The sequence below is a fragment of the Rubinisphaera italica genome, assembly GCF_007859715.1.
In the GTDB taxonomy this organism is placed as follows: Bacteria; Planctomycetota; Planctomycetia; order Planctomycetales; family Planctomycetaceae; genus Rubinisphaera; species Rubinisphaera italica.
In genome coordinates this window covers 2,375,470-3,298,215 of sequence record NZ_SJPG01000001.1, presented here as the reverse complement: position 1 = coordinate 3,298,215, position 922,746 = coordinate 2,375,470, and the positions used below count along the sequence as shown (strand labels likewise).

At 48.4% G+C, this 922,746-nt stretch carries 649 protein-coding genes, 2 tRNA genes and 12 pseudogenes (2 of these 663 cut by a window edge); 334 read left to right on the top strand and 329 right to left on the bottom strand.

Annotated features, from left to right (window positions below; translation table 11 throughout):
* The 3 genes from Pan54_RS12245 to Pan54_RS12235 form a co-directional block, all read left to right on the top strand.
* A protein-coding gene (locus tag Pan54_RS12245) for a hypothetical protein (protein WP_146503757.1) crosses the window boundary here: on the top strand, positions 1-3,798 show its 3' portion. Its footprint begins 1,623 nt before the window's first position; the window shows 3,798 of its 5,421 coding nt (coding positions 1,624-5,421); the start codon falls outside the window, past its left edge; it ends in the stop codon at positions 3,796-3,798.
* Positions 3,799-4,168: 370 nt separating this feature from the next.
* Positions 4,169-5,320 (top strand): DUF1559 family PulG-like putative transporter, encoded by a 1,152-nt coding sequence (locus tag Pan54_RS12240; RefSeq protein ID WP_146503756.1) that lies wholly within the window; start codon positions 4,169-4,171, stop codon positions 5,318-5,320.
* Between the two features lie 203 nt (positions 5,321-5,523).
* Positions 5,524-6,432, top strand: a complete 909-nt coding sequence (locus tag Pan54_RS12235) for a DUF58 domain-containing protein (protein ID WP_146503755.1) — start codon at positions 5,524-5,526, stop codon at positions 6,430-6,432.
* Between the two features lie 18 nt (positions 6,433-6,450).
* Here the strand turns inward: Pan54_RS12235 and Pan54_RS12230 are convergent, their stop codons facing one another.
* The 5 genes from Pan54_RS12230 to Pan54_RS12210 form a co-directional block, all read right to left on the bottom strand.
* The gene (locus tag Pan54_RS12230) at positions 6,451-7,374 is read right to left on the bottom strand and encodes a D-alanine--D-alanine ligase family protein (RefSeq protein ID WP_146503754.1); all 924 of its coding nucleotides are present in this window, start codon (positions 7,372-7,374) and stop codon (positions 6,451-6,453) included.
* Between the two features lie 52 nt (positions 7,375-7,426).
* Entirely contained in the window at positions 7,427-8,950 is a 1,524-nt protein-coding gene (locus Pan54_RS12225) for a serine/threonine protein kinase (protein ID WP_146503753.1), read from the bottom strand.
* 229 nt (positions 8,951-9,179) lie between these two features.
* Positions 9,180-11,255, bottom strand: a complete 2,076-nt coding sequence (locus Pan54_RS12220) for an FAD-dependent oxidoreductase (protein WP_165441750.1) — start codon at positions 11,253-11,255, stop codon at positions 9,180-9,182.
* A gap of 282 nt (positions 11,256-11,537) precedes the next feature.
* Complete coding sequence (locus tag Pan54_RS12215; protein ID WP_146503751.1) at positions 11,538-13,226, bottom strand: hypothetical protein; 1,689 nt, start codon at positions 13,224-13,226, stop codon at positions 11,538-11,540.
* A 272-nt stretch (positions 13,227-13,498) separates the two neighbouring features.
* Entirely contained in the window at positions 13,499-15,925 is a 2,427-nt protein-coding gene (locus Pan54_RS12210; protein ID WP_165441749.1) for a tetratricopeptide repeat protein, read from the bottom strand.
* A gap of 690 nt (positions 15,926-16,615) precedes the next feature.
* On the opposite strand from Pan54_RS12210, the gene Pan54_RS12205 reads away from it, so the two are divergent.
* Entirely contained in the window at positions 16,616-17,728 is a 1,113-nt protein-coding gene (locus Pan54_RS12205) for a methyltransferase domain-containing protein (protein ID WP_146503749.1), read from the top strand.
* Between the two features lie 7 nt (positions 17,729-17,735).
* Here the strand turns inward: Pan54_RS12205 and Pan54_RS12200 are convergent, their stop codons facing one another.
* The 4 genes from Pan54_RS12200 to Pan54_RS12185 all read right to left on the bottom strand — a co-directional run bounded on the left by Pan54_RS12200 (position 17,736) and on the right by Pan54_RS12185 (position 22,340).
* On the bottom strand, positions 17,736-18,326 hold the full coding sequence (locus Pan54_RS12200) for an NYN domain-containing protein (protein ID WP_146503748.1): 591 nt from the start codon (positions 18,324-18,326) through the stop codon (positions 17,736-17,738).
* A 72-nt stretch (positions 18,327-18,398) separates the two neighbouring features.
* A complete protein-coding gene (locus Pan54_RS12195) occupies positions 18,399-19,271 on the bottom strand; it encodes a carbon-nitrogen hydrolase family protein (RefSeq protein ID WP_146503747.1) in 873 nt (290 codons plus the stop codon).
* 63 nt (positions 19,272-19,334) lie between these two features.
* Complete coding sequence (gene dxs, locus Pan54_RS12190) at positions 19,335-21,263, bottom strand: 1-deoxy-D-xylulose-5-phosphate synthase (RefSeq protein ID WP_146503746.1); 1,929 nt, start codon at positions 21,261-21,263, stop codon at positions 19,335-19,337.
* 186 nt (positions 21,264-21,449) lie between these two features.
* Positions 21,450-22,340 carry a polyprenyl synthetase family protein gene (locus Pan54_RS12185; RefSeq protein ID WP_207310125.1) on the bottom strand — a complete coding sequence of 297 codons (891 nt, stop codon included), beginning with the start codon at positions 22,338-22,340 and terminating at the stop codon, positions 21,450-21,452.
* Positions 22,341-22,633: 293 nt separating this feature from the next.
* Here Pan54_RS12185 and argJ point away from each other — a divergent pair, with 293 nt between their 5' ends.
* The gene (argJ, locus tag Pan54_RS12180; RefSeq protein ID WP_146503744.1) at positions 22,634-23,836 is read left to right on the top strand and encodes a bifunctional glutamate N-acetyltransferase/amino-acid acetyltransferase ArgJ; all 1,203 of its coding nucleotides are present in this window, start codon (positions 22,634-22,636) and stop codon (positions 23,834-23,836) included.
* Positions 23,837-23,978: 142 nt separating this feature from the next.
* Here the strand turns inward: argJ and Pan54_RS12175 are convergent, their stop codons facing one another.
* The 6 genes from Pan54_RS12175 to Pan54_RS12150 all read right to left on the bottom strand — a co-directional run bounded on the left by Pan54_RS12175 (position 23,979) and on the right by Pan54_RS12150 (position 31,907).
* The gene (locus Pan54_RS12175) at positions 23,979-25,379 is read right to left on the bottom strand and encodes a hypothetical protein (protein ID WP_146503743.1); all 1,401 of its coding nucleotides are present in this window, start codon (positions 25,377-25,379) and stop codon (positions 23,979-23,981) included.
* Positions 25,379-26,800, bottom strand: coding sequence for a hypothetical protein (locus Pan54_RS12170; RefSeq protein WP_146503742.1), 1,422 nt, complete (start codon positions 26,798-26,800; stop codon positions 25,379-25,381). The genes Pan54_RS12175 and Pan54_RS12170 overlap by 1 nt, the downstream gene beginning before the upstream one ends.
* Positions 26,801-26,891: 91 nt before the next feature.
* Positions 26,892-28,331 carry a hypothetical protein gene (locus Pan54_RS12165; RefSeq protein WP_146503741.1) on the bottom strand — a complete coding sequence of 480 codons (1,440 nt, stop codon included), beginning with the start codon at positions 28,329-28,331 and terminating at the stop codon, positions 26,892-26,894.
* A gap of 49 nt (positions 28,332-28,380) precedes the next feature.
* Complete coding sequence (locus Pan54_RS12160; RefSeq protein WP_146503740.1) at positions 28,381-29,676, bottom strand: cytochrome-c peroxidase; 1,296 nt, start codon at positions 29,674-29,676, stop codon at positions 28,381-28,383.
* Between the two features lie 253 nt (positions 29,677-29,929).
* On the bottom strand, positions 29,930-30,268 hold the full coding sequence (locus tag Pan54_RS12155) for a P-II family nitrogen regulator (RefSeq protein ID WP_146503739.1): 339 nt from the start codon (positions 30,266-30,268) through the stop codon (positions 29,930-29,932).
* Between the two features lie 136 nt (positions 30,269-30,404).
* On the bottom strand, positions 30,405-31,907 hold the full coding sequence (locus tag Pan54_RS12150; protein ID WP_146503738.1) for an ammonium transporter: 1,503 nt from the start codon (positions 31,905-31,907) through the stop codon (positions 30,405-30,407).
* Positions 31,908-32,473: 566 nt separating this feature from the next.
* On the opposite strand from Pan54_RS12150, the gene Pan54_RS12145 reads away from it, so the two are divergent.
* Positions 32,474-33,121, top strand: coding sequence for a class I SAM-dependent methyltransferase (locus Pan54_RS12145; protein ID WP_146503737.1), 648 nt, complete (start codon positions 32,474-32,476; stop codon positions 33,119-33,121).
* Positions 33,122-33,279: 158 nt separating this feature from the next.
* On the opposite strand, the gene Pan54_RS12140 is transcribed toward Pan54_RS12145, so the two are convergent.
* Both Pan54_RS12140 and Pan54_RS12135 read right to left on the bottom strand, forming a co-directional pair.
* Positions 33,280-33,792, bottom strand: a complete 513-nt coding sequence (locus Pan54_RS12140; RefSeq protein ID WP_146503736.1) for a GAF domain-containing protein — start codon at positions 33,790-33,792, stop codon at positions 33,280-33,282.
* Positions 33,793-33,838: 46 nt separating this feature from the next.
* Positions 33,839-35,113, bottom strand: coding sequence for a PP2C family protein-serine/threonine phosphatase (locus Pan54_RS12135; protein WP_146503735.1), 1,275 nt, complete (start codon positions 35,111-35,113; stop codon positions 33,839-33,841).
* Between the two features lie 361 nt (positions 35,114-35,474).
* Here Pan54_RS12135 and Pan54_RS12130 point away from each other — a divergent pair, with 361 nt between their 5' ends.
* The gene (locus Pan54_RS12130) at positions 35,475-36,230 is read left to right on the top strand and encodes a hypothetical protein (protein WP_146503734.1); all 756 of its coding nucleotides are present in this window, start codon (positions 35,475-35,477) and stop codon (positions 36,228-36,230) included.
* Between the two features lie 153 nt (positions 36,231-36,383).
* On the opposite strand, the gene Pan54_RS25850 is transcribed toward Pan54_RS12130, so the two are convergent.
* Positions 36,384-36,554, bottom strand: a complete 171-nt coding sequence (locus Pan54_RS25850; protein ID WP_165441748.1) for a DUF6800 family protein — start codon at positions 36,552-36,554, stop codon at positions 36,384-36,386.
* A gap of 291 nt (positions 36,555-36,845) precedes the next feature.
* On the opposite strand from Pan54_RS25850, the gene Pan54_RS12125 reads away from it, so the two are divergent.
* The 3 genes from Pan54_RS12125 (at position 36,846) to Pan54_RS12115 (ending at position 39,876) form a co-directional block, all read left to right on the top strand.
* Positions 36,846-37,664 (top strand): MlaE family ABC transporter permease, encoded by an 819-nt coding sequence (locus Pan54_RS12125; RefSeq protein WP_146503733.1) that lies wholly within the window; start codon positions 36,846-36,848, stop codon positions 37,662-37,664.
* Positions 37,665-37,827: 163 nt separating this feature from the next.
* Positions 37,828-38,634, top strand: a complete 807-nt coding sequence (locus Pan54_RS12120) for an ABC transporter ATP-binding protein (RefSeq protein WP_146503732.1) — start codon at positions 37,828-37,830, stop codon at positions 38,632-38,634.
* Positions 38,635-38,691: 57 nt separating this feature from the next.
* Positions 38,692-39,876 carry an MlaD family protein gene (locus Pan54_RS12115; RefSeq protein ID WP_146503731.1) on the top strand — a complete coding sequence of 395 codons (1,185 nt, stop codon included), beginning with the start codon at positions 38,692-38,694 and terminating at the stop codon, positions 39,874-39,876.
* A gap of 434 nt (positions 39,877-40,310) precedes the next feature.
* On the opposite strand, the gene Pan54_RS12110 is transcribed toward Pan54_RS12115, so the two are convergent.
* From Pan54_RS12110 to Pan54_RS12095, 4 genes are all read right to left on the bottom strand, one after another.
* A complete protein-coding gene (locus tag Pan54_RS12110) occupies positions 40,311-42,521 on the bottom strand; it encodes a DUF1549 domain-containing protein (RefSeq protein ID WP_146503730.1) in 2,211 nt (736 codons plus the stop codon).
* On the bottom strand, positions 42,522-43,103 hold the full coding sequence (locus Pan54_RS12105) for a sigma-70 family RNA polymerase sigma factor (protein ID WP_242631295.1): 582 nt from the start codon (positions 43,101-43,103) through the stop codon (positions 42,522-42,524). It abuts the gene before it with no gap.
* A gap of 111 nt (positions 43,104-43,214) precedes the next feature.
* Complete coding sequence (locus Pan54_RS12100) at positions 43,215-44,486, bottom strand: DUF1501 domain-containing protein (RefSeq protein ID WP_146503728.1); 1,272 nt, start codon at positions 44,484-44,486, stop codon at positions 43,215-43,217.
* 73 nt (positions 44,487-44,559) lie between these two features.
* On the bottom strand, positions 44,560-46,092 hold the full coding sequence (locus Pan54_RS12095) for a DUF1549 and DUF1553 domain-containing protein (RefSeq protein ID WP_242631294.1): 1,533 nt from the start codon (positions 46,090-46,092) through the stop codon (positions 44,560-44,562).
* Positions 46,093-47,137: 1,045 nt separating this feature from the next.
* Here Pan54_RS12095 and Pan54_RS12090 point away from each other — a divergent pair.
* The 6 genes from Pan54_RS12090 to rpoN all read left to right on the top strand — a co-directional run bounded on the left by Pan54_RS12090 (position 47,138) and on the right by rpoN (position 54,184).
* Positions 47,138-47,698, top strand: a complete 561-nt coding sequence (locus tag Pan54_RS12090) for a DUF309 domain-containing protein (RefSeq protein ID WP_146503726.1) — start codon at positions 47,138-47,140, stop codon at positions 47,696-47,698.
* Positions 47,699-48,180: 482 nt separating this feature from the next.
* Positions 48,181-49,266, top strand: coding sequence for a 3-oxoacyl-ACP synthase III (locus Pan54_RS12085; RefSeq protein WP_146503725.1), 1,086 nt, complete (start codon positions 48,181-48,183; stop codon positions 49,264-49,266).
* A 188-nt stretch (positions 49,267-49,454) separates the two neighbouring features.
* The gene (gene dnaX, locus Pan54_RS12080) at positions 49,455-51,182 is read left to right on the top strand and encodes a DNA polymerase III subunit gamma/tau (protein ID WP_146503724.1); all 1,728 of its coding nucleotides are present in this window, start codon (positions 49,455-49,457) and stop codon (positions 51,180-51,182) included.
* 161 nt (positions 51,183-51,343) lie between these two features.
* Entirely contained in the window at positions 51,344-51,694 is a 351-nt protein-coding gene (locus Pan54_RS12075) for a YbaB/EbfC family nucleoid-associated protein (protein WP_146503723.1), read from the top strand.
* 128 nt (positions 51,695-51,822) lie between these two features.
* Complete coding sequence (gene recR / locus Pan54_RS12070) at positions 51,823-52,434, top strand: recombination mediator RecR (RefSeq protein WP_146503722.1); 612 nt, start codon at positions 51,823-51,825, stop codon at positions 52,432-52,434.
* Between the two features lie 319 nt (positions 52,435-52,753).
* Positions 52,754-54,184 (top strand): RNA polymerase factor sigma-54, encoded by a 1,431-nt coding sequence (gene rpoN, locus Pan54_RS12065; RefSeq protein ID WP_242631293.1) that lies wholly within the window; start codon positions 52,754-52,756, stop codon positions 54,182-54,184.
* Positions 54,185-54,231: 47 nt separating this feature from the next.
* On the opposite strand, the gene Pan54_RS12060 is transcribed toward rpoN, so the two are convergent.
* The 3 genes from Pan54_RS12060 to Pan54_RS12050 form a co-directional block, all read right to left on the bottom strand.
* Positions 54,232-55,593: a helix-turn-helix domain-containing protein gene (locus tag Pan54_RS12060; RefSeq protein WP_165441747.1), complete on the bottom strand. Its 1,362-nt coding sequence runs from the start codon at positions 55,591-55,593 to the stop codon at positions 54,232-54,234.
* A 113-nt stretch (positions 55,594-55,706) separates the two neighbouring features.
* On the bottom strand, positions 55,707-56,084 hold the full coding sequence (locus Pan54_RS12055; protein WP_146503719.1) for a hypothetical protein: 378 nt from the start codon (positions 56,082-56,084) through the stop codon (positions 55,707-55,709).
* A 164-nt stretch (positions 56,085-56,248) separates the two neighbouring features.
* Positions 56,249-57,091 (bottom strand): transglutaminase-like domain-containing protein, encoded by an 843-nt coding sequence (locus tag Pan54_RS12050; RefSeq protein WP_146503718.1) that lies wholly within the window; start codon positions 57,089-57,091, stop codon positions 56,249-56,251.
* 596 nt (positions 57,092-57,687) lie between these two features.
* Between Pan54_RS12050 and Pan54_RS12045 the strand changes: the two genes are divergently transcribed.
* From Pan54_RS12045 to Pan54_RS12030, 4 genes are all read left to right on the top strand, one after another.
* Complete coding sequence (locus Pan54_RS12045; protein ID WP_146503717.1) at positions 57,688-58,560, top strand: SHOCT domain-containing protein; 873 nt, start codon at positions 57,688-57,690, stop codon at positions 58,558-58,560.
* A gap of 70 nt (positions 58,561-58,630) precedes the next feature.
* Positions 58,631-59,362 (top strand): sulfotransferase family 2 domain-containing protein, encoded by a 732-nt coding sequence (locus Pan54_RS12040; protein ID WP_146503716.1) that lies wholly within the window; start codon positions 58,631-58,633, stop codon positions 59,360-59,362.
* 93 nt (positions 59,363-59,455) lie between these two features.
* The gene (locus Pan54_RS12035; protein WP_146503715.1) at positions 59,456-59,770 is read left to right on the top strand and encodes a hypothetical protein; all 315 of its coding nucleotides are present in this window, start codon (positions 59,456-59,458) and stop codon (positions 59,768-59,770) included.
* 66 nt (positions 59,771-59,836) lie between these two features.
* Positions 59,837-60,109: a hypothetical protein gene (locus tag Pan54_RS12030; RefSeq protein ID WP_146503714.1), complete on the top strand. Its 273-nt coding sequence runs from the start codon at positions 59,837-59,839 to the stop codon at positions 60,107-60,109.
* 14 nt (positions 60,110-60,123) lie between these two features.
* Here Pan54_RS12030 and Pan54_RS12025 read toward each other — a convergent pair whose 3' ends face one another.
* On the bottom strand, positions 60,124-60,810 hold the full coding sequence (locus Pan54_RS12025) for a rhamnogalacturonan acetylesterase (protein WP_207310124.1): 687 nt from the start codon (positions 60,808-60,810) through the stop codon (positions 60,124-60,126).
* Between the two features lie 218 nt (positions 60,811-61,028).
* On the opposite strand from Pan54_RS12025, the gene Pan54_RS12020 reads away from it, so the two are divergent.
* The 7 genes from Pan54_RS12020 to Pan54_RS11990 all read left to right on the top strand — a co-directional run bounded on the left by Pan54_RS12020 (position 61,029) and on the right by Pan54_RS11990 (position 70,184).
* Positions 61,029-62,024, top strand: a complete 996-nt coding sequence (locus Pan54_RS12020; RefSeq protein ID WP_146503713.1) for a DUF6807 domain-containing protein — start codon at positions 61,029-61,031, stop codon at positions 62,022-62,024.
* Positions 62,025-62,085: 61 nt separating this feature from the next.
* Positions 62,086-63,267 (top strand): MalY/PatB family protein, encoded by a 1,182-nt coding sequence (locus Pan54_RS12015; protein ID WP_146503712.1) that lies wholly within the window; start codon positions 62,086-62,088, stop codon positions 63,265-63,267.
* 170 nt (positions 63,268-63,437) lie between these two features.
* Positions 63,438-64,829 carry a serine/threonine-protein kinase gene (locus Pan54_RS12010; RefSeq protein ID WP_146503711.1) on the top strand — a complete coding sequence of 464 codons (1,392 nt, stop codon included), beginning with the start codon at positions 63,438-63,440 and terminating at the stop codon, positions 64,827-64,829.
* A 280-nt stretch (positions 64,830-65,109) separates the two neighbouring features.
* Positions 65,110-66,378: an alkaline phosphatase D family protein gene (locus tag Pan54_RS12005; RefSeq protein ID WP_449314305.1), complete on the top strand. Its 1,269-nt coding sequence runs from the start codon at positions 65,110-65,112 to the stop codon at positions 66,376-66,378.
* Positions 66,379-67,611: a phosphonoacetaldehyde reductase gene (locus tag Pan54_RS12000; RefSeq protein ID WP_146503709.1), complete on the top strand. Its 1,233-nt coding sequence runs from the start codon at positions 66,379-66,381 to the stop codon at positions 67,609-67,611.
* A gap of 228 nt (positions 67,612-67,839) precedes the next feature.
* Positions 67,840-68,694, top strand: coding sequence for a phosphonoacetaldehyde hydrolase (gene phnX, locus Pan54_RS11995; protein ID WP_146503708.1), 855 nt, complete (start codon positions 67,840-67,842; stop codon positions 68,692-68,694).
* A gap of 188 nt (positions 68,695-68,882) precedes the next feature.
* Positions 68,883-70,184, top strand: coding sequence for a DUF5690 family protein (locus Pan54_RS11990; RefSeq protein WP_146503707.1), 1,302 nt, complete (start codon positions 68,883-68,885; stop codon positions 70,182-70,184).
* Positions 70,185-70,229: 45 nt separating this feature from the next.
* On the opposite strand, the gene Pan54_RS11985 is transcribed toward Pan54_RS11990, so the two are convergent.
* From Pan54_RS11985 to Pan54_RS11955, 7 genes are all read right to left on the bottom strand, one after another.
* Positions 70,230-71,633 carry a sulfatase family protein gene (locus tag Pan54_RS11985; protein ID WP_146503706.1) on the bottom strand — a complete coding sequence of 468 codons (1,404 nt, stop codon included), beginning with the start codon at positions 71,631-71,633 and terminating at the stop codon, positions 70,230-70,232.
* A 13-nt stretch (positions 71,634-71,646) separates the two neighbouring features.
* Positions 71,647-73,155: a tripartite tricarboxylate transporter permease gene (locus Pan54_RS11980; protein ID WP_146503705.1), complete on the bottom strand. Its 1,509-nt coding sequence runs from the start codon at positions 73,153-73,155 to the stop codon at positions 71,647-71,649.
* 24 nt (positions 73,156-73,179) lie between these two features.
* Positions 73,180-74,511 (bottom strand): tripartite tricarboxylate transporter substrate binding protein, encoded by a 1,332-nt coding sequence (locus Pan54_RS11975; RefSeq protein WP_165441745.1) that lies wholly within the window; start codon positions 74,509-74,511, stop codon positions 73,180-73,182.
* Between the two features lie 8 nt (positions 74,512-74,519).
* Positions 74,520-76,091 carry an outer membrane protein assembly factor BamB family protein gene (locus tag Pan54_RS11970; protein ID WP_146503703.1) on the bottom strand — a complete coding sequence of 524 codons (1,572 nt, stop codon included), beginning with the start codon at positions 76,089-76,091 and terminating at the stop codon, positions 74,520-74,522.
* Positions 76,091-76,300 (bottom strand): hypothetical protein, encoded by a 210-nt coding sequence (locus Pan54_RS11965; protein ID WP_146503702.1) that lies wholly within the window; start codon positions 76,298-76,300, stop codon positions 76,091-76,093. Before Pan54_RS11965 ends, Pan54_RS11970 begins: the two co-directional genes overlap by 1 nt.
* A gap of 844 nt (positions 76,301-77,144) precedes the next feature.
* Entirely contained in the window at positions 77,145-77,534 is a 390-nt protein-coding gene (locus tag Pan54_RS11960) for a hypothetical protein (RefSeq protein WP_146503701.1), read from the bottom strand.
* Between the two features lie 178 nt (positions 77,535-77,712).
* Positions 77,713-78,669, bottom strand: a complete 957-nt coding sequence (locus tag Pan54_RS11955; protein WP_146503700.1) for a DUF1559 domain-containing protein — start codon at positions 78,667-78,669, stop codon at positions 77,713-77,715.
* A gap of 866 nt (positions 78,670-79,535) precedes the next feature.
* Here Pan54_RS11955 and Pan54_RS11950 point away from each other — a divergent pair.
* The 8 genes from Pan54_RS11950 to Pan54_RS11915 all read left to right on the top strand — a co-directional run bounded on the left by Pan54_RS11950 (position 79,536) and on the right by Pan54_RS11915 (position 94,116).
* Positions 79,536-80,408: a hypothetical protein gene (locus Pan54_RS11950; protein WP_146503699.1), complete on the top strand. Its 873-nt coding sequence runs from the start codon at positions 79,536-79,538 to the stop codon at positions 80,406-80,408.
* Between the two features lie 472 nt (positions 80,409-80,880).
* Positions 80,881-82,278: a glutamate decarboxylase gene (locus tag Pan54_RS11945; RefSeq protein WP_146503698.1), complete on the top strand. Its 1,398-nt coding sequence runs from the start codon at positions 80,881-80,883 to the stop codon at positions 82,276-82,278.
* 326 nt (positions 82,279-82,604) lie between these two features.
* A complete protein-coding gene (locus Pan54_RS11940) occupies positions 82,605-83,357 on the top strand; it encodes a hypothetical protein (protein WP_207310123.1) in 753 nt (250 codons plus the stop codon).
* A 647-nt stretch (positions 83,358-84,004) separates the two neighbouring features.
* Positions 84,005-87,283 (top strand): PSD1 and planctomycete cytochrome C domain-containing protein, encoded by a 3,279-nt coding sequence (locus Pan54_RS11935; RefSeq protein ID WP_146503696.1) that lies wholly within the window; start codon positions 84,005-84,007, stop codon positions 87,281-87,283.
* A gap of 52 nt (positions 87,284-87,335) precedes the next feature.
* On the top strand, positions 87,336-88,745 hold the full coding sequence (locus Pan54_RS11930) for a DUF1501 domain-containing protein (protein WP_146503695.1): 1,410 nt from the start codon (positions 87,336-87,338) through the stop codon (positions 88,743-88,745).
* Between the two features lie 51 nt (positions 88,746-88,796).
* Positions 88,797-89,807: a WD40 repeat domain-containing protein gene (locus tag Pan54_RS11925; RefSeq protein ID WP_146503694.1), complete on the top strand. Its 1,011-nt coding sequence runs from the start codon at positions 88,797-88,799 to the stop codon at positions 89,805-89,807.
* A gap of 129 nt (positions 89,808-89,936) precedes the next feature.
* Positions 89,937-92,798 (top strand): DUF1549 domain-containing protein, encoded by a 2,862-nt coding sequence (locus Pan54_RS11920; RefSeq protein ID WP_146503693.1) that lies wholly within the window; start codon positions 89,937-89,939, stop codon positions 92,796-92,798.
* Between the two features lie 55 nt (positions 92,799-92,853).
* Positions 92,854-94,116, top strand: coding sequence for a DUF1501 domain-containing protein (locus Pan54_RS11915; RefSeq protein WP_146503692.1), 1,263 nt, complete (start codon positions 92,854-92,856; stop codon positions 94,114-94,116).
* A gap of 157 nt (positions 94,117-94,273) precedes the next feature.
* Here Pan54_RS11915 and Pan54_RS11910 read toward each other — a convergent pair whose 3' ends face one another.
* The 3 genes from Pan54_RS11910 to Pan54_RS11900 form a co-directional block, all read right to left on the bottom strand.
* Positions 94,274-94,753 (bottom strand): carboxypeptidase regulatory-like domain-containing protein, encoded by a 480-nt coding sequence (locus Pan54_RS11910; RefSeq protein ID WP_146503691.1) that lies wholly within the window; start codon positions 94,751-94,753, stop codon positions 94,274-94,276.
* Positions 94,754-94,851: 98 nt separating this feature from the next.
* Positions 94,852-95,850 carry a DUF1559 domain-containing protein gene (locus Pan54_RS11905; RefSeq protein WP_242631292.1) on the bottom strand — a complete coding sequence of 333 codons (999 nt, stop codon included), beginning with the start codon at positions 95,848-95,850 and terminating at the stop codon, positions 94,852-94,854.
* Between the two features lie 448 nt (positions 95,851-96,298).
* Positions 96,299-96,676 (bottom strand): hypothetical protein, encoded by a 378-nt coding sequence (locus Pan54_RS11900; RefSeq protein WP_146503690.1) that lies wholly within the window; start codon positions 96,674-96,676, stop codon positions 96,299-96,301.
* Between the two features lie 290 nt (positions 96,677-96,966).
* Between Pan54_RS11900 and Pan54_RS11895 the strand changes: the two genes are divergently transcribed.
* From Pan54_RS11895 to Pan54_RS11885, 3 genes are all read left to right on the top strand, one after another.
* Entirely contained in the window at positions 96,967-100,500 is a 3,534-nt protein-coding gene (locus Pan54_RS11895) for a heparinase II/III family protein (RefSeq protein WP_165441744.1), read from the top strand.
* 74 nt (positions 100,501-100,574) lie between these two features.
* Positions 100,575-101,039, top strand: a complete 465-nt coding sequence (locus Pan54_RS11890) for a hypothetical protein (protein WP_146503688.1) — start codon at positions 100,575-100,577, stop codon at positions 101,037-101,039.
* A 409-nt stretch (positions 101,040-101,448) separates the two neighbouring features.
* Complete coding sequence (locus tag Pan54_RS11885; protein ID WP_146503687.1) at positions 101,449-101,877, top strand: FKBP-type peptidyl-prolyl cis-trans isomerase; 429 nt, start codon at positions 101,449-101,451, stop codon at positions 101,875-101,877.
* 1,392 nt (positions 101,878-103,269) lie between these two features.
* Here Pan54_RS11885 and Pan54_RS11880 read toward each other — a convergent pair.
* From Pan54_RS11880 to Pan54_RS25845, 8 genes and pseudogenes are all read right to left on the bottom strand, one after another.
* A complete protein-coding gene (locus Pan54_RS11880) occupies positions 103,270-103,755 on the bottom strand; it encodes a hypothetical protein (protein ID WP_146503686.1) in 486 nt (161 codons plus the stop codon).
* A gap of 16 nt (positions 103,756-103,771) precedes the next feature.
* Positions 103,772-105,082 carry a hypothetical protein gene (locus tag Pan54_RS11875; RefSeq protein ID WP_146503685.1) on the bottom strand — a complete coding sequence of 437 codons (1,311 nt, stop codon included), beginning with the start codon at positions 105,080-105,082 and terminating at the stop codon, positions 103,772-103,774.
* Positions 105,083-105,484: 402 nt separating this feature from the next.
* Complete coding sequence (locus tag Pan54_RS11870) at positions 105,485-107,359, bottom strand: hypothetical protein (protein ID WP_146503684.1); 1,875 nt, start codon at positions 107,357-107,359, stop codon at positions 105,485-105,487.
* 559 nt (positions 107,360-107,918) lie between these two features.
* On the bottom strand, positions 107,919-110,333 hold the full coding sequence (locus Pan54_RS11865) for a hypothetical protein (RefSeq protein WP_146503683.1): 2,415 nt from the start codon (positions 110,331-110,333) through the stop codon (positions 107,919-107,921).
* A gap of 543 nt (positions 110,334-110,876) precedes the next feature.
* Positions 110,877-111,140: a hypothetical protein gene (locus Pan54_RS11860; RefSeq protein ID WP_146503682.1), complete on the bottom strand. Its 264-nt coding sequence runs from the start codon at positions 111,138-111,140 to the stop codon at positions 110,877-110,879.
* Complete coding sequence (locus Pan54_RS11855) at positions 111,140-125,959, bottom strand: Ig-like domain-containing protein (protein ID WP_146503681.1); 14,820 nt, start codon at positions 125,957-125,959, stop codon at positions 111,140-111,142. The genes Pan54_RS11860 and Pan54_RS11855 overlap by 1 nt, the downstream gene beginning before the upstream one ends.
* A 241-nt stretch (positions 125,960-126,200) precedes the next feature.
* Positions 126,201-127,103, bottom strand: a pseudogene (locus Pan54_RS11850) (terminase gpA endonuclease subunit); the annotation flags it as partial.
* Between the two features lie 18 nt (positions 127,104-127,121).
* Entirely contained in the window at positions 127,122-127,280 is a 159-nt protein-coding gene (locus tag Pan54_RS25845) for a hypothetical protein (protein WP_165441743.1), read from the bottom strand.
* A gap of 223 nt (positions 127,281-127,503) precedes the next feature.
* Between Pan54_RS25845 and Pan54_RS11845 the strand changes: the two genes are divergently transcribed.
* From Pan54_RS11845 to Pan54_RS11835, 3 genes are all read left to right on the top strand, one after another.
* On the top strand, positions 127,504-130,395 hold the full coding sequence (locus Pan54_RS11845; protein ID WP_207310122.1) for an AAA family ATPase: 2,892 nt from the start codon (positions 127,504-127,506) through the stop codon (positions 130,393-130,395).
* A 61-nt stretch (positions 130,396-130,456) separates the two neighbouring features.
* Positions 130,457-131,443, top strand: coding sequence for an IS30 family transposase (locus Pan54_RS11840; RefSeq protein ID WP_165441826.1), 987 nt, complete (start codon positions 130,457-130,459; stop codon positions 131,441-131,443).
* Between the two features lie 103 nt (positions 131,444-131,546).
* Positions 131,547-132,464: a S24 family peptidase gene (locus Pan54_RS11835; protein WP_146503678.1), complete on the top strand. Its 918-nt coding sequence runs from the start codon at positions 131,547-131,549 to the stop codon at positions 132,462-132,464.
* A gap of 196 nt (positions 132,465-132,660) precedes the next feature.
* Here the strand turns inward: Pan54_RS11835 and Pan54_RS26105 are convergent, their stop codons facing one another.
* The 4 genes from Pan54_RS26105 to Pan54_RS11820 all read right to left on the bottom strand — a co-directional run bounded on the left by Pan54_RS26105 (position 132,661) and on the right by Pan54_RS11820 (position 137,523).
* Positions 132,661-132,810, bottom strand: a complete 150-nt coding sequence (locus Pan54_RS26105; protein ID WP_207310121.1) for a hypothetical protein — start codon at positions 132,808-132,810, stop codon at positions 132,661-132,663.
* 84 nt (positions 132,811-132,894) lie between these two features.
* A complete protein-coding gene (locus tag Pan54_RS26100) occupies positions 132,895-133,143 on the bottom strand; it encodes a ParB N-terminal domain-containing protein (protein WP_207310120.1) in 249 nt (82 codons plus the stop codon).
* Between the two features lie 58 nt (positions 133,144-133,201).
* Positions 133,202-134,425 carry a hypothetical protein gene (locus tag Pan54_RS11825; RefSeq protein ID WP_146503677.1) on the bottom strand — a complete coding sequence of 408 codons (1,224 nt, stop codon included), beginning with the start codon at positions 134,423-134,425 and terminating at the stop codon, positions 133,202-133,204.
* Between the two features lie 68 nt (positions 134,426-134,493).
* Entirely contained in the window at positions 134,494-137,523 is a 3,030-nt protein-coding gene (locus Pan54_RS11820; protein WP_146503676.1) for a tetratricopeptide repeat protein, read from the bottom strand.
* Positions 137,524-137,615: 92 nt separating this feature from the next.
* On the opposite strand from Pan54_RS11820, the gene Pan54_RS11815 reads away from it, so the two are divergent.
* The 3 genes from Pan54_RS11815 (at position 137,616) to Pan54_RS11810 (ending at position 138,523) form a co-directional block, all read left to right on the top strand.
* Complete coding sequence (locus Pan54_RS11815) at positions 137,616-137,840, top strand: hypothetical protein (protein WP_146503675.1); 225 nt, start codon at positions 137,616-137,618, stop codon at positions 137,838-137,840.
* Positions 137,841-138,059: 219 nt separating this feature from the next.
* Positions 138,060-138,209, top strand: a complete 150-nt coding sequence (locus Pan54_RS25840) for a hypothetical protein (protein ID WP_165441741.1) — start codon at positions 138,060-138,062, stop codon at positions 138,207-138,209.
* Complete coding sequence (locus tag Pan54_RS11810; RefSeq protein WP_146503674.1) at positions 138,206-138,523, top strand: hypothetical protein; 318 nt, start codon at positions 138,206-138,208, stop codon at positions 138,521-138,523. Before Pan54_RS25840 ends, Pan54_RS11810 begins: the two co-directional genes overlap by 4 nt.
* Positions 138,524-138,525: 2 nt before the next feature.
* Here Pan54_RS11810 and Pan54_RS11805 read toward each other — a convergent pair whose 3' ends face one another.
* A complete protein-coding gene (locus Pan54_RS11805) occupies positions 138,526-139,656 on the bottom strand; it encodes an ISAs1 family transposase (RefSeq protein ID WP_146501987.1) in 1,131 nt (376 codons plus the stop codon).
* A 633-nt stretch (positions 139,657-140,289) separates the two neighbouring features.
* Here Pan54_RS11805 and Pan54_RS11800 point away from each other — a divergent pair.
* On the top strand, positions 140,290-140,550 hold the full coding sequence (locus tag Pan54_RS11800) for a hypothetical protein (RefSeq protein WP_146503673.1): 261 nt from the start codon (positions 140,290-140,292) through the stop codon (positions 140,548-140,550).
* Positions 140,551-140,558: 8 nt separating this feature from the next.
* Here the strand turns inward: Pan54_RS11800 and Pan54_RS11795 are convergent, their stop codons facing one another.
* The 5 genes from Pan54_RS11795 to Pan54_RS11775 form a co-directional block, all read right to left on the bottom strand.
* Positions 140,559-141,812 (bottom strand): hypothetical protein, encoded by a 1,254-nt coding sequence (locus tag Pan54_RS11795; RefSeq protein ID WP_146503672.1) that lies wholly within the window; start codon positions 141,810-141,812, stop codon positions 140,559-140,561.
* A 41-nt stretch (positions 141,813-141,853) separates the two neighbouring features.
* The gene (locus Pan54_RS11790) at positions 141,854-143,560 is read right to left on the bottom strand and encodes a hypothetical protein (protein ID WP_146503671.1); all 1,707 of its coding nucleotides are present in this window, start codon (positions 143,558-143,560) and stop codon (positions 141,854-141,856) included.
* A 68-nt stretch (positions 143,561-143,628) separates the two neighbouring features.
* Positions 143,629-146,424 carry a site-specific DNA-methyltransferase gene (locus tag Pan54_RS11785; protein ID WP_146503670.1) on the bottom strand — a complete coding sequence of 932 codons (2,796 nt, stop codon included), beginning with the start codon at positions 146,422-146,424 and terminating at the stop codon, positions 143,629-143,631.
* Positions 146,425-146,654: 230 nt separating this feature from the next.
* A complete protein-coding gene (locus Pan54_RS11780) occupies positions 146,655-148,154 on the bottom strand; it encodes an ATP-binding protein (protein ID WP_146503669.1) in 1,500 nt (499 codons plus the stop codon).
* The gene (locus Pan54_RS11775; protein ID WP_146503668.1) at positions 148,141-151,224 is read right to left on the bottom strand and encodes a BPTD_3080 family restriction endonuclease; all 3,084 of its coding nucleotides are present in this window, start codon (positions 151,222-151,224) and stop codon (positions 148,141-148,143) included. Before Pan54_RS11775 ends, Pan54_RS11780 begins: the two co-directional genes overlap by 14 nt.
* A 205-nt stretch (positions 151,225-151,429) precedes the next feature.
* Here Pan54_RS11775 and Pan54_RS11770 point away from each other — a divergent pair, with 205 nt between their 5' ends.
* Positions 151,430-152,128, top strand: coding sequence for a phospholipase D family protein (locus tag Pan54_RS11770; protein ID WP_146503667.1), 699 nt, complete (start codon positions 151,430-151,432; stop codon positions 152,126-152,128).
* A gap of 761 nt (positions 152,129-152,889) precedes the next feature.
* A complete protein-coding gene (locus Pan54_RS11765; RefSeq protein WP_261343178.1) occupies positions 152,890-153,069 on the top strand; it encodes a helix-turn-helix domain-containing protein in 180 nt (59 codons plus the stop codon).
* Positions 153,070-153,307: 238 nt separating this feature from the next.
* Here Pan54_RS11765 and Pan54_RS11760 read toward each other — a convergent pair whose 3' ends face one another.
* The 7 genes from Pan54_RS11760 to Pan54_RS11730 all read right to left on the bottom strand — a co-directional run bounded on the left by Pan54_RS11760 (position 153,308) and on the right by Pan54_RS11730 (position 161,346).
* On the bottom strand, positions 153,308-154,099 hold the full coding sequence (locus Pan54_RS11760) for a polysaccharide pyruvyl transferase family protein (RefSeq protein WP_146503665.1): 792 nt from the start codon (positions 154,097-154,099) through the stop codon (positions 153,308-153,310).
* A gap of 11 nt (positions 154,100-154,110) precedes the next feature.
* On the bottom strand, positions 154,111-154,737 hold the full coding sequence (locus tag Pan54_RS11755; RefSeq protein WP_146503664.1) for a glycosyltransferase family 2 protein: 627 nt from the start codon (positions 154,735-154,737) through the stop codon (positions 154,111-154,113).
* Positions 154,738-154,895: 158 nt separating this feature from the next.
* Positions 154,896-156,353, bottom strand: coding sequence for a hypothetical protein (locus Pan54_RS11750; protein WP_146503663.1), 1,458 nt, complete (start codon positions 156,351-156,353; stop codon positions 154,896-154,898).
* Between the two features lie 67 nt (positions 156,354-156,420).
* A complete protein-coding gene (locus tag Pan54_RS11745) occupies positions 156,421-158,718 on the bottom strand; it encodes a glycosyltransferase (RefSeq protein ID WP_146503662.1) in 2,298 nt (765 codons plus the stop codon).
* A 79-nt stretch (positions 158,719-158,797) separates the two neighbouring features.
* Positions 158,798-159,862, bottom strand: coding sequence for a glycosyltransferase (locus Pan54_RS11740; RefSeq protein ID WP_146503661.1), 1,065 nt, complete (start codon positions 159,860-159,862; stop codon positions 158,798-158,800).
* A gap of 42 nt (positions 159,863-159,904) precedes the next feature.
* The gene (locus Pan54_RS11735) at positions 159,905-160,264 is read right to left on the bottom strand and encodes an iron-sulfur cluster assembly scaffold protein (RefSeq protein WP_146503660.1); all 360 of its coding nucleotides are present in this window, start codon (positions 160,262-160,264) and stop codon (positions 159,905-159,907) included.
* A 95-nt stretch (positions 160,265-160,359) separates the two neighbouring features.
* Entirely contained in the window at positions 160,360-161,346 is a 987-nt protein-coding gene (locus Pan54_RS11730) for an IS30 family transposase (protein WP_165441826.1), read from the bottom strand.
* 228 nt (positions 161,347-161,574) lie between these two features.
* Here Pan54_RS11730 and Pan54_RS11725 point away from each other — a divergent pair, with 228 nt between their 5' ends.
* The 3 genes from Pan54_RS11725 (at position 161,575) to Pan54_RS11715 (ending at position 170,210) form a co-directional block, all read left to right on the top strand.
* A complete protein-coding gene (locus Pan54_RS11725) occupies positions 161,575-162,414 on the top strand; it encodes a hypothetical protein (protein WP_146503659.1) in 840 nt (279 codons plus the stop codon).
* A gap of 1,029 nt (positions 162,415-163,443) precedes the next feature.
* Entirely contained in the window at positions 163,444-169,134 is a 5,691-nt protein-coding gene (locus tag Pan54_RS11720; protein WP_146503658.1) for an RHS repeat domain-containing protein, read from the top strand.
* Between the two features lie 89 nt (positions 169,135-169,223).
* Positions 169,224-170,210, top strand: a complete 987-nt coding sequence (locus tag Pan54_RS11715) for an IS30 family transposase (protein WP_165441826.1) — start codon at positions 169,224-169,226, stop codon at positions 170,208-170,210.
* Here Pan54_RS11715 and Pan54_RS11710 read toward each other — a convergent pair.
* The 21 genes from Pan54_RS11710 to Pan54_RS11615 all read right to left on the bottom strand — a co-directional run bounded on the left by Pan54_RS11710 (position 170,201) and on the right by Pan54_RS11615 (position 192,972).
* A complete protein-coding gene (locus Pan54_RS11710) occupies positions 170,201-170,644 on the bottom strand; it encodes a hypothetical protein (RefSeq protein ID WP_146503657.1) in 444 nt (147 codons plus the stop codon). The two genes, Pan54_RS11715 and Pan54_RS11710, sit on opposite strands and share 10 nt — an antisense overlap.
* 321 nt (positions 170,645-170,965) lie before the next feature.
* Positions 170,966-172,126, bottom strand: a complete 1,161-nt coding sequence (locus Pan54_RS11705) for a phage terminase large subunit family protein (protein WP_146503656.1) — start codon at positions 172,124-172,126, stop codon at positions 170,966-170,968.
* Positions 172,123-172,794: a hypothetical protein gene (locus Pan54_RS11700; RefSeq protein WP_146503655.1), complete on the bottom strand. Its 672-nt coding sequence runs from the start codon at positions 172,792-172,794 to the stop codon at positions 172,123-172,125. The genes Pan54_RS11705 and Pan54_RS11700 overlap by 4 nt, the downstream gene beginning before the upstream one ends.
* A 1,122-nt stretch (positions 172,795-173,916) precedes the next feature.
* Positions 173,917-174,312: a hypothetical protein gene (locus Pan54_RS26655; protein WP_165441740.1), complete on the bottom strand. Its 396-nt coding sequence runs from the start codon at positions 174,310-174,312 to the stop codon at positions 173,917-173,919.
* A 19-nt stretch (positions 174,313-174,331) separates the two neighbouring features.
* Positions 174,332-175,030 (bottom strand): hypothetical protein, encoded by a 699-nt coding sequence (locus Pan54_RS26650; RefSeq protein WP_165441739.1) that lies wholly within the window; start codon positions 175,028-175,030, stop codon positions 174,332-174,334.
* A 740-nt stretch (positions 175,031-175,770) separates the two neighbouring features.
* Positions 175,771-176,877, bottom strand: coding sequence for an ABC transporter permease (locus Pan54_RS11690; protein WP_146503654.1), 1,107 nt, complete (start codon positions 176,875-176,877; stop codon positions 175,771-175,773).
* A gap of 115 nt (positions 176,878-176,992) precedes the next feature.
* Positions 176,993-178,126, bottom strand: a complete 1,134-nt coding sequence (locus Pan54_RS11685) for an ABC transporter permease (RefSeq protein WP_146503653.1) — start codon at positions 178,124-178,126, stop codon at positions 176,993-176,995.
* Complete coding sequence (locus Pan54_RS11680) at positions 178,123-179,901, bottom strand: ATP-binding cassette domain-containing protein (protein WP_146503652.1); 1,779 nt, start codon at positions 179,899-179,901, stop codon at positions 178,123-178,125. The genes Pan54_RS11685 and Pan54_RS11680 overlap by 4 nt, the downstream gene beginning before the upstream one ends.
* Positions 179,902-179,992: 91 nt before the next feature.
* Entirely contained in the window at positions 179,993-181,015 is a 1,023-nt protein-coding gene (locus Pan54_RS11675) for an efflux RND transporter periplasmic adaptor subunit (protein ID WP_146503651.1), read from the bottom strand.
* Between the two features lie 224 nt (positions 181,016-181,239).
* A complete protein-coding gene (locus Pan54_RS11670; RefSeq protein WP_146503650.1) occupies positions 181,240-182,559 on the bottom strand; it encodes an APC family permease in 1,320 nt (439 codons plus the stop codon).
* A 14-nt stretch (positions 182,560-182,573) separates the two neighbouring features.
* A complete protein-coding gene (locus Pan54_RS11665) occupies positions 182,574-183,299 on the bottom strand; it encodes a VIT1/CCC1 transporter family protein (protein WP_146503649.1) in 726 nt (241 codons plus the stop codon).
* A gap of 76 nt (positions 183,300-183,375) precedes the next feature.
* The gene (locus Pan54_RS11660) at positions 183,376-184,059 is read right to left on the bottom strand and encodes a class I SAM-dependent methyltransferase (RefSeq protein ID WP_146503648.1); all 684 of its coding nucleotides are present in this window, start codon (positions 184,057-184,059) and stop codon (positions 183,376-183,378) included.
* A gap of 42 nt (positions 184,060-184,101) precedes the next feature.
* Positions 184,102-184,692, bottom strand: coding sequence for a DsrE family protein (locus tag Pan54_RS11655; protein ID WP_146503647.1), 591 nt, complete (start codon positions 184,690-184,692; stop codon positions 184,102-184,104).
* A gap of 61 nt (positions 184,693-184,753) precedes the next feature.
* Positions 184,754-185,236 (bottom strand): bacterioferritin, encoded by a 483-nt coding sequence (locus tag Pan54_RS11650; protein WP_146503646.1) that lies wholly within the window; start codon positions 185,234-185,236, stop codon positions 184,754-184,756.
* Between the two features lie 53 nt (positions 185,237-185,289).
* Entirely contained in the window at positions 185,290-187,530 is a 2,241-nt protein-coding gene (locus Pan54_RS11645) for a cytochrome c peroxidase (protein ID WP_146503645.1), read from the bottom strand.
* Positions 187,527-188,714, bottom strand: coding sequence for an NAD(P)/FAD-dependent oxidoreductase (locus Pan54_RS11640; protein WP_146503644.1), 1,188 nt, complete (start codon positions 188,712-188,714; stop codon positions 187,527-187,529). The genes Pan54_RS11645 and Pan54_RS11640 overlap by 4 nt, the downstream gene beginning before the upstream one ends.
* A 30-nt stretch (positions 188,715-188,744) precedes the next feature.
* Entirely contained in the window at positions 188,745-189,494 is a 750-nt protein-coding gene (locus tag Pan54_RS11635; protein WP_146503643.1) for a DUF1641 domain-containing protein, read from the bottom strand.
* Positions 189,495-189,727: 233 nt separating this feature from the next.
* The gene (locus Pan54_RS11630) at positions 189,728-191,170 is read right to left on the bottom strand and encodes a rhodanese-like domain-containing protein (protein ID WP_146503642.1); all 1,443 of its coding nucleotides are present in this window, start codon (positions 191,168-191,170) and stop codon (positions 189,728-189,730) included.
* Between the two features lie 15 nt (positions 191,171-191,185).
* Positions 191,186-192,010: a sulfite exporter TauE/SafE family protein gene (locus Pan54_RS11625; protein WP_146503641.1), complete on the bottom strand. Its 825-nt coding sequence runs from the start codon at positions 192,008-192,010 to the stop codon at positions 191,186-191,188.
* Positions 191,998-192,552, bottom strand: coding sequence for a rhodanese-like domain-containing protein (locus Pan54_RS11620; protein WP_146506405.1), 555 nt, complete (start codon positions 192,550-192,552; stop codon positions 191,998-192,000). The genes Pan54_RS11625 and Pan54_RS11620 overlap by 13 nt, the downstream gene beginning before the upstream one ends.
* Positions 192,553-192,633: 81 nt before the next feature.
* Entirely contained in the window at positions 192,634-192,972 is a 339-nt protein-coding gene (locus Pan54_RS11615) for an ArsR/SmtB family transcription factor (protein WP_207310254.1), read from the bottom strand.
* Between the two features lie 821 nt (positions 192,973-193,793).
* Between Pan54_RS11615 and Pan54_RS11610 the strand changes: the two genes are divergently transcribed.
* On the top strand, positions 193,794-194,039 hold the full coding sequence (locus tag Pan54_RS11610) for a hypothetical protein (RefSeq protein WP_146503639.1): 246 nt from the start codon (positions 193,794-193,796) through the stop codon (positions 194,037-194,039).
* A gap of 102 nt (positions 194,040-194,141) precedes the next feature.
* Positions 194,142-196,544: an arylsulfatase gene (locus Pan54_RS11605; protein WP_146503638.1), complete on the top strand. Its 2,403-nt coding sequence runs from the start codon at positions 194,142-194,144 to the stop codon at positions 196,542-196,544.
* Positions 196,545-196,600: 56 nt separating this feature from the next.
* On the opposite strand, the gene Pan54_RS11600 is transcribed toward Pan54_RS11605, so the two are convergent.
* The gene (locus Pan54_RS11600) at positions 196,601-197,821 is read right to left on the bottom strand and encodes a carbohydrate porin (RefSeq protein ID WP_146503637.1); all 1,221 of its coding nucleotides are present in this window, start codon (positions 197,819-197,821) and stop codon (positions 196,601-196,603) included.
* Between the two features lie 617 nt (positions 197,822-198,438).
* Here Pan54_RS11600 and Pan54_RS11595 point away from each other — a divergent pair.
* Genes Pan54_RS11595 through Pan54_RS25825 form a run of 3 tightly spaced genes read left to right on the top strand, consistent with a single transcriptional unit; the run spans position 198,439 to position 200,889 of the window.
* Entirely contained in the window at positions 198,439-199,020 is a 582-nt protein-coding gene (locus Pan54_RS11595; protein WP_146503636.1) for a hypothetical protein, read from the top strand.
* Between the two features lie 48 nt (positions 199,021-199,068).
* Complete coding sequence (locus Pan54_RS11590) at positions 199,069-200,520, top strand: hypothetical protein (protein ID WP_207310119.1); 1,452 nt, start codon at positions 199,069-199,071, stop codon at positions 200,518-200,520.
* 48 nt (positions 200,521-200,568) lie between these two features.
* On the top strand, positions 200,569-200,889 hold the full coding sequence (locus Pan54_RS25825; RefSeq protein ID WP_165441738.1) for a hypothetical protein: 321 nt from the start codon (positions 200,569-200,571) through the stop codon (positions 200,887-200,889).
* Positions 200,890-201,002: 113 nt separating this feature from the next.
* Here the strand turns inward: Pan54_RS25825 and Pan54_RS11585 are convergent, their stop codons facing one another.
* The gene (locus tag Pan54_RS11585; RefSeq protein WP_207310118.1) at positions 201,003-202,136 is read right to left on the bottom strand and encodes a toprim domain-containing protein; all 1,134 of its coding nucleotides are present in this window, start codon (positions 202,134-202,136) and stop codon (positions 201,003-201,005) included.
* Positions 202,137-202,233: 97 nt separating this feature from the next.
* Here Pan54_RS11585 and Pan54_RS11580 point away from each other — a divergent pair, with 97 nt between their 5' ends.
* The 7 genes from Pan54_RS11580 (at position 202,234) to Pan54_RS11550 (ending at position 208,118) form a co-directional block, all read left to right on the top strand.
* Entirely contained in the window at positions 202,234-203,118 is an 885-nt protein-coding gene (locus tag Pan54_RS11580; protein ID WP_146503633.1) for a replication-relaxation family protein, read from the top strand.
* A 248-nt stretch (positions 203,119-203,366) separates the two neighbouring features.
* Positions 203,367-205,580, top strand: coding sequence for a type IV secretory system conjugative DNA transfer family protein (locus Pan54_RS11575; protein WP_146503632.1), 2,214 nt, complete (start codon positions 203,367-203,369; stop codon positions 205,578-205,580).
* A gap of 111 nt (positions 205,581-205,691) precedes the next feature.
* Entirely contained in the window at positions 205,692-206,027 is a 336-nt protein-coding gene (locus tag Pan54_RS11570; RefSeq protein WP_146503631.1) for a hypothetical protein, read from the top strand.
* 18 nt (positions 206,028-206,045) lie between these two features.
* Positions 206,046-206,825 (top strand): N-6 DNA methylase, encoded by a 780-nt coding sequence (locus Pan54_RS11565; protein ID WP_146503630.1) that lies wholly within the window; start codon positions 206,046-206,048, stop codon positions 206,823-206,825.
* Between the two features lie 458 nt (positions 206,826-207,283).
* Positions 207,284-207,484 carry a hypothetical protein gene (locus Pan54_RS11560; RefSeq protein ID WP_146503629.1) on the top strand — a complete coding sequence of 67 codons (201 nt, stop codon included), beginning with the start codon at positions 207,284-207,286 and terminating at the stop codon, positions 207,482-207,484.
* Positions 207,485-207,486: 2 nt separating this feature from the next.
* On the top strand, positions 207,487-207,747 hold the full coding sequence (locus tag Pan54_RS11555) for a hypothetical protein (RefSeq protein ID WP_146503628.1): 261 nt from the start codon (positions 207,487-207,489) through the stop codon (positions 207,745-207,747).
* A complete protein-coding gene (locus Pan54_RS11550; protein WP_146503627.1) occupies positions 207,747-208,118 on the top strand; it encodes a hypothetical protein in 372 nt (123 codons plus the stop codon). The genes Pan54_RS11555 and Pan54_RS11550 overlap by 1 nt, the downstream gene beginning before the upstream one ends.
* 52 nt (positions 208,119-208,170) lie before the next feature.
* Here Pan54_RS11550 and Pan54_RS11545 read toward each other — a convergent pair whose 3' ends face one another.
* Both Pan54_RS11545 and Pan54_RS11540 read right to left on the bottom strand, forming a co-directional pair.
* The gene (locus Pan54_RS11545) at positions 208,171-210,816 is read right to left on the bottom strand and encodes an AAA family ATPase (protein WP_146503626.1); all 2,646 of its coding nucleotides are present in this window, start codon (positions 210,814-210,816) and stop codon (positions 208,171-208,173) included.
* Between the two features lie 153 nt (positions 210,817-210,969).
* Positions 210,970-211,203: a DUF2188 domain-containing protein gene (locus tag Pan54_RS11540; RefSeq protein ID WP_146503625.1), complete on the bottom strand. Its 234-nt coding sequence runs from the start codon at positions 211,201-211,203 to the stop codon at positions 210,970-210,972.
* A 218-nt stretch (positions 211,204-211,421) separates the two neighbouring features.
* On the opposite strand from Pan54_RS11540, the gene Pan54_RS11535 reads away from it, so the two are divergent.
* The 3 genes and pseudogenes from Pan54_RS11535 to Pan54_RS26810 form a co-directional block, all read left to right on the top strand.
* Positions 211,422-211,826 (top strand): helix-turn-helix domain-containing protein, encoded by a 405-nt coding sequence (locus tag Pan54_RS11535; RefSeq protein ID WP_165441737.1) that lies wholly within the window; start codon positions 211,422-211,424, stop codon positions 211,824-211,826.
* A 116-nt stretch (positions 211,827-211,942) separates the two neighbouring features.
* Complete coding sequence (locus Pan54_RS11530; protein ID WP_146503623.1) at positions 211,943-213,163, top strand: 3'-5' exonuclease; 1,221 nt, start codon at positions 211,943-211,945, stop codon at positions 213,161-213,163.
* A gap of 149 nt (positions 213,164-213,312) precedes the next feature.
* Positions 213,313-213,585, top strand: a pseudogene (locus Pan54_RS26810) (tyrosine-type recombinase/integrase); the annotation flags it as partial.
* Positions 213,586-214,084: 499 nt separating this feature from the next.
* On the opposite strand, the gene Pan54_RS26355 reads toward Pan54_RS26810, so the two are convergent.
* The 5 genes from Pan54_RS26355 to Pan54_RS11500 are packed head-to-tail and all read right to left on the bottom strand — an operon-like array spanning position 214,085 to position 221,373.
* Positions 214,085-214,945: a replication-relaxation family protein gene (locus tag Pan54_RS26355; RefSeq protein WP_261343177.1), complete on the bottom strand. Its 861-nt coding sequence runs from the start codon at positions 214,943-214,945 to the stop codon at positions 214,085-214,087.
* 17 nt (positions 214,946-214,962) lie between these two features.
* Entirely contained in the window at positions 214,963-217,518 is a 2,556-nt protein-coding gene (locus tag Pan54_RS11515; protein ID WP_146503621.1) for a helicase HerA domain-containing protein, read from the bottom strand.
* On the bottom strand, positions 217,515-219,059 hold the full coding sequence (locus Pan54_RS11510) for a tetratricopeptide repeat protein (RefSeq protein WP_146503620.1): 1,545 nt from the start codon (positions 219,057-219,059) through the stop codon (positions 217,515-217,517). Before Pan54_RS11510 ends, Pan54_RS11515 begins: the two co-directional genes overlap by 4 nt.
* Positions 219,056-219,760 (bottom strand): hypothetical protein, encoded by a 705-nt coding sequence (locus Pan54_RS11505; protein WP_146503619.1) that lies wholly within the window; start codon positions 219,758-219,760, stop codon positions 219,056-219,058. The genes Pan54_RS11510 and Pan54_RS11505 overlap by 4 nt, the downstream gene beginning before the upstream one ends.
* Positions 219,757-221,373 carry a hypothetical protein gene (locus Pan54_RS11500; RefSeq protein ID WP_146503618.1) on the bottom strand — a complete coding sequence of 539 codons (1,617 nt, stop codon included), beginning with the start codon at positions 221,371-221,373 and terminating at the stop codon, positions 219,757-219,759. The genes Pan54_RS11505 and Pan54_RS11500 overlap by 4 nt, the downstream gene beginning before the upstream one ends.
* Positions 221,374-221,582: 209 nt before the next feature.
* On the opposite strand from Pan54_RS11500, the gene Pan54_RS11495 reads away from it, so the two are divergent.
* Both Pan54_RS11495 and Pan54_RS11490 read left to right on the top strand, forming a co-directional pair.
* Positions 221,583-222,167 (top strand): RNA polymerase sigma factor, encoded by a 585-nt coding sequence (locus tag Pan54_RS11495; RefSeq protein WP_146503617.1) that lies wholly within the window; start codon positions 221,583-221,585, stop codon positions 222,165-222,167.
* Positions 222,091-224,397, top strand: a complete 2,307-nt coding sequence (locus Pan54_RS11490; protein WP_146503616.1) for a bifunctional serine/threonine-protein kinase/formylglycine-generating enzyme family protein — start codon at positions 222,091-222,093, stop codon at positions 224,395-224,397. Before Pan54_RS11495 ends, Pan54_RS11490 begins: the two co-directional genes overlap by 77 nt.
* A 6-nt stretch (positions 224,398-224,403) precedes the next feature.
* Here the strand turns inward: Pan54_RS11490 and Pan54_RS11485 are convergent, their stop codons facing one another.
* Positions 224,404-224,844, bottom strand: a complete 441-nt coding sequence (locus Pan54_RS11485) for a tyrosine-type recombinase/integrase (protein WP_146503615.1) — start codon at positions 224,842-224,844, stop codon at positions 224,404-224,406.
* A gap of 296 nt (positions 224,845-225,140) precedes the next feature.
* Here Pan54_RS11485 and Pan54_RS11480 point away from each other — a divergent pair, with 296 nt between their 5' ends.
* From Pan54_RS11480 to Pan54_RS11465, 4 genes are all read left to right on the top strand, one after another.
* A complete protein-coding gene (locus Pan54_RS11480; protein ID WP_146503614.1) occupies positions 225,141-225,533 on the top strand; it encodes a hypothetical protein in 393 nt (130 codons plus the stop codon).
* 503 nt (positions 225,534-226,036) lie between these two features.
* A complete protein-coding gene (locus Pan54_RS11475) occupies positions 226,037-226,285 on the top strand; it encodes a hypothetical protein (protein WP_146503613.1) in 249 nt (82 codons plus the stop codon).
* A 475-nt stretch (positions 226,286-226,760) separates the two neighbouring features.
* On the top strand, positions 226,761-226,985 hold the full coding sequence (locus Pan54_RS11470; RefSeq protein ID WP_146503612.1) for a hypothetical protein: 225 nt from the start codon (positions 226,761-226,763) through the stop codon (positions 226,983-226,985).
* A 263-nt stretch (positions 226,986-227,248) separates the two neighbouring features.
* Positions 227,249-227,443, top strand: a complete 195-nt coding sequence (locus tag Pan54_RS11465; RefSeq protein WP_146503611.1) for a hypothetical protein — start codon at positions 227,249-227,251, stop codon at positions 227,441-227,443.
* 104 nt (positions 227,444-227,547) lie between these two features.
* On the opposite strand, the gene Pan54_RS11460 is transcribed toward Pan54_RS11465, so the two are convergent.
* Entirely contained in the window at positions 227,548-227,727 is a 180-nt protein-coding gene (locus Pan54_RS11460; RefSeq protein WP_146503610.1) for a hypothetical protein, read from the bottom strand.
* 3 nt (positions 227,728-227,730) lie between these two features.
* On the opposite strand from Pan54_RS11460, the gene Pan54_RS11455 reads away from it, so the two are divergent.
* Both Pan54_RS11455 and Pan54_RS26805 read left to right on the top strand, forming a co-directional pair.
* The gene (locus Pan54_RS11455) at positions 227,731-227,988 is read left to right on the top strand and encodes a hypothetical protein (protein WP_146503609.1); all 258 of its coding nucleotides are present in this window, start codon (positions 227,731-227,733) and stop codon (positions 227,986-227,988) included.
* Positions 227,989-227,991: 3 nt separating this feature from the next.
* Positions 227,992-229,071 (top strand): annotated as a pseudogene (locus Pan54_RS26805) (recombinase family protein); the annotation flags it as partial.
* A 111-nt stretch (positions 229,072-229,182) separates the two neighbouring features.
* Here the strand turns inward: Pan54_RS26805 and Pan54_RS11440 are convergent.
* The 5 genes from Pan54_RS11440 to Pan54_RS11420 all read right to left on the bottom strand — a co-directional run bounded on the left by Pan54_RS11440 (position 229,183) and on the right by Pan54_RS11420 (position 233,614).
* Complete coding sequence (locus Pan54_RS11440; RefSeq protein ID WP_146503608.1) at positions 229,183-229,488, bottom strand: hypothetical protein; 306 nt, start codon at positions 229,486-229,488, stop codon at positions 229,183-229,185.
* Positions 229,489-229,688: 200 nt separating this feature from the next.
* A tRNA-Asn gene (locus Pan54_RS11435) sits at positions 229,689-229,761 on the bottom strand.
* A gap of 436 nt (positions 229,762-230,197) precedes the next feature.
* A complete protein-coding gene (locus Pan54_RS11430) occupies positions 230,198-230,749 on the bottom strand; it encodes a TlpA family protein disulfide reductase (RefSeq protein ID WP_242631288.1) in 552 nt (183 codons plus the stop codon).
* Positions 230,742-231,503, bottom strand: coding sequence for a class I SAM-dependent methyltransferase (locus Pan54_RS11425; RefSeq protein WP_146503607.1), 762 nt, complete (start codon positions 231,501-231,503; stop codon positions 230,742-230,744). The genes Pan54_RS11430 and Pan54_RS11425 overlap by 8 nt, the downstream gene beginning before the upstream one ends.
* Before the next feature lie 296 nt (positions 231,504-231,799).
* On the bottom strand, positions 231,800-233,614 hold the full coding sequence (locus Pan54_RS11420; protein WP_146503606.1) for an APC family permease: 1,815 nt from the start codon (positions 233,612-233,614) through the stop codon (positions 231,800-231,802).
* Positions 233,615-233,916: 302 nt separating this feature from the next.
* Between Pan54_RS11420 and Pan54_RS11415 the strand changes: the two genes are divergently transcribed.
* A complete protein-coding gene (locus Pan54_RS11415; protein ID WP_146503605.1) occupies positions 233,917-234,897 on the top strand; it encodes a DUF1559 domain-containing protein in 981 nt (326 codons plus the stop codon).
* Positions 234,898-235,117: 220 nt separating this feature from the next.
* Here the strand turns inward: Pan54_RS11415 and mnmG are convergent, their stop codons facing one another.
* From mnmG to Pan54_RS11390, 5 genes are all read right to left on the bottom strand, one after another.
* A complete protein-coding gene (mnmG, locus tag Pan54_RS11410; RefSeq protein WP_146503604.1) occupies positions 235,118-236,959 on the bottom strand; it encodes a tRNA uridine-5-carboxymethylaminomethyl(34) synthesis enzyme MnmG in 1,842 nt (613 codons plus the stop codon).
* Between the two features lie 57 nt (positions 236,960-237,016).
* Positions 237,017-237,322 (bottom strand): type II toxin-antitoxin system RelE/ParE family toxin, encoded by a 306-nt coding sequence (locus Pan54_RS26800; protein ID WP_146503603.1) that lies wholly within the window; start codon positions 237,320-237,322, stop codon positions 237,017-237,019.
* Positions 237,323-237,366: 44 nt separating this feature from the next.
* Complete coding sequence (locus tag Pan54_RS11400) at positions 237,367-237,588, bottom strand: addiction module protein (protein WP_146503602.1); 222 nt, start codon at positions 237,586-237,588, stop codon at positions 237,367-237,369.
* 39 nt (positions 237,589-237,627) lie between these two features.
* Positions 237,628-238,644, bottom strand: a complete 1,017-nt coding sequence (locus tag Pan54_RS11395; protein WP_165441734.1) for a ThuA domain-containing protein — start codon at positions 238,642-238,644, stop codon at positions 237,628-237,630.
* A gap of 107 nt (positions 238,645-238,751) precedes the next feature.
* A complete protein-coding gene (locus Pan54_RS11390; RefSeq protein ID WP_146503601.1) occupies positions 238,752-239,042 on the bottom strand; it encodes a hypothetical protein in 291 nt (96 codons plus the stop codon).
* Between the two features lie 191 nt (positions 239,043-239,233).
* On the opposite strand from Pan54_RS11390, the gene Pan54_RS11385 reads away from it, so the two are divergent.
* The 4 genes from Pan54_RS11385 (at position 239,234) to Pan54_RS11370 (ending at position 244,629) form a co-directional block, all read left to right on the top strand.
* Positions 239,234-240,418: an LLM class flavin-dependent oxidoreductase gene (locus Pan54_RS11385; protein ID WP_146503600.1), complete on the top strand. Its 1,185-nt coding sequence runs from the start codon at positions 239,234-239,236 to the stop codon at positions 240,416-240,418.
* Positions 240,419-240,462: 44 nt separating this feature from the next.
* Positions 240,463-241,248 (top strand): alpha/beta fold hydrolase, encoded by a 786-nt coding sequence (locus Pan54_RS11380; RefSeq protein ID WP_146503599.1) that lies wholly within the window; start codon positions 240,463-240,465, stop codon positions 241,246-241,248.
* Positions 241,249-241,670: 422 nt separating this feature from the next.
* Positions 241,671-243,191 carry a UDP-N-acetylmuramoyl-L-alanyl-D-glutamate--2,6-diaminopimelate ligase gene (locus Pan54_RS11375; RefSeq protein ID WP_146503598.1) on the top strand — a complete coding sequence of 507 codons (1,521 nt, stop codon included), beginning with the start codon at positions 241,671-241,673 and terminating at the stop codon, positions 243,189-243,191.
* A 94-nt stretch (positions 243,192-243,285) separates the two neighbouring features.
* The gene (locus tag Pan54_RS11370) at positions 243,286-244,629 is read left to right on the top strand and encodes a UDP-N-acetylmuramoyl-tripeptide--D-alanyl-D-alanine ligase (protein WP_165441733.1); all 1,344 of its coding nucleotides are present in this window, start codon (positions 243,286-243,288) and stop codon (positions 244,627-244,629) included.
* Between the two features lie 12 nt (positions 244,630-244,641).
* Here Pan54_RS11370 and Pan54_RS11365 read toward each other — a convergent pair whose 3' ends face one another.
* Entirely contained in the window at positions 244,642-244,968 is a 327-nt protein-coding gene (locus tag Pan54_RS11365; RefSeq protein WP_146503596.1) for a hypothetical protein, read from the bottom strand.
* A gap of 179 nt (positions 244,969-245,147) precedes the next feature.
* Positions 245,148-246,098, bottom strand: a complete 951-nt coding sequence (locus Pan54_RS11360; protein WP_146503595.1) for a glucosamine-6-phosphate isomerase — start codon at positions 246,096-246,098, stop codon at positions 245,148-245,150.
* A 420-nt stretch (positions 246,099-246,518) separates the two neighbouring features.
* Between Pan54_RS11360 and Pan54_RS11355 the strand changes: the two genes are divergently transcribed.
* Positions 246,519-247,586: a hypothetical protein gene (locus tag Pan54_RS11355; protein WP_146503594.1), complete on the top strand. Its 1,068-nt coding sequence runs from the start codon at positions 246,519-246,521 to the stop codon at positions 247,584-247,586.
* 41 nt (positions 247,587-247,627) lie between these two features.
* Here Pan54_RS11355 and Pan54_RS11350 read toward each other — a convergent pair whose 3' ends face one another.
* Positions 247,628-250,183 (bottom strand): ATP-dependent Clp protease ATP-binding subunit, encoded by a 2,556-nt coding sequence (locus Pan54_RS11350; RefSeq protein ID WP_146503593.1) that lies wholly within the window; start codon positions 250,181-250,183, stop codon positions 247,628-247,630.
* 405 nt (positions 250,184-250,588) lie between these two features.
* Here Pan54_RS11350 and Pan54_RS11345 point away from each other — a divergent pair, with 405 nt between their 5' ends.
* A complete protein-coding gene (locus Pan54_RS11345) occupies positions 250,589-251,404 on the top strand; it encodes a sulfite exporter TauE/SafE family protein (protein WP_146503592.1) in 816 nt (271 codons plus the stop codon).
* Positions 251,405-251,552: 148 nt separating this feature from the next.
* Here Pan54_RS11345 and Pan54_RS11340 read toward each other — a convergent pair whose 3' ends face one another.
* Positions 251,553-253,022 carry a trypsin-like serine peptidase gene (locus tag Pan54_RS11340; RefSeq protein WP_165441732.1) on the bottom strand — a complete coding sequence of 490 codons (1,470 nt, stop codon included), beginning with the start codon at positions 253,020-253,022 and terminating at the stop codon, positions 251,553-251,555.
* 481 nt (positions 253,023-253,503) lie between these two features.
* Between Pan54_RS11340 and Pan54_RS11335 the strand changes: the two genes are divergently transcribed.
* From Pan54_RS11335 to Pan54_RS11315, 5 genes are all read left to right on the top strand, one after another.
* Positions 253,504-254,256 (top strand): PDZ domain-containing protein, encoded by a 753-nt coding sequence (locus tag Pan54_RS11335; RefSeq protein ID WP_146503590.1) that lies wholly within the window; start codon positions 253,504-253,506, stop codon positions 254,254-254,256.
* A 224-nt stretch (positions 254,257-254,480) separates the two neighbouring features.
* Positions 254,481-254,969 carry a ribose 5-phosphate isomerase B gene (gene rpiB / locus Pan54_RS11330; RefSeq protein ID WP_146503589.1) on the top strand — a complete coding sequence of 163 codons (489 nt, stop codon included), beginning with the start codon at positions 254,481-254,483 and terminating at the stop codon, positions 254,967-254,969.
* A 156-nt stretch (positions 254,970-255,125) separates the two neighbouring features.
* Positions 255,126-256,118 carry an aldo/keto reductase gene (locus Pan54_RS11325; RefSeq protein WP_146503588.1) on the top strand — a complete coding sequence of 331 codons (993 nt, stop codon included), beginning with the start codon at positions 255,126-255,128 and terminating at the stop codon, positions 256,116-256,118.
* Positions 256,119-256,303: 185 nt separating this feature from the next.
* The gene (locus Pan54_RS11320) at positions 256,304-258,226 is read left to right on the top strand and encodes an efflux RND transporter periplasmic adaptor subunit (protein WP_146503587.1); all 1,923 of its coding nucleotides are present in this window, start codon (positions 256,304-256,306) and stop codon (positions 258,224-258,226) included.
* A 539-nt stretch (positions 258,227-258,765) separates the two neighbouring features.
* Positions 258,766-260,625 carry a HEAT repeat domain-containing protein gene (locus Pan54_RS11315; protein WP_146503586.1) on the top strand — a complete coding sequence of 620 codons (1,860 nt, stop codon included), beginning with the start codon at positions 258,766-258,768 and terminating at the stop codon, positions 260,623-260,625.
* Positions 260,626-260,800: 175 nt separating this feature from the next.
* On the opposite strand, the gene Pan54_RS11310 is transcribed toward Pan54_RS11315, so the two are convergent.
* The 6 genes from Pan54_RS11310 to purD all read right to left on the bottom strand — a co-directional run bounded on the left by Pan54_RS11310 (position 260,801) and on the right by purD (position 270,960).
* The gene (locus tag Pan54_RS11310; RefSeq protein ID WP_146503585.1) at positions 260,801-261,595 is read right to left on the bottom strand and encodes a ferritin-like domain-containing protein; all 795 of its coding nucleotides are present in this window, start codon (positions 261,593-261,595) and stop codon (positions 260,801-260,803) included.
* A 65-nt stretch (positions 261,596-261,660) separates the two neighbouring features.
* Positions 261,661-262,830: an ABC transporter permease gene (locus Pan54_RS11305; RefSeq protein WP_146503584.1), complete on the bottom strand. Its 1,170-nt coding sequence runs from the start codon at positions 262,828-262,830 to the stop codon at positions 261,661-261,663.
* 103 nt (positions 262,831-262,933) lie between these two features.
* Complete coding sequence (locus Pan54_RS11300) at positions 262,934-264,292, bottom strand: DUF1552 domain-containing protein (protein WP_207310115.1); 1,359 nt, start codon at positions 264,290-264,292, stop codon at positions 262,934-262,936.
* A 205-nt stretch (positions 264,293-264,497) separates the two neighbouring features.
* Positions 264,498-267,140: a DUF1592 domain-containing protein gene (locus Pan54_RS11295; protein ID WP_165441731.1), complete on the bottom strand. Its 2,643-nt coding sequence runs from the start codon at positions 267,138-267,140 to the stop codon at positions 264,498-264,500.
* Between the two features lie 374 nt (positions 267,141-267,514).
* The gene (locus Pan54_RS11290) at positions 267,515-269,368 is read right to left on the bottom strand and encodes a hypothetical protein (RefSeq protein ID WP_146503582.1); all 1,854 of its coding nucleotides are present in this window, start codon (positions 269,366-269,368) and stop codon (positions 267,515-267,517) included.
* Between the two features lie 182 nt (positions 269,369-269,550).
* Positions 269,551-270,960, bottom strand: coding sequence for a phosphoribosylamine--glycine ligase (purD, locus tag Pan54_RS11285; protein WP_146503581.1), 1,410 nt, complete (start codon positions 270,958-270,960; stop codon positions 269,551-269,553).
* 429 nt (positions 270,961-271,389) lie between these two features.
* Between purD and Pan54_RS11280 the strand changes: the two genes are divergently transcribed.
* Entirely contained in the window at positions 271,390-272,439 is a 1,050-nt protein-coding gene (locus tag Pan54_RS11280; protein ID WP_146503580.1) for a sigma-54 interaction domain-containing protein, read from the top strand.
* 171 nt (positions 272,440-272,610) lie between these two features.
* Here the strand turns inward: Pan54_RS11280 and Pan54_RS11275 are convergent, their stop codons facing one another.
* From Pan54_RS11275 to Pan54_RS11260, 4 genes are all read right to left on the bottom strand, one after another.
* Complete coding sequence (locus Pan54_RS11275; RefSeq protein WP_146503579.1) at positions 272,611-273,867, bottom strand: sulfate adenylyltransferase; 1,257 nt, start codon at positions 273,865-273,867, stop codon at positions 272,611-272,613.
* Positions 273,868-274,046: 179 nt separating this feature from the next.
* Positions 274,047-275,084 (bottom strand): Ldh family oxidoreductase, encoded by a 1,038-nt coding sequence (locus Pan54_RS11270; protein WP_146503578.1) that lies wholly within the window; start codon positions 275,082-275,084, stop codon positions 274,047-274,049.
* A gap of 122 nt (positions 275,085-275,206) precedes the next feature.
* A complete protein-coding gene (locus Pan54_RS11265; protein WP_146503577.1) occupies positions 275,207-276,412 on the bottom strand; it encodes a sialidase family protein in 1,206 nt (401 codons plus the stop codon).
* A 115-nt stretch (positions 276,413-276,527) separates the two neighbouring features.
* The gene (locus Pan54_RS11260; protein WP_146503576.1) at positions 276,528-277,838 is read right to left on the bottom strand and encodes an alpha/beta hydrolase; all 1,311 of its coding nucleotides are present in this window, start codon (positions 277,836-277,838) and stop codon (positions 276,528-276,530) included.
* A 296-nt stretch (positions 277,839-278,134) separates the two neighbouring features.
* Here Pan54_RS11260 and Pan54_RS11255 point away from each other — a divergent pair, with 296 nt between their 5' ends.
* The 3 genes from Pan54_RS11255 to Pan54_RS11245 all read left to right on the top strand — a co-directional run bounded on the left by Pan54_RS11255 (position 278,135) and on the right by Pan54_RS11245 (position 285,169).
* Positions 278,135-279,511 carry a DUF1501 domain-containing protein gene (locus tag Pan54_RS11255; protein ID WP_146503575.1) on the top strand — a complete coding sequence of 459 codons (1,377 nt, stop codon included), beginning with the start codon at positions 278,135-278,137 and terminating at the stop codon, positions 279,509-279,511.
* 204 nt (positions 279,512-279,715) lie between these two features.
* Complete coding sequence (locus Pan54_RS11250; protein ID WP_146503574.1) at positions 279,716-282,223, top strand: DUF1553 domain-containing protein; 2,508 nt, start codon at positions 279,716-279,718, stop codon at positions 282,221-282,223.
* Between the two features lie 99 nt (positions 282,224-282,322).
* Positions 282,323-285,169, top strand: coding sequence for a c-type cytochrome domain-containing protein (locus Pan54_RS11245; RefSeq protein WP_146503573.1), 2,847 nt, complete (start codon positions 282,323-282,325; stop codon positions 285,167-285,169).
* Between the two features lie 220 nt (positions 285,170-285,389).
* Here Pan54_RS11245 and Pan54_RS11240 read toward each other — a convergent pair whose 3' ends face one another.
* From Pan54_RS11240 to Pan54_RS11210, 7 genes are all read right to left on the bottom strand, one after another.
* The gene (locus tag Pan54_RS11240; RefSeq protein WP_146503572.1) at positions 285,390-286,679 is read right to left on the bottom strand and encodes a glycosyltransferase family 4 protein; all 1,290 of its coding nucleotides are present in this window, start codon (positions 286,677-286,679) and stop codon (positions 285,390-285,392) included.
* 139 nt (positions 286,680-286,818) lie between these two features.
* Positions 286,819-287,826 (bottom strand): ribose-phosphate diphosphokinase, encoded by a 1,008-nt coding sequence (locus tag Pan54_RS11235; protein ID WP_242631458.1) that lies wholly within the window; start codon positions 287,824-287,826, stop codon positions 286,819-286,821.
* 161 nt (positions 287,827-287,987) lie between these two features.
* A complete protein-coding gene (locus tag Pan54_RS11230) occupies positions 287,988-289,790 on the bottom strand; it encodes an ArnT family glycosyltransferase (RefSeq protein ID WP_146503571.1) in 1,803 nt (600 codons plus the stop codon).
* Positions 289,791-289,886: 96 nt separating this feature from the next.
* Positions 289,887-291,377 carry a signal peptidase II gene (gene lspA / locus Pan54_RS11225; RefSeq protein ID WP_146503570.1) on the bottom strand — a complete coding sequence of 497 codons (1,491 nt, stop codon included), beginning with the start codon at positions 291,375-291,377 and terminating at the stop codon, positions 289,887-289,889.
* Positions 291,378-291,420: 43 nt separating this feature from the next.
* On the bottom strand, positions 291,421-292,389 hold the full coding sequence (locus Pan54_RS11220) for a vWA domain-containing protein (protein ID WP_165441730.1): 969 nt from the start codon (positions 292,387-292,389) through the stop codon (positions 291,421-291,423).
* A 702-nt stretch (positions 292,390-293,091) separates the two neighbouring features.
* The gene (locus Pan54_RS11215) at positions 293,092-293,706 is read right to left on the bottom strand and encodes a peptidylprolyl isomerase (RefSeq protein ID WP_146503568.1); all 615 of its coding nucleotides are present in this window, start codon (positions 293,704-293,706) and stop codon (positions 293,092-293,094) included.
* Positions 293,707-293,867: 161 nt separating this feature from the next.
* On the bottom strand, positions 293,868-295,088 hold the full coding sequence (locus Pan54_RS11210; RefSeq protein WP_146503567.1) for a hypothetical protein: 1,221 nt from the start codon (positions 295,086-295,088) through the stop codon (positions 293,868-293,870).
* A gap of 371 nt (positions 295,089-295,459) precedes the next feature.
* Here Pan54_RS11210 and Pan54_RS11205 point away from each other — a divergent pair, with 371 nt between their 5' ends.
* The 6 genes from Pan54_RS11205 (at position 295,460) to Pan54_RS11185 (ending at position 301,868) form a co-directional block, all read left to right on the top strand.
* Positions 295,460-296,284 carry a formylmethanofuran dehydrogenase subunit C gene (locus Pan54_RS11205; protein ID WP_146503566.1) on the top strand — a complete coding sequence of 275 codons (825 nt, stop codon included), beginning with the start codon at positions 295,460-295,462 and terminating at the stop codon, positions 296,282-296,284.
* A 185-nt stretch (positions 296,285-296,469) separates the two neighbouring features.
* Entirely contained in the window at positions 296,470-298,119 is a 1,650-nt protein-coding gene (locus Pan54_RS11200; protein ID WP_242631287.1) for a fatty acid CoA ligase family protein, read from the top strand.
* Positions 298,120-298,158: 39 nt separating this feature from the next.
* Positions 298,159-299,154 carry an NAD-dependent epimerase/dehydratase family protein gene (locus Pan54_RS11195; protein ID WP_146503564.1) on the top strand — a complete coding sequence of 332 codons (996 nt, stop codon included), beginning with the start codon at positions 298,159-298,161 and terminating at the stop codon, positions 299,152-299,154.
* Between the two features lie 103 nt (positions 299,155-299,257).
* Positions 299,258-300,361 carry a phospho-N-acetylmuramoyl-pentapeptide-transferase gene (gene mraY / locus Pan54_RS11190; RefSeq protein WP_146503563.1) on the top strand — a complete coding sequence of 368 codons (1,104 nt, stop codon included), beginning with the start codon at positions 299,258-299,260 and terminating at the stop codon, positions 300,359-300,361.
* Between the two features lie 243 nt (positions 300,362-300,604).
* Complete coding sequence (locus tag Pan54_RS25820) at positions 300,605-300,823, top strand: hypothetical protein (protein ID WP_165441729.1); 219 nt, start codon at positions 300,605-300,607, stop codon at positions 300,821-300,823.
* 19 nt (positions 300,824-300,842) lie between these two features.
* Positions 300,843-301,868 (top strand): acyltransferase family protein, encoded by a 1,026-nt coding sequence (locus tag Pan54_RS11185; RefSeq protein ID WP_242631286.1) that lies wholly within the window; start codon positions 300,843-300,845, stop codon positions 301,866-301,868.
* Here the strand turns inward: Pan54_RS11185 and Pan54_RS11180 are convergent.
* Together Pan54_RS11180 and Pan54_RS11175 are read right to left on the bottom strand one after the other, a co-directional pair.
* Positions 301,863-302,324 (bottom strand): hypothetical protein, encoded by a 462-nt coding sequence (locus tag Pan54_RS11180; protein ID WP_146503561.1) that lies wholly within the window; start codon positions 302,322-302,324, stop codon positions 301,863-301,865. The genes Pan54_RS11185 and Pan54_RS11180 overlap by 6 nt on opposite strands.
* A gap of 48 nt (positions 302,325-302,372) precedes the next feature.
* Positions 302,373-304,235: a polyprenyl synthetase family protein gene (locus Pan54_RS11175; RefSeq protein WP_146503560.1), complete on the bottom strand. Its 1,863-nt coding sequence runs from the start codon at positions 304,233-304,235 to the stop codon at positions 302,373-302,375.
* 673 nt (positions 304,236-304,908) lie between these two features.
* Here Pan54_RS11175 and Pan54_RS11170 point away from each other — a divergent pair.
* Both Pan54_RS11170 and Pan54_RS11165 read left to right on the top strand, forming a co-directional pair.
* Positions 304,909-305,457: a response regulator transcription factor gene (locus Pan54_RS11170; RefSeq protein WP_242631285.1), complete on the top strand. Its 549-nt coding sequence runs from the start codon at positions 304,909-304,911 to the stop codon at positions 305,455-305,457.
* Positions 305,458-305,555: 98 nt separating this feature from the next.
* Positions 305,556-306,917, top strand: coding sequence for a c-type cytochrome (locus Pan54_RS11165; RefSeq protein ID WP_242631284.1), 1,362 nt, complete (start codon positions 305,556-305,558; stop codon positions 306,915-306,917).
* Between the two features lie 38 nt (positions 306,918-306,955).
* Here Pan54_RS11165 and Pan54_RS11160 read toward each other — a convergent pair whose 3' ends face one another.
* The 6 genes from Pan54_RS11160 to Pan54_RS11135 form a co-directional block, all read right to left on the bottom strand.
* Entirely contained in the window at positions 306,956-307,366 is a 411-nt protein-coding gene (locus Pan54_RS11160) for a hypothetical protein (RefSeq protein WP_146503559.1), read from the bottom strand.
* 130 nt (positions 307,367-307,496) lie between these two features.
* Positions 307,497-308,531 (bottom strand): potassium channel family protein, encoded by a 1,035-nt coding sequence (locus Pan54_RS11155; protein WP_146503558.1) that lies wholly within the window; start codon positions 308,529-308,531, stop codon positions 307,497-307,499.
* Between the two features lie 191 nt (positions 308,532-308,722).
* Positions 308,723-309,892, bottom strand: coding sequence for an AraC family transcriptional regulator (locus Pan54_RS11150; protein WP_146503557.1), 1,170 nt, complete (start codon positions 309,890-309,892; stop codon positions 308,723-308,725).
* 161 nt (positions 309,893-310,053) lie between these two features.
* Positions 310,054-310,542: a CBS domain-containing protein gene (locus Pan54_RS11145; RefSeq protein ID WP_165441727.1), complete on the bottom strand. Its 489-nt coding sequence runs from the start codon at positions 310,540-310,542 to the stop codon at positions 310,054-310,056.
* Between the two features lie 278 nt (positions 310,543-310,820).
* The gene (locus Pan54_RS11140; protein ID WP_165441726.1) at positions 310,821-312,032 is read right to left on the bottom strand and encodes a lactate racemase domain-containing protein; all 1,212 of its coding nucleotides are present in this window, start codon (positions 312,030-312,032) and stop codon (positions 310,821-310,823) included.
* A 73-nt stretch (positions 312,033-312,105) separates the two neighbouring features.
* Positions 312,106-313,176, bottom strand: coding sequence for a GTPase (locus Pan54_RS11135; RefSeq protein ID WP_146503554.1), 1,071 nt, complete (start codon positions 313,174-313,176; stop codon positions 312,106-312,108).
* A gap of 363 nt (positions 313,177-313,539) precedes the next feature.
* On the opposite strand from Pan54_RS11135, the gene Pan54_RS11130 reads away from it, so the two are divergent.
* The gene (locus Pan54_RS11130; protein WP_146503553.1) at positions 313,540-314,427 is read left to right on the top strand and encodes a hypothetical protein; all 888 of its coding nucleotides are present in this window, start codon (positions 313,540-313,542) and stop codon (positions 314,425-314,427) included.
* Positions 314,428-315,046: 619 nt separating this feature from the next.
* Here the strand turns inward: Pan54_RS11130 and Pan54_RS11125 are convergent.
* Positions 315,047-318,691: an FG-GAP-like repeat-containing protein gene (locus tag Pan54_RS11125; protein ID WP_165441725.1), complete on the bottom strand. Its 3,645-nt coding sequence runs from the start codon at positions 318,689-318,691 to the stop codon at positions 315,047-315,049.
* 384 nt (positions 318,692-319,075) lie between these two features.
* On the opposite strand from Pan54_RS11125, the gene Pan54_RS11120 reads away from it, so the two are divergent.
* The 3 genes from Pan54_RS11120 to Pan54_RS11110 all read left to right on the top strand — a co-directional run bounded on the left by Pan54_RS11120 (position 319,076) and on the right by Pan54_RS11110 (position 323,540).
* Positions 319,076-320,803 carry a redoxin domain-containing protein gene (locus tag Pan54_RS11120; RefSeq protein ID WP_146503551.1) on the top strand — a complete coding sequence of 576 codons (1,728 nt, stop codon included), beginning with the start codon at positions 319,076-319,078 and terminating at the stop codon, positions 320,801-320,803.
* Positions 320,804-321,019: 216 nt separating this feature from the next.
* Complete coding sequence (locus tag Pan54_RS11115; RefSeq protein WP_165441724.1) at positions 321,020-322,273, top strand: efflux RND transporter periplasmic adaptor subunit; 1,254 nt, start codon at positions 321,020-321,022, stop codon at positions 322,271-322,273.
* Between the two features lie 34 nt (positions 322,274-322,307).
* The gene (locus Pan54_RS11110) at positions 322,308-323,540 is read left to right on the top strand and encodes an ABC transporter permease (protein WP_146503549.1); all 1,233 of its coding nucleotides are present in this window, start codon (positions 322,308-322,310) and stop codon (positions 323,538-323,540) included.
* Here Pan54_RS11110 and Pan54_RS11105 read toward each other — a convergent pair.
* The gene (locus tag Pan54_RS11105; protein WP_165441723.1) at positions 323,448-325,490 is read right to left on the bottom strand and encodes a TolC family protein; all 2,043 of its coding nucleotides are present in this window, start codon (positions 325,488-325,490) and stop codon (positions 323,448-323,450) included. The genes Pan54_RS11110 and Pan54_RS11105 overlap by 93 nt on opposite strands.
* Positions 325,491-325,577: 87 nt before the next feature.
* Positions 325,578-326,315, bottom strand: a complete 738-nt coding sequence (locus Pan54_RS11100) for an ABC transporter ATP-binding protein (RefSeq protein ID WP_146503547.1) — start codon at positions 326,313-326,315, stop codon at positions 325,578-325,580.
* Between the two features lie 338 nt (positions 326,316-326,653).
* Between Pan54_RS11100 and Pan54_RS26095 the strand changes: the two genes are divergently transcribed.
* The 10 genes and pseudogenes from Pan54_RS26095 to Pan54_RS11060 all read left to right on the top strand — a co-directional run bounded on the left by Pan54_RS26095 (position 326,654) and on the right by Pan54_RS11060 (position 334,494).
* Positions 326,654-327,148, top strand: coding sequence for a hypothetical protein (locus Pan54_RS26095; RefSeq protein ID WP_207310114.1), 495 nt, complete (start codon positions 326,654-326,656; stop codon positions 327,146-327,148).
* A pseudogene (locus tag Pan54_RS26795) lies at positions 327,057-327,299 on the top strand (DUF1214 domain-containing protein); the annotation flags it as partial. The gene Pan54_RS26095 and the pseudogene Pan54_RS26795, both read left to right, overlap by 92 nt.
* Before the next feature lie 44 nt (positions 327,300-327,343).
* Entirely contained in the window at positions 327,344-327,490 is a 147-nt protein-coding gene (locus Pan54_RS26335) for a hypothetical protein (protein WP_242631282.1), read from the top strand.
* A 79-nt stretch (positions 327,491-327,569) separates the two neighbouring features.
* Positions 327,570-328,915 (top strand): annotated as a pseudogene (locus Pan54_RS26790) (DUF1254 domain-containing protein).
* Between the two features lie 639 nt (positions 328,916-329,554).
* Complete coding sequence (locus Pan54_RS11085; RefSeq protein WP_146503546.1) at positions 329,555-330,553, top strand: DUF1559 domain-containing protein; 999 nt, start codon at positions 329,555-329,557, stop codon at positions 330,551-330,553.
* A gap of 130 nt (positions 330,554-330,683) precedes the next feature.
* Positions 330,684-331,181 carry a hydroxyisourate hydrolase gene (locus Pan54_RS11080; protein ID WP_146503545.1) on the top strand — a complete coding sequence of 166 codons (498 nt, stop codon included), beginning with the start codon at positions 330,684-330,686 and terminating at the stop codon, positions 331,179-331,181.
* Between the two features lie 697 nt (positions 331,182-331,878).
* The gene (locus tag Pan54_RS11075) at positions 331,879-332,448 is read left to right on the top strand and encodes a DUF3885 domain-containing protein (protein WP_146503544.1); all 570 of its coding nucleotides are present in this window, start codon (positions 331,879-331,881) and stop codon (positions 332,446-332,448) included.
* Positions 332,449-332,512: 64 nt separating this feature from the next.
* Positions 332,513-333,064: a hypothetical protein gene (locus Pan54_RS11070; RefSeq protein WP_146503543.1), complete on the top strand. Its 552-nt coding sequence runs from the start codon at positions 332,513-332,515 to the stop codon at positions 333,062-333,064.
* 212 nt (positions 333,065-333,276) lie between these two features.
* Positions 333,277-333,822 carry a hypothetical protein gene (locus Pan54_RS11065; RefSeq protein WP_146503542.1) on the top strand — a complete coding sequence of 182 codons (546 nt, stop codon included), beginning with the start codon at positions 333,277-333,279 and terminating at the stop codon, positions 333,820-333,822.
* Positions 333,823-333,951: 129 nt separating this feature from the next.
* Positions 333,952-334,494, top strand: a complete 543-nt coding sequence (locus Pan54_RS11060; protein WP_146503541.1) for a TIGR03067 domain-containing protein — start codon at positions 333,952-333,954, stop codon at positions 334,492-334,494.
* 16 nt (positions 334,495-334,510) lie between these two features.
* Here the strand turns inward: Pan54_RS11060 and Pan54_RS26785 are convergent.
* The 3 genes and pseudogenes from Pan54_RS26785 to Pan54_RS11045 all read right to left on the bottom strand — a co-directional run.
* Positions 334,511-334,651: pseudogene (locus Pan54_RS26785) on the bottom strand (c-type cytochrome domain-containing protein); the annotation flags it as partial.
* A gap of 162 nt (positions 334,652-334,813) precedes the next feature.
* Positions 334,814-336,958 (bottom strand): HEAT repeat domain-containing protein, encoded by a 2,145-nt coding sequence (locus tag Pan54_RS11050; RefSeq protein ID WP_146503540.1) that lies wholly within the window; start codon positions 336,956-336,958, stop codon positions 334,814-334,816.
* Between the two features lie 62 nt (positions 336,959-337,020).
* The gene (locus Pan54_RS11045) at positions 337,021-338,316 is read right to left on the bottom strand and encodes a Gfo/Idh/MocA family protein (protein WP_146503539.1); all 1,296 of its coding nucleotides are present in this window, start codon (positions 338,314-338,316) and stop codon (positions 337,021-337,023) included.
* A gap of 341 nt (positions 338,317-338,657) precedes the next feature.
* Here Pan54_RS11045 and Pan54_RS11040 point away from each other — a divergent pair, with 341 nt between their 5' ends.
* Both Pan54_RS11040 and Pan54_RS11035 read left to right on the top strand, forming a co-directional pair.
* Complete coding sequence (locus Pan54_RS11040) at positions 338,658-341,492, top strand: multiheme c-type cytochrome (protein WP_146503538.1); 2,835 nt, start codon at positions 338,658-338,660, stop codon at positions 341,490-341,492.
* Between the two features lie 165 nt (positions 341,493-341,657).
* Positions 341,658-343,577 carry a CRTAC1 family protein gene (locus Pan54_RS11035; protein ID WP_146503537.1) on the top strand — a complete coding sequence of 640 codons (1,920 nt, stop codon included), beginning with the start codon at positions 341,658-341,660 and terminating at the stop codon, positions 343,575-343,577.
* Positions 343,578-343,776: 199 nt separating this feature from the next.
* Here Pan54_RS11035 and Pan54_RS11030 read toward each other — a convergent pair whose 3' ends face one another.
* From Pan54_RS11030 to Pan54_RS11000, 7 genes are all read right to left on the bottom strand, one after another.
* On the bottom strand, positions 343,777-346,161 hold the full coding sequence (locus tag Pan54_RS11030; protein WP_146503536.1) for a serine/threonine-protein kinase: 2,385 nt from the start codon (positions 346,159-346,161) through the stop codon (positions 343,777-343,779).
* Positions 346,162-346,614: 453 nt separating this feature from the next.
* Positions 346,615-347,685, bottom strand: coding sequence for a GNAT family N-acetyltransferase (locus tag Pan54_RS11025; protein ID WP_146503535.1), 1,071 nt, complete (start codon positions 347,683-347,685; stop codon positions 346,615-346,617).
* Positions 347,682-348,755, bottom strand: coding sequence for a GNAT family N-acetyltransferase (locus Pan54_RS11020; protein ID WP_146503534.1), 1,074 nt, complete (start codon positions 348,753-348,755; stop codon positions 347,682-347,684). Before Pan54_RS11020 ends, Pan54_RS11025 begins: the two co-directional genes overlap by 4 nt.
* Positions 348,755-350,242 carry an O-antigen ligase family protein gene (locus Pan54_RS11015; RefSeq protein ID WP_146503533.1) on the bottom strand — a complete coding sequence of 496 codons (1,488 nt, stop codon included), beginning with the start codon at positions 350,240-350,242 and terminating at the stop codon, positions 348,755-348,757. Before Pan54_RS11015 ends, Pan54_RS11020 begins: the two co-directional genes overlap by 1 nt.
* 49 nt (positions 350,243-350,291) lie before the next feature.
* On the bottom strand, positions 350,292-351,464 hold the full coding sequence (locus Pan54_RS11010) for a glycosyltransferase family 2 protein (RefSeq protein ID WP_146503532.1): 1,173 nt from the start codon (positions 351,462-351,464) through the stop codon (positions 350,292-350,294).
* Positions 351,461-354,355 carry a glycosyltransferase gene (locus tag Pan54_RS11005; RefSeq protein ID WP_146503531.1) on the bottom strand — a complete coding sequence of 965 codons (2,895 nt, stop codon included), beginning with the start codon at positions 354,353-354,355 and terminating at the stop codon, positions 351,461-351,463. Before Pan54_RS11005 ends, Pan54_RS11010 begins: the two co-directional genes overlap by 4 nt.
* The gene (locus tag Pan54_RS11000; protein WP_146503530.1) at positions 354,352-355,803 is read right to left on the bottom strand and encodes a GumC family protein; all 1,452 of its coding nucleotides are present in this window, start codon (positions 355,801-355,803) and stop codon (positions 354,352-354,354) included. Before Pan54_RS11000 ends, Pan54_RS11005 begins: the two co-directional genes overlap by 4 nt.
* Before the next feature lie 92 nt (positions 355,804-355,895).
* Between Pan54_RS11000 and Pan54_RS10995 the strand changes: the two genes are divergently transcribed.
* The 5 genes from Pan54_RS10995 (at position 355,896) to Pan54_RS10975 (ending at position 362,112) form a co-directional block, all read left to right on the top strand.
* Positions 355,896-356,789, top strand: coding sequence for a sugar transferase (locus Pan54_RS10995; protein WP_207310109.1), 894 nt, complete (start codon positions 355,896-355,898; stop codon positions 356,787-356,789).
* A 39-nt stretch (positions 356,790-356,828) separates the two neighbouring features.
* Positions 356,829-357,719, top strand: a complete 891-nt coding sequence (locus tag Pan54_RS10990) for a hypothetical protein (RefSeq protein WP_146503529.1) — start codon at positions 356,829-356,831, stop codon at positions 357,717-357,719.
* Positions 357,720-357,773: 54 nt separating this feature from the next.
* Positions 357,774-358,760 (top strand): polysaccharide deacetylase family protein, encoded by a 987-nt coding sequence (locus Pan54_RS10985; RefSeq protein WP_146503528.1) that lies wholly within the window; start codon positions 357,774-357,776, stop codon positions 358,758-358,760.
* Positions 358,761-359,284: 524 nt separating this feature from the next.
* Positions 359,285-360,631: a polysaccharide biosynthesis/export family protein gene (locus Pan54_RS10980; protein ID WP_165441722.1), complete on the top strand. Its 1,347-nt coding sequence runs from the start codon at positions 359,285-359,287 to the stop codon at positions 360,629-360,631.
* Positions 360,632-360,804: 173 nt separating this feature from the next.
* On the top strand, positions 360,805-362,112 hold the full coding sequence (locus Pan54_RS10975) for a carboxylate--amine ligase (protein WP_146503526.1): 1,308 nt from the start codon (positions 360,805-360,807) through the stop codon (positions 362,110-362,112).
* An 80-nt stretch (positions 362,113-362,192) separates the two neighbouring features.
* Here Pan54_RS10975 and Pan54_RS10970 read toward each other — a convergent pair whose 3' ends face one another.
* The 3 genes from Pan54_RS10970 to Pan54_RS10960 all read right to left on the bottom strand — a co-directional run bounded on the left by Pan54_RS10970 (position 362,193) and on the right by Pan54_RS10960 (position 366,517).
* The gene (locus Pan54_RS10970; protein ID WP_146503525.1) at positions 362,193-362,951 is read right to left on the bottom strand and encodes a polyphosphate polymerase domain-containing protein; all 759 of its coding nucleotides are present in this window, start codon (positions 362,949-362,951) and stop codon (positions 362,193-362,195) included.
* Complete coding sequence (locus Pan54_RS10965) at positions 362,948-365,635, bottom strand: CotH kinase family protein (protein ID WP_146503524.1); 2,688 nt, start codon at positions 365,633-365,635, stop codon at positions 362,948-362,950. Before Pan54_RS10965 ends, Pan54_RS10970 begins: the two co-directional genes overlap by 4 nt.
* Before the next feature lie 171 nt (positions 365,636-365,806).
* The gene (locus tag Pan54_RS10960; RefSeq protein ID WP_146503523.1) at positions 365,807-366,517 is read right to left on the bottom strand and encodes a DUF4956 domain-containing protein; all 711 of its coding nucleotides are present in this window, start codon (positions 366,515-366,517) and stop codon (positions 365,807-365,809) included.
* A 645-nt stretch (positions 366,518-367,162) separates the two neighbouring features.
* Here Pan54_RS10960 and Pan54_RS10955 point away from each other — a divergent pair.
* A complete protein-coding gene (locus tag Pan54_RS10955) occupies positions 367,163-368,563 on the top strand; it encodes an alkaline phosphatase family protein (protein WP_165441721.1) in 1,401 nt (466 codons plus the stop codon).
* A gap of 87 nt (positions 368,564-368,650) precedes the next feature.
* Here Pan54_RS10955 and Pan54_RS10950 read toward each other — a convergent pair whose 3' ends face one another.
* Complete coding sequence (locus Pan54_RS10950; RefSeq protein ID WP_146503521.1) at positions 368,651-369,271, bottom strand: hypothetical protein; 621 nt, start codon at positions 369,269-369,271, stop codon at positions 368,651-368,653.
* Positions 369,272-369,333: 62 nt separating this feature from the next.
* Between Pan54_RS10950 and Pan54_RS10945 the strand changes: the two genes are divergently transcribed.
* A protein-coding gene (locus Pan54_RS10945; protein WP_146501926.1) for an IS3 family transposase occupies positions 369,334-370,514 on the top strand; the annotation gives its coding sequence in 2 pieces (ribosomal slippage) (positions 369,334-369,619 and positions 369,619-370,514; 1,182 coding nt in all).
* Between the two features lie 1,732 nt (positions 370,515-372,246).
* Here the strand turns inward: Pan54_RS10945 and Pan54_RS26325 are convergent.
* The 4 genes and pseudogenes from Pan54_RS26325 to Pan54_RS10925 all read right to left on the bottom strand — a co-directional run.
* A pseudogene (locus Pan54_RS26325) lies at positions 372,247-373,218 on the bottom strand (serine/threonine protein kinase); the annotation flags it as partial.
* 247 nt (positions 373,219-373,465) lie between these two features.
* Positions 373,466-374,077 carry an RNA polymerase sigma factor gene (locus Pan54_RS10935; protein ID WP_146503519.1) on the bottom strand — a complete coding sequence of 204 codons (612 nt, stop codon included), beginning with the start codon at positions 374,075-374,077 and terminating at the stop codon, positions 373,466-373,468.
* Between the two features lie 400 nt (positions 374,078-374,477).
* On the bottom strand, positions 374,478-375,755 hold the full coding sequence (locus Pan54_RS10930; protein ID WP_146503518.1) for a CAP domain-containing protein: 1,278 nt from the start codon (positions 375,753-375,755) through the stop codon (positions 374,478-374,480).
* A 159-nt stretch (positions 375,756-375,914) separates the two neighbouring features.
* Positions 375,915-376,313, bottom strand: coding sequence for a hypothetical protein (locus tag Pan54_RS10925; protein WP_146503517.1), 399 nt, complete (start codon positions 376,311-376,313; stop codon positions 375,915-375,917).
* 324 nt (positions 376,314-376,637) lie between these two features.
* Between Pan54_RS10925 and Pan54_RS10920 the strand changes: the two genes are divergently transcribed.
* Positions 376,638-377,018, top strand: a complete 381-nt coding sequence (locus Pan54_RS10920) for a hypothetical protein (protein WP_146503516.1) — start codon at positions 376,638-376,640, stop codon at positions 377,016-377,018.
* Positions 377,019-377,640: 622 nt separating this feature from the next.
* On the opposite strand, the gene Pan54_RS10915 is transcribed toward Pan54_RS10920, so the two are convergent.
* The 3 genes from Pan54_RS10915 to Pan54_RS10905 form a co-directional block, all read right to left on the bottom strand.
* Positions 377,641-379,005, bottom strand: a complete 1,365-nt coding sequence (locus tag Pan54_RS10915; protein ID WP_146503515.1) for an NPCBM/NEW2 domain-containing protein — start codon at positions 379,003-379,005, stop codon at positions 377,641-377,643.
* Between the two features lie 172 nt (positions 379,006-379,177).
* The gene (locus Pan54_RS10910) at positions 379,178-380,026 is read right to left on the bottom strand and encodes a DUF1853 family protein (RefSeq protein WP_146503514.1); all 849 of its coding nucleotides are present in this window, start codon (positions 380,024-380,026) and stop codon (positions 379,178-379,180) included.
* A 565-nt stretch (positions 380,027-380,591) separates the two neighbouring features.
* Positions 380,592-381,335: a phytanoyl-CoA dioxygenase family protein gene (locus tag Pan54_RS10905; protein ID WP_146503513.1), complete on the bottom strand. Its 744-nt coding sequence runs from the start codon at positions 381,333-381,335 to the stop codon at positions 380,592-380,594.
* A gap of 622 nt (positions 381,336-381,957) precedes the next feature.
* Between Pan54_RS10905 and Pan54_RS10900 the strand changes: the two genes are divergently transcribed.
* Positions 381,958-383,214 (top strand): sialidase family protein, encoded by a 1,257-nt coding sequence (locus Pan54_RS10900; RefSeq protein WP_146503512.1) that lies wholly within the window; start codon positions 381,958-381,960, stop codon positions 383,212-383,214.
* 256 nt (positions 383,215-383,470) lie between these two features.
* Here the strand turns inward: Pan54_RS10900 and Pan54_RS10895 are convergent, their stop codons facing one another.
* A complete protein-coding gene (locus Pan54_RS10895) occupies positions 383,471-384,457 on the bottom strand; it encodes an IS30 family transposase (protein WP_165441826.1) in 987 nt (328 codons plus the stop codon).
* Positions 384,458-384,804: 347 nt separating this feature from the next.
* On the opposite strand from Pan54_RS10895, the gene Pan54_RS10890 reads away from it, so the two are divergent.
* Complete coding sequence (locus Pan54_RS10890) at positions 384,805-386,124, top strand: right-handed parallel beta-helix repeat-containing protein (protein WP_165441719.1); 1,320 nt, start codon at positions 384,805-384,807, stop codon at positions 386,122-386,124.
* A 15-nt stretch (positions 386,125-386,139) separates the two neighbouring features.
* Here the strand turns inward: Pan54_RS10890 and Pan54_RS10885 are convergent, their stop codons facing one another.
* The 6 genes from Pan54_RS10885 to Pan54_RS10860 form a co-directional block, all read right to left on the bottom strand.
* Positions 386,140-387,513 (bottom strand): SGNH/GDSL hydrolase family protein, encoded by a 1,374-nt coding sequence (locus Pan54_RS10885; protein WP_146503510.1) that lies wholly within the window; start codon positions 387,511-387,513, stop codon positions 386,140-386,142.
* A 422-nt stretch (positions 387,514-387,935) separates the two neighbouring features.
* Positions 387,936-390,650, bottom strand: a complete 2,715-nt coding sequence (ppc, locus tag Pan54_RS10880) for a phosphoenolpyruvate carboxylase (protein ID WP_146503509.1) — start codon at positions 390,648-390,650, stop codon at positions 387,936-387,938.
* Between the two features lie 377 nt (positions 390,651-391,027).
* Complete coding sequence (locus Pan54_RS10875) at positions 391,028-393,040, bottom strand: serine/threonine protein kinase (protein WP_146503508.1); 2,013 nt, start codon at positions 393,038-393,040, stop codon at positions 391,028-391,030.
* Between the two features lie 25 nt (positions 393,041-393,065).
* Entirely contained in the window at positions 393,066-393,647 is a 582-nt protein-coding gene (locus tag Pan54_RS10870) for an RNA polymerase sigma factor (protein WP_146503507.1), read from the bottom strand.
* A gap of 149 nt (positions 393,648-393,796) precedes the next feature.
* Positions 393,797-394,741 (bottom strand): hypothetical protein, encoded by a 945-nt coding sequence (locus Pan54_RS10865; RefSeq protein WP_146503506.1) that lies wholly within the window; start codon positions 394,739-394,741, stop codon positions 393,797-393,799.
* Positions 394,738-399,570, bottom strand: coding sequence for a Calx-beta domain-containing protein (locus Pan54_RS10860; RefSeq protein ID WP_165441718.1), 4,833 nt, complete (start codon positions 399,568-399,570; stop codon positions 394,738-394,740). The genes Pan54_RS10865 and Pan54_RS10860 overlap by 4 nt, the downstream gene beginning before the upstream one ends.
* A 739-nt stretch (positions 399,571-400,309) precedes the next feature.
* Here Pan54_RS10860 and Pan54_RS10855 point away from each other — a divergent pair.
* Together Pan54_RS10855 and Pan54_RS10850 are read left to right on the top strand one after the other, a co-directional pair.
* The gene (locus Pan54_RS10855) at positions 400,310-400,900 is read left to right on the top strand and encodes a hypothetical protein (RefSeq protein WP_146503504.1); all 591 of its coding nucleotides are present in this window, start codon (positions 400,310-400,312) and stop codon (positions 400,898-400,900) included.
* A gap of 99 nt (positions 400,901-400,999) precedes the next feature.
* Entirely contained in the window at positions 401,000-401,536 is a 537-nt protein-coding gene (locus tag Pan54_RS10850; protein WP_207310108.1) for a GNAT family N-acetyltransferase, read from the top strand.
* 253 nt (positions 401,537-401,789) lie between these two features.
* Here Pan54_RS10850 and Pan54_RS25815 read toward each other — a convergent pair whose 3' ends face one another.
* Positions 401,790-401,966, bottom strand: coding sequence for a hypothetical protein (locus tag Pan54_RS25815; RefSeq protein ID WP_165441717.1), 177 nt, complete (start codon positions 401,964-401,966; stop codon positions 401,790-401,792).
* Between the two features lie 237 nt (positions 401,967-402,203).
* Here Pan54_RS25815 and Pan54_RS10840 point away from each other — a divergent pair, with 237 nt between their 5' ends.
* Complete coding sequence (locus Pan54_RS10840; RefSeq protein ID WP_146503502.1) at positions 402,204-402,692, top strand: hypothetical protein; 489 nt, start codon at positions 402,204-402,206, stop codon at positions 402,690-402,692.
* Between the two features lie 261 nt (positions 402,693-402,953).
* On the opposite strand, the gene Pan54_RS10835 is transcribed toward Pan54_RS10840, so the two are convergent.
* The 3 genes from Pan54_RS10835 to Pan54_RS10825 form a co-directional block, all read right to left on the bottom strand.
* Positions 402,954-404,120: a serine hydrolase domain-containing protein gene (locus Pan54_RS10835; protein ID WP_146503501.1), complete on the bottom strand. Its 1,167-nt coding sequence runs from the start codon at positions 404,118-404,120 to the stop codon at positions 402,954-402,956.
* Between the two features lie 281 nt (positions 404,121-404,401).
* Positions 404,402-405,013: a chemotaxis protein CheB gene (locus Pan54_RS10830; RefSeq protein ID WP_146503500.1), complete on the bottom strand. Its 612-nt coding sequence runs from the start codon at positions 405,011-405,013 to the stop codon at positions 404,402-404,404.
* Positions 405,014-405,020: 7 nt separating this feature from the next.
* Positions 405,021-409,166 (bottom strand): chemotaxis protein CheB, encoded by a 4,146-nt coding sequence (locus Pan54_RS10825; RefSeq protein WP_146503499.1) that lies wholly within the window; start codon positions 409,164-409,166, stop codon positions 405,021-405,023.
* A gap of 849 nt (positions 409,167-410,015) precedes the next feature.
* On the opposite strand from Pan54_RS10825, the gene Pan54_RS10820 reads away from it, so the two are divergent.
* From Pan54_RS10820 to Pan54_RS10800, 5 genes are all read left to right on the top strand, one after another.
* A complete protein-coding gene (locus tag Pan54_RS10820; protein ID WP_146503498.1) occupies positions 410,016-412,898 on the top strand; it encodes a PSD1 and planctomycete cytochrome C domain-containing protein in 2,883 nt (960 codons plus the stop codon).
* Positions 412,899-412,907: 9 nt separating this feature from the next.
* On the top strand, positions 412,908-414,365 hold the full coding sequence (locus Pan54_RS10815) for a DUF1501 domain-containing protein (protein ID WP_146503497.1): 1,458 nt from the start codon (positions 412,908-412,910) through the stop codon (positions 414,363-414,365).
* On the top strand, positions 414,362-415,270 hold the full coding sequence (locus tag Pan54_RS10810) for an amidohydrolase family protein (RefSeq protein WP_146503496.1): 909 nt from the start codon (positions 414,362-414,364) through the stop codon (positions 415,268-415,270). Before Pan54_RS10815 ends, Pan54_RS10810 begins: the two co-directional genes overlap by 4 nt.
* Positions 415,267-416,151 carry an amidohydrolase family protein gene (locus Pan54_RS10805; RefSeq protein ID WP_146503495.1) on the top strand — a complete coding sequence of 295 codons (885 nt, stop codon included), beginning with the start codon at positions 415,267-415,269 and terminating at the stop codon, positions 416,149-416,151. The genes Pan54_RS10810 and Pan54_RS10805 overlap by 4 nt, the downstream gene beginning before the upstream one ends.
* A gap of 445 nt (positions 416,152-416,596) precedes the next feature.
* A complete protein-coding gene (locus tag Pan54_RS10800; protein ID WP_146503494.1) occupies positions 416,597-417,586 on the top strand; it encodes a DUF1559 domain-containing protein in 990 nt (329 codons plus the stop codon).
* A 169-nt stretch (positions 417,587-417,755) separates the two neighbouring features.
* On the opposite strand, the gene Pan54_RS10795 is transcribed toward Pan54_RS10800, so the two are convergent.
* Positions 417,756-419,681 carry a glycosyltransferase family 39 protein gene (locus Pan54_RS10795; RefSeq protein WP_165441716.1) on the bottom strand — a complete coding sequence of 642 codons (1,926 nt, stop codon included), beginning with the start codon at positions 419,679-419,681 and terminating at the stop codon, positions 417,756-417,758.
* Between the two features lie 406 nt (positions 419,682-420,087).
* Here Pan54_RS10795 and Pan54_RS10790 point away from each other — a divergent pair, with 406 nt between their 5' ends.
* Entirely contained in the window at positions 420,088-422,445 is a 2,358-nt protein-coding gene (locus Pan54_RS10790) for a peroxiredoxin family protein (RefSeq protein ID WP_146503492.1), read from the top strand.
* 89 nt (positions 422,446-422,534) lie between these two features.
* Here Pan54_RS10790 and Pan54_RS10785 read toward each other — a convergent pair whose 3' ends face one another.
* Positions 422,535-424,415, bottom strand: coding sequence for a B12-binding domain-containing radical SAM protein (locus tag Pan54_RS10785; RefSeq protein ID WP_390621948.1), 1,881 nt, complete (start codon positions 424,413-424,415; stop codon positions 422,535-422,537).
* A gap of 301 nt (positions 424,416-424,716) precedes the next feature.
* Positions 424,717-427,371, bottom strand: a complete 2,655-nt coding sequence (locus Pan54_RS10780) for a PVC-type heme-binding CxxCH protein (RefSeq protein ID WP_146503491.1) — start codon at positions 427,369-427,371, stop codon at positions 424,717-424,719.
* 465 nt (positions 427,372-427,836) lie between these two features.
* Here Pan54_RS10780 and Pan54_RS10775 point away from each other — a divergent pair, with 465 nt between their 5' ends.
* Complete coding sequence (locus tag Pan54_RS10775) at positions 427,837-429,894, top strand: S9 family peptidase (protein WP_146503490.1); 2,058 nt, start codon at positions 427,837-427,839, stop codon at positions 429,892-429,894.
* Positions 429,895-430,069: 175 nt separating this feature from the next.
* Here the strand turns inward: Pan54_RS10775 and Pan54_RS10770 are convergent, their stop codons facing one another.
* Positions 430,070-431,005, bottom strand: coding sequence for a glycosylase (locus tag Pan54_RS10770; protein WP_146503489.1), 936 nt, complete (start codon positions 431,003-431,005; stop codon positions 430,070-430,072).
* 488 nt (positions 431,006-431,493) lie between these two features.
* Between Pan54_RS10770 and Pan54_RS10765 the strand changes: the two genes are divergently transcribed.
* Positions 431,494-432,612, top strand: coding sequence for an SGNH/GDSL hydrolase family protein (locus Pan54_RS10765; protein ID WP_146506395.1), 1,119 nt, complete (start codon positions 431,494-431,496; stop codon positions 432,610-432,612).
* Between the two features lie 509 nt (positions 432,613-433,121).
* Here Pan54_RS10765 and Pan54_RS25810 read toward each other — a convergent pair.
* Positions 433,122-433,289, bottom strand: a complete 168-nt coding sequence (locus Pan54_RS25810; RefSeq protein ID WP_165441715.1) for a hypothetical protein — start codon at positions 433,287-433,289, stop codon at positions 433,122-433,124.
* A 479-nt stretch (positions 433,290-433,768) separates the two neighbouring features.
* On the opposite strand from Pan54_RS25810, the gene Pan54_RS10760 reads away from it, so the two are divergent.
* The gene (locus Pan54_RS10760; protein ID WP_146503488.1) at positions 433,769-434,788 is read left to right on the top strand and encodes a DUF1559 domain-containing protein; all 1,020 of its coding nucleotides are present in this window, start codon (positions 433,769-433,771) and stop codon (positions 434,786-434,788) included.
* A 95-nt stretch (positions 434,789-434,883) separates the two neighbouring features.
* Positions 434,884-435,324, top strand: a complete 441-nt coding sequence (locus Pan54_RS10755) for a hypothetical protein (protein ID WP_146503487.1) — start codon at positions 434,884-434,886, stop codon at positions 435,322-435,324.
* 585 nt (positions 435,325-435,909) lie between these two features.
* Here the strand turns inward: Pan54_RS10755 and Pan54_RS10750 are convergent.
* From Pan54_RS10750 to Pan54_RS10720, 7 genes are all read right to left on the bottom strand, one after another.
* Complete coding sequence (locus Pan54_RS10750; RefSeq protein WP_165441714.1) at positions 435,910-437,322, bottom strand: serine/threonine protein kinase; 1,413 nt, start codon at positions 437,320-437,322, stop codon at positions 435,910-435,912.
* A 386-nt stretch (positions 437,323-437,708) separates the two neighbouring features.
* On the bottom strand, positions 437,709-439,232 hold the full coding sequence (locus tag Pan54_RS10745; protein ID WP_165441713.1) for a multiheme c-type cytochrome: 1,524 nt from the start codon (positions 439,230-439,232) through the stop codon (positions 437,709-437,711).
* Positions 439,233-439,483: 251 nt separating this feature from the next.
* Positions 439,484-441,460 (bottom strand): hypothetical protein, encoded by a 1,977-nt coding sequence (locus Pan54_RS10740; RefSeq protein ID WP_146503484.1) that lies wholly within the window; start codon positions 441,458-441,460, stop codon positions 439,484-439,486.
* A gap of 23 nt (positions 441,461-441,483) precedes the next feature.
* Entirely contained in the window at positions 441,484-443,142 is a 1,659-nt protein-coding gene (locus Pan54_RS10735) for a multiheme c-type cytochrome (RefSeq protein ID WP_146503483.1), read from the bottom strand.
* Positions 443,143-443,519: 377 nt separating this feature from the next.
* A complete protein-coding gene (locus Pan54_RS10730) occupies positions 443,520-445,439 on the bottom strand; it encodes a preprotein translocase subunit SecA (RefSeq protein ID WP_242631456.1) in 1,920 nt (639 codons plus the stop codon).
* A 19-nt stretch (positions 445,440-445,458) separates the two neighbouring features.
* Positions 445,459-447,681 (bottom strand): HlyD family efflux transporter periplasmic adaptor subunit, encoded by a 2,223-nt coding sequence (locus Pan54_RS10725; protein WP_146503481.1) that lies wholly within the window; start codon positions 447,679-447,681, stop codon positions 445,459-445,461.
* Positions 447,682-447,940: 259 nt separating this feature from the next.
* The gene (locus Pan54_RS10720; RefSeq protein WP_146503480.1) at positions 447,941-448,363 is read right to left on the bottom strand and encodes a hypothetical protein; all 423 of its coding nucleotides are present in this window, start codon (positions 448,361-448,363) and stop codon (positions 447,941-447,943) included.
* On the opposite strand from Pan54_RS10720, the gene Pan54_RS26565 reads away from it, so the two are divergent.
* Entirely contained in the window at positions 448,362-448,487 is a 126-nt protein-coding gene (locus Pan54_RS26565) for a hypothetical protein (RefSeq protein WP_261343176.1), read from the top strand. The genes Pan54_RS10720 and Pan54_RS26565 overlap by 2 nt on opposite strands.
* 126 nt (positions 448,488-448,613) lie before the next feature.
* On the opposite strand, the gene Pan54_RS10715 is transcribed toward Pan54_RS26565, so the two are convergent.
* On the bottom strand, positions 448,614-451,832 hold the full coding sequence (locus Pan54_RS10715) for a heme-binding protein (protein ID WP_165441712.1): 3,219 nt from the start codon (positions 451,830-451,832) through the stop codon (positions 448,614-448,616).
* A 624-nt stretch (positions 451,833-452,456) separates the two neighbouring features.
* Between Pan54_RS10715 and Pan54_RS10710 the strand changes: the two genes are divergently transcribed.
* The 6 genes from Pan54_RS10710 (at position 452,457) to Pan54_RS10685 (ending at position 464,235) form a co-directional block, all read left to right on the top strand.
* Positions 452,457-454,718: a hypothetical protein gene (locus Pan54_RS10710; protein ID WP_146503478.1), complete on the top strand. Its 2,262-nt coding sequence runs from the start codon at positions 452,457-452,459 to the stop codon at positions 454,716-454,718.
* A gap of 168 nt (positions 454,719-454,886) precedes the next feature.
* Positions 454,887-456,560: a TolC family protein gene (locus tag Pan54_RS10705; protein WP_165441711.1), complete on the top strand. Its 1,674-nt coding sequence runs from the start codon at positions 454,887-454,889 to the stop codon at positions 456,558-456,560.
* Positions 456,561-456,881: 321 nt separating this feature from the next.
* The gene (locus tag Pan54_RS10700) at positions 456,882-457,841 is read left to right on the top strand and encodes a hypothetical protein (RefSeq protein ID WP_146503476.1); all 960 of its coding nucleotides are present in this window, start codon (positions 456,882-456,884) and stop codon (positions 457,839-457,841) included.
* A 101-nt stretch (positions 457,842-457,942) separates the two neighbouring features.
* Positions 457,943-459,730 carry a hypothetical protein gene (locus tag Pan54_RS10695; RefSeq protein ID WP_146503475.1) on the top strand — a complete coding sequence of 596 codons (1,788 nt, stop codon included), beginning with the start codon at positions 457,943-457,945 and terminating at the stop codon, positions 459,728-459,730.
* A 106-nt stretch (positions 459,731-459,836) separates the two neighbouring features.
* Positions 459,837-461,573, top strand: a complete 1,737-nt coding sequence (locus Pan54_RS10690) for an NADH-ubiquinone oxidoreductase-F iron-sulfur binding region domain-containing protein (protein ID WP_146503474.1) — start codon at positions 459,837-459,839, stop codon at positions 461,571-461,573.
* Positions 461,574-461,634: 61 nt separating this feature from the next.
* A complete protein-coding gene (locus tag Pan54_RS10685) occupies positions 461,635-464,235 on the top strand; it encodes a cyclic nucleotide-binding domain-containing protein (protein WP_146503473.1) in 2,601 nt (866 codons plus the stop codon).
* Positions 464,236-464,293: 58 nt separating this feature from the next.
* Here Pan54_RS10685 and Pan54_RS10680 read toward each other — a convergent pair whose 3' ends face one another.
* Together Pan54_RS10680 and Pan54_RS10675 are read right to left on the bottom strand one after the other, a co-directional pair.
* Positions 464,294-468,421 (bottom strand): hypothetical protein, encoded by a 4,128-nt coding sequence (locus tag Pan54_RS10680; protein WP_207310105.1) that lies wholly within the window; start codon positions 468,419-468,421, stop codon positions 464,294-464,296.
* Positions 468,422-468,595: 174 nt separating this feature from the next.
* Positions 468,596-470,605 (bottom strand): efflux RND transporter periplasmic adaptor subunit, encoded by a 2,010-nt coding sequence (locus tag Pan54_RS10675; RefSeq protein WP_146503472.1) that lies wholly within the window; start codon positions 470,603-470,605, stop codon positions 468,596-468,598.
* A gap of 353 nt (positions 470,606-470,958) precedes the next feature.
* Here Pan54_RS10675 and Pan54_RS10670 point away from each other — a divergent pair, with 353 nt between their 5' ends.
* Positions 470,959-471,822, top strand: coding sequence for an efflux RND transporter periplasmic adaptor subunit (locus Pan54_RS10670; RefSeq protein WP_165441710.1), 864 nt, complete (start codon positions 470,959-470,961; stop codon positions 471,820-471,822).
* Positions 471,823-471,990: 168 nt separating this feature from the next.
* Positions 471,991-472,428, top strand: a complete 438-nt coding sequence (locus Pan54_RS26780) for a tail fiber domain-containing protein (RefSeq protein ID WP_390621928.1) — start codon at positions 471,991-471,993, stop codon at positions 472,426-472,428.
* Between the two features lie 106 nt (positions 472,429-472,534).
* Here the strand turns inward: Pan54_RS26780 and Pan54_RS10665 are convergent, their stop codons facing one another.
* Positions 472,535-473,230 (bottom strand): hypothetical protein, encoded by a 696-nt coding sequence (locus Pan54_RS10665; RefSeq protein ID WP_146503470.1) that lies wholly within the window; start codon positions 473,228-473,230, stop codon positions 472,535-472,537.
* A gap of 79 nt (positions 473,231-473,309) precedes the next feature.
* Complete coding sequence (locus Pan54_RS10660; protein WP_146503469.1) at positions 473,310-473,963, bottom strand: hypothetical protein; 654 nt, start codon at positions 473,961-473,963, stop codon at positions 473,310-473,312.
* A 615-nt stretch (positions 473,964-474,578) separates the two neighbouring features.
* Between Pan54_RS10660 and Pan54_RS10655 the strand changes: the two genes are divergently transcribed.
* The 3 genes from Pan54_RS10655 (at position 474,579) to Pan54_RS10645 (ending at position 478,889) form a co-directional block, all read left to right on the top strand.
* Positions 474,579-476,648, top strand: coding sequence for a hypothetical protein (locus Pan54_RS10655; RefSeq protein WP_146503468.1), 2,070 nt, complete (start codon positions 474,579-474,581; stop codon positions 476,646-476,648).
* Complete coding sequence (locus Pan54_RS10650) at positions 476,645-477,736, top strand: multiheme c-type cytochrome (RefSeq protein WP_146503467.1); 1,092 nt, start codon at positions 476,645-476,647, stop codon at positions 477,734-477,736. Before Pan54_RS10655 ends, Pan54_RS10650 begins: the two co-directional genes overlap by 4 nt.
* Before the next feature lie 136 nt (positions 477,737-477,872).
* A complete protein-coding gene (locus Pan54_RS10645) occupies positions 477,873-478,889 on the top strand; it encodes a DUF1559 domain-containing protein (protein WP_146503466.1) in 1,017 nt (338 codons plus the stop codon).
* A gap of 755 nt (positions 478,890-479,644) precedes the next feature.
* Here the strand turns inward: Pan54_RS10645 and Pan54_RS10640 are convergent.
* From Pan54_RS10640 to Pan54_RS26560, 3 genes are all read right to left on the bottom strand, one after another.
* Complete coding sequence (locus tag Pan54_RS10640) at positions 479,645-480,658, bottom strand: threonine ammonia-lyase (RefSeq protein WP_146503465.1); 1,014 nt, start codon at positions 480,656-480,658, stop codon at positions 479,645-479,647.
* 118 nt (positions 480,659-480,776) lie between these two features.
* Positions 480,777-482,201, bottom strand: coding sequence for a DUF1501 domain-containing protein (locus tag Pan54_RS10635; protein ID WP_146503464.1), 1,425 nt, complete (start codon positions 482,199-482,201; stop codon positions 480,777-480,779).
* 61 nt (positions 482,202-482,262) lie between these two features.
* Positions 482,263-482,388, bottom strand: coding sequence for a hypothetical protein (locus tag Pan54_RS26560; RefSeq protein ID WP_261343175.1), 126 nt, complete (start codon positions 482,386-482,388; stop codon positions 482,263-482,265).
* A gap of 266 nt (positions 482,389-482,654) precedes the next feature.
* Between Pan54_RS26560 and Pan54_RS10630 the strand changes: the two genes are divergently transcribed.
* The 3 genes from Pan54_RS10630 (at position 482,655) to Pan54_RS10620 (ending at position 486,981) form a co-directional block, all read left to right on the top strand.
* Positions 482,655-482,933 (top strand): hypothetical protein, encoded by a 279-nt coding sequence (locus tag Pan54_RS10630; RefSeq protein WP_146503463.1) that lies wholly within the window; start codon positions 482,655-482,657, stop codon positions 482,931-482,933.
* Positions 482,934-483,871: 938 nt separating this feature from the next.
* Positions 483,872-485,035: a TIGR03364 family FAD-dependent oxidoreductase gene (locus Pan54_RS10625; protein WP_146503462.1), complete on the top strand. Its 1,164-nt coding sequence runs from the start codon at positions 483,872-483,874 to the stop codon at positions 485,033-485,035.
* A gap of 83 nt (positions 485,036-485,118) precedes the next feature.
* A complete protein-coding gene (locus Pan54_RS10620; RefSeq protein WP_146503461.1) occupies positions 485,119-486,981 on the top strand; it encodes a metallophosphoesterase in 1,863 nt (620 codons plus the stop codon).
* 690 nt (positions 486,982-487,671) lie between these two features.
* Here Pan54_RS10620 and Pan54_RS10615 read toward each other — a convergent pair.
* Positions 487,672-489,534, bottom strand: a complete 1,863-nt coding sequence (locus Pan54_RS10615) for an alkaline phosphatase D family protein (protein ID WP_207310104.1) — start codon at positions 489,532-489,534, stop codon at positions 487,672-487,674.
* A 201-nt stretch (positions 489,535-489,735) separates the two neighbouring features.
* On the opposite strand from Pan54_RS10615, the gene Pan54_RS10610 reads away from it, so the two are divergent.
* A complete protein-coding gene (locus Pan54_RS10610; RefSeq protein ID WP_146503460.1) occupies positions 489,736-493,761 on the top strand; it encodes a serine/threonine-protein kinase in 4,026 nt (1,341 codons plus the stop codon).
* A 101-nt stretch (positions 493,762-493,862) separates the two neighbouring features.
* Here Pan54_RS10610 and Pan54_RS10605 read toward each other — a convergent pair whose 3' ends face one another.
* The 3 genes from Pan54_RS10605 to Pan54_RS10595 form a co-directional block, all read right to left on the bottom strand.
* Positions 493,863-494,546: an ECF-type sigma factor gene (locus Pan54_RS10605; RefSeq protein WP_146503459.1), complete on the bottom strand. Its 684-nt coding sequence runs from the start codon at positions 494,544-494,546 to the stop codon at positions 493,863-493,865.
* Positions 494,547-494,694: 148 nt separating this feature from the next.
* Positions 494,695-495,036 (bottom strand): hypothetical protein, encoded by a 342-nt coding sequence (locus tag Pan54_RS10600; protein WP_146503458.1) that lies wholly within the window; start codon positions 495,034-495,036, stop codon positions 494,695-494,697.
* 519 nt (positions 495,037-495,555) lie between these two features.
* Positions 495,556-495,894: a hypothetical protein gene (locus Pan54_RS10595; RefSeq protein ID WP_146503457.1), complete on the bottom strand. Its 339-nt coding sequence runs from the start codon at positions 495,892-495,894 to the stop codon at positions 495,556-495,558.
* A gap of 318 nt (positions 495,895-496,212) precedes the next feature.
* On the opposite strand from Pan54_RS10595, the gene sppA reads away from it, so the two are divergent.
* The 6 genes from sppA (at position 496,213) to Pan54_RS10565 (ending at position 507,312) form a co-directional block, all read left to right on the top strand.
* Positions 496,213-497,262 carry a signal peptide peptidase SppA gene (gene sppA, locus Pan54_RS10590; RefSeq protein ID WP_146503456.1) on the top strand — a complete coding sequence of 350 codons (1,050 nt, stop codon included), beginning with the start codon at positions 496,213-496,215 and terminating at the stop codon, positions 497,260-497,262.
* Positions 497,263-497,348: 86 nt separating this feature from the next.
* The gene (gene purM, locus Pan54_RS10585; protein WP_146503455.1) at positions 497,349-498,398 is read left to right on the top strand and encodes a phosphoribosylformylglycinamidine cyclo-ligase; all 1,050 of its coding nucleotides are present in this window, start codon (positions 497,349-497,351) and stop codon (positions 498,396-498,398) included.
* A gap of 61 nt (positions 498,399-498,459) precedes the next feature.
* Positions 498,460-499,302 carry an ABC transporter permease gene (locus Pan54_RS10580; RefSeq protein WP_146503454.1) on the top strand — a complete coding sequence of 281 codons (843 nt, stop codon included), beginning with the start codon at positions 498,460-498,462 and terminating at the stop codon, positions 499,300-499,302.
* Positions 499,303-499,733: 431 nt separating this feature from the next.
* The gene (locus tag Pan54_RS10575; RefSeq protein ID WP_146506392.1) at positions 499,734-502,745 is read left to right on the top strand and encodes a PSD1 and planctomycete cytochrome C domain-containing protein; all 3,012 of its coding nucleotides are present in this window, start codon (positions 499,734-499,736) and stop codon (positions 502,743-502,745) included.
* Between the two features lie 59 nt (positions 502,746-502,804).
* Complete coding sequence (locus Pan54_RS10570) at positions 502,805-504,196, top strand: DUF1501 domain-containing protein (protein WP_146506391.1); 1,392 nt, start codon at positions 502,805-502,807, stop codon at positions 504,194-504,196.
* Positions 504,197-504,237: 41 nt separating this feature from the next.
* Positions 504,238-507,312: a PVC-type heme-binding CxxCH protein gene (locus tag Pan54_RS10565; protein ID WP_146503453.1), complete on the top strand. Its 3,075-nt coding sequence runs from the start codon at positions 504,238-504,240 to the stop codon at positions 507,310-507,312.
* Positions 507,313-507,608: 296 nt separating this feature from the next.
* On the opposite strand, the gene Pan54_RS10560 is transcribed toward Pan54_RS10565, so the two are convergent.
* The gene (locus tag Pan54_RS10560; protein WP_165441708.1) at positions 507,609-512,555 is read right to left on the bottom strand and encodes a DUF7133 domain-containing protein; all 4,947 of its coding nucleotides are present in this window, start codon (positions 512,553-512,555) and stop codon (positions 507,609-507,611) included.
* A gap of 154 nt (positions 512,556-512,709) precedes the next feature.
* On the opposite strand from Pan54_RS10560, the gene Pan54_RS10555 reads away from it, so the two are divergent.
* The 8 genes from Pan54_RS10555 (at position 512,710) to pgi (ending at position 521,847) form a co-directional block, all read left to right on the top strand.
* Entirely contained in the window at positions 512,710-513,615 is a 906-nt protein-coding gene (locus Pan54_RS10555; protein WP_242631280.1) for an aldo/keto reductase, read from the top strand.
* A gap of 201 nt (positions 513,616-513,816) precedes the next feature.
* The gene (locus tag Pan54_RS10550; protein WP_146503450.1) at positions 513,817-514,740 is read left to right on the top strand and encodes a hypothetical protein; all 924 of its coding nucleotides are present in this window, start codon (positions 513,817-513,819) and stop codon (positions 514,738-514,740) included.
* An 86-nt stretch (positions 514,741-514,826) separates the two neighbouring features.
* Positions 514,827-516,509, top strand: coding sequence for an L-lactate permease (locus Pan54_RS10545; RefSeq protein WP_146503449.1), 1,683 nt, complete (start codon positions 514,827-514,829; stop codon positions 516,507-516,509).
* 262 nt (positions 516,510-516,771) lie between these two features.
* Positions 516,772-517,989, top strand: a complete 1,218-nt coding sequence (locus Pan54_RS10540) for a 3-dehydroquinate synthase (RefSeq protein ID WP_146503448.1) — start codon at positions 516,772-516,774, stop codon at positions 517,987-517,989.
* A 40-nt stretch (positions 517,990-518,029) separates the two neighbouring features.
* Positions 518,030-518,443 (top strand): acyl-CoA thioesterase, encoded by a 414-nt coding sequence (locus Pan54_RS10535; protein WP_146503447.1) that lies wholly within the window; start codon positions 518,030-518,032, stop codon positions 518,441-518,443.
* A 199-nt stretch (positions 518,444-518,642) separates the two neighbouring features.
* Positions 518,643-519,125 (top strand): MarR family winged helix-turn-helix transcriptional regulator, encoded by a 483-nt coding sequence (locus Pan54_RS10530; RefSeq protein WP_146503446.1) that lies wholly within the window; start codon positions 518,643-518,645, stop codon positions 519,123-519,125.
* Positions 519,126-519,316: 191 nt separating this feature from the next.
* Positions 519,317-520,015, top strand: coding sequence for a pirin family protein (locus Pan54_RS10525; protein WP_146503445.1), 699 nt, complete (start codon positions 519,317-519,319; stop codon positions 520,013-520,015).
* 182 nt (positions 520,016-520,197) lie between these two features.
* Positions 520,198-521,847, top strand: a complete 1,650-nt coding sequence (pgi, locus tag Pan54_RS10520; protein WP_146503444.1) for a glucose-6-phosphate isomerase — start codon at positions 520,198-520,200, stop codon at positions 521,845-521,847.
* A 51-nt stretch (positions 521,848-521,898) separates the two neighbouring features.
* On the opposite strand, the gene Pan54_RS10515 is transcribed toward pgi, so the two are convergent.
* The gene (locus tag Pan54_RS10515) at positions 521,899-523,077 is read right to left on the bottom strand and encodes an aldose 1-epimerase family protein (RefSeq protein ID WP_146503443.1); all 1,179 of its coding nucleotides are present in this window, start codon (positions 523,075-523,077) and stop codon (positions 521,899-521,901) included.
* Positions 523,078-523,189: 112 nt separating this feature from the next.
* Positions 523,190-524,719 (bottom strand): efflux RND transporter periplasmic adaptor subunit, encoded by a 1,530-nt coding sequence (locus tag Pan54_RS10510; RefSeq protein WP_146503442.1) that lies wholly within the window; start codon positions 524,717-524,719, stop codon positions 523,190-523,192.
* 409 nt (positions 524,720-525,128) lie between these two features.
* On the opposite strand from Pan54_RS10510, the gene mutS reads away from it, so the two are divergent.
* Positions 525,129-527,765 carry a DNA mismatch repair protein MutS gene (gene mutS / locus Pan54_RS10505; protein ID WP_390621947.1) on the top strand — a complete coding sequence of 879 codons (2,637 nt, stop codon included), beginning with the start codon at positions 525,129-525,131 and terminating at the stop codon, positions 527,763-527,765.
* 7 nt (positions 527,766-527,772) lie between these two features.
* The gene (locus Pan54_RS10500; RefSeq protein ID WP_165441707.1) at positions 527,773-528,300 is read left to right on the top strand and encodes a CinA family protein; all 528 of its coding nucleotides are present in this window, start codon (positions 527,773-527,775) and stop codon (positions 528,298-528,300) included.
* On the opposite strand, the gene Pan54_RS10495 is transcribed toward Pan54_RS10500, so the two are convergent.
* On the bottom strand, positions 528,263-529,297 hold the full coding sequence (locus Pan54_RS10495) for a threonine aldolase family protein (RefSeq protein WP_242631279.1): 1,035 nt from the start codon (positions 529,295-529,297) through the stop codon (positions 528,263-528,265). The genes Pan54_RS10500 and Pan54_RS10495 overlap by 38 nt on opposite strands.
* A gap of 339 nt (positions 529,298-529,636) precedes the next feature.
* Between Pan54_RS10495 and hisD the strand changes: the two genes are divergently transcribed.
* Entirely contained in the window at positions 529,637-530,983 is a 1,347-nt protein-coding gene (hisD, locus tag Pan54_RS10490; RefSeq protein WP_146506390.1) for a histidinol dehydrogenase, read from the top strand.
* A gap of 43 nt (positions 530,984-531,026) precedes the next feature.
* Here hisD and Pan54_RS10485 read toward each other — a convergent pair whose 3' ends face one another.
* The 4 genes from Pan54_RS10485 to Pan54_RS10470 form a co-directional block, all read right to left on the bottom strand.
* Positions 531,027-531,728: an ABC transporter ATP-binding protein gene (locus tag Pan54_RS10485; RefSeq protein ID WP_146503438.1), complete on the bottom strand. Its 702-nt coding sequence runs from the start codon at positions 531,726-531,728 to the stop codon at positions 531,027-531,029.
* 117 nt (positions 531,729-531,845) lie between these two features.
* Positions 531,846-533,582 carry an efflux RND transporter periplasmic adaptor subunit gene (locus Pan54_RS10480; protein ID WP_165441706.1) on the bottom strand — a complete coding sequence of 579 codons (1,737 nt, stop codon included), beginning with the start codon at positions 533,580-533,582 and terminating at the stop codon, positions 531,846-531,848.
* A complete protein-coding gene (locus Pan54_RS10475) occupies positions 533,557-536,538 on the bottom strand; it encodes a TolC family protein (RefSeq protein ID WP_146503436.1) in 2,982 nt (993 codons plus the stop codon). Before Pan54_RS10475 ends, Pan54_RS10480 begins: the two co-directional genes overlap by 26 nt.
* Positions 536,539-536,813: 275 nt before the next feature.
* Positions 536,814-538,025, bottom strand: coding sequence for a Gfo/Idh/MocA family protein (locus tag Pan54_RS10470; protein ID WP_146503435.1), 1,212 nt, complete (start codon positions 538,023-538,025; stop codon positions 536,814-536,816).
* A gap of 497 nt (positions 538,026-538,522) precedes the next feature.
* Between Pan54_RS10470 and Pan54_RS10465 the strand changes: the two genes are divergently transcribed.
* Entirely contained in the window at positions 538,523-539,533 is a 1,011-nt protein-coding gene (locus Pan54_RS10465; protein ID WP_207310102.1) for a hypothetical protein, read from the top strand.
* 186 nt (positions 539,534-539,719) lie between these two features.
* Here Pan54_RS10465 and Pan54_RS10460 read toward each other — a convergent pair whose 3' ends face one another.
* Positions 539,720-540,814, bottom strand: a complete 1,095-nt coding sequence (locus Pan54_RS10460; protein ID WP_315852381.1) for a DUF1559 domain-containing protein — start codon at positions 540,812-540,814, stop codon at positions 539,720-539,722.
* 929 nt (positions 540,815-541,743) lie between these two features.
* Between Pan54_RS10460 and Pan54_RS10455 the strand changes: the two genes are divergently transcribed.
* Positions 541,744-543,084, top strand: a complete 1,341-nt coding sequence (locus Pan54_RS10455; RefSeq protein WP_146503434.1) for an MFS transporter — start codon at positions 541,744-541,746, stop codon at positions 543,082-543,084.
* A gap of 302 nt (positions 543,085-543,386) precedes the next feature.
* Complete coding sequence (locus Pan54_RS10450; protein ID WP_146503433.1) at positions 543,387-545,714, top strand: alkaline phosphatase D family protein; 2,328 nt, start codon at positions 543,387-543,389, stop codon at positions 545,712-545,714.
* A gap of 13 nt (positions 545,715-545,727) precedes the next feature.
* On the opposite strand, the gene Pan54_RS10445 is transcribed toward Pan54_RS10450, so the two are convergent.
* The gene (locus Pan54_RS10445) at positions 545,728-545,967 is read right to left on the bottom strand and encodes a hypothetical protein (RefSeq protein ID WP_146503432.1); all 240 of its coding nucleotides are present in this window, start codon (positions 545,965-545,967) and stop codon (positions 545,728-545,730) included.
* A gap of 214 nt (positions 545,968-546,181) precedes the next feature.
* On the opposite strand from Pan54_RS10445, the pseudogene Pan54_RS10440 reads away from it, so the two are divergent.
* From Pan54_RS10440 to Pan54_RS10425, 4 genes and pseudogenes are all read left to right on the top strand, one after another.
* A pseudogene (locus tag Pan54_RS10440) lies at positions 546,182-547,172 on the top strand (IS30 family transposase).
* A 192-nt stretch (positions 547,173-547,364) separates the two neighbouring features.
* Positions 547,365-548,255: an endonuclease/exonuclease/phosphatase family protein gene (locus Pan54_RS10435; protein ID WP_146503430.1), complete on the top strand. Its 891-nt coding sequence runs from the start codon at positions 547,365-547,367 to the stop codon at positions 548,253-548,255.
* Between the two features lie 48 nt (positions 548,256-548,303).
* Positions 548,304-549,959: an alkaline phosphatase gene (locus Pan54_RS10430; RefSeq protein WP_146503429.1), complete on the top strand. Its 1,656-nt coding sequence runs from the start codon at positions 548,304-548,306 to the stop codon at positions 549,957-549,959.
* 57 nt (positions 549,960-550,016) lie between these two features.
* Positions 550,017-551,114, top strand: a complete 1,098-nt coding sequence (locus Pan54_RS10425; RefSeq protein ID WP_146503428.1) for a cellulase family glycosylhydrolase — start codon at positions 550,017-550,019, stop codon at positions 551,112-551,114.
* Here Pan54_RS10425 and Pan54_RS10420 read toward each other — a convergent pair.
* Genes Pan54_RS10420 through Pan54_RS10405 form a run of 4 tightly spaced genes read right to left on the bottom strand, consistent with a single transcriptional unit; the run spans position 551,111 to position 552,777 of the window.
* Positions 551,111-551,665 (bottom strand): hypothetical protein, encoded by a 555-nt coding sequence (locus tag Pan54_RS10420; RefSeq protein ID WP_146503427.1) that lies wholly within the window; start codon positions 551,663-551,665, stop codon positions 551,111-551,113. The two genes, Pan54_RS10425 and Pan54_RS10420, sit on opposite strands and share 4 nt — an antisense overlap.
* Positions 551,662-551,997, bottom strand: coding sequence for a cupin domain-containing protein (locus tag Pan54_RS10415; RefSeq protein WP_146503426.1), 336 nt, complete (start codon positions 551,995-551,997; stop codon positions 551,662-551,664). The genes Pan54_RS10420 and Pan54_RS10415 overlap by 4 nt, the downstream gene beginning before the upstream one ends.
* Positions 551,990-552,559 carry a sugar O-acetyltransferase gene (locus tag Pan54_RS10410; protein ID WP_146503425.1) on the bottom strand — a complete coding sequence of 190 codons (570 nt, stop codon included), beginning with the start codon at positions 552,557-552,559 and terminating at the stop codon, positions 551,990-551,992. Before Pan54_RS10410 ends, Pan54_RS10415 begins: the two co-directional genes overlap by 8 nt.
* Entirely contained in the window at positions 552,556-552,777 is a 222-nt protein-coding gene (locus Pan54_RS10405) for a DUF1653 domain-containing protein (RefSeq protein ID WP_146503424.1), read from the bottom strand. The genes Pan54_RS10410 and Pan54_RS10405 overlap by 4 nt, the downstream gene beginning before the upstream one ends.
* 515 nt (positions 552,778-553,292) lie before the next feature.
* Here Pan54_RS10405 and Pan54_RS10400 point away from each other — a divergent pair.
* Genes Pan54_RS10400 through Pan54_RS10385 form a run of 4 tightly spaced genes read left to right on the top strand, consistent with a single transcriptional unit; the run spans position 553,293 to position 560,928 of the window.
* Complete coding sequence (locus Pan54_RS10400; RefSeq protein WP_242631277.1) at positions 553,293-555,536, top strand: DUF1549 and DUF1553 domain-containing protein; 2,244 nt, start codon at positions 553,293-553,295, stop codon at positions 555,534-555,536.
* Between the two features lie 45 nt (positions 555,537-555,581).
* On the top strand, positions 555,582-557,864 hold the full coding sequence (locus Pan54_RS10395) for a serine protease (RefSeq protein WP_146503423.1): 2,283 nt from the start codon (positions 555,582-555,584) through the stop codon (positions 557,862-557,864).
* Positions 557,861-559,294, top strand: a complete 1,434-nt coding sequence (locus Pan54_RS10390) for a DUF1501 domain-containing protein (RefSeq protein ID WP_146503422.1) — start codon at positions 557,861-557,863, stop codon at positions 559,292-559,294. The genes Pan54_RS10395 and Pan54_RS10390 overlap by 4 nt, the downstream gene beginning before the upstream one ends.
* Before the next feature lie 59 nt (positions 559,295-559,353).
* Entirely contained in the window at positions 559,354-560,928 is a 1,575-nt protein-coding gene (locus tag Pan54_RS10385; RefSeq protein ID WP_207310101.1) for an alkaline phosphatase D family protein, read from the top strand.
* Positions 560,929-560,979: 51 nt separating this feature from the next.
* Here the strand turns inward: Pan54_RS10385 and Pan54_RS10380 are convergent, their stop codons facing one another.
* Complete coding sequence (locus Pan54_RS10380; RefSeq protein WP_165441705.1) at positions 560,980-562,176, bottom strand: GNAT family N-acetyltransferase; 1,197 nt, start codon at positions 562,174-562,176, stop codon at positions 560,980-560,982.
* A 196-nt stretch (positions 562,177-562,372) separates the two neighbouring features.
* Between Pan54_RS10380 and Pan54_RS10375 the strand changes: the two genes are divergently transcribed.
* Positions 562,373-563,266, top strand: coding sequence for an alpha/beta hydrolase family protein (locus tag Pan54_RS10375; protein ID WP_146503419.1), 894 nt, complete (start codon positions 562,373-562,375; stop codon positions 563,264-563,266).
* Positions 563,267-563,280: 14 nt separating this feature from the next.
* Positions 563,281-563,475 carry a hypothetical protein gene (locus tag Pan54_RS10370; RefSeq protein ID WP_146503418.1) on the top strand — a complete coding sequence of 65 codons (195 nt, stop codon included), beginning with the start codon at positions 563,281-563,283 and terminating at the stop codon, positions 563,473-563,475.
* 121 nt (positions 563,476-563,596) lie between these two features.
* Here Pan54_RS10370 and Pan54_RS10365 read toward each other — a convergent pair whose 3' ends face one another.
* Together Pan54_RS10365 and Pan54_RS10360 are read right to left on the bottom strand one after the other, a co-directional pair.
* On the bottom strand, positions 563,597-565,081 hold the full coding sequence (locus tag Pan54_RS10365) for a serine/threonine protein kinase (protein WP_146503417.1): 1,485 nt from the start codon (positions 565,079-565,081) through the stop codon (positions 563,597-563,599).
* Between the two features lie 3 nt (positions 565,082-565,084).
* Entirely contained in the window at positions 565,085-565,690 is a 606-nt protein-coding gene (locus Pan54_RS10360; RefSeq protein WP_146503416.1) for an RNA polymerase sigma factor, read from the bottom strand.
* Positions 565,691-566,156: 466 nt separating this feature from the next.
* On the opposite strand from Pan54_RS10360, the gene Pan54_RS10355 reads away from it, so the two are divergent.
* From Pan54_RS10355 to Pan54_RS10345, 3 genes are all read left to right on the top strand, one after another.
* Entirely contained in the window at positions 566,157-567,143 is a 987-nt protein-coding gene (locus Pan54_RS10355; protein ID WP_165441826.1) for an IS30 family transposase, read from the top strand.
* A 71-nt stretch (positions 567,144-567,214) separates the two neighbouring features.
* Positions 567,215-567,634: a hypothetical protein gene (locus tag Pan54_RS10350; protein WP_146503415.1), complete on the top strand. Its 420-nt coding sequence runs from the start codon at positions 567,215-567,217 to the stop codon at positions 567,632-567,634.
* A 166-nt stretch (positions 567,635-567,800) separates the two neighbouring features.
* Complete coding sequence (locus tag Pan54_RS10345) at positions 567,801-568,754, top strand: amidohydrolase family protein (RefSeq protein WP_146503414.1); 954 nt, start codon at positions 567,801-567,803, stop codon at positions 568,752-568,754.
* 502 nt (positions 568,755-569,256) lie between these two features.
* Here the strand turns inward: Pan54_RS10345 and Pan54_RS10340 are convergent.
* Positions 569,257-570,834 (bottom strand): RNA-binding protein, encoded by a 1,578-nt coding sequence (locus Pan54_RS10340; protein ID WP_146503413.1) that lies wholly within the window; start codon positions 570,832-570,834, stop codon positions 569,257-569,259.
* A 99-nt stretch (positions 570,835-570,933) separates the two neighbouring features.
* Entirely contained in the window at positions 570,934-573,627 is a 2,694-nt protein-coding gene (locus Pan54_RS10335) for an MGH1-like glycoside hydrolase domain-containing protein (RefSeq protein WP_146503412.1), read from the bottom strand.
* A gap of 242 nt (positions 573,628-573,869) precedes the next feature.
* On the opposite strand from Pan54_RS10335, the gene Pan54_RS10330 reads away from it, so the two are divergent.
* The 7 genes and pseudogenes from Pan54_RS10330 to Pan54_RS10300 form a co-directional block, all read left to right on the top strand.
* The gene (locus tag Pan54_RS10330; protein WP_165441704.1) at positions 573,870-574,760 is read left to right on the top strand and encodes an alpha/beta hydrolase; all 891 of its coding nucleotides are present in this window, start codon (positions 573,870-573,872) and stop codon (positions 574,758-574,760) included.
* A 469-nt stretch (positions 574,761-575,229) separates the two neighbouring features.
* Positions 575,230-575,727, top strand: coding sequence for a TadE/TadG family type IV pilus assembly protein (locus Pan54_RS10325; protein ID WP_146503410.1), 498 nt, complete (start codon positions 575,230-575,232; stop codon positions 575,725-575,727).
* A gap of 41 nt (positions 575,728-575,768) precedes the next feature.
* Positions 575,769-576,269: a TadE/TadG family type IV pilus assembly protein gene (locus Pan54_RS10320; RefSeq protein WP_146503409.1), complete on the top strand. Its 501-nt coding sequence runs from the start codon at positions 575,769-575,771 to the stop codon at positions 576,267-576,269.
* A 116-nt stretch (positions 576,270-576,385) separates the two neighbouring features.
* Complete coding sequence (locus Pan54_RS10315) at positions 576,386-578,608, top strand: pilus assembly protein TadG-related protein (RefSeq protein ID WP_165441703.1); 2,223 nt, start codon at positions 576,386-576,388, stop codon at positions 578,606-578,608.
* Positions 578,609-578,726: 118 nt separating this feature from the next.
* Complete coding sequence (locus Pan54_RS10310; RefSeq protein ID WP_146503407.1) at positions 578,727-579,101, top strand: rhodanese-like domain-containing protein; 375 nt, start codon at positions 578,727-578,729, stop codon at positions 579,099-579,101.
* 140 nt (positions 579,102-579,241) lie between these two features.
* Entirely contained in the window at positions 579,242-579,787 is a 546-nt protein-coding gene (locus Pan54_RS10305; RefSeq protein ID WP_146503406.1) for a DinB family protein, read from the top strand.
* Between the two features lie 86 nt (positions 579,788-579,873).
* Positions 579,874-581,175, top strand: a pseudogene (locus tag Pan54_RS10300) (IS5 family transposase); the annotation flags it as partial.
* A gap of 224 nt (positions 581,176-581,399) precedes the next feature.
* On the opposite strand, the gene Pan54_RS10295 reads toward Pan54_RS10300, so the two are convergent.
* The gene (locus Pan54_RS10295) at positions 581,400-583,127 is read right to left on the bottom strand and encodes a SulP family inorganic anion transporter (protein ID WP_146503405.1); all 1,728 of its coding nucleotides are present in this window, start codon (positions 583,125-583,127) and stop codon (positions 581,400-581,402) included.
* Between the two features lie 573 nt (positions 583,128-583,700).
* Here Pan54_RS10295 and Pan54_RS10290 point away from each other — a divergent pair.
* A complete protein-coding gene (locus Pan54_RS10290) occupies positions 583,701-584,282 on the top strand; it encodes a hypothetical protein (protein ID WP_146503404.1) in 582 nt (193 codons plus the stop codon).
* A 14-nt stretch (positions 584,283-584,296) separates the two neighbouring features.
* On the opposite strand, the gene Pan54_RS10285 is transcribed toward Pan54_RS10290, so the two are convergent.
* Positions 584,297-585,937: a SpoIIE family protein phosphatase gene (locus tag Pan54_RS10285; RefSeq protein ID WP_146503403.1), complete on the bottom strand. Its 1,641-nt coding sequence runs from the start codon at positions 585,935-585,937 to the stop codon at positions 584,297-584,299.
* 913 nt (positions 585,938-586,850) lie between these two features.
* Here Pan54_RS10285 and Pan54_RS10280 point away from each other — a divergent pair.
* From Pan54_RS10280 to Pan54_RS10230, 11 genes are all read left to right on the top strand, one after another.
* On the top strand, positions 586,851-588,203 hold the full coding sequence (locus Pan54_RS10280; RefSeq protein WP_146503402.1) for a hypothetical protein: 1,353 nt from the start codon (positions 586,851-586,853) through the stop codon (positions 588,201-588,203).
* Positions 588,204-588,264: 61 nt separating this feature from the next.
* Positions 588,265-588,714 (top strand): YaiI/YqxD family protein, encoded by a 450-nt coding sequence (locus Pan54_RS10275; RefSeq protein WP_146503401.1) that lies wholly within the window; start codon positions 588,265-588,267, stop codon positions 588,712-588,714.
* 112 nt (positions 588,715-588,826) lie between these two features.
* Positions 588,827-590,218, top strand: a complete 1,392-nt coding sequence (locus tag Pan54_RS10270) for a hypothetical protein (RefSeq protein WP_207310100.1) — start codon at positions 588,827-588,829, stop codon at positions 590,216-590,218.
* Between the two features lie 50 nt (positions 590,219-590,268).
* Entirely contained in the window at positions 590,269-591,411 is a 1,143-nt protein-coding gene (locus Pan54_RS10265; RefSeq protein ID WP_146503399.1) for a M20 family metallopeptidase, read from the top strand.
* 72 nt (positions 591,412-591,483) lie between these two features.
* Positions 591,484-592,602, top strand: a complete 1,119-nt coding sequence (locus Pan54_RS10260; RefSeq protein ID WP_146503398.1) for an AI-2E family transporter — start codon at positions 591,484-591,486, stop codon at positions 592,600-592,602.
* Between the two features lie 185 nt (positions 592,603-592,787).
* Positions 592,788-593,243 (top strand): CsbD family protein, encoded by a 456-nt coding sequence (locus Pan54_RS10255; RefSeq protein ID WP_146503397.1) that lies wholly within the window; start codon positions 592,788-592,790, stop codon positions 593,241-593,243.
* A 66-nt stretch (positions 593,244-593,309) separates the two neighbouring features.
* Positions 593,310-593,573, top strand: a complete 264-nt coding sequence (locus tag Pan54_RS10250) for a hypothetical protein (RefSeq protein WP_146503396.1) — start codon at positions 593,310-593,312, stop codon at positions 593,571-593,573.
* Positions 593,574-593,633: 60 nt separating this feature from the next.
* Positions 593,634-594,080, top strand: coding sequence for a hypothetical protein (locus Pan54_RS10245; RefSeq protein ID WP_146503395.1), 447 nt, complete (start codon positions 593,634-593,636; stop codon positions 594,078-594,080).
* A 193-nt stretch (positions 594,081-594,273) separates the two neighbouring features.
* The gene (locus Pan54_RS10240; protein ID WP_165441702.1) at positions 594,274-594,765 is read left to right on the top strand and encodes a phage holin family protein; all 492 of its coding nucleotides are present in this window, start codon (positions 594,274-594,276) and stop codon (positions 594,763-594,765) included.
* Between the two features lie 41 nt (positions 594,766-594,806).
* Positions 594,807-595,010 (top strand): hypothetical protein, encoded by a 204-nt coding sequence (locus tag Pan54_RS10235; protein WP_146503393.1) that lies wholly within the window; start codon positions 594,807-594,809, stop codon positions 595,008-595,010.
* Between the two features lie 122 nt (positions 595,011-595,132).
* Positions 595,133-596,323, top strand: coding sequence for an AI-2E family transporter (locus tag Pan54_RS10230; protein WP_242631455.1), 1,191 nt, complete (start codon positions 595,133-595,135; stop codon positions 596,321-596,323).
* A gap of 11 nt (positions 596,324-596,334) precedes the next feature.
* On the opposite strand, the gene Pan54_RS10225 is transcribed toward Pan54_RS10230, so the two are convergent.
* Together Pan54_RS10225 and Pan54_RS10220 are read right to left on the bottom strand one after the other, a co-directional pair.
* Positions 596,335-599,568 carry a c-type cytochrome gene (locus Pan54_RS10225; RefSeq protein ID WP_146503391.1) on the bottom strand — a complete coding sequence of 1,078 codons (3,234 nt, stop codon included), beginning with the start codon at positions 599,566-599,568 and terminating at the stop codon, positions 596,335-596,337.
* Between the two features lie 314 nt (positions 599,569-599,882).
* The gene (locus tag Pan54_RS10220) at positions 599,883-601,022 is read right to left on the bottom strand and encodes an alpha/beta hydrolase fold domain-containing protein (RefSeq protein ID WP_146503390.1); all 1,140 of its coding nucleotides are present in this window, start codon (positions 601,020-601,022) and stop codon (positions 599,883-599,885) included.
* 301 nt (positions 601,023-601,323) lie between these two features.
* Here Pan54_RS10220 and Pan54_RS10215 point away from each other — a divergent pair, with 301 nt between their 5' ends.
* Complete coding sequence (locus tag Pan54_RS10215; protein WP_146503389.1) at positions 601,324-603,159, top strand: glycerophosphodiester phosphodiesterase; 1,836 nt, start codon at positions 601,324-601,326, stop codon at positions 603,157-603,159.
* 5 nt (positions 603,160-603,164) lie between these two features.
* On the opposite strand, the gene Pan54_RS10210 is transcribed toward Pan54_RS10215, so the two are convergent.
* Positions 603,165-603,635: an MgtC/SapB family protein gene (locus tag Pan54_RS10210; RefSeq protein WP_165441700.1), complete on the bottom strand. Its 471-nt coding sequence runs from the start codon at positions 603,633-603,635 to the stop codon at positions 603,165-603,167.
* A 191-nt stretch (positions 603,636-603,826) separates the two neighbouring features.
* Between Pan54_RS10210 and Pan54_RS10205 the strand changes: the two genes are divergently transcribed.
* The 6 genes from Pan54_RS10205 (at position 603,827) to Pan54_RS10180 (ending at position 611,227) form a co-directional block, all read left to right on the top strand.
* Positions 603,827-604,402: a hypothetical protein gene (locus tag Pan54_RS10205; protein ID WP_146503387.1), complete on the top strand. Its 576-nt coding sequence runs from the start codon at positions 603,827-603,829 to the stop codon at positions 604,400-604,402.
* Complete coding sequence (locus Pan54_RS10200) at positions 604,399-605,871, top strand: sodium:solute symporter family protein (protein ID WP_146503386.1); 1,473 nt, start codon at positions 604,399-604,401, stop codon at positions 605,869-605,871. The genes Pan54_RS10205 and Pan54_RS10200 overlap by 4 nt, the downstream gene beginning before the upstream one ends.
* A 126-nt stretch (positions 605,872-605,997) precedes the next feature.
* Positions 605,998-607,080, top strand: coding sequence for an aspartate/ornithine carbamoyltransferase family protein (locus tag Pan54_RS10195; protein WP_146503385.1), 1,083 nt, complete (start codon positions 605,998-606,000; stop codon positions 607,078-607,080).
* 86 nt (positions 607,081-607,166) lie between these two features.
* Complete coding sequence (gene asnB, locus Pan54_RS10190; protein WP_146503384.1) at positions 607,167-609,086, top strand: asparagine synthase (glutamine-hydrolyzing); 1,920 nt, start codon at positions 607,167-607,169, stop codon at positions 609,084-609,086.
* Between the two features lie 36 nt (positions 609,087-609,122).
* Positions 609,123-610,388, top strand: coding sequence for a Zn-dependent hydrolase (locus Pan54_RS10185; protein ID WP_146503383.1), 1,266 nt, complete (start codon positions 609,123-609,125; stop codon positions 610,386-610,388).
* A 47-nt stretch (positions 610,389-610,435) separates the two neighbouring features.
* A complete protein-coding gene (locus Pan54_RS10180) occupies positions 610,436-611,227 on the top strand; it encodes a cysteine hydrolase family protein (protein ID WP_146503382.1) in 792 nt (263 codons plus the stop codon).
* A 10-nt stretch (positions 611,228-611,237) separates the two neighbouring features.
* Here Pan54_RS10180 and Pan54_RS10175 read toward each other — a convergent pair whose 3' ends face one another.
* Both Pan54_RS10175 and Pan54_RS10170 read right to left on the bottom strand, forming a co-directional pair.
* A complete protein-coding gene (locus Pan54_RS10175) occupies positions 611,238-612,356 on the bottom strand; it encodes a sialidase family protein (protein WP_242631276.1) in 1,119 nt (372 codons plus the stop codon).
* Positions 612,357-612,577: 221 nt separating this feature from the next.
* Complete coding sequence (locus Pan54_RS10170) at positions 612,578-612,931, bottom strand: hypothetical protein (protein ID WP_146503381.1); 354 nt, start codon at positions 612,929-612,931, stop codon at positions 612,578-612,580.
* A 334-nt stretch (positions 612,932-613,265) separates the two neighbouring features.
* Between Pan54_RS10170 and Pan54_RS10165 the strand changes: the two genes are divergently transcribed.
* Positions 613,266-613,943, top strand: a complete 678-nt coding sequence (locus Pan54_RS10165; RefSeq protein ID WP_165441699.1) for a DUF3124 domain-containing protein — start codon at positions 613,266-613,268, stop codon at positions 613,941-613,943.
* A 74-nt stretch (positions 613,944-614,017) separates the two neighbouring features.
* On the opposite strand, the gene Pan54_RS10160 is transcribed toward Pan54_RS10165, so the two are convergent.
* The 4 genes from Pan54_RS10160 to Pan54_RS10145 form a co-directional block, all read right to left on the bottom strand.
* Positions 614,018-615,325 carry a Gfo/Idh/MocA family protein gene (locus Pan54_RS10160; protein WP_146503380.1) on the bottom strand — a complete coding sequence of 436 codons (1,308 nt, stop codon included), beginning with the start codon at positions 615,323-615,325 and terminating at the stop codon, positions 614,018-614,020.
* A gap of 181 nt (positions 615,326-615,506) precedes the next feature.
* The gene (locus Pan54_RS10155; RefSeq protein ID WP_146503379.1) at positions 615,507-616,739 is read right to left on the bottom strand and encodes a hypothetical protein; all 1,233 of its coding nucleotides are present in this window, start codon (positions 616,737-616,739) and stop codon (positions 615,507-615,509) included.
* Entirely contained in the window at positions 616,736-617,518 is a 783-nt protein-coding gene (locus Pan54_RS10150; protein ID WP_146503378.1) for an ABC transporter ATP-binding protein, read from the bottom strand. Before Pan54_RS10150 ends, Pan54_RS10155 begins: the two co-directional genes overlap by 4 nt.
* Positions 617,519-618,009: 491 nt before the next feature.
* Positions 618,010-619,488: a hypothetical protein gene (locus Pan54_RS10145; protein ID WP_146503377.1), complete on the bottom strand. Its 1,479-nt coding sequence runs from the start codon at positions 619,486-619,488 to the stop codon at positions 618,010-618,012.
* A gap of 206 nt (positions 619,489-619,694) precedes the next feature.
* On the opposite strand from Pan54_RS10145, the gene gatA reads away from it, so the two are divergent.
* Together gatA and Pan54_RS10135 are read left to right on the top strand one after the other, a co-directional pair.
* On the top strand, positions 619,695-621,137 hold the full coding sequence (gatA, locus tag Pan54_RS10140) for an Asp-tRNA(Asn)/Glu-tRNA(Gln) amidotransferase subunit GatA (protein WP_146503376.1): 1,443 nt from the start codon (positions 619,695-619,697) through the stop codon (positions 621,135-621,137).
* A 28-nt stretch (positions 621,138-621,165) separates the two neighbouring features.
* Positions 621,166-621,804 carry a class I SAM-dependent methyltransferase gene (locus Pan54_RS10135; protein ID WP_146503375.1) on the top strand — a complete coding sequence of 213 codons (639 nt, stop codon included), beginning with the start codon at positions 621,166-621,168 and terminating at the stop codon, positions 621,802-621,804.
* Between the two features lie 58 nt (positions 621,805-621,862).
* Here the strand turns inward: Pan54_RS10135 and Pan54_RS10130 are convergent, their stop codons facing one another.
* The 4 genes from Pan54_RS10130 to Pan54_RS10115 form a co-directional block, all read right to left on the bottom strand.
* Entirely contained in the window at positions 621,863-622,150 is a 288-nt protein-coding gene (locus tag Pan54_RS10130) for a SelT/SelW/SelH family protein (RefSeq protein WP_242631275.1), read from the bottom strand.
* A gap of 39 nt (positions 622,151-622,189) precedes the next feature.
* Positions 622,190-623,224: a CAP domain-containing protein gene (locus Pan54_RS10125; protein WP_146503374.1), complete on the bottom strand. Its 1,035-nt coding sequence runs from the start codon at positions 623,222-623,224 to the stop codon at positions 622,190-622,192.
* Between the two features lie 183 nt (positions 623,225-623,407).
* Entirely contained in the window at positions 623,408-623,875 is a 468-nt protein-coding gene (locus tag Pan54_RS10120) for a PA2169 family four-helix-bundle protein (protein WP_146503373.1), read from the bottom strand.
* Between the two features lie 121 nt (positions 623,876-623,996).
* Positions 623,997-624,269: a hypothetical protein gene (locus Pan54_RS10115; RefSeq protein WP_146503372.1), complete on the bottom strand. Its 273-nt coding sequence runs from the start codon at positions 624,267-624,269 to the stop codon at positions 623,997-623,999.
* 291 nt (positions 624,270-624,560) lie between these two features.
* Here Pan54_RS10115 and Pan54_RS10110 point away from each other — a divergent pair, with 291 nt between their 5' ends.
* From Pan54_RS10110 to Pan54_RS10085, 6 genes are all read left to right on the top strand, one after another.
* On the top strand, positions 624,561-625,142 hold the full coding sequence (locus Pan54_RS10110) for an exopolysaccharide biosynthesis protein (protein WP_165441698.1): 582 nt from the start codon (positions 624,561-624,563) through the stop codon (positions 625,140-625,142).
* 261 nt (positions 625,143-625,403) lie between these two features.
* On the top strand, positions 625,404-626,897 hold the full coding sequence (locus Pan54_RS10105) for a sigma-54-dependent transcriptional regulator (protein ID WP_146503370.1): 1,494 nt from the start codon (positions 625,404-625,406) through the stop codon (positions 626,895-626,897).
* 309 nt (positions 626,898-627,206) lie between these two features.
* Positions 627,207-630,041, top strand: a complete 2,835-nt coding sequence (locus tag Pan54_RS10100; protein WP_146503369.1) for a hybrid sensor histidine kinase/response regulator — start codon at positions 627,207-627,209, stop codon at positions 630,039-630,041.
* 295 nt (positions 630,042-630,336) lie between these two features.
* A complete protein-coding gene (locus tag Pan54_RS10095) occupies positions 630,337-630,501 on the top strand; it encodes a DUF1328 domain-containing protein (protein WP_146503368.1) in 165 nt (54 codons plus the stop codon).
* Positions 630,502-630,559: 58 nt separating this feature from the next.
* Complete coding sequence (locus tag Pan54_RS10090) at positions 630,560-630,751, top strand: YqaE/Pmp3 family membrane protein (protein WP_146503367.1); 192 nt, start codon at positions 630,560-630,562, stop codon at positions 630,749-630,751.
* An 84-nt stretch (positions 630,752-630,835) separates the two neighbouring features.
* Positions 630,836-631,096, top strand: a complete 261-nt coding sequence (locus Pan54_RS10085) for a hypothetical protein (protein WP_146503366.1) — start codon at positions 630,836-630,838, stop codon at positions 631,094-631,096.
* A 96-nt stretch (positions 631,097-631,192) separates the two neighbouring features.
* Here the strand turns inward: Pan54_RS10085 and Pan54_RS10080 are convergent, their stop codons facing one another.
* Both Pan54_RS10080 and Pan54_RS10075 read right to left on the bottom strand, forming a co-directional pair.
* Positions 631,193-631,624 carry a VOC family protein gene (locus Pan54_RS10080; protein WP_146503365.1) on the bottom strand — a complete coding sequence of 144 codons (432 nt, stop codon included), beginning with the start codon at positions 631,622-631,624 and terminating at the stop codon, positions 631,193-631,195.
* Positions 631,625-631,647: 23 nt separating this feature from the next.
* The gene (locus Pan54_RS10075; RefSeq protein WP_146503364.1) at positions 631,648-632,496 is read right to left on the bottom strand and encodes an alpha/beta hydrolase; all 849 of its coding nucleotides are present in this window, start codon (positions 632,494-632,496) and stop codon (positions 631,648-631,650) included.
* A gap of 232 nt (positions 632,497-632,728) precedes the next feature.
* Between Pan54_RS10075 and Pan54_RS10070 the strand changes: the two genes are divergently transcribed.
* Both Pan54_RS10070 and Pan54_RS10065 read left to right on the top strand, forming a co-directional pair.
* Positions 632,729-636,400 carry a family 16 glycoside hydrolase gene (locus tag Pan54_RS10070; RefSeq protein ID WP_146503363.1) on the top strand — a complete coding sequence of 1,224 codons (3,672 nt, stop codon included), beginning with the start codon at positions 632,729-632,731 and terminating at the stop codon, positions 636,398-636,400.
* Positions 636,401-636,466: 66 nt separating this feature from the next.
* A complete protein-coding gene (locus Pan54_RS10065; RefSeq protein ID WP_146503362.1) occupies positions 636,467-637,942 on the top strand; it encodes a DUF7133 domain-containing protein in 1,476 nt (491 codons plus the stop codon).
* Between the two features lie 65 nt (positions 637,943-638,007).
* On the opposite strand, the gene Pan54_RS10060 is transcribed toward Pan54_RS10065, so the two are convergent.
* A complete protein-coding gene (locus Pan54_RS10060) occupies positions 638,008-639,366 on the bottom strand; it encodes a sigma-54-dependent transcriptional regulator (protein WP_146506383.1) in 1,359 nt (452 codons plus the stop codon).
* A 169-nt stretch (positions 639,367-639,535) separates the two neighbouring features.
* Positions 639,536-640,201, bottom strand: coding sequence for a carbonic anhydrase (locus tag Pan54_RS10055; protein ID WP_146503361.1), 666 nt, complete (start codon positions 640,199-640,201; stop codon positions 639,536-639,538).
* A gap of 329 nt (positions 640,202-640,530) precedes the next feature.
* On the opposite strand from Pan54_RS10055, the gene Pan54_RS10050 reads away from it, so the two are divergent.
* The 6 genes from Pan54_RS10050 to Pan54_RS10025 all read left to right on the top strand — a co-directional run bounded on the left by Pan54_RS10050 (position 640,531) and on the right by Pan54_RS10025 (position 652,148).
* Entirely contained in the window at positions 640,531-640,944 is a 414-nt protein-coding gene (locus tag Pan54_RS10050) for a hypothetical protein (RefSeq protein ID WP_146503360.1), read from the top strand.
* A gap of 164 nt (positions 640,945-641,108) precedes the next feature.
* Entirely contained in the window at positions 641,109-642,593 is a 1,485-nt protein-coding gene (locus Pan54_RS10045; RefSeq protein WP_207310099.1) for an efflux RND transporter periplasmic adaptor subunit, read from the top strand.
* A 59-nt stretch (positions 642,594-642,652) separates the two neighbouring features.
* Entirely contained in the window at positions 642,653-645,877 is a 3,225-nt protein-coding gene (locus tag Pan54_RS10040; RefSeq protein WP_146503359.1) for an efflux RND transporter permease subunit, read from the top strand.
* 211 nt (positions 645,878-646,088) lie between these two features.
* Positions 646,089-646,634, top strand: a complete 546-nt coding sequence (locus tag Pan54_RS10035) for a hypothetical protein (protein ID WP_207310098.1) — start codon at positions 646,089-646,091, stop codon at positions 646,632-646,634.
* A 219-nt stretch (positions 646,635-646,853) separates the two neighbouring features.
* Positions 646,854-650,600 carry a PVC-type heme-binding CxxCH protein gene (locus tag Pan54_RS10030; RefSeq protein WP_146503358.1) on the top strand — a complete coding sequence of 1,249 codons (3,747 nt, stop codon included), beginning with the start codon at positions 646,854-646,856 and terminating at the stop codon, positions 650,598-650,600.
* A gap of 63 nt (positions 650,601-650,663) precedes the next feature.
* A complete protein-coding gene (locus Pan54_RS10025; RefSeq protein WP_165441697.1) occupies positions 650,664-652,148 on the top strand; it encodes a sulfatase in 1,485 nt (494 codons plus the stop codon).
* A gap of 4 nt (positions 652,149-652,152) precedes the next feature.
* Here the strand turns inward: Pan54_RS10025 and Pan54_RS10020 are convergent, their stop codons facing one another.
* The 6 genes from Pan54_RS10020 to Pan54_RS09995 form a co-directional block, all read right to left on the bottom strand.
* Positions 652,153-653,409: a PQQ-binding-like beta-propeller repeat protein gene (locus Pan54_RS10020; RefSeq protein ID WP_146503356.1), complete on the bottom strand. Its 1,257-nt coding sequence runs from the start codon at positions 653,407-653,409 to the stop codon at positions 652,153-652,155.
* 108 nt (positions 653,410-653,517) lie between these two features.
* On the bottom strand, positions 653,518-654,996 hold the full coding sequence (locus Pan54_RS10015) for a sulfatase (RefSeq protein ID WP_146503355.1): 1,479 nt from the start codon (positions 654,994-654,996) through the stop codon (positions 653,518-653,520).
* A gap of 59 nt (positions 654,997-655,055) precedes the next feature.
* Positions 655,056-656,408 (bottom strand): DUF1501 domain-containing protein, encoded by a 1,353-nt coding sequence (locus Pan54_RS10010; RefSeq protein WP_146503354.1) that lies wholly within the window; start codon positions 656,406-656,408, stop codon positions 655,056-655,058.
* A 52-nt stretch (positions 656,409-656,460) separates the two neighbouring features.
* Positions 656,461-658,758: a PSD1 and planctomycete cytochrome C domain-containing protein gene (locus Pan54_RS10005; RefSeq protein ID WP_146503353.1), complete on the bottom strand. Its 2,298-nt coding sequence runs from the start codon at positions 658,756-658,758 to the stop codon at positions 656,461-656,463.
* A 166-nt stretch (positions 658,759-658,924) separates the two neighbouring features.
* Positions 658,925-660,502, bottom strand: a complete 1,578-nt coding sequence (locus tag Pan54_RS10000; RefSeq protein ID WP_146503352.1) for a hypothetical protein — start codon at positions 660,500-660,502, stop codon at positions 658,925-658,927.
* Between the two features lie 146 nt (positions 660,503-660,648).
* Positions 660,649-662,586, bottom strand: a complete 1,938-nt coding sequence (locus Pan54_RS09995) for a multiheme c-type cytochrome (RefSeq protein ID WP_146503351.1) — start codon at positions 662,584-662,586, stop codon at positions 660,649-660,651.
* Between the two features lie 535 nt (positions 662,587-663,121).
* Between Pan54_RS09995 and Pan54_RS09990 the strand changes: the two genes are divergently transcribed.
* The 9 genes from Pan54_RS09990 to Pan54_RS09950 all read left to right on the top strand — a co-directional run bounded on the left by Pan54_RS09990 (position 663,122) and on the right by Pan54_RS09950 (position 677,815).
* Positions 663,122-664,396 (top strand): 2Fe-2S iron-sulfur cluster-binding protein, encoded by a 1,275-nt coding sequence (locus Pan54_RS09990; protein ID WP_146503350.1) that lies wholly within the window; start codon positions 663,122-663,124, stop codon positions 664,394-664,396.
* Positions 664,397-664,532: 136 nt separating this feature from the next.
* Positions 664,533-665,594: a multiheme c-type cytochrome gene (locus Pan54_RS09985; protein WP_165441696.1), complete on the top strand. Its 1,062-nt coding sequence runs from the start codon at positions 664,533-664,535 to the stop codon at positions 665,592-665,594.
* A 119-nt stretch (positions 665,595-665,713) separates the two neighbouring features.
* Positions 665,714-666,850, top strand: a complete 1,137-nt coding sequence (locus Pan54_RS09980; protein ID WP_165441695.1) for a multiheme c-type cytochrome — start codon at positions 665,714-665,716, stop codon at positions 666,848-666,850.
* 48 nt (positions 666,851-666,898) lie between these two features.
* The gene (locus tag Pan54_RS09975; RefSeq protein ID WP_146503347.1) at positions 666,899-668,710 is read left to right on the top strand and encodes a cyclic nucleotide-binding domain-containing protein; all 1,812 of its coding nucleotides are present in this window, start codon (positions 666,899-666,901) and stop codon (positions 668,708-668,710) included.
* The gene (locus Pan54_RS09970) at positions 668,707-669,531 is read left to right on the top strand and encodes a hypothetical protein (RefSeq protein WP_165441694.1); all 825 of its coding nucleotides are present in this window, start codon (positions 668,707-668,709) and stop codon (positions 669,529-669,531) included. Before Pan54_RS09975 ends, Pan54_RS09970 begins: the two co-directional genes overlap by 4 nt.
* 398 nt (positions 669,532-669,929) lie before the next feature.
* Positions 669,930-671,645: a hypothetical protein gene (locus tag Pan54_RS09965; protein ID WP_146503345.1), complete on the top strand. Its 1,716-nt coding sequence runs from the start codon at positions 669,930-669,932 to the stop codon at positions 671,643-671,645.
* A gap of 172 nt (positions 671,646-671,817) precedes the next feature.
* A complete protein-coding gene (locus tag Pan54_RS09960) occupies positions 671,818-674,790 on the top strand; it encodes a PSD1 and planctomycete cytochrome C domain-containing protein (RefSeq protein WP_207310097.1) in 2,973 nt (990 codons plus the stop codon).
* A gap of 5 nt (positions 674,791-674,795) precedes the next feature.
* Positions 674,796-676,241 (top strand): DUF1501 domain-containing protein, encoded by a 1,446-nt coding sequence (locus Pan54_RS09955; RefSeq protein WP_146503344.1) that lies wholly within the window; start codon positions 674,796-674,798, stop codon positions 676,239-676,241.
* A gap of 206 nt (positions 676,242-676,447) precedes the next feature.
* Positions 676,448-677,815 (top strand): Gfo/Idh/MocA family protein, encoded by a 1,368-nt coding sequence (locus Pan54_RS09950; RefSeq protein WP_146503343.1) that lies wholly within the window; start codon positions 676,448-676,450, stop codon positions 677,813-677,815.
* A gap of 130 nt (positions 677,816-677,945) precedes the next feature.
* Here Pan54_RS09950 and Pan54_RS09945 read toward each other — a convergent pair whose 3' ends face one another.
* Complete coding sequence (locus tag Pan54_RS09945; protein ID WP_146503342.1) at positions 677,946-679,409, bottom strand: sulfatase family protein; 1,464 nt, start codon at positions 679,407-679,409, stop codon at positions 677,946-677,948.
* Between the two features lie 254 nt (positions 679,410-679,663).
* Here Pan54_RS09945 and katG point away from each other — a divergent pair, with 254 nt between their 5' ends.
* Positions 679,664-682,027 (top strand): catalase/peroxidase HPI, encoded by a 2,364-nt coding sequence (gene katG / locus Pan54_RS09940; RefSeq protein WP_146503341.1) that lies wholly within the window; start codon positions 679,664-679,666, stop codon positions 682,025-682,027.
* Positions 682,028-682,147: 120 nt separating this feature from the next.
* On the opposite strand, the gene Pan54_RS26555 is transcribed toward katG, so the two are convergent.
* On the bottom strand, positions 682,148-682,282 hold the full coding sequence (locus Pan54_RS26555; protein WP_261343174.1) for a hypothetical protein: 135 nt from the start codon (positions 682,280-682,282) through the stop codon (positions 682,148-682,150).
* Between the two features lie 174 nt (positions 682,283-682,456).
* The gene (locus Pan54_RS09935; protein WP_207310096.1) at positions 682,457-683,254 is read right to left on the bottom strand and encodes an SGNH/GDSL hydrolase family protein; all 798 of its coding nucleotides are present in this window, start codon (positions 683,252-683,254) and stop codon (positions 682,457-682,459) included.
* A 277-nt stretch (positions 683,255-683,531) separates the two neighbouring features.
* Between Pan54_RS09935 and Pan54_RS09930 the strand changes: the two genes are divergently transcribed.
* Together Pan54_RS09930 and Pan54_RS09925 are read left to right on the top strand one after the other, a co-directional pair.
* Positions 683,532-684,344 carry a hypothetical protein gene (locus Pan54_RS09930; RefSeq protein ID WP_207310095.1) on the top strand — a complete coding sequence of 271 codons (813 nt, stop codon included), beginning with the start codon at positions 683,532-683,534 and terminating at the stop codon, positions 684,342-684,344.
* Between the two features lie 14 nt (positions 684,345-684,358).
* Complete coding sequence (locus tag Pan54_RS09925; protein ID WP_146503340.1) at positions 684,359-685,261, top strand: metallophosphoesterase family protein; 903 nt, start codon at positions 684,359-684,361, stop codon at positions 685,259-685,261.
* A gap of 87 nt (positions 685,262-685,348) precedes the next feature.
* Here the strand turns inward: Pan54_RS09925 and Pan54_RS09920 are convergent, their stop codons facing one another.
* The gene (locus Pan54_RS09920) at positions 685,349-686,461 is read right to left on the bottom strand and encodes an alpha/beta hydrolase family protein (protein WP_146503339.1); all 1,113 of its coding nucleotides are present in this window, start codon (positions 686,459-686,461) and stop codon (positions 685,349-685,351) included.
* A 231-nt stretch (positions 686,462-686,692) separates the two neighbouring features.
* On the bottom strand, positions 686,693-687,124 hold the full coding sequence (locus tag Pan54_RS09915; protein WP_146503338.1) for a hypothetical protein: 432 nt from the start codon (positions 687,122-687,124) through the stop codon (positions 686,693-686,695).
* Between the two features lie 254 nt (positions 687,125-687,378).
* On the opposite strand from Pan54_RS09915, the gene Pan54_RS09910 reads away from it, so the two are divergent.
* Complete coding sequence (locus Pan54_RS09910; RefSeq protein ID WP_146503337.1) at positions 687,379-688,287, top strand: sterol desaturase family protein; 909 nt, start codon at positions 687,379-687,381, stop codon at positions 688,285-688,287.
* On the opposite strand, the gene Pan54_RS09905 is transcribed toward Pan54_RS09910, so the two are convergent.
* On the bottom strand, positions 688,278-690,638 hold the full coding sequence (locus Pan54_RS09905) for a parallel beta-helix domain-containing protein (RefSeq protein ID WP_146503336.1): 2,361 nt from the start codon (positions 690,636-690,638) through the stop codon (positions 688,278-688,280). The genes Pan54_RS09910 and Pan54_RS09905 overlap by 10 nt on opposite strands.
* A 40-nt stretch (positions 690,639-690,678) precedes the next feature.
* On the bottom strand, positions 690,679-692,358 hold the full coding sequence (locus Pan54_RS09900) for an aldehyde dehydrogenase family protein (RefSeq protein WP_146503335.1): 1,680 nt from the start codon (positions 692,356-692,358) through the stop codon (positions 690,679-690,681).
* 168 nt (positions 692,359-692,526) lie between these two features.
* On the opposite strand from Pan54_RS09900, the gene Pan54_RS09895 reads away from it, so the two are divergent.
* Positions 692,527-693,531 carry a DUF1559 family PulG-like putative transporter gene (locus Pan54_RS09895; protein ID WP_146503334.1) on the top strand — a complete coding sequence of 335 codons (1,005 nt, stop codon included), beginning with the start codon at positions 692,527-692,529 and terminating at the stop codon, positions 693,529-693,531.
* Positions 693,532-693,851: 320 nt separating this feature from the next.
* Here the strand turns inward: Pan54_RS09895 and Pan54_RS09890 are convergent.
* The 8 genes and pseudogenes from Pan54_RS09890 to Pan54_RS09855 all read right to left on the bottom strand — a co-directional run.
* Positions 693,852-694,268 (bottom strand): annotated as a pseudogene (locus tag Pan54_RS09890) (TolC family protein); the annotation flags it as partial.
* 154 nt (positions 694,269-694,422) lie between these two features.
* On the bottom strand, positions 694,423-694,710 hold the full coding sequence (locus Pan54_RS09885) for a TolC family protein (RefSeq protein ID WP_146503332.1): 288 nt from the start codon (positions 694,708-694,710) through the stop codon (positions 694,423-694,425).
* Positions 694,707-694,928 (bottom strand): hypothetical protein, encoded by a 222-nt coding sequence (locus tag Pan54_RS09880; protein ID WP_146503331.1) that lies wholly within the window; start codon positions 694,926-694,928, stop codon positions 694,707-694,709. Before Pan54_RS09880 ends, Pan54_RS09885 begins: the two co-directional genes overlap by 4 nt.
* 291 nt (positions 694,929-695,219) lie before the next feature.
* Positions 695,220-695,546, bottom strand: coding sequence for a transposase (locus Pan54_RS09875; protein ID WP_146503330.1), 327 nt, complete (start codon positions 695,544-695,546; stop codon positions 695,220-695,222).
* A 354-nt stretch (positions 695,547-695,900) separates the two neighbouring features.
* Positions 695,901-698,357: an arylsulfatase gene (locus Pan54_RS09870; RefSeq protein WP_390621946.1), complete on the bottom strand. Its 2,457-nt coding sequence runs from the start codon at positions 698,355-698,357 to the stop codon at positions 695,901-695,903.
* Between the two features lie 117 nt (positions 698,358-698,474).
* Positions 698,475-699,797, bottom strand: a complete 1,323-nt coding sequence (locus tag Pan54_RS09865; protein WP_146503328.1) for a protocadherin — start codon at positions 699,795-699,797, stop codon at positions 698,475-698,477.
* Between the two features lie 49 nt (positions 699,798-699,846).
* Positions 699,847-700,773 carry a YybH family protein gene (locus Pan54_RS09860; protein WP_146503327.1) on the bottom strand — a complete coding sequence of 309 codons (927 nt, stop codon included), beginning with the start codon at positions 700,771-700,773 and terminating at the stop codon, positions 699,847-699,849.
* A gap of 906 nt (positions 700,774-701,679) precedes the next feature.
* Positions 701,680-703,065, bottom strand: coding sequence for a DUF1501 domain-containing protein (locus Pan54_RS09855; protein ID WP_146503326.1), 1,386 nt, complete (start codon positions 703,063-703,065; stop codon positions 701,680-701,682).
* 314 nt (positions 703,066-703,379) lie between these two features.
* On the opposite strand from Pan54_RS09855, the gene Pan54_RS09850 reads away from it, so the two are divergent.
* From Pan54_RS09850 to Pan54_RS09815, 8 genes are all read left to right on the top strand, one after another.
* A complete protein-coding gene (locus tag Pan54_RS09850; protein WP_146503325.1) occupies positions 703,380-703,784 on the top strand; it encodes a hypothetical protein in 405 nt (134 codons plus the stop codon).
* A gap of 212 nt (positions 703,785-703,996) precedes the next feature.
* Positions 703,997-705,166, top strand: coding sequence for an ABC transporter permease (locus Pan54_RS09845; protein ID WP_146503324.1), 1,170 nt, complete (start codon positions 703,997-703,999; stop codon positions 705,164-705,166).
* A gap of 61 nt (positions 705,167-705,227) precedes the next feature.
* Entirely contained in the window at positions 705,228-705,746 is a 519-nt protein-coding gene (locus Pan54_RS09840) for a hypothetical protein (protein WP_146503323.1), read from the top strand.
* Between the two features lie 72 nt (positions 705,747-705,818).
* Positions 705,819-707,381, top strand: coding sequence for an HlyD family efflux transporter periplasmic adaptor subunit (locus Pan54_RS09835; protein WP_146503322.1), 1,563 nt, complete (start codon positions 705,819-705,821; stop codon positions 707,379-707,381).
* A 42-nt stretch (positions 707,382-707,423) separates the two neighbouring features.
* Complete coding sequence (locus tag Pan54_RS09830; RefSeq protein WP_146503321.1) at positions 707,424-708,158, top strand: ABC transporter ATP-binding protein; 735 nt, start codon at positions 707,424-707,426, stop codon at positions 708,156-708,158.
* Complete coding sequence (locus tag Pan54_RS09825; protein ID WP_146503320.1) at positions 708,158-709,300, top strand: ABC transporter permease; 1,143 nt, start codon at positions 708,158-708,160, stop codon at positions 709,298-709,300. The genes Pan54_RS09830 and Pan54_RS09825 overlap by 1 nt, the downstream gene beginning before the upstream one ends.
* A gap of 253 nt (positions 709,301-709,553) precedes the next feature.
* Positions 709,554-711,026 (top strand): PP2C family protein-serine/threonine phosphatase, encoded by a 1,473-nt coding sequence (locus Pan54_RS09820; protein WP_146503319.1) that lies wholly within the window; start codon positions 709,554-709,556, stop codon positions 711,024-711,026.
* A 414-nt stretch (positions 711,027-711,440) separates the two neighbouring features.
* Positions 711,441-712,139, top strand: a complete 699-nt coding sequence (locus Pan54_RS09815) for a hypothetical protein (RefSeq protein WP_146503318.1) — start codon at positions 711,441-711,443, stop codon at positions 712,137-712,139.
* Between the two features lie 219 nt (positions 712,140-712,358).
* On the opposite strand, the gene Pan54_RS09810 is transcribed toward Pan54_RS09815, so the two are convergent.
* Positions 712,359-712,901 (bottom strand): peroxiredoxin, encoded by a 543-nt coding sequence (locus tag Pan54_RS09810; protein ID WP_146503317.1) that lies wholly within the window; start codon positions 712,899-712,901, stop codon positions 712,359-712,361.
* A 279-nt stretch (positions 712,902-713,180) separates the two neighbouring features.
* On the opposite strand from Pan54_RS09810, the gene Pan54_RS09805 reads away from it, so the two are divergent.
* Positions 713,181-714,065, top strand: a complete 885-nt coding sequence (locus Pan54_RS09805; protein WP_165441693.1) for a patatin-like phospholipase family protein — start codon at positions 713,181-713,183, stop codon at positions 714,063-714,065.
* Between the two features lie 70 nt (positions 714,066-714,135).
* Positions 714,136-715,512 carry a sulfatase-like hydrolase/transferase gene (locus Pan54_RS09800; protein WP_146503315.1) on the top strand — a complete coding sequence of 459 codons (1,377 nt, stop codon included), beginning with the start codon at positions 714,136-714,138 and terminating at the stop codon, positions 715,510-715,512.
* A 99-nt stretch (positions 715,513-715,611) separates the two neighbouring features.
* Here Pan54_RS09800 and Pan54_RS09795 read toward each other — a convergent pair whose 3' ends face one another.
* The 5 genes from Pan54_RS09795 to Pan54_RS09775 form a co-directional block, all read right to left on the bottom strand.
* Entirely contained in the window at positions 715,612-716,790 is a 1,179-nt protein-coding gene (locus tag Pan54_RS09795) for a sulfur carrier protein ThiS (RefSeq protein WP_146503314.1), read from the bottom strand.
* Positions 716,791-716,808: 18 nt separating this feature from the next.
* Entirely contained in the window at positions 716,809-718,800 is a 1,992-nt protein-coding gene (locus Pan54_RS09790) for a hypothetical protein (protein ID WP_146503313.1), read from the bottom strand.
* 100 nt (positions 718,801-718,900) lie between these two features.
* Positions 718,901-719,821 (bottom strand): formylmethanofuran--tetrahydromethanopterin N-formyltransferase, encoded by a 921-nt coding sequence (fhcD, locus tag Pan54_RS09785; RefSeq protein WP_146503312.1) that lies wholly within the window; start codon positions 719,819-719,821, stop codon positions 718,901-718,903.
* Between the two features lie 726 nt (positions 719,822-720,547).
* The gene (locus tag Pan54_RS09780) at positions 720,548-721,213 is read right to left on the bottom strand and encodes a response regulator transcription factor (RefSeq protein WP_146503311.1); all 666 of its coding nucleotides are present in this window, start codon (positions 721,211-721,213) and stop codon (positions 720,548-720,550) included.
* 538 nt (positions 721,214-721,751) lie between these two features.
* Positions 721,752-722,213, bottom strand: a complete 462-nt coding sequence (locus Pan54_RS09775) for a RidA family protein (protein ID WP_146503310.1) — start codon at positions 722,211-722,213, stop codon at positions 721,752-721,754.
* 186 nt (positions 722,214-722,399) lie between these two features.
* Between Pan54_RS09775 and Pan54_RS09770 the strand changes: the two genes are divergently transcribed.
* Entirely contained in the window at positions 722,400-723,938 is a 1,539-nt protein-coding gene (locus Pan54_RS09770) for a PQQ-binding-like beta-propeller repeat protein (protein ID WP_146503309.1), read from the top strand.
* A gap of 30 nt (positions 723,939-723,968) precedes the next feature.
* On the opposite strand, the gene rnr is transcribed toward Pan54_RS09770, so the two are convergent.
* On the bottom strand, positions 723,969-726,194 hold the full coding sequence (gene rnr / locus Pan54_RS09765) for a ribonuclease R (protein WP_146503308.1): 2,226 nt from the start codon (positions 726,192-726,194) through the stop codon (positions 723,969-723,971).
* 30 nt (positions 726,195-726,224) lie between these two features.
* A complete protein-coding gene (locus Pan54_RS09760) occupies positions 726,225-727,199 on the bottom strand; it encodes a 3'-5' exoribonuclease YhaM family protein (protein WP_146503307.1) in 975 nt (324 codons plus the stop codon).
* Positions 727,200-727,470: 271 nt separating this feature from the next.
* Here Pan54_RS09760 and Pan54_RS09755 point away from each other — a divergent pair, with 271 nt between their 5' ends.
* The 7 genes from Pan54_RS09755 (at position 727,471) to Pan54_RS09725 (ending at position 735,326) form a co-directional block, all read left to right on the top strand.
* A complete protein-coding gene (locus Pan54_RS09755) occupies positions 727,471-729,219 on the top strand; it encodes a proline--tRNA ligase (RefSeq protein ID WP_146503306.1) in 1,749 nt (582 codons plus the stop codon).
* Between the two features lie 10 nt (positions 729,220-729,229).
* Positions 729,230-730,045: a hypothetical protein gene (locus tag Pan54_RS09750; protein ID WP_146503305.1), complete on the top strand. Its 816-nt coding sequence runs from the start codon at positions 729,230-729,232 to the stop codon at positions 730,043-730,045.
* 326 nt (positions 730,046-730,371) lie between these two features.
* Positions 730,372-731,703 (top strand): hypothetical protein, encoded by a 1,332-nt coding sequence (locus Pan54_RS09745; RefSeq protein ID WP_146503304.1) that lies wholly within the window; start codon positions 730,372-730,374, stop codon positions 731,701-731,703.
* A 183-nt stretch (positions 731,704-731,886) separates the two neighbouring features.
* Positions 731,887-732,912, top strand: a complete 1,026-nt coding sequence (locus Pan54_RS09740) for a sugar phosphate isomerase/epimerase family protein (RefSeq protein ID WP_146503303.1) — start codon at positions 731,887-731,889, stop codon at positions 732,910-732,912.
* Positions 732,913-732,957: 45 nt separating this feature from the next.
* Entirely contained in the window at positions 732,958-733,368 is a 411-nt protein-coding gene (locus Pan54_RS09735) for a GxxExxY protein (protein WP_146503302.1), read from the top strand.
* Between the two features lie 49 nt (positions 733,369-733,417).
* Complete coding sequence (locus Pan54_RS09730; RefSeq protein WP_146503301.1) at positions 733,418-734,554, top strand: Gfo/Idh/MocA family protein; 1,137 nt, start codon at positions 733,418-733,420, stop codon at positions 734,552-734,554.
* Positions 734,555-734,843: 289 nt separating this feature from the next.
* Positions 734,844-735,326 (top strand): GreA/GreB family elongation factor, encoded by a 483-nt coding sequence (locus tag Pan54_RS09725; protein ID WP_146503300.1) that lies wholly within the window; start codon positions 734,844-734,846, stop codon positions 735,324-735,326.
* Between the two features lie 96 nt (positions 735,327-735,422).
* Here Pan54_RS09725 and Pan54_RS09720 read toward each other — a convergent pair whose 3' ends face one another.
* The 6 genes from Pan54_RS09720 to Pan54_RS09695 all read right to left on the bottom strand — a co-directional run bounded on the left by Pan54_RS09720 (position 735,423) and on the right by Pan54_RS09695 (position 743,420).
* Complete coding sequence (locus tag Pan54_RS09720) at positions 735,423-735,734, bottom strand: hypothetical protein (RefSeq protein ID WP_146503299.1); 312 nt, start codon at positions 735,732-735,734, stop codon at positions 735,423-735,425.
* A 453-nt stretch (positions 735,735-736,187) separates the two neighbouring features.
* A complete protein-coding gene (locus Pan54_RS09715) occupies positions 736,188-738,212 on the bottom strand; it encodes a sigma 54-interacting transcriptional regulator (protein WP_146503298.1) in 2,025 nt (674 codons plus the stop codon).
* Between the two features lie 524 nt (positions 738,213-738,736).
* The gene (locus Pan54_RS09710) at positions 738,737-739,303 is read right to left on the bottom strand and encodes a cyclic nucleotide-binding domain-containing protein (RefSeq protein ID WP_146503297.1); all 567 of its coding nucleotides are present in this window, start codon (positions 739,301-739,303) and stop codon (positions 738,737-738,739) included.
* 1 nt (position 739,304) lies between these two features.
* Complete coding sequence (locus tag Pan54_RS09705; RefSeq protein WP_146503296.1) at positions 739,305-740,534, bottom strand: Glu/Leu/Phe/Val family dehydrogenase; 1,230 nt, start codon at positions 740,532-740,534, stop codon at positions 739,305-739,307.
* A 113-nt stretch (positions 740,535-740,647) separates the two neighbouring features.
* Positions 740,648-741,775, bottom strand: a complete 1,128-nt coding sequence (locus tag Pan54_RS09700) for a hypothetical protein (protein WP_146503295.1) — start codon at positions 741,773-741,775, stop codon at positions 740,648-740,650.
* A 478-nt stretch (positions 741,776-742,253) separates the two neighbouring features.
* On the bottom strand, positions 742,254-743,420 hold the full coding sequence (locus tag Pan54_RS09695) for a XylR family transcriptional regulator (protein WP_146503294.1): 1,167 nt from the start codon (positions 743,418-743,420) through the stop codon (positions 742,254-742,256).
* A gap of 232 nt (positions 743,421-743,652) precedes the next feature.
* Here Pan54_RS09695 and Pan54_RS09690 point away from each other — a divergent pair, with 232 nt between their 5' ends.
* The 19 genes and pseudogenes from Pan54_RS09690 (at position 743,653) to Pan54_RS09600 (ending at position 761,965) form a co-directional block, all read left to right on the top strand.
* Positions 743,653-744,234: a TIGR03546 family protein gene (locus Pan54_RS09690; protein ID WP_146503293.1), complete on the top strand. Its 582-nt coding sequence runs from the start codon at positions 743,653-743,655 to the stop codon at positions 744,232-744,234.
* Positions 744,235-744,294: 60 nt separating this feature from the next.
* Positions 744,295-746,241 carry a TIGR03545 family protein gene (locus Pan54_RS09685; RefSeq protein ID WP_146503292.1) on the top strand — a complete coding sequence of 649 codons (1,947 nt, stop codon included), beginning with the start codon at positions 744,295-744,297 and terminating at the stop codon, positions 746,239-746,241.
* Positions 746,242-746,459: 218 nt separating this feature from the next.
* Positions 746,460-747,161 (top strand): hypothetical protein, encoded by a 702-nt coding sequence (locus tag Pan54_RS09680; protein ID WP_146503291.1) that lies wholly within the window; start codon positions 746,460-746,462, stop codon positions 747,159-747,161.
* An 89-nt stretch (positions 747,162-747,250) separates the two neighbouring features.
* Complete coding sequence (gene rfbB / locus Pan54_RS09675) at positions 747,251-748,300, top strand: dTDP-glucose 4,6-dehydratase (RefSeq protein WP_146503290.1); 1,050 nt, start codon at positions 747,251-747,253, stop codon at positions 748,298-748,300.
* A 187-nt stretch (positions 748,301-748,487) separates the two neighbouring features.
* Positions 748,488-749,810: a UDP-glucose dehydrogenase family protein gene (locus Pan54_RS09670; protein WP_146503289.1), complete on the top strand. Its 1,323-nt coding sequence runs from the start codon at positions 748,488-748,490 to the stop codon at positions 749,808-749,810.
* 121 nt (positions 749,811-749,931) lie between these two features.
* A protein-coding gene (gene prfB / locus Pan54_RS09665; RefSeq protein ID WP_207310093.1) for a peptide chain release factor 2 occupies positions 749,932-751,048 on the top strand; the annotation gives its coding sequence in 2 pieces (ribosomal slippage) (positions 749,932-750,000 and positions 750,002-751,048; 1,116 coding nt in all).
* 407 nt (positions 751,049-751,455) lie between these two features.
* A complete protein-coding gene (locus tag Pan54_RS09660) occupies positions 751,456-754,011 on the top strand; it encodes an MMPL family transporter (protein WP_146503287.1) in 2,556 nt (851 codons plus the stop codon).
* 3 nt (positions 754,012-754,014) lie between these two features.
* On the top strand, positions 754,015-754,779 hold the full coding sequence (locus tag Pan54_RS09655) for an NIPSNAP family protein (protein ID WP_146503286.1): 765 nt from the start codon (positions 754,015-754,017) through the stop codon (positions 754,777-754,779).
* Positions 754,780-754,843: 64 nt separating this feature from the next.
* Entirely contained in the window at positions 754,844-754,984 is a 141-nt protein-coding gene (locus tag Pan54_RS26775; protein ID WP_390621926.1) for a hypothetical protein, read from the top strand.
* 116 nt (positions 754,985-755,100) lie between these two features.
* Positions 755,101-756,438 carry a carbohydrate porin gene (locus Pan54_RS09645; protein ID WP_165441692.1) on the top strand — a complete coding sequence of 446 codons (1,338 nt, stop codon included), beginning with the start codon at positions 755,101-755,103 and terminating at the stop codon, positions 756,436-756,438.
* 112 nt (positions 756,439-756,550) lie between these two features.
* Positions 756,551-757,957: a sulfatase gene (locus Pan54_RS09640; RefSeq protein ID WP_146503284.1), complete on the top strand. Its 1,407-nt coding sequence runs from the start codon at positions 756,551-756,553 to the stop codon at positions 757,955-757,957.
* A 40-nt stretch (positions 757,958-757,997) separates the two neighbouring features.
* Entirely contained in the window at positions 757,998-758,852 is an 855-nt protein-coding gene (locus Pan54_RS09635; protein WP_146503283.1) for a GNAT family N-acetyltransferase, read from the top strand.
* A gap of 81 nt (positions 758,853-758,933) precedes the next feature.
* Positions 758,934-759,368, top strand: a complete 435-nt coding sequence (locus tag Pan54_RS09630) for a secondary thiamine-phosphate synthase enzyme YjbQ (protein ID WP_146503282.1) — start codon at positions 758,934-758,936, stop codon at positions 759,366-759,368.
* Between the two features lie 5 nt (positions 759,369-759,373).
* Complete coding sequence (locus Pan54_RS09625; protein WP_146503281.1) at positions 759,374-759,880, top strand: DUF4240 domain-containing protein; 507 nt, start codon at positions 759,374-759,376, stop codon at positions 759,878-759,880.
* A gap of 56 nt (positions 759,881-759,936) precedes the next feature.
* Positions 759,937-760,260: pseudogene (locus Pan54_RS09620) on the top strand (secondary thiamine-phosphate synthase enzyme YjbQ); the annotation flags it as partial.
* A 2-nt stretch (positions 760,261-760,262) separates the two neighbouring features.
* Entirely contained in the window at positions 760,263-760,655 is a 393-nt protein-coding gene (locus tag Pan54_RS09615) for a hypothetical protein (RefSeq protein ID WP_146503279.1), read from the top strand.
* Positions 760,652-761,015 (top strand): annotated as a pseudogene (locus tag Pan54_RS09610) (YjbQ family protein). Before Pan54_RS09615 ends, Pan54_RS09610 begins: the two are co-directional and overlap by 4 nt.
* Before the next feature lie 6 nt (positions 761,016-761,021).
* Entirely contained in the window at positions 761,022-761,666 is a 645-nt protein-coding gene (locus Pan54_RS09605) for a hypothetical protein (protein ID WP_146503278.1), read from the top strand.
* Between the two features lie 215 nt (positions 761,667-761,881).
* A tRNA-Leu gene (locus tag Pan54_RS09600) sits at positions 761,882-761,965 on the top strand.
* 120 nt (positions 761,966-762,085) lie between these two features.
* On the opposite strand, the gene Pan54_RS09595 is transcribed toward Pan54_RS09600, so the two are convergent.
* Positions 762,086-764,008, bottom strand: coding sequence for a PQQ-dependent sugar dehydrogenase (locus Pan54_RS09595; protein ID WP_146503277.1), 1,923 nt, complete (start codon positions 764,006-764,008; stop codon positions 762,086-762,088).
* A gap of 173 nt (positions 764,009-764,181) precedes the next feature.
* On the opposite strand from Pan54_RS09595, the gene kdsB reads away from it, so the two are divergent.
* The 4 genes from kdsB to Pan54_RS09575 all read left to right on the top strand — a co-directional run bounded on the left by kdsB (position 764,182) and on the right by Pan54_RS09575 (position 770,683).
* A complete protein-coding gene (kdsB, locus tag Pan54_RS09590; RefSeq protein ID WP_146503276.1) occupies positions 764,182-764,952 on the top strand; it encodes a 3-deoxy-manno-octulosonate cytidylyltransferase in 771 nt (256 codons plus the stop codon).
* A gap of 273 nt (positions 764,953-765,225) precedes the next feature.
* On the top strand, positions 765,226-766,848 hold the full coding sequence (locus Pan54_RS09585; RefSeq protein ID WP_146503275.1) for a CTP synthase: 1,623 nt from the start codon (positions 765,226-765,228) through the stop codon (positions 766,846-766,848).
* Between the two features lie 145 nt (positions 766,849-766,993).
* Positions 766,994-769,348, top strand: a complete 2,355-nt coding sequence (locus tag Pan54_RS09580; RefSeq protein ID WP_242631271.1) for a DEAD/DEAH box helicase — start codon at positions 766,994-766,996, stop codon at positions 769,346-769,348.
* Positions 769,349-769,351: 3 nt separating this feature from the next.
* Positions 769,352-770,683 carry an HD domain-containing protein gene (locus Pan54_RS09575; RefSeq protein ID WP_146503273.1) on the top strand — a complete coding sequence of 444 codons (1,332 nt, stop codon included), beginning with the start codon at positions 769,352-769,354 and terminating at the stop codon, positions 770,681-770,683.
* A 146-nt stretch (positions 770,684-770,829) separates the two neighbouring features.
* On the opposite strand, the gene Pan54_RS09570 is transcribed toward Pan54_RS09575, so the two are convergent.
* Positions 770,830-771,951, bottom strand: coding sequence for an aminotransferase class V-fold PLP-dependent enzyme (locus Pan54_RS09570; RefSeq protein WP_146503272.1), 1,122 nt, complete (start codon positions 771,949-771,951; stop codon positions 770,830-770,832).
* 30 nt (positions 771,952-771,981) lie between these two features.
* Positions 771,982-772,692, bottom strand: a complete 711-nt coding sequence (locus tag Pan54_RS09565) for a lysophospholipid acyltransferase family protein (protein WP_146503271.1) — start codon at positions 772,690-772,692, stop codon at positions 771,982-771,984.
* 284 nt (positions 772,693-772,976) lie between these two features.
* Here Pan54_RS09565 and Pan54_RS09560 point away from each other — a divergent pair, with 284 nt between their 5' ends.
* From Pan54_RS09560 to Pan54_RS09510, 11 genes are all read left to right on the top strand, one after another.
* Positions 772,977-773,582, top strand: a complete 606-nt coding sequence (locus Pan54_RS09560; RefSeq protein ID WP_165441691.1) for an RNA polymerase sigma factor — start codon at positions 772,977-772,979, stop codon at positions 773,580-773,582.
* 59 nt (positions 773,583-773,641) lie between these two features.
* A complete protein-coding gene (locus Pan54_RS09555) occupies positions 773,642-774,001 on the top strand; it encodes a hypothetical protein (RefSeq protein WP_146503269.1) in 360 nt (119 codons plus the stop codon).
* A gap of 105 nt (positions 774,002-774,106) precedes the next feature.
* Positions 774,107-775,318, top strand: a complete 1,212-nt coding sequence (locus Pan54_RS09550) for a GspE/PulE family protein (RefSeq protein ID WP_146503268.1) — start codon at positions 774,107-774,109, stop codon at positions 775,316-775,318.
* 120 nt (positions 775,319-775,438) lie between these two features.
* Positions 775,439-776,467, top strand: a complete 1,029-nt coding sequence (locus Pan54_RS09545) for a type II secretion system F family protein (RefSeq protein WP_146503267.1) — start codon at positions 775,439-775,441, stop codon at positions 776,465-776,467.
* A 143-nt stretch (positions 776,468-776,610) separates the two neighbouring features.
* Entirely contained in the window at positions 776,611-777,822 is a 1,212-nt protein-coding gene (locus Pan54_RS09540; protein ID WP_146503266.1) for a type II secretion system F family protein, read from the top strand.
* Between the two features lie 30 nt (positions 777,823-777,852).
* Positions 777,853-779,073, top strand: coding sequence for a type II secretion system F family protein (locus Pan54_RS09535; protein ID WP_146503265.1), 1,221 nt, complete (start codon positions 777,853-777,855; stop codon positions 779,071-779,073).
* A gap of 5 nt (positions 779,074-779,078) precedes the next feature.
* Positions 779,079-779,525 (top strand): hypothetical protein, encoded by a 447-nt coding sequence (locus Pan54_RS09530; RefSeq protein ID WP_146503264.1) that lies wholly within the window; start codon positions 779,079-779,081, stop codon positions 779,523-779,525.
* Complete coding sequence (locus Pan54_RS09525) at positions 779,518-780,129, top strand: pilus assembly FimT family protein (protein ID WP_146503263.1); 612 nt, start codon at positions 779,518-779,520, stop codon at positions 780,127-780,129. Before Pan54_RS09530 ends, Pan54_RS09525 begins: the two co-directional genes overlap by 8 nt.
* Complete coding sequence (locus tag Pan54_RS09520) at positions 780,126-780,533, top strand: hypothetical protein (protein ID WP_146503262.1); 408 nt, start codon at positions 780,126-780,128, stop codon at positions 780,531-780,533. Before Pan54_RS09525 ends, Pan54_RS09520 begins: the two co-directional genes overlap by 4 nt.
* A gap of 122 nt (positions 780,534-780,655) precedes the next feature.
* On the top strand, positions 780,656-781,621 hold the full coding sequence (locus Pan54_RS09515) for a DUF1559 family PulG-like putative transporter (protein WP_146503261.1): 966 nt from the start codon (positions 780,656-780,658) through the stop codon (positions 781,619-781,621).
* Positions 781,622-781,651: 30 nt separating this feature from the next.
* A complete protein-coding gene (locus Pan54_RS09510) occupies positions 781,652-782,146 on the top strand; it encodes a HEAT repeat domain-containing protein (RefSeq protein ID WP_146503260.1) in 495 nt (164 codons plus the stop codon).
* 107 nt (positions 782,147-782,253) lie between these two features.
* Here the strand turns inward: Pan54_RS09510 and Pan54_RS09505 are convergent, their stop codons facing one another.
* Together Pan54_RS09505 and Pan54_RS09500 are read right to left on the bottom strand one after the other, a co-directional pair.
* Positions 782,254-783,282, bottom strand: coding sequence for a 2-oxoacid:ferredoxin oxidoreductase subunit beta (locus Pan54_RS09505; protein WP_207310091.1), 1,029 nt, complete (start codon positions 783,280-783,282; stop codon positions 782,254-782,256).
* 67 nt (positions 783,283-783,349) lie between these two features.
* On the bottom strand, positions 783,350-785,233 hold the full coding sequence (locus tag Pan54_RS09500; RefSeq protein ID WP_146503259.1) for a 2-oxoacid:acceptor oxidoreductase subunit alpha: 1,884 nt from the start codon (positions 785,231-785,233) through the stop codon (positions 783,350-783,352).
* 598 nt (positions 785,234-785,831) lie between these two features.
* On the opposite strand from Pan54_RS09500, the gene Pan54_RS09495 reads away from it, so the two are divergent.
* On the top strand, positions 785,832-788,804 hold the full coding sequence (locus Pan54_RS09495; RefSeq protein ID WP_146503258.1) for an inverse autotransporter beta domain-containing protein: 2,973 nt from the start codon (positions 785,832-785,834) through the stop codon (positions 788,802-788,804).
* Between the two features lie 548 nt (positions 788,805-789,352).
* Here the strand turns inward: Pan54_RS09495 and Pan54_RS09490 are convergent.
* The gene (locus Pan54_RS09490; RefSeq protein ID WP_146503257.1) at positions 789,353-789,820 is read right to left on the bottom strand and encodes a hypothetical protein; all 468 of its coding nucleotides are present in this window, start codon (positions 789,818-789,820) and stop codon (positions 789,353-789,355) included.
* A gap of 552 nt (positions 789,821-790,372) precedes the next feature.
* On the opposite strand from Pan54_RS09490, the gene Pan54_RS09485 reads away from it, so the two are divergent.
* Both Pan54_RS09485 and Pan54_RS09480 read left to right on the top strand, forming a co-directional pair.
* Positions 790,373-792,172, top strand: coding sequence for a c-type cytochrome domain-containing protein (locus Pan54_RS09485; protein WP_146503256.1), 1,800 nt, complete (start codon positions 790,373-790,375; stop codon positions 792,170-792,172).
* A 227-nt stretch (positions 792,173-792,399) separates the two neighbouring features.
* Positions 792,400-793,608 (top strand): hypothetical protein, encoded by a 1,209-nt coding sequence (locus tag Pan54_RS09480; protein WP_165441690.1) that lies wholly within the window; start codon positions 792,400-792,402, stop codon positions 793,606-793,608.
* 181 nt (positions 793,609-793,789) lie between these two features.
* Here the strand turns inward: Pan54_RS09480 and Pan54_RS09475 are convergent, their stop codons facing one another.
* Both Pan54_RS09475 and Pan54_RS09470 read right to left on the bottom strand, forming a co-directional pair.
* Positions 793,790-797,215: a caspase family protein gene (locus tag Pan54_RS09475; RefSeq protein WP_165441689.1), complete on the bottom strand. Its 3,426-nt coding sequence runs from the start codon at positions 797,213-797,215 to the stop codon at positions 793,790-793,792.
* A 199-nt stretch (positions 797,216-797,414) separates the two neighbouring features.
* Positions 797,415-798,743: a hypothetical protein gene (locus Pan54_RS09470; RefSeq protein ID WP_146503253.1), complete on the bottom strand. Its 1,329-nt coding sequence runs from the start codon at positions 798,741-798,743 to the stop codon at positions 797,415-797,417.
* Positions 798,744-799,146: 403 nt separating this feature from the next.
* Here Pan54_RS09470 and Pan54_RS09465 point away from each other — a divergent pair, with 403 nt between their 5' ends.
* Positions 799,147-801,912: an AAA family ATPase gene (locus Pan54_RS09465; protein WP_146503252.1), complete on the top strand. Its 2,766-nt coding sequence runs from the start codon at positions 799,147-799,149 to the stop codon at positions 801,910-801,912.
* 337 nt (positions 801,913-802,249) lie between these two features.
* On the opposite strand, the gene Pan54_RS09460 is transcribed toward Pan54_RS09465, so the two are convergent.
* From Pan54_RS09460 to sucC, 11 genes are all read right to left on the bottom strand, one after another.
* Positions 802,250-803,233, bottom strand: coding sequence for an acetyl-CoA carboxylase carboxyltransferase subunit alpha (locus Pan54_RS09460; RefSeq protein ID WP_146503251.1), 984 nt, complete (start codon positions 803,231-803,233; stop codon positions 802,250-802,252).
* Positions 803,234-803,348: 115 nt separating this feature from the next.
* On the bottom strand, positions 803,349-804,710 hold the full coding sequence (locus Pan54_RS09455; RefSeq protein ID WP_165441688.1) for a serine/threonine protein kinase: 1,362 nt from the start codon (positions 804,708-804,710) through the stop codon (positions 803,349-803,351).
* A 332-nt stretch (positions 804,711-805,042) separates the two neighbouring features.
* Complete coding sequence (locus Pan54_RS09450) at positions 805,043-805,864, bottom strand: SDR family NAD(P)-dependent oxidoreductase (RefSeq protein ID WP_146503249.1); 822 nt, start codon at positions 805,862-805,864, stop codon at positions 805,043-805,045.
* Between the two features lie 120 nt (positions 805,865-805,984).
* On the bottom strand, positions 805,985-807,076 hold the full coding sequence (gene gcvT, locus Pan54_RS09445) for a glycine cleavage system aminomethyltransferase GcvT (protein WP_146503248.1): 1,092 nt from the start codon (positions 807,074-807,076) through the stop codon (positions 805,985-805,987).
* Between the two features lie 113 nt (positions 807,077-807,189).
* Positions 807,190-807,942, bottom strand: a complete 753-nt coding sequence (locus Pan54_RS09440; RefSeq protein WP_146503247.1) for a succinate dehydrogenase/fumarate reductase iron-sulfur subunit — start codon at positions 807,940-807,942, stop codon at positions 807,190-807,192.
* 146 nt (positions 807,943-808,088) lie between these two features.
* Positions 808,089-810,005, bottom strand: a complete 1,917-nt coding sequence (locus Pan54_RS09435) for a fumarate reductase/succinate dehydrogenase flavoprotein subunit (protein ID WP_146503246.1) — start codon at positions 810,003-810,005, stop codon at positions 808,089-808,091.
* 62 nt (positions 810,006-810,067) lie between these two features.
* Positions 810,068-810,889, bottom strand: a complete 822-nt coding sequence (locus tag Pan54_RS09430) for a succinate dehydrogenase cytochrome b subunit (protein ID WP_146503245.1) — start codon at positions 810,887-810,889, stop codon at positions 810,068-810,070.
* Positions 810,890-811,061: 172 nt separating this feature from the next.
* Complete coding sequence (locus Pan54_RS09425; RefSeq protein ID WP_146503244.1) at positions 811,062-811,817, bottom strand: 3-keto-disaccharide hydrolase; 756 nt, start codon at positions 811,815-811,817, stop codon at positions 811,062-811,064.
* A 134-nt stretch (positions 811,818-811,951) separates the two neighbouring features.
* Positions 811,952-812,845: a succinate--CoA ligase subunit alpha gene (gene sucD / locus Pan54_RS09420; RefSeq protein WP_146503243.1), complete on the bottom strand. Its 894-nt coding sequence runs from the start codon at positions 812,843-812,845 to the stop codon at positions 811,952-811,954.
* A 53-nt stretch (positions 812,846-812,898) separates the two neighbouring features.
* Positions 812,899-814,491 carry a sulfatase family protein gene (locus Pan54_RS09415; RefSeq protein WP_146503242.1) on the bottom strand — a complete coding sequence of 531 codons (1,593 nt, stop codon included), beginning with the start codon at positions 814,489-814,491 and terminating at the stop codon, positions 812,899-812,901.
* A 178-nt stretch (positions 814,492-814,669) separates the two neighbouring features.
* Entirely contained in the window at positions 814,670-815,854 is a 1,185-nt protein-coding gene (gene sucC, locus Pan54_RS09410) for an ADP-forming succinate--CoA ligase subunit beta (RefSeq protein WP_146503241.1), read from the bottom strand.
* A 537-nt stretch (positions 815,855-816,391) separates the two neighbouring features.
* On the opposite strand from sucC, the gene Pan54_RS09405 reads away from it, so the two are divergent.
* Positions 816,392-817,354 carry a DUF1559 domain-containing protein gene (locus tag Pan54_RS09405; RefSeq protein ID WP_146503240.1) on the top strand — a complete coding sequence of 321 codons (963 nt, stop codon included), beginning with the start codon at positions 816,392-816,394 and terminating at the stop codon, positions 817,352-817,354.
* Positions 817,355-817,858: 504 nt separating this feature from the next.
* Here the strand turns inward: Pan54_RS09405 and Pan54_RS09400 are convergent.
* Positions 817,859-819,856: a hypothetical protein gene (locus tag Pan54_RS09400; RefSeq protein ID WP_146503239.1), complete on the bottom strand. Its 1,998-nt coding sequence runs from the start codon at positions 819,854-819,856 to the stop codon at positions 817,859-817,861.
* Between the two features lie 512 nt (positions 819,857-820,368).
* Between Pan54_RS09400 and Pan54_RS09395 the strand changes: the two genes are divergently transcribed.
* Together Pan54_RS09395 and Pan54_RS09390 are read left to right on the top strand one after the other, a co-directional pair.
* Positions 820,369-821,010 carry an RNA polymerase sigma factor gene (locus Pan54_RS09395; protein ID WP_146503238.1) on the top strand — a complete coding sequence of 214 codons (642 nt, stop codon included), beginning with the start codon at positions 820,369-820,371 and terminating at the stop codon, positions 821,008-821,010.
* The gene (locus tag Pan54_RS09390) at positions 821,010-821,975 is read left to right on the top strand and encodes a hypothetical protein (protein WP_146503237.1); all 966 of its coding nucleotides are present in this window, start codon (positions 821,010-821,012) and stop codon (positions 821,973-821,975) included. Before Pan54_RS09395 ends, Pan54_RS09390 begins: the two co-directional genes overlap by 1 nt.
* Positions 821,976-822,081: 106 nt before the next feature.
* Here Pan54_RS09390 and Pan54_RS09385 read toward each other — a convergent pair whose 3' ends face one another.
* Positions 822,082-822,801, bottom strand: coding sequence for an RraA family protein (locus Pan54_RS09385; protein WP_146503236.1), 720 nt, complete (start codon positions 822,799-822,801; stop codon positions 822,082-822,084).
* Positions 822,802-822,983: 182 nt separating this feature from the next.
* Between Pan54_RS09385 and Pan54_RS09380 the strand changes: the two genes are divergently transcribed.
* Positions 822,984-823,580 (top strand): LutC/YkgG family protein, encoded by a 597-nt coding sequence (locus Pan54_RS09380; protein WP_146503235.1) that lies wholly within the window; start codon positions 822,984-822,986, stop codon positions 823,578-823,580.
* Positions 823,581-823,613: 33 nt separating this feature from the next.
* Here Pan54_RS09380 and Pan54_RS09375 read toward each other — a convergent pair whose 3' ends face one another.
* On the bottom strand, positions 823,614-824,360 hold the full coding sequence (locus Pan54_RS09375; protein ID WP_146503234.1) for a hypothetical protein: 747 nt from the start codon (positions 824,358-824,360) through the stop codon (positions 823,614-823,616).
* 206 nt (positions 824,361-824,566) lie between these two features.
* On the opposite strand from Pan54_RS09375, the gene Pan54_RS09370 reads away from it, so the two are divergent.
* The 3 genes from Pan54_RS09370 to Pan54_RS09360 all read left to right on the top strand — a co-directional run bounded on the left by Pan54_RS09370 (position 824,567) and on the right by Pan54_RS09360 (position 827,807).
* The gene (locus Pan54_RS09370; RefSeq protein ID WP_165441687.1) at positions 824,567-825,100 is read left to right on the top strand and encodes a methylated-DNA--[protein]-cysteine S-methyltransferase; all 534 of its coding nucleotides are present in this window, start codon (positions 824,567-824,569) and stop codon (positions 825,098-825,100) included.
* A gap of 95 nt (positions 825,101-825,195) precedes the next feature.
* On the top strand, positions 825,196-826,401 hold the full coding sequence (locus Pan54_RS09365) for a cofactor-independent phosphoglycerate mutase (protein WP_146503232.1): 1,206 nt from the start codon (positions 825,196-825,198) through the stop codon (positions 826,399-826,401).
* Between the two features lie 80 nt (positions 826,402-826,481).
* Complete coding sequence (locus Pan54_RS09360) at positions 826,482-827,807, top strand: ArnT family glycosyltransferase (RefSeq protein WP_165441686.1); 1,326 nt, start codon at positions 826,482-826,484, stop codon at positions 827,805-827,807.
* On the opposite strand, the gene Pan54_RS09355 is transcribed toward Pan54_RS09360, so the two are convergent.
* Complete coding sequence (locus Pan54_RS09355; RefSeq protein WP_242631270.1) at positions 827,785-828,711, bottom strand: TIGR01777 family oxidoreductase; 927 nt, start codon at positions 828,709-828,711, stop codon at positions 827,785-827,787. The two genes, Pan54_RS09360 and Pan54_RS09355, sit on opposite strands and share 23 nt — an antisense overlap.
* Positions 828,695-829,261 (bottom strand): hypothetical protein, encoded by a 567-nt coding sequence (locus Pan54_RS09350; protein WP_146503230.1) that lies wholly within the window; start codon positions 829,259-829,261, stop codon positions 828,695-828,697. Before Pan54_RS09350 ends, Pan54_RS09355 begins: the two co-directional genes overlap by 17 nt.
* 355 nt (positions 829,262-829,616) lie before the next feature.
* Between Pan54_RS09350 and Pan54_RS09345 the strand changes: the two genes are divergently transcribed.
* Positions 829,617-829,913, top strand: coding sequence for a hypothetical protein (locus tag Pan54_RS09345; RefSeq protein ID WP_146503229.1), 297 nt, complete (start codon positions 829,617-829,619; stop codon positions 829,911-829,913).
* Positions 829,914-830,101: 188 nt separating this feature from the next.
* On the opposite strand, the gene Pan54_RS09340 is transcribed toward Pan54_RS09345, so the two are convergent.
* On the bottom strand, positions 830,102-831,400 hold the full coding sequence (locus tag Pan54_RS09340; RefSeq protein ID WP_146503228.1) for a hypothetical protein: 1,299 nt from the start codon (positions 831,398-831,400) through the stop codon (positions 830,102-830,104).
* 226 nt (positions 831,401-831,626) lie between these two features.
* Positions 831,627-834,419: a serine/threonine protein kinase gene (locus Pan54_RS09335; RefSeq protein WP_146503227.1), complete on the bottom strand. Its 2,793-nt coding sequence runs from the start codon at positions 834,417-834,419 to the stop codon at positions 831,627-831,629.
* Between the two features lie 644 nt (positions 834,420-835,063).
* Here Pan54_RS09335 and Pan54_RS09330 point away from each other — a divergent pair.
* On the top strand, positions 835,064-835,441 hold the full coding sequence (locus Pan54_RS09330; RefSeq protein ID WP_146503226.1) for a heavy-metal-associated domain-containing protein: 378 nt from the start codon (positions 835,064-835,066) through the stop codon (positions 835,439-835,441).
* 174 nt (positions 835,442-835,615) lie between these two features.
* Here Pan54_RS09330 and Pan54_RS09325 read toward each other — a convergent pair whose 3' ends face one another.
* The gene (locus tag Pan54_RS09325) at positions 835,616-836,932 is read right to left on the bottom strand and encodes an outer membrane protein assembly factor BamB family protein (RefSeq protein WP_146503225.1); all 1,317 of its coding nucleotides are present in this window, start codon (positions 836,930-836,932) and stop codon (positions 835,616-835,618) included.
* Between the two features lie 235 nt (positions 836,933-837,167).
* On the opposite strand from Pan54_RS09325, the gene Pan54_RS09320 reads away from it, so the two are divergent.
* Both Pan54_RS09320 and Pan54_RS09315 read left to right on the top strand, forming a co-directional pair.
* On the top strand, positions 837,168-838,268 hold the full coding sequence (locus Pan54_RS09320) for a twin-arginine translocation signal domain-containing protein (RefSeq protein WP_146503224.1): 1,101 nt from the start codon (positions 837,168-837,170) through the stop codon (positions 838,266-838,268).
* 173 nt (positions 838,269-838,441) lie between these two features.
* Positions 838,442-839,622 (top strand): IS3 family transposase gene (locus Pan54_RS09315; RefSeq protein ID WP_146501926.1). Its coding sequence is split into 2 segments (ribosomal slippage): positions 838,442-838,727 and positions 838,727-839,622, totalling 1,182 coding nucleotides; the frame shifts between segments, so codons are not numbered across the junction.
* Positions 839,623-839,680: 58 nt separating this feature from the next.
* On the opposite strand, the gene Pan54_RS09310 is transcribed toward Pan54_RS09315, so the two are convergent.
* Entirely contained in the window at positions 839,681-841,174 is a 1,494-nt protein-coding gene (locus Pan54_RS09310) for a hypothetical protein (protein WP_146503223.1), read from the bottom strand.
* A 292-nt stretch (positions 841,175-841,466) separates the two neighbouring features.
* Here Pan54_RS09310 and Pan54_RS09305 point away from each other — a divergent pair, with 292 nt between their 5' ends.
* Positions 841,467-842,957, top strand: coding sequence for a Gfo/Idh/MocA family protein (locus tag Pan54_RS09305; RefSeq protein ID WP_146503222.1), 1,491 nt, complete (start codon positions 841,467-841,469; stop codon positions 842,955-842,957).
* 270 nt (positions 842,958-843,227) lie between these two features.
* Positions 843,228-844,193: an ATP-binding response regulator gene (locus tag Pan54_RS09300; protein WP_146503221.1), complete on the top strand. Its 966-nt coding sequence runs from the start codon at positions 843,228-843,230 to the stop codon at positions 844,191-844,193.
* A 124-nt stretch (positions 844,194-844,317) separates the two neighbouring features.
* On the opposite strand, the gene carB is transcribed toward Pan54_RS09300, so the two are convergent.
* Positions 844,318-847,587 carry a carbamoyl-phosphate synthase large subunit gene (gene carB, locus Pan54_RS09295; RefSeq protein WP_146503220.1) on the bottom strand — a complete coding sequence of 1,090 codons (3,270 nt, stop codon included), beginning with the start codon at positions 847,585-847,587 and terminating at the stop codon, positions 844,318-844,320.
* 705 nt (positions 847,588-848,292) lie between these two features.
* Between carB and Pan54_RS09290 the strand changes: the two genes are divergently transcribed.
* Positions 848,293-848,658 (top strand): 4a-hydroxytetrahydrobiopterin dehydratase, encoded by a 366-nt coding sequence (locus tag Pan54_RS09290; protein WP_146503219.1) that lies wholly within the window; start codon positions 848,293-848,295, stop codon positions 848,656-848,658.
* 15 nt (positions 848,659-848,673) lie between these two features.
* On the opposite strand, the gene Pan54_RS09285 is transcribed toward Pan54_RS09290, so the two are convergent.
* From Pan54_RS09285 to Pan54_RS09255, 7 genes are all read right to left on the bottom strand, one after another.
* Positions 848,674-849,423 carry an FHA domain-containing protein gene (locus Pan54_RS09285; RefSeq protein ID WP_146503218.1) on the bottom strand — a complete coding sequence of 250 codons (750 nt, stop codon included), beginning with the start codon at positions 849,421-849,423 and terminating at the stop codon, positions 848,674-848,676.
* Between the two features lie 165 nt (positions 849,424-849,588).
* Positions 849,589-850,605 carry an alpha/beta hydrolase gene (locus Pan54_RS09280; protein WP_146503217.1) on the bottom strand — a complete coding sequence of 339 codons (1,017 nt, stop codon included), beginning with the start codon at positions 850,603-850,605 and terminating at the stop codon, positions 849,589-849,591.
* Between the two features lie 228 nt (positions 850,606-850,833).
* Positions 850,834-852,123, bottom strand: coding sequence for a beta-ketoacyl-ACP synthase II (gene fabF, locus Pan54_RS09275; protein ID WP_146503216.1), 1,290 nt, complete (start codon positions 852,121-852,123; stop codon positions 850,834-850,836).
* 241 nt (positions 852,124-852,364) lie between these two features.
* Positions 852,365-852,880 (bottom strand): 3-hydroxyacyl-ACP dehydratase FabZ family protein, encoded by a 516-nt coding sequence (locus Pan54_RS09270; protein WP_146503215.1) that lies wholly within the window; start codon positions 852,878-852,880, stop codon positions 852,365-852,367.
* 152 nt (positions 852,881-853,032) lie between these two features.
* On the bottom strand, positions 853,033-853,422 hold the full coding sequence (locus tag Pan54_RS09265) for an acyl carrier protein (RefSeq protein WP_146503214.1): 390 nt from the start codon (positions 853,420-853,422) through the stop codon (positions 853,033-853,035).
* A gap of 335 nt (positions 853,423-853,757) precedes the next feature.
* A complete protein-coding gene (gene fabG / locus Pan54_RS09260) occupies positions 853,758-854,513 on the bottom strand; it encodes a 3-oxoacyl-[acyl-carrier-protein] reductase (protein WP_146503213.1) in 756 nt (251 codons plus the stop codon).
* 137 nt (positions 854,514-854,650) lie between these two features.
* Positions 854,651-855,142, bottom strand: coding sequence for a 3-hydroxyacyl-ACP dehydratase FabZ family protein (locus Pan54_RS09255; protein ID WP_146503212.1), 492 nt, complete (start codon positions 855,140-855,142; stop codon positions 854,651-854,653).
* Positions 855,143-855,415: 273 nt separating this feature from the next.
* On the opposite strand from Pan54_RS09255, the gene Pan54_RS09250 reads away from it, so the two are divergent.
* Together Pan54_RS09250 and Pan54_RS09245 are read left to right on the top strand one after the other, a co-directional pair.
* The gene (locus Pan54_RS09250; protein WP_165441685.1) at positions 855,416-856,588 is read left to right on the top strand and encodes a formylglycine-generating enzyme family protein; all 1,173 of its coding nucleotides are present in this window, start codon (positions 855,416-855,418) and stop codon (positions 856,586-856,588) included.
* Between the two features lie 180 nt (positions 856,589-856,768).
* Positions 856,769-858,025 carry a CCA tRNA nucleotidyltransferase gene (locus Pan54_RS09245; RefSeq protein ID WP_146503210.1) on the top strand — a complete coding sequence of 419 codons (1,257 nt, stop codon included), beginning with the start codon at positions 856,769-856,771 and terminating at the stop codon, positions 858,023-858,025.
* Positions 858,026-858,263: 238 nt separating this feature from the next.
* Here the strand turns inward: Pan54_RS09245 and Pan54_RS09240 are convergent, their stop codons facing one another.
* The 5 genes from Pan54_RS09240 to tsaE form a co-directional block, all read right to left on the bottom strand.
* Positions 858,264-858,761: a SixA phosphatase family protein gene (locus Pan54_RS09240; RefSeq protein ID WP_146503209.1), complete on the bottom strand. Its 498-nt coding sequence runs from the start codon at positions 858,759-858,761 to the stop codon at positions 858,264-858,266.
* Between the two features lie 69 nt (positions 858,762-858,830).
* Positions 858,831-859,808: an aldo/keto reductase gene (locus Pan54_RS09235; RefSeq protein ID WP_146503208.1), complete on the bottom strand. Its 978-nt coding sequence runs from the start codon at positions 859,806-859,808 to the stop codon at positions 858,831-858,833.
* A 149-nt stretch (positions 859,809-859,957) separates the two neighbouring features.
* Positions 859,958-861,889 carry an asparagine synthase (glutamine-hydrolyzing) gene (gene asnB, locus Pan54_RS09230; protein ID WP_146503207.1) on the bottom strand — a complete coding sequence of 644 codons (1,932 nt, stop codon included), beginning with the start codon at positions 861,887-861,889 and terminating at the stop codon, positions 859,958-859,960.
* A gap of 102 nt (positions 861,890-861,991) precedes the next feature.
* Positions 861,992-863,281, bottom strand: coding sequence for a beta-ketoacyl-[acyl-carrier-protein] synthase family protein (locus Pan54_RS09225; protein ID WP_146503206.1), 1,290 nt, complete (start codon positions 863,279-863,281; stop codon positions 861,992-861,994).
* 623 nt (positions 863,282-863,904) lie between these two features.
* Positions 863,905-864,393 carry a tRNA (adenosine(37)-N6)-threonylcarbamoyltransferase complex ATPase subunit type 1 TsaE gene (gene tsaE / locus Pan54_RS09220; RefSeq protein ID WP_146503205.1) on the bottom strand — a complete coding sequence of 163 codons (489 nt, stop codon included), beginning with the start codon at positions 864,391-864,393 and terminating at the stop codon, positions 863,905-863,907.
* A gap of 240 nt (positions 864,394-864,633) precedes the next feature.
* On the opposite strand from tsaE, the gene Pan54_RS09215 reads away from it, so the two are divergent.
* A complete protein-coding gene (locus Pan54_RS09215; protein ID WP_146503204.1) occupies positions 864,634-864,888 on the top strand; it encodes a DUF485 domain-containing protein in 255 nt (84 codons plus the stop codon).
* Entirely contained in the window at positions 864,885-866,825 is a 1,941-nt protein-coding gene (locus tag Pan54_RS09210; RefSeq protein ID WP_146503203.1) for a sodium/solute symporter, read from the top strand. Before Pan54_RS09215 ends, Pan54_RS09210 begins: the two co-directional genes overlap by 4 nt.
* A 131-nt stretch (positions 866,826-866,956) precedes the next feature.
* Here Pan54_RS09210 and Pan54_RS09205 read toward each other — a convergent pair whose 3' ends face one another.
* Entirely contained in the window at positions 866,957-867,307 is a 351-nt protein-coding gene (locus tag Pan54_RS09205) for a hypothetical protein (RefSeq protein ID WP_146503202.1), read from the bottom strand.
* Between the two features lie 388 nt (positions 867,308-867,695).
* Here Pan54_RS09205 and Pan54_RS09200 point away from each other — a divergent pair, with 388 nt between their 5' ends.
* The gene (locus Pan54_RS09200; RefSeq protein WP_146503201.1) at positions 867,696-868,199 is read left to right on the top strand and encodes a hypothetical protein; all 504 of its coding nucleotides are present in this window, start codon (positions 867,696-867,698) and stop codon (positions 868,197-868,199) included.
* A gap of 18 nt (positions 868,200-868,217) precedes the next feature.
* On the opposite strand, the gene Pan54_RS09195 is transcribed toward Pan54_RS09200, so the two are convergent.
* The 3 genes from Pan54_RS09195 to Pan54_RS09185 form a co-directional block, all read right to left on the bottom strand.
* Positions 868,218-869,609, bottom strand: coding sequence for a DUF4185 domain-containing protein (locus Pan54_RS09195; protein WP_146503200.1), 1,392 nt, complete (start codon positions 869,607-869,609; stop codon positions 868,218-868,220).
* Positions 869,610-869,772: 163 nt separating this feature from the next.
* Complete coding sequence (locus Pan54_RS09190; RefSeq protein WP_146503199.1) at positions 869,773-871,404, bottom strand: formylmethanofuran dehydrogenase subunit A; 1,632 nt, start codon at positions 871,402-871,404, stop codon at positions 869,773-869,775.
* Between the two features lie 83 nt (positions 871,405-871,487).
* On the bottom strand, positions 871,488-872,267 hold the full coding sequence (locus Pan54_RS09185; RefSeq protein ID WP_146503198.1) for a hypothetical protein: 780 nt from the start codon (positions 872,265-872,267) through the stop codon (positions 871,488-871,490).
* Positions 872,268-872,390: 123 nt separating this feature from the next.
* Between Pan54_RS09185 and Pan54_RS09180 the strand changes: the two genes are divergently transcribed.
* The 5 genes from Pan54_RS09180 (at position 872,391) to Pan54_RS09160 (ending at position 878,687) form a co-directional block, all read left to right on the top strand.
* Positions 872,391-873,617: a protein-L-isoaspartate(D-aspartate) O-methyltransferase gene (locus tag Pan54_RS09180; RefSeq protein ID WP_242631269.1), complete on the top strand. Its 1,227-nt coding sequence runs from the start codon at positions 872,391-872,393 to the stop codon at positions 873,615-873,617.
* 150 nt (positions 873,618-873,767) lie between these two features.
* On the top strand, positions 873,768-876,167 hold the full coding sequence (locus Pan54_RS09175; RefSeq protein ID WP_146503197.1) for an excinuclease ABC subunit UvrA: 2,400 nt from the start codon (positions 873,768-873,770) through the stop codon (positions 876,165-876,167).
* Between the two features lie 97 nt (positions 876,168-876,264).
* Complete coding sequence (gene ygfZ / locus Pan54_RS09170; protein WP_146503196.1) at positions 876,265-877,248, top strand: CAF17-like 4Fe-4S cluster assembly/insertion protein YgfZ; 984 nt, start codon at positions 876,265-876,267, stop codon at positions 877,246-877,248.
* 200 nt (positions 877,249-877,448) lie between these two features.
* Positions 877,449-877,952 (top strand): FxsA family protein, encoded by a 504-nt coding sequence (locus Pan54_RS09165; RefSeq protein ID WP_165441684.1) that lies wholly within the window; start codon positions 877,449-877,451, stop codon positions 877,950-877,952.
* A gap of 105 nt (positions 877,953-878,057) precedes the next feature.
* Complete coding sequence (locus Pan54_RS09160) at positions 878,058-878,687, top strand: phosphopantothenoylcysteine decarboxylase domain-containing protein (protein ID WP_146503194.1); 630 nt, start codon at positions 878,058-878,060, stop codon at positions 878,685-878,687.
* Between the two features lie 236 nt (positions 878,688-878,923).
* On the opposite strand, the gene Pan54_RS09155 is transcribed toward Pan54_RS09160, so the two are convergent.
* Complete coding sequence (locus Pan54_RS09155; protein ID WP_242631268.1) at positions 878,924-880,432, bottom strand: sulfatase; 1,509 nt, start codon at positions 880,430-880,432, stop codon at positions 878,924-878,926.
* Between the two features lie 115 nt (positions 880,433-880,547).
* On the opposite strand from Pan54_RS09155, the gene Pan54_RS09150 reads away from it, so the two are divergent.
* From Pan54_RS09150 to Pan54_RS09120, 7 genes are all read left to right on the top strand, one after another.
* Positions 880,548-881,282, top strand: a complete 735-nt coding sequence (locus tag Pan54_RS09150) for a metallophosphoesterase family protein (RefSeq protein WP_146503193.1) — start codon at positions 880,548-880,550, stop codon at positions 881,280-881,282.
* Between the two features lie 309 nt (positions 881,283-881,591).
* Positions 881,592-882,290 (top strand): DUF3299 domain-containing protein, encoded by a 699-nt coding sequence (locus tag Pan54_RS09145; protein WP_165441683.1) that lies wholly within the window; start codon positions 881,592-881,594, stop codon positions 882,288-882,290.
* Positions 882,263-883,120 carry a hypothetical protein gene (locus tag Pan54_RS09140; protein WP_146503191.1) on the top strand — a complete coding sequence of 286 codons (858 nt, stop codon included), beginning with the start codon at positions 882,263-882,265 and terminating at the stop codon, positions 883,118-883,120. The genes Pan54_RS09145 and Pan54_RS09140 overlap by 28 nt, the downstream gene beginning before the upstream one ends.
* Positions 883,121-883,601: 481 nt before the next feature.
* On the top strand, positions 883,602-885,740 hold the full coding sequence (locus tag Pan54_RS09135) for a tetratricopeptide repeat protein (RefSeq protein ID WP_146503190.1): 2,139 nt from the start codon (positions 883,602-883,604) through the stop codon (positions 885,738-885,740).
* A gap of 78 nt (positions 885,741-885,818) precedes the next feature.
* Entirely contained in the window at positions 885,819-886,949 is a 1,131-nt protein-coding gene (ribD, locus tag Pan54_RS09130; RefSeq protein ID WP_146503189.1) for a bifunctional diaminohydroxyphosphoribosylaminopyrimidine deaminase/5-amino-6-(5-phosphoribosylamino)uracil reductase RibD, read from the top strand.
* Positions 886,946-887,329: a DUF1294 domain-containing protein gene (locus tag Pan54_RS09125; RefSeq protein WP_146503188.1), complete on the top strand. Its 384-nt coding sequence runs from the start codon at positions 886,946-886,948 to the stop codon at positions 887,327-887,329. Before ribD ends, Pan54_RS09125 begins: the two co-directional genes overlap by 4 nt.
* Positions 887,330-887,432: 103 nt before the next feature.
* Entirely contained in the window at positions 887,433-888,965 is a 1,533-nt protein-coding gene (locus Pan54_RS09120) for a sulfatase family protein (RefSeq protein ID WP_242631267.1), read from the top strand.
* A gap of 106 nt (positions 888,966-889,071) precedes the next feature.
* Here Pan54_RS09120 and Pan54_RS09115 read toward each other — a convergent pair whose 3' ends face one another.
* The 4 genes from Pan54_RS09115 to Pan54_RS09100 form a co-directional block, all read right to left on the bottom strand.
* Positions 889,072-889,338, bottom strand: a complete 267-nt coding sequence (locus tag Pan54_RS09115; RefSeq protein ID WP_146503186.1) for a hypothetical protein — start codon at positions 889,336-889,338, stop codon at positions 889,072-889,074.
* Positions 889,339-889,414: 76 nt separating this feature from the next.
* On the bottom strand, positions 889,415-890,854 hold the full coding sequence (locus tag Pan54_RS09110) for a YeiH family protein (protein WP_146503185.1): 1,440 nt from the start codon (positions 890,852-890,854) through the stop codon (positions 889,415-889,417).
* A 94-nt stretch (positions 890,855-890,948) separates the two neighbouring features.
* On the bottom strand, positions 890,949-891,848 hold the full coding sequence (locus Pan54_RS09105; protein WP_146506374.1) for an RAD55 family ATPase: 900 nt from the start codon (positions 891,846-891,848) through the stop codon (positions 890,949-890,951).
* Positions 891,849-892,102: 254 nt separating this feature from the next.
* A complete protein-coding gene (locus Pan54_RS09100) occupies positions 892,103-893,560 on the bottom strand; it encodes an FHA domain-containing serine/threonine-protein kinase (protein WP_165441682.1) in 1,458 nt (485 codons plus the stop codon).
* 657 nt (positions 893,561-894,217) lie between these two features.
* On the opposite strand from Pan54_RS09100, the gene Pan54_RS09095 reads away from it, so the two are divergent.
* Complete coding sequence (locus tag Pan54_RS09095; RefSeq protein ID WP_146503183.1) at positions 894,218-895,747, top strand: hypothetical protein; 1,530 nt, start codon at positions 894,218-894,220, stop codon at positions 895,745-895,747.
* 93 nt (positions 895,748-895,840) lie between these two features.
* On the opposite strand, the gene Pan54_RS09090 is transcribed toward Pan54_RS09095, so the two are convergent.
* Positions 895,841-896,128 (bottom strand): DUF493 domain-containing protein, encoded by a 288-nt coding sequence (locus Pan54_RS09090; RefSeq protein ID WP_146503182.1) that lies wholly within the window; start codon positions 896,126-896,128, stop codon positions 895,841-895,843.
* A gap of 293 nt (positions 896,129-896,421) precedes the next feature.
* Positions 896,422-897,150, bottom strand: coding sequence for a YiiX/YebB-like N1pC/P60 family cysteine hydrolase (locus Pan54_RS09085; protein WP_146503181.1), 729 nt, complete (start codon positions 897,148-897,150; stop codon positions 896,422-896,424).
* A gap of 292 nt (positions 897,151-897,442) precedes the next feature.
* Here Pan54_RS09085 and Pan54_RS09080 point away from each other — a divergent pair, with 292 nt between their 5' ends.
* Entirely contained in the window at positions 897,443-897,862 is a 420-nt protein-coding gene (locus Pan54_RS09080) for a bifunctional nuclease family protein (RefSeq protein ID WP_146503180.1), read from the top strand.
* A 28-nt stretch (positions 897,863-897,890) separates the two neighbouring features.
* On the opposite strand, the gene Pan54_RS09075 is transcribed toward Pan54_RS09080, so the two are convergent.
* The gene (locus Pan54_RS09075; RefSeq protein ID WP_146503179.1) at positions 897,891-898,508 is read right to left on the bottom strand and encodes a UbiX family flavin prenyltransferase; all 618 of its coding nucleotides are present in this window, start codon (positions 898,506-898,508) and stop codon (positions 897,891-897,893) included.
* A 14-nt stretch (positions 898,509-898,522) separates the two neighbouring features.
* A complete protein-coding gene (ubiE, locus tag Pan54_RS09070; RefSeq protein ID WP_242631265.1) occupies positions 898,523-899,305 on the bottom strand; it encodes a bifunctional demethylmenaquinone methyltransferase/2-methoxy-6-polyprenyl-1,4-benzoquinol methylase UbiE in 783 nt (260 codons plus the stop codon).
* A 71-nt stretch (positions 899,306-899,376) separates the two neighbouring features.
* Here ubiE and Pan54_RS09065 point away from each other — a divergent pair, with 71 nt between their 5' ends.
* On the top strand, positions 899,377-900,369 hold the full coding sequence (locus tag Pan54_RS09065) for a bile acid:sodium symporter family protein (RefSeq protein ID WP_146503178.1): 993 nt from the start codon (positions 899,377-899,379) through the stop codon (positions 900,367-900,369).
* Here Pan54_RS09065 and cmk read toward each other — a convergent pair.
* Together cmk and Pan54_RS09055 are read right to left on the bottom strand one after the other, a co-directional pair.
* Positions 900,320-900,985 carry a (d)CMP kinase gene (gene cmk / locus Pan54_RS09060; protein WP_146503177.1) on the bottom strand — a complete coding sequence of 222 codons (666 nt, stop codon included), beginning with the start codon at positions 900,983-900,985 and terminating at the stop codon, positions 900,320-900,322. The genes Pan54_RS09065 and cmk overlap by 50 nt on opposite strands.
* A 130-nt stretch (positions 900,986-901,115) precedes the next feature.
* Positions 901,116-904,004 (bottom strand): glycoside hydrolase family 38 N-terminal domain-containing protein, encoded by a 2,889-nt coding sequence (locus Pan54_RS09055; RefSeq protein WP_146503176.1) that lies wholly within the window; start codon positions 904,002-904,004, stop codon positions 901,116-901,118.
* A 561-nt stretch (positions 904,005-904,565) separates the two neighbouring features.
* Between Pan54_RS09055 and Pan54_RS09050 the strand changes: the two genes are divergently transcribed.
* A complete protein-coding gene (locus tag Pan54_RS09050; RefSeq protein WP_146503175.1) occupies positions 904,566-905,381 on the top strand; it encodes a uroporphyrinogen-III synthase in 816 nt (271 codons plus the stop codon).
* Between the two features lie 112 nt (positions 905,382-905,493).
* Here Pan54_RS09050 and Pan54_RS09045 read toward each other — a convergent pair whose 3' ends face one another.
* From Pan54_RS09045 to Pan54_RS09005, 9 genes are all read right to left on the bottom strand, one after another.
* The gene (locus tag Pan54_RS09045; RefSeq protein WP_146503174.1) at positions 905,494-906,729 is read right to left on the bottom strand and encodes a DUF6268 family outer membrane beta-barrel protein; all 1,236 of its coding nucleotides are present in this window, start codon (positions 906,727-906,729) and stop codon (positions 905,494-905,496) included.
* A 150-nt stretch (positions 906,730-906,879) separates the two neighbouring features.
* On the bottom strand, positions 906,880-910,710 hold the full coding sequence (locus Pan54_RS09040; RefSeq protein WP_146503173.1) for a hypothetical protein: 3,831 nt from the start codon (positions 910,708-910,710) through the stop codon (positions 906,880-906,882).
* A 270-nt stretch (positions 910,711-910,980) separates the two neighbouring features.
* Entirely contained in the window at positions 910,981-913,272 is a 2,292-nt protein-coding gene (locus tag Pan54_RS09035; RefSeq protein WP_146503172.1) for a glutamine amidotransferase, read from the bottom strand.
* A 146-nt stretch (positions 913,273-913,418) separates the two neighbouring features.
* The gene (locus Pan54_RS09030; protein WP_146503171.1) at positions 913,419-915,917 is read right to left on the bottom strand and encodes a BatA domain-containing protein; all 2,499 of its coding nucleotides are present in this window, start codon (positions 915,915-915,917) and stop codon (positions 913,419-913,421) included.
* A 295-nt stretch (positions 915,918-916,212) separates the two neighbouring features.
* Positions 916,213-916,968, bottom strand: coding sequence for an iron-sulfur cluster assembly protein (locus Pan54_RS26645; RefSeq protein ID WP_146503170.1), 756 nt, complete (start codon positions 916,966-916,968; stop codon positions 916,213-916,215).
* A gap of 115 nt (positions 916,969-917,083) precedes the next feature.
* A complete protein-coding gene (sufD, locus tag Pan54_RS09020; protein ID WP_242631264.1) occupies positions 917,084-918,409 on the bottom strand; it encodes a Fe-S cluster assembly protein SufD in 1,326 nt (441 codons plus the stop codon).
* A gap of 193 nt (positions 918,410-918,602) precedes the next feature.
* Positions 918,603-920,018, bottom strand: a complete 1,416-nt coding sequence (gene sufB / locus Pan54_RS09015) for a Fe-S cluster assembly protein SufB (protein ID WP_146503168.1) — start codon at positions 920,016-920,018, stop codon at positions 918,603-918,605.
* A 92-nt stretch (positions 920,019-920,110) separates the two neighbouring features.
* Positions 920,111-920,920 carry a Fe-S cluster assembly ATPase SufC gene (gene sufC, locus Pan54_RS09010; protein WP_146503167.1) on the bottom strand — a complete coding sequence of 270 codons (810 nt, stop codon included), beginning with the start codon at positions 920,918-920,920 and terminating at the stop codon, positions 920,111-920,113.
* A gap of 47 nt (positions 920,921-920,967) precedes the next feature.
* Positions 920,968-921,609, bottom strand: a complete 642-nt coding sequence (locus Pan54_RS09005; RefSeq protein ID WP_146503166.1) for a helix-turn-helix transcriptional regulator — start codon at positions 921,607-921,609, stop codon at positions 920,968-920,970.
* Positions 921,610-921,846: 237 nt separating this feature from the next.
* Between Pan54_RS09005 and Pan54_RS09000 the strand changes: the two genes are divergently transcribed.
* Positions 921,847-922,746, top strand: the 5' portion of a protein-coding gene (locus Pan54_RS09000; RefSeq protein WP_146503165.1) for a sodium-dependent transporter. Its footprint extends 675 nt past the window's final position; 900 of the gene's 1,575 nt are visible here — the first part of the coding sequence; the start codon lies at positions 921,847-921,849; its stop codon lies off the right edge, out of view.

The window sequence follows — 922,746 nt, the reverse complement described above, 5'->3', positions numbered from 1 at the left end:
GTTGCTGCCGCGACCACGCTGAATCCTGCGAGTCCACTGGCGCCAACTCCGCCCGTCCCACGCACAACCTGGGGATCACCTCGCTTACCGGGAGCCGGGGCGACTGCTCAGGATGATGATGAAGATTACCTGACGGGCGGCGGAAAAGTTCGTTTTGCGAATTCTTCATATCGCGATCCTGTGTTCGGTACACTCGGGTTGACGATACCACCGGTTGTTCATCCGATTGATGAGATCGCCGTTGGTATTGATTATGTCAGCGGTACGAATCTTTCGATTTCCAGCAACACTCGAGATGCAAATAACTCGTTTGTTCTCAATAACACGATCTATACAAATATCACAGGTGGCTCACCGGTTGAATATGGAAAGTTCCGCGCATCGGCTAAGCCGGAAGCGAACAATCCTTCGCGGTGGTCGTCTTACAGTAAACGCTGGGAACGACAGTTGGTTGCAGGGTCGTTGTCGGGAACGACGGAAGCCAATCAACTCGATGATTTGAAATTAAAGACGGGAGTTCTCCCTTATACTGAAGCGGAGAAGAGCGATGGCAGCCGGGCTTTGCTGCAGCCGAGGACATCGAACTCAGCAGACAATCTGTTCCTGGCCGATGAGCCGGATGAGATTATTGTGGAGCCAAGCTTCCGTAATCCGGATGATGATGCGTTGTTGTCTGTCGGAGAAATGCAGTTCCTGCATATGAACGATACCGATTGGGGAATTGCAGCCAGCACAGCCTCTTCTCGACTGGAAAAGCTGGTGAAGTTCAACTTTGAACGGACGGACTTCCTTTCCACCACTACGAACGATATTGAGGACAGCTGGTGGCTGCGAAGTCAGTTCACGACCGACAGCTGGGACCGCTGGGAGTTTGCGTTTTCACCAGCGGTGGGGGCGATTATGGATATTAATGATCCAAATTACGATATCACGCAAAATCGTGCCTGGGAATTCAGTCCGGTCAACAACGACAATACCCGGCTCGCCTTCCCTCCGGAATTTGGAAACGCGACTCGCTTTTCAGCGAACGATCCTTTCCGGGACGAACTGCGACAATGGATTTCAATTGAGCTGGAACGCGATCAGGTCTTCGCCAACTTTCCGCTGCCTCAACGCCGGTTGATTATCAATCGATTGCTGGATAAGGATCGCGATGGGGATTTTCGGTATCGTCATTTGACGCCGCATCCGGTGTTTGGAACGGGGGATCCAGACCCTAAAGGTCTCATGGATTTGATGTATGATCCGAGTAACTCCGTGGTCAAGTCGTATGATCCGGGCAGTGAGCCGGTTGCGTTTGAGAGTATCGCGAATGATAAATTTGCCCAGGAATGGTGGGCGAAATATGATCGCCAGAGACTGGCCCGGGATATTTATGTGCTGCTTTATACCCTGGGAGCCGGTGATGATACGATCGATGTGACACAGGATCCCGATGCTTACGATCCTTCTGTCCTCGATGAGGATGCGGTCGATTCTTCAGGAAGTCGCGTGGGGAATGATGTCAATGATCATTTGCAGGCGATGGCACAGTTTGCTGTGAATTATGTCGATGCGTTGGATCGTGACAATGTCATCACGGAATTCGTTTTCGATACTGATTTATCTGATGGATGGGATATCACGGGTGAAAAAGATGCGAATGGACAACTGACCGAACTTCCAGAAGCGGCCCGTGTATTTGGTGTCGAGTCGCAGCAGTTGACCTTCAGCGAAACATACTTTGTGCAAATTGAACGCGGAGAAATGAATGACAGCCCAAAAACTCCCTGGGTTGATACTGCCGGAACTCCTCTCCAGTTTCTGATTATGGAATTGCGGAATGCCTCTCCATTTCTGGTGGATTACAAGACGGATTCCTGGAGGATTCGCAGAATTGTTGGTGAAGATGATTTTCGCGTGAATACCAACGGAAATTCGGGAGACGATGAAACTGATGATGAGTGGGTCGAATTCAAGACGGTTGGTGCGATACCGGGAATTCCAGCCGGAGCTAACTTCTGGATAGGTGCACATGATGAGGCAGACACATCATTGCCTGCTGCGGTTATGCTTGATGAAGATGACAATGGAACAATCGAGCGAGATGAAGTACTCTGCCCGAGTCGCGAGCAAGAGACCGATGGTGACACTAAGCCTGTCTGTCATCTCGATATCAATCATGACGACCATGCTTCTTTCAGAACGAACAAAGGAGGCTCACCCAATTTCCTGATGGGTGAAATTCGGGACAAGTTTGAAATTGTGCTCGAACGTCGCTGCCATATTCAAGGCGATGGTGAATATAGCAGTGAAGTTTCTAATCCCTGGGTGCCGGTCGATTACATGTTCGTTCAACGAGACGGGACAGTTCAACCACTTGATCAATCTTCACCTCCAGCCAGTCGGACTATTGATTTATCTGATTTCGATAATCAGAAAAGCATTGAACGACCTCAGCCACTTCATCGTCTGCCTCGTGTAGATGGATATGCTTCGATCCCGGGAAACCGCGAAAATAATGAGGGTTCCGGGCCACGTCGGCATTCGATTGGACCTCAAACACCACTGTCCTACGACAATCAGGATATTTCGAATTATCCCAGTGCACCTTACGTTCCGTATGTTGCTGAGAATTCGAATTGTCCAACTGTAAATAGTGTCAAAACATACACATTATGGCAGCCGCACTTTGATCGTGATTTCACTTCGGTCTACGAATTAATGAGTGTGCCGATTGTGGGGCCGGGTCAGTTGACGGAGTCAATTACTGACGGTGCGAATGGAATGAGTGGATTGCACACGGCCTTTACGAAATTTGCTGTGACTGATCCGGGGACGCCAGCAGATACCTCGGACGACAATCGCTGGTATCGTCTTCTCGAATTTCTTGAGGTGCCGGATGGGTCTCAAAAGGCGATTCGCGACAATCTGCCGATGCCGAGGTCTCCTGGGAAAATCAATCTGAATACGATTCGACATCCGTCTGTGTTTGCGGGTCTGGTCGATGATGATTATCACCTTGATACATTCCCGACACCGGCTCAAATCATCGCCTTCAACGATGATGCCAAGCAATTGTTTCCGTACGCAGTCGCACAGGATCCAAACGAAGCGGCTCGTAACTGGTATTCACAGTACATTTACAGCCGCGATCGAATTGACCCTTACACGGATGCTCCGTTACCGGGGATTCCGGGTTCACGCCCCTTCCGACCAATGGGATATTTGCCGGAAAGTAATCTTGGTGCAAATTATGACAAGGTTTCGCCAGTCGAGCATACGTTCTTGAGGTCGCTGCCGTTGACAGATGATGGAGGGCTTTCGTCCACAGGACCATCATTTACGGGAGTTGGACCAATGTCAGAAAACAACAATAGAATTGGTGTTAATGGTCTATGGGATGACATGTTGGATAATGGAACAGGTATGCTTGAATCAGAAGAAAATAGAAAGAAATATGCTATTGGTCGTCGTCGATTGTTTGAAGCCCGCACCAATAATGATGCGAATTTTCCCTCGATAACTGATGTAAACGCCGTCGATTTCCATACCCGAAATCGTCTGTTGAACAAGATTGCCAATAATGCGACGGTTCGCAGTAATGTTTACTATTGCTGGATTCACGTGCAGTTTCATGAAGCTGCTGAGGATGAGTTTGGGAATGTCCAGGTGGGTGGGGAGTTGAGCGGAGGCGAAAATGCTTCTCAAAGAGCATTTTTTGTGATCGACCGTTCGAAACTCGAAGAAGCCTGGGATCCTCGTTCGCAATCATTTGACTGGCGGAAATTCGTGTTGTTACGAAAAGTTTTGAACTAAAGCGGAATATTTACGGATCGATTTTCGATGTTTTGGGATCACTTTTAGTAACGTCTTAGGATTTCAGCGTTTGCGTTGCACTAATTTTCGATGAAGAGCGGTTTTGCACTGGATTTTTGGGGGCGGGATCACGCATAATAAAGAAAGGATACGAAAACTTAGAATCTGCATCATTTTTAGATGATCAGATTTAGACTCTTAAACAGCTGCCATAGAGGTTCAACCGATTCTCGGAAGAGCCGGGTAGTTTCTCTCAATTTAATTTTTACTGTCTTTGCGGGCATTTTGCATTTGGGAAAGCGGTGTTCCGGGCCTTAGCCACTTTCCGAGGCAGAACAACTACATCTTACGAGTTTTAAGGAGCACTGTAATGAACATTCGCCACACGGTACGTGTCGCGCAATCACGCCGACGCGGATTCACCCTGATTGAACTGCTGGTCGTGATTTCCATCATCGCGACTCTGGCCGCATTGATTCTGCCTGGTATTCAAGGCGCCCGAGCTGCAGCCCGTAACCTGCAATGCATCAATAACATCCGCAACATCGGCACTGCTGTGATGAACTTTTCCTCACAGAGTGGTGGACGATTGCCGAAGCTGGCTGGACAGGATACTTATTTAAATGCTGCTGGTACTGGCGAGGTTGCTTACGGTTGGCCTGTCTCTCTGTTGCCGATGTTGGACAATGCTGCCTTGGCACGTCTGTTGCTCCTGCAGCAAAATACAGGATCCCAATCTCACCAGACTTTATGGGATACACAGATTGCTGTATTTTCCTGTCCGGATGATGACACGGCTTTTCAAATTGATGGCCAATTGAGTTATGTAGCTAACGCTGGCTACGCCCCATATACAGGTACTTCACCTGTACCAGCTGGTGAGTGGGGTTCGATCAATGATCAATCACACAATTTTAACAACATTGATTGGAGAGACGGGATTACCGATGCGACTTCATCAACCGGGCTCGCTCAAACCGCCCCTTTAGCGACTCGAATCAGTCAGTCAACGGGAGTGTTCTGGCGAGACACTGGTGGAGATCGGTCAATTGTTACTTTGGATTTTATCTCAAATAACGATGGTCAAACTCAGACCATGATGCTTTCAGAAAATCTTGATGCAGGATTGTGGAGTTCGAACAGAACTGGTCAGATTGCATTTGCACTCCAAGTACCAACTTCAGGACTTATCCCGACACAGGCAGCCATCGCGACTCCTAATGGTGTTGGACGCTACGATGACAGCACTGCAGGTGCACAAAATTCTGCACTGGCTGTTATCGAAGATTTCTCTTCAACAGGTTACAGTGCCGGAGATTCTCAAATCAGTGCTGCTAACCCTGGTGGGGTACGTCCCTGGCGACCATCTTCAAACCACGTTGGTGGAAACGTCAATGTCTTCTACTGTGATGGTCATGCAGGTAGCTTGAACGCCACGATGAATCAGGCCGTCTATGCACGCTTGATGACTCCAGCCGGTACCAAGTACGGTCAGAATGTTATTAAAGATAGCAACTTCTAGAATTACGCGTTTCGCCTGAGATTGTAGACCGCTGGGGAGTTATACTTCCCGGCGGTTTTTCTTTTGAGACAGGGCGTGGTATGATTTTCAGAGATCCGTGAGTACTCACATTGCCTTGTTGCAGACGAATGTCGAATTCGTCAGGCGGTGCCTGACCTACAGGTTTACTCTTTCTATGTCGCTGTCTTGAGATATTGGACGCCATGTCGACAACCAATCCTGAACTCTCTGCTTTTGGTGATCCGAGCACGTTGATGCAGTTCGGGCGGCTCGATGTGATTGCCCGGCTGGTTGTCGAAGGGTACATGATGGGGCAGCATAAAAGCCCCTTCAAAGGGAGCAGTGTCGAGTTTGTCGAGCATCGGCAATACTATCCCGGCGATGAAATTCGACATATCGACTGGCGGGCTTATGGTAAAACGGGGCGGTATTTCGTTAAAGAGTATGAAGATGAAACCAACCTGCGTTGCTACCTGATGCTCGATGCTTCCGGCAGCATGGGCTACGGACAGTCGACCGATACGAAGTTCAATTACGCCCGACAGATGACAGCCGTGCTGGCGTATCTATTATTGAAACAGCGGGATGCGGTTGGCTTGTGTCTGTTCGATCATAAGTTACGGGAACTGATCGAACCTTCCATGAATGCGACTCAGTTTCCACGATTGATCAAAACTCTGGAGCAGGCAAAAACGGGGCGAGAGACAAGTCTTGGGAAAGTCTTTGAGGATGTCATTCCCCGGCTCAAAAGGCGGAGTCTGATTGTTTTGCTGAGTGATCTGTTTGATGAGATCGAGCCTTTACAGACGGCCATCAAACGCTTTCGTCATTATCGGCACGATGTGGTTGTCGTACAGATCGTCGCACCGGAAGAAGAGGAGTTTCCATTCAGCAGGCCAACACAGTTTCATAATCTGGAAAAGACAAACGAACGCCTGCTGGTCGATCCCCATCGCTTGCGTCGTCATTACCTCGAACAGTATCAGAAATTTATGAATCGAGTTTCCCAAATGTGCACGAAATCGGGAGTCGATTTGTTGAAAGTGAAAACGGACGAATCGTTCGCTAAAACATTGGGGAGTTATCTGGCGTATCGCTCTCGGGGGAAATAATGTTTATGATTGATCATTTCAGGAGTTGAGTCCTTTGGATTTGAGAGCCGAATCGCAGATGTTTTCACAGAGTGTTTCATAGGTCCACCCATGTTGACTGGCGGCTTTGGGGGCCAGGCTTGTTGAGGTCATACCGGGGATGGTATTAAGTTCCAGGCACCAGGGTTGACCTGTATTATCGACAATGAAATCGACTCGAATTAAGCCTGAAGTCTCGATGGCCTGCGCGGCTTTTTGGGCAGCGGCGATTAGGCGTTCGATGAGTGTTTCATCCTGATTCTGATCGATGAAATATTGCGTACTCGTTTCCTGGTATTTCGCCGAGAAATCGTAAAACGTGCGTGGGGTTTGAATTTGAATGGGTGGGAAGATGATGTCCTCAAAGATTGCAACGGTCCATTCCTGACCCGATATGAACTCTTCGATGATGACTGTTTCTCCGTAATCTAAAGCGTGATCAATCGCCTGATTAAGTTGTTCGGAGATATCGACACGGGAAACGCCAATACTGGATCCCTGGGCATTCGGTTTGACGAAGACGGGACAGGAAATCGATGAACACAGTTTTTCTCTTTGAATCAGTGAATCTTTTCGACTGATGATCGAATGACGAGGCGTGGCGATTGCGTAGTTTAGAAATATTTGCTTGGCCTGAGATTTGTCAAAGGCAATAGCAGAGGCAGAAGCTGAACTCCCTGTAAAACAGAGGTTGCGATTTTCGAGAATCTGCTGGATCTGTCCATCTTCGCCGAAGGTGCCATGCAGGGCGATGAAGACAATTTGGTCGGCCCGAACAGGTAAATTCTGAATCTCAACGTTTACTGGATCGATCATTGAAACCGTGTGGCCACGAGCTAAGAGGGCATTGCGCACTCCGATCCCTGATTTTAAACTGATTTCCCGTTCGGCTGAGTGGCCACCAGCCAGTATGATCACATCCATGTGGTTATCAATCGCGAAGTTTCTTTTGTGTCGCGTCGGTATTTGCTGAGAACTACAAGCCGAAGTTTTTGGCGATCATGTCGTAGACCATTGGTACACCCAGATAGAGGCCGTAGCCTGCTGCTCCAACAACACACAGCCAAATGACCAGACTGATCCAACCCAAGGTTCCATCACGCAGATTTTCGATGATCCGCCACCATTTGCGGCGACTGTGTTGTCGGTCCAGTTTTGCGTAGATGGACTTCATGTCCTCCTTTTTTTTACCATCCTGTTTTTTCATCAGGTTTTCGCCAACCTGATTTTTGAATTCCTGCACGGAGCCGACGGCAACCATGGGGACTTTGGGGTTCTTAGTGATTCGAGCCTTCTCATCGAGTAGATCGGTCGCCAGACCACGGTGGATCTGGTCGGTTGTCATTTTTTTGATTTGCTCTTTACCGGTACGATCTTTGAAGCAGACTCGCCAGGTATTTCCATCGAGTTTTGCAGCCGCCAGACGTTGTTCACGGGCTTCTTCCCTCGAAGTTTTTGGAATGTTGATTTCGCGTTCAATGTTTTTCGCATTGGCCATTGAAGGTGAACTTTGTAGTCCTGAAGGGGAGTTCATTCCGAGAATGACTTTTTCGTCTGAGTCAATAAAACTGAGGGAAGGGTTTTCGAGGCCGAGAGGCATTAAGTCGGTTAAAAGTTCATCACAGTTCTGATACCGATGCTTGGGGTCTTTGGCCATCATTTTATCGATGATCAGATCGAGCCGTTCAGGAATGTCTTTATTGAGCCTGGCCGCGGGTGTGTATTTCGAATTTTCTTTGGCGAGAATTAATTCCATCGTGGAATCGGCTTTGTAGGGTGGGACACCTGTCAGGAAGCGATATAAAGTTGCTCCGAGGGCGTAAATGTCGCTGCGCTGGTCAACATATTTCGCGTTACGAGCCTGTTCGGGAGGCATATATAAGGGAGTGCCGAGACCGGTTCCGGATTGTGTCATCGAATGGTCTTCGTCAATCGCTTTAGCCAGCCCGAGGTCTGCAACTTTGACAGCTCCATTTTTAGTGACCAGGATATTGTCCGGTTTGATGTCACGATGAATGACATTCATTTTATGAGCGAAACCGAGAGCCTGAGCACAAACAATGATGACGTGTACGGCATCACCCACGCTCAGTTTTTCGAGCGTGTTGATCCAGTCCTGCATGCTCGAACCATCGATAAATTCCAGCGCGGCATAGTACATGCCTTTATAATCGCCCACGGCATAACAGCGGACGATGTTAGGGTGTTCTATTTTTGCTCCGACGCGAGCTTCGCGAATGAAGCGGTCGACAAAGTCTTTCCGCTTCGACAATTCACTCGACATCACTTTGAGAGCACAGCGGCGGTCCAGACTGATCTGATGAGCCAGGTAGACAGAGCCCATCCCCCCCTGGCCGACTTTCTTCACTAAACGAAAGTCACCAATTTTCTGAACCTTCTGTTTTGCAGGTTTCACTGGTTTACCTGAGGCGGTTTGACTTTGCTGACCTTCGGCAACAGTTTCCTGCTGAGAATTCTTAGTCGGCTTGTTCTGAGCCATAGTCGCAACCTTGCTGGGGAATTCTGAAAGAGCCTAAATCAACCGTCTGCAATAAATTAAATTGATGAAGATTCGATCAGGAAAATACTAAGTTTAATGAAACTGATCATGCAGTGGATTTCTATTGCATATTCAAATATGAACTGCAGCGTCCGGCAGGAGCAAACACCGCGTTTTCCGGGAATTGGCGTCCAAGCGAATGCAGAAACCATTTGAAAATGGTCTAAAATTAGGGTTGTTTCTTAATGGGAACAACCCAGACAGCATCGGCAATGACATAGCCGTTTGCATTGTTGTTGCGAATGATAACGCGTCCCGGTGTGCCCGGTGAAAATTCGTAGGCTCCTAAAGAGACAAATGTCTTAGAAATTGAAGGAGCAAGTCGCTGGTTGATGTTCGTTGTTGCCAGTCCTGCTTCGCTGATAACCTCAACAGTCACGTTGGTCGCCCGGTTGGAATTGGGGGGATAGGCCAGACGAACATCGTACTCTCCTGAGGAAGTGACCAGGAATTCAAACGTAGCAGACTTTTCTCCCTGATCGCTGTTTTCATCATGAAGATAATCTGTTCCGACAAAAACGGGGGCTGAACTGCTGTGTGTCCAGCTTCCTTCGAGTTTGGCGTGCGAATTATCGATAACGATTCCGGGTAATGACTTCGGATCAATTCCGACGCGAGGTTCGCGATACGGGCCTGAGTATTCAAGAACCTGACCATCTTCGAGGAGCTTTTCTTCGAGTTTTTTGTAGTCGATATCCTGGACGGCACAGTTATCGTCAATCGAATGACAGGCGGCAGTGGCAGCCGAGTGAGCCAGAATCATAAAGACCGGTTCCATACGAATCGAACCATAGGCCATGTGGGAAGAGGAAAGGCAGACAGGCACGAGCAGGTTTGAGCATTCCGACTTCATCGGCACAATTGCACGATAACTGACCGGATATGGTCCACCTGGGTTGACCTGGATGTCGCCTTCGTTTCGAGCGAATCCTTCAGGAGTGACATAGCGTTGGACATTGTGCGAATCCATATTGTAGGAACCCATGCCGATTGGGTCTGGAGTTGGTTTTTTACGACGGAGATGAAGTTCAGTCATGACAAAGTCAGAGACCATTCGTCGAGCTTCCCGGACATAAATCTGGTGAGGCCAATTCTCATTATCGAGGAATTCATCGGCTGCAAGTCCCCATTTCCGCGTTTGTGTTTGAATGTCAGCCGGGACTCGGGGATCATTGGCCAGAAACCACATCAGACCCTGCTGGTAATCACGATGTTCGGCGATGATTTTGTCCCGCGTCTGGTAATCGCCATCAGGATAATCGTAATTCATGCCGATATTATCGGTCGAAAATGCGCCGTGGTTGTTGGTGTCCGTTTTTCGATTCGGAATAACATCAAATTTTTTGAACACACCTTTCCAGCCTGTATTCAGATAGCGGGCAAGTAGTTCGTAGCGTTCCGGGTTGTAGTTTTCCGGTTTTGGAAAGGGAACCAGATTGTCGGGATGATTCGAGAGGCACATCCGGAAGCAGTAGGCTTGAACGCGATGGTCGCCGGTACCATCTTCGCCGGGGTCTTCTCCATGCACACCTGGTAATAGTCCACTGCTGGCATCTCCTGGGATACGATATGGACTCACCTTCGATTCAAACTGATGGGAGATGGTGCGGGCTTTCTGTACACCGTTGAGTGACTCGCCATAGACATCGTTTCCTTCACGACCGACTGTGTATTTGACACCAGCCTTAGCCATCAAGTCTCCTTCGTAAGTGGCATCGATAAATCGTTTGCCGCGAATAATTTTTCCCGATTCGAGTTTGAACTCGACAATTTGACCAGCCTTGGTGGTGACTCCGTCAATTAATTCGAGCCGTTCATTCATGTAGACCGGAATTTCATATTCGGTAATTAAGTCATTGAAAACTTTCTCTGCGATGTGCGGCTCAAAAACCCAGATGACTTTGGCTTCGGGGTTATAGCGGGAATATTGATCGCTCTTCTGCCATTTCCAGGTTTCTTTGAGGTCGTACTCATTTTTGACTCGTTCGTAGAATTCCTCAGAGATGCCGCCGATGACCGATTTATTTCCGGAATCGGTCCACCCGAGACCTCCAGCAGTTAACCCGCCCAAGTGAGCAGAGGGTTCGATGATGAGAGTGGTTTTTCCCATGCGTTTGCATTGTACGGCAGCAGCGACACCAGCGGAGGTCCCGCCATAGATTACGACATCTGCTTCGAGGATCTCTGCGGCGATGACGGTCTGAGTCAATGAGCCAGTTGTGCTCAGAAAGATGATTGTCAGCATGCACGCGATGCATGCTTGAATTGAGGAGAACGAAAATCTGGTCATGTGTGTCAATCTCTTAAATTGTTTGTCAACTGATCGATATTAGTCGATTGTTTCATCGAGATTCGTTGATGTCCAGTCTACAGCATTTCCAATAGGAATTTCCCACGTTTTGCTTGAGTCAGTGAAAAAACTATTGTTGTATTTGTGGATCACTAAACTGCAATTTAAGTTGCCGTAAATACAAAAACGCACCTGAGAGTCGTCTCAAGTGCGTGATCAAACTGGATCTCGAATGATTTACAGATTTTCATCTGCAAAATTGGCAACGAGAATACCGAGTAATCTTAACAGGCCCGGCTCGACAGTGAGTGTCCCCTGAATTTCTCCATCGGCTTGTTTATCGTAGATCTCGATGAAATCGTCCGTGTATTTTTCAGAGAAGGCTTCGATAATCGCTTTGCGAAGCTCAACGAAATTTTCACCAGGATTACGGGCACTTAATGCTTTAGCGAAGGGGCCAAAATGGCCTTTAAAGGTAAAGAAGTTTTCAGGAGCTTTCTGCTCTTTGGTTTTAGAAACCAGATCGACCATTTCTTCGAGCCAGGGTTTCGAATTCTCGCCGATGCTGAAGAGCACCATTTTTTCACTGGTGGCGATATGGAAATGACAGGGGGAGCCGAATAGCGATTTGAACATCGGTGGCACGTTGTCTTCGAGTACAAATTCGTGGAAATGAAAATCACCGACAGTAGCCGTGTCCATTTTGGTTTTGTAGGTGTCGCGAATTTCTGGCAGCATTTTGATGACTTCTTCGATGTCTCGTCCAGACTTGGCATTCATGCCGGCGACCATATCATGCAGAGAATCACTTTTTTCTTGATCGATTCGACGAAACTCAACGAAACCATCAATTGAGCCAAGCGTTAAACCATCTTCGAGAATTGGGATGAGTTTGGCGATGGCGTCTTTGGCGGCTTTTTTCTGTTTGTCGTTTAAGTCTTCTTTACGATCGATGCGGATGCTCGCAACAGGTTGGTAAGCTTGAATTGTGGCTTTGATTTGCTCCTGATTCGCGGCTGAAATCGGAAACAGCATTCGTCCTGTTGCGACAAAATCTTTGGTTTCCGGAATGGTATGATAGGAAGTTTTCAGATCTGGAATTGCAGCAATTGTTCCAGCCAGATCAGTCCCTTCAATTCCGGAAATGTTTAAGGTTCCGAGTCCATTTTTCTTGGAAGCATCAGTGATCCAGCCTGCTTCCAGATGTTTGACTTCTGAAAACAGCCGTTCAAAATTATCGATCCGATTGACGGCCAGAAGCTTACGGAAGTCAAATTCCTCAACGGACTCCGTCGATTTTTTCTTGATACCTGAGATGATGTTCTTGCGAACAGCCGCCATGCTTTTTCGGCGATCTTCCAGACCGGCTTTGTCGTGATTGATGATTATGCCAGCATCGTAGTCGGCCTTTTTGAGAGGTTCGATTGGGGCATGAATTTCTGGCACATTCGGATCAATACTGGCCCGTTGATCTTCGGGGGCAAACAGCGCGTAATCATTGGCGATTTTCATGAAGCCAACAAATGCACCTGCAAGAGAATAAACATCGCGAGAGATCGGTTTGTTCGTTACGCCAAAAGCATCGACATTATTCCGAAAATCTTTGACGTCTGTAATCGGGAAAAATGGACGATAGAATTCGCCGTTTTTTTCGTCAAAGAAAACATCAATACGCACAGGCTGTTTTCGATCAATTCCTTCGAGAAACAGTTCGATATTCTCTTCGACTTTCTCTTTCCAGATCTTATTTCGACTGGCGAGATCATTGACCATATACTCGATGTCTTCGAGCAACCGGTCAGCCCCGATGATCACCATCGTAACTTTATTTTCGGTTTCTTTTTCTTCCGCAGCAAAAGTGCATGCGGGCAAAGACAAATAAATTACGGCAATTGCCACTATCATTTGGAGTCGAGAAAGGTTCATTTTTTGAATGCATTCCTGCAACATTATCCTCATGGCCATCTTAATCTCACGCTGGAAGGATCGTAATATTGTTGTTTTTGGCAAAACAGACATCCTCAGACTATTTAATCTGAATCAGCCTATCTTTACTCAGTGTATGGGATATCCCAGACTGGGGAAAGACCGGTCGTCGACATTTCGTGCCCTAACTTCCCTATACTGTACAGATTAGGAAAGAAACGCGGGTTTGGAGATTTGAGATTACTGCGTCGATCACTTCGTAAGAGAGTACCTTACGGTTTCTTTTTCCCGGACTGTGGTTCTTCGACCTTCTGCTTGTAGACATCAGTAGAGTTTAGTCCCTCGATGAGCCCCAGATTGCGAGAGCATTTATCGGTTGCAGACAGATTGCGTTTCAAAGTCGCATTCCAGAACGGGTCGATTTCGCCACGCCGTGTCATTTTCACACCTGAAAATCGATAGGCGACTTCCTGGTCGGCAATCGAATTCATACCTGCAATCCAGTCAAGCGTGACTTCTGAATTTTGCTGCTCTGCAATCCGGCAGGCATATCGCAATTCGATGAGAGGGTCATGGAGGCTCAAATCGATCCGTTTCATCAGGTCTCTCACTTGTGCGATATTCCCGGCATCGACCAGTCGATTGATTTCCATGCGGCTTTCCAAGCGAGATTTCCCATCGGCCGCTGACGGCCAGGCAGCCAGGAATTCCTTGACAGCTGTTTCATTCGCCGACTGACGCAGTGAATACAAAAGATCGGTCGATAATGTGTTTTCAACAATCATTTGGAAGTTATCAGTACGAGGAGACTTGAGATCGGCTTGAAAGGCTTGGAAATATTGATCGGAAAGTCCCCAGTCGAGCGTTACGTCGTAAATTTGTGACTCAAGATCGATTCTATTCTGGGCTTCTGTCGCGATCGAGTTGGCGTTGGTGCGGTAACGGTTAAATGCCGTTCGTTTGCGGATGTCTTCCTCAATGTTCAATTCATTGGCTAATCGAGATTGAATCGTTGCTCGATTCTGATCGACTTCTTTGACGAGGGCATCCGCTGCTGCTTGAGTAGGTCCCATTGTTGCCGTGTAGTTCAGACTCTTTTCGATATGTTCCCAGGCTTTGGCTTTCTCTCCTGCCAGTGCGTAATAACGTGCCAGCAACAGTTGAGCGTGTGCAGCAGCACGATGTTTGATGGAACCGTATTGATAGTCGCCATCGTAAATGGAACGAAACGGTGGAATAACCGCTGCCGGTGGAATTTCCCAGCTTGCCATGGCAGTTGCTATTTGAGTGGAAAGTTTTTCTGATGCTGCGTCTTTTTTCAGGCTCTGCAGTACTTGAGCCAAGGCGCGGTTCTGGTCTTCAGTCGTAATGCCTTCAATTTCAGGGAGTTGATCGGTTTGAAAAGCGACGCCGGATTGAATCGCGAGATTCGCTTGAGCGGCTGCGTAGGCAGCCAGGCATTCACTTTTACGCATTGGGTCTTTAACGGCTTTAATAAAGGCAGCCGTTTGAGTGGAATAACCGCGAATAGCAGCAGAGTAGGCTGTTGCGAATGAGAGTGGTGAAGTCCAGCGGACTTTAGGAAGCCAGTCGTAACTTTCATCGAGTGCGAAAGTTCCTGATTCGATCACGATAGCAATACGAGCCGCCGATTGAGCAACATCCTGAACATCTTCCCGAGTTTCGAGTAGTGTCCGGGCATCTTCATAACGTTCGAGCGCGACCAGCAATGAACCGAGTGCGACGGCATGACGGACCGCCTCAGCTCCTTTTTGGGGCAGTTTACTCGAAAACGTGAGAGCTTCATCGGCTGATTTATTGGCAGCGGCCGTATCTCCTTTTTTCAAATGAGCCCAGCCGATATTGGAGAGTGGTGTAATTTTAAAATAGTTTAATCCCATTTCCAGGGCATCAAAAGCTTCGAGTTGTTCTAACGCATTGGCAAGATCGCCATTGGCAATATAAGCCTCTGCATTGAGTTGACGACAATAGGGTTTGCTGCGGTTATCTGAACGTTGAAGGGCAGAATCGATACTCGATTGAAAGATTGTCTGCTCGAAGGCTTTGACATCAATCGGTGGTTTTGTCGGAGGAACATCGGGATTAACGGGATCGTTCTTCTCGGGATCGACCTGATCGATATTGTTATTGCCATTATTGACAATGGGGCCTGGACCAGGATCGGGGGTTGGTGCAGGGGGCAGGTTGATGTAGAAAAAGATGCCGATTCCAGCCATCACAAGCACGGCTACTAAACTGAAGATCCGGACAGGAGTAATCAGTGGCTTCTTCGGTTCTTCCGGTTCGACAACCTCAAGTTCCGGAGCGGTAAAAATCGGCATCAGACATTTAGGATTTGGGCATTTGACTTCTTTACCGGCAACAGCTTCTGTGCCAAATCCATTGGTGTCACACATCGGACAGACGACACGATGATTGACCTTTGCAGTCGGCTTTCGCTGAAGTTTGATGACTTTCCTGGGGGCTTTCGGCTTGACGGCAAACGGATCGTCATCTTTCTTCTGAACTGGTTCCTCAGCCTTAGCTGTTGGCTTCGTCTTCGCTGCAATAGCTTCCGTTTTTCGGGCTGCTGGCTTAACCGGAGTTGTCGGCCCCGAGGAACCATCCATGGCGGCTCCACAAAACGGACACTCTTTGACATCATCATCCAGCACAGACTGCTGGCAGGATGGACACATTCTTAATTCCATGGTGTTATCCTCTATAATGGTGACACTCATTCACTTTCCCAATTGGGAAAGCGGTCGGAGCGAGGCCATTACTGTTTTATATTGTTATAATTCCTGAGAAGTCCAAAGTGTCGTCAAATCGAAAACCCTTGAACTCAAATTCAATTGTATTACAGATTACGGAAACCGTATTGGTGACAGACGATATTGCTCAGAATAGCAGATGCGAACGCATTTGCGACTGATTCAGAAGGACAAGCAATCGAATGATCCGTTTGCCTTTCCACTCGTCCCTTTTATTATTCGTTATAGGTCAGTCGATGTACAGTCGATTGCATCAATTCAAAGTCAGTACAGGAAATTTGAAAAACTCCAGTGAAATCATAACCCGATGCGTCAGGGAGGGGCCAGTGTGGAATTCATGATTAGCTGCTTGTTGTTGATGCAGACAATACTGTATGAAGCGGGAATTTAAACATTTTGTCCGCCTTACAGACCAGCTATTGCAGGAAATGGAATACACGATTTGAATATCAAAGTTTAACCGAATTGCGAATCGGAAGCCGTCCCTTCGCTGGCGCATCGGGTTAAGATGCTACAGCGATGTCGTACTCTTTCATCGCTATCTTTATTAATTCTGGAGTTTTGCAAAACTCCAATCAGTATTCAGAACGATCAACATAGAGAAGCATAATTAATATGTCTGAAACAAACGGAAACCTGATCCAGATTCAGTCTGGGAATTTGAATGTCGATCAAGCTGTCCGCAATCGCTATTCCGGAGCGGCACAGGAACGGGAGGCCGCATTGTGCTGCCCAGTCAATTACGATCAGCAATATCTGGATAAGGTTCCTGAAGAAATTATCGAACGCGACTATGGCTGTGGTGATCCCTCAAAGTATGTCTCGGCTGGTGAAACGGTGCTCGATCTGGGATCTGGTGGAGGCAAAATTTGTTATATCTCTGCTCAAATTGTCGGAGAAGCTGGCCATGTGATTGGTGTCGACTGTAATCTTGAAATGCTGGGACTGGCTCGGAAATATCAGGCCGAGATGGCGGAAAAACTTGGTTACGATGTGGTCTCGTTTCGTCGTGGAAAAATAGAAGACCTCAAGCTCGATCTCGATTTGCTGGAGGAGCGACTGCAATCCAAACCCGTTTCGAGCAGTTCTGACTGGCTCGAAACCCAGGAATTGATTGAGAGCCTCCGCAAGGAACATCCTCTGGTGGTTGAGAATTCTGTCGACGTGGTTGTTTCCAATTGTGTGCTGAATCTGGTGAGCAAAGAGAAACGGCGAGAGTTGTTTGAGGAAATTTTCAGGGTCCTCAAACCGGGGGGCAGGGCGGTCATCAGCGATATTACCAGCGATGTCGATGTGCCTCTAGAATTACAGAACGATGCAACTCTCTGGAGTGGATGTATCAGCGGAGCGTTTCGGGAAGATGAATTCCTGCAGGTCTTTGAGGAAGCCGGTTTCTACGGATGCGAAATCCTGGAACGACAATCAGCCCCCTGGATGACAGTGCAGGGAATTGAGTTTCGCAGTATGACAGTTTGTGCCTACAAACCAGAAATTGAGTCAGGGCTGGATCCTTCTGAGACGGTGATTTACAAAGGTCCCTGGAAAGAAGTTGTCGATGACAACGGAAATCGCTTGATCCGCGGGCAGCGCACAACTATCAGCGAGAATGCCTTAGACCGCTACACAAAAGCCCCTTATGAGGGCGATTTGATTTCCGTCGATCCCAGTGATCTGCAGAGCAAGAATTCTGATAATGCTTGCTGTAGTTCGGGGGGAAGCTGTTGTTGAGGCTCGTTTATTCCTCGTCAAGTTCGCGAATTCTCTCTTCCCAGTACTTTAATTCCTCGTCAGTAGATGTCACCGGTAAGTCTGCAGATTCTGAGAGTATTTCGTTCAATCGCTTGAGATCATCCTCTGAAAATGGGTTCCCAAGTGTTGGATTTGAATTTGGACTTGGCTTTGACCGCGTTCGTTTTCGCGACTTTCGTGTCAGTTCCTCATAAAAATCTTCACTGTCGACGGGCTTCGCTTTCCGCGCACGAGCCGCTTTGTGAAGTCGATGATCGCTCGATATAACAACGACCTGTTTCGGTGCAGAATGTTCGCGAATCAATTTTTCAATGAGCGTATCGGCATCAGGATAGGAAATTGCATTCAAGACCGTCATGCCATGAGCTGTTTCCCGCTCATTAACCTCAGCCATCGTGCGATTGACATCAAACACAATGGTTGTTCGTTCCCGTTCTGAAGTCGTTATTCGACCTTCCAGAAATCGAAGCAGGCGGGCTCGAGCTCTAGCCAGCATCTCACCATCAATACGCCCCGGCATCATCCCTGCCGCATGTAGCAGGTTGTATCCATCGATGATCAGGAAACGTTTAGGCATGAGGTTTCAAATAATCGATCGAATATCATAGTCCTGTGCATTCCCTGTGTATTGCGAATTTCCGGGAGAATACTATTCAGGTTCCGATGCCCCGTATCGATCCCGCGGGGTTTCTAAGACGTGAGGATTGATTAGAGGCTGATAAAACTCAGGACGACGATCAGCCATACGATCCAGCTCAAAACTTCCTGCTTTGCGAATGACTCGTTTTTGTCGAGGAATTTCCACATCGATATCGACTTCCAGATACTCCTCCTGATCGGCTGATCCCATCGCCAGAATTTCGCCCCCCGGCCCACAAATACAACTTTGACCGATGTAACTCGTCCCGGCTTCATTTCCGATACGATTGATGGCCGCGTAGTAAACTTTGTTTTCCATCGATCGAGTAATGACGGGGCCCGGTGTCATACATTCTGCTCCGCGGGGCCAGTTTGTGGGCAGTGCAATCAAGTCTGCGCCACCGACTGCTAAAACACGCGAAGCTTCCGGAAACGCCAGGTCATAGCAGATATTCATGCCGAGACGCAGACTGGTCGATTCGTGAACTTCGAAAGGACGATCACCATAATCGACAAAACGATCGACGCCGACAAAGGGGAGATGGATTTTGCGATAGGAACTCAGAATTCCTTCGGGACCCACCATCGCTGCACAATTGAAAATGCTTTCACCAGCTTTTTCGAGAAAGCCATAGACGCAATTCAAATTGAACTTTTGACAGGCCTCGATCATCTGTGCACTGGCTGGGCCATCCAGTGGTTCTGCACATTCCATAGCAGTTTCTCGGGATTCAAATCCATACCCGGTTAAAGCACATTCAGGAAAAATGACCAGATTCGCTCCACGATCGGCAGCCGTTTTCAAAGAGGAAAGCATCTTCTGCAGATTTTGCTCGCAATTTCCCAATGAGATGTCACATTGGACTCCAATCAGTTTAATCATTTTGCAGTCCTCTGTAGATCTCTGCATTTATCCTGGCAGCGATTTCTCTGCTGGACAGCATTTTTATTCAACAGCTCCAACACCAGATTCTTTAACTTGTCGATTGGAGAGACGATCACGAATCGTGCGGATGAAGCCTACGGCATTGAGGCCTAACTCCGCTAATAATTCGTTGCGATCACCATGCTCGACAAAACGATCAGGGATACCAAGTCGGCAAACGTTTTGAGTCGAAAGCCCGGCTTCGTTCGCTGCTTCTAATACGACGGAACCAAAACCTCCGCAGAGTGTGTTTTCTTCGACCGTCACGACCAGCTCACAATTTTTGACCGCTTCGAGAATCACTTCGGTATCGAGTGGACGCAGGAATCGAGCGTTGATAACACCGATATCGATACCATCCTTCTGAAGTTTCTCGACCGCTTTCAGGCATTCTGGCAGCAACGCACCGAAACTGACAATCATCACTTCGCTGCCCCAGCGAATGACTTCACTTTTCCCAAGCTCAATGGGCGAGAATTCTTCTTCGCGGATTACGGATTCGGCATTTGCTTTCGGGAATCGGAGCGAGATTGGTCCATCGTGGTTCGTCGCAAAAGGAATCATCGCTTCCAGATCCTGCGAATCTCCCGGAGCCATCACTGTGATGTTTGGAAAAGCTCGCATGTAAGTATTGTCGAACACACCATGATGCGTCGGCCCATCAGGGCCGCACAATCCTGCTCGATCCATACAGAATACGACCGGCAAATTCTGCAACGCGACTTCCTGGAAAATATGATCGAAACTACGTTGCAGGAACGTGCTGTAAATATCGACAATTGGCTTCATTCCCGACTTTGCCATTCCTGCAGCAAACGCGACCGCATGCGCTTCGCAGATGCCGGTATCGAAGAATCGTTCCGGGAATTCATCACGAATTTTGCCGAGATTATTTCCCGCACACATTGCAGCGGTCAAAACGACGACTTTATCATCCTTGGCCATCTGTTGATAAATTGTCTCGCTGGCGACATCGGTATAAGCCGCGTTTTTGCCACCCTTACTTCGGGGAATTGCAAAACCTTCTTCACTGCGATCGAACGGTGACGGCGAATGGAATTTAACGGGATCCTCACAGGCTGGCTGAAACCCTTTCCCTTTATCGGTAAAGACATGCAGTAGAGTCGGTCCTTTGATGTCTTTAACCATTTCGAGATGCTTGCGGAGCGACTTTAAGTCGTGACCATCAACCGGGCCGACATACCGAAAGCCCATCTGCTCAAAGAGCATCCCGCCATGCAGCAATGTTTTGAGTGCATCTTTCACATTGGAAAGACCTTTTTTGGTCGAGCCACCAACCATCGGAACTTTATTCAACACCCAGGCGACATCCCGTTTCAATCCATTATAAAACGGAGCGGCTCGGGCTTTGTCAAGATATTCAGCCAGTCCTCCTACACGTGGGCAGATCCCCATTTTGTTGTCGTTCAGAATCACCAGCAAATCTTTATTGAGACCAGCGGCATTATTGAACGCTTCAAAGACTACCCCTGAAGGCAAGGCTCCATCCCCGAGAACGGCGACCGCTTTGCGATCATCGTCAAAGAGCAGGTCATCAGCAGTCTTCATTCCCAAAACCGTCGAGACAGAAGCTCCCGCATGACCGGTCATAAACAGATCGTAGGGGCTTTCATTCGGGTTCGGAAATCCCATCAGGCCGTTGCGGTCGCGAATGGTACGAAACTGAGGGAAGCGTCCCGTCACCATTTTATGTGGATAGATTTGATGCCCAGTGTCCCAGATCAGGCGATCTTTGGAGAAATCGAACACCAGATGCAACGCAATACACAACTCCACAACACCCAGATTACTGGCAAAGTGGGCAGGTTTCGTTTCAACAATCTGACAAAGAGCCTCTCGAATTTCAGCAGCCAGCTTTTCGTGCTGAGCTTCAGTAAGCGTTTTCAGATCCTGAGGAGAGGAGATCATCGGCAGGAGTTCGTATTCCATCACTTGGGATTTCGCTTTATTAAAAAATAGCGCAGTGGACAGACTTCAGGAAGTCGATCTTCTCCGCGTAATCATGATGTCGTATCGTCGAAAAACTTTGAGAAGTCTGTCTTAACTTCATCAAATTCACAGTTAAGGAAGTAGAGGCAAAAAACGATAATGCCAATCAAATAATATCATACTCAATCAGTGGTCCCTGAATACACTATACATAGCAATTGCCTCTAATGCAGCGGTGTTCCCCGGAAAAATCTTCAAAGCCGAAATTGCCTCTTTGACCAATTGTTCCGCTTGACTTTGACTCTCATCCAGCCCGAGCTGAGACGGAAATGTCAATTTTTTGTGCTGAGTATCTTTCGCGACCTGTTTTCCCATCTTCTCAGCAGATCCCGTCACATCCAGCAGATCGTCGGCTATCTGGAATGCGAGGCCGATGCACTCTCCATAATATGTCAACGCATCAAGCTGAACCGATGTTGCATTGGCAATTAATGCCCCCATTCGCATCGCACAACGAATCAGACACCCGGTTTTTCGTCGATGGATCTCTTGGAGGACTTCCAGATTCAATGTTTCAGGATCGGCGGTTTCTGCTTCCAAATCCGCCTGCTGGCCTCCGACCATGCCGGTTATTCCCGAGGCAATCGCCAATTCGTGCGTGCAGGCGACGGCATGTTTCGGGTCATTCACTCGTGTCGATAACCAGAAAAAGGCATGCGTCAGCAGACCATCGCCCGCAAGAATCGCGGTCGCTTCTCCAAATTGGACATGATTCGTGGGCCGACCTCGACGCAAATCATCATCATCCATCGCAGGCAAATCATCATGAATCAGGGAATAAGTATGAATCATTTCCAAAGCACACGCAGCCGGCATCGCCCGGGAGATATCTCCCCCACAAATTTCGCAGCTCAGTAATGCCAGTAAAGGACGCAATCGCTTGCCACCTGCCAGTAAACTGTAACGAATCGATTCCTGCAATCGGGGCGGACAGTCAGCCGAAAATTTTGAAGCATGATCCAGCGCCTGCTCAATCTGACTTCGCCATTCTGGAATTGGGGCAGGGAACACGTGCACGGAGTTCTCGTTTTCAGTACGATGCCGATGGAAAATACAAACAGGTTTTACCTGCATTCGATCAGTTTATCAATTCGCGACGTCTGTTGTTAACTGATCACGGCTCGATTATTTGACAGTCATCTGTCTGTGAGAAAACTTCAACTGAGTCATGGGACGTGCCACCCAATTTCAAAGGCTTAATTGCTATCGTTACCAGTAAAGATGATCTAAAATATTGTTGGCATCACTTTGGAATTCTCAGTTAAATTGTCAATCTTTTATTTGCCTGTAATACCGCTTGAGGAATAATAATGCCCAACTCATCAACATACTTCCTGCCTCAGGGCTTTCGCACCGCTGGTATTCATTGCGGGATCAAATCGAATCAATCCGCTCGTGATTTAGCTGTGTTTCTCTCAGAAAGCGATTGCATCGCCGCTGGTGTGTTCACGACGAATAAAGTCTGTGGGGCTCCCGTGCAAATTTCCCGTGAACGTGTCCCCGGCGAGAATGTTCGAGCCATCGTCATTAATTCCGGCAATTCAAATGCCTGTACCGGCGAGCAGGGCTTAGCCGACGCACGCACAATGACGGCTCGAATTGCTGAAGAAATCAATAGCCCGGCCGAGTCGGTTCTGGTTTGCTCGACTGGCGTGATTGGAGTGCCCCTTCCAGTCGAGCGCATTTGCGATCATGTGCCTGAGTTGTTCGAGAATCTCGGCGAAACTCCCGAGCATCTTCAACATGCTGCCCAAGCGATGATGACGACCGATACTTTCCCAAAAATCATCTCCCGTTACGTCAATCTCGATGGCGGAACGATCACACTCACCGGTGTCGCCAAAGGAGCCGCCATGATCGCTCCCAACATGGCGACGATGCTCGGCGTGGTCATGTCCGATGTGAAATTGACTCCAGCACAGGCCGAAGACCTGCTGCCGATCGCCGTGAACCAATCGTTCAATTGCATCAGTGTCGAAGGCCATACCAGTACGAGTGACACCGTTTTGCTGATGGCCAATGGTCAATCGAATGTGGGCTTGGATGACAAAGGCGATCTCGCACAATTCCAGGCAGCAGTCACAACATTGTGCACTGATCTCGCACATATGATCATCCGCGATGCCGAAGGGGCCGAGCATTTTATCACGGTCGATGTCGAAGGCGCCCGAACATTTGAAGACGCAGAAAAAATCGCACACGAAGTTGCCAACGATGTGCTCGTGAAAACAGCCGTCACCGGCAACGACCCCAACTGGGGCCGCATCGTCTCCGCCTGCGGACGCACCGGCTGCATCGAATCCGAAGCAGAAGTTTCGCTGGCAATCAATAATCACGCCGTCTTCAAAAAAGGCAAACCGGTCAATTTCGACGAGAACGTCGTTTCCAAAGCCATGAAAACCGGCGAAGTCATCCTCGACATAACCCTCAACCAGGGTAACGGCCGCTGGCGCATCTGGACCTGCGATTTGACGTCAGAATACGTGCGGCTCAACTCAGAATATACGACGTAGAGTTGAAGGTTGAGAATTAAGTAGGACAGGCTTCCAGCCTGTCAATTCGCAACATGCGAACCCGTTAGACAATCAGCCGTAGGTCAGGCACTGCCTGACATGAATAACAATCGACGCCGAATCTGGTCAGTCACAGCCCGACCTACGGCTTGCGAATCATCTCGATGCCAAAATCTAAAGCATCCGGATTGAGACTTAGTTCTTCTCCTCCAGAGTCAATTTCATCCACTCCAACGCTCCATAGCCGGTAATGTTGGGGACTGTCTTTCTCATATTTTAAAGTATCTCCTGATGGATTGATTTCATCAACAGGTAGTTCTTTGGTTGTTGAGAACGCCAAGTTAAGTGTCTCTGGGAATTCACCTTTTATTTTGCGATAAATTTCCAGCATAATCGCCGTTTCAGTAATCCTTTGTCGTATGTTTTCCAAATCAATAACATTGATTACTTTTCCTAAATCATAGTAAGTTACCTTGAAGAGGTCTGACGTTTCACTGGCTTCTTCAATTTGATTGGGAGAATTTTGTTCTGGAGGAAGTGTTTCCCCGATTGGGGTTTCATACAAATAACAGAGATTTCTGCCATGTGACGAAAGTGCAGGTCTTTGATATTTCGGAATGTCAACATACAGTAGATTGTTTGTAACACACTGTTTATTGATTCGATAAAATAACTCCGGTTCACCTTGAAAAAATAATGTCCAAGCTAAAACGGAATTGGATGATATCTGTTTTGATTTGGGAATTACTTCCTGGAGCAAAATATTCTCAGAATGTAATAACATCAAATATTCCATTTTGATGAAGTCAGAAATCGGCGGCGTCATTTGATAAATTTTTTGTATCTCATTTAGTAACTGTTTGAGCTCAGTAAGTGTAAGTTGCTGATGAGCCAGCCATTTAACTATCATTTCGGTTGTCATGTTGTGGATCGCAATTCCATATGTGCGATTGAACATACAGCTATTGAGAGTAATCAGTCGTGAGGTTCGTAAATTACAAAGTAACCATTTAGTGGCTTCAGTGTCATCTCCGTTTTGAGAGGCAATCCAGGCTTGAATAGCGATCATCTGTGAAAGTTGTCGCGTTGGCTTTAAAATCTCCAATGGCGACGTATAGCTGATCTGATCAGGCTGCACTTCAAAAAAATTGGGCATGCAACTCGCTTTTTCCCAGATCAGTAACGCTTGTTCGTTATACTTCACGTAATCCAATGCGGTTTGCATTCTTTCATCCGGCGGAGTCTCTTCCCAGAAGATATCATAGATGTCACTCAATTCATCTTTCGGAATTGTCCCTTTAAGAGAACCAATCGCCTCATGAAACAGGCTCAACGCATTGTCGCTATCCGGAACGGTGTGCTCAACAATGAATGCTTCAACATCGAACGGTTCCCCGGGATCGGATATCAAAGAGAGTCGATAGCTACGATAAAGATACGGTGCGGCGATCAGGACAAGCAAAAGGACAACCGGCACCGCAAACTTTGGATGCAGCAATCGGTGCCAGCCTGATTTTCGTTTGGATTTGATTTCTTCAGACATCACTTCTCCTCGGGAGATTCGAGGGAATCATTCCGATTCATCTCAATCCCCAGATCCGCGGCATCCCGATCAAAAGAAGGATCAACTCCTCCGTTATCAATTCCATCAAAGCCGACGCTCCAGAGTCGATAGTGCAGCGGGCCGTCTTTGACATAGTTCAATACGGCTCCGGATGGTTTGAGATCATCAATAGGAAGATCTTCACTCAAAGGAAAAGCCTGAGTAAGTGTGTCCGGGAATTCACCATTATTTTTACGATAGATTTCCAGGTGAATGACTGATTCTATAACCCGCTGCAATAGAATTTGTTTGTCTGATGCAATTATAACATTGTGGAAAAGATTAGGAATTTCCAAATAGAGTGTTGAAGATTCTGCGGCCTGCTCCAGGCGTTCTAAAGTTACCTGAGTTGGAGGGATTGATTCTCCGCTGGAAGTCTCATACAGATAACAAACATTTTCGCCGCACGAGGAAAGTGGGGGTCTTTGATACTTGGGTAAATCTGCGTATCGCAAATGATTAGCAAGAGAGTGGCTATTTATTCGATAGAATAAGTCAGGCTCGCCCTGAAAATAAAATATCCATGGCAATAAGACTGGGGGATAATCCGGTAAAAGATATTCATAAAAATCGCTTGATATCAGTTCTTTCGAATTCAATATTTCCAGATAATCCATTTTAAAGTGATCAGAAATGGGAGGAGTCAAATGATGAATCGTTTTAACATCTTTGAGGAGCTGCTTGAGGTCTACTGTTGAAAGTTTCTGTTGAGCTAACCATTTGAGTATTGACTCACTCGTCGAACGGTACCGCGCATATCCCTTAAGAAAGCTCATGATACCTCCATTACGGGCAATGAGCCTGGACGATCGTAAGTTGCAAAGCAGCCACCTCATGGCTTCGACATCGTCTCCATTTTCGGAGGCGATCCAGGCTTGAATTTCACCCATCATTGCAATTCCACCTGTGCCTTTGGTGGTTTCTAAACTTTCGTAATAGTTTAATATAGATGCCGAAATTTCTGAGAAATTGGGCATCTGACTCGCTTTTTCCCAAGCCAGTAATGCAGGTTCGATTTGCTGCATGTACTCCAGAAGGATTTTAGTTTTCTCCTCATTGGGTCTTACATTCCAAAGATCATCATATTCCTCATCCCATTGTATACCCGGAGCCGCCTCATACTGCTTGATCGCATTCCGAAACGGAACCAATGCATTCTCCTCATCCGGAACTGTGTGCTCAACAATAAATGCTTCAACATCGAACGGTTCCCCGGGATCGGATATCAAAGAGAGTCGATAGCTGCGATACAGAAACGGTGCGGCGATCAGGACAAGCAAAAGGACAACCGGCACCGCAAACTTTGGATGCAGTAAACGGTGCCAGCCTGATTTTCGTTTGGATGCGACTTCGTCAGACATCACTTCTCCTGCATAGTTTCCAGTGCCGTAGGTCAGGCTGTGCCTGACACGATTAACAATCGACGCCAAATCTCGTCAGGCACAGCCTGACCTACGGCTGGCGTTTCATCTCAATCCCCAGATCCGCGGCATCTTTATCCAACGTCAAATTGACTCCACCAGAATCTATTCCATCCGCGCCAACGCTCCATAATCGATAGTGCAGGGGGCCTTCTTTGACATAGTTTAAAATGGCTCCCTTCGCTTCGAGATCATCAATGGGGAGTGTTTCTGTTGAGGTGAAGACCTGAGCGAGCGTATCTGGAAATTCGCCATTTGATTTTCGGTAGAGTTCCAGTTGAATCGCCGTTTCGAGAAGACGTTGCCGCATGGTTTCCAAGTCGACCGCTTCCAACATACTGCCGGTTTGATAGTAGGCAAGCTGAAAGAGAACGGAGGAGTCAGCCGCCAGTTCGATTTTTTCAGGAGACAAATTCGACGGATGAGTTGATTCTGTAATTGGTTTCACAAATAAATAACAGATATTGCTGCCGTGTGAAGAACGCGATGGTCTTTTGTATTTTGGTAAGTCGACATATCTCAGATTATTAGTGACACAATGTCCGTACACACGAAACAGTAATTCTGGTTCACCCTGGAAATAGAATGCCCAGGGCAAAACGGCTTTGGCTGCTCCGGGAGTAGAACTTGGAAAGACCTCTCCCTGCAAGATCTCCTCTGAATGCAACACCATTAAATATTCCATTTTGATTTGATCTGAAATGGGTGGTGTCATTTGCTGAATCGTTTGCATCTCTTTCAGAAACTTTTCCAGTTCCGTTTGAGATAATTGCTGCCGGGCTAACCATTTGATAATTGTCTCACTCGTCAAATTGTGAAGTGCAATACCTACGAATCGATTCATAATACATCCATGAAGTTCGACGAGCCGTGAGGTTCGCAAATTGCATAGCAGCCATTTTGTAGCTTCGGCATCTTTTCCATTTTCAGAAGCAATCCAGGCTCGGATAACGCAAAGTTCAGCATAAGAGCGAATATTGCAAGTAGTTACAAATGAGGATGTGTAATTGATAAATGCTGGTTGAACTTCGCAGTAGTCAGGCATTTGACTCGCTTTTTCAAACTCGATCAAAGCGACTTCGTTATCTTTGACATGGTCGAGAGTATTTTGCATATACTCATTGATAGAGACTCTGTTCCAGAGGGCTGTTCCACATTCAGGATACGTCTTATCGTTTGATGGCTTCATCAGGGTAAGTATATTCCGAAACGGAACCAAAGCATTCTCCGAATCCGGCACAGTATGCGCAGAAATAAACGCTTCAACATCAAACGGTTCCCCGGGATCGGAAATGATTGAGAGTTTGTAGCTGCGATACATAAACGGAGCGGCGATCAGCATGACCACTATCATCACCGGTACTGCAAACCAGGGGTGCAGAAATCGCTGCCAGTAAGAACTTTGTTTGGGCGTGTGTTCGTCTACCATTATTTTCTTACCCAGTTTCTTCCCACCCATGAAAAAAGCCACGGTGCTACCGTGGCTCAGCATAGAAGTGTTTGACAGTAACGTAATCAGATTACTCGGGAAGTCGCCCCTGTTCAACAACAGGCAGTTCTCCAGTGCAGGCTTCCATGAATGCAACAAGATCCTTCTTCTCCTGATTATTCAAATCAATCTTCTTGATTTTGTCGCTCAGGTAAGGATTCGGGATTCCTCCCTTGGCGTAATGCTCAACGACGTCCAGCAACGTTTTCTGACTCCCGTCGTGCATGTAAGGGCCAGTCAAAGCGACGTTGCGAATGGTTGGAGTTTTAAAGGCGCCTTTGTCTTTCTCGTCGCCGGTAACTTCGTAACGTCCCAGATCAGGTTTCTCCTGATCCATGCCGACACCCAGATTGTGATATTTCTCATCGGCCAGATTCGCTCCAACATGACATGCGGCGCAGTTGACTCGCTCACTGAAAAACAGATTCCGTCCACGAATTGCCGACTCCGACATCGGATGGACTTCAAGTTCAGCCATGATGGCATCGTATTCGTCCTTCAAATCGGGATCGTCTTCAAAATCTTCCGATTCAAATTTCAGATATGGCTTGAGCTTCTCGTAGTAGTCGAACGGAGCAGGCCCTGTAACGAGCACACGTTCAAAAGCAGCAATTGCCTTGCCGACATTGTCGATGTTGACTTCGTGATCGTCGAAAATCTGTTCAAACTGCAATTTGTATCCAGGGACTTTTGCGATTGCCTTCACGGCTGCATCATGTGTATTTCCCATTTCAATTGGATTGGCAATCGGCCCAATCGCCTGCTCTTCCAGAGATGCGGCTCGGCCATCCCAGAATTGAGATGTGCTCAAAATGCGATTGTAAGCTGTCGGAGAATTTCGATTCCCGGTCAGTCCTTCAATTCCAACACCAAATTGAGTTGGAGCAGCATAACCGGCTTTGGGGTCGTGGCAGCTGGCACAACTGATCGTGTTGTCTTTGGAAAGCCGGGTATCGAAATAGAGCTGTCGGCCCAGTTCAATTTTCGCACGTGTGAGTGGATTCGATTCCAGCACGCCTTCCGGAATTTTGCCCACATTGAGTCCCATGGGAAGTTTAACAGTCAGTGGATTATGAACATCTTCTCGATCAAGCCAGGCTTGAATTTCTGATAGTGACAAGGGGCCCTCACCAGGAATTCCCTGTGTCAGATCAGCGGCACCGAGAGTGACGTTATCAGAAAGCCTGGCCGCAATTTCCTTGACCTGCTTTGGTGACAATTTCCCATCAGATTTCTGTGTTTTGTCTGCATTCACGATACAAGTCGTAATAAGTAACCCTGCTATGGAAAGCTGTAGGATCACAAATCGAGCCCTGAAAATACGCATGAATTCTCCTGTCGGTTAATAAGTGTGAGTCAAAGTAGAATTCGAATTGCTGTCAACGGTTTACAAACAGACACAATATTCTAATCGTGAAGCAGGCTGGTCTCAAGTTGGTAATGTTGTCACATAAACATGCGTATCCACAAAAAAAGAAGGGACCAACCTAAAACAGGTGGTCCCTTCTTGCTGTGCATCATCCAGACGCTTACATCGTCGTCATGACGAAGATTTCAAGTTTCGATCCTCGAAACTGCGATCAAATGGCTTCGTCGCCGGTTTCGCCGGTTCGGATGCGGATGACCTGTTCGACGTCTGAGACGAAGATTTTTCCGTCGCCGATATTTCCGGTGCGGGCGGCATCGGAAATGACCTGGATTGCTTTGTCGGTCACGTCATCGGAAACAACGATTTCCAGTTTGACTTTCGGCATGAAGTCGACAACGTATTCGGCTCCACGGTAAGTTTCTTTGTGACCTTTCTGACGACCAAAGCCGCGAACTTCGGCAACGGTCATTCCTTCGATCTGGGCTGAGACCAGCGCAGATTTGACATCTTCAAGTTTGAAGTGCCGGATAATGGCTTCAATTTTTTTCATTGTGAATTCCCAGTAGTTTGAGCGGTTTATTCAGACTTGGACAAACAAGTTTGGTGGTAGTTGAACTCTTATAATAATCATAAAACCGTTGGGATCAAACCAAAGGGACTTGATCCCAACGGCACTCAAAAGAGCATTAAGCGGATTCCAGGCTTTGCAGGTAAGGATAGGCCGCCATGCCATGCTCGGTAATGTCCAGTCCACGCAATTCTTCTTCTTCGGAAACTCGAAGTCCGACAGTCACTTTGATAACCAGGAAGATGATCAAGGAGGCACCGAAGGACCAGGCGAAGAAGGCTCCAATACCGATCAACTGTGTGATCAACTGAGAAACTCCACCACCGAAGAACAATCCGTTTGTTCCATTGATGATTTCTTCAGCAAACAGGCCTGCGGACAAGGTTCCCCATGCTCCACAAACACCGTGTACGGAGATTGCCCCGACGGGATCGTCGATTTTCAGTTTGTCGAAGAACAACACTGAAAGAACACAGACGACACCACCAACCAATCCAATGATCAGGGCAGAGATCAGGCCAACATCGTAGCAAGGAGCGGTGATGGAAACCAATCCAGCCAATGCACCGTTCAGTGCAAAACTCACATCTGGTTTGCCGAACATGATCCAGGAAAGAACCATTGCGGAAACACATCCACCGACAGCAGACAGGTTGGTCGTGACTGCAACTCTTGCAAAGTTACCACCATCCAAAGATGTTGTTGAACCAGGGTTAAATCCGAACCAGCCCAACCACAAGATGAACACACCAAGAGCAGCCAGCGGAATCGAGTGACCCATGATTGGTGTCACTGATCCGTCTGCTGCGTACTTGCCTTTACGAGCACCAATGACGATGGCACCAGCCAGGGCTGCCCATCCACCGCAAGAGTGTACCACAGTAGAACCAGCGAAGTCGATAAAGCCTTTGTCTTCCAACCAGCCACTACCGTTGTAAAGACTTCCCCATGCCCAGCCACCGCTGATCGGGTAAACAATGACAGTGATTCCAATTGTGTACAGCAGGTAAGATGTGAACTTGGTTCGTTCAGCCATGGCACCCGAAACGATGGTAGCAGCAGTTGCGGCAAAGACTGTCTGGAAGATCAGGAAAGCAAATTCCCAGTTGTCCAGAACTCCATCGACCATACCGTCGACGAAAAAGTCGGTTGTACCAATCCAGCCTGTTGGTGAAGCACCAAACATGAGTCCGAAACCGACTGCCCAGAAAGAGATTGAACCAATACTGAAGTCCATCAGGTTCTTCATGATGATGTTCACACAGTTTTTAGAGCGTGTGAAACCTGCTTCAACCAGGGCGAAACCTGCTTGCATGAAGAAGACCAGGAAGGCTGCGATGCAAGTCCAGAGCAGGTCCGTTTCTGTTCTGACGGCTCCAACGGCCTCATCCACAGATTCCAGCGTTACCGGTTCTTCAGCTTCTTCTTCGACAACTTCTTCTGCTTCTTCAACAACGACTTCCTCTTCTACGGGCTCGGTTGTCGTCCCTTCGGGAGCCGGCTGGAAGGCGTAGGTGGTTGAGGTGTAGGTCAAACATCCAATCAACAGCAGCATTAGCAGCGATGATTTCATTAATAAAGGGATGTTATCGAACGCGGGTAACATTCTCGGAAAATTCATTCGTTCTCTTTCTCACTAACTAAGCTGATAAACTACAAATAGCGACTGTCGCTATACTTATTCCCGGTGGCAAAACTCAATGGATTCATAGAAATCAGGAGTGCTTGCCGTGTGGTTTGAGATTTCCCAATGAAATCTCTAGATGGAGCGTACATCAACACGGTGTCGATATTTGTAACTTATGCAATTGCTGCGCCAATTAGCAAAACCGAGAGGCTTGAGTCCGTTAAACCCCTACGTACGTAGTGTTTCAACAAAATTAAAACATGTTTTTCGATGGTTTGCATCAACGATGAGCATGATTTGTCAGCAGGTTGCACATCTTTGATGCACTTTGTGCGAATGTATCTGCTAAACATTGGAATTTTTGAAATGGCTTGGACACTTGGCATAAGTGAATACTTATGTGGTGTCCGCGAGTGAAATCGGACTAGCTCTGTTTTGAATCTTTCAATAGGCTTCGCCTGAAAGTCAATCTGCAATGCCTCCCAAAGTTGATTGGGGTATTGGTGACGAACCAATTTACTGTCTGAAGTCCCTTCGCATATCAATAAATGAGAACAGCCATGTCCGAAAAGCATCCGACCAGCCTTGGCGAGGTTTATACCCAGCACCACGAACGCGGCGAGCGACTTGGGAAGTCATTTATCGAAGACATTCGAGCGGAATGGTTCTGCAAATGGATTGGAACCGGCAAAACGATTCTGGATCTTGGCGGACGAGATGGCACATTAACTCGCCATTTTGCACCGGGAAATCAGGTCGTTATTGGCGATATTGACACCTCCGCGATGGCGATTGCCGAGCGGGAGTTGGGAGTCGATACGATTGAGGTCAATCTTAATGAAGCACTTCCCTTTGAAGATTCGAGCTTTGATGTGATCGTTCTGGCGGAAGTTCTTGAACATCTGCCCTATCCGAAAATCACATTCGGCGAGATTCAGCGAATTCTCAAACCGGGTGGAATGCTCGTTGGAAGTATTCCGTTGGCTTATCACCTGAAAGATCGCTGGCAGGTTGTCCGTGGTCGAAAATTATGGATGAACGGCGATCCGACTCACGTGCAATTCTTCAAATACGATGATCTACTTGCGTTCTTTAAAGAGTATCTGGACATCGAACAGGTCGTTTCCGTCAAAGGGGGCAAGAAAGCCGAGTGGTTCCCAAAACTATTCGCCCGCGACGTTGCTTTCTGCTGCAGAAAAGCTGCTTGATCCGGATTGTTTGCAAAAGTATTCCCACGCCGGGTAAATACACACTCGCTTGCGTTTCTTGCTTGTAATGATCGGCACGAAGATGTTTCACATGGATTGAATCGGCGAGCCGAGCCAGTGATGGCTCGGGTTTTGTCATGATGATTGTGGTCGAATAATTACAAGTTTTTTGAAATCTTGTCGGCCAATTTCAATAAATTTTGTGGCACCTCATCCTCCAGTTGCCAGGCTTCTGCCCAGGAAACGGCCAGTACTCCTACGATTTGATCATTTTGATTGGAAATCGGACAGGACAAAGAACAGCGGGCACCGAATCGCTCTAACCAACCTGCAGATTTTCTAAGATCCCCAGATTGCTCTTCGACACGGGCTAAGGCCGGGCGTTGATTGACAACCGCATTGACGATGCCAAGTTGAGTCTGCTCGAGAGGAACCTTGAGTGTTGCTGCTTGAAACTCATCTGCGACCTGAGCGTCAAATCCGTTTGCGCAGCCAAAGCACATCAGATGTAAATCGGTTTCGGTCTTTTTCCATAGACCAACTGCCCAGGCAGCGGTCTGGTCAACCAGATCATTTGCATCTTTGCTGGATCTCAATTCTCTGGTTTCCGGGGTGCTCAATAACTGTGCAAGCTTTCGAGCCAGGGCGTCGATATTCGATGAGTCGGTCATAGAGGATGGAAATTGCTTTCGTTTTCACCAGTGATTTCGGAAATGACTATCTTGACATACCATTAAACAGGATTTCAATCGCTTTGGACCAATCCAGTAAGGCTTGTCGGTATTTTTTGGCATTCATGGCCGTTTCGGCTTGCTGGACGGTCGCCTCGTATGTGGACCAGTTGCATTTCCACTCGCCAGCTTTGGCGGTCGCGGCAAGCTTTGTCGCTGATTCGCGAAGTTTGTCGGCTGTGGAAAGAGACAGACGAATGGCGGCAGTGCGATAAGGTCGAAAGAAAACGGTTGCGGAAGCCTCATCTTGAGAATCAAGATCATTATCAGCCTCGGCGAGTCGTTGTCGCTGTCGGCCAATTAAAAATCCCCACAGGAGTAGACCAGTCGCCAGAAATCCAAGCATCGCAGCCGGGATAGCCATTTGAAAATACGAGAGTACACCTGCACCTATTCCACAAATGAATGTAGCCAGGAACAATAAGGGTTGAGCCCACTTTGAATAAGCGGAGATCTGTTGATACTCCGCAGTGGCAGGTAAATTCACAACACCATCCTGCTTGCTGATACGCACGATGATCACTGTGCAGTTATCTCCACCTCCACGCATGTTTGCCAGATTTACGAGTAGTTTGGCGGCTTCACTTGGTGGCATATTCTTGGCATAAACACCGATTTCAATATCACTCAGGTATTTGGTCAGACCATCAGAACAGAGCACGAAGACATCGCCAGGAAGATATTGAAACGGTCCCTCGATATCGACACGCACCGTCGGGTCGGGGCCCAGGCAGCGGGTCAAGACATGGCCATATTTTTCCGCATCGACATTCTCGAGCTGAGCATTTCTTCTTTGCCTCAGTTTCTGTTCCCAGGCAACGGTGTGGTCAAATGAGAGTTGATCAATTCGTTCATCGCGAACTCGGTAAACGCGACTGTCACCAACATGGCCAACCAGATACCCATCGGCGCAGATGACCAATGACGAACAGGTTGTGCCCATACGTTTGAAGTCGCGATTGTGATTTCCAATTTCGTAAATCGCGCTGTTGGCTTCCCGCATTGCTTCATGCAATGCATCGGCTGGTTGTTCGTGAGCCGACTTGAAGTACACGTGAGGAAGTGTATCAATGGCAGTTTTGCTGGCCAGTTCCCCGACTTCATGCCCACCCATCCCATCGGCCACTGCAAACAAATGGCCGCGTGAATACCATTGGCTATCGTCAGGACAAAGAGTCAGTGAGTAGCAGTCCTCATTGTTAAGTCGCTTCATCCCGGTATCGGAACGTGAGGCATACTGAAATTTCGGGGTCCATTGCATAACGATAATCAACTCAAAAGACGGGAATCGTCTGAAGTATTATAGTGTTGGTCCTTGTACTCACCAAGAAATGAAGAGCACATGCCGAGAGAAATGCCGTTTGATGATTCCATCATAAAGTCTATGAAGATTCTATGAGCAAGAGCCAGTCTGAAAGGGGGGCCTTGTAATTGTTTTTCTGTTACCCGTGGTTCAAGGGGGTTACTTACTTTAGTCGTTCGGGGTTTCAGGCTACGATAATGGGGTCACAGGTGCAATTCATCTGCTCTTACATAAGCCGCTCTTACTTCCGGTTGAGTATTGTCCAATTATTATTATGAGTCATGACGGAACAACGACTCCGATTTTGCAGGCAGCAACTATGAATTCGAAAATCACATCTTCTTTCAGAACAAGCTGTAATCGAATCGCGTTTTTTCTAGCCCTGTTCGCCCTGAATTCGCAGGCGGCGGCTCAAGGCGATGAAGAAAAACTGGACCAGTTTTTAAACGCAGTTCAATTGGGGGAGACGGAAGGTCTGCTCAATCTGATGCATCCCAAACTGGCTGAGCAGATCGACCCTCCGATTCTCGAAGCGTGGTTACAATCTGTTGCCTACAAACTGGGAAGCGTGGAAGTCGTTTTGCCTGCGACGTCCATTATAGCCGGGGATCGTGAGGAATTTACATCCAATGTGAGTTTTACGAAGGGGACGGCTCGAGTCGCGATTACGGTATTGAATGAGTCGATTGTTGCTTTTGAAGTGCAGTCGGATGAACTGGCAAACTGGTTCCAGAGGCCAACCAGCCTAAAAATCTATCGTGATCGAGTCGAGCAATTCATGACTGCTCTCGATAGTCAGGATTATGAGCTTTGTTTGTCACTGATGCATTCGCAAATTGCAGAAAAATTGAGTTCTGAGGTCCTAAGCGAGTACCTCGAAAAAGTCGAGCAAGTCGTTGGTGCTTCCAGGACCCGTAAATTCCAGTTTGCCAAATTGACTGTCTTACCTGACGAACGGCTTGAACAGATCGACTTGTACTACGAAATCGAAGGCAGCCTGGGAAGCGTCACCGCAGAATTTGCGATCCGTTTCCAGGGAATGCGGGGTCAGCTCGTCGGATTTCGTTTCCGGTAAAGGCAGAGGCCTACTCTTAAAAGTAACGATTGGCGGAGCAATTGCACGAATAGGTAGTTCGTAATAAGAAATCCGTGGGTGTGCATAAAAGAAAACGATCCCCATTTTGCGGCATGAGGATCGATTCAAATATTCAGCATGCTCGATTGAGCTTTATTCAGCAGTTTCGAACTCGATAAACGGGCTGATTTTTCGGGCTTTTTCCAAGATTTCCTGCTTTTCAGTATCATTCTTGGCAGCTTGATACTTGGCACGGAACTTAGCGATTTTCACTTTGCGGGTTCGCTTACGCGCCATTTCCCGATCACGTTCAATACGAGGCATGGTAGTCTAAAAACTTTCTGAGATCGACTTGAATTATAAAGAGACAACTATTCAAGAATAGTCGTGATTTCACTATGCAGAAAAGTGTAGCTAACTCAATTACAGAGGTCAAACCGGAACGACATCTCATCAGGAGCAGTCGGGAAATTCCTCTCGCTCTGTATTGCTCAAATCGATAAGCTTCGCCTCTATGAAGTGAACCGACTGTGTTGTTCACATGTTTGTCCACTTGTGGGTACTGGTTCTCAACGCAGATGAAATAGATCGCAAGAGAAAAAGAGTCCGAGACAGATGTCGATAGTTCAGCAAGAGCGTTGGAATCCTGTGGTCTGGCTGGGGGAATTGGTTATTGCCCCCGTGTCAGTCATTGGGGATTTTGCGCTGTTTGCCTTATTGACACTTCGTTGGACGTTTTCTCGCTGGCCGAAAGGCAACGTCCTCTGGGCGAATCTCTATCAGATTGGTGTCTTGAGCCTGCCAGTCGTCATGGTGACCGGTGGATTTATCGGCATGGTCCTGGCTGTACAATCTTACGATCAGCTTCGTGTGATGCACATGGAATCCCGTTTGGGTTCAGTCGTTAATATGACTCTCGTCAAGGAACTCGGTCCCGTACTGGCAGCCACAATGCTGGCTGGTCGTGTCGGAAGCGCAATTGCTGCCGAACTCGGCACAATGCGTGTCACCGAACAGATCGATGCCCTGGAAGCATTGGGCGCAGATCCGATTCAGTACCTGGTTGTGCCTCGTTTTCTGGGTTGCGTTCTATTGATTCCGATGCTGACGATCATCGCCGATACCGTTGGCATGTTGTGTGGCTGGATTTTCTCCACAACTGTTCTCGGCATCAACAGTTACTACTACTGGTATCACACCTACGCCTACATTTCCCTATTAGATGTCTATTCGGGGATTCTGAAAAGTATTTCATTCGGAGCGGCGATCGCACTGGTTTCCTGTCACCGCGGATTTCATGCCAAAGCCGGTGCTCAGGGAGTCGGAACAGCTGCGACTCAGACATTTGTTTTCTCCTTTGTCCTGATCCTCTTCCTCGATTTCCTGGCAGGCGTTGTCCTGTCGCAGGTTTATATCTGGCTGGATCCGGCATAGGAAGGCGGAAAGTAGAGTGGATAAAGGTTTCATTCACAGGTTGGTTTGGCGAAACGCAACCCAGCAAAAAGAAGTGTAGGTCGGGCAATGCCTGGCGAATTCAGACGTTAATAATTAATCCTGTCAGGCACAGCCTGACCTACGGAATTTCATCCATCGAACTATGAATTCAGACCACCAAACTCCACTTCTGGAATTGAATCACGTCTCCCGTTCATTCGGGGGACAAGGGGTTCTCAGTGATATCAGTCTGCAGGTACAGCCAGGAGAAACGCTGGTCTTAATTGGTGAGAGTGGTTGTGGGAAGAGTGTCACCACAAAATTGCTGGCGGGCATGTTGGAGCCAACCGCTGGAGATGTCATGTGGCGGGGTGTCGATGTCAAGAGGTTAAAACCAGCTGAAAAACTCAAGCAACGTTTGCGTATCGGATACCTGTTTCAATCGGCGGCTTTGTTCGACAGTTTAAATGTGTTCGAAAACATTGCGTTTGGATTAAGGCAAAATACACGTAAAAAAAACGAGGAAATCCAAGATATTGTTTACAGCCGGCTGGTTGATGTCGGCTTGAATAGCGAGGTCGGTTCGAAAATGCCAGCTGAGTTATCGGGCGGAATGAGAAAGCGTGTTGGACTGGCGAGAGCTTTGGCGATATCGCCGGATATCATTATTTACGATGAACCGACCACCGGACTCGATCCTGTGATGAGCGATGTGATCAATGAATTGATTCTCTCTGTTCGTGAGCAACGTCCCGTAACCAGTATCGTCGTGACACATGATATGCACACCGTTCAGAAAGTGGCGGACCGCATTTTGATGTTATATCCCCTTTCACGACTGCCAGCGGGAGAAAATCAGGTCATTTTTTCGGGAACGGCTGATGATGCTTTTCACGCGGACGATGTTCGCGTCTATTCCTTTGTGCATGGGGATGCAAGTCAACGTTTACACGAATTGAGTGCCGCGTAACAATACCGCCGTTTCAAGCAGCTCGAATTTTGTTATTCCAACCGTATAGTTTTTACCATGTCGGAACGTCAGCTCCAATTTCGTGTCGGATTATTCGTTATCGCAGCCGTGCTTACCGGTGTCGTGTTGACGATTCAGTTCGGTAAGCTGGACCGCTACACCGAGCCGCGGTATGTCGTGGGGATTCAATTTGATGAACTTTCAGGTGTTAACCCAGGCACTCCCGTTAAACAGTCCGGTATTCCGATTGGAAGCGTTCGAGAAGTTTCTATCAATCAAAAGACTCGTAAAGTGGTGGTCGTCGTCGAAATTCGTGAGCGTTTTAAGCTCGCTGAGGATTCGAAACCGCAAATCATTTCCTCGCTTCTGGGAGATGCCCACATCGAATTTTCCATCGGCACAAGTAACCAGATCGTCTCCACTGGATTTCTCTTCCGAGGGATTACGCAACAGGATCCTCTGGCAGCGGTCCAACAGCTCGAAAGTCGAATGAATGAAACGATGAAGTCGTTTGCGGCGACCAGTGAAGAATGGCAGCAGGTGGCACGGAATGTCAATTCCCTGATCGAAACCAATCAGGGATCGATTGATGAAATGGTCGAACATGCTGCCGTCTCGTTGCGACAATTGACACTCGCCATGCAGAAGGCGTCGGTTACACTTGATGAAGCGAATAAATTTATTGCCGATCCCCAACTTCAGCAATCGGTTAAGCAGGCGATGGTTGCCTTGCCGCATTTGATGCAACAGACAGATATTCTCATTCAGCAAACCCAGCAGACGATCGCCACGACAAACAAAGCAGTCACTTCGTTGGGAAATACAATGGATAATTTGGAGACGGTCACAAATCCGATTGCCGCCAATTCCGACCAATTAGTCAGTGGTGTGACGACGAGTCTAGCCTCGCTCAATCAGACATTGGTGCAGCTTTCATCCTTCAGTAAGCAACTCAATGAAGGGGATGGCTCAATTCAGCGAATGGCAAAGGATCCTCAGCTTTATCAAAATATGCAGACATCCTCAGCTTCTCTGGCGGCATTGCTTCGTAACCTCGAACCCATTATGCGGGATATGCAAATCTTTAGCGATAAGATCGCCCGGCACCCTGAAGTCCTTGGCGTAAGCGGATATTTGAAGGGGTCTTCAGGAGTGAAGGAAGCCACAATTCAGCCCGCATCTTCAACGGCTCCGACAAATCTTCGAGGCTCTTCCAACGGGACAAATCGATTCATTCCCTGAATATTTCTGCTCAGGAAACGATTCTCACATCGCAGAAATCATATGCTGATTTATGCAAATTTAATGCTGTGCAAATACCTTGGGTTGTTCTATCTGGTCATTATTACAATCAGAGTGATAACGACTGCAGCGATGACAAAATAAGTCGAGTAGGTGATAAGAAAAGCAAGCGAATTCTCACCTTCATTGGAATTTGATTCAGGCTGACGTCCAAAATTTTGATCCCTTTGGGGCATTTGTTCAGTGCTCATGTCGTTCTCCTTTATTAAGTAATCTTAGGGAACAATACGCAAAGGCTATGCCAGCCAGCGTTGAGAGCGACATAACATCCGAAGAATGGTCATGGTTGATGCCTGAGTAACCAAGCAGGTTGCTCGTAGGTCGGAAAAAAGCGGCTCTGCAAAATGAATTCATTCGTCTACTGGGGCGAACGATCAGTGATTGACGATGAATTCACTGGAGTTCAGGTAGGCCCAGAGCAGGTCGGAAAGTCGACTGGCGAGCAATTCCTGGCGGACGACCGGAGATTTGACATCCCTCAAAGATGCTTGAATCTGACGGAATAAAGCCACTTCCTGAGGGCGCGGTTTGCGGGAAAGAACAGTCAGGCAAATGCGTTCGAATTTCTTCTGATCGGAAATCGATTTGCTCACTAAATTTTTAAGCAAGATATTTTTCTCAGTATGGATGGTTTGATCGACCAAGTCTCCATTCATTAGTACCAGTGCCTGAGAAATCGTGCCATCGAAGTGGTCTTCTTCATCGTTCTCGTCATTTTCATAAGAACTGACAAACTGCGAAACCCACTGATCACGCTCAGTCACATGCTGTGGCCATTGTTGATTTCGCTCGTCTAACTCCCCGGCTACTGCCTGGAGGGAATCATAAAGCTGTTCCGGAGAAAGTGATTTGAAGTACATCCGTGAGAAAGCAGGGGGAGTTCCTTGAGATGGATTATCCTCGCGGTTTTCTGCAATCATCTGGCTGGAAAGTCGATACGGTTCTGACAAACAGATCCAGCGATAGAGGCGTTTGATGTCATAATCACAGGCAACAAATGAACGACTCAAAGTCGAAAATAGCTCGGGATGCGTCGCTGGGTTATGAGGACCCAGATCATCAACCGGTTGCGTGAATCCGTATCCAAACAGCATCGACCAGGTCCGATTGACAAAAGCCTGGGCAATGAGCGGATCCTCTCCAGCTGTAAGGAGATCAGCCAATTGCTCGCGACGCGAGGTCTTTTCATCATCGATCACTTCCTGACCGTTGTATTTTGGAAAAGCAGCGTGCATGACTCCAAAACGTGTTTCATAATATGTGGGGCCAGCGGTTGGACGATCTTGCAGGAGATAGCTGGGAGCAGCTTCCTGGGGCTGGTCCACTTGAGTGACAACAGCTTGCTTAAAGAAACTGTTCAACTCCCAGAACTCTTTTTGAGACAGAGCATAAAACGGATGATGATGGCATTGAGCACATTGGATCTGATAACCCATCAATGTTTTGGCGACAAAGGCAGTGGCCGGGACGGCTTGATTGTTCAAATGTGCGACCAGGAAATTTGCGGCTCCATTTTGATGTGGATTTCCCTTAGCCGCAATCATTTCTTCAACAACATTGCTCCAGGAGCGATTCGACTCAGCTACACCATGCAAATATTTTTGCAGTGCGAGACGGTCTACCCTTTCATTTGGAGCACGTCCGACCAGCAGCCTGGACCATGTCGTCGACCATTGCAGCGCAAAAGCAGGGGAATCGATCAGTTGATCGACTAATTCCTGATCCCGCTGTTCCGAAGAATTATTCAAATAGGCATTGAGCTCGGTTTCTGTCGGGATTCGTCCCGCTAAATCGAGATAGACACGACGGACCCACTCGTAATCATCGGCCTTAGCAGAAGGTTGAACCTGCCAGTCCTTCCAGCCCAAACTAATACGTTCGTTGATCGAGTTGATCACATCCTGGTCATTCGAATAAGCCACTCCAAGTACTTCCACAGGTGCTTGCGTTGGACTTCCTTCAACGACGTTGACCGTAATTGGTTGCGACTTTAATGGTGGATGATCCCAGTCAATTTTCGGTAACTCGGGCGGGAGTTCATTCTCCACAAGTGCAGGAGTCTCTTCGGAATTTGCTGGATTGAGCGGAGAGACAACCTGGGGGGCATCGGCTAGCGAATCAACCGCGGAATTGTTCTCAACAATGTTGGAGCCCGGAGCAGGGGAACTATTATTCCACCAGAGTAGACCTGTGCCGAGAGTCAGAAAGATGGCTAAGCATACAGTCAGCATTTTCGTTGACTGAAACAATGTTCGCCGGGTTTGTTTCTCGTGAGTTCGACGAGGAGTCACATCCTGATTCAAAGCTGCTTCTGTAAGCAGATCGTCCATCAACTCCTTCAGGGGAGCAGTGGAATCCTCATGCGAGTTTGTATTTTGTGTCGTTAAAGGAGTTGAAGGAAGGATCCCCAAATCCCAAAACAGATTGGAATGCAATTCAAGATACTGAGCAAAAATCTCGGCTGCGGCATCATCGTTTTTGATTAACTGTTGCAATTCTGCAGCGGTGGCTTCATCGAGCCGGCCGTCGCATACGCAATCGGCCAGTTCGCAAAGTCTTCGGTGATGATTATGCAGATCGTTCATTTATTTGATCGCAGCGGAGAGCTGCTTCTCGATACAATTGAGTAATGTGCGGCGGACACGTCCTAGAGACTGGTAAACTGAGTTCAGCGGACGGTTGAGTTGATCAGAAAGTGTCTGCCCATCTCGACCTTGTTGATACCGAAGTCTAATTAATTCTCGATCCCGTGGTTTTAATTTTCGAATACAAACTGCCAGAGCCGCCTGACGTTCATCGGCTCCATCACTGATTTCTTCAACAGTTTGGGCGATCGTCGTTAAATAATCATCGTCAAAAATGAGTCGATTTCGACTGGATTTCTGACGAAATTTCATCACTTCTAAACTAGCGATACGATAAACCCACGCCAAAAAGTTGGTTCCCGGTTTAAAGGTGTTCCACTTTGCCAGAATGACAACATTGGCGTTCTGGAGGATTTCCTCGGCTGAGTTTGGGTTTCCAGTTTGTGCCAGCAGATACAGATAAAGTCGCCTTTGAGCCTTAACAAATGATTTGATAAACCCGGCATCTGGTCCTGATTCATGCGTCTCCTCTCCCTGCGGAAAGGCTTCCTCGTGTGGAGGAGTTGTCCGGATATTACCCACGCGAAAATTCCAAATTCAGTTTTCGTAATGAATCTGAGGCTCTTCAAAAATGGGAACCCTGTATGGGTTCCCATGATTGAATCGATTCTTAAATTGACCAATAAGAGCGGATTAACCGACGAGCTCTTCGATTGGAGTTCCGCCGTTGGCGATTTTCATTGGCCGACCACGTTTTGAAGTGTGGACGATGTTCAATGGAATGCCCATGGCTTTACTGACGGTCGCCCAGATATCGCCTGGGAGATAGCTTTGGCTTTCGATGCCGACACCATCTTTGTCGGTCTGACCAACTGCGACTCCACCATTGAGTCCACCGCCACCAATCATGAGTGACCAGCTGGAAGCCCAGTGATCGCGTCCCACATTCTGGTTGATGCGTGGTGTACGACCAAACTCGCCCATACAGACGATGACAACATCATCCAGCATACCACGGCTCTTTAGATCCTGTGTCAGAGCGGCAATCCCCTGATCCAGAGTTGGGAGACGCTGGTTGCTCAATGTGTTGAACACATCGTTATGCAGGTCCCATCCACCCAGGTTGACTTCGATGAACGGAACGCCCTCTTCGATCAGACGGCGAGCCATCAGCATGCCGCGACCGAAGTTATTATTACCGTAGGCTTCCTGAATTTTTGGATCTTCCTGGGCCACTTTGAAAGCGTCCATCTGAGGAGATGTCATCAGGTTGACTGCCTTACGGTAAACATCTTTATGAGCCTGTGGCAAATCGCCCCGGTCAGAGTTGATGAATCCGCTCTCAACGACATCCCACATGGCAAGACGCTGTTCCAGACGACGTTTGTCGGTGCCGCCAGAATCGACATTGCGAATCCGGCCGTTACTGTCGACGACGAATGGAGCGTGAGTCATGCCCAGGAAACCGGCACTTCCAGCACCGCCACCGACGGAGACGAATGAAGGAATTTCCAGTGACTTGCGTTGTGGTGCCAGGGAGTGACTGACGACGGAACCGAAAGAGGGGTGAATGACAGTCGGGTTAGGCACATAGGCGGTATGCATGTAATAGCGACCACGTGTGTGATCGGCTTCACGCGTACTCATGGATCGCACAACAGACAGGCTGTCCATTTGCTTGGCGATTTTAGGCATGTGCTCAGAAATCTGCAGATCACCAGCGGTGCTGATCGGCTTGAATTCTCCGCCGTTCTTTGAACCGGGTTTCAGGTCCCACATATCGATGGTTGGTGGACCGCCGCCCAGCCAGACCAGCACGCAAGCCTTCTGGTTTTTACGAACTTCAGCAGCATTGGCTGACAGATGGTTCAAGAAGTGAAAAGCAGGAATTGTCATAGCACTACTGGCAGCGACGTGCCGCATGAAGTGACGACGATCCATGTTTTCAGGTTGAATAATACTCATTGAAGTTCTCCAAAAGGTAAGCGGTGATTTCGATTAAGTTTTTTCGATGTGAATTGTAGTAACAGTGAAACAACTAGCGGACAAAAATGAATTCGTTGCTGTTCAAGAGTGCCCAGTAAAGATCCTGATAAGCGCTAATCGGGTTGCCACTGATTTGCATCAGTTTCTTCACCGCAGCTAAATCTCGACCACTGGGGTTTCGTCCCAGAGCAGCCAGATACAGCAGTTGGACTTTCTTGGAATCTTTTTCTTCAGCAGAGACGACCTGGTGAAGCAGTGTGCCCGGATCACATTTGACTGCCGTATCAACAAGTTCTCCATTCATCATCATGAGAGCCTGAGGAATACTGCCGTTGAACGTGGTGGACTCATCATTTTCATCTGTACCGAATGTGGTCACGAACTGCTGAAGCCATTCGTTACGCTGACGCATCGCCTGAGCATAATTGGCTCGGTTCATTCCAGAAGCGTTTGAGGCGACCATGAGTGAATCGAACAACTGTTCCGCTTCCATGGACTTAATATACATATGGCTGAAGAGTGGCATTTCGCCTGCAGCCGGGTTATCGATTTCATTCTTAGTATTGAATTCACTGCTTAGACGGTAAGCCTCTGAAGAAGTGATCCAGCGAACCAGCATTTTCATGTCGTAATCGGAAGCAACAAAGCTTTCCGTGAGATATTCGAGCAGAATCGGGTGAGAAGCAGGATTATGTGGTCCCATGTCGTCGACAGGACGGGTAAAGCCGTAGCCAAAGAAGTGACCCCACATGCGATTGACCATCGCCCGAGCCATTTGATGATCGCCATCAGCGACGATTGCATCTGCCAGAATTTTCTGACGTGATTTACCGTTATCAAACTCAACGTCGTTTCCAAAATATTTGGGATAAGCGACCTGCATCAGGCCACTTCGCTTTTCGAAAAAGACAGGTCCGCTGAAGTCGTTAGTCGTCAACTCGGAATAGTCATCGACTTCCTGACCTGTATTGGGGTCGATTTTGTCATGATCGACACGCCGGGCATTCCGGAAGAAACTGTTGAATTCCCAGAACTGACTTTGCTTCCAGTCGTTGAAAGGGTGATTGTGACACTGAGTACATTGCACCTGCGTGCCCAGAAAGAGACGGGTTGTTTTGGCAGTTGCCTGAACACCCTCATCCCGCATCGTCATTTGACTCAGCAGATAGTTAACGGCTCCATTTTCCTCAAAGTGACCTTCAGCGGTCAAAATATCGTAGACCACATCATCCCAGGGACGATTTTTGGCGAAAGCTTCCCGCAGGAATTTTTGCATGCCATCTCGACTGGTGCGGTCGGGAGTTTGACGACCAATCAGCAGGTTCGTCCAGATCGTGGTCCAGTTATTAACGTAACTGTCACCATCGAGCATTTCATCAACAGCTTGCTGGTATTTATTGGAGTCCTTATTTTTAATAAATTCCTCAACCACACTCAGAGGAGGGATGTGACCAACGGTATCCAAGTAGACCCGACGCAACCATGCAATGTCGTCTGCAGCTTCTGATGGGGAAACTTCATTGTCTTCCCAACTTTGTCGAATCAGCAAATCGATTTGATCGACAACAGCAGTATCGTATTTCAAGCGATAATCCGAAGTTTCAGCTGCACACACGCTTAGCGTGGTAATTTGCAAGACTGCAAGGCCAAATATTAAGGAGAGTGCCCTCATTGGTGAAAAATCCTGTTTCTCAAAAAATTATTGTGAGAGGAGATTGGAATATCGCGAGATGAATCGACTGAAACCAGATCCGCCTACTAATAAACCTCAAAAAGCAATCCAATGTTCGTCGCAAAAAGCATTAGTTCACAGAGAATTATCCAAATTTTCACTTCTGACGAATTCATCCACGGCTTCTGATCTGCGATTCATACTCAAGATCAAATTTATTTTATGGGTTTTTTCTTAGAGACTCAATGAAATTACGCTTGATTTCGGGTAAATCAGCAGATATTGGGATTGGTTGTCATAATTAATAGATCATATGCACTACGTGAAATTTCCAGTGCAAGATGCACTTAAAAAGTGTACGGAAGTATACATTCGGGCAGGATTGATAGTTTTTTTACGAATTTTTCACTCAGATTGCAAAACAGGTCTCTGATTACTGCTGCGAAATCGGTATGAATAATATTACTGAGATGTTTTCGACATTGATGCGACTGTGAAAATTTGTTCCGGGCACGATGCCGAACCGCTGGTGCATGATGGCTAAGTTATCAGCCTTTTACTCAGGGATCTCTTGTTCAGTACTGTTATGCTGTCTCTAAGATTGTCACTTCTGATAAGAGATTTCGAATGCAAGGCGTGATAGTACACCAGACTATTTTCGCGAACATCTCCCCCAGGTTACACGACTCGTATTTTCCGATGCATCTTTCGTGAATTTTGGAAGAGCAGACGAAAAATTAAAGGCTTTCGTGGGAACAGCGTTACAATTCGCATCGCTAATCGTACGGACCAAACAATGATTACGAATCGTGTCCACAATGACTGTAAATGGTAACAGTTCTCAGGTTTCTGCCAGAGGCTGTTACTAAACAATAAATATTGGGCCGGTCGGGTCATTTCAATAGACTTTTGGCTAACCTCAATCTCGCCTCATAAAATCCGTCAAGGAGTTCATATCGTGCTACAAGCTGTTGTTACTGCCAAACGCCTAATTCCCTCCATCGAATTACCGGCTTATGCGTTTATTCCCGCTACAGGATTGCCTCATCCCATTCGCGACCCACGGGGGCATAGTCATGGACGAAAACGCGTTTCACCACCAGCATTATCGATTGATAACTGGTCGACACACCGAAATTATCTGCTGGGATTGGATTTGTTTAACTACGGATATTACTGGGAAGCCCATGAAGAATGGGATCGTTTGCTTAAATCCTCTGGACCAGACAGCCTGATGGGAAAATTTCTCAAAGGGCTCGTCAAACTGGCAGCAGCCGGCGTGAAAGTTCGCGAAGGCAGTATTCATGGCGTTCGCCGTCATGCCGCTTCAGCCGGCGAAGTTTTTGCCGATGTGGCTGCAGAAGCCGATCAGGACCATTTCTGTGGTTTAGAGTTCACCATCCTGCAATTTGCGGCTGATCGAGCGGCTCAGTTGAACTATAAACAGAAGTTTGAATCGGGTAAGCCCGTTCGCGTATTCCCGTTTGTGCTGCATCCGGAATCAGAATCGATGTCATAATCGATCGGTGATTATAGATATTCTATGCAAACCTCCCGCGAGATTTCACGGGAGGTTTTTTTATTCAATAGGGAAGTTGTGACCCTGAGTATCGCGATGGGAGTGGTCTTGGGGCATCACCACGCCCATTACTTCGTTCTGGGGCGTGCCACCCAACGTGAGATTATTTATGATCATTGAGCAACTGCTGGCTTTCGGGTGGTTCTCGTTAATTCAGTGGTGATGACTGCAAAGCTGTTTGCAAAATGCTCTAATAGGCTTAGAACTCCTGACAATACACCAAATTGGATTCATTCTGGTCATTACTAAAACCGGGTGGCGGGGGCGCTCTCGAAGAGAAGCCCCCGAATGATAGAACTTCCGGGGGCTTCTGCTAACGCGGAGCGCCCCCGCCACCCCGATTATTTTGAATCGATCAGACATTGTTAACGGTTCCTGGATAGTTCCCAAACCTTTGATTTGAAATAGAACGAAATCTGTAGATGCGATTTGATAATGTTTGTCTGGAGTCGATTGGCTATGTGCTGCCTAAGGAAATTGTGTCTTCCGAGCAGGTAGAGCAGCAGCTGGCGAATGTCTACGAACGTCTCGGCTTGCCGGAAGGTCGTCTGGAATTGATGACCGGCATTCGGGAACGACGATTTTTTCCTCCGCGTAGTCAACCGGGACCGATCAGTGCAGTCGCCGCAAGGATGGCGATTGAGGCTTCAGAACTTCCCGTTGAGAAACTGGGAGCCCTGCTGCATGGCTCCGTCTGTCGCGATCAAATGGAGCCGGCGACTGCAAATCTCGTGCATTATCGAGCGGGATTACCCAATTCCGCTCTCGTGCTTGATCTGAGTAATGCCTGTCTGGGTTTGCTGAACGGAGCCGTCATGCTGGCTCAGATGATTGAATTGAGGCAGATTCAGGCTGGTGTTATTGTCGGAGCAGAAATCGGGCGTCCATTGGTCGAAGGGACAATTGATTCGTTAATTCGAGATGAAACGCTGACCCGAAAATCGATCAAGCCTGCTTTTGCTTCATTAACCATTGGCTCAGCTTCTGCAGCGTTTGTGTTGTGTCACAAGGATCTGAGTCAAAAAGGTACGAGATTGCTGGGCGGCGAGTGGATGTGCGACACGGAGGCTCATTTGTTGTGCGCAGGTGGTGTCGAATCGGAAGAACATGGAGATTCCCGACCGCGGATGGAAACCGATTCCGAAGCGCTGCTGCACGCCGGCATCAAACTGGCAAAAGCGACCTGGGAGCGGACGAAGAGAACATTAGAATGGACAGATGAGGATGTCGATCGAGCATTCACGCATCAGGTCGGGAAGGCTCATCGCAATTTGCTGATGGAAGGGTTAGGGTTATCGACGGATTGTGATTATCCGATCTACGATCGCTTTGGGAATACGGGATCCGCAGCCTTGCCACTTTCCCTGGCATTGGGAGCAGAGCAGGGCTTTGTTCAACCCGATTCCCGAGCCGCACTGCTGGGAATTGGCAGCGGCTTGAATTCATTGATGTTGGGATTGGATTGGAAGACGGTCGGAGTGAAAGGGACGGTATGGGAAGGGGAATAGGCTAGTGTCGAGTGCCCAGTGGTCAGAGGTGGTTGAAAATTAAGTATGATTTCTCATCACTAGCCACTAGCCACTAGCCTCTGGTCATAAAAACGGCTTTCCGCTTTCCGCTTTCGATTTAACTGGAATCAAAATAAGATATTTAGTAATTCAAGTACTAAGGCATAGTCAACAAGGTTTCACGAAACATGGCGAATACAAAAGGGACGTATACGGTCTTGGCTCGCCGGTATCGTCCGCAGACATTTCAGGATGTTGTCGGTCAGCAGCATGTGGCGCAAGCGTTAAAGAATGCGATTCTGGCGGATCGGGTTGCTCATGCGTATTTGTTTACCGGGGCTCGCGGAGTCGGCAAGACTTCGATGGCTCGAATTCTGGCCAAAGCGTTGAACTGTTTGCAGGCCGAGAATGGGGAGCCTTGTAATCAGTGCGAAATGTGCCATGCGATTTCCACGGGCAGCGATGTCGATGTGATGGAAATCGATGGGGCGTCCAATCGCGGGATTGATGATATCCGGGCTCTGCGGGCGAACGTCGGCATCCGTTCGATGCGAACCCGCATCAAGATGTACATCATCGATGAAGTTCACATGCTGACGAAAGAAGCCTTCAATGCGTTGCTGAAAACACTGGAAGAACCACCTGCCAATGTGAAGTTCGTCTTTTGTACGACGGAACCGCAAAAAGTTCCGGATACAATTTTGTCACGCTGTCAGCGATTCGATTTTTCGAGTATCGAAACGCAGGCGATTTCAGAGAGACTGGCCGAGATTGCGACGCAGGAAGGTGTTGAAGTCACGAACGAGGCGATTGATCTGGTGGCTCGACGAGCCGGGGGATCGATGCGGGACAGTCAGTCGCTGTTCGATCAGCTCCTGGCTTTTGGCGGCGAAAAGATTGAAGCCAAAGATGTGAATCAACTGCTGGGCACAGCCGATGACGACCGTCTCATCTCTTTGATTGAAGCGATCAAACGTCAGGATCGCGGGAAAGTTCTCAGCGAAATCGATGATGCGATTCATGCGGGGGTGCAGCTGGGAAATTTGCTCGATCAGCTCGTGAATGTGTATCGCGATTTGATGATCGTGCAGTGCGGAGCGGAGTCGGTGGAGTTGCTGGGTGTTGGTGGCGATCAGCGTCCGCGTTTGACGGAACTGGCTCACTCGATTGGGTTGCAGACGATTACATCAGCCATGCAAATTCTCTCGGAAACGAAATCTCGCTTGATGCGCGTGCCTCATGCTCGAGCTTTGATTGATCTGGCCGTCATTCGGCTAGCCAGTCTGGAAGATCTGCAGAGCGTTTCTCAATTGATTACCGAGCTGAAAAGTCGACCACCCGGCGCAGTGACTATTGGCACACCAACGCAAAGTTCCCGACCAACACAGCAAGCCCCGCAAAAAAAAACTCCTGAAATAACATCAGACGAGACTCAACCCCACTACGTGGAAGCGAGTCAATCTCAGCCCGTTGTTTCGCAGGAAGTCATTCCACAGAGTGAGTCTCCCAACCGACCAACCATCGAGTTTTCCGAAGCGACTCGCGAAGAGATCTGGAAAGAATTATTGACTCGCATTGAAGGCTCTTTGGGAAGTTATTTGAGGCAGGCCATCAGAACAGAAGTCTCGTCTGCGGATCGATTGACGGTCATTTTCAGCGAGAAGCATAAGTTTTCTTTCGATTCGTTGCTCCAGAAACCAGAAAATCAGCGACTGGTCGAAGACTGTCTGTCGGGAATCGCCGGGCAGAGGATTCATGTCAAATTCAATCTGGAAGCTTCGAAACCACAAGTTTCCGGTTCTTCTGGCCAAGCTCCCATGCATCCGACGGCAGCCGCGAAGCACGAGTTCGTCAAACAGGCAGAGTCCATTTTTAGTGCAACCATTGGTCGGACAGATCGGATTCGTAAAAATTAGCCATCTCGCAATTCTGACTCTCCTTTTGAATTCAATTATCAAACGGTCTATAATTTGTCATTCAAATGAACGCGATGACTCAAGTTGGCTGATCCTGTTATGATTGATCAGTCATAAGTTCATAAAATCCATACACAAGCCGCAACGGAAAAGGAATCCTCATGTTTAAAGGACTGGGCAATCTGGCCTCGATGATGAAAAACGCTCAGGAGATTCAATCCAAAATGAGCGATATGCAGAACAGCCTGAAGGATGTTATTGTAGAGGGCGAAGCGGGCGGAGGGATGGTAAAAGTGACTGCGAATGGTCATCAGGAGATTGTTAGTTGTACCATCGAACCATCACTGATGGAAACTGGTGATAAAGAGTTGATTGAAGAACTTTTTGTCTCTGCCGGAAATGCCGCGATGCTCAAAGCCAAGGAAGCAGCAGCTGAAAAAATGTCAGAACTGACCAGCGGAATGAATATCCCTGGCCTCTCGGACGCGATGGCTAACTTTGGAAAACAGTAAGGAATGGCCAGTGGCTAGAGGCCAGTGACCAGTGTTTTTTACTAGAGACGACTATCAAACAGATTCTGGCCACTCGACACTGGCCTCTCCCCCCTTGGACCCAAGACTCTAGACTCTAGACCAAGTTTATGGACGAACAAACACATCCTTACGGGCCGAGTGTGGCTCGGTTGATTGAAGAATTCGCACTGATGCCGGGCATTGGTCGGAAGTCGGCTGAGCGGTTGGCTCAGTATGTCGTGAACATGAAGAAAAGTTCGGCTGCTTCTTTGATTCAAGCGATCGATTCTGTTAAACGCAGCATTCGCCGTTGTGAGGTTTGCCACGCACTCACCGAAAAAGAGCTCTGTGACATTTGCAGTGATCCCCGCAGAGATCGTACGCTCGTTTGCGTGGTTGAGCAGCCTAAGGATGTCATTTCTCTGGAAGCCTCAGGAGCTTTTCCGGGGACTTTTCATGTGCTCCATGGCAGCCTGTCTCCACTGAATGGGATTGGTCCTGAAAAACTGACGATTAATTCTCTGCTCAAGCGGATTGAAGCTGATGGAGTGACTGAACTGGTGATGGCGACCAATCCGACCCTCGAAGGAGATGGTACGGCTCTGTATATATCGAATTTGCTGGATAATCGTGGTGTACGGATTACCCGTCTTGCCAGAGGCATCGCATCAGGTAGTGTGCTAGAATTTGCGAATAAGGAAATGCTTGCGGATGCTCTGCGTGGACGTCAGGCCTTTTGACGCAGGCTGTTTCGTGACATAAGTTTGTAATTATTTCCATGTCATTAAAATTGTGAAATGGGTATAATCGCAAAGTTCGATCTGAGAGTTCTCCCAGATTGTTGCAGCGGAATAAATGCCTATTAAAATTAATTGATCACTAATGACTGAGTCCAGAGTCATCGTTGGAAGCTCAGTCAGGTCGATGAATGAATAGTCAGTACATACCGCAGAAGCTGGTCTTATCTGAGGAACCAGAAAACCTCCTCAGCAGAAATATACGAGTAAACGCTCACCCATGCACCTGAACTTTTCCCAACAAATGAAGATGAGCCAGCAAATGAAGCTGGCTCCGCGGATGATCCAGTCGATGGAAATTCTGCAGATGTCCGTCATGGCGCTGCAGGAAAAAATCGATCAAGAACTTGAGGAAAATGTTGTTCTGGAAGTGACTGATCCCAAGCAAAAAGATGTCCATGAAAGTGATGGCGAAGAATCGTCGTCAGGAGCGGAAATCGAGCAGCGGGAAATTACGGTCGATAACGATCATAACAACGAAGCCGACTTCGAACGTCTGCTCGAAATGTCGGATGACTGGCCGGAAGATAACATCACCTCGGGTGGGAAACCTTCTGCCAACCGCATCGATGAATTTTCAGATCGTCAACACGATCTGATGGGAAATCTGCAGGCAAGTCCGCAATCGCTGCACGATTATCTGCTGGAACAATTTCACTACTTTGAAGTCGATTCGGAAGTTCGGGATTTCGGAGAATTCCTGATTCAAAACCTCGACGAAAACGGCCGTCTGCAGGGAACGTTGCCAGAGATCATGCAGGTTTACGGCAAGGCGATTGATCTTGGCACGGCCGACCATGTTCTCGGGTTGATTCAAAAACTCGATCCCCCCGGTGTCGGAGCCCGCGATCTGCAGGAATGCCTGCTGCTTCAAGTGACCGATGAAATGCCGATGCGGGATATTGTGATTACTCTCATTTCGGATCACCTGGATAATATCAGTCATAATCGCCTTCCACTGATTGAGCGAACAACCGGCTATTCTCTGGAAACGATTAAATCAGGCCTCGAACAGATTCGTACCTTCGAGCCTTTTCCGGGGCGTTGTTTTCAATCGCATGTCTCTCAAAATGTGACGCCTGATGTTCGCGTTCAACAGGATGATGACGACAAATGGACGGTGCAGTTACTCAACGAGTACACGCCAGAGTTGAAAATCTCGCGTAAATATTTGCGGATGCTGGCCGATAACCCGGATGCAAAAACGAAAGAGTATATTCGCAAGAAAATTGAATCGGCCAAATGGCTGATTGATTCGATCGAACAACGTCATACAACATTAAGAAAAGTTTCTCAGGCCATTGTCGACCATCAAACCGATTTTCTGGAAAACGGACCTGAGGCCATTGTTCCCCTCAAAATGCAGCAGATAGCCGATGATGTCGGCGTACATGTGACAACAATCTCCCGAGCAGTCGACGGCAAATGGATGGAAACTCCTCGTGGACTCTACCCGTTACGACGCTTCTTCGGCGGCGGGACGACAACATCAGAAGGAGATGAAGTCGCCTGGCAGAAAATTCGCCTTAAGCTTCAGGAAGTGATTGACGAGGAAGATAAACACAATCCGCTCAGTGATGATGCTCTCGTCAAAGAAATGGCCACTCACGGCTACACGCTGGCACGACGGACAATCACCAAATATCGTAAGGCGATGAATATTCCGTCTTCACGACAGCGTAAAGAATACTAAACGCAAGGTGGAAAAGAACTCCCTTGCTTACGTTTCGTGCTTGTATTTTAAGGGCTTTCGATGCCAAGAGCTTCGAGGCGTCGGTAGAATTTCGCTCGGGTCATTCCCAGTAATTCAGCGGCTTTGGCTTTATTATTTTTTGCGATGCGTAGTGCTTTTTCAATTTCTTGACGTTCAAGCTTTTCGAGTGTTTCTTCGAGTGGCTGAACCGTTTCCAATTCGACGGGCAGGATTTCATCGGCCAGTTGTCCGCTGAGAAATCGGAACGGAAGGTGTTCCATTTTGATGATCGATTCCTGGCATTTTTGGCAGGCTTCTTCGATTGTCATTCGGAGTTCCTGAACATTTCCCGGCCAGGAATATTCCCGAAACGCTTTTCGGACCTGTTTCTCGAATCCGGAAAACTGGGGAGTACGATCGCGATTATTATTCTCCAGAAATGCCTGACAAAGCAGATCGAAATCTTCGCGTCGTTCATCCAGCGACGGAACGTGTATCGAAATTGCAGAGGTGAGATAATAAAATCGATCCAGCAACGTTTCATCCGCCACCAGAGGTTCGAGTGGGGTGCAGGAGGATGTTATCAATCGGCAGCGATCAGGCCATTCGGGCGTGAGATAAGTTTTGCAGACGAGTTCCTGTAAATCGCGAGGGAGTCTGTCGGCATGGCGGAAATAGATATTACTCGGGGTTTCCGTCTCACGGGCAAAGCCCAGAAAGTCCTCGAGCAAACGCTTTTGATCGATCCGCTGCAGTTTTTCGCAATCAATGATCCCTAATGGAATTCGTTCGCTTTTCGGGAGCCTGGTGATCGATCTGGCGATCATTGTTTTTCCGGTGCCGGGTTTTCCAGTCAGTAATACGGGAGCCTGTGATTGCCGGGCCACTTCGATTTGTTTCACGACCCGCTGCATAACTGCGCTCTGATTTACAATAGATTCATGACTCAGCTCTTTGAGTTGAGCGTTGAGAAGTTTGCTCAATTCTGCATGAAGGATTTGCGATTCCGAAGCCGGTAGATGACGCACACTTTCTGGTTGATTCAAAGCAATCGCCAGCACTGTCGCTACTTCTTCCTCTTCGTTACGAAAGGGGAGAAACAGCAGGTGAACGTTTCGGGTTTGTCCGCGGTTATCGATAAAGTGTGACGTTGCAAAACGTTCCTGCCCGGCAAAGACTTCCGGGGGAGGGGAAAATGCGGTCAGCACTCGTTCGCTCAGTGAGCCTGAAGGAGCTGTTCGATATTCACAGGCTTTCCCCAGTAAATCTTCAGGATGACACCCGGTGAGCAACTCGGCACCATTGTTGAAAAAACGGACCCGTCCCCGGGCATCCAGTGCTAACACCGCCCGTGTCGTTTGATTCAGCCAGGCCACCAATCCGCTATTTGAGCGGTAACGCTTCGTCATACAAAAACCCTGTTCACGGTTCATTTCACAATGAGAATGGAAGACATTGAACAGAGTTTAACAGGCTGAGGTGGAAATTGACGAATGACTCTCGTCCCCACAATCGCGATGAGCTACTTTTTCAGGCCAAAAAGCATGAAAAGTGAAAGCAGGAAGATCACCCATTCTCCAATCGCCAATGAACGCGTTTCCGCAAAGGCTGATGGTTCGAGGACAATGCTGAGTGTGCGAAATGCGACGAGACTGGCATGAATAATCAGGCAACTGAGCAGCCCGGCACGCAGGTACTGAGGGGCAGCCAACGGCAGCAAAAACAAGAGAGCGATCGCGAACTCGAGTCCACCGTAGACGGTCAAAAATTCCGAACGACCTCCTGCGCCATCCATCGTCAAATGAACCGTTCGGGACGCTTTTTCAGAACTTACGGAACAGTAAATCGCCAGAAATGCGTAGAGCAGTCCAACGAGAGCCAGAAATATTTTGGGGATCATGTGAATTCTCGATCTGCAATGTCTTGAAGAAGAACGTTTCGTCCTTTCATCATAGAACTGCAAATACGAATTCCTAGAGTGGATCGAGGGTCAGAGTTCATCTTCGCTCTGGATTTCCGGATTTGATTACAGATGCAGCAGTTGAGTAATTCCAAAGAATATTTTCAAGCAGTCGAAACGGCACTGGATCCAGTACCATCATCCGGGGGATCATTATTTTTGCTGGCGAGTGTCGCCCACACGGATTGTTGTGTGAGCAGGGAATTGCCGGTGATGGTCGCAACCGAGACATCTGCTGCGTCACGTCCAGTACCAATTCGAACAAGTCCAAGAGTTGACGTCAGCCGTGTGGGGTCGAACAGATACCATTGTCCGTCCAGAAAAGCTTCCATGAATCCATGAAAGTCGGGTGGTTGCAAGTTCAATGCATAGCCAGCGACATATCGTGCGGGGATTCCGAGTCCACGACACAATGCGATTGCTAAATGAGCATAATCACGACAAACACCTGTCCTTTGCAGCAAAACATCTGCGGCTGTGGTTGTTGAGATCGTGCTGCCGGGGGTGTAGTCGAGCTGCTCAAAAACCCAGTTGCAAATCGCCTGGACACGACTGTATCCGGGGTACAACTGGCCGAACTCCTCAAATGCAAATCGGGAGAGCAGGTCACTTTCGCAGTAGCGACTTGGATTGAGATAGGTCAGCACTTCGGCAGGTGTCTGAGAAATTGGCGATTCCCCAATGCTGTTTGAATTCTGTGTCTGCGGAGTCAACTCCACAGTCCCTCGATAGGAGACCTGAAAATCGCAGGGATCGACGACTACGCGCTGGAGTTGATTGCCCGCCATCCCAATCTGGAATCGTTCCACATTCAATTGGGGATTCAGTTTGAGTTCTTCCAGAATCACTTTTTGGTAGCTGTTACTTGCAGCAACAATCTGAAATAGAAAAACAGTAGGACTGCGAACCTCATAGGCCAGATCGCAACCAACATTAATACGCACCATCTGTAAACCTTCTTATGCACATATAATTGCAGGATGACATCGTCACATTGAAAACTAAACTGGCCTGACGATTTCAGAAGGCCAATAAATTACTGCTGGAAACGGGGGATACCGTATCTTAATGAAGAGAAAATGACTCTACCTGAGCTTACCGTTAAGTTTGAACATTAACAGGGCGACTATTTTCTTTTTTCACTCTCCAGGAGCATAAGACAGGATAAGTCGGCTACATCTTATTTAGGAATGCATGTTGAAGCGATCAGTTTTCAATGTAATTGTTTCTTTTCACAATATGAAAATCTGGTTATACGAAATGAGTTAGCGAATAAATGAGGGGTGGTCTGCGGTGTCTTTGGGACAAATTGTGCGGAATCCGAAAATGCCCCATTCTCGGGCTGGCCTGAAGGCTTGTCGGCTCCATATCCCAGAGGATCTCTGACCAGTAAGCCGAAAACTCATCAAATCTGAGTCATACAGCACCTTCCCCTGTCATCGTTCTATGGTTAGAATGGGGAGTTGAGAGAGACTGGTTCAATAATACCGCAGTTAATTTCAATTACAAATGCTCGATAATACCTCTACACGAAGATCAATCAATGCCCACTCTTTCGGATGCTGGAACTCAACTTGTTAACACATTGTCTCAACGACATGGTGTTTCTACTGACGCTGTCACTCACATGTTGATAGCCGTACAGAATGGTAATGGGTCAATGGCGCAGTTTAATCACCCGGAATTCGGTGGATGCGGGCAGTGGATGCGTGGTGGGATGACAATGGTCAGCGACCTGTTCAACAACCATTTGAAATACCGTGTCGACAGTATCTGTAACGATATTTCCAACGAACTCGCCAACAATCAGTTAACACCTTTTGCTGGATCCTTTCAGTCGCAAAGCCAGAACGGATCGAATTCTCAAATGCAGGCTGGTGGGGCGATGGGATCGGCCAACAGTCTGTTTGTTCCCGATCCTGAAGCCAACTGGTGGCCGCAGGATTTGGGGGCTCCCAATGCGGTTGGCTCTCAAAACAATGTTCGTTATGCCTACTTTGCCAACTCGCGACGACTGGCTGTAAAAACGGGTAGTGACATCTGGGTTTACGATACCGGCGACCATCAAATCGGCGGCTTCTCCCAGCAGCAGGGAGCAGGAGGTTCGATTACGTTCACAAGCCAATATGGAGTTGTGAATCTTTCAACATTGCCCGTGATCTCTCAAAATGGCGTCACTCCACCAGCTCCTGTAGTTCCTCAACCTGTTGCCGAACAAAACTCCTGTTCGACACCTATTCAAAATGAAGAATCTGTTTCGATACCCCTCAATGCAACCAACGATTCGATACCTGCATCATCGAGTGGAGACGATATTCTTGCAATGCTGGAACGACTCGGTGGGCTTTGTGATAAAAACTACATAACGAAAGAAGAATTTGCTGCCAAGAAAGCAGAATTGTTGAAGCGTCTTTAATCATTATTTATTCTCTTCTGCAGGATTGGAGAAATTTAAGAACTCTCTAGACAGGGATCGTGAGCATTCTATGGCTGGTTCCATTCAAGCCGGTGTCAGGTTATCCAATATACAGCAGGTCACTCCTAAAATTGTGCACATGCATATTCCCAAGACGGCTGGGACGTCAATAAAATCAGCTTTTGTGGCTCACTATGACCTTTCGAGAGTTTGCCGGGCGGTTTTAGAACCCGAGTTTGCTGAAATCAATCCGGATGACTATGACTTTTTCACCGGCCATATTGGGTTTGACCTGGCCAGTCAATTTGGACATCCGATTGTCAGTGTGCTGCGGGACCCGATCGATCGTTTCATTTCGGTCTATTATTATTGGCGTCAGTTGTATGAAACAGAGAATCGTCGGGACCCGGGCATCGTTGCCGCTCACTCGCTGAGCCTGGATGAATTTGCCGAACGATTCGACGAATCGAAATTGATCCAACAATTCTACAATCAGATGACTTGGCAATTCGCAGGAAGTTTTAACCTGAATGATCGCCGCAAAAGAATTGAACTCACTCAGGCTGAAGTACTGGAACTGGCGCAGGCGAACATGCAAAAGTGTGCCGTCGTTGGGCGTAAGGAAGACCTTCCAGGCTTTGTCTCCGATTGTCGCAAAACGCTGGGCATCGAATTGGATATCGACAAGTTGAATGTCACTGCGAAGCGTCCACTTATTGATGAAGTACCCTTGTCGACTCGCCGTCGAATCGCCCAGTGGGTTCCGCTCGATCTGGAACTCTACTGGAGTCGGTTAAAGTAATTCAACAAATTCTCCGGATCAATTTCCTCGACTCGATCACATTGGGGGATACTTTTATTCGGTTTTCCATCCAGTGAATAAATTTTTGACTTGATGGAAAATGGAGTCCGATTTTTGGGGATGGGAGTTCCCAAGGAGACTTTTGAACAAGCTGGTCGACAACAGTTTATTGAATTGCTCGCTGCAGGTTTGCTGCCAGAGTCGCGGGTTCTGGAATTCGGTTGCGGATGTCTGCGAATCGGCTACTGGTTGATACGGTTCCTGGATCCTGAATGTTTTTACGGAATCGAACCAGCAAAGAATCGCGTGGATCATGGCCAGGAATATCTTTTCTCACCGGCGATGCTTGCGGAGAAAAAACCGCAGTTTGATTACAACGCTGTGTTCGACAGCTCTATGTTTCAATAGCAATTTGATTTTTTTCTAGCACGATCAATCTGGACTCATGCCAGCAAACCTCAAATTGAAGCGACGTTGGATTCTTTCGTGCGGGATGCCAGCGAGTCGGCTGTTTTTCTCGCTTCTTATCTTCCGTCTGAATCTCCCGCGGATGACTACATGGGAGATCAGTGGGTGGGTACCAGCCATGAAAGTGACGAGCCTGGGATTGTTCGTCACTCACTCGTATGGATTCAATCGCAATGTCTGGCCAGAGGTCTTGTCATTGAAGAACGGGAGGGGCTGGATTGCGATAGCCAATGCTGGTTGCACATCCGCAGAGAGTCGCCCCCAACCCAAGCGGAGTAATTGTCCTCGCCGAATCATTTCAGATTGGCAGTGATTTCTGGAGCAACGGTTTTCAATTCTTTAAGGATCAAGTCAGTAGTGGCCTCGGCTCCTTTGGGGCTAAAATGAGTCGTGTCGGTTTCACTGAAGTTATATTCTGCGGTCGCTTCAGGTCCGATTTTGTTGTGATGAGCAATACTGATCGCATGCAGGTTGATGAATTTGACATCTTGTTCTTCAGCAACGGCTTGAGCCGCCTTCTCGAAATCGGTCAAATTGCCTTTGAGCCCAGATTCCCGAAGTTGAATTTTCCCATGTTCATCAAAATTGCGACGAGTCACCGAGCTGAGAACAATTGCCTGGCCTCCAGCCTCAGTCACACGTTGCACATAAGAAGTCAATTTGGTTCGGTAGGCGTCTGTGCCATATCTCTTTTGGTCGTTATGTCCGAATTGAATGAGAACGTAATCTGGCTTCAGTTTCAGAAGCTCGTCCAGCTTATGAGAAATCGATTCCAGAGTCGCCCCGTTCTTCGCATAATTCAGGACCTGTGTTTTATCGTTGAACCGTTTCGCAAAAGCAGGTCCCCAGCCGGAAGACGTTGCGACAGTCGAATCCCCAATCAAGCCAATTTTTAAGACATCCTCTTGAGCAGAAGCAGCCTGAATGTTCGTGACAAGTAAAGTCAGAAGCATCAGTGCATTCAATTGATTCATTTTCATATTGTTTTTCTTCGATGGCTTTTGCTTAAGATATTTTTACGAACATTAGATTTCGTAATGAAGTCGTCAGAATCGATCGGCCCTATTTTAAGTCACTGAATCCATTTCAGGCAAACCGATCCGCTTTAAAACCCAAATTGTCGGCCTGCCTTCAGTTGTTCCCAGCGACTGATTTACTCATGATGTAGATAACACTTTACTCGAAATCAGGAATAAAAATGTCAACATTACTACGAGTTCTACTCTGCCTTGTTCTGTTTGCCAGTTCTGCCTATGCAGATTTCAAAATTGAGAAAACCGACAATAATGGATTGCGGATCTCTCATGATGGGAAACCATTTGCAGAATATGTGGTTGACCAGGGGAACAAGCCCTATCTCTGGAGGGTTTATGGCCCGACAGAGAAATTGATGACGCGAGCTTACCCCATGGAAGACGTCGAAGGGGAGCGAAAAGACCATCCTCATCATCGTGGAATTACATTTGGACATGAGGGGATTAATGGAGTCGATACCTGGGCGGAAGAAAAAACGTTTGAGAATTATCTGGAGAATCCAAAACGAGCAGAGTGGGCACAAGGTCGGTTGGATGCTCTAGGGAAAATTGTTCATCGTTCCTACGAAGATGTGACCGCCAATAAGGATTATTGCCGATTCATTGAGATCTGCGATTATGTCGACAGCCAGGGGAAAAAGATACTGGAAGAAAAACGGACTGTCACCTTTCGAGCCAATGCTGAGCAGCGGATCATTGATTTCGATCAGGAATTGATCGCCAGTGAAGGTCAGCTGCATTTTGAGGATAAGAAGGACTCCGGTCTTTCCATTCGGATCCCAACCTCGATGGATGTGGATTCCAAATTAGGAGGGACCATCATCAACAGTGAAGGGCAAACCGACAAAGAAGCTTGGAGCCAGCCCGGGAAATGGTGCGACTACAATGGCCCTGTTGATGGTGAGACTGTCGGTGTGGCCATTTTGGATCATCCCAATAGTTTTCGTCACCCGACCCGTTGGCATGTTCGGTCCTATGGATTATTTACAGCTAACCCATTTGCATCCAAACAGTTCAACAGCGCAAATCCCGATGTCGCTTTTGATCTCGAAAAGGGAGAAAACATCAAACTTCTGCACCGCTTTGTCCTTCATAAAGGAGACGAAAAAGCAGGCAAGATCGCCGAAGCGTATGAAGCATATGCCAGCGAACCTCGGTAAGTCTTAATCGCTTCGTATTGCAGTTTAATCCTATCAAATTCCAGAAACCCCAAAAAGTTTTATGTCCGAAACCGACTTCGATTTTAATAAACTCCCTGAGCGACGTGGCACCGGCTCCGTCAAATGGGAACGTTATCCTGACTATATTCCATACTGGGTAGCGGATATGGACTTCGCCTCACCGGATTGTGTCGTTGAGGCGATGCAGCACAGAGTTGAGCATGGTGTGTTTGGCTATGCTCATCCGCACAAAGGCTTAATAGAAGCGGTATTGGATTATTTGTCTCGTGTGGATGGAGTGAAGATTAGTGAGAAATCTTTGGTCCATTTGCCTGGTATGGTTCCGGCTTTATCGCAGGCTTGCAGAGCGTTTTGTCAACCTGGCGATAAGGTCATGATCAATTCGCCGGTGTACTATCCATTCTTCAAAGTGGCAGCTGATGCCGGTGCGAGTGTGATCGATGTTCCACACATCCGCGATGAAGTGACCTGGCGATTCGACTGGGACGCCATGGAGAATGCAGTCACTTCGCGAACGAAAGTGCTCATCCTCTGCAATCCTCAAAATCCACTCGGGCGAGTTTTTAGCAAGGAAGAAATTCTCAAGCTTGCGGAGTTCTGTCAGCGTCATCAACTGGTTCTCGTCGCAGATGAAATTCATTGCGATCTCATCCTTGAGCCGGATCAGGTCCACTTCAGTGCCCTCAAGTTGCCAGAAGAGTTGCGGAAGAGACTTATCACGCTGAAAGCACCTAGTAAAACATATAACATTGCCGGGTTGGGATACTCTTTTGCCGTAATCGAGGATGATCAACTTCGTAGCGATTTCAACCGGGCACGTGGTTGTACAATGCCCGAGATCAATGTGCTGGCAATGGTAGCTGCCGAGGCTGCCTATCGAGACGGAGAACCATGGCGCCGGGATCTTATTGAATATCTACGAGAGAATCGTGACGTTCTGGCAAGTTTCATTCGTCAGGAAATGCCAATCTTGAAAATTCATGAGCACGCAGCCACATATCTTTACTGGATTGACTGCTCAGAACTAAACCTCTCCAACCCTTGTCAATTTTTTGCTAAAGAAGCCGGTGTGTTTCTGACTGATGGGGAACCTTTTGGCAGCCGGCAGCACGTTCGATTTAATTTTGGCTGCCCTCGCGACCACATGCTCGCAGGGCTTCAGAAAATGAAGGGTGCGATTGACCAAAAACTCGCCAGTTCAAGTGGACTCCAGTCAACTTAATCCTTTGTTTTTTGGAAGTCCACTAATTTCAGGTTGGATTGAGCACGAAATCACATGTATTCTAATTGGTGTATATTAATGTGTGCATTTGAACTGTTGAGTAACTGCCACCTTCCTCCGTGATTTCAAGATTTGCTCAATCCTGTTCGGAAGGATTTCGAAAGCAAGTAATGTCGATTGGCCCCGCTGAACATACTGTAATCGGACCTGGAGAAGACAACTCTGAAACTCCGGCTCCGATGTCTGTCCTTTCACCCGGCGAGAAGCTCGACAAATTTGAAATCGTCCGAGAACTCGGACGCGGAGGCATGGGGGTCATTTATCTGGCTAGAGATTTGACTCTCGACCGACAAGTCGCGATTAAGGTGCTCTCGCCACAATTTTCGCGTGATAAATCTTCGCTGGGACGATTCCTGACCGAAGCTCGATCAGCCGGACAGTTGAATCATCCGAATGTTGTCAGTGTGTATGAGGTTGTTCAGCGTCCTGAGTTCGGGACGTATATTGTGATGGAATATTTGCCGAACGGCTCTGTGGCAGAACGGCTGCAAAACCGGGTTCCCAGTGATACAAAATGGGCGACTGCGGTCGTTCTGGATGCAGCGAAAGGGCTGGCAGCTGCTCATGAAATTGGGCTGACGCATCGGGATATCAAACCTGCCAATCTGCTCGTTGCCGATCATGAAGTGGTTAAAGTGGGAGACTTTGGACTTGCCAGAGCCCAGCGAGTTGAGGATGCACGCTTAACTCAAAATGGTCAGATCCTGGGCACTCCTTATTTTATGAGTCCCGAGCAATGTGTTGGCAAGGAAGTGGATGCCAGGAGCGATCTCTACTCCCTTGGTGCCACTTATTTCACACTGCTTGCAGGCGTCAGTCCATTCGAGGAATCGGGATCGACGATGGAAATAATTGTCGCCCATGTGAATCGTCCTGCTCCGAATTTAGCGTCGCTTCATCCAAAAATTCCAGGCGTCTGTTCACGAATTGTAGAGCGGGCTCTTTCGAAAAATCCTGATGATCGTTACCAGACCGCTGAGGAAATGATTGCGGATCTTGAAGTGATTCTACCCATACTGGAAGAAGGCACCGCGAGTGTGACTTTCAGTTATCGCGGCGGAAAGACAAATAAGCTGGACTCACTTGTTCTGCCCAGCGAGAGAAAAGATCCCCCTTCGAGCGGCTCAAGGTCATCGATTCTTTCACGGATGACAAGACGAACCTCTAAGAATTCTGACTCGCAGATTTCTCGAGATTCTGCATCTCGTCACTCAGCAATTCAACTTCATTCCTCGCCCTCTTCAGCTTCAAAAAGTATTGCAGAAAAGAACTCGTCTTCCGATGCAATTGCTAGTCATGAATTGCAAAAATCAGGCTCTCCACTAAACCGAGTCGTTGAATCGCCTGATCACGATCGCGTTCGGGAAGATGTCTTTACCGTTGAAGCTGGCAATGTGATTCTCGCCTGGCCAACTGGGATGACTTCTCAGGAAGTCGATGGAATAGAGCGATGGTTCGAATTAATGATCGAAAAGTTACGGCACAATTCCAAACCTCAATAGATTACAGAGGATGGAGACGAATAGGCGCTTGGTTAGGACTGTTTGACGTAATGGATGTTTTCATCAGGCTTACAGTCAATCTGCATGTTGATCTTAACTGAATCTTAATGGAAACAAAGTTGATTTATAGTCAACTTTCAGCAAGAATGGTGCAAGATCAGCAAAGCTAAAAAGAGTTCAATCGATTCAGGTCCAGTTTGATCGTTGGTCAACAAGTGCAAGTTCAATGTGCCAAGCTTAAGAGGTCAGTTCGTTGTCACAAAAACTCAATCGGCGTTCAATGTTGGCGGTATCAGCGGCTTCTTTCTTGCCGCACTCGCTCCGAGCGGCTGAGTCGGAAGTTTTGTCTGGCGTTGGGCCGATGGTTGGGCACGTGTCGGAAACTTCTGCGAAGATTTGGTTTCGGCCGGATCAGCCAGGGCAATACAAGCTGTTGGTTTCAACAGAGGACGGAGAGTCTTACGAGCGAGCTTTTCAAGCAGAGGCGAGTGAAACTCAGGATCTTTGCATCACTTGGGTTGTGACCGATCTGAAACCGGAGACTCACTATCAGTATTCGATCATTGGCAAAGGTACGAAGAGCACTGAAGTCAATACTTTTGTCACTGCTCCGAATGCCAATTCGAAGAAGAAAATCTGTCTGGCATTCGGTTCCTGTGCCGATATGGCTTCCATTCCACTCTGGACTCAAATGGAAGAGCGGGGATCAGAAGGTTTAGTCCTGTTGGGAGATACTCCTTATATCGATACGACCGACCTGAAGACTGCTCGCGAGAAACATCGTCAGTTTCTTACGGTTCCCGAGTTGGCCAAACTGATTCGTCATATTCCTACCTGGGGAACGTGGGACGATCACGACTTCGGTCGTAATGATTCCGATGGACGACTGCCGGGCAAGGAAAACACGCGTCAGGCTTTTGTTGAGTATCGAGCGAATGACCAGTTCGGACAAGACAGCCAGGGTATCTACACAAAATTCCGTTATGGACCAACTGAGGTTTTTCTGTTGGATACTCGCTGGTTTTCCCGCACGGAACCATCGCCCGTTGCACCTGATAAACCAACTCTGCTTGGAAAAATCCAATGGGAATGGCTCAAGGAGTCGTTACGTTCATCGGATGCAGAATTCAAAATTATCGCATGTGGCATGATTTGGGACGACAAAGAAAATACAGAATCAGACGACTGGGGCACGTATTCTCATGAACGAGAGGCTCTATTTGAGTTTATCGGAGATCAGAAAATTTCCGGAGTTGTGCTGATTGGTGGTGACATTCACTGCTCGCGCCTGTTGAAATATAAGACAGAGGCACAAGTCGGATATCCCATTCACCAATTCATTGTTTCGCCCATTCATCATCGGACCATTCCGAAATTGAATGTGCCTCATCCTGATTTGATCAAAGGGGCAGCTATTCCGCATGTCTGGTTGCGACTGGAAGTCGATTCCACCAGAGAGCCTGCTCAGCTCCATGCCGAGTGGGTGCAGATGGATGGACAACCGATGTGGGATATCACGCTGGATGAAACAGAATTGAGGAGAGACTGAATGAATCAGACAACAACTGAAAGCAACGACTCCAGCCTGGACTGTTTCTTATTTGAAGAGTTCATTGCCCAGCCTGATTCGAAGAATCACTCTCAACAGGTTTACTTGTTTGAAAACGCGTTGAGACAACTGGATTCTATTCTGAAGAAGCGGAGTGTTCGCCGCATATTCCTGGTTCTGGATGAAATGGCTTGGAGGTCGTCTGGGGCAGACGAAATTCTCGATCCTGTTTTCGCAACCCGGCAGGTCACACGCTTCACGAAATTTGAGCCCAATCCGAAAATAGAAGATGTCGAACGCGGGATTGCCGAATTCCGTCGTCAGGAACACGATTTGATAATTGCACTGGGAGGAGGAACCGCGATCGATCTGGCCAAGATGATCGGCGCGTTCTCCTGTCAGCAGGAACCGGCACGGGAACTGGCAACGGGTGCTGCCTCGTTAAGAGGCCTTGGCCCCGCACTCGTTGCCATTCCGACCACTTCCGGCACCGGCAGCGAAGCGACACATTTCGCTGTCGTGTATGTCGATGGTCAGAAATATTCTGTTGCCGAACCGTCTCTACTTCCCGATATCGCTATGATCGATCCTTTCCTCACTTGGTCTCTACCTCCCGCAATTACTTCGACAACGGGACTGGATGCCTTTTGCCAGGCGATGGAATCAATTTGGGCGGTGGGGGCAACTGAGGAATCGATTGGGTATGCCACTGAGGCGGTCGTACTGGCTTACAAAAACTTGCCGCAGGCAATTCACGATTCCACTCCAGAATCTCGACTGGCAATGTGCCGGGCTTCACATCTGGCGGGGAAGGCGATCAATATTGGCAAAACGACACTCCCACATGCCATCTCGTATGCCATCACTTCCGAGTATGGAATTCCCCACGGCGCAGCCGTTGCGATGACTCTGAGCGGAGCATTAGCCTTCAACATGGGCGTGACGGAAAAAGACTGTCTCCATCCTCGCGGCTCCACTCATGTCAAAAAACAATTGAAAAAAATTCTGGATCTGTTGGGAGTTGCGGATGTTCAATCTGCTTGCCTGGCGATCCGGGAATTTATGAATCGCGTCGGCTCTCCTGGCACTCTCGAGGAAGCGGGAATTGAAACGGAAGAGGAACTCAAACATCTAGCCGCTTGTGTGAATCTCGAACGGATGTCGAATAATCCCCGAACCGCCAGTCCGGAAAATCTGCTGGAAATTCTGAATGGCGAGATTTTTCGGAACTAGGACAAAATTGCCTCCACGCAATTCCTGAATTCTGAATTCAGTTTCTAGCATATTTTGGGGACCACAGAGTCACAGAGAGCACGGAGTGATCTGTGCGTGTAGTCTGATACGATTTTGATTGGGGCATCCCAAAAGAATGTAATGTGATTCTCTGTGACCTCTGTGTCACTGTGGTTTTCAATTCTTTTCATGAATTTAACCATCAACTAAAAATGAAAGTCATAACGAATGAATTCTGAACGATCCCAAGTCCGCCTCGTTGTTTTCGATTGGGCGGGAACGACTGTCGACTTTGGTTCTCGTGCACCGGCTACTGCTTTTCGAAAAGTGTTTGAAGCTCATAGCGTGATGGTCACTGATGATGAAGCCAGGAAGCCGATGGGGCTGAACAAGCGGGAGCATCTCAAGTCGATGCTGAGTGAAGCTGACATTGCCAAACGCTGGGAAGAGCAACATGGGAACTGCTGGACAGAAGCTGATGTCGATCAGATGTATGCTGATTTCGTGCCGTTCCAACTACAGGCGATCAAAGAAACGACGAAGCTTGTTCCTGGTCTAACGGAAACGGTCGATCAACTGCGTTCACAGGGAATTGTGATTGGTGGTACAACAGGATATTTCCGAGAAGCCGCTGAAGCAGTCGCAACTACTGCCGAAGCAGCAGGATTTGTTCCCGAAGCAAACGTCTGTGCCGACGATGTTTTGCAGGGACGTCCTGCACCGTGGATGATTTATGAAATTATGCATCAGGCCCGCGTTTACCCGGCCACTTGTGTGGTCAAAGTTGGAGACACAATTGCTGATATCGAAGCTGGACTTAATGCCGGTTGTTGGTCGATTGGCGTTTGTGACAGTAGCAGCATGACGGGTTTGTCTCATGAAGAATATTCGCAACTCTCTGCAGAGGAACGAACTACCAGACTGCAACAAACCGCTGAGCAGTTTTTAGATGCGGGAGCACATGCCGTTATTGAAACACTCTCCGATCTTCCTGAGTTGATTGCATCGATCAATCAGCAGTTAATCCAGAATTCACAACCTTGTGTTATTTCTCAAACTGCCATTGAAATGACATCGAATTAAATTCAATGAACAGGAAACAGGGTGGCGGGGGCGCTCTCGAAGAGAAGCCCCCGTGTCGTAGAACGTCCGAGGTCTTCCGCTAAAACGGAGCGCCCCCGCCACCCTTGTTTATTTTGATTTCATCAAAATTCATAAAGCGTTCTTCACTCCTGTCCAACCTTCAGAAAAGCACGAAACCAGAATAACTCATGAGTGATTCGACACTCTCTTCAACTCATGCCGATCACAATCGTTCCTTCTGGGCAATCTGGTCAGTGATTGCGGCTTTCGGAACTTACTTTTGCATGTATGGTTTTCGCAAACCGTTTACAGCTGCAGGGTATGCCGAGACCGAACTTTGGGGCATCGGCTTTAAGACAATTGCCGTGGCCACTCAGGTCATTGGATATATGCTCTCGAAGTTTATTGGGATTAAAGTGATCGCCGAGATGGCTCCTCAAAAACGAGCGATCGCGATTCTAATGCTGATAGGAGCAGCTGAATTCTCCCTCGCTTTATTCGGACTTTGCCCGCGCCCTTGGAATGCGATCTTTCTATTTGGTAATGGACTGTCGCTGGGGATGGTGTTTGGTTTAGTGCTCGGTTTTCTGGAAGGCCGTCAATTAACCGAAGCCCTCGTGGCGGGGTTATGTGCCAGTTTTATTCTGGCTGATGGTGTGACAAAAACTGTTGGAACCTGGTTGCTGAATTCCGGTGTGACAGAAGACTGGATGCCTTTCATGGCAGGGCTGGTTTTTCTGGCTCCCTTGTGCATTTTCGTCGGTATGCTGACACGAATTCCGCCGCCGAACTTCGATGATTTAACGGATCGTTCGGAACGTCACATCATGACGCGAAAAGAACGCTGGGATCTGTTTCGTCGATACTCCGTCGGTCTGACTTTACTTGTCGCTGTCTATGTTCTGGTCACTGTGCTCCGCAGTATTCGAGCCGATTTTGCTCCCGAGTTGTGGCGACTTCTCGGCGAACCAGCCGCTGCGGAAACCTTTACGAATTCGGAAATTCTTGTCGCAATGGGAGTTCTCGTTGTGAATGGATTAGCCGTTATTATTCGAAACAATCGGCTCGCATTTTTTGTTTCTCTGGGAACCTGTTGCCTGGGTTTTCTGATTATTTCAGGAGTCTTACTGGTTCATCAAACCGGCCAAATTTCTGCGTTTCCATTCATGGTTATGATCGGCTTTGGACTTTACCTGCCGTATGTCGCTTTGCATACAACCGTTTTTGAACGCTTGCTGGCCATGACTCGCGAACGTGGAAATCTCGGCTATCTGATGTACCTGGCCGACGCGTTCGGATATCTCGGCTATGTCATCGTCATGATCAGCAGAAACTTCTATCCGGACCCGGATACGTTTTTGCATTTCTTCATCATCCTATGCTGGATCGCTATCGCACTCTCGCTGCTCTGCCTGATTGGCACCTGGTATTACTTCACCGACCGGCGTGTGAAACCTGCAACTCGCATCGCGATGCAACATGCAGACTGACGCCCGATCTTTACTGAAACCATTTTGAAATAGTTCAGTGTCTTTCTACATCGGAGCGATTCGAGTCGATCCCATGTCGGTTGTGAGTGTGACGTGAGCATTGAAACTCTCGTAGATCAATTGATGTTTGATCTGTTCGTGTTCTGTTGAATTCCAGAGGTCGCAGAATTCCCAGGGGTCCGTCTGTAAGTCATACAGTTCTCCCAGATCTTTGTCGTGATAGACACAAAGTTTGTAACGCCTGTTGCGGTACATGGTTCCGAAGGTGCCGGTTCCACCAGTGAAATGGGGGTCGAGAGCATCGAAGTATTCAGAGCGTACGAAATCCCGATGATGCTGCGCATCTGACTGCCCGGTGACTATTGGGATTAAAGACTTGCCTTGCATGTATTCAGGTTGTTCAATGCCTGAAATATCGAGCAGGGTTGCTGTGAGATCGAGGAGTTCGACGAGGGCATCACTCTGGATGTTTTCCTCATAATGACCGGCCCATTGAAAGATCAATGGCACTCTGACCAATCCTTCATAGAAACGACATCCCTTGTACATCAAACCATGATCCCCGAGCGATTCTCCGTGGTCGCTCGTAAAAATAATCACAGTATTCTCTCTCTGACCTGTCTCATCGAGATATTGCAGGATGCGGGCAAACTGGTCATCAATCTGTGCGATCATCGCATAATAATCCGCTTGCTTTTGCCTGGCATCGTGCTCTTCGGGAGTGCGGATTTCATCCTGAAAGTCGAGGGCTGATAATCGTTTCTGCTGAGCAAGATCGCTCTCTTGAAAGTATGGACCGGGCATTGCGGAAGGATCGAAGCGGTCTGCGTACTCCTTGGGAGGAATGAACGGGGGGTGAGGATCATAGATGCTGATATTCAGAAACCAGGGAGTATTCTCGTCCCGTTTATTTTTCAGGAATTCGATGGCACATTCACTGGCCCATGTGGTTTGATGAAATTCGGGGGGAACACGCTCCGGGCGATTTCTTAACTCATTGAGATTTCCTCCCAAAGAACGGACCCACTCTGCATAATGATGTCCTTCTTTCCAGTCATCTCGCGGTGCATGGCTGAACCGCCAGTAAGAGAAGCCATCATCCAGTCGCGGTTCGGTGCGATAGCCGGAACTTTGTAAATGGAACTTACCGATCATTCCACAGTCGTACCCAGACTCTGCGATTAATTTGCTGATCACCGGAGGAAAGCCAGGAAAGCTCTCATTACCATTGCGGGTATTGTGCAGGCGAGAGGGATAGAGTCCCGTCATGAAACTGGATCGAGAGGGAGTGCAAATGGGGCTTTGACAATATGTGTGTGTAAAGCTCACACCGGCTTCAACCAGTTTGTCGAGCGTTGGTGTCTGCACATAAGGATTTCCCAGTGCGCCAATCGTATCGAAGCGTTGCTGATCGGTGCAGTACCAGAGGATATTCGGTCGGTTTGCCATGAGTTTCCTGAAATTACGCGGACTCTGAATTCTGAATTATCGATGCTGGGCTCTCAATATTGCGTCTGCGACTGTGTTTCCAGAGTGACCAGCAGAGCAGGGTGAGGGCACAACTTGTAAATAACAACGAGATCGGACGAGTGAACAGTGGCCAATAACTGCCTGCTGTCTGCATGAGGCCTTCGCAGAGATGTTCTTCCCCAATGGGAGCGAGCACAAATCCGATGACAAACGGAGCTAGCGGAAGTTTGGCTTTTTCCATCAGGAATCCGACGATTCCAAAACCAAGCATAACCCAGACATCAAACATTCGATTTGCTAAGGCATATGAACCGACCACACAAAAGGTGAGTATCACAGGGACGAGAAAAGCCGGGGGAACTTCCGCAAGTTTCGATAACCATTTGAGAGTACAGAGCATGAACGCGAACATAAATATGTTGGCGAATAACATTGTCCCCATGATGGTATAAACGACTTCCGGATTTTGTTCAAACAAGAGGGGCCCCGGTTGTAATCCATGAATCACGAAGGCTCCCAGCAAGATTGCATCGATGACACTCCCCGGAATGCCTAACGCGATGAGGGGAATCAACGCGCCGCCAACTGTCGCATTATTGGCGGCTTCCGAGGCGATGATGCCCGCTTCTGCTCCCTGTCCAAACTCCTGCGGATTCTTGGAACTGTTCTTCGCCGCCGAATAGGCAATGACAGAACCGATATTGGCTCCGATTCCTGGCAGTATTCCAATAAACGTTCCGATCACGGATGAGCGTAACATGTTCAGAAAATGCTTTCGCCAATCATTCAAGGTCAGAAAAATACCCTCTGTAGAAACGACCAGCTTTTGAGTGGGTTGATGAATCTTCAAAATTTCGGAGAAGATTTGATTGACTGCAAACAGTCCAATCAAAACTGGCAACAACTTGAAACCATCATTGAGTTCATGAAATCCGAAAGTCAGTCGCGTGTGTCCTGTCGCGGGTGATGCACCGGGCATCGCTGTTAAAATTCCCAGGAACCCTGCCAGCAGACCTTTCGATAACGACTCTCCACTGATCGAGGCAATCAAAACCATCGCCATCAAAACCAGAGAAAAGAATTCAAACGGGCCAAGCTGTAACGAGAATTCAGCCAGCGGACCCGAGAGGAGAATCAGGAAGCACCAGGAAATGATTCCTCCCATTAAGGACGCGGCAACTCCCAGTCCGAGTGCTCTCCCGGGGCGCCCTGCCTGAGCCATCGGGTAGCCGTCCAGTGTCGTCATCATCGAGGCCGGAGTCCCCGGAATTCGTAACAGCGTCGCGGTGATCAGTCCGCCACTCACCGAACCGACATACATCGAAACCAGTAAAACGAGGGCGTCACTACCCGACATAGAAAACGTCAATGGCAATGAAAGTGCAATCAGCATCGCGCCAGTCAAGCCGGGGATGGCCCCGACCATAACTCCGAGAGACGTTCCCAGCATCATCAGCCCAATGGCTTGCAGAGACAGCAGATTGCCTGCGAATTCAAACATGAAAGGAGCAGATCTCCGTGAGCGCTAGGGGAGGTCGATAATAAAAATCTGAGTGAAAATGTAGTGTAAGCCAATGCTCAACATCAAAGCCAGTCCTACCATACTCGTAACAGATTTGAGATTGAGGTGTGTCAGCAGCAGACCAGTCACAATCACATACCCCATCGTCGCCAGTTGATATCCAACCCATTCGAATTGCATGAACAGGACATACAGACAGGTCAATAAAGCAATTGTGATCGCCAACTTCCATGGAGGTGCAACAGATGCAGGCTCACTGTCACTTTCGATTTTTGCAACTCGCCGGGACAGGAAAGATTGAGAGAGAACATAGAGAGTGAGAGCAGCGACGGCAGCGAAGATCATCAATGGAACGTTTGGTAAGGCAATGGTCGGTCTCTGCGAAACTCTTTGGATGCGAACGGTGCGATCTGCCAGATTTGCCTGAAGTGCATTGCCAGTGAGGACGATTGGCTCGATTTGCAGCTGACTCAATCTTGATTTCACTTCAGGCGTTTGCATCGCCTGCTGAATCACATTCGTCATGGATTCCATTTTGTCTATTGATGTGCCTTTGGGAGCCCACCAGAATTGCATATTACTGGAAATCACGTCGAAACCCTGTTCGGTTGCAGTCATCAAATCTGGAGCGGTTGCATCACGTTCCTCTCCCAATAATGCCAGAGCTTTCAAACCCGAATCTCTGAACTGAATGTATTCGGCCATCGATAAGGCAGTGACATCCGCATGGCCACCCTGCAGACCAGCAAACCGTTTCGCACCCCCACCAGATTGAACATAGCGAAACTGGCTTCCCGGAGCGGCGTTTTCAATCATCAATCCTGCAAAGTGGCTGGGGGAGCCAAGACTGCACGAGAACAACAGCGTTTCCGGCTCGCTTGCCGCTTTCTCGACGAGGTCCTGCAATGTGTGAAATGGAGAATCGCCAGCCACGCAGATCACCATGCCAGTACGGCCGGTTCCACAGAGGGGCTCAAAGGCATCGGGACCGAAATTGGCAAGTCCAGCACTTTGAGAGGTGAGAATTCCCTCATGCAGTAACAACAGAGTGTACCCATCAGGACGTGCATTCTTCACACGTCTGCTTCCCACGGTTCCACCCGCACCCGGCACGTTAATAATCACAAGTGGTTCAGGAAGCAGATTGTAGTCTTCAATCGCTTTCTGAAGGATGCGGGCGAATGTATCACTACCTCCCCCTGCTGCGAAAGGAACAATCAGTTTGATGGGACGCTGTGGATAGGCGGCCTTATCAGTTTGAGCACTCTGATCGCACCCTGAAAACAACATCAGGAAAATCGCAAGTAGCGATATCGTTCGGACTGGAAAGGGCATCGAATTTCTCATTCTCCAAGCTCTATGCAAATCACTTCTTTCATAGTGCGGGTGTACAGACAGCCGTTTGCGAATGTCGGTTGCGTCAGTGACCAGGTCTGGCCTGCTGGTCCGAGATCGTTGATGGAGAGGAGTGCGTTCTGATCGAGTCTCTTGGCGTTTCTGTCGAGCACATACGTTATCCCGAGCATTGTCGTGAAGTAAATGCAATCACCAATGGCAATGGGGGTGGCTGCTGAAACATGTCCCCAGCCCGTTCCTTTGGAGCGTGCATCGACTTTTCCGATATCGACGCCGCGCGAGTTCAGCGAATCGTTGAGCAAGGCTTTGTCCCAGAGATATTCTTCTGAACCATGAACATTTCGAACCACTTGCAAGGGGACTTCGAGATATTCCACATGACCAGTTTCGACATCGATACGTCCGATGCAATGCGACTCGTGAGTCAAAAAATAATGGTACGATCCTACAAGCAAATTCGCCATTTTTGTTGTGGGAGTTTCGGCAGGTCTGCGATTGATTTTCAGGGAGGTGTCTGATTCCGTTATGTATTCGCCGACCTCGCGGTCGAAGCGGCAAAGACTGACATTCTGATCAAGCGTTTGCGATCGGAGGAGTTGGCCTGTCTGGGTGTCGAGAACCAGATGTTGATTTCCGTGAAACCAGCAGCAATAGGTTTCATTCCATGGTGACGTGTAGTGAGCACTTCCTTTAGGGATTTCATAATTCCAGATTTCTTCACCAGTTCGTGGTCCATCCAGAGCGGTAAGACTCATGCCGTATGGCATTTCCAGCGGAGCATGTCCCCCTCCACGACCATGTAAAATGGCTTTTCGCCCATCTCGTAGTATTCCCATGGTCGGCGTATTGTGGATCGAAGTCCCAGACTGATCAGTCCATTTCAGTTGACCAGTGAGTTTGTCGTAAGCATGCAGACAGGTCCAGTACTGTTTGAGATCAGTTCCAGGAGGAAACTTCCCGTGCATGCCGACATCGGCTCCCTCCTTATTTAGGACTTCCACGTAGAGTAGCGTGTCTTCATAGAGGATTGGTTCGAATTGGCGGCTGTGATGTCTTGTCCTTGGTGCCCATTTTCTGGACCAGACTTCCCGACCATCGAAGTCCCAGCACCCCATCATGCCACTGGCGTTAAAGAACCAGACATGCCTGCCGTCTGTCACAGGTGATGGGGAAGTGGAATCACTGAAAATTCCTGCATATTTGAGGGGATTCGTGCCGGGAAGATTGATTGACCAGAGTATTTCACCGGTCTTTGAATTCAGGCAATACCCGACGGCATTGGCCCCTTGAGCGGGTTGAGGTGAGTCAACTGGCCAAGGTTCGTTGATTGTTATGAAGAGGTAATTTCCCCACACAATTGGAGAACTTTGCCCTCCTTCAGGGAGGGTTGTCTTCCAACGAATATTCTCGTTGCGAGTGACACTCCAGCTTATGGCCGCTTTGCCCTGTGAGTGTTGATAGTTTCCTTCCGGTCCACTTGCTTGAGGCCAGTTTGAGGATTGCGCAAAACAGACCGAACAGAAGAGAGACTGCACAATAATAATGACAGCAAACTTCATCAGGGAGTCAATTCTGAAATCGTGCCGACGCTGTTGCTGTTGTGGTCAACACCCTCAACATCGAAGACTTGAGAGATTGAAAACAACAGAATTGCAAGCGGTATCGGAGAGTTGATATGTAATTGAGGTTCAGGAGTGATCACTCCTGAACCAGCACCAGCCATTACAATTGGCAGGTTATCTTTCTTGTGGCCGTTTCCGTCTATCATGTCGGATTCGTACAGCACAAGAGTCTTATCCAGTCGTGTGTCATATTTTTCTGATCGCTTATGCGAAGGTGTGCCTCAGTCGGAACGGCAGTACTTCTTAATCGTCTGGTGAATTCATCAATGCCATCAAATGGGGATCGTACTGAATCCTAGAGCGTCATTTGACCAAGATAGAATGCGTAACTGACGAAGCCGTTATTGAAATCTTTCGGCTGTTCTTTCGTCCCGACCAGAAACATGTTTTCCGATTCGAATTGCACTTCCATTGGTGCGAAATGGATCACTCAATCAGACATTGATTAATGAGTGAGAATAACAGATCTCTGATGTGAATAAAAATGTTAAGGCTTCAACCTTCTCATTTCTCAAAGATTGCAAACGATACAGACGGGATGATTGTTATCGTTGAGTTGATTACAGGTAATAAGCGACGAACCCTGAAGCAATGGAATTGCTTAAAAATCAATAATATTCATTCCGAGCCACCAGGCAGAGGATGGATCGGTGCAGATAATGCTTAGTTGCTTAACCTGGTGCAGAACCGGGGAAGAATTGTCGGTGAACAGGAGTGGAAAAGAGAGGTAAGGTAAAACCAAACGACGAGTCCGCAGGTCAGTCCTGCAATTGCCGCCTGCCCAGTTCCTTGTCGGCGTGCCGAATCATGGTGAGATTCCAAAATCGATTCCGCTACAGGTTCTCCAAGGGAACCGTCAGGTTATTTCTCAAAAGAAAAATGAGGCCGATCAACGTATTTAAAAGTTGGTACGGTTTCAACCTAAAGTGCGTCGTACGCCAAGCCGTCAGATGCCTGAGAAAATAACTGTCAGCAGTTGAAAAAAACGAATTATTTTTTCAACTGAAAAAAGAAATCATTCGTACCATCGGCAGAAACGGTTTCTGTGAGTGTTGACTGAGCGTTGTATTTTGAGGGCAGCATTTCGCCACCCGGCTCTTCATCGGTTCCTTCCAGTTTGCTGATCCGGACGATATGCGAACCGATGATCGCCCCTTCGTAGTCGGCATTGTACATCAGCGTAAAAACGCCATTTTCGTCTGTCCTGCCGAGCGAAGTGCGTTGGCTTCCAGTTTCCGCTGCTTGCTGCGGTGAAAAAGAAACAGCCGCTCCTGCGAGTGGTTTACCCAGATATTCGACCATGCCGGTGACGGGAACCAGCATCGGAATCGGGTCGCCACTTCCTCCACATCCGGTGAAAGCAACTAATCCACAAATCATGCTGATTCGGGCAAATAAGCTAAGAGATGTCTGACGCACGCTATTCATTGGTTACCTGTAACTGTTCCAGTTTAAGTATACGGTAGCATGATAACACGAGATATCATGTGAATGAAAAATCAAAGTAACAGACGAAATTGACTGTTACCCTGACTGATTTTGTGAAAATCTTAATGCGTTACAGTTCGCCAATTACTTCGCCACCATTGACAGAGATCAGCGCCTGAACGGTAGCCAGATTCGCGTTTTCACTTAAAAAGCGAACAGAGCCATCGCCCATCACCATTTGTCCGCCACCGGTATGAAAACTTCCTGATCCCCAAGCGTAAGAGAGAGGACTGGAAGAGTTATAAGGGACATTCAACGCATAACTTGCATTACCTGGCTGTATAAAAAACGTCCAACTCGCATTGTTCCAGAAAGGACCGTAGCTCGTGGAAGTTTTGATGAGTGGTGTTTCGATAAAGATCATCGTATTGCTGGTGCCATCTACCAGATCCCGCATTTTCGCAGAACCGTTGGGGCCGAGTGCACCTTTCGAGGAACTTGTAGCCGATCTCCATGTTCCACTCCAGCCTGCTCCATTTGTATGGGCAACGACGCCATAACTTGTACGGTAAGCACCCAGGGAATCATATGTGCCACCGGCGCTGCCTGTGCCTACATCAGCACCCGGATCGGAAGGGCAGCGAAAGACCGGAATTTGAGAATTCACAATATTAAATTGACGGGTAGTTGCCGAAGTGATCGTGTAAGAACCGATTGTCGCGTCACACCCGCTGTGCCTACCCGTACCGCTTGGCAAGCTAAAGTTGTACAAATCGTAAAGTGAACCCTGCTCGAGAAAAGGAAGCAACATCTGGTAGCAAGTGTGATTGAGAATCTGACCGCCCTGTTGCATGAACTCTTGACAATCGTCCAGGCCTGCATGAATGACGGCAGGGGGGAAAACGCTGTGTACATCGTGGTAGTTGTGTAATGCCAAGCCAATCTGTTTCAAATTGTTTTTACAGGACGACCGTCGGGCGGCTTCGCGGGCTTGTTGCACTGCTGGCAGCAACAGGGCCACCAGAATGGCAATGATTGCGATCACGACCAAAAGTTCGATCAGGGTGAATCCACGTCGTTTCAGCATCTAAGTACTCCATACGCCAAAGCTGTAGCCAAGGCAAAAGATAAAGAAGGAAGAAATCAAAAAGAAAACCGTCTCTGATTCGAACAACATGGTATTGTCTCGAATGAGACGAAAAGACTTTAATTGGAATTATTAATGAAGCAAATCCCGTACCATCAAAGTTATGGCCAAAAATTGCTGATTTTGGCTGAGATTTATGGCACTTATGATATCAGGAGATAACAATATTTTGCGAGTTGCTCTTATATTGAGCATTTCCGCTCAACAGTTCATCGTTTTTGTCTTATGTCAATGTGTTGTTAAGTGCAAATGCTTGCTATTGTTTATCCATCATCATTGCGATCAATTCTTAGACAGGAGTGCGTCAGGCAGTGTCTGATCTGCATGGAACAACTCAAATATGGGGACAGAATGATACGAATTCTGTGAGCGACATCGTGGGTAACACGCCCCAAAACGAAGCGAAGGGCGCGGTCGTTCCGGGGCGTGCTAACCGATGACTATTCATTTTCTGTTTCAATCGTTAGCCAACTGTCCAATAATCTCTTACTGTCATTTAGAATATGTACTCTGGAAAACTCTCCCACCGGAGCAATGGAAGACTACTTCATTAAGCTTCAGGGGATCTCACTGTCCTTGACGATGAATCGGGACTGCTCAATGCAGCCCGATAAGTAATCATGCTGGCAGCTAAACCCTGTTCCAATTGGAAACCGGATTTCCTGTAACATCTTGAACAGAACCTCCGGGGTGGCGGGGGCGCTCCGCTTCAGCGGAAGCCCCCGGAAGTTCAACGATTCGGGGGCTTCTCTTCGAGAGCGCCCCGCCACCCGCCGATAATTATCTTGCAATAGATCGCTATTAAAATGATGAAAACCATATTTGCATTCATCCTGTTCTCAACTGCTGCGAGTGCATCGGCTGAGGACTTTCGACCAAACATTGGACCAGACTTGCCGTCGATCACAGTGGAATGTGGAGAGGTGACAATCCTCCTGCGACAATCGACACAATGGACTCCTGGTCGAATTGATTTTCGCGGAACACCGATGACAACTGAACGAAGTGCGTATGGGACTGTCTTCCGTTATCCTGAAATTGGCTTCATTGGAACGGCACATCTTGAAAATGAGCCGGAAGACTTGCAGTCGCTCTCCTTCTTCTTGGACGGCAAAGAACTCACCACTCCGGAGGCGAAACTCAAAGGAGAATCATTTCGCTTCGTGCGAGAATCAAAGATTCGTGGCTTCTTACTCACAAACATCATCGAGATCAAAGGCAATTGTCTTTATGAAACGACGACGATCAAGACGAACGTTGAAACTCCCCTCAGTCTCGTTTATCACTTTATGCATGCGTGGACGCCAACGGTTTCCGAACTTATCGCAGGGAACGATGACCAACCTGACGACGACATTTATCAGCCACTTCTGGATGATGATAACGTTTCTCGTCTTTTCTATATCAACAGAGCCGTTGACTGGCTCTCAGTTTATGAGCCAAACAGCGGTCAATTTGCAGTTTCACGGATTCTTGAAGTCCCTGAGGAAACAGAAAGCATCTCAACAATATGGAACGTTCCTAACACATACCGAAAATATTATTTGAGAGTATTCCAGAACCAAACAGTCCCAAAGGATTTCAACGGCACCTGGAAGATGGTGACTGCTTTCGGGTGTGAAACGTCAGACAAATGGCAACCCGCTGCGAAGGTGCTGGTGAAGAAGCTCATAGAATAAGTATGAGTATAACGTCTGCAATCGACGGACCCTCAAGCGAACAGAGGTCAACCTGATATCTGTCAGTTTTTATCCTTATCGAATCGCACTGTGATCGCTTTAATGAGATGCTGAAAGTGGGGAATTGCTTCGTAAAGAGATAATATCTCAGTATTTATAGATCTGAATGAAGAAGATGAGATCCTGCGCTCTGCTGGTTCGATCCTCGTGCCAGGTCAGCATCGTATTTATGGTGATGGACGAGAAGTTGTCGGGCAACGACACGTTTTTGGCCTTCGATAATTGCACCATTGCCATGGGTATTATTACACATGGATAGTTCGCAGTCTTTCTGTCGCAACCGATGCCAGGAGAGCCAAATCGCGTGAAGGGGGCGTGAGAAAACTCTTGCGTTAATGTATAGTGCAAAAGAAGCAAGAGTGTTTGACGTTACCTGCTCATTGCTATTCTCTCGTTACTCAAAGGACAATTCATGCCGTTACATGACAAAGACTCCGTACGCGATAGTATCGAAGATGATGTGTACGCGTCTGTCGATCTTTCTGTCAGCATGCCAAAATACAAGTTTCCCACCTCGGAACAAAACCCACGCCATGCCTATGCTGTCGTGCACGACGAACTGATGCTGGACGGTAATTCTCGCCAAAATCTGGCCACATTCTGCCAAACCTGGGCCGAGCCGGAAGTCCAACAGTTGATGAATGATTGCTTAGACAAGAACATGGTCGATAAGGACGAATATCCGCAGACCGCGGAACTCGAGGCCCGCTGCGTCCATATGCTTGCCGATCTGTGGAACTCGCCAGCCGGCGCCAACACGATCGGTTGTTCGACGACCGGTTCCAGCGAAGCCGCGATGCTGGGCGGTATGGCGATGAAGCGTGCCTGGGAAGCCAAGCGAAAGGCAGCCGGTAAGCCAATCGACAAGCCGAATCTGGTTACCGGTCCCGTCCAAATATGCTGGCACAAATTCACGCGATATTGGGACATTGAACATCGCGAGATCCCCATGGAGCACGATCGGCTCATTATGACTCCCGAAGAAGTTCTCAGCCGGGTCGACGAAAATACAATTGGTGTTGTGCCCACTTTAGGTGTCACCTTCACGTGCCAGTACGAGCCGGTGAAGGCGGTCGCAGACGCTTTAGACCAGTTGGAAGAGGAGACAGGGCTGGACATTCGGATGCACGTTGATGCGGCGAGTGGCGGTTTTCTGGCGCCCTTCTGCTCTCCAGATCTCGTCTGGGATTTTCGCATTCCACGTGTCAAATCGATCAACGCATCGGGTCACAAATTCGGTCTCTCGCCATTGGGCGTCGGCTGGGTGATTTGGCGTGAGTCCACAGATCTGCCGGAGGAATTGATCTTTTGGGTGAACTACCTGGGCGGCAATATGCGCGACATCGCGCTGAATTTCTCGCGACCGGGCGGACAGGTTGTCTGTCAATATTACAATTTCCTCCGACTGGGTAAGGAAGGCTATCGCAAGATTCACAGCGCTTGCTATGAGACGGCGCAGTACATCGCGAGTGAAATCGAAAAGCTCGGGCCATTTGAGGTGATCTACAACGGAGAAATGGACGCAGGTATTCCGGCAGTTTGCTGGAAAATGAAGGAAGATGCCAACGCAGGATTCAGCCTGTACGACATGGCCGATCGCCTGCGAAGTCGCGGTTGGCAGGTTCCCGCCTATTCTTTGCCCGCCAATATGCAAGAGTTATCGATTCAGCGGATTTTGGTGCGACAGGGTGTCAGTCGGGATTTGGGAGCACTGTTGGTCGAGGACATGAAACGAACGCTGGAACACTTTCAGCAACATCCCGTTCTCACTCCGATGACGCCTGCGGAGGCTTCCGGTTTTCATCATTAACGGAAAATTTCCAAGAATGTGAGCGGATACTCTTTGCGCAACTGTCGCTATTTTGTCCGCGAAGAGTTCTCGACCGATATTGGCATTGCCAGGAGCCTCACGTTGTCTGTCAAACGTTTTGGTGAAGCAACAGACTGACCTGAAATCCGCCCGAGAAAAATATGGATGAGCAGTCCGAACAAAGCAACAACATTCAATCATCCAGTTTGGAGTGCGTGGAAACTAAAGGGCCTTGGCCGTTTGTTACCTGGAGAGCATACAGGGCTGCCGATCAATCGAGATATAACTGGAGCTCTCGTCACCACCGTAAGGGACTGGTTCGACCAGTGGCGCTCAAGACAATTGCGAATGGCAATTCGTTACTTTGCTGCTTGTGGAAGCCTCAAGAACTGAATTGGTGGATTGGCGTTATCTTCGCGATTGGTTCGCTTTTGTTTATAATCGGGAGTGTGTTGTGCTTATCACCAAAACTGGCAACTGTCTGGTCCCTTGATTCGTTGCAGATCAACACGATCTTTTTTGCTGGTTCGATACCTTTTACTACTGCCGCATATCTCCAGTTATTTCAAGCCGCCAATGCAGGTGAATCGACTGATGAAAATTCTGGTTCCTCCAGGCGGCTTAACATTTTGGGTTGGCGACCGGGTGATATCGGATGGCTGAGCAGTGCATTGCAATTTATCGGAACGATTCTATTCAACTTTAACACATTCGACGCGACTCTACCTTCGCTTGACTGGTTTGAATCAAACCTCCTGATCTGGGTGCCGAATATATTTGGTTCAATTCTGTTTCTTGCGTCAGGATATCTGGCCTTCATCGAAATCTGTCACGCATATTGGGCCTGGAATCCAAAAGATGTTTCCTGGTGGGTTGTCTTCACGAACCTGTTGGGTTGCGTGGGCTTTATGATCTCGGCTGTTTTCGGTATCTTTTTGCCGGGGCCAGCGAATATCGATGCCGCAACTCTGTCCACAACGTTTACGCTACTGGGTGCAATTGGATTTTTTATCGGATCGTTGCTGATGCTGCCTGAGATGAGTACCTCCACAAAGTCCATGACAATAGTGGCCCAGTAGGTGATGTCCGTAAGGAATCCAAAGAGCAGGGCATCTTCAATTCGCCCAGGCGATCGTAATCGCCCTGTTCTGCTTGTGGACTTCTTGGCGAAAGCCGTGTTCAGTGGGCTCCACTGGCTCAGTTGATCCTCCTTAGCGAGCGGAGCTTTTCAATGTGGAGCAGTTGAAGAGACATGCGAAGTCTCTTGCGAAGTTGCATCAACTCACCAATCTCCCGGAGCATGACAAGCTTCTTCCACGACTTGCAGAAAACGGTAGTCTTTTAATTGAGACTTATGATATTCTGACCGTAGCGGATGCCTTGGATAGTAGGGTTGAGTCTGCTTGCGAATGGCTCTTGGACAATTTCTATCTGATTGATGAACAGATTCTTGCAATCCGTCGCCTTTTACCTCCCTCGTACTCTCGTGAACTTCCGAGTCTGGGATACTGCAGGGTTTTCACGAAATGCTGTCGAGATCGTGACAAGCAATATTGTGAGTACAGAACGAGTTTGGAACATCATATTTACGAGTGATAGTTGCAAGATTGATTCCCGTCATCCACGATACTGTTAGTATGAAGTATTGCAGACAGGACAAGTTTGGAATTCACCTCTGGCGACAGGGATTAAGAAATGACTTCCAGGTGAGGGGATTGGAGCAGATATGAAGCGATACCCATCTGACGTAGCAGTGATCCTTTTGAGTTTGCTTTATGTCATTCCTGTCTGGGCTGATGAACAGGGCGAAACTTTCTTTGAAAGTGAGATTCGCCCGATTCTGTTTGAGAAATGCAGCGCGTGCCATACCGGGGCCAAACATTCGGGTGGCTTGAGTCTTGAATCTCGGCAGGCCTTGTTGGACGGTGGTGATTCCGGGGCTGCGTTGAATCTTGATCATCCGCAGGCAAGTTTACTGTTGCAAGCCGTAATTCGATCAGATGAAGTGGCGATGCCTCCAGATGATCCCCTGACGAAGAAGGAAATCGATTCCATTTCCACTTGGGTAGAATTGGGCGCTCCATGGCCCGAACAGGCTCCCTTGCTTTCTGCGGATGCGATGCGTGCAAAGAGTCATTGGGCCTTTCAACCTGTAAGCCATCCGAAGATTCCTCATATGAGCTCAGAAAACGGGAGAGCAAATCCCATTGACGCCTTTGTCCTGAAACGGCTGGAGGATTCGCAACTTATGCCGTCCGCTCAGGCAGATCAACGGACTCTTGCTCGAAGAGTCGCATACACACTAACCGGCTTGCCACCTACGTTAGAGCAGGTGATGAAGCTAGAAAACAGTAACCAACCCGAAGCCTTAGATCGATTCGTTAACGAGTTGCTTGCCTCTTCACACTACGGAGAGCATTGGGCTCGGCACTGGTTGGATGTTGCCAGATATTCAGACACAAAAGGCTATGTTTACGCCCGTGAAGAACGTTTCTGGGTTCATGCCTGGAGCTATCGTGACTGGGTAGTCGACGCGTTGAATCGTGATCTACCATATGACCAGTTCTTAAAACTCCAGATTGCCGGGGATCAAGTTGAGGAACGTAGCAGACAGGATTTAGCAGCCATGGGGTTCCTTACCCTTGGCCGACGTTTTCTGGGAGTGCCCTGGGACATAATCGACGACCGTATCGACACATTGTGTCGAGGGACCATGGGATTAACCGTTGCCTGTGCTCGTTGTCATGATCACAAATACGATCCTATTCCCACTGCCGATTACTATTCACTGTATGGAGTTTTTGCCAGTAGTGAGGAAAAGCTGGTTCGGCTGGAAGTCGAAAAACAATCAGTGGAATATGAAACCGAGTTGAACAAACGCCAGCAGGCTTTAGCAGAGAAGTTGCAGGCAAGTCGAGAAGAGTCTTTCCAGCGGTCTCGTAATCGCCTGGGGGATTACCTTCAAGCACAATTGGAACTCGAAAAGTATCCTGCACAAGGTTTCGACCAGGTCTTTGAAAAGAGCGACCTGCTACCTGCATTCGTACGCCGCTGGCAGGCCTGGCTGCATCAGTCGCAGCGTTCTCAGGAGCCCGTTTTTGTGGCCTGGCATCTTTATCGTCAGATTCCTGTCGAACAGTTTGCCGAACAATCGGACGTCATCACCAGGCAAATCAACACTCTGACCGATACGCAGCTGAACCCGCTCATCCGAGATGCATTTCAAACACCACCCGTTTCATTCTCAGAGGTGATAGATCGGTACGCTGCAGTCCTGAAGACGATCGACGACAAATATCTATCACAGGAACAGCCAAATACTGGCGTGGATAATGAAGCTGAAGAACAGCTCCTTGCAATACTGTATGGACCGAATGCCCCCTGCGAAATTCCTGATCAACCGCTGGTCCACATCGAAACCTTTTTCGATTCGGGAACCATCAATGCACTCTGGAAACTACAAGGCGAAGTCGATCGCTGGATCATTAACTCGAAAGAGCAGGTTGCCCACTCGCTGATTCTGCAAGACTCCCAAGTTGAATTTCCCCCTCGAATCCTGCGACGCGGGAATCCTGTCAATTATGGAGATGATGTTCCTCGGCAATTTTTGGCCTTACTGAGTGGACCGGATCGTCAGCCTTTTTCTACGGGAAGCGGTCGCTACGAATTGGCCGAAATGATTACTTCGCCACAGAACCCGCTTACCGCACGGGTTATTGTGAATCGAGTCTGGACGCATCATTTTGGCCAGGGACTGGTGACAACTCCTAGCGATTTTGGACTGAGAGCCGAGCGGCCTTCACACCCTGAATTACTTGATTGGCTGAGCAACTGGTTTATGAAGGAAGGCTGGAGTCTGAAGAAACTGCATCGACTCATTTTGACTTCAAATACTTATCGACAATCATCATTTGTGAACCCTGAATCAGTGTCTCATCAAAAGGCACAATTACTGGATCCTGAGAATCGTCTGTTGTGGAGAATGAACCGACATCGTTTGAACTTCGAAGAATTTCGAGACTCCCTGCTCTCTACCTCGGGGCAACTCGATCCTACGTTGAAAGGAAAACCTGCCAACCTCTTTTCAGCACCATATCCTAATCGACGCACGCTCTATGGTCAGATTGATCGACAATATCTCCCGAGCACGCTGCGCATCTTTGATTTCGCTAATCCAGACTTACACATTCCCAAACGCAGCGAAACCACAGTTCCGCAACAATCATTATTTCTACTCAATCATCCACTAGTTCTGGAGCAAGTCCAGTTATTGGTTAAAGATATTGATACAGACCAACCTGAAGCATTCGTGAACCAATTGTTCCAACGTGCCTTTCAGCGAAATCCTGATTCTCGTGAACTTGCCGAAGCAATTCGTTTTATGGAATCAGCTGACTTCCCTGCTACGCCGATAACGCGACCAACCACAGCCAACTGGCAGTATGGGTATGGTCAATATGATGAAGAGCAAGGACGAACAACTGGCTTCACACCCTTACCGCATTTTACTGGAAACGCCTGGCAAGGTGGAGTCGCATGGCCGGATGCAACGTTAGGCTGGGTTCAGTTAACAGCTGTTGGAGGACATCCTGGAAATAATCGTGAACATGCTGCAGTCCGTCGTTGGACGGCACCTCGCAAAATGACAATTGATGTCAGCTCAGCTCTTATCAATGAACCTGCAGCTGGCGATGGTATCCGTGCGTTTGTTGTCAGTTCGCAATCAGGCACTTTGCAAAATGTAAAAAGTCATCAGAAGCAGATGGATCTCAACGTGAGAGAATTGCAGGTTGAGGAGAACGAAACCATCGACTTCATTGTTGATATTGATGAAGTTCTCAACAGCGATCAGTTTCTATGGGAAATCACAATTCAGGAGATTGGACATGATACAATCTGGAATTCGAAACTCGATTTCCCTACTGATACAATCAATCACCTTAGTCCTGAAGAACAATTGGCTCATATCCTGTTTTGCACAAATGAATTCATCTTTGTGGACTGATATAGATAACAATGCTTGAAAACCACTTCATAATGGCTTTAGGAAAAGTGAAATGAAAATGGATTCATTAATCTCTCGTCGAAACATGCTTGGTTCTTCGGCATTGGGAATGGGAGCATTGAGCCTTCAGTCATTGTTTAGTCACGATGGACTGCTTGCTGCTGACTCTTCGAGTAACTCAAAACATAATCAGCTTCCACACTTTCCCGGAACGGCCAAACGTGTGATCCATTTCTTTTTAAATGGAGGACCATCTCATGTTGACACCTTTGATCATAAGCCCGAACTGGCAAGACATGCAGGAAAGTTACTGACAAACACATTGACAACCGAACGCAAAACAGGAGCTGCTTTTCCATCGCCTTTCAAATTCCGGAAATATGGGGAATCGGGCCTCGAAGTCAGCGAACTTTTCTCTCGTACTGCTGAGCATATCGATGACATTGCTGTCATTCGTTCAATGTATGCTCAAGTCCCTAATCATGAACCATCGCTCATGCTCATGAATTGCGGAGACTCGATTCAGGCACGGCCAAGTGTTGGATCTTGGGTGATGTATGGCCTGGGAAGTGAGAACCAGAATCTGCCTGGCTTTGTCGCTATGTGTCCGGGAGGTTTGCCAATCAAAGACAATGAAAACTGGCAAGCTGGATTTTTGCCGGGAGCGTATCAGGGTACTTATATTGACTCACAACATCGAGAACTGGCGAAACTGATTGAAAACATTGAGCATCCCCATATCTCTTCGGCGAATCAGCGGCAGCAGTTAAAGCTTCTGCAAAGCTGGAATCTTAAACACGCAGAGATTCGCAATGATGATCGACTGGAAGCGCGCATCCACGCATATGAACTTGCGTTTCGAATGCAGATCGGGGCAGCCGAAGTCTTTGATTTGAATCAGGAACCGAAGCATATTCAAGAGATGTATGGAAGCGGAGTTCATGGACGGCAAACATTGATCGCACGTCGTCTACTGGAACGGGGAGTTCGCTATGTGCAGCTTTGGCATGGAGCAGGGCAACCTTGGGATAATCATGACAACATAGCAGATAATCATCGAAAATTGGCGGATCAACTTGATCCTGCAATTGCTGCCTTATTGACCGATCTCAAACTGCGGGGAATGCTAGAAGATACCTTGGTCATCTGGGGGGGAGAATTCGGCCGTACTCCCACGGTTGAGCTCACCGGCGGTGGCGAATCGAAATTAGGGCGTGATCACAATCACTGGGGATTCAGCGTCTGGATGGCCGGCGGGGGAATTAAAGGTGGTACCGTTTACGGAGCGACTGATGAGTTCGGTTTTAAAGCAGTCGAAAACCCAACGAGTGTCCATGATTTGCACGCAACAATCTTGCACACCCTGGGATTCGATCATGAACGTCTGACGTACCGATATGCCGGTCGTGACTTTCGACTGACCGATGTGCATGGACGCGTAATTCGGGAAATACTGACGTAACTCTCTTAAAACTTTGTTGAATGTACTGACGACACTGAGGAAAATACCCCCATGGATTTTACAAAGACACATATCGAATTTGATCATAAACACACCAGCCCTCTGGTGTCATGCCGGTTTTCTCCGAAAGGCGAAAACGTGTTCTTCGGTGCCGAGGACTACAAGGTCTGGCGCTGGAATTGGAAGGAAGACACGAAGACAGAATTCAAAACCGATGCCTGGGTCATGAGCCTTGCGTTTTCGAATGATGGAGAAACGCTGATCACCGGTGGGTATGATGGTCGCCTGATGTGGTGGTCATCGACAGCCGAGTCCTCTGAACCGATTCGAATCATTGAGGGACACGAGGGATGGATTCGCGCGTTGGCTGTCTCACCAGATGGCAAGCTTCTGGCTTCGGTAGGGAATGACCGTGTTATCCGACTCTGGAATCTTGCTGATGGTACGAGCTTTAAGGAATTTCATGGGCAACCCGAAGGAAGCGAAGGCTCAATTCGACATGCCTCCTACATTTACAACGTCGCCTTTCATCCCGAAGGCAAGTCTCTTGTCACGGGCGATTTGATGGGGCAACTCATCGAATGGTCTCTCGAAACTGGCGTGCCACAACGTGCCTGGACCGCTGAATCACTCAGTAAGTATGACAAAGGCTTCCGAGCTCAAATCGGTGGCTTCCGTTCGCTGCTATTTAATGCCGATGGTTCAAAATTGTACGCTAGTGGCATTACGAATGTCAGCAATGCATTCGCAGGAGTCGGTAATCCTTCCGTTGTCGAATTTGATTGGAAAGAAGGAAAGCAACTGATTGAGTATTTATCAAAACCAAAACTTCAAGGCGTCGCATGGGGGGCTGCGGTTCATTCAGATGGAACAATCATTGGAGCCCACGGTGGAAGTAACGGAAATTTGATGTTCTGGAAACCGGGTGAAGCTGAGGCAGCGTTTCAATTGAAACTTCCACAGAACGCTCGGGCACTCGACCTGCACCCAGAGGAGGAACGCGTGGCTGTTGCTTGTTCTGATGGTCATCTACGTATCTACCGATTGGGACCAAAAGCTTGAAATCCTTAATTATAATTGACGACCATCGCTTTAGAAGTTAGTGTTTAAGGCATCAACCTTAGTTGATGTCTCGTTAGATCAACCGCGACGAGAGCCTCCTGATACTGCTTCCTCAAAGTGAACTTGCCCATGATGAGTCGAGTCGTCCCCTTACTCCTGTTTGTCTGCTCGTTGGCTATTTCTCCAGTTGACGCGCAAGAATCTGTCGAGAATACGCCGCTACACAAGCAAGTTGACGACCTCATCAGTCAAGATAAGATTGGTCCAATAGCAGATCAATCTGACGATTTTACATTCATCAGACGAGTGTACCTGGACCTCATCGGACGCATCCCTAACAGGACTGAAGTTGAAGTGTTCCTGGCTGACAGCAAACCCGATCGTCGAACTGCTGTTGTTGACCAGCTCCTATCTTCCGACGAATATCCGCGTCACATGGCCATAGTATTCGATGTGATGTTGATGGAGCGACGTGGTGGGAAGCATGTCAAAAGCGAAGAATTCCGGTCCTATCTCGAATCTGCGTTTCGCGAGAATCAATCTTATCTGGAGATCGTACGCGAAGTCCTCTCAGCGGATGGGACCAGTGAACAGAATCGGTCTGCTTCTGCATTCTATCTGGAACGGGATGTTGAACCACATTTATTAACCCGTGATGTCGGTCGTATTTTTTATGGTGTCGATCTTCAATGTGCTCAGTGTCACAATCATCCGCTCATTGATGACTATCATCAAGAAGACTACTACGGTCTGCAAGCGTTTTTTGTGCGGTCGAATCTCTTTCAACCCGACAAGAAAAAACCTGCATTGATTGCCGAACAGGCAACCGGAGAAGCGAGTTTCAAGTCGGTCTTCACCGAGCGAGAGGGAGTGATTGGTCCGCGTGCTCCACAGGCAGACGAACTGGTGGAGGTGACACTGAAGCCTGCAGAACAGTATGCGGTAGCTCCGGCGAAAAACGTTCGTTCGGTCCCTGCAATAAGTCGACGCGAGCAACTTGCAAAAATTGTCCTGGAGGCACCGGCTCCAGCCTTTAATCGAAACATTGTCAACCGACTCTGGGCACATCTGTTTGGACGAGGAATTGTCCATCCCGTCGATCTTCATCATTCGGACAACCCTCCGTTACAGCCCGAAGTCCTTGATTTATTATCGCGAGAATTTGTCTCTGCCAATTACGACATCAAATGGCTTCTACGGGAACTCGTTCTGACCGAAGCGTATCAGCGGTCGTTCCAGTTGCCAGAAATGCAGCCATCGATTGCAAATGCAAAACAACAAATTAACGCAGCCAAGGCTACTGCCAATAAAGCCTCCGAACAGGCTGCTCAAGCAGACTCACGCGTCCAGACCGCTTTGGAAGAACTTGATAAAGCTGTTGCCGTAGCCAAGCCTTTCAGTGGTGCCGAAGCTGCTGCATTGAAGCAAGTGGTCGAAGCACAAAAAGTTCGCGATGCAGCTGAGTCCAAAGTCAAGACTCGTCAGCAGGATATCGAGAATCGTCAGATAAAATATGCGGTACTCTTGAAATCACAGGAATCGACAATTGCTGCCGTCGAGAGCTTGAAGGACGACAAAGAATTAGCAACGGCTCTGGAAATTATTCAGAAACGCGTTACAGAGCATTCCGTGGAGCTCCAGAAACAGCAAGAAGCAATCAAGGGGGAGAGTCAGGCGCTCGTTGACTCAGAGAATGTTTTGAAGGAAAAAACGACCGCAGCTGATGTGGCAATTTCATCCAGGGTACCCTATGAAGATGAAGTAAGAGTGAAGCGGGACGAGTTATTTTCGATGCGAGAACAAGCCAAATCGCTTCGTCATCAAGCGAACCAGGCACTCAGTGACGTTCAGTTCCTCGAGATCATCATCGCTTATGGTGAATCCTCACAGCAGATCGCTATGCTAAAACAAGCGATTGCAAATGGAGAACAGGATCTCGCTACAAATGTCGCTGCTATTACCAAGGCAAAGCAAAACCTCGCTGAACTTGAGCCCCAGAAAAAGCAAGCAATGACGGCAGTTGTGTCCCAACAGAAAGTGTTTGATGACGCATCCAGGGAAATGGTTGCGATTCAAAAACTTCATTCGACCCTGGCGGAATCCATCAGCAAGGCCAAAGAAACCAGCCTGACGATCCCGGAAGACACCAAAGTCAAAGAAGCTGTGGAATTGCTCTCACAAAGCCTCACGCGAATCACTGCTGATGTCACGAAGTCGCAAGTCACTGTCAAAGAACAGAAAACACAACTGGACCTGCTCCAGGCCACTTTGGTTGAATCGACGAAGCAGGTGGAACAGGCCAAACAATCACTAGCAACATTGCAGGAGCAGGGAAAGCAACTCACGCAGAAACAGGTGGCTAATCAGGAAAGCCTGCTCAAGGCGCACTCTGCACACGATACAATTTGGGGCGAAGTCGTTGATGGTGCAACTGCCAGAGCCCATGTGGCCAGCTTGGATTCGCTTTCACCCGAGCAATTCGCAATGAGCATGCTGATCGCCACCGGACAGTACAAACGATTGCAATCAGCAGCCATCGCCAAAGTCGATAAAGAAATGCCTGTCAAGGAAGATTCTTCTCAAACGGCAAAGGATCAAGAGGCACGCCAAACGGCAATCAATGCTGCTCTGAAGACCTCTCTGCAGGGAACTATCGATAAGTTCGTTACTCTTTACGGAGCCGCTGCAGGTCAGCCTCAGTGGGATTTTTTCGCGACTCCCGATCAGTCCCTGTTTGCTGCTAACGGTAATGAACTACGCACCTGGCTTATCCCAGGGGGTGGTAATCTGACCGAACATCTCATTGCCATAGAGAGCATCGATGCATTGGCTCGCGAAATGTACCTCAGCGTATTGACCCGTATTCCCACGAATGAAGAGATCGCCGATGTGAGGTCGTACATTGAGACTCGCCCAGATGCCAAAGCTCAGGCCGTCCAGGAACTTTGTTGGGGGTTGATGACTTCCGCTGAGTTTCGGTTCCAACATTAAAAGAAGCGATTTCAATACCGCTGAGGTTTAGAATTCACTAATAGGGAAATGCACGATGAAGTCCTTCACAATGTGTGGTAGTGTCGAACACCAAATGGCCCGAAGAGGGTTTCTAGGCATCATGGGAGGAGCGTTCGGTCTCGGTGCTACGCTTCCTCAGAGTTTGACAGCGGGGCTCTCCCAGCAGAATAAGCAGATGCTCGTTGTGTTTCTGTCGGGAGGAGTGAGTCAGCTTGAGTCATGGGATCCCAAGCCAATGACAAACACTGGCGGCCCATTTCGTGCGATACCGACAGCTGTACCGGGGATTCACATTTCCGAACTGCTGCCAAAGACAGCCCAGCACATGGACAAACTCTCCCTGATTCGCAGCATCAATACACGCAACGGCGATCACGGCAAAGGGGCGTATCAGATGCAATACGGTCGTAACCAAATGCCTGGTCTTGAGTTCCCACATTTAGGCGCCGTCACTGCTCGATCTCTTGAACGATCCGACAGTCCTTTGCCTGGAAACATCCGTATCCCCGGCGGCGGACGTAGTCGTGATGCTGCTTACCTCGGCCCGCGTTTTGCCAGTGTGGGAGCTGATGGGAAGCCCCCCGCCAACTCCACACGTCACGAATCTCTGCTATCAGAGGCAGATCAAATGAGGCACGCCTTTCAACGGCGGGCCAATGAACGATTCCTCTCGATGCGCAGGACTGCAGAGACGGATCTTTACACTCAAAGCTACGAACAAGCAATGCAGTTGATGGATCGTCGTGAAGTCTTCGACCTCGCCAAGGAACCAGAAGCGGATCACGTCCGCTACGGAAAACATGATTTCGGACAGCATTGTCTGATGGCTCGACGGATGCTTGAAAACGATGTCCCTTATGTGCAGGTCTCTCACAAGAACTACGATACGCACAATGAAAATTTCAATTTTCACCTCGAACAGTTGGCCGAATTCGATACACCCTTTTCCTGTCTCATCAACGACTTGCACGAGAGAGGACAACTCTCCTCAACACTGGTCGTAGTCATGTCTGAGTTCGGACGAACACCAAAAATCAATGTCCGCTATGGTCGCGACCACTGGGGTACTGCGTGGTCAATTTGCCTTGGGGGAGCGGGGATTCAGCCAGGAGCCGTGATTGGCAAAACCAACGAGAACGGGACGCAGGTGATTGATCGGGAGGTGAATCATGGAGACCTGTTTCACACATACCTCTCTGCGGTTGGCCTCGATTCGTCCTCCTCCTTTAATATCAACGGTCGCGAACTCCCTCTTGCTGATCCTGCCCACAGCCCGATCCACGAGCTCATTATGTAGTGTTTGCCCTCAACGTATTACAGCTCGGACGAACTCACTAAGCCTTGTTAGCACAATCTCTTTCACCCTAACTCCATCGGCTCCGCATCATATCCCAGCGACCATGATTCACTAACGCAACACTCTTCGCTGAGGGCTTGTCGTGTCAAACCTGGGATCAACGTTTTGAACTCAGTTCATAATCGATACTGATCGGTTCGGATTCGACTGTCAGCATGTATTTCATGTTATCGGGGTTGATACTCGTCAGATGCGTGGGCAAAATTTCCAACGCCCCGACATCTGCTGCCGACTGTCCCTCGGGAATCGGGCTGCCATCGGGCTGCGCAATTTTTGAAAATGTCACATTATAAACGCCTGGCTCAATGCCTTCAGCCATCGAATAATCCTGTGCATTGAATTTGCCCGCTGCATCGGTAATCGCAAACCCGCCTTTTCCTTTAGTTTCGCCATAGGGTAGAAACTTCACAGCCGTTCCCCCCAGCGGTTCTCCATCCAGCAGCACCGTTCCGGTCACCGGTATCAAAAGTTCGGGCGTGTTACTTGAGTTTTCACCACCGCATCCAGCGGCAGTCAACACCATCAGGCATATCAGAGCGGCAATACAGTTCATCTCTCGTGAAGCAAAGTACAACATGGGTCACTTTTTGTGGAAAAAGATTTGAAGCGGAAAAAACTGTCTACGTTGACCAGAAGACAACGCAGACAGTTTGTGGCAGGAATCACGGAGCCGTTTTATAATTCGCCGAGTGGTTGACCATCGCTGATCCAGGCCAGTCGGTTGCGGAGGGTAGCGTCGATGTTTTCGGAGATGAAACGCACCGCTCCATCACCCATCACGACCTGAATACCGCCCTGATGCAATGAACCGGGTTCCCCCCATTCACCGTTGCGACCGTACTGGTATTGTGCATTTGGTGGTGTCCGCCAGCCACAGCAGCGGAAGTTGTTGATCCCCCGAGAGGCTGTCAGGTTCACACCCTGTCCAACGTGTGATGAACAGCCCCACGACTGCGTTTCGCCATCATCGACGTCGAGAGTCGTTTCGACCATCGCAACCGTGTTGGAGGTCCCATCGACCAGATCACGCATTTTGCTGCGGGAGTTAACTCCGAACATGGCTCGCGTTGTGATGCCAAGGGCTGTCCATAAAGTACCGCCATTGCCCTGAGTGACGCTGAAACCATAGGTGGTACGAACCGAATCAGTCACGCCGCATCCGTAGTAGTCACTCGCAGAGGCGTAAACCTGTGGGCCTGCATCCGACGGACACAGATAAACTTTGATGATATTTTTTGAAAGATTCAGATTCGTGTTGATGGCCGGATCTGTTCCCCCGGCTACAACACCCCCACTCACGTTGCGTATTCCATACGCCCAGCTGTGATTGTACTGATCGTACAAAGCTGATTGTTCAACGTAGGGTAACAGCTGAACGTGGCCGGATTGATTGAGGACATTCGTACCGGTCGGCGTTCCACCATTTGACGACGAGTTGGCCGTTGAATACGGAAACACATTGTGCACATCATGATAATTGTGCAGTGCCAGACCAAGTTGCTTCAGATTGTTTTTGCAGGAACTACGGCGGGCCGCTTCTCGGGCCTGTTGCACAGCTGGCAGCAATAAAGCGACCAAAATAGCGATGATTGCAATGACTACCAGTAGTTCAATGAGCGTGAATCCACGTGTACGAGTTCTCAGCGATGGACGGTTCAGTTCAGTCAACATCATTTGCAGTACTCCTGAAAAGATTGGTAAAAAATGAAATACAGCTCAATCGAGACACTCCATGGCAATCTCGGTCGCAACGCCTCGATGCGAGAATGCTTAATCTACAAGCAGATTGCACATTTGAATTTGGCTTCAACGGATCCACAACATTGGAAACCATTACGCTTTCGTGAAAAACCAGTCTGTTAATCAACGATATGGACAATTACCGATGTGATATCACGGTAAATCAAAGTTATTAAATTGATAACAGCATTTAATATGCCATTCAGTTCCAACTCATGGCTTTTCCTTGAGCAGCAAATGACAATCGCAACCTCCGGGCTACTCTGTATACCATGTGGCTATTTGGCTAGAATGCTCACCCAATCACCTGGTTGGAAAACGTATCGTATTGGAGAAACTGCGGTCTGGAGGCCTGATGCACCACCAAACGCCGTTAACCCTGTTATGATTTTGATATTCTCAGTCGTTTTGCGGTCATTTTCCGGGAATCGCTGGCGGGGATGAGGGAGGGGATTCCTGGAGGTATCCTCGTTCGTTTTCGCGGTGTGCCACGGTTCGTTTTACTGCTGCGAGCATACGTGTCGATTACTGCACTTGGCAGACGAACTTTCAAGGTCGCCTGCTCCTCAAGCGGGTGCAACCAGTCCCGGATGATTCGTCGAAATGATCGCAACACACTAGCACAACTCAACCTCGCCGGTTCATTGCTACCCGCTAAAATCTGCGGCAACGCGTACAGCGACATCGCCCACAGGCCAGCCAGCGACCACTCCATCTCCACGAGTTCGGTCACCGGAAGACCTTTGATAACAGATCTCAAGGTGATTCCATGCCTGGGACATTGCATCCATTATTCGTCATGCTGGCTTCACTGACTCAGCAGGAACTTGCTCGCCAGATTGAGTATTATAGGTAGACTTCGATACAATAGCTTGGCACCGAGGCGACAACCTCCCCACTGAATTCAACCTCGATGACACACCGGTAGCACGAGATGTGTGCTCTTTACTTTTAATGACACGCGTCTCAAACAAGATAAAATTCAGAGCAAACGGCAGAGTCCATTACATTCTGGATTATCTCAATGAATGTGAAGCACCAGGATTAGACATGAATCAACACTGTCTTCAAACAATAGGGCTGATATTCATTTGGCTTCAAGTGACATTCCTCTGGGGTAATGATTTGAAGTCCAATGAAGCCACCTCTCCGCACTTACTCCAAAGCGAGCCATCAGAGCGAGTCACGGTTGAGGGAAATTCCATCACCGTGACATCTCAACAGGGCGGAACATTCAGCACACAATTACGGCATAACCACTCTCTATCCATGGAAAAGGCACTGGAATTCTCAGTACAGTTAGACCCTGTCAAGAACGATGACGGTGCAACTGCTGATATCGATGCGGGCATCGTGTTGGGGATGTCATCTCCAGAATCCAATCCCGACCGTTACGACTCTACAGACAACAAGGTCCTTCTTGAACTGAAGGAATTTGCCGACAGATACCGTTTCACCATCATCCTGGACGGTCAAACGATTTCTTTCTGGGGACGTCAACGTTCTGAACACGGAATCCCGAACATTGGCACTCGCCAAGCCAGTCAATCGTACTTTCTTAAAATCGTCGCGATCCCGAGGGGGGATCAGACAGGACTTCGGTTCTTTGTCGAACATGGTGACCGTCCGCTTCGACTCTTCAAATATGCAGACCCTGAAGCCAAAACGGAATATGGTGAATTCGTGACAGAGTGGCGACTGAAACGCCCTCTCACCGAGAATAACTATCTTGGTCTCTACACTCGCGAAAACGGACGAGCACAACGACCAGTCGAGACCACTTTTTCAGACATCAAAGTACGCACCATCTCTATCGACGATGCCGAAGCATGGATGTCTGCCGAAGAGTTCGTTATGGCGAACCTCAACTATGATCACCCGACAATGACCGACGTGAAAGCGGCACGAGATGCTGGTGATATGGAACAGGCAAAGGCCCGACTTATCGACTATTTCCGCACACGCCAAAGTCCGACCGGTCCCGACTACGACCGCGAAATGGCTCGAGCGACCTCACATGGGAAAGAGGCTAACTGGCGGGAGGTTTCCGATAATGCCATCGATGGTATCTATGCAAAGCTAAGTTGGTTCCACGGTTTCAGCAATCCAGGGGAACTCTGTCGCAATAACGGACTCCCTCGGTGGGATCGTGATCCTGGCTTTCTCACGCGCCACTACCACTGGGTTGTTATGACTCATGCCTGGAACCGTACTGGGGAAGAGAAATATGCAAAGCGACTGGCAGAAGAAGTGATAGACTATGTCCAACAGGAACCAACAGTATTTTACAACAATCCCAACCTTGGTGGGCAACTCGATGTCATCGATGGTTCGGTTATCAATGAGCACATGCTCTGGACGGGCAATATCGGGAGACGACTGGAACTGACATGGTGGCAGATGTTCGAAGTGATGAGGAAATCTGAGGCCTTCTCCGACGAAGCGATTTTCCATTACCTCGATGGTGTTATCCGTCAGTGCCGACTGCTGACAAATCCGACGATCTTTCAGGAGTGGGACGATTCTGGATTCCACGGAGCAATGGCTCTCACCAAAAGCAGTATGCTGTTCGAAATGTGTGACGAAGCCCCGTTGTGGAGCCGCATTGGCTGGGAGCGCATCAACAAGGTGATGGATGTTCAATTTCATCCCGATGGGAGCCATGTGAGTCTCTCCTCCGGCTACGCCTGGGCCACCATCAAGGGACTGGAAGACTTCTATCTCTATGTCAAGAAGTCGGGAGGCACAGTTCCCAAGAAAATGGAGCAACTTATTTCGGAGATGTATTACCATCCATTGGCTCTCACTCGTCCAGACTTCGGGAATGTCGATCTGAACGATGGTGGCTGGAGTCCGATCACACATCTGGCAAACGAAGCCTACGAGATTTTTCCAGAGCGTCTGGACTATCAGTTCTTCGCGACTGGTGGAAAGGAAGGGGAATCACCAAAGTCACCTTCGATGTACTTTCCGAATGCGGGGCATTATGTGTTCCGGACAGGCTGGGGATCTGACGAAAAGTACCTTTTCTTTGGAGCGGGACCGTGGGGGGCAAGTCATGGCAAAATGGATGCATTGAATATCTACGCAGCTTACGGTCCTCACCTGCTTCTCCAGAACGCGGGGCGTGGTGCCTACAGCGGTGTGGGTAACACAATTCACGCGGGCAAGTCTCTCTCCTTTAACGTGCTTTCACCCGACTGGGCACAGGAGAACAGCATCCCGCACTGGAAGCAGGAAAAAGCGATTGGATTTAATCCACCTGAACGGCGTTTCAAGAACGATGAGTATTTTGGGTACGGGGAAGGCTCTTTCACCTATGGCTGGCACAAACCAGGAATGCACTACCAGGGGAAGTGGGTCCGGCAGGTCATTTTTATGAAAGGAACCGATCCAAAACTCACCGGATACTACGTTGTGATCGATACTGTTGAACCCGCCGATAATCGTCCCACAACTTGGCGACACCCGTGGCAACTTGCAGCAGCAAATCCGGTATTCAGTCAGATAGACAACAGTTTCAGAGCAGTCGGTGGGGGGGTAGCGATGCAGGTCCTGCCTGTCGACCCCGACAACAATATGTCGGTCCGCGTGATTCGTGGACAGGAGAAGCCAGAATTGCTGGGATGGCGAGTTTATGGTGAAACTGCGGACCCGTGGAATGTCCCAACCTACGAGTGGCAGGCTGAAAACACTTTTACGAAAGCTTGGATCATCCAGATGCAATCTGACAAAAACGACTGGCCCGTCCAGTCTGTCCATGTGAGTTCCTCAGTCAATCCGGGAGAAATCAAGTTTGAAGTGAGACGTAGTGATGGTGGTATGGACTCTATTCTTCGTCGAACGCCTGGCAGTAAGCAAACACCTTTCAGGGGAGAAGAGATCTCAGGGGATGTCGCCGTAGTTTCGCAAGATCGAGAAGGGCACGAATATGCCCGATTGGAAATGACAGGCGGAGACAACTCGGTTGCCGCTTCCCGAGGTATACCAGTCACGCAGTATCAGCCCAATATCTCCGAACGCTTTGCCAAAGTACGCACCTCTCGTCTCGGTGACTCGCCAATCGGACTCGACAATGCGAGTTTCGAGCAGCCTATGATTGAAAAGCCGTCTGGCACCATCGAAGGCTGGGACTCAAACTCTCTCAATGGGACGGGGACCTGGCCTGCTGATCAGGTTGGAGTAAAGGGAGAACCAAACGGGAATCAAGTCGTTGCGATTCACCAAGGAGGATTCATTGGACAAATACTTAAAGATGAACGTGGGCAGCCTATTGCCATCGCTCCCGGCAAAACAATCCGCATCCACTTTCATAATTTCCCGCACCAGGATCACCGCCCGATCAACATGGGAGTCTACCTGCATGCCGGTGAGGGAACCGCCCCACAGGTTGCGAAAGCCTACTCGTTTTCAGACGACGAAAACAATCTAGGGGATCAGTCAGCTGAGTTAACCATCAGTTCAGCTGAGACACTCTCCAGTTACCTGCCGAAGGGTTGGGAAAATATCCCCTTGTATCTCAAATTCCACAACTACTCGGGTCGAATTGTGATTGACGACGTTCAGGTCAAAGTCGTGAAGTAGCTGGGATCGAATGTGGATATGAACAATAGAAATTTCAGACCAATTGCTGGGGCTACACGTTACTCGAAGGTCGCTTGAAGAGACTCGGCTACAACATTTCCCGCTCCACGATCAGCAATATCCTAAAGGTCGCTGGCCATGATCCCCAACCGCGAAGAGATGCCGATTCCTGGGATGCGTATCTTCAGTGGCATGCCGATGTGATGTGGCAGTGCGATTTTCTGGTCAAACCCCAATGGGCGATCACTGGGATGAAAGACCTGTTCCAATTGCTGTTTATCCACATCGGAACGAGGCGCATCTGGATCTCACCGGCGACCAATAATCCGGATGCAGCCTGGATGAGCCAGCAGGCGAAGTGCTTTCTGCAGAACTGCGATGATGTCGAACTCAAACATACGATCATCATGCGAGGCAAAGATGGCAAGTTTCAGAAAGGTTTCGATGAGGTGCTCGAAGCGAGGAATTGTTACGTCAAAAAACACCCCGAAGTCTCCGAATCTGATCGGCCGGGATTTTCAGGCATGGTACAATTATGAGCGACCACACACTTCAGTGAATCATATGCCGCCGGGAGACCAGACAGTTCCGATTGTGCGCATCTCAGATACTATCAGAAATATCGTTTGCACAACCCGTCTGGCAGGATTGCTCAGCCTGCCAATACTACACGACCTCGAGTTTGCGATTACTCTGGCTGAGATTGATGCAACCGACGCACAATCGATACGCCAGTTGAAGGCCCACGTTGTATTTGCTACAACTAGTTTACGTTTATAAATCGGGCTAATATGATGAGGCTCCGCAGCGGGATTAAGTGTTATCAGACCTTTCTTGCTGCCACATAACCATCAAGTTTCATATCTGGGCGTACGATCTCTTGGATCTGCCAATGTTGTTGTTGGCACTTTCGACGAGTATGCTACGACACTATTTAGGAAGCACCACATGAACGCAGCAAAATCAGGCGATACAGTTCGGATTCACTATACGGGAAAACTCGAAGACGGAACGCAGTTCGACAGTTCTGAGGGTCGGGATCCACTGGAGTTTTCACTGGGGAGTGGCAAGGTGATTCCCGGTTTCGACAATGCCGTTGAAGGGATGGCTGTAGGCGACAAGAAATCAGTCACAATACCACCGGAAGAAGCGTACGGCCCTCGGCACGAACAACTGATTCAGGTCGTGCCGCGGAACCGTCTCCCCGATGGCATGACACCCACAGTCGGCATGGATCTGCAGTCGCAAAACGAGAACGGCCAAGTCATGCAGTTCTCTGTCACTGCGGTGGACGAAGAGTCGATCACAGTTGACGGAAATCACCCGCTCGCAGGAAAAGCACTCAGCTTCGATGTTGAACTTGTCGAAATCGTTTGAGTGACCTGATACTATGACACGCCGTGTCGCGACTCCTTGCACGGAAAAACCTGGCTCGTTTCTAAGACTCCGCTGGTGATTTTGGACTTGGGGCATTCGGCTGATCAACATGGACAGAGTTGTCCTCCGCGAACAGGGTGCAAGCAGAAAATAGAACGGCAAGTCAAAGCAGCGTTTTCAAGCGACTCATTGGTTGTTCTCGCGCAGGCTATCGTATCGATTTGGAATATCGAATGTAAGACGGGACTGCGGCTTGTCCACGCATCGCATTCTGAGGCGTGAGTTGATCACAGCTGATACCCCGTACCAGACGGGAGAGCCATCAAAGCTTGAAGCCTCATTTGTTTTTTGCGTTTATGGGTTGCGGAATGCGTTCATTTCCTTGAGTAACCAAGCAACGATCTCCGGGTGTTTCTCGGAAAACGGTTCTGTTCGGCGATGTCTTTCGGCAAATCAAAAAGAAGCGGTGGATCGTCTTTCTTGACAGGTTCTCGTTGATGTGTGCCGGGGCTGGACGAGGATTTTAGGGAACTCAAAATGATTTTGTAGTTCCCCGACCTCTTTAAATGTGACTAAGTCAGCCCGTGTCATACCGGCATAAGAATCTAATTCCACTCAAGGGAGTCCCATACGCCGTTAGCGTTGTTGTCTGGTGGGGAGTAATAATAGTCTCCAGCACCATTATACACAGGAGCAGTCCGATTCCGATTGAACAAGCCCTCCCCGTTTTACACGCCGTTCGAACCACTTTGCGCGCGTTTAAAACCATAACTCGTTGATTGGTAGGGTATTGCAATAGTTCGAGTCCATAATGGTGCCCCCGTCACCTATTGACACTCTTTCGAACCTGGAACCCAATGGTTAACAGAAATCAATCCAAGCGCGTATTTGGAGAGATTTTTGGCGATTTTTGAGCGCGCTCAGAGTCATTTCGGGGTGCAAAAATGTGCCTGGGAACTTTTCGATGGGAAACAGAGTATGGAAGGAGTACTCTGAAAATACTCCCCACTTCACAGCGGGGTGCAAAAATTATGTCTGGTCACCGGAGGACCCTTGATTACAGATCCAAAGGTGATTCCATGCGTCGGACCGATTTAGTCGGTTGGGTCGCGAAGCGATGAGAGGAAACCACCCTGCGGATTCTGATTTTGATAGTTGTCCATCAATCCCCAAAGTCAACCAATGGTCAAACACAGAGTCAACGACGAGAAGCAGAATGACTTCGTCACGTTCTCAAGCGACAAAACGTCAGAACGGGCCTCTCGGTTTGGAGATTGAAGATCAATTGCCGTTCAATAAGCATGGAGAGCTAACGGTGAGACATCTTGTGCTTTCAGCACCCAACCGACAAGGTCGGATGGGCCAACCAGTTATAGACAGAGTACTTTTAGACTACGTTTGATCGGTGTTAAAACCAGATAGCCAATAATCAAAATCTTGTTCGCTTGGTTCCAATGAGAAGGGTAATTCCCGTAATTCACCATTGTTGTCAAATACCAACGCAATGATTTCTGTAGCGTAAGTAACATCGAAATCGCTGCCCTCAGGAACAGAATCCGATCTAACGATTTCTATAAAACCTTCCACCATACAATTTCTCCCAGATTCATTTGACGGCCAAATACAACCGCAAATGGATTCACATGGATATGGATAGTTCGTCTGACCCAATTCAATAGTAGTGTGCTGGGAGAACCAGAGTCTAATAACAACTTGAAAGAAATAAAGGATATTGAAACTACCAATGGGCGACAGATTTTTTTCTTGATTATTGGTCAACATACACTGGTACAAACTCTCAGCAATGCGAGATACATGCGGGTTTGCGTCATTGCAGAGCTTTACTGCTTCCTCGAAAAAAGTTGAATCATTTTGCATTCAGCGTCTCCCTTGACTATCTGAGGTCTTTTAAATCAATCACATAATAAGGTTTGCCGAACGGGTGCGGTTTGTCGAAACCTCTTACAATTCTCCCATCCTCTAAAACAGCTAAAACTGGGGAGCGTCCCTTCATTGGTCCACTACCTATGGGTGACCCTTTGAAAATACCTTTTGCTCCTGTGGCGTCAGTCAGGCGTGTGAACGTGATGCCGTCAATTTTTCCAGCCCCCTCAGTCAGTAACCTTACTTTCTCTGAGGCACTAACTGCCATTCCATCAACATCACGGATCAATTTTCCCAACTGTGGATTGCCATTCATGATATTTGACGCAATCGGCTTTAAGCAATTTTTAATTTTCTCCACATTTTCTTTAATTGCTTTTACACTGCGTTTTAACTCATCTCCAGCCAGTTCAATATATTTGTCTCCAACTTTCTTGAGTAGCTTACCTCCTTTGTATAAGTATTGCACTCCTTTGAAGACAAAATAACCTTCATCAAAGGGAAGGAAAAGCATAACTGCATATACCGCAGCACCGCCAGTTTTTTCGAGACCATCGGCAACCCCTGTTGATGCAATCTGCAGCATATCGGCTGCTGTCATCGCTTCTACTTCTGCCAATGTTCGGTCTCTGATGACTCTTGAACTTACGATTGAACCGTTCTTCTTCTTGGTGACGATGTACACATCCGTGTCGAGTCTGTGAACGATAATAATTTCAGCAATACCAACTTTCTCTTCCTTGATCTTATTGTATTTTATACCTGCCTCTGCCAGAGGAACGGTTCCTGTTAAGAGAACTTGAGCCACTGTGCCTGCAAAAGTTGTGACTGCAGACGCAACTTGACTGATCTGATAATCCGGTTTCTTTTGCTCTTTCGACAAAGCGTTACCGATTGCTTGTGCTCCGCCGATTGTGCCAAAATTCTCTGCGTTGATCAATCTCCAGTCGCTATTTTGGGCGTTATACTGCGGTGGATATTCACCGTTTTCATCTGGCTCGACTTCGTTTCCATCCATGTCATAGATGGTCGTGTTTCCCCAAGGCTCCCCATAGAATTCAGTGACGGCGTAGCCGATGAGGACATCGTCATCCGGGAATTCGGGCGTGCCGCCATCGTCCCAGATTTCGTAGGTGTGAATCGCAGTGAGTGTAGGCGATAGTCCATCCCCACACGCACAATCACACTCCTCACCCTCGGTGCCTTCGCCTTCGGTTGGTTCGCTGGATGTGTCGGCTTCTTGATGCGGTTGCTTGGCTGCGGCCGGGAGGTTGGCATTGGTGGGGAGGCAGTCGAAGTCGGGATTTTCTCGGTTGATCAAACCGCCATCAGCGGCTGCGCCGACGTGATTGGGATCGTAGACCGGTTCGGACAAAATGCTGTCCAGAGATACGGGGGTGGAGCCACTTGCTTGAACTGCGGTCGTATTGATCGTCAGTTGATACGGATTGACCGTGCCCCCCGAAGGCTGCAGCGTAGCATTGAGTTGGGCGAGTAGGGGGCCGAGGGTTAGAGATTGAAGATCAATTGCCGTTCAATAAGCATGGAGAGCGAACGGTGAGACATCTTGTGCTTTCAGCACCCAACCGACAAAGTCGGTCGGGCTAGCCTGCTTTGAATCAAACGTTTTTCGTACTCACAAGTAGTTCATTCAATCGCAACTCCAATTCCTCTGTGGGCAGCTCATATTTTTTGCCAGCATGGATCAATGATTTCAATGTCGCTATTGACAGCAGCCGTTTGAACTCTTCCCTATTCCTCCAACGTCAGGCTGGCGTCCCAGTCGCTGTTGCCGGGAGTGACATTCCCGAGCGAACCAACGAGGATAAGAACCATCCGGTAATGCTGTAGTAATTGAGTCACCGAGGCGAAAGGTCGGAAACTCGATTCCTTTTGGGCCCAATTTAATCCGAATATTACCACCACTCATCCCAACAGTCGAGGGATCGACTTCCAGTTGAATTCGTTTTAAACAGTCAAAGATTTCATCAGCTTTGTTTGCAAATTGTTTAACAGCAACTTTCCCGATGGGAATTAATTTGCTTCCGACTCGAATGACAAGTCCAACCGCAATTTCACCAGTGGCTGTTTCGATTAATGCATATCCCCAGAATTCAATCGCATCATTTCGCCATGCTTCATCTTCCGATTCAGGGATTTGTGTCCACTCTGGTGGAGGATCTTTGGGTGCTGTTACGGTGCTTGGATAGGTGCCTGGGAATGCCTGTATTGTTGTGGTAATAAAATCAGCTTCGGTTAGCGTTGACTTCCAGTGATCAAATAATTCTTTTCGTAGTTGTTTATGAGATGATGCCTGAGAGAACAATTCGACTGCTAATTTTCGTTGCAGTTCTGACCGCTCCAGTATCAACGCCCGATTTTCTGGTTTCCTTCTTTCACCTCTTGAATTAGGTAACTTTTCATTAATTGCACTGATCTTCGCGCGAATACTTTGAATCACATTTACATGATCTTCCAATACTTTTGCCGCTTCAACCACTCTCTTTCCTGTTTCTGACAATTCTAAATCGAATGGTGAACCACTTGTTCCAATATTCTCCTCATTGATCAATCTCCAGTCGCTATTTTGGGCGTTATACTGGGGTGGATATTCGCCGTTTTCATCTGGCTCGACTTCGTTTCCATCCATGTCATAGATGGTCGTGTTTCCCCATGGCTCCCCATAGAATTCAGTGACGGCGTAGCCGATGAGGACATCGTCATCCGGGAATTCGGGCGTGCCGCCATCGTCCCAGATTTCGTAGGTGTGAATCGCAGTGAGTGTAGGCGATAGTCCATCCCCACACGCACAATCACACTCCTCACCCTCGGTGCCTTCGCCTTCGGTTGGTTCTTCAACGGGTTCGCTACTTGAAGATTCTTCCGTATTCTTCAAACCCGAAAGCAATCCCCAGGGAGTTTCGAAGTCGATGGTCGTGTTGGGGTCGAGGTTTTGGTATGCCCCATTGAGTTGATAATTGGTGTTGTGGTTGCCGTTGGATTGTTCGCTCACGAACTGCGTATCGTTGCTGCGGCCGCCGGCGTATTCGGGGCTGTGCAGGCCGACAGTTTGCATTCCCGCAAGAACGCCGCCGACTCCCTCATCCCAGGGAACGTATACTTCATGAGAAACCGGGCCGAGGTAAGATTGCAACTGGTTAAACCCGTCGCCGTAGTAACCTTCGATTGCTGTCTGTGGATTCCAGTTGGTGTCTCCCGGTGTTGTCGTTTGATTCCACCGGGACTCGCTGGTGAGAGTGTTCCAGACGAGATTTCCACTGGCATCAATCGTTCCGCTTGCGTCAAAATCTCCACCGCTGGACTCATCAGAATGCATGGTCTGAGCCGGTAAATTCGTCGAGACAAGAGTTGGATTCATGTCATCATCATACTCTTCCTGTTTCTGGACGAATTGAGTAGTCGAGTTGGATTGGCTGTCGAGTTGAAATCCATCTTTGTGTTGAATCAGGACCTGAACCTGTGCCCCATGGTCATTCGAAAGAACAAACTCCCTATCTGTGTAAGCAGTCAACGTGCGTGTCGTGCTGCCGGAAGCCGATTTTTTCGGTTGGGTTGCGAAGCGACAAGATGAAACCACCCTGTGGGTTCTGATTTTGAGGGATGTCCATCAATCCCCCAAGTCAACCAATAGTCAAACACTGAGTCGACGACTAGAAGCAGATGGACTTCGTCACGTTCTCAAGCAACAAAACATCAGAACGGGCCTCTCGGTTTAGAGATTGAAGATCAATTGCCGCTCCATAAGCAAGGAGAGCGAACGGTGAGACATCTTGTGCTTTCAGCACCCAACCGACAAACTCGGTTTGGCCACCCTGCGATTAAAATTTTGGCATAGACGCCAAGTACTTCTCGTGTTCCTTAGCGAGATTCGAGTAGAAGTCTCGGTGCTCGACTACTAATTTTTCCAGCAATCGGCCACAAGTCGGGCAGTACCTCATACCCACTTCAGCCGAGATGTTTATTACCACATCCATTTCTGCTGGTTTCAATTTCGATTCATCCTCAAACGCTACACCCCGCGATTGATGAAGGAAACGCAACTCACCGCCTGAATCGACCCAGACAACAACTGCATTTCCCCGCTCGCCAGCACACGCGAGCATGTTCCTGAATCCAGTGCAACAATATTCCATACCTTATCTCCCGGTTCTCGGAACGAGAAACTCATTCATACGGCCAGACGCTGGCGGCATGATCCTGATTTCTGGTCGTATTTGGCCTGATGGCAGATGCAAATCATTGAATGGCTGTATGGAACGTTCAAGAATCCACTGATCGTATACGTCAGCCGGAATATCGAATCGGTACAAATCCCCGTCTGGATGGTAATGTCCCAAGTCTGTATCCGGACTCGTTGAAAGCGGGCGACGGGGAGACACCCCATCTGCTAAATCGCCTTGATGATAGACCGTTTTCGGCGGACGATTCGGCACTCCACTCCTTGGGGTTGCACATTCATTAATATTCTCAGTTTTGTTTACTATCTTTGATAACTTAGAAAGCTTAGGTCCGACTGTTCCGGTGACTACTGCAAGGCCAGTTTGAATTCCTGTATCCAATTTTTCATAAGCAGGAACATCTTCCCAACCGTTTGCAAACTCTGTGGCCTGATCCAGTCCCCCAAATCCTGTCGAATAATAAAACGCAGTGAGTGGATCAGTAGCCCATAATTCGAGTCTGTCGCCAACATGTGTTACACCGTCTGCTATGCCTTTGAAACCTAATCTCCAGTAAATACCTCCAGCAATATAATGATATTGCGTTGGTTCGGCCATGAAATTCGGATCATTATGTGGATCAAAATAAATCGGGTACAACCATGGGTTAATCGGGTTCAGATTAACCTCAAGGGATCCGTTCTTGTTGCTATTGGAATCTATTTTATCTTTTATTGGAATGATTTGATAATTTTTATTCCGTTCTTTCCTTGCTAAGTAATCTGCTTTAAGTTGAGCGACAACTTGCTCAAATTGAGGTTTGGTAATGCCGTAGACTTCTCCGAAGGTCGTGAAGTCGTGTAAGTCGGTTTCTGAATAGTCGAGGTCGTCTTTTTGATTACCTTCCATGTCGGTTATTTGCAGGATTTCATCCGGTAAATAATCCTGGTCATCATCCAAGTTTGGATTCCCATCCTCGTCTGTAAGAATTGTTGCCAAAATCCAGCCAACCTGATTCCCTTCATCGTCTAAGGCTATGAAAATCCCAAGCGTCAAATCTTCGACTGAACCTGCAGTTCCCTCACTCCCTTCGCACGCACAATCACACCCATCACCCTCGGTACCTTCTCCTTCGGCTGGTTCTGAAGCAGGTTCGCTGCTTGAGGTTTCTTCCGTATTCTTCAAACCCGAAAGCAATCCCCAGGGGGTTTCGAAGTCGATGGTCGTGTTGGGGTCGAGGTTTTGGTATGCCCCATTGAGTTGGTAGTTGGTGTTGTGGTTGCCGTTGGATTGTTCGGTCACGAACTGCGTATCGTTGCTGTGGCCGCCGGCGTGTGCCGGGGTGTGCGGATCGACTTGCTGGAGTCCGTCCAGAATGGGAGCCTGGAAATCGTTTTGCCACAGTTGAATGAGATCCTGAGAAGCATCAACCGGGATGTAGGCAAAAGTGCCACCAAATCCACTGCCCAGATAATCCTCCAACGTCAGACTGGCATCCCAGTCGCTGTTGCCGGGGGTGACGTTCCCGTTGCTGCGCGATTCGGAAGTCACACTGGTCCAGTTGACCGTTCCCCCGGCATCGATGCTGCCGCTCCCATCAAAATCTCCGCCGAAGGAATATTCGGTATCGACCGTTGTTGTCGGCAGCAGCGTGACAATATTCGGCCCCCCGGCAGAACCAGGATCATCGACCTGCTTCATCTGGTAGATAACGTCATCTTTGGAACCGACCTGATAACCATCTTTGAGATGAATCTGATTCTGGCCGCCCGTGTAGTTGGAAAGATAAGCGTCTTTGTCGAGATAGCTGGTCAGTGTCCGGGTTTTTGTGCCTGAGACGGAATTGACATAGGTGCCGGGAGAACTTGAGAGCAGTTGGGTAAACTTATGGATATAATTCCGGGATGTCTGATTGAAAGACGAGTCTTCTTTGGAGTGGTGATCGACTCGACCATTGTTATTCCGGGTTTCCTCCTTAATAAGCCAGAATGCGGAAGACTGATTGTAAGAGCCAAACGCAATATCCAACCCGACCTGATCATCGGTGTTCATGAAGACGATTTCAAACGCACGATTCCGCCCCGTGCCTTCCTTCGTGATCGAGTAGCCGCTGGATGTGGTTCGTTCATTCTGAGACTGCGAATTTCGGACGCCATTTGTCAGGCTGAAACGGTTTGTCGTAATCGCATTCGATTTGTAATCAATCGATTCAAACGTTTCGGTATCGTAAAACGTAGGGAGTTCGTGGCTGCCTTGCGTGTCGATCAGATGTCCATAATCGATGACCAGTTCGGTTGTGTTCCGATCAAATTGCTCGTAAGTCCCGGAATCTGCAAACGGGCGACCCTGGTCATCTTTGCCGCTGCGGGAACGGGATGAGCTTTCGGAGGTCATCGATTCGGTCGTGACAGAAATCAAGCCAAGCGCATATTTGGAGAGGTTTTTTGGAGGAATTTGAGCGAGCTTAGAGTCGATTCGGGGTGCAAAAACGTGCCTGAGAACATTTGATTTGGAATGAGTGCCTCAAGGCAGTACTCTGAAATACTCTCCGCGGGGTGCAAAAATGATATTGGGTCACTGGAAGACCTTCGATAACAGATCCAAAGGTGATTCCATGCGTCGACCGATTTAGTCGGTTGGGTCGCAGAGCGATGAGATGAAACCACCCTGCGGGTTCTGATTTTGAGGGATGTCCATCAATCCCCCAAGTCAACCAATAGTCAAACACAGAGTCGACGACGAGAAGCGGATTGACTTCGTCACGTTCTCAAGCGACAAAACGTCAGAACGGACCTCTCGGTTTGGAGATTGAAGATCAATTGCCGTTCAATAAGCATGGAGAGCGAACGGTGAAACATCATGTGCTTTCAGCACCCAACCGACAAACTCGGTCGGGCCACCCTGCGAAGTCCGCCAGGTCAGCCTGCGGCACCCGTGTTATGGCTTATTCAAAAGAATATCTGTGATATCATATAAATATTCGTTTGGTGAGTTTTTCATGTCACACCCAAGGAGGAACAGATAAGCATCTCTAATCACTTCTACTTCTTTGTGCTTACCATTTTCTGTCAATATAGTTAATGTTTCTTTCTCATCATTATCGTATAAAATCTGAGCCCATTCTGATGCATCTTCTCTAGATGCAGTTCCATTGATTAATTCGTCAAATTTATTTCTTACATCACGAATGTTAATTTCCATTAGAAACTTTCTAATAAATTTCCATCACGGTCAAATATATAGTGTATTTTAGGGCCTTCTGTTTGTGGTCGTACTATTATTACTCTCCCATTATGATCAAGCGTTTCATTCCAAACACGAGTACGACCAGTTACTGGATCCCACTCTTTTACTACTCTCCTTCCTGACATAATACCCGGTTTAGTGGCAGGACTGATTGGTCCGTAATATCGGATTCGCCCGTTTTGTAAAGTTTTGGAACCAGCTTTACCATATATTTCTTGATTTCTGAGATGAATGCTTAATTTATTTGCGTTGGCTGCATTGTGTGCCGGATTTGGTAATGAAGCATTATTACATTTGTTTACATTTCTTAACTTATTTGCACGTTTTAGAATATTGGGCAACGCCCAAAATACCGCATCAAATGTTCCTCTTAATGCCTCATCCGTAGCAGTTGCCTCATTGCCAGATGCGTCTCGGTTTAATGGTACACCTAATAGGAAATTATCAAATGGGCCGTATACAGAATCATAATAAAACGTTCCCCGTCCGCCAGTTACATTTCTATCATAAAGTGAAGGATCTGGCGGAGAAATTCGATTGTAAATTGGCCCCGTAAATCCACCAATTACTCCATCACGCCCGAAACCGTCTGGTGTACCATCTCCGTCATTTTCAGAGTAAGTTTCATGACCAAAAAAGTATGATGATATTATGCTGTAGATTTCTAATTCGGATTGAAAAGGATTGTAAGGATTTACTGAGAAGTCCTTGACAGATGTCAGAGGAATTTGCCCAGTAACGTAAAATTGTGCAGCTTGACCAGCAAAATTTGTAATTGCAGATACTATTTGGCTGATCTGATACTCCGGCTCCTTCGGTTCGGCCAGATGTTTCTCGTTGGCCAGTGCATTAACGACTGTGCTGAAATTCTCCGCGTTGATCAATCTCCAGTCGCTATTTTGGGCGTTATACTGGGGTGGATATTCGCCGTTTTCATCTGGCTCGACTTCGTTTCCATCCATGTCATAGATGGTCGTGTTTCCCCATGGCTCCCCATAGAATTCAGTGACGGCGTAGCCGATGAGGACATCGTCATCCGGGAAATCGGGTGTGCCGGCATCGTCCCAGATTTCGTAGGTGTGAATTGCAGTGAGTGTAGGCGATAGTCCTTCTCCACACGCACAATCACATTCCTCGCCCTCGGTGCCTTCGCCTGCGGTTGGTTCTGAATCGGGTTCGCTGCTAGATGTTTCTTCCGTATTCTTCAGACCCGAAAGCAATCCCCAGGGGGTTTCGAAGTCGATGGTCGTGTTGGGGTCGAGGTTCTGGTATGCCCCATTGAGTTGGTAGTTGGTGTTGTGGTTGCCGTTGGATTGTTCGGTCACGAACTGCGTATCGTTAGTCCGGCCTCCGGCGTGTTCGGGGGTGTGTGGATCGACTTGCTGGAGGCCGTCCAGAATGGGAGCCTGGAAATCGTTTTGCCACAGTTGAATGAGATCCTGAGAAGCATCGACCGGTATGTAAGCATACACGCCACCAAACCCACTGCCCAGATAATCCTCCAACGTCAGACTGGCGTCCCAGTCGCTGTTGCCTGGGGTGACGTTTCCGTTGCTGCGCGCTTCACTGGTCACACTGGTCCAGTTGACCGTTCCCCCGGCGTCGATGGAGCCGGTGCCGTCAAAATCACCGCCGAAGGAATATTCGGTATCGACCGTTGTTGTCGGCAGCAGCGTGACTATATTCGGCCCCCCGGCAGAACCAGGATCATCGACCTGCTTCATCTGGTAGATAACGTCATCTTTGGAACCGACCTGATAACCATCTTTGATGTGAATCTGATTCTGGCCGCCCGTGTAGTTGGAAAGATAAACTTCTTTGTCGAGATAGCTGGTCAGTGTCCGGGTTTTTGTGCCTGAGACGGAATTCACATAGGTGCCGGGAGAACTTGAGAGCAGTTGGGTAAACTTATGTATATTATTCCGAGATGTCTGATTGAAAGACGAGTCTTCTTTGGAGTGGTGATCGACTCGACCATTGTTATTCCGGGTTTCCTCCTTAATAAGCCAGAATGCGGAAGACTGATTGTAAGAGCCAAACGCAATATCCAACCCGACCTGACCATCGGTGTTCATGAAGACGATTTCAAACGCACGATTCCGCCCCGTGCCTTCCTTCGTCATCGAGTAGCCGCTGGATGTGGTTCGTTCATTCTGAGACTGCGAATTTCGGACGCCATTTGTCAGGCTGAAACGGTTTGTCGAAATCGCATTCGATTTGTAATCAATCGATTCAAACGTTTCGTTATCGTAAAACGTGGGAAGTTCGTGGCTGCCTTGCGTGTCGATCAGATGTCCATAATCGATGACCAGTTCGGTTGTGTTCCGATCAAATTGCTCGTAAGTCCCGGAATCTGCAAACGGGCGACCCTGGTCATCCTTGCCGCTGCGGGATTGGGATGAGCTTTCGGAGGTCATCGTCTCGGTCGTGGTGGTTTCGACATGGCTGACGCTGGTGGTCGAGTCGTTTCCACTGCTTGAAGTCGAGTTGCTGTCGTGGGTGCTGAAATCGGTCGAGAAGGGGATGTCGTTTCGGGAATAGCTCGAAGAGGTGACGAGGTCATCGACGGCTGTTGTGGCAGATCCTGCGGCAAAATAATACCCCTCGGTGCCATTGGACCAGGCATTTTGTGTCTGGTGGGATTCTTCGACAATCGGGAGGATGACGCTGCTTTCATTAACATCGTAGCCGCCGCTGCTGACCAGGGCATGGTGGTCTTTTCGATAATTCTCCCGAGACTGATAGTTCGTCGTGCCCGATTCCAGGACGCTGGCGGAAGCTCCGGTGGTGGTTTCGTAGATGTAGCCGTCGGCATCGGCTGCGGGATCCGCTTCGAGTTCGCCGGTCTGCTGGTTGACCACCTTGGGGGGCTTGCTGGCGACGGTGTGAGCGGATGAGAACTGATTTTCGAGTGATGAGAAGCCGGTCGAGGCTTTGAAACTGGAACTCATCACTTCACGATCACCCGACTGGTAGTTGAACGTGATCGCGGTATCGGGGATGATCAGCGATTCCTGCGTTATGGAGTCTTCCACAGAACGGAGCGACTCGCTGGAATTGCGGATGCCGATTGTCGTATCGGTCACTCCACTCTCGGTATAGGCATCGATGGTTTCGTCTTCATCGACCGAGAGCGTTTCCAGGTACCAGCTGTGCGATTGACTGTTCAGTCCGGCTTCTCCTTGACCGGTCGCGTAATGCACCCGGTTCTGATTGCCGACACCTCGTTCAGTATAGCTGCTGCCGGTGACGGATTCGTAGCTGTAGTTGTAGATGTCATCAAAGCGGTAATAGTCGTCAGAAATCAGCGTGACGACGGCTGTGTCGGCTGGTTCAGGTTCAGGGGCTTCGGGTTCCGGTTCCGGTTCGGGGAGTGTTCGCAGAGCCTGCGGCTCAAGCAATTCAGCCAGTTCGTCTTCCCAGTCGGTTTCAGTGGTCTGGACATCGGTAATTTCCAGATCGACAAAGCCGTGGGCATCTTCGATGGACTGCAGGATTCCCGATTCCCAGTATGATTCGAAGTTTGAAGTATTGATATCGAGTTCTGGATCGGTGTTGTCTTCATCTGTAGCGGTGATATTGAGCAGATAGGAAGTGAAAACACCAGCTCCGGTGATGGGATCGCCGTTGACATCGCGGGGATTGCCGGAGGCGTATTCATCGTAAGATTCGATGCGGGTCGTCGCTTGCTGCTCTCCCTCTTCGATGGTGCCATCGTCATCGACATCGAAGGTCTGTGTGATGACCTCAAAGAGTCCATTACCGGAAGCCGAGCTGGACCAGCTGACCGGGCCGGTCGTGACGGGATTACCATCCAGATCGACCGCAGATGTCGTCCCGGAAGCCAGGCTGGCGGGATCGGTCAGATCGAGCGTTCCTTCAATAAACTTCTCGTGCTGAGTCACACTCGCGATATCGTGCTCCAGCGGATCGCCCGGGTCGGCTCCTTCCGGCAGATAGTGAGTGAAGGTCGAGTTGGAGATGTCGGATTCAAAGCCGGTCGCATAATCGTAGGAACCTGAGCTTTGATCGTCGTAGGTGGATTCGGTCGTGATCCGGCTGTAGCCGGTGTCGGCATTGATTTCAAAATCGCCATCAGAGGTCGAGATCGATGACCAGCTGTCGGTGCCGCTGCTGTAATCGTAAACGGTTTCAGTCGCGGTCGTTATTGACAGAGGATCGCCGTTCCCGTCGACTTCATTCAACTCCTGTGGTGTAAATTTCTCATAATAATAAGTGAGTGTTTCGGTATGACCGGAGGCATCGAAATAGGTGTCGAAGGAACCGGTATCGGTTGCCCCATCCCGAGAAGCCGTGCGGAAGTCGGTCAGGAGATAGGTGTCGGCCTGACCATCTGGTGTGGCCGTTCGTAACCGATCGTGCGAAGTCAACACGAGATGACTGCTGATGATGGCGTCATTCTCATCGCGAAGTACATCTTCATAGACATTGATGTCAGTGGTGAGATCGTACTCGAACGTACTGCTGCCGCTCTCAGCGTAGTATGAAGAGGCTGAACCACTCGATGCTCCCTGCGTGGTCAATTCACTGCTGCCGGTTGCTGCATCGATTCCGTTGGCACTTCCGACAAAGTAATTCAGAGATCCCGTTTCCCGGATCAGATCGGTAAGCGTCATTTCGGTGATGTCGCCCGTGACCACATCCACACTGGAGATGAAGGTCGTGGTTTGATCGTCAATTTCAAAGCTGGAAGTCCCATCCCCCATGTAGGTGACATCAATCAATTCACTCTCGACTCCCTGGGCATCGCGATGCTGCTCGGCTTCCAGTTCAAACTCAAAGTGAGCGGTGCCGCTATCGGAGAAGAATGTCGTTCCGATAAGGTGGGTGGTCACATCGTAATCGACATCCTCGGTTTCTTCGGTCTCTTCATCGATAATGAGAGTGAGGGTTTCTGGCTTTGTCTCCAGTTCATCGAAGGTTCCATCGGATACGAGTTCGTAGGTATCGTCACCGGATCCCGTGTAGGAATAACTTTCATCGAAGCTGGTCAGGTCGGTGCCATCGCCGGTTTCCGTGCGACTTCCCACAAAAGACCACTCGGCTTGCCCGGAGGCACTGTCGGTGGAAACTATCAGGGAACTGGGCTCTGTTCCCCCCTCAAGTGGCGAATGGGTTGAGATCGTGGTGACGTACTCGTAATCGCCACTGACGCTCATTTCCAGATCGTAAGAGTCGACTACAACGGGAGTGGAGCCTGTTTCATCCCGAGAGCCTGTTGCATCGAGAGTAAAGCTTTGTGTTCCAGTCGCGTGGTAGGTACTGGGCAGATTGGGATCGGTCGAGTTTCCAACCAGCAATGTGCTGACCCAGCCGTCTTCATCCGTTGTGGACGTTTGACCGGAGAGGTTATACACAAAGGTGTCTTCCCGCATGGCCTCAGTAGAACGAATGCGTTCGAGTGTGTAAGAGAAGACACCGGCAATCATTTCAATGGTCCAGCTGAACTGGTCGGCACGTGTGCGAGTAGCTGTCAGTTCGAGGTCATCGGGGTCATTTTCGTCTTCGTCGTAGGACAAGGTCCAGGTGATCAGCCGATCGACAGTTTCCGTATAGGTCCAGTTATCGGCATCGGTATAACTACCGGTCGAGGTCCGATCTCCATCAATCACCTGATCGATACTGAGTGTCCCGATCGTGAATGTTATCAGTTCGGGAGCCAGAGTTTCGTCCAGGGACGTGGTTGTCAGCCCAACCGAGGATGTCCCCGGATACGTTTCGGCGAGCGTCCATTCGCTGATGAAATCGGGCAGATAATCTCCAAGTTCTGCCGATTCAAACTCGGGAATCAGTCCCAGTCCTGGCAAGGTGACAGGGGTCTCCAGAACATCCTCGGCAAAAGTCGCATAGCCGAGCAGTTCTTCGAGTGTTTTCTGGGCAGCGGTTTTGGTCTGCTCAACAACCTCGATCATCACAGTTTTCGTGGTTGAATTTGTCCCATCGCTGACCTGAATTTCCAGGGTATATTCGGGTGTTGTTTCGGCATCGAAGCCTGGCGTGGCGGAGGCCACAGTCACCTCGCCGGTATTCGCATCAATCGCAAATACCCCACCAGAGCTGTCTGACACAATCGCGTAAGTGAGTGTCGTTGTGGCATCAACATCCGTAGCGAGAATCTTGCCTACGGCATCGTTCTGCTCCAGATCATCCAGCATCGTGAGTGTCTCAGTGAGAATGATGGGGGCTTCATTGACATCATCTAAAGTGATGGTAATGGTCGCCGTGTCGGTCAGGGCAGGGAGGCCGTTATCTCGGACTTCAATGACGAGCGTATAAGTTGAGATGGTCTCAAAATCGAGGGGAGCATGGGGGGTGACTGTCAGGGCACCGGTCGCCGCGTCCAGCTGAAAATCTCCATATTCATTGCCGGAAACAATGTGGTACGACAAGGTGTCCCCCGTATCGGCATCACTGGCTGAGAGTGTGGTGACGAGCGATCCTCCTGCGGTATCTTCATCAATGGTGAAGGAGTCATCGTTCAGCACAGGAGCCGAGTTGGCATTTCCGCCAACGCCCGCCACCAGAATGGTGATCGTTCCTGTACCTGAGAGAGGAGTGATGGCGTCGTCATCAGTCGCCTGAACTGTCAGAGAGTAATTCGTGCCATACTGCAGTTGAGTCGCATCTGTGAGAGTAATCTCTCCTGTTGTGGTATCAATCGCAAAGGTGTTATTCGTATTGCCAGCCGTGATGCTGTAAGCGAGAGACTGCCCCGCATCGGCTTCTGTACCAGAAACTGTTCCTGCGATAGTTCCATTGATCGCATCTTCCGAGAGGATGAACGTCTCAGTTGTCACAATCGGTGCGTCGTTCGCATCAAGAATCGTAATCAGATACTCAGCAGAGGTCGTAACATTCGGGAACCCATCATCAGTCACTTCGACCATCAGCGTATAACTATCGGTCGTTTCCCAGTCGAGGCTATCCGTGCTGGCTAACGTGATTTCTCCGGTTGTGGAATCAATCGCAAACAATCCCGCACTGTTCCCGGAAGCGATTCGATAGGTCAGCGTATCCAGATCGGCATCGCTGGCCAGATTTCCGACAACAACCGTCGTCCCCAGCGTTGCGTCTTCACTGAGGTTGACCGCTTGATCTGCCAGGACGGGAGCATTGTTTGTGGTAATGCCATGCCGGACGGTGATCGTGATCGTACCCGTATCACTCAGAACTCCATCGCTGACCTCATAAGTCAGTGTCTCGATCCCCTCGTATCCCAGGTCGGGACGATAAACCAGGCTTCCATCAATCTGTTCCGTCAACGTGCCGTGTTGCGGTTCATCCAGAATGGTGAAAACAAGAGTGTCTCCATCGGCATCCGTGTCCAGGTCACGCGGATCAAAGCGGAGGAAGCCATCGCGTTCCACAATGAGATCATCATCACCTGCAACCGGAGCCGAGTTACTGCTTGCGACTCCGGTCACCGTCAACGTTCCAAACAGAAGATGTCCCTGTGCGTCTCTCAAGACGTAAGTCAAGTCTTCGGTTTGACCGGCTGCCAGTGAGTTGTTGGTATAAGAAATCCCGAGCGCCAGAGCATCGTCACTGGATCCGTAGCTGCGAATGTAGTCTTCGAGGGTTCCATAGTGAGTGCTGATAAACGTCTCCAGCGATCCATGTCGCTGATCTCCTCCGGAACTTTCATATTGCGTCTGCAGCGAGATCGGCACGGCATAAGCCACAACCGCCGTTCCCGAGACGCCTCCTGAAACATCGATCAACTGCAAGGAACCAGGAGTGTCAAATTCCAATTCCAGATCGGCCAGAGGATCAATCCAGGCCGTCGTCCCCACATTCACATTGATGGCCAGTGGATCTGGGATCAACAATTCCTCTGAGACCAACAGCTGAACGGTCTGCGGAGCGGTGTCGGAATTCGTGCCATCGTTAACCGTGTACTGAAAACTGTCGAACCCGCTGAAACCAGCATCTGGTGTGTAACTAAATGTCCCATCACTCTGAAGGGTCAGTTGACCATTGAGCGGTCCGCTGACCAATGTCACCTGCAGGGAATCTCCGTCCCGATCCACATCATTCTTCAGAAGACCATATTCTGCAAATGCGACTTCCAGCACCTGATCTGTGGCGACGGTATAGGCATCCGCAACGGGTACTGGAGGGGCATTGGTAACGGGAGCTCCATCGACAATCTCAATGGTCACGCAGGCCGTGGCGGTGCGTCCGTCAGCATCCGTCACAGAATAATCGAAAGTTTCCTGACCCGTGGTATTGGGATCATGGCTGACGTAATACAGGACATATTTTCCGCGATCCTGCGGATTTCCGAGCTGGCGATAATAGGAATCAAAACCATTGTCCTGCTTGTCAAATTCGACTTCGGCCAGCGGGTCTTCTTCCCCGGTCCAGTCGAGTGACTCGTCAAACCAATCGATCGAGTTGAGATCATCATCTCCAAAACGATCATTCACATAGTTCCGCAGGGATCCCCAGGTCGCCAGTCCTCCGGCGACCGTAAATTCATTGAGCAGTGCCTCCGAGACTTTCGGCTGCAAGACCACTGTGCCGTAGGTCAGTGCAACGGATACCTCAGGTGTCAGTTCGCCAGCCAGTTCACTGATCGATAATTCGATCCCCTCCCAGCCCAGATCATTGGCGAGCAGATCGATTGTGATCCAGGTCCCGGCCTGCATAACCTCATAATCATCCTGAACCAGTGGCTGGGCTTCACTGAACTGAATCGTAACGGTTGCAATGCTTGATAAGCCCGGTGATCCAGCTTCGGTCGCCATCACTTCCAATGTCAGACTTGGCGTGATCGTCGCATCAAAACTGCTGTTGTCGGAAACCTGAATTTCTCCAGTCGCTGAATTAATCGTGAAGGCACTCTGTCCCGTCCCACCCGTGATGGCGTAACTGATTCCAACCTGAGCCGCATCTGGATCAATCGCGGTGACCTGACCGATGACTGTCCCGTTTTCAGTTTGATCAGAAATGACAATCGAAGCTATGAAATTCTCGAAAACAGGATTTTCATCCACGTCCGTAATATTGACTGTCACTGTGGCAGTGTCAGTCAATGCGGGGGAGCCCCCATCAGTGACGTGAACTGTAACCGTGTAAGAGGTGATTCCGGATTCAAAATCAAGCACCATTCCGGAAGCAAAAGTCAGCTCTCCTGTATTCGCATCGATCTCAAACAGTTCCGCATCTTCGCCCGGGGTTAGCGAGTAACTCAGTAAAGAACCACCACTTGAACCAGAAGCATTTACAAAACCAATTGCCTGATCGGTAGATGTGTTTTCCAGGAATTCAAATACATAACCTGGCTCACTGAACGTGAGTGTCTCTATAATATCAGTGATCTGAAGAGTGATCGTAGTCGTATCAATCAGACCTGGCGTGCCCGCATCCGTGACCTGAACTGTTGCCGTGTAACTGGTTATGCCAGATTCATAATCGAGATTTGCGCCAGCAGCCAGGCTGATCTCCCCGGTATTCGCATTGATCTCGAATAGTGCCGCATCATCATCAGACACGAGTGAATACGTCAGCTGATCTCCGGCATCGACATCACTTGCTGTCACCTGACCGATCAACGTACCTGCTGACGAATGTTCGGGGAGGGAGAAACTGTAACTGCTCTGATCAAATCCAGGGGATTCATTAACATCTATTAAATTAACCGTTGCCGTGGATGTTACGGTTTCAGTTTCAGAAGACGTTACTGTGATGGCCAATTCATGAGACGGTGAGGTTTCATAATCAAGCGTCGCTGTGGAACTGACTGTAACCACTCCCGTTGCTGCATCGATATCGAAATTCCCAGCTTCATTCCCGGAAGTAATGGCATACGTGTAACTTACACCAGCATTTGGTTGAGCTACCGTGATCGTTCCGACAATATCTCCTGAGTTGGCCAGCTCGGATATGCTCCAGGTAACATCGAGAACATGCAGCGGATCGTCTTCATCCGTTAGAGAGATGGCGACGGTTGCCGTTGCTGAGATTCCATAAGTATTCGTAGCGGAAACCAACAGTTCAAAACTGGGAGTGACTTCAAAGTCGAGCAGGCTGAAATCAGCGACCGTCAATTCACCTGTCACACTGTCAATGACAAAGGCTCCTGCGTCATTGCCAGTTGTAATGGTATAGCTGAGAGTTTGAGCGGGATCGGGATCGGTGGCTGATACAAAGCCAACACTTGTGCCGTCTGCGGAATTTTCCGCGAGCGTAAATTGATAACCTGGATCGTCAAAGCTGGGAGGAGTATCCCCCAGCAACGTGACATTAATCGTGCCGGTTGATTGATTTCCGACCGCGTCAGCCACAACGTAGGTCAGGGTATCGTTCCCGGCTACGGTTGGATTGGTGCGGACATATTCGACCACCATGCGGTCATCAGCCGGGTTCCCGTAGTTCTGGAAGTAGTAATCCCAGCCCATGTACCAGGAATCGACAAAATCATCGATCGTGGCATATCCGGAGCCATTCATGTCGTAATCAGACTGGAGTGATGGTGGGATATAGCGGATCAGAGTTGCCGTTCCGGCACTGCCTGCCGAGATGGAAATCAACGTGAGTGGAGTTCCTTCGGGATCACTGTCATTAGCCAGCGGGTCAAAGGTGACCGATTCATTGGCGTTCACGATCACATCATCAGGAGTGGCGACTGGAGCCTGGTTCGGCTGAACGGTCACCGTAATTGTGCCTGTCGACTGGGCTGTCTGACTGTCCTTCACCACATAGGTCAACGTTTCCGTGCCGCTGAACCCGAGATTCGTACTGGAGTACTGAACAATCATGCGATTGTCGGCAGGATTCCCATAGGTGTGGAAATAAGAATCCCAGCTCCCGAAATACGAATTGACGTAATCGTCGATCGTCGCGTATTCGTGGATGTAATTCTGATACTCGCTGGCTAGAGCAGGGGGAATGTATCTGACCAGGGTCGCCGTCCCTGCAGTTGCTCCTGAAACGGAAATCAGAGTGAGGGCACCACTTTCAGGATCGCTGTCGTTGCTTATGGGGTCAATCGTGACCGACTCTCCGGCGACAACTGTGGCCGTATCATCGACCGTCACGGGAGCCTGATTAGCAGCGACATTAACCGATACACTTCCCGTCGAAGTCGCTCCCTGGGAGTCAACCACAGTGTAGTTGAAGGTGTCAGCTCCTCCGAATCCAATATTGGGAGTATAAACATACTGATACGTCAAAGGTTGCTGGCCTTCGTAATTGTAATAGCTGTTGTACCAGTCTTCGAAACTGCCGTAGCCGTCGTATTGCCCATAATCACTCCAGTTGTCCCAGATGAACTGCGATACATCCGGAGCCAGGGAGACCGTTCCCCCTGTGGGAGAGTCGATGCTTTGGATTGCCAGGGCATGACCTTCTGGATCACTGTCATTGGCGAGCAAATCCAGCGTCACACTTTCACCGGACGAGATATTATAACTGTCATCAACTACAGTCGGAGCCTGATTGCCAGCGACATTAACCGTCACACTTCCCGTCGAAGTCGCTCCCTGGGAGTCAACCACAGTGTAGTTGAAGGTGTCAGCACCCCCAAATCCCGTGTTCGGTGTGTAAACATACTGATACAACAAAGGCTGCTGGCCTTCGTAATTGTAATAGCTGTTGTACCAGTCTTCGAAACTGCTGTAGCCGTAGTATTGTCCATTGTTGATCCAGTCATCCCAGATCGACTGCGACACATCGGGAGCCAGAGAGACCGTTCCGCCTGCGGGAGAGTCGATACTTTGGATGGTCAGGGCATGACCTTCAGGATCACTGTCATTGGCGAGCAGGTCCAGCGTCACGCTTTCACCAGGCAAGACGTTGTAACTGTCGTTGACGGCAATCGGTGCCTGATTGGCCTGTACTGAAACAGTGACTGATCCTGTGCTTTGCACGCCAAATGCATCGGCTACGACATACGTAAAGAGATCATCTCCGCTAAATCCAGCATTCGGCGTGTAGACAGATTTGTACTGCAGCGGCTGATTGCCATCATAGTTATAGTAACTGTTGTAGTAATCCTCGAATGATCCATAGCCGTAATACTGCCCATTGTTAATCCAGTCATCCCAGATCGATTGGGACACATCCGGCTGCTGAGAGATCACACCTCCGTTGGGTGTGCTGATGCTGATCAGACTAAGTGCGGAGCCTTCCGGATCACTGTCATTGTCGAGCAGGTTCAGTATCACGCTTTCACCGGGTAAGACCGAATAGATATCGTCAATCACCGTCGGTGCCTGATTCCCGATGACGGTAATCGTAATACTGCCTGTGTTCTGAATACCGTCCGCATCGGCAACGGTGTAGGCCAACACCTCCTGGCCACTAAATGCTGAATTCGTGCTGGTGTATTTGACAATCATCCGATTGTCGGCGGAATTGCCATCGTTCTGGAAATAATAATCCCAGCCGCCGTAATACGAATTGACGTAATCGTCGATCGTCGCGTATTCGTAGGTGTAACTCTCATACTCACTGGCAAGAGCAGGAGGAATGTAGCGGGTGACAACGGATGTCCCCTCCAGGGCTCCCGTGACGGACAATAACGTCAGGGAAGTTCCTTCGGGGTCGTTGTCATTGGCCAGTGGATCAATGCTGACGGAATCCCCTGCCACGACACTCGCAGAGTCCGCAGACGTCAGCGGAGCCTGATTCGGCTGCACTTGCACGGTCACCGTGCCTATACTCTGCAGACCGACAGCATCTTCCACCACGTAAGTGAAAGTGTCATCGCCGCTGAACAAGGGATCGGTGCTCACATAACGCAGTTCAAACCGATTGATGTCTGCCGGATCACCATAAAAATAATACTGATAATAGTTGTCCCAGCCGCCGTAGTAGGAACTGACATAATCATCAATAGTCGTGTAGTAACCGTACTGGGCTTCGTAGTCGAATTCGCTCTGCAGAGAAGCGGAAACGACTCGGGCAAGGGCGACGGTGCCATAAGTGGCTCCTGCAGCCGATATTAATTTCAGGACACTCCCTTCCGGGTCACTGTCGTTGACCAGAGGATCAAATTTAACTGTTCCACCAGCGATAACCTGGACTGTATCCGCAATTGCAGTGGGTGCCTGATTTCCCAGCACAGTGACCGTGACCGTCCCTGTACTTTGAAGCCCAGCGGCATCTTCGACCGTGTAAGTGAAGAGATCGTCCCCGGTAAATGAGGGATTAGTGCTCGTATACTGGACAATAAAACGATCATCGGCGGGATTGCCATAATATTGGAAGTACGATTCCCAACTCCCATAGCTGTACTGGACGTAATCATCCAGGCTGCCATATTCTCCCCCGGAGGATTGATACTCATTTTGCAGACTTGGTGGAACGTACCGGACAATCGCCACGGTTCCCTCTGCGGCTCCTGTCACAGAGAGTAGTGTCAATGACGTTCCTTCCGGATCACTGTCATTGGTAAGAGGATCAAGCGTGACAACCTCACCAGCATTCACCGTCACGGTATCATTGACGGTGCTCGGCGTCTGATTCGCCGTGACAGTGATTGTCACTGTTCCAGTGCTCTGAATACCGGCTGCATCCTCAACGACATAGGTGAATGTATCAGTGCCACTATAATTCGGATCGGTACTGGAATATTCGACAACCATCCGATTGTCAGCTGGGTTGCCATAGTTTTGGAAGTAGTAATCCCAGCCCATATACCAGGAATCGACAAAATCATCGATGGTGGCATACTCAGAGCCATTCATCTCATATTCGGCAGCCAGAGCTGGCGGAATATAACGGGTCACAGCAACTGTCCCCGCCGTGGCAGAAGAGACTGAGATCAGAGTCAACTGAGTCCCCTCCGGATCGCTGTCGTTGGCCAACGGATCGACATAGACAGACTCTCCAGCGACGACAGAAGCCGTATCATTCGCTGTCAACGGAGCCTGATTTGCAAGCACGGTTACTATAATCGTTCCCGTGCTCTGCCAGCCAGCGGCATCTTCGACGACATAGCTGAGAATTTCATCCCCCTGAAACGTGGTATCAGTGCTTACATACTCAACTACCATCCGGTCATCAGTCGGGTTTCCATAGTACTGGAAGTAATCGCTCCAGCTGCCATAGTATGAATTCACATAATCGTCGATTGTTGAATATTCGTACTGATACCCCTGATACTCACTGGCCAGTGATGGAGGAATGAAGCGAGTCAGCGAAGCAGTCCCGGCAGTACCACCAGAGACGGATATCAACGTGAGTGGAGTTCCCTCGGGATCAGCATCGTTACTGAGTGGATCGATCGAAACAGCATCACCGGCCACAACAGTCACGGCATCGGCGATGGCTAATGGGGCCAGTTCTCCATCCACCGCTAATTCAACTGAAGCCGTTGTTGTATTCGTTCCGTCAGAGAGCTGATAATCAAACGAGAACGTCGCCTCATAACCATCTGTCGGATCATACAGAATGGCCAGTGGATCAACCCCATTATCCCGAACTTCCAACTCCCCCCAAGCTCCAGTTAGTACACTGACTGCTGCTCCTGTACCATCAATCAGAGAAACCGTTTCAGTAGTGACCCCAAGATCATTCGCAAGGATTGCTAATTCTAGAGCCGTGGTGTCAGGGTCATACTGGACAGAAAATTGATCATCGACCGCCGTCGCCGAAAGCAACTGCCGCGTTTCCAGCACATCTGCCGCAACATGAAAGGGAGCAGGGCGACGCATCCGTCGCAATCGCCGACGCGGCAATTTGCCAAAGCGAGAAACCCACGAAAGTTTAACCGGCAACAGATCCAACCAGTGACGTAATAACATCCGTGAGCACCTTCGGAATTACGAAATCGAATGACAATAGTTTGAATTGCCTGATGAACGGTCTTATGAAGTAACTGTACAAGCAGGCACCAGGGCAAGGTTTTTAGGTGACGGCCAATCAGACGTCAATCTTCACGGAAAACTAAATTTGAAAAATCAATCAAATTTATTGATATGTTAATAATCATGCAGTGATTTACCTGCACTTACCCAGAGTAAGTTTGTTGCGCAGGTATAGAGTTCACCCCCACCTCCTCCGCATCTCATCCCAACGCTCATGGTCAATGGTCCCGCGCTGACGTCGCTTGTCCTCAGCCACTTCGCTCATCTTGCGTCTCGGCTCCGGTTTGACGCGATACTCTTCCAGCAATCGCACACCAGACGCGTGCCCAGCCGCACACGCGTTGTATAGCGCATCGAACCAGTAGTTGTTCTTGCGGATCCGTTCCCAGCGGGTGACGACGCCACGTCCCGGCATAAACTCCTCGACCTTACGTTCAGAGGTCAGGTGCTTGGCCAGCGATAAGTGCTCGTGCGAGAGAGCCTGGAAGAGCGTCATTGCACCGGGCTGATCAAGGGGTGTTTCGAGTCGCTGATGCACCCAGCTTTTCCAATGATCGGCGTTCACTTCGGCAAGCGTGATGTGCTGTTCCTGCAGATAGTTAAGCGAGTAGTCTTCGCCGATCCGGCGATGGCGCGTGTGGTGGTTGACTGGTTTGTCCTGCTGTTGGCGTCCGACCTGCAGTACACTGCGACCAACGGCGGGGAGGCATCCCTGACTCACGCGACAGAATTTATAAACCAGTTCGGTCATATAGCCCGCATCGATCCAGGCCTGATTGGGGATGAATGGATTTTGCTCAACGCGGGTCGGGTCCTGCTTATCAATGCCCAGTGGATAACCAGCCAGCAGCAGATTCTGATATTCAGTAAGTGCCAGCATCAATGCCCGTTCGACACCGAGATCCACTGAGGCGACTTCGATTCGTCCGTAATCAACGATGTGACAGGAGGCGTCCTGTAGCCAGGCAACCGTGATCAAGTGACACAGATATTTGCCGAGGTCCATCGCAGTCGAGACATACTCGGTTCCCGGAGGCAGTACGCCCTGGGGACAGCCCGATAATCGCTGCGTAATCTGTTCAGCCTGTAACGCTGTTTCTTACCAGCAATTCGGGAGCACCGGCAGGCACCACACAAATTGTCGCATCTCGCGTTCAGCGATTTCTTCATCCGGGGAGCGGGAGGCCCGCCATTCATCGGCAGCCAGTTCACCCGCACTCAGGAATAGATTGTGAGCTGCTGACGCAGTTTGTCCCATTGGGTATTACTATGAATAGAGAGCAGATCCGGATTAACAGATATCAGCAAGTCTCACATGAGTTCACAACTTATTCTTCTACATAGATTCAGATGACCTGGTTCCAAAAGTAAATTGTTGAGCATGCCTGGCTGTGAACTGGGAATGTGTTTGGATATTCTGACTTATCAAACAAAATCGATATCCAAATATCATGACAAGATGATGGGCAGTTGAAATGAATGTGAGTCCACAGAGCCAATCGGTTTTCAACACGTTACTTGACGGTCGAACTGTATCGTCGGGAAAGATTACGACGAGTGCTCTCGATATTGCAGGAATGCGATTATTACAGACGATGATCAAGAATCGAGACGCTCTCGAAAGTTGCCGTGGTGATTCTCGCATAGAAACGTTGCTGTCCATGTTCAATGATCAAAAAGCGGACGAGACGGAGTCCCTTTCCCATGTTGACACTGAAAGTGAGAATCAAGATTCACGCAGCATTCAACATATGGATTCCGATGTCGAGATCACTTCGTTGCCACCAAAAAAGTATAGGCTGCATCAAATTGAGTGCACATCTTTTCGTGGTCTTGCCCCTGCAGGTAACAAAATTGAATTTGACTTTGCGGGCATATCCAATCTGATCTACGGTCCGAATGGAAGCGGTAAATCAAGTCTGCTGGGGGCAGTTTGTTGGGTTTTGAACGGGGAATTCGTGCCTGATGGTCAAACTCAGAATTCTCAAACCAAGGTCTTCAAGAAGAGCAAACCAGGCGAAGGATTGGTAGCAATCAGGGAGTGGAGTCCTGAGATCACACTTCCTGATTCACAAATTACCAAGCAGACCGTCCATGATTGTCTGGTTCAAATCACACTCATTGACGACGACGGAAAAAGGCTGCACCTCAAACGAAGCTTCATTGGTGGCTTGGAGACGAGTCGAGATGGCACGAGCTGGACTTCGAAGCAAACGCTTGCGGAATTGGGGATTAATGCATTGGACCTCGAATTGTCTTTGAATGCTCCAGTCGAGCTAAGCAGGCTAACCGTGGAGCAGGCTCAGTCTGTTCCTGACATTCTGGCAAAATTGCTGGGGCTCAGTGATGTTCAGAGAATCGGCAAGCTCGCCACTGACATCGGAAGAAATCGTACCACTCGAAGAAATTGGCTAAAAGACGAAATTGAAACAACATGGGAAGAAATCAGAACGAAGCTGGAAGCTTCGACTGCCTATTTCGAGGATCAGGAAAAAGTTCCTGCTGCGCTGACAAAAACGCTCTCTCTCCAGCACCCTAGCACGGATGAATTGAAAGTGGCTGGGGAAACATTAGCCAAGGAACATCAAGCGGCTGAATCAGAACTCGCGACACTTGTTGGTGTGCAATCCAATGTGAAAACGCCTTCTCAGGGGAACCTGTCTGATGATCTTCTCAAGGCGATCAGTGAACTGCAGAAAAATGACTCCGATATCTTTCCGAAATTCAACGCGATTCAACTTGATAATGCACTGGCCGCGACCGAAGAACAAACCAGTTCTGTAATCCTTGAATCCATAAGGAAATATTTTTCAGATTTTCTGTCTACTGCACGCGCTCGGATCAAGGCAAGATATGAGTGGTGGCAAAGAGAAAATGAAAACAGCGGCCGATCAAGCCTGCTATTACATGCAGCCGAATACTTTCTTGCCGAAGAAAATTCCTGCCCTGTTTGCTATGAGGAAATCAAAGATGACAAGTTGAGAAAGGAATTGATTGAGCTCAAGAAAAGTGATCAGGAACTGCGTGAAAATCTTGAGAGTTTCTTTCGCAGCTTGAAAGCAGAACTCGACAAACTTGTGCCTGCTTCACTTCGCTCCGTCTGCTCACAGTCTCCAGCCGCTCGACTTTCTGCTGATTGGCAGAAGTTGAAGAAAGTTACTCTGCCAGCGGCCTTAAAACCTGTATATGAAAAATATGACGCAGATGTCACGGCAATCATTTCAGAAATCACCATTGCCCCTGTAGACAGTCCCATAATATTACCTGCCGATTGCGAAGAGAGATTCCAACAAACCGCTGAGGATTTCCATTCAGTTGTTGATGCGGCAAATGAATCACTGCGTCTTCTGGACTGGAGTTCCCGCGAGTACGAATCAATTCTGTCCCGATTGAATCGATCGATTAAAGCGGAAAATTCGCAGGAAGGAAAATCGCTTTATGAGACACTGGCAGCCGGGCGGGAAAAGGCAGATGCAATCAAACCCCTTAAACAAACGCTGGCAGTACTTCGCACCGCTTATAAAGATAGAGACAAGTTGCAAAAGTTGCTCGATGAACTGAATCAGCTGAGTCAGCTTGAAAAACCACTCGCTCAACTCAAAGTCCTGACGAAATACTCCGACAATGAGATCAACACAACATTCAGCAGGATCAGCGAACAAACAATGGCGTACTGGAAACTGCTCTATCCAGAGACCGGGACAGGCCTTGAACCGCATTCACTGGCTATCGGCAAGAAAAAGAACGAGAGAATTCAGGCCTATCTGGCAAACGAGCATTGCATTGCATTGGAAGCTTTCTTTGCAAACACCGGATTGCAAAGAGCGGTAGCATTATCGCTCTTTTTTGCGTTGCTTGAAGAACATCCAGCCGGCTTGGGGTTTGTCATCATGGATGACCCGATGACCTCGCTTGATGATGACCATCGTGAAGGCTGGTCAAGTAAGATTCTCAAAGAGAAGATGCTAAAAAAGCAGTATATCGTTTCGACGCACCAACTTCATTATTTCGCAAACTGTCAAGATGACTTTTCGGGAAATGCGGTCGTCGAATTGAATAGCCGCCCATGGCCCAGAGCCATTAGCTTCAGACCAGGCAGCAGAATCGCAGACGCTAGCAATAAGATGCTTGACGACTGGCGGGTTGTTCCAAACATACTGAGGAAGTATTGTGAATACGCATTGCACACGCTGGAAACGTATAGCAATAAGCCATTTTATGATCACAGCAATCTTTCCGCGACAATTGCCCGCTATAAGTCAACTGGAGAAGATAATCCTCTCTACAGTGATCTAATAAATGAGATGTCAGACATTCTAACAGATAATGGTGGATTCAATTTTGAAATGCACGGGTTGATGGAAAAAGAGTGACATTCGTGAGATGGTTTGTTTTGACCAAACGACCATCAATCCTACTAAGAAGAAATCACGAATGTCACACACGCATCTTACTGCTGAGGAACGTGATTCCATAGCGCACATGCACGCCCTGGGACACTCTCGAATAGAAATTGCGCGCGAGTTATCCCGAGACCCCAGCACGATCTCCCGAGAACTGCGGCGGAATTCGGATGCGACCGGGAAGTATTTCGCCGGGAAAGCCGACCGCAAAGCGCGACGGCGTCGACAACTCTGCAAACTCCCCTGGAAACTCAACCACGCTCCGCTCAAAGAATTCCTGCTCGATAAGTTGTCTCTCAAGTGGTCGCCGGAACAGATTGCAGGTCAACTCTTGCGACTGCATCCTCGGGAGGCCAGAATGCGAATATCCATTGAGACGATTTACGCCTGGATCAAAGCAAACAAAAAGCAGGGCGGCAACATCTACAGGCAGCTGCGTCAATCGAGAAAGAAACGCCGCAAACGCTACGGCACAGGGATCTCCAGACGATGCGACCCGACCAAAAAGCCAATGGATCAGCGACCGGTTTCTGCACGCAATCGTTCGCGGATCGGGCACTGGGAATCGGATACCATCGAGGGTCAAAAGGGGACCGGCTACATTGTCACGCATGTCGAACGCAAGACCGGCTATCTTGTGGCGAGCTATCTGCCGGACAAGAAAGCATCGACGTTGAACGCGGCTTCGGTGTTTGCGTTTGAGGGGTTGCCATCGTCATTGATTCGAACTTTGACGACGGACAACGGGAGTGAGTTTTCGGGTCATCGAGAGTTGGAGCAAGCCCTGCATTGTGCGATCTATTTTGCTCCGGCTCGCCAGCCGTGGCAACGCGGCCAGAATGAGAACACCAACGGGCTTCTGCGGCAATACTTCCTGAAGGGGAGCGATTTCCGTAAACTGAAAGCCGAGGATATTCAAGCGGCTGTGATGGAGTTGAACAACCGGCCTCGCAAAAAGTACCAATTCAAATCACCACACGAACTGTTCGAACCCAAAACCCGTGCATTTCAAAATTGAATCCACCAATGAGGTAAAGCGAGTACTCAATCGCGGCTCTCATGGTTTATCAGAAGCTGCCTTGACAAAGCCAGTAGTGCTAACATGCCTGGATCGACTTCGCATGTTTCACGAGATGTATAAGAAAGAACTGCAGCGACTGGAAAAAGATTTCCTGCACACTTTGAGGCAAAAAAAGATAATCAACCCTGGTGCTGGGATTCCAATGGGACTTAACAAAGAGGCCAATTGGGATAACCAACTTAGTATCTTTAAATATGGAACCGCTGCTGCAAAGCCGGACAGTTGGGAAGTCGATTTCGCGGAAGTTCCAACATTGATGGCCGTTCTTCCGGGTAATGCGGTGCTGGTCGTCGGAAATGGAATGGAACCAGTCGCTCGAGACGGACAATGGGCATTGTTAGCAGATGAGCAAACGGAGGTGGAAGAGGGGGATTTAGTCGCGGTGAAATGCGTGGACAATAGCAAGTTGTTGAGACGCATCTCATCGCATGGAGAAGAATGGATCCTGAAAGCAATCAATCCGAACGATCCTAAACCTGATTTCTGTGTTCCCAAAACAGAGTCATCACTGCGAAAAGTGTTGGGAGTCTTATTCGATCCTCAAAGATCAGGACGTAATAACAACTCTGACAAACCTGTTGAGTGGTGCCCCAGAGGAGACTTTGATATCAAGTGGCTGAAAAAACTGGCGGGAGTGCAAGTTCTTGAAGACAGTCTTGATCCCATTGCACGGGACGGTCAGCATGTTTTGATCGATCAGACGGAAGGGCACAGCTATTCTGAAGTCAAGAATGGAGACCTCGCTGTAATTGATTCATCTACGGAAGGGATTGGACGGGTCATAAAACGTGTATACCATCATGATTTGGGGTGCATTCTCACTAGCCCCAATCAGGTCGACCCTCACCCACCACTTTTGATCCCTCGTGACGAACTCGATAAGGCTAAGTTCTGGGTTTTAAAGGGTGTGCTGTTCGAATCAATCGATTTATCAGATGAATATACGCAAGTAGATTGATGACTTCGATAGCCAAGTCGACTGGCTTTGGCGTGCACTGTTGCACGTTGAGATCGCGTTGATGGAAAGGGTTCGACCTTCACATTGTAGGGCGGATCCATATTCACGAGGTGGATTGGCTGGCCATCGAGTAACCGATCAAGGTCTTCCGGTTTGGAACTGTAACCACACAGCAGGCGATGCTCTCCGAGAATCCTTAGGTCAACCGGTTTGGTAATCGCCTCGTCAGGGGGCCCGGGAAATCTTCGGGATCGGTCTGCGGCTCGGGTTGTTCAGGCTGCATCAGCTCAGCCAGTTCATCGCTCGTGAAACCCAGCACATCAATGCCGTAATCGAGGTCACCCAATGCCGTCAGTTCGAGGGGTAATAAATCCAGATCCCATTCGGCCAGTTCGTTTGTCTTGTTGTCGGCGATGCGATAGGCCTTGATCTAGGCTTCAGTCAGGTCCTTGGCAACGTGGACCGGTACCTCTTTCAACTTGAGCTTGTTGGCTGCCTTCCAGCGCGTGTGGTCGTCGACAATCACGCCGTGTTCATCGACGACGATCGGCTGCCGGAAGCCATACTCTGTTATCGAGCGAGCCACCTGTTCAACAGCATGATCATTCTTTCGAGGATTGTTCGCATAAGGGGTGACCTTCTTTATGGGCCATTGTTCGAACTTCAGTTCCGTCTGCAAGGGAGACTCCTTCTCGGGGGGATAAGTCTTTGGTAAATGAAATTGTTGGGATAGAGGGTTAAGACAATTCTTGAGCCAGCAACTTCTGCATCTCACGTCGCTTTTCATTGAGTATCTGTTGATCGGATTGCTCACGCAGAACCTCGGTTTCAAAGGCATCCAGGTCGAGCACTTCACGGATGACTGATTCGGTGATTTCACGCAGTTGTTCAACGGTCAGAGATTCCAGTTCCCAGCATCGTTCTCCATAAGCTTCAACAAATCGTTTGAAGCGAGACGATGTCGTCTTGGAGAACTGGCCAGCATCGCCGGGTCGATCGAGGGATAGTAATCGTCTCTTGAGCATTTCCTGACGATAACTGCCCAGGCTGATCGGTTCCTGAAACGGCACGAACGAGCGAATCACGGGTGGCGGAGTAACAACATGCAGCTGCAGACCCTCCAGAAAGCAGTCCCGCATTGATGTGGGGTTATCACCCCCATTCTCATTGAGCCAGGCACGGGCGTCCTTCATCCCATCGGGTGGCAGTGTCCAGTAAACCGTTCGTTCGAGTCGTTTGGAGACCTCTGTGGCCGTCTGAATCGCACCATATTTACCGGTCCAGAATCCGTCCACTTTGCGATCGTTATCGCCCAAAACGATGATGTTGCGATCATCGGGAAAGTCACTGAGTAAATCGGCCAGATGAGCATAACCACCACGGTTACTGGGGCGTCCGATTGCATTGAGGCCAAACGACATTAACGCCGTCGTATCGGACGGACCTTCGACCAGCAGAACTGGGACAGAACCGTTGTGCCATGCATCCGCATAACTCAAGCCAGACTTGGAGCCCTTGATCCGCTTCTTGGGACCAGAGGGATACCGCAGCAGAATGCCGATAATGTTCCCTTGGCCATCCCGCTCGGGAAACGTGTAGGTCTTATCAAAATCGTTATAGCCGACTTTGAGACGCCGCAGGGCATCAACGCTGACACCCAGCTTGCGAGCCAGATCGTGCAGCCGGGGCTTGGCTCGTTCGCGACGAATATCGGACAAATGTTTGAAATCGACTTTGACAGTATTATTGGGTTCATAATGCGGAGCAGGGTGGGGCGTGACATAATCAGGATGGACCTCATGCAGATAACCCGCTTCGCTCAAGTCCTTGACGGCACCTTCAGCTGTCCGAGGGCAAATTGCCATCGTTCCATCTGGAGAAACCAGACACCAGTCGCCACGTCCACAAATCGGACAAACCTCCAACCGACTCACCCGCCGCATATTCGACAATAATTCCACGGTATATTCCCCGATATGATGATGAATAGCATTCATCTACAAGGGGGAATGTTGCGCGGAGAATTTAATTAAACCTGCATTTCTTTTTGTACTTTTTGTAGAAGTTCGATTGCTTCCTGTTTTTGCTGGACATCGAGTGTATTGAATGTTAATGCTATTTCAATGTCCTTTATTGCAGAGTCGGGATTGCCAGATAAATAGTACGCTTCCCCTCTATTATAGTAGGCTACAGACTTAATCGCATCAGGTATTTCAATATTTATAATAACTGCTGTGTATTCAGCTATTGACTTAGGTATATCTCTGGTTTTACCGAAAACATTTCCACGATTTACTTTTGCCATTGCTTGAAACTCTAACGGAGCATTGGGATAAATAATTGCTTGGTCAAAGTCTTTCAATGCTTGCTCATAATTCAATAGTCGCATGTGAGCGAGTCCTCGACCAATAATTGATTGAACTCGAATAACAGATGAAGCATTGGGGAAATTAAATAATTTAGAAAAATCATTAATAGCTTTTTCGTATTCTTTGTTTAGAAGGTATACATGCCCCCTGTTGTAAAAAGCCCTAACTTTAAATTCACTAGGAGAGTCATTTGATTCAACGATTGTGCTGTAATCGGCTATCGAGTTATTTAAATCATCAACTGTTGTGTAAATTACTGCACGATTGAAGAGTGCCTGCGACACAAGGCCTGCTGAGATTTTATCATTTTCAATAACTTGACTGTATCGGGAAATAACTTCCAGATCAGTTATGAGTCCATTTTTATGCAGAGTTAATGCATGATTAATTAGAGCAGAAATCCGATTATTCAGTGGTGCAACTGGAATTCCAATAATACGTTCGTAATCAGAAATTGCTTCAGCATTCATGTTTAAGTCAATGTAAGAGTTGGCTCTGTTAAACAAAGACTTTGTTAGAATGTCGTTATTCACGTTGTGTATTTTTATTATTTGAGTGTATTCAGAAATAGCACATAGAATATTACCAAGTGAATAATATGATACACCACGGAAGAATATTGACAATATGTGGATTCTATCATCTGAGGTATTTGTTTTCAGTAAATACGAGAATTCCTTGATTGCATTACCATGTAGATTGGACTGACCGTATTGCAATCCACGCTTGAATATCGCATCGCAGAATCTTGTGATTTCACAATTGTCACATAACTTGCTATTAAGTCCCACGAACAAATCAACTGCCGGATGCTCAGGAAAATCCCGAATGCAATTCACCATCACCTCACCCGTTTGTTTTGGGTTTTGGCACCAGGCGAATTTCATCAGCTCGAATGTTTCTCGTTTTACTTTTGGTTTGGTCTCACCATTCAATACAATTCGCCCGGCGAGCCGCTGCAGAATCCATAATTCTCCCAACAGGTCGGGTTCGAGGGGGGTAAAAGTCTCTTCACTGAAACTACCCGTGTAGCCGGTCATGGCTTTGACCGCTTCGATTTGCACCTCCTCAAAAGGTGGAATGCTGCAACCCTTGTTCAAGGCCGAATCGCAGAGTTGCAGGTCTTCTCCACCGAGGAAGGTGGCGAGTGTCAGCAAATTCAAATGCGCGGCATCGAGTTGGTTGGGATTTCCGTTGTAACAGGAATCTTTCCAGCGATTGATTTCCCGGTCGAGACAGTGCTCTGCCAGGTCAATCGAATTCCAGTGTCGGACTTCCTCGATTCCGTGCCGTGCAATTGCCTCGGCTGCAAAAGCCGCGAACAGCGGTCGCCCGTGGGAATCGAGTGAGCCCAGGTTATCGAGAATCGTTTTCTGGTCGGCTGCCTCCAGAAGTTTGATTTCAGCTGCATACTCCAACAGTTCGGCATGGACAAATTGAATCGTCTTGATCAAATCGTCATTAGATAGTGAGCCGAGCCTGCGGTGGGATTCTTCAGCAGTATCACAATAGGCCATATCATTGAGGGATGATTTTAAGGTGTGGGAGGCGGACGATAGAAAATCTTCCCACCAGCGATCCTTTTGCTGAAAGCCAATCAGTTTTGACATCGGATCGTCTGTCGTCTCCGCTTTTAATTCCTGCTCTGCTGATCGAGCCAGCAGGAGGAAGCGAACTGGATGCGACGTGCTGTTTCCGTTCGCAAAGGCTTCCAGAGCCTTGCGGATGAGATCACTTTTCTGTTCTACATAGTCGACAATAATGAGTGTCGGCTGCTCCGGTTGCCATTGTTCCCAGTTCAGGTCCGAATCTTTCCAGAACCCGGCATGCCAGCCCAGGGCTTCGGCCTGTAATGCCAGTTCCAGTGCCAGCCGACTTTTACCAATGCCACCCGGACCCGTCCATAACCACCAGCGAACATCAATACTGAAATTCTCACCCGGCTGCAGAAACTGATGCAGTTCTTCCAGCTCCTGTTCCCGCCCAAACAGAGGCACACGCTGACGGTCATAAATGAATCGATCTACGGACTGCAGCTGCTCCTTCTGAGTGGGATCGTAAACTCGCACCGTCAAATCCAGGCGGGGAGCAACCTTTGCTTGCCTTGTGATCAGATCCCGCAGGCGATCAAACTCCTTAACGATGTTGGGCAGGATTTCCTGCTTGACAGCTACTGGCAACTGGGATTCCAAGGAAATCAATCGGGCATTGAGCCGTTGTTCGAGTTTGCGATCGTTTTCAAGAAGTTGATTGATCGCTTTGAGGGTCTGGTCCTGAGTCGCCTGAAGTTCTTTCGTTAAGTCTTCAAGGGAATCGATCTCCCCCTGAACAAACCGTAAAAGAATATCGTAGGGGCGTCGCAGGTCATCGATGCCGAGTAATTCCGCTTCCGGCAAACCGAGTTCACTGGCGATGAAATCCGTACCAAGTGCAAGCCCCGCCTGCTGTCTTTGCTGTGCATTCAAAGTCGCTTTGACATGCTCGCGGATTTCATCAATCGTGTGTCCCTGAACGATTCCGTTCCACAGATCGTAAGCAAAAATCCCAGCCGCGCCCAAACCCATCACAGATAAACTCAAAGGTCCATAACCAGTTGCAGCGAGTGCAGTTCCCACGCCAATAGCAGTCGTTGCCTGACTGGGAGCAGATGACAGGAGTTTCGAAATGGCCTGGATAAATTTTGTTGTCATTGGAAACCGTTATTCAGGAAGTGTGTGGATGCATTAGTACATCATATTGAGGATAAGTTTTCAAATGGAACTGGAATGTAATAACGAATGAATTGTGTAAAAGGTTCATCACATTTCTGGCCACTGACTTTCTTCCGGCTCGCAGCCCACGATCAACTCGAATCCGAAAACTCTCCGAACGAACCCGGGACAAGATGGCGGCTGCCCGTCGCAAAGGCCGTAACATCGGCGGCGCGCCCGTCCTGGGCTACGATGTCGATCGCGAGAAATCCAGATTGACAGTCATCGAGCCCGAAGCCGAGCAGGACCGTCTCTAAAACCGTCGCTCACAACCGCGAACCGGGAACTAACTCGCCAACTGCAGCGCTCCCAAGGCCCGGACTTCGATCGACTGGCCGAACTGCAGGATATCAGATCCAGAAGGCCAAGAAACGCTTGCGAACCAACCTCAACGAACAGACCCGCCATCAGAAACTGGAAATCCTAACGAACAGATCATCGAATCCCTGAGCCAGTTTGACAGACAATGGTCAAGCATGAGTCTCAGAGAACAATCCCACTACCTGAACCTGCTGATCGAACGGGTCGGCTACAACGGCGAGGATGGAACGGTGGCGATCACATTGCGACCAACGGGACTGGAAGAATTTCTGCAACAGACAATTAACGAGGAGATGAGCTTATGAGCCAATTGACGATCAAAGGAAAAGTCCACTTCCAGAAAGGGAAGAAGGGACGCAAACGTCTGGCTGAAGGGAAGGATCGAGAGAAACCCAAAGGACGCCTGCCACGCGTCACCAAGTTGATGGCACTGGCGATCCGATTCGACCGATTGATTAGAGATGGCCATGTCAACGACTACGCCGAACTCGCCCGACTGGGGCAGGTTAGCCGGGCGAGGATGACGCAGATAATGAACTTGCTAAACCTGGCACCGGAGATTCAAGAGACGATTTTGTTCCTTCCACGTGTGGAGCAGGGGGGCAGGGCAATCGCATGAGATTATGCCTGATTTCCTGTTAAATATCGCAATAAATTCTCTGAATTCCAGCTCGCGGTGAGTCGTTTCGAGCGGATGCTCATTTTTTCGTCGGTGTATCTCTTCAAAATTGTCAGTGCTAATCGGCGGAAGATCGCTGCGTTCGCAGCACCCTCGCCTTTACGGATTCGGCTTGTATCTTCTGCAAAAGTGACGTCCAATGACCAATGCATCTGGTTCTCAATCTTCCAGTGGTCCCGAACGTGCTTAGCCAGGGTTCGCACTTTGGGCGGCAGGCTGGAGATGAAGTAGATCAACTCCTGCGACGTCTTCCCGTTGACCGTTCGTTCGCGGTACACCATCCCAATTGATTTCACATCGACCCACCCGAGTTGTTTCACTTCGGCAGGGGCAGGAAAGACAGTATAGCGTCGATATTCGTCCCGACCTCCGTTTGATTCCCGTGTCGTATGACGCCGAACTTTGGGATGCTGAAAGTCGTTCTCAGAAAGCTCCTCAAACTTCTGATTGATGATCTCATACAACTTCGGTTGATTCCCCTTGACGGTCATCACGTAGTCCGCGTTTTTGCCACGCAACTGCCGGGCTACCGACTTGTTTGTATGAGCCGCATCGACAGTCACAACGGCTCCCGATAGCTCCAGTAGTTCAATCAACTTCGGCATCGCAGTCTTCTCGTTCGTGCCTTCCTCGACCGGTAACTGTCCCAGGCACAAATGCAAATCACCCGCCCAGGCCGTCACAACATTTAAAGCTCCCTTGCCAGCAGCTTTGTCGAAACTCCGCCTGAGAACTTTACCATCCAGATGCACGCCCTGGCTGGCGAGATCACTTTGCAGGGAATCCACCCACTTGATCAAGCATTCCGAGAATGCGACCGGATCGAGTCGTGAAAAGACTCGACTGAACGTATCATGTGAGGGAACTCCGTTTTTGAGCGAAACATATTTCTTGAGGAATTTGAGATGATTGCGTGCATAGATTTCAATCTCCGTCCAATGATCGCAATTGGCAACCGCCCCGCAGAGAGCCAGGAAAATCATATCGCTGAGCGAATGGGTAACTTTGTAGTCCTCTCGTGGATCAGCCAGGTCTTCAAAGAAAAGTAAAAATGACAACGGATTGGAAAACATTGCAAATACCTCGGTCGAAGTTGCAAAAGTCCCTGCGCATAACGAGACCCTCGTGGCCTCAAACACTGAAACTGGTAAGATGCATTTCCAGTGCCATTCTCATGCGATTGCCCTGAGCAGGGGGGTGACCCGGTGACGGAGCGAGAGCTAAGGGAGGTTGTTGGGGTGGAGGATTGGGAAGAGCAGCAACAGTTACAAAATTGGTATTCCATCAGTAGGACAGATTAAGCCCAAATGATTTGCACGTAGACAAAGGCAATCTAAATTACAGATATTTGAGGTATTGCATATCATTGCTGAAGCATTAGCTTAAAGATAGCAATTTCATTAATATCAGCCAGTAATTCAAATTTCGCATTGGTAAGTAAAATGAAAAGGATCACTGCACGAGAGTTGACCTTGGAGAGATGTTGCAAATATATGAATTATTACTTGTATATTTTTCAATTTAATGCTGACTGAGAACAAGGGAAACATGGCAGGCAAAGCATTTTGCCGAACTTAGAACTTAAGAAATACTTTGTTTTAAGATTCTGTTGCTTGACATTGACTCTCCGGCTTGTTCTGCTACATTGCACGTTTTTCAAATTTCAAATTGGCAAGAATCACATGACTTCTAACGGGATTAATTCCGTGACTGACTCTGAAATTTTGCTCCGTGTGTGTCGCGTCATGAAGTCCGACTTTGACATCGTTGATTACTTTGAGGAAATAAGTAAAGAGGCAACGTCTGTTCTTTCAGAAGAAGGTTATTCTCCCAATGAGATGACTGACTTCGAAGTGGGAAATGCTATTATTGAAGCTATCGATCGCATTAATCACAGTGAGGTGATTGAAACGATTACCGTCTCTGATCCTGTTCAGGCTCATGGGCGTTTCAAAATTATTCGCTAAGACTTTTCCTATGGACCAGAAGCGGGTCCCCCCTCATTCCACGCTTGGCATGATCGGCACAAGTCTCGGTAAGACTTTTCCACAGTTCCAATTGCTCGAGCCGCTTCTAATTCTAACGAAACCACCATGCTATTTTGACCGTTGTCACTTGGTAATTTCTTAGCCAGATTATTTAATATTGCAGTGAAGTATTCTGCCCGATGAATGGTGTCAAAAGGTAAGTCTCCCCAGTGTGCTTTCTCATCAAAATCGGATACATGGACGTGACCAATCATAGTGTAAAAATCAAGTGTGGAGTCCGTTTCATTTCCATTCATTCCAAACAGGTCCATGCCTGTTAACGCTAACTGTGCATGCCTGTTTACAATTGAGCTTTCCTTTGGTGCTTTCATAATATTTGCCAAGTGATAATGTCCCACATCAACATTCAATTTGATATTTTGCTTAAGTAGATTGTCTTTGGAAATTTGCTCTACGCATTCTCTTAATGTATTGAGCGAATTGGCGAGGAACAGCTCACCCGGTTCCATTTCCAAGCTGAATGGAGTAGTGACATCGTTTGTCTGTTCTATGGCTTCTCGAAGGGCATTCAATAGACAGGGGATAGAACCCTCTTCATTTTCAACAATCATGACACATTCAGAATCGGTTTCTTTATTTTTGTCTGAGGACTGTATTAATCCTTCAACACGACTTCCGCAGACAATTTCTATATTGCGAATACCTTCTCCGTAATGACTATTGGACATTTTTTTGTTAAGAGATTGGGCCAGCTTTCTAAGACCAACAAGAGCTGAAATCGATTCAAAACGTCGATCGGTAAGAGTCCTTTTTAAGATCCTATTCTTGTCATCTTCCTCCGAATGGTTGCGGCAGATTCCTGGTATAAAAGTAGCAAATCCAATGGGCATAATGTTGTACAATTGACATTGTTGCCAAATAAATTCTGCAAACTGTTCGCAGACGGATGAATACTTACAGTAGCCAAGTAGTTCAATAACTGAGATGTCTCCTTCAGGAAGTTCTCGCGCCGTTATCTCACTTCTTAAAAAGGCACCATCCTTCTGCATTAACACATACAGTTCTACAGGCATCGGTCTGGAAGGATTGTTCTCACCAAAGCATTCTTGGTGATATACTTCATTCAGCTGATTCAACCATCGCTTGATCTTTTGCTGGCGTTCGCTGTCATTGGTAAAGATCCCTCTGGCAAAGCAGGAGGTGATGATACCTGGAATCAGTTTTACGTTCGAATGGCTCATGGAAATACCAAGTCTGCGGGAAAGATGAAATTCCGAAAGTGTTACGCGTTACAATAATCTATGTAACCAACAAGACCGTCATCACCCTTGGTGTACTGGGCTCTCTTGTCGTATGCTCCGTATTTCATAAAGGCAACTGCAACTTTCTGACCTTCAATTCTCGGATTGCAAAACAGCCAGTACCATCGCTTATTAACTTTCAATTCCATATCATTTGGTTCATGCATATTCAAAATGTTTTGCCATTGGGTGTTCATAATCTCGTGAATTTGGCCATGAAATTTCGCAGGAAGTTTTGAGCATAGCGATAACTCAATAATTTTATTTGTATCAGTTGAACGATCAGTTCGTAAATCGTCTGGGCCAACTGCAATCACAACCAAGTTTTCTGCAACTTGTTTCGGTGAGGCTTGGTATTTAAATCTTTTGTCAGGGTCACGGAAATTCATGATACCGTAGTAAAGTAAGCTTGAGGGTTTTAAGTCTTTGTCCGTTGGTTGCGTCAACAATCCTACTTTCATCTTGCTTGGAAGCACTACGATTTCTTTGAATTGCTGGGCTTCCTTATTATCATCAGGAATTTGTGCGCTTTGAATAAGCAAATTAGAACTGCACCAGCGTAGTGGACCTAATGCAGGATCGTTGAATACGATTGATTCTGTAACTTCACTAGCCTTTAGAGAGTACCTAGTACCGATGACAGCCAGTCCATGGTTATTGTTTTCCTGATCATCAAGTTCTAATGCATCGATTTCAGGATTAACTTTCTCATGCTGATCGCACCACAGTTTTTTCATATCGATACATGCGATTTGAGGAATACGAGATCTGGAGTACGCTTCAAGAGCAATTCTCTGCAGATTAGGGACCTGGATCGTCCCTGCATATTTTGGATATCTAATCTTATCAATGACATCCGAAACAATTTCATGTTTTCCTTTGAATGAGCGATACATATACCCAAGAATTTGTCTTCGCTTCATTCCCTTTATTGGAAACTTCACCTTCCCATCAGGAACTTCTTGTGTTTCTTGTGGAGAGTCTGACAATGCTCGAAAGGTAATTTCTGCAAGTCCTCTTACTGCGTCCGTAGTTTTATAATTCAATGATTGAATCATAAACAAGCATGCCTGAGCACAGAGTCCGCCAGTCGCGTGAGAATGACTGACAAAGGGGATGCCCCGCAGATCGTTGCCTTCGGCGTCTGTGACAGAATCCAGACCATAGATTTTCCCAAGGTTTGTCGTTGCGAGATTCCAGATGAGATCTTGACGATTCTCCGGTGTTAGAATTAGTGAGTCGGCCAGCATTCCTGAGCCGTCCGTGCCTTCGGGAAGGAGTTCATAAACAAACTGATCCGTATAGAGTCTCTTTAGCGAATTTCTTAATGTTTCTATTCTGCGTACCGTTAGACAGCCAATTCCTTGAATGTATATTCGAATGCCAAAGCGAGGAGTTTCGATGTCATACATGGCCAGTTCACTGCGGCAGATCATTGATGGACCAAGGCAGTAATCGGCATCCATTTTACTCAATAAATTTTCCCATTCCCTGAGCCAGCTTTTCAAGCCAGATTCATCTGTGGTATGAGGAGTAGGTTTCTTTCGTAGTATTTGAAAAGGCTTTTGCCAGTTTGAATGATTTGAGCCTGATTCAGCCATATAAGACGACAAAGTGTCTCCTATGGCGTGAACTACACCTATTCCCGTTTCTTCAATGACTTCATCAAAACTTAACCCTGATGGCATCCTGTAAATCCTGGCGCGTAAAATTTAGTGAATTAAAGTAGTTTTAACGAATAGGATTACTTCCCACTCTAAACCCGAAACACCTTCATCACTTCATCCCCGAGATGATTAATCACCTTCACAGCAATTCTCCCTGACTCCGGTTTCTCGAAGGGGCGGGAGGTGTCGCTTTTGAGGGCTTCCCAGGCGTCTTCGTTGATTTCGGCTTTGAGGGTTGTTTTCAGCGATTTGTACGGGTCGTTAGCGCCTAGGAAGTAGGCGTGGCGGACGAAGAAGCTTTCTTCGTTGTAGTCGGTGTCGAGGAACCAGCAGGCGATGCCTTCGGGGCCGTCGCTGCGGACTTCGCCTGTGTTGGGGTGGAAGACATCCACTCCGTTCACTTTGACTCGGATCTGGTTGTCCTGCTCTTCCAGAATTTCGATATCCGGCTCGCCGAAGATGACGAACAGGTTTCCCTTGCCGGTGTTCTTGAGGTCTTCGGCCATGTGCAGGTCGGCATTCATGCGGGCCTTTAAAACCGGAATGCGGCCGAGTTTATTGAATTCGTTGGAGAGGGCATCGTAGTTGAAAGCGCAGGCGATCAGCACGTCGAACTGGGCATCGGCGGCTTCTCGGGCGGCTGACACAAGGTCCTGTCGCTGGACAGTGCCGAATTCCGGGCCGATGAAAATGGCGGCTCGTCGATCCGTTTCGCCTTCCTGGTAATGTCCCTCGGCACAAACCATGTCGCCGGGCCAGGGGAGGAGCGAGGTGAAGGTGATGCGGTCATCTTTATGGGCCTGCTGGACGCCAGCCGTGCGGAGGTTTTCCAGAATCATTTCGGCAAAGCCGTCGGCATCGCCGGAGTTGTCCTGATCGAGCGGGTCGATCAAATCGTCGTTTTCATCGACGCCGAGAATTCGATGCGGCGAAAGACTTTCAACCGTAAACGGACCAGCCACACGAACTTTGCTTTTGTCTTCATACGGCTTGTCGTACAGATATTCGAAATCGGCTTTGGCGGCGATGGAGGCATCAATCTCTTTCTGCCGGGCGATACGAAGTTTCCAGAATTTGGTGTGCAGCTTGCCGGCAGCCGCGGGCCAGTCTTCGGGAAGCTCGCGGGGAACTTCCCATTCTTCGAGCGTAGTCTTCTGTTTGGAGGCTTTAGAAAGTTCCTCACGTAACGGAGCGAGCTGTTCTTCGAACTTTTCCCAGATGACATCGATCTCGGCATTGTTGGCAATCGATTTGAGCGTGATGTGCGGCACCCGCTCGTAAACAAACCCGTGACGAATATTCCCATAAGTCGCAGCAGTGGAGGGTTCCGTCCGCGTAACCTCCGCTTCTTTCTTCTGGCCGTCTTTGGAATCACTCAATAGATAGTAGGGATAACGGGCTCCCATGATACGGGCACGGGCCAGTGCGAGAGAAACTCGTGAAGTATCTATTGTGATCCAGCGACGGCCCCATTGCTCGGCGACATATGCTGTTGTTCCTGAACCGCATGTGGGATCGAGGACGAGATCACCAGGATCAGAAACCATTTGAATACAACGCTCTATTACCTTTGGATTAGTTTGTACGACGTAAAGCTTTCCTTCGGGTGTACCTGCAATTGCAGTATCATTCCACATATTATTCAGTTGAAAGACAGGATAGTCGTCCAGAAAACGTATGTAAGCCATACTATTAGTTCTAAAATGAATTCTACTTGACCAATCAAGCCGACGCATACCATGGGGATAACTAGCAGTCCAGTGTCTGCCCTGACGCGGATTGAATACTTTACCCTGGGACTTGAAAGGCGTTGGCTCTGGAGGCGAATCTTGACTAGTAATATTGTCTAGTCGGAATACACGAGCAAAATCTGGAATAATCTCAGCTCTCTCTCGCTCCTCTTTGGACATGATACGTGTTTGACCATCATTGAACTTCAAATATCTGTAGTCACCACTCTTAAGAGTTGAAGAAGATTTTTCTTGGAATAATTGTCGATATTTAAGTTTGTTCTTATCTTTTGCAAACCAGAGAATGTAATCACCAATTCGACTCAAGGATCCTGTTTCAAAACCTCCAGTTGTAGTGTAACTAATTAGTGATACGGAATTATCATCCCCAAACACTTCATCCATCAGCGCCCGCACACGATGCACGTTCTCATCACCGATCTGCACAAAGATCGATCCCGAATCTGTCAACAAATCCCGGGCAACGGTCAGCCGGTCACGTAAATAAGTCAGATAGGAATGAATGCCGTCGCGCCAGGTGTCGCGGAAGGCTTTGACCTGTTCGGGTTCGCGGGTGATGTGGTCGGCTTTGCCATCTTTGACATCGCGGCTGGTGGTTGACCACTGGAAGTTTGAGTTGAATTTGATGCCGTAGGGGGGATCGAAATAGATGCACTGCACCTTGCCGCGAAGACCTTCCCGCTCGGCCAACGAGGCCATCACCTGCAGGCTGTCGCCGAGAATCATGCGGTTGGTCCAGTGGGCATCGTGCTGATAGAATTCGGTCTTGGCATCTCCTTCGGGTACGCCGTTGAAGTCGGAAAACAGATCGAGTTGCTGCTGTTTCGGGGCCGGCTCCTTTTGTTTACTCTGCCGCAGTAAATCGTCAATAAGGACCTTGGGATGGACTTTCTCCTGAATGTAAAGCGGCGAAGCCTGCACGACCAGATCGGACCAGTCCTGCTCATCCTTCCCCCGCCAGACGAGCTGCGGATCGAGATCGCGATTCCGCCGCGCATACTCCACCCGCACCGGCCCCTGATGCTCGGTCTCAACAACCGACTGCAACTCAGCCGTGGGAATGTTCTTACGGGTTTCGTCATCGTGCGTGAGCGTTTCGATGGATTTCTTCGCGGCTTTTTTCTTCTTGGGCATTTGACTAAATCAGTCTATTTTTTTCAGATGCATTTTGTATTAGTGTCAATTGATTCGGGTGTCTTAAAACTTATTATTTTGATAATGTCCTTAATCTGACTTATTCTTTCACTCTTTTCAGCTATCCGGACAAACAGTTCACATTCATGTCCGCATGGGCAAGATAATTGGAATTCAAGTGCTAAATCCGGACATAATGTCCGGCAGGATGTCCCAATTTAAAGACATAATTAGTTCACCTCATAACGTGTTGCCCGACCTGAACCGTTAACACTCGCCAATCCAAGTTCGACGAAATGTTGTAAGTGTCGCCGTCCAGTGCGATTTTCGACACCCATGGCTTTAGAATATTCAGGTGTATTTGCAACGCCCTGAGTAGACAGCCATTTCCATCCCTCTCGTTCAGAAGAGCTCAATTGCTCCAGTATTGTTGACGGTAAAGTAGAAACTGTCCCCTCTTGAGAGGGGAAGAGTGTCAGTTTCAGATAAGGATCGGTCCATGTGTATTTGGGTAAGGGGAGGCCAAGTTCATTAGAACGATTTTTCATTGACCTCAAGCCAAATCCCCGTTCTTCTGCCAGTTTCATTTTTGCAAAGACGTAGTGCAGAACGGGATTCCGACTGAGCATTGGAGCGTCAAATGACTGCAACTGCTCAATGGTAATTGGCGTTACGGGCTTGCCAGGGCTGAGGATTTCAAACTTCTCAGGAAATACTCTGAGTTGGCATTTAGCTCCTTCAATACTGTAATCACGATGCACTAAAGCGTTGACGATGCCTTCTCTAACGAGTTCAAAGAACAAATCATTTTTTTCTAATCGAGAAGCATTTGAGCGACTAATTACGTTAGGCAACTTGTCTTTGAGCCATTGCATAGCTTGATTTGGGACAAGTACTTGAGGACCCTCAAAGTCAAAGATTTCCTCGGTCCCATTCGAATAGTGAATGGTGGCTAAAAGTCCAGATTGAGGCATTGATATCCGTGGTTGTTTTCCAAACAGAATCAGTCCGAAACCAGTCGGCTTATATTTTCCTTCCTCGTATTGAAGTAGTCCTTGCAGCATTAAACGTCGATTTAATTCAGACGAACCGGGCGATTCATCGATTTGCGAATGTTTTAAATACGACTCCATCGCTTTGTCTGAGAAATCACTAACTAGTCCAGATGGGGAAGCAGACTCTAAAGGAGACAAAATAACTGCAGTTGGAGGTTCCTCCTCAGCAGCAGCGGCACGTTCGAGAGCTTGATCGAAAAACTCTTTATTCTCTTCCAAAATTATTTTCTGTAAGTCCTGATCAAACATGTGGACGTTTACACCGTTGTCCTGCAGGTATTTAATACCTTTTCGATCGACTTTAGGGTCTGGGTCAGCAACTCCTACCCAAACCTCTTTAATACGAGCTAATACTATACGCTCCGCACAGCCTAGCTTTGGATGATTTCGTGAATTTGGTGCGCAGGGTTCAAGTGTCGCAAACAGTACACAGTCATCTAATTTCTTATCTCGATTTTTTCGCTCTAGTAAAGTAAATTCAGCATGATCACCTTCGCGAAGCTCCCCTCTATAGGCTGTTGAAATTCTCGGACTTGAGGGAACTTCTTCGCCGACATTGACAAGAACAGCTCCAACTTTGGGTGAAGCTTTTCCGTCTTCTCGCGTTTCCGCAATTGATAACCTCATGTAATCAATTGCCAATTCCATCATTGTTCTTGGATTAAACTTTGGCATTGTCACTTCCAAACATATCAATCATATTCTTGAATTCCGCTTCAACCTTGTCTTTAAAATCAGTCTGGATTTCATAAACGTCGCAGAATTCTGCAAACGCCCAGCGGCCATAAGTTCCGAGATGATTGACCCCGGGGATCCAGTAGGTGTCCATGGTCGACTTTTTCTCTTTGGCATCCTCACTTCGATAGCCTTTAATTTCGACAATGAGGTTCAGCAGATCAGGAGTGCCATCGGGCAGAGGAGGATGACCGTCGTCGATGCGGACGATGAAGTCGGGGCGATACTTGCGATTCACGCTGCCGTATCGATAAGGGACTTCGAACCCGAGGTTGTGATTCTTGACATACGACTTGACGAGCGGATGATTTTCTGCGACTCGACAGAATTCGCCTTCCCAGTCGCTGTCCAGAATGACCCAGTTAAGATGACAGTGCAGGTGGCTGGTTTCCCAGCGATCTGTTTTGCTGGTATTGAAGCGGACATTCAATGTGGAACCAGTGGGGTTGTAAGGATCGAGCAGCGCTTTGATGGGACGTTCGCCGAGAAAATTTTGAGTGATGCCAGCGGTGATTCGATTGCAGGCGATATCGGCAAGTTCCTGATACATGAGCAGGGCCGGATAGGTATTGCCCTTACATTCGAGACAGGTTTCAAACCATTCTTTGGTGATTTGCTTGAGTTGACCAAACAGGTGCAGCTTCGGCTCCTCGCCAGGATCGCGCCATTTGGTGTAGAGCAGTCTCTGCGTGAGATTGTAAATAATCGAGAAGGGACGCATTTCACCCAGATGTTCGAGGCTCATGTTGGCGGTTTCGCCAATGATGCCGGAGTTCTGGGTGATCGATGGACCGACCAGGTCGGGGGTCAGGACCAGAATCGAATCGTCGTTGAATTTGGCAGAGAGCCGTTCTTCGGGGAGTTCAATCCGATAACCCTCAACTCGAGGGAATTGGATTTCAAGAGCATCGCGTTCTGGACGTATCGCCTTAACCTGAATGGTTTCCCGAGGCTTCTGTGGGGAGGCGATAGAGGGTTTGGCAGTGAAGTCAAAGGGGATGCCGAAGACGTCAGCGTATTCGACGTTGAATAATCCTTCTTCGTTGAGTTCATACGACTGCCGTCGCAGGGCTCGACCGATGACCTGTTCGCAAAGCAATTGAGTTCCAAAGGCACGCACACCCAGCACGTGTGTCACGGTATTGGCATCCCACCCTTCAGTCAGCATGGAGACGGAGACCACACAACGGATATTGCCACCGAGTTGACCGGATTTACCGACCGTGTTCATGACTTCGCGGAGCAGTTCCTGATCGGTGATCTTATCCCCCGCTTGTGAATCGCCACTTCGTTCAACAATTTCGCGACGAAAGCGTTCGATTTCATCGGCTGCCATGTTGCGGAAGTTGGTATCCAGGGCATCGCCAGCTTCAAGCTGCTGACTGTCGATGAGCAAGGTATTGGGGCGAGAGAGTGGTTCGCCTGTGGATTGATTAAAGTTGCTGAAAAGTGGGAGTCGACCGTGTTCGAGAGTTTCTGTGCCATTATCATTGTGGCGATGAAAACCGGAGATGTAATCGTAAATTAGTTTCGAGATGGCAGTGTTCTGGCAAACGATGATAAAACAGGGAGGAATGCTGATTCCCTCCTCTTGCCAGAGTTGGAATGTCTTCTCGTAATGACCGTACAAGGCCAGCAAAGCGGTCTGGAGTTGCGTGGGCAATTTTAACGGGTCGAGTTCTGCTCCTTTGCCTCGACCTTTTTTTGGCATGTCTTTGCGAATATGTTCCCATAAGTTTCGGAACATCGGCATTTCGTTACCGGGAATATTCTCGGCGACCGGAACACGAGGGAGTTTGACAATGCCACATTCAATCGCATCCATCAGAGAGAAATCGCTGACGGTCCAGTGAAACAAAGTTCCCTCAGCATATCCGGACCCATTGAGGAAGAAGGGTGTAGCCGAGAGATCGATCACTCGTGAGAGGCCCAGTTTTCGATTTACGGCTTCGAGTCCTGAAATCCAGAGACGAGCAGCATCGTTATTACTCTCAGCTTCTTTGCGTTCATCCCCTTTAAGATCGACGTCATCAATCTCTTTGGGCTTCTCCCGATAGCAGTGATGAGCTTCATCGTTAAGAGCGAGAATATTCTTGATACCCATCAATTCTGGCATGACGCGTTGAAGCATCTGGCCTTCGGTTTCAAGGGTGTTTAACTCTTCCCCTAGACGTCCCTGTAGAAGTTGACGTCCCCCTTTGGAAAGTTCGACTCGTTCTCTGAGTTTAAAAGCATGATAGTTGGTAATGACGATTTTTGCTCGAACCAGATCCTCCATCATATCGCTGGGAACAAGTTCGCGGTTCTTGTAATAACTGTCGGGATCGTTCGGCTGAAGCACACGGAGTCGATCTTTGATCGTCAATCCCGGAGCGGTTATCAGGAAGCCTCGAGTGAACTTTTTGCTATTGGGGCGACGAACCGCATTAACTGTTTGCCAGGCGATCAGCATTGCCATGACGGTCGTCTTACCGGCACCGGTGGCCAGCTTCAAGGCTAAGCGTGAAATTTCAGGATTCGCATCCTGATTGGCATCTTCCAGGTATTGCAGAATTGCTCTGCCTTCTTTGGAATGAGATGCAACTTCCGTCAACCAGATCGCGGTCTCTACAGCTTCCACCTGACAGAAAAACGGGCGTAATCCGGAAAAATCATGATGCCGCCAATATTGGAGGAGACGAGCCGTTTCGGGAGTCACCTGCCATTGATTTGGATTCGTAATTTCTCGCCAGCGATCGACTTCTCCACGGACTCGATTGATGATTGAAGCGGGATCGTATTTCTGATCCGCAGTCGAGATATCCTTTGTTTCATCAAAACTCAGATCCAGCTTTTTCTGCTTCGTCTTTTTCGTTTTCTTCGGCTTAGGTATTGGGGAGATGAAATCCGCCTTCCGCCGATACTCAATGATCTGTTGAGTTGGCTGGCCAGAACTGTCTAACTCCCAATGACGCTTAGGATATTCGTAAGGGGAATTCAGGATAGGATGGGAGGTAAATTGGTCAGACATTCAGAGGGCATTCGCTAATTATGAGTACGTCTTGAGTGGATTATTACCGTACCAAAGTACACCGTCAGAAACAATCTGGTTGAAGGGGGCATTTTTCAATTTATGAAGCAAGTCAAAGGAAATGCCTGCATTGATGTTGGCTCCTATGTTCACTATAAGCAATTGCATCAATTAACCCGGCATCTACTACATTGGATAATGCAGCGTGGCCAAATTCTTAAATACTTCTGCGATCAATTACTTCCTCGAAGAAATTATCAAATCGGCTTCCGATCGTCTGGTTCTGATCAGTCCGTTCCTCAAGTTGAATGATCGGATCAAAGAACTTCTGGAGGACAAGAATCGTCTCAAAATCGATGTTCGTATCGTATACGGAAAGAACGAATTGCAGCCGGAGGAAATCAACTGGCTGAAGGAACTGTCATTCATCCGGACGAGTTTTTGTAAGAATCTTCACGCGAAATGCTATCTCAATGAAAGTAACTGCATTATCACGAGTTTGAACCTGTATGAATTCAGTCAGGTCAACAACAACGAGATGGGCATTCTGATTTCCCGTGATAAAGATAGCGAAGTTTATCGGGAAACCTACGAAGAAGCTCAACGAATCATCAGGATCAGTGACGAAGTAAGAATGTCTCTCGAGCGAGTTCCGCAGGAATCCGTCAGCGATATTGCTGATCCATCAAATGAGCAACAGCAAAAAATCTCGACATCCAAGTTGGCAAAAAAGCTCGGTCTATCCACGAAGCAATTTCTAAGCCAGGCAACAGAGAAGGGCTTGCTGCTTGATAAAGACGAGACCCACGTATTAACTGATTCGGGAATATCTAAAGGTGGTGAATTGCGTGAAAGTAAACGCTTCGGTCAGTATTTTGTCTGGCCAGTGGACTTTGAGATTTAGTGGTTAACAACCGAGGCTTAAAAATACAGCAGGCATTCAAAAGTAGACCAGTTAACCAACGGGTATGACCACCCCAGAGAGTTCGAGAGTCTCTCGATCAGAAGCGTCAGCGGTGCGAAAATGGATACGCACTGGGTTGCCAGAGGACAGCTCTCTCAATTTCAACTAACGTCGTAACCCGTTGCAATAACACGCTATACAACGCAAAAACGCCAGACGATCTCTCGTCCGGCGTTTCGTTAACCAGCGGGTATTTCTATTTCGTACCCGTGTGCATAAGCTCCCCGTTCTACACGCCGTTCGAACTACTTTGCGCGCGTATAAATCCATAAGTCGTTAACTGGCATGGAATTGCAATAGTTCGAGTCCATAATGGTGCCCCCGTCACCTATTGACACTCTTTCGAACCTGGAACCCAATGGTTAACAGAAATCAAGCCAAGCGCGTATTTGGAGAGATTTTTGGAGGATTTTGAGCGCGCTCTGAGTTGTTTCGAAGTGCATAAACCTCCCTGGAGACATTTCGTTGGGAATGTGAGCCGCGAGGGAGTACTCTGAAATACTCCTCCCCAGCTCCCAGCGGGGTGCCAAAATGATATTCGGTCACTGGAAGACCCTTGAGATAAAGAGCAAAAGGTGATTCCATGCGTCGAACCTTACACCCGTTGTTCGTCATGCTGATGTCGCTCACACAACAGGAACTGGCTCGTCAGATTGCGTATCTGAAAAAAAGAGAATCCCATTTTCTAATCCAACAGAGAAGTGGCCGAACAACTCAAAATCAGCCTCAGCATGACCTACGCACTGATCAGCCGCGGCGAACTGATCTGCTACGAAATCGGCTCCTGCAAACGGGTCAAGCAGTCCGATTTAGAAATGTTTCTGGAGAGCAAACGGAAAGAAGTTCAACAGCTTCCACGAAATGTGGGTAGACATTTTTAAAACTGGGAATTCTGAAAGGGAAGTCCATGAGAAAAGTTAAATTCTCTTCGGTTGCCTGATAGAAAACGAAGATCCATAAATTGATCGATTCACAGATCGTTCGATCCGCTTAAAAGTAGATCAAAATTCATTTGAATAAATTGCTTCGAAAACAGCCTTACAACTGCACCAGCATATAAATTGAACCCCAAATTATGAATTGACTGTAATACCGAGCTAATTCAACCACGGTTTTTAATTACTCAGGGTTTACAAGCTGACAGTTTCTGAATTTTGATAACGTCGAGCGATATAATTCGAGATTCTTGTGGTAACGATCCCCATTGGGATAGATGTAAGTATCGCAGCCCGAGATTGTCGCAGCGATGGCGACATGCAGGCGGTCGGTGTGGACACAATCGTATTGACAAACTTTTGTTAACAGCCTGTCACGGGAGTTGTGATCTCCTTTTCGACTCAAATCCACCCAAGTATCAGCCTGTAATGTCTTGACAGAGGGGGCATGGGTTGTACCAATCACATCTTTGCGAAAAGCAGCCAGAGTTCCTTTGCCTCCGCATTGGGGGATAACAGGTAATGGGCAGAAAAATGCCAAGTCAGGTGCATAGCTGCATTCCAGATTTAATTGAGTAGCGATCTTGACTGAGTGGTGATCTCGTCCATAGAGATAGAGGTGAGGAAGGTGAGCGATCTGTTGCAAACGCTCTGCTTCAAAGGTTGAGGGCAGGACTATGACACTTCCAGCCTTATTTGCAACTTCAGAAACGATGACAGCGCCGATGTCAAAAGCTTTGCACCAGCCTCCACCTCCCCCGTAGACGATCGGAATCCCCGGTTCGACACAGAATCGAGATGTCTGGTGGTAATCCAATCCAGACTGCTCAAATAACATTCGAGTTCCAGCAGTGATTAATCCATCACCAGCATTGCCGGGATTGGGGATCCATTGAAAATGGCCTAATGCTTTCAGGTGCTCAAGCAGTGGTAAGCATTCCAGACGCAGTTCAGCGATCATGCGTCGTATCTGCATGTGGTTTATGATCACAAATGAACTCCAATTATGGTCTGATCAAAGACGAGTGTATCATACCCACCAGCAGCCTGGATGACGCGTTTGAAATATCGATGGTCGCTCCCTGGCCCTTGCTGATCATACCAGAACCCTTGTCTGGCCAGTTCTGTTTCAATGATGAAGCAGCCGGTATCGATGTTTTTAAAACTGAATGTCCTGTTAGCCTGTTCCCAGATCTCCGCATTGGGGATCGGCTCATAACGGAAAGCGTGATGCCTTAACTGGCAGACACCAATTCGTTTTTCGATTCCCACAATTTCAATCAGATGCATTAACGCATGAGGATAAAACCAATTGTCATCATCCCAGAAAACCACATACTTTCCCCGTGCTGTTATTAAGCCGAAATCTTTACAAAATGCCCCGAATTGCCCATGATGTTTTTCCAGACAAAGATACTTGCGGTCAATTCCTGGATGTTGTGGAAATGCTTTAGTAATTGCCTGCAATCGCTTTTCGTTGGGGCCATCATGAATGACGAGATGCTCAACAGCCATTTCTGTTAGATCAACAAGCTGCAAGCACTCAAACAGGCGCCACAAATCCTTGGGGCGTCGATAGGTTGCAGTGATGACGGTAATGAGCGGTGAAGTCATGATTGGGAAAGTATGAAGGAAAGCTTGCGTTATAGTACAAAAATCAAATTATTTTACTTTGTGAAATCAGCATCCAGACATCGATGTTTCGGTGATTGAGTTGTCCTCTTTGCATTTGCTCCAAGGCAGAGAGGCGGATTCAAATTTCAAGAGAAGAATTAACTGGCCAAGAAATCCCAGTATTCAGGCCAATCAAGAATACCTAATAGTTCTTCTCTATGGAGCCAGTATGTGTCCCATGTTAGAGGAGGATTTATTTCGAGCGGATTTGGATTTGGGCGGAGCTTTATGGCGCCCATTCCCCATAAACTGTTGAGAACTGCGATCTCTAAATTACATCGTCTTCTTAGTTGAACAATTGCTTTCCAGACATCGCCAGTCCACGGTCCAGTGACTTTGGTCCGTCGTTGTTGGACTTCTTTTGCAGGAAGGCAATCGTGAATTAATATAAGACCTTTGGAACTTAAGCAATTCAGAGAGCATTCAACTGTGTGTAATATTTGCTCCTGCAATTGAATGTCATCAATAAAAATGAGATCAAATTTTCGGTTATTTTCTTTGAAAAATGCATCTGACATTACGTGATGACTCCCTCCTGAATGAGAATTAACTCCCATTTTGTCAGCAAGCTTTATCTGATTGAATGTCTTGTTCGTTCCACAGCTAATTTCCAGGTAGGACTCATATCCGAATTGATCGATAATGCCATTGATTAAACCTCTTGCGCGAGGATATTGTTTAACTTTTGGAGGGTGGTGGTATTGTTGCTTTGATTTTTCGAGTAACGCTTCCTCTTCTTGGGACAACACTGCCGTAGCTATCAAATCATCATTCAATTGTTTGACTTGTGATGCGTATGACATTGCCCATTCCAGCATAGGCTGAACAATATCTGTCGAATGCTGAATGCAGGGTATTCTTTGAATGAGTTGCTTTCTTGATAGCAGATCCCAGATATTCGTAATTGAAGCCGGTGACTTATAGGTAGAACTCATCGTTTTGTTGAGGTGTTCTATTCTGGGCGTTTTCAAGTACTGATTCAAAATCCTGGGCACTTTCATATGACGATCGAGTAAGAACATACGCATTCCCTGCGGGCAAGCGTTCAATGCACGGCTCGATATTCCATAACTGTTCGTTCCGAATCGATGAATACCATTGCACCTTAATGTCACAAACTCATCTGGTTGTTCACGTTTAACAGAATTAATTCTCGCATCATTCCAGCAGACCAAGTCTGGGGTCTGCTTCATGATGAGTTGAATATCATCAATCAACCCAGAGTCAAACCAATCATCATCATCGCAAGGTATGAACAGAAAATCCTCTTTTGCGGAATTGATGAGAGGGAATTTGTGTCGGTTTCTGATGACGAAATCTACTCCTCTAATCCGAGAACGATTGAGTTCAGCGATGGATTTGAGTTGATGTCGGTATTCGAAGTAGGACATCTTAAAAAGACTGTTCCACCACTTGATTTTTGCGAGGAGCTTATCAAATGGATACAGCGGATGGGCAATGACAGATGGATTCAGTTTCCCCTGGTCTAGGAATGTCTCTTCCGTCATTTGGTCCCAGGAAATATCAGTTCGCATATAAAGTGCAAAGGCCGTCATTAAGTGGCCCCCCAGGCACATAATCGCCACTCAAAATTATAAGCAAAAGTATTTTGAACTGTTGAGGTCATAATTCAATCTCCTCATTCACGTTCGCAGATTTTTTTGTCCAAGAGCCAGCGTATGTATGAACTGCAAATGAATTCGGGAAATGACCTGAACGAGCATGCTGCTTTCTTTTAGACATAACTGGCGCAAAGACTTCACGTTCAAACAGACGAACATCTCCTCGCCCCTTCTTGAACACGGCATCAAACAGGAGGGGGCCAGTATTCATTGGCTTCTCAGGATGAAATCGATTGGGCATCTCATTAATGATGTCACGCAGGAAGGGATGATTGGGAATCGCTCCGAATAAGCTCCCCGTTAAACGACCATTGGGACGCTCAGTCATCGCAAATGCATGACAGCCCTGGAGAATCGAATTGATGCAACGTAATGGCCGATAGTCGGTGTCTCGATAAACGCCTCCATATTTATGAACTAATGCCACACGAGCGATATCCGACTTGCCTGACCATGAATTGGCCTGCTCAAACATCACTCTCAGTTCGACCGAAAGTTCATCAACAACTTCATTACCCCAATGGCGAGTTTCCCATTCGGGATGTAGCTCTTGCCATTGATCTATCCACGCACGTTGGTCATCTGGAATTTTGTTGTCTCCCAACCAGATGAGGTGAAAGACCTTGGGAATCGGGAATATGTCTGAAACAGAATTGCCGGGAGGATATTTGGCTATTGGATTAGTAACGATATCTGGTTTAGAACCAGCTTTTTCCATGAGGTAATTGCCGTAACTTTGTTGAATAGTCAGTGGAAATAAATCAGTGGAATTCGCGAAATGAAGAAGTCGCTCCTTCCAGTCATCCAGGCTGCAATCCATACTAAAGCAATATCGCCACACTAAAAAATTCAGGAGTTGTTCAGCGCAATGTTTGGTGTCGATGAGTGGTTTCCTGGGATCTAATTCGCAGTAGGAAACAGCACTGGTTCCTGAAAAGTAACCGGGAGCACCTTGTTTCACTGGCGTTTCATTTAACATACAATCTACCGAGAACGTGCTGTTGAATAAGACCACATGCTCACATTTACTTAAGATACTGTGACCGACTCGTCCTACCTGACAGCCATAAGTCGTTCCAATTTCCCTGATACGGGCTTCAATTTCGTTTCTGTTCCATGGGTGCAATTTGATAAACAGTTTTGAACCGTAGTAACGACAAGAATCTTCCAGAAACCTCCACCAGTCTCCCGTCGATGCGACAGAGTGAATCGACCGATCTGCTGGGTTTTGGCAAGCAAACACTACGCCATCCCATTCCATCTCATCCTGGGCTTGTCGATATTTGCTACGTGGAAGCGAAGAACGATTGATAAGTTGTCGAGCAGATTCTGGAGGTGAGAAATCTAAGATTTCTCGTAAGCCTTCTGCAGTATTAAGGCTGCTAAACTGGTACAACCCTCGGGTATCGATATGCATACCATCCCAGAAGAATCCGGTTTCTGCGATTCCAAATCGACGCTTGTTAGCTGGATATCCCCACGCGAGTGTCCAGGACCGATCTTCACTTGGAGAATTTTCCGAAGGGAAAAATACCTTTCCGTCACAGATCGACCGCGTAATACTGCTGACCTGTGGCATATCCAGAAGATAAGGTGCGATGAATATTTTCTGCGGTGTTTGTTCATCTGTTGGTTTTTGGATCTTGATCTGTTTCCGTGGCCGGTCATCAACCGAAACAGGGTCAATTTTGAAGTCATCGGAGAGATACCGATCCCCATAACCATATTTCTGCGCGAGTTGTCGAATTCTTTTAACTAACCCAGCATCAATTGATGATAGCTTTTCCCAGGAGACTGGTTCTTCTTGAAAGCGGGCAAATCGCTTAATTCTTCTGGAATTGAGATTGGGGTCAACCAGAGGAAGTTCGCCCTCAACTCGGGGGTGATCAATCAAGTCACAAATCCGATCGATCGATTCCGTAAATGATTCCGTCTGATACGTCCACTTGGAATAGTTCTCTGCTAACAGATTCCATTCATACCAGAATTCCATGCAGCGATGAAGTTTGCCAGTAGCGGACTTCAGCGATGAGTTCGTCGAGAAGTGTCGACTCACATCACCCAGAAGCCCATGAGAGTGCGTACGCATGGACGAAATTGTTTCCAGTGGATTTCTCACCTGATGCAGCACGATATGGCTGCTTGGATCAATCTCTCCATCCAGGATTTTCAACAATCCTTTCCAACCCACTTCTCCATCTGGACCAGGTTCCTCGTGTTTGACCTGAATCCCAATCTTATTCAAAAATGTGGCTGTATATTTTGTGCCACTTCGACCACACCCGACAATATATAGCATTCTATCAGCCCTGTTGTATCACGCGTGTAACGCAGTCACTCATCTTTACGTCGACCATCAACTTTAAGAGATCACCACCTCAGTTGTTTGCTCCAACAGGCTGGTTGTTAACATGGCTCTTTTTCTGATCCAGATCCTCCCACGCTTCAAAAACCTGTGCCCAGGAATCCATTGCAGCCTGCAGCCCCCAGGTCGCTTCCAGTTTTTGCCGAGCCGCGAGCCTCATCTGGTCTCGTTCTTCTTCTTCAAAGGCACAGCGAGAAGCTTTGTAGACGAATTCTCGATGATCATCGCAGAGCCAGCCAGTGACGCCATCCTCAATTTCTAATTTCCAGCCTCCGCGATTATCGACAATCAGAATCGATCCCGAGGCCATTGCTTCAAACCCGACGCGGGGGAGGTTTTCGAAGGTATTTGTGGTCATGATGATGGCTTCACACTGTGCATAAAATGCTCTCTGGCTCAACCCTCCCGGCTTGATCGGTTGGATGTAATCCGGTGGCCTGTGCCCAAACTTTTTCTCCGCATTTTGTCCCCAGCCAAGTATCAAACCTTCTTTAAGTACGGGGGCGGTCATGGTTTCATAAATCCAGAGTTGTTGATCGCCGTACTTATCGGCATCGTCACGGGAAATTCTTCCAAAACGGAATTTCTCCTGAGACCGATCCCTCACAAAAGGAAACTCTTCGGCATCAAAATACGGGTTAAAGAACATCGGTCGGTAGTTATCGCTCTCTTTGAGCTTGATGCTGACGCGTTCAAAAGAATGTTGGGACTGATACAGATGGAAATCGATCAAGCCTCTCTTTTGATGCTCGACTTCCAGGTCAAAATTCCAGGACATGCAATTTACGAATGTTGTTGATCGTGCGTATTGCTTGATCTCGGGGAGGTACTTCAGAAATTCACCATTGCAGAAAGAAATGCAGTGCAATCCTTCCAGGGAAGCCCAGTCTCGGGGTTCATGATAGACACACCCCATCGCCTCAAGTCCCATTCCGCGAATATTTTGATCGAGCGGATAGGTATGGCAAAGATGAACTTCAATCCCCATGGCTAACCAGCAACGAATCTGGTGGTCCAATTCCGTGTCGGCTCCACCCAGACGACTGGGATGCCCAATAACGCATAACTCATTCAACATAAAGTCATATCCGGCTAAATAAATGATTAGAACTCAATAGGTTTAATTGTCTGATTGATTTAATTGATAGTCTCTCAACATTTGACTTAGCAACTCCGTGGCCAAAGTTGCACAGCGGCGACGGCGTGGAGTTAACTGCTCGAAATTAAAGTTCAACAATTCACGAGGGGATTGCTGCTTCAGAACAGAAATCGACTTGCCCATGATGTTTTCACACAAAACAGCAGCACAGGCGCTGCTGATTAGGCAGCCTTTGTGCTCAAAACTGATATGTAAAATTACTCCGTCAGAAATCTGAAGAGATAAACCTAATTGATCTCCACATGATGGATTTCGAATAGTAGAGACCAAATCAGGATATGGTAATTTGCAGAGGTACTCTGTTGCTCTGGAATATTCCATTAACTCATTAATGTCCAATTCGTATATCAAAGCTGCAGCCCTGTTAGGCTCACTTTCAGAATTGTTAAATATTCAAACAAGAGAACCTGGTGGATTCAATTTTGAAATGCACGGGTTTTGGGTTCGAACAGTTCGTGTGGTGATTTGAATTGGTACTTTTTGCGAGGCCGGTTGTTCAACTCCATCACAGCCGCTTGAATATCCTCGGCTTTCAGTTTACGGAAATCGCTCCCCTTCAGGAAGTATTGCCGCAGAAGCCCGTTGGTGTTCTCATTCTGGCCGCGTTGCCACGGCTGGCGAGCCGGAGCAAAATAGATCGCACAATGCAGGGCTTGCTCCAACTCTCGATGACCCGAAAACTCACTCCCGTTGTCCGTCGTCAAAGTTCGAATCAATGACGATGGCAACCCCTCAAACGCAAACACCGAAGCCGCGTTCAACGTCGATGCTTTCTTGTCCGGCAGATAGCTCGCCACAAGATAGCCGGTCTTGCGTTCGACATGCGTGACAATGTAGCCGGTCCCCTTTTGACCCTCGATGGTATCCGATTCCCAGTGCCCGATCCGCGAACGATTGCGTGCAGAAACCGGTCGCTGATCCATTGGCTTTTTGGTCGGGTCGCATCGTCTGGAGATCCCTGTGCCGTAGCGTTTGCGGCGTTTCTTTCTCGATTGACGCAGCTGCCTGTAGATGTTGCCGCCCTGCTTTTTGTTTGCTTTGATCCAGGCGTAAATCGTCTCAATGGATATTCGCATTCTGGCCTCCCGAGGATGCAGTCGCAAGAGTTGACCTGCAATCTGTTCCGGCGACCACTTGAGAGACAACTTATCGAGCAGGAATTCTTTGAGCGGAGCGTGGTTGAGTTTCCAGGGGAGTTTGCAGAGTTGTCGACGCCGTCGCGCTTTGCGGTCGGCTTTCCCGGCGAAATACTTCCCGGTCGCATCCGAATTCCGCCGCAGTTCTCGGGAGATCGTGCTGGGGTCTCGGGATAACTCGCGCGCAATTTCTATTCGAGAGTGTCCCAGGGCGTGCATGTGCGCTATGGAATCACGTTCCTCAGCAGTAAGATGCGTGTGTGACATTCGTGATTTCTTCTTAGTAGGATTGATGGTCGTTTGGTCAAAACAAACCATCTCACGAATGTCACTCTTTTTCCATCAACCCGTGCATTTCAAAATTGAATCCACCGCTTTTCGTTCGATTATCAAGACGATTTTGCTTTAATTAATCTCAAGGGGGCAACTGTTTCAATATCGCCTTCTCCCAATTATGGATCAGTTAATAATTTATTCGTTGATAACAACTCTTATGTGCAATATACATCTGGCACATCTCCCGGAAATGTTGTCTTTGAGGTAGATGCAAGTGACTCACCGATTGCTCCACAGGGAAACGGTTACTATTCAATTGGCATTACAAATCGCAGTTCCTCAGAATCTGCAAACCCTACTCATATTAAAATTGAGTTCTGGGACTCAAGTACTTCTTCGTATACCACACTCTATGACCAGGATGTGGAAATCGCGTCGGGATATGGTGCGTGGGTGTCTCCCAGGTTACTAGCTCCTCTCCCAGGTTACTTTGTTTACAAGGCACGGGTAACTCTGACTATTCCAGGACCATTGCCTGCTAATTATCGGCTTCAGCGGTTGATGCTTTACCATGCTACGGGAACTTATGACCCGTGGCACCTCCATTTACTTGGAGGAACTTTGTATGGACCTCTGGCATTGGAAGATAACTTCTCACTCAAGGGGATCTCGGCCCCCTCTTCCCCATCCAGTGGTATATGCAGTCTCTACCAGGATGAAAGCGATGATTGCTTGCGCGCAAAATTCTCTAATGGAACTATCGCACAGCTGGCAACATTGGATCCAGTGATCTCAAAATCCTCGACTTACACAATTCAAGCTGGTGATGAAGTCATCCTCTGCGATGCGTCCGGTGGTGCATTCACGATTACTCTGCCCTCAGCCGTTGACCTTTTCGGGAGGCAGTACACAATCAAGCGAACGAATTCTGGAGTGAATGACGTCACACTTGGAACGACCTCGAGCCAGACGATTGATGGTCAAACAACTCAGGTTTTGGGTAGCCAATACGATAAGTTGACCGTAGTATCTGATGGATCCAATTGGATGATTGTTTAATCGTGCTTCTGCAATTATCAATTGTATTCCAGCTTTTATTCGAATACTTAATCCGACCTCCCAAGGTCAAAACCTATAGCGCCCATTGACTAAATATGTTTGATCACATCGCATAAAATCTGTCAAGATGTGAAATATTTATGGAGTTAGAAAACTATGCCTTCTGGTTACCAAGGTTGTAACGAGTTTAATACCAGTGCAGTCTACAAACTGAGTTGGTCGGGTGGATATGCATTATTAAGTGGTACCACAACCGAGCTAACTTCGTTTGAAGTCGTTGGAACATTTCGTTCGGAGTCAGTTAAGAATGCTAACGTGGGATCTGCCACCTTACACTTGCATGCCAATGTTAGCACAGTTGGGGATAGTTACTACGGAGACACTGACAACGGAGATGTGTGTTGGCCTTTTTCGCTTTATATTAAATCTGACATAAATCCTGAAAACGGAGACGATGTCTACTTTGAACAGATTGTGGGCTCGAGCTCAAGCCATTCTGGGGCAAGTTCGAGTGAACCATCATCACCGTCAACCTCGACGGGGCCCAGCAGCGAATCATCATCTCCCTCAACCTCGATGGGATCCAGCAGTGCACCATCAACACCGTCGACATCGATGGGGTCAAGCAGTGCTCCATCGACCTCGTCGAGTTCCAGCAGTTCACCATCATCTCCGTCAACTTCGATGGGACCCAGCAGTTCGCCATCAACACCCTCGACCTCGACGGAGTCCAGCAGTGCTCCATCAACACCCTCGACCTCGACGGGATCCAGCAGTTCTCCATCATCCAGTTCCTCTTCGAGTTCGTCCTCCTCAAGTTCATCGAGTAGTTCTAGCTCCTATGGCCCCTCTTCTCCTTCGGTTTCAACATCGGGGAGTACTTCTACCTCGACCTCTACATCAACCTCCACTTCAACTTCTAGTTCCCCCTCCACGTCTAGTTCTGGAGAAGATCGACAACATGACAATGGTCCCTGCACTTGCAATGGACAATCTAGTAGGCCTATTCGGTATTTTAATGGTCAGGTTGTGTTTGGCAGGACAGATATTGGAGCATCAGGTTACGGAATTCCCTGGCAGCACCGTCGGACCTACAACAATCAGCAGACTCCCACAAATGGCTTAAACATTGCAGTGGACGGGTTGGATATCGATCGAGGGAATGGCTGGAACTGGGTCGCCAGTGACTGGCCTCAACTTGAGCAATCTGATTTGGGTGGAACAGCATTACAATTTGTAGCCAATGCCAATTCTCAGATATTCTTCTCTCAAAATCCCACAACAGGAAATTATACATCTCAGTTCGGAAGCCTAACGACTCTTAAGGCTTCTGGAAGCGACTTGATTATGAAGCAGGCCGATGGGACTCTCTATAAATTTCATAATCTGACACATGGGAGTCGTCCAGGAGGGTTTGTCAGCTTAACTACCCCTGGCGGAAACAGCTTGGTTGTGACCCAGGAAAGTGGAGCCTTAATACAAGAGGTGCAGAGGAGCACCGTTGTTGGCGGAGAGACCATAACGGACGCTTTTGTTTACGAATATGGTAATACTGGCGGAGAGGAAGATCGACTCGTTATCTGCGAGTTGCGACGAAAAATTGGCAGCAATCCCTGGCAATCCATCGAGCGTGCACTCTACACCTACTATGGCGACAGCAGTGCTCATGGGAGTCTGGGGGATCTTGAAACCGTAATCCGTCAAACACCTGCTGAATCTGCAGGATCTTCGTCGTCTTCAGGAACTCTCTGGCAAGACGAAGGGACAGAGTATTATCGTTACCACAAGGCAGACAGCCTGACTGGCAATGCTCATGACCTCAAGTTTATCTGTCTTCCGGCCGCTTATGATCAGATGCTGGCAGATGGCCAATCTCCACTGACGGCTACTGATGCCACTCTTTTACTGTATGCGAATAATTATTTTGAATACGACTTCCATGATCGAGTGACTTTAGAAATCGCCGATGCTGGCGCAATCTCAATGTCGTTCGAATATGCCAGAAATCCCAACTATTTCGTCCCCAGTTCGTCTTCATCGTCCAGCACTCCTGTCGGAATTTATAACCCAAATATCTGGCTCTTCAAGACGACGGAAACTCTTCCCAATAGCACCCAGAAGATCAACTATGCAAACTATGCTGGCCAGACGATGCTCTCGGTCACCCGTTCTCCAATTGCGGGAACTTCTTCTTCCTCTTCCCAAGAGGCTTCGTATCGCGAATGGTGTGAGTTCAGTCGTTATGATGACCAGGGGCGGGGCATTCTCGCCGCTTCCCCTTCGGCGATCAGTGGCTACGATGAAGCTCACGATGATCTCTTGAATTACAATCCCATCACCGGGGAATACCAGTATCTCAAAGACAACACAGGATTAATTCGACTGACGGAGCATTACACAGAAGATCCGCCGCCGACCACTCCTTATCCCTACGGTTACACCAAGAATCAAAAAATCCAACAGGGACAACTCGGGACCAAAATCCTGCAACAGACTTGGGAATATGACTCCCATACAGCTAACGGGGAAACCATCTTCCCGGCCTCCAAAATGATCCAGTACCCGGATGACTCCAACAGCAGTGTCACGATTGAAACGACGTATGCCCACACCTACTACAGTGGCACCACACAAACCCAGCAGAAAACTACAACATTACCGGTGATTTCCACCAGCCAGAATGGGTCTGGAACCGCCAATACCTCCAAAGAGTATTACGACGAATTCGGCTACATGACCTGGTCGATGGATGAGCGGGGCTACCTCACGAAGTATGTGTACGATGTTGTCACGGGAGCCGTGGTTCAGCGAATTGACGATGTCGATACGTCGGTCACCAGCGGAGCCCCTTCAGGCTGGAGCACGCCTGCAGGTGGAGGACTGAATCTGATCACGGATTATGAGAACGATGACCGAGGTCGACAGATTCAGGAACTGGGGCCTGTGCACACGGTCGACTTGAATGGCACCGCAACTGCGGTCCGAACTGCCCAGTGGACCGTCTACGATGACGCGGCTTTCACCGTCCGAACCGCTCAAGGATATGCCACTGGGACGGCTCCGAGTTACACTTTCACACTGGTCAATCCAGTAAACATCACCATCAATGATGCCAATGGAAAAACCTTACAGCAAATCCAGGCGGTTCGCGCCTCGACCACTGGGAAGTTACTGGCGAGTGATACCTTTGCTCAGTCAGCCTACACGCGCTGGCAGACTAATCAGTACACAGATTGCTGCCTGCTCGCATCAATTCGAGTCTACCACAATATTCCAACTAGTGGAGAAGGCACTTCCGGGACTAACTACAACCAGACAGACTATGGTTACGATTCCCTCAAGCGTCGCAATCGGACAGTCTCTCCCGGAGGGACGATTAACTTTGCCGTTCTGGGTCCTCGGGGCTTGAGCTTGGCAAACTATGTCGGCACAAATGATGCAGGAGCCACCGAAGAGGATCCGACCGGCGGAGGAGCCTCCGGAAATAATATGGTGCTGGTCACAGCCAACCAGTATGACGAGGGGCTGCCCGGCGGAGACGGCAACCTGACTCGTCTGACTCAGTCTGTCGATGCCAGTATCTCGCGTGTGACCGACTACACCTACGACTTCCGTAATCGCCGGGTGACCACGACCGGAGAAGTCGATTACTTCGAGAAGGTCTATTACGACAACCTCGACCGTCAGACGAAGACCGAACGCTACGACACCTCCATTAGCGGCAACCTGATCGCCCGGCAGGAAATGAAATACGACGATCTGAGCCGGGTTTACGAATCGATCAATTACGGAGTCGATCCGGCGACCGGAACCGTCGGCAATGGCCTGACCGACCGAACCTGGTACGATCCGACTGGCAATGTCGTCAAGTCCTTCCCGTCGGGGTCCTCCCAGTGGACCAAAACTACTTACGACGGTTTGGGGCGAAGCGTGGTCACTTATGTGGGCTACGGCACCGACAGCAACTATGCGGCTGTGTTCAACGTGATAGGCGATGTCATTCTTGAGCAGTCGGAAATGGAATACGATGACGCGGGCAACACGCTGGAAATTGTCAACCGGCAACGCTATCACAATGCGCCCGATACTCAGACGGGAGCTTTGGGGACGCCTTCGACAACTCCCAAGGCGCGGGTGACGTATGTAGCTAGCTATTCTGATCCGATTGGACGCACGACCGACACTGCCAACTACGGCACCAATGGAGGAACTGCGCTGAGTCGATCGAGTACCGTTCCGGCTCGCTCGGATACGATCCTGATCACGTCCCAGCAATACAATGATGCAGGAGAGATCCTGCAGACGACCGACCCGGCTTCAATGATCACCCGGATGGAATATGACGATCAGGGACGACGGACTAGTGTAATTGAAAACTACGTCCAGATGGGAGCCTCATCTTCTTCACTGGGGTCGAGCAGTTCTGGAGGAGATTGCCCAGCGTCCGATGACATCAATCGCACGACCAACATGACATACGCGCCCGATGGAGAAATCGCCACGTTGACGGCGATCAACCCGAGTACCGGAAACCAGGTGACGACCTACACCTACGGCACAACGTTATCCGACTCCGAAATCGCTACCAGCCATTTGCTGCGGGAAGTCGAATATCCCGATGCGGCGACCAGCGACGATGTGGTTCGTTATGCCTACAATCGTCAGAGTCAGCAGATTTTAATGGTCGATCAGAACGGCAGCGTGCACCAGTTTGACTACGATTTACTCGGTCGACGGACACAGGATCGGGTAACGACCCTGGCTGGTGGTGTTGATGCAAGTGTAAGGCGGATTGAGACCGCTTATGATGTGCGAGGGTTGACGCAGCGGATTTCGAGTTACGATAACGCGGCGGTCGGCTCAGGGAGTGTGGTCAACGAGGTGAAGTTTGCGTACAATGATTTTGGGCAATCGATCACCGCCTGGCAGGCGCATGCAGGAGCTGTCGATACGATGAGTACGCCAAAGGTTCAATACGGCTATGCCGATGGCTCGGCTAATACCATCCGGGCAACTTCACTCACCTATCCGAACGGTCGTCAGCTCGATTATGACTATGGCTCTGCCAGTGGCATTGATGACTCGATCAGCCGGGTTGCGGAAATCATTGATCACACCCCCGATCAGATATTGGCCGCCTACAGTTACCTCGGAACTGGTACGGTCGTGGAGCAGGCTAGTCCGCAGCCGAATCTGCTCAATACACTGGTCAGCCTGACCGGCAGTGATGATCCCGACACGGGCGATATTTACGCAGGGTTGGATCGATTCGGGCGTGTGAAAGATTCCCGTTGGCGAAACTCGTCGACGAATACTGATCTCTCCCGCATCGAGTATGGCTACGACCGGGCTTCGAGCCGGATCTGGCGAAAGAATTTGAGTGATCCGAACCGCCATTACGACTGGCTCTACCGCTACGACGGCCTGCACCGCCTTAAAGATGGCCAGCGGGGGACTCTCAATGGGACTGAAACGGCCATCACCAGCCCGCAGTTTGCCCAATGCTGGACACTCGATGCCACCGGTAACTGGCAGCAATTCCGACAGGATGACAACGGCGATGCGAGTTGGAACCTCGTGCAGCAACGTGCCGCGAACACAGTTAATGAAATCACCGGCATTACGGCCACCACGGGATCAAACTGGGCAACACCTGTGTATAACCCCAACGGCAATATGACCACCATCCCCCGCCCCGACCTGTCCCAACCGGACTGGGCGAACTTCACCGCCGACCAGTGGGACACCTTCACGGCTGACGAATGGGATCAATTCCAGGTCGTCAATCAGATGACAGCCACTTACGACGCCTGGAACCGCCTGACGAAACTGACAGGCCCCAGCGGCACTCTGCAGGAGAACCAGTACGAAGGCCGCAACTTCCGGATTGTCAAAAAGAGTTACACCGATGGCATCCTAGCAGAAACCCGACACGCCTACTTCACCGACGGCTGGCAAAATATCGAGGAACGAGTCGATACGGACGGTTCACCTGATCGCCACTTCGTCTGGGGAATACTCTACATCGACGATCTGATCCTCAGAGATCGCAGCACTATCGGCACACTTAACGAACAACTTTACGCCATGCAGGATGCCAACTGGAACGTTACGGGAACAGTGGACACCAGTGGAGCAGTTAGTAAACGAATCGAATACGATCCGTGTGGTAGCCTGACCTGGCTTGATGCCAGCTTTTTGGAGCAGACCGCATCAGCCAGTGATTGGGAGACGACGTACTGCGGATATGGCTGGGACTCTGGTGTGGCTTTATATTGCGTGAGACATCGTTGGTATCATTCAAGCATGGGAGAGTGGGTGACAAGAGATCCAATTGGATATTCAAACACTTTTAATTTATACGGCTACGTTTCGAATAGACCCCTACGCTTCTCCGATCCTTTTGGCTTACAAGAAAATCCCTTTGATCCACCCGATGGTACTGAAGAATGTACTTCCCATGTAAAAAGAGAAAATGGAACCGTAAGCTACTCCATGATTGTAACCTGCACTGAAACATGTGAATGTCCTAATGGTTGGCAAACTGTAGTAGATCAAGAAAGAAAGTCGTTGAACATTAAATACCCTTTAGAAAATGCTATGGGCGTATCTGACTTTTTACGGCAAGTAAACAGTATGGCTAATATGTATTGTGCAAATATACGACCAGCACTTCAAAACAGAGCACTTGATCAATGTGACAGGTGGATTCAATTTTGAAATGCACGGGTTGATGGAAAAAGAGTGACATTCGTGAGATGGTTTGTTTTGACCAAACGACCATCAATCCTACTAAGAAGAAATCACGAATGTCACACACGCATCTTACTGCTGAGGAACGTGATTCCATAGCGCACATGCACGCCCTGGGACACTCTCGAATAGAAATTGCGCGCGAGTTATCCCGAGACCCCAGCACGATCTCCCGAGAACTGCGGCGGAATTCGGATGCGACCGGGAAGTATTTCGCCGGGAAAGCCGACCGCAAAGCGCGACGGCGTCGACAACTCTGCAAACTCCCCTGGAAACTCAACCACGCTCCGCTCAAAGAATTCCTGCTCGATAAGTTGTCTCTCAAGTGGTCGCCGGAACAGATTGCAGGTCAACTCTTGCGACTGCATCCTCGGGAGGCCAGAATGCGAATATCCATTGAGACGATTTACGCCTGGATCAAAGCAAACAAAAAGCAGGGCGGCAACATCTACAGGCAGCTGCGTCAATCGAGAAAGAAACGCCGCAAACGCTACGGCACAGGGATCTCCAGACGATGCGACCCGACCAAAAAGCCAATGGATCAGCGACCGGTTTCTGCACGCAATCGTTCGCGGATCGGGCACTGGGAATCGGATACCATCGAGGGTCAAAAGGGGACCGGCTACATTGTCACGCATGTCGAACGCAAGACCGGCTATCTTGTGGCGAGCTATCTGCCGGACAAGAAAGCATCGACGTTGAACGCGGCTTCGGTGTTTGCGTTTGAGGGGTTGCCATCGTCATTGATTCGAACTTTGACGACGGACAACGGGAGTGAGTTTTCGGGTCATCGAGAGTTGGAGCAAGCCCTGCATTGTGCGATCTATTTTGCTCCGGCTCGCCAGCCGTGGCAACGCGGCCAGAATGAGAACACCAACGGGCTTCTGCGGCAATACTTCCTGAAGGGGAGCGATTTCCGTAAACTGAAAGCCGAGGATATTCAAGCGGCTGTGATGGAGTTGAACAACCGGCCTCGCAAAAAGTACCAATTCAAATCACCACACGAACTGTTCGAACCCAAAACCCGTGCATTTCAAAATTGAATCCACCAGCCTCCTTTAAGATCGCCATTCCGTGGAAACCAGAAATTTTTGATCTGTGCTGACTGGTCAGGATTAGAAACTGAAAACCCCGCATCCAACCCGATTGAAGACAATCCACCGGAAATAGAAACTGATCCATCTGTTTCATCGGGTATAAGCTCAAGATTCGTGGTAGTCCGACGATAAACTGATTTCCAGACAGCTGCGGTCACTGTTGCATCGACGCACATCCAAAGTGTCTGGCTAGTTTTGTTGAGCCACATGGAACCAGCAAAGTAACCCTTGCTATCATCATCCGTTGAACCTGGATCTGAGTCAGAGACATTGGGGGCACGATCTCCAAGGGTCATAAAATCATCAGTTAATGCCTGCCCTCCGTCTCCGCTTGGAGATTCAACAACCTGCAGGCCTTTGTAATTTACAAGTGACGCCATTAGTGCTCCTTTATTCAACTCGAAGTCGATTTTACTGGAAAATGATTAATTCTTTTAACTTAAGCAATTCAGTTGCGCTAAAATTAGATTCCTAGGGAGACAGGATAATTCACGAGAAGGATTAAGCCCTAACGCTAAAACCCCAGAGACAGATAGCCCCAGCAAAAGTTAAGCAATGGAAATTTTGCACAGTTACAACTAACCCATAATAAGTGGACCCACACCCACCTTAATCTCGCGAGAGAAGGGCGACGCATCCTTCTCGATTGTCGTCGCAGCTTTCTACGCGGCAATTTGCCAAAGCGAGAAACCCAGGAAAGCTTAACTGGCAACAGATCCAACCAGGGACGTAATACCATCCGTGAATACCTTCGAAATTTCTTCACAGCGGTTGGGCAGTACGGACAGGCACCACACAAACTGCCGCATCTCCCGTTCAGCGATTTCTTCATCCGGGGAGCGTGAGGCCCGCCATTCATCGGCAGCCAGTTCACCAGCACTCAAAAACAGATTGTGAGCAGCCGACCAGCGGAAGCCGAGTGTGTCGGTGGCAGGAGAGTCTCCGGTTACATGGGCATTCTCATCAATATTCTGTCCGGAATGCAATAGCACGGACTTTTGATTGGCAACACTTCGATCACTTTCCGACCACGGAGCACCACATTCTCCACAGATAAACTGTCCCTGCATGCGGGCCTCAGCTTGAGACTTGGCCTGTTTCCAGCCACGGAGTTGTTCGCGTTCCATGACCACATGCTGATTGCAATGAGGGCAGGGGAGTAGGATCCGGCTCTGCGTGCCCTGCTGATATTCCTGCCAGGTGCGGCCTTCCTGCGTGCTCACCGTACACTCGAGATAGATGCGTTTGCGGGAACCGTATGCCCGGGTACGGGCTTCGAGTTGGGTGATCTTGTCCGCTTCACGACTCCTGGTTCCCGCCTGATCCATGCCATCCGTTTCGGTGATGACAACCACGCGTGAGGTAAAACCCGCACGAGATTTATCCCCTCCGCCTCCCGACATAAATTTGAGAGTGGCTCCATTCAAAAACTGGATTGCCTCCGTCTTACCGCCACGCGAACCACCACCTTTAGTCGGCATCAAGTCTCGATACTTCGAACGCTCAATTACTGGCAGCAAATCCTCTCGCCATTTGTCGGAGGCCATGTCCATATCGGGCAACCCGCAGATAACCGTCTCGCCAACCTCAAACAGGTGATAGAGCAGGGGGATTAAAAAACAACTCAATGTCTTGCCGGACTGTGTGGGACCAGTCGCCACGAACCGGTTCCAGTTCCCAGTATCAATGGCTTCGAACCACAAGCGAGTGTAAGGCTGACGCTGACAGTCAAACCGTCGTCCCTGATACGGACCATCCGGAATGATAATCTCCTGCTCGGCGAAGTCCCGCATCGAACGCACCTTGGAGGTCTTCGATTGCCTGAGCAGCCAGCGGAGTTCGGAGCGGGTGACCGTCTTCATGAGGATTGGTCCTCGTCGCAGGAGGGAGCATCACGATCACAGATTTTCGAGATACACCGTTCGGCTTCTTCCAGTCCGTCGTTGAGGATTTCCACGGCGTCGTTGCCGAACTGACGCTGCAGCATCTCGCCAGCCGTTCTGAGAATAGCAGCGATCTGGCCCAGTCCGAGTCTGATCTCATCGCGTGGAATCAATTGTCCTTCACGCTCCAGACGATCGAGTTTGGCCAGGATGGCTCGCTCTTCCCGATAGCGTTCCAGAGCCGGGCTCGATATCGCGGCATCAAGGAGATCATCGTCTTCCGATAATCGTCGGGCATTGGCGGCAAGAAAATCATGCAACGATCGCACCACGCGTGACAGATTGATAGTCTTCTCACCGAACGGGATCCCATACTTCTCAGCCTGCTCATGCAGCACCTTGGTCTGGCGACCCGACATCTCGCGCCAGTGTTTCTGCGGGATCGATTCATAGTATTGCCAGCGTCGCTCTTCTTCCTGTTGCTTCTCATAACGCTTCAAGGCTGAGCGTTCTTCAGCGGTGACCGATTCGCCAGCCATGACCTTGCGATAGGCCCGCGTGGCGGTCTCTTTTTCCAGGCGCTCGGCCACACCCAGTCGTGGTTTAGCAGTCGCTTTTGTGGCATTATTTTTAGAGGCACGTGACATGAATTGAAGTCCACTCCAGTGGTTTTCGAAACAGGCGAATAAAAAACGGCTTCAAAGAATCGACGTAAGTTGTTTTAAAGCACCCTCAAAATCGGTCTATTTTGCTCCTGTTTTGACACCCGGAATGGCCCCATTTGAGCCTCAATTCACCCGAAATCTCGCTTACCGTCAAAATGGCCAAAAGTAAGCGAAAAATCGAATCCGGGATGGACCAGATTGACGAAAATGCCTATAATTACGGGACCTGCCAGGTGGCGTTCTGAGCCACATCAATTCTTACTTACCGCCGATAAATCACCCATAACGCACAAAAAAGCCGCCGTGGGGAGAACCGCGCGCAAAACCTCCCCGAGTCGTACTCTATGCGAACACGGGCTAGTTGAGCTGGGAGCCTTTCGTATCAATAAGTTACGTCGATCGGCCATCGTCGAGTTTTACCCTTGGAACCCTTTTCCTACCACGCCCAAGCCGAAATCCAAGCCGAAGGAGCCGCGATATGATCGAATGAAATTGGCTCACCACTACCAGTCGTTGCTTGACTCAGGGAAGGTCAAAACACGGGCGGAACTCGCTCGCCATCTAGGAGTCAGCAGAGCGAGAGTGACTCAGGTCCTAAAGCGATTGGGTGAGGAAGTTCGTTAGTTCAAATCTGGTTGCCCCCGGGGCGACAAGACACGGTTAGAACTTTTTCGCCGTGGCATCGTCGACCTGCAAACATCGCAACCACTGGTTTGCAGACATGTTGCGGCAGTACTTGCGTAATCCGTTTGCAGGATCAACGAACTCAATTGGTTCTTGCGATTTCGCGCATCGGTCGGAACACCGATGCGAGTTTGAGACTTTTCTAGGCCGCTGAAGTTTGTCCAACTTCGGCACCTTGGCTTCTAAGCGAATGTGCAGCGGTCGTTTCGACCTCAGTAGAACGGCGAGGTATTCAGGAAATGTCCTGACGCGAGGGCAGGGCTTCTGGCTTCTGCCCACCCCACCAGGACTGTCCGAACCAGTTCCCAACTCATATACCCCGCAGTCGCAGGTTCGGATTCTGCCAACTCCCAACTCCATTACCCGGAGTACGGTCTGGGTGCAGCCCCAAGGTGCCGACCAGCAGTCCGCGTAAGCCATCTATTTTGACCTGCTCACGAATGGGAGTGATCCCGTTTCGCTGCCGGCGGGATTCGTCGGCTCAGTTGCCGGCGTCAGTTCGCCGGTGTTGAGGAATGCGTCGAGGCAGTTTCGGCATGTCTCAACGTCAAGTTGTTCGGTCGCGATCCAGTCTGGAATGTAGTACGTGTCGAGATATCGTTCGCCGCCGTCACAGATAACGGTCACGATGCTGCCGGTTTTGCCCGCCGTAACCATTTCTGACATGAGTTGACATGCGGCATACAGATTCGTTCCAGTTGAACCGCCGCATTCGCGGTCCAAGAGTTGTTCGAGTGTGTGGATGGCCGCGATCGATGCCGCGTCAGGGACTTCGATGATTCGGTCGACGACTGATCGAATGAACGAAGGCTCCACGCGCGGGCGACCAATGCCTTCAATGCGGGGCGGAATGTCGGAGGTGAGCGTTGTGTCCCCGTGCGCCAGAATTCGGCGAACACGGAGTTGTCTGGGTCGGCCACGCACAGTCGGGTCGAAAGCTTCTGGTATCGGATGTAGCGTCCGACGTTCCGCCAGTCCCGGCACTCATCACGACCCACGTTGGTTCTGAATGGCGTTCGCAGCTCATCTGGCGGAACGGCGAGTCGGCGATGTTGTTGTTTCCACGCCAGTCGTTTGCTCGTTCCGCGTATGTGAATTGGTCCATGTAGTGGCCGTTCAACTCGCGCGTAAGCTGACCTGCAGCCGTTTCAATTTCGGTGTCGTCAACCAAGTGACATGTGCCACCTAGAAACTCGATCTTGTGAATCTTTTCCTTCGAGTTTCTGGCCGGAATGACCGTGTGAAACGGACTCGACGATCTTAACTGGCTTTCCAGTGTTTTGGGGGCTGACGTCACAGCACCCCCCAAATTTACTCGCAAGTGCTCCAACATTTCTGTTGGCAGGGGGACGTAGTCCGTGCCATCTGACCGACCAATGTCATCGGGATCGAGCCAAAATGACTCGCTGTCGCGGTCAGCGGTTGCGTCACCGCCGGTCAGGATTTCAAATGTCTGGGGACGACTGCGCAGCGCGACAATCGACCAGGACAAGTGCCTGATCGTGCAGAATTCAACTAATTCGTGTGCCGCCATTTTCATGGGCCGTAAGCGGCTTATTCATCTTAAGGAGTTCGGGAGCTTGCTCCTCGATGACTTCGTACGCCTTGATGACAGCCATTGCTAAATGGCATTTGACCCGGGTCGCGATGTGGAACTTAATGCGGAAACTGCGTTGCTGCAATGGTCGGAATACGCCCTTCAACGTAAGCCGAATTTGGTTCAGCGGGTGGCTTAGTATTTTGAAGGGAGGCGGGAAGATGAGTGACGCTGGATGGCTTTGGGTGTGACAACAAGATCGTTTTATAATCAGCAACCACCGGCAGAGCCGGTGGTATGAGGAAGCCCCCTAAAAGGGGGCGTGTGTAAACGCCTGACTTCGAGCACGCGGATTCATTTTCAACGTAGTCTTCAGTTTTCGCACACCTGTTTGGGAGAACCGATCACAGTTCGTCAGCAATTGCAGATTGGGCAGCCTTCGCCCTTCCTGAACCCGGGACGACGTTCAACCGCCACTCGGCTGCACGGACTCACACCGACTGCTGGGTGGGCATGCGAAATCTGGATCGATACCGTTCGTCTTTTATGCTCATTCAGATGAACCAAACCTTACACAACAATCACGCAGGAAACGGCAGATCCTGTTCAATTCTCACCAGCAGAGCTGGTGGATTAGCTTGGATTTAGAGTGCTGTGTTGGTTTTATCACTCAACACAAATTCTAGGGAAAGGTAACTATAGGTGACTCGCTTCACTTAGGCTGCAATCCCTCTCGTTCAGTACATCCGCCGGCGGAAGAGCCACGCCGCCGAATTGAGCGTGACGGTGGCAATCAGTGCCATCGGCCAGAACTGGTCGACGAGCAATCGGAATGACGCCCCTTCCAGAAACGTTCCGCGCAGGACGATCAGAAAATAACGCAGGGGATTAACGTATGTAATCGTCTGGACCGCGGGAGGCATATTGGCGATGGGGGTCGAGAATCCGGAGAGAATGATCGCTGGCACTAGAAAGAGAAAGGCGCCGAGCAACGCTTGCTGCTGGGTCACAGCTAACGACGAAATCATCAGTCCCACGCCAATGGCGGCGAGCACAAACAACACAACTCCGACATAGAGCGTGAGCAGGGACCCGACGAACGGGACGCGAAACCAGAAGACGGCGGCTGCAATGATGATCGTTGCTTCGGCAACGCCGATGATGAAGCCGGGGGTTGCCTTGCCGACCAGAATCTCCCAGGGACGATACGGCGTCACCAGCAACTGGTCGAAGGTGCCTTGTTCGCGTTCACGAGCGACCGAGAGCGCCGTGACCAGCATCGTCACCACCAGCGTCAAAATGCCGACGATACCCGGCACGATGAACCAGCGGCTCTGTTGGTTCGGGTTGAACCACGAGCGGACTTCCAAGCGCGCGGGCGCCGCCGTAAGCCCGCGATCAGACGCCCACTCGGTGTTAAAGTCATTGACGATGCGACGGGCGTAACCGAGTGTGATCAGCGCCGTGTTGGAATCGCGGCCGTCCAAAATGACTTGCACGTCAGTTCGCCCGTCGCGATGCAGATCGCGAGTGAACGTCGGGCCGATGTGCAGGACGACCAGCGCCTTGCGGCTGTCAACCAACGGCGCAATTTCGTCGAGGTGAGTAATCGTAGCGACTCGGTGGAAGTTGCGCGAGCCGTCGAACCGTGCTACCAGGTCGCGCGAGGCCTCGCCGGGGCTCTCGTTGTACACTGCCAGCGGAACATCCGTCACGTCGAACGTCGCCGCATAACCGAACACCAGCAACTGTACAATTGGCGGGCCAATAATCACGAACCGGCTCTTCGGGTCCTTCAACAGGGCCAGAAATTCCTTGTGGATCAATGCGAGTAGTCGTGACACCGTCGATCTCCTAGTGCGGCATGGCCGCAACCAAATGCGAGCTAACGTTCGGCAACGCTCCGTTGTCGCTCCGGAAAGATGCACGTAAGGTTGAAGGCAGTTTTTTCAAAAGACTCTAATCCAGCCGCTTGCGTGAAAGTCGCCGCGTGAGGCCCAGGAAGATCGTTGCCATCACGGCCAGGGCGGCGCAGTTGGGCAGGATGACCGACCAGACGTCGCCGGCCAGGAAATTCGTTTTCAAGATCGACACGTAATACCGAGCCGGGATGATGTGCGTGATCCACTGGATTGGCCGGGGCATGCTGCCAATGTCGAAGATGAAACCGGACAGGATGAACGCTGGCAAAAACGTTGTGATGATGGCGACCTGAGCCGCGACGAACTGCACGCGCGTGACCGTCGAGATAAACAGACCCATGCCCAGCGCCGTCAACAGAAACAGCGACGAACCAACAAGCAGCACCCAGATCGAGCCGCGCAGAGGCACTTCAAACAACCACACGCCCATCACGACCGATAACGCCAGCCCGCCCATCCCCAGGATGAAATAGGGTAGAATTTTCCCCAGTAGCACTTCCAACATCGAAACCGGCGTGACCATCAATGCTTCCATGGTCCCGCGTTCCCATTCGCGGGCCATCAACAGAGCAGTCAACAGCGCCCCGATGAGCGTCATGACGACAGCTACGACACCCGGCACCAGATAGTTGCGGCTGCGGACGTTGGCGTTGAACCAGATGCGGTGTTCGACGTTGACCGGTGCGGCGAAAGTCTGGCCGAATTCGATGGCCCGATGTTCCAGCCATTTCGCATAGACTCCCTCGACATAACCATTCACGATTCTCGCTGTGTTCGCGTCGACGCCGTTAACGATTAATTGGACCGACGCGCCGCCTGGCCGACGGAGCTTCTCGGAGAAATCCTGCCGTAAGTGCAGGATTGCGTCGACTCGCCGCTGCATCAGCAATTCTTTGGCCGCCGGCATGCCGTGTATGTACTTCGGCTCGAAATAGAGCGAGTGTTCCAGTTCGCCGCAGAAGCTGGTTGTGTCCGACGTCGGCTGCTCGACCACGATTGCAATCGGCACATGCTCGGCATCGAGCGATACGCCGTACCCAAACAACAGCAGCAACACGACCGGCAGCACAAATGCGATCGCCAGCGCGCTGGGATCGCGCAGCACCTGCAAGAACTCTTTGCGGACGAGCCCGCGCATTCGCATCAATGCTCCGCCGCGTTGGCTGCTCATTCGTTTGGCCTCGATGGTGCTAGGGACTCTTCCTGCGTTTCGATCAAGTGAATAAAAGCGTCTTCCATGGTTGGTTCGGGATTTTCCTCGGAGCTGGCGCTCTGTTTGATTTCCTGTGGTGTGCCGAAGGCGAGCACTTCGCCGGCCATCATGATGGCCATGTGGTCGCAGTATTCGGCTTCTTCCATGAAGTGCGTTGTGACCAGTACCGTGACTCCGGCCGAGGCCAGTGTGTTGATGCGGTGCCAAAACTCGCGGCGGGCCAGCGGATCGACTCCCGAAGTGGGTTCGTCGAGGAAGATGATCTCCGGTTCGTGCATCAACGAGCAGGCCAGGGCCAACCGCTGTTTGTAACCCAACGGCAAGGCACCGCTGTTATCGTCCAGCACCGGTTTGAGTTCGAACTCGTCGGTGGCCCAGTCGACGCGGTCACGACGTCGGCGACCGGAAAGACCATAGGCGCTGCTGAAGAACTGTAAGTTATCGGCGACGCTAAGCGTTCCGTACAGGGAGAACTTCTGTGACATATAACCGATGCGAGCCCGCGCTTTGGCGGCCGTCTTGCGGACGTCGATACCGGCCACCTGCAGCTTGCCGTCGCTGGCCGGCAGTAATCCGCAGAGCATGCGGAACATAGTCGTCTTGCCCGCCCCGTTGGCTCCCAGCAACCCAAACACTTCGCCGCGCGTGACGTCGAACGAGATGCCTTTGACCGCGTAAAAGTCGCCGAACCGACGCTTGACGTCGCGCACGATGATGACGGTGCCATCGGCATCGCTCGGCTTGCCGTTTGAATCCGTCGCCGTCCGTTCCGGCGGCTTCATGCCTTCGCCGTGGCGCTCGCGCAGCATGGTGATAAAGCCGTCTTCAAAGCGGGGCGGCACGGCATCAACCGTGGCGGACTTCTCGTCGGGCAGCAGTGTCTCGACGGACGGTTCTGCATCGCGGGCCAACACCAAACGGACCGCGTCACCTTGAATCACCGCATCCACCACGCCCGGCTGACCGGCCAACATCTCCTGCACATCGCGGTTCTTGCGGTTGGGAATGCGGACTTTGAACGTATGGCCGGCCAGCGGATCGCTGAACTGGCTGGGCGGGCCTTGACCGATCAACTGGCCTTCGTCCAGCATGATGACTTCGTCACACCGTTCCGCTTCGTCAAGATACGCCGTGCTCAGCAGCACCGTCGTTCCTTCCTCTTTGACAAAGCGCGCGACGATCGCCCACAACTCGCGGCGCGAGACCGGATCGACACCCACGGTCGGTTCATCGAGCAGCAGCAATCGCGGCGGATGGACCAGCGTGCAAGCCAGGCCGAGCTTCTGTTTCATCCCGCCCGACAACTTGCCGGCCAAACGCTTCGTGAAAGGAGCCAGTCCGGTCATATGCATCAATTCGTCGTACCGCGTTTTCCTCGCACTGACCGGAACGCCTTGCAAATCAGCATACAAATCAAGGTTCTCCTGCACGCTCAGGTCTTCATAGAGCCCGAACCGCTGCGGCATGTAACCGACGCTGGCTTGCACCGTCAGCGTTTGGCGAGCCGCATCAAGGCCCAGCACGTTGACCGTTCCGCTGTCTGCTCGCAGGAGCCCGGCCGCCAGTCGCATCAATGTCGTCTTGCCCGCTCCGTCGGGACCGATCAAACCGGTAATCTTGCCGACATGGACCTCGACATCCAGATTCTTGACGGCCGTCACGATCCGACTGCCGGCACGAAACGACTTCGTGACGTTTTGGCAGGTCAGCGCGATCTGATCGTCGGTGGTCATACGGGCTGTCATCTGTTGAGGATTGGGAGACGGATTGAGTGGATGGCTATTGATTCGATCAGCGTTGATCGGGTTCGTGTTTCTCCGCGTTCTACTTCTTCTCGGAAGACGGCCGCCGGGATTGATCGAGGGGAATCTTCACGGTGGCCGGCATCCCCAGCCGGAGTTCGTTGTTCGGATTTTTGACGAATACTCGAATCTGATACACCAACTTGGTGCGCAGCTCGCGCGTTTCGACCGGCTTGGGCGTGAACTCGGCGGTTGGCGAGATGAATCCGATCCGGCCTTCATACTCTTTGTCCGGAAAGCTGTCGGTGATGACCGTCGCTTTCATGCCTTCGTGAATTTTTCCCAGATCCGGCTCGGAGACATAAGCCCGCACCCACACCGGATCGGTCAGCGCCATGGTAAACACCGTTTTCTGTGGCGAAGCCATGTCGCCAACCTCCAGAATACGGTCTTGGATGATGCCATCCGACGGTGCGTAGAGAGAGGCATCCTTCAGGTCGTGCTCCACTTGGGCCAGTTCGGCTTCGTATCGTTTGAGCAAGGCTTTCGCTTCATCCTTGTCCTCCTTTCTCGGCCCGGCCACCGCCAGATCCAGCTCTGCCTGGCGAGCCTTCACTTGCGCCTCAGCCGAATCATAAGCTGCTCGGGCGTCGTCCAATTCCTGTTGAGTCACCGCGTCCCGTTCGCGCAGTCTGGTAATTCGTTCGTACGTTCGTTTCGTATCTGTGGCGAGTGCTTTCGCTGCGGCGACATCCGCGCGAGCCTTTGCGATCTCCTCAGGACGGGAGCCCGCTTCGAGACGTGCGACAACCTGACGCTGCGATTCCACGATCGCCTTCGCACGCTCAACGGCATACTCCAACCGCTCGGAATCCAGTTTCGCCAGCAAGTCGCCTTTCGTAATGCGATCTCCTTCTTCGACGAGCAGTTCGCCGATTCGTTCGTTGCCATTGATCGCCAATTCGACCTGTCGTACGTCAACGTTGCCGAACACCGTGAGTTCATCGGCATCGCTGTCGTTGTGCTGATTCTGCCAATACCAAATCCCGAAGCCCGCGCCGCCAAGGAGACAGACCACAAGAAGGACTCGCATAATTTGTTTCATTTCGTCAATCTAATTATTCAAGAGTTATTGTGGTCTCTTGCCAGGACGGCGACCGTTCGGGCCGCAACGTCATAAAAGTGATCTTCCAATGATCCACCAGACGCCTCGCGAATATTGTAGTGTGACTCGCGCGACGTGTCGATAACACATTGCCACTGGTACGGCCGGCCTTCATGCAACTGAATTGTACCACCTCCGAACTCGCGTTGAACATAGGCCGTTTTTCAATCGTCAGGATGTTCCACGAATTCGTCACCGTTGTACAGCGGGCACTGGCGAGCACAGAAAGCGACTTCGACGATGACGATGGCCGCGAAAAAGCCGCCGACCCACAGGAATGTTTCGCGGCTTTCGTTCCAGAGATGAATGAGCAGTAGGGTGACCGTTGTCAGCATCAGGGCGATGCCCAGCAGGACCAGACCCACATTGCTGTGTGTGATGTGTCGCAGTTTCAGGTTGGCCACGGATACGGCGATCGACACCGCCAGAAACGTGAGACTGGAAAAGGTTGCGATGGTTTCTAGTCCGCCCAGAACCGTGAAGGCTCCGGCCAGCACGGTCAGCGTGACGACAGCCAGCCACGGGACATCCGTCCGACTGCGAAACGAAAACACTTCGGGCATGCGTTGTCTGGTCGCCATCTCGGCCATCATACGAGACGCTCCGAATGCGGTGGCATTGATTGCCGAAGATGTGGCCAGCAGCGCGGCAAGGTCAACAAGGATTTCGCCGGCATTCCCGAGAGCCGGTTTGGCCGCCACCGCCAGCGCGTACTCTTCTGAGGCGGTGAGTTCGTCGGGTGTCAGGTTGCCCACGGCAACCACCGCCACACCGACGTAGATCAACGATGTGATGATGATCGATCCGTAGATTCCGCGCGGGACGTTGCGGTCGGGGTTCTCCGTTTCCAGCACGGCATTGGTGATCAGTTGAAAGCCCTCAAACGCGACGAAGATCATTGCGCCCGCAATGAATACTGAAGAACCACCTCGGTCGAACACCGGTAACAGATGGTCCTGTTTAATCGACGTGATACCGGCCACCGCAAAGAGACCCAGCAGAATCACTTTGGTGAACACGATCAGGTCTTCTGACTTTCCGCTCGCCTGAACCCCCCGCAGGTTCACGCCCATGAAGAACAACAGAACTGCGGCGGACAGAACCATTCGCAGGACGTGAGAATCGGAACCGCCCAGCAGGTGGGCTCCGTAAGCCCCGAACGTAAACGCGTACAGCGCCTGCGTGCCGATGTAGCCGACGACCACCGTCCAGCCGAAAATGCCCGCGATGTTGGGGTGGTTCGGAAACGCTCGGTCGAGATACGTGAAACTGGCTCCGTCGCTGTGAAAACCGAGAGCCAACTTGACGTACGAATAGCCTGCTGCCAACGCAACCAAACTACCCACGAGAAACGCCAGCGGCGCGGCGTGACCGGCGATACCAACCGCCATTCCGAGGACGGAAAAAATGCCGCCACCAATCATTCCGCCAATACCCATCGCGAGTAATTCGGGCAGCCGAAGTTTTTCGCTTTCAGAGTTCATATTGCAGTGGTCTTTCAGCTGATTGTCGTTCCGAAGAGATGGCCGACCAGAGCAGTTGCACCCATGGCCAGCGCGCCCCACATTGTTACTCGCACGGCGGCAGTGAGAACGCGCGCTCCGCCGGCACGAGCGGAAACAGAGCCGAGGATTGCGAGACTGAGCAGTGAAGTGGCGACAGTCGCTGGAATGAACGCTGTACGCGGCACAAACATAATGGACAAAATCGGCAGCGCTGCTCCGACTGCGAACGTCGCGGCCGATGCGATCGCCGCCTGAACCGGGCGCGCCTGCGATAATTCTGAAATTCCTAATTCGTCCCGGGCGTGAGTGGCCAGCGCATCCTTTTGCATCATTTGAGTCGCCACCTGATCGGCGAGCTCCCTGTCCAGTCCACGCTCGACGTAAATATCTGTTAGCTCTGCATGTTCAAAATCAGGGTCGGTTGCAAGTTCCTGCCGTTCCCTTACGAGGTCGGCCTGTTCGCTGTCCGCCTGAGAACTCACGGAAACGTATTCCCCAGCCGCCATCGACATCGCTCCAGCAACAAGCCCAGCGACCCCGGCCAGCATCACTTCCCCGCGTCCCGTTTCAGCGGCCGCGACCCCGACCACCAGACTTGCCGTCGAGACAATGCCGTCGTTGGCACCGAGAACGGCAGCTCGAAGCCAGCCGATACGGTCAATGAAGTGGTTTTCCCGTGTTTTGTCATTTGCGGTCGCTACGTCAGGCTGTTCGTAGATTGCGTGGAGTTGTTCGTTCGTCAGTATCTTGTCTCGGTGATCGTTGTGCTTCGGTACGGGTAGGTCAGGTATTTTTTTATTTGAACGCTAACACGATCTCGACAGCGACCCACATGTGCTCGATGTCTGTCTCCTTGACGTCAAAGCCGGCCGCTTCGATTGCGCGTCGCGCGTAGACGGGCCGGCAGTCCATCAGGTTGGGAAAGTGCTTGTGCGTCCATTCGTAGGCCTTCATGATGACGCCCTGCTTTCCTTCTTTGGAAAGTGCGACCACCACCAGCCGCCCTCCCGGTTTGAGCACTCGCTTCCATTCGGCCAGCACCTTGGGGATTTCAGGTGTGTCGAACAGCTCGAACGTGAAGCTCGTGAAGACTCCATTGAGCGAGTCGTCTTCGTAGGGAAGCGATTCGGCATCGCCGCAGGTCAACTCAACCCGCTCGGATAGACCCGCGCGCTGTAGTAACTCATTGGTCAGGGCCACCATCTCGTCAGAGATGTCGACGCCGAGCACTCTGCCGGTCGGTCCGACGGCCTGAGCCAGTTCGACGACGCTGTGTCCTGTGCCGAAGCCGACTTCCAGAATTCGCTCACCGGGCTGGGCAGCCAACTTCTGCAAGCCCTTCTCGCGCATCGGCTGCTCGGAATGTTCCGCCAGCAAGTCGTACACTTTGGCGATCTTGTTGTAATACGCCTTCGTCTCGTCCTTGGTCTGAAAGATCCGCAAGACGCCTGGTTCGTATTCGTTGACGTCGGTTGCCATCGGGACATCGCTCCTAAGTGACTTTTTCATTGGGTTCAGTTCCTATTTCAGCATCGGCAGGTAGGCGTATCCGTCGGCCTGAAGGTTGACCAGTGCGGTGAGCGCCGAAACGGCTACATCCACCTGTTCGGTGACTTCCGAAGGCTTCGCACCTTTGCCGATGAGCGACTGTCCGCAGACGTAAACTTTCACACCTGCCTTCTGTAGTTCCGACAGACATTTGAGATTCGGATTCGCTTTGCTGCTGAAGCGAGTTGAGTACGCATCGTTCCTCAAAATGGCCAGAGTCGCGTCACCGTGGAGCACGACGGCGATGTCAACCTTCGCGGACTCCTTTCCGGCTCCGGCATAGATGTTGACGAAGCGGCACACCTTTTCGATGGCCGGGTTCAGCTTGTCGGAATCGCCGCCTTTGGTGATATCGACGACGATCCTGCTGCCGTCTCGCGGTTGGTGAGCCGCGTTCGGCAGTTGCACGACCTTGCCATAGTCCTTAATTGCCGGATTGACGTACTGCGACTCGTCGGGATGAGTTGACTCGTCGGTCAATGGCGAAGTTTGGCCAGACGCCACGCCGAAACCAATTGCTCCACCGATCGCGATGAGAGCGAATACTGTTGCTTGATACTTCATTCTTGCCTTGCCTTGGGATGCGGTGCCGTGACTAACGTCAATTGCGTCCAGCCGGTTGCTCCTATGACCCCGAACCGGGTGACGGAATGTGCTTTGAGATGTACGCCGACTCGCCCATGCGTTCAAGCAGATCGAGCTGCAGTTCCAGCCAACTCATGTGTTGCTCTTCGTCCAAAGCGATTCGCTCGAAGATCGCACGTGATCCGAGGTCGCCATCTTCCACAGCCTGCAACGATGCCTTCGTGTAGAAGGTGATCGCTTCCTTTTCGTCGGCGAGATCGGACTCGAACATTTCTTTCAACGTGGAAGCTCGCACCGGAGGCTTCGCCATCTTCATTTCGGGATCACCTTTAAGAAACAGAATGCGAGTCATGAACTGTTGGGAGTGGCCCAGCTCTTCCTGCATTTCCTCACGCATCTGCGAAGCCAGCAGGGTCATGCCCCAATCATCCAACACTCCGGCGTGAAGCTGGTATTGGTGAGCCGCGGTCAACTCCATTGAAAGGGCGGTTTGCAGGCTCTCGATTGATTTTTTTTTGGTCATCGTCATTTCTCCTTGGGTTAGTTGATGTTGAGCGAAGCTTCATTGTAGTCTTTTCAGTGTTGCATTGCAGCCGGTTGCTGGTCTTCAAGTACGGATTCGCCTGAACGCGACGGTAGCCGTGGCAACGTGATTTCAGGGAACTCGCCGTCCAGTGACGTGAGGAATTCCACGATGTCAGCAACGTCCTTTTCGGATAGTTCGCTATCGAGTTCGGTCTCGGCCATGACGCGAACCGCGTCGGAAAGTGATTCAACGGCACCATTGTGGAAGTATGGGGCGGTGATCGTGATGTTCCGTAGCGTGGGCACCTTGAAGTAGTGCTTGTCGGCTTCCCGTTTCGTTGCTTCGTATCGTCCATGGTCGCTATCGAGACGAAACTGCTTGAGGAATTCGCTCGTTGCGAATCGCGGAAACTCTTCAAACGATGGCTCCGTGTCTCCAACCTCCCAGCCATTGAATGCCGGACCGGAATGGCACTCCGTGCAACCAATGCTGTCGAACAGCTTCATCCCTCGAATTTGTTGGTCGCTCAGTGCGTACTTGTCGCCTTTGACGTAGCGGTCGTATGGACTGTTCGGTGTAACCAGTGTTCGCTCAAACGCGGCGATCGCCTTCACAGCGTTGTCGATTGTGACTGGCTTGTCGTCGCCAAACACACGAGAGAATTCCGCTTGATAACCGGGAATGGCCGCGATCCGTTCAATCGCTTTGTCGTGATTCGGCATCCCCATTTCGGGCGATGCAATGACTGGTCCTTTGGCTTGATCTTCCAGACTCGGCGAACGGCCATCCCAGAACTGTGAGGCTTGAAAGACGGAGTTCCAGACGGTCGGAGCATTGCGACGCCCGAGACGTCCGTGAACGCCCATCGACGAAGGCCGACCATCGTCACCGCCTTCCATGATGTTGTGGCAACTGTTACACGATACGGTGCCGGTCAATGACAGTCGTGGATCGAAGAACAGTTTTTTGCCCAATTCGACCTTTGCCGGAGTTGTCGGGTTGTCAGTTGGTGCTTTGGCCCGCGAAGGAAGCGGCGGTGTAATGCCAAGTGATGCTGGTTCCGTTGCTTCTTTCGAGACGCCTTTGGCTTCAGATTGCTCCTGTTCAACCTTCGGCAGATTATACGGCTTATGGATTTCCTCCATACCGTTCTTGATGAAGCGACTGACCAGTTTCGCGTGTTCCTGCACCAACATAATGACGAAGGGATCGTCGGCTTCATAAGTCACCTTCAGTCCCTTGTCGGTTTCTTCATACGTCAGCGTGTAGTCGTCGCCGTGCTTGATTAGTTCAACAAAGATGGGATGGAACGTCATCGGCGGAAGCGGCTCGTTTTCATGCACGCGGCTTTCCATTGCCGGAACGTGTTTCTGAATCAACGCAGCGATCTTCTCATCGTCCGACTCCGTAACCGCTTCTGCGCCTTTGGGCATCATCTTCACGGTTCTGTTGATCTTGTCGCGGTCGTCGAACATGGCGTGCAATGTCGTCATGTCCTCGCGATTCCCACCCATCATTCCGGGACCACGTCCCATACCTCTGCCGAAGCCACGCCCTTGACCGTGACCAGGGCCAGGGCCATGCCCGGCCTCGGATGAATCACTGTCTGAAATTGCCGCCGCTTCCTTGTCGTCACCCGATTCCGCATCGTTGTCGCCCACGGCCGACGGAACTTCGACCCAGAACCAGCCGCGAAGGTCTCCTTCGTTAAAGCCGGTCGCGCGATCGTCAGGATAGAGTTCCGATAGTTTCGATCGGACGTCAGCCGCAATGCTTTCCGTCGGTCCGTGACACGCCAGGCATTTTTGTTTGAGTCGAATCGGCAGCAATGCGCCGGTGCCTCCATTCGGCAAGGCGACGAACTGTGGATCTTCCACGCGTTCTTCGACGAACGAGTGAGCCCAATCTGGCGGTGTATTCTTCGCGTTGCGAAGTTTGAATGAAGTCCGACCGATGACGACGCCTTGTTCTTCACCCACTTCAGTTGCGATCGCCGGAGCTTCGCGGCTGCAAACGCTAATTGCCGCCGGTCCGTCGGCGCTCATGACCTCGGTCAAACGACCTGACAGTCGCGTAAACAACGCGTCCTTGGCAGCAATCGCCTTCTGTTTGGCGGTGTCATCGACTTGTTCCGCATCTGGCTGCTCTTCGCTCGTCGCTGTCTGAGGCGGTTGAGAATGCTGGCAACCGATCAGCCCAACGAACAGCAAGATCGCGGACCACTGGACCAGAGACTTCATGGTCGCATGGACGCGGTCGTCGGCTGAGGTTTTGTGTGTGGCCGTCATCATGCTCGTCCTTTCAGCATGCCGTGCCAATACAAGTTTGGTAGTCCGTACTTCTTCAGCATCAGCATGCTGAAACGTTCCTTCGATTGATCGAATGGAAACGTCTCGTCAGGTTCTTTGTCGTAGTTAAATTCCGCCAGGACCAGACTATCGTAGCCGGTAACGACAGGACATGACGTGTAGCCGTCGTAACAGGCTGCCATCGGCCGATCATAACTTGCGGCCAGCAGGTTCTCCACAAGCACGGGAGCCTGTTTCCGAATTGCGGCCCCGGTCTTTGAGGTGGGCAGGTTTGACGCGTCGCCGAGGCTCCACACATTGCGAAAACGACTGTGCTGCAGAGTATGCTTGTCGACATCGACCCAACCGTCGTCGTTCGCCAACGGGCTTTGAGCGACAAAATCGGGAGCACCCATCGGCGGAGTGACATGCAGCATGTCGTACTTCAGGATGACTTCCTCGCCGGTGTCCAATTGCTCGAAGACAGCTTCTTTGGAATCAGGACGAATCGCCTTTAGATTGTGCCGGAACTTAGTGATCGTGCCCTTTCGCTGAACGACGCTTTCCAGCGTCTTCGCGTATTTTGCCACCGCAAAGATCCGCGGGCTGGCCGACGCGAAGACGACGTCGCATTTGTCGCGTATCCCTTCACGACGAAAATAGTCTTCGGCCAGGTGACAAATCTTCTGCGGGGCTCCCCCACACTTCACGGCTCCGGCAGGCTGCGTGAAGATCGCTGTCCCGCCCTTGAAGTTGCGGATGTTTTCCCACGTCGACCCGACGGTGGCGAATGAATAGTTGCTGCAGACTCCATCTTTACCCACAGCATCCTTCAATCCTTCAATCGCGTCCCAGTTGATCTGAATGCCGGGAGCGACCACGAGGTGATCGTATGTGATCGTCTGGCCGCTGCGCGTTATCAATGAGTTGTTGTCGGGATCAAACGTGTCGACGAAATCCTTGATCCACTCAGCCCCGTAAGGAATCAGATCCGCTTCGGCACGTTCCGACTCCTCCGGTTTGCACATTCCACCGCCGACAAGTGTCCACAACGGCTGGTAGTAGTGCTTCTCAGACGGCTCGATGATTGCGACATCGAGTGTTGCATCTTCATTCAGCAGGCGGGCAGCCACAGTAATGCCGGCCGTTCCGCCGCCGACGATGACAATGTGATGATGAACGCTCATGGCGATTCCTTGTTGAAGATTATTGTTGGGTTAGTGGCTGGAAGGTGATTCGCTAGACGTCTGGCCGTTTGGGTTACCAAAGCATTTCGCGAACCGAATGCCAAATCCAAGCGTCCGTTGCATGTTGGGATCTCTGAGAGATTTCAGGAGACCAAGCACGCCGATTCGCTCGGCTGTCTTCTGTTCGCAGGTCTCTCGCTGGCAATTGGCCAGAGAAGTCGCCGCATGTCCGACGACGTCCAGTGCGTGGGGATCGAGAACGTCAGACCGCAGCAGAAAGCCGAGCCGTTCGAGTTCTTCTTCGCTGACGCGGCAACCAAGCCACAGCAAAGCGTGCAGGCCCTGTGAAATACTCTTTTCCAGCTCGACTCCATGCGATTTGAGATTCGCTGCGTACTCGTCGATGACATCGGTAGCGATCGCCAGGAGATTGGGAACTTCGTCCAGCAAGCGGCTCGCTTCTTCAAGTTGCGGAAGCCGATCGACCAGTCTGCTGAGTGCCGACACGGTTTCAGGTTCTGTGACTTTCAGAAGGAGACTAGCCAGTGAACCGATGCGTTCCTCGACGGATGTACCAGACTGATTGATTTTCTCGCACTGTTCGTCGATGACATCGGCAACTGTTGCAAGGAGTCCGTCCGCCGCATTGTTGGCTTGCATGGCTCGCTCGACAAGATGCTCAACGTCTTTGGCACGGCCCACTAACCGGGAGAGCGATTCCGCTGTCTCTGGATCATCCATTTGTTCGCGAATGGGCATTTCTGCGAAATTTGTTTCCATGTCTTACTTCCTCGTTGTTGCTGTCCGGTGAACGTTGCTGGGTTTATCTTCATCCGCGTCCCCTGAATGAGACGTTGTGGTTTGTTCTGTGGTTGGCTGGTCCGACCGGACTTTGCATGATCCGCTCAGTCACGTCTTGACGCCGAAGCGAGGCAGTACCCACGCGTTGAGCACGAACCAAATGACCAGGACACCGACCGGAAACAGCAGTTCTTTCATGACTTTCCCTCTTCTTATGTGCACGACTGTGAGCCCGCTTCACAGAGTACGGCGTTGGGCTGGTCAACCGGCAGGCCCGTGTCGGCCCATGCACTGAAGCCTCCTGTCATGTTGATGACTTCCAGCCCGCTTGCCTGCAAAATGCTGGCGGCGATCGCGGAGCGTGCGCCGCTTTGACACTGAGTTACAATCGTCTTGCCGTTGTCAATGTCAGCAATATTGTCGGGCAGACGACCGAGGAACTGATGGTCGGCTGCGGCGATGCGACTTGAATTCCATTCTGCATCTGAACGCACGTCGATCAGCTTCACCTCACCCGACTCTATTCCTGGAGCCAGCTCTTTGGGCGTCCCGGTTGCATAACTTTCCGCGGCCAGTCCAGCCTCACGCACTTTGGATGCGTCGAAGTAACCGCGAACGTCGTCCAGCCCGATCTTGCGAAGCACACGAATTGCTTCGGGGAGCTGACTTGGATCAGCGATCAGGTACGCAGGCTTGGAGTAGTCCACGATCCAGCCTGCCCAACCGGCGAGCATCGCGGTCGGAATGTTGATCGTTCGCGGCACATGGCCGTCAGCAAACTGAGCGGACAGTGACAGATCAATCACCGTCGCCGAGTCTAACACGGAACTCAGATCGTCGATCGGTTGAGACTCAGGCAAGCCCTTGTCGCCGATCACGTCCGGGCCTTCCTTGTTGACTCGCTTCATCACGGCAAAGTATTTCGGTGCTTCCGGCTGGTCGGACAGGATGTACTGCACGAACTTTTCTTCGTCCGTGAACTGCAAAGCCGGGTTGAACAGCTTTTCATAGCCAACGGTTGATGAAGGAATCGCACCGAGTCCCTTGCCGCAGGCACTGCCCGCTCCGTGAGCCGGCCAGACCTGCAAGTAGTCAGGAAGCTGCTTGAACTTCGCTGCGGAGTGGAACAGGTCGCGAGCACCCGGTTCCGCCGTGTTCGCCAGCCCCGCTGCTTCTTCCAGCAAGTCAGGACGTCCGATCGAACCGACGAACACAAAGTCGCCAGTGAAAATGCCCATCGGTTTGTCGGCGTGTCCACCTTCGTCAGTCAACAGAAACGAAATACTTTCGGGCGTGTGACCCGGCGTGTGCAAGACATCGAACCTGATGTTACCGATCATGAACGAGTCGCCATCCTTCAGCAGTTGATGCTCGTACTGGTCGGCGAATTGATACTTCCAGTCGGCCGGACCTTCGTCGGACACGTAGAGCTTCGCCCCGATGCGATCCGCCAGTTCGCGGGCGCCCGATACGTAGTCGGCGTGGATGTGAGTCTCCGCGACGGCGATTAGTTTGACGCCTTCGCGATCGGCCATTTCGAGGTATTGCTCAATGTCGCGACCGGGATCAACGACCACGGCGACCTTCGCCTTCTGGCAGCCGACCATGTAGGAAGCGTGAGCAAGAGCCTTGTCATAGAAGTATTTCAGTAACATGAGACTGTCTCCAATTTAAAGAACAACTGACTTCACGATGACGAATACCGCGACGAGCACCACGGCTGTCGCGAAAACTTTTTGTAGCGATGGCCCTTTGAGCCTCTTGGCAAAAATGCCGCCCAGGAAGATGCCGACCATGCCTCCCATGAGAAACTGCAATGTCGTATCCCATGCCAGTTCACGGCCTGCGACCAAATACGATGTCACGCCACTGATGCTGATCAGGAAAATCACGAGCAAGGATGTCCCCACAGCTCGGTGAATTTCCATACCGCTGAACAACACAAGTGCCGGCACAATCACGAATCCGCCACCGACACCAAACATCCCTGACAAGACCCCGGTCAACAAACCGATGAGAACCAGGAGACGAGCACACTTTGAGGTGAGTCGCAGTGTCCCATCCTTGTCACGCTGACAGGCTGAGCGATCCGCTTTCTCCTGGGACTCGGTCGCGCAAACACCGGTTGCTAAATTCGGATTGCGAGTCTTCGCCCACATACGCCATGCGACAACCAACATAAGGAAGCCGAATAACACCAACAGCACTGTTTCTGGCACGAGCGTTGAAAGGTACGAACCGAAGGGAGCACCAATCATGCCCGCGACGGCAAACAACAATCCTGTCCGCAGTTCCACTTCTCCACGAATCAGACGAGGCACGACGCCCGAAAGTGCTGTTCCGCCCACTGATGCCAATGAAATCCCAACGGCTTCTCGCGGAGCCACGGCGAGTCCGTACACCAACAGCGGTACGGCGAACACACCGCCACCGCCGCCGGTCAAACCCAGTGCGAATCCAACGCAGCAGCCAAAGAGAAGTGCTAGGCCGAACATGTTCCATCCTTACACTGATTCCAGGGCATCCTGGCTATCAGCATTCCCATGGCGCAACTATCAGTGATGCCCGCGAACATCAGGCCGGCTCCCACGAAGGCCGGAATGCCAGCGAGATACACATTGCCAGTCACCATTGCCGCGACGGCTCCGGCCAGCACAATGAAGCCCGCAGCGATTCGCACCTGCCGCTCAAGTGAAACCGCTTTCTTGCCGCGAACGACCGGCAATCCCGCAGCAACCCACGCTTCGGTGCCACCCTCGACGTTGACGACGTTCTCGTAGCCGGCGTCAACGAATTTCTGCTGAGCCTTCGCGCCTCGGGTGCCACCTTTGCAGATGACGTACAGTGGCTCGCTGGCCGAACCATTCCGGTCCTTCATCACGTTGTGCGGGTCGATTGCATCCAGCGGAATATTGCGGGCGACGACCGCACGCACCTCGCGAAATTCAAGCGGCGTGCGAACATCGATGATGTCGACATTCCCCTGTCCGTCTCGCTCCGCCAGTTGTTCGACTGAAATTGTCAGTAATTGAGTCATTTTCATTCACCTCAGTAGTGCCGACTGTTCGTAAAATCGAAACCTTACGATATATTTGATCAAAAAAAGAGAACGGGACGTTTACCCGGATTGGCGTCGTGCACAGGGCAGAAACCGCCCTTCAATGCAGTCCATGATGTTCTGCAGGTGCGGTTCGGCAACTTGGTAGTAAACCCGCCGACCTTCCCGCTCGCTCGTGAAGAACCCACACCGCTGCATCAACCGCAGGTGTTCCGAAGCCACGTTGTCCGGCACCCCACAGTCTTCGGCCAATTCGCCAACCGTGTACCGACCATGCAGCAACAGCTGCACCATCCTTAGCCGCACCGGATGCGCTAGCGTCCTCAGGCACTCAGCCGCCTGAGCAAACGCCGCCGGATCACCGGCAGGCTTCGTTTTCGATTCGGTTTTCGCAGGCATTTCCAATCTCCTTAATCTCATTATATCGTCACCTCACGAGATGTCAATGAGTGTTTCCGATTTTGATTCTTGGAGAGAGCGGTAGGCCGAATCGGCCTTTCGTCAGAGCACACATTTTTCTCGTTCCATTTGTCCTCTGATGAATCCTGGCAGGCCGTTGTGACACTCCTTTGTCTCCAGATCCGGCTTCGGAATCCTGGGAGACAAGTTCGGCTCGGATTTGGCGCGCTGCCAGCAAGTGCGCCAGCCGGCACCTATGCTTCGTCGGGATTCTTCGACACCTAATTTCTGGGGTGGAACCCAAGCAAGGAATTCGGAATGTTCCGATGCAGCGGGTGTACCATCCGCACGGAGATAGATCGATTATTTGGAGGGAATTCAGAAAAGGCGTCTACAACGCTCGACGCCATTAGGCTTGGACAACGATGTTGTCGCGCGCCTCCACAGCATCTGGCTTCCGCGCGTCGGTGGTCGCGGCGTGTGGTGACCGATGCGAGATGCGCAGACTTCTTCCTGATGGCGGTTGCATCTTCCTCAGCAGACTGCGTTCGACCGCGTCGCATCGGTGAATCCGACCTCTGTTGATACGACGGGGTAACGCGACGGTATTTATGGGCAACGATGCCGGATTTGGAGTCGTCAAACGTCACTGACTGAGCCACTCGAATGGGGCGAAGGGATTTGAACTCGCTAAATGGTTTTGGAGCAAGACGTTAGAGAGGACGAAGATCGAAGACGGGGGCCGACCTCACTTCGTTTACAACTATTTCGGTTCCAAGTACTCCACTATCGCAGGAAAGGATCTCCTTCCAAAAGGTAACGTGATTATCCGCTATGCGTTCGACTACGATGGCGGTGGTGCAGGAAAAGGAGGCACTTCACGTCTGTTTGTGAACGGCAAGCAGGTCGCCAGTGGCAGAATTCCGGCCACGGTACCTCTCGGATTCTCCGGCGACGAAACGCTCGATGTCGGAGAAGATACCGGCACTCCAACTGGCGATTACCAGTTGCCGTTCCGATTTGCTGGAGATCTGAAGAAAGTCACTGTGACCATCGCAAATGAATAGGTGAAAACAACGAGACCTGCATCACCAGTAACTACTACCAAAAGCGTCTGTGGTTTCGAAAAGCGAATCACCAGCTATCAGCTACCCGAGAGGAAATAATCGATGAAGGCATCAATCCGTTACAGTTGGCGATTAATTAACCGTGTGACGTTGGCAGTAGCTGGGTTTTTACTAATCGCCTCATTCACCGGATACGCCGCCAACGCTCAGGAATCGCCTCCAAAGAGGCACGACAGCGGTACGGCGATCCCCTTGGCAGATCCGGCGTTCAAAGGAGTGGTTCGCCAGACCTTTAACGACTCCACTGCGGATTATCCTCAACCAATTAGGGCTCCAGAAGGAGCTCCCAATGTGCTGCTTGTCATTCTCGATGATGTCGGATTCGGTATGTGTAGTACGTTTGGTGGACCTGTCCCGACTCCCAACCTTGATAAGCTGGCTGGCAACAGCCTGATCTACAATCGTTTCCATACAACAGCCCAGTGCTCACAGACGCGGGCTGCTTTGCTCACAGGGAGGAATCATCATAGTGCCGGCACCGGAGCTGTGATCGAAATGAGCACCGGGTTTCCTGGTTATTCTGGAATCATCCCTCGAAGTACTGCCTTGATCGCTCAAATCCTACGTGACAATGGTTATGCCACTTCCATGTTTGGCAAATGGCACAATACTCCTGAAAGAGAAATCAGTCCTGCGGGGCCTTTCAATCGTTGGCCAACCGGTTTGGGGTTCGATTACTTTTACGGATTCAACCAAGGGGAAACCGACCAATACTACCCCACGCTGTATCGGGGAACGAGTCCAGTTCCCCAGCCAAAATCACCCGAAGAAGGTTATCACTTCACGGAAGATATCGCTGACGAAGCGATCAGCTGGATTCAAAACGTCCGAGTTGCTGAACGTGATAAACCCTGGTTCTGCTACTTCAGCACGGGAGCTGTTCACGCGCCTCATCATGCTCCCAAAGAGTGGATAGAGAAATTCAAGGGCAAGTTTGATTACGGATGGGACGAGCAGCGGAAAAAAACTCATAAGCGCCAGCTTGCACTCGGAGTTATCCCAGAGGGAACTGAACTGACCCCTCGCCATCAAGAGATCCCATCCTGGAAGAGTCGATCAGCAGACGAGAAAATCGCATACGCGAGGCTCATGGAAAACTACGCAGCCTTCATGGCTCACACGGATCACCACGTTGGTAGGGTGATCGACAGCATTGAGAAAGCCGGAGAACTTGACAACACGCTTGTGCTCTACATTGTGGGTGACAATGGAGCGAGTTCCGAAGGCAATCTTGAAGGCACCTTTATCGACCTTGCAAGTATGGTAGGAATCGATCTTGGTCTGAATAGCTTGCTCAGCCGTCTTGATGATATTGGTGGTCCCGAGAGCCATCCACACGTGCCAGTTGGATGGGCTTGGGCGATGTCTGCTCCGTTCCAATGGACCAAAGCCGTCCCCAGTCACTTTGGCGGGACGCGCAACCCACTACTTGTCCATTGGCCAAATCGAATCAAAGGGAAAGGGAAAATCCGTTCCCAGTTTCATCATGTGATCGACGTCGTACCGACCATTCTTGAATCTTGCAATCTTCCGGCACCAAAGGAAGTGAATGGGATCAAACAGAAACCAATTGCTGGCGTCTCGATGGTTTATTCGTTTGATGCCGCTGAAGCTCCAGGGCAGCGAACGACTCAGTACTTTGAGATACTGGGTAGCCGTGGAATCTATCACGAAGGCTGGTTTGCCAGTGCGCGATGCGGCATTCCCTGGGAAACCGGGAATCGCTCGTTGGATGATCTCAAGAATGCGACATGGGAGTTGTACAACATCGAGGAAGACTTTAGTCAGGCGAATGACATAGGCTCCAAGAACCCAGCCAAGCTCTCGGAACTCAAAGCACTATTCCAGGCAGAGGCTGAGAAGTACGACGTTCTGCCACTCGATCCACGTTTTGCCGAGCGTATGAACCCTGCACTACGAATGTCTGGCAAGCCGCCAACTTCATGGACCTACCGTGGCAACAACGTTTGGCTTCCCGAACCAATTGGTCCTCAAATCTTCCCGCGCCCCCACTCAATCACTGCAACGGTTGAAATCCCAGAGAGTGGAGCAAAAGGCGTGATTGCGTGTGCTGGCGCCTCGTTGGCCGGTTGGTCGCTGTGCGTCCAAGATGGAAAGCTGAAATTCCACTATCAATGCTTGGGGATTGCCAACATTAATATTCCCGGCACTGTCGAACTTCCGAAAGGCAGTGTGACGTTGAAGTCCGAATTCAGACCGGATGGTTCCAAAGAAGGTGGCGGATCGCTGAGACTGTTCGTGAACGACAAGTCAGCCGGAGAAGGCAAGCTGAAGAGAACGCTATTCCGTCACAGTCTGGAACCCTTTGAAATCGGTCGAGATTCAATGACACCAGTCAATCCAGAATACAAAGCCGAAGGGGCGTTTGAGTTCACTGGTAAGATCGACAGCGTAAAGTTTGAACTTCTACCGCCCAAAGACTAAGCCCGCCGTATCAATGTGTTTTCTGTCTGACACGGCCGCTGGTCTGTTTTTTGACTTTAGAATAGCACCTGAAGCCTGGCACCTGGGATGATGGCAGTATCGAATGCAACGGTGCTCGGTTGGGCAATCTGAAGATCGACAGTTAACCAGCAGTTCGGTGAAAAAGCAAAGTTGTAGAATATCTCGAGGCCATGCTCATCTTGTTGGGGACGAATGCGTCGGCTTAGAATTTTGAATTCCTCGCTTAGCCGTAAGTAGAAGTATCCAACCCCAAAGCGATCTAAGGGTCGCCCTCCCAGCATACTCCGTCCACCAAGACCACAGATTGCCGTATATTCGATTGGATTCGGATTGCCATCGGACACACCAAATTGCCCGAAAAGGCCCCACTGCCGTGACTCGTCCATCGAATCAACCCAGAGAGCTTGAAAGAAATTCGTGTAAAGGCTCCAAGATCCCGTTTCCAAAGGAAACTCGCCGGTTACAGGGACCGTCAACCACGCTGACGGGTCAATCGCTCTATAATCTGCGTTGCTGTACGTTCCACCAATGACGTAAGTGCCAGGAAGTCCAAAAATCTCCGGGCGAAGAATCAGTTCAGGAACAAACGTCGCACCGCGAGCAAAGAGGTCTTCCAATCCCTTCGTTGCACGCTCCTCGGGATCGAAGACGGCAAATGTTAACCAGGGCTTGCCTTCGTCCAGGAACGCGCATGCGACCCCTGCTGCTGAGTATGGTACGGTGCGAGAAGCGATCGGATTGAACACGAGGGAGGTGTTCATAAACCCTCCCAGTCCAGGTCCACCGTTGTATTTCAATGCATACTCATCAAGGGTGTTGATTTTACCGACTGAGATTGCGAAGGATTCACTCAACGCTTGTGTGAACTTGAGACCTGTAATCGAAGTAACGTGGCTGCTGGAGTTGGGGAAATTCATTGCGATATTTGCGGGAGCAAGGAGTCCATCGTCATCATTGATGCTTTCCCCGAAACGAGTTTCGGCATGCAAGTCAATAAAGAATCCTTCATTCAGTCCTGCTTTTCCGCCCTCGAACCCAACCAAGTAGTCTAGCTTGCCGCCGTAGTCCCACTTTTCGTCGCGCCCTCCGCCAGCGACACCCTGAAAGAATTGTGTTGCTGACAGGTCGATTGTCAGTCCATGCTCAGCCAGCAGGTCGCGTGTGCCAGCCCAGTCTCCACTCACACCATATTGTGCCTGGGCGACAGAGGGTGCGAAAACAACGCAACACAATAGGATCGGAACAAATAAACGCATCAAATTGCAATCCTTAACTGGGCCGGTATCCTCGCAATATGTACTTCGGCCAGAGGTGCCGGTTTCGTCCAGATTGACGATTGAAAATCATTAGATTTGCCGAAACTACGTGCCCTGTTGGGGCACTAGGTAGCTGATAGCTCCATCCGATACTCGGTCATGCACCGTTCACGAGATGTCGGTGGGGAGCAAATGACCCGTCTTGACTCCCCTACTCTCAGACAGCTCCAAGTTAGCTTCATCCCTTGTTCAAAAGATGTATGCGGGCATGAACACAATTTGCGTTCGACACTTGTTGAACGGGTTCGATCAAGTCGGTGACCTGACACCGTTCTTGAATGGTATTCACTCCATCGGTACGGCAATGTTGCAAGCGGGAATCCTCGACGCTGTGCCCGGTCATGGTCGGTTCAGGTGACGGTCACACGACTCCCCTTGAACTCGCTTTGGACCTTGGTTGAACGCAACTTGCGCCGTGCATGGTCTGCGTCATGCACGGTGTAATGGACGGTTCATGAACGAGGGGATTCAACTGCGGGGGTCACTGGGGTGTCATATTGTCTTGGATGCCAGCCGCACCTGCGTTAGGCTGACTTCGTACTGATTCTCCCGCTGCCATGGACCAACACCTCACCGTAAAGGAAGCTACCAAACTGACCGGCAAGTCCGAGTCAACCATCAAAAGACTCATCCACGTCATCACAGCAGATGCCGCGCATGAAGACCGCAATTCGATCCATCCCACACATGACGAATTGGAGCGACTCCGCGACGCAGGCGAGCCATATGTCTGGAAGATCGACCGGATGCTGTTACTCAAACGCTACCCGCAAGAACCGCAGGCCGAAGAGGGGATTGATCGCACGGACGAGACCAATGCGGCGGCGATTTCGGAGAGTCAACTTGTTGATTTTCTGCGCGAGCGACTCGTGTCTCAAGAGGACCAAATTCAAACCTTCAAAACGCAGCTTGACCGGAAAGATGGCCAGATCGATAACCTCAACGAGCGAATGCGGGAAACCAACATTCTCATGAAAGAACTGCAACAGAAGTTGGCGATTGCTGCTCCAGCCGAACCGTCAACGCCTATCGATTCAGAACCTGCAACGAATTCCTCGTCAAATACCTCAGAGATGCAACCGTCCACGATCGGTAAACACCTGCCGACGTTCGCTGGTTTGTTTCGATCGAAAAAGTAGGGGACTCGTTGCCTACCCGCCACACTGCCAACTCACAACGCCTTTCCAGTGACTGACGTACCATCCCACCCCCAACGGCACTTTCGCGGATTCGAGCCGCTGACGGCAAACTATATCTACTGTCCGAATCAGTTTCTCGACATCTGTGTGCCGAACTGTTCTCGTGGAACCGTTCGGATCGTCGCATACCTGCTTCGTGAGACTCTTGGCTGGCTCGACGAGAACGGGCAACCGATCAACGAACAGGTGACAGTCACCTATCGTGACTTGATTGGGAAAGCAGGCGTCAGCAGGGGAGCAATCGGACCAGCCATCGATGAAGCGATCCGTTTAGGGTTCATTTCGGTTTGTTCTGCGGGTCAATCGAAAGCAGCCGGACGATCTGGCAGGTCGGCAAAATACGAATTGCGTTGGAGTCATGGTTCAGCGTTTACCAAGGTGGTTGATGCGTTCGATGGTTTTTATGTCGGTGAAGGACACCGTACCCCGATTCCGAATGCCTTCTTTGAGCAGATCATTCCGACTGAAACACGCGCTGTCATCAAAGTTGTCGGTACGGTTCTCCGACATACGATAGGCTATCAAAACCAATTCGGAGGACGACGCACATCAGCCCCACTTTCTTACAACTACGTGCAGCGATACGCGAGACTCAACAGCCGGTCGGTTGTCAGTGAAGCCATCGCTGTTGCTCAAAAACGTGGTTACATCACCTGCACGCAAGCCGGACAGTTCGATGCGGATCGGTCCCAACAATCGGCTGCGTGTTACTCTGTTCGATGGCTTGCGGCCAATCAGATTGTTCCAATCAGTTCAAAAAACGAACCAGAGGATCGGTTCAATAAACGAACCAGTTACGGTTCAAAATCCAGACCAGTGGATCGGTTCAAAAAACGAACCACTTCAAAGACAGTTTCCAAAGACATCCACAAACAACAGCATGTTGCCAGTCAGGAAACAGAAGCTGCGATTCAATTATTGCTTGAGGCTGGTGTTGATCGAGCAATAGCCTTTCGACTTGTCGAAAAGAGCGGGCCGGAGCGAGTGCAGCGACAGTTGCAGTGGCTTGATGCTCGCAACCCCCGCGAAAATCGCATCGGCCTGCTTTGTAAGTCCATCGCTGAAGACTGGTCGCCACCACCATCCGTTGCCGTGAAAAATCGTCAAAAATCAATACGCGAGCGGGAACAGATCGAAGCGACCAAAGAATCACAAGAATCGAAACGAGTCGCACGAGAAAAGGCGGCTCGCGCCAAACGTCGAGAGCGACTTTTGTCTGAATGGGACACGGCGACACCCGAACAACGCAAGGCATGGATTCAGACTGCCGTGAACGCGGAAGCCAGTCGTGTCATTGCCGACATCATTCGGCGGCAGGGGACGAAAGCGGAGTCACCTCATTGCCATGTGCTTGATGCCATCGCGGCAGCTCGGAAGCTGCCGCCAATCAGTGCTGCAAGTGGACTTCCAAGCAGTTTGATTGGCGACAAAGTCGCCTGAATTCACCACAAGAAAAAGGGGACTCAATCATGTACAGGAGTCTGATGATTGAGACGTCACCCTTTGCGATCAGACAGCCGAGCAGTGGAACTGACTCGGTTCTACGCTTGGCAGAGCCAAGAAAGTGTCGCCTCGATGAGGGCACCACGTCACGAGCTATCGCCCGCGACCGCAGGGCTTCCGACGACGCGGCCGGACTCGTACCTCACCGATCTCGCTGCTACACCCCTGCGGTCTCGGCCTCATGCTTCGGCTCGCGACGTCGGTGCCACACTCCACTCCCACGCCGGAGGCGTCACCTTTGACGACCGACTGGTCGTCCCTCATTTCTCCACTACCCCTCTCGGCTCCTCCAAGGCGCCTCAATAAGGCGCGAATGCGCTGGGCGTTCTCCACCACGAGTCACGTTTGAAACGCCCCTTAAAACGCCGCAAAATGCGTCGTCATCTTCTGACCTCTCAAAAGGAGGAGCAGCCACGCGATCAACCTTGACGCAGGCGGTCGCCGATGGTTTGCCATTCCGGCTCCGTCACCGACTCGGGCTGACGCCCGTCGAAGACTCGGCCGAACATTTCTCGCGACCAGACCAGTCGTGGCTGAATGCCGTCCTGCTGGTGCAGTTTCCAGAGCGTTTCTTTCGCCCCGTCGATGCCCTGTTCGTCGTTGTCGAACATCAATGCGATTCTTCCACCGGCCAAACGTCTCGCCCAGTGGACAACTTTCTCGACTTGGGCATCGGTCATGCGGTTGGACATCACACCGACGGCAGGTTGTTTCAAGGCGTCGAGTCGGATGACGTCGTTCATCCCTTCCACGACCAGAATGCCGATTTCGGCGATACGGTCGCGATACTCGCCTTCGGCGAGTCGATTCGCCTGCTGGCCGTACAATTCGAGACCCTTGCGGAACATCTTCTGTGTTGGGAACCGATGCTTCATCGGCTCCGTACCCGACTTGTTGGCCTTCAGCCATTTCTGACGTTTGGCATCGTAGTCGGGATCGCGGCCAGCCCATGCCAACACGTCGCCCGCCTCAGAGTCGATGGAATAGATCACGCGGCCACGCAACGTTCCTTTGGTGGAAGAGGGGAGCGAGGCGACTTTCCATTTCTCGCACATTTCCTCCGTGAGGTAGGGACGCGACCGAAAATAACGACCGGCGGCAGGTGCCATTTCGGCGGGATCGGTAACACCGCTTTGGTGCAGATTGACCAGTTGGCGGGCACGTTCGTTCTCCGCATCCTTGAGCGGAACGTTCGGCTCCAATGCCGGGGACTTGGTCGGCAGTGATGTCTGTTTGGCAGGTAGTCCGCCGCCATGGATCGTCTGAAGCGTTTGCACGGCCTGTTTGAACTCGTCGCCACGCAATCTCCCACCGCTGGGCGAGCGACCGGTTTGCAGACCGTGGATCAGTGTCAACAGATTGCCCCGCGTACCGCAGGTATGGCAGTAAATGCGTTTGGCTGTTTCGCTCAAATTGACCGTCAGCGTGCCGTAGGAACTGTCGTCGCACGAATCGCCGAAGACGCACGGCATCCTAAACTCGCCAGATGATTTGTTCGGCGGAGTCTGACCGAAGTGCATCAGCACGTCACTGACGTCGGTCTGTTCGATCAAGTCATCGACGTCTGATAGGTAGGCTGGTTTTGTGGAAGACATGCAATAGAAAGTAACGGATATTTTCGGGGTTGGATGCTACGCTGCCGCAGACATTATGGCAACGCGTTCAACAGGCTTTCAAATCACGGCTCGCGACCTTGAAGTTCTCACGGCCTTCGATGCCGTTCCGCTGACTGCCGACCAGCTTCTGACATTCAGCTACACGTTCGACCAGCCGTTTTCGCAACTCCGTTTGGTACAACGACGATTACAAATTCTATCGCGGGCTAGTCTCGTGCAGAATTTTCCGTACGCGGTCGCCAGCAATGGTCGTTCCCCGCACTACTACAAACTGACGCGAAGTGGATACCGGATGCTGCACGGCTTTGATGCAGTGCTACCCAAACGACGGTACTTTGAACGCATTGCCGACAATCATCATTTCCATACTCGCAAGCTGGCGGAATTTCTGGTGACACTCGCCGCACGTTGTCAGCGAGAGGGGATTCGACTTGAACATCTCGCCCGCGAAAACACAGTTGCCATCCAAACGGAATCGATGACGCTGTATCCCGACGCCGTGTTTCGGCTGCGACTACCCAACGGCCGGAGCTTCAACTTTGTTGTGGAACTCGACAACGGCACTGAGCGTGTTCGCAGCAAGAAGGATGCCGAGAGTATCGAACGGAAGATTCGCGGTTACGACGCTCATCAGTCGACGTTCGACGTCTTCAATCCCAATCGCTATGTCGTGCTGTTTGTCACGACTCGATCCCGTCAGCGGCTCACGCACATGCTCACGACGGCTCGCATGCTGATGCAAAATCCGCAGCGGCGGGTTTTTCTCGGTGTTTGTCTCGACGAGTTTCTTGCCGACAGACGTCCCATCACGAAGTCGCTGTTTCACGATGTCGCCGGAAGAGCCTGCCCGCTTGTTGCTTTTGAATCCGATAAACAATCCGTGCCGACTTTTGTGACGCCTACGGTCGTTCCGTGTTAGCCTGTTTTCCGCTGTCGGAAGGCTCACTCGTTCTTCTTGACATCGATCGTGAAAGTGCGGTCCACTCCTTCCTCACCAACGTACGAACGTGTTGACGGATGAGGTGGTGTCTTGCCGATCAGGGCGTACGATTTCCGAGTACAACTCGGGACGTTACGGAAGGCGTTCGTCAACAACGTGCCAGAGCCACGGCGGTCCGCCCCGGATCGCATCGCAGAACGTGAAGGGGCGGTTAACTCAGAAACTGCATGAGGATCATCATCAAATCACTTCCCGGCAACGATCGCGGACCGCGACACATGGAAGCCGTATTGCGGGCAATACACGCCGCAAACATCCGAGGACTGCCGGTCAGTCTGGAGTATCGCTGGGAAAAGGGTGTGATTGGATTCTTTGCCGAGTTCCCCGATGCACTGCGTTCGACAGTGTTGGAACATTTTCAGGATGCGTTTCCCGATTGTGCCGTGGCCGTTGTTCGCGAGTCGTCTGAACAGCCGATCGTACAAGAATGGTTTCAGAATGTTCGCCTGCAGCCTGATGTGCTGCCGTTGCGGGCGTATGGAGAATTCGAGAGTACGTTTGAGCGCGAGGCGGTTGATCCGGCCACCGGGCTGCTGGCGGCAGTCCGGTTTGGTTCTGATGACGGTCTTGATTCGTCGATCAGTATCCGGATTCGTCCTGCTTCCCGTTCGAGAATTCTGGAAGCGGAACGAATCCTTGCCGTGGCGACCAACGGCTTTCGCTCGGAGACCGCACGCCGTTTCTATCTGAATTGGAGAACGGACGCTTCGCGTCTACGCCGCATGGCAGCCATCGTCTTTGGCCTCAGAGCCAGACGAGCCACTACGACGGCCAATACTTCAGCAGAGACGGAGAAACTTCTACAGCCGCTGTTTGTCTCTGACATCGCAGTTCGCGTCAGCGGCTGCAAACTCAAGCAAGCACAGCGACAACTGCAACGCATGAGCGGGGCGTTTGGTCCGTTTGTCATTTCGCCAAATCTGTTCGTCGCGGGAGCGATCCGTCGCAGGAAGCGACGGCGGAATAGGGGAGTGCTGCTGTCGGCCAGTGAACTGGCGGTGTTGATGCACCCGGCACGATCTTCGGTCGGCGTCTCGAAGCTCTCGACGGAATCGTTTCGCGAAATGGAGCCGCCCAGCCTGCTCCCCTCAAAGGAAAACGACTCGGAAGTGACTCGCGTAGGCCGTGTTCGATTTCGCGGACAGAGGCGACAATTCGGCGTGCGGTGCGATGATTTGCGTCGGCACCTGTTCGTCTGCGGGCGAACAGGGACAGGGAAAAGCACGCTCATTCGTTCGATGGCCCTTGATGCCATTGAATCGGGCAGGAACGTCTTTGTTGTCGATCCGCATGGTGATTTGGTCGAATCGATCATCGACTCGATTCCGCGAAGCCGCACGAATGACGTGATCTACTTCAATGCCGCCGATCGAGCTTACCCGGTCGCGTTTAACCCGCTTGATTGTCCCGATGAATCGCAGCGACCGCTGGTTGCCGACGGACTGGTTCTCTCACTCAAGAAGTTGTACGGCGATAGTTGGGGACCGCGATTGGAACAGATACTCCGGAACAGCGTGTTGGCCCTGCTGGAAAGCGAAGACGCGACGCTACTTTCCATTCGTCAGATTCTGACGAGCAAGTCGTTCCGTACACGGATCGTCACATCCGTCGACGATCCGGTTGTCCGCAGTTTCTGGATTGATACGTTCGACAAATGGAATGATCGGTTTCAGACCGAAGCGGTCAGCCCTGTGCTCAACAAGTTGGATGCGTTTCTTGCCAATCGCATTGCTCGCAACATTACCTGCCAGTCACAATCGACAATCCGGCTACGAACGATCATCGACAACCCGCGTTCGATTTTTCTCTGCAATCTCAGCAAGGGACTCGTTGGCGAACAGACCAGCACGCTACTTGGAGCGTTTCTGGTTTCATCGCTTCAGAATGCCGCATTGAGCCGGGCTGACATCCCCGAGGATGATCGCAATGACGTTCAAGTCTACATCGACGAATTCCAGTCATTCGTCAGCGACGGCAACAGCAGCTTCGCCACGCTGCTCTCGGAGAGTCGCAAATATCGTGTCGCGTTTGCGGCACTGGCGACTCAGTTTCTGGATCAAATCGATGAAGCAACCCTGTCTGCTGTGCTTGGCAACTGCGGTTCGGCGATCGTTTTTCGATCCGGTGTGCGTGACGGCGAGACGTTAGCCGAGCATCTTGGCGGCGTCACCGCCGATGATATCGTGAACCTACCGAACTTCACCGCTTACGCCAAGTTGCTCCTGAATGGCGAACCAACGCACAAACCATTCTCGATGACCGTGAATCCATATCAGTCAAAATATCGAGAAAGGGGAGCCGTGGTTCGCGAAGTCTCGCGAAAGAAATACGGATGCCCGATCGCAAAAGCCGAAGCCAGCTTGAATGCTCGGCTACGGTAGATCCCAAATGGCGGCGTTCAGCTTCCATGAACCGCCATCGAAAAAGGATCTCTTCCACCACCCGTCTATTTCGTTGACGCACTGCAAATACTCTGGCATTGTCTGCATCTGATGACCACAGGACGAGAATCAGCGGCCGGAAGTGAATGCGAAGAACTGCGACATGAAGTCGCTGAACTCAAAGATGTGATCCACGTTTTGATCGATTCTATCGACGAAGTTCGAAATGAGCTTCAATGGCTCGCTCGAAATGGCCTGCCGACCGGCGAACCGGTGCCTGCCAGTCCCGTCCTGAAGCAAATGGCCGCCGATCCGTGTGCGGATGACTGGGGAGAGCGACTGGTAGTTGAACGTGGCGACACAGACGTACCGCCGGAACGCGAGACTGAACTGACCAACTCAACGCCGAGATTACCCGAACTTCCGGAACCCGGAAAACTGTTTTGATTCCTTCCCACCTCCCACTTGTCCAAAGAGTCGTTTCTCCATCACGATACCAAATCTCTGTTCGATCAGCTTGAGACGGTCTCTCAGCGAGCAGGGATCAGTCGCGGTCAGGCATTCGAGGATTTCTTGAACGTTTCAGTCTGTGCTCTCGGTAACCCGCTGATGGAAGAGGAGTATTTTCAGACGATCGAACGGCACAAGAAGGGAGACAAAGGCAAACGCAGTGTCGACACGCTCGCGCAGATGTTTGGCAATCTCGTGAAGATTATGGATAAAACGCGAGACGACGTTCTGGGCGACTTGTTTCAGGGAGCCATCACTTACGGAGAACGGGGCCAATTCCTGACGCCTGATCCCATTTGCCGAATGATGGCCGCGATGAATCTTCCTGAAGAAAAGACCGACTTGGATGGCCGTCGTAGCGTGAATGATCCTTGCTGCGGATCGGGCCGTATGTTACTTGCCGCCGCCGAGATTCAACCGAACTGGCATTTCGTTGGACAGGATGTTGACCTGCGATGCGTCCGCATGACAGCGATCAACTTGGCGTTGCGAAATCACTACGGCCACGTTGTTCACGGAAACACGCTTACCAACACCACCGAACTGATCTACGAAACCGGTCGCGTGCAAGTTTGGGGCAACGCAATCCGGAAAGTAGGCCGTGTGCCGTTACCAGACCGGAAACCGGAACAAATCGACGTTACACCACCGCAGCAAACACCTGCACCAAATCAGCCGCAACCCAATGATGATAGAGCCGATGCTTCCAAGGGGAACCAACTTGAACTGTTCTAACCGACGATGACGCTCGATGACAAACTAGACGACTGGCCCTTTGAAACTCTGAAACTCGGTGAGTACTTCTCATTCGCCAGACAAGCCGCTCGGCGGGTTCGAGAAACACGTATGAACTTCGTTGACGCCGTGAATGATGTTCTCAGCGGTCGAGTTGTCACGGATCGCGAACGGGAGATGCTTGCCCAGAAAGCTCGGTCAATCGTATATCTCGGTCTTGAAGACGAATAAGCCTGTAGACGCAACCGTCAATTCTATCAGTGCCTCTCATCTATGATCACGAACAACAATTGATCGTTTCCCTTGAGGCGAATCGCCTTCAGGCCGTTCCGACGGCCTTTTGCTTGCGCGTTGCCGGCTTCGCGGGCAATCTTGCTCCCGCTCTGCCGATGGTCGGCAGGGATTAAATGTCTGAGCCGCTTTGGTCGGTTTGATCTTTTCAGAGACGGGAGACAACGATGCTGGTTGATTTGGAAGATGGTGCTTGCCAACGGTGCGGTGGGCAATTGGAAATTACAGACGCAGACGATGTTTCGCTAGATGCGGAATGTACTGACTGCGGTGAGTCGATTCACGTTGAGATTGACTACTTCAATGACGGCGGAATCAAGTATTGGCCGGAAGTCATGGCCGAACTTGAGTCAGAAGAGGAGCTATGAACATGGACTCTCAACAAACATGGATCGACATGCTCGATGCCCTGCGTCACAAGAAGTGGGACGAGGCGAAGGAACTGGCCGATGCGTTGTACGAATGGATTCGCAAAGGTGGATTTCCGCCAGTCACGATCGGTGACGAGTCACTCGGCAAGAATTGGCACAAGACGATCGCAACATTCACGTGCCTTGCCGTGGCGAACAAAGTGGACGACATCCGCAAGCGTCGCGAAAGACGCCAGTCAGCGACGAAAGGAGGTGACTGATGTTGCACTCCGATCGAGTCTGGTGTGTCGCGGAAATTGCTTCGGCGGAAGAACTCGCCCGCAAGCTGACCGAAGTGACATGGTGTTGCTGCACGGCGTTCACTGTCGCCGGTCATCCGCGCTACGTTTGGTTGAACGACTCAACTTCGCCCGATGGTGCTCAGGAATTCGCTGTTTGCTGCTTCGGTCAAACGAAAGCTGAATTTCGTCAATTGGAGTCCATCACGTTCGGCTGGTCCGACTACGACAAAGCGTTGCAATTCATCCTCGCCACCCTCAATGGCGAAGACGACAACAACGAATGGTCTTGCCCCGTAACTGCCGTGATCCAAACCACTGAAGAACATGGCCGCTGTGGCCACTGTGCCTGAAGCTCAGGCATCGCTCTGCATCCACGGATGCAGGGCTTTTTTGTTTGACAAGTTATGCGATTGCCTTTTGCTTGTCTTTCATGTCGTTGACAATCTCTTGCAATTCCTTGATATCGTCCAGTGCATCGTCAGGCGAAGGCACGCCGAAGCCTCGAAGTGAAGAACGATCATGAGCCAGGGTGATGTCGCAGCAACGCTTGAATAACTTCTGAAGTCGTTCACAGTGTCCAATAGTCACAGCCGTGACCTTTTTTAGATTGCTCAGACTGATGTAATCTTGATGTCGAGTAATAATGCCACAAAAGAAATGCTGCTCAACCGCACGTTCCACCGTTGCTCTCAGGTCGCTGTAGACCTCACAAATTGCTCTATCGTAGACGTCGTCGTTGTGGTCATCGAAATCGTTTCGCGTTGCCCTTGCTCGCTTCTCAAGTTCGACGATTCGAGCGGACGTCTTTTGAGCAATCCACGGTAATCCAGCGCCGACAAAACCACACTCGTCACGTTTCGCCACGACACGTCGAAGTGCGATCGGCACGCCTTCCTGATTTGCCCCAGAAAGCAAATCGTGCAGGAAGACGATATCGTGTGTGAAGACGATCACCTGTCGGGCGGTGGCCTCTTCGACAAGGCGCCGAGCGAAGCATTCGCGCCAATGATGGTCGAGTGATGTAACAGGATCGTCAAACACGATTCCAGACTGGCTATGCTCAGTTGCCAACTCGGACAAGAACCCAGCTAATGCAATACAGCGATGCTCACCCTCCGAAACGACCGAGGCAATATCCGCATCGTGGGCTCGTACAAGCTGCACTCGGTAGTACGAAGAACCGAATTCACCAGCCGCCGCTGCCAACTCGACGTTGAGTCTACGGACACCCTGTTGCATCTTCTTAATTTCAGTCGCGAAGGCATCTCTCAACTGGTCAGTGACGTGTTCCTTTGCCAGTTCCTTACTCTTTGCCGTGATCTTGTTGGTACGCGTCTGATTGACGCAGTTCTTGAGTTTCTTGACTTCGGCAAGCCGGGCGACATGCTCTTTAACGTCTCCGAAAACCGTGGCCATCCATTCCCTTGCTTTCAACTCAGCGAATTCTGCTTCGAGTTTCTTGCGTTCTTCGACATCAGCGGACTTCTCAATTTCAGTGGCTTGTACTGCGAGTGACTGGATGAGCGTCTGGAGGTCATCGCCGACTTCATCAATTTCTGAAGGAAGGGCGAAACTCCAGTCGCCGGACTCTCTCGCACGTTTAATCGTCCGGTGATGGGTGAGCAGCGCCGCTAACGTGCATCTTACACGCTTCAACATGTCGGCATTGGCCACTCCAAGATCAACCAATAGTTCCCGCAACTCTTCCTCCTGCAGGCCGAGGGCATCGAGTTTTGCGAGAGATTCGTTCAAGACCTTTTTCGCATTTGCTGCTCTTTTTGCCGTGTCGTCAGATACGAAATCTTCAAACCGACGCAAGCGGTCTTTTGCATCGTCGCCCAGTGTCTGTTGGCACAATAAACAAACAGAATCGTCTTCATCGACGTCCGGAAAGTCGCGATCGACATAGGCGATCGCGGAATAGCGACGGGCTGCTTCCCAAAGTTCTCGCCAAACCGGCTCGCCGATTTCAGGTAGTGGATCACTTCCAAAACTCACTCTGGCGGCGGCTTCGGCAGCTTTGGACTTTTGTTCGGCGTCACTGACCAATCCCTTTAAGTTTTGAATCGCTTGCGGTTTCGATAGTGCGATCGCCACGTTTAGCTTCTCGCGGAGAGTCGAGATTCGACGTGCCCGTGACCGAAGTTCCAATGCGTTCTTTTTTGGATCGTTCGCAAGGTGACTTGGAATATCCTTCAGGCGCTGCATTTCCTCGTCGTTCAATGATACTGTCGATTCGAGTGCATCAATGTCAGAGTCATGTCGCAGCGAACTGAGCAGTTTACCAACCGTAGTTTGCCCGGTCGCAAACGTAGATTTCAGGAACTTTGGCTGAATCGCATCGAGTTTCTTTTTCTCAGCATCAAGTCGCTTCTGAACCTCTTTGCAGGCAGCACCCAGCTTTGGCAGTACGTCAAGTCCGAACGGTGTGAACGCGATGTCGTTTCGTTCTCGAACGTGTACGGCAGCACATTCGGAATCGAAAAAACTGACGGAGCCGAGACACTCAATTGAATGCTGGCCGTCAACCCATTGCTCCGGCGGCTGCTCGACATCTTCAAGGGCGTATGTAATTACCGCACTGGCCGGTGTGCCCGAGTTGGTTGACATTACGTTGGGAAGAATCGACTTGCCTTTACTCCGGGCGCGACAGGCTCGACGCAGGATGCGTCCGTATCCGCTCTTACCTGAGCCGTTGTATCCGAAGACCACAGTCAGCCCTGTAGGCGCAAAACTCAATTCCTGCTTCTCGCCAATCGCGTTGACATTTTCAGCGTCGGCAACCGAGCATAACGCCAGCTTTTCCCCGATTGCGGCACCAGCGGGAACGTGTTCTGTCGTGAGTGGTTGTAATGTTGGAACGTCTCCTTCTTCCAAATCGTTGGCGCTTCGACAAAGAGCAGTCAATTCGTCTACATCCGTCGCCGTGATTTCCCCACATTCGACGATCCTTCGCAATGCGTCTCGCTGCCAGCCCGGCAGTTCCTCACACCAACCTACGATGGTTGAGAGCACGTTCGAGCCACTGGTTGATGTCGTACCGGTCATGTTGTTCTCCTGTTAGGTCTTCATAATAGCGGAGTGAGGCTGTTGGCAAAACGACTGCGTCTTCTCCGGGCTGTTCTGTGTCAAGGAAAGTCCATCCCACTGGGCAAGCAATGAGACCGCTGCCAACAACGATGCTCCACCAGAACGGGACCATCAGTGTTTTGTATCTTTCGGAGGAACAGGATCGTTTCCATAGCTGTCGGAGTCGCGAATCTGGCCGTTGGGGCGGTGGATGACGAGTTCAGTTTTCTTGGTCTGGGCCAGACGCTTGCCGTCCTGAATCGCATCGCGTTGCGTTTCGTGTAGTGACGAAGCCCGATCGGCTCCTTCGCGTTTGACAGCCCAGCCCTCGCCTTGTGGCACGACGTGATAATCCTTTTTTGCCATCGTTCTTTCCTCTTTCACCGTGCTGGTTGGTCGTCAGGGACCGGCAATCACAAGATTCGCCGATGACGACCGAGTAGTTCGTTGTAACGAATATAACGACTAGGCAAGGAAGTTCAACCCTAGCGAACGGGAATCTTGTCAAGACGAATCGGGATTGGTAGACTGAGGTGATGGCGAAACCCGAAAACCAAGGCGATTACCACGACGAGGAGTCTGTCATGTCACTTGCTGAGCGACTTCAGCAGGCTCGAAAAGAAGCTGGTCTGACGTTGGAGCAGCTTTCCGACGAGTCGGGGCTTTCAAAAACGTATCTCTGGGAATTGGAACACGATGATGAAGGAGTGAAGAAACCGTCGGCGGATACGCTGATGAAACTGGTGAATCCGTTGCGAACCACGCTGGCCGACCTTCTCAATCTGCCGTCCGTGCAGGTCAACGATCAGAAAGTCGAGGTGAGCAAGTCACTGAAGGAATTCTGCGACTGGATGAAGAAGGCTGGTCGGCCACTCAGAAAGGACGAGATCGGCGATCTGGCCACGATGCGATTCCGAGGTGGACAGCCGAAAACGATGGATGACTGGGATGACCTGTACCGGACACTAAAACGCACAACCAAAAGGTAGCACGATGCCGCCGAGGCACCGAAGATCGGAACTTCACGAACACGTTGTCGCCATTATGGACGAGACGGGCGCGGACGATCCGTTTGAAGCCGTGCGCATCAAGGCATGCGGCAACGTTGAGCGGGTTGATTCTTCACCTTGAGCAACTCGCCAGCGAAGAACTCGATATCCGATACCCGCCCCAAGGTCACGATGCCGTGACCTTGATGACGTACCATTCGGCCAAAGGGCTTGAATGGCCGGTCGTTGTCCTCAGCGGATTGAATTCCGATCGCTCAGCCGATATGTGGTCGCCCGTCGTAACGGGTGGCGGACAGAGCGACGCTGGACCATTGGATGGACGTATCTTGCGATCATGGACATGGCCATTTGGGAAGACGGATGGTCCGTTTGGCGGATTACGCAAGGGAAGCGGTCTTGAAGATGACGCTCTCGTTTCTCGTGAAGGACAAGAACGCACCGTACGGGAAACGGATGAGAACCTGCGACTTCTTTATGTTGGTTGCACGCGGGCCAAGCACAAACTTGTATTTGCACATCGTGCGGGAAAGTCAGCGTGGCTTGATCGACTTCCGGAAGTCAATTCCCTGCTCGATAGCAACCTTGAAGAAGGGGAGCATGGACTGGATGGAATCGACACCACGCTTGTACTGCGCCGTTTGAATGCCGACATGATTGACGATTGCCGAATTCCGGCATTACAACAAGAGCGATGGCTCTCACTGATAGGGGATCTTCAACCGTCAGATTTGTCGCCACGTTTCCATTCTCCCAGTCAAGCATCTACCGAATCAGAGACCGCCACATTTCAGACCGAGGAACTCGCTGGTTCATCGCACTTTCCATCAGGAGCCGATGAGAGTCAGTACGCAGCCATTGGAGATGCCGTACACAGCTATCTCGCCGCACTTCCGTCGATTCGGTCGTTGGACGATGCCGCCAAAGAACGAGTGGCAGAGCGTTGCCTTGCGGCCTTTTCAGTGACCGGCGTTCTTTCACCATCCGTTCTTGTTTCGTCAGGGGAACGATTCCGCCAGTGGGTAGACGCTCAATATCCAAACGCCCTATGGCACGTCGAAATGACAGCCAGCGGAAGTCGAGCCGCTGGTGGTGACTGGAGCGGTGCTATTGACCTCGTGCTTCAACTCCCGACTGGAGAAGTCGTCGTCATCGACCACAAGAGTGCTCCCATACGCCGTGAACACTGCGAAGCAAAGGCCGGACAGTTTGCAGGGCAGCTAACTGCTTACAGCGAATTGCTGACATCAGCCGGGGAGACTGTTCAATCAAAGTGGATTCACTTTCCACTCTCTGGAGTTGTCGCCAAGTACAATTGATCGGAATTGATCTTCAGCCGCGAAGTTGTTTCGAGTCCTGATTGTGTCGCCGTGTTTTCGCACTTCCACGACAAACCGTTTCGGAACGACGTCAATGTATATCATAATGTCCTTTATGATATGGTTATAGTCGTCAACCAAGTCCACGCGTGCCAGACAACAATCCCGCCATCATCGGCACCGATCGTCAACTGTTGTTGTCAAATCGGTCTATTCCTTTTGTGGTGATTCAGGCTGGAGACAATGCCGCGAGGCGGTTTGTCGAATTCTTTACGGCAACCATTCGTAATCGCAACACACGCGAAGCGTATGCTCGTGCCGTTTGGCGGTTCTTTGAATGGTGCGAACACCGCGAGATTGCGTTATCAGCGATCGAGCCGATTCTTGTGGCGTGCTACATTGAGGAGCTTTGTACCGAGGCGTCGGCTCCAACCGTGAAGCTGCACTTGGCTGCAATACGAATGCTGTTTGATTGGTTGGTGACAGGCCACATCGTTGCGATGAATCCAGCCGCCGCAGTCAAAGGGCCGAAGCACGTCATCAGAATGGGAAAGACGCCTGTTCTGCTTCCCGATGAGGCGGCGCTGCTGTTGGATTCCATTCCAACTGACAGAATCAGCGGGCTACGTGACCGAGCGTTGATCGGTTTGATGGTGTTTTCCTTCGCTCGCATTAGCGAAGGCCGTCAGGCCGGAGCGTCTGGCCTCTGCGAGCGAATGCGAGCAGTGAAGGCCGGAATGCGGGTGGGGCAAGGGGTTGCACGGCAAGCCCCTTGCACCCGTAAGCTGGGAGGGGGAAACAACATACAAAGAAAACACACAATCGACAGAGTGTCCGGGGGTGGACACCCGCCGGACACTGTCCGGATATACGACCCCGGACATGCTATCCATGTTTGCAATCAGAGACCTCATTTCATTCCTATTTCAACAGAGATACGGGCTCCGCACCTTCGTCACACGGATACCAAACTGGTCCGCGAAGAAAGCTGGCTGGTTCATCTACAAAGTCAGCGTAGTTCGCAAATCGCCAGCGTTCTTTTCCTTCCATTCCGCGAAACGCTTCACGCAGTGCATCCCGTCGTTTGTTCGATGGTGTCACGCACAACACAGTAAAGCGATCAATGGTCGTCTCCGGAAAATGCTTGCGATGACCATTCACTTCTGCGAGTTTCACGTAGCCTGGAGTTTTTCGTTTGGCGACTTGGCCGTGCCAGTAACTGTCGCGATCCTGTTCCAAATAAAACACACCTCGATGCTGTTGATACTCCAATTGAAACGCAGCGTCCGGTCGGCAGAGCGTTCTTCTTGGCGACTCGGCGACCAACGTTTCCAACTTAAATTGCTTCGATCGGTCAGGCTCATCGTAATTGACGATTTCGTCTTCGTTGAACCAGCCATCAAGTCGCACGTCGTCGCATACTTGAATCGCTTGATCCAACAGAATGTGAGTATCAGTGACGGACAAATAGTGAAACAAGTGTTGCGGCTGCGGCACTTCCAACGGTTTCAGCATCACACGCAGTTCTTTCAAATGTTCCGCAACAAAAGTTCGGCCGCGACTTGCCAATTGGTAAACCGGAGCAAGCGAGCCGTCACGGGGATTGACGACTTGCATTGTCAATTTCTTGACGTACTTGTCGCGGCACATCGCTGACAGGCGGCGGCGCGTAATGCGACCGTCGTGATCTTTGGGGTAACAGAGCGCCTGAATCTGGCGACGATTCATCAAGAAGTAGCTCGCCAAGCATTCAAGCACGGATATATCGCGTGCAGTTATCATTTCGGTGTCTGTTGTCATTACATCGTACTGAAACCGGTGTCTTGATCCGTTTGCTCCTGTGGAGTCTGTGATTGCTCGATGAATCTCAGTAACGAATCGGAATCACTTCCTTCATCCAGAGACGGAGCGAGGTTGTAAGCATGGGTCGCGATGATCTTTGCAATCATCCATTCTGTTATCTCTTCCTGCTCAAGCAAGTTCTCCGCTGGTGCCATGACGTGATTGACTTGAATGATCTCACTACGTCCGTTGGGTAACCGCACCATGGCCTGTCCGACATTGGCGATTGCCAGAAGATGAGCGAACAATGCAAACTGATCGTTGATCGAGCGTGCTAAATTGGGCGTCTTCTGAAGTTCGACGCGGTACTTGGGAAGGGGGTGCGGGGAAAGAGAGATGCCTGACGAGTATGATTCACCTATTTGATGTGCCAGTGATTCGGTGCGCGTCTTCGACCATTGCCTTGCCATCCCCGTTGTTCGTGAGCGAGCAAAGCTTGTTGTCTTACCATGTGTTTGTGAGGTTGATTCACCGGAACTTTTCGTATGCCCCGTCTGATCAGATTCTGAGTCAGATAATGATGTTGACTGACCCGACAATTGACTGCGATTGGTTCCAGTCGTCTGACCACGGCTTCTCGACAAAGAGCGAGAATGAGACTTTGTTCTACTGCGTCCAAACGCTTTCGATTCACTTTGAACGGAAGATTCGCCTGTCGATTCGCTACTGCCGGTCGTCCGTGAACTTCCTTTGGCCGATGTCTCCCCATCAGAAATACTGCTTCCCCTCGAATTCGTCTCTGTTTGTCCCATCGCTTCGTTATTGCTGATCGTTGACTGAATGGACATCACCGGTCCCAGCGGTGAAACGTAACTGTACCCTTCCGAATTCGTCCCCGTCCGTCCGGCTGAGTGGTTGTCAGAGAACCCCTTCGTTCGAGATTGTGAGACTTGTTGAGAGTTAGAAATCGACTCTTGAGTTGACCGACTCCGATTTTGGCTGTCGCTGTGGCCAATAGTCACGGTGTGTGAATTGCCGGTTGAGAGGCTCTCGCTTTCACTTTCTCCAATGGTTTCCGATTGTGCGGACGAATCACCCACGGTTGCGCTGACCGAGGAGCCAGTTCCCGTCGACTTCGATGTTCCGCGAGTGTGAGAGACAGCGACACCACGATTGATCGTCGTGCCTTTGTTTTCTGAAATTGAATCGGAACGTTGTTCCGTCATCGAAGATGACTCGGTAGACGCCTCCGCATTAGCGAAGCTCGAACCGTGTGTTTCGCTTGACTGCTTGCTCTGACTGAAGTTTTCCGATTCGACGATCACCCAATCAAAACCGTCAGGTGCGTAGACTTTCTGATAGTGTTCCGTGAAGTCCAGATTGCTGTAGCCGAAGACTTTGGCGAGATACTCCAAATCGTCGGGGTTCTCTTGCTGGAAGCAGATTTTGGCTTTACAGCAGTTGAGAATATCCGGGATCAGGTCCAGCGTTTCCGTCTTGAAGCTCGATAGCTGTTGTGCGGAGAGACAAACGGACAGTTTGAATTTTCGATGCCCGGTCAATGCGCGCTGAACGTCCCGTCCAATAAACTCACTGGCTTCGTCGATGATGAGAGAATAGGGGACGCGTTGCGATCGTTTTCGCACGGCACGTGTCTTGGCCAGAATCTCGTGAATGATGAGACCACCAATTGCCTTCGCTTGATCGGAAGAGAAGTAGTTTGTCTCACAGAGATTGACGATCACGGTTTCCTGATTGCGAATGATTTGGCTGAAATCAATTGTGTGCAAGTGATCTTGAAAAACCGCCGTGACGATCGGTGAAAGAAATGACCGCAATCGATTGATGGTCGAGTCGGTCATTTCAGCTTGTCGATTCGGGCTGAGCGCAGCCAAACGCTCAAAGTCCGCTGTAACATGTCGTGGAAGATGCGGTGCAACTAGTCGATAAACATCCGCTTGCCGTTTGTGACCGAAATCTAATAGCGTCAGCGCATTTCCGAGTGGCAAGTGGGAACCTTCGTCATCAACGGCGGTGCCGACGGCAAGCAGCACATCCTTGAGGAAACGTTCTAGTCGCGGCATTCCTTCGAACGACGATTCTCCTTGTTTTCTCAGCAGTACCTCGGCTACGCGATCAACGGTCGCTTCAAGCCAGGCACGGTACGCAATCTCTCGCTGTTCTTCAGTAATGTCATCCGCTTCTTCATATCGGAACGGATCAAACCCGAAGACATTCGCAAAACTGGGCTGGATGTAATGAATCCACTCCGGTGAAAAGGGGTGATTCCGGTCGAGTGCCAGCTTGCCCGCGTGGGCCACGACATCTTCAGCCAAATCACCATGCGGATCGATCAAGCAGAAACCGGCATAGTCGTCGATCATCTCTCTGCAAAGCAATTCGAGAAACTTGCTCTTTCCACAGCCGGTGCCGCCGAGTAGGAGCATGTGCTGTGCCATCAAATCGCGGTTCAACACGAACGGTGCATCCTCACCGTCGATTCGCTGGCCGAGTTGGTAATCTACCAGATCATTGTTCGTTGCGATGTTGTAATTTGGCTCGCTGTTGTTCATGTCGCTTCTCCCTTGTAATTGGTTGAAGCGTCGTCTTTTCCTTCGACGAACTGCACGTCGGGAATTCGCGACTGGATGCGATTGACAATCGTTTTCTCGATTTCTTTAGACTCGTCCTCAGTGGCCAGTTTCATAGCATCCTGACAATCGGAGAGAGCATGCTCATCTTGGCTAAGGGACTCATAGAGCCGTGCGCGTTGCAGCAAATGTTTTCGACGTTCGGCATCGTCATCAGAAAGGCGTACGAGTTGTGTAACAACAGGAATGGCCACATCGAACCGTTCGACCTTCTCGTAGAGTTGAGCCAAGAGGTTGTGGCCGGACTTGCAATTGGGATCGATTTCGATAGCCAGCTTCGCATCGTCAATCGCCTCATCGATCTGATTGTTCTTGAGGTGGAGTCGACTGCGCCAAACAAGCAGCTTGGCGTCTTGCGGATCAAGCCAGATGCCGTGATAGATGTCGGCAATCGCGTTGTCGTATTCTTCGAGTGACTCAAGCAACGTTGCTCTTCCCTGAAAAGCAGGCAAGCAGAATCGATCGAGTTTGATGGCCGTGTCAAAGTCGACCCGTGCCTCGTCTGGTTTTTCGAGGTGCATGTGTGCCCATGCCCGACGACAAAAGGCAAGGGCACTTTGCGGAGCGATCTCAATCGCTTTCGTCGCATCGACGACCGCTTTATCAAGTTGCCCGTCGAGCCGATACGCCTCACTACGCCCTTGATAAGCATGTGTATCCTGTGGAGCAAACCCAATGACGCGCGTGTAGTCGGTAATGGCCTCAGAGAATCGATTGCCTGTGATCAAAGCAGAACCTCGATCCAGCAGGAAAAGACGACTTCGCGGTTGAATCTCGATCGCACGATTCAAATAGTTGGCTACTCGCGTGAAACGCATTGCTCGTTGGTTTCGAGCGATACGCCATGTAAGCCAGCAGAGTTCCAGTCGTGAGTAAAGCAATCCAATCACGGGAATTCGGTAAGGATATCTTGCCCATAAAGCCCGATTGGCTGCCGGAACAGAGCGGTTCACCGAAGTCATTGTTGATTGATGTATCGGTTGTGGATCGTGTAGATCGCCTGATTGGGCGAGGACGGATTGCAGGTCTTTTTGCAGCAGGTTCAGTTTTTCCTTGGAACGAGTGACTACGGGACCGGTCTCAGGAAGGCCAGCCGCAAGATGATGTTCAACTTCAGCGTCAACGTCGCGAATCTGTGATTCCAGATTGCTACGTTGTGAGACTTGGTTCTCTCGTGCTGAGTTTGATTGAACTCGAACCTGTCGCCGCTGATTGAGAAGGTTAGTCAGTGGCCGTACCACAGCCAGCAGTAGAACTCCGCCAGCGACAATGTAGAGTTTCCAGTCCAATGGTAAGAGAACCGCACCGGCGATGAGACCGATTGCAGCTCCCATAACGGGCCACGTCTCTTGCCCCTCCCTCCTCGCCTGATTCTTGACGAACCAGTGAAATAGAAAGCAGCCGACTTGCCAGCCGACAACACCGCCCAACAGGGCTCCGATAAACGTGGCTGTATCGATCACTGCTCTCCTCCCATTTTTTGTTCTTGTGGTCCGATCGCAATAATCTCGTTGCGTATTGGTCTGCTCAGAAAGTCGTCAAACTCGTTCCAGAGGCGATTTTTCGTCTCTTCATCAACTTGAGCAGGACGTGGCAGGATGCCATCAATGAACACTGCGACTGCCTCAGCGTTTTTCCGCACGGAATTGTCCTGATTGCCGTTCGTGTCTCCCAGTTTCCGTAAGAATTCGTTTGTTTGCTCGCGTGACGGAACGTAGAAGCCACGCAAGTAGGCACGCGTCAGCCAAGCAATCGAGGCACCGCTTTGACAGACATTGGCCAGCAGGGCACAGTCAAAGGCGAACGAATCTCGTAGCGTTTGATTGGGGTTAAGAGTAACTGAAGAGGCCGCGTCCGCGAGTTCTTTGGCGAACACCGCATACGGAAGCCCGATCGATTGCGAAAGCTGCTGCAAATGTCTGGCTTCCGCTTCATGCAGTCGATCCTCTCCCAACGACTTTGCGATCAGATCACGAAACCAGTTCGGAATGTTCTGAAGCAAATCCGACGAGTCAGCTCCGAGAATCGGACGCTTTGGTTGTTCTGGATAGCTGCCGTCGCTGGAAGGAATCTCCTTCATATCGTGAAGGACTATGCCACAATTCTTCTGACTGCGCAAGTAAAAACGAATTGACGGAGATGTGATGTATGATGTTTGGTTCATCGTCGTTCTGCCTTCTGGCTTTCGACGAAACGAACAAGCACTTCATACTCGCCGAGCAATTCAGGACAATCTTGAAGGACAGTCGGCCTCATGGTTTTCAAGTCACTGAGATGGCTGTCGGAATAGTACCCTTCGTTGTAAAATGTCTTGGGAGATTGATTGACTAGAGACTTGTAGGCTCGCAATCGTAGCCACGTCGGCAACCATTTTCCTGTGGCATACCGACCAAGTGCCCAGTCACCGTAGACACGTGAATTTCGAGATTCTGATAGCAGCACTACATAGAGTGGGTGCGTGTAGGAATCTACGGCTCCGATGGTTCTCACCGCAGCGTCCCGGAACGTGCTGTCGGTTGACTCAGCATCTGCAAGTAATTTTCTTGCTCTTTCGATCACTGCTTGTGATGGGTTTCGCTGCTCATTCAGGAATTTGCGAATTGTCAGTTCTTGCTTGCCCAGAATGTAAAACAATCCTTCTCGGTCATGGTGACTGACACGTTCCATTAGTCGCAATAACTCTGCTTGAGACGGGTTCCATGAAGGATCAGCGTCAATCAGTATCCTTGCGGCAGCGATTCTGATTCGATCATTCTTAGATTCGTCAAATACGACTCTAATTCGAGCAGCGAGTTCCTGGTCGAGGCCGGGGCAGAATGGACTGGAGACCACAGTCAAGAATTTTGTTTGAAAGTCTGGGGCAGCGGACCAAGACGTGATCTTATCCTTCAGCACGGTGCGTGTTGGAGCATCACCGGTTGCCCACAATGCTATCACGGCTTCGGCGCAAATCGTGGTGTCGTTTAGAAATCGGCTGAGTACGGCGGCGTGTGGTAAAAGCTTTTCACGAAATGGCGGCAGAGCGATTAGTGTATAGCGGCGAACAGTTGCGTCGGCGTGCCCCAGCAACGCGATGTACTTCTGGAGCAACTCCTCTGTCGGAGCGATTCGCGGCAGCATCCAGAAGTCTTGAGACTGGGCGACTGAACTCGACATGTTCTCCCAGTCAACATCATACTCACCGGCAAGAAACGACAAATCGCCTTCCATTCGTCCTATCGCCGTATTGGCTGCAACATAATAGTAGTGACTCTCCGAATCGACTTCTTGAAGTGCTTTTAGTGATGGGACTGACGCCGGGCCAATTTCTCCCAACGCACTAAATGCGACGTGTCTCTGTAAGTCTTCGAGCTTCTTGCCATTGAGTAAGTCATGTTCGATGACCGTAGCAAGCAACGGAATGGCTTCTTCGCCTAACTGGGCGATTGCAAACGCGGTTTGCTCCTGCTCAAACCTGTAGAACATTGGGTGCACTTCGCTCAAATATCCGGTAACCCTATCTTCAACTGAGAGGTGTTCCGTTCTAACTGATATGCCCGGTGTTTTGGTGACTCCCTTCTTGTGTTCAGTTTGAATCGTGGAAGCATCGTTTGTGGCCCGAATGGAAGTGGTTCTCTCCATGCCCGTCTCGCTGACCCAGCGCGGCGCCTTGCCCCACTTGACGATTCCGACTGCTGCGGCGAGTGCCACGAGTAATAGAGTCGGCTTCAAAATCAGCCAGACACGCCGACGGCAGAGACTTGGCAGGGGAACGCGTTGATCAAGTTGTGTTGTCATTGGATCGAATCCGATGTGTCGTTTCGTCTTTCACGCTCATAACAGTGAACGGGGCGGAAGATTTGGTTAACATGAACCAAAACTGCGCAGCCCTCCGACTGACTCGGTGACTACTTGGGTACAAACCGGGAAGTAGTAGCTGCGGGACACGATTTTTCAACTTTTTCGGAAAAGGCTTTTCCCTATCGACTATCGGGGACGTGGTATCCATGAATGTAGCGAACGAGAACGAACGAAAGCTCACCGACGACAAGCTGTTTGTGCTGCTTCAAGACGCGCAACGAGGCGACTCATCGGCACAGGATGCGTTCTTCGACGCTTATGAAACAGAATTGCTGATCGCGATCAGGGTTCGGCGGACGCCACTGCACCGCAAGATCGAAGAGACCATGGATGTCTGCAATTCGGTCGTTCGCCGGTTAATCAGCAACTGGGAGAAATGGTCCTTTCCTGAGTTCGGTGCGTTTCGCGGAACGGTTCGGACAATTGTTGAGCGCCGAATCAAGCGTGCTATCCAGCGATTCATGGCCGAGAAAGAAGCGAGTGAAGCAGCCGCATTGCTGCACGGTGACTCCGATAATCCACAGCCGAAGATTGAAAGCTACGAGTTCGTCCAGTTCATCCGCTCGAAGATGACCGCCTCCGAGCAGGCGATCTTTGATGCGATTCACTCGAAAGGCATGACCTACGTTGAGTTAAGCAAGCAATACCCGGTAAGTGCTAGCGCCTTGCGTAAACAACTCAGCCGGGCAATGGAACGAGTCACGGAAGAGTTGGACCTCGATGAAGAATGACTCGCCAGATTCGTCGCCTCTCGAAGCTGTCATCGCTGAACTCGTTTCACGACGACAGCGAGGGGAGTCCTTCGACGTTGGCGATACAATCACCCCCGATGACTGGACGGTGGACGAACTGCTGGCAATTTGCAGTTCTGACTTGCTGGCCAGACCAAGCGAACCCGGTCGCGTCGAAGAGTATCTCGCTGCCTTCCCGCAATTCGCAGCGGATTCTGAACGACACATTGTGGATTTGATATTTCACGAGATATGCCTCCGGGAGGATTCGGCGACACCTCCGACCTTACCGGAGTATCTGCACCGGTTTCCGAATCTAAGCGAGCAGATTCGAAAGTTGTTTTCGATGGCGTCGGGCCTATGCCTGAGACCCGAGATTCCGGGCTACGAGATACTCGAAGAGATTGGTCGTGGCGCTAATGGCATCGTCTACAAGGCCCACCAGCTTGGTCCCGACCGGCTTGTTGCCATCAAAGTGTTACAGGATGAGAAGTGGGCTGATGAGGATGCATTGCGTCGATTTCGCAAGGAAGCTCAAGTCGTCGGCAAGCTGCGGCATCCCAATATCGTCATCGTTCATGATTCAGGCACGGTATCGGAAACGCCATACATCGTAATGGAGTACGTCGAAGGTGATTCACTGACCCAGCTTTTTAATTCCAAACAGCTTTCAATCGAACAGGCAGTCAATCTGACGATCCAGTTATGTGCCGCCCTCACGTGCGCGCATGACGCCCGCGTTCTCCATCGTGACGTGAAACCGGCCAATATTCTTGTTGATGGCGATTTTAACGTCCGTCTGACCGACTTCGGCATGGTCCGTGATCTTGACCTCGCATCAGCAAAGCATTCGAGTCATTACATTGCCGGAACGCCCGCTTACATTTCACCGGAACAGGCAGAAGGCGACGGCCATCCGATCGGGCCAGCCAGTGATCTCTACTCCGTGGGGGCAATCCTTTATGAGTTACTCACTGGCCAGCGAGTCGTTCAGGGAACAACGGTCTCAAGCGTTCTCTGTGAAGTACAGGAACGGCATGCGATCCCGCTCACTGAGTTGAACAACGCCATTCCGCCAGAGTTGAGTTCCATTTGTCTGAAGTGCCTTGAGAAGGCCCCGAAAGATCGATTTGCGTCAGTTAGCGAGCTTGCCGAGGCGCTGCAAGGCTGGCAAAAAAAGTCAACAACCGTACGCGCCTCTCGGCGATTGCTACCGGTACTGTTTGTGTTAGCAGCCATTGTGATCGCTGGCGCAGGATGGGCAGTGTTCTTCCGATCCGAAACTCCACCGACGGAAAACAAGAACGGAATCGAAGAAACCGCAACCGCCGCTGGTCAAATAGAACGACCAAGACGCTTGCAGTCTCCGTTCACCGAGCAACAAGTACGCACCGCGCGGGACGCATGGACATCTTTTCTTGGCATTCCCAAGCAGGCAACGAACGGACTGAAGATGAGCATGGTGGTGATTCCGCCGGGTGAGTTCCGCATGGGAACAGCGCGTGGTGCACTTGGTTTCCAGTCCGACGAACCCGAGCATCCCGTCATACTAACGCGCCCCTTTTTGCTTGCGGTGTCAGAAGTAACGCAATCGCAGTATGAAGCGGTCATGGGACAGAATCCAAGTCGCTTCAGGAGCGGCGACTCGCGAAACCGCCCGGTAGAATCCTTGACTTGGTATGACGCGGTTGCCTTCTGCAACGCCCTGAGCCGTCGTGAAGGGCTTTCACCTTACTACGCGATGACTGACGCCGAACACAAAGAAATGCGTGTAACCGGCGCGACGGTCTCGATCCTTGGTGGAAGCGGGTATCGGCTGCCGACGGAAGCCGAATGGGAATATGCGTGCCGAGCGGGCACACAGGCGACGTGGTATTCGGGCGAGGACGAACAATCGCTTCAGGATTTCGGTTGGCTGGCATCTCAGAGCTTGACCAGTCCGCAGCCGGTGGAAACGAAGCTTCCCAATGCGTTCGGTCTGTACGACATGCACGGCAATGTCTGGGAATGGGTCTTTGATTGGTACGACAAAAGCTACTATCCGGTGTCACCGACCTTTGATCCGAATGGCCCCGACGAAGGCCAGTTACGTGGGTTCCGGGGTAGCAGTTGGGACACACGATTTCGGGCCATCAACGGGACTTGTGCCAACCGTGGCAAAGACCGGCCCCACACATTCGATCTCGATCGAGGCTTTCGGGTAGCCCGATCCATCCGAGAAAAACAGTAGGATGAGTCAAATGACGATCCGTTCGATTTCGTCAAGCGACACTTCATCTGACGTTCTGTCGTAGAGGCTAGTTGTCCTTGGCGACTCGTGTGCTGCGATTCGCTGGGCATTTTCAAGCGTTCCGCCATTCGAGAGAAATGCAGTGATGCCCGTTGCTCGGAACGAATGGTTGCAGAGGGAATAGGGGAGTCCCGCTCTGCGTGCCCGCCGTTTAATCATGAGCAACGCTTCTGTTCGATGTAAACGGCGTTCGGTTAAATTTCGATGGCGATCAAGCGAACGGAAGAGGGGAGCACCTGTCTGCCCTGTAAATTCTGCCGCCGCGACGTAATCGTCCATGAACTGCTCGGCCTTGTGGTGGGCCGGAACCTCGTGATGCTTCGAGCCTTTCTCACAAAGTCGGAACCACATTCTTCGCCCCTTCGGGAAGTAGTCCTCACAGTCCATACCAAGGGCCGCGCCAAGCGGCTGGGGCAAGGGCTACGCTATGCCGCGCTTCGCTTGGCTGCTGCGCCCCTGCACCCATCGAACTCGTTGGGCATTCAGCCCTCCGGTTCGAGCCGTCGTTCCGTTGGTCACTCCGGTAAGCTGCCCCCTCCAAAAACTTCGTTGCAACGGGCCTTGGGACGGCATTTCCAATATGGACTTTTCGTCAAAAGTTGTTCTAATTGTGGTATCGGAAAAGTGTCGATCACTTGGACGTGTCGCCTCACGGCGGCTTTTAGTTCTTTCCCAATTTTCGTATGGAACATCACGTTCCCCCATCGATCCGACAACGCAATGTCGCGTCGAAGATGGCGATGCCCGTCGTCATCAATTCGCCAAGCCGATGGCACTTTTGGCGCAAGCCAGTTGTCATCAGCATGGAGTTGCTGGCCCGGCAAATCGACTTGGCCGACGAGAGACGCAGTCTTGAACAGCGCGAGACTGAACTCGTCACAGAGGTCATCGATTTTGGCCAGCGACAACGGCAAACGCGGAAGCAGGAGAAGAAGTGGAGAAAGTTGTTCCGCAAGATTGAATGGGCGTCACAGCCTGCTCAACGAAACAAGCCCCGGCTGATACCGGGACTTGGATTGGAAGCCGCTCTGATCAGTGGCTTCTTTGTGATCGGAATCGCAAACTTACTTGTGTGATCTCGATCGGGAATGAACACAAAGAGAATGCCATTCGGTGTTTGATTCGTCAAGCATTGTTTGGAGACTAGGCGGACTTGCTAGTGTCGTCTGTTACTTGATTGGCTTCGGCTGATGAAGGGACTGACCCAGCATTTTCACTGGTCGGTACTCGGTTCACGTTTTGTGAACTGACGCATTTGAGAGCGGGTTACCCCGCTCTCAACTCTTAAAACAACTCGGCCACGCTGGACTTCCTTCTGGCGTGTCGTACCGAGATTGTGCTGGGCGAACTGGAGCCTGTGTTTTCAGCCTTCCTTTTCACCGGCAGATAACGCGCCCTGTTTGGGACGCCATGACTCCGAGAGTTGCTGAGCTTCTCTCACTTGCCGCCGACAGAAACGCATTTCCGGTGATCGCGACTCAACTGTGTTGCAAACTCGCTGCGGCGTTTTCTGGCGGCCACTCCTTTGGCACTCGCCACAGGAGAACGAATCGTGGTCACTCACTGAAAGGGAAAGAACATGGCGAACAAGACCCCCGAGAAGACATTTCGTATCGGACTGGTTTCAGCATCAGTCTTTATCAACGAAGTCGACAGAGATGGTGGAACGCGGCAGATTCGCAACGTAAATCTGCAACGCCGGTATCGTGATGGCGACAACTGGAAATCGTCTTCCAGCTTCGGACTGGCTGACTTGCCCAACGCACTGCGCGCGTTGCAACTTGCCATGCAGCACGTTGAATCGATTGAAGCGGAAAGCCATTCGTAACGCCGCGATCGTTCGGCTGTAAAGCTGATCGACAATTGTGTTGTTGAACCACCGTCGCAGTAGTTTTCATCACGAAACTACTGCGACATTTTCATGAATGAACCGTTGAAAATTGTCACAGATTCTGTTGTAATATCCACATCTGATGAACGGCGTTTATCGCGTGATTTTCATCAGCAACTAGGCGGATTTGCCTGAGCCGTTTTCGAACGAGCCCCGCTTCTTCACTGGTTGACCAGAGTCGTCTCGACTCCCAAGAGTGCATTGCTTTTTGTGCTCGTCATTTGGTCGTCAACCGTCCATTTCATTCGTTGAATGCAGCCACACCACCTGAGCGACTGTTGTGCATCAGGGTTGTATTTCGGTCGTTTCGGTGTGGGCTTTTTTTGTTTGTTACCCCTTCACTGCTATGGAAAGCAAAAGATCTACTACCAAGCCTGAAAAGGTTTTCAGTCGCCGAGGAATCGTGGTCAGCGTGTTCCGTTACAAGAATGAAATTGAAGATCACACGATCAGCAATTTCAAAACGACGATTCGTCGTCTCTACAAAGATGATGAAGAGAAGACGCAGAGCACTTATTTCCTTGCTCCTGATGACTGGCCAATGGCTGAGTTTCTCAGTCGGCAGGCGTGGCAGTACATGATGGAACAGTCTCAGTCCGATGCTAGCTCTGAGACGAAAACGAAGGACAAGAGTTGAGACGCTCGCCCCGTGCGATGCGTAAAAGGATATTCGAGAGACGCCCTGACGTCTCTCGATTCCCTTCCCGTGCGGAAGGAAGCTGGGCGAATTCGATAGCGTCGTCGTTTGACGAACTCATTGTCTTCATCGGCTGAATAACGGTCTCACAGGCCGACTCTCCTGAAATGCTGAGCCGCTCTCGGCATTTCACCCCCTGTGTTTCCCCGCGTGGCAATCCCGCTGCGCGTTATCCGTTTCTTGACTACACAAGGAGAGTCAGCATGCACGTCACATTGTCCACGTTTCACGAACAGGTTGATTGCACGTGGTGCGAACGCACCCGTGATTGCGTTTCAACCACATTTTCCGACGGCTTCCTCAAAGAGAGTCCGCTCTGCTGGAAGTGCCTTCAGACGGCCTACAAAGTCCGCATGAAACAGCACGAAAGCAAAGCAGACGACAAGGCCAACAGCTAACCGGCGCGTCGTACGACCCGCTTATTTCCCTTTGAGGAGCAAACAAATGGACGCGACCGCTGCGGTTGGTTTCTGCACGTTGAACAGCACGTACTGCGATGTCCTTACGGACTTCGCACGCCGTGCGTCAGGCGTGCTGCTGCCCGTGGTCGCGTCCTCATTTCACGGGCGTCAGCCCAGCTGTCCTCAGCCACTCCCGTCATCCAATGATCACGAATGCCGTCGAGCTGCCTCGCCAGAGGTCGTTCGGCGGCATTTTTCATACATACATAGCGGATATCCATCTCATGAATAAACCAGCAATTTCCAAGAGGCGTAAGAGAAAGCCCGTCATTCTTCAGTTCCGAGCCGACATTCCTTCTAACGAACAACATCCTTTGGCAAACGTCGAACCGAGTACGCGATCAACGCAACGCCAGGCCGTGATCGCTTCTGTTCTGGCTCGCCTCGCTGAAGGTCAGTCCGATGAAGAACGGAATGTTGCTACAATCCAATTGAACGAAGATGTCGCATCGAAAGAAACTAGCGACCAAATCGAGGAATAAACCATGTCGAGATCAAAGAATCGAAAAAAGGCTCCGGCAACACGCAGGATCGCCGGGTACGTCCGCGTTTCCTCCCAGCGTCAGGCCACGGAGGGCGATAGCCTTGTCGCTCAGCAGAACGAAATTCAACAGGAAGTCGACTTCCGCATCCGTCGTGAAGGCTGGGATGTCGATGCTGTCGAGTTTTATGTTGACGCCGGTAAGTCCGCGAAAGATCAGAACCGTCCTCAGCTGAAACGACTCAAGCGGGATATTATCGCCGGAAACGTCGACGTTGTGATTTGTTTCAAACTTGACCGGATCACGCGAAGCCTCAAGGACTTCGTCGATCTCTGGGAAATGTTCGCTGATCACGATGTTGATGTCATTTCGCTTCGAGAGAAGTTCGACACGTCGATGCCAACTGGCGAAGCCATGATTCAACTCATCATGGTCTTCGCTCAACTCGAACGAAAGATGACCGCTGAACGTACGGTTTCGATCATGCGAGACCGTGCCGAACGTGGTTTATGGAACGGCGGTCATGTTCTTGGCTATCGCAGCGACGATGGCAAACTCATCATCGACGAACCTGGAGCGGCCATCGTCCGTTCAATCTTCGGCAGTTTCGAGGAATTGGGTTCTGCCGGTGCAGTCACACGGAAGCTCAGCGATTCGGGAATCCGCTTTCCGACCTACGAAACCCGCAACGGGAAAGTGTGCGGTGGGAATCTCTTTTCGAAACAGCAGGTCATACGCATTCTGCGAAACGCTGTGTACACCGGTCGCGTTTCGTGGCAAGACATCAAAGTCGATGATTGCCACTCCCCTATCATCGCGACCGAACAGTTCGAGCGAGTTCAACTGGTACTTGGCGAGACCACGAAACGACGCACAAACCGCAAAAAGCAGGAGAACACCCGCCAGTATCTCTTGTCCGGTCTACTTCGTTGTCCTTGTGGTGCACACCTTGTCGGTCACTCTGCCCACAACAAGCATCGAGCGTACCACTATTATTGCTGCACTCGCCAAAGCCACGAAGCTGGCAAATATTCCTGTAACTCGCCACGAATACCGGCTGAAGCACTTGAAGAAGCAGTCATTGCCCGCGTACGTGAGATTGGGCAGGTCATCGAAACGAGAGAAAAGATTGTCGATCGAGCAATCGAGTGTCTGGCTACCGAATCTGACAAGCTGAAACAACAAGAAGACGTGCTACGCCGCCAACAACAGAAGACCAGAGCCGACATCACTCGCTTGCTTGAAGTGCTCAAGAGTCTTGGAGCCGCTGGTCTGAAGAGCGTGGAAAGCGAACTGAGACAGCTTGAGGGCGAAGACAGCAGGATCGAAAAGCAGCTGGTCCAGATCGAAAAGAATCAACAGCCCGCCAAGCGGATCAGTCAGGATGCAAAGACGTTCATCGAGTCTTGGCAGGATGTGGGAACCATTCTCGACGCCGCAACTCCAGAAGAACAAACAGAAATCCTTCATCACTACATCGAAGTTTTGGAGTTGCAACATTCCGAAGATGGAAAAACCGGCACTTATGTGCTGAAACTTTTCCCGGAAGTCCGTCCAGATAGGGGTTTTGACTGGGATTCAGACCTTCCCGAAGACGACGATCCCCCACCCCAAACACAAAACGGGATCGTCACCAATTCTGGTAACGATCCCGAAAGTGTTAACCCGGAACGGAAATGTTCGCACAACCGTCCGGAGAGCTCCCCCGGTAGGACTCGAACCTACGACCCAGCGGTTAACAGCCGCTTGCTCTACCAGCTGAGCTACAGGGGATTGTGTTTGGTCATGTTATGTCTTTTGGAGACACGTTCACTTCCATTTGGTTCGCGAATACTAATGGGATTGGAAATTGAAATCAAGTATGAATGTCAGGAAAATAATTACTGATTTTGAGAAGATAACATTAGGCCGGGTAAGGTGTTGCGTTTATCGATTTAAAAAATTCTTTTTTTGTGAAGAGGCAATTTTTTTTTGTAAGATTTGCTACCAACGTAGGTGAATGATGACTGATTAATCGGGTATAATTTGCGATGTTTTCATCAAAATTTTAAGGATAGGAATCATTGGAAATCAAACGGTTGGGTTGAATTTGGTGAGTTGATCAAATGAATTTGAGAGCCGTTGGATATGCAAGGTGATAACTCACCTAATCGAACTTTATTTGTGAAATGAGTTCGAGTGAACGGGTTTTCATTAAAAGCTTGTCTCTTTAAAGTTCTTTACGGATAGCAGATTCCAGATCTCCTGAGGAGTCATAATTCCAGGCAATTTTTCCAGATTTTGAGATGACCCAGGCTGAGGGGATGTATTCTGCTTCAAATTTCTCCAAGCAGGAAGAAGCCCCGTACCCATTCGGCCAGGTGATGCCTGGCTCTTCCAGAAATTTTTCAATGGCTGGCATGACTGAAATCTCGTCACTGGTCAATCCAATGAAGACGACATCATCTCGATCCGCGAACTTCTGATAAATCTCAACCAGTTCAGGTGCCGCTAGACGGCAAGGATGACACCAAGTGGCCCAAGCATCAACCACGATGACTTTACTAGTGAGATCAGTGGGCGGTTCACCATTCACCCAGCCGGCTGCTGAGATTTCCGGAGCGACTTCTCCAACCGCCAACCCTCCACGATCAGTACTTGTTCCTCCTTGACTGATTGTCCAAATGAGATAGAAGGCTGCAAAGATACAGATTGTGACAGCGAAAAATGATCCCGCAAGATCCATCACAAAGCGATTTTTTTTCTGCTGTTCGTTATTCATCTTTAGGAGTGTTCTTGGTGAAAATCATCAGATGTTGCCGAGGGAGTTCGTCGATTGTTTCGGTGTGAGTCAGATTCCACTCGGGCAACGTCATTTCTTTGATGGACTGAGCTTCTGACATCTTGTGGACGAGTTTGATTGGGACTTCAGGATCTTCCAGACGATATTCGACCAATGCAATTCGTCCGCCCGGCTTGAGAGCTGCGGCCATGTTCTGGACCATATCGTAGGGGAATTCAAATTCGTGATAGACATCGACCATCAGAATCAGATCGACCGATTCGGCTTTGAGTTCTGGACTTTTGGGAGCTCCCAGGTGTAAATCGACATTTTCGATTTTCGTTTGATGCATTCGATTTTTGAGGCGGACGAGCATTTCCCGTTGGATATCGACCGCAATGATTTTACCTTCAGGTGCGACCAGCGGAGCCATTTTCAAAGTGAGTACGCCGCTGCCAGCTCCAATATCTGCAACAATCTGGCCAGGCTTGAGCTTGAGCAATTCAATGAGCCGAGAGAGATTCTCTTCGGCTTCCCGCTCCGGTCGTTCCAGCCACATCGCCGCAGGATGCCCCATTACATGTGCGATTTCACGCCCCATATAGAATTTCCCAATACCATTGGGATCATGTTCGGCTTTCCATTCGTAGCGGTCATCGGCTTGTTCTTTGGCAGGTTCATCAGATTGAACAGATGTTACTGCGATCAATACCAGTATTTGAAAGAAGAAAAGCCGTTTTATTAGAGATGTCATTTTGAATTTTCCGTCATTCGTGTTGATTATTTTTTATAGCTGAGTTCTAAAGCGTTAAGCACAGCAGATGACTCATTCTCCCCTCCGTATTCAGGATGAAAAGAGTCGCATCAAGTTTAACATGATGTTTGGTGGCGTCTGGATCTGTTTGTGATCTATTATACGGAAAATTAAGATATAAGATATTTTATAATAGTAAAATTTGTGAACGTCGGATGTTAGCTGGAATAGAAACAATCTTTGTTGCGACCAAAAGCTGTTGAATACTCTGACCGATAATGATGTACGATGTCCCGTCAGATAATCAAGCGGACTCCGCCAAGATCCGCCAAGTGGTACTTGAGCTTTCCAGAGGGAGCACCAATAAACATCAGATTGGCTGGAATCTTCCACTCTTCAGAAAGAGATTGAATCAGCTCTGGTGAAAATTCTCCTTGAATTTCGACAAATTCAATATCGATCTCAGGATAGGTTTCATCCAGGAACTGCAGATGAGCTTTAAACTTGGGTGGGAGTTCGGATTCCTTGTGGATGACCGATACGATTTTGACATGATTTGTGTGTTCGTTATCTCGAATGTACAGCATGACCAGATTTAAGTTTGGCAGGTTATCCCCACGAGTGAAGAACACTATCTGCTGATTGCGAATTTTTGAGAGCCAGTTATGAAGATTCGTATCGAGGTGATTGACTTGCCTGCCCAGCCGCGTCCACCAGGCAGCAGAGATGCGATCATCCTGCTTGAAAGCATCTTTTCGTTCTCGTCGAATTTTACGACGAATTTCGTCAACAAAAAATACGATCAGTTCAAGGATCTGAGTGCGTGTCAACATGACGGTCACAATCAAAATGGTTGGCACAAGATACTCAAAAAAAACCAGCAGGTACTGGTGATTGAGTCTCGCATTTCCATAGATGGCAATCCCGACCGCCAGCAAAGCCACCGATACCGTTAAATAGGATGCTTTCGAAGGACGGGGTATCCTGGCTCGCTTGATTTTCAGCAGTAAATTCCCAACTGCAAATAATCCCATTACCGATAAAAATGAGAGGGTATAAACAGCAGCAATCGATTTGAGGTCGCCACGAGTAATCATCAGCACTGAAACCGAAAGCAGGAAGAACATGATGATAATTCGATGCGGAGTTCCTCGTCGATTTTCTTTCAGGAGAAACCGCGGCAGGCAGCGATCGAGTGTCATACGTTTGATGAGTCCCGTCACGCCGACATAGCTGGTCAATGTTGCCCCACTGAGTACTAGAACCGCATCGACACTGATCAACCACGACAACCAGTTTCCTCCGGCGATCACTCCCATGTGCGAAAGCAACGCATTCTGATAAGTATCGCGAATTTCTGGAGTTGTTACCAAAGCAAGAGCTAGAATTGCCATTACCGGATTGAGAAATGTAATCGCCAGCCACATGTTCCGCAGGGTTTTTGGGAAGACGCCCTCAGCTTGTTCTTCGACGAAATTCGCAGAAGACTCAAAACCAGAAATTCCCAGCATCGAAGCGGCAAAGCCGAAGAATAACGCCATCCAGATGCCCCCCGGAGCTGGCTCTCCGAGATTCGCCCACAGGATTTCTGTTCCCGAATTGAAGACGGTAATAGCGGATAGAATCATCAGCAGCAGCATTGAGGAAAGATGAAAAAGAAATATTCCAATCGCGACGACGGCAGATTCCGTAATTCCAATAATGGACAGCACCATAAAAAATGCCAATAACCCGATGGTTGCTGGGATGACAGGCAAACCGTGCCAGAGCTCATGCAGATAATGCATAGCTTCATTCGAAGAGATCACCGCAGTCGCCATGTAGGAAAGAATTGTGAGGCAGGCGGCTACCGAGGCTCGAAATTTACTCGTCGTATTCAGCAGGGCGTTATAGGCTCCTCCATTGAGAGGAAGCGCCCCGACAACTTCTGCATAAATCGATCGAAACAGATACAGCGTACCCGCCACCATCAGCAAACAAACAGGTGCCCAGCGCCCCGCATAACCAATTGCCAACGCAGAAACATACAAACAGGATGAGGTAATGTCATTTCCGCAAATGGCAGTCGATGCCAGTTGCCCCAGTTTTGTGTGTTGCTTTTCTTCTTCCATTTCTCAATTTCTAATCCGTGGAATGTCGAAACGCTAAACAATTTTCAGTATGGCTGCAGGCATGAGGGATGCAATAAGAATTCAATCGGGAGAATACTCAAAATGAGATACGAACACCAGAAGTGTGAATAAATGTTTATTTTCATTGCGTTTTGTTATTAACATTTGAGCATCAATATATTCAAACTTGCAGTTTAGTCGATAAAACCATCTAATATACCGAAAATCAGGAACATATATTTATTCGCATCATTCCGACCGCGAATTTCATCGATTATCTTTAATCTAAGGAGAAAAAGTTCATGTTAAGTATCTTGAGGCGTCTAAATCGACAGAAAGATGGTTTTACACTCATCGAACTCTTGGTTGTCATTGCAATCATTGCGATTCTGGTTGCTTTGTTGCTTCCAGCGGTTCAGCAGGCCCGCGAGGCTGCTCGTCGTTCGAGTTGTAAAAACAATTTGAAACAACTTGGTCTGGCATTACATAACTACCACGATACACACCGCGTGTTTCCTCCAGGTTGGGTTATCCCCGATTGTCCAGGGCTTTCCGATGGGGACCACCGATTTGTCCAGTATAATGCGGGATGGGGAATTCATATTTTGCCAATGTTGGAAGAGGGGGCCATTTATGATGCTCAGGATTTTGTAATGAATGGACCTTGTCCCGGTAGTGGGCAACCTTCAAATATTGGTGTCTTGGATGCTCCATCGAACACCAATTTTCTGAATGAAACTCTTGATTCATTCTCCTGTCCAAGCGATACGAAACCATCACGTGGAGTGAATAATTGTGGCACGTCGAGCTATGTTGCCTGTCGTGGAAATGATGCAAATGGCGGGCAGTCTACGACGTACAGCAAATTGAATGGAATGTTCTATACGAATTCAAAGGTACTAATGAGAGATGTTGTCGATGGGACATCGAACACCATTATGCTTGGGGAAGTTAGTTGGAATCAGTATTACGCTTTTAATACTGGCTCAGGAATTACCAGAGGGGGATTATGGGGAGCGTTTGGACAGCACAAGTACGATGATATGGTCAGTCGCACAACAAATGAAATTTTCGGCATCAATCAAAGCCGACCAGATCCCGGCAACACCAATGATGGCTTTGGCAGCTTTCACAAGGGAGGTGCTCAGTTCGTTCTTGCTGATGGATCTGTCCGATTTATCAGTGAGAATGTGGACTCTCGCAACGCTGCCGGGACAACGCCGATGGGAACCTTCCAGCGACTTGGCGTGAAGGATGACGGACTGGTTGTTGGCGAATTCTAATTAGGATTACTGCAATCTAGGTGAAATCCACTATGGGAGGGTCGATTGAATCGATCCTCCTTTTTTATTTCCGATTCCATTAAACCGCTGCAGTAAACTAATAAATTGTCGTGGTTTGATACGATTTCCACAGATGTACAATAAATCGTGATTCCTCACTAATCCTTCGGAAAGGTGAAAGGTCTTAAAAATCACCAGTTAATTCCGAGGAACTCATGGATCACGTCGCACTTTCAGGACTTGGTTTACCCGCTTTATCCAAGTACATCAGCAGGACTGTTAAATCAGCCGGAGTGATGCCGCTCACTCGTTCTGCTTGTCCAACTGTAACCGGGCGAATGCGGCTCAGTTTGTCCTTGGCTTCATTTCTTAACTGGGGCAGGGCATGATAGTCGAAGGTACTCGGGATTTTGACGGCATGAATTTTCGAGTAACGTGCAATTTCTTTTTCCTGCTTCTTCAGATAGCCGGAGTACATGGCATCGATTTCAATCTGCTCGATGACTCGTACCGATAAGCCCAGCGTGGCAAGATCAGGAACCATTTCGCAAAGTTTGGCCCAGTCGTAATCAGGACGTCGCAGCCAGTCTTCCAGAGTTTGACCGTGGTAGCGAGTCTTTTTGATATAACCCTGCCCCCGTTCGATCTGAGCGATACTCTCTTCAAACCGCTGGATCCGTTCTGCAGAGGCAATTCCCAACTGAATCGCCAGCGGTGTTAACCGACGATCGGCATTGTCCTGACGCAGAATCAAACGATATTCCGCACGCGAAGTAAACATGCGATATGGTTCATCAACGCCCTTGGTGACAAGATCATCAATCAGCACGCCGAGATAACCCTGATTGCGATCCAAAATAAATTCCGGTCGATTGGCGACTTTCAAAGCTGCATTGATCCCGGCGATCAAACCCTGACCGGCTGCCTCTTCGTAACCCGTTGTGCCATTGATTTGACCTGCAAAGTACAGACCGGCAACTTTCTTGGTTTGCAGAGTTGGACTCAACTGTGTTGGCGGTGCGAAATCGTATTCCACAGCATAGCCGTATCGCATGATTTCGGCTTTTTCCAGGCCGGCAATGGAATGAATCATCTCATCCTGCACATCGCGGGGCAGGGAGGTAGAGATTCCATTGCAGTAGATCTCATGCGTCCGTCGTCCTTCCGGCTCCAGAAAAATCTGATGCGATGCTTTATCGCTGAATCGGACAACCTTATCTTCAATTGAAGGGCAGTAACGTGGTCCAGTCGAATTGATCTGACCGGAATACATGGGAGCCCGATGTAGATTGGCGCGAATCAAATCGTGAACGTGTTGATTGGTATCAGTCAGGAAGCACTCCATCTGCTCCTGCTCGATACGATCCGTCATAAAAGAAAATGGCTGCGGATCGGCATCGCCCGGTTGTCGCTGGAGTTGATTGAAATCGATCGTGCGTCCATTCAGCCGGGCAGGCGTTCCCGTTTTGAAGCGTGCCAATTCAAAGCCCAGACGATTCAGGGCATCGGAAACGGTTCCCGTCGTTCCTTCTCCGGCACGTCCACCCTGCGTCTTTGCTTCGCCAGTGTGCATAATCGCCTGGAGAAATGTGCCTGTGGTAAGGATGAGGGCGGCACAACGATAAATGGCATCACCCCGTACGCGAATTCCTGTCACGCGGCCATCTTCGACGAGAATATCTTCGACCATTTCCTGACAGAGCGTTAGATTCTCCTGCGATTCCACCCGCCACTTCATCGAAAACTGATAGGCCTTTTTATCTGCCTGAGCACGCGGGGAGTGCATAGCCGGACCTTTAGATCGATTGAGCATGCGAAACTGAATCGCCGTTTCGTCAATCACGCGTCCCATCTCACCGCCCAGGGCATCGATTTCACGAACAATCTGTCCCTTGGCAACTCCACCAATAGCTGGGTTGCAACTCATCTGCCCGACAGTATCGGCATTCATCGTCAGCAGAGCCGTTTTCGCCCCCAGACGTGCAGCAGCCAGCGCCGCCTCCGTCCCGGCATGCCCGGCTCCGACAACAATGACATCAAAATCGTAAGTGGAAGAACCCATTGAGTTGCTCGTTTAGTTTTCAGTTCGAACCGGACCAGAAATGGTACGTGATAATTCCTAAGATCGTTTCGAATCCTTAATGATTCGATCAAGATCACGCGACGTATGAAAAACTCCCAGAAAGTAAATCGTTGAATCATAAACTCTGTAGATAACAATGTAAGGAAAATTTTTTACTGATAAATATCGAAGCTCTTGCCTTGTTACAGTGTAGCGAGTCGGATCCTGGCAAATTAATTGAACTGCTGCTCTCACATTCGCAATAAACTTTGCGCTTATTCCATATTGGTGAGATTCATACCATTCCATTGTTGATGAAATATCACGTTCAAACTCGCGATGAAATACTCGGGAATATTCCATGAATGCAATTTCATTTCATGACAACAGAACTTGATCCTAAAATTTCAAATATCCTTCTGTAACTTTTTATCGAGTCTGTCCCACATTGTCGATTCTTCAACAGATCTACCACTCTCTGATAATTCTTCATACCGTCGAGTGGCTTCGTTTATTGTCGATTCCGAAATCGGAATACTTTGCGGATCAAGGTCATCCCAGAGAATTCCAATCAGTTCAATCTTTTCTACAGAAGATAACGATTTCAGTTCTTCAACATCGATTGACATATTTCACCTTCTCATGAAAAAACTTAGTAAATCAGATTGCTACCACGCATAATCCTCAGGTTTCATGCCTTTCTTGAACGCACCGAATCCATAAAACGAGGGATCGTATTCCCCGACAATCTCTACATTCGCTTTCTCGGGTGTTTTGTCTTCCATCTTGAGACACCAGAAACAGGCATTGACGATCATTCGTCGTAAATCTTCATTCAGCAAATCGATTGACGAACAGAAAGTCGTGCAGAATACTCGCGACTTTTTTCCGTTTGAGTGTTCATAATCCCGCGTCCAGGCAATCGGCATCATCGGGTCGTTTTTGTCACCTTCGACAGCTGGATCATCTGGTTTCATCCCTGATAGCACTTCTCCCCATACAAGCACATCGGCTTCTTCGGGGAGTTTGCGAATTCCGTAAACATCGGTTGGACCCCACAAATCTTCGACACCATTCAAGATCGTGTGGTTCAGCTTGTCTTTCTCAAGAACTCCACGCGTACTTTCACTTTTGTGTTTGCCATGATGCGTGTACCAGGTTTCACCAAAGACCTCTTTGCCGAATCCTTGCTTCCATTCAGAGCCGGAGTGGTTAAAGCCATATTTTGCGTAAGGGCTGTTGGGATTACGCGAATAGTTGAATCCGTGAGTCGATGTTCGTAATCCGATGATTGGTTTGCCGGAACGTAAGTAATCATCGAGATACTTCATGTCCTGATCGGGCAATTCGCGGAAACGAAGAAACAGTACGACCAGATCAGCTGTTGCCACCTGCTCCATCCCCGGGATATTCGTTTGATTCGTTGGATCGATAGTGCCATCTTCAGGATTGACCGGAAACAGAACCGTGCATTTGAAGCCATAATTTTTCGCGAGAATCTGACCGAGCATCGGTAAGGCTTCTTCAGAACGATATTCTTCATCGCCGGCGATCATCACGATATGTCGACCGAACCCGGGGCCGTTCGTGCCATTGTAAACGACGTATTGTTTGGCCGCTTCCACTGGACTGGCGGAAGGCAACAGAACACAACTCAGAAACGCGATGAGCAGACAACGTATCATAATGGATAATCCTACAATAAAGGTAAGTTGATTTTGACGTGATGTCAGTCTTCAGGGACAGTCTTCAAGCCTGTCCTATCAGTCAATTATTAGTTCCCGAACGATTTTCACTTCTCGGTCTTCTTCATTTTGATGATCCCTTTGTTGAGTTCATCGACAACAGCGGCCAGAATCGCGGGATCCTTCTTTTTCAGGATGTGATCCAATCGAGACTGAGGAATGTCGATTCGCTCAAGAATTTTTTCAGCGGTCTCCCATCTTTTGACAGCCTGTTTGGGGGTCGCCAAATAGAGACTCGTCACCAGTTCGCTCAGTTTCTGCTGGTCAATCTGATCACGATTATCATAATATCGCTTAATCACCTTCTGCTGGTAGCGGCTGTAATCCTGTCCGGCCATATCAGGAAGTCCCTTTTACTATACGTGTTTGTATCAAATTTTCGATCTATGCAGTTCAGGAAAATCAATTTCCGTGACAATAAAAAGGTTTGTGTACTCTCACATTGCTTTTGCTGCCAATTGCATAATTATAAATGAAATCGTGCCAAAGCCTTCATTAATAAATTTCACATCACATCCAGGTTTAAACGATGAGATTCTTCACTTTTCACCTCATGCCGTACAATAAGCTTCCCGATGATTTCGAGGAGAAATACGATACTGCCTGGACGACAGTCCCAAATTCCTTGTACGACCCGGTTTACGGCCATGAACTTTACAACCGTTTTCTGGACGAGCTGATTTATGCGGAAGAAATCGGTTTCGATGGTGTCTGTATCAACGAGTACCATCAGAGTGTTTATGGGCATCTGCCAAGCCCTAATTTAATGGGTTCGATCCTCGCTCGCCAGACAAAGCGAGTCAAAATCGCCATCATTGGCAACGCCTTGCCATTTTACGATCCCCCAACTCGCGTAGCCGAAGAATTCGCGATGATTGACGTCATTTCCGGTGGTCGACTGATTGCTGGGATGCATCTGGGTGGAGGGCCGGAGTATGACTCGTTCAGCATGAATCCGACCTACGCTCGCAATAAATTTCAGGAAGCTCTCGATCTGACTGTCCGTGCGTGGACCGAGGCGGGCCCCTTCGAGCATTATGGAGAGCACTGGAAACTCAGGCACGTGAATCCCTGGCCAACGCCTTATCAGAAACCGCATCCACCGATCTGGATTTCCGGTGAAGACAGCAAGGAAACGACCGAACTGGCGGCCAAGCGTCGTTACAGTTATCTGGGCAGTCCCTACTTTCATAAGTCGTTTCTAAAGAAGAATTTGGACATGTTCCGTAAAGCCTGTAAAAAAAATGGCTATACAGCACATGAAGAACAAACTGGCTGGCTCGTGCCAATTTACGTCGCCGAAACCGATGAGCAGGCCTGGGCGGAATACGAAAAACATCTCTTCTATTTTATCAGGAAATTACTGAAAGGACTCATGGTTTTTCCACCCGGTTATTCCTCACCTAAATCAATCGCCCGCATCGGTATAGCATTGAAGCAATTCCTGGGGAATATAATCACGCGAGAGGAAATCGAAGAAGGGGGGTATGCGATGGTCGGCAGCCCGGAAACCGTTCGTGAAAAGATGAAGGATTATGTGCAGGATTTCGGAGTCGGCAATGTCCTGGGACTCTTCCAAATCGGAACCTTGCCGGCTGACCTGACCAAAAAGAATATGACTTTGTTTGCTGAGCAGGTTTTGCCCTACCTTCGAAAAGAACTCGGCGAGCCCGCTACGGACGAAGAAATTTCAAATGCTTTAGCCGTGAATTAACAGCCAGACCGACGAGTTTAATTTTGATACTTCACGAGAGAACTATGAATTCAGTTACAGAATCAAAATTTATTGATGTTCGTGGAAAACGAACGCAAATCACCATTGGGGGAGCAGGCCCGGTGTTGCTCTATTTGCATAGTGCAGGCGGAGAAGTGGAGTGGACCCGATTTCATGAAATGCTGGCTCAGTACTTCACCGTTTATCTCCCCGCACACCCCGGTTTTGGAGATTCCCGAGGGCTCGAAAATATCCATTCCATCACCGACTACGCCTGGCATTATGTCGATCTGCTCGATGTATTAGGGCTGGAAACGGTGCCGATTGTTGGCTTCTCGTTAGGTGGCTGGACCGGAATGGAACTTGCCATATTACGACCGGAGCGAATCTCCAAAATGCTGCTGGTAAATACAGCTGGAATCCGCATTCCCGAGGCTCCGATGGGGGAACTGTTCAGCGATGATATCGAAAAACTGAAATCACTTTTATTCTATGATCCCAACTCGCCTGTCATCGAAGAAGCGATGCCCCTTTCCTTCGAAGATAATCGCATATTAATGTGGCTCAAGGCCCGCGAAGCCACTGCCCGTGTCGGCTGGAATCCTTATCTGCATAATCCCCGCCTGCCCGATCACCTCTTCCGCATTCCGTGCCCAGTGCGAATCCTCTGGGGAAACGACGATCAACTATTGCCCGTCGCAACTGGAAAGTTTCTGGTCGATGCCCTTCCAAATGCTACGCTGGAAATCTTTGAAAAGACTGGTCACATGCTCCCTTACGAACAAGCTGAACGATTCGTTGAAGAAGTTCGTAAATTTCTGAGTGATTGAACCGCCAGGAAGCCAGAAGAATTCCGTTACAATTTATCACGATAGACGATTTTATGAATGTATAGTGGTGTGCGGCACGCCCCAGAATGAAGTGATGGGCGTGGACATCGAGCCCAACCACCGCGATCATCTCGATGCTCAGGGGCGTGCCACCCAAGTTTGGTATTTCTTTCTTTTTTCTCCTGGCGTCTTGGCGATTAATACAAATCCGGACTGATCTTGACGAATCTGCCAGAAACTGGAAAATCAGTGGGCTACGCAGGAAGTCGGCAATGATGCTGACTGGAACACGGTCGCTCGATCTCTGATTTTGAAGTTGAACATGATTTTCTCTTCAACCCTCAGTATTGGGTGGACATAACGAATATGTACAAGAGTAGAATTCTCGAAATCGGGAATTCGGTCAGGGATGACGTTTCAAGATGAACACGGTTTCCTATTCGCGCCCAGTGACGCTGCACAGCATTCGGCAGCTCCTTCCCTCAGCCAGTTTTGTTGGTTGTGGCGACATCTATTTTCGGGATCTCACCCCGCATTCCGATGACTGCCAGCATGGCGATTTGTTCGTTGCAGTCCCTGGAACAAACTGTCATGGAAATAAGTATGGGACAGAAGCGGTCTTACGCGGGGCCAGCGGGATATTGACAGATACTCCATGCCCTGATTTGAACGCCTCGCAGTGCGTCGTCAGCGATGTGCGTCGCAGTTACGCCTGGCTTTGTCAGTACCTGCGTGGCAGACCTTCGGAAGCACTTAAAACAATTGGCGTCACTGGCACGAACGGAAAAACGACCATCACCTGGCTGCTGCGATCGATTTTGAACGCCTCTCAAAAACCAGCAGGATTATTGGGAACAATACAGTACGACGACTCCCGAAACAGACCAGTCACTTCGTCTATGACGACCCCCGATGCCAAAGTGCTGGCGGAATGGTTACAACGTATGGCTGTCGCTGGAGCTTCGCATGCGGTGATGGAAGTTTCGAGCCATGCTTTGGATCAGAAACGGATCGCGGGAATCACTCTGGATACATCCATTATTACCAACATCACTCAAGATCATCTCGACTATCATCCCGATTTTGAGAACTATAGCTCAACTAAAGCTTTGATTGCAGACTACACCCATCATGAAGGGCAACTCATCATCAATGGGGATGATCTGAATATCCGCCGTGCGTTGGAGCGAAATCGTTGTGTTCAGAAACCGATTACCGTTGGCTTTGATGATCAGTCCGACCACTGGATTCAAATCGAATCGATGGATCAATCCAGCAGCCAATTTAGAATCAATCTGCCAAGTCATGTTGTCAACATTTCTATTGCTCGACCGGGAAAATACAACGTAATGAATGCGGCTCTGGCAGCGGTTACGGCCAGTTATCATGGATGCAGTGACGAGCAAATCATCAACGGTATTGAGAATGCGGCTCTGCCTCCAGGACGACTGCAGCAAGTCTGCTCCGATCATCCCATCCATTGTTTTGTCGACTACGCACACACCCCCGATGCCATCGAAAATGTGATTTCCACGATGAAACATCTCATCGATGGGAAACTGATCTGTCTGTTCGGGGCAGGGGGGAACCGGGATCGCAGCAAGCGAAGCCTGATGACTCAAGCGGCTCTTGGGGCCGATCGCATAATTCTGACAGCCGACAATTCCCGTCAGGAATCGACTCAACAAATTCTAGATGATCTCATTTCCGGTTTTCCCGCAGGATGTTGTGCTGATCGCGTCGAGCCAGATCGTCGTACTGCGATTCGCTGGGCGATTGAACAAGCCGAACCCGGCGATTGTGTTCTGATTCTTGGTCGGGGCCATGAAACCAGCCAGCTGATCGGTGATCAATCGATCCCCTTCGATGATGCTCGCGAAGCCAAACAGGTACTCAACGATCTCTCTGCAATCTCCTCACCAATTCTTCTCAAGTCTGCATAATTAACAGAAATATCAGTCGCTGATGACTCCCATCGCGCTCCAACAATTGGCGCAGCTTCTGAATGGCCAACTATTCAACACAGATCCACATTCATTGGATCTGCGTAAAGTTGTCAATGGAATCAGTATCGATTCGCGAACGATTACTCGTGGAGATCTCTTTGTTGCGATTCAAGGCCAGCATTTTGATGGCCATGATTATATTGCAGAGGCTAAACGGAAGGGGGCGTTGGCAGCAATTGTCGAACGGCAAACCGGGGAATACAAGTTCCCAGGCATCCTCGTTGAGGATACCAAACGGGCATTGCAGATCATTGCAAACTGGCACCGGAGTAATTGCGAGGCTCTGGTCATTGGAATTACCGGTTCTGTCGGCAAAACGACCACACGGCACATGCTCTATCAAATGCTTAGCGGAAAATACACCGGTTGCGAGAGCCCTCAGAATTACAACAATGGAATCGGTGTGCCTCTGAGTCTACTGCAGATGACCCCAGAGCATGAATTCGCATTAATCGAAATGGGCTCTTCTGCATCTGGAGAAATCGATTGCCTGGCCAAGATTGCTGAACCTGAAATTGGAATTCTCACCGAAATCGGACCTGCTCATCTGGATGGGCTGGGTACGTTGGATCAGGTTGTCCAGGAAAAAGGAGCACTGCTCAAGAGTATCTCCAGACAAGGACATGTCTTTCTGCCATGGCATTTGTATCAACTCCCTGAAATAAGGAGTGAAATTCAAGCAAAAGTTCTGACAGTTGGCGTTACGGAAAGCTGTGATATCGCTGCAAGTGATATTACATACGAGCAGGGCATTCTAAGATTTCAAGTCGATAATTATCCGTATGAGTTTCCCGCATCGGGTCGACACTGGCTCAATTCTGCTCTAATTTGCATAGGGCTGGCATACGAGTTGGATATTACACCGACAGAAATTCTGGAAGGATTGAATCGATTTGAATCGATACCGGGGCGGTGCCATCACATTCAGACAAAGTGGGGCCTCATTCTTGATGACACCTACAATGCCAGTCCGCTTTCCGTTCGTGCCGGGCTATGCTCATTGACTGAGGTTCCGAATGTTTCTCAACGTGTTGCGGTTTTGGGAGACATGCTTGGATTGGCAGAATCGTCTGAGGCACACCATCGTCAACTCGGCAAATTGGTCGCTCGGTCACGAATTGATTTCTTAATCACCTACGGCCCTCAAGCCCGCGATTTCGCGCGGGGTGCTTACCAGGGGGGCATGTCGGGAAGCCGGATTGCGAGTTTCGAATCCATGAAGGATCTTTTACCGATCCTCAACCTGTGGGCAACATCGAGTTCAGCAGTGCTTGTCAAAGGATCGCACGCCATGCAAATGGGGAGAATCGTACAAGAGTTGCAAAATCGTGAGCAAACTTCCGAATTTGTGCTGCCCTTAAAGAGAGCCGCCTGAATATTCAGCACTCTACTCCAGTGGATATTCCGTAATCGGAATTCCCATGTGGACCACTTCACGCAGTCTGACCCAGCCTTGTGTTACACGTTCGCATTTATCATTCGGAAGAGTCGCGGTTCCGCTTGCAGCGACCAGTTCGGGGTTATGCTCAAACTTCTCGTGACGAATAAACTGAGCGAGATCGTGATCGCACTTGAGGTGGCGCTCCGGCTTGCCAAACAGTTCATGCAGCTGCACTTCACCCAGAACGTATCGCAGATAAAGTGAACTTTCGACGATATTCTTTACAGGCTCACCACAAATCTCACAGAGATACCCCTGGTCACACTTAGCCAAAACCAATCTCCCGAGTACTTCATTTTCAAAAAAGTAAAATAAACGGGGCCTGTCCTGCAGACCCCGCTAGCCCATTTTCAAATGGTATCTGCAGTCGCATGGACATAAAATGTCCTAAAAAAGCTGTGTTTGCTCCTGCTGAACGCTGCAGGTAATTTTTGAATATGTTCTAGTCATACTTAGTTGCAATCAGCAACTAATGGGCCTGCCAATTCTTCCAGGTAGAACAATCGTCCTTTTTGTTTCGGCATGTACGTTGAAGGAATCCATGTGGACGGCTGGTGGTGCAATGTCATCCACATACTCAAGCCCTGCCATTGCATGCCACGATTGAATACACCGTCTGCCCCGCCAATGCCTTTATCGGCTTTAGCGAACAATGCAGGACCGATTGTATTGGCTCGTGCAGGAACCAGTGTCGTTCGACTTTTGAAACTTGTGATCGCATTCTGTTCGATTGTCAAAGGGTGCAACTTCGCGGCGATGCGATGCGATTGCGCCAGCCATTCGGCTTCTGTTTCGTACTCGCCGGCAAACTGGGGTTCCCAGAAGGCAATGTGACAAACGCGTCCAATGCCATAAACAACCACGAGATCTGCACCTTTGGAACGCAATTCTCCAATCCGATCTTCATAAGTTGGGAGAACATCTTTGGTGGCAAAGTTTCGTTGAGATTCCGGAACGGTTAATTTTCCGAGCGGTCCGTAAAAGGCCTTTTCCATGGCATATTGAAAAGCACCTGGATTACTTGACGGAAGAGTGTCTCCGTTGGCATCACTCCACTCATCCATGTTGAATCCGTGTACGTGCTGACAATCGACATTCCATTCCTGGAGAAAGTAAACTGCCCAGCGATACATTCCCATGGGACCAACTGGCAAAATGAAAGCAATATCTCGTCCTTCATCTTTCGCCTGCTTGATTGTCATGGCGATTTCGTGTCCCATGAAAGTTTCAAAATCTCCCAGTGACTTGCAGGGCAAAGCGAAAAATTCGTCATGCCACCACTCTTCACGATTATCAAGAGTCGCCGGGTCACTGTGGACGCAAGCATCGATTGCGCTCAAATCCCAGCCAGCAGGAAAAAAGTTCTCCAGTAACGAGCCTTGAATTGTATCCGTCAGGTCCATGTTCTCAGTTCCCTTATTGATTGCGGGCAGTGCAAATGTTTTAAGTTGTCGAGCGATGTGGTAGTTCTCAGACGATTATCTTAAATGATCCTCAGTAGCATTCCAACACAGCGAGATTTTTCAAATGGAAAATGTCAGACCCATCAGGAACATCAAATGATTTAATCTGAACAATTTTGATCATCTGAAATAACTTTCCGGCGGATTTCACCATCCCGCGATTCGATGAATCGAACTTTATTGTGGTCCTCTTAACTCGCATTACAAAAAACGCTACATTAGCAAACTCAAGAGCATCAATTATTCAGGTCCTGTCACATGTACAGAAACAACCTGTACGGTCGGCTTGCTTCAGTCAGAATACTGCCAAAATATAGTGCGTTGCTCAACTCTTATTCTTAGAATTATCTCAGGCCTGTCATGATGGATGCACCTCAGCAGTTTCAAGAACCCGGTTTTTTAGGCTGGAGAAGAATGTTTCCCTGGTTGCACCTGATGCGGGTACCGGGAATTGCAGCGCGGGTTCCAATTCTGCTGGTCGGATTTGTTGCCAGTTATTTACTGATCACCATTGATGTCTTCACGTTGCATATCACTGGAGGGGAACATCTTCCCTCATTTCGTGAACTCTATCACCAATGGGATCAGGTCTTTTTTGAAGCCGTCTCACCCAATGTGACTTTTTTCTTCTGGTTACAGATTCTTGCCGGTTTTTCTTATTCGGCTTACTTCTGGAATTTAACGCTGACTCTACTTGTGCATATGATTTCAGGACTCATCATCTGCCGGATGGCTGGGGCATTGTTCACCACGGGTGAGAGTACCTGTCTTGAAAATTCGGTGCTCCTGAGCTTTAAAAAGTTTCCCTCCGTTGGGCTCAGTTTTCTTTTCCCAAGCCTGCTGATCTTCTTCCTGGGAGGACTCGGCTATTGCTGTGTAGCCACGGAAAACATTATTTCGATTGGGCCATGGATCGGCGGAATTTTATATGGTCCGGCTATGCTTTTGTTTTTCATGATGATTGTCTTCACGCTTGGAGTGATGCTCGGCTGGCCCTTAATTATCGCTTCTTTAATGATCGAAGATGGTGATGGGTTTGATGCCTGGAGCAGAAGTTTCGATTACATTCGCTCTCGGCTGATTTCCATTTTCTTCTTTTTTACCATCTGTATGATATTTGGAATTCTGATTCAGACGGTCATCGGAGAACTCTCCATGATCACATGGAGTTGGCTCGATCGGCTCGTCTCTCAAATTTCAGGAGAGAGTTTGGCTGACGTCACCAATCGCGATCACGCCACGTTCTCCGAGGGAGCTGGAGGGTTTCAGAATCTCTGGAAAACTCTCTGGGTTTGTGCCGTTGACGGTTTCTTACGCAGTTATTACTGGGTCAGTGTTGTCGGGGTTTATATCTTGGCCCGATACAGTGTCGACCGAATTCCAACAACGGAGTTTCTCATCGACGAGAAAAAACGCCCGACAACTTGAAGTCATCGGGCGTTTGGATACATCTTAATTGAAACCGTCGTTTACGAATCAGTCTTATCTGCGGAATCGTCTCCCGAAGAACCGACAGCTGCCAGTTCTTCGGTATCGGCTTCTTCCTGCATGTAAGATTCGAAGTCGAGTTGCTTGGTTTCGCCAACTTCCTTAATGGCGACCTTAACCCGGTTTTTACCTTCAAAGGCATTCCGTAACAACTCTTCAGCCAGCGGATCCTCAACATACATTTCGACAGAACGTCGTAATGGTCGAGCACCGTATTCGAGATTGTCGCCTTCGCGGCCTTTTTCGATGAGGAAGTCGCGAGCTTCGTCGGAAAGTTCGAGAGTCAAGCCTCGTTCTTTGAGACGTTCGCGGACTTTCTTGAGTTCGATATCGACAATCAGACGCAGATTCTCTTTGGTCAACTTACGGAAGATGACCACTTCATCAAGACGTCCGAGGAATTCCGGTTTGAAGACTTTCTGCAGAACCTGCTGAACTTCTTTCTTCATCGTATCATAAGACGTTTCTTCATCCTTATTGTTGAAGAAGCCGAACGGTGTTGCATTGGAAATGACCTGAGCACCGGCGTTTGTGGTCATGATGAGGATCACATTTTTGAAATCGACCTTACGACCGAAACTGTCGGTCAAATGGCCTTCTTCCATGATCTGCAGCAACATGTTGTAAACGTCGGGATGAGCTTTTTCGATTTCATCGAGTAACACAACAGCATAAGGACGACGGCGAATCTGCTCGGTCAACTGACCACCTTCTTCGTAGCCGACGTAGCCGGGAGGGGCACCGATCAGACGACTGATGTTGTGCTTCTCTTGATATTCACTCATGTCGATTTGAATCAATGCATCCTGATCCCCAAACATAAACTCGGCCAGTGTTTTGGCGAGCAATGTTTTACCGACACCGGTTGGACCAGCAAACAGGAATACGCCAGTTGGTCGTTTCGGATCTTTCAATCCGCTGCGAGAACGACGGACCGCTTTGGAAACCTGCTTGATCGCCTCATCCTGACTGATTACGCGACGATGCAAATCTTCTTCCATCTGGAGCAGACGAACGGCATCTTCACTGGAAAGTCGCGTCAGCGGAACGCCCGTCATTTTTGCAACGACTGTCGCAGCGATTTCCGCATCAACCAGCCCACCCTGTTCTTTGGACTTTTCTTTCCATTCCTGAGTGATGTTCTCTTTCTTCTTTTTGACTTTATCAGCCTGATCTCTCAAGCTGGCAGCCTTTTCGAAGTCCTGATTGGCAACCGCATCTTCTTTCTGTTGATTGAGTCGCTCAATCTCTTCTTCGATTTCTTTCAAATCGGGCGGACGAACCATTGTCTTCAGACGAACGTAAGCACCAGCTTCATCGATGACATCAATCGCTTTATCAGGAAGACAGCGACCAGTGATGTAGCGTGATGAAAGCTCGACTGCCTTTTGAATTGCATCGTCGGTAATCTGCACTTTGTGATGAGTTTCGTAACGGTCCCGCAAGCCGTACAGAATTTGCACGGTTTGTTCCTGGCTCGGTGGATCGACCATCACACTCTGGAAGCGACGTTCCAGTGCAGAATCTTTTTCAATGTATTTGCGATATTCATCAAGCGTCGTCGCACCGATGCACTGCAACTCGCCACGGCTCAATGCAGGTTTGAGAACATTGGACGCATCAATCGCGCCTTCTGCTCCACCGGCTCCAACCAGGGTGTGTAATTCGTCGATGAACAGAATCGTATTTTTCGCACGACGAACTTCATTCATCACGGCTTTGATACGTTCTTCGAATTGACCGCGATATTTCGTACCGGCAACCATCATCGCCAGATCGAGTACGACGATTCGTTTTTCGGCCAGAATCTCAGGGACACTTCCTTCAACACACATCTGGGCGAAACCTTCGACGATGGCGGTTTTTCCGACACCGGCTTCTCCCAGAAGAACAGGATTGTTTTTCTGGCGTCGGCAGAGAATCTGAATGACGCGTTCGATTTCAGATTCGCGACCGATAACAGGATCGAGTTTGTTCTGACGGGCCAGCTCAGTCAAATCGCGACCGAAGCTGTCCAAGGCAGGGGTTTTGCTGCTCTTGGCGGCTTTGGCGCCACTGCCGGCGGCTCCGGCTCGTTCGCCAGACTCTGCTCCTTCAAGTCCGTGGCCAAGCAGGTTGAGGACTTCTTCCCGGACATCTTCGAGTTTCATACCCAGGTTCATTAAAACCTGAGCGGCAACGCCTTCTTGCTCGCGTAGTAATCCGAGCAGCAAGTGCTCTGTGCCAACATAGTTATGATTCAGGTTCCGCGCTTCTTCCATCGCATATTCGATGACCTTTTTCGCACGCGGAGTTTGCGGTAACTTGCCCATCGTGACCATGTCGGGCCCAGTCTGAACGATCTTTTCGACTTCCAGGCGAATTTTTCGCAGGTCGACTTCGAGGTTTTTCAGAACGTTTGCGGCAACTCCGGAACCTTCTTTAACCAGTCCCAGCAAAATATGCTCGGTGCCGATGTATTCGTGATTGAAACGCTGGGCCTCCTGGTTGGCCAGCTGCATCACTTTTCTTGCTCGGTCAGTGAAACGTTCATACATAAAAACTTTACTCCTTAAGTGGGTGTGTCTGAGAAATGATTCTTTCTCGCAAACCCGAATTCAGCAACTTAATTTTTGGATTTGGGTTGCCTGTGGGTATTCCGTTATATTGAATTCACTTTAATCAGGTACTCGTGACTCTACAATAGTACGCGACTGAACACCGTGAGCCAAATGGTTGGACTAAAAAGAGGGTCAAGGAAATTAAAATCGTTATAATCCTCCTGACCCAGTATATTGAAATGTCTTGATGGGTTGGGAACTGGTTTCCCCACTGCAGATCCCGCCACCCAGTTATTTTAGTTGTCCACACCCCACACGACAAGATAAGTGTTCCCGATCCGGCAAAGGATTCTTTCCGGAATCGAGAATTCTTTCCAAATCCCACACAGAAGTTAAGTTCTAATGGAATTGAGCGTTTTAGAAATGACGGCGATAGCCGTTATTATTTTATTCTCTGGAGTCGTTCAAAGTGCAATCGGGTTTGGATATGCACTTGTGGCGATGGCGTTGTTGCCCTTTTTTCTGGGAGTCAAGCCAGCCAATCTCATTGTTTCCTATTCTGCATTTGCCCCGATTGCCTTGGCAGCCTGGGCTTATCGCAAAGAGATGGTTCGAGAATCAATCCTGCTGGCAGTGACATCCGCATTGCTTGCATTGCCTCTGGGGATCGCAGTTCTGGTCTATGTAGACGATGATTTGCTCGTTCGCTTTACAGGGCTCATCATTCTGGCGATGGCAATTGATGGACTCGTGAGAAAGGCAACCGTTTCGACAGAAACAACGACATCGAACCTGTGGACAATTCTTGCAGGAGCAGCCAGCGGATTTCTGGCAGGAGCCGTCACGATTGGTGGACCACCTATCGCAATTTATGCTGCTCGTCAGCCGTGGTCCCCCAGAAAGACGAAAGCCTTTTTGACGACATTTCTGCTCGTTGTTACCACCATCAAGTTATTTGGTTTGATGGCGACTGATCTGGTTGGTCGCGAAATCTTGTTTTTATCTGCTTTTGTGATCCCGTTTGGATTTCTCGGTGGACAAATCGGTGTCCGGGTCGGCGAAAAAATCAATCCTCGACTCTTTCGCTATCTGATTCTCAGCATGCTCGCAGTCACATCATCACTGATGATCATCCGCGGAGCTCCGGATGGAGAGAAATCTGCTCCCGAAAAAACGACAACGACACTGCAAAAAACAGGGATTAGGGGCGTAGCGTAGCTGCCAGATTGGCCATATCTCAGGATATAAAGATCGCCTCTTCGAGAACGAAACTCAAGGAGTGTGTCAGAGTAACGTGTACCAAACAGACTCGCTGCGCTTCGTGCTTGTCTCGTTTATCATTGAGGAATTGGGAGCGAGTAAGTCTCTATCGACTCGCGGTCGAATCGAGGACTTCTTCGCTATGAAAGCGGACGTCACTCCAAAGGTCCACGACGTATTTTTCAAATTCGTCGGCACTTCGATCTTTGCCACCATCCTGCTTCACGATGGTCTCAGCCGCTTCCTTCAATTCGAGATAGCCTTCTCGCGCTTTCACCAGTGATTTCTTCACAACTTCATTCACGGATTCATCAGCCATGACAAGTTCGTGATCTTTATCGACATTGGTACCTCTGAGTTTGGGAGAAACGCGTTCACGCACCTTTTCTGCAATTTCGGGAGCGACATCTTTGATGTATTCCTTGTGAGCATTTCTCATCACAAGGTTACGTTGAGACAGCGTTAAGGGGGGCAGACTGGCAATTTTTTTGATCATGTACATTCGGTAATCATTCGTCAACGACATGCAAATGAGGGTGTAAACTGCTGAATCTCCGTAATAAGCTGCGGCTGTGCTGTTGGCGAGGTGGCGTCCAAATTCTCGGGAGTAGCGTTCTTCAACACGTTCGATGCTACGTTCCTGCAGATCTGAGGTCGCCAAGCTGTTCCATTGCTCGTAGGCGTCTGCGGCAATATCGCCGGAACGGGCAAAGGAATAACCTAGCTGCTGATAGTCGGTCGATCGGATAATTTTGTAACTGACAATCCCAATCACCTCACTGGTCCCTTCGAGGACCACCGGACCACCGCTGTATCCGGGATAAATTTCGACGTCGAGACGAAATTCATCCGGCCGAACATCGGCGACTTTGCAGGTGCGAGCATACATCGGATCGTATTCCCCATTGCGACCGGGATTTCCCATGACCATCACATCGGCACCATTGGTCGCGGTACCCGCCGACCACAACCAGTAATGATCAGCCGGGACAGGTTCGGGAAGTCTTAGAACTGCGACATCCTGCTTTTGATCGTAGAACATCAGTCGCGCATCTTTGAAAGTCACTTCCCGATCTTCGTCAGGAAAAAACGTGTAGGTAAGATCGCCTACATTTTTAGCCGCAACACAATGAGCAGCTGTAACGATGGTTTGGCGATCTCCATACAAAAAGCCTGAACCAAATCCTCCATCTGGCATTTGCACGAGGCACGTGGCCGATTTCAACAGTTCCCGAAAATCAGAGCCGAAGAGTAAGTCGAGTTTGAGTTCGACAGTCTGATCGTCTTCCATTTTTTGGGAATCAATCTGTTGCAAGTTACCATAACCTTCGACTTCGACAATATAATCGGTATTCGTCGGAATCGTGAATTTTGCTTCCAGGTCGCCCCTGGTCAACTCTTTGGAGTCAATCACTTCTTCTTTGACCGCGTCTTTGACGCGAATAGTTGTGCCGTAAATATCCGTAGTGACAGTGAGTTCATAGTCTTTTGCTGGCGGTTTGGGCGCTTGGATTGGCAGGCCAGTTTGAGGGTCGATATACGGATTATAGGCTGGGGGTGAAACAGTATTTTCCACCGTGGGGGGAGCTTCTTGCGAGCCTATTTTGTCACAGCCCGACAGAATGCCCAAAAACAATATCAGAATTATAATCGTCTCAATTTTCATTGCCTGGTCCCGCAATTACTTGCAAAAATTGAACTTAAAATTAGTCAACACGACTATACAGTTAGTGAACGAAACCGCAATATTGAAAGTCGAGAACTCATGCGAAATTTATCAGATTAGATTTTTGTGCAGGGATATGACTGACACCTTTTCAGATTTACGGAATTCAACATATAGGAAACATTGCATTTACTTTGAATTTTGCAGTTGGCTCTCTGCGATGAAATCCATTCAGACGGATTGAAAAATCAGGTGTCACTCAGGCTGAATGAATCGAAATCAGAAAACAATCAAATATTTATGAATTCCATGTCCCTCGAAATTGCTGGTTTTCGCTTTATGGAATGAGACGAGCAACATTCGAGTCAATAAAATTTCAGGAGTTCATACAATGAGAACATCACTTTTCAATACAGTCGCTTTAGTAACCATCATCGTATCTGTGGCAAGCAGTGTGAATGCTCAGGATTACAGCCGTCAGTCACGAATGAAATATGACTACAATCCTCGTTCATTCCAGCCACAACAGCCACCGTTTGTACAACCACAGTTTTCACCAATTCGACAGGAAACTGGCTTGGTTGACTGTAATGCCATCCTTGGATTCACAGGCCAGATTACTAGGGACGGAATGTTAATTCGTAGCGTCATTCCAGGGTCTGAAGCCTGCCGCATCGGATTGAGTGAAGGTGATATTATTCTGCGTGTCGAAGGCTACCGAATCGGCTGCCTGCATGACTGGGAATCAGCACTGGCTGCTGGTCGTGGTGTTCCAACTTTCCATGTCCAGCAATGTGGACGACGACGCGTCGAACGTATCGTGGCGACTTTGCAGACTGGCAGAGGAAACCACTGCGGGCGTAATCATTATGATGATTTCAATCGCAACCCGGTATTTCCCAATCAGAATCAATACAATCAACGAGGCCCTTCAGGACCAGTTTTTGAGAACCACCATGACGACGACCATCGCGGAAACAATCCACAGTGGGGGAATCAGCCGCGAGGAAATCAACAGTGGACTCCAAGAAATGATCAGCAGAACAGTTTTCGATCCAACAATCACTCTTACGGAAACAGAACAGCCTCGACTGATTTGTGGAGCTCCAATGGAATCCGTTTTGGAATTTCCTTTGGGAACTAATGTGTAAATATAAGTGAAATTGATAGTCACTCAGCCTTCCGGCTTTTCCGGGAGGCTTTTTTTGTGGGTTTGTCCCTCATTACATCGTTGCTCATTCATCCAACTTGGATTCGGAATTCCAAGCCGGTACACTGCTGGTCATGCTTTCAAATTTGTTTCCGCTCAACTTCTATTTTATTTGATCGATCACAGATGTGATCATTTCGACGAAAGTTATTCATTCCATGGATGCGTTAGCGTGCCAGAGTCTTGCGATCGGTGGAGATCATGCCGGTTTTCTGATGAAGTCGGAACTGGCAGAGTATCTCTCCAAGCTTTCCGTCCAATTCGTCGATTGTGGAACTCACGATGAAGCTCCTGCCGATTTCCCGGTCTTTGCGGAAAAAGTTTCAGAACTGATTCTCACTGGAAAAGCAGAACGAGGCATCCTGGTTTGTGGCAGTGGAGTCGGTGTGAGTGTTGCGGCCAACAAGATTCCCGGCATCCGCGCAAGCTTATGTCACGATACCTATTCCGCTCATCAGGGTGTGGAGCATGACGACATGAACGTGCTCTGCCTGGGGGCTCGCGTTATCGGTCCTGCTCTCGCATTTGAGGTGGTCAAAGCATTCCTGCATGCCCAATATACCCCTCAACCACGTCATCAAAAACGTGTCGATTTGATCAATGCAATCGAACAGAAAGCTCTGGATGGTGGCTATTCTGCGACTTGATACACAGAGGTCTCGAATGTTTTATCAGTAGGTTGGGTTTGCGAAGCGTAACCCAGCAAATGTTTACAGTAAGCATATCGATTTATCACTTCGAGACTTTGGATTATGCATTCTGCTTAACCCAACCTGCGATCTCTGCTGAAAAGATGTTATCAAATGGAACTGCGAGAGTTAGGTCAAAGTGGTTTGAAAGTTTCTCCGGTCGGTTTGGGGTTGGCCGCATTGGGACGTCCAGGATATATCAATCTGGGACATGCTGATGATCTCGATGAGGAATACGATTCCACGCTCATGCAACACCGTGCTGCAGAAGTTCTGCAAACTGCCTATGAAGCGGGAGTACGTTATTTTGATGCCGCTCGATCCTACGGAAAAGCCGAGCAGTTTTTGAGTCACTGGATCGCTGCTCACCCCGATCAGCAGGAGATGACCGTCGGCTCAAAATGGGGTTACGAATACACTGCTGACTGGAAAATCGATGCAGAGGTCCACGAACAAAAACAGCATTCACTGGAACGATTGAATCAGCAGTGGGGAGAATCGCAAGCGTTATTATCCAGTCACCTGAATCTGTATCAAATCCATTCCGCGACGCTCGAAAGTGGAGTGCTACGCAATGACGCTGTGCTCAATCGGTTGAAAGAACTCAAAGAATTTGGATTTGCTATTGGTTTGAGTGTGAGCGGGCCAGAGCAATCCAAAGTGATTGAGCAAGCCCTGACCATACGAAATGGCAAGCGACTGTTATTCGATACGGTGCAGGCGACCTGGAATTTACTCGAACGCTCTGCTGGCCCCGCATTAGAGGAGGCCTATCGACAGGGAATGGGAATTATTATCAAAGAATCTCTAGCAAACGGACGTTTGACAGAGAGGAATCGATCTCCCGAATTTGCTGCCCAACTCAATTTACTACAGTCTCACGCTCAACGGCTGGAAACAACGATCGATGCCTTATGCATGGCGTATGTGATTCAGCAACCCTGGGTTGATGTCGTCCTGAGTGGAGCCGCAACTTCAGAGCACTTATTATCGAATCTTGCTGCGTCAAAAGTGATAATCGACGAGGATTTCGAAATCGCATTCCGTTCATTACATGAGGATGCTGCCAGTTACTGGAAAACAAGAAGCCAACTCAACTGGAATTAAGAGCTTTCGACTATTCTGGTGAGAAGGGAAAGCTCGCGGCGGCTCAGAATTTCACCTGATCTTAATAATGATGCGTAATATCGGTTTTGATCGATGATGTTCTTCCAGTATTTTATAAAGTTAAAGAGAAGGATGTTTTTGATCCTAAATCTGAAACCAAGTCTCAATCATTCTGTTGTGTTCTCATGAAATCACTCCTGTGCATTCTACTGGTTATTGTTTCCTGCCACTTAACACTTTCGGCAGACGAAAAGCTTCCACGAGTTGATACATCGATTGAAGCTCCGCTGTTTCAGTTGCGGCCTGCCATTATTGAAACGATTCGCACCACAGGCAGCGGAAGAGTCGCGGATATGTCTGTTCGTCTGGGAGATAAAGTTCAATCAGGCGAGATGTTACTGCGACTCCAGGTCGATCGCCTTGATACCGAACTTCGTCGTGCGTTAACGAATTACAACAACATTCGTTCTCAGTTTACCGCAGCAGAGCAGGGAGCTGATGCGGAAAAAATCGCCTCAGTCACACAGTTGAGTCTGGCAGCGGAATCAGAATTGAGAGAAATTGCCGAACGGTTTCGAAATCTGGCAATCACAAGTCCTTTTACCGGCATTGCTGACCGCATCCATATTCTTGAAAAAGAACTCGTCAAGGCAGGGCAACCTGCTTTGCGGATCATCCAAACCTCTTACATGCAATTGCGTGTTCCAGTCGACAGCACCACCATTTCCCCAGGGCAGCAAGTTCCCGTTCTGCTAGGTAAAGGGCGTATCGCTGGCACTGTGGTTGAGTTATTACCTCCTGGAAAAGATGCGGCTCAATTTCGTTCTCTACTCGATCATCTGGCCATTGCCGTTATCGCCATCGACAATCGTGATGAACTCCTTGTAGATGGAGAACTGGCATTTCTCCCCATTTCTCCCATGGCGATTGTTCCCGAAGAATTTGCACTGGCATTAAATCGATTCGATCCTCAGGTCATTCTTCAAGCCGCAGAGGGTGAAGTGACTTCGATTCCAATCTCGATTCTTGGCGATGTCGGTCAGCAAAAAACACTGGTTGTCGGTGCATTTCGAGAAGGTGATAAAATTGTCGAACGATCAGAAGAGAATCTGGAAGATGGCTCTCCAAACTGGCTACCGATTGGTGGTACGATTTTGTTCTCAAAAGGAGATACGATTTTCACTCCCAAACAATTCGTGTCAGCAATGCCCGCGCTGGCAGAATCGCGCGTAGATATCACTCCAACGTCGATGTCGAATACTACGGAGCAGTTTTCGACATCGATAACATTCCAACGTCCTGCATTGCTCGATTCCCTCTTGCTCCCGAATGAGTATCCACTGTGCCTGACCGACACTTCTTTGCTCTCGCAAATATTTGGAATTGAAAAAGTCGACTTGGCATTCTTCCGCCAAGTGAATTCGTACTACGTTCAGGAAGCGATCCAGAAACGACTGGCATTAAAACGCATCGACGATTTAAAACTTGCTACGCCTGCTGGAAAACTCAGTGATTATTTACGTGCCGTTGAAAGTTTGAATCAGGACTATTTACTGGCGATATCCCCCATTCGGACCACTCGCTCTCCAAAAGCTCAACTAATGGCTCTTTTCTCAGGATTTGGATATCAGTTAATTTTCACGCCTCAAGGTCAAAATGTTTTGGCTGTCACTCCCGAACAGGCTCATCAATTAAAGCAGACGCGAAACCTGTTGATTGATCAGCGCGAAGAAGTGATCCAGAAATATTTCCAGTCGAGTGGCTCTTCAGATCAACTGCTCGAACGAACAACGCAAATTCTTTCCGCATGGAAAGAAGATCTCTCCATTATGCTGACCGAATCGCAACGGGATCAAATTGCAAAGTTGAAATTAAATTCTGGTTCTTCATCTGAAAACATGGTTACCAAAAACGAGACCACAAAAGCAAATTCAGGTGTGGCGACTGAAGAATCGGAAGAGCAACCCCGAATAAAAATGCCAGAGGCGTTACAGGGAAAGTCAGAATCGACAATGCTGCCATTTCTCATTCTTGGGGCAGGTGTCGCAATTGTTCTGGCGGCAATGATTGTGGGATACATTCTCTACAGGCGAAAGCGCACTCCATAGAGAATTATCGCTTATTTCTAGAGTTTAGCGAAACTCCAGATACAAAATAGCGATTACTAGAGTTCGCCATCGCTTACGTATCTTAACCCGAAGCGTCAGCGAGGGGACGGCTTTCGATTAGCAATTCGGTCAATCTCTGGTAGTCATATCGTCGATGTCATTTTCTGCAATGTGCGGCAAGGACAAATCCAGCTTCTTGCTGAAGTTTGATGCCCATCTGACTGCAGAACCCCCTTTATATTGGTGAAGCAATGAAATTCGCTTTTCTTGCAACCGCCCAAGTCTGTCAAATTTCACAGAAATTTGAGTGCAGTTCCCTGAATGTTAAACAGGGAGGAATAGGCTGAGATGTTCGGTTCTCCCCGAAATGCTAAAAGTCGGGGCCATTCTGGTTCGATAAGAATGATGATGCTTACGGGTCGGGCTGATTTCGAAGAGTTCGAAATGCAATTCGTAAGCTTTCATTATGAGTCGGAGTCAAAAACACGGAAGTAAGACTCGGCTCGACCTTTGCGAGACATCACGGAAGGATTCATACGATGTCGAAGATTCGAACCTATCTGACATGTGGCTTAATGACAGCATCCCTGACGGGCTGTCAAATGGGACCATCATTTAAAGAAAGCATTCTGGGCCAGAAGCCTGTTGTGCCAGCTGAGAATCTCACCGAATCGGCTGAAGAAACGAAACTCTCGGAAGGCTTGGAAAGCGTTGTCACGAACGAGGAAGAAATCGTTGTTCGTGAAGCCACTCTCAGTCGTACGATTGAAGAGCCCCTGGTCACGACAGCACCAGAACCTGAGCCTGAGAAGGAAACTGCAACCGAAGCCGAAGCCGAAAAGCCAGGGCGTTTCACCCGCTTTGTAAATTGGGTCAAACGCACAGACAGTAAAAAGGCGAAATTAGAAGAGAAATCTCGAGAGCAGAATCTTCTCGACGAAGCCACTTCTGCAGCCAAACAAACAGCTGAGTTGGATATTCCAACAGCGGCTGATGGTCAACTCGGAGAGTCTGTCTCCGATGCAGATGCCTTGTCAAAGCAAATTGCAGAGCTAATCGAATCTAAGCCCGAATCTGCTCCTGTAGCCGAAAGTGAAGAATTTATTGCAGAAATGCTGGAAAATTCAGCGAAAATTGAACAGGCAGAAGTTGAGGACAGTTCCGAAATCGATGTGGCGTTCGATCTGGCCTCATATGCAGACGCGTCGGTCAAGAAGCAGGAACTTGCAGAAAAAGTTTCTGAAAAAGTTAGCGAATCGACCAAGGTCTCTGAAGAAATTCTGGCTGATGCTGGTTCAATGCCTGAATGGGCCAATACCGAAGTGGCTGCTGCAGTGGCAAAAGCTGCAGAAAAATCAAATGAAGAATTTGCCTGGACCAATGAGCCAGTGACAAGTGATGTCGCCGAATCCAAAGATGAGACGACTCCAGAAGAAGCGTTCGCTGTCGAGGATACTGCAGAGGTGAGTGAGTCCACAGCCAAGCTCGTCATTGATGACTCCGTTGACTCTGAAGCAATCGAAGTTGAAGTTGAAGTTGCAAAAGCAGAATCTACTAAACCAGAGAAGAAAACTGCGGTTGCGACAACTCCTGCAATATCCAACGACATTCTGCACCTGCTTGATGAAGCACTCGGGGATACCAGTTGGAGAAATGCCGGAGCACTTTCAGCAGTCAAACGTAAACCGGAAACGGCCTCCAGTTCTGCAGAAATTAAGCAAATCGCAGAATTGCTGACCAGCGATGAGACCAACCTGCGAATTCAAGGGTTGCGTCGGGCTTACGAACGGGGGGGGGATTCCGTCCTGTTATCCGATGTCATTGCCGAGATGATGAATGATTCCGATCCGAATGTCCGGGCTCATGCCGCCTGCACTTTGTATCATTGGAATCAGTCCATCGATGAAGTGACGAAAACTCTGGGAGAAGTCGTCACTTGCGATGATCAGAAAGCGGTTCAGTTATCAGCGATGTATCTGGGAGATATGTCGAGACAATCTGAGACGATTGTTCCAATCCTCGAAACGGCTCTTGTGAGTGCCGATGGGCTTTCCAGTCTCTATATCTCTGAAGCACTGCTCAAGCATAATCCTGAGCATGTCGATGCGATGTTTCGTCTCACAGCGATGATGCGAAACAAAGATGTTCAGGTTCGCTGGTTGACTGCCCATACTTTGGGATCAGTCACTGGAAAACTTAAACCATATGCCATCGAAGCCTTGCGATGTGGCTTGCGGGATATCGATGATCAGGTGCGATGTGCCTCGGCTCTTTCACTCGGTGGCTTGGGAGAAACTCCTGACATCGTTGTGGCAGAACTGCAGTTCATCTCGGCTCATGCCGCTCCGGAAGTTCGCGATGCTGCTAACATCGCTCTGGAATGTCTGTACGAAAAATAGTAGTTGCGGATAACCATCAATTCAAAAACGGCGTGCCAACAAGCACGCCGTTTTTTTATTTCTGTTTCTTAACTCGAAGCGTCAGCGAGGGGACGACGTCCATACAATAATATACGAACTCTGAAAATCCGTGATCATCCGTGTCCATCCGTGGTTTCAAAACGTATCCTAGTTATCACTCATCCTCACTCCTGAAATTTTCCAGCTGATCCACAAACTCTTCACTCATCCCTGCTGCAAGTCTCGCCTCCCGCTGGAACTGTTCCCCCTTGGCTTTGAGTGGTCTGAGCGGCCAGTGCAAATGTTTCATCCAGACATCCCAAATCTGTTCATTCTCTTCGGCCAGACGATTCATCCATGCCCACCCAAATCGAACATGCTCAATTTCATCACGATGAATCACTCGCATCAATGCCGCACTGCGTTCGTCTCCGACATCGGAAAATGCCTGAGCAAATTCTAAAGTGTGATCCAGATTGGCTCCTTCAAAAACAAGAGGTAACCCGGCGACATAATCAAGAACCGATTGAAACTCCTGCACCTTCTTCCAGATGTAGCAATTGACCGGTAGCGATCCAAACTCAACTCCCAGCTTCGCAGCCCGTTCGGCATGCATCCGAGTGTGCCGCTGTTCATCCCTCATTATGTCTGCCATACCAATGCGAAATTCCTGAGGGGCATCAGGAAAAGCGAGTAACGTCCAGGCCATCGCTTCCAATGCCTGCAATTCATGATTAGCCATGATGTGATGAGCAATCGCCCGTCGTTCCGGTTCGTGTAATCCCCCAAACTTGGGCATCGCCGGTGCAGCGCGAGGAAGAGCGAACTGCAGAGAAGCACTTCGCATTGGTTCTGGAACGCGAAGAGCTACTCCTGGGCTTTCATCCGTCCAATCACCATCACCGACCGATATTTTCAGGTCGAGATCGGGCTGCAGTAAAACCGTCTCAGCAAATTCTCTCAGCTCCATTTTTAAATTCACCGTTAAATAACATTGTCAAAATCATCGCAAAAGTAAGAATGCAGGATTTGCTATCATAGCAGAATCTGCTCAATCCAAGGTCGAAAAATTGCAATCATGCCATAAGATAGAAACGCCGAGATCGGTAATGTGAGCAATACAATGAGGAACAAATCGTAACAGATTAACTGCACACGCAGGAATCGACTGGCTCCCAATGCATCGAGAGTTTGCATTTCTGCCTGGCGTAACTGGAGTGAGAAAGCCACGATGACCGCAAACAGCACGGAAACAATGATTCCCAGTATCAACGCGATTGTATTGACGAGTTGCTGAATATTGACGAGCACTCCCAGCAAATCCCGAATGACATCGACTGGACGGACCGTCAATAACGACTGGTCTTCCGCGAGCCGACCTTCCCAGATAATTCCACTTCGTTCACTTTCTGGATAGACAAGCAGGGAAGTGATTGGGAATTCATCCTGATTTCCGTGAAAATGAAAGCTCTGATAGTTCTCATCTGTCACTTCCAGATAACTGACGCCGCCTGCAGTCAGATCACCATGAGCAGCACTGATTTGAGTCTCCTCATTTTCAGAGGAATGCAGAGCAGCCGCATGACCATGACCAATTCCATCGAGCAACCAACCCGTTTTCAAATCGACAAACACAGCCCGGTCATCGGGACTGTGAGAAGCTTTCAGGATTCCAACAATCCGCATCCGTAGCGGTAGGGCTCCCGTCGGATTCAGGTAGGAATCACTATCGCTCAATAGTGAATCACCGATTGATAAACCGAGTTGGCGAGCTACTTCAGCACCGAGCACACAATCGCCAATTCGCTCAAAGAGCTTCCCCTGAACCGCATGGTTGTGCTTTAGAAAATAATCGCGTGAAGTTCCTACGATTGGAAAATGATGAGAAGTGTGCCTTAAATGAATCGGAATGGCAGAGACGAGATGATCCTGTTCGACCTTCTCCAGGACATCATAATCGAGCAGGCCATTCTCGCGCGGCCTGAAATACAACGTATTCACAACCAGTTCATCGGCACTGCCGGGAGGCCCGACCACAAAGGGCACCTGCTCAGCCCGACTCAGCAAACTCGATTCAATCGAGCCAGTCATTAGCGAAGTGGCCAGCGGTATCGAAATCGCCAGACTCAAACCTGAGATCAACAGGCAAGTCCGTACCCAGCGAAAACGAGCATGTTTCCAGGCCAGCAATAATAAACGTCCCATACGAAACTCTTTGAGATGAGACGATCAGCATAGAGAAAAATGAAAGCAGGGTGGTGACTGGGGTCGCAGAGAAGCGGAGCCCCAGTTTTCCCGCATATTAGGTTTACAAATTCGTCAGTCGTCCCGTGCTGTCACCGAAGGCATCGATGGGAGTCCCCATTCGATCGAGCATCGACAAGTACAGATTCGCCATCGGGGTTTCTTTTTCATAAACCAGATGCCGTCCGGTTTGCAATTTTCCAGAGGCTTTACCTGCGATCACAATTGGCAAGTCTTCATGACGATGACGATTGGCATCGCTGATTCCACTGCCGTAGAGGATCATGCTGTGATCGAGCAGTGTGCCTTCACCTTCGGGAATCGTTTTGAGTTTCTGAACAAATCGAGCGAATTCTTTGGCCAGATATTGATCGATCTTCTGCAAGTCAGCAACTTTATCGGCTTCGTCGCGATGGTGAGACAACTGGTGATGCGCTCCCTTCACATTCAAATGAGAGTACGTACGATTCGAGCCCCCATTAGCCAGCATGAATGTCGCGACGCGGGTTGAATCTGTCTGGAAAGCGAGTGTCAGGATGTCGTACATCAAAGGAATATGAGCATCCACATCGGCTGGAACACCTTGAGGAATTTCAAACTCAGGCGGCAATTGTCGCTTCTGAGGAGCGGCTCGTCCAATTCGCTGTTCAATTTCTCGCACACTGGTGAAGTACTCATCCAGTTTCTGCCGATCCGTTTTTCCTAAACGACCGGAGAGTTTACTGGCATCTTCTGAAACCGCATCGAGAATACTGGTCCGATAAAAATCACGATCCTGACTTTTCTTGACATCTGTCAACGACATCCCGAACAGTCGCTCGAAAGCCAGCTTGGGATTGATTTCTTTAGCTACGGGCTGATTGGGAGATCTCCAGGCGATATTCGATTGATAAGCACAGCTGTATCCCGAATCGCAAACCCCTGCTTGACGTCCCCCTTCGATGCCAATTTCCAGAGAAGGCAGGTGAGTTTGTGTTCCAATTTTCTGAGCTGCAACCTGATCGACGGAAATACCAACCTGAATATCTGCTCCCCCCGTTTTGCGAGGTTGAGAAGCCGTCAGGAAGGAAGCGGAGTTTCGGGCATGATCGCCACCACCATCGCCATTGGCGCGGGCTTTATCGTGAGTTAAACCGGACAGAAAAAGACAGTCATCTTTCACTGGGGCGAGTGAGCTTAACGTTTTGGAGAGTTCGAAATCTTTGCCTTCCCCCTTAACGGTCCAGTCTTTCATGATGGCACCGTTGGCAAAAAACACAAACGCCATACGGGTCGGCACGGCAGCAGTTGGTGCCGCAGCAAACGATGTTGATGACATCATCGCTTCAAGCCATGGCAATCCCATGACGACACCAGCACCACGCATGAAATTGCGGCGATCAAGTTGAAAATTGGTCACATTTCGTCGTGTTGTTGAACTCATTGTATTTCCAATTCTGTAGAGAAGCCGAGTTTAATTTATCTGTTTTACTGACTCAAATAACCTTGGGCGGCGGGGGCGCTCTCGAAGAGAAGCCCCCGGAATTTCTATAAGTCGGGGGCTTCTCTTCGAGAGCGCCCCCGCCACCCGTGTTCTAAAATCTTTCGCAAGCAATTTGAGTATTGTTAGACATTGATACTAAATGACATTAGTGGCTTACCTGCTGCTTGCGGAAGGCGGGACTCTTTACGATTTCCACAATCAAACGGGAGATGCGGTATTCATCGTTCCGGGTTGCCATAATAATGTCGTCAATTGTGCAACGGTCATACCATTGTAGACCACGCCCCAGGGCATAGGTCAACATTTTTTCTGAAAGACAACGGGTAAACTCATCAGGGCGTTGTCCCAAAATTTTTATCAATTCCAGTGGACCATTAAACGATTTCCCATCAGGCAGGTCGCCGCGAGAGTCAATCGGATGCCCTCCCTCTTCCTCACGCCATCGTCCAATCGCATCGTAATTCTGCAGACCAAAACCGATCCCATCCATCAATTTGTGGCACGAACTGCAAATTGGGTCCTTCTGGTGAAGAACTAACTGCTCGCGGAAAGAAAGATTTGGATTCGAGGCCTGAGTCTCTTCCAACGATGGAACTGAGGGGGGAGCAGGGGGAGGATCTTGAGCCAGGATATTTTCCAGTACCCATTCCCCACGTTTTACAGGAGAGGTTCGGTTTGGAAAAGATGTCAGTGTCAAAATACCAGCATGGGAAATCAATCCTCGTCGTGGTTTTTCTTTTAGGCTGACCTGCTGAAATTTGGATCCTTTGACCGAATCAATTCCGTATAACTTTGCCAGTTTTTCGTTAACGAATGTGTAATCTGCGGTTAGAAGTTCTGTAAGGCTTAAATCCCGTTCGAGGATGTTAGCAAAAAGAAGTTCGGTTTCCTGCTGCATATCTCGAACGAGTTCTTTGTTGAACTCTGGAAACATATCCGGGTCGGGAGAGAGCTCGTTCAATTGTCGCAGTCCCAGCCATTGACCCACGAAATTCTCGGTGAGAGCCTTGGCCTTTGGATCGAGCAGCATTCGTTTAACTTGTTTGGTCAGAACCTCATCCTGATTCAATTTTCCAGACTTTGCCAGCTCAAACAATTCTTCATCCGGCATGCTGCTCCACAGGAAATAAGAGATTCGTGAGGCGAGCGCGAAATTCTCAACAGCCACAGCATTCTTGCTATCTGGTTTGTTTTCAATACGGAACAGAAACTCGGGCGAAACCAGCACGGCTTGAATCGCAATCTGCAACGATCGTTCGTACGTTTCATTACGAGACTGAGCCAGCTCAAAGATTTTCAAATAACGAGTCAATTCCTGATCGGTGACGGGCCGACGGAATGCTCGGTCAGTGAACTTTTTCATAACCTGCAATGCCGCTTGCTCAGGGGCCAGTTTGTCGGAAGGCGTGGCGGTCACAATCATGCGATGTGAAGCAGGATAAGCCGAGTCAGGCACTTTTTCCGGGCCAATGATTTCAACGTATTTCAAATACATATTTCGATCGCGACGCTTCGGGTCTTCCGCATCTGGATCGTAGAAATCGTTTTCAAACGCGACATCCAGTTCGTGATCCCCTTTTTTCACATCCTGCGACCAGGCAATCGTTTTGTATTTTCGATGTTCAGGGATTTCGTGGGATTCAATTTTAGAATTGTCAAGTGAGATCTTACATTTGGCGAGTTCATCGCCCGCCTGAGTCGCAGCGACAACCACACTGAATTCGTATTTTCCTGCGGCAGTGGCCTTGAAGCGAGCCTTGGCCGAGCCTCGCGAAGGGAAGCCGACTTCGTTGGAATTGGCTGAGCCAGAACCACTGATCACAAAATCGTTTCCAGTCCACTTGCGATCGACAATGAAAGATTCCGGCAACGCAATCGCAGCTGAGGTCGCCGTTTCTGCAGCTGAAAGATATCGCTCCATCAGAATCGGAGAGATCGTTAACACATCGCCGATGTTATCGAATCCGTAGCCGACATCGTCAGTTGGAAAGTTTTTCGAGAGTTCAAGATTGACGCCCAGTAAATCGCGGATTGTGTTGTCGTACTCCGAACGATTCAATCGATGCACGGTCACATGCCCGGGATTACTGATCCCCTGACAATCGAAGTGATTGACTGCACCATCCAGCCATTTTGCGACAGCTTCCCGCTCAGCTTGAGGAGGAGCCTCGGCATCGGAGGGTGGCATTGCTCCCAGTGAAATCTGCAGATAGGCATGATGCCAGAATTCATGGTTCTCCAGCAGATTGGTATCGGGATCTAGTTGATCGAATTTGACACCCCCCTCAGAAAAATCTGAACTGTGGCAGTCGATACAATATTTTTCCAGAAACGGGATGACTTTAGTCGAAAACTCATTTTGCTGTTCGGCAAAAATGCGAGTAGAACCAGGAGAAACATCTCCAGTTGACCCGGAAGGCAGAAAACTACTGACGGCAAACGCCAGCACGACAACTCCGGCAATACCGACCGCAATCGGCCAGAGTCTTCTGGCAGATTTTTTTTGACCTTTGGTTTTGGTTGCAGATTGCTTGCCGGAGCGAAGTTCCCGTCTCGTTTTTGGTAACGGTGCAAACTCAGGTGCAGGCCTTTTGGTTCGAACAGGCTTTGTATATTGTTTTTTTGCGACAGGCGTCTGCTTCGATGGTTTCACCGGAGGTTGTGAAGATGACTCTTTGTTAAGAGCCTTCATTTTGAGCTTGGCTTCAATCTGTTCCAGAGTTGGCAGTTTCAATTTGGCGCCGCAGTCTGAATTCGGACACTGCGCAGTCTGACCGGCACGATCCATGCGGATTCGCAATGACTTTTTACAATTCGGGCAGCGAAACTGAAATACTTGCATGTTCAATTATAGAGGCAGTCCATGGCTCTGGAGCAACAATTTCGCTTGAGTCGCGGCAAAATTGATGCAAATTACAGTTGTGGAAACTGAAATCACTTGAAAATCAATAGTTTTGCGGAAGCCATGAGGAAGGAAAGTTGGCGTGCATATTGTGCGGGAAACGTTGGCTTGATGGCCCCTATGCAATCAGTCATTGATTGACATAATGATATCAGCGCATCTTTATTTTACTAAATCTCGTCAAACCTTATAGGGTAAATTACCCATTCCAGCCAAATTTCTGGGAATTTTGGGGGAATAATCAGGATGTAGGCAAGCGATTAAAATTTACGAACCGACGTTGAAATTGGTTTTTGATCTACATTTTGTAACTCAAGCTCTGTAATTTTCCAGAGATATTGTCCTTGATCATCCGGATCAGCAGAGATCTGCATTTCCGCCAGATAGCTGTTCGTCCGTTCGTGAATATGCCCCCAGTGTTCCACGCGCCCCGGCACATTCCAACGGCACAGATAACGAAATTCAGGACCTGCTGAATTGTCGAAATTGTTGGAGAGTAATTCGCAGGTTTCAACTTCAACTGCACCCGCCTGCCCAACCGCTCCGTTCTGTGTTTCCATCGTCAGCGATTGCCGAATCTCCAGATACATCTCCCGCAGCAGAGGACCGGAAACAACATTTTCCAACGCTTCGAAAGTCGCAGTTTCGTCCCGTTCATTCACGGCCTGATAAACCTGGGTTAAGAGTTGTTCGGTAATTTCCTCGGCATTCACCCTGGACTCAAATTCAACGATCATTGATTGTTGGATAGTCCAGCTGGTAGTAATAGTAGGTGCAATTAACAGAGCACTTAATAAAATAACTACACTCAGGAAGTAGGATTTTATTCGATTATCCCTCGATAATAACATTGAGACTGTTACGGTTAGAATCAAACAGGCAACCAGCCCGATGAATGTCCGCTTCAGGAGGGGGATTCTTGACTGCATTTCATGGAGCTGATCCAACTGCATCTGCAATTCCGGGCCAATTAAAACCGAAGCGGGTAGTTGACGGTCTTCATTATTTTGAACTAGTGAATACGTCAAAACATTCTGATCATCCACCTGCCGCAAAGTTTTCTGCTCGGTGCTTTCTCCCTGCACGAGAATCAAACTGACCTGATACAGAAACTCATTGAAAAGCTCCCATTTCAGTTCCACATTATTATCTGACGGTGTTCTTGAGATCGAAAGAATCACACCCACCCGAGCATTCGCCATACTGACGACTTGGGGCGGGCGGTTCTTGGAAAAATCGCGAATGGCGACTCCGAAAAATTCAATGCGATCGAATTCCACCGGAGTGGGCTCGCCATCGGTTTTCAGCTGAATCGACTTGCGGAACAACTCTTCGATTTTCGGTTTCAATTCTTCCTGCTGTTTCAGATCGAGTTTGCCGGTTGGGTCAGAGGCAATATCGAGGGAGCCTGAGAGCGTCGCCAGCGGAACCAAAGTTTCCAGGCGAATTTCATTCGGCTCCACATACAGAAACGCGTAAGTTTCTCCATAAGATCGCATCCCCAGAGAATTCTGACGATCCTGTTCCATCTGTTCTTGAGGAGAGAGTTCCGCTTCTTTTGTTGCTGATTCCTTCGTCGGAATCTCCGTCGTCCAAGGCTGATTGGGCAACAGCAGGCTTTGCAGACGACTGCCGTAAGGAGGTTTTACTTTGACCTGCACTTCCGCAGGAAAGGCGGATTTCTCATTCACGAACTTATGCAGGAACGTCAAAAACTGAGGCGGTTCCGAGATCGGATACTCAAAATGATAATTCAGCTTAAAGAACATCAACTGCCCAAACGGAATCGCAACGCCGGGAAGATCCTGATCATCAACGGAAAGAAATTTTGGCATTAACGGAGTGCCATCCTGATCGAGAATGAAAAAATTCTTCTCCAGAAAACTGCGATGCAATTCTGTCCCCCGTTTGATCTCCTCAACGGAAAGTTTATTGTCAGCATCAAGCGGCAGATTGTGGAACAGATAGAGATCTTCAACGTACACTTCGATACGGGTCACAAGCCGGTCCGGTTCGATTTCGACAAACGCATCAGAAACAGAAATCGGATGAGCAGAGCAGGGGACACTGCAAAGCGTCATCCCTGCAATGATGAGAATCAAACTGGCAAACATCCGACTCAAAATCGTCCCACCATTTCAAAAAGCCGTAGGTCAGGCTGTGCCTGACGAGTAGCGATGTCAGTTTCTCTAAGAATTGAACCGCAGATGGACGCAGATAAACGCGGATAAAAAATCTGTGTTCATCCGCGTCCATCTGCGGTTCCATTTTGATGAATCAGCTGATGGGTTACAAGTTAGACCTCATCGGTCTCAACTTTTGTCTCCTCAACATTTGCCTCAGTTTTTGGCCGGGCTTTATCAGAGATATCCTTACGGCACCAGGCACCTTCCCAGCGGATCCCCTTAACACGTTCGTAGGCATTCAGTTTCGCCTGGTCGAGATTATCTCCCAGAGCCGTCACGCCGAGAACGCGGCCGCCTGAGTTGACGATCTTGCCGTCTTTTATGCTCGTGCCCGCATGAAAAACTCGCGAGGTTTCCGAGTCAGATTTAGGATCGAGACCACGAATTGCAAACCCTTTTTCATAGTCTCCAGGATACCCTTTGGAAGCCATGACTACACAGACGGCTGGTCGCGGATCCCACTCCGGTTCCGGCACGTCCCGCAATTTCCCCTGCGCTGCTGCATACAGCATTTCGAACAGATCGGATTTCAACCGCATTAATACCGGCTGCGTTTCTGGATCTCCAAATCGCACATTGAACTCCAGAACTTTGGGGCCTTGCCGCGTCATCATGATGCCGGCGTAAAGCACACCACCAAACGGACAGCCTTTTCGCTTCATCTCGTGAACCAGTGGAATGAGGATCGTCTGTGTGATCTGATCCATCATAGCCGCATCAATTACGGGCGTTGGGCAGTAAGCCCCCATGCCGCCGGTATTGGGTCCCTGATCATCATCGTAAGCGGCTTTGTGATCCTGGCTGGCATCGAGCGTGACAATTGTTTTGCCATCAACAATCGCCAGAATACTCGCTTCTTCACCCATCAGGCATTCTTCAATAATCACTCGGCTGCCTGCTTCTCCGAAACGGTTTCCCGCCAGGCAATCCCTTACAAATTCGAGGGCTTCGTCAGCGTCATGACAAACTCGCACACCTTTACCGGCTGCCAACCCATCGGCTTTCACGACAATTGGCTGTTCCCAAAGAGGGTTCGTTCGCTGAAAGAGTTCTCCCTCTTCATTAGTCACATTCATAGGACGTTCGTTGGAGGCAAATCGTCCCCCGCCACAGCGTTCGTGAATATAATTCACTGCTCGATTCAGATTATCAAACGTGATGTAATCCGCAGTTGGAACTTTTGCCCCACGCATGATTTGCTTAGCGAAAGTCTTGCTGCCTTCCAGCTCGGCTGCTGCTTTTGTCGGGCCGAAGATCGTCAGGCCTGCTTTGCGAAATTGATCGACGACGCCTAGAACCAGCGGGACTTCCGGTCCGGGCACTGTCAGGTCAATTTTTTCCCGCTTGGCAAAAGCCAGGAGTTGATCGATGTCCGCATCGGAGATATCCACATTCTCGGCATGCTGCGAAGTCCCCGCATTACCTGGAGCACAATAAATTTTTGTGACCTGAGGGGATTGCGACAACTTCCACACCAATGCGTGCTCACGTCCACCCTGGCCAATCACAAGAACTTTCATAGGAATCTCAACGGTCTCAAAAGCATTTCAATACAGAGAAATACCCAATTACGGGTTATTTGGCATTTCGTTATACCGATCCAATCAGGAATCGCAATCCCGTGAGCAAGATCCAGTTTGTCTTATCAGTCTAAGATCGGCTTGAGAATATGCACCACTATTCAAAAATGCTCATTAAATATACATGGAATGCTTAATAAGCAGGCGACGTGCATTCTGGTTAGGCACTTATTTATTTGGGGATAAACAATTATTCCGATATGTGTACGTATGATTTCGTAAAAAGGTCATCAAAATTTGCCTAGAAGCCTATAATAATTGCAATCAAGTGCGATATTATATCACAGTGCACCGCGCGATTGTCCATTGGAGAAATCCGACAGGCAAATCACGAACTTTGAAATACACCATTTGAGTTGAAATAGAGAAATGAACATCGCTTCTGATCGCCCCAGTGCTCTGGCAGGAATCATAGGGAATTGCCCTGCCATGCAGGAAGTGTATCGCACGACCGAACGGGTCGCGCGATCCTCGGCGACAGTTTTGCTGTTGGGAGAGACTGGAACCGGTAAAGAGTTGATTGCCCGGGCGATTCATGAACTGAGCCCTCGTCGTTCGGGACCCTATATTCGGGTTAACTGTGGAGCCCTGAGTGAAAGTCTGCTCGAAAGCGAACTGTTTGGCCATGTGAAGGGCGCATTTACGAGTGCTTTTGAGAACCGAACCGGACGATTCGAAGCGGCTCACGGCGGAACATTGTTTCTCGATGAAATCAACTCCATGGGATTCCCACTGCAGGTGAAGTTGCTGCGCGTGCTCCAGGAACATGAGTTTGAACGCGTCGGAGATACAAAGACCATCACGGTCGATACCCGAATTGTCGCTGCGACCAACCGCGAATTACTGGAAGAAGTCGAAGAAGAACGATTTCGAGAGGATTTGTATTATCGACTGAATGTGCTGCCGATCTTTTTGCCACCATTACGGGATCGCACGGAAGATCTTCCCGAACTCATTGAATATTTTATCGATAAATATGCAGCCGAAAATGACTGTGCACCACTGAAGTTGACCAAAGATGCTCTGGAAGTAATGACGACCTACACCTGGCCTGGTAATGTTCGTGAACTGGAAAACTATGTTGAACGAGCGGTCGTTATGGCCGATGGCCCAGACTTTTCCGTCGATTTACTGCCGCCCCATGTTCGAGGACTTTCGCCAATTCGCCTGGGGATCAGTAAGTCTCGCAATGTCGAAACGATCTGCGAAGAGTTAATTAATTTCGGCATGGCCGAACAATCCGGTGACGAGACCGACCTCTACCAGCAGATTGTTTCCATGGTCGAAAAGCAACTGATTAGCCAGACCCTAAAAGTCTGCCACGGCGTTCAGACCAAAACCGCCACCCGACTCGGGATCAATCGCAACACGTTGCATAAGAAAATTGAAGAGTATGGGTTAGCGGATGATGCGACTTGAGAAGGTTGAAGGCGAATTTTTTTACAAGCACGAAGCGCAAGCGAGTGTGTTCTCTCTGGATCAACAGACTCGCTTGCGCTTCGTGCTTGTATTCATGGTTGATTGAATCATTAAAAAAGCCGATCGAAAATTCGATCGGCTTTTTATTATTTGCATCTCATCCGAAGATGATTATTGTTTCATAGCCGCTGCCAGAATCTGCGAAGTGCTTTCTCGCATAATTCGTGAATCGACCAATTCACCCTTTTGAAGTGTCGCACGGACGTCTTTACCAGAGATGAACACAGGCTTTTCGTCTTTATGATTTTCCATCAAATCGACGCGGCCCATTGATTCATAATACGCTGCAAAGCCGACGTTGATCGGCTTGATCTGCAGTTCTCCGTTCAGGTTATTGAAGATTTCCTGAGCATCGAAATCACCCCAGATGGCGGATCCATCTTTGAAGGGAGCGTCGGCATGTTTACGGCCAATCACGATGTTGGTGTAGCCGTAGTTCTGGCGATAAATCGCGTGCATGACCGCTTCTTTTGGTCCGCCGTAGAACATTTTGAGGTCGAGACCGAGCAGGACAACGCGATCCGGCACAGCTTCATTGCGAGGTCCCCACAGTTCGGGATCGCTGTCGCCATCACCCATTGCACGATCGGAAATCAACTTCTCGTAGGTTTCCATGCGGATTTCTGCACTGACGTCATCCCCTTTGGTTTCACCAACCAGAGGATTCAGAATCGCACCTGCGTTTTTGCCATCGCGGATCAGGGTTTCGAGTGCGTACACGAGAGCATATTCGTGTGCACGGTGCAGAGGATTACGTGTCTGGAAAGCGACAACGGCATCCCAGCCTTTATCAGCAACCAGTTTGCGAGTTTCACGTGGGCTGAGAACATACTGACCGAATGAAGGATTCTTTGGCTGTGGCAATGCCATCAGGGTTCCGCCGAGCAGGTGTGTTTTGTCGGCATCGTTCACAAGAACCATGTCGGCTCCCGGATGATCGGTTCGTTCGGTGCCGTAAACAGATTTCAGATAACGAGGTTTGTCCCATTCGAAGACATCACTGATATCCAGCGTGCCGACGACATTACCTTCCGGGCAGGTCAAAGCAACTTTTTGACCGCTAGACAGTTTGCCAGCCAGTTCGGAAGTGACCGGGAAAGAAATCGGAATGGTCCAGGCATATTTTTTGCCATCGTTTTCGATGACCGACTCATCGAGTACAAGATTGTAGGTCGCACTGTCCATCGGACCTTCGAGCGGAGAAAGTGTTCCGTCTGCAATACGGTAGACACTGGAGAGGTCAGCAGCAGTCATCGGCACTTTTGTCAAAGAAGCCGCTTCGCTTTTGAAGGTCTCGACATCTGCTGCCGGAACAGTGCGGCAGACAGGTTCAGATAGACCACCATGCACAGGAATTAGATCGCTCATAGTTTAATTGGTTCTACGTGGGAAAGAGGAAACAGTTTGCGTAAAAAGAGCGGACGCATGCTGTCCACCCGTGCCGGAAGATAGAACATCTGACAAGCCAGCGTCAACCGGGAGTTTCAGAAAAGCGAATTTCCTGTCAGATCAATGACTGTATATATCAAATGTCTGAAGGAGTTGAATCAGACTGAAACATTCAAAGTCCCTGCCAATTCACTGATCTGACGCCAGGTTTCATCTGGAATGGAAACGCCATCCTGAATTCGCTTGGTATAGGTTTGTCGTTCCATTTCGCCTGGAAACATGATTTTTTCCACGCCCGGGCATTTTTTCGCTGATTTGATGTGCTCTTCGTAGGACTTCATCCAGCCATCGTATTCTTCTCGCCCGACTATTTGCTCGATGTCGATCAGCTGCATCCAGACTCCGTTGGCTCCGCGAGGCAAGTCGTTTCGACCGACTCCGCTGCCAGAGAGGATTCCGCAAAAAACATCGACCATCACGGAAAGGCCAAAACCTTTATGAGCCAACGGGCCGCCCAATGGTAAAATGCAGCCGTTAGGTTCTGCATAAAAGTCGCCGGGAGTTGTACTCGGGTTGCCGGCTCCGTCAATCATCCAGCCTTCCGGGACCTGCAGACCCGATTGATGAGCAACTCGCAATTTCCCTTCGGCTGTTGCACTGGTCGTCATGTCGAGCACGATGGGAGCCTCGTTTCCGGGAGCCGCCATCGAAATCGGATTCGTTCCCATGCGACGCTCCATCGCTCCGAATGGCGCTACTTGGCCTGGGCCGGGAGCATTTACGGACATCAAAGCGGCAAAGCCTTTCTCGGCTGCCATTTCCGTATAAGAGCCGAGTCGGCCGACGTGATTACAATTGCGAATGAAAGCATCGGCTGTTCCGCAATCGCGGGCTTTTGTAGCCAGCTGATCGAATGCAAAAGTGGAAGCGACCTGACCGAACCCGAAATGGGCATCGACAACCAGAAAAGCCGCTCCTTCCCGAATCACTTCCGGGCTGACTCCCGGTTTGATGTGACCATCTCGAATGAAACTCACATATTGCATCAATCTCATCACACCGTGGCTGTCGTGCCCGACCAGATTCGCCCCGGAAAGTTCCGCAGCCACAACACTTGCTTCTTCAGGAGTTGCTCCCGCAGCAGTTAAGATCTTTGTTCCCATTTCCAAAAGTTCATTCGCAGATAATACCGGCATCGATGCATCCGTTGGCAGAAGTTGTATTAAAAATCATTATTTGTCCGAGTGTGGCAATTTATGGATGACATCGCAAGCTATTGAAATGCCATGCTGATTGAACCTGATCAAAATGGAAAAAGTCACTCAGCGTCTAATGCATCTTCCAGGTCGTCGAGTTTCACTTTCGCGACTTCCATAGTCTGTTTTGCTCCCGAGAATGCAATCAGAATGTGGTTATCTTTTTCGATGATGTGCGGATAATCGATGTGGCGCTCACCAATCAGATAGAGCAGAGATGTGAAGATCAGTCCGTCTCGACTGATTGCAATGGTGAGAGGATCCCGTCTTTTAGGATTTGAATTGGATACCAGTACGTAAAAGTCACGGGATGTCCGAAGCACAAAAAATTTGCTAGTCGCATCTGGAAAATTCGTTGTTTGAATTTCACTCCAGGTTTTTCCCTGATCGGTCGAGAAGCAACGTAGTAAGCGTTTTGAGCCACCATTGTCGCGAATTAAACCGACCAGCGTTTTCCCATCCGGCAAAGTGTACCAATAAGGCTCTTCTGGCTTCTGTACTTTTCCATATTTCGCCAGCGGTCGGTTGTGCCAATCGTCGAACGAATTAACACCACCGATAATAACGCTGACTTGCTGGCGATGATCGCGTCTTGTCATCAGCCACTGACCATCAGGGAGTTTCTTTGGTGGAAAATTATTCAGAGTGTCATCATTGACCGTGCCGTGGCTCTCCCATGAGTTCTTCATTTCGTCCCAACGAAAGGCTTCCAGGCTCAAACCAGGTCCCGGATATCCAGGAGCATTAAAGTGACTTGCCAGTGCAAGGAGTTGGCCATCACGAATCCAGAATCCACGGGCAATCCAACCGAATCCCTCTCGTCGGGGCGGACCGCTCAAATCTTTGGGCTCACTCCAATTTAAACCATCTGAGCTGGTCGCGTAGGAAACTCTCGTTCCCGGGCGGTCATGCCCGGGCACAATATTTCGATGCTTTTCTGGAGCCACGCCAGAACGAGGTAGGCCTGGTCCATCACTCCACATGGCCCAATACTGATTTGCAAAGTCGCAGACATAGGCATGCTGATGAACCCAATGTCCGCCCTGGTCACGCACATCGCTGATCACAGCATGTTCAAATGGAATTTTCGGAAGCTTACGGAAATCGATTTTTTCAGACTGTGTCCCAATTTTGGGCAAGTCGAGCATCACGCGGTCTTCAATTGGAATGGCCCGAGTGTGAATCAAGTCATTTTCCTGTGCAAGAGAAGACTTCACAGAAAAGAACAGGGAGATCATCAGAATAAGATGCAATGAAAATTTCGACATGGTCTATCCAATTCGATACTCGAAAATACTGGAATCAGCTGAACCATGTATAGTTCATTGCTGATGCATTATGCCAGCGTTCTTTCGAATTGAATGGGTCTATCAGGAAGTTGATTTAAAACGGCCAGAAGATTTTCCACCATGTCCAACGACTGTTGGTTGCAGTTTCCTGAGGCACTTCCTGTACGGCGACTTCTGGAGAAAGCGTCTCCAGAGAAGCCGTCTGGATTCCTGATGGTTGTTCTTCCACCGGTTGTATTGGTCCGGGAACCAGCCACGCATAGTGGGATTCGTGAGCGGTCAGACCTCTGGAAACCACAGGTGCACCCGACAGTGTTCGCTTAACATCGACCAGTAGTCCATCGGCGTAACTGGCGTGGCCCAGTTCGAAGAGTCCGAAATCGACCTGAGATGCATCGATCATGTCGATGAATTTTTGTTCCGGGAAGACGGTCAACTCAACTCCACCCTGTCCAAGTCGCCGTCCCTGATGCACCAACTGCGATGCTTTCAGAGCTTTGTCGTTCGAAGAAGCGTAAATCGTCACACGCTCGGCCTGCGTAATTTTTGGAGCGATTTCGTATTTGAAGGTCCGGGCATCGATATCGGGAGCTGCCAGAATCACCTGATTAAATTTTGGAACATCACGATACAACGACTGTTCGGAAAGATTCTTAAGAACATCGGTCACAATTCGATTCCCCATACTGTGAGCAATCAAATGGACTTTTTTAGCACCGGAATCACGAGCAATCTTTTCGACAAATTCAAGAACGTGTTCTTTCGCAAAATCTGCGGAGGTCATATCGGCTACATAGCCGGGCAGTTTTCCCTGAGAAGGCCAGCTGAACATGATTGGTGGCCCCTGAAATTTCAAATCGTGAGCCATCTGAGCCGTCCGACGAGCCGCGTGAGCGAAACTGACGTTGTAGCCATGCACAAAGACAAACGCTTCGTCACTCTCAGAATACTTGACCTCATCCTGCAAATCTTTGAGGAATTGCTCTTCCTGGACCGCTTCGACACTTTGCAGCATCACATGACGATCAGGGTTTTCATTGAACTCCAACTTCCAGATCGAGGGCCGTTCGATTTCGCCATAATCGTGTGAGCCGGGAATACTGACTTCGCAAATACCATACTGAAGTACAGAAGGTTCTGCCCCATAAAAGTCGTTTGGTTTCGGATCGCCTGTCGGCTTTCGATCGGTCCCATAATAAACGCGGACAACATCCCATGCTTTTTCGGGATCCGGGCTGCAAGGCTCTCCGCAAGGTTCCCCTGGCCAGGCTTCAGCTTCTCTGGCCTGATTGTTTTTGGCAATCCGATCACTTGCCGATCTCGGATTCCCACCCAGACTGCAACCGTAGATGAAAGAAACTGTGCAGACAATTCCCAACGTGAAGATGCGAAGTCCATTTCGCATAATTTGGCGCCCTCGTTTTGATTCAAAATTGACGTGTCGAGCATAAATTCAGTGATCACGTGTGGAGCAATAGATGATTTCCTGTTCTGAGGTCAATATTTCACTTATTTAAGAGTAATTTGTGTATTTTCTTCAATGATCTGCATCTTGAAATATTGAGTCAAAATATAGCTGGCCACATTGATATGTGTTGAAGTGTCGATGCCTGATCGGTAACAATAAACAGTAGCAAACAATCATCCCTACCTGCACACCCCTGAGTTTCCCCAGCTTTAACAGAACACAGAGGACATTCGATGCTGAATTTTGAAGGGAAAGGTGTTTCCCACAATTGCAACGGCACCACCCGTCGCGACTTCCTGCAAGTCGGCACCTTGGGAGCGATGGGGCTGACGCTGGCCGATGTGATGGCAGCCGAGGCGGCGATGAAGCCGGGTGAGAAAAAGGATAATCGCTCCTGCATCATGATTTTCAATCTCGGTGCTCCCAGTCATATCGATTTGTGGGACATGAAGCCCGATGCTCCCTCAGAAATTCGCGGCCCCTTCAAGCCGATTTCGACCAGCTCACCGGAAATTCAAATTTCCGAATTGTTGCCGCGTCACGCTCAAGTCGCCGACAAATTCTCGCTGGTACGCTCTGCTCACCACGGCGGAGCCGCCGTTCACGATTCCGGCTGGCAAATTGTGCAGACCGGCCGTCAGTTTTCTGGCGGGGTCAATACTCCCCATGCCGGTGCGGTCGTGAATTATCTGAAAGGTCGTCGAACAGATTTGCCCCCCTTTGTCGTGCTTCCCGAATTAATGGGTCGGGGTGGGGGCAATTTACCGAATGGTCAAGCCGGCGGATTTCTGGGCAAGGCTTACGATCCTTTTGCCTTGAATGCAAATCCGGCCGAAAAGAATTTTCAGGTTCCCGATTTACTACCGCCCAAAGAAATCGGCACGGTCCGATTAAATCGCCGCCAGAAACTCCGTGAGCTTGTTGACGAAACGGCAAACGTCTTCGAAGCCACAGAAAACGCGGCTTTACTGAATGACAATTTTGAATCCGCATTTCGCCTGATGACCAGTCCGCAGGCTCGCGATGCTTTTGATCTCTCAAAAGAGCCAGCCAGCGTTCGAGAAAAATATGGGATGAATCGATTCGGTCAATGCTGCCTACTCGCTCGACGACTGGTCGAAGCCGGCGTTCGATTTGTAACCATCAACACATTCTTGACTGTGTTCAATGAAGTGACCTGGGACATCCACGGTTCCAAACCGTTCACGTCCATCGAAGGCATGCGGACGAAAATCTGTCCGATGTACGATCAGGCTTACGCAGCTTTGCTCGAAGATCTGGAAGAGCGAGGCTTACTGGGAGATACGATGGTCTGCAATCTGTCTGAGTTTGGCCGCACACCGCGCGTCAACCCGGCTGGAGGTCGCGACCACTGGCCTCAATGCTTCACCGTTTATTTTGCCGGTGGAGGAGTGAAGGGGGGACAGGTTGTCGGTGCGAGCGATCCAATCGGTGGAGTTCCTGCAGATCGTCCCGTTGAACCAGCCGATATCGTCGCCACAATTTTCAAGAGTCTGGGGCTGGACCCCGAAACGACATTGCCGGGCCCAGGAAACCGCCCATTCCCTCTCGTCGACTTCGGCCATCATCCAATTCACGAATTATTTTGATGTCTTTCCACAGGTCGTCCGTGTAGGTTTGGTTCGCGAAGTGAAACCCAACACTAATACTAATCGACGGGTGGCGGGGCGCTCTCGAAGAGAAGCCCCCGAATCGGTGAACTTTCGGGGGCTTCCGCTAACGCGGAGCGCCACCCCAGGTCAATTGATAATGATCAATTATTTTTTTGTGTTCCACTTAAACTGGTTAATACCATGAAAAGCTGTGTTCCCATTATTTTGATCCTCATTGGTTCGTTATTCACGAATCAATCCTCTATTTATGCGCAATCGGTAATTCTCCCCGCCGAAGTCGTCATCAGTAATCCGACAGCCACTCAACAGTTGCTGTTACAGAAATCAGAAGGTCAGGAAGTCGGCTCTCAAGTCATTAAAGGCATCGAGTGGAAATCATCTGATGAATCGATCGCACAAGTATCAGCCGAGGGCATTATCACACCTATCGCCAATGGCAAAGTGACAATCAGTGCTATTTATCAAAACGAAACGAGTGAGGCTACGGTCACTGTTCAAAATGTAGAGCAGAAAAATTCTCCCTCATTCCGGCACGATATTTTGCCTGTGCTTTCCAAAGCCGGGTGTAATTCCGGTGCCTGTCATGGAGCCCTCGCCGGGAAGGGGGGCTTTCGTCTGTCTTTACGAGCGTATGACCCGCCAACAGATTTCTTCAACATCGTGAAACAGGATCAGGGAAGACGAGTCGAATTTGCCGATCCCGGTCGCAGTCTGATACTTGCCAAACCTTCTGGCGGAATGCCCCACAAAGGAGGCATTCGATTTGAAACCGACTCGGAAGAATATCAGATTATCGCTCACTGGATATCCTCAGGAGCTCCCGGACCGACGCCTGAAGATCTTGAAGTGCAAGCACTCACTGTGTTGCCGGGACGTTCGCTGCATCAGGTGGAAGAGCATCAAAAACTTGTTGTCCAGGCTACTTTTTCAAATGGAGAACAACGTGATGTAACGTCCCGTGTGATCTGGTCTTCGACGAATGAAGCTGTCTGCTCGGTCGACGAGCATGGAAATGTCACCATTAACGGCCCGGGTGAAGGTGCGATTGTTGCCTGGTATTCGAGTCTTGTTGCGATTGCCCGCATTACCGTTCCCTTTCCGGAAGTTTCCGATCCACTGGCCGATCAGGATCAAGTCGATCAGCGGAAGCCGAAGAATGTTCTGGATGAATTGATCGACAAACAACTGGTGCGACTCAACCTCCCAGCCTCTGCAGGGTGTACTGATCAAACCTTTGTTCGCCGTGCTTATGTCGATACTATTGGTCGACTTCCGACCGTTCAGGAAACGCAAAAGTTTCTAACTAATAATGCTCCTGAGAAACGCGATCAACTGATCGAAACGCTGCTCAACTCCGAAGACTTCGTCGATTTCTGGGCCTATCAATGGTCGGACGTGATGATGATCAACGGCACGTTACTCAGGCCGCAAGCGGTGAAGACTTATTACGAATGGCTGCATTCGCATGTCGAAAAGAACACGCCCTGGAATGAGGTCGTGCAGGAAGTCGTCACTGCGACCGGCAGCAGTGTCGAAAATGGGGCGACGAATTTCTATGCCCTGCATCAATCGCCTGAGGATATGACCGAAAATGTTTCGCAGGCTTTTCTCGGATTATCGATCGGCTGTGCCAAGTGCCATAATCACCCTCTCGAAAAATGGACCAACGACCAATACTACGGCATGGCCAACCTGTTCGCCCGCGTGAAGGCCAAAGGTTGGGGAGGCGAGAGTCGCAATGGCGATGGCATCCGCACCCTCTATGTCACCGAATTCGGAGATCTCGTTCAACCAAGAACAGGCAAGCCTCAACCGCCGACGCCGCTCGATGCCGTTTCTCTGGAAATGGATGATCCGTCCGACCGCCGCATTGAACTGGCCGAGTGGTTGACTGCTCCAGAGAATCCCTATTTTGCCCGCTCGATCACCAATCGCATCTGGGCTCGATACTTCGGTGTTGGCCTTGTGGAAATGGTCGATGACATGCGTGCCACCAACCCCGCTTCCAATGACGAATTGTTGCAAGCCGCTGCGGATTATCTTGTCGAACAAAAGTTCGATTTGAAATCACTCATGCGACTGATCCTGCAGTCCAATGCCTATCAGAGATCCAGTGAACCTCTCCCCGGAAATCGGGATGAGCAGCGTTTTTATTCACGATATTATCCCCGTCGAATGATGGCCGAAGTCCTGCATGATGCCATCGTGCAGGTCACTGGAGTTCCGACAAAATTCGACTTCATTGGCTTTCCAGGAGCAGATCGGCAGAAGACGGATTTCTATCCCGAAGGAACACGTGCGGTCGAACTGTTTGATTCGGCCGTCGAAAACTATTTCCTGTCGACATTTGGTCGTAATCCTCGAAATATCGTCTGTGAATGCGAACGCTCTGCGGAACCAAGCACGGTTCAGGTGCTGCATCTTTCCAACGGAGAGACGATCAATAAGAAACTCAAAGACGATAAGGGACGTGTCGCCGAAATGCTGCGACTCCGCTCACTCGGAATGTCGGACTCTACTCTGGTGGACGAACTCTATCTGAGCAGTCTGGGACGATACACTACGACTCACGAGCGAGATGAAATCACATCGATGCTGCCTGGGGCTGGCTCTCCGGAAGAACGCGATGTTGTTGAAGATATTTTCTGGGCCATCCTGAGTACCCGCGAGTTCTTGTTTAATCATTGATTCGTAGGTCAGGCTGTGCCTGACGAGATCAGAGGTAGAACGCACAATTCGTCAGGCACAGCCTGACCTACAGATTAAATACTGTCAAAGTGATCAATCATGACATCAAAATATTTCGCACACTACTTGGTATTCAACACATTGCTGTTAATTTTCACGTCGGGACAACTTCTTCAGGCAGCCGACGAAACTCACCCCGACTATCTGCGCGATGTCCAGCCACTGCTCAACAAATACTGCTCAGGCTGTCACAGCGAAGCGGATCGGGAAGCCGACTTTTCCACGGAAACTTATCAGTCTCTACATGCAGGTTTGAAAGAGAAACCTGTGCTGTTAGCTGGTGATTCCGAAAACAGTCTGCTGATTCGACTCATCGAAAAGCGAGCCGAACCTTCCATGCCTCCAGAAGATGAACCACAGCCGACTGCTGAAGAAATTGCAGTGTTGAGGAGTTGGATTGAATCGGGAGCAGCAGGACCAGAAGGCAAACAACCCGATCGTTTGATGCTGAATGTTCCGGAGATCCCCGCTTATCAGAACATGCAGCCCATCACGGCTCTGGCAACATCTCCCGCTGGAGAGTTAGCTGTTGGTCGGTTCGGCGAAGTGCTGATCCTGCCGGCCCCTGCAACAGTTTCTGAGACCAAGAGACAAATTTCACTGGAATCACCTCGTCTCACGCTGAAAGAGGTCCCCGGCAAAATTAATTCTCTATCGTTCTCACAGGATGGAACTCAGCTGGTTGTCGCTTCGGGAGTGACTGGCCGGGGAGGGTGGGTTGCGATCTATGAAACAGGTTCAGGAAATCAACTGCATTTGTATGAAGGACATTACGACACGGTTTTCGATGCTCAGCTTTCTCCCGATGGATCAACTCTTGCAACCAGTAGTTACGACAAGTCAATCATCCTGTGGGAGACCGCAACCGGAAAGCAGCTTCATGTCCTCTCAGGCCATAATGGTTCCGTGTATGATGTCGCGTTCAACCCGGATGGTCAGCTGCTGATCTCCGGCAGTGCAGATGATACCTGCAAAGTCTGGCGCGTAGCCGACGGAATGCGGCTCGATACGCTTGGGCAACCGCTCAAGGAAGTTTACGCCTGTCAGTTTTCTCCAACTGGAGATCGCATGGCGGCTGTCGGAGCCGATAAGAAATTAAGGATCTGGAAAACGGTTTCCCACAATCAACCGAAAATCAATCCTCAACTGTTTGCCCGTTTTGCCCATGAAGCAACCGTCTCCAATTTATTGTGGACGGCTGATGGTCAGCATCTGTTGACGTTCTCGGAAGATGGAGTCATCAAACTTTGGGACGCAAATTCCTTCCAGGAAATTTATGTCTGGGAAAAAGACAGTCGAGAAACCGGAGCAACGGCATGCCTCTCAGCGGATCAGAAATCGTTCTTTACCGGCAGGCTCGATGGCACAATCATGACTTATCGAATTCCAGAAATCGAATTGACTTCTCTGCCGGGCAATCAGATCGATCACGCGGCTGACCCCATCATTCCTGAAACTAAGGAACAGACCAAGCTGACGGAAACCGAACCGAACCAGACACCCGATCAAGCCATTTCTGTGCAGATTCCAGCCAGCATCAGTGGCACGATCTCAGGTCGCAATGAATTGCAGACGGATTTTGATCTCTACCGAATTCATTGTCAGGCAGGCGAAGACTGGGTGATCGAAACGAACACGGCTCGCTCAAAATCACCGCTCGACTCCTTTGTTGAAGTTCTGGATGCAAAAGGTGATAAACTGCTACATGTGAACCTTCAGGCAGTGAGGGAATCTTACTTTACTTTCCGAGGCAAAAATTCCGATCAGTTCAACGATTTCCGTATCTTCAACTGGACGGAAATGAAGCTCAACGAGTATCTCTATTCCAATGGAGAAGTTGCAAAACTGTATCATTATCCACGTGGGGCGGATTCTGGATTTAATATGTATCCTGGAGGCGGCAATCGCTGGGGTTACTTCGATACAACCCCGCTTTCTCACGCCTTAAATGAACCCTGCTATATCGTCGAACCAATCGCTCCTGATGAAAAAGTCATTCCCAATGGATTGCCTGTCTTCCCCGTTTATTATGAGAATGATGATTCAAGTCAGCGGGACCTCGGCAGCGATTCCCGCTTATTCTTCACTGCTCCTGCTGAGGGCGATTATCTGGTGAAAATCTCAGATGTCCGCAACTACGAAGGGCCAGATTTCAAATATCAACTGGAGATCCGCCCGCGACAGCCAGATTTTCAACCGCGTCTGCAGTCCGATACATTAACTCTTCATCCCGGCAGCAGACAGGAATTTCAGGTGCGGGTGAATCGCAAAGACAATTACATGGGGCCTGTGACCTTCAAGTTTGAAAATCTGCCAGAGGGAATCGCAGTCACGACACCATTGATTGTTGAAGAAGGACAGATTGAAGCGTTGGGAGTGATCTCAGTTGCCGAGAATACGGAAATTGATCCTGATTGGGCGGCAGCCGTCAAGATTACAGCTGAAGCGGACATCCTTGGAGAAGTTCGCACTCACGAAGTCAACGGCTTCAAAGAGTGGAAAAATGGAGGTGCACCCAAACTAACTTTGGAGATTGTTCCTTCACCACGCAGCCCGCAACCCATATCTAAACCGGATGATGAAACCCTGGAATTCGAAGTTTCTCCGGGAGAAACCATCCAACTCAAAGTCATCGCCAATCGCAACGGACACAAAGGACCGATTTCCTTCGGCAATGAAGATTCCGGCCGGAATTTACCTTACGGAGTTTACGTTGATAACATCGGCTTGAACGGGTTACTGATTACCGATGAAAACACCGAACGCGAATTCTTTATCACCTGCGATCCAGCTGCGAAACCGCAGTCGCGGCTATTCCATCTAAGAACGACTGCAGCTGGAGGCCAGGCGACTCAACCTGTGCGGATTCATGTGCTTGAGAAATAGTTATTGAAATCTGTCGAGCCGAGCCAGTGATAGCTCGGATTCGTTCAAACCTTTGAGAGGGGTGGCGGGGGCGATCTCAAAGAGAAGCCCCCGAATCGTAGCTTTCACGGGGGCTTCCGCTGAAGCGGAGCGCCCCCGCCACCCCGTTTGTTGATCAAGTTTTCCAGTGATTAAAGCCAGTTAAACCAAGCAAGGCGATGCAATTAGGAAAACGGTTGGCTCATACTTTTTCGGCAGCATCTCGACAAATCTTCAACATTGCTTTAGCCGCCTCTTTTGATGTGTGGCGGGCATTCACACCTTCCAATCCAGAATTACGATGGTGCAAATGCAGTTCTGGATTTTCAAGCAACTGTCGTAGAGAGTTCGCATGGTCACGGGAGTTGCAGGGCTCATACATCAATCCTCCGCCAGTCGATTCAATCAATTCCGGGAAACTTCCCCGTCGTGGCTGGACGACAGGAATCCCAGCCGCCATCGCTTCCAGCAAATATAGTCCCTTTGGCTCCTCGTAATTCGCAGGGACACTCAACAGATGGAGCTGTCTCAGGAAATCCATCTTCTCAGAATGCTGAGCAGGACTTCCGATATATTGAAATCGATCTCCCAGAAATTTTGCTTCTGACTGAATCCTTTTGAAGTACGAGCGATGTTGTGGACCGAGATAGCCGCCGACATGCAATTCAAAATCGATGCCATCTTCATGCAAATGGTGAGTTGCCTGAACGAGTTCGAGCAATCCTTTTTCGGGAGCAATTCTGGCAAAGTAACCGATTCGTGGAAGCGTGTTGGCGGAAGTGGCAAGATCCTGCACTTCATGAGCATCGACATCAACAGAGAGAGGGATTTGCAGAAAACGCCCTCGATCGATTCCCAGAAATTCAGACATCAAATCGGCATACACACGAGTATGCGTGATAAAACCTGCAAATTGTTCACTGTTTCTGCGAATTGAATCGATGGCGGTTTGCCGGTACTGATCAGGCAATTGATTCAGAAACAGATCATCCCCCTGCAGCAGACAGAAAATTGGTTTGGAATATCGCTTAGTCAGCAATGGCATCACACCACTCAATAAAGCATTTGTAAACAGGATCACATCCGGCTTAAGGTCATCTATAAGATGATCCACAAAAACCTGATACTCCCGCTGCATCGGACCAGTATCTCCATTGAGCATGGAAATGGTCATCGGGCCCAAATCAGCTCCGTCGTTTTTAATTCCAAACGAAGTGGCCCATTTGATGACGCGAGGATGATCGAGCCACGAGACAAGAGGTCGCGGCAAATGCTTCCAGAAACCGATACTGTTATCGAGATATAAATTGATCCCCCCCAGATAGACAGGCGTATGCGACATATTTTCCTGATCGACGCGGATGGGGGTATAAGTCGGAATCAGCGAGACTTCACAATCGAGTTGCATCAGCGCACGAGCAATTGCGTTATCCTGCATGCAGGATCCGCAAAACATTCCCGCTCCCCCCGCTGTCACAAACGCAATGTGCATCCCAGACCCTGCTCCCGAAAAATTTTTTCTAATGCGATTACTTTCATCGCATGAATTCTATCTTATCAGAGTGTCGGGGCCACCTGAAGAAATGGCAGTCTGTCCTGAATTGAATGCAAGTCGTTGAGTATCGGTGGGATTACTTCTGCTTAGGATTCTCTGGGAACAGCATACTCACACTGGTTCGATCGTGCACCGAACGAATTGCAGCTGCGAAGACTTCGGCGACACTCACAATTTGAAGTTTCTCGCACGACTTTTTAGGTAACGGCTCAATCGTATCGGTTGTGAAAAGCTTGGTAATTGGACTGGCTGTAATTTTCGGGCCTGCACTTTCGGTGAGAGCCGCGTGTGAAACAGCTGCATAAATATCATTGGCTCCTCGAGCTTTCAGCAACTCCGCCATCGAAATTAGAGTTCCACCGGAAATCGTGAAGTCATCTACAATGACAACATTCTTACCTTTCACATCTCCGATAATTTCAAGAACTTCTGCCTGCTCTGTATGATCAGTCCGCTCTTTATTTCCGATGACTACGGGGACGCCCAGTAATTTGGCAAAAGCTGAGGCTCCTTTGGCGAAGCCAACATCCGGACTGCAGATCACAAGGTTATCAATCCCCATGGAACTGATGTGTTCAGCCAACACATAACGTCCATACAGATGATCGACCGGAATCTGAAAGAAGCCTTGAATCTGCGGACTGTGCAGATCCATCATCAAGCATCGATCTGCACCAGCTTCCTCGATGGCATCAGCACAAACACGAGCGCGGATGGAAACACGAGGCTCGTCCTTTTTATCCCCCTTCGCATAGCTGAAGTAGGGGATGACAGCCGTCACACTTTGTGCACTGGCACGCTTGAGAGCGTCGATCCAGAACAGCAACTCCATGAAATTATCATTAACAGGATGATGCACACCCTGAATGATGAAGCAATCCCGACCGCGGACGTTTTCAAGCACTCGCACAAACACATTGCCATCACTGAACGTATGTGTTTCTGCGGGCGTCAATCGCAATCCGAGTGAACGGGCGATCGCCTTGGACAATTCCTGATTCGCCGATCCTGCCAGGACTGCAAGATCGCCCTGAGGAGCCTGAAATGGCATGGGGCGAGGCCCCGAATGCTCGTGATGAATCATCACGACAACTTTCTGCTAATGATTGACCACTGTGATATCTATGCAATTTCATGCACAACAAGCGGTCATAATACTCGGCTCACCGGGAACCACAAGCGGCGGGCTAAAATCCAATTAAGGAAATGCGATTTCAGTTAGATATGCGAACTGAAAGGCATATTTTATCGGATCAAAGTTTCAGAAGTGGGTTGAGCAGCTGTTCGAGGAAGAGCGGTCTGGCGTTTGAGTAGCAGGATCTGATGGGGACGCAAAAACCGATCGATTTTTTCCACGACCACAACATCTTTAGGCATCACATCATCCAGCTGACTCAATTCCTGATCCCGCACACAGAGAACGCCTTCAGGATGCTCTTTCCAGAACTGAGCGACTTCTTCACTGGAATGATGTCTCAGGACCGGCCTTTCGGCATAAAATGGGAGATTCGGTGCGAAATATTGATAAGTCGCAAACGGAACTGAAGATTCACTCAATCGGCTCGCACTCAACCCAAGTTGACTGCTTTCCTGAGCCTGGCTGATCCATGGGGTGACGCCTGCAAAGACAGCCGAGACAAAGGCAATCGAACAAACTCCGATTCCTTTCAGAATCTGCTTGCGATTCATCAGCTGATTTTGTGTCAGCATCCAGCAACCGGCTGCAATCGGCAGGCAACCGACCAAACCAACGGCCCAGTAACCCGGCAATAACAATTGAGAAACGATCGGAAAAGCAACGATTAATGCCACGCCGCTGACGATTAACGACCGAGCCCCCCAGGTAAAGGACCAGTTCGGCAAGGTGAGACGACCTTCCTGCCAGCGGACGAGCGTCCAGCCCATCATCAAAGCGAGTGGGGGATAGCAGGGGAGGACATAATTCGGGAGTTTCGTTTGAGCAATCGAGAAGAAGCCGACATACACTCCAGCCCAGCAGAGCAGAAATAAAAGTCCCTGATTGTCCTTTTCAAATCGATGCCTCTGTGAAGCAGCCAGGTAGAGCGTAACTGGTAAAAAGACCGACCACGGGAAAAAACCCATCAGAATAGCGATCACATAATAGAAGATTGGGCCACTGTGACCTTCCATCGCAGATGAAAATCGTCCGATATTGTGACCACCTAAAAAACCTTCGAGCCAGGCTCCATTGGTCATCCAACCGACGGTAACGTACCACGGCAAGGCGACCAGACCGACGACCAGTAAAATGGTGAAGGGACGCATTGCCCACAATGCTGGAAAGAATCGGGAAGGAGCGATGAAGGCCGCAAGATAGTTCACGAGTTCATTCGCAGACTGGAGCGGCCTATTCCAGGATAAATCCTGTGGAGTGTGAGGAGCCGGGCCACGGCACATCAAAAATAACCCAATCACAGAGCAGGGGAGCAGAAAGCCGACTGGCCCTTTGGTCAGAACAGCTAATCCCATCAACGCATACAACAATACATAACCTGAAAAGTTCGCTGGCAGATAGCCTTTTGGCCAAGCTGCATTCTCAGGATGAGACCAGCCTTTTTCTCCGACCGGTTGCAAACGAATATAAGCAAAGATGGAAAGCGTAATGAATGCAATCAACGTGGCATCGGGTGTGGAGATACGCCCGCTCACGACATACATCATCGTTGAGGACAGGATGATACTCGACCAGAATGCAACCGCCTGACCAAAGAATCGCCAGCCAATTTGATAGACCGTCAACACAGTAATCGTCGCCATGATGGCCGATGGAAGTCGTGCGGATAACTCGCTGACTCCAAGTAGATTGAACGAGGAAAGCATCAGCCAGTACAGCATAATGGGCTTATCGGTACGCAGCTCATAATTGAACGTGGGCACCACCCAGTCCGACCGTTCGTACATTTCCCGGCCGCATTCGGCATTTTTGGGTTCATCTTCATCGAACAGGCGAGCCGCTCCCAGATTCAGGAAGAAGACGCAGCCGCAAGTCAATAACAGGATCAGGTGATGGCGAAGAGTCGTCGTCATGGCACATCCATTTGCCGGAAAGTACTATAGAAACACAGCATCTTGCTGTAGGTCGTAAGAGTCTATACGAGATCGGGGAATGACATCCAGATCAGATTATTTGTCTTGTCGGGTGAAGCGTGCCTCTGTTTCAGCCCGCAACTGAACGGCCTGCGATATTTGCCCGACTTCTTCCAGCAAATCGGCTGCTCTTAGTGTGGCCAGACGAGCCAGAGGGACATTTGTGACATCCATCATTGTTAACCAGAGATAGTGAGCGGCTGCAAGCTCTTTCTGCACAATTCGCTCGTAACCCATTCCCAACACAAACATCGGACCACATCGATATTCCTCCTTCAAATCCAGCAATTGGCGTTCCCAGCGTTCCAGGTCGCCATCGGTGATATCATCGGTGATCAATTCTCGACGCCACAATTGTGTTTTGGTGAGATACCGAATCAGTGGAACGGGATTTGTCATCATTTCACGCAGGACAGACTCTGCTCTGGCTCCATATTCGGGACTATCGACCAGCCAACTGGCACCAATGAGGCGTTCGATCGATTTGTCAGACTGCAAAACGCTGACCGCCCAGACCTTTTCCTCACTTGTCAACTCCTCATCATTCCAGTGCAGAGGAATCAACTCCTGATGCCGAGATAAAGGATCGCTATTGAGCAAAGTCAGATACTTCTGAGTCGCCCGAAGCCAGTTCTGCTGATTGATCAGCACCTCGATTTGACCAGCTAGAATTTCCCGCTGGAGCCAGGCACGTTTTTCCTGAGATTGAGCGGATTCAAATTGGCTGAATGCCTCGGCATATCGCAGTTCATTCAGTGATCGAATCGCTTCCTGGTGAGCCTGATTCCGTTCTGGAGCATAGGCGACAATGTCATTAGCGGATAACGTCTTGACGGTATCTGGGAATTGCACCCGAAAAACAAGCTCTTTGTGATTGTATTCAATGATCTGCCCATTCAATACAACCTGTCCATTTGTGCGACGGGTTTTATAGACGACCGTTTCTATCGCACAGCATTGACTGGCTGTCAACGGGATTGTCATCGCGATTATGAGCCCTGGAATTAATTTCGATGTCGCGGACTTTTCGTTTTTATCAACATGAGTTGAATCTAATTTTTCCTCAGATTCAACTCGGCACCACGCCCATCCCAACATCAATATTCCTAGAGTAATCATCACATCGGCCAGATTGAAAATCCCTGTTCGCATGGAGCCGATCCCTATATTCAGGAAATCAATGACGACTCCCTGGCGAAACACTCGATCCAGTAAATTCCCCAGACCACCGGCCAGGACAAGTGCAAATGAAGCTTGTTCCCACGTAGAAATTGATCGGGCCCGGTAAAGATAAATACAGATCCCGACAAGCAGAATTGTATTGAGACCAACCATCATGGCAAATCGCAAAGCAATAGGGGCCTCGGCTCCTATGCTCAGGAATGCTCCTGTATTTTCAGCATAAACCAATCGAATCGTATCCACCAGGTAGAACCGCGGTGGGCTATCGAGCAATGCGTATCTGGCCCACACTTTGGAAGCCTGATCCATAATCACCAGCAGTATCACACCGATCAGCAATCGCATTCACTTCTATCTTTCTGCGATGTATAAAAATCGCCACTGGCGATCATCGAAACTCGTTCGTATCTCGATAACGATAAGTTCCGCCATTCTCGCTGGAGAGTTTCTGTAAAAAGTTGGGCAGTTTCAAATCTGTTGGTTGAATTCCAAATTCAATGCAATGAATCGCGGCCTGGCCCTTGTTGACTCGCCGAACTTCATCGAGTTGTTTCGCCGTCATGGCAGGCTCGGCTGCATCGGTCAGGAAAAAGATGACCTCCGGCGAATAGGAAAGTGCTTTGATCAGGGCAGGCAGGTGAGCCGTTCCTTCGCTGTTATCCATTTCAGAAATGAAACTGCGTCCCCGAGCCAGATTTCCGGCAGTCGCCCATTGAACGTCTGGCTTTCCATTCCTGTCAAGGAATTCAAAGACATGATCGTTATAAAAAATAATGTGAAACTTGTGCGAACCATCCAGTCGCTCAAGACTGGCTGACAGTTCGGCTTTGGCATGGCGGAATGAATTATTCCGATTCATGCTTCCTGAACAATCAATCACGTAAATGAGTACACGGCCGCGAGTTGCGATATCGAAGAATTTCGTCGTACTCGGAATGCCTGACTTGGTATCTGTTGGCGGTGGAAGTTGCTGCGAAATTGCTGCCATCTCACTCGATGACGGCAGCAATGATTCCGCTGGTCCTGGTCCAATTAACGCATTCGCCGGGATTTCAGGCAGAGGTGTCATTTCCGCTTGAGGGACATCTGACAAGCTTTGAGGCAACACCGGCAATTCTGTTTTCTCAGGTTTTTGTTCAGTGACTTCAGTGCTCTCTTCTGAAGTTTCCTCGGCTGGAGAATCATAAGTAATCCCAACCTCACGATAGACTTCGGTCGTTCCAAAATCTCCCGTCTGACCGCAGCTGTTTAGATTGCTCACAATCAATAAAGCCAGCAATGCATGCACGCACAGCGATCCCACAAACGCCACCGGCGACGTCCAGAACCGATCATGATGCATCTCACGCGACAGCATTAATTACCTGATACCACTTTATGATATTGAGTCGATTATTTTTTGACCTACGGATGGACACGGATCACCACTGAGATCACTAATCAAATATTTGCAACTTTAATGATTGGTGCCATGCTTGCATCGCGAAGCAGGGCAAGCATGAATGCGTGTTTATTCCGGTCAATTATTTGAATTGCAGCAGATGATCTCTCTTAAATATCCGTGTTAATCCGTGTCCATCCGTAGTTCAAAAAATTCATATCTCACAGACATTGATTATAAGTTAAAGACCATTACTCACTTATATAAGTTTATGCGCGGTACTTAGGGTGCGTCAACGTGGAAGTTTTTGGCCACTTAGCTCTGCGCATAAAAAAAGCCTCGAACACCGAAGTGTTGACGAGGCGAAAATCCGTAATCTCCGGGTTGCGACGGTGGAGTCGTTGCGAAACGGATGCGAATCAGGTAGTGCAAGCACTCACCTTTGAGTGATTCGGACCCTCGCGGTAGGGTTGGCACCTCCGACGGAATCTATAATGAGAAGTACGGGAAATTCCAAAGTTTGATCTGATAGTTTGATCGGCTATCAGGCTCCTCTAAGATCGCAAAATCTCAGAATTTTCTAATCTCCGCAAGAGGAATTTCCCGTTTTCATTCTCGATTTGACTCATTGGAATACCGAAGTCGTTATCCCGAAAGCTGTTGAGCAATTATCGATCTTTATTTTTCGACAATTGTGGCATTCTTGATGTAATCGAGTTTCGGGAAGTATTCGTTCAGGTAACGATTGCCCAATTGCTCGATGTAAGGTTGTTTTGGACTTTCACCATACTCAGAATTGATATTGTCCACGTTCTCCATACCGGAAACAACTTTTCCAATCGGAGCAAATCCCTGACCGTCCAGGAACGTGTTGTCTCCGTAATTGATAAACAACTGAGTCGTGCGGGTATTTGGACCAGCGGTCGCATACGTCAAAGTTCCACGAACGTTCTTTTGAGTCACGGGGTCGTCTTTCAGCACATCAGCATCCCATTTTTTTGTGACATTGGGATCGCCACTAATTCCAAACTGGACCATGAAATCGGGAACCACACGGAAAAATCGAGCGTCATTGTAATAACCACCCTTGACCGCTTTGTAAAAATGATCAACTCCGATGGGTGCCCAGGACCGATTGCACTCGATTAAGACTTCACCTGCTGAGGTCTCAAACTTCACATAAAACTGTTCAGGAGCCTGAGGGTCGGCTGCTTGAGAAACGCTGGAAAGGCTGAAAAACACAGCTGCACAGACACAAAATGCTGTTGTGGTCGCGACGATTGATTTGATCATACTTGAATACTCCTAACCTGATTTTTCCTGATCGGGCACAATTCCCCTGGTGGGCAACCTCCGAGTGCCCACTCTTCAAATCGAAGCATAGCAATCCTGATGCCGGACGTCAGGTGAAATCAATTATTTTTCAGGATTCAAGATGGAATACGTATTTAATGTCAATCCATGAATTCTCTGGCAATTCGCAATTGAGGCACTGACGATTGCTTTTCAATGGTCACAGGTGAGCGTTGGGCCACGGGAGAGCGTTGGCTTGAACTATTCTTGAAAGATCGATTCGTCGTCTGAACAATTGGTTTTTGATAGACCAGTTTTGGACTGCGAAAAGCGTGGTAATTCAATAACAACGAACCTTTCACATGCGTAAGCGGACAACTTGAATAGCGATAACTTCTCAATTCCCGATTCGACCATAAACGTGCCGCTGTTACTAATTCACTTTGCGTCGGAGAAATTTCTACTTCTTTAGTTTTCGAATGGCAAGCAGACTCCAGGACATGCCCTATTAGCCCTGAAAAAAGCTGGAACGTTTCGACGCCTGGCTCCTCATTATGCAGAACATGCGCCACTTCTAAGCCGGATTCATTCCCGTAACTGATCGCAGCTGCGACGGGCTTCCCATTGATAAACATCATGTCCAATTCCAGCATCTGCTGATGATCCGCTGAGAGGCACTGTCGACGCAAGGTCTTCAACTCGGCTCCGTCCACACACAACACTTCCAGTTGCCCCAGCAATTCTTCAAGAGAATCTCCACAATAAGCAGTGGCATTCACTGAACGATACTGCTTGAATGAGACCGTTCCACGACTTCGGCAAGCGGCTTCGGCCTGTTCGATTTCATTCCGTACGTCCTTGCGTTTTCTTCCCATGAATTCCTGCCAGCTTCCTGAAAACGCGACCGCTGGGATGAGTTTCCAGATTCTCTCGACAGGCTTCCAGCCGATATTTCTCAATGCGGTACAAGAACGCCCCAGGTCAATGCGATCTCGATCCGTATAAGTCAAATCCAGCAAATCCCATCCATTGCGGTTCGATGACAGATATCGCAAGCCGGCTGCCAGTGTTGCTGCAGAATTGGGGCCGATGGGACCGTACCAGTTTCCGCCACCATCCAGAGGATAGGTCAGCACACGAACCGCTCCTAATCGGGTTTCCACGGTTTTAATAACCAGGGGAAGAATTCCAATCACTTTTCCTCCCAGAGCGGCAATCAGAACTTTAAGTTCTCGATCAGCAGGTGCCGACTGCCAGTAGGCTTCCAGCCACTCATAGGTCATTTGAAAACGCCGCTGCCGACCTCGTCCCCATAACTCCTGCCAACTCAATCGATACGTTTCGAGCTCTTTGAGTGAATTGATTTCGAAGACTTGAAACATGAGAACCTCTTCTTTTCACTGGTCACACTCATTCTGAATTCTACCGATTCCAATTGAGGGCGAAAGACGCTCCCTTGAAGAAAAGTAAAAATCTGAACTCGTGCGGTAGGAACTTTGATTTGATCTTGTCAGAATCAAACGCAGGTTTCACGCCGCAAAGCATCAAAATGCAGCAGATTATCCCATTTCTATTGTGACTAGCCGTAATGCTTTACCTAAGCAGGACTTGTGGTAAGTTATCTCAACACCTTGTAGGATTTCTGGACGAATACTTGAAGTTGGATTCCGGCAACATTTCGATCGAGATGAGGCATTTCCGAAACATGGTCGCTTAAATCTGTAAACATTTTTTTACATACTCCTCACTGACAATGATTACAATCACCCCCAAAAAGAATTTGGAATCATTCGTTGAATTACCGAGTCAACTGAGTGAATTGCTGATCAATGCAGAAATTGATCAAATTCTGAAGATCAAAATTCGCAATGGTCGATCAGAACGAACTTTTCAGGAATTATTCGATCTGCACGAGAACACGCATCCCACCATCGAGGCAGAAGTTCTGTTTGAAGGGGACTTTTCAAAAGTCCACGGCATCGGTCGAAACTGGAATGAGGGAAAATTTCATGTTCTCGGAAATACAGGAGATTGCCTCGGGGAACAGATGACCGGTGGAACGCTCGTCGTCGAAGGCAATACGGGAGACTGCACTGCACGAGGCATGAGCGGAGGCCGATTGATTATTCAAGCAAACGCCGGAGATCATCTGGGCAGCTTTTGTCCGGGTTCCATGAAAGGCATGACCGGTGGGGAAGTGTTCGTGCAGGGTTCCGTCGGTCAATTTTGCGGACATCGGATGCGACGGGGGACGATTATTATTGGCGAGAGTTCCGGTTCTCGCCTCGGTTATGAAATGTTAGCGGGTACAATTGTCTGTTGTGGTCCTATACCAGATACCGTTGGTCTCAACATGGTTCGAGGAACTATTCTCATTTTGAATCCTGCCAACCTCAGCGCAATGTCGCACCTTGAAGAAGCTGTTCAATATGAACCGGCCGTCTTTCGTCTGCTACTGAAATATTTGAACTTGAACAAAATGTTGCCCACCAGTATCGATCCGACCACTTCTCATTTCACTCGCTATTTGGGTGATATGACGATGGATAAACGTGGTGAAGTATTGATTGCTTCATGAAATTTGCGATTGCAAAGCACATCCCATCCAGGCACGACGCGCAAGCGAGTGAGTGAGTCGCACACTCCAACAAGAGACTCACTCACTCGCTTGCGCGTCGTGCTTGTATTATTCTTGACATGTATCGTTGAATATTAACGCTTTTCTAATACTGCCAGTTCTATTTATTCTCCATGACCGACCCCGTGAAATTAAATATCGCAGATCGTTTGCGAGCATCTGCCAGCCGCTGGCCTCATCAGAGATGTGTCGTCTATCCAGAAGGACGTGATCGAAATGGGCGTGTCGCTTACACGCACAGCACTTTCACACAATTGAATCAGGAAACGGACGATCTGGCAGCGGGGCTGCAGAAACTTGGCACGACTCCCAAACACAAACTCGTCTTGATGGTGAAACCGAGTATTGAGTTCATTGCATTAACTTTTGCAATTTTCAAAACGGGCGCAACCGTTGTTCTGATTGATCCCGGGATGGGGCGGAAAAGAATCTTCGATTGCCTCGATGAAATTGAACCGGATGGTTTTGTTGCCATACCGATTGTCCAGGCAATTCGGCAGGCACGGGGCAAACGTTATCGGAAAGCCAATATCAATATTTCGGTCGGACGTTCTTTCAGCTATGGCGGACTACCGTATCGAAAATTGCTGGAACTGGGACACAATCGCTTCCAACCTGTGGAAACGCTCTCCACAGATCGAGCGGCTATCATTTTTACGAGTGGCAGCACCGGGCCTCCGAAAGGGGTCGTTTACGAACATGGCATGTTCAATGCTCAGGTTGACCTGCTCCAGCAACAGTATCAAATCCAGCCCGGTGAAATTGATCTGCCAGGTTTTCCACTGTTTGCCCTATTCAATCTGGCAATGGGAGTAACGACCGTCATTCCCGATATGGATCCGACAAAACCAGCCGATGTAAATCCTCTGCGGATCATCGAGGCCATCGAAAATCAGGGAATCACTCAGGCCTTTGGTTCGCCCGCTCTCTGGAATCGCGTTGGGAGATATTGTGTCGAAAAATCGATCAAGCTTCCGAGTTTGAGACGGATCCTTTCTGCTGGGGCTCCCGTTCCGGTTCCTGTCCTCGAAAAGATGAAGCAGTGTTGCAGCGAAATTGAGGCGGAAATGTTTACGCCTTATGGAGCAACCGAAGCGTTACCCGTCTGTTCCATTTCCGCCAGCGAAGTGCTCAACGAAACTGCTGCAAAAACCGCCATCGGGCAGGGGACTTGTGTTGGTAAGCCATTTTCCCAAGTGGATGTTCGTGTGATTCATGAAGTCAGCGGGGCGATATCGAGTTTTGAAAAAGCTGAGATCTGTCCAAAAAACAAGATTGGCGAAATCATCGTTCGTAGTCCCAGTGCAACTCGCGAATACTTCAATCGACCAGATGCCACTGCACTCGCAAAAATTCCGGATGGAAATCAATTCTGGCACCGGATGGGAGACATGGGCTATTTTGATGACGAAAATCGACTCTGGTTTTGCGGACGGAAAGCTCACATTGTGAGGACCGCTCAGGGCTTGATGTATCCGGTTTGTTGTGAACCGATTTTTAATCAGCATCCGCGCGTCTATCGGTCCGCATTGGTGGGGGTCGGTGAGGCGGGTAAGCAACAACCCGTGTTAATTGTTGAACCGGAAGCCAACTGTTACCCCAAATCGCAGAATGCCAGGAATACCTTTCTCGATGAACTGAAAGTAATCGCAAGTCAGCAGGAGTTGACTGATTCGATTTTCGACTTCCGATTTCATCGTAAACTACCGGTTGATCGCAGACACAATGTGAAAATCCATCGAGAAGATTTAGCGATCTGGGCTGCTAAAAACTGATCCTTCCGAGAAAAAATCGTTCGGTATAGAAAATTCGTAATGTCAAATTTAGTCACCGGGGGCGGTGGGTTCCTCGGGCAGTATCTCGTGGAAAAACTGCGTGAACGGGGAGAACCTGTTCGCGTACTTTGCCGCGGGGAATATCCCGAATTGCAAAAACTTGGTGTTGAGATCATTCGTGGTGATATTCGCGAATCAAAAATTGTCGAACAGGCCTGCCAGAATATTTCTACCGTCTACCATGTTGCAGCCATACCGGGAGTGTGGGGTAGTTGGGAGAAGTATTATTCGATCAATACCGAAGGCAGCAGAAATGTTTTGCATGCCTGTCAAAATCAGGGTGTAAAAAAACTGATCTATACGAGTTCTCCGAGTGTTATTTTCGATGGACAGGCCCACCTTGAGGCCAACGAATCGCTGCCATATCCAACGAACTATCTGTGTCATTATCCTCATACAAAAGCGATCGCCGAGCGTGAGATCCTCGAGGCAAACGGCGATCACGGAGTTGCCACCTGTGCGTTGCGGCCTCATCTGGTTTGGGGGCCTCGTGACCAACATCTGATACCACGTTTGCTTCAACGAGCAGACTCCGGTCGTTTACGCATTGTCGGTGATGGCTCGAACGAGATCTCGATGACCTACGTAGAAAATGCGGCTGCAGCCCATTGGCAGGCCGCAGAGAAATTATCTCTCGATTCCACCGTCGCAGGACAGGCCTATTTCATTAACGATCCCAAACCTGTCAATCTCTGGTCCTGGATTAACGAGCTCCTAGTCAACGTCTGCAAGTCACCAGTTCACAAAAAAATCTCGGCTCAAGCAGCCTATCGAATCGGGGGAGTGCTGGAGTCGGTTTATACCATGTTGGGAAGAAAATCCGAACCACCGATGACACGATTCGTCGCTCTGCAATTAAGCCAGTCCCACACTTACTCGATCAATAAAGCTCGTCAGGATTTCGATTTCAAGCCAATTGTTGACTATGAAACGTCTTATCAAAGGCTGATGGACGAACTGAAGTCGGTTAAATGAACAAGTCGGTCTTGGCTGGATTTCCGGCTTTCGGCTATCCTTACCGGCTGGAGGGGGTGCAAGCCAGGAGAGCTTTGCAGTCATTGCATTCAGGGATGAAGTCATGGTTTACTGGTTGTTAATTCACGTCTTGCCTTTTTTTCAGCAAGTGGAAAGTCATACGACCGGTTCTTCACGTGTCTATATAACTTTTCGAATCGCCCTGGCCAGTTTAACTTCCTTTCTGCTGGCCGTTTGCCTGGGACCGATGGCGATTCGCTGGTTGAAAACCCGTTTTCGGGAACGAGTCTCAAGTGCCTCTACCGAACTCGATCGCCTGCATGAGGGAAAGAATAATACCCCGACGATGGGGGGATTATTCCTGGTCATGGCGACACTCTTTTCCGTAATGATCTGGGGAAACCTTGAAAATCATTATGTGCAGTTGAGCATATTCGTGATTATCAGTTTTGCGATGCTGGGGGCGTGCGACGACTGGACAAAACTCAGTACGAGCACGCATGGTCTTTCCGCTCGGACAAAATTTCTGTTGCAGTGGATCCTGTCGATGATGGCAGGAGCTTCTTTGTATCAACATCAATTTCAAATCCCACTGGGAACGGAACTCGTTTCACCCGTTGGACAGTTTGCCATTCCAATGGGATACGGATTCATCGTCTGGACCGGTCTGGTTCTGGTCAGCACATCGAATGGAGTCAATTTAACTGATGGACTGGATGGGCTGGCGGGAGGTTGTACGATTTTTGCTGGCGGAGCAATGATTGCGTTTTGTTATTTGGCTGGTCACAAAACATTCGCACAGTATTTTGTCATTCCCTATATTCCGCAGGCAGGGGAAGTCTCAGTCGTTGTTGGAGCGATGGTCGGAGCCATGCTCGGCTTCTTATGGTACAACTGCCATCCGGCGGAAGTCTTCATGGGTGATACAGGCTCTCTGCCAACTGGAGCCATGCTGGGACTGTCCGCTGTAATTGCCCGACAGGAATTTCTTTTTTTGCTGGTCGGTGGGATTTTTGTGATTGAAGTTCTCTCCGTTATTATTCAGATTTCAATCTATCGCACCTGGGGCTGGCGACCACTTCGTTGCAGCCCATTGCACAATCACTTTGTTCTGAACGGACAAAGTGAAGTGAAAGTGGTCACTCGCTTCTGGATTTGCGGGGCTTTGCTGGCTATTGCAGCGTTGGCCGGGTTGAAGATTTTATAGAATAATCGGAATATTCGAACCGAAACATTCTCTTGATCGATGAATCCAGATTTTCGCTCTGGCTTACCCCTAAACCTATTTTTGCTTTAGTCTTGTCATCATCCTCACTGATGAATTCCCCGCTCTGAGTAAAGCACACAAACGTTTTCTTCCACATACTTCAAGCATCATCACTCAGCTGTGTGGTCGCATGTTTAATGTTTGTTGTCGCAATAATGATCCCGCCCAAGGCAAGTTCACCGAATGTCCAGAATTCATTATATCGATGCGATGCGTGGTGTAATGATGGCACTCGGAATCGTGCTGCATAGTGCCAATGTATTTTGCGTGAATAATACCTGGGAAGTTCATGCTCCGACGACCCACTGGGTATTCGATGTGCTCTCGAAATGCATTCATCTCTTTCGCATGCCGGTTTTCTTTATTACGGCTGTTTTTTGCGCAGATGACATTGTCCCGTAAAAGTATGCATAATTTTCTGATGCATCGTAGTCGACGATTAATCATTCCCTTCATCACGACCGCACTTACGCTCAATGTCATTCAACTGGAGATTCAAGCCCATTATCAATATTCGGCACTCTCGGAACATCCCAATTTTGCGACAGACCTGTCGTGGTATGCCAGTGGGCAGTGGATGGAACATCTCTGGTTTCTCAATATCCTGTTTCAGATGTGCCTCATCGCAACTTCAATCACGATTGTCATGGATAAAATTCCCTATCTGTTTTCCCATAAATTCTGGAGCACGAAACAAATCACCAAGATTCTCATGTTCGGAGCTTTGAGTTATGTATTTGTCGTCGCTCTGAACGGTAAACTGCCGGATACTTTACGAAACCCTCAGGCATTAGGAATGGTCGATATTCCTGTGTTGATGTTTTATCTTCCATTCTTTGGCTTTGGAATGTGGTTGCATCGCTCGGAGTCGGCGTTGGAATCGTTCGGACGACTCCAACTGGCCAGTGCAGGGGTCGGTTTATTGCTGGTCGTGATGATGCTGATTCCAGAGAGTTCGAGCCACATTGCCAATATGTGCGTCAGAGTATTTCGCAGTGGTTTGACATGCTGGTGGATGTGTCACCTGTGCTTTTGTTCGTTCCGGTTGTTAACCAACGCTCCTTCGAGATATTTTCGCTACTTTTCAGATGCGTCTTATACGATTTTTCTCTTCCATCATCTTTTTATCGTCGTGTTTGCAATCGTGTTGATCCCCATCTCGATTTCGATTTTTGCGAAATTTGTCATTATGAGTGTTGCCTCATTGTCTCTCTCGCTGCTGATCTATGAGTATGGAATTCGCCGAAATTCACTGTTGAGCTTTCTCTATAACGGAAATGATTATCCTGTCGTCCTGCCTGTTGCTCAGACAGCGGGGAAAGCACCGATTTCGTTCCTGAAAGTCGAATGTAACAAGATGCGGAATGACCAAATCATAACGTCTGCTAAAGACTCAAAGTCAGTCTCTTCGGAAACACAATCCACAATGGCCTCTCATTCCTTATGAATGTCCGTTTCTGCGGATTTCATTTTTTAGCATATCGGCTTTGAGTTGCTGATGTTTCTCCAACTCCGATTCCAGCACGCGTCGCTTCAATTCCGTCTCTGCACGTTTCAGGTCAATATCCTGTCGGAAGTAGCGATTAGAGAGCATATCACTGATTGCAAATATGCAAATGACGACAATCAAAATCAGCAAAGTCAGCAACAACAGGGACGCCAGAAACGCATTCTTGAGAGGTTCAATTGCGTAGTAAGAAGCGGGAATCAGTATCCCGGTCACAATGACCAGACAAGATGTAAACAGTCGCCGTTTCTGCTGCGAGACGAGGAATGACTTTTGCTTTTCCGTCAGCTCAGAATCGAGTTGGAATTTGTTGATTGCGATGAAATGCCTCTGGACAAACCAGACACCAAATCCAATCAGGAAAAATCCTACTGCGAGCGTCGCATACCATTCCACAGGTTAAACGTTACCTTCTATGTTTCAGAAGCCAGGACGTATTCGCAATCAGGAACTGGCAGAAATCGAGAGATCGACAAGACCGTTTTGCTGCACTTGCAGAGGCGTTATTTCTTCTTCAGGAGCCATTACGGTATCGACCAGGAAGTAAAGGAATCGTCTCAAGGATTCCGGTTCGACTTCATCAGCGATCGCTTCAGCTCGTTCGCGCGACTTATCGACCAGGGCTTCGGCTTTGGAGAAGACATCCGTCTGTTCAAAGATCCGCTTCAATTTTTCGAGTCGATTCAACGGATTATCTTCTTCGTCCAGAACCGACTGCAGAATTTGTCTTTGTTCTGCATTGGCAACTTTAATAGCTAATGCCAGGAGCAATGTCGGCCTTAAAGCCATCGCATCCTGTCCGACAATCACCTTGTTGCGAACATCGCCACGCCAGTCTTTAAGATCGTTGAGAATTTGGAAGCCTACTCCGACGTGGCGACAAAACGTAGCCACCATCGATTCATAATCTTCCATTGGCCCAGCCAGACGCAACCCGGAATACAGAGCAGCCTCGAAGGCTGGAGACGTTTTGAGTGCGTAAATCTGCATGGCATCCAACGGAGAAAGCTCCAGTGAAGGTGCAGCAGTCCAACTCATCTCGGCTCCCTGTCCTTCACAAAGCTTAATGTGGGCCAGAGACATTTTCTGCACGATATCCCCAACCGCAGTGGGGTCATCCTTTACCTGACATTGAGCCAGCAAGCGGTAACCTTCGCCAATTAAGTAATCGCCAAAGTTGATCGCCTGGCCAATTCCGTGCTGCAAATGTAAGGTCTCTTCACCATATCGATACTGGTCATCATCCTGAATATCATCGTGAACTAATGAGGCCTTGTGAAAGGCTTCAATCGCAATGGCAGCTTTCTTAACAGAAACCGGCACTTCAAGAGGTTGAGATGAACCGGCGTCAGCCATCGTCAAGTCGCCACCTTTTCGTGCATCCCAGGCCGCCAGGGTGATGAATGGCCGAAACCGTTTACCGCCGGTCGCCAGCCAGTCTCGAGAGACCAGTTCCGTTTTGGCTAGAAAACTCTGCTCAGACTGGGATTCTTTCCCACGCGAGAGTGGAACCAATTCGTCAAATTGAGGGGCATCAAACAGCTGCCTGGCTTCGCGCATTAACGGCACGTAGCTAGCAGTCTTTTCTTCTGGGAGAGGTTCGTATTTGTCGAGGACATCCCAAACCCAGGCTTCATCCAGCGAAGTGTTCTTACAATCCCCAGAATGCAAAGGGACTGCATAAGAAGGGACACCAGCCAGCAGGATTTTATCGATGGCTTTTTCGAGGACATTCAGACAGGCAACACCCAGAATGCCATCAACATATCCGTCAACGATAATCTTGAGAACGATCGGCGAGCCTTCGGCGACAAGCACTTTGTATCCAAGCTGCTCGGCTTTGACTTTGTAGTCGGCAATGGAGCAGGCTCCGCAGGTTTCGCAATCGAGGCCAAATTCATCGTAATCAGCCGGGCATCCTTCAGCATGCTTCAGACAATGCGGCAGGAGTAGCAGTCGGCGTTCGAACGGGATCGCCATCAACTGCTGTTTCCAGAAGAAGTTGCCAAGTAAAACCATGGCAAAACCGAGATACTTTTCTGGCCAGTCGTGATGAGTCAGAAAATCACGTGTCAGTTTTTCCAATTCGTCCTTGCTGTAAGGACGATTTTTGGAAATGTTTTTGACATGAATTTCTGCAGCCGATTTAATCTCTTCACGTAAACTAAGTGTCTCAGGCACCATCTTTAAATGGCTGGTACTACGTCGCTTACGTTTACGGGGACGTCCATTGGCATTCTCAGTCGTCGCCTCTTGAGAGTCAGACGGCTGGTTCTCCAGGTTGACGTTTTGAGGAACAGTACTCAACGGAAACTCCTCCGAGTTTATTTATTGCCGATCAAGGCAACCAAACTACAATTTATCTAATCATCACAATCTGTCAGGAGTACCGGCGCAGGCCATTTATACCTGAGAGGTGATCTAATTTTAAATACATCGGCAACTTTTGAACATCATGCCAATAGGCTCGAACTGTTTTTGAAATCGTTCACAGTTTCAAATCGATTATTCACGGTCTTCTCATCATATCGGCAGTAGTGGGTAAAAACGACCGTTCTTCAAGATTACCTTTTTCAAATCTGGAAAATCGTATCAATCATTCTGGAAATGACTTACCGAACAGAACCCATTCTGTCTCGGAATCTGTCGATTCGACCCGAATCAGTGTCTCAATCAATTCAGAAATATCAGAGAATGTGCCGCTGATGAGATAATAACTAAGTCAGACACTATTATTATTGAAACATGAGTAGAACCAGAGCAGAAAATTGTCAATCTGTGACAATAATGCGTTAAGGCTGTATTGGAAATGTGTCGATGCGGAATACGATTGTTTAAGAATCAATGCGAGAAAATAAGATGATTTCCTTATCATCAATCCTGTAAATAGCCTAAACTTGGGTTGGGTCAGCATGATACGCAATTTTTTATTCTGCGAATGATTGCAGAGGACAGAGCAGTTTTCTCTTTGGTGGAGGTAATGATGATACAAGACGGCCTGAGAGAACTTTTCTTAATTGTCGATGATGACGAAATGCTCCGCTCTCGACTCGCCCGGGCGATTCAGTCGCGCGGTTTTCGAGCCGTCGTGGCGGCTGACTATGACGAAGCTGTCCAGTTCATCCATCACGAAAAGCCGCAATACGCTTTGGTCGATTTGAATATGACGGGACGTTCTGGCTTAGAATTACTGGAAACTATTACACAAATCTCCCCAAATACCAGATGTGTGATGCTCACTGGTTATGGCAGCATCACGACAGCCGTCGAGGCAATGCGGGCCGGGGCTTGGAATTATGTCACGAAACCGGCCGATACCGATAAAATCCTCTCAGCCTTCACAACACTACCAGATCGTGGAAATCGGTCCGTGGAAATTCAATACAAACCGCAAACTCTTGCCGAAACGGAATGGGAGCACATTCAGCGAGTTCTGGCAGACTGTGGAGAAAATATTTCCGAAGCCGCCCGACAGTTGGGTATTCCACGACGGACTTTGCAGCGAAAATTAAAAAAACGGGCTCCATAAGTTACGCTAATACGACTTCATTGGGGTCTGAATGCACTGTCTACCAAGACTATGATGTCTATAATATCCTGGATCATTCTTTCAGGAGATTTTTTGACATGCAATGGAGTCTGGCTACTCTAATTTTGCTTTCCTGCCTGACCTCACGAATTGATGCACAGGAACCACCTGCACATTTTTCCCCGGCAGAGCGCGGCTACTGGTTTATTCTCAACAAACCTTATCTGATTCCCGATTTCGACAACGATACCTTCGAAAATCTCTGGCAAAGCTGGCCTGAGGCAGAACGAAACCGGTTGGAAATGCTTCCATTAGATTTGCGACGAGAAGAAATATTCTCCTACTATGGTTTAACCAATCGTCCCAGTGAGCGTTCGGAAAAACCGTTGCAATATGTGGTCAACAATAATGGTCAGTATTTCATGAACTGCTTTTCCTGCCATGGCGGAGAAGTCGCAGGATGGGTGATCCCCGGTTTGCCGAATTCCAATTACGCACTGCAAACGCTAACAGACGATGTTCGCACAACGAAACTTCGCATCGGAAAACCTCTTTCTTCACGCGATTTGAGCTCCATTTTCTTCCCAATGGGAGGCACAAACGGAACAACAAACGCCGTCATGTTTGGTGTGGCTCTCGAATCTTATCGCGATCACGATATGAATATTCTTTCCTTTCGCTCACCGCCCAGAATGATTCACCATGATATGGAGCCTCCCCCCTGGTGGCATTTCAAGAAAAGGAAATACCTGTATATCGATGGCTTTGTTGAAAAAGACTATCGGGCATTGATTCCCTTCGTTCTCATTCGCGAAAACGATCGCGCGCAACTTGATGAATGGGAAAGTGACTTCAAAGATATCTACGCTTATCTGGAATCGATCGAGGCTCCCAAATATCCCTTCGAAATTAATGCAGATTTAGCCAGAGCAGGGGAGTTGGTCTTTCACAAGAATTGTGTCGAGTGCCATGGGACTTACGGAGATTCTCCGACTTATCCCCAGCGAACGATTCCCATCGAAGTGATCGGGACCGATCCTGTTCGGCTACAAGCGTTAAGCAGAGAGCATCGAGCCAACTATGGAAAAAGCTGGCTGTCTCATTACGGTGCTCGTAAAATCATCGAGAATCCTGAAGGCTATGTTGCACCACCTCTTGATGGAATATGGGCTTCTGCCCCTTATTTCCACAACGGAAGTGTACCGACTCTCGAAGGAGTGCTTTCGCTGGAAAAACGTCCTGAAGTCTGGAAGAAAGAGTCTCAGAAGTATGACACCGAGGCCGTTGGAGTTACGTTTTCAGCTTATGATCGAACCCCGGTCGAAGTCACTGCTCCTGCTGAGAGGAGAAGATATTTTGACACTTCCAAACCTGGCAAAAGCAATTCGGGACACGATTATCCAAACACGCTTTCATCAGCCGATAAAAAAGCTTTGCTTGAATATCTGAAAACTCTTTAAACGGGATTGGCCTTATCCTGTAAAGAACACGATTGCTATCAGTTACTCCGGGCTTCATTTAGAACGAATTCTCCGTTGTAGCCATTCGTTCCGAGATATTTGCCGTACAGCCGTGTGCCTTTCAGGGAACCGGTCCAGTCATAGATATGACCGCTGACGGTCGCTTTGCCGATGAGATCCGTCTGTCCGTTGCCCGGTTTTGCACTGAATTCGACATCATATGAGAATGGATCGCCCATGAATGTCCCCGAGAAAGTCGCTTTCACCTTCCCGTCCTCTCCCGGCCGGGCTTCGCATCGGAGAGGGCCGGAAGAATTGTACTTGCGATTATTCCAGGTCCCTTCAAACGTTTTCTTTTGCTCAGGTTTCTCCTCATCCGCCATTCCAAATGCGGGAATTAGCAGAACTACAATCAGCAACGTCCATAATCCGCGAATGCAATCTTTCATGAACTTCCTCCGAAAAAGCCTGCGTTTTTCTACTCTCTCATCACAAGTAACGGAATTTTTGGAGATTGCCTACCTGAAAATCACGAATATTAACACGAAGTGAGAATATACAGTTTACGACTCAATGAGCTCACTCCTCACAATTACTAATCACCATCGCCACCTTATTCGCATGCCCAAAGGCAAACAGGTTATCCCCCGCGTGCAGGATTGAAGCTCCGGGTGGGGGTAGAAGTTGTTCGCCGTTGGCGCGGCGGATGGCGAGGATCATCACGCCTTGCTCGGCCAGTTTTGTTTCAGAGAGCTTTTTGCCGACGAGAGAACTCGTTTCCTTGATTTGTATATCGACCAGTTCGAGATCGGAGTCGTGTTTGTCGGCAACTTCGACGAAGCTTTCGACGGAGGGATTAATCATGAAGCGAGCCATTTTCATGCCCCCGCTGCTGAAGGGGCTGATAACGCGGGTCGCCCCGGCTCGTTCGATTTTCTGAATCGCTTTCTCATCGCTGGCCCGAGCAACGATCTGCAAACCGTTGTTCAGCATACGGGCGGAGAGAACGACATACGTGTTATCAGAATCGGAAGGCAGGACCGAAGCCAGAGACGATGCCCGGCTGATCCCCGCGTTCTGCAAATGCACATCGTCCGTTGCATCTCCTACAATGTAGAGCCAGTTGTGAGCGGTGCAGTGAGCTTCCAGGACATCGCCATCGAGGTCAATGACAACAAATGGACGATTTCGTCGATCCAGATACTCGCAGATTGTCCGGCCCATTCGTCCGAAGCCGCAGACAATGTGATGATCTTTCAGAGAGTCGATTTTGTTGATCATGCGTCGTTGTTTCCAGAATTGACGAAATTGGGGATCGAGCAGGCTTTGGCCGAGAGAAAACAGACTGTAACTGAACAGCCCCAGTCCAAAGCCAAGATAGATGACAACAAAGGCCATCGTTGCATTTGAAGTTGCGGGATCACGACATCCAAGAGTTGTTAACGTAATCACCGCCAGATACAACGATTCCAGCCAGCTGGTTTCATTCACAATGCGAAACCCAAGTGTGCCACCAACGATCAACAACGTCAGCAGCGCCAGAATGATGACCGGCCGCTTGATGACCGCAAAGCGATCAGCTTCTAAGTGAGTCAAACTGGACCAGGAATTCATACAGTTGTTACTTCTCGGGAGTCATTTAGGCAGATTAGTTTCCTAACAATAACGTACTTGTAAAAACTGTGAAACTGACTTCATTTTTAAAGTCTGCGTAGCTGGTGTCGAAGCGTAGCGCAGCTCCCAGATAGTCACTATTCTCGGGGGTTTACTTCGTTAGACCACAGCCACTCATCGTTATGCACAAATTAACTCCAAATATGATTCGTCCCGGTTTGATTCCGGTATTCCCGAGGTGTCTGACCGGTTTCACGTTTGAAGACAACCGAAAGATATTCGGCATGTTCAAAGCCTGTGTTGCGGGCAATTTCTGCCAACGTGAGATTCGTACTGCACAAAAAATCTTTGACTTTCAGAATCCGCTGACGTTGAATTTCCTGATGGGGTGTCCGTCCCAGATATTTTAAAAAGCGATGTTCCAGCATTCGGCGAGAGAGTGGGATGTGCCGAAGTAGATCACTCACACGGATGTTTGCGGTGGCATGTTCGCGAATGTAACGAAAAGCTTTCGCGATATCAGCGTCATCAATTGCCAGTAAGTCTGTTGATTGCCGTGTCTGAATACCTAGTGGCTCGATGAATATCGCTTCGGTGGAAACTTCTTCCCCATTCATCATTCGATCCAGCATTGCCGCTGCCTGAAAGCCAGCTTGATGAGCATTCGGGATCACACTCGAAAGGGGGGGACTGCACAATTCGCACAGCAGCTCATCGTTATCGACTCCCAGAACGGCAACCTGTTCGGGAACGGAGATGCCGAGTTCGCGACAGACATCGAGAAGTTGCTGAGCTTTGATATCGTAACAGGCAAAGATCGCCACCGGCTTCGGCAGTTTTTCAATCCAATTGGCAAGCCTGCGTTTTTCGCGTTTCCAGGAATACTTTTCGTCGTAACGGGGAATCGATTCATGCAGATGGAAACTGCGACCAGGCTGCAGAATCTGCTTTTCAAATTCCTGATGTCGCAATATGGACCATTGGAATCCAGGGTCGCCGCAATAAGCCAGATGCTGAAATCCCCGCTCCATCAAATGTTCTGCGGCCAGTATTGCAATTGCTGAATCATCGGTTTCGACCCAGGGGACGTCACTCAAATAGCGGGCGGCACTCAAGTCGACTAAAGGCAATTTGGATTTTCGAACAACGCGTGCGATTTCATCCGTTTCAATCCGAACCAGCAAGCCATCTCCATTCCAACTCGAAAGCCATTTAGGCGGAGTGGCTCCCCGTTCCTGCTCCGGCAGAAAAATCGACCAGTTCGCATGCTGTCGGACATATGTCACCACACCAGCCAGCAAGCCTCGCGCATACGCATTTGACGATTCAATCAACAGGGCAACACTGCGGCGAGAATTCATGAGCAACCACAGAACAGTGAAATCGGGACGTGAATTCCATCATGATAATTGAGTCATTCAGCAATCACAATCTTGAGCAACTTTCTTTGACATCAACGAAAACAGGGCACCCGGTTGGGCACCCTGCTGGCTTGTCAATCAAAGTCATGGACTCACTTCACTCAGGAGATAATTGTGGAATCTTCGCGCAGTGTCACACTGCTGAAATACAGAATACCGGAATCGCCAGTTGCCTTCTGTCGTTTTCGCATGCCATCGTTAAATGCACGCAACACATCCCTGCGGCACACAAGTCCTACCAACTCGTCCTGATCTCTTAATACAGGGAGACGTCGGTAGGGTTCATTCAGGAAAATATCGACAATACTCAACATATCTGTATCTTCGTGAACGAATCGAGCAGTGGTGTCGACATACGAGCGAATTTCGGTTGTCGGATCACTATCGTATTCCATGCCCAGTAAAACACTCAGTGAGCTTTTCTCGGAGAAGACTCCCAAATATCGTCCATGATCGTTGACGACCGGAGCTCCGGCGATCTTATGTTTCATCATCACCCGAATCGCATCCATCACTTCCATCTGAGGTCGCAGAGTTATCACTTTGCGAACCATAATGTCGCGAGCGGTCAGATTTCTGTAAGAACTCATAATCGTTTCTCCTGTAATTTGACGAGATGCCGTTGAGGTGAACATGTTCAACAGGTCACGACACATGCGTGCTTCCCGCAATTTCAGCCAGGAATTCGACCGAAGAAACCGTCGAAGATAGGACACGATTTCTTAGCGAGTCTTTTTGGATTCCAGAATTGGATTTCTGCTGAACTAGTCAAGTGTAAACGATAATTAATGAAATCGCTAAGATATTATTCCAGAAATTATTTGCTGCAAAAAATTGCAGATTTTATGCTTGACACGATTTTCAGAAATCAAAATCCATGCAAATATTCGCCGCAATAGTTATCGCAACTTGAGCTAATGCAACTCGGTTCGAGCTGTTGGAGTTCCTCCAGTCCACTCTGGCTGACATATACTTCGTTCAATTGAGCGGTGTTGCGGATATGCAAAATTTGCAGATTCTCTCCCGCAATTTGCATAGCCGCTTCGATGACCGCTTTGTCATCATCGAGAATAACCGGACACATGGCAGCAGTGGGATGGCCGGCTGTGATGGAATTGATACGTGTCTTCACCCAGTCCACTTGAGCGACTGCTTCTGGATTCGTGAATTCCGCCATACCGATTCCCGTTGCATTTCCCGCGGTCGCACAGGTGAGCCCGCGAATATAAATGAGAGAAGTTTGGCACCAGTCTTGAGGATGAGAAACATGATCGTTGAATTTTCTGCCGACAACATTTGTGTCCATACCTGTCCCGCTGACTTCTTTTCCGATTTCATCGACAATCAGTAAATCGATTTTTTGCAGTGGAAGACGAGGAACAAGTTCCGAAGCTCGTTTGAGCAAGGCTGGTTCACGATCGATCATTTCATGTGCAGGAACGGAAATTAATTCTGCAATCTGTTTCGATTGATTTTCAATGAGTGCGATACCGCCAATGATTGGAGTTTTTTCGATAATGATTCCAGCAGCCTCACGAATCAGATTGTCGAACTCCAGTTCCCGTTCCGCTCGATGATAAGTGGCCGCTCCATTTTCTTTGCCGAGTCCGACCGTCATCATTTTCAGTAATCCGGATTGGACGTTGCCTGTAAAACGAGTATGCGGTTTGATGCGATTACAAATCAGCAGACCATCCATCCCCATAGCTGTTTGTGCAAAATGCACCGGCACATCATCAGAGGTTGTGCCGATCACACTTGTTGACATTTCAGCCAGGCATTCCATATTGAGTTCCGAGAAATTGATTCCCAGATTCTGCAAAATCTGCCTTTGACCTGCTGGAGTCGCTCCGCCATGGCTTCCCATGGCTGGGATCAGAAAAGGCTTGAAACCAGAATTCCTGACTTCCAGCACAATCGCTTTGATGCTTGTTGCCAGCGACGCAATCCCACGACTACCAACCGCAATTCCAATTTTCGCACCTGGAACAAATTTGTGATTAGCCAGCAAAGCGTTAATGGATGTCTTCACTTCCGTTTGAAGATCATCAACAACCGGTCCATCGAACTGACGTTTCACTCGGTACATCGTCGGAAAGTTCACCATAATATTTTAAACATTCTCAGTAATCGGTTCTTAAGCGAAAGTCATTTCAGATTTGCTTTTCCAGCAATTTACGCTGGCTCTTGGAAACTGGATAGACCGCACCTTCGGGAGGCAGCGCCGGGACTAGTCTGTCCGATATTTTAGAGATGACTGCTTCAATTCCTTCACCGGTTTTACTGGAAACGGGAAGGGGGGATATAGGAAATTCGATTTGTTCCCACGAGGAATTCATCGGTAAATCGGACTTATGAAAGATCAGAATCGCCTCTGGGAATTCTGCGCTTAGAGAAAGAGTGAACTCATCCGTTTCTTGGCTCTGGTCAAAAACGAGAATTTGCAAATCTGCCTGTTGAAGTTTGGCTATCGCATAAGTGATCCCCTGAGTTTCTAATGCGTCTCTGGTTTGTCGTTGTCCTGCGGTATCCGAAAAGCGAACGGGCCAGCCATCAATTGCCGTGTCTGCACTGACGACATCGCGCGTCGTCCCCGGCTGGTCGAAAACAATTGCCCGCTCATAACCAAGCATGCGATTAATTAATGACGATTTCCCGACATTTGCAGGCCCACCGATCACAACTTCCCAGGGGGTCACGAGATGCTGTCCAAACAAAGTCCATTTCCGAGCACTGGAAATTTCATTTATGGAAGCCGCCCCCTGCTGCAGTCGATCCCAGAAAGAGCCTCCTTGATGCATTTGCTGAAGCAGAAACTCAGCCGTTCTTTCCGTCGTACAACGAGAGAGAGCGACATGATAATCTGCAAGCCATGTTTCAGAGTGCAGATTGAATGCAGACTCCCAGCAGATACGCTTAGCTCCTGCTTCGACCAGACTCTCCAAAATTCGAGCGACAGCCAATTTCCCTCCATGAGAGTGAATTTCCAGACACTCTTCTGCCGTGCGGCAAATCACCAGATCCTCATCGCCCCAGCTTCCAAACACGATCCGATGGAGTGTTTGTTTTTCTGCAGGTGTTCCATTCCTTGCGATAAAAAATGGAACTTCCGCCTCCTCTGCTTTTTGCCTGAGTGCTTTCAGCTGGCCACAGACACGAATCGTCGCCACCGCTCCCCGACCAGTGGGAGTGAGAACACAGACGGTAGTGTTGGCTAAAGGCATAATGTCTGACTAAGGAATTGGGCAGAGATCAAGAAAAAAGACAATGCAAGTCGATGTTGAATTTTAGCAAATCATTGTCATTATCGATAACGCACAATCACTACAATCGATGAAAACTGCGACTGCAGATAGAGTAAACAGCACTGACAAACCCTTGTAAAACAGAGATGGCTTTTTTTAAGAAATACTTCCCAAATGGGAGAGGCTTCAGTAAGTTCAATCAGTCAAGCCGTGAGCTATCTCAACCATTAACTGCGGATGAAGTACATACACAATTTATTACACAAGTGATATATGCCAAAAATCTATGCATCTCAAAAAGAATCCACCTCACTTCTTCTGACGAGCGGTGGATGTGTCTCTATGAAACAAGTTTCTATGTCAAATAACGCTTATCGACTTGAAGGGTGGGGCGGAATTACGACCACGATTATAGTAGCGATTTGTACAACTGCTCTGGTTGTCAATTCTGCTATCGCTGCCGACAAGTTTGTTTATCCAATTGACATTGCCGTTGGTTCCGAAGGACAATTATTTGTAGCTGATTTAAAACTGCCAGGGCTTTGGCATGTCCAAAATGATTCGATTCAAGTTGTATTGCGTGGAGAAAAAACGTATGGAACGCCGCTCAACGCGATCCGATGCGTGACTGTTGATCAGCATGGAACCGTATTTGTTGGCGATTCGGCTACGCGAGAAATCTATCGTTGTGATGAGCAATGGCAGCTAAAACCACTCACGGATGGATCCATCGGTATCCCACTCGATATCATCGCTGCAGGCGAAGACTTATTCGCAGTTGATGCAGAGAGCCAAACGATCTGGCGTGTGTTTAAAGACGGAAATCCACCTCAACGCATCGCGAAAGTTGATGGGATTCGCGGATTAGCCGAAGGTCTGGAGGAGAATTTAATCTGCCTGACTTCTCGAGGAAAACCAATTCGAAGTCTCAAATTCTCAGGAGAACTGAAAGAAATTGACTGTGGAGTCGAATTTGAATTTCCAATTCAGATCGTTAAGAAGTTAAAGAAATATTTTGTTCTCGACACTTATGCTGCAAAGATTTGGGAACTCGATCTGAAATTGCAGAATCCGCAGACGCCTCGTGAATTGTTTTCTGGAGCTCCATTGAAGAAGCCCGTTTCGCTGGCGGTGTCTGGAAACGACATATTGATAATTGATGCTGAACTCAAGGCGATCTTCCGACTATCCCAGTCGGGAGAAATGCAAAAATTAGCCAATTCGTTTTGATGCATTTTTCCAGTGTAGCGATCATTGCCCAGGCTTTGAAATTTGCAGACCTCTGTGCTACTGACGATTCAAAGTTTTGTGGCTTGCGCAAAATTAGAAAACAACCATCTGGATTCCGGCGAGCTGATCAAGCCAGCTGGGCCGGGAACTCTTGTGTGGTAGTCCTAAATTCTGATTGTCCAAAGTCGAAAAGAAATCTGTCGTTTTTATTAACATTCTGCATCAGATCAATTTTTCTCAGATGAAAATGAACGGCCAAGACGCCAAGTGGAACAAGTCGAGATTTTAATAAATGTGATTGGAATCACAAAGGCATTAAGGGCTCTGTAACAACATGGCCTCAAATACATTAGCACTTTAAGTGATTGATTTTCATGATTTCTAAAATTTTTTATCTTCGTGCCTTCGTGGTAAAAACAACCTGATCAGCTCAAATCAAATCAATTTTCATTTCTATTGATTTCTTGTTTTGCTTTTCGCTTGGCGGTTCAATAATCAAAAACGTAAATAGATTGAGAAGAGATCCTCTCTGTATTCTCGATTAAATTCAGGCGGCTAAATTTTTTTAAGTATCAAAATTAAGAGTTCTCGGATTTGAGAATTGTATTCCCGTTTTCAATTAATTTGCAAGATCGCGAATAGCGGTCCAGAATAAGCGATGTCTCTGTTCTCTGGACTGCGGTGACATTCCGGCAGGGGCTGGAGGAGTGTCGCTTGCCCGCATGGCTGGGTACTGGGCGGTTGTTCGCGTTGGAAACGGTTCGCTCGACTGACCATAAACGGTATTTAAGTCAAAATCCTTGTCATAGCCGACGTTGTGCAGAATGAAGTCGCGCGTCCATCCGGGAGGAACTTCGTTTGTTGGGACTTGAAAACGCATTACGATTTCATCTCCCGGTTGCATGACAACCAGCTGATCGTCCTCTGCTCTGAGCAAATGGTCAACATCTCCGTACGACGTGAAAAAACCATGAACGGGAGGCCATGTTGGCATGGTATTTACTAAATTGTAGTCGTACGATTCGGGACCCAATCCCGGATGAGGCTTCACCTGAGAGACCCCTCGATGGTGGAGATGACTTGCTTCCATTTCGAGGACTTGAGGAGTCATCCCTGGTGGATTGTCGTCCGTCGAATAGAATAACTGGTCCCAATAGATTTCCATGCTGGACACAATGCGGACTCGATAATCATCGGTGAGAAATCGATCCGTAAGGTCAATGACAATTGTTTTAGACTTGCCTCCAGGAAATCCACAACTGGGATCGATCGTTTCCCATGCTCCAGACGCGTTGGGAACCTGCAAATACGGAGGGCGTGGTGCAGGCATATCTTGACTTTGACTCAGTGCAACGTTTAAGGAGGTATCGGACGGGAAGACCCAGCCATGCAGAAAGAGTTTAATCGTTTTCGTATTCGATAGTTCGCCCAGGTCAATTTCCATAAACCAGGGTTCCGTCACGCCCTGGAAATGTTTCTGGGAAAAGGGCTTCGCATACCTGTCGTCACGCAGTTTCAACAGCGGCAGCAAATCGTTTCCTTGATCGTCAATAATGGACTCAGGAACTCTGGGATTCTCGACAACGTGGATTTTGAATTCCGGAGTGGTCGAAGATGCGACTTTTTCGTTTGAATAAATATCGAGATTCGCCGGATGATCTACCGCTAACAAACGCACTTGATCAAAATAAGCAGCTTCCCATAATTCTTCGGTCAACCGAAGTTCATATTTGTCAGCACGCGGTTTGAGTTGATCAGATTCAATGAGCAGATATTCCCAGGGTCGTGTTGGAGCAATGACACCTTCGGCGAATTGCAGTCCAATCGGGGCTGCCCAAAGCAAATCAGTAACGAATTCAAAACGGTTGCCGTTCCAGGCATAGAGATAGGGACAAGATCCCTTCAGTCGTTGCTCTTCACAGATAAAGAGATTGTTCTTCGGTTCGATGACATTCTGTGGAATTCCGTTCGGCCAGACGACGCGTACAACATCAGCCTGTTTAGTCGCCCCCAAACCGAAGTGGAGCACTTGGCTATCCACAACGCGAGGCTGGTAATTATCGCCAGCCTTTAATTCCATTAAACTTCCCCAACCATAATGGTTAACACGACCACTCGCTGAAGTTTGTTCGCCCTTAACCTGCTGTCCGTGAAGAGCAATTTTTAGAAAAGGATTTTGATTCCCTCCCTCATTTCTCTGCCACCAAATTCCAGTTTGGTTCCAGATTAAACCATCCAAATCACCATCACCATCCAGATCTTCAACGGCTACTGTGGACCTGGTTTCCGGACCAAGGTTGTTAGAAGTCCACTCCAGTGACGGTTTGGTTTGTTCAAATTGCAGTTCGCCTTTGCGTCGAAGTACCTCAATCTTTTCAGAGTGATTCTCTTTTAAGGCAATGTCCTGAAATCCGTCATTGTCGTAATCCAATAAATACATCTCTTCACCAGATAGTCCGATATTGATTATGGTCTCAGACCATCGAATTGAGCCAGGACTGGAAATCTTACTTGGGAGATAGGAAATTTCCTCGTCCCGGCAGAACAGCAAATCCCAGGAAGCGTTGGCATCAAAATCAACAATTTTGAGATCTGTAATACTCTTGCCCTCACCACTGGAGTCGATTTCTTTCCAGCGTAGCGATCCATGGCGCAGATTTTCCAAATAGCCGATCGTTTTTCGGCCTCTGAGCACGATGTCGAGATCAACATCTCTGTCCAGGTCGATGGCGATTGCCTCGACACAAAAAAACTCATCGGGAGGCAATGCCGAGCGAGCCGTAACGTCGGAGAATTGGAACGCTCGATAATTGGCCCATAATGAAACGGATCCTTCAGAATCGATGATGATTAAGTCGAGATCGCCGTCGAGATCAAAATCAGCTGCCGTGACTGCAGAGACATTCGATAGATTAATCAAGGAATCGGAATCGATTTTTCGAAACATCGAATGATCAACAGAATCTACCGAAGGATTTCCCATGAGATTCTCATAAATTGCAATCCCGGCTGAACCAAAGCAGATGAGATCGAGGTCAGCAAGTGCGCAGGGGGCCCCCTCGATATTCGAAGACCTGTTTGGGTCAGAATCTTGATCAAGATCAGCAAGTATGAAATTTGAATATCCAGCATCGATTTTTGTACTGGCAATCACGTTCCCTATCTTTCCGCCAATTTCTGGTTCCATGACCGTCAGCTGATTATCAGTAAGCATGACAATCTCGTAACTTCCATTCAGATCCATATCTGCGATTTCCACTCTTTTGAGCTCGCCCAAATTCTTCGGCAATTCGATCTGCTCTGTAGAAAAACGAACATCGATTGCCTTTGGAATGTTTAAAGGTTGAGACAAAATCATTGCTTCCGTGGTCTCGGAATAGCGAGTGCGAATAAATTCAAGCGTATTCGGCATTAAAATCATCCGATCACTTTGAGCAATCTCTTCAGGGCGGAGGATATTTCCTAACAATCGGCATTGTCGGATCACAACGTCCCAATTCTCGGAAGTGACTGCTGCCAGAATATCAGGAATCAGTTTCAATGGATTTAACCGCGTGCGTTGTTCAATACCATTGGCAAATGGTGCAATCATATCTTCAATACGAGAAAGACTGACGATAATTTCACGATGGTGAAGCTGACTTTGATAATTAAGCACTTGTAGTAATGCCCATACATTGTCGGGAGCGAATGCGATGACTTGTTCGAGGGCTTCCAGGCTTTTTACCAGTTCATCCGACTGTGTATTAGATTCTGAACGTGCTCGAAACAGTTCAAACCAAACGGACGGATTATTCTTGCTGCGTTTCGTCGCATTGATTGCAGCTGCGATCTGCTCTGGAACATTGCCTTTAATCTTATAAACTCGGCTGAGAAGCAAATACGGTATCGCATTTTCAGGATCAGTAGAGATTACTGACTCAATTTGCCGTTCAGTCGCTGAAATTTGAGCAGCGAATTTGCTCGGATTTGCTTCAGCGTTTTCTAATTCAAGTTGGAGAGTCAGCCCCACTGCTCGATTATGCTGGGCAAATGCTTCCTCTGCTGGAAATCGTGATGCGATTTCATCCAGCAGCGGAATCGCGTCTTCGGGCAGTTGGTTTTCCAGATAAGCAATCGATCTCTGCCTCAGCTTCAGCAACTCGGGAAGCTGGGAGGAATTAATCCGTAGAGTATCCAAAGGGCCTAACCAGTTGATAATCAGGAGCGTTAACACGAATATCGCGAAAACGACGACAATAATGGCAAAGTTGCGAATGTGCATAAGGAGTAATTTAAAGTGCCAATTCACAATGAGGATTAATAAACAAGATAAGACACAATACATTTAGAAATGCAAGAATCAACCATATTAAGTGGCTAGATGGGCTGATCGACTGTTCCATGCCCAAATGCCAGCGCTGGTTGATCCGACAGACGATAAGCTTCGGGTAGCCATCGGTGAATTTGTCAGGCGTACGGGAATTTCTTAATATCAATATTTGCTTGTCGTTTCCTTTCTCGATTTGTTCAAGTTCCAATGGACCAATTATTTCCAAATCATACTGATATTGTGAATTGGCAATAATTTTGCAGCCAAATTCGGTTACGTCGGGTAAGCAGCATTGATTAGCCCCATTATCACAGATTGTTTTCACAGGCTTGAAGTATGAATGTTCGCTTATGTCGAAATTTTTTCCATATTCTTACTCTTCTAACCATCACAGCAATTTTGCATGGCTCCGATGTGCAGGCTGATTCTATACAGGACTTTTCTTTACCGACACATCGTGGTGTCAACTGGTCACTGCGTGAAGTTCCTGCAGATCATCTGGTTGTGGTGGCGTTTCTGGGAACGGAATGTCCATTAGCTCGTTTGTATGGGCAGAGACTTGAGGAGCTGCAAACCGAATTTCGGGATCATGGTGTGACCGTTATCGGTATCGATTCCAATGTTCAGGACAGTCTGACGGAAATTACCGCATTCGTTGCCAGGCATCATTTGACGATTCCCATTCTCAAAGATACGGGAAATCGAGTTGCAGATCAGTTTGAAGCCGAGAGAACTCCTGAAGTCTTTTTGCTCGATCAGAATCGCGAGATTCGTTATCGCGGACGGATTGACGATCAGTATCTGGTCGGGCTTTCGCGCGAATCTGAACAGCGACGAGACCTTGCCATCGCCATTGAAGAAGTTCTTAAGGGGGAGGATGTTACTGTTCCGAAAACTAAAGCGATTGGCTGTCTCATTGGACGAATCAGTCGCGTTGAACCTCAGGGAGATGTGACTTACTGCAATCAGATTGCCATGATTTTTAATCAACACTGTGTGGAATGCCATCGAGCCGGTGAAGTCGCTCCCTTTGTCTTGACCAGCTACGAAGACATTCTGGGTTGGGAAGAAACGATTCTTGAAGTTATCGCCGAGAATCGTATGCCACCCTGGTTTGCCAATCCTGAACATGGCAAATTTGCAAACGACTGCCGGCTGAGTGATCAGGAAAAATCACTGCTCGAAATCTGGGTTCAAAATGGTATGCCCGAAGGTGACCCTGCTGAATTGCCAGAGCCACCGGAGTTCGTAAAAGGCTGGAGAATTCCAGAACCGGATCAGGTGATTGCCATGGGCGATGCGGAGTTCACTGTTCCAGCTCAGGGAGTTGTTGATTATCAGTACTTCACAGTCGACCCGGGTTGGACCGAAGACAAGTTTGTCTGTGCGACCGAAGCTCGTCCCGATAATATCCCGGTTGTCCATCACATTGCCGTGTATGTTTTACCGCCGGGAAGCGATGAGAAGAACGCACAGGGACGATACATGCTCGTTGGGTATGTTCCTGGTTCTCTGCCTCAAATCCTGGATGAGGGGGTGGCAATTCCTATTCTGGCAGGCAGCAAACTCCTCTTTGAAATGCACTACACGCCCAATGGTCGCGAACAGTTGGACTGCAGTTACATCGGTCTGAATTTCATGAAGAAACAGGACGTCAAGAAAATCCTCGGCGGCGGAATTGCTATCAATACGAAATTTGAAATCCCTCCGGGGGCAGATCATCATACCGTCACTGCCGAATATCAATCACCTCGCGATCAACTTCTACTGCAGTTAACTCCTCACATGCACCTGCGCGGAAAAGCCTTCCGATTTGAAGCATTCTATCCCAATGGATCTCAGGAAATCCTGCTTGATGTTCCTCGCTACGACTTCAACTGGCAGCTGAATTACAACCTCGCAAAACCAAAACTGCTTCCGAAAGGAACGCGAATTCTCTGCACGGCTGCCTACGACAACTCGAAGAACAATCTGGTCAATCCAGATCCTACCGTCACAGTCCGCTGGGGCGATCAAAGCTGGAATGAAATGATGATCGGCTACATGAGCTTTATCGAACCTTAGTTTCGGGAGGAATATAAACGGCATCGGGAATCTCTGAATCAGTGTGCGTAATTATTTGACACTCAAGTTTTCTCTTTGTGTAAGCGTTGCTGGGCGTGGAGATTGCAAACGACCATGCCCTTCGCTTTGCTCAGGGGCGTGCTAGCCTTTAGTCTACTAGATTGCTGTATCAAACGTTTGCCAACGGTTCAATTATCACGCTCGGTCATAGAGTTCATGAAGTTAATTTTCAAGTTGTTTTTGATTGCCCTTGTCATCGGGGGCGCCGGGTATTTTGCCTACAAGCCTGCGATGGAGTATTACAAAAAACGAAATCAGCCTGAATTTCGTACTGAGAAAACGGAGTTGGGAACAATTTCGAGTATTGTCAATGCGACGGGCAATATCGAGCCGGTTCTGTCCGTGCATGTTGGCTCGTTTGTTTCCGGTCCCATCACGCATTTGCATGTCGACTTTAACGATGAGGTCGAGAAGGATCAGTTGCTGGCAGAAATTGATCCGCGAATTTACGAAGCGAGTGTCGCGAGGGATCAAGCCATTCTGGCCACTCGAAAAGCTGAAGTCACACGCATTCTTGCGAGACTGCAAAATGCAGTCAACGACGAGCGGCGGGCGATGGGGTTGAGTCAGGACAATGAAGATTTCATTTCACAAACGGAACTGGATCAGTATAAATTTTCTCGAATGGCGCTCGATGCCGAGTTGATTGTCGCCAAGGCGAATATCGATCAGGCCGAGGCGAATTTGAAGAACTCGCTGGCAAATCTGGAGTATACGAAAATTCGTTCTCCAGTCGATGGAGTCGTGATTGACCGGAAAATCGATCCCGGACAAACACTTGCTGCTCAATTTCAAACGCCCGAACTGTTTATCATTGCACCCGATATGCGGAAAGAAATGCACGTGTTTGCTTCGGTCGATGAAGCCGACATCGGTCTGATTCGTCAGGCTCAGGAAGCGGGTCAAACGGTGAAATTCACAGTTGATGCCTATCCGGGAGAACTGTTTTCGGGAACGATCTCACAGATTCGCTTGAGTTCTGCAATCACTCAGAATGTTGTCACTTATCCCGTGGTTGTCACTGCTTCCAATGAGGATCTCAAACTCCTGCCAGGCATGACCGCAGAAATTTCCTTTAAGATTCAGGAAAAATTCGATGTCACTAAAATCCCCAATGCCGCTTTGAGGTACTATCCGAAACGGGAACATGTCCGGCCGGAAGATCACAAAATTCTCGACGGGACCGACACCGCTTTTGAGGCAGGAGAATCCGTCACAAAAGCAAAACCCGCCGATCTCATTGCCGAGGCTCATCTGGAAAGTCAGAAAAGGCACGTCTGGGTGAGAGAAGGAGATTTGTTACGGGCAATTGAAGTGGTGATGGGGATCAGTGATTATAAATTCACGGAAATGGTCTCGGGAGATTTGAAAGCCGACCAGGAACTGGTCATCGGTGTGAAATCGAAGTGATTCCAATATTTTTAGATTCAATTGAACGGCAAATATGATCACGCTGCGAATTGCCATACGAGCCTTGATGAAAAACAAGATGCGAGCTGCGCTGACAGTTCTGGGCGTCGTCATTGGCATTGCAGCCGTCACGACGATGGTCTCGGTGGGTGAAAGTGCAGGTCAGTTGATTCAAAGTCAGTTTCAGGCTCTGGGCACAAATGTGATTGTCGTTTTGCCGGGGACTGGCAAGCGGGGTGGCGTACGGCAGGGAAGTCTACCCTCGTTGACTGCAGAAGATGCGATTGCGATTTCTGACGAATGTCCTTCCGTCCTGGCGTCTTCCTCACTAGTGGGAGCCGGTGGTCAGGTGATTTACGGGAACGTGAACTGGAGTCCGAAAGAGATGTTTGGCGTCGGGCCGGATTATCTACTGGTGAGAAACTGGGACTTGCGACTGGGAGGATTCTTTGCCGAACAGGATGTGAATGCCGCGAGTAAAGTCTGTGTGATTGGACAAACCGTTGCCGTCAAATTGTTTCAGACGATGAACCCCATCGGTGAGACGATTCGGATTCGTAATATCCCTTTTCGTGTGATTGGCGTGCTGGCCGAGAAGGGGGCCAACATTGTTGGCGACGATCAGGACAATGTCCTCCTCATGCCCTACACGACTGTTCGCAAACGTTTGTACGGCTCCAGTTTCAATGAAGTAAATGCAGTGATGGTCTCTGCACGATCTGTCGATTTGATGTCGGCTGCCGAGAATGAAATCAAAAACCTGCTGGCGAACCGGCATCGGATCGCTCCCGGTCAGGCGAACGATTTTCAGGTTCAGAATACGACCGAAATTGCGAACATCTTCGGCGTGGTGACCGGAACCATCACCGCCATGCTCGCTGCCATTGCCGGGATTTCGCTGCTGGTCGGTGGCGTTGGTATCATGAATATCATGCTGGTTTCGGTGACCGAACGGACCCGGGAAATTGGAATCCGAATGGCTGTCGGCGCAACCGGCAGAGATATTCTGATGCAATTCCTGGTCGAGTCGGTCCTGCTTTCCAGTCTTGGAGGAGTGATTGGCTTTCTGCTCGGGATAGCCGGTTCGACAGGGATCACGATGCTGATCAATTCCTTCTCGCCGAGCGTGGAATGGCCGATTGTGGTCTCGCTACCGGCAGCAGTGACTGCAATATTATTTGCTGCCGCGGTGGGGATCTTCTTCGGTTTTTATCCCGCCCGGCGGGCTAGTCAACTCGATCCGATCGATGCCCTGCGGTACGAATAATGAACGTGTTGTTTCTTCAGGCAGTGTTGTCTCTTCCGGTAACGGAAAGACAGGAGGCGATTGATCTGGGAACAGCGGCTGCGTTCTTTCCATCCCTACCTCATCCTCAAGAAACGGCATCGGCAGAATTGGCTCGGGCAAATCGAATGGTTTTCTTTTTGGAGACTTGTTTTTGTCGAGAGGATCGTCCAGATCAAACGCTTCTTCAGCCGGTTCGTTACCCACTTCATAATGGGGATTGTTTTCCGTCGGAGTGATTGCAGAAGGATAGAAAACCTTCTCATCACACAACGAGCAGGGCCCGGCAAATTTCTGCCGTTCTTCCATGAATCGTACGCCATGAACTTCGAGAATGGTACCTGTCTGCACTTCCAGGTTCGCTAACTCTGTATTGTATTGAGTGAGTGACTGAGCCTCGGCACTGACGGTATTTCCCCAGTCGACGATTGCCTGGAGAACATTCAGGAAGATGGTTCTCCCGTTAGCAAACTCCGCTTTCTGAACCCGTAAATTATCCTGAGCAGCATCGCGGGCATCGAGTTGTGCCTCGTATTGTTCGTAGAGCTGATCCTGCGTTCGTACACTCAAAGCCACCAGATGGAGAGCATTGTGGACGCCCTGATCCAGATTGGCAAAGTCTCTTTGCACAATCAGTTCCTGTTGTCGGACATTCGCGCGGGCCTGACGAAGTCCCAGAGGGACTGAGAAATTCACACCTAACGTCCAGTCTGTCACGCCATTGCTGCCCACCCCGGCTCCGGAGGGGGCACGACCTTCCAGTCCATCCCAACGGTACAGTGCGACGGCATCCAGACGAGGCTGGGCATTATTCTGGGCAAGAAGAATTCGCTGCTGGTCAGCTTCGATGATCAATTTTAATTCGATCAGATCAGGTCGATACCGTTCCGCCAGTGCAATTAGTTCGTCCCAATTGAATTCGAGGCGTTGTTTATGGGGAGGCGTGAGTGGAATCACTTCACCGACTTCAGTCGGAGACAAACCCATAATGTTCAACAGAGCAGACTCACGCTGCAGCACATTCGACTTGGCTGCGACCAGAGTGGCCCGAAAATTGGTGAGAGCAACCCGGGTTTGTGCGACATCGCCCAGATCGCCCAGGCCGCGGGCCTTTCTGCTGAGTTCACGTTCATAGGCAAACTCGGCCTGCTCCACCTGTTGCTGCCTGGCCCAGCGATCGGTGCGGGCAAACACGAGAGACCAGTACCCTTCAATCACTCCGCGAACCAGTTGCTGCACGCTCGACTTATACTGAAAGAAAGAACGTTCCGTATCGATATTGGCAATCAGAATCGGTGCGAGATTCGCCTTGGCTCCTCCGCCTTGAAGCAAGGGCTGGACATAGCTGAGTTCCGCAAAATGATTCGCCTGAGGATTGAGCGGTGGACCAATTGGTTCGGTATCGGAATAAGTCACCCCGACACGCACTGAAGATGTGCCCCCCACCGCATTCAAATCTGTCAAACTGCTGTCGAGAGTGTAACCGTCCGTCTGACTTTCAATAATAGCCGCTCCGGGTGGTCCGGGAGTGAAGATCGATTGAGCGGTTTCGTTCTGGTTGAACGTGTTGTTGATCGAAAGATTCGGATCAAATCGACCGCGTGCCTGATCGATGGTTGTATTGACAATACCCGGATCGTAAATCGTTCGTCCCGATGAAGAAGCCGTGAAACCTCCCAGGACGCGTACAACTTCCGAGTTTTTCAGGGCAATGCGTATTGCTTCGTCTAAGGATAACTGCAGCGGAGCCAATCCATTTAAGGGATTAGAGACAGTTCGAGGCTTGGCATACGAAGGCAGCGGGGTAATGGGCAGTGATTCCGGGTTTCGATATTCAATTGTCCGTTGTTCGGGAATCACAACGGCACGTGCTTTTCTGAATCGACTGCAACCGGTCATTCCGATTATTGCAATCAATACAAGCAGTCCCATTCTGTCGATTCTACGGATTGACATACCTCAAAATATCGGCAGATCTTTGCACATATCCCCAACGTCGTCACCGTTTGAATATCATTTTTATTCCGACAGTAACGATTCTGAGGCCTGTAACGATTCCATCGCCTCTTCGAAGTTGCAGGTGTCGGCGATAATTTCACCGTCGTGCATAGCAATAATTCGATCAGCATTTTTCGCGACATTCTGGTCATGAGTCACGATGATGACAGTCAGTTGTCGGGATTGATTCAGCTCTCGAAACAGTCGAATGACATCCCTGCTGGTTTTGGAATCGAGATTTCCGGTCGGCTCATCCCCCATCAGGATGGACGGACGATTCACGAGAGCCCGGGCAATTGCGACTCGTTGCTGTTGACCTCCGGATAATTGGCTGGGGTGGTGATCGAATCGATCTCCCAACCCCACGCTTTTCAGGGAATCGACCGCACGCTGATATCGTTCTCGCGCACTGATTCCCTTCGTGTAAAGCAGTGGAAGTTCGACATTTTCGAGAGCCGATGTGCGAGCCAGCAAGTTGAAATTCTGAAAAACAAAACCGAGTTGTCGATTCCGCAACGAAGCCCGCTGATTTTTCGTCATCGTGACAACCTCTTCGCCATCAAGCAGATAGCTTCCGGCAGTCGGACGATCCAGGCAACCCAAGGTGTTCATCAGCGTCGACTTCCCCGAACCGGATGGACCAATCAACGCCACATACTCACCCCGTTCGATGGAAAACGTCGCATTTTTGAGAGCCTCGACCTTGATCTCCCCCAGATCATAGGTCTTCGTGACATTGTTCAAATCAATCAAAGGCATAAGACAGTTCGAGTCTTCAGTAAATTGCGGGCATTAATTATTTTTTGGAGGATGAACTGGTTCACAGATTATGAAAATCACACTTCTTTATTACAGAGTAATAGACAACAGTGTGGCGTTCCAGCCAAACCCGGGCAAAGTTCAGATCGCAGAATTGCTGCTTTCCATTATTCTCGGTCACGATTTGGACCATACATTCGGGGAGGATTTCCCATACCTCGTTTCAGTTGCTTCATGTTCGATCGTGCTTGAGCATCGTCAAGTTGGATTCATCGACGGCTCGTTTTTGAGTAGAAGAATCAAATTTATAAAAAGGATTAAAAGGCCATCTGGTCGACATGACTGAACAACTATCGCTAAGATTGCACAAGGCTTGCAATACCATCGGCGGCAACGACTTCAGCTTTTTCGAGGACATCAACGAGATCGTCCAGGCGGAGCCGAACGAGGCCTATAGCCCGGAAATCCTCGGCATGCTCGCGGCGATCGTCATCGAGAAAGGTAAAACCTTTAATCCAGTCGAAAAACTCAAGAAGTCGCTCACCGAAGCCGTAGCCGTGGACAATGCCACAGCACGTACCATCGATTTAAGCCTCGGATTAAGTAGGCATACCACAATCCGGGCAGCACATGGTTCTTCCCTTTTGTCGGTGGCGGCTATCATTTCCTCTCGCAACCGGGCGTACGCCACCTGGCAGCACGTGTCCTGTATCAATACAACTCACCGGCGTCACCCCGGCGATGGCATTCAATATGGTGGGCGTCGGCTCGCAATACGTAATGGCGACTACCGACTCCAAGGGCAGTCCGCTAGACGGTGCCAATACCTATAAGATTCAGTTGTCACCGAACATCCCGGCCAAGGACTTCTGGTCCTTCGTTGTGTATGACAACCAGACCTGCTCGGAACTGCAGTCCGACCAGCAGTTCCCAAGCATAGGCAGTAAAAACAAAGAAATCGACATCAATGCCGACGGTTCGGTGGATGTCTGGTTCGGCCCAACGGCCCCCAAGGGGCATGAAAATAATTGGATTCAGAGACCGTTCCCGGCAAAGGCTGGAGTGTGCTGCTGCGTCTGTATGGCCCCGAGAAGAGCTGGTTCGACAAGACCTGGAAGCCAGGCGAATTCGAACTGATTGAATATTTAAAATTTCGACTTAACCACAACCGCTAGATCATCCACAACCTAAAGGAAAACTCAAGTGAATCCAAGAACTATCATAACAATTATAGCGATCACTGCAGTGAACACCATGCCTGTATTGGCACAGGCGGAGGCCGTGACACCAGCTGAGGCCCGCGCCATCGGCAAAGAAGCCTACACTTATGGTTACCCACTGGTAGATAACTACCGCATTCAGTGTGCCTATTACGTGGACGAGAACGATCCTGGTTTCAAGGCAACTTGGAATCACATTAAGAGTGTTGGCCGAGTCTACACGCCTGCCGATACCGCGATACAGACACCGAATTCGGATACACCGTATTCTATGGCGGGCTGGATTTGCGTACCGAGCCAATCGTGATTGCTGTGTCGGCGATCGAGAAGGAACGCTATTCCAGCATTCAGAGGTGGGATGCTTACACGTACATTGCTGGCTACGCCAGATCGAGAACAACTGGCAATGAAGCCGGCAATTTCTTGCTGGTCGGGCCGGACTGGAAAGGCGAAACACCTGAAGGCATCAAGAAGGTATACACGTTCGATACGCACTTCGGCATGGTCGCGTTCCGCACACAGTTGTTCAATCCGGCCGATATCGACAATGTTTAGAAGATCCAGGCCCAATACAACATGCAGCCTTTGTCTACGTTCCTGGGAACCACGCCACCACAGGCCGCGCCAGTCGTGGACTTCATCAAGCCGCTGACCAAAGAAGATGAGAAGACGTCGCTGGATTTCTTCAACATCATGAATTTCGTGCTGGGTTACTGCCTGACGTTGCCGAATGAGAAGGCACTTCGGGAAAGCTTTGCCACGATTGGTATCGAGGGTGGCAAGACCTTCGACCCCGCCAAACTCTCGCCCGAAATGAGGACAGCTATTGAGCAGGGCCGTGCCGACGCCTGGGAGGCCTTTGCCGGTGGCGTCAAAGAGCTAAATGAAGGAAAACTCACCTCTGGAGATATCTTCGGCTCCCGCGAAACCTTGAGTGACAATTACTTATACCGCTGGCTCGGCACAATCGGCATCTACGGCAATGCCCAGGCGGAGGCAATGTATCCGATCTATCGCGTGGACAGTGAAGGCCAGCCACTCACCGGCAGCGACAATTACACACTACACTTTGCGCCAGGGGAATATCCTACGGTCAATGCATTCTGGTCGCTGACGATGTACGAGCTTCCTCAAAGCCTGCTGGTGGCCAATCCCATCAACCGCTACCTCATCAAGTCGCCAATGCTACCGGAGTTGAAGAAAGACGCCGACGGCGGACTGACGATTTACATCCAGAACGAATCTCCGGGCAAAGAGTTGGAAGCGAACTGGCTACCTGCCCCCAAGGGACCATTTGCGACGTATATGCGCCTCTATTGGCCAAAAGAAGTCGCACTCGATGGCACTTGGAAGGCTCCAAAACTTGAGAAAGTGAAGTAGCAACGACCCGATAAGCGTTTAGTTAAAAGGGGGGGACTGTGATAACAGCCCTCTGCCACTGGCAAAGGGCCAGGGAAGCCGCTCCACAGCTTGTCGCAACATTCCTCTATTTTCTGACCGAGTCCTTTGGTCTCGATGAATGTGTTGTCAATGAATGGGAATTGCGATTCCCCGATTGCTGGGGAATCACACTCACTCTTTCTCGGTATCGATCACATACACGACAACTGACCCCTCTTTTTGTATCCACGCGTTAAGTCAAAGTTTTGCAATTCTTTGACCAACTCACGCAACGCTGTGCTGAGCTCAACGAATCGTTCAAAGCTGTGGTTGAAGTCTGCGGTTTTAACGACGGGCTGATTTCGTCGCGGAATTGATCAAGCCGTTTGGCGGAATGAACTCCGTCGTTATGAATGAATGCGATGGCATGGCCTGTAGCGTTGCCTTTTATGTGTGCATCGGTGTTGGAAAAAGATTCACGCTTCGAGCACATGAAATCAATTTGTCCATTTGCGGACTGCGATTTCCGGGAATATTGAATTAAAAACGATTGTGGCTCAAGTTTTGCTGAGAATGAATGATGTAACGAGATATCGTCACTATGGCAAATTTTATCTGTTTTAAATATAGGGGATTCCAATGAAGAACAAAAAGGGATTTACACTCATCGAGCTTTTGGTCGTGATCGCGATCATTGCCATACTGGTTGCACTCCTGCTTCCTGCAGTGCAACAGGCCCGAGAAGCGGCTCGGAGAACCAGCTGTAAAAACAACTTCAAGCAACTCGGTCTCGCTTTGCATAATTATCACGATACCCATGGGGTGTTTCCAGCCTCTGTGTACAACAAGGGAGTTTGCTCGACTGTCTATACGGGCACGGGCAAAGCCAATTGTCAGGTTATGAACACAAACGGTCTGTTGATGCTGTTGCCGTTTCTGGAACAAGCCAATCTTTATGACGCATACGATTTCAACGTTGCGATGTCGGACAATGCAGGAGGTGTTTATGGAACCCAGCAGACATGTATCGGGGGTGGGTCTACGGCAACTGTTATGGGTGACCCCTTAGCATCCGGAAATGCCTCCCGGCATCAAACGGTAATCGATGTCTTCACCTGTCCGTCACAGCCGAGTGGCAATGATTTGACAGCCACCACCGCAGCATATCGTGCAGCGCCTGGCATCGGTGGACGTAAAACGAGCTACGACTTTATCGTGTACGCTAATTACAGGCATTCAGACTGTAATAACTGGTCAACCGATACAGGATCGGTCCGCCGTATCTTCGGCGACAACAGCAAAGCGCGGATGCGGGATATTACCGATGGAACCAGCAACACATTCGCGATGGGCGAGCAGAAGTTTGAAATTCATAATGGTTCCGCGAATCCATACGGCTACCGTGGGTGGTTACAACCGGGAATTGACCCCACGTTTGGAATCAACAATCACACCTACGCTGGAATCGATCGTTCTCCCAAGCTGGGCAGCTGGGGGTACGGAGGCAGCTACCATGTTGGCGGCATGCAGATTCTGATGGCTGATGGTTCTGTCCGATTCATCAGCGAAAACGCAAGTTCGGTAACGATTAGCAACTTGTGTCGTATGGCTGACGGTCAGGTCCTGGGCGAAATATAGTCGCTATTCCTCTCCAGCGGTTTACGCTGGAAAGAAGAGGTTTCAAGCCGCCGACGCTTCGCGTGAATGAGTCGTCGGCTTTTTTATTGACATCAAGAAAATCTGAATCCGAGAATGCCTGATGATAAGTATGCAATTTCAGACGCGAATCCTGGCCAGTTTGTTTGTTATATGCCAGCTTGGTTGTGGCGGCACCAGTTCAAAACCGGACTATTTGTCCGAATTGACAAAACTCCAGGGAACAGTCACGGTTGATGGCAGTCCGGCAGCAGGAGTCGATGTAACGTTCACCCCGACGGAGGGCTCGACCAAAATTACTCGGATTGCAATGGGACGCACCGATGAGAACGGAGTTTATACTCTTTATTCGCCTCCAGGAGGTGCCGGAGTAGAGATGTCTGATTACCCCGGCGTGTTACCGGGTGTTTACAAAGTGACGTTCAGCAGATTTATGCTGCAGGATGGTACATTCTGGAACTCGCGGACGGCTACGGAAGGTCCAATGAACGTAGGTGCCGAAGAAACTGTTCCTGCAGCTTTGGTGAGTCCAATGACTACGCCGCACGAAGCCACGGTCGAATTCGACGACTCCCAGGTTTATGACTTTGAATTGACGACTAAAAAATAATTCAGCATCGCGAACAATTTACGATTACAGGCAATTCTTTGATATCGATGTAAGTGCAGTTCCCAAACAGCGAGGTGGTTCTCCGTATGGAGAAGGCCTCACTTCCTCTTTTCACAGGAGGACCCGCAATGCTCTTTCTCGGTATCGATCAACTAGCTCGTGGACTCATCGTCTGCCTTCGTTTCGGCTGTCGTATTGTCTGCATCTTCTGCTTGGAACTGGCTCATAAGTGCTTGAAATCGGACCGCTTTTTACTCAATGGGCTATTAGAAGTGAAGAGCGGAGTAAGCCCGATTTCATGTTGAAGGAGCGACATCTCTCTCCACCGCCAGCTAGGTCAGATATTGCTCGACTTCTGCCTTTCTCCTACCACGGAGATGCCGCCAGGCTCGATGATGACAGTCTCGATGATAACCTGGAAAACGCTCCATCCAGTAGACTTAGCCTGTACAGTCCGATAAGTGTAATGGTTGGCTCTGAGCTATTAGCATAACTGATCATGCAATCTGGGTGAAGTGGTTGAAAGTGGCTTTCTCATTGGAATCGCAGTCAATGAGAATCTCAATATACTTCCGCTGGTTGACAGTCATCGATCCATCGATGAATAATGATGAGAAGTGATATCCAGAAGATCAAAATTGATAGACAGAAGTTAAATCTGTCTATCAATTAGTTATTTTGCAAAGGCAGCTGACACTTGAAGTTCGAGGCGTTCTGGCGGTCCGAGTTTCCGACGTGCGCCGCGATACCTTACCTGCTTCGTGACGCATATCCGGAACGATGGGTACGTTTCCATTCGTTGCCGGAGTCCAAGCGGTACGCGGAAAACGAAACCGAATACCAGATCATTCTGCATCGACACAACGCCGTACTTGATCAGCTCGCAACACAGGACGTGCCGCTACTGCTGGCCTCCACGGAATTTGGAGAAACCACAACCCCGACTCGAGCAGATTCGCCGCTAGTTGCACTTGATCCTTCCGCGCGGTGCGATTGGACTTTCAAGGCTGATCCTGCTGATAGCGAAAACTACTATCGCTATCTGTTCATAAGCGAATGGAAATGGAAACCCGGGATCTTCGATCCAATACTCAGATTGGTGGCCGACTGGAAGATCGTCGATACAATGATCGTCTGCCCTACTGCAAATTGGATCTGTCATCCGTATAATGGTGGCGCAGATTTCATACTTCCAAACAGACAAAGTCGCGATCAACTCAAAGCTCGTTTTGCCGACTGGCTTTCAAGCCATCCACGCGGGTTCTGAAAAGCAAAATAACAAATCGGTCAACCCGAGCGGCGGATGACGCGGGTTTTGAAATCAAAGTCACTTGGCCGCCGCCGGGTTACCTCAAGCGTTATTTGGCAACATCCCCTTCAATTGGACCACTATGGACTTCCAGGTTATTATCTATGTCGTAATCGGTCTGGGCTGTGCCATCCTCGTGGCACTCTTATTTTTCATTGACAGCGCGTTTGACTCGCTAACCGATTGGTTCTTCACCAAGATTGGTTGGTCATCCGGCCGTGGACCATTGGTCGTAGTCGCCGAAAGGAACGGGGACGAACTCACACTCAAAATGCAAAATCAAGGTCAGGAAAAACTCAAGCTCGTTGCCGTGGAGGGGCGTGACGGCAACAATCAGAGACACTTCCCCAAGCCGCGTCTCGCCGAGGACGATCAAAATGGTATCCCGACAGAAAAACAGGCCCTCACAAGCTTTTCTAAAATTGTCCTTAATCCCCAAGAGTCACAGGTTGTAAACCTTAAACTGTCTGATTTATTGGCCCTCGGTTGCTCCTCACTCGCGATTATTGACTCGAATGGCAAGGTATGGCCGGTCCAGCGATTCAACGCAAACGAGCTGAACCACGCACTTTGATCCCATCAAAACCCTTCACAGTCAATAGCCTAACACTGCGAAATCTTACAATAGCGAGCTAACAATTGTGTGAACCGGAGCGACGAATCCAGAGGAAACTGAAACAAACGAGTAACGTCGCCGTCCGGTTACGCTGGACGTTATGCCATTATTACCACGTGGTGAGGTTCAGAATGAGATGCCCTAGTTTCGTTTGTCTACTGATCGTCAACATGGTAGCAATCATTGCTGCCGAGTTACCCGCTCAGGAGCCTACGCCGGAGTCGATCATGCGTCTCCAGTTCAACCAGGTGTTCGTTAAAGTCATCGTGCCCGTCACCTCACACACTCCTAAGCAGGACGGCCCTGTCGTTGAGGCTTGGGTTGCAGAGCAGCTCAAAGAGCTGGGCGAAACCGAGTATTTTGCTGTCACAGACTGGGTGCCTGTTTGTGATGGGCTGCTTGCGGACGATGCCATAGACAATCGCGTATGGGGTGGCAGTCTTGACGGGAAGCACTCCTATTGCCCTGTCGGCGGAGACATTCCTGAACGGAAGAACGGTCGCCTGTTGGTTCGCGTTGCAGGCTGGACGCCAGGCGGTAGCGGGGCGAACATTACGCTGTTGGATGAACCAGGTAGTCGGGCAGTTGGCCCCATGCGGTTGCGTGCTGGTCAAGAAGGAAAGCGGTTTAAGATCGAAGAGGGGCTCCCGTATGTGGCAGTCATCATTGCGCCGCCACCTCAGGAGGGTGTCACGTCACACAGCGATGCCGAATAGGCAGAACAAAGCGGTGAACAGGAAACGCCGATCACACGGATTTTGAAATCAGAGTTTTTGGGCATCCGCCCGGTTACGCTCCCCGTTAGCCAACGAAGAAATGCTGAACTCCACGTCACAGGTGATACCATGAAGCTTATACTGAACATTCTGATCCTATGCCTTTCGGTGTGTGACTGTCATGCTGAGGATGCGAATACAAAAGGCCCCTCAGACGCTGCAAGTACGCCTAAGGTGGTGGACTTTCAGTTTGACAGAATCTGGAAACCTAAAGCAGCGATGCTTCAGGGAGTCCTATTGCCGAAGCCCTCAGTTGATGCCATTACACTCAAAATTGCAGGTGATAAATATGAGGTGACCATCACTGGCGAGGAACAGCCAGACAAGGGCATGTTTATTCTCGACGAAACCGTCACGCCGATGCGTATGGCCATCAAGAGTGTGTCCGGCCCCAACAAGGGGAAAATCATCCTTGCGATTTATGAAATTAAGGGTGAAAACGCGATGCGAGTCTGCTACGACCTCTCTGGCAATGCGTTTCCTACGGAATTCAAGGCATCGAAGAGCTCCGAGTTCTATCTTGTGGGCTATAGGCGACAGAAAGCGGAAGGGCCTGAGAAGGCAGCTTCCCCTTGGGGGGCATCTGAAAGTCAACATGTTGAAGTGCACTGATCAGCAGGCTTTCATCCGGCTTACCGGGAACGATGGCTTGTCCGCTTTCTCCTTCCTGTTGACTCGCCCCGCGTGAGCCGAGCAGCAATCCTCCTTTCAGCTTGTTTTTCGCAACGGCTTCCGCAGAATGACACTCGTAACAATGGGTGACCAGCATCGGGCGAATTTTGCCTCAAAAAAGTCAATCCCCTGACGGTTCGGCTCGGCAGCCTGAACGCCATCGCCGCAAGAAATAGCGAGCATCGTTATGAAAAATATTCGCATAGTGCCTCTCGTAAAGGGATCTGTTCTACCTGAGTTGACTGAGGTCGATGCGGATTTACTTAGGAAGCGGAAGAAGAATCAAGGCATTTTCTGCGAAGGTGGCTTCGCTGGCTTTGTCGTTGATGCGGTATTGGATTTTCAGTTGTTTGACGACACCGGGAGCGGGGTCGCCGCCGAAGCTGGCATTGTAACCAGAAGCCGCAAGTCGGATCAGGAGTGAGTCGCTTGCCTGTTTTCTCAGGATGTCGGTGACATCTTTTTGTTGAGATCCCGCACCATACTCTGCTTTCACAATTTCCAGCTTCACCTTCTCGAACCCGGCGCTGGACATGAGTTGGTTGACTTTGATTCCCTTCTTGCCAAGCTTTTGGGCGATCACCATCGCTGTGGCGGTGGCGTCGGTTTTCAGATTGGGCATATCCATTGCATCAATTGCCTGTTTCAATCCGGATGGACTGGGGTGTAATTGAAGGACATCGAGTGCCAAGCGGTGTTCAGAAATACGATTCGTTGCAGTGAACGCATTTTGGCACATTTCGGTTCGCTGATCATCGGGCATGGAAAATTTCCGGGCCAGTCCAAGGTAGCCGCGCAGTGCTCGAACTCGGTACTTTTCCGCCGGCGCTGTCTTTGCCAGATCCAACAACACAGGAGCCGCTGCGACTGAGTTCCATGTGCCGAGTAAACGGCTCGCAGTATCCTGAAGTTCCGGCTCATCACTTTTGGCAGCCGAGGCAAGCGTTTGGAGTGCATTGCTGCCACCGACATCAGTTAGAATTTCCAGCAAGGTCGTTTGGGCAGAGACAGGTGCATCTTTCATAGCTGCTGCTAATTCTGCAGCACAGGCTTCACGATCGGGCATGCGAACACTGGCGGTTTTCAATGCCAGTTTCGCGACTGGCAAATCTTCTGCGTGGCCAGGTTGAACAACTTGTGACAAAAGTACAGAGAGTTTTTTCAGGGAAACGATTTCACCTAAAGCAATGAATGCAGCGCTGCGAACATTCGCGTTGGGATTGTTCAGGGCCTGTTCGACATCTTCGACATTGCTGTCGATACGTCGTTGGCCGATCAACTGAAGTAAAATCAGATACTGTTCGCCTGTGGCTTGCGGCAATTGCTCAGCAATTCTCTGGTTGACATTTTGTCCCGGCAAAGCAGCGAGAGTGGCTTGCGCAGCTGCGGCAAGTTCCTCATCGGAATCGGTTGCAATGGCCAGTAATGCTGAAAGACAGGTATCATCTCCAACTCTTTGCAGGGCATGAAGAGCAGACAGGCGAACCTGTTTGTCCCCTTGTTTCGCAGCGTCCAGAACGACAGGCAAAGAAACAGTTTCGGGGCGGTCTGCCATGGCTTGAATCAGTAACGCAGCCCGTTCAGGAGAAGTTTTCGACAATTCTTCAGCTAAGGCCTGATCGACTTCGCCACCTGGAAACTCACGAGCGGTTCCCAATGCCAGTTGAAACATCTTCTTGTCCTGCGAACGGAAGGTTTCGATTAACAATGGGATGCCTTCCTGTTTCCGGGTCAGGATCGCTCCGCGAGTCGCTTCAATGATGCGTTGCAGGGGGACATCTGCATGACGGACTTCATCATAGATTTCCATGGCCTCTACAGAATTGCCCTCGTTATGTAATCGCTCTGCACTCAACACACAGCCTTCAGCAATCGCCGATCGCTGTTCTACGGGTGCCGAGGCTAAGGCCTCTCGAAGTGCCTGGGTTGCGTCTGTATTGCCGATATGTCCAAGTGCAACTGCGGCAGCAGCTGCGACTTCGTTGTCGGAGTCGTTGAGTTTCGCGATCAGTAACTCAACGGCTTTCTCGTCTTGCCGGAAACTAATTGAGTTGATGACACCAACGAGCAGTCGACCTTTCAATGAATCAGCTGCGTTCCTGAGAGCTTCGTTTGAGGCTTCGCCGGGGATAGCTTCCAGGGCAATTCTCGCCCACGAGGAAAGCTGAGGGTTTGGAAGGAGTTTGGCCAGTTCGGGAACAGCCGCGTCAGATCCATAGATCGCCAGGCTCTTGCACACGAGAGCCTTTTCCGCAGCTGGTGCATCGGATTGAAGCACAGCCAGCAGCTGTTGTTCCTGTCCAGACGATGAACCTGGCGTTTGAAATGCCCATAACGAATTCGCACATAGTGCTACGAACAGGGCAGTGAAACAAATGACATTGCGCTGGAGAGAATTCAGCATGATGATGGTCCTGGAATGAGAGAATCGTTAACTGGTCAGCTGTCAGAAAAAGAGCTACAGGGTTACAGCCTCCACGGTTCTCGAAGTGCTTCGGATCTCAATCGATTCGCTTCGACGTCGTCGATAAAAGTATTGGTTGCGTTATCGAACTTCACCTGACGATTCAATAACAAGGCGATGTTTGCCGCATGGCAGGCGATATGAGCGTTGCACGCCGCCTGAGCATTCCCTTTCGGTTGGCTGCGAGTTTTCACACAGTCCAGGAAGTCGCGCACGTGGAACGTCGCCGGGTAGCCACCGATCTCTTCTACGGATCTGCCTGCGAGTAGTTCTGGCGAACTCAAAACCAATTTGCCACTATCGCCCGCTTCCACCCAGCCGGTTTCGCCTTCAAATCGAACCGGACAGGATCCCAACGGAATCCAGCCTTTCTCCCGAAAAATCAATTGCGTACCATTTTCGTAACGAGCCATCAGCTCGCCATTTTTGGGAGCATTGTATTCCACCGGTGGCAAACTATCGTCGACGGCCCATTGACACAGATCGACGCAGTGTGATCCCCATTCCAACACGCCGCCACCATTGAAGGCTCCGACGAATCCACCTCCTTTTTCAAAGTTGAACCCATCCAGCAACTTCTTGTTATAAGGACGCCAGGCCGCTGGCCCAAGATACATATCCCAGTCGACCACATCCTGGTCAGGAACTTCTTCAGGAACGAGCCAGCCACTCATCATTGCCTGCATCCCGGCCGGATGCGCGTAAACTTTCTGGAGCTTGCCAAGCTTTCCGGTGCGAGCCAACTCGCAGGCAAACGAAAAGTGAGGCAGATTGCGTCGCTGCGTTCCTGCCTGAAAGACTCGTCCGGTTCTGCGCATTGTGTCTGCCAGAATCAGACTTTGAATGATGTTCTTCGTGACTGGCTTTTCGCAGTACATGTCCTTGCCAGCTTTGGCTGCTGTCATCGCTGCCGTGGCGTGCCAGTTCGGTCCGGTTGCGATCAGCACGGCATCGATATCATCCCGGTCGAGGACGTCGCGAAAGTCCCGATACGTTTTGCAGTTTTCGTTACCATGATGGGTGTCAACTATCTTCTTCACTTCACCCTGGCGTTGTGCTTTGATATCAGCCACGGCTACAAACTGCACATCTTTCTGTTGAAGAAAGCAGCCAAGATCGTATCCACCCCGGCGTCCAATACCGATGCCTCCTACGACAATCCGTTCGCTGGGAGCAACAGCCCCGTCTCGCCCAAGTGCAGAAGAGGGAACAATCATCGGAGCAAGTACCGCCGCACTGCCTGCGGTAACTGTTCCCAGAAACTGACGCCGAGAGTGTGAAATTCTATTCTTTTCCATGTCCGCTCCATTTATTGAGTTCTGTGGTCATCAGTATAAGCATTCGCTGATGTATTCAGCATAACGTTTGAAGGGGAGTTAACATAGCTTGTGTGACTGTTGGAGCTGCGAGTGCCGACCAGAGGGGCTCCGACCTGACTGATGTTTGGTAGACCACGGTATGTCGCAAATTGCCTCGGATGTAATTTACTCTATTTTCTTTCTATTGAATTATGGACCACATATCGTATTCATTGTGCCGGAGGGAACCGAGGCTTGTTTCCAACTGTTTGCATTTGATATAAGTGATTATCCATGCATCTGCTTGCAATATTTCATTTTCCACTCGATTCATTACTCTTATGCCTGATCAGAATACTACTAATCCCAGGAATCGTCCTGCAATTGGTAAACCATTGCGGAAGCTTTACCATTTTGTCCTGGCCCTATGTGTTCTGATTGTCGCAAATTCGATTTATCTGGCGGGTGTGACATTTCTGGAATGGTTTCAAAATGAAATCCTTCAGAACTACTTTTATCAGGTAATGTTTCTTTGCCATATTCTGCTTGGGCTCATTCTGCTGGTTCCAGTCGGTTTGTTTGTTGGTTATCACTGGAGCAATACCAGGAATCGCAAAAACCGACGAGCCGTTCGTGTCGGATATGCATTAACTGGTATCGTGCTTTTACTATTCGTGAGTGGTCTGCTACTTGTCCGTGTCTCAGGCGTCTTTGAGTTGAAGCATCCGCTGTCTCGCTTAGCGATCTATTGGCTTCACGTTGGGACTCCACTGATGATATTGTGGCTGTACTGGATGCACCGACTGGTTGGTCCGAAATTTCGCTGGAATTCTGGGGCGCGCTTCGGTATCGCAACACTGGCGCTGATTGCCGGGATGATCGCCCTGCATTTTCAGGACCCGCGTACCTGGCAGGTTGCCAGACCGGAAAGTGGGACTCAGTATTTCGAACCCTCGTTAGCTCGAACATCTTCCGGGAATTTCATTCCTGCCAAGACATTGATGAATGATGAATACTGCAAAGAATGCCATGCCGATGCCCACAAAGGCTGGGAAAAGAGCGCTCATCATTTCAGTTCATTTAATAATCCTGCTTATCTGGTCAGTATCCGAGAAACCCGCCGAGTCGCTTTTGAACGGGATCAATCAGTACAGGCTTCTCGCTGGTGCGCAGGATGTCACGATCCTGTCCCATTTTTCAGTGGCGCATTTGACGATCCCCAATTTGATGATGTGAATCATGCGACTTCGCAGGCAGGAATCACTTGTACCACCTGCCATGCGATTACAGAGATCCCCAGTGTTCGCGGTAATGCTGATTTTGTGATTGATGAACCCGTTCATTATCCGTTCGCATTCAGTGAGAACGAACTATTACAGTGGGTCAATAAGCAACTCGTCAAAGCCAAGCCTGAGTTTCATAAGAAAACGTTCCTCAAGCCACTGCACCAATCGACGGAATTCTGTTCAACCTGTCATAAAGTCAGCCTGCCTATTGAACTGACCAAATATAAAGAATTTTTGCGGGGACAGAATCATTACGACTCATTCTTTCAAAGTGGTATTTCCGGGCACAATATCCGCAGCTTTTATTATCCTCCGATTGCGGATCAGAATTGCAATCGTTGCCACATGCCATTGAAAGCTTCAAATGATTTTGGAGCGGCTCTCTTTGATGAGAGCAATCTGTTGAAAATTCATGATCATCTGTTTGTGGGAGCAAATACTGGCCTCGCTTGGCTTAAGGATAATCCGGAAATCATTCGTGCTCATCAAGAGTTTATGAAAAAGGATGTCATTCGTCTGGATCTGTTTGGCATTCGTGAAGGAACTTCAGTCGATGCCAATTTGATTGCACCACTGCGTCCTACTGTTCCTGAACTTGAGCCGGGAAACAGTTATCTGATCGAAATGGTTATTCGAACGCTACGGGAATTGGGACACCATTTCACCCAGGGCACGACGGACTCCAATGAAATCTGGATCGAAATCGTTGTGAAAAGTGGCGATCGAATTATCGGTCACAGTGGTGGGTTGGATGAAAAACGTCGTGTCGATCCGTGGTCACATTTTGTGAATACATTTATGCTCGATCGGGAAGGTAACCGAATTGATCGGCGAAATGCTCAGGATATTTTCACGCCACTTTACAGTCATCAAATTGGTCCCGGGACGGCTCAGTCTGTTCATTATCGCATTGATGTTCCCGAAGATGTCGAACAACCGATCGAAGTCATCGCCAGATTGCATTATCGCAAATTCGATTCAACTTATATGGACATTATTTCCAAGAGCCTGAAACCGGAAGATGCACCGCTGCGAGGCAAAGAGCCCGGCGAGGAGTATTTGAATCCGCTACCGATCATTACTTTGGCCGAAGATCGAATCGTAATCCCTGTTGCAGGTCTGGAGAGTCCGATACCTGAACAGGAATCTTCCATTCCCACCTGGCAACGTTGGAATGATTACGGAATTGGGATGTTACTCAAAGGCAAGGTAGAATTACGGCAGGCGGCTCAAGCCTTTGAGAATGTGGAAGCCAGCGGACGTTACGATGGCCCGCTTAACCTGGCACGTGTCTATTTTAATGAGGGGCGACTCGATGAAGCCGTCGCAGCTGTGGCTAGAGCGTCAACAGCTGCCAATCCGAAAGCTCCCAACTGGACATTGGCCTGGATGAGCGGAATCGTAAACCGCCAGCAAGGTTATTTGGAGGAAGCTATAACAAATCTGGAAAGTGCACTCTACGATAGAACGCCAGAAATGATTGAACGTGGCTTTGATTTCAGTCAGGACTACACGGTGATCAATGAACTGGCACAAACGTATTTTGACATGGCAAAGCGAAACCGCGGTGAGGAGCGTCGATCTATTCGCGAAGAGTATCTCAGGAAGAGCCGAGATGAATTCCAAAAAGCATTATTGCTCGATCCGGAAAACGTGACCTCTCACTACGGTTTGCAACTGGTGTATGCACAACTTGGAGATATTAAACGTTCAGAAGAACATATGATCTTACATACGAAGTATAAACCGGACGATAATGCTAAAGACCGTGCGATTGCAGCAGCCCGTGCAAAATATCCGGCCGCAAATCATGCCTCGGAACCTGTTGTGATTTACGATCTGCAACGTGAGGAAACAAAATCCTATACTGAATCTCCGAAGACTGACTGACGTGTTCACTGTTCTGAAATTAAATATTTAATTGTCAATATTAGTATCAATACAATGCGAGTAATTCATTGGTGAAATCAAGCATTGAAAAGAGTACAAGCTTGAATGACTTCTGGTTGATTGTGAATAATTCGGTTTAGTGTTGATAGAAATTCCTGTTCTAAAATGACAAATCCAAACGAAATAGTTCCTGACACTGAAGTTGATGAAGCCGATGATGCTATCATCGGTCAGGCCTTTACCTATTCTGTCGTTTCCATGTTCGTCTTGATGGTGATCGCCGGGATCGTTGCTTATTTTGTCTGGCCGGAGATTCCAGAGGAAGTTACTCGAACTTCAATCATTGAGATGCCGGAATTGCGAGATCGCCAGGAATCGGAAATTCCGAAGATACCGTTTCAGGATATTACAGAAGAAGCCGGAATTCATTTTCGACATGAAAACGGAGCAAACGGAGAGAAACTCCTTCCTGAAACAATGGGAGGAGGTTGCGCATTTTTTGATTGCGACAACGATGGCGACCAGGATATTCTCCTCATCAATTCCAAAGCATGGAAGAATTCCCCGGAGGAAATGCCAGCTCGAACAGAGTTATACCTGAATGATGGGACTGGCCGTTTCACGGAAGCAGCCGAGGAGTGGAATATCAATCTGGAACTTTATGGAATGGGTGTTGCCTGTGGTGATTATGACAACGATGGCAATACCGATGTTTACATCACAGCGGTTGGCTCCAATAAATTGCTGAGAAACACCGGAGCTGCATTTGAAGATGTTACCGAATTCAGTGGAGTCAATGGTGGGGATGAAGACTGGAGCACATCGGCAGGCTGGTTTGATTACGATCATGATGGACGACTCGATTTATTCGTCTGTAATTATTTGCAATGGTCACGTGAGTCCGATGCGAATCAGAATTTTCAACTGATTGGTAATGAGCGGGCTTATGGACGTCCTCAGTATTTTCCGGGTTCTTTTTCCGTTCTATATCACAATGAAGGCAAGGGGCAATTTCGGGATGTCAGTCGGGAAGCAGGAATTCAGATTACGAATTCCACGACAGGGAAACCGCTTGGGAAGTCCCTGGGTGTGACATTTGATGATTTCGATGGCGATGGCTTTCTGGACATTTTTGTTTCTAACGATACCGTGCAGAATTTCTTATTTCACAATCAACAGGATGGAACATTTTCTGAGATTTCCATCGTCTCTGGTGTCGCTTACGATTCCAATGGGAATGCCAGGGGAGCGATGGGCATCGATAGTAGTCGATTTCGGAATAATGAGGAGATCGGAATCGCGATCGGAAATTTTGCCAATGAAATGACGGCTCTGTATGTTTCTCCAGAAAAGAGTTTGCAATTTAATGATGAGGCGATTTCTAATGGACTGGGGCCTATGACTCGACTGGAGCTGACCTTTGGTATCTTCTTTTTCGACGCCGATCTCGATGGAAGGCTCGATTTGATGACCGCGAATGGTCATCTTGAAGAGGACATCAATAAAGTTCAATCGAGTCAGTTTTATGAACAGCCTCCACAGTTGTTCTGGAACTGTGGACCTGATGCGATTTCTGAATTTGTGCCTTTAAGATCAGAGAAGACGGGGAAAGAATTTTCGAAAAGATTGGTTGGGCGAGGAGCAAGTTATGCGGATATCGATCTCGATGGTGATCTCGATATTTTAGTCACGACAACCGGGAATTCTCCCCGCTTGCTACGCAATAATCAGGAATTGGCTAACAACTGGATTCGATTCGAACTGACTGGAACCGATTCCAACCGAAATGCAATTGGAGCCGTCGTGAAAATTAAGACGGAAATGGAGACTCAAGTACGGCGCGTAATGCCAACAAGAAGTTATCTCTCTCAGGTTGAATTGCCGGTGACTTTTGGACTGGGGACATCAGAGCAAATCCTCGAAGCAGAAATTCTCTGGCCGAGTGGAGTTTCAGAAAAATTAAATGATCTGCAAATCAATCTTATCTATCAAATCACCGAAGGCGATTCAAAACTGAATTCACCTCAAGCCTCTACCCCAGCTTCAAATAAGGGAAAGAATCGGAGCCTAAGCCTTCTCCCGTGATCTGGTATTTCTCATCAACTATGCTATTTACTTTCTATCGTATTCTGGATCACAGTTCACATTCATTGTACCGGATGAGCCTCGTAAGTTAGTCTGAATCTGCCTGCTCATTTCGTACGAACCTCAAACAACTCAGTGAAACACTTTCTCCCAGACTTTAAGTTTTATGGCATGAGTTTATACCTATTATTAGTGATTCTCATTCTGAGATGAGAAGAAAACAGAGCCATTTGCTATTGGGAGTATCGTTTAATCGAATTTTCTGAGCCACAACAAGGTTCCCATCGGTAAACATGTCAGGGGCATTGTCATTCTGCAGGTATTTCTGAATATCCGCAGGCAGGACTTCACTACTCATTCCTCGGGTTGCCACCTGAAATTGTCCTTGCGGATCAAGGTACAATAAGATGCGTTGGCTACTGTTGATCACATATGCATGCTGCCCCTGCTGAACGAATCCTTCCAGTAAAGCGCGTAGTCCTGTTTCAAGGTCGATTTCAATAGTAACGATCCCAAAGAGAGTTCCCGTTTTTTGATCATAAACTGGAGTTCCACTAATGATCACGCTGCTAGAGGTGGACGGGACCCCATTGATTTCCTGTTGGGTGATTTCTTCCTGATAAACGTCTTCAGGTTGCATGCTCCGAATCGTTCTGAGAACAGGCGTCTCTGTGACGGGTTGCAATCTTGCAGTTGGAACAATGTGTACCCGACTTCCGAGAGCCCGTCTACGTTCTACTCGGACAAGCGGTATTGTGCTCTGCTCGCTATTTTCCGGATCGATGACCCAAAAAGAAACAGAGAGGTATTGTGGGTTGGCTTCTAATAAACCCATATAAATACTCTGCAGTCGTTTGACCCAGATTTCCTCTGATTCTGCCTCTTCCGGTTTGTCTTCTGAACGTGCCTGAATAATACCTTCAATCGGAGGTAGGGTCGACATGAATCTGACATTCTTGACCAACTCTTCACTTCGAGATTCAACTTTCGACACCAATTGATGTGACTGTGACTTTAAAGCTTCGAATCGAGCATGACGCTCGACTTCCATTGTGTTTCGTGTCGCGATCCCAAAGGTGACACCACTCACTACAAGGATCGTCAGCAAGGCTGCGCAGATTTGTGAAAGCAGGCGATGATTGCCGATCCAACGGGCGGTACGAGTTTTCCAGGGTTCGATATACGCACTCACCGGCTCCCCCGCCATCCAACGTTGAATTTCCTCAGCCAGCTCAGCAGCGGACTGATATCTATTATAGGATTTAACAGAGAGAGCTTTGGAACAAATCGCTTCGAGTTCCGGTGGTGTATCCGGATTGAGACTGCTCGCAGCAGGTGGTTCCTGACTTACGATTGAACGCAGCAGTTCAGACATCGTACTTCTCGAACTGACGTTTCCCTGAATTCGATCGTGCGGGGCAAAACCGGTCAAAATGGAGAATAATATTGCGCCCAGACCGTACACATCCGTCGTCTCGTTAATGTCGTCCAATCGACCTGTCGCCTGTTCCGGGGACATGTACATTGGCGTACCGAGAATCTGTCCGTCCTGCGTCTGCTCACTTAAGTTATATCCTGAATTTAGAAAGTTTTCACAACTCTCGATAAGGTCGAGTTCTCCAGTAAGTTTTGCCAGTCCCCAATCGAGTACGATGACCTGTCCGTAGCTGTCGAGTACGACGTTTTCCGGCTTCAGATCACGATGGATCACATTTTTTGAATGTGCATACGCGATGGCCTGACAGATTGAAACAAACGATGTCAGCAGGTAGTGCAGTTGCAGGTGATCTTTCTGTCCGGCAAGTCGTCTTTCGTGAAATTCATCGATCGCATTTTCAAGAGTTCGCTTACCAATGTAACGCATTACATAAAATGGTTGTTCGCTTTGCTGATCGGTACCGAATTGATGAATGGGAACGATGCTGGGATGTTCGAGTCGTCCTGTGATTTCTGCCTCCCGACGAAATCTTCGAACCTCTGGGGAGTTCTCATGACTGCTACGCAGGATTTCCTTGATCGCCACAAGACGCTTCAGATTTTCGTCGCGAGCAAGCCAGACAATCCCAAGACCTCCCTGGCCCAACTTTTTCAATAGTCGAAATTCGGAGTTGGTTACTCTCGTTGGCGAATCGAGATCGTCAACCGCACTGAAGCTCAATCCAAGACACTCCGCAATCTTTCCATTTTGATCAAGATGCTTGATCAACAATTCTTTCGGCGAAAGAGAAGAAGAGTTTTGGTCGCTCCTTGCACGCGATTGGCTGCGTTGAAGTTTCTGTTCGGCCAACTCTTCCAGTGCCAGGCACTCTTCAGGAGTGAGTGCTGCTTTAGCGGTGAGATGTTCAGAAAGTGACAAATCACCATGAATCGTCCAGTCTTTTACTAATCCGGCGATTTGCTTTTGAGTGAGATGCCCAGTCTCAATAGCCGACAAAGCAAAAGCTAAATCTCGTTCATGCTGACGTGTTAAATGTTTGGCAGTTGAGTTCGATTCTATGCGAGTGGCTTCATTATGCGGATCCAGAGGAGTCAAAACGGTTTTGAAGTCAGCCGATTGAGTTGCAGGTGTGACATCGGAACTCATTATGAATTATTTCACTTAAATTTGTTGAGTACATAGTAATCGACCACTGCTATAAGTGGTGGCTTTGGCCTGCCCCGTAAACGGGGTGATGATTCCGGGCCTATTTGATTTCAATATCATATTTCAACGACTGATTAGCAATACCAACGACATTTTACTCACTCCGCAACGACCTTTTCTAATCAGACATTTAGAATGTTGATGATCAATCGATAGTGCAGTCAACATCAACTTAACCATCTACTTTTCGAAAATAATCTCGCTGGACCGGCAGAGACTTTCAGAGACGCACGGTCTTAAAAAATGGGTTAGTACGTACTGAAATTCGAGACCGATTTCCTGAACACTGCAGACGATTGAGTGATCAGCCAAGTTCCAATTGTTAAACTCTCTGATCACTGGGAACTCAGGCAGAAAATATCAGACCGTTGTGACAAACAACAAGGCTGCCATTTATCGAAACGCCAGCCATTGTCGGAATTGCTTTGTCATATCCAGTGGCTTTTCCAGAACGGTACTGTATTGTGAATTTCGTAGGGATTTTTTCGTTTGATACCATAATCCACGTGACCTGGATACTAGTCCGTTCCGATTCACCATCCCTTCTGCAATGGTTGCATCGTTTGATTTGAGATCCTGCTTGTATCTCTCGGAACCTGGGCCAAAATCGACTCGCGTGATTCCTCTCTCGCAACCAGCCTCGAACAGTTTGAGCATGTGAGAGATACCGGGAGAGTATTTCTGGAATTCCATATCGTATGCAGGAAACCAGAGATGCAAGTTTGTCGGAGACATCAATCCAAGATGAACCGCAACAAGCTGATCGCCTGCATACATGGCACTAAGAGGAGCAGAAAACTTCTCAAAGTGAGATTCAGCAAATGTTCTCAATAAATCCTGAACCCACTGGTGCTGAAAGATCTCGAGCACGTTTGTTCGACGGTGCTGAGCCCATTTCCATTCGATCAGTTTTTGCAGCACATGGGGATCTGTACTGTGCCACTCAAATCGAAGTTCACCCTGCTCGCGTTCCAGCTTGCGAAGTTTTCTTTCTGACTGGGACAGGAAAGATCCCTTGGCTCGCTGTTCAATGCGATACTGTTCGTAACCCTGGGAGAGGTTGACATAGGGACTTAACTTCGTTCCCCATTGATAGCGGGAAAAGGTAGTCTGGCTTACAGGAAGATGATCGAAATGCCAGGATTGAATCCCGCAGGCTTTAAACATCTCAATGGGATTCCACTCGATTTGGGGATCGATGATGGCTCCGTGAGATTCAGAGAGTCGTCCAACTGGTGAATTTGCAACGTGGTTGTGCCGCTGATACGGAAAGAATCCAACGGGGATTCCATCCTCATCAATGACTGCGATCTCGACATCATCGCGTGCCAATGCAACGAGTTGAGTGAATTCTGGACGCAGGAAAGGTGTGTTTAATTCAGGATGTTCATCCAGAATATCGCTCCAGCGTTCCCAGTAGCCATGGGGGAATTCTTGAATTGGATAATTGAAATAAGTAATCATGAGGCCCCCATTGTGGATTTATTTTGCCACTGGCGTATCAGTTTTTTCGGTTTCTGCAAAGTCGATTTGAAACGTGATTGTTTCACCCACTGTTTTGCGTGAAGTAAAGAACGACGGATAAACCTTCTGGTTGAACTGCGGTCATAACACGCCTCTGCTACTGAAACCGCACCACTCGCGAGACTGTCTTTATAGGAATCGTTTCCTTTGCCCAGATCGAGTCGCGAAATCCCCAACTCGGCACATTGCTCTGCCATTCGGAGCAGGAGAATCAAGCCGGGTGAGTATTTGTGAAATTCGTAATCGTATGTAGGGAACCAATAATGCAGGCAATTATTCGTGAACATCCCGAAATGAACCGCCACAACACGATCATGGATTCGCAGTGTCGAGAGTGCCCCATTCATTCCTGATTGTTCAGTTTGATGGAGATGTTTCAGAAAGTTCTTCACCCACTCAAATTCCAGAATATCTGCTGTGTTTGTGGCTTGCCGTTGGGCCGACTTCCATTCGAATAGTGAATGCATCGCATGTTCGTCCATGTCCTGCCATTGAAACGTGATCGGCCCAACTTCACGTTCCATTTTGCGTTCTTTACGAAGGACCTGGGACAAGGATCGATTCCCCGATTCACGTCGTGCGGTCAGATATTCCTGATAACCGTGACTCAGATCCATGTAGGGGGAATCGCTTTGACTGAGAATGGATTCTGTTGGAATTTCTGCATGGACAAGATGATCAAAATGAATCTGTGAGAGATTCAATCGCTTGAGCAATCCCGGTTGATCGAATTGAATCGGTTCTTGTGAAATACAACCCTGAAAATCTGCGAGTTTGATGCCCAGGGGTCTTCCAACTTTTCCGTCATGTCTTTCAAAGGGCAAATATCCAGTAGGCTGGCTATCTTCTGTAAAGACTGCCACCTCGATCTGGCGTCGAAATTTCGCAATGGACTGAGTGTAAGCAGGGTGTAAGAATGGTGAAGAGAATTGTGGTTGATGCGTGAGTGATCGCCACAGGGAGAGTTCCTGCTCTGATAAATTGTCGGGATGTTTTAGTTGAACTTCCATCAAATACCCTCATGCTCAAACTTAGGCGAATCGGAAATGGGCATTTTTATCATCGAGGGATTGAGCGATTTAATTCTCAGACTCGCTTCGGCTATTCCGACCATCAACCAGAAGTAACGAATGTAGGCAAAGTGCAGAAACAATCCAGTAATGCCATAAACCAGCAACATGTAGAATACTGCCATTTTCAGACCAGAGAGTTCGCCAACGTCTTCTTCTGTTTGACGATACAACCCGACTCCAAGTGTTACGAAAAGCCCCAGCAGTCCTGTCAACCCGAGTAGACCATTCTCGGCAGCAACATCCAATGGTAAACAATGGGCCTGTCGTTCTGGATCAAGCGCACGGATGCCGATTCGTTCTCCATATTCCCGCGAATAGTATTTGAACTGACCAGGTCCAACTCCAATCAGAGGATGATCCCGAAACACAAGTAAAGCTGCTCCCATTTCCGTGGCTCGTCCCTTGAGAGCGCCATCCGCTTCGGAATGTTTTCCTGACATCAATAAAGATTTCAGATCCAACAGACTCGAAAGACGTGTGCGATACTGGGGGGTCGCCATTAAACCCGCAAAGAGAAGGGCACCAACCACTGCAACTTTGAATCGATTGACGTGCCTTAAGATGGCTGCCAGAACAATAATAAACCCTGCACACAAAATTGTGCTTCTTGAAAATGCCAGAAAGACGCCAGAGACTGCACAAAGGAGGGCTATCGTGGCTAGCAATCGTAAAAGACCTCGTTCGTCACGGATACGGAATAACGCGAGTGGAACCAGCATGAGCATAATCTGCGCGTAACGGTTTTTTTCGCCAATGGGACCGGAAAGTCTCATTTGTTCGACTTCATCATCGTCTGTGGTGAAGCCAGGTTCATCACCGGTTTGAGCCAGTCCACCGTAATTGTTTTCAAACGTCCCACTCAACTGCTGGAACAGTGGAATCCCCCCCGAGATTAATCCCGCAACCAGTAACGACCATGTAACATTTCTTAACGTTGATTTATCTCGAATGACATTGACGACGAGAAGATAGAGCAGCAGGCCTTCCAGTAGAAAGGAATTGAATTCAACCCACGCCAATTGAGGCTGCTTAGCAAATAATGCCCCCAGAAACTGAGAGAGCGTGAGGAGGGCGATCCATATAAACGAGCGTCCGAGAATAATCGGCTGACGACGCAGTACGATAAAATACAACAGGGGAATAATCAGTAACCCCACAACAGCATGGGCAGCTATTGCTGGAACACCATGGAATCTCACTGCGACTGCTGCGAGGTTGGAATATACACAAAAAAAGACTAGATAGGTTGCGACGTTCACGGACCGCCAGATCAAAGCGGCAGCAATGACCGCAATAAATAATCCAGCCGCCAATTTCGGGGAGATTAAGAGCAACCCACCCATTCCGATGGAGACAATTGCGACTAAGCCGACGATGAAGCCGGTTTTCGTGTCGAATGGTGTTGTCTGTTGGAATGTACTCATTGGAAATTCTAAATAGAGCGAAAAGTGAAATCTCAATGTGGCCTGAAAATTAACTCGTGGGAGTTGTCAATCCGCCACGATGCGGGTTCCAGAGAGTGACCTGATGGCCGCGTAATAAATTCATGATTGCCATTAATACGGCGACATTGATCATGCAGAAATAGAATGGAAGCGACATCAACCTAGGAGGCTTTCTCCTGGTCATCGAAGCGACACAACCGGCTACAGCCAGACCAATAAATAAAATTTCCAATATCGTCGCCGCTTGATATATCCACCCCTGATTCCACAGAAGTGGAGTGATTATGCCGAGCGCCAGGATTGGAAGTACAACCAGCCTGCGTAGTAATTTGTGCGAGAACAGTTGGAATGAATAAAATCCATACTTGAAGGGATTTAGTAACGTTCTCATGCACCAGACTGCTCGCAATCCGCGAGTTGTAACTCTGGTTTTGCGCCCCAATTCCGCTTTGACCGCCCCAGCTGCGGGCTCTCTGCAGATGGCTTGAGGGTTGAAAATCAGGCGATATCCCTGAGCAATGACGCGAGTAGAAGTAACAAAATCATCTGTCACGCCTTCGGGAACCGGTTGAAACAGGAACCGTCGAATCGCATAGATGGCACCTGTTGCTGAAATCACATGCCCGGAACGAGATTGCCAGATTTTCATCCAACGATCGAAGTTCCAGTAACTTTGTTCGCCGGAAGCCGCGGCTCCGTCGTCATAATTCTTACTATAAACCTGATTGCCTGCGACGCCACCAATCGACAAATCTGCAAAAGGCTTGACCAACTCTCGAATGGAGTCAGCAGCGTACATGCTGTTTGCATCGGAAAAGACTAGAATGTCTCCGTTGGCCTGGTGCACGGCTGCATTCAAAGAGCGTGCCTTACCTGCCCGTGGAAGTTTCAGCAGTTTGATTTGATTATTCTGATAACCCGCGACAATTTCATTCGTTCGGTCAGTCGAACCATCCGAGGCCACCAGCACCTGAAGTTTCTCGGCTGGATAATCCAACTCAAGAACGTTCTTCATCTTCTCTTCAATACCTGCCTCTTCATTATAACAGCAGATAATCAGGCTCACCGCAGGGGTGATCTCTTCGCATTGAAATGTTTTCCGTACGACGAGACTTCGTAGGAATGTCAGTAGAGGAAATCCCAGGTAGGCATAACCAATTACGAATAAGCAGACGAGAAAGGTCATTTCCAGAGGTGTCATACAGGCATCTCCTGAGATTGATATCGAGAGGGTTGATGTGTGTCTTCTTCGGTCGATTGTTCGATGAACTCATTTGCCAATTTATGGTCTGGAAGAATGACATGCAGAAGTTTCCCGGAGTTGATGGCGACATCAAATTCTTCACGAACAAATTGATACCCCTGCGCTGTCAAGCGATTACGAAGGGTATGATCGGAAGCCAGTGTCAGGATGGCTTCGGCGAGTCCTGTTGTATCGTGAGGTGGAACCAGTAGACCGGTTTGATTGTGCTTAACCAGTTCTGGTATTCCTGAAAGATCACTGGCGATGGCAGGAATATGAGAGGCCATCCCTTCCATTAACACGACAGGAATTCCTTCACGGCGTCCATCTGCAGTGGGAACACTCGGAGCAATGATCACATCGATCTGTTTTAGCAGCTGTTGAATTTCATGAGACGTCTTTCGTCCATGGAAAACAACACGATTTTGCAAACCCAACTGCCTCACAAATTCTTCAAGTGATTTTCGATCCGGCCCATCTCCTATTAAATGGCAGGTGAATTCGAAGGCATCGTCATGCAGACGCTTACAGGCTTCGATCAGTTGGAATTGACCTTTCACCTCATGCAGCGTTCCGATACAGATCATTTGAAAGGGGCCAAGGCCCTGCTCGTAATCTGTCGGTTCCAATTGAGGTGTAAAAATATCAGGATCTATTCCGCAGTGAATCACATGGATTCGTTCGGCAAATTGCTCGCCGCAATGATTGATAATCAGTTTTCTATTGTAATCGGAAATCGTAATCGTTGCCGCAGCGGCTTCGACTTTTTTCTGAAGCATGCTTTGATCCCGATGGAGATCTGAACCATGAGCGGTGAAACTGAATGGGATTCCGCTCAGTCGATGAATAACCCAGGCGACCATCGCAGGATGAGATGCAAAGTGGGCGTGCAGATGATCGATCTTCTCGCGTTCCATGCGTTGTGCCAGGTAGATCGATTTCGGAAAGAACAGAATCGCTCCCATCAGAAATCTTCTACTCTTCCTGTTTTCTTTGATCAGGGCAAAAAACGTGCTGAATAATAGGAATGGCTTTGTGCAGAATGCTTTGAGGCAGCTGAATAAAATCGAAATGCTCAACCAGGGAGTGAAGATGGCTCGATCGACATATTTTTTCGCTTCCGGATGTACAAATTTTGTTTTTTCGCGTTGGAGCGGATAAACCGAAACATCAATTCCCAGCTTCTCCATTTCAATCATTTCGCGGAGCACGAATGTTTCCGTTAACTTTGGAAAGCGAGACATCATATAAGCAAGTCGGTACGAACTTTGATGAGGCTCGGGTTTCTTTTCTGCATCGATTCCTAATAAGCGATTCAAAATCCTGACTTTCTTCAATTCCGGGAAGTTACGATCGAACTGGAGATGCTTACGATTGACACAGAGGACGATCCAGGAGCTGAGCAGTACGACCATCGTTCCTGTCACCCAACCCAGATTAAACAGGTAAGACAGACATAAAACACACAATGCGATACAGGTCGTGATGAACTTGGGTACGAATGAACCAAACCCATTCATCTCGTGAACATGACGCCTGACCGCCAACGCTTTCAACGAGCATTGAAAACAGACTCCAACCGCAGCTGCACCAGCTGCGCCGACTGCTCCCCAATGTGAAATCATAAAGCAGGCCAGGATCAAAGTGACTGCAGCTGTCGTCAATTCGATTATGAGAATGGCGTTCATGTGCCCGAGGACTCTGAGCAACAGGCCATTAAATCCATATGATGCTTGAACAAAGTAGGCAGCGGAAAGAATCACGATGAGGAGAGTAACATCGAGATACGCATCTCCGTACAGCAACTGAATTCCAGGTCGGGAGAGTGCCACACTTGCCGCAAAAACAGGAAAGCTCAACGTCATAATCCATAAGCTGGTACTGCGGTGCATTTCCAGCAGCTTCTTTGTTTCACCGGCTGAAAACAGTCGGGAGGCCAGAGGCACAAACATTACCATGAAGTTCAGGATCACCAGTTCGTTGACACGAACCAGCGAGAGCGATGCCCGATACGAAGCCGCTGAATCGGCCGTGGCCAGCCATCCCAGCAGGACAACAAGAATGACACCCCGCATTTGAAATGCGACATCGGAAATCAAAGTTGGAAAGCCATAACGAATGAGCTCCCGAACCGGGAATTTCAGTTCGCGTTTGACGCGATTTGATAACAAACCTTCCTCGGCTACCATTTTCCCAACCAACCACAAATCGATCAGTAAAATGACTCCACCAGAGATGACCATCGCCCATGCAATTTCAATAGGGCCAGCTTGCCAGAGGCAAACGGCACCCACCAGAATTAATTTCAGCAGCGGCCCCACGAAATGCTTTCTGAAGAAAACTGCCCGGGCACCTTTAAGAATTGTCAGCAATGAAAGTGAAACACTGGCAATACCGTTGCCAGGAGTTAGAAATACCACAAGTAACATTAATGGCCAGGTTGTTGCATCCAGCGGGATGGAGCCTGGGAAGAAAAGAGCAAGTATCCATACAAGAGCAATGAGGACAATGCCCAGTGAAATCGGTGCACAGATCGCCAGAATTAAAGATCCTGCAAATCGACCTTGATCGTTTTGCTCGTGATAGATGGCTCCGTATCGCGAAAACGTTTTATCCATACAGAGTACAGCTGCGATCGATAGCAGCTCGACGATTGAAATGACGTATGCCAATTCACCATAAGATGTTTTTGAGAGCGCGCGAATAATGACAACCTGCGTCAACAGATTGAGCAGCAACGAGCAGCCCCGTCCAGCCAGCAGAACCGTTGAACCGCGAATTTGTTTACGAGACGAAGAGTCCGTATTGCAAGTTGAGGAATCGTCGGACGATATCTGAGGATTATTCATCCCTGTTCCTCTCCGGCATACGTTTTCTGGCGAGTCGACTGCTCTGCAGGATTCTTCATATCCTGAATTTCGCGACGCAAAGCATGGATCTGCCCTAGAAGATCCGCCTGAACGGAATCATCCGCTTGAGCTCGATTGTCAATGGATGTCTTGGGAGAATTTTGAGAGTAAGCCGCCAGACAAAGTAAACACGCAACTCCCGCCATGATTCCCATCACAATACTGATAACAAGTACAGGGACAGGCTTCGGCCAGATTGATTCCTGAGGAACGACAAATTCATCCAGCAAGCTGACGACGATCGATCCGTCCCCATTAGCCAACGATTGATTGGCCAGCTTCATCGACTGCAGCGTTTCAGCAATGGAGGCATGCAGTTCACTTACCTGAGCAAGTTTCGCCTGAATCTGCACTTCGTCTCCCTGAATATTGTGAGCAGTTTTTAAACGTTGATTTTCCGCACGGATCAGTTCTCGCAGGGCTTCTTCTTCTTTCTGGAATTGCTTCAGTGAAGCCTGTAATTCAACTTGCAGAACAGCCGATTCGTTCGTATGAGCAGACTCCAGCATGCGTACGCGTTCTTCAATCGATAAACGTTGAGGATGCGAGGGCCCATAAATTTGAGATGCTTCTGCGAGGTCGGTTCGACCTGCATTGAGATTTCGTTCGACTTCTTTGAGAACGATGGAATTCGTCGAATGAACCTGTGATCTGCCGGAATTACGGGATTCCTGCAATAGATCCAATTGCACGGTGAGGGAAGCAATTTCCGATTGGATTTCGATTAACCGTCGAGTTAAAACTTCCATCATGGAATTGGATTGAGTATCCACTTCTGGACTCTCGGAACTGGTGTTTGTACTGATCAACTTCAAATCTTGCTGGAGTTGTGCGATGTCCTGTTCGAGTTCGGCTTTGCGTTGCTCCAGCAAGACGACCGAACGAGACGCCGACGATTTTTCCAGTTCACGCAAATGATTTTGATAACACTTAATAATCGATTCGAGCCGCGCAGTGGCCTGTTGAGGGTCGGAGTGCTGATAGGTCAATTTGATGATGTCGGTTTTGGCGAGCGGATTGACTCGAAGGGCCTCTGCAATCGAGCCGACTTGTTCGCTTTGAGTCTTCGGCTTGGCCGGATCTGTAAGTTCAGGCAGTTCTTCGAGAGAGCGTGTCAATGTTGCAGGACTACGAATCACTTCGGATTGAGTGGCCAGAAATTCTTTGTCATAAGTTTTGGCGAGATTGGTGCTTTCCAAACCCAATCCTAAATTCTGAACGACAATTCTCACCTGAGCTTCATAAATCGGCTTTGTCACAGCCAGATATGCAACGGCCAGGCTGACTGCAAACAATGTTGACAGGCCTACCAGATACCAATATTTGCGGAACAGTTTCCAGTCGAGAAATTCACTCAATGATGAATTTGATGACAATTTGTCAGCCATGATCTAGCCTGCAGATTATAAGGGATTTGCCGTAAGGTTCGATTGTGCGGTTCTGTGTCGTCTGGGATTCAATCAAGTCGAATGAAAACAACATGTCTGTTCAGAAAGTAACGGTTGTTCTGAAGGAATGGCCTTCTGTTCCCAACTTCACTAACGGCATATCGTTTGCACTTAAAAGTGTTTGCTCTTTGAATCGCAGTATCGCACGTTTCTTTCGTACGGATTCACAAAAAGTGTATGTCACAAAATCTACTGAGGATGATGAGTTCCTCTGTCATCTCTCCAAAGGTCGTCAACTGATGTCAGTCACTATGAAACCAGTCGATTACCCTCGCGTAACCAAAAATATGCAGTCTCTGAAATCGTCGAGAAAGGCTTTGAGGAATCCTGTTTACGAAATTACGAAACGGATCTTTGATGTCACAATCTGTCTTTTACTGCTCCCATTTGTTCTGCCCGTCATTATGATTTCTGGGCTGGCCATATTTATTGAAGACCCAGGGCAGATTTTCTTTTTTCAACAGCGGACTGGCCAATTCGGTCGCCGATTCAAGATGTTCAAACTGAGAACCATGTCGAAGAATGCTGAGGAGATGAAAAAGTCTTTGATGCACCTGAACGAATTGACCTGGCCCGATTTCAAAATGAGCAACGATCCCAGAGTTCTACGTGTGGGTAGATTTCTGCGAAAAACGAGCCTGGATGAGCTGCCTCAGATCTTCAATGTTCTCTGCGGAGACATGAGCCTGGTCGGGCCGCGGCCAACTTCATTTGCTGCCACGACGTACACGCTCTGGCATACTGAACGACTGGAAGTGAAGCCGGGCATAACCGGACTCTGGCAGGTGAGTGGGAGAAGTGATGTCGATTTTGATGATCGCCTCAGACTCGATATCGAGTACATCAGAAAACGTAACCTATACTTTGATCTCCAACTGATTTTTCGCACCGTTGCAGCCGTCTTTCGGTCAAAAGGTGCATACTAAGGTCACATTGACCGGTCTTGATATTTTCAGGTGAATCGAATGCAGGCACATCGCTTCTGGATTATCAGCACAATTTGCTGGCTGTTTATCCTGTTCAATATCGAACGACTCTTTCCTACCATCAATATTGCTTCGTTCGTCTATGGGTTGGCAACTCTGAGCGGAGTATGCATGTTAATTTCGAAGTTTGCCAGAAACTCGGCGTTCGGACTCGTCAGTGCAAGTTTTATTCTGGCGTTGGTCATTGTGAAAAGTATTCTCGGATACGAGATACAACTGGAATCCTTATACCTGACATTGGCGGAAGTCGCAGCAGTCGTGCTCACAATGTTTCTGTGTCGTCAAATTGGACAGGGAATTGATGAATTCGCACTTTCCACGGATCAACTTCTGATGACCTACAGTTCTAATTCGGTTCCAGGGATCAAAGAAGCAGAGCCGAAGTTGCTTGAAGAAATTCGCCGGGCACGAAGACATGAGCGTCCCCTCACTTTTCTGGCCCTTTCAGCTGCCTCGCCTTCGCAACAGCCTTTGGAAAAGATGCTGCGTCAGTTAATTCAGAATATCGAAGAGGAATATGTCACTTCGTGTCTGAGCCAGTTTCTGAGCATGGAAACGAAGTCGCACGATTTAATCGTCCGTATGGATAATAAGTTCCTGCTGCTCCTTCCCGAGACGAATCGTTCTGAAGCCGGGCAACTCTCTGACCGACTCAAAGCAGCCTCGAAGTCGAAACTGGGGATTGAACTGACTGCGCAAGAGTATGCGTTCGGGGTCGACGAACTCACTCTCAATGGTGTGCTGAACCGTGTTTCCAGCTTTGGGGTCAAGGGACGTAAGCAGTCTGTGAATGAGAAGTACAATATGGAAACTGCGACCGACAATTCCCGACCTGTCGATGAGGGAACGCTCGTTGAACAAAACTGCTAAACGAGATCAAGTCCAGCTTAAATTTATTGATGATGCCAGGTGAGGCGGAAGAACATGACGCTTAAACGTATTGCTGGGATCGCTTCACAAACAAAGTTATGTGGACATGTACTCAGCCAGCTCGAAAAACTGAATTTTCGATCAACCTCCTTACGAGTGTTGGCCTTTCATCGAATTGGAAATCCTTCCTCCAGTTCCGATTACTATCCTGGCTTGATCAGTACAACGCCAGATCGTTTTTGTGAACAACTCGATTATCTTGCCAATCAAAAGAATGTGGTTTCGATGGATCAGGCGATCGAGTCGATACATGGAAAAGTCAAACTACCCGAACGAGCGGTCTTGCTGACATTCGATGATGCAACGCTGGATTTTGCAGAATTCGCCTGGCCAGAATTGCAGAAAAGAAAGTTGCCTGCAACGGTTTTTGTCCCGACCTCTTATCCAGACAATTCCAACATTCATTTCTGGTGGGATCGACTTTACCGGGCCATTTACAGAGCCCCCGAAGGAACGGTCATTTCTCTGGAAGCTGATCAGCATGTGCTCGGAGCGTTCAATCAAAGGACGAGCGTATTCCGTTACCTGAAAGAGCACTTGAAAACCTTATCGCATGCAGAGTTTCAGCAGGCGATGGAATCGATAGTCTCAGCTTGTCATATTCCTGACCCGGATCACAATAATGTGTTGAGCTGGAGTAAACTTCTCGAACTTCACAAAGCCGGGGTAACTTTGGCACCTCATACTCAGTCCCACCCGATGCTTAATCAGATGGGAGCCGAAGAGGTCGCTGCTGAGGTCACCGGCTCGTGGCAGGATTTGAAATCGTATCTACAATACGATGTTCCCAAAGTGCTCGCCTATCCAGCAGGGGGTGTGACTGCGGAGACAGAACAGGTTCTGATCAACTGTGGTTATGAACTCGCCTTTACGACACGACGTGGCGTTAACTCCTTGCCAGTCATGAATTACTTGCGACTCAACCGTATCAATGTTGGTCAGCGAACCACGTTGGGGCTACTGCGGATGCAATTGTTGTAAAAGTCGTATCGTAGAATGTTTCGCTCAGAATTCGCTCAGCCTCAAACGACTCTGTACATTCGAGCTGATTGGGTATGAATTTCGATGGTTCGATTGTAACGATTATTCCAGTTTTAGTGATTATCCGAGCCTGTTTCAGCCGATCTTCATACAGGGACGTGCTTTGGGAGAGCGCTAATCTGATGGTATGGAATTTGTTTGCTGGAATTTCTCAAGCGAATTGTGAACCGATCGCAATTGACTGATTCACAGATCAAGTTGATTTCATGCCGTACTCTTGAAGATTGCCCCGCCAAGAACCAGACAAACGTGAAAATCGTATTGTGTCTGCTTGGCTTTGTAATTGTTTCAATCCAAACGTTATGGGCTGGTCGATGAACAATGTTGTAAAATCTGATGCTGTGATATGCATCAATCGAACAACAATATCGCTGGTCATGTTGACAGTGCTTTTGATAACGGGTTGTTATGCTCCTTTAAGATCGCCCGGCATTCCAGCGGCTACACTTTCTGATGAATATCGAATGCCCATTCGAACGGCAGGTGAGCCACTCAACTTTTCTTCTCTCTCTGCTGCTCCGCCACAAGTTTATTTGCTTGGTAATGGAGACATCATTGAGATCACGATTCCCGACCTGATCCATCAAGGCGAGGCGCGTCCCTTCCAGGTTCAATTACTGGAAACTGGTGAAGTTCTATTGCCTCACGTTGGCCCGGTCATGATTGGTGGCCTTTCGCTCATTCAGGCTCAGCAGAGAATTAATCACGCACTAGGGCAGGGATATCTGCAAAAACCAGGAGCGTCGATCAGCCTTGTCAAAAAAGGAGTGATCAATGTTGTTGTGCTGGGTGCAGTCGAACGACCGGGTGTCTATGAACTTCCTCGCTACGAGAACGATATCGCGCATGCCCTGGCGGCAGCAGGGGGACTCTCTGAAGATGCAGGCGAAGTGATCGAGATCCATCGTCAATATGAACATCAATGGCTGGGATCGCCTGAAACTATGAATCCTCAGCAACCACCTCAGTATCAGTCCCATCCAATGCCGGCTCCGCAGATGACAGTTCCGCAGCATCAATTCCAGAAGATGTCGTCAGCGAGTTCTGCTCCGATACAGCAATCCAGTTATCAGCAGCCAAACACAGAAAATACACTACGCTCTAATCCATCCAATCAGTTGCTGAATATCAATCCGCCAAACGGCAGTTACCGTCGTCCGTCTGCAGTGTCTCCACAAAGATTGAATCCGACGGGGACTTATCGTTCCGGAACGGGGCTACAGTCGTCAACACAAGAGCCAGTGATTCGTGGTCAGTCACCCGAGCAATGGTCACCGATGTCTGCTCCATTCATTCCAACTGAGGGCATCATGATGGCGAATCCACCAGCGAATACGATTGTTCGTATTCCGTTGAAAGGTTGTGCCACTCCCGTTTCACCTCAAGATATTATTCTGAATCCGGGAGATGTCGTAGTCGTCCCGAAAAAGACGGATCAGGTTTTCTACGTGGTTGGGCCACTCAGTGAATCAAACCGGCTGCGGTTTACCGTCAATGACCGCGATCGCGAAATTGGGAATGGCCTGCTGTTGCCGAGAGATCGTGAAGTCGATGTTGTGACAGCTGTCGCCATGGCTGGTTATATCGATCCCATCAACTCGCCTGTCACGGTAACTGTTCACCGGACTCAGCCTGATGGAATGCCACTCTTAATCAAAGTGAACCTGATTAAAGCTCGCTACAATCCGCAGGAAACGGTCTTTGTTCAACCGGGTGACATCATTTACCTCAATCCCGATGCCTCCTGGTATAGCCGCAGGCTGTTTGATCGCCTGATCGATAACACCGTAGGAAGAGTTTTCGGTAACTGATATTGAGGATTACTCTGTTAATGACAGTGTTGAGGGTCGAATCGGAATTATCGTGCATTGCTTTTAAAATAGCAGACTCGGAACCTAGTCTCAGCTCAAAAGTTCCTTGCCGTAAATCAAGAACTACAATTAACTTAGTAAGTTCTGATTGATGAATCTGTGAAAGTCTGGTCATGACCGCTCTAATTCCGAAATTGACTGAGGATATTGGCCCCTCAGCAAATCTGAGTCGGTCGACTAACAATCCGGGCTCATCTATCGCAAAGCGGTCAGGACAAATCCTCATTCTAGGAAATGATGCTCGAACCGTACTCCCAGTCGCTCGTTCATTGGGGCGGCAAGGTTTAAAGGTACAACTGAACTGGTTCGACAATAATCCTCTGCTGAAGTGTTCTCGATTCATTTCCATTTGTCATACGGATGTCCTTGATGCTCAGCATCCTGCCGAAACTTTGGCAAGATTGCTCGCGTGCGTCGAACAGAATTCAATCGAGACAATCCTGCCCACTTCAGATGCGGCTTGCATTTTTCTCCATCAATCCCGATCGAAAATTCCGCTTCATATCCATCTCGGCATGTCCGATTCTGCAGCGTGCGAGACTGTTTTTAACAAAAACCTCACTGCTGAATTAGCCCGAGCATTGAGCATCGCGATCCCTGCTCAGGAGATTGTCAATAACCCGCAGGAATTGGATTTACTCGCAAATCAATTTTCAGGTCAAGTCGCATTAAAGCCTCTTTGCTCCAGCGACGGTAATAGCAGTAAGCAATTTGCCACACTTTATCCAGACTTGAAATCCTGCCAGAAGAACTGGCCTGAGAAACTAGCTGGACCTCTTCAACTGCAGGAATACTTCGAAGGAGAAGCTCAGGGTATTGTTTTTCTGGCATCTTCAGGAAATCTGATGGTGGCGATGCAACATCGTCGTTTGCACGAAACATCCGGGCATGGCAGCACCTACCGGGAATCAATCCCACTGAATCAGGAGTTGCTGAGTGCGACTAAGAAAATTCTGAAGGAATTAAACTATACCGGTGTCGGCATGTGTGAATTTCGTGTCAATCCAGAGAACGGCAAGTGGGTCTTACTGGAAATCAATGGCCGATTCTGGGGCTCTCTGCCGTTAGCAATTAATGCAGGGCTTGATTTCCCTTATTACTATTGGCAGCTGCTAGTTGGCGAAACTCCAGATGTTCCTGAGTGTTATCAGCATGGCGTTCGCTGTCGAAATCTCAGACAGGATCTCCGCTGGATGTGGCGTCAGGGCATCGGCAAGCATTCCGATCCCTATGGCACAAACGGCTGGAAAATGAATTCTGTTTCCAGATTTGAACTATTCTCTCATGCTCTCCGCCTGCTCACGTTACAGGATCATCTCGACTATTACTCTCGGGATGACCTGCGACCGTTTCTGCAGGAAATCAAAGCGGTTCTGAGTGCTCCTTGCCGCAGGTTGAAAAAGAAGTTCTCAAATTGGTAGGCAGACTTCAAACTCAAACAGGTGAGATCATTTTCAAATGATTTCACCTGTTTCAATATAGGGTTATCCATCTCAGTGGCTTACACAGATGTCTGCAAACTCTCTAGTGGTTTCCAAAGCCGATCAATTCCGCTGGCGTATTTGGAATAGCGTCGGGGGGTCAGACCCTGTTCGGCGACGATGTCTCTTAACCAGCGTGGTATCGATTGATTGAACTTGATTTCCATGATTGACTCCTCTTCGGGAATCAATGCAAAGCCGGGTTCGTGTCCGACTTTCGAATAGGAATCGGGGGAATATGTGCAGGCCGCATGATCGAAAGTAATGCGAACGCGATCGTCCACTTTTCCCATCCAGGCTTCCCGAAGATAGGAAATCGTATTGGCGGCTTTGCATTTTAAGGAAGCCTGCATCCACTCCATTAGGGAGACCGTTGAATGAAATTTCAGATCTTCTTCCAGAACATACTCCCGCAAATTCGCTAATTCGTCACTGTTTTGAAGAATCGCCAATCCTCCTTCAGGAGTTAAGCGAACTCGTTCCTTGCAGACCGAATCTTTGATCCGATGCTTGATTTCCAGAAAGAAGACTTGATCCTGCAACTGGTCGGGTGACTTTAACTCATCATAGAATCGCAGACGCAATTTTCGACGTAATGCAATGCCATCAATTTTTTCCCAGTACAAATCGAATTTGGGGGAGTCGTAATAGACACTGCTGACGCGATAGCAGGCATTTTTTCCATGCGGGTCTTCAATGAGCCCCGGCTTGGCTGCTGCTAAAAATCGTTCTCGCTGCTCGTGGGTGACACGGAATTTGATTTCGTAACGACTGATCATTTCTGTTCCACTTTCTTCATCAACTCCACCCACTCTTCAGGCAGACTTTCCACCACATGAATTCGTTCTTCAGTAGACTGTGAATCTGCAGCATTTGTTCCAAGCAGATACAACCGGCACTGCTTTTCGACATCCAGGTTCTTGTAAACAGAATCTCGAATCTGACAATCCCATAGAAGGCCCTGACCACCCCGAGGGTAGAGCCATTTCTTTCGGTAGGAATGGTAGGCCGTCTGATTGCCTGCGAACGTAGTCGACTTGAATAATGCCTGAGAATTGTCTTTCGATTCCACGCCGCGTACGCATCGTTCAATTTCGCAATCACGTACGACAACTTTCGTTCCTTCACCCACGCTGATTCCCTTATCCCCGCATCCGGATAAGCGACAGTGGTCGACAGAGAGTTCACACCCCATCATGTCCAACCCATCGTTCCCTGAATTGATCCACTGGCAGTTGCTGACCCGTCCACTGCACATATCAAGATCAAGACCATCCGAAAGTGCATTCTCGAATATGCAATCATCGACTTGGATAAACGACTCTGCCAGATTCACACAGTCATCACCAATAAAATTCTCCCCAAACCAGCAATTCTGAATGACGACATGAGGACAGTCGTAGACATTAAACATCCCTTTAAACAGGATCCCCTTGCATTCGGCAGTTGACCCACCATCGACGAAGAGATGTTTCAAGGTTGTGTTTCGAGTCTTTTGCCCGCTGATTCCGACACAGCCCCAGAGTTCTGAAGTAGCGGCACGAATACGAATTGGCTCCAAGGCAGTCCCCTCGGCTAATACGAGTCCTTTTGAAAATAAACTCACTCCAGGTCCCATTAGCAGTGTGGTGCCCGGATGGATCACTAACTGCTGACCGGTTTCGATCATCAACGTTTGTTCAAGGGTAATTTCTCCCGGTCCCAGTTCGATAATTCCCTGTGTTTCGGTACGCAACCCAGACGGAGGCAGTGTACGACAAGCCTGACTTACATGGGGTCTGTTCGCTTTCGGCTCAATCTGCTCTCCTGTGATCGAATTGTAAAAGTGTAGATTCTGAAGGGGAGCATCAATCCGGTAGGTCAAAGGTGTGGACTTAAGGTAAGGCAGCGTTTTGGAGAAATGCTCTGGCTGAAACTCAAACTCACTGAGTTCTTGAGACAGGCCAGGATAAAGCAGGTCTGTCACCCCTTCTTCCCAGTCCTTAACACGACAAGGCCTTCCCTGATCGTTGAGAACTTTGATTGCAACAGAGCCAAAAACATGAACCAGGGTCTCGGAGTGATCCGCATTTGCGGGCTCTACAGAGAACTGGCAATCATTCAGATAATCTCCGATAAATGCTGGTTTTGCCTTGGCCCAATTTTGAATGATCTCTAATTCACTGGCCATTTTTCTAATGGCTACGGGAAAACGATCCGTTCCAATTGTTTTCTTACTCAGATGAAAGTCCGCCTCCAGATCTCTTTCCATTAAGTCGTATTTATTTTGGACATACTCCTGCATTTCCTCTGTTGAGCCTGCCTGATGGATCAGTTCCCACAGAATCTGATTTCTGCGATGCACCCAAAGTGGATTAGAAGTTAAGTGTTCGAGTACTGGGTGATTTACAACATCGACTGGTGTGAATTCGCGTCCAACAATCTCATAACAGGTGGGGTCCCACGGGACTGGTTCGAGTAATCCCTGGTTACTGCAGATATAGAACATCTGATTGTGTTTATGATCGGTATGCACACAACCAGAGAGAATCATCGCTGCGGAGTATTTCGCATAGCGTTCTGTATTGAGCAAACTCTGTAGATGAAGTGCCGTTGATATACTGGGAGTTTCCCGGAGCGTCAGAAGAAACTTTTCGAACTGGGACTGATTCAGTGGCAACTCTTCGCCGTAAATATCCCAACTGGAAGGCGATGCCCATAAATCGAGGTGATCTTTTTCCAGGATGGCATCTCCTTTGAAAAAGGTGCCCGGCATCCGTCCTTCAGCCAACGCCAGCGATTCCCCCGGACGATAGGAACGCAAGTAGACTCCGTAATATTTTCGATTCACAAACAGGCGGACAGGCTCGTTCAGCGTCGAAACGAGTTGCAATTCACGAGCCAGGTATTCCGGGATCTGGTGGCGAATTCCTAAGGCATCTTTGGGGCGTGTCAATTCAACATAACGTTGCCCCAACGCGATATCATCCTTCTTAATTTTAACTCGTAACGAAGGTTTTTCCGGCCAGTGATGATAGTGCATTGCTCCACGATAGGAGATTTTTGATTTCTGAAGCCTCTGGCTTTCATCGCGATAATAGGCAGAAAAATAAGGACTGTCCCCGCCAGGATCATGCCCCAGTTTGGGGTCACCAGTCACATTGGCTCGATGCATCTCCGAGAGCGTATTTCGCGGCACAAAAAGCTCAAGAGTCGCCAGCGGGCTGCCAGTTGCAGGGAACTCTCCATAAAGAAGATTGCTGGCAGATGAGATTGCAGTGTCCGCATACAGACGAACTCCTTCTTCAGGATGATGATGTAACATCCACTTGAAGTTTGTGCTGCGATTCAATGCGATAACAAAAGTCGCAGCCATAACGAGCAGGAAAACCGCCACAAAGATGAAAACCTTTCTGGGAATGATCCGAGTGCGCAGATTCCGATCCGTCAACCAGATTTGAGAATTTACGATGCGGATATTCATGGACGTGTGCTCTGCTGCTTGTCAAAACTGAAAAGATTCAGGATTTCGAAATTGACTCATCTTATTATCGATGAGCCTTCCGGATAAATAACTGCAGCGTATGTGAAGAGCAAACAGAGTGGTTTACTCTTATTTAAGCCCATGCGACTGCAAAAACCATTTCGGAATGGTTTAAATGTCTTCGCTATGCATCGCAAAGTTGTAACTGACTTTTAGATTCGCGTTCACTTTCGAGATTTCGTCAATGACCTGGACGGGTGAGAGATCGGGAGACGGGCGTACGGAATAGAGTACTTCGGTGAACATCCCCTGACGAACACTTTCCACAAGCACAATGCTGTAAGCTTCAAACAGCTTTTGCATAACAGCTTCCAGAGCCGTGTGAGGATCGAGTCCGGGAGGAAGCTGAACACGCAGCAACCGTTCCCGATTCTGCTGATTCGCCCCATAATTCATGAAGTGAAGCAGCAACATTGCAACAGAAATAAATCCAGTTGCGACCAGTGCGACACTATGAAATCTTGTCCCGTTAGCCATTGCAATGCCCATTGCAAAGAAGATGAAGCCAACATCTCGGGTTTCTTTAATCGCATTACGGAATCGGATGATTGACAACGCCCCCACCAGCGAGAACGCTCTAGCGATGTTGGAACCAATCACAATCATGATTAATGTTGTCACCAGTGAGGTCAACACAAGTGACTGCACATAGGACTGCGAGTAGCCAATACCTTTGTGCGTAAATCGATAAACCCAACCAATAATCAGACTGCACGCCAAAGAGGACGACAGCGCAAAGACCAGTTCCATCAGAGTTAACGTTTGAGTCTGTTCAGCTCCCGCTTTTAGAAACTCAAGGGAATCTTTAATCAGTTGATCCATGGGAAGTCTACTATAATTCTAAGATCTAAGAATTGGTCCGGAATCATGAGATCGATTGAACTCTTGATGTCTGTGCTAAAGGCGTTCCAATTCAAGCCTATGTCATATCTGAGAATTCGTACTGATTAATGTTTGCGAATTTTGAGACCTCACTTCGAATAAACTGAATGTACCGATTATTTCGACACACGACATTATTATATGAGGATGGCGATAATCCCTCATGAACGACTCGCTGGATCATTTCAGATTCAGTCCTAATCTGCGTAAATTCTCGCCCCCAAGGCGCTGTCCAGCGAATGTGTTCTACAGTGCAAAATACGAGTTAAGGACAATACCGAAATGGCCAAGACTTTCCACCCACTGCTCGCATTGATCGCTTCTGCGACGGATCGGGAGTTAGCCAAATATGTGGAGTATATTATGGCCGAGAACAAGTTTTAGTGGGCTCGAATCCTCTGGCAGATTCACGCGAACGAGCGGTATGCGACATCTGAACCTCATTTTTTGAAGGGCTTGTATAGTTACAACGGTCCTGTAAACTGACGGGTTGATTAAACACTCGTCGATCGATTCACTTTCGTTATCAACTTAATGATTTGTGACTTAGATGAAGACGAATCCGGTAGACTGTGGAGATTCAGGATGAAGAAGGCGTATCGTCGTGCTTGCTATGTCGTGTTTGTTCTTTCAATCTGTTTGAACAATTTAACCCTGGTTCAGTCAGCTGAAAAACAACGGCATGTGGTTGTTGTCAGTATCGATGGGTTCGCAGCCTATCTGGTCGACGATCCCAAAGTTCCATTGCCTACAATCCGTAAATTGGCGAGTGAAGGATGTCTCATCGAAGGCGGAATGACCGTTTCCGATCCTTCGGTCACCTGGCCTAATCACACGACACTTGTGACAGGGATGTCCCCCGGCCGGCATGGAGTCCTCGCCAATGGTGTTCTTGTTCGGGCAGGAATTGGCATCCCCGTAACAATCGACTCTCATCGTGACCAATCAGATCTCGTCAGAGTTCCCACGATTGTCGATGTGGCACACGCTGCAGGCTTGACCACTGCCGAAGTCAATTGGCCCTGCACCCGTGGCTCGAAGTCATTTGATGATCAATTTCCCGATGTTCCGAACGCATTGGATTACACTACGCCTCGCTTACGAACAGAACTGATCGATCTGGGTCTGCTTAGTGATGAGACCCACGCTTCCTTTAGAAAAGCCAGCATCGTCGGTTTGGACTATGTTTGGACTGAAGCCGCTTGTCATTTAATCCGAGAACGTAAACCGAATTTAATGCTCGTGCATCTCTTGAATAACGATGCGACGCACCACAGCCTCGGAGCTCGCACACAAGCAGGCTACACCGCCAACGCCTATGCGGACATGTGCCTGTCTCGCATCATCTCAGCGATTGATGATGCCGGCATTCGTGAACAAACAACTTTGATTGTGGTTGCCGATCATGGTTTTACGTCGACACCACAGGCAATTCAACCGAATGTCTTACTTCGGCAAGCGAATCTTTTAACTGTAGAAAGAGGGAAACTGACTCAAGCTCAAGTCCATGTCGTCCCCGAAGGAGGCATTGGTCTTGTATACTGCACCCATCCTTTGAATGCACCACAGCTTGCCGCTGATTTCAAAAAGATGTTCATTGGGCAAGAGGGAGTTGCTGATGTTTTATTGCCAGACCGTTATGAAGAAGTCAGCCTCCCACACCCTCGTGCGTACAACCAGTCTCCCGATGCGATCCTGGTTGCGAAAGAAGGTTTTGCTGTTTCGGGATCGGTGACCGGAGAGACTTTTGTTGTTTCCAACAAAGAGGCTGGAACGTCAATTGGTTCACACGGTTTTCTCGCGAAACTCCCCAGTATGAAAGCGATGTGCATCCTCTCAGGTGCGGGAATCAAGTCGGGATTGAAACTGCCGACTATCAAAAACACTGTGATCGCCCCAACAGTGGCCAAATTACTTGAACTCGATTACCCATACGCAGACGGCAAACCACTCGCCGAGGCACTCAACATTTCTGTAGCTAACTGAATCCACCAGTTGCGACAAACAGCAGGCCACTTGACCTCTGGAGAGAGTGTTCCATGGCATCAAATCCTTGATCGGCAATCCGTCCATTCACTCTGCAGCGGCTTTATGGAAGTCGAAATTCTGTGGAGATGAAATCGGCTGACCATTAATCGATTTCAGCGTACTCATTTTTCGAATGACTGGAACATTATATTCAACCGATCCACCGCAGTGGAGTTCTTCAATTGGTAAGTCAATCAATGGGGAGAGATCGATTCGATTGAACCTCTCTGAGTTGGATAGCGTCAGCTTTTTAAGATTGAGGAATGCACGTAGAGGCCACAGAGACAGACTTTCGTTGTAATAGGGATCATAAGAAACTTCAGTGACGGCTCCTTTGTTAACGACGTAATTATACCCTGCTGGTTTGCCGAGTTTTTCTTCGACGGCACTGGCTCGTTCGTTGACGGGCAACTTTTCGAGCGATGCAATGAAAGCCGCTTCCGCCCGACGTTCGTCGTTAAACTCTTGCCAGAACTGATCAATAGAGATATTGAAATCAATTGGATGTCTTTCCAAAGGCAGACTCTTAAGCAGTTGCAATTCTGGTTCAAAATAAGGTCGTACGTGTACCCCCAAATGCGTCAGGGGCATTCCGGCCAGAACGGAAATATCAGCGACATTACGAGGATATCTCCAGCCAGAGATAACTAAATGTTTCAGTGGCATGGACTTCCCCAAGAATAGTGGGCGCCCAAAAGAGAGTGTAAGCTCTCCGAGAGGAGTCGACTATGTCGGGATCATCACAGGCTGGAAAACGGACGCGGCGGCGTTATTCTGAAGAGTTTAAGCGGGATGCCGTGGGACTGGTGACCGAGCAGCATTATCCGCTGGCCGAGGCGGCTCGACGCCTGGATATTCATGTCAGTGTTTTACGCAACTGGAAAGAGAAGTTCATGAGCGGCAAAGAATCGAAGTCCAACGAGAAGTTGTTTGAATCCGAACGTGAAGAGTTGCGACAGCTGCGCGAGGAGAATCGTAAGCTGAGAATGGATCGAGAGATTTTAAAAAAAGCAGCAGCCTTTTTCGCGAAGGAAAATCAGTGAGATTTACCTTTATTGATGACCATGAAGAAGACTTTGAAGTAGCTCGGATGTGTGAAATCTTCGAGGTTTCCCGGAGTGGATATTACACCTGGAAGAATCGTCCGATGAGTATACGCCAGGAGAATCAACAGGAGTTGACACAGGCCATGAAGGAGATTCATCAGGAGACACGAGAAGTGTATGGCTCTCCTCGGATGCATAGAGAATTGCTGGAACGCGGCTATGAGGTCTCAGAGAATACGGTGGCCAAATTGATGAATCAGGCTGGAATTCAGGCAAAAACCAGGAAGAAGTTCAAAAACACCACGGACTCGAATCATTCCCGGCCCGTGGCTGAGAACCATCTGGATCGTCAGTTTGATGCCGTGACAAAAAGCAATGAAGTTTGGCTGAGTGACATCACCTGCATCTGGACTGAGGAGGGCTGGTTGTACCTGGCAGCAGTGCTGGATATGTATACGCGCAAAGTTGTAGGCTGGTCGATGGCCGAACGCATGACCTCAGACCTGGTGGTCAATGCCTTGAGGATGGCAGTGGATCAGGAGGCCGTGTCGAATGCAGACCTCAAAGAATTAACGCTTCACTCAGACCGCGGGAGTCAGTACGCTAGCGAGGATTATCAACAGGTGTTGACCTCGATGGGAATCACCTGTTCGATGAGCCGGAAAGGGAACTGTTGGGACAACGCTCCCATGGAGTCATTTTTTGCGACGTTGAAGAAAGAGCTCGTTCATCATGAGCGATACAAGAAGCGTTCAGAGGCTCGATCGAGCCTGTTTGAATACATCGAAGTGTTTTATAATCGAGTACGGAAACATTCTGCACTGGGCTATCTGAGCCCTGCGCAGTTTGTACAAGTGACTTAACCATTACCCCGCGCCCACTATTCTTGGGGAAGTCCAGCATTCCTTTAAGTAAAGAAATGTCTGTGATGGGAGTGCCATAGATTGATAGATAGGTTAAGTCCTTATCTGCTAATAAGCTCAGATCTGAAATTAGAGTTCGATGAAAGTCCACTTTACGAAGTGGGGCATTGCGGAGCGGTGAGAGATCTGTGAGTGGAATATCATGAAAATCAAAACTGATCGATTCGAGCGGCATCCCATTCAACGGAGTCAGATCTGTTACTGGTCCATAAATTGATAAATTCTTAAGTGGCATTCCACGTAATGCTTGAAGATCCCGAACTCGCCCGACAAAAGATAATGTTTCCAGTGGCAAACCTTTCAAAGGAGACAGGTCATAGCGATGGGTTGTCAATTGATCTCCTCCTGTCTTGCTGCCGAGGGTGAATGAATCGCATGGAAGTGCCCGCACTGGCGAGATATCTGTAATATTACTGATCCAATAGAAATCCAGGCACTGGAGATCACCTTCCTGCCAATAGCCGATGTGGTTTTCTCTATTGTGAGGGTTACCGAGCATGACGTGACCGGTAAACTCAGGGTTGAGCTTTTTCAACTGGGACTCTAACCAGCCAGCAACAACTTCCGGGCTGAATTGATTCACCCTGGCTGACATTACATCGATTTCTCGCCGGGCTTTCTCGCGATTTTCGAAATACTTCTCAGCAGTTTGATCGTTAATCCTCTTCAACCCTTGTATTGACCGCAATATGTCATCTGTATCCGGATTATATACTGCAAGTTCGATTTTAAGTTCTGTGAGATTTGGCAAGTGTGTCAGAGGAGTCAAATTTGAAACGGCAGCCTCGCTCAGATCAAGTGATCTCAGTGAAGGAAAGGCCTGTAGGGGCCACAGGAGAGACATTCGCCAGTCAGCGATTTTGACGAAGACGGGATCTCCATTCTCCAGTTCGAATTCTGGAAGTCTGAGCCCTTTGGGGTCATCGTAGATTGGTTCCGTAATCCCATTGATCTGTTTTAGCTTGGCGACGACTTCCTGACGTTGAAGATCCGTTGGGAGCAGTCTAAGATTCTCCAGAAATTTCTGTTGTTGCCCAGTTAGTGATTGAGGCTTAGTATTGTTCTGAGCAATAGCTGGTTTGATGAGCGGTATATCGTTCTTAATGATCCGTAGTGTTTCATCGACAATGGTGACATGAATCACATTGCGACCATTGCGTTTTACAAGAAATTCGTCTGTTTCTGTCGATAGACCATCGTGTTCGACTTTTATTGCATGGGGCCCTGCAGTGAGTCGTATGGGCGAATTTCCTTCATCGATAACGACTGTTTCTCCATCAATACTCAATGAAATTTCGGGGTCATCCAGTGTAATCTGAACCTCATGTTTTCCCAGCTTTAGGTAGACAACAGCTGCACAAATCAGGACAACACTAAAGAGTCCCATAGCCGCCAATAATTGACGAGCATAGCCTGGAAATCCTGAGTCTTTTGTTTTCAACTCAGCGACTAAACTCACCGGCTGCGGTTCAAACGCTGGCGATAGTAGTACTGAGAGATCTTGTGATGTCGAAGACGGAATGACGGTCGCTTGTAGGGAAATGTCATGGGCATTTTCCTCATTGACTTTGTGCAGGTGATTCAGTCTCTCCACAACCGCCAGCAGGTTTGGTTGGCCAATTGATTGTTCGTTTGCCATAGCCTGCTGTAACTCATCGATGACTTCGGTCATCGATTGCTGTCTTTCTTCTGGCGTTTTGGCCACCATCTTTCGAAAGACATTCTCTAAAGATAATGGAATATCAGACCGTTTCAATTTAAGTGATGGGATATCCTGCTCGCGGTGAGCCATAATCCGTTTCATTAACGTATCACCCGCGAACAGGCTTTCCCGCGTCAAGATTCGGTAAAGGGTACAGCCGAGGCTATAAATGTCTGATCGATTATCTGCTAAACGAGCATCCATGACCTGTTCAGGAGCCATATAGTCAACAGACCCCATGAATTGTCCCGCATGGGTTAATTGCCCAGTTGCGAGTGTTGTAAAGTCGTTAAGAAGAATTTGTGTGAATCGAGCCAATCCGAGATCGAGAACTTTGATATTCCCGAATCGATCCAGAATCAGATTTGATGGTTTAATATCGCGGTGAGTCATATTGCAAAGGTGAGCGTGATGCAAACCGCGTGCAGCTTGAATGATACATTCAACTGCATCCGCCACATTGAGGTTATCATACAGATTGGCGACTTCGGCTAGATCCCATCCGTCGATGTATTCCATTACCAGATAATGGAGGTCATCCTGCACTCCTGCATCAAATGCAGTCACAATGTTAGGGTGCGATAGTGCGGCGATTGCCTGAGCTTCCAGGGAGAAACGATTGACCGCTGTTTCATCTTCCAATGCTGTGGCTGGAAGTATTTTGATGGCAACATCTCGCTGCATCCTCAGGTGGCGGGCCTTGAGTACAATCCCCATTCCGCCCTGACCGATCACCTTCTGTACGTCGTAGCCGGGAATTTCCGGTAACGCAAATTCTTCTATCGAATATGGATTCGTCGAATGGTGATCATTGTTAATAGAAGTTGATTGTGCATCGAGCAATTTACTGGCAAACCGCTTGATTCGATCAGCTGTCCAACCATCATCTGCCTGAGCCGTTTGATTCACATCAACGTTGATTCCGGGAATGACACATTGCATAGCCGTTTGATTGTCTAATACGGCTTGGCAATGATTACATTCCTCAATGTGACTGGCCAACTTTTGAGAGTCGTTGTCAGGCAAGTTTCCCGCAAGAAGTTGATCAAGTATCTCAATGGGAGGGCAGACAACCATAGCATTGTCACTTTTTATTCCAAAGTTCACGGCTCGAAGTCATCGGTATCCTCCGAGAGGAATTCATATGCCGTTTCCGTGGATTACGATTGTGTTGAGAAGACATGTTGGTTCAGTCCTCCCTCGGCAATGATTTTTCTAACTTTTCAATTTCTTCTCGAATCTGCTTCTGTATCTGATTACGAGCCGTGTAGACACTGACAACTTTCATGTTCAGTTCAGTAGCAACAACAGCTCCGGAAAGCCCTTCGCGTGCCGTCAAATGCCAGGCCATCCACCGATCCGTAGATACTCGGGTCTGGACGCGTGACATCGCTTCTTCAGCCAGTTCCAGATCGAAGGTCTCGTTCAACCGCTGGCTCAAATCTTCCGTCGCTTCTACCTGAGCAAGTCTTAACAGAATTTCCGAACCTCCTTCACCACGTTTCTCGTTTTTTAGTCCTTTGCAATAATCTTTGACTGCGTTTTCGGTAATGACCCTCAACCAACCACGAAAACTTTGCGCCGGGTCATATTCGAAGCTGTGAAGTTTCTCAGCCATTTTGACCAGGACATTCTGAGTCACTTCTTCTGCATCAGCTTCCTGGAGCCTTCGATTTAAGCACCAGCCGTAAACCTTCGGACCATATCGCTCCACAAACATCGTCCACCCGGCTTCATCTCTTTTGGAGAGACGAAGCTGAGATAACAATGTTATACTGGTTACAGAATTTGATACCGTCATTTGCTTTACGACATTCGTTGGGGAGATCTACGTGGAGAATTTTCATTCTCATCAAAAATCTCCATAATAGCAACGGTCGAGAGCAGATAGACGATATCCTGAATTTCGTCCAATTTACTTTTTTAGTAAATCATTTGATAGGTTCTAGGAACGCGATCGATAAAGACTTGTGAAAGTGGAAATCCAGCTGTGCTAAATTCAAAATCACTTTACTCGTCATTTTTACTCAAGCATGAGCACGAATCAATTGAATCATAAACGATCAGATTGGTAACTCGGTATCATAAAATGTGGCACACTCTTTGTGATATTGAATGCCAATTCCCAAGTTGATTATCGCCCAGCAATTAAGGCACTCATTATCCCACGTCCCCGTTCTTTGGGAAGTGTCCAGGCAATGCTATTTAACTATTACCGTAGGCGGGTTATTTGCTTCGGGACTTGCCCCCAGATTGATATTCCAGACACTTGCGTCAGGATTGGTCGCGTGCCCGATACCAATTTCTGTGAATTTCTGATTGAGGATTTTAGTCATTAAAGCAGGTTTAGCTTTCCAGGTTTCAATGACGATGTCTATGCCCGGCCCACCGCCAAAATACACTTCCTCTACAGTTGCGGGGTAGTCGAGAGCCTTGACTCGATCGTTGGGGGTTTTACCATCAAGTTCATGGGACATTCGCTCTACCCGTGCCATATGCGACGCATGGGCTCGGGACGCGTCAAACAGCTTGGAATTTGCTTTCAAGGCTGGAATGTTGAACAAGGCACGGAGTTGGTTGAGGGCATCAAGCATCTGTTTTTCCTCCACCGAAATGACCAGATTCGTATCAGGTGGAGTCGGGTTGGGCTTGCTGCTGCCTGAAGTTTTATCGAATCGATAAGTTTTGCCTGCGTCCGCCTGGGTGATTCTCTTATCACTCACCACCTGATCCAGATTGATATACACGGTCGAGCGATCACCAATGGCGTATTCAAATTTCCTGGATTTGCCCTGCTTGATACTCGTGATACTTTTCACTACCGTGCCTTTTGAATTGTACGTAAAAACGTTTAGCCGACTTCCAGTGTCATTGACATACTCGACATTGATTGCCCCGGAAGGTGTAGAAGGTTGTGTTGCTTCCACAACCAGCCGAGGCGGATTGTTACTCTCAGGACTATTGCCGAAAACAAAGCACCAGACATTTGTCGTGTCAGCACTTTGAGCATTTCCGATTCCAGCTTCCTTGTCTTTGGCTGATAGAAGACCGCTACGGTGCGGCGGAGAATTCATCCAGGATAGCACCGCTGCGGCGGGATCGACTTGGCCACCTGCAACGCACTCACCGACGAAATTCGGATATCCGACGGCTTTAGCCCGGTTGATAGGATTCTTGCCGTCCAATACATGGTCGACTTTGTTTTGCTGGGCCATATTTTCCGCGTGATTGCGAGCAATCGTGAAGAGTTTCGCATTCGGGAGATAAGGCTTCAGACGAGACGGGTCATTGGGGCCCTTTCCGAGGCGGACATTTTCTTTCTCACGCTCCTGATTGACCAGATCGAGAACCTGCTTTTCAATGCTGGTCACTTTGAGCTCGCCTCCTTGAGCCAGCACAGGCCTGGTTTCAACCACGGTCAGCAAGGCCGTACTCAGCATTACTAACGGTACGAAGAGGCCTGAGGAAGTGAATCGCATAATGTTATCTCCCGGAATTGATTGATTTGTGAATACAGAAAAGTTCACTTTTGTTATCAAAATGATGAGGCTACGTTATCGTAGACTTCTGAAAAGTACGACAAAGACAGCCCCCTCATTAAATCATTTCTATAAACACCTGAAAAGCGACATGAAAAATTATCGAGTCACTTGAGCGTCGACAGTCAGTTTATATCGAGTGATCGCCGTTTTTTTGTCATCCGGGGTGATCTTTAAGGTCCAAGTGCCCCCTTCGCCAGTTTCTGGCATGAATCTTATTTTGGAACCCATTTTTGTGATTCCCTCGTTGAGTAGCCCCGCTTCATAGGGGACTCCAAAATGACCCTTAATCGAACCATCAGCCAGAATTGGCGAGGAAAGAACAATAGAAGGCTTGGTTTCAGTACTGCTGACTTCAATATCATAAATCCAAAGAGGTTCGAGTTCGATTGTCACCACAATCGGAGCAGGTTCTGGCGGTTCGTTGGCAAACATGGGTGTCAAATTGATCAAACAGGCAACAACAAAACAGACACTGCTAATTAAGACGCGATTCATGGAAAATTCTCTCATTCTGGAAATTTATGGTTGTAGAGCCAAGGGGAGTCATAAGCTATTACGAAATGCACAGGGAAGACCTACGCCGGAAATTTTATTTTTCCAAATATTCTCAAGAAAGATACGACACGCATTTCAAAATTGAATCCACCAAATTCTTATTTCTTTTAAAATCAAGTCGCAGGTTCCGTGAACTTTCAGACTAAACAACTATGTGTTACGCCAAAACAAAGATTCCTCTAATACAAGTAGGCGACCAAATAAAGTCACTGGCCCTGTCCCCGAACAGCAAACGATCGCGGCCCAGAACTCAGCGAAAAACCCGTGCAGCTACTGTTTTCTACCCCAGTGAATCATGCTGGTGCCTGGAATGACAACTGGGATGGCGGCATCATCAGAAGCACAGCAATCGGCGATCAGATTCTCTATGTTCTGGAGAATGAAAATAGACCCCATAGTTGGAAGAGTGCTGAGTACGAAGTGAAAGATGGTGCCTTTTCTATCACATTCTTCACCGATGAACTCGGTAAAACGAAAGATCTCAAAGCCGGCACGATCACGGCAATGCCAGAAAATGTTGGAACCGTTTTGAGGTTCTCCAACAACTTTACGTGGACCCGACGGTTCGAAATTAGTGGGGCACGGCAGCGAAGTTTGCGATCGTCCGTTTTGCAAGACCATTTCTTTTTTAAACTCTCAACTTAGTCATGATCGGATTTGCCTCGACCCGGATTGGATCCTACTCATCGATACAGAACCGAGAAATGACAACCGAAAGCAATGTTAGCTCTAAGAACTCGTGTTCGAAACCGCTAAAACTATAGGATTCGGATACACCCACTGTTAGCCAGAGACTTCTTTTCGGTCAAATTGATGTCAGCTCGAGGTGTCCGGGATCTTCATGTGATGGTGCTTTGAATCTTCAAGCACGCGAAGCGATTGTGACCGAATCGACACTCCGACTGAATTCGGCGTGGGTGTTCCGGCAACCGAAGAAGTTTTCTGAGGAAACCAGTGATCGCGATAGAGGTCCCACGATCGAGACACGAAATACACAATAAAGTTTCGCTAAACCGTGGAAGCCGCCAACATGAAAACGAATTCGTTACCGAAAGCTTTGTCGAATATGAAAGGCCACTGCGAGGGGTTATTGAGACGATCAAGCTGGAATGCCTCAATCAGTTCATTGAGTTCTGGAAGAAGCATCTTGATAATCTGAAAACGAGTTCACGCATTAATACAACACGAAGCGATCGCATATGGAACGTGACTACCTGCCACCGATTCGAGAAGGCGGTCGTTCGTTCATGATCGGAATTGGAATACACTACGGCTTTGAAGGATGGTCCAGGCGAAAGGGAACGTGTTCGGAACGAATCAAATTGGGATCGCCCCAAACTGCGAGATTATGTAGCGGATTTGATGCAGCATGAGGAATTGTTTGCAATCCGACAGTGACAATGTCGTTTTGGGGCAGGGAAACTTCTATCACTTCAGGTTTATCGGTAGGCATCATGAATTTCGTTCTCGCTGTTTCGACTCCGTTTACGATGATCGCAAAAGCGACTTTCCCAGCTTCGCCAGCGGTCGGGTGTAAACCGACACGGCAAGTGAAGCGATCAAACACGATTCCAGGGCCAATTTTATAATTTAGTGTGTATGGAGTCCCCATCCCGAAACCGTACGTGATGACCGATTCGGATTCCGGTTCACCGGCGAAGGCGAGGGGATGCAAATTGCGGCGAGCATCCAAAGCCTGATTGACCAAAAAGGGAGTCACATAATACGGATGAGAAATCATCTGCATTTTTGTATCCGGTTCCCAAGCGGTGAGGGGTTGCGTGCTCAACGCTTCTGCTTCGTCGGTGGCAAAACGATTTACGTGCAAACAAAGCAAAGTGTATAAAATGTCGGCTACATGCTTTGCGTTATAAAGGGCTGCGATTTGTCGTTGTAGATCTGCCTGATCGGCGTTTCCTGCAACCTCCGCTTGTACGAGCGGAATAATTAAGGCCGCCGCATGCGCCCGCAGCAATCGTTGATGCTGATAAATACGGGCCGCAGTTTCGGGTATTGTGGTCCCAAGCAACTGAGGACGATATTGTTCATCGGGGATAATGTAGTTACCAATATCTGCGATCCCGCCATAGCCGAACAGGTAGTTTTTGTTGGCCAAATCAGCACTCGGAGGCAATAAACGGCGCAAAGTCGCCTCGTCAACTGGACTGCTATGAGCACAAGGGCAACCGGGATCCTCATTCCAGTGACACAATACACCCAGGAATTTCATCGCTTCATCGGGTTCGTTCCGGGCGAGATGGTCGAGCGTTTGTTGAATGTACCACTGAATATCTGGCAGACTCGCTTCAATACTCCCAACATCATGCAGGCTCAATCGAGCCGGTGGTAAGCAGTATTTGTCTAAGTGAGGCGATTTCCCACCAGCGTGAGCATCCTGCAGTGAGGTATAATCGGACTGCAGGTGTTGCCAATCTTCTGGACGTAGCAATTCTTTTTGCCAAGTAGGCAATCTCGACACAGCCCATGTCCGTATCAGCTTATGACCCCGCCCCCAACCCCAGCTTTCCTGCAACGAAATATCCGAAAGCAGGACTGAGAAAAACAGCAGTATGCTTCCCACACTGTGGAATAAATACTGGCGAGCTAACGAATGGTTGATAATATTAAACATGAATCGACTCCCTGGTTTTACTGCTATTCACTGTAGAAAGCGAACTTTCTTGGTCGCTTGCATTTATTTTCCAGACGAAGGGTCTAAAACCCTCCAGGACAAGTTTAACTTCTAGTGTGATGGCCGAACACTAGGAGAAAACAAGCGAACATTGATTGCTCCGAACCCAACTTCACGATTGCATCATGGTAGGCCAGTGATTTGGGACAATAAAAAGCTTGTCAACTTCATGCCAACCTGATTCCGATTCCTTTAACAATGTAAGGTGCAATGGACGATCGGATTCCCAGAAATGGTTTTTAAACTTCTTGTGGATTTCTGAGAAATCCAAAAGATCGGGTATGGCTGTTCTTTTGCAGTATTCAATATTGGAGAGCCAGTATGGTTTTTCCAAGAGTTGAAATCTCCACATTTTATTTTCCAGCCATTCAACTTGATGGTGGTAAAGCCAAAGTCCTTTCAAATGATGTGGATTCATCTCTTGCGGGAGGACTGAAGGCCTTTTTTCCAAAGGGTGGTAATAGATTCGTCCTTTGACAAAAGGAATTCGCTGATCGATCGGATCCGGCCAGTAGCGACTCATCTCAAGTTGATGTTGATAAATCCTGTTGATTTTCTTTTCGAAAGTATCTCGTGAATCTGGGCCAATCCAATTGCTGCCATTCACATTCATGTGTGGCATATACAGATAGAATTTGACAGCAACTTCCCAGTGCGCTGTCAGACGATCAGGTTTTCGAAAGATAAAATCAAGCTCTCCAAGAGTCCTGGACTCCTGGAGAATTTTCCACCGATGGGCCAGGAGTTCGCATTCGTTTAGATTGACCTGCCAGTATTGAACCAGATTTTCAAAATACCCACCCACTCTATGGGTAAATCTTTGATTCAAAAAATGATCAAGATTATCGATATCTGTATTCGAGATTTTTTGAAGTGACAGGGAATCATCCACTGAATTTCGAATTAAGGATGGACTATTGGCAACCCAGAGTAGATCACTGATTTTTGAATGCTTATCCATTCTTAGTTTATCCAGCCGCTAAATGACTGTGTGCAATTATTGTACGGTTGGAATAAGATTGAAGTTGAAATGATTGGATCATAGGCGTGGTCGTCCGCATGACCCAGGTCCATCACTTCTTTCTGGGACGTGCCACCCAGAAAATCACAGATCATAAAAGTAATTGATGCAGGATATCGTGCGAATCTCTCATTTCAAGAGTGTCCAAAATTGCGCACGGTCATGTAGTGCGATACTTTCAGGTAATCATTTCGACGGCTCGTGGCTGCGTATCTGGTAATGGTAGTCCTTGGATATCGATGAAAGAGTTACTTGGAATGTGCATTATAATTTTCCCATTGCTGGAGAAACATACTCACTCTTTCTCAAAGGAGGACCACGATATCCTTCTCGGTATCGATCAACATACACGACAAACTGACAGTCTCGTCAGATCTCGACAGCCAGGCAAGCTTTTACAATTCGTCGACCAACTCACCCAGCGCTGTACTGAGCTCAATGGATCGTTCATTGCTATGGTTGAAGTCTGCGGGGTTAAACGACTTGCTGATTCGCATCGTCATAATCACTGTTGAAGGAACGGAACACCCAGGTGCATCAGCTCCTGAGTTCCTGGTTTGTAAATCGGTTCCGGTGAATACTGTGTCACATAAGCGCGACGCATCCGGTCGGTGGTATTCGCTCCACTGCGGTGGAAAGTGAGTGAGCTGAACACGACCAGGCTGCCGGCGGGCACAATGGCAGGAATGCCGGGTTCTTTCCCGAAGTATCCAACCTTGTCACCCGTTTCCGGGTCACGAATATGTTCGACGAGAGACCGGATACCGATGGTCGAATATGGCATGACGTATGCCGTGCCATTCTCCAGCGTCATGTCGTCGACCGCTGCCCAGACCGTAACATAGGGCGTGTGTGGAAATCCGAGGTAGCCGCCATCCTGGTGCCATGAAAAGCTGATCCCCTGTTCGGCACACTTTGCAACATACTGGTCATAAAAAAGGTACGCGGTTTCACCAATCGTCGCTCGGCAAACATCGGCCATCAGCGGGCTAAAAACGTACTCAGACAGCCGAGGTGTCTTGTCGTATTGTTTGGCAATGTGGTATCGCTTGCCGCGATGACTGATATGAATGTGATCGGTCCCCTGTCGATCCATCTCCTGATGCATCAGGTCAATCAGCTGATCACACGAGTCCCGCAGTATCTGCAGATGCTCGTCCGAAATCACATTTTCCAGAATGAAGTAACCTTCACGCTGGTATAGTTCGCGATGCTGGTCAGTGATAAGAGATGAAGGTGAAGTTTGCATGGCTGGTGTATTTTCTTGTTAAAAAGCGAGCGGGAAGTCATTGACTCGTAAGTTCAGTACAGAAAACTGGGAGTCGTGTGACCTCATCTCGTTTCGTCGAATAGAGGCTCCATCACGGTCCAGGAGTTATTATGACAAGCAGTCCGGGGAGTAGAAATCGAATCTGTTTGACTTAAAGCATGAACAATCCGCGTTAGTTGGTAAAGTCAAACAAAATGATTGACTGGCACCGCGGCATTCGTGTTGGGGATTGGATTCCAATTGCGTGATCTTATTCGTTATGAGCAGCTGATCCGAGATGGACACATCAACGACTATGTCGAACTCGTGATTAGCGCCATATAAGTCGGGCACGAATATCACAGATCATGAACCTATTGCATTTGGCACCAGACATTCAAGAGGCGATTTTTTTACCCCGAGTAGAGCAGGGGGGCTCCGGTTACGAAATGGAGATTGTAGGCGTGAAGTATTGGGGTATACAGAAAATGCATTTGGATACAATTTGAATCACTCGCATTTTCAGTGTGCTTCTTGAATAGCTGCAGCAAACTGGGCAATATTAGTGATCCGCTCATCGTCAGATTAATAAATATTTGGTATCCCAATTTCGGAGGGTTTAATGCAATTGGAGCAAACACTCAATCGTCGTCATTTTCTTGCTGCTGGAGGATTGGCGATTACATCCCCATTGTGGGCTGAGTCCACAGACAAGACATCCCGATTAATTAAATCCATTCAACAAAGTACACTTTGGGATAACTCCGACGGCAAGAGTACCACATGGTTTCATCCACGAGCCTGCATGGTTCCACAGGATAGTGCTGCTCCAATGGCATTAATGACCATGCAGAGTATCACGGGATCTGATTATTTCGGTCCGGTCCATTGGACTTCCTCCGATAATCTTGGTCAGACCTGGACGGAACCCAAATTGGTTTCTCGTTTGGGGCAGCGTCCCGTGCCTGAATACAAAGGCTTGCGTCAGGGCGTATGTGATGTTGTTCCAGAGTATCATCCCCAAACAAAATCCGTGCTTGCTTTGGGGCATGTTGTTTTTTACCGGGGCGAAAAATTTTCAAAACAGGACCAGCTCTCCCGGTATCCAATTTATAGTATCCGTGATGCCAGTGGAAACTGGTCGGAAGCCCGTAAACTTGAATGGGATGATCCACGTGGCAGCTTTATTTACACCAATAATTGTGGACAGCGTATCGTATTGCCTAATGGTGATATTCTGCTGGCCTTCACTTTTGGAGCCGAGTCAAAGAATAGATCCGTTGCAGGTGTGCGCTGTGAGTACGATGGAGAACGATTGCAGATTCTTGATGTCGGCCCGCCACTCGAACTTAATCATGGTCGCGGTTTGCTCGAACCCTCAGTGACACAGTTTCAAAAGCAATTCTACATAACGATTCGTGCGGAAGACGATCGGGGGTATGTCAGTACCAGCGAGGATGGCCTGAACTGGATGCCCAAAAAGGCATGGATGTGGGACAACGGTGAACCTCTCAGTATGTCGACAACTCAACAACACTGGCTGACTCACTCCGAGGGGTTGTTCCTGGTCTACACTCGCAAAATGGAAGTGAATCGAAATGTCATACGCTGGCGTGCTCCATTGTTGATGGCACGAGTCGATCCCCAGCGCATGGTTCTCATACGTGAAACGGAACAGGTTGTGCATCCATTGATTGGCGATGGAGTGAAACGACCTGATGAAGTTCCTCTGATGGGCAACTTTCACGTCACTAACGCCAGCCCGCACGAATCATGGGTCACAGTTGGCTCCTGGATGCCGCGACGCAAAGCAGTTGGAACAGTTCATCTGGCTCGCATTCAGTGGTCGCAACCTAATCAACTCGTACAGAATCAATAAGACTTACAGATCATGAAGATATTGAACATGGCTCCAAAGATTCAAAAAGCAATCATGAATATGCCACATGTGGAGCAGGGAACTGATCCGGTCACATCGTGGAAATTAGTGTGTTGTAGACTGGAGGCAGCAACTGTCGGAGCGACTTAGGAATCAATTGAATCATCACTTGATGAGTAGTGGATCGTTCCAATTTTAGAAAATAGGGTAGCACTGGTTTTGCCAGTCTATCGAAACTTCATTGTTACTGGTGGATTCAATTTTGAAATGCACGGGTTTTGGGTTCGAACAGTTCGTGTGGTGATTTGAATTGGTACTTTTTGCGAGGCCGGTTGTTCAACTCCATCACAGCCGCTTGAATATCCTCGGCTTTCAGTTTACGGAAATCGCTCCCCTTCAGGAAGTATTGCCGCAGAAGCCCGTTGGTGTTCTCATTCTGGCCGCGTTGCCACGGCTGGCGAGCCGGAGCAAAATAGATCGCACAATGCAGGGCTTGCTCCAACTCTCGATGACCCGAAAACTCACTCCCGTTGTCCGTCGTCAAAGTTCGAATCAATGACGATGGCAACCCCTCAAACGCAAACACCGAAGCCGCGTTCAACGTCGATGCTTTCTTGTCCGGCAGATAGCTCGCCACAAGATAGCCGGTCTTGCGTTCGACATGCGTGACAATGTAGCCGGTCCCCTTTTGACCCTCGATGGTATCCGATTCCCAGTGCCCGATCCGCGAACGATTGCGTGCAGAAACCGGTCGCTGATCCATTGGCTTTTTGGTCGGGTCGCATCGTCTGGAGATCCCTGTGCCGTAGCGTTTGCGGCGTTTCTTTCTCGATTGACGCAGCTGCCTGTAGATGTTGCCGCCCTGCTTTTTGTTTGCTTTGATCCAGGCGTAAATCGTCTCAATGGATATTCGCATTCTGGCCTCCCGAGGATGCAGTCGCAAGAGTTGACCTGCAATCTGTTCCGGCGACCACTTGAGAGACAACTTATCGAGCAGGAATTCTTTGAGCGGAGCGTGGTTGAGTTTCCAGGGGAGTTTGCAGAGTTGTCGACGCCGTCGCGCTTTGCGGTCGGCTTTCCCGGCGAAATACTTCCCGGTCGCATCCGAATTCCGCCGCAGTTCTCGGGAGATCGTGCTGGGGTCTCGGGATAACTCGCGCGCAATTTCTATTCGAGAGTGTCCCAGGGCGTGCATGTGCGCTATGGAATCACGTTCCTCAGCAGTAAGATGCGTGTGTGACATTCGTGATTTCTTCTTAGTAGGATTGATGGTCGTTTGGTCAAAACAAACCATCTCACGAATGTCACTCTTTTTCCATCAACCCGTGCATTTCAAAATTGAATCCACCACTCTCGATTTGCACTGGCGAAGCCAGTGGCACACACCCCGAAGCTTTAATTGGAATCATTCACTTAATGAGTAGGCTTGTTGAAGATCTGCAGCGAACTCAACGGCGTCGGCGATAGATTTCAACTCATGAACCTGTGTCCGAAAAGGTCGGTCTCTTGTTGGATTTCTACCAGTATACTCCCCTGTTATCATTCAATGATCTGATGTTTGCCACTAAGAATTTCCTCATTGGAGTATCAATGCCAACATTAAACGACGCTCGTTTTTTTGTGATAACATTAATTGTCTGCTACTTTCCATTGTCAATACTTTATGGACAAACAGAAAATATCACTCATACCTATGTTCCTGTGGATGCTTCGAATTTCCTGCCCGAGGGCTATGTGAGTGATGGATCCGTCTGTTATCAGTCCGAACTTCAACAGGCGCTCAACTCATGCTCAACCACTGGTGGAGTGGTCTTCTTTCCGGCTATCACTTTTCGGATTGACGATCCTCATGGGTTACGCCTCTCTTCCAATCTGACTCTACAGATGGACGGGACCCGTTTTGTATTCAGCAAAGACTGTACTGAGGATGGTCAACTCTTTCATGGTACAGACATCAACGATTTGAAAATTCAGGGTGGGACAATTGTTGGGCAAAATGAGTCATGGCCTGAGGGAGTGAATATCCGAGGAATTCATCTTTCAGGACAATGCAAAAATATCCGGATCCGTGAAATGGAGATGCGTGATCTTTCCAGTAATGGAATTGGATTGTTTGCCAAGGATGCCGAACATCCTGCATCGGATATCTGGGTAATCGATACGATCATCGATAACTGCTCTAATTATTATGGAGACTATCAGGCACCTCCTCCGGTCAAGCGTGGTCCTGAAGCGGGTTCGAGTCGTGAAGATCAGGGACTGATCGCATTTTATCATGTCCAGAATTTTGTTGTCCGCGGTTGTCGCTTTGAAGATTCTCGATCCGATGGAACCCATTTCTACTTTTGTAATCACGGCCAGATCTCAGACAACCGTATTTACCGGGCTCAAATGGGAGGTTACTTTCTGGAGACCTGCCAGCATGTGTTAGCCACAAATAACATCATTCAAGATAATGGATCCCGCGGCGTTACCATTGAACGGGGGAGTCAATTTTGTACGTTGACTGGAAACACGATTGAGGGAAGTGGCCGGGAAGGGCTGTGGATTCCTGATTCGCTTCGCTGCGTAGTGACAGGAAATGTTTTCTCGCTCAATGGCCGGAAATTCAATGGCGATGAACGTCACATGCTGTGGAATGCCAATATCACGATCAACGAAGCCAAGGGAGATAAACTCAACACTCCCACGGCACACTATTTAATTGCTGACAACATCATTGAAACGGATCAGCATCAAATCGCAGCAATTCGCGTCGATTCACGACCAGAGACACTCAATATTGTCATCAAAGACAATCTCATGATTGGTGACAACACCAGGATTCTCGTCGAAGGACCTAATCAGCAACAAGTGATGGCTGGTGGAAATCAGGGCAGTAAAATTGAGCGAATCCTAGATCAGGAATAGAAAGACAGCTTGAGATTATTGGTCATTAATGACTTCGCGAATCTCTATTGTATGCGTGACTGGTTTCATCGCTTTAGTAATCGCATCGGCCAGTGGCTGACGGATGGCTTCGGTTCGTTTGACGGCAGCGTCGAAATCAGTTTTTCCTTCAGAACCATGAAAAATCTTCTTGACTTGCACCGTCTCAAAAGCCTGCTTTTCCGCCACGGCTCGATCCACTCGATCAAAAGCCTCGCAGAATGGATTTTCGGGAAACTCCCAGGCCAGATTGATTCCCTTCTGCAAATCTTTTGCCGTGTAAACCTTTGATTGAGTCCCCCAAGTGATCTGCCACCTCGTGCTATCAGGGACTTTGACTATTAATAGAAAACGATTCAGCTCTTCAGAAAACGGAACCAGTGTCATGCCTGATCGGATCGAATTATGATCATTCAGATCTCCACGGGCACACAAGGGATAGCGTGAACTTGTTACTGTTAATTTTCCAGCGTCGAAGGCGTCGACATTATGACCCGTTGAGGCAAACGCTTTGCTGAGTTCAGGATCAATCGTGATTGTTCCAATCTCTCCATCTAGTCCCAACGATCGCAAAAATGCCCAAGCCATAATAACCTGCCCGGCCCATCCGGGATGAATGCCATCCTGACCTGCGACTAGATACGGCTTTTCATCAGTCGTCTCATGCTGACCGGGTGCAAAGACCTGAGCCTGATACATCGGCCAGAAAATATCAGCGAAGCGAACGTTTTCCCTTTCAGCAACGTCGATGGCAATATCCCGCAGCGCACATAAATTCAAGTTGTGTTGTTCCAGTGTGCCTGAGCGACTTTTGACCCAACTGGCAATTTTTCCCGCACATCCCGGCGAGCCGACAACCACGCGCACATCGTTCTGCTTGAAGTTACGTACGATCGCACTGTAATGATCGCTGTACCATTGACCGTTCGTCACATCAAACGGACGATAACGCGAATCGTTCATCCCATAAGCGAGGGTGGCAATCGTCGGCTGGAAGGTGAGACAGTCTTTAGCCATCCGTCGCAGAAATCCATCCGTTTTTTCACCACTCCAGCCATACTGTCTGACCGTGACGTTCAGTTGAGGAACGCAAACCGTCAGATACGTTTCAATTAGCCGGGAGTACATCTTCTGTTCGGTAATCGAATCCCCACAGATGGCCAGTCGATCTCCTACACGAAACAGCAGATCGCCAATCGGCGGAGCCTTCTTCGGATTGAACGATTGAAACGCTTCCGCATCCGGCTTCACCTCATACAGATAGGGGCCGAATGTTTGAGCTTGAACACTCTCACCCGGTTGCTGAGCCTGAATTGAGCCTGCCAATACAAATAGCCAGACAAGAGAGAACGTGAATCGACGAATCGTCATAATTAAACTTCATGGCAGTGGGGAATGGAATCGGACATCATTTGTGTTCTCAATCGTAACAGTCCCTGGAATTGAAAAAAACTCTTTGGCGATGTTTCAGTGTTATGGGTTATTGTGAAATTGGAAAGCCATCATTACCTAGAGTAGGACGATTATTTTGTTTGAACAGGAAGTGCAAGGATTGTGCTTATGCGCTGTTGGAATTGGAGTCTGTATTAGCAGAGAACTTCTCGGGCATGGTAATAACCCGATGGCCGAAAATAATTTCTCAATCGGTTGACTCACTTTCGTTCTGCGACCATGTGTGAGAATGTTACTACGGTCCTCCGGCAACCGGTTCGTCGAATGGCAGTGCACCGTTTGCAACACTTGAGCCAGAAACGTTCGAATCCTCATTTAGGTTTAGTAGATGTTGGATTTGCTCATCCGCTGGTTCGCATTCCAGCCACGACACCGTTTATCGAGAGTCGTGTCAGGTGGCGAAGTTCTTCTGACTCTTCCTCCGACAAATTTGATCGACGTCCGCGACGGAGCAGTTCGATTTGAATTAGATTTAAGGGATCGATAAAGCGATTGCGGACGCGGATCGATTCTTTTAACCAGGGGGTACCATCGAGAAGTCCGTTATTCCCAGTCAGTTGAAGTACGGCCTGTTTCGACATTGCAAATTCTTTGTCGATCATGGTTGCAATTTGTTCGAGCGAAGGTTTGCCGGTTGCAAGATCAGCATAACGAGCGGCGATAGACATATCGGACTTCGCAAGGGCCAGTTCCGCGTTCTCGACGAGTGCTCGAAAGAACGGCCAATCACGGAACATCGCGATCAGTTTGGATCGGGTTGATTCTTCGTCCAATAATGGTTGCAGTGCAGCCCCCATTCCATACCAGGCAGGCAGTAAGCACCGCGTTTGCGTCCATGAGAAAACCCAGGGAATTGCTCGCAGATCGCTCAGTCCACCGCCCGGTATGCGACGTGAGGGACGCGATCCAATCGGCAATTGTTCGATTTCTGATACAGGGGTTGCCAGGCGGAAGAACTCCACGAAATCCTGTTGTTCCAGGAGTTCGCGATAAAATGAGAATGATGTTTGCGAAATCTGGTCCATCAACTCATGCCAGTCGTTGGCATCATGCGAGGCCGGCTCGCTGGCTGCCAGCAACGAAGACCAGACCACTTGCTCCAAATGTCGCCTTGCGATGGCTGGATCATCGTAACGATCTGCCAGAACTTCGCCTTGTTCGGTCAGTCTCAATGAGCCATGAAAAGTCCCCCGAGGCAGTGACAGAATACTGCGAGCGGCAGGCCCCCCACCGCGTCCAAGCGATCCACCCCGGCCGTGGAAAAACGTCAGTTCGACACCGAATTTCGAAGCCACTTCAACCAGATTGCGTTGTGCCTGGAACAACGACCAGCAGGCGGTCAGATAGCCTCCATCTTTTGTGCTGTCAGAATAGCCGAGCATTATCACCTGCTGATTTCCCTGCTTCCGCACGGTTTCTCGATAAGCGGGAATTTCCAACATTCCCGACAAAATCGCAGGACCATGTTCCAAGTCGCCAATTGTCTCCAGCAGGGGAACAATCGGTGGAACACAAGAGTCTGCATCGATGGAGGTTTGCTTCCAAAGCCATAACACCGAAAGGACATCGCTGGGGACGGCAGTCATGCTGATGACAAGCATTCCGAGCGCTGCCTCAGAGAATTGTTGTGAAGCTTCATGCAAAACCTGAAAAGTATTTAAACATTCGCGAACAGTGTCAGACACTGTGATGGAAGATTTCAGGAGTTGAGTTTCCAAAGTGTCCGCGAGTAAATTGAGACGAGCCGTTTCATCCAGAGTTTCAGGATCTTCACACAGTCCCAACTCTTTCAGCAGTTCGTTGATGACTTCGCGGTGGACTTTTGCATTCTGTCGAACATCAAGTTTCGCTAAATTCAAACCGAATGTTTTGATCTGTGACTGCCACGATGTCAGGTCCTCTAAAGCGAATTTCATTCCGGGGTGGCCATTCATCTCAGATGTCATCAGTTCAACATCATTGAGGAACTCGTCTGCCGATTGGTAACCTGCTTCAGCAACGGTAGGCTGATTGGTCTGTTCAAGTCTCCAACGAATGATCGCCAGCCAGCGGCGATAAACTTCTCCAGGCGGAATTCTGGATGTTCTCAATTCCAAATCCGGAAAGCGTTGCACTCTTTCTGCAACAGAGGATTCGAGTGGGGAAACAGTTGAGTGGTTGGACAGGGAAAGGCTCAACGCCCCCATTAACCCATCGCAGCGTTTCAACTGCAGTGCGATCGCTTCTTCCCGTAACCAGGTCAGCGTTTGTCTGGTGATCTCAGAGGTGACGCCGGGGTGGCCATCCCGGTCACCACCAATCCATGAACCGAAGGTCACGCAAGGGCGAGTTAATTGAATCTCCTCGCCATAGTTTTCCCTTAAGCCGCGACTCAATTCTCGTGAAATCTTTGGAACTTCTTTCCACAATACGGGTTTGAAGGATAGACCGCGTCCGACTTCTTGCATCACTGTTGGACGCCAAGGACGAATGAAGTCGGTTTGCCATAACATTTCGATCTCACCTCGAATCGCGACTTCGGCGTCGTCGCGTTCCTCCGAAGTTAAAGCACTGTCCAATTGCCCCATGATCGAGCGGATCCTGGTCAGTTTACTCCGGACGGATTTTCGTTTTGCATCGGTAGGATGTGCTGTGAAAACAAGTTCGATATGGAGGTGATCAACGATAGATTGTATTTCCCCCGCAGACTTTCCAGCCTCTTTGAGATCTGCAATTGCAGCGCGAATCGACTCGCTGTGCGGATGGGGATAGGCATGTCGCGCCCGATCCCTCAAGACTCGCACGCGACGACGGTCTTCAACCAGATTCAACAAGTCGAGGAATAGACTGAAGGCGCGTAACACAATCTGAATTTGTGCGTTATTAAGATTCGTGATCCGCTCGGACATTCTTTGCCCGGCATCTTGCACTCCGACACGTCGATCCCATGCCATCCGGCGCAGGTCCTCAACAATTGCCAGGGCTTCATCCCCGGCAATATCACGAATGGTGTCGCCCAGAATATTCCCGAGGTAATTAATCTCGTCGCGAAGTTCTGCGTCTTTAATATGTTCCATAATTCTTAATATTTTCAATACGAGCTCGAAGTGGTAGAGCGAATGCTTCGAGGTGACCAGCGCTTTTTATTATTTCAATTAAAGGACCAGGGAGGACTCTTTTTATTATTCCCTTAACAAATATTTTATATCACAGTTTCTGACCAGGAGACATTAAACTGTTGTGCAGGTCCGCATGTATTTTAGCAACGCGCATCTTCAGATTCGATAGAGTTTAAGTGGAGCCAGGTTCGGAACATTATAATTCTTCACGAGATAAGCCCAATTGCCCTGGGTTCGCATGTGAGTGGGCAATTGTTCACAAGAAACATGCGAAACAAAAGGAATAACCAAAGGATCGCAGAAAACATTCTCGCATAAAACCGAAACTCAAAACGCTAAGGCAATATCGGCCTGAGCCTGATCGCGTGAAATATTGTCTCACTTTGAAAGGCACCTACTCCGAGCGTGTCGGCATGCGGCAATAACCAGAATTCCTCTGGAAGGCTCAGATTTGATCCCTCTCCTTCATAGCGGGAAATGAGTTGACCATCGAGCATTGCTTCGATTGAACGCTGTCGCACTTTTAGTACTGCGGTATATTTTCGACCGTTGACCAGTTGCACATTCTGGGCGACTTGATCGGCAGGTTGCCTGGTCAGGTTTAGACCGTCGCGGAGTTGAATGCCAGCCAAATGTCGGTCCCAGGCATCGATATCAAACACTGCCTGATGATTGCCGACGACAAAAACGACTGCGACCGATTGTATGCCAGTGTGGCGAGTGAACGTCACTTCCAGATCGTACTCAGCAGGTACTACGTAGGGGATTTCCAATCGACTGCTATCACCAGCAGCAACTTCCAGTTCACCATCCACCTGCTGCCAGTTTCCTGCGACGACATTATCAGGAAGCTGAACAGTCTCGATGAGATTGAACCACTCGTCCGATTTCAATGATGAAGCTGCACCATCATTGGGATTTACCGACATGTTGCCAGCAGACGCCGTTTCTGTTTCGGAGACAGATGAGTTTGCAGCAGGCCACCACCATGTCGCCGCAGTAAAGATTATCAAGACCCCAATGACTAAGGCTGTCGCAGTTTGTATGAATAGAATGCGACTTCGTGGGCGGCTTGGTTTCCGAGATTGCAACAATGGTCGTGTGGCTGCGAGTTGTGCGTCATTATCGGCTTCAATGAACGAGAATAGATTTGCTAATGAAGCCTGATTGTTTTTTGTATCCGCAGATGAAACAGTCTTTGTCTGTAGGTTTTCATCGGCAGATGTCAGGAAAGGCTTAAGTGCGTCGGCGACTTCGATTGGGGTTTGGAATCGGTCTGCCGGTTGTTTGGCCATCATTCGGGCAATGACAAGAGGCAGTTCCGCAGGCAGGTCGCTACGAAGTTCAGTCAGCGACTGAGGTTCTCGCTGCAGATGCCCCAGGACTTTTTCCAGCGAGCTGTCAGCAGGAAATGGAACACGTCCGGCGAGCAGGTAATAAGCGGTGCATCCGAGGGCATAGATGTCCGACCGGATGTCAGCATCGCGAGAATTTCGGGCCTGTTCGGGGGCGATGTAATCGGGCGTGCCGACAGTGCTGCCGTCTCCGGTGAGAGAGGATTCACTCGGGTCGTTTTGATGGGTCGCGAATCGCGCGAGACCGAAATCGAGGATTTTCACAACACCTTTGGGAGTACGCATCAGGTTTTGAGGTTTGATGTCCCGATGGATCATGCCTACTGCAAACGCGTGCTGTAATCCAATCGCGACTTGACGAATGTAATGGCAGGCGTGAGCCACGGGGAGCGATCCATGCTGGATGACAATTTCAGCCAGCGTCTTACCTTCCACATATTCCATCACCAGAAAATGGATATCGTCGGCTTGCTCGGCATCGAATGCCGTCACGATATTGCGATGCGTGAGTCGTGCAGCGGCTTTCACTTCTCGATGAAAACGATCGAGTGCCGACTGGCAAGTCAAGAATTGAGCGTTAACCACCTTCAGGGCAACCAACCGGGCCATCATTCGATGTTCAGCCAGATAGACAACCCCCATCCCGCCTGCCCCCAGTTTTTTGATGATGCGATATCGGGGATGTTCCTGTAGCGGGAAGGGGATTGCGATGTCCTCAGGATTTACATATTCCGATGCCAGATGAAACTCGCCAGAATCGGTTTCTAACTCGGACTGCTGAACGAGGGCGAGAGTTTCACCAGCTTTTGAAGAATGATAATGCCGCAGTTGTGTCAGGAGTTGATCTGCGGGGACTGCACGCATCTGCTGGCAACAGTATTCACAAGATTCGACATGACTTTCGATCTGTTGCTGCTGCACATCGGTCAGTTCGCCGTTCAGAAACGCGGCGAGCGTCTCGGGATCTGGATGGTGTGCTTGCAAAAATTCCACAAAGCTAAACCTTTTGAAAGCCGATTCAATCAATCAGGCCGGCACCCTGTTTGCGGAGTTCGGCCATCACACGTGATTTGGCAATGAAAACCGCATTTTCACTGATCCCCAACCTATCGGCCACCTGAGTAGCCGGATTGCCTTCGATAGCAAATTGCAGGAACGCCTGCCATGTCTTTGGCTGAAACTGAGATTCCACTTTATCGAGCAAATATCGAGTGACATGGGTATTATGTTCCAGATCCCAGAGTTTGCTAATCTGGCTGTGCGGATCTTCCAGTTCGTTGATCATGGATAGAAAATCCGAACCTCCAGTCGCAGTGGGATGTTTGTTTTGTTTCCTCCAGTGATTGCGAATCGTATTGACCGTGATCGTCCTCAACCAACCCCGAAACGCGCCGCTATGCGGTTGTTTTTCAAATTCTGGAAGCCGCCGCAATACTACGCTTAAAACATCCTGAACAATATCATCAATATCATGCGCTGCCGCGCCTTTGACACGCAACCATTGACGGATAAACGGGGCGTATAACTCGACCATCTTCGACCAGGCTTGCTGGTCTGTTCCGACACGCAATGCATCGAGTAAACTGACCGAGGTTTCCATTAAACTCACGTGATGATAGGGGTTGAAGATCGACTCATTGCCAACAATAAAAAGAGCCTGAAAACGCTTGCGATCACTAAAAATCGTATCTCGCAGTCAGGCTCGGCACAAGAGTGAAATATGACCCTCACCACACATTCGATTTCCGTTTACTTTATTGCGTTTCCCAAAAAACTGAGCAACTCTGCATCAGAAATAGAACGGGCATCTGTAAACAGATGGTCTGCGAACTCGGCAGGAACAATCGGCTCACGTATTCGAAAATATTCGAATGATGCTATCAAATCCGGTCGCCCGCTCCGGATTACGGTGCTGTTTTGCTGAGCTGGCGAAAATTTCGATGCGCTCGGGTAGTCGGTGTATACGGTGAACCCGACCTGTAAGCTCTCTGGCATATCCGGACGATGATACCGACGATGAACCATCCATTGACTGTTCGGCAAACGACGCAGCAGTAGAAAATGTGATCCCAATCGAGCAATACGAATTTCTGCCACTCCAGTAGACAGTGGTTCAATTTTAAGTTGAGAATCACTGTTGCGGGTCGTCTTCACTTCAAATGCAAATTCTCCTGGCTTATTGGCTGTTCCCAGGGAGAGAAACAGATAGTTCTCCCCACCGGGCCGCCAGGTACGAGAATTGATATGACGAGGTGATCGCACCATCAAACCTCCCAGGGAAAATTGTGAGCGTGGTGCGCCGGAACGGTCTCGATTCGTAATTTCCGCTCGGGTGGTCACAACGAAGTTCCCCGTGATCTCTTTGAAGACGAGCACGCCCCGATAATCCTGATACCAGGTACTTGTGTGCGGAATCAGGGTCATCCAACCCGGTTTGGTTTTGCCGACATTAATACTTTGTAGTTGATCGGCTTCGGTCTGTTCCGTCTGGAAAATTCGTTGCCAGTCTGCGAGTGTTTCGGGATCGTTAAATTCGTCGCTGGCATGGTTCAGTCTGTCTGCCTCGATAATCTCTACTGCAGTGGATTGAGCAAGGGAAATCGAAACACATTGAAACAACTGTATCGCGAGCGCGGCGTTTAGAACCATTACAATACGAGTTGCTTTTCCAGGATTGCCTGTTTCAAACATCATTCCGCCTGTTCTATTTCAATAGTAATTAATTGCTCGGTGGTTGCGATCCCGTCGGAGATCAAGACTCGCAGACTGAACGCGGTTGTCTGCAGCAAACTGCGATTGATAACCAGCTGACCATCAATGAATTCCGCTGTCACCTGAATCGGTTCTACTTGAATAAGCATATCGGGATTCTCGTAATAGCTTGTATCAAGCGTCTCAATCAGCACACTCGATTCGAAACTTCCGCTCCAGTAATACAGATCTCCATTTTCGAGTATGTAGTACCAGTGATTGTTCTGGCCGCGGATCCATTTTTCCTGCATCCCGTGATAATTCTGATAGTAATCTCCAGTCGACCAGAATCCGTACTGTTGATCGAGTTGATAAGCGGTATCAAGCACTTCGACGGTCACTTGCAGCGGGGTTCCGTCTGCATCACTGAAGTTCATCGGAAGGGTCGTTTCGGTCTGTTCGGCGAGCAGCAACTGATCGGGGATCAAATCCATCATCGGGGGTTGATTGATCACCGATACCGAAAACTGGACTGAGGTTGTGTTTCGTCCATCGGTCGCCAGAATTTCAATCATGAATTCACCAGCAAATGTTTCAGCGGGGTCGATATGCAATTCGTTCCCGATCATCTGCAGCGTTACCGGAATTGATTCGACATCAATCAGCAACGTCGGATCTTCGTAAACCGCGGCCCCCAAGGCTGCAATCAGCGGACTTGTTTCGAGACTGCCATTCCATTGATGCAGATCCCCATTTTCCAGCAGATAGAACCACTGATTGGCTTGACTCCGAAGCCAGCGTTCTCCGCCTCCCTGGTGGTTCTCGAAATAGTTTCCCTCACTCCAGAAATCGAACTGCTGATCGAGTTCATATCTTTCGGCACCGACAATTTGTGCGATCAGTTGCACTGGCTCGCTGTCGCTGTCGCCATACTCAAGCGGAACAATCAGCAAGTTATCGGTAACAGACATCTGCTGGTTGGCAATGGGGGAGATTATGGGGGTAGAATTTATGACTGAAACCATCACCCGCTGCGTATCTTCCCGGCTGCCATCGCCAATCGTGACATCGATTTCATAACTGCCGAGAAAATTCTCTGACGGTGTAATGATCAACTGGTTGTCCACCACCGAAACGACCGCTGGAATTTCCACATCGATCAATCGCTGGGGATCGTCATAAACATCTGCAGTTAATGAGGCAATCAACTCGCTCTTAGCAAAACTTTCCTGCCAGCGAAACAGTTCGCCGTTGTTGAGCAGATAAAACCAGTCGTATCCGTCGCCTTGAATCCAGCGTTCGTTCTGCCCGTGATAATTTTGGTGATAATTGCCGGTACTGTGAAAGTTGTACTGCTGGTCGAGCAGGTACTCCGGGGTGATGACCAGTTCTGCAGAGTACGACAATGCGACTCCATCAGGTAGAGTGGCCGGCAAAACATGCTCGTAAACGTCCAGCGTATGACTGATCTGCAGAGACGGGATGACTTCAAAATCATTATCAGTAATCACGATTTCTGCGGCTGCAAGTTCTCCCACTGAATAGGCAGCATCGGCGAGCAGTTCCACAAGAACGTTTTCGTCCCCTTCTGCAAGTTCGTCATCGACAGGCTGCAGCACTAGCGTGTTGGAAGTCTCTCCCGCCAGAATCACAATCGAATATCCGGGATCGGTATAATCTGCACCGACCATCGCAGAGCCAGCCAGCGAATAATAGACGGTCAAATCTTCGCTCTGCGCCTCAGACAGGCTGAACAACACCGTTGCAGCCGTTCCGGATTCACTTCCTGTGGAATTATCGACATGCACTGTAACAACGGGAACAGGCGTCTGCGCTTCCGCCTGAGCAGCAATAAAGTCCTGCAGCGAGTTGTACTGATGAGCCGTCTCTAGCGGCTGATCCATCGCATAAAGCAAACCGTAACTGCCGTACGGACTGGCACCATAATGGCTGGTAAACGTGAACTCGTTATACAGATCCAGCCCGATATCCCGCACCACATTCAGTAGCGTTTGATAAACATCGTACATCCGGGGACTGTACATCGCCTCCACGGCAGCCGCTTCAGCTGGGCCTTGCCAGAATGGCGAGTTGAAACCGAAAATATGCGATCCACTTTCGTAACTCACATACTGAATTTCACGTCCTAGAATTTCCGAATAGTTGTCCGCAATATTCCGGTGCTGCTGCAGCAGATTGGATACATAAGGAATACTGACGTCATAGATCGTATCGATGATTTCATCAGATGTCAGCGTTTCATCAGCCACCGCCGCGAACGTATCTGGATAGCCAAAATAGGCGGTCGAAGAAACTGCATCAAACTGACCATTCATATTCATCAGCAGTTGTTCGAGTACGAACGGATTATTCTGCTGACCTGCCACCACACGCACAATACGATCTTCGATGCCTGAAAAAACATTACTCCAGATACTGAAATCGTTACTGATTTCAGCTGCAGCCAACTGGTAGATGTTTTGGCCGGCATTTTCTGGCAAACCAGCTTGCTCAAACAGCCAATCGTTTACGGGAAAAAATCCGTTCCATAATTCATTCGACCATTCCACATAGACTGTCAATTCCGGGTCGAGATTGTCGCGGACTAAGGTGGCAAAATTGGTCACAAATTCATCGTTGGCATTATACGGCATATTGAACCAGGGATTGGCTTCCAGTTCGTTGGCCAGTTCAATCATGTATTCGATCGCAATCCCATTGGTAATCCATTCATAATAACCTGCCGACCCGGGTGCATCACCCTGAGAGGCATCCGAAAGTTGACTCCGTTCCAGCCATTCGTCCACTTCGGCGTTGTAGTTGGTCATCTGCCAATCCATAAAGCGGATCGTATCGAAACCCTGCAGACGCTCGACGAATAGCGGATGAAACGGTGAAGTAGCGGCTCCTGGTTGCCAGTCCGGAACTACCAGACTTTCGCCGTTGTAGTCGGGCATCCAAAAATTGATGTTGCGGATCGGATCGTCGGGATTGGTACTGGAAATGGTCATTGCAAAATGGACTGCGGCCGGCATATCAACCAGTGCATAATTTCTGCCGGAATCGGTCACTCCGGATCCAATCACGTACGGCATTTCCAGCACGCCGGTTCCATCCCACTCAGCTCGATAGATTCCCGCCGGCTGATCCCCAGCCCCGGTAAAGATGACAGTTTGTGCCAGTTGCTGAAATTCGACTCCGTCTGCGTTCATCCAGATGGGCAATTCCGAAATCCAACCCTGCTCATCAACCTGAAGCCCAGGACCTTCACCGGCAATGTACTGCCAGCTTCTCTCACCCGTATTTAAATTATCAGCCCACGCTCCCCACGGACGAGATCTTAAAAACGCATCTTTGAATACCCATGCAGACCCCCAGTCGACATGACGCTCCAGATTCAAACCAATATCAAGTACCGTGTCATCATCCCGCAAATTGATACTGGACGATGTTGCTCCCTGAACCAGATAATCGCTTCCGTTGAGCAGTTGCAACTGGATCGACTCGGCTCGTTCATCAAGTTCATCATTAATCGTGCTGAGGTAAACAGTCGTCGATTCTGCACCGGCAGGGATGACCACCACGGTTGAGGAACTGACGGCATAATCCTGATCGACGACGGCCGAACCTGACAGGCTGATGTTGACCGACAAATCCTGATCGGTTGTGTAACCAGCCCGGCTAACCACAAATGCTGCTGTCTCGGCATCCCCTTCCACGATCAAATCTGTCAATGACGAGACACTTACTTCGGGAAGTTCGGTAAGCCCTGAAGGACCAATGTTGGCATTATTTCCCAGGAACGACAACAGCATCTCATCGGTAACGGCAGGACTCGTCAAATCCATTCCCAGCAATTCCGGAGGGACATCCGGATGGACAAAACGAGCATATTCGAATCCAACCGTCAAATCGGGATTAAAAGCCTGCCATGGAGACGGGTCGGCAATCGTTGTTGCTGTCAGCACGCTGCTGTTATGCAGAAACGGATCAAAATCGTTGGCCTTCTCCCAGTCGGAATAAGTGACCAGTCCAACCTGCAATGTTTCGGGCATATCATCCCGATTGTATCGCTGGTGGACCTGCCAGTTTTCACCAGGAAAACGATACAGTGTAATAACGGAATTGCCGATACGGGCGGTTTGAATAGTGACCGTGTTATGTGTCTGCCCGAACGGCGTGACTTGCAGTTGCGAACTGCTGTTACGAGTTGTTTTCACTTCCATGCCAAACTGATTGGCACCGTTGTTGTAAGCATATCCGTAGGAAAGAAACACATAATTTTCGCCGTTGTTGGTCCCGTCATCAGCTCGACTACCCGGTGCCCACTCGGTTGCAGGATCGGTGATATCACGCGGGGTACGAATCATAACACCCCCCAGCGAAAAGGCCCCATCACCTGGAATATCGTCCGCATCGCTGCCGCCGATATCATCACGGTCAGTAATATGAATCTGACTGGTTACCACGAAATCACCAGTCACTTCTTTGAAAGCCATTGGCCCCCGCCAATCATCAAACCAAACCACCGTATTCGGTTGCATCACCAACCGGCCTGCCTGCGTTTGATCGATGTCATAGACGTTGAGTTGATCTGCATTCCAACCCTCGACTTCGTTCACCCGCTGCCAGTTCTCCTGAGTGGTGGAATCGTCAAATTCATCACTCAGACCGTCAATCAGCGTCGCTGACAACAACTGCCGCACTTCCAGAAACTCTGCAGCGACCTCCATCGTGCACTTACGCCGCCTCATGCGTTTTGAGTGTGAATTGAAATATGCTGCATTTGCTGAATTTATTAGCTGCTTTTGTAAGCGTGAAATGATTGACATCAGGTTGTTCCTTACCATCGAAGCGATTGAGACGAATGGCCCGTCCTGCTTATAAATGGCGTGAAACCGTTCAACCTTTCACAGTTTTTAGGAATTTCCAAATAATTTGATCATGTTGCATCGCTTCGATTAATTAATACTTCTACAACTTCACCTAGATTTCCCTCCCTTCGAACGTTCCTGAAATGTGAGACTTGTTGTTGCGTTGGGGATACTTTCAGAATGCTTTCTGAGTTTCCCAATTATGCGTTTTTGTGAGGGGAGCGATTGAGGGAGATTAGATTTCTCAATCCTTCGGTTTATTTGCGGTACTGCTGACTGTTAACAGGTCTCTACTCACGCAAGACTTCGAGCGGACATTACAGTATCCGTCCCACTTCCAACTGTAAAATTGCGACTGGCAATCTTTCCTGGACTTGGCCCGCCCAACTCTAATCTCGGGCCGTTATAGATCCAAAATGCTCTTCCCAGTGGACATAAGCCTGTTCATTCCGATAAGACTAATCGTTGGCTTTGAGTTTTAAACCGAACTGATCAAGCAACTTAGGTGAAGTGGTTGCGAGAGGCTTCCTCATTGGACTCGCAGTTAAAGAGGATCTCACAAGCAGTCTACTGGTTGACAGGCGTCGATCCATAAGTGAATAATGATGAGATGTGATATACAGAATTTCAAACATTATTAGACAGAAGCCAATTCTGTCCAACAATTAGTTAGCCAACAGCCAAGAGGTTCTACCCGATGAAGATGGTTTCTTCGGCAATCGCAGTGATCACTCTGATTTCGCTGTCTGGTTGTGGCAGCGAAACGGCAGTCTGGACAGAAAGCGCTGCCGCCATTGACTGCGCAATCGAAGTTCAGATCGCAGTCCGCTCACAGCCATACCGGCAGGGTGACGGCATTAATGACGGCGACTTTCTCGTCGTGTCCTCAAATGTGTTTCCCATTCAATCAACCGGCGGTCCCAGCCATGTTGTCTGCAATAACGACGGCGTAATCATCGAAATGCAGTGGGATGATGTGCGATTACTTCAGACTCGGATCGACCAGCATCAAAGCCCCGAGACGCGACTTTCGTTCGACAACTTCCGGTGTGTCATCATGAACAAATTGGTCGTAGGTAGCACTTCGCACGGTATGGTCTCTGGACCAAATTCACGGAACTTGAACACTGAGTTTGACTGGCTGTTTTCACCGTTAACATTTTCGTCGGGCGTTGAAAAGAACGAGCGTACTCTCGTCATTCGCGCTCGCTTGTTGCCACAAATCGAGTCCGCAAAGCCCCTGACTATTCCCCAGATGCCAGATACTGCAACGGAAAACGCTGGCTAACAAAACCATGCAGCCGAGTTGCGGTCGGCCCGTAATCAAATGGACCATCAAACGCCGCAACCAGCTGATGGTAAGCGTTATGTGCAAGAAGGCAATCGCGTGAATCTCAGACACCACAATGCGGAAGACGCAAACGCCATCGTGCATCTGTTTACGTCCGTGTTTGCCACCTCCGAAGGCGAAGCCGAGGGGGCGTTGATTGGCAAACTCGCAGCAGACCTTCTTGAAACTCCGGACGATCGTGACTTATTCAACTACGTTGCCGTCGATTCTGATTGCGTCGTTGCGTCAATCTTTTTCACGCGGCTCGAATTCGACAACAAATGCGATGCATTCATCCTTGCTCCCGTAGCCGTGCGTAGTGACCGACAGCGTGAGGGCATTGGGCAGGCTTTGATCGGTCACGGATTGAATGACCTGAGAGAACGAGGCGTCGATTTCGTGCTTACATATGGAGACCCAGACTTTTATCAGAAGGTCGGTTTTCAGCAAATATCCCCAACGACAATTAGAGCTCCCTTCCGGCTTTCACAACCAGAAGGCTGGCTTGGTCAATCTCTCGGTATAAAGTCCATTGAAACACTGACAGGGACTTGCGCTTGTGTCAATGCATTCAACGATCCTGTGTATTGGTAACTCATCTCGTGAACGGGACCCCACATTACCAAGCGGTCAACCGGAGCCGTCGTTGACGCGTTTATTTGAAGTCATAGTTTTTTTGACGGCGGCCCGGTTATCGCCGTCGTTCGTACGCTCAGTCACACACATAGGAGCTCACTTCATTGCCTTACGTCATGGTTGACATCGAATCCGATGGGCCGATTCCCGGCGACTACTCAATGGTTTGTTTCGGCGCGGTCATTGTCGAGCCCGAATTGAAACGTACTTTTTACGGAAAGCTCAAGCCGATATCTGAGCAATTCAATCCGGACGCTCTTGCCGTCAGTGGATTCACACGCGAAGAATGTCTCGGATCGACCAGCATCACAGCCCCGAGACGCGACTTTCGTTCGACAACTTCCGGTGTGTCATCAAGAACAAATTGGTCGTAGGTAGCACTTCGCACGGTATGGGCTCTGGACCTAATTCACGGAACTTGAACACTGAGTTTGACTGGCTGTTTTCACCGTTAACATTTTCGTCGGGCGTTGAAAAGAACGAGCGTACTCTCGTCATTCGCGCTCGCTTGTTGCCACAAATCGAGCCCGCAAAGCCCCTGACTATTCCCCAGATGCCAGATACTGCAACGGAAAACGCTGGCTAACAAAACCATGCAGCCGAGTTGCGGTCGGCCCGTAATCAAATGGAACATCAAACGCCGCAACCAGCTGATGGTAAGCGTTATCTGGCAGATAGAATCGCGATTGATCAAATGACGACCTCCGCTCAACGAACCGTCGAATCATACCCGTACACGATGGCGGTGATTCGACTTGTCATCGCCGTTTGTCTCGTCCCAATGCTGGTGTACCTATGCTTGCAGACGGATCACGCAAGACTGAAAGGGATGCCGATGGAAAATTGGCGACTTATTCCACTGATCTTGACCGCAACGACATTCGCCTTCCTTGGAAAACGATTCCTAAATTCAATCGCTGGGTTATTCCTCGGCGGCATTGGTGGTGCGTTTGGAACATTGGATAATTTCGCTGGTCCGTACGGTGGCGTCGTCGGTTTACTCGTCGGTGCAATCGTCATTGCGATTCCCATCATGCACAAACCACGACCGAACAGTGCGACGACCAAAGCGCAAGACAGAAAAAATGGTGACACCGTTCACGATGGAGCGTAAAGCCAAATAACCATCGCAGAGTGGTCCGACCGACTTTGTCGGTCGTGTGCTGAAAGCACAAGATGCTTCACCGTTCGCATGCTAAGTTTATTGAACTGCGAATTCATACTACCCGGATGGCCCTAAAGATTCTTTCAGGGCGGCGCAGTCGTAAGATGTAATTTGCAGAACAGATCATCAAACTGAAAGCTTCTTATGGACTTCGTCCACTCAGATAGCGAAGCAATCTGGGCCACTCGTCTTTATGCAACGACATTGATTTTATTGATCTGGACAGCAATAAATCGCCGCGGCTGCGATTGTGCCAATGCGACCAGCCAGTTGATTGACAGAACCTTTTCCATCGGGATGGACTCGATTACTCAGGAAAATGACATACAGATCGAGTTCGGGGTCGATCCAGAATGAGGTTCCTGTAAATCCCCCATGCCCGAATGCTTGAGAACTGAATAAGTCGCCACGGTTAGAAGAATAAGCCGATTGAGAATCCCATCCCAGGGTTCGATGGCCGCCGGGAACCTGTTGAGGCGTCGACATCATGTTGACCATCGGCTGATGAAACGGAGCAGTCGATTCTTTCTGTGAAGTGCGCAGGATTGCGGTTGCGTATTTGGCCAGGTCGGTTGCAGTGGAAAAGAGACCGGCATGTCCCGCGACACCCTCCAGGAGCCAGGCTCGCGGATCGTGCACTTGACCTTGAATCCATTTCCCATCCCGCTGCTGGGTGACGGCGGCTTTTCGCTGTAATGTCTCAGGCGGATTGTAACCTGTTTCATTCATCTGCAAAGGTTGAAAGATTTCTTTCGAAGTGAATTCAGCCAGGCTACTTCCCGAGATCTGTTCGACAATTCTACCAAGCACAATAAAGCCGACATCAGAATATATGAATTTTTCATCGGGATTTGCTCTCAAGCCAAGTTCATCGATCCGCTGGAAAGCGATGAGTTTACCGTCTTGGTAGTCTTTCAAATTGTTGTCTGGCAGCAGGCCGGAAGTGTGCGTGAGCAACTGACGAATGGTAATGTTGGCTTTGCCGTGAGATTGAAATTCTGGTAGATATTGACTGGCCGGATCGTCAAACTGCAGATGTCCTCTTGTTTGTAGCAGATGGATGCTGGTGGCGGTGGCGAGGGGTTTGGTGAGTGAGGCGAGATCGAAAAGCGTCTCTGGCAACATGGGTTGTTTTTCAGGCAGCAGTTGGCGGTAGCCGAATGCTCGATGATAGACAATTCCAGCTCGACGACCGATCAATACAACACACCCTGGCATTTTATGATCAGCCAGAGCTGCGTTCACTATGGGGGCAATCGCATCGAGTCGCTGAGAGGCCATCCCCGCCGAACTGGGAGGGATACTTGGCGGATTCGCATGGACTATCGCGGGGCAAACGAGCAGCAGGAAGAAGATCGGCAACGATCGATAGAACATGTATTGATCCAGACAGTTTGGGTTGTGTAGAAAGCTAGTCGGTGATTCGGGCAGAGAATGATGAAGCTCCACTCGGGTAGAACAGGAGCGATTCGTGGCCACCCACGATGTTATAATTCTCCATGCGAATAACGGTTCAAAGTTATGTGGATTGCGAAAGTTATGAAAACAACCATATGGTTCCTGCGAGCTGATTTAGCCAGTCGGGCCGGGTCTCTCTTCAAGGGGATAAAAATCGGGTGAGCATCAGGGAAACAGAACTGTTGTTCCTGACTGCAGGATTAGTGGCAATTCCTGCCTGCGCCTAATTCTACCAGTCGACTGGCAATTTCAATTGTCGTTCCGACGAAATCACATTCGACCGATTTCAATGCATTTTTTGGCATACTGTCGAATGCTGCGTCTTCAGGTGTTTGGACAATGCAGGTTCCGCCAGATTCCTTGATTGCTTTTAATCCATCGACACCATCCCATAACATTCCGGAGAGAATGATCCCCACTGCATTTTTGCCAGCTGTATTGGCAATGGAGGTAAACAGGTCATCTATTCGAAGCAGATTTCGAACATGTCCCGGGTCTAAGCCAATGTGAACCTCTCCCCCTTCTACTGTCAGTACTTCGTCAGGACGACCAATATAAATGTGAGTACAGCTGAGTTTATCGCCATCGATCGTATCACTGACCCGTAGTCGTGTGTGGTTTTGCAGTAATGATGGCAAGACGTTTGGAGCAGTTGAGGAACGATGTGTGGCGATCATCAACGCCCCCTGGAAATGAGTCGGCAATAGATCGATAATTTCTACAATCGCTTTTAATCCACCAGCTGAGGCACCCACACCGATCAGCAGGTTGGAATAGCTGTTTTCACTGGAAGGTTCAAAATTGGAATTCATGTCGTGATCATTCGGATTTCGAGATCAAATTTAAAATTCTGTCTAACTCGACAGGATCCAGTGGTTTCACTAAATGCGTGTTGAAACCTGCTTCTTTCGTAGCCTCGCGGTCTTCAGTACATCCGTATCCTGTTAAGGCAATTAAGTAGACGTCATTGCCAAGTTCTGCCCGAACTCTCTTAGCAACTTCATATCCACTGATTCCAGGCAAGCCAATATCAACGATAGCGACATCCGGGTGCTGATGCAAAATGACATCCAATCCCTGGCTTCCGTTCGAAGCCGTCAGGACGAGATGGCCTTTTAGTCGGAGCAATGTTTTGAGCATTGCGCGGTTATCTTCATTGTCCTCGACGAGAACGATATTCTTTTGATCGGAAGCTTCGGGATCTTTGAGACTCGGCTGGGATGCCATGGGCATTTGTGAGACTTGAGATAATGGAAGTCGCACAACAAACTCACTTCCCTTTCCGGTACCATTGCTAAAGGCACTGACACGTCCTCCATGCAATTCGGTAATGTCTTTTACAAGTGTCAAACCAAGCCCCATACCCCCTTGAGAGCGGTCCAGAGTATCGTCTGATTGCACAAATAATTCAAAAATCTTTTCCAGCATGTGGGACGGAATTCCGTTCCCATTGTCACTCACGCGGAGGATTGCTTCCCCATCTTCTTTTGCGAGGGAAAGTCGTATCTGGCCTCCTTCGGGTGTGTATTTGGCAGCGTTGGCCAACAAGTTTTCCTGGATTTGCAGAAGCCGCGAGGGGTCCCCTTCAACAATCACTGGTTCAGACGATATATCCACCGTTAACTGATGATTTAATGCGTCGATATGAGGACGAATGGCCTGGAGCGTATCTTCAATGAGTAGCGTCATGTCGACGACTTGTTTTCTAATCTCGATTTTCCCTTGCGTGACGCGTGAGACATCCAGCAGATCGTCCAGAAGTCGGGCGACCTGTAGTGTCTGTCGTTGAATGACCTTGCAGGCTTCAAAGAGTGGTTTAGTAAGGGCCTTTTCATCTGCACCATCCAATAAGTAGGTGGCATTGAGAGCCGCCCCTAATGGATTTCTGAGTTCGTGCGAAAGCATTGCCAGAAACTGATCTCGTCTTTTGACCGCATCGCGGGCTTTGTCCTCAGCTAATTTACGATCGGTAATGTCCTTGGCAATCGAAGCGATCACGACAGGCTTTCCTTTCTGATCCGTCAATAAAGAAAGCGTAAGTAATACTGGAAATGGATTACCGTTGATATCTTGCTTGATTGTTTCAATGCTACGTAAGCCCGATTTTTCGATACAACGCTCACGTAATTCCTTCGCACGAATCTGTTCGTCCGTAGGGACCAGCTTTTCAAAACTCTGTCCCAATAATTCATTACGGTTCCATCCATAGACTTTTTCTGCTTCCGCATTCACATCGATAATTCGGCCATCGAGATCTTCCAGAATGATAGGATCCGCACCATCTTGAAAGACTTTGGACATGAGTTTTAATTCTTCCTCAGCCTGCTTCAATCGACTGATTTCTATGAGGGTAAGAACGACTCCATCGACTTTGTTTTTGGAACGATAAGGTAAGATTCGCATCAGGAAAGTCTGGGAATCTCCACCGTGAACTTCCATCTCCAGCGGAGACTCTTCAGTGAGCACCCGTTTCAAATCGTTGACGAGATGCGGATGATCGATATTGTGAGCGAAACTGTCGACCCGTCGCCCAATATCTAATGGTAACAAGTGAAACGTTTCGCCAATTTTTGGAGTAAACTTTCGGATGCATAACTCACGATCAAGAAAAATCACACCAACTTCAGTGCTGTGCAGCAGATTGTCCATATCTGCGGTCAACTCCATCAACTCTGCAATCTTTTTCTGATACTCAGCATTAACCGTATAAAGCTCTTCATTAACGCTATGCAGTTCTTCGTTCGTGCTTTGCAACTCTTCATTGGAGGCAACAAGTTCCTCATTCGTGGCCTGTAACTCTTCATTGCTGGTCTCCATCTCTTCAACGGTCGACTGCAGATTTTCTTTCGTGTACAGCAACTCAGATTCCAGCGCCATCATCTGTTCTTTAGAGGCCTCGTCGAGATCCATATTCAAAGCAACTTCGTTATCGTCATCTTTAACTAATGCTTTCGGCTTTTCCATTGGTTCCAGAGTGACGAGGAATTGCTGTTCGTCTCCATTTCGCATCTGGAGTGGTCGCACTGTCAATCGCAGCTGTTCCTCAGATGTATCGTGTCTGACTCGAACACCTTTAAAATTGACCGACTTTTGATTTTTTGTCACTTGATGAACAGCTGTTGTTAATGGAATTTTCAGATCAGGCAGCATCAATTCAAAAATATCTGTGGAAGGTCGCCCATCAGTCAGCTTGAGGTATTTTGCAGCACCACTGAAAGACTGCACGAGCTCTCTTGAATTGTTGATCAGCAAAGTCGGCGGGGCATATTCTTTGAGTAATTCATCATAAGCTCTTAAGAGGGCTCCATTGGCAGGGGCATGCGGCTGGCTCAAACCCATACGAGGGATACGCGAATTGGCATATCCAGCAGAGAGTGGCAAACGCATTTCGACCGGCAGACGTTTATCTCGCCGTTTACGATAGATCTTCCAACGTTCATTAATCGCTTCGAACTCATCGGTCAGTTCTCCGGGGCTTTCGCTCGGACCCATAAACATGACACCTCGAGTGTTTAATGCGAAGTGAAACAACGAAATCGCTTTTTTCTGAGCGGGTTGCTCCAGATAAATCAGCATGTTCCGGCAGGTAATCAGATCGATTTTCGTGAAGGGTGCATCTTTGATAATGTTGTGTGGTGCGAACACAATCATTTGTCTCAGATCCTGGGAAACCTGAAAGCCCGTTTTCACTCGCTTGAAGTATTTTTCGAGCCGTTCCGAGGAAACCTCGGATAAACTTTCCTCGCTGTAAATCCCCACGCTAGCGGTTTCGAGTGAGGTTGGGTGAACATCGGTGGCAAATATCTTGACATTGAGCGGCTTGGCCATTTCTTGCATGTGCTCTTGAATGAGAATCGCCAATGAATAAGCCTCTTCGCCCGTGGCACAGCCAGCCACCCACACGCGTAGTTCTTCATGCTGCCGATGATTCTGCAGAATCTCTGGCAAAATATTCTGGTCAATCAGATCAAAGGCTTCTGGATCCCGGAAAAACTTCGTGACCCCAATCAGTAAATCTTTGTAGAGCAAATTTAACTCGCTTGAGTCATCTCGAAGACGGGTGACGTATTCATCCAAATCCGTAATTTGATGCATGAGCAAGCGACGTTGAACACGTCGGGTAACGGTGGACTGTTTGTAATACGAAAAATCAATATCGTAATGTTTTCGCAATAACTGAAAAATCGCATCAAAACCTTTCAGCATGGCTGGTTCGACAGGCATGAAATCAGTCAGATTCCTGGAACCTGGTTGTTGAATGTATGAAGAGAGAGCCGCTCCCATTCTTTCTGGAGGCAAGACCAGGTCAACAACTCCCGTTGCCTTGGCACTCTTGGGCATGCCGTCAAATTTTGCAGATTGCAGATCTTGAGCAATTACAAATCCACCGTTCGCGTGAACATCCTGAATTCCCTGCGAGCCATCGCTGCCTGTTCCTGAGAGAATCACAGCAATCGCCCGAGCCCCGGCATCTTGTGCCAGCGAACGAAAGAAAATGTCGATCGGTAATGTGAGTCCGGATTGGGGATCTTTATCACTGAGCAGCAACTTTCCATCCGAGATGATCATTTCCTTCTTGGGTGGTATTAAATAAATGGCGTTCGGCTCGACTTGCATCTCATCGGTCACTCGATGGATACGGATTTTGGTGTGACGAGCCAGCAATTCATCCATCACACTTTTAAAATCCGGTGATAAATGTTGAACCACCACAAATGCTAAGCCGGAATCGAGGCTCATGTTGTCAAAAAATGATTCCAAAGCTTCCAGTCCGCCCGCTGATGCACCAATGCCAACAATTGGGAATTCCTGTCTGAGAGATCGATGAGGGAGGGAGTCCAAGATTTCAGGGTTTTCAGCTGGTGTTTGATCTGTTTTACTTGTATTCACCATTTCAGGCGAATTTTCAAGATCAGTCTTATCAATTTCTCCTGATGGCCTGACCGGACACATAATCTCACTCATTTCTGTTTATTATATTTTATAATGTTTTGTTATGTTTATAGGCGTCTTTCGATTGAAAAACAGCTCAAGCAGATTTCAAAATATTAAGTCAGCAAAATTTATACCAACCTGGATGTCCTCTTGCCGGTTCATGGCTGGAATTCATTCTCTGTCAATTTTGTACAGTAACGGTTGAATTCCAGTACCGTCTGGTAAGATATTGGGGGGCATTGATTTTGAAAGCTTCGCTGAGCAACTCGGGCTGCTTCAGCTCATTGTTTTCGTCAAAAGAATACAGTGTGCGATCTGGAGGGCCACTCGTCGAAAAGCGGCTTTGGAGAATTGTTCAAATGCCATAGACAAATCATCGTTAGACGGCATCTCCGATTGATCATCGTGGGAAAGATGACGGATTGCTGCCATAGCTGCCGACATCTGTTCGTCCTGGTCATCGTTCATGGGATTTCGACGATCTGAAGGGCTTCGAATGTGCCTGTGATTTCATGAACACTCAACGCCCGTAAAAACCTCGGAGCGATTCCAAATTCGATTAACTGTTGGTCGGGGGTGGCGCGCTATGCCTCAGCGGAAGTCCCCGGAAGTTCTTCGATTCGTATGGACTCTGTTTAAGTGTCAACCTTTTCTATCGATCAGAATGAGGACAGAAAAATACGTTGGGCATAATACAAGTGGTTTGAAAGGAAGTCTGCTTGATCTGAAAAGGGCAGGGGATCAACATCTGCCATTACACAAAAGGACAATTCTCCTTGTCTCAGAATGCATCTCGATGTAGTCTAAGTGAATAGAAGAAATTGATTAGTGACCGCAGCCTGCTCAGCGCGCTATTCCCACCCTCTTCGAAATTGCCCCATGAGCCTACCCATCATTAATCGAATACTTTCCGCGTGGTTCTGTTGTTGCCTGTTTCTGATGAGCAGCTTGCACACGCTCTCCGCAGAGGAATCCCCAGTACAGTCTGCATCTCTGCTGTTTGAAACGGATATCCGTCCGCTCTTTGAACGCAAATGCGCTAACTGCCATAGTGAAACCGTACGGAAGGGCGACTTGGATGTTTCCTCAATGACCGGCCTGCACAAGGGAGGCGAATCGGGTGAGTCTGCATTGGCTGAAAGTTGGGACGAAGGGATGCTGTGGATGATGCTCGACTCCGAGAGCATGCCCCCTGAAGGCGAAGAAGCGTTGACCGCAGAGGAATTGACAAAAATCCAAAACTGGTTGAAAGCCGGCGCCCCCGCGAAGGAACAGGTGCAGTTGACGGAAGCCATCACTCAGCATGATGTACTGCCCATTCTGTTGCTCCGTTGCACCGCCTGTCACGGAGCTCAACTCCAGGAAGCGAAACTCGATTTGCGATCCATCGACCGCCTTAAAGCCGGAAGCAAGAATGGTCCAGTAATTGTGCGGGGGGATCCGGAAGCGAGCCTGATGATTCAACGGATCGAATCGGAAGCCTGTCCGCCTCAGGAAAAGCTGTTGAAATTCTTCGTCCGCCGTATGCCGGAATCGGAACTCGATATATTGAAAACCTGGCTAGCCGAAGGGGCACAGGAATATCCGATAGAGCCCGACATCGCTACAAAACAGCCGGACCCGCTGGTCACCGAAGATGACCGCAAGCACTGGGCCTATCAGTCACCGCAACGACCGACTGTGGGCAATTCCGTCGATGATTTCATTCTGGCGAAGTTGCAGGAACGCGGCTTAAACTTCTCGCCGGAAGCGGAGCGGGATACGCTGGTTCGTCGGGCATATTTGGATTTGATCGGCATGCCACCTCAGTATAAAGATTGGCAACACTGGCGAATGACGACCAACCCAAACTGGTACGCCGAGATGATCGATGAACTCCTTGCCTCTCCCCATTACGGCGAGCGCTGGGGCCGATACTGGCTCGATCTGTCGGGCTATGCCGACTCGGAAGGAGGCGTCAGTTCCGACCCGCTGCGCGAAGTCGCCTGGAAATACCGTGATTATGTCATCGAGTCATTCAATGAAGATAAACCTTACGATCAATTTCTAACCGAGCAACTGGCGGGCGATGAACTGGTCGATTATAAACATGCCGAGACGATCACCCAGGAGATGGTCGACAATCTGGTCGCAACCGGCTTTCTGCGAATGGGAATCGATCAGACCGGTTCTCGGACGATGAATTTTGTGCCGGAACGATTGGGAGTTATCAACGATGCCATCACGATTGTCGGCTCCGGTCTGATGGGCATGACCGTCGAATGTGCTCGCTGTCATTCTCACAAGTACGATCCTATTCCTCAACGGGATTATTATCGTCTGAAAGCGGTCTTCCAAGGGGCTCTCGACGAATATGACTGGCTCAGCTTCAAAACCCGCAAGGTCAATCTGGGCACGCCCGAACAACGCGAACTAGTGAATGAGGTTAACCCGCCAATTCTCAAAGAAGTTCGGTCGCTGGAACAGCAACTTCGAACTGCTCAAAGGGATGTCATTCTCACCACGCTGAGGGAATATTATCCCGAACAATCCGAAGACGATCGCCAGGCAACTTTGTCCGCCTTGAAAGTGGCGGATAACAATCGCACTCTGAAACAGAGACAACTGGTCGAACTATTCCTGATCGCCGAGATCAAACCTTATGACCTGCAGCCACAATCAGTGATCTCCGCACGGGAGCATGTCGAATCTCTCGAACTGCAGATCCTTGGCGTCAAAGAGAAATTGGCGGCCCCTCTGACGGTTCGAGCCTTATGGGATCGCGGGGAACCCTCTCCGACATATTTACTCAGACGTGGGGAATACAACAAACCAGGTCCGCTGGTCGGACCGGGGGTTCCTGCAGTCTTGACGGATGGACGCACTCCGTTTGCATACGATTCACCTTTCGATGATACCACGAAACAAACTGGCCGCCGCCTGGCCTTCGCCCGCTGGTTGACAAGTCCCGAACATCCCCTCACTGGCCGCGTGATGGTGAATCGAATCTGGTATCATCATTTCGGGACTGGCCTCGTCAATACACTGGAAAATTTCGGCCTGCAGGGAGAACGCCCCTCCCATCCGGAATTGCTCGACTGGCTGGCGGTGGAATTCATCGACCGCGACTGGAGCATCAAAGAGTTGCATCGGCTCATCATGAATTCGCAAACCTATCGTCAAAGCAGCCTCGTTTCACAAGAACGGTATGAGGCCGATCCTACGAATCGCCTGCTCTCGCGGATGCCGCTACGTCGGATGAATGCCGAAGCTTTGCGGGATTCACTGCTTCAGGTTTCTGAAAAACTGGACACAACATCGGGAGGACCACCAGATCCAATCTCTGTCGATCGGGACGGGTTGGTCAGCATCATTCCCGAAGAAAATGGCAAGTATCGCCGCAGTGTTTACCTGCAGTATCGACGGACTCAGATTCCTTCGCTGATGGAGACATTCGATTATCCCATCATGGGGCCGAACTGCACCACGCGTACTGTCTCGACCGTTGCACCCCAATCGCTGATGCTGATGAACAACGCCCATGTTCGTGAACTGGCGGCATCGCTGGCAAAGCGTGTCTCGAATGAAACCTTAGTCCCTAATGAGCAAATTGCCTTAATTTATAAATTGGCCCTATCTCGTGAACCGACCGACCAGGAAGAAAAGTTGGGACTGGTTGCCCTGAAAACATTAAATGAACAATGGCCAGAACGGCCGGAAGCAGCGCTCGAAAGTTACTCTCACATCCTGCTGAATTCCGCAGCATTCATTTATATCGATTAGAGCTCTTTCATGACTGTTGAGAACTCCACCTTCCACACTCGCCGTGATTTCTTTGCCCGTACTAGTGATGGTTTACTGGGAGCTGCGTTGACTTATCTGCTCAGCCACGATTACTTCGGCGGCACCAGTGCCATGGCCAGCACTCCCGAAGACGGGCGGTACACCCTCAAACCGAAGCAGACCCATCACCCCGCCAAGGCGACTTCGGTCATCCAACTGTTTATGAATGGCGGGCCGAGCCAGATGGATCTATTCGATCCGAAGCCAGTGTTAAACAAGATGGACGGGAAGCCCTATCCCGGCAATGTCGAAGATCTCGGCAACCAGAGCACCGCTAACATTGGCGTGATGATGGGCGGTCAGTACGGAATCCGGCAACATGGTGAATGCGGCATGTGGATGGCCGACGTCTTGCCGGAAACTTCAAAGTTGGTGGACGACATCTGTCTGATCAACTCCATGTGGACCGATCATCCGAATCACGATAATGCCCTCTACAAAATTCATAGCGGGCGCCTGTTTATGGGATATCCGACACTCGGTGCGTGGTCGGTTTATGGCCTCGGCAGCGAGAATCAGAATCTGCCCGCTTATGTTGTGCTGAATGATCCCCTCGGCCCGCCTAAAAACGGTTCACGCAATTGGACAAACGGATTCTTGCCCCCCTTATATCAGGGAACCCCGTTCCGCCCGACCGGCGCTCCCATTCTCAATCTGAAGCGTCAGTATGAACAGCCTTCCCCAGTCACCGAAACAACTCAGCAACTGCTCTCTCAACTCGATACGATTCATCTCAATCAACGGCCTTACAACCCGCAGTTGGATGCCCGCATGGAATCGTATCAGCTCGCCGCGAGAATGCAGTTGACCGCTCATGAAGCTCTCGACCTGTCGAAAGAATCCCGACATACACAGCAGAGGTACGGTCTCGAAAATCAACAAACAGAGTCGTACGGCAAACGCTGCCTGCTCGCCCGACGACTCGTTGAACGGGGAGTTCGCTTCGTTCAACTGTTCCTTGAGGAACAACCCTGGGACAGCCATGTCGATTTACAAGACAATCATCGCGCGGTTTGTGGAAGGACCGACCAACCGGTCGCGGCATTGCTGCAAGATCTCAAAGAGCGAGGTCTGCTCGATACGACGCTGGTGATCTGGGGCGGTGAATTCGGAAGGACACCAACTTCGCAAAAATCGGGGAACATCTACACCGGACGCGATCACAACATGCAGGCTTTTTCCTCGTGGATGGCAGGTGGCGGAGTCCGCGGCGGTACAACGTTCGGACAGACCGACGACTTCGGTCACGCGGTGGTGGACAACCCGGTCAGTGTTCACGATTTCCACGCCACAATCCTGCATTTGCTCGGTTTACATCACGAGCACCTTTTCTTCGAACGCAGCGGTTTGAAAGAACGTCTCACCGGTTTCGAACCTCCTCAGGTCATCGAGGGGATTCTGGCATGATTCGACTCGGATCAAAATTTGAATCGATACTGAATCGCCGGCAGGCCTTGGAACTTGCGGGAGCAGTCTCGCTTGGTCTCACTTCCGTCAGCCTGGCTGAAGGGAACTCGCCAGCGACCACTGAGAAGCCGCTTGATATTATCGACACGAATGTCCATCTTTTCCGTTGGCCGTTTCGTCGTCTGCCGCTGGATGAGACGGTTCGACTGGTTAAAAAACTTCGTCAGTACAACATCACACAAGCCTGGGCTGGAAGTTATGAGGGGCTACTGCACCGGGATATTTCCAGCGTCAATCGACGGCTTTACCAACAGTGTGCGGAATTTTCGGAGTTGATACCGATCGGCACGATCAATCCGACTCTCCCCGGCTGGCAGCGCGATCTTGAAGACTGCAAAACAAAACTAGCCATGTCGGGCATTCGCCTCTATCCGAACTACCATCATTACACCCTAAACGATTCGTTCGTCTCCGAGTTGCTACAGCGAGCCGAGTCTCACGGATTATTCGTGCAGATCGCCATCAGCCTGGAAGATGGACGCACTCAACACCGCTCCCTTCAGGTTCAAGATGTGAACGTCTCCCCGTTGCCCGAATTGCTGAGGCAATTTCCCAATCTCCCCGTGCAACTTTTGAATGCAAAACTCCCCGCAGCGCTCACTGCTCAACTATCAAAGTTGCCTAACCTCTTTCTCGATATCAGCCGCGTTGACGGCTCGACGGGCATCCCCCAACTGGCGGAGGTGTTTCCCTTGAACCGAATTCTGTTTGGCAGTCATGCTCCATTTCTAATTCCCGAGGCTGCTCTGATTCGGGTCCATGAATCGGGACAGTTCGACAAGGCTGAGCTACAGGCGATCTACGCCGCAAACGCAGTCGCTTTGCTGAAAGCGAGTCGATCATGACCACTGAGTCTACTCGCCTGGGACTACCTTCAGTTGAGATCTTGGAGTCCTATCACATCTGGGATTCCTACTTCACTCCGGCTCACAGTTATCCAGGACGCGATGGAACCCAGCGTTTGTATGCCGATATCAAAACAGCGTTACCCGCCATCCGCAAGGGACGATTCGAGAAGCTCTGTTACTTTGCTCATGTCGGACTCGGCACCACGACCGATCAGGAATTGGAAGCATTACTGAAAAAACAGCCGGAAGTCATCACTCAACCGCTCCGTCGCTGGCCAGACATGTTGTTCGGGATGATTCAATTGAATCCGCACGATGTGCCCGCCTCAATGGATGCGTTGAATCGCTGGGTCGGCGAGGGACCAATGCTTGGTGTCTACTTCTCCGGCGGCGGACCAGCGGCGCTTACCTGTACGCATCCGAATTTCGAGCCTCTGCTGGAACGCATCGGTGAATTAAACGCCGTCGTCATGCAACATACCTGGTTCAAAACTGGTGGAAAACAGGGCAGGGGGGAATCGACTCCATCGGAACTGGCCCAGGTCGCGGCTCGTTTTCCTCAGCAGAAATTTATTTGCGCTCATGCTGGCGGAGAGTGGGAAAAAAGCATTCGGGCTGTCCGCGATCAGCCGAACATTCTCGTGGAAACCTCCGGCTTCGATGCCACGGCTGGCTTCATCGAAATGGCAGTCCGGGAACTCGGAGCCGAGCGAATCGTCTTCGGGAGTCATTTACCCTCTCGTTCTCTGGGAACCGAGTTGAGCAAAGTAATCGCCTGCGAAATCACCGAAGCTGAAAAACGTTTGATCCTGGGAGAAAACTATCGCCTGTTATTGCAATCGATTCTGCAGAGCAAAGTCGAGAAGTCGCAAAGGTAAAACTGCTGGCTCGTCCTGAAGAGAAAAATATGGATATCATTTCTTAGGGGCCGTAGACGGGATTCAGATTTTTGCGAATACAGCGAGGAGCCTGAAGAAGTGTCATAACGATACATGCTCTCATCGACTGAGAGGACTGCTACCAACGGCAGGGAACGCCCAACTCGCAGTTGCCACATTATCCCGAGATCCACTGCCTGCGGTTGGCTAAAGTCTTCCAATAAGCAGGTTGTGTGACTGCATATTCACACTTCGGATGTGACTGAACTTCAGCGAGTAGTCGTACCGCTATATCCCTCTGTGTAGATGACGTTTTGGGTACTTATATGTTAATTCTTTATTGACATCCAGCTGTTGTCTTAATTATAAAAGTTCATTAATTATTAATTTAACCATGCCGATATTGAATATCTTATGTTTTCTTTAAGGGGGGAGTCTCAGCAAAATGAGAAAGTTCATTCACTCACATCAAGGATTTACACTGATTGAGCTATTGGTTGTAATTGCAATCATCGCGATACTGGTAGCTTTGTTGCTCCCAGCTGTGCAGCAGGCACGGGAAGCGGCACGTCGTTCCAGTTGCAAAAACAATCTGAAGCAGATTGGACTGGCGATGCACAATTATCATGACACCCACCGAGTTTTCCCTCCGGGACTCGTAATGGTCGATTGTCGCCCTGGTGTCAATGAAGGCAATCATCGCCATACAGGTCGTCATCCCTCATGGGGTTTTTATCTGCTTCCGTTTCTTGAAGAAGCGGCGATTTATGACATCCAGGACTTTCGCATGTCCGGCAGTTGTCCCAGCGGCGGGGCTCCGGGTGGCCTGGGTATTCTGGACGCTCCCAGCAATGCGAATGCAACTAACAATACTCTGGACTCGTTCTCCTGTCCCAGCGACACAAAACCCTCTCGTGGAAAAGGGGGGTTCGGGACGAGCAGCTATGCTGCCAATCGGGGAAACACAAATCGTGGTGGTCAAACCACCGGCCTGCAAATGGATGAAACCACCGGGATGTTCTGGGTCAATTCTAATACCAGAATGAGGGACATTACTGATGGTACCTCAAGTACAATTATGGTGGGAGAAGTCAGCTGGAAACAGTATTACAACTGGACCAACGCCAACAATTCCAATCTCGCACAGGGAGCGCTGTGGCCCGGAGTTCCCACTATGAAATTTGATCCTCTGGCCTTGAGGGATGTCAACGCACCTCGCCCGATTAATCTCTCGCGTCCTTATACAGGAGCAGGCACCGGTCCTAGTAATGACAACGACGGATTCGGAAGTTTTCATCAAGGAGGAGCTCAATTCGTATTTGCAGATGGCTCCGTTCACTTCCTGAGCGAAAATATCAACTCTCAGGCCTCCCCTTTGGGAACTTATCAAAAACTGGGAATCAAGAATGACGGCTTAGTTGTTGGTGAGTTTTAAAGCATTTTGCCACTGCATATCCGCGTATGGATGAGAATGGTCATAATATTTATGACAGAAAATACACGTTGATGTGATCTGACATTCTCTCAGTGGATGTCAACTGTCATCAGAATTCGAAAGAGATCGACTGGCAACAGTCGTTCTCTTTTTTATTGATCTGACCGTATCAATCGTCTTCTTGCAACGCCCATTGAATCATCCTGATCCCCTGAAGACAGGTGATGTTCTTGGCCTCAACGTCCAGCCCGGAACGATAGGCGTCTTTTGCTCTTAGCAAATAATTTTGTCTTTGCTGCAAGGTGAGATTTCCCTGAAGCGCCTGATGAAAATATGCACTTCCCAGATTTGCCCAGACATCAGCATTTGCGGAATCGATTTTTGCACACTGCTGAAAAGTGGAGACCGCTTTGCCAAACTGTCCCCGCTTTGCCTGCAACACGCCCAGATAGAACCAGCACTGAGAGTGAGACGCATTCTGTTCCAGTCCATGACGAAACCACTTTTCTGCACGAAATGGTTGTAGTGCATTCATCCAGGCAATGCCCAGCTCATATGCGGAGTCTGCATTGATTTTCTGGGATGATCTCTGTTCTGTCAGTTCTCCAGCCTCTCTGTAATAAGATTCCCGATCCTGTAATCTTTTGAGAAAGTTCTCCTCCATGACTGCAAATTCCAACTGCTGATAATCGGGAGGTGGCATCCAGGTCCACAACGAGATGACAAATGCCGCCACGAGCATCATTAATCGTGCGGGAAAAGAGGCTACAATTCTGGGGCCTTTTTCTGATCCTCGAAGAATCCAGACAATTGCTATTGCGGCAAACAGACACAGGAATGGTGTCATTCCCAACCGAAAGCGAGAGAAGTTATAGGTGAGTAAAATCGTCAACACATGGACGAGGAGAAACCCTGCCACGATCAGGAACCGACGATCGTTTCCTATTCCCAGAAACAGACCAATGACCGCCAACCCTATGAGCCAACTCCAAGTGGGCAAGTATTGGAGTAGCGGATGGATTTGCTTCGCCACGGCATAAAAATCGCTATCGGGAATCTCGTAATCATTGAGCAGAATGACCGATTTTCGGATCAATAACTGCAGGGACCGCGGAAGGTTCGTGACCATATCCTGAATAGCTGTACGGCTCCAAAAGGAAGATGACTCGGCATAACTGACAGGCTTCCCCAATCTTCGCGAAGCTTCGAGCCGAAAATCTTCATGCTCCAGAAATGGATCTGGCCGGACAAAGGAAGGATTTTGATAGTATCCCGTTGCTTCCGGCCCCCAGCCCATGAACAGGACTTCTCCACCACCAGAAGTGATCCACACCAGTTGTCTCCCAACGATCGTATTGTGCAATGTCGCTGGCAAGGTAACGCACAAACAGGTTACCAGAGCAATACTCATTAACCCTGCTCGTTGGAAACGTGAGAGGGGCTTCATTCCCAACCAGATCGTCAGTGCAACAGGAACCAGCATCAGAAGATGATTTTCTCGCACCAGGCAGAGCAATCCTGTCAATCCTCCTGCCAGTGAGCAATAGAAGACCCGCTCCCAATTCCCATAACGGGAAGAGTTGTTATTCGTCTCGTCCAGTACTTTGAGCATCAGGAGACAGACGCAAGCCGTGAGCCAGGGAGATAACCAGGACTTCATGACCAGCCCCTCAAAATAAAGAAGCGGGCCGTAAGTGACTGCCAGTAAACCCGCTAAAACTGCGGCTTGTTCATTCCAGAGGCGACGTCCGATCCAGAAGATTACGCACCCCAAATGAATTCCTGCAAGCATCTGTAGGCTTACAATCATTGCGTCAGAATCGCCAACTGCATAATACAGGCCCCCCAGCCAGTAGGCATAAAGCGGTCCCTGTTCAAACAAATGGCCCTGTGAAAGTTGTTCCTGTGCAATTGACAACCCCCAGACTTTATAAAATGCATGATCCGCATGATAGTATTCCCAAAGCGGAGTTCTTGTCAGCATGGACAGATAGCACACACGGACAATCAATCCGGCAAGAATCACGATCCATTCCGTACGCCATCGGAATAGCCTGCGAATTCGGGGATAGAATGAGAGTTTAGATTGCGACATCAGTAAAACCATTTGCAGGACAAAGCGCTTCGATCTCGCATTTACGATTCATCCCCTGAGATGTAAGACAGGCGGACAAGAATTCCCTCAGTTTCCATACTGTAATTATTTAACGAAGAAAAGTCAGCATTGCCGGAAAGTAATGACTCAATTGCACCAATGATTGTCGAACTCTCTGATCGAAGAAGTGCATCGTCAGGCCAATCCCGCAGCGTTTGATATGGAAATATCCGGTTGGAATTGTTGAGAACGCGTTAGCCCAGACGCCTGGCTGGATAGCCGGGCAGTTGAACGGTTGGGTTTATTCAGATAGCATGAGAAATCTACCTATTGGCTCACGTCTCTAAATTCCTGTTGCCTCACTTCGGAGTACGTGCGAGCCGATTCTCACCGATGGGAACCACCTATGTTGTCCAATGCGATACGCTTTCTCCGATCCCTCGTATGTTTGCTCGCTTTCGGTATTTTCGTTTCGAATCTCGCCGGCGAGGAAACGACCGCAGCGAAATCAAGCCAGACGGAACTTCAGGAGGGACAATCCGATGAGGTCGACAAGATCTTGGAGGGGCATTCTTTTCATGGCGACGTGTTTAACGAGGGGCCTCGTCAGCAGGCCTATCTCATGGGAGGAACCGGTCGTGTCCGCTTCCCAGTTAGCACAGAAAATCCTGTGGTTCAAAGTTTCTTCGACCAGGGGCTTGGCCAGTTGTTCGGGTTCTGGTATTTCGAAGCGGAACGATCTTTCCGACATGCTGCATCACTCGATCCGGATTGCGCGATGACGTACTGGGGGGCGGCGATGGCGAATCGAAAAAACGCCGAGCGTGCGAAAGGGTTCATGGAAGAGGCGATTAAGCGAAAGGGCAAAGCCAATGAACGCGAAATTATGTACATCAACGCGTTGGATGCCTACGTCAAAGCGGACAGCAAAGAGAAAGAAAAAAGAAACGATGCCTTCACGAAGGCACTTGAGGATATTCTACTGAAGCATCCCGAGGATTTGGAGGCAAAGGCCTTGCTGGCTTTGCATTTGTGGGAGTCAAAATCTTCGAGTACGAGTTATCTGGCAGCAGAGGCTCTGCTACAGGAAATTTTCGAAGTCGAGCCGATGCATTCCGCTCATCACTTTCGAATTCACCTGTGGGACAAGCGACATCCTGAGAGGGCTTTGAGTTCAGCGGCACTGTGTGGACAGACATCGCCCAGCATCGCTCACATGTGGCACATGCCAGGCCACATCTACTCCAAACTGCATCGATACGAAGATGCGGTCTGGCAACAGGAAGCTTCGGCGCGAGTCGATCATGCTCACATGATGCGCGATCGAGTGATGCCGGATGAGATTCACAATTTCGCTCACAACAACGAGTGGCTCATCCGCAATCTGATTCATATTGGACGCGTTCACGATGCCATCGATCTGGCCAGGAATATGATCGAGCTACCTCGTCATCCTCGGTATAACACACTTGCCAAAAAAGGCAGCACAAATTTCGGACGGCAGAGGCTCTTTCAAGTCCTGCGTACCTACGAGTTGTGGGATGACATGATTACTCTGGCAAACTCTACCTACCTTGAGCCGACCGATAAAGAGGACGAACAGATCAAGCGATTAAGGTATCTGGGGCTGGCGTACTTTCAGACTGGTGACATACAGAATGGTCAGGCTCAGATTGCGGAATTAGATCGCCGGAAGCAGGCGCTGGTATCTCAAGTAACGACTGAAGCAGAAAAGCAAACAGTCCAAACTGAAGCTGCAGACGAAGATAAGGCAAAGACTCAAGAAGCGGATCAGGACAAAGCCGAGAAATTGGCTGTCAAAGCTCAAGACGAAATCAAGGCGAAGATTAAAAAACTGGACGCGACAATCAAAGTTCTCAAAGGGCATGAAGCCGTCGGCAACGGCGACTATCGGTCTGGATATGAACTCCTGAAGGGTGCTGATGATGTTGATGCTGTGTATCTGGCGAAAGTTCAATGGCTGGCTGGCGATCAGGAAGATGCACTCAAGGCAATGCGTAAAAATATAAGTTCCCACAAAAACGAAGTGTATCCGCTGGCCATCCTTGTTGAGACCTTATGGCTATCCAACAGGAAGAAGGATTCTCGAACAGCGTTCGAAGAACTTCGAAAACTCTCACCCCAGATCGATCTGGATGTTCCCGTCTTCGCGCGTCTGGGACCAATCGCCACGGAATTCGGCTACGACAGCGATTGGCGTGTGAAGTCGCTACCTGCAGGCGATGTAGGGGAACGGCCGGATCTCAACTCTCTCGGACCATTCCGCTGGCGTCCCTCCGCTGCTCCCAGTTGGGTGCTGTCGGACTCAGAGAGAAACCCACGCTCGTCTGCCGAGTTTTCAGGGCAGCCGCACATCGTGATCTTCTATCTGGGGTTTGGTTGCCTGCATTGTGCCGAACAATTGCAGGCCTTCGCACCGAAAGTCAAAGAGTTCGAAGACGCAGGACTTTCGATGATCGCCATCAGCACTGATAGCCATCCCAAGCTCAAGCAATCGATCGACAATTACAACGAAGAGCAACTCCCGATTCCGCTCGTTTCAGATGAATCACTCAATGTGTTCAAGGCGTTTCGTGTCTATGACGATTTCGAGAATCAGCCGCTCCACGGGACGTTTCTCATTGATGGCAACGGCATGGTTCGTTGGCAGGACATCGGCTACGAACCGTTCATGGATACCACGTTCCTGTTGAATGAAGCAAACAGACTGTTCTCGCAGGAAGATGTTGCAGACGAGAGCTGAATGACTATCGTTTTGGCTGGAGTCATGACTTCGCATGTCACTTCATGAAGCAGCATGCTCTTATCCGTGATTTTTCAAAGTCATTGTGTTCATTTTTTACAGAGAGCTTGAGCAATAAAGTCTCGCTTCACTATTGATCGCGGAACTCTGTCCTCGAACCAACTGCGAATATCGTCGTCCAGACCGACTCCGTGCATGAAATTGTACAACGCTTTGTTAAGTCCCACGCCGAGGGAATCGTGATTGACGCCAGTCGGGTCGATAAAATCAATGTCATTCTTTGCGAAGGAAACTGCAGGCAATGGGGCCAGTTCAATGCTGTACTCTTCCGGTTTTTTCCCCACGGGTGAGTGAACGGTGCAGGTGAAGCGATGGAAGAAGCCTGACTGGATGCAGCCTTCCTCAAACAACTGCCTGACATACTCCAAAGCATCGACGGTGTCTTGCACCGTTTGTGTCGGAAATCCATACATCAGATAGGCATGTACAAGAATGCCGACATCCGTGAAGGCTCGGGTCACCCGTGCAACCTGATCAACCGAAACGCCTTTTTTCATCAGCTTTAACAGTCGGTCCGAGGCAACTTCCAGACCACCGGAAATGGCGATGCAGCCACTGTCGGCCAGCAGTTCGCACAGTTCTGGGGTGAATGATTTTTCGAAGCGAATGTTCCCCCACCAGGAGACTGTCACATTACGTCGGAGCAGTTCTTTCGCCATCGCTTTGAGTGCTTTTGGCGGTGCAGCTTCATCTACAAAGTGAAACCCCGTCTGTCCTGTTTCCTGAATGATCGATTCGATTCGATCCACCAATGTGCTCGCTGCAACTCCGTCGTAACGACCGATGTAGTCCAGTGTCACATCGCAAAAACTGCACTTCTTCCAATAGCAACCGTGAGCGACGGTCAGCTTATTCCAGCGACCATCGGACCACAATCGGTGCATGGGATTGAGCATGTCCAGTGTCGATAAATACTGATCGATCGGTAGACCGTCCCATGTCGGAGTGCCGACTTCAGCGAATGGCACATCAGGTTCCTGATGATTGATATATTGAACTGCACCAGAATAGCTGGTCGTCGAGTTTTCCTCTCGAACAAAAGTTCGCACCAATTGATGCCGTGGTCGCTCGCCACGAAAATGTTCCAGCAACGCCACGAGAGGACGCTCGCCATCATCCAACGTGATGTAATCGAAATAGTCGAATACGCGGGGTTCAGTCATCTCCCTTAATTCGGTATTCACGAACCCGCCACCCAAAATCGTGATGATACCGGCGTCTTTGGATTTAATGGCCTGAGCAATTCGGAATGCTGCGTACACGTTCCCGGGAAACGGAACCGACACGAGCACGACATTCGGTTGATGTCGAGAAATGGCAGCCAGAGTCAAATCTCGCAGGGTCGTGTCAACGAGATTCATGGGGGCGATCAAGGCCTCAGCCAGCGGATCGAAAGTCGGCTGACTGGCGGCAAGTGATTCTGCATATCGAACAAATTCGAATCGTGGATCAACGGCTTCACGCAGGACGTCGGCGAGGTCGCTGAGGTAAAGAGTCGCATAATGCCTGGCCCGATCCTGAACCCCTAACGCTCCAAATGCCCATCCGAGAGGATCGCCGCCATCGTCCTCGTCTTCATAGGCATCGAGTGTGTCAAATCGAGCCCCTTCAGGAAGAAACATACGACTAATAATTCGATGCGCCAGTGTGGGATCGCCCCCTTGAAGGAAGGCGATGACACGATCAATCGTAGCAACATATTTGTCATACTGTTCGCAGAAATTGCTGACGACAGGAGATGGATTTGAGATGGTCTCGATCTGCCCGAAGACACTTTGCAAACCGGTCGATGACAACAGTTTCAACACCAATGCCAGTGCCAGATCTTCCTGAACGGCATCGACTCCCCGGGACCGCAAAAACCCGGTCAGATATGCAGTCGAAGGATACGGAGTATTTAACTGAGTCATCGGCGGGATGACAGAGAGAACTCGCGGCGGGTTTTCAAGGATTCGGTTCAAAAAATGTTGGTCCCCAAAATGAGGTGATTCTAGAGCATGTTCAAAAAATACCTGCAGCGTTCAGCAGGAGCATACACATGCTTTTGGGACATTTGGTGTTCTTGCGCTGCAGTTACCATTAGAAAATGGTCTAAACTGCAAATGTAATATGTGTTGGAAAGACCCACCCGTAAGTTCGTCTGCGGAATCGAAAGACAGGCTATTTTCAGACAACAAAATGGAACTGGCTGAGACTTCGGTTTACCAGTTTTCAATAGTTTTTCGAGGTCTTAATCGAATTGACATCCCGTTTGTTCAAATGAGCATCGGAGTCGTCGTTGTTCAATAAAAATTCAAGCAAATCTCGAATCTCGCGATTCGTCAAGGTATTGACCAGACCAGCTGGCATGAACGAAACGTTTGAATCTCTGATCAATTCAACATCTCCCTTGTCGAAGGTCCGAGTTTGACCGTGTGCATCACGGATCTGTTCCTTGGTGTAGGAACGGAGGCGAATCCCCGTGAAGATTCGACCATCCTTCAACAAGAGAGTACGTGGTTGGAATTCGGGAGCGATCTCGCGATTCGGTTCGAGGATCGACATCAACAAAGCTTCGCGAGAGGCACGCTGGCTCTGTAATGTCAGATCAGGGCCAACCGTATTCCCTCGTCCGTTATGTCGATGGCAATGGGAGCAAGTCCCCAACTGTGTATGATGAAAAACCCGGCTTCCATTTTCAATGTCCGCTGGACTTTGCACTTGTTCAAGAAGTTGCAACCAGGCCTTGGTGTCGGTGAAAGCAGGACGATCGGATTTCAGGGATTCAGGTTCCAACACCACTACGATCTGGTCATACGACTCAGGATATCGTTTCGTCAGTTCTAGTAACTCCTCTTTCTGTTCTGCTGAAAGTGGGATTGATCGTAAGGAACGAAGTGCTTCCTCGCGCACGACACGTTGTTCGTCTTTTGTCAGTTTGAGTAACGTTTTCAAATGAGATGCTGCGATGGCCGCTAACCCTGCGATGGCCTCGGCTCGTAATTTGGCGGAATGATCCTGATTGTTCGCGATCTCCAATAATAACTCTTGGGCGACTTGCGGATTTCCTGCTGCCGCACGCGTCACTTCCAGCGAAAGTTCTTCGTGATTCACGGCGTGGAGTTCACTTAGTAATTGGAGTGTGAGGCCATTGGGAAACTTTTTGGCTGGCAAGCTGTCGGCTTCACCTGCGGCAGATGATTGCGCAGGCAACAACCGCAACGCATATGCACGCAGTCGTGGTGTTTTGCTTTTGTCCTGAACACGTGCCAGCAACACATCAACATCTCGTATTCCAGCTTCTGGTTTTCCTTGGAGTGTGTTCCATGTCGCCATCGCCGCTTCGAAAGAGGTGAAGCTGATCTCACTCCCGTTCAACAGCGTTTCGACATTTGGAAGAAACGCCTTGAGGTCTGAATTGGCAATCCACCGCAGTGCCTGAAAACGGACTGCTTGATTCTTGTCTTTTAAGAAAAGTGGTAGCCATTTATTCGAGTCTGCCTGGCAAAATTCGAGTGCCATCGTGGCCTGCACTCGATCCTCGGCAGACCATTCAAGAACATCCTTGATCTCCCACTGGTTGGCAGTCCGCGACAATGCCACGAGCGCCGAGCGTGCCAAAAATGAATCCTTGTCGCCTGCAAGCTGAAGCAGTTCTTCTCTGGCTAATAAGGTCTTGCCGCTGCGCAAATTGGCTGCTCGTTGTGCTGCCTTCGTTGGTGGCTCGATACTGAGCGGACCGACCCAGTCGGCTTGATTCAAGTCGATCTCCAGCTTCCACAAGCGTCCGAAGCCATGAGCGTTGTATCGCCCATCGACCCAGTCCGCCAGATACCAAGTCCGTTTACTTCCGCCCACGTTGGGATCTTGCGCGATACAGGTTGGGCGAAAGTAACGTCCTCCCTTGGCAATCGTTGTCAGTTCAGCTGTGAAGCTGGCCCCTTTTGGGTGAAGCTGTAAAAAATCAATACGATGATCACCCCATGAAGGAACCAGCAAGCCTCGGCCCAGTGGGACGACACCACAAGGAGCCTCGCCTGTCGGGTGAACCATGGGCAAGGTTCCCGGCAATTCTCCATTCCAGCAAACGAAAGGGTGATGGGATTCGGGGCCATACTGCCGCCGGTACCCATATTCTCCGCCTTCAATGATATGCAGTAAGCGGCACGGTGGTCGCTCACCCGGATCATTGTCCGCAGCGAAGATCTCACCATCCTCACGCACGCAAGTCCCAAACGGATTCCATAGTCCTTGGGCGATCCAGCGAAGGTTTTTTCCATCTGCCGAACAACGAAAGATTCCTCCTTGAGCTGCACCATGAATCGCAGGACCATCCGTGCCAGCGAGTGTCCACGGTGTGGCAAAATTCTCACCGAGTCCAAACACAAGATCGCCATCGGGATGCCAGGACAGCCCCGACAACCCGTTGTGCGGATAGTCGGCTTCGGTCGTCAACACAACAAGCTCTTCTTCGACGTCAGCGGTCCCATTTCCATCCAGATCTTTTATTCGTAGAATGCGATCACGTTCTGCCAGATACACCCAGCCATCGGCTCCAAGTTCTAAATCCATTGTGGCAGTCGTTGAGTTGTAGAAGACCTGCCGTTGTGATGTTTGAACTTGCGATGTGTCAAATACCAGAATTTCATCATGCGATGGTCCCTCATAGTCATCTGGCCGCATATGGGTGTGCGTTGCGACCACCCATACCCGACCTTTGTCATCGACATCGATGCCGGTCGGTGTTGCCAAATCGGGATGTTCAGCGACGAGCGTCAGGCGAACACCCGGTTGTGTTGCTGAGACCTGCGGGGCGGGTTCAGCTGCTCCCAGCCGAACATTCAAATAAATGATGCAAATCAAAAATGGGACTGATTGTCTGACCATGCGTTGTTCTTAATCAAAAATACGTCAAAGGAATGGCAATTTCTGGTGTTATTAGGATTACCGGAAGCTCGTTTAAAAGCAACGAACAGACGTCCGAGTTTTCAGGGGCTTTGGTTGCATTCCGCACTTTGTAATACGAAAGCCAGGTGGACGTAGCGGAGTCATCCATCTGTTTTCAACAATTGACGTCGTTTTTGACCGGGTACGGATTGAGTTGCGAGGGGCAATCAATTTTGAGGCAAAGTACGGAATACACACGCTGTCGCTTGTATCACAATGGGAGAGTTTACAAAAACGAGCGATTCACCGTAAAATGCCTATTAGTAACCAACCTTGAGTTTTACATCTCTCTGATTTGTAATTGCCCGAGAACTGTAGGGGCCACCGGCGCCTTGACATTTTGTTGGATGGACCCGCCAGGGCCGCACTTTTAACTTACTTCCTCTCATTCCTATAAGGTTTTCGATGATAAACGCATTTACCATCAAGCTGATGACGATCCCATTGGCTATCGGCATGTTCTCAAACCTGGCCTATTCTCAAGGAACTAAAATCAAAACCCAAGCCGGTTCGCCGTTGTTGGATCGGGAGCTCTTTTTTGGAAATCCGGAGATTTCCAGCGGTAAGCTAAGTCCAGACGGCAAGTTCATTTCGTTCATGAAACCGTATCAGGGCATCATGAATGTGTGGGTAAAAGAGTTTGCGGAGCCTTTTGATCAAGCGCGACCGCTGACCGATAGCAAACGGCCTTTGCGTGGATATGCCTGGACGGAAGACGGTAAGTATATTCTGTTCGTCAAAGATTCGAATGGCGACGAAAATATCAATCTGTTTGCGGTCGATCCCAATGCGAAACCTGCGGAGAGCAAGGAAACGCCAGACTCGCGAAATTTGACGCCGCTCAAGGATGTCTCCGCTCGGATCGTTCACGCCAGTGAGAACAATCCCGATTTGCTCTGGGTGGGGCTGAATGATCGTGACAAGGCATGGCACGATCTTTACAAGCTCAAGATTTCTACAGGCGAATTGACAATGGTCTATCAGAATGAAGATCGCATTACCGGCTATGAATTTGACTGGGACGACAATCTTCGTTTACTCAGCCGAACCGACCCTGCAGGTAATACGACATTACTGCGTAAGGACAACGACAAACTGGTTCCCATCTACGAGACTTCCGTCACTGAGAATGCTGGAGTGAGTGGTTGGGATGCGAAAAACGAGAACATCTATCTGGTGACCAATAAGGGAGACCTGGATCTTCAGACTTTGTATAAGTTGAACCCAGAGACCAAAGAGTTGGAATTTTTGGAAAGCGATCCAGAGGAACGAGTCGATTTCGGCGGTTTGCAAATGGATCATAACACACGCAAGATTATCTCGACGTCCTACACCGATGATAAGACGCGATACTACTGGCGGGACAAAACCTGGGAAGCAAACTACAAGTTTTTACAGGAGAAATTTCCCGGGAGAGAAATCGCCTTTCAAAGCGCGACCGAAGACTACAGCAAGTTCTTAATTGCTGTACACGGCGACAAGTACGCAGCCGAAGCCTGGTACTTCGATGCTCAAAAGCATGAACTAATTTTTCAATACACGCCCCGGCCAGAACTTAAAGAAGTCGAAGATTATTTGGCTCCGATGAAGTCGATTCGCTACACGAGCAGCGATGGCCTGGAAATTCCTGGTTACTTGACTATTCCCGTTGGCATGGAAGCGAAGAATCTTCCAGTTGTGATTCTCGTGCATGGCGGCCCCAAGGGGCCTCGTGATTCGTGGGGCTACAACCCTCTGGTTCAATTTCTGGCCAACCGAGGCTACGCGGTTCTACAGCCCAATTTTCGTGCGAGCGGTGGATACGGCAAAAAGTTTCTCAACGCCGGCGACCTGCAGTGGGGCAAGTTGATGCAGGATGACATTACCTGGGGAGTGAAGTACCTGATTGATGAAGGCATTGCCGATAAAGATCGAGTCGCGATTATGGGGGGAAGCTATGGAGGCTATGCGACTCTGGCCGGACTCGCATTCACTCCCGACCTTTACGCCTGTGGTGTCGATATCGTTGGCCCCAGCAATATCTCGACGTTGCTTGATTCGATTCCTCCTTACTGGGAAGCAGGACGCGCCTTCCTGCATGGAATGGTTGGCGACCCAAACACGGAAGAAGGCAAGAAGCGAATCCGGGAAGCGAGTCCACTCTTCAGTGCCGATAAAATTACGAAACCTCTGTTAATCGTGCAAGGAGCCAATGACCCGAGAGTGAAACAAGCTGAGGCCGATCAGATCGCGATTGCATTGCGGGATCGGGGACACGAAGTCAGCTACCTGTTGGCAGACGACGAAGGACACGGCTTTGCCAAACCGGTCAATCGGATGGCCATGTATGCTGAAATCGAAGCCTTCCTGGCGGATCAGATTGGCGGTCGCTACCAGGCTGAGATCCCCGAAGAAGTTGCCAAACGACTCGAAGAACTCCGAGTCGACGTGAACAAAGTGACCTACCAAGCGGATAAAGAATAAGGTGTAAGGAGTGGTTATTCAACATGTTCCCAAGGTCCTCCCTGGGAACAAGTTTGGGGTTGAAGCTCTGCTTCAAGTGATTGTGGGATCGAAAGCCCGTGAAAACGAAGCAGAGCTTCGAGAGCTCGCGTTCAGATGGAGGACCTTGGGAACGAGGAAGTTACGTGCGTGCTAACTACTCATCTGAAATCGCGTCCTGCGGGAGATAGACTCGAACGTCGGGGTGCATAGTATAGAGCCGATACTGCTCGCCATCGTGAACCATTTGACCGCTTGAGTTGTTGGTTCCGATGATCGGGTTGCCGGGGTATATTTTCCAGTTCACAAGATCATCCGACACGGCAAGACAGGTCGTCCAGGGCCCTTTCCAATTCGGATCTCCATTGCCGTGATAAACACCGTAGTAACGACCACGGTAGCGAATGACTTGATTCAAAGCGACAGCATGACGATCGTACTCGTCAGGGCCTCGGTCGATGACAGGGGAATCCTGGACGTTCTTCCAAGTTTTACGATCCGTCGATTTTGCCAGCCAGACGCCGCGGTCTCCGCGCTCGTAAAACAGATACCAAGTGTCCCCTTCGATCCACAATGTCGGCGTGCCATAAGGGCCCGGTGTCAATGGGGAACCGTCGGTATTTCTAACATCAAGCTTGCCACGCTCAGTCCAGTGGATCCCGTCTGGAGAAGTCAACATGTGTGGAATGTCGCCTAAGCCTTCAGCAACCATGTAAAACGTGTCGTCGTGATGCACGACCTGGACATCTTCGGTCCACACTTTGTCAAAGATCGGATTTTCTGCATGCCGCTTCCATGTCAGGCCATCCGGTGAGGTTGCATAGCCGAGCATCTTCGTATCGGCTCGCTCGTCGTTATAGCCGGTGTACCATAAATGCCACATTCCACCATGCCGCAGGATGCAGCCACGCTCGCGGATTTTATTGTCCCATGTATCAGCTGCGGTTCCCGCAAAAACTGGATTCTTCTGATACGGATTGAAATGCACCAATTCATCGGGAAACAACTCGTCGGCCGCTAAGTTCGACGAATCCAAGACAAACAGGAGGGCCGCCAGGACAAGTAAATTAGTTACTGTGAATCGGTATTTCATAGGGTCAAATTTCTATTCAGAGATGCCATCCACCACACTTGAAACTCTCGCTCAATGTCGGTCATCATGAACGAATCTTTTATGATGACGCTTCAATGAAGTCGATATGCAAAGACTCGATACGCTCGAAACCAGGCAAATAATAATGAAGATAGTCCCATAAGCCATGTTATGCGATCATAAGCACGAAAGTTTAGACAGAGCAAGAACATTGCAGAGACTAACAGGACACATTCCAAAACGAATACAGCATTGCCTCCTCGCTAAAAATGCGAAATTCCTGGCGTCTAAGCCTCTAACACCAAGCTGGAAATTCTCATCAACTTTGCGATTTTCTTTCTATCGTAATTTGGATACCAGGTCGCATTCGTTGTACTGGAGGGGGAGGGCGGTGTTAGGATAGGAATCGGACTATGCCTGGAGAGGTTTCAGGCTCAACACGAATGGGAAATCCCGGCTAATACCAGAGTGAGTGTTCCGTGCAAAAAATGAACTCCCCCCGATTGCTGACCCTTTTAACACTCCTCTTGATGCTGTCAGCGTTCCCCGCAGCCGCAGCAGACAATACAAGTTCTCTACAGCTGACGTTACCGCCCACGTTTTACGCGGTGCCCGGCGTGGAGATGAATATCTACTATGACAACATTGTGCTGACTGAAACACCAGAAAAATATCGGTTTGAAGTCCGTTGTGAAATCGGTACTGCCGAGCAGACTCGCTGGACCATCACGCCGACACCGTCTGATGTTGGCCAGCATCCTTTATCGGTCAAAGTGACTGACGCCAACGGGACGATCCTGGGAACAGCGAAAACAATCCTACATGTTTCAGCGGCTAATTCCGGTTCCAATCGCGACACCTTTCGGTTGTTAATTATCGGTGACAGCTTAACACACGCAACCGCATACTCCAACGAAATCGCCCGGCTCCTCTCAACACCCGGAAATCCGGAATGGCAAATGCTGGGCACGCACAAACCGAAATCAGCCGCCGCGGGCGTCGCTCATGAAGGTTACGGTGGCTGGACTTGGCAACGGTTCGTCTCGCAGTACGAGCCAAATCCAGATGGTACCCATAGTAAACGCAGCAGCCCATTCGTGTATCTAGACAAGGACGGCAAGCCGGGCCTCGATTTCAAACGCTACTTCAAAGAAGAATTCAACGGCAACACGCCAGACACGGTCGTCATTATGCTGGGTATCAACGATTGTTTTTCTGCGAATCAGGACGCCATAGATGAAAAAATCGATGGCATGTTCACCCAGGCTGATCTCTTCATCAAAGAGCTGCAAGCTGCCGTGCCACAGGCAGAGGTGGGAATTTGTTTGACCACACCCGGGAATTCTCGTCAGAAAGCATTTTTTGCCAACTACAAGGATCGCTATAGTCGTTGGGGTTGGAAGAAAATTCAGCACCGGTTAGTACAAAGGCAAATCGAAAAATACGCAGGCTGTGAAAAAGAAAACCTGTTCCTCGTCCCCACCGAATTAAACCTGGATATTGTCAATGGCTACCCCGTGAACAATGGCGTCCATCCCAACAATATCGGTTACCAGCAAATCGGGGTGAGTATTTATTCGTGGTTGAAGTCTCGGTTAGAAGAGTGATCGCGAACCTTCTTGAACAATCTCGAATAAAACTTAGCATCCATACCGCGCTCCCAATGAAAACCGGAAAACACTCAAACCGGGTGGCGTGGCACTCCGCTTCTGCGGAAGCCTCCGGAAGTTCAACGATTCGAAGGCTTCACTTCGAGATCGCTCCCGCCACCCCGGAGGCTGACACTCAGTGCATTGTCAGCTAAGTGTATTGGCCTTCTGTATAAGCTGGCTTTTTAAAAATGAAGTGTGTCAAGATCGTCAGCTACGTGTCACCTTCGGTTATCCGTACATACTTCCTGCAGCCCCCCGAATTATTTTGATTCAAGAGAAAAATCGTGGGTATTACTGCCCTCAGTTACAGATGCGGACAATTCAGACTGAGCATTATACTTTTCTGGAATTGCATTTTGTTTGTCATTGTCCAATCTTGGTTCAATCCACTTGCACCTTTAGCCTTCTGAAGGTTGAAAATCGACAGCAAGTGTGTCATCTGCACCAGAGGCAGTAGTATCAATTCAATCTCCTGCTGTGATAACGACTTTGTGATTACCGACAATAGCCCCTTTTCCCAGATAGAGATAAATCAGTACGTACTTACCGCTCGCATCCGAGCGACCAGTAGATGGATTCCGATTTTTCAATAGGTGAAAAAACCACAATGGCATCGGGTAACGGCTTGCCATCGATTGTCACAATCCCGGTTACAGTTCCAAGCTCGACTTGAGCACCTGAATTCCCTGGCAACCCCTAATATCGGTGGATAGAACAATCATCTTTCAATAGCTGATGTTTGTTCCAGCTTGCGTATTCAATACGTTTTTCGAGAATCTCCCGTTTATAATTTCAGATGTCATTTATTGACAACAACGTACGCCACTGGTTGAGAAGTAGATTATTTTGGGACACACAATGAATTAGAGTCTGTATTTTTAGAGTCTGTATTTGTAGAGTATTACTCACGCATGGTTATTGACACCTGACGGGCTACGTCAAAAACTGAGTGCAATTCCCGCACATAGACTCGGTCATTTTATAACAATAAACACAATTATGTTGACATGTACGGCTGTGCTGTTAAGATCAAATAAATTCTATCTTCGAATTCTCTGAAGGTAATCCAAAATCTAGCTTCTGTTCCAATTCATTTTCTTGAGGAGTAACAATGAAAGTTCGCAAATTTTCAAAGTCACTGCAACGATGCGGTTTTACGTTAATCGAGCTTCTTGTTGTTATCGCAATCATCGCCATACTGGTGGCATTATTGCTGCCCGCTGTGCAACAGGCGCGTGAAGCGGCTCGTCGTTCAAGTTGTAAGAACAATTTGAAACAGATCGCGTTAGGGATGCACAACTATCATGATACGCACCGTGTATTCCCTCCAGGCTATATTCAGCAAACAACTGGGACTACAGCTTCACCTCCTTCTGAGTGGAACCGATGTATGACACGGGTTGATGGTGGCCCCGCTGGCAGCGGAAACGGTAATCGTGACTCATGGGGCTGGGGAACTTTTATTCTGCCGTTCATTGAAGAAAGTGCACTCTACGATGTGCTTCAACCTGATGGCTGTCGGATGCCAGGAGCAGGGGCAGATTACAACGGAGCAACCAATCCGCTGCAATCACAAGTTGATACCTATCTCTGTCCCACTAGCCCTAATGAAGGCCGCAGTACTAATAATTTTCTGTCAAATTATGCTGTAAGCAATTACGTGGTCAATAGAGACATGGGCCGAAACAAGTCGAAAATTCGTATGCGGGATGTTACCGATGGGACTTCGAATGTACTCTTTCTGAGTGAACGACATATGAATCTGCGGGGATCAGACGACACGGCAGCGACACGTAGCAGAGAACTTCGAGGGATGGGTGCGTTAGCCTTTGGAACCGACGGGAGTGCAACTCTGTGGGCAGTAGGCTTTGATGGCAGATATCCTCCAAATACATGGTACTCAGGAAACAGGAGTTGCTGCGGAAATGCAACAGCATCACAAACTGCAGTGAGCAGTTTACATCGAGGTGGCGTTCAGGTTGCTATGGTTGACGGAAGTGTTCGATTTGTGAGTGAAAACATCGACGACGATGGCTCAAATGATAATCAGGCCAATCCAGGTTACGACACAAGGCATACATGGCCAGCACTCTGTACACTCAATGATGGAAATGTCGTTGGAGAGTTTTAACTTGTGATTTTCTGGTTGATCACAATGCGGGTGAGAGTGATTTTCCATTCTCGCCTGCGTTTTCTTTAACTGTCCAAAACAAAGTATTACCAATCATGAGACTTCATCGATTTCAACTGCTAATCAGTTTGTTTCTTGTCACCTTTCCTCTCCTTGGTTGTGGCGGGTCGGACTACGAAGGCCCGAGTCGGGCAGCAGTTTCTGGCACCATTACGTTGAATGGAGAATCGATTGAAAATGGCACCATATCGTTCCAGCCCCGCAGTTCAAGCAATCGAGCTGCAGGTGCAATCATAGTTGGTGGACAATACGAAATTTCTGAGGGCAAAGGTCCTAATATGGGAGTCTATGATGTTATCATTTCCTCCATCATCAATGAAGAAGAAGTTCCTGTGATAGATAGCGGTGAAGACACTGGAGAAACCGAAATGGTTGGCGAGCAAATCATCCCCTCCAAGTACAACGAAGATACGGAATTGAAAGTGACCGTCGATAAGAGTTCACACCAGTTTGACTTCAATCTCGATTCCGAATAATTCCATTATTACGTCCGACAGAAGCGAAGTCTAAGCTTACGCTTCGGGATACGAACGAGACAAGCATATCGTAATCCGTACCTTTAACACTGTTGTTAGCAGTCCAGTACACTTCCGTGCTAATTGTCTCGACATTCTGGAATTGTTTGACGAGCTCTCGACAGTTGACGGATTACCTTGCGCCCTATCCCTTACGGAGTATCAGATCCTCGACAGAATCTGCAAATGACGACATCTCCTCGCACAAAACTCAGGTATGGCCATCGATTTCGGGAACTGGTTTGTTCTCGGGAATGTTGAATGAGTCAACCAGAGCATTTCCAAAATCAGTCTTCCGCGTTCTGCCTGAGCAAATACAACATTTCAGGGAAATAATCGCACATGTAAAGGCACATTGCATTTAGAAATGCTCTAATGGGCCATTAATCAATGGCGTGCCGCGAACAACCGCGCCGCGATAAATCTTGAGCATATTCAAAAATTACCTGCAGCGTTCAGCAGGAGCAAAGACAGCGTTTTATGACATTTGGTGTTTATGCGACTACAGATACTATTTGAAGGTGGTCTCAATTTCACTTTAAGCTCTTATCGCCCTAGCAAAGACTTGATCGACCAACTTCGTTTAGCATCAGGATTTTTGTATTCCGTGTTGTCAGCAATGGCTTGTACGGCCTGTGCCAACTGTTCATGATTTCGTAATGGGGCCAAATCCTCCAGCAGCCTTGCAGCATTCTGGTAGCGGAGCATCAGATTGGGAGCCGTCATTTTTTTGAGGACTTGTCGGACCTTAGGGTTATCTTTGTGTCGAAATTTAACTTCCGGTAATCCCTGCTCATGCAACTTTTGTAGAGCATTCAGGTCTCGTGCATTGGCACCCGATGAATAACCCTGTGAGCAAAGGGGTGGGGCATTGCTCACGTCAAGTAGTTCAAACATCGTGCAGCCCAATGCATACAGGTCGACCAGGCAATCCACACCTGTTGAATCAAAAAATTGTTCTGGTGGTGCATAATCTGGAGTTCCTCGAAAACAGTTTTCCCGTTTTGCATTTTCAACATCATTTATGTTGAAGGACTCGCTAATGTTGTGGAAGATACTGTTATCTTTCTCCACATATTTAGCAATTCCGAAATCAATTACTCTTGCAAAGCGATGCCCGTCTCCACCCCGCAGAACCACCATCAGATTCTGAGGTTTGATGTCTCGATGGATGATGAAATTATGAAATCTTTGCATTGCCTCAGCGACTTGGGCAATTAGCTCGCAGATCGCTCCCACACTCAAACTTGCTCCGCACTGCTGCTGTAATTTTTCATGGAATTGCTTGAAATTCAAACCGTCAATGAATTCCAGGCACAGAAACACGCCATTGTGAGAACGCCCCGAAACCCAACCCGCTTCGTATGCCTGGACACCCCATGGCTGTCCAATCTTGTTGGTGATATTCACCTCTCGAAAAAAACGATCGGAAAGATCTTTTTGAGCCTGTTCAAAATCGATGGAATGTCCGTACGTTGTAAACTGCTGTTGTTGATAGTTTTTAATATCTTCATGACGGGCAATCTTGATGATGCAAGGATTCCAGACCCTCGAACCTTCATACAAATAATATCTTCCTTTGTAGATATCCCCCATTCCTCCACTTGTCAGGAACTCTTCCACTTCCGTTTTCTGGCTGATCTTGAGCAGAGAGCTAAAGCATTTTTTAATCACGTCGCGAAAACTGGGATACTTACTCGTGTATTCCTGTTCGTCTTTGAGTGTACCTTGATCCAAACAGGTCTTCACAACATAAGACATCAACTGATAAAAAACTTTATCACGATCCGCCTCTTCGACGGGATCGTATTCCAGATAGACGATTAAGTCGTTTGCAGATTCGTTTTCGATATCTCGGAGAAACTTCTGAAAACACAGAGGATATTGTTTCAGAAAGATTGCGGAGATCTCATGTGTGGTTTTGGGATGTCGATCTGCAGATGATTTTTTAGAATCCATAGTCATTTCGATACGCGAGTTCTGCAGTTTGAGTTGCAAAACAATTCTGGAAAGGTTCGTCGCATGATCTCACAGCTGTAAAATTTGCGACTGATCAACGCTGTCTGATGCAAAATCCAATCTTTGCGGCCTGGAACAACATATAACAATTATAATTGGTTAGAAACTTTTCACCACATGGAACCAAACAATTCCAATTGAATTGAATGACTTGCGAGAAGTCAAAATGCAAAAAGACAGTGGACACGGGGATAGATCTGGGCAAGGATAGTAGTCGTAAAGTTCAGCCAAACAACCGATTCGGTTGGCAAAAAGCGAAGAGACTTGAAAAGCAAGGTCTTTGCTTGCAGACGGAGATTGAAAGTGTAAAGCCATCCAGAAATGGTTTATTGAAGTGACTCAATCTCATGCTGGATCTTTAATAATGGGACAGGGCTGTTCCATTGCGGGCTGTTAATCAGATATTTCTGTTGAGTGCCAAGCCGATCCACCTCGAATGAGGGAAATGCCAGATTAGACCGAATAGTCAGCAATGCCCTAAGCGATTGCATTTTCTGTTGTGAGTTAAGCAGATCTGTGTTCAATGAAGAGAGTGCCAGAAAATATTGAGTTGCCACATCCCAGCTTTGGATGGAATCAACGCGATCCTGATTCAGTAGATCGGACAATATATTTTTACGCAACTGATCGAGATCCTTCGTCTGCGAAATATAGTGTTGGATTTGCAGATCGAGTTGATTGGAAACCGAATCAGAAAGTTCATTAATCTGATCGCGATGCTGCGGTTTCATCTGGCAGACTTGAATGTTCAGCGATTCCAGTTTGCTCATGGAATCGTGGCCAACTTTGAGACCCGCAGACTCCAATATGGCACGATTAAACAGAGAATAGAATTCCGAACGCACAAATGGTCTTGTTATTGGAGCAAAAGCTTTTTGTCGCCAGTTCGGATCAGGTGACTCAGTGCGAGATAAATCGTGATGACAGGAATAACACGAATACTCCGCAAGTTCCGGCCACACTGCATTGGGGTTCTCTGATCGCTGATGCAGAAGCTTCTGAACTTGACTGGAACAGACCAGTTGGCCAATGGCCCAGGAATTCAATGCGTGATCAGCTGATTCAGCAGAGTTGATTCCATCTGATCGTTTATGATCTTTCCCAATATCCCAATGCGCTGCCTGTTGAGCATACAAATCCATATAGGATGTGTACTCGAATAACAGCCTGGGATGCCCGGCAGCGATCAATTCATGATTGACATCACGTCCAGCACTTCCGATATGACAACTCGCACAGGTTTCTGCGCGGATGACTGTCGATTTGAGTTGTTTGAACCCAGTCTTGCTCTTACGAGATTCATTCCAGAGTGGTGAATTCCAGGTATAACTTCGGTGTGGTTCCAGCCATTTTGCAGCCTGCCCATGACAGGCTTCACAACTGACTCCGTTCGAAACAAATTCAAGATTCGAAGAGTTGGTTGTTGAATTGGAAAACTCATAAGTATTCTGAGGAGCGGCATGACAATTGATACAAATCGCTGACTTTTCTGCGGGAGCTTCCAGTTGTAATTGTTCGGCGATTTTCTTTGAGCGGTCGTTCGTTAATGTGCGGTAGGCTTGTGCATGGGGATCTTGCCGTTTCCAGATGGTATAGGAAAGCGAAGAAAGTGGAGCATTTGCCTTCACACTACCATGGCAATTTGAGGAAGAGCAGGAGACCGCCCCCAAATAGAGCAGGGGACCTTGACTCAGGTTATCAGAAACATCGTGCCTGGCTGGGGTTGGTTGAGCATTAATAACAGGCAGAGGATTAAGGCTTGGTCCAGAGAAGTCCTCTGCGATCAGAGGATGACCTGCTGATAATAGACTGGCAAAAAATGCGATGATGATTAACTGGAAACTATTCATCCCGACCTCAAGCCTTGGAAGTCGACTGGACTTCATTCTGAAAGAATCTGCGCCTATCTCTATTAAATCATCGAAGTTTTGGGAAAGCGCAGTACAGCCAATACGATAACCTGCACCGGTTTCGATTCATACGTTTTTAGTAACTGTCACAAGTCTTAAGTTGCATGAATCTTATTTAGCTTAACCAATCTGCCTGTTCGTCATGATTGTCCATTTCTTAATTAAAATGTACGCGATCGCAGTTCCATAACTTATTGCACCTCTACTAATTTTTCACTCAGCGATTTCAGTTTCTGAAAATTCGTCTGAAGTTCTTTGGCTTCGTAAGCAGAGATCATGGGAAAGACAGCCGAGAGATCAAGTTCGTAAATGCCGAAATTGACTGGGCTGTCGTTTCGCGAATTCATGCCTTGAATGGACAACACTTTCCGCTCGCGAGAACGATTCAAATCCAACATGACATGCTCCTGAAAGTTTCGCAGACAATCCGTAATCTCATTCGATTGATTGTCATACCAGCCTGCAAACAGGGGAGATTCTTTGACATCGCGGTGAATGATTCGAGCCGTCATGTCTGAATTCAGGAACATAAATTCGTCATAGGCGACCACATAAGACCAGATTAACTGGCGAACGGAATCGTAATCCCGTTCTTCTTCAGCCAAGGTACAGATAGACGTCATCAATTCCGGCAATTTCTCAACGGAGACCGGATTGTGGGACAATTCCCAGGCATTCTTTTCCAACCAATCGGCAAGGCCTCTGGACGATTCCATCAAGGAAACGGGATTCCCAAATGGAGCGGCATTCAATGACTGAACCAAAGGCTTCAGTTGAGCCTCATAACCAGAAACATCATTGAAATACATGCTCGCCAGTTTGGCTGAAGCGAGCGGCCACTCATGAATATTAGGTCGGCCAGGTTTCAGCATTAACTTGCGGGATTGTCTCCAGGTTCCCGTTCGAAGATCGTGATGACAATTGAAGCAGGCATAGTTGGCAAATTCTGGCCAGCTGTGAAATTCAATCGAGGAGTCTTGTTCCGCAATTTGATGCAAGGGACTGTGAACTTCAGGATCGAGTAAGTCAGCTGATAATCGCAATTGCTCAGCCATGTTCATCAGACCGCTGACCAGCATGATTGTTGTTTGCTCGGCGACCCTGGACGTACTGGTAAAGACTTCCTCCAGATTGACATCGGGAAGCACTTTGCTGGCATATTCCGTTTTCAGTTCTGGAGATTTGTCAAAGAATCCATTCCAGTGCGAAGGCTCCTGGTTGGAGTAAGTTGCCACTTCCAGATTCGGCAACGGGGGATGCCCGGCCGCATACATTTCGTGAGTGATAATTTTCCCCTGCCTGACATTTCCGATATGACAGGAAGCACATATCCGGGCACGGTTGACATAACTGCGAACATCCCATTGTCCCGATGCATACCGCTTGGCAGAATCGTAATGACGCCAGTTTTCATCCATCCAATGCAAATTTCCCCATCCACGAATGCCATCATTGTCTTCTGCTTTTTTATCGCCTGCCGGACCATGACAGCCTTCACAACTCACCCCTGCCAGCAGGCTAACACCATAGACCTGTTTAAGGGAGCGGTTGTTCTCGGCTGAATTTCCCAATCCGGCACAAACCGTGACATAAGTTTTTCCAGTCACCTTGCAGTCGTCTGGAAATTCGGTGAGATAATTTTCAACGGGAATGGAGGAATGGCAGGCCAGACATCGCAAGTCGTGATGAATTAATGATTTTCCTTTTTCATCGACAATACCCAGCAGAGTAGCCATCGATTGTGCCAACCCACTTTCCAGGGCCACATAGGCTTGCGCGTGCTTGTCGAAAGTTTCCCATGTTGTCATTTCATTGCCGAGAAACCAACCATCCGTCGAAGCACGGATCAGGTCTTGTCCGATGATCGGATTCTGAGCCGTCGAGGTATCTTCTTCGATAGAATTCGTGGAAGAAAGAGGTCCTCCATGACATCGCTTGCAAGCCTGCAGTTGTGTAAGTTCGTGTCCATTGTAATTGAGGAAATCACCCTCCTGATTTCTCTGTTCGCAAAGTTGTTTCACAACAAGATTATTTTCTACCTGTGCCTCAACTTCGCGGCCATGACCAAAGAGAATCAACATCACGAGCAGGCATCCAGAAATTAGCAAGTGATTTTGCCCACGATTTTGCGAATGAATATTCAACAGTGAAGATGACTTATTTGTCATGTTTGTCTCTCGGTGTTGGGAAGTCAGTTCAAGGGGGTTTGTGTATCAAGTATGGGCTCAGGGATCACATCTGGATCTTTGATCGAAAATATTGAATCCAGTTTAGACAGGATTGATTCGATCAGGATTCCAGTTTCTGCATTGGCAAAGTAGCCAGCAGGGCTATGGAACAAATATTTTCGCCCAGCACCGGACGAATCCGGAATGGTTTCGAAATCCAAAACTTGACGGAGTTCATCCAGTTCGGATTCAATTTCCACTTTGAGGGCCGTTTGTATTTCCACCTCTGCAAGCAAATGCGGGATCAGGAGTGTCAAAGAAACCGCTTTTCTCCAGCTCAGATGATTCTGTCTTAAATCCTCACGGACCGTTTTCTGAACCGCAGCCAGAAATGTTTCCACCTGCGCCATTTCGATCTCACTATTGAATGGCGTGATCAGGATCTCACTCTGTTGAATCAGCTCCATGGCATTCAAACTGTTTTTACAAGATCCCTTCTCGCGATCGAGACGGCTCCAATTATGAATTTCAAACCCTTTGTCAATGGATGCCAGATTGTTTTTAAGTTGTACAATCTCGACTAAAGATTCCTTGTTGTCGTTCTGAGCGTGAAAAAAACTATCCAGCATTGCCGGGAAGAATTCTTGATAGGGATTTCCCCACTTGGAACCTTCATGCTGATTGACCTTCATCGGCAATACTCGATTATCCAGATCGCGATGACAGGCAAAGCAATTCATCTCTGAAAATTCCAGCTGAGAGTTTCCAGTCGCATCTGTCTGGAGCCGGTATTCCAACAATTCGAGAGTGGCTTGCATGCCATACCATTGCCCTAGAATCCAATTGGACAGATGATCGTGATCTTCCTCATGCTCATGATTCCAGTGTGGTAATATGGCATTGGAAAACGCGGAGAAATCAAAATCGAGACGAGGATGTCCTGCTCCGATCATATCATGATTCACCTCTCGTGAAACCATTCCCTGGTTTGCATCACCGGCAGATCCGATATGACAGCTTGCACATAGCTGAACTCTTTGATGAGGTTGACTTAACGGGGTCATCCCCGCGTCGCGCATCCGTTTTTCATCGCTATTTTCAAGGCTGACTGACCAGTTCGGATGAGCTTGAATCCATTCCCCTTCGACACCATGACACATCATACATTCTGTATTCTGCGGCATGACTGCCAGTTCAATTTGTTTTTCAGTAAATCCAGAAGGAATTAGCTGAGGAGCATGGCAACTTAAACAGCTGGTCTCCCGGATCGCCAGGCGATTATTCTCATCGTATAACTTGCTCATGATTTGAGCTGCAAGAGGAGAATTCAGACAGCTCAATGCTCCTGTGTGAGGATCGACCTCATGCCAGATCACCGCTTCATTTCGACCACAACTCCTGACCTCGGTATTCGTTTTCACGGGGAATTCCTGACCATGACACCCCGTCGAAGAGCAGGAACTCATAACCGAGTAGCGGGAAATTTGTGAAAGTTCATCACTCAAAGTGAAAGTCTTCTCTATTGAGGCTTCCGAGGAGTGAACCTCCTGTATCTGTTGTGGTTCCGAAGAATTGATGGGACCACATCCCAAGACGGTAAAGAGCAGCAGTGTCTGAAAACCCCAAAACATAATCTCGTGCAATCGCATTGGAATCTGGCAATGAGAATTCACGATAGTCATAACCAGTTCAATGTCTTTACGGAAAAAGCAGGGCGTTTCTTGATTCCATCGCGGTAAAAGGATCCAACATAGAGTAACGAATTGCACTCATTTATATGGTATTTGGATTAAACAATTCTGGTCTAGTGCCCATTCAGGGCTTAGATTTGGGCATCAAATAACTGTAACGCACTCCGTTGTCGTGCTTTATAAGAACATCAACCCAAATTATTAGTGTGGAAGACGCACTGGAAAATATAAACGGTATGACACATTGTCATGCGTTCGGAATGTTGATCTCAGCATAAATGAGCCTGCTCGGGAATACCAATTAAAAGCATGGCAATTCTCTGTATTTCAGATGGAAATCGCCATAGCGGGAATGCCGGCTTTGAAATTCAGTCGGTCAGGAATTCTGGAATCAGACCCAACGATTCCAATTCCTGTTGCAGCATTGTCGAATGCTGGTACATCTTCATTCGAGATTGTCCATGCTCCCGTTCGAGTTTTTGTTGAGCCGATCGAAACCAGTGGATCGCCCGCGAAGGGACTTCAGTACCTTTGAGCGATAGAGAATAGTTCTGAACCTTCTTCTGAAATTGAATTGGCAACTGCTCGAAGAGATCATCTTCAAACGAGAGCAAAAACTGATACGAACCAGGTTCTCCCTGACGAGCAGTTCGCCCAATCAACTGACGGTCAATGCGACTTGAAAAATGCATTTCACTCAGAATTACATGCAATCCACCGCGGCTCAAAACTTCACGATCGACCTGGATATCGGTTCCTCGACCAGCCATGTTTGTGGCAATTGTGACCTGCCCGGGTTGTCCCGCTTGAGAAATGATTTCTGCTTCCAGTGCATGGTTGGCGGCATTGAGCAATTCAAATTCAATTCCGGCAGACTGAAGTACCTCTGCCAATTCTAATGAACTTTGAACCGTAGGCGTACCAATCAGGATTGCTCGTTTTTGCTCGACTAACTCCTGAACGACTTTTCGGATCTCGTTGCATTTTTCGGCTCGGGTTTTAAAGAGCTTTGTTTTGACTTCAGTTCGTTTTGAAGGAAGCCTGGTTGCAATTTGAATGGTTTCCAGATCGTAATACTGTTCCAATTCCCCGGCGATCGATTTCGCAGTCCCGGTCATCCCGCACAGGAACCGATACTTCCTGGCAAGAAGCTGAACGGTGGTTTGAGCCGTGGTGGAGGTTTGTTCGATCTGAGTGAATTCTTCTTTCATTTCAATGGCCAGTTGCAATCCGTGTTGCCATTTTCGTCCAGGGATTACACGTCCGGTATTTTGATCGATAATTTCAATCTGATCATTCACAATCAGATAGTCACGATCTTTTCGAAAATAATGTGACGTCGTGAGACTGTTTTCCATTGCCACCTGTAAGTCATGCCAGCGATAGCCACCCATTCCTTCTGATTTCTGCTCCAGAACAAGTTTACTTCGACCGTCCGGTTTCAGTTTGACTCGCCTCAACTGAGGGTCTAACAGGTAATCTTTCTCAGGACGAAATTTGGGAAGAGTTTCCCGGCACCAGCGATATCTCTCAACTTCTCCAGCGTCTGCCGGAATCGCTTCGGCGATGATCAATGGCATGCGGGCTTGATCAATCAGAACACTGTCCGCTTCATCGATAATTGCGGCATTCATTTCTGTACGATGCACAGGTCGATCATGTGGCTCTATTAGGGTTTCGTCGTCAGACATTCTGTTTGGTTCTGATTCGATCAGAAGGCGATCTTTTAAATAATCGAAGCCAATTTCCTTTTCTGTGGCGTAGGTCACATCTCTGGAATATGCAACACGACGTTCGTTGCGATTGTCCTGATTTCTGATCACGCCGGTAGATATTCCAAGCAGGTTAAAAATCGGTTTTGAAAACTGATGGTCGCGGACCGCCAGATATTCATTAGCGGTGATCACATGACAGCCACGTGCTGAAAGTGCATGCACGTAAGCAGGTAATAACGCGGTCAGCGTTTTGCCCTCACCCGTCTGCATTTCAATGATGTAACCATCCAGAAGTGCTCGTCCGGCCAGCAGTTGATTGAAATAGTGTTCCTGCTGATGGACACGTCTGGCAGCATCTCGCATGATGGAAAATGCCTGCACCACATCCCGGGTGCCGCCTCGCTGTTCAGCAAAGATTTGTTTCAATTTCAAAGATTCAGATTTCAATTCAGAATCGGTAAGACCACGCAGATTGTTAGCACAATCCAGTATTTCGCTGCATTCTCTAAGCCATGTCAACTGCCGTGGAATTCTATGCGGAGAATTATTCAGAATATTCCGGACAATAAACATACGATTCACTCGAATAGATTCAGGATCGACGGAGATAGTTTTTCCACAGATAGTTCCCGATACGCTCGGCTAATGTGCTTGAAGGATGTTCAATCAATGCCTGTCCCTGCATTCCAGCAATCAACGGAAGCTGTTGACGACTCCAGGAAACTCGGACAACATATCGAGCCGACTCTGCATCTGAAGCCGCATTGAATTGCGTTTCCCAGTTCAGCAGATTTCTCAGCTCCCAATCTTCACCGGCCCTGTTCTTGATGACATGATCCGAGAGATAACTGACTGTTCCCGAAATAGGAACATCGGGAAACCCCTGTAACCGCAGAGTAATCTGCTGCCCGACTTTCAAAGCCTTCTTTTCCTCTTCTGTCACCAGAATTGCGGCTGTGAATTCAGAATCCTCGTAGATTTTGAGGAGCGGAGTTTGACGAGCGACATACGGATGAGAATCGGTGGTGTTGTAGATGTCTCCATCCCATGTTTTATTTTCGATCTTTTCCTCAAGTGTTTCTGCTATTGGAATGGAAGCAGCAGGGATGACGATACCCGAACTTTGAGCCAGTACGTTCAGTTTTCCAACCTCTACTTCTAAAAGCTTCATACGTCGCAGATGGTAATTTTCCAGATCTCGCGACTGAGCCACCAACTGTGGCTGGGAGAGATGCTCGTTGAGAGCTGTGATGACTTTCTGTTTTTCAAGATCTGCGCGCAGGCGAATCGCTTTGCGCTCATGTTGAGTATCCTGCAGCGTCAGTACTTTCTGACCGGATTCGACGGTATGATGCTCATTTCGATGTTCAACTTCAGACAATGTTCCTGAGTCATCTGCAACCAGATAGCTTGAAAGTTTGGGAGTGGCGACCAAAGGAGCGGTCGTTCGGTTGGAGAGCGGTACCGCAAAAAGGAAGTAGCCTGAAGCTCCGGCAAACAGGAGTGGCAAAATGAGGCGAACCGGTCGCATGGAAACATCCTTGTGTTCTTTAATCAGTTTGTAAAACGACGTCAGTCCCTGAATCAGCATCGTCATCAATCCCTGAACGAAGACCACTCTTGAGATCCACCCCAGTTGATACGGCTTGAGCAGATGATGCAAAAACTCTGAAATCACAAACAGAATCAGCATTGTGTAAACAATCGAACAAACGTGGTAGAGCAGATACAAGAACTGATACTTTTGCGGTAACTGTGTGCTTCTTCGCAGCGACTTACCAGAAACGATTTCCGCTAACTGGTAGTGGAATAACTTCTTCGATTTTTCCCGGAGATTGGTCACTCCCAGAAGATCGGAAAATACGTAATAGCCATCAAATTTCAGCAACGGATTCAGGTTCACAAGCACAGTGCTGCAGAGCGTTACTCCGATCACATGAGCCATAAAGTCATGGGTAAACCCAGGTCCTGTCAGTAACCAGAGTCCGAAGGCTAAGCTTCCCAACACGAGTTCCGCGTAAATGCCTGCCAGTGAGATTTGAATTCTCGACCAGCGACTCTGCAAACACCATGCATCGGAGACATTGCAATACAGACACGGGCTGAAGACGATCATTGCGACACCAATTTCATGGACTTCGCCACCCAGTAATCGACATCGTATTCCGTGTGATAATTCGTGAATCGCTTTCGTCAACGCCAGCGCGAGCCAGAAGCAATAAATCCCCTTGCCGGTGGAATGAAAAGCAGTAAATGAAAATTCTGCCCAGAAACGATCCCATTCCCCGACAAGTGCCCCAAAAGCAAGCAAGGTACAGCAGGAAAAAAACAGAACAGCGGCTCGTGAGTAAAACCATGCAAAGAAGGGCATTAGCCAATTCAGGACTGCCGTTGGATCCCATCCCGGAAGTCGAAAATAGAGAGGATTGAACCAGCCTTTTTTAGTCGCGTTTTTTTCTGTTTTCAGAAGAACGAGTTCAGGATCGACAATGAGACTGCGAGCCAGCTGTTTGCCGATTAGATCTTTGATCAGCCCTAGAACGTCGTGAGTCGTCCAGTTTCGCTCTAGAAATGTCTCGTTCATTTTTTGAACAAGTTCCGATAATGGCGTTTGCCCATCCAATTGCTGCAGCAAAAAGTAGAGTTCTGAACGTAGCTGGAAATACGTTCGACTCACTGGATCTTTCACAATCCAGGTCACAATTGCTCCCTCGGATCGACTGGTGAATTGAAGATCCTTGCGGGCAAGTACACGCAAGGCTTTCCCCTGTCTTGAGGGAGGGCGAAGCAATTTCTGAGGATGTTCACGATCCATCAACAATCCGAATGTCTGAGAGTTTCTCAACCTGAAAGGAATGGGGATCCGTCAGAGTGTGGCATCCCGTGGACAGGATTGTAGTGCGACTCAGCAAAGCATCGCTATAGCATTTTATGCGTCGAAAAGCCTGCAAATCAGCAGCGATCAGGCTTGGAGAGCACTCTGCCAGGGCATGGAACCAGGGCCTGGACTACATCAACAAGCCCAAGGTATGCACAGAAGACGGAGGTGGATCTGTTAGCCAGAAATTAACTGTTTAATACCCTTGTCCAAAATGCACATTTTTGCCCCGCATGTGCGAATTTTTGAAAGGGTGGTTCTTATGATCCGGCTCATATAACCCGCGACCATCCTGATATTTGACCCCATGCGACCAGTTTAAAGCGACTCGGGAATACCAAGGGACATAATCGACACCAAACGTCCCTTCATGCTCATATCGAGGTTGACCATGTTTTGATGCGGTCCCTCCGCCGACATAGTAACAGCCGTAAGAGTCGTCGTAACCACATGTTGCGCGACCACGAACATAATTGGCATTGCCTGCTTCCTGCATCGCAACGGGATCTTTGGCCGGATATTTCATCCACCAGTCTTTAGCCGTTGCTGATTCTGCTCCGAATAATACAGGCAAAATGCACACACATGCGAAACGGAGTAATCCTTTTTGAGAACGCATGTTTACAGCTTCAATGTCAGAAAAGAACGATGCAGAAACCCGGAATTCTCCCAAACTGGCGAATTCTCATCTGTTTAATGCATCGGATCAGCATTCCCCGGCAATGAACAGGAATCCCGACTAATGATCTTTTCTCAACGATGTCACTCTCGTATATCACCTGGCTTACGCAAATCACCAGCAGGTTTAGCAACTTGTTCCCATGGAGGACCTTGGGAACGAGGAATTTGGTATAAGCCCTGAAATTGCACTAACCGAATGGGTTACGCAGGAATTTTTGATAGGGAAGCCGCACACCATCGACAAAGACCTGATCAGCCCGAGGAATGTTCACTCCATCTGGTAAAAACTCTGTCGCGCCCAGATAAGTCACTACATCATCCTGGTCGACTCCGTCTCCACTTACGCCGAACCCTCCGACAATCTGGTTATTGATATAAAGTGGCGTGCTCCCCGGAAAGAAAACGACTCCATTCTGATTAGACTTCTGACTGGCACCAATGGCCGGCATCACTCCTGCGTCTCCGGGGTCGTGGAAATTGGTTTGAGGATTGAAGGCATCGTAACCGAGCACGCTGGTAAATGTGGAAGCTGCCGCTGGTGCTCCAATATTTTCGCCGGTTGTCGGATCAATGGATGGATTGTTCAATATGGAGAAGGGAGCAGCCGGAGTTCCATCGACGCCATCCGGAAAGCGAGGTTCGGAAAGGTATCGGAATGTTCGATTCGTAAAGGCTGTCGCCGGATCAATTGGCTCGGGACTCGTATTACTTGAATCAAATGGTATGTCCTTATCGATTGGCAGGACATCGTTGGGATCCGAATAGTAGGCGACATTTCGAGCTTTGGCGACTGCGACATCGATAGAAAATGTCGTTGCGTCCTGCATGCGATACAGTGCAAGAACTTCTCCGTTGGTATCTGTCACAGCAAAGACCATTCGTGTTCTGGCTCCTGGAGATTGGTCGGCAGCTTCGAGTCGAACAGCTGCCCGCGTCACTTCGGCTGCTTCAATCGCATCATCGATGATTTGCTGGACAACCGCCGCTGTCAAAGCGGGATCGGTCGCCGAGGCATGGGGAGTCACCAGATATCCTTCCGGGACATTCAAGCCATTGCGATACAATTGAGGATCAGCCGTGAAATTCCCCAAATTCATCGGGTCTTCGATATCAATCCCGGCATCAAATATGCCATTATCATTCAAGTCGCCATTGTCAGAAACGATCTGATCGGCTCCGCTGGTAACACCGGGAGGAGTATTCAGGGCCAGTTCGACTGTTTCCTGAATTCCGACACAGCCTGCCGTCGGTCCCAAAGCAGAAAGTTGAACACCGACCAGATCCAGTCGTCCAAACGGCAAGTCGATATCGCTGACAGGATTGCCTGCAAATGCTGTTTTTGCCAGCGGTTCATGAGCAAATTCGGCAGCCTGGGTACTTCCTCCCGCTACAGCCAAAGCGATCAACTCGGCTTCGAGAACCTTAGGGGCATTCGTTCGCGCATCTGTCGTTTGATTAACTCCAGGGACAAATCCCTGCTCGAAACTGGCATAGCCATCCGGACCAGGAAAGAACACGCCGACACCACCAATTAATGTATCGCCAATGCCATCCATATTGGTATCACGAAACAGAGGAATTCCCCCGGGCAAAGTGGCGATCCCACGAGACTGAGCGCCTGGATTAATTCCCGAGACAAATCCATAAGATTCTGGAGCTGCCAATTCCTGGCCAGCAGGGACGAATGCAGGATCGATATTGAACCGACCTCGTAATGTCACATCGTCAGCCGTTCCTTTAATGCCGTCGTCACCAGGATGAATGATACTATCACGGTTGGTATGTTCGATCGCAAACAGATCGACCTGCGGAGTGTTCGGAATATCCGGCGGGAAATGTCCCCCCAGTCCAATTGGAGCCACGAATCCGGGACCACGGACGGTGGAATTGGGATCGATATCATTGGGATTGGAATTGACTTCCCGTTCCGTCACTGTCGACTGACTGATGAATCGCACCAGCCGGGAGGTCAACGGAGCAAAGGTTCCTCCGTCGCCATTGTTGGGGTCACCATTGGAAAACAGTGCAGCGGTGCGAGCTTTGGCAACCGCTCCATCAATCGCAAAGGCCAACCCCTGAGGATCACCTGCAAATGTATCCAGCACATCCTGTTCTGCTCGAACGCCCAGGATATTCCCGTTACGATCCACAATCGCGATAATCGCATCGTTACTCGCAGTCACTTCAGAGCCATAATTCAACAAATCGGCGACTTCTGAAGGAGTTAATTGCTCTGGCGTAGCGACCATTGCATGCAGGACAAAGGCATTAGCTCCATTGCCATTTTGCGAGTCCATGGGCATGAATATCGCGTTATTGACAGATTGCGAAATCGATTCGAGACTATGCTCTGTTTCATAGCCTCTACTCATTAACTGTGCGGGATCACTTTGGAAAATATCTTCCAGTCCCGAGACATGCCCGGCTTCGTGGGCAATCACAGTGAAGAAGTCGTAGCTGTTGTTGACATTGCCATTATTGTAATGGTTTTCCCAATTCTCGGCCTGATCCAACCAGATCATGCCGACGACTTTGGGCTGCTCATCTTGTTCCGAGGTTTGAACCTGACTCAACCCGAGTGTGCCATCACGCTGGCTGGTGTGACCGAAAGCTGCCAGATCTCCAACACCGATATTCACGATCTCACTTAAATCTGCTTCAGTGTCCTGAATGAATTCAATTTTCCCGCCACTGGCATCACTCCATCCCTGTAACGCTTTGACCGCTAAAGCCTGCTGTTCTGCGGAAATCGTATTCGAATACCCTTCGGCATCACGAAAATCATATCTAATGGTGACGGTTTCATATTGATCAATAAACCAGTCTGCAGACTCCGCATGAGGGCTGTTCTCCTGAGAAATCACTGGCAGTGAAGTCGCATTGTGTGACCTTGTCATGGAATCCAGATCGACTTCCGCTGAGTTCGGAATCAAGTTGGGATCTGTTTCGAATGTCAGTTCCATTCCGGAATCTGATGTCAGAGGTATCGGTTGGGAATTCCCGGAAGTCTCAATTCGTGGTGATTTGAATGTCGCTGATTCAGTTGGATCTGGTGAATCATTGGTCTCCCAGGCTGTTGGCAGGATTGAGCCTTCGTTTAATGAATCAGCCCCTGTTAGAGGTGATGCCTGGTTTGCCGACTCAGGGGTATTCGCGTAATTGTTACTCTCCTGAATTTGCTGGCGTTCAATATTGCGATCTGTCTGACTGTTCTGAGTCGTTAACGGAGGCAATTCATTTGGGCTGTGAGAATAACTGGCGTTATGAGAATTGTCCGAGCTTGTATCAGAACCCGTTGTCTGATTAGCGACAGCTCCTGCCAGAGAACTCAACACCAGTCGTTCTTCCAGCATTTCTACCTGAATCTGATCATAGATTCTCTCATGCTCAACGGTCGTTGAGAACATCTTAAGTTTGTTGAAGAATCGTAGACCAAACATAATTCGATACCAGTTTTCGGTGAGATACTCGGCACTCCATAACGGTGAGTGGCATAGTGTGAAAGGTAAGAATAAGAGCTGATGGAAATTGCTAATGAGGGGGATAAGAGGGCGTGATAAAATTCGAGATCATTGAGATAGGATGGAGACGATGATGGTCCGTACAACCCTCATTATCGGCAAACTCACTTAGCGACAATTATATGGAATCCCAAATATGCACGATCTGCAGACTTATTTTCGAAAAACTTGAGCCCGGAATTGTAAAAATGGCCTCAGAACAGCCAATTTTTGTTCAGTTCTAATTCCTCTTGTAAGACTGAAGGAATCAGGAATACTATCTGGAATGAACAGCTCCCACCTCCTTTGCTGTTCTCGATCAATTAAAACCCCTCCCTCTCCACTTCTCTTCCTGTCTTGATCTGCTTTTACCTGGAGTCAATCAAGACTTGCAGATTTACGGTATTCCCTTCGTTTCAAATTCCTGCACCAATTCCATTCTAGTTCGCTTCGAAAATAATCGAATGCGGATCTACAACTTATTCCCATTCACCAGTTCCAGTCTTACCACATGGACCGTTCAGGGCAGCGATGAACTATTGCAACGGTATCATTGACTGGAATAACGACGAATCCTTAACAGGATATCTCATAACGATACTTGTCATTGCATTATCAGTCATCATGCTGTCAGAGGACATTCATGGACAGCCTTCTCAAAAGTCCTTAACTTTCGAGCAAAGAAAGCCAGCTGGCAATGCTATTGAACAGTCGAGCTCAATTCTGAAGGTTCCGTCTGAAAACCGTTTTCTGCTCACGCCACTGGATAAGATTGCTATTCAGGATTTCGACACACCAGCAAAATCGCCTGCGTCACCAAGGTTAGAGATTCCCCCGGCTATCAAGTACGATGACGATTTGAGTCTGGATGTGCTGAAGCCTGGCTCAAAAATGTTTGTGGACTCGACACATGCTGATAAAACCGAGATGTTGTTTTCTGAATTTGCTCCACTGTTTCTGACTGATCCAGACTTCGAAACAGCACCTCCTCTCAATCCCCCGATATTAAGACGTCCTCTCGCAGAATTCGGGCCTCCGCAAATTGAGTTGGAAGCGGAAGAAGAAAATCTCTTTAAGGGCTCTCTGCTGACTTATCCACACGAAGCTCCACTCGGGTATACTGGACCTTCCGGAATTCTTCCGAAGGACGCCCAGACTTCGAGTCACTTTGTTCCGGTGGAGGATCGCTGGCGTTCTGGTTTTCCTGACTGGGATCGATACGATAAAGAACAGCCCCCAGGAATCGACTATCCCTACGAACATGGTCGCTGGTACGATCCGTACAATCAAAATTATCTCAAAGGTGACTTTCCAATTCTTGGTCAGCATCTGTTTATGAATTTTACGGGTGAGCTCGAGTCGGTTCAGGAATTTCGCCAGTTACCTGTCGCGACCTCTCCTTTTGAAAGTACCGTCGATCCATTTTCAGATCCGTTTTTTGGGGATCCCAATCAGTACTTCTCTTCAAATTTTTTCCTGCTCTCATTTGAATTGTTTCACGGCAATGCGGCCTTCAAACCGATTGACTGGCAATTCAAGATGACCACCGCGTTCAATGTCAATTACCTGGACACGAATGAACTGGCCGTTGTTAATCCTGATGTCCGAGCCGGGACGACCAGGCAGGATGATTATTTTGCACTCCAGGAATATTTCTTTGAATGGAAGATGGCGGATTTGAGTCCGCATTACGATTTCGTCTCGGCACGAGTCGGGTCACAGCAATTTGTCAGCGACTTCAAGGGATTTATCTTCGATGACGTTAACCGTGGTGCCCGGGTTTTTGGTACTCGACTGGCGAACCGAGATCAGTTCAACATCATTTTGTTCGATCAGGTCGAAAAGGATACCAACAGCCAGTTGAATACATTCAATGATCGAAAACAAAATACGCTGATCATGAATTATTACCGGCAGGATTTCATTTACCCGGGATACACCGCTCAAGCCAGTTTTCATTACAACCACGATCACCCTGACTTCCTGTTCGATAACAACAACTTTCTGGCCCGTCCCGATCCCGTCGGTGTCTTCGAGCCTCATAGTGTTGAAGCCTATTATCTGGGCTTTTCAGGACAGGGGCACATCGAAAAACTGAATGTCTCAAATGCCTTTTATTATGTGTTCGGGAATGACAGTATGAATCCGATTGGGGGGAAGGCTCAAGACATCAGTGCCTATATGGCAGCAGTCGAACTCTCCTACGACCGCGACTGGGCTCGATTCCGCACTTCATTCTTTTATGCTTCCGGAGACAGCAATCCCAACGATACCACCGCAACTGGTTTCGATACGATTCTGGATGCTCCTAACTTTGCCGGCGGTGAATTCAGTTACTGGCAACGACAACAACTGCAACTTTTCGGTGTCAGTCTCGTGCAGCGGGAAAGTCTTGTTCCCGACTTGCGAACCAGCAAATTCCAAGGGCAATCCAATTTTGTCAATCCTGGATTATTGCTGTTCAATATCGGAATGGATTTTGACATCACGCCAAAATTGAAAATGATTACGAATGCGAACTACATCATGTTCGACGATACTGAAGTCCTCGAAACCTACACCTTTCAGGATGATATTGCCACGGCTATTGGCACCGACTTGAGCATCGGTTTTGAATACCGACCTTTATTGAGCGATAACGTTGTCTTCGAAGCAGGAATTGCGACGCTCATTCCGGATGAAGGACTCAAAGATCTTTATGGCAAATACGATCCATTCACGATTGCACAGGTCAATAATCCACAACTCGATCCTTTGTTTTCCATCTTTGTGCAAGGAGCGTTCGTCTATTGATTTCAAGAATTCGCAGTCAGTCGAATCGAATTGCCACTCTCCAGCACCGCTGAATTCCTCAAGTTTCCTTTCTGATCCATGACGATCTGTATTCACTCTCACAACACTAAGAACATAGCCTGGAAATGCTTCGAGTTTTCCAGGTTCTTCTGGTGCTACGCATGTTGTGTGATTCTTTGCAGTGGAGTCGGCTGCACAAGACTTCCGAAAACTGCTCGCTCTGCTTTACCTGACCCCATCGCAATATCTGAAAATGCGACTCCGCTTACGGTCCCCACCGCTGAGAATCATCACGCAAATGACGAGAAGACGAATCTTACTCAGCTCAACGCAAGCGAACCGCAACTTCTGGAGAATCTTACTGACGAGGAAGCCATTGAATATGCTGCCTATACGACCAATTCGGATCATCCATCTTCAAGTGCATTAACGATCTCTATGGCATTGCAGGTGATGCTCGAAAATAATCCACTGGTCAGGCAGGCGCAACTTTCTCAGGAAATGCAGCAGACTCTCATCGATGAATCTGTGGCTGAGTTCGATACCACACTTTCCTCGAACCTCGATATGAGACAGGTCAATCAGCAGGCTAGTTCTGCCATAGATGCTTTAGGAACGGGACAAAATACGATTTCGACGACCAACCTGGGAAATTCGAATGGACCTGACCTGCTGGCCTTTGGGAAAAAATGGGAAACAGGGACACAAACCCGGCTTGCATACGGGAGCAATTACAATAACAACAATCCTTCTGGTTCATTTCTGCTGGTGAACCCGGCTTACTCTTCAAATTTATCGTTGAGCGTCAGCCAGCCGCTCTGGCAGGGACGAAATCAAAATGTCAATGAGGCTCCAATTGCGATCGCTAAATTGAATCAGGCGCGTTCAAAATATGAGACTCGGGAAACGGTCACCGATCTGATTGTCGAACTTCATGCCGCTTACTGGTCGGTCTATCAACTTCAGCAGGAACTCACTCTCATCCAACAGGAATTATCTGATGCCGAACATTTGCACCATGAAGAAGAAGTTCGTCTCAAGCTGGGCGAAGGGAGCATGGTTCGCCTGACCCGCTCCCTTGATTATGTTCAACAACTGAAAATCGAATTGGCCCAGGTTGAGCAACGAGCATCAGAGGCTGAGCAGAGACTCTTCCTGACCATGGGCATCGACCAGTCTCAAACTTCAATCCCCCGTCAACTGATCGCCGAGCCGAATTCTGATCTCATTGCGTTGAATGTCGAAAGCAGTCGCGAGCAGGCACTCCAGAATCGAAATGAACTGAAAATCGCCCGTCAAAAACTCAAGACCGCTGAACTTCAGAGACTGCAGGCTGAAGACCTGACAAAACCATCGATTAATGTTGTTGGGCGAGTTGGAGTATCCGGGCTCGATTCAAATGCTTTTGGTGCGATTCAGAATGCGAGTTCAGGCAATTATCACAATTGGATGATGGGCCTGAACTATGAACGAAAACTTGGCAAACGAGGCGAACAGGCCCTGCTGAAGCGGGCTGAACTGCAATTCCAATCGGCGATGATAGAACTTCGAAAAGCCGAGAATATTATCAACTATGATGTCGACCAGAGTCTGGAACAGGTTCGGAAAAGTTACGAAATTTATCAGGCCCAGCTAACCCGCTCGAACCTACTTAAAGAGCAACTCGATATCTACAACAAGCTGTATCACAAAGGGCAAATCACCATCGAACAATTGGTGGAATCCCGTGGTAATCTCTTATCCGTTCAACGCGAAGAATTGCTGGCGTTGGTCAATTACAATCTTTCGATCGTTGTTTATCACCGCAGCATCGGAGATTTGACACACCGTCATTCCATTTGAAATGGAATCTCGACAACAAGTCATTCAAGACAATTACGAGTCACGATGAAAGGATTGCCACAGATTCAAGATCACAAATTCTGAAGAAAAATGAAGACCGACTCCATCGGACACTGTACACTTCCTGTCCGATTGGACAATATTCAGGTATTGTTCCTGTAGACTCTCAGTATGACTGGGGAAAGAAACCGGGATCAATTCTGGTTCGAGCCTTAGATCACGACTAATTTAATACTGAGATTTTCCTGCCAGGTATTTAAGTTTCATTAAAAGTAAGGTGTCAAATTGCTCATTACGCGATCACATTGGATTGGCCATCGAATGTGGGCGTTGGTGACCTTGCTGGTTGGCCTCATCAGTATTGTGATTTTCGCGTTACGCGTCTCTGGTTCTGATAGCTGGCCAACAGGAAGCGACCCCTACTGTTTTCTGCTGGGAGTTGGAGCGTTCCTGATTATTGTCTTCGAGAGTCTACTCTGGCTCCGCAAGAAATTACGGCTCGTCCGCATTCTGGGAAAACCAACCACATGGATGAAAGCACACATCTGGCTCGGTTTATTATGCGTTCCCTTCGCTGTTATGCACAGTGGTTTGAGATTTGGTGGTCCATTAACGACGTCACTCATGGTTATCTTTGGTCTGGTCATTCTCAGTGGTGTCAGTGGGTTGATTCTGCAGCAGTTCGTTCCCGCAATGTTGTACCGGATGATCCCCCACGAAACGATTCATTCACAAATTCCCAGAGTTGTCTGTCATTTGCGTAACGATGCCGAAGGCCTGATTCGCCAGTTGAATCGTGATTTTGAATTTGAGAAAATGCAGGGAGACTTGCTGCATTTGGAACGGTTAGAATATGAAGAACTGCGAAGTCAATTTCTGATTGAAGGGGACGATAAGCGAAATCGGGCAGGCGCGAGCAATATCAAGTCAATTTCTGCTCCTACGATCTTTCGTCAAACAATTCCGAAAGATCACCCTCTGGTCAAGTTCGCCAAAGACTATCTCGATGACTTTTTGAGCCTGAAAAAATATGGTCTCTCACCATTGCGGGATCCTGTGCGAATGCAAAGAGAATTTCGAAGAGTAAGATCGGAGTTGGAAGAAACGCAGACGGCAACACTGGATCAACTGGAGAAAATTTGCAGTGAACGAAACGAACTGCATCATCAACACCGTCTCCATCTTCTACTTCACTTCTGGTTATACGTGCATTACCCATTGACGGTATTACTGCTTGGATTATTGGGAGTGCACATCTATTTCGGACTGTATTACTGGTAAGGAATCTGAATTTATTATTCTGTGATTAACTGAGTCTTGATCGCGATCTATTGACCAAATTTGTCTGAAACAACTGTTTGATGGCCTTAAAAAAGAATCTCATGACCGACAAATCCGGAAAGACGGCTGGCGCACGCGTCAATCGAATTCCTCCGGATTATTATCGTCGGTCCGATTCAATTCGAAAATGGCGCCATTTTCTGCTGTCGATTTCCGTCTTGCTTGTGGGAGCCATCACACTGCTTTCAGTCGACTGGAGTAGAGTTCGTTCAAACGGGCTCCAGGGGTCAACTCTCGTTAAATGGGCGACCAATCATGGAGAGATCAGTCAGGTTCATGCGGCTTGGGAAAATCAGTGCGAAGTCTGTCATGAACCGTTCAATCCCATTCGGGATCAACATGCAGGCAGTTTCTTCAATTCGTTTGCGGGGACCCAATTCAAAACCGAAGCCCGCTGCACATCCTGCCATCAGGAATCGCTCGGACATGTCTGTCAGCATTCTATCATCGATCAGCAGGGTTGTGCGAGTTGTCATCACGAGCATCGAGGACGCAACCATAACATTACCGACGTCCGAAATAAAAACTGCACGAATTGTCATCAGGACCTTGAGAAAGCAATGGCGGGAGTTGAGCAGAATGCTGCCTGTAATGTAATGCCGCATGCCGATGGCTGGCAGTCGATTGAACATTTCTCGAAGAAGGCTCATCCCCATTTTGTTTCACTCGAAGACGGTGATCCGGGAAACATCAAATTCAATCATCGGTTACATCTGGCTTATGGTCAGGGACTGGGAGAGAAGGGGGGAGAGATTCTCGCTAAAATAGATCCTGAACTTCCAGAAGAACGGCTCAAACAGCTTTCAGGTAGTAAACAGCTGAAATGCAGTGATTGTCATGAACGGGCAGGTCTGGATTCCGCTGGCGATGGGGCGACGCAAAGGTTGGATTTTCGTCCGATCAACTATGAACGTCATTGTGGATCCTGCCATCCGATGCGTTCTGCAGTCACGCTCGTGGAACAAAGTTTTGAGATCTCCAATGCGGCTCGCGATCTTTACGAAGAAGACCGCGAACAATTGATCGAGGAGAGAATTCCCCATGGGTTATCGCTGGAGCAGCTGGAGTTTCAAATACGTCAACGACTGGCCGGCCTGGCTGTCTACGGACAAAAAGAACTGACTCATCGAACGGACCACTCGTCAGTCAAGATGCCGGGGAAAAGTGAGGCTCAGCCACTACCAGATTTCATTCAGCCGAATTCGAATCGAGACTCTGAGCAAACTGAGTCTCAGGAAGAAAAAGAAGATTCACTGGAAACCTTGCGATATTTGAGCCAGAAAGCCATGGAGCAATTGACAGGATTAGGCGCGAATTGCACGAAGTGTCACTATTACACGGCGACTCTGGAGGATGGTCAGAAGAGACAGGTCCTGTCTTTCGAGGAGGCGATGAGTCTTAGCCAAATCGATTCAATGCCAGGGAATGGACAGATCGAAATCAGCCCCTCAAACATTCCGCAACACTGGTACAAGAAAGCAAAGTTTCATCATCATGCCCATCGGATGGTTTCCTGCGAAAGCTGTCATTCTGAAGTCGAACTGCAGGATTCCCATGCGACTTATGCGGAACTTGTCGACACACCTGCGACATTCGACAATCACGTAGTCATGATTCCGGGGATGGATGTCTGTGTGAAATGTCACTCGAACTCTCCAGAACAGCGGAAAGCATCAGGGAACCATGTAAAAATGGGAGCGAGCGATGCGTGTGTCCTCTGCCATTCGTTCCATCAGGCCGATCAATTCCATCAAAAATATGAATCTGAATTTTCCAATCATTTCCGAACCATCGAAGAGTTCTTGAATTTTAAGGGACCGTCTGATTGATGATTGAATGACACAATCAGTAATTGAGACAAACTCGAATTAAGTTCTATCGTTACTTCTGTTCCCATTTTATTATTCGATCCAGGCCCTGACAGGCAGTGTATTTATGAGTCTTGTGCAGAATTTAATCAAACGACAAAAAGAAAACGGAGGCTTTCTTTCTGCAGAAGTTCTTCAGGAAATTTCTGAACGAACAGCAACGCCACTGTATCGTCTTCAGGAATTGATCAGTTTCTACAACAGTTTTCGGCTCACTCCCCCACCAAAGGTCGAAGTACAGGTCTGCCGTGACTTTACCTGTCATATGCACAAAAGCCAGGAGTTGATTCAAGACCTCAAGAATGAATTTGCAGAAGAGATTGAGCAGGGGCAGGTATCCATTTCCGGAAAATCCTGCATGGGCTATTGCGATGGTCCTGTCGCAGTCAGTCTCAATCATCATATTACACCAGACAGCAATTTGAGTCATTGTGTGACCTCCATTCGCTCAATCCTGAAATCGGGAACCACGCATGGGAAACCAGTTGATCAGGAGATTCCAGATGACTGGGATATCGACTGTTATCAGAAGCAGACGAAATACGAGTTGCTCAAACAATTTCTCAAGGCGACGGATCGTATAGCCTTCGGAGAATCGGTTTTGAAGTCTCTCGAAGATTCCAGTCTGGTTGGTAAGGGAGGTCCTGGAGCCAGGACTGCCAAGAAATGGCGGACCGTTAAGAAATACGCTGAGCAGGAAAACCGAGCGGTCCGATATGTCGTTTGCAATGCCGATGAAAGTGAGCCGGGAACGTTTAAGGATCGGGAACTTCTCCTGAGATCTCCCCATCTGGTTCTCGAAGGTATGATTACTGCGGCTCTCATCATTGGAGCAGAGCGTGCCTACATTTACATCAGGCACGAATATGAATCACAAATCGAAGCCTTTCAAAAATGCATTGATGATGCAAAGGCTCAGGGTTTGTGCGGAAGGAATCTTCTCAAAACCGGATTGAATTGTGAAGTGGAAGTCTTTGTCAGTCCGGGCAATTACATTTGCGGCGAACAGACTGCAATGATTGAGGCAATGGAAGATAAACGCGCTCAACCTCGTCAGCGACCACCCGATCTGGAAATTCAGGGATACCGAAATTTTCCGACACTCGTCAACAATGTGGAAACCTTTGCCTGGGTCCCGGCTATTTTCAATAACGGTCCAGAGTGGTATCAAAAACTGGGCGTGAACGATTGCCAAGGGAAGCGATTCGTCTCGCTTAGTGGAGATATCAATCGGCCCGGCGTTTATGAGGTTCCATTGGGTTCGACAGTGGGTGATTTGCTCGAAATTGTCGGGGGGATGCGTAACAAACAGCAACTGCAGGCCTTCGGAGTCTCCGGCCCTTCCGGAGGATTCTTACCTCGAAAGTTTTCACGCGATCAACTTCCTGAGAATTTTGTCAAAGAAAACATCCCTGAGGGAGAGAATGAATTCGATCTGCTGAATCTGCCGCTGGACAACAACTTCTTTCGATTTCAGTTACGTGGACGTTTCAACCTGGGAGCCGCTCATCTGTTTATAGGAGAGCAGACCGATCTGGTTAGTTTGGTCAAATCCTGCACGGAATTTTACCGCAATGAATCGTGTGGAAAGTGTGTTCCCTGTCGGCTTGGATCAGAGAAACTCGTCCAGATTGCTTCGCGCCCCTTGAATGAGGGGAAACTACAGATCCCAGATTACTTCCAGGATTTAATCGAATTGATGCAGGAATCGTCCATCTGCGGATTAGGTCAAGTGGCTTTCAATCCCCTATTGTCGTTGAAAGAATTTTTCCCGGAAACATGGGAAGTCGCCAAGAGTCGTTAGAGCATGTAGTACATAGTACTTTGATCCAATAGAGTACTTCATTGAAAGAAGCGGGCTATTCATGGCAGATCTCTCCGAAAAACAGAGTCCATCATTCGCCAGACGCGAATATGAACTTCAGGAATATACCGTTGAAGGGCAAATTGTCACTCTCTCGCCTGCCGATGCTGCCAAGCAGGACGACCTACTCAATTTGATCATCGATGGAAATCCCTTTGAATTTCCTCGAACAGTGATGGCACTTGATGCGTATGGAAGCCCCGTTTATGACAAATCTGGGGACGTGACCTATCGTTATTCCACAATTTACGATGCTGTCGATAAGTATTATCGTACTCAGCCAGGCGATGAAAATCCGATCCCGATTCTGTGCCATCAACAACACCTCAAATCGGTGGCGATGTGCCGAGTTTGTATGGTGGCTGTGCAGGGGCCGGAGATGGAACGATCGGGAGAGCCCAGACGAGATGAAAATGGCAGTGTGATCTACAGTTCCCGTTCGACGCTTGTCCCCTCCTGCCATCGTACACTGGATGACTATCTGAATATTCATACGCCTAGAACTCCCCATGAAAAGTTCCGGAGTCAAATTCGCAGGCTCGGAGAACTGACGGTCGAGTTATTGATGTGCGATCAGGCTAATCCGCAGCGGCACCTACAGACTGAAGATAAGCAGTTGCCGGAACTCTATAAGCTGGCAAGGCAGGTGGATGTTCCCTCCTTGCCACGCTTTCCACGTTCCAGTTCTCATGCGACAAGAACGACAGATACATCCAGTTCCATGATCAAGGTCGATCATGGTGCCTGCATCATGTGTGATCGATGTATTCGTGGCTGCACGGATGTCAAACATAATAATGTAATCGGACGAACCGGCTCAGGATATCAAACGCGAATCAGCTTTGACCTCGATCAGCCGATGGGAGATTCGTCCTGTGTCGAGTGTGGAGAATGCGCCATTTCCTGCCCGACGGATGCGCTCACCATCAATGAGCAGAACATTCCTCAAATGGATCGGGAATCGAATTCCAGTGAGATGACCATTGAAGAAATTCAGGCTCATCCGTTACTCAAGACCGTTCCTCAAAAATATCTTTCGTTTATCAAGCATTCATTTTCTAGGAAAACGTATCGACGCGGAGACGTTATTTTCCGGGAAGGAGAGATCGGCCAGACGGCATTCCTGATGGAAAAAGGACGCTTTCAGATCTCTGCTCTTTCCCGTCAGAAAACCTTAAAAAAACATGAAGGCTCGGTCTTCAGCCTGATGACACGTTTCCGGTTTGACATGGAGAAAGATGATTCTTCGGAAAGTCATTCTCAAAAGACTTACAACACATTCACTTATGGAGGGACTTTCAGTTCGCCTCCGAAAGATAGCCTGAAAATATTGCCGGATCATGCGTTTGTCAGTGTTGTCACAAAAGCCGATCATATCTTTGGCGAGGCCAGTTGTCTCAATAATTATCCGAGAGCCTTCACGGTCGAAGCGATGGACGATGAATGTTCGGTCATTGAAATTCGTCGAAATATCGTACTCATGCTGATGAGGGACCGATCCTCCCGGGAGTTGCTGGAAAAGCTGTATCGGGAACGAGCAATGGGGGTCGATCTGAAAAAGATCGAATACTTCTCATCACTCGATGAGGCTGGTCAGGAAATGCGACGAATCGAGCGACTTCTTAAAGATCAGGTCGAATTGACGAAGGTCCGTCCCGGCCAAATCATTACCCGCGAAGGAGCCGAATCGAATTTTTTGAATCTGGTGCGAATTGGATTCGTAAGAATTGAAAAGAAAACGGCTGGCGGAGAAACCTACGTCGAAAGTTATCTTGGACCGGGGAATCATTTTGGCGATCTCGAAATGCTGGTCGATATCGATTCCTGTTACGACACATTGAACGACACCCAGCAGAATACGGTCGATCAATATGGACGGGGATTGAATCAGGCTTCCTATGTCGCGATGGATAACGTTGAGTTATTAAGAATTCCTAAAGAGATCTTTCTGGAAATCTATACTCAATACCCCATGATCGCCCAGGCGATGAGGACTCTCACTCGGGAAACCCTGGATAAAATTCGAGTGATGCAGCCGACGGACATTGGGGCAATGAAGAATTTTCTGGATCAGGGACTGGCCAATGCCCAGAACCTGCTCGTAATCGATCTGCTTAAATGCACTCGCTGTGATGAGTGTACTAAGGCTTGTTCTGATGCCCACTTGGGAACGACCCGCTTAATCCGCGAGGGGCTTCGATTCGACAAATATCTCGTTACGAGTTCCTGCCGATCCTGTCGAGATCCTTACTGTATGTTGGGATGTCCGGTCGATGCGATTCATCGCGGACCCGATTTCAACATGAAAATCGAGTCGTGGTGTATTGGCTGTGGTTTGTGTGAAGAGCATTGTCCCTACGGGAACATCAATATGCAGCCTCTGCCCGAGAAGAAATCCTGGTGGGGAGGGCAATCCAAAGGACCGATCGAAGCCGATGCCGATGGAAGGGCAGTCATTAAAATTCAGGCTACAATCTGTGACTTATGCACGGAAACATCCAGTAAGCAACCGAGCTGCGTTTACGCTTGTCCTCACGATGCGGCTCATCGCATGTCAGGCGAAAAACTGCTCAACCTGGTCGATCTGGAAAGCCGCGCGTGAGTAACAACGGGTGAGTATCAAGTAGTGAAACTTTACTCTCAGCCTGTCGTCCACGAGATTATTCTCTGAGTGGTCGAGACGTTCCGTAATAGGATTCTATTTGTTGACGCAGCAGATCTTCTCGTAAATTGGGAAACTCAATTCGATAATCCGGCGAGAACGTTTCGACCCGGAATGGCTCTTGAGAAATCGGATTGATATACAACTTTCGCTGTTGCTGATAATTAAATGGTCGTGCTCCAACCCGCCCGAAAACTGCAATCTGATTCCCCGATTCATCGACCGCTCGATCCCGGTCAATTCCTTCGGCAATGCAAAGTGCCTCCCCTTCATGAAGGTGATAAGTGGCAATCAGTTTCGGCTCTGGCCGCACACTGAATCCATCATTGCCATCGACATGCGGAGATGTCAGTTGCAACACATGCATTCCATTTTTGCCATCAGCCAGATACGCAAACTCACTGTTGTAAGTGATCCCCAGTTTCACATCGTGCAAATCGCAGATTTCACCATCCGCATTAAACACCTGGTCAACTTTGGGACTTTCCGGATTCGTCACATCGACAATAATCAGGCCGTCTTTACCAGCAGCCAGATAGGCATAGTTTCTTGCGACATACACATTGTGTAAGTCTTCAAATTCAAGAGCCGTCACTGGGATTGGACATGAGGGATCGGTAATGTCAATGACTTTCAATCCCTCTTCGTCACAGACAAAACCGTAGCGGAATTCCACTTCCATCTGATGAGGATGATTCAAAAATTCTTTACCGAGTGCATTCACAATACAAGGTTTTTTGGGATCGGTTACATCAACAACAACAAGGCCCTTATCGCAACAGACATAGGCGTAGTTCCCCACAATCTTGACGGACTGGGCACCATCGAGTGCTCCACCCGGGTTGAAGGCGAGTTCTTTTTCCAGGAAGTTGTTGAGAGGATCACCATCGAGTAACGTGCCTGCTCCGATGAAAACGAGCCCCTCGTAGAGGTCGGTCGCAAACAGATATCCATAATGTGCGGGAACTTCCTGCTCATCGTTTTCAGGATAATGTTTGCGGGTCGGATCGGGAGCAATTGTAGCCGGGGCATACACGGACGTTGCGTATTTGGTACGGACGAAAAACTTCTGACCAATCGGCGAAACGGGAGCAGTCGTCACACGTTCCGAAAATCCTTTATGATCTATAAATGCAATATCAAACACACGGACGCCGGCTTTTCCGCAAGCAGCATAGAGGTATTCGCCACGTTTCTGAAGTGTCAATACGGTTGGCTGTTTGAACGGGCGGAAGACCTCACTGATATCCCGTCCCGGATGTTCGTGTGCGTGTTCGAGAATATGATCGTTCTCTTCATGCTCTTCGTAATGCTCACGGAATGCCAGTTCATGCAGATGGCTACCGATCACAGCCTGCGGGGCTTCTCGTTCGGTCACCGGGACGGCGTAAAATCCATGTTCTCCACAACCAACCCAGCAGAAACGCCCAATAAAGTTCAGGTAGTTGGTTCCCTGCATGAGCAGTTGCGACATGATCGCATTGTTATCATTCGCCTGAGAGAGATGACAATCGGTGCACATTTTCGTTTCTCCACGACCGCGTACAGTATGAGGAACATTCGTGCTGAAGGAAATCCCGCTGAGACCTTCTGCGGAAATTGTCTGCTGCTGAGTATAAATTGCTTCGCGATTGTTGTTATACGAAGTGACATGAATCGCACAGGAGGACCGGGAAGGGTTGATCCGGTTCCCGGTCACATTCCCATCGTGTGCCAGCATAAAGACATCGTCGCGTAACGTCTGGAAATCATACGACACGTAGTTCTTAGTGATATCTCCTTCGTTATGCAAATCGGGCATTTTGCGATTAGCTTCTTGAGGGAGATGGCAACCATAGCAACTCGGGTTCCAACTGCTGTGACACGAACTGCAACTCATCGTTTGATTACAGTGTGCCAATTTAAGAGGATCCTGCGGCAGGTCACCCCATTCGAATTTCCCCAGTTCATCGAAGCGAATCGTTTTCGCCAGGGCAGCATTCGCATTGTATTTGGGATGCTTGGGATCAATCGTGTCCGATACCTGAGTCACTTCCCAACTGAGTCCCTTTTCGACCATGGAATTCTGATACAGTTTGTCGCCTCGAAGTTCGAAACGCTGTTTTCCGAATGGTGTGGTCATCGCCGAAAGTTCCCGACCATCTGGTTGGGGTGCCTGTCTTTCTTTAGCAGCCGGGCCAGAAGTCCGCATCTGCCAGCGATTATTGATCAACTTGAAAGCCTTATCGTCAACCGTTCCGTGACAATCGATACATTGAATTTCAATCGCTGCCCGAACTTCTCCGTACAGTTTGGTATCGCCATGGACATCCTGCACGAAATGACAATCCACACAGTGCATCCCCTTTTCCAGATGTACATCCAGCATATGAACCGGAACTCCTTTCTGGAGATCCAGCAATTGCTGTTCAGCTTCCTCGACTTCAGCTAGGGTGAGTGAAGGCTTTTTGCGTTCCAGTTCCTTCACATACAATGGAATGGCCATCGCCTTCTGAAGGTTTTCGTTTTCGACATGTTCGAGTCGATTTCCGAATTTGTCGAGCAGATTTCCCTGACGATCTTTTTTGTAGACAGCTCGAAATACCCAACCGTGGCCGTGGAAGTCGGCGAACTGTGTTTTTTCCAGATGTTTATTCAGCGATGTCAATTCCGTCAGGAATTCCGGATTAGACCAAAGGCCTTTCACACTGGCGGAGTTCGGATCGGCCATTTCCGCCTGAACGATCTGCTCGGCTGTGGGATCGTGCTGTTCCCGCGGGTACATATTTTCGCCATCGGTTTCCATGTCCCACCACATATATCCCAGATAACTGTTCATCACAGTGGTTCCGGGGTGAATGTGACAGACGATGCACTGGCTCGTGGGAATCGCGCGTGTGAAGTTGTGACTGATCGGATGACCGGACTGAAACTTGGGAATCATGGGGTCAACCGACTCAATCAAATCGTCTGCTTCTTCGGCTGCATAACCTCGATTGCCGTACTTCGCATAAGGCCCCGAATGGATCGGCGAGCGATCGTTGGCATATATCATGTGACAGGATGTACAACCGCTCGATCGATAATCGCCGGGATGATCGTTGGTCCCCAGGAAATTGAGCGTAGGATCCAACAGGCGAGTTTTTTGCAATCCGATGAACACAGGATCGGTTCTGTTTAATGTGCCCAGCCCTCGGTTGCTGATTCTTTCACGAGGGCGCCCCGGCTCTTCCAGAACTTCTGGAATTCCCGTCTCTGTGCGGAAACGTCCTCCCCGTTCAAAGATTCTCAGAATATTCCCTGGCTGCGAAATTTGAAACCGAGGCAGAGGATCCAGATAGGGGAGTACACCCTTCTTAGCCGTCTCTTCTGCGGTGGGTGGCGGGACTGTTTGCAGGCGCTGAGGAGCCCCGTGCATCGAATAGCTCTCGCCATACATTGGCCATTTCTTCGGGACGGAACCATTATTGTAAAGAGCGGCTCCCCACAGCATGCAGCCATGGGTCATCATGCCTTTTTTAACCTGAAGTGTTTCGTTGGGATGACAGCCAACGGTCCCGCAGCTCAAGTGAGCGATTCGTAAATCGCCCGGGTTCACAAATTGAATGAATTCAGGAGATTCGTGATTCAACAGCGTATAACTGCGAACCGGATTTGCAGACGTATTCCAGACAGTCGGATAACGGGAAGGAACGTGTGCCTGTTCAAGAGTTGTGGCACAAGGATCGCCACCATGGCAATCGGTGCACCCAAGTTGAATCGCCAGTGGCTTTCCGGGTTGCTTATGGGGATCGTGAGCATTCTTGTGACAGACAACACAGCCGTGGCTCTTCGCTTCGGCTTCCTCACGAGATTGCCGCATCAACTGCGCATTCGCAATATTGGGCGGAGTTGGGTAAGGATGACCGACTCCTTCTGCGGGGGATTGATTCAAATCACCCAGATGAACCTTAGCAGCTGGAACATCGTTGGAGCCTTCAATCTTGTAGCTCTCGGCTGGTACGCGCTCGTCAGCATAGAGTTGATCTTCTCCGACATGACCTGCCATTTGAGAAAAATTGTAGACAACATTCCCCAAAATCCAGATCGCCAGTAATGAAACCCCAATCAACTTGGGAGGGACTTGAATTTGTTCAGACTTCCTCATTTTTGAATGTCCAAGTCTTCTTCCTTGAAGTCCCAGCGAATTGAGCGATCAGGTCATCGTTCAGGCAGACCAAATCGTGATCGTTCATGCCTCAATCCAGACGATATACTGTACGCAGCTATAACAGATGATCAAGGTTTCCGACAATATGAATCTGCCTGATCGTGAATTGTGTTAAAAAGTTTCCCACCAGAATTGAGATTTCAGGCCATGAAAAAAATCACCAAAGAGAATACTGCCGAGAGGAGCGGGTGAGCATTTCACCTGAGCATTCACTGTCGCTCCCAAATAGGATTGCCCTGTCAAATCATCAAGTGATACGGTGCATTTCAGAAAAGGCTCTTGGTTTTTGTAGACAATCCGTGCAACTTCGGGCCGAAGTAACTTACCAGCATGAGTTTTATCCGGTTCCACCAGAAAACGGATTTCTGCAGGAAGAGTTTGGTCAGCAGAGACCTTCTTGTCCTGAAGATAGATGTATCCCAATTGAGATTCTGGAATCAGCACTTCAATTTTCATCGTCCCCTGATCATCGAGGATTTCCAGCAGTTTTTCTCCAATTTGAACTGGTTTGAGATCCAATTTACTCTGCACTTCAAAATCGGCAACAACTCCATCAATTGGGGCAATAACCGTTAATCTGTTCTGTTCGTGCTCCAATACCGCTAATTCCTGTTGATAGGCAACCAACTGCAATTTGGCCCTGGCGATTTCCGCATGAAGCTGAATTCTTTCAATCCGATTGCCTGTTCCCGTTTGGAGAAGTTCATTCTCGAAGGATTGTGTTTCTGTTTTCTGTTGAGCAATCAAATCTTCCAGTTGACTGATTTCAGCCTGGAGCAGTGTATCTTCCAGCTCGAGTAAAACCTGCCCGACTTGAACATGTTGGCCACTGGAGACATGAACTTTTCGTATCACTGATGCCCTGGGAGCGTAAACCTGCGCCGTTTTCTCCGGCACAACCGTTCCGGACATCATGACTTTTCGCGGCATCGAAAAACAGGTCAGCATCCATGCAGCCATCGCCAACAGCAATAAAGCAATGCCATATCGAAGTAAGCGGGAATATCGCATCGCCTGTGAAGCTTGCCCGAGTGGTCTTCGCAAACTCCTCAGGAAAATTCCATCCAGGTCCTGTAGATGCGTCAGTGCGAGTTCCGATTGCCTGACCAGATCCGTCTGAAATTCCGTCAACCGAGTGGGAGCAGACTGATTTTTGAATCGCTCCAGAACCAGTATGCCAATCGGTTGGCTCTTCGGTGGATGTCGCTTGGTCGAACTTCCAGTCTCTCGTATGTTCGGGGCATTGAGCGGAATGATTTTGAGGAACGTCGATCGAGACTCTTCTATATATTTGACAAGATGATCTTTTAACGGCTCAGGATATTCGCGACTCTCACGATCATAAATCACTTCCTGCCCGGAACGCTGAGAATAACGAGCGATCAAGGCGAGTTGTCGCATCTGTTGACTGCGACAATCCACCCGATTCACTCCGCTGACCGCAACTGGCTCAGGGTGGCTGAATCTTGGGCAGAGCAAGCTGACACGATCGACCTGAGTGAATTGTTGCCACTGGTCGACGAGATTGCGTGCCCCATGCTTCAATTTCGTTTCACAATGGATTGATTGAGTAAACAGCGAGAATTGCCGAAATACCTGGCGATAATCAACGGCGTAATGCCGTTGTTCCATACTCTGAAGAGTGTTGGAAAGAAGCAGCGTCAGTTGAGCCAGTGGTTTTTCCCAGTCGGAGACCTCCTCCTCGTCTCCGGTACACTCCAGCAGGATTCCCAACACTCCGATCGACCGAGTTGAACTGGCCAGGGGAATCAGCACAAAAGTTCTTGCTGGCATTCCCAGAGTTGTGCAATTCTGGATGATCACCTGAGATTCGGAAAAAGACCGATGAACCCAGCCTGGAATGAGTTTGGATATTTTCGCGGCATCAAGTTCAAGTGTTGAGTTAAAGCCAATATCGGAGAATAACTTCACCTGCTTTGAATGTTCTGCCAGCCAGATACAGGCCGGGGTCTGCATGGTTTGATGAACCGCTTCCAGCCATTTGTGGCAGAGCTCATCAATCTGTCCTGTCTGGTTGTCAACTTCATTCACGCATTTCCAAAGCTGATCAAACTGACCAGCAAAGGAAAGTGTTTCCGATGTTGCACTCCCTGACGGCATTGATCGTCCCTGATCCTCTTGGATTGCTTCTTGGTATCCTCTGGAACATTCGGAAAATTAATGTTCCGCGATCTGCCGGAGCAAACATTGCGTTTTGACGTATAAATTGTTCATGCGCTGGCACATTGTATAATAAAGTGCTTTATCTTTCCCGGATCGTATCGGATTCAGTGAAATCTCACAAGATTTGTTCAGCAGCCTGAATTCAGGTTCCTCTTGACCAACTTTCAGTAAAATTCTTACTCTTCAATGCTTGTACAGGTAGATTCACTCTGAAAGATTTCTGTCTATAAGTCATTGCTGGAAAAGAGTTTTGCATGAATCATGTGTTCAAGCCGAATCGGAGGGGTTTCATGATTCCCAGACTGATTATTGCCATTTTAGCAGTCGTCGTTTTCACCGGATCGGTCAGTGCACAGGTTCGAGGTCCGATTGTCATTGACCGATGTGTGCTGAAAATTCGAGACCATATTGAAGTGTCCAGTACGCGTGCTGCTCGTATCGTTGAACTGAAAATTCGACTCGGAAATCTGGTCCAGAAAGATGACTTATTAATTCAGCTCGATGGAGAAATCGCTCAAGCCAATTTTCAAGTCGCTCAGCAGAATGCCACGAACAATGTCGAATTCCGTTACGCTGTGAAAGCCAATGAACTTTCCCAGAAAGAGTACCAACGAGCCATTCAACTTAACGAAGAGATTCCAGGGGCTCGATCCCAGGCAGAGATCGAGCAGCTTCGCCTGAAAGCCGAACGCTCCGATTTGCAGGTAGAGCAGGCTCAGCAGCATCATCAAATTGCTCAAATAAACCGGGAGTTGGCCCTGCTGGAATTGAAGCCCTACCGTATTATCGCACCTATTTCCGGACAAATCGTCGAAATCCATAAACGTGTCGGCGAGTACGTTCAACCGGGGGAAGTGATCGCAGAAATTGTCAGTATGGAAGAGATGCTCGTCGAGGGATACATTCCACTCAACAAAGCCTGGCAGGTCCGGCCCGGAACACCGATCTCGGGGAGTATTTCTCTGCCGAAGCTAGCTGAAAATATTGGCCAACGCACAAGCTATCAGGGGCAAATTCTGCTTGTCGATTCAACCATCGATGACTTGAGCCAATCGGTACGATTTGTTGGCATCCTTAATAATGAGACAGGGCTATTGCGAGCAGGCGTTCCAATGAAAATTGAAATCCACAATCAACAAGCAGCTCATCCATAATCCCACTTCGCAATTTAAATTAGATCTCCAAAGAAATTTTTGGAAGCCTGCAGTTCCATAGTCCGACTTGCAGCGAATTTATAAGGACTTGTCTGGTAGGGGGATGTAGATTGTTGTGACAAATTGAATCCGCCGATGCCTGTTCGGTGATAACATATCTTCTCACGAATGCTACTCTTTGGTCCTCTGTGCACTCTAATCAATGAATCCAAATCACACATTTATGAGAGCTGTTGCAATAAATTGTCTTTCTTGGTTGGTCTGTTGCATTCCCCGCTATTACAACCACGTCTGAAAAAATTGCGATCCTGTTGCTTCTGTCTGGGTTTTCGTTTTCTGCATTCGCTTATGAGCAATCAGTCGGGAGATGGCAACACCTCTCTGGACATGAACACTCTTCAATTTAAGAAAGCAAGTTCTAACACTGCAGTAGGGGCGTACACACTGAGAATCAATTCGATGATCAGTTCTTCTCTGCGTTACAAGGAAGACATTCAGGATTTGAATTTGTCTAATGCCAATGAGTTACTGCATAAATTACGCACGGTAACGTTTCGCTACAAAAAGCTTTTCAGAATGGACAGAAGCCGATTCCGTATGGCCTAATTGCCGAGGAAGTTGCCGAAGTCTTTCCCGAACTGATCGTATTTAATATTGAGCACCGATCTGCAGTGTCACTGACTCCTCCTGTGATTAAAAATTATCAGTCGATTCATTTATTTGATAACATTGGAAGGTCATTCGTATCCAACGATTTAGGAAGTTCGTTTACCTGGAATGTCTTCAGCAATCTCAAGATGCGGCGTTCCAGGAGTTCTTTCGGCTCCAGTTGACTTCCATCACTTAATTTGTCGAGTTTGCTGTTGAGTTGACGATGAATAGTCAATGCCTTCTTAGCCTGGTTTTGCATTTCAATACCAAACTGTTTATACATTTGCTCTTCCAGATTTAAGACCAGATGCCTTGCATTTTGAGGCACGTCTTCAATTTCTTCGAACGCGGCTTGGATATCTGTGCGATTATCCTGCACGAAACTGCGAAAACTTTCGGCACTCATTTGTGTCGCTTCATCAAGACCATAACGCATCTGGCGTGCAGTCATTTCTTCGAGCCACTGTCGGACTTGGGGAGTATTATCAATTGCCTGTTGACTGATTTTTTCGGCGATTTCTGGTGCGTTTGCAGTCAGATATGCTTTCAGTTCCCGGTGCATCTGAGGATAGTTATTCTCAATTACTTTTTCCGCTTCGGCTACTAATTTTTCAGCTTTGAGTTGTTTCTGCACAGTGCTGTATACGTACCAGGAGATCGCTCCAAGTTGAGCAATGAAAAGCAAAAGAAGAACGGTGGTAATGGTGGTTTGACCATTCTCGCTGGGATTCCCGTGTTGTTTGTTTTGATCTGCCATGAATTAACTCCTGCTTTTTTGTGATGTAAGGGGCGATGAATAGATTCTTGGGAATGAGAATAGATAATTTCCAATGTGATTACTGGAGTCCCAATTGTTCTTGTGATTCATCAGTAAAAGCTAGTACTGTCCAATCAGCAACGTAATCCAGCAGTTGCCCTTTCAGATCGACTTGAGCATTATCAGGCACATCGATCGGCTCAAATCGTGACCAGTATTCAGCCGTTGCTTTACCTTCTTCAATAAACTCTTCAGCGTAGTAGCGTTCGATTAACTTATCAGACGTGTGTTCAAACTCGGTAATGAGTTCGTCGAAAGCTTCTTTGTCAGCATACTCGGGAAATTCCTCGGCCAACACCTTGCGATGGACTTGCCAATAATCGCGATATTGATTCTGAGCTGCTTTGATAAATAGTTTTTCAACATTCTGACCGTACTCGGCTCCCTGAAGTCGAACAGTCTTGAGATACCGGGAGTCATCTTGCTGGAATTGCTTATAAAATGCCTTTCCGATCGGTTCACTCACCTCGGCCACTAGTTCTTTAGAGGCATCTTCGATGGCGGGAAGATGATCCTGCAGGCTTTCTTCGACTTCGCTGACTACTTTGCTTTTATCGACCGGTAATTCCGGTGACGAGCCGAACATCGCATATGCCCAGGCTCCGCCAGTGACCAGGATTAATCCCGTGAGCAGTACATTGTTGAATGTAGCATTGGTCGATGAGGATGGCATTGTTCTCTCCTATTGGCTGATTGATATTTTAGGCTTGATCTTCTTATTAAGAATTTAGAATCAGTTTACCCTAAACTTAGAAATACAACTCAAAACGGAGCAAGCGGCATGCCGAAAAGACATGGATATCTTTGATGCCACATAAAAATGGTAAGTAAACTGTAAACTGGGGCATAACATGATTGCTAACCGGTCCATTAATATTGATTAACATGCGGCTGTTAAAATGTGATGATTGGTAATCGAACAGTCTGGGAGCTCTCCAACCATTGAGGCGTGGAGGGATATGGAACAACGTTTGGAGTGATGCTGCTCCATTGGTATCGATGAAAGTTATGCTTTGTTATGAGTCATGATCAAAATGATAAACTCTCGACGTGCCGGGAAATCAGACAGTGAATTACAGAAAATCGAGACTAACAGTAGTACAAAATTCAGGATGAGTGATCTGGAAAAAATTCAGCCAGTTTGTTAATGTTCTTCTCTTGCATTCTGGCTCATTAATCACTTTTTGTTGTGCAGCTCGGGACAGGATAATGCAACAATCCATAACTTTGCAGCAATCAATTCATTCTAATTCTTATTGAGAATGCCTCTCGTTACCATCAGGCCAGTATGAATAACTTTGGGATCCAAACTTCATCCGATAATCGGACGCCAGCGGATTCTTGCACTCGTCAAAAGCTGATTGGTTGCTTTTTTCTGGCATTGCTCGCAATCACATTTCTCAGGCCAATTGACTCCTCCGAATTCTGGTGGCATGCAGCCCGTGGTGCAGTTGTGCTCAATGGGAATATTTGTCCCAGTCGCGTATTACTTGTCAACGAAACAGCAAATGATGCAGACTGGCTGGCGGGCCTGGTGCCAATCGTCATTTGGGAGTTGGGAGGGCATTGGGGCGTCAGTATCTATCCTGCTGTCGTGTTCCTGATATGTCTTGCGATATTTTTTTTTCAAACTCAATGTCGTCGGCTCGACGTAGTTGTCGGCTTTGGAATTCTCTTGAGTTTGTTTACGTTTGCCTGGATGCAGCCGATTCCTCAAAGTGTTGAATTGGTTCTGGTGATCGTGTTGTTCAATTTTCTGACGAAGTATAGTGCCGAGTCTGATGTTAGTATGAATAGTCTGTTTGTTCTGCTTTTATGCTGGGCGAATTTCGGTGCACACATTCTCCTTGCTTACACACTTGCAAACGTATTTGTATTGTTTGCACACAAGCCGTGGAAAGAAAAACTGAGATTCATTTTTTTTATGACTTTGGCAGTCAGTTTGACACCTCGAGGAATTCTAACAGTTTGGGACAGCTTGCACTCAGTGAGTCCCTGGCTCTTCTCAGGCGATGAGAGGATGCTTCTGTCTCAATGGCCGATCGGTGAGTTTCCCTCAATACTGTTTCAGATAACGTTTTTGATACTTGCCTTAACTCCAGTTTGCCTGGGATTGTGGCGGAGCATTTCTACTCGCGATTATGTGGCTTGTTTACTGTTAATCTCTGTTTCTTTGATGAATCCAGAACTGATTGGCATCTCTGTCGCGTGGATTGGTTTGACGCTTTGCGATTCATATCGCGATCACACAACGCAGACAAGTAATCTTGTCATCGCTATGTCGCTTGTATGTCTGTATGGATTCCATATTGCCAATCAGACTCCACTCGGTGTTATTGGATTAGATCCGCGACTGGACCAGCGACTTTTGCAGGATGGGCTGCCCAAATTGATTGAATCTGAAGTCGCCTGGTGCGATAGTACGCATGCTGGGGGATTATATTGTTACACTTCCGGAACAGGCCGCTGTTGGGATATCCCCATTCGAGCCCAAATCTGTGGGCGACTGCCTGATATCGATCTTTTCCGACGTGATTTGCTTCGTAATCGAGAGAGCCGCTATCGGAGACCAGACGGAACCTGGGGCGGGTGGTGGGTGACTGCTGAAGATCGTGGAATTGAAATCCTTCTCATTGACGCTGAGGAAACGGACATTCACGAATCACTACAACTTACGGAATGGAAACCGACAGATCTCGACTCGTCGGTCATCCCGTATGTCAAAGCGAGTAATGTCGCCCATCAACCGGAGTTGATTCAGTGTCTTCAGGCCCAGGATATTGTCAGTTTCACTGATTGGAGTTTTGATTTCCAGCAGTTTTCCTCGACTCAGCCATACATTGCTTTTTCTCGTGCAAACGCCGATAAATTGTCAAAATCCGCTGCACTCAGGCAAGCGAGGTTGTTTAATAGCCTCGGTTTGCACGTTGCCTCGTTGAAAGTGTTGCTCGCTTTGCGAAATGTCTTCGATCCCGCTGAGTTTGAGTTGGACGTAAGATTGTGTCATCGAGAACTTGCATTGCGGGAGTGGAGTGAAGCTGGAGTCAACAGTTTGTTTCATCAGTGGATCGGCCGGGACGAACCTCTCACTGATTTTAAGAGTAGCAGTGATGGCATGTTTTTTGATGATGACTTTGAATCAGACTACCTGACTGGGAAGCTAGCGACGTGCCTTCAGCGTCCCGCTACAACTGCACAAGAATATTTCGCACTGGCGATGATCTCGATCGAGGCCGGAAATGTGACTCAGGCAATACGATTTTGGCAAACGGCGATCATAACCGATACCGACGATCGCTCAATTGATCGACTTTCTAAACATTGGCTCACTCTATTTGAAGCGGAATCTGAATCATGACCCCAGTCAAATTCGCTTCCCGATTCTTATTACTCATTATCGTTGTTGTACTCCCGATAATTTGGCAATACCCAAAACAAAGCAAAGAGCATGTCCCCTTAGCAGCTTACGAAAGTGAAAGCTTCAAAGTCGAAAGTCATTCCTGTCTGGAATGTCACGCAGAAATTGTGAAAGAATTCAAATCAGCACCGCACGCTCGTACATTAGCTTCAGCCTCGGACTTTACCCATTGGGACCTGTTCCTGGGAAAATCTTTCCAGGATCCCTCCACAAAATTGGAATACCGTTTCGAGCAACTTAACTCGGAATACTTTCTGCGTTGCGATTCGGCAAACCAGGTGACTCGAGTTGACTGGATTTTTGGATCGGGTCGTCACGCCCAGACGCCGATTTCATTGACTCAAGATTTCGATGGAAAACCTCAATTATTGGAACTCGCAGTCTCCTGGTATCCTGAAAATGGACTTGGCCCGACCTTGGGACAGACTGGTCGGGACAGGGAGAGAGTACACCCGCTCGGAACTTTCCATTCCGGGACAACATCAGAAGAATGTTTTGCATGTCATAGTACGTGGCTCGCACTCGATGAGAAACATTTTATTTCAAGTCACATTATTCCCAATGTTGGTTGTGTACGATGTCATTATGATGCGAAAGATCATGCGAAACGGCAGACTCAGGGACTTCCGGATTCTCTCGAAGACCTCTCCATTCTCGATGCCGTGGAAATGAATCGCCGTTGCGGAGTTTGTCATCGAAGTCCAGATGAAATTCCTGTACAGGATCTCACTCCCGATAACAAGTTGCTCATTCGTTTTGCACCTGTGGGGATGTCGATGAGTCAATGTTTCATAGAATCAAAGGGAATTAAGTGCACATTATGTCACAATCCGCATCGCCTTGAAGATCGCAGTGACGCCGAGTTTGCCAAGGTCTGTCACGGTTGCCATAACCAAACTCAATTCAACCATGCCATTTGCCCTAAAGTGAAGACGGATTCCACTGAATGCCTGAGTTGCCACATGCCGCAAGTCGAAGTACAGGATTCGCTGCGATTCACAGATCATTGGATTCGAGTTCGGGACTAAATTAGGGCGATAATCCAATGAGTACACATAAACATTGTAATATGGCTTGATTCTTATTTGGATAATAGGGTATAATTACCTAATATTCTAAATACACGTTCGTGCAAATTCTGTCTCTTTAAATTGAAAGAAAGCTATGAAATCATCCCCATTGCTATTCCGATTAAAATCACGAGGTTTCACACTCATCGAACTACTGGTGGTCATTGCGATCATCGCAATATTGGTGGCTTTGCTACTCCCTGCTGTGCAACAGGCACGCGAAGCCGCTCGTCGCTCGGCCTGTAAAAACAATCTCAAGCAATTAGGGCTCGCGTTGCACAATTACCACGATACTCACAGGAGATTTCCTCCGGGACGTGTCCGCACCTCAGGCTGTGCCTCTAACTCTTGGCAGACCAGTAACATCACCTGGCTTGCACGCATCTTACCGCAAATGGAGCAATCGGCTATTTATGATAGCATTGATTGGGAGCGTGGGTGTGCGACTAATGGGCAAACAGGTGCCAATGGCCCACATAGTGCTAATCCAGGCGGTGCACGTCGTCAGATCGTTGCAGCTTATCGCTGCCCTTCGGAGCCGGGACGTGGCAAAGTGCGCTGGGTTGCTCCAGACGGTAGCGTGGTGAATGGGGCAACTCCAAATGGATCCTTTGCTTCAGGCAATTATGCGGGCTGTGTGGGTGCCGTTTCGCGTGAAGGTGGCACGAATCCAAGTGGAATGTTTGGCACAAACTCCGGGGTTAGAATGCGAGATATTACTGACGGAACATCGAATACACTGATGGTGGCCGAATTTGTTATTGGCTTCCCGCACTTACAGGTTAACCCAACCGGGACGCAACCCCATGAGCTTTGCCCGACGACCGGATCTCCTTCGACAGCTTCAACACGTGCGACCGGGTTTTCCTGGTTCTATGGAGAAATGCCCAATGCATCGTGGTTCTCAGCGAATACCGGTCCTAACAGCAAGCAGTGGGATTGTGGCAGCAACACAAACTACATCAATTTCGCTGCTCGCAGCCAGCATAAGGGAGGTGTTCAGGTTTGTCTCGCAGATGGCTCTACAAGATTCGTGAGCGAGAACATCAATCTTGAGACTTGGCGGAATGCAGGTGACAAAGCAGACGGTGAAGTTTTGGGCGAGTGGTAAGCCTATCCTGTTCTCTCTGGACTCATCGATTTTTTGATAAGGTATAATTTGAAATGATCATATCCAAATGGGGTAAGCCGCTCCTCATGCTACTATTATTATTCATTGGTGGATTCTCGCTAAACGGATGTAGTGGTCCACAAGATGGCGACGTGGCGGATGCCGAAGCAACTGAGTCAGATGAGCCTAGTCTCACGGAAGAAGAAGCCGCGAACGAGCCAACTGAGTATTGATAGCAGTCTTTAATACGAACTCAGACCGAACAGAAAAAGTCCCCGCTAAAACAAAGTGGGGACTTTTCTTCGTTTCGGCTATTGACCGGTAGAGCAATCGAAAAGTTGATCAAGACCGTCACGCCACGACCTTTCTTTCGATGGCTTCGAGACGAGAAGGGGTGGGCTGCCCAAGGATAAGAATCCCAAGGGGACCAGCGGAAATCGCGTGAGTTCCGGGAACTTGTGATCGAAATCACCAAGTCAATCGGCTTCAGCTACACGCGAATCATTGCAAAATTGCGGAAACTCGGGATTGAGAAGATCCGCCGTTAGACCTTCGGAATATCCTTAAGGAAGATAAGATTCAGCCGTGGCCTAATTAAACCTCGAATAGAAAATATCATAACATTGACACAGACAGCACTGCTGCATATTGATAGTAATATCGCAAGGGTGGTGTCTTGTTGTGAATCTGACTCGTCCCTGGTCCACAATAGTGGATCCTGCCTGGGTAAAGAAAGAATTTAAGCGTTGGGTGGATCATTCAGGAAGCTCAGCGATCCACTCTTGAAACTGGTCGTCGTCTACATTTCGACCGCTAATCACAATCACGATATCGCCTTCTCCGTCAAGATTAGCCTTCTCGGTTAATACGGCTGCCAGCGAAATTGCACCGGAAGGTTCGGTCTTCAAACCGTGGCGATCATATACCCATTTCATCGCCTGCCGGGTCTGGAGATCGGGAACGGTCACAGCCGTTTTGACATGTTTTTTCAGAACAGGCCAGTTGTGGTGACCGACATCATAGGAAAGTAAACCGTCGCAAATTCCGGTCGGTTGTTTCAGGCTGATTCTTTCTCCTGCTTTCAGGGATTGAGCGAAGTCGTCTGCGGTGTCTGGTTCTACGCCGATGATTTCTGCTTCCGGGAAACCATCGGCTATCGCTAACGACTGACCAGCCATCAAGCCGCCACCACTGATGGGGCAAAAAAAGTGCGAGACGGTTCGTCCCTGTCGTTTTAATTCATCAACAATTTCCAGTCCTCCCACGCCGTTACCTGCGATAACGTTGTTATCGTCATAAGGAGATGCCTGAACGCCGTGCTCCTCTTTAGCAATTGTGCGTGTGAGTTGATCTCGAATACCGGTTTCATGATCGGTCGCAATATCGTAAGTGCGAATTTCTGCACCGAAAGAACGTGTTAGATCGAACTTCACCTGCGGTGCACTTTCAGGCATCACAATAATCACTCGCTTGCCATATCGCATACCTGCGTAGGAAATTCCTGAGGCAAAGTTCCCCGAGGAATGAGCAGCGACCGGCTGATCTGAAATTCGTTCCAGATTGTTAGCCATCCAGTTCAAAGCCCCCATCACTTTGAATGAGCCCGTTGGCGAAGAACCGTAATCTTTTATCCAGACATGGCGATCTTCGGGGAAACCGAGTTCCTTTTCCAGTCGATAGGATCGAATCAAAGGCGTAGGAGAGAGATGCTTCCGGATGACGGATTCTGCATTTCGTACATCTTGAATTGTAGCAGTGGTAATGGACATAACTGTGTTCTCGGCTGGAAGAACTCACTCCTTGGGTATCAGGGGCAGGGGAGTGTGAGAATTTCAATGTGAGTGAGAGCAGATTGCTCTGCCATTTCGCGGAGTTGTTTCATTGTGATTAACTTTGCCGAGCCAGTTCCACAATCGGTTTTCCTTCTCGGATGATCGGAGTCGGGCGGCCTGAGAAATCGGGCGGGGCGATTGTGTTGTAATCGATTTTCAAATGTTTGTAGATCGTTGCCAGAAAATCTTCGGGACCGACACGCCTTGAGATCGGGTCTTCGCCTCGGGCATCGGTTGCCCCGATCACCTGTCCGGTTTGGATTCCTCCTCCCGCAAAAAGCATAGAACCGGCTCTTGGCCAGTGATCGCGTCCCGGCTGAACCGTTCCCTTGGCACCGCTGGCAACTCCTCCGCCGCTGCTGGCCACATGGCTGATTTTTGGTGTGCGACCGAATTCTCCCGTTACAACAACAAGTACCCGTTTATCAAGTCCACGTGAGTAGACATCCTCGATTAAGGCAGAGACCGCCTGATCGACAAACTGGGCTCGATATTGGAGGGCTTCGAACACATGATGATTCACTGCGTGGTCATCCCAGTTACTGACACGTCCGCAAAGCGGTCCGTCGAATTCCGTGGTGATAATTTCGACGCCGGCTTCGACCAGTCGTCGAGCCATGAGGCATTGCTGGCCCCATTGGTTCATGCCGTAGCGCTCACGCACCTCGGTAGGTTCCTGAGAAAGATCGAATGCCTCCCGGGCTTCGGGTGAGAGAATTAGATTCATCGCCTGTGATTCAAAATGATCCATCGCCTGCATCATTCCCAGATGATCGATGTCTCTGCGAATATGGTCAAGATTCTTTCGCAGGCCGACGCGGTCTGTAAGTCTCTTACGTTGGGCATCGCTCGTGTTTCCGACATTCGGGATATTGAAGTCGGGTTTACTCGCATCACCAACAACCTGAAACGGAGTATAATTTCTCCCCAGATAAGTGGGGCCTGCAATCGTGAAGCTGTCGTAACGGTCTACCGGATTGAGCGCGATATAGTTGGGGATCGAATGACTCGGTTCAAATCGCTCGGCGTGTGCGATGGACATCCAGTCTGGGTACTTTGGAAAGCGTTTATCCGTTGCATCCGGGTCTCCGGAAAGCATTTGCAGGGAGCCCGCAGGGTGTCCTCCTCCGGTGTGTGAAAGTGATCGAACGATGGCATATCGATCTGCACAAGTGGAAAGCTTGGGAAGCAATTCGGAAATTTGAATTCCGGGAACGTTCGTCGAAATCGGAGAAAATGGCCCTCGATAATCACTCGGAGCGTTTGGTTTAGGATCGAAAGTCTCCAGATGCGAAGCTCCTCCACGCAGCCAAACAAGAATGATCGCCGTTTTTTCAGGACTCCCCTGCTGAGATTGGAGATTGCGATCTGCTTTCGATGCGGCTTCTGCTCGCAGTCGCAGCAACCCGGGCAAGCTGAGGGCTCCAAATCCTCCCAGACCCGCTCTCAAGAATTCTCTACGCCCCCATTGATCCTGCATCGTGAATCCTATTCATATAATTATCAAGTACGACATTCCGTGGTGAGCTTGCACAAAATTGTTAAAAGACATCAGCCGCTTTTTCAAGTTGATCGATTTCGATCCGCTCGTACTCAAAGCCGGCTTCCTCGAAGTAGCCAACCAGCCAGTCACTTACTTTTTCTACCAGATCCATCAGCCCCGTCAATTTTCGCTCTCCTGAGAGAACAGAGTCATGTAAGGTTGCTGCTTCTTCTATGGAGATCTGTTTCGCCTGCAAATGGAGGCTACAAATACAATAACACTATTTGACCACTCCGTCAGGCTGAAAACAGCTTCTCCCCCAGGATAAGCGGAACAAGTATTGCCTGAAATGAGCCAAGAATTCAAAAAACAGTGCACTTTTGCACAACTGCTCCTGTGTGCAAAAGTGAGTTGCTCCTATTGATATCCATGAAATAACTGCTTGGAATTGTGATTTTCCTATCACAGGGGAATCACACTCTCGATAAGGGCTCCCGCGACATTGTCGGTTATCCGATCTCGTGTGCAGAAGGGAGACTTAAGAAAGGTGAAGACTCCCTGGTCCCAATCACTTTTCCGGAAGTTCGTCGGCTGCTTGATGAAATCGTTCTGAAGACCAGTCCCGTCAAATACCCGAGTCTGGAATGGTCTGCCTGGCGTCACCACCATCAATTCCTTGCCAGACACTGCCATTACCGAAACCGCGGCCACGAACCTCCAAATCAATGATCTACAACTGTAGTTCTAAGTGACGAGAACTTGCGCGGAAAAGTCCAGTATGTTGTGAAAAATAGCAGGGCAACAGTTCCTGCGTTTCTGGGAACGTCTGTAGCATTTCCAAAATCAATTTTCCGCGTTCTGCCTGAGCAAATGTAGCGATTGAGGCAAGTAATCGTACATGCAAAGGCACACTGCATTTAGAAATGCTCTGGAGCATATTCAAAAACTACCTGCAGCGTTCGGCAGGAGCAGTTATAGCGTTATTAGGACATTTCGTGTCCAAGCGACTGCAGAAACCATTTGAAAATGGTCTAATAGCGGGGAGAAGCGAGTTGTTATCATTCATGCAGGACTGATGACCTTTGATTTACTCGGCGTTTATGCAGCTGCTCAGCTCAAAGCAGGCATTTACGTGTCCTAATTCGCTTGACTTAATGCTCGGTGGTCAAACGACAAATGACACCATCACCCGTCCAATCGTCGGGCAGAGCCATGTTTTCGTAGAAGCCTCGCGGCTCAATTCAGATTTTTCAATCTCCACATTCAAGTGCCTGTTCGGCAACCCCTGCCAGAACATGCCGGATCCTGGCGGTAGAAGTTAGCACGAGCAGGGCGATTCTCTTTCGGAATGGCATCGTCATGGCGTCTGGTCTTGAGTCAATAAACTTAAGCTGGATTTCTGTGCGAAATGGTCATCGTGTCTACAAAATGTAATTCCACTTCATGAAGGTTGTTTTATATTCCCGGAGAATATTGTTATCAAAGTTTGCGCAAATGGTCATTCTCAATTGCCGACTTTCCCCTCAGAATGTAATTCACTTGATTCCGTAAGCGGATTTTATTTCATTGACAGTGTAACTTAAGTAAATCAAGTCAGCTTTTGAATCTGGAAACAACACCTCAGTTTAGGCAACAATCACTGCGCTCTTAGAAATGTAAAATCAATCATGCAATATGACCTCGCCATTATCGGTAGTGGGATTGTCGGTTTAGGCCATGCCTGGGCAGCGGCCAGACGTGGCTATTCGGTAGCAATATTTGAAGCGAATCCTCGCCCAGAAGGTGCGAGTATTCGGAACTTCGGAATGATCTGGCCAATCGGTCAGCCTGCTGGCTCAGCCAGAGAATTATCCCTCAGAAATCAGCAATTGTGGCGGGAGCTGGGTAAGGCTGCCGACTTTCCAGTGGAAACTTGTGGATCCGTTTTCCTGGCACACTACGAAGACGAGATGCAGGTGCTGAAAGAGTTTGCGGGATCAGCCTGTTCGCGTGATCTGGATTTAAAACTTCTCAGCCCTGCCGAGACGCTCCAGCATCTACCGGCAGCCAACCCTAATGGACTTGTGGGCGGCTTGTACAGCCGAACGGAATGTCGGGTCCATCCTCCAACAGCAATCACTTCGATTGTATCTTGCCTGAGCGATCTTCCGAATGTTGACCTGCATTTCGAGACTCCCGTTGTGCGTGTTCACGACGGTTCAATACAGAGCGTCGAAGGGAAAAGCTGGTCTGCAGATCGTGTTGTCATCGCCAGTGGAGCTTATTTTAAGCACCTGTTTCCAAAACAACATCGCGATCAGCAATTCAAAATTTGTAAACTGCAAATGATGCTCACTGTACCTCAGCCCGAACAGTGGAAATTAGGGCCACACATGGCCAGCGGTTTAACATTGAGGCATTATTCAGCATTCGATATTTGCCCAACCTTAACTCAGGTTCGGCAGCGAGTTGCGACAACAATGCCCGAACTTGATCGTTATGGAATCCATGTGATGGCTTCCTCGACTCCCAATGGTGAACTGATCCTCGGGGACTCCCACGAATATGGAGATGACATTGAGCCATTTGATAAAGAGGAAATCGATCAGCTGATTTTGCGCGAAATCCATAAAGTTCTGCAGATTCCACAAACATCAATCGCACGACGCTGGGCAGGTATCTATGCCAAACATCCCCAGGCGATGTATTGCGTTAAGGAAATCAAACCTCGCACCTATCTGGTCAATGGCTTTGGTGGTAACGGGATGACACTGAGCCTCGCAGTCAGTGAAAGTGTCATCGAGCAATTGGAAGATATTAAAAATCTGGAAATCCCGGAGAACTCTTTTTAGACAGAGCGTAAGCAGGATTCTTACGGAATTCGTCATCAATCACTGAAAATGAGACACAACTTTATTTGATCATCAGGAAACAAATGAGAAATATTATCATCGTACTGATCTTGAACCTTTTGGTTTGTCATTTGAATCTTCATGCTCACGATGGTCCTGATCCACTAGCCAGATGGCGATTCAATGATCGCACGGTTACAACAAACGACAAGAGCCAGGCAGAAGTCAAGGCGATCCTTGGCCCCAACGGGACAATCAGCGGAACGTACCGTATCGTAGGAGAACTGGCTGAGTCGCGACTATCTCTTTCCGGGGTGGATTCCGGCATCACACTGACTGAAAATTATGAGACAGCAAAAGCATTTCTGCCCCGTCAGGATTTGACGGTCTCAGCATGGATCAGCATAACCAGGTCTCAACCCTGGGGCGGGATTGTGGGACTGGTTAAGGATAACGGGAATGATGAGTCAGGTTGGATCCTGGGATACGACGAGCAGCACTTCACGTTTGCTCTGCGGGGTTCGACTGGTCCACAACGATTGACCTACCTGGCCAGTCGCACCAAATATGAATTGGGGAAGATCTACCATGTGACTGGAGTTTATGACGGAAGCATCATGCAGATTTTCGTGAACGGAAAGCTCGAATCATCCAGCGCCGACCAATCCGGTGAAATCGTATATCCCGAGGATTCACCGTTAATGATTGGCGCGTACCGCGATGACAACGAGTTTAATTCACATGCTGGGCAACTCGGAGAGATTGCAATTTATGAGGCGGTTGCGAAAGCCGCCTGGGTGGAGCATGAGTTTTCACACTACGAAACCCTCGCCTCTCTGCCACCAGCACCGAATGATCAACCTGTAGAATTTGTCATCGAACCTTATCTCCAATTCGGGGCCAAAACGGGAATGACGGTTATGTGGAAAACCAGTCAGCCCACCATCGGAGTGGTCCATTATGGTGAAACCGATGAATGCCCTCGAAAAATTCGTGACAAAGAACCGACAGTCATTCACGAATTACGGATCGAGGGTCTCGACTCACAAACACAGTATTTTTATAGAACAAATTCCAGTAAACCGGGTGAAGCTGACGTTTTGAGCAGTGAGATCTCCACTTTTCAAACCGCAGTAGAAGCGGACACTCCTTTTGCCTTTGCGGTTATCAGTGACACTCAGGGAAATCCAAAAGTTTCTGGAAAACTGGCCGAGTTCGCCTGGGGGCAACGTCCCAGTTTCCTTCTGCACCCCGGAGATCTGGTCGACACCGGTACGCGCGATGATCATTGGACGCAGCATTTTTTTCCCAGTATGAACAAGCTGATCCGGTATGTTCCATTTTATCCGGTCCTGGGGAACCACGAACAAAACGCTAGAAATTATTTTGACTATGTCTCGCTACCAGATCCCGAATACTATTACGACTTCGAGTTCGGCAACACACACTTTTTCATGATTGACTCCAACCGCAATGTCGATCCAGGATCCGAACAGTATCTTTGGCTGGAAGCCAATCTGGCAAAATCCAAAGCCACCTGGAAAATCGTCTGCCATCACCATCCCCCATATTCCTCTGATGAAAATGATTACGGCAATCTCTGGAAAACCAACAAAGGGACACGTGGCGATTTGCGGATTCGACAACTTGTCGGCCTGTACGAGAAGTATGATGTCGATATCGTCTGGAACGGTCACATCCATTCCTACGAACGAACCTGGCCAATCAAAGAGGGAAATTCGGTTGAGAAGGATGCTCCCATCTATATGATTACCGGAGGTGGAGGCGGGGGACTGGAAACTCCTGGCCCGATCCGTCCTTTCTTCCAGAATACGGTCCGGCATGGCCACCACTACACAATGGTGAGAATCAATCACGGCATGCTCGAACTTCAAGTTTATGACCTCGAAAATCGCTTGTTTGATCAGCTAATAATAGAGAAATGACTCAGAATCTTTCAGGAATGGTACGTTGTACGAGCACTGATCTGATATTGATAAAAGAGTTGCTTGGGATACAGTACGAAGAGATCCCATTTGAAGCGAGATCAACAGCCGCCGATTCGAGAGGCACCTGATGAAGTGGCAACAACATCAATCGATCAGATTGAGGTAAGAAAATACGATGGCGGATTGCTCAAATCGCTTGAGAGCAAGGCGGTTTGAGCAGATCGAAAAGACCATAGTGGAGGCGAGAGTTGCCGCTTGAAGGACCGCCAGGAAATAAATCGGGCCCAACGTTGCCGGATTTGTGAGAAGCCTGTGCCTTGAGACCTGAAGTGAAAAGAGCAGGTTATTGATCGGGCTTAGCAAATAGTAGGTAATTGAGAATCATAGACTCGCAAGCAAATTGAAGTTGAGAAGTGAATATGACACCTCTCGATCTATCGACTCAGTGGCGAGTACTCGCGCAGAGTAGTCCAGAATGTTGTGGAAAACAGCAGGGCTGAAACCATTTGAAAATGGTCTAGTCGCAGAACGCTTCGGATATTCCGGTCGACGGCTATTACGAAATCAGGTGGATTATTTGCCGCATCATAATGCGGCAAAAAGTTACTTCCATTTACATAACTTCGCACTATGAAGTGCCATCCATACAATGTTTCTGTGCTAAACAAAGAACTACAAAAATTTCTGCTATTCCTCATTCTTCCTTGGCAAGGAAATCGCCTCGGCATACGCTAACTTCCCTGTCCGTCCCTCATAGTATTGGAAAATGACCTGAGGATGTGGGTAGGCGACAAGTCGTTTGCCGCCGACTTTTTGAGGCATATTAAAGACGTTATTAACCTGGACGACGCAGTAGTAGGGATAGAGTCGCTCAAGGCGAGGCAGGTCGGGGAGGACGTAGCTGGACCAGCGAATGTTGCAGGCACGAGGACCAGACTGGAAATGTCCGGTGATTGGTCGGTCGGCTTCATCGAGTTCAGGCACGTGGTTCACTGAGTTGTGTGGACCGCAGCAGAACTCCCAGACGTTGTCCGTCACTTGGATCGCGAAGCTGTTGTGTAAATCGCCTGTCATCACAAAGACCGGTTTGCCAATTTCATCCCAGGTATCGATCAGCATTTCACGTTCTTCAAGAAACACGACCCAGGCTTCTTCTTTATTGAGAGCATCGAACTCAAAACCGCCGGCTCCACTGTGGGGAATCATAAATGGGACACTGGAGACGACAAAGAAAAACTCGGCATCACTCGTTCGCATTTCTTTCAGTAACCATTCCCGTTGATCTTTGCCGAGCATCGTCAGCCCCGGTTTGTCCGGTTGTTTCACATCGTGCATTTCACGATAGGTTTTTGTATCGAGCAGAAAAAACTGACAGTTAGAGACACGGAAGGTGCCATAGCTGCGACGTCCGATGGAATAGGACGCTTCACCATCTGCGACGGCTGCATGAGAGAGTTCGAGAGTGTGCTTGTCAACAACGCGGACAATATCGTAAACGCGCGCATTCGGATTGCCGCTGTCGTCATCATAGATGATGTCGTTCACGCCGGCATTCGGCGTGCCCCAATGGACATGCAGGTTTGCCATTTGATCGAGTGGTAGATGAGTGAAGTCGGCTTTGGAATCTTTGAGCAGTTTGCTCCCTTTGATGAACTGAGCCTTTCCAAAGTGAGCCGATTGATCGGAGACAGTCGGATTGGCCCAGCCGAGATAATCGAACCAGGCTTGAATACCAATGTCGCGAAACACCGTTCGGCGATGTCGTCGACCAGCGGAACCGCAGCCCCAGATGTCGTTGACGAGTTCATGATCATCGAATGTGAAAACGCTCGGCACCTGACGATGCCACTGAGCCAGAGGCACACCGCGTGATTGATAGAGTTTGTAGTTCTCCCATACTCCGACAATTGATGGTGCATTCCTGACGATGTCAGGAGTTTTCTCTTCTGTCAAACGATTCTTCGCTGTCCAGGTTTCGACGGGTGTATCCCTTAGTTCCTCGTACAGCCAGTCTCCATTCATGATTCCAAAGTTAATATCGTCTGCAAGTTCGCGTAACATCGTTTGATAGAGTGGCAGGGAGTGACCGATGCCATGCAGGGGATTCTGATTGGCACACGAGCCGGCTTCAAAACGAAAATTGAACAAACCCTTCGGATTGTATTTCTCATTTCGAGATCCTTCGACAGAGGGCAGCGTCAGAAAAGAATTGATACTTCCCTGAGGAGAGCCTTCAATGAAGACCTGATAGTAGTAGCGTGAATCTGCTTCCAGATCCTGCAACTCAGCGACGCCTGTCAAATCGTGAGCAAATTCTGTTTTGGGAGATTCAACAGTATGTTCCAGATTCTCTTTCGATAAGTCATAATGAATGGAGAAGGGAGTCGGATGCGAAGTTCTTGCCCAGACTTTCATCGAATGATCACTCGGCTGACCGAGCATGGGGCCATGTGTCATCGTAGGAGGATCGTCGGCCTGAGCAGTTGTGAATGCAGAGAGAATAAAAGTAAAAAGTAAAGTTTTAAGCATTGAATGATATAATTTATTCATCAAAGAAACCCTTCGAGCGACGATTTTGAGTGATCTTCCATCTTTCAAGCTAGCCTGTTGGAAGTGAAATGTCCACGACTCAGGTTTCCTCACCGGTCGTCGGTTGTCCAATGGTGTGGAATTCATGTTTGATTGTGGATTACAATCGGACATTCTGTTCTGATATCAGTTCAAATATTCTCCTGACATTTTTGCGGCATCATGACGAAATCTTCTGACAATCAGGAAACGAAGCTGGATGTCAATCAGGTGATTGATAGGCTTTGTGATCAGTTTGAAGAGCAATGGCAGGCGGGAAGTGATCCCCGGATCGAAAAGTATCTCGATAATCTGGCCTCTGAAAATCATTCGCAGGTACTGTGGGAACTTCTGGCACTGGAACTGGAACTTCGTCAACGGCAGGGAGAAATTCCTGAACGAACTGAATACGCGATCCGATTTCAGAACTTTACGAAAGTTGTTCAAGATGTCTTCCGAGAACAGGAAACTGCTGTTGCGAACAGCATGCACAGTTTGACTCAGAGTCCTGAAGTCGTCGATAACCAGCCGAAAGATTTTGCAGGGACAGAACGATTTCAGATCCTCAAAAAGTTAGGGCAGGGGGGATTTGGTCAGGTTTATGCAGTTCACGATCGATTCTATCAGGAAGACTGTGCCCTCAAATTATTAACACTTCCGGAAGGGGGATCGCTCTATCGATTCAAGCGTGAGTTTCGCACGTTGGCCAGTTTGAATCATCCCAATTTGATCAAATTGAAAGAACTCGTTGCAGACGAAGATTACTGGTTCTTCACGATGGAGCTGATTACTGGGGTAACGCTCAATCAGGCTTTCCCAAAAGTTAATACAAACACGTTTGAACCCCTGTTGAGTGAGCGAATTCCACAGTTATTTGGTCAGTTGCTCGATGGGCTCGAAGCGATGCATGAAAACGGTTTTGTGCATCGGGATCTCAAGCCGGGCAATGTGATGGTCACTCCTGAGAACCGTGTCGTTGTGCTTGATCTGGGACTGGTTTCGACCATTCAATCTGAATTTCCAGAATGGCAGCAGAGTGTTGAGTTAGGAGTAGCCGGTACAATTTCTTACATGGCTCCAGAACAGGCGAGAGAACAGTTCAGCCCAGCCAGCGATTGTTATGCGATTGGAGTGATGCTGTTCGAAACTCTTACGGGAATGCGGCCTTTTCAGGGATCGCCTCTGGCAATTCTGCAAGCGAAGCAAACATTTGGTGCCCCTGAACCAAGAGAATATGTTGAAGGAATTCCCGAAAATCTCAATCAGCTTTGTTGCGACCTGCTCGAACGGATTCCTGAAGATCGGCCTACCATTCCTGAAATCCGCGAACGGCTGGCAATTTCTGTTGATTCCCCAGTCAAACCGAATACAAATCAGCAGTCCCGTCATGTTCTGATTGGGCGAGAAGCGGAAATCAATGCCCTGCATCGGACAGCAATTCGCCTGAACGATAATATTCCTGGACTCGTTTTTGTGCATGGTCTTTCCGGGGTAGGGAAAACTTCACTGGTCGATGAATTTCTGCATCAATATTCCGCATCGAATGCCGACGTTATTGTTTTGAACAGTCGCTGCTACGAGCGGGAGTCGGTCCCTTATAAGGCGTTCGATGGGATTATCGATTCGCTCAGTCGGCATTTGAATAAAATGAAAGCCGAGGAAGCGTCGCTGCTGTTGCCTCGGCATATCGGCGATTTAGCCAGATTGTTTCCGGTATTGCAACGCGTGCAGATTGTTGCTGATGAAGTCAAACGTTATCGGTCCCCTTCAGATTTTCAGGAATCGAGACGCCGGGCGATCCAATCGCTCAAAGAGTTAATGTCGGCGATGGCGGATCGACAGAATGTCGTTTTGACAATCGACGATTTGCAGTGGGGAGATCATGATAGTGCCCGTCTGCTACAGGAATTGTTTTACGCCGATGATGCTCCTGCCGTTCTGCTGATCGCAACCTATCGTAGCGATGAACGTGAACGGAGTTCCTGTTTGAAACAGTTGCTGGATCCAGAGACACGCAGCGAACAAAGCAAGGAACTCATTACAGAAATCGCACTGTCTGAGTTGACAGAAGAAGATGCTCTGCAGTTAGCTCGTAGTCTGTTGAGTGGAAGTCAGCAGGATGATGCCACCGCAATTCAAATTGCGGCAGAGGCAGGAGGTAGTCCCTATTTTATCCGGGAACTGATCCGGCATACAGAATCGCTAGGTGGTCAGTTTACGACACTTGATGAAGTCATCGTCAAACGTGTTCATAAATTAAATGAGGACTTGCGGCGAGTTTTGGAATTTATTGCGATCAGTGGGCAACCGCTCACAATTCTTGAAATTCTCGAAATTGCGAATGTCACTCGCAATGAACTCGATCAACTTCGCAATGAAAATCTGATTCGTACCAGCGGGACTTCTCAGGATGATTTCGTCGAATGTTTCCACGACCGGATTCGGGAATCGGTCACCGCCGATGTCTCATCCGAGCGCAGACAGCAGATTCATCAGGTTCTTGTCAACGTGCTGGAGAACATCGGACGCGCAGACTCGCAAACTCTGGGGCAGCATTTCGAATCTGCAGGAATGTTCATTGAAGCGATCAGACATTATGAAAAGGCAGCCGAGGATGCTTTGAAACAGCTCGCCTTTAACCAGGCGGCTCATTTGTACGAAAGGATTTTGAAGCTCTCTGAAGGCACCAACCAGGAGTTGCAATCACACTATCAGGCTTTAATTGGCGAAGCCTATGCAAGTGATGGACAGGGAGAACGTGCTGCCCAATATTATGAGTTAGCCGCAATTGCGAGTGTGGAAGAAGATCGCAAATTCGAATTAAGACGGCTTTCAATGATGCGACTTTTTCAGGTGGGGCGACTCAGTAAGGCTCATCAATTACTGGAAAGTCTGCTTAAAGATGTGAAGCTGGCTTATCCCCATTCAATGCCACAAGTCGTTCGTGGAATTGTCTGGGAACGAATTTTACGAACGAAACCAATCCGCCCCTGGGCCTCGGCATTAAATCGACGTACCACAAAGCTCGCAGAACAACGCATCAAAACCTGCTGGGCTGCTGCACAGAGTTTGAGTATTCTCGATCCGGTTCGCGGTTGTTACTTCCAGCATATTGGGGAGCGGGAAACGAATCTGGCGCCTGAATTGATGGAGTCTTCACTATTAATTGCGTATGGAGCCTGCCTGATTGCAGCGACTGGGCAACAAAAAGATATCCGAATTGCCCGTCGAATACTGGAAGACTTGCGAGCCTCTCCAAATTATCTGGCATCCTGCTATACCGATGCCTTTGTCGAGATGTGTGAAGGAGCGACCGATTATTTGACGTCCGATTTTTCCCGGGCAATTGAACGCTGCACGCAGGCGGCTGAGGGATTTACGAATCATTGTCCAGAAGCGTGGTGGGAGGCCGATTTGAGCCGAATGTTCGCACTGTTCTCCGCAAACTTTTCCGGCAACATCAATCGGATTCGCGAACTGACTACCATTGATGCGGCTACTCGCTCGAAACGCGATACGACCTATCACGATTTGATGATCCGCGGCGTCTCAGAAATCGTTCTCGATATGGCTCGTGATGATTTGTCACAAACACAATCACGGACGCAAGAGTTGGCCACGCTTCTCGATTTCAATGATTTCAATAATCTGCATTTCAATTATTACTTAAGGTACTTATGGGAATTGCGATATCGCGGGGAATATCAAGAGTGCTGGGAAACGACGGTCAAGATTGAAAAGCTGTTCCGTTCTGCGTTACTTCAAGGGCACCACTGGTCGCGTCATGCGTATAGTCTGCATCGAGCCTCGGCTGCGATTGCGACCATTGCCAAGCATCAACAGGATGCCACTTTTACCGAGGTGAAGAAAAAAGGATTAATCTCAGATGCCGAGAAGCACATCAGCAAGTTGAGAAAAGAATCGATTCGCTGTTGCTCAGCCGAAGCTGATTTATTGATGGCTGGTCTGTCTGTCACGATTGGCCGTAACGATGCGATGACCTACCTGCCCAAATCGCTGGCTGGTTTTCGTTCGGAAAAACTGGTGATGTATGAAGCGATCTGCTACGACCGCCTGGCACGGCTCGGGAATGCTCAGGCCAGTCAGATTGGATCCGAAGCCGCGAAAAAATATGTGAGCGAACATCAGATTGTCGCCCCCGAGAAATTCTTTCAGGTCTTTTCGCCGGGTAACTGGCCTGCGATGTAAATACAAGCACGAATCGCAAGCGAGTGTGTCCATCAAATCAACATACTCGCTTGCGATTCGTGCTTGTATTGGTTTGATTCATTGTTCGAAAATTGCCTGACCTACGAGTTTTGATCGAACGATTTATCGGCATGGGCGAGCCATTTTTCGCGGATTAAGGCTGCTTTGCGTTTGACGGTTCGGGTTGTCACGCCAAGCTTTTCGGCAATCTCTTCAGTGGAATACGATTCAAGTTTCAATCGGGCGACTTCTCGCAGCACATCGTCATCGAGTTCGTCCATCAATTGGGCATGTTGTTCGTCGAGTGCGAGCAGGGTTTGTGGTGTGGGATCTTCTCCGAGAAATAAATCCCAGCCGGGGGCGGCTCCAGCATCGACTCGGTTTATAAAAATCGATTCCCCACGTACATCTTTTCCGCCGCGTTTTTTGGCGAGTTGATGCCGAACCTGATCGGTCACTTTGCGTTGAGTCATCACAATTAAAAGTGCCCACAGTCCATCGCGATCGTTCAGTTCGGGAAATTGACCGCGTGCCGCTCCGTTCATGAAATTATTCATGACACTCAGAGCGACATCTTCCTCATCGGCGACTCGTCGATTGGCGGCTCCCAGTCGTTTCCGGGCGAGGGGGACGAGCCTTTCGAAGTATCGATTCCATAAATCAGCCTGCGCGTCCGTCTCTCCCTGTTGGAGAGCATCGATCATAATACTGACGGAACCGGGTGAAGAATCGTTCTCTTCCATTGCAGCATTGTCCTGTAGAAATTTCAGAATTGGGGACGGCATTCAGAAGCAGTGGTCTCGATTACAGTCTATCTTGATCGTTACATGGTATGTACGCAATGAAAAACGCCAATGCAATTTCGGAATTAACCGCTTGCATTGGCGTATTCATGTTAGATCGCAAGTTATTACAACCTGATGTGCGACCGGCTTACCGGTGCAAATCGTAATGTCCGGGATGGTAGTGGAAATGGTTTCCATGGCGATCATAGTGACCGGGATGGTAATCCAAGTGAGGTTGACGGTAATAGCTGTTGTAGGATCGACCATAATTGTAGCTGTTGCCGTATCCGTAGTTGCGGTTCCCGTAACCATAACCATAATTCCCGCCTCGATAAGATGGCGAACAACCATATCCACGATTGTACGAACCGACCGTGAAACCGTAATTGTTGCCACTAATACCGAACTGCCAGTTGCTGGCTTGTGCTGGTTGGCTATTTACCAAACTGAAGCCTAAAACTGCAATCGCGCACAGTGTGAACTTATACATTGCAAACCCCTTCTCCCACGTTAATTGTTATCATTTGACGTCCATCCCACTTCCTCAGTGGTTTGGGGCCACACGTCAAACCTACTTACTATTATACGTAGCGAGGCTCATGCCGGTCAGGGGACATCCTTTTGACAGGAAATTCCAAATTAATATCAGATTTCCTCAAGATTGAACCATCCAGTGCAGTTGTCGTCTTTGCTATATGCCTTAAATTTCGTCATGAGACGAAACCTTTACGTTTTTTTGTTCTTTGTTCCAAATGATCAAAGGGCAATAAGAATTTCTCCTGGCATGTGAGCGAAAGGACTTCAGTTCGAAGCTCGCTGCTTAATAACGACTGGCTTCAGCGGATCATAATTCAGTTTGATTGCGTATTCGTGAGTTCCCAATAAAAAAACCAATGCAATCTCGGAATTTCCAGCTTGCATTGGCTTATCATCAGATGGCATTGATTGTCGACAAATAGTCAGATTCTCATTTTAAGGTCTTACTCAAACCGACATTCCGACACAGGTTTCAATGACAGCGATGGTTGCCGGAATAGGGTTGGCTGTAATAGCTGCGGTTAGACCGGCCATAATTGTTGCCATAACCGTAGTTGCCATGGTTGCTGTTTCCGTAGCCGTAGTTACTGTGTCCATAGCCGGAATTGCCATACCCAGAATTTCCGTATCCGTGACCGTAGTTACCACCGTGAAACGATGGTGAATTGTTGTATCCACGATTGTAGGATCCGACGGTGAATCCGTAATTGTTACCACTGACACCGAATTGCCAGTTGCTGGCTTGTGCTGATTGCGATGCAACCAGAGAGACCCCCAAAATCGCCAATGCGCACAGTGTGTACTTGTACATATCTCTACCTTGTTTTCTTCTTAAATTTACTCTTATCGGATGACTCATTGACTTAATGAGTTTTTTGAGTCCCCTGTGAAATTTGCTTACATGATGCATAGCGAAGCCCACATCAATTAGAGGACGTCGTTTTGAATAATAATTCTGAAGTAATTCCAAATTTTCTGTTTGAGGATTAATTTGCCTTATTCAAAGGTTAATGAAGATGTACACCTCTTGGATAAAATTCCGCTCGATTGCAGCAGGGCAGGGGAACACCTATAAAGTAGTGCAAGCTCTCCGGGATCAGTTGAGAGTATCAGACCGACAGGAAATATGATGGCAGACGAAAAACCAGATCCTCAAAAAACGACATCCTCCCTCACGACAGGCAATGGCGAGCAGGTTGTGCGACTGGTCATTGAGGCTCAGTCGACTTCGAAATCCCGTTGGGGAACGAAACTTCTGGGGTTACTCCTGTTGTTCTCCATCATTTTGAATTTGATGCTGCTCTCATCCTACGGCGACTATTTCAATGAGTTCGATGGCCCCCTGGAGCGATATCATTCCGGGAGCAAGGATGCCGAGCAAAAGATTGCTCTCATTCGTGTCGGCACAACGATCATGCCTCCTTATACAGAGCGCATTCTCGAACAGATCAAAAAAGCGACTGAAGACGATTCGATTAAAGGGATGGTGCTCGTTGTCGACAGCCCCGGTGGACTCGTTGCGGACAGTCATCAGATTTATCATCGTCTGAGCCAATTTGCGGAAACCAAACCAATCTATGTGCAGATGCAAAGACTGGCTGCTTCCGGGGGCTATTACATCGCGATGGGCGGAGGCGATAAAGGGAAGCTGTTTGCCGAGCCGACAACCTGGACGGGTTCCATTGGTGTCATCATTCCTCACTACGATATTACTCAATTGGCCGACAAAGTGGGCGTGCAGTCCGAGCCATTAAAGACGGGGGAATTCAAAGATTCTCTGAGCATGTTTAAGCCGATCAGCGAACGGGATCGGGAAGTTTGGGATGGGATTCTCGATGAAGCCTATCAGAAGTTTCTCGGTGTGATCGAAAATGGTCGTCCTGAGATGACTCGGCAGCAGATTGAAGATATTGCGACAGGCCGCATCTTCACGGCTGATCAGGCAATTGCGAATGGGATGGTCGATGAGATCAGCTTTCTGGATGACACGATTGCGAAGATGGAAACGGATTTGAAAGCCGGGCCCATGCGGGTGATCGAATATGAGTATCCTCCGACGTTGACAGATGTTCTACTCGGGTCTGCCTCTGCTTCTGCTGAAAACGAAATGTCTCTGCTGAAACAACTTCTTGGTTCGCCAGCTCCCCGAGCGTTTTATCTGCTGGGCGGTTCGCAATAATTTCGACGGACACAACCAGCCTTGCGAAGTTAAAACAGGCTGGAAGCCTGTCTTAAGAGGTCAATTAACAATACAGGATCAGGTCGATGAGTGGAATTGATTATAAGTCCTCTGGAGTAGACCTGGATGTCTACGAAGAGTCGATGCGGCGAGTCGGCAAACTGGTCCAGAGTACAACGACGCCCGGTGTCATGCCTTTGCCTGGTGGCTTTGCGGGATTGTTTCGCTTGTTTTCAGAAGGCCGCCAATATAATGACCCAGTCATTGTTTCTGGAACGGATGGTGTCGGCACTAAGATTAAAGTCGCTCAACTGACGAATCGCTTCGATACGATTGGAATCGATCTGGTTGCGATGTGTGTGAACGATTGCCTCTGCACGGGAGCTTTGCCACTCTTTTTTCTCGATTATGTTGCAATGAGCCACGATGACCCGACTTTGACGGAAGCATTGGTGACCGGAATTGCTGAGGGATGTCGTCAGGGAGGCATGGCACTCATTGGTGGCGAGACGGCCATCATGCCCGACTTATATAGCCGAGGGGATTTCGATCTTGCTGGCTTTAGTGTCGGAGTCGTTGAACGTGAGGATGTTCTGACTGGCAAGCAGGTCAAACCAGGGGATGTCGTTTTTGGCATTGCTTCCTCAGGCTTACACTCAAATGGTTTTTCACTCGTCCGCAAAGTTGTTTTTGAGCATGCTGGCTTGAATGTTGAGGATCATGTCGATGAACTCGGTACTACAGTGGGCGATGCTCTGCTGACTCCGACGGCCATTTATGCAAATCTGGTGCAGTCTGTTTTATCTGTTCCTGAACTTCGACCCCATGTCCATTCGATCGCTCACATTACCGGCGGCGGTCTTCAGGAAAATCTGGCTCGCGTACTGCCCGATCATGTTGATGCCATTTTGAAAAACAATTCCTGGGATATCCCGGCAGTGATGAGCTGGATTCAGAAACTCGGTGATATTGCTCAAGCGGAGATGAATCGCGTATTCAACATGGGAATTGGACTTGTCATAGTCTGTGATGCAAGTGGGACTGAAGAAATCGAGACGATCCTCAGTAAACAGGAGTTGACTTGTTATCGACTTGGCGAAATTGAAGACGGGACAGGGCAGGTAAAGCTGATTTAATCGATGATGTGATTCCTAGACAGGCTGGAAGCCTGTCCTACTCTGGCGCAACAGGAATGAAATGAGTGAGGTGAGTCCAGCCGAGGATGTGTTCAAGCCTAATTATCTGGGTGTCTGGACACGATGTGCGAAAAATTCGATTGTCCGGGAACTTTCATTCCGCAGTAATTTTCTGATTACGATTATTACCCGTGGCTTCTGGTTTGCTGCTCAACTGATTCTGTTTGAGATTATCTATCAGAATGTGAACACGATTGCCGACTGGAATCGAGCAGAGTATTTCGGATTTATGGCGACGGGAATGCTGATCAATGCAATCATTGAGAGCCTGTTTATGCCGAACTGTGCGAATTTCAGTGAATTAATTCGCACAGGCAATCTCGATTTTGTCTTGCTCAAGCCTATCGATACTCAATTTCTGATTTCGATTGAGAAAATCAACCTGGCAATGATGAATCAGATTTTGCTTTCAGGAGCATTGCTCACTTATTCTCTTGTGAATCTGGATCGCCCCATCGGTTTTGTGAACGTGCTGATGTATCTGCTGCTGGTCGCTGTCGGGGTGATCTTCTTTTACTGTCTGATGATCACACTGGCGAGCACGAGTGTTTGGTTTGGTCGGAATCAGGGACTGTATGACTTCTGGTTTTATGTGACGGTCTTCGCACGCTATCCGCAGCAGATTTATACAGGAGGCGCATTGGCGGAATCGATTCGTGTGATCTTTAGCTTTGTGCTGCCAATCCTCCTGGTTGTGACCGTCCCCGCTCAAATCCTGGTGAGTAAAGCCTTGGAGCCATCCTGGATTGCACTATGGTCAATACTGATGACGGCAGTCTTTTTTGTGCTATCCCGTTATGTGTTCTTGTGGTCGATTGGACGATATCGTAGTGCCAGCAGTTAACTGCTGGATATTTGCCGCTCACATTCACAAAGCGTAATCGAGCGAATGAAGACCACTCGAGTGGATCCACTTGCTCTTGCTTTATTTTCTCTAGAGCATATTCAAAATTCACCTGCAGCGTTCAGCAGGAGCAAACACATCGTTTTTAGGACATTTGATGTCCATGCGACTGCAGTTACCATTTGAAAATGGTCTAAAATGTAAGCAAAACAAAGTTATAAGTAAATCACTGAAAATAATACCTCTTCTTGAAAGATTCCACATTCTTACGGATTATTCTCGACGGCGTGTGGTCATTTAACTTATAATTAAGTCCCTATGCGACTCTTGAAGTTGATCCCACCTGATGGCCTTCCAGCAGAAATGAAAACGTGATCGTGTCATTGCATTTTTTCAAGTTTGCCACTATTTCGACGCTGACCTTCCTGGTCATGGTCTCCGCTAAGAATCTTACACAAGCAGCTGAAGAAACGAATACAGCTCAGGATTATGAGTTTTTTGAGAAGCAGGTTCGTCCTCTCCTGGCTGAACATTGCTATTCGTGCCACAGCGCAAAGTCAGATAAACTTAAAGCTGGTTTGTATGTCGATCGACGTTCGTCCCTCCTGAAAGGAGGAGATTCAGGCCCCGCAATTATTCCTCATGATGTCGACGGCAGTTTATTCATTGAAGCGATTCGGTATGAATCCTACGAGATGCCTCCCAAAGGAAAATTGTCAGAGGCGCAGATCGCAATCTTTGAAAAGTGGATCAGGCTGGGAGCCCCCTGGCCGACTGAGGAGAGTCCGGAAGAGGAAACTGGACGCGAAGTTTTCGAATTACAAAAACGCAAAGCGGAACACTGGGTTTGGCAGCCGATCAAACAACCTGAGATTCCCCATGTCCATGACTCGAATTGGCCAAAGGATGAACTGGATAATTTTATTTTGCACAGGCTCGAAGAAGCTGGCTTATCTCCGGCTGCCGAAGCGGATCGAAATGGACTCGTTCGGCGTTTGTATTTTGATCTGATTGGCTTGCCTCCAACACCAGATCAAGTGCAACATTTTGTTACTGATCAAAGTCCGACAGCTGTCGAACATCTTGTCGATGAGTTGTTAGCCTCGCCTCACTTTGGTGAACGCTGGGGACGACACTGGCTCGATCTGGTTCGCTATGCCGAGTCTCGTGGGCATGAGTTCGATGAAGATGCTCGCAATGCTTATCAATATCGAGACTATGTGATCCGGGCATTGAATGCGGATATTCCTTACGATCAATTCATAAAAGAACATATTGCAGGGGATTTGATTGAGTCTCCCCGTCTGCATCCCACCGAAGGGTTTAATGAATCGATCCTGGGGACTGGCTTCTGGTTTCTTGGAGAGTGGGTCCACTCACCGGTCGATATCAGTAAAGATGAGTCAGATCGATTCGATAATATGATTGATGTGATGTCAAAAACTTTTCTGGGAGTGACCGTTTCATGTGCTCGTTGTCACGATCACAAATTCGATGCCATTTCCACAGCTGACTATTATGCGTTGACCGGCTTTCTGCAAAGCAGTTGTTATCGGCAGGTGCGATTTGAGTCGCTCGAACATAATCGTGAAGTCGCTTTTCAACTTGAGGAGCTGAAAACAAAGTACCAGCAACAACTCGCGACATTGCTGGATGATCCTTTACTAAATGAAAAAACCGTTCAAGTCTCTTTGAAGGCTGCTGTAAAGGATTTAACTTCAGGAAATCCTATCCTTGTCGACTACAGTCAAATCGCAAAGGAAGACTATTTGCAGGATGGCTATCTGTTTGGTCTTCGCCCCCGAAAAGCCGGTGAGTATTTATTGACGGAAAACTCCGATCAACCAGGTTTAACATTAGCATTGCACGATGCGGCTGCCAGTGATCCCTTCTGGAATGGGCTTGAATCTGTCAGTGAATCTCCTACACAAATGCGGGACCGTCTCACGAAAATCCCGCGGAGTGGACGTACTCTCTGCACTCCCACATTTTCTGTTGAGGATGGAATCGTTTCCGTGCGAGTCAGCGGGAGTGGACATGTCGTGGCCTGTGTCGATTCTCATCGACTGGTTGCAGGCCCATTACATAATGAAACGATACAGGCGATTTCACCCAAGAAAAACTGGGTTCAAATGAACCTGAAACGTTACATCGGTCATCGAATCCACCTGGAATTCACTCCTGCTGAAAATGCTCAACTCGAAGTGATCTGCGTTTTGCAGGGAAATGATCCGGCGATCATTAAACGAATTAATGATGAAGAAGTCTTACAAGTTGCTGAGATTCAAAATCGTATTGAAGTATTGAACAAACGAATTGAAGAACCGGGAGCACTCTCAGATCAAGTTGCAGAAATCTTGCAGAAATGGTTAATAGAGAAACGAGAACTCAAAGAGAGTGTGCAGCAGAAATCTCATCTGGCAATGGCAATGATGGACGGAACGGGAGAAGATGGACCACTGCTGATTCGTGGAAGTTCCTCTAATCCAGGGCCACTGATTCCCAGGCGTTTTCTGACAGCAGTTTCCGGTGATGAGCCAATGCATCCTCAGCAAGGGAGTGGACGACTCGAACTTGCTGAGCAGATCAATGCGTCTACGAATCCTCTGACATCACGGGTGATCGTCAATCGAATTTGGCATCATTTGCTTGGACGGGGAATAGTTCCCACGACTGACGATTTCGGTGTGCTTGGACAACGTCCGACGCATCCCGAGTTACTCGATTACCTGGCTGTGCAGTTTCGAAATGATGGACAATCAATCAAGCAGATGATTCGGAAAATTGTTTTGTCTCGCACTTATCAGATGTCGAGTTTTGCACAGGCTGAAGCACTGGAGAAAGACCCAAAAAATCTTTTATGGCATTACCGACCCCCGAAACGTCTGGAAGGGGAAGTCATTCGTGATTCCCTGTTAGCAATTTCAGGTCGACTTGATGAAACGATGTATGGTCAATCGATCCCGATTCACCTGACATCCTTCATGGACGGGCGAGGACGACCGGGAAAAAGTGGACCGCTCGATGGAGACAATCGTCGTTCCATTTATATTTCTGTTCGGCGAAATTTCATTTCTCCATTTATGCTCGCTTTCGACACCCCGGTTCCGTTCAGCACGATGGGGAGTCGAACAGTTTCAAACGTACCTGCTCAAGCGTTGATTCTTATGAATGATCCGCTCGTGGTCGAGTTAACGAAATCCTGGGCGGAACGGGTCTGTTCAATTTATTCACCACACGATGAACAATCGATTCAACAAAGTCTCACCAGCTTTTATGAGTCCGCATTTGCTCGTTCACCAAGCATACAGGAACTCGAAATCGCGACTCAGTATTTGTATCAACAATCCGCAGAGAGAAATCTCCCTGTCGATCATCCGGAACTGTGGGCGGATGTCGCGCATGCCCTCGTGAATACGAAGGAATTTATTTTTATCCGATGAATCATTCATTCCCTTTTCCCTGCCAGAGAATTCAAACGATACCGTTCTCGCGTCGTGAAATGCTCACGAGATGCGCGGGTGGTTTTGGAGCAATCGCATTAGCAGCTCTTGCTCAGGAATCTGCTTATGGATTCACAAAGACTGCAAGTCAGGAAATCAGCAAAGCCGGTCATGGTCCACACTTTCCACCTCGTGCGAAAAATGTGATCTTTCTCTACATGGATGGTGGTCCATCGCAAGTCGACACGTTCGATCCCAAGCCGATGCTCGATAAATACAATGGGCAGAACCCCGGCGATTTGTTCACTCTCGAACCAACTCAATTCAACAACACTGGCAAAGTGCTGGCCAGCCCCTGGAAGTTCAATCAGCATGGGGAATCAGGAATTCCAGTCAGTTCACTTTTCCCCCAAGTGGCTAACTGTGTCGATGAACTGGCCGTCATTCGTTCGATGGTTTCTGAGTTTCCCGAGCACACCTTTGCCAATTATTTCCTGCATACCGGCAGTGGTTTGCAGGGGCGTCCGAGCATGGGGGCGTGGGTGAATTATGGATTGGGAAGTGAATGTCAAAACATTCCCGGGTTTGTGGCGATCAATGGAGGATTGATTCCACCTGGTGGGTTAGATTGTTTTGGTAGTGGATTCCTGCCAGCCAGTTATCAAGGGTCTGTTTTCAAACCTTCTGGCAGTGCCGTCGCCAACATTCAGCGAACAGAGAAGTCAGCAGAGATTCAAAAGCAGAAGCTCGATTTGATCGGTCAACTCGATCAGATGGCGACACAGAAATTTGGTCAGCACGATAGTTTGGAATCGGCTATTAAAAATTATGAGATGGCCTATGAGATGCAAATGGCAGTTCCAGATTTGATGTCCCTGCACGAAGAGCCTGCACACATTCAGTCATTGTATGGAATGGATGCAGAATATGAACCAACGAAAATTTATGCTGCGGAATGCCTGATGGCCCGCCGTTTGATTGAACGTGGAGTAAGATTTGTCGAACTGACTTGTCCCAATGTCAGACATGATCGCTGGGATCAGCATTCCAATTTGAAAAAGGGACATGAGGATAATGCCCGTGCTGTCGATCAGCCGATTGCGGCTCTGTTGAAAGACTTGCGGCAGCGAGGTTTACTCGATGAAACGCTGGTCGTCTGGGCGGGAGAATTTGGTCGGACACCCTTTGCACAAGGAAATGATGGTCGCGATCATAATCAGTATGGCTTTACCATCTGGATGGCAGGTGGAGGCGTGAAAGCAGGTACTGTATACGGGGCCACTGATGAATGGGGTTACAAAGCCATTGAAAATCGCACGGAGGTTCACGACCTGCATGCCACTATGCTACATTTACTGGGCGTCGATCATACCCAGTCAACCTACCGATTTGGTGGCCGCGATATGCGATTGACCGATGTCAAAGGCCATCTGATTCACGACATCATTTGAAAGCGTTCACTCCCCCTATTCTAGCCTCAAAGTATTTCCTTATGCCGTATCTCTCCGCGCGAAATTTAACCTTTATTCTTCCCGTTTGCCTCTGCCTCACAGTTCTCCTGGCAGAGAATCATGCGCAGGACAATCCTGTTGCGGGCAATAAACGGGTTGAAGAAGTCTTCAAGTCCTTCGGAGGCAAGGGTGTGATGTCGGATGGTTCTGATCCGACGCCGCCGCTGGAGTCCCTCAAATCATTTGATGTTAAAGAGGGCATGACGGTTGATTTGATCGCACATGAGCCTGAGGTTTCTCAGCCCTTGTTTCTGACATGGGACTCTCGCGGTCGAATGTGGGTGTTGCAGTATCGACAGTATCAATACCCGGCTGGCTTGAAAGTGGTACGCTTTGACCAGTATTTACGAGCAGTGTTCGATAAAATTCCAGAGCCTCCACCAAAAGGAGTCAAGGGGCTGGACAAGGTCACTGTTCATGAAGATACCGATGGCGATGGTATTTACGATACCTCAAAAGATGTCATTACCGGCTTGAATATCGCTTCTTCGGTTCAAGTAGGGAATGGTGGTATCTGGGTATTGAACCCTCCTTATTTGCTCTTTTATCCCGATGCAAATGGGGATGATATTCCCGATGGTGACCCTGAAGTCCACTTGAGTGGTTTCGGGATTCAGGATACGCATTCGATTTCCAATAGTCTGTTATGGGGACCGGATGGCTGGCTGTATGCCGCCAATGGCAGCACGACTGCTGGAGTTGTGAGTTCTGAAGTGACCAAGGGTGTTGAATTCCAGGGGCAGTGTATCTGGCGATATCATCCTGTGACGAAAGTCTTCGAAATTTATGCCGAAGGGGGCGGAAATACGTTCAGTCTGGATATTGATTCCAAGGGGCGGGTTTTCTCTGGAACGAACGGCGGAAATACACGTGGTTATTATTATCCCCAGGGCAGTTATGCAGATAAGAACTGGGGTAAACATGGGCCTCTCACCAACCCGTATGCGTTTGGGTATTTTACTCACATGGGATTTGAAGGGGATGGCAGGCGTTTTGCACAAGCCTTTCTCATCTATGAAGGTGGGTTGTTTCCCCAGGATTACAACGGCGATATTATTGCACCGAATTCCCTCCATAATATCGTCTGGCACAGTGAAAGAATTCCTCAGGGGTCAACTTACCGCACGGTAGATCACACGAATTTGCTCGAAAGTTCGGATCGCTGGTTTCGACCGGTTTACAATGGCGTCGGTCCAGATGGAAGTGTTTATATTGCTGACTGGTCCGACACTCGCCTCAGTCATGTCAGCCCTGTGGACGATTGGCATAAAGAGAGTGGTCGTATTTATCGTGTCCGACCGACAGATTCATCACCCAATTATCAACTCGGAGATTTACATCAGAAGACTGCCGAGGAGCTAATCACTTTATTGGAGCATTCGAACAAATGGGTACGTCGTCGTGCGATGCTCGAACTGGGCTGGCGTGCGGATAGTTCCGTAGTCGAGCAGTTGATTGCAAAAGTTAATGAGAAGTCATCGCTAGAAAGTTTATGGGCTTTGAATCTGATGGGTGAGCTGGACTCCGATCTTTGCCAGAAATGGTTGCAGCATCCGGATGAGCATATCCGCAGATGGGTTGTCAGGCTGATTGGAGATGGCACACTCAAAAATATTGATTCAAAGGTTTACGAAGCGCTTGCAGTTGTAGCAGCTAATGAACCGCAGGTGCAGGTCCGCAGTCAACTGGCTTCCACGGCTAAGCGAATCGACGCTGAATTTGCCCTTCCAGTTGTGACTCAACTGTTACATCATGAACAGGATCTAACGGATCCACATATGCCTTTAATGTTATGGTGGGCCGTCGAAGCCCATGCGGAAGATTTTGCCGAGATTGAAAAGACGTTTTCCAATCCGGAAGTGTGGTCACTGGAGTTGACTCAGACTGCAATTACAACACGGCTTATGCAAAGATACGCTGCGGCAGGAACGCCCGAAGATTTGCAGCACTGCGCCCGTCTGGTAGAAATTGCACCGGATGACAAATCCCGTGAGCTTTTACTGATTGGTTTGAATAAAGCATTTCAGGGGCGAACAGTGCCACCACTTCCAGTATCTCTTGAAAAAGCTCTGGCAGATTATCTGGATTCACTCGGGAATGATGGCATTGTGCTGGCGTTACGTCAGGGAAAACCAGAAGCCGTTCCTCCCGCGATTAAGGCTTTGAAAGATACAAATAGCGACTTGGGCCTGCGGATGGAACTGGCTCGCGCGTTTGGAGAAGTGAAGGCTCCTGAAGTTGTAAGTACACTCGTCTCGCTGGCGACTGGACGCAGTACAAATGAACCTGCGTTTCAACGGGTGGCGATTCAATCCCTGGCCAATTATGACGACCCAGGAATCGCCGCCAATTTGATTGGATCCTTTCAGAGTCGGATTTCGGCAGAACACAATTTGAGAACAACTGCCTGCAGAACACTGGCTTCCCGTAAAGATTGGGCCATGAAACTGGTCGACTATGTCAATTCCTGGCAGATGAAAGCCGAAGACGTTCCAGCTGATGTGATTCAGCAACTTCGGTCCTACGATGATCCCGAACTTATCTCAGCAGTTGAAAAGGCTTTTGGCAAACCAGTCGAAATTTCAAAAGCGGAAAAGGCAGAGGAGATTAATCGTCTGCTTTCAATGCTGGCGGAATCCGCAGGAGACTCAGCCAAAGGAGAAGTTCATTTCAAAAAGAAATGCGCGAACTGTCACAAGCTTTTCGGGCAAGGCGAAACGATCGGTCCGCCACTTGATGGTTACGAACGAGGCAATCCAAAATTCTGGTTGCCAGCCATGGTCGAGCCTAGTCTGGAAATTCGGGAGGGTTATCAATCCTATATTGCGGTGACTTTGGATGGCCGAGTGATCACGGGCATGGTTGCTGCCCAGGATCCTCAAACGGTCACCATCCGCACTGCTGATAATCGTAAAATCATTCTTGCCCGAGAGGATCTTGAAATCTTCAAGGCGATGGAGAAATCGCTGATGCCCGAAGATGTGCTCAAAGATTTGTCGGATGAAGACATCCGGAATTTACTGGCATATCTCTCACAGGGGGCGCGTCGAAAGTAGGATCCTAGGGCATATTCAAAAATCACCTGCAGCGTTCAGCAGGAGCAAACTCATCGTTTTTAGGACATTTGATGTCCATGCGACTGCAGTTACCATTTGAAAATGGTCTAGAGCATTTCCAAAATCAATTTTCCGCGTTCTGCCTGAGCAAATGCATCGATTTAGGCAAATAATCGTACATGCGAAGGCACACTGCATTTAGAAATGCTCTAATAAAAAACCACTGCTGGGTTCATCCAGCAGTGGTGAATTGAAGCTCGATTTCACTTTCCTCGCTGACGCTTCAGAATGTGAGTTTAAGGTTGGTGATGCATGTGCTCGGAATACATTTTGTGCTTCATATCTCCTTGAGCATAAATGTATGCGATCAAGTCAAGAATCTCTTCTTCGGTTAGCTTGTTCAGCAAGCCGGCTGGCATGATGGAAAGCTTTGATTTGACCTGATCATCGATGTCATCAACGGAAATGGTAAGAGGATCGGCTTTGGCCATCGGATCGACCAGAAGTTGGATTTCATCATCCGTCTCTTTGACGATCATTCCGGTCACGACTTTTCCTGAAGCGAGTACGAAGGTATTGGATTGATACTTTTCGTCAATCGCTTTGGAAGGTTCGACGAGTGACCGGAGCAGGAATTCCAGGTTTTGTTTTTTAGGATCAAGCTTAGTCAGATCCGGTCCAATCTCCTTGCCTTCGTTGTTCAATTTATGACAGGCAACACAGTTCGCGACTTTGAACAGACTTTTTCCCACATCAAAAGAACGTCCATGCATCACCTGTGGTAGAGACTTGGCCAGATCGTCGTATTTCCACTCCGTGTTGCGGTTGGCGAACTTGAGCAATTCGTCCTTAATTTCCAGGGAGTGGCTGGCTAGATACGCAGCCGGATCGGACTGGTAGGCTTTCAGGTCTTCTACGACATACAGGGCTCCATACATTCTTCGCCAATGGCCCGGATAAGTACAAACATAGGGATAAATGCCAGGAGTTTTAGGAACTTCAAACGTTAACGCCTGTTTTTCACCCGGTTCAAGGAGACGACTGCCGAGCAGGATTTTGTCAGATACTGGAATGTATTCTCGATCTTTCGCGTCCGGCTCTCTTGCGGTCTCTTCAGCCAGGGTTCCGACTTCTTCAAGCGAGCCTGGTAAGATGATCGCAAAGTTGTGTGGCATATGATCGGAATTGGAAAAGCGAAACTCGACAGGCTTTCCAGCCTCAACCGCAATGATTTCTTTGTCGTAGATCATTCGTGCTGGAACGGTCCCGATGGCAATCACGCGAACATCCAGATTGTCCAGTCGTGCGAGAACTTTATCAGCTTCATTTTGTGGCAGGCGAGATGCGAGAGAGCGAACAATGGAAATGGCATCGGTCGATGTCGCATTGGTTCGGCTGGCAACGGGCACATTGCTCAGATAGCCAATCAGGTTGTCGATCAGACTGGTAGAATCGGCTTTGGGCCAATTCTCTTCGGGAATAGCTCGCAGTACGCGAATGGCAGCCTGTTGGTATTTATTGCGTTTGAGTAGCTGAGAGAGATCATTGAACTTCTCGGCATCGTGGCCTGGGATCGAGCCCAGGGAAACGACTGCCAGTTGTTGCAATGATTGTCCACCGTTGGCAAATAACACAGAAGCAGGGATTTTCTGTTTCTTGATGCCAGGGCCAGACCAGTTCACTTCCAGGCCATCACCTCCACCATTGTCGAAGTAAGTGACCGTCAAATGATGCAGTCCGGCAGCAAGTTTCGCTTTACCATTCTTTTCGGAAAAACCGTGAAGGCCATCGTTATTGACAAGGATTTTATTATCCAGATAAATGCGTGAGCCATCATCCGATTTGATAAAGAATGTGTAATCTCCCGAACGGGGGATATCAATCAGGCCTTTGAACTGAAGAGCGAATTTATCATTCTGTGTTTTTTGTGGCACATTCATGACGATTTCAGGAACGATCCCGCTATCGACAGGTTTGAGTTTTGCCAGGGTTTCGATGGCAACATTCGTTGGGCTCGGATAATAAAAATCGACATGAATGCCGGGAACTCGCTGTTCGACCTGTCCACCTTCCGAAGAAAGATTTGGTGGCAGTTCAAAAACCAGTGAGCGAATACTGTTATAAAGATTGCTTCGCAGGTCTGAGTTTTCGATTAAGGGAACCGCAGCCAGGAAATCCTGTAAATGGTCTTTACTTTTTGACGTCAGGAAATATGCGTTTTCTCCAGAGCCATCTGTGGTAATCAATGCGGCAATCGCTGAGCGGCGAGTTGCTTCGTTATTACCTTCCAGGGCAAACTTCTCCAGTTGGTTTCGTACTTTTTTAAGTGACTCAGCCGGTTGTTCCTGCAATAAAATTCCGAGGCCTGTCAGACTGGCGATTTGATTGGATTGATCACGTTCAGCCATCAGCTTCATGATCAGCGAGGCTGGATTGGAATTCTCGAATTGTGCAAATCCATTCAGAGCCTCTCGCAATGAGTTGATTGGAGTGTTTGCACGAGAAAGAATGGCCTCATAAACCTCAGCAGACTGTTCATAAGCCAGTAAGTCTTCGGCTGAGGAATTCTTTAATGCGTACTGGCGGGCTGGTGGTGATAAGTCACCTTTTGATCGCATGACTTCCTTTAACAGTTTATCAACGGGGATTTGGCTCAATGCATATTTGATGACCACATCAAGTTCGACGTCAGTCGGCTGAGTGGCGACATTGAAGACGACTTCAGCCGATGTGACACCCGAAAATGCGACCGCAGACTTCACTGCTTCGGCTCGAACAAGTGGAGATTCATCGGCAGAAGCAGCCATCAGGACTGGCTCCCAGCCTTCAACTTGAGTTCCCCAATGCCCGAGTGTACGAATCGCAGCCGCACGAACTCGGGGTTCTTTCGCTTTGTAGAGTGTTTGGATCAATTCCAAATTTGGAACGCGATGTTCTTCCAAGACCCACAGGCATTCCAACATCGCCTGAGCATCCTCAGGCTTATTCACATCGAGTGACTTAGTAAACGAACTCAGTTCTTTGACAACGTCTTCTGTTTCACGACCACTCAATTCAATACGGGCGCGATATCGAGTTGCATTCTCTTTGGCGAAGAACGATTTGCAAACTTCCGCAATCGGTGCCCCCTTCAAATTGGGTTGCATCACAAGTGGACGATTTTTAGCTGTGACTCGATAAATTCGTCCATGCTCATGATCTCGGTTTGGATCCCGCATATTATGTTGCATGTGACCAATTAGAGCATTGCTCCAGTCCGAAACATACAGGGCTCCATCGCTGCCAATTTCGACATCGGTGGGACGGAAGTTGGGATCGTCAGAAAACAGAATTGGTTCGATTTCTTCGCAGGAAATGTCGGCTCCATCATATTTGACTTCATGCTGCAGAACGCCGAGAAATCCGATGCAGTTACAGATCAGGAAATTCCCCTGATTTTCTTCAGGAAACTGACTGCTGGAAAGAATGCCCGTAGCAGCAACGGGACGCACTCGTTTTTTGAACCACTGTTTATTACCGACACCTTTGCCGATATTGACGTAGGATCCCGTTCCACTTGTGCCATCGTTGGCGAACTGATATCCCCATTGATCGAAGACATCGCCGTGAGGATTGGGGCCAATCGGGAAGTGAAATTCCATTTCGAAAGTGCGGGGATTGAATCGATAGACTCCCGTGCTGCCTGCCCGGAATGTTTTGGTAGGAGTTTCGATATTAGCAACATTGAAGACACCGCGAGACCAGTACAGCCAGCCGTCTGGCCCGAGTACCATTGCATTGGCCGAGTGATGCGAATCGGCACTGGAAAGTCCCTGTAACATGCGAATTTTCACATCGGCTTTGTGATCGCCATCGGTATCTTTAAGAAACCAGAGTTCTGGCAAAGCCGCTACCAGCATTCCGCCACCCCAGAATTCGAAGCCGGTCACACTGTTGAGTTCATCGGCAAAGATGATGCACTCGTCGGCGACTCCATCAGCGTTTTCGTCGGGTAGGCAGACGATGCGATCTCGTCGCTTTTCAGTCGGATTCCAGTGCGGATAACTTGGCCAGACGGAAGCATATAATATTCCGTCTGTGTCGACTGCCATCTGCACAGGGTTGATCAATTCCGGGAACATTTCCTCGGAGGCAAAAAGATTGACTTCCATTCCTTTGGCAATCGTCATCTTGGAAATCGCTTCCTCACCACCAAGATAGGAATAACTGCCGTCGTCAAGATTTCCGGGCTTGTTCGTTTTGACGTCCAGTTCCTGAGGAAGATTGTCATCTTTTACTTCTAAATCTCCGCCGCGAGCGACCGCCCAAACGCGTTTGTCGCGATTGGCCGTCATGACATCGAAGATTTCCATTTCTCGCATCATCACATCGGCATTGGACTGACCAAACCAGGCAAGTTTGGAGCGTCCTCCAAAGACGTTATAACCATCGACGACACGATAGCGATTGAACCAGTAATCGTTCTTGACGAGTATTGCTTGTCGCAGACGTTCAAGTTCTTTGGCATCAATATCGACTTTGTCTTTGCCAAACAATTCTTTAAGTATTACATCTGCCATGGCACGATTCCCATCGCTGAGCAGATGGATGCCGTTCATTGTCAGCGGCTTCTCAGAGGATTCATACAACTGTTGCGAAGGATGGAACAGGTCGACAAACAGAACCTGCTTGGACTGACAGACATCCCGCATGGCGTCCGTATAAAGTTCGAGATTCTTATTATTGGCTTCCCCATCAGGCAGATCAGCACTGTGGAGATTTTCGTGAGCAATGGGTGAAAAGAAGACTAGAGTCGGAGCCGTTTTCTCGTTGTAGTTTTGCGACTGCATGCCATCAATAGTCGATTCGAGTTGCTTACGGAATTCATTGAGTCCATCCGGACCATCCATTGCTTCGTTGTAACCAAAGAAGCTGAAAATCACATCGGCTTCAACTTTAGCCAGCCATTCATCAGGACTGCCGAAATTGTCTTCACGCGGACGCACACTTAGTTCATCGCCAGGGACGGCCAGATTTCTGACTGTCAAATCGTACTCTGGGTAAAGTGCATGCAGATAAGTTTCCAGCCAGGCATGGTGCTGCATACGATCAGCCAGCGTATTGCCGATGTAGGCAATGTGATCTTCTTTTTCCAAAGAGAGTTTGGGTTCAGCCGCTTGAGTATTTTCGAAAGATAGAGTTAGGAAACCGAGCAGGCAGGCTGCTATGAAACAGGAGGTGAGTCTGGTGAGGGCTTGAATCATGAGAATTCTTTCGTCGTCCTTTACAGTCAAATAGCATCCCGTATGATCGAGGAATGCATCGAAGATTACTTTTGCGTTTATCATGGCAATCTTTGCTGATGTCTACAACTCTCGATACAAAATTCCTGACCCAAAAAGTTTAGAAGTCTCAGTCATGTTGAAAACTAGAACACTTGGTCGCACGGGATTGGAAGTCACTCAACTTGGCTATGGCAGCATGGGAATTCGTGGTCCGAAAACGTGGGGCAAGCGAGTCGCTTCCGAGGAGGAGTCTGAGCAAATTCTGAATGCGGTACTCGATGCGGGCATCAACTTCATCGATAGCGCTCCCGATTATGGGATCAGTGAAGAGCGAATCGGTCGATATCTTTCTTCGCGTCGAGGAGAATTCATTCTCGCCAGTAAGTGTGGTTGCAATTACACCCAGGGTGAAGAAGAAATTAACATTCGGCATACCTGGAAGCAGGATGTTATCAAAAGGAATCTGGAAGATACCCTTTTCCGAACTCAGTCGGAATTTCTTGATCTCCTCCAATTTCACGGTGGCGATGCCGAAACCTTAGAACAAGAAGGACTCATCGAACAGCTGGAAGATTTTCGCTCGCAGGGGTTGATTCGCTTTCTGGGAGTTTCAAGTTCGTTGCCAAATTTACCGGGAATGATCGAGTTAGGTGTATTTGATACTTTTCAAATTCCGTATTCGTGTCTAGCTCCCGAACATAATGATTGGATTACAAAAGCGGCTGAAACGGGTGCGGGAATTATTATTCGGGGAGGAATTGCTCACGGGGGGCCAGATGCAGAGATTCAGCGTCCCAATTTGAATGATGTCTGGACGAATGCACGTCTGGATGAACTGTTGACAGAGGGGATGACTCGATCAGAAATGATTTTACGATATACATTGTCGCATCCTCATTGCGATACGACAATTGTGGGGACTTGCAATCCAGAACATCTCAAAGAGAATGTCGCTGCGGCCAGTCAAGGGGGATTGCCAGCGGAGCTCTATCAGGAAATTCAAACACGAGTTTCGTCCGTGATAAAGAATTCTAAATAACCCTCATATGATTATTAGAACGAACTTCATCAAACCTGGGTGGCGGGGGCGCTCTCGAAGAGAAGCCCCCGAATCTTGGAGCTTCCGGGGGCTTCCGCTAAAGCGGAGCGCCCCCGCCACCCGGTATTGATTTTAACAGAATTGAATTTCGTCAGGCGCAGCCTGACCTACGGTCTGATCAAAATATTTTCGGAGAATCTAATGAGTACAAGTCATGCGAGTTTGAATGAGCTGTGGCAGAAACAGTCGCTCAGTTGGGAATATGGAGCGGCTGCCAGTCCAGATATTGAGGATGTGCCGATTCGAGTATTTCCTGCTGCTTTGCACGAAAGCGGTGTCACGGAAATCATCAAGCTGGATCTGTCCGATTTAATAGGGACTTCAACCCCCGCGACCACGCCGAGTCTGCTGGCGAATTATCTGACAATTCAGGCAGAGGATCATATTCAAATTGCGGAACAGACTTCCTCGGAAGTTTATTTCGTAATGAGGGGGCAGGGACGGACCGAAACAGAGCAGGGCATTTTAGAGTGGAAACAGGGCGATGCGTTTACATTACCGTGTCATCAAGGGGTGACGCACTTCGCCGATGTTGATTCCGCTTTGTACTGGGTGCATGATGGTCCGCTCATGTCTTATCTGGGAGTGCATCCAAACAAACCACGCTTCGAGTCTGCTTATTATTCGAAAGAATATCTGGACGGCGAGATTTCAAAAATCCGTGAGGCAGGCATTCGCGAGAATCGAAATCGCAATGGGATCATTCTCGGTAATCCAGCCAGTGAGAAAACAAAGACCATGACACATACAATGTGGTCTTTGTATAACGTCTTACCGAAACAATCGGTGCAGAAACCTCATCGTCATAACTCTGTGGCAATTGATCTGGCTGTTTCAGCTGATCCCAATACTTATACCATGATTGCTAAAGAAATCGATGAAGCTGGAAATCTGATTGATCCGTTTCGAGCCGAGTGGAAACCGAATTCCGTTTTCGTAACACCACCCGGCTGGTGGCATTCGCATCATAATGAATCTGATGTCGATGCGTATGTATTTCCAGTCCAGGATGCAGGATTGCAGACCTATTTACGCACGTTGGATATCCAGTTCATTAAAGATTGATCTCCAAAAAAGTCGTACGTAGTCGAAATTGTCAAGCACAGCCTGACCTGCGAACTGTTCTACAAAAGCTTCGAATTGAGCCATTTATGCATGACCTGCTGCCCGTTTTACTCTCCTTACTTCCGATTGCCATTGTAGGCATTTTTCTTGTCGGACTGCGTTGGCCTGCGGCTTATGTGATGCCGCTTTCTTATGTAGCGGCTGTCGGAGTTGCCCTGTTTTACTGGCAACTGAAATTTGCCCAAGTCGCCGCGGCTTCCATCAATGGATTGGTGATTTGTTTTAGTCTGCTCTATATCGTATTCGGTGCGATTTATCTCCTGAATACGTTGAGCGAATCGGGAGGCCTCTCGGTCATTCGAAATGGATTCACTTCGATTACGGATGATCGTCGTGCCCAGGTGATCATTATTGCCTGGCTCTTCGGTGCCTTTATGGAAGGGGCGGCTGGTTTTGGAACACCAGCTGTCATTTGTGTCCCGCTGCTGGTCGGTCTGGGGTTTCCGGCAATGGCAGCCATTATTGCTGGAATGATGATTCAATCGACACCGGTCTCATTCGGAGCCGTCGGCACGCCGATTTTGATTGGTGTGAATAAGGGGCTTGAAGGAAGTAGTTCCGTTGTTGACTTTGCAGCAAAATCTGGCCTGGAAAACTGGCAGGAATTGTTGCCGATTATCGGTGTCAAAGTCGCGATTTTGCATGGTATTGTCGGGACTCTGGTGCCGCTGTTTATCGTAGTTGTTATTACGCGATTCTTCGGAGCCAATCGCAGTTTTGCAGAAGGCTTCAAAATCTGGAAGTTTGCAATCTTTGCGGCTCTGGCAATGATCATCCCCTACGTGACGATCGCATTTGTCCTGGGCCCAGAGTTTCCAACGTTACTTGGCTCTTTAATTGGTATGGCGATTGTGATTCCAGCGGCCCGAGCAAAATTTCTGATGCCAGAAGAATCTTGGGATTTTGCCAAAAAGTCGGATTGGCCCGATTCCTGGCACGGCTTGTATGATGTGAAAGTCGAAGAACCTGTTGCTCACTTGTCGTTATGGAAAGCCTGGGCTCCTTATTTATTAACGGCTCTTATTCTCGTGCTGACTCGTTTGCCTTCTTTGGGCATTGGAGCCTGGTTAAAATCGATCACAGTTCCTGGAAATGGAGAAGCACTGACCAATCTGTTTGGTTCAACCGTCAGTGTCTCTCCTGTGCAGATTCTTTACTTGCCAGGCTCGATATTTATACTCGTCTGCTTGATGACATTCGTCTTGCACCGCATGTCAAAGGGGGCCTGCCAGCGTGCGACAACTCGCTCTCTCAAAATGATCATCCCCGCTTCAGCCGCACTCATATTCACCGTACCGATGGTGCAGATCTTTATCAACTCATCTGGAGGAGCAGCAGGTCTGCCTTCAATGCCAAGTCTGCTGGCCGATTCTGTCGCTTCAATCTCAGGATCAGCCTGGCCATTATTTTCTCCACTCATCGGAGGACTGGGAGCGTTTGTCGCAGGCAGCAATACCATCAGCAATATGATGTTTTCTCAATTCCAGTTCCATGCCGGCCTGCAAATTGGAGTCGATCCCACCTGGGTTGTCGCGCTACAGGCAGTCGGCGGAGCAGCGGGAAATGTCATCTGCGTTCATAACGTAGTCGCAGCTTGTGCAGTAGTCGGCATGAACGGCAAAGAAGGTGACATCCTGCGAAAAACGTTATCCCTCTTCGTTTACTACGTGTTGTTCGCTGGGATCTTAGGATTATTGTTTACTCTTTAAATTTATTTTGAAATCTGATGCAATTGAATGAAATAGAACCGCAGATGAACAACTCGTACAATCATTTCAAATGGAATTATGTTTTATCACAGATCTTAAATTGTCGATGATTTTCAGAGGCTTGCATTCGAAATTGGCTCAGGGATAAGTTAACCTGTAGATATATCAACTTTTCTGAATGCGATATCCTGCCTATAATTTATTTAACTGTCGCCCAGGTGAATACAAATAAGACAGCTACTCTCCAGATTGATTGCCTCCCATGAGTGAACAACCCCTCCCTGAAGAATCGCAGGCCTTTGATCCTAGCGATCATGGTATTGACCAATTATCCACTGGAGTTGATGTTACTTTTGCAGTTCCCTATGTACATCGACTCCGAGTGACAACGAACGTGCTGGAATCGCAAACCAATGTTCTACTCGATCTGCTGGAACAATCAGGTGATGCCCCGGCTCGGGTCCAGTTCTGGATTGACGAAGCCGTTGCGAATGCACGTCCTGATCTTTCTCAGATTCTAAGGACGTTTGTCTCGAAGAATTCCGACCGCGTTTCGATGGCGAGCAACATACAAATTGCTCCCGGTGGCGAGGATGTGAAGAACGATGTCCACGTTCTTGAGCGGATGCTCAAAGTGATGAATGCTGCAAATTTGGATCGTCGCAGCTATGTGATTGTCATTGGCGGGGGAGCGGTTCTGGATGCCGTCGGTTTTGCTGCGGCCATTGCTCATCGCGGAATTCGCCTGATCCGCTTACCCACAACAACACTCAGTCAAGCTGATTCCGGCGTCGGGGTAAAAAACAGTATCAATCTCTTTGAAAAGAAGAACTGGGTTGGATCGTTCGCTGTTCCCTGGGCAGTCATTAACGATGCCGATCTGCTTTCGACCTTGCCAGATCGCCAGTTCCGAGCCGGTTTTTCTGAAGCTGTTAAAGTCGCATTATTAAAAGACCCTGCATTATTCGAGGCGATCTGCGAACAAGCCGAGCGTATTTCTCAAAGGGACTGGTCTGCTTGTGGACCAATCATTCAACGCTCCGCAGAGTGGCATCTGAAGCATATTACACGTGGTGGCGATCCCTTTGAAATGCTCGAAGCCCGTCCTCTTGATTATGGACATTGGTCGGCTCATAAACTGGAAGTGATGACAAATTTCCAGGTTCAACATGGGGAAGCGGTTGCTATTGGCGTAGCAATCGACTCCTTATACTCTTCTCGCAAAATGGGCTTTCCCCAATCCGACGCTGAGCGAGTTGTCAATTGCCTGCTGGAACTCGGTTTCGATTTACAGCATCCGATGTTACACGATACGAAAATTTTATTTGCCGGGCTTGAAGAGTTCCGTCAGCATCTCGGTGGTCGCCTGACTCTGACAATGCTGCGCAGTATTGGTGATCCCGTTGAAATCCACGAAGTCGATCAGTCTGCCATGCAGGAGTCAATCGTGCAACTGACAGAAATCGCAGCCGCTCGATAATAACTGACTTAAATTTCAATTCCTCACAATGACTGCCCCCATGCAGAAGGTCAAATTCGAGCCATCGATACACACATTTCATATCGACTTTATGAATCATGTGAGTAACATCGTCTACATCGAATGGATGGAAATTGGACGTTGCCTTTTGCTCGAAGCAGCTGGTATGCCGGTGCCGCAGATTATGCAGCAGGGCTACGGACCAGTGCTGGTGGAGACGAACATCCAGTACAAGCAACAATTGAAACTAGGTGATACCGTTCGAGCCGAAGTCTGGATCTCGGAAATGAATCACGTCTCCGCCTGGATGGAATTTCGCTTTTACGGTCCCGATCAATCGCTAGCTGCTCTCGGTCGTCAGCGGGCCATATTCATTGATCTCCAGACTGGTCGTCCGACTCGCCTGCCGGAGACTGATCGCCAACGATTTCAGCCTTTTATCGCTGAGAATTAAACCACGGTTGTTTTCAACTTAGTCAGCCCTCTTTGCCGGGGTGACTCACAAGTTGGCATTGATCAGTTTTTCTTCATACTTCATAAACGTAAGTCATTTGAATTACAGAAAAAAAAGCGTCAAATAACCGTTGACTGGTAAATACATTACGTGTAAACTAAAAAACGATCGCACTGTCCTTTTTCTGAACGATGGCTTCATGAACTCTTCACGCTTACAAGATGAACTGAAAAAGAAGAATCCTTTCGAGGTTCCAGAACAGGAGGCGATCCTGAATCTGTTACGCACGAATGATTACTTTGAAAATCGATTTGGACGTTTGTTTCGTGATTATGGAGTGACTGCTTCCCAGTACAATGTTCTGAGAATTCTCAGCGGGGAAGGGAAGCCGATGCCCTGTCTGGAGATTGCCTCACGTACTATTCAGGTCGTTCCGGCAATCACAGGGTTGATTGATCGACTGGAAAAGCAGGGACTGGTACAAAGACATCGCTGCGAACAGGATCGTCGCGTCGTTTATATTTCACTCACTCTAAAAGCCGAGAAATTATTAAACCGAATGGAGGGACCTGTTATTGAATTGCATCGGGAACTGGTAGGTCATTTGACCCGTCAGGAATTGAAGGAATTGAGCCGCCTGTTGGAAAAAGCACGAGAGTCGACCGGCAGTGAGGAAGCGTGACTTTTTTTTAATCTATAGTTTACATGTAAATAATATAATAAGGAAGCAGATCATGTCGCTGGAAAACAAAGTTGCCATTGTCACTGGGGGAACATCGGGAATTTCATTGCCTGTGGATGGCGGATGGTTGGCAAAATAATCAAGTTGTCCAGGAATAGAGTTAATCTGAAATTATAAAAGAGGAGTCAATCATGTTCAAAGTTCGTAAAGCAGCAGATCGCGGACATGCCGATTTGGGTTGGCTGGATACTTACCACACCTTTTCTTTCTCTTCCTATCAGGACACGCAGCACGTCCGGTTCCGGACACTGCGGGTCATGAATGAAGATACTGTTCTGCCAGGTGAAGGATTTGGGGAGCATCCACATCAGAATATGGAAATCGTCACCTATGTTCTTGAAGGAGCACTCGAACATAAGGACTCGATGGGAAATGGAGAAATCCTCCGTCCCGGCGAATTTCAACGGATGTCAGCCGGTTCGGGGATCACGCATAGCGAATTCAATCCTTCGCAGACAGAGCCCGTGCATCTGTATCAGATCTGGATCTTTCCAGATGAGAAGGGATTAACTCCCAGCTATGAACAGAAACGATTTGATGATGAGCGGATGGTAAATCGATTGAGGCTTGTTGCCTCTCCTGATGCCGCTGATGGTTCACTGACCATTCACACGGATGCTCGTATCTATCTGGCAAAACTGGATGCCGGTACTTCTCTTGACCATGAACTCAATAATGGTCGTCATGCCTGGATTCAAGTGCTTCGCGGAAAAGTGTCTGTGAATGGTACGGTGCTCGATACTAGCGATGGAATGGCCGTGAGTGAAGAAGATCGATTAACCATTCAGGCTGAAGATCACGCTGAAATCATGGTCTTTGATCTTCCGTAATTGAATTTCGACAAGCAAAGATCGCGATAGGCGCAAAGCACTTCTTAAGTGCCTGCGTGGTCTTTGCGATCTTTGCGTTAACATTCCCTCTCAATGAGTCGCAATTCCAGTGAGGCCTGATATATATTAACGATTGAACCGTAATGAATTGAAAAAAATGATCAATCTAGAAAGTCGTTGATATGTCTGCTCAAACCGGAAAATCGGGACTGACGTCCCGCCCCGAATGGAAAGCCCTTTGTCAGCATTTTGAGTCAATCAAAAATGTGCAGTTGCGGGATGCTTTCGCGGAAGATTCTGACAGAGCCAGCAAATTTAGTGTTGAAGCGGTCGACTTGTTTCTGGACTATTCAAAAAATCGCATCAATTCAGAAACGATGCCGCTTTTGTTCGACCTGGCAAAGTCCGCCAAACTCAAAGAGCGGACCGAAGCAATGTTCACGGGCGAGAAGATCAACACCACTGAGAATCGAGCCGTGTTGCATACGGCTTTACGTGCTCCAAAAGATGCGGTGATTGAATTCGAAGGCCAGAATGTCGTTCCTGATGTGCATGAAGTTCTCGATAAGATGACCGCGTTTTGCGAGAGGGTTATTAGCGGAGAATGGACAGGCTACACCGGTCAGCCGATTCGTAATGTGATCAACATCGGCATCGGCGGTTCGGATCTTGGTCCCGTGATGGCTTACGAGGCACTCAAGCATTACAGCAATCGTGATCTCACATTCCGATTTGTTTCCAATGTCGATGGAACCGATTTTGCCGAAGCGACGATCGATCTGGATCCTGCTGAGACGTTAGTCATCGTGGCGTCAAAAACATTCACCACTCAGGAAACCATGACAAACGCCATGAGCGCCCGCAAATGGCTGGTGGATCAACTGGGAGCAGAAACGGCGGTGGCGAAGCACTTCGTGGCTGTTTCAACCAGTGCAGAGCGTGTGCAGGAATTCGGAATCGATACCGAAAACATGTTCGGCTTCTGGGACTGGGTGGGTGGACGATATTCAATGGATGCAGCGATCGGTCTTTCGACGATGCTGGCGATTGGACCGGATCGATTCCGTCAGATGCTCGATGGTTTTCACGCGATGGATGTTCATTTTCGTGAAACTCCGCTCGAAGAAAACCTGCCTGTCATTCTGGCGATGCTGAATATCTGGTACACGAATTTCTTCGATGCTCAAACGGTTGCTGTGCTGCCTTACGATCAATATCTGAAGCGATTCCCGGCTTATCTGCAACAGTTGACAATGGAAAGCAATGGCAAGTCGGTCACATTAGCTGGCGATTCAATTGACTACGAAACCAGTCCGGTCTTCTGGGGCGAACCGGGCACGAACGGTCAGCATTCATTCTATCAGTTAATTCATCAGGGAACTCATTTGATCCCCTGTGATTTTATCGCATTTGGACGCTCGCTGAATCCAGTCGGCGATCATCATGACAAACTGATGGCCAACGTCTTTGCACAAACAGAAGCTCTAGCGTTTGGAAAGACAAAAGAACAAGTCGAGGCAGAGGGGACTTCTTCAGAATTGGTCCCGCATCGCGTCTTTTCAGGGAATCGCCCTTCAAATACGCTGTATGCAGAAATTCTCACACCGAGAATCCTTGGCAGTCTAATTGCCCTGTATGAACATAGCGTATTTGTTCAGGGAGTCGTTTACGATATCGATTCGTTTGATCAATGGGGAGTTGAACTTGGCAAAGTTCTCGCGAAGAAAATCGTGCCGGAGTTGGAGGCGAGTGACTCACCAGATCTGAAGCATGACAGTTCGACGAATCAGTTGATTCAGCGTTATCGAAAATCGCAGGGGCGCACTGCTTAATAGATGTTTCGCTGCAGGTCAGGCACATCCTGACCTGCAGCGAAATTACAATTATTGATCACCCGAAATTCCTTGGGCCAGATTTCGATCAATTTGCAGTTCTGCTTGTGATTGCAATTCTAAAATTCGATCAAGTTGATTGGAGATATTCTGGGAATCTGTCAGCACGGAAAGTTTCATCGAAGCCTGCCAGCTGGCTCCTGCCGCCATTTTGACGACGCGTCCTTCCCGTCGTTCCTGGGCTTTGAAGTTGGGGTAATTTGTCCCCGGCTCCAGGCCTGTGCAGTAACCATCCGCCAGTGATTGTGTGTTTTTCCAGATCGTCAGGCAGGGCAGGGCAGCCGTCTCAAAATCCAGACTGACCGCTTCTGTCTGACTGGCATTGGTCAGTAGAACAGGAGTGAATCCGTCGCTATCGGAAATTGGTTTGCAGAAGAAGGCTTCCTCGGCATAACCAGTTGTGGGTTCGCGATATGTGGAATAGGTATCGAGCTCTTCGGTGGCGCGAGCGTCACGAGGCGTGAGTCTTTTCAGGGGAGCATGCCAGGTACTCTCCTCTTCAAGAATGGGACTGCCGATATTAATGTGATACAGCAATTGCAACTCGGCTCCGCGTCCAGAACGATTGGTCACAGAATCTGTCATTGTGACTTCGTGAGAATTGAGAGCTGTTCGGTATTCTGAAACTAATTCGAGATGTTGCCCAAACAGCGTCGCTTCCGAGACTGTCCCTCGAACGACAATTTCAGTTTTACCATCGGATTCAATCAATTGAAATGTCACTGAAGTCGCCGGGAGATTGGCAATTCGACCGTGGAGAGTGATGTCCGATTCAATCGCTCCCGCGGTTTCGTCGATGCCGGGAGGACCGTTGGAAGTGAGCCCGCATCGGGTCACCAGTTCGTTAAAGCCATCCAGCCATCCCAGTTTGTTGCGACTCTTCAGGTCGACGAAAGCAGGATGAACGGGCTGTTTGACCGGGGAATCCCAACCGACACGTAAGTCTCCCGCTTGAATCTTCCACAGCCCCATGCCACGTGTCGGCAATATGAAAAGTGACTGGGCGCCATTACTGACTTCGATCACTTCGACACCCGCTGAGAGCCCAGCTTTCATGGTCGTTTTTGTGACAAACCAGCCTTCAGGAGAGCCATCGATTTCTGCAGAAGTAATTTTAAGATTCGCTTCCGCTTGTTCTCCACACAGTTCCCAAATTTCTGATTCAGACATAAGAGCGATACTTTTTGCAGGGAAATTATTGAAATCGCTCGGACGTTTCAATCTCAATGAAATTGAAAACGTCCGAGCGAATATATTCACATTTAATTTGAACGATCTGGACTTACTTCGTGGGAGCTTTCTTCAGAATTTCATCCCCAACTTTCAATCCTTCGAGGATTTCCTGTTTCTTGTCTCTTTCCAAGCCAAGCGTAACGGGTTGCTTCCTGGGTTCATCACCAGCAATCCAGACATACGGGCCATCCTGTTCGCTAAATTCATCCTGATGAATCACAGATGTCGGAATCATGATCGCTTCAGCAGATTTTTTGATGCGGATTTTAGCATCGCAGGTCATTCCCGGAACCAGTCCGTCATTATCGGCATCGGCTCGTCGCAAACGTAACGTGGCTTTGTATTTCCCATCACTTTGTGCGACCGAATCCACTTCAACAACCTGAGCATACATTTGGCCGTTGAGCATAGATTTCGGTTTGACGATCGCCAATTGTCCAGATTCCACTTCTGCCAGTTGTTCTTCAGTCAAATCTGCCACGACGGAGAGGAGGTCAGGATCGACAACGGTCATTAGAACACTGTTGGCAGAAACCGATCCCCCGGGAATCAATTGCTTTTCCCGAGTACTGATTTCCGACCATTTTCCAAGTTTTTCCTGTCCATAAAAAACGATTCCAGAACGCGGAGCCAGGATGGTCATGCCTTTGCGGTCGGCTTTCATTTCGGCCAGTTTTTCTTTGCTCTCCGCAAGATCGCGTTGCATCTGTTCGATGTCGAGTTCTTTTTTCTGAATCATCATTGGTAAAGAGACAACTGTTTTAGCCTGTGTTAAAGCGGCTCGGGCTTGAGAGTCGATCATTCCCTGTTTTTCGCGAGGTATTAATGCTTCAATCAAACGATCATGACGAAGTTTCGCCCGCTCGACCGAACGCTTAGCCATTTCAACATCTCGCTTGGCTCTGAGCAGGACAATTTCCTCGGTCTGCTCAGTCAGATCATCGGCTTCATACATCTGTGTCAGCTGATTAAGTTCCTCCTGAGCATATTCCAGTTGATACTCAGAAAACTTTAGATTCAATTCAGCCGATTTCAGATCTTCCTGTTCCTGCACATTCAAATAATAGTCCAAGTTGTCTTTGGCTTCTTCTGCACTGCGATTGGCCTGCTCAAGATCCATTGCTGTCGATTCCTTAAGGAATCGAAGTTCATCGGTTGCCATACGTAAAGATAGAGTCGTTGTGACCAATTTCTTTTCCGCTTTGTCGATGGCTTTATCGAGATCCTCGGTTTCCAAGACGATTAACGGGTCTCCCTCCATCACGGTTTCGCCATGCTCAACTGCATCGACAACCTTAAGAGTTGTCCAGGCTTTGGGAGTCAGAATAATTTGATCCGCATCAAGCCCAACGAAAATTCCCGTTGTGCTAACCGTGGGTAGAAACTCGGTTGTTTCGACTTTGATGGTTGTGGGTTCGGCTGCAATTGCTGCATCATCAGCTTCTTTCGCGTTCTCGACAACTTCTTCATCGGCCCTCAGGAGATTGGCTTGTTGCGATTCCAGAACTGTATAGCCGAGGAGGAGTATGAGGAGAGGACAGAAAGTTTTTTGAAAAGATCGTTTCGGTGTCATTCGCATCGTGCGCTCCTGTGAAACTCTATCTATATGTCTAACTGAGAATGTTTTGTCTCGATGGCAATTGAAAATTATTCTTAAGTTGGTGTGCTTCTTAAAATGATTGTATCCAACTGCCAGACTCTATTTGTTTTGTGAGCAGAGGTTGAATTCTAGCAAATCGATCATTCAGAATTCTACCCTGTTTTGAACTTTAGCGACTTCGGTCAGACGCTGCCAGAGAGTGACAATTTTCGGACAAACCTGATATGCTAAGCAGTTGAAATTAGGCGACCCGAATTAACAATCGAGAATGGACTTTCATCCCAAAATGGCGGATTCCAGCACCAAAATCAGTGATTCCAAAAGTGAATCCGAGACAAATAAAAAAGCTGATGAGAAAAAGAAAAAGCCAGCTCCCAAACTGACGCCGATGATGGAACGCTATCTTGAAGTCAAAAAGCAGCATCCAAATAGTCTGCTTTTGTTTCGAATGGGTGACTTCTACGAACTATTTTACGAAGATGCTGAAGTCGCTGCCAAAGTCTTAGGATTGACGCTTACAAGCCGGGATAAGGGATCTTCAAATCCGATAGGGATGGCTGGATTTCCTTATCATGCGCTCGACAATTATCTGCAAAAACTGATTCGAGCCGGTCACCGGGCTGCGATTTGTGAGCAGGTTGAAGATCCCAAGCAGGCCAAAGGACTTGTTAAACGTGAAGTCACCAGAGTCGTGACTCCGGGCACCTTAACCGAAGATTCACTGCTCGATCCCCGAACAAGTAATTTCCTGGTCTCGGTTTCAGTTCATAAAAAATCCGTCGGCTTAGCCTGGCTCGAACTTTCAACAGGCCGTTTTCAATTGACGACCTGCTCAACTTCCGATCTGGCCGATGAACTGGCTCGGTTATCACCCGCGGAGTTATTGATCCCCCAGGGGCTGGAAGATGATGGTGTCTTCGCAGAGTCCGCTTTAACATTGAACGAAACCGTACTGACAGAACGTCCGCCCTGGTCGTATGTGGCAGATACCTGTCTGGATCGGTTAAAAAAACATTTTCGTACGCAGTCGCTCGAAGGATTCGATGTTGAAGATTCTTCTCACGGTGTTGTCGCAGCGGGTGTGTTGCTCGAATATGTGCAGGAAACGCAGCGGACTTCGCTCGATCATATGACGCAGCTGGAGAATTATCGGTCTGAAAATACAGTCCATATTGACGAAGCGACTCGTAGAAGCCTGGAGTTAACCCAGACGCTGCGTGGCGGACATCGACACGGTTCGTTGCTGCAGGTGATCGATCAAACTGTCACGCCGATGGGAGCGAGGCTTCTGGCAGACTGGATTGCGAATCCTTTGACGGATCTCGAAGTGATTGTCTCTCGCGCCGATGCTGTTGAAGAATTGACACAAAACAGTGGATTGAATCGGGATATTCGATCGGAACTGGACGAAACTTACGATTTGCAACGCTTAGCGGCTCGCGTGGCGACCGGGCGATGTAATCCAAGAGATCTCGTCTGGCTGGCACGCACGCTCAAAATGTTGCCGAAGACAAAAGCTCTGCTGGCGGCTCGAAAATCGAATCGGTTGCAGGATCTCGAAAGCCGAATTGATTTATGTGAAGATGTCCGTGCAGCCATCGAGCCCTGTCTGGTTGATGAACCACCTCTCAATCTGACCGATGGCGATTTGATCCGTCCCGGCTTTAACGAACGACTCGATGAACTGCGCGAACTTTCTCGCGGAGGAAAAGAATGGATCGCTGCCTATCAGGCTCGTGAAATTGAGCGGACAGGAATCACGAACCTGAAAGTCGGTTTCAATAAAGTCTTTGGTTACTATCTCGAAGTGACTGCTGCACAACTCAATAAAGTTCCTGACGATTATCATCGTAAGCAGACGCTGAAAAATCAGGAACGGTATATCACTCCCGAACTCAAAGAGCATGAAGAGAAAGTGCTCACCGCCGATCAGCAATCGCTCGCACTTGAAGCGGAATTGTTTCATGAATTGCGGCAAATGGTCGGGCAACATCTGACAAGGCTCCAACAGACAGCTATAATTCTGGCCGAGCTGGATGTGCTGACCTGTTTTGCTCATACGGCTATGGAACACCGTTACTGCCGCCCGGAATTAACTCTGTCTCCCGTTCTCGATATTCGAGAAGGTCGGCATCCCGTTCTCGATCAGATGCTGCCCAGTGGTCAGTTTGTACCGAATGATGTTCTACTGGGCAATGATGTGGAGTCCACTGCGGTAGAGGGACAGACAGAAGCAGACACTCTACCTTCGCTCGATCACGGTCGCGTACAGGTGATTACTGGTCCGAACATGGCCGGTAAGAGTACGTATATTCGTCAGGCTGCTCTCATTACATTGATGGCTCAGACGGGATCTTTCGTTCCAGCCAGTGAAGCGAGAATCGGGATTGTCGATCGAATATTTGCTCGCGTTGGAGCCAGTGACGAGCTGAGCAAAGGTCAAAGCACATTCATGGTGGAAATGACTGAGACCGCTCGTATTCTCAACACAGCGACAGATCGTTCGCTTGTGATTCTCGATGAAATTGGTCGTGGGACCAGCACTTACGATGGACTTTCGCTGGCCTGGGCGATTACCGAGTATCTACACGACATCACCGGAGCCCGGACGATGTTTGCGACTCATTATCACGAGTTAACCGATCTTGCTGAGACGTTAAGCGGAATCCGTAACTGGAATGTCGCCGTGCACGAAAGTGATGGCGATGTCATCTTCCTGCACAAAATCGTACCCGGGTCAGCCGATAAAAGTTACGGGATCCACGTGGCTCGGCTGGCAGGAGTACCAGGGCAGGTTATTACCCGGGCGAATCAAATTCTGGATACCCTCGAAACAGAAAAAACGGATGAGCAGGGGAAGTCGACCATTCCTCCCCGTCAAACAGACAAGGCGACTCAGCGACAGCTCAACCTTTTCGAGCCGCCACCGCATCCAATTCTCGAAGAACTTAAACATCTTGATCTGGACAGTTTGACTCCGAAAGCGGCTCTGGATCGACTTTATGAACTTCGCAAGGGGTTGTAATCGATCCATGAATCCCATCGATAGAATTGCACATCAGGTTGCAGATGATTTACAAAGATTGAAACTGAACATCGTCTTTGCAGAAAGTTGTACATGCGGTTCACTCGCAGCGACACTGGGGAGAATCCCAGGCATCTCGAATAATTTGTGCGGCTCAGCCGTCACTTATCAGAATGAGACAAAGTCTAGTTGGTTGGGGATTCCGAATGAAATTCTTATTCAACCCGGTCCCGTCAGTGAAATTGTCGCTCGATTGATGGTTGAGGGAGTTCTCAAGACAACCCCACATGCCGGGATCGCTGTTTCCGTAACGGGCAATCTCGGTCCCTGTGACAAAGATGAGAAACTTGATGGAGTTGTCTATGTTGGGATCGGTTATCGAAATCCAGAACAGAGTATTGAAGTGAATCGTTTACTCTTACCGGATGAATACACACAACAGACAGAAGAACACACGTTAAGGCTCTGTCGTCTGGATGACTTACTGCAACAAATGTTTAAACTGCTGCTGCAATCGCTTGCTGAACGATCTTAGCGGCTTGTTCGGTCATTTCGGCATCGATATCTCGATGAAAAACGGCTCGTATTCTTTGTGGTCCGATGTCGTACATTTTCAGGCCCAGGGCAGCAAAACGATTCGCGATTTCTTCAGCCGTACCTAATTCCTCGCTGACTTTGATAAACACGATGTTTGTTTCCACTTCGTCCATAGGAACTGTCAGTCCTGGAACCTGGCTGATCTGTTCGGCGAATCGATACGCGTTTCGATGATCGTCTGCGAGTTGATCCTGATGATTTTCCAACGCATAGAGAGCTGCAGCGGCAACGATACCGGATTGTCTTAACGCTCCTCCAAATAATTTCCGGGCTCGTCTGGCTCGTTGAATGACGGCTTCATTGCCCACCAGCATTGACCCCATCGGACAGCCGAGTCCTTTCGAAAAGCAGATACTGACCGTATCGAAAAGCTCTGCAACTTGAGCAGGGGAATAATTCCGAGCTGTGCAGGCATTGAAGATTCGAGCACCATCAAGATGGCAAATCAAATCGTTGGATCGGCCCCATTCGGTGACTCGCTGTAATTGTTCCAGCGGATAGGCTCTTCCGCCACCGATGTTGGTCGTATTCTCCAGACACAAAACTTTCGATTGCGGAAAGTGTTGCTCAGGGGGGCGTTTACGTCCTTTCAGATGTTCCAAATCAAGCATGCCGCCAACTCCTTGTATGTACTGCACGCTCACTCCTGTTAAAGCAGCCGGGGCTCCGCCTTCGTAATTGGCAAGGTGCCCATGGCTTTCGATCAGGATTTCATCTCCCGGTCGACAATGCGCCCACAAAGCGGCTTGATTCGACTGTGTTCCCGAACAGCAAAACACGGCAGCTTGCTTCCCAAACAGTTCGCAGCAATATGCTTCGAGCCGATTAACGGTTGGATCCTCACCCACCATGTCGTCGCCAACTTCCGCATCAAACATCGCCTGTCGCATGGCGAGAGTTGGTTTTGTGAAGGTGTCGCTGCGTAAATCAATCATGATTTGACTCCAAAACGATATTATTTCTTTTTTACCACCAAGACACGAAGAGTTTTGTGAAAAGCAGAGTGACGATTAAAATAAGGGACGTTGTTAGTGGCCTAATTGAGTGGACTCTTTGTCACTTCGTACCTTGGTGGTCCAATATAAGTAATGGTGATATTTGAAAAATTGTAATCAGTTTTTTTTGATCTGCGAATTGATGAAATTTCAGCAAGAGATAGGATACGTTATTCAACCCGATTGAATAAGAGTTAAGCGAATTTCCATCTGCATAAAATCAATGCGGAATTGAACATATTAAGAGGTGCTGTTTTGTCTGAGTCTGTCAAAATCCCGATGATTCGTCTTTCTGATCCCGATGCGGAGCGACTCTTTGAAGAGTTGCGGGAGAAGTTGAGCCCGCAGGGAAATGTGGTTTCTGCAGCCGGACGACAACGAACGATTGAATTGTTCGGAGAACCGCTGACTCCTCAACAGGTTGTCGAACGCATTTGTGCAGAGGTGAAATCTGGCGGATTGAAAACCGTTCTCGAATATACGGCTAAGCTCGATCGCAAAGAAATTGAACCGGAATCTTTTCGAGTCTCGGCTGCAGAACTTGAAGAGGCTCATCAAAAAGCAGACCCGACATATCTGAAAACAATTCGACAGATTCGAGACAATATCCACGAATTTCAATCGGCGATTCTGAGCAGAGATGTAAAGGTAGTCCGAGATTTCGGTCAGGGCCGTGTGGAATTGCGGCAACGCTATTTGCCGATGAAACGGGTTGGTATTTGTGTGCCTGGCGGTGCAGCTGCGTATCCTTCGACATTATTAATGACAGCAGTGCCGGCTCAGACAGCTGGCGTACAGGAAATTGCAGTCGTCGCTCCTCCTACAGATTTCGGCAGCTATAACACCGATCTGCTCGCTGCCTGTCATGAATTGGGAGTCACCGAAGTCTATCGGGCAGGGGGGGCACAAGCGGTCGCGGCGATGGCTTACGGCGTCGAAGGTTTGCCGCAGGTCGATAAAATTGTCGGACCTGGAAATCTGTTTGTCGCACTGGCGAAACGGCTTGTCTTTGGAGAGGTCGATATCGACAGCATCGCCGGCCCAAGTGAAGTGATTGTATTAGCCGATGAATCCGCCGATCCTCGTTTCGTCGCCAGCGATTTGATTTCACAAGCCGAGCACAGCCCCGGCTCAGCCGTGCTGATCACCTGGCACGAACCGCTGCTCAAAGCCGTCCATGCCGAATTGGATCGACAATTGGGACTGCTCTCTCGCGGCGATTTAGCTCGGCAATCTCTGGAGGATTACAGTACGTTGATCCTGGCAGACTCAGCAGAGCAAGCCGCGATAACCACCGATCGTCTTGCCACAGAACACTTGCACATTTCGACAGCTGATCCCGAAGCGATGCTTAAGCAAGTGCAGAACGCCGGAGCAATTTTCCTGGGGCATTATACGCCAGTTGCTTTAGGAGATTATGTCGCAGGTCCTTCACACGTTCTTCCGACTGGCGGAACCGCTCGTTTTGCCAACGGTTTGTGTGCCAACGACTTCCTGAAACGCTCGTCCATCATCTCCTACGATAAAGCTGCTCTCCAGCACGACGCGGATAATGTCCGCCTGCTGGCTGACAAAGAAGGCCTGACCGCTCATCGTAATAGTGTTGATATTCGATTGCAGGATTGAGTCGCGGAATTAAACGTGAGTCCTGTTGAACTTTGCAAACAGTTCAGTGTCCTGGGAAAACGCCCTGGCCGGCGATGAGGCCGTCTTTCATGTAGATTTGAGTTTTAGTTTGCTGGGCAATTTCAGGTTCGTGGGTCACCATGATAATGGTACGACCTTCGGCATTGAGCTCTTTAAGAAGTTTCATGATTTCCTCACCGGTTGCCGAGTCGAGGTTTCCGGTCGGTTCATCAGCCATAATGATTTGAGGATCGTTAATCAGCGAACGGGCGATGGCCACGCGCTGCTGTTGTCCTCCGGAGAGCTGAAACGGTTTGTGATCGAGTCGATCTCCCAGACCGACACGGTCGGCGATGTAGGCAGCTCGAGCTTCGTCTTTTTCCGAGATATCCTCGCCGTTGGGCCGGTACTGCAGGGGCAGCAGGATGTTTTCCAGAACCGTATATTGTGGAATCAAATGGAAGGACTGGAAGATGAATCCAATCAGTTCGTTGCGGATGGCAGAGAGTTCGTCATCGTTGAGTGTGGCGACATCCTTACCGGCCAGCAGATAAGAACCTGAGGTGGGACGGTCGAGAGCACCCATCAGATTCAGCATTGTACTTTTACCACTTCCGGAAGATCCCATGATGGCGATGAAGTCACCTTCTGGGATATCCAGACTGACGCCCCGCAGGGCTTTCACGACGACATCACCTAAGTGGTAGTGCTTGGTCAAGTCGATGAGGCGGGCAGCATAAGCCATGGTAAAGTCAGGTTTCGTAGGTGATCTGCAGTCAGACAAGTGAAATGGATTTTCAGGTCCCCGAAGACATCGCTGGGCATTCCAGAAGTGAGCCTTTAAAATTCAGGCACGTTCGAATTACCGATTTCGCTTAGCGGCCACAGCTTTCCATTCGTCCAGGCTGAGTGAGCCATTGGAGTCAGAGTCGGCGGTGTCGAACATGGCCTGCATTGGTTCGGGCAATTCCGATTTGCTCAATGCCTCATCGCCATCTTTATCCATCCGTTGGAAAAAGGCAGCAGGGTCTCCACCACCAGGACCACCTGCAGGGCGATTGCCCTTAGGTTTATCAGCCCCCCCTTTTCGATCTGCTTTCGGTTTGGAGGACTCGGTTTGAACGTTTGCGGAATCGTCTTCCCCATTTTCGGCCAGTTCTGCGATGCGGACTTCTTCGAGTTGCGTGATTTCATCTGCAAACAAAGACCGTGGTGACATGATCACATTCTCACCCTGATTCACGCCTTCGAGGAGTTCGAGGTCGGTATCGTTGGAATTGGCCACTTTGATTTTTCGACGTTCGACCGATTTCCCTTTCACCACCCAGGCATAGTAATCGCGACCAACCTGAACAACAGCTTGTACGGGAATTTGTAATACGTTGTCACGATCATCCACCACAACCTCAAACTCAGCGGAGATTCCTGGACGAAGTAATCTCACCCGCTCAGGGGGATCTGTCAGATTGACAGCGATTTGATACTCTTTGATGTCTTGATTCGGAAAGGAGCCCGAAAGGGGAACCGAGGAAATTTGTGAAACAACGCCATTGAAGACTTCACCTGGTTGGGCATCGGCTCGAATGATGACTGGCAGACCTAAATCGAGTTTGCTGATCATCGATTCATGAATTCGGGCATCGATTTTCATTTTTGTCAGATCGGGAATTTTCAGCAGTGCCTGACGTTCGCGAACGGTTGCCCCTTCGTAAATTTCTGGTTCGGAGGAACCACCACGACGGGATCCACTGGAGGCGTTGGCGTAAACGATCTGGCCATCCTGCGGAGCTTTGAGGGTGCAAAACTCAATATGCTGAAGCCATTCGTTGTATTTTTCTTTTTCAACTTCAAGTGTCAGCAGAGCCGATTGATATTCAGCTTCCGCTTTCGAGAGTGCGGCACTGGCCTGACGTTTGACGCGGTCGAGTTCACGCACGAATTCTGTTGCGTCGGCTTCAAGTTCACGTATTGTCCGCTTAGAAGTGAAGTTTTCCAAAACGCGAAAATTTTCCTGTTCAACGCGTAATTCAATTTCGGCCTGAGTAACTGCGATTCGCTCTGCTTCCAGGTCGGACTGACTGCGGTATCCCTTTTTGGCGAGCCGTTTGGTGAACTCGTAGGATTCCCTTTTACGGGCGAGTTGTTCTTCCTTGAGGCGAATCTGTCCTGTAATTTTGTCGCGTTCCTGAGGCAACTCTCCTTCGATGTATTTGTTGTAATCAAGTTCCGCTAATTCGAGAGAGAGTTCGACGAAAGCAATGTCCGAAGTATTTTGTGTTTTTTGGATTTCGAGATTCTCTTTAGCAGTCGACAGTTTGGCTTCGGCCTGAGTGACATCAATTTCCTGCTGCCGGGCTTTTTCTTGAAGAGAAGAAGAATCCAGTTCGACAACGACGTCTCCCTCTTTCACAGAAACCCCTTCATCGACAATCGAGATGATGGTAGTCGATCCGGGAACCTCGCACGTGAGTGTTTCGTTACGCTGGCTATCGAGAAAACCTCGTTCGTTGATCGTTATCCGAAATTTACCGCGCGAGACCGGTTTCGTAATCACATTTGCAGGAAGTGAGGAACTACTCGGGAACCACGAACCGACCATGTTGTTCAGAGGCTGGTACCAGGGGGACTTTTCTGCCGGAGTCTGATTGGGAGATGCCGCCGAGTTCTCGGAAGAAGTCGGGTCCTCGGAGGTCTGAAACGCCCCCATCGCGTACATCGTCCCCGAAACCAGCACCAGGACTCCACCGCAAAGGATCAGCCACAAACGGCCGCTCTTCTTGCGAGGCTGGTGGTATTCCGGGAACGTCTGCGTGTTCGAATCCGACATCGGATCCCGATTCATTTTTTCCGGAGCTGTCGTTGCCATAATCGTTCGGTCCTGTGAGTTTAGTCTCACTCAGTGGCAGGAGGGTGAGGTCAATTTCACCTGCAGGTGTCAGTGGAGGGCAGAACTGGTTGGGTTCGATTCCGATACCGGAATCGATACCGGCGTCTTGGGAATCGTATAGCCGTTGGTAAAACGGATCAATCCACATGCCCTGTTCATCTATTTCCATAATTCCCATATCACGATAAATCGCAAGTCGCGATCGCTCGTAATTTGCCCAAATTAGGACAAGACGGTTTTGGGAATCGAGAATATTGTTAAGAGCATCAATCAGGTTTCGACCCCGAACCCCCGAGTTCGTGTTCCCACCCGGAGCATTCGATTCTTCAACAGCTTGATCATATTGTAACACATTGATACGTAAAGATTGACGTGCTGTTTCCAAATTTTGCTCTAAAACCTGCAAATCTCTCCATGAAGTCCGGATCTGGAGCTTCACATTATCCTCGAATTCCATGTAATCCCGTCGAGCTCTCTGATAATTAACCTGCGCCGCCCTGTATTGGTTTCGCTCTGCAACCTGATCTAATGGGGCAGTAAACTGAACTCCTACTCGGTGACTGCTGCTTTGTCCACTAAAGTCGAACGGTCTGCTCGTGCCAGGCTCTGTACGAATATCCCCTTCAACAACAACATCCACCGCGGATTTCAGTCGATTGGCAATCACATCAACCGTTCGGCGGGCATCCATCACACTACCACGTTGATTCATCAAATCGAGCCGATTTTCCAGAGCCAGCCCGATGGAATCATTCAGATTGAATTCGTAACGGTTGATATCGATCAATTCAGAACGCAATCCGACCTGGATCACCTGCATTCCTTGAGCTTTGACCAGGAGGTCTTCACGCAAATCCAGAGTTTCTTCGATGGCCTTTACGAGAGAATCCTGATCAGATTCCCCCTGTTCCAAATATTTACGAATTCGATCGAAGGAGCGAGAAAGAGCAGAGATCTCCCCCTTGAGGTTCACGAGTTGTTCAGCATCGCGAACCATTGTGCTTAGAATACGGTCGCGAGTTTCTTCATCTTTGATATTGGCTAGTCGTTCTGGTTTATTCTGCTGAACTTTCTCGGCATCGATATTCACCAGAGGAATACCTTCCTCAATTAGAATCTTATATAGTCTCTCGAGTTCAGTCAGTGCCAGCTTCGTTTGCTCAAGATCCGGGGCTTGGTTATCAAGCAGGCCAATGATAGCGATCGAGGCTTCAATTTCGCCAAGAAGTCGTTCAAAGAGCGGGGCGATCAATTCGAATTGTTCGAGACCGGAATCGTCTATTGTCATTTCGAAATCGGGTGGCAAGCCGAGTTGAATTTTATAGGAATCCAGGCTTTCCTGATATCGCTGACGTGATGTCAGCAAGTTGATGCGGGAACTGGCCAGGCGAGATTCAATCTGAATGACATCAAATGGCGTGACTTCACTGCGAAGATATTGAACGAGTTCTCGTGCAGTTTTGAGAAACAGTTCGTCGTCACTCAAAGATGTTAATTCCTGTGCCTGTTCAGCCGACATTGCTCCCGACCAAACCAGTTCTTTTTGGATTTCGTCAAACCGGACTTTATCAGCCAGAGAATCAGGAATCACAAGCTCAACAGGCAAGGTTTCGAGTTCAGCTCCAAGGTTTCCTGGAGGAGCCCCGGCATTAACACGGAGTTCGATGACCTGTCGTTCCAACTGGCTGATGTTGTATTCCTGATTGCGAATACTTTGCATCTGTGTGAGCAGTCCCAGATAGCCACCGCCAACGGTATCGACGAACAATGATTTCCGAAATCGAGCCAAGTCTCGTACGGAGTACAGCACATCTCGTTCGGCTTGCGTTAAACCTTCAAGGGCAATTTTACGTCCGGCGTTTAGCAGCAAAGGCTGCACGAGTCGGTACGAAAGGATACTGGCTGAGTTTGTACCGGCATTAGGACCTGAAAAAATCCATAAGGTATTATTGGCCAGTTCCATCGCCCATTGACCGCCTGTCGGCAAGAGTTGACTCACGCCAAATCGGGAATTATTTCGCAGCGAATCCTGCACACCCGGTACATTCTCATAAGTTAAACCGCTTCCCGGTTCACCTCCACCGATTCCAAGATAACGAACCTGAAAGCGAAAACGTTCCAGCGTGAGTGCCAATGCCGCCAGATAAGTTTGCTCCAGTTGGAACTGATATTCCCGACCATTCAGGTAACTCAGTTCGACGGCATCGAGGATTGTCAAATTCTCGATTTTGGGCAGGGGGCAGATGTATTCGCCCGTTGCTTCATCGACCATTTCCGGTGTGAATTCGAAATTTGCCAGCCAGATGGGATTTTCGACGCTAAGAGCACGTCCATACTTATGCCAGCCTTTGTAGCCGGGAATGCCGTCAGGTCTTTGCATGTCGGCAGCCGCAGCCGGATCATCCGGTGGCATGGCTTCATGGTCGGGTGGATAGGGATCGAAAAAGCGACTCCGGGGATCGGGCGTGAGAATCTTTCGCGGATTGTCCCAGCGCGGATCGGATTCCTTTTCGTCCAGAATTCGGTAAGTATCCTTGTCTGCCTGTTTTCGCCAGAACTGTTGCGAGCAGCCAGAAAATGTAAGGATCAGTGTAATTGCTATGAATACGGATTCTCCACGAAAGAATCGCTGAGTCTTCCTGCTCTCTGTTATTAGAGTCTGATCCATCAGACGCGTACCTGTTCCATTCAGAAGCCGTGCGATTGAAGGGAAACTCCAAGGCTAATCCGTGCCTCTCCCTACAGATCAGTTTCGGCATAGGAACAATCATTAGATCAGACAGAACTGTTTCATCCGACATCCTCAACCTATCCCCCCTGAATTAACACTTCGGGTTCAAAGTCGTGTACGGTTCGCAAACCGGCATAACTGTACAACCCAGTCTGGCTCATTATTCTATGCTTGAATCGAAGCTTGAAAGCTCCTTGCATTCCAGAGATAAGTTAATTCATGAGCGTCAATGGGTTCACTCGCACTTCCAGGGGGAATGAAATGGTTCGTCCATTCTGACGGTGAGACTCAAAAACAGCAGAAATCATTTCGACAGTCTGGGCTGCTTCTTTAGCACTGCAAAGAGGATCGCGATCTTCCTCGATGGCCGATATCAAGTCTTCACAGGGAACCTGATGATGTTGAACCCCGGAAACATGCTTGGGATTCGGCTCCGGGAGATCTGCTCCGGCCGAACTGATCTTCAACCAGGGTTTCCCATTTTGAGAGGGTGCGAACGGATTGCCAGGAATCAGATGAGCAAAGTCGGTTTCATCGCAGCGAAGTTCAATTATGCCTTTTGATCCAATCAATTGCAGGCCGAACCCGTGGCTGCCAATGCCTCCGTTTGCAATCGATTCAAAATATCCAACGACTCCTGAATCAAACAGGTATCGTACATGAAGTTCGTTTCCTGCGATGGGACCAATTGCTTCTGGTCCGTCATGCACATCCTGCTTCGTAACGAGATGACCATCCTGCTGCATAACCGCAGAACAAGATTTCGGAGCACCTCCAAAATAAGTCATCAAATTTAAGACGTGCGAACCGAGAACCCACAAATCTTCTGCGCCGCCACGGGGATCGCATTTCCCTCGTCCTCGAATCTCAAGCAACTTGCCGATCTCGTCAGCTGCAATGAGCCGATCAATCGTCTGTAATTCACTGCGATATCGATTCCGATGCGCGACTGCTATTTTTACGTTGTGTTTCTTCGCTGCGGCCAGTACTTCGTCTACTTCTTTGAGCGTTCGGACGAAAGGCTTTTCGACATAAATTCCTTTCGCTCCCCCTTCAATAGCCGCAATGATCATTGCATGATGCTGATCAGGGTGACACGGACAGACCGCCACAATCTCAGGACGAACTTTCTGCAGCATCTCGTGGTAGTCGATAAAGCCTGCTTTGGCATCGAGTTTCAGTTTGGACACCTCCCGCTGTAATCCTTCCTCATTGGCATCCGCGACCGCAACGATTTCTGTTCGATCAACATCATGCCAGACCGTATCCAATCCATGCCCAAAATTCCCCCGCCCGGTATGCCCAATCACACCGACTCGATAAACTTTAGCATCGACATTTGCATCCAGAGCCTGCAATCCCCAGTTCGTAATAACACCCCAGGCGAGCCCAAAACTTCCGAGTGTAAATTGACGTCGTTGCATAGCGATAATTCCTGATTCTTATTGATAATTGAATTTCAAAATACAGCCGTAAGACATTCTGTAATGTTGGACAACAAGTTCATTCCAGTGGAAAAGGTAATCATAATCCATCATCAGAACTGAAAAAATTAAGTGCATGACTGTGCTAAGGATTCATTTCTGCACACTAACTGTGCGATTTGGCACACTCATTCAAACTAAACTGTGACAAATCGTCATAATCGCTTTAGTCTAACATAGAATATCGGCATATTCCTTATGCAGAGTATTTCAGGGAATGCCAGAACAACTCAGCACACCGATAGTTCAGGTAATTGAGGAGTTACCGGACTAGACCATTTTCAAATGGATACTGCAGTCGCATGACTGCATTAAACGGCAATAAAAAGCTGTGTTTGTTCCTGCCATACGCTGCAGTTCATTTTTGAATATGCTCCAGGAATTCCCCTCAATTAGACTGAACATCGTTAATTCTGTTGATTTGGGGAGTGTGATCAATGCGCAGGGTCAGTTTTATTTTTTGCAGCTGGCTATTGAGCCTGTCTGTTGCACCTGTCGAGGCAGGTCTGTTTGACAATGTCTTTCAAAACACTTCGGATTGCTGCATAGACAGTTGCTGTGATGACACCAGTTACTGGGACGAATGTGTGGATTCCTGTTGTGATGATGGCTGCTGCGGCTGCGGTGGTGATGACCTGTTATTGGGGATTTTTGCGTCAAGTGACCATTGCTTTGATGACTTCATCAGCCCAATGACGAATCCGGTCTTCTTCGAGGATCCTCGAACACTGACCGAATTGCGTCCGATATACATTCACCATGTTGTTCCGCAAGGAGTGGGTGGTGGAGAAATCAATTTGATGGCCGTTCAAATTCGTGCCGCCCTGACCGATCGTCTTTCACTGGTTGCCGCCAAAGACGGCTATTTGACGTCGTCCAATGCCGTCATCGATGATGGTTGGGCTGATGTCGCTTTGGGGCTGAAATATACAGTGTTGCGGGATACCTGCTCCGGCAAACTACTCAGTGTGGGTGCTTCTTATGAAATGCCCGTTGGGTCTCATACGGCTGCTCAGGGAAATGGCGATGGAGAATTTCATCTGTATGCCACAGGCGGAACCCGAATCGGCGACAACATGCACTATCTGGCTGCAGCTGGTCTTCGCCTCCCAGCCGATGCTGCCGATGAAAGCAAATCGATGTATTTGTCTCAGCATCTCGATTATATGGTCAGCAAGAAATTCTACCTGTTGACTGAAATGAACTGGTTCAGTTGGTTCCAGGGTGGGAATCGAGGCGTTCCTGGTCTCCCCTCCGTCGAAGGACTGGATTTCTTCAACCTTGGGGCTCCAGATGTCGCAGGCAACAACATCGTGACTATGGCTTGGGGTGCCAAGTACAAACCAACCTGTAATCAGGAAATTGGTCTGGCTTATGAAATTCCAATCAGCAGTCGAAACGATGTTATCAGCAATCGTCTGACCATCGATTACATCGTCCGCTACTAATTTTTGAGAAACCTTGTCCGAACCGGACGAGTATTGCATTGGGGCAAATAAAAACCACGGAGGAATTCCTCCGTGGTTTTTTATTTCGAGCATATTCATAAACGAATTGCAGCATTCAGTAGGAGTAAACACAGTGTCATTTGCGCACTGATTCCCATACGGCTGCAGAATTCATTTTAAAATGGTCTAAAATTCTCCGACAACTTCACCACCCTGTTTGGTGCCGAGTGATCCCCAGACTCCATAAGGGGTCTGGACACTTGATCCCCCTCCGGGAGGCGAGGCATTCGCGTTACCAGCATCGATATTTTCACTGATAAAACGGACGGAGCCATCACCCATTAAGAACTGAGCACCGCCTTTGTGTTCGCTGGAAGCGGTTAATATTGCAGTCCCGTTGTCTGCGTTGGGATTATTACCGTTTGAGCAGGAAGGATTATTAGGAGCCAGGATTGTGCCGAATGCACAACGTTCGGCCTGACCATCCCACAGTGAACCTCCATGTCGGGCTTTCACAGGAAGTCCAGCCGAAAACTGACCGTTGACGACGGTCGCTTTGCAATTCGAGGGTGTCAGTGGAGTCACTTCATTGACAATCGATTGACGAATTCGATTTCGGTTGCCTGTGGTTGAAACTCCTGCATTGGCACGAACGTGTTCGCCCATCGCAATCGTATTACTCAGGCCATCGGTTACATCTCGGAACTTGACTTTTGACCTTCTGCCGAACATCCCTCGCACATTACTGCCGTTGATGCCGCTCGCGTTGTCTCCTACGCAGAAAACATAACTGTTTGAACGGGGGTCGCTGACACTGTAGCCAGGATCTGACGGACACAAATATCCCGGGATGACAGCATTATTCCAGACCGACCAACTTTCCCAGCCTCCCGGTCCACCCGGTGAAATGGGAATACTGGGATCGCCAGCACTGATGGCATCAAACAGAGCGTTTTGCTCAATGAATGGCAGGAGGGAATAAAATCCACTCAGTCGATTACAGTTCCCGCTGCGGCGAGTGCCGATTGATGTACTGATACTTCCGCAGGTGTCTGTCCCACCTGAACGATAAGGCAGACAGCGGTAGACATCGTGATAATTGTGCATTGCCAATCCGATCTGCTTCAAATTGTTCTTGCACGAACTTCGACGAGCCGCCTCTCGGGCCTGCTGCACAGCTGGTAAAAGAAGAGCAACCAAGATTGCTATAATCGCGATCACTACTAGCAACTCGATCAGCGTAAACCCACGTCTAGTTCCGGGGTGTCTCAAGTTCATCATACTTTCCTCGTAATGTAAGAGTCGTGAAGGGATAAATATCCTGTTAAAAATTGGCCAGCATGAAATGCTGAAAGTGATTTTTCGAACTCAACGATTAGTAATTATACTAACCTTAGGGCTCACACATAAATCGGTCAACTTATGTTATGCGATTTATGCGATTTGCTGGTAATTATAAGTGAAGCTTATGTATTGGCGGCTTTTGGCCGAGTCGACGCTAATCCAATAGGTATATTTATGGATAGATTTCGTACCCTGAAGCCCACTGGAAGATTATTTGATGCATTCATGCAGGAGCAAAAAACGTGTTTTCTTACGCTTGAAGCCCATGCGACTGAAGAATCCATTTGAAAACCTGAGCAAATCATCGCTTCTCAAGAGTCATGATTCACACCAAAACGATTACATTACTCACGCAAATCCGTGTTGCGGGCGCTCTTGGAGAGAAGTCCCTGAATTTTAAAACTTCAGGAGCTCCCGCTAAGGTGGAGCGGCACCGTCACTCCAAGTTTTTTGGAGTTCAAGTTTTACCAGGCGTCATTTTCGTCATAAACCACCAAATTCAGGTTCCGTTAGTAAAAAGGGGATCATTATGGTTGGTTGTCCACAGTTTTTCAGACGATCTCTGTGGTTCCAAATCGAAATTGTTCTAAAGATTACCAGATCGTTTGAAAACTTACCCAAAGACGATTTTCGCCTTAACCGCACACAACAGGATTATTCAAACAGCATCTTGATATTTACGGAACTGATGGCATCGCATATTACTCGCACTTCAAGGTAGCTCCCCCTATTCGACCTGAAGCAGGTCCTCTCTTTATTTGATGGTGTCCGGCCAATTGTCCGGTTTAACTATGCTGTGAATTTTGCCCACCAATGAACTCGAAAACCCGTCTTTGCCGAGAGTCGATCAGAGGAAGCCTCAATCGATGATTCGTCAGGATCTCAAATACAGCGTTGGCGATGGGGCGGCTTTTGGCTTGATGGTTGGGATGGGAGAAACCTACCTGCCTGCTTTTGTGCTGGCGATTGGTCTCGGAGAACTTGTTTCGGGGATGATTGGCAGCCTGCCCTTATTTCTCGGTGGAATTCTGCAATTAATCTCCCCGTGGGCAATTCGGAAAATCGGTTCTCATAAAAACTGGGTTGTCGCCTGTTCTCTGGTGCAGGCTTTAATGTTTGTTCCTCTGATATTCGCAGCCTGCAGGGGAACTTTGGGAACGTTTGAAGTGGTGTTGATTGCATCCCTGTATTGGGGGACAAGCCTGGCGACTGGTCCGGCTTGGAATACTTGGATTGGAACACTGGTTCCCGTGCGAGTCCGCTCAAAATACTTTGCTTCACGAACTCGAATTTCTCAAGCTTGTGTCTTTATTGGATTCATCGCAGCTGGACTATCTTTGCAGTATGCTTCCCAGCAGAATCGGTTGTTAACCGCTTTTGCAATTTTGTTCAGCGTTGCGGGTATTTGTCGCTTGATATCGTCTTATATGCTGGCTCGACAACGTGAGCCGTTCCCGATTCCAGCAGGCATGGTCCGTCGACCGATCACGCAGACATGCCGGGATTTAACCGAGGGACCGGGCGGTCGCCTGCTCATGTTCTTGGTGGCAACACAGGCGGCTGTGCAGATGTCTGGACCGTATTTTACGCCGTTCATGCTGAACAATCTGAAGTTTTCTTACCTGCAGTTTGTGAGTTTGATCGCGGTCGCTTTTCTGGCACGAATCTTTGCGCTGCCAGTCTGGGGTCGCCTGGCTCATCGCGTTGGAGCAATGCGGCTGTTATGGATTGGAGCTCTGGGGATTGCACCTGTCAGTCTCGGATGGACTTTCTCACAAAATTATTACTGGTTGATGACCATTCAGCTTTACTCAGGAGCAGTCTGGGCTGCCTATGAACTTGCCTTTTTCCTGCTCCTGTTTGAATCGATTCCAGAACAGCAACGCACTGGATTGCTGACCGTTTACAATCTGATTAATGTAACAGCCTGGGTCTGCGGGGCCCTGGTGGGGGGATTGCTGTTGTATTCGATGAATACCAGCTTCAATGCCTATTTGATTCTCTTCGCTCTTTCTGGGCTGGGACGTTTCCTGGCCCTGCTACTGCTCACAAGAATTCCGCATTTGGTCGTCGCCTCCAGTGAAATCGGTATGCGAACCGTAGCGGTGCGACCGAACGGTGCCAACCTGGATGCCCCAGTGTTGCCGAGTATGCCTGATCAAACAGACGAGGAATCAGTACGAAATGAAGTCGCTTTGACTGCTTGAACGTCTGCTTCTTATTGGCAAAACAGGAAATTCCTCACAAAAACTCTTTGTCATCAGTCAGAAGGCAAAGAGTTTTTGAGTTTGTTAATAGTGGTACAGAAACGATAAAATAGCTCAATCACTATTTCCTTTTTGGATTCCTTAAACAAACGTCCTCTTCAAATTTTTGTTGCTCCAGTCACTTCATAAAATCACACATCAACGATTGATCACTTGACTGATGTATGTTTCGATCAGAAGAATACAGCAGAGACTACTGATCAAAAATAATTCTTCCTCACAATAATAAAATCGGATGCACCATGATTAATGAAATTCCCAGACGAGTCGCCCTGAAATTATTGACGATGGGTTCTGCCTTGATCGGTACAAAAAATAGTCTTGAAGTTCGTGGAGATGAAAAAGACGGCTCCGAGAAATTACAGGTTGTCGGGAATTGGAAACAAACTCATGATCGAGTCTGGTTGGGTGAGGAGTTTTGGGCCAATCCGATGGAAAACTGGCGAATTGTCGATGGTGCAGCCGAATGTCAGTCGACATCGGGAAATCGCAGTGTGCATTTACTGACGCATCAGATCACCAACCCTGGAGGTTCATTTCAAATGTCGGTGAATACCCGACAGGTGCAGGCTGGCAAAAAAGAGGGGGGAGTGGCTTTTCGCGTGGGAGTCAGCAGTGATATCAATGAATATCGCAGTAACTGTTTTGCTCCGGGAGGTATTGTCGCTGGTGTTGTTGAAAACCAACTCGTTCTCGGCGGCAAGCGAAGTGATTTGTCGAGGAAAGCAGATCTTCAGGATGTGTCTCTGAAACTGAAGGGAGAGCCCGCTGGAGATCAATATCAACTTGAGTTGACGGCATACTCTGGCGGAAAAACACTCGGCACTCTCAAGAATCTCTTCCGTCCCCAGGCAATTCTGGGGAATGTCGCATTAGCCAATAATTTCAATACAGCCGATCGCAAATCTGATGGGAGTCGATATGCGTTTCGCGACTGGAAGGTTGGCGGGGATGCATTTTTTGTCAATGAAAATCACAAATTCGGACCAATTCTCTGGTCCATGTATTCACTGAGTGATTCCCGCAGTGACGAAGGTTTTGTACTCAAATTGAGTGCATTGACTGGTCCACTTGGTAAGGATGACAATCAACTAGTTGAATTGCATTTGAAGAAAAACGGAACTTGGCGGCAAGTCGTCAAATCAACTTTGAATACAGATGCCTGGGTGGCAACTTTTCGGATATCAAATTGGAATGAGAATGTAGAAGCGCCCTATAAGCTCGTTTATCGAGAACAACTCACGGATGGAGGGGAGTCTGTTTCAGAATGGTCTGGGACGATTAAGGCTAATCCAACCGGCAGGCCGTTACGCATGGGAGCGTTGACCTGTCAGAACGATTACGCATTTCCTTATGAACCCGTCAATGAAAATTTGATGAAGCTCGATCCTGATTTACTGTATTTTTCTGGTGATCAGATTTATGAAAATCATGGCGGCTTCGGTATCATTCGCGATCCCGCTGAACCTGCGATCCTGAATTATCTGCGAAAATTCTATCAGTTCGGCTGGTCCTTCCGTGAAGCGATGCGAGACCGTCCAACCCTATGTATTCCTGACGACCACGATGTTTTTCAGGGAAACATCTGGGGTGAAGGAGGAGCACCGATGCAGGGCATCGACAAGGGAGCCTCTTCCAAAGGTGGTTACCGTGAACCGGTTCGCATGGTCAATGCAGTCCATTTGACCTGCACATCACATCATCCAGATTTTTATGATCCGTCGACGATCAAACAAGACATGAGTGTCTATTACGGCGACATGGTTTACGGCGATGTCAGTTTTGCCATCATTGCTGACCGTCAGTGGAAAAGCGGGCCAGAGCATGTCGACACGGGTAGTGGACGGGCAGACCATGTGCAAGATCCCGAATTTGATTGCTCGAAACTGGATAAACCAGGCCTGGTTTTACTCGGTGAACGTCAGGAAGAATTCTTGAAACAGTGGGCGGAAGACTGGCGGGGACATTCGATGAAAGTCCTGCTGAGTCAGACCGTTTTTGCCGGAGTTGCGACCCATCATGGAGACTACAATGGATATTTAAAAGCAGACCTGGATTGCGGAGGCTGGCCACAAACAGCTCGGCAGCATGCGCTCGGTATTATCCGCAAGTCGAAGGCTTTGCATGTCAATGGCGATCAACATTTGACGACAATGTGTCAGTACGGATTCCAAAAACAAAGAGACAGCAACTGGTCATTCTGTCCTCCTGCGATAGCCGTCGGCTATCCTCGCTGGTGGCGTCCCGATGAGTTGGAGATGCCTCATCAGAATCGACCGAAACATGATTTACCAAATACTGGTGAGTTTACAGATGGGCTAGGAAATCTTGTCTATGTATATTCGGTCGGTAATCCAGAAGTTGCCTCAGAAAAGAATCGATACGATAAGGCTCATCAGAAGGGAAGCGGTTTTGGAATTGTTACGGTCGACACTCAGGCAAAAACTTACACGATTGATTCTTACAAATTTCTTATTGATCCAACCGATGGCAATGAGACGAATCAATTTCCTGGTTGGCCATTAACAATTCATCAAGCTGAAAATCAGGGTGAAAATTCCATCTCCTGATGAAATGACTGGTTTATTCTGAGCAGGCGATTTCCAGGATTTCGGAGACAATTTCCATTAATGGCTCGGCTCCGCTTTCTTTAATCATTCTGCAGATTTCAGCGAACGTCTCGGGTTCATCTCGTGCACTTTCCAGGGTATGCAATCCCATCGTCACAATTCCGAGATGGGTTTTGATGTCGTGCTGGAGTTGTCGAAGTTGTTTACGGCGATCTTCCATACAGGATGGCGTCGTATCCTGTTCATTGTTCATAGTACTGCCTGAATTATTGGGAATGTGGTGAAAGCAGGGGAGATCGGTTGGTATTTGAGTTTGAATTCCTAAAGAGGATTCATCTCTATCTTAACTGTAATTAAATATGGTGGATTCAATTTTGAAATGCACGGGTTGATGGAAAAAGAGTGACATTCGTGAGATGGTTTGTTTTGACCAAACGACCATCAATCCTACTAAGAAGAAATCACGAATGTCACACACGCATCTTACTGCTGAGGAACGTGATTCCATAGCGCACATGCACGCCCTGGGACACTCTCGAATAGAAATTGCGCGCGAGTTATCCCGAGACCCCAGCACGATCTCCCGAGAACTGCGGCGGAATTCGGATGCGACCGGGAAGTATTTCGCCGGGAAAGCCGACCGCAAAGCGCGACGGCGTCGACAACTCTGCAAACTCCCCTGGAAACTCAACCACGCTCCGCTCAAAGAATTCCTGCTCGATAAGTTGTCTCTCAAGTGGTCGCCGGAACAGATTGCAGGTCAACTCTTGCGACTGCATCCTCGGGAGGCCAGAATGCGAATATCCATTGAGACGATTTACGCCTGGATCAAAGCAAACAAAAAGCAGGGCGGCAACATCTACAGGCAGCTGCGTCAATCGAGAAAGAAACGCCGCAAACGCTACGGCACAGGGATCTCCAGACGATGCGACCCGACCAAAAAGCCAATGGATCAGCGACCGGTTTCTGCACGCAATCGTTCGCGGATCGGGCACTGGGAATCGGATACCATCGAGGGTCAAAAGGGGACCGGCTACATTGTCACGCATGTCGAACGCAAGACCGGCTATCTTGTGGCGAGCTATCTGCCGGACAAGAAAGCATCGACGTTGAACGCGGCTTCGGTGTTTGCGTTTGAGGGGTTGCCATCGTCATTGATTCGAACTTTGACGACGGACAACGGGAGTGAGTTTTCGGGTCATCGAGAGTTGGAGCAAGCCCTGCATTGTGCGATCTATTTTGCTCCGGCTCGCCAGCCGTGGCAACGCGGCCAGAATGAGAACACCAACGGGCTTCTGCGGCAATACTTCCTGAAGGGGAGCGATTTCCGTAAACTGAAAGCCGAGGATATTCAAGCGGCTGTGATGGAGTTGAACAACCGGCCTCGCAAAAAGTACCAATTCAAATCACCACACGAATGTCACTCTTTTTCCATCAACCCGTGCATTTCAAAATTGAATCCACCTATCTCTCCAGAGCAATCCTTCATCAGATGCATCATTATTGGCACTTTAGGGTGGGTGTCTGTGAAAGTTGTTTAGCTGACATGAACTGCTAACGCATTTCATAGATACTATTGATTAGCACAAAGTTTCGCGTGTCTTCGCATTAAATAAAACGGGACATCACCTCGAATCAGATGGATATAAAATGAAGCGAATCACGATTCTGTGTCTGATCATTTTCCTGTTCGAATCTTCTGCATTTTTGCAGGCTGCCTCACCTTTAAAGTCGGTCAGGGTCGTCAGATTCAATGTCTGGTATGGTTTCTCCAAAGCTCCAGAACAAAAAGCAAAGGCCCTGAAATATTTGAACGAGCAAAAACCTGATATTGTCTCTCTGCAGGAGTTGAACGGTTACCGGAAAACGAATTTGGAGCAAGATGCCATCGCATGGGGGCATCCTTACAGTGAGTTATTGAAAGAAGACGGTTTTCCCACAGGCATCACTTCGAGTGCTCCCATTGAAGATGTTCAAATAACAAAAGAGGGATTCCATCATGGACTGCTGCGATGTCAGACACACGGGTTGTATGTTTATGTGATCCATCTGCATCCTTCCAATTGGGAATTACGCCGGCGTGAGATTAATTTACTGCTCAAAGATATTGACGCACTCCCGGCCAATTCGAAAATAATTCTGGCAGGTGATTTCAATACATTTTCACCCCGCGATCAAACTGAGTACAATTCCTCAAAGGATTTGATCCCATTCTTCGAGCGACTCGATAAGCAGACTCAAGGGAATAATCTCAAAAATGGAAAAATTGATTACTGGCACATCGAGAAACTTGAACAGGCTGGATTGGTGGATGTCATCGCGAGTCAGCGAAATCAGTTTGATGGGACTTTCCCCACAGAATTAAGAAGAAGTGAAGACTTGGGTCCCGAGCGCAGGCTCGATTACATTTTTTGCTCTCCGAATTTAATCAACTCCTGCATTTCAGCTCAATGTCTTGTGAACTCCAAAACCTCAATGTTATCCGACCATTATCCCGTGACTGCAACATTCCAATTCGAAAAGCAATCCCTCAACCACTGATTGTTTGACATCCCACCCCTGAAAAACCTACCAGATGAAAGAATTCTTGTGTTCAGACTTTTCTTCCTGACTATTGCCTTAACAATCTCACTCCCAATTCATTCAATTCGCAGTGAAGATTATCTCTTTCAACTTCAAACCGATGCCGTTGAAGCTGGAAAATCTCCGGTCGGGCATTGGGGATGGGAACAGGACAATTACATGAAGTGGGGAACTCACTCGAATCGATTGATTCCCGTATACACTTTTGGAACATGCAAAGCAGGAGATGGAATCGATCTGACGGATTATCAAAATGAAAACAGTCCCTATCGGAATACAGCATCTGTCCGACAAATCTTCCATCGTGTTCCCCCAGGAACGGTAAACAACGAGGCCGAGTATTTCGATCAGACAAATATCTATGATATACAACTGGCAGCTTTAAGAGATGGCAAAAAGCATATCATACTGGTCGTATTCGATGGCATGGACTGGCAGACTACATTTAATGCGAGCACTTACAAGAATCAACAGGTGAAATACGATTCCGGTCGCGGCAGTGGACTTCATTTTCAGGATTATCAGGCACAAGGAACGTCACAATTTGGCTGGATGGTGACGAGCCCCTATTCGGACAATGGCAAAGTCAATGTCGATCATCAAACAGTTTCGATGGAGAACAATCCCAAATTAGGCGGATACACTGCTGCCATTGGTGGACCGTATCCCTGGTCAATTCCAACAGAATTAGAATACCTGATTGGCAAAGGAACCATCGAACATACTTATACTGATTCTGCAAGCTCTGCCACCAGCATGACGACCGGAGAAAAAACCTACGACGCTGCGATCAATATCGGCCCCTTTGGAAATCAGTTCACGACAATTGCTCATCTGGCCCAAAAGAAGAATTATAAAATTGGTGTCGTCACTTCTGTTCCCATCAGTCATGCCACTCCAGCGGCAGCTTACGCTCATAATGTATCCCGAAACGACTATCAGGATTTAACACGGGACTTGCTGGGACTCACTTCGATCAGTCATCCCAACAATCCACTTTCAGGTGTAGACGTCTTGATTGGCTGTGGCTTCGGAGAAGATCGAAATCAAGATGCAGGTCAGGGTGAGAATTTTGTTCCCGGCAATGGGTATTTGACGACAGAGGATCTTTTAAAAGCCGATTCCCGCATGGGTGGAAAATATCTGGTCGCGCAACGGTCCGAGGGAGTTTCTGGAAAAACGTTGTTAGAAGTTGCGGCTCAGGATGCGATTGATCAGCAGAAACGACTCTTTGGATTTTTTGGCGTCGACAAAGGACACCTCCCATTTCAAACCGCCAATGGTGACTTCAATCCCACAATTGGCCGAAGCAAGAAAGCCGAAAATTACACCGATGCTGACCTCTTTGAAAATCCGACACTCAGTGATTTTACTGCTCAAGCCATAAATGTCCTGTCGCATAACGATGCCCCGTTCTGGTTGATGGTCGAAGCGGGAGATGTCGACTGGGCCAACCATGACAACAATCTCGATAATTCGATTGGGGCCGTTCTCAGTGGAGATGCCGCTGTGAAGGTGGTAACCGACTGGGTCGAGGCCAACAGCAGCTGGGACGAAACCGTGATGATTGTGACTGCCGACCATGGACATTATTTCGTGCTGGAAGATCCACAATTGTTGATTAAGTCGACTGAAGAGGGAGCAAAAACAAATTCCGAATAATATTACTTTGGGATAGTTTCTGCGAATTCAGCCTCTCAGTATAAATGAGGTAACAAAATGCTGAGAATCATACTTTCAATAGTCGCAATTATTAATGCTTCTTATTGCTCCGCTGAAGAGATGTCATGGATACAAGTCTCTCTGGACGGGAATGGTTTTGAACAAACGGGAACGAACCAACCGTTTGTCCCCTGGGGATTCAACTACGATCACGAAGGTGATGGAAAACTGCTCGAAGATTACTGGGACGACGAATGGAAGACTGTTGAAGAGGCGTTTCAGGAGATGAAAGTACTAGGGGCCAATGTGGTTCGTATTCATCTACAATTTGGCAAGTTCATGGATAGTCCAATCCAGCCGAAGAAAGCGTCATTGAATCGTCTGGTCAAACTGCTTGAACTGGCTGAGCGAACGGGACTGTATCTTGATGTGACCGGACTGGGTTGTTACCACAAACAGGATGTCCCAGCCTGGTATGATGAATTGAGTGAATCGGAACGCTGGCAGGCTCAAGCGGTTTTCTGGGAAGCGATTGCCAAGACGTGTGCAAACAGCCCGGCTGTTTTTTGTTACGATCTGATGAACGAACCTGTTGTTCCAGGAGGCACGAGGAAAAGAACAGACTGGCTGGGTCCTGCTTTCGGGGATAAGCATTTTGTGCAGTTCATTACCTTGGAGCAGGGGGGACGGGAACGAACTGAGATTGCCCGAGATTGGATTCACACACTTGTCACTGCGATTCACAAGCACGATAAACGTCACCTGATCACTGTCGGCATGGTCCCCTGGAGTCTCGACCGGCCGGGACTCAATTCAGGTTTTGATCCCATGAAAGTTGCTGGCGACCTCGATTTCATCGCCATGCATATTTATCCAGAACAGAATAAACTCGAAGAAGCAATTCAAACATTGAAGGGTTTTAAACAGGTAGGCAAGCCTCTCATTATCGAAGAAATCTTTCCACTCAAATGTAATGTCGACGAATTGAAACAATTCATTACTCGCTCCCGAGAATATGCGACCGGTTGGCTTGGGTTCTATTGGGGAACTACTCCGCAGCAGTATCGAGAGAAGCCTGAGGACTTGCCTGCATCGATCACGCTAGGATGGTTGGAATTCTTTCAGAAAAATGCTCCTGAATTCCAGGCTCATTAATCATTTCGTTTTTTCATATTCCCCAGATATTGTGCAAATTCTTTCAGGTCATCTGCTGACATCGATTCGACAATTTCCAACTTGTGGATGTCATGCAATGCGAGGATGTGATCCGCATGAAAGTAAATGGAACGGCCTGATTCCAGTCCGTGCAGGTGGCATTCTGCAAGATGATTATCAACAACGCCTCTAAAATGCTTATCAGAGACGTCCTGAATCTGGACCCAGAAGTCTTCTCCCCAACCACGGGACGGAAGTTTTGGAGATGGCAGGTTTAATAACGATTCAGGGTGCTCGTGCTTGAGAATCGGTTTGGAGAGTTCCCCATTGCACGAGGGGCATTTACAGGCAGCAAGATCGTCCTCATGAACTGAGAACCTGGGGGAATCAATTCTTAATTCAACAAATTGGCCTGGGGCGACATTTCGTTTAATAACATCGGGGGGAATCTGAAACTGTTCTCCGTTGGCTTGATGCATAGCGACACCATTTACGAGTTCATAACCATTCGTAAATCGCTGTTCGTCAAATTGATGCTTCAGACTGTTCATTTTGCTTGATAATACACTGCTAACCACACAGTCGGTTCTTTGTCAGTTGTCCATTCGACGCGATGCTTCTGATGAGCAGGAATCAATTGATGATCTCCCGGCTGCATGACAATCGATTGACCAGCCTCAAAAACTAATTCGGCTTCGCCTTTGAGTACGATCACCCATTCATGTTCTTCTTGATCATACCAAAATCCCTTTTTGTTGGCATGTCCGGTGGAGACGATCCGTTCAATGCGAACATGTGAATTCTCTGCAAGAATTGTGATCAGTTCTTCAGAAATTTTGTCCGGTAAATTCTGAAACAGATTATTTAAGTTGGAATCAGTCATTGCTCGGCTCTTCAAGAGATCGAATCACCCGGCAGGGATTCCCGGCTGCAAGGACTCCCGCTGGGATATCTTTTGTCACAACACTCCCCGCCCCGATAACGGCTTTTGATCCGATTGTTACACCAGGACAGATGACGGCAGAACCTCCCACCCAGACATCCGAACCGATTGTAACCGGCATTCCGAATTCCTGTGTTCGCCTGAGTTCGGCATTTAATGGATGAGTAGCCGTATAAATCTGAACGGCTGGACCGAAAAACGTGAAGTCGCCAATCTTGACTTCACAGACATCCAGAACCACACAATTAAAATTGAAATAGACTCGTTCACCGAGGTATATATTGGATCCGTAATCACAATAAAACGGAGGTTCCAGCCAAACAGAATCCCCTCCGCTGCCCAATAATTCCTTAAAGATTCGTGATCGAACCTGCTGATCTCGCGGTCGAGTTGAATTCAATTCGAAACACAGATCCCGAGCACGATCTCGCTGCTTCACCAGTTCGGGGTCAAGAGCATCGTACAATTCTCTAGCCAGCATTTTTTCTCGCTCAGTTCTCATCTGGCTTCTTCGACCTCTTCAATAAATTTGAAGCGAGGGATCTGTTCTCCGTCACGAACAATCGTTTCGAAGAACATCGACTTTGGACGAACCCACAAACTCCGATCCCCATAATCTGTTCGATACACCACTAGTTCCTCTTCGGTTTCACTGTGTCGAGCGAGTCCGATGACGATGTAATCCTTACCCTTGTAGTGACGGTAACGACCGGCTTTCAATTTTGTGACTTTCGTATGGGTATGAACTGAGAGCGTCTAGATAAAATTGTTATTTCGATCAATTCAAAAAGCCAACCAATAATTATCATGACTAGCAGAACGGCTGCCAGAGCTCTCAGCAGAAAAAAGGAACCGTCCTTCTTTTATATCGAAAACTGTAACATCGCTCAAAATAATCCTGCAATCGTTCAAGCAAACAGATTGAACATCGCCATCTCATTCACCTACAGACCACTGATTTTACTCTCTAACGAGCAATGGTTTAACATTCTCCTATACAGATTTGCAGACATTTTCCTGAAATGCACAAACTCTTGATCTCAATATCTTCGAAAGTATTCCTTCACTAAATATCCATAAAGTGACATAAACCGTTGACAGCCTATCTAATGCTGATGATCATATATGTATCAATGGGAATTAATGCTTATGTCGCAATGATTTCACGTGATACCCCACACGATCCCCCTGCATCCAAACTGCCTTGATATCCTCAAATTGTGAATGGATACGACATGAGTCGTGACTCACAAGTCCTTCCTGCGAAATTATCGATGTTATCTTTGCAAGGAACGCTTTGCGTATGCCTGCTCTTGATCAATTCGGTTTCAGCAGCTGAGAGGACTAAGCCGATTAGTTTCACCAATGATGTTATCCCGGTTCTGACAAAAGCGGGTTGCAATACGGGTGTCTGTCATGCAAAAGCTGGCGGTGGTCAGAACGGTTTCCAACTCTCACTGTTGGGATTTGAATCTCTGGATGATTACGAAGCCATCGTGATGGATGGTCGAGGACGTCGAGTCTTCCCTTCGTCTCCAGATCAAAGCCTGTTACTCAAAAAAGCCGCTGCTCTTGTGCCCCATGGCGGTGGTATGCGACTGACGCCGGAATCCTCCGGTTTTGAATTACTCCACAATTGGATCGAGCAGGGCATGCGGTATTCCAATGAGAATGCCATCGATTTGGTTTCGGTCGAAGTTCAACCGGCTCGTTCGGTCCTTGAGATGAATCATCAACAGCAGTTGAACGTTCTCGCTAAATATTCAGACGGAAGTATTCGCGATGTCACTTCCCTTGCACTGTACGAGGTCAACTCGGAAGCGATGGCTCATGTCGATGAAGAAGGCCTTGTAAAGGCCAGCGATATTCCTGGCAAAGTCGCCGTTATGGTGAGGTATCAGGGGCAGGTCTCGGTCTACACAGCAGCGGTTCCACTTGGCGCTCCTGTTGAAGAAGTTCCAGAATCGAACAATTTTGTTGATGATTTCGTTTTTGAAAATCTGAAGGAACTCGGCATTCCCCCTTCACCGATTTGCGATGATGCGACTTTTTTACGTCGAGTCTCTCTGGATATTTCTGGAAGAATTCCAACCGAAAAGGAGACGACAGAATTCCTCGCCAGTTCCGATCCTGATAAGCGGGACATCGTGATTCAGCGATTACTCCGCAGTCCTGGATATGCCGATTACTTCGCCAGCAAATGGACACCTCTGCTCAAGAACAGACGTGATAACGCCAGCGACATCACGGCCAATTTCGCCTTTCATGCCTGGATTCGCGACAGTCTCCTGGCAAACGTCTCGTACGATCAGATTGTGCGCGAACTATTGGCGGCGACCGGAACTGTCGTCAGCAATCCCCCTGTCGCCTGGTACAAACGGGTCAAGGATCCCAAGGAACAACTCGAAGATGTCGCTCAGTTATTTCTTGGTGTCAGAATGCAATGTGCGCAGTGTCATCATCATCCCTTCGAGCGTTGGAGTCAGGATGACTATTATTCACTGTCTGCATTCTTCAGCCAGATCGGTCGCAAGCCGACCGCGACTGCTGGGGAGGACTTGATTTTTCACAAGCGTGGTATCGCGACGGCTAAGAATGTGAAATCTGGAGAAAATCTCACACCGGCTGCTCTTGGAGCCGATATGGGAGAAATCCCGCCTGATGTCGATCCTCGGCTGAAACTGGCCGACTGGATGAGTTCTCCAGAGAACCCATATTTCGCCAAGGCTCTTGTGAACCGATACTGGAAGCATTTTTTCAGCAGAGGTTTGATTGAGCCGGAAGATGATATCCGCGACACCAATCCACCGACGAATCCAGAATTGCTCGCGGCACTCGAAAAGCATTTCATCGACAGTGGTTATGACCTCAAAGAAATGGTTCGCACGATCACATCCTCAAAAGCCTACCAACTCAGCGCGATGCCGAATGAGCATAACCTGGGAGATCGTCAAAACTACTCCCGGTTTTACCCTCGTCGTATGCAAGCCGAAGTTTTACTCGATGCCATCGACGACCTGACTGGCGCAACAACACGTTTTGCCAACCTGCCCAAAGGCACGCGTGCCATCGCCCTGCCGGATAACAGTTATAACTCATCCCAGTTTCTCCAGGTCTTTGGACGTCCGAGCAGTTTGAGTGTCTGTGAATGCGAACGCGTTCAATCCTCGAGTCTGGCTCAAAGTTTGCATCTGATTAACTCTTCAGAAATTAAAACAAAGCTTGCCACAGGTAACGGTCAGGCGGATCAGTTTGCAAAGTCGGACGAATCAACAGAAGCAAAAATCCATGAGATGTATCTGCTGGCGTATTCACGCAAGCCAGAGCCGCATGAAATTGAAACCGCTCTCGAATATTTGAATGCAACTGCACTCGATGCAGAAGGAAAACCAATCGCTCCTGCGACCTTGGAAAAACAAAACTGGCAGGACCTTCTCTGGGCCTTAATGAACACAAAAGAGTTCATGTTTAATCACTAGAGCTTCGAATCACTGACAACCCGATTCAGTCTGAGAGAATGAAAAATGAAACCGAATCTACTGCGTCAAAACCGAATCCAGAGGGCTTCATTTGCCATTCTCTGTGTGGTGACTCTGTTTTCCAGTCTCGAATCCGTCAATGCCCAATCCGTCTGCCTGCCTGCTCCCCGGCTATTAACCACCATGCCTATGGGCGGACAGACTGGTAGTACGATTGAGGTGACCATTACTGGTCAAAATCTGGATGCAGCAGAAGATTTGATTTTCTCTCACCCGGGAATCACTTCTAAAAAACAGGTTGACGCAAATGGTCAGCCAATACCGCTGAAGTATGAAGTGACAATCGCAACCGATTGCCCGACGGGAATTCACGAGGCTTATGTGATGACTCGTTTGGGAGTTTCATCTTCAAGAGTGTTTACGGTCAGTAAACGCCCTGAAGTGGTTCGCACTAAACCGAACACGACGCTCGAAACAGCAATGCTGCTTGAGGTCAATTCGCTTTGCAATGCGGTCATGACGAAGCAGTCGATCGATTATTACACCTTCAACGCAGAGAAGAATCAGCGTATTGTTGTTGATTGCGGAGCCGAGGGAATCGACTCGAAACTCAAACCCGTACTCATTGTTGCCGATGAAAATGGTGGAGATTTGCTCGTTGAACGGCGAGGAGGAGCGATTGATTTCACTGCCCCCGAAACGGCTACCTATGTCATTAAAGTTCATGATTTAACCTACAATGGAGGCGCCGAGTATTTTTATCGCCTTTCATTGCAGGAACTTTCTCCTGATGAGCAGGTCGAACGTTTGCCATCCATCCAGTTGGTGAATTCTTTCTCTTGGCCTCCTTCGCAATACACCGAGGAGACTCTGGAAGCAGAAACAGAGCCGAATAATCAGTCCATAGAAGCTCAGCAGATCTCTCTGCCATGTCTTATCTCCGGCAACTTTTATCCAGCCGCCGATGTCGACACATTCGAGTTTGAGGCGAAAAAAGGAGAGGTCTGGTGGGTCGAAGTCGCTTCGGAACGTATGGGACGGCAAACCGATCCCTTTGTTCTCGTTCAACACGTAGGAAAAGAAGGGGAGCAGGAAAAGCTGACTGATATTGCTGAATTGAATGACATCCCTAGTCCTGTCAAAGTCTCCAGTAACGGATATTCTTATGACGGCCCTCCCTACAATGCGGGCTCGACTGACGTCCTTGGCAAAGTCGAAATCAAAGAAGATGGAATTCATCGTCTGCAGTTACGTGACTTATTTGGGGGAACCCGAAACGATCCTTCAAATGATTATCGACTGATTATCCGCAAAGCCAATCCTGATTTCGCATTGGTTGGTTGGGCCTTGCACATGAATCTCCGTAATGGCGACCGCAATGCCCTGTCGAAACCTCTGGCATTACGTGGTGGAACGACGATGCCGATTGAGGTTGTTGTTGTTAGACGTGACGGCTTCGATGGAGAAATCGATATCGAAATGACTGGATTACCAACGGGTGTCTCAGCGACAGGACTAAAAATACCTGCAGGGCAATCTCGCGGGATTCTCTTAGTCACTGCGGAAGTCCAGGCTCCTCGTGGTTTGTCTCAGGCATCTGTCTTGGGGAAAGCATTGATCAATGATCAAAATGTTGTCCGCCCCTGTTCCATGGCTTCCATGCAATGGCCAGTTGTCAATGCGGCTCAGGAAATCCCCAGCCCACGTCTGTTGACGCAAGTACCTGTTTCCGTTTGTGAAATCGAAGGTGCTCCCGTATCTATTGCCGCAGCAGAAGACAAGGTCTGGAAAGTGCTGGAAGGCGAAACCTTGACAATCCCGCTCGCTCATACACATCGCTGCGATTTCTCTGGGGCAATCATCAGCTTGAAAACATATGGAGCCGGTTTTGAAAAAGTCCCTAGCTTCGATGCCCCATTAAATAAAGCCACCTCTGAAGCCGTACTTGATTTGAAAACGCTGAAAACGCCGCCAGGTGAATACACAATTGCGTTCTACGGCAGTGCCGTTGCCAAATATCAGGATTGCCTGGAAGCCGTCGCAGAAGCCGAAAAAGCACTGGCTGACGCAAAAGCGGAAGTCGAAAAACTCTCCAAAGAATCTCTCGAACTGGCAGAAGTAGCGAAAACAGTGACAGGTGATGATAAACCGATTGCCGAAAAGAATGTGCAGGAATCAAATGCAAAATTAAAAACGGCTCAGGCTGAAGTTGTCGCAGCGGAAAAGAAACTGAAAGCCGCGACAGTCCGTGCCAAGCCCAAAGATATCGTTGATATTGTCGTCTCCAAACCGATTCGAATTCGTGTCAAACCAGCGGGGAAATCATGACGCATCCCTTCAATGCTTCCAGCGTAAAATTCTGTCCCGGTCCAGAAACCAGACGAGGCTTTCTACGGATGGGAATGGCTGGCTTTGCCAGTCTGAGTCTGCCGAGTGTTTATCGACTTCGAGCAGAGAGCCTTCAAACGTCTCCTGCCTCTGCGCCACAAGAAAAACGCTCTGTCATTATGGTATGGCAGCCAGGTGGCTGTTCGCATATCGATACATACGATCCCAAGCCTTCCGCTCCCGGCGAATACCGTGGCCCTTTTGCCACCATTCCGACAAAAGTCCCCGGTATGCAATTCACGGAATTGCTGCCACTGCAGGCTAAAATTGCGGATAAGTTCACCGTATTACGCTCAATGCGTCACAACGGCCCCGGTCACCCGGCTGGATCCATGCAGATGCTCTCCGGAGATACCGATTCTCGCGACAAACCAAAACCTAAATTGCCGGATTGGATGACCATCGCGAATTATCTGCGATCACAACAGGGGGAACGTGCAAATCCACTCCCGGCTTACGTGGGCGTCAATGGACCATCCACTTATAACGGGCCAGCTTATCTGGGAGATGCCTATGCTCCGTTCACCGTCACTGGCGATCCCAACAAACCAAACTTTTCCGTTCCTAACATTGGACTGGCAAACCCCAATGATGCACTGCATCTGAATCGTCGTTCAACTCTTAGACAGAATCTCGACAATCTTGAGCGAGCATTCGATCAAGCGGGCGAATTGGAAGCACTCGATGAATTTGAATCTCAGGCAATGACCTTGCTGACAAATCCTAAAACCAAAGAAGCATTTGACCTGACTCAGGAAGATGACAAAACTCGCGATCGTTATGGCAGAAATACATGGGGTCAACAGTTGTTGATGGCCCGGCGGCTGGCCGAAGCAGGGGTTGATATCGTAACCTCAAGCTTACGTGGTCCCCTGTGTGGACGAGTCCAGAACTGGGACGACCATGCCGTGAATCATCATGTGTTCGATGCCTTGCGATTTCGCTCGCAAGCCTATGATCAAGCAGTCTCAGCATTGATTGAAGATATTTACGAACGAGGGCTCGACAAGAATGTGCTGGTCGTTGTGACCGGTGAATTTGGCCGCACACCTAAAATCAGTTATCAACCAAGTACGGGCGAAGGCAATGCCAGTGCGCCAGCCGGGACGAAGCAACCAGGACGAGACCACTGGCCGCGTGCGTTCTCCAACATCTGGGCAGGAGGAGGAATTGAAACGGGTCGATTCATCGGAGCGACCGATAAACTCGGTGAAGATTCCATTGAACGAATCTGCGGCCCGGGAGATTTCCTGGCCACCATTTATCATCACCTGGGTATCGATTCCTCTAAGATCTTCATCAAAGATTTCAATGGTCGCCCAACTCCGATCGTCGGAGATGGCAGCCCGATTCCTGAATTGATCAGTTAATCCGACTCGTTGAAATCAGTCTTGCATTTTTCAAATTCATGTCTTAATGGAACCGATTGATGGCGCTCAATAAATCGTCCATGAACAAAACCTATGGTGTTAATCGCAGATATTTTCTGCGATATCTGGCGACTGTTTCAACCATTCCGACTCTGGCACTTCGCGCAGAAGCAAGTGAGGCCAATCCTCAATTCAAGTCGAACCCATTTACGCTCGGAGTAGCCTCGGGAGATCCCGCTCCAGATGGCGTTGTGATCTGGACTCGCTTATCACCCGAACCACTTGCTGGTGGTGGTATGCCAAATCATCCTGTGCAAACTCATTGGGAAGTTGCCCATGATGAGAAATTTGAGAAGGTTGTTCGCAGCGGAGTCGCGATTGCGATGCCTCAACTGGGGCATTCTGTGCATGTTGAAGTAGAAGGTTTAGAGCCAGATCGCTGGTATTTTTATCGCTTTCATGCGGGGCAGGAAACGAGCCCAATTGGTCGTACAAAAACAACTCCTGCATTGGATGTCATGCCAGATCGAATGCGGTTTGCATTCACTTCCTGCCAGCATTATGAGACCGGTTATTTCAATGGCTATCCTCACATGCAGCAGGAAGATTTGGATCTGGTCGTCCATCTCGGAGATTACATTTACGAATATGGGGGGCAAGACAAAAAGCCTCGCAAGCACATTGGCAAAGAAATTGAAACTCTCGATGAATATCGAACTCGTTATTCCCAGTATCGACTTGATGAAACATTGCAGGAAACGCATCGCCTGTTCCCCTGGCTGGTAACCTGGGATGATCATGAATTTGACAACAACTATGCGAATCTGGTTTCCGAGCAGGAAGGTATTTCTCCAGAAGAATTTCTGATTCGTCGGATGAATGCTTATCAGACCTATTACGAATTCATGCCGCTCCGTCGCAGTTCGTTTCCACAAGGTCCGAATATGAAGCTTTACCGGGGCTGCCAGTATGGACGACTGGCTAACTTCCATGTGCTTGACACCCGGCAATATCGTACAGACCAACCCAACGGCGATCATCAAAAGCCAATGGAAGGTAAGGTCTTCGACCAGAAAGCGACTATGCTCGGACAAGATCAGGAATATTGGCTCATGACGAGCCTGCTTCAGTCACAATCGACTTGGAACATTTTGGCACAACAGGTCATGATGGCTCCCCTGAATCGAGGGGAGGGCGATGACAGGAGATATAGCATGGATCAGTGGCCGGGCTACGAAATCAGTCGGCGTCGGCTCCTGCGATTCTTCCACGAACGAAAGATTCCAAATCCGGTTGTGCTGACAGGAGATATTCACGTCAACTGGGTGAACGACCTGCAGCTGGATTTTAATAATCCAAAGTCGCCTCTGGTGGGAACCGAATTCGTTGGGACAGCAATGACCTCAGGAGGCAATGGGGGCAATGTAATTCCCGAATACGAACGAGCAGCTGCCCAGAACGATTTTGTGAAATGGTACAATTCGAATCGAGGCTATGTCTCGTGTGAACTGACTCCACATGAGTGGACTTCTCACTTCCGAACAACACCATTTGTCGATCGTCCCAACTCCCCAATTTTGACACCAGCATCTTTCGTCATCGAAGAAGGGCAGCCAGGCGCTAAGCCAGCCTGAGTGATTCATCGCTAATATAATCGATTCTTCCAGGAGATGCTCAGAGAGTAGTTATGAAGGCTTTGCCAGCAATTTCCGCTTGAGCGAACGCATCAACGGACGTGTCGAACAGTACATTTTACTCAACAGCATGCCTGTCGGCACAAAGACGGTTTGTCTCGAAAGTTGATCTGGCCAGATACGTGCAAACAGCGGATGACCTGGAGTTGCACATGAGTCAATCACATTCAGTTCGGTCTGGTTCTTGAAGAAATCAATGAAATCGTATTCAAGAAGTAGACCAGGAGAATATCGAGCATAGTCCTCATCAAATGCGATTTTCCAGGCATAACCATTTTTACCAGAGATCAAATTGCACTTGAAAGCGATCGGTTTCTCGTCCAGGAATAATCCAAGCATTTGAAATTTGTTTCGCTCGAATGCCTGTCGTGTGGCGGTCATAAAGAATGACCGCTGAGAAGGATTCTGATTCAGAGCCGTCCCTTTCTGCCCTTTCCAGCCACGTTCTTCAAGAGACAAGAATCCCTTTTGCCAATCTGCCAATTGATGTAGGGATTTCAAAACGCGAAATTCCAGCTGCCCTTGCTCAGCCAACCGTCGTCGTTTCCGGTTCACATCACGTCGTATATTTCGACCATCCCAATCTGCAGAGTCTCTTTTCAAGCAGGACCGTCGACTGGTTTTCAGAATAAAAGGTGTAATACTCAATGCTTTGAGTACAAAATCTAATGAGGATTGAAATGCCCCTTCAGCCGAAACACAGGGGAGTTCAATAATCGAACAGTGAGCCGCTTTGCTCCACTTGATAAAAGCGAGAATTACTTCAATTTCAAATCCCGCACGGATAAGAGGGTCACAGGAAAATGAGAGCGAATTCGTGATCAACTTCCAGCCAGATCGAGGATACTTTTCGATCTGGGCCGATTCCAGAGGAAAAAATCCACAAAGTTCATGTGCTGAATCAAAATTTGTGTTTTGTCTATAAACAAAAATAAATCGAAGCTTAGGATTGTGATGTAAGGTTTGCAGGGCTGTCAGCAAAAAGTATGGTTCGTAAAAGGCATTGGAGATCGAGCAGAAAGAAATCAATTGATGCCAATCTTCAAGATACCCCAGTAAACCTGATACCGAATCTACGACTTCGACATAGAAATTCTCGTCAATCTGGTGACGACTAGAAAAAGCACGGCCATACGATTGGAGGGGAGAGGAGTCGGGAAATTTTCCTGCAAAAGAGATGGTGGACATTTTTCGCATTCCAAGTTTACAATTCGTAACAATACCTACTTAAACGTAGGTCAATATCAGGGTTTGTCAAAATCCTTTCCTACGACACTATTTGCTTCTCAATGTCCTTAAAATGATTTAATCGGTTCTTCGCAAAAAAACTCGAAATTAATAAATTCAACAACACCTCACATCGAAATCTTAGGACTTAAAAAGAATGCAATCAAAAGACTACCTGTTAGTGCTGACGCTCTTAATTCTCACAGCCGCACTTCATACCGATTATTTCGCATACTCAGCATCAGCAGAAGAAACTGCTCCAGTTCAGGTTCAGCAAACAGAATCGGACTGGTTCGAACGAAAGACTGAATGGAATGGATATGCGCAGTATCATTTCACGATTGCGGCAAGGCCTGCTTATGTGGTGACACCCAAGAAAGTGGCAGAGGGGAATCCATGGGTCTGGCGGGCACGATTTCCTGGTTTTCACGCTGAGATGGATGTGATCCTGCTCTCCAAAGGGTTTCACGTTGCCTATGTCGATGTCTCGAATATGTTTGGAAGTCCGAAGGCGATTGAAATTGGAGATGAGTTCTATAAATATTTGACGACGGAACGTCGTTTGGCAAGAAAAGCATGCCTGGAAGGTGTCAGCAGGGGCGGTCTGTTTGTTTATAATTGGGCAGCCCAAAATCCCGAAAAGGTGGCCTGCATCTATTGTGATACACCTGTTTGCGATTTCAAAAGTTGGCCAGCTGGCAAGGGAGAAGGAATCGGTTCTCCCCAATCCTGGCAACTGTGCCTGCAAGCTTATGGATTTACTGAAGAACAGGCGATTGAACACAAGCAAAATCCTGTCGACCATGCAGAGTTAATCGCTCATGCAAAAATCCCACTGCTGCATATTGTCTCAGAAAATGATCGTGTTGTTCCGCCGATTGAAAATACATACCTGTTACGAAGTCGACTTGCAGAGTTAAACTACCCATTGGATGTGATCACGGTGATGGCAGGTACCGAAAAGTCGAATGGTCATCACTTCACGCATCCAGATCCCGAACGTGTCGTTCGCTTTATTGAAGAGCATGTCTCGAAGAGTCAGGCACAATAGTTTTGAGGTAGGAAATGACGGATTGTTCTCTGGAATCCTCGATTCCAGATTGGATTATCGATCATCCGGAAACGATTCCGATCTTCAAAGAGATGGGGATCGACTCTTCCTGTGGTGGCAAATCACTGGAATATCTGTGTCTTCTCCAAGATTTGGATAAGCAGTTTGTATTTTCAAAACTGGTGGATGCAATCAAGTCGACATGTTAACTGGAGTTATGATGGGCAAATTTAGACCATTTTCAAATGGCTTTCGCATTCACAAGAGTAACTATCAATTGTAAACGGAGGAGAAAATCCCTGTCAGTCCAACCGTTTTCCGAATGTGCTATTAATCATTCTGGCAAAGCTTTTTCCAGGCAGGGATTGCCAGTGTGTACAAAATTGACTGAATGCCACAGCCCATGATGAGTCCCATGAACACACCCATTTTTGCCGAAAAACTGCTGTAGTTATATTCAAATGCAACTGAAGGGTATACGACGGAATAAATGATCACCCCCAAAAGACCATAAGACCCTGCTAGTGTTGGCCAGAAAGACCAGCGTTTTTTTTGCATCGTTAACCATCCTCCAACCGTCAACGGGGCGTGAAAGCCGAGTGTGACCATGACTATGTCATTTGCATTTGCGTTAAGAGTTTCTGCACGATTAAACTCGTCAAGGTACAAGCCCATTATTAGCAGCGTATATAGCCAGATAATGATCAAACCTTGGAAACAAAACGCATACAGGCCAGCCTGCCGAATACGATCTGCTTTACGACTCCACCGACTCATATGAACCAGTTGAGAGGTTGCTCTGGCGTGGATCGGCTTATCTGCAAGAAATCGCTGCAAATCCTGGTGAAGTTCCACTGCAGAGTCATAGCGATCTTCGGGGTGCCGCGAGAGACTCTTCAGGCAGATGAGTTCTAAATCAGATGGGATAGATTTATTGAAGGTACTGGGACGGACAGGTTCCTGAGTACGCACTCGATCGATTACCTCGAGATAATTCCCGCCTTCACTGGGAGGACACAGTGTGAGTAATTCATAGAGTAAAACTCCCAATGAATAGACTTCACTGGCCTTGGTGTAGGGTTCGGATTTGACCGCTAACAGTTCAGGAGCCATGTATTGAGGAGTGCCGATCATCAGACTTGATCGCGTGAAATGCAAGCTTTGTTCAATGAGTCTACTCAACCCGAAATCAGTCAAACGAGGCACACACTGCGAAAGTGACTCGATTTGAGAGTTTTCTTGCTTTGGTTCGAGCATAATATTGCCAGGTTTCAGATCGCGGTGCAGAACACCCTGGTCATGAATATACTGCACTGCTTCTGCGATTTGTGAGATAAACTCGGCCGCTTCAGTACTATCAACTGGTTTCTGGCGCTGTTCCAGCCAATGCCCCAAATCGGGCCCCTTGCAAAATGCAGAGGCAATAAACGGAGGAGACGCCCTTAAATTTGCTTCGTAAACAGGGACAATACAAGGGTGATCGAGTTTAGCAGCAGTGCCCGCTTCAGTTTCAAAGCGACGAAGTTTTTCCTGATCGACAATGACTTCCGGGCGAGGTATTTTCAAAGCCACATATCGATTTAACTGAGTATCAAGCGCTCGATAGACAACCCCAAATGCTCCACGACCGACTTCATTCAGAATCTGATACCGCTGTTGAAAATCTTTGTCCGTAAGATGGAAGTCTTTGGAATTATTGACATGGGGATTTGCCATCAGCCTGTCAAGACGTGTGGCAATTTCTTCGACGGAAGGGATTTTTCCTGAGTCGAGTGAGGAGTCACGATCTTCGGGAAGGGGAGGTTGGTCTGACACCGACTAATCTCCTACAATCTCACTGCGCAGGGTTTGAATGGCTCGCGACCAGATCTTACGTATCGCAGTCGCTTTTACGTTCATCTGCTCCGCAATTTCCTCATAGCTTAATCCATTTTCATGTTTCAACAGAATCACCGATTTCTGTTTTTCAGGAAGTTGATTGACGGCTCGTAGCAGCATCTCGTCATTCTCCCGAAGAAGCATGATCCTGCTACCACTCAGTTCATTGCTTTCCAGAATGTTTTGGTGATGGTGCTGGTCAATCCTGATTTCCAGCGAGAGATTCCGCGATTGGGTTTTGCGATATTTCCTGGCTTGATCAATCAGATTGTGGCGAAAAAGGCGAGCAATCCACAGGCGAAACTCTCCTTCGCTCGATCCGCGAAAACAGTGCATTTCTGACCAGGCTTCGAGCATCGATTCCTGGATCAAATCCGAGGTCCCCACTTTGGACTGCAATTCCTGCCTTAATTCGGATTGAGCAATTGTAGTCAGATATTCTCGGAATCGTTCACACAACTGCATGAATGCAGCATCATTACCTGCTCGAGCAAATTCCAGCAATTCAGACCAGGTACAATTTTCATCCCGGGAGGAAAATGACATAAATGAAACATGACCAAGATGGGAGGGAATGGAAAGTATTCAATGGAAGAAGGATCCACCTGAATAAATTTGAGCGCTATCTGTAAATAACTCCAAGTCTGCAGCGAATCATCATGTGATTTTGCAATATTTATTCAATTTCTGATTTATGACGTCACAGAATTAGAATTCGTTCGCCTAATACTTTGAAGAATATACTTGATACCCATCTAACGGCACTGAAAGTTTCAAGCCGTCATGTTCTGAAGTGAATTTATTTCAGATTCAATTCATCTTATATGTCAATGCGTCCGCTATCGAGAGAGAGCTAAAGGGTTACTATACACACATGCATACCTTGATGGTGCTCGTATGGGCACTGGTGGATTCAATTTTGAAATGCACGGGTTGATGGAAAAAGAGTGACATTCGTGAGATGGTTTGTTTTGACCAAACGACCATCAATCCTACTAAGAAGAAATCACGAATGTCACACACGCATCTTACTGCTGAGGAACGTGATTCCATAGCGCACATGCACGCCCTGGGACACTCTCGAATAGAAATTGCGCGCGAGTTATCCCGAGACCCCAGCACGATCTCCCGAGAACTGCGGCGGAATTCGGATGCGACCGGGAAGTATTTCGCCGGGAAAGCCGACCGCAAAGCGCGACGGCGTCGACAACTCTGCAAACTCCCCTGGAAACTCAACCACGCTCCGCTCAAAGAATTCCTGCTCGATAAGTTGTCTCTCAAGTGGTCGCCGGAACAGATTGCAGGTCAACTCTTGCGACTGCATCCTCGGGAGGCCAGAATGCGAATATCCATTGAGACGATTTACGCCTGGATCAAAGCAAACAAAAAGCAGGGCGGCAACATCTACAGGCAGCTGCGTCAATCGAGAAAGAAACGCCGCAAACGCTACGGCACAGGGATCTCCAGACGATGCGACCCGACCAAAAAGCCAATGGATCAGCGACCGGTTTCTGCACGCAATCGTTCGCGGATCGGGCACTGGGAATCGGATACCATCGAGGGTCAAAAGGGGACCGGCTACATTGTCACGCATGTCGAACGCAAGACCGGCTATCTTGTGGCGAGCTATCTGCCGGACAAGAAAGCATCGACGTTGAACGCGGCTTCGGTGTTTGCGTTTGAGGGGTTGCCATCGTCATTGATTCGAACTTTGACGACGGACAACGGGAGTGAGTTTTCGGGTCATCGAGAGTTGGAGCAAGCCCTGCATTGTGCGATCTATTTTGCTCCGGCTCGCCAGCCGTGGCAACGCGGCCAGAATGAGAACACCAACGGGCTTCTGCGGCAATACTTCCTGAAGGGGAGCGATTTCCGTAAACTGAAAGCCGAGGATATTCAAGCGGCTGTGATGGAGTTGAACAACCGGCCTCGCAAAAAGTACCAATTCAAATCACCACACGAACTGTTCGAACCCAAAACCCGTGCATTTCAAAATTGAATCCACCACTTATCGGCAGCGCAAACTCATAAACATTAGTCCAATTATTGTACGGCCAAACTGATATGATAATGAGAGTCAATTTATTTAATGCTGATAAAAAATCAAACCAATCAACCTTGAGTGTCTGTAATTATATTGAACATATGACACCTGGCTTGGTGAAGATACATGTGTTCAAAATCTCATCTCAAGATGCAACTGATGAGGAGTGTGCCCCCATACTGCCTTACTTTTTCAGAACAGTCGAAAGCCTATTACCTCCGTATCGAATTATTTTCGACCTCACCGATGCTCCGCAAGCCTCAGTGACGGATTTGGAAGATTTGATTGCGATAGGACTTGTTTTTGTCGATCTGGAAGGCAGAGTCGTGATCTCAGGAGCATGTGAATGGATTCAGCTTCACATGCAAAATCAGGGAATCAATCGATTCATTCCACAAGTGAAAGATCTGCACACTGCGATATCTGAATTTGAGCAAGATGAGTAACCTGCTTAACCTGTTACTAAGACGAATGTGCACAAGTCAGAACACATTGCTCTGGTTTAATGATTTGCAGTTCACACAACAGCTGGTTAAATTGCAGTCAATATGACCTGTACACTAGCGGTATACCATCTCTCATTTCCGCTCACTCTCAGAAAAATCGAACAAGATGAAAGAAACTCACCGATACTGGTTTGTCTGTATCCTCTCGGGAATGCTTTTCATTTCAGCTGATTTCATGAGAGCAGATGATAAGCAGACGGGAATCGACATCATTGATTGCCACACGCATTTTTATGATCCAACCCGACCTGAAGGAATCCCCTGGCCGCCAGAGAATTCATCGCTTTATCGAACGGTGCTACCTCAACACCTCAGAGAGTTGAAGAAATATCAACCAGTCACGGGCACCGTCATTGTTGAAGCGGTCAATCGACTGGAAGATAACACCTGGCTGCTCAATCTGGCCAAGGACGATCCTTTTATCGTGGGTATTGTTGGACGTTTGGATCCGGGGACTCCTGAATTTGCGCAGCATGTAAGTGAACTGGCAAAGAATCCCCTCTTCCGTGGTATCCGGGTTTCTGTCCAGCAGGTGAAAGCGATGCTGGAGCAGGGGACTCTGAAAGATTTTCAGTTACTGGTTGATCTCGACTTGTCTCTCGATGTGAATGGTGGCCCGGAAACACCACAGGTGATTGCTGATCTGGCTGAAAAAGTCCCAAACCTGCGGATTGTCTTGAATCATATTGGGAATGTCAAAATCACTACAGAGGCTCCCCCTTCAGATTGGCAATCTGGAATTCAATCCGCCGCGAAGCATCCAAATGTGTATTGCAAAGTATCGGCACTGGTCGAAGGAGCGGCTCGGGATGGAAATAAGCCTTCCGAGTCGCTGGAATTTTATCGACCTTATATTGATGTCGTCTGGAATGCTTTTGGAAATGATCACGTCATCTACGGGAGTAACTGGCCTGTCTCAGAGAGAGCCGCCGATTATGAAACTCTCCAAAGAATTGTGATGGAGTATGCCACCGAGAAGGGGAAGGAAGCGACAAAGAAATTCTGTTCTCTGAATGCAAAAAAAGCTTACAAGTGGGTGGAAAGAGAAGGGCGTCGATAAACTGCCTTCTCTTAAAATAAAAAGCCCACCGCCACAACAAGAATTGACGAAACGTTAACGCGCTCTACCAGACTGAGCTACGGCTCCATCAAAATTGTTCTGCAAATGCAAAATGATGGGAGCCGGTGAGATTCGAACTCACGACCTCGAGATCTAAAGTCTTGTAGTTCCATCCGCATTCGTGACGGTGGGTGTCTCCATCAAAAAAAGCCAGGGACAAGTGTTGCTGAGAGTTTCCGCAAAGCGGACCGGAGTTGAACCGGTTAAGACCATGTACTCCCAACGGCATTCCCTGACGGGTTCAATATTCATAATGGTGTAGGTCAGGCAGTGCCTGACCTACACTGGAAACATAGAAAAGAAGTCGACAAGGGGTCTTTGAGACATCGATACATTGGACAAATGTAGTCCCAAAAGCATTCGACTCCCGGCTTCAATGTTTCAGCAAAATTATGCAGAGTATGTAACACCCCGGCTTGCACCGGGGGTTACGGTTCCTTAGTTACAAACGCATCCGTTCGATTTCATTCACCCAGTGATTCTCGCTGGCCTGTCCTTTTGAGACATTAGCAATCAACTTGAAGACCTGGTCACTGAAACCACCGACGTTAACAATATCAGCTCGTTCGACCGCCTGCGTATGTGCATACGGCTGAATATCGATACAGACCATTTTGGCCTGACGATTTCGTCGCTTGAACGTAGCCCATTCCTGCATCGTCGCGGTTGCTCCGCCTCCGCACCATCCGTAGTGAGGCGAGTCGAGCCACGATTCGTTATCCGAAACGTAAATCAACAAATCTCCCTTCGCCTTCTGGCGATTCAAGTACTCCAGAGGAGCACTGCAGTTGGTTCCACCAGCTGGCAATGAAGCCAGAATTCTGGCATTCGTCATCACGCTATCGCGTGGATTCAACAGACAGGTGATCGCCTTCGATTCGAATGGAATCACTTCGGCTTCCGGGTTCTTTCGCAGAATCGCTGCAGCGACTAGAGCTGCAACATCCAGGCAACGAACCTTGGAAGTCGATCCGGCACGATGTCCTGTCACTGGAGAATGCATCGACCCCGAAACGTCCGGGAAGACATACACTTTTCCAGTCACACGAGGCACATTCTTAATGGCGATTTCCATCGCATCCTGCAATGCGTTAAGAATGATCTGCGGCACTTCGCTCGCAGAATTCATGTAAGCCGCCATTAACTGATACGGAAACACGCGAACGGCAGCAATCTTTCGCGGATTTCGCAATCGATTTGCCACAATTCCTGTCAATTCCGCACTCTCAAAAACACCATGACGCAAAAACGTATTCAAGTTCATACGAGTCATTTGCCAGGAAGCGTTCCGGGCGATCTGTCCCCAGTCCTTCTTCGTTAATGGCAAAGCCGTCAACATCTGGAAGGGAACATCAGGCACGGCAACCTTACCCGGATTTGTGTTTCGCTTGAACTTTTCATACTGCCCAATCAACTCGGGTAGATCTGACCAATTACTCTCACGACCAATCAAGTAGGCATACAAAGCCGAGCGCTCTGGCGTTGCTGGCTTTGGGTGAACCATCTTGATCACATCGGCGAGTGAGGGATCGTTTCCTATAGATCCGACAAACAACTGCTCAGCCGTTCGAGCTTCCAGCCAGTTGCGAATCAACTGCTTTGGTAACGTCCCCAGGCTCTTACGTCCGACAATTCCCGAACGCATAATCTGCACAAAGTTACGCAGCATCCTGGGCGAATCGATGACCAGATTGAAGATCTTGATCAACAACCCCGGTGCCTTAACCGATAACACTGCACATAACAATGCTGGCATATCCTTCATATGACCTTCATTGCGGGCGTACAATGCAGTTCGAGCGATAAATTCTGGTTCGATCTGTTCGCACAGTTCGAGCACGGCATCGACCTGGTCGGCTCCACTGGAGTAGAATGTCCCGTTGAAACAACCCGTCGCAGCATACTGGGCAAGCGACTGCTTCGGTGACATCTGATAAGCCAACCCACCTGCTTCATTGCGAGTGTTCGCTTTTGGGCCAGAATTCCCGATTAACGTGTTGAATAAATTCTTATTTGCCATCTCTCTTTCCTCCTTAATTACTGGAGGATAAGAGACTAACTGGTGCACATTGGTTCGCGCTGAAACGAATATTTATTCAGAATATACAATTTATGGAAATCAATCGGTTGAAGGTGATTTCCGATTGAGCATTTCCATACAGGTCGCGATAAGCGAGGTCCACCCCGTCTGATGACTTGCTCCCAATCCTTCCCCTGTATCTCCATGGAAATATTCGTAGAATAAGAGATTCTGCTGCCACAATTCAGGATCAATTCCATTGGCATGGCTGATCATACTTGGGCGATGTTTTTCTTTGTCATCCATCAGGAATAATTTGGAAAGTCGATGCATTAATTCATCGGCAACCTGATCGAGATTCATCATTTTCCCAGAACCGGTCGGGCATTCAACCATTAAATCATCGTCGTAGAAACGATAATAATGTCTTAAAGACTCGATCAAAATGTAATTGATTGGAAACCAGATTGGCCCTCGCCAGTTTGAATTCCCACCAAACATCCAGCTATCGGATTCTCCTGGAATGTAAGCGACACAGTGTTTAACTCCCTGAATTTCCAGTTCAAAGGGCTCTTCCTTATGACGCTTGGATAATGAACGGATGCCGTATTCCGATAAAAACTCAGTTTCGTCCAGCAGGATTGAAATGACGTGTATGAGTCGTTCTTCCGAAGGAATGGAGAGTAACATTCGGCTGCTGTTATCATCGCTTTTTGCAAACGTGATATGCTTCACCAGATCGTGACGATACTTCAAAAACCAGTCGAGTTTGCGACGGAAACTGGGAAGTTTGTCAATCTGTGCTTCATCCAGAATGACCACTGCGATCAACGGGAGTAGACCGACCAGTGAGCGAACTTTGAGGGGCATATTCTGACCGTCGATACGCAAGTGATCGTAATAGAAATGATCCTCTTCGTCCCATAAACCGGAACCATCGAGTGAATTCATTGCATCGGTGATTCGGACAAAGTGATCGAGAAACTTGGAGGCCATTTCAGCATACGAATCGTCGTTCCTGGCCAGTTCGAGGGCGATCATCAACATTGTGCCGCAATAGAATGCCATCCAGGAAGTTCCATCGGCCTGTTCCAGAAAGGCGCCTTTGGGCAGCCCTTTGGTACGGTCGAATACTCCAATGTTATCAAGCCCGAGGAATCCTCCTGCGAATACATTGTCTCCGTTTTTGTCGATCTGATTCACCCACCAGGTGAAATTCAATAAGAGACGTTGAAAGGCTTTCGACAAAAATCGAAAATCCTTGGAGCCTGTCATTTGAAATACTCGTAAACAGGCCCAGGCATGAACGGGTGGATTGACGTCGTAAAATGCATACTCGTATGCTGGCAGTTGCCCATTGGGGTGCATGTACCATTCCCGCATCAGCAACATCAATTGACGCTTGGCAAAATCGGGATCGAGCCTGGCCATCGGAATCATGTGAAACGCCAGATCCCAAGCCGCAAACCACGGATACTCCCAAGTATCTGGCATGGAAATAATGTCCCGCGCGTAGACGTGTTTCCAGTTGTGATTACGGCCTTCATTTCTCGGTTCTGGCGGTGAGTTGACTAGAGTGTCTCCGTTGATCCAGTCTTCGACAATGTAGTGATAAAACTGTTTTGACCAAAGCAAGCCTGAATAAGCCTGACGCATGACGGCTGTCTGATCTGGAGACGCTGCTTGAGGAATGATTGTCTGATAAAACTCATTCGACTCGGCCTTCCTTTGAGACATTATTGTGTCAAACTCAGGGTTGAATGGTTCAGGGCTTGCGGATTCAATGTCCGTCATGCGAACTTCAATTTGAACACTTTCACCAGACTTAATGTTAAGCTCATACAATCCTGCCGCTTTTGTCCCTTTTTTGGCCGGATTAACCGTTTCCTTTTCACCATTGACAACATAACGATGAAAAGCGTCCTTCATGTAAGGTGTGTAAGACTCAGTCCCGTATAATGCAGGATTGTTGGTTTCATTTTCTGTAAACAAGAGTGGGCGAGGGTTTCCCTGAGGATTGGGTCCGAAAGAGCATCGGAATGGTTCGAGAGACTCGTGGTTTGTTTCGACGGTGTTCTCATCAATTTCTCGAATGCGGGGTTTGAGTGAACACCCTTCATGACGACAACCCCAAATCCAGGTGTTGCGAAACCAGAACGTAGGCAGTACAGAAATATCATGATCTTCCGGCCCTTGATTTGTAATCGTCAAACGAATGAGAATGTCGTCTTCAGTTTGCTTGGCGTATTCAATTTCGACATCGAAAAATCGATTCTCGTCAAAAATGCCGGTGTCGAGCAGTTCGTATTCACGTTCCTCTAACGACCGCTTACGATTTTCCGTAACCAGTTCAATATACGGATACGCAGCCTGGGGATAGCGATACATCGCCTTCATGTAGGAATGTGTGGGCGTGGAATCCTGGTAGTAATAATACTCTTTGACATCCTCACCATGATTCCCCTCTGGCCCTGTCAATCCGAAGAGTCGTTCTTTCAAAATGGAATCATTTCCATTCCAAAGTGCGAACGAAAAGCAGAGTCGACATTCCCGGTCCGTCAATCCGAGCAGTCCATCTTCCCCCCAGCGATAAACTCGATTGCGGGAATGATCGTGAGGAAAATGCCACCAGGCATGCCCATAAGCCGAATAATCTTCGCGGACCGTTCCCCATTGTCGTTCGGCTAAATACGGCCCCCAACGTTTCCAGTTGACTTTCCGTTCCCGGCTTTCCTGTAAGCGCTTATGTTCGGCTGTAAGTTGTTCGTCTTGAGTCGGTGAATCATTCGCCATGAGTTGCCTTTCGCATCTTTGCTGAAACTCGACCAACTTTTGTGTTTCGTGCAGTCATGCATCCATTAATTTGTGATCGAGTCTTGCAAGAGTATAGAGGGGATTGCGAAGAAACGAAATTGAGAAAATCGACGTGACTGTTAAGATCGACTTTGCGTTATATGTTGTTATCTTATAGTTTTGGTTAGCATGAATGCATGTGGCAGGAATTGTGTGCTCTGAACAGACAAAGGAATCAGCAGATGAAGCGGTTTTGCAGATTGATGATCGGAATTGTTCTCGTTGCAGCCAGTATGGAGCATGCGTCGTCAATTATGGCTCAACCGCCATTCGCTCCTGCCCAGAAAAATGTCGCTTATGATGACCAAGATAAGTCCCAGGTGCTGGATGTTTATCAGACAAAATCAGAGAAGCCTGCACCGGTAATGGTTTACATCCACGGCGGCGGTTGGAGAGGGGGCTCTAAAAATCAAATTCCCGGATGGCTCCGGCAAGGCTTTGAAAAAGGTCTGTTTTCTGTTGTTGCCGTCGAATATCGCTTTACTAATGTCGATCCACATCCTGCTCAGGTCAACGATTGTGTCCGGGCGATTCAGTTCATCAGACACAATGCGGGAAAATGGAATCTGGACCCACAACGGATTGGAGTGACAGGTGGGTCTGCCGGCGGGCATCTTACGTTATGGGTTGCTTTGCATGACGATGCAGCGGAACCGAAATCAGAGGATCCTGTCGAACAGGAATCGTCCCGCGTCAATTGTGCCATCAGTTTTGCCGGACCGACCGACTGGTCCTTGCTCAGCGAGATAGAACATAAACATCCCGCTTATCGTCAACTACTCGGATATGAGCCCCGAACTTCCGCTGATGAAATGAAACAGGATGCCAAAGATGATGTTTCTCCAATCAGTTTTGTTTCAGATGATGATCCCCCAGTCATGCAGGTCCACGGCGATCATGATGACATCGTACCGATCGAACATGCGAAAAAGATGGATCAAAAATTACAGGAAGCCGGTGTGAAATCAGAACTATTGATTATTCCCGGCGGAAATCATGGTGTCGCAGGTGCCGGCCCTCAAGTGACAGATCGTGCGACCGCTTTCGTGAAAGAATATTTGCTCAGTCCATAAGAAGCACTTCCATTCAGAGGATATTTTTCTTTGGTTACTGTTCCAATTATTTTACTTTCCCACCTGCACACAGGCTGCAATTATACTCTCAGTGGCACTGTTTCTGCATCAGCATTCATTACGTATTTCGGTTGGATCATTCTGCTTCATTTCATTGTTCAGCAATAACGATGCTAATCGAGAGCAACAAAACGTGTTGTGAATTCGCAACCTAATCGCGATGAAAATATGCAACACAACTCTCTAATGTTGCTTTGTAATCTCATCAGGTTCTCTAAGGACTGCGCATGGATTTTCAAATTTCACCATTTGGAAATATCTCTGAAAATGTTGCAGTTTGTTGAGTGATTTCTCAAAAAAACAATGTACGTTTTCATGATGCTTCAGATTTTTCATTCTGGAAATTCTCGAACTTGCATTCTGCTGAAATCAGGATTCGGACGGAACCTTTTTGTAGATCAAACCTCAAATGAAACTCTTCAACAAAAAATCACGGACTGCAGTCAAGAACACTTGCGATCAAAAACGTCGCGGAGCCGCTACCGTTGAATTTGCGGTTGTGGTTCCGGTCTTTGGAATCTTTCTGGCAGCGATGGTGGAATTTGGTCATGCCTATATGGTGCAAACGACATTGAGAGGCGCAGCTAAGAAAGCCGCCCGGTATGGAGTCGCCAATGGCGTGACAACGACCGATGTCAAAATGGAAGCTTTGCGAGTGGTCTCTGCGGCCATCGATACGAGTTCGCTTTCAATCATTGTCAAAGATGCCGATGTGTTTGACTCCTCGGATTCTCCAACCGATGACCTCGACTTTGAAGACCTGCCGGACATTGAACTGGCCAATGCGACTACACGTCATCTGTATATTATTAGACTGTCTATCCCCTATGAAGAAGTCGCCCTGTTTCCGCCATTCTGGACTGACAATCTCACACTACACAGTCAGTCCGTAATGAGGCATGAATAGTATTTTTCATTTGAAGCCAATTTCCAAAGAATATTGCCACAATGAATCGCATCATTTCAAAATCTCAAATTCAACCTGAACTCAATGATCGCCGAGGAGCAGCGCTCGTCGAATTTGCAATTATCGCTCCGGTGTTCATGTTTCTGATTCTCGGAATGGTCGAAATGGGGAATGCCCTGGAAGCCACGACACAACTTTCTGCAGCACTGAGGGAAGCTGGCCGGTTGGCAAGTATGGATTGGTCGGAAATTGTTCCCGAAGGGGAATCTCCAAACGAGAAAGTCATTCGCGATATCCGTAATTTTCTGAAAGCTGGAGGTTATCCCGGAGATGACATTACGATCACACTGACCTCTGCTGATGGAAATGATGTCGGCCAAACATTTGACCTGGCAAATCCTGCTAATGAGCGACGTCTCTTCAAATTAGAAGCGACGATTCCATTTGAACAAGTCAGCACTTTCCCGCATGGGTTGATGAACGGACGAAATATTAACGCTCGAATAGTAATGCGAGCCGGACGAATCTCGCTGATGAATTGATACATGAGCATTTTACAAAACGAAGTCTTTGAAAAAGTAAACTCGGGCCGCGAGCTTCAGGAATTATTCGCCAGGAGAGCACTCATGAGAACAATGAAACACTAGAGGCCATGGCCATGATGAACCCCATAGTCAGAATCAAAAACAGTCGTCGCAAACTCGTGGACGAATTCAACCAGAGACGCGGGGCCTTTATGGTCCTTGCGGCGATATGTCTGGTTGGAGCCATAGGATTTGTCGCCTTAAGTGTCGACATTGGTGTGTTGTCTCTAACAAAAATTAATCTGCAGAAAGCAGTTGATGCAGCCGCCCTGGCTGCTGCTCAAGAAATTATCGCAGTGATCGAAACGGCTGGAGAAGATGGGGAAACGGTCGGTGGAGGAACAGCGGCAGGTGATATCAATTCGATTGCCATCGATTCAGCAAAACTCATGGCAGAAAAGGTAGCAGCTCTCAATGGCGTGTATGTCGATCCTGATGTCGATGTCGCATTCGGTCGGCGTGTCTTCAATGACGATTTACAACGATTCGAAGTCGAATGGGGCGATGCTCCTTACAGTGGGAGCGCCTCTTATAATGTCGTCCAGGTCACGGCCCGACGGACAAATCCCGATACCACACTCCCCGACGGTATGGTCGATCTCTTTTTTGCCCCGATTGGCGGAAATGATAAAGCAGCCGTCGCGGCCTCGGCAGTTGCATTTGTCGAAGCTCGCGACATCGTTTCTGTACTCGATTATTCCGGCAGTATGAATTACGACAGTCAACTCAGTTCACTGAGCCGATTTGGTCGAGTCGCGCTCGAAGGGAATATACGAGATATTTACGATACCCTACAACCGCTGGATATAGGCTGCCTCGAATTCACTCCGGAATGGTTAACGGTTGAAGGTGAAGACCCTGATCAAGCCGGGGAAGCAAAGATCTATGTCAAATTTCGCGACGATGAAATCGATGTTGATTCTGATCAGGAAATTCATGAAGTCTATTTGATTTTTGAGGATGGAGGTTATCAGTTTTTTGATAATCAATCGGGGACGAATCGTACGTATGCTGGTTCAGGCAGTCACGACAACGAATCGATTCATGCGGCTTATATTCGCGCGGGAACAACGGCTGTTACGGTCGCAGGACAGGACGCTCAAGGTACTAGGATCCCTCATATTGAAGTGACATTTATGGAGAATTCGATTTATGTGGAATCGACTAAGGATCTCTCGAATGTTGTTCTGGAATTCACTGATGGAGTCCAGCAGAAATTTGATAATTTAACCGGCCATACGGGAACGTTCCTGGGAACAGGATCCAATGAAGGGAAAGCGATTGTAAATGCCTGGATCAAATCAGGCAGAAACTTCAGCGGTGATGGTCCCGGATACGGAGAATCTTTCGAGAATCCAGGAAGCGGTGGTGCTGAGTATCAATTTTTTGAAGACAGCAATGAAAATGTGAAAGAAGCATTCTGTCTGGACAACACCTCTTATCCATATGACTCTGGGAGTTGGGACAGTTACATCAACTATGTCCGAACGAGTGCTCAAGTAAAAGACGCTGGATATCGAAAAAAATATGGTGGCTTGAACTTTGTTGACTATCTGCTCAGCCAGCAACCTCGGACGACACAGACCGCTGATTTGTGGAAAACGCCTCACTATCCTTTTCATGCCATGAAAAACGGCATGAGTCTGTTTCTTGGATTTCTGGAGGATCTCGATTTCGGAGATCACGCTGGCATCGCCACTTACGATTCGACGTCTCGTGTTGAATATCAGGTCAAGAATGAAAACGGTGTTGTTTTACGAGATCTCGGGACAGAATGGATTACAAATGACTATGAGAGCCTGGATGAAATTCAACGTCGCAAGCAAGCCGGTCATTACAATGTTTATACAGGTTTGGGCTACGGTATTGAAGAAGCGATGAATCTGCTCGATACTCAGGCGCGTCCCGGTTCTCGTCCGACATTACTGGTGATGACAGATGGTAATGCCAATCGCAGTCCGTCGGGATGGAGCCTGCCCTCTGATTGGAACTGGAATGAGCTGACGGACTTCGATGATGATGGCTCCGCGGATTATACAACGTCGAATCGACACAAACAGTATGCATTTTATCAGGCGAAGCTCGCCATCGATAAGGGGTATACCATTCACACACTTTCTGTTGGTGCTGGTGCAGATCGCAATTTGATGCGTGCAATGGCATTTGCCGGAAAAGGGGAATGGATTAATGTCCCCGGAGGAACGACCATTGCGGAAGTTGAAGAGCAGATGCTCGAAGCCTTTTCCCGTATTGCCGCCAATGTCCCACCTGCAAAGCTTCTCAATGGTGGAGAATAATAAAGATTCATCTTCCAAGTATTCAAAATCATATATCAATGAGTCGACGGATTGATTTCGCACTCGTAAAATGGTGTAGACAATTTGAACACATCATTCATTGATATAGGAGGATACGATGGCACCGAAGCATGGGGAACGATTTGTAGAATTGTGCGACTCTGTTCGCGGGCAGATTCGCGAATGCACTGTGGCAGATGTGCATGCAAAACTGGAGCAGGGGCAGGAGATCCTGTTATTCGATGTCCGTGAAGATCACGAATGGGAAAAGGGGCATATCCCTCAATCTCAGCATCTTGGTAAAGGAATTATTGAAAGAGACATCGAAGAAAAAGTACCAGATCCAGAGGCTGAAGTTTACCTCTACTGCGGTGGGGGGTACCGCTCTGCATTAGCGGCGGAAAATCTTCAGAAAATGGGCTATCGAAATGTCATCTCGATGGATGGAGGTTTCCGTGGTTGGAAAGAAGCCGGGTATGCCGTCGAAACATAATCGAATGACGATTGGAGTTTAATTATTTCAACTGAAGGAAGTAATTGCGATTTCTCACACACGCAGATCATCCCGAACCGAATATGACATGCAATGTCTAAACATTCGATGACTCTGGATAATTGCTCGGGAGTAGAGAAATGACGGCTATTGATTTGATTAATCGACTGCACGAACATCGCATGTGGGTGAATCGGCAATTATTGCTGGCGTCTGAAGAATTAACCAAAGAGCAATTGCAACAACCCTTCGAGATTGGTCAAGGCTCTGTCTGGAAAACGTTGTTGCACATGCTGGCTGCGGAGTATGTCTGGCTGGAAGCGTTGGAAGGGATTGAAACTCCACTGATGCCGGGTGATCGACCGGGATTATTGCCAGGCAATCAGGAAACCGAGGAAAGAATACGATCGATCGAAGAATTGTGCCTGAAGTGGAAAGAAGTTGATCGTCGCTGGATCACTTATCTCGACGGTCTCACTCAGGCCAATCTTGATGAAATCGTTTACAAGGTCAGCACAAGTTCCCAAAAGGGGAAACGATCAGGAACTAAACGAGGAGATATTCTGCTGCATGTTTGCACGCACGCTCAATACACCACCTCTCAGTTGGTTAATATGTTGAAGCATCTTGGCCGAACTCCACTCCCTGAATCCATGTTAATTAGTCGTCCCTGCATAACCCTGTAAAGTCTTTTATTTTAGGGTTGCAGAGTCAATTCGGTTTGGTATTTTTGACCAGCTTTCTTTCGTTCCCTCTCAAAAGCTGGTCAAAAATGTTGCCGAAAAGTTCCCGTTCTGAACCGGATTTGTTCACTGTTTCGCTTAAAAAAGTGATTGATCTGGAGCATCCGCTCGTCAAACTGGCCGCTTTAATCGACTGGGATGCGATTCGTCGGGAAATTGAACCCGTTTTCTGTGACGACAATGGTCGACCGGCCACGGATGTGCGGGTTGTGATGGGATTGTTTTATCTGAAGTCCGCTTTCGACCAGAGTGATGAGCAACTCATCGAACGCTGGGTTGAGAACCCTTATTGGCAGTGGTTCTGCGGCTTCACTGTCATGCAGCACAAGCCGCCAATCGATCCCACCACGCTCTCCCGCTGGCGTTCGCGGCTCGGAGCCGAGCGTCTCGAAATTCTTCTGCAGCAAACGATTCACGTCGCCCGTCGCACAGGACAACTTCGCAAACCCCAGCTCGAAAAAATCAATATCGACACGACCGTCCAGCCCAAAGCAATCGCCTTTCCCACCGACGCGCGTTTGTATTTTAAAGCCGCCCGATCGCTGGTTCGATTGGCTCAAAATGCGGGAGTGGTATTGCGGCGATCGTACAAATTCACCAACAAAACTCTACTGGTGATGCAGGGACGTTACTCCCGTGCGAAGCACTACCGGCGCGCCCGCAAATGCGAACGCAAACTCCGTACGCACCTCGGCTGCCTTCTGCGAGATATGTCGCGGAAGTTGACCAGCATCACGAATTCGACGCACCGGGAAGCCCTTGAACAACTGCTGACAATCGCCTGGCAAATCTTCAAACAACAGCGAACCGACAGTCCGAAAGTCTACAGCGTCCACGAGCCGCACGTCGAGTGCATCGCCAAAGGGAAGGCGCATAAGAAGTATGAATTCGGCTGCAAAGTGAGTTTGGCGACCACGAACGCCAACAGCTTCATCGTCGGGGTACTCGCCCTGCATGGGAATCCCTTCGATGGCCACACGCTACAGCAGGCGATTGATCAGGTGGTGAAGATCACCGAGGTTGAGCCCGCACACATCATGGTTGATCGTGGCTATCGTGGCCATGATTATGAGGGATCGGGGAAGGTGCACGTAGCTGGACGGATCCCAAAAACAGCGACGCGGGCGTATCGGAAAATGCTCAAACGTCGCAGCGCGATTGAGCCAACAATTGGCCATCTCAAGAGCGATCACCGGATGGAGCGAAACTATTTGAAGGGTCGCGAAGGAGATCGCATCAATGCTCTGGTGAGTGCAATTGGCTACAACCTGCGCAAGCTCATGGCCGGGTTGGCCTGCGCTCAATTTTTACCCATCCTGGCCATCGACAAGCTGATAAATCAGTTATGTCAACTCATTCTTCCGAGACAAATCCCCAACAATAGGCAGTTTTTGACAAGCTCATTACGACACACATGAACAAATCAGATATCGAAACGTAAAATCTGGGTTATTCAGGGACGACTAATTACGATGGTAAGACTAGAGGCCCGAAAATGAAAAACCCCGAGGGCTGTCATACAACCGTCGGGGTTTTTATTCTGATTTCGAGAAGCTCAAATCATTTTCGTGATGTGATAATGTCGGCTCTCTGAAATATCAACCTCTGCAAATTCGCCCGCTCGTTCAAGGAGGCGTTTACAATCACCATTAAGATTTTGCAGTTTTAAGTTCTTACCTTCTTGCCGATATCGTTCTGCTAATTTGGTGATCGACTCCATAGCCGACTGATCGTAGACCCGTGAGAAGTAAAAATCGACTGCGACGACAGGGGGATCGTTGACGGGATCGAACAGGTCGCGAAAACTGCTGACCGATGCAAAAAACAGAGGGCCATGAAGCTGATAGATTTTTTTCTCATCTTCAAAATGAATATCGGCCATCATATGAGTGGCATGATGCCAGGCAAAAGTCAAAGCCTGAACCACAATCCCCAAGAGCACCGCGATCGCCAGATTATGGAACAATACGGTGTATCCAGCGACAAGAATCATCACCAGGACATCGCTGCGAGGAACTTTATTCCAAGTATGTAGAGTACTCCATTCAAAGGTGCCGATCACGACCATAAACATCACACCAACAAGAGCAGCCATCGGCACCATTGAAATCACTGGTTTCAATAGCACGACCAGCACCAGAAGGCCAACAGCTGCCACGATGCCAGAAAGCCGTCCGCGTCCACCCGAATTCACGTTAATCAGCGACTGCCCAATCATGGCACAGCCACCCATTCCACCAAACAAACCACAGACGATATTCGCTGTGCCCTGTCCGATACATTCCCGATTTCCATTTCCTCGTGTCTCAGTAATTTCATCAATCAAAGTTAATGTCATCAGCGATTCAATCAGTCCGACACCAGCAAGGATCAATGAAAATGGAAAGATGATCACCAGAGTTTGCCAGGTGAAAGGAGCCATGACATAACGAGAATCCAGAAAGAACAGCATTGGTAATGGTTCTTTGGTCGGTTGCACAGTGGCAATAGCTGCCTCGATTTCTGAGGAACTTAAAACTGAGGTATCGATTGTGGCATGATGATCGGCTGCGAGTGGCGTCCCTTCAGTATGAGTCTGTTCAATGGCTGCTTCCTGGACGGCTTTCGCCTTCAGGTTATTCATGACGAGATCGTCAACCGTTTGGACAACATTAGCCTGACCGGTTGGAGCCAGAGTTTGAGGGGCGTATTGATTGATACCGACGGAGATCAATGAGACCAGCAAGATTGCTGCCAGCGAACTGGGAATCGCCTTCGTGAATCTCGGCAGAAGAACAATAATCGCCATGGTGAGGCCGACGAGCCCGAGCATGATGAGTAGGGGGGCACCCTGTAAAAAAGTCATCGTGCCTTCACTACCAAGTATTTTAAAACTGCCTAATTGAGCCAGCCCAATAACGATCGCAAGACCATTCACAAATCCTAACATCACCGAATGTGGGACGAGGCGTATCAGTTTTCCCATCCTCAATAGTCCCACTGTAATTTGCAGCAGGCCGCACAAAATGACTGCTGGGAACAAATATTCAATCCCATGCATCGCCACCAACGAAACGACGACAACTGCCATCGCGCCTGTCGCACCAGAAATCATCCCCGGACGACCACCAACAATTGCACTGACAAAGCCAATGAAGAAGGCAGAATACAAACCAACCGTCGGGGGAACTCCTGCAACAAAGGCAAAGGCAACCGCTTCTGGTACCAAGGCTAATGCGACAGTGATCGCGGCTAAGACATCGTTTTTAACCGAAGCTCTATGCTTCGAAAAATATTCTAACATCAATACTCCAAAAATAGTTGAGTTCGGTCTGCCAAGCGAACGCAGGACCGTGACAATCATCTGTGCAAAGATGCGAGAGATTGCATTTCTGTTCCAAAATGCTTAGCACAGACGACTTAAGCAAGTACTCTCATGCATATTAGCAGAGAGAAATCAATCATTTCCGCTGGAATCGGGGCTCTGTTACATTGGATCTTAATCTTTGGCAAGAATGAAGTGCGAACGGTGGGTTCTATGGGGACTGTCGATCTGGGATTATCGTAATCTGCGATCATATATATTGCCCGATTCGATGCTCCTCTTTTAATGCATTCACCCAGATTACAGAAGTTGAAAATCCAAAGACTAAAAATTTTCATCAAGGTTTTGATCAGTCGTATCAAAGAATTCAAGCATGAGTGTTTGTTGAGTGAACGGACGGCTCTGATACTGGCGATTTGAAAGAACTGCTGAGATAATCCCAGCCCAGCTGGCTTGATCAGTTCGCCGGAACCCAAATGGATGTTTTCAAAACTTGCGCTAGCCACACAACATTCAATCTTTAGTAAGATTGAGGCTCGATGGAGTTGAAGAGTGAATAAATTTTCCGATAAGACTCAGCAGGAGTATGAGCCAATGACTTTTACTGGTATTGCAATTCTGGCCCTGACGTTAATCACTTCGGATTTCTCTGGAGAAGTCTCTCATGCCACGACAATGAAATCCTGTCCCTCCATTCAATTGCAATCAAAAAGCAAACCAGGAACTCAAGTTCATATTCAAACAACTGCAGTGAAAACAATCCTGAAGATACACTGTCCATCCGGGATCGATCATGCAGTGCTTAAGCGAACGGTCGATCATTGGCCAAAATCAATGGAAGTCCAACTGCACTTAAGTGGACTCGAATCTTTTCGCGTTCATCTAGGGAAAACCGTTATTCACTGGAATGTGTCGAGCACTGGTGAGCAAGTGATCTGCACAATCAGGTACGGAGATCAGCAGGAAAAAGAAATTACAAGCGAGAACCCACTTTTTGCTGAAGTTCAAATCGTAGCAAAAAAGACGCAAGTCCCCTTGCAAAACGGATACTTCATGATTCTGTTGCCAGAAGAATTGCTAAAGGGGAGTTCAGAGACGATGCAATTGCAATGGATTGATTTTTATCGCAATTGATCGTTCAGAAAGTGTCACTTACGTCCAAAGGCCAGAATGCACATGTCGTCCTGTCTTGCCTGTCCGATGCTGAAGGTGCGGACATCTTTCACGATTTGGTTGACTACGGATTGAGCAGATGGCTCGGACTTTTGAATCGATTGGCAAATACCTTCAACACCGTATAAATCCCCGTGTGTATCCATGGCTTCGGTTGCCCCGTCGGTGCAAAGCAGAACAACATCTCCTGGATTGATCTTATAGGTAGCCGGGTGATAGTCTGCATCAATTGCCACACCAAGCGGCAGGCCATCTCCAGCATGTGTCAAATGGACTAATTTTTGGTTTTCTGACATGACACAAATAGGCGGAATGTGCCCGGCATTGGCAATAGATAATGTATGATCTTGAATATTCAACACGCAGACGACCAAAGTGGTCATCGATATTTCAAGCTCTTCGATATCTGCAAAAGAAGCCGCATTGAGACGTTGCATGGCGGACTTTAGACTTTTTGCGGTTTCCATAATGTGATGCAGTCGAACAGTCATTTGTGCCATTTTCAAGGCAGCTGGCATCCCTTTACCACAGATGTCTCCTAAGGCAATTACGAGTCGTTTTGAGGAGAGCCACCGGTAATAAAAGAAATCACCGCCAACCTGCTCGGCGGCACAATAGAAATCAGCAAAATCATACTCATTCGAATCAGGACGATTGCGTGGCAGCATTTTCATCTGAACTTCATGTGCCATTTCCATCTGTTGCAAATGTTTTTGACGTGCCAGAGATTCCGTGTGGGCTTTCGCATAGGCAATCGCCAAGCCCGTCATATCGGCAACACTGCTCAATACTTCCAGATCCTCATCGAGAAATCTGTTGATTTCCTCGGCTGTTTCTAACTCGATTGCTCCTAACGGTTTTTTATTAGGAGAGAGCAAGGGGACGCACATTGTGGAACAGACAGGTTCATCGAGTACCGATTCACTGACTTCATCCGAGTCGCGAAGAACTCCCTGCTTATTACGGATAACTTCTGGCGCCAACTTACTGTTTGAGGGAATCATCGTCAGAACACTGCTGTCATCATCCCGTCCTTGCTTGAATGCTCGGGGGATTAATTTTTTATCCTCGTCGAGCAGCATGATGTGACCGTTGATCGACTGTGGAAATATTTCAAACAGAATGTCCAGAACTTTGGGCAGGATCTCATCAATATCCAGCGAGCCTGCAAGCTTGGAATTGATTGCCAGAAGATACTTGAGCCGTCTCTTCTGCTGAGTGATTGAGTTCATGCTCGGTTGAGAATGGTCCTGCATGACATCGAGTTCATAAGATGTTTCTTCAATCTCAGCAGTTTCGTGAGAATTGCTATCGGCGACATAATTGTCACCACGGAAAATGAGAGGGATTTCGTAAAAGTTAATGCGATGTCCATCATACAGACGAACGCGATCTGTCACTTTTTCCCCATTGACGAATGTGCCGTTCACACTGCCCATGTCTTCCAGGAAATAGTCATCGCCTTCACAAATGAATTGGGCATGATGCCGCGAGATCGATCGGTAGGCCAGCACAATATCACAGGTTTCATCACGTCCAACTATTGTGACACCCGTGTTTCGAATCGGGTAAGTGTCTCCCGCATTTGGACCGGCAATCGTTTCCAGCTTTGCCATGACCCGCGACCTTCGGTTAATCCACAAAGTGATAAATCAACAGGGTTTTAAGATGGAATTCACTTTACTCCCCTCTCTCAGGAGAAAGAGACATGTATTTGTGCAGTATTTGATACTACCAGACAGAAAGATATTTGCTATTCGATTTCACATATTCTTCTCCATAAATTCATAAATAACATATCCACATGAACATGCTTCCCTCAGTAATAATTCCTGAGCATCATGTTGATAACCGCCGATGTGAAATGAATATTATGGTAAGTCAAGTCTGTCATGTCGTACCTGACTGGGATGTGAATGCAATCGAAACCCTGTTCCAATTGGAAGCCGGATTTCCTGTATCATCTTGGAAAATTCCACCGCTGTTAGATAATTTTCAGGTTTTCATAGGAGACGCGGTTTAAGTTCAACCTGTAAACGGTATCTATTCGAATTATCGTGGATTCAGGAATTTACAATGCTCTGATTAGCCAAACCTGAGACACGGCAGATAGGAAGCCGACAGTGTTTGCTCTGTATTGTGTGGGAACAGGAAATCAGGATTCGACAGGCGGACGAGACTGCACTTTTTTCTCACTTTATCCTCCGGGACATAATTACTGCTGTATCTTGAAATACGTCAATGGTCAGATTTTATCCGACAATTCTTTCGGTTCCATAATTGCTCCAACTGACAAAAGACCCCTTCTGAGACAATAGCTCTGACTCGATAAATATCGTACCCAGAACTACATTGACAAATTGCAGACTCCCTCTTGCTTTCGAATTTCACCCACAGGCTTTAGGATAATATCAGATCTATTTGATCGACGGCACTTACGCTTGTTCTGATCGACAATATTGCGACTCAATAACAAGCCTACACAGCGAATTTTCGCGCGACATCCTGTTGGAATATCGGAGATATCCTTTGAAGTACTTCTCAGCATCCGAAAATGTTCACATTCTTTTATTTCCGTTCCAGTTGATAATCTGCTCATTTCTCTGCTTTTTATGTGTCACAGGTTCTGTTCTGGCAGAAACGCCCAACGCCTTCAAACTTCAGTCAGGAAATGAACAACAATGGTATCGCGGGAATATGCACACGCATTCCCACTGGAGTGACGGTGATGACTATCTCGACAATATCGCCTTGTGGTATCGAGATCATGGATATCAGTTTCTCGTATTCACCGATCACAACGTTCTGGCCAACAGTATGAAGTGGGTTGATATTGAGAAGACAAAGGGTGGGCAAAAAGCATTTGATAAGCTCATCAAAAATTTTCCAGAACAAACAGAGACCCGTGAGCAGGACGGAAGCAAACAAGTCCGGTTGCAGACCTATACCGAAATCGCAAAACGATTCAACGATCCCGGAAAATATCTGCTCATTCAGGGGGAAGAAATCAGCGATAGATTTGAAAAATTCCCGATTCACATGAACGTCAGCAATGTCAAAGACCTGGTTAGGCCGCGTGGTGGAGAGAGTGTCGCAGAAACAATTCAAAACAATGTGAATGCAGTTGTGACTCAACGGGAACGAACCGGGCAGCCGATGTTCATTCATTTGAATCATCCCAATTTTGGATATGCTGTAACTGCAGAAGATTTGATGCGCGTTGTGGGCGACAAATTCTTTGAAGTCTACAATGGCCATCCCGGCGTTCATAACAGCGGAGATGACCAGCACGCATCGACAGAAAGAATCTGGGACATCGTCCTAACCAGACGTCTAGCTGAGTTTGATTTACCAGTCATGTACGGCATCGCAGTCGATGATGGTCACAACTATCACAACATCCCAAGTCGTGCGAGTGAACCTGGAAGAGGGTGGGTCGTAGTTTTGGCCAATCAATTATCACCTGCTTCTCTGATTGAGTCTCTGGAATCAGGCAGGTTTTACTCATCCAATGGAGTAGCAATTCAGAAGATCGAATCAACACAACAAAAACTGACAATCGAAATCGATGCCGTCGATGGAGAATTATATACGACTGAGTTTATTGGCACCCGCATCGGGTATGATTCAACCAGCATGCCTGTTGTGGATAAAGAGGGCCAGCCTCTCTTGTTGACCAGACGCTACAGCAAAGACATCGGCGAAGTTTTAAAAACGGTTCAGGGAACAACAGCGGAGTACGAATACGCAGGAGACGAAATTTACGTCCGTGCCCGGGTCACCTCGGATGCAAAACATTCCAACCCGTCCGAATTGGGAGACTTGAAGTCCGCCTGGATTCAACCTGTCGTGCTCAATGGTTCAAATGCAGATACTCAATAAGTGATCGGATTCACAATAAACACGCACCTACAGAATCCAGCAATTGAAAGTGAAATTGTTGATGCAGATCTGGATTGATGCGGATGCTTGTCCGCGGGAAATTAAAGACTTACTGTTTCGTGCGGCCAAAAGGACGCAGACAAAAGTCACACTCGTTGCCAATCAGAAAATGAGTTTTCCACGCTCAGAATGGATCGACAGCATTCTGGTCCCCGCGGGCTTGAATGTCGCAGATCAGCGAATTGTCGAACTGGTTGCCCCTGGTGATCTGGTTATCACTGCTGATATCCCTCTGGCAGCGGACGTCGTTGCAAATGGAGCAGAAGCGCTCAATCCCCGCGGCGAACTTTATACGTCTGCCAATATCGGTGAACGGCTGGCAATGCGAAATCTGATGGATGATTTGCGAGGCGGAGGCGAAATCACAGGCGGCCCAGCTAACTTCAGTGATAAAGATCGCCAGACATTTGCCAATCAATTCGATCGCTGGCTGACCAAAGCAAAAAAGTAAGGCAATTTCCACGCTTGATTCCTCAGGGAAATCGTCGAAGATAACGTAGCAGATTTTATAACCTGATATGAAATTCGACTTCCCTCTGTGCCCGCTCGGAGAAGCAAACATCGTGAATCAGAATGTCAATCAAATTCCGTTTGTTGATACTTATGGAAAATTACCTCCGCTCTGGAATCGCAGAGTCGCTTTCTTTGCAAATTTGTTGGCATTGTTTTACGGCAACGAAGCACAAACCGAAGCGTTGCGGATAGAAGTCGGCGAGATTGACTCCTACAGTGCTCGACTGATTCCCATCATGAATCTGCTCTTTCACGATTCTCATAACCTGCTCGTCCTGGAACGGGACCCCGACATCTCTCTCTGTAATTACTTGAAAAACGATCTAGGCCTCTCGCTCCCTCATTTAGAAGTATTGCCTCATCAGCAATATGTTGAAATTGGTCGTCAGATTTCAAACGCTCAGGATCTCAAACCAGCATCCTGGATCGATCAGATCAAGAAACACAATATCAATTGGATTGATGGCTACGTCACCGATGAGACCATAACGGGAATTGCCTTTCATTCAGGATGTCAAACGATTGCATCAACAGAGGCCAGCCGAGATGGCAATAATAAATTCAAACTGCATCAGTTTTTGATCGAGGCAGGTTTGCCTGCTTTTGAAACGATGCTTGCCGAGTCTCCACTGGATATCCAAAATTGTGCTCAGGAACTATTTCGTCGTGGTTATCGATCTGCAGTGGTCAGAGCTCAAATTGGAGCATCCGGAATCGGGATGATGCGATTAAAGGACTTATCCAATCTGGAAACCCTTCCCGAAATTCCTTCCTATTTCTTCTTTGAAGGGGCTTGTCTGGTGCAGGGCTGGCTGGAGCCCGGAGTCAAAGAGATTGTAAAAATACGAAGTCCAAGTACACAGTTATTTCTGAATGACTCGACCGTTTATGCCTATGACATGACCGAACAGATTCTCAGCAATGAGAGTATTCATCAGGGTAATATTTCACCACCTCCTTACATGAATGACTGGCCAGGTTTGCGAGAAGAAACGATGCGTCAGGCGGAGCAGGTTGGTTGCTGGTTGCATCAAACAGGTTATCGCGGTACAGCCAGTATTGATTGGCTGGCCATTGAATACGCTGGTCGAAAAGAGCTTGAAGTGATTGTCTGCGAGATCAATGCCCGCGTAACAGGGGCCACTTATCCTTCGCTGGTCGCTCGACATTTTCTACCGAATGGAGCCTGGTTGTTAAGGAATTTACGATTGAGAATCCCAATTACAACTGAGGAACTTCTCAATTTGTTCGATCAGCCGGGGCATCTCTTCTATCCAGATCGAAAAGCTGGCATTATCCCACTGAACTTGAATTTCGGCTCTGACAACCGAGTCCATAAAGGACAATTCCTTTGTCTGGCCGAGACCCCAGATGCTTGCCAGAAGTATCTCGAACTAGCCGAGAAAGACTTGCCTGTTCAATGGGATAGCGATCGGGATTGATACTCTCAACAAAAGAACTGAACAGCATGCACAGTCATGCAGGATAGAATATGCGTTTGAATGATGATGACCTGAAATCTCGATTGACGGCCCTGACTCGTGACCTGGTCATTATACCGAGTACCGAAAGCCGCCCCTCAGAGCGGGAGCGGTGCTTTGAGTTTTTGCATAATCATATTGACTGTATCCCAGATGTGAAAATCGACAATTACATTGTCAACGATCATCGCTCGATGGTCGTCCGTCCCATTGGAATTGAAGCTCCTGCAATCTTGTTATGTGGACATCTCGATGTCATCGAGCACCCCCAGCCCAATTGCTATCATTCCGTAATTCGAGAAGGTTGCATCTATGGCCCTGGAACAGGAGATATGAAAGGCCAGATCGCAATTCTCGTCGAACTGTATTGTGCGTTGAACGCTCGACATCCAGGAATTTCAATTGGACTGGCTCTGACTTCCGATGAAGAGCAGGGGGGGACTGATGGCGTCCGGTATTTGTGCGATGACATCGGCTTACGCTGTGGAGTTGTCATCATTCCCGATGGAGGTTCATTGAGTGATATCACGGTTGAAGAGAAGGGGGTCGTGCATGCTCGTGTCTTATTTCATGGACAGGAAGCACACGGAGCTCGTCCCTGGCTGGGCGATAACGCATTAGAAAAGCTGATGCAAAAACTCATGCAGCTCAAAGCCCATTTTGCGACATACTGGCCTGATGAACCGATCGTCGAGCAGAAGAATCACTGGTTCCCAACGTGCAGTATTACGATTTGCGAAACAGAAAACACAACCACCAATCGCATCCCCGATCAAGCCTCGGCTGTTCTGGATATCCGTTTCCCACCTCCACATACGTCCCAATCGATCTTGTCGGATCTGGCAAGCATTCTTGGACCAGAGTGTCAGATTCAACCAAAGATGATGATTGCCGAGCCGACTCATCTGGATCCCGATCCGCTGTTCTGCGAACTCACCAGAGAATTCACAGATTCCCTGAAGCTGGTTCGCGCATCAGGCGGAAGCGATAGTCGATTTTTCCGAAAATATGACATCCCGGTCAACCTCTCTCGCCCGCTCGTCGGAAATCTGCATGCACTTGACGAATGGATCGACATCGATTCGATGGTCACTTACTATCGAATCTGTGAAGCTTACATTGAACGCAAACTTCATCTCAATAAAGTCTTTTGAAATCGAAGCCGACTTCGCACTCATGCGGCATCAGATCATTGCCGGAATTGAATAATAGACTGGATCATCAGGATGCATAATGAAGAGGCTCGTTCGAGAGTTCAGACGATCTGTCTGATGATTTTAACCACAGCAGCAATTGGCTACGCCATTTACTGGCTTCGCCCCGTGTTGTTGCCCTTTGTAATTGCAGTGTTTGTCGTCAGTGGAATTGCTCCTGTTCTGGAGACATTACAGCGACGGCTCGGTGTCGATCGGCTCGTCGCTGCGGGAATCACATTCCTGGCTGGTTTAGTCATTGTGATGATACTCGGCTGGACGTTATGGACCTCGACCATTGAACTTCGTGAAATGGCACCTGCTTATCGGATGCGAATTCAGGAAATTGTGAACACCATTCAGGATTACATTCCCGAGCGTTTCATTAAAGAGGATCTCCCTAAGGACAAAACTTCGAAATTAGGCACAAATGAGAAGGGGGATCTCACTAACGACGAAACTTCGACATTAGACACAAATGAGAGAATAGAACTGTTTTTAGATTCCATGATGAGGCACGGAATCTCACAACTCTCAGGAGCACTTCTGAATCTGATGATGACCAGTATTGTGGTGTTAATTTATGTTTTCTTTCTCTTGCTCGGGGCAACGGCTCCGTTAGGAGTGACGGGAACATGGCATGAAATCGATCTGCAAATTCGGAACTATCTTCGCCTGAAAACGGTGATCTCAGTCATCACGGGAGCAATCTTTGGTTTGGCGATTGCTTTGTTCGGGCTACCGATGGCAATGACATTCGGATTACTCGCGTTCCTGCTCAATTACATTCCCAATATTGGCCCCCTCGTTGCGACAGTGCTGCCGATTCCCCTGATTATTCTACAACCCGATGCAGGAATTGGCTGGATGGCCACTGCAATTCTGGTGCTCTCCGGAATCCAGTTCGCCAGTGGGAATATTATTGAGCCGAAAATGATGGGAGAATCAACCGATTTGCATCCCGTCGTTGTGCTGCTGGCATTGATGTTCTGGGGGATGATGTGGGGCATTGTCGGCATGTTTCTGGCGACACCGATTACTGCTGGTATTAAAATCGTATTGGAAAGAATTGATGCGACAAAGCCCATTGCAGCAATTTTAGCCGGTCACTGGAAACCTCCAGCAGAAACATCTCCAAAACAAGTGGTATAAGCTGGCCACTATATATGATTTTGATTGGACTCTCACGATTCAGCATGATCGTTTCACAACCAGTCGTTTTCCAAAAAACTGCCAAAATTGTGCTATTTCTACCAGAAAAACAGTTTGGCCTCTGATTTGCTCCTGAGTTAGTTAGACAGCTTAAGTCTTCAAACTACTAACCAGGAGAAATAGAGATGATGACTCGACAGGAATTAGAAGGCCATTGGAATCAGGTTAAAGGTTCTTTAAGAGAGAAATGGGCGGATCTTAAAGGCGACGACCTTGATGCGGCCTATGGCGACATGGAACAACTGATCGGTGTTGTTCAGGAAAAAACGGGCAAAACTCGTTCTGAAATTGAAAACTTCGTCGAGGATATTATCGCCGAAGGTACTGCTCAGGCCGACTCAGCAACTGACAAAGTTCGACATTACGCAAATGAAGTCCGTAATCAGGCAGAGCAATACACTCACGATGCGTCTGAATATGCGAAGAATCAATACGAGAATGCTTCTCACGCGGTGCACGATGGTTACGAAAATGTCCAGGGTGTTGTTCGCAAAAACCCCTTGGAATCGATCGCTGTCACCTTTGGAGCTGGCTTGATCGCTGGTGTGATCATCGGGTTGACGAGCAGTCGTCGCGGCTAATCTTTTTTGAAATTGTTTCGATCGGGTTACCTAAGACAAGTCACTCTATTTTATAAGGAGATCGTTATGAATCAGCAAACAACAAATCGCATTGATACTGGTGGAAATCTTCAACAGGAATGTGCTCAGATGACACATCAGGTGGAGCATGCCATCGCCGAACAACCTGTTGCAGCCACAATGGCAACTTTTGCTGTCGGAATTGCAACGGGAGTTTGCATCGGCATGATGATTGGCAATTCTTCTTCACATCTATCGACCAGCGAACAAATCAGCCGACGCGTCATGGACTCTTTGCACGGTATGGTTCCGAGTTCATTCAGTCGGTAATCGACTGATGTGGTAACCTCTTTTAATGTGAATCAGTGTCAATCAGCGAAAAAACATCTTATGAGTGTACAACACAGTAATCCTGAAACTGCGGAACAAATCAGGGAGCAAATGCGGCAGACACGCTGTCATCTCCAACCTGAAGTCAACAGGATTGTCGAAGATGCTCAAAAGCTAATGGACTGGCATTACTACATGAAGAGAGCCCCTTGGATGATGCTCGGGGTCGCAGCCGCAGTCGGTTATGTACTTGTCCCAAAGCGTTTAGAGGTGATGAGTCCTGATGCGGATGAACTAGAAAAACTATCCAAAAAGCAACGGCTCGTCGTCGAACCAAAACCTAAAGCAAACTCTCGCACAGGGCCTATTGCTTCTTTAGCAGGCTTTCTAGCTATGACCACTTTACGGGCCGGCGTTGGGTATGCAGGGCAATATATCGGCAAGCAATTTGAAGAGAATTCTAAATCTCAACAACGTTCTCAAGAACCGCAACAGGTGAATTCATGATCTCTGCACATAATCTAAAAAGTAATGGGATTGAAGGTTTCGCGAAAAACATTCGTTCCCATTCCAATGGACCTTTAGATCCCAAAGAAGTTTGGGATCCTCTAAAAGCATTTGAGAAGACTTCACGCAAATGGGTTTCCTCAAATCCATACATTGCCTTAGGAATTGCAGCAACGATTGGAGTAACACTCGGATGTCTTATCAAGAGACGATAAATCAGTCCCGTCAAAAAACTGGGGCTCCCGAGAGACGTATTCAAAGAAATGTTTCTGCATTTTTGCATAACGTAATTGAACTCTTTGAGCTCCAGGGAAAGTTATTAGCTGTTGATTTAAGGGATTCGACGAATTCTTTAAAATTACCTGCTGCATTGTTGATTGTCGGAATGTGCCTGTTTCTGGGCATGATCCCTGTTTTTCTCGGCGGTATGGCTTTTTACTTGCACCAACAAGCCGAATGGAGTTTGGGGGCAAGTTTAATGAGCGTCGCCTCCCTTGCCACAATGATTGCAGCTGCACTGTGTTATGCAGGTTTCAGACTCTCTGCTTCAGGAATTGGCTTGCTTCGGCGTTCTCAAGAAGAACTTAAAGAAAATATTGCTTGGGTCAAATCTGCACTTGTGGAATCTGATTCAGCTGGACTTTCACCCGGAGAAGCAGCCAGGCGTCGCTATTCGCGTTTTTAACAAATGAATTCTCACTTCAAACAATAATACAGGAGACAAGAATGAATACTCCAGCATCCAATCAATCCCAAAAAACGGCTTCTCCATCACGCAGGGCACCATTTCCAAACCCGCAGGAAAATCTGCATCCTGGGCAGGACCTCATCACTTATGTGAAAGATTATGCACGTCAAAAACCTGAAGCAGCCGCATTGTGGTGCTTCGGTATTGGATTCGTCGTCGGATGGAAATTGAAGCCCTGGTAAGCCAATCTGGCAAAGTTAGCCGCGCCTGTTTAGAAGTATGGGAAATCTATTACTCAGCTTGTGAACAGGCTATTTTTATAGATTTGTAATCTGATAAATTCAGTGGAATGAAAGTGACTAATATGCCCACGATGGCCAGAAGCAATGCGTTTACCAACTGGCAACAGTCCGTGGGACAGCGTGCCGCACAGGAACCTCCTCACAATGAACATGAAAAAATGCTGCAGCGGTCTGACAACATAGGGTCTGTTAAAATACCCAGAGTCAAAGTCGTCTTACCTCAGGCTGCAACAACGATATTGGCTGTAATTTCTGTTCTGAGTGTTTTGACGTTCGCAAAATCTGTCGCGATGCCTGTGGTATTGGCTTTAATACTCTATCTGGTTCTCAGACCAGTTATGACTATTTTTCATCGATGGCACCTTCCCCCCGTGGTGGGAGCTACGATCTGTCTGTTTGTCATCATTGGGGCATTCGCTGCAGCCATGATGAATTTAACTGGACCAATCAAAGATTGGATCGCCAATGCTCCCGAATATCTCAATCAAATTGAAATGAAGCTCAGTGGGGTTGAAAAACAAATTGAGGACATGGAGCAGGCTTCAGCAAAGATTAAGGAAATTGCCAAACCGGATGAAGCCGATGAACCTGTGCCCGTTGCGATCCAACAACCAAAACTTTTTCCTGGCGTGGAAATTGTCAGCAATTCCGGAGGTTTGGTGGCAGGTACGGTTATCACATTGGGGCTCTTATTTTTTTTACTGGTCTATGGTCATACAACGATCTCCAATTTGATCGCTGGCTTCGAAATTACATCCTCCAAAGCAAAAGCGAAGGATTTAATTGAAGACCTGCAACATGGAATGTCGCTGTATCTTTTTACTGTCACAGTAATCAATGTGTCATTGGGAATCATTACTGGCCTGGCAATGTATCTGCTCGGTCTCCCGAATGCTTTCCTGGTTGGAGTTATGGCCGCTCTGTTTAATTTCATTCCATTTCTGGGTGCCTGGACAGGGACAGCAATCGTCTTTTTCATAGCAATTTTGCAACCCTTCAGCATCGGTTACGCTTGCGTATTTCCGGCAGTATATTTTGGATTAACTTCGCTGGAAGGACAGTTTGTCACTCCATTTCTGCTGGGACGTTCGATGAGCCTGAACCCCTTGATTGTATTCCTGTTCTTAGCCATCTGGGGCTGGATGTGGGGTATCGGCGGCGTATTTCTTGCCGTACCGATTCTTGCGGTTCTAAAAATTATTGCAGATTACTTCCCATCCATGCGGCTGTTTTCACAGGCCATGAAATGCTGAACTCCTAATGATCACCGTCCTCGAAAGATTGGATCGTTCGGGTTTCCTCGCGAGAGCAGATAGGCCAGTAAATCAAGCACTTCCTCGTCATTGAGTGATTTCAATAAATCATTCGGCATCAACGACGTTTTTGCAGCGATCATTGCATCGACATCATCGCGAGCAATGTCGATAAATTTAGTCGCATCTTCAGGATCTAATAGTAATGTGAACTGATCCTGAGATTCACTCAGAACACGTCCCGTATAAACTTTTCCATCAATAGTCACGACCTGCATCGCACGGTATTGATCGGAAATGACTTTGCTCGGCTCGACTATCGCTTCCGTTAAATCTTTCAAATTGAAGCGGCCTGCCAGTTGAGTCAAATCAGGGCCCGTCGCACCACCATCTCCATCGAATCGATGGCAGACAATACAGCGGGTCGCAGCGAACATTTTTTTACCGTTTTCAAAATCACGTTTACTCTTCAAACCAGTTTCGGCCAATTCCAAGATATCACTGGTTGATCGATCTTTTCCCGGGCCAACCGGTTTGGGTAACTCTGGCACCTGATAAGGTTTTCTGGCACCGGAGGCTTCGATCGCTAGTCGTTCTTTTTCACTCGCATTCTCAAAGGCTTCGGTTTCAATATTCTGCAGAAACTTTTGAAAGCTGTTACCACCGCTCCACTTCGATGCTTTTTCGAACCAGGAGAAATAATTCTTACGTTCCTCTAGCGTCCAGCCCTGCTTAAGATTTCGTAATACGAACGCATAGTGAATCTGCTGGAGATCTGGTTGTCGTTCCAGCATGCTTTCGACCGCTCGACCGTAACCTTTATTGCGGGCAATCAGTTGATTCAATTGATCCTGATCGCTCAATTCCGAACTCTCTTTCTGAAGTTCCTTCACGATCTTTGCAGCGATATTCGACGAGTTCCAGTAGACCAGCAATGTCGCTAATTCACGGTTCAACGCATCGACGGCTGTAATGTCCCAGGGATCTTTGGGACTCTCATCATTTGAAGTCTGAGTTCGATTCACTGGAAAATAAGGATCATATTTAGCGGCCAGTTTCTGTCCCCACTCTTCAGAAGGAGGTCCTAACCTGGTGAAGACTAGCTGCCAGGCACGTAACAACTCCAGTTGATCAGTTGTCGACAATTCTCCAAAGTACAGCGAATCGAGAGCTTCGATCAATTGAGTTTGTATCCTGGCATCCCCCTGACGAGCCAATCCAACAACTCCGTTGATGATGCCGGTCGATTTTAAGTCCCCATCGAGTACTGCTTGAGACCATTTCTCTACGGGTTGATGTTCCAGGGCAATTCGAGCCGCATAGCGGAGGAAACGATCTTCGTGTTGTAAATAATTAACAGCATTCATAATCTCGGACTCCGACATCTCACTTTCAGAAGCGTGGAATGTTTCGAGATGATGGCGAATCGATTTTAATTTCTGATCGGCCTGGGATTCCTTTGCAATTCCGCGATGCTCATTTTCTTTCCCAATGTATCGCACGCGATACAATTCTGATTGTGTTCCACGTCCACCTACCGTGAAATACATCGCTCCATCCGGACCGACTGCATTGTCGGTCAACGGGAGTGGAGAACGCGAGAGAAACTCTTCTTTCGTCGCGGTGTAGCTTGCACCGTGTGGTTGCATGTGAATAGCGTACATTGTTCCGAATGTCCAGTCGCAAATGAACAATGCATTCTGATCACGTTCTGGGAAATTAGTTCCCGTGCCAAAACAAACACCTACGGGAGAACCCGGACCGATGTTAACAAGTGCAGGTAAGCTATCTGGATAATAGGCAGGCCATTTTCCCGTTCCGCTACGCCATCCAAATTCACTACCGCTCGTCGCATGGGAGACACGCGTCGGACGATACCAGGGCGAACCTAAATCCCATTCCATATCCGCATCGTAGGCAAACAATTCTCCATCCATATTGAAATCCATATCGTACGGATTGCGATATCCACTGCTGTAGATTTCCCAGGTTTTGCCTTCGGGATCGGTTTTGGCAATCCAGCCGCCGGGAGCCAGTTTGCCGCGGGCATGCCCATTGGCATCCCATTGACGAGGCAATAACAAGTCTTCACTCCAGTTGATGGGGACTCGGCTGGAATATTCTTCTTCCGAAATCTGTTCGACAGAGAAAGGGGGATCAGTATGATTACCGCAGATCACAAAAATCGATTTCCCATCGGGACTCAGGCGAAGTGCATGGGGACCATGTTCGCCACCTCCACGGAAATCTTTCAGTTTGGTTAATTCATCATACTGATCATCACCTGTTGTATCTCTCGCCCGATACAGGCCCGATCCTGGGCCGCCATTAATTGATAGGTACAGTGCATCAAACGCACAGAGCATTCCTTGCGCAGAACTGATTGGAAGGTTCAATCGCTCCACTCGAGTTGGCACATCGCTACCGAGGGGAGCAGGGGTAATACGACAAATTCCCTTATCCCCTTGATCACTGGCGAGCAATCGGCCCTGGGGATCGAAGGCGATTGAAACCCAGGAGCCGAGTTCTTCTTTAGGAACAGTGAATAACTTCTCCACCTGATAGCCTGGCTGAAGCAGAAATGTATCTCTGGGTACAAAGGAGTCGTCAATCGTCTGACTGAAGATATTTCCCCAGGGGCCATCTCCAAGTTTTCCTTTAATCGTTGGCTTGTCGGAAAGAGAAGTTCCCTCGGAAGAGAGGACTTTCCATTGATCGTTGGAAACAACTTCCTGAGTTTCTCCTTTACCATCAATGAGAACAAGTTTGAACAGGAAGGCTGCGACTCCCCCATGATTTTTCACGCGAGCCTGTAATTTATTCTCCCCTTTTTTCAGATAGCTTTTGACATCTTTTCGTTCTGGAGATTGCCATTCCGTACTGGAAAATACCATCTGTCCGTTGATTTTTAATTCCATTTCATTATCACAAGAAGCCATCACGCGAGCGGCTAAAGCCTGCTTGGGATCTTGATTCAATGTCAGACTATACTCAAGCGAATAGTTTTGCTTATCTTTTGGCCCCCAGATCCACTCGGGTTGAATTCCAGCGGCGAAATCAATCTCTTTAACAGGAGCCTTATCACCGCTGTCCAATTCTTCCAAAGTTGTCGAAGCAGATATTTCCGGGAGTTGCTCATAGCCCCCGTCGGCTTGAACCTGACTAGTCAGGGCAATACATAACAATCCCAATGTCCATAACGAGACCCGACGATTGACCGCAAAAAGGAAGTTAATTTTCAACATCATTATTCCGTATGAAGTAGGCAGGGATATTAAATTAATTGAATTTGTTCATGCTCAACAAATCAATGCTTATGAATGCGACTTTTGAATGCTCGCATTGTTTGGATAGCGGTGTCAAGCCAACAAGCTTTCAACATCCCAACCAAGTCAACGAAACATTAGCATTCGAAATCGAATTTTGAGTCCTGGGATAACGATGATGCACGAAGACATGGCTTAAAATCAAAAAGGCAACTGGATGAGGTTGACCAGTTGCCTTATTTGAATTTGACTCAGAACGCTGTTTTAGAAGCATTCCTGGAAACGGCTAGCCGTCAGTCCTTAATCCCAAATAATTGATTGTGCTCTTCTTGAGTGATATATCCATCCTGATTCCGATCCAGACGTTTAAACAAATCCGGCGATGCTTTAAATTCTTGAGCCGAAATTTTGCCATCGTTATCTTTGTCTGCTCGAATCAAAATCTTCTCAAACGAAGGCCGAAAGCGTTCATTGGGATCCGGCCTGGATTCCGCCTGGGCTGTACTCTCGGAAGTAATCGCTTGAGCCGGTTCCTTTTCGCCTGAATTCCCCTTCAGGGTAGAATCAAAGAATTTGAGAACCATTTCGTTCAACTCGGGGGCATCAAATCCCGGGCGACCATGTCCGGCTCCATGAATCGTATGAAAATGCACACTCAATTTTTGGGACTTCATCGCCTTGAAAAGTAATTCACTCTGATTAATCGGCACGACGGGATCCTTGTCGCCATGTACAATTAAAAATGGAGGATCATCTTCGCTGACATATTCGATGGGATTGGCGCGTGTTGCCTGCTCTTCATTTTCCAGTACAAGGCCGCCGATCAGTTTGGATTCAGGAGAATGAATATTGGAATGATTCGTGTATCCGGGTGTTTGCACAAAGGCGATCAGATCTGTCGGTCCATAAAAATCACAAACGGCTTGAACGCTGCTCGACTGTTCCATGTAGTCCCCGACATCATACTCAGTGACACCTCCAGAAGTGCCGACCAGAGCCACTAAATGTCCCCCCGCTGAGCTACCCCAGACGCCAAACCGATCTGGATCGAGATTGTATTCTTGAGCGTGCCCCCGCAGCCATCGAATTGCTGCTTTACAATCTTCAATTTGTGCTGGGAAGGTAGCATGCCCCGACAAGCGATAATTGATACTGGCGACAGCATATCCATGATCGGTATATCCTTTTCGAAGTGGTGGACAACCCTCTTTACTCCCGTTCTGCCAGGCACCACCATGAATCCAGATGATTAAGGGCAAGGGCTCACTCTCTTCCTTCGGAAGAAACAAATCGAGTTTATGTCGTTCATGCCCTCCGGAAACATATTCCAGGTTCGGATGAGCTTTTAGATTCTGCATCATTCGTGCACGGTCGGGGGGATTGCCGGGTTGAGAGTTTCCTTTTGGTTGACCGAATGTCATTTCTGAACTCATTAACAAGAATCCTGCAGTCAGTAAGGACAGCAATTTCATTATCTTTCTCCAATGTTTGAATTTTATGATCGCTCAGTGATATGTCAGAGGTGGTTATTCTTTCAAATTACAGCAGCCTTATTCTATTAACCACTCCCGTAATGTTTCGTTGCGGAAATGAGATTCGTAATTTTGGAATTTTCTATAAATCTTGTAGAAGCAATTTACGTTCCCGATCTGGTGAATTGATTTTAATCTTAAATGTCACCACGCTGTAAGACACGCGTCCATCCCCAAGCCACTCTCGCTGAACTTATGGCAAATGAAATTTCAAAAACTGCATCAACTGAAATTCTCCTGGCGAAAACTGATTGCGGCCGATATCGCTTTCAAACTCATTCTGTTTCTCGTTCTCACGCCCGTAATCAGCCTTATGTTTCGTTTTTTTGTGGAGTTGTCTGGAAGGACAGTACTTGCTGACACTGACATTGCGATATTCCTGATACACCCGCTCGGCTGGCTGGCCCTTATTATTGTCGGAAGTGCTTTTGTCTGCACACTGGCACTGGAACAAGCGGTCCTGATGACTCTTTGCCTGTGTGCATTTCATGGTCTTCAATTGAATGTTTGGGAAAGTTTGAGGAGTGTCCTGCATCATGCAACTGGCATCTACCGGATTACAGCTCTTATGCTTATTCGTCTCCTCGGGATCGTACTTCCGTTTCTGGCAAGTGGAGGATTTCTGTTCTGGTATTTCCTGACCGATCACGACATCAATTACTATCTGACCAAAAAACCACTTCCATTTTGGTACGCAGTCTTCAGTATTGGTCCTGTGTTGTTGATCATGCTTTTGCTTGTGTTACGAAGTCTGGTGAATTGGAGTTTTGCTTTTCCACTGCACTTATTTGAACATGTGGCTGCTGCAGATTGTTTGCGAATCAGTCAGCAGAGAACACATGGCCACAAAGGGAAGATCGCCAGAGGGATTGTTCTCTGGGCCGTTGGCAATTTTCTAATCTCGGCAATTCTCACAGCGGTGACGGTAACGCTGGGTTCATTAATCGTCCCAGAATACGTCGATTCTATCTGGTGGTTAGCGATCACTTTAGGTTTCGTTCTCTCAATCTGGACTCTCGTAAATTTCATCACGAATCTTTTAGCAAATATTTCCTTCGCGGTTTTATTAAGCTACCTCTACGATTCCTACGGACGTTCTGAAGCCTTTACGCTTCCCGAAGATTCAGGCCATCAATTTTCCTGGGAGATTCGTTGGACTCGAAGGCGATTAGCAGCTGCGTTCGTGATTGCCTCATTGCTTGCAACGACAATAGGTATTACTGCGATTCACACGGTTCGGTTAGAAGACGATGTCGAAATCACTGCTCATCGTGGCGGAGCATTCAAGGCTCCCGAGAATACACTGGCCGCCATTCGTCAGGGGATTGCCGATGGTGCCGACTGGATTGAGATTGATGTGCAGGAATCTAAAGATGGGGTCGTACTGGTCGCCCACGATAACGACTTGATGAAAGTGGCTGGTTCGCCGCTTAAAATCTGGCAGGGAACTGCGGCTGAGTTACAGGCCATCGATATTGGCAGTTACTTCAGTGCCGACTATGCCAGCGAACGCGTTCCTACACTGGATGAGGTTTTGAAACTCTGCAAAGGTAAAGCTCGCCTCAATATTGAACTCAAATATTATGGACATACACAAAATCTCGAACAAAAAGTTGTCGAGCTTGTTGAATCCAATGGCATGGAAAATCACATCGTCATCATGTCGTTGAAAATGAATGGGATCAGAAAAATCCAGAAGCTGCGTCCCGACTGGACGGTCGGATTATTGACAGCAGTTGCAGCTGGAGACTTGACACGCTCCGATGTGGATTTTTTAGCCGTTAGCACAAAACTGGCCAAACGAGACTTCATTCATACCGCTCATCGCAAAGGCAAAGCAGTTTATGCCTGGACGGTCAACGATCCTGTCACCATGTCGACAATGATCGGCCGCGGAGTCGACAACATCATCACGGATGATCCGGAAATGGCTCGTGAAGTTCTCGAAGACCGAGCCGAGATGAGCCCGGTAGAGCGAGTTTTGATTGAGTTCTCATATTTGTTTCGCAGGCAGGAGCCAAAAGTGATCGAACAGTAAAACGATCAATCTTGATCCTCTTTCTTCTTCGGATCAATAAACACCAACACCCCATTCACAATGACCGTCAGCACAACGACTGGCAATGCAATGGCATAGTAACCAAAACCGCAGGCAATACCGACCGCAGCGATGACCCAGATTCCGGAGGCCGTTGTTAAACCGTGAACGGAGGACTTTCTGCGAAAAATGGCACCGGCTCCCAGAAATCCAACTCCGCCAATGATCCCCTGAATTACTCGCGTCGGATCGATTTTAAACCAATCAAATCCTTCAAATGTCTGGGGAGTATGGATGGAAATTAAAGTGAAGGCAGCAGAACCCAATGCGACGAGCATGTGAGTTCGCAGACCCGCAGACTTTTCGTGTGTCCCTCGTTCCCAACCAACCACTCCACCTGCAATGACAGCTGCGAGCAGCCTCATACAGATTTCAAATTCGTGCTTGAATTCCATGTCTCTGTGTTTCTCTTTCATAAATAACTTCACCATGACATCTAGCATTTTGGCAGATGACGTCTGGCAAGCAAGCGAATTCTCGGTCTTAATCAAGGATAGGGTTTGCTTAAAAGAGTAAATCGACTATTCTGGAGCATTGACTAAATTATAACAGCGTTGGCAAATGCTCATGCCACTCGTTTGCAATTAGGAAGAGCACAGGAGTTGTTGTGTTATTTTGCCGGTCCGGCAACGCGGATTCCAGTTGTGGAACAGTCTCTTTTGTATCTGTTTTACTCCTGCTGTTTATCTTTCAGGCTTCGTCTGGATTCGGGCAAAATCCGTCCTCTGAAAACTCAGAGCCCCCCTCAACATCAACCCCTGAAGCAGCACTCGCAGTCTCACCTCCTATCGAATTTGCTCAGAAAAAGTTTGCCGACGTTCGTGAAGGTTATATCGATCTTCGCTGGAACGCAGTCGAAGGGGCAGCAGAGTATCAGGTTGTCGAGAATGATGGCCTTGTCGTATTTCGCGGTGCCTTTCCTCAGGCCATGATTTCGGGGCTAGCTAACGGCGAGTATTCGTATCAGGTCAAAGCCCTTAACGCTCAGGGAAAACTGATCGCTCAATCGAATGAGCCCGCATTAATCACGGTAGATCACTGGCCATTGTGGCAGGCTCTGAGTCTGTTTTCGGTTGGTTTGATTGTCTTTCTGGCAATCATCTTTGTCATTATTCAAGGAGCGATGGCTACCCGAGAAACTCAACCTGAATCAGTTTTTGTTCAGAAGGAAATAGCGGAATGATCCTGGCTGTCGGAACCATTTTAAGTCCGCAGGCTGGGTATGTGATGCTCGGGCTGTTTGGTGTTCTGTGGGTCTCACTGGGAATCTGGTGGGGAAAACGTGCGAAATCCTACGATGGTTTCGCAGTGGCTGGCCGCAATGTCGGACTGGCATTAGGGACGGCCACGGCTGTTGCAACCTGGATCACTTCCAACACAACCATGCTTGCCCCGCAGTTTGCTCTACAACTGGGGATTTGGGGAGCGCTTGCCTATTCGACAGCAAGTTTTGGACTGTTTGCATTCGCTCCGATGAGCGGTCGAATTCGCCAATTGATGCCCGAGGGATATACTGCCGTCGAGTTTGTGCGGAAACGATATGGTCAAATTGCAACCGTACCATTTTTGTTGATCTCTCTATTTTATGCAATTACCTGGTTGATTTCCATGTCGATGGCAGGCGGCAAATTATTGAATGTCCTCTCAGGAATTCCGTATCCGATTGGCATGACCGTTGTACTAGCCGTTTGTGTGCTCTACACCTTATTCGGTGGGATGTATGCGGTCATTGGAACCGACTTTATCCAAAGTCTGATTATCCTGATTGGTCTTGTCGTTGTTTCCATCGCAGTTCTGATGCAGGTTGATATTGGCGATGTGTATACGAAACTGGAGGTTCAGCGGCCGATGCTGCTCTCGATCTTCTTTCCGGCTGCATTGATGTCACTGTTCAATAATATGTTGTTTGGGTTCGGTGAAATCTTTCATAGCAACGTCTGGTGGAGCAGGGCGTTTTCCATGCGAAAAGGCGTTGGCCCCAAAGCGTATGCCTTAGGTGGTTTGCTGTGGCTTCCGGTTCCGATTGTGGCAGGCTTTTTAGGGTTAGCTGCTCCCGCATTGGGAATTGGAATCAGTCAACCCGATACCGTAGGCCCACTTGTTGCAGCCACTTTGCTAGGCTCTGTGGGTGCGTTGCTGGTATTCATCGTCATTTTCTGTTCATTAGCGTCCAGTATCGATAGCTTACTGGCTGCGACAGCTGATTTGCTTGTCAACGATATTATTGAACCCCTCATACCAGGAGAAATTTCAGACACATCCAAACGTCGCTGGGCGGCGATGAGTATCGTCGGATTGGGTCTACTGGCGTGGGGGGTTGCCTTACCGAATGTGGGCACACTGGCAACAGTTTTGTTTTTTGCAGGACCAATGGTAGGGAGTTGTATCTGGCCGATTGTAGGAGGATTGTACTCTCGCAAAGCCAGTCCCATCGCCGCATCTCTGGCAATGATTCTGGGGACAACGTGTGGTTTAATCGCCTATTTTACGATTGGCTGGTTTGTTTCTTCGCTCATTGGAGCGACAGTTTCCGGAATTGTTTTCGGAATCGCGATGAAGATTGCTCCCGATGATTTTGATTTCAAAACACTCTCCGCACCACCGCCGGACAGAAGCATTCCTAAACCTATCTTAGCAGAGGCTTCCAGATGATTTTATTTCCACTCTGGTTTTTGCAATTGATCGTTTTTGGTGGCCTGTTCTTGTGCACTCTGGGAGTCATAGGACTGTTGACGTTTTTTATAATCGATTCCAAACAAAATAATATCTGGTAGAACCATGAAACGGTTGTCCGAAGAACAAATTTCGCGTGCGCTGACAAATTTCGCATCCAATTCCAAAGGCTGCAAATTGAGTCCGCAGCAGTTGCTGGATTTTACGAATGGTAAAATCGATCGAGAAGCACTCGACTCAATCGCAGGGCAATCCATTTTGAACCCGCGTCAGTTTGATCGTCGAACCATTGTCGCGATTGCTCAACTTGCGGCTTTACTGGAGTCGAGAAATGTTGAGATGGATAAACCACTCGACGGCAAAATCGCCATCACTGCATTTTTTGAAGCCAGCACTCGCACCCGGCTTTCCTTTGAAAGCGCGGTGCAGCGACTGGATGGTAAAGTCCTCTCTGTGCCCGATGGTCAGGTAACGGGAGTTGCCAAGGGCGAATCGTTGGCTGATATCGGCGAGATGTTCAATACCTATGGCGATATCGTCATTATGCGACATCCCGAAACAAATAGCCTGGAAGAGATTCAACGAAATTTACAACGTCCACTCATTAATGCTGGAAATGGGTCAGGTCACCATCCGACACAAGCCCTGATCGACTGGTATACGTTATTGAAATGGCGGCCGGAACTGTGTCAGGATGATTGTCCGGAAGAGCGTAAAGTGCATCTCGGAATCATCGGGACGCCCGGTTCAATGCGAGCCGTGAAAAGCTTTCTGAGACTCTCGCTGATGTTCACAGGAGCCGTCAAGAAAATTACGCTCATCTCTGAAATGGCCGATCCCGTCGGACTCGACTTGACCGAACCGATAGAAGAATCTCCCATTCCAATTGACATTACGAACAATGTCCAATCGGTATTACCGGACCTCGACATTGTCTACGTCAATTCGATTGCGTTTCTGGGTGACAGTTACCGCAATTTGGACGGTCGTTCCAAGCTGCAGGAAAAAAGTCCTCTTAAAAAGGATGCTGTCATTATGCATCCGCTGGCCAGAAATGATGAACTGCCCGAATGTTTCGATGAGACGAGTCACAACCTTTACTTCGCGCAGGCAGCCGGGGCTGTGTTTGTCAGACAGGCGTTGTTGATTGCCGTTTTGAATCGTCTGGATCGTTTGAGCGGCGTTTAAAATAATCGCGACAGATGGACAACGTTTCTTAAATCCAGCCTTCATATTGAATTGATTGCAGCTAAAGAAAATAAACAGGTTAAGTTATGTGTGGTATCTCCGGATTTTGGAATCCTTCTCGAACCAATGAACGTGAACTCCGATTTACTCTTGATCGCATGCTCGATGTTCTCGATCACCGTGGTCCGGATGATCGGGGGAGTCGACTTTATGTGGATCAAGGTCTTGCATTAGGGCATACACGACTCTCGATTATCGGACTGGATCACGGGCATCAGCCAATCGAAACGACCGATGGCGATTATGCCCTCACTGTCAATGGTGAGTTATACAATTACAAAAGGATTCGGACTCAACTTGGGTGCAACAATTTCTCAACAAGTGGAAAAAGTGATAGTGCGATTGCTCTTCCCTTATACTTGAGAGATGGCTTGTCCTTCGTCGAGCATCTTCGAGGAGAATTCGCGGTAGTTTTGTACGACAACAAGAAAAAACAACTGATTCTTGTTCGCGATCGTTTCGGCATCAAGCCGCTATATTATGCGATGAATGACAACGGCATTGTCTGGGGCTCGGAAGTCAAATCGATTCTGAAACATCCCGATATCGATCCTCAACTCTGTCCGAAAGCGGCTTTGCATCAAATGATGCAGGTGATGGTTCCCGGTTCGACTTCATTTCAGGGTGTCGAAGCCTTAAAGCCGGGGCATATGCTGATTGTCAACCTGCAAAATGGTCGACTGGAAGCTCGTACCAAACGCTGGTGGGATTTTGTTTTCCCTGAGTCTCACGAGGAAAACGCCGATCCCGAAGAATATGTTCAGGGAGTGCAGGATCGTTTAATCGATGCTGTTGCAACGCGGCTTGAGGCTGATGTTCCCGTAGGATGCTATCTCTCCGGTGGTATCGACAGTTGTTCGATTCTCGGACTCGCAACCACTCTGCAACAATCCCCTGTCAAAGCCTTCACGATTGCTTTCGACAGCGATGAGTATGATGAATCCAATATCGCCAAACTGATGGCGGACCGTACCGGAGCCGAGCAGGAACTACTCCGACTGACGGAAAAAGAACTCTACGGCCCCGCCTTTGAACGAGCAACCTGGCATGCCGAGCGTACATTTTATAACACATTAGCAGTTGCGAAATGGCACATGAGCCGTCGGGTTCGTGCCTGCAATTATAAAGCAGTGATTACCGGTGAAGGGTCCGACGAATTATTCGGCGGCTATCCCTTTTTCAAACGCGACTGGCTCGGCCGTGACGATGAAGGCGGAATATTCGCCGGAGCGATTCTCGCAGAAGAAGATTTGCAACATCCTGCCTGGCAGGATTTGTGCGGATTCACTCCCTCCTGGATGCAACCCTGGATGCTGACACTAAAGCGATTCCAGCCGATCCTCTCCAGCACGATGCAGGACTTGTTTGAAGAATACGATCCCGTCGGAGAAGTCGCTGCTGCGATCGATCCTGCTCAAGTTCGCGGGCGACATCGCCTCGATATTTCCCAGTACACTTGGAGTAAAACGATGCTGGAAGGTCAAATTCTGACTTGGGGCGGTGATCGCATGGATATGGCTAACAGCATGGAAGCGCGTCCGGCGTTTCTGGATCATCATGTCGCTGAATATGCAGTAACGATCCCGCCAGATGTAAGAATTCGGGATGGCATTGAAAAATGGGTCTTGCGTGAAGCCATGGTCAACGTGCTGCCGAAAGAATTGTATGAACGAAAAAAATTCGCCTTCATGGCTCCCCCCGCCCATACCGATCCCGTCAAACGCAATGCCGTTCAAGAGATGATCAACCACTGGCTGACACCAGAACGCGTACGCGAAGTCGGCTTCTTCGACTATGATCGCTTGATTCAATTTATTGATCAGTCATGGAATGAAACCGACAGTACAGTGGCTCGTCGCAACGATATTGTTCTTAATCATACATTGCAGTTGCACATGCTCCATGGGCAGTATGTCGAGGGATTGCCTTTGCCAGTAGTCGATTAGAGACAGTAAAATCTACTCATATAGAGGTACATAGTGATGCCGGAATCGACAGCGACGACTCCAACCGATTTACGAATTGATCTTCAACGGATTAAAGAAGACATTCTCGCTCTCTCAGAAATCGGAAAGGATGAAGAAGACCGTGGAATTTATCGGATGGCCTTCACCGATGCCGATATGCGAGGCAAACGCTGGTTGATCGATCGTATTGAGCAAGCAGGCTTAAAATCCAATGTGGATGGAGCCGCAAATATCTCGGGGATCTTTACCGGAAAAACGGAGAAGCCTCGTGTGCTGGTTGGCTCTCATATCGATACCGTTCCTTGTGCAGGGGCTCTGGATGGAACATTGGGAGTCGTCGTTGGGCTGGAGTGCTTGCGGCGCCTTGTCGAGGCGGGTATTGAAACAGAACGAACACTCGAACTGATTGCCTTCAGCGATGAAGAAGGTCGCTTTGGCGGAATGTTCGGCTCCCAATCGGTCTGTGGGTATGTCACCCCTGATTCGCTGGCGACGATGTCCGATCTGGATGGGGTTCTGTTACAGGAAGAAATGCGCCGACAAGGCTACGATCCTCTGGCAGCTCTTGATGCTGCTCGCGATCCCGATTCGATCCGCAGTTATCTCGAATTGCATATTGAACAGGGCCCCGTGCTCGATCGCATGCATAAATCCGTTGGCATTGTCGATGAGATTACGGGACTATTTACCTGGTCCGTCTGGCTTAGAGGTGAGGCGAATCATGCAGGTACAACACCGATGGACATGCGAAACGATGCTTTCATGGGACTTGCCGATTTTGCTCATGAAGTACCACGAATCCTTGAAGAAAATGGTAGCGAACGCAGTCGTGCAACAATCGGCAAAGCCCAAATTTTGCCAGGGGCAGCGAATACGGTGCCGGGAATCGTTGAGTTTTCGATTGATGTGCGAGATACCTCCGAAGAGTTTCTTGATGATTTATCGACTGCATTTCAAAAAGCTCTCTCCGCGATCGCGAGACGTCGAAATCTGAAATTTGATTTCGAACAGAAGAGCTATCTGCAACCGGTTGCCTGCAGTGAAGATATTGTCGAACAGTTAAGGACACAAGCAGAGACGTTAAATCTGGAATACCATCAAATGCCCAGTGGAGCCGCTCACGATGCTCAAATTATGGGGCGAATGGTGCCAGTCGGTATGATTTTCGTCCCCAGTAAAAATGGAAAAAGTCACTCTCCAGCCGAATGGACTGCCTGGTCTGATATTGAAGCCGGAGCCAATGTGATGTTGCAAACTTTACTGCATCTTGCACAAAATTAGAGCCGTGCTCAAACCCTCGGCAATTACGCCGGATTGAAAATAGAACTATGACTGACGGAAATCCTCTCGACAATCATTTGCCCGAGCACATCGATCCCCTCAGAGACGTCTATCACGAATCGTTCATCGATAACCCGGCTCACAGTGATTTTCTCGTTAACAGACATACGGCTCTCTTGTGCATCGACTTGCAATATCTCGATGCGGCTCCAGATCATGGTGTTTTCCGAGATGCAGCAAAGGCTGGTATCCCCTCTGAAGAATACGCTTATTACTTTGAACGGCTTTCATCAATGGTTCTGCCGAATGTGCACAAACTCCAGGAGTCGTTTCGAGCGCATAATCTGGAAGTGATTCACACACGCATCCAATCGCTGACTCGAAATGGACGTGATCGCAGCAAAGGACATAAACGACTGAATCTGCTCGCCCCTCCGGGATCGCGCGATGCCGATTTCATTGAAGCAGTTGCCCCGGATGAATTTCGTGATGAAATCGTGATCAATAAAACTGCCAGCGGCGTTTTTTCCTCAACGAACCTGCACTATGTGCTCAAGAATATGGGAATTGAATCGCTGTTCATCGTTGGTGTTTATACGAATGAATGTGTAGAAACGACTGTCCGGGATGCCTGCGATCTGGGATATCTTGTCACCCTGGTTGATGACTGTTGTGCAACCGTCACTCCAGAACTGCAGGATGCTTCGTTGGCGACATTACGTGATCGTTACGCACGAATTATGACACTTGCAGAAGCGATAGCGACAATCAATCAGCTCGTCCCGCTTAAAAACAATAAAGATAGTCCCTCGCCAATTATCAAAAGCCAGGGAGTTTAATGCGTCAGCTTTAGTCGTGCTGGTTAATTTTTGCGGGATCGATCACGACATGCTTCACAGTCTGACGCATCCACGTATACGTGATATGCACAAGTCCATCACGTGTTTGAATCATTGCCGGGTAAGAAAATTCTCCACGGTCTTTTTCCAATGTCATCATAGGCGTCCAGGTTATTCCATCTTGCGAGATCGCCACATTGAGCATCGTCCGGCCAGCAGGGAAGTCGCCACGTTTTTGAGTATGATTATAAACCAACAATTGACGCCCATCAGCCAAAGTAACTGCATCGGTTCCTGAGTTGGGGTTCGGCAGTTCAGTCGCTGTTACTGGCCCCCAGGATTTGCCATTATCTTCTGACCAACTCTGAACAATCACACCTTCCTGACTCCTGCACAGAACCTGCATACGATGTTCAGGATATGTCAAAATGCTAGGCTGGATGGCATTATATTTTGACGCATCGTGAATAGGACCAATCACTTCCCAGGTCTTTCCAAGATCCTTCGTCAATTCAAAATGCACCTTCCAACCTTCGTTCTCTGTACTGGAAGGGCATAGAATATCGCCATTAGCAAGTAGAATTGGCTTATTCTTAACCGGCCCCAGTAAATTCTGATTCTCCTCCGGCAAAGCCGAATTTGTCCCTAAACGACGAGGCTTCGTCCATGTGCGACCTGCATCGCTGGACGTCACCAGCATGCCCCACCATTGGCGAGGATCCAGACCGACTTTATAGAACAACATCAATGGCCCATCAGCAGGCTGAAACAATACAGGATTCCAGCAGGCGTATTCCTGCTCCTCTCCTTCAGAACCATCGACAACTTCCACCGGAGTGGACCAGCCTTGCCCATCGTTCCGAGAAACCCAGATGCCAACATCAGGGTTCTTTTCATGCTCGCCACCAAACCAGGCCGCGACTAAACCGTTTGAAGTTTCGGCGATTGTCGATGCATGACACTGTAGTGTCTGTCGACCTTCCAGTGGGTAAATCAATTCGCCACTCAGATAAGCCCTCTGGCCAGGCTGAGTAACTGGAGGAATCTGGACTTCCTCAGCATTCACACAAAAAGAATTGATCATCATCCAATGAATGAGCAGTGTTAGGCAGGGAAGAAATTTGATCATAATGAAAATCTCGATAGAAGGTGTGGTTAGTAACTCAGTTCTATGGCAACTCACCACAGCATAGGCGGGAACTGATAAGTCCATCAAGCGATCGAGTAAAGCAAAAAGAAAATCCCAGAATCCAGCCTCCTACTTAAAAAGTAAAATGACTGGTTCTGGGATTGATTACGAGTTTATTGACATGCAGTCAACTCGAGTGACATCGGTAGTAGAAAATTCGGTTACACTTCAGCAACTTCCAGTTTAGCCTGACGGCCTTCCTGATACTTTCTTCGATTCTGTTTGACATCGACTGTCCGGGCGACCGCACGAGCCGCGCGAATCAAGCCTTGATACAAAGCCTTGCCAACTTTATCGGAAGTTTCATGAATGATCACATCAGGATGATCATGCAGATGCACTTCAACAATGCACTCAGTATCGACGCCTTTTTTGGGACCGTTGTGATCTTTGAATGCAATTTTAACATCCTCAATCACTTCTTCAAAACGTCCCAGACGTGTTTGAGCACGCTGCTCGGCAGACTCACGAACCAAGCCAGGTAAGTCACAGTCGATTACGCAATCGATCTTCATAGCGTTCCTTTCAGGTAAACCAGAACTTCGAATCACTATTAATTTTACGTGAGGCTGAGAGAAAATGATTGAGAAAAATGGACATTTTTATTTTTCTGAAAAAATTTTGAGATTTTTCAGTCACGTGGTCATTTTGTACTTTAGTAATTCAGAAAACTCTTAATCTGAAAGACACCGATTGAAGATGACGAGTTCGCATAACTCAGATGAATTGCTCAAGTGAATAAGTATTCTGGTGTGCTTGAATGCGAATTGTTATGATTATTCCTAGTGCTTAAATTGAGGAATTATCGAAATTCAATCGCATGCTGCACTGCGATTTCACAGGATAAAAATGATGGCTAAAACAATTGAAGATGAAGCCGATGCCTTTATGCGTCGGTTTAAATTGATCCTGTTTGTCTGCGGAGCACTTCTGACCGTTCCGCTGATGATCTATGCGATCTATCTCGATACACGACTCGATTCTTTCGAAAATACGATGCAGTATCGTCCGCCGATGCCAACATCAGAATTGCTCGAGTCCCGCCTGGTCAACATGGAACTCTACTACCCCATCGAAGGGCAAACGGTATATGTCCCCGCTTATTCACACGTTTACCATGGGGATGGCAAACCTCAATTGCTGACCAACACACTGAGCATTAGAAATACAGATCTGGAAAATGATATCGTTGTGACATCCGTTAAGTATTACGACACAACCGGCAAAATGGTGAAGTCCCACTTGGAACGGCCACAAAAACTGGGACCATTAGCCACGACAGAATTTCTGGTGGAACGCAAAGATGCGACCGGGGGAAGCGGAGCCAACTTCATTGTCGAATGGCACGCAGATGAACCTGTTTCAGCCCCGATCATTGAAACCGTGATGATTGACACAAGCAGTCAGCAGGGAATTTCCTTTGTCCGTCAGGGGAAGGTGATCAAGCAAACTATCTTCGATGCTACGACCCAAAAATCGAACAACGAGAATGCACCTTCAGAACCTGATTCAGCTGCAACCGAATAACGTTGGCATTAGAATAAGAACGCTCACTCGTCATGAAACGAATGAGCGTTTTTCGAATCAAATCAATGAGCCAATTAAGCCCATTCACGCGAAGGGCGAGAACGTAAGCGGTTCGCTGCCTCGTCATTGACAAATTCTTCTTTGACGGGATCAAGCTTCAACTTTCGGTTGAGGATCCAGGCAATCGCTGCAGCATGGCAGGCGATGTGAGATCGACGCATCACATCCTGATTGGCGGCTGTCATTTTGCGAGAACGCATGCAGTCGAAGAAGTTTCGAGCATGAGCCCCGACATCAAGTCCACGAACACGTTTGCTGGAATCGGGCAACTGCTTTTGGAGTTCTTCTGAGGAGGCGACAATCTCACCTTCATCGCCAGTTTCGACCCAGCCTTTATCACCAATAAAGCGCACCGGGCAGGTTCCCAGCCGAGTAATGTAATCTGGAGAACGATCCCCGAACGGATCGGGCAGGAAGTCGATGATCAGCTTTACCCCATTTTCATAAGTGCAGATAATATTCTTTTCTGTTGGTTCATATTCAACAGGCATCGTGCCATCGGCCTGATTGGCCCATTGACATAAATCGACGGTGTGGGCTCCCCAGTCGAGCAAGCGGGCACCCGAATCGAAATCCCACTGTCCACGCCAGCGACCTTGAACATATTTTTGATTGTACGGCCGCCACGCTGCTGGCCCGAGCCAGAGATTCCAGTCGACCACATCCTGCGGAGGCAACGGCTCAGCCGGCAACCAGGTATTATCGAGAACTGGTTGATAGATCGATGCATGCAGTGTGTGCACTTTTCCCAACTTTCCGCTATGAGCAAATTCAACCGCCTGCTGAAAGTTTGGCACACTGCGACGTTGTGTTCCTGCCTGGAAGACACGCTTTTCATTATGCATCGTATCAGCCAGTTTTTGACAATCCGCAATCGTAATGCCGCATGGCTTTTCGCTGTAAACATCTTTGCCAGCCTGAGCAGCCAGTATCGAAGCAGCCGCATGCCAGCGATCCCCCGTAGCGACAAGAACGGCATCAATATCTGGGCGATCCAACAGCTCTCGAAAATCTTGGTAAAGCTTGCAGTCGCTATTCCCATAGGTGCTGTCGACGAGTTCTTTACCTTTGTCTCGCCGACTTTCCTGAACGTCAGCAATCGCCACACAACGGACATCTTTAAACTTCAGCATAGCCGTCAGATCATAAGTGCAGCGAGGGCCAATTCCGATCACACCGAGGTTGATCATCTCGCCGGGTGTAGAATTTGCGTCCAACCCAAGTGCATTGGCAGGCACCATCGTTGTCATGGAAGCTGCCGCAGTCGCAGCCGTGGAGCTGATCAGAAATTGACGCCGGGAATCACTGACTGTTTTTTTCATGAATTATCTCCTCAGATATTGGATGGTTTTAGGGGTCTGTATATTGTACCAATCCCGAAGATAAAATTGGAGATTCCATCAACCAACACTGATGATTTTATCAGAATCCACCTCATAAAATTGTCAGATTTAGTTGTTAATGACCAATGATGGACTCACAGACACATCGACTTCAAGTTGCTTACCCGGATGAAGCCAATTGCTGATCGTTTTTCTTTTGTTGCTGGGCTTGGAAAGCAGATTGCCTGCCTAGGGCTCCCATGCCGATGCGGCAGGAACTGGTGAATTGCCACTCGACAAGATTTGGGGTAAACACAAGTAGACACATAGCACAGACCACCAAGCAGACAGTCGAAGTGACTGCAAAACTGGGACCCCGATTCCACCATTGTTCGGAGGTCAATGACACAACAGTCAGTATGCCCAAGGCCGGACTGTAAACGCGGTCGTAGCTTGGTATGAGCAATCGTCCTGACCTTACTCGTCCCATTAAACTCAAAGGTGGTAGATGATTTCTGGTCATATCGATTAGATACATTCCAAACGCGACGAAGATCATCATGCACATCATCGGATAGTTACGAAAGGCAAGATCATCCATAACTCCGGGCTGACCAGATGCCAAGCTGAATACGGAAAGTCCACTGTAGTAGATAGAGCCAATCAATAGACTGAACATCACGCCATGCCAACGTGGCAATTGCCAGGGAGGTAAATCGGGACGAAGCTGATCGAATGGCGTGCCGAGCTTATTGGTGTAACGGGCTTCGGTTTCCGCATCCATTATAAAGCTGTAATTGAAATTGGTAGTAAAGGTCTCCGCCTGAACTGGAAGATCGATCAGTATTTTCCGATAGCCCAACCAGACGACCGCATACAGTAAAATGATCACCATTTCCGCATAGCCAAACGGCAGAAACAAGAGCAGGGGGGTCACGGTTAATCCGAATGCCAAGACATACATGATAAACCAGTGTCTTGCGATCACAAATGAAAAGATCGAGCTAAGTGTGTATGCAAACAGGAATGCGAATGGGATGCGTAAGATAAACTGCAGTTCTGGAGGACGATAGAAACCCAATAACATCAAAAAGAGGACGATCAGGACATCCTGAGGAATCAATCGCAAGGGACCGAGCGGCAAGGGTTTGCCATATCGCCACGGGGTTGTCATTAACCAGTCTCGATATTCGTTCCGCAAAAACGGATTGAATGCAGATGCGCGATAGATCCCGTAACCGAAAGCACAAATGACTAATAAGACATCGCGTGCATAATGAATTTCGACAACCGGATTCCGCCAGTTATTCATGAATTGATCATAAATCGCAAAGGCTTCTAAAGAGAGTAAGGCCAATAGGAATAGCACAACATACTGTGTTGAAGGTAATACCACACGCCACCAGCGCATCATGGTTTAAGTTCCTCTCGCAGATAGTCTTCCAAACGGGACAGCGATTCCGGATGCGTCAAGTTCTGCAGCACGTCGTTCAGACTGCCGTGACAATTGGCTAGTTTTTGCAAACCGACAAGAGAATCGTAAGCAACAACTTCTCCCCCATGCAGAATTAGAATTCGATCGGCCACTTCCTCGACCAGTTCTGCAACCGGCGTCGTAATAACCACCGTCGAACCCTGCACCTGAACACGATGCCGCAGGATCTTCTTGAGCGTATGAATTCCTGCAGGATCCAATCCCCCCGAGAACGCTTCATCCAGAAGGAGTATTGGTGCATCGGAAAGCAATGCGGCGATCAATGCGATCTTGTGTTTCTGACCATTCGAATAACTCTCGATGGTCCAATTCGCCTGTTCATCAAGGTCAAATAACTTCAACAATTTATCGAGATGCATCATCAACCGTTCATCGTCGACGTCGTATAAGCGCGCCACGCTCAGAGCAAATTCTCGACCTGTCCGCTTGATCGGCAACCAGGGATGATCGGGAACATAGATCACTCGGCTACGAATTTCGAGTTCCTCTTCCACCGAGCCTCGTCTCCGGTTTCCTTCAATCCTGACAGTACCCTTGAGCGGAGAAATTGTCCCGGCGATCACGCCCATCAAGGTCGATTTTCCCATACCATTCGGGCCAAGAATCGCGACGAGTTCTCCTGGATTGATGGTGACAGAGACATCCTTTAAGACCGGACGGACTCCGTAATGTTGCCAGACATGTTCAAGTTCAATCATGAGCGGTCAGTTTCTAAGGACAATGTCGAATGATAAGCATCATATCAACGCAAAGCAGAATATGATGGTTCACGGATAATTATCATATTTACTATGTAAAAATTTAATCGCGATCCATTGAATAGCAGGAGAAACAAAAACTCTTATCCAAACTGTTTTTAAAGTTTTTTAACCACAGAGGCACAGAGGACACGGAGAAATTTTATCATGCAATGCTGTTACAAATCTCGAATCTTTGAGTCATTCTGCAACTCTCCTACCAATAACTCTCTCTGTGTCCTCTGTGCCTCTGTGGTTTTTATTATTAAATGAATTCGGTTTGTCGATTCATGTTGTACTCCATCCGAAGACCAGGGAAACAGTCATAACGGAATAACAACATCCATAATTCGTCTTGTTTTCAGTCAAAGCATTATGACGGAATTAAAAAACTCCCTGCCGAAAACGACAAGGAGTATGAATTTCGATCAGTAAATGTTTTCGCAGAACGATTACTGGATTGCAATCTTTTTCATCTTGGTGAGACTGTCATCGATTTCCGCCCAGATTTTATCTCGGCTGGATTGACCAGCGATCACCGCAGCCGCCTGCTTTTCACGAACTTCCTGCAGGTTACTGGTCCAGTTAACCGTTGGGGCACTGTATCCAGCTCCTCCCCAGATATTCGCATTGATATAGCCGGGACTGACTTTGTAATCGTAGACAACCGATTTATTTTCTGCTCCAATCTGAACCTGTTGACCCCGTAAAGAACGTGTCAAGGTTCGAAATTTGGCTGCTATGTCCAGTCCCATATCGACAACTTCCTTAGGGACATTTCTCGTGGAAAGTTGTTCGATCTTTTTGGCATAGGTTTCGTGCCAGGCAATTGTTTTGGTGTAGTTATCGAGATTCGCACTCGCTCGCTGTAAATCCTCAACCATGCCTGAAACGGCATTCACATACCGCTGCGTTGCCTTCTGCTCATCTTCTTTTTGTTTGGCGGCTGACTCCTCGGCTGTCTGTTCTGGAGTTTCCGAACTGGCGAACAGTTTTTGCTCGGGAACACGTGGAGGAACAATCAATGAAAGTATTCGCTGCAGACTTTGATCCGAAAGTGAACAGGTTAATGTGACAGAATTTCCCGCAGGCGTAATGGTTGCTTTACTGAACTCTTCAATACTCGCGCCGGTATCATCCAAAGCCGTAATGAATAAGGTTTTGACAATCGCAGCTGAGGGGCCGACTTCGTCACCGAAATCGATTGTCACTTCACTATTGATCTGATCGTTGATCGAAATTTTCAGTGTCACACCCTGCAAGCTCGATAAAAGAGGCAGCAGTCGTGGAATCAACCCTTGTTGAGAAGCGAAACGTTTATCCTGTTCCAAATGCGTTTTCAGAAAATCGACATCAAACATATCGATCAACTCGATACTCATCACCACATGCTCTTCTGAAGCTGCCGCTTTCATCAAGTAGGGACTCAATGAGTTCGTGCCCGACCCCAGACTACGAATCCAGGCAGCCGCATCCTGGCGATGACCGGGGCGATATCCTGCCAGCTTGTGATCCGGCAATTCGACGACATAAGCTCCTGTGGATGTCTGAAAGGCCGGTTTATCGGCCAGTGTGATCATCGAGGCATTGGTCTTACTGGCAACCTGCTGAATCGTCATATCCTCGGGAATATCCATGATCGCGGCTGCCCAGACTTCTTCCGGAACAGCAGGATGGACAAGCGAGGCAAGCACAAATGTTTTTAACCAGGGGGGCAAACCGATATGTCCCTCAGAAAAGAGCTGATTCTGTTTGTCGGTCCAGTCCTCTTTGTGGGCCAGTTGTGAACTCAGAATTCTATCCATATGCACCACCGAAACAGAGTTAGCATCATTCGGCAGGAAGGTGGCATAGACAGCGGCTGTTTTATCGGCTCGCGCAGACGATACACAACCAAACAGCACAACGAGTGTCAGACAAATTCGAATCACGGGAGTTACTTTCTGTAAGGTTCATCAAGAGTGCGATTGAAGTGTCAGTATGTACCGGAAAAGTGATGTTTGCAAGTAGTTGAGGGGCAATCCACGATTCCTATTTCCGATACAGACTCGACATCGCCCCGGGAACGACTATTCTTCTACTATTCACAAGAATATCCAATGAATTATTAATAGATTTCCAGGGAGAAACCGTTCCCGTGTCCGCTTCGATCAGTAATCCGCGCACTCTCGTTAATAATATTAAGAATCAGTCCACTTCCCCCCAGGAAGTGACTGAGGCTTACCTGAATCGTATCGAATCCATCAATCCCAAAGTCGGGGCGTATTTACAGTCAGATTCCATTGCGGTAAAAAACAGAGCAGGGGAGATATCTGCGACTGATTCCCCGATGTCGGGCATGCCGATTGCCATTAAAGATAACATCTGCAACATCGGCTCGGGAACTACCTGTGCTTCGCGGATGCTGGAGAATTTTCGATCTCCATACGATGCGACGGTCATCAGGAAGTTGAATGAAGCTGGTGCGGTCATTCTTGGGAAGACGAATCTCGATGAATTCGCGATGGGATCGTCCACCGAAAACTCGGCTCTGGGCAAGACAAACAATCCCTGGAATCTGGAATATGTTCCTGGAGGATCTTCGGGAGGTTCAGCTGCTGCTGTCGCTGCGGGTTTAGCACCTGTCGCATTGGGAAGTGATACCGGTGGCTCGATCCGTCAACCAGCTGCCTTTTGCGGAGTTGTGGGAATGAAGCCGACTTATGGTCGCGTCTCCCGCTACGGTCTGGTTGCCTTTGCCAGTTCACTCGATCAAATCGGCCCCTTCTCCCGCGATGTTTACGGAGCAGCAGCCGTGCTGCAGACAATCGCCGGGCACGATGAACTCGACTCGACCTCGCTCAACGAACCTGTCCCCAAATATCTCGAAACTCTCGATCGCCCACTGGAAAATCTTCGACTCGGCTTTGTTGAAGAATGGCTGGGCGAGGGTGTGGAAGACTCCGTGAAAGAATCGGTCACGAAATCGGTCGACACTTATCGAAAACTTGGAGCTGAGATTGTGCCGATTGAATTGCCACACTCGAAGTATTGCGTTGCAACCTATTACATCATCGCCCCCTCGGAAGCCTCCAGTAATCTGTCTCGATACGATGGCGTTCAATACGGACATCGCGCTCAGGATTACAGCAGTCTACAGGAGATGTATGAAAAGACGCGAACCGAAGGTTTTGGCGAAGAAGTCAAACGTCGCATCATGCTCGGCTGCTATGCACTTTCCAGTGGCTATTACGATGCCTACTATCTCAAAGCTTTGAAAGTTCGCCGTTTGATTCAGCAGGATTATCTCAAAGCCTTCGAGAAAGTCGATCTACTGATTGGACCAGTCACTCCCGGCCCGGCTTTCAAACGGGGAGAACTAGTCGACGATCCTCTGCAGATGTATATGGCCGATATCTTCACAATTGGGGCGAACCTGGCCGGAATTCCCGCCATGTCAATTCCCTGTGGTTTCACAGAAGATGGTTTGCCTCTCGGCACTCAATTGCTCGGCCCTGTCCTTGGTGAAGAAACCCTACTGCGTGCCGCCCGCATGTATGAGCAGGAATGCAGTTGGCATGAAAAGATGCCTGCACTGTAATATCCATAAAAAGGATTAAGCCACCCCAGTGAAGACGCAATCTTGCCCACTCTGCAACGCGCTGTCAGAGCATTTTCATCAAGATCGATTGAGAGAATACTTTCGATGTCGCACCTGCTCTCTGGTTTTTGTTGACCGGGAGAACCTGCCTACACCGGAAACGGAAAAACGTCATTACGATCTGCATGAAAATCATCCCGAAGACCTTGGGTATCGCAAATTTTTGAGTCGCTTGTTTACACCATTAAATGAACGATTAAGTCCGTCGAGTCGAGGACTCGATTTCGGCAGCGGTCCTGGCCCAACACTCTCCCTCATGTTTGCGGAAGTTGGTCATTCCATGGAGATTTACGATCCCTTTTATTCGCCCGATCAATCAGTCCTGAATCAGTCATACGCTTTTATTACAGCCAGTGAAGTTGTCGAGCATTTTCATCAGCCTCAACGCGAGTTGAAACTTCTATGGTCGTTACTGAAACCCCAAGGCTGGCTTGGCATCATGACAAAACGCGTTCGCGATTTGGACTCCTTTCGCAATTGGCATTACAAACAGGACCCTACGCACGTCTGTTTTTACGCTATCGAGACTTTTCAATGGATGGCAAATGCGTGGAAGGCCGAACTTGTTGTCTCCGGGAATGATGTCGTGCTGCTAAGAAAATTATGAAAACAGGCACGAAGCGCAAGCGAGTGTGTCGCTGTGATTTTTGCTAATTGTCGACACTTCAATCCGGCTTCTTCTCGGAATGACCTAAATCCCGATCAGGCGCGATGACATTCCGGACGATTTGTTTGAGGACTTTAATATCAGGAAAGCCGCCTTGTTCTGCTCTAGACCAGAGCAACTTGCCATTGATCGTGATTTCAAAGACTCCTCCAGTTCCCGGTCTCAAAGCGACCTCGGACAACTCCTGCTCAAAAGTTGTCAACAATTCCTGAGCCATCCAAGCCGACCTCAATAACCAGCGGCATTGGGTGCAATAGTTTATGGTGATTTTGAATTCCTGATTCAAGAGTAGTATCTTCCATATGATATTTATTGAAATGGTCAATCATTCAGATTTGGATGAAATTGATCGGGCTGTCGTTATTTCGAAGTCGACTTTCACATTCGCTGATTGCACAGTGACTTGATCGGATTCATAGGTCTCGGACCCTAGTCCACTTCCGTTGACTGTGATCCGGTAGGCTCCTTCGGGAACCTCTACGCCATAGCCTCCAACTGCGTTAATTTCTCCCGGAAATTCTACTTCCGTTTCGATATTCACCGCGACAACTTCGCCTCCATTGACACCTTCACCAATCGAATAAAAGTCGTCATCTTCAATAGAACCATCTGAGGCATCGAAATAAACGACTCCAGTAATAAAATGCCCCGTCCGCAAGTTTGCTCCGAAGAGCTCAGTCACCATTGAAGCATTGTAAGTGACTTTATCGTCGTGCTTGTATCGACCAAATAGAAAACCAATGCCAACTTCTCGAAATTCGTCTTTGAGAAGATTCTTGCGATGCCCGGCACTTAGAAAGAGACGCTCGTGTCGTTCCGGGACTTGTTCGTCTTCTTTGATTTCCCCAGTGGACCCTCCCCAGGAAATATTCTCTCCCACATGATTCCATTCATACCCGGCTGCGGTTGCCCGATCCCCGGGATGAGTTCCTTCTGGACTTTCATGAGCAAAATAATCATTCGCCAGCATGTCCTCAGAATGTGCGCGAGAAGCATTTGTCAGCAACTGATTGGGAGCGATCGGTTGTTTGGGAGATGTAGAAATTGCGTTCTCTTCCAAATCTGCATTCAAATCGATGCCATAACGCTTTGCTTCAGCAGTCGGATTGTGACGTGCACGATTGATCAACTCCAGGAGCAATTGTTCTCTCGCAGTCAGATTAACCGCTTGTCGAAACTCCACTTGACTGGACTGTTCTGTTTCAAATTTCTGAATGACTTCGCGATAGGGGACTGAAACCTGCCGATAAATTTCTCTCGTGGGCGCAATCTGATTGTGGAGTAGTGTGTCCAGGGATGCGACCAGTCCCAGTATCCAGGTCATCACAAGTAATCCAAGTTTTATCAGCAGATTCATCATTTCGAATGCCTTATCAGCAATAATCTTGGTCTTCAAAAAAATAGGAACTGGAACGGGTTTAAGTTTGCTTGAATGGAAGCATTATAAACACCAGAAGTGTTTATTAAGAATCGAAAATAAAAAACCGTTCCACAGTTTATTGTGAAACGGTTTATCAAACTGAAGTAATCGAACATCCAGGCATTAACTTTTCAAGGAATCGCGGATATCTCGGACATTGTCGTGTATCGATTTCACTTCTTCGTACTGGCGAAGCAGAATATCGTTCATCGCGGTGCCGGGTTCCTCTTTGAGAGCGTCTTCGTAGGCAGCCTTGATATGATCTTCACCACGTTCGGCTTCAGCCATGATGGCATAGGTATCGTTACCAGTAAACAAAGAGCGAGCTTTCACCCAACTGCGATGGACCGCAGCCGCATAGGATCCTTCATCAACTGGATCCTCATTGTTTACACTGACATACTCCTGAAGTTCACGAGCCTGACGATCACGCTCATTGGCGAGCTGAATCAGCTTTTCACCAAGGATATTTTCATCGAGCTGTTCAGCTGCTTCTCGAAATCCTTTAGCACTATCGATATTGATCCGAATCAAATCCTGCAACTTTTCGATGGTTTCCTGATTAAGATTCAACTTTGTTTCCGTAGTCATTTGCATTCCCTTTCCTTTAAAATCTGAATGTGGCCAGTCACAAAAAAGTTGTGGCCACAAGATCGTTATTATAAAGCGATTCTCTCATTGTGCGCTGATGTTATAGAATCGCGTAATCTGATTAATTGGATGGTGTTGGCTCAGGAGTCGCAGTATCTTCTGGATCCTTAGGATCGTCAGTTAGCTGATCCGTTGCTTTTTCGATCTCATCGCCAGCAGTTTCAACCATTTTTCCAGTTTCTTCGGCAACATCCTCAGACACTTCAACAGCTTTGTCCATCCCGTCTCCCACTGCTTTTTCTGCGGTATCAACGTTCTGTTCTACAGATCTTTCACAACCAACAAATGCCGCAGTTGTAAATAAACTCAGCAGCATAACCAGTAAATATTTCATCGTTGTCCCCTTTTGAGTTAAGTCAATTAATTTGAATACTTAAAACAGCAAAGTACATACCAATCGAATTTGACGGCAGACGGTATCACACCCGTATGAACCTTGTTTTTAAGGGGGTTATTAAATTTATCACACGAATTATAGAATTTGATCAAGAAACGACTTTTGAGTTACAAAGTACCAGCATGGTCGATTTGCAACCAGAAAATCACATAAAAAAGAGAGATATTGCTAGTCGGCATGGTATTCGCTTGGTTTTGCGTTCATATCTCATTTTTTGAAAGGGCCAGCATGTCGAGTCTCAATACTCTGACGGATTTGCTAGATGACGTTGAAGAGGGAACCTCGGGTGATCGTATTACTGTAGGTGAGTTGCTCGATACGATCGACTCGCGTAGTTATGGTCCGATTCTTCTCTTGCCTGCATTTATTGCTCTGTCTCCGATTGGAGCGATACCCGGGATGTCTATCGTCACCGGCACTATTATTATTATGTTTGCCGCACAATTACTTTTCGGAATGCGGCATCCCTGGTTGCCTAAATTCATTGAGAACATTGAGTTCTCACGAGAAAAAATGGACAAGACATCGGACGTGATGCGTCCCTGGGCCAAGTGGGTTGATAGTGCCTTATACAAGCGATTGACATTCCTGACGCAACGTCCGTTTGACAGTATTGTTGCAGGAATCTGTATTCTACTGGCATTATTGTTCTACCCTTTGGCATTGCTCCCATGGGCAGTCGCTATTCCTAGTGGTGCGATCGTCCTGTTCTCTTTAGGTTTGACATCGCGCGATGGCCTGTTCGTACTTGTTGGCTTTCTGCTCACGCTGACTTCTTTTGCTCTGCTAGTGATCTACTGGCCATTTTAGGCTCTTCACGGTCGCAAAACATATGGAATAAACACTTCGAGAATTCTATAAAATTGTCGCTGACCAATGAAAATGAAGTTGGGCACATCAACCAATCCGAAAAACGCAGCTGTGGACTGGCTCAAACTAATAGCATGCACTTGATGATGAGAATTCTCGGGTAGATTGCTAGAATTCATTGATAAACTCATCCTCAATACCTGCCTGCACCTTTGGCAGGTGGATTGATTACAATACTGGAAAATGATTAGAAAACACTCGATGGATACTCAAAACACTGCAAAGCCTTTAGTTCTGGTGATTGATGATGATCGCGCGATTCGACACATGATCACACGTTCTCTCCAACAACTCGACTGTGAAGTTATTGAAGCCGAAGAAAGTCAAAGTGGATTGGCGCTCGTACTGGATAAAAATCCTGATGTTGTCCTGTTGGACATCATGTTGCCCCATGTATCTGGTTTGGATATTTTTCAGCAAATTCGTGAAATTGAACGAAAAACACCAGTTATCTTCATAACAGCTGGCACCGACAGTGCCACGGCGATCAAGGCAATGCAACTTGGAGCCTTTGATTATGTGACAAAGCCCCTCGACCTCCCCAAACTCAACGTACTTGTGCAGTCTGCCATAAAATCTAAACGTTTGATGAATGTGCCGGTTGCCGTTGAAGCCTTAGAGTCCGTTGAAATGCAGGGCGATTTATTCGTCGGCAGCAGTTCGCAAATGATGGAAGTCTTTAAGCAGGTCGGTCGAGTTGCCACTCAGGATGTTACGGTATTAATTCGTGGCGAAAGCGGTAGCGGAAAAGAACTTGTTGCCAGAGCGATTTACCAGTACAGCAACCGGTCCAACGAACCCTTTATGGCGGTCAACTGTGCTGCAATCCCAGACCAGTTATTGGAAAGTGAATTGTTTGGACACGAAAAAGGTGCATTCACTGGTGCAGACAAAAGACGCATCGGCAAATTTGAACAATGCAATGGAGGCACACTATTTCTCGATGAAATTGGAGACATGACTCCGCTTGTGCAGGGTAAAGTCCTTCGTCTGTTGCAGGAGCAGCATTTCGAACGTGTCGGGGGCAACGAAACCATTACGACTAATGTTCGCATTGTCACCGCGACCAATCGCGACCTCGAACAGATGGTCGAAGATGGTGAATACCGAGGTGATTTGTACTATCGTCTGAATGGAATTACGATCAACCTTCCACCTCTTCGGGAACGGGGAGAAGATCTCGTCAAGTTGATCGAATACTTCTTTTCCAAAGTTCGTATCGAATTGGGAAAACATGAGGTTGTCGGGATCTCGCCAGATGCACTTGCAATATATCGCAAGCATACCTGGCCTGGTAATGTGCGTGAATTGCAGAGTGTTATCCGACAATCGTTATTGAATACAACTGGAACAGTCATTGTTCCCGATTCAATTCCAGATGAACTTCTTGTCGATGATCCCGCTCTGCTCAATTCGCCGAATGCATTAAATGAGGAATCAGATGATCATGTCAATATCGAGCGGTTTATTAAGAACAGGCTCGATGAATGTAGTACCGATTTATATGCAGAAACACTGGAAGTCATGGAAAAAGTGCTCCTTACACAGGTCCTTCAACATACAGAAGGAAACCAGACGCGTGCCTCAGAAATTCTGGGAATTACACGAGGAAAAATCCGCGACCGCATACAGGCATTCGGTATCAAGTTTGGTAAAAATGTTCATGTCGACGAAAATACGGGCCCTGAAGAGTAATGCATATTACTCTGCCGAATTCAAATTCGATGTCGAATCATCAGGTACAGAATTTGCGACTGATGTTTTAGGGACAGGCAATTTCATTTCGTGTGTTCAAAAACATATATTTGAACTTAAAAAAGTTCGTTTTCATTATTTTGACTTTCCAATTGATCGATTATCAAGCAATTTGATCGTTTAGCGTTCACGCTCTGGGACCTGCATATTATCCAAGTCAGAATATAATTCCATCCGTATACATTGTTCTCGTTTTCAACATCTCCTATTTCTTGTTGACGAGGTCGTTATCGAAACCACGGTTTCTTTATGAATGATCGCCTTGAGACAATTGAACTGCTACCTGTATATCCATTCTGGAAGGGAATAGCAGTAGGGATTGCTTCAGCACTGATTGCCGTTCTGCTCAGAGAATTGTTAGGCTTCGCATTCGATCAAGACGAAACACCATTTCTTCTCTTTCCCGCTTCGATTATCGTAGCGGCTCGCATCGGCGGATTGCGTGCGGGCGTGACGACTCTGGCGGTGACGTCTCTGTATTCCTTCTTCCGATTTGTACCACCTGTTGCTGCTACAGATCCGAATTACATCACACCGTTAATCAAAACTGGTGTGTTTATATTTGAAGGGGGGATCATTTGCAGCCTGATTGGCGTTTTGCAGCAAACCCGTAAAACGGCTGTAACCAATGAGGCCAAGGCGATTTTGGCAGAAAAGTTTTCCCGGGATTACTACGAACAGGTACTTACCACCCAGGAAGAACTCAATGCCCTTGAAACGACTTATCGCGATTTGATTGATTCCAATGTCATCGGCATGATGCTCTGCAGCTTTGAGGGCAAATTTTACGAGGCGAACGATGCATTTCTCGACTTGCTCGAATATTCTCGAGACGATTTAGAAAATAACCAGTTGAACTGGATCTCCCTCACTCCGAAAGACTTTCGTGATCGAGATCTGCATGCGATCGAAGAACTCAAAAAGCATCGAAGGATCCCTCCTTTTGAATTGCAGCTTATTTCCAAAACGGGTTTAATTCGCAACGTTTTGATCGGAGCCGCCTCGACTGGCACGGGAGATAAATTTATTGCTTTTGTTCTCGATCGCAGTGAAAATGCGCAGTTTCAGGATGAATTGCAAACCGCCTTGAATCTGGCCGAAACCGCGAATCGTACAAAGACAGAATTTCTGGCAAATATCAGCCATGAGCTTCGCACGCCACTCAATGCCATTATCGGAATGACAGATCTCGCACTCGATGAGGACATTTCCGATGTGATGAGAGACTACATTCAAACCGCGCGTGACGCGGCGCAAACACTCACATTTCTGATTAATGATGTCCTCGATTTTTCTCGTATGGAGACCGGACATTTCGAGTTGGATGTCGACTCTTTTGGATTGCCGAACCTGGTCGATCAGACACTCAAGACACTTTCCCTTCGTGCACATCAAAAAGGACTGGAGCTAATTTCCCATATCTCTCCGCAGGTGCCCCGCTATGTCAACGGTGACAAAAACCGGATCCGACAAATCATTGTCAATGTGGTCTCTAATGCCATCAAGTTTACCGAACAGGGTGAAGTCTTTGTCGATGTCTCCTTGACTGACGAAGAGACAGAGAACGATCAAATCAACTCGATAAATATTAGCGTTTTGGATACGGGTATTGGGATCTCTAAGGAGGATCAAACTCGTATTTTCTCGCCGTTTACCCAGGTCGATGCCTCAACAACTCGCAACTATGTCGGTACGGGATTAGGACTTGCGATTTGTCAGGAGATCATTTCCCGGATGGATGGAAGAATTGAGGTCACCAGTGAACCGGGAGAAGGAAGTCGCTTCGATATTATCATCCCTCTGGAGTCCGGGGTTCAAACCGTCTCTACGCCCACACGTTCCATTACAATTGATGACTTTCATGGAGCCCGGGTACTCATCGTTGATGATAACGAAACCAGTCTCCGCACACTCAAATCAACACTCGAAAACTGGAGTATGTGCCCCGAAACGGCAACGACGGCAGCAGAAGCGATGCAAAAACTGAAGGATTCCCTTCGTGAGGACTCTGAAGAACCTTATCGGGTTCTACTTGTCGACGGCTTAATGCCTCAAATGGATGGATTTGAATTTCTGGAAAACATGAAAAAAGATGGCATCCTTCCAGAGGCCTCATTAATGATGCTCTCTTCAGCAGATCGAATGATGTTTGAGACCCGCTGTGAATCGGCTCCCGTCGATGCTTTTATTGAGAAGCCGATCAGTCAGTCGACATTGATGGACACTTTGGTCAGCTTGCTGAGTGGCCGAGTACGACCAAAAACTTTTGGGAAGCGCATCCGTCCGACAAAATATGAGCCGCTCACGATCCTGGTTGCTGAAGATACTCCTGTCAATCAGAAAGTCGTAGAACAGATTCTCAAGAAACGAGGGCATAATGTTATCTTGGCCAATAACGGACGAGAAGCACTCGACCTCTATTATGAGAACGATTTCGATCTTATCCTGATGGACATGCAGATGCCAACAATGGATGGATTACAGGCCACTAAAGCGATTCGAAATATTGAAGATCCTGACGAGCCACTCATCCCGATCATTGCTTTGACTGCACACACGATGAAAGGCGATCGGGAACGTTGCATCGACGCAGGAGCTTCTGATTATCTTTCTAAGCCAGTCGATGCCGAAGCCTTACTGGATATGATTGAGAAACTAGCAAGGCGATCTGGTCGAAAATCGACGAGAATCCCGACGAAGACCGATAAACCCCGTGATGAATTTGCAATCCCTGAAAAATTTCATGGGGCGTTGCAACGAATGGGAAACGACGCGGTTTTATTCTGTGAAATGATTTCCATGTACTGTGATGATTTCCCGCAATTATTCGAGCAACTCCAGACTGAAGTTGCTGCCGAAAACTGGGAGACCGCAGGACATCACGCCCATCGACTTAAGGGGCTCGTTTACAGCTTCGGCACGTCGCTTCCTCCCTGTGAAACGATCCTGGTTATTGAGCAAAAAATAAAAGACCAGGGAAGCCAACTTCTCGACTCGCTGCTCACACGCTACGAAAATGAATTGAATAAATTGAAGGACGAACTTCAGGATGTTCGTGGAAAGATTCAGTCCATCAAAATTTAATGCGTCTCGAAAGAGATCTCACGCAATTACTGATTCTTCTCGCCTGAAAACCCGCTCAGACTGACTCTCCATTCGGCTTTATTCACTGGAAGCGATGGGTCCTATACGATCACTCAGAGATCTCCTGTGGTTGTTCATCGACCAGAATGTGCCGTATTTCTCGAATAATCCCATAATAAATTGCGTTTTAATGCAGTTTTGACTGTTTGGCATGCCTTCTGCTTAACTCTTCCTGCAGATGCAAGAGTTGTTCTGGCATCATTAAAAAATGAACTATTCGATGAAGGAGAGAGCAATGTTAAGCTGGGCATTGACATTTTTGGTAATTGCATTGATTGCGGCTGTTTTGGGTTTTGGCGGAGTTGCAGGTACTGCAGCTGGTATCGCAAAAATTCTGTTTGTCGTCTTCCTGGTTCTGTTTGTGATTTCACTGATTATGGGTCGTCGAACAGCCGTATAGGTGCAGTTCAAACTGCATTACGCTGTCTTGGATAATTAGTTTTAGTGAGGAGCAAACGATGAGTACAACTTCAAAACCAGATTCCGTTCTGGGGGATTTCGTTAAGTTATTATTTTCTATTCTGTTACCACCAGTGGGTGTCTTCTTTGAAGTTGGGCTGGGGATGCATTTCTGGCTGAACATTGTGCTGACACTGCTGGGATACTTCCCTGGTGTTATCCATGCGGTTTACATTATCGCCAAGAAGTAGAAGGCATATTGCTGTGATGTTGATAGAAAATTAGTAACATCACAGCAATTTCACGAGCGTTGAGGAAGCGAATGAGGTTGAGTAATGAAAACTACGAAAACCGACAATCTGGCATGTCGAATCCATTTGCTGGAACAGCAAATCGATGTGGTTAAACAAAAAGCCGAGTATGCCGCCAGCGATAGCCGTTACGAGTGGGACCTGCTTATTGATAAAATGGTAGATCGATTAAATGATCTTCTCGAGCTGGCAAACACGACGGCTCCCGGCTTGATGGGGGCTTCGGAAGATGATGAAATGGAATCCAATTACTCCGGAATTCATTCACATCGTTTTCAAAGTTAATCCCCTGTGAATAGTGATGCAAAAGGCTGGAGTCTCTGATTAGTTCAGAGGGACTCCAGCCTTTTGTAATTTGAGCGATTTTCGAATCTGGCTGACTTAAACTTCTGAAATTCCCTGCCGATCATCCTCAGGCCCAATCCAGAGAAAAGGATTATGTGCCACCTCCCATAGGAAACCATCGGGATCCTGAAAGTACCCCGAGTATCCACCCCAGAAGACTTTCTGGCCAGACTTAACTAGCACGCCTCCTGCTGAGATCGCTTCTTCGATGACACGATCGACTTCTTCGTCCGAAGCAACATTATGTGCTAGAGTAAAGCTGCGAAACCCCACTCCCTCAGCAGAAACGTTGGCATCATCAGCCAACGCGTCCCGTCCATATAAACTGAGCCATGTTCCGTTCAATGTGAAAAAAGCGACTTCGGGAGGGGATTCCATTCGCGGAAATTTCAATCCCGTCTCATAAAATTCAATCGAACGTGACAAATCACGAACACCGAGAGTAATCATACTGATACGTGGTTGCATTTCATCAATCCGGACTTATTGATTTATCGTTCGAGAATCTTTTTTATTTCCACAAGCATCAAATCACAACCCGGGTTGACCATAGTGCCGTGATTAAAACCATCCAGTTCATAAAGTTTAGTTTGTTTATGTCCGGCTTCTTTCATCAGCCGAGCTAACATGGCATTTTCTTCATACCGTCCCCAGAGTTCTAATTCACGATCCCCAGTGATCAGTATCAGTGGTGGACAATCTTTACGATTGTGGAATAATGGAGCGAACTCATCGCTGATTGGCTTTGTTCGAGGCAGACCGCGTTCCTCACGGATTGTCGTGTGAGTAATTGTCTGACCACTTAAAGGAATAATCGCTGCAATGTCATTGGCATCAATACCGTATTTTTTCAAGTAAGATTGATCCAGACCAATCATACTCGTCAAATAACCGCCGGCTGAATGCCCCGACACAAAGATCTTTGTGGAATCTCCACCATACTTTTCAATGTTATGAAAGGTCCAGGCCACAGCGGCAGCTGCGTCATCGATATACGCAGGATTTTTTACTTTGGGAAACAGTCGGTAGTTCACAGCGACTATTGCCATCCCGTGTTTTCTCAATCGTTCTGGAAAGGAACGTTCTCCCCCTTTCAAGCCTCCACCATGAAACCAGACAATCGTAGCAAATCCATTTTTACCCAATGGATATTCGACGTCCAATCGACAGCGTTCTTTCATATAGTCTGTCAATTCTGCGTCGGTCGATTGATCACGATACAAAATGTCGCTCTCAACTTTAAATCCTGACGGCTTCTCTTTCTCCTCAGAAAAAACAGGAAGATCACCTGCTGTCTCAATGCAGAATAATACGAGCAATACCGCAATCCACCTTTTCATTTTGTTCTCTCTCATTTTACTCATTAAGTTTTCACCATTTAGAAATGGGCGACTATTAAAACTGAATAATGGCAATAATGGCATAGTCACCGAATAATACAAACCATGCCTGCTCGATAGTTGTTCAATCAAATCAAATTGAACCTGCATTCGGTTGTATGCTTTGACTGAGAATGATACGGTTCATTTGCATCAAACTCTACTTATCACACCCTGCCGAAGAGATCTCACCATGTTGCGAACGGTTCAAATCTGCTCCCTCTCCCTGTTCTGCTTCGTGATTTGTTATTTCTTAGGGAATGCCCAGTCCGCTTTCTCGGCAGATGATCCCCCCAAGTCAGTTTTTGCATCGCCTGAAGAAGCCGCTCAGGATCCCGACTTTGAAATTCAGGGAGAATACTCAAAAGAAGGCCAGGGGGTTCAATTGGTTGCATTAGGGCAAGGGGAATTCCAGTGTGTCATTTTTGGCGGAGGATTGCCCGGAGCTGGTTGGGATCTGAAAACCAAACGCGTCATTGAAGTCGACAGCGACACCGCACTCGATTTAGTTGAAGATCATGACAAAGTGAATCGGAAAAGTCCGACAATGGGGGCCAAGCCTCCCACATCTGCTGTTGTGATGTTCGATGGTACTCAGGAATCCGTTGAGAAGCATTGGAAACCGGGAGCCAGACTCACCGACGATGGCCTGCTGATGGAAGGGCTCACCAGTGTCGATACATTTGGAGACTGTAGTATTCACATCGAATTCCGACTGCCATTTATGCCAAATGCTCGCGGGCAGGGGAGAGCCAACAGTGGCATTTATGTCCAGGGACGGTACGAATGCCAGATGCTCGATTCCTTTGGTTTAGAAGGGAAACACAATGAATGCGGCGGAATTTACACGACGAAGGATCCCGACCTCAATATGTGTTATCCACCATTGTCCTGGCAGACCTATGATATCGATATCCGCTCGGCTCGCTTCGATGATGCTGGTCAGAAAACTGAGAACGCCCGCATTACCGTTCGTCTGAATGGCGTGATCGTTCAAAATGATGTTGAATTACCGAAGCCGACTCCCGGGGCTCAAATCAAAGAAGATTCTTCTCCCGGTCCTCTCCATTTGCAGAATCATGGAAATCCAGTTCGCTATCGAAATATCTGGGTCCAGCCTCGCGATTTTACCTCCTTGACTTCACGTCCCATCGTTCCAGGTTTTGAGCGTTTTCATACCAGCCCCAATGCCGACTTGGAAGGTGGAGGGAACTTATTGATGGGGGAACTGAATTGCATAGCCTGCCATCAAGCCGATGCTCAGCGAAAGCAACAGATATTGACGAAACAGGCACCACATCTAACAGATGTCGGAAAGCGGATTGATCCCAATTATTTGCTGAAGTTCATCTCCGATCCTCACGCGGTGAAACCAGGCACAACAATGCCGAATCTGTTTGCCAGTCTCTCGAATGAAGATCGAAAAGCAGCAGTAGAATCAATTGCAAATTTTCTAGCGTCGACCGGGACCATCGGGCATAGTCCGATTGATCGAGCGGCCATGAAACGGGGACGTAATCTCTTCCATGAAGTCGGTTGTATCGCCTGCCATGCTCCGCAAGAGGGAGAAGCGGTAACTCCTCCAGGAACGACGATTCCACTGATTCAACTTGAAGACAAATACAGTATCACGTCATTAGCCGACTTCCTTAAAAACCCTCATGCAATTCGCCCTTCAGGGAGGATGCCTAATTTCAACCTGGAAAAAGATGAACCTGTTGATTTGGCAAATTATCTCCTGAGAAATCGAGATGAGTCACTCGATGATCCTCACTGGAACTACGACGTTTTTCATGTTGCAATTCAATCTCTGTCTGAGTTCCCTGAAAATCAAAATCCAGCCAAATCAGGAAAAACCTCCAGCCTGGATGTATTCGTAGCGGGCCAAAATGATCGATTTGCGGTGCGATTCAGTGGGTTTCTTAAAATTGAACGTGATGGAGATTATCGCTTTCATCTCGGCTCTGATGATGGCAGTCGGTTAATGATTGATGGGGCCACGATCGTCGATGTCGATGGCATTCATCCTCATAGCGTAAAATCGGACACCGTCAAACTATCTGCCGGACTGCACAAAATTGTCGTAGATTATTACGAATTTGCTGGGGAAGAATCACTCGGCCTCGAAATCGAAGGGCCAGGCTTGCCTCGTCGTGATATTTCACCACTGATTTTTCTTTCGGATAAACCTGAGGAATCTCAGCCTGTAGAAGCAGACCCGAATACGGATGACCGTTTTGTGTTTGACTCCACTCAGGTAGAACAAGGTCGCAAACTGTTTGCCAGTATCGGATGTGCAAGCTGTCATGAAATGAAAATCGATAACAAAAAAATAGATTCCGAACTCAAGGCTCCAGCGCTGGCAGCTTTGGATTCTGTCAAAACAGACTCTGGTTGTCTTGCTGCATCGCCAGTTACGAAAACGCCTTATTATAACCTGAGCGATCCTCAAAAACTGGCTCTTGCAACTGCCATCAAAACGAAGCCAGATCCAATGCCGACTCATAATGTGCAGAAGATTCATCAGTCGATGGTCGCTTTCAACTGTTATGCCTGCCACAGTCGTGGTGGAGTCGGTGGACCGGAGCAATCCCGAAATCCACTTTTCCTGACAACCATCCCGGAAATGGGTGACGAGGGACGCATTCCTCCACCACTTGATGGGGTTGCCGATAAATTGACGGAAAACTGGTTGAAGCATGTCTTGAATAATGGAGCGAAAGATCGTCCTTACATGAAAACGAGGATGCCAAAGTTTGGTGGCGAAGTGGCGAAGTTAGCCGAACCGTTGATTTCGGTCGATCAGAAAACTGAGGCAACAATTCCGGAAATCCCTGAATCCATACATCGAGCAAAAGCGACGGGGCGAGAATTGGTCGGCGGTAAGTCGCTCTCCTGCATTAAATGTCATACGTTTGGACCGATCCGAGCAACAGGGATTCAAGCCATTGACCTGCTCACAATGAATAAACGACTGCGGGAAGACTGGTTCTATCGATATTTGCAGGATCCTGTGAAGTACCGTCCCGGCACCCGCATGCCGAATGTCTTTCCGAATGGTGTCAGCGCAGATCGCAATATCTACGAAGGCGACCCTCACAAGCAGATCTCTGCAATGTGGCTCTATCTGGCCGATGGCAGCAAGGCTTCCGTCCCGTATGGTTTGTTGCCTGATCCGATTGAATTGGTCGCTGAAAAAGAGCCGATTATCTATCGCAATTTTCTGGAAGATGTCAGTCCTCGTGGTATTGGTGTCGGCTATCCAGAAAAGGCAAATCTGGCTTATGATGCAAATCATATGGCATTGAGATTAATCTGGCATGGGGCGTTTATCGATGCTGGAAAACATTGGCGGGGGCGTGGTCAGGGAAATCAAAGACCGCTCGGCGATCATATCATTAAACTCGAAGAAACAAGCCCACTGGCTGTTCTGTCATCATCGGATGCTCCCTGGCCACAGGAACCTGCCAAACAAAGGGGCTATCAGTTCCTTGGGTATCAACTGGATGAATATCGACGTCCACATTTTCTATACCAATTCGACAACATACAGGTTGTTGATGCATTACGAGCCGTCGATAATACCGATCGCGAATCCGATTTCCTTCGGGAATTGACCATAACCACGAACACCAGTTCCGCTACGAAGAATTTGTATTTCCGAGGGGCGGTAGGACAGAAAATTGAACTCGTCCGTGAGAATACATATCGTATCTGGTATGGCCATGATAGTAGTTACCAAGTCCGAATTGTTATCGACGGCGTTGAGCCAGCAATCAGAAACAGCAGCAATCAATCCGAATTGTTGTACGCCTTGCCGGAACAGGCAGGTCCACTGAAAATTATTCAGGAAATTATCTGGTAAAGCTGAGAACTTCGTTTTCCACTCCGGTTAATAAGTACGTTATTCTCTATTGATATGAGTTAAAATATGATTTCCAAATTCATCTTCTCACTCCTGATTCTTTCTGTGCTCTCCAGCAGCTTGATAGCTGATGAAAATAAATTACCTACTGAAGAAGACTATTATCCGCTGACTACTTTTGAAGTTCCTGAGGGTGTCGTTCTCGAAGCTGGAGCATTTCAGCTGATGCCGAATGGTAAGTTAGCCGTCTCTTCAAGACGCGGCGAAATCTGGATGATTGACCAGCCATTTGCAAACGAGGTCAAAGCCAGTCAATTCAAACGCTTTGCTCACGGATTACACGAAGTCTTAGGCCTCGCAGAGAAAGATGGTAGTTTGTACGCCACACAGCGTGGGGAATTAACTCGAATTCAAGACCTCGACAATGATGGCCGGGGTGATTTGTTTCAAACAGTGAATGATGGCTGGGAAATCAATGGAGACTACCACGAATATGCATTCGGTTCAAAGTTTGATAAGGATGGAAACCTGTGGGTGGTTCTCTGTTTGACGGGATCCTTCAGCAGTCAGGTTCCCTATCGTGGCTGGTGCGTGCGGATTACTCCTGAGGGCGAATTGATTCCGACTTGTAGTGGAATTCGTTCCCCAGGAGGCATCGCAGCTGATGCCGACGGAAATATGTTCTATACCGATAATCAAGGCCCCTGGAATGGGACCTGTTCGTTAAAAAATCTGATCCCCGGCAAATTCATGGGACATCCCGGCGGGAACACCTGGTACGACATGACCAACGGAGCAATTGGACCGAAGCCGCAGGAGCCGGAATCGGGTAGTCGAATTGTTGTTGAGGCGGACAAAATCCCTGAGTATGAGCCTCCCTGCATTTTGTTTCCTTACAAGAAAATGGGCCAATCAGCCAGTGGTGTGACTTGCGATACCTCCAATGGAAAATTCGGTCCATTTGCAAAACAGATGTTTGTCGGCGATCAAACCAACAGCACTGTGATGCGTTGCTACCTGGAGAAAGTCAAAGGCCATTTTCAGGGAGCATGTTTCCCATTCCGAGAAGGATTTGGCTCGGGAACTTTGCCTCTGGAAATGACAGAGCAGGGGGCGATGTTTGTTGGCGGAACAAATCGCGGCTGGGGCTCCCGCGGCACAAAGCCGTTCGCGATCGAACGACTGAACTGGTCTGGAAAAATTCCCTTCGAAGTTCATGAGATGCATGCTCTGCCTGATGGATTTAAACTCACATTCACAGAACCGGTCGATCCCGAATCCGCAGGGAACCTGGAATCTTACAGCATGACCACATACACCTTTATCTATCAGGCATCCTACGGAAGCCCGGAGGTGGATCATACAGAGCCAAAAATCACTTCTGCGACGGTTTCAGCTGATGGAAAAAGCGTCACTCTCAAAGTCGATAAACTCCAACGTGGCCATGTTCACGAACTCCATCTGGATGGCGTTCGGTCAAAAAATCATCTGCCACTTTTGCACAAAGAAGCCTACTACACACTCAATTACATTCCTGAGTAACCAGATTGAGCCTACCGCCCAGTCTTTCCATGCATATACATGTAATTAATTAGTCTCGCACATTATTAATGTAATCCGTAACGGCTCATTTTATAGTGCAGAGTTCTAACGCTGACACCGAGTGCTTTAGCGGTTTGTTCGCGGTGGAAATCAGATGCGGCTAATGCAGCCTGGATGGCATCCTTCTCTGCATATTCGGTGACTTCAGCCAACGTACGAACAGTGGCAGTTGTCGTTCCATCGGTCTGGCTCAACTCGGCTGGCAGATTCTCATCTTCAATCGTCTCTTCGCGGATTGTCACAACAAGGCGTTCCATGACATTGCGAAGTTGCCGTACATTGCCTGGCCAATTGGCGGCGGTCAACACGTGCATCGCTTTCGAGGACAGTTGTTTGATTGATCGATTATGTCTTTGGCAAAAATGATTAAGAAAATGGTCCGCCAGTAGCGGAATATCTTCACGCCGCTCGCGTAGTGCTGGAACTCGAATCGGAATGATGTTCAATCGATAATACAAATCGTCCCGAAAGGAGCCATCTTCAATCAATTGTTCGATATCTTTATTGGTTGCTGAAACGATACGAGAATCGGAAGTCAACAATTCTTCTCCACCCACGCGTGTGTAGCGGTTCGTCTCTAGAACACGTAACAGGTCGACCTGACTTTTGGCAGGGATTTCAGTCACTTCATCCAGAAACAATGTTCCTCGTCGAGACTGCTCGAAGCAGCCTGGTTTCTGACGGGAGGCGCCTGTAAATGAGCCCTTTTCATGCCCGAACAATTCACTTTCGAGCAAAGTTTCAGGAAGTGCTCCCAGGTTGACGGCTACAAACGGTCCACTGCTGCGACTGCTCAAATCATGCAAGGCACGAGCAATCAATTCTTTACCAGTTCCGCTTTCTCCCTGAATGAAAACGGTTGCATCGGTACTGGCGACCTGGCGAATTTGCTCAAACACATCCTGCATAGCCGCACAATTGCCGATGATTCCTGAAACCGCACCTGCATCGGCCAGTCGATCTTTCAGAACTTTATTTTCTGAGCGAAGTCGATGGTGTGTTTTCGCTTTTCTGACCTGCTGTCGAATCAGATTCAAATCGACGGGCTTGGTAATAAAATCGAAAGCCCCACGTCGCATCGCATCGACAGCGGTTTCGACGGTGCCGTGTGCGGTAATGACGATCACTGTCGAATCTGGATTGCGTTCCTGTACAAGGGAAACCAGGTCCAATCCATTTTGATCACCCGGCAATCGAACATCAGCAATCACGATTTGATAGTGCCCGGAGTCAAACTTTTCGAGTGCTTCACTGACATTGCCAGCTGTTGCGATGAAGTTGGCATCATTGGCCAAACCTTTCTGTAAACCAGAACGAATATTGGGTTCATCATCGACAATCAGAATGTGGAATTCGTCATCCATGGAAACAGAAGGTTTTCGCATAATGGGGAATGAACACGGCGGGTTATTGAGAACTGCTTCAACCATAAGACATCAACTCCTAAATGGTTCTGGGAACTCACCGTAGCAATATCTGTTCCACAAGTTGTTGATGGACATCCTCAAGAAAATGACCTGGTCGGACTTAACGTTATATTGGAGGTAACATGTGCGCAGTTTCTACTGCGAAATCGGCTCTATGCTGAATCGGCAAATATTGCCCTTTATCGGGATCGAAAGAGAACACCTCGCCCGTTTCAAACTCGTAGACCCATGCGTGCAGATTCAATTTCCCGCGACCAATCGCAGCTGCAACGGAAGGGTGCGTACGTAAACTTTCCAGTTGAACCAGCACATTTTCTTCAACTGTTAGCATCAATCTTTGTTGAGGGTCTGTTAAGTACGCATAGTTTTCCTCAACTATGCGTCGCGTCGATTCTGCAAGTTGCAGATAAGACTTAACGGCAGGCATTTTTTCGATCAATTTTGGATTCAGCAATCCCGCAACCGCACCACAATGCGAGTGCCCACAAACAATAATATCTTTCACTTCCAGTGCACTGACAGCATACTCAATAGTGGCCGCTTCACCACCATGAACAGCCCCATAGGGCGGAACAATATTTCCTGCAGTTCTCAGAATAAACAACTCCCCAGGTTTTGTTTGCGTCAATCGACTGGGATCAATCCGCGAATCTGAACATGTAATGAATAATGCCTGAGGATATTGCCCCTCGACCAGTGTTTCAAAGAGCTTCTGCTCCTGGCTGAAATAGTTTCTTTGAAAATGATGGATTCCTTCGACAAGTTTTTGCATATTCAACCCTCCAACAATTTAATACAACCGCGATCTGCAACTTATTGCATGTATTCTGCAGTTTCCTGCAGTTTCAGCAAGGCTTATCAGATCAAAGCATGAATGCGATGAGCATGACGAACTGGAAGTGATGCTGGACTCACTTATTCCACGAATTCTTGTTTCACTAATACGAATGTCACACCAATCCTAAATCATTTTCTTTTTTCGGTATGGACTAATACAGGCAGGCGAACTATATAATGGAGTGAACTGAATATTTCACCATTTACTTCTCTTAAATTTAAAGCATGTTTCGCAACCTTTTGATTTTATCAACGACCTGTTCAATGCTGCTACACGCATTGCTTGGTTGCTGTGCGCACCATGCCCATGCCTGCCATCACGTTCACAAAAGTACCCAGATTGTAAATGAGCGGGATGCAGTCCATCAGCATTGTCATCATAAAGGCGAAAAATGTGGCAGTCATACTGAGGCAGCCAGCCGGGGCAGCAATTCTGAATCTCCTGCTCATTCGCATGAGGATTCAATTCCCTGTAACGAGCATGAATGTACCTATGTTTCTGTCGTCCGAACGAATGAGCTTGTGTCTACGATTGCGTTGACATTAACAGCGATCTTGAATTTGAAGCCTGTTAATGCCGTAATCGTCTGGCCCTCACTGGCAATAGCCCCTCATAACAGCCTGATCCAGTCCGATGCACCGCGACTGCGCGCTCATTTGCAGGTCTGGTCGCTTTAATAACTGCGGAAAACTCTTTGCTTTCGAGTTTCCTTGAACATCCTGAATGAATCGATGGCACTTTGCGCCGTCATTTACGCTTAGCAGGGTTATCGGCTCATTTATTATCCATGTCTGCTTTCATTGCCCGAATTCAGTCTGGACTTCATATTGGATCAATTACGATGCAACAGCGCATATCTCGATTTCCCATCACCTGGATCTGGCCAGTGGCAATCATGCTCCTGATTGGAGTGGGTTGGTTGACGAGTTCCATCTGGCTCCCCACATTGCAGGGTTTCGTGCAAAATTCGGTTGCCGGTTTTCGTTCGTCAAGTCCCGAAATGGGACATGATCATGGTACAGCAGCAGATGACCACGCCGGTCACGATCATTCGGCTCATGCCGGGCATGATGAATCGTCTTCACTGGAACTTTCTGAACAAGCCATTCGAAATATAGGTTTGTCCGCTGAAACGATCCGCCCTGTCAAACTCCAAACTTTCCGCAAGTACATTACTGTGCCGGCTTTGGTCATTGAACGTCCTGGCCGTACGCGAGTGCAGGTCGCGACTCCTATGACGGGGGTCGTTACGCATGTGCATGCCGTGCAGGGAGAAGCAATTGAGCCGGGCAGTTTATTGTTTCAAATCCGTCTGACTCATGAAGATCTCGTTCAGGCTCAAACCGATTTTCTGAAGTCGCTTGGGGAATTAGATGTTGAAGAGAGGGAAATCAAACGACTCACCGAAATCACCAGCAGTGGAGCAGTCGCCGGGAAAGTCTTGCTGGAACGTCAATATGCCAGGGATAAATTATCTGCTCTGGCACAGGCACAACGCGAAGCCTTACGCCTGCATGGACTCTCTGATGAGCAGGTAGAACAAATCGCTCAGGATAGAAGATTATTAAGTGAATTACAGATCTTCGCCCCCTCTCACGATCATCATCCACAAGATGAATTCAAATTGACGAAAAGTGTTTTTCAGTCGGTTTCGCTCTCCTACGTAAACACAATCCATTCCGCTCCATTGATCTTGAAAGACCTGAATGTTCATAAGGGACAATCGGTTAATGCTGGAGAAACATTGAGCATCCTAGTCGATTATGAGGAGTTGTATATTGAAGGTTTGTCCTTTGAGCAGGACATCAATCAGTTGCGACGAGCTTCAGAACAATCGTGGAAAGTCGATGCAATTTTTGATCAGCCGGGTTCGAAATCTCAAATTGTTGAGGGACTGGAAATCGCTTATCTGGCTAATCAGGTCGATATGAATTCACGAACTCTACCATTCTATGTCCGCCTGCCTAATGAAATTACCAAAGACCAGAGAGCCGATGGCAATCGTTATATCGAATGGAAATATTTGCCGGGACAACGCCTGCAACTGAGAGTACCGACCGAAGAACTCCCGGATCAGATTGTTTTGCCCGTCGATGCGATTGCTCGTGAGGGAGCAGAATCATTTCTCTTTCAACAGAACGGGAATCACTTCGATCGCATTCCCGTGCACGTAAAATATCGCGACCAGTATTCCGTGGTTATCGCCAACGATGGATCGATCTTTCCGGGAGATGTCGTGGCGATGCGTGGAGCTCATCAAATGCAAATGGCTCTCAAGAATAAGGCAGGGGGAGGAGTTGATCCTCATGCCGGGCATAATCATTGATGCCCGATACTGCTTCTGCTTGAGTCCACTTTGAAACCACAGCTTTTAGAGGTCATTTGATGTTAAACTCCATTATCCGCTTCGCCTTGCAGCAACGCATGCTGGTGATTGCCATTGCTATCTTTTTAACGGGCTATGGCACCTGGCAGGCGTTGCATGCACCGATCGATTTATTTCCGGATTTGAATCGCCCGCGTGTCGTTATTATGACAGAAGCCCCGGGACTTGCTCCCGAAGAGGTCGAGGCGCTGATTACGTTTCCCATCGAAACGGCAGTCAACGGAGCGAACGGCGTCCAAACTGTTCGAAGTTCCTCAGGAGTTGGAATCTCGGTCGTTTATGTCGAATTCGATTGGGGAACGGACATTTATAACGACCGTCAAATTGTCAACGAGCGGCTGCAGCTTATTACGGATCGACTTCCAGCTGGCATTACACCCCAACTGGCACCGGTTTCTTCAATTATGGGCCAGGTTATGATGCTCGGTGTCTGGAGTGACAATGAGGAAACTGAGCCGATGGAAATGCGGACCATTGGCGACTGGGTCATTCGTCAACGGCTGTTGACCATCCCCGGTGTCTCTCAGGTTTTCACGATGGGAGGAGGACGCAAGCAGTTTCAGGTCCTGGTCGATCCCGATGCCATGCTGCGTTACGGCGTTACCCTGCACGATGTTAAATCGGCCGTCCAGAACAGCAATGAAAACGCAACAGGGGGTTACCTCGATGAACAAGGCCCCAATGAACTTCTCGTCCGGGCACTCGGCCGCGTGCAGTCGATTGATGATCTGCAAAAAGTCGTTGTGACGATGCGGGAAGGTCGCCCGATTGCGCTGGCGCAAATCGCTAATGTTGTTGAAGGCCCTCAGGTAAAACGAGGCGATAGCGCAGCATTTATGCGTGAAGGTGAAGGTGAAGGGGAATACACCGGTGGCCCAGCTGTTGTACTGACTGTCAATAAACAACCAGGCGCAGACACACGACGTGTGACTGAAGATGTGTTGAGTGCAATCGAAGATTTACGCCCATCGCTACCCGATGACCTGCGAATTGAAGCACTTTATATGCAGAAGTCGTTTATTGATCGCGCGATTGAGAATGTCGTCGAGGCTTTGCGAGACGGGGGCATCCTGGTTGTCATCATTCTGTTTTTGTTTCTGATGAACTTTCGTACGACGTTCATCACTTTGACCGCGATTCCCTTATCGATTCTGATGACCGCTATTGTGTTCTCCATCTTCGGTCTGTCGATCAATACGATGACTCTGGGCGGGTTAGCCGTGGCGATTGGAGAGTTGGTCGACGATGCCATTGTTGATGTCGAAAATATCTTCCGGCGACTTCGGGAAAATCGAAGCCGCGAGTCCCCCAAGCACCCCTTACTTGTCGTGTTCCAGGCAAGTATCGAAATCCGTAATTCGATTGTCTACGGCACAATTATTGTCATCCTCGTTTTCATTCCTCTCTTCGCACTCAGCGGTATGGAAGGACGACTTTTCGCACCGCTGGGAATTGCCTACATCGTATCAATTCTCTCATCTCTTCTCGTTTCATTAACAGTCACCCCGATACTCTCTTACTGGTTGCTGGCTGGTCAGAAACAGAAGGCTGAGGAAAAAGATGGGATATTCCTGAGAGTATTGAAATGGTTTGGTGACAAAATCATCCGCTTCAGTCTGCGACTCCCTGGTTTGAACCTGATAGTCACTCTGCTGCTCGTGGCGATGGCGGGATTGTTTCTTGTTAATCTGGAACGCGATTTTCTGCCTCCATTTAATGAAGGCACAATGCAGTTGAATGTCGTGCTGCCTCCCGGTACTTCATTGGAAACCTCCAACGATATCTGCGTTCGCGTTGAAGATCGCTTAAAAGAAATGGAAGACATCACTTCTTTCATTCGCAGAACAGGCCGCGCAGAACTTGATGAACATGCCGAAGGGGTCAACATGAGCGAGTTCATCATTGAACTCGATCCCGAATCACCTCGAACCCGCGAACAGCAACTCGAAGAAATTCGCGAAGCGATGGCGGATATTCCCGGAATTGTCACTGCGGTTGAGCAACCACTTGCCCACTTAATTTCGCATATGCTTTCCGGTGTGAAAGCTCAAATCGGCATTAAGATATATGGAGATGATCTCGATGTTCTCCGACGCAAAGCCCAGGAAATGCAGGCGGCGATGGAGTCCGTCCCGGGAGTGAAAGACTTGTTGGTCGAACCGCAGGTCATCATCCCGCAACTCCGCATTGAACTCGATCGAGACAAACTGCTGGTTTACGGATTAACTCCAGTAGAAGTCAACGAGTTCATTGAAACGGCTATGAACGGCCAGGTTGTCTCTGAAGTTCTAATCGGTCAACGAACGTTCGATTTGCTGATTCGTCTTAGCGAAAACTATCGAGAAGACCTTCACTCACTTCGTCGTTTAACAATCGAAATGAAAGATGGCGGAAAACTGCCTCTGGAGGCAGTTGCTAAGATTTATGAATCTGGTGGACCAAATACAATCAATCGGGAGAATGTCCGCCGTCGGATTGTATTGCAATGTAATGTCTCCGAACGAGGTGTTGTCGATGTCGTGCAGGATATTCAACAACGAGTTCTGCCGGTCATCAAATCTCTGCCGACGGGATACTTCGTGGAGTACAGTGGTCAGTTTGAAAGTCAGCAATCTGCTTCACGAGTTATCGCGGCTCTATTTGCGGTTTCACTAGTCGGAGTCTTTCTGGTTCTTTACTCCATGTTCCGCTCGGTTAATCTTTCCCTGCAAGTGATGGCTGCTTTGCCGATGGCCTTTATTGGCTCGGTCGCGGCTCTGGTTCTCACAGGGCAAACACTCACGGTTGCCGCGATGGTCGGATTTATTTCGCTGGGTGGAATTGCCTCGCGAAACGGAATCCTGCTACTCAATCACTATCTGCATTTGGTGAAGTACGAGGGAGAAAGCTGGTCGAAGGAGATGATTGTTCGAGCTGGTCTCGAACGACTCGCCCCCGTGCTGATGACTGCCCTCACATCGGGCATCGGACTTGTCCCACTTGTCCTGGCTGCTGGTGAACCAGGTAAGGAAATTTTGTATCCCGTCGCAACTGTCATCCTGGGAGGATTGATCAGTTCAACACTCCTCGACTTCTTCGTCCACCCCGCGTTGTTCTGGATATTTGGACTGAAAGAAGCTCAACGCGTCGTAGGAGCTTCCCATTCCCAGATCGAATTAATTGAAGAATCCGAAGAAGAAATGGTCCGTAATTTTACGACTCAAAACGAAAGGAATTCCAAGTAGCATCTAAAATTTTTAATTGCCCAAATCAGTATTTTTAATCAGACACCACTTTTAGACCATTTTCAAATGGTTTCTGCAGTCGCATGGTCATCAAATGATAGTAAAACACTGAGTTTGCTCCTGCCGTACGCTGCAGTTCATTTTTGAAAATACTCTAGACCCGTTAAAAACTAAACTCAATTTTGAGTAAAAACATCTTCAGGAGATAAGAATGAAATTTCACACGACAAAAATGATGATCGCTGCCACTGTCCTCAGTTTCGGATTTCTGGGTTGCACTCCCCAGCCTGGAACTGAAGGTACGAATACAACAGAATCAGAATCAGGACATGACGACCATGACGACCACGATCATGGCGATCATGCTCACCCGAGCGAAGGTCCCCATCATGGGAGTCTGATCGAACTGGGGAATGAAGAATATCATGCCGAACTGGTCCACGATGATGCCGCTGGAACCGTTACGATTTATGTTCTGAATGCCTCAGCAACCGAAGCCGAGCCGATTGAAGCAACCGAAGTCACCATCAATGTTAAACACGATGGAACTCCCGAACAGTTCAAGCTGGCTGCAACTCCCGATGCGAATGATCCTGAAGGCAAATCCTCAAAATTTGTTTCCAGCGATGCAGAGCTTGCAACTCATCTGGATGAAGAAGGAGCAGCACCGACACTCGTGCTGATGATCAACGGAAAATCATTCCGCGGAACAGTCACTCACGACCACGACGATCATGACCATGATCACGCTCATTGATACCTGAGCAATAATCTTGGAATAGATCAAACAGAGCCACAAATTTGTGGCTCTGTTTTTTTATTGAAATACGTCTCGTCGTTTCTTCCCCGAAGAGATGAAATTGCGAAGTCGTTGTATTAGGATGCAGACTCTCATACATCAACGAACACACATGCCACTATTTGGTGACATCGATTCTTAACGAATCGAAAAACATTCCGAAAGAAGTCTGCACAGATGAAGTTTGCAAAATCTTTTCTGCTGTTAACCTGCGTTATTTTCGTTTCAAGCCATCTGCGTGTTCAAGCTCAAAATGAATCGAGCGAGAATCAATTCGATCGATTTGGCATTTACGCCAACACCGCTCCCCGTCCGGAAGAGGCGACTCCGATTGAAACGACACTGCCTCTGAGTTTGAAGCCTCATACTTCAATTGCTTTGATTGGCAATACGCTCTTCGAACGCAATCAGAACTTCGGACATTTTGAATCGATGCTGCATCAGTATTTTCCGGAGCATCAACTCAAAGTTCGCCATCTGGCCTGGTCGGCTGATGAAATCTCGCTGCAACCACGTCCCGATAATTTTGCCGACACCGAACAGCACCTGCTCCATGAAAAAGCAGATGTCATCTTTGCCGCATTTGGATTCAATGAATCCTTTGCCGGTGAAGATGGTCTCAATAAGTTTCGAGAACAATTATCTGAGTATCTGAAGAATCTCAAATCGAAGGCTTACAATAGCCAGTCGGCTCCGAAAATCATTCTCGTATCACCAACAAGCAACGAGGACATTTCTGCAGTCAATGCCGCCTCATTGAATAATGATCGTCTCAAACAATACACCGCCATCATGCAGGAAGTTGCCAAAGAGCAGCAAGTCGGGTTTGTGAACCTCTATGCAAAATCGACAGAGGCAATGTCAGATCCTGAAACCGATCTGACGATAAATGGAGTGCATCTGAATGAAGCCGGTGACAAATTCATATCTGGACTACTCTTTGAAGAAACATTTGGAATTGATGCTCCACAAATCAATGAGTCTCTCAGGCAGGCGGTAATTGATAAGAACCGTCAGTATTTCCGCCGCTTTCGTCCTCTCAATACCTTCTACTACACAGGTGGTCGAAATAAAACCTACGGCTATCTCGACTTCCTCCCGGCGATGAGAAATTTCGATTTGATGGTCGCAAATCGAGATCAGGCCATCTGGAATTTCATGCAGGGCAAAACTGAAAAGATTACAGTCGACGACAGTCAACTGCCGCAACTTCCTCCTGTTGATGAATCACGCGGAGCTAACCAGTGGATGACCGCAGCCGAGGAAATGAAAGCCTTTCAGGTTGATCCCCGCTTTGAGATCAATCTGTTCGCAGGAGAAGAAGAGTTTCCTGAAATCGCCAATCCAATCCAAATGCGTTGGGATGCCCAGGGCAGATTGTGGGTCAGTTGTTCGACGACTTATCCCCACGTCTATCCGGGGCAGGAGCCGAATGATCGACTGGTTGTTCTGGAAGATACCGACCATGATGGACGAGCCGATAAGTCCACCGTGTTTGCAGATAACCTCCATATCCCGCTCTCATTTGTTTTAGGCAAAGAAGGTGTTTACGTCTCGGAGCAACCGCAATTATCACTCTTGCGGGATATCGATGGAGACCTGAAAGCCGACAAAAAGGAAATTCTGCTTACCGGCTTCGGTACGGAAGATTCCCATCATTCTTTACACGACTTTATCTGGTCGCCGGAAGGGGATCTCATTTTTCGCGAATCGATCTTTCATCACTCGCAAGTGGAAACACCTTATGGACCAGTCCGGCAGCAGAACAGCGGCTGGTTCCGTTTTCAGCCACGCGATCATCGATTAACCAGTTTTGGAACCTATCCCAGCACAAATCCATGGGGCGTCACATTTGATGACTGGGGCCAGCATGTCGCCAGCCATCCGATTTATGCAGCTGCATTTCATGCAACCGATCCTGAATATCCTCAACAACATCCAAGGCCAAAGGACCTACAGGCTTACTCTGGAACATGTGGACATGAATTTATCGATGTCCCTGGATATCCGGCTGATCTTCAAGGCTGCTTCGTCAAAGCTCGTTACAAGCCAACGAATCGCATCGAATTTCATCGCTGGCATCAACGGGACTTCGGCTACGAAGAGGAATACATCGGCGACTTACTCTTTTCGACCAATCTGAGTTTCATCCCAGTCGATCTCCGTTATGGCCCCGATGCCGCTCTTTATATTTGTGACTGGTACAACCCAATCAAAGGGCACATGCAGTATTCCCTGCGAGATGAACGCCGCGATCGAAACTCGGGACGAATCTGGAGAATCATCCCGAAAGTGATGCCGGAAGTCGATTCTCCTGATATCGCCTCCTCGACGATTCCAGATTTGTTGGACTTACTCAAACGCCCGGAATCGCGACTTCGTTATTGGGTACGACGGGAGTTACGCAGTCGTGATGCTGCAGATGTTCAACGGGAGTTGACCGCATGGCTGGACAATCTCGACCAGAGCGATCCTCGTTATCGCCATCATCAACTTGAAGCACTTTGGATGAGTCGTAACGGCAGTTTCGATCGTTTCGATTTATTGCGTGATCTACTCAGCTGTGACGATCATCACGCCCGGGCGGCAGCAACTCAGCAGTTGCGATATGTCAGTTCTGATATGGATGATTCCGCAACCTTACTGAATAATGCGGCCAATGATGCCAATGCCATCGTGCGAATGGAAGCGGCTATCGCAGCCAGTTACCTTGGAACAGAAGAATCCTTTAAGGCTGTGCTTGATGTTTTCAAACATCCAATGAAGGCCCATACGGAATACGGTATCCTCACCGCAATGGGCTCTGCAGCGTTGCGTCCTTACTGGGAAAATCATCCCGAGTATGACATAGCTCGTCTTATGAGACAGGCCGCTCGCGAGAAAGTCATTAGGGAACCGAAACCCACTAAAATTCAGAGAAAATTTGACCAGCAGAAAAATCTGAAGTCTCTCACGATCTCCACCGTTCCCGAACGCATGCTGTTCACGATAACGGATTTTAACGTCCAACCGGGACAACCCGTCAAATTAGTTTTCACAAATCCTGATGCAACCGATCACAATCTGGTCATCGTCAAACCTGGCGCGCTGGCTGAAGTCGGCATGGCTGCCAATGAAATGGCGAAAGATCCACGCAATGCCAAGTCCGACTTTATCCCACGTGAAAAGATGGACCTGATCCTTCAAAATACATCCATGGTCGGCCCTAACCGCTCCAAACAAATCGATGTCTTGCGATTTAACGCTCCTGAAGAGCCGGGTGTCTATCCATATGTGTGTACATTCCCAGGCCACTGGATTGTGATGAATGGCTTAATGGTCGTCGCTTCGAACGAAGCTGAGGCTCAACAGATGCTCGCTGCCAGCCAGCCAAAAACGGTTCAAGAATGGAAGTTTTCCGACTTTGAAAATGTCCCCATAAATCGTCCGGCTGAAGCAGCCACGGATATTCGCGGGATGACAGCTTTTGTCAAAGCAAAGTGTAATCAGTGTCATGTGGTCGCAGGTCATGGTGTGAACCTGGGACCGGATTTACTGGAATCAGTCAAAAAGCTGAAAGGCCGTAAGTTGCTCCAACAAATCATAGAACCCTCCAGCGAAATCAATGAAAAGTTCCGTAATACACAGTTCATCACCGACGAAGGTCGTGTGATTATTGGCGTGATCATGAAAGAAGATGACAAGGCTTATCATATCGCCACAAATCTTCTGAACCCAAAATCGTTGACAGTGCTCCCGAAAAAGCAAGTCGATGAAATGATCATTTCCAAGGTCTCACCCATGCCAACTGGTCTGATTAATGTATTAACACAGGACGAGATACTGGACCTGCATGCATTTCTGGAATCGGGTGGCAAACACCTCCCCGAACATATGAAACATCACCATGGAGAAATGCACGATCACAAACCTAAGCCTGAATAAAAGTTGAAGGCTTGTGACATAAAAAGATTAATATCGGCAGAGTAATAATCCATGAAAGAAACTATGAATCGGATATGTCTTGGTACATTATGCGTGTTCATTATCGGCTGCCAGCAATTGCACGCAGAGCAGCCTAAGCCCAATGTTCTTTTTATCGCGATCGATGATCTGAACGATTACATCTCTCCGCTTGATAACCAACCTGGCGTTAAAACTCCGAATTTTGAAAGGCTGGCCCGACGGAGTGTCACTTTTGCAAATGCCCATTGTGCGGCTCCGGCCTGTCATCCTTCCCGGGTTGCAGTGATGACAGGAGTCCATTCAGTGAGTTCGGGAATTTATACGAATTTGTTTAAAGCCCACGGACCACGCTGGAGAGATGAATCCCCGAAACTGAAAAATGCGACAACCATCTCTCAACATTTTAGAGATCATGGTTACTACGCAGTTGGTGGAGGCAAGCTCTTTCATACACTGCAGTGGACTCCTGGAGACTCTCAGAATGATCCGAATGTCTGGGACGAATATCGTGGAGATCCGCTCGATCCCATTTCCAAAGACTGGCCACGCCCTGAATTGATTTCCGATGAAAAATCAGGTTTAACTCCCGGTCGTCCTTTAGGCGGTCGCTATCAGTTATTTGGAGCCAAACCGTTGCAGGTGCCTGATGAACAAACGGGGGATCACATGGTTGTCGACTGGGCTGCTGAACAGCTTTCCAAATCACATCAGAAACCACTTTTCCTGGCCGTGGGCTTGTTTCGTCCGCATATCCCATTTGAAGTTCCTCAAGCCTATTTCGATATGCATCCATTGGAATCCATACAACTGCCAGCTCACCGGGAGGACGATCTCGATGATGCCAGAATTCCGGAACGACAACACTGGCACAAATGGGTCACTGATAACGGACAATGGAAAAAGTTTATGCAGGGCTATCTGGCATGCATCAGTTATACCGATCATCAACTTGGCCGATTGCTCGATGCCCTTGATGCCTCTCCATTGAAAGAGAATACAATCGTTGTTCTCTGGACGGATCATGGATTTCATATCGGGGAAAAAGAGAACTGGGAGAAATTCTGTCTCTGGGACCAGACAACCCGCGTTCCGCTCTTCATTCATGCTCCGGAGATGAGTGCCGATGGACAGACCTGCCAGCAACCAACCACTCTGACAGATCTTTTTCCAACCCTGTGCGAACTGGCAGACTTACCTATACCTGAACAATGTGAAGGAGTTTCACTGGTTCCACAAATCCGGAAACCAGAAGAACTAACGAACAGGCTCTCATTAACATCACACTGTTTCGGAAGTGATCAAACCCCTTCGCATGCGATTTCCGACACACAATATCGCTACATACATTATGCCGACGGCTTTGAAGAATTGTATGACTTAAATGCAGATCCCAATGAGTTCAAGAATCTAGCCGGTGGAACAGCCTATCAGGAAGTGAAAGACCGTCTTAAAAAAGAACTTCCAAACGGCTCCGCACCCCGAAGAAAAGTCCCAATAGATTCGATTTATAACTTAAAGAAACCGTAGTCACTCAATCAGAGATGCAAAACAGATGCTTGTCTCCACGGATGAAAAGTTGATCATCGACAGGGGAGGGTGTTGCATCGATTGTTTCTCCAAGACTGTTCGTTGAGACGATTTTTAGTTCAGGAGAATTCTCAATCACAACGGTGGTGCCATCGCGATCAGAAAGATAAATGTAATCTGGAGTTGCAACTGGTGAGGCGTAGATGTTGCTTAGCCCGATGCGTTCTGTACTGTAATAGGGTTCGCCGGTTTTCGCATCAACGCAGGTGAGAAGTCCGGTTTTTGCTTTGTAGTAGTAGAGTCGTCCTTCGGTCAGGAGTAGCGAAGCGATATCGGGCGTGTCACGATCTCGTGACCAGACGACATTGTCGGTCCCGCCGATATCTCCCGTTCCATCCAGTTCAAAGGCTCCGACAAATGCGCCTCGGAATCCACTTCCAACAATAACCAGTCCATCCAGCTGCACGGGTGAGGCGACTGGACGTTGTGTCTGGCCTCCACAACGCCACAATTCTTTCCCGGTTTCAAGATCGTAAGCACGGGCATAATTTTCGCCGTTCATGATAATCTGTTGCTGACCAGCATGTTCCACAATTAGCGGCGTTGCCCAGCAGGTTGGTTCATCCCGCTCCACTTTCCAGATCGTTTCGCCTGTCTTTTTATCCAGAGCAAACAAATACGATTGCCCTTCGTGATCCCAGGGAACAATCAACTTGTTGCCTGCCAAGGTTGGTGAACTCCCTTCACCGAACATATTTCGAGTTTGCATCTGGCCCAACATTTTTTTCCAGACCAACTCGCCATCCAGTGTGTAGCAATACAAGCCGCGCGAGCCAAATGAAACGTAGAGGTGTGTTCCATCGGTACATGGTGAAGCTGAGGCAAATCCATTGGTTTGATGCGTTCTCTCGTGAGGCTGGGCTTCGATAGCAGTCTTCTGCCAAACCAATTCACCATTGCTGCGGTTATAACATAGGGTCACGAATCGAAACATAGGCAAGCCAGCTGCACTTCGATCAATTTCTTCAGCGGAAGTTACATAGACCCGATCTTTCCAGATGATCGGAGAGCTCGAACCCCTTCCAGGAACTGCCACTTTCCATTTGATATGATCAGAGTCTGACCAACTGGATGGAGGGGTCGCGGTGGTCGAAACTCCATTACCTGCTTCTCCTCGCCAGTGGGGCCAGTTTTCCGCCACAGCAGCGGTCTGAAAACTCAGAATCAATGCCAGACATGTGAACTTCAATCCGTAAGACATTCAAAACTCCGTTGAATTTATTGCGATCAGTAAAAGCGAGCGTTGGGACTGTTCTTTTATCCTAGGAATGAATGAGCAGTTTTTCCAGAGGCAATTCAGCCAAAGTGATCAAAGACGTTCTGGATTGACAGGCACTTTCGGAGTTTTCCCAGAGGCTCGTGCTCGCAATAACGGACGAAGTTTCTCCATAATTGTCTTCGATTGAACATCTGGTTGAATCGCCAGATTATTGAATTCTCCCGGATCGGCATGATGATCGTAAAGTTCAGAGCCGTATTTGCCTTCTCCCCATTCTGTAAAACGATATCGTTCCGTTCGAATACTGCATCCCATGACTTGCTCCGGGAGCCGATCATCGGCTGGCCGCAAAACCTGTGTGATCGCATAACCCTCCCAGTCAGAAAGTGGATCATTCAATAAAGGGCTCAAACTTCGACCTTCCAGTCCTTCTGGAGATTGTATTCCTGCCAGTTCCGTTAATGTTGGATAGAGATCAACAAATTCCACAATTCGCTGGCAAGGTCCGCTGCCTTTTGAAGAAGGATTTCGGATGATTAATGGAGCTCTTGCTCCCTGTTCAAACAGAGTTCGTTTCTGCCAAACGCCATTGTGTTCACCGAGATGATAACCGTGATCACTCCAGAAAACGACAATTGTATTGTCAGTCAACTCGAGTGCATCGAGTGCATTTAACAATCGCCCGACCTGAGCATCAATAAAACTGACACAGGCATAATAAGCCTGAGTCGCCTTTAATAAAGTTGCTTCATCAAGGTTGTAATTAGGAACCGGGCAATTGTGCGCGAATGCAGCAGTGGGGATATCGTCACGGTCCCCTTGAGGTGCAAAAGGGAGCCGAAGCGTCTCCACCGGGTACATGTCAAAATACTTTTTGGGAGCGACATAAGGCGTGTGAGGCCGAAAGAAGCCAACCCCCAGGAAGAAAGGTTCCTTTTGCCTTTCCTGCATGAGCTTGATCGCTTCGGACGCAATCATTCCATCGGTTTGCTCGGTGTCCTCTCCTTCAGCTGCCAGCCAGCTCAAAGCTCCACTGATTTTTCGATGTGGTTCCGCATTATAGATTAAAGCTTCCTCAGCTTTATCCCGACCTTTCGGATTGACCGTTTGATTCCAGGATGGCGGATCATCAAAGCCATCTGTCCCAATAGCGGCTGGGACATTGTAGTGATAGATTTTTCCAACCCGAGCCGCAAAATATCCGGCGTTTTGAAAGGCTTGGGGCAGGGTGACCACATCCGGAACTTCATCTCGAAAATGTCGATCGAGATCGTAAACCTTAATGGTATCGGGCCGTAAGCCCGTCATGATCGAGGCCCGAGTCGGATTGCACAACGGAAGTTGATTATAGGCCCTCAGAAAACAGACTCCACTGGCCGCCAGTCGATCAATATTCGGGGTTTTTGCAATCAGATCTCCATAACATCCCAGCGTACAGGCCAGATCATCGACCGCGATAAACAGCACATTAGGTGGACGCTTTTGTTCGCTCGTCTTCTTTGCCAGAAGTTCGTTCGCAGAGACACAAACTAAGGTGATCAACAACAGAAAAGCGTGACAAGATTTCATACTGACCGTTTATCAAATGATACACTGAGAGATAACTTCAACTGGCGATACGCACAACTTTAGGCAAACAGTTCCGTCACAACCTTGCCACCTTCTGGACCAGTCAGACGATGGTCTCGACCGGCGTGCCAGTATTTCAAGTCGTTTGGTGGTAATCCTAAAGCATTCAGCATCGTTGCATGCAGGTCACGGAAGTGGACTTTTCCTTCGACCGCCCTCGCTCCTGTATCATCGGTCTTTCCATGAACGTACCCCCCTTTGACACCCGCTCCAGCCATCCAGAAGGTGAAACCACGAGAGTTGTGACCGGTTTCATCTTTTTTATTTCCGGGTGTGATACCAGGGCGTCCGAATTCTCCTCCCCAAACGACAAGAGTGTCATCAAGCATGCCTCGTAATTTAAGATCCTCGAGCAGTGCGGCGACAGGGGCGTCAGTCGCATTGCAATTCGCGGTCAAATCGCGACGATGATTTTTATGCTGATCCCAACTGCCGTGATTCACTTCGATAAACCTCACCCCCGCTTCCGCAAAACGTCTGGCTAACAGGCACTGACGACCAAAATCGCTGGGCTTGCAGGTTCCAATCTGTTCTGTATTCTGGCCAACACGATAACGCTCCAGAGTCGCTTTTGTTTCTGAACTCAAATCGAGCAGATCGGGAGCGGACATTTGCATGCGGAAGCCGAGTTCCATCGATTCGATGACACTTTCGAGTTGCTGATCCCCCGGACGCTCAAGCACATGTTGTTGATTCATTTGCTGAACGAAATCGAGCTGCTTTTCTTTTGACGAATAGGGCAAATGCGTACTGGTGACATTACTTATGGTCGCTTGTGCCATACTTTCGCCGTTAACGCCGATGGGGGTCCCATTATAAATCGAGGGGAGAAACGAACTGGAATAAATGGAACTTTTCGACGTGTTAAAACTGAGAAACCCCGGCAAATTCTGATTCTCTGTGCCGAGGCCGTAAGTGATCCAGCTTCCCAGGCTGGGGCGTTCTCGCAGGCGGTCTCCCGTATGGAGTTGCAGGAAGGACTGGGCATGAATTGTCGTGTCGGCATGCATCCCATTGATCACGCACAAGTCGTCGGCATGACGAGCGGTCTCAGGAAGCAACTCGGATATCGGGAGACCGCTTTCCCCATATTGCTTGAATTCAAACGCGGAGCCGGGATGCGGTTTGTCACCGGTTTGTGGTTTGTAATCGAACGTGTCCATGTGAGCCGGCCCGCCACTCATACAGAGAAAAATGACACGCTTAGCCCGGGCAGGCAATTGTGGTGTCTTCGCAGAAAGACTTCTTCCCGAACTCTCAGCCTGAGCGGGTTGCCCGCACAATGCCTGCAAAGCCAGATATCCAAAACCACAGGAAACGGTTTGCAACATGCTTCGACGAGAATGTGTCATAATGATGGCTCGATATCATATTAGTTTGAAAAATTATTGTCACATTTGCCCGCTAATCAATGTAGCGAAACTCGTTCGTCATCAACAAAGACTGACAAAAACTGCTCCATGATTTCAACTCATTCTGGGTTTCTGTCTGAGTGAAATCGATCAATTCCAGAGAAGCCTGCATTTCATCGGCACTGGGACTTCGGCACAGGATCTTCTCAAAGGTAAGATTAACTCGTTCTGAGGAAGTTGTATCGGAATCCAAAAGAATCTTCGCGAACTGTTCGGCTTGTTGAATGACAAAAGAATTGTTGTAGAGATACAATGCCTGACCTGGGACAATGCTGTCATCTCGTTTTCCCGTCACGGACGTGAACTCTGGCAGATTAAATGCAGCCAGTTCTGGTGGAGGTGAATTTCTCAAATAACATAGGTAAACACTGCGATGCCGATTAGGCTGATGGAGGTTGCCAGCCAAATTGACCAATATATCTCGATGACGAATCAGCGATCCTTCTCCCGGAGTCATATCGAGTTGACCACTGAGTAACAGTATGCTGTCCCTAAGCTCTTCGGCGGTCAGCCTGCTGCGATTGTGTCGGGCCAGTAATTTATTTTCCTCATCCCCTTTGAGAAGTTGAGAATCGACATTGCTACTCAGCTGGTACGTTCGACTCAAAATGATCTCTCGAATCATTTGCTTGACTGACCAGCCATTTTTCTGAAAACGAATAGCCAGATGGTCGAGCAATTGCGGATGCGTGGGAGGTTCTCCATATTTCCCAAAATCATCTGGAGTGCGGACGATTCCTTCGCCAAAAAGATGCTGCCAGATTCGGTTGACCATCACACGGGAAGTCAGTGGATGATTCTCATGAGTCATCCACTCTGCCAACTGCAAACGCCCACTGGTAGCGGAATCAATTCCTAAATGCGACGCTTCATCAATTTGGCAAGCTGAAAGAAATCCCCGTGGAACAACCTCGCCAAGCTTTTTGGAATCTCCATTGATATTAATTTTGCAGTCAGCCGGTTCTTTATTATCTCGAACGCCCATCGCCAGTGGCGTTCCGATTTCCCATTTTGGTTTCGGAATCGCTTTCGGCTTGCCAGTATTCGACTCCAGCAGCACGACAGTTTCAACAAAGTCCTCTGGTGGCATAACCTTCTCAGCCGCTTTCAATACATGCAGGTCGGTCGGTGGAGCTGTCAACTTTTCATTACCAGCCAGCCCCCACATTGTTTCGCTGCTGGTAAATAAGCCTGCCATGGCGTAGTAGTCTCGGGTTGGTATCGGATCGAATTTGTGATCGTGACACCGGGCACAGGCAACACTGATGCCCATCAAGCCTCGTCCAACAACATCAATTTGATCGGCGACGACATCCATGTGAAAATCGTTATTCATCGCCTTGGCAGGCTTAGCAGACAATGCCAGAAAACCAGTCGCGATGAGATATCGGTCTCGAATTTCAGCACTCTCAGCTGGCAGTAAATCCCCGGCCAGTTGTTCTTTCAGAAATTGATTGTAAGGCGTGTCATTATTGAATGATTCAATCACATAGTCACGATATCGCCAGGCATGAGGAAAAGTCGGGTTTCGACTCAAGCCATCATTTCCATTCGACTCGGCATAACGTGCCACGTCCAGCCAGTGTCTACCCCAGTGGACTCCGAACTGAGGGCTCGCCAGCAATTCTTCAACGATATTCTGAACTGCGACTTGCCCACGGCTATTAAAGTCCGTCACAAATTCCTCGACCTGTTTCAAGGTCGGAGGCAAGCCGATTAAATCGTAATAGAGGCGACGAACCAATACACGGGGAGAGGCTTCTTCGACTGGCGAAAACCCTGTAGATTCAATGCGTGCCAGTATAAATCGATCGATATCATTCCGAGGCCAATTGACTAATTTGACGTCTGGGACTTGGTGATCGACAACTGGTTGCAGCGACCAGAGATCCGATTCCGTTTTCTCTTGCTTAGGAACTGGAGCCGCCTGAGGAACTCTCGGATCAGGGGCATTCCGGGAAATCCAATTCACAAAGTCGTTGATGATCGCCTCCGGGAGCGGCTCCTCAGGCGGCATTTCTGTGCCATCGTATCTCAGTGCCTGGATGATTAAACTTTCTTCTGGCTTCCCATGGACTAGAGCCGGTCCAGATAACCCACCGCTCATCACTGTATCGCGAGTATCGAGCCTTAAGCCGCCACCCAGTTCAGTGGAATCAACTGAGTGGCATTCATAACAATGTTTGACGAGAACTGGACGGATTTTGTTTTCGAAGAAAGTCACATCTTCCGGAGAGAGGTCTTCTGCATTGAGAGTTGAGAGACTCCACAGCGATGTGAGTAGCAACATGCCAATAAATGAGCGTATTCTCAATAATTGCACGGCAAAGACTTTATGGCAGGAGTAAACGGGGGGAGAATCCAATAAGCAAAAGCTTATCAGTCATCACAGGTTGACTCAAGCCTAATCTACTTTTACAGAGACTCTCAGGCTGAATATTCCAATTCAAGTAGAACTAGAATTTTGATTGCAGTTCGAATCGAATTCCATGTCCGGGATCGATGGATTCCCGTTTGGAAGCGAAGGTATCCATGATAAAGAACCAGTGCTGATCGAGGGCTTTCTGATAGCGAATCCCGGTTGCGATCGCGGCATCGTTCGTGCCGTCTGTATCCTGCCGTCCACCAATTTCCCAGATAATCTGCTCGCGTGTATCGCAGAAGAATAACTGATAACCAAGACTTCCGCCGATTACATTACTCGCATTGTTATCGAGTGGGGCACCATAGTTACCCAGACCGGCTGCCGAAAACAGGAGTCCTGTTTGACCAAGTGGTCCACCACCAAGTGGACCACGGGAGGCAGATGTGAATTGATCGATTCCCCAAAAAGTATTGAGGAAAATCAAATCATTTGTGTGATGCGGGGTCCACGAAAGTTGATGAAAAAGCAATTCTCCCTGACCAGCCAGATTTGTTTCTCCATTTGTTGGAAACGAGGCGAGAATATGAGCGGAAGAGTTGTAGGTGTTTTCAAAGCCATGAATTCGTTGAATAGCACTTAAGCCCATCACCGCCAGATCATCCGCTCCGCTATTTGACCAGACATAGGCAAAGTCGGCATTAATAGTACTGGAACGAATATCGGTTTCTGTAAAATAGCCGATCATCTGATTGTCGTTACCAAGAACATTTGGCCCGGTGAGGTTATCCCGATTAATATCATTCCAGGCATACACGAATGTGCCCCGATAATTGAGGATACCGTTGCCATTGAGTGTATTCCGCGTGATCGTCAATGCGTCAATGCGATCTTCATTAATCATCAATCCCTGCTGAAATGACATCGGCTGACGACCGACTGAAAAACCATAATCGAGTGCCCTGCGATCATATGGATCCAGATACGGAAAGATTTCTCCAAAGTCGCCTTCAAAGAACAATGTCTGAATCTGATCGTTCAGGCCATCGAGTCCACTGCTGTTGCGGAAATCGTATCCGGAAAATTGTCGGGTGCCGTTATTCTGTTCATCTAGAGGTCGCAATCCGAGCAGGACTCGTTCGGTGCCGGAGAGGTTTAATTGTGTAAACAAATCCAGGCGATTGGCCCACTCGGTCACATCAGGTGAGACACCATTCTCGAAATGATTGATGCCTGTCCGGAATGTACCAAACACCCACAATGAAGGTCGCCAGATTGCACCAGTCGGCGTGACAATTCCCTGTCGCAAAAATCCAGGAGCAAGAAACTCTTCATTGAGTTCCAGCAACAAAGGAGGCCTGTCCGGCACAGGTTGAATGCCAATGGCGTGTCGGTCTAAACCTGTATGAGGTTCGACATGTTCTGAACAGAGGAGATGCTCGAACAGATGAGCCATGGGTTCAGCGGGGGATTCCAGTGCATGAAGAAAGCCTTCGCTCAATTCCGAGAACAAAGGAGGTTCTTCTTCGACGACAGAATGATCGTATTGAACCGGGGGGGCAAACGGACTGATGCTGCCCGGTCCCGAGTAATAATGAAAATCGTGGAGTTGGAATTCTTCTTCAGGAATGATTAATTCGCTGGCACTCTCTGGAGGTAGTGGGAGAGGCAAGAGTTCCAGGGAATCCTCTGCGATAATATTCGACTGTAAACTCGAGATTACCAGACAACAACCACAGCCGCGCAGCATTATACTCAACGCTAATTTGCGAAAACCTTTATTCCATATCTGAGTATCTCGTCGATTCATAGATAGAACTATTTCACCTGCACCTGTTTGATGCATTCATGCAAAACCAGATGCCCTTCAACGACACCTCGAGCCACATCGCTGGCACTCATACAGTAGTCAAATCCGACATCTGAGATTTCATGAACAAGATTGACGGGAACCATTCCGGCTATCAATTGCACTCGAACCGTATATGTTCCACACCCCTGCATCTGATGTCGTCCCAGTTCATAATGACCACGAGTGATTCCATAAACTTCGATATTCTGCTTATGCTTTCTGGCTCCCTGAGGCCGACCGAGAACTGTAAATGGTCGAGTTTCCGGCCGCGTATAGGGCAGGGGATCTAATGAGTAAGGCACATTGAGCACCTGTTCCCGTTCGCCTCCGCGAATATTCCGTGTGACAAAGCGAGACTGAAGTGAAAGCAGACTGCGATCCAATGGAAGTTCACCATTGTGGACATAGAGCGAGTGACTATCGCGAACATCGCCATTGGGATCGAGATCGCCCGACTGGAATACGAGCCGTCCTTTGGGATCCCAGACATGCACTCGCAAAAATACAAGCCGTTCTGCATCAAAGCCAGTTGGCACACCGTGGCCAGTTGTGCCGTTCATCACAGGAACTTTGAATTCAAGATGATCATCATCGCAATGCAGCACTTCAACATCGCCCAGCCTATAGCCAACTCTCAGGAGATGTAATCGGGCTGAAGTCGCTTCTGCCAGCAATTGATATTGATCGTTCAGAATCTTACGAGCAGCAATTCGTTTCTGGGGATTATCCCAGGGTGACGGGAAATGCCTGTTTGCTGAAACCGTTCGTTCAAACTCAGGCTTCCCCCAACCGGCAGCATCATCGAAATAGAGCCATTGTTTCATTGTGGCGAGTCCGGTTTCCTGAACAACACCTTCAGTCGCCTTGTCAATCAAATCGACTTCGTACTTTTCTTTGATGGCATTCAGGTGGTGTGGAAACAATCCTCGATGAATGATGGAATAATCCGGCCCGATCATCATGTGATTGGAATGCTTACGGGGCGGGGTGGCAGTATTCCCGACAATCGCAGCCGGACCGTAAGAATACCCCTTTGCCTCCCCAGGAATTTTGCCCATATGGCAATCCTGACAGTTCTGCCCATCGACCAGAGCAGCAGGGGAATGCTTAAATTCCGAAAACGCATCTTCAAGCCGGAAGCCGTTTGGCGCGAAGACATCATGACACGTACCGCAGAAACCAGGTGTCGTCAACTGGAAGAAGCGATACGATTTGGAGTGAATATCGCGTCCTCGAACATCAGGCTCTTCTCGAGTTTTCAAGACGCCGTAATGATCGGGATTCGAGAGAACTTTGTTCAATTCCCGACTGCCAATCGGACCATAAACTGCTTGATGAATATCTCCCGGCACCAAAGCCTGTCGTCCCGAACCTTTCCCCCAGGCTTGATTAATCCGATGACAATCCACACAAGTCACACCTTCCCGGGAAGTAGGATGCCGATGCAGATTGCTCATATTCATTGGCTCGTTGATCGCCATGCCAACTGGTGTATGACAACGAATGCAGAAATCTCCCAAAGTGCCATTATTGAGTTTGTTCAATTTATTCGACATCGCATTGAATACTGGACTCAACTGAGCATAGGCATGAGGTGATACAGACCACTCCCGATAATGCTGCGGGTGACAAACCGCACATTGCTTCGCAGAGGGGAAGCAATCATTCTTGAAGCAATCGGCATGCGCCTGGTCGATCGCCTGTTTGAGGACTTCATCTTTATCGCTGACGACATACTGAGCTAAAGCGGAATATTCCTGCTGCGATAACCCTTCAGAATCCTCTCCACCCGTCTGTGCAAAAGCGGGTACAGAACCAGTCAGTAAGAAAACGAACGTACACAAACCTGCCTTCCAGCAAGCAAATACGCGAATCAGAGTCTTGTAATGAGAAAGAGACGTCATTAAGAACCTGAACAAATGAAAAAACGCGACTTGCCCCAGGCGATTCACATAGGATGGACAGGCGCAGACTGCAATATCGAAAAACAAAGAGTTAAAAGCAAAATCGGTATATTCAGATTTATAGCTGACTGAAACTCGATCATTAAATTTCGAGTTTGTATGATCGAAACGCCTTGCCCGCAAACTTTACCAGTTCGCCCCAAAGTGACGGGCAACATGCTGGTCGTGGAATATTGACTCAGTCTGACTGCTAAAGGGAACCTTGGTGTCTGGTATGATATAAACCATTTGACTTGTGCCTTTTGATCAATGATTGACTCGGTAGTTAACCGATGACTTCTCTCATTGATCAAAATGATTTCAATGTTCATTCGTGGAAAAGCGGAACACAGCACGTTAAGTGAACTGGGAGATCTTGCTCTGGAAAACCGATAAGAGAGAGCAGCGGAATTAATTTTCATTTCAATTCATAGTCAGTATTTATTAACCTATACTTGATATGAATTGAACTGTATCACTTACGACGTAACGATTTATGCAAATTTTAGGTGTCATTCTGGTCGCTTTGGTTTCTGTACGATTATTGCAGTCGATTATTGCTGCAGTACAAAGTCATTCCAATGCGAGACATCGTACGCAACGGACTCTCCAATTGCTGGACGAGCAGATTGCGGCGGTTCAGGCGCTCCGAGTGCAACGTGAATCTCAGCAGATGCACTGGAATGGATATCGAAAGTTCAAGTTGAGTAAAAAGATAAAAGAGGCAAGGGATGTCTGCTCTTTTTATCTGGTCCCTCACGATGGCAAGCCTCTGCCTCGATATCTTCCAGGCCAATTTGTCACCTTCCGCTTTCAAGTGCCAGATCCCAATAAGGGGCAAATGAAATCTGTCGTGCGCTGCTACTCACTCTCGGAAGCCCCGCGAGAGCAGTATTACCGAATTACGGTCAAGCGCGTTCCTCCTCCCGCGAGAACGAATATACCTCCCGGCTTAATTTCTAATTATTTGCACGATCAGGTTAACGTCGGAGACCTACTGGATTTGCAAGCTCCTCGAGGAGAATTTTCACTCGATCCTGCCAATAGTAAACCCGTCGTGCTTATTGGCGGTGGTGTTGGAGTGACACCAGTCCTGAGTATTGCGAATGCCATTCTGGAATCGGAAACTGGTAATGATGTCTGGTTTCTTTACGGTGTCCGCTGCGGCGAAGATCATGCCATGCGAGACCATTTGCGACAACTGGAACAGAAGCACGAGAATTTTCACCTGCATGTCCGTTATAGCCAACCAGGAGAGAATGATCTCTGCGAACGCGATTATGACACATCCGGCCACATCGACATCAATTTGATAAAAAGTCTCGTTAAAGTTACCAATCTGGATTTTTACATCTGCGGTCCACCTCAAATGATGGACTCCATCGTAACTGGCTTACGCGACTGGGGGGTTGCTGAAGATCATATCCATCGGGAAGCATTCGGACGGGCAACTCTCAGTAAGGTCGCCAACAAAGACGAGACTCAACTCAAGCACGATAAGCTGGATTCGAAAAAAACGCTGTCGATTCAATTTAATCGATCAAACCGAAATTTGACATGGGATGGATCACACAATTGTCTTCTGGATCTGGCACTTGAAGCAGGTATCAATATCGACTCAGGCTGTCGTGCAGGCAGTTGTGGTTCCTGTGAGATCGCAGTAAAATCAGGTGAAGTCGGCTGCAGGGTTGAACCTGGTATCAATATCGATAAAGGTTCCTGCCTCGCCTGTATTTCCTATCCCAAAAGCGAACTCATTCTGGATGCCTGACTTATTCCTTTGACGTAGTATCGATTGACATTGCATCTGAAATCCTTGTTTAACAGCCAAATGGAAACCATTCATGTCCACCACTCAGCCATTTCGTTCATCGAGAAACCTACTCTGGTTCGGAGGAATGCTGCTCATGATTTGGAGCAGTGCGACATTGGCCGTTTCGGATGATGAAACGGATTCACCAGATCCGGTTCGCAGTTCAACAGGTCATCTCATTACCGATCCCGCAAAAGTTATGGGTGCGGAATCCTGTAAAGAATGTCACAAATCGGAACATGCAGCCTGGTCGGCTTCTATGCATGCCAAGAATTTTGAGCGAATCGATTCCAGTTCTGGTAAGAAAATTGCAGCCGCCTACGGAAATACAAAGGTCTGTCAAAACTGCCACTCAACTCCACACACAGAGACCGCTAAATTTGCGGGAGCGGTTGGTGTTTCCTGTGAATCGTGTCACTCTCCCGCTGGCGGTGATGAGGGATGGTTTAAAATCCACTCCGATTACGGTGGAAAAGATGTTAAGCGAGAAGACGAAACCGAGGAGCATCTCAAAGAACGACTCGCCAAATGCAAAGCAGCTGGTATGGTCCGCCCGGCCGATGCCAATATTCTGGCCAAAAACTGTTACTCCTGTCATATCATTGCAGACGAAAAACTTCTGGCGGCTGGACATAAAACAGGACAAAGCAGTTTCGACCTGATTCCCTGGATGCAGGGAGAAGTTCGCCACAACTTCCAGGTCGATCAGTCAGTTAATGCAGATTCACCGTCATTGCTCATGGCTCGATACGGTACTACAACCGCACAACGGAAACGTAAATTACTGGTCATTGGGAAAATTGTGGAACTGGAAATCTGTCTGCGAAATCTGGCTTCCATAGATGCCGCTAATCTCAACGAAAGCTATGCTGGACGTCGCGGATGGGCTGGTCGAGCAGAAGACGCTTACGAATATCTCGATGAGGAAATTGGAGAAGCGGTCGATAACGATCAGATCAAAGCTGCTTTGAAAGCTGTCAAAAAGATCGATCTTGGTCGTAAGTTTGAAGATCAACCCGGAGCAAAAGCTGCCGCCAATCAACTCTCAGATATTGTAAAGTCTTTTGCCGAGGATGCAGATGCAGACGACCTTGCGAAATTGGACAAGTTGGTCGATGATCTCGACAAGCCCAAAGGAACTCCTTATACACCATAGGTGAAAATGGATCGAAGGTATTCGGACAGTATTCTCAAGACTGGGAGTCTCAGGTGGCCGTAAGGAAATTCTTGGGTAATAATATCAGGATGATTTCAGTTTTCTGTTGTGGAAGCCTGTTGTTTATTTTCACAGGTTGGATGAACCTGCATGGTGCTGATGACAATCAGCCCTCAACCATCAAGTCAGTTTCAACTGAAGTCCGCAAGGAATATCATCGCTCAAATGATCGTTCATTATTTCTGGGTGCTCGTGCCTGCCTGGACTGCCATCGCTCCGAGTTTGCATCCTGGCTTTCGACGGAACATTTCAACAATACCGTTAATCGCTTTGAGTTGAATAAAGATACCATCGCCAAAAGATATTTTGAAAAGCATGGTTCACTCGACCGATGTTATCAATGTCATACGGCTCCTAAAGAGCAGCGTTTCGGTCGAAAGTTTGTTGAAACAGGAACCTCCTGCGAGTCTTGTCACGGAGCTTCCGGCGGTGAAGGGGGCTGGTTGAATCGTCATGCCGTTTACGGACCTAACACGACTCGCTTAGAACAGGAAACTTCTCAGCATTTCCAAAGCCGTATCGACTTTTGTGATCAAGCGGGCATGGTCCGTCCTGGAAGGCAATACCTGATGGCCAAACAATGTATGAGCTGTCATCTGATTGGTGATCCCGAGTTGATCAGTGAAGAAATTGGCCATCCTGTCAGTTTCGATAAATTTGAACTCATTCCCTATTTGAGTGGAGAAGTTCGTCATAATTTCCACCTCAATCAAAGGAATAATGCCAAGGCTCCTACGTTGGATACTTTGCGTCGGGGTTTATCTCCCACTCAGCGCCAACGTGTTTACATGATTGTCGAACAACTCGCCCGCATGGAAGTTGCCTTCAATTATCTGGCAAACCTGCCAAATGAAGAAGCGTTTGAGAATCGCTATGCAGATGACCTGATCGGAATCGTCGAGGATGGTGCCGACTTTCTGGATGAGTATGTTGAAGTCTTGCTGGAACCGGATGATTCCGTTGTCCCTCCGTTGAATGAAGAAGCTGTCGAATCGTTAACAATCGTACTCGAAGAGTTTGAAAAATTCGATGATCTGGATGAGCCAACGCGTGCAGCTGCCGCAGATTCCGCACGCGTGATTTCTGAAGCCGCCAACCAGTTCATGGCTGCCTTGGGAAATGGCTCGAAGCTCGAAGCACTCGATGTCTTTTTTGAAGATACCGGTAATCCCGTTGGGGATGTCCTGCAACCGTAAATTTCGGAGACGCAAAACGAAGGGAATCCGGAAAGGAAATCGAGCGGAATGAGTGAAGTGAAAATCAATCGTCTGGAACGCTGGGGAATTCCCTTTTGCGATGAGATGACTGACGAAAATGTTGAATATCTCTTGCAAATGCCGCTGTTTTCCCAAGGGATGATCGATCCGGAAAACTTCAATGACCGATTACCGCTTGCAGGCATTCTGAAAAACGATTCCCGTTTGATGAATTGCAAAGAAGGAGAAATCATTATTCGCGAAGGGGAATGGGGCAATTCAGCTTTTTTCCTCCTTTCCGGTTCTGTCAGAGTCGTTATCGAGCGAGCCCAAAACAGTATTCCTCCCGAATTGCTTGGGCAGCCACAAAGAAAACGAAAAAGTGTGCTGGAAATTCTCAAGCAGTGCTTCAATCGATCCCCTGAAATCGAACAGCGTGATCTCGCTTCATACGCACCGCAAGCCTATTCAGAAAATTCGAAATCATCTCGAATTTATCTCCAGGACTTCAATCATATTGTCGATTGCCATAAGACCACGCGAATCGATGCCATCGATTTTTTTGGGGAACAGTCTGCACTGGGCCGCCTCGAACGATCGGCGACGGTTTTTGCCGATGGAGACTGCGAAATCCTCGAGGTTCGCTGGCAGGGAATACGCGATTTGATGAATAAAGCTCCCTGGCTCAAAACGCAAATCGACATGCGATTTCGTGCCTACGGCTTATATTCGTTTTTGAAGAATTCGTCGTACTTCGAGCACTTGTCAATCGACGAAAATGCCACTGAGGAGGATCACGAACGTAAAAGATCACTCTCGCAGCATGTATTTAATCATGCCGAACTCAGAACATATGGAAAATACGATCAAGTCGATTCGTTCCTCAGTCTGGTCGAGCATGGAACGGCTTCCAATCTGGCTCATGAGCCTCTCATTGCTCGAGAAGGTGATTATGTCGAAGGTATCTATATTATTCGTAGCGGGATTGCCCGAGTCAGCCATCGATATAACAATGGCCATCGAACTATCAGCTACCTCACACCGGGGCACGCTTTCGGTGTTGCCGAGGTTGTTGAAAGCTGGCGGGATGGCAAACCGACACACTTACATCATTCCCTGCGAGCAGTTGGTTATGTCACTGTTGTTTTTATCCCCAGTGCGATCTTTGAATTGGCCGTTCTCGAAGAGTTGTTTGATCGCCAAAAAAATAAAACAACTTATTCAGGTCTGAAGGGATCGAACACTCCGCAGAATACTACCCATTTGGACAATGGGCTGATGGAATTTCTGGTGGAAAGACGATTCGTCAACGGCTCAGCGACGATGGTAATTGACTTGGATCGTTGTACTCGCTGTGACGACTGTGTCCGCGCCTGTGCAGCCACTCACGATCAGAATCCCCGCTTCTTAAGGCAGGGGCCAGTGCATGATAAATACATGATCGCCAATGCCTGCATGCATTGTGCCGATCCGGTTTGTATGATTCAGTGTCCCACAGGCGCCATTCATCGTAATTCTCTGGCAGGCGAGGTCATTGTGAACGATCTGACCTGTATCGGCTGCGGTGCCTGTGCAAACAATTGCCCTTACGATGCCATCCGGATGGTGCAGATACGAGATCAAAATGGAAACCTCATTTACCCAACTCAGACAACAAAACGTCAGGCGGATGGAACCCAGGTTGTCCGTAAATTGACACCACTGGATCCAGAGTGGCAGCCAATTGAAAAAGCAACCAAATGCGATTTATGTTCCGATCAGATCACCGGACCTGCCTGTCAGAACGCCTGCCCGCACGATGCCTTGGTCCGACTCGATCTCGGAAGTTATGAAACGGCTGCTCAATGGTTCAAACGATGAAGTCTTTTACGATTCGCCGCACACTCAGTCTCGTTTTTACCCTGCTGATTGCTGCTGCAATCATGCTGGTCTGGATTATCAAAAAGACAACATTATCAGGTTCTTACATATCTGGATGGACGCTGTCCGTTATGATCGTGTATCTGTCTCTGTATAATCTCCGAAAAAAGTTACCCTCACTTCCACTCGGAAGTTCCTCACTCTGGATGCAGTTTCATATTTATTGCGGATTATTGACTGCTCTTGTCTTTGCAATTCATCTCCAGTTCAATGTTCCAACAGGCATGTTCGAAAGCATACTGGCACTCAATTACCTGCTCGTCTTCTTTAGTGGAATCATTGGATTGTACATGACAAGAACATATCCCAGTCGATTGTCGAATCTGGGAGATGAGGTTTTCTTTGAATACATCCCCGTTTTGAGACGAAAACTGCATGATCAAATTGAAATCCTGTCACTCAACTGCAGCTCAAATTCTGGTCAGACAGAAATCCCAGAGTTCTACCGCGATAACCTTCGCGCATTCGTTGTAGGACGCCCGGCTGTTCTTTCACATTTACTGGGAAACTCCAGCAGACGCTGGCGAATTGTCTTGCAGGCAGTCACTGATCATCGTCGTTACATGAATGAAGATGAACAGCAGATAATGAATGAAATCGAAAAGCTATTGAAGCGCAAATATCAACTCGATGCTCAATATGTTATGCAGGGTGCTCTCAAAGTCTGGTTATTCATACATATCCCGGCAACATACTCGTTACTCATTTTCATGTTTTTCCACAGTTTACTCGTGCATGCCTGGTCGGGAGGGCTTTCATGAGTCGGAAAAGATCATGGGAACTGTTCAATACCGCCAAATACCAACACCCTGAATGTAAATGGAATTGTGGCCATTTAGCAGAAGGCCATCCTTGTGAAATTGGCCCGAATGCGAAAGGCGAATGCTGCGTCCAGAAAATCTGTTCTCCTTATTTCGATGGAAACACATGGCATTGCATTCGACCAAACGCTTTCGGAGGGAAATGTCATGAAGGACCAATACCGGCAAGTCCGTGTCCTGATAAAAATGCAACGTGCCCACACATTCCCACTTCTTGCCAGCCAGTGCGAAGTCTGCGAAGTAAGCGCCGACTGCTCACCGGACTGACAATCGCAATTTCACTTGGTTTTTGCCTTATCATCCTCGGCGGCAGCGGTCGTGGATCAATTCATAATGTTTTGAATACTTCATCTGTCATCTCCCCAGGTCCATTGTCATCTTCACACGCGGCCATTGAAAGCGGTTGTCAGGCCTGCCATACAGCCGCTTCGCAATCTCCAGAGAATTTACTTGGCTTCGCACTTGGTGGAAATCATGGAATTCAGGAAAGCCAGAAATGCATTGATTGTCACGATGACTTCGGCAAACACGCTTTAATGGCCCATAGCCTTCCTCGCGAAACAACTATTGCACTGACGACTTATTTAAAGAGCAAATCTGTTGAACCGCAACACACAATCCGTCAGAGTCTGGCTCGTATGTTGACTTCTCATGAAACGACCGATGCCGGTGAACTGGCGTGTGCAACGTGCCATCAGGAACATCATGGAAATTCGCACGATCTTACAAAACTGACCAATGCACAGTGTCAAAGCTGTCACCAACAAACGTTTCACTCCTTTGCAAGTGGACATCCCGAAATCAAACCTCCTTCACGGGCAGGGATCCATTTCGATCATGTGACACATTTGAAGCATCATTTCCAGAACTATGAACGCTTAATGCCAAACGGGATTCCGCAGAATAACTGTAGTGATTGTCACACACTCTCTTCGAATCGAGCGACACTCGATCTGGCCAGTTACAAACAGATGTGCGGCTCCTGCCATGACTCTCAGATTCGAGACTTCAACATGCCCAGCCCAATGCGGCTCGATCATTTCGAGTTTCTCAAATCGATTCCAGAGATCAATGAAATGCCTTCAAAGATTGCCACAACTCAACTCTCACCACTTAGCAAAATACTCGGCTTTGAAGTCCCCCTCTTTCTGGAAATGATGCTTGCAGCTGATGAGTCTTCTGTACAGGTTTTGCAGTCGCTTTCACAGGGCACGAATGAACAAGAAACTGATCAACTCAATCAAGTCCGCACTATCATCGTTGCGAATTGGAATCGATTGATTCAAGAGTTGAATACAACTAAGTCAGCAGCCGTCTTACGTCGGTTGCAGATAATCTGCCCGCCCAACACAAATCCACAACAGATACAAGATTGTGTTGAAGCATTGAATTCATCCCTGTTTTTCCAGGCGATAGCGCGATACCAGACCATTCGAAATTCAGAGAATCCTGTAACCGATGAAGAAGTCATCGGGAATTGGGCAATCGTTAAAAGTCGATCCGCATTAATTTATCGTGCCAGTGAACACGAAGACCGTTTGCTGAAAACCTGGCTCGATTTACTAGCCAGTCAAGCAGCTGAGCATGAAAAGAACACTTCGTCGTATTCACAGAATCTTTTCATGCGAATGTTTCAAGAACGTGTGACCCCAGGGGCGACAGGGCGTTGTATGAAGTGTCATACGTTCGATAAAACGTCAGACGGTTCCTTCGCGATTAACTGGGAATCTTCTCATGAAATGAAATCGAAAAGGGAGTTCACCTTTTTCTCACACGGTCCCCATCTCACATTCATCAGTTCGCAAACTCAATCGTCGGAGCAAAATCCGAGCAGGATCCAAGATTGCCAATCCTGTCATCCACTTAATCCAGCCGACCCACAATTTGTTAATCCAGCCTTCTCTCAAACCGACGGTATGCCGCATTCAGATAATAATTATCATTCCACACTCGGCCTGATCTCTCCCAGCAAACAGAATTGTGCGAATTGCCATCAAAAACAATTAGCGGGCGATAATTGTCTGCAATGCCATAACTATCATATTCATCCCTGAATCTCTATTTCAGGTCAATTGAGGAATAAAAGGACAGACTTAATGGCGGAAGAAAACTTGAAAGCAGTGCATTCTCATATCTTTGACCTTTAATGTCATATAAATTCGATGTATCCTGAGTATATCGTTTTATTGAGTTTCACGAGTTGATTTTAAATCGTCAGGGGTCTTCATGAATCAAATGAAGAAACAATATATTTCGACGTTAGTCTTCCTGCTTTTATTGACACCACTGAATATTCAGGCTGAGGATGTCTTTAGGGATCAGATCGCACCAATTCTCGAACGTCGTTGTGTCACCTGTCATAACGATCAACAGAATGCCGGAGAGTTTTCGATGCAGTCGGCTGAGTCTGCATTTGCTGGCGGTTACATCGAAGCGGGGGATATCGAGTCGAGTTATCTCATCGATCTGATCACTCCCGAGAACGGCAAAGCGGAGATGCCCAAAGATGCCGCTCCTTTGACTGATGAAGAGATTCAACTGCTTAAAGACTGGATCTCAGCCGGTGCGAAATGGCCCGAGGATTTGCATCTCCATGAGCCGCAAGTCAGTGACTTCGACTGGTGGTCATTTCAACCCGTCGCAAAGGCAGAGGTCCCTGTCGTTGAAGATCCCTGGGTCAAAACTCCCGTCGACGCCTTTATCCTGAAACGACTCCAGGAGCAAGGTCTTACTCACTCTGCTGAAGCGGACCGTCGGACTTTGATCCGTCGCTTAACATTTGACCTGATCGGCTTGCCACCCACGCCGGAAGAAACGGAAGCCTTTGTTAACAATCAAGATCCTCAAGCCTATGAAAAGCTGGTTGATCGACTTCTCGCGTCAAAACATTACGGAGAACGCTGGGCACGGCACTGGTTGGATGTCGTCAAATATGCCGACACATGCGGCTATGACAAAGATAAACTTAGGCCAAACGCATGGCCTTACCGGGACTATGTGATCCGTTCACTTAATGAGGACAAACCTTACTCGCGTTTCGTTCAGGAACAGGTCGCAGGGGATGTGCTGTTCCCCGGCGAACCGGATGGAATTCTCGGACTCGGCTTCATCGCAGCTGGTCCCTGGGACTTCATCGGGCATGTTGAAGTTTCTGAAGCAAAGATTGACGGCAAAGTAGCACGGAACCTCGACCGGGACGACATGGTCAGCAATACGTTGAATACGTTCTGCAGTGTCACGATTCAATGCGCCAGATGTCATCATCATAAGTTCGATCCCTTCACTCAGCAGCATTACTACGGACTCCAGTCGGTGTTCGCTGCTGTGGATCGAGCAGAGCGACCTTACGACCTGGATCCAGAAATCGAATCGGAACGGCGTCAACTCGAATCACTGGTGAAAACATCGGATGCAGAACTTAAGAAGCTGCAAAAAGAGATTGATGATGCGGGAGGAACACGTCTCGCCGAACTGAAGACACAAATCGCAAATCTGCAAGCCGAGCAAAAAGTCACCAAAGATTCAGAATTCGGATATCACAGTTCAATCGTCGCCGCTGCCGACACCACCAAATGGGTTGAAATTGCACTCCCACAGGCTGCCGAGGTATCGCAGATTGTGCTGCACCCCTGCCATGATGAGTATGCGGGGATCGGAGCCGGTTTTGGATTTCCACTACGCTTCAAAGTTGAAGTGACTGCTGATGAGAACTCTGCTGATCAACACGAGTGGCAAACCATTGCCGACTACACTCAGGTGGACTTACCTAATCCGGGTCTGAGTCCGATTGAACTGAGTTGCCAAGTTGATCTCGTCCGGCGAGTTCGGATTACAGCGACTAAACTGGCCGAGCGGAAGGATGACTTCATCTTCGCATTAGCCGAAGTCCAGGTCTCTGGCATTGATGATTCAAACCTTGCAGCCGAGGCACTCGTGACGGCTCTCGATTCCATCGAAGCACCACCACGGTGGCAGAAAGCAAACCTGATTGATGGCAAATGGGCCAAGGGGGGCAGTCCCGCAATTGCTTCGCAGTTGCAGAAATTAGAAGCAGAGCGCAATGGAATTTTGACAGAGATTGAAACACCAGAGCGTGTCACTCGTCGTGAGACCTTGAAGAAAACAATTGCTAATACTAAAGCAGCTTTGGAGAAACTCCCCAAAGGATCCATGGTTTACGCAGCTGCCACACACTTCAATCCGCAAGGAAATTTCAAACCGACAAAGGGTCAACCCCGTACTGTCAACCTATTGCTACGCGGGGATGTGCAAACGCCTGCGGAGAAAATGGGGCCAGGTGTTTTGCCACTCCAGGCAGATGATGACTGGCAAATTGACAACTCACTTTCCGAGGCAGAGCGTCGGGCAGAACTGGCTCGGTGGTTGACACAATCTGAGCATCCTCTGGTGTGGAGATCGATCGTCAATCGGATCTGGCAGTACCATTTCGGCCAGGGAATTGTTGCCACACCAAATGATTTTGGACATATGGGAATTCCACCAACTCATCCAGAATTACTCGACTGGCTCGCTTGTGAATTCCGCGATGGTGAGCAATCTCTAAAAGCACTGCATCGTCTCATCGTGACCAGCAGTGTTTATCGGCAATCATCTGAGCACAATGAAACAAACGCAGCGATTGATGGCAGTAATCAGTATTTGTGGAGAATGAACAGACGACGCCTCGAAGCGGAAGAAATCCGAGATTCGATTCTAGCCGTCAGCGGGGCTTTGGATAAGTCGATGGGGGGGCCCGGGTTTTATCTCTTTGAGCTGGAGCATCCTCAACATTCCCCGCATTACGAATATCGCAAGTTTGACCCGACTGATCCGAAATCGCATCGACGCAGTATCTATCGCTTCATCGTGCGATCACAACCCAATCCGTGGATGACAACACTCGATTGTGCAGACTCCTCTCAGAGTACTCCGAAACGAATTGAGACATTGACTTCCCTCCAGGCCCTTTCCCTGTTGAACAATCAATTCAATCTGGTGATGTCCGAGAGATTTGCTCAAAGACTTCAGCAGAGTTCAGATTCTTTAGAGGAGCAGGTCAATCTGGCGATTCAACTGACGACCCAGCGAGAGTCCACTCAAGTCGAACGTGAAGAACTCGTCAAGTTTGCGAGTCAGTACGGACTCAATAACATGTGCCGTTATCTCTTTAACCTCAGTGAATTTGTTTATCTGGACTGATTTCAATGACCGATCGTCGTGAATTTCTGACACAAGCCGGTAGCGGTTTTGGTGCCCTGGCGCTGGCTGCCATGCTGCAAGAGGATAATTGTGCCGCGTCTCCAGGAGCCGTTCAGGTTTTGCATCATCCGCCGAAAGCAAAACGGGTTGTGCAACTCTTTATGGCTGGAGCCGCCAGTCATGTCGATCTTTGGGATCATAAACCGTTCCTCGAAAAGCATCATGGCGAAGCTTCCGATTTCGGTGAAAATGTGGAAACATTTCAAAACGGACTAGGACCTTGGATGAAGTCTCCATTCGAGTTCGCGCCTTATGGCCAGACGGGCAAGATGCTCAGTGATGTCGTCAAACCGATGGGGGAGTGTGTTGATGACATTGCTTTTATTCACAACATGATTGGCAAGACAGGCGTGCATTCTCAAGCGACCTATCTGCAGGCCACAGGATTTCAGAGACCAGGTTTTCCCGGCATGGGAGCCTGGGTTAGTTATGGGCTTGGCTCGATCAATGAAAATCTGCCGACGTTTGTCGTCTTACCGGATCATCGTGGTTTTGCGAGTAACGGTCCCAAGAATTGGGGCTCGGCTTTTCTACCCGCCAGTGCTCAGGGAACGTCCATTTTTCCACAGCGGGAGAATCCGATTGAAGATCTGATGCCTCAGGCCGACTTCGCAACTCAGGACAGCGATGCCGCAGGTCTGGCAATGCTAAATCGCCTCAATCGCGGTTATCAGGAACAACGTCCCGGAGATTCCCGTCTTGATGCCCGGATACGCGCTTATGAGTTGGCAGCAGCGATGCAGTTGAGTGCCCCGGAAGCGATGGATATTTCCGGCGAGCCTGAACACATTCTAAAAATGTATGGGCTCGATCGCATGGGGGCCACTTATCCTTCGGAAATAAACCCTCCCGAAGAAGCTGAGTATTTTGGTCGAAAATGCCTGACAGCCCGGCGTCTCCTCGAACGCGGTGTCCGTTTTGTACAGATCTGGTCTGGCAACGACAACGGCTTCCCCCGACGAAACTGGGATAGCCATGAAGATATCGCCCGGGACCACGGCCCTTTAGCCCATGGTATGGCGGTTGGTACTGCTGCCTTAATCAAGGATCTGAAACAACGAGGATTGCTAGAAGATACAATTGTGTTGTGGACAACCGAATTCGGACGTATGCCCAGCAGTCAGGCAGGAAAGGGCAGGGACCACAATCCTTATGTCTTCACTAATTGGCTTTGCGGCGGGGGGATTCAGGGCGGAATTTCTCATGGTGAGTCTGATCAATGGGGCTATAAACCACTCGACCGGTTGAATCCGACACAGGTTTACGACATCCATGCGACCATCCTGCATCAACTCGGCATCGATCATACAAAGCTGACCGTTCGCCACGATGGTGTCGACCGCCGCCTGACCGATGTCCACGGCCATGTGATCCACGAGATCCTCTCCTGATTCAGATTTTCACATCCTCATAATTGCATCAGAACCCAAAAGTTGGTCTCATAGTATACATAAAAGAGAGTTTCCTTGTTGATGTAATGCATTATCGCATTCCATCGACTTAATCTCTTAGCGTCAGAAACAGGATAATGTGGCTCAGCATCTAGAAATACTGGCTCCATTACCATAACTCAAATACATTCAAAGGATTTTTTTAGATGACAATTTCCCAACAATCACGTCGCCAGTTTCTTCAGGGAATGGCAGCTGCAGGTGCCGCTGGTATTGTGTTGCCGAACACAAACCGAGCCATGGGGTATGAATCTCCAAATGAACGCCCTGTCTTTGCAACAATTGGTCTAAGAAACCAGGGTTGGGGCATCACCAATAAGTCATTCAAATTCGCTGATTTCGCGGCTCTGGCCGATGTTGATGAGAACGTGTTGGGTGAAAATATCGAAAAGGCAGATAAGGCTCAAAAGAAGAGACCAGATGCCTATAGCGATTACCGTAAGGTTCTCGATCGCAAAGATATTGATGCCGTTATGATTGCGACGCCAGATCACTGGCATACCAAGATTTCCGTCGAAGCGATGTATGCAGGCAAAGATGTTTATTGCGAAAAGCCACTCACGCTGACTATCGACGAAGGTAAGCTGATTGAGAAGGTCGTTAAAGAAACTGGCCGTGTGTTTCAGGTCGGCACAATGCAGCGAAGTGAATCTGGCCAGCGATTTTTGCAGGCCGTCGCTTTAGTTAAGAATGGGCGGATTGGAACCGTCAAGAAAGTGACCTGTGGGATTGGCGGAATGTCAGGATCACCAGTGATCCCTGCAGTTGCCGTTCCAAAAGAGCTTGACTATGACTTCTGGCTCGGACCAGCTGCCGAAGTTCCTTATCGGGCCCTTCCAGAAATGCGAAAAGGTTACGGTGGGGGAGTTCCTCTTTATAGCAACTGCCACTATTCATTCCGAAACTGGCATGAATATTCTGGCGGAAAACTGACTGACTGGGGCGCCCATCATGTCGATATCGCCTGCTGGGCACTCGGCGCCACAGAAACAGGACCAAGCCGGATCGCTCCACTTGAATACACGTTGCCTGTTGAATACAAGGACGGATATCCCGTCGTCCACGATCAATACAACACGGCTACGAAGTTCAAAATTCAGGTCGACATGCCAAACGATGTCGAGATGATTATCACCAGTGAAGGGGATAACGGAATTCTGTTCGAAGGGACCGAAGGTCGATTTTTCGTCAACCGTGGCAAAATTACGGGAACACCGGTTGAAGATCTCAAAGAGAATCCTCTGCCTGAAGGCGCCATCGAAGAAGTCTACGGCGGCCCCGTCAGTGAAAACCACACCGCCAACTTCATCGAAGCGATGCACTCCCGCAAGCAGCCGATTTCCGATGTCTGGTCTCACAACCGCATGCTGGAAATCTGCCACCTTTCTAACATTGCCATGCGTTTAGGCCGGGAGCTCAAATGGGATCCCGCTAAGCGAGAAGTCGTCGGAGACGAACAGGCAAATTCATTCCTGGCACGAGAAAACCGCAAGGGATTTGAAATCAATATGTAAGCACACAATAGGAGCTGACGTCCAAGTCTGCTCATCTGCTTAAAGAAAATTAAACAGCCGGGGCAAATGCTCCGGCTGTTTTTATTGTGCATATCAAATTGATGGACCAGCTTTGCTTAATCTGACTCAATCAATTTTTCTTCTTCTCATCCCTTCGCATTAACTCTTTCATCGACGGGCCATTCTGAGCAATCAGTTCATCACAGCGATTTCGCAGTGTTTTCAAAGCTTTTTTCTGAGACTCAGACATCTCATCGACAGGAATTTTCGCAATATTTTTGAGCTCATCGGGATCGGCTTTCAAATCGTGCAGAAATTCGTAGGGTTCACCTTCGGATCTCTCGACATAGTATCGAGCATAAACCCAATTATTATCGCGGACACCTTCCCACTTTGGAATGGTTTTGGGGACTGCCAGAAACTCACAGAGAAAATCCGTTCGCCAGTCATTGGTTTTTTCTCCTTGAATCAAAGGTACAAGACTGCGACCGGTATGCGATGCGGGTGTTTCGTTTCCTGAGAATTCAATAAAGGTCGATGCCAGATCGCTATTGAGAACCATTTCGGAACGGACCTGACCTCGTTTGTTTTCAGGCAGACGGGGATCGTACACGATCATCGGGACTCGTAGCGATTCCTCATAATGAGTCCACTTCCCAGCAAAACCACGATCACCCAGGTAATAGCCATTATCGGCGGAGTAAATAATGATTGTATTGTCGGCCAGACCTTGTTCTTCAAGCTGCTTAACAAGACGTCCAACGACATGATCAATCCCACTTAACATACGAAAGTAGGCACGCATGTTCGTTTGATATTTTTCGGGCGTGTCCCAACGCCAGAAGTATCTTTGACGATTGATCGACTCTTTCAAAAAGTCTGGCTGCGATTCATAAATCGCCGGATCGTTCAATCGGGGTAGAGGCATCATCTGATTTTCATATTTCCCATCCATGACTTTAGGCCACGGGTAATGTCCAATCCCCGGCCGCTTATCGCGATCTTCAGCATGGGTCGCATTGAAACTGATTGTGAGACAGAATGGTTGATTGTCCGGCTGCTCCTGCAAAAATTCAGTTCCCCAGTCTCCGAGAATTTGAGTCTCGTGTCGCAAACTGCCATCCGGCTGTTCTTTGAAGTAAGGATTACGTCCGAGTACTCGTCGCACATCGAACATTTGAGTTGCCGATTGTTTGTCTAACTGGACATGTTCTTTACCGATATGCCCGGTTCGATAGCCAGCTTTTTTCAGCACGCTGAAATAGGAGGTCTCACACAATTGCGGATTCAAAGGCCCAGGCTTGACGCGATAAAGATGTTTTCGCTCGTAACATCCCGTGAATAAGCACGCGCGACTGACCCAGCATGTCGATGTCGTTACGAATGCATTTTCAAATCGCACGCCATTGTCGGCAAGCCGATCGATGTTAGGTGTTTGCACAACAGGATGTCCTGCACACCCCAAAGTATGATTTCGCTGATCATCGGCAAAGAAAAATAGAATATTCGGTTGCTGCTCAGCCAGCACATTGGTTTCGAGAAATTGCGAAAATATGAAGAATGCAAACAGGCTGACGAAAATATTTTTTCTCATTTATCGTATTGTCTTTCACTGAAAATATCGTCGAATCGTTATGTGAGTTCTAAAGTGTGTGGTATTGAAGGTACGCAGGTCAATTCAGTGAATGCTTTTTTCCACAACAGTACTCCATCCCAGCTATGCACAATACGCATAGCTATAATCCTTGGAATGCATTGGACTATTTTTATGGTTCAACTGATAATCTGTTGATACAACGATCAGAATCGGATCGTCTGCGGCGAATTTCACTTTACTCAGGAGAGATCATGAACACCAAGTCTTACTTTATTCGAGCTATGTCGAGCTGTGCGGTGCTATGCATTTCAGCGTCGGCATTTGCTGAAGAAACCGCGAAACAGCCTGGGACCAGCCAGGATATCAGTCAGTGCCCTGTGATGGGAACTATCCAGCCACCATCTCAAAGGATTACAGCTGCCGGAACAATGTCGAATGGCGACTGGTGGCCAAACATGCTCAATCTGGACATTCTTCATCAGAATTCCGCCAAGAGCAACCCAATGGGGGACCATTTCAATTACGCCGAGGAATTCCAGAAACTGGACCTTGATGCAGTTAAGAAAGATATCAAGAACTTAATGACAACATCCCAGGACTGGTGGCCAGCAGACTATGGTCACTACGGGCCATTCTTCATTCGTATGGCCTGGCACAGTGCGGGTACGTATCGAGTTACTGATGGTCGTGGTGGTGCTGCCGATGGCACACAACGGTTCGCTCCACTGAACAGTTGGCCCGACAATGCCAACCTGGACAAAGCCCGCCGATTACTCTGGCCGATTAAGCAAAAATATGGACGTAAAATCTCCTGGGCTGATCTGATGGTCTTGACAGGCACTTGCGCTTTGGAATCGATGGGATTTGAAACATTTGGATTCGCCGGCGGTCGAGAAGATGTCTGGGAGCCACAAAAGGATGTTTATTGGGGACCTGAAAGTACCTGGCTGGGAGACAAGCGATATGAAGTCGATGGAAAACTCGAAAATCCACTCGCTGCGACCCAGATGGGGTTAATTTATGTCAATCCTGAAGGCCCCAAGGGCAAGCCGGATCCAATGGCTGCTGCGATCGCCATTCGAGAAACCTTTGGCAGCATGGCCATGAATGATGAAGAAACCGTGGCTTTGATTGCGGGTGGACACACTTTCGGGAAAGCTCATGGAGCCGCCAGCCCGGAAGGAAATGTCGGACCTGCCCCTGAAGGAGCCGGTCTGGTCGAACAAGGTCTCGGCTGGAAAAATACTTTTGGAACTGGCAACGCTGGTGATACGATTACCAGCGGCCTGGAAGGAGCCTGGTCCACAAATCCAATTCAGTGGTCCAATGGTTACTTCGACAACCTGTTTGGTTACGAATGGGAATTAACGAAAAGCCCGGCTGGAGCGAATCAGTGGACTCCAAAAGATAAGTCTGCACAAGGGACCGTGCCCGATGCTCACGATCCCTCAAAGACTCACGCACCGATGATGTTTACAACAGACATCGCACTGAAGATGGACCCGGCTTATGCCAAAATCTCAAAGCGATTCCACGAAAACCCGGACCAGTTCCAAAAAGCTTTTGCCAAGGCATGGTACAAACTGACTCACCGCGACATGGGCCCTTACTCACGATGCCTCGGCCCGCTCGTTCCGGAACCACAGTTGTGGCAAGACCCCGTCCCGGTTGCCAATTATGAAATGATCGACGAACAGGATATCGTTGACCTTAAAGCAAGTATTCTTGATACAGACCTGACCGTTTCCCAGTTAGTTTCGACAGCCTGGGAATCAGCTTCAACCTTCCGCGGTTCTGATATGCGTGGTGGAGCGAACGGGGCCCGCATTCGCCTTGCACCGCAGAAAGACTGGGCGGTCAATCAGCCAAAAGAACTGGCACAAATCTTAAATGTGCTGGAAAAGGTCCAAAAGGATTTCAATAGCTCACAGTCCGGCAATAAAAAAGTTTCCCTTGCAGATATCATTGTTCTGGGTGGATGCGCAGCTGTTGAGAAAGCTGCCAAGAATGCCGGTCATGAGATTGTGGTTCCATTCACTCCCGGGCGTACCGACGCCACTCAGGAGATGACTGACGTCGAGGCCTTCGCTCCCCTGGAACCCACCGCAGATGGCTTCCGTAACTATCTCGATCACAATCGCGAATATCACAGGCCTCTGGAGGAGTTGCTGGTCGATCGAGCAAATCTGCTCACGCTGACAGCTCCAGAAATGACAGTTCTTGTCGGCGGAATGCGAGTACTGGGAACTAACGCAGGTGGTGGCCCAATCGCGAAGCTTGGTGTCTTTACAGATAAACCAGGAACATTGACCAACGATTTCTTCGTCAATCTGCTGGACATGGACACCCAATGGCAGATCTCACCCATGTGCGAGCATTTCTACGAAGGACGCGATCGCAAAACAGACAAAGTCAAATGGACAGCCAGTTCTGTCGATCTCGTATTCGGCTCAAACTCCCAACTTCGAGCCATCTCAGAAGTTTATGCCAGCAAGGACGCCAAGAAGAAATTCGTCAAAGACTTCGTTGCCGTCTGGGATAAGGTCATGAATCTTGATCGATTCGATCTGGAACAATCTCAGCAAAAAGAATCAAAGCCTCTGGCTAAGAACTAACGATTTGTTTGAGTATTTATGATTAGCATCAAACTCTCACAGGCAAGATGGGATCATCGCGATTCCATCTTGCCTTATTTTTTGAGAACTGATTTTAAACTCAATTGTTCCTCAACAGATTTAAGCAAGATCACTGAGTTCCTCTGTTGAGGCAATAAACCCGACAATTTCTTCTCCCGAAATTTTTGGTACAAATGGCTCAATGGCAAAGACTTCTGCTAGCTCCCAGGAAACGGTTTCACCATTATCGTTCATGTAACAACAGATTGGGGCTTGCCAAATCTGCTGACGAACACCTCATCAATGTTATTTACGTTAAACCACTGAACTTGAATATCGAGTGATTTGTCCGAAATACAATTGATGAGACAACGGTAGGCGACTATTGCAATAAATTGGGACATCTTGATATTTGCGATATGATTGAACTTATTTCAAAGCTTTCAAAATCGCCTCTCCCACGCGTTGTCCGAGAAACTCGTAGCCTGCACTATTGAAATGAACGTCATTGGGGTTCTGCATTTCCTCCAGATGAGGTGTGATTAGGGTGAAGAGGTCGTCAGTCGCGACACCGTGTTTGGCCATAATCTGAGCAGCTGCCTCGTTTCGATCGACGATTGACTGTGCGGTTTGTTTTTTCGATTCGTCATCGGGGATTGGAGTCGTGCTGGCCCAAATGATTTTCGCACCGGTCTTCTGCATTCGTTCAACAAGCTGTTCCAGACGCTCACTGTACTCAGTAATCGGAGTATTTCGGTCATGAATTCCAAAGTTAAAGTGGATGACATCCCAATTGCCATCGCCCAGCCAGACGTCCATCTTCTTCAAGCCCGTCGCAGTCGGACCGCAGTTTGCTGGAGCACGATGAACATTCGCCTTACCTGCCAAAGCCTTACGAACGCTTTGTGTATAGCCACGTGAAACCGAATCTCCAATAAGTAGTACACGGGGGAGTTTCGGATCATCATCGACGAAATCCCAGGCATTGGAACGTCCCGCTACTTTTTGACGCTTATGAATTGGCAAATAGAAGCTGCCAAGATTTTCCTGCAGGACTTGCTCCCAGGCTTGCTCTGCTGGTGAAAGTGTCGCGACGAGAGCAGCGTACTGTTCATCGATCAGTTGATTGGCTGCTGCCTCCTTTTCTGCAGCTTCTTTCGCGTTGGTGGGCTCGCCTTGAACGGTCGAAGCGGTGAGTAAAAATGCGAGAAAAAGAAGTGTTTTCATTTTTTATTCCAGTAATAGATCAGATTTCTGAACTGATAGCTTTTATCTCAATAAGTTCAATTTGAGATTTAGATCGAGGGTTGTTTATCTTAGCAATTTCTGCATTTGGTTTCCTCAACAAGACGTCTCAATACGTAAATCATCGGTTAATAGTTCGCGAAGGTTTCGCTTGATCGCAGAGCTTCAGGTTCTGTCCACTTGCAGTAAGATTAGAACTATGAACAATTACAATCTTAAACTACAAAAACGAATTTTGAGCTTTCGCTAAAGGAAAATCATGTCCCCAAAGTCAATCTGGCCGGTAATGCTCTGCATGTTAACAACAACTGCGATGGTCAACGCTGAGACACCAGTTATAACCTCTCAGTTGCAAGCCAACTGGTTCACGATTGATTGTGAAGGAACTTATCCACACCATTTGCAGGGAGTCTGCACGGACGAAAAAGCGATGTACTGGTCTTTTACAACAACTCTCGTGAAAACAGACATGGCAGGAAAACTGCAACATAAAATTCCCGTTGCCAATCATCACGGAGATCTCTGCTTCCATGACGATAAACTTTATGTCGCTGTGAACCTTGGCAAATTCAACGATCCCAAAGGCAATGCCGATTCCTGGGTATACGTTTACAACGCGGATACTCTGGAAGAACTCGCCAGATATGAAACGCAGGAAGTCTTTCACGGGGCAGGGGGGATCGGTTTCCGCAATGGGCACTTTTTCGTTGTCGGAGGATTACCTGGTGATGTTGAAGTGAATTACGTATACGAATACGACAGCAAATTTCAATTCCAGAAAAAGCATATTGTTAAAAGCGGTCAGACCTTTCTTGGGATTCAAACCGCAACCTTCGCGCATAACCGCTGGTGGTTTGGCTGCTATGGAGATCCGAAAATATTACTCGTCACCGATGCCGATTTTAAGCTACTTGGACGACACAAATTGAACTGCTCGTTAGGAATCGAAGGACTCTCAGGCGGACGATTGCTTGTCGCAAGTGGACGATGCGAGAAAGAGAAGGGGTGTAGTGGAAGTGTCCAGACGGCACTCCCCGATGAAGAAACCGGCTACATATTGAAATCAAAATAATTTGAGGAGACACAATGAGCAAAGATAAACATCCTACTCAACCTGGAAGACGAGCATTCCTCAAGAACGGGGCACTTGTACTGACAGCAGCTTCTCTAAATCCAAGTCAATTGTTGCATGCAGAAGAGAATGCAAAACGCCTGCGATTCGGACTCGTGACAGATCTGCATTATGCGGATAAACCACCCGGGGGATCACGACATTATCGAGAGACTCTCCATAAGCTTGAAGAAGCCTCAAATCAGTTTCAGCAGGATCAACCGGATTTTATTGTAGAACTCGGTGATTTGATCGATGCAGCCAGTTCAGTCGATGTCGAGCTAAATTATCTCAAGACGGTGAACCGAGAATTCTCGGCTATTTGTAAAAATCGTCATTACGTCTTAGGTAACCATTGTGTGGACACACTGAAGAAGGAAGAGTTTCTCGGAGAAGTTGGCCAGGAGAAGTCCTACTATTCGTTTGATCGCGACGGCTTCCACTTCGTCGTGCTGGACTCCTGTTTCCGCAGTGATGGCGTGCCCTACGCCCGGAAAAATTTTCAGTGGACTGATGCCAATATCCCAGCCGCTGAACTGGAATGGCTGAAGGCTGATCTCAATGCGACGGACAAGCAGGTTATAGTCTTCGCACATCAACGGCTGGACGTAAACAATAATCACGGCGTCAAGAACAATGCCGCCGTGAGAAAAATTCTCGAATCCTCCAGCAAAGTCTTAGCCGTCTTTCAAGGACACAGCCATCAGAACGACCTCAATGAAATCGGCGGTATTCACTATTGTACGATGGTCGCAATGGTCGAGGGCTCTGGTACTGAAAGTAACGGCTATTCGATTATCGACATCGAACCGAATGGAACGATTCATCTGAACGGCTTTCGCAACCAGAAAGACTACAATTGGGCCAGACAAGCATGAATCGAGCTGAATTCGCTGAAAGTGGATTAATGGTTCATTCCGCATCAACTTGTTTTAACCGTCCGATCGACCATTCGATTCAACTTTTCATTTTGGGTCCAGCTTCAACTCCTCATCAATAAATTGATAAGCCGCTTCGCGGAGTTCCAGGGGGAAATCGTGGGCACAGTCTGGCGTCAAAAGTCTCAACTGTTCGGAGGCCTGATACAACTCATAAACTGGTCGAGCATTTTGAATTCCCTGACGAACACCTGAGACTTCGAAGTTGCTGTCATGGAGCGGGGAGATTGATAAAAAAGGACGGGGCGCCAGCACTGCGATCAGTTCGGGAAAATCAAACGGAACCTGGTCCGGGTCCAACTCATACTGTTCGCGAATGAGGGGCATGTAACGATCACTGGTCCAGCCGGCCAGTTTTCCTTCATAATAATCGTGAAAGGGAGTCCAGCCGCAGCTCGATACAATAACTTTGACTCGATTGTCGAAGACAGCCAGAAAAATCGCGTTGTGACCACCCAGAGAGTGACCAATCACTCCAAGACGATCCGCATCAACTTCCGGCATCGACTGGAGCAGGTCAAGACATCGCTGATGATTCACGATCCCTTTCATCGTCCCGGATTGGTATTTATCCGTCTCAAAATTGTATTCATAATCTCCGAATGTAATGTAGTCTGGCGCGACAACGACGTAGCCCCGCTCGGCAAGTTCGCGAGCATATTGACGGTTTTCCCGCTCAGTTGATCCATCCACAATAAGTTTCCCCGCAGCACCAGTAGGATGCAGGGCAACAATGCCAGGCCTCTTTTGATTCGGATTCGCAGTGTTAGGGATATAAAGCAATGCCGGGATACGATCACCGTCTCCAGAGTCGATGGTAATCGTTTGACGACGATATGCTTTCTCTACAACTTCTTCGAGAACATGAACCTGCAAAAGGAGATTTGTCCGTCGCCCGGGATGCGTTCCCGTAACCTGCTGCATGTTCTGCAAAACATCGGCTCGCCGTTTCTCCCAATCGTCAGTTGAACGAATTGGAACCGCTTCCCCCTCATCATTCAAATAGTGAGTTAGCTTCCGATGATCCAGCTTGTCCTGAGCCTGCAGTAATTGAGAGAGTAGCGAGAGAAGAAAGAGCATCAGTCCTAAGGAGCGGAGGAAACTAAGAGCAGCAAAACGACTGAATAGAGGTAATAACATCAGGCCAGACTTTCCAAGAATGATCACAAATCGCGGTACAGTTCACTGAGCGAAAATGACTGCCAGCCTTTTCAGTCCATAAACATAGAGCATTCCGGATCAGGAGACAAACCTATTAGCCCAATCGGGGGGATGTCAGCAATAAAGAAGAGATTCCCCAACTTTCGGAACAAACATGAAGCATCAGGAAATAATCGCTATTACGAATACATATGCGATCAAGTGCGTCCTTTATTTTGGATCAACTGCATGATAACGTTGAAGCGAGTCGTGTATTTCTTTCCATGATCTGCGAATAAAAAGACAACTCAGCACCAAAGTTGCGATGATGTAGGTTTTCAACATCAATAAGTTAGACTGTTCTTTGACAATCCAGCCTTGATCGAGTGCGAGCCTGTTGAATAAAGCTGCAAATCCACCGCATACAAATATGGATGCAACAAACAGCCAGAACAACCGCGAAATCACATACCAGCTTTTTCTGACCAATCCGAACTGAGCCCATTCCTTCTGACCGGTTTCTACCTGAAATGCACATTGAGGACATTCAATAATTGATGGGCCAATCGACGTTGCAGCTGCCCGAAAGCCATTGTGGTACACCGTGTGCCCAACTTCCGTTTCACACTCAGGGCATCTCAGAATAATCACTTCAGTTTGCATATCCAACCTTCATTCTTATTGAACAATCAATGTTCTGCCTGCAAAGTAACAAGCGAGTTTCCTCAATCAGGAATGCCGTTTTGATGGTCCCGTATAATCGCTGGTATCCATTCAAACAAACCATGTAGAAATTCAATGCTCAATCAAATGATCTTATCCTAACCAGAATTTCTTAATTTTTCCCATCTCACCGCTCACATGTTCTAAGTTTGTACAGCGTTGCATTTTTGAAACATGGTACGAAAAGAATAGTGATGGATATGGGCCATACGATCACATTCCTGTGGGAGCGGTGCAGGGACTGGTATGCGAATACGGACGGAATATTACTTATGTTTCAGGCCAGCCTGGCCGTGTTGGTATTTGAATGGATTCGGCGTCGGGGCAAATTACCCTGGTCGGGGCTGGCGTATTCTTCATGCTTTGCAAACGTGCTTATGATTCTGATGAACGGAGCACTCGCACCGATTTTTGTCATTCTCGTCGACTGGGCCGAGACAGCTTACAGCTCCCTATCCATTCCCCATCTGGAAGCGAGCACTTGGCAAACAACTCCAACTTGGATTCTGATCCCGCTGATCCTGCTTGCTCTCGACTTTGCAGACTACTGGAACCATCGGCTTATGCACTCTTCAAAGTGGTTCTGGCCAATCCATGCCATTCATCATAGCGATCCACATCCGACTGTATTGACTACAGGCCGCGTCCATTTGCTCGAACCGTTTGTGATGCAGGTCTCTTACATTCTGATGCTCTCCTGGTTGAATCTTCCCTATGCCGTCCTCGGAGGCGTGGCTGGGCTGCGAATTCTGCACAATATGTACACGCACATGAATGTTGACTGGGATCATGGCCCCTTCAAATATCTGCTCGCCTCTCCCCGCTACCACCGCTGGCATCATGCTGATGAACCTGCCGCCTACGGCATGAACTTGGCGAATATTTTTCCTTTCCTCGATGTCATCTTTTGCACTTACTATGTGCCCGGCCAATGCCACGAAAAAATGGGAGCCAAGGGAGTTCCGACCAACGCCCTCGAAATGGTCGCCTGGCCGTTCTTGGAATGGAATCGATTATTGACACCGAAGTACAAGACGATAAGGCATCCTGCCTCCGAAACCAGCCAATCATCGGACATGGTTTTGCACTCACCTCAATCCTGATCCACAGAAGAATTGTCGGGAATGCTTTCGATCCAGGCACGAATCAGCTCGATCGATTCGGCATGGGAAAGATTGCGAGCCAGATTTGGCATCCGCACACCTGGTTCGTTTGATTCGATCCGGTAAACGAGAATCGACTCATCTGGCTTGCCTGGGACAATATCGAATTTACGGCCCCCCGACCCGCGGCCCGTTGCGACAGGCGATTTCCAGACACCATATTTCGCGGGAGTATTCTGAAACAGGGATAAGTCGAGTCCAGAAGTTCGAGCCGAGCCAACGGGATTGTGACAGTGAGCACAATTCACATCCAGCCAGGCGCGAGTTCGTTGTTCAATTGAACCAGTGGACGGGTCATTAAAGACTGGCAATGCAGGAAGACTCTCAATATCGGGACATTCTTTCAGCCAACCGTTGGCTTGCCATTCAGCCAGTTGATTCTCGCTGCTGTCTAACAACAATCGATTCAGGTTTCTCGCAGTAGGACCGAGCGGCTGAAACTTTCCTTCCTGCCCGTGACAGGTAATGCACTGATTTGCGTTTGGAATTTGATATTGATTGCTGACCGTCTTACCAGAATCGTCCAACCACTTCACCTCCCGACGGCCTCCCCCAAGAGCCAGCCTGGCATCACTTTGCTCCTCATTCCAAATGTAGGAGTAGCCATACCAGCCATTGTTGCGATGCTCTTCAATTCGTGTTTCCAGTAGTTGCTGACCGGATTCTGGACTTCGCTGATCGTGCGGCATTGCAAATGTTTTTACGATGACTGTTCCGACAGGAAATTTCATAACTGCTGTCGGCTCAAAAACCATTGCCCCAGCGGTTGGCAGACGAATGAATCGATACTTGGCAGTTCCATCTGAAAATAATGGTGTATTCAAATCGTATCTGAAAATCCCCTCCGCAGGTTGTTGATCTCGGGGATCTCCTGCAAAGAGATTCCATTCCGAAAGCATTTGCGGTGTCTGTCGGTAGACTTCAACAGCGGGATTGCCATTCACGGGAGGAGCCGGAAAGTCAGACAGCTTGACAGTCGATAGCGATTTCAACCTGCCTGTATAATTCTTCTGGTCTCGGTCGACATGATACTTGCCGAGAAGCACATTTTCGGGAGTCAATTGAGCGACATTGCCGTTGGCAAATGTCACTTCACCATTATTGGAAAATTTGATAGAGAGTTCGTCTGGCATCTTGCCGTTAACAAGTTTCCGTACATTGATAATTCCATCATAAAAAATCTGAGGGAAGGGCAGGCCTATAACGGGGGCCAGAAGAGCCCCAAATTTACCAGCAGGTTGATTGCCGCCACGGAGGATTTGATTGTCATGAATCCAGATTCCCTCAGGGTAGGGGTCATAGGCTGGATCTTTGATTGGTCGTTCGGTAATTAGAAAACTGACAATCGAGATCGCGGATGTTTGATTGTCGGCGATTTCATTGTCAAAAACTTCGACATGATCGGTAGCCATAATCATTAAACCCGATCCCTGCGGAACCGCTGCGACCATGTTTCCGGCATGTGCAAAGTTCTTGGTGTTGTTCTTGAAAATCCGATTATTAAAAATGCGGACATGTCCTCCGTTGGTCAATTGCAAGCCGGGCAAATCGAAAACCAGAATCCCTCCGGTGTTGTTGGTCGCGACATTGTCATAGACATCAGCCCGTAAAGTGTTTTCGATTTCGATTCCGGCAACATTCCATTCCGCGCGGCAGTTGCGAACGATGACATCTTCTGACTGACCGACATAGATGCCTGCATCGGAAGCGGCAATCGCCGTGCAGTCTTCGATTAATACGTTTTTGCACTGAACAGGATAAATTCCATAAGCTCCATTGTCCGCATCTGGACCATTTGTCCATTCCGTACGAACGCGGCGGAAAATCACACCGTTGGCACCAAGAACTTTAATCGCGTTACCGACACTATCTTCAACGGCCAGATCTTCAATCAGAAACGCATTTCCGGTCGCTATCAGACCTTCGCTACCAACGTCCTGGCCTTGAAATGATAAGATTGTTTTGTCTGGACCACGACCACGAATCGTGAGGTTGTCGCAAGTGATATCCAATTGACTATCGAAACGGTATTTCCCAGCTTCCAGCTGAATGATGTCTCCGGGTATGGAATCGATCAGTCGCTCCTGAAGTTGAAACGCGGCCTCAGGGCCGTTGTGAATCACATACGTACGCGGAACAAATGGATTCTTATCGCGAACACTTGAATCATCAGACAAGCAAGCCACTTCTGGAATCAGTGTATGACACAGGAAAAGAAACAACAGGAACGGAAATCGTGACAGTAGTTGCCGAAACCGCTGAATAGAGTTCTGTTCAATAATATTTGCCATTTCTGGACTCCTAACGTAATGCAAAAAATTCTCGTATCTTTCAACCCAGCAACGCAGTCGCAATCAAACCAGGAAGTTTTAGAACTGATGGGCCGCAATAATAATCCAGCAGTTTCCAGGCAACGTCCTCAGAGCGAGAATGATTTGCAAACCAGACCGGTTTTGGAAAATTACACAATGGCCCCGAAAAAAGGGTCTTTTCGTAGTTGTCCAGGAAAAAGAGGTTGTGGACACACCCCTGTCCGCTTTGGACATCGTTTAAATTAGTATCTGGCGCTCCGCCCCAGGGAGGTGTCATCAATCCATAAACTAACCCAGGCCACTGATTGATACACACGCTGCCATAATTTAAATGATCAACCTGTTCGAATAATAGTTTTCGATGCTCTTTACGAAAGCGATTTGTACAAGTGATGGCAACAGACAGGGTGCCGTAAAGCCCCTCGTTACAGAATTCGACGGCTGAGTGTAAAAAACGCTCCGCAGTTTCTGAATTCAATGCAACTTCAATACTGACCGGTAAAAAAGACTCTTCGGAAAATAATCTGGACTCATTATCCAATGGATAATCTTCCAGCAAACGCCATTCGAGCGTTCCATCCTCAGCGATTGGAGCAGGCCCATTTAAAAAACTTTGATATCGTTCTGCACTTCCCGGGTAGTAGGGGACACGAGCCGGAATCTGTTTCAGGCTTTGACGAAGTTCTGTCAGAAACTGACTACGCTGCGGCCAGGATCGACTGGTCACGATAACCCTTGTCGTGACACAATTGAAACCGGCATTGTTTGTTAGCGAAGCCGCAATATTCATGGCTTGCATGCGAAGTTCACGACTGGAATACTTTCCGGGAACGATGATCCACGGACTGACATTGCCCAGTTCGCTCGTGATTGGTTTCTCCAGCAGGGGCGTCCCATTTGCTTTTCGCTCACTCGCCTGACTGAGATCGCTACCCCAGACGATAGCATCGTGAGATTGCTGGGAGCCTGTAATGTGAATTGAATTCGTGAGCGGGGATTCAATCAATTCTTTACCAACAGCAGCATCCCCGGTGACAATCTTCATCCAACCCGGTGTGATGACAGGGGCAAGGATTTTCTCGAACACATCCTTGAGATATTCGTTTACCGGATTGAGTTTGAGCAGAACAACATGGCTCTCCTGAAACAACTTGGCGAGTGCATCTGTCAGGGGAATCGCCGAGACATTGCCTGCCCCCAGCACAACGCTGACAGGTGCAGGGTTCGGTGGATCCAAAATAGGTTCCAGCAGATCCCCGTGAATTTGATCTCGACTAATATCTGGCTTTATCCAGACTGCGGCTTTGAGGCCCGGAAACAACAGTTGATCCATGACCTGGCTCACAGGAAATACATTGACCTGCAACTTTCCGCTGGAAAGTGAAGTGATTGAACGATCAGACGAAATGGCCTCTTTATTGACGAGCTTTTCCAGATTGGAACTCAAAATCGTCAGGTATCGGGAGACTCCGACAGGGCCAGCCAGGATTTCCTCACTCCTTTGCGCCTGCGTCGTGAGTGACTTCGCCTGGGAACAGATCTCGATCCACTCACGCGAGTTTCGATGTAACAAGTTACGGATTTCTCGCAATAAGTGAACTCGCTTATCCAAACCAACAAGCGGCCAGCTTTGTGCTCCGTTTTGGATATTCACCCACTTACAGCAGTCGATTTCCGAAGATTTGTTATCATTTAGCAATTTTAGTTGCTCATTTCTGATTGTTGCAGGATAATAGATACATTATTATATTATTATGTAGCGATTCAGGAAATGTAACGGCTTGTTGAATAATTGTGTACCCTGACGTTTCAGGTTACAAAACAAATACTCTTTCACACTTTGGAATTTTTAGGAGTTTATAGCCTGATGAAGAAACACGTTCGAGGTTTCACATTAATAGAGTTACTCGTTGTTATTGCGATCATTGCGATATTGGTAGCATTATTGCTGCCAGCGGTGCAACAGGCTCGAGAGGCGGCTCGTCGCTCATCGTGCAAGAACAACTTGAAGCAGTTTGGACTTGCACTGCATAACTATCACGATGTTTTCACCATGTTTCCACTCGGAGCGAGTGTGAAATGGAGTACAAGTGGTACACCTTCCAGCAACTTTTATGCAAATGCCAATGCGTCGTTGCTGCCTTACTTTGAAGAATCAGCTCTTAAAGATCTCTATAATGACTCGTTGCCCTGGGAGCAACAGTCAGCGCAGGTCGCAAAAACGGTTGTTTCCGGCTTCATCTGCCCATCCAATGCCGGAACTCAAGTGACATCGATTCCCGAATTAGCTGCATTGGGCTCATTTCCCGTTGGCACTGATTTCGCAATCACGACCTACTTATTTTCCAAAGGATCACACAGGGGCTGGTGCATCAACCCAAGCACAATGGGTTCACAGGTCGGAATGTTTGATACAAATCTCTCAACCCGCTTCCGCGATCTCGTCGATGGGTCATCAAATACAATAGCAATGGGAGAAGGGGCGACAGGTACCAAGTTCCTACTTTGTACCGGTCAAAACTGTACGACTCCTGTTTCTCCCAATCGACCAGCGACGCAGGCCTGGATGATCCCTCAGCCAAATGGAACAACATTTCAGGGAGCAGGACTAGCTGCCCAATCCAGTATTTTCGGTAGCACTTTCGACCAGATGAATAAACCCGTAACGACTGATACGCTGGTTGATGACGCCCAAGTCAGTAACTGCTCAGCCACCAGTCATGCTACGAGTAACTATCGCAGTTACCATAAAGGGGGGGCTCAGTTCCTGCTCGGCGATGGTTCTGTCCGATTCATCAGCGAGAATGTTGATCGCACCACTTTGAACTCGCTCGCAACACGAAATGGTGGAGAAGTCGTTGGAGAATTTTAGGGGTGTTTCGTTCGAACACTTGTGGTCATGTGGAAGCTCTATCGCATTTCCAAAATCAATTTTCCGCGTTCTGCCTGAGTAAATGCAGCGATTTAGGGAAATATTGGTACATGCGAAGGCACACTGCATTTAGAAATGCTCTAATAAATAAGATCGATAAGTCTCTCCTCGTAGATCGCTGCAAATAAATTATGAATATACTCAAGAGCATGTTCATAAATACTATGCAGCGATCTTCTGGAGATAAGACCTCGATTTGTAAATTCAGATGTCCATGCGGCTAGAGAATAAATAACCGAAAAAGATCTAATTCTCCTGCATTACTTACATTTCACATGGACTTGTCCAGGCTTGCAGTTCGTGCCAAAGTTACCGCTGCCGCCACCGCCGAGTGCCTGATAGGCGCTGACCATAGCCGACAGTTGCTCCTGTTTGGTTTCAACGATGACCATCCTGGCTTCGATCATTTCACGCTGAGCCAGCATGACTTCGACATATCCAGCGCGGGCGTTCTGGAACAGCTGATTCGCACTTTCGACAGAGGCTTCGAGAGCGGCTAACTGCTGCTTTTTGATCTTGATACTTTTGCCATAATTATCCACCCTGGCGATTCGATTGACGACTTCAGTGTAGGCATCCAGAACCGTACGCTGGTAGTTGTAAATGCATTGCAACTGCTTGGAGTTTGCACTCATGTAATCCGCACGGATGGCTTTCTTGTTGATCAGCGGTGCGACTAGAGCATATTCAAAAATTACCTGCAGCGTTCCGCAGGAGCAAACACAGCGTTTTTAGGACATTTTATGTCCATGCGACTGCAGATACCATTTGAAAATGGTCTAAATCACCGGCGACATTGTTGATCAGGGACTCCGGTGTCAGGAACAAATACTAAGTATTGACAGTCTGATACCCATCACCTGCACTGAGCCCCAGAGAAGGATAGAATCGGGCTCGGGCGACTTTGATATCCAGGTTGGCAGCAGCCAGTTCCCGCTCTGCTTCGCGGATATCGTATCGATTTTGCAGCAATTGTGAAGGCACACCTGCACTTAATGCATGCAGGTGCAGATCAATATAATTCGTTGAAATCCGATCGACATGTTGCGGGTACCGACCAACGTTGAAGTTGATTTTGTTCTCGACGTCAACAATCTCCTGTTGAATAATCAGTTTCATACTTTGGTTCTTGCGAACCTCGGCTTCAAATCGCCGAACGGCCAGTTCAGTGCCACGTCCTGCTGCCTTTTTGGCTTTGGCAGTTCCTGCAGAGCCGCATCCGGCTGCGGCATCTTGCGACGCACATCCCGAATGACAAGACCCAGCCAGGTTTTCATCTTTCGCAATCGATTTCGCATCCGTCTAAACTGTTTGGCATGCGCGTAGCGACCGACCATGCAGGCCGCTGCCTTGGCAACACGAGTGTAGGTTTGCCGTAGTTTGATTCCCCGTTTTTTTTACGGCTGTCGTCAATTTGTTGATCGCCCTCGGGTGCAACTTTGAATCGGTGGGATGTGTGATGTTCTTTTCCTGAACTGTCGTATCGACATTGACCTAAGCCAGTTCTTTGTTCGAGATCTGCTTGTTTTTTTACGGCAATCGCGACCGTTTCGGTTAGCAAGGCAAGTAGCTTTTTGGCTCCCACTCGTTGCCACCATTTGACCAGACTCGTCGCGTGGAGAGGGACTTCATGCTGCGTAGTGACGGTGTGCTTTGCATGCCTTGAAGGCCTGGCCGCAGAAATACTGCCAGTACAGATTCTCCACCCAGCGCTCCAGCAGCGATTCATCCGATTCATTGAACGTGTGCTTGAGAGAGTGCAGTCCAACGAGCAGGCGAATGTCTTTCCCGGGAGCCCCCATTTCCGGACTGTAACAATCGGCGAAGGCGAGATCGAATCGATGCCAGTCAATTTTGCGAGCCAGGAGACAGAGGGGGGGGAGATTGAGCAACTGATCGAAGTGCGATTGAAACAGATTCAGCTGACTGACCTGTGAACGCTGCTTAGGCTTCATGCCGGACTCAAATTGCAAGGTTTTGGGGGTAGGAAGCAGAATTCCTTGCAATCTAAGTCAGCTTGTTCTGTACTTCCAGCCTACCATGAAAGATTCAAGACATTATTTCAGGGATGACTATTGGGATTTCTTGTTGTTGACTCTCGTGTAATGGTTATGGATGAGATGAAACTAACTGGAACCAACATCTTCAAAATGGGAGAATCAATGAGATTATCTCTTCGCCTTCTTGTAGAAATTTCGGGGGCTTCCGCTGACGTGGTTCAGACATAATAAAAAAGCGACCCCATGACGCTAAGATGCAGCATGAGGTCGCTCGCTTCACTTTCAATTATTGGACGGTCTATTCAACTCTTATTCACTGGATTTGTTATTACGCATTGCAGCTTCAAGCTTCTTGATGTCATCTGGTGATAACTGTGGGCGGTCGATTTTCAGCGTCAGCTTGTTCAGCTTTGCCGTCAGCGGGAATGGAGGCTGATAGTCCGCATCGTTAACGCCTGTCAGAGTATCGGAACCGATGTCGAAACTCTCGTCCCATTGCAGAATCATGGGGATCGTCTTTTCCATCTTTTGCGTGGCAACAACTTTGCCATCGACTTTGAGTATGCCTGTGCCAGGACGAGCCAGACCACTCATGCTGTTGAACATGAGCGTCCCTGCACCCAGTCCTTCGTATTTGAAATCGAACTCGAGTGTGTGATTTCCAGGAGCGAGTGCGTCTTTGCCTTCCCACTTGATACGCTGCAAGTCTAGGAGATTCCAAAGGAAGACAGGCTTACCTTTGAGTAGATAGAAACCATAGCCACAGAAGCGGCCACCTGAGGTAAGAATCATTCCTTCTGCTCCCGATTCAGGAACAGTGATGTCTGCAGTGATGGTATACGAGCTATTCAGGATAGAGGGTGAATCTCCCTGGGGAAGACCGGTCATGGGGAGTGTATATACGAACTCTGTCCGTCCGGCTGTGATATTCGGTCGTGGAGCAACCAGGCGACCGGCCACCGAGGCATCCATTGGGAACACCTGATACTTCTTCGCTTCAGCAATAAACACTTCCTTCAACTCTTTTATTTTGTCAGGATTTTTACCAGCGATATTATTGGACTGACTGAAATCCTCGTTCAAGTTATACAGCTCAAGTATCTGATTATTGAGTGGATCGGGATTCGCAACTCCAAATGCTTCCCACGGTGCACGATTGACCTTCGTGCTCAGTAGCCAGCCTTCATGATACAACGCCCACTGGCCCATCATTTCAAAGTACTGTGTTTGATGCTGAGAAGGAGCCTTCGCATTTTTTTTATCGAAGGTATAGAGAAGACTCGTACCCTCCATCGGTTGCTGAGGAATACCATCGACCGTTTCAGGCTCCGGGATTCCTGCGGCTTCGAGAATTGTCGGAACGATGTCAATCACATGACAGAACTGCTCGCGCATGCCCCCTTTGTCTTTGATTCGGGCCGGCCAGGAGATGGCCATGTTCTGCCGGATTCCACCAAGTTTTGAAGCATTTTGTTTGAACCAGGTAAACGGCGTATCAAAAGCCCAAGACCAACCTGCGGACATATGATTATAAGTCTCTTCGGTTCCCCAGACGTCATACCATTTCATCTGCTCCTCAACTGGCATCATGTTGATGCCGTTGAAGAAGGCCACTTCGTTCGGCGTGCCCAGAGGCCCACCTTCGGCACTGGTGCCGTTGTCTCCATTGATATAGATGATTAACGTGTTTTCGAGCTTACCCATGTCCTCGATCGTCTGAATGACCCGACCGATTTCGTGATCGTTGTATGCAGAAAATGCGGCAAAAACTTCGACCTGTTTAATGAAAAGTTTCTGCTCTTCAGCTGTCAGCTGATCCCAGGGCTTGAGCACATCATTGGGCCAGGGAGCTAACTGGGTGTCAGCAGGAATCACACCGAGCTTTTTCTGGTTTTCAAAAATCTGCTCGCGAAGTTTGCCATAGCCCTCATCGAAGAGGTGCATATTGTGAATCTTCTCGACCCATTCTTTGGTTGGATGATGAGGAGCATGAGTGGCGCCGGGGGCATACTTTACAAAGAACGGTTTGTCCGGCATCGTCTGGTTCATGTGATTCAGATATTTAATCGCATCGTCGGCCATGGCGGTCACGAGATTCCAGCCCGGCTTCCCTACGAAGGGGTAAATTTGTGTTGTATTTCGAAAGAGATTCGGCTGCCATTGATTCGCATCACCGCCCACAAACCCGTAGAAATATTCAAAGCCCATGCCGGTTGGCCATTGGTCGAACGGCCCCAACTGACTGGCGGCAAATGCCGGAGTGTTATGGTCTTTACCGAACCATGAAGTGGCATACCCGTTATCGAGCAGAATTCGTCCGATGGTGGCTTTGTCTTCCGGAATGATGCTGTTATATCCGGGGAACCCCGTAGACTGTTCGGAGATCACACCGAACCCAACCGAATGATGATTGCGTCCTGTGATCAGTGCCGCACGGGTGGGTGAACAAAGCGCTGTCGAGTGAATGTTATTGTATCGCAGGCCACTATTCGCAACACGATCCATCGCAGGAGTCGGAATGACACCGCCGAAGGTGCTCGGCACACCAAATCCAGAGTCATCGGTGATGATGAGCAGTACGTTAGGGGCATCTTGGGGAGGAACAATTCTCGGTGCCCACCAAGGCTTCGATTGCAAAGCATCCGGTTTGATAACGCCACCAAATTTCGGATCGGGAGCGGGAAGTTGTTTCCCATCAATTGTGGTAGTCGCAGCTGGCGACCCAGTTGGGGGCGATTTCTGAGCCAGGCAATTGCCGGTAAGCATTGTGACAAAAGCGATCGAAAGAAATAACGGGCGAATAGTGCCACGTGCAATTTGAATAAATGCAGTCATGTTATAATCCTTAATCCAGTCATGTTCAGAGTGGGCAGTTCGTGGTAGTTATTGCTGATTGCCGGGTTGTTTCAGACGGGTCAGTTGCCAGGTCTCAGTCTTTCCAGGCCCAAAGTGTAAGAGAATCGGTGCTTCATCCTTCGTCAGGTTACATAGACCAATATCGAAGACATCCGCGTAATTTGTTCCCTCAATAAAAGCTGCTCGCTGAGTTTTCCGATCGACAGCTCCCTGTAAGATGTGTGTCTGGTTCGTTGGATCATTCGTATCATTTCCACGAATAATACCTGCTTTATTGACAGCGATTTGCAGCGTGATTTCGGATTGCTGCGAATCGGACTGACTCAACGCGAAAACTCCCAAAGGCATCCATTGATCATCACTGGAAACCTGAGCATTCACTCCAGACATGGCCAGTTCTTTTGCAAGATTGTAATACACATTCGCGGTCGCAATCTGCTGTCCATTCATGTAGACATTGTTGTTTTCGAAGGTGATGTTGTTCCCATAGTCGTAATAAATGGGAGTCGTCTCTTCGTATGCCATCCAGGAACTAACGGAATCCCATGTGGCCCATCGCCAGGCAGAATCTGCTGCCCAGCCTCTTGCATACCATGCTCCAGGATGCTCGCCATACCAGCCCGTTCGGTAGTATCCCCAGTGATTGAAATTCGAGCGAACAGCAGCACCCGCTGCATAGCGACCGGCTGGAGTCGCTGCTGCGTAACCAGCACCCACGCCGTAACGTCCCGAATAAGCTCGACCTGCAGCATATCCACCATTAGGTCCTCGCACAGCCGTTCCAGCGACTGCATTTCCATAAGGGCCGACGGCGGCACTTTGCCTGGAGTCGACACCATTCGCGCCATCGTATCCCCGTGTTGCTGCAGTTCCTCCGTTAGGGCCAACCGCCGCTCCTCGATAAGCGGTATTACCATCTGGACCAGTGACACTTCCACCAGCCGCGTAGCCACCATACGGTCCTTTTACGGCTTCACGGTTGACATTGTAGTCGTTTGGTCGGGCATAAACGTTCGATCGGTTCGTGTAATTCACATGATTGGTTCCACTGTCTGAGGGAAGGCCGTGGTAGGTGTTGAGTTGAGAGCGATCCACTGAACCACCCGCGGCTTCATAATTGGAAACATTTCGGTCTCTGGCTTCTGAGTCATCCCCGCCTTCACGATCCCCATCTTCACGATCCAGGTCGGCACGTTCGTCTACACCCCGATCGTCCCCACCGACACCACCACGAAAACCTCCACCGTCAGTACGGTCATCGCCGCCAAAGCCTCGCCCCCAGCAAGCGTCTAGAGAGAGACACGCAATGAGCATCGACATCAGGACGATAGGAAATGCTTGTCGAACCATGGGTTTGACTTTCTTTGAAGTAACAAAATGTGTGTTCATTTCGATGAATTTATTCGACGGGAACAGATCGCCTGATGACGACTTCATCGGCCTCAGGAAGGGATTGGCCTCCACGTGTTCTATCAGTCGATCTCCAGACATAAGCGTTGTCATCAAGTCGGATGAGATAATTGACTGCCGAAGTCACGCTGCCATCTCCGGCGACGCCTTGCATTTCCCCTGTCCAACCACCTTCTGTTGGAAGCCAGACACCGGCAGCATTTCCGCCGTTGGAACTGAAATCCCACGACTGGATATGGCCGGCATACGGATTCCAGCCGATAATCTGCAAGCCCTCACTTTTTGATCCATCGTGATGTGTCGCCGAGTGTCGTCGCTCGATGAAAGTCTTATTTGCAATCCAGCGGCAGTTCGACTCGAGCTTGACTCCGTTTTCTTCAGCCACCCAGGAACCGATGAACCAGTCAAAATCTTTGAGTGCATGATAGGCAGGCGATGCCTGGATAACGGTATCGCGGACCGATGCCATCTTCCATTTTCCATCGACCTTGACATGAAAGACCGTGTATTGAGTGACCCCTGTTGAGCCTGGGGATACAGGTTCTACGATTGCACGTCCATCTTCAATGGCAGATCCCTCACTCAATATGCGTAAGGAATCGATCACAATGTTCATCTTCGCTTTGGGGCTTGCCTCAAAGAACTCGGTGTATGCCTTCTCGATTTCTGCTTGGCCAGAGAGCGTATTTCCAGATTCATCAATGTACTCACCATCTTCGGTCCATAATGCCGCAACCGCTTTGGCATCGTGTTCGTTGAAAGCCGTGATAAATGCTTTCGATTCCTGGTGTATGGCTGCAATCTCAGAAGCCTGTTGCTTACTCAGCCTGGCTGTCGCTGAATCTTGCGCTGACGTAATATTTGAGCACGCGCTCCCCACAAGACAAACCGCAATTGAGAGCAGCACAATCCTCATAACGACAACCAATCATCAAAGAGAAAACAGAATTCGCCTTCTGCGAATTCGCAATGGCGTTCATGATTAAATCTGACAGATAGTATTGAAAAACAAACCCTGGCAGTCACAAATGGAATTGATGTGTAATTGACATACCATTGATAAAATGATCGTATCGCTGAGGAGTAGATTTGACAATCAGGTCAAATCACTGTTCATTATATTTTCACAATGACGTGCATCGTAATGACATGACTCGCTATTCGTGAGACGGCGAGAAATACAATGATTAGTTTCGTTCGCAGCTATTTTCGGATTTCATACGCCAGATTTAAGAAAATAGAACCCTGCATGAAACATCAATCTGAAGTTTTGCAAAACGCTAGAATTCAAAAGAATGAGAAGTCAGCGTATGAAATATCGAGAACATCTTAACCCGACGCGTCAGCGAGGGGACGGCTTCCGATTAATAATTCGGTTAACTCTATATCCAGTTGGTTACTGTTATTTCACGTGAAAAACTGATCTGTGAAGCATAAACGCGGGGTAATTATCGATTCGTTTAATGGGGTTGCCAAAGACCAAATTCAGTAGATTAACAATTCCACAAGGGCCCCTCGCTAACGCGTCGGGTCATGATTTAATGGAATTTGCAAAACTTCATATCAATGTCAAAACCATCAATGTCGATAAGGATTCTCAGTTCAGGTTCCTCGCCGCGTATGAATCTTCTGCTACTGATGTGATATTATTCTTGTCGTTTGACTATTATCGTCATTGAAATATCACTAATGGATTGTTCCGCTGAATACTTCGAGTTGTGTGACACTGGCTTCGCCACTGCCACCCTGATTATTTAATTGGAACAGGGCACGAGGACTGATGATCGTCATGCCAAACTCGATTGCGATTAATTAGAATGATTCAACTGAGCAATTCGGGAATCGGAGTCCCTTCGGTCAGCGGAATTGGACGACCATCGACAGATTGATAGGTGATCTCTGAGGGATTGTAGCCAAGAGCGCGATATACTGTTGCGTGAATATCACCTGGCGTGACGGGCCTGGTTTCTGGATAAGCCCCGATCTTGTCCGACGAACCGACTACTTGACCGCCACGAATTCCGCCCCCGGCCAATACAACCGAGTAACACCCTGGCCAATGATCGCGACCGGCGTCGTTGTTGATTTTCGGTGTCCGCCCGAAATCGCCCATCCAAATCACGAGTGTTTCATCGAGCAAGCCACGCTCCTCCAAATCATCCAGCAAAGCTGCGTATGCCTTTTCCATCGGCGGCACGAGTCTGTTTTTCAATTTGTTAAAATTGTCTTTGTGAGTATCCCAAGTGATGCTCGGTCCGTTGACGGTCGATACGAATTTGGTTCCCGCTTCAATCAGCCGACGTGCGAGCAAATGGGATTGTCCCCAACTGTGTCGACCGTACCGATCGCGAACTTCGTCCGGTTCTCTGGACAAATCGAATGCTTCCCCGGCTTCTCCAGAAGAAATCACGCGCGATGCTTCGGCTCGAAACGTCTCCATTTCAATTGCTGTTTGAGAGTAAATCGGTTGTGTCAATGAACCAAGTTGTTGCATGATATCGAGTCGCCTTTCAAACCGTTTTGTTGTCATCCCTTCCATCAAAGAAAGATTATGCACTTTGAAATCGCTAGAGTTGGGATCATCATTGACAACAAACGGATCGTGCTTAACACCCAGACAACCACCGAACTGTCCCGGTGTCAAATACACCAAACTATCACAATGAGGTTTGGGCGTGATCACATAAGGCGGAACCGCTTTGCTGTAGCCATCTCTTTTGGCAAGCCAGCCAATCAACGTGCCAAAACTCGGTAAGTCAGCTGGGCTGGGGTTGATCAGCGTTGAATCCTGCTTGTACGGCCGACCGGCTATCGACCAGTACATGCCTGAATTGTGAGCCGAGTGTTTATGATGCACGCTGCGTACGATAGCCAGTTTGTCCATCCGCTTAGCCATCTCGGGTAATAATTCACTGACCTGAATTCCCGAGACTTTGGTATCAATGGGCTGAAATTCCCCGCGTACCGTTGAGTCGGCCAGCGGTTTAGGATCCCACAAATCGTGATGACTGGGCGCACCACAATTGAAAATCATGATGACTCGCTTGGCAGCTCCAGAGCGTACCGCCGCTTCAATCCGCGATTCAGTATATGTAAGTGGAGCGTAGAAAGCAGCCAGTCCGGCCCCAATCACTTGCAGCGACTTTCGTCGCGATACCGACTCGATTCCCAATGGACATTCATTGGGGCTGGGAGCGCAAAACTCCATAGTTGACTCCAATTAGCGGAATGACTTTCGTCCATACCTGAATCATCGAGCACGTGATATCAGCATACTATACGTACTTAATATTGAGAAGCGGAAGACATTTATGAGATAAAATTGTCGTTCAAAGAAACAGAGAGTTCAATAACGACACAGAGGCAGACTCGTAGAAATCCCCGGGCAAATGAAAGGACTGCTCGCAGGAATCCAGAGTTGATTCCATATTTGTTGACATGGACAAATCTGCTTATCGCTTGTCAGGAGTGACTCGAATATACTGCGGTTGACACTTGATTCAGAAGGCCTAAGATGAATTTATGAAAACGAGTTTTTTCACACTTCTGGTATTTACGATTCTGATCTGTCCATACCGCTGCATGTTTGTGATGGCCAATCAGGGGGATGATGCGGAAGTAAATTTTAACAAGACCTGCTGTTGCTGTTCTCAGAAATGCACACAGGAAAGTTCTGGAAAATTACCTGCGGTTCCCGGGGATGACGATTCCTGCTCAAATTGTCTCTGTCATGGAGCGGTCGTTTCTGCTGACAAGTTCGACTTCGATGTTGCAGGTATGACTGACGTTATCGCATCACTAGAACTTGTTCTGAGTTTACAGCTCTCGCATGTGGAGAATCCTCGAGCATATTGGAGCGAGTCTCCGCCCGGTCCTCTTTTGAGTGGATTGACTCTCTGTATCCAGCACCATTCGCTGTTGATCTAATCTCGCTTTGAGGGCGTCGCTTACGCCCACTGATGTTTGCTGCCAATTCGTGGCCAATCTACTCCTTACGTGCGCCATGAAAAATGCGAGGTCCGAATGTATCTACTGTAACCTGATGCGCATTATGCAGATTAATTCTCCAGTCTCATAAAAGGCGTTCTCTATGATTTATTCCTACCAGCTCAAAGCCTGGAAAATAGGAAAGCACCAGAATGTTTCGTAAACGATCACTCCCCTGGGAATATGGCGTTCGTAATTTGATGCGTCGTCCGACTCGGACGTTGTTGACGTTGGGGGCGCTCTCGACGGTGATTCTGTTGATCTTCGTGGTTGTTGGTTTCATTCGTGGATTGGAGCGTTCGCTGGCTGTCAGTGGAGATCCTTCGGTGGTGCTCGTGTACTCACTGGGCGCAGAGGAAAATATCGAAAATTCAGCAGTCCCTGCACGTACTCCCTCGTTGCTCAAAGCCAGTCTGGATGGTATTCAGCAGCGGGCCGGTGTCGATTACATTTCGCCCGAGTTGTATCTCGGCACCAGAGTGCAGACAGGTGACAATCAAAAAGGAGGACTCGGTTTGATCCGTGGCGTCACCCAAACCGCACCACTTGTCCGGCGTAGCGTGCGGATCACGGAGGGAAAATGGCCCGGTGCAGGAGAAGTAATCGTTGGCAAACTGCTAGCCGCCAAATTGGGGTGCTCTGTTGAGGACCTGGCCGTCGGAAAACAGATTACGATTGAAAAGAAATCCTGGACGATAAGTGGTCGTTTCTCCGCTGGAGGAGCAGCTTACGAATCAGAAATCTGGTGTCGACTGCCCGACTTTCAGCAGGCGTTAAAAAGACAGGACATCAGCATTGTGGCGATGGCTCTTACTCCGAAGTCCACTGCTGCGACTGTGGCTCTGTTTTGCAAAGAACGAACGGATCTGGAACTGCAGGCAGTTGGCGAAGTCGAGTACTACGCTTCATTGCAACAACATTACAAGCCAATGCGCATCCTCGCGTGGTTAATCGTACTGCTGGTTTCCGGAGCAGGGGGCTTTGCCGGTTTGAACATGATGTATGGCGCAATTGCAGGAAGGATTCGAGAAATCGCCACGTTGCAGGCCGTCGGTTATCGACGGCGGGCCATTTTGATGAGCATTCTGCAGGAAGGAGCCTTACTCGCTGCTGCGGGTTCACTCCTTGCGGCTACGATAGCGCTCCTGTTTCTCAATGGAGTCGCAGTTCGTTTCACGATGGGAGCGTTCGCGTTGCGAGTGGATGGCGTTTGCCTGCTCGTCGGATGCGGCGTGGGATTACTACTGGGAATACTGGGGGCGTTGCCTCCAGCCATGAAAGCACTGCGACTTCCGGTTGCAGAAAGTCTAAAAGCAATTTGAATCACTGTATTTTAACGATCTCCTCAGGGAGATAAATTTTCAACGCATTGAAAGGAAGATCATGAAAAAGGAATTTTTCAGCCTGTTCGGCTTTGCCACTCTCTCGGCTACTCTGCTTATTGGATGTGCCGACCAATCGGGAAGTCCAACGACATCGACAGGGAAAACGGACAGCACCTATCTCGCCAGTACGGAACCGACGGGAGCACTTCCAGTGGGTGAGGCCCGTGGAACGAGCCAGGATAAACAGGAAGTTGTGCTTGTCGGAAGAATCGGTGGTTCCTCGAAGCCCTTCATTGATGGACTGGCCGCTTTCACAATTGTCGATCCCAAAGTGCCCTACTGCTCGGAAGATGAAGGTTGCCCCACTCCCTGGGACTATTGTTGCGAACAGAATCAGGTGAAGGAAAACATCGCCACGGTCAAGGTCGTCAACACGGAAGGGAAGCCGGTCTCTGAGGATGCCCGGAAACTGTTGGGCGTGAAGGAGCTGAATATGGTGGTTGTTCATGGAACGGCTCAGCGGGACGACGACGGCAATTTGTCCGTACTCGCTGACCAGATTTATGTGAAAGAGTAACTGAACGAGAACGAGTGGAGCCGTTCGTTTTATCGGGCGGCACCACCCCAGTCTCTCATTTTGGATCAGAAAATGACAACAGCAACAAGACCTCAACTCGACCTGCGTGAACTGGCGCTCGATCGGCCTGGAAATTCGACAGCAGGGCCAAAAGCTCGGCGAAAGCCTTTGCTTACGCGCTACCTGATTCCCGGCGGGATTCTGTTGGGGTTTGTTGCCTTGTTGTCTGTTGCAATCAGTGAGCAACTGATGCCTCGTCACGAAGTTACAGTTATCCCCGTGTTGACTAGCCGGGCGGAAGTCCAACAACAAGGAACGCCTTTGTTCCAGGCGGCAGGTTGGGTGGAACCGCGACCGACGCCTATTAACGTGGCGGCTCTTGCCCAGGGAGTCGTCGAAGAACTCCTGGTGGTGGAAGGACAGTCTGTTAACAAAGGAGAGCCGGTTGCTCGACTGATCGACATTGACGCCCAACTCGCGCTCCGACAAGCACAAACAATACTGCAGTTGAGAAAGGCGGAACTCGAAAGTGCAAAAGCTGATTTCAAAGCCGCAGAGCTTCGTGTGAAATACCCCGTTCATCTGGAAGCAACTCTGGCGGATGCGGAATCTTCGCTGGCTCAGACAAGAACGACTCTTGCGAAACTTCCCCATTTGATCAAATCTGCCGAAGCTCGCTTACTCTATACAAAACAGAACTACGAAGGAAAACAAGCCGCTGAAGAGGCAGTCGCCGGTCGGCTAATTCAGCAGGCTCGTGCCGAATACTCCGATGCAGAATCGCAACTGACAGAACTCAATCAGCGAGGACCTTATCTCCAAAAAGAAGTTGCCACGCTGGAGAAAAAAGTCGCCGCATTGAGTTCTCAACTTGAGCTTTTGATTGAGGAATCGCAACAACTCAATGATGCCCGCGCTAAACAGCATTATGCAGAAACACGAGTCGTTGAAGCCGAACTGGCTGTCGAAAAAGCACAACTGAATCTCGATCGCACGACCGTTCGCAGTCCCTTTACAGGCCTTGTGCTCAATCTCGTCGCAAGTCCAGGATCGCGCGTGATGGGAATGGAATCGTCAGCCGGCCAAAGTTCCAGCACGGTCGTCACAATGTATGACCCGGCAAAACTGCAGGTCCGGGCCGATGTCCGTCTTGAAGATGTCCCACTCGTCCAGCCGGGACAACCAGTCGAAATTCAAACCGCTTCCTCAAAAAATCCGATCAAGGGACGAGTGCTATTGCCGACCTCGACTGCGAATATTCAGAAAAACACACTGGAGGTCAAGGTCGCAATTGATGACCCACCGACTACGATTCGACCCGAAATGCTAGTCACCGCGACCTTCCTGGCACCACCAGTTCCAGAATCGCAACGGGAAGATGTGCAAGAAACTGAGCGGCTGCTTATTCCGAGAGATTTGATCATTACGTCGGAAGGGGAAACCTCGGTTTGGATTGTGACTGCAGACAGAACAGCCGAGCTGCAACCAATCACGCTTGGAAAGGCTGGTACGGAAGAATTTGTGGAAGTCGTCAGCGGACTCAATCCAACTTCTAAAGTTATCGCCACAGGACAACAGAGGATGAAGCCGGGCGCTGCACTGGAAGTTGTTGGTGAAGCCTCGCTGGGAAACTGAGAGAAAGATCGCAGGGCGATCATAAATATAAAGGAACGCATCATGGCACTTGTCGAAATTCGCAATCTCTCGAAGTCGTTCAGCAAAGGAGGTGAAGTTATCTCTCCGCTGAATGACGTCGATCTGGATATTCATCAGGGCGATTTTGTATTGCTCATGGGACCGAGTGGAACTGGGAAAAGTACGCTGCTGAATCTCATCAGCGGCATCGATAAGCCGGATCAGGGAACGATTGTTGTCGATGGGGTGGAGGTGACAAAATTATCCCGCGGCAAACTCGCCGACTGGCGGGCGGCTAATCTCGGATATATCTTTCAAACGCACAATTTAATTCCCGTTCTGACGGCTTACGAAAATGTCGAATTGCCGACTCTATTGCTGCCGTTGACTTCTGCAGAAAGACGGCGAAGAGTCGAACTCGCCCTCGAAGCGGTCGGTCTCAGCGATCGAGCCGATCATTATCCCCGTCAGATGTCCGGAGGACAGGAACAGCGGGTTGGCATCGCCCGTGCAATCGTGGCTCATCCTAAGGTGGTCGTTGCCGATGAACCGACCGGAAGCCTGGATACGAAAACCAGCGACCAGATTCAAATCCTGTTGCAGCGGCTGAATCGAGAACTCGATATCACTCTCGTGATGGTAACGCACGACAGTGAAGCATCGCAGATTGCCTCCCGTCAGATGGTGCTCAACGAAGGAAAAATTCTTGAGAGTGACTCCGGTCATTCAAACGGAACCCATTCTGGTCAACATGTTCAACTGACAGGAGGTCAATAATGTTTCGACTCGTATCCTACGTCCTCAAAGGAATTTGGCGACATCGAGCGCGTACGATGTTGACTGTCAGCGGAGCAGCTGTGGCGATGTTCGTGTTTTGCTTTGTCGGTTCTGTTCAAGAGGGATTGGAGAGGCTCACTTTCGATGAAGATGCCCAGCGAACGCTGATTGTCTTTCAGGAAAACCGCTTCTGTCCAACGAGCAGTCGATTGCCTGAAGATTATGCGCGGAGAATCGCCGAGATTCCGGGCGTTAAAGATGTGATGCCAGTGCAGGTATGGACGAACAACTGTCGGGCAAGTCTCGATATTGTGGTTTTCAACGGGGCTCCTCCAAAGCAGTTGCAGACGGCTCGGAACCTGAAGTTGATCTCAGGTAACTGGAGCGATTATGAAAGCCGCCGCGATGCAGCAATCGTGGGGCGGAATGTGGCAATGCGGAGAAACCTCAAGACGGGCGATCAATTCTCGATTGGCGATCTGGATGTCCAGGTGGTGGGGATCTTCTCGTCACATGTTCCCGCAGAAGAGAATTTAATTTACACAGGACTGGAATTTCTGCAATACACACGCGGACTCGATTCGGCTGGCTTGGTGACCCAACATGAAGTCCATCTCACGGACAATGCAGATCCCGATGAAGTCGCATCTTCTATTGACGAGGCACTCCGTGCAGGACCGGTTGCCACGACCACCCGTCGCAAAGGAGCCTTTCAGACAAGCACACTTTCTGACCTGGTCGACCTGATCGGGTTCGCCCACTATCTCGGCTACGCCTGCGTCGGTCTCGTACTTGCCTTGGTTGCGACGACAACGGTGATGGCTGTTCAGGACCGAATTAAGGAACACGCCGTGCTGCAGACCGTCGGAGTGCGTCCTGCTCGCGTTTTTCGCATCGTCATCGCGGAAAGCCTGCTCCTGTGCCTGGCTGGAGGCATACTGGGAACCGCATTCGCTCTTTCCATCCTTGCCTGGGGCGGGTTGGCGATTGGAGCAGAAGGTGTCACGATTGCCTTTCGACCATCAATCCACCTGGCAGTCGCTGGCTTACTGGTTTCCGCAATAGTTGGAGTACTGGCCGGAATCATCCCGGCTATCCAGGCAGCCCGAACGCCAATCGTCATGGCATTAAGGCAACCCTGATACCTGCAAGTTTCAATTCGATAGCAGGCGATGAGGCGTTGAAGTGAACTAAAGTGAGTTGAAAAATCCGACTCGTTAAGGGAGTCATCCTGGAAATCGCTATCGCAGAAGTGGCTTAGCATGATTATTCACTTTGATATTCGAAAATCATAAATGATCAAATCTTACACTGTCCAAATCCTGTTCGCATTTGGGCAGTGTTTTCGCTAAAACCAGTAATCAACTTGAGACTTTGAGCCTTGGAAAATGAGTAATGCAGACGTTGTTTTCGAAATGGTGGAACTATGGGACGCGACCCTGGTCAATCAGCTTTCAGTTGTTGCTAATCGTTAATAGCGTATTGGGCATCGCTATTGTTGCTCTGTTGATTTTTCGATACAGCAGTGAAATGGAAAATGAAGTCCACAAAAAGTATCTCAGCCTTAACGATGAAGCAATTGCTATTCACGGTGCCGCCAGTCACCTCCAGAGCGATCATCATACCGCAGATATTCAGAGCTATATTGATACCGTTTGTGCTCAAATGCAAAAAGCGACTTTGCAATGCCATAGTATCGCCGTGAAGATCAATGGAGAGCTGATCCAGGCTCAAGCACATCTGGATGAACCTCCTGAATTATTTTCAACGATTGCCAAAGCCGCTGTATCCAAAGATCATCGTGAGCAGGCTGCGGACCACATGCTGGTAGCTGCCAGTTATGCAGGAGATGGGATTACTGTTTATGTCTCAGAAAACTTAAACGCCGTCCGCAAAACGATTCGTCAGGATCTCCAGTTACAGCTTTTCGTACTGGGGTCACTCGGTTTAATCGCTGCGGGGATTGTGAATGTCGTATTAGTGCAAGTGGTTGGGAAGCCGCTGAATTTGCTTTTGGAAACGGTCGATGAAATCGCAGCTGGTAATTTTGGAGCGGAGTCTCCGCTGTTCAAGTGTGATGAAATGCTTAGGCTCTCGCAGGCCATTAATTCGATGAGCCAAACCTTGCAGAACAATGATCGTGAACGTCAGTTGCAAATGGTCAAAGCTCAGCAGATTCAGCAATACCTGTTACCATCTGAGGTTCGCTTGCCGGGCCTGCAGGCCGCTCACCTGTTTCAACCAGCCGATTTAGTTGCAGGTGATTACTACGATTTTGTCCCCCTGTCAAATGGAACCTGGCTCATTTGTCTGGCCGATGTTACAGGCCACGGCATACCAGCTGCGATGGGGGCAACGATGCTGAAATCACTCTTGCTTTCGGCTGCAGAACAGCCTCCCTTCGATACCGTTTCAATCATTTCCGAAATCAATCGGCGATTTGTCAGAACCGTGTTACCCGGGAATTTTGCCTCGATGTTTCTGGGATGCTGGAATCCGGAGACTTTTGAGTTTTGCTGGGCAAGTGCAGGTCATGATCCCGGATATCTCCTCAATACCTCGAATGAAATTTCTCTGTTAAACAGCACTGGAATGCTTTTAGGAATTGATGAGGATGCTCAATGGGAAGTAAAACGACTCCACCTGAAATCCAACGAACAAGTCTTACTCTACAGCGATGGAGCACCTGACACGCAAAGTCCGGAAGGAGAAATTTTCGGTCGAGAGCGATTGTTGGAATCATTCCGGTCAGCAAGCCAGCTTTCCAATCAGCATGGCTTAGAAAAATTGGAAAATGATTTGTCTGACTTTCGACTGAATAGTCCTAGAAAAGATGATCTAACCCTGGTTTTGATCAAGGCCGAATAACACGGAAGTCTTCTTCAGTGACATCCCGCTCAAACTCCTCCGAATAACGCCTCCTCTGTTAATCAGCATATGATGAATCCGGCTAACTCGCCTCTTCTCTGAGAGCATACCCTCTCCATGCGGAGTCCACTATTTACCGGAAACTCCAATCTCATTGAAAATTGAGAAACTTTCGTGTTGCCACGACAACACAGCCACTAAGTGACATTATCGCATGTTGATTTCTCGCCCATGTCTAAAATTTTATGATTCCTTGATCCAGTCTTTCACAAAAGCTGTCTACTTTTTCAAAAAATCGATTAAGATTGAAGTGACTCGTACGAATAACTCTATGGAGAGGGCCTGTTGAGACTTTCGACGGATTTCAAATTCACCCCATCCAATCCCACTAAGATTTGCGCTCAGGAGAACAAGATGAATTCACTTCGCACCCCGTTTTTGATGTCCATGTTTGCATTGGCAATGTTCTCAACTTGCCTGGCTCAGCCGGAAGTCACGGCTCCCGATCCTGTCACTACCACTGAAGCGACGCCTGCATCGACTTCCGAAACGATGACTCCCGAAGCATCATCCACGACTCCGACAATGACGGAAACAACTGAAGAAGCCGTGGAGAAAATTAAGGAAACAACCAAAGATGCTATCGATATGGCAAGCAAAAAGACCGAAGAAATTGCTAACCAGGTTGATGAATCAGAACAGGCTCAGGAGTACTCAGCTGGTGTCTTAGAGCCGATTTATAAGATGGCCGAGTTCCTGTCATTTTCCTGGTTTCACTGGCTGGCATTCACGTTTATGGTGAGTGGCGTGGTCAGCTTTGCACTTCAACTGGTTCTGGCCAAGTTGGCTGTCTTGATGCATGGCGGATTCAGCCTTGCTCAAATTCTGACGGATTCTCAAGGACTGATTATCAGCCTCGTCGGCTTGATCCTGACAACTCAGGCGGCTACCGAAAACTCGACCTTCACCAATAGCCCGGCTGCTGTCTTATCGGCAACTGCTGTTGGAGTTGTCGCAGGATTCCTGTTCTATGTCTGGGGGCAATCCGAGGAATTGCAGGCACTGAAAGGCCGCAAGGAAGAAGAACGCATTGAAAAAGCCAAGAAAAAATAATCAATTGTTGATCATGCAAATAAAAAACGGCAGTCATTGGGACTGCCGTTTTTTTGTGTGAAAACAAAATGGTTGCATAGTCTTTCCTTCTCCTTGGGGAGAAGGTGACCGAAGGTCGGTTGAGGTTTTTTTTTTAGACGTTCATACTAAAGTATGACATCGATTTTCCCTCACCCTAACCCTCCCCCAGAGGGAGAGGGGACATTTTCCGGCTCCGATTTAATTAATCGTTTCGTCACCCTTTTTCCAGTTGCATGGGCAGAGTTTATCAGTCTGCAGAGCATCGAGAACTCGCAGAACTTCTTCGACATTTCGACCAACACCCAAATCGTGGACGGCCATGTATCGTAATACGCCGTTAGGATCGATCAGGAAAATGCCGCGGTAAGCAATTCCTTTTTCAGGATGCAGCACACCGTAAGCTCGTGACAGATTGTGATTGGTATCGGCCAGCATCGGGTACTTCAATTTGCCGAGGCCTTCGTGACTGTCACACCAGCCTTTGTGGCTGTAGGCACTGTCGGTGCTGGCGGTCAACAACGCACAATCGCGATCATCGAATTCGCCCAATGCTTCGTTGAATGCGACAATTTCGGTCGGGCAAACAAATGTGAAATCGAGAGGATAGAAGAACAGGCAAACCCATTTCCCCTTCAATCCTGAAAGAGAGACGGTTGAAAATTGACCGTCGGTGTTGTCTTTGTCGCGGTTGTAAGCCTGAAGTTCGAATTCTGGTGCTGGTTGACCGATTTGTGCGGACATGGTTTTCTCCTGAGGTGTTTGTGGTTTCTCTGTACAGTAGTCGATGACATCCGACCCGCCGGTCTTTGTACATCGTGAACGCATCAACGAAAGCTGACCGTGTAACACGGGAGTTGATGCGATTTGAACAAGCATTCCTTTGACAAAGTATAGTCCTGAGCTTGGACCATTCAACCCTCCCGCAACTTCGTCTGGCAATTTCCTCAGTGCCAGCGGTCCGTTACAATGTACGTATTAGAATTCTTTCATTTGAGATTTGGAATTTCAGGCAGGTTACACGTGAGTCAAGATATTACATTGGCATTAGGTGGAGGTGGAGCCCGGGGACTGGCTCACCTGGGGGTGATCGATGCGCTAACAAAAGCAGGTTATCGAATCAAACGTATCGTCGGCGTAAGCATGGGCAGCCTTGTTGGAGCACTGATCGCGAGCGGCAAAGATATTTCTGAGATCCGACGCGATGCTTTGCACTATTTGCTTTCCGAGCGTTTCCAGGTTCATCAGAATACTCTTTTTGGAATTAAAGGTGAGTCTGCTGATGGAGAAACGAGCGGATATTTTGCCTGGTACATGCGAATCCAGCAGTTTTTAAAGGCGAACAGCTTGTTTCGACGCATCATTACACAACCGGGCATGCTGCCGGGGGTTTTACTGGAAGATGTCGTCATAAATTTACTGGAAGACGTCAACATCGAGTCACTACCGATTCCGCTTTCGATTGTCGCGGTCGATTTACTCAGTGGACATCAGGTGGTGATCGAGAATGGTTCGGTACGCGATGCCGTCCGCGGATCGTCTTCATTGCCGGGAATCTTTCCGCCGGTCCCTTTTAACGACTTATTATTGTGCGACACCGGTACATTCTGCTCGCTACCTGCTCGAATCGCTCAATCCTATGGCGATGCACCCGTTATAGCCGTCGAGGTGAATACGGAAATCACTCCCGGCATTCGTCCCTCAACGGCTTTGGAAGTATTGATTCGCGTCGATGAAATTGGCGAGAATTACTGGCGAAAACAAGTCCGGCCGCACGCGTCGGTTGTCATCCGTCCGAATGTTGCCCATGTCCCCTGGTACGATTTTTCAGCTGCTCCGCGATTAATTGAACTTGGCCATCATGCCGCCATCGGGCAAATGGACCAGATTAAGCGAATCATTGGATGAGCAAAATCAGGCTCTTCATCAGGAATCAAAACAACAATTCAAGTCTTGCTATTGGATAATGAGGAACTTCATGCGCTACATCAAATCTCTTACGATCTGCCTGCTAATCTTGAGTTGGTCACAGAATATGACACTGGCCGCTCAATCACCGAATCTGATTGTCATTCTGGTTGATGATCTTGGTTATGGAGATTTATCGGCATACGGAGCAACTGATTTAAAATCACCGCACGTCGATCAGTTCCTGACCGAAGGGATGCGGTTTGATAATTTTTATGCGAACTGTCCGGTCTGTTCGCCAACCCGAGCCGCTTTGCTGACGGGGATGTATCAGGATCGTGTGGGCGTGCCGGGGGTGATTCGGACTCATAGCGAAAACAGCTGGGGTTATCTGGCTCCAGATTGCACAACAATTGCATCCGTCCTTAAAGATTCTGGCTATCACACGGCTATTGTAGGGAAATGGCATCTGGGACTGGAGCAGCCGAATCGTCCGAATGATCGCGGGTTCGATCATTTCCACGGCTATCTCGGCGACATGATGGATGACTATTACGATCACCGCCGCCACGATATCAACTATATGCGGCTGGATAATGAAACGATCGATCCCAAAGGACACGCCACCGATTTGTTTACTCAATGGAGTTGTGAGTATCTTCAACAACGGGCACAAAATAAAGAACAGCCGTTCTTCCTTTATCTGGCTTACAATGCTCCTCACACACCGATTCAACCACCAGAAGAATGGTTCCAAAAAGTAAAAGAGCGCGAACCCGGCATTTCTGATAAACGTGCCAAACTGGTGGCATTGATCGAACATCTCGATGATGGCATCGGCAAGGTTCTCAATTGTCTCGAACAAACTGGGCAAAAAGAAAATACGCTCGTTGTTTTCACATCCGACAATGGTGGGCAGATAGAGGTTGGTGCAAACAACGGCCCTCTCCGCGATGGCAAACAGAGTGTTTACGAAGGTGGTCTGAAAGTTCCCGGCGGAGCAGTCTGGCCAGGAAAGATTCAAGCGGGATCACGCTCAAAACTGCGCGTGATGAGCATGGACATTTTCCCGACACTCCTTGAAGCGGCTGGAATCGAATACGAGAGCAAAGACAAACTCGACAGTAAATCCTTCCTGCCGACATTACTTGGGAAACCCCAGGACAATTTACGCCAGCATCTCTTTTTCACACGTAGAGAAGGGGGGAATCGTTATGGCGGAAAAACAATCGAAGCCGTCATTCGTGGGGATTGGAAATTGCTGCAGAACAGTCCCTTCCAGCCTCTCGAACTCTACAATCTGAAAAACGATCCGCTGGAGCAAAAAGAGATGTCGAAAAAGGCTCCCAAAATCTTCAACGAATTGTCGACTGCCCTCAGACGTCAAATTCAATACTACGGCGAAGTCCCCTGGCAGAAGCCGGGCGAGGTTGATCAGCTTCCCTAGACCATTTTCAAAGGGTATCTGCAGTCGCATGGACACCAAATGTCCTTATGACCCTGTGTTTGCTCATGCTGAACGCTGCATGTAATTTTTGAATCTGCTCTAGTTGAACCAGATCGAATATCCAACGGCTGCCGGATTGCTGAACATTCCAAAAACACGAAAAAGCAACTGCAGGTCCACGTCGGGATCATCTGTAAAATACTTGTCTGGCCATTCGTCAGGAGAACTGTCGTAATCGATTTTTTCAGGTGGATCAGTCAGCATAATTTTGAAGTTCAAACCTTTGCCGTTTTTTTGCATGTCAAATATTCGCGGAAAGGTTTTCTGTCCTTCCAGTAGTCGCTTGAACTCGTCCATCATCGCCAGCCACGCATCAATCATTTCCTCGCGAACGGGGAGTCCTAGCACTCCCTTTTGTGAAGGATTAGGCAGCCATTCCAACTGATCATCTTCTTCCAGTCGGATATGTTTCCAGGTTTCATGGTTGAGTTCCGTCACCGCAATCAGATGCAGGCGAAAACGATTGAAGCGTAAAGGTTCTTTGACATAAATCGCATTATTGACTTCTCTTAGTTTCTTCCACTGCTCCTGCCGCGTCCCTTCATATCTGTGTTCGGGCTTCTCAAACCAATCGTGAGCAGTAATATTGAAAGATTCCTCAGTATCCATCACGAGCATCATATCGAGCATCGACATCACGAGATGACAATACGCCCGTAACCAGGCGACATCTCCGCGGTCGAAGTGCACTTCAAAATCGGGATTTTCTTTCAGAAATTCAAAATCCTGCCTGACGACGGATTTCAGAATCACTCCGAATTCTTCATTGGCTTTCCCATTACCATCCAGGTCCAGATGGATTTTATTCAGATGCAATGGAAGTTGAACATTGTCATCCGTTATTGCAGACAGTGTCTCTTCGACAGACTCAAGATCGTTATAAAAGTCGTCGAGCATTCGACGGAAAGCGGTGTAGGTAATCACTGCAGGATTGGGATTCCTGGGGACAGGTAACCTCAATACTGGTACTCGCGTTGTTTTCACGCCGTAAAATGTTAACGATTGACCAAGTCGTTCGACACCGCGAACCAGGCGGATCACTCCCAGTCCAAAGCGAACCTGATCGTTATCAGGTGCATCGACCAATGCCGCTTCGAGAACAAGCTCTCCATTGGAAAGGTCCCCAGAGAGTAGATATTTTTCGACGAGAGGAGGCTCAACGGCCCAGGCTGAAGAATTGAGAAAGAAAGTGATCGAGAGCGCCATCAGCCATTTCATGATCCATCCCCTGTCAGACTACTGTGTGGATTCCACAACATTAAATTTTACTGCTCGCCAGCTCTTTCGTGAAACTAAATCCCGGCCAGGGCTGGTAGAAACCGATTGCAGCATCTTCGCCAATCCAAACGGAATTTCTTCAGAGAGCCACAAATCAACTCGCTCAATTCGAGATTTCTCAGGGATCGCCTGGGGATCCCACACATTAGCCGCGAGTCGCAAACATCGAAACGCATCGTCTCGAACGGGAATGAAAACGTAACGATCAAAATTTCGATGATAAGTTCGCGATGTAGGAATTCCCCTCAGAAAGACGACCTGATCATTTCTGGTCGTATTCGCTTTGGAGTCCGTCCAATCCAGCAAAAACTGATCTGGATCTTTCCCAGCTAAAACCCTTTGCGTATTGACAGTCAACTCTCGCGACCTCAAAGGCTGATCATTATGATCTCGCTCCACGATAGTCATTTTTCGAGCTGGCTGACCTTCAAATTCTGATGGGCCGGCATCGGCAATGCGCAGTAATGTGCTTTCCCCTGTGATAAACTCGACCCAGTAATCTTTATCAACCTCAGTTGACTGAGGCAAAGTGATTAACCAACTATGGGCTGGTTTTTCGAGCTTCGGAGGGGGATCGGAGTAATCAATCCAGCCTTGAGATGACATTGCATTGAACAACCAGGGTTGTTGCCATGGTGTATTCCACGGCCCCCAGGCAGTGTACATGGAAGGCAGGGTGAGGATCAGCAGGCAAATTGCTATCCATTTTCGTATGGAGCAACATCGCATAGTCTCAGCAATCGCCAGCATCCAGAAAGGTGTCAACCATAGTGTCCACCGCAAAGCGACACTCACGCCACCATAATTGTAATTCTCAGTCCGTTTCCAGTAGAAAGCCAGAATCGCCAGAGTGAGGAGTAAACCAATCAGATGCCAAATACGTTGCCAGCTGATTTTTGAACGAAGCCCTCGAATGAAACCGGGAATTGCCAGTAAGAATATGGGCGTGAGTGAAAAGATGCCGTGATGTCCGACCAGACAGTGAAATAGATATTGTGGTACAGTATCTCGTGCGCGATCAACTCCGCGAGGTTCAGCCCAGTAACTCGGGATTCCCAGATGCTCGTAGACATATTTTTCAGTGCCGTAATACAGATAAAACGGTTTCCAACCGCCAGTCACAATGATGTTGGTTACGAAAAAAGCGATCAGCGGAACCAGCGCAGCGGGCACAAACCACATCCAGGTTCGCTTACAATCCACCTTGCAGAGAACAAGAAAAATCGCAATTCCAAATAAGCCAGCAGGAAGTTCATTACAGCATGTGAAAGCTGCGAAAAAACCAGCATTCATATAAAGCAGGGCGAGTTTGCGGCTTGAAAGCAATTCATGAGTTGCGTGGGCTTTTTGAATTCGTGCGGCAGGATAGATCGCAAAAATGAGAGTCACAACTGCGATCGTGTGATTATTGAGTACGGTCAGATAAGGCAAAAACGGAGTCGCAAAGGCCAGCATTGCAAGTATGATCACTCGAACTTCCGCAGGAAATTCATAGAGCAGCAGGAGTTTCCAGAAGACAAACAAAGCGATCCAGAAGGGAATCAAATTTGCCAGCAATAGAATCAATCGGGAAACCGTTTCCGTTTCCGTGATTAAACTCCAGCCAGTCACTTGATTGATCAGCCGATAGAGACCAGCAAGCATCGTCGGATACAATGGCGGCTTCGTTGAATAAAAATGACCTTCGTGCCTCACTTTATCGATCGAATCCCAACCGGAACGCTGAATAATTTCATCAATCTGGAAAGTCCCCCGAGCAGAAATCGACCAGACAGTACACCAGCGGGAACGATCATTCGCACTTCCCAAGGCTGACGATGATCCCAGACGAGCCAATAATAGTCCCGCATTTAACGCAATCAATATTGCGATGATAAGAATTTCACCCTGCGACGAATTGAGTAGGAATGGACCGTTTTTTGGGGTGATCTTGGATTCAGAGATGCTCATATAGGTGCTGGCTCAGGCGAGAATGGTCGGGTTGGCAGGGGAATCTTGAAGATGATTATATTTTCTCTTAAGAGATCACAGACTAATAAATTTGATGATATCAACTAAACTTATCGAGTATCTCACGCAGATGGAAATGATGCTTCCCCAGTTTTCCACCATAATTTCCTGCAGAGACTTCAGTGACACCTGATAAATCAGCCAGTGTCGCAAGCCCCGCTCGCATCGCCTCTCCCACATGCTCAGCCGACCGGCCATCAATAACGATCTCATAAACCGCCGATGTCTCAGGCAACAGATCTGTTTTGGTGCGAGGTTTTAAAGTCGGGCAGTAAGCATCATTCGTACTGGCTCTGAGAGCCTGATACCGAGAACCCACCTTACTTCCACTACGGACAATACCACCGGGGAAGGGCATAATCACCTGCGGACAATTCCGCATCGCTTGAACAGCTTGCTCTGCAGCCTGCAATGCAGAGAGTTGATTCTCTCCGCCAATCAACAGATTTCCTCCAGCCACTCCGCGAAATGAACCAATTTGTTCTTCGCAGAGAAATTCCCCATCCATAACTGGAATTCGCCAGTAACGACGCTCTCCAATCACTTTGGATGCCTGAAAACCATCTCCAAAGTAGCGAAGTTGTTTCCCCAGATCGATCCGTTTCTCAGCGTCCATCGGCTCATCAACACCGTCGTAAACGGCTGTCGTCGGGCAAGTCAGAACGCATTGTCCAATTCGTTTGACGACGGCTTTGGCCAGTGATTCCAAATTGAATGCGAAAAACATCACCGCAACACCAGGACGTCCGTCGGGAGTTTGTTCAGGAGTCAGATATCTATCGACCCCTGCTTCTGCATCACAGGCAATTACACTTGTGCCATAACCGGTGACTTCGCTTGCAACAATTCTCGTCCAGTTTTCTGTTGCAGCGGTAATTATGACCCTGGTACCGGTGACCGAAAATGCCTCGGCGAACGTGTTCGTGACAAAAGTACCATGCCAACTGATGCGATCCGTCATTTCAAACACTTCCTGGTACCCTGTCAGGGTTCTATTTGGGGCGCTAAAAACTGAAACGCACTCCATCCTCGTGCTGTATAAAATCATTAACCCAATTTATCAGTACGGAAGACGCACTAAACCCTGTTCCAATTGGAAACCGGATTTCCTGTAACATCTTGAACACAACCTCCGGGGTGGCGGAGGCCCCCGGAAGTTCAACGATTCGGGGGCTTCTCTTCGAGAGCGCCCCGCCATCCGCGTTTGATTATTTTCCGGTATTCATCTGGTGATAACCAGTGTTCTAAAAAATCGTTGAAATTCTCCGGTTTTCATTTGGAACGCGGTATAGTGTCCCGTTTCAACTAAATAGTAGGGTGCCAGTGGCACACAACTCGAGGCTTTAATTTAATGGGAACCATTTTCCAGTGCTGCATTCCAGCTTAGATTTCGGTTTAATGATTCATGCATTCGACAAAAGAGCAGGCACTTTCGTCTAATATTGAGATTTTTTAGTCTGCATCTTGAATTGGATCGATCCGCTGGTCTCCAAAAGAAAAACAGAAGTGCGAATCCAAGCGACATCAAGAATAAGACGCATTCAATTATCAGGTTATCTCACACCCATCGCAATTTGTAGTTTACTTGAGTAGTTTTGAGACCGTTTGCCTGCTCAATTTCCAGCCAAACATCTGCCACACAACCATAAAAATAGCACAACAGATGCCCGATTGAGATACGCAGGCCTCAGGATTCCGAAGAATCTTCATCTGGGCGGTACATAATAACCTTATGAATCAACTCAGCAACATTGTTGACATTAAGCTTTTTCATCATGTTGGCACGATGAGCATCGACGGTCTTTACAGCAATCCCGAGGTTTTCAGCAACCTGTCGACTGGTTTGCCCTTCAACAACAAGATCCATCACCTGCTTTTCTCGATTCGATAAACTTTCCAGAAGCTTATGCATTTCTATTTCATTGCGGCAATCGTGATGAACCGAACGACTGAATCTCAATGCATTCTGTACACAGTCTATCAACTCCTGCTCCAAACAATTCTTCTGCAGAAAATGATAAGCTCCCAAACGCATCGACTCGACTGCAACCGGCACATCAGCATGGGCCGTGAGCATGATGACTGGAAAGAAGATTTTTTTCTTCTTTAGCTCCCTTAACAACTCTGTACCAGACATTGTCGGCATTAAAATGTCGATAATAGCACAGCAATCAGTGCGAGGATCTATCGAATTCAGAAACTCTGGTCCCGACGAGAAGGTCTCGACATTCAACTGAACCGATCTTAGAAGAAATGACAGCGATTCCCGCACATCTGTGTTGTCATCAATGATAAACACAGTTTGAGGACTGGAAATCCCTTCGTTCTGTCTAGCATTTGAAGTAGAATTCATTATGGAGATACCGAGAAAAATTTATGAATCACCAGAAATTGATGAATGAGTAGTGGGGAGAAGGGAAGTCAATTCCACTAAACAGAATGAAAATTCTGCATCTCCATGGTATACGATCTTTTACGTGTCGCAAGTTCACATATGAAGTTCTGTCCGCAGTTTTTCTTAATTTGCAGACTTCTCCTTCTAAGCGATGATTCCTTAAACGGATGAAATCCAGCTTCGGATCATCCTGTTTGCATATTCCTGCACGGTTTGATAACTTTGTGTCAGGCAATTATTTTCGTCAAAGACTCACTACTATAAAACATTCCAGAGAGGGTATTTACTGCATGGGTACGAAGAAGACAGGTAAAGGACGTCGAAAAATCGGTCGTAAAAAAAGACGTATGCGCGCGAAAATTCGACATAAGAAGTAGGCTTCTTCGTCGCAGTATCAGCTCGTACAGAGAAACACCGTATTCGACTTTTCTCGATATGCGGTGTTTGTTCGTGCGCTAATGGGGATTGCGCCAATTGCCAGTTGGTTGATTTGGTCTTAAACTTCAACCCAAAGTGCAAGTTCAACGGCTGCATTCAGTGGCAAGGCGTTGCAGCCAATTGCGAACCGAGTATGCAGACCAGCATCTCCAAACAATTTCAATAATAAATCTGAGGCTCCGTTCATGACATAGGGCTGATCCGTAAAATCATCTGTCGATTGTACAAATCCTTCGAGCCTTACAATTTGCTTTACGTTTTCCAAGCCCCCTATCACCTTGTTGATTTGAGCTAAAGCATTCAAGCAGGCGACCTCAGCGGCACTGCGGCCATCATCACGGGTTAAATCGTGTCCAACTTTACCCCGAAAAGCCAACTCTTTGCCTATGGTTGGCAATTGGCCACTCGTCACAACGAGCGAACCCGTTTTTAGAACCGGAGTATAGGAACCAACAGCTTCAGGAGCCGGTGGAAGCGTCAAACCCAGATCAGAGAATTTTTTTTTGATCAATTCATTCATTTTTGAGACAATCTTTACAATGCGGCGTTTAGGTAAAGGAGTTCGTTCCGTTATTTGAAAGCTATTGTAATCTTATCGTGATTTCGCAATAGTAAATTCAGTGATGATGTTCTTAAGATCATGCATTCGCAATCTCTCACGTCTTTTCGTTGAATACCAATGGAATCTACCAATAAGGATCCTGCCATGCTTCGTGGTTTCTTCACCCTGACGTTTGCTCTATTGTTCCTGGGTGTCAGTTTCGTTGAAGCGAAGACATTTACAGGTCGGGTCACAAAGATCTCTGGCAACAATACACGAATTTCAATTCTATCAACAATCGATAAGAGCGAACAAACTTTTGATATTTCTGATCGGAATTTTAAAGTCACGGTCAATCGGCGTCCCGGAAGTGTTACAGATATCATCGTTGGCGATCTGGTCACTGTTTTCACCTCCTCCACTGGGCAGGCTCAACGACTCTATAAAATCGATGCCGCAACTCTTTCTACTGACACATCTGCGGGGTCCTCCAGTTCGAAAACGGAGATGACCAACAATTCAACGGAAAAAACAGCGGAGTCCCAGTGGACTCAATTTCTTGGACCGGATCGTAAGAACCGTTCTCCAGAAACCGGATTGCTGAAATCCTGGCCTCAAAATGGTCCAAAACTTCTATGGACGGCACGGAATCTGGGTGAAGGGTACTCAGCAGTCAGTCTGGGCAACGGCAAAATTTTCACGATGGGAACGCGTGCAGGTCAGGAAGCGATCATCTCATTAGATGCAAATACCGGTCAGGAACTCTGGTCGGTAAGGCAGGGGGAGATCTTTCAGGATGGGCAGGGAAACGGTCCTCGCAGCACTCCCACATTTGATAATGGAACACTCTACACTTTAGGGGCCTCCGGAGACCTGAGTTGTATCTCCGAGCGGGGAAACCTGATGTGGACTGTGAATATTCTGGATCGATTTTCAGCATCCAATATCGTGTGGGGGATTTCAGAATCACCACTGATTGACGGTGATAAAGTCATTGTCACTCCTGGAGGTGACCGAGCGACGATGGTTGCACTCAATAAACGATCGGGAGATGTCTTCTGGCAGGCAGCAATCCCTGGCAATCCAAAAACGGGTTATGCCTCAGCAATCAAAGCAACCATCAATGGCAAGCCCCAATACATCAACTTTTGCCACAACGGTTTGTTTGGAGTCGATGCACAAACCGGACGAGCACTCTGGGGCGATGACAATGCTTCCAATGGCACCGCAAATTGCAGTTCTCCAATCGATCTCGGAAACAAGGTGTTTTATGCTTCTGGATACGGGACAGGGGGGGCTTTGCTTGATTTGGGTGACAACTCTCCGCGTCCCCGATTGGTTTACAAAACCGAAAAAATGAAAAACCATCATGGCGGAATGGTCGAAGTCGATGGTTTCATCTATGGAGCCAACGATAACATTCTGACCTGCCTTAATGCTCAAACCGGAGCCATCACCTGGCAGGATCGCCTCTCTGGAAACGGCAAAGGAGCTATTACTTTTGCGGATGGCAATCTCTATTTTCGCAGTGAAAATGGTCCGATGTATCTGATCGAATGCAATTCACAGGAATTCAAACAAATCAGCCAGTTCGATCAGCCGGAACGCAGTTCCAAAATGGCTTGGGCGCGGCCTGTTGTTGTCGATGGCAAACTCTTCCTGAGAGATCAGGATCTTTTGCTCTGTTATGACCTGACAAAATAAGAGCCAGGCTCCATTGAACCGCGGTACTATTTATCGACGTCGTTTTTTAGGATTCGGTTTTTTCTTAGGAACCGTCTTTTTATTCGGGCGTTTTTTGGCTGAGCTGCGTTTTCTTGGAGATTTCTCTTCAATCACTTTGATGAGCATCATGTCCAGTTCGCGGCGATCGACATCGACATGCGTAATTTTGACGCGTACGGTCATTCCCAATCGAATACGAATGTCTGTCCGTTTGCCGATGAGGCATTTCAAATCGCGATCAAAATAGAACTGGTCGACGTCCGACAATGAGCTGATATGCACCATCCCCTCGGCTGGGACTTCCAGACATTGGCAGAAGATCCCAAATCGCTCCACCCCAGTCACGACGGCATCAAATTCCTGGCCAACAAACTGTTCGATGTATTCCAGTAACTTCAGCTTCGTCAACTCCCGCTCTGCTCGTTCTGCTCGTCGGGACATATCACTGCAGTGGATGCCAACTTTATTCAGAAACTCGGGATTCTCCCCTTTGTATTTTTCTCCGCGAATGAGTAATCGATCGACAATTCGATGGATCGTCAAATCTGGATAGCGACGAATCGGACTGGTGAAATGGCAATACTGCTCAGCCGCCAAAGCATAATGGCCGACTTCTTCAGGAGAGTATTCCGCTTGCTGTAGACTGCGCAGAAAAGCAAAGTGCACAGCCTTCTGTAAAGGCGTGCCAGCAGTTGCATCGAGTAACTCCTGGATATCATGTCGGCTCTGCGATCGCGTTAACGAGAGCCCCAGTGACTCCACAAACTCACTGAACGCCTTCATCTTCTCGGCCGAAGGATCGCCATGCGTCCGTCGTAGAAAACTGACGCCACGGTCATTCAGCGAAGTTGCCACAGCAATATTTGCAGCCAGCATGAACTCTTCAATAATCTGATGACTCTCATCATGATCAGCTTCAAATGCTCCTGTGACTTTTCCATCCGCATCAAACGAGAGCTTGATCTCCGGCATACTCAACTCGAGTGCACCCGAATCGAACCGACGCTTTCGCAGCTTCCGAGCCAGATCCTGCATGTTGAGTAGCAGATCGGTAATTGTCTCACCGTACTGACCACGATATTTCTCTGGATTCTTTAGAAACGCAGAGACATCCTCATAGGCAAAACGCTTCTTAACTTTGATCACAGAATTGGCGAACCGTGTATCAACCGGAATTCCTTCTGCATTGAACTCAATGAAAGCCGACTTCACAAATCGGACTCGATCCTGCTGCAAACTGGCCAGTCCATTCGAGAGGACTTCCGGCAGCATAGGAATCACTTTCGTCGGCAAATACACACTGGTTGCCCGCTTGTAAGCCTCACGATCCAGTGGAGAATTCGGAGTCACAAAGTGAGAGACATCGGCAATATGCACACCCAGATGAAAATGACCGTTGTCAGTTTTCACAAGTGAGATGGCATCATCGAAGTCCCGAGCAGAAATGGGATCAATAGTCACAACCGGATCGAGAGTCAGATCGAGACGTCCTTCGAGATTCTTTTCGTCAAATTGTTCCGTCTGTTGAGTAGCCTGTTCGAGAGCTTCTTCAGAGAATTCCGTCGGTAGACCATACTCGTGAATCACGGTCAGAGTGTCGACGCCAGGCTGATTCCGATCTCCCAGAACTTCGACAAGAACTGCCTCGCCGACATCGTAATGATTCGGAAAGCGAACCATCTCGATCACGACCTTATCATCCGGCCGGACTCCCTTGGCTCCGGGGTCTCCGACCCAGATCGCCTCTTCGTAATTCTTGCCATCGATGAAGACGTAGCCTTGGCCTTCTTCTTCGAAGTAAACGCCCACAAAGCGATTTCGGGCTCGCTTAATCACTTCTGCAATCCGACCACATCGCTGATTGCCCGATTTTCTGCGATTATTCAGCGCGACAGCGACTTCATCGCCCGTTTGTGCATCACCTGTATCACGTTGTTCAATGAAAATATCTTCGGTAATGTCTGATGGTTTAGGCTCATGCAAAATGACATAGCCATTACCGCTGGTCACTTTGCGGAAGATCCCGATCAGCTGATGTGTCCGGTCGACAACATGCAGTAAGCCGGTTTCTCCCTGCTGGACCTTCCCGCCATCGATCAGTTCCTGGATCGTCTGATCGAGTTTATGACGATCCTTCTTCTTAAGTGCCAGTTTTTTAGCAACCGATTTCAGTGTTGAAGGCTGATAATTCGCTCGCGATAAATAGTCGATAACCTGCTGTTTGAGCGATGCCATATTTTTCTTTCGCTGTACATCTGATGGGAATCAGGAATCGGATTCCGAATTTCCTTTAAAGATCTTCCTGTCAATTCGCGGATTGAAGGGGGTCCAACTCGAATTTCGATTGGGATCGGACTCGATCAAAGCTGTAAATTCATTGACTTTTGCATCGATATTATCCAGATGATGCAACACAATCGCTTCCGGCGTCATCGGTAATTTCGGGCTGCCGTACTCATAGGCTCCGTGATGACTGGCAATCATATGCTTGAGTCGCAGTACATTTTCTTCACTGACGGCGACCCCTGTTTCCGCAGCTTCGGCCAGTTTTTCATTCAGGATTTCAATCCCAATGATCAAATGGCCAATCAGCTGCCCTTCGTCTGTGTAGACAAACGTGCCATCGTAGCCGAGTTCTCGAATTTTTCCCAAATCGTGCAGGAATACCCCAGCCAGTAATAAATCTCGATTCACACTCGGATACAGTCCGACAATTCCATCGGCTGCAGCCAGTAGATTCACGATATGTTCCAGCAACCCCCCCAGGTAGGCATGATGAGCTTTGATTCCCGCAGGAGCCTGTTTTAATTGAGCCGAAATCGATTCGTCCGTGAGATAACATTGCATCAAATGACGCAGGGAAGGATCTTCCAGGGTTCCAAGAACTTCCGTCAACTTCTGGAATAACTGATCGACATCCTGATTGGTACCTGCCTGAAATTCAGTAATGTCGACACTCTCTTCGGAAATGACCTCGATTCGCGAAAGAATCATCTGCAAATTGCCGTTATACAGTTGAGCCTTCCCCTTAACGGTGACGTAGTCGCCCACCTGAATATGAGAGACCAGATCTTCATTGATATTCCATAATAACCCATGCAGGGAACCGGTTTTGTCTCGCAAATCGGCCAGCAGATACATGTCTCCATTGCGATTGGCTCGGAGTTGTCGATCTGCCAGAACATAAGTCTCTTCGATGGATTCTCCATCGGCAATTTCATTGATATAACGGCGTGCCATGCCTCAAATTCTTTTCCTGCAAAACGTTGCGACGGTCAGTGAATGCCTCAAGTGTAGAAACCCCATCCACCAGCGACAAGGTTCGCGCAGACTTTCCGTCTGAGTCAGATTAGCTACACTGCTCAAAGAAGAGCATGCGTCCATACCATTAGTTTACAAGCACAAAGCGCAAGCGAGTGTGTCAATGCAACGACATTAGTCGATTTCGTCAGACACAACCTGATCAATACCTGTCAAACAATTTACAGATTCCCAAATAGAAAGCCGTCTCATGCGTTGGTCTCAAAGCCTGATCCCAACAATGAAAGAAGTTCCAGCCGATGCCGAAATCCCCAGTCATCAATTGATGCTGCGGGCCGGCCTCATCCGTCAGCTAATGGCAGGAGCTTACACTTATCTGCCTCTCGGCTGGCGCTCCGTCCAGAAAGCGGCTCAAATTATTCGCGAAGAAATGGAAGCAGCCGGGGCTGTCGAACTGCACATGCCGGCGTTGCAGCCGATTGAACTGTTTGATCGTACCGGGCGCAACGAAGCCTTCGGCTCGGTCCTCGTACGGCTCGATGTCACGCGTGGAGATCGTAAAGTCCACATGGCTTTGGGGCCAACTCATGAGGAAGTGGTTACCGACCTCATTTCTCGGCACATCAACAGCTATCGTCAACTCCCGTTGACACTGTACCAGATCCAGACCAAGTTCCGTAACGAAGAACGCCCACGCTTCGGAGTATTGCGAACGAGCGAATTTCTGATGAAAGATGCCTACAGCTTCGCCTCGACATTGGATCAGCTCAATACTTCTTACGACGCCATGTACGCCGCTTATTGCCGCATTTTCCAGCGTTGTGGTCTGAAATATATTCCGGTTGAAGCCGAAAGTGGACCGATTGGTGGCGACGCCTCTCATGAATTCATGATTCCTGCAGAGAATGGTGAAGATCAGATTGTTTACTGCGAATCCAGCGGATATGCCGCTAATCTGGAGCGTGCAGAAACAGGCCGTAAAACACCCGATCTTTCAGGATCAAACAGTTCCGCAGCACTGGAGAAAGTATACACTCCGAAGGCCGGCAGCATTGAAGCGGTCTGTAAGTTTCTCAAATGCTCTCCGGAGCAGATGATCAAAACGCTGATTTATGTGGCCGACGAGAAACCCGTCACTGTTTTGCTTCGCGGCGATCACGATGCTAACGAAGGAAAGATCCGAAGGGCTTTAGGAGCCAAATCTCTCGAACTGGCCGATGAAAAAACGATTCAATCTGTGACAAATGCTGGCATTGGTTTTGCCGGTCCCGTTGGAATCAAATGTGATGTGATCGCCGATCACGATGTGCCTCTCATTACCGATGCCATCTCGGGAGCCAACGAGACTGATCAGCACTATAAGAACGTCAATCTCGGTCGAGACTATCAGCTCGAAACGACTTACGACCTCCGCGATGCCTGCGAAGGAGATCCATGCCCGAAAAGTGGCGAGCCGATGAAATTCGTCCATGGCATTGAAGTCGGTCACGTGTTCAAGCTCGGCACAAAGTATTCCGAATCACTGGGTGCAGAATTTCTGAATGAACATGAAAAACGCGAACCGATCATCATGGGATGCTACGGCATCGGTGTGAACCGTATTGTGGCTGGTCTCGCCGAAACGTGTCATGACAAAAACGGCTTGCTCTGGCCAATTTCAATTGCCCCATACGAAGTGCTGATCATTCCTCTGAAAACCGATGACGAAGAACTGATGAAAATCGCCGAGAAAATGTATGCCGACCTGAAAGGGCAGGGGGTTGATGTCCTGTTCGACGATCGCCCCGCACGCCCCGGCGTCAAATTCAAAGATGCCGATCTGATCGGTATTCCATTCCGCATCGTCATCGGCGGAAAAGGCCTGCAGGAAGGCATCGCGGAAGTCAAAGCCCGGACAGCCGAAGGTCCTGAAAAGATTCCTCTGGATCAGACTGTCGAATATGTTTCCAAACTGGTGAAAGAAGCGAAGGCTGAACTACTGGCACCTTCTGCGACATGATGAGGTCGAGATGACTGCGAATTCGGAAATGACCCCCGAACGTAAGTATGTCATCGGGATGCTGAGTCCACAGCCTCTCGATGCGCATACCGCCATGAAACGTAGAAATCAACATGTCGGGAAATTTAAGGACCAGTCTGCTTCCAGGAAAACTTATCATCCTACTCCTTACTCTCCTCAGCAAATCAAGACGATTCTCAAGGGGCGAGCAAGAGAAACAATACCGGCTTCTGAGACCAGTGAAAATGCTGAGCAGGCTGATGCTTCAAATACGATCTTCAGAGCAATCCTGTTAATTTGCTTGCCGATTATTTTTTTCTCGCTCAAATCCTGCTTGCACAGACAGGATCATTATCAAGTGAGTTATGTTAATCGAAGGGAAGAGATCCTTAAATTTCCGAAAGCTGAACCATTTAATCCAACGAAGCATTTTGCTACCGGCACTAATTCTGCTCCCGTTTGGACACTAACGCAAGATCCTAGACATCAAGACGCAGTCAAGAGAATATTTTACGGTAAGATGCCTTATGAGGACGAGTCTAATTTCAGTCGAGTCGTAAAAGATCTCAGAAGTATCCATGCGTTTGCCAAGTTGATTCAACTTATGGAAACAAGTCTGAGAAATCGCCAGAATCTTTTGAGACAAAAGATTTTTTTAAAAAATCTCACAGTTGGTGAACTCGATGAGTATGTCGAGGCTGAAACTGCATATCTGGATAGTGTTGAGCGTCTGAGTAAAACTAAGGGTAATGGAATAATGCCTTTGAATAATTCCGCAGAGAGTCTCACACAACCTGCACCAGAGCAAGCTACAACAACCCCATGAGCAATGACCACAATTCAAATCCTGACTGGTCATTGCTTCCAAGTCAGCCACAGAAATTTTTTGATCTTGAAGATGACTTCAGTCTCCGAGACTTGAAGCGAAGTTATGGCAGATTGATCAAAAAGTTCAGACCAGAACAAAGCTCGGATGAATTTCAGAAAATCCGTATCGCTTATGAGCGTCTGCTTCAGATCTTTCATGACAACATTGACACCATTGATATAACTCGCTTCCGTTCACCCGAACCTGAGCGGCACTCGCACTCCAATCATGATGACTCTCATTCTGCCGTCCCCCCTTCAGAGAGATCAGTGCCGAAGATCGATGTGTGCGCCAAACTGCAGGAAGGACGTCCGCTTATTGAGATTTATCAATCTCTTCTCGACCAGAATTATAAGACTGAAGAAGACTTTCTTTCTCTGGCAGTCTTGTCGGACGTGATTGATGAAACTGCTGAAGACGAAAATTTCGCTGAATGGCTGATCCGCGGGATAAACAACCTTCACAGTGCACCATTACTAAATGAGTATCTCTTAGAATACTCCCGAACCAATATTCCCGACGAGCAGCTGGAAGAGTGGATCACTTTGCTTGCCAACAGACTTCCACCTTATTCTTTTTCGTTCATTTCAACACCCGCATGGATGCAATTGATTCGAGCTGAATCCGAGGGATTGAATGGGAAGGTCTCAACAGTTCGATTCATTAAGTTATGGCGAAAAATAACTACACTTCACGCGATTTCGAGTGAGTATTCATTAATCTATCTGGCCAGCCGACTTCTACCTGCTCTGACTGTTCTGGAACGAGGAGAAGGGTACCAGGAAATCGAATATTTTCTCGATAGCAATCCTCAATTCTTCGACCAAAATCTCGACTTCGAACGCGAATTTTCAGAAGTAATTAAATATTTCATTGCGCGATCTCAAAAGTCATTTTTCAAATATGAAAGCCGAAATGACTTTGCCTACAAATTGATTGTTGATTACTGCATTTATGACGACAAACTCGAAGTCTTCAGAAGGCACCGTAACCTTTTGGTGAACAATCTTCCTGAAATCCTGAAACACTCACCAACAACAGACAACAATTACAATCAGTTATTGAATGAAGTAGTCCCTTGGATTTTAATGGATGCCAGTCAGCAACTTATCCACCAAAATGATTCAAATCCCAAGTTGCAAGATCTCGGACCTGATGAGAGAGAATTCGAGGAAGTCGAATCGACTTTCTGGTGGAAGCATGTGAATCGAGTCTTGTTCATATCGTGTATGTGTGGCTGTATGCTCTTGATGGGAATTATTGGGATATCCGTATTGGGGCCTTTTCAATCCAGAGATGCTAACGTTTGGTTCTTGCTAGGCCTGTTTTCTGTCTTACTTGGGCTGTGCGTTGGATACTATGTCAACTTCAAGCAAGGCGAATTAATAAGACAAAAAATCATTCTAAATCACTATCAGGCCTCCTGGAGGAAGAAATTTTGCAGCGAGGCATTGAATCACGGACTGAACTGGCAAGACGTTGAACATTTGCTCAATCAGCCAAACTCGGAGAATCAATCTTCCTCATCTGCCAGATCTCGTTTCTATCGCTTGGTGAGAGTGGATCCTGCAATTCAACTCATCACGACCCTGTTCGCAAACTGGATGAAACGGTAACCCGAAGCCCTTATAACTTCTAAATTGAGTGACTTCGTCCCGAATTCCTTTCAAAATCTTTCCGCAGAGTTGAAATCTACGCCAGATTATATCACGCTCCATTGATCAGTCTGGGAATCCCCGCTCGATTGAATGATGAACTTATCGATATCCGCTTAAATCAAACATAAACAGGACACCAAAATGTCGAACACTCAACCCAAATTGCATAATGCCATGTGGCCAGGACTGGTTGGTAAAGAGGAGGGGACTGACCATCCGCCGATCAGCCTGGACCGAATGCTGGAATTGACTGCTGCTGCCGAAGTCGATGGTCAGAAGTTTGAAGGGATTGATTATTTCCTGTTCCATCCGCATACCGATCCTGATGCCTCTGAGGACGATTTGAAGGCAATTGCCGATAAAATCGCTGGCTATAATCTGAAAGTCGGCTCCCTGGTCGCACCTATCTGGCCGGGTACGGTCGGTGATTCGGCTATGGGTGATGATGAGGCTCAGGAGAAGTTTTTGCTGGCTGTCGAAAAGGCATGCCGTATCGCCAAAATTTTCAATGAGCATGGCGTCCGCAGCTATGGTTGCATTCGAATCGACTCTGCGACAGGTGTTGCAGACTGGGATAAAAACCAGGAAGCGGGCACGAAACGGATCGCCGAAACATTCCGCAAAGCGGCTGACATTGCTGATGACCATGGCGAACGACTGGCTGCAGAAGGAGAAATCTGCTGGGCCGGGATGCACTCCTGGAAAGACATGGTCAATCTTCTCGAAGCCGTCGATCGTCCTGCTACCCTGGGTTTTCAGGCGGATCTGGCTCACACTTATCTGTACTTGATGGGTTACAATTCGGAAAAGAACGCCTTGCTCAAGCCGGGTTATACCGATGGCGAATTCTGGACAGCCTACGAAACCATGACCGATGCCCTGCGCCCCTGGACAATCGACTTCCATGTCGCTCAAAACGATGGCGAAGTCCACGGAACCGGCTCGCATGACAAAACCGGTAAACATTGCCCGGCTGACGATCCGAATGGAAAGCTCGATATCGTGAAATGCTCCGGCTACTGGCTCAAAGGGGCAGCGGACCGGGAAATCGAACATATCTGCTGGGATGGATGCATGTTCCCGAACGAAATGCTCGAGAAAGCTTCCACATGGAATACGATTCTGGGAACCATGATCAAAGTCCGCGACGCCCACGGCTGGAACTGATTTTGAATTAACCGCCAAGACGCCAAGTAAAGAAGAGTCTTGAATGTGAGTGAACCGACTTCAAATGAAGATGAATTGGCAAGAAACGTTATTGGTGCTTGCATATCTGTGCATCGACATTTGGGGCCGGGTTATCTGGAATCGATCTATGAATCAGCATTAGAAGTGGAACTTCAACATCTCAAAATCAGTTACGAAAGACAGCTTCCACTGCCATTGCAATACCGAGGAAAATGTATTGGAGAGCATCGTCTCGATTTCCTCGTCAAAAATTCGACTGCGAAAATCATTGTTGAGCTAAAAGCAGTCACTGAGTTGGCACCAATACACAAAGCACAGGTTATCAGTTACCTGAGAGCTACAAATTTGAATCTTGGATTATTAATTAACTTTAACACTCGCCTATTAAAAGACGGACTCCAAAGAGTTGTGTTGAGTAGTTATTTTAACTCTTAATTTTCTTGGCGTCTTGGCGTCTTGGCGGTTCAATATCTGGAGAGAAAACATGCAAAAAGAACTTCGCATTGGTTTGGTTGGTTATGGATTTATGGGGCGGACGCATACGAATGCGTACAAACGGGTGAATGATTTCTTCCCGGAGTTGGCCTATCGCCCTGTTTTACAGGCAGTCTGTGGGCGGACGGAAGATAAAGCCCAGGCGTTTGCCGATCAGTGGCAATTCCAGTCCTGTGAAACCGACTGGAAAAAGCTGATTGAGCGGGATGATATTGATGCGATCGATATCGTTACTCCGAACGATCAGCATGCTGAAGTTGCGATTGCTGCTGCCGAGGCTGGCAAGATGGTTCTGTGTGAAAAGCCACTGGCTCGTACGACGGAGGAATCTCTACCGATGGTCGAAGCGGTCGAAAAAGCGGGTGTGCCGAATACGGTTTGGTACAATTATCGCCGTGTACCTGCTGTAACTCTAGCCAAGCAGATTATTGATTCTGGAAAACTTGGCAAGATTTTCCATTATCGCGCGAACTTCCTGCAGGATTGGACGATCAATTCTGATCTCCCTCAGGGAGGAGCAGCACTGTGGCGACTGGATGCCAAAGCTGCGGGTTCCGGCGTGACAGGCGATCTGCTGGCCCACTGTATCGATACCGCATTGTGGCTCAATGGGTCGATCAAAGATGTTTCCGCAGTCACGGAAACCTTCGTCAAAGAGCGAATGCACAATCTGACAGGAAAAGTGGAAAAGGTCGGTATTGATGATGCCTGTCTATTCCATTGTCATTTCGAAAATGGTTCGCTGGGACTGTTTGAATCGACTCGATACGCCCGCGGTCATAAAGCCTTATATACTTTTGAAATTAATGGCGAGAATGCCTCAATCCGCTGGGATCTGCACGATTTGAATCGCCTGGAGTATTTCGATCATTCTGACGAATCGATCGTCCGAGGATGGAGAACTATCCACATTACCGATGGTGATCAACCTTATATGGATCATTACTGGGTTCCAGGACTTTGCATCGGCTACGAACACACGTTTGTCAATCAGGTGGCAGACTTCCTGAAATCTCTGGAAACAGGCGAACCTTGCCATCCAACATTCCGAGATGCCCTCGAAACTGCACAAGTATGTGATGCCGTGCTGAAAAGTGCAGCCGAACGTTCCTGGCAGTCTGTCTAGAGCGTTCAGCAGGAGCAAACACAGCGTTTTCAGGACATTTGGTGTCCATGCGACTGCAGATAGCATTTGATATTGGTCTAATTGTGTTTATGGCCGGGAAGTGGTGATATAATGATTTCACACTTTCTATAATGATTGAAAACTGCTATTTTCACAGATCGTGCTCCCGAGTTATTCTGAATTTTCAGAAACATCAGGTGAGTATCAATTGTGTCGCGGTAAAATAATGCTTAAACGGGGCGCAGCGAATTTGCTGCGACCCGTCTTTTTTTACGGGAGGAGAAGACTCATGGATCGTCAACCTATTACGCGTGAAGGCCATGAAAAAATCAAGGCAGAGATCAAGCATCTCGAGTCCGTTGTGATTCCGGAAATCACCGAACGACTGGCAGAGGCACGGTCTGAAGGCGATTTGAAAGAAAATACGGAGTATCACGGACAGCTTGAACAGCAGGGGATGGCGCAGGCGAAAGTCAATCAGCTCAAAACCAAGCTTGCAAATTGCTATATTGTCGATAAAGCCAATATGCCCAAGGGAGTGGTTACGTTCGGGTCGACAGTGACGGTCAATGATCTGAAGTGGAATGACGAAGAAGTCTACGAATTCGTCGGCCCCGGCGAAGAAGATTATGACTGCGAACCGATGAAAATTCTGACTTCCAGTCCACTCGCTCAAGCGATGGAAGGGAAAAAAGTTGGCGATAAAGTCAGTGTTGAGACACCTCAAGGAATTCGCGAATTGGAAGTCATCAAGATTGTTGACTTTGAGTAATGCCTGCATTTTGCAGTGAAACAAAAAAAACGGAGCCAATCGGCTCCGTTTTTAATTGATCTGAGAATTAACAATGCAATCAGCTGAAGAAATCCATTAAAGGAGTTCTTCCTCGATTGGGTCTTCGTTTAGATCACCCTCTACACCTGAGAGCAAATCAGCATCAAGTACGGGAGCATGATCGTAACAGTCGTTGTCGTGCCAAAGTGGCATCCCTGCTGCATAGCGTGCGGCCAGCATCATGACCTTATCTTCCGAACCAGGTTTGGCATCCGTCGGGGTATCAGGGTCAATCCCGAGATTTTCGAACTCATCCATGTCGAAAGCGTCGGAGAAATCGGCGACATAAGCGCCCTGGTCGTCGAACATTAATTCATAATCTGGTTCGACTTTCTTCGATTTTCGCATTCTCTGCTCCATTCTTAAACTGTGAACATTTGTCGATTAACGTGTGGTGAGCGTAAGTTTCTTCCGTAGTAGGTAGGAATATTTTTCAATCACCCCTCTGCGAAATGCAATTCAACTCAATCAGAAGTATCAGCGCGATACGATTGAGGAAACTTGCATCCGAGGTCCTACTGAATATACGACTATGCAGCGTCTCTTTGGTCGTTCAATTCAATAAGATTCCATGTGTGAAAAATGTGGGAGGAAACCTTGTGTGACTCCGTAGTTGATTCTCGGGCTGAAGTCGCATTATGTCAATAAAATTTTGCACAAAATCCACAGATTCTCACAACTCTGTCCATTGACAGATCAAAGATCATGCAATTTGATCTGATCAGCTTCTTGTCATCCATCGACACTGATTTGAAAAGGGATTGAAATTCCAGGAAGAAATCAAGCAAAGAGATAAAAGAATTAATCACGGGTGATTTTAAGACCATACTTCTTGAGTTTTCTATCGAGCGTCGAGCGTTCGATTCCCAGAATCTGTGCGGCTTTGGACTTATTCCCTTCTGTCGATTCCAAAGTTCTCAGAATATGATCGCGTTCGATTTCTTCGATTGAAAGCTCTGCATAACTCTGAGGAGGTTTTTGAGGAAGAATCTCATTCAGTTCAGGCTCGTCTAAGCGGGAGAGCAGGATTTGTTCGCCCTGAATTGTATCGCCAATACAGAGCACGACGGCGCGTTCAACAGTATTCTGCAATTCGCGAACATTTCCAGGCCATTCGTATCGAGTCAGCTTTTTCATTGCTGTATCTGTAAAGGAAATGGCTCTCCGGCCTGATTTATTTGCAAAACGCTGAGCAAAGAATTCAGCCAGGATAGGGACGTCTTCCATACGCTCTCTCAAAGCCGGAACAGTAATTTCCAGAACCTGCAGCCGAAAATACAAGTCTTTTCGAAACAAATTCTCTCGGACAGCCCTTTCCAGATCTCGATTTGTCGCAGCCACCAGTCTCACATTGACATTAATGGGAACCGAGCCTCCCACACGTTCAAAGGAGTGACCTTCCAGAACACGAAGAAATTTCGCCTGAATTGCCGGGCTCATCTCGCCGACTTCATCCAGGAATAGAGTCCCTTGGTGTCCCTGTTCGAATTTCCCGTGCTTGAGCCCAGTTGCCCCCGTGAATGCTCCCCGTTCATGCCCAAACAATTCACTTTCGAGCAGACTTTCACTCAGAGCTGCGCAGTTCATGCAAACAAACGGTCCCTCTTTTCTTTTACTATTGAAATGAATCGCACGAGCCACCAGTTCTTTTCCAGAGCCGCTCTCACCACGGATCAGAACGGCAGTATCGGTCGGAGCGACCAGGCCAATGGTTTCTCTCAAGTGGTCCATGGCCTCACTGCTTCCAACAAGCTCACTTTCGATTGCTAACTGTTCGCGAAGCTGTTTATTTTCACTGGTCGCTTTTTGCAAACCATCCTGTAAATCCTGCTGACGTAATAGACTTTTAAGTGCAATTGCCAATTGGTCGGCGACAGCCAGGGTATAATCGAGGCCATTGGCATCGAGCGGATTTTCTGGATTCGTAGAATACAGGTGGATCAGTCCAAATAATTCCGAGCCATCCAACACGGGGGCAATGACTAAACTTTGAGCCTGCATATCTTCAAGACTATCGCGACTTGAAAGATCTGCTCGGATCGAAATATCGCGAGCCAGGATTGCTTCGCCCGATTTGAGAACATCACGAGTGAGTGTTGTGGAGACCTTGTGATAAGGCTGTCCTTCGAGACTGCGATAACTTGTGACAATCAAATCGGATGTTGAATTGACTTTTTTTCTACGCCGGGAGACACTGGATGGCTGCGTGAGCACGGCTCCAATATCTGCTCCTGTAATCCCAACCAGTCCATCCAGAACAATATCAGCCAACTCCTGAGAACTTGTGGCGTCTCCCATTTTGATTGCGATTTGATACAGACGAGAAAGTTTCGCACTGGAACTTTTATCGATTGTTCGCGAGTTGGCATCCCGATCTCTCAATGAAGAATGCTTCTGGCGATGGATAATCTCGGGCAAAGCAGCCGATTCGTCAGGAATGCGAAGGTCGGTTGCGGTGTCAGAGTCGGTACGCGGTGCCCGGCGTTTTAACGATGCCGACTCATCAGTCGTAAATAACATCAAGGTTTCGCCAATGCGAATGATGTCACCGTCTACGAGTGGGCGATCACGATCGACCCGCGTTTCGTTCAGGTAAGTTCCATTTCGACTCGAACGATCACGAAGCATCCAGCCAGTGCTGATGTGAAAGATTTCACAGTGATTGCGACTACAGATATCGTCTCGAAGCACGACGCGATTGGTACCGGCCCGACCAATATCGGTGATTTGATCTGGATGTAAGGGAAATCTCTGCTCTGAGGCCACCCCTTCACTAACAACCAGAAAAAAGGAACCTTCTGTATTGATGGGTTTTTGAGTAACCAACGGAACGACCTCAACAGCAAATCAATCAGGAATCTGTCGAATATGACACGGGCAAATTTAACGAAACAATCTTGCCTTACCGAGCCAAAGAGCATGACTCGATCCATTATGGTGATGAATCAGATTTATACCAGTACTGTGACACACTTAAAATTGAGGAGAAGCATTTTATTTCAGCCCGACAACGCAATGCGAATTCGTTAACGGAGACTCGCAAATCTAGTCGTGAGGCGGCACACGTCCCCTTTCAGGGTTTAATAATGGCCGTCAAATAAATATGACGCCCCCCGTTGTCGTGTATTTATTCTTCCCTGGCAAGAAACTGACACAGTGACGAGCGAACGGTGAAATAAGCGGTTTGCGAGGAAGATCCGTCAGCGGGGATATGATTTACAAACCTGTCACCAGATCAATGCCACGGTTTCAGGTTTTCAGAGTTGTGCAATTCTGACTTGTATCGAATCAGGTGGTGACAATCACAATCGAATTCATCAAATAGCCAACCGCCATCAAGATGAGATTATTCAGAAATTCCACTCGCGATAAAGCTTGGCGCGGAAGTCATGCCATTCTTCATACTTGTTATTGGCTGGAACTTCGGTTTGTTCTGTCAGCGCACATACCCACCCATCCATCAACTTGAGGCGTTCGGAAACAACAGAAACAAGATTGATTAAAATCGTGGCTGCAATTTCACTTGAATCCTGTCGCAATTGTTCAAAAGCTTCCTGGCTCAACATATGAACCGTCGAATTGGAAACTGTTCTGACATTTGCCGAGTGAGGCGTTTTACGGAAAAAGGACATCTCACCAAATATTGTGCCAGGACCAAGCACAGCAATCACACGATGCTTTTCATGGTTTAGGCTGTAACGTGTGACCTCACAGCAACCTTCGCTAATTAGCCACAGCCCTTTATTCTGCTCTCCCTGCTTAAGAACGAGCGTATTGGCTTCGTAACAGAGATGTTCCATTACCGAGACAACGATTTCGATCTGCTTCTGGTTTAAACCTCTCAGTAACGGTGATTCTTTAAAATCAAGCTCTGTGGCTTGAGAATTGTTAATTAAGTCTGTGATATTTGAACTCATCTCAGATTCCTCCCATAACAGTAGCTCGGCCAACGCGCCCAATCCCAAGAAGATAAGCTGCCAGACGAAGATTGACTTTTTTCTCGGTTGCAAGATCCCATGTTTTATCAAAGGCTTTCGTCATTATACTGTCCAGTTCCTGGCGGACACGCTCTAACTCCCAGCGAAAATGCTGGCGATTCTGTACCCATTCAAAATAACTGACCGTCACTCCCCCCGCGTTAGCGAGTACATCAGGAAGAATAACTATGCCCCGTGAATTTAAGAGCTGGTCAGCTTCCGGATGGGTCGGGTTATTAGCGGCTTCAATGATATATTTGGCACGAATGTCCGGTGCGATTTCTGGTGTCAATACGCCACCAATTGCAGCGGGAATCAGGACATCGCAATTGCAGGTCAAAAGTTCATTATTCGCAATCGCATCAGCTCCATTAAATTCGACGACTTTGCCGGTTTTCTCCACATGATTGCAAAGCGCGTGGATATCGATTCCGTCTTCATTCAACAATCCTCCATAGGCATCGGACGTCGAAATGATTTTTGCTCCTCGTTCATGGAGAAACTGAACCGCGTAGCGTCCGACGTTACCAAATCCCTGGATGGCAATTCTTGAGCCTTCAATTCCTTCCTTCATTTTTTCCAGCAGAGCGATGGTCAGTAACCCAACCCCACGCCCGGTCGCTTCTTCTCTTCCATCAGCCCCATGCAATTCGACAGGCTTTCCTGTCACACAAGCAGGACTGAATCCATGATATTTCTGATATTGATTCATAATCCAGGCCATGACTTGAGCATTGGTGCCCATGTCAGGGGCAGGGATGTCTTTGTCAGGCCCAATCATGTCGTGAATTTCGTCAATAAATTTTCTTGTCAATCGTTCAAGCTCGGAGATGCTTAATTTACGGGCATCAATTTGAATTCCACCTTTCGCTCCACCATAAGGAATGTCCACAATCGCAGTTTTCCAGGTCATCAATGTTGCCAGTGAGAGCACCTCATCCTGATCAACTTCTGGATGATATCTCAGCCCGCCCTTCATTGGACCACGTGATTTATTGTGTTGAATCCGATACCCAATGTGAGTAGCGATCTCTCCATTGTCCATTTCCATGGCAACCTGAACTTTGACCTCGCGTTCTGGCGTCAATAAAAGCGTTTGCATATTGGAAGAGAGTCCCATGATGTTGGCAGCTTCTCGGAAATAACGATCTGTAGATTCACTTGCGTGCATGGTTCATCCTGGATGTGATATCAATACTGTGAAAATCGCTATCTAATCATAGATATTATTCGAGCGATTCCGACTGGAACTCAAGCCTCTTAACACATAAGCGAAACTTTATTTCAATTCGTGACGCGATTTCCCATCGGTTTCGCTGCCAGCGTGTGATTAAACGATCGTATGAGCAGATCGGCGATCATCTGATGACCGACCACTGAGAAATGGTCGCTCTGATTCAGAAAAGCGTTTGAAACTTGAGGATCTGACTGGAGCAATGAAGTCAAATCGATAAACGGCACCCCGGCAGCCATTAAATACTCGCTGACAACCTCACGATGATCTGCAGAGATATTCCCATGAATTTGGTTTCCTTCACGATCCATTACCTCACTTTGATCCGGGAGATAGACCACAACAAACTCAATGTTCACTGCTCGACAACGCTCGGCAATATTGAGCAATGGATGTAGACTCAACTGGAGAAATTCTCTTGAGCCCTCGATCTTCGTCACCAAAGGACCTGCAGTCCGTAATGGATCACTTTGGGGCGTATCGTTTAAAAAGAGTTTGCAGATGAAAGGAAATCCGAGCCGAAGCAGGGCATACTCTTCCAAAGGATTCTTCTGTCCGGCTTGTGTGGACTTCCTGTTTTCAGCCTTAATGCCGGGGTGTTTACAGGCGACAATTTGACCATCTTCATCAAAAACAACTGAACGTCGAATATTGAAATCGTTCTGCAGACTTTGCCGTCCTATAAAGCAAACGACTCGGCGCGGATGGTGCGGTATTATTCTTTCGTCCAATTGAATTTGCCACAACAGGGGACACCCTAACGGCATTCCGCCATTGTGGACGGTTTCGTCCGCGACGCCTCCACTGGAAGAACCTGACATTTGACTCCACAGAGCAACAAACGTCTGCTGATGCTTGATTTCTGGTGCGAGCACCCGCTCATCTCCCAGACAAATCGTTTCAGGTGCAGTGGAGTTGCCCTTGGTTGCAGACTGACGAAATCCTGAACTTCCGAAATGGAGTTCATTTGAAACTCCAGGTTTAATCGTATAGGTGATCGTTTGGTTCACAGGAGCCGCCAGAAAACTGTGATCGCAGGTTGTCCAGCCGAAGTATTGAGAGTTCAAACCGATTTTCGGAGCTGCCAGATCAAGATGGTATCGCAGTACATACTCGCTACCTGCAGCGAGACCGCACAGTATGAGTAAACCCAGAATTAAACACCGAAACCTCGGCACGATAGAAACCTAGTTTATGGAGAGAGATTGAGTGAGTTAATGAGAAAGCTCACAGAACGGAACTTGATGTGAAATGTATGCGCCAAATGTAGTCGAGATTGACCATTTGAGAAAAGAGAGATCCCTGCTTTCAGTAAACTTTACAAACCAAATTCGGCACCAGATCATTTACAAATCGATCCTCCACTCGCTTGATCAATCGCAATCGAATCTCGATGAATTCAGATCTACTAATTTACACAGTTTTATGATTAATAACTGAAGTTTTGCAAAACGCCAATTCTTGAATATGAACCACGGATGGACCTCGTCGAAGATCTCTGCTCATCCGATTTACTTTATTGATTCATTCAGAAAAATAGATGAGACTTCTCCCAAAAAACTCTGTGTCCTCTCTGATCTTTGTGGAAAAAGTTAATCTGGTGACTCATTCAGCAGATCTGGAATTATCTTCTGACTGAATTTCGCAATACTTCAGTCAATAAGCCGTGGAAGACGTGTTTAGTGTTCGATATTGGCCTGGTGTTATGCGAATTTGTCGTTTGAAAACAACACTGAAATATTCGGAATGCACAAATCCGCATCTTCTGGCAATTTCAGGCAGCGTTAAATCGGTTTGCACTAATAGATCGCAGGCATGAGAAAGTTGCACACGTCGAATTTCTGCCTGTGGGGAGCGTTTGAGATACTTTCTCACACCACGTTCGAGAGTGCTACGTGAAATTGGGACCAATTCCAAAATATCTTCCACACGTAAGCCGGAAAGTGCCTGTTCACGGATAATCCGAACCGCCTCGGCAATATCGGCATCGTCAATTGCCAGAATGTCAGTTGATTTGCGTGTCAAAATCCCCAACGGCTTGATAACCTCCCGCGTCTCATCCTTGTGAATTCCGTTCATCAATTGATCCAGCAATTCTGCGGCCCGATATCCGATTCGCTCGGCATTTGGCATGATGCTTGTCAACGGGGGATCGCATAATTCACAGCGGATCGCATCATTATCGCACCCGATCACTGCGGCCTGTTCCGGCACCGCCAAGTCAACTTCACAGCAGGCATCAAGAATCTGCTGGCCACGGATATCATTCGCGGCCATGATTCCAACAGGATTCGGAAGAGTTTTGATCCAGTTCACCAGCGAGGTAAATTCGTCGTCCCAGCTCTTGCCAGGTGTCATTTCCCAGGGCGAGACGAAATAAGCGGTGGAAAATCCAGCTGACTGAATGGCATCCTGAAAGCCACGATATCGTAATTCCGACCAGGATTCGTCCTGAAAACCTGCAAAACCAAAATGGCGAAACTGACGTTCAATCAAATGCTCAGCCGCCATTCGGCCGATCGCATAATGATCGGCCCAGATTTGAGGTAACCCCAAATCGCCCCAGCGATCCGTCAAATCGACAATGGGAAGACCCGATTCCAGAATAAGTTCGGCAAATTGAGGATTTGTCGAACGACTGATGATTCCATTCCCACGCCAATCATTCAGCCAGACTGGGAGACGTGTATGTAAATCCCTTTGTTGCAGATAAATCGACCAGGAGGTATGAGCCTGCAAATATTGCTTGATCCCACGCAGAACCAGCCTTCCAAATTCACTGGAGGTTTCAACAAACAATGCAACTCGTGGACGTTCTGTCATCTCTCTCTGTTCGTGCACATCGGCATTGATGGTTTATGCAAATCTTACAAATCGAATTATTAGGGAACAGGCCTCTGACTTAGCCCCTTAATACAGCATTGTAAATATGATTTGCTTTCGCGAGTACGTTAGTTACCTCGAAATACTGCATTTGCTCAGGCAGAACTCGAAATATTAATTTGGAAACGGCTTTAGAATACCGATAAGTTAAAACGGGGGGAACGTAATCGTTGTGTCGATTGCAAAAAGAGGCTCGGATTGGGGATTTGCCCCATTTTTTAGAGCAATTGTCGGGGGACAAACCATGTTTATCGTGAAATCGTTACGTCTATTTATTCGTGCATTGACAGCTGAGTGCTCTCATCGACAAATCGCTGCAGGCATCGCCTGTGGACTTATGGTGGGATTGATTCCTAAGGGAAACCTGCTGGCGTTACTTGTGCTTATGGGGGTTTCTTCATTTAGCATCAGCTTGCCCGCTCTTTTTTTCAGCACTTTTCTCTTCTCCTGGGTTTCTATTTCCTTGGATTCGATTTGCGCAAAGCTCGGCGAATTCGTGCTTACTCAAGACACTCTGCAACCACTTTGGTACTGGCTGTATTCTCTACCTCTCGTCCCCTGGACAGATTTTAACAATACCCTTGTTATGGGTTCGTTACTTCTGGGATGCTTGCTTAGCTTGCCAGCATATTGCTGTATTCTGCCGCTTGTCCGAAAGTACGAACCAGTCATAACGGCTCGCATTAAAAAATACCGAGTTGCGACATGGCTGTGGGGAGCAGAATGGGCAGAGAAGATCAATTCTGCCATTTGAACTGCTATGGAAATCGCTTCCATCAAATTCCCTCTCCTTCGATGCCCATGAGGTCATTAGATGAAATCCTCTCATTCATATTCCCTGACATCTTTCAATCTTGCTCTTAACAAAGGGCAGGGGGAGGCGGAGTTTGCGCGGAAGAATCATCAACTCAGAATTCAGCCAGCGCGCCCTTCAAACGCGAAACAATTGTTGAAGAAGCGGAACTCTCTTCGTCCCAGTATCCGCTGGGGTTATCTCGTTCCGCGGCTCACACTGGCGATCGTATGCTGGGCGACGATCACTTTTGGTTTTGAACCCTTGCTCCATTTGGTGATCACGCAAGGAGCCTCGGCGACTCTTCAAACCGTTGTCGGTATCCAGCAACTCAATTCCAATTTCTTTCAGACCAATCTCGAATTGAAAAAGATTGAAATTGGCAGCCGGAATCACGCTGGTGCAAACGCATTGGAAATTGGAAAAGTTCATATTCAGCTGGACCGCAACGCTTTATTGAGAAAGAAATTTATCGTCGATGAGGCAAACATCGATGATATTCACTGGAATACCGATTCCACACTCGACTTCGCAAATGTTGAAAGCGAAGCCGGAGAGTGGTCCATTCCGTTTGGAGAACAAGCTCATGTAATCGGCGATTACGCCAAACAGGCAGGTCAATCATTTCTGCAAAGTCTGCTCGAACAGACCCTCGAAGCTTACGATCCCAACAAGCTAGAAACCGTCCAACTGGCCAAGCTCAAAGAAAGTTATTGGCAGGATCGTTTCCAGTCGTATGAGCTAGAGTCGAAACAATTAAAAGTCGAAATTGACTCCTTGAAAAAGCAACTTGAAGAAGCCAAGCGAGGCAACCCACTCGACAAACTCAATGAATTTGCCCGTATCGCCAGGAAAGTGGATGAACTGGTTAACGAAAGTAAACGGATCAAAAATGAGTTCAAAGAATTACCTCAGCTAGTTCGCATCGATCTGGTAGAACTCGAATCTGCCAAGAATCGAGATTATGAACAACTTCGACAACAAATCGATGCCATCCCTTTAAATGCCAATGATTTAACCATCGCAATCGTCGGCCCGGAAGCGGCTCGTAAATTCGAAAAACTATCGGCCTGGATCCCCTTTGTCCAGAAATGTCTAGCCGTTGCCACGGAAGATTATGAGCCCGAGCGTCAACTCGGTCGAACGATTGACTTCGATACCTCTCAAAACCTGCCAACCTTCCTCATACGCCAAATGAAACTGAATGGACTGGCGAACCTGAACGATAAACCGCTCTCTTTTATCGGTAATTTTCAGGACATCACTCATAATCAACGGCAATATGGCAAGCCGATGAGTTATCACTTTGAGATTGAACATCAGGGGCAGTATCTCGTCGATGGCAAATGGGATCAGACAACCTCTACGCCTCAACTGGAGTTCTCCTGTCATGTAACGACGGATCAGTTTCCAACTCAGGAACTTGCAAAGCATGAGAAACTCAATCTCGCCCTGCAGGCAAAGCAACTCGTAGCTGATTTCCACATCGTGACGAGCGGTTTGAATCTGCAGGCGGAATTGAAATGGAAGCAGAACGACGTCAGCTTCCTGGTCGAGAGTCCTCTCCAGTTGACCACAACAACATTGTCTCAGTTGAATGTCCGTTCCTTCTCGCCCACCGATTTATTGGGAAATGCCTTGAGGTCGATCAATGAGATTGAAGGAGAAGTTCGTATTTCGGGACCAATCAAATCGCCGACTCTCGAAATCCACTCTCAGATCGGCAAGACGATAGTCGCAGGCTTGCAGCAAAGCCTGCAGAAAGAATTGAATCTTCGTCAAAGGGAAGCATTCGCGATTGCCCAGAGTGAAATCGATTCAAAACTCGACAAATTTAACGGGCAAATCAACGACCAGTATCAAACCCTGCTGACGGAATTGAATCTCAATGAGCGGCTTGCCAACGGAATGATCGAAAACGTCGCCATTCGCCCCACCAGCGGCTTGCTTGATCGATTCATCAAATAATGCTCTTTGTGCCGCTTCGCTTTAACGGAAGCCCCGGAGGTGTTCCAATTCGGGGCTACAACTCAAGAGCGCTCCCCCCTTATTCTGTGAAGCAAATCTGTCTCTTACTTGAGACAATTCAATAGATAAATCTTCCCGATGATTGAGAACCGAATTGCTGTCGGCTAACTTAATGGTTTGAACCTTTGTTACTCTCAGCGTTTGCCAGGACTCAATTCATGAAAAAGCTTTTGTCAATTTATAAATCTAGCCTGATCTGTGCTTTGCTCACATTCGTCTTGCCGATCACAGCTTCAGCTGAAAAGCCTGCTGGCAAATCACTCAAAGGGCTTCCTCTGATTACAGCCGAAGACTTCGAGCACGGCACAAAAAACTGGAAACCGACAGACGATGCAGCCTGGGAAATTCAGCAGGATGGAGACAACCATGTTTTCAGCCTGATTAAGAAAAAGAGCAATTACGAGCCGCCAGTTCGCTCTCCCTATAATCGGGCCATCTATCAGTCGGGAGAATATGGTGATGTGATCCTGGATTTGAAATTGCAATCCACTTCCCCCGACTACAACCATCGTTCACTCTGCCTGTTTTTTGGTTACCAGGATGAATCTCACTTCTATTATGTCCATTTCGGCAAAAAAACGGACGACCACGCCAATCAGATTTTTATTGTCAACGAAGCTCCCCGCACAAAGATTTCCACGAAAACGACACCCGGGACAAACTGGGATGACGAATGGCACCACGCACGTGTCGTTCGCAAAGTGCAGGACGGAACCATCGAAATCTATTTCGATGACATGGAAACTCCCATCATGACTGCCACTGACAAGACTTTTCAACATGGTCGCATCGGCATCGGTTCGTTCGACGATCCCGGTCGTTTTGATGAGATCAAGATCTATGGAACCCCCATCAAGTAAATCACTAATCTGTGCCACTGCTGGCTAGCCCAGCAGTGCTTTGCTCGATTCAATCTGCGTCACTCGCCCTTAAGATTCCAAAATCGCTCATGGATACGGCTACTTACTACCCACGGAATCTGCTGGTTACAGGCGGTTGCGGATTTATCGGTTCGAATTTCATTCGACTACTCTTGGAGAATCATCTGGAATTGCTTCCTGAACTGCATATTTTCAATCTTGATAAATTGACGTATGCGGGAAATCCAGAAAATCTTGCTGAAGTCGAATCGCATCCCCGTTATCACTTTATTCAGGGGGATATCACAGACTCTACTGTGGTGGAGCAGATTTTTCAGGAACGACAAATTGATACGGTCATCAATTTTGCGGCCGAGTCGCATGTCGATCGCAGTATTCTCGATTCGACTCCCTTCGTGCAGACGAATATTAATGGGACACAAGTTCTGCTCGATGCTTCCCGCCGCGAGAATGTCGAACGTTTTTTGCAGGTTTCAACAGATGAAGTCTACGGTAGCCTGGGAGATGAAGGTTTCTTTACTGAAGAAACTCCCCTCGCACCGAACAGTCCCTATTCGGCCTCAAAAGCGGCAGCCGACTTGCTGGTGAGAAGTTACTGCCACACCTTTGAATTCCCGGCGATCATCACCCGTTGCTCGAATAATTATGGTCCTTATCAGTTTCCGGAAAAGCTCTTGCCGCTATTTATTGCGAATGCACAGGAGAATGAGTCCTTACCCGTTTATGGCGATGGTAAAAATGTTCGCGACTGGATTCATGTCAGTGATCATTGCCGGGGCATCCTGGCCGCCCTGCAATCTGGGAAAACGGGTGAGATTTATAATTTCGGCGGTTGTTGCGAAATGCAAAACATCCGACTGACAGAACTGCTGCTTGAAATTCTCGAAAAACCGAAATCACTGATCAAATACGTCAAAGATCGCCCCGGTCACGATCGGCGATATGCGATAGATTGCTCGAAAGCCGAACGGGATCTCGACTGGAAGCCAGAGGTCGACTTTGAATTTGGACTTCGAGAGACGGTCGCCTGGTATCTTTCGAATAAAAAGTGGATCGATCGAATTCGCTCGGGTGAATATCGTGAATATTATCAACAGCAATACCGTCAAGATTCCTGAGGACGTTCAGTCTCGCGTCGCAATTCACGATTCTCTATGATGCGGCCTTGTAAAATTCGTACTACGATGGGAATGCATTCCATAAACTTTATTCCAAGACCAGAACACTCGGATCGACCGCATGAACAATTTCGTTTTGGCTCCGACTACAGTTTGCGTTTAGGCTTAGTATAGACAGAGGATCAGTATGAAGATTGTTGTCATTGGTACTGGATATGTAGGATTAGTCACGGGAACCTGTTTCGCAGAAAGCGGAAATGATGTGACCTGTGTCGATATCAATGCTGATAAAATTGAGAGACTCAATCAGGGAGAGATTCCGATTTATGAGCCTGGCTTGACGGAACTGGTCAAGCGAAATTCAGCAGCCGGTCGATTGAAGTTCACGACTGATGTCGCCGAATGTGTCCCAGGGGCTCGTTGTGTTTTTCTGGCCGTAGGAACACCGATGGACGAAGATGGTTCTGCCGATCTCTCCGGAATCTGGGCAGCCTGTGATTCTGTTGCTCCACATCTGGAAGAGGACGCCATTATCATCTGCAAAAGTACGGTTCCAGTTGGCACCAATCGCAAGGTCTACGAACGACTCAAGAAATCATTGAATCGAGAGGTCCATGTTGCCTCCAACCCGGAATTTCTTAAAGAGGGTTGTGCAATTGACGACTTTACTAAACCAGACCGCGTGGTTGTCGGTGTGATGACTGCAGAAGCTGCCGAGACTCTGGAAGAGTTGTACAAACCATTCCTGAGAACCGAACATCCGTTTCTCGTGATGGGGCTGGAAAGTGCAGAGATGACAAAATACGTGGCCAATTGCATGTTGGCTACCAAAATCAGTTTTATTAATGAGATGGCCAATCTTTGTGAAGTTGTTGGTGCTGATGTTAATGAAGTGCGAAAAGGAATTGGTCACGATCAACGCATTGGATTTCAATTTCTGTTTCCTGGCGTCGGCTACGGGGGTTCCTGCTTCCCTAAAGATGTCCGTGCTCTCATGGCGACCGCTTCCGAACATCAGGTCAGTTCTCAGTTACTGCAGTCGGTCGATAACGTCAATAAATCCCAAAAATGCGTTCTCTTTGAGAAGATTCAGCGATTTTTCGGCAGCGAACTCAAAGGCAAAACCATTGCGATCTGGGGACTGGCCTTCAAGCCTCGTACCGATGATATCCGCGAAGCGCCCGCTTTGACTTTGATTGATCAATTGCTTGAAGCTGGAGCATCGATTCGGGCACACGATCCGGTAGCGATGGATAATGTCAAATCGGTGTATGGTGATAAGATCACTTACTGCAAACATCAATATGAAACGGTTGAAGGAGCAGATGTACTGGCGATTTGCACGGAGTGGAATGAATATCGAACTCCCGATTTCAATTTCATGAAACAGCAACTCAAAAGCCAGGCCATCTTCGATGGTCGGAATCTCTATGATCCTCAAAAAATGTTCGCACGCGGATTCTACTACTCTGGCATCGGTTTGAAACAACCGAAATCAACAGAAGCCTGACCACAAAACGAGCATCACATAAAATGAAATCAGGCACGGCAATAGCTTTTGATGGCTTGTCATAATGATTACAATCTTTGATTGACTCCCTGAGTTCCGCAACATTTTGAAAGTTAATAACATGGATAGTGAATTACGAGATACCTGCCAGAATATGTCCGAGCGCATTCTTCTGTTAAAGGACTCTCTTTGACTACGACGGCAAACAGAAGCAGTTGGTCGAGATCAATGAGTTAATGGGGGCTCCCGGATTCTGGGACAATCAGGATAAAGCACAAAAGCAGGTTGGGGAATTAAGCCGTTTAAAAGCATTACTTTCACCACTCGAAGAACTTGTGACAGGTGCTGAAGACTTGGATGTTCTGTTGGAATTTGCAGAAGCAGAGGAGTCTCCAGAAACAATTGTCGAAATCGAACAAACTGTAAAAAGTCTCGAAAAAACACTCAATCAGGTCGAGTTTCAAACAATGCTCGGTCAGCCCGAAGATGCGATGAATGCCTACGTCACCATTCAAGCGGGCGAAGGGGGGACTGATGCAGCCGACTGGGCAGAGATGTTGCTGCGAATGTACATTCGCTGGTCGGAGACACGTGGATTTGCTCTGGAAATGTTAGAACGAACCGATGGCGAAGAAGCCGGGATTAGGCACGCGACCTTGCTCGTTAAGGGCGATTACGCCTATGGCTATCTGAAAGGGGAATCGGGAAATCATCGTCTTGTGCGCATGAGTCCCTTTAACTCCGCAGGCAAAAGGCAAACCGCATTTGCGGCTGTCGATGTCACTCCAGAAATCGACGACAACTCCGAAATTGAAGTCGACTGGGATAAGGATGTCAAAGAAGACACAATGCGAGCTGGTGGAGCAGGGGGCCAGCACGTTAACAAAACAGAATCTGCTGTCCGCTTGACACACTTGGAAACAAACCTCGTAGTGCGTTGCCAGAATGAACGAAGTCAGCATCAGAATCGTGCGGCTGCTCGGAAAATGTTGTTGGCCAAACTCTATCAATTACAACTGGAACAACACGAAGCTGAAGTTGCCTCCAAACGAGGTGAAAAATCAAAAATCGGGTTCGGTGGAGAAACGATTCGAAATTACGTTCTGCAACCAGAACAGTTCGTTAAGGATACCCGTTCCGAACTGAAAACGGCAAACCCCCTTACCGTTCTCGAAGGTGAGCTCGATCCGTTTCTGGAAGCGTATCTTCAATGGGCGGTTGGCAATAAAACGAAATAATTGTTCGCCAATTCAGGATGTCCATAAGTAAACATTTGCCTGGGATTTATGCACTCTTACCAAAGACTCTTCCGACCTTCGTGACTTTGCAGACATCATGTGTTTACAATAGTCACCAAATCGGATGTCCTGTAAATATCAGCCAAAACGGATTTCAATAAGATACCAATCCAGATTCAGATAGCGATTTTCATTGTGAGTACCTCTGTCACGGTCTAATATCAGCGTGATTTCATGATTAGAAATCCTGGCGATTGATGCCAATTTTAAATGACATCAGCATTCGCAGGGACGTATAAAAATAATGATTAGGATCGTTCTGCAACCGCAGTTCTCAGAAATTTAGTGATCAAGTTGCTCTAAGCAAATAGCCCTCATGCCAAGTATGGTTCGGAATTGTTAAACGTATGAAATTGGTGAGCCGTCTGATCGTCAAATTCTGGTTGGGATGGCTCATCCTCTGGTTTATTGCATTTATCATTGCAATAACTATCGCCCCTAAGTTTTCCGAGGTTGTCACTCCTGGAGAATTTGACTTCCTCCCCCTCAATGCAGAATCACTTCAGGCAGAACGTTTCTTCCGACAAAGTTTCGATAAGGATCTCCTGCGCAGTTTGGCAATTGTCAGCGTGAGGCGGACTTCGCGTCCAGAAGGATTGACATCGTCTGATGAGTTTTCTGAACAGGATCGTGGTCGGCTCAGTGATTACGATTTTATTGAAAATATTTTGCGAATTCGCCTCGAACAGATTCTCATTGACAATGCCAGTTCTGAGAGTGAGTCCAACAATGAGCCTGAAGGAAATAATACGGAAGAGAGCAAAGACGTTCCTGAACCAGTCATCGGTACAGTAACGACTTATACGGATCGCCTGTTGGGGCAACTGCTCGTCAGTAACGATAAACAGGCCTCGATGGTCCTTGTCGAGTTGCCCAACGATTTTCTCGACATCCGGAATGTGGAAATCATCTCCGATATAGAGGATCTCGTTTACAACGATCGTGAATTTCGACGGCAAATCCCCCCAGGTCTCGAACTTTCCATCAGCGGCACAGCGACTGTCGGTCGAGATTTGAATGTCGAAGCGGTCAACAGTGCCAAGGCGACAGAATCGATCACAATCTTACTGGTTGTCATCATGCTGATTGGGATTTACCGCGCTCCGTTGCTGGCACTGCTTCCCTTGATCACCGTCTTTTTTGTCATCAATATTGTGATGGGACTGCTCGCGACGCTTGCCTATTACAATGTGATCGGATTGTTTGAATCCCTCGATATTTATGTAACGGTCGTCACTTATGGAGCTGGAATCGACTATTGCCTATTTCTGATCGCCCGTTATCGGGAAGAGTTGGAACAGGGGACCAATTATGCTGATGCCCTCGAGAATGCACTCAATTGTACGGCTTCTCCATTAGTCGGAAGTGCCGGGACTTCGATCATCGGAATCGGCATGATGATCTTTACCGAGCATAAAAAGTTTCAACAGGCTGGGATCGGAATTTCAGTTGGTCTGTTCCTGGCTCTTATTGCAACGTTGACGCTCACTCCAGCGTTATTACGAATTTGTGGTCGGTGGGCATTCTGGCCGAATATGCCGTTGGAAAAACCGGGCGATCAACCAGGCTGGATCGCACGATCTTCTCCACTAAGTCGATTGCTGGAAAGTGGAATACTGGATCGTATTTGGAATGTCCTTGCGGCTGTGATCTCTCGATCACCAGGTCGACTCTGGCGAAATTTTGTCCTGGCGATGGCCCCTTTCGCAGTAATCGCAATTATCTCATACAACGATTTGAGTTATGGTTTACTCTCAGAACTTCCCGATGACTCTCGAAGCGTAATCGGTACGCGTGCCCTGAAAGAACATTTCCCAGCCGGAACTCTCGGACCGACGAATGTCCTGCTACACAATGAGGAGTTGAATTTCTTCCAAAGTGATCAAGTTGACTTAATCCGTGAAGTCAGTGATCAGCTTTATTCGGAACGGGAACAGTTAGGCTTGATCGATATTTTCAGTTCTGCATATCCCTTAGGAATGACGCCGCAGGGACTGGAGAAACAGGCCTCGCTCGATTCCAACGCCAGTGGTTCGGGTGCCTTTGCCGCAGCACGACGGGCGGCGACACGGGCGCGGATTATGAAACAATATGTCGGCAAGAAACAGCCTCTGGCAGAACATGTCACTCGAATCGATCTCGTTTTTGAACAGGATCCATTTACAAGTGGAAGTATCGAACAGCTCGAAAATACACTGGAGGAACTGAAAATTATCCTTCCCGAAAAATTGCCGGGAGAGACCGAAATCTATGCATTAGGCCCCACCGCTAGCATTCGTGATATGAAGCTGGTGACCGATCGAGATCAGATCCGCGTAAACATTCTGGTGCTGATCGGTGTATATCTCGTGCTGGTGCTGATCCTGAAAAAGCCTGCCATCTCAATGTATCTTATACTGACTGTCTTCTTCAGTTATCTCGTCACGATGGGTGTCACGATGACTGTATTCTGGGCATTGGACCCGGAAAACTTTGCCGGACTGGATTGGAAAGTCCGCATGTTTCTGTTTACGATTTTGATTGCCATTGGAGAAGATTATAACATCTTCCTGGTCTCCCGGATTGATGAAGAACGCAAGTCGACATCACCGGTCCGCAGTGTCCTACGAGCATTAACAAAGACAGGCAGTATTATTTCCAGCTGCGGGTTTATTATGGCCGGGACCTTTTGCTCGCTGATGGCGGGAACACTTCTGGGCATGCAACAACTTGGCTTTGCGTTGGCATTCGGTGTACTACTCGATACGTTTATAGTCAGACCGATTCTCGTTCCCTGCTATCTGGTGATGCTGGAACGGCATTATTTTGGTCGGTACTCTGGCTTGATGGGAGCCACCAGTCTTCCAAAAAACGCGAATCGGGAATCAACATCGACTACAATAACTTCAACTGAGGAATCGTAACTTATGAAATCGCTCATTCATTCAGTCTTGCTCGCACTTGTTGTCATCGGTTCATTCGCTGCGAATTGTCAGGCCGAAAAAATCTATGAGTTGAGAAGATACACAGCTCATCAAGGGAAGCTCGATGATTTGCTGACCCGCTTTCGCGATCACACCTGTGAACTGTTCACCAAGCACGGTATGACCAATCTCGCTTATTTCGTTCCCTACGAAAATGATAAGAATCAATTGGTCTATTTCCTTTCGTTTCCTTCCCGCGAAGCCAGAGATCAGAGTTTCAAGGAGTTCGTCAACGATCCTGCCTGGAAGTCCGCATTCGCAAAGTCTCGTGAAGATGGTCCCCTGGTGGAGAAAGTAGAATCTGTCTTTCTGACCGAAACCGATTTCTCACCCAAAGAAGGTTTCAAATCGGCAGACGATGCTCGCCTGTTCGAACTGCGAACCTACACCGCAACTCCTGGGCACCTATCAAATCTGGATGCCCGTTTTCGTGACCACACGATTGAGCTCTTTGAGAAGCACGGTATCAACAACATCGCCTATTTTCACTTGATGCCCGATCAGGAAGGAGCCGAGAAGACTCTGGTTTATCTGATCGCCCATAAAAGCATCATGGATCGCGGTGTCTCCTTCAAAGCCTTCGGTCAAGACCCTGTCTGGCAAGAGGCTCGCAAAGCCTCCGAAGAAAATGCTGGCGGCTCACTCACGGAAAAAGGAGGAGTCAATTTCGAATTCCTCGTTCCCACCGATTTTTCACCAGTCAAATAAATGGCTGTGCAACCCGAATTTGATACACGACTCTTGAACTTGGTCAGCTCAAAATCTGCAAGAGGTGATCAAGTTAAGCGTGTTTATTCTGTTTGCCGTCTATGACATGAAGCAACCAGTTAAACACGATAAACTCTGGGCGGCTTTCTGTTTGGCAGGGCGGTGTGCTTTGTTTTCCACGAGTAGGTACAGAATGCTGGAATAACCAACATAATCCTCACTTTCCCTATTTTTGAGACATCAAACAGTATTCTTCTCTGAGATTCCGATGAAATGGATACGGATGAATATCCACTTCTTCCCTCACAATCGGATTGTTCGATGATGAAAAAGTACCAAATTCAAGTTGGATTATTTGCCTTCATGGCAATCAACAGTGCATTCGCGTCATCGTCACTGTATGCAAAAGATTGCATTCTGACTGACTGGCTAACTTGCAGTTCCTCTGATAGTTGCTGTGAAGATTGCATTCCAGCAGATTCCTGTGTCGACGACTACTGCGGATGCTGCGAATCGACCAGCATTTTGAAGCGTTTGGAAGAGTCGGGCATTACGTTCAAAGCCGACTTCTATCAAATGTATCAAGGAGTTGCAGCCGGGGGAGTCAGACAGGAATTTGATTACGGCGGACATGGTGATTACATTGCGACGCTCGATATGGATAAGCTGGCCGGCAAGGAAGGGTTGTATCTGAAAATTGGAGCCGAGCATCGGTTTGGAATGTTTGGCGGTCCGCCCGATGGAAGCGTCCTGCCATCTGCCTTACCGACTGCACTTCCAGCAGACACTAATGATTTGATCCTGACCAATGTTCTCTTTACTCAATTCCTGAGCGAAGAATTCGCTGTCTCTTTTGGTAAGCTCGATACCCTCGATGGCGATGCAAACGCATTCGCACATGCTCGCGGAACTAAACAATTCTCAAATACTGCTTTCATATTTAACCCGATTACCTTGCGAACCATCCCTTATTCAACACTGGGGGTCTCGTTCAGCTATCTGAAAGATTTGAAACCGATTTATACATTCAGTGTCCTCAATGCAGTGGATACTGCGACGACGGATGGATTTGGGCAATTGTTTGATCAGGGAGCGGTCTTGACATCGGAATTACGATTGCCAACTAACTTCATGAATAAACCTGGTCATCAATTATTTGGAGCGACTTGGAGCAGCCGTGAATTTGCAAGCCTTGGGGGAGATCCTCGACTAGCGATTACTCCTGTAGGAATTCCACAACAGTCCGGTTCCTGGTCTACCTATTGGAACTTTGATCAATACCTGGTTTATGACAAAGGCTGCTGCACTGAAGAGGCTCGCGGCTGGGGTGTCTTCGGACGAGCCGCCATTGGTGATGACGCCACGAATCCTCTCTCCTATTTTCTGAGTTTCGGTGTCGGGGGTGACTCCATGATTCATGGTCGAGAAAAGGATTACTTCGGCATCGGCTGGTATCAGTTAGGAACGAGCGACGAACTGAATCCGATTACTTCAGCAGCACTTAACCTCGGACTGCAGGGCCAGGGGATTGAACTCTACTACAGAATTCAGGCCACCGACCACGTGCAGATCACTCCCGATATTCAAATCACTGACCCTGCAAGAAACGGGATCGATACCGCTTATCTGTTCGGCGTGCGAGCATTGATGTCCTTCTAATCGAATAACCGAGTAGCTTTTTCCGATGATGCAGAATTGATTTTCTTAGGACGTTCAAGTAGCGTCAGTCTTAGAAAATCAATCCCATCATCGAACAGTTCTCGGAGAAGCGATGCATCGATTCATTCTGCTGACTTTCTTTGCACTAATCATTTCCATCCCGACGTTACCGATTGAAGCAGACGAGCGACCGAACATCCTCTATATCAATGCCGATGACCTCGGCATTCAGGATGTCAGTTACAACTCTCAGCGATATCATACACCCAATATCGATCAACTCGCTTCCGAAGGCATGACTTTCACTCAAGCCTATGCACCGGCTGCCAATTGCGCTCCCAGCCGCGCCTGCTGCATGACGGGACAGAACACACCTCGACACGGCGTGTACACAGTCGGCAATTCTGACCGCGGCAAGTCGAGTCAACGCAAGTTGATTCCTGTCAAAAACTCCGTCCACATCCCACAGGATAAAGAAACCGTTGCCGAAGTCCTGCAGGCAAAAGGCTACAAAACGATCCATCTCGGCAAGTGGCACATTACAAAGAATCCACTGAATAAAGGGTTCGATGTGAACATTGGCGGCAACGATTCCGGCAGTCCGACCGGTGGCTACTTCTCTCCATTCAAAAAAGGTTCGATGAAATCGTATAACGATCAATATCCTGTCGGTACCCACCGCGTCGATATCTTTGCCGATCAAGCGGTCAATTTCATGCGGAAGCATCGCGACGATCCTTTCTTCATATACATGTCTTATTACTCCGTTCATACTGGAATCGAACCAGTTCCTGAGTTTGTCGAGAAATATAAAGGCAAAAACGTCAATGCGGCGTACGCTTCGATGATCGAAAAAATGGATCAGGGCATCGGCAAAATAATTGCCGAACTGGATTCACTCGGCTTGAAAGAAAATACTCTGGTCGTTTTCTCCTCGGATAATGGTGGCGTGCAGATCATCTCGAGTCAAAGCCCATTCCGAGCCGGGAAGGGGTCTTACTTTGAGGGGGGAATTCGAATTCCTCTGGTTGTTCGCTGGCCCGGAAAAGTCGAACCAGGTTCAATTAACGAGACCCCCGTAACCGGCCTCGATTTCTTTCCAACATTTCTCGATGTTGCCGGGGTTGATTCGTCTGAACAAAAAATTCTCGACGGACAGAGCCTTGTCCCGCTCTTAACTGGTAAAGGGCAATTTGCTGAACGAAAACTCTACTGGCATTTCCCCATTTATCTGCAGGGCTACGGGAATATCAAAAAGCCTGAAGAAGGTCCACACGATCCTGACTTTCGTACCCGTCCCGGCTCCGTCGTTCGCGGTGGAAAATGGAAACTCCACGAATACTTTGAAGATGGCCGCGTCGAGCTTTACGATCTCGAAGCCGATATCGGAGAGCAGAATAATCTGTCTGAAGCTCATCCTGAAATTGCCTCTCGAATGCATGCCGATCTTAAGCAGTGGCGTAAATCGATGAACGCTCCTGTTCCGACGAAGCTCAATCCAGACTATCAGCCTCAATAGACAACTTGAGTTGACTCACATCAGAGAAGGGAGTGAGAGCATGGCTGAAACTCGTGCCCTGAAATTTGAGGAACTCCAGTTGCTCGTTGACTGGGCAGGCAATGAAGGCTGGAATCCCGGCTTAAACGATGTCGAAAGTTTCTGGAATCTCGATCCTGAAGGCTTCCTCGCATTATGCGAGAATGACAAATTCATCGGAGGAGGGGCGATTATCCGGCACAGCGATTCCTACGGTTTCATGGGACTGTTTATTGTCGATGAGCCATTTCGAGGGAGAAAGCTCGGAACAAAACTCTGGCTGGCTCGCAGAGATCAGTTACTCTCACGCTTGAAACCGGGTGGAACCATCGGTCTCGATGGTGTTGATGCCATGGTTACTTTCTACGAAAAGGGAGGCTTTCAGCAATACACCCGCCATCGTCGTTTTCAATTGACTGAGCCGTCGCCGGAGTGCAAAACTTCAGAAACGATTTGTGATTTGAAGACTGTCAATTTCGAAACGGTTCTTGAATTTGACCGAAGATGTTTTCCCGCCTCCCGACCTCAGGCCCTCTCCAACTGGATTCATCAACCCGGAGCCATTTCGCTGGCAGTTGTTGAGAACAAAACTTTAAAAGGTTTTGGCGTGATGCGACCATGTCAAGTCGGCTGGAAAATCGGCCCCTTATTTGCTGACTCCCTGCACACTGCTGATCAACTCTTTCAGGCTTTTCAAATTCAACAGACAGGCCAGCCGATTTTTCTGGATATCCCCGATAACAATCCTCAGGCGATTGAACTTTGTCGCAAATATCAGATGGAAGAAGTCTTCGGCTGCGAACGGATGTATCTCGGCTCCCCACCGAAACTTGATAACGAGTCCATCTTCGGAATCACCAATCTGGAGACCGGCTAACGTTCACGAGATTTGATATTCAATGAACTGATCACAGAATTTTCGTGTCAATAATCAGCAGAACAGGAATAGAATAGAGATATGAAATCACTGACAAAAGAACTCTGGCTGGACATCCCCCAACGCCGGGCCATCATCTCCATTCATCGCGAAGTCGAACAACTGGTTGCAGAAAGTGGAATCAAAGATGGCATGGCCCTTGTGAACGCCATGCACATCACCGCTTCGGTCTTCATCAACGACAACGAATCCGGCTTACATGCCGACTACGAACGCTGGCTCGAAGAACTCGTGCCGTTCAATCCGGGCAGTGATCCCAGCAAAGGGGGCTACCTCCATAACCGCACTGGCGAAGACAACGCCGACGCCCACCACAAACGTCAAATCATGGGCCGCGAAGTGGTGGTTGCGATTACTGATGGCAAATTGCATCTGGGCCCGTGGGAGCATATTTTTTATTATGAGTTTGACGGGAAGCGGAGGAAACGAATTCTGGTGAAGATCATTGGGGAATAAGTCATATGGACAAACAACTATTCTGGAAGATCGTGGCTCAATCACGACCATCGAAGGATGCTCATCCCAAAGACTGCGAACCTCGGCTAATTGAGCTGTTGAAAAAGTTGGATGGTGACAAGATTGTGGAGTGGAATCACATTTTCGATCAACTGGCGAAAGACGCCTACACTTGCGATCAGATCGCAGCTTGCATCCTAATAAATGGTGGAGCGGGTGACGACGGCTCTTACTATTACCGATGCTGGCTGATTGGTATGGGGCAGGAGGTCTACGAGAACGCGATGGCAAATCCCGATAGCTTGGTCGATGTCGTCTCGGCTGACGAAGAGGCCGAAGCAGAAATCTACGCCGCAGCCCATCGTGCCTGGATGGTGGTGACGGGCAACCCGGACACGGCACCATACCCAGCTCGCAACGAGCAAACTGAGTTGAAGAGCCAGGACTGGGATGTTGACAATAAAGCTGAAGTGACCAAACGGATGCCAAGGCTGTCAAAGATGTTTGATTGATCATTCCCCCTCCTTCCGCGTCGTTCCTGATACCACGAATGGAAGGATGTAACCGCATGTGCTTGGTAAACGCGATGCACATCACCGCTTCGGTCTTCATCAACGACAACGAATCTGGCTTACACGCCGATTACGAACGCTGGCTCGAAGAACTCGTGCCGTTTGAACCGGGCAGTGATCCCAAACAGGGCGGCTATCTCCGCAACCGCACCGGCGAAGACAACGCCGACGCCCACCACAAACGCCAGATCATGGGCCGCGAAGTGGTCGTGGCTATTACCGATGGCAAATTGCATCTGAGCCCGTGGGAACATATTTTTTATTATGAGTTTGATGGGAAGCGGCGGAAACGGGTTTTGGTGAAGATGATTGGGGAGTAAAAATGTCTTATAAATTGACCGCCGCCGATCTTGTCTGGAACCGTGCGGCGATGGAAAACGGTGGCGTGTCGCCAGCTTCAGGTGATGCTGCTTTATCATCGTTATTATACGCCCATGGTTTGGTGTCGAATGGCGGTGTTCTCCACGCTGTTGAAATTATGACTTCGGATGAGTTCTCGGAGGCACAAGAAGGATATCGATTCTTCGATCTAGACGCCGTTGCCAGTTTATTATCGCACGCGAAATATTTTTTTGATTTAGGCGAAAGACTGAGTGAGCACGAATGTCGGCTCAATAACGAGTATTTAAAGCTCGTTCCTGATGACTCGCTGCTTTCCCAACATTTCGAGTTACGATTCAATACGAATCCCTGGGAGTTCGCTCCTATTAAATGATCGATGCAGTCATTTTTCATCACGTTCTTTCGCCATACCCGAAATCACGAACGGCAGCCTGTAATGCAATGAGTTTGACAAATGCGATGCACATCATCACATCCGTGTTCATCAACGACAACGAATCCGGCTTACATGCCGTTCAATCCGGGGATTGATCCCATACAGGGTGGCTATCTCCACAACCGCACCGGAGAAGACAACGCCGACGCCCACCACAAACGCCAAATCATGGGCCGCGAAGTGGTCGTGGCTATTACCGATGGCAAATTGCATCTGGGCCCGTGGGAGCATATTTTTTATTATGAGTTTGACGGGAAGCGTCGGAAACGGGTGCTTGTCAAAATGATTGGGGAGTGATTTCAGATGTCGATAAATTACTCACAACAGGAATGGGATCAATTAGTTGCAAAATTCCCTTCTGGTACACAAATGACTGGAACTGTTCGAGATCAGCAACATTATGGTGTCTGGGTGACTCTGGACAAACTTCCGAAGGTGCCTGCCCTCCTTGAGATAATTCACTTCCAAATCCGCGAGACCGATCCTAAGCACAGAATAACTTTTCCCGAAGACTACCCAGCAGTAGGTACTAAGATTGTTTCACGTATTATGGTTTGGGCCGAAAAACCAGATCAGGTTCGATTGACCCAGTTAAGCTATGAAGAAAAAATGATGTTAGAAATCCCTTCTAACTTTGAATGGTTGAAACCGTGGGAACCATATTCCGATGAAGGCAATTTTGTATTAAACGAATTCCATATAGAGATTTGTGAAAACCACACTTTATTTGGAATGAATGTTCGTGTAGTTGGAAGAAGATCGGATTGTGATGACGTTTTGTTCATAACCGATGACTTGCAAAAGCCAATCGTCGTTGTTCATCTAACTTGGACGGGAAAGGTTGAGACTGACCCAACATGGCCGGATACGAGGATCTTCAAAGGATGGCAAGATTTGATCGATCGGTGTTTGATAGAAGACCACAGAAAATATTTGTTGGATGAGTGACATTTTTAGCGGTAATAAATGAAGAAGCTTGATGATTTGTAATCGTTGAGTATCCAATGACAAACATAGAAACCATTTTTCAGCCCAAAACTTCATTTATCGGGCAGAATCCAACAATTTTCGCCAGATTTGCGAACACAAGACGCCGATACTTGTCTCACGTAACGATCTCGATATACTTTGCGTACTCGGAGGTGATCCTCACCTTTTGCCTTGCGGACGTGGCGGAATTGGCAGACGCGCACGGTTCAGGTCCGTGTTCCTTAACGGGAGTGGAGGTTCGACTCCTCTCGTCCGCACTCAATAAAAAAAGCATCCTCAGTTTTTGAGGATGCTTTTTTTGTGTCAAGAAATATCCGAGCGGGTCATTAGGGGCTGCTCTTCGAGAGCGGCCCCGCCACCCGTCGCCGAATATTTGATCAATTCGTCGCTTCGAACTTATAAATGCCTTTGCCGTCGGCTGATTCGACAGAGAAGTAGACTTCTCCATCCTGGTCTTCGCCGTAGGTCAGCACGGGCATTTTGTTGGATTCGATGGAATAGTTGCCGCGGAGCTTTTTGCTGGCGACATCGTAATCCAGAGCGAACAGTTTGCCGGTCACAAAGTCGGCATACAGGAATTTACCCTGTAATTCCGGCACTTTTGAGCCTCGGTAAACATATCCGCTGGTAATCGATTTTCCGACTTGGTGGTCGTATTCCCAGACTGGGGGAATGGAATTATCGGCATCGGAAAGAGGACGATTGCCGAAGACGTGTGTCCCTTCGTACCGGTTCCAGCCGTAGTTGCCCCCTTTTTCGACGACGTCAATTTCTTCCCAGAGATTCTGTCCGACATCGCCCACCCACAGATCGCCGGTTTCCCGGTCAAAACTGAATCGCCAGATATTTCGGAATCCATAAGCAAAGATTTCTGGTTTCGCATCTTTTTGAGAAGCAAAGGGATTATCTTTCGGGATGCCGTAAGGCTGATCTTTACCGGCATTGTCGACATCGATTCTCAGCAGGCTGCCCAAAACGGTGTCGGTATTTTGTCCATTATCAAATGGATCGTTTCCGCTGCCGCCATCGCCGAGACCGATATAGAGGTAGCCGTCGGGACCGAAGCCAATCGTTCCTCCATTGTGGTTAGAGAACGGTTGTTCAAGTCTCCAAATTACTTTTTCTGATTTCGGATCCGCTTTATTGGGATCGTCTTTTGAGACATTGAACTGCGAAACAACAGAGGTGTGAGGATCGGCCAGGGATGTGTAATAAACGTAGAACTTGCCGTTCTCTTCGTAGTTCGGATGGAACGCCAATCCCAGGAAGCCTTCTTCGTTGGCGGCTTTATAAGGGGCGACGCGATCAGCCAGATCGATAAATTCAATCGTCTGCTTCGTTTTGGCACCTTCAGGAAAAACATGAATCGAACCATTTTGAGTCGCAGCAAACATCCGACCGGAATCATCGCCAGCATGAGTGATGACGATAGGTCGCAAACCTGCGACTTTGCCTTTTTCATCGATCGGTTCGCAGTTTTCCCACGTTAAATCGGGGAAAGCCTGAACCGCTTTAACATTCAGTTTGCCGTGAACGGGATCGGGAACTTCCTTGGAGAGATCACGAATTTTGATATTTCGGTAAGAGACAAGATCATTGTGATCCTGCAGGCAGATGTGGCCTTTTGTCGGTTTGCCGAAATCTTCATAAGCTGAGAACTTGCTGGCCGCGACCAGTTTATTCCATTCATCACTCCCTTTCTGGAAGCGGTAATAACTGACGCCGTTCATCATGACTTCGGATTGTCCCGGTGTGATGCGAATGTAAAGTTCATTCCATTCTCCGGGAGGACGGCTGGCATCCAGAGTTTTCTCTGTATCCAAACCGGCTTCGGATTCCACTTTTTTCATCCATCCGGGCAAAACGGGTTTGTACAACTGATATAGCCAGCCCGCTTTTTGAGGATCGTGCCCATTGACGTTATCTTGGACCTGAATTTCCGGGCCTGTTTGCCACGGTCTCTGTTCAGTTTCCTGTACGTGGAACATGATTCCACTGTTTCCCTCAGGCGAAATATTATACTGCAGGCAAAGTTCAAAACTTTCATACTGCTTTTCTGTGATGATATCGCCGGCTCCTTTATCGACACGGCTCAAAGCTCCATCTTTGACGACCCAGCCATCGCTGATGGTCTCTTTTTTATAATTTCGCCAGCCGTCTTTGGATTCTCCATCGAACAGCAGTTCCCAACCGGCCAGTTTTTCGGATTCAGTGAGCGAATTGATTTTTTCTTCGGCATGAATGGTGGCTAGGGAAGTGGTCAAAACCAGACCACTTAATAGACAAGACCAGAATCTCATAGAGGACCTCTCTCAAATATGCAATATCTGCGGTGTGTACACGCTTAGGCGTGCGTTGATGTGTGCGTTAAAATCATATCCGGCTCCGCTCATGAATGCTACAATCAGACAGTCATCAATTCAGCGACCAGTTCAAGTATTAAACGACTCATTTTTTCAGAGAAATCTCATCCATGAATGTTATTGGCGTTATTCCTGCTCGATTACAATCGACCCGCCTGCCGAACAAATTATTGCTCAAAGAAACGGGGCAATGTTTACTGGAACATACCTGGCGAGCAGCTCAAAAAGCGAAACGGCTCGAACGAATTGTGGTTGCGACAGACAGCACCGAAATTGCAGAAGAATGCCAGAAATTTGGAGCCGAAGTCTGTATGACAGGCGAGTGTGCCAATGGGACCGAACGGGCAGCGGTCGCATTGGAGTCGCTTGCGGAAACTCCGGAAATTGTGGTCAATATTCAGGGAGATGAGCCCGAAATCGATGCCGATCATATTGATCGTGTCATCGCCGCGTTGGAGAAGCGAACCGACTGCGAAATGGCGACACTTGCCAATCCGATTCTGTCTGCGGAGCAAGTTCGTGATCCCTCCTGCGTTAAAGTTGTTTGTGCGACTGATGGCCGGGCTTTGTATTTTAGCAGGGCCAGTATTCCTTTCTCGCGGGATCGAGCCTGTGAAGAGTGGTTTGTGGATGAGCCAACGCCTTATCAGTCCAGTCCGTGGTTGCAACATATTGGACTTTACGCATATCGAACGGCTTTTCTACAAGCGTTTGTGAAAATGCCAGCTTCGATATTGGAAACGACCGAGCAACTCGAACAGCTTCGGGCGCTGCAAGCCGGTGCCCACATTCATGTTACGGTGGTTGCTTCTTCATCAAGCGGAATTGATACTCCTGAAGATTATGCAGCATTTGTGAAGCGGCATCAAAGCTCGCACTGAGTTTAAAAAACCTTTGACTGCCGCTGGTTTGCGTGACTCAAAAAACTTACACTGTGATGCCAGACCCTTTCAGGGTTTAGTTTTGGTAGTCTGATAACTGTAACGCACTCCGTTGTCGTGCTTTGCAACTGTTTGCTCCTCAAAAATGAATAGTGACACTCCAGAGAGTGATCGCGCTAATTGATATTAATCGTAGGACAGGCTGAAAGCACGCTCTACGGTTTCAAAATTAATACTTTCGAATTTTCCCACCTCGCCCCTGAGTAGTATGCAATGACCAAACATATTTTTGTCACCGGAGGAGTCGTCAGTTCTCTCGGTAAAGGACTGACCTCGGCTTCGCTGGGCCTGTTGCTGGAACGCCGCGGGCTAAATGTTCGCATGCAAAAGCTCGATCCGTATTTGAATGTCGACCCCGGCACGATGAGCCCGTATCAGCATGGCGAAGTTTATGTGCTCAATGATGGTTCCGAAACAGATCTCGACCTGGGACATTACGAACGCTTCACGAACAGTCCACTCTCGCGAAAGTCGAATTTCACAACTGGGCAGATTTATCGATCGGTCATCGATAAGGAACGTCGGGGAGAATATCTCGGCGCGACTGTTCAAGTCATTCCCCATGTGACTGATGAAATCAAGGAAGCGATTTATTCACTGGATGGTCCCGATATCGATATCGTGATTACAGAACTCGGCGGAACCGTTGGTGACATTGAAGGTTTGCCGTATCTGGAAGCGATTCGCCAAGTGCCGTTGGAAGTGGGACGCGACAATTGTCTGTTTATTCATTTGACACTTGTCCCATATTTGAAGGCTGCTCGTGAACTGAAAACGAAACCGACTCAGTATAGTGTCGGTCAGTTGCGTCAAATCGGGATTCAGCCTGATATTCTGGTCATCCGCACGGAACGACCACTCGGCCGTGACAATGCGGAAAAGATTGCACTGTTTTGTAATGTGGAAAAGCAAGCCGTTATTGAAGAAATCGATAAGACACTCTCGATTTATGAAGTGCCTCTCGGCCTGGCAGAAAACAAAATCGATAAACTGATCAGCGATAAACTGCATATTCAACCAGGTCCTCTCGAAATGGATGACTGGAAGAATCTGATGCATACGATTCGCAACCCGGAACACGAAGTGACGATTGCAGTGGCTGGCAAATACATTGAACACCGTGATGCTTACAAATCGATCTATGAATCGCTCGATCATGCGGGCTTTGCCACAAAAACTCGCATTATTATTAAACGAGTTTCCGCCGATGAACTCGAAGAAGAGGATCCCGAACTGCTGCTGCGGGGAGTCGACGGCATTCTGATTCCCGGCGGCTTCGGGATGCGAGGAGTCGAGGGAAAAATTCGAGCGGTGAAATATGCCCGTGAGAAGCAGATTCCTTATTTCGGAATCTGCTTGGGAATGCAGTGTGCGGTTATCGAATATTCCCGAAATGTGCTCGGTTTGAGTGATGCGAACAGTACCGAGTTTGAAGGCCAAACCGGGAATCCAGTGATTTGTCTGCTCGAAGAACAGAAAAAAATCACCTATAAAGGTGGGACGATGCGGTTAGGGGCCCAGCCTTGTCGGCTGGTTGAAGAGAGTCTTTCACGTCAATTATACGGCCAGGAAGACGTTCAGGAGCGACATCGGCATCGTTACGAATTCAATCCTGAGTATCGTGAACGACTCGAAGAAGCGGGGATGCGAGTTGCCGGAACATCTCCTGAAGGGACTCTGGTCGAAATTGTCGAAGTCGAAAATCATCCTTGGTTTGTCGCGGTTCAGTTCCATCCAGAATTTCAGTCAAAACCATTGTCACCACATCCGTTATTCCTGGGCTTTGTGAATGCGGCATTAACCCGGCATCAGAATCAGGTAAGTGTGCCTGTTTAATTGAAGACATGAAATAAAATTACGGGTGGCGGGGGCGTTCTCGAAGAGAAGCCCCGAATCGTAAAACTTCCGGGAACATCCGCTAACACGGAGCGCCCCCGCCACCCTTATTCTCATACAATGAGTCGTAATTTTGGAGGAACTTTTGGATCGGGACGAACTGGCGACACGGTATCTGGACGAACTTCCTTACGAACCTTATCCGGTTCAGGAGGAAGCGTTACTCACGTGGTTTACTGCTGACGAAGGAGTGCTCGTTTGTGCTCCGACCGGCACCGGAAAAACCCTGATTGCCGAAGCCGCATTGTTTGAAGCGTTGCATACCAATAAAGTCGCCTATTACACAACTCCGCTGATTGCCCTTACCGAACAGAAGTTTCAGGAGTTGCAGGATGCAGCGGTCCGCTGGGGATTTTCGGCTGATGATGTCGGACTAGTGACCGGCAATCGCAAAGTGAATCCGGATGCTAGAATTCTGGTTGTCGTGGCCGAAATTCTACTCAATCGATTGCTCGATTCCGAACATCAATATTTCGATGAGACATTCGCTGTCGTGATGGACGAGTTTCACAGTTTTAACGATCCGGAACGGGGAGCTGTCTGGGAGTTGACTCTGGGGTTGTTGCCGAAACATATCCGGCTGATGCTGCTTTCTGCGACGGTGGGAAATGCGATTGAGTTTCTGGGTTGGCTGCGGACTCAGCACAAGCGGAATCTGCGGCTGGTGCAATCGGAAGATCGACGAATTCCGCTGAACTTTCGCTGGGTGCCGGATCAACTGCTCGATGAGCAACTCGAAATCATGGCGGCTGGTGATGATGAATCCAATTATGTTCCTGCTCTTGTCTTCTGCTTCAATCGCTCGCAGTGCTGGACGATTGCCGAGCAACTCAAAGGGAAGCGGCTCGTCACGAAAGAGCGTCAGAAAGAACTGGCCGGTCGACTGGAACAATACGACTGGTCTCAAGGAGCCGGTCCGAAATTAAAACCGATTCTGCTGCGAGGCGTCGGTGTGCATCATGCGGGAATTCTGCCGAAGTATCGGCGGATCGTCGAAGAACTGTTTCAGGAAAAACTTCTTTCCGTCTGCATGTGTACGGAAACTCTGGCTGCCGGGATTAATCTGCCCGCTCGATCAGTTCTGTTGACATCGTTAATCAAAGGCCCGCCGGGCAAAATGAAGTTGATCGATGCCAGTGGTGCTCATCAAATGTTTGGCCGGGCAGGGCGGCCGCAGTACGATCACGAAGGATTTGTGTTTGCATTGCCTGATGAAGACGATGTCAAAATCCTCCGCTGGAAAGAGCGTTACGATCAAATCCCCGAAGACTGCAAAGATCCGATGCTGATTAAAGCCAAGAAGCGGATGAAAAAGAAGATGCCGACGCGGAACAGCAAGCGGCAATACTGGAATGAGGATCAATTCGAAAAACTGCGTCAGGCTCCCCCCGCTAACCTTTCGAGCAAAGGGCACCTCCCCTGGAGAATGCTGGCGTGGTTGATCAAATCCTCTGACGATGTGATGCGTTTACGGCAGTTTGTTTCGCGACGGATGCTGGCTGGTAAAGAACGCGAACAGGCCGAGAAACATTTGTTTCAGATGCTGAAAACGATGTGGGCAGGCGGTTTCGTCAAACTCGATCCAGAACCTCCCGTGCCGAAGTCGGTCAATCAATCCGCAGACGACAAGGAAGAAGACAAACCGGAAGAGGATACGACAGAATCGATTGGCTCATTTGGAAAACTGCTACAGGCTGCCATTACCGATGAACCCTCAAAAAAGCCGAAGCCGAAATCGAAGTCCACTTCAGTAGATGTGCCTCGCGAAATTGAATGGATCCCAAAGAAAGTCACACCGACTGATAAGCTCGATGACTTCTTAAGGTTCCGCAGTATCAATCCGGTCTTCGGTTCCTATCTCGTGAAGATCATGGGTAAAGCGGATGAATTCGAACAGATTCAGCTTCTCGAAAGTGTGTTGGAAGTTCCCGGTTCGGTCGCCCGCGATGTGCGTCTGCCACTCGATTTTCTGGTCTCTGGAGAACTGGCGAAATCCTTTGTCGATTTTGAATTGATTGAACGGGGTATCCTTCCGAGTCATCGTATCTGGCCAGAACTCCCCGGCGATCCTTACGATATTTTCTATGAGGATTATCCTCCGCCGATTGCCGATAAAGTTCGGATGTTGTTTCAATCGGAATTTCCGGGAGTCCACGGATTGCGAACAACTCCTGTCTGGATCGTCGGCGACTTACTCAAGTTTGACGGCAATTTTCAGAATTATGTAACAAGTCGAGACTTGACGAAGCAGGAAGGGATTGTGTTTCGACATCTGCTGCGGTTTTGTCTGCTCGTTCAGGAATTTCTGGATGTCTGTCCCGAAGGAATTGAGCCTGAAGTTTGGCAAAGTCGTCTAACGCTCTGGCTGGAAACGGTGACTAAAGCATGCCGGGAAGTCGATCCCGTGACGACCGACAAGATGCTGGAAGTGGGGGATTGATCGATGAGTTCCGACCGATCCGCCTGGGACCTTCCAGAAATTGCCGCGTATCAATCAGGGCGGGGAATTATTCGCATTCCCTGTGAACAGGATGTGCCGTTCACTTCGCGCGTTCGTGAACTGGTCGACACGCCTGAGTTTCAGCGACTCCAGCACATTAGTCAACTTGGGTTGGTCGTTCGCGTTTATCCAGGTGCAACGCACACTCGATTTGAACATGCACTGGGCGTCTATCACAATGCGGTTCGATATTTGGCACATTTGAGTCGCAACGAGCGATTTACCTCTCTGTGCACTCAGAAAGATGCCGAGTTACTGCTCGTGGCTGCTCTCTTGCACGATCTTGGTCACTGGCCTTTTTGCCATCCGATCGAAGATATGGCTCTGGACAGTATCCCCGATCATGAAGAGTTTGCTCATCAATTTCTGATGGGGGAGACAGAACTGAATCGTGTTTTAAAATCAGAATGGCAAATCGATCCTGCTGATGTGCTCGACATTCTGGTGCCACGACGAAAATCATCGACCCGGAGTTTGTTACGCTCGATTCTTTCCGGGCCAATTGATATCGACAAAATGGATTATCTCGATCGAGACAGCCTGCATGCAGGAGTTCCCTACGGCCGGAATTTTGATCGCAATCGATTGATCACTTCCTTAACGGTTAATGAAGCGGGTGATGGACTGGCGATTACTTCGAAAGGGAAAACCGCAGCCGAGTTGATGGTATTTGCCCGATATGTCATGTTCAGCGAAGTTTACTGGCATCACGCTGTTCGAAGTGCGACATCGATGTTTGCCCGCAGTTTTTACGAACTACGCGATCGACTCGACCTGCAGGCTTTTTTCAGGCAGCGAGAATCGGAATCGATTGCCGATATGCGGGAAGCAGCCAAAGGAAGCAATTGTGAGTCGCTAGTGGAAGGCCTTCTTGGTTCGAAAAGGGCTCTTTTTAAGAGAGTCGTTGAATACTCTGCGGTCGATGATCCAGAAATTTATGAGCGGCTCGCTCATCGACCCTTTGAAGATTTGATCCCGATCACTCAGAAATTACAGCAGATTCTTCAACAGGAATTTCATGTCTCAACAAACCCACATCAAATTCTTATCGATGCTCCTCCGCCCAAACGGGAAGTGCAATTCAAGATTGATGTGCTTTACACGAAGGATCAGAAATTCCGTTCTTTGACATCGGTTTCGCCGGTCGTGGAAGCCTTGGCTCACCGTCAGTTTGACGACTATGTGAAAAAGGTTCGGCTGTTTGTTGCCCCCGAACTGGTCGATCAATTGAATGAGGAAATTATTGAGCAGGCGATTAGTCGATTGTCATTTTGAGCCTTATACTGATAGGGTGGCCCCGAAAGATTCTTTCAGTGCGGCACAGCCGTAAGAGGCAGCTATATTTACTCAGCGATTGACTTGAAGACCTCTTATGGACTTCGTCCACCCAGATAGCGGAGCTATCCGGGCCACCCTGAAATCTAATCACTCAACACTTCCAGCAGTTTCTGGATATCTTCAGAGGAATTGTAGGCATGCGGGCTGACACGGAAGTGGTCGTTTCTGGTGTTGAAGTAAACGCCTTTTTCACTGGCGGCTAGCTTGACCGATAGCGGATCTTTTCCGGGTAAATCAAAGGAGATGATTCCTGACCAGTGATTGTCTTCTCGATGGGAATGAATAATTGCTCCAATTGATTGAAGAGAAGAGACAACATCATCGGTGACTTCCTTCAATTGCTGGCTGATTTTCTCAATGCCAACATCCTGAAATATCTGCAGGCTGGCACCGAAGCCGGCCAGTCCGACCATGTTGTAGGTCCCCGCTTCGTAGCGACCTGCTGTCTTTCGTAGATCCATGCACTCATGTCCGAATTCGCCGGCAGTAGCCACGCTGTTCCAGCCAACATTGATGGGGCGGAGCAAATCCAAATGTTCGCGTTTCAAATAAAAGATTCCTGCCCCTTCAGGGCCGAGCAGCCATTTGTGTCCGTCAGCCGAGAGAAAATCGACCGGGGTTGCTTTCACGTCCAGAGGGAACATACCGAGCCCCTGAATGGCATCGACCATCATTAATGCGCCAGCCTGATGCGTCACTTCTGTCAGCCGATTCAAATCGACTCGATAGCCGTGGGAAAACCCCACCCAACTGCAGGAAACGATTCGCGTTCGAGAATCGCAGGCGTTGCCGAGCCGTTCGATATCTAAGGAATTCTCTGGCATCGCAACTTTTCGCAGTTCCACTCCCTTAGATTCGAGCATCATCCAAGGATACAGATTTGAGGGAAACTCACCCACCGGAATGACCACATTATCGCCCGGCTGCCAGGGAAATCCTTCCGCAACAAAGTTAATGCCTTCGGTTGTGCTGTGTGTGAGAGCAATTTCTTCGCGATCGGCATTGATCAGGCTGGCGGCAATTCGTCTTGTCTTTTCGACTTCCGTTCGCCATTGCGGCCAGCGGGCATCGCCACGGCCAGAGATGTCACTGGCCCAGCGGAGAATCGCCTCATATGCAGCAGCGGTCAGTGGAGCCACGGCTGCATTATCAAAATAGGCCACGCCCGCATCGAGTCGCATAGCTTCTCTAAGAGAACTTGTCATGGGTTTGAATTCAAATGAGAGTCGTCGTTGCTATAAAGTCGCTGCAATTTCATTGCATTCTTGCAGGTGAGCATGGACATAATCGAGGAAGTCGTTTTCCTGATTCTTTTTCGATAATTCCAGGACCCGCTCCAAATCGAGAGGTTCACCAAAATAGACACGAACTTTAGCAGGGCGAATGAAAATGGCTCCTCGCGGCATCGCTCGATTTGCTCCGACTATTCCGACAGGAACAATCGGTACACCAGCTCGTCTGGCTAGTGCGATGAATCCGGGTTTTAAAGTTCCAATCTCACCGTCAGTGGAACGTGTTCCTTCAGGAAAAACCGCAACGAGAAAGCCCTGTTTCATGCGTTTAATTGAAAGTCGAAAGCTTTCAATTCCTCCCGCTTCCCGATTGATCGGCATCACAAAGCAATTTTTGAGAATCCAGCCGACAATTGGCACATGAAACAGATTCTCCCGTGCCAGAAAACTGACAGGACGAGACAGGGGAAGTCCCACTAATACAGGGTCGAGATAGCTTTGATGACTGATCAACAAGAGGGCCCCGGTATCACTTGGAATATGTTCCATCCCTTTTGCGCGATAGCGAAACCAAAGGACACACAGAAGCTGTAAAGGGATTTGCATGGAACGCCAAAGGAAATTCCTGCGAAAACCGATCTGCTGATCGGGCTTCTTCTCTATCTTTTCATCTGTCAAATCAGACTGATCAAGTTGAGAGATGTCGTGGGCCATGGTATTGAATTATGTCGTTCAGATTTCAAATTTCGGGGGGATTATGTGGGATGACAAACTCATGTCTATCGCATCGATGCTTCACTGACAAGGCATTTCAGGATGCGATTCTTCAAGCAACTCGACAATGAAATCCCTATTTACACAAAATTTATCAATTCAAAAATAATGATAGACAAAATTCAAGACTGCAGGAGTCTCTTGATTTTGTAGTACCAACCCTTTCATACTGAACCTATGTCTTGGAGACGCCGTTTCAATTAACTTTGCAAAAATGTGCTCACTTGAACCAGTCACCATCCGAAGAATTTGAATTGCAATTGAGGGATTACGCCAGGCAGCTCTCTGGTGGGGATCTTAACGCGCTGGGTTCTATTTACGACCATGCGGGGACTCGTCTTCTGCGGTATGCTCTTTTTCTCGTCAAAGATCGTACCGAAGCCGATGATATCGTGCAGGCGACCATGTTGAAATTGGCCAGGAATCCGAAAAAGCTGGTGCGATCCAAGCATCCGGTGGCTTACCTGTTTCGCATCCTGCGGAATGAAGCTTACACCATATTGTATCGTCGAAAACCGTTTGAGCATTGCGATGTTTTACCATTAATCCCGGCTCGTACCTCTTTACAAAGTGATACCTGGGAAATTACGGAAGCCGTTCATGAAGCTCTTGCGGAATTACCTGCAATACAAGCCGAAGTGATTACTTTGCATCTCTGGGAGAATTTGACATTTCGTGAAGTTTCCGAAATCACTAATGAGTCCATCAATACCGTAGCCAGTAGATATCGATATGGAATTGAGAAGTTATCGAAAACCTTGAGAGCGTTTGATGAATCGGGTCGACCAGCCTGGGAAGATGTTGCCATGAAATTACAAGTGCAAAGATAAATGATTGGATTTCCCGGAACGCCCTTGGAAGTGAACTTAAAATAGAACCGAAAATTAACATGTCCCATTCCTGTCAAACCATTGAAGAGCTTGTCGTCCTTTCTTCGCCGACCGTGAAGGCGGGGGATGGTCTGCGCCTTCAGTTGATGCGGCAGGCACGCAAGGAAGCCTGGCAGCGGACTGCGCGACGGCAGCTTACTGTAATCGCTACTCTGTTTATTGTGCTGTTTGTCGTTGCAGAGTCTCAACTACATTCTGTTTCACGAACAGCGGCTGTGGTCATGCAGCCTCTGGTGATCCCCCCATCACAAAGCAAACTTTGCAAACTGGATGTTTCTCCCGAGTCGATTGGAGAGTGGGGGCATGTTGAGGCCGTTCTGGCTTATCGCTCTCACGTTTCATCTTCAATACGTTTGTAATCGCAGATCTTACTCACATCACATTCAGCACTCGCGAATAGTTTTGTGTATCCCATCTGATTCTGCATCGTTCTTATTAATCGGGTTTTCAACACTGGCGATTTTATGTCTGCAGTTCCAGTCGATCTTGGTGAATGGTTCTTACAACACGCTGGGGATTCCTCATCCCTTAAAGCAGATCAGGTGCCTCGTCTGGTCGATCACATACTTTCCGGAGCCCGCAGTTGTGGTGCTAGTGATATTCACCTGCGACCGACAGGAGATGGCCTGGAAATGCGATGGAGAATTGATGGCGTGATTCAAACCGTCACGAGTTTTCCACAACTTTTTGCTGCGAACATCATCGCTCGCCTCAAAGTGCTGGCCAACTTATTAACGTATCGAGTAGATGTCCCGCAGGAAGGTCGATTGCAATCTTCTATTGCCGGAGAAGAGACACGCATCAGCGTTTTTCCCACTCAGTTTGGTGAAAAAGTTGTTATCAGGTTATTTGCAGATTCCGGTCGCCTTGAGTTGATCAATGATCTCGATTTACCAGAGGATATCGTAGGCAAGTTTAATCACTTACTTGAGCAGACAAGTGGTGTCATTGTCTTAACTGGTCCGGCAGGCAGTGGGAAAACAACAACGATTTATGCCGCGATGCGAGAAATGTTACACAAATCAGCCGGGGAGCGGAGTCTCGTTTCTTTAGAGGATCCTGTTGAAGTGGTGGTTCCTCATGTGGATCAGACTTCTGCAAACCCTAAAGCTGGTATGGATATGATGACAGGCTTACGATCATTAGTCAGGCAGGACCCGGATGTCATCATGGTCGGCGAAATACGAGACCGTGAAACAGCAGAGACGGTCTTTCAAGCCTCATTGATTGGAAATCTCATCCTCACAACATTTCATGCCGGTTCCTGCACACGAGCGCTCAGCAGACTGAGTGATATGGGCATAGAACCTTATTTATTAAGAAGTGGATTGCTGGCCGTTTTCAGCCAACGTCTGCTGCGGGCTCTTTGTCGTTGTAAAAAGATTTCTACCGACGCGTCTGAATTATTATCCGGTCAGTTTGAATCGGTCGCTTTACCTGTCGGTTGCGATGTTTGTCGAGGGACGGGATATCTGGGACGAAAAGTTCTGTCTGAATATCTCGATCCCGACTGGCCTGAGATATCCGAAGCGATCTTAAAACGGCAGGATGTGAAAACTTTGAATGAACTGGCCGCTGAATCCGGTATGATCAGTTTGCGAGATCGTGCCAGGACTTTAGTAGACGAGCATATCGTCAGTCCACAGGAGATGATTCGCGTATTAGGAGCCAGTTAATTCAATTGTTCAAAAATTTCAAATTCGTAGGTCAGGCACTGCCTGACTAAGTTCAGCATTCATTATTAATCACGTCAGGCAGTGCCTGACCTACGACAACATTAATTTAAAGTCATTGCCATGTTTCCTTTCAAGTCTCAGTTTTCGCTCGAAGAACTCCATGAGTTCAACGATCTGCTAACTGGGATTGTGCGTGGTGAAGCAGGTTTGGTCGAAGGATTACAGGCAGCTGTAGAAGGGACACACCCCCGGCTGAGCCGAACATTGCAGAAACTAGTGCGGGATCTCGAACTGGGTTCTTCTCTTTCTGAATCGATTGCTCATCAAAGTGATGTCTTTCCGGAACAGTATCGTGAAGTCATCGCTGCGGGAGAGCAGGGGGGAGATATTCTTGGCACCATTCTGGAAACCTATGGGAATTATATCCAGCAATTGTTCACACTCCGGCAGCGACTCGGGCGGGCGATGATGTATCCGCTGCTCGTCATGTTCACTGCCTACATGCTGTTTCTGTTTGTAGGCAGGATGACCGTGCGAGGATATCTCGCATTCGACGAAGCCAGTCGCCTTCAACCGAATCAAATCGTGCAGTTTATGGATTCCATTTATGCCACTGCCTGGATCTGGGGTTGGATTCCTCCTCTGATTTTATTCGCTGCCTGGTTCAGCTGGCTGCGAAGTAACGATGGGCGAAGTTTGAATCTTTCTGGTGGTGCTTCGCTGATGCGATTGGTACCGGGGGTCACCAATATTCTTCGGCTGCATCGGCTGGCGAATTTCACGGAAATGATGTCAATGATGATTTCCCGTCACGTGCCCTATGGAGAAGCATTACGGATTTCCGCAGCCGCGACGGGAGATGCGAGTTTGATTGGAATGAGTCAGGCTCCAACAGATCAACATTTGCAGGAAGCCGTTTTACCACCATTTCTGGCTTGGCTGATTCAGTCCGGTCAAGGGCAGTCGGATGTGAGCCGCCCTTTGTATCATGCGGGGCAGTTGTATCGCAGAAAAGCGGAACTGCTGACGGAATGGCTCAAACTCCTTGCACCGTTGGTGTTCCTGTTTTTGGTGGGTGGCGGTGCAACATTGATGTACGTGCTGACCGTCTTCCTGCCATTCGTCAATTTACTGGATCAACTTTCATGACTTAATAATTCATCGGGGTGGCTGGGGTCGCAGCGAAGCGAAGCCTCCAGACAATTCGATCTCGTAATGATCATTACTCAATTACGTCAGGCACTGCCTGGCCTACACCTTTATCCAAAATTCAGCCTTAACTCAAAACCGTCATGCCAGATTTTCACTACATTGCGATCGACCAGACGGGGAACCGTCAGACGGGGACGCTGCAGGCGGATTCTGTCGAAGCTGCTCAACGGGAGTTGAAAAATGGGCGAGGCTGGACTTTACTTGAGATCAAAGAGCAGAAACAGAACTCGACAGACGATAAGATGTCTCGCGGAGCCAGTGAAGATCTGGCAGCTCAACTGGCCGAGTTAACGGCCAGTCAATTGCCGCTGGAACAAGGCCTACGAAAGTTAGCGGATGAACTGGCCGTCTTTTCGACCTGGGGCCGGAAACGTCAACGAGAGCAACTTCAGCGACTGGCCGGGCGACTCGAAGCCGGACAATCGCTCGACGATGCCCTCCATGTTCAAGGAGCCCCGGCTGATTTGATCGCCGCGATTCGAGCCGGTCTGGTAACCGGGAAAACCGGCCAGGCGATGAGTCAGTATGTGACTTATGTTAAAGATTTATCAACACTTCGAAGTCGCGTTTCAATCAGCTTTATCTACCCGGCTTTTCTGTTTTCCCTTGCGATGACAATATTTTTTGGTTTGTTGATTTACCTCGGGCCAATAATTCTTAATTTTTCTGACATGTTCTATGGCTTCGGGATGCAACTGCCTTTGATAACGTCTTCGTTATTGGAAACGACCAAGTTTATATTTGATTTCGGAGCCATAATATTTATCACGGGATTGATAGGAGTTGTTCTTTTCTGTGTGCTTTGTTTCGTATTACCGAGACAAACTGTCCGCAGGATGCAACTTTCCATTCCGATTTTCGGTAGTATTCTGCAATCCATTTCCATGTCACGTTTTACCCATGCATTGGGCTTTCTGACCGACAATGATGTGCCATTAGCCGAAGCGTTGAGGCTGGCCGGTCAAAGTGCTGATGATTCGGTCGTTGCAGAAGCTTCACAACACTGGGCGGCTCGACTGGAAGCCGGTGAGTCACTAAGAGATGCTGCTGATCGAATTCGTGGAATTCCTGCAGATTTAATTGAATCGCTGCACTGGAATTCAGATCGAGAACTATTGAGCCGTGCCTTGCATGCCCTTGGCGAAATGTATGAAAGCAGGGCTCGACTTCAGGCCGTCACCATAACGGCTTTTACAGAACCGGTCATCGTCATCTTTGTTGGTATTCTGTTTATGTGGATTGTGATTGCACTGTTCTACCCCCTTATTCATTTAATGAATACTTTATCGTAACTGTCACTGGCAACAGCCGGGCGAATTATTATGTTCCAATTTCTCATCTTCGTAATCTCCCTGATCTTGTTGATCGCAATGATTGGCATGGGATCTCCGATCGGCATATTTTCGTCACTGCTGATCTGCCTGGTCATCATCACTTTTGCAATGATTAGTTTCGCCTCTTGGAAAAACCGAGGCATTTCAACGCTCTGGTTGATCGCCACTTCCATCAAAAACAACCTGCCCCTGCCCGAGCTGATCGATGCTCAGGCAACTGAGTTTCGCGGTAGCCGTGGGCGAAAGTTGCTGGAACTTGCAGATCAACTACGGGAAGGTGTCGCGTTGCCTATCGCGATAGATCAGTATCGTTCCTTAGTTCCTTCTCAGGGACAGTTGGCGATACGAGTTGGGGGAGAAACGGGAACGCTCGGAGAAAGCCTGGATGTGACTGCTCGATACCTGGATCGATCTCGCGACCCGGATCGTTATTCATATTATTATCTCATCTTTTATTTGATCTTTGTCCTGCTGGCAATTTTAGCAATCACCAGTTTTTTGCTTTACTTTATCATTCCGAAGTACAAAGAGATTTTTCAAGGATTCGGCACTCAACTTCCTAATATTACTTTACTGGTAATTTCGTTGGGAGATTGGGGAGCGACCAACTTTTTTCTGCTTTTCCTCACAGTCATATTCTGCAGTTTGGTTTTTATAGCCGCCTGCTTCAGACGTTTTCGAGGCTCGACGGTGAACCGCTCGAAAACATGGATAGACAGCCTGATTACCTTCCCTCGTGTTTTCTACCAGCCATTTACGATTGTTGCTGATTTTATCCTCAGCTTTTTTCCGAAGCGGGTCACGCCGGAAATTCTGCGTCTCCTCTCGGTTTCCGCAGAAGCAGGTAAGCCATTGATCGCTACAGTGGACTCTCTTTCCAGACACTTTCCGTTTCCCGATATCCGCAAACGAATGAGTAGAGTTCGGCTGAGCGTTGAACAGGGGACTGAGTTCTGGCAGGCGATGTCACAGCAACGAATTGTGACAGCACACCAGGCAGCGATTTTGCGAGCTGGGGAACGGAGTAATCAACTCGGTTTCCTGCTCAGAGAAACCAGTAATTCCATGGAAGCGACCCGTCTGCATCACCGGTTTAATTTCTGGGAAATTGCACGATGTGTTCTTTTAGTTGCAATGACTTTTCTGGTCGCCCTGATCGCGATCGGTATGTTTTATCCGCTCATTAGCCTAATTCACGATCTTTCGTAGTCGCCATGTTAAAAATTAATTACAAACCGAAACTCGTGCGATCAATTGCAACTCGAATGCTTTCCAAACGAAAAGCCTTAGGAGTAGTCGAAATGATCGTCTCGTTGATTCTGATCGGCACGTTAATGGCTACAACGATTCCATTGATCGGATTACTCAATGCTCAACAGACTCAGTCCAATCGTCAAATGATCGAGCAGCAGATCGCGTTAAACCTAGTGGAGGTTTTACAGGCCGTGACACCTGATCAAATTCAAACTCAGGAACAGTTGGATGAACTTGCCATGTCTGTCAATTCAAACAGCCTACGTCAAATTGAGATCAAAGCGGCAGAACCTGATGATATGAATCGCATTCGATTTGACATTTCGATTATTGAAGCTGGAAACGATCAATCAAAACCGATGCGGCTCTCAACCTGGCGGACTTTGAGTGGAGGAAGCAATGAATAAGAGCCTCGACTCCACAAAAGTTCCGACTCCCTTTCAGAGGGTTCATAAAAGCAGGGCTTTCACTTTGATCGAGATGGTGACAGTGATGGCCTTAGCCGGAACAGTGACATCGATTGCCGCTGGGATTATGTTTCTGAGCTTTCAAGTAGACGGCAATTTCCGGCAGCAACAGAAAGAACAACAAGTCGTTGAAACCTACGCGGAATTATTTCGCGAAACCGTACATAAGCATCGTTTTACCCAGTTTCAAGTTGTCGGTAATAAACTTTTGATTTCGTCTGGGGAGGGAGCCGAGCCGCTGGAAGAATTTCAGTTCAATCCAGGTAGAATTGATTATTCCCTGAGGACTCAAGAAGAAAGTGGCAGGCGATTTGAAAGTTTTCGATTGTCGCCGGATTGGAACGTGAGTTGGAGCCGGGATCCTGAAAACAAACTCATTTTGACTCGTTTTGAAAAGAAATCGTCAGAGAAACCGAGTAAAACAAACTCGGCTCAACCACAACACCATTCTTTTGAAATTCTGGCTTCCACAGAACGCTGGCAACCTTTGCAGTCGAAATCAATTGCTGAACCGGCAGGATCTTCAACGGAGGAAACGCCATGAAACAACGTCCTGATAGTCGTCGTGGAGCAATTCTGGTGATTGTTCTGGCTTGTATTGTGTTAACGGCTGGTGTGATCGGTAATCTTGTGAGACAAACCGTCCTGACTCATCAGCAGTCCAAACTCGAATTTGCTCACTCACAACTTAACGTATTGGCCGATGATGCCTTGGCTTATGCCATCCAGAAACATACACAATCGGGAACTGTCCCCAAAGAAACGTGGACAATTTCTCGTGAGAAGTGGAACTTGAATTATGAAGGTCGCTTAGAAATATCAGGGATTGAGAAAGCGGTTGCTGAGAATTCTGCTCCTCAAACATCCATCCAAATCCAGGCTCGACTCTTCGAGGGTGAAGAGGTAATTCAGCAATTGACAAGATCTTATCCATTAACGACCCCTTAGTGTGTTTCGTCATTTTTGATTCCAGGGTTGATAAACTTGTAACGAGCGACAACGGAGCGGTACATGGAAACAAACATTTTAAATCCAAGCCCTGATAGGGCCAAGAACGGAGAAAATAACTGATGAAAACGCATAAAGAATTATTCCTCAATCGAGACCGGTTCGCTTTTACGTTGGTCGAGCTATTGGTTGTCATCGCAATCATTGCCATTCTTGTGGCACTGCTGCTCCCGGCCGTGCAGCAGGCAAGGGAAGCGGCTCGTCGATCGTCATGCAAAAATAATCTGATGCAGATGGGCATTGCAATTTCGAATTACGAACATCTCTGGGAAACCTTGCCAATCGGAACAACAAATCCAACCGGCCCGATCGAGAATACTCGAACCGGTTCCGACGTTGGCTGGATGGTTCGTTTTCTCCCGCAGATGGATGACAACAATGCGTTCGACAAATTCGATTTCAAGGCCGGGGCTTACGATGCAGCGAATTATCAAATCGCTGAATATCAGCCGCAATGGATACATTGTCCCTCCTCGGCACTACCACAGTTTGTTTCAGTTCCAGCCAACATCAATCCGATGGAAAACGAAGATGGTTCTGAACAGGTAATGTCAGGATTTGAAGGAAACGGCGAATCCGTGGAGATTGCTGTCACCAATTACGCCGGTGTACACAGTGGATCAAATGTCGCAATCGATCAGGACAATGACGGTGTATTCATCCTAAATCAGGCGATTGCTCCGCGAGACATTCGCGACGGCATGTCACACACACTAATGGTCGGTGAGAAAATTTTCGGTGGACTAAAACTAGGGTGGATCTCCGGGTCTCGAGCGACTCTCAGAAATACAGGGATTCCGATTAATCAAAATAATGATGAATTCAGAAATTCAGGGGGATATCGCCAGCGAGATGAATGGGAACCAGCGGATCCATTAGAAACAGGCGGATTTGAAAGCGAACATGCTGGTGGAGCTCAATTCGTCCTTTGCGATTCTTCCGTGCGATTTCTCTCAGAAAATATTGATATCGAAGTTTACAGCAACCTGGGTAATCGTGAAGATGGAGAGTTGTTGAGAGACTTTTAATCCACTCCTTCTTAGCGAACCGTCTACCTGATGAATGATGCTGAACAACTTGCAGTTGAGCTACAGTCTGCAGATATCAAAACACGCCAAAGAGCGGCGGAGCAACTGGCTCGAATGGCAGACGAAGCCGGTCCCGCGTTAATTCCTTTACTCAATGCCGTTGGTGATGCGGACGAGACGGTTAGGGAGTGGTCCGTCGAGGCACTGGAGAATCTGGGAACACCTCCGCAGCAGCAAATTGCAATTCTGATTGATTATCTGAAAAGCACGAAATCAACAGATCCTCAATGGTTTGCTTTGAAGATTCTGAGTCGCTATGGAACTGAGGCATCAGAGCATTTCGACCTGGTGACTCAATTCTTTTCAAGTGACCATCCGCAAAATATACGCATGCAGGCCATCAAAACCGCATGTAAAATAGCCTCCGCAGATCAGCAGCAATACCTCAAAGACAAACTGAAAAAACTGACGGCCGATGAGGATCCTCGCATTCAGCATCTCGCGAATGAAGAACTTATTCGCTGATGATGGATAGATATGCTTCCTACTTGTATCAGTGAGGAATTTACTTAGCGCATAAAAAACTGGCGAACATGCATTCGCCAGTTTTTGTTTCTCAACCGCAATGTGGTTTACTCGACAGTCCAGGTATCACCGGTGCTGAAGAGGTCTTCGAGGTTGCCTGGGCCGTATTTTTCTGTGACGTCCTTGACCTGCTCGTTGACTTCGTCATCGTAGGTTGGACGGTCGATCGCTCTGAAGACGCCCATTGGTTCGGGGCTATCTGGATATCGCATTTGCGAAAGCAGGAAGGCGAGGGTTGGATTTTCCTGTTTTTCATCGTGGAAGAGCAGGTCGTCTTCGCTGACTCCACCTTTGCCCAGTTCGACAACTTCCGGCTGACTGAAATGATTCAGTCGAATCCCCTTATCGCGATCTTTCCCGAAGATCAGCGGCTTGCCGTGTTCGAGGTAGATGCAGTTTTCGACCTTCTGGTCTTTCTTGGAAGCAAAATCAAAGGCACCGCTGTTGAAGACGTTGCAGTCCTGATAGACCTCAACCAGAGCAGTTCCTTTATGATTGGCAGCTCGCTCCAAAACATAGCACAAGTGTTTAATATCGACATCGACAGATCGAGCCGCGAAGGTGGCGCGGGCGCCTATTGCTACGGAAAGCGGTGTCAAAGGAGCGTCGACCGAACCATAAGGCGTACTCTTGGTTCGTTTTCCCTGAGGACTGGTTGGTGAATACTGTCCTTTGGTCAGTCCGTAAATCTGATTGTTGAACAGGATCACTTTCAGATTCACATTGCGGCGAATCATGTGCATGAAGTGATTGCCGCCGATGGAAAGGGAATCGCCGTCGCCAGTGATCACCCAAACCTGTAAATCAGGTCGTGCCACTTTCAGGCCAGTCGCAATCGCAGGGGCACGGCCGTGGATACTGTGCATGCCGTAAGTGTTCATGTAATACGGGAACCGGCTTGAGCAGCCGATGCCGGAGATAAACACGAACTCTTCTTTGGGAATGTTCAGCGTTGGTAAGATTTTTTTGACCTGAGCCAAAATAGAATAGTCACCGCAACGAGGACACCAGCGGACTTCCTGGTCACTGGCGAAATCTTTGGGGGTTAGAACTGGAAGTTCAATACTCGTACTCATAAGGAGTCCTATCTCAACAGAACTTGATAATTGTCTTATTATAACCGTCTAACCTGCGACGGCGTGATTATTTCTTCAGGTTTTCAAGAATGGCATCGTAAACTTCGCTGACGAGGAATGGTTTCCCCTTCATCTTGTTCAGCCCCTTGGCGTCGCACAGGAACATCGCTCGCAGAAGGAAGCGAAGCTGTCCGGTGTTGAGTTCGGGGACGAGAACTTTATCGAAGCGTTTGATGACCTCTTCCAGATTCTTAGGAAACGGGTTGAGGTAGCGGATGTGTGCCAGCGTGACTTTATGGCCATCTTTTTGTGCTCGCTGAACAGCAGTACGGACAGAACCGTAGGTTCCGCCCCAGCTGATGACGAGCAGGTCGCCGGAATCGGGGCCTTCGAGTGGTTGTTCTGGAATATGATTGGCGATGCCGGCTATTTTTTTGGCTCGCGTTTCAATCATGTGCTGATGGTTGTCGGGATCGTAGCTGACGTTCCCTGTTCCATCCGATTTTTCCAGTCCTCCAACACGGTGTTCAAGACCCTTCGTGCCCGGTAATGCCCAAGGGCGAACGAGGCGATCATTTCGCAGATAAGGCAGATACTGGCCATCTTGTCCGTTGGCTTCTTTAATATGCTTGAAGTCGATCGGTTTGATGTTTTTGAGATCAGGAATCTTCCAAGGCTCGGCTCCGTTGGCGATGTAGCCATCACTCAGGAGGAAGACCGGCGTCATAAATTCGACGGCCAGCCGCAAAGCTTCTCGGGAGACATCAAAAGCATCGCCTGGAGTGGCAGCTGCGATAATCGGCATCGGACATTCGCCGTTGCGTCCAAAGAAGGACATCATCAGGTCGGCCTGTTCGGTTTTTGTCGGCAAGCCAGTACTCGGTCCACCACGCTGTACATTGACGATCACCAGTGGCAATTCGGTGATGACTGCCAGCCCGATTCCCTCAGACTTCAACGCGATACCTGGTCCACTGCTGGCTGTGACTGCAAACGCTCCACCGAAGGAGGCTCCGACAGTAGCGGTGATGGCGGCGATTTCGTCTTCAACCTGAGCTGTGCGAACGCCGAAGTTTTTCAGCTTAGAAAGTTCGTGCAGAATATCGCTGGCAGGTGTGATCGGATATCCGGCATAAAACAGTTCTTTACCGGAAACATGAGCCGCAGCGACCAGTCCCATCGCAACTGCTTCATTACCAGTCATTTTGCGGTATTTGCCCGGCGGCAATTTCGCGGGTGGAACTTTGTAATGAACGGTGAAGGCCTGAGTCGAATACCCGAGGTCGGCCCCGGCTTTCAGAGCTGACAGGTTTGCCTGAACGAGTTCCGGACGTTTCGCAAACTTGGATTTGATCCAATCCTGAGTCGCCTTCGCATCCCGATCATAGAGCCAGTAGACAAGTCCGAGAGCGAAGAAGTTTTTGCAGCGGTCTGCTTCTTTGAGAGAGAGGCCGAGATCGGCGACGGAATCGCGAGTCAGGCGAGTCATATCGACTTTATGAACACGATAACCGGCCAAAGAGTCATTGTCGTCTTCGAGCGGATTTGTTGCGTATCCAGCCTTGGACAGTCCGGATTTATCGAAAGCATCCTTATTGACAATGAGTGTTCCGCCCCGCTTCAGGTCGGCCAGGTTTGTCTTCAGGGCAGCAGGGTTCATGGCGACAAGGGTGTCGACTTCATCTCCCGGCGTGAAAATATCGGTGCTGGAGAAGCAGAGCTGGAACCCGGAAACTCCGTTCAATGTTCCGGCGGGAGCACGAATTTCCGCGGGGAAGTCGGGAAGGGTGCTCACATCGTTCCCGAAGACAGCCGAAACATTGGTGAATTGAGTGCCAACGAGCTGCATGCCGTCGCCACTGTCGCCGCAAAAGCGGATGACGACTGCATCGACTTGCTCTGTCGTGCGAAAATTACCGTTACCATTCGATTGTGTATCAACTGCCGACATAATCTGGTTAGACTCCGTTATTCTTGCCATTCAGGCGAATCGACGTCGTAGATACGACGTATTAAATGCGAATTCAGTTCGCTGTTTCAATTCCGGTTTTCTGCACAAATTCATCCCAGTGGATGGCTTGAGTGAATTCCGTACTCCGAGAATCATACTTAAGGAATATCGGCAAATCGGTTGCTTAACTCCGATAATCCATACAAGTTTCCCGGATTATCGTCATTCTTGCATTTACCAATGCACTTGGAAAGTGCGGATTAGGGCATTCAGGCAAGATTCGTGGATTGCTCAGGGGGGAATTTCATGGTGTCCGAGTTCTCCGGCGAGAGAGCGGGATCATATTTGCAAGTCCAGATGTGTCAATTTTAATCCTGAAATTGAGCATTTCTCGTAGCAATTTGCTGGAAAGTCTGTCTTGAGGAGGCTGACCTGAAGTTTGTTGTAACAGGTGCAAAAGACAGGCTGAAATTGACTCGATATATGCGATCAGGTATTTCTCCTATCCCCACGCAATGAACTGGTTCCTGGTTCATTGCCAATCGTTTCGAAATCAATCTGCATTTCGAGGCTCTCCTCCCCAAAAATTGGCAGTTTCATGCTCAAATCCGATCAGACACTTCGATTGCTGTTCGCTTTCGTATCGATAGTTATCCTGTCAACAGGCCTGCAAAAGGCAAAGGCTCAGGGAATTCAGACGGATGCACGGCTTGGTCATACGGCGATGCCTGCCTTTGGCCGGGATACCGGAATTACGCATATTGAATTCATGCCATATATCCTCGATGAAGATGAAAGCATTCTTTTTGGTGATCTACGAGGCTTCATGACGAATGAAGGGAATGTCGGCGGGAATATTGGAACAGGTTATCGGTTCCTGGAACCTAACGACATTCTCATGATTGGCGTGAACGGCAATTACGGCTTTGACCAGTCGCTGGAAAAGATTTATCAGCAAATGTCCTTCGGTCTGGAAGGTTCGACTCGATTCGGAAGACTGACTTCTAATGTCTATGTTCCCGTTGGCGAGGATGAAAAGGTCCTGCAATCATCCACTGGGAATGTCCGCATGCAGGGTAATCAAATTGTACTGGACACCGTGGATACCATCGGAGTGGCGATGAAAGGAGTCGATGTCAATCTCGGCTTCTATATGCCGGGAGAGTTTGCCGACGAACGGAACATGGAAGCGATCGTCAGTTGGTATCACTTTGAAGGTTCAAATGTTGATAATATCGATGGTGTCAAATTCCATGTTCAGGGAGACATCACCCCTTATCTGCAAACTCAGTTTGCAATCTCCAATGACGATACCTTCGGCACGAATGTTACTCTGGGAATGTCATTTCGTTTCGGTAATAACGATGTTCCAGACAATCGACTTGATCGTCAATTCCGCCGATTCAACGATTCCAACTACAACGTTATTGTGAGCAAACGCTCTGAGATTGGAACGGCTATTCCTTTGATCAATCCAATCACGAACAACGCGTATGTTGTTCAAAACATTCAAAACACAGGTGTTCCTGCACCAACAACCATAATGAGTATTGCTGCCCAGGATGGAACTGCCGAAAACCCGTTCGACACGATTGCCGAAGCGCAAACAGCTGGTGGAGACATCTTCTACTTGCGTGAAGGTTCGAGCTTTAGTGAGTCGATTGTGCTGCAGGATGGTCAGAAGCTGTTTGGAGAAGGGAACGCCTTCTCTATCGACACCGTCAATTACGGAACCGTTTCGATGGAAGCCAACGCCAGTGCAGCTCCCGTGACCATCAATGCGAGTCTGAACAGTCCCGCGATTACACTGGCTGACAACACATCTATTGCCGGTTTGACATTAAACCCTGCTGCCGGCTCGACCAGTGGGGATTTAATTGTCGCCAATGGCATCGATAATTTCCGAATTGAGAATGTGACACTCAACGATGCAACCGAGAGTGGACTTGTCATCGACTCCTCAAACAATGGCTACGTCAACAATCTGACCATCAACGACAGTCAGGCAGACGGAGTGAAAATCCTCAACCACGATGGTTATATGCGGCTCGATAATGTGAAAGTCGAAGGAGCTGGAGGCAATGGTGTCTTGCTTAGCGGTGGTCATGGCCAAACGGTTTTTGGTGGCGACCTTACATTGTTAAACAATCAGGGAAGTGGCCTACTGGTTGAAGATTTTGATTTGATCACCACTGTAGACGATCAGGGAACGGTCGACACGAGCGACGATGTCGAAACAGATGTTTACGGATTCGCTGCTGTTGAGAACCTGATTCTCCAGGGAGCGACCGGCAGCAAAGGTGTAGAACTTGTTGATAACATGGGCCTGATTGACATTTATACGATGGATATACAAACCACAAACGGAACGGGAATCGAATCGCGAAATTCTGATTTTGTTCGCATTCGCGATGGATCCGTCTCTTCAGTGAATGCACCGGCAATTGATGTTGAAGATTCGGCTGTCGATATTCGTCCCGATTCGATTTCTGCAGATGGCGGAATGTATGGAATTCGCATGGTAAGAACCACTGGAACAGTCATGGCCACAGGGGGGTTTGAAGAAGATAGCGGTGGAACAATCCAGAATACCGACACTGCAATTTATGTCGAGGATTCTGGCTCGGCAGGGTTCCAGTTCGGTAATTTTGTGGACAACACTCATGTGGCCGTCCTTCGAAATGCCGAAGTCCTGGATATTATTTCCTCCAAATTCACAGGAACAACCTCCACGATCGTTGATGCAGAGAACGTAAAACTGTTTGCTCTGACAAACAACATGTTTGAAGGGAACTCCACGACCATGGGGACAGCTGTAAATTATGTGGTCGATGAAGCCGGTGGTTATGTCGCACGAATGGTTCGAAATACGATCGTCGATTCTCCGAAAATATTCTTCAATGCTCAGACGATGCCTGGTGGAGAGTCGGCTTCGCTTGACTTCAATTTTTCAGAAAACAGTGTCGATTTGAGCCAGGCATTGGGAATTGGTGCAAAAATGGATTGGACCGGTCCTGTGAATGCCAATATTGTCTCGAACTTTGTAACAGGCGATGCGGCTAATCAGAAAGCGTTTCAATTCCTGACAGGAGATTCTGCCGAATTGGGAACATTCACCTTCTCTCAAAATATTCTGGGATTTACCGAACAAAACGCTACCGCGATCGAAGTGCTTTCACAATCGACTCTGGACCTGGCGGTCTTCAACAATGCGATTGAATTCCGAGGAATAGACAGCGTCGGTGTGCGTACTTCGGCCAGCAGAACGTCCACCCTGATCCTGTCGAACAACTTTATTGACGATTACGCCGGCGGAGCAACCGGGATTCTCTTCCCCTCAATCCACGATGGTTCAACCATCACGCTCGACGCCAACGAAATCAATCTGCAACGCTTCAGCACATTCGTCGACCGCGGCATCATCTTGAGCAACGTCACCGGCACTGACGATCCCTTCGTCACTCTAGTCTCGAACCTCAACAACACCATTAACGGAGCCACAACAGCTGTCTTTGTGCCTGCGAATTCGATAACTGGACGATTAGTAATTAATGGCCAGGTTTTTGAGTAGAATATTGTAATTCAATTTTGAGCGGTTACTTTTTGTGTTAAATTCAACGCAAATAAAAGAGAGCTGCTGCAGGATTCAGGAAGATCGCTGTTCCCAATTGGGAAAGTTTATACAAGCTTACGCAGCAGACACGACCTCAAGTCAATGCCTGGCCGGACAGTGGGCGATCAAATCGGGCTTGAGGATCTGACACCTGCTCAACTTCTCTCATGCAATTGGTAACTCTTCGACCTCAGGGAGTCGATCCTAAGGATCGAATAAATCCCTGCTGCGATGGGGATGTCATGGAAGCTGAAGAAGTAATCTGTGTGAAGTGAATTTCTGGCAACCCAATCTCTCGACTTTTGGCACCCCGTCTAATGTTGGTTATCACTCCAGAATTAATCTGAGGTTGAGCGAAGGCTCTCCCGGTCTTCATTCTTGGTTATTATCATTTTCGAGCAGCGAATCATGCCCATTTTGCCTGAATTCACTCTTGCCGATTCCATAGAAAAAAGCCATTGATGCAGATTGTACATCAATGGCTTTTATTGCTTTAAGCGGTCTGATTATTGTGGTGTGTCTTCAGCCGTTGGTAGATCTTTGGGCATCACATCAATCTGGATGTCATCTTCTGCTTCAGGTATCTGCGGCATTTTGCTGGCAGCCGGGAAGGCTGATTCTGGAATTTCTTCCAGGTTTTCCTTGCGATCTTCATTCTTCAGCAAAGAGTAGTGAGCACCATCTTTGCCTTCGAGATCGAATCGCCCCCAATAAGTGCGTGAATATGGGTTGTAGTAGTACACGTAGCGGGGGCGTTTGGGGTAATGCACACAGTAGTGGTAGCGATAGCCCACATAGCTCGGTGTCGGTTTGTAGTAGTAGGAGCGAACATGATATCGCTGCTGCGGCTTGTAGCTCCAGCCACCATAGTATTGGCGATAGCCCTGGAATGCGCGGGCTTCCTGTTCGACGGCAATTCCTCCCATCAGGGCGATCATTGTAAGTAGCATTGTGTTTCTGATTGTGCGTGTCATCTGTTCTTTCCTTCGAGTTTTCGGAGATTCGATTTGTGTTTGTTTCGTGTGTCGTTGAAGACATCATTGAAACGCAGTTCTCCAGGAATTCTTCCCCGAAATTATTGAAATTATTCCATTTTCATTTTTATCTGAGATTTGCAGCTCAGATGCTGTTTAGATGTTAACCAGATTTAATCGCAGTTCGCAAACAGATTCAACCCTTCATACTCATAATCGCAAAATTTGCAAAACAAACAGGGGGATGGAATCCAGATTAGACCATTTTCAAATGGTTTGCTGCAGTCGCTTGGGTACCTAATGTCCTAAATACGCTGTGTTTGCTCCTGCTGAACGCTGCAGTTATTTCTTGAATAGGCAATATTATTCATTCAATTCAGGAAGATAAACGAATTTACCATTTTTCCGAATAAGAATTCAATTTCACGAGAAGACATCCAATGTCTGTTCGTTTCCCAATAAACCTGACATAGCAATTGAGACTTTGTTAGTTGCTTTGGTACAGTGAACACAACAACGAAACACAAATTCAGTAGATATTGGGTCAGCACAATGGACAGTTATCGGTTTTCCACATCGCTGTTTCTTTCAGCGATTATCACATCCAGCCTGATCGGATCAGTTGCTACAGCTGATGAAAATCCTCAGGTTCTGGCCAATCAGGCCTTTGGCATCCTCAAGGCGAAGTGCTACAGCTGTCACGGGGGAGAAGAAACCTACTCAGGATTACGCATCCTTGATCGCGATGTTCTGTTTGCCAATCGAACTGGTAAACCCTTTATTAAATCCGGCGATCCGATTGCTTCCAAGATCTGGGAAGTCATTAAAGAGGATAACATGCCGGTTTCCCCGGACGACTATGTCACTCCCGTCCCTCTGGCAGCTGAGGAAAAAGAAACTTTGCGGAACTGGATTCTGGCAGGGGCTCCCATTCCGGAATCAGGAGCTGATCGAGACCATATTTCTCGACTGCAAGTCCTCCAGTGGATTGAAGAAGATACGGATGATCTGGATAGCCGCGATAAAGGCACAACCAAATATCTTTCCCTGGTCCATCTGCACAACAACCCGGAAATCTCAGAATACGATCTGCGACTACACCGTGCCGCATTATCCAAAGCCTTAAACAGCATCAGCCTTTCCGATGTCATCGTGCTGCCTAAAGCGATCGACAAATACAATACCGTTTATCGCATCGACCTGGACGACTACCGCTGGACGGCTCAAATCTGGTCGAAAATGCTCGATCATTATCCCTATGGATTGATGCCGAATACCAGAAACAAAGCCGAATACGAACTGTTTGAAGATATCGAACGAAATCTCGATGGGTATTTCGATTACTTCACCGATATCCGGGCCGACTGGTTCGTCGCCAAAGCAATTCGTCCCCCTTTGTATCACATGTTCCTCAACATTCCTGAAGATGTTTACGATCTGGAAGCCCGTCTGGGTGTCAATCGAATGCAGGATTTGAAAAAGGGGGAAATGCTACGTGCTGGAGTGCTCGTCAGTGGGATTTCCAGCCAGAACCGTATTATGGATCGCCATCGTTCCAACTACGGTTCTTACTGGATCAGCTACGATTTCCAGAAAGAATCGGGCAATGGCAATATTGCACGATATCCCCTGGGGCCAGATCATGGCGATGAGATCATCAATAAGTTCTGTTTTTCTCACGATGGTGGTGAGATTATCTATCGCCTGCCTAACGGCTTACAGGCTTACATGCTGATCGACAATCACGGTAAACGAATCGATGTCGGCCCAACTTCAATTGTAGCCGACGGGGCCAGAGTTTCCGGAACAACGGAAATCGTTAATGGACTCTCCTGTATTACCTGCCACAAGCACGGCACCAAGAGCTTTGACGATGTGATCAGTTTCTCCCATGCGGTTCGCCATGCCAAGGCTCGGGAATTGATTGACGAAATTTATGATGTCTATGCAATGCAGAAAGTCCTGAAAAGGGATCGCCGCGACCATTTACTCCTGCTCGTCGAAACCATTGGACCATTTCTGCAAGTCGGTGAAGATAAGGACAAAGCGATTGAATCTTTTCCTGAACCAATTTCACTCGTGGCTCGACAATACGACAAAAATATGACAGTCGAAGATATCGCCTGTGAACTCGGGTATGAAAATTCTTCGCAAATCAATCTGAATGACGATGATTTGATCGACCTCGGCTTGGGACTTCTGCGACCGGAATTTGCTGATCGACCAGCTGACCTCGTCTACAAACGTTCGATGTGGGATTCAATTGTCGGAGGGACTTCAGTCTATCAGGAAGCCTGCGAAGTGCTGGGTCTCGGCCAGCCGATTCTTCGAAAAGGAGCTCAGAAATATTAATAGAATCAGTTCCCTCTCCCTCTGGGGGAGGGAATTCGCGTTACTAGAAATAAGAACGTCTAAGGGATCCCCTCATCCGGCCTGCGGCTAATGTGATTTTTACTGACGTTTTGAGATTTCCAGGGAAGAACATTATACCTCATCCGTTCCATAAGCATACAAACTTTAACAACACACAATAAGGGCTTAGAATCATGTATTCACTTCTTGCATCGATCAGAAACAAAGTGTTTCCAGGACTCATCCTACTAGGAATTGCACTTCATTCAGGAACAACGGCTCAAGCCGGAATGTCACTCAAGGATGCCTGCCAGGTTATTGCCGATACAGTTTGTACTTATCTTGAACAGAAGGAAGAAACTTCTGTATTAATTGGCAATTACTACGGCGGCAGTGGTCCGGAAATACAACGGATTCTCAAAGTTTTAATTGAAGCCAAAGGGTTCGACACAAAAGACGGCATGACGCTCGAAGGTCGTTGCATTGCGATTGCAGGAGATGATTTAAAGATTCGTGTTGTCTCGACCTTGCTCAGCAGAAATTATGAGCCAATTACGACAATTCCAGTTACTCAGGATGTCGATCTTGTTATCGATGATAAGTCCGACACGCTCAAAGGAACCGGCACGAATGTCGATGTGACTAAGTATCTCAAAGACGGTCGTATTGAACAGGAAGCTCTCAAAGAAGGCGTGAGTGCCACACAAAAGCGGGAAGAATACGTTAACAAAGAAATCGCCAAATCCTACCAGGATCAGAATTCGGTCGATGATTACCAGTTGTCAACAGTTGTTGTTGATAATGCCAGTGTCTCGCCCGAAAGAGGTAGTGATTTTTCTGTTGAACTGCTCGTCAAAAATGAATATGGGGAATTCGTCGAGAAGAAATCCTATCTTCACAAAGGCAAACCATTTGTCGACTACAACTTCGGCGATGTGATTGGGATTCGCGTCAATAATAAATCTCCTCACGATGTCGTCGCCGATGTCTCTATCGACGGCATTTCTGTCTTCGAGTACTCAGAAATCCCCGGCTACAAAATCAATAAACTATTCTTGGTTCGAAAGAACGATTATAAGACAGGCAAGGGGGGCTCCCTGCTCGTCAAAGGCTGGCACAAAACCGATCAGGAAGTTTACGAATTTCTTGTGACTGATGTCGCAAACAGCGAAGCCGTCAAACTGAAACGACCTCGCAATAACATCGGTGTCGTCACCGTTCTCTTCTATCCAGCCTGGCAGACACCAGAAGCAAAACCTGGCTACTTACTATCGAAGAAATCATCCACTCAGGATGGTGGCATGAAAAAGGGAGATACAGCCGGGGACAGCAAAAAACCAACCGCTTTGTACTTCGACCGAAACACACCACTGGCCTCAATCGCAGTTCGCTACGATGTTAAAGTCGATCATAATGACGCACAATTGCCTAAATAAACGACTCCAAAATAGAAAAGCCACCCAATTTTCGGGTGGCTTTTTTTATGTCCATCATGAATTGAAATAACGATTTCCCGTACATATTAAATCCATAAGGCAGATACCTCCTGAGTGTTCTGCGAGCAAACTCGTATGACGTCAGGTAGTATTGATCTGCCAGCAGCACAATGATTTGACATTATGGATTATTGTTTAAAACTCCTTTAGGGCGGAACATGGGGATCGTGAACATCTGGCTTTCAAGATCTCGGCTTGCAGCGAATGATGGGATCTGTTCGTTCCCTGAGATCAACGGCAACTGTTTATTCACATATTCAACAATCTCCGGCCACTCGACATCTCCTTGAAAACGATTGTGGTCGGGATTAATACCATCAGCTTCGCTAGCCGCCTTGAGAATGATATAAGTCAGGAATCCATGCTTTAGATTTGCACTTTCATTAGCAAGTTCCTGTTGATCACTGGTGGCCGAGAGAACGAAGAATCCACTCAAATCGGCATCGTGTGCAAACTCTCGAACAGCTGTCTCGTCATGAGTGGCATTGTGACTATGGCAGGCATCCAACAGAAAGATTGTCGGTGCAGGAATCGTTCTCAAGTTTTGAAACGTACTCCAGGGAATACCATGTTTTGTCAAATCATGCTCTTTGCTTTCCACATTTTCTGTCACAAAGACAAAATGATTATCAACGGCATCTCCATGCCCACCTAGAAAAACAACAATGACATCCCTACGGGAATCATCACCATCAGCTTGCTTTAAAATCGTCTGTTGCGTCCTGTTGATGGCGTTATCAACATCTGCTTTCTGCAGATTGCGATCTAAACTTTGGCTCGAAATAAATTCCACGTTTCCAAGCTGATAATGTGGTGAAACCTGCTTGAACATTTTCAAGATACTCTGAGCATCAATTATGGGAAAAAGCAATGGTGAGTAATCACCTGTTGGCGAATAATCTTTGCAGGCCAGCAGGATGAGATGAATTCGGATGGCTGGGTTCAACTCGATCTGCGGAGCAAATACAACACTTGCCTCTCCGAAGAGACGGTGGTCGAACGTGTTGTTGTCCTCATCCTTACGCACAGCTTTTACACGAAATCGACTGATGGGACTGCAATGGTCGGGCGGTATACGATTCCACTTCAAGCGTGTTCTTCCGACTGTTTTTTCAATGTCATCCGGAGAGGGCAGGGGGATGCCGTCCAAATCAACAACCAGATCGGTCAGTTCGTATCCCGATTTATCCGACATCAGAATTTCAACCTCAGCCGGAATGGAATCCTGAGGTTCAAAGCGTTCACCGACATAAGGCCTGAGAATTCGCATTTCCGGCAACTTGGCAATTTCCTCTGCAAGTTTGTCACTCGCATTGGATACGGTTGGTTCTCTCAGAAGTCGAAATGTTCTATTCGTACTGCGTTCCCTTAACAGAAAATCAAAGAACCGATCTCCCGTTCCTCCGCGATCATATTTCAAGCGAAGCTGAGAAGCTTTGACAATTCGCGGCGGTTGACCTGGCCCGCGGTTGACAAGATACTGAACCAGTTCATCCCCTTCAAATGCGGAGGATTTAAAATACCCTTCTGAAGTGTAGGCAACCCAGTGCAGGTTCGCGTTGACAAAGAGTGTTGTGATCGGTTCCCAGGCTGGAGTGATGCGACGTTCAAACGTTTCAATGCCACGTTCCCACTGGACATACAAATCTTCCCAGACAACCTGATTCATCAGAATCTTTTGCATTTCGCGAACATCGGAGCTGTATCGCTTTTGAGCCGCGGATTCCAATCGAACAATTCGATCCCCCGGCAAAAGTCCACGACCAGCCGCAATACCGCCATCGGTCACTTCTGTCACCTGAAGTCGATTCTGTGTCACATCAAAATTAGCTCCCCACTGGAGATTCTGGAGTGGGCCAGAAGTTTCGATTCCGCTCAGATTCCAGAATTTCAATGTTTGATCCCGACTGCTCGAAGCCAGGATGCGGCCATCATGTGAACAACACAATGAGAGTACATCGTCGCTATGATCCCGAAAGTATCGCACCAGTTGAGCCTGCTCGCCAACCTTCGTTGGCAAACGATAAACATAAACGCCATAGTTGCTCACGGTTCCAATCGCGACTCCTACTGGTTCCTGAGACTGAGCCTCCGGCGGGGCAGGAATCCAGCAGTAATCGCTCATCAATCCTTGCATTCGTCGGTCCAGCACAATTGATGTTTTGAGGCCAAGTGCACGATTTTCTAGATTGATCAATGAATTCTCGCTCGCATTCCGGGAACGAAAGCTTTCGTTGAATGTCCAATTTCCAGATGTCTGCTGATTGGAAACAAGTTGAACATCCCGCTGTTCCAGATCGCGCCGAAATCGCAGTGGTGTCAAATCCAGCGTGAATGTATTTCCGCTGCCATTCTTCAACTCCATTTGATAATCACGCCTCTGCTGATTATCTGGAGCAGGAGCGACAAAGTTGATCTCGGTAAATAGCTGATTCTGACGATCCACGTCGATTCGATAGTTCTCATCAGAGAGCAGATTGTCCAGTCCTGCTTTTTGAGCTGCTTCCAAATCAAACAGATGAAAAATTCCTGCAATTCCGTGCTGAGTTGTCAGATAATTCCCATCTGGACTGAAGCGGCAATTTGGAAGATCGTCTAAGTCAGTCTCTGTAAATGTACCGGCCAACAGAGCAGGGGACTGGCTCAGGTTCCATAATTCCAGAGCCGGTTGCTGGTTTAAATTGGCAACAGCCAGCCAGCGCCCATCCTGTGTATAACTCAATGCTGCTGGAGTTGGGCCTTTATCGCGGAGAGACCGGACGAGTTGAGGCTTCACGAAACCTTTCCACTGCTGAATCAATCCACTTTGATCAGCGGTAAACCAGGTTTGATCGTCTGCAGGTTTAGAAATAGCTGTAATATCTCGCGAAACTCCATCATTATTAACTTCACGCAAGATTTCATATATGAATTGACCCGGCTGAGAAATATCCCAGATCACAATCTGTTGGGCACCCATCACGGCGACATGTTGATTGTCCAGAAATTGAACGGGGAGAGAGCGATTAAAATACTCTGGAAATCCCTTTCGCAAGACGACAGACTCCCACCGAGGTGCTTGCCAGATGCGAACTTCCGCATCCTGACTGACACTGACGAGTGATTGACCATCGGGAGAAAAGCTCAAATCCTGAATGGTTTCCTGATGACCATTCGAAGAGTCATCCAGCCGGGAAGGGGGGAGGGCCTGCTCGACTTGCCCCAGTTTTCGGTCGATCAGAATAATATCGCCCGTAGTACGAGCGGCGTATCCTCCGATAGCCAGATGATCCTGCGATGAATCCATCGCCAGAATCTGTCCACGATAACCCCGCGAAATTTCCCAGGGGATCGATTTGATCTGCAGTAATCGTAACTGTCCCAATTCATTTGGCTTAGCAGCAGGATCGCGTTGAAGCTGCCAGACCTCGACACTTTTATCCACGCCTGCGGTATAGAGGAGGCTGCTATCGGGAGAGAACCCGAAACCGTGCGTCACTCCTGAAGGCCCTCGTTTATCCAAAACAAAACGAGGTGGGCCACCATCTACAAACGGCTGCTTAACCACAGGTTCAGCATGAGATGCTGTTAAAGAAATAACAAAGATGAGAAGGAAGGGTATTGCGATTACGCGGCGCATAGTTTCACTTTCGTTCAGACTATATGTGAGAGTTGGAATCTAATGAATCCAAAAGTCAGAATAAAATAGTCTGAGACGAAAGGGAATGGTGAACTAAATATTCGATAATGCGTATTGATGAATCTCTCTACTGTGGTGGACCAAATAATGGTTGTGGAGTTTCTGGCGATGTTCGCGGGCGGGGATTAAGTTCCGAAAGCACATAGTCCTGATCGGGTTGGGACAACTCAAGAATGGGAACCTGAAAATGCAGAAATTTGTTGTTGGGCACAGAGGCGTAATTTCTCAGTCCTTCAATTGCTCCCAGATATTCCTGGTCCGGTTCCGAAAAGGAGTTGAGTGGGATATCGATCCAGCTCAGCGAATGTCCCGGAATGGTTGCTTCACCCACACGAACCATGACGGTTCCTTTCTGACCAGGGCCAGCAGGGGCCTCCTCATAAAAGACCCAGAAGACTCCTCGGAAAGGGCGAATATTTTGTCCATTGACCGGTTCCACTGGTGTCCATTCACGCGAAAGGAGTTTGATAATCACTCGATCTCCTGGTTTCATCCCGGCAAATTCACCACGAATCATCGGCTGCCCATCCGCATTCACCCAGTCTCTGACGACCGGATAACCGGGCGGGGCATCCGCAGGGGGACCTGCTGGTCCATCTGGACCGTTAGGATTATTCATTGCTGGAGCAGTGGAACTGGGAGGTGGTCCACCGGGCGGGCCACTTGGAGGAAGGTCCTTATTGGAGGCAACCTGAGTTTTGCTCTCAGGCGGAAGGTCAGCACGAGAATTTGCAGGCTGCTTAAAGACAAACTCCTGATCTTCCTTTCTAAGTTCATCAATTGGAATTCGTTTCTGCTCCTTATTGACCAATTTGATAACAACGACTGCCCCATCAAAACTCACGAAATCGCCGACAGCAAGCTCACGACCTGAAGCCGAAAGAAAGCGACGTCCTGAGTTAGCAGAAGTCGTCGCAGCGGCTTTCACATCCTCGGTGGAAACTTTTGCCAGCTTATCAACAGCAGATTCGGGTGTATTCGCCTTCGTGACTGGGGGAGAAGGAGATTCCGAGGAATTCTTATTCGTTTCGGAAGTACTATTATTATCAGCGGCGGTATCTGATTTCTGATTGCTTTTGTCTGAACTGGCAACAGTGGACGTGTTATCTGGTTTCTCTGAAGAGTTTGAATTCAATTGAGTCATCGCGAACCCAATGCCAATTCCGGCTCCAACAAACAGGAGAGCCATAATCATGACTGTTGTTGGTGAAATTCCTCCTCCAGTCGATGGGGGAGAGAGTGGTTGGGCTACGACTTCCCGAGCGGGTTCCGGCTGCCGGACTTTCATTTTATGTCCACAAGCTCCGCAGACGAGTCGCATTTCTGGTTCAATGCTCTGTGGAAGCCCCAGAGCGGCTCCACATTTGCTGCACTTAATACTTTTCGGTTGACTCACAGCTACGGTCTCCTCCCATTACAAAATGATGATTTTCAGCCTCTATCAATTTGGTAATCGGGTTGTCAGAAATCTTATTTTGAGGATTAATCCTCAAATGAATTGTCACTTTTGTAACGCAGAACTGCACTTAATCTTCCAGACATCATAAGGCATTTCCAGAAAATCACCATGTTTTCTTACATAGAGATCAAGATCCACTGACATTTTATTGACCTGTTAAAACTCTGATATCCTGTAGACGTAGGAAAGAATCTAACAAATCTTTTTCAAATTCCCGTCGCTACGGTTTGAAAAGAGCAGGGGAGCTGGCGCATAATCGAATGACTACGATTCACACACTCAGAAGGTCCTCATCTCCCCGCGTTTTCTTGAAGTCGCCCCTGGCGGTCCGGTCACGCTCATGTCCTCTGAACTCTCTGGCAGCGACTACAGTCTGCTCGAATCACTCGGCACCATCCTCACAGATTCAGCCGTTCTCTCAAAATTGCCTCGTGCCTGGCATCGCGAAAAGCTCGTACAGGATCTCCGGGAAATCCTACTGGAAGAGAATGCCCGTTGTGCGGTTCTCACTGGAGAATCGGGAGCTGGCAAGACGGCCTTGATTTACGAACTAGCCCATCAGTTGGTTGAACAGGACACTGGTTGGACGATAGTACAAATCACCCCGACGGAGTTTCTGAAAGGGACGAGATATCTTGGGGAATGGGAAACGCAATTATCGAACCTTCTCCAAGTTATTTCCAAGCCGAATAAAGTCATTCTCTATATTCCCGCTCTTCATGAAATTACCACTGTCGGGCGATCGTCTTCTTCAGATAACAATGTCGCTTCTGCTTTGATCCCGCATATCGAACAGGGAAAGATTGTTATTCTGGGAGAAAGCAGTGAGGAAGAACTTCAGGAGGGATTTGCTGCGAATCCCGCCCTGAAAAGGCTCTTTCAACAGATCACACTCAAAGCTGCCGATGACGAGCTGACCAAGCAAATTGCCTGCGAAGTCATTGAAGAAGTCGATTTGAAGCCCACCTCTGCATTTGTCGATCGCGTTTTTGAACTCTCGGAATTCTCACAGGCTGGCCTTGAAAATCCAGGGCGCATCGTCGGGCTTTTGCGTCAGGTTCTGGCCAATCGAACGGAAGGAAATGAACTTCCCAGCGATCAGGAAATTCTTTCGGTCATCGAAAAGTCGACAGGCGTCTCGACTCATTTGCTTGATGATCAGATTCCATTAAACCTGAAGGAGGTACGTGCATTTTTTGAAGAGAAAGTGATCGGGCAACCCGAAGCGGTCAATGCCGCTGTCGATATCGTCACGTTGATCAAGTCTCGTTTGACCGATCCCGGCAAACCCTACGGAGTGATGCTCTTTGTGGGGCCGACCGGGGTCGGGAAAACTGAAATGGCTCGCTCGTTGGCAGAGTATTGTTTTGGCGATGCAAAACGACTCTCGCGAATCGATATGAGTGAATTCGCCACTTACGACGGCTTTGAACGGCTCAATGGCGGCAAAGGACGTGCGGGAGTCTTGACGACAATCGTACGCAAACAGCCCTTCTCTATCATTTTGCTGGATGAAATTGAGAAGGCTCATCTGAATGTTTACGATTTGTGCCTGCAGATTTTCGATGCGGGCCGTCTATCAGATGGTCAGGGAAAAACCGCGGACTTCCGTCGCTCAATTATTATCATGACATCCAACGTCGGAGGTCAGATTTCGGAGGAACCTTCATTTGGATTTGGCCAGAATGAACAACAGGAAAGTCTGGATACCGAAATTCATCGTGAATTGGGTCATACATTCCGGCCTGAGTTCATCAATCGCATCGACCGCGTTGTCGTCTTCCGGCCTCTCACAAAAGATACCGCTGAGAAAATCGCCCGGCTCGAAGTCGATCGCGTTTTGCAACGCTCGGGAGTGACGGGAAGAAACCTGACAGTCAAAATCGCCCCCAATGTCTTTCCCCTGCTCCTTCGGGAAGGTTATTCCCGAACCTTCGGGGCACGTCCCCTCAAACGAGTCATTGAGCGTCTCCTGCTAATGCCTCTGGCTCGAAAACTGGTCACTGGGAAAGTCCCTTCAGATTCCATCATTCATCTTTCTGCCCGGCAACGGCAAATCAGTATTGAAGTGGAATCGCCAATTAAAGATGACGAACAGGTTCCGGAGCCATTTCAAATTGCCGAGTTGGATGAGTTGGATCGTATTCGTGAACGCGTGCAGGATTTGCGAGAACAATCCATGGGTTGGTCAGCTCGAAAAACGAATCTACTGGCGAGAACCGCAATCCCTGGCTTCTGGGATAATCGCGAGGAAGCCGAGTTCATTTCCGACCAGATCCATCGACTGGAAACCGCAGCGAAGAAATTGGATTATCTCTGGCGTCTGGCGGATCGCAAAGCGACTCGCAAATTGGGGCAGGACGATTTAGCCACTCTCGAAATTCGTACGCAACTTCTGGAGATGTTTCATCAAGATAGTGAATCACCATTGTTTGGAGATGTCTATCTTTCGATCTCCGTGCTAAATCGAAAAGGGGACTCACAAGGAGGATTGCTGCGAGTTGCGGCCATGTATAAATCCTGGGCTCGTCGATTCAAACTCAAATGCGAAGTGATCTCCGATCAGCTGACAGACTCTCCAATGAACGACAGTGTGATTCTGCATATCAGTGGACTCGGAGCGACTGCCTATCTGTTGGAAGAAAATGGCATTCATGAATTGACCAGACGTTCTTCCGACATGAATGAAAAACTTCGCGAGAGGATTCAAGTGGAGGTGCTGCCAGCGGATGTGCTCAACCCCGATATCTCCAGCGACGACATCAGTTTCGATGTGCAAACTCTTCACGATGTAACTGGCCGGTTGATTCAGCGTCCACAATGGAACGCGCGATTCGTTCATGAGCCCTCGATGATTTCCTTGCGAGTCCACTCGGATGGAACGCGGCAATCTCTGGAGGAGCGATTTGTCCCGCTGATGAAATCTTACGTGAGTGCTTACCAGAGCAGGGGGCCAATTGACGAAGGTCGGATCATTCGGATTTACGAAACCGGATCGACAGGAGTCGTTCGCGATCGTCGCACCGGCATCCGTTCTGGGCGTGTCGATAAAATCTTCCGAGGCCATCTCGATCGCTTCCTGAGACTGCCTGAAATCAATTCATAAATCGAATTGCAGCTGTTGCTATCTGCGGCAAAATTCTGTCCGACATGTCTGGTCGCGCATTCGGCTCATACTGAGCATTCAGACGCACTCCCCGAAAATTACCTTCGTAATGTCTAGGCGTTTTTTACAGTCGAATGATACATAACGGACATTATCGGACGTTGGGTATCGGTTGAAATTCTGGCTTTCACTGGATTAATGGAAGTTTCTGTAAAGCGAAAACGGAATGAGAAAGTTCAGAATGGATGGCTGGCCATGATGAATAACAAAGCCCAGGACCATTAATGATCCTGGGCTTTTGTATGTTTCCTCGGTTACACAATTTCTGACGATGATTTCAGGAGACGGCTTCGCTGCCTCCCACGGCTCCCTCTTCGAAGATGCCAATTTTTCGGAAGCGATCGTAGCGATGGTCGATCAACTCTTGTGGACTTTTGCCGCTGAGCTGACGCAATGCCTGAACGATCTCGACTTTAAGATTTGTCGCCGCCTGACGATGATTCCGATGAGCTCCTCCGAATGGTTCAGGAACCGTTTTGTCGATGACACCAAACTCGAGTAAATCGTTGGCGGTGAATCTCAGAGCGCGGGCGGCCTTATCGGCATGCTTGGCGTGCTTCCACAAAATGCCCGCACAACCTTCAGGGCTGATGACCGAATAGTAAGCATACTGCATCATGCAAACATGATTCCCAACGCCAATTCCAAGCGCCCCTCCAGACCCCCCTTCACTGATCACGACACTGACGATCGGAGTAGGCAGTCGAGACATTTCGCGAAGGTTGTAAGCGATCTGATAAGAGATGCCTCGTTCTTCAGAACCAATTCCGGGATAGGCACCCGCGGTATCGATAAAGGTAACAATCGGCAGATTGTACTTGGCTGCCATCTGCATCTTCTGTATCGCTTTACGATAGCCTTCGGGATGCGGCATGCCGTAATTATGGAGAGTTCTCTCTTTAAGATGTCGACCTTTGTGCTGGCCAACGAACATCACTTTGCGACCATCGATTCGCGCCATCCCAGTGACGATCGCTCGATCATCCCCGTAGGCGCGGTCGCCGTGCAGTTCGATAAATTCATCGAAAACAAGATCGAGATAATCGAGTGTCTGCGGGCGATTTTCGTGGCGGGCAACTTGTACGATTTGCCAGGGATCGAGGTTCTCAAAAACTTCTCGACGCAGACGTACGATCTCGGCACGCATATTTTTGATGGCTTCGAGCTTTTCCGGTGTCGGATCCTGCTGAGCATCCAGACTTTCCAGTCGTTCTTCTAAGTCGTGAATTTCACGTTCAAATGGCAGTGGCCGAAGGGTCATGAGCGGTAGTCTTATTTGTATATAATTTTGGTAAGGTTGTCATAAGGAGGAATGAGGAGAATATCTCATTCCAGCTGAAAACAAAAGATCGTCTCACAGCATGTTCGTATCGAAATTACTTGAAATCAGGCAATTCATCGGCAAATGGTAAATCATCGGGATTCACTTGTGGCTTGGCAGGCGGAGCCGGTTTTTTTGCTGGTGGTGAATTTGGAGCAGGTGGCTTCGGTTGAGGCGGACGTTGCTGAGGTGGCTGCTGTTGCTGATTCGGTTGTCCCTGAGGTGGAGCCTGTTGTCCTGGCATGGGTTGGTTAGGATACTGGGGATAATAGCCCGGCATTTGTTGCCCTGGTTGAGGGGCATATTGACCCGGCATTTGCTGTCCCGGCATCCAACCCGGAGGTGGTTGCATCTGAGGTTGATTTGCAGGCTGCTGAGGTCTTTGCGGAGCTTTTTTCTTCTCCGGTTCCGGCTTTTTAGCAGGTGCCGGGGGCTGTTTTTTGGGTGTCGGTGCAACTTCCAATCCATCACGAATCCGCTGTTGTCGCTCAGCATCAGATCGACTATCCAAAGTTGATGCGACAGAATCATCGAGCTCTGCCTTCGCTTTGGTAATTTTTGCGGTGGAATAAGCTTCAGGATCCTCGTTAAACATTTTCACACTGCGAAATTCAGATAACGCTTCGCTGGCTGAATCGGGCCGATTCTCGGGCTTTTTGGCCAGCAATCGCAAAACGAATTTATCCATCTCAGGAGAGACGTTCTCATTGAAAGCCGAGGGAATCGCCGGTGGCTCCTGAATATGTTTTATCAACAGATCATTCGGAGACGTTCCCATGAAAGGGGGTCTGCCTGTCAAACATTCATAGAGGGAGACTCCAAAACTGTAGAGATCGGACTGAGCCGAGGGGAGTTTGCGACGCACAATTTCCGGCGCGATATAAGTTCGAGTCCCCTGAATGGATTTCGATTTCCCCCCCAGCATTTTAGATAGGCCTGAAGGTGCTTTCGAGGAAAGAGAAAAATCGATCAGGCGGACATCCGTCGCTTTCGTCATCATAATATTGTCAGGTTTTACATCCCGATGCAGCCAGCCTTTCTCATGAACATGAGACAGCCCCATTAACAGGCATTCCACCAGTTTCCGCAGCCGCATGTGGATGACCAGAATATCTCCACGGATAATCTGTTTCAGATTTGGGCCACCAAAATGTTCCATAATCATGTAGGCATGTTTTTTGGTTTGAACATGGCCAAAAACCTGAATGATATTGGGGTGATCGAGACCGGCAGCAATTTTGTATTCGCGTTTTAAAGTCGCCTTCATTTCAGCATTTTTAAACGCCTCTTCCAGTAGCAGCTTCATGGCGAAACGTTCGCCAGTTTCCTGATCGTTGACTTCCCAGATCTGACTGCAGGATCCGGTCGCGAGGCAATTCACCAAGCGGTAATTATCTATGAGGTGCTCTTCAGACACGATGTATCCTTCGGCCACTGAGCCGCTACTTCAAAATCAGGCTATCTCGTGAGCCGATTTCGAGTCATTACAATTTTTCGTCAATCGCAATCCGGACAAACGATCATTTCAGGAAATGCTGAACAGCTTGCTGAGATTCAACGATCATTCCGTTTGGCACAATTCCTTAAAATTGCCCAATACAACTTAATTGATTATACGACAAACAAAGTGCCTGTCGAAAGTGTCGATTGAGAGAAATAGCGGCTGCGCACAAAATCAACGTGCATTAGGCTGCGGTATCGGACAGGGCAAATACGTAGAAAAAGCATTTTCGGAGAAGGATAACCGAATTATTTGGTGGAAATCACCGGCTTTTTGCGAAGTTCTGATGAGTGAATCATCGAAGAATTTGTCGGTGCAGGTAGACCAAAAGAAGGAATCCACCCCAAAGGAATAGACATTCCCGTCATCCAGCGGGCTTCATGGGAAGCTAGAAAAGCAACAACATCTGCCACATCCTGAGGTCTTCCAATCCCGAGAGGATGAGCATCTTCCAGTTTTTGCCACGCTTCCGAACTTAAATCGGCACTGTGTTTGTGAGCCATCGGAGTCTGTACGATGGCTGGTGACACACACACTGCACGCTGTCCGTAAGGGGCAATTTCCAAGGCTAAAGACTGTGTCATGCCAATTAAACCAGCTTTTGAAGCAGAATAAGCATGAAACCCTGGGCATCCTGCCATTCCCAGGACTGAAGCAATATTAATAATGACTCCGCCCTGCTCTGTTAAAAAGGGCAAAACCGCACGAGTCATTTTCATTGCCCCTGTCAAGTTGACGGAAATCAGCTTATCCCACTCATCATCTTCAATCTCTTCGAATTTCTTTGAGAATTCCACACCGGCATTATTGACCAGAATCTCAATGTGCCCCAGTTCCTCATAACAGCAAGTAACGGCTTCCTGAATCATCTGAGAATTTGTCACATCGACTCTATGCCAGCAGACCGAAGTACCGCGACGAACCAGACGTTTGATGAGACGGGTTGGCTTATCAAGACCAAATAAAATCAAATCTGCACCTTCATCAGCCAGTCTCTCAGCAATAGCTCCACCAATCCCCTGATCACTGGGGCCGGTAATAATAGCGGCTGAATCTTCAAATCTTTTCATGGTGCGGGAGTCGAAAGAATTGAGCGGGATGATTAATTGAATTTCAGAAACAATACAGTTTCTGATGTTCAGTATACGAGTTAAAAGATTATTTCCTAAGAAATAAGCTTTCGCAAGTCTTTATCCCGTGACAGATGATCTTTGGTAGAACGGGAGAGATGTCACGATAGCAGGGTGAGTTTTACCGCGTATATTAATCAGGAGCTTTGTGCCGATTACAGCTGACTGTGAGGGCACATAAGCCATAGCTATCGATTTTTCGAGGGTTGGCGAGAATGTACCTGATGTCACTTCCCCTATCGTTTGCCCATCCGCAGTTTCGACCGTCGCTCCTTCTCGGGCGATTCGACGCCCTTCCAGCTCCAGTCCGACCCGCTGTTTCTCTAACCCCTCTTCGGACTTTGACACAATCTGTTTCTGCCCCAGGAAACTCTCTTTTTTAAGTGAGACTGCGAATTTCAACCCTGCAGAAAGAGGATCAATTGTTTCTGAGAGCTCGTGACCATAGAGCGGCATACCGGCTTCAAGTCGCAAAGTATCCCGACATCCTAAACCGCAGGCCTGCAGTGTTGGCTGATTCTGCTCATAAAAATGAGACCAGATTGCGTTGATTTCATCAGGGGAGCCGATGAATTCAAATCCATCTTCTCCCGTGTATCCGGTCCGGCTTATTAGAAAGTCTCCCCCCTGCCCTGATTCCTGAACCGAATGGTAATACTTCAAATCAGCTGCTTGCGGAAAATCCTGACGAATGATGTCGACAGCCTTGGGCCCCTGAACAGCAATCATGGATGTCTCTAGAGTTTGGTCATCGATCTGTACATCGGAAAATTTTTGGGATTGAGTATTCCAGAACTCGACGATCTTTTCCCGATTCGAGGCATTAACGACGACGAGAAATTCATTCTCCAGACGGTATACGAGAACATCATCGCGAATCCCCCCCTGCTCGTTCGTTGCCAAGGCATAGCGGATTCGTCCTGGCGAGAGCCGCGAAACATCGATCGTGACGACCCAGTTCAAAAAGGCTTCTGCATCGGCTCCCCCAATGTAGAGTCGCCCCATATGGGAAATATCGAACAACCCTGCCTGAAGACGAACTGCGTTATGTTCTTCCACGATCGTTGAATACTGAATTGGCATTTCCCAGCCAGCAAATTCGACGAGTCGAGCCTGATGAGCGCGATGCCATTCGATCAAAGAAGTCTTCATCTGCGTCTCATTCGTCAAAGAAAATTGCTCTGCTGGATCTTATTGTAGGGACTCTCTGCGAACCAAGGTAAAAGCACGGATATTTAATGGCACGCAAAGCATCCCCTACACTTTTAGGATTCGCGTGACGTCAATGTGGCTTTGACATATTCACGATTCAATCGGGCGATGTTATTGACACTAATCCCGGCTGGACAAGCCGCTTCACACTCATTGGTATTCGAACAACCACCGAAGCCTTCTTTATCCATTTGAGCCACCATCCGCAGCACACGCGTTTTGCGTTCCGGATCCCCCTGTGGCAGAAGAGCATACTGTGAGACTTTGGCGGAGACGAATAACATCGCTGATGCATTTTTGCACGCCGCAACACAAGCTCCACAGCCAATACATGTGGCCGCATCAAATGCCAGATCGGCATTCATTTTAGGTACGATAGTCGAATTGGCGTCAGGAGCATTACCCGTGTTCACGGAAACAAATGCACCAGCCTGCATGATGCGATCAAACGCAGAACGATCAACGACCAAGTCTTTTAATACTGGAAACGCATCGGCTCGCCATGGCTCAATCCAGACTTCGTCCCCGTCTTTAAATTTCCGCATATGTAACTGACAGGCAGTCGTTTCGAGGTCGGGACCGTGAGCCTGACCGTTAATCATCATACTGCAAGAACCGCAAATCCCTTCACGGCAATCGTGATCGAATGCGACTGGTTCCTCGTTCTGAGAAATCAGTTTTTCGTTCAAAACATCGAGCATCTCCAGAAACGACATGTGTTCAGAGACATCAGGAAGTTCATAAGTTTTGAACTCGCCCTTAGTTTCCGTATTTGACTGTCGCCAGATGTGGAGTGTCAGTTTCATGACAAGATCCTGAAGTTTACGAAAGCCGAGGGCGGAAAGCGGAAAGCCGAAGTTTAGATTCAGCCACTGAAACTTTAATTCGGCTTTCCGCTTTCCCGTTTCCGCTTTCGATCAATAAAATTTTATGAATGAAATAACAGTGTTGTTTACTTGTAACTTCTTTGTGTCAGCTTGACGTTTTCAAAGTTAAGTTCTTCCTGATGACGAGTCGGTTCGGCATTGTCTCCCTGGTATTCCCAGGCCGCTACGTGTGCGAAGTTCTCATCGTCTCTTTTCGCTTCATTTTCTGGAGTCTGATGTTCTTCCCGGAAGTGGCCTCCACACGATTCTTCACGTGCCAAAGCATCACGCGCAAGCAGTTCGCCGAATTCCAGGAAGTCGGCAACACGACCAGCTTTTTCCAGTTCCATGTTGAGTTGATGACCTGAACCAGTCACATGGACATTTTCCCAGAACTCCCAGCGGATACTCTGGATTTTTTCAATAGCCGCCTGCAGACCAGCTGCATTACGAGCCATGCCACAGTTGTCCCACATGACTAAACCGAGTTCGCGATGGAAACTGTCTACTGAACGAGAACCTTTAATCGAGAGGAATTTATCGATCCTCCCTTGTACTTCCGATTCGACCTGCTCGAAAGCAGGATTGTTCGTGTCTACTTTTTCCAATTTGTTTGATGCCAGATGATGACCAACGGTATAAGGAGCGACGAAATACCCATCGGCCAGTCCCTGCATCAAAGCCGAGGCTCCAAGTCGGTTCGCTCCATGATCGGAGAAGTTCGCTTCACCCAAAACGTATAGACCCGGAATTGTGCTTTGCAGGTTGTAATCGACCCACAGTCCACCCATCGTATAATGCACGGCTGGGTAAATTTTCATCGGCACTTCGTAGGGATTTTCGTTTGTAATCTTGCGATACATGTGGAACAAGTTGCCGTACTTGGCTTCAATGGCCTTTTGTCCCTGTTCGGCAATGGCCCGCTTGAAATCGAGGTAGACTGCCCTGCCCGATTCATTCACGCCAAATCCTTCATCGCAGCGTTCTTTAGCGGCTCGGGAAGCGACGTCGCGTGGCACCATGTTTCCGAATGCCGGATAACGACGTTCTAGATAGTAATCACGATCCGCTTCCGGAATTTGCTCGGGAGAACGTTTATCATTCACATCTTTTGGGACCCAGACACGTCCATCGTTTCGAAGGGATTCACTCATCAGTGTCAGTTTGGATTGATAATCGCCTGAAACGGGAATACACGTTGGATGAATCTGTGTGTAACAGGGATTGGCATAGTAGGCACCTCGTTTGTAACATCGCCAGGCTGCCGTCACATTGCAGCCCATAGCGTTTGTAGACAGGTAGTAGGCGTTTCCATATCCTCCCGTACAAAGTAGAACGGCATCTCCGACATAGCGTTCGAGTTTGCCAGTCACCATGTTACGGACAATTACACCCCGGGCATTTCCGTCGATGTTGACCAGATCTAGCATTTCACGACGGGCAAAATTCTGAACTTTGCCTTTATTGACCTGACGCATCAAAGCTGAGTAAGCACCGAGTAATAATTGCTGACCAGTTTGGCCGCGAGCATAGAAGGTTCGCGAGACCTGAGCTCCTCCGAAGGTGCGGTTGGCCAGTAATCCGCCATATTCGCGGGCGAAAGGGACTCCCTGAGCAACACATTGATCGATGATGTTGGCTGAGACTTCCGCTAAACGATAAACATTAGCTTCACGCGAACGATAGTCGCCCCCTTTGACGGTATCATAGAACAGCCGCCAGACGGAATCGCCATCGTTGGGATAATTCTTAGCCGCATTTATTCCCCCCTGAGCCGCAATGCTGTGAGCACGACGAGCGGAATCCTGATAGCAGAACGTTTTCACGTTATATCCCAGTTCCCCCAGTGAAGCTGCGGCTGAGGCACCGGCGAGACCTGTACCGATCACTAGGATTTCGTACTTTCGCTTGTTGTTCGGAGCAACAAGTTTCAGTTCGTTTTTATGTCGGGTCCACTTTTCGGCTATGGGACCTTCGGGAACGTTGGATTGCAACAGGGACATGATTTCATGTAATCCAGATGGAATAAAAAAATTGCAATGATACAGAGCTGATCAAAATTGTTTTAAACGCGATTGATCGTTTTCGCCCAACCGGAATGAGGCTCTATCGTCGCAGGTGTAAAAATGCAGAGTGGAGCTTTCAAATCAGAAAGCGATTTTGAATGTAATTTCTCCTGATGTTCTTCAACACCAGGAGTGGCGTAAGGATCGTAAGGACTCAGCCAAGCGTAAATTGGAAAGCTGGCAAAACCAACTGCAATAATAATCGCGAAGACAGGTCCAATTGTTTTTGTTAGTGGATCATACTTGGGATGTTTCAGACCGAGCGTTTGAAACATGCTCGTTACTCCATGAGACAAGTGCCAACCGAGCAACAGAACACCGATGATGTAACTGATCGTAGAGAGCGGAGACCGCATGATAATAATTGCTTTGTCAAATGGTTCTCGGCCTTCAATTTTATCAGGCATCGTGATGTTGAAAGTGAAATCACCCAGGTGGATTAACAGGAAGATAAAGACAATCACACCCGTAAACAGCATGTAATTCTCTGGAGAGATGAAATAGGGGACTTTACGATCTGGAATTTTCGACTTTTTAACCGCGTATCGTTTCTTGCGAGACTCCCGGTTTTCCAAGTTCGTTTCAAACCCGAGCCAGATATGAATGGCAAACAGTATCAATAGACCAAACTCAGCGACCTTAATCAGCATTTCCTGGGAATGCAGCGCATGAGCGTAATTGTTATATGTATCTGGACCAACATACATCAGCAGGTTGCCGAGCAAATGCATGACCAGGAAGCCGCACAGCAGAAAGCCTGTGCAGGCCATCAGTAATTTCTTGCCAATCGAGGATTTAACAGCGTCGGTTACCCAGGCCATGGTCGTTAGCGATTCGATTGAGAGGAGTGGATGTGTATTAAGTGGATTGACAACGAGTGATTCTCAGAAGATGTTTCACTCGCTATGACAGGTTAGTATAGAAGCAATCAACGAAGGTGCAAACCAAGCCAAAATGTCGCATTTTGAGTCAGTCAGGAATTTTTTGACTGGCTTACGGCAATTCCCGGATTCGTAATTTCCGAAACTCAATCGGAGCCCCTTCGGATTCCAGGCAGATGTATCCAGAAGCGGGCTGACAATCTTTTCCCCCGGAAACTTCACCACCGTTCACCCACAAACGGACCTCTCCATTAATCGCTCGCACGTAATAATGATTCCACTCATTATCCCCGCGGCTGCGATTCTCTGACGGAAAACTCCGGCTACCATTCGGGGAAAGAGGCTCGAACAATGTCATCTTTGTGACGCCAACCGGAAAGATATCTCCGTGTGAGGTGAACCAGTCTCCTTTTTTCCCAGTCCGTGCTTCGTATTGCGGCCCGTAATCCAGATCGAGTATCTGAACCTCGACTCCGTGCGGTAAACCTGGCTTTCCTGCACTGGTCAACTTCTCGATCGATTCATCAGTCGCCCACAGAAAGATTCCCGAATTCCCTCCCGGTTTTCGATGACACCACTCTGCAACGATTTCACAATTCGTGAAGTGCTTCTTTGTGCGTAAGACGCCGGTCGGTATTCCTGTGCAATAGAGGGTGCCCTCTTTCCATTGCCAGGTATCCTCCGCACAATTGACATTGACAAAGTCGTCTGCCGTCAAATCTCGAAATCCCGGCTCATTGCCAGTAATCGCAGCTGAATGAATCTCTTTATCTTCCGCCTTAAGTCCACTTGTCGTCAGCAGAAAAAGCAACATCGCAATTACAACTGGCAATCGCAACAGTTTTGTTTCAGATGAGATAATTATCATCGCTCTTCTCCCGGATGTGTGTCTTATTCGAAATGTCGCTTGATGTGTCCCACTGCTGGTTTGCCCAGCAGTGTTTTAGGCAAGTTATTGTTGGGTTGTGCTTCTCTAACCCAACCTACAACGACAACGACTGCTTACTGTTCCATCGCGCGTTTGACGGCTGCTCCCATATCGGCAGGGCTTTGAGCGACGACGACTCCAGCAGCTTCGAGGGCTTCGATTTTCTCGTCGGCAGTCCCCTTCCCTCCCGAAATAATCGCACCGGCATGTCCCATGCGTTTGCCCGGAGGGGCGGTTTTGCCGGCAATGAAGGCTCCGACAGGTTTGGTAATGTGCTCGCGGATATAATCAGCCGCATCGATTTCAGCCGTTCCACCAATTTCGCCGATCATCAGAATCGCTTCGGTATCCGGATCGTCCTCGAACATATCGAGCAGGTCGATGAATGAAGTACCGATGATCGGATCGCCACCAATTCCGATCGCGGTCGATTGTCCCATACCAAGATTTCCCAACTGCCACGTCGCTTCGTAAGTAAGTGTGCCTGACTTGCTGATCAAACCGATTTTCCCCGGCGTGTGAATATAGCCCGGCATAATTCCGATTTTCGCAACGCCTGGTGTAATAATTCCTGGACAGTTGGGGCCGATCAATGTGCAAGGATAATCCATTAATTTTCGACTCACGCGAGCCATGTCCAGTACGGGAACTCCTTCAGTGATCGCGACGATCAATTCGATCCCCGCATCTGCGGCTTCGAGAATTGCATCAGCACAGAATGGAGGAGGCACAAAGATCAGAGACGTGTTCGCACCAGTCGCCTCGACCGCATCTCGAACGGTATTAAAGACAGGAAAACCATCGATCTCCTGACCACCTTTACCCGGCGTGACACCACCGACCATCACCTCATCGCCAGGCCGACATTCCTCAGCATACGCCCGGCACTGTTGAGAGTGAAACAGACCAGCTTTGCCGGTGATTCCCTGTGTAATAATCCGTGTGTCATGATCGACAAGAATACTCATGATTCAGTTCCGTAATATAAAATAGGTGTGTTAATAAATGTTATTGATGTAAGTTATTCGCCAGCAAAAGGCGGATTTTCAAAGGTACGGCCGTCATCGACCACACGAGGATCATTGGTCGATTCGAGCACATTCATCAGTTGTTGATGCAATTGCTTTTGAATGTCGGCATATTGGACCTGTCCGGCCACATTGTGAATCTGATCGGGATCGTCTTTGAGGATATAAAGCTCTTCGCCCGGTCGTCTGGCGAACGCATAATCGTAATACGGTTTGACATGCGGTTCGTTGCGGTGTTCGATGATCCAGGCTTTTGTAGGACTGGCGTCCATATCACTAAAAGCCACGAAGGTTTCATTGGTCAGCTGATCAGTCGTTGGAAGAGTTTCACTGTCGACCTGTCCGGGATCGCCCATGGGCCAGCGATTTGCAGCAAAGTTAATGATATATAAGTAGTCATCCGTGCGAATCGCTCGTTGGGGATAAGGCAGGTTTCCCTGTCTCGCCTGGGCGACGTGCCGTTCCCGACCAGTAATTGCCTGATTTCTGGTCGGATCAACCCGGCCAGCTTTCGTACTCGTTATCACGGGCAGCAGAGATTTGCCAGTCATCACTTCCGGCACATCGACTTGACCAGCTTCCAGGAATGTCGGAGCCAGATCCATCAAGGTAGTGAAGTCGGTCACGACTCGATTTTCAGGAATGTGACCGGGCCATTTCGCAATCAGCGGGACATTGGTGCCGAAGTCATAAAGATTACATTTGCCATAAGGAAATCCCGGGGCTCCGTGATCGCCACTGATAACAACCAGCGTATTTTCAGTCAGTCCTTTTTCTTCGAGTTGTTTCAGAATCACTCCCACTGCAGCATCGAAAGCGGCTACCTCGCCGAGATAATCGGCGAAATCTTCGCGAACAACGGGCACATCCGGCAAGAATGGTGGCAGTTTCCCTTTCAGAGTGTTGGGATCGATGCCCCATAGTTTCTTCCCCGAACCAGCGATCCATTTTCGATGCACGTTCGTAGGACCGAACCAGTAACAGAATGGTTGATCGTTCTCTTGAGCAGCCAGGAAGGAATCGAAATTCCCCGAGACCTGATCCATCAAAGTCTGCTTGGCCTGCTGAATCGACTGACCGGACTGCACGAGCTTGGTTGCAGTCTGACTGAAGCCATTGAACTGACCACCAGCTTTCGCATAAGCATTTTTCTTGCCGCCATATCCAGCATTGGCAGGTCGCCCCGGACTCCATACCTTATAGGTAAAGCCGATGTGATATCCCGCATCTTCGAGCAGCAGTGGGTAAGTGGGAATTTGAGGATCCCAAATCGCTCCCTGCAGAATGGCCCCCTGCCCCGTTCGAAAGAAATACTGCCCTGAAAGCAAAGAACTTCTGCAGGGCGTACAACTCGGGGCATTCACATACGCGTTGGTGAACGTGACACCCTCGCGAGCGACGCGATCGATGTTCGGAGTGAAACTGACATCATTAATCCCCCCTGCCGCTTCAATTTCCGCATAGATTCCGGCATATTTGCCCCAGTCATCAGCGAACAGGAACAGGATGTTCGGACGCTCAGCCGCCTGACAGACCTGAGCCAGGCCAGCCAGCATCGTCAATAAAAGACATGCCAGTTTAATCATCAGCTGCGACCTAATGTATGGTAAAAGACTTGTAGGGTGCGTCCTGACGCACCGGAGTGGAGTGTCGATTTTAACATATTCGTGATGATTGAGCCGGTATGGTTTCGTATATAGAGAAACTCTATGAGGAAGCCATGTCGGCAGCATGGTGCGTCAGGACGCACCCTACTATTGCCGCTTACTTCAATGTTGCAACGACCTTTTGAGCCGCGTCGGTCAGGTCACTGGCGGTAATAATATCCTTACCAGATTCCTCAAGCATCTTCCGGGCGATTTTAACGTTTGTTCCCTCGAGTCGCACGACGAGTGGCACATGGATGCCGACTTTATCGTAAGCGGTCAGGAGAGCTTCGACGATCACATCGCATTTCATGATGCCACCGAAAATGTTGACCAGCACAGCTTTCACATTGTCATCCGCCAGAATGATGCGAAATGCTTCGGTCACTGCTTCGACGCTTGCCCCGCCGCCTACATCGAGAAAGTTGGCCGGTTCTCCGCCGTGGAGCTTAATCAAGTCCATTGTACTCATCGCCAGACCGGCTCCATTGACGAGACAGCCGATGTTTCCTTCCAGCTTCACATAGCTGAGTCCAGCAGCCTGAGCTTCGACTTCGGCAGGCTCTTCTTCTGTCAGATCCCGGAATTCTTCCAGTTTCTTGTGTCGGAACATCGCATTGTCATCAAATGTAACTTTGGCATCGAGTGCAACCAGATCGCCTTCGCCAGTCACGATCAGTGGATTGATTTCTGCCATGCTGCAGTCGTTGTCAACGAAGAATTTGCAGATCGAGACCAGGAATTTCTCGGCGGCTCGAATCGTTTTGCCTTCCATGCCCAGTGCAAAAGCGATGTTTCTTGCCTGATAAGGCATCAATCCCAGATCGGCATCGAAGTGCTCGCGGAGAATCTTTTCGGGAGCTTCTTCAGCCACTACTTCAATTTCCATGCCCCCCTCAGAGGACATGATGAGAACCGGGCACAGTGTTTCCCGATCGATCACAATTCCCAGATACAGTTCACGGGCAATATCGAGCCCTTCTTCGACGAAAAGCGTGTTAACCTGCTTGCCTTCATCGCCAGTTTGAATAGTGACCAACGTATTGCCAAGCATACGGGCAGCATTCTCTTCGGCTTCCTCTGGCGAGCGAACCAGCACGACACCGTGTTGCTCGGGAACTTCTTTGAACGTCCCCTTCCCGCGTCCCCCGGCATGAATTTGCGATTTGACGACCGCAATCTTCCCGCCGAGTTCTTTAACGGCCGCCGAGGCTTCCCCTGGAGATTTAACAACAATCCCGCGAGGAACCGGAATTTCGGCTTCGCGAAAGAGTTGTTTACCCTGATATTCATGAATTTTCATTGCTGGGTTCTTCCCTGCTCGATTTAAAAAGAATCGTGCCGCAGCACGTTATAATCGTCTGCAAGGATGATAGTGAACGGTCCAGACCGTTTCCAGAGACTGAAACGGATTCGCTGAGAGATAAGTCGTATGCACTGTGTGCCAAATGAGTCATTACGAGAAAAGTAAACTCGGATTTGGTTGTCCTGTATAACGGTGTCCAGAAAATTAGACTGCAATATTTTCGAAATCAAATAATTAATCGACCTTAACATATGAGTTTGGGGTTCAATGGTTCCAGCACATGTGAACCCATTGAATCAAACAAGACCGATGTGATAAGTAAAAGTTCAATTCAATAATCTTGATCTCTTTAAAAAGGTTACTATGGTTAACAAGTAAAGTATAAACATATCAGGCAATTGACAGGCGATCCCCACACTGCAATTGTCATTTGTGCATCGGCTAAGCTGATTGTACACGCGATCACATTTCCCTCCAGTGTCCCTCAATGTTTCTTTCCTGAATCATTGTTCCTTCCATTTTAATAGGTGTTTAATGAAAACGGTTTCTGATCAACGCGGATTTACTTTGATTGAACTTCTTGTTGTTATCGCGATCATTGCCATACTAGTGGCTTTGTTATTGCCAGCCGTACAGCAGGCTCGTGAGGCGGCACGTCGTAGTAGTTGTAAAAACAACTTGAAGCAACTCGGTCTGGCAATGCACAACTATCACGACACTCACACAGTCTTCCCTCCGGGATGGGTCATTCCTAAGTGTCCTGGAGTTATTGATAGTGATCATCGGTTTATTCGCAATAATCCTGCCTGGGGAATGTATCTACTACCTGCACTTGAACAGGGAGCACTTTATGATCAGTTCAATTTCCAGATGGCCGGTCCCTGTACAACTGGAGCTCCGGGTGCAATTGGCCTATTGCCAGCTCCTGCAACTGCAAACTCTCTGAATAAATCTCTCGATGCATTTTCTTGCCCGAGTGATACCAAAGCGGCGACCAGTCGAGACGGTTTTGGCTCTTCCAGTTACGTTGCCTGTCGTGGAAATGACGCTAATCAGGGACAATCAACTTCGTTCAGCAGATTGAATGGAATGACTTGGGCAAATTCCGACTGTCGAATGCGAGACATTGTTGATGGAACGTCCAACACGATCATGATTGGGGAAGTCAGTTGGAATCAATATTTTGCTCACGGTGATGCTTCAGGGGTGAGCCGGGGTGGTTTGTGGCCAGGATTTGGACAACATAAGAACGACGACATGGTCAGCCGTACGACCAATGCGATCTTCCCCATCAACGGAAGTGATCCCACAAACGGCAACCGGAATGACGGCTTCGGTAGCTTCCATTCGGGTGGTGCTCAATTCGTACTGGCTGATGGCTCTGTCCGCTTAATCAGTGAGAACATCAATTCCGAAAATGCAGTTGGCACGACACCAATGGGAACATTTCAGCGGCTCGGTGTTAAAGACGATGGCCTCGTTATCGGTGAGTTCTAAAACCCAGACATCTACATATTGAAACCATGAAAAAAGCAGCCATCCCTTTTTGAGATGGTTGCTTTTCTTTTTCAGATACTAGTGTGTCTTCCATTCGAATCATTTGGGTTAAGACATTATCAAGTACGACAACCGAGAGCGTTACCGTTACTGAGGCCCAAATCTAAGCCCTGAAAGGGCACTAGGCATCTTGGCACTGCCCTTTGTAGGGCATGTGTTATTTCCAGTATTGGAAAATAAAATTATTTCGCCTGACTGAGCAACTGTTACAACGGTTTACTCAAACTCTTGGAAATTAATCACCAATCCCCAGTTGTCGAAATCGCAGGGAGGGAGGCAGGAAGACGGATGTGGTAGTTCCGTTGATGGTGTTATTGAGGTTTGAGATCAGTGCTTAATACCAGCTTAGATACCAAGTATGTGATCCAAGAATTCAACGAAAAAGCAGGCACTTCCGTCTACTGTTGAGATTTTTCAACCCGCATATTGAATTGGAACAATCCACTAATTACTTGGCATTTGACTCATCGCTCTCAAAGAAGTTCCAGAGTTTCCTGTTGGGGGAGCGTAAATGACATTGCTTTGGGTGCTTTGACGATTCGGATACAAATAGGCGTTGTACTGGAAAATCAACTCGGCATCGAAGAGGCGAACGCCGGAAGCCTGTTGCACCAGAGGGACTGCAGCGGCCACTGTCATCGTGCCTCCATCACCCCAGTCAGCCTGAAGACCGGATGTCACATTCAAGGAACGCAGGCGTCGATTGTTGTTGCTGCTGGCAAAGAAGCGATCGGTTTTCAAATCGACGACATCCCCATTGGCATTCACACCTTCAAGATTATTGATATCGTAGTTTCCCGCAAGGAAGTTGGGATCGCTCAGGAGATCGGGATTTCCGGCATTGTCGGGATCGATCAGAGCAGTCGTTCCGTGCAATTCGAAGATACCTGCAAGTCCCTTGAATCGTGTCCCCTCGACTTGACGATGTTGAACGCCATTCACATACATCGATTGAGGATTGACCAGGTCCGGCTTGCGGAAGAACCAGTACATCATCTGGAAGTCGACCTTGGCAGTGTCCTGCTGTTTGATTTTCGCTGTCGTTCCTGAAGGTTGAGTCAATGTATTTTCACTGGCGACAAGGTCCAACTGGAAGTAAAGCTGTGTGAACAGACGGCGATTCATCTGCTGAGAAAATGCCAGAAACGGCGTAAACAGAACAGAATCGTTGCGGACGGTGATGTCGTTGCCTGGAAGACGAATCAGACGTCCTGTGGGGCCTCCGGGAACCAGATAATCACTGGGAGCCACAATGTAATTCGGAGGAGTTATACCGAGATTCGCCAGCGCGATCGGATCAGCCACATTGTTCTGATCGGGAATCAATACATCGGAGTCCCGAATTCTAAAGTCCGGTCCTGTTGGAATCGTCAAGCCGAGACCACCTGACATTACGAACGTTTCGGTATAGTCTTTCATAATCAAAGACTTCAGCAACAGGGAAGCATTTCCCATCTGGGTTTGGTAACCATTCAAACTCTGCAAATTGTCCACCCGGGCGTCCAGATCCTGATTCGGTGCAGAAAGAATCGGAATTCGCACTTCAAAGGAAGCTCGCTCGTTGGCGAATGTCTTTTCGTAGCCAAGATAGAAAATATCGAGGTTGGCAGAGTCGAATCCATCGGCGACTAGAGAATCGGAATCTAAAAATGCGAAGGGATCGAAGATATCAAAGCCAAATAAAGCCGTTAAAGACTGAGATAATGCCGGATCAGTACCTCCACCCGCAATATCCAAAGCAATAAAATCATCAACTGTGATCGTGTCAATCAGAATGCTGTCAGCAACCTGTCCTGCACCAGGTCCATCAATTGTTCCAAAAAACAGCAGGTCATTTCCAACCACACCCGCTTGCGCAGAAAACGCATTTCGGTAGTGATGATAGTTCATGTAGACACGATCCGTTGGAATCGGATTTGTGTTCTGGCTGAAATCGAGTCGGACAATCCCCTGCTGAGGCAAGGTGACATTATTGAAGCCGTTCGTATAAAAGAACGGAGCTTCGCGGTAATCGCCAATCATGTTTGGACGAGCAGACGATTGGCCTCCGGCACTGTAAGAAGCCTGCTGATTAGTGTTCTGATTGAAGTTTTGCGCGTTGTTCTGGTTCGTATTGTTCTGTGTATTAGCGCTGTCTCGATCCTGATTGCTCTGAGTATTGTCGTCATCACCAGTACTCTCACTGGATTTATCATCCATTGATTTCTGAGTTGTCGTTGCCGGATACTGGGGCCAATACTGAGGATAAGGACCTCCAAATTGGCCGGGCGGAATGAAATCCGGATATTGTCCCGGACTGTATTGTCCAGGATTCTGAAACAGAGGGTGCACAGGCGGGCATGGATAGCTGGGCTCTGGCTGCATTTGCCCCAATGCGGGACTGATCGCCGAAGCGAGCATAATTGTCATTACGCTCGACATTTTTTGCACAGAGTAACGCATGTATTCGACTCCCCCGCCCCTGATCAACATTCCGAGTGGCCTCGAGATAGTTCGTCTTGAGTCAATCACAGGAGAAAATGCCCCCCGTTGATTGAAAGTCGTTCACGCAACGTCAACGACAGCGGAATCGCGCTGAACAATCCCACCAATCGTTATTTCGACATCTGCCCGAATAATCTGTATAGCAATTGCGATGATCTTAAAACGTAAAACCGATGTGGTCGTTATTAATGACAAATACCACCCATCCTGCCTATGTTTACGACTAGTGTTCGATAAAAATGAACCGCCAAGACGCCAAGTTGAGGAGATTCTGAATACGGCGACATTTTTATAAATATGCTTTTACTTAGAGCAATTTGCAGTAGGGACATGAATTCCAAAATTATTTGGAAGAATTGCAAGGTTCGTTCGTTACTTCTTTAGAGGATTCAACCATGAGGCAATAACTCATAGCCGATATGGATGAGTCACTTAAGCAAAACTGTGAATAAATAAGGAAATCGCTGGAAATGAACTCTCAAATTATCAATTCGTTTCGAGATCGAAGTCTCGTAGCAGAGTTGCAAATTGGAGTGAGTTCACTAAAAATAGCCGTTATGAACATTCGTGCCTCAGACCAGACGACCGATCTCGAACTTGTGCATGCCATTACCAATGGAAATGCACACGCAGAATCTGAATTGGTGCAGAAGTATCAGCGAAAGCTGGTCGCGTTTTGCTGTGCCCGTTCCGATGCGACTCGCGGTCTCGATTTCGCTCAGCAAGTCTGGCTGAAAATTCTTCCCCATCTCCGAACTGGAAAATATAACGGGAAGAATGTCATGGCGCTCCTGTGTCAAACGGCTCGGAATCTGGTTATCGATCAGAGTCGCCGTGCCAGCGAAAAGTCTCACAGTCTGGATAACAACCCGATCGAACCTGCTTCCACAAATTCTCAATGCCCTCTCGCACAAATCCTGGAAGCCGAAGAAATGACAGCTTTCACAGATTGCAAGCAATCGCTGCTTGATAAAGAGGTTGCTGTGCTGGACGGAAACGAGGATTCGCCGGAACTGGAGTCGGTCAGCAAGCCAAGAATTTACAAATTGCGGCATTTTGCAATTCGTAAACTCAGGGACTGTATTCGCATGAAATTGGAGCGAGGTGCATAATGTCAATTGTCATACTGGAAATCCCCGATTCAAAAGAAGAGCTCGGTCCCTGGCTGGATCGCAAAGTTGTTGATTGTCAATTGGGACAGTTCGTCAAAGAACTCGAATTCATATCCGATGATTTCAATCCACCTGGTTATTCCCCGGACTCTCTGGAAGTCATTCTGGGGTCTGATCGGGAAGCCGTTTTGGACCGTGGATTAAAATCTCTGAATTATGAACAATGTGCGGCATTTCTAGCTAATCCGCAGATGTTACTGGAGTTGCAGGAACTTGTCCTGATTGAAGGTGGGAACTACTGGCAGAACATTCTCGAACAGGCAGAACTGCCATTAAGCTCGCCTCCTCGACAGAAGAAAACAAAGTCAGACTCAGGCACTAAACCGAAAGTTCTTGTCCTTCAGCCGATTGAAGAATCGCCGAAACGCTCGAAGATGCCCTGGATTATTTCCGTGGCTGCATTGGGGCTGCTGGCAATCGTTGCTTATCAATATCAGGTGCATGTTTCCAACCCCGTGAACAGTATCGTGGAAAACCCGAATGATAAGAAATCGGACTCAAATCCCGATAACAACTCCCCTGCTCAGACGATGCTCGCCTCGAATTGGGGTTGGGACAGTCCCGATGCTTTTGACAACTCGTTACCTCCCGATGACTATCTACATGAACTGGCAGATGCAGCGGGCGCCTGGTTCAATAAAAGACCCGATTCCACCGAAGGCTTAAAACAACGACTGGCCGAATTCCGCCACGGATGTGAAACTCTGCTCACAGCCAAGCACACTGCTCTCTCCGAAGACGACCGTGAATGGCTGCGAACTCATTGCAAAAAGTGGGCAGGCGAAATTGATCAGGTGCTGGCGGATGTCGAAAGCAAAGACATCAGCGAAGCTCAGAAGCAAGCCGATCAAACGGTCAATCAATTGATCCGGGAAATCCGTCTCAAGGCTGATGAAATTGCTTAATCCCCCCCCAGGACAGGCATTCAGCCTGTCTTTAACCTGTAGGTCGGGCGGTGCCTGAGAAACACAATGAAAAAATTAGACAGGCAGGATGCCTGTCCTACCTTGCTCATTTGCCTTTCAAGCGGGCTGATAACTTTGAAATCATTGCCCCGCAAGCTTGTCGGGCTTCTTCAAAACCGGCTGAGGTAATATTGCTGGAACGCAGATACTCCAAAACAATCTGCTCGGCATTGGCAATTTCTGCACAGACATCCGGCACCTCGCTGGCGATGGAAATTGGAATGGTTGTCACTCCGTTGCAGTCCCCGTGAACCAGTTCGTTCGGGCGAATATTCACACCGCCAACTGTCACAGGTACGTTGATATCCAGAATATGACAATAACCATGAGCGGCTTGTGATCCCGAAGTGAAAACTGGAAAATCGAGTGCTTCCACCTGATCGAGATCCCGTCCGGTACCCGAGGTGATCAAACCGCAGGCTCCAAATGCCTGATAGGTGGTGCACATCACTTCCCCAAATGTTGCAGCTGCAGTCGGGGTATCGAGATCCTGAAAAACAATGACCGCTGGCAGATCCATGGTTTCCAGAATTGCCGTTTGAGCAGATAGACTCGAATAAGCATCTCCAGAAATCGGAGCGGCTGATGAGCGGAAGGTAGATGTTAACGCCAGACCAACCATCGGCTGCAATCGCGGAAAGCAGGCTTGAATTGTTTCATCCATGTAGCCTGCTGTTCGCAGTCTCAAATCCCAGAGTTCGACAGCATTGCAGATTGTCGGTGTATCGTACTGTTTGAGACGTGTGATGATTTCTTCAGTTAACATGCGGTATTAATTTTCATGCAGGGGAATAGGCTAGTTATTTGAGTGCTCATCATAATCAAAATGATGAAAATGAATACTGAGCAGGGAAAGTTGTAAGGCAGGCCATAAGGTTTACCAATTGAAATTCTCACGGTAGCCTCTATAAATAGTCATCATATAGAGTGAATGAAAGCAGAGTAATCATGACAAGCAGCCGAGACGAAATCCTGGCCACAATTAAGAAGAATCAACCCGCCCCGACTGAATTACCGAGTCTGGATCAGGATTGGATTCGATATGACGATCCCCTGCTCCAGTTTGAAACGGTTCTCAATTCGGTGGGCGGCCGAGTGTTGCAGGCAGAGAATTTCTCTCAAGGCCAGTCCGTCATTGCAGAACTGCTGGATACTCTCAAGCCTGAGAAAATCTATTCCCGCGTTCCCGATCTGCTTGGATCAAATTTCGAGGATTCACTGATTACTGATCCGCATCAGTTGGAAGATGTTGATCTGGCAATCCTGCCTGGACAAATCGCGGTTGCAGAGAATGCAGCCATCTGGATTGACGATCAGGACATGAAACACCGCACGGTCCTGTTCATAGCTCAGCATGTTCTGCTCACCGTTTCAAAGAGCCAGCTCGTTAATAACATGCACGAAGCTTACGGGCGCCTCACCTGGGACAAACGGCAATTCGGAGTCTTCGTTTCCGGCCCCTCCAAAACTGCTGATATTGAACAATCGCTGGTCATCGGAGCCCACGGGGCACGGTCTCTAACGGTATTGGTAACAAATGACTAAGGAGTGCTGGTCAGGCTGTTTCTGACCTACATTTTATCGGGCATCAATTGCCTGAGCGAGTGGTCTGACGACGCGATCGATCACATAGTCCCGCAGGATTTCATCGCTCTCTTCCTGAAGTTCCAGCAGAATTTGTTCGTAGGTGGTTTCCGGTGGCAGGCTGCCGTATTGTCGAACTGTGAAATAAATGCTGATTGGCTCTTCCTGAAAATCTCCCCGCCTGACCTGATAAGCGCTCGTGCGAGTCTCCACTAGCAGGCGAGCCTGACGTCTGCAGGATTCCTCCAGAGCAATTGTCATTGAAGGTTCAAAGTTTAGTGGAAGAGCAGAAGGAATATCTTTCAGTGCCGAACACAGTGGACCACCACCGAAAACTTCAGAAACGATTTCATCGTGATTGCCACGATATGCAAAATCGAAACCGATCATGAAATCGAGAGCTTCGCAATCGAGCGGGCTGACCGACAGCATGTAAGGCACTAGTTGCAGCACAAGCATGTGCTGTTCCATCGCAGTTTCCACAGATGTCGGGTTCACACAGCCGCTGCAAATGCGGCGGGGTTCAATCGAAATCCAACGATGCTGTTCCTGGTCTTTATCCTCTTCGAGAATAAAATCACCATTTTCACGCGTATAAAAATTTCGCATCGAGGGATACGTCTTTTGCACCCGCTCAAAGAAATTTAGCACAGTTTCTCGTCCGGAAGGGAGTGCCATTTCCGTATTCAAATTCATGTTGACGAAATAATCATCGCACAGGTTCCCGTATAAAGTTGACATCGGTCCCCCCTGGCAACACGTTGAGTGTTTTCTGAATGTGACTTCCCGGATATGATCAAGCATATCCGGACAGAACTTCGGCAGGCAAGAATTGCCTGGAAAAATGGATTTGTAATTTACTCGACGAATAGTAACTCAGTAGCGTGGTCCGGTCAAAGTCGTCCGCATCTGACATGACACTCCAGACACAATTAGAGGTTCCAGAAATGAAGACTCCACTCTATTTCAATGCGTTTGAATCCGAACTTGGCTGGTGTGCAATTGCAGGGCGAGAAGAAACGGTTTCTCGTGTCGTGATTGGCTGTGAAACACGATTGCAAACCGAAGAGTATCTTCAGAAACAATTGAAATCACAAAATGTGTCATTTGACATTCGCGAGGAAAACTGGTTCCAAGAATGTCGAGTTGCTCTTCAGAATTATGCCAGCGGAGAACCGATCAATCTCAACGTGTTCACTGTTGACCTGAATCACCTGACGCGTTTTCAACAGAAGATCCTGCGTCTGGTCCAGAAAATCCCGTCTGGTCATTTGGAAACTTATGGCAAAATCGCCACCAGAAGTGGACACCCCGGAGCTGCCAGAGCTGTTGGTGGTGCGCTTTCGAAAAACCCCGTTCCTTTGATCATCCCCTGCCATCGAGTGGTTGGTTCAAGTGGAAAACTGACCGGTTTCACCGCTCCTCAGGGCTTGACCCTCAAGCAGCGGTTACTTGATCTGGAACAATTGGCGATCGCATAATCGATCTGAATCTCCCGAAACATAGACGGCTTTATTTCAGATCGTTACATTGATCATCAGAACAACTTACGACTGAAATCAGGAATTTTTCTCATATGAAATATGCACTCGTCATTCCCGATGGAGCCGCCGACGAACCTCAGGATCAACTTGATGGCCGCACACCTTTGCAGGCCGCAGTGACTCCGCATATGGATCAAGTGGCACGCGAGGGAATTCTCGGACGTACTGATAACATTCCCCCTTCCATGCCTTCCGGTAGCGATGTCGGGACGATGTCTCTATTCGGATATGATCCACTGAAATATCACACGGGCCGTGCTCCACTCGAAGCGGCTGCTCAGGGAATTGAATTAGGTCCAAACGATTGGGCGATACGTTGTAATCTCGTCACCATCATCAATGAAATTATGGTCAGCTTTACTGCGGGACAATTCCCGAGTGATCTTGGACGCGAGTTGATTCACAAAATGCAGGAACTGGTCTCAGCCGATCCCCGTTGGGAATTTGTGGCTGGTGTCAGTTATCGAAACTTGTTGCTCTTCAGAAACCCGGAAACAACTGCTCCATTCAATGAAACAACGCTAACCTTTCCTCCACACGATTTGACCGATCAGTCAGTCATCGACAACCGTCCAACCGGTGCGGGCAGTGAATTGCTGAATTCGTTAATGGAGATGAGCAAAGACTGTTTCCGTAATATCCCACGAAATGTGGCTCGCGAACATGCCGGGACTCATCCGGCTACTGAAATTTGGCTGTGGGGACAGGGAAGTCGCCCAGCCTTGACACCTTTCCAGGAACGCTATGGTGTTTCGGGAGCCGTTATCACTGCCGTCGATTTGCTGCGTGGCATCGGACGGCTGATCGGCTGGGATATTATCGAAGTTGAAGGCGCGACTGGCTATCTCGATACCGATTATGCTGCCAAAGGCCGAGCTGCGATCGAAACGCTAAAAGGCGATACCGATTTTGTGGTGGTGCATGTTGAAGCGACTGACGAAGCTTCTCACGAAGGCGATTGCGAAGCCAAGCTCGAAGCTTTGCAGCGTATCGATGGCGATATCGTCGCTCCACTGCACGATTATCTGAAATCTCAGGGAGAATATCGTCTCCTCATTTCGCCTGATCATCCGACATTTCTGCGAACGAAAACACATAGTCATGGCTATGTCCCTTTCGCCATTGCTGGAACTGGAATCACCCCAGATGAAAATGAAACCTACGATGAAATCCGAGCCGAGTATGGAGAAACCTTCAAGGAAGGTCATTTGTTAATGAATCGCTTCCTGAAAGGGTGAGGAAGTAGGTTGGGTTAGCGGATTCATAACCCAACCTACGATCTGATGAAACATTGCAGTTTAAACTTGGGACACCGTTGTTGAAGAAATTGCTAAAATCGTGTTGTCCTCGGGATTCAACAATTACGCTCACTGTCTTGCTGATCATTGCCTTCGTTTTGCGAGCAAGTTATGCGTTTACGCATCTGGAAGAGTTGAGTGTCGATCGGGATTTTTATCTGGGTATTGGCCAGAATGTCTGGGAAGGTCATGGTTTCAGTATCCCCGGATCCAACTCGTCTACCGCATTTCGCCCGCCATTATACATTCTGATAGTCGCCGTCATTCAAGGGCTGACCGGTCTGAAAGGCTTGGCTCTCTTTCAGTGCCTGGCTGGAGTTGTGACCGTCTGGGCGACATGGCATTGCGGTCGACTCTTGAAGCTCGGACGAGGCACAGTTCTTGCAGCCTCGTTTGTGACGTTTGACCCAATTCTGCTCCGATACACTGCTCTGGCGATGACGGAAGTCACCTTTACAATGCTCGTTGCGTTGACAACGTTGCTGTGGCTACGGGAACCGAAATCAATATTTTCTGCGATCATTTGTGGAATCGCATTCGGAATCACGACCTTGTGTCGTCCATCAATCTGGCCAATGTTGCCGGTGATAATTGTCGTGGGATTTCTGGCAGAATGGATCACTCGTTCAAAATCACCAATAAAATCATGCATTCCTATCCGGGCGATTGTGGTTGGTCTAGTTGCTTTTCTGACAGTCCTTCCCTGGGGACTGCGAAACGCTTATGAGTTAGGTCATTTCAAAATTACTACAACACACGGCGGATACACATTTCTACTGGGTAATAATTCCACTTTCTATGAAGCCGTGTTGCACAAATCTCTGGGGACAACCTGGGGGGACTATCCTGTCGATCACCCGCTCAGCCAGACGAATTGGTATCGTGATTTAACCGACAAACTCGATCAGCAGGGTTTAAAAACAGAATTTGAGCGGGATCGTGCCCAGTACAAAATTGCATTTTCCGAAATTCAGCAGGATCCTTCCTCGTTTTGCCAGGCGATTCTTTTAAGGCAATTGCGACTGTGGGCTCCGATTCCTCAAGGTCCTGAAGCAAATGGTCTGCCGAATCTCGTCTTCTTAGGCCTGTGGGTCTTTTATCTCACGTTGTACCTGCTGACTTTGATTGGCATGTTCCGATTAGTTCGATCTCCAACAGAATTGCCCAAATGGGTGTGGGTGCTGGCGATTCTTATCACATTCAGCACGGTCCATTCCCTGTATTGGTCGAATGCGAGGATGCGGGCACCAGTGATTCCTGCATTAGCATTACTCGCAGGACGCGCAATTTCAACACGACATGTTTCCGAGGAAGATAACCTATTCACTTGCGGTAGAGATTCCTGAGAGCAGATTCCACATCGGGATGCTCAAACGAAAACCCTTCCTCTTTGAGTCGTTTCGAGATGCAATATCGACCATAGAGGCCCAATTCGGGATCAGTCCTCATGAAAAGCGGAGCTCCAATTCGAACCATCCATTCGTAGGCGGGCAAGCCGATAGGCATCTTCAATGCCTTACGTAACGCTCGCATAAATTCTGCGTTCGAAACAGGATTGGGTGCAGTGGCGAGATAAATCCCTTGCATCGACTCGTCTGAAATCGCGCGCCAGAACAGGCGGTTCATGTCGTGTTCGTGAATCCAGCTGATTCCCTGCCGTCCATGACCAACCTTTCCTCCCAGCCCCATTCGGACCAGAAATGCCAGCCTCTGAAGTGCTCCACCTGCAGAACCGATTACGAAACTTGTCCGCAAAATGACCTGACGTATTTCTGGCAGGACTGACTGAGCATAAGCTGCTTCCCAGGCACGAGCGACAATCGGTGCCAAACCGTAGCCGAGTGCGGACTCTTCGTCGCAGATCAACTCGGGTGGATCACCGTAAATATGAGCCGTCGACATCTGCACCCAGACTTTGGGAGGCTGTTCAACCAGCTTCAAAGCCTGCCCGAGGACCATCGTTGATTCGACCCGGGAGCGTAATATTTCATCGCAATGATCTGGCGTTTTTATGCAATCCACCGTCCGGCCGGTCAAATTGACCAGAGCCGTCGCACCATTCAAATGAGTAACCCAATCTCCTGGAGTTCGAGCGTCCCAAGTGACGTGTGTCCAATGACCAGTTCCCTGTGGACGAGTACGAGAAAGGAGAACCACATCACATTGATGGTTCTCCAGAAATCTCGCCAGGTTCATCCCCAGAAATCCGCTACCGCCGGCAATAACAACTTTATTAGTTGGGCTGGACAACGATGAATCGATGATCTGCTCCTACCTGGATGGGAAGGTAATAGACACCCTGCGAAGAAAAGTAAGTTACCCCATTACGGGTTTCACTCATCGCATTGAGTGGGAGACGTTCGACAATCGTCCCCGGAGTCGTATTTTGAGCAATGGCAGGTGGCTGATAGGAATTGTTCTGGTTGGAATACTGCTGCTGGGTATTTAGTTGTTGAGGTGCCTGTGATGGCTGTCCGTAAACCTGTGGTGGGTTTGATGGAGCCTGCTGAATGACCGCAGGAGGATTCACATAGTAGATATCACGTTGGACCACTGGTGGTGGATAGTAGCCGTAAGGTGGATATGGCCTTGGACCGTGATGATGAATAATGTGCCTTGGCGGCGGCGGAGGAGCCAGCATTGTGGCAACAGCTCCAATGGCAAACGCGACCGCAGCAGTCGAGCCCCCTCCGTGGCAGTGTCCATGCCCATGATGTCCATGTCCCGCCTGAGCAGGTTGTACGCAGAAAGTGATCAACAGTCCAACTGCGATCAGCGAACGAAATAATAATTGAGTCATCGGAACTCCCTTTCCCCGAATCCAGATCGATCTACCCAGACCGTATCTGACCGTATGTCATCCCCTGACAGACAGCATTTTTCATGAATAGCAATGAAATAAGGCCATTCTCAAAGTTGGCGATTCTTATCAGATTTGCAGATTCATGGCGAGAGCATTTCCACAATTTCCTGTGCACATGAAGAATCAGGAATTGGTGTAATCAAAGGTTGTTGAGATTAAATCAGGTTAAGAACGCTTGAATCCCAAATAAAATTTGACAAAAGGACCGGGACTCCCCACACTTATGTGGTTGCTAATTTAATGCACCTAAGATCGATACCTCTGAAAGTTCTTCAACCCATTGGGGATATACATGACTCTCGACCGGAACAACCGATCACAATTCCTCAGTTCTCTCACCTCATCTGCTTATTTTCCACATATCACGCTGTCATTACTGGGAATTTCGACTCTGTTCGTCTCTTGGTTGTTTATTTCCGCTGAGAATGGAATTTATTGGGCTTCACTGGGGCTGATCGCATTCATGGTTCTGAGTTTTGGCATCAGTCATTTGATGCTCAAACGGGAAGAACTTGCACAAAAGAAATGTGCCCAAAGAAATCCGGCAGAAGAACTAGCTCGATTCCAGCAGGAACAGAATCGCATCTAGTCCCCGTTCAGGGCTTTGATTTGTGCCATTATCAAATTCGAGTTGTGTGCCACTGGCTTCGCCAGTGCAAGTCGAGTCTAAATCTGAAGTTACGATGAACTGCCCAAGCCAGTGTCACCCTGATTTTTAGATGGAACAACCCCCTCGTAGGTCGTTCCATAAAATTATGTGGGTTGAAAATGTCGTTCTCAGTTTTGACGCTTCACCCCGCCAGCCTGCAGCACTTTGCCTATGGTAACAAGACCATCACAGACTGGCCTCTTGCCTGCAAACCAGTATCTCTCGCGAGCATCAAGCCCATATTGGGATTTTGAAGTTCTCATTCCTTGCGCGAAATTCTCTCTTAATGACTGCCGATACCGAACCTGGGCATCTGGGAAGCGTTGATCGTATAAGATACGTGCTTGATACTCTTCGCCGAGAATCACTCCAAGAGGCTGATGTGAATAATGCTGCCTCAAAAATAGATCTAAAATCTCTAGTGCAGGAAGATTCTGTCCGGTTGAATCATAAAAAAAACAGGATTGACCATCGGCACTGATTAAGCAGACTGATTCAAATTCCAGAGATGCGAGCCCAGATTTCAGCCAGTCCGTTTGATTCACAATTAATTGCCGTTCAAGATCCGCAGGGATCAATTCAGGCTGAAATGAGCCTTGAGAATACTTTCTGAGATCATCAAGCGTATCGATGAGTGTCTGATTGGAAGTCAGAATCAGCATGTGTTCTGGAACAATCTGATCATAATATTTCAGCAGCGATTCCAGATAGTTTTCCCGCCCCGCGAAAGGGGCCACCCCACCTGAATTTCGCGCCTGTCGATTCGCAGACATTTGCCCCATATTATGAATTGCATGCAAACTTTCTGCAGAAAGTGGCATCCCTCCCCTGCGATACAAGTCGATCCCGCCCACCTGAGACGATTCCACTCCAGTTGACAAAAATAGACCGGCTTCCGAGCGAGTCTGATCAACCAGAAAACTCGTGGAAGCCGTTGTCGCATTTCCGATATCGATGACCTGACACCCGTGCTCTGCGAGACACTGAATCGCCAGCGCAGTCATTTCAAATGAGAAGCCGTGTAGATCGTGACCGATGACAACTTTCGGTTGAGCAGCCTGATTCTGATCATCCCGTCGTATCCAGTCACTCCATAACGATTCCGTCAATCCATTCAGGATGATCCGCAACTCCTGGCGATCGTATTCATTATGAATCAGCCCACGAAATCCATCCGCGAATTGTGTCTGCTTCGGCTGGGAACGCTCCCACCAACTCTTCAGATTCCGTTGGACTTCAGGAGAAAACTGCTCCAAGTCGTCACGATGAGGACAGACCTGACATTTCTCGAAATGAGAACGCAGTCGTGCCAGATGAATCGAACGTGTAATCGGGCTGGTTTCATCGGGACAGCAATAATTTGCATCTTCAGCAACCAGAGATCTGAGTAACTGGAGTTGATCGCTGACTGACGTTTCCGAATCCATTCTGACTGGCCGTTCGCGAATGACTGTAAAGTACTGAATGACAATCGGCTCAAGCCGATTGTTTTTGGCCGTGAGCTTCGGACTGAAGTCGTTTTGCTTATATGCCAGTATAAATTTTATTGTCCCAGGATCAATTTCGCCAGACCGCAAAAAAGAACCTGTATATTTTGCCAGAATGCGAGAATTACAGCTCGATCACGATGCCAATAATCTGGATTCGAGAGACTTATGGAGCCATTCTCGGAGTGGGAGCATTGGGTAACAATTTTGGTTCTGGACCGAACGCGGTCAAATCTACGGTCAAATCCTGAACTGAGGCAGCCATTTCCAATTCGGAATAGAACTTACTGACGGACCACTGGTCCCATGCCAGATTGGGGAGATATTCCAGAAAATCTCTGGGTAATTCCCGGGAGTTGGTATCGAGAATAGAAGCCGAGGTGGCGATGTCGGTATCAATAGAACTACTCCCGCTCAGAGTAATCAAATTTTTCCAGCCAGCCAGAATATTATGATTTCCATCCCAATGCAGTAAGCCTTCGAGAGTGCGATTTTCGAGTCCAGCCGAAAGTTGAATCATCGGTTGATCAATTCGCCCGAGGATTAAACTGTCTTCAGATCGTATTTTTAAATCGACAGGCTGACGGGGAATGGTCATACCAAGGTCGAACCGAATTAAACCATCGTTTAACAAAGCAGTCACCCGCGAGAGGCGTAAAGTGAGCAAATCCCTTTCCGTCCGCATCGATTTGTCACCATGGAATCGGATCAAGGCGCCATCGAGAGTGAGTAATGAACGACTGACTTCTACGGTCGAGTCATCTGAAGATTCCGTAGAAACCAAGTCCGCCACACCACGGAAAAAACACTCTTCAAATTGGACGAGTCGTTCGACAGTTGCGGCCCCAGTTCCCTGACTCATTTCATCGATAATCTGCTGAGCAGAGCGATTCATTTTCACGATGGAAGCATCCGTCTGATGCCGGGAATCAACGGAAATAGTCGATTGAGAACAACGAAGCTTTGAAGCTCCTTCAACCAAAAACAGAGACCAGGCCTGTGTGACGGCATCTGGAATGACAACCTGCAAATGCAGATTCTTGATCGTTAAAGAACCTCCATTAATCACAATGAAGTCCCGAGAGCGTGATAACGTGGCGAACTGCGACGTATCGAACTGTAAAATCAATTCCGAGCGTGACGATCCACTGATCGTAATCGATTTATCAATCACTTTTAATTGATTGATTTTCTGATAAGTCACCTGCCCCGGCTTCCCCAGATATTCAATCATGCCCCCATCTGGAATAGCTTCCAGAGCAGATTCCAATGTCGCCTGAAAGCCAAGATCTTGCCCTTCGCGTGTGACCAATCGAAATTGTGAGGTCTCATTCGGAACGTTTTTTTTAACCAAAGGCATTCCGGAGACGCCATCAATTTTCACAGGGTTATCAGAGTCTATCTGCTTTAATTCTTCAGTAATATCGGCCCGCAGAATCCCGGCCTGCTGTTCTTCAAATGCAACCCGCCCCCAGTCAACTTCCATTGTGTCACTTTGAAAAAAACCGTCAAACAAATCCCCTGATGTAATTGGCGATGGGTAACCGGGAGGCATCTGACTCAATTCATTACGTTCTCTGCCCGACGTGATGTCGTTAGAATTTATCGTCGCTTCGGCAGATTCCGGCAATGAATCGAGAGGAGAAGTTGTTTGCCCTGAGTTCTGGTTTCTAATTTCCGCAGGAGGCATTTCATTATGGAAAAACTCCTGTGCACTTCCTTTTTCCACTATGGAATCCACCGAACTCTTGAGTTCGTCACCAGATTGTGTCGATTGTTCCAAAGACCAGCGATCAAAGGTGATGGCAACAACGCAGGCAATTGCAAATGTCCCCAGCCACCACCAGAATAGCCGCATCGGGATTGTTCCCGAGTTGCCACCAGTAGAAGTTTGCCATGTCAATCCATCGGGATGAATCGCACGCAATCCCGCCTGAGCCGCCATTTCGAGGAGATCTTCGATCAAAGACTGTGGCGACCAATAGCGATCATCGGGATCGCTCGCCATCATCTTCTTGACAATTCTAGCCAGTTCGCGGGGTATGTTGGGATTCTTTTCACGCGGGTCTGGAGTCGGTTTTCCCTGATGATCGAGGAGTTTCTGCAAGACCGTTCCGTCTGCATAGGGGGGCACGCCGGTAAGCATGTGGTAGGCCGTACAGCCAAGGGAATAAATATCACTGCGAACATCGACATTTCGCGGGTCGCGTGCCTGCTCTGGAGAAATATAATCGAAAGTTCCAAGTGTCGTTCCGGAAACTGTTAAATCCAGAGATTGTTCGTCGAGTCGTTCTTTCCGGGCCAACCCCCAGTCGACAAGTTTGACTTTGCCCGACGACATCATAATCAAGTTCGATGGTTTGATGTCACGGTGCACAACTCCAGCGACTGCTGTGTGCTTCAATGCGACAGCGATTTGCAGGAGGAGATTGACCGTCTCGAACGAGTCGATTGCGCCACGCCGTCGTATCAACTCGCGAATCGTCATCCCTTCCACATATTCAAAGGCGATATAATAAAGCCCTTTGTCTTCGCCAATGGAATAGATTCGGGCGACATTTTCATGATCGAGACGTGCGGCTGATTTCGCTTCGTTTTGAAAGCGCTTGATGGAGGAAGCATCGTTGGCCTGAGAAGGAGACAACACTTTTAGGGCGATCGTACGATCCAACTGCTCATCCCGGGCCTTGAAAACCGCCCCCATACCTCCCGCTCCAATGCGGGACTCGATCACATACTGACCGAGTCGTAGATTTTCCGGTAAACTGGATTGCTCCTCGCGACCTGTTGTTCCTGGAAAGAGCTGAGCTAACAATGAAGAGTCTGGCGGTGTCGAATCGGAGACCTCCGATTTGATTTGTGATGACTCGTCTGATGAACTCGTACGTATGACCGTCACCGGATCCAAACTATGCCCACGGTAAGCCGTGCTCGGGATGTCTTGGGCCGATGATGACATAAGTAAAATCTGTTGATGGAATGAAAATTTGATAGGGTTTTATCGACTTTGCAACTGTTTAACGTACTATTTCCTAATGACGACACGAACGTCGAGAATGTTCAGAATTTTTCCCAGGAAACTGGGACAGAAATAGAAGCTTGCGTCGGAATGTATTGGTGTATAATGGGTTGTGATATTTTATGGTTTCTTGAACCTGCAAACAGTGCCCGAAATATTATACCATGCATCTCAACAGGAAAAATACGATTCCGGTCAAATTTGCGAAATGGCTCACAGTTCGACAAACATCGAGTGAATATGATTTCCTCAAATCTCAAGCAATTATAGAGCGTTCCCAGTGAAAACTGGAGAAATTCAACGATTCTTAAGAACACTGATTATTAACAGATGAATACCAGAAAATAATCAAACCCGGTGGCTGGGGCGACCACAAATAGAAGTCCCCGAATCGTAGAACTTCCGGGAGTTTCCGCTGAAGCGGAGCGACCCCGCCAACCCGAAACGGAAGATCCATCCCCCTGAAGTTCCTTTTCAAGATGTTACAGGAAATCCAGCTTCCAATTGGAGCAGGTTTTGACAGGCCCAGATTATAAAGAATGGTCTAAAATGAAAATTTCACTCTCACCCCAAGGAGAACTCAAATGGACATGCGTTTTATAGTACTCGGTACACTGGTCTGCTTTATTGGCTGTACCGAATCAACATCCCCGCAACCCTCAACAACGGAAACGAGCTCTCCGGCAATTTCGGCGACACCTGTCAAATACGAAGCAGGTCAAACCTTAACAGTGAATGTCCCTGAGATGCATTGTCCCTTTGCCTGCTATCCAAGAGTGAAACAGACCATCACAGATCAACCAGGTGTCGAGAGTGTGGAACTTGTTGAACAGGAAAGCGAAGATGCAATTAACGATCCTCGCATCATTGTAAAACTCAATGGAGAATTTGATTCCACTTCCGCAATTGATGCTTTGAGTAAAGTTGGATTCAAGGAATCGCAAGTCGTTTCGACCAAATAAGAATCACTTGATACTGTAAAAACAAAAAGGGAACCGAAAATTGATTCGGTTCCCTTTTTTCATTGGAACAGGACGACTTTTTACTTTCACAATATATTACATGTGTGCAGAGAATTGACAGCACTGCAATATTGCTCACGAAGAGTCCACTGCCCTGCTGAACAGACCTTCAATTCACTCAGCTATGCAATACAGGTGAGTAAGTGTTCTTAGGAAGATCGCATTGCCTTTGACTGCTGCAGAAGCCATGCACCCCGAGTCCAGCGTATTTTCTGAGACCAGTTCAAATGTCTCGCCCATTTTGAAGACTGTGGTCACGCCCTCTTTATTAGACACGTAAACATTTCCATTTGCCAGGAGTGGTGAAGCAGAATATTGTCCAGGAAAACGCTCCTGCCAGATTTGCTCTCCAGTTGTCGCATCCAGCATCGTAGCGATCCCCGCATCTCCAACGAAAAACAGATCATTATCAACAAGTAACAGCGAAGGCGTTTTTGGAATTTGACGATCCGCAGTCCAGACAACATGACTCTCGGTCACATCCCCTGCTCCATCGTATTTCACTGCGACCAAACGGGATTGCATGAAACTGGTGCAGACATATGCCATTCCATTTCCAATCACAGGTTTGGGAACAGTTGAAAATCCTAACTGTCCATAACCAGCTTTCCAAAGTTCTGTTCCAGTCGCCGGATCATATCCATACACCCAGTTCGCGGCTGGGGAAATGATTTGATCTTTTCCATTAACGGCCTGAATCGTGGGAGTACCATATGCTTTCTTCATTTCCGGTTTAGGATTCATTTCCCCCGAACGATCTGTTTTCCAAACGACATGCCCATCGTCTTTATTCATCGCGGTCAGAAATTGGAAATCGATTCCATCAAAATGAATAATCAGCAAATCGTTCCATAATACTGGAGAACTCCCAGGACCATTTTGGTGATCGACATGCAATTCCTGATTTTGCCATAAAATTTCTCCCGAAGCCGTATCGATACAGCAGGTGCCGTAATCGCCAAAGTGACAATAAAGCCGTCCCTCGGAAATGACGGGCGTTGGGGATGCATAACTGTTCGTTGCATGCTTGGGATTGGCTCCCGGAAACTGAAAACATTCTACGTCATGCAAAAGTTCTCCTGTGTTGACATCGAAAGCGATAGCTTTGAGTGTCAGAGGACCACCAAACTGAATGCCACGTGGGTTCGCCAATTGAGCTAATTTGGCTTCTTCTTCCTCGGCAGAGAGCGGCTCGACAATCGCGGTGGTCATCCAGATTTGATTCCCGGAAATCACCGGTGAAGAGAACCCCTCTCCAGCAACCGGCACCTTCCAGCGAACATTTTCCGTTTCACTCCATTGGGTGGGAAGCTTGGCATTCTCTACGTGACCGTTGCCTTCGGGGCCTCGAAACTGAGGCCATTCGTCGGCTGCGTTGGCAGTACCTGTCACTGCAATTATGGTAATCAGCCAGCAGTATAGATGGTGCATTGTTGATTCCGATTCTCTTATTAAGTTCAGGTAGGAAATTGCCCAGGCAATCTTTTCAGGGAGAGCGACTCAATTTTCCGTCAAACTAAAATTCAGTTCTTAACCGCTTAACGGATGGACAATTAGAATAACTTTCTTTATCGTCAACATCAATCAATACTAATGCATGTATTGCTTAATCGAGCATACAACAATCAACGGATCGATTTTTCCCTTCTGACAGAAAGAGATCGTTATGAATCAGAATTCTTCTAATAATGCTCCTGATCATCACAACAAAGTGTCTCGTCGAAAGTTTCTCCAAACAACGTCCATCGCAACGGCAGCTACGTTAACGACTCCATTTTTTGTCCACGCCGAGAAAAAGTCGGGTGGCTCTGAAACGATTATTGGAAGTGGCGAACACACCTATCGTTGCATTCACAATTGGGGAAACGATTCTCTCCCAGCCGACCATAAATATGGGAATGCCTCCCATGGTACTGCAATCGATGAGCAGGGATTGATTTACATCACTCACTATGGAAATCCGGGCTCGGTCTTCGTGTTTGATGCCAAAGGAAAGCTTGTCAAAACATTGGGAGATATCCACGCCGGTCATGGGCACGGCATCGATATTCGCCGCGAAGGAAATCAGGAATTCATTTATCTTTCACCCAGCGAAAGCAATCTCTCGTTCGCAAAAATCACTTTGGACGGAGAAGTCGTCTGGCAGCGTGGCAAAGATGCCCTGAATAAAGTCAGCGGTGTCTACGACGAACCGGGCATTCGCTATCGACCAACGAACATCAGTTTTCGTCCGGATGGCGGGTACTACCTTGGAGATGGCTACGGGAGTAATTATCTGTTTGAATACGATAAATCCGACAAGTTTGTCCAGGCTCTCGGTGGCAAAGGAAATGCTCAGGGACAGTTCAGTACTCCTCACGGACATTGGCTCGATACACGTCATGGAGAGCCAGAACTGGTTGTTGCCGACAGAGCCAATAAACGCCTGCAGTGGTTCCATCTGGATGGTACTCATGCAAAAACCCTGGAAGGCTTTTTGTTCCCTGCCGATATCGATACCCAGGGCGACTTAATGCTCGTGCCCGATTTACACGCCCGCATAACTATTCTGGACAAAGACAACCAAGCCGTCGCTCAACTGGGCGATGATGTCACCTGGCGAAATGAAGTACTCGACAATAAGAACAAAATGCGCGCCTCACCCGACAAATGGCAAGCCGGAAAATTCGTTCATCCTCACGATGCCTGCTTCGATAAAGATGGTAATATCTTTGTTGCGGAATGGGTTGTCGGCGGACGAGTAACAAAACTCGAAAAGGTCAGCTAAGAAGCGGATTTGAATTTGCTATAGTGCTCTGTACCCCTTAAATAATAGTGGCACACAACTACAAAGCGAGCCGAGTTATAACTGACTCGGCTCGCTTATTTTGTGAGATATGGACTTCCCCAAGAATAGTGGGCGCCCAAAAGAGAGTGTAAGCTCTCCGAGAGGAGTCGACTATGTCGGGATCATCACAGGCTGGAAAACGGACGCGGCGGCGTTATTCTGAAGAGTTTAAGCGGGATGCCGTGGGACTGGTGACCGAGCAGCATTATCCGCTGGCCGAGGCGGCTCGACGCCTGGATATTCATGTCAGTGTTTTACGCAACTGGAAAGAGAAGTTCATGAGCGGCAAAGAATCGAAGTCCAACGAGAAGTTGTTTGAATCCGAACGTGAAGAGTTGCGACAGCTGCGCGAGGAGAATCGTAAGCTGAGAATGGATCGAGAGATTTTAAAAAAAGCAGCAGCCTTTTTCGCGAAGGAAAATCAGTGAGATTTACCTTTATTGATGACCATGAAGAAGACTTTGAAGTAGCTCGGATGTGTGAAATCTTCGAGGTTTCCCGGAGTGGATATTACACCTGGAAGAATCGTCCGATGAGTATACGCCAGGAGAATCAACAGGAGTTGACACAGGCCATGAAGGAGATTCATCAGGAGACACGAGAAGTGTATGGCTCTCCTCGGATGCATAGAGAATTGCTGGAACGCGGCTATGAGGTCTCAGAGAATACGGTGGCCAAATTGATGAATCAGGCTGGAATTCAGGCAAAAACCAGGAAGAAGTTCAAAAACACCACGGACTCGAATCATTCCCGGCCCGTGGCTGAGAACCATCTGGATCGTCAGTTTGATGCCGTGACAAAAAGCAATGAAGTTTGGCTGAGTGACATCACCTGCATCTGGACTGAGGAGGGCTGGTTGTACCTGGCAGCAGTGCTGGATATGTATACGCGCAAAGTTGTAGGCTGGTCGATGGCCGAACGCATGACCTCAGACCTGGTGGTCAATGCCTTGAGGATGGCAGTGGATCAGGAGGCCGTGTCGAATGCAGACCTCAAAGAATTAACGCTTCACTCAGACCGCGGGAGTCAGTACGCTAGCGAGGATTATCAACAGGTGTTGACCTCGATGGGAATCACCTGTTCGATGAGCCGGAAAGGGAACTGTTGGGACAACGCTCCCATGGAGTCATTTTTTGCGACGTTGAAGAAAGAGCTCGTTCATCATGAGCGATACAAGAAGCGTTCAGAGGCTCGATCGAGCCTGTTTGAATACATCGAAGTGTTTTATAATCGAGTACGGAAACATTCTGCACTGGGCTATCTGAGCCCTGCGCAGTTTGTACAAGTGACTTAACCATTACCCCGCGCCCACTATTCTTGGGGAAGTCCAATAATGACATGAGAGTGAGGCTCTACTCACTCAAGCTGACAACATCTTGAGAAACTCGCCGGGCCGTGGCATTAGTGCCTGACTTTTCATTCACTGCCCTGACCTTCGTGATTGCTTTCACAGGAACAGTAATTGACTCTTCTAAATTCAGGCTAGCCTCGATAATGCCTTCACCTACGTCAGTGGATGTCAACTTGAGTGGAAATTCATAAGATTCGCCAGGACTGGGAACGTCAATCTGCCTTACCAATTGGGGACCAACCTCATGCTGAACGCCTTTCAAGAGGCCAATCGTCAATTCTGAAGGGTTAAAGGTTTTGTCACTATTGTTCTCGACGAGAATCATGACATCGAAATCTTGACCACTTTCGACTTCTACCGGAACTGTGACCGAAACAGAGACATCAGGAATGATCACATTGGTTGCAGTCGCCAGGGTCTCAAAGACCTGGATCGAAGACTCCGATTTCAGCATCGCCAGATTTGTTGGCGCGAAACAGGAAATCTCTATAGAACGAGTTTCTGCAGGTAGCAAATCTCTTATAATCCAGAATAATGCCTCATCCATCAACGTTGCCTTGGGTGAAGTCTTGTCAATTAAATCCAAATCCGCACAATGCTCGGAAACATGAACCTGGGAAATCTTTTCACTCCCCTCATTGGTTACCTCCAGGAAATAGGTCAGTTTGTGCTGCCCAGATGTCTGAGAAGGATATCGCTTTCGCAGTGTGACCATTTTTGAAGTAATCACATTGGGTTGCTGCGTGTCTTCGACACGATCCTGTGGAACGGGACTACGAATTTCACTTGGAGCCTGCCTTTCCGCTGAAGTCAACCATAGTTGACGAGGGGGCTGGAATGCAAAACCGAAATCACTTACAGAAGCCAGTTGCCAGCGGCTGGAAGCCAGCGAGACTAAATCAACGTTGCCTGAATATCGACTCTGAATAACATTCGATTGAGTTAACTCGGAATATTGATAATCGGCAATCAGTTCCGTTGTTGAAGATTCGATCAACAATTCCGGCTTGAGAGTCCATGTTCGAGGAGCCACGGGAACGGAAGGTTTTTCCTCAGGCGGAGGAGCGAACATCGCGAAGGGATCTTCAAATGGTTTCGGCTCCGGCTTGGGCGCAGGTTTTTCAACAACCGGCATTTCATAAGCAACCTGCATAATTTCGACGGGGTAAACCGCTTCAATAACGCGAGGTTCGATCTCCATGACGGTATCGACTTGTGGATCGATTTCGGGTGTTGCAGCAGCGACAAACTGAACGGCTTTCACTTTCCGAGGCTTGACGACAACGGGGTCAGATATTGTCCCCAGGAAGAGTAGAAACACCAAGAATAGCGCCAGATAACCGGCAATCGCCGTCAATCGCCAGGACTGATCTTCATCACCCTTGAGCAGTAAATAGCCCTGTAACTGAGTTCGACGGCTGTATCGAGTCCAGTATTCAAGGATATCTCGTGAGTCCCTGCGGGACCAATCGGGGGGACAAGGATTAATATGCACTGCGCGACTCCCTTCGGCAGAAAAAATTCAAGCTCAAAAACTAATTGTATTTTCTACCAAGGGTTTAGCACAAGTTCAGTTTGAGTGTTCTTAATATTGCTCTGGGATAGGATGATTAAGATCAGCATTCCGAAATCAAATGCTCATTTTCAATCTATTACTGGAAACTCAACCCATCAACGCTTATCTTTATGAATTCCCTCAACTAAACGAGAGAGATCCTGAATACGATGGGCTAGATGCGCTAATGTGTTTCGCTCACACAATTTCAAATTCTTAAAAGGTAAATATTATGTCAGAAATATCTGGTTCCAATGGCGTGAACCGTCGTGATTTCATTAAAACAACAGGCACCGCGGCTGCAGTTGCCGCTGGTGTGAACGCAATTCCACTGGCTAAAGCTCAGGCGGCTGGCAGCAACGAGCGGATTCGTATTGGCTTCATTGGACCGGGGGGACGCGGGTTTGGTGCTCACGTTAAAACACTGGCCAAGCAGAAAAATGAAGGCTCGAATATCGATCTGGTCGCAGTTGCTGAAGTTTACAGCGAACAACGCGATAAAGTCGCCGACTACATCAAAAAAGAAAATGGCAACGAACCGGCTAAGTATGTCGATTATCGCGACATGATCGAGAAAGAAAATCTCGATGCGGTCTGTATCGGAACTCCAGATCACTGGCATTGCAAGCAGATTGTCGACAGCCTGAATGCCGGTCTGCATGTCTACTGTGAAAAGCCGATGACAAAGTTCGTCGAAGAATCATTACAGGTTGTTGATGTCTGGAAAAGCACCGGCAAAGTGATGCAGGTCGGTGTGCAATCGACTTCCCTGCCCGTCTGGAATCAGGTTCGTGAACTGCTCAACGAGGGTAAGCTCGGAAAAGTTCTGCAGTTCCAGACCGAATACTTCCGCAATTCAGATATGGGACAGTGGCGTTATTATGCTCTCGAAAAGCAGATGACACCAAAGAATATCGATTGGAAACGCTGGCTGGGTGTTGAAGAAGGCTTGGCAGAAGACCGGCCATTCGACCGCGCTGTTTACAAGCAGTGGCGCCGCTTCTGGCCTTATGGTTCAGGCATGTTTACCGACCTGTTCGTTCACCGAACGACTTCGATGCTCAAAGCCACCGGACTGAATTTCCCGGGCCGCGTCGTCGGAGCCGGAGGGTTGTATCTTGAATATGATGGCCGGGATGTTCCCGATGTCGCAACAGTCTGTGCTGACTTTAACGAAGGCGTCCAGGGTCTGATCAACGCCACGATGTGTAATCAGGAATCACGCATCACTCAGTTGATTCGTGGTCATTACGGATCGTTTGTCTTCGGAAACGGCGAGCAGTTCGACAGCTTTAAGTTCATTCCAGAACGATCACAGGTCACCCATGACAGCAAGTTGAAGGAAGAAGATATTCCCGTCGAAACGCCAAAGGAATCGACAACCTATCTCCATTTCAAAAACTGGGTCGATGCCATCAATGCCAACGATCCCAAAGCCTGTAACAATCCACCGGACTTAGGAGCAGCTGCGATCGCAACCGTCATTCTGGGCGCTCGCAGTTACCGGGAAGGTCGCGTGTTCCACTTCGATGCCGAAACCGGTACGATCTCCGATGGCAACGAAAGCTGGGCCAAAAAATGGGAAGCCATTTCCGAAGCCCGTGGCCAAGCCAAGCACATTCCCGGCTGGACGGCAGGAGATTATGGCTCCACGTTATCTGAGCCGGAATACATGAAGCTGGCTGGTCCATGGATCGATGGCAAGCCACCAGAAAATTCATAATCAAAGAATTCGACTGCGTTGCAGTGAGTCACATGAAGCAGCCGTACGGTTTCCCACCGTGCGGCTGCTTTTTTTATGACTAATTATCAAGCTCATTCATATCGATACAATCAAAATCAGCATTAGCACTGCCCTAATCCATCAAGTCAAATCGTGGATTTGCGACTTATCTGATTTGCAAAGGCATTACGCTAAGTTTTTCAACAGACTCCTGAATGAAACCTATGCTAAGAAATATGATTTTAAGTTTGTAATGATTCTGGAGTTTTGATGAGTGAATTGATTCGAGTCCTGGTAATTGATGACGATGCTGCCTGGCAGAAAGTCATGCTTTTACTGTTAGCCAGACGGGGCGACTTTGACGTTCACGCCGTGATGAATTTGCAGGAAGCCAGGGCTCAGCTCAAAAAGAATCCCTACGATATTGTGATTTCTGACCTGGAATTGGCAAGCAGTGGCCGCTTGGTTGAGAATGGTCTGGATGTTATCTCAATCATTGAAGAGGAGGGTTTGGAGATTCCTGTGATTGCTGTCACTGGCAACGGAAATGAAACTTCTGTCGTTGAAGCCCTGCAGCGTGGAGCAGCAAATTATATCTCAAAATTTAACGTCCGAGATCATCTCTACAAAACAGTTGACTCGGTCGTACAAACGATTGGTCAAAGAAAACTGAAATCGAAACTGCTTGGATCAATTGTTGAGCTCAAACTTCGTTACTGCATTCATAATGACATCCGTTTGATTTCTCCCTTCATCGAAGAGTTGAAGTCGAATTTGTCTTCCCGTACAGAATTATCGACCACCACCATTACCCGGATACTCATCTCTGCTGAAGAGGCTCTGATGAATAGCATCGTACATGGAAATTTAGAGATCAGTTCTGAAATCCGAGAAACTTCGATGGCTGAATATCACGACATGATCGAGACACGTGCGCAAGATCCTCAATATCAAAATCGACGAGTTTCCCTGGAAATCAGTTTGAATCCAGTACGATTTCAACTCACGATTCAAGATCAGGGAATCGGGTTTGATCTTTCAAACATTAAAGATCCCCGTGATGAAAAATACATCAGCCGAGCGAGCGGTCGAGGGATGTTATTGATGCAAACTTTTATGGATTCCGTCGAATACAGCGATCACGGTCGTTGCATCTGCATGACCAAGATGATTCCGCAGAATATGCCAGAATCGGACCAGAAATTGAATGCATTGAACTTCTGCAAGCCCTGCTAAAAATTCAATCACTCGCAATTCGAAAACACAGCGACAAGCGAGTGAATCAACTCACTCGCTTGTCGCTTCATGCTTTCAAAATTTCGTTCGCTGATTCGCGCATCGATCGATTCTCATCGGTCAGTCACATCGAATCATTCATGTCATCCATCCAGTCCTGCAATGCTCGGACCTTCGGCGTTGGGTTAGAGGCAAAGGCTTCGAGAGCATCAATCACTGCCAGACATCCCGGCAAGGTCGTTACGCATGGCACACCATAAGCAACTGAGGCGGCTCGAATTCGACCTTCATCTGTTGATGGGCCGCGTTTACTGGGCGTGTTAAAGATAAAGGCGATTTCATCGTTTGCCATATAATCGAGCAAGTTCGGACGGCCTTCCTGAACCTTCCTAACAACATGCACTGGAATGTCAGCAGCCTGCAATGCAGATGCGGTTCCAGAAGTGGCCACGAGTTCGTAACCGAGTTTGCTCAAGCGACGAGCAGGCTCGATGATTCGGTCTTTAAACTGACCGGCCATACTGATAAAGATTTTTCCGCTTTCGGGAATGATTGAACCCGCAGCGATCTGACTTTTTGCAAAGGCTTCTGCAAAGGTTTCAGAAATCCCCATAACCTCGCCGGTCGATAACATTTCTGGGCCGAGAACAATATCGACACCTGGAAAGCGGGAGAATGGAAAGACAGATTCTTTGACAGAAGTATGTTTCGGAATCATCTCCGACGTAACCCCCTGCTCTTTTAGCGAGACACCCGCCATCACTTTTGCGGCGATGCGAGGCAATGAGATCCCCGTGGCCTTGGAAACGAACGGCGAAGTCCGACTGGCTCGTGGGTTCACTTCGAGCACATACACATCCATATTGCCATCCTGCTCTTTGACGGCATATTGAATGTTCATCAGGCCACGAACTTCGAGTTTATCTGCCAGGGCATAAGTCGCCTGACGAATTTCCTCAATGGTCTTCTCGGGAAGCGAATGCGGCGGGATGGCACAGGCGGAGTCACCCGAGTGGATTCCGGCTTCTTCAATATGCTCCATAATCCCGCCAACGATAGTCGTTTCTCCATCGGAAATCGCATCGACATCGACTTCGATCGCATCCTGTAAAAACTTATCAACGAGTACAGGTCGATCCGGAGACGCATTGACCGCCTCAGTCATATAACGAATCAGTTCAGATTCCTGATAGCAGATCTGCATCGCACGTCCGCCAAGCACATAACTGGGACGCACTAGCACGGGATAGCCGATTTGAGCGGCTGTCGACTGGGCTCCTTCGACATCACTGGCAATACCATTCGGCGGTTGCTTCAAGCCAATGGAGTTCAAGATCTCCTGGAATCGTTCACGGTCTTCAGCGGCATCGATACTGTCTGGCGTTGTCCCGATGATTGGCACTCCGGCTGCTTCTAGCCCCTTCGCGAGATTCAATGGAGTTTGACCACCGAACTGAACAATCACGCCATCTGGTTTGATGCGATCACAAATATTGAGGACATCTTCGAGGGTTAATGGCTCGAAGAAGAGAATGTCTGAAGTATCGTAGTCGGTCGAAACCGTTTCAGGATTCGAGTTGACCATGATGCTCTCGATGCCAAGATCTTTGAGAGCAAATGCCGCCTGACAACAACAGTAATCAAATTCGATCCCCTGCCCGATGCGGTTCGGACCACCACCTAGAATCATGATTCGCTGTGGCTTCTCAGGTTTTCGAGCCGGCGATTCATCTTCCTGCTCATAGCTCGAATAGTAATAGGGAGTGTAGGCTTCAAACTCAGCCGCACAGGTATCAACTTGTTTGAAGACCGGTTCAAGCCCCTGCTTTTTACGATAATCGCGAATCTGCAGTTCAGAAACATTCCACCAGCCCGCGAGTTGCTGATCGGAAAAACCTGCTTTCTTGGCTTTGACAAGAAGTTCCATAGGGCAGGACTGAACGCTGCTATACTTTTTCAATTCCAACTCAAGTTGAACGATTTCTTCGAGGTGCCGCAGGAACCAGAAATCGACTTGAGTCAGTCGATGCACTTCTTCGATCGACATGCCCGAGAGCAACGCATAGCGGATGTAGAAGACTCGATCTGAGTTCGGAATGGAAAGCTTGCTGCGGATCTCATCTTCTTCAGGGCGAAGTGAACTTTCCCATAAGTCTTTCTTCCCGCCACCGAGTCCAAAGTGACCGATTTCCAGGCCTCGTAGAGCTTTCTGGAATGATTCCTTGAAAGTTCGGCCAATCGCCATCGTTTCGCCGACGGATTTCATCTGAACTGTCAGAACAGAATCAGCGTCTGGGAATTTTTCGAATGTCCAGCGTGGGAATTTTGTCACCACATAATCGATTGTCGGCTCGAAACAGGCGAGTGTTTCGCGAGTGATATCGTTCGGAATTTCATCCAGAGTGAACCCAACTGCTAATTTGGCTGCGATTTTGGCAATCGGAAAACCCGTCGCTTTCGATGCCAGAGCACTTGAACGGCTGACACGTGGATTCATCTCAATAATAATCATTCGCCCGGTTTCGGGCTGAATCGCAAACTGGACATTGGATCCACCTGTCTCAACTCCAATTTCACGCATGCAGGCAATCGTGGCATCCCGCATCATCTGGTATTCTTTGTCAGATAGAGTTTGTGCAGGAGCGACAGTAATCGAGTCGCCTGTGTGGATGCCCATTGGATCAAAGTTCTCAATGGCGCAGATAATGACACAGTTGTCATTCTTATCCCGCATCACCTCCATCTCATACTCTTTCCAACCGAGAGCAGATTCATCAATCTGAACTTCTGTCACTGGAGAGAGCTTGAGTCCCTGACGAATTTTCTCTTCAAACTCCTGCCGGTTGTAGGCAATTCCACCACCAGAACCACCCAAGGTATAACTGGCGCGAATAATCAGAGGTAGGCCGATTTCTTCAAGCACTGCCAGTGCTTCGTCCATCGTGTGCACAATCTCCGAGCGAGGGACATCGAGACCGATACCAACCATCGCCTTTTTGAACTGTTCACGCTCTTCGGCTTTGGCAATGACCTTTGCATCGGCTCCGATCAATTCGACATTGTACTTTTCCAGAATCCCTCGATTGTAGAGATCCATAGCCGTGTTCAAGCCGGTTTGTCCACCTAATGTAGGCAAAATCGCATCCGGCTTTTCAATTTTGATAATCTCTTCCACATACTGCCAGGTAATCGGCTCGATGTATGTCCGATCTGCCGTATCGGGATCGGTCATAATTGTGGCAGGATTGGAATTCACGAGAACGACTTCATAGCCCAGTTCTCGAAGAGATTTACAGGCTTGTGTGCCGGAATAATCAAATTCGCAGGCTTGTCCAATGACAATTGGTCCTGATCCGATGATTAGAATTTTGTGCAGATCGTCGCGACGCGGCACGTTTCTCCTACCTTCCCTCTTGAAGTCTTAGTTGCGAACACATTCTCAGAATCGTGATCTGCAATCCCTCGCAGAATTCTCTGCTGTTCATCCAGATTGAGTCTATCTCTTATCGAAGCGCATGGAAACCACGTCAGATTAACAGTCCTATGCTCAGATGCAACCGAGAGAACCCGAAGTGAACACTTCCCTGGAAAGTTCGCACATCAAATCAAACAGCATTGATGAATGTGAGTACAAAATTTCTCATATGTGTTTACGATGACATTGCGTATCGCAATTTACTCTGTGAGCAATAATATTTTGTATAATACAAGCTCGAAGCCCGGGTGAGCGTGGTCAACGATTGATACATTCGCCTGTACGATTATTTCCCTAAATCGCTGCATTTGCTCAGGCAAAACGCGTAAAATTGATTTTGGAAATGCGCCAGCGGCACACAACCCGAATTTTATATTGGAACAATGAACTCCTGCAGTTTGCAGATTACTGTAGCGGCTTTTTCATGGTTTGAGCCCTATATTTCCAGTCAATCACCGTCTACACATTCATAGAAACGGCTATATGACCCAGCTCAACTGAACATGATCATGGTTTCAATTCCGTTTAAATTCTGAATTCGAAGAATTGAGATCGAATTGTTGGCTCATTTCCATAAAATGAACAAGTGCCAGTCAACTCATTTTATTCATAGGAGATCAAAACATGCCTGCTCAAACTTGTGCGCAATTGACCGCCAGCAAATGTGTCCCTTGCGAAGGGGGAGTCGATAAATTAACGGGCGAACAAGCCGAAGAACAAAATAAAGAACTAACCGGTTGGGAAATCTGCCATAATGGAGAAAGAATCCGAAAGCATTGGACCGTAAAGAACTTTATGGCTGGTCTCGATTTTTTTAATTCCGTGGCCGAAATTGCTGAGACCGAGGGGCATCATCCTGATTTGCACATTTCCGGCTATCGGAATGTCGAAATTGAGATCTGGACCCATGCAATTGGCGGATTGTCTGAGAACGATTTTATTCTTGCTGCGAAAATCGATCAGCTGCCAGTCAATTTGAAAAACTCGTAAAAGATCTGACCAGATTCAGTCAGGTTCCGAGATTTTTTTTAGCGTTTTAGCGAGTTCCACTTCCAGTTCCAGAAGTTGATTCCAGCGATCCCAGGGAATTCTGGCATAATCCATTGGTTGCGCACTGACTGGCCCTTGAGAACCTTCCATCGTGTTTTCATCAACATTGTTATCGTTGAGACCCCGTGACTCCAGGATCTGGAGCATTCGAGCGTGGAGGTAGGCCAGCAAATCGGCTAATTCACTCCGACTATGAAGAGATTCCATTTGAGGGATCGGCGGACATCCTCCCGGAAATGCCGCGGCAGGATGACCATGGTCATCGAATAGACCAATGGTATCCATGTTTGAGGCACCATGTTGTGATCCCGAATCGACGACATCGATTCCGGAAAGTGTATTTCCAGTATCGATCAGGCGATGAGATTCGAGACTCTTCTTGTGCAACTCATTGCAGTGTTCGGCGATTTCTTCCTGGGAGCCGAACAGTAAGACGCAGCGACCAATCGTAATGAGATCACCGGGACGCAGTACGGTCATTTGTACGGGTAAACCGTTAACGCGAGTCCCGTTTGTGCTTTGCAGGTCTGTCAGAATGATTCGGTCAGAATCCTGCTGAATTTTTACATGACAACGACTGATGCGTTCATCGTTCAACTGAATTGCGTTGTCTTCTTCGCGACCAATTGTAATTGGTACGCGTATCCCGGAATGAACCTGACCACGCTCTAATCCCTGGATCACTTGTAAAGAGATTCTTGCCATACTCTGAGCCTTAATTCTGCTGGATTACAGAGTAGATCTGCAATTCCTCATCTGGTGTGCCCGTTTTCACTCTCTGTTACCGATATGAGTTTAAAACTGAGGAATATCATGGCAGGATTTCACTGTGCAGGCCAGCCTCAATCGATAGAGTTCTCACATTCCTGGCTAATTCGAAATGAGTGACTCGGCATTTTCAGAAGCTGTTGATGCAACCGAAATCGCTGGTTGAGTAACTGGATCGAGAGTAGGCATCTGACTAAAGAAGGTCACCAGCATTTGATCGTACTCTTCAGGATACTTAGACCGAGCCCCATTGTGAGCCACTCGCGGGACAATCCAAAGCGTTTCACATTGCTTACCCAGCATTTCCTGAATTCGCTGAGCAATCGTGACGGGGACATAACTGTCGTTTTTGCCAGCAATCAACATGACATGCTTATTCTTCATTTTTGTAAACGGCTCTGAAGAATTCAGGTATCGGCAACCTTTTCGGAACTGCTGAATAAAGAAAGCGATTTCGACAGTTGAAGTCGCATGCCACATGGTTCTACGTACTTGGATAATCCACTCTGGAACAATCAGCCGTACCCAGCGATGCACATAATGCATAACGAGCAGATAATTCGTGTAACCGCTGTCTGCACAAACATAATCAATGTCAGGATGGTTGCGAGCGGCCATCAAGGCAGTGGCTCCTCCCCTGCTAACCCCGAGAACACCAAGTGGTAAATCCACAAAAGATTCCTGGTCCTTCACCCAGTTCACGATCGTATGAAGATCTTTGACCTCAAATTCGGAGACCCAGTGAAGTGGCTCGTATCGCTTGTAATGATCGCTCTCACCCTGATTACGAAAATCGAACGAAACAATGATATAGCCGGCATCCATCAGCCCCTGGCAATAGCGAACAGCAGACCAGTGATTCGAGAGTGTTTCCGGGCAGAAGATAATAACTCCCTGAGGAACCTCTCCTTCGGAATGATAAATACTACCTCGGAGAGTGACACCGTCATCGGTGACCGTTTCAAATAATGTGGCTTGCTTTTGCGGCAAGACTTTCACGACATTGAAAGGAGGCATGCTATCGAGCATAGCCAATGCTTTGCGTCCATACACAATACGGAGAACCACATCGACAGAAAGTATCGCCAGAAAGGTGCCGACAAGAATCTGAATTGCCATTTCGCCTGTCCTGCGGCATACAACGGATCATGCTCTCTTGAGCAGTAAGCATTCATGATTAGAAAACTCAGAGGAGTAGTCCAATTTTAAACGCTCCGCGTAATGACGTCCCTTATTTGAAGTATCTATCTGCTAAACCGCACAGAAAAGCAGTATCGTCTAATAGGATAACAATTTCCGATTCAGAATCGAGTAGAAATCAGAACCATTTCCTGGCGGTTTAGTTGATTAGCCGGAAAACTCACCCAAAATCAGCGAAACATTCTGACCGCCAAATCCAAAACTGTTGGATAAAGCATACTTCGCCTGGGCTTCTCTGGCTTTGTTGGGGATATAATCCAGATCACACTCTGGATCGGGGGTTTCGTAGTTCATGGTAGGTGGGAGGACATTGTCACGAATGGCCATCAGGCAGGTGAGTGCTTCGACACTTCCCGCAGCTGCGATTAAGTGTCCCATCATACTCTTAATACTGGAGACAGGTGTCTTTTGTGCTGAGGCACCCAATGCTCCTTTTATCGCCATCGTTTCGACTTTGTCGTTAACTGAAGTGCTCGTCCCATGAGCATTGACATAATCGATCTGATCGTTGTTCAAACCAGCATCCCGTAATGCCATTTCGATGCAGCCGATCGCGCCCCGCCCTTTAGGGTGAATATCCGTGATCCTGTATGCGTCTGCAGTACTGCCATATCCGAGTACTTCACCGTAAATTTTCGCTCCTCGTTGTTTGGCATGCTCCAGCTCCTCGAGAATCAACATGCCAGAACCTTCTCCAAGGACAAATCCATCCCGATTCTTATCGAACGGTCGAGAGGCGTGCTGAGGATCCTCATTACGTGTAGAAAGTGCGGTGAGCAAGTTGAAACCAGTCACACCGAAGGGATGGATCATGCTGTGAGATCCACCAGAGAGCATTGCAGTCGCTTCACCGCGACGAATCAGCTCGGCAGCTTCGCCGATCGCCTGACTGGAAGCAGCACAGGCCGTTAAACAGTTCAAATTGGGCCCCTGAGCATTAAATAATGCTGCAAGATGCCCCGCTGGCATATTTGGCTCCTGCTCCACCTCAAAATAGGGATTCAACTGCTGGAGACCAAGTTCAGTGAAACGCTCCAGATCGATTTCGCCATCATGCTCTGAATTGGAGATAATCTTCATGAAGAGTGGAAAATCCTGCTGCCCTTCACCGGCACCGAGATAGATGCCAAACATGGTTGGATCTAAATCGCCTTCCAGAATTCCGGAATCTTTGACCGCCTGAGAAGCCGCCCCGATCGCAAATTTCGTATTGCTGGTTGAATGCTGATAAGGTGTTGAGTCATCGACATAATCAGCAAGATCGAAGCCTTTTACCTCAGCGGCAAAGCGAGTGGGAAAAGAAGAAGCATCAAAGTAAGTGATTGATCCTACTCCTGATTTTCCTGCCTGCAGTGCCGACCAGGTCGTTTCGATATCGAGGCCCAGAGGAGTAATGCATCCAATACCGGTAATAACAACGCGTTTTCTTGTTGACATGCTGGCGATCACTTGAACCCCTCGTTCGGCGACGAATCAAATTAGATAGTTTATTCTAAATCATGGATCGCAGATGGCAATGTCTTTTACAACCATCCAGCTGATTTTAGCTTCACTGAGCCCCGCTTGGGCTCGACATTGGTACTCAAAAAGCTGCGACAGACTCAATCATCGTGCAAATTCATATAATTGGCATGCAAATGAACTTACAATGACCGACAATTTCTTACTTCAAGGTTTGCTATTTGGAATTTTCCGGCGCTGTTGACGTTTGATTTACAGCTTCGCTCATGCTGTCCACGTCCAAAATGCTCATCAGCCCCATAGAAAACACAAAGTTTTTCTGATCGATCGCCTGAGCCATTGATGAGTCCATCTGGTCCAGGTGAGCAAAAATGATTTCCCCTTCAGTGACAAGTCTGTCACCAACATGGGCAGTACAGTTGACGCGGCCGCCTTCTTCGTTGGCTTCAATCAAATCCGCATGATAGCGAAGCTGATCTCCGGGGCATGCATGGCTGTGAAATTTAATTTTGGGAACTTTAGCCAGAATGACAATGTGTTCAAAGTTGAACTTTTCGCCGAGCAGAATCCCCCCGGTTTGGGCCAGACCTTCCACGATTAAAGAGCCCGGCATGACTGCAAAGCCCGGAAAGTGATCGTGAAGATGCTCTTCTGCCAGTGAGACATTTTTGATCGAAGTTGCGGAAATTCCCGATTTGAATTCCACAAAGCGATCCACCCAAAACCAACGCATGGTGTCAATTCCGCAAGTAAGCCGAGTTAATTATAAAAACACACTCAAAGATGAGAAAATCCGCGCAGATACAAAGCAATGGGTATCGATAACGACCCAAGTCATCGAGACCCATTTTCTTTGCTCGTCACAGAAAAATAACATTCTCTCAATTAGCTGTTGAGCTTATTGGAGATGAAATTGCAGATCATCTGAACGGTGAACAGGTTTTGAATGTTCTCGACCTGGGGATCATCAGCCAGCTGATCGATGTCGGCATGTGGCATTTTTTCTCGTAATTCTGCCAGCCCCGCTTCAGTCACCTGACCATCTTTTACGAAATCGGAATTAGCAGCTGCCAAATTCTCCGGGAACAATTCCCCACGGGGAATTTTGATATCGAATGTTTTTTCCAATCGGAAAACGATATCGAGAAAGTCAATCGACTCAGCTCCCAAGTCACCGACCAGAGTCGCTTCGGGTGTTACTTCATCGTCATCCACACCTAAGGCGTCAATCAGGGTTTCCTGAACCTTAGAATAAATTTCTTCACTAGAGGGCATTCTTCAACTCTCCAAGAGACAAACTGTTTTGAATGTCTATGATTCTTTCATCCCAACAACAGTCCCCGAAGCTCCGTACGGCGAACCGACTGTCAAGTCGAATACTGCATTCAACAGTTGTCGTCAGTGCTCACTCCTGAAATATACCAGCCAAAACATAACTTCGAGTGGTGAGCAAACTCGAACTTACGCTCACTCTTTTCTGTCTCGTTATCCGGTAAAAATACGCGATGACTTGAGAACAGAATATCATAACGGCAAATGTGACATTGGTCCTCGTCGCAAATGCTGTCATGTGTGCGTATCGTATCATCTATCTGAGGGAATTACGAGATTTATATGCCCCCGAGTGTCAAACCACCGTCAATTGTGAGGATTTGACCGGTCACATAGGATGCTCCGTCACTGGCCAGAAATAGAGCCGCATTAGCGATGTCTTCGGCTCGCCCCAAACGTCGCAGGGGAATCATCTTCTTGATTTCACTTTCAGCGGCGTTGCGGACAGCTTCTGTCATATCAGTTTCAATAAAACCAGGAGCGATCGCATTGACAGTGACACCTCGTTTTCCCAATTCTGTTGCCATACAACGAGTTAAGCCCTGCACTCCACCCTTACTGGCAGCGTAATTCACTTGTCCCTGATTGGGGAATTCTGCAGCAACACTGGACATATTAACAACTCGACCATACCGCTGCGACATCATTTGTCTTGTGACAGCCCGACAGAAATAGAAGACGCTGTTGAGATTGGTGTTGATGACATCCAACCAGGCATCGCCGTCCATGGTCGCCATTAAACCGTCTTTGACGATTCCGGCATTGTTGACTAGCACATCAATCCGGTCCCATTTTTCAATCAGAGACTCGACCAGTGCATCGACCTGATCTTTCTGAGACACATCGCATTGATGAGCAGTGACTGTCTGAAAACCTTCTCCGGAAAGTGTCGCAATGACATCCTCAGCCGCTGTTTGATTCGAGTGATATACAAATGCAACCTCGGCTCCTTCACGGACAAAACCCTCAACAATCGCTCGTCCAATACCACGGCTCCCCCCGGTGACAAGGACTTTTTTACCTTCAAATCTCATGTGCTTCTCCTCTTGGTCAGGATGAATCCCTAATGGAGATTCACTCCTGAATGTTGAATTCTCTTAATATTTTCGAAGATCGACTGACCGACGAATTAGTACGATCGATCTTGAGTCACTGCTCTGCTCAGGCAGCCTCAGGCGTTGTTTTTATAGGTCGAAACACGTTCCAGTTCAGACCATGACAGTTTCATATGCTCGATCAATCGTCGATCATTTTCTGCAAAATTTTGGTCACGATCGGCCAGATTGAACTGCTTGAGAACCAATCGAGCACTGACAACTTCAGTCTCCCGAACTTTCCCCTGAGCCTTTAAAGTCCAGGTCTCATTGTCCGCTTTGTGTTTCTGCACATTGACGATGAGTTGATCACCGGGCGCAACAAAACTCTTAAAACGAAGAGCTTTGGCTTCATCCAGAAGAATTGTGCTGTATGCAAAATCGGTGTCCAGACGCATTAACCAGGCCCCTGTCTGCACCAGAGTTTCGAGCATCATGACACCAGGCATCACTGGAAAGCCAGGAAAATGATCGGCCAGATACTCTTCTGATCGTGTCAAATTCTTGACAATTGTGATTGATGAACCGGGATCGAACTCGGTAACGCTATCAATTAATGAAAATCTCACTAAGTTCTCCAGCAGGTCTCTCTGCAGACTTCACTCTATTAGAACCATTTCAGTACTATGAAGCGACACAATAGCTCTCTCATACACCGAATTTCAATCGTTAAGCCATTGCACAAGAGAATTTCGGCTCGATACTAGTAGTACAATCGGACCATCTGTTATTGTGTTCACACAACTACAGGTCCTATCTTACGTCTCTATCCAGATTTCAGGTTGGCAATGAGAATGTTCATACAACAATCTTTCTTAAATTCGGTTCAAAAAGTTACCCCCTTGATTCTCTTCGGGATAATCAGTGGATTACTGGTGCTACCAGTTGGTTGTGGCGGTGGTGGGGATGAGGGGGTCTCATCTGCACCGGCCCCGCCTGCTCCCCCAAAACCAGCCTCAGCCGTCGCACCACCTGCTCCTGCGATTGGTCGGGAAGGAAACCCAGCTCAGAATAATAAAGTGACAAACAAACCAGTCGAACTCGATGTTTCCGAAGAAGACCAATCCAATCTCTTCGTCGCAAACACTTCCGGAAATTTTATGCAATTGGATGGATCGCTATTCAATCAAAAATACGATCAGCGAAATCAACTCGCCTTTGCAAATCCTCCTGGAGTCACAGGAAACCACTTCACAATTGCTGCCCAGCCACAAAACGTGGTATCGGGACAAAGGGGAGCTTTTAATTTACCCCCCAATTTTAAAGAACTCCCCGAATTCGGTTATGATGCAACCGGCTGGCCCTTACGAATTCAATGTAATGTTGATCAATCCGTTATGGCTTACATACCCGAGGGGGTCTTTATCCAAGGGAAAAATGGAGCTGATCCGAAAGTCGGTCCTGAACATCCGGCCTTTGTTTCCGCTTACTATATGGATATCCATGAAGTGACAAATGAAAACTTCAGTAAGTATCGGGAGTACCTGTCAGGAATAGGAGAGCGGTCACCACAGAGTGCATTGAGCGAAGGGAGCGGGCCGACGATGCCAGTCTCCGGAGTCCTCTGGCGAGATGCCAGTGCTTATCTTGAATTTACAGGAAAGCAATTGCCCACAGAATCCGAGTGGGAAAAAGCGGCACGCGGAGCAGGCGGATTCGATCATCCCTGGGGATTCGGCCGAGCCGCCTGGCAGAAGCCGCGAGAACTCATGCAAATTTCAACGCCAATGACATACCCTGCCGACAAAAGCCCCTATGGCGTTTTCGATATGGCGGGAAATGTTAAAGAGTGGTGTGCAGACTGGTACGCTCCCAATGCCTACCAACTCGCACTTTCCACTGATGGTTCTGTCCCCCGAAACTGGGAAGGACCAAAATCTTCTGAACCCAAGTCGACACACGTTATCAAAGGTAATGGAGAGAACTGGACCTTGTGGCATCGGGAAGGCGCCAGTATGACAGATCGAGATCCACAAGTTGGCTTCCGCGGTGTATTACGGTTGCCTCGTCAATAATCTCCTGATGAATTTGCCAGCATTATTGGTATTTCCAGTATGTAACTTTCCAACAATTGGCTCTCGATGAATTGGTTTCTCCAGATGAGAGAAACTTCTTGGTCGAATTGCCACCTTTTGTGATTTCCTACATTTAAAATTCCGTTGTGAAGTCTTTTCTTATTGACGTGAGCCTGCTGCATGCCTGCCGATCCTCAACGACAATTTGCAATCGAGATTGTCAATCGACTGGTCGAGGAAGGCTATGAAGCTTACTGGGCTGGTGGCTGTGTTCGGGATTTTTTACTGGGAAATAAACCGAAAGATTATGATGTTGCGACGAATGCCCTCCCCCTGGATATTCGCCGCATTTTCGGTCAACGAAAGACTTTGGCTGTCGGGGAAAGCTTTGGAGTAATCGTCGTTCTAGGGCCTTCAAAAGAAGCTGGTATGATTGAAGTGGCGACGTTTCGCTCAGATGGAAACTATCTGGATGGACGGCGCCCCGAATCTATTGAATTTTGCTCTGCCCAGGAAGATGCAAAACGTCGCGATTACACAATTAATGGTATGTTTTTTGATCCTCGAAATAATCAGGTTCTCGACTATGTTGGTGGTCAGGAAGATTTGAAAGCTGGCCGCATTCGAGCGATTGGTAATCCTGTCGAGCGGATGACCGAAGATAAACTCCGCATGCTACGCGCAGTTCGCTTCACTGCGCGATTTGGATTTGATCTGGATGAGCAGACCGCTCAGGGAATTCGCAGAATGGCTTCCGAAATCGAAGTCGTAAGCCGAGAACGAATTTCTCAGGAACTTCGCCTCATCCTGGCTCATCCCAATCGAATGCTTGCAGTGCAATTGCTGGAATCCTTGCAGTTGCTGTTTCCAATATTCCCGGTGCTTGAAAGCCTCTGGAAACCTAAAGTCGCTGAAGTCATCCATCAAATGCTTCTGGCTCAGCAATCAGACTCCTTTGAACTGGCCATGGCAATTCTTTTGAGTGTCGTCATCGAGAATGAAACTAATTCAGAAACGGTTCTCAATCAGTTCTGCCGAGATTTGAAACTTTCCAATTCAGAAATCGAAACGATCCACTGGCTACTGATACATCGTCATGTCCTCAAAGATGCTAACCGTCTCCCTTTGCATCAACTCAAACCACTCCTGATCAATCCGAATTGTGAACTTCTTCTGGAGTGGATGCATATCGCTGCCAAAGTGCAGAACAGTAAGTCAACTGATGTCGACTTTTGTCGCGAGTACCTCAACAAGACCTCGAAAGAAACTCTCGCTCCCCCACCACTGGTTACAGGGCAGGATCTCATTCAAGCTGGATTGAAACCCGGTCCCGATTTCGCAAACCTGCTCAAGAGGGTCCGTAATGCTCAACTTGATGAACAGATTGCGACCCGCGAAGAGGGCTTGACGCTTATTGGGCTGTCAGAAAATGACTGAGTCCTCATTCTTCCAAATTAAGAACTCCTAATTAAACTTGATCCCGTCAAATCAACTTTGATGGACAGGGCGATCCTCTTTAGACCATTTCAAATGGTATCTGCAGTCGCATGGACGCCAAATGTCCAAGAACGCTGTGTTTGCTCCTGCTGAACGCTGCTGGTATTTTTTGAATATGATCTAGAAACATTCGCAGTGAATTCAATTTTGACAATTGCCAGGCGTCCTGAGAAGAACGCTACTGGAGTTGACTCGGGATTTGAAATTGTATTTCCAATGGCTTAGATTCGATTGAAATTGCACTCCAGTCTTTCAATTCTTCAAAGGAAAAGACCGCAATCGCAGCCGTCGGAAAGGATCGGGTTATCCCCGACCATCGCTCAACAAGTGTTTCCAGCCCGGGATTATGGGCAATCACCAGAACCGTCTGGAATTCATTTTCCAGTTCCTGCAAATGCCTGACGATTTCATGAGGGGAAGACGCATAAAGTTTTTCTGAATATTCGGTTGGAATTTGCCGATCATAACCGACTTGTACGCATTCCAAAGTATGCCTCGTTCTTCGAGCCGTTGAACAAAGGCATTTCTCGATCTCAAAGCGATGAGATCGCAACCATTCCCCCATTAAAGGAGCGATTCTCAGTCCACGCTTGTTGAGTGGACGCTCGATATCGCTCAACCCTGTCTCTTTCCAGCTCGATTTGGCATGCCTCATCAGTATGACAATCCGCGGCATCAATCTACTCCAAAAGATGAACCTTTTCACCTCAAGCAGGATCTCAGGGTTAAGTCGATCATATCAAGTTCACTCGTAAATCGGAAAAAAGGTATTGAAAGCTGATTCCGCGAAGTCGCCAGGGTCATTGAAGCGACGGTTTTGATTTAACGACGAGATGGCGTGCATTTCTCCCGGAGTCAATTCAAAATCAAAAATAGAAATATTTTCGATGAGTCGATCCGGATTTTCTGTTTTCGGCACAATCGAAGTTCCACGCTGCACTCCCCAGCGAAGGACAATCTGTGCGGGAGTTTTTCCCAACTGCTTCGCAGCCGCTTTGACGACTGGCTGAGTCAGCACGGAATCATCTTGTGAAGCCATATCGAGAGAGAGATAGGATAATGCTCCCAATGGAGAAAAAGCCGTCACGGCAATCTCTTCTTCTTTGCAATATCGAATCAGTTTTTCCTGCGTGAGGTAGGGATGAGATTCGATTTGCAGAACTGCAGGGCGAATTCGAGCGTAACTGAGCAAATCGCGTATTAATGAAGTTCCGAAGTTCGAGACTCCAATATTTTTAACGAGTCCGGCATCAACCAACTCTTCCATTGCCTGCCAGGTTTCTGAAATGGGTACGGGGGTCGTTTCCATTTTAGGATGCTCGGCTTCGGGATCGAAAAACCAGCCGGGAGGATAGCGTTTTTCAATGGGCACGTACTTCAACGAAATCGGAAAGTGAATTAGATAAAGATCGAGCTGATCGACTTGCAGATCATGCAACGTCTTTTTGCAGGCTTCTTCCACATGCTCAGGAGCGTGAAACGTATTCCACAGTTTTGACGTCAGCCACAAATCATCCCGCTGACATTGTCCCTCTTTCAGAACAGAAGCAATCCCCTGCCCCACTTCGGTTTCATTGCCGTAATCGCAAGCGCAATCGAAATGTCGATAGCCTGCCTCGACAGCTTGTTTGACAATCGAAGGGATTTTCTGCGGATCGACTTTCCAGAAGCCATAACCAAGTTGCGGGAGTTGATCGCCAGTGTTGAGTTTGAGATATTCCATAGTCGATTTAATAGATTGAGAATAGGATAATAGAAATTAATTGAAACGAGGGTGGCGGGGGCGCTCCGCTTTAGGGGAAGCCCCAGTAAGTTCTACTGTTCGGGGGCTTCTCTTCAAGATCGCCCACTTCACCCTATATTGACTTAACTTCAAACGCCAGTCCAGTCTGGCAAATCACAAAGAGTGGGATCAATATAAAGGTGATGCCACAATTGCGTCGAGAGGGTTGCCATCAAGCCCATATCGAGAACATACCGTCGCATGGAACGCTTCCCACCTCGTTTTTGAACCTCGATCGCTCGTTGTACCCCCCGAGGATTGAAGTAACCTGATTTCTTCAAGGCTTCTTCGCTGAGCAATTGAGAGACCCATCGTGGAGAATCAGGTGCGAGGAAATTGGCCATCAGGTGAGCGCGGAACATGGTTTTCGGGCGACCAGAAATTTGCGTCGGCAAAGTGCGGGCGGCTACCTGACGCAATAACCATTTGTTCTGGCCTTTTCGCAATTTCATATCGACCGGAATTTGCGAGCAGAATTCCACCAGGGCTTCATCCAGGAACGGATATCGTCCTTCGACGGAACTGTTCATTGTGATACGATCCCCTTTTCCAGCCAGCAATAAACCGGGCAACATGATTTTGAAACCGGCATAGAGAGACTGATTCAATGAGGACCATTTGCGAATGCGGTCGTCGCAATTGCCGGGAACATCTTCGTAAGGAGAATAGTCTCCGACGGCTTTCCACATTTGATCGGAATAGAGGACTTCGCGAGACTGTCCAAGCAGTTCATAAGAAGTTTGCTGAGCAATACGTGTGCCGTGAAACGCTGCCATAGGTGCTTGATGCTTACGTCCACCACCTACAATGAGGGGGAGAACTTTTTGAAATAATCTCGGCAGAGGATGGCCTGGGAAATGGAATTTCTGAGCCATGCGAAACCAGATATAACCAGCCAGCAACTCGTCGGCGCCCTCTCCGGTCAATGCAACTTTGAATCCTCGTTCGTGAACGCGCTTGGCCAGCATCATCAGACAAGCGGTCGAGGTATCAAATATTGGACCTTCGGTGGCAACGATCTGTTCGGGAAACGCTTTCGCAATTTCAGTCGGCTTGATACTGAGGACATCAATCGGACAGTTGAGGACCTTAGCTGACTCCTCAGCCTGCTCCCGTTCATCGACCGGACCGGAATCTTCCAGTGAAAGCGTAAATGCCTGAATCGGCTTTTCACGAACACGCGAAACTGTTCCGAGAATCGTCATGGAATCGAGACCTCCGCTGATATAACAGCAGACGGGGACTTCGCTGAATAAGCGTCTGCGAACAGAGGCTTCCAGAATTTCCGCAAACTCTTCTTCGGCTTGAGCTGGATTCTTGAATTGTCGTTCGTCCCCAGCATCAGGAAAGTCGAGATCCCAATAACAGCGGACATTCATCTTCCCATTCTCGACCGTCAATTGATGGCCGGGTGGCAACATGTGGATCCCTTCGAAGCAGGTTCGACGCGTCGGCATACAAAAGAAATTGAAGAAGTAATCGAGCCCGAGTCGATCCGGTTGAGCTTTGACGAGTCCGCTGGCGAGCAAGCCTCGAATTTCTGAGGACCACAGCAGCCAGTTCCCCACAACCGTATAATACAGTGGTGCAATTCCGGCTCGATCGCGACCTAAAAGTAACTTCCGTTTCTTTTTGTCCCAAACACAAGCAGCGAATTGTCCACGAGCCTGCAGGAAGACATCATCTTCATGTTCTTCGTACAGATGCGCCCACGCTTCAGTATCACAATGCGTTTTAAACGTGTGGCCTTTTTGTATGAGCTGTTCCCGCAGAATGGGGAAGTCGAAGAGCTCGCCATTGAAGGCGACCTGAATTTGGCCATCTTCATTACTGATCGGCTGACGACCGTGCGCGACATCAATGATTGAAAGTCGTCGGGCACCGATCGCTAATCCGGGTTCAAAATACTTATGTTCGTCATCGGGACCGCGATGCTGAATCGCCTGACACATCTTTTCCAGTGTTGAAGCCGGAAACTCGGGCCTCCCATCCAGCGAAATCGCACCGACTATACCGCACACAAACAGCACCCTCCAGGACATAGATCAGAGTCACGGAGAGATACTAAACTCATCAACTCCGTGAGAGCATGAAAGTTGATGAGATGCAGATTAACATTTCAATTAGACGGCGCGAAGCAGGGCAGCAGTGCTTTGGCCCATTGATGTGCGATTCACACTCATGGCGAGTGAATTGTACAGTGGTCGAGACTGATCGCGAACCACGTTCAAGCGACAACCCGGATCGGGAGTTTCATAATTCAGGGTGACGGGCAACTCACGGTGATGCATCGCCAGAATTGAACCAGCCAGTTCGACTGCTCCGGTTCCTGCATCGAATTGACCGAAATAACTGCCTAAGGCAATCACAGAAAGTTTAGATGCTGCATTGCCCATCGCGCTATGGTATGCCGACGCTTCGACGAGGTCGTCCCGTTGTGTACTCTTACCATGTGCGTTGATATGACCAATTTCTTCAGGTCGAATACCGGTACGACGGATGATTGAATTGATGGAAGCAACCAAACCAGCACCGGGATTTTTCGGATCGTTTGTTCGACCATCGCAACCGGAACCAACTGCCATCAGTTCGGCGTAGATGTTTGCTCCGCGTCGGACAGCATGCTCGTAACTTTCAAGGACAAACACAGCAGCACCTTCACCGACAACCGTGCCATCGCGATCGCGATCAAACGGTCGGCAGGCTCGTTCTGGATCGTCAACTCGACGAGTCAGGCTTTCGAAAGAGTTAAAACGGGCGACATCGAAAGGATCGGTCGCTGAACTGGCTGCTCCAACAATCATGCAGTCGGCAGCCCCACGTTGAATGGTTCCCATCGCTTCAGACATCGCGAGCAAAGCGGAAGATTCTCGACTCGTAATCGTATTGTTGTGACAACGAGCATCGTGTTCGATGGCGATATGACAGGCGGGCATATTTGGCAATTGACGCAGCAACCACAGCGGCGGAATTTTTCCCATACGCTCTTCGCCCCAGCGATCAAACTGATCGAGCTGATTTCCGCCTCCATCATTCCTGGCAGCTGCGACGAGTTCTTCTGGAGTTGAGGAAATGTGACCTGCACCAAAAACAACGCCGAGGCGATTAGGATCGACCTGCCCGCTTTTCAGACCTGCATCTTTCATGCTCATGCTGGCTGCGGCAACGCCGAGCTGGACATCACGACTCATCACTTTGATTGATTTGCGATTGTAGATGTAGTCGTAGGGATCGAAATCGTGGATTTCCGCCCCAATTTTAGAAGGCAACCGAGAAGAGGGGACGGATTTTAAGGGGCCCACACCGGATCTGGCCTCAATCAGGCTTTTCCAGAATGCCTGCTTTCCGATCCCGATTGGAGAAACGACACCGACGCCCGTAATAACTACGGGGCTTACCTGATGTGATATCATGTCCAGCCTGACCCTGTGATATGCGTCTGCACATCTCTGCGAAAACGTAAATGTTTCCCGACGGCTAAAATGGCCGTCCGCATCACGGATTGATCAAAACGTCATCCTGGCTTGATCGATCCAAGCTGCGCCATTTCCGACTGACAATTCATTGGTCCCATGTCAGACAAAAATGTGATTTAAAGGTGTGTTTCTTGGCAATTTTCCTTCGTCCTAACCGCATGGAGTGCAGCTATTAAAGGAAATTATCCATTCAATGGTGTGGCTTAATCGTTTGGTCAAACAATTAAGTCGAGTGAGGAATAAGTGAGAGGGCGTCCGTGAACTCCCAGCCAAATTCAGTTTCCTGTCCGGTCATTGGTCCCTTATCAACCAGCAGGAATAATCAGCATAAACGTGTTGGTGAGTCACCCAATCAAAGACCCCTCTTCAATTGGGAATTTACGACACATCGACAAACTTTTACTGATACCATATTTCACTCTAAATCCTCTATTGTGTCAAGCCTGAAATTGAGGATTTTGAGAGTTAGAAGGTCAAAAACTGCGGTTTTGAGCATCATCTCAATCACAGGGTTATTACTCATTTTGTATCCCTGCTGTTATTGAGTTTAGCTTGCTTTCCTACTCTGGTGATGTCAGTTTTTCAAGAATATTACTGGATTTGTTCCCAAATGCATTCAGAGTAATATCTCGTGTGTCTTCGCTGGTAGACAAAAAATTGATCTCCAGGCGGTCGTCAGGAAGAGATTCCGTGAACCGATTGGACCATTCCACGAGGCAGATCCCCTGCCCTTCAAACAGTTCATCGGCTCCAATTTCTTCCAGTTCATCTTCCGTTTCGACTCGATACAAATCGAAATGATGCAGCAAATAATCTCCCAGATAGTGTTGCACGATGACGTAAGTCGGGCTGTTAACACTGTTAGGATCAACACCCAAAGTCTCGGCAAACTTTCGGACAAAGCAGGTTTTGCCGGCACCTAACGATCCATTCAGGCCAATCACCAACCCGGGTTCCACCAACACTGCCAATTGCTGAGCCAGCAATTCGGTCTCGCGAACAGACGAACTTTCCCAGGGAATCGATTTTAGTAGATTTGAATTATTCATACGGCAGTCGGCAGTTTCAATTTTATAGTGCGGAAAGTTTTGGACATTTTTTCGAATATGCAATCACGTCCACTCGGTCGCGTTTTTACTTGTCTTATTGTCTTCAATCATCACGAGTTCGATGTTTTTAGCAAACTCGGTTTTCCCGGGAAAGTGGGGACGTTATGCTGACCACTCACATCAAGCATTCATGATGTCTCAATTCGATGTTCTCACTTCGCAAAGTTTCAAAGGGTCACCATGCTCAGCACGCATAATGGTCGGATCGCGATGACGTTGTTTGTCATCTATTTGATCTTTTATTCCGGATTCATGTTAATCAATATTTTTACACCTCAATGGATGGAATGGACTCCGCTGGCGGGAGTGAATCTGGCGATCTGGTATGGTTTTGGTCTGATTGGCTTAGCTATCTTTCTGGCGTTTTTGTATGGCTCGCTCTGTCGCCCTGCATCCTCAACTTCAGTTGACAACAGTAAGGAGGGACAGGCATGATTTACGAACCTTCCGTACTCGCGGTCGTCGTCTTTTTTGGATTTGTGGGAGTAACTCTGGGACTGAGTTTCTGGTTGGGTGGAAAAGCAAAATCCTCAGCCGGTTATTTTGCGGCTCATGGGCAAATCCCCTGGTTTGTAAACGGAGTCGCGTTCGCAGGAGATTATCTCTCAGCCGCTTCGTTTCTCGGCATTTGTGGTATGATTGCCTTTTATGGATATGACGGATTCCTCTATTCCATCGGCTATCTGGCAGGCTGGATTGTCGCATTATTTATTGTGGCCGAGCCGATGAAACGTCTTGGCAAGTTTACGTTTGCCGATGCTCTCAATACACGATTCGATTCTCCCGGAATTCAGGTCGTCGCTGGAATTAGTACCCTGGTGGTCAGCATCTTTTATCTGATTCCCCAAATGGTGGGAGCCGGGGCGCTGGTGACACCATTATTGGGCTTTGATCATTGGGTTGGTGTGGTCATCGTTGGCGCGACCGTCATTTTAATTGTGGTGACAGCCGGAATGGTTTCGACGACATGGGTGCAGTTCTTGAAAGGATCGCTCCTCGTCTTTTTCTCTGCGATATTGACGATCATGCTTCTCTATCGCGGTTTTACAGTCGATGATGGAGGAAAAGATGGACATGCCTTCCGGACGTGGGGGCCTTTTGAACAATCTCAGTTAGTTGATAACTCGACTCTCAATCAAAATGGTAGCTGGACAATCGTAGAACAGTCTCCCGCCTGGAAAGAGACTGATTTCCTGCGAATCAAGGAGGATGCGAGTGGCGCCATTACGGTCTGGCATCGAGTCGAAAAAGAGGAAGGTCTCTACCTGGTCGAAGCTCAGTCGATTGCCGATGCAGCCGATGGGCGCACGCTGATAAACGGTTTGCCTAAAGGAAAAGGGGAAGGTGAAGCGGTTTTGCATCCTGTGGGATATTTGTCGGAACTTCCAGATGGTGAGAAGTCGACGGAAGGAGTCGGCCCTCTTGAATTCTTCAGCACTTTGCAAAAAAGCAAAGTTATTTTATGGCCTAAGCAAATTGTGCGTGATGGCGATGAAGTAACGACCGTTTATTATCAGAAAGAGACTGATGGCAGTCAGGTGTTGCGACCGGGAGAGCATCCTCGGTTCAAAGGAATTCGCAGCGACAATTTGATTGATAAACTGAATTTTCTCTCGCTGATGCTGGCCTTATTTTGCGGAACCGCGTCTTTGCCGCATATTCTCATCCGGTATTACACTGTGAAAGATGAAGTTGCTGCCCGCAAGAGTACGATTGTCGGAATTGCTTCGATTGGGTTCTTCTATGTGCTATCGCTTTATATTGGATTGGGAGCAATGACGAGCGGTGCTCTCGATGTGACGAACAGCAATATGGCGGCTCCATTATTGGCACGAAGTATCGCCGAGTGGCTGTTTGCAGCAATTTCTGCAATTGCGTTCACGACTGTTCTGGGAACGGTGAGTGGTTTGATTCTGGCTTCAGCCGGAGCAGTGACTCACGATTTAGTGGGACGATTTGTCTCGACTCCCCTGACAGATTCCGCTCAAGTCCGGCTGGCGAAACTTTCGTCGGTCGGGGTGGGAATCATTGCGATTGTTCTGGGAATTGTCTTCGAGAAAATGAATGTGAGTTACCTGGTAGGCTGGGCTTTCAGTGTAGCCGCTTCTGCGAATCTGCCTTCACTGGTTATGTTATTGTTCTGGAAACGAACAACGAAAGAGGGCGTGATCACTGCATTGATGGTGGGAATGATCAGCTCACTGGGTTGGATTTTACTCTCAGAAGATACTTACACACAGGTGTATGGGCTCAGCGCTCAAGAGGCTTTGGTACCATTCAGTCAGCCAGGTATCGTCACGATTCCGCTTGGATTTCTAACTTTAATTCTGGTTTCTCTGATTACACAGCCTAAAGCCAACGTTGAGAAATAATTGTCATTGAAAAAATAAACGAGCAGTTTCCATTCAAGGAAACTGCTCGTTTTACTACCAACTGAATTCATATCCACCACCTTGTTTGATTAGCGACCAGGACTGGATTCTGATTTTCCCTCATTATCGGTTTAATCGTTCGTTGCCGAACTGATATTTGCGGCACGAGGTTTGGATCTACTATGAGGCAGTTTAGTTTCAAAGCGAACGACTTCCTCAAAGATCTCCTGAAGATGATTTGTCACTCCAGCCAGTTCACTACCACGATGAATGGCTGGATCAGGACATTTCTCTTTAATACGTGATTGAAGTTCTGCTTGCAGTGAAGGCCCCTCATGACGTGTGTATCCACTCATTACCAGAGACTTAATCAACTTGTCTTTTCGTTGATCCAAGTTTGATTGATCGCCCTGCAAAGTCTCGCAACAAAGGTCTACTAACGCATTAATTTGTGATTCACATTGAGAATTCATATTACTCATTTGTCTCCCTCCAAAGGTGTATCGATATCGACGCCATCATCTGTCGTCGGGTCTATATCTACAGGTTCATTTCCAAAATTGACTTTGGGAGCCTGCAGTTCATTTTTTTGAATCATCCGTTGATTCGATATTTCTGTTTTAGCCTGAAGCTAATAAACTAACAGATCTTAGTATCAAAATTCCTTCAATATATTGCATAGTATTCCCCTCTCATCGTTTCCTTGAAATGATTGACCCACATGCTGTTCAGTAGTGATATAGAAGTTTAACGCAAATCATATGCCGTTAGATTGGAATCGACCTCAATTCGGGATTTCAGTACTATTTTGATTGGAAAATCATTCCGGCTATGTCGGTTATCTCTTTAAATTGTCAGGAAGTTTTAATTATGGCTGATTCGCAATCGATTCTGGTCTTTGAATCGGATGATGAGCAAGCAGTGGAATTGATCGCTAACTTTTTGAATGAAAAAGGTGTTGGAGCTAATGTCATTGAAAATCAGCCCGATATACCCCAGGGCGATGCTTTTGGCATGACGGTTACTGCGTATGCAGGGGCGGAGAGTTCAGGACGATACGAAGTCCGCATTAAAGATGCCGAGCAATTTGAGCAGGCGAGGATTCTACTGACGAAACACACAGAAGAAATTCTTAGACGAGCTGACCTGGTGCAGATTCAAGCCTCTGAAGTTGTCGTGGAATGCGATGACTGTTCAAGATCAAATGTCTATTCGGGCACACTGCAGGGAACCGTTCAGGAATGCGAACACTGCGGCTCGTATCTCGACGTCCCCGGCGGAGAAGATGATTACGACTGGTCCATCGTCGATGAAACGATCTCAGAAGATGACGAAGCGGCAGAATTGGACGATGAATCCGATGCATGGGGGTGATAATGGGCCGGATAACATTTACTGCAGAGATTGAACAATCACAGGATCATTGAGATCCAGTCGATACAGAATTTGATTGTAATCGTATCTTGGAGTCGCTTCCGGATTGCCCGAGAATTGCTGGGTATAAGTCCCCTCAAATAGCAAAATTGGGGAATCGGCGTCAGTCAACTCCGGGTGTAATCTTGGATTGTAAAACGTGTACTTGTTATGTGTAACCACTTTGATCGCTCCATCCCAGGGTCCGGTTGGATGATCGGCTTCTACATACCAGATTTCTCCAAGCTCGGATTCTTTTCCATGATTCTGAGTGAAAACAGCAATCCATTTTTTGCGATAGTCATTCCAGGCAATCGAGCCACGATGGACATCAATCGATTTGTTGCCATCGGCTGCAGTTACCGTTTTCTGGGGCTCCAAATATTCCCAGGTCTCTGGATTGCTCCAGGACTCAAAAGTCGCTGGCATTTTTAATGAAGGAAACGGATCTCCAAAAAACAGCCATTTCTTGTGTGTTGCATCTGTCCAGAAAATCGGATGGCCATCGTGGGCTAATAGCGGCTTGGTAGTTTCTTTCGACTTGGTCCAGAGAACTGTGTGATGGTCAAACTGCTCGGTTTCATCATTCCAAACGCACAGTCCACTCTCGTAGGCAGTCAACGGCGGTTGAATTTTCACATAGGCACCAACAAGATGCTGCTTGCCATCTTTATCTGACAATGTTGTATATCGACTGATCCAGGTCGGGCCTTTGCCGGGGAACTGGGCCACTCCCCGTGGTTTGCCGCGATTGTCTCTGAAATAGTTGTATTCCAGCCGAACAGGAGGCTCAAAAGTCTTTAGCGGATTCAGTTCCGAAGTCGCGCTGGTCATATGAAAGATACCCAAAGGATATTCCGGAACCACAGTATCTCCCCAGGCCCAAAAAAGCTTTCCGTTGTATTGAGAGATTTGCACACTGTCAGAACCAAGAACTCCAGACTCTTTCCAGTCGAGTTCCTTTCCCAGCTTTTGACTCTCGGCGAAGATCCCAGCACCGGTCAAACGACCCAACCGTTTTGCGGGTAATTGTCGATGCACTTCGATAATCAAAGTTTCACCCGGTCGAGGAGTGAGTCGTACGCCGCGATTTCCAAATCCATCCGGCTTCACACCGTAGCCGTGCCCTTCAATGGAGAACCAGGTTTCCACATTCATCAATTCGGGGAGATCGAAGGCAATACGTCCGGCGTTATCGGTCACAAAACGAACTTGGTGATTTGTTGTGAGTTCGACGAGAGGAACAGGCCATTGATTCTGTGCATCAATGACTTGGATTTCACAGGGTTCGATGGCGAGGGAGTATGCTTGCAGGTTAAGAACTATTAAGCCCGCAAGCAGTGCTATTTTATATAATCGTATTTGATTCATGTAACTCTCGATGTCTTTTGATGAACAGCGATAAAGCACTCTGGGGGCTGCGCAACGACCCCAGCCACCCGAGACCTGATAATTGGGAAATTCAAATTTCACACAATGATCGTGAGAAAAACCGAGTCCTGACTGACTCGGCTCGCCTGAGACTTGCTGAATACTACCTGACTGTCTGCAACAATTCCTCGGCATCAATCCGGTAATTACCGTATTGAATCGAATAGTTATCGTTGAACCAGGTTTTGCGTTGTTCGTTAAATTCCTGGGTGACATCCACCTCAGGTCGCAGGAGTTGACCGGGGCGCTGTGATTTCAATTCTCCATCTTCTGCGATCAAATTGCCCGCTTTATAAACAAAGCGTGGTCTCTGGAACATTTCCGTGATGTTTTCTTGAGGTGCGTAGATTGTCAAATCGGCATCTGCTCCATAACCGAGGTGCCCTTTCTCATTGAGGCCGAGAATCCGAGCCGGAGCCGCTCGTGTAAGGATAGCAACTTCCGAGAGAGAATATTCTCGATCCAGGTCCCACAGCGGTGATCGATCTGCTAGATTTTCCGGCATACGGCCAATCATTTCTTCACGATAAGCTCGATCCATCAGCAGATGAATCATTTGCGGATATTTGACGAAAGCTCCCCCATTGGGGTGATCGCTGCTCATCGCAATTTGCCAGGGATCTGGCATACGGAGATACCATTCCAGACCAATCGCCCATTGGGTTGCGTGGACCAGATTTCGATAAGGTTTGAATCGCCCGGGGATCACGCCGCAGCTGGCTTCGTGTTCGGTATCGGAAGTGAACCAGCGTCCGCCGGTGAGCCTTTGCAAATGCTCAGCAAAGGGGGCATCGCCGGTAATCGTCATCGCCTCGCCGGGAGATATGTGACCAACATCAACGGTAATTTCAGGATGTTCGCTGACATAATCGACCAATGGTTGCACGGAGGAGGTGAAGGAAGTCGGATCGTCGGCATCACCGCCGTAGCTGTGAAATTGAATATGGGCAAAATGACCACGACTCCCTTCAAGAGCCTGCATTGTTTTCAGTGTTGTTTCCCAGTTCCCGGGATAGCCAAGGTTATTGCAGTGAATATGAGCGGCATGAGGTAACCCCAGCGTATCGACTGCAGCGGCCAGACTCTTCACGATTTGTCGCGGGGACACGCCAAATTCCCCAACGGGAGCATCCAGTTCGTGTAGCGACTTTCGGCTGATCTGTTTCCAGTTTTCAACTCCACCCGGGTTGACAATCTTCACGCCTTGCGCATGAACAGAGGAGAGCATCCAGCCGACATATTCCTGCAGAGCATCTCCCCTACCCTCTCGAATTTGATCCATCACATAATGATTATTTCCGAAGAGCGTCAGAAAGGCTTTATCAATATAGGGTGTGAGAGAAAACTCATGATGAGCCAGCCGAGCCGTCAATCCGGGGATGGCGGCATCGACTGCTGTTGTATATCCCATACCAGCGAAAAGTTGCCCTGTCGCCGAGCAGTTGGGAACGATTGGAGAGTCCATTACCGAAGCAGAATTGGATCTTCGACTTCCACTCATACCAGCCAGAAATTGCCGGGCATGATTCACCTTCGGGCCAACAATGTGACAGTGCATATCGACACCGCCTGGCATCACGATTAAGCCCGATACATCTTTTTCGACTGTATTCTCTGGCTTTTCCGCAGGTGGAGCAATCATCACACCACTCTGAAACCAGAGGTCGTGAACTTCTCCATGCAAATCATTCGCGGGATCGTAAACTCGTCCCCCTTTGAGGCAGTAATAAGTCATGTATTTATTTCATTAAGCTGTAGGTCAGGCGGTGCCTGACGTGAATAATCTTGGGCGTCTAATTTCGTCAGGCAGTGCCTGATCTACACTTTTGATTTTTGGGGGGCGACTCTAGTTTCCTTCTGATGAAACTCATGATCGCTATTAAGCACCATGATTTTCTGCCAGATTTTTCGGGAGAGTCCTGTCGTTAAGGATTCCAGATCATTAACCGCTCCCACGGCCTGACTATCCGGAAACTTCTCGACATACAGAGCCGCCACTTTTCCGGTCAGAGAAAGCAGTTCCGTACAATAATCGAGGTATCGCCCCAGTTGAAAGCGTGTGTATTGCCTTTTGGGTGAGGACGCGGTGTCTTCGCCGTCCTGCCAGTCGAGAACTCGTTCGGGATCTTTGGTCAGTTGGTGCATGTCGATAATATGTGCGACCGATCGCAATCGATGAATGGCGGTTAAAGCCCGCTGTCTTTTCATGCGGTTTTCGATGGTAATCAAAAAGAATATTGCAGCCCCAATCAATATGACATCGTTGATTCCTGCTTCCATCAATGTGATGATTTCAGACGCATCGGGTCGATCCGCCTGCCATTCGAGATAGCTGAATCCAAATCCGGCAACGAAGATTATTGCTATTATGATGACATAGGTGAATATCCGCAGTCCCCACATCGGACGGGCAATTGCCTGAGCGGTTTTGCGAGCATCTCGCGTAATAATGTGCAATTCGTTGCAGACATCGGCCAGTCCAGCAGCTGGGAATCGCTCCTGAATCCTTCTGTGCAACTGCGAAATCGTCTCCAGGATCCGATCGGGATTCAGATTATCGTACTGAGAATTGGTTGAGCTGAGATTTTGCTGTGTCATTACTCACGAAAATTCGATAAAAAACGAATCGGAATACCTGTCCGATTAATACAGGCTTTTTCTCTTTGATCACATCATCAATTTTCTATTGATAACGCTCTCCTTTCAAGCAGGTTCAATAAGATGGTAACGGACTTCAAGAATATTCGCAGTTTTCTGTCCTGTTTTTTTATAGCAATGGGACTGCTCCCCGTGATATCGCTTCAGGCAGCTGATCCGTATGAAGCTCAGCGGGATTATCTGACCAGAGAATACGTTGAAAAAGAGGGCATTACAAACAAGCGAGTTCTTGAAGCGATCCGGCAAACTCCGCGGCATCTCTTCGTACCAGCTTCGGTTCGAGAGCAGGCCTATACCGATCAAGCCCTTTCCATCGGTCATGGTCAGACGATTTCTCCCCCATTCATCGTTGCCTACATGACGGAAGTTCTCGATCCTCAACCGACAGACAAGGTTCTTGAAATTGGTACGGGGAGTGGATATCAGGCAGCCGTACTTTCGCCACTGGTGAAAGATGTCTATTCGATAGAAATCGTGGAACCTTTAGGACGCCGAGCCGCTTCGACTCTCCAGCGACTTCGATACAAAAATGTGCACACCAGAATTGGTGATGGGTTTCAAGGCTGGAGCGAACATGCTCCGTTCGACAAAATCATCGTCACCTGTTCTCCTGAAAGCATTCCCAATCCGCTTATCGAACAATTGCGTGAGGGAGGCAAGATGATTATTCCTCTCGGAGAACGCTATCAGCAGGTGTTTTATCTGCTGGAAAAAGTCGATGGGAAACTGGTCTCTCAACCATTGCAGCCAACTCTGTTTGTGCCGATGACGGGTCTTTCCGAAGAAAAACGCCGGGTTCTCCCCAATCCTGCCAAACCGGAACTGATTAATGGAAGTTTCGAACTCGATGAAAACGGCGATGGATTTATGGATGGATTTCACTATCAACGCCGGTTGACTCGCATGAAAGGCGATGCTCCCGATGGGGATTATTACGTGGAGATTGAAAGCTCGACACCCGGCGAAATTGCCCAGATGCTGCAAGGATTTGCGATTGATGGTCGAGAGGTGAAATCACTACGAGTTGCACTCGACATTAAGCTGGATGACTGGATACCGGGAAAAACCTTTTATCAGCGACCGGGCATGATCATTCATTATTACGATCAAGATCGTCGACCTCTAGGCTCGGATACGATTGGCATCTGGCCTGTCAGTGAGAACTGGAAACGCATTGAACATCGGGTGAGCGTACCTGGAAAAGCGCGTGAGGCGATTGTACAAATTGGTCTGAATGGAGCCGTCGGAAAAGTTGCTTTGGATGACATCGTGCTGCAGCCTGGACCGTAATCGACTTCGATAAAAAGTTGGAATAGAATCTGATACAATTTTGGCTGACGGTGTCTTCTCTGGACACTAAAACAGAAAAGATATCAGGGATTCCAAGCCATTCTCACCACTTCTCAACAGATCGAAATCAAAAACGCCCGTACGCATAATTTGCGAGGCGTTGACGTCACGATTCCGCATGGCAAGTTCACCGTCATAACTGGCGTGAGTGGATCGGGGAAAAGTTCGCTGGCATTTGAAACACTGTTTGCTGAAGGGCAGCATCGTTTTGTGAGTACACTGGCCGGGCGATCACGTCAGATGCTCGATGCACTGCCCCGCGGGAAGGTCGATGAAATTCTGGGAATGTCGCCTGTCATTTCTGTGCCTCAGAAACGGCCAGCTGCCAGCGCTCGCAGTACTGTCGCGACGATGACTGAAGTGCTCGATTACCTGCGGCTGATCTACTCTCGATTTGGAACCGTTCATTGCCCCGATTGCCACGTTCCGATTCAGGCTCAAACTCCTGAAAAAATTGTCGATCAGATCTCAGGCTATCCAGAACGAACAAAAGTTCAACTTCTCGCACCCCTGTTGAGAGATCGAAAAGGTGAGCATCGCGATCTTTTCGAGCGAATGAATCGGGAAGGATTTGTCCGGGCCAGGATTGATGGTGAAGTTCTTGAAATTTCAGAATGCCCGCCGCTCGATAAGAACAAACAGCATTCGATTGATGTCGTAGTCGATCGATTGATTATTAAACCTGATATCAATCAACGACTGACCGATTCAATTGAACAGGTTCTCCGTTTAAGTGAAGGTGCCTGCCTGGCTCTGATCGACCAGAAAGGTGAAGTCAGCGAGCAATTGTTTCATCGCGATTTGAACTGTCCGAATTGCAATCGAAGTTTTCTGCCACTGGAGTCGCGTTCGTTCAGCTGGCATTCTCCGCATGGGGCATGTCCGACTTGCGAAGGAACGGGACAATTCAAAGAAAAAAGATGTCCTGACTGCCAGGGAGAACGCCTCAATTCCGTATCGCGGCACGTTCAAGTTCAAGAGACTTGCTTGCCGGATTTACTCAAGAATTCGATCACACGATCTATCAATTGGGTCGAAGAGTTTGCCAGCTCTCAGCAGGACGGAAAACAATCGGTACAGATGTCACTTTGTGATCCGTTGAAGCATCGACTGCAGACGCTGGTGGACCTCGGGATCGGATATTTGAGTCTGGATCGAACGACTGACACACTAGCCGGCGGAGAAATTCAACGGTTACGCTTGGCTCGCTGTCTGGGGACACAATTGCAGGGAAGTTGCTTTATTCTTGATGAGCCGACAGCCGGATTGCATCCTCGTGATGCTGCTCAGCTGATTTCGATTCTGGTCGATCTGACAAAAACTGGGAATACGGTCGTTTGTGTTGAACATCATTTGGATGCGATCCGTGCAGCCGACCATCTGATTGAGTTTGGCCCCGGTGGCGGCATTCACGGTGGCGAGATACTCTATTCAGGATCGCCAGCAGAACTCTCAAAGCATCATGCGACCTCAACGGCACGAGCCTTAAAGGGCGAATTTGAAAAAAGACTAGAGAAGAGAATCGTTTCAAATTCGAATTCAGGTTCGATCCGTCTGGAAGAGGTTTGTCTTCACAATCTGAAAAATGTCTCACTGGACTTGCCACTGGGGCAATTGATTACCGTCTCCGGCGTGAGCGGGTCTGGTAAAAGTTCTCTCATTCTTGATGCACTGGCTCCGTTACTGAAAGAGGCGATTTCAAAAGAGAAATCGACCGTCCACCAGCGTGGACTTGGGAAACTGCAGATCGAGGGGACTATTAGGAAGTTGCAGGTGGTGGATCAATCGCCGCCGGGAACTTCATCCCGCTCCTGCCCTGCGACTTATTTGGGCGTCTGGGAGGAAATTCGTCGACTCCTTGCGAAAACGCGGCTATCAAAAATCCGAGGTTTTTCTGAAAAACGCTTTACCTTCAACTCGGCTGCCGGGACCTGCGAGCGGTGTCAGGGATTGGGAGAAATCCGCCTACGGATGTCCCTGCTGCCGCAAACGGAAGTGGTTTGCTCGGAATGCCGGGGTAAGCGATTCAATGCTCAGACACTGGCCGTCAACTATCGTGGACAATCGCCGTTCGATTTACTGGAAATGACAATCGAAGAAGCTCTTGAGTTCTGGTCGGAAATCACATCGATTTCAGCGGGATTAAAACCATTGGTCGAAATCGGGCTCGGCTATTTGAAAATGGGACAACCAGCCAGCACGCTCTCGGGGGGCGAGGCACAACGCGTTAAACTTGCCAAGGCGATGTCCGAGGAATTCTCAGAAGGATTGTTCATTCTGGACGAGCCGACGAGCGGTTTGCATTGGGCAGATGTCGCTCTGTTCATTCAGGCTCTTCGAAAAATTCAGGCAGCCGGAAACAGTATTATTGTTGTCGAACACCATCCGCTCATGCTGCAAGCCGCAGACTGGCACCTCGAACTGGGACCGGGAGCGGGCGAGTTGGGTGGAGAGATAATTAAAAATGCTTCTGCCAGCTCACCCACTTAGTATGAAGTCGATTTGACAAACTCATCTCAAACGTAAACATTCCCAGTGAGAAACTTTACGAACCGAATAACCTTAAACAGATTTAATAGATCACTTTATGCCCAATATTTTAGACCAGTTGAATCAGAACACCGTTGCCTTTGACCTGAGTGATCGAGATGAGATCACGTTGACAGGGCGCGATCGAGCGACTTTTCTGCATGGATTTACGACGAATGACATCAAAAAATTGCAGCCCGGTATGGGCTGTGAAGCATTTGTGCCGACAATCAAGGGGAAGACGCTAGGGCATCTCTTTATATTCGCAACTGAAGATCGGCTCCTGCTTGATACGGTTCCCGGAGCGGCTGAAGTTTTATTGCCACATCTGGATCGTTATTTGATCACCGAAGATGTGCAGCTATCAAATACAACATCGGATCGATCGTTATTTTTGATGGCTGGAAAAACAGCAGAGAACACGATGACTGAGCTTTCTGAAGGAGCCGACAGTCTGGCTTTCAATCACTGGAAGCCGATAGAGCATTCAGAATTGACAGGATCGATTCGCAAAGTTGACTGGTTAAACGAGTCTGCTTTTCAGATTTCAGTTCCTGCTGACGACCGACAGAAAATCATTGACTGGTTCGGAAAACAGCAGATTTCTGTTTGTCCCAATGAGGATTTTGAACGGGTCCGAATTGCCAGTGGTTTTCCAATGTTCGGACAGGATTTTTCTGAGGAGAATCTTGCCCAGGAAGTCGATCGAACTTCCCAGGCGATTTCCTTCACCAAAGGCTGCTATCTGGGGCAGGAACCGATTGCCAGAATCGATGCGCTCGGGCATGTCAATAAACTAATACGAGGATTCCGTTGCGAGAATACAGATTCGTCAATCCAACCTGAGAAACTCATAGGAGCAAATTTGATAGCCGAAGATTCAACAGAAGCAAAAGTCATCGGCGGGATCACCTCAGCAGCTCAGAATCCAGATACCCACGAAATCCTGGCGATCGGCTGGGTTCGCAGAGAATTCGCTGAACCGGATACAAAACTTGTCGTTATGATTGATGGTCAGACGATTCCCGTACAGGTTCGATAACATCATAATCAAAAAATTGAACCGCAGATGAACGCGGATAAACGCAGATATAAAGATCCGTGATCATCTGTGTCCATCCGTGGTTCCCATAATTTTAAGTCAATTATTATACCTATCAGGTACAGCCTGACCTACAGCTTTTTCTCTTTAACTTGGCGTCTTGGCGGTTCATTTCATTCATTTTCTCTGAGGTTCCTCTCGTGTTTTTGCGTTTGTTTCTATTGTTCACTCTGGTGCCTTTTGTCGAGCTGGTGATTTTGCTCAAGTTGAGTGAAATGCATGGCTGGGTGACAACGATTTGTTTGATTATTGTCACTGGCATCGTCGGAACGATCCTCGCCCGGCAGCAGGGGTTTGAAGTTTGGAATCGGATTCATTCCGAGTTGAATGCCGGGAAGCCGCCGACGGATTCGTTGATGGATGGTTTGATGATTCTGATCGCAAGCGCGCTGTTAATCACGCCGGGAGTGCTGACCGATATTGTTGGATTTCTGTTACTCTTCCCGCCATTTCGTAGTGTGCTCAGGGCACGAATGAAGGCTTATTTTACTCGCAGTGGAAGTTTCAAAGTCTTTACGCAATCGCCCGGTCCCTCTGCAGGACAGCAGACTTCATTTGATCAGGCTCAGACAAACCGTCCGACGCACGATGCTTCTGGTCGCGAAATTATTGATGTCGAATTTACGAAGAAATCTTCTGAATGAAATTCAGCAATAGGTCAGGCACTGCCTGACGAGATTAGACGTCCAAATTTACACATTTCAGGCAGTGCCTGACCTATACTAAAATAAATGTCTTGGATGTAACACATGCGGATTCTTGTGACGGCTGGCCCTACTCGGGAATATATTGATGATGTTCGCTATATCTCGAATGCGAGTAGTGGGCGGATGGGTTATGCGATTGTGCAGGCGATTCTGCATGCTGGTCATGAAGCGATTCTCGTGAGTGGCCCGGTTTCGATGACGCCGCCTGTTGGTTGTGAATATCACGCGGTCGAATCGACCGAGCAAATGATGCAGACCTGCCAGGCATTGTTCCCGACTTGCGATGGCGTCATTGCAGCCGCGGCTGTCTGTGATTATCAGCCGAAAAGTCGTGTGAGTGGAAAGATTTCAAAAACCGGAACCGCCATCACCCTCGAAATGATTGAAACTGATGACGTGCTGGCTGCCCTCGGAAAAATGAAAGATGGTCATTGGATTTTAGGATTCGCGCTCGAAGCTCAAAATGAACGCGAGAATGCTCTACAGAAACTTCGTCGCAAGAACTGCAACTGGATTGTGCTGAATCGCCCGGAAGCGATTGCCGCTGAAAATAACACGGTCGAATTGCTGGATAATACAGGCCAGACGGTTGCTCACTGGACAGGTCTGAAAACAAAGATTGCAGAGGATCTGGTTGCGTGGCTGGAAGTGAATTCTGGTCAGATTAAGTAACTGAGTTTTTTGCAAATTCCAATGATTACAAGCACGAAGCGCAAGCGAGTGTATTCTTGGGTGTTTAACACACTCGCTTGCGCTTCGTGCTTGTATCGCGGGTGCATTAGTTGCAGGTCACTGATGTTTTGCAAAATTCCAGTAAGTCACGATAACGCAAACCATCCAAAATGATATTTAACACAATGATCGTGAAAACACCCGAGTCATGACTGACTCGGCTCGCATGTCGAACTTTATTCCGGCAGGTATTTCATAAGTTGTTCGACGACTTCAGGATTCTGGTCGGCAACATTTTTATTCGCATCCAGATCATCGGACAAGTCGTAGAGTTCGACGCGATTTGTATTAACGACCTGCTTATTGGACTCGACGATCATACGATACTGATCGGTTCGAATCGTGATCGCTTTGCCCCAATAACTCAGCGCGGCTTCTCTCACCTGAGTGGCTTCCCCGGTTATGATCGGTCGCAGGGAACGTCCATCCAAAGGAGCATCCGTTTTTGGAAATTCCGGCTGGCAATAATCGACGAGCGTGGGATAAAGATCGACTGTTTCCGTCAATGCTTGAGTTGTTTTGCCGGGGGAAGTTTCACCCGGGATTCTCATCATCAACACGCTGCGGTTGGCTCGTTCGAGCGGGGAATGTTTTCCCCAGATTTGTTGTTCGCCGAGATGCCAGCCGTGATCGCCCCAGATGACGACAATTGTGTTATCGGCCAACCCCGATTCTTCAAGAGTTTTGAGAACCCGTCCCACCTGACGATCGACATAGCGAACACAGGCGTAGTAGGCTCGCCGTGAAGTTCCGATTGCCTCTGGCGATAACGGCTGTGTTTTTTCAAAAGGAGCATTGTATTTGTAGAACTCACCGCTCTTATGCCAGTAGCGGGAATCGGTTTTGTCGTAGCCTTCAGTTTTGAAATCCGTCTCCGCGAAAGCGTCCCAGTCCTGTTTTGTGGCGACAAATGGCAGATGCGGTTTGAAGAAGCCCAGTCCGAGGAAAAATGGTCTTTCCTGACTGGCGTATTCTTTTAATTTTTCAGATGCGGTTTGAGCCATTAAGCCATCGGGCAGGTCGTTATCGTTTTCGACGATGAATTCCATCAGATCTTTATCCCCCTGCCCACTTTCGCGATTCCGTCCGTTGGCGTAAGCAAAGAAAATCCCCCAGCCCCGTTTCCAGGGACCGAACGGTGTCGCCAGTTCATCCCAGGCATTCGGCAATTCGTCACGGCCATCTCCCTTGCCATTGTATTCGAAGACTCGGCCGTCGGCAGTATGAGAGATTTTTCCGATGCAGCAGGTTTGATACCCCGAACGTCGGAAAAGTTCCGGCAGTGTTTGTGCCCCGGCCTGCTGTTTCTGTTTGAAAGCGGTCGGCCCCGCATAAGCGGCGGAATTAGAACGGGTGACTCCACTGGATGCCGGGCTGCGTCCTGTCAGTAAAGCGTAGCGGGAAGCTCCACAAGTTGCGACTTGCACATAATGGCGATCGAACAGTAAGCCGGTGGATGCGAATTGATCGAGATGAGGGCTCTGGGCATTTTCGACGCCATAACACCCCAATTCGGGTCGTAAATCGTCGATTGCGATGAACAGAACATTGTATTGATTGCCCCCTTCACTTGATATCACTTGCATAGGAGTGATTAGAAAAATAACGGCTACCACCAACGACATCGAAATCGATAAAATCTTGAGCGAATTCGCATACATTATTTTATGTAAGGTTGAGTGCATTTTTGAAATCCTGTTCGCATTTGAGTCATTATCTGATCAGAATGGGATCGTCATCCCAGAGACATTATGCAATTTGCTCGCCGAATGATCCACCTGCTCTGAATTTCCACTGACTATGCGAATCCTGCTTCTATCCGATATTCATGCTAACTGGACCGCTCTTCAAGCAGTCCATCACGCAGAGCCCGAATTCGATGCCTGTCTCATTCTAGGAGATCTCGTCGATTTCGGTCCGCAGCCCGATAAAGTGATTGAATGGGCGCGTCAGAATGCAACCCTCGTCATTCGCGGAAATCATGATCAGTCGGTCGCCCAGTTTATACAACCTCATAAAAATGAAACCATGTGGCATCGTCTGAGAAATTATTCTCGGATCCTGCACTGGCAAAATCTCTCCGCCGAAAATCTCGATTATCTCTCAAGACTTCCAGTTCGAAAATACTGGACCTGTGAAGACGGGAGATTTTTGTTGATCCATGCGACCCCATTCGATCCGCTGCACGAGTATTCGACAGATGAAAAAGCATTCTGGAAACTTCGCCTGCAGGGAATCGATGCAGATTTTGTCTGCATCGGACATACTCACCGACCTTATGGCGAATCCATCGGCTCTGTGAAACTGATCAATCCGGGAAGTGTCGGGCAGCAGAAAGCCGGAGAATGTGTGGCGAATTATGTTGTGATTCAGGACGGCCATCCGGAATTCAGACAGATCCATTTTGATATCGAAGAATTGATTGCGGAATTTGAGGCAGCTGGATTTGAACAGGAGATGCAGCAAATTGCCCGCAAAGTTTATACTAAAGGATTCACACTTGAGGATGCTGGGATCCCCAAAAACGCTGGATGACTCTCATAACGAGGCGAGATAAGGCACGAACAGAGAATGATTATGGGGGATTGACCGTTTTCTGATGGGCTTAAGTAGCATACAATTCGTTAAAGCAGGGTCTATATGGGGCCATATCCCGTGTGAATGTAGCGAATTTTCCAACAATTTCGGGTTTTCTGCGTAGGAATTGCCAAGGGTGGAGAAAGTCGTTGCAGACTCGCTTAAACTCCGTCTAAAATCAGGTAGGTCATCCATTCGTTTGAAGATGACTCTGATGAGATTTTATACGATTATTCCCAATGGAGCAGGTCTTTAATAATGTCAACCATGGCACCTGACACTACGTTCACCCCCCAGGATTTGCAGGCCAACGAATTCGATTATCGACCGACCCCCGTAATCGTCCCGGTAGCCGTTGTGCTGGGATTGGTTTCCGCCTCTTCTTTGCTGGGAATTGTCGGTGTCATTCTGGCAGTCATTGGTTTCGTCGTCAGTCTGGTTGCCGTCTGGACAATTGCGACATCGGACGGAGCATACAGTGGAAAATGGGCTGCTCTGATTGCGATGATGCTCTCACTGGTGTTTGGGATTGCTGGAATGGGGTCCCAGATTTATGCTTATTCAACTGAAGTTCCAGAAGGTTATCGGCGGGTCAGTTTTTCTCAGGAAATTTCCGCCAAAGGTTTCGCTGTAGAGGAAGGGAAAATCGGGTTGCACCCCGATGTCGCCAAACTGGTTGATAAACCCATCTTTCTGAAGGGATATATGTATCCCCAGCGACAGACGAAAGGATTGTCGCAATTTCTACTTCTCAAAGACACGGGCGAATGTTGTTTTGGCGGTCAACCGAAGCCGACCGACATGATTCTCATCAAAATGCAGGACGATGCAGGAGCCAACTACTCTCAGGGACGCGTTGCTGTCGCAGGAACGCTGAAACTGACTTCCGACACGACTCCGGAAGGTTTGCAGCCGGTTTACTCCATCGAAGCCATCAAATGCGAAAACTCCCGTTCAGCCTTTTAGTCACAGTCGCGTTTTCGTGTGCATTGATCTGTGGTTGCAATTCCTCAGAGAACACTGAGTTTCGCGAATTTTCCGATCAGGATCGCATCAATTCGCTGGAAACAGAATCCGCTGGCACTTCACCAGATGCAATTCCTGAATCGACCTCCCAGTCGCCAATTGAAGTGGAAGTCGCTGCTTCGTCAGCTGAGGAAGGAAGCCCTTCACCTGATTCAGAGCCGATTATCGTCCCCATGAGCACTGCTCCTGAAGTCGCAGAGCTGGGATCAAGTTCTAAGAAACCAGTATCTGATGACGCCACAATTGCTAAAGTCTTGCCCGCGAATGCCGAAGTCATGTCTCCTGCTTCGACATCCTCTGCCAACCCTGCCGAACGAATGGCCCCACTGGAACCGAAGTTGTTGATCGCAGAAAAAACCTTTCAAATAGAAGGTCCCAATCAGGCGTTACGAGTCTCATTTGACGATATCGACCTGCTGAAGGTGCTCAATATGGAGCCCGTCCCGGAAAATGCACCGGAAATGTTTCCCGACTGGCTGAAAAATCTCGACGGGAAGCGTGTTCTGATTCGTGGCTTTATGTATCCAACACTTTCAAAAACCGGAATCACATATTTTCAGCATGTGCGGGATAACGAAATCTGCTGTTTTGGTCGCACGCCTAAAATATACGATCGGATTTCAACCATCCTTCAGGCTGGCAAACCTGCTGAATATATTCAGGGGCGACCCTACGATGTGCTGGGCACATTGCGAATGGACCCTATTTACGAAGATGGAGAATGGCTGCAACTTTATTTGCTCGAAGATGCCATCGTGTTAGATAAATAAGCATGAATTAAAGGTTCTGGACTTTCCGCTTCCGCTTTGGGAACCGTCAATTTTGCACATAGTAATGCTGTAGATCACATAGACTCGTCAGCGTCTATCGATTCTGGTATCCTGTTGGCAGTAAGAATCTTATGACACTTTCGTGGTCAGTCGTACGATACAAATCGTTCGGGAATCGCTTGCAGAAGTTGTCAATATTTTTATTGTTTAGACCCAGAGTTATTCGAAGCAGGTTCAAAACAGATTTATCAACGCAACGAATCAACTCATTGGACGTGATACGCCTGTCTGTGATTTGAATCTTATTTCTTCGTTCAGTTGATGACCGACTATTAACTCATACTAAAACAGAACACCGTTCCATACAGACCTCAAACTTCAAAACATTTACTGATTCATTGCAAAACAGACTCATCAGAATCAGACCGGTTTGAGATTTTCACATTCATAATTCAATTGCAGACAGCAGGAAGTTCGTCTCATGTCACTTGATCCCTATTCTCTCTGCCCGTGTGAAAGCGGTAAGAAGTTGAAGTTCTGCTGTTCGGATATCGCTTCCGATATGGTCAAAGCTCTTCAACTTCATGAAGGTGGTCAATCCAAAGCCGCTCTCAAAATTTTGCAGAAAATCTATACTTCGAATCCGGCTCGCGCCTGGGTGGCCACTTCTCTGGCTGGAGTCCATTTGTTTCTGGAAGATGCTGCCTCGGCTCGGGAAACTTTACAGCCATTGCTGCAGGAATCTCCCGATCATCCTCTGGCGAGAATCCTCGAAGCGACAGCTGCTCTAGATTTGGATGGCTACGAAAAAGCACGTTCAGTTATTCACCGTGCTTTCACCAAAGGTGTGAAATATCACCCGGAAATGATCGGCAGCATGGCCGCCGGGATTGCTTCGACGTTATACGAAGAAGAAAAACTGGTCTCCGCCCGTCAGCATCTTGCATTTGCAATGCGTTTCGTAAGAGATGAAGATCGCCAACAGGTCTTCATGCGCCTGCTCGATTTTGATGGCGATCAAGGTGTTCCTTATCCGCTACGTGGCGTTCACAATTTACGACCGCTCAATCTTGAAGCAGAGGAAGAGAAAATCTTCCGCAAGTCGGTTGGCTTGTCTGCCCTGGGCTGCTGGCATGAAGCGGCTGCGGTTGTAAGTCAACTGACAAAAGCACATCCAGAAAACCCGGAATTATGGTACGATATTGGTCTGTATCAGGCTTGGGATGGTGATCAGGATCAAGCTGCCGTTTCCCTGCATAAAGCCGCTAGCTTCTCGGACGATTTCGAATTTGCAACTTCCAGTGAAACGCTGGCTCAACTGTTTGACCTCGAAGCATCTCAAACCAGTGAAGTTGTCCGACATTACGCAGTCGATTCCCTCTCCAAAGTATTAACGCTATTTGACGAGATCCCTCGTCTTCATCGCGACGACAGGCTTGTTGGTGGAGAAGATTCTCATGGACAAATTTCCTACACACTTCTGGATCGCGATCCCGTGTCAATTTCGGATCATGAGACTCCTGACCTCAAACAATTGCCGGTCGTGATTGGTGTACTTGTTTGTGCGGATAAAGCTGAAACTCAGAACAGTTCCGCTTATTGTCACATGGTGGTCGAAAACGAATTTGTTGACGAGATGCAGAAACTCGTTCAGCAAGCATTGGGATCGCCACTCGAAAACTATTCAGCTCATACACTGGAAGATATCACTTTCTCTCAGTGGGCTGATTATCGTGGTTTATACCGTCAGTACTACTTTGACAATGAAACACCGGCTCGATTGCGAGCCGAAATTGGAAAGAAAAATTGGGAAAATATTCTCAACGAACAATGGCCCAATCGTCCTTTTGCTGGCCTGGAGGGAAAAACTCCTCAGGAAGCCCGATCGATTCCTGAATTATCCTATAAACTCGCCGCGGCGATAAACGTTCTGGATTCTTTCGCGGATCGATATAACTATCAGATCGACGTCTCTGCGCTGCGGGAGAAGTTTGGATTACCGCCTCAAGAAAGTTTCTCAGTTGCTGATGAACAGGAATTAAGTGCCTGTGATGTACTGGAAATGTTGAGAATCCCAATTGAATCATTAACCGACGATCAGGCAGCAATTTTACTCAATCGAACTCAGCTGATTCAACATGCCGGTTTCACCGAGAAAGTTCTAGCAGAAGTTTTGCGTCGGGAAGATGTCGTGGAACTCGAACGGATGCCGCAGATCTGGCATGCGTATATCGATCTGGCTCGGGATAAATACGATCGTGAAGAAGCGTTGAATCGGATCGAGCAGGCGAAAGTCTGGGCTGAGAAATCAGGACAGAAATTTGAAGAATCGCTCCAATGGGAAATGCGTCAATTGCAATTCCTGGTGATCGATCCTCAGGATGACACCATCATACCATTCCTTGAGCAGATGCATCATAAATACCTCCGCAAGTTGCCGGAACTCGAAGAAGCGATCACCGCCTATCTCAATGAACATGACATCGCTCCCCCATGGGACACACGAGGAAAAATTCTCGTTGCGGGGGCTTCTGCGAGTTCAATATCTCAAGAGATGTGGCCTGAAGAAACTCCTCAGGGATCCTCAGGTGGCAAATTGTGGGTTCCAGGCCAGGAATAATTCATCAACTTCCGTACGGAATTGCCATTCGTTGAAACCTTTACTCCGTATTCTCACTGAAATGAACATGAAGTGACCATGCAATTTGCAACGCCTACTGAAGTTATGCAGCGGGCGTTGTCTCTTGCAGAACGGGGACGAGGATATGTCGAACCGAATCCGCTTGTCGGTGCGGTGATTGTCGATGAAAATCTCGGGCTGGTAGCAGAAGGGTATCATGCAAAATTCGGAGGCTTGCACGCAGAAGCTGACGCTCTCTCGAAGATCGAGCAGATTCCAGAGAATTCAACAATCTATGTCACTCTGGAACCTTGCGCTCATCACGGAAAAACTCCACCTTGTGCCGAAGCAATTCTCAAGGCGGGTATAAAAAGAGTTGTGATTGGATGTCTGGACCCTGCCCGGCACAACGAAGTGACCGGAGTTGAACTCCTCCGTAACGCGGGCGTGGAAGTTGAAGTCAATTTTCTAAAATCAGAAGCCGAGACTCTGCTCCGGCCCTTTCGAAAACTTCAGCTGACAGGTCTTCCCTATGTCCACGGCAAATGGGCAATGACTCTCGATGGCCGGATTGCCTCGAAGACCGGCTCATCGCAGTGGATTACAAATCCTGCTTCCCGGTCTCACGTGCATAAACTTCGTGGATTAATGGATGCCATCATTGTTGGCAGTGGAACGGCCTTGGCGGATGACCCTCAACTGACCGTCCGCCCTCCTGGACCCCGGACGCCGGCCCGAATCATTTTGGATTCTCATGCCCGTCTGTCGGTGAACTCTCGATTGATTCAAACTATTGACGAAGCTCCCGTTCTGGTTGTGTGTCGTGAGGATGTTTCGGCTGAGATTCAAAAGAAATTAGTCGATGCAGGAGTGGAATTGATCCTCGCACCCGTAAACTACGTTGGTCAACCTGAGCTCAGTATTGTACTGAAGGAGTTGGGGCGGCGTGGGATGACAAACTTATTGGTCGAAGGCGGAGCCTGTGTGCTGGGAAGTTTCTTTGATGCTGGTCAGGTTGATGAAGTTCACGCCTACATCGCCCCAAAAATCATTGGCGGCGGTGCAGCGTTTTCACCAGTGGGAGGAACTGGCATTTCAAAAATGACTGACGCATTGAATCTGGAGCAGAGCTCGATTCAACAATTTGATGGTGATCTCCTGATCCACGGTTTCATTCCAAATACGTTCGGGCAAGGAGAAACCGCATGATTGTCTGGATGAACCGCCTGTGCTCGTTCTGGTTAATATCAGCAATTGCAGTTTTACTGGCATATTGGACGAACTGGATTGAGCACTGGGAAGCGGGAGCTTACTCCGGTCTGGTGTTAATCAGCAGCCTGATCGCATTTGCAGCACAGGGGCTGGATAAATGGCGTGCTCGTTCAGATCGTTGGCGTATGTCAGAAAAGTGGTTGCACTTCTTCGAACTCATCGGCGGTTGGCCAGGCGCTCATTTTGGCCAGCAGTTTTTTCGTCATAAAACCGCCAAGGCAAGTTATCGAAACCTATTTTATACGCTGGTCTTCATTCACATTGCCATAGTCGTCACTTGTCTGATCTACTTCAGTACCAATACAACTACCACCTAGTAAACAGCGATAATCTCTCGATTGGAGATGCACCATTAAACACCCCGTATTCAATATTCACCTGTTTTACAACCTAATTGTCTGCAACCTCCTGATACTCAACTTGAGTGGAATCGTACTGGCAAAGGATACTGATCGTCCAAACATTTTATTTTGTATCGCCGACGATGCATCCTATCCTCATATGGGAGCCTACGGCTGTACCTGGGTGAAGACACCCGGGTTTGACCGTGTCGCCAGCGAAGGCCTGTTGTTCACTCGCTGTTATACACCGAATGCCAAATGTGCCCCTTCCCGAGCCTGCATCCTTACAGGACGAAATTCCTGGCAATTGGAAGAAGCCTGTAACCACTTGTGTTTCTTTCCAACCAAATTCAAAACGTATGCGGAAGTCCTCTCCGAAGTAGGTTACCATGTCGGCAAAACAGGCAAAGGATGGGCTCCAGGTATTGCCAAAGACAGCAAGGGTAAGCCAAGACAAATGACTGGCAAACCCTTTGATAAACTTCACAAACAACCGCCCACGAAAGCCATTTCCAAAAATGACTATGCAGGGAATTTCGCCGCTTTTCTAGAGGACCAACCGGCTGATCAACCATTTTGTTTCTGGTACGGCAGTACCGAACCACACCGAGGCTATGAGTATGGAAGCGGCATTAAACAAGGTGGCAAGTCGATCGAACAAATTGACCAGGTTCCACCATTCTGGCCGGATAACCCTGTCACCCGAACAGACATGCTTGACTATGCGTTTGAAATCGAGCACTTCGATAATCACCTGACTCAAATGCTAGATTTGCTCGATGAAAAGGGGCAGCTGGACAATACGCTCGTTGTCGTGACTGCCGATAATGGGATGCCGTTTCCTCGTGTGAAAGGGCAGGAATACGAGTATTCCAATCATCTCCCATTGGCAATCATGTGGCCGGCTGGAATTAAAAAACCGGGTCGCAAAATCGAGGATTTTGTCAGCTTTATCGATTTCGCACCGACATTTCTGGACGTTGCCAATGTCGATGGAACGAAACAGGGAATGCAACCGATCACAGGAACCTCGTTACTTCCGATTTTCAAGTCTGAAAAATCGGGTCAGGTCGTCCCGGATCGCGACTTTGTTCTAATTGGCAAAGAACGACACGATATTGGACGTCCCAATGATGAAGGTTTTCCAATTCGCGGAATTGTACGGGGCGACTTTCTCTATCTGAAAAATTTCATGCCGGATCGGTGGCCGGCAGGAAATCCAGAAACGGGTTATTTGAATTGTGATGGCAGCCCAACAAAATCTGATTTGTTAGGTCTGAGAACTCAGCCGGACCTGGCTTATTACTGGGAGATTTCATTTGGAAAACGGCCAGCTGAAGAGTTTTATAATATCAAGCTGGATCCTTATTGTTTGACCAATCTGGCCGAGAGCGAGACATATCAAAAGCAAATGGATCAATTGCGTACAGAAATGACGAATCGACTGACCGAACAACAGGATCCCCGAATTCTGGGGAAAGGCGAAGTTTTCGATCAGTATCCTTACGCCAATGCTGGCGAACGTGGTTTTTATGAACGGTACATGGGCGGGGAGAAAATCAAAGCAGGCTGGGTCAACCCGAGCGATTTCGAACCTGCGCCTCTTGATTAATGATGAACTGCCAAGGCCCCATGTCAAACAGGCTTGAAGTGGATTTGATTCGTAGTTCTTTGATTATTGGCGACTTCGTGTCTGGGGAGTTTAAAATCAAACCACTTTATGGCAACCAGAACAAATAGGGATTGTTCTGTTCGAGCTGATTGAGGCGATCTGTTGCCGTTTTTACTGCAGGCAAATCGGAATAGAACATCGCTGCACTGTCGACGCCCTGCTCTTCACGGAGTCGGATTTGTTGTTGAATACCAGGATCCTTACTGATCTTTGGTAATACACCAAGCCACAAAACTGCCATCAGAAATGCCACCGTTAAGAGCGCATACCATCCGCTCCATTTTGACGAACTTTGCAGATTGCTCTCTGACAATATTTGCTCCATTGAGTTATTTATCATTTTGTCAGGCAATGTTTGAGCTACGACAAATCTCAACTTTCAACAAATCTTACTGCAACAATTTCTGAGTCGCTTCGCGGAAGATCACTTCGAACATCAACCAAGCCATGAAGAGAGTTAATATCAGATTCAAAGATTGTCCGACCACATACAGGATCAGCGGTTTACTTCCCTTCAGGAATTTCGCCAGGTCGCGAAAGTTGGTTTCCAGACCGATGCTCACAAAGGCCAGGCAGAAGAACCAGCCACGGAAGACTTTCGTGCAATCTCCTTTCATGGCATCGACCATTTCCTGGGACGTTTCTCCCTGACTGTAGATCAGTGAAAATACAATCGAGGCTCCAATGAAACCGAGCACAAACTTGGGAAAACGACGCCAGATTTCTGAAACTTGTGGTCGCGTTGAAGTCTCATCTTTTTCGACAAAACTGACCCAGTAAACTGCGACGCCGAAAGCGGTCACGCCAATTAAAATATTCTGAATCATTTTGATGGTCACTGCGACATCCTTGGCGGTGTCTCCGAGCATCACCCCTGCGACAGCGACCGCTCCAGTGGAGTCGATTGTCCCTCCCAGCCAGGCACCTCCAAGGACTTCAGACATTCCGACCGCTTTAATCACTTGCGGCAATATGATCATCATGATCACCGTGAATGAGAGAGAAAGCCCAATAGCAAACGAGAGTTCCTCTTTTTTTGCCTTGCAAGCTGCAGCTGTGGCGATAGCAGCGGAGACCCCACAGACCGACATATCTGCCGAGATCACCATGTTGAGTGACTTGGACTCCATCTTCAGAACTTTCTGACCGAATATGTAGGTCGAGATTAAGACGATTGGAGTTACTACCCAAGCTACAAATATTCCGGGAATGCCAAGAGCGATCAGCTTACTGACAAGTACTTCCGCACCGAGCAGAACCAGTCCCGTCTTGATATAAAATTCAGTTCTTAATGCCGGCTTAACGAATTCTGGAGTGCCAACGGTATTGCTGATTAATAAGCCGATCCCCAATGCCCACAGAGCATACTCAAGGTTATAACTCTTGACGACGACTTGCCCGGTCAGCACATACGCGAGGGTGGCCAGTATGAATACGAAACAAAAGCCCACTGCAAAGCGACGAAACGAAGTTCCCATCACTTTCACGCCGAAACCAAATGTGAGCAGCGACGCGGCAAATACAACGCCTATCCCAGCCAGCGAATTTTTCTCAACGGATTTGTAAATGGAATCAAACGGATTCGATTCCCAACTCCCAGGTTTCGCAAACCAGCCTTTGAGCGGAGTTGTGTAGTCCGTACTATCAGCAACTGGTGGATTCGACCAGATGATCAGAAACGCCACTCCCAGAATGATTGCTCCCAGATAAATAGCCCACCAGTCTTCCGACTTGCAAAGTTCTTCTGTGAAGCTTCGATGTTGAGCAACAACGATATCTTTGTCGGAATCTGATGGTGGTATTTCCTGAGGGGATGAGAGATCGGTCATGGAGATCTACTTCTGATTGGGGGTTGGGCGGGAATGTTGCGTCTTGCTGCAGGATGCACTTTACTGCGAAATGTTTTGAGGCATCAAGTCAGACTCAATTCCCGATCACAATTCCCTCTTCCTGAATTGTGTACGGAACGATGGAATCCTCGCAGGCGCTGCCGCGATGTTTGGCGATGTGGAGTGCACGTCCCATTTTCATTCCCTCTCTGGTTTTTCCCATCAAAATGATGGTATTGGCATTCGAGAGAATGTCTCCAGAATCGAGAGGACGGCTCAGTAATTCCTCTAACATCACTTCCTGCGAGGTACACAGAATCATACTGGCGATTTGCGATTGAGGGTAAGCAAAGCGGCTGACTTCGTCTGCATGGGCGCGGTAGTGGACTCGAAGTAGGTCGCGGGCGACCCATTCGCAATCTTTTTTGAGGATTTGATTATGGATGTATTCGAAAATATCGAATTGAAAAGAGTCACTCGGCTTATCGCTCGGCTCGATCCCATCGATCACACAGCGTCTAACGCCATGAATGAAATTACCATAGAAAAAGCGAATCGTGATATCGAGTTTTCGCGTCAGATCGGCCTGCCATTCCCGATATTCATCGTTATCCAGATCATCTCTGGTCACCCTCTTCCCCAATTGATGAAATGGATGAATACAATCGTATCGGCTTTTTTCCACACTCCACAAATCTTCAGGGTTCTGCAACCGTTCGAGTGGCATCTCTTTCAGATTCCAATCGGCGATTCGATCTGCATAGTCGCTATGGTTTTGCGAGTCGCCCCGAGCGGTCATGTCGAAGAATATACCCCGCTCTCCTTCCTGATCGAGCCCCGCTTTTGCAAACTGTATCCCCAATTGTGTTTTGCCAATGCCGGTCGCCCCCAAAATGACAGCCAGCTTTCCAGGCAATAATCCTCCCCCAAGCATTTGATCGAGTTGCGGCAATCCCGTTGAAATTCTCTGCGGTTTTGTAGAAGTGGTAGCCATTGTCATTTTGTTTTTCTGGCCTGATGCCCAATTGTGAATTCAATTGTGAATTCAGAGGAATTGCTTCAGGATTACTCCAAAGCAGTGTGATGATGATACCGTTGATTACAGAAGATTAAGGCATCTTTAAACTTCGTCAAACGATATGGGAATACTGAATTAATGAAGCAGAGGGCCGACGTTCAGTCCGAATATAGAAGTTACAACCATTAATGGATTCGAATTGAACTCAAGCGTGAAACATCTCAAAGATTTCAATGAGGTTCCGTGGCTGAAGAGGTATCACCGGGCACGTGAGTGGCAATTCCTGAGGCACTCGGTGGCGAGAGAGTTGTGTGATCGTCGTTGAGACTTTCCTGGCTCGACATCGCCTGTAATGATGAGGCAACATTGGCAGGAATTCGTTGGAGATAGTGTTTTTTCTTGGGGTCTGCCAAACGGAAGCTGGCATGATGCGTCCGCTTCTTGAGTAGTTTCTCAAAATCAAATGAGATCGAAACAGCTTCTGTTTCAAATGCCTTCAAATCGGCAGCCAGTTCAAGATCAGACTGATAACGATCAGCTGGATTCTTTTGCATACAACGTTCGACAAGCTGACAGACTTCAGCGGGAACATGGGGAGAAATAGATTGAATACTGACTGGGTCCTGAGAGCGATGCAGATTAATTTTTTCTCGTGTGTTCCCTTCGGGAAATGGGAGTTTCCCCGTTAATGCAAAATACATTGAGTAGCCAAGGCTGTATAGATCTGCCCGATGATCGATCTTGTAACTGTCGAAAGACTGCTCCGGAGAAATGTAATCGGCTGTCCCAAGGCAATCGTTCCCCATCGATTCTGCCAACTTCAACTCTTCGGGATCATCTCCCAGGAAAACGAGACCAAAATCACAGATTTTTGCATGACCATCATGACCAACCAGAATGTTGGCAGGTTTGATATCGCGATGAATCAAACTGATCTCGTGAATGTGACCAAGCCCCAGAGCGACCTGCCGAAAGATACTGCAAACGACATCAACCGGCAGTGGACCATCCCGTTGGACCAATTCCTGCAGGTTAATCGATTCAAACAGTTCCAGTAACAGATATTCCACATCCGGCCGATGCTGATAGTCGAGCACTTCGACAATGTGAGGGTTTTTTAGTCGGTTCCCCGCTCGCCCCTCAAAGACAAACCGTGCCTGCAGTTCACCCTGATCGATCTGGGACGAAGCTGCTCTTCGTGTTAGAACTTTTAAAGCATGGCGTTGCAACGTCCGACCATCTTCCACGACATACAGCCAACCCATCCCTCCAGTTCCCAGGATGCCGACGACACGATATTCGTCGATAAAAAAACCTTCTCGGGTGGTGTCGGTCAGATTCGTATCTAAGGTGAAGCGGAATTTTCCGATGCGGATTTCATCGCCATTGTTCAAGCGAGAGGAACTGATTCGTTCTCCGTTAACATATGTTCCGGATTTCGAACGCAAATCCCAGATTCGGAAGCCTCGTCCATCGAGCGTCAGGATGCAATGGGAAGGTTCAACATATGGGGCAAGTAGCTGAAGATTGCTTTGCTCATGTGATCCGACCAGCGTAGTTGTTCTGAGGACATTCTTACGGATAATTTTTCCGTCTGAACTTTCATGGACCAACTCAGCCCGACGATGAAGCGAACTCTGACTGGTAGAAGTGACTGCCTGGTCGGATATTATTTCAAAATTTTCCAATCCCTGGTACCGCCTGCAAAACAGAATGTTATTAGGAAGGATGCAGAAAATAAGTTCCTGCATAGCAACCTGCTCAGAACGAGCGTCGAACGATTAAATTAATGATTACTTAACTGTTTTCTGTTTTCAACCTCAATTTCAGTTAGTTTCGATTTCGCACACGAAAATCTGATAAATGGCTCAACTGGACAAATTTGCGAACTCTGATTCCGAAATTCGAAAAACTTGAGAGAAAACAATGGAAATTTCAAGATTTCCTGAATATGCTTATGCATGGCTACTCAGCATTTCCTGTTTGATTTCAATTGTATCAATTATTCATGGCTTGGCTTCTGGTCTGATTGCATGGTCTTTGACAGTCAGAGGATGTACGGTCTTTACAATTGAGATTGACATCTGATGAATTTGGGTAGGAACTATGATTTGAGCTGATCGGTGAGATAAACTCAGATAACGAAGTCGTAAAATCCGAAACTAATTGTATTTCAGAGCGGCATATCCCTCTCGATCTCGAAACAGGTGAGATTGAGTTGTTCAGAACGATCCAAGCGGGTTGTTTGTTTCTGAAGAAACAAATTCAATCAATTATACTCCATGTGAGTGCGAACCGGTTCGTTTCGGCGAACTCACTTTAGATAACGTCTACGGAAGGTTGCAATGGCAGCATCAGCAGGAAAAGTCACTGGGGCTCATATCTGGGCTTTCTTCTTTGGCGTTGCGTTCTTCGTCTTCCTCGGACTGTGGTACATGCAGCTGCGGGAACGGGAAGAACTGGTCGCCAACAAAAAAGCAGCTGAGACTCAAGCTTCGACAGCTGATACCGCTTTGCGAAACCGCATCGATGAAATTTCAGCTTTGATCAAAATGGTTGGTCACGATTTTGATGTTGATCAAATTGGGGTCGGCGAATTGGATAACAAAACAAAAGTCCTGGGCGCGATGCGCGATGATATCCAGACTTATGGTGGCGATGTGGCCCAGGAAACTTACTCAGCAACCATCGCCAAACTTCGCGATGAGTTCGACAGTACCAAGCAGAAATACGATCAGGTCCAGGATGAACTCGAACAGCAACGTCAGCAATACCTGGCTCTACAGGACCAATACAATACACGTGTGGGACAATTCCAGACACAAACCAACGATGCCAAAAGCGATCTGCAAGATTTCGTCTCGACAAAGGAAGAAATGATTGCAACCAAAGATACAGAGATCTCAAACTTGAGAACGCAGCTTGCAGAACGCCTGCTCGAACTGGAAACCGTCAAAGAAGCCTATGCCCAGCAACTCAAAGTTGAAGAGGATAAAGTCAATAAGCTCGTATTCCTGAACCAGCAGCTCACTGAAAAAATTGATAAAATTCAACAAGTCAGCTACGAACGTCCCGATGGAATTATCACCAACGTCGACAACGCTCAGAAATTAATCTGGCTGAATATCGGTAGCCGAGACAGCCTGACTCCTCAGGTGACATTCAGTGTGTACGACAAAAACAATCAGGGGGTCGGTCGATCTCAGGAAGATATCAAAGCACAGGTTGAAGTCACACGTGTCTGGGAAGATCGAGCAGAAGCCCGTATTTTAACAGCCGACCTCTACCGACCGATTGCTCCTGGTGATGAAGTTTATTCACCAATCTGGGAAGCTGGTCGAACTTTCTACTTCTCATTCGTCGGATTCATCGATCTGGATGGCGACGGAACTTATGACCGGGATCTGCTGCACGATATTGTTGCTTCCAGTGGTGCAGAAATTGATAATGAAGTTGGCGATGATGGCGAATGGCTTGTGCATAACGGCGTAACAGCCAATACGAAATTCATTGTCATTGCAGAAATTCCAGACCCGACCAAAATTCAACGTCCTGAAGAAAAGGAACAGGCTGAAGCGATTTTGGCCAAGCGAACAGAATTAATTAATGAGGCTCGCTTGCAGGGAACAAAAGTACTTTCCCTGAATGACTTCCTGGCTTTCACAGGATTCAAATCTCAAAGACGGCTTTATGTGCCCGGTTTGAGCGACAAACCTTATACACTTAAAGCAGGTTCGCAGAGTACGAGTGTTAATGAAAGCATCGGAGATCGAACTTCTACTGGACGAGTCTCTGATATTTTTAACGAAAACAAATCGGAACAAAAAACATCAAGTGGCAAGACCAGTGGTGCCTTCCGTTCTGGTTCTTATTAATTCTCACAGCTAACCAAGTCCAATGTTTAACGCCGGGTGAATGATTTCACTCGGCGTTCTTCTTTGACTTAAAGCTGTGCTCTATCATTCCTATTACAGGAGCAGAATAACGCCTTCAATGGTCTGAATTTCAGAATAGACAGAGAGAACCTGAGTCGAATTTTCTGCGACTGGCTCAAAGGTTAAAGCAATGTGTTTCCCACCAGAAGATTCTCGCGATTCGTAAGGAGGATCAAAATCAAATTGCATCCCCTTACGGACTGCTGAAACGACGTCTTGGATAAAACTCTCATTCGCCAGACCGATGATCTTGAACGTATAAGGACATGGAAAATCGTGGGTCGCTTCGAGTAGATCCTGTGGTGGCAAATGATTTTTCAATGAATCGATCCTTGCAATTTCGTCGTACGACGATGTCAGTCAAACTCATATTTGAAACATCGCACACTGCGTAAATACTCATTGTCGATATTCTACGTGTTCTACTTTTCTGTGACCATGGAGAAAATCGTCTGCGAAAAGGAAAGCCACCAGTATGGAATGATACGGGTGGCTTGTTTATTCGGCGTTTTATCACTCTTTGCAGCAAGAGCTGAAGAATAAGTTGCATTCATCACGTGAATGCAACAGACCTTAACTCTATTAGCATGAAAATGAATTCTCAGCCATCAGAATTAATCACAGCAAAAAATAGAACGCCGACAACTTGTATAGCAGCCGGACACACAGGATTTCGTATCCTGCCACATTCGTCCACACCATGTCTCTGCGGGAATAGGGGGAATGACATCTTCGACCATCATGATTTCAGAGGATTCCGCATACAAGTCAGCCTCCAACAACCCTTGTCTTAAACTGTTAGGAGAAACGCGTGGAGGTTTTTCAGCAGTTATTAAATCGACCGCCATCAGAGTGTCCGTCACATATTCTGCACAATGGACTCCTTTAGCTCGACTTCCAGTGACATGATGCTTGATGCCGTAGGGACGCCCGAGTTGCTCCTCCAACGCAAGTCGAATCATTTCCATCTGCTCGGCATCATATTCCTGCCTGGGTTGAAGCACTGAAATACAGTTCGGAGCACACTCGTTTAGATAATTAGAGAGAGTTGATTTCCGCACTCCAGAACCATTGGCGGAATCGTAAATCAACCAGCCTGCTTCTTCATCATGGATTGCCATCCCGACATGTGTGTATGGACTGACCGTAAAAACTTTCACAGCTAAACAGTCTCCCTGATGCATGATCAGACTTCCATACTGAAGTTTTGTTTGCAACTGAGATTCTACCTGTGGAACCGTTTGATTTTCTGTGAACTCGCCCGCTGGCAAGCAGGTGTCATTAAATCCAGACAGATGAACAGATGACAAAACGCTCGCGATAAGAATTGCTTTCCATTTCATGATTATCCTCCTGCTTGTTCTGTATTTATTATTTGGGCGATTTTATCAATTAAGTACTGCAACTGAGTGCGTTAACGTTTATTGAGGCCCCAACTCTAAACTCTGAAAGTGCATTCCACTCCAATCATACGAATTCAGAATAGGTTATGATCACAAAAACTCATAAAAAAATGAATTCCACTCTGAGAATTGCTCAATCGCGAGAAAACTATCATTGCAGAATGGCGACATTTTCATTGGAAAACTGTAAACTGAGTGTTATCAAAAATGAGATGTATTCTGGGAGAAGAGAATGGCAGCTTTGGTGGAAATGGAGCTTTCGCGGATCATTATCAGCGAAATCAACGATCAGCAGGTGATCTATCTGCATGAAGTTGAAGGATCACGCGAATTTCCGATTCTGATTGGTCTGTTTGAAGCTGCCAGCATAGATCGTCGCATTAAAGGCGACGTCCCGCCTCGCCCGTTGACTCACGATTTGATCCGCAGTGTCTTCGAACATCTCGGCGGTGAACCACACGATATCATCATCAATAGCTTACACGAGCATACTTATTATGCCGTGATTCGGGTCATGCACGATGGAGAGTTGATCGAAATCGATTCCCGGCCCAGCGATGCAATCGCGCTGGCAATGCACTACGACCCTCCCCTGCCAATTTTCGTCGATGGCGAAGTCCTGGAAGCAGTAAGCACGACGACTGATCTGTAATCGAATTGTAGAGTCCACTGCACGAACCCTACTTTTCACCCCAGCGTTTCATCAACGAGGTTTCCACGCCCAGATGATCGCAGATACGCACAACAATGAAATTAATCAAATCGTCAATCGATTTAGGATCATGATAAAAGCCGGGCATTGCCGGAAGGATGACAGCGCCAGCATCTGCTAGACGTTTCATATTCCCCAACTGGATGCTGCTCAAGGGAGTTTCTCGGGGGACGACGATCAGTTTGCGTCGCTCTTTCAAATGCACATCGGCGACACGATGCGTCAAATTAGCAGAGAGTCCGTTGGCTAAGCTTCCTAAAGTACCCATCGAACAGGGGCAAATGACCATGCCCGCTGTCCGGAATGAACCACTGGCGATCCCGGCACTGAAATCGAACTGATTGTGATACTGAAATCGATCCAACAGTTCCGGTGAAAACTCCGGGCCAAAAAATGCTTCGGGATCGAACTGATTCAAATCGAGAATACAATCCAGTTCCTGAGCGAAAACCTGCACCGCAGCCGCGCTCATTGTCAGGTGAACATCGTATCCCGCTTCCAGCAACACCCTCACAAGTCTGCGGGCATAACCTGCTCCACTTCCGCCGGTAACAGCAACGACAATGTGATTGGAAGTTTGTGGCACGAAAGCTTTGCCTTTCAGGCAGTGATTACTTCTGCTGGTTTGTGGCCAATGTAAAGTGTCGCCACTCCAAATGTGAGTGGAGTGTGAGTCACCTTTTCCAGACCGGCTTCACGAAGTTTTTCCGCCAGCTTTTCCCCGTAAGGAAATTCACCCACTGTTTCCGGGAGGTATTTGTAGGCCGATTGAGAATTCGGTGCCAGCAGTTGACCGATCTTCGGCAAGACATTGCGGAAGTACCAGCCGTACAGACTTCGTAGAACCGCATTGCCCGGCAGCGAGAATTCGAGAATGACAACCCGTCCACCGGGGTGGCAAACACGTGTCATTTCTCGCAGACCTCGCATTGTATCTGCAACGTTTCGCAAGCCGAATGCGACGGAAACAATCTGAAAACGGTCATCTTCAAAAGGGAGTTCCTGAGTGTCGGCCTGTACAAATTCAATCGGTTCGCCTTCGAATTTTGCCGTCTTCTCACGAGCCAGATCCAGCATTTCTTCAGTGAAGTCACTGCCAACCACATGAACTTTCTTTTTAGCCGCTTTCCAGTAGGCAATCGCCAGATCCCCTGTTCCGGTGCAGACATCCAGAATGGGAGCTTCTCCCTGGGGCCTGGCTTTACGAATTGTGTACCAGCGCCAGTAGTGATCGGTGCCTCCCGAGAGCAGATGATTCATGGAATCATACTTTGGAGCGATTTCACCGAACATTTTTTTGACACGACTGTTCGATTTATCAATCGTCTCAGCAGTCGCAGTAGATGCGTCAGATGTTGAAGTTGTGGCTGATGCTTTATCCAAGGGGGATGAACTCTTTACGATACGAAGGAAATATTTTTCATCATATTATATCAAACTGACGAAGTGACACCATGGACCGTTTTCGCAGAATTCTGGAACGCTATCTAATTCTCTGGCTCTGCCTCAGTTCGGGGGCATTCTTGATCTGGGGACAAGCGACTACTGAATCTGCAGAATTTCTCGATTTCTTCAAAATTTATACGATGCAGCCATCGATCATGCTGGCCATGTTTTGTGTCGGTATGCTAATTCCGCCTGAAGAATTGCGGGAGGTGGCCCAAAGATGGCAAGCTGTAGTTTGTGGGACTGCGACACAATATCTGGCGATGCCCCTGATCGCATTCGGAATTTCAGAACTGTTCGGTTTTACAGGAGCCTTTCGAGCCGGCATCATCCTCGTCGGCTGTGTGCCGGGGGCAATGGCATCAAACATTCTGACATTAACTGGACGAGGCAATGTCAGCTATTCGATTTGTATAACCACACTTTCCACCCTGCTCTCCCCATTTATCGTCCCGCTATTTCTGTGGGCGTTTCTGGGAGTTGAAAAACGTCCAGATCCAGCTGCCGTCTTTGTAAATCTCCTGCAGACTGTCGCACTCCCTGTCCTTTTCGGATTTGCATTCAAAATACTCTTCAAACTTCATGAAACAAAATTCATTGTGGTTGCTGGGATTCTGGCGAATCTCTCCATCCTCTGGATTATCGCAGTGGCGATTGGTTTGAATGCCGCTCGACTGCAAAATGTGACGATGATTTTACTCTCCGCATTACTGATCATTAATCTGCTTGGATATCTGGCTGGCTTAATTTCGGGAACAGTTCTAAAACTGGATTGGAGACGCCGTAAAGCTTTGATTCTGGAAGTCGGCATGCAGAACGCCGGAGTTGGCACGATGCTCGCGCTGACATTTTTTCCGGATGAGGCGACCGCAATACCAACGGCAGTTTACACCTTCGGCTGCATGTTCACAGGCACGATTCTGGCGAATGTGTGGTACTGGCGAAGTGAACTCAGTTCGCAGCCTGCTGAGCCTGTTCCACCTTCTGAACCAGCAGGTTGACAACCTCGTCCAGTTCCAGATCGGAGCTGTCGACCACTTCTGCATCGGGCGCGGGCTGCAACGGAGCAATGCTTCGAGTCATATCTCGCAAGTCACGTTCCTGTTGTGTTTTTAGAATCTGCTCATAACTGACATCGGAATGCCCACGCAAATCGTCATAACGTCGCTGGGCTCGAACTTCCGGGCGAGCGGTCAGAAAGAATTTCTTAGTCGCATTCGGAAAGACAATCGTTCCCTGATCGCGTCCTTCACTCACGAGTGACATTTCCTCAGCCAGTTGCCTTTGTCGCTCGACGAGAATCGATCGAATTTCAGAATGAGCAGCAATCACCGAAGCAGCCTGGCTGATTGTGTCATCTCGAAATTCTTGCGAAAGATCGACTCCATCAACCTGCATCTTATGATCGACAATATGAAATGAAAGATTCGCAGCCACAGCTGTCGAACTCATGGCATCCTGCAAGTTGACCGCATGCTGCAGACAATGCCAGGCGACCGCCCGATACATCGCTCCCGTGTTTAAAAACTGAAACCCTAATCGCTCAGCAACCAGTAAAGCAACGGTCGATTTTCCAGTCCCGGCTGGACCATCTATAGTGACGACGATTGGAGGCATTTTTCAGAGTTGAATGTTAAGGGTTGAAAGTTGAGTGGCCAGTGTTAAATGCCCAGTGGCCAGAGTTATAATTGACGTGGGTGGCGGGGGCGCTCCACGTTAGTGGAAGCCCCCGAATGCATCTTAATCATTAAAACATAACACGGATGCGGATGTAATCGCAGGGCAGGCATTCAAAGTGAATTTCATCGTTTTCGATGGTGAGTTCGCTGAGAATCTTTCCGAAAAAATCGACTTCCCAGGCTTTGCTTGGCTTGCGGAAAAGTGCAAACCGGACATTCGCATGACGGCGTTCGGTTTCGATGAAATCGAAATCGTACTGAGGTCCAGATGAGGCTTCACTCAGCGCAGGACGAGCCTCCATCAAATGCACACTCGGTGCACTCACATGATAGAGCCAGGCCGACTTGGAATTGGAGACTGCATTCACCGGAACCACTTGAATCGGCTGGGAGAGTTCATCAGAAAATGCAGCTGAGTGGGCGGCATCGACTGCAATATCGTAAGAAAATTCTCTGGCCGACTCGCCATGTACGATCAGCAGACTGTCCATCATTCGCATGCCTGTTCTCTGGTGGAATGGCTGGTGATGGGGCAGCAGAGTGATTCGATGATCACCATCTTCAATTTCAATCGGCCCTGTGCTTTCGAGTCGTCGTTCGCCAGCAATATATTCGCTTTGCTGCAAATTCCCCTTCACGACAGCTGCCGCTGCCGACCAGGCAAATCGGAGTGCGTAGTAAGAACGGTCGGGCAATTGCGAAGGCATCTGCTTCGGCTCGATGCTCAACTTGATTTCGAGATTTCGACGTCCCCGATACGACCGATACGTTTTCACGAAAGTCGCCAACTCTCGATCCTGGTCCATCAATCGTCCCTGAACAACAATTTCACCAACGACGGGACCAGTTTTTGTGGTTGTAATGGAATCGGCCACCATGCGGGAATAAGTTGGCTCGGCGACACCCTGGCTCCACTGTCCGCTGGAGCGAGCGACATTTCCACCATCACCATCGAGACGATAAACGACGCGTTCACTTAATAGATTCTCTGTTGCTCCTTGAGCCCGAAGTCGCTGTAATCCCCCCGTTTCAGGATCGATCTGTGCGTAATAGAATTCAGACTGCAAAAAGAATTCACCTGCCAGAGGGACTTTTGAGCGTGTCGGTTTTGCGGAACTGGCAGCTTGTCCTGGAACCGCCACAAATCCACAAGCTGGGAATTCAACGACTGCGTAGGCCGCATCCGTATCGATCTGCAGATGTTTCACCGCTCCATCGACAACGGGCACAACTGAGTTCGATTGTTCCAGTGCAAAACGAACTACCGAGTTTTGTGCGTGTGAAAGGGGATTAAACAGTACAAATCCCGGCTTCCCTTCCTGTTTCGCGGATAGAAGTTTCGCTAAATCTTGACACTCCTGCTGTACCTTGCTTCTCAACTCAGCCTGCAATTCAACCAGAGTCGACTTATTGAGTTTAGTCGATTGCTTCAGGAGTTTGGATTCGAGTTCCTGAAGCGAGGTTGCATCTGATTTTCCGCTGAGGATCTGATTTGTCGTCGAAAAGTAGGTCCACAAACTGAATAGACTCTGACACTTCCAGAATTCCTGGAATCGCCCAATCGGATCGGCTTCATTGCGGCCGGTCAGTTGATCGAGATTGGGAGACAGATAATGCCGCTGCTCGTGTCCCACCGAATGGCCTGAGTTATCGGTCTCTTCAAAAAATTGTTCCAGGCTGTTGAACTTGCCGAGAACGGGAGCGTATTTCTGGATTCTCAGGAGATCGAAAAACCACGGATTTCGAATTTTCGGCCAACGCGCAAGCACGGCACAGGCGAGATGATCGTGATTCATCGCCTCGGCCAGCCGCTCAGGAATTTTCAGCACAGTGCTTGCGTTCTCAACCGACAACGGAATTCTAGAGATTCCCTGCACCGTCGCACCGCCTCGACTTTCCCAGCTGAAGTGACTCTGTTCGTCATCGGGATAAACTCCATCATCGAGCACGAGATGGTAAGCCGATTTCATGCCGAACTTCTTGAGCATCATTGGCAGTTGGGTGGAGAGACCGAAGGTCATCCGTCCCCAAACCTGAGCGGGTGTCTCCAATAACTCTTCATACTCCTGCATCCCCTGTTCAAACTGCCAGCGGAGACTTTGTAGCGACAGCAATGGCGAAGGCGTTTCCGATTGCTCCCCGCCAACAATGCTGATCTTCCCCGAATGAACTCCCTGAACCAGAGCCTGTCCAATTTCTGGCGATTGGTCAATCGCTTTCTTCAATACTTCGCTCGTACATAACAGATTAACTGTATGTTCCGATGCACAAAGTGCCTGCGCGTCCTCAGCGGTCATGCCAGCTGAGAGTAGACAGAGATCAATCAGATGAGCATCGACCGAATAGAATTTTTCGCGGCTCTCAAGCAATTGTTCACAAGCCTGCTGGAAAAACTCTGCTGTGCGAGGCTCTTCCTTCTTAAGAGAACTTTTAGCGGCTTCGATCAGCAATTCATCAAAGCGAGTTTCCTGAACATTGTCGTAATGATACATCGCTTGCGAAAGCAACGAGGTCAGCAGATAGACGACGCCCAGAGCCAGAAAGTCATCAATGAGCAAACTTTCACCGATTTGATAGGCCGGAGGATTTTCGTCACCTGGATTCAGTTTCTGTTGAATCAATTCGAGGACTCGTGGATGTTCGAGCAGGCCTTCCAGGGTCGAAGTGCGATCAGCTGAGGCAAACAGCACAATCGTTCCCGCTTCCTCGGCTTGTTTGAACCAGCTTCTTTCAACCTTGGCCCGACTCGATTCCGGCACAATCACAATTTGATCGATCTGCGGATTTTCTAATGATGGAGCCGCTTTCCAAGTCGCCACGCTCCCTGCTGCAGCAATGACAGCGGGGTGAAAAGCAAGAGCATACGCATTTAAAACAGCAGCAGCATCTTTTTCATTGGTGTCACGTGTCACATCCTCAAGATGCCAGGAAGGAAGCACGATTGTGGATTGCAACATATCAGACAATTACCAGTATTTAGAGGTCATAAAAAATCGCGGGAACGCTTATAAGATTTGAATCGGAAATGATGATCTGTCAACCCAATGCCAGCATAGACTTCAAGTTCTGGATTGTTCAGGAAACAGACTCGGCCTGCTTAAAGACTGGGCAAAGATGATTACTTTGACTCACGCTTAAAGGGATCATTCTTTCGAATTTAAAATCTGAATAAAAGAGTTTCCCCTTAATTCAAGAGTCAAATCAATTGTAACAAAAAAGTTTGAGTGTAGGTTCCTGCTCCGGCACACTGTTTGCATATCATTGAAGCGTGAACTGAAGATGTTTGCAGTCTCGGTAGGAGAGACCTCATTCATCTAATAATTATGTGAACTGTGAAACATTGCGACGAGTGGTCGAAGGTATGGCCGAGGTGTCCTGCGTAGGTCAATCTCGGGCGAGCGCCCATGCCTTCGGCCCTTTTTCTTTTTACAGTCTCGACTTCTTGTTCCCCTGCCACCATCCGTTATCATCATAGCGAATAATTGAATAATCCGCTGTCATGAAACGAAACAAACCCCATGTCTGTGCGAGTTTGCAGTTTTGAAAGTCGCCGCTGCCATGAAATGGCCACTCTAATCGCTAAATTTGGTGGCGAACCGACTGTCGCTCCTTCCATGCGTGAAGTTCCCCTCGAAGAAAATACGCATGCTCTCGATTTTGCGAAGCGTATCCTCGAGGGAGAAATCGAAATCGTACTCTTTATGACCGGTGTCGGAGCACGCACTCTCTTTGAAGCGATTCAAAAGCAAGATACCTGGGAGTCATTTCATCAGGAACTTGATCGCAGAGTGATCATCGTTCGTGGTCCCAAGCCTGTGCCGGTTCTCAAAGATGCCAGAATTCACATCGATTACAGAGCCCCCGAACCGAATACATGGCGAGAAATTCTTGAGATGCTCGATAGCGAGTCGATTCCACTTCAGAATCAGGAAATCGCGGTCCAGGAATACGGACGACCGAATCTGGAGTTTTATGCAGGATTGGAAGCACGTGGTGCACAGGTTTATCCAGTGCCGGTTTACCTGTGGGATTTTCCGGAAGATGTCGAACCTCTGTACGAGGCTGTTCGTTTAGCGGTGAATCATCCATTCGATCTGGTGATGTTCACGAGTGCCAATCAGGTCGATAACGTACTTGAAGCGGCTGGGAGAATCGGGATGAGAGAAGAATTCCTGAACGCTTTAAAGCAAACGACGATTGCTTCGATTGGCCCGACTTGCAGTGACCGATTACGGGAATTTGGAATTCCCGTCGCAATGGAACCCTCACATCCAAAAATGGCACATCTGATTCGTGAAGCGATTGAGTTAGTTCAACAGAATAAAACGCTGTAGGTCAGGCACTGTCTGACAAGATTTAAGACCTGACTGTCAAACCACCTCGATTCATGCTTGCCCTGCTTCGCGATGCAAGCATGGCACCGGACATCTGGCATCGAGTGGTTTATTAAAACTTTGAACCGGCTCGAATGAGCATTGTTGGGTCTGGATTGTAATCTCCGATTCCCGAGGTGTACTCAACACTTCTGGAGAAGACGACTCCGGTTTCCCAGAAGAACTCCCGATTGTTGGGACGTTGATATTCTATACCTGCCATCAACCGATAATCGCTCAGTGTGACGACATCATCTGTATTGTTGGCCCGTTCAATCGCCCAGCTACCGCCACCAAATTGAGCTCCCAGATACCCCCAGCGTTCATTGTCTCCATCTTTGGAAAGGCGGTACATATATCGCGGACGAGGGAAGACCAGTTCGAGTCGCTGTTCATCATCGGGCGACCAGGTGAGGCCAACCGCTGGCAAAAGAGAAACATCTTCACGATTCAGGTAAACCACTCCGAACATCCACTGGAGTTGAGCAGATGGCGCGTAAATAGCAAGTAAATGGCCGGTGACGCGCAAACTGTCCGAGCCCGTATTGTGAAAATCAGTAGAGACGCCGGGCGTCACCATCAATTGACCAAACACTTTTTCTCGAAGGGGCATCATCCCCATGAAACTGACTGCCACACGATGCAGTGTGCCAGGAACATCAGTGCTCTGCGGCCCATTAAGAATCCTCGATTCATAACGAGGCGAGATACTTAAAAAACGCAATGTCGGAAATGCGATTTTCCCGCCGATGTTGAAATCGAACAGTCCGAGTCGGTCCCCCGAACCCGGCAACCATGTCGCAGCGACAGAGGTTGAACTCCATTTAATCCAGGGAGTATCACAGTCTGCTATGCAGCTATCATCTGATTGGATTTGCTGATGTTCGGTTGCATCCAGAGATTCGCCAATCACTGCAAAATCGTCCGTATAGGAGGCCTGCTGAACCGATTGTACATTCATTTCCGAATGTGATAAATCCAATTCAGACTCTTGATCAGCAGTCATTTCGTATTGCTCAAAAAGCAATGGCGTATTCTCTGTCTTCGGAACTGAATTCGTCGACCATCCGCCACCCTGATCGTGCAATTGTGTGGTTAGCCATTCTTCTCTGGCAACGTGCTGGGAATGACTCAGCTGTCCTTCAAATTCCTCGGAAAGAATTGAAACCGGTGGTCCGGATGGCAGAGCTTCCACGGGTGAAAGAATATGGAAACTGCGAATCGGTTCCTCGGCTTGAGAGGAATTTGCATTCAATCCCAGAGAGAGGCAGCTCATCACAAGAGTGAAAATTAAGAGTCGATAATTCATCGATATATAGTCGCCGAATGGCCAGTGGAAAGGAAAATCGTGGAGGGAGTCCTTTCATATTAGACTCAGTGAATCTGCGTCAATACCTGTTAGATTTTTATCGTTTATACAACGTAAGAATTTACGCAGAACAAATCCTGTCAATGACTATTATTTTGCTCCGTTCGATTCGCTCAGGCTCCGACGAAAAGCTTCTTCCAATTCGCGGTATTCGGGTGGAGCAGGAGCCAATGTCGGGGCGAATTCATCGAGCCCTTCACGACCACCGGCTGCTCCTTCGCGTGTTTTCCGTTCACCCTGCAATTGCATATTGCGGAGCATTTCATTGAACTGCTTCTGCTTGAGGTCTGGCTCAGCAGCTGTTTCGTTTTGATTCCGAAGATAATCGGCCAGTCGTTCCTGGAACTGTTTCAGATTGTCCTTACTCCAGTTTAATTCCTCAAGCAATTCTTCATCGACTTCACCTCGCTTGAGATCGTCTTCAATTTTATCGAGTACAAGCTCGGCTGCTTTGCGACGATCTTCCAACGTATATTCGTTTTCTGTGGAGTTGTCGGGGGAACCGTCTGCATTGCCGGGCTGAGGTGAATTCTTTGGTTCCCCTTTCATATCGCCGCCGTTGGCTTTTCCGCCCTCTTGTGGTGTCGAGGGCTGACTTCCATCAGCTGGCCCAGATTGCTGTGAAGGTTTGCCGGGCTTGTCTCCTTTCTTGCCCTTCCCCGGTTTGTCGGACTGCCCTTCTTTACCCTCGCCTTCACCTTCTCCTGCCTTGCCTTTGCCTGGCGGCGATTTTGAATCCTGGGGTGACTTCTCCGATGGTCCCTGTTTATTGTCCCCGGGTTTCTGATTCTGAGAATTCTCAGGCTTGTCTCCCTCAGGTTTGTCTGAACCGTCTGGTTTTTGCATATCTTCGGGATTCACCGGAGGCTTCTCGCCCGGAGGATTTTTCGGTTTCTCCTCTGAATTCGGCTTGGCAGACTCTCCCCCCGGCTTCCCATCTGGAGATTTCGGATCGGTTTCTTCCTTGGTTTTCGCATCTGGATCAGCAGGTTTGTCCGAGGGTTTCATCGATTCTTCGCCGGGTGGTTTCGACTCAGGTTTTTTACCGGAATCGTTTGGAGATTTTTCACTTCCCGGTTTCGGTTTATCTCCATTCGGTTTTTCTGAAGGATCTCCTGGCTTTGAGCCATCAGGTTTTGAATTCGGATCCCCTTTTTGTGAAGGAGAATTCTGATCGGGCTTGGATGATGAACTTTCTTTGTCAGAAGAATTCGGCTTCTGGTCGCTCGGCGTGGTTTGTGGATTTTCTGATTGTGGGGGCTTCATCTCGGGATTATTTTCCCGTTCTGTCGGCCCCTGCTCATTTCCTTTGCCAGGTTTGGATTCTCCTTTTCCCGGCTCTTTGGCGGGAGTTTTCTCGGCGTTAGGAGGCTCTGTTCCGTCTGCTGGTTTCTTCGATTCTGCAGAACTATCATCCGGCTTTTCTGAAGATGGTGACTGATTCCCATCAGCCGGAGTTTCCTGCTCGGCTGGGCCTTCTTTCATGTTCTCCGAAGTTGGCTTCTGAGCATCCGCAGGCGCGTTGGGATCCTTTTCAGAAGAATTTTGATCGGGTTTCATATCCTCCGATTCATTACCCGGATCCGGCATCGGGTTATTCTCGGCTGGTTTATTCTTCTCTGGAATTTCAGGCGATTTCGAATCGGGATTGGTCTCCTCGCCCGGCTCCTTCATCGAATCCTCATTCGGAGATTTTTCGCTTTGAGGTGAGTTTTGATCCGATGGCGTGTTGTTTTCAGGTGGCGTATTCTTAGCAGGATCCTGCTCCGGTGGCATCTTCTCGCTGGGAGGTTGAGTCGAATTGGGATCTGGTTTCTGCTCAGCGGAATCGGGATTCGGCTGCTCGGGTTTTGGCTGATTTGGATCGGGATTGTCCCCGGGCTTGTTATCAGGATTGGAAGGATTGTCTTTGTTCTTCTTCTGTTCTTCCTGCATCCGCTCGATCATTTTTTCGAGAACGAGATCATCTTCGTCTCCATCCGGACTGAATTTCGGTTCCTGATCAGCGGCTCCGTCTTTTTTGTTCTCATCGGCTTTGCCCGGCTTATCGGATTTCTCGCCGTTCTTTTCAGAATTTTTTTCAGAGTCGTTCGTCTGATCGGCCCCTGGCTTCTTGTTGGGAGAATTCTCTGTGCCGCCATCCTGCTGATTTTCGTCTTCACCCGGCTCTGTATTTTCTGTTGAAGGCTGCTCAGGTTGATCTTCAGTCATCTCCTGTTCGGGTTCGGGCTGATTTTCAGGATTTTCACGCGCAGGTCGATCCTGCTGCATTTCTTCCTGTCGTTGTTCTTCCTGTTTTTCCTGCTGCTCTGCCTGAGCTGGGTCGATTGCGTCTGTAATTTGAATTCGCAGTTTCGGTGTCTGACGCCGATTCGGATGGGGCAAGCGATTGTCGCGGGCTTCAATCCAGAAGGCGATCGTTTCTCCCGGCACAACCGGCAAACGTTCAAGTTCGAGCACATGCTTCGTACGAATAGCCTGCTGACCAGTTGCATCGATCAATTCACTGGAAATGATCTGCCCCTGCTTTTCGACCTGAACGGATAAGCCGGAAAGCAGGAAGTCAGGATCGTAAGCCTCAATCAAGAGCGGCACAGAGACATTGATCGGACGCGATAAATCAGTTTTAGGATCGATCAATTTGACTTCGGGACGTTCATCAGGACGAATCAAAATCGCGTGCAATGGTGGATTGGAGTCGCGCGAACCATCGGCAGTTTCACACTCGATACTGTAAAAACGGGGATAGGTCCCATCATCCTGAATCCGCAGAGGCCATTGCCCATTGATTTTTGTATTGTCGGAAATTGTCAACGGAAGTTGACCACCACGATCGGTCGGATCTTCCGATTGGTACAATTGAATCCAAGCTTTTGCTATCGCGATATTCGTCTGAGCTTGTAGCGTGACCTCGGAACCTTCGAGGCCATCAATCGCTCCGCCAGGTTGGCGGTAGGCCTGTCGCTGGGTGTAGGCAGGTGGAGTGATGATGACGGAATCGATCGCGGCATGAGGTGCTGGTCTGACGGAAAGTGTGTAGGTTGAGGAATGTCCATCGCCTGCATGCAGGGAATAAGTGGTTGTCTGATCGACACCCCGACCATTTTCGCCAGCGATCAACCCCGTGTATTTTCCGAGCCCCTCTCCGGTTTCGTGAAGTTCAATCCGCTCATCAACAATTCGTCGGTCAGCCGTGGAATACTCCAGCCAGACCTGCTCAGGAATATATCCTTCCAGATAAGCAGAAACTTCAACATGAGTACCAGACGTAATTTCCACACTCCCCGGCTGCACATTCAAAATTTTGGTTTGCGTGGGAGCAGCAACTTCGGTCCACGGAAACAGCAGACGCCAGATGGAATCGACTGTACTTTTGGGAGAGAGAAATGAATAGCCGAATAAAATGACGGTCGTTGCAAGCAGCACATAGAGCCGCGTTTGCAGACCGCTGCGATCGAGCGAATGTTCGACATCAAGATCGTTTAACGTCAATGCGGCTCGACGTTCGAGACTATCCCGAATGGACTGTGGTGTCGAGCGCCCGTGATAGTCGAGATCGACAAGAGTCATCAGATTGTTCGCGAAACCCTGATCCGACTTTTCCAATGTTCGAGCCGCATACAGTGAGGTGATTTCTTTTCCGTTCACGATGCGGAGGAAGTAATAGAGTGCCCCGCCGATGCAACCACATAAACAGGCCCAGCCCAACCAGCGAACGATCTGCGGCAAGCCTTGTGCAAATAACCAGTGATCGAGCAGCACGAAAGCAAGAATCGTGACCATCACACCGCAGACCGCACTGGCGACCAGGAGCATGAGATCGGTTTGCCGAATAAGAGCCTGAGTTCGCCGAACCTGAAAAAGAATGTATTCGGCAAAATCGACATATTTCGGTTGTGTCAGCTCTTCCGTGCTGGCCATCACTTGCCTGTTTCACTTAAACAATGTTTGTAATAAATTATTTAGAACCGCAGGTGAACACAGATTATTTTTTATCCAGGTTAATCTGTGTTCACCTGCGGTTCCTCTGTATTGGTCAATTTCGTCAGGCAATGCCTAAACTACTTTCGCACTGGACTCTGGACTCATGTCCCTATACCCCACACCATTATATCTTTTCGACGTTCATGGGACAGGAAATGTTCCGGGATTCGTGGTTGATCACTGGAATTCCTCACTTTGCCAATCAGATTACACCAGTCCACTTTTCTTGCGCAGAATCCATTCGAGCGTCATCAGGCCAGCAAAAATCAACAAAATGGGCCAGCCATCCCATAAATTAAGGCGTGAAGCGATTTCATTGCCCTTTTTCCACGGTTTTCGTTCTAAATAATCTTGAAGGAACTCCTTAAGCCCCTCGGATGACACGACTTGCGAATCTGTTGTTAAACCTGCCTGCGTAGCGATTTCTTCCATCAGGGCTCGATCGACGACCGGATGATCCAATTCCAGGTCGCGATCATGAACCAGAAACCGGGTTGTGGCGGGAAATCCAAGCGTAGCATTTGCACCCGAAGTCGCAACTTCGACAAAGTAATCCCCCGGTTCGAGAGTTTCATCGAAGTATCCTACCATTCCTTGATCTGATGGTAATCCGGTGACGAACCGTTCTTCTCCCTTTGTGTTGACGACTTTCGCAGTCAGTTCCGCGGTCGTGATCGGTTGCCCCTTTTCATCGCGAGCCCCGTATTCGAGCGTAACTCTTCCGCCCGGATCAACCGCTTTTGGTGTAACATTCACCCAGATCGGTTGATCGGTATCCAACTCTTTATGAGCCAGCCACAGGACCGCCTGTCTCCAGAAGCGGCGATGCGCTTGTTCAAAACCCGCCTGCGACCACAAATAGGTTTGATCAAACGCCAGACACATCACCCGACTACGTCCCGTTTCCGCAGCAACGATCAAATGTTCGCCCGTCACACTGGTGGCCAGAACCTCGACAAAATCGGATTTCGCCTGAATTCTCGTCGCCCCCTGTAAAGGGGGCAAATCTTTCCAGGCCTGTTCGTTGTTGGCGACTGAGTCGATGCGGGTAACATAATGCCGATTTCCGGCTGCGGTGGGGATCAACTGGATATCGTCTCGAATTTGCGTCTGCTCATTGAACACGTCGGCTGGTTGAGTTTCGCCATCTCGCATCAAAACGGGAATCATGTTCTGCAGCGGAGAACGGGCATAGCCCCCTGCCCCGTAGGTGTGATATCCCCCCATCATCATCAAACCGGCTCCATCGCGGACACGTTCGGCCAGCAACCGCAGATTTTCTTCTCCCATTTGAGCAGCAGGAACATCGCCAATGATGTATACATCATAACGTCCCGGCTCAAACCATTTGCGATCGACTTTGACTTCGCCTGCAAACTGACCAGACCGCATTAACTGAAAGTCTATCTGAACTTTTTCTGAGGCATTGAGTTGTCGAATCGATTTGATTTCGGTTCGGAAAATATCAAAATATGCAACCCGGAGCCCCCCCTTACGAACCGTGATTAAAGTTTGGCGTGTGTTATTACGAGTCTGCACTTCGGAAGCGATCGGCTCGACGGTGGCGGCAATTTTGTATTCTCCCGCCAACTCGGGCGTCAGCGAAAGTTCGATGACTTCCGAGCCGGACGCAAACCGCGTTTCAAAGATCACCTCGGAATTGGAATATTCCGAGGGAGGAATCGGCACCATCTCGCCGGATTCCTGAGCCTTGAGCCCCGAGCGATTTTCCATCAGAAGACGCACCCTCAATCGTTGACCTCCAGCCCCATCCCATCGCAAACCAACGCGGACGGGAACCCGTTTCTTGACAAAGACCACGGGATCGACCTGGATTTCTTCAATTGCGACATCGGCAGCCGCAGAAGTCGAAGCCGCTTGGCCCATCGGAATGGGATAGACAGAAACGCCCAGTTCTCCGAGTTCACGAGCCGCCAAGCGAGGATCCTGATCGCGCGGCGGTACCGAACGCTGGGCTCCATCACTGAGAAAAAAGATGGAGGCCAGTGGTGATTGCGCATGACGTTTAACGGCATCTTCCAGCACCGCACCAATCGCAGTCTGAGTGCCGGGAGATTCCGGAGTATATTCCTCCACCGATTGCAAATTCCCAGCAAAATCCATACGGGTCAGCGTCACTTCGTCTGAGAGGGAATCCAGCTGACCTTTCACGGAATCGAGAGTATTGATCAAAGCCTCTCGCCGACTGATTCCGCCAGGGCCATCATTTACGGACATACTGCGGCTCTGATCGGCAACGATCCAGACTTGGGCTTTCTCTCCATCCGGAGAAATCCACTGCAATTGAGGACGCACCATGCCAACCAGCAGCACAACGACTGTTAACAGTCTCACTCCTGCCAGCAGATGGCGTCGTCCGGCGGACAAGCCAACAGACATTCGATACCCCAGCCAGACGGTGGCTACCGCCAGCAATATCACAATCACAATCGACGGAAGCGACCAGATCGGATCAAGTTGGAGTCGAATTTCAGGCATGATTTTAATGTGTAAGTGCGCTCTGTTCTTTTTTCGGGTTGCGGGGGCGCTCCGCTTTTGCGGAAGCCCCGGTTGTTTATTTTCGGGGGCTTCTCTTCGAGAGCGCCCCCGCCACCCCCGTCGAAGTTTTTAAATTCCGAATAAGTTTATGTTCCTTCAGTCCGGTAAAACAAATTGGCAACCAGATGCTCTGAGAGAAAGAAGATAACGAGCAACGTCATTAACAGTGGGTAGGCTTCGATTCCGATTCTTCCTAACAAAACTGAGCGTTCCAGTTCTTCAAAACTGCGTGATAGCTGCCAGCGATTTTCGCCGAAAAGTTCATCGAGTTCACCAAATGTCAGTCGAGTCATGTTTGTTTCATTGTCGTTCAATTGCAGAGAAAATCCGTAATCACTGATGGCATTCGATGGGAACAACAGACGATAATTTCCAGCGGTTCCAAAGGAAACATCTTCCGGTCGAAAATTGTCTCTCTGATTTTGAGGATCCGCATCATTTTGACTTGATGTGATGACAAGACGGTCGGAACGAAATGGAATTTCGATTTGATTCTGTCGCAATCCCGGCATCCGTAACAACGCTTTTTCGTGACTGGCTTCAGCGGGGACTTCGATGAATATCGGACTCCCCACCGTTCTATTAAGAGGACTTTTCTGGCCTCCCGCGAGAAAGCGAGTCGTTTGGTCGGCCCAGGCCGCGTAGATCCAGCCGAGCCGAGCCAGATCGCTCCAGTTTTTTTGACGAGCGGCATCGGTGAGATCAACAGCCGTTGCAATCATGAGTGTTTGCCCCAGACCGAACGAGCGGACAATCACTGCCGGATTTCGTTCGCCATCGCTAAATCGGGCTAATACAGATGATTCCACGGAAGGTTCCATTTTGAAATAACGACGAATCCCAGCTGTGGAAAACAGGCTCAAGGCATCAAGTTGATCGAGATAGCTGAACACCGGATGATCCGCGCGAACGATTTCCAGCGTCGCGGGTGGATTTGCCCGTGAATGCACAGTCGGCTTTCCGGGAATCCACTCCAGTTGAGCGTGTTCCGTATAATTGAGAGAATCAATACGAGTCGAACCCAGAATGATGCCCAGTCCCCCACCCTTTCGGACATAATTCCGCAATCGATCCCAGGCCGTTGAAGAAAGAAGTTCGACATTGAGCAGATAGATCACATCAGGAGGATCTGAATTTGCCTGATCCAACTGACTGGCGACCTGTTGAGGGGAGTACATTTTCACTTCATATTGATGAGCATTCCTCTCGACCAGTCCGTTCGGTGCCAACGCCTGCTGCCAGACAAATGCTTCCTCTGGTTTTTCAGACACAATCCAGATCGTTTCCCGAGGCTGCACAAACACTGAAAACGGCAGAGTATCATCTGCGGAAAGGGGATCGCTGGTGGCGAGTTTCAATTCACCCTGGAAGGCTCCGTTTTTCTCTGCAACGAAGGTCATGGCGATTTGTGATGTTTGATCGGGAGGAACCGTGACCATTTTCTGATCCCGTTTAATCAACGATCCGCTGCCATCATCGAGCAAAAGTTCCACGAGACAATTTGTTTCATCGGGAGATTGATTCACGACATCAGCGGTCACACGGACTAACGATCCCTGTACAACCCGTTCTCGAGAGAGTGAGAGGTTCGATAAACCATAATTGGTCGCGTCATCGATTCCGACATCGATCACATATATCCGTAACCAGGGCGATCGCTCCAACTCGGCTCGCAAACGACTGGCATCTTCGAGTTGCCATGCGGAACTGAGTCGGTCGGTATAAATATAGATTTCCCGCAGGAAGCGATCATCCGCGTCTTCTCCACCGGCTTCTGCCAGGACTCGGTCCCGATCATCGTTCTGCAACTGGATGGCTGCAATGACGGTTTCGTTTAACAGGTCGGACGCATCTCGCGGTCGCATCCCATCGGTTTTCTGCAGACGGGTTTCTGCCGCATTGAGTTCGTTCAGAAATTTGACAGGCCGCAAGGTTCCGTTATCACTGATGGCGACTTTGGATCCCGAGGGAAATGTGCGAACCTGTTCGAGAGCGAGCTTGCGAGCCGTTTCGATGCGGTTCTGATTTTCGTGCTGGTAACCCATACTCGCACTGACATCAAATAACAGCACCGCAGCAGCCGGCACGTTCAACTGGCGTGGTCCTTCTGGATTTCCCAACTCGGCAAAAACTCGCTGCTGATAAGGCCAGGCGACAATCAATAACGCGAGTAATATTGTGCCGACGACTGTGGCAGAATTCAGGCAGGTGTTTCGCCAGCGTCGCTGATATTGAGCGGTCGGTTTTCTGGCCCAGAAATGTTTACCGAGCCCATAACCAATGGCTGCAAGAATGCCGACGAAAATCAGTCGCATCCATTCTCCCGAGTTGAGTCCATAATTGGCAGCGGGGAGTGTCGGCCGGGCGACGGCGAGGACAATGAGAATCAGTACCAGTATCCGTAACAGCAGCAACCCGACGTGGCGTAAGCGCAGTCGTTGCACGCTCTGCTTTTTGATATTGGCCAGCAGGCGCAAGGCCGGAAAGTCGAGCTTCTTCGGACGGGCCCGCATCAGAAAATGCAGCACGACAGGGATCGCCGCCAGAGCAAGTCCAAGAAGTAAGGCTGGATGCAGAACAGACATGAACGATGAAATAGCTCAAACGAAAGGTGTCTCGATTCCCGATGCAAAAACCGGGAATCGTTGGGGTGAAATATCAATCCTCAAGTTCTGATATCATACACCCTGCAAGCGTTCAGGGGAATGGGACGCGCGATCCATACTTCGGGGGCTTCTCTTCGAGAGCGCCCCCGCCACCCGCCTTCGCATTTCAACGATGAATTGTTAACAAACGCCAATTGACGAACTGCAGGAGCAAACAAGACGAACATCCTCCTTGTGCACCAATGCGACTGCCCCCGGTCGAGCGGAACGCTCGTTAGAAGATGCCGAGTTGGTCTTTGGCGTCGTCGGTCATCATTTCTGGTCCCCAGGGGGGAGACATCGTCAGTTTGATTTCGGCATTATTGACGCCGGGCATGGCTGTGATGGCATCGCGAGCCTGGGCGACAATTTGCGGGCCAGCCGGGCAAGAGGGGCTGGTTAAGGTCATGGTCACAACAACATCGTTGTTTTCTTCTGTGATGTCGTAAACGAGACCGAGGTCGACGATATTGACGAAGAGTTCGGGGTCGATGACCTGTTTGAGGGAGTCGAGCATGGCTCCGACCATTGGAGCGTCGGAGGAAGTTTCACTGCTGGAAGCAGCGGGGGCTACTTCAGTGTTTGCCTCAGATGTTTCTGCTGCGGTGGGTTCCGAAGCGGCAGCTGTCGGTGTCGAAGTCGTTGCAAAAGAGGCTTGTTGAGAATTATCTGACTGACTCGGGCGAGCATAGATTTCGTCATCGCGAAATTCGAGGTCGAACGTTTGAATCGGCTGAGTAGCAGGCATGCACAACGCTGCTCCGGATTTCAAATCGAATCGGGCACCGTGGCGGGGACATTCGATAGTGCCGTTTTCAACGGGACCATCGGTCAGAGGTTGGCCATCGTGTGTGCAGACATCTTCAATCGCATAATACTTATCATCGTAGCGAATCAGGACGGCTGGCAGATCGTCGATAATTACTGAGAGACGTTCCTGTCCTTCCAGTTCGGATAAGGAGGCAACTCGCTCCCACGCAGCTTCGTTCATGGTTATTTCTCTATTTAATCGCTGTTGATTATGGTACAAAATTGGAGGTCAGGCATTGCCTGACAGGAATTATTATCGGCGTCAAATCTTGTCAGGCAGTGCCTGACCTACACGTTTATGCTTCGTTGCCGAAACCGAGTTTTGTTTGCACGGTTTGACTGAGAGTTTCCCGAACCAGTTCCACGGGAATCCGATCGAAGACCTGCTGGAAGAACCCTTCCACGATTACATGCATGGCTTCGTCTCGTGAAACACCACGACTCATGCAGTACAGGATCTGTTCTTCATCAACCTGTCCAGCCGTCGCGGCATGGGTACAGCGAACATCGTCGGCGTTGATTTCCAATCCTGGAATCGCATCGACCCGGGCATCGTGGCTAAGAATCAGGGAATCGTTTCGCTGATAGCCATCGGTCTGCTGAGCGATTTCATCGACTTCAATCATCCCACGCCAAATCATACGCGCACGATCTCGGACCACTTCTTTGTACAACAAGTCGGAATGTGTGTTCGGAGCTTTGTGAGCTTGACGTGTATAATAGGAAAGCTTCTGACGGTCAGTCGCGAAGGCGACGCCGTTCACCTGGGCGTCAGAACCTCGTCCATCGAGCATAACATCCTGATGAACGTGTGAGAATTTGCTGCCCAGTGCTCCGACAGTCCATTGCAGGGCGGCATCCCGTTCGACGCGTCCGCATTGATGGGCAAAGTGGAAGACTCGCTCGTTCCAGTTTTGCAATTGCACGTATGCGAGGCGAGCGTTCTTGCCAACAAGCAGTTCGATCGCTCCCATGTGCAGGCCAGCAGCTTTAGGATCAGCTGAGGAAGTCTCTTCCAGCAGCGTTGCCTGAGCACCTTCTTCGAGCACGACTAATGTGTGAGAGAAATCAGCGGCTCCAGTTTGAGCCAGTCCGATCAAACTGTGCAGCGGCTGCTTCAACTCGACATTACGGGGTACGTACAAAAACGCTCCGCCGGTCCAGAATGCGGCATGCCAGGCGGCAAAACGGTCTGCATCCGGCTGAACAGCTTTGGTCATGAAGTACTGCTGTATTAACTCGGGATGTTCCGAAATCGCTTCGTTAAGACTGCAGAAGATAACCCCCTGCTCTTTCAACTCGGAATTGAGTTCACTGCGAATCGTCGTGCCATCGACATGAGCCACATGGCCTGCGAATTCTCCACGATCGACCATTAACGTCGCGAACTGATTCGCAGCATTCTCGGTCGCATTTCCTGAGACCACTGAATAATCAGCCGGTCGGAAGAGCCGCAGGTCGATGCGACGAAACTCTTCGGGATCGAGTGGTTGATCGCACAAATCCTGATAGGTCGCAAAGGCCTCAATTCGTCGTTTAACAACCCATTGGGGTTCATTGCGTGTCGCCAGAAACGCTTCAAAGCCTTCTGCAGTGGCGATTGAAATTTTTTGTTCGGTCATCTCCATCTCAACGTATCTTTCTTCCGCAGTGTTCTTGCAATCGCCTGTACAAATCTAATTGTAAGGCGAGCCGAGTCAGTCATGACTCGGGTTTTGTCATGATTCTAATGCGATTTATACACGAATTTTATCGATGCTAAATCGGGCGTACCCGAACCATAACTGGCTCGGCTCGCCTCAATATGCATTCGTATTAACCAACCGAACCTTCCATCTGAAGTTCGATCAGACGGTTCATTTCGACGGCATATTCCATCGGCAACTCTTTCACGAGTGGCTCGATGAAACCGGTAACAATCATCGCAGAGGCTTCTGCTTCTGTCAGGCCGCGACTCATCAGATACAACAACTGTTCTTCGGCAATCTTGGATACGGATGCTTCGTGTTCAATTGCCACGTTATTTTCATCGATTTCGATGTAGGGATACGTATCGCTCTTACTTTTCGGGTCAAGAATCAACGCATCGCACACGACATTTGATTTGCAGTTTTCGGCTCCATCCTGGACTTTGACCAGTCCACGATAGCTCGAACGTCCGCCATCTTTCGAAATACTTTTCGAGATAATTCGGCTCGATGTATTCGGAGCACAGTGTACCATTTTGGCACCGGCATCCTGATGCTGGCCCTGAGAGGCGAAGGCGATTGATAGTGTTTCGCCGCGAGCTCCAGGTTCCATCAGATAGATTGCTGGGTACTTCATAGTCAACTTGGAGCCGAGGTTTCCATCGACCCATTCCATCAGAGAATCGCCGTAGGCCATTGCCCGTTTGGTCACAAGGTTATACACGTTGTTTGACCAGTTCTGGATGGTCGTATAACGACAGCGACCGCCACGCTTGACTACGATTTCCACAACAGCCGAATGAAGACTGTCACTGCTGTATGTTGGAGCGGTGCAGCCTTCGACATAATGAACCGAAGCTCCTTCATCGACGATGATGAGCGTCCGTTCGAATTGACCCATGTTCTGGGTATTGATTCGGAAGTAAGCCTGCAGAGGGAATTCGATGTGGACTCCCGGCGGAACGTAGATGAACGATCCCCCCGACCAGACAGCCGAGTTAAGAGCCGCGAATTTGTTATCTGCAGGTGGAATGATTGTGCCGAAGTGTTCACGGAAAATCTCCGGATGATCCCGCAAAGCGGAGTCGGTATCGGTGAACAACACACCCTGTTTGGTCAGATCTTCCTGAAGGGAGCCGTAGACCACTTCGGATTCATACTGAGCTTTCACGCCGGAAAGATACTTCTTCTCCGCTTCAGGAATCCCGAGACGATCGTAGGTTTTACGGATATCTTCAGGAACATCATCCCAGGATTTTTCCTGCCCCTGAGAGGCTTTTACATAGTAGAAGATGTTCTGGAAATCGAGATCGGACATATCGCCACCCCAGTAGGGCATCGGCTTCTGTTCGAAGATTTCCAGCGATTTGAGGCGGAATTCGAGCATCCAGTCCGGCTCTTTTTTCAACTTGGAAATCTGTGTCACGATTTCCGCGTTCAATCCTTTTTGACCCGTAAATTCATACGTGTCTGTCGGATCGTGAAAGCCGTAACGGTAATCTCCGATATCAACCTGATTCTTATCTGCGGTATCAGTAGACACTGTGAACTCCTCTTCTCTTTATGTGTACCACTCATTTTTCAACGAGCGGAAGAAATCAAATTCTCAACTCAAATTCGCTACTCATCACCAAACTACTTGGCAACTGTTTCCTGTTCAGTTTCCAGAGCCGCTTCTTCAGGATGTCGTTTGCGAACTTCGGTGTATCCATTTTCGTGCAACTCGCGAGCTAGAGAAGCATCGCCCGTTTCGACGATTTTCCCGGCCAGCATGACATGCGTAAATTGAGGTTCATTGTATTCGAGCAAGCGTTCGTGATGGGTGATGATCAACACGCCCATTTCCGGACCGGATAATTTGGCCAGGCCTTCACTCACCACCCGGACGGCATCACTGTCGAGTCCGCTATCGGTTTCGTCGAGAATGGCGAATTTTGGTTTGAGCATCGCCAGCTGGAGAATTTCCATCCGCTTCTTTTCCCCACCGGAAAAGCCGTCGTTCAGATAACGGCGAGCGAACTCGCTGTCCATATTGAGCTGATCCATCGTTTGGCGAAGCTCGGTACGAAACTCCCGCATCGGCATCAGGTTTTCACCTTCTTTGCGTTCCGGATTGCGAATATTGGAGATCGCCAGTCGCAGGAAGTCGGCGACTTTCACACCGGGAATCGTGACGGGATACTGAAATGCGAGGAACAATCCGAGACGAGCCCGTTCGCAGGCATCGAGTTCGGCCAGATCGACTCCGCCGATTTCGATTTTCCCATGCGTGATTTCGTACTTGGGATGTCCCATCAAAGCGTAGGCGAGTGTACTTTTGCCGGAACCGTTTGGTCCCATCAAAGCATGGATTTCGCCCTGTTTGACTTCCAGATTCACTCCAGTGAGGATGGGAGTTTCGCCAACTTTGACGTGAAGATCTTCGATTTTGAGTACTGAATTCATCGTCCTGCCATCAATTCCTGTTTAGTTGTCATTAATACTGACAGATTCTACTTGCTCGAATCCACTGTGAGTTCAACGTGCTCGAAACGGCAACAACTGTGACCGTCGACACAACGCTGAGTCAATTCCAGTGGCACACCTAAAATATGCTCAAAAACCGTTTGTTCGAGTTCACAGATGGAGCGATCCTCCACTGCGAGATCGTGATACGGGCAACATTTTTCCGTCAGCGAAACCTTATCGATCTGCTGATCGACTTCACATTGATATCCATAATCCTGCAAAACCTGCTGCAATTGCTGGATTCTTTCGGAAAGGTCGATGCCGTCAATGTCCCGACCGTAACGGTTGATTAACGTTTTTTTCAGTTCAGCCGCGATTTGAGACCTTATTGCAGGATCTTCAATGTGACTGATCTGTTGCCAGAGTACGGTTGCGAGTTCGGAATAATTCTCTCCGAATTCGCGTTTTCCTTTATTCGTCACACGATATTCATGCTGCGGACGGCCACGACCTTGACGAACGGTGGTCCGCTCAACAAGACCTGCAGCCATCAGTCCCGTCAGTCTAATCCGAATCGCATTTGTCGTCACACCTTGAGAATCGCACAATTGTGCAATCGTTGCCGACTCCAGTTCCATCAGGCTCTGGAGAAAGTCACGATCAGCTTGTTTGAGCGATTCTAACATGAAATTGAAAATGTTCCCGTTTCAGACTGATTTCGGCTTTCGTTATTGATTACGACCCAATTGTAGAGGTTTTCACAATTAAAACAACTTCAATTGTTTCAAATCAAAGTTTTTGTAGAATCGCTCTGGGTCATTTTGTCGTAAGTCGATATTTACTATGGTTGTACGTCAGCAGATGCTCGGCTCGGCACGTTCGCGACCATTCACCAATTGATCAGACATTTCGGGAATAGAACCATGGCTCAAAAAGAACAATGGGGCACACGCATCGGAGTGATTCTCGCAGTCGCCGGCTCAGCCGTCGGGCTGGGAAACTTTCTTCGATTCCCCGGTCAGGCCGCTTCCAATGGCGGGGGAGCTTTTATGATCCCCTACTTCATTTCTTTGTTGATCCTGGGAATTCCGCTCTGCTGGGCGGAATGGACCATGGGCCGTTATGCCGGAATTCGAGGATTTCACTCGGCTCCCGGAATTTTCAGCGTGATCTGTCGACGTCGAGGAGCTCGATACTTTGGCACATTGGCCCTTCTAATTCCCCTGATCATCTATATGTATTATGTGGTAATTGAAGCCTGGTGCCTGAGTTATGCGATCAGTTATCTTGATGGCAGTCTGATGCCAGAAAGTAATCCGGGCGATTATGGTGAATATTTCAATGCGTTTGTCGGCATGGGAGCTGACGGTTCCTTATTTCAGCCTGGGCACAGAGACTTTCTGGGAATTTTGATATTCACATTCGTATTAAACTTTTTCTTCATCTACCGAGGAGTGACGAAAGGAATCGAAGCGTTTTGCCGCGTAGCGATGCCTTTGATGGTTGTTTTGGCATTGATTGTTCTCGTTCGTGTTTTGACATTGGGTTCCCCTCTGCCCGACCAACCGGATCGAAATGTGGTTGGTGGACTGGGAGCGATGTGGAATCCCAACTTTGCTAAACTGGCAGATCCGCAAACCTGGCTGGCAGCCTCGGGGCAGATCTTTTTCAGTCTCTCAGTGGGTTTTGGTGTCATCGTCAATTACGCCAGTTACATGCGCCGTAACGATGACGTCGCTTTGAGTGGTTTGACTGCGACCAGCATGAACGAATTTTTTGAAGTCTGTCTGGGTGGGATGATTACATTGCCAGCTGCGTTCATT

Excerpts from the sequence above, each read along its gene's own strand:
- Pan54_RS10550 (WP_146503450.1), top strand. The coding sequence starts at position 513,817 with ATGAGTACAAGTCATGCGAGTTTGAATGAGCTGTGGCAGAAACAGTCG.
- Pan54_RS09660 (WP_146503287.1), top strand. The coding sequence starts at position 751,456 with ATGAAATTGGTGAGCCGTCTGATCGTCAAATTCTGGTTGGGATGGCTC.
- rnr (WP_146503308.1), bottom strand. The coding sequence starts at position 726,194 with ATGGCATCGCTCAAACAGCAGGTTATCGACTATTTATCGCGAGCGAAT.
- Pan54_RS11440 (WP_146503608.1), bottom strand. The coding sequence starts at position 229,488 with ATGTTGCAACTCCAAAACTTCGATGTAGTGATGAAGGATTTCTGTTTG.
- Pan54_RS10710 (WP_146503478.1), top strand. The coding sequence starts at position 452,457 with ATGAACTATTGCAACGGTATCATTGACTGGAATAACGACGAATCCTTA.
- Pan54_RS10230 (WP_242631455.1), top strand. The coding sequence starts at position 595,133 with ATGCCCACGATGGCCAGAAGCAATGCGTTTACCAACTGGCAACAGTCC.
- Pan54_RS10480 (WP_165441706.1), bottom strand. The coding sequence starts at position 533,582 with ATGGTCGGTTCGTGGTTCCCGAGTAGTTCCTCACTTCCTGCAAATGTG.
- sufD (WP_242631264.1), bottom strand. The coding sequence starts at position 918,409 with ATGACCGAACAAAAAATTTCAATCGCCACTGCAGAAGGCTTTGAAGCG.
- Pan54_RS10225 (WP_146503391.1), bottom strand. The coding sequence starts at position 599,568 with ATGTTGAAAATTAACTTCCTTTTTGCGGTCAATCGTCGGGTCTCGTTA.
- Pan54_RS11030 (WP_146503536.1), bottom strand. The coding sequence starts at position 346,161 with ATGAGTTCCGATGTCACACCTGCAACTCAATCGGCTGACTTCAAAACC.
- Pan54_RS11885 (WP_146503687.1), top strand. The coding sequence starts at position 101,449 with ATGAACGCAGCAAAATCAGGCGATACAGTTCGGATTCACTATACGGGA.
- Pan54_RS10830 (WP_146503500.1), bottom strand. The coding sequence starts at position 405,013 with ATGAATTCCAATTTTGAACCTTCCAGTGAAAACAGCTATTCCAACCTG.
- Pan54_RS09345 (WP_146503229.1), top strand. The coding sequence starts at position 829,617 with ATGACTCTCGACCGGAACAACCGATCACAATTCCTCAGTTCTCTCACC.
- Pan54_RS09995 (WP_146503351.1), bottom strand. The coding sequence starts at position 662,586 with ATGACGTCTCTTTCTCATTACAAGACTCTGATTCGCGTATTTGCTTGC.
- ribD (WP_146503189.1), top strand. The coding sequence starts at position 885,819 with ATGCAATTTGCAACGCCTACTGAAGTTATGCAGCGGGCGTTGTCTCTT.
- Pan54_RS11705 (WP_146503656.1), bottom strand. The coding sequence starts at position 172,126 with ATGAAGACGGTCACCCGCTCCGAACTCCGCTGGCTGCTCAGGCAATCG.
- Pan54_RS10305 (WP_146503406.1), top strand. The coding sequence starts at position 579,242 with ATGACGGCTATTGATTTGATTAATCGACTGCACGAACATCGCATGTGG.
- Pan54_RS10980 (WP_165441722.1), top strand. The coding sequence starts at position 359,285 with ATGCCCATTCGAACGGCAGGTGAGCCACTCAACTTTTCTTCTCTCTCT.
- Pan54_RS10840 (WP_146503502.1), top strand. The coding sequence starts at position 402,204 with ATGGAACATCAAACGCCGCAACCAGCTGATGGTAAGCGTTATCTGGCA.
- Pan54_RS09215 (WP_146503204.1), top strand. The coding sequence starts at position 864,634 with ATGCTCAGCACGCATAATGGTCGGATCGCGATGACGTTGTTTGTCATC.
- Pan54_RS10635 (WP_146503464.1), bottom strand. The coding sequence starts at position 482,201 with ATGCAGGATCAATGGGGGCGTAGAGAATTCTTGAGAGCGGGTCTGGGA.
- Pan54_RS09860 (WP_146503327.1), bottom strand. The coding sequence starts at position 700,773 with ATGAGGATTGTGCTGCTCTCAATTGCGGTTTGTCTTGTGGGGAGCGCG.
- Pan54_RS10220 (WP_146503390.1), bottom strand. The coding sequence starts at position 601,022 with ATGAGTTCAGAAATGACATTCGGTCAACCAAAAGGAAACTCTCAACCC.
- Pan54_RS11105 (WP_165441723.1), bottom strand. The coding sequence starts at position 325,490 with ATGGGACTGCTTGTATTGATTGCAATAATCGGAATGACCGGTTGCAGT.
- Pan54_RS11880 (WP_146503686.1), bottom strand. The coding sequence starts at position 103,755 with ATGCAAAATGATTCAACTTTTTTCGAGGAAGCAGTAAAGCTCTGCAAT.
- Pan54_RS10910 (WP_146503514.1), bottom strand. The coding sequence starts at position 380,026 with ATGGATAAGCATTCAAAAATCAGTGATCTACTCTGGGTTGCCAATAGT.
- Pan54_RS09050 (WP_146503175.1), top strand. The coding sequence starts at position 904,566 with ATGTCTGTGCGAGTTTGCAGTTTTGAAAGTCGCCGCTGCCATGAAATG.
- Pan54_RS11965 (WP_146503702.1), bottom strand. The coding sequence starts at position 76,300 with ATGATAGACGGAAACGGCCACAAGAAAGATAACCTGCCAATTGTAATG.
- Pan54_RS09330 (WP_146503226.1), top strand. The coding sequence starts at position 835,064 with ATGGACATGCGTTTTATAGTACTCGGTACACTGGTCTGCTTTATTGGC.
- Pan54_RS11430 (WP_242631288.1), bottom strand. The coding sequence starts at position 230,749 with ATGAATAACGAACAGCAGAAAAAAAATCGCTTTGTGATGGATCTTGCG.
- Pan54_RS12100 (WP_146503728.1), bottom strand. The coding sequence starts at position 44,486 with ATGAGTATTATTCAACCTGAAAACATGGATCGTCGTCACTTCATGCGG.
- hisD (WP_146506390.1), top strand. The coding sequence starts at position 529,637 with ATGATTCGTCTTTCTGATCCCGATGCGGAGCGACTCTTTGAAGAGTTG.
- Pan54_RS11295 (WP_165441731.1), bottom strand. The coding sequence starts at position 267,140 with ATGGATCGTGCCGGTCAGACTGCGCAGTGTCCGAATTCAGACTGCGGC.
- Pan54_RS10510 (WP_146503442.1), bottom strand. The coding sequence starts at position 524,719 with ATGCGAATGACACCGAAACGATCTTTTCAAAAAACTTTCTGTCCTCTC.
- Pan54_RS11475 (WP_146503613.1), top strand. The coding sequence starts at position 226,037 with ATGGCGAACAAGACCCCCGAGAAGACATTTCGTATCGGACTGGTTTCA.
- Pan54_RS11685 (WP_146503653.1), bottom strand. The coding sequence starts at position 178,126 with ATGAGCAGCCAACGCGGCGGAGCATTGATGCGAATGCGCGGGCTCGTC.
- phnX (WP_146503708.1), top strand. The coding sequence starts at position 67,840 with ATGAATTCTGAACGATCCCAAGTCCGCCTCGTTGTTTTCGATTGGGCG.
- Pan54_RS09290 (WP_146503219.1), top strand. The coding sequence starts at position 848,293 with ATGCCTGCTCAAACTTGTGCGCAATTGACCGCCAGCAAATGTGTCCCT.
- Pan54_RS11290 (WP_146503582.1), bottom strand. The coding sequence starts at position 269,368 with ATGTTTGCCAGTTTGATTCTCATCATTGCAGGGATGACGCTTTGCAGT.
- Pan54_RS09755 (WP_146503306.1), top strand. The coding sequence starts at position 727,471 with ATGCGTTGGTCTCAAAGCCTGATCCCAACAATGAAAGAAGTTCCAGCC.
- Pan54_RS11980 (WP_146503705.1), bottom strand. The coding sequence starts at position 73,155 with ATGTTTGAATTCGCAGGCAATCTGCTGTCTCTGCAAGCCATTGGGCTG.
- Pan54_RS10375 (WP_146503419.1), top strand. The coding sequence starts at position 562,373 with ATGCAATCAAAAGACTACCTGTTAGTGCTGACGCTCTTAATTCTCACA.
- Pan54_RS11930 (WP_146503695.1), top strand. The coding sequence starts at position 87,336 with ATGAAAATGGATTCATTAATCTCTCGTCGAAACATGCTTGGTTCTTCG.
- Pan54_RS09460 (WP_146503251.1), bottom strand. The coding sequence starts at position 803,233 with ATGACCCTTCGGCCACTGCCATTTGAACGTGAAATTCACGACTTAGAA.
- Pan54_RS11335 (WP_146503590.1), top strand. The coding sequence starts at position 253,504 with ATGAGAACATCACTTTTCAATACAGTCGCTTTAGTAACCATCATCGTA.
- Pan54_RS10650 (WP_146503467.1), top strand. The coding sequence starts at position 476,645 with ATGACCCCAGTCAAATTCGCTTCCCGATTCTTATTACTCATTATCGTT.
- Pan54_RS11215 (WP_146503568.1), bottom strand. The coding sequence starts at position 293,706 with ATGATCAAATCAATCGTCGCGACCACAACAGCATTTTGTGTCTGTGCA.
- Pan54_RS12060 (WP_165441747.1), bottom strand. The coding sequence starts at position 55,593 with ATGACGAAGCGTTACCGCTCAAATAGCGGATTGGTGGCCTGGCTGAAT.
- Pan54_RS10070 (WP_146503363.1), top strand. The coding sequence starts at position 632,729 with ATGTTGCGAACGGTTCAAATCTGCTCCCTCTCCCTGTTCTGCTTCGTG.
- dxs (WP_146503746.1), bottom strand. The coding sequence starts at position 21,263 with ATGGAATACGAACTCCTGCCGATGATCTCCTCTCCTCAGGATCTGAAA.
- ygfZ (WP_146503196.1), top strand. The coding sequence starts at position 876,265 with ATGCCCAATATTTTAGACCAGTTGAATCAGAACACCGTTGCCTTTGAC.
- Pan54_RS11960 (WP_146503701.1), bottom strand. The coding sequence starts at position 77,534 with ATGATTTGTGGATTAGTTGCTTTCACCGGATGTGGAGGAAGTGGCGAC.
- Pan54_RS11025 (WP_146503535.1), bottom strand. The coding sequence starts at position 347,685 with ATGATTACTTATTTCAATTATCCAATTCAAGAATTCCCCCATGGCTAC.
- Pan54_RS09705 (WP_146503296.1), bottom strand. The coding sequence starts at position 740,534 with ATGCACGCAAGTGAATCTACAGATCGTTATTTCCGAGAAGCTGCCAAC.
- Pan54_RS10380 (WP_165441705.1), bottom strand. The coding sequence starts at position 562,176 with ATGTCCACCATCTCTTTTGCAGGAAAATTTCCCGACTCCTCTCCCCTC.
- Pan54_RS10890 (WP_165441719.1), top strand. The coding sequence starts at position 384,805 with ATGCCAACATTAAACGACGCTCGTTTTTTTGTGATAACATTAATTGTC.
- Pan54_RS25840 (WP_165441741.1), top strand. The coding sequence starts at position 138,060 with ATGAGTCTCAGAGAACAATCCCACTACCTGAACCTGCTGATCGAACGG.
- Pan54_RS09195 (WP_146503200.1), bottom strand. The coding sequence starts at position 869,609 with ATGAATCAAATACGATTATATAAAATAGCACTGCTTGCGGGCTTAATA.
- Pan54_RS11500 (WP_146503618.1), bottom strand. The coding sequence starts at position 221,373 with ATGACAACACAACTTGATCAACGCGTTCCCCTGCCAAGTCTCTGCCGT.
- Pan54_RS11955 (WP_146503700.1), bottom strand. The coding sequence starts at position 78,669 with ATGCTGAAACGACGTGGATTCACCCTGATCGAACTTTTGGTCGTGATC.
- Pan54_RS09570 (WP_146503272.1), bottom strand. The coding sequence starts at position 771,951 with ATGACAAGTTCTCTTAGAGAAGCTATGCGACTCGATGCGGGCGTGGCC.
- Pan54_RS11950 (WP_146503699.1), top strand. The coding sequence starts at position 79,536 with ATGATGAAAACCATATTTGCATTCATCCTGTTCTCAACTGCTGCGAGT.
- Pan54_RS09855 (WP_146503326.1), bottom strand. The coding sequence starts at position 703,065 with ATGGAGTTTTGCGCTCCCAGCCCCAATGAATGTCCATTGGGAATCGAG.
- Pan54_RS10075 (WP_146503364.1), bottom strand. The coding sequence starts at position 632,496 with ATGAAAAGGTGGATTGCGGTATTGCTCGTATTATTCTGCATTGAGACA.
- Pan54_RS11060 (WP_146503541.1), top strand. The coding sequence starts at position 333,952 with ATGAAGCTTATACTGAACATTCTGATCCTATGCCTTTCGGTGTGTGAC.
- Pan54_RS10410 (WP_146503425.1), bottom strand. The coding sequence starts at position 552,559 with ATGAGAACTGAGCGAGAAAAAATGCTGGCTAGAGAATTGTACGATGCT.
- Pan54_RS11380 (WP_146503599.1), top strand. The coding sequence starts at position 240,463 with ATGAATTCAGTTACAGAATCAAAATTTATTGATGTTCGTGGAAAACGA.
- Pan54_RS11715 (WP_165441826.1), top strand. The coding sequence starts at position 169,224 with ATGTCACACACGCATCTTACTGCTGAGGAACGTGATTCCATAGCGCAC.
- rfbB (WP_146503290.1), top strand. The coding sequence starts at position 747,251 with ATGGATACGGCTACTTACTACCCACGGAATCTGCTGGTTACAGGCGGT.
- Pan54_RS10460 (WP_315852381.1), bottom strand. The coding sequence starts at position 540,814 with ATGATGAACTTGAGACACCCCGGAACTAGACGTGGGTTTACGCTGATC.
- Pan54_RS09235 (WP_146503208.1), bottom strand. The coding sequence starts at position 859,808 with ATGGAATATCTCAAACTCAACACTGGCGATCAACTCCCGCAACTTGGT.
- Pan54_RS10400 (WP_242631277.1), top strand. The coding sequence starts at position 553,293 with ATGAGTCGTGACTCACAAGTCCTTCCTGCGAAATTATCGATGTTATCT.
- Pan54_RS09905 (WP_146503336.1), bottom strand. The coding sequence starts at position 690,638 with ATGGCAAATATTATTGAACAGAACTCTATTCAGCGGTTTCGGCAACTA.
- Pan54_RS10665 (WP_146503470.1), bottom strand. The coding sequence starts at position 473,230 with ATGGCAGATCAAAACAAACAACACGGGAATCCCAGCGAGAATGGTCAA.
- Pan54_RS10340 (WP_146503413.1), bottom strand. The coding sequence starts at position 570,834 with ATGGCAAATAAGAATTTATTCAACACGTTAATCGGGAATTCTGGCCCA.
- Pan54_RS09635 (WP_146503283.1), top strand. The coding sequence starts at position 757,998 with ATGGCTGAAACTCGTGCCCTGAAATTTGAGGAACTCCAGTTGCTCGTT.
- Pan54_RS10215 (WP_146503389.1), top strand. The coding sequence starts at position 601,324 with ATGAAATTTCAAAAACTGCATCAACTGAAATTCTCCTGGCGAAAACTG.
- Pan54_RS11515 (WP_146503621.1), bottom strand. The coding sequence starts at position 217,518 with ATGAACAACAGCGAGCCAAATTACAACATCGCAACGAACAATGATCTG.
- Pan54_RS09395 (WP_146503238.1), top strand. The coding sequence starts at position 820,369 with ATGAACTCTCAAATTATCAATTCGTTTCGAGATCGAAGTCTCGTAGCA.
- Pan54_RS10555 (WP_242631280.1), top strand. The coding sequence starts at position 512,710 with ATGTTGAAAACTAGAACACTTGGTCGCACGGGATTGGAAGTCACTCAA.
- Pan54_RS11745 (WP_146503662.1), bottom strand. The coding sequence starts at position 158,718 with ATGCTATATATTGTCGGGTGTGGTCGAAGTGGCACAAAATATACAGCC.
- Pan54_RS10155 (WP_146503379.1), bottom strand. The coding sequence starts at position 616,739 with ATGATGCGCTGGTGGCGTGTGGTATTACCTTCAACACAGTATGTTGTG.
- Pan54_RS11750 (WP_146503663.1), bottom strand. The coding sequence starts at position 156,353 with ATGACGGCCTTTGCACTTTATATGCGAACTGATATTTCCTGGGACCAA.
- Pan54_RS11270 (WP_146503578.1), bottom strand. The coding sequence starts at position 275,084 with ATGCCGGTATTATCTGCGAATGAACTTTTGGAAATGGGAACAAAGATC.
- Pan54_RS11935 (WP_146503696.1), top strand. The coding sequence starts at position 84,005 with ATGAAGCGATACCCATCTGACGTAGCAGTGATCCTTTTGAGTTTGCTT.
- Pan54_RS11325 (WP_146503588.1), top strand. The coding sequence starts at position 255,126 with ATGGAACTGCGAGAGTTAGGTCAAAGTGGTTTGAAAGTTTCTCCGGTC.
- Pan54_RS10470 (WP_146503435.1), bottom strand. The coding sequence starts at position 538,025 with ATGCAACGACGTCAATTTACACTCGGAAGTTTTGGGCTCGCCTGGGGT.
- Pan54_RS12050 (WP_146503718.1), bottom strand. The coding sequence starts at position 57,091 with ATGGTGCGTATTAATGTTGGTTGCGATCTGGCCTATGAGGTTCGCAGT.
- Pan54_RS09740 (WP_146503303.1), top strand. The coding sequence starts at position 731,887 with ATGTCGAACACTCAACCCAAATTGCATAATGCCATGTGGCCAGGACTG.
- Pan54_RS11795 (WP_146503672.1), bottom strand. The coding sequence starts at position 141,812 with ATGAGCCATTCGAACGTAAAACTGATTCCAGGTATCATCACCTCCTGC.
- Pan54_RS12145 (WP_146503737.1), top strand. The coding sequence starts at position 32,474 with ATGTCCGAAAAGCATCCGACCAGCCTTGGCGAGGTTTATACCCAGCAC.
- Pan54_RS09875 (WP_146503330.1), bottom strand. The coding sequence starts at position 695,546 with ATGAAGCCTAAGCAGCGTTCACAGGTCAGTCAGCTGAATCTGTTTCAA.
- Pan54_RS11240 (WP_146503572.1), bottom strand. The coding sequence starts at position 286,679 with ATGCACATTGCGTTTGTGACAGCGGGGGGAGCGGGAATGTTTTGCGGA.
- Pan54_RS10970 (WP_146503525.1), bottom strand. The coding sequence starts at position 362,951 with ATGATCAGTCGTTACGAAATCAAATTCCGTGTCACCCACGAGCAGCGA.
- Pan54_RS11985 (WP_146503706.1), bottom strand. The coding sequence starts at position 71,633 with ATGGCAAACCGACCGAATATCCTCTGGTACTGCACCGATCAGCAACGC.
- Pan54_RS10915 (WP_146503515.1), bottom strand. The coding sequence starts at position 379,005 with ATGTTTAATATTATCAACCATTCGTTAGCTCGCCAGTATTTATTCCAC.
- Pan54_RS10125 (WP_146503374.1), bottom strand. The coding sequence starts at position 623,224 with ATGATGAATCTGCTGATAAAACTTGGATTACTTGTGATGACCTGGATA.
- Pan54_RS11635 (WP_146503643.1), bottom strand. The coding sequence starts at position 189,494 with ATGGAAACAAATTTCGCAGAAATGCCCATTCGCGAACAAATGGATGAT.
- rpoN (WP_242631293.1), top strand. The coding sequence starts at position 52,754 with ATGAAGCTGGCTCCGCGGATGATCCAGTCGATGGAAATTCTGCAGATG.
- Pan54_RS09895 (WP_146503334.1), top strand. The coding sequence starts at position 692,527 with ATGAAGAAACACGTTCGAGGTTTCACATTAATAGAGTTACTCGTTGTT.
- Pan54_RS11120 (WP_146503551.1), top strand. The coding sequence starts at position 319,076 with ATGAATGTTCGCTTATGTCGAAATTTTTTCCATATTCTTACTCTTCTA.
- Pan54_RS11065 (WP_146503542.1), top strand. The coding sequence starts at position 333,277 with ATGGTAGCAATCATTGCTGCCGAGTTACCCGCTCAGGAGCCTACGCCG.
- Pan54_RS11540 (WP_146503625.1), bottom strand. The coding sequence starts at position 211,203 with ATGGCAAAAAAGGATTATCACGTCGTGCCACAAGGCGAGGGCTGGGCT.
- Pan54_RS12085 (WP_146503725.1), top strand. The coding sequence starts at position 48,181 with ATGCGATTTGATAATGTTTGTCTGGAGTCGATTGGCTATGTGCTGCCT.
- Pan54_RS09210 (WP_146503203.1), top strand. The coding sequence starts at position 864,885 with ATGATTTACGAACCTTCCGTACTCGCGGTCGTCGTCTTTTTTGGATTT.
- Pan54_RS09415 (WP_146503242.1), bottom strand. The coding sequence starts at position 814,491 with ATGATTAAACTGGCATGTCTTTTATTGACGATGCTGGCTGGCCTGGCT.
- Pan54_RS10455 (WP_146503434.1), top strand. The coding sequence starts at position 541,744 with ATGATTCGTCAGGATCTCAAATACAGCGTTGGCGATGGGGCGGCTTTT.
- Pan54_RS11360 (WP_146503595.1), bottom strand. The coding sequence starts at position 246,098 with ATGGACCTGACGGATACAATTCAAGGCTCGTTACTGGAGAACTTTTTT.
- Pan54_RS09095 (WP_146503183.1), top strand. The coding sequence starts at position 894,218 with ATGGCAGCATCAGCAGGAAAAGTCACTGGGGCTCATATCTGGGCTTTC.
- Pan54_RS10660 (WP_146503469.1), bottom strand. The coding sequence starts at position 473,963 with ATGCCATCCTCATCGACCAATGCTACATTCAACAATGTACTGCTCACG.
- Pan54_RS09670 (WP_146503289.1), top strand. The coding sequence starts at position 748,488 with ATGAAGATTGTTGTCATTGGTACTGGATATGTAGGATTAGTCACGGGA.
- Pan54_RS11045 (WP_146503539.1), bottom strand. The coding sequence starts at position 338,316 with ATGGAAAAGAATAGAATTTCACACTCTCGGCGTCAGTTTCTGGGAACA.
- cmk (WP_146503177.1), bottom strand. The coding sequence starts at position 900,985 with ATGCCTCCAATCGTCGTCACTATAGATGGTCCAGCCGGGACTGGAAAA.
- Pan54_RS10525 (WP_146503445.1), top strand. The coding sequence starts at position 519,317 with ATGTTCAAAGTTCGTAAAGCAGCAGATCGCGGACATGCCGATTTGGGT.
- Pan54_RS09055 (WP_146503176.1), bottom strand. The coding sequence starts at position 904,004 with ATGTTGCAATCCACAATCGTGCTTCCTTCCTGGCATCTTGAGGATGTG.
- Pan54_RS09300 (WP_146503221.1), top strand. The coding sequence starts at position 843,228 with ATGAGTGAATTGATTCGAGTCCTGGTAATTGATGACGATGCTGCCTGG.
- Pan54_RS12220 (WP_165441750.1), bottom strand. The coding sequence starts at position 11,255 with ATGCTGACAATCATCTTTCTGAGCACAACTGGCTCATTGACTCAGACC.
- Pan54_RS10785 (WP_390621948.1), bottom strand. The coding sequence starts at position 424,415 with ATGACTCAGTTAAATACTCCGTATCCTTCGACTGCATATCTGACCGGG.
- Pan54_RS09780 (WP_146503311.1), bottom strand. The coding sequence starts at position 721,213 with ATGAATTCTACTTCAAATGCTAGACAGAACGAAGGGATTTCCAGTCCT.
- Pan54_RS10540 (WP_146503448.1), top strand. The coding sequence starts at position 516,772 with ATGAGTGAACAACCCCTCCCTGAAGAATCGCAGGCCTTTGATCCTAGC.
- Pan54_RS10985 (WP_146503528.1), top strand. The coding sequence starts at position 357,774 with ATGACGCTTAAACGTATTGCTGGGATCGCTTCACAAACAAAGTTATGT.
- Pan54_RS09680 (WP_146503291.1), top strand. The coding sequence starts at position 746,460 with ATGAAAAAGCTTTTGTCAATTTATAAATCTAGCCTGATCTGTGCTTTG.
- Pan54_RS09985 (WP_165441696.1), top strand. The coding sequence starts at position 664,533 with ATGATTTGGAGCAGTGCGACATTGGCCGTTTCGGATGATGAAACGGAT.
- Pan54_RS09490 (WP_146503257.1), bottom strand. The coding sequence starts at position 789,820 with ATGACACGCACAATCAGAAACACAATGCTACTTACAATGATCGCCCTG.
- Pan54_RS10515 (WP_146503443.1), bottom strand. The coding sequence starts at position 523,077 with ATGTCTGAATCAGAAATTTGGGAACTGTGTGGAGAACAAGCGGAAGCG.
- Pan54_RS09810 (WP_146503317.1), bottom strand. The coding sequence starts at position 712,901 with ATGTCCGCACAAATCGGTCAACCAGCACCAGAATTCGAACTTCAGGCT.
- Pan54_RS11415 (WP_146503605.1), top strand. The coding sequence starts at position 233,917 with ATGTTAAGTATCTTGAGGCGTCTAAATCGACAGAAAGATGGTTTTACA.
- Pan54_RS09910 (WP_146503337.1), top strand. The coding sequence starts at position 687,379 with ATGGATATGGGCCATACGATCACATTCCTGTGGGAGCGGTGCAGGGAC.
- Pan54_RS09830 (WP_146503321.1), top strand. The coding sequence starts at position 707,424 with ATGGCACTTGTCGAAATTCGCAATCTCTCGAAGTCGTTCAGCAAAGGA.
- Pan54_RS10600 (WP_146503458.1), bottom strand. The coding sequence starts at position 495,036 with ATGTATAAGTTCACACTGTGCGCGATTGCAGTTTTAGGCTTCAGTTTG.
- Pan54_RS11220 (WP_165441730.1), bottom strand. The coding sequence starts at position 292,389 with ATGCTGTCGCGTGAGATGCATCATGATCGGTTCTGGACGTCGCCGGTG.
- Pan54_RS09440 (WP_146503247.1), bottom strand. The coding sequence starts at position 807,942 with ATGAAACTGACACTCCACATCTGGCGACAGTCAAATACGGAAACTAAG.
- Pan54_RS10465 (WP_207310102.1), top strand. The coding sequence starts at position 538,523 with ATGCGCAGGGTCAGTTTTATTTTTTGCAGCTGGCTATTGAGCCTGTCT.
- Pan54_RS11385 (WP_146503600.1), top strand. The coding sequence starts at position 239,234 with ATGAGATTCTTCACTTTTCACCTCATGCCGTACAATAAGCTTCCCGAT.
- Pan54_RS09935 (WP_207310096.1), bottom strand. The coding sequence starts at position 683,254 with ATGAAAACACTTCTTTTTCTCGCATTTTTACTCACCGCTTCGACCGTT.
- Pan54_RS09835 (WP_146503322.1), top strand. The coding sequence starts at position 705,819 with ATGACAACAGCAACAAGACCTCAACTCGACCTGCGTGAACTGGCGCTC.
- Pan54_RS10090 (WP_146503367.1), top strand. The coding sequence starts at position 630,560 with ATGAGTACAACTTCAAAACCAGATTCCGTTCTGGGGGATTTCGTTAAG.
- Pan54_RS11155 (WP_146503558.1), bottom strand. The coding sequence starts at position 308,531 with ATGAATTCCTGGTCCAGTTTGACTCACTTAGAAGCTGATCGCTTTGCG.
- Pan54_RS11810 (WP_146503674.1), top strand. The coding sequence starts at position 138,206 with ATGAGCCAATTGACGATCAAAGGAAAAGTCCACTTCCAGAAAGGGAAG.
- Pan54_RS11620 (WP_146506405.1), bottom strand. The coding sequence starts at position 192,552 with ATGACTCAATTACTGACAATTTCAGTCGAACAACTGGCGGAGCGAGAC.
- Pan54_RS12020 (WP_146503713.1), top strand. The coding sequence starts at position 61,029 with ATGTCAACATTACTACGAGTTCTACTCTGCCTTGTTCTGTTTGCCAGT.
- Pan54_RS11275 (WP_146503579.1), bottom strand. The coding sequence starts at position 273,867 with ATGAGCGATCTAATTCCTGTGCATGGTGGTCTATCTGAACCTGTCTGC.
- Pan54_RS09365 (WP_146503232.1), top strand. The coding sequence starts at position 825,196 with ATGAAATATGCACTCGTCATTCCCGATGGAGCCGCCGACGAACCTCAG.
- Pan54_RS12025 (WP_207310124.1), bottom strand. The coding sequence starts at position 60,810 with ATGAAAATGAATCAATTGAATGCACTGATGCTTCTGACTTTACTTGTC.
- Pan54_RS11080 (WP_146503545.1), top strand. The coding sequence starts at position 330,684 with ATGCAATTTCAGACGCGAATCCTGGCCAGTTTGTTTGTTATATGCCAG.
- Pan54_RS10580 (WP_146503454.1), top strand. The coding sequence starts at position 498,460 with ATGAGTGAGGTGAGTCCAGCCGAGGATGTGTTCAAGCCTAATTATCTG.
- Pan54_RS09535 (WP_146503265.1), top strand. The coding sequence starts at position 777,853 with ATGTTCCAATTTCTCATCTTCGTAATCTCCCTGATCTTGTTGATCGCA.
- Pan54_RS09575 (WP_146503273.1), top strand. The coding sequence starts at position 769,352 with ATGAGTTCCGACCGATCCGCCTGGGACCTTCCAGAAATTGCCGCGTAT.
- Pan54_RS11860 (WP_146503682.1), bottom strand. The coding sequence starts at position 111,140 with ATGGAAATTAACATTCGTGATGTAAGAAATAAATTTGACGAATTAATC.
- Pan54_RS12155 (WP_146503739.1), bottom strand. The coding sequence starts at position 30,268 with ATGAAAAAAATTGAAGCCATTATCCGGCACTTCAAACTTGAAGATGTC.
- Pan54_RS09520 (WP_146503262.1), top strand. The coding sequence starts at position 780,126 with ATGAAACAACGTCCTGATAGTCGTCGTGGAGCAATTCTGGTGATTGTT.
- Pan54_RS09270 (WP_146503215.1), bottom strand. The coding sequence starts at position 852,880 with ATGCGTTGGTTTTGGGTGGATCGCTTTGTGGAATTCAAATCGGGAATT.
- Pan54_RS09180 (WP_242631269.1), top strand. The coding sequence starts at position 872,391 with ATGGTAACGGACTTCAAGAATATTCGCAGTTTTCTGTCCTGTTTTTTT.
- Pan54_RS10010 (WP_146503354.1), bottom strand. The coding sequence starts at position 656,408 with ATGACACATTCTCGTCGAAGCATGTTGCAAACCGTTTCCTGTGGTTTT.
- Pan54_RS12075 (WP_146503723.1), top strand. The coding sequence starts at position 51,344 with ATGTTTAAAGGACTGGGCAATCTGGCCTCGATGATGAAAAACGCTCAG.
- Pan54_RS12010 (WP_146503711.1), top strand. The coding sequence starts at position 63,438 with ATGTCGATTGGCCCCGCTGAACATACTGTAATCGGACCTGGAGAAGAC.
- Pan54_RS10415 (WP_146503426.1), bottom strand. The coding sequence starts at position 551,997 with ATGACTGATTCCAACTTAAATAATCTGTTTCAGAATTTACCGGACAAA.
- Pan54_RS10355 (WP_165441826.1), top strand. The coding sequence starts at position 566,157 with ATGTCACACACGCATCTTACTGCTGAGGAACGTGATTCCATAGCGCAC.
- Pan54_RS12170 (WP_146503742.1), bottom strand. The coding sequence starts at position 26,800 with ATGTCTGACGAAGTCGCATCCAAACGAAAATCAGGCTGGCACCGTTTA.
- Pan54_RS09495 (WP_146503258.1), top strand. The coding sequence starts at position 785,832 with ATGCTCAAATCCGATCAGACACTTCGATTGCTGTTCGCTTTCGTATCG.
- Pan54_RS26800 (WP_146503603.1), bottom strand. The coding sequence starts at position 237,322 with ATGGAATATTCCCGAGTATTTCATCGCGAGTTTGAACGTGATATTTCA.
- gcvT (WP_146503248.1), bottom strand. The coding sequence starts at position 807,076 with ATGAAGACTTCTTTGATCGAATGGCATCGCGCTCATCAGGCTCGACTC.
- Pan54_RS10825 (WP_146503499.1), bottom strand. The coding sequence starts at position 409,166 with ATGAGTGAGATTATGTGTCCGGTCAGGCCATCAGGAGAAATTGATAAG.
- Pan54_RS09505 (WP_207310091.1), bottom strand. The coding sequence starts at position 783,282 with ATGAGTACGAGTATTGAACTTCCAGTTCTAACCCCCAAAGATTTCGCC.
- Pan54_RS11655 (WP_146503647.1), bottom strand. The coding sequence starts at position 184,692 with ATGAAGTATCAAGCAACAGTATTCGCTCTCATCGCGATCGGTGGAGCA.
- Pan54_RS10240 (WP_165441702.1), top strand. The coding sequence starts at position 594,274 with ATGTCTTATCAAGAGACGATAAATCAGTCCCGTCAAAAAACTGGGGCT.
- Pan54_RS11865 (WP_146503683.1), bottom strand. The coding sequence starts at position 110,333 with ATGACCTCCGAAAGCTCATCCCGTTCCCGCAGCGGCAAAGATGACCAG.
- Pan54_RS09390 (WP_146503237.1), top strand. The coding sequence starts at position 821,010 with ATGTCAATTGTCATACTGGAAATCCCCGATTCAAAAGAAGAGCTCGGT.
- Pan54_RS11005 (WP_146503531.1), bottom strand. The coding sequence starts at position 354,355 with ATGAATAATCCTCAGATATCGTCCGACGATTCCTCAACTTGCAATACG.
- Pan54_RS25820 (WP_165441729.1), top strand. The coding sequence starts at position 300,605 with ATGTCCAGAATTCATTATATCGATGCGATGCGTGGTGTAATGATGGCA.
- Pan54_RS11320 (WP_146503587.1), top strand. The coding sequence starts at position 256,304 with ATGAAATCACTCCTGTGCATTCTACTGGTTATTGTTTCCTGCCACTTA.
- Pan54_RS12000 (WP_146503709.1), top strand. The coding sequence starts at position 66,379 with ATGAATCAGACAACAACTGAAAGCAACGACTCCAGCCTGGACTGTTTC.
- Pan54_RS11975 (WP_165441745.1), bottom strand. The coding sequence starts at position 74,511 with ATGCCCTTTCCAGTCCGAACGATATCGCTACTTGCGATTTTCCTGATG.
- Pan54_RS10055 (WP_146503361.1), bottom strand. The coding sequence starts at position 640,201 with ATGCAAAAACTTGTCGAAGGAATCCATCATTTTCAAAGAAACTATTTC.
- fhcD (WP_146503312.1), bottom strand. The coding sequence starts at position 719,821 with ATGACGGATCGCATCAGTTGGCATGGTACTTTTGTCACGAACACGTTC.
- Pan54_RS09435 (WP_146503246.1), bottom strand. The coding sequence starts at position 810,005 with ATGTCCCTGTTGCAATCCAACGTTCCCGAAGGTCCCATAGCCGAAAAG.
- Pan54_RS10185 (WP_146503383.1), top strand. The coding sequence starts at position 609,123 with ATGCCGGAATCGACAGCGACGACTCCAACCGATTTACGAATTGATCTT.
- Pan54_RS09340 (WP_146503228.1), bottom strand. The coding sequence starts at position 831,400 with ATGGATTCGGAAACGTCAGTCAGCGATCAACTCCAGTTACTCAGATCT.
- Pan54_RS09400 (WP_146503239.1), bottom strand. The coding sequence starts at position 819,856 with ATGCGTTACTCTGTGCAAAAAATGTCGAGCGTAATGACAATTATGCTC.
- Pan54_RS10835 (WP_146503501.1), bottom strand. The coding sequence starts at position 404,120 with ATGTTCTATCGATCGTTGCCGATCTTCTTCCTGCTGCTCGTTTGCCCC.
- Pan54_RS10170 (WP_146503381.1), bottom strand. The coding sequence starts at position 612,931 with ATGAAGATCGATTGCGTAATCGACTGTGACTTACCTGGCTTGGTTCGT.
- Pan54_RS10765 (WP_146506395.1), top strand. The coding sequence starts at position 431,494 with ATGAACTCCCCCCGATTGCTGACCCTTTTAACACTCCTCTTGATGCTG.
- Pan54_RS10040 (WP_146503359.1), top strand. The coding sequence starts at position 642,653 with ATGTTAAACTCCATTATCCGCTTCGCCTTGCAGCAACGCATGCTGGTG.
- Pan54_RS09285 (WP_146503218.1), bottom strand. The coding sequence starts at position 849,423 with ATGGCAAGAATCTCTTTACAAGTGATCCAGGGATTAGAGCGTGGTCAG.
- Pan54_RS10575 (WP_146506392.1), top strand. The coding sequence starts at position 499,734 with ATGGTCTCCGCTAAGAATCTTACACAAGCAGCTGAAGAAACGAATACA.
- Pan54_RS09975 (WP_146503347.1), top strand. The coding sequence starts at position 666,899 with ATGAGTGAAGTGAAAATCAATCGTCTGGAACGCTGGGGAATTCCCTTT.
- Pan54_RS10250 (WP_146503396.1), top strand. The coding sequence starts at position 593,310 with ATGAATCAGCAAACAACAAATCGCATTGATACTGGTGGAAATCTTCAA.
- Pan54_RS09405 (WP_146503240.1), top strand. The coding sequence starts at position 816,392 with ATGAAAACGGTTTCTGATCAACGCGGATTTACTTTGATTGAACTTCTT.
- Pan54_RS11185 (WP_242631286.1), top strand. The coding sequence starts at position 300,843 with ATGCATCGTAGTCGACGATTAATCATTCCCTTCATCACGACCGCACTT.
- Pan54_RS09265 (WP_146503214.1), bottom strand. The coding sequence starts at position 853,422 with ATGCCCTCTAGTGAAGAAATTTATTCTAAGGTTCAGGAAACCCTGATT.
- ppc (WP_146503509.1), bottom strand. The coding sequence starts at position 390,650 with ATGGAACATATTAAAGACGCAGAACTTCGCGACGAGATTAATTACCTC.
- Pan54_RS10690 (WP_146503474.1), top strand. The coding sequence starts at position 459,837 with ATGAGTCTTGTGCAGAATTTAATCAAACGACAAAAAGAAAACGGAGGC.
- Pan54_RS12215 (WP_146503751.1), bottom strand. The coding sequence starts at position 13,226 with ATGAACCTTTCTCGACTCCAAATGATAGTGGCAATTGCCGTAATTTAT.
- Pan54_RS12125 (WP_146503733.1), top strand. The coding sequence starts at position 36,846 with ATGTCGATAGTTCAGCAAGAGCGTTGGAATCCTGTGGTCTGGCTGGGG.
- Pan54_RS10645 (WP_146503466.1), top strand. The coding sequence starts at position 477,873 with ATGAAATCATCCCCATTGCTATTCCGATTAAAATCACGAGGTTTCACA.
- Pan54_RS12150 (WP_146503738.1), bottom strand. The coding sequence starts at position 31,907 with ATGAATTTTCCGAGAATGTTACCCGCGTTCGATAACATCCCTTTATTA.
- Pan54_RS11310 (WP_146503585.1), bottom strand. The coding sequence starts at position 261,595 with ATGGAGCTGAGAGAATTTGCTGAGACGGTTTTACTGCAGCCCGATCTC.
- Pan54_RS10610 (WP_146503460.1), top strand. The coding sequence starts at position 489,736 with ATGACGAAATCTTCTGACAATCAGGAAACGAAGCTGGATGTCAATCAG.
- Pan54_RS10385 (WP_207310101.1), top strand. The coding sequence starts at position 559,354 with ATGGCGCTCAATAAATCGTCCATGAACAAAACCTATGGTGTTAATCGC.
- Pan54_RS10025 (WP_165441697.1), top strand. The coding sequence starts at position 650,664 with ATGAATCGGATATGTCTTGGTACATTATGCGTGTTCATTATCGGCTGC.
- Pan54_RS11235 (WP_242631458.1), bottom strand. The coding sequence starts at position 287,826 with ATGATTCATCACGAGCATTCGGGGCCTCGCCCCATGCCATTTCAGGCT.
- Pan54_RS10790 (WP_146503492.1), top strand. The coding sequence starts at position 420,088 with ATGTTGTCCAATGCGATACGCTTTCTCCGATCCCTCGTATGTTTGCTC.
- Pan54_RS09140 (WP_146503191.1), top strand. The coding sequence starts at position 882,263 with ATGCGAAAACTCCCGTTCAGCCTTTTAGTCACAGTCGCGTTTTCGTGT.
- Pan54_RS11990 (WP_146503707.1), top strand. The coding sequence starts at position 68,883 with ATGAGTGATTCGACACTCTCTTCAACTCATGCCGATCACAATCGTTCC.
- Pan54_RS10475 (WP_146503436.1), bottom strand. The coding sequence starts at position 536,538 with ATGGATCAGACTCTAATAACAGAGAGCAGGAAGACTCAGCGATTCTTT.
- Pan54_RS10275 (WP_146503401.1), top strand. The coding sequence starts at position 588,265 with ATGCAGATCTGGATTGATGCGGATGCTTGTCCGCGGGAAATTAAAGAC.
- Pan54_RS11560 (WP_146503629.1), top strand. The coding sequence starts at position 207,284 with ATGCTGGTTGATTTGGAAGATGGTGCTTGCCAACGGTGCGGTGGGCAA.
- Pan54_RS09085 (WP_146503181.1), bottom strand. The coding sequence starts at position 897,150 with ATGAAATGGAAAGCAATTCTTATCGCGAGCGTTTTGTCATCTGTTCAT.
- Pan54_RS11670 (WP_146503650.1), bottom strand. The coding sequence starts at position 182,559 with ATGAACTCTGAAAGCGAAAAACTTCGGCTGCCCGAATTACTCGCGATG.
- Pan54_RS10640 (WP_146503465.1), bottom strand. The coding sequence starts at position 480,658 with ATGTCCATTACCACTGCTACAATTCAAGATGTACGAAATGCAGAATCC.
- Pan54_RS11570 (WP_146503631.1), top strand. The coding sequence starts at position 205,692 with ATGACCACAGGACGAGAATCAGCGGCCGGAAGTGAATGCGAAGAACTG.
- Pan54_RS09760 (WP_146503307.1), bottom strand. The coding sequence starts at position 727,199 with ATGGCACGCCGTTATATCAATGAAATTGCCGATGGAGAATCCATCGAA.
- Pan54_RS09040 (WP_146503173.1), bottom strand. The coding sequence starts at position 910,710 with ATGGCCAGCACGGAAGAGCTGACACAACCGAAATATGTCGATTTTGCC.
- Pan54_RS11760 (WP_146503665.1), bottom strand. The coding sequence starts at position 154,099 with ATGCAGATACGACGCATGATCGCTGAACTGCGTCTGGAATGCTTACCA.
- Pan54_RS11675 (WP_146503651.1), bottom strand. The coding sequence starts at position 181,015 with ATGAAACAAATTATGCGAGTCCTTCTTGTGGTCTGTCTCCTTGGCGGC.
- Pan54_RS11545 (WP_146503626.1), bottom strand. The coding sequence starts at position 210,816 with ATGACCGGTACGACATCAACCAGTGGCTCGAACGTGCTCTCAACCATC.
- Pan54_RS10900 (WP_146503512.1), top strand. The coding sequence starts at position 381,958 with ATGCAATTGGAGCAAACACTCAATCGTCGTCATTTTCTTGCTGCTGGA.
- Pan54_RS09555 (WP_146503269.1), top strand. The coding sequence starts at position 773,642 with ATGTCCCATTCCTGTCAAACCATTGAAGAGCTTGTCGTCCTTTCTTCG.
- Pan54_RS11455 (WP_146503609.1), top strand. The coding sequence starts at position 227,731 with ATGAATAAACCAGCAATTTCCAAGAGGCGTAAGAGAAAGCCCGTCATT.
- Pan54_RS09150 (WP_146503193.1), top strand. The coding sequence starts at position 880,548 with ATGCGAATCCTGCTTCTATCCGATATTCATGCTAACTGGACCGCTCTT.
- Pan54_RS11150 (WP_146503557.1), bottom strand. The coding sequence starts at position 309,892 with ATGAATTCTCGCCGCAGTGTTGCCCTGTTGATTGAATCGTCAAATGCG.
- Pan54_RS10015 (WP_146503355.1), bottom strand. The coding sequence starts at position 654,996 with ATGAAATCTTGTCACGCTTTTCTGTTGTTGATCACCTTAGTTTGTGTC.
- Pan54_RS10740 (WP_146503484.1), bottom strand. The coding sequence starts at position 441,460 with ATGACAAATAAGTCATCTTCACTGTTGAATATTCATTCGCAAAATCGT.
- Pan54_RS09375 (WP_146503234.1), bottom strand. The coding sequence starts at position 824,360 with ATGTCAACTTTATACGGGAACCTGTGCGATGATTATTTCGTCAACATG.
- katG (WP_146503341.1), top strand. The coding sequence starts at position 679,664 with ATGAACACCAAGTCTTACTTTATTCGAGCTATGTCGAGCTGTGCGGTG.
- Pan54_RS09595 (WP_146503277.1), bottom strand. The coding sequence starts at position 764,008 with ATGAGATTCTGGTCTTGTCTATTAAGTGGTCTGGTTTTGACCACTTCC.
- Pan54_RS10930 (WP_146503518.1), bottom strand. The coding sequence starts at position 375,755 with ATGCGATTCACTTCCTCAGGCCTCTTCGTACCGTTAGTAATGCTGAGT.
- Pan54_RS09240 (WP_146503209.1), bottom strand. The coding sequence starts at position 858,761 with ATGCCGCGGATTGTCATACTGATGAGGCATGCCAAATCGAGCTGGAAA.
- Pan54_RS11580 (WP_146503633.1), top strand. The coding sequence starts at position 202,234 with ATGGCAACGCGTTCAACAGGCTTTCAAATCACGGCTCGCGACCTTGAA.
- Pan54_RS11835 (WP_146503678.1), top strand. The coding sequence starts at position 131,547 with ATGTTTCACGAGATGTATAAGAAAGAACTGCAGCGACTGGAAAAAGAT.
- Pan54_RS10395 (WP_146503423.1), top strand. The coding sequence starts at position 555,582 with ATGAAACCGAATCTACTGCGTCAAAACCGAATCCAGAGGGCTTCATTT.
- Pan54_RS10060 (WP_146506383.1), bottom strand. The coding sequence starts at position 639,366 with ATGGATGACGAATTCCACATTCTGATTGTCGATGATGAACCCAATATT.
- Pan54_RS10335 (WP_146503412.1), bottom strand. The coding sequence starts at position 573,627 with ATGGCGAATGATTCACCGACTCAAGACGAACAACTTACAGCCGAACAT.
- Pan54_RS11265 (WP_146503577.1), bottom strand. The coding sequence starts at position 276,412 with ATGTCGAAATTTTCATTGCATCTTATTCTGATGATCTCCCTGTTCTTT.
- Pan54_RS09630 (WP_146503282.1), top strand. The coding sequence starts at position 758,934 with ATGAAATCACTGACAAAAGAACTCTGGCTGGACATCCCCCAACGCCGG.
- Pan54_RS09790 (WP_146503313.1), bottom strand. The coding sequence starts at position 718,800 with ATGAGCATCTCTGAATCCAAGATCACCCCAAAAAACGGTCCATTCCTA.
- Pan54_RS11375 (WP_146503598.1), top strand. The coding sequence starts at position 241,671 with ATGAACACGGTTTCCTATTCGCGCCCAGTGACGCTGCACAGCATTCGG.
- Pan54_RS11400 (WP_146503602.1), bottom strand. The coding sequence starts at position 237,588 with ATGTCAATCGATGTTGAAGAACTGAAATCGTTATCTTCTGTAGAAAAG.
- Pan54_RS09030 (WP_146503171.1), bottom strand. The coding sequence starts at position 915,917 with ATGTCTGTTCTGCATCCAGCCTTACTTCTTGGACTTGCTCTGGCGGCG.
- Pan54_RS09485 (WP_146503256.1), top strand. The coding sequence starts at position 790,373 with ATGGACAGTTATCGGTTTTCCACATCGCTGTTTCTTTCAGCGATTATC.
- Pan54_RS11260 (WP_146503576.1), bottom strand. The coding sequence starts at position 277,838 with ATGCGAAATGGACTTCGCATCTTCACGTTGGGAATTGTCTGCACAGTT.
- Pan54_RS10860 (WP_165441718.1), bottom strand. The coding sequence starts at position 399,570 with ATGTCAATCATTTCACGCTTACAAAAGCAGCTAATAAATTCAGCAAAT.
- Pan54_RS10435 (WP_146503430.1), top strand. The coding sequence starts at position 547,365 with ATGAAGCGAATCACGATTCTGTGTCTGATCATTTTCCTGTTCGAATCT.
- Pan54_RS11710 (WP_146503657.1), bottom strand. The coding sequence starts at position 170,644 with ATGGCGTCACTTGTAAATTACAAAGGCCTGCAGGTTGTTGAATCTCCA.
- Pan54_RS11135 (WP_146503554.1), bottom strand. The coding sequence starts at position 313,176 with ATGCCTTTAGCCAACACTACCGTCTGTGTTCTCACTCCCACTGGTCGG.
- Pan54_RS10885 (WP_146503510.1), bottom strand. The coding sequence starts at position 387,513 with ATGACGATTCGTCGATTCACGTTCTCTCTTGTCTGGCTATTTGTATTG.
- Pan54_RS11125 (WP_165441725.1), bottom strand. The coding sequence starts at position 318,691 with ATGCACATTCGCAACTTTGCCATTATTGTCGTCGTTTTCGCGATATTC.
- Pan54_RS10675 (WP_146503472.1), bottom strand. The coding sequence starts at position 470,605 with ATGCCGTCAGGGAGTGCAACATCGGAAACACTTTCCTTTGCTGGTCAG.
- rpiB (WP_146503589.1), top strand. The coding sequence starts at position 254,481 with ATGGATGCGTTAGCGTGCCAGAGTCTTGCGATCGGTGGAGATCATGCC.
- Pan54_RS26355 (WP_261343177.1), bottom strand. The coding sequence starts at position 214,945 with ATGATAACTGCACGCGATATATCCGTGCTTGAATGCTTGGCGAGCTAC.
- Pan54_RS11910 (WP_146503691.1), bottom strand. The coding sequence starts at position 94,753 with ATGTTGTACTTTGCTTCACGAGAGATGAACTGTATTGCCGCTCTGATA.
- Pan54_RS10595 (WP_146503457.1), bottom strand. The coding sequence starts at position 495,894 with ATGTACAAGTACACACTGTGCGCATTGGCGATTTTGGGGGTCTCTCTG.
- Pan54_RS10500 (WP_165441707.1), top strand. The coding sequence starts at position 527,773 with ATGAATCCCATCGATAGAATTGCACATCAGGTTGCAGATGATTTACAA.
- Pan54_RS12225 (WP_146503753.1), bottom strand. The coding sequence starts at position 8,950 with ATGGCTCAGAACAAGCCGACTAAGAATTCTCAGCAGGAAACTGTTGCC.
- Pan54_RS10865 (WP_146503506.1), bottom strand. The coding sequence starts at position 394,741 with ATGATGTTTGAAACAGGCAATCCTGGAAAAGCAACTCGTATTGTAATG.
- Pan54_RS12005 (WP_449314305.1), top strand. The coding sequence starts at position 65,110 with ATGTTGGCGGTATCAGCGGCTTCTTTCTTGCCGCACTCGCTCCGAGCG.
- Pan54_RS10495 (WP_242631279.1), bottom strand. The coding sequence starts at position 529,297 with ATGATTGATTTACGCAGCGACACCTTCACAAAACCAACTCTCGCCATG.
- Pan54_RS11425 (WP_146503607.1), bottom strand. The coding sequence starts at position 231,503 with ATGACATCTCTAATAAAACGGCTTTTCTTCTTTCAAATACTGGTATTG.
- Pan54_RS10325 (WP_146503410.1), top strand. The coding sequence starts at position 575,230 with ATGAAACTCTTCAACAAAAAATCACGGACTGCAGTCAAGAACACTTGC.
- Pan54_RS11755 (WP_146503664.1), bottom strand. The coding sequence starts at position 154,737 with ATGACTTCACCGCTCATTACCGTCATCACTGCAACCTATCGACGCCCC.
- Pan54_RS09335 (WP_146503227.1), bottom strand. The coding sequence starts at position 834,419 with ATGTCATCATCGGCCCAAGACATCCCGAGCACGGCTTACCGTGGGCAT.
- Pan54_RS10200 (WP_146503386.1), top strand. The coding sequence starts at position 604,399 with ATGATCCTGGCTGTCGGAACCATTTTAAGTCCGCAGGCTGGGTATGTG.
- Pan54_RS12195 (WP_146503747.1), bottom strand. The coding sequence starts at position 19,271 with ATGATTAAACTGATTGGAGTCCAATGTGACATCTCATTGGGAAATTGC.
- Pan54_RS10700 (WP_146503476.1), top strand. The coding sequence starts at position 456,882 with ATGTGGGCGTTGGTGACCTTGCTGGTTGGCCTCATCAGTATTGTGATT.
- Pan54_RS11920 (WP_146503693.1), top strand. The coding sequence starts at position 89,937 with ATGATGAGTCGAGTCGTCCCCTTACTCCTGTTTGTCTGCTCGTTGGCT.
- Pan54_RS10110 (WP_165441698.1), top strand. The coding sequence starts at position 624,561 with ATGTCGAGTCTCAATACTCTGACGGATTTGCTAGATGACGTTGAAGAG.
- Pan54_RS11615 (WP_207310254.1), bottom strand. The coding sequence starts at position 192,972 with ATGCCTGCGAAAACCGAATCGAAAACGAAGCCTGCCGGTGATCCGGCG.
- Pan54_RS10695 (WP_146503475.1), top strand. The coding sequence starts at position 457,943 with ATGACCGACAAATCCGGAAAGACGGCTGGCGCACGCGTCAATCGAATT.
- asnB (WP_146503384.1), top strand. The coding sequence starts at position 607,167 with ATGTGTGGTATCTCCGGATTTTGGAATCCTTCTCGAACCAATGAACGT.
- Pan54_RS26095 (WP_207310114.1), top strand. The coding sequence starts at position 326,654 with ATGACTGAACAACTATCGCTAAGATTGCACAAGGCTTGCAATACCATC.
- Pan54_RS10715 (WP_165441712.1), bottom strand. The coding sequence starts at position 451,832 with ATGTTCTCAACGACCGTTGAGCATGAGAGAATCTATGATCAGATTCAG.
- Pan54_RS11640 (WP_146503644.1), bottom strand. The coding sequence starts at position 188,714 with ATGAGCGTTCATCATCACATTGTCATCGTCGGCGGCGGAACGGCCGGC.
- Pan54_RS09380 (WP_146503235.1), top strand. The coding sequence starts at position 822,984 with ATGACAAGCAGCCGAGACGAAATCCTGGCCACAATTAAGAAGAATCAA.
- Pan54_RS10800 (WP_146503494.1), top strand. The coding sequence starts at position 416,597 with ATGAGAAAGTTCATTCACTCACATCAAGGATTTACACTGATTGAGCTA.
- Pan54_RS10760 (WP_146503488.1), top strand. The coding sequence starts at position 433,769 with ATGAAAGTTCGCAAATTTTCAAAGTCACTGCAACGATGCGGTTTTACG.
- Pan54_RS12045 (WP_146503717.1), top strand. The coding sequence starts at position 57,688 with ATGCCCACTCTTTCGGATGCTGGAACTCAACTTGTTAACACATTGTCT.
- Pan54_RS11355 (WP_146503594.1), top strand. The coding sequence starts at position 246,519 with ATGATGGATGCACCTCAGCAGTTTCAAGAACCCGGTTTTTTAGGCTGG.
- Pan54_RS09880 (WP_146503331.1), bottom strand. The coding sequence starts at position 694,928 with ATGGTCGGTCGCTACGCGCATGCCAAACAGTTTAGACGGATGCGAAAT.
- Pan54_RS10810 (WP_146503496.1), top strand. The coding sequence starts at position 414,362 with ATGATTCGACTCGGATCAAAATTTGAATCGATACTGAATCGCCGGCAG.
- Pan54_RS10235 (WP_146503393.1), top strand. The coding sequence starts at position 594,807 with ATGAATACTCCAGCATCCAATCAATCCCAAAAAACGGCTTCTCCATCA.
- Pan54_RS09200 (WP_146503201.1), top strand. The coding sequence starts at position 867,696 with ATGGCTGATTCGCAATCGATTCTGGTCTTTGAATCGGATGATGAGCAA.
- Pan54_RS10730 (WP_242631456.1), bottom strand. The coding sequence starts at position 445,439 with ATGTTTATTGTCCGGAATATTCTGAATAATTCTCCGCATAGAATTCCA.
- Pan54_RS10935 (WP_146503519.1), bottom strand. The coding sequence starts at position 374,077 with ATGACGGTATCAAATTCTGTAACCAGTATAACATTGTTATCTCAGCTT.
- lspA (WP_146503570.1), bottom strand. The coding sequence starts at position 291,377 with ATGCGATTGCTGATCGGTGTGATACTGCTGGTGATTATGGATCAGGCT.
- Pan54_RS11255 (WP_146503575.1), top strand. The coding sequence starts at position 278,135 with ATGCTGAATTTTGAAGGGAAAGGTGTTTCCCACAATTGCAACGGCACC.
- Pan54_RS10620 (WP_146503461.1), top strand. The coding sequence starts at position 485,119 with ATGAGAAATATTATCATCGTACTGATCTTGAACCTTTTGGTTTGTCAT.
- Pan54_RS09225 (WP_146503206.1), bottom strand. The coding sequence starts at position 863,281 with ATGATATCACATCAGGTAAGCCCCGTAGTTATTACGGGCGTCGGTGTC.
- Pan54_RS10295 (WP_146503405.1), bottom strand. The coding sequence starts at position 583,127 with ATGTTAGAATATTTTTCGAAGCATAGAGCTTCGGTTAAAAACGATGTC.
- Pan54_RS12205 (WP_146503749.1), top strand. The coding sequence starts at position 16,616 with ATGTCTGAAACAAACGGAAACCTGATCCAGATTCAGTCTGGGAATTTG.
- Pan54_RS09640 (WP_146503284.1), top strand. The coding sequence starts at position 756,551 with ATGCATCGATTCATTCTGCTGACTTTCTTTGCACTAATCATTTCCATC.
- Pan54_RS11630 (WP_146503642.1), bottom strand. The coding sequence starts at position 191,170 with ATGTTACTGAAATACTTCTATGACAAGGCTCTTGCTCACGCTTCCTAC.
- purM (WP_146503455.1), top strand. The coding sequence starts at position 497,349 with ATGAGTGGAATTGATTATAAGTCCTCTGGAGTAGACCTGGATGTCTAC.
- Pan54_RS09110 (WP_146503185.1), bottom strand. The coding sequence starts at position 890,854 with ATGACCGATCTCTCATCCCCTCAGGAAATACCACCATCAGATTCCGAC.
- Pan54_RS10265 (WP_146503399.1), top strand. The coding sequence starts at position 590,269 with ATGCGTTTGAATGATGATGACCTGAAATCTCGATTGACGGCCCTGACT.
- Pan54_RS10120 (WP_146503373.1), bottom strand. The coding sequence starts at position 623,875 with ATGACTACGGAAACAAAGTTGAATCTTAATCAGGAAACCATCGAAAAG.
- Pan54_RS09920 (WP_146503339.1), bottom strand. The coding sequence starts at position 686,461 with ATGTTATTACCTCTATTCAGTCGTTTTGCTGCTCTTAGTTTCCTCCGC.
- Pan54_RS10905 (WP_146503513.1), bottom strand. The coding sequence starts at position 381,335 with ATGCAAACTTCACCTTCATCTCTTATCACTGACCAGCATCGCGAACTA.
- Pan54_RS12210 (WP_165441749.1), bottom strand. The coding sequence starts at position 15,925 with ATGTGTCCATCCTGCCAGCAGTCTGTGCTGGATGATGATGTCAAAGAG.
- sucC (WP_146503241.1), bottom strand. The coding sequence starts at position 815,854 with ATGAAAATTCATGAATATCAGGGTAAACAACTCTTTCGCGAAGCCGAA.
- Pan54_RS09845 (WP_146503324.1), top strand. The coding sequence starts at position 703,997 with ATGTTTCGTAAACGATCACTCCCCTGGGAATATGGCGTTCGTAATTTG.
- Pan54_RS11605 (WP_146503638.1), top strand. The coding sequence starts at position 194,142 with ATGAAGGCATCAATCCGTTACAGTTGGCGATTAATTAACCGTGTGACG.
- Pan54_RS10655 (WP_146503468.1), top strand. The coding sequence starts at position 474,579 with ATGAATAACTTTGGGATCCAAACTTCATCCGATAATCGGACGCCAGCG.
- dnaX (WP_146503724.1), top strand. The coding sequence starts at position 49,455 with ATGGCGAATACAAAAGGGACGTATACGGTCTTGGCTCGCCGGTATCGT.
- mraY (WP_146503563.1), top strand. The coding sequence starts at position 299,258 with ATGGTTTACTGGTTGTTAATTCACGTCTTGCCTTTTTTTCAGCAAGTG.
- Pan54_RS09945 (WP_146503342.1), bottom strand. The coding sequence starts at position 679,409 with ATGAGAAAAAATATTTTCGTCAGCCTGTTTGCATTCTTCATATTTTCG.
- Pan54_RS09005 (WP_146503166.1), bottom strand. The coding sequence starts at position 921,609 with ATGTTAGAATCGCTCAAACAAGCTGATCGTGACTTTCTCCAGAGCCTG.
- Pan54_RS11100 (WP_146503547.1), bottom strand. The coding sequence starts at position 326,315 with ATGCCTTTGATTGATTTGAACAATGTCACGAAGACCTATGATCTGGGG.
- Pan54_RS25850 (WP_165441748.1), bottom strand. The coding sequence starts at position 36,554 with ATGCCTCGTATTGAACGTGATCGGGAAATGGCGCGTAAGCGAACCCGC.
- Pan54_RS10420 (WP_146503427.1), bottom strand. The coding sequence starts at position 551,665 with ATGAACAGTCTGAAGCATCAATTTGACGAACAGCGATTTACGAATGGT.
- Pan54_RS10175 (WP_242631276.1), bottom strand. The coding sequence starts at position 612,356 with ATGATCAAATTTCTTCCCTGCCTAACACTGCTCATTCATTGGATGATG.
- Pan54_RS11170 (WP_242631285.1), top strand. The coding sequence starts at position 304,909 with ATGATGATACAAGACGGCCTGAGAGAACTTTTCTTAATTGTCGATGAT.
- Pan54_RS10370 (WP_146503418.1), top strand. The coding sequence starts at position 563,281 with ATGACGGATTGTTCTCTGGAATCCTCGATTCCAGATTGGATTATCGAT.
- Pan54_RS10955 (WP_165441721.1), top strand. The coding sequence starts at position 367,163 with ATGAAGAAGGCGTATCGTCGTGCTTGCTATGTCGTGTTTGTTCTTTCA.
- Pan54_RS09585 (WP_146503275.1), top strand. The coding sequence starts at position 765,226 with ATGACCAAACATATTTTTGTCACCGGAGGAGTCGTCAGTTCTCTCGGT.
- Pan54_RS10330 (WP_165441704.1), top strand. The coding sequence starts at position 573,870 with ATGAAGCGGTTTTGCAGATTGATGATCGGAATTGTTCTCGTTGCAGCC.
- Pan54_RS11420 (WP_146503606.1), bottom strand. The coding sequence starts at position 233,614 with ATGGAAGAAGAAAAGCAACACACAAAACTGGGGCAACTGGCATCGACT.
- kdsB (WP_146503276.1), top strand. The coding sequence starts at position 764,182 with ATGAATGTTATTGGCGTTATTCCTGCTCGATTACAATCGACCCGCCTG.
- Pan54_RS09125 (WP_146503188.1), top strand. The coding sequence starts at position 886,946 with ATGATTGTCTGGATGAACCGCCTGTGCTCGTTCTGGTTAATATCAGCA.
- Pan54_RS11110 (WP_146503549.1), top strand. The coding sequence starts at position 322,308 with ATGATCACGCTGCGAATTGCCATACGAGCCTTGATGAAAAACAAGATG.
- Pan54_RS11040 (WP_146503538.1), top strand. The coding sequence starts at position 338,658 with ATGCCTGATCAGAATACTACTAATCCCAGGAATCGTCCTGCAATTGGT.
- Pan54_RS10310 (WP_146503407.1), top strand. The coding sequence starts at position 578,727 with ATGGCACCGAAGCATGGGGAACGATTTGTAGAATTGTGCGACTCTGTT.
- Pan54_RS09720 (WP_146503299.1), bottom strand. The coding sequence starts at position 735,734 with ATGCGAAAATCGAAGAAAGTCGAACCAGATTATGAATTAATGTTCGAC.
- Pan54_RS09155 (WP_242631268.1), bottom strand. The coding sequence starts at position 880,432 with ATGCACTCAACCTTACATAAAATAATGTATGCGAATTCGCTCAAGATT.
- Pan54_RS09065 (WP_146503178.1), top strand. The coding sequence starts at position 899,377 with ATGGACCGTTTTCGCAGAATTCTGGAACGCTATCTAATTCTCTGGCTC.
- Pan54_RS12160 (WP_146503740.1), bottom strand. The coding sequence starts at position 29,676 with ATGCGTATTTTCAGGGCTCGATTTGTGATCCTACAGCTTTCCATAGCA.
- fabF (WP_146503216.1), bottom strand. The coding sequence starts at position 852,123 with ATGTCAACAAGAAAACGCGTTGTTATTACCGGTATTGGATGCATTACT.
- Pan54_RS11895 (WP_165441744.1), top strand. The coding sequence starts at position 96,967 with ATGAATCAACACTGTCTTCAAACAATAGGGCTGATATTCATTTGGCTT.
- Pan54_RS10165 (WP_165441699.1), top strand. The coding sequence starts at position 613,266 with ATGATGGCTAAAACAATTGAAGATGAAGCCGATGCCTTTATGCGTCGG.
- Pan54_RS11700 (WP_146503655.1), bottom strand. The coding sequence starts at position 172,794 with ATGTCACGTGCCTCTAAAAATAATGCCACAAAAGCGACTGCTAAACCA.
- Pan54_RS09080 (WP_146503180.1), top strand. The coding sequence starts at position 897,443 with ATGGCAGCTTTGGTGGAAATGGAGCTTTCGCGGATCATTATCAGCGAA.
- Pan54_RS09865 (WP_146503328.1), bottom strand. The coding sequence starts at position 699,797 with ATGGTTCGACAAGCATTTCCTATCGTCCTGATGTCGATGCTCATTGCG.
- Pan54_RS09710 (WP_146503297.1), bottom strand. The coding sequence starts at position 739,303 with ATGAGTTCAAATATCACAGACTTAATTAACAATTCTCAAGCCACAGAG.
- Pan54_RS11195 (WP_146503564.1), top strand. The coding sequence starts at position 298,159 with ATGTCAAATTTAGTCACCGGGGGCGGTGGGTTCCTCGGGCAGTATCTC.
- Pan54_RS09500 (WP_146503259.1), bottom strand. The coding sequence starts at position 785,233 with ATGTCGGCAGTTGATACACAATCGAATGGTAACGGTAATTTTCGCACG.
- Pan54_RS26650 (WP_165441739.1), bottom strand. The coding sequence starts at position 175,030 with ATGGCGGCACACGAATTAGTTGAATTCTGCACGATCAGGCACTTGTCC.
- Pan54_RS09510 (WP_146503260.1), top strand. The coding sequence starts at position 781,652 with ATGAATGATGCTGAACAACTTGCAGTTGAGCTACAGTCTGCAGATATC.
- Pan54_RS10045 (WP_207310099.1), top strand. The coding sequence starts at position 641,109 with ATGCAACAGCGCATATCTCGATTTCCCATCACCTGGATCTGGCCAGTG.
- Pan54_RS09350 (WP_146503230.1), bottom strand. The coding sequence starts at position 829,261 with ATGACTCAATTATTATTTCGTTCGCTGATCGCAGTTGGACTGTTGATC.
- sppA (WP_146503456.1), top strand. The coding sequence starts at position 496,213 with ATGGCAGACGAAAAACCAGATCCTCAAAAAACGACATCCTCCCTCACG.
- Pan54_RS11085 (WP_146503546.1), top strand. The coding sequence starts at position 329,555 with ATGAAGAACAAAAAGGGATTTACACTCATCGAGCTTTTGGTCGTGATC.
- purD (WP_146503581.1), bottom strand. The coding sequence starts at position 270,960 with ATGAAAGTTCTTGTGATTGGCCAGGGTGGACGTGAGCACGCATTGGTG.
- Pan54_RS10755 (WP_146503487.1), top strand. The coding sequence starts at position 434,884 with ATGAGACTTCATCGATTTCAACTGCTAATCAGTTTGTTTCTTGTCACC.
- Pan54_RS10245 (WP_146503395.1), top strand. The coding sequence starts at position 593,634 with ATGAGTGTACAACACAGTAATCCTGAAACTGCGGAACAAATCAGGGAG.
- Pan54_RS09990 (WP_146503350.1), top strand. The coding sequence starts at position 663,122 with ATGCAAATTTTAGGTGTCATTCTGGTCGCTTTGGTTTCTGTACGATTA.
- pgi (WP_146503444.1), top strand. The coding sequence starts at position 520,198 with ATGTCTGCTCAAACCGGAAAATCGGGACTGACGTCCCGCCCCGAATGG.
- Pan54_RS12130 (WP_146503734.1), top strand. The coding sequence starts at position 35,475 with ATGAATTCGAAAATCACATCTTCTTTCAGAACAAGCTGTAATCGAATC.
- Pan54_RS09825 (WP_146503320.1), top strand. The coding sequence starts at position 708,158 with ATGTTTCGACTCGTATCCTACGTCCTCAAAGGAATTTGGCGACATCGA.
- Pan54_RS09970 (WP_165441694.1), top strand. The coding sequence starts at position 668,707 with ATGAAGTCTTTTACGATTCGCCGCACACTCAGTCTCGTTTTTACCCTG.
- Pan54_RS10030 (WP_146503358.1), top strand. The coding sequence starts at position 646,854 with ATGAAGTTTGCAAAATCTTTTCTGCTGTTAACCTGCGTTATTTTCGTT.
- Pan54_RS11535 (WP_165441737.1), top strand. The coding sequence starts at position 211,422 with ATGTCACTTGCTGAGCGACTTCAGCAGGCTCGAAAAGAAGCTGGTCTG.
- Pan54_RS10815 (WP_146503497.1), top strand. The coding sequence starts at position 412,908 with ATGACTGTTGAGAACTCCACCTTCCACACTCGCCGTGATTTCTTTGCC.
- Pan54_RS11660 (WP_146503648.1), bottom strand. The coding sequence starts at position 184,059 with ATGGCAACCGACGTCAACGAATACGAACCAGGCGTCTTGCGGATCTTT.
- Pan54_RS09775 (WP_146503310.1), bottom strand. The coding sequence starts at position 722,213 with ATGAATGAATTGATCAAAAAAAAATTCTCTGATCTGGGTTTGACGCTT.
- Pan54_RS09525 (WP_146503263.1), top strand. The coding sequence starts at position 779,518 with ATGAATAAGAGCCTCGACTCCACAAAAGTTCCGACTCCCTTTCAGAGG.
- Pan54_RS11740 (WP_146503661.1), bottom strand. The coding sequence starts at position 159,862 with ATGTTGAATGAGTTATGCGTTATTGGGCATCCCAGTCGTCTGGGTGGA.
- Pan54_RS09145 (WP_165441683.1), top strand. The coding sequence starts at position 881,592 with ATGGCACCTGACACTACGTTCACCCCCCAGGATTTGCAGGCCAACGAA.
- Pan54_RS11820 (WP_146503676.1), bottom strand. The coding sequence starts at position 137,523 with ATGACAACAAAATTTATCCAGGCCATTTCGAAACTCCTGTCATCTGCT.
- Pan54_RS09385 (WP_146503236.1), bottom strand. The coding sequence starts at position 822,801 with ATGTTAACTGAAGAAATCATCACACGTCTCAAACAGTACGATACACCG.
- Pan54_RS10255 (WP_146503397.1), top strand. The coding sequence starts at position 592,788 with ATGATGACTCGACAGGAATTAGAAGGCCATTGGAATCAGGTTAAAGGT.
- Pan54_RS11730 (WP_165441826.1), bottom strand. The coding sequence starts at position 161,346 with ATGTCACACACGCATCTTACTGCTGAGGAACGTGATTCCATAGCGCAC.
- Pan54_RS09815 (WP_146503318.1), top strand. The coding sequence starts at position 711,441 with ATGAATTCACTTCGCACCCCGTTTTTGATGTCCATGTTTGCATTGGCA.
- Pan54_RS11020 (WP_146503534.1), bottom strand. The coding sequence starts at position 348,755 with ATGGAAGTTCAACTAAAACATCCCGACAATTTATCAGAGCAGGAACTC.
- Pan54_RS11790 (WP_146503671.1), bottom strand. The coding sequence starts at position 143,560 with ATGCCATCAGGGTTAAGTTTTGATGAAGTCATTGAAGAAACGGGAATA.
- Pan54_RS09450 (WP_146503249.1), bottom strand. The coding sequence starts at position 805,864 with ATGAAAAGATTTGAAGATTCAGCCGCTATTATTACCGGCCCCAGTGAT.
- Pan54_RS09870 (WP_390621946.1), bottom strand. The coding sequence starts at position 698,357 with ATGCTTACCGGCAATTGCCTGGCTCAGAAATCGCCCCCAACTGGGTCG.
- Pan54_RS09160 (WP_146503194.1), top strand. The coding sequence starts at position 878,058 with ATGCGGATTCTTGTGACGGCTGGCCCTACTCGGGAATATATTGATGAT.
- Pan54_RS11785 (WP_146503670.1), bottom strand. The coding sequence starts at position 146,424 with ATGCCCAAGAAGAAAAAAGCCGCGAAGAAATCCATCGAAACGCTCACG.
- Pan54_RS11305 (WP_146503584.1), bottom strand. The coding sequence starts at position 262,830 with ATGGGACGTTTATTATTGCTGGCCTGGAAACATGCTCGTTTTCGCTGG.
- Pan54_RS09245 (WP_146503210.1), top strand. The coding sequence starts at position 856,769 with ATGCCTGCCGATCCTCAACGACAATTTGCAATCGAGATTGTCAATCGA.
- Pan54_RS10285 (WP_146503403.1), bottom strand. The coding sequence starts at position 585,937 with ATGGCAAAGCTGGAAACGATTGCCGGTCCAAATGCGGGAGACACTTAC.
- mnmG (WP_146503604.1), bottom strand. The coding sequence starts at position 236,959 with ATGGGTTCTTCCACTTACGATTTTGATGTCATTGTTGTCGGAGCCGGG.
- Pan54_RS10680 (WP_207310105.1), bottom strand. The coding sequence starts at position 468,421 with ATGAGGAAGTCTGAACAAATTCAAGTCCCTCCCAAGTTGATTGGGGTT.
- Pan54_RS11505 (WP_146503619.1), bottom strand. The coding sequence starts at position 219,760 with ATGAACCAAACATCATACATCACATCTCCGTCAATTCGTTTTTACTTG.
- Pan54_RS09925 (WP_146503340.1), top strand. The coding sequence starts at position 684,359 with ATGAGCAAAGATAAACATCCTACTCAACCTGGAAGACGAGCATTCCTC.
- Pan54_RS10570 (WP_146506391.1), top strand. The coding sequence starts at position 502,805 with ATGCTCACGAGATGCGCGGGTGGTTTTGGAGCAATCGCATTAGCAGCT.
- Pan54_RS09105 (WP_146506374.1), bottom strand. The coding sequence starts at position 891,848 with ATGGCTACCACTTCTACAAAACCGCAGAGAATTTCAACGGGATTGCCG.
- Pan54_RS10780 (WP_146503491.1), bottom strand. The coding sequence starts at position 427,371 with ATGGTCAGACAATCAGTCCCATTTTTGATTTGCATCATTTATTTGAAT.
- Pan54_RS11010 (WP_146503532.1), bottom strand. The coding sequence starts at position 351,464 with ATGACACCTCTGGAAATGACCTTTCTCGTCTGCTTATTCGTAATTGGT.
- Pan54_RS09625 (WP_146503281.1), top strand. The coding sequence starts at position 759,374 with ATGGACAAACAACTATTCTGGAAGATCGTGGCTCAATCACGACCATCG.
- Pan54_RS25845 (WP_165441743.1), bottom strand. The coding sequence starts at position 127,280 with ATGGGACAAACTGCGTCAGCAGCTCACAATCTATTCCTGAGTGCGGGT.
- Pan54_RS09190 (WP_146503199.1), bottom strand. The coding sequence starts at position 871,404 with ATGACTTATTACTGCCTCAAAGGGGGACGAGTTTACGATCCCGCGAAT.
- Pan54_RS12110 (WP_146503730.1), bottom strand. The coding sequence starts at position 42,521 with ATGAACGATCTGCATAATCATCACCGAAGACTTTGCGAACTGGCCGAT.
- Pan54_RS09840 (WP_146503323.1), top strand. The coding sequence starts at position 705,228 with ATGAAAAAGGAATTTTTCAGCCTGTTCGGCTTTGCCACTCTCTCGGCT.
- Pan54_RS10560 (WP_165441708.1), bottom strand. The coding sequence starts at position 512,555 with ATGATTCAAGCCCTCACCAGACTCACCTCCTGTTTCATAGCAGCCTGC.
- Pan54_RS09305 (WP_146503222.1), top strand. The coding sequence starts at position 841,467 with ATGTCAGAAATATCTGGTTCCAATGGCGTGAACCGTCGTGATTTCATT.
- Pan54_RS10605 (WP_146503459.1), bottom strand. The coding sequence starts at position 494,546 with ATGCCGTCCCCAATTCTGAAATTTCTACAGGACAATGCTGCAATGGAA.
- Pan54_RS11015 (WP_146503533.1), bottom strand. The coding sequence starts at position 350,242 with ATGAGTACATTCCAACAGACAACACCATTCGACACGAAAACCGGCTTC.
- Pan54_RS11495 (WP_146503617.1), top strand. The coding sequence starts at position 221,583 with ATGAATGTAGCGAACGAGAACGAACGAAAGCTCACCGACGACAAGCTG.
- Pan54_RS11205 (WP_146503566.1), top strand. The coding sequence starts at position 295,460 with ATGATTACAATCACCCCCAAAAAGAATTTGGAATCATTCGTTGAATTA.
- Pan54_RS12200 (WP_146503748.1), bottom strand. The coding sequence starts at position 18,326 with ATGCCTAAACGTTTCCTGATCATCGATGGATACAACCTGCTACATGCG.
- Pan54_RS10260 (WP_146503398.1), top strand. The coding sequence starts at position 591,484 with ATGCATAATGAAGAGGCTCGTTCGAGAGTTCAGACGATCTGTCTGATG.
- Pan54_RS09955 (WP_146503344.1), top strand. The coding sequence starts at position 674,796 with ATGACCGATCGTCGTGAATTTCTGACACAAGCCGGTAGCGGTTTTGGT.
- Pan54_RS12235 (WP_146503755.1), top strand. The coding sequence starts at position 5,524 with ATGTCGACAACCAATCCTGAACTCTCTGCTTTTGGTGATCCGAGCACG.
- Pan54_RS11160 (WP_146503559.1), bottom strand. The coding sequence starts at position 307,366 with ATGAAAGATTGCATTCGCGGATTATGGACGTTGCTGATTGTAGTTCTG.
- Pan54_RS10035 (WP_207310098.1), top strand. The coding sequence starts at position 646,089 with ATGAAATTTCACACGACAAAAATGATGATCGCTGCCACTGTCCTCAGT.
- Pan54_RS09645 (WP_165441692.1), top strand. The coding sequence starts at position 755,101 with ATGATGAAAAAGTACCAAATTCAAGTTGGATTATTTGCCTTCATGGCA.
- Pan54_RS10685 (WP_146503473.1), top strand. The coding sequence starts at position 461,635 with ATGGCAGATCTCTCCGAAAAACAGAGTCCATCATTCGCCAGACGCGAA.
- Pan54_RS09280 (WP_146503217.1), bottom strand. The coding sequence starts at position 850,605 with ATGGCAATTCAGATTCTTGTCGGCACCTTTCTGGCGATACTTTCTGTC.
- Pan54_RS10065 (WP_146503362.1), top strand. The coding sequence starts at position 636,467 with ATGATTTCCAAATTCATCTTCTCACTCCTGATTCTTTCTGTGCTCTCC.
- Pan54_RS09850 (WP_146503325.1), top strand. The coding sequence starts at position 703,380 with ATGAAAACGAGTTTTTTCACACTTCTGGTATTTACGATTCTGATCTGT.
- Pan54_RS10565 (WP_146503453.1), top strand. The coding sequence starts at position 504,238 with ATGCCGTATCTCTCCGCGCGAAATTTAACCTTTATTCTTCCCGTTTGC.
- Pan54_RS12140 (WP_146503736.1), bottom strand. The coding sequence starts at position 33,792 with ATGACCGACTCATCGAATATCGACGCCCTGGCTCGAAAGCTTGCACAG.
- Pan54_RS11395 (WP_165441734.1), bottom strand. The coding sequence starts at position 238,644 with ATGATACGTTGTCTGCTCATCGCGTTTCTGAGTTGTGTTCTGTTGCCT.
- Pan54_RS10770 (WP_146503489.1), bottom strand. The coding sequence starts at position 431,005 with ATGAAATACCGATTCACAGTAACTAATTTACTTGTCCTGGCGGCCCTC.
- Pan54_RS12120 (WP_146503732.1), top strand. The coding sequence starts at position 37,828 with ATGAATTCAGACCACCAAACTCCACTTCTGGAATTGAATCACGTCTCC.
- Pan54_RS10020 (WP_146503356.1), bottom strand. The coding sequence starts at position 653,409 with ATGTCTTACGGATTGAAGTTCACATGTCTGGCATTGATTCTGAGTTTT.
- Pan54_RS11650 (WP_146503646.1), bottom strand. The coding sequence starts at position 185,236 with ATGACCAAAAAAAAATCAATCGAGAGCCTGCAAACCGCCCTTTCAATG.
- Pan54_RS10795 (WP_165441716.1), bottom strand. The coding sequence starts at position 419,681 with ATGTCGCAATCTAAACTCTCATTCTATCCCCGAATTCGCAGGCTATTC.
- Pan54_RS10350 (WP_146503415.1), top strand. The coding sequence starts at position 567,215 with ATGAGAGTCAATTTATTTAATGCTGATAAAAAATCAAACCAATCAACC.
- Pan54_RS10050 (WP_146503360.1), top strand. The coding sequence starts at position 640,531 with ATGCTGCTACACGCATTGCTTGGTTGCTGTGCGCACCATGCCCATGCC.
- Pan54_RS09550 (WP_146503268.1), top strand. The coding sequence starts at position 774,107 with ATGTCTGCAGTTCCAGTCGATCTTGGTGAATGGTTCTTACAACACGCT.
- Pan54_RS10150 (WP_146503378.1), bottom strand. The coding sequence starts at position 617,518 with ATGATTGAACTTGAACATGTCTGGCAACATTACGGAGTCCGTCCGGTC.
- Pan54_RS11250 (WP_146503574.1), top strand. The coding sequence starts at position 279,716 with ATGAAAAGCTGTGTTCCCATTATTTTGATCCTCATTGGTTCGTTATTC.
- sufC (WP_146503167.1), bottom strand. The coding sequence starts at position 920,920 with ATGAATTCAGTACTCAAAATCGAAGATCTTCACGTCAAAGTTGGCGAA.
- Pan54_RS11245 (WP_146503573.1), top strand. The coding sequence starts at position 282,323 with ATGACATCAAAATATTTCGCACACTACTTGGTATTCAACACATTGCTG.
- Pan54_RS09545 (WP_146503267.1), top strand. The coding sequence starts at position 775,439 with ATGTTTCCTTTCAAGTCTCAGTTTTCGCTCGAAGAACTCCATGAGTTC.
- Pan54_RS10750 (WP_165441714.1), bottom strand. The coding sequence starts at position 437,322 with ATGGATTCTAAAAAATCATCTGCAGATCGACATCCCAAAACCACACAT.
- Pan54_RS10670 (WP_165441710.1), top strand. The coding sequence starts at position 470,959 with ATGATTCCCAGACTGATTATTGCCATTTTAGCAGTCGTCGTTTTCACC.
- tsaE (WP_146503205.1), bottom strand. The coding sequence starts at position 864,393 with ATGAATAATTCAAATCTACTAAAATCGATTCCCTGGGAAAGTTCGTCT.
- sucD (WP_146503243.1), bottom strand. The coding sequence starts at position 812,845 with ATGAGTATTCTTGTCGATCATGACACACGGATTATTACACAGGGAATC.
- Pan54_RS10180 (WP_146503382.1), top strand. The coding sequence starts at position 610,436 with ATGACTGACGGAAATCCTCTCGACAATCATTTGCCCGAGCACATCGAT.
- Pan54_RS09135 (WP_146503190.1), top strand. The coding sequence starts at position 883,602 with ATGTCACTTGATCCCTATTCTCTCTGCCCGTGTGAAAGCGGTAAGAAG.
- Pan54_RS10960 (WP_146503523.1), bottom strand. The coding sequence starts at position 366,517 with ATGGATCAACTGATTAAAGATTCCCTTGAGTTTCTAAAAGCGGGAGCT.
- Pan54_RS11280 (WP_146503580.1), top strand. The coding sequence starts at position 271,390 with ATGAACATCGCTTCTGATCGCCCCAGTGCTCTGGCAGGAATCATAGGG.
- Pan54_RS10315 (WP_165441703.1), top strand. The coding sequence starts at position 576,386 with ATGATGAACCCCATAGTCAGAATCAAAAACAGTCGTCGCAAACTCGTG.
- Pan54_RS10745 (WP_165441713.1), bottom strand. The coding sequence starts at position 439,232 with ATGAATAGTTTCCAGTTAATCATCATCGCATTTTTTGCCAGTCTATTA.
- Pan54_RS11210 (WP_146503567.1), bottom strand. The coding sequence starts at position 295,088 with ATGTTTCAAGTCTTCGAAATCAATTCACTCAAAGAGCTCGAAACGTAT.
- Pan54_RS10390 (WP_146503422.1), top strand. The coding sequence starts at position 557,861 with ATGACGCATCCCTTCAATGCTTCCAGCGTAAAATTCTGTCCCGGTCCA.
- Pan54_RS10895 (WP_165441826.1), bottom strand. The coding sequence starts at position 384,457 with ATGTCACACACGCATCTTACTGCTGAGGAACGTGATTCCATAGCGCAC.
- Pan54_RS11165 (WP_242631284.1), top strand. The coding sequence starts at position 305,556 with ATGCAATGGAGTCTGGCTACTCTAATTTTGCTTTCCTGCCTGACCTCA.
- Pan54_RS09960 (WP_207310097.1), top strand. The coding sequence starts at position 671,818 with ATGAATCAAATGAAGAAACAATATATTTCGACGTTAGTCTTCCTGCTT.
- Pan54_RS11575 (WP_146503632.1), top strand. The coding sequence starts at position 203,367 with ATGAGGATCATCATCAAATCACTTCCCGGCAACGATCGCGGACCGCGA.
- Pan54_RS10990 (WP_146503529.1), top strand. The coding sequence starts at position 356,829 with ATGCAGGCACATCGCTTCTGGATTATCAGCACAATTTGCTGGCTGTTT.
- Pan54_RS10545 (WP_146503449.1), top strand. The coding sequence starts at position 514,827 with ATGCATGACCTGCTGCCCGTTTTACTCTCCTTACTTCCGATTGCCATT.
- Pan54_RS12240 (WP_146503756.1), top strand. The coding sequence starts at position 4,169 with ATGAACATTCGCCACACGGTACGTGTCGCGCAATCACGCCGACGCGGA.
- Pan54_RS10360 (WP_146503416.1), bottom strand. The coding sequence starts at position 565,690 with ATGTCATTTTCCTCCCGGGATGAAAATTGTACCTGGTCTGAATTGCTG.
- Pan54_RS12015 (WP_146503712.1), top strand. The coding sequence starts at position 62,086 with ATGTCCGAAACCGACTTCGATTTTAATAAACTCCCTGAGCGACGTGGC.
- Pan54_RS11050 (WP_146503540.1), bottom strand. The coding sequence starts at position 336,958 with ATGCTGAATTCTCTCCAGCGCAATGTCATTTGTTTCACTGCCCTGTTC.
- Pan54_RS09045 (WP_146503174.1), bottom strand. The coding sequence starts at position 906,729 with ATGAATTATCGACTCTTAATTTTCACTCTTGTGATGAGCTGCCTCTCT.
- Pan54_RS11230 (WP_146503571.1), bottom strand. The coding sequence starts at position 289,790 with ATGACGACGACTCTTCGCCATCACCTGATCCTGTTATTGACTTGCGGC.
- Pan54_RS11460 (WP_146503610.1), bottom strand. The coding sequence starts at position 227,727 with ATGGATATCCGCTATGTATGTATGAAAAATGCCGCCGAACGACCTCTG.
- Pan54_RS26565 (WP_261343176.1), top strand. The coding sequence starts at position 448,362 with ATGTTTACAGCTTCAATGTCAGAAAAGAACGATGCAGAAACCCGGAAT.
- Pan54_RS12035 (WP_146503715.1), top strand. The coding sequence starts at position 59,456 with ATGGAAAATGGAGTCCGATTTTTGGGGATGGGAGTTCCCAAGGAGACT.
- Pan54_RS09915 (WP_146503338.1), bottom strand. The coding sequence starts at position 687,124 with ATGCAAACTGAAGTGATTATTCTGAGATGCCCTGAGTGTGAAACGGAA.
- fabG (WP_146503213.1), bottom strand. The coding sequence starts at position 854,513 with ATGAGATTTGAAGGTAAAAAAGTCCTTGTCACCGGGGGGAGCCGTGGT.
- Pan54_RS10720 (WP_146503480.1), bottom strand. The coding sequence starts at position 448,363 with ATGCGTTCTCAAAAAGGATTACTCCGTTTCGCATGTGTGTGCATTTTG.
- Pan54_RS26645 (WP_146503170.1), bottom strand. The coding sequence starts at position 916,968 with ATGAACGAAGCTGCGTGGGAGCGAGTTGCCTCCTTATCCGAACTGGAA.
- Pan54_RS10995 (WP_207310109.1), top strand. The coding sequence starts at position 355,896 with ATGTCTGTTCAGAAAGTAACGGTTGTTCTGAAGGAATGGCCTTCTGTT.
- Pan54_RS11775 (WP_146503668.1), bottom strand. The coding sequence starts at position 151,224 with ATGTCTGACCAATTTACCTCCCATCCTATCCTGAATTCCCCTTACGAA.
- Pan54_RS11480 (WP_146503614.1), top strand. The coding sequence starts at position 225,141 with ATGGAACATCACGTTCCCCCATCGATCCGACAACGCAATGTCGCGTCG.
- Pan54_RS26555 (WP_261343174.1), bottom strand. The coding sequence starts at position 682,282 with ATGAACGATAATGGTGAAACCGTTTCCTGGGAGCTAGCAGAAGTCTTT.
- Pan54_RS11130 (WP_146503553.1), top strand. The coding sequence starts at position 313,540 with ATGAAACAAGTTTCTATGTCAAATAACGCTTATCGACTTGAAGGGTGG.
- Pan54_RS12040 (WP_146503716.1), top strand. The coding sequence starts at position 58,631 with ATGGCTGGTTCCATTCAAGCCGGTGTCAGGTTATCCAATATACAGCAG.
- Pan54_RS09615 (WP_146503279.1), top strand. The coding sequence starts at position 760,263 with ATGTCTTATAAATTGACCGCCGCCGATCTTGTCTGGAACCGTGCGGCG.
- Pan54_RS10855 (WP_146503504.1), top strand. The coding sequence starts at position 400,310 with ATGAAGATGGTTTCTTCGGCAATCGCAGTGATCACTCTGATTTCGCTG.
- Pan54_RS11735 (WP_146503660.1), bottom strand. The coding sequence starts at position 160,264 with ATGGAATATTCCAGAGCAACAGAGTACCTCTGCAAATTACCATATCCT.
- Pan54_RS11840 (WP_165441826.1), top strand. The coding sequence starts at position 130,457 with ATGTCACACACGCATCTTACTGCTGAGGAACGTGATTCCATAGCGCAC.
- Pan54_RS09185 (WP_146503198.1), bottom strand. The coding sequence starts at position 872,267 with ATGACACAGCAAAATCTCAGCTCAACCAATTCTCAGTACGATAATCTG.
- Pan54_RS10450 (WP_146503433.1), top strand. The coding sequence starts at position 543,387 with ATGATTAATGAAATTCCCAGACGAGTCGCCCTGAAATTATTGACGATG.
- Pan54_RS09540 (WP_146503266.1), top strand. The coding sequence starts at position 776,611 with ATGCCAGATTTTCACTACATTGCGATCGACCAGACGGGGAACCGTCAG.
- Pan54_RS09320 (WP_146503224.1), top strand. The coding sequence starts at position 837,168 with ATGAATCAGAATTCTTCTAATAATGCTCCTGATCATCACAACAAAGTG.
- Pan54_RS11465 (WP_146503611.1), top strand. The coding sequence starts at position 227,249 with ATGCACGTCACATTGTCCACGTTTCACGAACAGGTTGATTGCACGTGG.
- Pan54_RS11390 (WP_146503601.1), bottom strand. The coding sequence starts at position 239,042 with ATGGCCGGACAGGATTACAGCCGCTACCAGCAGAAGGTGATTAAGCGA.
- Pan54_RS10775 (WP_146503490.1), top strand. The coding sequence starts at position 427,837 with ATGATAAACGCATTTACCATCAAGCTGATGACGATCCCATTGGCTATC.
- Pan54_RS09950 (WP_146503343.1), top strand. The coding sequence starts at position 676,448 with ATGACAATTTCCCAACAATCACGTCGCCAGTTTCTTCAGGGAATGGCA.
- Pan54_RS09770 (WP_146503309.1), top strand. The coding sequence starts at position 722,400 with ATGCTTCGTGGTTTCTTCACCCTGACGTTTGCTCTATTGTTCCTGGGT.
- Pan54_RS09035 (WP_146503172.1), bottom strand. The coding sequence starts at position 913,272 with ATGCCTGAAATTCGACTCCAACTTGATCCGATCTGGTCGCTTCCGTCG.
- Pan54_RS10345 (WP_146503414.1), top strand. The coding sequence starts at position 567,801 with ATGAAAGAAACTCACCGATACTGGTTTGTCTGTATCCTCTCGGGAATG.
- Pan54_RS09370 (WP_165441687.1), top strand. The coding sequence starts at position 824,567 with ATGAAGACTCCACTCTATTTCAATGCGTTTGAATCCGAACTTGGCTGG.
- Pan54_RS11645 (WP_146503645.1), bottom strand. The coding sequence starts at position 187,530 with ATGATGACGGCCACACACAAAACCTCAGCCGACGACCGCGTCCATGCG.
- Pan54_RS11115 (WP_165441724.1), top strand. The coding sequence starts at position 321,020 with ATGAAGTTAATTTTCAAGTTGTTTTTGATTGCCCTTGTCATCGGGGGC.
- Pan54_RS10805 (WP_146503495.1), top strand. The coding sequence starts at position 415,267 with ATGACCACTGAGTCTACTCGCCTGGGACTACCTTCAGTTGAGATCTTG.
- Pan54_RS09605 (WP_146503278.1), top strand. The coding sequence starts at position 761,022 with ATGTCGATAAATTACTCACAACAGGAATGGGATCAATTAGTTGCAAAA.
- Pan54_RS10535 (WP_146503447.1), top strand. The coding sequence starts at position 518,030 with ATGCAGAAGGTCAAATTCGAGCCATCGATACACACATTTCATATCGAC.
- Pan54_RS10735 (WP_146503483.1), bottom strand. The coding sequence starts at position 443,142 with ATGACTATCGTGAATTCTCATTGCCAGATTCCAATGCGATTGCACGAG.
- Pan54_RS11805 (WP_146501987.1), bottom strand. The coding sequence starts at position 139,656 with ATGTTTTCCAATCCGTTGTCATTTTTACTTTTCTTTGAAGACCTGGCT.
- Pan54_RS11145 (WP_165441727.1), bottom strand. The coding sequence starts at position 310,542 with ATGAGTTCTTACAGAAATCTGACCGCTCGCGACATTATGGTTCGCAAA.
- Pan54_RS12115 (WP_146503731.1), top strand. The coding sequence starts at position 38,692 with ATGTCGGAACGTCAGCTCCAATTTCGTGTCGGATTATTCGTTATCGCA.
- Pan54_RS09515 (WP_146503261.1), top strand. The coding sequence starts at position 780,656 with ATGAAAACGCATAAAGAATTATTCCTCAATCGAGACCGGTTCGCTTTT.
- Pan54_RS10100 (WP_146503369.1), top strand. The coding sequence starts at position 627,207 with ATGAATGATCGCCTTGAGACAATTGAACTGCTACCTGTATATCCATTC.
- Pan54_RS11350 (WP_146503593.1), bottom strand. The coding sequence starts at position 250,183 with ATGTATGAACGTTTCACTGACCGAGCAAGAAAAGTGATGCAGCTGGCC.
- Pan54_RS10085 (WP_146503366.1), top strand. The coding sequence starts at position 630,836 with ATGAAAACTACGAAAACCGACAATCTGGCATGTCGAATCCATTTGCTG.
- Pan54_RS09795 (WP_146503314.1), bottom strand. The coding sequence starts at position 716,790 with ATGAAATGGCTGATGGCGCTCTCGATCACTTTCTTTCTCAATTCTTCA.
- Pan54_RS10965 (WP_146503524.1), bottom strand. The coding sequence starts at position 365,635 with ATGAATATCCGCATCGTAAATTCTCAAATCTGGTTGACGGATCGGAAT.
- Pan54_RS12230 (WP_146503754.1), bottom strand. The coding sequence starts at position 7,374 with ATGGATGTGATCATACTGGCTGGTGGCCACTCAGCCGAACGGGAAATC.
- Pan54_RS10095 (WP_146503368.1), top strand. The coding sequence starts at position 630,337 with ATGTTAAGCTGGGCATTGACATTTTTGGTAATTGCATTGATTGCGGCT.
- recR (WP_146503722.1), top strand. The coding sequence starts at position 51,823 with ATGGACGAACAAACACATCCTTACGGGCCGAGTGTGGCTCGGTTGATT.
- Pan54_RS10485 (WP_146503438.1), bottom strand. The coding sequence starts at position 531,728 with ATGGCTTATGCTGCCCGCCTCATCGACTTGACCAAGCACTACCACTTA.
- Pan54_RS11945 (WP_146503698.1), top strand. The coding sequence starts at position 80,881 with ATGCCGTTACATGACAAAGACTCCGTACGCGATAGTATCGAAGATGAT.
- argJ (WP_146503744.1), top strand. The coding sequence starts at position 22,634 with ATGCCCAACTCATCAACATACTTCCTGCCTCAGGGCTTTCGCACCGCT.
- Pan54_RS11315 (WP_146503586.1), top strand. The coding sequence starts at position 258,766 with ATGTCGAAGATTCGAACCTATCTGACATGTGGCTTAATGACAGCATCC.
- Pan54_RS09205 (WP_146503202.1), bottom strand. The coding sequence starts at position 867,307 with ATGAGTAATATGAATTCTCAATGTGAATCACAAATTAATGCGTTAGTA.
- Pan54_RS09750 (WP_146503305.1), top strand. The coding sequence starts at position 729,230 with ATGACTGCGAATTCGGAAATGACCCCCGAACGTAAGTATGTCATCGGG.
- Pan54_RS11925 (WP_146503694.1), top strand. The coding sequence starts at position 88,797 with ATGGATTTTACAAAGACACATATCGAATTTGATCATAAACACACCAGC.
- Pan54_RS09530 (WP_146503264.1), top strand. The coding sequence starts at position 779,079 with ATGTTAAAAATTAATTACAAACCGAAACTCGTGCGATCAATTGCAACT.
- Pan54_RS10445 (WP_146503432.1), bottom strand. The coding sequence starts at position 545,967 with ATGAACAATGAACAGGATACGACGCCATCCTGTATGGAAGATCGCCGT.
- Pan54_RS10080 (WP_146503365.1), bottom strand. The coding sequence starts at position 631,624 with ATGCAACCACGTATCAGTATGATTACTCTCGGTGTTCGTGATTTGTCA.
- Pan54_RS10195 (WP_146503385.1), top strand. The coding sequence starts at position 605,998 with ATGAAACGGTTGTCCGAAGAACAAATTTCGCGTGCGCTGACAAATTTC.
- Pan54_RS09730 (WP_146503301.1), top strand. The coding sequence starts at position 733,418 with ATGCAAAAAGAACTTCGCATTGGTTTGGTTGGTTATGGATTTATGGGG.
- Pan54_RS10115 (WP_146503372.1), bottom strand. The coding sequence starts at position 624,269 with ATGAAATATTTACTGGTTATGCTGCTGAGTTTATTTACAACTGCGGCA.
- Pan54_RS09725 (WP_146503300.1), top strand. The coding sequence starts at position 734,844 with ATGGATCGTCAACCTATTACGCGTGAAGGCCATGAAAAAATCAAGGCA.
- Pan54_RS10425 (WP_146503428.1), top strand. The coding sequence starts at position 550,017 with ATGCTGAGAATCATACTTTCAATAGTCGCAATTATTAATGCTTCTTAT.
- Pan54_RS11000 (WP_146503530.1), bottom strand. The coding sequence starts at position 355,803 with ATGGCTGACAAATTGTCATCAAATTCATCATTGAGTGAATTTCTCGAC.
- Pan54_RS11625 (WP_146503641.1), bottom strand. The coding sequence starts at position 192,010 with ATGTTCGGCCTAGCACTTCTCTTTGGCTGCTGCGTTGGATTCGCACTG.
- Pan54_RS10160 (WP_146503380.1), bottom strand. The coding sequence starts at position 615,325 with ATGAAAAAAACAGTCAGTGATTCCCGGCGTCAATTTCTGATCAGCTCC.
- Pan54_RS11555 (WP_146503628.1), top strand. The coding sequence starts at position 207,487 with ATGGACTCTCAACAAACATGGATCGACATGCTCGATGCCCTGCGTCAC.
- Pan54_RS10870 (WP_146503507.1), bottom strand. The coding sequence starts at position 393,647 with ATGGAAACCTCGGTCAGTTTACTCGATGCATTGCGTGTCGGAACAGAC.
- Pan54_RS09685 (WP_146503292.1), top strand. The coding sequence starts at position 744,295 with ATGAAATCCTCTCATTCATATTCCCTGACATCTTTCAATCTTGCTCTT.
- Pan54_RS09430 (WP_146503245.1), bottom strand. The coding sequence starts at position 810,889 with ATGGCCTGGGTAACCGACGCTGTTAAATCCTCGATTGGCAAGAAATTA.
- Pan54_RS10925 (WP_146503517.1), bottom strand. The coding sequence starts at position 376,313 with ATGAATCGCGTCTTAATTAGCAGTGTCTGTTTTGTTGTTGCCTGTTTG.
- Pan54_RS10530 (WP_146503446.1), top strand. The coding sequence starts at position 518,643 with ATGAACTCTTCACGCTTACAAGATGAACTGAAAAAGAAGAATCCTTTC.
- Pan54_RS09885 (WP_146503332.1), bottom strand. The coding sequence starts at position 694,710 with ATGAAACTGATTATTCAACAGGAGATTGTTGACGTCGAGAACAAAATC.
- Pan54_RS11855 (WP_146503681.1), bottom strand. The coding sequence starts at position 125,959 with ATGTTATTACGTCACTGGTTGGATCTGTTGCCGGTTAAACTTTCGTGG.
- Pan54_RS09930 (WP_207310095.1), top strand. The coding sequence starts at position 683,532 with ATGTCCCCAAAGTCAATCTGGCCGGTAATGCTCTGCATGTTAACAACA.
- Pan54_RS10950 (WP_146503521.1), bottom strand. The coding sequence starts at position 369,271 with ATGCCACTGAAACATTTAGTTATCTCTGGCTGGAGATATCCTCGTAAT.
- Pan54_RS11550 (WP_146503627.1), top strand. The coding sequence starts at position 207,747 with ATGTTGCACTCCGATCGAGTCTGGTGTGTCGCGGAAATTGCTTCGGCG.
- Pan54_RS11300 (WP_207310115.1), bottom strand. The coding sequence starts at position 264,292 with ATGAGTTCAACAACACGACGAAATGTGACCAATTTTCAACTTGATCGC.
- Pan54_RS10820 (WP_146503498.1), top strand. The coding sequence starts at position 410,016 with ATGAGCCTACCCATCATTAATCGAATACTTTCCGCGTGGTTCTGTTGT.
- Pan54_RS09425 (WP_146503244.1), bottom strand. The coding sequence starts at position 811,817 with ATGATAATTATCTCATCTGAAACAAAACTGTTGCGATTGCCAGTTGTA.
- Pan54_RS12135 (WP_146503735.1), bottom strand. The coding sequence starts at position 35,113 with ATGCAATGGACCCCGAAATTTCAGTATGCCTCACGTTCCGATACCGGG.
- Pan54_RS11915 (WP_146503692.1), top strand. The coding sequence starts at position 92,854 with ATGAAGTCCTTCACAATGTGTGGTAGTGTCGAACACCAAATGGCCCGA.
- Pan54_RS10105 (WP_146503370.1), top strand. The coding sequence starts at position 625,404 with ATGGATACTCAAAACACTGCAAAGCCTTTAGTTCTGGTGATTGATGAT.
- Pan54_RS10210 (WP_165441700.1), bottom strand. The coding sequence starts at position 603,635 with ATGAAAGAGAAACACAGAGACATGGAATTCAAGCACGAATTTGAAATC.
- Pan54_RS09465 (WP_146503252.1), top strand. The coding sequence starts at position 799,147 with ATGTCCTCTGAACTCTCTGGCAGCGACTACAGTCTGCTCGAATCACTC.
- Pan54_RS11600 (WP_146503637.1), bottom strand. The coding sequence starts at position 197,821 with ATGCGTTTATTTGTTCCGATCCTATTGTGTTGCGTTGTTTTCGCACCC.
- mutS (WP_390621947.1), top strand. The coding sequence starts at position 525,129 with ATGATGGAACGCTATCTTGAAGTCAAAAAGCAGCATCCAAATAGTCTG.
- Pan54_RS11905 (WP_242631292.1), bottom strand. The coding sequence starts at position 95,850 with ATGATGTTGACTGAACTGAACCGTCCATCGCTGAGAACTCGTACACGT.
- Pan54_RS11035 (WP_146503537.1), top strand. The coding sequence starts at position 341,658 with ATGACAAATCCAAACGAAATAGTTCCTGACACTGAAGTTGATGAAGCC.
- Pan54_RS11680 (WP_146503652.1), bottom strand. The coding sequence starts at position 179,901 with ATGACCACCGACGATCAGATCGCGCTGACCTGCCAAAACGTCACGAAG.
- Pan54_RS25810 (WP_165441715.1), bottom strand. The coding sequence starts at position 433,289 with ATGGCAAGCCGTTACCCGATGCCATTGTGGTTTTTTCACCTATTGAAA.
- Pan54_RS10975 (WP_146503526.1), top strand. The coding sequence starts at position 360,805 with ATGACCGCTCTAATTCCGAAATTGACTGAGGATATTGGCCCCTCAGCA.
- Pan54_RS26780 (WP_390621928.1), top strand. The coding sequence starts at position 471,991 with ATGCTACTCTTTGGTCCTCTGTGCACTCTAATCAATGAATCCAAATCA.
- Pan54_RS11970 (WP_146503703.1), bottom strand. The coding sequence starts at position 76,091 with ATGAAGTTTGCTGTCATTATTATTGTGCAGTCTCTCTTCTGTTCGGTC.
- Pan54_RS11780 (WP_146503669.1), bottom strand. The coding sequence starts at position 148,154 with ATGCCAAAGTTTAATCCAAGAACAATGATGGAATTGGCAATTGATTAC.
- Pan54_RS12175 (WP_146503743.1), bottom strand. The coding sequence starts at position 25,379 with ATGTCTGAAGAAATCAAATCCAAACGAAAATCAGGCTGGCACCGATTG.
- Pan54_RS10625 (WP_146503462.1), top strand. The coding sequence starts at position 483,872 with ATGCAATATGACCTCGCCATTATCGGTAGTGGGATTGTCGGTTTAGGC.
- Pan54_RS09820 (WP_146503319.1), top strand. The coding sequence starts at position 709,554 with ATGCAGACGTTGTTTTCGAAATGGTGGAACTATGGGACGCGACCCTGG.
- Pan54_RS09565 (WP_146503271.1), bottom strand. The coding sequence starts at position 772,692 with ATGGCCCACGACATCTCTCAACTTGATCAGTCTGATTTGACAGATGAA.
- Pan54_RS09655 (WP_146503286.1), top strand. The coding sequence starts at position 754,015 with ATGAAATCGCTCATTCATTCAGTCTTGCTCGCACTTGTTGTCATCGGT.
- Pan54_RS09695 (WP_146503294.1), bottom strand. The coding sequence starts at position 743,420 with ATGACAGAACGTCCACGAGTTGCATTGTTTGTTGAAACCTCCAGTGAA.
- Pan54_RS10320 (WP_146503409.1), top strand. The coding sequence starts at position 575,769 with ATGAATCGCATCATTTCAAAATCTCAAATTCAACCTGAACTCAATGAT.
- Pan54_RS10615 (WP_207310104.1), bottom strand. The coding sequence starts at position 489,534 with ATGAATAAATTATATCATTCAATGCTTAAAACTTTACTTTTTACTTTT.
- Pan54_RS09325 (WP_146503225.1), bottom strand. The coding sequence starts at position 836,932 with ATGCACCATCTATACTGCTGGCTGATTACCATAATTGCAGTGACAGGT.
- Pan54_RS09800 (WP_146503315.1), top strand. The coding sequence starts at position 714,136 with ATGCGCTACATCAAATCTCTTACGATCTGCCTGCTAATCTTGAGTTGG.
- Pan54_RS10005 (WP_146503353.1), bottom strand. The coding sequence starts at position 658,758 with ATGTTGCTACTCACATCGCTGTGGAGTCTCTCAACTCTCAATGCAGAA.
- Pan54_RS12055 (WP_146503719.1), bottom strand. The coding sequence starts at position 56,084 with ATGATCCCCAAAATATTTCTGGCTCTCGTTGGACTGCTCTACGCATTT.
- Pan54_RS11345 (WP_146503592.1), top strand. The coding sequence starts at position 250,589 with ATGGAATTGAGCGTTTTAGAAATGACGGCGATAGCCGTTATTATTTTA.
- Pan54_RS11485 (WP_146503615.1), bottom strand. The coding sequence starts at position 224,844 with ATGGACTGTGAGGACTACTTCCCGAAGGGGCGAAGAATGTGGTTCCGA.
- Pan54_RS10725 (WP_146503481.1), bottom strand. The coding sequence starts at position 447,681 with ATGGATCGTGAACATCCTCAGAAATTGCTTCGCCCTCCCTCAAGACAG.
- Pan54_RS11595 (WP_146503636.1), top strand. The coding sequence starts at position 198,439 with ATGGACCAACACCTCACCGTAAAGGAAGCTACCAAACTGACCGGCAAG.